This is a genomic window from Sorangium sp. So ce394, from assembly GCF_051474665.1.
In the GTDB taxonomy this organism is placed as follows: domain Bacteria; phylum Myxococcota_A; class Polyangia; order Polyangiales; family Polyangiaceae; genus Sorangium; species Sorangium cellulosum_D.
This window is the reverse complement of the sequence record NZ_CP150339.1, coordinates 8423227-9345972: the sequence shown is the minus strand read 5'-3', so window position 1 is coordinate 9345972 and position 922746 is coordinate 8423227. Positions and strand designations below refer to the sequence as shown.

Annotated in this window: 673 protein-coding genes, 12 tRNA genes and 6 pseudogenes (2 of these 691 cut by a window edge); 352 read left to right on the top strand and 339 right to left on the bottom strand. The window is 72.3% G+C overall.

Going from position 1 to position 922746, the window contains the following annotated elements; translation table 11 throughout:
* The 4 genes from WMF33_RS34385 to WMF33_RS34370 form a co-directional block, all read right to left on the bottom strand.
* Window positions 1-924: the 5' portion of a hypothetical protein gene (locus WMF33_RS34385; RefSeq protein WP_437332586.1), read on the bottom strand. 600 nt of this gene lie to the left of the window's left edge; the window shows 924 of its 1524 coding nt (coding positions 1-924); it begins with the start codon at window positions 922-924; the stop codon falls past the left edge of the window.
* Between the two features lie 8 nt (window positions 925-932).
* Window positions 933-3587 carry a TonB-dependent receptor domain-containing protein gene (locus tag WMF33_RS34380; RefSeq protein WP_437332585.1) on the bottom strand — a complete coding sequence of 885 codons (2655 nt, stop codon included), beginning with the start codon at window positions 3585-3587 and terminating at the stop codon, window positions 933-935.
* Window positions 3588-3846: 259 nt separating this feature from the next.
* A complete protein-coding gene (locus tag WMF33_RS34375) occupies window positions 3847-5700 on the bottom strand; it encodes a serine/threonine protein kinase (protein ID WP_437332584.1) in 1854 nt (617 codons plus the stop codon).
* A gap of 171 nt (window positions 5701-5871) precedes the next feature.
* Window positions 5872-7044, bottom strand: a complete 1173-nt coding sequence (locus WMF33_RS34370; protein ID WP_437332583.1) for a hypothetical protein — start codon at window positions 7042-7044, stop codon at window positions 5872-5874.
* Window positions 7045-7430: 386 nt separating this feature from the next.
* Here WMF33_RS34370 and WMF33_RS34365 point away from each other — a divergent pair, with 386 nt between their 5' ends.
* From WMF33_RS34365 to WMF33_RS34355, 3 genes are read left to right on the top strand one after another with little or no spacing between them, the layout of a single operon-like run.
* Window positions 7431-9116 carry an FHA domain-containing serine/threonine-protein kinase gene (locus tag WMF33_RS34365; RefSeq protein WP_272826330.1) on the top strand — a complete coding sequence of 562 codons (1686 nt, stop codon included), beginning with the start codon at window positions 7431-7433 and terminating at the stop codon, window positions 9114-9116.
* Between the two features lie 15 nt (window positions 9117-9131).
* Window positions 9132-9770, top strand: coding sequence for a hypothetical protein (locus tag WMF33_RS34360; RefSeq protein WP_061628246.1), 639 nt, complete (start codon window positions 9132-9134; stop codon window positions 9768-9770).
* 12 nt (window positions 9771-9782) lie between these two features.
* The gene (locus tag WMF33_RS34355; RefSeq protein WP_437332582.1) at window positions 9783-11609 is read left to right on the top strand and encodes a hypothetical protein; all 1827 of its coding nucleotides are present in this window, start codon (window positions 9783-9785) and stop codon (window positions 11607-11609) included.
* Here the strand turns inward: WMF33_RS34355 and WMF33_RS34350 are convergent.
* Window positions 11566-12615, bottom strand: coding sequence for an FG-GAP repeat domain-containing protein (locus WMF33_RS34350; RefSeq protein ID WP_437332581.1), 1050 nt, complete (start codon window positions 12613-12615; stop codon window positions 11566-11568). The two genes, WMF33_RS34355 and WMF33_RS34350, sit on opposite strands and share 44 nt — an antisense overlap.
* A gap of 22 nt (window positions 12616-12637) precedes the next feature.
* On the opposite strand from WMF33_RS34350, the gene WMF33_RS34345 reads away from it, so the two are divergent.
* The 7 genes from WMF33_RS34345 to rbfA all read left to right on the top strand — a co-directional run bounded on the left by WMF33_RS34345 (window position 12638) and on the right by rbfA (window position 21590).
* On the top strand, window positions 12638-13822 hold the full coding sequence (locus WMF33_RS34345; protein WP_437332580.1) for a phosphoglycerate dehydrogenase: 1185 nt from the start codon (window positions 12638-12640) through the stop codon (window positions 13820-13822).
* A 321-nt stretch (window positions 13823-14143) separates the two neighbouring features.
* Complete coding sequence (rimP, locus tag WMF33_RS34340; RefSeq protein ID WP_437332579.1) at window positions 14144-14776, top strand: ribosome maturation factor RimP; 633 nt, start codon at window positions 14144-14146, stop codon at window positions 14774-14776.
* Between the two features lie 30 nt (window positions 14777-14806).
* Window positions 14807-16450 (top strand): transcription termination factor NusA, encoded by a 1644-nt coding sequence (gene nusA, locus WMF33_RS34335; RefSeq protein ID WP_061622027.1) that lies wholly within the window; start codon window positions 14807-14809, stop codon window positions 16448-16450.
* 39 nt (window positions 16451-16489) lie between these two features.
* A complete protein-coding gene (locus WMF33_RS34330; protein WP_437332578.1) occupies window positions 16490-17659 on the top strand; it encodes a DUF448 domain-containing protein in 1170 nt (389 codons plus the stop codon).
* Between the two features lie 15 nt (window positions 17660-17674).
* Window positions 17675-20815: a translation initiation factor IF-2 gene (gene infB, locus WMF33_RS34325; protein ID WP_437332577.1), complete on the top strand. Its 3141-nt coding sequence runs from the start codon at window positions 17675-17677 to the stop codon at window positions 20813-20815.
* 8 nt (window positions 20816-20823) lie between these two features.
* Window positions 20824-21219 carry a DUF503 domain-containing protein gene (locus WMF33_RS34320; protein ID WP_437332576.1) on the top strand — a complete coding sequence of 132 codons (396 nt, stop codon included), beginning with the start codon at window positions 20824-20826 and terminating at the stop codon, window positions 21217-21219.
* Entirely contained in the window at window positions 21216-21590 is a 375-nt protein-coding gene (gene rbfA, locus WMF33_RS34315; protein ID WP_437332575.1) for a 30S ribosome-binding factor RbfA, read from the top strand. Before WMF33_RS34320 ends, rbfA begins: the two co-directional genes overlap by 4 nt.
* 81 nt (window positions 21591-21671) lie before the next feature.
* Here the strand turns inward: rbfA and aat are convergent, their stop codons facing one another.
* From aat to WMF33_RS34290, 5 genes are all read right to left on the bottom strand, one after another.
* Window positions 21672-22394 carry a leucyl/phenylalanyl-tRNA--protein transferase gene (aat, locus tag WMF33_RS34310; RefSeq protein ID WP_437332574.1) on the bottom strand — a complete coding sequence of 241 codons (723 nt, stop codon included), beginning with the start codon at window positions 22392-22394 and terminating at the stop codon, window positions 21672-21674.
* Window positions 22395-22464: 70 nt separating this feature from the next.
* Window positions 22465-23466, bottom strand: a complete 1002-nt coding sequence (locus WMF33_RS34305; protein ID WP_437332573.1) for a glycosyltransferase — start codon at window positions 23464-23466, stop codon at window positions 22465-22467.
* Between the two features lie 101 nt (window positions 23467-23567).
* A complete protein-coding gene (gene egtB / locus WMF33_RS34300; protein ID WP_437332572.1) occupies window positions 23568-24890 on the bottom strand; it encodes an ergothioneine biosynthesis protein EgtB in 1323 nt (440 codons plus the stop codon).
* A gap of 57 nt (window positions 24891-24947) precedes the next feature.
* Window positions 24948-25700 (bottom strand): hypothetical protein, encoded by a 753-nt coding sequence (locus WMF33_RS34295; RefSeq protein ID WP_437332571.1) that lies wholly within the window; start codon window positions 25698-25700, stop codon window positions 24948-24950.
* Between the two features lie 86 nt (window positions 25701-25786).
* Window positions 25787-28654 carry a carboxypeptidase regulatory-like domain-containing protein gene (locus WMF33_RS34290; RefSeq protein WP_437332570.1) on the bottom strand — a complete coding sequence of 956 codons (2868 nt, stop codon included), beginning with the start codon at window positions 28652-28654 and terminating at the stop codon, window positions 25787-25789.
* A 354-nt stretch (window positions 28655-29008) separates the two neighbouring features.
* Between WMF33_RS34290 and WMF33_RS34285 the strand changes: the two genes are divergently transcribed.
* Both WMF33_RS34285 and WMF33_RS34280 read left to right on the top strand, forming a co-directional pair.
* Entirely contained in the window at window positions 29009-30436 is a 1428-nt protein-coding gene (locus WMF33_RS34285; protein ID WP_437332569.1) for a sigma-54-dependent transcriptional regulator, read from the top strand.
* Window positions 30433-31434, top strand: coding sequence for an ABC transporter ATP-binding protein (locus WMF33_RS34280; protein ID WP_437332568.1), 1002 nt, complete (start codon window positions 30433-30435; stop codon window positions 31432-31434). Before WMF33_RS34285 ends, WMF33_RS34280 begins: the two co-directional genes overlap by 4 nt.
* A 352-nt stretch (window positions 31435-31786) precedes the next feature.
* On the opposite strand, the gene glmM is transcribed toward WMF33_RS34280, so the two are convergent.
* The 6 genes from glmM to WMF33_RS34250 form a co-directional block, all read right to left on the bottom strand.
* A complete protein-coding gene (glmM, locus tag WMF33_RS34275; protein WP_437332567.1) occupies window positions 31787-33229 on the bottom strand; it encodes a phosphoglucosamine mutase in 1443 nt (480 codons plus the stop codon).
* A gap of 135 nt (window positions 33230-33364) precedes the next feature.
* Complete coding sequence (locus WMF33_RS34270; protein WP_437332566.1) at window positions 33365-34390, bottom strand: SDR family NAD(P)-dependent oxidoreductase; 1026 nt, start codon at window positions 34388-34390, stop codon at window positions 33365-33367.
* A gap of 111 nt (window positions 34391-34501) precedes the next feature.
* Window positions 34502-35848, bottom strand: a complete 1347-nt coding sequence (locus WMF33_RS34265) for a bifunctional folylpolyglutamate synthase/dihydrofolate synthase (protein ID WP_437332565.1) — start codon at window positions 35846-35848, stop codon at window positions 34502-34504.
* Window positions 35845-36702, bottom strand: coding sequence for an acetyl-CoA carboxylase, carboxyltransferase subunit beta (accD, locus tag WMF33_RS34260; RefSeq protein ID WP_061622096.1), 858 nt, complete (start codon window positions 36700-36702; stop codon window positions 35845-35847). The genes WMF33_RS34265 and accD overlap by 4 nt, the downstream gene beginning before the upstream one ends.
* Before the next feature lie 10 nt (window positions 36703-36712).
* Window positions 36713-37378, bottom strand: coding sequence for a CoA transferase subunit B (locus WMF33_RS34255; RefSeq protein WP_020738766.1), 666 nt, complete (start codon window positions 37376-37378; stop codon window positions 36713-36715).
* Window positions 37379-37403: 25 nt separating this feature from the next.
* Entirely contained in the window at window positions 37404-38162 is a 759-nt protein-coding gene (locus tag WMF33_RS34250; protein ID WP_437332564.1) for a CoA transferase subunit A, read from the bottom strand.
* 151 nt (window positions 38163-38313) lie between these two features.
* Here WMF33_RS34250 and WMF33_RS34245 point away from each other — a divergent pair, with 151 nt between their 5' ends.
* A complete protein-coding gene (locus WMF33_RS34245; RefSeq protein WP_437332563.1) occupies window positions 38314-39696 on the top strand; it encodes a penicillin-insensitive murein endopeptidase in 1383 nt (460 codons plus the stop codon).
* A gap of 147 nt (window positions 39697-39843) precedes the next feature.
* The gene (locus WMF33_RS34240; protein WP_437332562.1) at window positions 39844-40470 is read left to right on the top strand and encodes a hypothetical protein; all 627 of its coding nucleotides are present in this window, start codon (window positions 39844-39846) and stop codon (window positions 40468-40470) included.
* Between the two features lie 92 nt (window positions 40471-40562).
* On the opposite strand, the gene WMF33_RS34235 is transcribed toward WMF33_RS34240, so the two are convergent.
* Entirely contained in the window at window positions 40563-41747 is a 1185-nt protein-coding gene (locus WMF33_RS34235; protein WP_437332561.1) for a hypothetical protein, read from the bottom strand.
* 98 nt (window positions 41748-41845) lie between these two features.
* Here WMF33_RS34235 and WMF33_RS34230 point away from each other — a divergent pair, with 98 nt between their 5' ends.
* Window positions 41846-44671 (top strand): ATP-binding protein, encoded by a 2826-nt coding sequence (locus tag WMF33_RS34230; RefSeq protein WP_437332560.1) that lies wholly within the window; start codon window positions 41846-41848, stop codon window positions 44669-44671.
* Between the two features lie 37 nt (window positions 44672-44708).
* Window positions 44709-45191, top strand: a complete 483-nt coding sequence (locus WMF33_RS34225) for an acyl-CoA thioesterase (protein WP_437332559.1) — start codon at window positions 44709-44711, stop codon at window positions 45189-45191.
* A gap of 9 nt (window positions 45192-45200) precedes the next feature.
* Here WMF33_RS34225 and WMF33_RS34220 read toward each other — a convergent pair whose 3' ends face one another.
* Window positions 45201-45944, bottom strand: coding sequence for a M15 family metallopeptidase (locus tag WMF33_RS34220; protein WP_437332558.1), 744 nt, complete (start codon window positions 45942-45944; stop codon window positions 45201-45203).
* Window positions 45945-46093: 149 nt separating this feature from the next.
* Complete coding sequence (locus WMF33_RS34215) at window positions 46094-46489, bottom strand: VOC family protein (RefSeq protein ID WP_437332557.1); 396 nt, start codon at window positions 46487-46489, stop codon at window positions 46094-46096.
* Between the two features lie 191 nt (window positions 46490-46680).
* Between WMF33_RS34215 and WMF33_RS34210 the strand changes: the two genes are divergently transcribed.
* Together WMF33_RS34210 and WMF33_RS34205 are read left to right on the top strand one after the other, a co-directional pair.
* Window positions 46681-46812: a hypothetical protein gene (locus WMF33_RS34210; RefSeq protein WP_437332556.1), complete on the top strand. Its 132-nt coding sequence runs from the start codon at window positions 46681-46683 to the stop codon at window positions 46810-46812.
* A gap of 357 nt (window positions 46813-47169) precedes the next feature.
* The gene (locus tag WMF33_RS34205; protein ID WP_437332555.1) at window positions 47170-47841 is read left to right on the top strand and encodes a DUF2378 family protein; all 672 of its coding nucleotides are present in this window, start codon (window positions 47170-47172) and stop codon (window positions 47839-47841) included.
* Between the two features lie 420 nt (window positions 47842-48261).
* Here WMF33_RS34205 and WMF33_RS34200 read toward each other — a convergent pair whose 3' ends face one another.
* The 3 genes from WMF33_RS34200 to WMF33_RS34190 all read right to left on the bottom strand — a co-directional run bounded on the left by WMF33_RS34200 (window position 48262) and on the right by WMF33_RS34190 (window position 51328).
* Window positions 48262-49602, bottom strand: a complete 1341-nt coding sequence (locus tag WMF33_RS34200; RefSeq protein WP_437332554.1) for a PAS domain-containing protein — start codon at window positions 49600-49602, stop codon at window positions 48262-48264.
* Window positions 49603-49802: 200 nt separating this feature from the next.
* The gene (locus WMF33_RS34195; protein WP_437332553.1) at window positions 49803-50576 is read right to left on the bottom strand and encodes a phosphoenolpyruvate--protein phosphotransferase; all 774 of its coding nucleotides are present in this window, start codon (window positions 50574-50576) and stop codon (window positions 49803-49805) included.
* 341 nt (window positions 50577-50917) lie between these two features.
* Window positions 50918-51328: an energy transducer TonB gene (locus WMF33_RS34190; RefSeq protein ID WP_437332552.1), complete on the bottom strand. Its 411-nt coding sequence runs from the start codon at window positions 51326-51328 to the stop codon at window positions 50918-50920.
* Window positions 51329-51694: 366 nt separating this feature from the next.
* Between WMF33_RS34190 and WMF33_RS34185 the strand changes: the two genes are divergently transcribed.
* Window positions 51695-52138 (top strand): gamma-glutamylcyclotransferase family protein, encoded by a 444-nt coding sequence (locus WMF33_RS34185; protein ID WP_020738752.1) that lies wholly within the window; start codon window positions 51695-51697, stop codon window positions 52136-52138.
* A gap of 186 nt (window positions 52139-52324) precedes the next feature.
* Complete coding sequence (locus WMF33_RS34180; RefSeq protein ID WP_437332551.1) at window positions 52325-54106, top strand: ATP-binding protein; 1782 nt, start codon at window positions 52325-52327, stop codon at window positions 54104-54106.
* Window positions 54107-54173: 67 nt separating this feature from the next.
* Here WMF33_RS34180 and WMF33_RS34175 read toward each other — a convergent pair whose 3' ends face one another.
* On the bottom strand, window positions 54174-55205 hold the full coding sequence (locus tag WMF33_RS34175) for an isocitrate/isopropylmalate dehydrogenase family protein (RefSeq protein ID WP_061627431.1): 1032 nt from the start codon (window positions 55203-55205) through the stop codon (window positions 54174-54176).
* A gap of 336 nt (window positions 55206-55541) precedes the next feature.
* Here WMF33_RS34175 and WMF33_RS34170 point away from each other — a divergent pair, with 336 nt between their 5' ends.
* Window positions 55542-56597 (top strand): serine/threonine-protein kinase, encoded by a 1056-nt coding sequence (locus tag WMF33_RS34170; protein ID WP_061627432.1) that lies wholly within the window; start codon window positions 55542-55544, stop codon window positions 56595-56597.
* A 72-nt stretch (window positions 56598-56669) separates the two neighbouring features.
* Here WMF33_RS34170 and WMF33_RS34165 read toward each other — a convergent pair whose 3' ends face one another.
* Window positions 56670-57536 (bottom strand): oxygenase MpaB family protein, encoded by an 867-nt coding sequence (locus tag WMF33_RS34165; protein WP_437332550.1) that lies wholly within the window; start codon window positions 57534-57536, stop codon window positions 56670-56672.
* Between the two features lie 339 nt (window positions 57537-57875).
* On the opposite strand from WMF33_RS34165, the gene WMF33_RS34160 reads away from it, so the two are divergent.
* The 10 genes from WMF33_RS34160 (at window position 57876) to WMF33_RS34115 (ending at window position 70329) form a co-directional block, all read left to right on the top strand.
* Window positions 57876-58220 carry a sigma-70 domain-containing protein gene (locus WMF33_RS34160; protein WP_437332549.1) on the top strand — a complete coding sequence of 115 codons (345 nt, stop codon included), beginning with the start codon at window positions 57876-57878 and terminating at the stop codon, window positions 58218-58220.
* Window positions 58221-58447: 227 nt separating this feature from the next.
* Window positions 58448-58822: a ribosome hibernation-promoting factor, HPF/YfiA family gene (hpf, locus tag WMF33_RS34155; RefSeq protein ID WP_061627433.1), complete on the top strand. Its 375-nt coding sequence runs from the start codon at window positions 58448-58450 to the stop codon at window positions 58820-58822.
* Window positions 58823-59302: 480 nt separating this feature from the next.
* On the top strand, window positions 59303-59764 hold the full coding sequence (locus tag WMF33_RS34150; RefSeq protein WP_437332548.1) for a PTS sugar transporter subunit IIA: 462 nt from the start codon (window positions 59303-59305) through the stop codon (window positions 59762-59764).
* Window positions 59761-61053 carry an HPr(Ser) kinase/phosphatase gene (hprK, locus tag WMF33_RS34145; protein WP_437332547.1) on the top strand — a complete coding sequence of 431 codons (1293 nt, stop codon included), beginning with the start codon at window positions 59761-59763 and terminating at the stop codon, window positions 61051-61053. Before WMF33_RS34150 ends, hprK begins: the two co-directional genes overlap by 4 nt.
* Complete coding sequence (gene rapZ, locus WMF33_RS34140; protein WP_437332546.1) at window positions 61050-62111, top strand: RNase adapter RapZ; 1062 nt, start codon at window positions 61050-61052, stop codon at window positions 62109-62111. Before hprK ends, rapZ begins: the two co-directional genes overlap by 4 nt.
* Entirely contained in the window at window positions 62108-62392 is a 285-nt protein-coding gene (locus WMF33_RS34135) for an HPr family phosphocarrier protein (protein ID WP_020738741.1), read from the top strand. Before rapZ ends, WMF33_RS34135 begins: the two co-directional genes overlap by 4 nt.
* A complete protein-coding gene (gene ptsP / locus WMF33_RS34130; protein ID WP_437332545.1) occupies window positions 62389-64494 on the top strand; it encodes a phosphoenolpyruvate--protein phosphotransferase in 2106 nt (701 codons plus the stop codon). Before WMF33_RS34135 ends, ptsP begins: the two co-directional genes overlap by 4 nt.
* Before the next feature lie 122 nt (window positions 64495-64616).
* Entirely contained in the window at window positions 64617-66908 is a 2292-nt protein-coding gene (locus WMF33_RS34125; RefSeq protein ID WP_437332544.1) for a bifunctional metallophosphatase/5'-nucleotidase, read from the top strand.
* The gene (locus WMF33_RS34120; RefSeq protein ID WP_437332543.1) at window positions 66905-68350 is read left to right on the top strand and encodes a hypothetical protein; all 1446 of its coding nucleotides are present in this window, start codon (window positions 66905-66907) and stop codon (window positions 68348-68350) included. Before WMF33_RS34125 ends, WMF33_RS34120 begins: the two co-directional genes overlap by 4 nt.
* A gap of 71 nt (window positions 68351-68421) precedes the next feature.
* Window positions 68422-70329, top strand: coding sequence for a hypothetical protein (locus WMF33_RS34115; RefSeq protein WP_437332542.1), 1908 nt, complete (start codon window positions 68422-68424; stop codon window positions 70327-70329).
* A 37-nt stretch (window positions 70330-70366) separates the two neighbouring features.
* On the opposite strand, the gene WMF33_RS34110 is transcribed toward WMF33_RS34115, so the two are convergent.
* Window positions 70367-71173, bottom strand: coding sequence for a helix-turn-helix domain-containing protein (locus WMF33_RS34110; protein WP_437332541.1), 807 nt, complete (start codon window positions 71171-71173; stop codon window positions 70367-70369).
* A 492-nt stretch (window positions 71174-71665) separates the two neighbouring features.
* Window positions 71666-73357: an acyl-CoA dehydrogenase family protein gene (locus tag WMF33_RS34105; RefSeq protein WP_437332540.1), complete on the bottom strand. Its 1692-nt coding sequence runs from the start codon at window positions 73355-73357 to the stop codon at window positions 71666-71668.
* A gap of 318 nt (window positions 73358-73675) precedes the next feature.
* Between WMF33_RS34105 and WMF33_RS34100 the strand changes: the two genes are divergently transcribed.
* The 9 genes from WMF33_RS34100 to WMF33_RS34060 all read left to right on the top strand — a co-directional run bounded on the left by WMF33_RS34100 (window position 73676) and on the right by WMF33_RS34060 (window position 81481).
* A complete protein-coding gene (locus tag WMF33_RS34100; protein WP_061626538.1) occupies window positions 73676-74131 on the top strand; it encodes an RrF2 family transcriptional regulator in 456 nt (151 codons plus the stop codon).
* An 11-nt stretch (window positions 74132-74142) separates the two neighbouring features.
* Window positions 74143-75198 carry a cysteine synthase A gene (gene cysK / locus WMF33_RS34095; protein WP_437332539.1) on the top strand — a complete coding sequence of 352 codons (1056 nt, stop codon included), beginning with the start codon at window positions 74143-74145 and terminating at the stop codon, window positions 75196-75198.
* Entirely contained in the window at window positions 75195-76028 is an 834-nt protein-coding gene (locus WMF33_RS34090) for a HesA/MoeB/ThiF family protein (protein ID WP_437332538.1), read from the top strand. Before cysK (WMF33_RS34095) ends, WMF33_RS34090 begins: the two co-directional genes overlap by 4 nt.
* On the top strand, window positions 76021-76299 hold the full coding sequence (locus WMF33_RS34085) for a MoaD/ThiS family protein (RefSeq protein WP_012238383.1): 279 nt from the start codon (window positions 76021-76023) through the stop codon (window positions 76297-76299). The genes WMF33_RS34090 and WMF33_RS34085 overlap by 8 nt, the downstream gene beginning before the upstream one ends.
* Window position 76300: 1 nt before the next feature.
* Window positions 76301-76645, top strand: coding sequence for a hypothetical protein (locus WMF33_RS34080; RefSeq protein WP_437332537.1), 345 nt, complete (start codon window positions 76301-76303; stop codon window positions 76643-76645).
* The gene (locus WMF33_RS34075) at window positions 76642-77592 is read left to right on the top strand and encodes a PLP-dependent cysteine synthase family protein (RefSeq protein ID WP_061621656.1); all 951 of its coding nucleotides are present in this window, start codon (window positions 76642-76644) and stop codon (window positions 77590-77592) included. The genes WMF33_RS34080 and WMF33_RS34075 overlap by 4 nt, the downstream gene beginning before the upstream one ends.
* Entirely contained in the window at window positions 77586-78146 is a 561-nt protein-coding gene (locus WMF33_RS34070) for a Mov34/MPN/PAD-1 family protein (protein WP_437332536.1), read from the top strand. Before WMF33_RS34075 ends, WMF33_RS34070 begins: the two co-directional genes overlap by 7 nt.
* A gap of 124 nt (window positions 78147-78270) precedes the next feature.
* Window positions 78271-80016, top strand: coding sequence for a sulfate adenylyltransferase (gene sat, locus WMF33_RS34065; protein ID WP_437332535.1), 1746 nt, complete (start codon window positions 78271-78273; stop codon window positions 80014-80016).
* Window positions 80017-80029: 13 nt separating this feature from the next.
* Window positions 80030-81481 (top strand): hypothetical protein, encoded by a 1452-nt coding sequence (locus WMF33_RS34060; protein WP_437332534.1) that lies wholly within the window; start codon window positions 80030-80032, stop codon window positions 81479-81481.
* A gap of 8 nt (window positions 81482-81489) precedes the next feature.
* On the opposite strand, the gene WMF33_RS34055 is transcribed toward WMF33_RS34060, so the two are convergent.
* From WMF33_RS34055 to WMF33_RS34035, 5 genes are all read right to left on the bottom strand, one after another.
* Entirely contained in the window at window positions 81490-83460 is a 1971-nt protein-coding gene (locus tag WMF33_RS34055) for a serine/threonine protein kinase (RefSeq protein WP_437332533.1), read from the bottom strand.
* Between the two features lie 391 nt (window positions 83461-83851).
* Complete coding sequence (gene trxA / locus WMF33_RS34050; protein ID WP_437332532.1) at window positions 83852-84175, bottom strand: thioredoxin; 324 nt, start codon at window positions 84173-84175, stop codon at window positions 83852-83854.
* A gap of 164 nt (window positions 84176-84339) precedes the next feature.
* Window positions 84340-84786: an Rrf2 family transcriptional regulator gene (locus WMF33_RS34045; protein WP_020738723.1), complete on the bottom strand. Its 447-nt coding sequence runs from the start codon at window positions 84784-84786 to the stop codon at window positions 84340-84342.
* 82 nt (window positions 84787-84868) lie between these two features.
* Window positions 84869-86656: a hypothetical protein gene (locus WMF33_RS34040; protein ID WP_437332531.1), complete on the bottom strand. Its 1788-nt coding sequence runs from the start codon at window positions 86654-86656 to the stop codon at window positions 84869-84871.
* A gap of 144 nt (window positions 86657-86800) precedes the next feature.
* Entirely contained in the window at window positions 86801-88255 is a 1455-nt protein-coding gene (locus WMF33_RS34035) for a PLP-dependent aminotransferase family protein (RefSeq protein ID WP_061623191.1), read from the bottom strand.
* A gap of 154 nt (window positions 88256-88409) precedes the next feature.
* Here WMF33_RS34035 and yedA point away from each other — a divergent pair, with 154 nt between their 5' ends.
* Both yedA and WMF33_RS34025 read left to right on the top strand, forming a co-directional pair.
* Window positions 88410-89612, top strand: coding sequence for a drug/metabolite exporter YedA (gene yedA, locus WMF33_RS34030; RefSeq protein ID WP_437332530.1), 1203 nt, complete (start codon window positions 88410-88412; stop codon window positions 89610-89612).
* A 277-nt stretch (window positions 89613-89889) separates the two neighbouring features.
* Entirely contained in the window at window positions 89890-90954 is a 1065-nt protein-coding gene (locus WMF33_RS34025; RefSeq protein ID WP_437332529.1) for an SMP-30/gluconolactonase/LRE family protein, read from the top strand.
* Window positions 90955-90991: 37 nt separating this feature from the next.
* Here the strand turns inward: WMF33_RS34025 and WMF33_RS34020 are convergent, their stop codons facing one another.
* Window positions 90992-91279 (bottom strand): hypothetical protein, encoded by a 288-nt coding sequence (locus WMF33_RS34020; RefSeq protein WP_437332528.1) that lies wholly within the window; start codon window positions 91277-91279, stop codon window positions 90992-90994.
* 345 nt (window positions 91280-91624) lie between these two features.
* On the opposite strand from WMF33_RS34020, the gene WMF33_RS34015 reads away from it, so the two are divergent.
* From WMF33_RS34015 to WMF33_RS34005, 3 genes are all read left to right on the top strand, one after another.
* Window positions 91625-93910 carry a hypothetical protein gene (locus WMF33_RS34015; protein WP_437332527.1) on the top strand — a complete coding sequence of 762 codons (2286 nt, stop codon included), beginning with the start codon at window positions 91625-91627 and terminating at the stop codon, window positions 93908-93910.
* Window positions 93911-94035: 125 nt separating this feature from the next.
* The gene (locus tag WMF33_RS34010; protein ID WP_437332526.1) at window positions 94036-94740 is read left to right on the top strand and encodes a helix-turn-helix transcriptional regulator; all 705 of its coding nucleotides are present in this window, start codon (window positions 94036-94038) and stop codon (window positions 94738-94740) included.
* Between the two features lie 82 nt (window positions 94741-94822).
* Window positions 94823-97108: a M20/M25/M40 family metallo-hydrolase gene (locus tag WMF33_RS34005; protein ID WP_437332525.1), complete on the top strand. Its 2286-nt coding sequence runs from the start codon at window positions 94823-94825 to the stop codon at window positions 97106-97108.
* 114 nt (window positions 97109-97222) lie between these two features.
* Here WMF33_RS34005 and WMF33_RS34000 read toward each other — a convergent pair whose 3' ends face one another.
* From WMF33_RS34000 to WMF33_RS33990, 3 genes are all read right to left on the bottom strand, one after another.
* The gene (locus WMF33_RS34000) at window positions 97223-98047 is read right to left on the bottom strand and encodes a fibro-slime domain-containing protein (RefSeq protein WP_437332524.1); all 825 of its coding nucleotides are present in this window, start codon (window positions 98045-98047) and stop codon (window positions 97223-97225) included.
* A 236-nt stretch (window positions 98048-98283) separates the two neighbouring features.
* The gene (locus tag WMF33_RS33995; RefSeq protein ID WP_437332523.1) at window positions 98284-99348 is read right to left on the bottom strand and encodes a 1-aminocyclopropane-1-carboxylate deaminase/D-cysteine desulfhydrase; all 1065 of its coding nucleotides are present in this window, start codon (window positions 99346-99348) and stop codon (window positions 98284-98286) included.
* A 37-nt stretch (window positions 99349-99385) separates the two neighbouring features.
* Window positions 99386-99847, bottom strand: a complete 462-nt coding sequence (locus tag WMF33_RS33990) for a PaaI family thioesterase (RefSeq protein WP_437332522.1) — start codon at window positions 99845-99847, stop codon at window positions 99386-99388.
* A 136-nt stretch (window positions 99848-99983) separates the two neighbouring features.
* On the opposite strand from WMF33_RS33990, the gene WMF33_RS33985 reads away from it, so the two are divergent.
* Window positions 99984-100895 carry a glutathione S-transferase family protein gene (locus tag WMF33_RS33985; protein WP_437332521.1) on the top strand — a complete coding sequence of 304 codons (912 nt, stop codon included), beginning with the start codon at window positions 99984-99986 and terminating at the stop codon, window positions 100893-100895.
* 54 nt (window positions 100896-100949) lie between these two features.
* Here the strand turns inward: WMF33_RS33985 and WMF33_RS33980 are convergent, their stop codons facing one another.
* The gene (locus WMF33_RS33980; RefSeq protein ID WP_437332520.1) at window positions 100950-102371 is read right to left on the bottom strand and encodes a phosphatidylglycerol lysyltransferase domain-containing protein; all 1422 of its coding nucleotides are present in this window, start codon (window positions 102369-102371) and stop codon (window positions 100950-100952) included.
* A gap of 306 nt (window positions 102372-102677) precedes the next feature.
* On the opposite strand from WMF33_RS33980, the gene WMF33_RS33975 reads away from it, so the two are divergent.
* The gene (locus WMF33_RS33975) at window positions 102678-104570 is read left to right on the top strand and encodes a DUF4215 domain-containing protein (protein WP_437332519.1); all 1893 of its coding nucleotides are present in this window, start codon (window positions 102678-102680) and stop codon (window positions 104568-104570) included.
* Between the two features lie 168 nt (window positions 104571-104738).
* Window positions 104739-105479 (top strand): hypothetical protein, encoded by a 741-nt coding sequence (locus WMF33_RS33970; protein WP_437332518.1) that lies wholly within the window; start codon window positions 104739-104741, stop codon window positions 105477-105479.
* A 57-nt stretch (window positions 105480-105536) separates the two neighbouring features.
* On the opposite strand, the gene WMF33_RS33965 is transcribed toward WMF33_RS33970, so the two are convergent.
* A complete protein-coding gene (locus tag WMF33_RS33965) occupies window positions 105537-105749 on the bottom strand; it encodes a hypothetical protein (protein ID WP_437332517.1) in 213 nt (70 codons plus the stop codon).
* 183 nt (window positions 105750-105932) lie between these two features.
* Here WMF33_RS33965 and WMF33_RS33960 point away from each other — a divergent pair, with 183 nt between their 5' ends.
* A complete protein-coding gene (locus tag WMF33_RS33960; protein ID WP_437332516.1) occupies window positions 105933-106109 on the top strand; it encodes an alpha/beta fold hydrolase in 177 nt (58 codons plus the stop codon).
* Window positions 106110-106197: 88 nt separating this feature from the next.
* On the opposite strand, the gene WMF33_RS33955 is transcribed toward WMF33_RS33960, so the two are convergent.
* The 3 genes from WMF33_RS33955 to WMF33_RS33945 form a co-directional block, all read right to left on the bottom strand.
* Window positions 106198-107667: a peptidoglycan-binding domain-containing protein gene (locus tag WMF33_RS33955; RefSeq protein ID WP_437332515.1), complete on the bottom strand. Its 1470-nt coding sequence runs from the start codon at window positions 107665-107667 to the stop codon at window positions 106198-106200.
* Window positions 107668-107834: 167 nt separating this feature from the next.
* Entirely contained in the window at window positions 107835-109349 is a 1515-nt protein-coding gene (locus tag WMF33_RS33950; RefSeq protein WP_437332514.1) for a flavin-containing monooxygenase, read from the bottom strand.
* 326 nt (window positions 109350-109675) lie between these two features.
* Window positions 109676-110365: a hypothetical protein gene (locus WMF33_RS33945; RefSeq protein WP_437332513.1), complete on the bottom strand. Its 690-nt coding sequence runs from the start codon at window positions 110363-110365 to the stop codon at window positions 109676-109678.
* Window positions 110366-110627: 262 nt separating this feature from the next.
* Between WMF33_RS33945 and WMF33_RS33940 the strand changes: the two genes are divergently transcribed.
* From WMF33_RS33940 to WMF33_RS33895, 10 genes are all read left to right on the top strand, one after another.
* Entirely contained in the window at window positions 110628-111398 is a 771-nt protein-coding gene (locus WMF33_RS33940; protein ID WP_437332512.1) for a RibD family protein, read from the top strand.
* Window positions 111382-112464 carry a zinc-dependent alcohol dehydrogenase gene (locus WMF33_RS33935; RefSeq protein ID WP_437332511.1) on the top strand — a complete coding sequence of 361 codons (1083 nt, stop codon included), beginning with the start codon at window positions 111382-111384 and terminating at the stop codon, window positions 112462-112464. The genes WMF33_RS33940 and WMF33_RS33935 overlap by 17 nt, the downstream gene beginning before the upstream one ends.
* A 14-nt stretch (window positions 112465-112478) precedes the next feature.
* On the top strand, window positions 112479-112877 hold the full coding sequence (locus WMF33_RS33930; protein WP_061629843.1) for a 6-pyruvoyl trahydropterin synthase family protein: 399 nt from the start codon (window positions 112479-112481) through the stop codon (window positions 112875-112877).
* Between the two features lie 503 nt (window positions 112878-113380).
* The gene (locus tag WMF33_RS33925; protein WP_437332510.1) at window positions 113381-114103 is read left to right on the top strand and encodes an HPP family protein; all 723 of its coding nucleotides are present in this window, start codon (window positions 113381-113383) and stop codon (window positions 114101-114103) included.
* Window positions 114100-115218, top strand: coding sequence for an MFS transporter (locus WMF33_RS33920; RefSeq protein ID WP_437332509.1), 1119 nt, complete (start codon window positions 114100-114102; stop codon window positions 115216-115218). Before WMF33_RS33925 ends, WMF33_RS33920 begins: the two co-directional genes overlap by 4 nt.
* 24 nt (window positions 115219-115242) lie before the next feature.
* Window positions 115243-117468 (top strand): molybdopterin oxidoreductase family protein, encoded by a 2226-nt coding sequence (locus WMF33_RS33915; protein ID WP_437332508.1) that lies wholly within the window; start codon window positions 115243-115245, stop codon window positions 117466-117468.
* Window positions 117465-118133: a 4Fe-4S dicluster domain-containing protein gene (locus WMF33_RS33910; protein WP_437332507.1), complete on the top strand. Its 669-nt coding sequence runs from the start codon at window positions 117465-117467 to the stop codon at window positions 118131-118133. Before WMF33_RS33915 ends, WMF33_RS33910 begins: the two co-directional genes overlap by 4 nt.
* Window positions 118133-118648: a ubiquinol-cytochrome c reductase iron-sulfur subunit gene (locus WMF33_RS33905; protein WP_437332506.1), complete on the top strand. Its 516-nt coding sequence runs from the start codon at window positions 118133-118135 to the stop codon at window positions 118646-118648. The genes WMF33_RS33910 and WMF33_RS33905 overlap by 1 nt, the downstream gene beginning before the upstream one ends.
* A gap of 8 nt (window positions 118649-118656) precedes the next feature.
* Window positions 118657-118920 carry a DUF6755 family protein gene (locus tag WMF33_RS33900; RefSeq protein WP_437332505.1) on the top strand — a complete coding sequence of 88 codons (264 nt, stop codon included), beginning with the start codon at window positions 118657-118659 and terminating at the stop codon, window positions 118918-118920.
* A 65-nt stretch (window positions 118921-118985) separates the two neighbouring features.
* On the top strand, window positions 118986-120032 hold the full coding sequence (locus WMF33_RS33895) for a glycosyltransferase family 4 protein (protein WP_437332504.1): 1047 nt from the start codon (window positions 118986-118988) through the stop codon (window positions 120030-120032).
* 4 nt (window positions 120033-120036) lie between these two features.
* On the opposite strand, the gene WMF33_RS33890 is transcribed toward WMF33_RS33895, so the two are convergent.
* Window positions 120037-120567: a hypothetical protein gene (locus tag WMF33_RS33890; RefSeq protein WP_437332503.1), complete on the bottom strand. Its 531-nt coding sequence runs from the start codon at window positions 120565-120567 to the stop codon at window positions 120037-120039.
* Window positions 120568-121430: 863 nt separating this feature from the next.
* On the opposite strand from WMF33_RS33890, the gene WMF33_RS33885 reads away from it, so the two are divergent.
* Both WMF33_RS33885 and WMF33_RS33880 read left to right on the top strand, forming a co-directional pair.
* Complete coding sequence (locus WMF33_RS33885) at window positions 121431-123104, top strand: DUF1592 domain-containing protein (protein WP_437332502.1); 1674 nt, start codon at window positions 121431-121433, stop codon at window positions 123102-123104.
* Window positions 123101-124537 (top strand): DUF1552 domain-containing protein, encoded by a 1437-nt coding sequence (locus tag WMF33_RS33880; protein WP_437332501.1) that lies wholly within the window; start codon window positions 123101-123103, stop codon window positions 124535-124537. The genes WMF33_RS33885 and WMF33_RS33880 overlap by 4 nt, the downstream gene beginning before the upstream one ends.
* Window positions 124538-124595: 58 nt before the next feature.
* Here WMF33_RS33880 and WMF33_RS33875 read toward each other — a convergent pair whose 3' ends face one another.
* The 5 genes from WMF33_RS33875 to WMF33_RS33855 form a co-directional block, all read right to left on the bottom strand.
* Entirely contained in the window at window positions 124596-125564 is a 969-nt protein-coding gene (locus WMF33_RS33875) for an ABC transporter permease (RefSeq protein ID WP_437332500.1), read from the bottom strand.
* A 5-nt stretch (window positions 125565-125569) separates the two neighbouring features.
* Complete coding sequence (locus WMF33_RS33870; RefSeq protein ID WP_061629852.1) at window positions 125570-126625, bottom strand: ABC transporter permease; 1056 nt, start codon at window positions 126623-126625, stop codon at window positions 125570-125572.
* On the bottom strand, window positions 126622-128190 hold the full coding sequence (locus tag WMF33_RS33865) for a sugar ABC transporter ATP-binding protein (RefSeq protein WP_437332499.1): 1569 nt from the start codon (window positions 128188-128190) through the stop codon (window positions 126622-126624). Before WMF33_RS33865 ends, WMF33_RS33870 begins: the two co-directional genes overlap by 4 nt.
* Window positions 128191-128212: 22 nt before the next feature.
* Window positions 128213-129436 (bottom strand): sugar ABC transporter substrate-binding protein, encoded by a 1224-nt coding sequence (locus WMF33_RS33860; RefSeq protein ID WP_437332498.1) that lies wholly within the window; start codon window positions 129434-129436, stop codon window positions 128213-128215.
* A 465-nt stretch (window positions 129437-129901) separates the two neighbouring features.
* A complete protein-coding gene (locus WMF33_RS33855) occupies window positions 129902-130801 on the bottom strand; it encodes a 1-acyl-sn-glycerol-3-phosphate acyltransferase (RefSeq protein WP_437332497.1) in 900 nt (299 codons plus the stop codon).
* Between the two features lie 259 nt (window positions 130802-131060).
* On the opposite strand from WMF33_RS33855, the gene WMF33_RS33850 reads away from it, so the two are divergent.
* Window positions 131061-132530, top strand: coding sequence for a cytochrome P450 (locus WMF33_RS33850; RefSeq protein ID WP_437332496.1), 1470 nt, complete (start codon window positions 131061-131063; stop codon window positions 132528-132530).
* Window positions 132531-132571: 41 nt separating this feature from the next.
* Here WMF33_RS33850 and tpx read toward each other — a convergent pair whose 3' ends face one another.
* The 6 genes from tpx to WMF33_RS33820 form a co-directional block, all read right to left on the bottom strand.
* On the bottom strand, window positions 132572-133066 hold the full coding sequence (gene tpx, locus WMF33_RS33845) for a thiol peroxidase (protein WP_061624675.1): 495 nt from the start codon (window positions 133064-133066) through the stop codon (window positions 132572-132574).
* Between the two features lie 172 nt (window positions 133067-133238).
* Window positions 133239-133613 carry a hypothetical protein gene (locus WMF33_RS33840; protein ID WP_437332495.1) on the bottom strand — a complete coding sequence of 125 codons (375 nt, stop codon included), beginning with the start codon at window positions 133611-133613 and terminating at the stop codon, window positions 133239-133241.
* 426 nt (window positions 133614-134039) lie between these two features.
* The gene (locus tag WMF33_RS33835) at window positions 134040-135323 is read right to left on the bottom strand and encodes an SGNH/GDSL hydrolase family protein (RefSeq protein ID WP_437332494.1); all 1284 of its coding nucleotides are present in this window, start codon (window positions 135321-135323) and stop codon (window positions 134040-134042) included.
* Window positions 135324-135593: 270 nt separating this feature from the next.
* Entirely contained in the window at window positions 135594-136967 is a 1374-nt protein-coding gene (locus WMF33_RS33830) for a hypothetical protein (RefSeq protein ID WP_437332493.1), read from the bottom strand.
* A 313-nt stretch (window positions 136968-137280) separates the two neighbouring features.
* Window positions 137281-138609 (bottom strand): endo-1,4-beta-glucanase, encoded by a 1329-nt coding sequence (locus WMF33_RS33825; RefSeq protein WP_437332492.1) that lies wholly within the window; start codon window positions 138607-138609, stop codon window positions 137281-137283.
* A 159-nt stretch (window positions 138610-138768) separates the two neighbouring features.
* Window positions 138769-139317 (bottom strand): tetratricopeptide repeat protein, encoded by a 549-nt coding sequence (locus tag WMF33_RS33820; protein ID WP_437332491.1) that lies wholly within the window; start codon window positions 139315-139317, stop codon window positions 138769-138771.
* Between the two features lie 437 nt (window positions 139318-139754).
* Here WMF33_RS33820 and WMF33_RS33815 point away from each other — a divergent pair, with 437 nt between their 5' ends.
* Window positions 139755-141521, top strand: coding sequence for a hypothetical protein (locus WMF33_RS33815; protein WP_437332490.1), 1767 nt, complete (start codon window positions 139755-139757; stop codon window positions 141519-141521).
* A gap of 66 nt (window positions 141522-141587) precedes the next feature.
* On the opposite strand, the gene WMF33_RS33810 is transcribed toward WMF33_RS33815, so the two are convergent.
* From WMF33_RS33810 to WMF33_RS33800, 3 genes are all read right to left on the bottom strand, one after another.
* The gene (locus tag WMF33_RS33810; protein WP_437332489.1) at window positions 141588-143003 is read right to left on the bottom strand and encodes a proteinase inhibitor; all 1416 of its coding nucleotides are present in this window, start codon (window positions 143001-143003) and stop codon (window positions 141588-141590) included.
* A 487-nt stretch (window positions 143004-143490) separates the two neighbouring features.
* Window positions 143491-145023, bottom strand: coding sequence for an ATP-binding protein (locus WMF33_RS33805; RefSeq protein WP_437339550.1), 1533 nt, complete (start codon window positions 145021-145023; stop codon window positions 143491-143493).
* Window positions 145024-145211: 188 nt separating this feature from the next.
* Window positions 145212-146360, bottom strand: coding sequence for a hypothetical protein (locus tag WMF33_RS33800; protein WP_437332488.1), 1149 nt, complete (start codon window positions 146358-146360; stop codon window positions 145212-145214).
* Window positions 146361-146828: 468 nt separating this feature from the next.
* On the opposite strand from WMF33_RS33800, the gene WMF33_RS33795 reads away from it, so the two are divergent.
* Window positions 146829-148253, top strand: coding sequence for a peptide MFS transporter (locus tag WMF33_RS33795; protein WP_437332487.1), 1425 nt, complete (start codon window positions 146829-146831; stop codon window positions 148251-148253).
* 54 nt (window positions 148254-148307) lie between these two features.
* On the opposite strand, the gene WMF33_RS33790 is transcribed toward WMF33_RS33795, so the two are convergent.
* The 7 genes from WMF33_RS33790 to WMF33_RS33760 all read right to left on the bottom strand — a co-directional run bounded on the left by WMF33_RS33790 (window position 148308) and on the right by WMF33_RS33760 (window position 158821).
* The gene (locus tag WMF33_RS33790) at window positions 148308-148667 is read right to left on the bottom strand and encodes an S-adenosylmethionine decarboxylase family protein (protein WP_437332486.1); all 360 of its coding nucleotides are present in this window, start codon (window positions 148665-148667) and stop codon (window positions 148308-148310) included.
* Between the two features lie 226 nt (window positions 148668-148893).
* Entirely contained in the window at window positions 148894-152514 is a 3621-nt protein-coding gene (locus WMF33_RS33785) for a hybrid sensor histidine kinase/response regulator (protein ID WP_437332485.1), read from the bottom strand.
* Between the two features lie 110 nt (window positions 152515-152624).
* Complete coding sequence (locus WMF33_RS33780) at window positions 152625-153680, bottom strand: response regulator transcription factor (RefSeq protein WP_437332484.1); 1056 nt, start codon at window positions 153678-153680, stop codon at window positions 152625-152627.
* On the bottom strand, window positions 153677-154051 hold the full coding sequence (locus tag WMF33_RS33775; RefSeq protein WP_020738673.1) for a response regulator: 375 nt from the start codon (window positions 154049-154051) through the stop codon (window positions 153677-153679). The genes WMF33_RS33780 and WMF33_RS33775 overlap by 4 nt, the downstream gene beginning before the upstream one ends.
* 433 nt (window positions 154052-154484) lie before the next feature.
* Entirely contained in the window at window positions 154485-155201 is a 717-nt protein-coding gene (locus tag WMF33_RS33770; RefSeq protein WP_437332483.1) for a hypothetical protein, read from the bottom strand.
* A gap of 231 nt (window positions 155202-155432) precedes the next feature.
* A complete protein-coding gene (locus tag WMF33_RS33765) occupies window positions 155433-155897 on the bottom strand; it encodes a PaaI family thioesterase (RefSeq protein ID WP_061621951.1) in 465 nt (154 codons plus the stop codon).
* The gene (locus WMF33_RS33760) at window positions 155894-158821 is read right to left on the bottom strand and encodes a 2-oxoglutarate dehydrogenase E1 component (protein WP_061621952.1); all 2928 of its coding nucleotides are present in this window, start codon (window positions 158819-158821) and stop codon (window positions 155894-155896) included. Before WMF33_RS33760 ends, WMF33_RS33765 begins: the two co-directional genes overlap by 4 nt.
* Window positions 158822-158966: 145 nt before the next feature.
* Here WMF33_RS33760 and WMF33_RS33755 point away from each other — a divergent pair, with 145 nt between their 5' ends.
* Window positions 158967-160604, top strand: a complete 1638-nt coding sequence (locus tag WMF33_RS33755; RefSeq protein WP_437332482.1) for a glucose-6-phosphate isomerase — start codon at window positions 158967-158969, stop codon at window positions 160602-160604.
* A gap of 54 nt (window positions 160605-160658) precedes the next feature.
* Here the strand turns inward: WMF33_RS33755 and WMF33_RS33750 are convergent, their stop codons facing one another.
* The 9 genes from WMF33_RS33750 to WMF33_RS33710 form a co-directional block, all read right to left on the bottom strand.
* A complete protein-coding gene (locus WMF33_RS33750) occupies window positions 160659-161360 on the bottom strand; it encodes a hypothetical protein (RefSeq protein ID WP_437332481.1) in 702 nt (233 codons plus the stop codon).
* Between the two features lie 46 nt (window positions 161361-161406).
* Window positions 161407-162147, bottom strand: a complete 741-nt coding sequence (locus WMF33_RS33745; protein WP_437332480.1) for a hypothetical protein — start codon at window positions 162145-162147, stop codon at window positions 161407-161409.
* Between the two features lie 118 nt (window positions 162148-162265).
* On the bottom strand, window positions 162266-163675 hold the full coding sequence (locus WMF33_RS33740) for a S41 family peptidase (RefSeq protein WP_437332479.1): 1410 nt from the start codon (window positions 163673-163675) through the stop codon (window positions 162266-162268).
* Between the two features lie 116 nt (window positions 163676-163791).
* Window positions 163792-165345 carry a hypothetical protein gene (locus tag WMF33_RS33735; RefSeq protein ID WP_437332478.1) on the bottom strand — a complete coding sequence of 518 codons (1554 nt, stop codon included), beginning with the start codon at window positions 165343-165345 and terminating at the stop codon, window positions 163792-163794.
* Window positions 165346-165647: 302 nt separating this feature from the next.
* The gene (locus WMF33_RS33730; protein ID WP_437332477.1) at window positions 165648-167327 is read right to left on the bottom strand and encodes a hypothetical protein; all 1680 of its coding nucleotides are present in this window, start codon (window positions 167325-167327) and stop codon (window positions 165648-165650) included.
* A gap of 56 nt (window positions 167328-167383) precedes the next feature.
* Window positions 167384-168118 (bottom strand): hypothetical protein, encoded by a 735-nt coding sequence (locus tag WMF33_RS33725; RefSeq protein ID WP_437332476.1) that lies wholly within the window; start codon window positions 168116-168118, stop codon window positions 167384-167386.
* 151 nt (window positions 168119-168269) lie between these two features.
* Complete coding sequence (locus tag WMF33_RS33720; protein ID WP_437332475.1) at window positions 168270-169904, bottom strand: hypothetical protein; 1635 nt, start codon at window positions 169902-169904, stop codon at window positions 168270-168272.
* Between the two features lie 143 nt (window positions 169905-170047).
* The gene (locus WMF33_RS33715) at window positions 170048-171046 is read right to left on the bottom strand and encodes a tetratricopeptide repeat protein (RefSeq protein WP_437332474.1); all 999 of its coding nucleotides are present in this window, start codon (window positions 171044-171046) and stop codon (window positions 170048-170050) included.
* Between the two features lie 10 nt (window positions 171047-171056).
* Complete coding sequence (locus WMF33_RS33710; protein WP_437332473.1) at window positions 171057-172682, bottom strand: serine/threonine-protein kinase; 1626 nt, start codon at window positions 172680-172682, stop codon at window positions 171057-171059.
* Between the two features lie 414 nt (window positions 172683-173096).
* Between WMF33_RS33710 and WMF33_RS33705 the strand changes: the two genes are divergently transcribed.
* Complete coding sequence (locus WMF33_RS33705) at window positions 173097-173801, top strand: FmdE family protein (RefSeq protein ID WP_437332472.1); 705 nt, start codon at window positions 173097-173099, stop codon at window positions 173799-173801.
* Window positions 173802-173890: 89 nt separating this feature from the next.
* Here the strand turns inward: WMF33_RS33705 and WMF33_RS33700 are convergent, their stop codons facing one another.
* Window positions 173891-174874, bottom strand: coding sequence for an ATPase (locus WMF33_RS33700; RefSeq protein WP_437332471.1), 984 nt, complete (start codon window positions 174872-174874; stop codon window positions 173891-173893).
* Window positions 174875-175831: 957 nt separating this feature from the next.
* Between WMF33_RS33700 and WMF33_RS33695 the strand changes: the two genes are divergently transcribed.
* Genes WMF33_RS33695 through WMF33_RS33685 form a run of 3 tightly spaced genes read left to right on the top strand, consistent with a single transcriptional unit; the run spans window position 175832 to window position 177701 of the window.
* A complete protein-coding gene (locus WMF33_RS33695; RefSeq protein ID WP_437332470.1) occupies window positions 175832-176365 on the top strand; it encodes a hypothetical protein in 534 nt (177 codons plus the stop codon).
* Complete coding sequence (locus WMF33_RS33690) at window positions 176362-177138, top strand: hypothetical protein (RefSeq protein WP_437332469.1); 777 nt, start codon at window positions 176362-176364, stop codon at window positions 177136-177138. The genes WMF33_RS33695 and WMF33_RS33690 overlap by 4 nt, the downstream gene beginning before the upstream one ends.
* The gene (locus WMF33_RS33685) at window positions 177135-177701 is read left to right on the top strand and encodes a hypothetical protein (protein ID WP_437332468.1); all 567 of its coding nucleotides are present in this window, start codon (window positions 177135-177137) and stop codon (window positions 177699-177701) included. The genes WMF33_RS33690 and WMF33_RS33685 overlap by 4 nt, the downstream gene beginning before the upstream one ends.
* A gap of 118 nt (window positions 177702-177819) precedes the next feature.
* On the opposite strand, the gene WMF33_RS33680 is transcribed toward WMF33_RS33685, so the two are convergent.
* Complete coding sequence (locus WMF33_RS33680) at window positions 177820-178752, bottom strand: IS630 family transposase (RefSeq protein WP_437339549.1); 933 nt, start codon at window positions 178750-178752, stop codon at window positions 177820-177822.
* A gap of 400 nt (window positions 178753-179152) precedes the next feature.
* On the opposite strand from WMF33_RS33680, the gene WMF33_RS33675 reads away from it, so the two are divergent.
* Window positions 179153-179716 (top strand): hypothetical protein, encoded by a 564-nt coding sequence (locus WMF33_RS33675; protein ID WP_437332467.1) that lies wholly within the window; start codon window positions 179153-179155, stop codon window positions 179714-179716.
* 162 nt (window positions 179717-179878) lie between these two features.
* Here WMF33_RS33675 and WMF33_RS33670 read toward each other — a convergent pair whose 3' ends face one another.
* Both WMF33_RS33670 and WMF33_RS33665 read right to left on the bottom strand, forming a co-directional pair.
* Window positions 179879-180460: a hypothetical protein gene (locus WMF33_RS33670; RefSeq protein WP_437332466.1), complete on the bottom strand. Its 582-nt coding sequence runs from the start codon at window positions 180458-180460 to the stop codon at window positions 179879-179881.
* 447 nt (window positions 180461-180907) lie between these two features.
* Complete coding sequence (locus WMF33_RS33665; protein ID WP_437332465.1) at window positions 180908-181513, bottom strand: hypothetical protein; 606 nt, start codon at window positions 181511-181513, stop codon at window positions 180908-180910.
* Window positions 181514-181779: 266 nt separating this feature from the next.
* Here WMF33_RS33665 and WMF33_RS33660 point away from each other — a divergent pair, with 266 nt between their 5' ends.
* Entirely contained in the window at window positions 181780-182607 is an 828-nt protein-coding gene (locus WMF33_RS33660; protein ID WP_437332464.1) for a class I SAM-dependent methyltransferase, read from the top strand.
* Here WMF33_RS33660 and WMF33_RS33655 read toward each other — a convergent pair.
* The 4 genes from WMF33_RS33655 to WMF33_RS33640 all read right to left on the bottom strand — a co-directional run bounded on the left by WMF33_RS33655 (window position 182604) and on the right by WMF33_RS33640 (window position 187642).
* Complete coding sequence (locus tag WMF33_RS33655) at window positions 182604-182858, bottom strand: hypothetical protein (protein ID WP_437332463.1); 255 nt, start codon at window positions 182856-182858, stop codon at window positions 182604-182606. The genes WMF33_RS33660 and WMF33_RS33655 overlap by 4 nt on opposite strands.
* A gap of 54 nt (window positions 182859-182912) precedes the next feature.
* The gene (locus WMF33_RS33650) at window positions 182913-184085 is read right to left on the bottom strand and encodes a hypothetical protein (protein ID WP_437332462.1); all 1173 of its coding nucleotides are present in this window, start codon (window positions 184083-184085) and stop codon (window positions 182913-182915) included.
* A gap of 442 nt (window positions 184086-184527) precedes the next feature.
* On the bottom strand, window positions 184528-185976 hold the full coding sequence (locus WMF33_RS33645; protein WP_437332461.1) for a glucuronyl esterase domain-containing protein: 1449 nt from the start codon (window positions 185974-185976) through the stop codon (window positions 184528-184530).
* 670 nt (window positions 185977-186646) lie between these two features.
* Window positions 186647-187642, bottom strand: a complete 996-nt coding sequence (locus tag WMF33_RS33640; protein ID WP_437332460.1) for a cupin domain-containing protein — start codon at window positions 187640-187642, stop codon at window positions 186647-186649.
* A 168-nt stretch (window positions 187643-187810) separates the two neighbouring features.
* Between WMF33_RS33640 and WMF33_RS33635 the strand changes: the two genes are divergently transcribed.
* On the top strand, window positions 187811-188260 hold the full coding sequence (locus WMF33_RS33635) for a DUF4267 domain-containing protein (RefSeq protein WP_437332459.1): 450 nt from the start codon (window positions 187811-187813) through the stop codon (window positions 188258-188260).
* A gap of 97 nt (window positions 188261-188357) precedes the next feature.
* On the opposite strand, the gene WMF33_RS33630 is transcribed toward WMF33_RS33635, so the two are convergent.
* On the bottom strand, window positions 188358-189539 hold the full coding sequence (locus WMF33_RS33630; RefSeq protein WP_437332458.1) for a hypothetical protein: 1182 nt from the start codon (window positions 189537-189539) through the stop codon (window positions 188358-188360).
* Window positions 189540-189794: 255 nt separating this feature from the next.
* Window positions 189795-189992, bottom strand: coding sequence for a hypothetical protein (locus WMF33_RS33625; RefSeq protein WP_437332457.1), 198 nt, complete (start codon window positions 189990-189992; stop codon window positions 189795-189797).
* A gap of 156 nt (window positions 189993-190148) precedes the next feature.
* Between WMF33_RS33625 and WMF33_RS33620 the strand changes: the two genes are divergently transcribed.
* Window positions 190149-191549: a mercuric reductase gene (locus tag WMF33_RS33620; protein WP_437332456.1), complete on the top strand. Its 1401-nt coding sequence runs from the start codon at window positions 190149-190151 to the stop codon at window positions 191547-191549.
* Window positions 191550-191629: 80 nt separating this feature from the next.
* Here WMF33_RS33620 and WMF33_RS33615 read toward each other — a convergent pair whose 3' ends face one another.
* Window positions 191630-194095, bottom strand: coding sequence for a membrane dipeptidase (locus WMF33_RS33615; RefSeq protein WP_437332455.1), 2466 nt, complete (start codon window positions 194093-194095; stop codon window positions 191630-191632).
* Window positions 194096-194295: 200 nt separating this feature from the next.
* Between WMF33_RS33615 and WMF33_RS33610 the strand changes: the two genes are divergently transcribed.
* The 3 genes from WMF33_RS33610 to WMF33_RS33600 all read left to right on the top strand — a co-directional run bounded on the left by WMF33_RS33610 (window position 194296) and on the right by WMF33_RS33600 (window position 198045).
* Window positions 194296-195357, top strand: a complete 1062-nt coding sequence (locus WMF33_RS33610; protein ID WP_437332454.1) for an AraC family transcriptional regulator ligand-binding domain-containing protein — start codon at window positions 194296-194298, stop codon at window positions 195355-195357.
* Window positions 195358-195434: 77 nt separating this feature from the next.
* A complete protein-coding gene (locus WMF33_RS33605) occupies window positions 195435-197054 on the top strand; it encodes an ABC-F family ATP-binding cassette domain-containing protein (RefSeq protein ID WP_437332453.1) in 1620 nt (539 codons plus the stop codon).
* A 121-nt stretch (window positions 197055-197175) separates the two neighbouring features.
* On the top strand, window positions 197176-198045 hold the full coding sequence (locus WMF33_RS33600) for a phytanoyl-CoA dioxygenase family protein (protein ID WP_437332452.1): 870 nt from the start codon (window positions 197176-197178) through the stop codon (window positions 198043-198045).
* Window positions 198046-198198: 153 nt separating this feature from the next.
* On the opposite strand, the gene WMF33_RS33595 is transcribed toward WMF33_RS33600, so the two are convergent.
* The 4 genes from WMF33_RS33595 to WMF33_RS33580 all read right to left on the bottom strand — a co-directional run bounded on the left by WMF33_RS33595 (window position 198199) and on the right by WMF33_RS33580 (window position 202133).
* On the bottom strand, window positions 198199-200568 hold the full coding sequence (locus WMF33_RS33595; protein ID WP_437332451.1) for a hypothetical protein: 2370 nt from the start codon (window positions 200566-200568) through the stop codon (window positions 198199-198201).
* Between the two features lie 467 nt (window positions 200569-201035).
* Window positions 201036-201212: a hypothetical protein gene (locus WMF33_RS33590; protein WP_437332450.1), complete on the bottom strand. Its 177-nt coding sequence runs from the start codon at window positions 201210-201212 to the stop codon at window positions 201036-201038.
* Between the two features lie 40 nt (window positions 201213-201252).
* On the bottom strand, window positions 201253-201516 hold the full coding sequence (locus WMF33_RS33585) for a hypothetical protein (protein WP_020738639.1): 264 nt from the start codon (window positions 201514-201516) through the stop codon (window positions 201253-201255).
* On the bottom strand, window positions 201513-202133 hold the full coding sequence (locus WMF33_RS33580; protein WP_437332449.1) for a hypothetical protein: 621 nt from the start codon (window positions 202131-202133) through the stop codon (window positions 201513-201515). Before WMF33_RS33580 ends, WMF33_RS33585 begins: the two co-directional genes overlap by 4 nt.
* Window positions 202134-202184: 51 nt before the next feature.
* Here WMF33_RS33580 and WMF33_RS33575 point away from each other — a divergent pair, with 51 nt between their 5' ends.
* The 19 genes from WMF33_RS33575 (at window position 202185) to WMF33_RS33485 (ending at window position 214997) form a co-directional block, all read left to right on the top strand.
* Window positions 202185-203837, top strand: a complete 1653-nt coding sequence (locus WMF33_RS33575) for a Ppx/GppA phosphatase family protein (RefSeq protein WP_437332448.1) — start codon at window positions 202185-202187, stop codon at window positions 203835-203837.
* Between the two features lie 191 nt (window positions 203838-204028).
* Window positions 204029-205513, top strand: coding sequence for a hypothetical protein (locus WMF33_RS33570; RefSeq protein WP_437332447.1), 1485 nt, complete (start codon window positions 204029-204031; stop codon window positions 205511-205513).
* 185 nt (window positions 205514-205698) lie between these two features.
* Window positions 205699-206073, top strand: coding sequence for a hypothetical protein (locus WMF33_RS33565; protein ID WP_020738635.1), 375 nt, complete (start codon window positions 205699-205701; stop codon window positions 206071-206073).
* 179 nt (window positions 206074-206252) lie between these two features.
* Window positions 206253-207332: a protoporphyrinogen/coproporphyrinogen oxidase gene (locus WMF33_RS33560; RefSeq protein WP_437332446.1), complete on the top strand. Its 1080-nt coding sequence runs from the start codon at window positions 206253-206255 to the stop codon at window positions 207330-207332.
* Window positions 207333-208395: 1063 nt separating this feature from the next.
* A tRNA-Lys gene (locus WMF33_RS33555) sits at window positions 208396-208469 on the top strand.
* Window positions 208470-208621: 152 nt separating this feature from the next.
* Window positions 208622-208693, top strand: a tRNA-Asn gene (locus WMF33_RS33550).
* Window positions 208694-208867: 174 nt separating this feature from the next.
* Window positions 208868-208942 (top strand) — tRNA-His (locus tag WMF33_RS33545).
* A gap of 97 nt (window positions 208943-209039) precedes the next feature.
* A complete protein-coding gene (locus WMF33_RS33540; protein WP_437332445.1) occupies window positions 209040-210719 on the top strand; it encodes a TROVE domain-containing protein in 1680 nt (559 codons plus the stop codon).
* Between the two features lie 184 nt (window positions 210720-210903).
* A tRNA-Arg gene (locus WMF33_RS33535) sits at window positions 210904-210975 on the top strand.
* Window positions 210976-211051: 76 nt separating this feature from the next.
* Window positions 211052-211172, top strand: a tRNA-OTHER gene (locus WMF33_RS33530).
* A gap of 7 nt (window positions 211173-211179) precedes the next feature.
* Window positions 211180-211251, top strand: a tRNA-Asp gene (locus tag WMF33_RS33525).
* A 155-nt stretch (window positions 211252-211406) separates the two neighbouring features.
* Window positions 211407-211478, top strand: a tRNA-Ala gene (locus WMF33_RS33520).
* 168 nt (window positions 211479-211646) lie between these two features.
* A tRNA-Gly gene (locus WMF33_RS33515) sits at window positions 211647-211720 on the top strand.
* A gap of 23 nt (window positions 211721-211743) precedes the next feature.
* Window positions 211744-211817: transfer RNA gene (locus WMF33_RS33510), tRNA-Pro, on the top strand.
* A 42-nt stretch (window positions 211818-211859) separates the two neighbouring features.
* A tRNA-Pro gene (locus tag WMF33_RS33505) sits at window positions 211860-211933 on the top strand.
* Window positions 211934-211948: 15 nt separating this feature from the next.
* Window positions 211949-212030, top strand: a tRNA-Leu gene (locus tag WMF33_RS33500).
* A 4-nt stretch (window positions 212031-212034) separates the two neighbouring features.
* Window positions 212035-212107 (top strand) — tRNA-Leu (locus tag WMF33_RS33495).
* A 60-nt stretch (window positions 212108-212167) separates the two neighbouring features.
* The gene (locus WMF33_RS33490) at window positions 212168-212686 is read left to right on the top strand and encodes an HNH endonuclease (protein WP_437332444.1); all 519 of its coding nucleotides are present in this window, start codon (window positions 212168-212170) and stop codon (window positions 212684-212686) included.
* 115 nt (window positions 212687-212801) lie between these two features.
* On the top strand, window positions 212802-214997 hold the full coding sequence (locus tag WMF33_RS33485; RefSeq protein ID WP_437332443.1) for a protein kinase domain-containing protein: 2196 nt from the start codon (window positions 212802-212804) through the stop codon (window positions 214995-214997).
* A gap of 75 nt (window positions 214998-215072) precedes the next feature.
* On the opposite strand, the gene WMF33_RS33480 is transcribed toward WMF33_RS33485, so the two are convergent.
* The 4 genes from WMF33_RS33480 to WMF33_RS33465 all read right to left on the bottom strand — a co-directional run bounded on the left by WMF33_RS33480 (window position 215073) and on the right by WMF33_RS33465 (window position 219385).
* Window positions 215073-215648 carry an HPF/RaiA family ribosome-associated protein gene (locus tag WMF33_RS33480; RefSeq protein ID WP_044986385.1) on the bottom strand — a complete coding sequence of 192 codons (576 nt, stop codon included), beginning with the start codon at window positions 215646-215648 and terminating at the stop codon, window positions 215073-215075.
* Between the two features lie 76 nt (window positions 215649-215724).
* Complete coding sequence (locus WMF33_RS33475; protein ID WP_437332442.1) at window positions 215725-216090, bottom strand: hypothetical protein; 366 nt, start codon at window positions 216088-216090, stop codon at window positions 215725-215727.
* Window positions 216091-216650: 560 nt separating this feature from the next.
* Window positions 216651-217727 carry a hypothetical protein gene (locus WMF33_RS33470; protein ID WP_437332441.1) on the bottom strand — a complete coding sequence of 359 codons (1077 nt, stop codon included), beginning with the start codon at window positions 217725-217727 and terminating at the stop codon, window positions 216651-216653.
* Window positions 217728-217789: 62 nt separating this feature from the next.
* Window positions 217790-219385 carry a DUF4215 domain-containing protein gene (locus tag WMF33_RS33465; protein ID WP_437332440.1) on the bottom strand — a complete coding sequence of 532 codons (1596 nt, stop codon included), beginning with the start codon at window positions 219383-219385 and terminating at the stop codon, window positions 217790-217792.
* Window positions 219386-219664: 279 nt separating this feature from the next.
* Here WMF33_RS33465 and WMF33_RS33460 point away from each other — a divergent pair, with 279 nt between their 5' ends.
* Window positions 219665-220633, top strand: a complete 969-nt coding sequence (locus tag WMF33_RS33460; protein ID WP_437332439.1) for an ornithine cyclodeaminase family protein — start codon at window positions 219665-219667, stop codon at window positions 220631-220633.
* A gap of 9 nt (window positions 220634-220642) precedes the next feature.
* Here the strand turns inward: WMF33_RS33460 and WMF33_RS33455 are convergent, their stop codons facing one another.
* The 6 genes from WMF33_RS33455 to urtA all read right to left on the bottom strand — a co-directional run bounded on the left by WMF33_RS33455 (window position 220643) and on the right by urtA (window position 227033).
* The gene (locus tag WMF33_RS33455) at window positions 220643-221854 is read right to left on the bottom strand and encodes a formylglycine-generating enzyme family protein (RefSeq protein ID WP_437332438.1); all 1212 of its coding nucleotides are present in this window, start codon (window positions 221852-221854) and stop codon (window positions 220643-220645) included.
* Between the two features lie 116 nt (window positions 221855-221970).
* On the bottom strand, window positions 221971-222672 hold the full coding sequence (gene urtE / locus WMF33_RS33450; protein WP_437332437.1) for an urea ABC transporter ATP-binding subunit UrtE: 702 nt from the start codon (window positions 222670-222672) through the stop codon (window positions 221971-221973).
* 4 nt (window positions 222673-222676) lie between these two features.
* Window positions 222677-223540, bottom strand: coding sequence for an urea ABC transporter ATP-binding protein UrtD (urtD, locus tag WMF33_RS33445; RefSeq protein WP_437332436.1), 864 nt, complete (start codon window positions 223538-223540; stop codon window positions 222677-222679).
* 15 nt (window positions 223541-223555) lie between these two features.
* Window positions 223556-224710, bottom strand: a complete 1155-nt coding sequence (gene urtC / locus WMF33_RS33440) for an urea ABC transporter permease subunit UrtC (RefSeq protein WP_437332435.1) — start codon at window positions 224708-224710, stop codon at window positions 223556-223558.
* Between the two features lie 14 nt (window positions 224711-224724).
* Entirely contained in the window at window positions 224725-225621 is an 897-nt protein-coding gene (gene urtB, locus WMF33_RS33435) for an urea ABC transporter permease subunit UrtB (protein ID WP_020738622.1), read from the bottom strand.
* Window positions 225622-225728: 107 nt separating this feature from the next.
* On the bottom strand, window positions 225729-227033 hold the full coding sequence (gene urtA, locus WMF33_RS33430; protein ID WP_437332434.1) for an urea ABC transporter substrate-binding protein: 1305 nt from the start codon (window positions 227031-227033) through the stop codon (window positions 225729-225731).
* A gap of 663 nt (window positions 227034-227696) precedes the next feature.
* Between urtA and WMF33_RS33425 the strand changes: the two genes are divergently transcribed.
* Together WMF33_RS33425 and WMF33_RS33420 are read left to right on the top strand one after the other, a co-directional pair.
* On the top strand, window positions 227697-228455 hold the full coding sequence (locus WMF33_RS33425; RefSeq protein ID WP_437332433.1) for a hypothetical protein: 759 nt from the start codon (window positions 227697-227699) through the stop codon (window positions 228453-228455).
* A 622-nt stretch (window positions 228456-229077) separates the two neighbouring features.
* Window positions 229078-229593: a hypothetical protein gene (locus WMF33_RS33420; RefSeq protein WP_437332432.1), complete on the top strand. Its 516-nt coding sequence runs from the start codon at window positions 229078-229080 to the stop codon at window positions 229591-229593.
* A gap of 137 nt (window positions 229594-229730) precedes the next feature.
* On the opposite strand, the gene WMF33_RS33415 is transcribed toward WMF33_RS33420, so the two are convergent.
* From WMF33_RS33415 to WMF33_RS33405, 3 genes are read right to left on the bottom strand one after another with little or no spacing between them, the layout of a single operon-like run.
* Complete coding sequence (locus tag WMF33_RS33415) at window positions 229731-231542, bottom strand: hypothetical protein (protein ID WP_437332431.1); 1812 nt, start codon at window positions 231540-231542, stop codon at window positions 229731-229733.
* A 1-nt stretch (window position 231543) separates the two neighbouring features.
* Window positions 231544-232821, bottom strand: a complete 1278-nt coding sequence (locus WMF33_RS33410; protein ID WP_437332430.1) for a tetratricopeptide repeat protein — start codon at window positions 232819-232821, stop codon at window positions 231544-231546.
* A gap of 5 nt (window positions 232822-232826) precedes the next feature.
* A complete protein-coding gene (locus tag WMF33_RS33405) occupies window positions 232827-234566 on the bottom strand; it encodes a protein kinase domain-containing protein (protein ID WP_437332429.1) in 1740 nt (579 codons plus the stop codon).
* A 372-nt stretch (window positions 234567-234938) separates the two neighbouring features.
* On the opposite strand from WMF33_RS33405, the gene WMF33_RS33400 reads away from it, so the two are divergent.
* From WMF33_RS33400 to WMF33_RS33385, 4 genes are all read left to right on the top strand, one after another.
* Complete coding sequence (locus tag WMF33_RS33400; protein WP_437332428.1) at window positions 234939-235874, top strand: ATP-binding cassette domain-containing protein; 936 nt, start codon at window positions 234939-234941, stop codon at window positions 235872-235874.
* Window positions 235874-236926: an ABC transporter permease gene (locus tag WMF33_RS33395; RefSeq protein ID WP_437332427.1), complete on the top strand. Its 1053-nt coding sequence runs from the start codon at window positions 235874-235876 to the stop codon at window positions 236924-236926. The genes WMF33_RS33400 and WMF33_RS33395 overlap by 1 nt, the downstream gene beginning before the upstream one ends.
* A 193-nt stretch (window positions 236927-237119) precedes the next feature.
* On the top strand, window positions 237120-239834 hold the full coding sequence (locus WMF33_RS33390) for a hypothetical protein (RefSeq protein WP_437332426.1): 2715 nt from the start codon (window positions 237120-237122) through the stop codon (window positions 239832-239834).
* Window positions 239835-240138: 304 nt separating this feature from the next.
* Complete coding sequence (locus WMF33_RS33385) at window positions 240139-241497, top strand: LLM class flavin-dependent oxidoreductase (RefSeq protein WP_437332425.1); 1359 nt, start codon at window positions 240139-240141, stop codon at window positions 241495-241497.
* 163 nt (window positions 241498-241660) lie between these two features.
* On the opposite strand, the gene WMF33_RS33380 is transcribed toward WMF33_RS33385, so the two are convergent.
* Window positions 241661-242029 (bottom strand): VOC family protein, encoded by a 369-nt coding sequence (locus WMF33_RS33380; protein WP_437332424.1) that lies wholly within the window; start codon window positions 242027-242029, stop codon window positions 241661-241663.
* Between the two features lie 269 nt (window positions 242030-242298).
* On the opposite strand from WMF33_RS33380, the gene WMF33_RS33375 reads away from it, so the two are divergent.
* Window positions 242299-242886 carry a hypothetical protein gene (locus tag WMF33_RS33375; RefSeq protein WP_437332423.1) on the top strand — a complete coding sequence of 196 codons (588 nt, stop codon included), beginning with the start codon at window positions 242299-242301 and terminating at the stop codon, window positions 242884-242886.
* Window positions 242887-242964: 78 nt separating this feature from the next.
* Here the strand turns inward: WMF33_RS33375 and lysA are convergent, their stop codons facing one another.
* The 3 genes from lysA to WMF33_RS33360 form a co-directional block, all read right to left on the bottom strand.
* Complete coding sequence (gene lysA, locus WMF33_RS33370) at window positions 242965-244272, bottom strand: diaminopimelate decarboxylase (RefSeq protein WP_061628684.1); 1308 nt, start codon at window positions 244270-244272, stop codon at window positions 242965-242967.
* 186 nt (window positions 244273-244458) lie between these two features.
* Complete coding sequence (locus WMF33_RS33365; RefSeq protein ID WP_437332422.1) at window positions 244459-246081, bottom strand: phospholipase D-like domain-containing protein; 1623 nt, start codon at window positions 246079-246081, stop codon at window positions 244459-244461.
* Window positions 246082-246320: 239 nt separating this feature from the next.
* Window positions 246321-246578: a hypothetical protein gene (locus tag WMF33_RS33360; RefSeq protein WP_061628685.1), complete on the bottom strand. Its 258-nt coding sequence runs from the start codon at window positions 246576-246578 to the stop codon at window positions 246321-246323.
* A 327-nt stretch (window positions 246579-246905) separates the two neighbouring features.
* Here WMF33_RS33360 and WMF33_RS33355 point away from each other — a divergent pair, with 327 nt between their 5' ends.
* The 3 genes from WMF33_RS33355 to WMF33_RS33345 all read left to right on the top strand — a co-directional run bounded on the left by WMF33_RS33355 (window position 246906) and on the right by WMF33_RS33345 (window position 251068).
* On the top strand, window positions 246906-247661 hold the full coding sequence (locus WMF33_RS33355) for a hypothetical protein (RefSeq protein ID WP_437332421.1): 756 nt from the start codon (window positions 246906-246908) through the stop codon (window positions 247659-247661).
* A 296-nt stretch (window positions 247662-247957) separates the two neighbouring features.
* Window positions 247958-250054, top strand: coding sequence for a protein kinase domain-containing protein (locus WMF33_RS33350; RefSeq protein ID WP_437332420.1), 2097 nt, complete (start codon window positions 247958-247960; stop codon window positions 250052-250054).
* Between the two features lie 9 nt (window positions 250055-250063).
* Window positions 250064-251068 carry a tetratricopeptide repeat protein gene (locus tag WMF33_RS33345; RefSeq protein ID WP_437332419.1) on the top strand — a complete coding sequence of 335 codons (1005 nt, stop codon included), beginning with the start codon at window positions 250064-250066 and terminating at the stop codon, window positions 251066-251068.
* 95 nt (window positions 251069-251163) lie between these two features.
* Here WMF33_RS33345 and WMF33_RS33340 read toward each other — a convergent pair whose 3' ends face one another.
* Window positions 251164-251709 carry a hypothetical protein gene (locus WMF33_RS33340; RefSeq protein WP_437332418.1) on the bottom strand — a complete coding sequence of 182 codons (546 nt, stop codon included), beginning with the start codon at window positions 251707-251709 and terminating at the stop codon, window positions 251164-251166.
* On the opposite strand from WMF33_RS33340, the gene WMF33_RS33335 reads away from it, so the two are divergent.
* The gene (locus tag WMF33_RS33335; RefSeq protein WP_437332417.1) at window positions 251708-252175 is read left to right on the top strand and encodes a hypothetical protein; all 468 of its coding nucleotides are present in this window, start codon (window positions 251708-251710) and stop codon (window positions 252173-252175) included. The two genes, WMF33_RS33340 and WMF33_RS33335, sit on opposite strands and share 2 nt — an antisense overlap.
* A 187-nt stretch (window positions 252176-252362) precedes the next feature.
* On the opposite strand, the gene WMF33_RS33330 is transcribed toward WMF33_RS33335, so the two are convergent.
* Window positions 252363-254144: an alpha/beta fold hydrolase gene (locus tag WMF33_RS33330; protein ID WP_437332416.1), complete on the bottom strand. Its 1782-nt coding sequence runs from the start codon at window positions 254142-254144 to the stop codon at window positions 252363-252365.
* 331 nt (window positions 254145-254475) lie between these two features.
* Here WMF33_RS33330 and WMF33_RS33325 point away from each other — a divergent pair, with 331 nt between their 5' ends.
* Entirely contained in the window at window positions 254476-255393 is a 918-nt protein-coding gene (locus WMF33_RS33325) for a class I SAM-dependent methyltransferase (RefSeq protein WP_437332415.1), read from the top strand.
* Window positions 255394-255448: 55 nt separating this feature from the next.
* On the opposite strand, the gene WMF33_RS33320 is transcribed toward WMF33_RS33325, so the two are convergent.
* Window positions 255449-256837 carry a sigma-54 interaction domain-containing protein gene (locus WMF33_RS33320; RefSeq protein ID WP_437332414.1) on the bottom strand — a complete coding sequence of 463 codons (1389 nt, stop codon included), beginning with the start codon at window positions 256835-256837 and terminating at the stop codon, window positions 255449-255451.
* Between the two features lie 176 nt (window positions 256838-257013).
* On the opposite strand from WMF33_RS33320, the gene WMF33_RS33315 reads away from it, so the two are divergent.
* The 5 genes from WMF33_RS33315 to WMF33_RS33295 all read left to right on the top strand — a co-directional run bounded on the left by WMF33_RS33315 (window position 257014) and on the right by WMF33_RS33295 (window position 263578).
* Window positions 257014-257322 (top strand): 4Fe-4S dicluster domain-containing protein, encoded by a 309-nt coding sequence (locus WMF33_RS33315; protein WP_437332413.1) that lies wholly within the window; start codon window positions 257014-257016, stop codon window positions 257320-257322.
* Between the two features lie 107 nt (window positions 257323-257429).
* Window positions 257430-259394 carry a S9 family peptidase gene (locus WMF33_RS33310; RefSeq protein WP_437332412.1) on the top strand — a complete coding sequence of 655 codons (1965 nt, stop codon included), beginning with the start codon at window positions 257430-257432 and terminating at the stop codon, window positions 259392-259394.
* Between the two features lie 108 nt (window positions 259395-259502).
* Window positions 259503-260180, top strand: a complete 678-nt coding sequence (locus tag WMF33_RS33305) for a hypothetical protein (protein ID WP_437332411.1) — start codon at window positions 259503-259505, stop codon at window positions 260178-260180.
* A gap of 142 nt (window positions 260181-260322) precedes the next feature.
* On the top strand, window positions 260323-261216 hold the full coding sequence (locus WMF33_RS33300; protein ID WP_437332410.1) for a polysaccharide deacetylase family protein: 894 nt from the start codon (window positions 260323-260325) through the stop codon (window positions 261214-261216).
* Window positions 261217-262063: 847 nt separating this feature from the next.
* The gene (locus WMF33_RS33295; RefSeq protein ID WP_437339548.1) at window positions 262064-263578 is read left to right on the top strand and encodes a hypothetical protein; all 1515 of its coding nucleotides are present in this window, start codon (window positions 262064-262066) and stop codon (window positions 263576-263578) included.
* Here WMF33_RS33295 and WMF33_RS33290 read toward each other — a convergent pair.
* Both WMF33_RS33290 and WMF33_RS33285 read right to left on the bottom strand, forming a co-directional pair.
* Window positions 263575-264948 (bottom strand): restriction endonuclease subunit S, encoded by a 1374-nt coding sequence (locus tag WMF33_RS33290; RefSeq protein ID WP_437332409.1) that lies wholly within the window; start codon window positions 264946-264948, stop codon window positions 263575-263577. The genes WMF33_RS33295 and WMF33_RS33290 overlap by 4 nt on opposite strands.
* Window positions 264945-266408: an N-6 DNA methylase gene (locus WMF33_RS33285; protein WP_437332408.1), complete on the bottom strand. Its 1464-nt coding sequence runs from the start codon at window positions 266406-266408 to the stop codon at window positions 264945-264947. The genes WMF33_RS33290 and WMF33_RS33285 overlap by 4 nt, the downstream gene beginning before the upstream one ends.
* Before the next feature lie 219 nt (window positions 266409-266627).
* On the opposite strand from WMF33_RS33285, the gene WMF33_RS33280 reads away from it, so the two are divergent.
* Genes WMF33_RS33280 through WMF33_RS33270 form a run of 3 tightly spaced genes read left to right on the top strand, consistent with a single transcriptional unit; the run spans window position 266628 to window position 268570 of the window.
* Complete coding sequence (locus WMF33_RS33280) at window positions 266628-267263, top strand: hypothetical protein (RefSeq protein ID WP_020738589.1); 636 nt, start codon at window positions 266628-266630, stop codon at window positions 267261-267263.
* Window positions 267260-268144, top strand: a complete 885-nt coding sequence (locus WMF33_RS33275) for a DUF4159 domain-containing protein (protein WP_437332407.1) — start codon at window positions 267260-267262, stop codon at window positions 268142-268144. Before WMF33_RS33280 ends, WMF33_RS33275 begins: the two co-directional genes overlap by 4 nt.
* A gap of 6 nt (window positions 268145-268150) precedes the next feature.
* Complete coding sequence (locus WMF33_RS33270; protein ID WP_437332406.1) at window positions 268151-268570, top strand: hypothetical protein; 420 nt, start codon at window positions 268151-268153, stop codon at window positions 268568-268570.
* 392 nt (window positions 268571-268962) lie between these two features.
* On the opposite strand, the gene WMF33_RS33265 is transcribed toward WMF33_RS33270, so the two are convergent.
* Window positions 268963-270339, bottom strand: coding sequence for a PAS domain-containing protein (locus WMF33_RS33265; protein WP_437332405.1), 1377 nt, complete (start codon window positions 270337-270339; stop codon window positions 268963-268965).
* 273 nt (window positions 270340-270612) lie between these two features.
* On the opposite strand from WMF33_RS33265, the gene WMF33_RS33260 reads away from it, so the two are divergent.
* Entirely contained in the window at window positions 270613-272961 is a 2349-nt protein-coding gene (locus WMF33_RS33260) for a glutamine amidotransferase (RefSeq protein ID WP_437332404.1), read from the top strand.
* Between the two features lie 55 nt (window positions 272962-273016).
* On the opposite strand, the gene WMF33_RS33255 is transcribed toward WMF33_RS33260, so the two are convergent.
* The 7 genes from WMF33_RS33255 to WMF33_RS33225 form a co-directional block, all read right to left on the bottom strand.
* The gene (locus WMF33_RS33255; protein WP_437332403.1) at window positions 273017-274138 is read right to left on the bottom strand and encodes an SMP-30/gluconolactonase/LRE family protein; all 1122 of its coding nucleotides are present in this window, start codon (window positions 274136-274138) and stop codon (window positions 273017-273019) included.
* Between the two features lie 518 nt (window positions 274139-274656).
* The gene (sigJ, locus tag WMF33_RS33250; protein WP_437332402.1) at window positions 274657-275628 is read right to left on the bottom strand and encodes an RNA polymerase sigma factor SigJ; all 972 of its coding nucleotides are present in this window, start codon (window positions 275626-275628) and stop codon (window positions 274657-274659) included.
* On the bottom strand, window positions 275625-276938 hold the full coding sequence (locus WMF33_RS33245; protein ID WP_437332401.1) for an NAD(P)/FAD-dependent oxidoreductase: 1314 nt from the start codon (window positions 276936-276938) through the stop codon (window positions 275625-275627). Before WMF33_RS33245 ends, sigJ begins: the two co-directional genes overlap by 4 nt.
* Window positions 276939-277035: 97 nt before the next feature.
* Window positions 277036-278595, bottom strand: a complete 1560-nt coding sequence (locus tag WMF33_RS33240) for a hypothetical protein (protein ID WP_437332400.1) — start codon at window positions 278593-278595, stop codon at window positions 277036-277038.
* A gap of 133 nt (window positions 278596-278728) precedes the next feature.
* A complete protein-coding gene (locus tag WMF33_RS33235) occupies window positions 278729-279823 on the bottom strand; it encodes an ABC transporter substrate-binding protein (RefSeq protein WP_437332399.1) in 1095 nt (364 codons plus the stop codon).
* Complete coding sequence (locus WMF33_RS33230; RefSeq protein WP_437332398.1) at window positions 279823-280605, bottom strand: ABC transporter permease; 783 nt, start codon at window positions 280603-280605, stop codon at window positions 279823-279825. The genes WMF33_RS33235 and WMF33_RS33230 overlap by 1 nt, the downstream gene beginning before the upstream one ends.
* A gap of 375 nt (window positions 280606-280980) precedes the next feature.
* Window positions 280981-281112 (bottom strand): hypothetical protein, encoded by a 132-nt coding sequence (locus WMF33_RS33225; RefSeq protein ID WP_257792738.1) that lies wholly within the window; start codon window positions 281110-281112, stop codon window positions 280981-280983.
* 635 nt (window positions 281113-281747) lie between these two features.
* Between WMF33_RS33225 and WMF33_RS33220 the strand changes: the two genes are divergently transcribed.
* From WMF33_RS33220 to WMF33_RS33195, 6 genes are all read left to right on the top strand, one after another.
* The gene (locus WMF33_RS33220; RefSeq protein WP_437332397.1) at window positions 281748-282410 is read left to right on the top strand and encodes a hypothetical protein; all 663 of its coding nucleotides are present in this window, start codon (window positions 281748-281750) and stop codon (window positions 282408-282410) included.
* A gap of 60 nt (window positions 282411-282470) precedes the next feature.
* A complete protein-coding gene (locus tag WMF33_RS33215; RefSeq protein ID WP_061624390.1) occupies window positions 282471-283118 on the top strand; it encodes an HAD family hydrolase in 648 nt (215 codons plus the stop codon).
* 156 nt (window positions 283119-283274) lie between these two features.
* A complete protein-coding gene (locus WMF33_RS33210; protein ID WP_437332396.1) occupies window positions 283275-284252 on the top strand; it encodes a hypothetical protein in 978 nt (325 codons plus the stop codon).
* 190 nt (window positions 284253-284442) lie between these two features.
* Window positions 284443-285045 carry an RNA polymerase sigma factor gene (locus WMF33_RS33205; RefSeq protein ID WP_061624392.1) on the top strand — a complete coding sequence of 201 codons (603 nt, stop codon included), beginning with the start codon at window positions 284443-284445 and terminating at the stop codon, window positions 285043-285045.
* Window positions 285042-285821: a hypothetical protein gene (locus WMF33_RS33200; RefSeq protein ID WP_437332395.1), complete on the top strand. Its 780-nt coding sequence runs from the start codon at window positions 285042-285044 to the stop codon at window positions 285819-285821. The genes WMF33_RS33205 and WMF33_RS33200 overlap by 4 nt, the downstream gene beginning before the upstream one ends.
* 10 nt (window positions 285822-285831) lie before the next feature.
* Entirely contained in the window at window positions 285832-287106 is a 1275-nt protein-coding gene (locus WMF33_RS33195; RefSeq protein WP_437332394.1) for a glycosyl hydrolase family 8, read from the top strand.
* Between the two features lie 91 nt (window positions 287107-287197).
* On the opposite strand, the gene WMF33_RS33190 is transcribed toward WMF33_RS33195, so the two are convergent.
* The gene (locus WMF33_RS33190; protein ID WP_437332393.1) at window positions 287198-287971 is read right to left on the bottom strand and encodes a class I SAM-dependent methyltransferase; all 774 of its coding nucleotides are present in this window, start codon (window positions 287969-287971) and stop codon (window positions 287198-287200) included.
* 64 nt (window positions 287972-288035) lie between these two features.
* Window positions 288036-288476 (bottom strand): hypothetical protein, encoded by a 441-nt coding sequence (locus WMF33_RS33185; protein WP_437332392.1) that lies wholly within the window; start codon window positions 288474-288476, stop codon window positions 288036-288038.
* A 190-nt stretch (window positions 288477-288666) separates the two neighbouring features.
* Here WMF33_RS33185 and WMF33_RS33180 point away from each other — a divergent pair, with 190 nt between their 5' ends.
* Window positions 288667-289785, top strand: coding sequence for a metallophosphoesterase (locus tag WMF33_RS33180; RefSeq protein WP_437332391.1), 1119 nt, complete (start codon window positions 288667-288669; stop codon window positions 289783-289785).
* A 36-nt stretch (window positions 289786-289821) separates the two neighbouring features.
* Here WMF33_RS33180 and plsY read toward each other — a convergent pair whose 3' ends face one another.
* Window positions 289822-290472, bottom strand: coding sequence for a glycerol-3-phosphate 1-O-acyltransferase PlsY (gene plsY / locus WMF33_RS33175; protein WP_437332390.1), 651 nt, complete (start codon window positions 290470-290472; stop codon window positions 289822-289824).
* Window positions 290473-290628: 156 nt separating this feature from the next.
* On the opposite strand from plsY, the gene WMF33_RS33170 reads away from it, so the two are divergent.
* The 7 genes from WMF33_RS33170 to WMF33_RS33140 all read left to right on the top strand — a co-directional run bounded on the left by WMF33_RS33170 (window position 290629) and on the right by WMF33_RS33140 (window position 300002).
* Window positions 290629-291915 carry a patatin-like phospholipase family protein gene (locus WMF33_RS33170; RefSeq protein WP_437332389.1) on the top strand — a complete coding sequence of 429 codons (1287 nt, stop codon included), beginning with the start codon at window positions 290629-290631 and terminating at the stop codon, window positions 291913-291915.
* Between the two features lie 178 nt (window positions 291916-292093).
* Complete coding sequence (locus WMF33_RS33165; RefSeq protein WP_437332388.1) at window positions 292094-294223, top strand: SUMF1/EgtB/PvdO family nonheme iron enzyme; 2130 nt, start codon at window positions 292094-292096, stop codon at window positions 294221-294223.
* A gap of 302 nt (window positions 294224-294525) precedes the next feature.
* Window positions 294526-295212 carry an STAS domain-containing protein gene (locus WMF33_RS33160; RefSeq protein ID WP_437332387.1) on the top strand — a complete coding sequence of 229 codons (687 nt, stop codon included), beginning with the start codon at window positions 294526-294528 and terminating at the stop codon, window positions 295210-295212.
* A gap of 162 nt (window positions 295213-295374) precedes the next feature.
* Complete coding sequence (locus WMF33_RS33155) at window positions 295375-296007, top strand: RNA polymerase sigma factor (protein ID WP_437332386.1); 633 nt, start codon at window positions 295375-295377, stop codon at window positions 296005-296007.
* Complete coding sequence (locus WMF33_RS33150) at window positions 295998-297275, top strand: FecR domain-containing protein (protein WP_437332385.1); 1278 nt, start codon at window positions 295998-296000, stop codon at window positions 297273-297275. Before WMF33_RS33155 ends, WMF33_RS33150 begins: the two co-directional genes overlap by 10 nt.
* 77 nt (window positions 297276-297352) lie before the next feature.
* A complete protein-coding gene (locus WMF33_RS33145) occupies window positions 297353-298381 on the top strand; it encodes a hypothetical protein (RefSeq protein ID WP_437332384.1) in 1029 nt (342 codons plus the stop codon).
* A 73-nt stretch (window positions 298382-298454) separates the two neighbouring features.
* Complete coding sequence (locus WMF33_RS33140; RefSeq protein ID WP_437332383.1) at window positions 298455-300002, top strand: hypothetical protein; 1548 nt, start codon at window positions 298455-298457, stop codon at window positions 300000-300002.
* A 103-nt stretch (window positions 300003-300105) separates the two neighbouring features.
* On the opposite strand, the gene WMF33_RS33135 is transcribed toward WMF33_RS33140, so the two are convergent.
* Window positions 300106-301125: an amidohydrolase family protein gene (locus WMF33_RS33135; protein WP_437332382.1), complete on the bottom strand. Its 1020-nt coding sequence runs from the start codon at window positions 301123-301125 to the stop codon at window positions 300106-300108.
* A gap of 177 nt (window positions 301126-301302) precedes the next feature.
* On the opposite strand from WMF33_RS33135, the gene WMF33_RS33130 reads away from it, so the two are divergent.
* From WMF33_RS33130 to WMF33_RS33120, 3 genes are all read left to right on the top strand, one after another.
* Entirely contained in the window at window positions 301303-302088 is a 786-nt protein-coding gene (locus WMF33_RS33130) for a hypothetical protein (RefSeq protein WP_437332381.1), read from the top strand.
* Between the two features lie 283 nt (window positions 302089-302371).
* Window positions 302372-303553, top strand: a complete 1182-nt coding sequence (locus tag WMF33_RS33125; RefSeq protein WP_437332380.1) for an oxygenase MpaB family protein — start codon at window positions 302372-302374, stop codon at window positions 303551-303553.
* Between the two features lie 145 nt (window positions 303554-303698).
* Window positions 303699-304601 carry a hypothetical protein gene (locus WMF33_RS33120; protein WP_437332379.1) on the top strand — a complete coding sequence of 301 codons (903 nt, stop codon included), beginning with the start codon at window positions 303699-303701 and terminating at the stop codon, window positions 304599-304601.
* A gap of 36 nt (window positions 304602-304637) precedes the next feature.
* Here the strand turns inward: WMF33_RS33120 and WMF33_RS33115 are convergent, their stop codons facing one another.
* A complete protein-coding gene (locus WMF33_RS33115) occupies window positions 304638-305711 on the bottom strand; it encodes an aldo/keto reductase (RefSeq protein WP_437332378.1) in 1074 nt (357 codons plus the stop codon).
* Window positions 305712-305832: 121 nt separating this feature from the next.
* On the opposite strand from WMF33_RS33115, the gene WMF33_RS33110 reads away from it, so the two are divergent.
* Together WMF33_RS33110 and WMF33_RS33105 are read left to right on the top strand one after the other, a co-directional pair.
* Window positions 305833-306783 (top strand): LysR family transcriptional regulator, encoded by a 951-nt coding sequence (locus tag WMF33_RS33110; protein WP_437332377.1) that lies wholly within the window; start codon window positions 305833-305835, stop codon window positions 306781-306783.
* A 195-nt stretch (window positions 306784-306978) separates the two neighbouring features.
* Window positions 306979-308289 carry an endo-1,4-beta-xylanase gene (locus WMF33_RS33105; protein WP_437332376.1) on the top strand — a complete coding sequence of 437 codons (1311 nt, stop codon included), beginning with the start codon at window positions 306979-306981 and terminating at the stop codon, window positions 308287-308289.
* A gap of 218 nt (window positions 308290-308507) precedes the next feature.
* Here the strand turns inward: WMF33_RS33105 and WMF33_RS33100 are convergent, their stop codons facing one another.
* Window positions 308508-309059 (bottom strand): nuclear transport factor 2 family protein, encoded by a 552-nt coding sequence (locus tag WMF33_RS33100; RefSeq protein ID WP_437332375.1) that lies wholly within the window; start codon window positions 309057-309059, stop codon window positions 308508-308510.
* A gap of 551 nt (window positions 309060-309610) precedes the next feature.
* A complete protein-coding gene (locus WMF33_RS33095; protein WP_437332374.1) occupies window positions 309611-311008 on the bottom strand; it encodes a glucose/sorbosone family PQQ-dependent dehydrogenase in 1398 nt (465 codons plus the stop codon).
* A 727-nt stretch (window positions 311009-311735) separates the two neighbouring features.
* Between WMF33_RS33095 and WMF33_RS33090 the strand changes: the two genes are divergently transcribed.
* A complete protein-coding gene (locus WMF33_RS33090) occupies window positions 311736-312386 on the top strand; it encodes an SAM-dependent methyltransferase (RefSeq protein WP_437332373.1) in 651 nt (216 codons plus the stop codon).
* A gap of 108 nt (window positions 312387-312494) precedes the next feature.
* Here WMF33_RS33090 and WMF33_RS33085 read toward each other — a convergent pair whose 3' ends face one another.
* Window positions 312495-313235 (bottom strand): alpha/beta fold hydrolase, encoded by a 741-nt coding sequence (locus WMF33_RS33085; protein ID WP_061627486.1) that lies wholly within the window; start codon window positions 313233-313235, stop codon window positions 312495-312497.
* Between the two features lie 232 nt (window positions 313236-313467).
* Between WMF33_RS33085 and pgm the strand changes: the two genes are divergently transcribed.
* Window positions 313468-315114: a phosphoglucomutase (alpha-D-glucose-1,6-bisphosphate-dependent) gene (gene pgm, locus WMF33_RS33080; RefSeq protein ID WP_437332372.1), complete on the top strand. Its 1647-nt coding sequence runs from the start codon at window positions 313468-313470 to the stop codon at window positions 315112-315114.
* A 30-nt stretch (window positions 315115-315144) separates the two neighbouring features.
* Here pgm and WMF33_RS33075 read toward each other — a convergent pair whose 3' ends face one another.
* From WMF33_RS33075 to WMF33_RS33055, 5 genes are all read right to left on the bottom strand, one after another.
* A complete protein-coding gene (locus WMF33_RS33075) occupies window positions 315145-316737 on the bottom strand; it encodes a caspase family protein (protein WP_437332371.1) in 1593 nt (530 codons plus the stop codon).
* Window positions 316734-317546 (bottom strand): DUF4384 domain-containing protein, encoded by an 813-nt coding sequence (locus WMF33_RS33070; RefSeq protein ID WP_437332370.1) that lies wholly within the window; start codon window positions 317544-317546, stop codon window positions 316734-316736. The genes WMF33_RS33075 and WMF33_RS33070 overlap by 4 nt, the downstream gene beginning before the upstream one ends.
* Window positions 317543-318043 carry an RNA polymerase sigma factor gene (locus WMF33_RS33065; protein WP_437332369.1) on the bottom strand — a complete coding sequence of 167 codons (501 nt, stop codon included), beginning with the start codon at window positions 318041-318043 and terminating at the stop codon, window positions 317543-317545. Before WMF33_RS33065 ends, WMF33_RS33070 begins: the two co-directional genes overlap by 4 nt.
* Before the next feature lie 39 nt (window positions 318044-318082).
* A complete protein-coding gene (locus WMF33_RS33060) occupies window positions 318083-318778 on the bottom strand; it encodes a hypothetical protein (RefSeq protein WP_437332368.1) in 696 nt (231 codons plus the stop codon).
* A gap of 155 nt (window positions 318779-318933) precedes the next feature.
* Window positions 318934-321270, bottom strand: a complete 2337-nt coding sequence (locus tag WMF33_RS33055) for a DNA polymerase II (RefSeq protein WP_437332367.1) — start codon at window positions 321268-321270, stop codon at window positions 318934-318936.
* 458 nt (window positions 321271-321728) lie between these two features.
* On the opposite strand from WMF33_RS33055, the gene WMF33_RS33050 reads away from it, so the two are divergent.
* The gene (locus WMF33_RS33050; RefSeq protein WP_437332366.1) at window positions 321729-322382 is read left to right on the top strand and encodes a DUF4142 domain-containing protein; all 654 of its coding nucleotides are present in this window, start codon (window positions 321729-321731) and stop codon (window positions 322380-322382) included.
* A 155-nt stretch (window positions 322383-322537) separates the two neighbouring features.
* Here the strand turns inward: WMF33_RS33050 and WMF33_RS33045 are convergent, their stop codons facing one another.
* A complete protein-coding gene (locus WMF33_RS33045; RefSeq protein WP_061626229.1) occupies window positions 322538-323707 on the bottom strand; it encodes a zinc-dependent alcohol dehydrogenase in 1170 nt (389 codons plus the stop codon).
* 2 nt (window positions 323708-323709) lie between these two features.
* Entirely contained in the window at window positions 323710-324477 is a 768-nt protein-coding gene (locus WMF33_RS33040; RefSeq protein ID WP_437332365.1) for a hypothetical protein, read from the bottom strand.
* Window positions 324478-324794: 317 nt separating this feature from the next.
* Between WMF33_RS33040 and WMF33_RS33035 the strand changes: the two genes are divergently transcribed.
* The 4 genes from WMF33_RS33035 (at window position 324795) to WMF33_RS33020 (ending at window position 330856) form a co-directional block, all read left to right on the top strand.
* The gene (locus WMF33_RS33035) at window positions 324795-325664 is read left to right on the top strand and encodes a hypothetical protein (protein WP_437332364.1); all 870 of its coding nucleotides are present in this window, start codon (window positions 324795-324797) and stop codon (window positions 325662-325664) included.
* 195 nt (window positions 325665-325859) lie between these two features.
* Window positions 325860-327383, top strand: coding sequence for a sugar ABC transporter ATP-binding protein (locus tag WMF33_RS33030; protein WP_437332363.1), 1524 nt, complete (start codon window positions 325860-325862; stop codon window positions 327381-327383).
* Window positions 327380-328480, top strand: coding sequence for a sugar ABC transporter permease (locus WMF33_RS33025; RefSeq protein ID WP_437332362.1), 1101 nt, complete (start codon window positions 327380-327382; stop codon window positions 328478-328480). Before WMF33_RS33030 ends, WMF33_RS33025 begins: the two co-directional genes overlap by 4 nt.
* Before the next feature lie 201 nt (window positions 328481-328681).
* Window positions 328682-330856 (top strand): catalase, encoded by a 2175-nt coding sequence (locus WMF33_RS33020; protein WP_437332361.1) that lies wholly within the window; start codon window positions 328682-328684, stop codon window positions 330854-330856.
* A 93-nt stretch (window positions 330857-330949) separates the two neighbouring features.
* Here the strand turns inward: WMF33_RS33020 and WMF33_RS33015 are convergent, their stop codons facing one another.
* From WMF33_RS33015 to WMF33_RS33000, 4 genes are all read right to left on the bottom strand, one after another.
* Window positions 330950-332875 carry an ABC-F family ATP-binding cassette domain-containing protein gene (locus tag WMF33_RS33015; RefSeq protein ID WP_437332360.1) on the bottom strand — a complete coding sequence of 642 codons (1926 nt, stop codon included), beginning with the start codon at window positions 332873-332875 and terminating at the stop codon, window positions 330950-330952.
* A gap of 266 nt (window positions 332876-333141) precedes the next feature.
* The gene (locus WMF33_RS33010) at window positions 333142-336330 is read right to left on the bottom strand and encodes a CARDB domain-containing protein (protein ID WP_437332359.1); all 3189 of its coding nucleotides are present in this window, start codon (window positions 336328-336330) and stop codon (window positions 333142-333144) included.
* A gap of 307 nt (window positions 336331-336637) precedes the next feature.
* Window positions 336638-337006: a type II toxin-antitoxin system VapC family toxin gene (locus WMF33_RS33005; protein ID WP_437332358.1), complete on the bottom strand. Its 369-nt coding sequence runs from the start codon at window positions 337004-337006 to the stop codon at window positions 336638-336640.
* Between the two features lie 22 nt (window positions 337007-337028).
* Window positions 337029-337274, bottom strand: coding sequence for a hypothetical protein (locus WMF33_RS33000; RefSeq protein WP_061623394.1), 246 nt, complete (start codon window positions 337272-337274; stop codon window positions 337029-337031).
* 479 nt (window positions 337275-337753) lie between these two features.
* On the opposite strand from WMF33_RS33000, the gene WMF33_RS32995 reads away from it, so the two are divergent.
* On the top strand, window positions 337754-337933 hold the full coding sequence (locus WMF33_RS32995; RefSeq protein ID WP_437332357.1) for a DUF433 domain-containing protein: 180 nt from the start codon (window positions 337754-337756) through the stop codon (window positions 337931-337933).
* A 35-nt stretch (window positions 337934-337968) separates the two neighbouring features.
* Here the strand turns inward: WMF33_RS32995 and WMF33_RS32990 are convergent, their stop codons facing one another.
* From WMF33_RS32990 to WMF33_RS32980, 3 genes are all read right to left on the bottom strand, one after another.
* Window positions 337969-338832 carry a DUF5131 family protein gene (locus WMF33_RS32990; RefSeq protein WP_437332356.1) on the bottom strand — a complete coding sequence of 288 codons (864 nt, stop codon included), beginning with the start codon at window positions 338830-338832 and terminating at the stop codon, window positions 337969-337971.
* 164 nt (window positions 338833-338996) lie between these two features.
* A complete protein-coding gene (locus tag WMF33_RS32985; RefSeq protein ID WP_437332355.1) occupies window positions 338997-339830 on the bottom strand; it encodes an ABC transporter ATP-binding protein in 834 nt (277 codons plus the stop codon).
* Between the two features lie 98 nt (window positions 339831-339928).
* A complete protein-coding gene (locus tag WMF33_RS32980) occupies window positions 339929-341713 on the bottom strand; it encodes an SUMF1/EgtB/PvdO family nonheme iron enzyme (RefSeq protein WP_437332354.1) in 1785 nt (594 codons plus the stop codon).
* Between the two features lie 230 nt (window positions 341714-341943).
* On the opposite strand from WMF33_RS32980, the gene WMF33_RS32975 reads away from it, so the two are divergent.
* The 8 genes and pseudogenes from WMF33_RS32975 (at window position 341944) to WMF33_RS32940 (ending at window position 352556) form a co-directional block, all read left to right on the top strand.
* A complete protein-coding gene (locus WMF33_RS32975) occupies window positions 341944-342903 on the top strand; it encodes a GNAT family N-acetyltransferase (RefSeq protein WP_437332353.1) in 960 nt (319 codons plus the stop codon).
* Between the two features lie 21 nt (window positions 342904-342924).
* Complete coding sequence (locus tag WMF33_RS32970; protein WP_437332352.1) at window positions 342925-343710, top strand: aldo/keto reductase; 786 nt, start codon at window positions 342925-342927, stop codon at window positions 343708-343710.
* A gap of 11 nt (window positions 343711-343721) precedes the next feature.
* Complete coding sequence (locus WMF33_RS32965; RefSeq protein WP_437332351.1) at window positions 343722-344696, top strand: D-2-hydroxyacid dehydrogenase; 975 nt, start codon at window positions 343722-343724, stop codon at window positions 344694-344696.
* 122 nt (window positions 344697-344818) lie between these two features.
* Window positions 344819-346900 carry an ATP-binding protein gene (locus tag WMF33_RS32960; protein WP_437332350.1) on the top strand — a complete coding sequence of 694 codons (2082 nt, stop codon included), beginning with the start codon at window positions 344819-344821 and terminating at the stop codon, window positions 346898-346900.
* Window positions 346897-347868: a Shedu anti-phage system protein SduA domain-containing protein gene (locus WMF33_RS32955; protein WP_437332349.1), complete on the top strand. Its 972-nt coding sequence runs from the start codon at window positions 346897-346899 to the stop codon at window positions 347866-347868. Before WMF33_RS32960 ends, WMF33_RS32955 begins: the two co-directional genes overlap by 4 nt.
* 27 nt (window positions 347869-347895) lie before the next feature.
* A pseudogene (locus tag WMF33_RS32950) lies at window positions 347896-348192 on the top strand (ISAzo13-like element transposase-related protein); the annotation flags it as partial.
* 415 nt (window positions 348193-348607) lie between these two features.
* A complete protein-coding gene (locus tag WMF33_RS32945; protein WP_437332348.1) occupies window positions 348608-350632 on the top strand; it encodes an FG-GAP-like repeat-containing protein in 2025 nt (674 codons plus the stop codon).
* Window positions 350633-350702: 70 nt separating this feature from the next.
* Window positions 350703-352556 carry an FG-GAP-like repeat-containing protein gene (locus tag WMF33_RS32940; RefSeq protein WP_437332347.1) on the top strand — a complete coding sequence of 618 codons (1854 nt, stop codon included), beginning with the start codon at window positions 350703-350705 and terminating at the stop codon, window positions 352554-352556.
* 342 nt (window positions 352557-352898) lie between these two features.
* On the opposite strand, the gene WMF33_RS32935 is transcribed toward WMF33_RS32940, so the two are convergent.
* Together WMF33_RS32935 and WMF33_RS32930 are read right to left on the bottom strand one after the other, a co-directional pair.
* Complete coding sequence (locus WMF33_RS32935) at window positions 352899-353642, bottom strand: hypothetical protein (RefSeq protein ID WP_437332346.1); 744 nt, start codon at window positions 353640-353642, stop codon at window positions 352899-352901.
* A 192-nt stretch (window positions 353643-353834) separates the two neighbouring features.
* A complete protein-coding gene (locus WMF33_RS32930; RefSeq protein WP_437332345.1) occupies window positions 353835-355139 on the bottom strand; it encodes an RNA polymerase sigma factor in 1305 nt (434 codons plus the stop codon).
* Window positions 355140-355439: 300 nt separating this feature from the next.
* Here WMF33_RS32930 and WMF33_RS32925 point away from each other — a divergent pair, with 300 nt between their 5' ends.
* The 4 genes from WMF33_RS32925 to WMF33_RS32910 all read left to right on the top strand — a co-directional run bounded on the left by WMF33_RS32925 (window position 355440) and on the right by WMF33_RS32910 (window position 360800).
* On the top strand, window positions 355440-356426 hold the full coding sequence (locus WMF33_RS32925) for a hypothetical protein (RefSeq protein WP_437332344.1): 987 nt from the start codon (window positions 355440-355442) through the stop codon (window positions 356424-356426).
* Between the two features lie 33 nt (window positions 356427-356459).
* Window positions 356460-357575 carry a hypothetical protein gene (locus WMF33_RS32920; RefSeq protein ID WP_437332343.1) on the top strand — a complete coding sequence of 372 codons (1116 nt, stop codon included), beginning with the start codon at window positions 356460-356462 and terminating at the stop codon, window positions 357573-357575.
* Between the two features lie 306 nt (window positions 357576-357881).
* Window positions 357882-358649: an RNA polymerase sigma factor gene (locus tag WMF33_RS32915; protein WP_437332342.1), complete on the top strand. Its 768-nt coding sequence runs from the start codon at window positions 357882-357884 to the stop codon at window positions 358647-358649.
* Window positions 358650-358679: 30 nt separating this feature from the next.
* Complete coding sequence (locus WMF33_RS32910; RefSeq protein WP_437332341.1) at window positions 358680-360800, top strand: serine/threonine protein kinase; 2121 nt, start codon at window positions 358680-358682, stop codon at window positions 360798-360800.
* Window positions 360801-360819: 19 nt separating this feature from the next.
* Here WMF33_RS32910 and WMF33_RS32905 read toward each other — a convergent pair whose 3' ends face one another.
* Window positions 360820-361092, bottom strand: a complete 273-nt coding sequence (locus WMF33_RS32905; RefSeq protein ID WP_437332340.1) for a hypothetical protein — start codon at window positions 361090-361092, stop codon at window positions 360820-360822.
* 430 nt (window positions 361093-361522) lie between these two features.
* Here WMF33_RS32905 and WMF33_RS32900 point away from each other — a divergent pair, with 430 nt between their 5' ends.
* Complete coding sequence (locus tag WMF33_RS32900) at window positions 361523-362848, top strand: PAS domain-containing protein (RefSeq protein ID WP_437332339.1); 1326 nt, start codon at window positions 361523-361525, stop codon at window positions 362846-362848.
* 135 nt (window positions 362849-362983) lie between these two features.
* Here WMF33_RS32900 and WMF33_RS32895 read toward each other — a convergent pair whose 3' ends face one another.
* From WMF33_RS32895 to WMF33_RS32880, 4 genes are all read right to left on the bottom strand, one after another.
* Window positions 362984-364948 (bottom strand): hypothetical protein, encoded by a 1965-nt coding sequence (locus tag WMF33_RS32895; protein ID WP_437332338.1) that lies wholly within the window; start codon window positions 364946-364948, stop codon window positions 362984-362986.
* A gap of 261 nt (window positions 364949-365209) precedes the next feature.
* On the bottom strand, window positions 365210-368029 hold the full coding sequence (locus WMF33_RS32890; RefSeq protein WP_437332337.1) for a cation-translocating P-type ATPase: 2820 nt from the start codon (window positions 368027-368029) through the stop codon (window positions 365210-365212).
* A gap of 13 nt (window positions 368030-368042) precedes the next feature.
* A complete protein-coding gene (locus WMF33_RS32885; protein WP_061626274.1) occupies window positions 368043-368876 on the bottom strand; it encodes a PspA/IM30 family protein in 834 nt (277 codons plus the stop codon).
* A gap of 48 nt (window positions 368877-368924) precedes the next feature.
* On the bottom strand, window positions 368925-369314 hold the full coding sequence (locus tag WMF33_RS32880; RefSeq protein ID WP_061626275.1) for a hypothetical protein: 390 nt from the start codon (window positions 369312-369314) through the stop codon (window positions 368925-368927).
* A 523-nt stretch (window positions 369315-369837) separates the two neighbouring features.
* Between WMF33_RS32880 and WMF33_RS32875 the strand changes: the two genes are divergently transcribed.
* Window positions 369838-372789 (top strand): sigma 54-interacting transcriptional regulator, encoded by a 2952-nt coding sequence (locus WMF33_RS32875; RefSeq protein WP_437332336.1) that lies wholly within the window; start codon window positions 369838-369840, stop codon window positions 372787-372789.
* 170 nt (window positions 372790-372959) lie between these two features.
* On the opposite strand, the gene WMF33_RS32870 is transcribed toward WMF33_RS32875, so the two are convergent.
* Window positions 372960-374762, bottom strand: a complete 1803-nt coding sequence (locus WMF33_RS32870; RefSeq protein WP_437332335.1) for a monovalent cation:proton antiporter-2 (CPA2) family protein — start codon at window positions 374760-374762, stop codon at window positions 372960-372962.
* 147 nt (window positions 374763-374909) lie between these two features.
* Between WMF33_RS32870 and WMF33_RS32865 the strand changes: the two genes are divergently transcribed.
* The 4 genes from WMF33_RS32865 (at window position 374910) to WMF33_RS32850 (ending at window position 380772) form a co-directional block, all read left to right on the top strand.
* Window positions 374910-375254, top strand: coding sequence for a hypothetical protein (locus WMF33_RS32865; RefSeq protein WP_437332334.1), 345 nt, complete (start codon window positions 374910-374912; stop codon window positions 375252-375254).
* Between the two features lie 15 nt (window positions 375255-375269).
* Window positions 375270-376682, top strand: a complete 1413-nt coding sequence (locus WMF33_RS32860; protein WP_437332333.1) for a B12-binding domain-containing radical SAM protein — start codon at window positions 375270-375272, stop codon at window positions 376680-376682.
* A 449-nt stretch (window positions 376683-377131) separates the two neighbouring features.
* Complete coding sequence (locus tag WMF33_RS32855) at window positions 377132-378670, top strand: hypothetical protein (RefSeq protein WP_437332332.1); 1539 nt, start codon at window positions 377132-377134, stop codon at window positions 378668-378670.
* A gap of 530 nt (window positions 378671-379200) precedes the next feature.
* Window positions 379201-380772 carry a hypothetical protein gene (locus WMF33_RS32850; RefSeq protein ID WP_437332331.1) on the top strand — a complete coding sequence of 524 codons (1572 nt, stop codon included), beginning with the start codon at window positions 379201-379203 and terminating at the stop codon, window positions 380770-380772.
* A gap of 30 nt (window positions 380773-380802) precedes the next feature.
* Here the strand turns inward: WMF33_RS32850 and WMF33_RS32845 are convergent, their stop codons facing one another.
* Window positions 380803-381324, bottom strand: a complete 522-nt coding sequence (locus WMF33_RS32845) for a hypothetical protein (protein WP_437332330.1) — start codon at window positions 381322-381324, stop codon at window positions 380803-380805.
* 564 nt (window positions 381325-381888) lie between these two features.
* Here WMF33_RS32845 and WMF33_RS32840 point away from each other — a divergent pair.
* Window positions 381889-386742 carry a hypothetical protein gene (locus WMF33_RS32840; protein WP_437332329.1) on the top strand — a complete coding sequence of 1618 codons (4854 nt, stop codon included), beginning with the start codon at window positions 381889-381891 and terminating at the stop codon, window positions 386740-386742.
* Window positions 386743-386829: 87 nt separating this feature from the next.
* Here the strand turns inward: WMF33_RS32840 and WMF33_RS32835 are convergent, their stop codons facing one another.
* Window positions 386830-387027 carry a hypothetical protein gene (locus WMF33_RS32835; protein ID WP_437332328.1) on the bottom strand — a complete coding sequence of 66 codons (198 nt, stop codon included), beginning with the start codon at window positions 387025-387027 and terminating at the stop codon, window positions 386830-386832.
* A 234-nt stretch (window positions 387028-387261) separates the two neighbouring features.
* Here WMF33_RS32835 and WMF33_RS32830 point away from each other — a divergent pair, with 234 nt between their 5' ends.
* On the top strand, window positions 387262-388455 hold the full coding sequence (locus WMF33_RS32830; RefSeq protein ID WP_437332327.1) for a serine/threonine-protein kinase: 1194 nt from the start codon (window positions 387262-387264) through the stop codon (window positions 388453-388455).
* Window positions 388456-388593: 138 nt separating this feature from the next.
* Here WMF33_RS32830 and WMF33_RS32825 read toward each other — a convergent pair whose 3' ends face one another.
* From WMF33_RS32825 to WMF33_RS32810, 4 genes are all read right to left on the bottom strand, one after another.
* On the bottom strand, window positions 388594-389808 hold the full coding sequence (locus WMF33_RS32825) for a glycosyltransferase (RefSeq protein WP_437332326.1): 1215 nt from the start codon (window positions 389806-389808) through the stop codon (window positions 388594-388596).
* Between the two features lie 207 nt (window positions 389809-390015).
* Complete coding sequence (locus tag WMF33_RS32820) at window positions 390016-390189, bottom strand: hypothetical protein (protein ID WP_437332325.1); 174 nt, start codon at window positions 390187-390189, stop codon at window positions 390016-390018.
* A gap of 423 nt (window positions 390190-390612) precedes the next feature.
* A complete protein-coding gene (locus WMF33_RS32815) occupies window positions 390613-393045 on the bottom strand; it encodes a collagen-like triple helix repeat-containing protein (RefSeq protein ID WP_437332324.1) in 2433 nt (810 codons plus the stop codon).
* 858 nt (window positions 393046-393903) lie between these two features.
* Window positions 393904-395232: a ferritin-like domain-containing protein gene (locus WMF33_RS32810; protein ID WP_437332323.1), complete on the bottom strand. Its 1329-nt coding sequence runs from the start codon at window positions 395230-395232 to the stop codon at window positions 393904-393906.
* Between the two features lie 282 nt (window positions 395233-395514).
* Here WMF33_RS32810 and WMF33_RS32805 point away from each other — a divergent pair, with 282 nt between their 5' ends.
* Window positions 395515-396057 (top strand): GNAT family N-acetyltransferase, encoded by a 543-nt coding sequence (locus WMF33_RS32805; protein ID WP_437332322.1) that lies wholly within the window; start codon window positions 395515-395517, stop codon window positions 396055-396057.
* Window positions 396058-396096: 39 nt separating this feature from the next.
* On the opposite strand, the gene WMF33_RS32800 is transcribed toward WMF33_RS32805, so the two are convergent.
* Entirely contained in the window at window positions 396097-397821 is a 1725-nt protein-coding gene (locus WMF33_RS32800) for a trypsin-like serine peptidase (RefSeq protein ID WP_437332321.1), read from the bottom strand.
* A 175-nt stretch (window positions 397822-397996) separates the two neighbouring features.
* On the opposite strand from WMF33_RS32800, the gene WMF33_RS32795 reads away from it, so the two are divergent.
* Window positions 397997-398629, top strand: a complete 633-nt coding sequence (locus tag WMF33_RS32795; RefSeq protein ID WP_437332320.1) for a TetR/AcrR family transcriptional regulator — start codon at window positions 397997-397999, stop codon at window positions 398627-398629.
* On the top strand, window positions 398629-399870 hold the full coding sequence (locus WMF33_RS32790; RefSeq protein WP_437332319.1) for an MFS transporter: 1242 nt from the start codon (window positions 398629-398631) through the stop codon (window positions 399868-399870). Before WMF33_RS32795 ends, WMF33_RS32790 begins: the two co-directional genes overlap by 1 nt.
* Before the next feature lie 31 nt (window positions 399871-399901).
* Here the strand turns inward: WMF33_RS32790 and WMF33_RS32785 are convergent, their stop codons facing one another.
* Window positions 399902-401314 carry a PQQ-dependent sugar dehydrogenase gene (locus tag WMF33_RS32785; RefSeq protein ID WP_437332318.1) on the bottom strand — a complete coding sequence of 471 codons (1413 nt, stop codon included), beginning with the start codon at window positions 401312-401314 and terminating at the stop codon, window positions 399902-399904.
* Between the two features lie 265 nt (window positions 401315-401579).
* Here WMF33_RS32785 and WMF33_RS32780 point away from each other — a divergent pair, with 265 nt between their 5' ends.
* Window positions 401580-402239 (top strand): histidine phosphatase family protein, encoded by a 660-nt coding sequence (locus WMF33_RS32780; protein ID WP_437332317.1) that lies wholly within the window; start codon window positions 401580-401582, stop codon window positions 402237-402239.
* A gap of 145 nt (window positions 402240-402384) precedes the next feature.
* Here WMF33_RS32780 and WMF33_RS32775 read toward each other — a convergent pair whose 3' ends face one another.
* The 4 genes from WMF33_RS32775 to WMF33_RS32760 all read right to left on the bottom strand — a co-directional run bounded on the left by WMF33_RS32775 (window position 402385) and on the right by WMF33_RS32760 (window position 412274).
* A complete protein-coding gene (locus WMF33_RS32775) occupies window positions 402385-408378 on the bottom strand; it encodes an AAA family ATPase (RefSeq protein WP_437332316.1) in 5994 nt (1997 codons plus the stop codon).
* Window positions 408379-408930: 552 nt separating this feature from the next.
* Complete coding sequence (locus WMF33_RS32770) at window positions 408931-410037, bottom strand: P1 family peptidase (RefSeq protein WP_437332315.1); 1107 nt, start codon at window positions 410035-410037, stop codon at window positions 408931-408933.
* A 190-nt stretch (window positions 410038-410227) separates the two neighbouring features.
* Window positions 410228-411040 (bottom strand): acetolactate decarboxylase, encoded by an 813-nt coding sequence (locus WMF33_RS32765; RefSeq protein WP_437332314.1) that lies wholly within the window; start codon window positions 411038-411040, stop codon window positions 410228-410230.
* A gap of 118 nt (window positions 411041-411158) precedes the next feature.
* Complete coding sequence (locus WMF33_RS32760) at window positions 411159-412274, bottom strand: GIY-YIG nuclease family protein (RefSeq protein WP_437332313.1); 1116 nt, start codon at window positions 412272-412274, stop codon at window positions 411159-411161.
* A gap of 273 nt (window positions 412275-412547) precedes the next feature.
* Between WMF33_RS32760 and WMF33_RS32755 the strand changes: the two genes are divergently transcribed.
* A complete protein-coding gene (locus WMF33_RS32755; protein ID WP_437332312.1) occupies window positions 412548-413702 on the top strand; it encodes a glycoside hydrolase family 16 protein in 1155 nt (384 codons plus the stop codon).
* A 64-nt stretch (window positions 413703-413766) separates the two neighbouring features.
* Here the strand turns inward: WMF33_RS32755 and WMF33_RS32750 are convergent, their stop codons facing one another.
* From WMF33_RS32750 to WMF33_RS32740, 3 genes are all read right to left on the bottom strand, one after another.
* Window positions 413767-414183 carry a hypothetical protein gene (locus WMF33_RS32750; protein WP_437332311.1) on the bottom strand — a complete coding sequence of 139 codons (417 nt, stop codon included), beginning with the start codon at window positions 414181-414183 and terminating at the stop codon, window positions 413767-413769.
* A 295-nt stretch (window positions 414184-414478) separates the two neighbouring features.
* Window positions 414479-414976 carry a response regulator gene (locus WMF33_RS32745; RefSeq protein ID WP_061629784.1) on the bottom strand — a complete coding sequence of 166 codons (498 nt, stop codon included), beginning with the start codon at window positions 414974-414976 and terminating at the stop codon, window positions 414479-414481.
* Between the two features lie 14 nt (window positions 414977-414990).
* A complete protein-coding gene (locus WMF33_RS32740; protein WP_437332310.1) occupies window positions 414991-420399 on the bottom strand; it encodes a trifunctional serine/threonine-protein kinase/ATP-binding protein/sensor histidine kinase in 5409 nt (1802 codons plus the stop codon).
* A 334-nt stretch (window positions 420400-420733) separates the two neighbouring features.
* On the opposite strand from WMF33_RS32740, the gene WMF33_RS32735 reads away from it, so the two are divergent.
* Window positions 420734-422314: a hypothetical protein gene (locus tag WMF33_RS32735; protein ID WP_437332309.1), complete on the top strand. Its 1581-nt coding sequence runs from the start codon at window positions 420734-420736 to the stop codon at window positions 422312-422314.
* Window positions 422315-422393: 79 nt separating this feature from the next.
* Here the strand turns inward: WMF33_RS32735 and WMF33_RS32730 are convergent, their stop codons facing one another.
* The gene (locus WMF33_RS32730) at window positions 422394-422849 is read right to left on the bottom strand and encodes a DoxX family protein (RefSeq protein ID WP_437332308.1); all 456 of its coding nucleotides are present in this window, start codon (window positions 422847-422849) and stop codon (window positions 422394-422396) included.
* A gap of 168 nt (window positions 422850-423017) precedes the next feature.
* Here WMF33_RS32730 and WMF33_RS32725 point away from each other — a divergent pair, with 168 nt between their 5' ends.
* From WMF33_RS32725 to WMF33_RS32715, 3 genes are all read left to right on the top strand, one after another.
* Complete coding sequence (locus tag WMF33_RS32725; RefSeq protein ID WP_437332307.1) at window positions 423018-423953, top strand: LysR family transcriptional regulator; 936 nt, start codon at window positions 423018-423020, stop codon at window positions 423951-423953.
* Window positions 423954-424200: 247 nt separating this feature from the next.
* Window positions 424201-425208, top strand: a complete 1008-nt coding sequence (locus tag WMF33_RS32720; protein ID WP_129577956.1) for a hypothetical protein — start codon at window positions 424201-424203, stop codon at window positions 425206-425208.
* 280 nt (window positions 425209-425488) lie between these two features.
* Window positions 425489-426904, top strand: a complete 1416-nt coding sequence (locus WMF33_RS32715; RefSeq protein ID WP_437332306.1) for an SIR2 family protein — start codon at window positions 425489-425491, stop codon at window positions 426902-426904.
* A gap of 106 nt (window positions 426905-427010) precedes the next feature.
* Here WMF33_RS32715 and WMF33_RS32710 read toward each other — a convergent pair whose 3' ends face one another.
* The 6 genes from WMF33_RS32710 to WMF33_RS32685 all read right to left on the bottom strand — a co-directional run bounded on the left by WMF33_RS32710 (window position 427011) and on the right by WMF33_RS32685 (window position 434065).
* Window positions 427011-427385, bottom strand: coding sequence for a DUF4406 domain-containing protein (locus WMF33_RS32710; protein WP_437332305.1), 375 nt, complete (start codon window positions 427383-427385; stop codon window positions 427011-427013).
* Between the two features lie 146 nt (window positions 427386-427531).
* A complete protein-coding gene (locus WMF33_RS32705; RefSeq protein WP_061624441.1) occupies window positions 427532-428566 on the bottom strand; it encodes an aspartate-semialdehyde dehydrogenase in 1035 nt (344 codons plus the stop codon).
* 193 nt (window positions 428567-428759) lie between these two features.
* The gene (locus WMF33_RS32700) at window positions 428760-430022 is read right to left on the bottom strand and encodes a glucose-1-phosphate adenylyltransferase (RefSeq protein ID WP_437332304.1); all 1263 of its coding nucleotides are present in this window, start codon (window positions 430020-430022) and stop codon (window positions 428760-428762) included.
* A 428-nt stretch (window positions 430023-430450) separates the two neighbouring features.
* Window positions 430451-431104, bottom strand: a complete 654-nt coding sequence (locus WMF33_RS32695) for a hypothetical protein (protein ID WP_437332303.1) — start codon at window positions 431102-431104, stop codon at window positions 430451-430453.
* 261 nt (window positions 431105-431365) lie between these two features.
* A complete protein-coding gene (locus WMF33_RS32690) occupies window positions 431366-433021 on the bottom strand; it encodes a serine hydrolase domain-containing protein (RefSeq protein ID WP_437332302.1) in 1656 nt (551 codons plus the stop codon).
* Between the two features lie 216 nt (window positions 433022-433237).
* Entirely contained in the window at window positions 433238-434065 is an 828-nt protein-coding gene (locus WMF33_RS32685; RefSeq protein WP_437332301.1) for a TIGR02452 family protein, read from the bottom strand.
* A 187-nt stretch (window positions 434066-434252) separates the two neighbouring features.
* Here WMF33_RS32685 and WMF33_RS32680 point away from each other — a divergent pair, with 187 nt between their 5' ends.
* Both WMF33_RS32680 and yddG read left to right on the top strand, forming a co-directional pair.
* The gene (locus WMF33_RS32680) at window positions 434253-435035 is read left to right on the top strand and encodes a helix-turn-helix domain-containing protein (protein WP_437332300.1); all 783 of its coding nucleotides are present in this window, start codon (window positions 434253-434255) and stop codon (window positions 435033-435035) included.
* Between the two features lie 244 nt (window positions 435036-435279).
* The gene (gene yddG / locus WMF33_RS32675) at window positions 435280-436167 is read left to right on the top strand and encodes an aromatic amino acid exporter YddG (protein ID WP_437332299.1); all 888 of its coding nucleotides are present in this window, start codon (window positions 435280-435282) and stop codon (window positions 436165-436167) included.
* Between the two features lie 593 nt (window positions 436168-436760).
* Here yddG and WMF33_RS32670 read toward each other — a convergent pair.
* Together WMF33_RS32670 and WMF33_RS32665 are read right to left on the bottom strand one after the other, a co-directional pair.
* Entirely contained in the window at window positions 436761-437264 is a 504-nt protein-coding gene (locus WMF33_RS32670; protein WP_437332298.1) for a hypothetical protein, read from the bottom strand.
* Between the two features lie 494 nt (window positions 437265-437758).
* A complete protein-coding gene (locus WMF33_RS32665; protein ID WP_437332297.1) occupies window positions 437759-438079 on the bottom strand; it encodes a hypothetical protein in 321 nt (106 codons plus the stop codon).
* Between the two features lie 442 nt (window positions 438080-438521).
* On the opposite strand from WMF33_RS32665, the gene WMF33_RS32660 reads away from it, so the two are divergent.
* The gene (locus WMF33_RS32660) at window positions 438522-438986 is read left to right on the top strand and encodes a MarR family winged helix-turn-helix transcriptional regulator (protein ID WP_061624481.1); all 465 of its coding nucleotides are present in this window, start codon (window positions 438522-438524) and stop codon (window positions 438984-438986) included.
* A gap of 74 nt (window positions 438987-439060) precedes the next feature.
* Window positions 439061-439621, top strand: coding sequence for a carboxymuconolactone decarboxylase family protein (locus WMF33_RS32655; protein WP_061624480.1), 561 nt, complete (start codon window positions 439061-439063; stop codon window positions 439619-439621).
* Window positions 439622-439652: 31 nt separating this feature from the next.
* On the opposite strand, the gene WMF33_RS32650 is transcribed toward WMF33_RS32655, so the two are convergent.
* Complete coding sequence (locus tag WMF33_RS32650; RefSeq protein WP_437332296.1) at window positions 439653-441056, bottom strand: serine/threonine protein kinase; 1404 nt, start codon at window positions 441054-441056, stop codon at window positions 439653-439655.
* Window positions 441057-441226: 170 nt separating this feature from the next.
* Here WMF33_RS32650 and WMF33_RS32645 point away from each other — a divergent pair, with 170 nt between their 5' ends.
* Together WMF33_RS32645 and WMF33_RS32640 are read left to right on the top strand one after the other, a co-directional pair.
* Window positions 441227-442120 (top strand): hypothetical protein, encoded by an 894-nt coding sequence (locus WMF33_RS32645; protein ID WP_437332295.1) that lies wholly within the window; start codon window positions 441227-441229, stop codon window positions 442118-442120.
* Window positions 442121-442128: 8 nt separating this feature from the next.
* Complete coding sequence (locus tag WMF33_RS32640) at window positions 442129-446142, top strand: serine/threonine-protein kinase (protein WP_437332294.1); 4014 nt, start codon at window positions 442129-442131, stop codon at window positions 446140-446142.
* Window positions 446143-446253: 111 nt separating this feature from the next.
* Here the strand turns inward: WMF33_RS32640 and WMF33_RS32635 are convergent, their stop codons facing one another.
* Both WMF33_RS32635 and WMF33_RS32630 read right to left on the bottom strand, forming a co-directional pair.
* Window positions 446254-448704 (bottom strand): thrombospondin type 3 repeat-containing protein, encoded by a 2451-nt coding sequence (locus tag WMF33_RS32635; RefSeq protein WP_437332293.1) that lies wholly within the window; start codon window positions 448702-448704, stop codon window positions 446254-446256.
* A 254-nt stretch (window positions 448705-448958) separates the two neighbouring features.
* The gene (locus WMF33_RS32630; protein WP_437332292.1) at window positions 448959-450977 is read right to left on the bottom strand and encodes a hypothetical protein; all 2019 of its coding nucleotides are present in this window, start codon (window positions 450975-450977) and stop codon (window positions 448959-448961) included.
* Window positions 450978-451503: 526 nt separating this feature from the next.
* Between WMF33_RS32630 and WMF33_RS32625 the strand changes: the two genes are divergently transcribed.
* Entirely contained in the window at window positions 451504-452202 is a 699-nt protein-coding gene (locus WMF33_RS32625; protein ID WP_437332291.1) for an alpha/beta fold hydrolase, read from the top strand.
* On the opposite strand, the gene WMF33_RS32620 is transcribed toward WMF33_RS32625, so the two are convergent.
* Window positions 452183-454081: a recombinase family protein gene (locus tag WMF33_RS32620; RefSeq protein WP_437339547.1), complete on the bottom strand. Its 1899-nt coding sequence runs from the start codon at window positions 454079-454081 to the stop codon at window positions 452183-452185. The genes WMF33_RS32625 and WMF33_RS32620 overlap by 20 nt on opposite strands.
* 591 nt (window positions 454082-454672) lie before the next feature.
* On the opposite strand from WMF33_RS32620, the gene WMF33_RS32615 reads away from it, so the two are divergent.
* Complete coding sequence (locus WMF33_RS32615) at window positions 454673-455719, top strand: nuclear transport factor 2 family protein (protein WP_437332290.1); 1047 nt, start codon at window positions 454673-454675, stop codon at window positions 455717-455719.
* Window positions 455720-455944: 225 nt separating this feature from the next.
* Here the strand turns inward: WMF33_RS32615 and WMF33_RS32610 are convergent, their stop codons facing one another.
* Together WMF33_RS32610 and WMF33_RS32605 are read right to left on the bottom strand one after the other, a co-directional pair.
* A complete protein-coding gene (locus WMF33_RS32610; protein WP_061624457.1) occupies window positions 455945-456862 on the bottom strand; it encodes a fatty acid desaturase in 918 nt (305 codons plus the stop codon).
* A gap of 738 nt (window positions 456863-457600) precedes the next feature.
* A complete protein-coding gene (locus WMF33_RS32605) occupies window positions 457601-458572 on the bottom strand; it encodes an FAD-dependent oxidoreductase (RefSeq protein WP_437332289.1) in 972 nt (323 codons plus the stop codon).
* A gap of 216 nt (window positions 458573-458788) precedes the next feature.
* Between WMF33_RS32605 and bluB the strand changes: the two genes are divergently transcribed.
* Window positions 458789-459463 (top strand): 5,6-dimethylbenzimidazole synthase, encoded by a 675-nt coding sequence (gene bluB, locus WMF33_RS32600; RefSeq protein WP_437332288.1) that lies wholly within the window; start codon window positions 458789-458791, stop codon window positions 459461-459463.
* Window positions 459464-459539: 76 nt separating this feature from the next.
* On the opposite strand, the gene WMF33_RS32595 is transcribed toward bluB, so the two are convergent.
* The 9 genes from WMF33_RS32595 to WMF33_RS32555 form a co-directional block, all read right to left on the bottom strand.
* The gene (locus WMF33_RS32595; RefSeq protein WP_437332287.1) at window positions 459540-460877 is read right to left on the bottom strand and encodes a formylglycine-generating enzyme family protein; all 1338 of its coding nucleotides are present in this window, start codon (window positions 460875-460877) and stop codon (window positions 459540-459542) included.
* Between the two features lie 213 nt (window positions 460878-461090).
* Entirely contained in the window at window positions 461091-462989 is a 1899-nt protein-coding gene (gene ilvD / locus WMF33_RS32590) for a dihydroxy-acid dehydratase (protein WP_437332286.1), read from the bottom strand.
* Window positions 462990-463044: 55 nt separating this feature from the next.
* A complete protein-coding gene (locus WMF33_RS32585; RefSeq protein ID WP_437332285.1) occupies window positions 463045-464670 on the bottom strand; it encodes an ABC transporter substrate-binding protein in 1626 nt (541 codons plus the stop codon).
* Window positions 464671-464677: 7 nt separating this feature from the next.
* Window positions 464678-465289, bottom strand: a complete 612-nt coding sequence (locus tag WMF33_RS32580; protein WP_437332284.1) for an SCO family protein — start codon at window positions 465287-465289, stop codon at window positions 464678-464680.
* Window positions 465286-467271: a YncE family protein gene (locus WMF33_RS32575; RefSeq protein WP_437332283.1), complete on the bottom strand. Its 1986-nt coding sequence runs from the start codon at window positions 467269-467271 to the stop codon at window positions 465286-465288. Before WMF33_RS32575 ends, WMF33_RS32580 begins: the two co-directional genes overlap by 4 nt.
* Entirely contained in the window at window positions 467268-471899 is a 4632-nt protein-coding gene (locus WMF33_RS32570; RefSeq protein WP_437332282.1) for a multicopper oxidase domain-containing protein, read from the bottom strand. The genes WMF33_RS32575 and WMF33_RS32570 overlap by 4 nt, the downstream gene beginning before the upstream one ends.
* Window positions 471900-472486: 587 nt before the next feature.
* Window positions 472487-477226, bottom strand: coding sequence for a multicopper oxidase domain-containing protein (locus WMF33_RS32565; protein WP_437332281.1), 4740 nt, complete (start codon window positions 477224-477226; stop codon window positions 472487-472489).
* 441 nt (window positions 477227-477667) lie between these two features.
* Window positions 477668-477901: a hypothetical protein gene (locus WMF33_RS32560; protein ID WP_061623714.1), complete on the bottom strand. Its 234-nt coding sequence runs from the start codon at window positions 477899-477901 to the stop codon at window positions 477668-477670.
* Window positions 477902-477947: 46 nt separating this feature from the next.
* Window positions 477948-478733 carry a class I SAM-dependent methyltransferase gene (locus WMF33_RS32555; protein ID WP_437332280.1) on the bottom strand — a complete coding sequence of 262 codons (786 nt, stop codon included), beginning with the start codon at window positions 478731-478733 and terminating at the stop codon, window positions 477948-477950.
* An 895-nt stretch (window positions 478734-479628) separates the two neighbouring features.
* Here WMF33_RS32555 and WMF33_RS32550 point away from each other — a divergent pair.
* From WMF33_RS32550 to WMF33_RS32540, 3 genes are all read left to right on the top strand, one after another.
* Entirely contained in the window at window positions 479629-480159 is a 531-nt protein-coding gene (locus WMF33_RS32550; protein ID WP_437332279.1) for a hypothetical protein, read from the top strand.
* A gap of 248 nt (window positions 480160-480407) precedes the next feature.
* The gene (locus tag WMF33_RS32545) at window positions 480408-482330 is read left to right on the top strand and encodes a PilT/PilU family type 4a pilus ATPase (RefSeq protein ID WP_437332278.1); all 1923 of its coding nucleotides are present in this window, start codon (window positions 480408-480410) and stop codon (window positions 482328-482330) included.
* A 1-nt stretch (window position 482331) separates the two neighbouring features.
* On the top strand, window positions 482332-483402 hold the full coding sequence (locus WMF33_RS32540; RefSeq protein WP_061624770.1) for a type IV pilus twitching motility protein PilT: 1071 nt from the start codon (window positions 482332-482334) through the stop codon (window positions 483400-483402).
* Between the two features lie 164 nt (window positions 483403-483566).
* Here WMF33_RS32540 and WMF33_RS32535 read toward each other — a convergent pair whose 3' ends face one another.
* Window positions 483567-489521: an AAA family ATPase gene (locus tag WMF33_RS32535; RefSeq protein WP_437332277.1), complete on the bottom strand. Its 5955-nt coding sequence runs from the start codon at window positions 489519-489521 to the stop codon at window positions 483567-483569.
* Between the two features lie 424 nt (window positions 489522-489945).
* Between WMF33_RS32535 and WMF33_RS32530 the strand changes: the two genes are divergently transcribed.
* Entirely contained in the window at window positions 489946-490761 is an 816-nt protein-coding gene (locus WMF33_RS32530) for an arylamine N-acetyltransferase family protein (RefSeq protein WP_437332276.1), read from the top strand.
* A 129-nt stretch (window positions 490762-490890) separates the two neighbouring features.
* On the opposite strand, the gene WMF33_RS32525 is transcribed toward WMF33_RS32530, so the two are convergent.
* Window positions 490891-493395: a LamG-like jellyroll fold domain-containing protein gene (locus WMF33_RS32525; protein WP_437332275.1), complete on the bottom strand. Its 2505-nt coding sequence runs from the start codon at window positions 493393-493395 to the stop codon at window positions 490891-490893.
* Window positions 493396-494113: 718 nt separating this feature from the next.
* The gene (gene cysS / locus WMF33_RS32520; protein WP_437332274.1) at window positions 494114-495652 is read right to left on the bottom strand and encodes a cysteine--tRNA ligase; all 1539 of its coding nucleotides are present in this window, start codon (window positions 495650-495652) and stop codon (window positions 494114-494116) included.
* 155 nt (window positions 495653-495807) lie between these two features.
* Here cysS and WMF33_RS32515 point away from each other — a divergent pair, with 155 nt between their 5' ends.
* Window positions 495808-496860, top strand: coding sequence for a class I SAM-dependent methyltransferase (locus WMF33_RS32515; protein WP_437332273.1), 1053 nt, complete (start codon window positions 495808-495810; stop codon window positions 496858-496860).
* A gap of 52 nt (window positions 496861-496912) precedes the next feature.
* Here WMF33_RS32515 and WMF33_RS32510 read toward each other — a convergent pair whose 3' ends face one another.
* Window positions 496913-498478, bottom strand: coding sequence for a serine/threonine-protein kinase (locus WMF33_RS32510; RefSeq protein ID WP_437332272.1), 1566 nt, complete (start codon window positions 498476-498478; stop codon window positions 496913-496915).
* A gap of 85 nt (window positions 498479-498563) precedes the next feature.
* On the opposite strand from WMF33_RS32510, the gene WMF33_RS32505 reads away from it, so the two are divergent.
* On the top strand, window positions 498564-502538 hold the full coding sequence (locus WMF33_RS32505; protein ID WP_437332271.1) for a protein kinase domain-containing protein: 3975 nt from the start codon (window positions 498564-498566) through the stop codon (window positions 502536-502538).
* A 173-nt stretch (window positions 502539-502711) separates the two neighbouring features.
* A complete protein-coding gene (locus WMF33_RS32500) occupies window positions 502712-503623 on the top strand; it encodes a hypothetical protein (protein ID WP_437332270.1) in 912 nt (303 codons plus the stop codon).
* Between the two features lie 81 nt (window positions 503624-503704).
* Here WMF33_RS32500 and WMF33_RS32495 read toward each other — a convergent pair whose 3' ends face one another.
* From WMF33_RS32495 to WMF33_RS32475, 5 genes are all read right to left on the bottom strand, one after another.
* Window positions 503705-505783: a protein kinase domain-containing protein gene (locus WMF33_RS32495; protein ID WP_437332269.1), complete on the bottom strand. Its 2079-nt coding sequence runs from the start codon at window positions 505781-505783 to the stop codon at window positions 503705-503707.
* A gap of 90 nt (window positions 505784-505873) precedes the next feature.
* On the bottom strand, window positions 505874-506509 hold the full coding sequence (locus WMF33_RS32490; protein ID WP_020738422.1) for a hypothetical protein: 636 nt from the start codon (window positions 506507-506509) through the stop codon (window positions 505874-505876).
* Window positions 506510-506535: 26 nt separating this feature from the next.
* Window positions 506536-507057, bottom strand: a complete 522-nt coding sequence (locus tag WMF33_RS32485; protein ID WP_437332268.1) for a hypothetical protein — start codon at window positions 507055-507057, stop codon at window positions 506536-506538.
* 70 nt (window positions 507058-507127) lie between these two features.
* Window positions 507128-508216 (bottom strand): fibrinogen-like YCDxxxxGGGW domain-containing protein, encoded by a 1089-nt coding sequence (locus WMF33_RS32480; RefSeq protein ID WP_437332267.1) that lies wholly within the window; start codon window positions 508214-508216, stop codon window positions 507128-507130.
* Window positions 508217-508397: 181 nt separating this feature from the next.
* The gene (locus WMF33_RS32475) at window positions 508398-509570 is read right to left on the bottom strand and encodes a PAS domain-containing protein (RefSeq protein WP_437332266.1); all 1173 of its coding nucleotides are present in this window, start codon (window positions 509568-509570) and stop codon (window positions 508398-508400) included.
* Between the two features lie 351 nt (window positions 509571-509921).
* Between WMF33_RS32475 and WMF33_RS32470 the strand changes: the two genes are divergently transcribed.
* The 5 genes from WMF33_RS32470 (at window position 509922) to WMF33_RS32450 (ending at window position 516737) form a co-directional block, all read left to right on the top strand.
* On the top strand, window positions 509922-510821 hold the full coding sequence (locus WMF33_RS32470) for a 1,4-dihydroxy-2-naphthoyl-CoA synthase (protein WP_061629811.1): 900 nt from the start codon (window positions 509922-509924) through the stop codon (window positions 510819-510821).
* Between the two features lie 428 nt (window positions 510822-511249).
* Entirely contained in the window at window positions 511250-513160 is a 1911-nt protein-coding gene (locus WMF33_RS32465; protein WP_437332265.1) for a glycoside hydrolase family 9 protein, read from the top strand.
* A gap of 139 nt (window positions 513161-513299) precedes the next feature.
* Window positions 513300-515222, top strand: coding sequence for a DEAD/DEAH box helicase (locus WMF33_RS32460; protein WP_437332264.1), 1923 nt, complete (start codon window positions 513300-513302; stop codon window positions 515220-515222).
* 145 nt (window positions 515223-515367) lie between these two features.
* Window positions 515368-515769: a DUF4398 domain-containing protein gene (locus WMF33_RS32455; RefSeq protein ID WP_437332263.1), complete on the top strand. Its 402-nt coding sequence runs from the start codon at window positions 515368-515370 to the stop codon at window positions 515767-515769.
* A gap of 17 nt (window positions 515770-515786) precedes the next feature.
* A complete protein-coding gene (locus tag WMF33_RS32450; protein WP_437332262.1) occupies window positions 515787-516737 on the top strand; it encodes an OmpA family protein in 951 nt (316 codons plus the stop codon).
* 108 nt (window positions 516738-516845) lie between these two features.
* On the opposite strand, the gene WMF33_RS32445 is transcribed toward WMF33_RS32450, so the two are convergent.
* A complete protein-coding gene (locus WMF33_RS32445; RefSeq protein WP_437332261.1) occupies window positions 516846-517661 on the bottom strand; it encodes a hypothetical protein in 816 nt (271 codons plus the stop codon).
* 169 nt (window positions 517662-517830) lie between these two features.
* Here WMF33_RS32445 and WMF33_RS32440 point away from each other — a divergent pair, with 169 nt between their 5' ends.
* The 3 genes from WMF33_RS32440 (at window position 517831) to WMF33_RS32430 (ending at window position 521098) form a co-directional block, all read left to right on the top strand.
* Complete coding sequence (locus WMF33_RS32440; protein WP_437332260.1) at window positions 517831-519105, top strand: NAD(P)H-dependent flavin oxidoreductase; 1275 nt, start codon at window positions 517831-517833, stop codon at window positions 519103-519105.
* A 95-nt stretch (window positions 519106-519200) separates the two neighbouring features.
* The gene (locus WMF33_RS32435) at window positions 519201-520043 is read left to right on the top strand and encodes a CPBP family glutamic-type intramembrane protease (RefSeq protein WP_437332259.1); all 843 of its coding nucleotides are present in this window, start codon (window positions 519201-519203) and stop codon (window positions 520041-520043) included.
* Between the two features lie 272 nt (window positions 520044-520315).
* The gene (locus WMF33_RS32430; protein WP_437332258.1) at window positions 520316-521098 is read left to right on the top strand and encodes a hypothetical protein; all 783 of its coding nucleotides are present in this window, start codon (window positions 520316-520318) and stop codon (window positions 521096-521098) included.
* A 95-nt stretch (window positions 521099-521193) separates the two neighbouring features.
* On the opposite strand, the gene WMF33_RS32425 is transcribed toward WMF33_RS32430, so the two are convergent.
* Complete coding sequence (locus WMF33_RS32425; RefSeq protein WP_437332257.1) at window positions 521194-521835, bottom strand: glutathione S-transferase family protein; 642 nt, start codon at window positions 521833-521835, stop codon at window positions 521194-521196.
* 208 nt (window positions 521836-522043) lie between these two features.
* Between WMF33_RS32425 and WMF33_RS32420 the strand changes: the two genes are divergently transcribed.
* Window positions 522044-522367 carry an ArsR/SmtB family transcription factor gene (locus WMF33_RS32420; RefSeq protein ID WP_437332256.1) on the top strand — a complete coding sequence of 108 codons (324 nt, stop codon included), beginning with the start codon at window positions 522044-522046 and terminating at the stop codon, window positions 522365-522367.
* Between the two features lie 42 nt (window positions 522368-522409).
* Here the strand turns inward: WMF33_RS32420 and WMF33_RS32415 are convergent, their stop codons facing one another.
* A complete protein-coding gene (locus WMF33_RS32415; RefSeq protein ID WP_437332255.1) occupies window positions 522410-523171 on the bottom strand; it encodes an SDR family oxidoreductase in 762 nt (253 codons plus the stop codon).
* A gap of 326 nt (window positions 523172-523497) precedes the next feature.
* Between WMF33_RS32415 and WMF33_RS32410 the strand changes: the two genes are divergently transcribed.
* Window positions 523498-523659, top strand: a complete 162-nt coding sequence (locus tag WMF33_RS32410) for a hypothetical protein (RefSeq protein WP_437332254.1) — start codon at window positions 523498-523500, stop codon at window positions 523657-523659.
* A gap of 33 nt (window positions 523660-523692) precedes the next feature.
* Here the strand turns inward: WMF33_RS32410 and WMF33_RS32405 are convergent, their stop codons facing one another.
* Window positions 523693-525030, bottom strand: a complete 1338-nt coding sequence (locus WMF33_RS32405; RefSeq protein ID WP_437332253.1) for an SLC13 family permease — start codon at window positions 525028-525030, stop codon at window positions 523693-523695.
* 150 nt (window positions 525031-525180) lie between these two features.
* Here WMF33_RS32405 and WMF33_RS32400 point away from each other — a divergent pair, with 150 nt between their 5' ends.
* The 4 genes from WMF33_RS32400 to WMF33_RS32385 all read left to right on the top strand — a co-directional run bounded on the left by WMF33_RS32400 (window position 525181) and on the right by WMF33_RS32385 (window position 529750).
* A complete protein-coding gene (locus WMF33_RS32400) occupies window positions 525181-525696 on the top strand; it encodes a hypothetical protein (protein ID WP_437332252.1) in 516 nt (171 codons plus the stop codon).
* Window positions 525697-525791: 95 nt separating this feature from the next.
* Window positions 525792-526853 (top strand): DNA polymerase III subunit delta, encoded by a 1062-nt coding sequence (holA, locus tag WMF33_RS32395; protein ID WP_437332251.1) that lies wholly within the window; start codon window positions 525792-525794, stop codon window positions 526851-526853.
* Between the two features lie 517 nt (window positions 526854-527370).
* A complete protein-coding gene (locus WMF33_RS32390) occupies window positions 527371-528312 on the top strand; it encodes a hypothetical protein (protein ID WP_437332250.1) in 942 nt (313 codons plus the stop codon).
* 148 nt (window positions 528313-528460) lie between these two features.
* On the top strand, window positions 528461-529750 hold the full coding sequence (locus tag WMF33_RS32385) for a hypothetical protein (protein ID WP_437332249.1): 1290 nt from the start codon (window positions 528461-528463) through the stop codon (window positions 529748-529750).
* A gap of 102 nt (window positions 529751-529852) precedes the next feature.
* Here the strand turns inward: WMF33_RS32385 and WMF33_RS32380 are convergent, their stop codons facing one another.
* Window positions 529853-530608 (bottom strand): class I SAM-dependent methyltransferase, encoded by a 756-nt coding sequence (locus tag WMF33_RS32380; RefSeq protein WP_437332248.1) that lies wholly within the window; start codon window positions 530606-530608, stop codon window positions 529853-529855.
* A gap of 116 nt (window positions 530609-530724) precedes the next feature.
* Complete coding sequence (locus WMF33_RS32375) at window positions 530725-531408, bottom strand: HAD family hydrolase (RefSeq protein ID WP_437332247.1); 684 nt, start codon at window positions 531406-531408, stop codon at window positions 530725-530727.
* Window positions 531409-532057: 649 nt separating this feature from the next.
* On the opposite strand from WMF33_RS32375, the gene WMF33_RS32370 reads away from it, so the two are divergent.
* The 3 genes from WMF33_RS32370 to WMF33_RS32360 all read left to right on the top strand — a co-directional run bounded on the left by WMF33_RS32370 (window position 532058) and on the right by WMF33_RS32360 (window position 535282).
* Entirely contained in the window at window positions 532058-533110 is a 1053-nt protein-coding gene (locus WMF33_RS32370; RefSeq protein WP_437332246.1) for a hypothetical protein, read from the top strand.
* A gap of 247 nt (window positions 533111-533357) precedes the next feature.
* Window positions 533358-534410, top strand: coding sequence for a hypothetical protein (locus WMF33_RS32365; RefSeq protein ID WP_437332245.1), 1053 nt, complete (start codon window positions 533358-533360; stop codon window positions 534408-534410).
* Window positions 534411-534421: 11 nt separating this feature from the next.
* Complete coding sequence (locus tag WMF33_RS32360) at window positions 534422-535282, top strand: hypothetical protein (protein ID WP_437332244.1); 861 nt, start codon at window positions 534422-534424, stop codon at window positions 535280-535282.
* Window positions 535283-535373: 91 nt separating this feature from the next.
* Here the strand turns inward: WMF33_RS32360 and WMF33_RS32355 are convergent, their stop codons facing one another.
* On the bottom strand, window positions 535374-536405 hold the full coding sequence (locus WMF33_RS32355; protein WP_437332243.1) for a hypothetical protein: 1032 nt from the start codon (window positions 536403-536405) through the stop codon (window positions 535374-535376).
* A gap of 704 nt (window positions 536406-537109) precedes the next feature.
* On the opposite strand from WMF33_RS32355, the gene WMF33_RS32350 reads away from it, so the two are divergent.
* The 4 genes from WMF33_RS32350 to WMF33_RS32335 all read left to right on the top strand — a co-directional run bounded on the left by WMF33_RS32350 (window position 537110) and on the right by WMF33_RS32335 (window position 543608).
* Window positions 537110-537946: a hypothetical protein gene (locus tag WMF33_RS32350; protein ID WP_437332242.1), complete on the top strand. Its 837-nt coding sequence runs from the start codon at window positions 537110-537112 to the stop codon at window positions 537944-537946.
* A gap of 121 nt (window positions 537947-538067) precedes the next feature.
* Window positions 538068-539378, top strand: a complete 1311-nt coding sequence (locus WMF33_RS32345; protein WP_437332241.1) for an efflux RND transporter periplasmic adaptor subunit — start codon at window positions 538068-538070, stop codon at window positions 539376-539378.
* Window positions 539375-542566 carry an efflux RND transporter permease subunit gene (locus WMF33_RS32340; RefSeq protein WP_437332240.1) on the top strand — a complete coding sequence of 1064 codons (3192 nt, stop codon included), beginning with the start codon at window positions 539375-539377 and terminating at the stop codon, window positions 542564-542566. The genes WMF33_RS32345 and WMF33_RS32340 overlap by 4 nt, the downstream gene beginning before the upstream one ends.
* 244 nt (window positions 542567-542810) lie before the next feature.
* Window positions 542811-543608, top strand: a complete 798-nt coding sequence (locus WMF33_RS32335; protein ID WP_437332239.1) for an alpha/beta fold hydrolase — start codon at window positions 542811-542813, stop codon at window positions 543606-543608.
* 344 nt (window positions 543609-543952) lie between these two features.
* Here WMF33_RS32335 and WMF33_RS32330 read toward each other — a convergent pair whose 3' ends face one another.
* Both WMF33_RS32330 and WMF33_RS32325 read right to left on the bottom strand, forming a co-directional pair.
* Entirely contained in the window at window positions 543953-544864 is a 912-nt protein-coding gene (locus WMF33_RS32330) for a hypothetical protein (protein WP_437332238.1), read from the bottom strand.
* A gap of 413 nt (window positions 544865-545277) precedes the next feature.
* Entirely contained in the window at window positions 545278-546783 is a 1506-nt protein-coding gene (locus WMF33_RS32325) for an FAD-dependent monooxygenase (protein ID WP_437332237.1), read from the bottom strand.
* 465 nt (window positions 546784-547248) lie between these two features.
* On the opposite strand from WMF33_RS32325, the gene WMF33_RS32320 reads away from it, so the two are divergent.
* From WMF33_RS32320 to ribA, 3 genes are all read left to right on the top strand, one after another.
* Window positions 547249-549051, top strand: a complete 1803-nt coding sequence (locus WMF33_RS32320) for an acyl-CoA dehydrogenase (protein ID WP_437332236.1) — start codon at window positions 547249-547251, stop codon at window positions 549049-549051.
* Window positions 549052-549091: 40 nt separating this feature from the next.
* A complete protein-coding gene (locus tag WMF33_RS32315) occupies window positions 549092-549595 on the top strand; it encodes a sirohydrochlorin chelatase (protein WP_437332235.1) in 504 nt (167 codons plus the stop codon).
* A 255-nt stretch (window positions 549596-549850) separates the two neighbouring features.
* Window positions 549851-550537, top strand: a complete 687-nt coding sequence (gene ribA / locus WMF33_RS32310; protein ID WP_437332234.1) for a GTP cyclohydrolase II — start codon at window positions 549851-549853, stop codon at window positions 550535-550537.
* 166 nt (window positions 550538-550703) lie between these two features.
* Here the strand turns inward: ribA and WMF33_RS32305 are convergent, their stop codons facing one another.
* From WMF33_RS32305 to glmU, 7 genes are all read right to left on the bottom strand, one after another.
* The gene (locus WMF33_RS32305; protein WP_437332233.1) at window positions 550704-551057 is read right to left on the bottom strand and encodes a Na+/H+ antiporter subunit G; all 354 of its coding nucleotides are present in this window, start codon (window positions 551055-551057) and stop codon (window positions 550704-550706) included.
* Window positions 551054-551332, bottom strand: coding sequence for a K+/H+ antiporter subunit F (locus WMF33_RS32300; RefSeq protein ID WP_061628449.1), 279 nt, complete (start codon window positions 551330-551332; stop codon window positions 551054-551056). Before WMF33_RS32300 ends, WMF33_RS32305 begins: the two co-directional genes overlap by 4 nt.
* Window positions 551329-551826 carry a Na+/H+ antiporter subunit E gene (locus WMF33_RS32295; RefSeq protein WP_437332232.1) on the bottom strand — a complete coding sequence of 166 codons (498 nt, stop codon included), beginning with the start codon at window positions 551824-551826 and terminating at the stop codon, window positions 551329-551331. The genes WMF33_RS32300 and WMF33_RS32295 overlap by 4 nt, the downstream gene beginning before the upstream one ends.
* Window positions 551823-553481 carry a monovalent cation/H+ antiporter subunit D gene (locus WMF33_RS32290; protein WP_437332231.1) on the bottom strand — a complete coding sequence of 553 codons (1659 nt, stop codon included), beginning with the start codon at window positions 553479-553481 and terminating at the stop codon, window positions 551823-551825. Before WMF33_RS32290 ends, WMF33_RS32295 begins: the two co-directional genes overlap by 4 nt.
* A complete protein-coding gene (locus tag WMF33_RS32285; RefSeq protein WP_437332230.1) occupies window positions 553478-553822 on the bottom strand; it encodes a Na+/H+ antiporter subunit C in 345 nt (114 codons plus the stop codon). The genes WMF33_RS32290 and WMF33_RS32285 overlap by 4 nt, the downstream gene beginning before the upstream one ends.
* Window positions 553823-556738: a monovalent cation/H+ antiporter subunit A gene (locus WMF33_RS32280; RefSeq protein WP_437332229.1), complete on the bottom strand. Its 2916-nt coding sequence runs from the start codon at window positions 556736-556738 to the stop codon at window positions 553823-553825.
* A gap of 101 nt (window positions 556739-556839) precedes the next feature.
* On the bottom strand, window positions 556840-558264 hold the full coding sequence (gene glmU, locus WMF33_RS32275; RefSeq protein WP_437332228.1) for a bifunctional UDP-N-acetylglucosamine diphosphorylase/glucosamine-1-phosphate N-acetyltransferase GlmU: 1425 nt from the start codon (window positions 558262-558264) through the stop codon (window positions 556840-556842).
* A gap of 164 nt (window positions 558265-558428) precedes the next feature.
* Here glmU and WMF33_RS32270 point away from each other — a divergent pair, with 164 nt between their 5' ends.
* Window positions 558429-562316 carry a hypothetical protein gene (locus WMF33_RS32270; RefSeq protein WP_437332227.1) on the top strand — a complete coding sequence of 1296 codons (3888 nt, stop codon included), beginning with the start codon at window positions 558429-558431 and terminating at the stop codon, window positions 562314-562316.
* Window positions 562313-563824 (top strand): OmpP1/FadL family transporter, encoded by a 1512-nt coding sequence (locus WMF33_RS32265; protein WP_437332226.1) that lies wholly within the window; start codon window positions 562313-562315, stop codon window positions 563822-563824. Before WMF33_RS32270 ends, WMF33_RS32265 begins: the two co-directional genes overlap by 4 nt.
* Window positions 563825-563867: 43 nt before the next feature.
* Here the strand turns inward: WMF33_RS32265 and WMF33_RS32260 are convergent, their stop codons facing one another.
* Together WMF33_RS32260 and WMF33_RS32255 are read right to left on the bottom strand one after the other, a co-directional pair.
* A complete protein-coding gene (locus WMF33_RS32260) occupies window positions 563868-564368 on the bottom strand; it encodes a host attachment protein (protein ID WP_437332225.1) in 501 nt (166 codons plus the stop codon).
* A gap of 535 nt (window positions 564369-564903) precedes the next feature.
* Window positions 564904-565596: an O-methyltransferase gene (locus WMF33_RS32255; RefSeq protein WP_437332224.1), complete on the bottom strand. Its 693-nt coding sequence runs from the start codon at window positions 565594-565596 to the stop codon at window positions 564904-564906.
* A gap of 168 nt (window positions 565597-565764) precedes the next feature.
* Between WMF33_RS32255 and WMF33_RS32250 the strand changes: the two genes are divergently transcribed.
* Together WMF33_RS32250 and WMF33_RS32245 are read left to right on the top strand one after the other, a co-directional pair.
* Window positions 565765-566721 (top strand): LysR family transcriptional regulator, encoded by a 957-nt coding sequence (locus WMF33_RS32250; RefSeq protein ID WP_437332223.1) that lies wholly within the window; start codon window positions 565765-565767, stop codon window positions 566719-566721.
* A 145-nt stretch (window positions 566722-566866) separates the two neighbouring features.
* Window positions 566867-567937: a serine hydrolase domain-containing protein gene (locus WMF33_RS32245; RefSeq protein ID WP_437332222.1), complete on the top strand. Its 1071-nt coding sequence runs from the start codon at window positions 566867-566869 to the stop codon at window positions 567935-567937.
* A gap of 7 nt (window positions 567938-567944) precedes the next feature.
* Here the strand turns inward: WMF33_RS32245 and WMF33_RS32240 are convergent, their stop codons facing one another.
* From WMF33_RS32240 to WMF33_RS32215, 6 genes are all read right to left on the bottom strand, one after another.
* Window positions 567945-568700 (bottom strand): LytR/AlgR family response regulator transcription factor, encoded by a 756-nt coding sequence (locus WMF33_RS32240; protein WP_437332221.1) that lies wholly within the window; start codon window positions 568698-568700, stop codon window positions 567945-567947.
* Window positions 568697-569761: a sensor histidine kinase gene (locus tag WMF33_RS32235; protein ID WP_437332220.1), complete on the bottom strand. Its 1065-nt coding sequence runs from the start codon at window positions 569759-569761 to the stop codon at window positions 568697-568699. The genes WMF33_RS32240 and WMF33_RS32235 overlap by 4 nt, the downstream gene beginning before the upstream one ends.
* Before the next feature lie 216 nt (window positions 569762-569977).
* Window positions 569978-571627: a glycoside hydrolase family 43 protein gene (locus WMF33_RS32230; RefSeq protein WP_437332219.1), complete on the bottom strand. Its 1650-nt coding sequence runs from the start codon at window positions 571625-571627 to the stop codon at window positions 569978-569980.
* A 578-nt stretch (window positions 571628-572205) separates the two neighbouring features.
* Window positions 572206-572775, bottom strand: coding sequence for a hypothetical protein (locus WMF33_RS32225; protein WP_437332218.1), 570 nt, complete (start codon window positions 572773-572775; stop codon window positions 572206-572208).
* Between the two features lie 88 nt (window positions 572776-572863).
* On the bottom strand, window positions 572864-573826 hold the full coding sequence (gene pip / locus WMF33_RS32220; protein WP_437332217.1) for a prolyl aminopeptidase: 963 nt from the start codon (window positions 573824-573826) through the stop codon (window positions 572864-572866).
* Between the two features lie 157 nt (window positions 573827-573983).
* Window positions 573984-575819, bottom strand: coding sequence for an AMP-dependent synthetase/ligase (locus tag WMF33_RS32215; protein ID WP_437332216.1), 1836 nt, complete (start codon window positions 575817-575819; stop codon window positions 573984-573986).
* A 260-nt stretch (window positions 575820-576079) separates the two neighbouring features.
* On the opposite strand from WMF33_RS32215, the gene miaB reads away from it, so the two are divergent.
* The 4 genes from miaB (at window position 576080) to WMF33_RS32195 (ending at window position 579883) form a co-directional block, all read left to right on the top strand.
* Window positions 576080-577561, top strand: a complete 1482-nt coding sequence (gene miaB / locus WMF33_RS32210; RefSeq protein WP_437332215.1) for a tRNA (N6-isopentenyl adenosine(37)-C2)-methylthiotransferase MiaB — start codon at window positions 576080-576082, stop codon at window positions 577559-577561.
* A 1-nt stretch (window position 577562) separates the two neighbouring features.
* Window positions 577563-578165 carry a gamma carbonic anhydrase family protein gene (locus tag WMF33_RS32205; protein WP_437332214.1) on the top strand — a complete coding sequence of 201 codons (603 nt, stop codon included), beginning with the start codon at window positions 577563-577565 and terminating at the stop codon, window positions 578163-578165.
* The gene (gene thiS / locus WMF33_RS32200; RefSeq protein WP_061627456.1) at window positions 578162-578362 is read left to right on the top strand and encodes a sulfur carrier protein ThiS; all 201 of its coding nucleotides are present in this window, start codon (window positions 578162-578164) and stop codon (window positions 578360-578362) included. Before WMF33_RS32205 ends, thiS begins: the two co-directional genes overlap by 4 nt.
* Before the next feature lie 90 nt (window positions 578363-578452).
* The gene (locus WMF33_RS32195) at window positions 578453-579883 is read left to right on the top strand and encodes a VanW family protein (RefSeq protein WP_437332213.1); all 1431 of its coding nucleotides are present in this window, start codon (window positions 578453-578455) and stop codon (window positions 579881-579883) included.
* A 37-nt stretch (window positions 579884-579920) separates the two neighbouring features.
* Here WMF33_RS32195 and WMF33_RS32190 read toward each other — a convergent pair whose 3' ends face one another.
* The 4 genes from WMF33_RS32190 to WMF33_RS32175 form a co-directional block, all read right to left on the bottom strand.
* Window positions 579921-581138, bottom strand: coding sequence for a cytochrome P450 (locus WMF33_RS32190; RefSeq protein ID WP_437332212.1), 1218 nt, complete (start codon window positions 581136-581138; stop codon window positions 579921-579923).
* Entirely contained in the window at window positions 581135-582364 is a 1230-nt protein-coding gene (locus WMF33_RS32185) for a cytochrome P450 (protein WP_437332211.1), read from the bottom strand. The genes WMF33_RS32190 and WMF33_RS32185 overlap by 4 nt, the downstream gene beginning before the upstream one ends.
* 95 nt (window positions 582365-582459) lie before the next feature.
* Complete coding sequence (locus WMF33_RS32180; protein ID WP_437332210.1) at window positions 582460-584043, bottom strand: DHA2 family efflux MFS transporter permease subunit; 1584 nt, start codon at window positions 584041-584043, stop codon at window positions 582460-582462.
* A gap of 33 nt (window positions 584044-584076) precedes the next feature.
* Window positions 584077-585318 carry an HlyD family secretion protein gene (locus WMF33_RS32175; protein ID WP_437332209.1) on the bottom strand — a complete coding sequence of 414 codons (1242 nt, stop codon included), beginning with the start codon at window positions 585316-585318 and terminating at the stop codon, window positions 584077-584079.
* A gap of 311 nt (window positions 585319-585629) precedes the next feature.
* Between WMF33_RS32175 and WMF33_RS32170 the strand changes: the two genes are divergently transcribed.
* The 4 genes from WMF33_RS32170 to WMF33_RS32155 all read left to right on the top strand — a co-directional run bounded on the left by WMF33_RS32170 (window position 585630) and on the right by WMF33_RS32155 (window position 589663).
* Window positions 585630-586220 carry a TetR/AcrR family transcriptional regulator gene (locus tag WMF33_RS32170; RefSeq protein ID WP_437339546.1) on the top strand — a complete coding sequence of 197 codons (591 nt, stop codon included), beginning with the start codon at window positions 585630-585632 and terminating at the stop codon, window positions 586218-586220.
* 283 nt (window positions 586221-586503) lie between these two features.
* Window positions 586504-587805 carry an ABC transporter substrate-binding protein gene (locus tag WMF33_RS32165; protein ID WP_437332208.1) on the top strand — a complete coding sequence of 434 codons (1302 nt, stop codon included), beginning with the start codon at window positions 586504-586506 and terminating at the stop codon, window positions 587803-587805.
* On the top strand, window positions 587802-588800 hold the full coding sequence (locus WMF33_RS32160; protein ID WP_437332207.1) for a carbohydrate ABC transporter permease: 999 nt from the start codon (window positions 587802-587804) through the stop codon (window positions 588798-588800). The genes WMF33_RS32165 and WMF33_RS32160 overlap by 4 nt, the downstream gene beginning before the upstream one ends.
* Complete coding sequence (locus WMF33_RS32155; RefSeq protein ID WP_437332206.1) at window positions 588797-589663, top strand: carbohydrate ABC transporter permease; 867 nt, start codon at window positions 588797-588799, stop codon at window positions 589661-589663. Before WMF33_RS32160 ends, WMF33_RS32155 begins: the two co-directional genes overlap by 4 nt.
* A 272-nt stretch (window positions 589664-589935) precedes the next feature.
* Here the strand turns inward: WMF33_RS32155 and WMF33_RS32150 are convergent, their stop codons facing one another.
* Window positions 589936-590898, bottom strand: coding sequence for an MBL fold metallo-hydrolase (locus WMF33_RS32150; RefSeq protein ID WP_437332205.1), 963 nt, complete (start codon window positions 590896-590898; stop codon window positions 589936-589938).
* Between the two features lie 180 nt (window positions 590899-591078).
* Entirely contained in the window at window positions 591079-592050 is a 972-nt protein-coding gene (locus WMF33_RS32145) for an aldo/keto reductase (protein ID WP_437332204.1), read from the bottom strand.
* A gap of 162 nt (window positions 592051-592212) precedes the next feature.
* Between WMF33_RS32145 and WMF33_RS32140 the strand changes: the two genes are divergently transcribed.
* Window positions 592213-592782: a hypothetical protein gene (locus tag WMF33_RS32140; protein WP_437332203.1), complete on the top strand. Its 570-nt coding sequence runs from the start codon at window positions 592213-592215 to the stop codon at window positions 592780-592782.
* A 39-nt stretch (window positions 592783-592821) separates the two neighbouring features.
* Here WMF33_RS32140 and WMF33_RS32135 read toward each other — a convergent pair whose 3' ends face one another.
* On the bottom strand, window positions 592822-593790 hold the full coding sequence (locus tag WMF33_RS32135; protein WP_437332202.1) for a LysR family transcriptional regulator: 969 nt from the start codon (window positions 593788-593790) through the stop codon (window positions 592822-592824).
* Window positions 593791-594078: 288 nt separating this feature from the next.
* Between WMF33_RS32135 and WMF33_RS32130 the strand changes: the two genes are divergently transcribed.
* Entirely contained in the window at window positions 594079-594627 is a 549-nt protein-coding gene (locus WMF33_RS32130; protein ID WP_437332201.1) for an ester cyclase, read from the top strand.
* Between the two features lie 169 nt (window positions 594628-594796).
* On the top strand, window positions 594797-595618 hold the full coding sequence (locus WMF33_RS32125) for a peptidylprolyl isomerase (protein ID WP_437332200.1): 822 nt from the start codon (window positions 594797-594799) through the stop codon (window positions 595616-595618).
* A gap of 72 nt (window positions 595619-595690) precedes the next feature.
* On the opposite strand, the gene WMF33_RS32120 is transcribed toward WMF33_RS32125, so the two are convergent.
* Window positions 595691-596731, bottom strand: a complete 1041-nt coding sequence (locus WMF33_RS32120; protein ID WP_437332199.1) for a methyltransferase — start codon at window positions 596729-596731, stop codon at window positions 595691-595693.
* A 342-nt stretch (window positions 596732-597073) separates the two neighbouring features.
* On the opposite strand from WMF33_RS32120, the gene WMF33_RS32115 reads away from it, so the two are divergent.
* A complete protein-coding gene (locus WMF33_RS32115) occupies window positions 597074-597856 on the top strand; it encodes a Uma2 family endonuclease (protein ID WP_437332198.1) in 783 nt (260 codons plus the stop codon).
* A gap of 49 nt (window positions 597857-597905) precedes the next feature.
* On the opposite strand, the gene WMF33_RS32110 is transcribed toward WMF33_RS32115, so the two are convergent.
* From WMF33_RS32110 to WMF33_RS32090, 5 genes are all read right to left on the bottom strand, one after another.
* Window positions 597906-598046, bottom strand: coding sequence for a hypothetical protein (locus WMF33_RS32110; RefSeq protein ID WP_437332197.1), 141 nt, complete (start codon window positions 598044-598046; stop codon window positions 597906-597908).
* Window positions 598047-598088: 42 nt separating this feature from the next.
* The gene (locus WMF33_RS32105) at window positions 598089-598994 is read right to left on the bottom strand and encodes a hypothetical protein (protein WP_437332196.1); all 906 of its coding nucleotides are present in this window, start codon (window positions 598992-598994) and stop codon (window positions 598089-598091) included.
* A gap of 74 nt (window positions 598995-599068) precedes the next feature.
* Window positions 599069-600019, bottom strand: coding sequence for a hypothetical protein (locus tag WMF33_RS32100; protein ID WP_437332195.1), 951 nt, complete (start codon window positions 600017-600019; stop codon window positions 599069-599071).
* 294 nt (window positions 600020-600313) lie between these two features.
* Entirely contained in the window at window positions 600314-600520 is a 207-nt protein-coding gene (locus WMF33_RS32095; protein WP_437332194.1) for a hypothetical protein, read from the bottom strand.
* 63 nt (window positions 600521-600583) lie between these two features.
* Window positions 600584-601327 (bottom strand): formylglycine-generating enzyme family protein, encoded by a 744-nt coding sequence (locus WMF33_RS32090; RefSeq protein ID WP_437332193.1) that lies wholly within the window; start codon window positions 601325-601327, stop codon window positions 600584-600586.
* Window positions 601328-601443: 116 nt separating this feature from the next.
* Here WMF33_RS32090 and WMF33_RS32085 point away from each other — a divergent pair, with 116 nt between their 5' ends.
* Together WMF33_RS32085 and WMF33_RS32080 are read left to right on the top strand one after the other, a co-directional pair.
* Complete coding sequence (locus WMF33_RS32085; RefSeq protein WP_437332192.1) at window positions 601444-602088, top strand: hypothetical protein; 645 nt, start codon at window positions 601444-601446, stop codon at window positions 602086-602088.
* Between the two features lie 25 nt (window positions 602089-602113).
* On the top strand, window positions 602114-603751 hold the full coding sequence (locus tag WMF33_RS32080) for an NFACT RNA binding domain-containing protein (RefSeq protein ID WP_437332191.1): 1638 nt from the start codon (window positions 602114-602116) through the stop codon (window positions 603749-603751).
* A gap of 124 nt (window positions 603752-603875) precedes the next feature.
* On the opposite strand, the gene WMF33_RS32075 is transcribed toward WMF33_RS32080, so the two are convergent.
* The 3 genes from WMF33_RS32075 to WMF33_RS32065 all read right to left on the bottom strand — a co-directional run bounded on the left by WMF33_RS32075 (window position 603876) and on the right by WMF33_RS32065 (window position 606306).
* Entirely contained in the window at window positions 603876-604334 is a 459-nt protein-coding gene (locus WMF33_RS32075) for a tellurite resistance TerB family protein (protein WP_061628323.1), read from the bottom strand.
* Between the two features lie 25 nt (window positions 604335-604359).
* A complete protein-coding gene (locus WMF33_RS32070; protein WP_437332190.1) occupies window positions 604360-605139 on the bottom strand; it encodes a HAMP domain-containing protein in 780 nt (259 codons plus the stop codon).
* A 138-nt stretch (window positions 605140-605277) separates the two neighbouring features.
* Complete coding sequence (locus WMF33_RS32065; RefSeq protein WP_020738350.1) at window positions 605278-606306, bottom strand: PA0069 family radical SAM protein; 1029 nt, start codon at window positions 606304-606306, stop codon at window positions 605278-605280.
* A 347-nt stretch (window positions 606307-606653) separates the two neighbouring features.
* Here WMF33_RS32065 and WMF33_RS32060 point away from each other — a divergent pair, with 347 nt between their 5' ends.
* Entirely contained in the window at window positions 606654-607076 is a 423-nt protein-coding gene (locus WMF33_RS32060) for a cupin domain-containing protein (RefSeq protein WP_437332189.1), read from the top strand.
* Window positions 607077-607343: 267 nt separating this feature from the next.
* Here WMF33_RS32060 and WMF33_RS32055 read toward each other — a convergent pair whose 3' ends face one another.
* Entirely contained in the window at window positions 607344-607790 is a 447-nt protein-coding gene (locus WMF33_RS32055) for a CoA-binding protein (RefSeq protein WP_020738347.1), read from the bottom strand.
* Window positions 607791-607998: 208 nt separating this feature from the next.
* Here WMF33_RS32055 and WMF33_RS32050 point away from each other — a divergent pair, with 208 nt between their 5' ends.
* The 5 genes from WMF33_RS32050 to WMF33_RS32030 all read left to right on the top strand — a co-directional run bounded on the left by WMF33_RS32050 (window position 607999) and on the right by WMF33_RS32030 (window position 613455).
* Window positions 607999-608616 (top strand): hypothetical protein, encoded by a 618-nt coding sequence (locus WMF33_RS32050; RefSeq protein WP_437332188.1) that lies wholly within the window; start codon window positions 607999-608001, stop codon window positions 608614-608616.
* A gap of 48 nt (window positions 608617-608664) precedes the next feature.
* Window positions 608665-609831 carry a mechanosensitive ion channel family protein gene (locus WMF33_RS32045; RefSeq protein WP_437332187.1) on the top strand — a complete coding sequence of 389 codons (1167 nt, stop codon included), beginning with the start codon at window positions 608665-608667 and terminating at the stop codon, window positions 609829-609831.
* 41 nt (window positions 609832-609872) lie between these two features.
* Window positions 609873-610835 carry an L-lactate dehydrogenase gene (locus WMF33_RS32040; RefSeq protein WP_061623883.1) on the top strand — a complete coding sequence of 321 codons (963 nt, stop codon included), beginning with the start codon at window positions 609873-609875 and terminating at the stop codon, window positions 610833-610835.
* Between the two features lie 262 nt (window positions 610836-611097).
* Window positions 611098-611520 (top strand): DUF1810 domain-containing protein, encoded by a 423-nt coding sequence (locus WMF33_RS32035; protein ID WP_437332186.1) that lies wholly within the window; start codon window positions 611098-611100, stop codon window positions 611518-611520.
* A gap of 333 nt (window positions 611521-611853) precedes the next feature.
* Window positions 611854-613455 carry a PAS domain-containing protein gene (locus WMF33_RS32030; protein ID WP_437332185.1) on the top strand — a complete coding sequence of 534 codons (1602 nt, stop codon included), beginning with the start codon at window positions 611854-611856 and terminating at the stop codon, window positions 613453-613455.
* 41 nt (window positions 613456-613496) lie between these two features.
* Here the strand turns inward: WMF33_RS32030 and WMF33_RS32025 are convergent, their stop codons facing one another.
* The 4 genes from WMF33_RS32025 to WMF33_RS32010 all read right to left on the bottom strand — a co-directional run bounded on the left by WMF33_RS32025 (window position 613497) and on the right by WMF33_RS32010 (window position 623187).
* Window positions 613497-614036 (bottom strand): hypothetical protein, encoded by a 540-nt coding sequence (locus WMF33_RS32025; RefSeq protein ID WP_437332184.1) that lies wholly within the window; start codon window positions 614034-614036, stop codon window positions 613497-613499.
* Window positions 614037-614260: 224 nt separating this feature from the next.
* Window positions 614261-615703: a cellulose binding domain-containing protein gene (locus WMF33_RS32020; RefSeq protein WP_437332183.1), complete on the bottom strand. Its 1443-nt coding sequence runs from the start codon at window positions 615701-615703 to the stop codon at window positions 614261-614263.
* A gap of 722 nt (window positions 615704-616425) precedes the next feature.
* Window positions 616426-617634: an FIST signal transduction protein gene (locus tag WMF33_RS32015; RefSeq protein ID WP_437332182.1), complete on the bottom strand. Its 1209-nt coding sequence runs from the start codon at window positions 617632-617634 to the stop codon at window positions 616426-616428.
* Window positions 617635-617835: 201 nt separating this feature from the next.
* Window positions 617836-623187 (bottom strand): DNA repair ATPase, encoded by a 5352-nt coding sequence (locus WMF33_RS32010; protein ID WP_437332181.1) that lies wholly within the window; start codon window positions 623185-623187, stop codon window positions 617836-617838.
* A 486-nt stretch (window positions 623188-623673) separates the two neighbouring features.
* Between WMF33_RS32010 and WMF33_RS32005 the strand changes: the two genes are divergently transcribed.
* Window positions 623674-626607, top strand: coding sequence for a DUF4215 domain-containing protein (locus tag WMF33_RS32005; RefSeq protein ID WP_437332180.1), 2934 nt, complete (start codon window positions 623674-623676; stop codon window positions 626605-626607).
* A gap of 173 nt (window positions 626608-626780) precedes the next feature.
* Here the strand turns inward: WMF33_RS32005 and WMF33_RS32000 are convergent, their stop codons facing one another.
* From WMF33_RS32000 to WMF33_RS31990, 3 genes are all read right to left on the bottom strand, one after another.
* Window positions 626781-627095, bottom strand: coding sequence for a rhodanese-like domain-containing protein (locus WMF33_RS32000; RefSeq protein ID WP_437332179.1), 315 nt, complete (start codon window positions 627093-627095; stop codon window positions 626781-626783).
* Window positions 627096-627286: 191 nt separating this feature from the next.
* Window positions 627287-629236 (bottom strand): family 2A encapsulin nanocompartment cargo protein cysteine desulfurase, encoded by a 1950-nt coding sequence (locus tag WMF33_RS31995; RefSeq protein ID WP_437332178.1) that lies wholly within the window; start codon window positions 629234-629236, stop codon window positions 627287-627289.
* Window positions 629223-630128, bottom strand: a complete 906-nt coding sequence (locus WMF33_RS31990; protein WP_437332177.1) for a family 2A encapsulin nanocompartment shell protein — start codon at window positions 630126-630128, stop codon at window positions 629223-629225. The genes WMF33_RS31995 and WMF33_RS31990 overlap by 14 nt, the downstream gene beginning before the upstream one ends.
* Before the next feature lie 583 nt (window positions 630129-630711).
* Here WMF33_RS31990 and cysK (WMF33_RS31985) point away from each other — a divergent pair.
* Both cysK (WMF33_RS31985) and epsC read left to right on the top strand, forming a co-directional pair.
* Complete coding sequence (gene cysK, locus WMF33_RS31985) at window positions 630712-631701, top strand: cysteine synthase A (RefSeq protein ID WP_437332176.1); 990 nt, start codon at window positions 630712-630714, stop codon at window positions 631699-631701.
* On the top strand, window positions 631698-632660 hold the full coding sequence (gene epsC, locus WMF33_RS31980; RefSeq protein ID WP_437332175.1) for a serine O-acetyltransferase EpsC: 963 nt from the start codon (window positions 631698-631700) through the stop codon (window positions 632658-632660). Before cysK (WMF33_RS31985) ends, epsC begins: the two co-directional genes overlap by 4 nt.
* Before the next feature lie 51 nt (window positions 632661-632711).
* Here the strand turns inward: epsC and WMF33_RS31975 are convergent, their stop codons facing one another.
* Window positions 632712-633089 carry a hypothetical protein gene (locus WMF33_RS31975; RefSeq protein WP_437332174.1) on the bottom strand — a complete coding sequence of 126 codons (378 nt, stop codon included), beginning with the start codon at window positions 633087-633089 and terminating at the stop codon, window positions 632712-632714.
* Between the two features lie 346 nt (window positions 633090-633435).
* On the opposite strand from WMF33_RS31975, the gene WMF33_RS31970 reads away from it, so the two are divergent.
* Entirely contained in the window at window positions 633436-634011 is a 576-nt protein-coding gene (locus WMF33_RS31970) for a hypothetical protein (protein ID WP_437332173.1), read from the top strand.
* Between the two features lie 43 nt (window positions 634012-634054).
* Here the strand turns inward: WMF33_RS31970 and WMF33_RS31965 are convergent, their stop codons facing one another.
* Complete coding sequence (locus WMF33_RS31965) at window positions 634055-634681, bottom strand: helix-turn-helix domain-containing protein (protein ID WP_437332172.1); 627 nt, start codon at window positions 634679-634681, stop codon at window positions 634055-634057.
* Window positions 634682-635041: 360 nt separating this feature from the next.
* Here WMF33_RS31965 and WMF33_RS31960 point away from each other — a divergent pair, with 360 nt between their 5' ends.
* The gene (locus tag WMF33_RS31960; protein ID WP_437332171.1) at window positions 635042-636004 is read left to right on the top strand and encodes an alpha/beta hydrolase family protein; all 963 of its coding nucleotides are present in this window, start codon (window positions 635042-635044) and stop codon (window positions 636002-636004) included.
* A gap of 15 nt (window positions 636005-636019) precedes the next feature.
* Here WMF33_RS31960 and WMF33_RS31955 read toward each other — a convergent pair whose 3' ends face one another.
* The 7 genes from WMF33_RS31955 to WMF33_RS31925 form a co-directional block, all read right to left on the bottom strand.
* Window positions 636020-636841, bottom strand: coding sequence for an alpha/beta fold hydrolase (locus WMF33_RS31955; protein WP_437332170.1), 822 nt, complete (start codon window positions 636839-636841; stop codon window positions 636020-636022).
* Window positions 636842-637037: 196 nt separating this feature from the next.
* Window positions 637038-637928: a carbohydrate kinase family protein gene (locus WMF33_RS31950; RefSeq protein ID WP_437332169.1), complete on the bottom strand. Its 891-nt coding sequence runs from the start codon at window positions 637926-637928 to the stop codon at window positions 637038-637040.
* Window positions 637925-638866, bottom strand: a complete 942-nt coding sequence (locus tag WMF33_RS31945) for a pseudouridine-5'-phosphate glycosidase (RefSeq protein ID WP_437332168.1) — start codon at window positions 638864-638866, stop codon at window positions 637925-637927. Before WMF33_RS31945 ends, WMF33_RS31950 begins: the two co-directional genes overlap by 4 nt.
* Before the next feature lie 34 nt (window positions 638867-638900).
* On the bottom strand, window positions 638901-640769 hold the full coding sequence (locus WMF33_RS31940) for an amidohydrolase (protein ID WP_437332167.1): 1869 nt from the start codon (window positions 640767-640769) through the stop codon (window positions 638901-638903).
* A gap of 162 nt (window positions 640770-640931) precedes the next feature.
* On the bottom strand, window positions 640932-643250 hold the full coding sequence (locus WMF33_RS31935) for a hypothetical protein (protein ID WP_437332166.1): 2319 nt from the start codon (window positions 643248-643250) through the stop codon (window positions 640932-640934).
* Window positions 643251-643274: 24 nt separating this feature from the next.
* Window positions 643275-643934 carry a class I SAM-dependent methyltransferase gene (locus WMF33_RS31930; RefSeq protein WP_437332165.1) on the bottom strand — a complete coding sequence of 220 codons (660 nt, stop codon included), beginning with the start codon at window positions 643932-643934 and terminating at the stop codon, window positions 643275-643277.
* Complete coding sequence (locus tag WMF33_RS31925) at window positions 643927-644745, bottom strand: class I SAM-dependent methyltransferase (protein ID WP_437332164.1); 819 nt, start codon at window positions 644743-644745, stop codon at window positions 643927-643929. The genes WMF33_RS31930 and WMF33_RS31925 overlap by 8 nt, the downstream gene beginning before the upstream one ends.
* A gap of 293 nt (window positions 644746-645038) precedes the next feature.
* On the opposite strand from WMF33_RS31925, the gene WMF33_RS31920 reads away from it, so the two are divergent.
* The 5 genes from WMF33_RS31920 to WMF33_RS31900 are packed head-to-tail and all read left to right on the top strand — an operon-like array spanning window position 645039 to window position 649751.
* Window positions 645039-645257 (top strand): hypothetical protein, encoded by a 219-nt coding sequence (locus WMF33_RS31920; protein WP_437332163.1) that lies wholly within the window; start codon window positions 645039-645041, stop codon window positions 645255-645257.
* Complete coding sequence (locus tag WMF33_RS31915; RefSeq protein ID WP_437332162.1) at window positions 645254-645976, top strand: peptidoglycan-binding protein; 723 nt, start codon at window positions 645254-645256, stop codon at window positions 645974-645976. The genes WMF33_RS31920 and WMF33_RS31915 overlap by 4 nt, the downstream gene beginning before the upstream one ends.
* 9 nt (window positions 645977-645985) lie before the next feature.
* On the top strand, window positions 645986-648304 hold the full coding sequence (locus WMF33_RS31910) for a protein-arginine deiminase family protein (protein ID WP_437332161.1): 2319 nt from the start codon (window positions 645986-645988) through the stop codon (window positions 648302-648304).
* Window positions 648262-649230 carry a HEAT repeat domain-containing protein gene (locus WMF33_RS31905; RefSeq protein WP_437332160.1) on the top strand — a complete coding sequence of 323 codons (969 nt, stop codon included), beginning with the start codon at window positions 648262-648264 and terminating at the stop codon, window positions 649228-649230. The genes WMF33_RS31910 and WMF33_RS31905 overlap by 43 nt, the downstream gene beginning before the upstream one ends.
* On the top strand, window positions 649227-649751 hold the full coding sequence (locus WMF33_RS31900) for a GNAT family N-acetyltransferase (protein ID WP_437332159.1): 525 nt from the start codon (window positions 649227-649229) through the stop codon (window positions 649749-649751). The genes WMF33_RS31905 and WMF33_RS31900 overlap by 4 nt, the downstream gene beginning before the upstream one ends.
* A gap of 273 nt (window positions 649752-650024) precedes the next feature.
* Here WMF33_RS31900 and WMF33_RS31895 read toward each other — a convergent pair whose 3' ends face one another.
* From WMF33_RS31895 to WMF33_RS31875, 5 genes are all read right to left on the bottom strand, one after another.
* Window positions 650025-652199, bottom strand: a complete 2175-nt coding sequence (locus WMF33_RS31895; protein WP_437332158.1) for an OmpA family protein — start codon at window positions 652197-652199, stop codon at window positions 650025-650027.
* Window positions 652200-652397: 198 nt separating this feature from the next.
* Entirely contained in the window at window positions 652398-652676 is a 279-nt protein-coding gene (locus tag WMF33_RS31890; RefSeq protein ID WP_437332157.1) for a hypothetical protein, read from the bottom strand.
* Window positions 652677-653205: 529 nt separating this feature from the next.
* Window positions 653206-653751 carry a hypothetical protein gene (locus tag WMF33_RS31885; protein ID WP_437332156.1) on the bottom strand — a complete coding sequence of 182 codons (546 nt, stop codon included), beginning with the start codon at window positions 653749-653751 and terminating at the stop codon, window positions 653206-653208.
* A gap of 418 nt (window positions 653752-654169) precedes the next feature.
* Window positions 654170-655105 carry a fumarylacetoacetate hydrolase family protein gene (locus tag WMF33_RS31880; protein WP_437332155.1) on the bottom strand — a complete coding sequence of 312 codons (936 nt, stop codon included), beginning with the start codon at window positions 655103-655105 and terminating at the stop codon, window positions 654170-654172.
* Window positions 655106-655368: 263 nt separating this feature from the next.
* Window positions 655369-659055 (bottom strand): hypothetical protein, encoded by a 3687-nt coding sequence (locus tag WMF33_RS31875; RefSeq protein WP_437332154.1) that lies wholly within the window; start codon window positions 659053-659055, stop codon window positions 655369-655371.
* A 599-nt stretch (window positions 659056-659654) separates the two neighbouring features.
* Between WMF33_RS31875 and WMF33_RS31870 the strand changes: the two genes are divergently transcribed.
* The 4 genes from WMF33_RS31870 (at window position 659655) to WMF33_RS31855 (ending at window position 666974) form a co-directional block, all read left to right on the top strand.
* Window positions 659655-661403, top strand: a complete 1749-nt coding sequence (locus tag WMF33_RS31870) for a DUF1592 domain-containing protein (protein ID WP_437332153.1) — start codon at window positions 659655-659657, stop codon at window positions 661401-661403.
* Entirely contained in the window at window positions 661400-663010 is a 1611-nt protein-coding gene (locus tag WMF33_RS31865; protein WP_437332152.1) for a DUF1552 domain-containing protein, read from the top strand. The genes WMF33_RS31870 and WMF33_RS31865 overlap by 4 nt, the downstream gene beginning before the upstream one ends.
* A gap of 562 nt (window positions 663011-663572) precedes the next feature.
* Complete coding sequence (locus tag WMF33_RS31860; RefSeq protein ID WP_437332151.1) at window positions 663573-664817, top strand: hypothetical protein; 1245 nt, start codon at window positions 663573-663575, stop codon at window positions 664815-664817.
* Window positions 664818-665222: 405 nt separating this feature from the next.
* Window positions 665223-666974 carry a recombinase family protein gene (locus WMF33_RS31855; protein ID WP_437332150.1) on the top strand — a complete coding sequence of 584 codons (1752 nt, stop codon included), beginning with the start codon at window positions 665223-665225 and terminating at the stop codon, window positions 666972-666974.
* A 39-nt stretch (window positions 666975-667013) separates the two neighbouring features.
* Here the strand turns inward: WMF33_RS31855 and WMF33_RS31850 are convergent, their stop codons facing one another.
* Both WMF33_RS31850 and WMF33_RS31845 read right to left on the bottom strand, forming a co-directional pair.
* Window positions 667014-669242, bottom strand: a complete 2229-nt coding sequence (locus tag WMF33_RS31850) for a hypothetical protein (RefSeq protein WP_437332149.1) — start codon at window positions 669240-669242, stop codon at window positions 667014-667016.
* 144 nt (window positions 669243-669386) lie between these two features.
* On the bottom strand, window positions 669387-670268 hold the full coding sequence (locus tag WMF33_RS31845; RefSeq protein WP_437332148.1) for a glycine zipper family protein: 882 nt from the start codon (window positions 670266-670268) through the stop codon (window positions 669387-669389).
* A gap of 1591 nt (window positions 670269-671859) precedes the next feature.
* Between WMF33_RS31845 and WMF33_RS31840 the strand changes: the two are divergent.
* From WMF33_RS31840 to WMF33_RS31820, 5 genes and pseudogenes are all read left to right on the top strand, one after another.
* A pseudogene (locus WMF33_RS31840) lies at window positions 671860-677869 on the top strand (RHS repeat-associated core domain-containing protein); the annotation flags it as partial.
* Between the two features lie 743 nt (window positions 677870-678612).
* Window positions 678613-678948: a DUF7668 domain-containing protein gene (locus WMF33_RS31835; RefSeq protein WP_437332147.1), complete on the top strand. Its 336-nt coding sequence runs from the start codon at window positions 678613-678615 to the stop codon at window positions 678946-678948.
* A 378-nt stretch (window positions 678949-679326) separates the two neighbouring features.
* Window positions 679327-680784: a serine/threonine-protein kinase gene (locus WMF33_RS31830; protein WP_437332146.1), complete on the top strand. Its 1458-nt coding sequence runs from the start codon at window positions 679327-679329 to the stop codon at window positions 680782-680784.
* A 58-nt stretch (window positions 680785-680842) separates the two neighbouring features.
* A complete protein-coding gene (locus WMF33_RS31825) occupies window positions 680843-681886 on the top strand; it encodes a hypothetical protein (RefSeq protein ID WP_437332145.1) in 1044 nt (347 codons plus the stop codon).
* Between the two features lies 1 nt (window position 681887).
* Window positions 681888-683225, top strand: coding sequence for a hypothetical protein (locus tag WMF33_RS31820; RefSeq protein WP_437332144.1), 1338 nt, complete (start codon window positions 681888-681890; stop codon window positions 683223-683225).
* Between the two features lie 102 nt (window positions 683226-683327).
* Here the strand turns inward: WMF33_RS31820 and WMF33_RS31815 are convergent, their stop codons facing one another.
* Window positions 683328-683753 carry a BON domain-containing protein gene (locus tag WMF33_RS31815; protein WP_437332143.1) on the bottom strand — a complete coding sequence of 142 codons (426 nt, stop codon included), beginning with the start codon at window positions 683751-683753 and terminating at the stop codon, window positions 683328-683330.
* A 138-nt stretch (window positions 683754-683891) separates the two neighbouring features.
* On the opposite strand from WMF33_RS31815, the gene WMF33_RS31810 reads away from it, so the two are divergent.
* A complete protein-coding gene (locus WMF33_RS31810) occupies window positions 683892-685124 on the top strand; it encodes a hypothetical protein (protein ID WP_437332142.1) in 1233 nt (410 codons plus the stop codon).
* Between the two features lie 515 nt (window positions 685125-685639).
* A complete protein-coding gene (locus WMF33_RS31805) occupies window positions 685640-686428 on the top strand; it encodes a class I SAM-dependent methyltransferase (protein WP_437332141.1) in 789 nt (262 codons plus the stop codon).
* Between the two features lie 49 nt (window positions 686429-686477).
* Here WMF33_RS31805 and WMF33_RS31800 read toward each other — a convergent pair whose 3' ends face one another.
* Window positions 686478-686978, bottom strand: a complete 501-nt coding sequence (locus tag WMF33_RS31800; protein ID WP_437332140.1) for a hypothetical protein — start codon at window positions 686976-686978, stop codon at window positions 686478-686480.
* Between the two features lie 150 nt (window positions 686979-687128).
* Here WMF33_RS31800 and WMF33_RS31795 point away from each other — a divergent pair, with 150 nt between their 5' ends.
* Window positions 687129-688445 (top strand): DUF5690 family protein, encoded by a 1317-nt coding sequence (locus WMF33_RS31795; protein ID WP_437332139.1) that lies wholly within the window; start codon window positions 687129-687131, stop codon window positions 688443-688445.
* A gap of 117 nt (window positions 688446-688562) precedes the next feature.
* Here the strand turns inward: WMF33_RS31795 and WMF33_RS31790 are convergent, their stop codons facing one another.
* The gene (locus WMF33_RS31790; RefSeq protein ID WP_437332138.1) at window positions 688563-689612 is read right to left on the bottom strand and encodes a right-handed parallel beta-helix repeat-containing protein; all 1050 of its coding nucleotides are present in this window, start codon (window positions 689610-689612) and stop codon (window positions 688563-688565) included.
* A gap of 463 nt (window positions 689613-690075) precedes the next feature.
* Between WMF33_RS31790 and WMF33_RS31785 the strand changes: the two genes are divergently transcribed.
* On the top strand, window positions 690076-690411 hold the full coding sequence (locus WMF33_RS31785; RefSeq protein WP_437332137.1) for a hypothetical protein: 336 nt from the start codon (window positions 690076-690078) through the stop codon (window positions 690409-690411).
* A gap of 259 nt (window positions 690412-690670) precedes the next feature.
* On the opposite strand, the gene WMF33_RS31780 is transcribed toward WMF33_RS31785, so the two are convergent.
* The 5 genes and pseudogenes from WMF33_RS31780 to WMF33_RS31760 form a co-directional block, all read right to left on the bottom strand.
* Window positions 690671-691369 carry a hypothetical protein gene (locus tag WMF33_RS31780; protein WP_437332136.1) on the bottom strand — a complete coding sequence of 233 codons (699 nt, stop codon included), beginning with the start codon at window positions 691367-691369 and terminating at the stop codon, window positions 690671-690673.
* Between the two features lie 34 nt (window positions 691370-691403).
* Complete coding sequence (locus WMF33_RS31775; protein WP_437332135.1) at window positions 691404-691658, bottom strand: family 1 glycosylhydrolase; 255 nt, start codon at window positions 691656-691658, stop codon at window positions 691404-691406.
* A gap of 83 nt (window positions 691659-691741) precedes the next feature.
* Window positions 691742-692449: pseudogene (locus WMF33_RS31770) on the bottom strand (family 1 glycosylhydrolase); the annotation flags it as partial.
* Window positions 692450-692728: 279 nt separating this feature from the next.
* Window positions 692729-694195, bottom strand: coding sequence for a VWA domain-containing protein (locus WMF33_RS31765; RefSeq protein ID WP_437332134.1), 1467 nt, complete (start codon window positions 694193-694195; stop codon window positions 692729-692731).
* Between the two features lie 400 nt (window positions 694196-694595).
* Window positions 694596-695108: a hotdog fold domain-containing protein gene (locus WMF33_RS31760; protein ID WP_061627216.1), complete on the bottom strand. Its 513-nt coding sequence runs from the start codon at window positions 695106-695108 to the stop codon at window positions 694596-694598.
* Between the two features lie 669 nt (window positions 695109-695777).
* On the opposite strand from WMF33_RS31760, the gene WMF33_RS31755 reads away from it, so the two are divergent.
* Window positions 695778-697097 carry a sigma-70 family RNA polymerase sigma factor gene (locus tag WMF33_RS31755; protein ID WP_437332133.1) on the top strand — a complete coding sequence of 440 codons (1320 nt, stop codon included), beginning with the start codon at window positions 695778-695780 and terminating at the stop codon, window positions 697095-697097.
* A gap of 16 nt (window positions 697098-697113) precedes the next feature.
* On the opposite strand, the gene WMF33_RS31750 is transcribed toward WMF33_RS31755, so the two are convergent.
* From WMF33_RS31750 to WMF33_RS31740, 3 genes are read right to left on the bottom strand one after another with little or no spacing between them, the layout of a single operon-like run.
* Window positions 697114-699273 carry a hypothetical protein gene (locus WMF33_RS31750; RefSeq protein WP_437332132.1) on the bottom strand — a complete coding sequence of 720 codons (2160 nt, stop codon included), beginning with the start codon at window positions 699271-699273 and terminating at the stop codon, window positions 697114-697116.
* Window positions 699270-700601, bottom strand: a complete 1332-nt coding sequence (locus WMF33_RS31745; protein WP_437332131.1) for a hypothetical protein — start codon at window positions 700599-700601, stop codon at window positions 699270-699272. The genes WMF33_RS31750 and WMF33_RS31745 overlap by 4 nt, the downstream gene beginning before the upstream one ends.
* The gene (locus WMF33_RS31740; RefSeq protein WP_437332130.1) at window positions 700598-700912 is read right to left on the bottom strand and encodes a hypothetical protein; all 315 of its coding nucleotides are present in this window, start codon (window positions 700910-700912) and stop codon (window positions 700598-700600) included. Before WMF33_RS31740 ends, WMF33_RS31745 begins: the two co-directional genes overlap by 4 nt.
* A gap of 426 nt (window positions 700913-701338) precedes the next feature.
* Here WMF33_RS31740 and WMF33_RS31735 point away from each other — a divergent pair, with 426 nt between their 5' ends.
* Window positions 701339-704671: a protein kinase domain-containing protein gene (locus WMF33_RS31735; protein WP_437332129.1), complete on the top strand. Its 3333-nt coding sequence runs from the start codon at window positions 701339-701341 to the stop codon at window positions 704669-704671.
* 39 nt (window positions 704672-704710) lie between these two features.
* On the opposite strand, the gene WMF33_RS31730 is transcribed toward WMF33_RS31735, so the two are convergent.
* Window positions 704711-705688 (bottom strand): helix-turn-helix transcriptional regulator, encoded by a 978-nt coding sequence (locus WMF33_RS31730; protein WP_437332128.1) that lies wholly within the window; start codon window positions 705686-705688, stop codon window positions 704711-704713.
* A gap of 154 nt (window positions 705689-705842) precedes the next feature.
* Here WMF33_RS31730 and WMF33_RS31725 point away from each other — a divergent pair, with 154 nt between their 5' ends.
* Window positions 705843-706298 carry a GFA family protein gene (locus WMF33_RS31725; RefSeq protein ID WP_437332127.1) on the top strand — a complete coding sequence of 152 codons (456 nt, stop codon included), beginning with the start codon at window positions 705843-705845 and terminating at the stop codon, window positions 706296-706298.
* A 214-nt stretch (window positions 706299-706512) separates the two neighbouring features.
* Here the strand turns inward: WMF33_RS31725 and WMF33_RS31720 are convergent, their stop codons facing one another.
* The 4 genes from WMF33_RS31720 to WMF33_RS31705 all read right to left on the bottom strand — a co-directional run bounded on the left by WMF33_RS31720 (window position 706513) and on the right by WMF33_RS31705 (window position 710775).
* Entirely contained in the window at window positions 706513-707874 is a 1362-nt protein-coding gene (locus WMF33_RS31720) for an SGNH/GDSL hydrolase family protein (protein WP_437332126.1), read from the bottom strand.
* Between the two features lie 402 nt (window positions 707875-708276).
* Complete coding sequence (locus WMF33_RS31715) at window positions 708277-709884, bottom strand: serine/threonine protein kinase (RefSeq protein WP_437332125.1); 1608 nt, start codon at window positions 709882-709884, stop codon at window positions 708277-708279.
* A 169-nt stretch (window positions 709885-710053) separates the two neighbouring features.
* The gene (locus WMF33_RS31710; RefSeq protein WP_437332124.1) at window positions 710054-710212 is read right to left on the bottom strand and encodes a hypothetical protein; all 159 of its coding nucleotides are present in this window, start codon (window positions 710210-710212) and stop codon (window positions 710054-710056) included.
* 62 nt (window positions 710213-710274) lie between these two features.
* On the bottom strand, window positions 710275-710775 hold the full coding sequence (locus WMF33_RS31705; RefSeq protein WP_437332123.1) for a winged helix-turn-helix transcriptional regulator: 501 nt from the start codon (window positions 710773-710775) through the stop codon (window positions 710275-710277).
* Window positions 710776-710867: 92 nt separating this feature from the next.
* Between WMF33_RS31705 and WMF33_RS31700 the strand changes: the two genes are divergently transcribed.
* Both WMF33_RS31700 and WMF33_RS31695 read left to right on the top strand, forming a co-directional pair.
* Window positions 710868-711527, top strand: coding sequence for a glutathione S-transferase family protein (locus tag WMF33_RS31700; protein WP_437332122.1), 660 nt, complete (start codon window positions 710868-710870; stop codon window positions 711525-711527).
* A 243-nt stretch (window positions 711528-711770) separates the two neighbouring features.
* Window positions 711771-714095: a hypothetical protein gene (locus WMF33_RS31695; protein ID WP_437332121.1), complete on the top strand. Its 2325-nt coding sequence runs from the start codon at window positions 711771-711773 to the stop codon at window positions 714093-714095.
* A 47-nt stretch (window positions 714096-714142) separates the two neighbouring features.
* On the opposite strand, the gene WMF33_RS31690 is transcribed toward WMF33_RS31695, so the two are convergent.
* Window positions 714143-715081 carry a TetR/AcrR family transcriptional regulator C-terminal domain-containing protein gene (locus WMF33_RS31690; protein WP_437332120.1) on the bottom strand — a complete coding sequence of 313 codons (939 nt, stop codon included), beginning with the start codon at window positions 715079-715081 and terminating at the stop codon, window positions 714143-714145.
* Window positions 715082-715275: 194 nt separating this feature from the next.
* On the opposite strand from WMF33_RS31690, the gene WMF33_RS31685 reads away from it, so the two are divergent.
* The 6 genes from WMF33_RS31685 (at window position 715276) to WMF33_RS31660 (ending at window position 723454) form a co-directional block, all read left to right on the top strand.
* The gene (locus WMF33_RS31685; protein ID WP_437332119.1) at window positions 715276-716490 is read left to right on the top strand and encodes an FAD-dependent monooxygenase; all 1215 of its coding nucleotides are present in this window, start codon (window positions 715276-715278) and stop codon (window positions 716488-716490) included.
* 689 nt (window positions 716491-717179) lie between these two features.
* Window positions 717180-720287 carry a PKD domain-containing protein gene (locus WMF33_RS31680; RefSeq protein ID WP_437332118.1) on the top strand — a complete coding sequence of 1036 codons (3108 nt, stop codon included), beginning with the start codon at window positions 717180-717182 and terminating at the stop codon, window positions 720285-720287.
* A gap of 467 nt (window positions 720288-720754) precedes the next feature.
* Window positions 720755-721054 carry a hypothetical protein gene (locus WMF33_RS31675; protein ID WP_437332117.1) on the top strand — a complete coding sequence of 100 codons (300 nt, stop codon included), beginning with the start codon at window positions 720755-720757 and terminating at the stop codon, window positions 721052-721054.
* Between the two features lie 26 nt (window positions 721055-721080).
* Window positions 721081-721266: a hypothetical protein gene (locus WMF33_RS31670; RefSeq protein WP_437332116.1), complete on the top strand. Its 186-nt coding sequence runs from the start codon at window positions 721081-721083 to the stop codon at window positions 721264-721266.
* 182 nt (window positions 721267-721448) lie between these two features.
* Entirely contained in the window at window positions 721449-722303 is an 855-nt protein-coding gene (locus WMF33_RS31665) for a Uma2 family endonuclease (protein WP_437332115.1), read from the top strand.
* 863 nt (window positions 722304-723166) lie between these two features.
* The gene (locus tag WMF33_RS31660; protein ID WP_437332114.1) at window positions 723167-723454 is read left to right on the top strand and encodes a hypothetical protein; all 288 of its coding nucleotides are present in this window, start codon (window positions 723167-723169) and stop codon (window positions 723452-723454) included.
* 41 nt (window positions 723455-723495) lie between these two features.
* Here the strand turns inward: WMF33_RS31660 and WMF33_RS31655 are convergent, their stop codons facing one another.
* Together WMF33_RS31655 and WMF33_RS31650 are read right to left on the bottom strand one after the other, a co-directional pair.
* Window positions 723496-726324, bottom strand: coding sequence for a protein kinase domain-containing protein (locus WMF33_RS31655; RefSeq protein ID WP_437339545.1), 2829 nt, complete (start codon window positions 726322-726324; stop codon window positions 723496-723498).
* Between the two features lie 856 nt (window positions 726325-727180).
* Entirely contained in the window at window positions 727181-728089 is a 909-nt protein-coding gene (locus tag WMF33_RS31650; protein WP_437332113.1) for a DUF6602 domain-containing protein, read from the bottom strand.
* Window positions 728090-728391: 302 nt separating this feature from the next.
* Between WMF33_RS31650 and WMF33_RS31645 the strand changes: the two genes are divergently transcribed.
* From WMF33_RS31645 to WMF33_RS31630, 4 genes are all read left to right on the top strand, one after another.
* Window positions 728392-730770, top strand: a complete 2379-nt coding sequence (locus WMF33_RS31645; protein ID WP_437332112.1) for a putative dsRNA-binding protein — start codon at window positions 728392-728394, stop codon at window positions 730768-730770.
* A 224-nt stretch (window positions 730771-730994) separates the two neighbouring features.
* Entirely contained in the window at window positions 730995-732311 is a 1317-nt protein-coding gene (locus tag WMF33_RS31640) for an IS4 family transposase (RefSeq protein ID WP_437332111.1), read from the top strand.
* Between the two features lie 86 nt (window positions 732312-732397).
* Complete coding sequence (locus WMF33_RS31635; RefSeq protein WP_437332110.1) at window positions 732398-733099, top strand: ATP-binding protein; 702 nt, start codon at window positions 732398-732400, stop codon at window positions 733097-733099.
* Window positions 733065-733883 (top strand): response regulator, encoded by an 819-nt coding sequence (locus tag WMF33_RS31630; RefSeq protein ID WP_437332109.1) that lies wholly within the window; start codon window positions 733065-733067, stop codon window positions 733881-733883. Before WMF33_RS31635 ends, WMF33_RS31630 begins: the two co-directional genes overlap by 35 nt.
* A gap of 334 nt (window positions 733884-734217) precedes the next feature.
* Here the strand turns inward: WMF33_RS31630 and WMF33_RS31625 are convergent, their stop codons facing one another.
* Window positions 734218-735003: a hypothetical protein gene (locus WMF33_RS31625; RefSeq protein WP_437332108.1), complete on the bottom strand. Its 786-nt coding sequence runs from the start codon at window positions 735001-735003 to the stop codon at window positions 734218-734220.
* A gap of 761 nt (window positions 735004-735764) precedes the next feature.
* Here WMF33_RS31625 and WMF33_RS31620 point away from each other — a divergent pair.
* Both WMF33_RS31620 and WMF33_RS31615 read left to right on the top strand, forming a co-directional pair.
* Window positions 735765-736769: a hypothetical protein gene (locus WMF33_RS31620; protein ID WP_437332107.1), complete on the top strand. Its 1005-nt coding sequence runs from the start codon at window positions 735765-735767 to the stop codon at window positions 736767-736769.
* 184 nt (window positions 736770-736953) lie between these two features.
* Entirely contained in the window at window positions 736954-738780 is a 1827-nt protein-coding gene (locus WMF33_RS31615; RefSeq protein WP_437332106.1) for a sigma 54-interacting transcriptional regulator, read from the top strand.
* Here WMF33_RS31615 and WMF33_RS31610 read toward each other — a convergent pair.
* A complete protein-coding gene (locus WMF33_RS31610) occupies window positions 738777-740306 on the bottom strand; it encodes a sigma 54-interacting transcriptional regulator (RefSeq protein WP_437332105.1) in 1530 nt (509 codons plus the stop codon). The genes WMF33_RS31615 and WMF33_RS31610 overlap by 4 nt on opposite strands.
* A gap of 75 nt (window positions 740307-740381) precedes the next feature.
* Window positions 740382-740969 carry a Uma2 family endonuclease gene (locus WMF33_RS31605; RefSeq protein WP_437332104.1) on the bottom strand — a complete coding sequence of 196 codons (588 nt, stop codon included), beginning with the start codon at window positions 740967-740969 and terminating at the stop codon, window positions 740382-740384.
* A 127-nt stretch (window positions 740970-741096) separates the two neighbouring features.
* Between WMF33_RS31605 and WMF33_RS31600 the strand changes: the two genes are divergently transcribed.
* The 10 genes from WMF33_RS31600 to WMF33_RS31555 all read left to right on the top strand — a co-directional run bounded on the left by WMF33_RS31600 (window position 741097) and on the right by WMF33_RS31555 (window position 757616).
* Window positions 741097-745749, top strand: a complete 4653-nt coding sequence (locus WMF33_RS31600; protein ID WP_437332103.1) for an nSTAND1 domain-containing NTPase — start codon at window positions 741097-741099, stop codon at window positions 745747-745749.
* A gap of 177 nt (window positions 745750-745926) precedes the next feature.
* Entirely contained in the window at window positions 745927-746436 is a 510-nt protein-coding gene (locus WMF33_RS31595; protein WP_437332102.1) for a hypothetical protein, read from the top strand.
* The gene (locus WMF33_RS31590; RefSeq protein ID WP_020738257.1) at window positions 746433-746810 is read left to right on the top strand and encodes a hypothetical protein; all 378 of its coding nucleotides are present in this window, start codon (window positions 746433-746435) and stop codon (window positions 746808-746810) included. Before WMF33_RS31595 ends, WMF33_RS31590 begins: the two co-directional genes overlap by 4 nt.
* Window positions 746811-746826: 16 nt before the next feature.
* A complete protein-coding gene (locus WMF33_RS31585) occupies window positions 746827-749331 on the top strand; it encodes a SpoIIE family protein phosphatase (protein WP_437332101.1) in 2505 nt (834 codons plus the stop codon).
* A 72-nt stretch (window positions 749332-749403) separates the two neighbouring features.
* Window positions 749404-749922, top strand: a complete 519-nt coding sequence (locus tag WMF33_RS31580; RefSeq protein ID WP_437339544.1) for a hypothetical protein — start codon at window positions 749404-749406, stop codon at window positions 749920-749922.
* A complete protein-coding gene (locus WMF33_RS31575; RefSeq protein WP_437332100.1) occupies window positions 749903-750280 on the top strand; it encodes a hypothetical protein in 378 nt (125 codons plus the stop codon). Before WMF33_RS31580 ends, WMF33_RS31575 begins: the two co-directional genes overlap by 20 nt.
* A 16-nt stretch (window positions 750281-750296) precedes the next feature.
* Window positions 750297-752774 carry a SpoIIE family protein phosphatase gene (locus WMF33_RS31570; RefSeq protein ID WP_437332099.1) on the top strand — a complete coding sequence of 826 codons (2478 nt, stop codon included), beginning with the start codon at window positions 750297-750299 and terminating at the stop codon, window positions 752772-752774.
* 223 nt (window positions 752775-752997) lie between these two features.
* Window positions 752998-753375: a hypothetical protein gene (locus WMF33_RS31565; RefSeq protein ID WP_437332098.1), complete on the top strand. Its 378-nt coding sequence runs from the start codon at window positions 752998-753000 to the stop codon at window positions 753373-753375.
* Between the two features lie 17 nt (window positions 753376-753392).
* On the top strand, window positions 753393-755867 hold the full coding sequence (locus WMF33_RS31560) for a SpoIIE family protein phosphatase (RefSeq protein ID WP_437332097.1): 2475 nt from the start codon (window positions 753393-753395) through the stop codon (window positions 755865-755867).
* A gap of 237 nt (window positions 755868-756104) precedes the next feature.
* Window positions 756105-757616 (top strand): pyruvate kinase, encoded by a 1512-nt coding sequence (locus WMF33_RS31555; protein ID WP_437332096.1) that lies wholly within the window; start codon window positions 756105-756107, stop codon window positions 757614-757616.
* 10 nt (window positions 757617-757626) lie between these two features.
* On the opposite strand, the gene WMF33_RS31550 is transcribed toward WMF33_RS31555, so the two are convergent.
* The 6 genes from WMF33_RS31550 to WMF33_RS31525 all read right to left on the bottom strand — a co-directional run bounded on the left by WMF33_RS31550 (window position 757627) and on the right by WMF33_RS31525 (window position 763776).
* Complete coding sequence (locus WMF33_RS31550; RefSeq protein ID WP_437332095.1) at window positions 757627-758868, bottom strand: SGNH/GDSL hydrolase family protein; 1242 nt, start codon at window positions 758866-758868, stop codon at window positions 757627-757629.
* Window positions 758869-758933: 65 nt separating this feature from the next.
* On the bottom strand, window positions 758934-759107 hold the full coding sequence (locus WMF33_RS31545) for a hypothetical protein (protein WP_437332094.1): 174 nt from the start codon (window positions 759105-759107) through the stop codon (window positions 758934-758936).
* A gap of 265 nt (window positions 759108-759372) precedes the next feature.
* Window positions 759373-759612, bottom strand: coding sequence for a hypothetical protein (locus WMF33_RS31540; RefSeq protein WP_437332093.1), 240 nt, complete (start codon window positions 759610-759612; stop codon window positions 759373-759375).
* Between the two features lie 232 nt (window positions 759613-759844).
* The gene (locus tag WMF33_RS31535; protein ID WP_437332092.1) at window positions 759845-760459 is read right to left on the bottom strand and encodes a hypothetical protein; all 615 of its coding nucleotides are present in this window, start codon (window positions 760457-760459) and stop codon (window positions 759845-759847) included.
* A gap of 2137 nt (window positions 760460-762596) precedes the next feature.
* Window positions 762597-762809 (bottom strand): hypothetical protein, encoded by a 213-nt coding sequence (locus tag WMF33_RS31530; protein ID WP_437332091.1) that lies wholly within the window; start codon window positions 762807-762809, stop codon window positions 762597-762599.
* A 292-nt stretch (window positions 762810-763101) separates the two neighbouring features.
* Window positions 763102-763776 carry a hypothetical protein gene (locus tag WMF33_RS31525; RefSeq protein ID WP_437332090.1) on the bottom strand — a complete coding sequence of 225 codons (675 nt, stop codon included), beginning with the start codon at window positions 763774-763776 and terminating at the stop codon, window positions 763102-763104.
* A gap of 69 nt (window positions 763777-763845) precedes the next feature.
* On the opposite strand from WMF33_RS31525, the gene WMF33_RS31520 reads away from it, so the two are divergent.
* Entirely contained in the window at window positions 763846-766104 is a 2259-nt protein-coding gene (locus WMF33_RS31520; protein ID WP_437332089.1) for an ATP-binding cassette domain-containing protein, read from the top strand.
* Window positions 766105-766239: 135 nt separating this feature from the next.
* Here WMF33_RS31520 and WMF33_RS31515 read toward each other — a convergent pair whose 3' ends face one another.
* Complete coding sequence (locus WMF33_RS31515) at window positions 766240-767673, bottom strand: hypothetical protein (RefSeq protein WP_437332088.1); 1434 nt, start codon at window positions 767671-767673, stop codon at window positions 766240-766242.
* A 708-nt stretch (window positions 767674-768381) separates the two neighbouring features.
* Window positions 768382-771207, bottom strand: coding sequence for a glycoside hydrolase family 3 C-terminal domain-containing protein (locus WMF33_RS31510; protein ID WP_437332087.1), 2826 nt, complete (start codon window positions 771205-771207; stop codon window positions 768382-768384).
* A 638-nt stretch (window positions 771208-771845) separates the two neighbouring features.
* On the opposite strand from WMF33_RS31510, the gene WMF33_RS31505 reads away from it, so the two are divergent.
* Window positions 771846-772049, top strand: a complete 204-nt coding sequence (locus tag WMF33_RS31505) for a hypothetical protein (protein WP_061623806.1) — start codon at window positions 771846-771848, stop codon at window positions 772047-772049.
* A 198-nt stretch (window positions 772050-772247) separates the two neighbouring features.
* Here WMF33_RS31505 and WMF33_RS31500 read toward each other — a convergent pair whose 3' ends face one another.
* The 3 genes from WMF33_RS31500 to WMF33_RS31490 all read right to left on the bottom strand — a co-directional run bounded on the left by WMF33_RS31500 (window position 772248) and on the right by WMF33_RS31490 (window position 774583).
* A complete protein-coding gene (locus WMF33_RS31500; protein WP_437332086.1) occupies window positions 772248-773018 on the bottom strand; it encodes a YsnF/AvaK domain-containing protein in 771 nt (256 codons plus the stop codon).
* A gap of 112 nt (window positions 773019-773130) precedes the next feature.
* Window positions 773131-773502: a DUF2382 domain-containing protein gene (locus WMF33_RS31495; protein WP_437332085.1), complete on the bottom strand. Its 372-nt coding sequence runs from the start codon at window positions 773500-773502 to the stop codon at window positions 773131-773133.
* 475 nt (window positions 773503-773977) lie between these two features.
* Window positions 773978-774583 carry a hypothetical protein gene (locus tag WMF33_RS31490; protein WP_437332084.1) on the bottom strand — a complete coding sequence of 202 codons (606 nt, stop codon included), beginning with the start codon at window positions 774581-774583 and terminating at the stop codon, window positions 773978-773980.
* 241 nt (window positions 774584-774824) lie between these two features.
* Between WMF33_RS31490 and WMF33_RS31485 the strand changes: the two genes are divergently transcribed.
* The 3 genes from WMF33_RS31485 to WMF33_RS31475 are packed head-to-tail and all read left to right on the top strand — an operon-like array spanning window position 774825 to window position 778601.
* The gene (locus WMF33_RS31485) at window positions 774825-775871 is read left to right on the top strand and encodes a hypothetical protein (RefSeq protein ID WP_437332083.1); all 1047 of its coding nucleotides are present in this window, start codon (window positions 774825-774827) and stop codon (window positions 775869-775871) included.
* Entirely contained in the window at window positions 775868-776779 is a 912-nt protein-coding gene (locus WMF33_RS31480; RefSeq protein WP_437332082.1) for a S8 family peptidase, read from the top strand. Before WMF33_RS31485 ends, WMF33_RS31480 begins: the two co-directional genes overlap by 4 nt.
* Window positions 776766-778601 carry a hypothetical protein gene (locus WMF33_RS31475; RefSeq protein WP_437332081.1) on the top strand — a complete coding sequence of 612 codons (1836 nt, stop codon included), beginning with the start codon at window positions 776766-776768 and terminating at the stop codon, window positions 778599-778601. The genes WMF33_RS31480 and WMF33_RS31475 overlap by 14 nt, the downstream gene beginning before the upstream one ends.
* Here the strand turns inward: WMF33_RS31475 and WMF33_RS31470 are convergent.
* The 3 genes from WMF33_RS31470 to WMF33_RS31460 all read right to left on the bottom strand — a co-directional run bounded on the left by WMF33_RS31470 (window position 778591) and on the right by WMF33_RS31460 (window position 782056).
* Window positions 778591-779511, bottom strand: coding sequence for a transposase (locus WMF33_RS31470; RefSeq protein ID WP_437332080.1), 921 nt, complete (start codon window positions 779509-779511; stop codon window positions 778591-778593). The genes WMF33_RS31475 and WMF33_RS31470 overlap by 11 nt on opposite strands.
* Window positions 779512-779751: 240 nt before the next feature.
* Entirely contained in the window at window positions 779752-780927 is a 1176-nt protein-coding gene (locus WMF33_RS31465) for a lactonase family protein (RefSeq protein WP_437332079.1), read from the bottom strand.
* A gap of 346 nt (window positions 780928-781273) precedes the next feature.
* Window positions 781274-782056 (bottom strand): MerR family transcriptional regulator, encoded by a 783-nt coding sequence (locus WMF33_RS31460; RefSeq protein ID WP_437332078.1) that lies wholly within the window; start codon window positions 782054-782056, stop codon window positions 781274-781276.
* A 95-nt stretch (window positions 782057-782151) separates the two neighbouring features.
* On the opposite strand from WMF33_RS31460, the gene WMF33_RS31455 reads away from it, so the two are divergent.
* Both WMF33_RS31455 and WMF33_RS31450 read left to right on the top strand, forming a co-directional pair.
* The gene (locus tag WMF33_RS31455) at window positions 782152-782640 is read left to right on the top strand and encodes a GyrI-like domain-containing protein (RefSeq protein ID WP_437332077.1); all 489 of its coding nucleotides are present in this window, start codon (window positions 782152-782154) and stop codon (window positions 782638-782640) included.
* A gap of 294 nt (window positions 782641-782934) precedes the next feature.
* Window positions 782935-783690, top strand: a complete 756-nt coding sequence (locus WMF33_RS31450; RefSeq protein WP_437332076.1) for a sensor histidine kinase — start codon at window positions 782935-782937, stop codon at window positions 783688-783690.
* A 118-nt stretch (window positions 783691-783808) separates the two neighbouring features.
* Here WMF33_RS31450 and WMF33_RS31445 read toward each other — a convergent pair whose 3' ends face one another.
* A complete protein-coding gene (locus WMF33_RS31445; RefSeq protein ID WP_437332075.1) occupies window positions 783809-785632 on the bottom strand; it encodes a sigma 54-interacting transcriptional regulator in 1824 nt (607 codons plus the stop codon).
* A gap of 516 nt (window positions 785633-786148) precedes the next feature.
* Between WMF33_RS31445 and WMF33_RS31440 the strand changes: the two genes are divergently transcribed.
* Window positions 786149-787321 (top strand): amidohydrolase family protein, encoded by a 1173-nt coding sequence (locus WMF33_RS31440; RefSeq protein WP_437332074.1) that lies wholly within the window; start codon window positions 786149-786151, stop codon window positions 787319-787321.
* A 1-nt stretch (window position 787322) separates the two neighbouring features.
* On the opposite strand, the gene WMF33_RS31435 is transcribed toward WMF33_RS31440, so the two are convergent.
* On the bottom strand, window positions 787323-787787 hold the full coding sequence (locus WMF33_RS31435; RefSeq protein ID WP_437332073.1) for a BMA_0021/BMA_0022 family TOMM bacteriocin: 465 nt from the start codon (window positions 787785-787787) through the stop codon (window positions 787323-787325).
* 112 nt (window positions 787788-787899) lie between these two features.
* Entirely contained in the window at window positions 787900-792129 is a 4230-nt protein-coding gene (locus tag WMF33_RS31430) for a TOMM system kinase/cyclase fusion protein (RefSeq protein ID WP_437332072.1), read from the bottom strand.
* A gap of 555 nt (window positions 792130-792684) precedes the next feature.
* Between WMF33_RS31430 and WMF33_RS31425 the strand changes: the two genes are divergently transcribed.
* On the top strand, window positions 792685-793497 hold the full coding sequence (locus WMF33_RS31425) for a hypothetical protein (RefSeq protein ID WP_437332071.1): 813 nt from the start codon (window positions 792685-792687) through the stop codon (window positions 793495-793497).
* A gap of 63 nt (window positions 793498-793560) precedes the next feature.
* Here the strand turns inward: WMF33_RS31425 and WMF33_RS31420 are convergent, their stop codons facing one another.
* On the bottom strand, window positions 793561-794592 hold the full coding sequence (locus tag WMF33_RS31420) for a GDSL-type esterase/lipase family protein (RefSeq protein WP_437332070.1): 1032 nt from the start codon (window positions 794590-794592) through the stop codon (window positions 793561-793563).
* A 583-nt stretch (window positions 794593-795175) separates the two neighbouring features.
* On the opposite strand from WMF33_RS31420, the gene WMF33_RS31415 reads away from it, so the two are divergent.
* The 5 genes from WMF33_RS31415 to WMF33_RS31395 are packed head-to-tail and all read left to right on the top strand — an operon-like array spanning window position 795176 to window position 799745.
* Entirely contained in the window at window positions 795176-795772 is a 597-nt protein-coding gene (locus WMF33_RS31415) for a response regulator (RefSeq protein ID WP_437332069.1), read from the top strand.
* 42 nt (window positions 795773-795814) lie between these two features.
* A complete protein-coding gene (locus WMF33_RS31410) occupies window positions 795815-796546 on the top strand; it encodes a sensor histidine kinase (protein ID WP_437332068.1) in 732 nt (243 codons plus the stop codon).
* Window positions 796543-797451: a hypothetical protein gene (locus tag WMF33_RS31405; protein ID WP_437332067.1), complete on the top strand. Its 909-nt coding sequence runs from the start codon at window positions 796543-796545 to the stop codon at window positions 797449-797451. Before WMF33_RS31410 ends, WMF33_RS31405 begins: the two co-directional genes overlap by 4 nt.
* Complete coding sequence (locus WMF33_RS31400; RefSeq protein ID WP_437332066.1) at window positions 797448-798983, top strand: sensor histidine kinase; 1536 nt, start codon at window positions 797448-797450, stop codon at window positions 798981-798983. Before WMF33_RS31405 ends, WMF33_RS31400 begins: the two co-directional genes overlap by 4 nt.
* 27 nt (window positions 798984-799010) lie before the next feature.
* Window positions 799011-799745 carry a response regulator gene (locus tag WMF33_RS31395; RefSeq protein ID WP_437332065.1) on the top strand — a complete coding sequence of 245 codons (735 nt, stop codon included), beginning with the start codon at window positions 799011-799013 and terminating at the stop codon, window positions 799743-799745.
* A 100-nt stretch (window positions 799746-799845) separates the two neighbouring features.
* Here WMF33_RS31395 and WMF33_RS31390 read toward each other — a convergent pair whose 3' ends face one another.
* Both WMF33_RS31390 and WMF33_RS31385 read right to left on the bottom strand, forming a co-directional pair.
* Complete coding sequence (locus WMF33_RS31390) at window positions 799846-800568, bottom strand: GNAT family N-acetyltransferase (protein ID WP_437332064.1); 723 nt, start codon at window positions 800566-800568, stop codon at window positions 799846-799848.
* The gene (locus WMF33_RS31385) at window positions 800565-803243 is read right to left on the bottom strand and encodes a serine/threonine-protein kinase (protein ID WP_437332063.1); all 2679 of its coding nucleotides are present in this window, start codon (window positions 803241-803243) and stop codon (window positions 800565-800567) included. The genes WMF33_RS31390 and WMF33_RS31385 overlap by 4 nt, the downstream gene beginning before the upstream one ends.
* A 211-nt stretch (window positions 803244-803454) precedes the next feature.
* Here WMF33_RS31385 and WMF33_RS31380 point away from each other — a divergent pair, with 211 nt between their 5' ends.
* Window positions 803455-805488 carry an OPT family oligopeptide transporter gene (locus tag WMF33_RS31380; protein WP_437332062.1) on the top strand — a complete coding sequence of 678 codons (2034 nt, stop codon included), beginning with the start codon at window positions 803455-803457 and terminating at the stop codon, window positions 805486-805488.
* A 196-nt stretch (window positions 805489-805684) separates the two neighbouring features.
* Here the strand turns inward: WMF33_RS31380 and WMF33_RS31375 are convergent, their stop codons facing one another.
* A complete protein-coding gene (locus tag WMF33_RS31375; RefSeq protein WP_437332061.1) occupies window positions 805685-806884 on the bottom strand; it encodes a patatin-like phospholipase family protein in 1200 nt (399 codons plus the stop codon).
* A 502-nt stretch (window positions 806885-807386) separates the two neighbouring features.
* Here WMF33_RS31375 and WMF33_RS31370 point away from each other — a divergent pair.
* Window positions 807387-807830, top strand: coding sequence for a hypothetical protein (locus tag WMF33_RS31370; protein WP_061628371.1), 444 nt, complete (start codon window positions 807387-807389; stop codon window positions 807828-807830).
* Between the two features lie 37 nt (window positions 807831-807867).
* On the top strand, window positions 807868-808476 hold the full coding sequence (locus WMF33_RS31365; protein WP_437332060.1) for an antibiotic biosynthesis monooxygenase family protein: 609 nt from the start codon (window positions 807868-807870) through the stop codon (window positions 808474-808476).
* A 37-nt stretch (window positions 808477-808513) separates the two neighbouring features.
* Here the strand turns inward: WMF33_RS31365 and WMF33_RS31360 are convergent, their stop codons facing one another.
* Entirely contained in the window at window positions 808514-809383 is an 870-nt protein-coding gene (locus WMF33_RS31360; protein ID WP_437332059.1) for a PAS domain-containing protein, read from the bottom strand.
* 527 nt (window positions 809384-809910) lie between these two features.
* Here WMF33_RS31360 and WMF33_RS31355 point away from each other — a divergent pair.
* The 8 genes from WMF33_RS31355 (at window position 809911) to WMF33_RS31320 (ending at window position 819654) form a co-directional block, all read left to right on the top strand.
* Window positions 809911-810840: an NAD-dependent epimerase/dehydratase family protein gene (locus WMF33_RS31355; protein ID WP_437332058.1), complete on the top strand. Its 930-nt coding sequence runs from the start codon at window positions 809911-809913 to the stop codon at window positions 810838-810840.
* 383 nt (window positions 810841-811223) lie between these two features.
* Window positions 811224-812465, top strand: a complete 1242-nt coding sequence (locus WMF33_RS31350) for an enolase C-terminal domain-like protein (protein ID WP_437332057.1) — start codon at window positions 811224-811226, stop codon at window positions 812463-812465.
* Complete coding sequence (locus tag WMF33_RS31345; RefSeq protein ID WP_437332056.1) at window positions 812462-813580, top strand: hypothetical protein; 1119 nt, start codon at window positions 812462-812464, stop codon at window positions 813578-813580. The genes WMF33_RS31350 and WMF33_RS31345 overlap by 4 nt, the downstream gene beginning before the upstream one ends.
* Entirely contained in the window at window positions 813577-814350 is a 774-nt protein-coding gene (locus tag WMF33_RS31340) for an SDR family NAD(P)-dependent oxidoreductase (RefSeq protein ID WP_437332055.1), read from the top strand. Before WMF33_RS31345 ends, WMF33_RS31340 begins: the two co-directional genes overlap by 4 nt.
* Window positions 814347-816011, top strand: coding sequence for an MFS transporter (locus WMF33_RS31335; protein ID WP_437332054.1), 1665 nt, complete (start codon window positions 814347-814349; stop codon window positions 816009-816011). Before WMF33_RS31340 ends, WMF33_RS31335 begins: the two co-directional genes overlap by 4 nt.
* A gap of 101 nt (window positions 816012-816112) precedes the next feature.
* Window positions 816113-817210 carry a PfkB family carbohydrate kinase gene (locus tag WMF33_RS31330; protein WP_437332053.1) on the top strand — a complete coding sequence of 366 codons (1098 nt, stop codon included), beginning with the start codon at window positions 816113-816115 and terminating at the stop codon, window positions 817208-817210.
* Complete coding sequence (locus WMF33_RS31325; RefSeq protein WP_020738196.1) at window positions 817207-817848, top strand: bifunctional 4-hydroxy-2-oxoglutarate aldolase/2-dehydro-3-deoxy-phosphogluconate aldolase; 642 nt, start codon at window positions 817207-817209, stop codon at window positions 817846-817848. The genes WMF33_RS31330 and WMF33_RS31325 overlap by 4 nt, the downstream gene beginning before the upstream one ends.
* 441 nt (window positions 817849-818289) lie before the next feature.
* Entirely contained in the window at window positions 818290-819654 is a 1365-nt protein-coding gene (locus WMF33_RS31320; protein WP_437332052.1) for a hypothetical protein, read from the top strand.
* A 29-nt stretch (window positions 819655-819683) separates the two neighbouring features.
* Here the strand turns inward: WMF33_RS31320 and WMF33_RS31315 are convergent, their stop codons facing one another.
* Complete coding sequence (locus tag WMF33_RS31315) at window positions 819684-820424, bottom strand: translation initiation factor IF-2 (protein ID WP_437332051.1); 741 nt, start codon at window positions 820422-820424, stop codon at window positions 819684-819686.
* Window positions 820425-821491: 1067 nt separating this feature from the next.
* Here WMF33_RS31315 and WMF33_RS31310 point away from each other — a divergent pair.
* The 8 genes from WMF33_RS31310 to WMF33_RS31275 all read left to right on the top strand — a co-directional run bounded on the left by WMF33_RS31310 (window position 821492) and on the right by WMF33_RS31275 (window position 832573).
* Entirely contained in the window at window positions 821492-822922 is a 1431-nt protein-coding gene (locus tag WMF33_RS31310) for an RICIN domain-containing protein (protein WP_437332050.1), read from the top strand.
* Between the two features lie 295 nt (window positions 822923-823217).
* Complete coding sequence (locus WMF33_RS31305; RefSeq protein WP_437332049.1) at window positions 823218-824468, top strand: cytochrome P450; 1251 nt, start codon at window positions 823218-823220, stop codon at window positions 824466-824468.
* The gene (locus WMF33_RS31300) at window positions 824465-824659 is read left to right on the top strand and encodes a ferredoxin (RefSeq protein WP_020738187.1); all 195 of its coding nucleotides are present in this window, start codon (window positions 824465-824467) and stop codon (window positions 824657-824659) included. Before WMF33_RS31305 ends, WMF33_RS31300 begins: the two co-directional genes overlap by 4 nt.
* 63 nt (window positions 824660-824722) lie before the next feature.
* Window positions 824723-824977: an addiction module protein gene (locus tag WMF33_RS31295; protein WP_437332048.1), complete on the top strand. Its 255-nt coding sequence runs from the start codon at window positions 824723-824725 to the stop codon at window positions 824975-824977.
* Entirely contained in the window at window positions 824977-825213 is a 237-nt protein-coding gene (locus WMF33_RS31290) for a hypothetical protein (RefSeq protein WP_437332047.1), read from the top strand. The genes WMF33_RS31295 and WMF33_RS31290 overlap by 1 nt, the downstream gene beginning before the upstream one ends.
* Before the next feature lie 307 nt (window positions 825214-825520).
* Window positions 825521-826783: a glycosyl hydrolase family 8 gene (locus tag WMF33_RS31285; RefSeq protein ID WP_437332046.1), complete on the top strand. Its 1263-nt coding sequence runs from the start codon at window positions 825521-825523 to the stop codon at window positions 826781-826783.
* Window positions 826784-826872: 89 nt separating this feature from the next.
* Entirely contained in the window at window positions 826873-827181 is a 309-nt protein-coding gene (locus tag WMF33_RS31280; RefSeq protein ID WP_437332045.1) for an RDD family protein, read from the top strand.
* A 358-nt stretch (window positions 827182-827539) separates the two neighbouring features.
* A complete protein-coding gene (locus tag WMF33_RS31275; RefSeq protein WP_437332044.1) occupies window positions 827540-832573 on the top strand; it encodes a protein kinase domain-containing protein in 5034 nt (1677 codons plus the stop codon).
* A 72-nt stretch (window positions 832574-832645) separates the two neighbouring features.
* Here the strand turns inward: WMF33_RS31275 and WMF33_RS31270 are convergent, their stop codons facing one another.
* Complete coding sequence (locus WMF33_RS31270) at window positions 832646-833764, bottom strand: hypothetical protein (RefSeq protein ID WP_437332043.1); 1119 nt, start codon at window positions 833762-833764, stop codon at window positions 832646-832648.
* Window positions 833765-834008: 244 nt separating this feature from the next.
* On the opposite strand from WMF33_RS31270, the gene WMF33_RS31265 reads away from it, so the two are divergent.
* Window positions 834009-834851, top strand: coding sequence for a hypothetical protein (locus WMF33_RS31265; RefSeq protein WP_437332042.1), 843 nt, complete (start codon window positions 834009-834011; stop codon window positions 834849-834851).
* 298 nt (window positions 834852-835149) lie between these two features.
* Here WMF33_RS31265 and WMF33_RS31260 read toward each other — a convergent pair whose 3' ends face one another.
* Window positions 835150-835869 carry a YbhB/YbcL family Raf kinase inhibitor-like protein gene (locus WMF33_RS31260; protein WP_437332041.1) on the bottom strand — a complete coding sequence of 240 codons (720 nt, stop codon included), beginning with the start codon at window positions 835867-835869 and terminating at the stop codon, window positions 835150-835152.
* Window positions 835870-836259: 390 nt separating this feature from the next.
* Entirely contained in the window at window positions 836260-837123 is an 864-nt protein-coding gene (locus WMF33_RS31255; protein WP_437332040.1) for a helix-turn-helix domain-containing protein, read from the bottom strand.
* A gap of 80 nt (window positions 837124-837203) precedes the next feature.
* On the opposite strand from WMF33_RS31255, the gene WMF33_RS31250 reads away from it, so the two are divergent.
* On the top strand, window positions 837204-838199 hold the full coding sequence (locus WMF33_RS31250; RefSeq protein WP_437332039.1) for a quinone oxidoreductase family protein: 996 nt from the start codon (window positions 837204-837206) through the stop codon (window positions 838197-838199).
* 131 nt (window positions 838200-838330) lie between these two features.
* Here WMF33_RS31250 and WMF33_RS31245 read toward each other — a convergent pair whose 3' ends face one another.
* From WMF33_RS31245 to WMF33_RS31235, 3 genes are all read right to left on the bottom strand, one after another.
* Window positions 838331-839845 (bottom strand): trypsin-like peptidase domain-containing protein, encoded by a 1515-nt coding sequence (locus WMF33_RS31245; RefSeq protein WP_437332038.1) that lies wholly within the window; start codon window positions 839843-839845, stop codon window positions 838331-838333.
* Window positions 839846-840046: 201 nt separating this feature from the next.
* Window positions 840047-841309 (bottom strand): RNA polymerase sigma factor, encoded by a 1263-nt coding sequence (locus WMF33_RS31240; protein ID WP_437332037.1) that lies wholly within the window; start codon window positions 841307-841309, stop codon window positions 840047-840049.
* Window positions 841306-841704, bottom strand: coding sequence for a YciI family protein (locus WMF33_RS31235; protein ID WP_061625379.1), 399 nt, complete (start codon window positions 841702-841704; stop codon window positions 841306-841308). The genes WMF33_RS31240 and WMF33_RS31235 overlap by 4 nt, the downstream gene beginning before the upstream one ends.
* Before the next feature lie 623 nt (window positions 841705-842327).
* On the opposite strand from WMF33_RS31235, the gene WMF33_RS31230 reads away from it, so the two are divergent.
* Window positions 842328-843260, top strand: coding sequence for a DUF2935 domain-containing protein (locus WMF33_RS31230; protein WP_437332036.1), 933 nt, complete (start codon window positions 842328-842330; stop codon window positions 843258-843260).
* 231 nt (window positions 843261-843491) lie between these two features.
* Window positions 843492-844346 carry a M55 family metallopeptidase gene (locus WMF33_RS31225; protein WP_437332035.1) on the top strand — a complete coding sequence of 285 codons (855 nt, stop codon included), beginning with the start codon at window positions 843492-843494 and terminating at the stop codon, window positions 844344-844346.
* 131 nt (window positions 844347-844477) lie between these two features.
* Here WMF33_RS31225 and WMF33_RS31220 read toward each other — a convergent pair whose 3' ends face one another.
* A complete protein-coding gene (locus tag WMF33_RS31220; protein WP_437332034.1) occupies window positions 844478-845353 on the bottom strand; it encodes a haloalkane dehalogenase in 876 nt (291 codons plus the stop codon).
* On the bottom strand, window positions 845350-845832 hold the full coding sequence (locus tag WMF33_RS31215) for a hypothetical protein (protein ID WP_437332033.1): 483 nt from the start codon (window positions 845830-845832) through the stop codon (window positions 845350-845352). Before WMF33_RS31215 ends, WMF33_RS31220 begins: the two co-directional genes overlap by 4 nt.
* Window positions 845833-846437: 605 nt before the next feature.
* On the opposite strand from WMF33_RS31215, the gene WMF33_RS31210 reads away from it, so the two are divergent.
* Both WMF33_RS31210 and WMF33_RS31205 read left to right on the top strand, forming a co-directional pair.
* Window positions 846438-846809 (top strand): DUF4180 domain-containing protein, encoded by a 372-nt coding sequence (locus WMF33_RS31210; RefSeq protein WP_437332032.1) that lies wholly within the window; start codon window positions 846438-846440, stop codon window positions 846807-846809.
* A 63-nt stretch (window positions 846810-846872) separates the two neighbouring features.
* Window positions 846873-848063, top strand: a complete 1191-nt coding sequence (locus WMF33_RS31205; RefSeq protein ID WP_437332031.1) for a hypothetical protein — start codon at window positions 846873-846875, stop codon at window positions 848061-848063.
* Between the two features lie 28 nt (window positions 848064-848091).
* Here WMF33_RS31205 and WMF33_RS31200 read toward each other — a convergent pair whose 3' ends face one another.
* The 6 genes from WMF33_RS31200 to WMF33_RS31175 form a co-directional block, all read right to left on the bottom strand.
* Complete coding sequence (locus tag WMF33_RS31200) at window positions 848092-848973, bottom strand: hypothetical protein (RefSeq protein ID WP_437332030.1); 882 nt, start codon at window positions 848971-848973, stop codon at window positions 848092-848094.
* A complete protein-coding gene (locus tag WMF33_RS31195; RefSeq protein ID WP_437332029.1) occupies window positions 848960-850369 on the bottom strand; it encodes an AAA family ATPase in 1410 nt (469 codons plus the stop codon). The genes WMF33_RS31200 and WMF33_RS31195 overlap by 14 nt, the downstream gene beginning before the upstream one ends.
* Window positions 850366-850659 (bottom strand): hypothetical protein, encoded by a 294-nt coding sequence (locus tag WMF33_RS31190; protein WP_437332028.1) that lies wholly within the window; start codon window positions 850657-850659, stop codon window positions 850366-850368. Before WMF33_RS31190 ends, WMF33_RS31195 begins: the two co-directional genes overlap by 4 nt.
* 118 nt (window positions 850660-850777) lie before the next feature.
* Entirely contained in the window at window positions 850778-851281 is a 504-nt protein-coding gene (locus WMF33_RS31185; RefSeq protein WP_437332027.1) for an SRPBCC family protein, read from the bottom strand.
* Between the two features lie 327 nt (window positions 851282-851608).
* Window positions 851609-852133, bottom strand: a complete 525-nt coding sequence (locus WMF33_RS31180) for a hypothetical protein (RefSeq protein ID WP_437332026.1) — start codon at window positions 852131-852133, stop codon at window positions 851609-851611.
* A gap of 125 nt (window positions 852134-852258) precedes the next feature.
* Entirely contained in the window at window positions 852259-853950 is a 1692-nt protein-coding gene (locus WMF33_RS31175) for a SulP family inorganic anion transporter (RefSeq protein WP_437332025.1), read from the bottom strand.
* A gap of 303 nt (window positions 853951-854253) precedes the next feature.
* Here WMF33_RS31175 and WMF33_RS31170 point away from each other — a divergent pair, with 303 nt between their 5' ends.
* Complete coding sequence (locus WMF33_RS31170) at window positions 854254-855801, top strand: ATP-binding protein (RefSeq protein WP_437332024.1); 1548 nt, start codon at window positions 854254-854256, stop codon at window positions 855799-855801.
* Window positions 855798-857273 (top strand): sigma-54-dependent transcriptional regulator, encoded by a 1476-nt coding sequence (locus tag WMF33_RS31165; RefSeq protein ID WP_061625387.1) that lies wholly within the window; start codon window positions 855798-855800, stop codon window positions 857271-857273. Before WMF33_RS31170 ends, WMF33_RS31165 begins: the two co-directional genes overlap by 4 nt.
* Before the next feature lie 47 nt (window positions 857274-857320).
* Here the strand turns inward: WMF33_RS31165 and WMF33_RS31160 are convergent, their stop codons facing one another.
* On the bottom strand, window positions 857321-857704 hold the full coding sequence (locus tag WMF33_RS31160) for a YybH family protein (protein WP_437332023.1): 384 nt from the start codon (window positions 857702-857704) through the stop codon (window positions 857321-857323).
* A 46-nt stretch (window positions 857705-857750) separates the two neighbouring features.
* On the opposite strand from WMF33_RS31160, the pseudogene WMF33_RS31155 reads away from it, so the two are divergent.
* Window positions 857751-857936: pseudogene (locus WMF33_RS31155) on the top strand (helix-turn-helix domain-containing protein); the annotation flags it as partial.
* Here WMF33_RS31155 and WMF33_RS31150 read toward each other — a convergent pair.
* On the bottom strand, window positions 857855-858058 hold the full coding sequence (locus WMF33_RS31150; protein WP_437332022.1) for a hypothetical protein: 204 nt from the start codon (window positions 858056-858058) through the stop codon (window positions 857855-857857). The pseudogene WMF33_RS31155 and the gene WMF33_RS31150 overlap by 82 nt on opposite strands.
* Window positions 858059-858153: 95 nt before the next feature.
* Between WMF33_RS31150 and WMF33_RS31145 the strand changes: the two genes are divergently transcribed.
* The 3 genes from WMF33_RS31145 to WMF33_RS31135 all read left to right on the top strand — a co-directional run bounded on the left by WMF33_RS31145 (window position 858154) and on the right by WMF33_RS31135 (window position 863349).
* The gene (locus WMF33_RS31145; RefSeq protein WP_437339543.1) at window positions 858154-858756 is read left to right on the top strand and encodes a substrate binding domain-containing protein; all 603 of its coding nucleotides are present in this window, start codon (window positions 858154-858156) and stop codon (window positions 858754-858756) included.
* A 223-nt stretch (window positions 858757-858979) separates the two neighbouring features.
* Window positions 858980-862879, top strand: coding sequence for an ATP-binding protein (locus tag WMF33_RS31140; protein ID WP_437332021.1), 3900 nt, complete (start codon window positions 858980-858982; stop codon window positions 862877-862879).
* Between the two features lie 125 nt (window positions 862880-863004).
* Window positions 863005-863349 (top strand): ArsR/SmtB family transcription factor, encoded by a 345-nt coding sequence (locus tag WMF33_RS31135; protein WP_437332020.1) that lies wholly within the window; start codon window positions 863005-863007, stop codon window positions 863347-863349.
* Between the two features lie 161 nt (window positions 863350-863510).
* On the opposite strand, the gene WMF33_RS31130 is transcribed toward WMF33_RS31135, so the two are convergent.
* The 6 genes from WMF33_RS31130 to WMF33_RS31105 form a co-directional block, all read right to left on the bottom strand.
* Window positions 863511-864146: a hypothetical protein gene (locus WMF33_RS31130; RefSeq protein WP_437332019.1), complete on the bottom strand. Its 636-nt coding sequence runs from the start codon at window positions 864144-864146 to the stop codon at window positions 863511-863513.
* Between the two features lie 11 nt (window positions 864147-864157).
* Window positions 864158-865549, bottom strand: coding sequence for a C39 family peptidase (locus WMF33_RS31125; RefSeq protein ID WP_437332018.1), 1392 nt, complete (start codon window positions 865547-865549; stop codon window positions 864158-864160).
* Window positions 865550-866410: 861 nt separating this feature from the next.
* A complete protein-coding gene (locus WMF33_RS31120) occupies window positions 866411-867043 on the bottom strand; it encodes a glutathione S-transferase family protein (protein WP_437332017.1) in 633 nt (210 codons plus the stop codon).
* 112 nt (window positions 867044-867155) lie between these two features.
* On the bottom strand, window positions 867156-867572 hold the full coding sequence (locus WMF33_RS31115) for a VOC family protein (protein ID WP_061626176.1): 417 nt from the start codon (window positions 867570-867572) through the stop codon (window positions 867156-867158).
* A gap of 45 nt (window positions 867573-867617) precedes the next feature.
* Window positions 867618-868109 (bottom strand): DoxX family protein, encoded by a 492-nt coding sequence (locus WMF33_RS31110; RefSeq protein ID WP_437332016.1) that lies wholly within the window; start codon window positions 868107-868109, stop codon window positions 867618-867620.
* 174 nt (window positions 868110-868283) lie between these two features.
* Window positions 868284-869234 carry a sigma-70 family RNA polymerase sigma factor gene (locus tag WMF33_RS31105; protein ID WP_437313400.1) on the bottom strand — a complete coding sequence of 317 codons (951 nt, stop codon included), beginning with the start codon at window positions 869232-869234 and terminating at the stop codon, window positions 868284-868286.
* A 261-nt stretch (window positions 869235-869495) separates the two neighbouring features.
* Between WMF33_RS31105 and WMF33_RS31100 the strand changes: the two genes are divergently transcribed.
* Together WMF33_RS31100 and WMF33_RS31095 are read left to right on the top strand one after the other, a co-directional pair.
* Entirely contained in the window at window positions 869496-870815 is a 1320-nt protein-coding gene (locus tag WMF33_RS31100; RefSeq protein ID WP_437332015.1) for a flavohemoglobin expression-modulating QEGLA motif protein, read from the top strand.
* Between the two features lie 113 nt (window positions 870816-870928).
* Complete coding sequence (locus tag WMF33_RS31095) at window positions 870929-871792, top strand: hypothetical protein (protein ID WP_437332014.1); 864 nt, start codon at window positions 870929-870931, stop codon at window positions 871790-871792.
* 13 nt (window positions 871793-871805) lie between these two features.
* Here WMF33_RS31095 and WMF33_RS31090 read toward each other — a convergent pair.
* Window positions 871806-871931 (bottom strand): annotated as a pseudogene (locus tag WMF33_RS31090) (DSD1 family PLP-dependent enzyme); the annotation flags it as partial.
* A gap of 821 nt (window positions 871932-872752) precedes the next feature.
* On the opposite strand from WMF33_RS31090, the gene WMF33_RS31085 reads away from it, so the two are divergent.
* The 3 genes from WMF33_RS31085 (at window position 872753) to valS (ending at window position 876746) form a co-directional block, all read left to right on the top strand.
* Window positions 872753-872956 (top strand): hypothetical protein, encoded by a 204-nt coding sequence (locus tag WMF33_RS31085; protein ID WP_437332013.1) that lies wholly within the window; start codon window positions 872753-872755, stop codon window positions 872954-872956.
* A 210-nt stretch (window positions 872957-873166) separates the two neighbouring features.
* Window positions 873167-873904, top strand: coding sequence for a ferredoxin--NADP reductase (locus tag WMF33_RS31080; protein ID WP_437332012.1), 738 nt, complete (start codon window positions 873167-873169; stop codon window positions 873902-873904).
* 145 nt (window positions 873905-874049) lie between these two features.
* Entirely contained in the window at window positions 874050-876746 is a 2697-nt protein-coding gene (gene valS / locus WMF33_RS31075; RefSeq protein ID WP_437332011.1) for a valine--tRNA ligase, read from the top strand.
* 206 nt (window positions 876747-876952) lie between these two features.
* Here valS and WMF33_RS31070 read toward each other — a convergent pair whose 3' ends face one another.
* Window positions 876953-878143 carry an ATP-binding protein gene (locus WMF33_RS31070; RefSeq protein ID WP_437332010.1) on the bottom strand — a complete coding sequence of 397 codons (1191 nt, stop codon included), beginning with the start codon at window positions 878141-878143 and terminating at the stop codon, window positions 876953-876955.
* Between the two features lie 228 nt (window positions 878144-878371).
* Here WMF33_RS31070 and WMF33_RS31065 point away from each other — a divergent pair, with 228 nt between their 5' ends.
* Window positions 878372-882247 (top strand): protein kinase domain-containing protein, encoded by a 3876-nt coding sequence (locus tag WMF33_RS31065; protein ID WP_437339542.1) that lies wholly within the window; start codon window positions 878372-878374, stop codon window positions 882245-882247.
* 170 nt (window positions 882248-882417) lie between these two features.
* Window positions 882418-886293, top strand: a complete 3876-nt coding sequence (locus WMF33_RS31060; RefSeq protein WP_437332009.1) for a protein kinase domain-containing protein — start codon at window positions 882418-882420, stop codon at window positions 886291-886293.
* Between the two features lie 90 nt (window positions 886294-886383).
* Here WMF33_RS31060 and WMF33_RS31055 read toward each other — a convergent pair whose 3' ends face one another.
* Complete coding sequence (locus WMF33_RS31055) at window positions 886384-887004, bottom strand: methyltransferase family protein (protein WP_437332008.1); 621 nt, start codon at window positions 887002-887004, stop codon at window positions 886384-886386.
* A 173-nt stretch (window positions 887005-887177) separates the two neighbouring features.
* Here WMF33_RS31055 and WMF33_RS31050 point away from each other — a divergent pair, with 173 nt between their 5' ends.
* Window positions 887178-887741: an RNA polymerase sigma factor gene (locus tag WMF33_RS31050; protein WP_437332007.1), complete on the top strand. Its 564-nt coding sequence runs from the start codon at window positions 887178-887180 to the stop codon at window positions 887739-887741.
* A 76-nt stretch (window positions 887742-887817) separates the two neighbouring features.
* Here WMF33_RS31050 and WMF33_RS31045 read toward each other — a convergent pair.
* From WMF33_RS31045 to WMF33_RS31035, 3 genes and pseudogenes are all read right to left on the bottom strand, one after another.
* Window positions 887818-888489 (bottom strand): annotated as a pseudogene (locus WMF33_RS31045) (ATP-binding protein); the annotation flags it as partial.
* A gap of 393 nt (window positions 888490-888882) precedes the next feature.
* A complete protein-coding gene (locus WMF33_RS31040; protein ID WP_061626026.1) occupies window positions 888883-889674 on the bottom strand; it encodes an OmpA family protein in 792 nt (263 codons plus the stop codon).
* A 138-nt stretch (window positions 889675-889812) separates the two neighbouring features.
* Window positions 889813-891933, bottom strand: a complete 2121-nt coding sequence (locus WMF33_RS31035; RefSeq protein ID WP_437332006.1) for an OmpA family protein — start codon at window positions 891931-891933, stop codon at window positions 889813-889815.
* A gap of 506 nt (window positions 891934-892439) precedes the next feature.
* Here WMF33_RS31035 and WMF33_RS31030 point away from each other — a divergent pair.
* The 3 genes from WMF33_RS31030 to alaS all read left to right on the top strand — a co-directional run bounded on the left by WMF33_RS31030 (window position 892440) and on the right by alaS (window position 898768).
* Window positions 892440-894701, top strand: coding sequence for a TIGR04551 family protein (locus tag WMF33_RS31030; RefSeq protein WP_437332005.1), 2262 nt, complete (start codon window positions 892440-892442; stop codon window positions 894699-894701).
* A gap of 310 nt (window positions 894702-895011) precedes the next feature.
* Entirely contained in the window at window positions 895012-895827 is an 816-nt protein-coding gene (locus tag WMF33_RS31025; RefSeq protein WP_437332004.1) for a HEAT repeat domain-containing protein, read from the top strand.
* 187 nt (window positions 895828-896014) lie between these two features.
* Window positions 896015-898768, top strand: coding sequence for an alanine--tRNA ligase (alaS, locus tag WMF33_RS31020; RefSeq protein ID WP_437332003.1), 2754 nt, complete (start codon window positions 896015-896017; stop codon window positions 898766-898768).
* A gap of 76 nt (window positions 898769-898844) precedes the next feature.
* Here alaS and WMF33_RS31015 read toward each other — a convergent pair whose 3' ends face one another.
* The gene (locus WMF33_RS31015) at window positions 898845-899255 is read right to left on the bottom strand and encodes a hypothetical protein (protein ID WP_437332002.1); all 411 of its coding nucleotides are present in this window, start codon (window positions 899253-899255) and stop codon (window positions 898845-898847) included.
* Window positions 899256-899985: 730 nt separating this feature from the next.
* Here WMF33_RS31015 and WMF33_RS31010 point away from each other — a divergent pair.
* From WMF33_RS31010 to WMF33_RS31000, 3 genes are all read left to right on the top strand, one after another.
* Window positions 899986-901875 (top strand): HTH domain-containing protein, encoded by a 1890-nt coding sequence (locus WMF33_RS31010; RefSeq protein WP_437332001.1) that lies wholly within the window; start codon window positions 899986-899988, stop codon window positions 901873-901875.
* 118 nt (window positions 901876-901993) lie between these two features.
* Window positions 901994-902881 (top strand): LolA family protein, encoded by an 888-nt coding sequence (locus WMF33_RS31005; RefSeq protein ID WP_437332000.1) that lies wholly within the window; start codon window positions 901994-901996, stop codon window positions 902879-902881.
* 161 nt (window positions 902882-903042) lie between these two features.
* Window positions 903043-904539: a protein kinase domain-containing protein gene (locus WMF33_RS31000; protein ID WP_437331999.1), complete on the top strand. Its 1497-nt coding sequence runs from the start codon at window positions 903043-903045 to the stop codon at window positions 904537-904539.
* An 84-nt stretch (window positions 904540-904623) separates the two neighbouring features.
* Here WMF33_RS31000 and WMF33_RS30995 read toward each other — a convergent pair whose 3' ends face one another.
* A complete protein-coding gene (locus tag WMF33_RS30995) occupies window positions 904624-905427 on the bottom strand; it encodes a glycerophosphodiester phosphodiesterase (protein ID WP_437331998.1) in 804 nt (267 codons plus the stop codon).
* Window positions 905424-906428: a hypothetical protein gene (locus WMF33_RS30990; protein ID WP_437331997.1), complete on the bottom strand. Its 1005-nt coding sequence runs from the start codon at window positions 906426-906428 to the stop codon at window positions 905424-905426. Before WMF33_RS30990 ends, WMF33_RS30995 begins: the two co-directional genes overlap by 4 nt.
* 79 nt (window positions 906429-906507) lie before the next feature.
* Here WMF33_RS30990 and WMF33_RS30985 point away from each other — a divergent pair, with 79 nt between their 5' ends.
* From WMF33_RS30985 to WMF33_RS30965, 5 genes are all read left to right on the top strand, one after another.
* Entirely contained in the window at window positions 906508-907377 is an 870-nt protein-coding gene (locus tag WMF33_RS30985; protein WP_437331996.1) for a hypothetical protein, read from the top strand.
* A 78-nt stretch (window positions 907378-907455) separates the two neighbouring features.
* Window positions 907456-908427 (top strand): DNA-processing protein DprA, encoded by a 972-nt coding sequence (locus tag WMF33_RS30980; RefSeq protein WP_437331995.1) that lies wholly within the window; start codon window positions 907456-907458, stop codon window positions 908425-908427.
* Window positions 908428-908558: 131 nt separating this feature from the next.
* On the top strand, window positions 908559-911156 hold the full coding sequence (gene topA / locus WMF33_RS30975; protein WP_437331994.1) for a type I DNA topoisomerase: 2598 nt from the start codon (window positions 908559-908561) through the stop codon (window positions 911154-911156).
* A 36-nt stretch (window positions 911157-911192) separates the two neighbouring features.
* Complete coding sequence (gene trmFO, locus WMF33_RS30970) at window positions 911193-912635, top strand: methylenetetrahydrofolate--tRNA-(uracil(54)-C(5))-methyltransferase (FADH(2)-oxidizing) TrmFO (protein WP_061627239.1); 1443 nt, start codon at window positions 911193-911195, stop codon at window positions 912633-912635.
* A gap of 273 nt (window positions 912636-912908) precedes the next feature.
* Complete coding sequence (locus tag WMF33_RS30965) at window positions 912909-914393, top strand: DUF2330 domain-containing protein (RefSeq protein ID WP_437331993.1); 1485 nt, start codon at window positions 912909-912911, stop codon at window positions 914391-914393.
* Window positions 914394-914400: 7 nt separating this feature from the next.
* Here WMF33_RS30965 and WMF33_RS30960 read toward each other — a convergent pair whose 3' ends face one another.
* A complete protein-coding gene (locus WMF33_RS30960; protein WP_437331992.1) occupies window positions 914401-914886 on the bottom strand; it encodes a DUF421 domain-containing protein in 486 nt (161 codons plus the stop codon).
* 5 nt (window positions 914887-914891) lie between these two features.
* Window positions 914892-915452 carry a hypothetical protein gene (locus tag WMF33_RS30955; protein ID WP_437331991.1) on the bottom strand — a complete coding sequence of 187 codons (561 nt, stop codon included), beginning with the start codon at window positions 915450-915452 and terminating at the stop codon, window positions 914892-914894.
* 371 nt (window positions 915453-915823) lie between these two features.
* Here WMF33_RS30955 and WMF33_RS30950 point away from each other — a divergent pair, with 371 nt between their 5' ends.
* Window positions 915824-916957 (top strand): phospholipase D-like domain-containing protein, encoded by a 1134-nt coding sequence (locus WMF33_RS30950; protein ID WP_437331990.1) that lies wholly within the window; start codon window positions 915824-915826, stop codon window positions 916955-916957.
* 462 nt (window positions 916958-917419) lie between these two features.
* Here the strand turns inward: WMF33_RS30950 and WMF33_RS30945 are convergent, their stop codons facing one another.
* The 3 genes from WMF33_RS30945 to WMF33_RS30935 all read right to left on the bottom strand — a co-directional run.
* Window positions 917420-919279, bottom strand: coding sequence for a serine/threonine-protein kinase (locus tag WMF33_RS30945; RefSeq protein WP_437331989.1), 1860 nt, complete (start codon window positions 919277-919279; stop codon window positions 917420-917422).
* Between the two features lie 212 nt (window positions 919280-919491).
* The gene (locus WMF33_RS30940) at window positions 919492-919932 is read right to left on the bottom strand and encodes a hypothetical protein (RefSeq protein ID WP_437331988.1); all 441 of its coding nucleotides are present in this window, start codon (window positions 919930-919932) and stop codon (window positions 919492-919494) included.
* Between the two features lie 323 nt (window positions 919933-920255).
* Window positions 920256-922746, bottom strand: partial view of a HAMP domain-containing protein gene (locus WMF33_RS30935; RefSeq protein WP_437331987.1) — the final stretch only. The gene runs 3362 nt beyond the window's last position; the window shows 2491 of its 5853 coding nt (coding positions 3363-5853); its start codon lies off the right edge, out of view; the stop codon is at window positions 920256-920258.

Here is a 922746-nt window from a genome sequence, read left to right as displayed (position 1 = left end):
GCCGTCGATCGCTCCGTCGCCGTTCACGTCCTGGCGCGCGTACGTGAGGGCCGGCGCGGGCTCGCCGCCCACCGGCAGCGAGATCGGGGGCTTCGCCGCGCTGGCGATCTCCTCGTCGGGCACGCCCGCGGCGAGCCGCAGGCGCAGGAGCGACGCCTCGGTGCCGGCGGGGTTGCCCGCGCTGAACGTCTCCAGCTGGAAGTCCGAGGCCATGACCACCTCGCCCGGGCCCTCCTCGACGCCGTCGGGCGGCGCGAGCACCTCGGCGACGTGGAAGATCGGCCGCTCCAGCGGGAGCGGCAGGCCGAGGGTGACCGCGATGCCGCCGACGCGCGCGCCGGTCGCGGGGATCGGGGCGGCGAGCGCGATCTCGCGGTACCGCGGGGCGGCGCCGCCGAGCGCCTCGGCCGCGTTCTCGATCGCGCCGCCGGCCACGTCGCCCCGGGTCGGCAGGTTGGCGATGCTGAAGATCGGATCGAAGTCGCCGTCGTGATCGTAGAAGCCGCGGACCTGGTAGGTGCCGGCGGGCAGCGGCGACAGCCGCCACGTGGCGCTCACGGTCACGGGCGGATCGTCCGGCGCGGGGCAGCGGAGCGCGCCGTCGTTCGTGAGATCGAGCGCGGCGCCCAGGCCGCCGAACAGTTCGTCGCCGGGGATCACGTCGAGGCTCGCGGCCGAGGTGCCGAGCCCCTCCGGCGGCGGCAGCAGGCGCGTGTCGAAGCCGAGCACGATCGCGGCGCCGACGACGCGGCCGTCCTTCGTGCAGGGCCGGGGGCCTGAGTAGGTCACCGTCCCGTCGAGCACCCCGGCGGGGCCGCTCTGGTCCGGCAGCGGGATGAAGACGTCCGCGTCCTCGCACCCCGGGAGGGCCGCGAGGAGCGCGCCGAGCAGGAGGAGACCGGTGCGGGGCTTGGATCCGAGCATGGAGGTGCCTAGAGCGAGTACCGGAAGAATCCCATGAAGCGCCGGCCGATGCGGTTGCCGAACGGGTGCATCTGCAGCGGCGCCTCGCCGAGGCCGTCGAGCGCGTTGAAGACGGTCGCGGAGATCTCGGCGCGGTTGTCGAGGAAGCGGTAGCCGAGGCGCGCGTTGAGCAGCGTGTACGCGGGCAGCGGGTAGACGGTGGTGGCGATGACCGTCCCCGCCGGGACCTGCTCGGCCCACGCCTGCGCGGACTGGTAGTGGAACGTGACCTCGCCGTCGACGCCGATCGGGGTGCGGACCTGGACGCCGGCGTTCACCTTGTGCCGGCTGGTGCGCTCGTCCTCCGGGGCGTTGCACCCGGCGGGGCGCTGCTGCTCCGACAGGTTGAGCGCGTAGTTGGCGAAGATGTCGAGCCCCTCGACGGGGTAGACGCGGCCGCCGAGCTCGCCGCCGACCACGTGGTAGACGTCGCACTGGTTCTCGAAGCCGCCGAAGCCGGACGTGTAGCGCCCCGTCTCCGGGTTCAGCCCCCCGATCCCCTGGGCGCGCTGCGAGAGCGTCATGCGCTGCGGCTCGGCGAGCACGATGAGATCGCTCACGCGGTTGTAGTACGCGGTGACCTCGAACTCGAAGTAATCGCTCTGCTGGTTCAGGTAGCTCGCCTCGGCGGTGATGATCTGCTCGGGGTCGATGATGACGTCGGACCGGACCGGCGGCCGCGTGGTCGAGAGGAGCTCGAGGCCGGGCAGCGCGAGCTGGATCGGCAGGTCGACGTAGGCCTCGAGCGACGTGGGCGAGCGGAACGCCGTCGAGCCGGAGAGGCGGATCGCCTGGCGGGCGGTCGGCTTGACGATGACCGAGCCGCGCGGCGACGGGATGAGCCGCTCCAGGTAAGGCACGTAGTCGAGCCTGCCGGAGGCGACCACCGTCACGCGCTCGCCGAGCTTCATCGAGTCCTGGAGGAACACGGAGCCGTGGTGCTCGATCGGCATGTCGCCGTCGAGGTAGCTCCAGTCGGTCGCCTTGAGCCGGTAGCCGAGGCCGATGTGGAAGTCGTGCGCGACGGCCGCGGGCGCGCGGAGCGTCTTCGCGAACTCGAGCTCGGCGTTCACGATGTGCTGGCGCGGCCGCCCCGCGTACAGGGTGTGCCCGAGGTACGCGGCGTTGAGCAGCGAGGTGCCGTCGAGGTACGAGTAGTACGTCCGCGCGTTGACGTTCTCGCCGCGGTACGCGACCGAGGCGTCGGTGTTGGCGACCTCCAGGTTGTAGTCGTTGAACGGGCCGATGCCGTAGATGTCGAGCTCGCTCCGGGAGTAGCCGGCGCCCACCGCGAGCTCGCGGCGCGGCCCGAGCCGCTGCGAGGCCCGGAGATCGATGCGCACGTTCTCCGCGCCGAGATCCTGGCTCTGGCCGCTCGTCTCGAGGTCGATGCGGTCGCCCGCGACCTCGCGCGTCCACCGCGGATAGCGCGTGTAGCCCGCGGACAGGCGGTACGCGAAGTCGCCTTCCCGCGCGGAGGCCCACACCGAGCCGTAGCCTTGCTGGTGGTCGCCGTAGCCCGCGCGGAAGCCGCTCTTCCCGGCGCCGGGCTCGATCGTGATGATGTTGACGATGCCGGCGAACGCGTCGGCGCCGTAGAGCGCCGAGCCTGGGCCGCGCACCACCTCGATGCGCTCGATCTGATCCACGTCGATCGAGAGCGCCTCCCAGAAGGTCGAGCCGAGCACGTCGTTCTTGACCGTGCGCCCGTTCACGAGGACGAGGAGCTTGTTCGCGAGGCGGCTGTTGAAGCCGCGCATCGAGACGTTCTCGTCGCCGCCCGTGATCTGCATGACGTCCATGCCGGCGACGCGCCGGAGCAGCTCCGGGATGCGGGTCATGCCGGAGAGCCGGATGTCCTGGCGGGTGACGATGGTCGTCGAGTTCGGGGAGTCGAGCGGGCTCTGGGCGCCGCGCGACGCGGTGATCACGGTCTCCTGGTAGACGTCCTCGGTGCGGGCGGCGCCGACGATCCCCGCGGCGTCGACGTGCGCCGCCTTCGAGGCCGGCGCGGGCGCCGGGGCCGCGGCGGCGCCGGTCGGCGCCGCGGTCCCCGCGGGGGGCTGGCCGGCGGGGGGCTGGGCGGGCGCGTCGCCGGGGGCGGGCTGGGCGGGCGCGGGCGCCTGCGGCTCGGGCGTGGGCGGCTGCCTCGCCTCCGGGGCCGCCGCGGCGCGCTGCGCGGCGAGGCGCTGCTCCAGCTGCTCGACGATCCGCGTCACCTGGTCCCGGTCCGCGGGATCGCTCGCGAGGTACTCGCGGTACGCGGCGATCGCCTGCTCGATGTGGCCGGCCTCGGCGTGCGCGCGCGCGATGTTGAAGACGACGTTCGGGTGGGGGAGGATCTCGTTGGCCTTCTGGAGCTGCCGGATGCCCTCGTCGAACTGCTTCTGGGCGATGAGGTCCATGCCTGCCCGGAAGTGGAGGCGCGCCTCGGTGCGGGCGTCGGCGAGCGCGCCGCGCGCGGCGGTCGTCGCGCCGAGGGCGACGGCGCAGGCGAGGAGCCGCCGCGCGAGCGCCGCGCCGCTGCGCGGCCGCGCGGGGCGCGGCGGGAGGGCGTCGTGGGTCGGTGCGGGCGCCGGGGCGGCGCCGTTCCGGCCGTGCGAGCAGGAATCGGGAGACGACATGAGTTCGCCCTGTCCTCATCGGGGCCGGGGGCGCGACCGCGACCCACCGGCGACAAAGGCCGGGCCGCGACGGCGATCCCGGCGAGAGCTCGGGAGCGCGGACGGCGCGGCTCCCCACATCACACCGAACACTTCATCGACGAGGGGAGCGCCCGGCGCGCCCCTCCCGCGAGCGCGAAGCCGCGCTGGTCATGACAAGCGGCTCTGGCCGCGGAGGCGCGGCGATCCTACCAGAGCGGCCGGCGCGCGTGCGCGCGCGTCAGTAGGGGTTGCTCTTGTACGGATCGGCCTTCTGGACGTTCGCCCTGGGCTTGCTCGGGGCGCCCGGCGCCGCGATCGGGGCCGGGTCCAGCCGCGCGCGCACCCTCTCCTCGGCGCCGGAGACGCGCACGATCGCGGGGCGATAGCCCGCCTTCTCGAACACGAGCTCGTGCTCCGACGCGAGCGCGGCCGCCGTCCCGCGCCAGATGATCTCGCACGGCGTCTCGGCGCAGAGCTCCTTGTTGCCTTCCCGGACCGCCGCCCCGGGCGGCGTGCTCTCGACCTGCAGCGGGCGCGCCGCGGGCGCGCTCGCCGCCGGGGGCGCCTCGGCCGCCGGGGGCGCCGCGGCCGCCGGCGAGCGCCCCGCGCCCTGCTCGCCCGCCGCGGCGCTCGTCCCTGGCGCCGGCGAGCGCGTCATGACGGCGGCGACGCCGACCACGGCGGCGAGGGCCGCGCCGATCGCCCAGGGCGCGAGCCGCCTGCCCGGGCTCGCGCCGGGCTGGGTCGACGAGAGCCCGTCGGCGTGCGGCGCCGGGCGCGCCCCGACCGGGTCGGCGCCCATCGGGTCGGCGCCCATCGGGTCGGTGCCCATCGAATCGGTGATCGACGGGGCGACGAAGAGGGGCGCCGCCGGCGGCCGCAGCCCGCTGTCGGTGGCGATGGGGGCGGTCAAGGTGACGGGCGAGCTCGTGGGAGGCGCCGAGTTCGGCGTGGAGAGGCCGGGGATGTCACCCGTCGTCGAGTACGACGGCGTCGGCGGATACGACGGCGACGATGGATACGACGGGGGCCGCGGATACGCCGGGAGCGACGGGTACGAGGGCGCCGACGGGCGGTGGCTCGCCGCGCCGGGCAGCATGGGCGCGGTCTCGCCGGTGTCCCGCGTGGAGATGCCCCCCGCGGCGAACTTGAGCGCGGCCAGGAGCTCGTTCATCGAGGAGAAGCGCTGCTCCGGGTCCTTCTCCAGGCAGCGGTAGACGATCCCCTCCATCGTCTGAGAGATGGAGAGGCTCGGGTTGTGCGCCTGCATGAGCGGGACCGGGTCGTTGACGTGCGACATCAGCGTCCCGACGCTCGCGCCCTTGTCGAAGGGCACCTGGCCCGACAGCATCTCGTACATCATCACGCCGAGCGCGTAGATATCGGTGCGCGCGGACACCCCGCTGCCGGCGATCTGCTCGGGCGCCATGTACTTGGGCGAGCCCATGAACAGGCCCTGTTGCGTCAGGTCCTCGCCGCTCTGGGTGTCCTTGACCAGCCCGAAATCGAGCACCTTCACGTGGTCGTGCTCGTCCTCGTGGTCGACGAGCAGCACGTTGCCCGGCTTGAGATCGCGGTGCACGACGCCGAGCCCGTGCGCCTCGCGGAGCGACCGGCAGATCTGGCGGGCGATGTGCGCGGCGCGCGCCTCGGGGAACGGCCCGTCCTCGCGGAGCACGCGGTGGAGGGTCTTCCCCTCGATGTACTCCATCGCGATGTAGTAGATATCGTCCTCGCTCTGGCCGTAGTCGAACACGGTGACCGTGTTCGGGTGCGAGAGCTTCGCCGCGGTCGACGCCTCGAGGAAGAAGCGCCGGTGGAACTCGGGATCGTGATCGCCCTCGTACTTGGGGCTCAGCACCTTGAGGGCGCAGATGCGGCCGAGCGGCGCCTGCTCGGCCCTGTACACCTTGCCCATGCCGCCGCGCGCGATGACGCTGACGATCTTGAAGCGGCCGTTGATGACACGCCCTAGCAGCGGATCGGGCGCGGCAGCCCTCGAGCCCCTCGCGCTGCCGGTTACCTCTGGCTGTCGGCCCTCGGGCATGTCGTGCCTCTCCTCGGGCAGCGTGAGGAGGTGAAGATTGGACACACAGCAGCCGCCTCGAAAGCAGTGTGACTGAGGCGACTCTGAGGTGTCAATCTGCAGTGTCACGATACGCGCAGGAAATGCGCGGAGATTGGTGCGCTGCCGTCCGGACGGCCGGTGAGCCGCCGCGCGGCGCGTGGGCGGCGCTTGGAGGGGCCGCCCGAGGCGGGCGGCTCAGCGCCGGACGGCGACCGCGAACAGGAACCTGCCGTCCGGCAGGGGGCCGCCGATCCAGAGGCGGTTCGCGTCGTCGGTGAAGAGGGAGAGCAGCGTGCCCGCCGTGGCGAGCTCGACGAGCGGGGCCGGGGCGCCTTCGGCGCGCATGCGGCCGCCGTCGTCGCTGGTCGCGACGGCGACCGGCGCGAGCGCCTCGTAGGTCGCGGGGTCGCTCGGCTGAAAGACGACGAGGCCCGGCGCGCCCTGCTCGGGCGCGAGGGCAGCGAGGCCCGTGCCGCTGCCCGGCAGCGAGAAGAGGGCGTCGCCCTCCGTGGGCCCGGCGCCTCGCGCGATCGCCTCGGCCGCGAAGCCGCGCGCCTCTTGCGTTCCGTCTGCAGACGGGAGCACGGCGACCACGTTGCCGCGCAGGTCCGCGGCGACGGGGCCGGAGCTGTCGCCCCACGCCGCGACGGCGTCGGGCGCCGCGCAGCTCGCGTCGCCCTCGGGCACGAGCCGCGCGTCGGGCCCCGCCGCGCCGCAGCGGTCGGCCGCATAGAGGCCGTTCGCGCCCGCCGCGGCGTCGCCGAGCGGCGACAGCCCGGTGTAGAGCAGGCGCCCCTCGACGGCGGCGGCCGCGAAGAAGCCGTTCACCTCGTAGCGCTCCGCCACCGCGCGCACCGCGCGGTCCTCGATCAGGATCAGCTCGCCGAGCGTCTCGGGGAACGCGCTGGTCCACGAGATCGCCGTCCAGTCGAAGAAGGGCAGGTCCACGGCCTGCGCGCCGAGGAAGGCGCCGTCGGGGACGCCGGCGTCGATCGTCGTCCGCGCCGCGGCGAGCTCCCCGTCCGCGCTCTCGGGCGGCGTGAGCCGCACGATCTCCGCCGCGCCGCCGGCGCCGCTCCGCGCGAACATCGGCCCGCCGTGCCGCCCCCACGTCACCGAGGCGAAGCCGATCTCCTCGTCGGTCGTGTAGACGCCGACGGCGCACCACGCGGGGTCGACCAGCGAGAAGAGCGCGCCGTGGGATCGCGCGTCCAGGCACCCGGCGCCGTCCGCGCCGCCGCCCGACGCCGCGCCGGCGCTCCCGTCCGCGTCGTCGCCGCAGCCCTGCGTGAACGCCGCCGCCGCCGCGCAGAGCGCCGCCGCGGCGAGGCGCGCTCTCCTCTGCTCCATCCAGCCGTCCCAGCGCATCGGTCCTCCGAGGATCCGCGGCGCTGCGGTCCGGTGATCGCGTCCGTCCCGGGCTCCGGGCCAGCGGGGGCGCTGCGCCGGATCTCGGCTCCGCCGGCTCGCTGGGCCGGCGCGCCTCGCGGCGCCAGCGCCGGCGCGCGCGGCGGTCCCGCCGGGCTGGCCGAGCCGCGTAAACAAATCGGCGGCCATCGTCAAGAGATCCCGGCGCCCGGGGCGTCCGGAGGGGCGATCTCGGCACAAACCAGCGGGCCGGCGGCTGCCGCCGCGCTGCGTCCTGTCTGTTCCCTAGAACGACCGTTGCGCTCGACGTTCAGATGGACGACGCTGTGCGCCGCAGCCGGTGTCGGGCACGCTCCGGTTCGCGCTCCTTTCATCCACCGCGGGCCGTGACCAAGACACCCCCTCCTCCCATCACTGCCGGAACGGTCATCAACGATCGTTACGACATCCGTCAGAGCCTCGGTAAAGGCGGCATGGGCGAGGTCTTCCTAGCCTTCGATCGCTCTACGCAGCAGACCGTGGCGCTCAAGGTGGTCCGCGAAGAGTCGCGCATGCCGGGCGACGACGAGGCGCTCCGCCAGGAGCTGCTCCTCGCGCGCTCGGTCGGCCACCCGAACGTCTGCCGCGTGCACGACCTCGCGCCGAGCCCGTGGGGCCCCATCCTCGTGATGGAGCAGATCCCCGGGCAGACGCTCCACACGCACATCCGCAAGCGCAAGGCCCAGGGCGGCTACACGGCCGACGAGTTCCGCAAGATCGCGAGCGAGGTGTGCAACGGGCTCGCGGCCATCCACGCGCAGGGCCTCGTGCACGGCGATCTGAAGCCGGGCAACGTGATGGTCTCCGAGGGCCGCGCGGTGATCCTCGACTTCGGCTTCGCGCAGGAGCGCGCGCGCGCCTCGGCGCGCCGCCCCGGCGCGCCGCCCGACGGCGGCACGCCGAACTACATGTCTCCCGAGCGGCTGCGCAACGGCGGCGCGAGCCCCGAGGACGACGTGTACGCGATGGCCCTGACGCTCTGGGAGATGTGGACCTGCCGCGTCCCCGAGCCCGGCTACAAGCCGCGGCTCAAGACGATGAAGCAGCAGATCATGTTCGACGTCCCCGCGGGCCTGTCGATCGACGAGGTGCGGCAGATCTTCCGCGGCCTCAACGAGGACCCGTCGATGCGGCCGCAGGCGCGGCACATGCGCTTCTTCAACCCGTCGCAGCTCACGACGAGCCCGATCCAGCTGCCGCGCGAGCGCCTCGATCCGGGCCCGCCGCCGGGCGGCGCGTTGAAGCTGAACTTCACGCCGGGCGCGCAGTCGCTGCTCGTGACGTACGCGACGAACGCGCCGGAGATCGTCGGCACGCTGCTCCCGCTGCACGACACGAAGCTCGCGCTCGGCCGGCGCAGCGATCAGAGCCTGTGCGTGCCCGAGGCGACCGTCTCGGGGGCGCACGCGATCTTGAAGTGGCAGACGGGCTCGTGGCTCATCGAGGATCAGGGCAGCACGAACGGCACCTACGCGGACTTCAACTACGAGCGCAAGTCGCAGGTCTCGCTGCTGCACGGCGGCGAGGTGCAGGTCGGCGAGTGCCGGATGAAGCTCGTGACGTTCGGCCCGGACTCGCCGCAGCACCGGCGCGCGAAGCAGTACCTCGCGAAGCGCGACGGCCTCACCGGCCTGCTCGTGCGCGAGCACCTGATGAAGGCGATCGACGAGGACGGCCTGTTCGCCGACTGGGCCGAGGTGCCGATGCAGGTCGCGCGCTACGAGCTGCGCGGGCCGAACCGCCAGGTCAGCGAGCGCCCGACCATCCTGGAGATGCTCGCCCTCCGGAAGGCGGCGCAGCGGGTGATCGATCTGACCGAGATGCTGCTGCTCAGCCTCACGCCCGCCGTGGCGGGGCGGACGGGGCCGCTCAAGTTCGTTGTCTCGATCGTGGGTCCGAGCATCGACGAGGCGCGCCACGTGGTCGAGCAGGTGGTCGCGCAGGTTCAGGGGATGCTCCCCGAGACGCTCGAGCTCGGCGCGACGCTGGTGAAGGGCGAGCCCGGGCGCCCTGCGCGGACGCTCATCGATTGAACCTGAACGCGTCCGATGAACAGCCGGCCTCCGTTTCCGTCCAGCCCGCCGTCTCAGCCCTCGCCGTACCGTTACCTCGGCCGCGGCGGCGGCGAGCGCCCCGTGCGGCTCCAGATCATCATCGCGCTCGTCGCGGGGCTCATCGTCGTCGCGGTGCCGCTCTACCTCTGGCGCCGCCCGAAGCCTGAGTCGATCCCGTCCGCGGACGCCGCGACGGCCGACGCCGGCGCCTACGCCTGGGACGCGGGCGCGCTCGCCGACGCCGGCGCCGCGGTGGACGAGGGGGTCAAGCTCTCGCCGTTCACCACGATCAAGTGCGAGAACCCCGGCCCGGGCACCACGCCGCCCGAGCGCTGCGACCACGTCACCTTCTTCGAGGACGCGCTCGCGCGCGCGATCCGCGACAACGTGCAGTGCGCCCCGTCCGGCAAGACGAGCATCACGGTGAGCTACGTCCTCGAGATGGACTTCCGCCGCAAGCGCACGAACCTCTACGCGGGCAAGTCGACGACGGTGAACCGCGCGAAGACGAAGGAGCTGCTCCGCTGCGTGAAGCGCGCGATGCCGACGCCCGACTGGGGGACGATCCCGCACCAGTACGTGAAGTACAAGATCAACGTCATGGCGACGTACCCTGCCAACGAGTCCTACTGAGGGGAGCGGCTCGTGCGGCGCGCATCGATCGTGCTGATGCGCTGCGCGCCCTCGCTCCTCGGCGCGCTCCTCGCGACCGCGGCGCACGCGCAGCAGAGCGCGTCGGCCGCTGACGCCGCGCCTCGGCAGCTCGAGGGCTACTCGAGCTACGAGCGCGCCACGATCGAGCGCACCCTGGCGCGTCTCGGCGCGACGCTCGATCCCACGCCCGAGGGCAAGATCGTCGAGGGGATCGACGTGGTCCCGTACGAGGTGATCGAGGACCGCGATCCCGCTCCGTCCTTCCTGAACTGGTTCCACGTGCTCTCGCGGCCGTACGTCATCCGGCGCGAGGTGCTCCTCGCCGTCGGGCGCCCCTACGAGCAGGCGCTCGCCGACGAGTCCGCGCGCAACCTGCGCGGCCTGAGCCAGGTCTCGCTCGTCCTCATCTTCGCCGTGCGGGGCAGCGCGCCGGGGCGGGTGCGGGTCGCGGTCGCCACCAAGGACGTCTGGAGCCTGCGCCTCAACTCGAACTACCGCTTCGCCGGGGGGAAGCTCGAGTACCTCTTCCTGCAGCCCGCCGAGACGAACCTGTTTGGCATCCACCACGCCGTCGCGGCGCAGCTCACGCTCGATCCCGGCGCGCTCTCGCTCGGCGTCGCCTACGCGATGCCGCGCATCGGGGGCAGCCACGTGCGGCTGCGGACCGAGCTCAACGCGATCGTCTCGCGGGAGACCGGCGCGCTCGAGGGCTCGAGCGGCGCGTTCGTGTACGGGCAGCCGCTCTACGCGACCGAGGCCGAGTGGGCCTGGGACGCCGAGATCTCCTGGCGCGACGAGGTGACGCGCCGCTTCATCGGGACGAGGCTCGCCACCTTCGACGCGGCGGCCACGCCGGACGACGATGACATCCCGTACCGCTACCGCAGCGATATCCTGGTGGGCGGCTACGCCGTCACGCGCAGCTTCGGCGGCCGCGGCGCGCCCGGCGGCGCCGGCTCCACCGTGAAGCACGACGTCTCGGTGGGCATCGAGGCGAGCCGCAGGGTCTACCGCCTCGACGCGCCCGCGGGCGTCGCGCCGGCCGCGATCGCCGAGTTCGAGGCGAGCGAGATGCCGGTGAGCGACACCCGCGTCGCGCCCACGTTCAAGTACTCCACGTACTCGACCCGCTTCTCGCGCGTGCTCGACTTCAACACGCTCGCGCTGCAGGAGGACTACCGGCTCGGGCACGAGCTCTCGATCCTGATCTACCCGGTCACGACCGCGCTCAACTCCACCCGGAGCTTCCTCGGGGTCTCCGCCGCGGCCGCGTACACCGTCGCGCTCGGCGACGGCCTCGCGCGCGCGGTGATCAAGACGATCACCGAGTTCGACCGCTCCCAGATCTTCGACGCCTCGATCGAGGCGCGCGCGCGCGTGCACACGCCGAGCTTCGGCCTCGGGCGGCTCGTGTTCGACGTGCGGCTGCTCGACCGCTACCGGAACTACCTCAACCGGAGGTCGCAGCTCGGCGGCGACACGCGCCTCCGCGGGTACCCGACGGCGGCGTTCATCGGCGAGGACGTGCTCTCCGCGAACCTGGAGCTCCGCACGCGCCCGGTCGAGATCTGGTCGTGCCAGATCGCGGGCGCCGCCTTCTTCGACGCCGGCGACGCGTTCGACGGCTACGGCGAGCTGCGCCTCAAGCAGTCGGCGGGCTTCGGGCTCCGGGCCCTCTTCCCGCAGCTCAACCGCGTCGTCATGCGCGCCGACTGGGGCTTCCCGCTCACGCGCGGCTACCGGGAGCCCGACGCGCTCCCGGGCGACATCCTCGTCACCTTCGGTCAGGCGTTTCCGATGCTCCCTGCGGACGAGTAGGCGCGCCGCGCGGCCCCTCCTGCGCCGGCGCGCCCCCCGGGGACGCCGGCGCCGCGCCCGCCACCCGCGCGCGGTGCGCCGCGAACGCCTCCCGGAGCGCGGGCGGCACCGGCTCCCGGTCGAGCGCCGCGAGCGCCTCGGCCGCCGGCCTGCCCGCGAGCAGCGCGTGCCAGGCCCGCTCGAGCGCGCCCCTGAGCCGCGCGGCGTCGTCCTTCTCCGGCTCCTTCGGCTTGCCCTGGCCGCCCGCGCCCGAGCCTCCCGCCCGCGCTGCGTGGAACGCCCGCGCCGCGCCGCCGCGATGCGTGTAGCGACCGCCCTCGAAGCCCGCGACGTCGAGGAGATCCGGCGCGATGGGATCCCCCTCGGCCACGGCGATCCGGCCGGCGAGCTCCAGCGTGCCATCGTGGTCGACGTCGAGCGCGAACCGCGGCGGCGCCGCGAGCTCGACGGCGTACCTGCCCGCGCCGAACGGCTGCACGGCCCAGATCTCCAGCGCGCCCGCCTCGTTCCTGAGCACCACGTCCGGCGCGCCATCGCGGTTGAGATCGGTCCCGGAGCGGAACGCCCCGAGCTGCTCGGTCGCGTCGGGCTCCGAGCCCGGGAGGAGCGACGGTATCAGCTGGGTCGCCTGGCTGCGGTCCGCGCGCCCGCTGTCGAGGGGCCCTGCGGCCATGACCACGCCGCGCGGGGTCGCCACGCGGACCGCCGAGGTGCGGCGCCCGATCGCGTCGTTCCCGCCGTAGCCGCGCAGCACCACCTCGCCCCCCCGGCGCCGGAGCGCGCCGCGGAGCTCGACCTCGAGCGTCAGCCCGAGCTCGGCGGCCTCCACGTCGATGGCGCGCAGGTGGGCCTCGAGGTCGGGGGGCGCGACGTACGCGGCGAGGTGCGGCCTGCGCGCGGCGCCCCAGGGAGAAACCTGATGATCGCTCGCGCAGGCGGCAACGCAGGCGGCGACCAGAACGCACGTCGTCAGCGAGAGCTTTTCTGTTACCGTTCCCTTCCGCATGCGCCTGCTAGTCGCCGACAAGATGGACCTCTCGGCTCTGGAAGAGCTCAAGGTGCTCGGGATCCAGATCGAGTCCCGGCCGGAGCTCACCCGGGACACCCTGCCGGCGGCCCTGGACGGGGTCGGCATTCTGGTCGTTCGCTCGACGGAGGTCACGGCGAAGGCGATCGAGGCCGGGCGGCAGCTCAACCTGATCGTGCGGGCCGGGGTCGGCGTGGGCACGATCGACGTGGCGGCGGCGAGCGCGCGCGGCATCTACGTGGCGAACTGTCCCGGCAAGAACGCGACCGCCGTCGCGGAGCTGACGATGGCGTTCATCCTCGCGCTCGATCGCCGCCTGGTCGACGCGACGTCCGAGCTCCGGGCCGGCCGCTGGGAGAAGACGAAGTACTCGGCGGCCCGCGGCCTGTTCGGCCGGCGGATCGGGATCGCGGGGCTCGGCGCGATCGGCCGCGAGGTGCTGCTGCGCGCCCGCGCCTTCGGCCTCGAGCCGCACGCGTGGTCGCGCTCGCTGACCCCGGGCCGCGCGGCCAAGCTCGACGTCAGCTACGCCCGGACCCTGGAGGAGCTGGCCGCCCGCTCGGACATCTTCACGATCCACCTGACGGCCACCCCGCAGACGCGCGGCATCGTCGGCCGGAGCGTCCTCGAGGCGCTCCCCGACGGCGCCATCGTCGTGAACGCCGCGCGCCCCGAGGTCCTGGACTACGCCGCGCTGGAGGAGCTCATCCCGCGCAAGGGGCTGCGGGTCGGCCTCGACGTCTTCGCCAGCGAGCCCGACAAGGGCTCGGCGCCGTTCGAGTCGCACCTCCTCGGGCGGGGGCTCGTCTACGGGACCCCGCACGTCGGCGCGCAGACCGAGCAGGCCCAGCGCGCGGTCGCCCTCGAGACGGCCCGGATCATCCGCGCCTTCTTGACGGAGGCGGACCTGCCCAACGTGGTCAACATCTGCGCGACCTCGCCCGCGCGCTACGCGGTCGTCGTCCGGATGCTGGACAAGGTCGGCGTGCTCGCGAACACGCTCAGCGTCATGAAACGCCACGGGATCAACATCGAGGAGATCTCGAATACGGTCTTCGAGGGGGCCACTGCCACGTGCACGAAGATGCGGGTCACCGGCCGGCCGAGCGAAGCCTGCCTGAAGGAGATCGCGGCGTTCGAGGAGGTCCTGCACGTGGATATCGTCGCGCTGCCGAATCTGGCGTAAGGCGGCCCGCCTCCCGGCGGTGACGCGGCGCGGCCCCGAAGGCGGGCGACGGGCGACGGACGGCGCGCGACGCGGGGAGACGAACCGGCGGGGAGATCCCCGGCGAATGCAGGAGCGGTTTGCCCGTATCCCCCCTTGCATGAAGGCCCGCATTCGACTAGGTTGTCCGCCGACAACTAGGCGGATCCGCGAGCCGGATTCCCAGTTCGGGAATCGGCTCTTTTTTTTTGGCGCAGGGGCGCCGGGCACCGTCGCTCGGGGCTCATGGCGCCGGAAGGTCCCGGATCCGCCGAGGGTGACGTCTCTCACATGCCGCAACCGATGGAGCCTACGACCAGAGCCGCGTTCGATCTCGGCCGCGTTCGCGACGCGGTCGCGCCGGTGCTCGCCTCGCACGGGGTGACGCTCGTCGACCTGGAGTGGACCACCGAGCGGGCGGGCTGGACGTTGCGGATCACGATCGAGCGCGAGGGGTCGGCCGACGCGGGCGGCGGGGTCACGCTGGAGGACTGCGCGGACGTGTCGCGCGACGTCTCCTCGGTCCTCGACGTCGAGGACCTCATACCCAACCATTACAACCTCGAGGTCAGCTCTCCTGGCCTCGACCGGCGGCTGCGGACCCCGGCCGAGTTCGCCCGTTTCGTCGGCAAGACGGCCAAGGTGAAGCTGTCGCGCCCCGCGCCGGACGGCCAGCGGCTGCTCCGGGGCGAGCTCCTTCAGGCGCCGGAGGGGCAGGTCGCGGTCCTGGTCGACGGCAAGCGGATCGAGGTGCCGTTTTCGGATGTCGTGGAGGCGCGCCTCGTCTTCGAGCTCACGACGCAGCCCAAGCCCAAGAAGGGGCAGCGGCAGGGCAAGGAGACCGCTAAGGAGTCGGGGCAGGCCAGGCGGTCCACGGGGGCGGCTCCGGGATCGGCCTCCGGGCGGAGCGAGCGCGGCTCCGAGAAGCGCAAGTAGAGAGAAGAAAGATCAGGAGACAGGGACGTCATGGCAACGATGGCAGCGATGCCGACCTCGGAGACGAGCCTCGGCAGCATCCTCGATCAGGTCGCGAAGGAGAAGGGGATCGACAAGAAGATCCTTGTCGAGACGATCGAGGCCGCGATCTTGAAGGCCGCGCAGAGCGTCTTCGGCCCGACCCGCGAGCTCGAGGCGCGCTTCAACGAGGACACCGGGCAGATCGATCTCTTCCAGTACATGACCGTGGTCGAGGCCGTGACGGAGCCGGAGCGCGAGATCTCCATCAACGACGTGGACAAGCTCAAGCTGGACGCGACCCTGGGCGAGGAGCTCGGCTTCCAGGTCTTCTGGCGCCCTGAGGACGCGGAGAAGGCGCGCGATCAGGACAAGGAGTACGGCGACATCCTGAAGCTCAAGCACGGCCGCACGACCTTCGGGCGCATCGCCGCGCAGACGGCGAAGCAGGTCCTGCTCCAGCGCGTGCGCGACGCCGAGCGCGATCTCATCTTCAACGAGTACAAGGATCGCAAGGGAGAGCTCATCCGCGGCATCGTGCGGCGGTTCGAGAAGGGCAACAACATCATCGTCGACATCGGCCGCACCGAGGGGGTGCTCACGTTCCGCGAGCAGACGCCGCGCGAGACGTACCGGCCGGGGGACCGCATCGTCGCGTACGTGAAGGACATCGATCGCGAGGCGCGCGGCCCGCAGGTCATCCTCTCCCGCTCCGATCCCCGGCTCGTCGAGAAGCTCTTCGAGGCCGAGGTCCCCGAGATCTACGAGGGCATCGTGCGGATCGTGTCGGTCGCCCGCGAGCCGGGCGCCCGCTCCAAGATCGCGGTGACGAGCCGCGACGCCGACGTCGACCCGGTGGGCGCGTGCGTGGGCATGAAGGGCTCGCGCGTGCAGGCCGTGGTCCAGGAGCTCCGCGGCGAGAAGATCGACATCGTGCCGTTCGACCGGGATCCGGCGCGCTACGTCATCGCCGCGATCCAGCCGGCCGAGGTGCACAAGGTGATCGTCGACGAGGCCGACGGGCGCATGGAGCTCGTGGTCCCGGACGAGAAGCTGTCGCTCGCGATCGGGCGCAAGGGCCAGAACGTGCGGCTCGCCGCGCAGCTGACCAACTGGAAGCTCGACATCATCAGCGAGACCAAGTTCAAGCAGATGGAGGAGGAGGCGATCTCCGCCCTCCAGCAGATCGACGGCGTGACCGAGCAGATCGCCAAGTCCATGTACCGCCTCGGGTTCCGGGCGCTGGAGGAGGTGAGCGAGGCGTCGGTCGAGGAGCTCGCCGCGATCCCGGGCCTCGGCGGCGCCGAGGCCGCCGAGCGCATCAAGTCGCAGGCGGACACCACGATGGAGCGGCTGCGGCAGGAGCGCATCCGCTCCGCGAGCTCGCGCACCGAGCCGCTCACCGACCGCGAGCGGCTGATGTTCATCCGCGGCGTCGGCGAGCGGACGGTGGTGCTGCTGGAGGAGGCCGGGTACCGCAGCGTGGAGGACGTGCTGCGGGAGGACGAGGATCGGCTGGCGATCCGCACGGGCCTCGGCATCAAGAAGGCGCGCGCCATCAAGCAGGGCGCGCGGGACTTCGTCGAGAGCGAGCAGAAGGTGCTCGATGCAGCTCGGGCGGACATCCGCCGTGCGGCGGAGGCGAGGCACGCGTAAGGAGTGGGGCAGCGCAGAGGGCCAAGGATGGAATCAGCGGTGAGCAGACAGAGCGACGCGGGTGAGCGCGAGCCCTTCGAGAAGGGGCGGATGCGCACGTGCGTCGGTTGTGGGGAGCGCGTCGGCGTCGAGGACGCCCGCGGCGCCCGTCCGCTCGTCCGGCTCATCCTCGGCCCCGGCGGCGTGATCGCGGTCGATCCGGGCGACGGCGGGTTCGGGCGGGGCGCGCACGTGCATCCGCAGCGGGACTGCCTGGCGGCCGCGGTCGCCCGGGGCCTCGCCCGCGCCGCGAAGGGGCGGGTCCACGCGATCATGGGGACCGCCGGCCCGGGCGGCCCGGGCGGCACGGGTGGCACGGGTGACGAGCGCGCCGGCGAGCCGGCCGCCCCCGGGCCGGAGCCGCTCACGACCGTCTCGCTGGCGCGGGCGATCCGGGAGGCGACGGAGCGGCGGCTCCAGGGGCTCATCCGCGCGGCCGTCCGCTCCCAGGGCGTGGCGGTCGGCGCCGATGCGGTCGTGGGGTCGTGCCAGCGGGGCGAGGCCGCGCTCGTGCTGGTCGCGTGCGACGCGGCGGCAGGCGCGGATCTGCCGGAGGTGCGGCGGGCGATCGCAGAGGGGCGCGCCGTCGCATGGGGCAGCAAGCAGGTGCTCGGCTCCCTGGTGGGCGGCCCGCGCGAGCGCGGCGTGGCGGTGATGGCGATCTCTTCGCCCTCGATCGCCGCCGCCGTCGCGCACGCGGCGCACGTCGTGGACACCTGCGCCCGCATCGAGCGGGGCGAGGGCCCCGCGGAGGGCGGGCGCGGCGGCTCCGGTCGAAAGGGGCGGGCTTCGCGCAACGCGGCTGCCCGATCCGAGGAGGGCGGGAGCCCCGAGCCGCAGAAGGCCGCGCCCGGCCCTGCCGGCCCGGCGCCTCGCCGCGGCCGGGGGAGGGCGGGGGTGGACGTCGAGCACCCCAGGCCTTCCGCTCGGCCGGCGTCCGAGGGGGGCGGGGGACAACCTGGCAGCCCATCGGGCGAGCTTGCTGGCCGCGAGGCGCGGTTGGCGTCAGAAAGTGGGTCCGGTCGGCTTCTTGCAACCGCGCCGGGGACCGGGGAAGGCGGCGCGGTCGGGGGCAGGGCGGCGATGTCCGGTTCTACCGGACGCGCCTCGACGGTGGACAGAGTGGCCGCAAATCGTCGCCCGCGCGGATGGGTGAGGCGGATTGGTTAACGTGGAGCGAGGTGCATGAGCAAAGTCCGGGTCTACGAGGTCGCCAAGCAGCTGAACATGGACCAGAAGACGCTGGTCGCGCTCTTCCAGTCCATGGGTATAGGCGACGTGCGCAACCACATGAGCGCCGTCGAGTCCGACGTCGTCGAGCGGGTTAAGCGGCACCTCGAGCGACAGAAGTCGCCTGAGGTGGTGGAGGAGCGGATCCGTCCGACCGTCGTGAAGCGCCGCGCCCGGCCCGGGGCTGAGCCCGAGCCGGCCGAGGCGCCCGTGCGCGCCGTTCCGGAGCCGGCGCCCTCTCGGCCTGTGGCTGCGTCCGCTCCGGCTTCCCCGCCGCCCGAGCGCGCTGCCCAGGAGGAAGCGCCGGTCCGTCGCCCCGCTCCGCCGCCGCCCGCCGCTCCCGTCGCAGCGCCCCCGGCGCCGGCTCCCGAGCCGGTGGTCGCCGCGACCCCGCGCGAGCCTGCGCCCGCGCCCGCGCCCAGCGCGCCTGCCCCGGCAGCGCCGCCCGTCGCGGCTGCGCCCCCCGCGCCGGAAGCGCTGCCGCCCCCGGCGGCTCCCGCTCCCGCAGCACCCGCGTCTGTCGCGGCGTCCGCGCCCGCGCCCGCGGAGGAGACGAAGGTGACCTCGCCCGAGCCGAAGCCTGCTCCGCCCACCGCCGCTGCGGCGCCGTCCGCCGCTGCGGCGGCGCCCGCCGCCGCTACGCCCGCGCCCACCGCGGCGCCCGAGCCTGCGCCCGCCGCGGCTGCTCCCGCGGCGCCTGCGCCGGCTCCGGCGCAAGCGGCCGCTCCCGCGGCGCCCGCCGCGCCTGCCCCGGCGCAGGCCGCTGCGCCCGCGCCGGCCCCGGCGAAGCCCGCGGCTGCTGCGACGCCCGCGCCTGCCGCGGCGCCTGCTCAGGCCCGGCCGCAGGCTGCGCCCTCGGCGCCGGCGCCCGCTCCGGCGCAGGGGGCCTCTCGGCCGACGCAGCCGCCCCCCGCGGGGCAGCGGCCGGGTGCTCCGGCGCAGTCCGCGGCCCGCCCCGGCGCGCGGCCGACGCAGCCGCCGGCGTCCGCGCCCGCGGCCACCGCGGCCAAGCCGGAGGAGGCGGCGCCCGCGAACCAGGCGCCGCGCCGCCCGTCCTCGCCGCCGAAGACCGGCATCGAGGTGTGGCAGGGGCGCCCCGGCGTCACGATGCCCGCCGCCCGCACCGGCACGCCGCCGGCGCGGCGCACGACCTACGATCCGCGCGCCAACGCCCAGCAGGCGCGCCCCGGCGGCCCCAGCTTCGGTCCGGGCGGCCGGTCCATGCCCGGCGGCCGGAACGCTCGCCCGGGGACCTTCGGGCGGCAGCGCCCGGGGGGCGGCGCGCTGCCGCGCAAGCCGGTCCAGGTCTCCACGCAGGAGATGGCCTCGCACAAGAAGGTCATCAAGATCGAGGAGCAGGTCACCCTCCAGCAGCTCGCCGCGAAGATGAGCCTGAAGGCCACCGACGTGCTCATGCGGCTCCTGTCGATGGGCATGACGGGCGTGAACATCAACAGCACGCTCGACGCCGACACGGCGAAGATCCTCGCGAGCGAGTTCGGCTGGAGCGTCGAGGACGTGGCCGTCAGCGAGCAGGACACGCTGACCGCGGCGATGCAGGCCGGGGTCGACGCCGACGAGGACGTCGAGATGCGTCCGCCCATCGTCACCGTCATGGGCCACGTCGACCACGGCAAGACGTCGCTGCTCGACCGGATCCGGAAGGCCACCGTCGCCGAGGGCGAGGCGGGCGGGATCACCCAGCACATCGGCGCTTACCGCGTCGAGACGCAGCGGGGCACGATCGCCTTCCTCGACACGCCGGGCCACGAGGCGTTCACGGCGATGCGCGCCCGCGGCGCGTCGCTGACCGACATCGTGATCCTGGTGGTCGCCGCCGACGACGGCGTCATGCCCCAGACCAAGGAGGCGATCTCGCACGCCCAGGCCGCGAAGGTGCCGATCATCGTCGCGGTCAACAAGATCGACAAGCCGGGCGCCGACGCGGACAAGATCAAGCGCGACCTCGCGGCGCTCGGGCTGCAGCCCGAGGAGTGGGGCGGCGAGACGATGTTCTGCAGCGTGTCGGCGAAGATGGGGCAGGGCATCGACCAGCTCCTCGAGTCGGTCCTGCTCCTCGCCGAGGTCCAGGACCTCCGCGCCAACCCGAAGAAGCGCGCCAGCGGCACCGTCATCGAGGCGCTGCTCGATCGCGGCCGCGGCCCGGTCGCGCGCGTCATGGTCCAGGACGGCACGCTCCGCACGGGCGACATCCTCCTGGCCGGCGCCGCGTGGGGCAAGGTCCGGGCGATGACCGACGAGCTCGGGCGCTCCGTCGCCGAGGCCGGCCCCGCGACGCCCGTCGAGGTCCTCGGCCTCAACGAGGTGCCGAGCGCGGGCGATCCCGTCCACGCCGTCAAGGACGGGAAGACCGCGGAGGAGATCGCCGAGACCCGCCGCAAGAAGGCGTCGAAGACGCTGATCCCGCAGGACTCGCGCGTCTCGCTCGAGTCGATCACGAAGAACCTGCAGGAGGCCGATCAGCTCGAGCTCAAGCTGATCATCAAGGGCGACGTGCAGGGCTCGGTCGAGGCGATCACCCACGCGCTGGCGAAGCTCTCGACCGAGAAGGTGAAGGTCACCATCGTGAACGGCGCCGTCGGCGGCATCACGGAGGGCGACGTCAACCTGGCGGTCGCGTCGAAGGCGGTCATCGTCGGCTTCAACGTCCGGCCTGCCGGCAAGGCCGGCGCGCTGGCCGAGAACGAGGGCGTCGAGATCCGGCTCTACAACATCATCTACAACGCCGTCGACGACATCCGGAGCGCGATGGAGGGTCTCCTCCCCGCGACGAAGGTGGAGAAGGTCCTCGGCCGCGCCGAGGTCCGCCAGGTCTTCAAGATCACGAAGGCGGGCACGGTCGCCGGCTCGATGGTGATCAACGGCTCGGTGAAGCGCACCGGCGAGGCGCGCCTGATCCGGGACAACGTCGTCATCTGGACGGGGCGCCTCTCGGGGCTGCGCCGCTTCAAGGACGACGTGAAAGAGGTGGTCGAGGGGTTCGAGTGCGGTATCTCGCTCGACGGCTACTCGGACATCAAGGAGAAGGACATCGTCGAGAGCTTCGAGATCGAAGAGGTCAAGACGAAGCTCTGAGCCCGTAGATGTTCGTCGGCGTCCTCCGTCTCCGCCTCGATATCGTCGGGGCCCGCTCCCTCAAGGACAAGCGCAGCGTGGTGCGCTCCTTGAAGGAGCGGGCGCAGAGCCGGATGCGCGTGTCGATCGCGGAGGTCGGCGTGCTCGACGATCCGCGGCGGGCGACGCTCGGCGTCGCGGTCGTCTCGAACTCGGCGGCCATGTGCGACCGGGTCCTCGCGGACGTGGCCGCGATGGCCGGGTCGCTGCCCCACGCCGTCCTCACCGACCGGGCGACGGAGATCGTGCCGTTCGGCGAGGGGGGAGCGGGGGTGCAGGGCGGCATCGAGCAGGCGCTCGGCCGCGGGGAAGATGATCTGGGAGCGGCCTCGGACAGGTTCGAGGACGCAGAGGACGACGAATGAGCGGCACGGTGAAGCGGGCGACGCGGGTCGCCGAACGGCTCCGCGAGGACCTGTCCAACCTGCTCCGGGAGCTGCGCGATCCGCGGATCGCCGGGGTGCTCGTGTCGCGCGTGGAGATCACCGACGACCTGCAGAGCGCGAAGGTCCACGTGCGCCACGAGTTCGGCGCGGAGGACGCGGCGTCCCGCCGCGCCCTGCTCAAGGGGCTGGAGGCGGCGTCCGGCCGGCTGCGCAGGGACGTCGCCCGCACCATGGGCCTGCGCGTGGTGCCGACGCTGCGGTTCTTCTACGACGAGGGCCCCGACGCCGAGCGGCGGATCGAGGAGCTGCTCCGGGAGATCAAGGACGACGCGGGCGAGGGCCGCTCGTAGCGCCGGGGCCCGGCGGCGCGGCGCGCGGCTCGGACGGCGCGGCGCGTGGCTCGGACGGCGCGGCGCGCGGCTCGGGCGCGATCACCGCGAGACGAGCCGCTCGATCGCCTGCGCGGGCTCGAGGTCGAAGCGCCACGGCCCCATCTTCGTCGGGGCGTCGAGCGCCGTCTTCAGCGCGCGGAGGAACTCGCGCCGCGGCCACTCGACGGCGCCGAAGCGATCGAGGTGGTCGGTGTACACCTGGCAGTCCACCAGCGCGAAGTCCCAGGCGACGAGGTTCCCGAGCAGCGTCGCGAACGCGACCTTCGAGGCGTCGGGCGCGCGCGCGAACATCGACTCGCCGAAGAACATCCGCCCCAGCGACACGCCGTAGAGCCCGCCGACGAGCGCGCCGTTCGACCAGGCCTCGATGCTGTGCGCCACCCCGGCGGCGTGCAGCGCCGTGTACCCGCCGATGAGCTCCTCGGTGATCCACGTGCCGTCCTGCCCTGGCCGCGGCGTCGCGCTGCAGGCCCGCATGACGTCCGCGAACGCCGTGTCGGTCCGCACCTCGATCCCGCCGCGGCGCACCCGCTTGCGCAGCGAGTGCGGGACGTGCGCCTCGCGCGGCGGCAGGACGAAGCGCGGATCCGGGGAGAACCAGAGCAGCGGCAGCCCCTCGTGGGGCCACGGGAAGATGCCCCGGCGGTAGCCGGCCAGGAGCCGCTCCGGCGAGGCCTCGCCGCCCACGGCCACGATCCCCTCCGGGGTCGCGCGCTCGGGCGGGGGAAAGTCGAGCTTGCTCGTGAGCACCGGGACGCGCATCGCTGTGGGATCGAATCCTCCCACCGGAGCACGCGGTTGCAAAGAGGCGCCCCGCGCGCGCGCCGTGTGCTCAGGAGGCGCACACATAGTCGGAGCCCTCGACGAAGCCGCGCGCGGCGAGGTGCTCGCGGATGAGCGCGCGCGCCCCCCGCGCCCCCACGGCGACGACGACGGTCTGCGCGCCCCGCGAGAGCCGCGACGGATCGACGATCGGCGCCCCCTGCGCGATCCGGCCGATCTTGCGCGGATCGATGTCGACGAACCGCTCCGGCCTCACGCCGTTCCGGGCGAGCGCCCTCGCCAGCCGCCTGCCCGTCTTGCCCGCGCCCCACACCGCCACGGGGCGCGCCGCGCCCAGCTTCCTCGCGAGGTAGTGCGCCTTGGCTTCGAGGAACCGCGCGATCGCGTACCGCGGATCCGCGAACGTCGCGCGGCCCTCGCGGTGCCGCCAGCGCAGGCCGAGCTCCGGGAGCTTCGCCATCCGCGCGCCGGCGGCGTCGAGGCGCAGCCACAGGTCGTAGTCCTCCGCCCAGGGGGCCTCCCGGAACCCGCCGACCTGCTCCAGCGCGCTCCGCCGCAGCATCACCGACGGGTGGCACAGCGGGGACTCCACGAACATCTCCCGCGCGTGATCCTCGGGGGTGAGGATCGAGTTCAGCCAGTCGACGTAGCGGAGCATGCCCTCGCCGACCGGCCCGGCCGCGAACGCCTCCACGCGGGTGCCGACGACGGCGAGCCGCGGATCCCGCCGGAGCGCCTCGGCCTGGCGCGCGAGGCGCCCGCCGACCGAGATGTCGTCGCCGTCCATGCGCGCGAAGAGCTCGCCGCGCGCCGCCTCGGCCGCGCGCGCGAGCGCCCGCGCGATGCCCACGCCGCCGGTCGCGACCGGGACCACGCGGCGGTCGCGCCGCGCGAGGCGCGCGACCGTGGCCGGGCCGGCGTCGGTCGAGCCGTCGTCCACGGCGATCACCTCGAGGTCGACGTCGCGCTCGGCGAGCACGCTCTCCAGCGCCTCCTCGATGGTCGCCTCCGCCTGCCGGTACGGGAGCAAGACGGAGACGAGCGGCGCCACGCCGGGACCATGGCGGCGCGCCGGCGCAGCGTCCACAGGAAGGGCGCGCCGCCGGCGCGGCGTCCACGGCAAGGGCGCGCGCCGCCGGCGGCGGCCCCGGGTCAGAGGTCGCGGGCCAGCCGGATGCCGCTCATCTGCCACCGCGCGTCCGGCGGGAAGAAGTTCCGGTACGTCGCGCGGAGGTGCGTCGCCGGGGTCGCGCACGAGCCGCCGCGGAGCACGAGCTGGCTGCTCATGAACTTGCCGTTGTACTCGCCGAGCGCCCCCGGCCACGGGCGGAACCCGGGGTAGGGCGCGTACGCGCTCGACGTCCATTCCCACACGTCGCCGAAGAGCTGCCGCGGGGCCCCCGGCTGCGGCGGCGCGCCCGCGGGCTCCGGGTGATAGCGCCCGCGCTCGGCGAAGTTCCCCTCCAGCGCCGCCTCGCCCGGCGCGGCGCCGCCGGCGACCTCCCCCGCGGCGGCGAGCGCGCCCTGCGCGGCGGTCTCCCACTCGGCCTCGGTGGGGAGCCGCGCGCCTGCCCAGCGGGCGTAGGCGTCGGCCTCGTAGTGGCTCACGTGGCAGACGGGCTCGTCGGCGTCGAGCTCGCGGAGCCCGCGCAGCGTGAACAGCTGGAGCCCTCCGTCGCGCTGCTCCCAGTAGAGCGGCGCCTCCCACCGGTTCGCCACGACCGCGTCCCAGCCGCCCGACAGCCAGAGCTCCGGCCGCGCGTACCCGCCGTCTCGCAGGAACTCGAGGTACTCGCCGCACGTCACCGGCCGGTCCGCGAGCGCGAACGCGCCGACGAACACGCGGTGCCGCGGCGCCTCGTTGTCGAACGCGAACCCGCCCTCGCCGTGGCCGATCCAGCGCACGCCCTCGGCGTGCTCGACGAAGCGGAGCTCCCCGGCCGCGCCGCCGCGCCGCCCCGGCGGCGCGCCGCCGAAGATCGCGGGGCGCAGCGGGTTCTGCGCCATCGCGTGCTTCAGATCGGTCAGGAGGAGCTCCTGGTGCTGCTGCTCGTGGTGCAGCCCCACGTCGATCGTGAAGGCGAGCTCGAGGTGCAAGCCCGCGGCGATCTCGTCGAGCAGCGCGCGCATGTGCTCGTCCACGTGGCGCCGGTAGCGGTAGGTCTCCTCGACGGTCGGGCGCGACAGGACCCCGCGCCGCGGCCGGCTGTGCCGCTCGCCCACGGTCACGTAGTACGAGTTGAAGAGGTACCCGAACTGCGGGTGAAAGGGCGCGTACCCGGCGCGCTGGCCGAGCACGAACGCCTCGAAGAACCACGCCGTGTGCGCGAGGTGCCACTTCACCGGGCTCGCGTCCGGCATCGACTGGACGACGTAGTCCTCGGCGCAGAGCGGCGCGCAGAGCGACTCCGTGAACGCCCGGACCGCGTCGTACCGCGCCCTCAGCCCGCCCGCGACGCGCTCTGCCTGTTCCATCGCGCTCCCCTGAGGTCCTTCGTCTCCGCGAGAGATGCCGCCGCGGCGCGCGGGCGCCTAGCGCTTCTTGAAGTCGCCGAGGTGCGTGATGTACCAGCGGCCCTGCCACGAGATGATCGTGTGGACGTCGAGGCTCGCCGGCTTGCCGTCGAGCTCGTATTTCAGCTTGCCGTGGAACGAGCGGTAATAGCCGATCTTGTTGACCTCGTCGCCGGGCGGCACCCACTTCGGCCTGGAGCCGACCTCGAAGCCGACGAACCGCGCGCCCTCCCAGCTCTTGCGCTTCCGGTGCATCGCCTTCACGTCGTTCGCGTAGGCGGCGTGGAGGTTGTCCCAGTACTTGCCGGGGTCCTTCACGTCCTTGAGCGGGATGAACGGCTCCTTGGGGAACCAGAACGGGTCGGCCAGCGCCGGCTCGTTCTTCACGATGGCGTCGAACAGCGCCCTCGCCCGCGCCGTGAGCTCCTCGCTCTCGAGCGGCGGCAGGATCTTGTTCGTCGCGATCGCGGTCGCATCGGCGCCGGCCGGCGGCGATCCAGGCGGGGGCGCGCCGTCCGTCGCCGCCGCGTCGGCGGCCGCGCTGGCGCCCCCGTCCTGCGTCGGCGACGGCGCGCCCGCGTCCTCCGGCTGCGGCGCCGGCGCCGCGCCGGACGACGCGGGCGCGCCGGCGGCGTCCGTCGCCGACGCCGTCGGGGCGGCGGCGGGCGACGAGGGCCGGGCGCTCTCGGCGGGCCGGGCGTCCGGCGCCGGCGTGGGCGCCGCGCACCCCGCGATCACGGCGAGCGCGCCCGCGACGACCTGCTTCATCATGCGCGTGCCCTATCGCAGCGCCCCGGCGCCGACAAGCGACGCCGAGGCGCGGCCGCGCGCCGGATCCGCCCGGCGGCGGGCCCGGCTCACTTCTCGACGATGATGAACTGCACGCGCCGGTTCTTGGCCTTGTTCGCGGGCGTGACGTTCGGCGCGACCGGGCGGTCCTGCCCGTAGCCCTTCGCCATGAGGCGCGAGCCGTCCACGCCGGCCCGCATCAGCCAGGCGCGCACCGAGTTCGCGCGGGCCTCGCTGAGGGTCTGGTTGTGCTCGCGCCCGCCCGTGTTGTCGGTGTGCCCCTGGATCTCGACCTTGCGGATGTTCGGGTTCCGCTGGAGCACGTCCGCGATCTCCTCCATCAGCGCGTTCGAGTCGCCCAGGATCTTCGCCGAGTCGGTCTCGAAGTGGATCTGCCGCGAGATCTTGATCTCGTTGCCCTGCACCTTCACGAGCGAGACCTTCGGCCGCTTGTTCACCGTGAGCGCGGCGCGCGTGTCCTCGCTCGTGCGGACGTCGGCCTGGTTGACGTGGTTCATGTAGCCCTGCGCCTCGACCTTGAGCGTCACCGCGCCGGCCGGCAGATCCGGGAAGCGGAAGGCGCCGCTCGCGTCGCTCGTCGCCGTCTGCTCGCGGCCCGCCGCGTCGGTCAGCCGGATCGTCGCGCCGGCGACCGCGTCCCCGCTCTCCGCGTCCTTCACCGTCCCGACGACGTTGCCCGTCTTGGGCAGCGCCTCGAGCGAGCAGTCGACGTCCACGAACGTCGGCCCCTGCGGCGGCGCCCCGCTCGGTCCGGCGCCGGGCAACCCCGGCTGCGGGCCGAAAGGATCGGGCTGCCCGGGCTGCGGGCCGAACGGCCCCGGCTGCGGGCCGAACGGGCCCGGCTGCGGGCCGAAGGCGCCCGGCTGACCGGGCTGCGGACCGAAGGCGCCGGGCTGCCCCGGCTGCGGACCGAAGGGCTGCCCGGGTTGCGGACCGAAGGCGCCCGGCTGACCGGGCTGCGGGCCGAAGGCGCCAGGCTGTCCCGGCTGCGGACCGAACGGCCCGGGATGCGGACCGAAGGGCCCCGGCTGCGGGCCGAACGGCCCCGGCTGCCCAGGCGCCGCGCCGCCGGCGAGGATCGTCGCCTGGCACGTGCCCGGCTTGTAGCCGTTCGCCCGGACGCTGAACGTGTACGTCCCCGGCTCGAGGTGCCGCGTGAGGAAGCGGCCGTCCGGCCCGGTCGCGTACGGCGGCTGGGGCACGCCCTCGATCGTCACGATCGCGTCCGCCACCGCCGCGTCGGGCCGGTTCTGCTCGTGCACGAAGCCGCGCGCGAACGTCTGCGGCGCGGGCACGAGCTGCGGCGGCTCCTTGATGATCTGCGGCGCAGGGGCCGGCGGCGGCTCCTTCTGCTTCGTGTCGTAGGCGTAGCCGATCCCGAGGTACAGCGTCCACGGCGCCTGCGGCGCGACCTCCTCGATGAACACAGAGGTCGCCGACAGCCCGAGGTCGAACGCCGCGTGCCCGGAGAGCCCGCGGAACGCCTTCTGGAACGGCGTCACCCGCACGCCGAGCGACAGCCGCGACGGCGCCGCGGCGTAGCCCGGTCCGCCCTGGCTCTGCGGGTCCGGGGACGCGAAGTCGTCGAGCCCGAGACAGACGTCGCCGCGCGACACGCGGCTCGTGTGGCACTCGTAGCCCTGCCGGTTCACCGGGATGTCGAGCGTGTACTCGAGGTACGGCTGCACCTTCGGCAGCGGCACCTCGACGCCGAGGTGGGTCTGGAAGAAGTCGACCCGGTTGATGCCGAGCCCGAACCGCTCGATGCGCGAGATCGGCTGCCGATCGCGCCCGTCGGTGAACGCCTTGGCCCGCTCCTTCTCGACCTCCTCCACGACCTGGCCGGAGTTGTCGAGCTTGTAGCCGAGGTTCAGGTTGACCCGCAGCGGGAACCCCTTGCCCTGCGGCTTGCGCAGATCGAGCGTCGCGAGCCCGCGGAACACCGCGCTCGTGCCGCCGCCGGCGAGGCCGACGTCGCCCGTGCCGTTGAGCAGGAGCAGCTGCGCCTCGCCGCCGAAGGTGAGCGGCTTGCCGATCTTCGGGGGCGTGAACGCCTTCACGCCGAACGTCGTGTCGCCGAGCACCTGCAAGAGCCGCGGGCGGCCCTGATCGTTCGCGTTCGCGAACGTGCGGATCGCCGCGTAGCCCTCGAGGAAGGGCAGGGGGGTCGCGTTCAGCGCGAAGAGCGCCCCCACGTGGCTCGCCGAGTCCTCCCGCGCGTCGGGGCCGCAGGTGATCGGGTGGCCGGCGAGCGTCGACTCGGCCGGATCGCAGAGGAAGCCGCTCGTCGAGAACCAGTCGAGCAGGAACGACACCCGGAAGGTGCCCGGCGCGCCCGAGCCCGCGTACGACGTCCTGAGGAGGCCCGTCGAGCCCCACAGGTTCGGCTGCGCGGTGAGCGAGAGCGCGCGCTCCTCCTCGTCCCACGCGGTGGAGCGCGGCGCCGTCGCGCTCGCCTGGGCGCCCTGCTCGCCGACGGACGCCTGCGCGCCGAACGAGAAGCTCGCGTCCGGCGGCGGCTGCCCCGGCTGCCCGAACTGCGGCGGCGCGTCGCCCGGGAAGCCCGGCTGCGGGCCGAAGCCCGGCTGCGGGCCGAACTGGGTCGGAGGCGCGTCGCCCGGGAAGCCCGGCTGCGGGCCGAAGCCCGGCTGCGCCGGCTGGGGGCCGAACTGGGTCGGCGGCGCGTCGCCCGGAAAGCCCGGCTGCGGGCCGAAGGGGCCGGGCTGCGCGGGAGGAGGCTCGGGCCCGAACGGCCTGGGCGGCGCCGGCTGGCCCGGAAGCGGCTGAGGTCCGAAGGGCGGCTGCGGCTGCTGCGCCTCGGCAGCGCCCGCGAGCGTGAGCGAGCCGACGAGCGGCAGCGCCGTGAGCGCAGCGCGCCGGGGCCTGTCGCCGAACACCTTCCGAAGCGTATGCATCGAGCCTCATCCGCGAGATCGAACAAGGAAACGCCCGCCAATCGGGACGGTGGGGACCTCGCGCGCGGCCCGTTGTACCATCCCGGGCGGCCCACGAAACAGCGGTTTTCGTCGATGGCAGATCCCCGACGAGCCGCGCCGCAGGGCTCGATAAGTGTGGCCTCACCGCGGCGAGGCGCGGATCGTCGGGCCTCCGTCGCGCCTCGTCGCGCCTCGTCCGGATTGCGCGCTCCGGCGCCCGGCGACCCGGTCGCAAACGTGCTCGGCCGCGGCGCCCCGCTGCCCCGGCGCCGCTCGGCCGGGCCGCGCAGCTGCCCAATCCGGCGGGCGCGCATGCTAGGAAAGGCCATCAACATGGCATCCCGGGGGCGCATCCTGATCGTCGACGACGAGGCCAACGCGCGCGCGGCGCTCTCCGAGATCCTCCGCGAGGAGGGGTACACCACCGAGACCGCGGCCGACGGCTTCAAGGCGCTGGGCAAGCTCGAGGAGTTCGCGCCGGACGTGGTCCTGACCGACCTGAAGATGCCGGGGCTCGACGGCATCCGGATGATGGAGAAGGCGCAGCTCGCGCTGCCGGACGCGACGTTCGTCGTCATGACGGCGTTCGGCACCATCTCGAGCGCGGTCGAGGCGGTGAAGAAGGGCGCGTACAACTACCTGACGAAGCCGCTCGATTTCTCGGTGCTCGCGGTGGTGGTCGAGCGCGCGGTGGAGCGGGCGCGGCTGCTCCAGGAGAACTCGCGGCTGCGCGAGCGGCTGCGCGAGCGCAACGCGTTCGGCCACGTGATCGCGAGCCACCCGAGCATGGTGAAGCTCCTCCGGCTGGTCGAGCAGGTGGCGCCGAGCCGCGCGAGCGTGCTGATCGTGGGGGAGACGGGCACGGGCAAGGAGCTCATCGCCGAGATGATCCACCGCGCGAGCCCGCGGGCGAAGGCGCCGCTCGTCCGGCTGAACTGCGCCGCGTTGAGCGAGTCGCTCCTGGAGAGCGAGCTGTTCGGCCACGAGCGCGGCGCCTTCACCGGCGCCGTCGGCCGCCGCGAGGGCCGCTTCGAGCAGGCGAACGGCGGCACGCTGTTCCTCGACGAGGTGAGCGAGATCCCGCTCGCCACGCAGGTGAAGCTCCTGCGCTTTTTGCAGGAGCGCACGTTCGAGCGGGTGGGCGGCAACGAGACCCTGAAGGTCGACGTGCGGATCCTCGCCGCGTCGAACCGCGACCTGCGCCAGCGCATCGCCGAGGGGCTGTTCCGCGAGGATCTCTACTACCGGCTCAACGTCGTCACCCTGGAGATCCCGCCGCTCCGCGAGCGCCGGAGCGACATCCCCGAGCTCGCGACGTTCTTCCTGGGCCGCTACGCCCAGGAGAACGGCAAGCGGATCGAGGGCTTCACGGACGAGGCGCTGTCGGCGCTGACGAGCTACTCGTTCCCTGGCAACGTGCGCGAGCTGGAGAACGCGATCGAGCGGGCGGCGGTGCTCTGCGACGGCGCGCGCATCGAGCCCCGGCACTTGCCGGCGCAGATGTCGTCCGAGCCGGCCGAGGCGTCCGACGCGATGCCGCGCGTGCCGGGGAGCACGATCTACGATCTGGAGCGCTACGCGATCCTGCGCACGCTCGAGGCGTGCAAGGGCTCGACCTCGAAGGCGGCGACGATCCTCGGGATCAGCCCGCGCAAGATCCAGTACAAGCTGCACGAGTACAGCGCGGCGACGGCGCGCGGCCGCGCGCGGCCGGGGGACGGCGCGCCGGGCGAGGGCCCCGACGGCGAGGAGGGCGCGTGAGCGGCGGCGAGGCGATCATCGAGGAGCGCGGCGAGCGCGCCGCGCCGTCCCGCTCCGGCGGGGAGGCGCCGGGCGGCGAGCTGCTGATCGACGTCCGCGGCCTGCTGAAGACGTTCCGGGTGGGCTTCTTGCGCCGGCGTGCGGTCGAGGCGGTCAAGGGGGTGAGCTTCGGCGTGCGCCGCGGCGAGATCTTCGGCTTCCTCGGGCCGAACGGCGCCGGCAAGACGACGACGATCAAGATGCTGACGGGCCTCATCGCCCCGACCGGCGGCGAGGCGTACCTGTTCGGCGCGCGCGTCCCGTCGCCCGAGGCGCGCCGGAAGATCGGCTTTTTGCCGGAGAACCCGTACGTCTACCCCTACCTCACCCCGCGCGAGTTCGTGGAGCTCTGCGGCCGCCTGTCCGGGATGCGCGGCGCCTCGCTGCGCCGGCGGACGATGGAGGTGCTCGATCAGGTGAAGATCGCGTACGCCGCGGATCGGCAGGTGCGCCGGCTGTCGAAGGGGATGCTGCAGCGCACGGGGCTGGCCGCCGCGCTGGTCGCCGATCCCGAGATGCTGATCCTGGACGAGCCCATGAGCGGCCTCGATCCGGTGGGCCGCAAGGAGGTGCGCGATCTCATCTTCGCGGAGCGCGATCAGGGCCGGACGATCTTCTTCTCGACGCACATCCTGAGCGACGTCGAGGCGATGTGCGATCGCGTGGCGATCCTGCGCGAGGGCCAGGTGGTGGTGAGCGGCGCGATCCGCCAGCTCCTCCGGGGCGACGTGCTGCGCACCGACGTCATGCTGGCCGGCGCGCCCGAGTCGCTCCTCGAGGAGCTCGGCGCGCTGGGCTTCGCGACCACGCGCCGCGGCGACGTCGTGGTGGTCGACGTCGAGGGCGAGGCGCGCGTGCGCGAGGTGCTCCAGCGCTCGCTCGCCGCGGGCGCGCAGGTGGTCGAGGTGACGCCGCGCCGCGAGACGCTGGAGGACCTCTTCATGCGCCGCGCGCTGTAGAGCGAAGGCCGCCGGCTTCGGATACGGGCCCATCTCGACGTTTTCGGTGCTCAGCGTGCTGGAGCACGCTTGCGCGCCGAAAACGCCGATCTGGGCCCGTCTCCTGTGCGGGCGGCCTTCGCTCTAGCCAACGCCGGGCATCCCTCGGACAACGGTAGGCCCCCGGAGAGGGTGTCCGCTGGGCGGGGTGGGGGATGGGCCGATGTTTGAGGCGGAGACATGGGTCATCCGGCTTGCCGGATGGCCCATGTCTCCGCCGAGTTCGGCGGGGCCCCCACCCCGCCCAGCGGACACCCTCTCCGGGGGCCGGGCAGGCCCAGCGGACGCCTCTCCGGGGGCCGGGCAGCCCTGGCTACGCCGTGGCCCCCGCCACGTCCTGCTTGGCCGCCTCGATGATCTCGAGCGCGTACGCCCCGATGGTCGACGCGTCCTCGCCCTCGACCATGACGCGCAGCTTCGGCTCCGTCCCGCTCCACCGCACGAGGATGCGCCCCTTGTCCCCGAGCGTCTTCTCGATGCGATCCACCGCGACCCGCGTCCGCTGCATGCTGTCGAGCGGCAGCCGCGTCGGGAACGTCGCGTTCTCCAGCACCTGAGGCACCCGCTGCATCGCCTTCGACGCGAGCTCGCTCAGCGGCTTGTCCTCCTCCATCATGATCGCGAGCACCTGCAGCGCCGCCACGATCCCGTCGCCCGTCGTCGCGTGGTCCAGGAAGATGAGGTGCCCCGACTGCTCCCCGCCGAACGAGTAGCCGCCGTTCCGCATCGCCTCCACCACGTAGCGGTCCCCGACCGCCGTCCGCACCACGTGCCCGTTCTGCGCCTTGAGCGCGCGCTCGAGGCCGAGGTTCGACATCACCGTCGTCACGATCGTGTTCCGCGGCAGCTTCCCGGTGCGCAGCATCCTGAGCGCGCAGAGCGCCATGATCGCGTCGCCGTCCACGACCTCGCCGCGCTCGTCGACCATGATCACCCGGTCCGCGTCGCCGTCGAGCGCGATGCCGATCGCCGCGCCCCGCTTGAGCACCTCGGCCTTCACGTGCTCCGGGTGCAGCGCGCCCGTCTCGCGGTTGATGTTGCGCCCGTTCGGCTTCACGCCGAGCGCGGTCACGTGCGCGCCGAGCTCGGTGAACACCGACGGCGCCACGCGGTAGGCCGCCCCGTGCGCCGCGTCGACCACGATCTTCACGCCGTCGAGCGACAGCGCCGTGGGGAAGGTGCTCTTGCAGAACACGACGTACCGCCCCCGCGCGTCGTCGAGCTTCACCGCGCTGCCGATCGCCGAGCCCACCACCCGGGCCTCGTCGAGCTCGTGGCTCTCCATGAGCCGCTCGATCTCCTCCTCCGCGGAGTCGGGCAGCTTGTAGCCGTCGGGCCCGAAGATCTTGATGCCGTTGTCCTGGTACGGGTTATGGCTCGCGCTGATCACCACCCCGGCGTCGGCCCGCATGCTCTGCGTGAGCTGCGCGACCGCCGGCGTCGGGATCGGCCCGCTCAGCATCACGCGGCCGCCCATCGCGCACACGCCGGACGCGATCGCCGTCTCCAGCATGTAGCCGGACAGCCGCGTGTCCTTCCCGATCACCACCCGCACCTGCCGCGACTTCCCGTGGCTCGCGACGAAGGCGATCGCGCGCCCGAGCCGCAGCGCCATCTCCGGCGTCATCGGCGGCTGGTTCGCCACGCCGCGCACCCCGTCGGTGCCGAAGAGCTTGCGCCCAGCGGAGGCCTGCTGCGGTGCGCCCGTCGCCGACGGAGCGCCCTCCCTATGATCCTTCTTGGTGTGCTTCGGCACGGTCCCTCTCTCGTGGTTTGGGCTGAGGAGACCACCCTTAGCAACCTTTGCCAAGACAGCCTACGGCCAACTGCCGGCGCGGCGACCGCGGCGCGTGTTCGTCGCTCTATCTATCTATCGCTCCGCTCTACCGCGTCACCTCGCCGCCTCCGGCGGCGCTTCGTTGTTGCGCCGCGCCGCCTCGTTGCTCAGGCGCAGCAGGGCCGACCCCTGCGCCGGCGCGCGCAGATCCCGCCCCCGCGTCGTCCCCGCGGCGCCGCGGGGCGCCGGCAGGAGCGCGTTGACCAGGCCCATCAGCCGCACCGTCATCTGCGGCGCGACGCCGTGCGCCCAGCTGAGCAGGTGCGAAGACAGCCCGAGCTTCACCTCGGCGCGCCCCTCGCGCGCCGCCGCCACCACCCGCCGGGCCGCGCGCCGCGCGTCGATCGTCGCGAGCGGGATCGACGAGGCCAGGCCGAACCAGCCGAACTCGCGCCGCGGGTCGCCGCCGAACTCGGCGTTGTAGATCGACCCCGTGCGCATCGGCCCGGGGATCACCGTCGTGACCCGCGGGCCTCGCGCGCTGCCGTAGGAGAGCTCGGCCTGGAGGCTCTCCGAGAAGCCCATCATCGCGAACTTCGACGCGTTGTACCCGAGCAGGTGCGGCACCGCGACGCGCCCGCCGATCGACGTCACGTTCACGATCCGCGCCGCGCGCCCCTGCTTCTCCAGGTGCGGCAGCGCGCGCCGCGTCGCGTAGACCGCGCTCCAGTAGTTCGAGCGCATCGCCTCGTCGAGCTCCTCCACGCGGAGGTCCTGCATCGGCGCCACCTGGATCACGCCGGCGTTGTTGACGAGCACGTCGATCCGGCCGAACGCGCGCGCCACGCCGTCGATGAACGCCTCGGCCGCGGCGCGATCGCCGAGGTCGCACGCGACCGCGTGCACCTCGACGCCGAGCGCCCGCAGCCGCTGCTCGGCCAGCTCGAGCGCCCCCGGGTCGCGGCCGGCGATCGCCACCCGGGCGCCGTGCCGGCCGAACTCCTCGGCGAGGAGCAGCCCGAGGCCGCGAGAGCCGCCCGTGATGACCACGACCCGGCCGCGCAGATCGAGCCGCCGCAGGGCGCGGAACGCCGTCCGCGCGAGCGCGGCCGCCCCGAGGGCCGCCGCTGGGAAGAGCACCGGAGAACGCCGCTTTCTGAACGCCATGCCGCCGGACCGGCATCGCCCGTGCCAGACCGGCGCGCCGCCGCGCAGCGACGCGCCTGCACATCGCGCGGCGGCGCGCCCGCGTCAGAGCGCCACGACCGGGTCCGGCGCGATGCCGAGCAGCGCCGACCGCACCTCGCCGACCAGGTAGATCGAGCCCGTCACGACGACGAGCCCGCCCGGCCCGGCGACCTCGATCGCCCGCGCCACCGCCGCGCGCGGATCGCCGATCGGCTCGCCCGGCGCGATCGCCTGCAGCGCGTCGAGCGGCGCGGCCGCGCGGCCCTGCGGCGTCGCGTAGAGCCGCCGCTGCGTGCGCGGGGCGAGCGTCTGTAGCATTTCGCCCCACCCCTTGTCGGCCATCGCCCCGAACACGAGCGCGGTGCGCGCCGCGCCCGGGCCTTCCTCGTCGAGCCACGCGGCGAGCGCCCGCGCGCCGTGCGGGTTGTGCGCACAGTCGAGCAGGACCTGGGCGGCGCCCGCGTCGATCCGCTCCAGCCGGCCGGGCCAGCGGGCCGCGGCGAGCCCCGCCGGGAGCGCCCGCTCGACCTCGGGCCACCGGCCCGCGAGCTGCCACGCGATCCCGCACGCCACGCCCGCGTTCTCCGCCTGGTGCGCCCCGCGGAGGCCGAGCTCCACCTCGAGCGCGGGGCGCCCCGGCCCGACGACACGCGTCGCGCGCGCGGAAGGCTCAGCGCGCCCCACCGCGATCTCGCCCGCGCGCCCCACCGCGATCTCGCCCGCGCTCCCGCCGCGCTCGGCGCGCGCGACGCGGAGGCGCGGCCCGGCGGAGATCGCCAGCGCCGCGGCCTCGATCGCGGCGTCGGCCTCGGGGTCGAGCGGGCCGAGCACCACGGGCGCGCCCGGCTTGAGGATGCCCGCCTTCTCCCGGGCGATGTCGGCCAGCGTCGGGCCGAGCAGGGCCACGTGATCGAACGCGATCGACGTGATCGCCGTGCAGAGCGGCGCCGCGAGCACGTTGGTCGCGTCGAGCCGGCCGCCGAGGCCGACCTCGACGATCGCGAGGTCGACGCCCGCGTCGCGGAACGCCACGAACGCGGCCACCGTCAGCGCCTCGAAGAACGTGAGCGGCGCGGGGACCCGCTCGAGCGCGGCCGACAGCGCGCGCTCGAGCGCCGCGTCGTCGATCGGCTCGCCGTCGACGCGGATGCGCTCGGCGAAGCGGGACAGGTGCGGCGACGTGTAGAGGCCGGTGCGGAGCCCGGCCGCGCGCGCTATCGACTCGACCATCGCGCACACGCTCCCCTTGCCGTTGGTGCCGGCGACGTGCACCGCGGCGACGTCGGCGTGCGGATCGCCGAGCGCCGCGAGCGCCTCGCGCACCCGGTCGAGCCCGAGCACCATGCCCCGCGGCGCCCGCTGCCCCAGCGCCTCGAGCAGCGCCGGGAGCCGCGGCGCCGCCGGGCTCATCGCCGCGCCCGGCGATCGCCCGCGAGGTGCTGGAGCAGCGTGGCGAGGTACGCCTTCATCTCGGGGCGCGGCACGATCGCGTCGACCATCCCGTGATCGAGCAGGAACTCGGCCCGCTGGAAGCCCTCGGGCAAGGTCTGCCGGATCGTGTTCTCGATGACCCGGGGGCCGGCGAAGCCGATGAGCGCCTTCGGCTCGGCGATGTTCACGTCGCCGAGGAAGGCGAAGCTCGCCGCGACGCCGCCCGTGGTCGGGTGGAGCAGCACCGAGATGAACGGGAGGCGCGCCTTGCGGTAGCGCTCGAGCGCGGCCACGCTCTTCGCCATCTGCATCAGCGAGAGGATGCCCTCCTGCATCCGCGCGCCGCCCGACGACTGGAGGAGCACCACCGGGAGCTCCTCGCGCGTGGCGCGCTCGAACAGCCGCGTGATCTTCTCGCCGACGACCGAGCCCATGCTCCCGCCCATGAAGGCGAACACGAACGCGCCGTACGCGATGTCGCGGCCGCTCAGCCGGGCGCGGCCGATCTCGATCGCCTCCTTGGCGCGGCCCTTCTTGTGGAGCGCCGCGACGCGGTCGCGGTAGCTCTTGCCGTCGCTGAACCCGAGCGGATCGTTGGGGACGAGGTGATCGTCCCACTGGGCGAGCTCGCCGTCGTCGAGCAGGAGCCGACGCCACCCCTCGGCGTCGAGCTTGTGGTGGTGGCCGCACTGCGAGCACACCTCGAAGGTGCGGGCGAGCTCGGAGGCGTCGTGCGTGTGCGAGCAGCCGTCGCAGCGACGGAACACGCCCGCTCCCAGCGAGCGCTTCTCGCTCGCGTCGGTCGTCGGCAGGGTCTTTTCGGGCCAGGTCATCGGCGAACCCCTAGGCGCTCCGCTGCCCCATCTCCTTCACGTCGGAGGGGACCCGGAGCGTTGGTTGTGTCTTCTCCTGCACCTCTCGGGCGCTCACGCCGGGCGCGAGCTCGCGCAGCACGAGCCCCTCGGGCGTCACGTCGAGCACGGCGAGATCGGTGATGATCCGGTGGACCACGCCGCGCCCGGTGAGGGGCAGCGCGCACTCGGTCAGGATCTTGGGCGCGCCGTTCTTCGCGGCGTGATCCATGATCACGACGACGCGCTTCGCGCTCACCACGAGATCCATCGCCCCGCCCATCCCCTTCACCATCTTGCCGGGGATCATCCAGTTGGCAAGATCGCCCTTCTCGGAGACCTCCATGGCCCCGAGGATCGCGAGGTCGATGTGGCCGCCCCGGATCTGCGCGAACGACTCGGCGCTCGAGAAGATCGCCGAGCCGGGGAGCATGGTCACCGTCTCCTTGCCGGCGTTGATGAGGTCCGCGTCCTCCGCGCCCTCGGCGGGGTACGGGCCGATGCCGAGCAGCCCGTTCTCGCTCTGGAGCACCACCTCGATCCCCGCGGGGATGTAGTTGGCGACGAGCGTCGGCATCCCGATGCCGAGGTTGACGTAGTAGCCGTCCTTGAGCTCCAGCGCGGCGCGCTGCGCGATCTGTTCCCGCGTGAGTCCCATCGTGTCCCCTGTCCCGGCCCCGCGCCTAGGCGGCCGGCGCCTTGCGCACCGTGCGCCGCTCGATCCGCTTCTCGAAGCGCTCGCCCTGGAAGATCCGGTGCACGAAGATCCCGGGCGTGTGGATGTGGTCCGGGTCGAGCGAGCCGACCTCGACGAGCTCCTCGACCTCGGCGATCGTCACCTTCGCGGCCATCGCCATCATCGGGTTGAAGTTCATGGCGGTGTGGCGGTAGACGAGGTTGCCGAACCGATCGCCCTTCCAGGCCTTCACGAGCGCGTAGTCGCCGCGGATGGCCGGCTCGAGCACGTAGTCGCGGCCGTCGAACTGCCGGATCTCCTTCTTCTCGGAGTACTTCTTCACCGTGCCGTCGGGGTTGTAGAGCACCGGCAGCCCGCCCTCGCTGATGGCCGTGCCCGCCCCGGTCGGGGTGTAGAACGCGGGGATCCCGGCGCCCCCGGCGCGGATGCGCTCGGCCAGCGTGCCCTGCGGCGTGAGCTCGACCTCGAGCTCCCCGCTCAGGTACTGCCGCTCGAACTCCTTGTTCTCGCCGACGTACGACGAGATCATCTTCCGGATCTGGCGGTTCTGCAGGAGGATCCCGAGGCCGAAGCTGTCGACCCCGCAGTTGTTGGACACGACCACGAGGTCCTTCGTGCCGAGCTCGCGGAGCGCGGCGATGCAGTGCTCCGGGATGCCGCAGAGCCCGAAGCCGCCCGAGAGGATCGTGGCGCCGCCCGGGATGTCCCGCACGGCGTCCAGCGCGCTCTTGTAGACCTTGTCCATGGCCGACCGAGAGGTACCCCAACTGGCCGCGAGGCAAAAGCCTCCGCTGCGGCCGCGGTACGCCGCGACGCCGGGACGCCGCAGCGCGGCACGGGGGCCGGGCGGCGCCGGCTTCTTGGCCCGGCCCGCCGAAACCCCGTAACGCACCGGTGTGCCTCGACCGATCTCCGTGCTGTTCACGATCCTGGCGCTCTCCTTGCCCGGCGCTCCGGCGGCCGCCGCGGCGCCGGACGCCCCGGCGCGCTCTGCCGCGGAGGCGCCGGCGCGCTCGAAGGCGCGCTCTGGCGCAGGAGCGCCGGCGGGCTCGAAGGCGCGCGGGGCCGCGGGCACGCGGGCGCGCGCGCCCGCCCCGCGCGCGCGGCTCGCGAGCGACGTCGGCAAGGGCCACCGCCCCCGCGCCGGCGACGCAAGGCCGCGATCGTCCGAGCCGGCCAAGACCAAGCCGGCGCCCAAGCCGCCCGCCGCGTCGGTCGGCCACCCGAACGAGGGGCACCTCGAGGGCGGCGTGCGGCTCGACACCTCGCGCAAGGACATCCGCGTCGTGCCCGCGTACGCCCACGCCGACGTGCGCTGGGGGCTGCCGGCGCTCGTCGGCATGATCGAGCGCGCGGCGCGCGGCGTGGCCAAGCGCTTCCCGGGCGCCGTGCTCGAGGTCGGCGACCTGTCGCGCCAGCGCGGCGGCGACGTCCACCGCCACAACTCCCACGAGAGCGGCCGCGACGTCGACCTCGGCTTCTACGCGCTCGACGGCCGCGGCAAGCAGGTCCACGCGCCCTACTTCCTGCGCTTCAACGCCCGGCTCGCCTCGACCAACCTGCCCGGGGCGCGCTTCGACCTGCCGCGCAACTGGCTGCTCGTGCAGCACCTGCTCACCGATCCCCGCGCCCACGTGAGCCACATCTTCATCTCCGATCCGCTGCGGCACGCGCTGCTCGCCCACGCCAAGCGCATCGGCGTCTCCCGCGCGCTGCTCGTCCGCGCTCAGCTCGCCATGATGCAGCCGACGGGCTCCGAGCCGCACGACGACCACATGCACGTGCGCATCTCCTGCCCGAGCGCCATGCGCGGCAGCTGCATCGAGCTCGCGAAGAACGCCCCCTCGTTCCGCACGCGCGCGCGCATCGCGAAGGCGGCCAAGGGGCTCCGGACCCCCGCGTCCCCGCGCGCGGGGGCCGCGCGCGCGGGGACGCCGGAGCCCGCGCCCGCGGCCCCCGCGCCGGAGCGGCCGCGCGAGGCCGGCGCGAGCGGGCGCGACGCCGCGAAAGGCGCGCGCCGCGAGGACCCGCGCCGCGAGGACGCGCGCCGCGAGGACCCGCGCCCCGCGAAGGCCGAGCGCCGCGCCGCGCCCCGCGCGGGCGAGGCCGACGCGATCCCCCTCGCCGCCGCGCGCGCGGCGGCGCAGCAGCCCATGGGCGGCCTCGACCTGTCCTTCCTGCGGCCCTCCACGTCCCAGGAGGACGTCGAGGCCGATTCGGACGGCGCCGACGCGAGCGGCGCGCTCGACGACAGCGGCGCGCTCAAGATCACGGACTGAGCCCGCCTCCCCCGGCGCGCCACCGCAGCGACGTGCGACTAACGCATTGCATTGCAGGTGGTCCCGCAATCTGGAATCGGGACGCCGGCGCGTCTTTACCGCGAGAGAAGACCTCGGGCAGACTGGGGCGAAATGATGGGGGTGTTCATGCGGCAAGCGGACTCCCAGACGTCGATTCCCACGCTTCCATCCGCTCCGTCGCTGGTCGCGAAGGAGCATGATCGCCGGGCGCTGTTCGCGGCGCTCACGTTCGTCGACAAGCCTCCCCGGAGCGCGGCGGCGCTCTCGGGCTGGTTCGAGAAGCACCTCGTCGCGCCCGGGCGGATGCGGCGCCCGACCTATGTGACGGAGGGCTTCTCCATGCAGGTGGCGCTCGGCCCGGCCGCCCCGGAGGACCCGGACGAGCGCGAGCTCCAGGCGCTCGTCGAGGCGGCGCGGTTCCGGGTGCTCTCCTCGCTCCGCGCCCTCATGCCGCCCGCCGCGGACGATCGCTTCCTCGCCGCGGCGATCGACGACGGCCGCGTGCGCCGCGCCGGCGACGGCGCGCTCTGGGAGCCGTGCCCGCGCGAAGAGGACCTGCTCAGCGACATCGTCCTCAGCCTGTTCGCCGCGGATATCCTGAGCTACCGCGAGTTCCACGACGCCTACCTGTGCGTCTGCAAGACCTGCCTCCGCATCGACTTCGATCCGAGCCGCTCCGGCAGGACCGGCTGCCCCGAGCACCAGCCGACCGCCACGGTCAACGTGATGCGCCGCAGCCGCCCGCCGCTCTGACGCCCGGCCCGCGGCCGCACGGGCCGGCGCGGCCGCGGCCGCGCGGACCGGCGTTGCGCGCCGGCGCGGCGCAGCGGGTCAGCGGCAGCGGCTCAGAGGCAGCCGAGCCGGCACCGGGACGCCTGCTCCAGGCACGTCGACAGGCAACTCTGGTAGCGCTGGTACTGGCTGCCCTGCGTGGGCTCCTTGCCGCATTGCGTCGCCCTGCACGCCTGGTGCTTCCGCTCGCACGCCCCCACGCACCCGGCGTTGCCGCCGGCGGGCGCGTTGGCGGCGGCGGCCGCGCGCGGCGCCGCCCCGGGGGCGTCCGGCCGGGCGGCCGGGACCTCCGCCGCCGGCGCGTCGCTCCCCTGCGCCGGGGCCGTCCGTTGCGCCGCGTGGGCGGGCGCCGGCCCGCAGCGCTCGAAGGCGCGGCGCATCACGTCGTCCGCGGCGCCGGGCGGGATCTCGCACGCCCGCGCCACGCTCTCGATCCGGCGCTCGATCGCGGCGGCCGCGCGCGCCGCGACCCCGTCCGGCCGGGCGGCCGTCGGCGCCGCGGGCGCGGCGCTCGCTGGCGCGGCGCGCGCGGCCGCCGCCTCGCCGTCCGGCGCGCTCGACGCCCGGCCGATCAGGAAGGCGACGACCAGGCTGGCCACCACGAGCCCCAGCGCGGCGAGCAGCAGCCGCGGATCGACGCGGCGCGCGGCCCGGGCCGGCGCGCGCTCGGCGGCGCCCGGCGAGACGGCCGGGCGCGCCTGCCCGGCGGCGCCGCGCGGCCGCGCCGCGGCGGGCTCCGGCGTGGGGACGGTCGGCGTCCGTGTGGTCGGCGGGATGGGCGGCGGCGCCAGCGTCGCGACCTCGGTGGGAGGCGAGGGGACCGGCAGCGCCGCGAGGTTCGGCAGCGGCGCCGGGCGCGGGATGTCGGTGTGCGCCGGCGCCTGTGCGATCGACGAGGCGGGCGGCACCGTCGGCATGTCGGGCCACTCCACGAGCGGCCGCACCGCGCGGAGCTGCTCGACGAGCGACCAGAGCTCGCGCCGCTGCTCGAAGCGCCGAACGAGCTCGTGCGCCGCGGCCTGCATCCCCCGGTCCCAGGGGATGTCCGGCACGCCGAGCTCTTCTGCCAAGCGGCGCAGCTCGGCCAGGCTGAAGCAGGCGGCGATGCGCCCGCGGATCTCCGCGGCATTGCGCGCCGTGCTACCGGCGCGCGGCGGCGTCCCCGTGACCTCGTCGTCCACGCCCCGCAGCTTACCGCACGCGCCACCGAAGCCGAACCTGGTATAGGCTCGGGACATCGTGTCCCGCGCTGTGGCACCCGAGGACGCGGAGGCAGGGAGATGAGCCGAGGGGAGTGCCCCGCGCTGCGGCACCCGGGGACGTGGAGGCCATGGAGATGAGCCGAGAGGACAGTGCAACTGGCGCAGCGACGCCCGCCCGCGCACCGCTCGTCGGGCGCGAGGCCGAGCTGTCGGCGCTGGCCCGCGCCCTCGACGCGGTCGAGCGGGAGCGCTCGACGCGGACCGTGACGCTCGTCGGCCCGCCGGGCATCGGCAAGAGCCGGCTCGTGAGCGAGTTCCTCGAGGGGCGGCGCGAGGGCTCCGCCGCGCTGCGCGTCTACGCGGGCGCCGCCGGCGACGTGGCGTCCGCGTACGGCATCTTCGCGCGGCTCCTGCGCGCCCGCTTCGGCCTCTCGGACGCCATGGACAAGGACGCGGCCCGCGCCGAGGTCCGCGCGCAGGTCGCGCACGTGATGGGCGACCGCAAGGTCGGCGACGTCATCTACTTCCTCGGCCAGTTCATCGGGCTCGCGTTCGGCGACAGCCCGCTCACCCGCGCGGTGCAGGACGACCCGGCGCAGGGCGACCTCATCCGCCGCGCCGTGCTGAAGGCGTTCCTCGAGGCGGACGCGGCCCAGGGCCCCATGCTCCTCGTCTTCGAGGACCTCCACGCGGCCCACGACGACTCGCTCGCGCTCCTGCGCTACCTCGTCGAGTACCTCGCGGCCCCGATCCTGATCGTCTGCGCGGCCCGCCCGGAGCTGCTCACCCGGCAGGACGACTGGGGCAAGGTCGGCGAGCGGCGCCACGCGCTGGTCGAGCTCACGCCGCTCGGCGAGGCCGAGGCGGCGGAGCTGGCGAGGGCGCTGCTCGCGCCCTGCACGCCGCGCGGCGGCGAGGACGTCGTCGTCGTCGACGCCGCGGGGGCGGAGTCGCAGGCCCGGCCGGGCGCCCCGCCCGAGCTCGTCGAGGCGGCCTGCGCCTTCGCGAACGGCAACCCGGCGCTCATCGAGCAGATGGTCCGCATCTGCCACGACCAGGGCGTGATCGAGGAGCTCGCGCCCGACTCGGGCGGGCCGCGCTGGCGCGTGCACCTCGGGAAGCTGTCGACGGCGGCCCTCCCGGCGACGGTCGAGGACGCGGTGAACGTCCGCCTCGCCGCGCTCGATCACGACTGCCGGCAGCTGCTCGAGCAGGCCGCGACCATCGGCCCGGTGTTCTGGAGCGGCGCGCTGTTCGTGCTCGGCCGGGCCGGCTGTCAGGCGCCCGAGCTGTGGGGCGAGGAGCAGAGCGACAGGGATCTCGACCGGATCAACGCCGCGCTCCGCGCGCTGTGCGACCGCGGCTACCTGCGCAAGCAGGGCGAGTCGAGCTTCGCGGGCTCGGACGAGTACGTGTTCGTGCACGACAAGGAGCGCGAGGCGCTCCAGAAGCGGATGAGCGCCGCGGCCCAGCGGCGGTACCACCACGCGATCGCCGAGTGGCTGGAGCAGCAGGTGGCGGTGCGCGCCAGCGAGGAGCTCCTCGCCGAGCTCGCGACGCACCGCGAGCGCATCGGCGACGCGGTGCGGGCGGGGCTGTCGCTGCTCGACGCCGGGGACGTGGCGCGCGGGCGCTACTCGAACGCGAAGGCCGCGGAGTACTACGCGCGCGGGCTGTCGCTGCTCGGCGACGCGCACGTCGCGCGGCGCATCGACGCGCTGCACGACTACGGCGACGTCCTGCAGCTCGCCGGGCGGATCGACGACGCGCTCGCCGCCTTCCGCGAGATGCTGACGCTCGCCTACCGGCTCGACAACCGGCGCAAGGGCGGCGCCGCGCACAACCGCATCGGGCGGCTCTACCGCGACAGCGGCTCGCTCGACGAGGCCGGCAAGCACCTCACCACCGCGCTCCGCCTGTTCGAGGGCGCGCGGGACGAGCGGGGGATCGCGTCGACCATCGACGACATCGGCAAGCTGCACTGGCTCCGGGGCGAGTACCAGGAGGCGCTCAAGTGGCTGCGCGACGCGCTCGCCCGCCGCGAGCGGATGGGCGACCGCCGCTCGATCGCGCTGTCGCTGAACAACCTCGGGCTCGCCCTGCAGGACTCGGGGGAGTTCAAGCAGGCGCTGAGCACGTTCGAGCGCGCGCTCGCGATACGGCGCGAGATCTCGGACCTGCTCGGGGTCGTGGTGAGCCTGAACAACCTCGGGATGATCGCCCAGGATCAGCGCGACCACCGCCGCGCCCTCAAGCTCTTCGAGGAGGCGCTGGAGGTGGCGCGGCAGGTCGGCGATCGCAACCGGACGGCGCTCATCCTGACGAACATCGGGGGGACGCTCTACCGGAGCGGCGATCCCGACGAGGCGGTGCGGGTGCTGCAGCAGGCCGAGGAGCTCTGCGACGAGCTGGGCGACCGGCTCGGCCTGGCGGAGGCGCGGCGCGCGCTCGGGAAGGCGTACATGCTCCGGGGCGACCTGGAGAAGGCGCGCGACTCGATCAGCCGTGCGGTGGACCTGTTCGCCTCGGTGCGGAGCAAGGTGCACCTCGGCATCGCGCTCCGGACGCTCGGCGAGATCACGGCGGCGGGCGGCTGGGGCAGCGCGAACACGAAGAGCGCGCGCGCGTATTTCGCGCGGTCGGTGAGCATCTTCGAGGAGACGGGGAACGAGCTGGAGCTCGCGCGCACGTTCCAGGCCTACGCGCGGTTCTTGACGACGGACCGGAGCTTCGTGGCGAACATGGCGGCGCGGCGCGAGGCGGTGACGATGAACGATCGGGCGGAGGCGATCTTCGGGCGGCTGAAGATCACGTCGATGCGCTTCGAGGACGAGCCCACGCTGCCGACCGGGCCGCCGGGGCTCGCGAAGCAGCCGGTGTCCTCGCCGAGCCCGGGGCGGGCGGGGACGGCGGAGGAGCCGTCGTTCCCGAGCCCGGGGCGGGCGTCCACGTCGAGCTAGCTCGAGCGATCCCGCGGCGCGGTGATACACCTGCCGGGTGAAGGCCCAACACGAGAAGCGCGCCTCCGATTCGGTCACGACCATGACCGAGTACGTCCTGCCGACGCACGCGAACGCGCTCGGCACGATCTTCGGCGGGCAGGTGCTCGCCTGGATCGACCTGTGCGCCGCCATCTGCGCGCAGAGGCACACCGGCAGCACCGTCATCACCGCCGGCATCGACGACCTCTCGTTCGACCGCGGGAGCAAGGTCGGTCAGGTCGTGCGCCTGGCCGCGCGGGTGACCGCGACCTTCCGCACGTCGCTCGAGATCCTCGTGTCCGTCGAGGGGGAGGACGCGGCCACGGGCGACGTCTGGCCCATGGTCACGGCCTTCGTGACGTTCGTGGCCGTCGACGCGTCGCTGCGGCCGACCGCCGTACCGCCGCTCCGGCTGGAGACGGACGAGGACCGCCGCCTCGCCGAGGCCGCGGCGGAGCGGCGCGCGCGGCGGCTCTCGCGGCGCGGCCGCGGCGCGTGAGCGCCGGCGCTATTTCTTGATGAACCGGTCGGGATTCCCGAGGAACTCGAAATGCATCGTGTCCTCGAGGTCGTCGTGGCCCAGCCAGTCGAAGCCGTAGCGCTCGAACGCCTTGATCCAGCAGCGGGAGAGGGACGTGCGCTCGTAGGCGGTGCGCTTCTTCTCCTGGCACAGGGGGCTCGTGGGCCACGGATCGACGCAGCCGCAGCACGGGTTCCGGTCAGGATCGATGTCGATGGCGATGCCGAACAGGTGGTTCGAGATCTCCGCGCCCCGGTAGCTGTTCGCCGTGCGGAACCCGCCGACCGCGCGCGGCGTGTAGCGGCGGGACTTGCTGGAGCACGTCGCGCGGATCCGCTTCTCCACGCAGTGGAGCGCGGGCGCGATCTTCTCGTGGATGGAGACCGGCAGACCCATGAACTGCACGGTCTTCGCCTGGGAGTGGGCGCTCTCGGAGTTGTAACGCCGCGTCTCCTCGGTCTCGACGTGGCCGTAATGCTCGGCGAGGTAGCGGACCGCCTTGGCGTGCTTCTTCGGGTTGAGCATGCCCTTCTGGACGAAGGTGCGCCGCTTCAGGAACTTCTGCGGGCTCTGCACGCGGCACTCGTACTGCGTCGTCTTCTTGCGCTTGCCCCGCGCGGCCTCCTTCGCCTCGGCGACGGGCCCGCCGCCGAGCCCCGAGGGGCCGGCCGCAAGCAGGGCGAGCGCTGCTGCCACGAGCAGGTGCACCCGTGTCCGGCCGTTCGCGTTCACGCGCGGAGGTTAAGCAGGCCAGGTCAGGGACGGCAAGGACTTGCCGCAGGTGCCCGTCAGGAGATCGCCGTCAGGTGACAGGGCGCACCCCCTCGGCCGACTGCGCGCTGCGTCGCGGCGACGGCGCCGCCGCGGCGCAGCGGTCGATCTCATGGGGCGGACCACGGCGAGCAGATCTCCACGAGCACGCCGTTCAGGTCGCGCACGTAGGAGACGCGCTGGCCCCAGGGCATGTCGTGGGGCTCCGCGACGGGCGCGGCGCCGGCCTGGACCGCGCGCGCGAACGCCGCGTCGACGTCCTTGCTGGTCACGATGATCTCGAACCCAGCGGGACGCGCGCCGGGCCGGTTCTTCACGAACTCGGGCAGGTGCTGCTGGACGAACTCCTCCCGCACGAACCCGAGCGGCACGTCGCCCTGCATCTCGCAGTAGTCGTTGCCGTCGGCGACGAACTTGCGCTCGAAGCCGAACGCGCGCTCGTAGAACGCCGCGGCTTCCACCGCGTCGGGCACATAGACGATCACGCCACCCAATCCTGTCTTCATCAGAGCCTCCTCGCGGGTCTTCCGCCCACGCGCTCCGGCAACCTACGGCGGCCCTCCTGACAGCGTGCTGTCAGGAGACGCGGCGCCTTGCGCAGCGCGCCTCGCCGGGCTGCGCAAGGCGCCGCGGGAGGCCGCTCCGGCTCATCGCAGCCCGCGAGCCGCGCTCCGATGACGCAGCGCCGGACAGCGAGGTGCAGATTCTGCGCAGCGATCACGTTCAGGTCGAGCGGGCGAAGCCGCCGCAGCGCGACGAGCTCTTCATGGCCGAGGAGCTCCCGCTGCGCGCGGCGGAGCTCCGCGAGATCGGCCTGCCGGTGCGCTGATGGCCCCTTTGACGCGGCGTTCCTTCGGCCAGGACGCTCGCGGATGTGTCTCTGCACACGCGCGCCCGCCGCGGGCGTGGAGGTGGGTACCGTCCTGGCCATCGGCCCCGGTTGCAGCGCTGAAGCGGCGTTTCATCCATGCAAGGGAAATCCGCCGTGAATCCCCTTGTTCGTGCGGCGACTCGTTCCTGGATCGAGCGGCATGGCCATTGCAGCGTCGGGAGCGTTCCCTCCGCTGCGGTGGTTGCCGCAAGCGGCCCTGTTGAGATTTTTTTCGCCGCGAGCTCCCATATGAAAGAGGTCCGCAGCGACCACCGCCGGCAAGCCAACGAGACGCCGATTCCCAGGAGCGGTGTCATGCGCACCGTGCCTCGAAGCGTCATGCCGGCGAGCGCGCCGGCCGCCGAGGGGCCGCTCGTGGGGCCGAACGGTGCGTCCTTCGAGGTGCGTCCGTCCGATCCGCTCCTCGGCAACATCGACATCGACGCCGTGGTGGCGGCCGTCCCCGAGTTCTACGCGATGAAGGGGATGTTCTTCAACGCGCTGGCGGCGACGCTCGGGGAACGGTTCGCGCAGGTGGTGACGACGCTGTCGAGCCCGCCGCGGGGCGGGCTTTACCTGCCGTTCTCGGACTATCCGATGCGCGACTTCCTGCGCGTCTACGACGCCGCCGCGCGGCTCTCGCACCCGAACCGGAGCTCGCGCGAGGCCTACCGCCGCCTGGCGCGGCAGCAGGTCGCGGCGTTCCGGGAGAGCGCGCTCGGTCGGATCACGATGCACCTGGCGACCGACCCGGGCGCCGCGCTGATGCGCTACACGGGCAGCCTCGGCGCGCTCGTGAAGGGGCCGTCGGCCAGGGCGCGGCAGCTGGGGCCGTCGGAGGTGCAGATCGACATCGGCAGCTTCCGCGGGATGCTGGAATACCCGCTCGGGAATTTCGAGGCGCTCGTCATGGGATACGGGGCCAAGCCGACCATCGCCGTGGAGGTGCGAGGGCCGGACGCGCTGCAGTTCGTGGTCACCTGGTAACCCACCCGCGCGGGTGGGCCGCGCCGGCGGGAGGGTCAGCGCGGCGGGGGCGGGTGGGCGCTCGGCCATCCGCCAAGACGGGCGGCGTGGGAGCTTGCGCTGAGAACACCGCCCGGCATGTCTCCCTTCGGGCCATGCCAGCTGGGACGTTATGTTGCGCGCCACACAAGGCGCGCCTGGAGCGCCGAGCCCTCGGGGACCTTATGGCACCTCGGTCGGTGCTCGCCGCGCCCACCCGCCCCCGCCGCGCTGACCCTCCCGCCGGCGCTACGGTGGTGTAAGGGGGGCGGTTCATCCGATCGCGGAGCGATCGGGGGCGAGGCGGCTCGCACCGACGCCGTCGACACCGCACGACAGGACGAGCCGAGCCCGACACCGTCGAATCGGCGGTGGTCCGGGATTCCGCGCTTTCGGACGGAGTCAACCTGCTTGTCGCGAACGCGCCGTGTGGCGGAGGGCGTACGCGATGCCGCTCTGCAAGGTGCCGAGCGTGGTGATGCCGGACAGGTCCACGCCGAGCGTGACCAGCGTCTGCGCCACGTCCGGGCCGACGCCGGTGAGCACCACGCGGGTGCCGAGCAGCTGGGCTGCGCGCGCGGTCCGCGTCAAGGCGTCCGCGACGTGCGTGTCGATCGCGCGTACACCCGTGACGTCCAGGATCGCGGTGTGGGCGCCGTGATTGCTGATGCCGGCGAGCAGCGTCTCCATGATCTGCGCCGCGCGCGCGGTGTCGATCGTCCCCACCAGCGTCATCGCCACCACCCGGTCGGCGATCGGGATGAGCGGCGTGGACAGCTCCCGCAGGGCGGCCTGCTGGGCGGCGATGATCTTCTCCTGCAGCGCGGCCCGTTCGGCCTCAGCGTGCCTCAGCGACGTGGTGTTGGTGACGACGCCGCCGAGGCCGATCGGCTCGCCACGCCCGTCGAAGATGGGGAATTTGACCGTGGAGAAATGGATGCTCGTGTCGCCGAGCAGCAGGACCTCCTCGCACTGTATCGCCTTCCCCCCGGCAAGCACGTCGCGCTCCCTCGCCACGACCTCGTCCGTGGCCTCGGGGGCCAGGGGGCTCAAATCATGTTCCTTCTTGCCGATGACGTCGACGACATGCCTCCGATAGACCTCCGCGTGAGCGCGGTTGGTGAAGACATATCGCCCCTCGATGTCCTTGATGAAGATGGAGTCGCGCGAGTGGTCCACCAGCTGAAGCAGCAGCTGAAGCCGCCCGAGCAGCGCGTGCTCCCTCCACGGCGCGGCGCCGGCGTCCTCCACGATCGCCGCGATCTCGCGGGCGGCGCCGTCGTCGTCGCGCAGCACCGCGTAGGTCCACCGGCAGAGGCGCGCCTGCCCGCCTTTCGTCCTGCCCTCGCTCGTGACCGAGGCGAACCGGTTCTCCGCCCAGTCGCGCGTGAGCGCGCGCACCGCGTCCGGGGACACGGGATCTGCGGCCACGAGGTCGGAGAGCGCGCGACCGACGGCCTCGCCCCCGCTCCAGCCGAAGACGCGCTCGGCGCCATCGTTCCACCGCGTCACCGTGCCATCGGGGCGCCAGCGGATCTGCGCTGGCTCCGGCGCGAGCAGCCACGAGAGCGCGGCGAGCGCGGCGTGAGCGTCCGCGGTCGCCGCGCCGCGCGGCGCTGCTCCCTCGGCCGCAGGGCCGCTCGAACGCTCCGCGAGCGCCCTCTCCAGCTCCTGTACGCGCGCGTGCAGCGCCGTGATCTCCGCCCTGAGCCGCCCGGTCTCCCCCAGCTCGTCATCTGCCATTGCCAGTTGCTCGACTGTATGCGGAGCGTGCGCGAGTCCGCAAGGTCATCGCGGAGCACACGCGGATCGGGGCAAACCGAGCGTCCCCTGGCCCACAATGCCGACCGGCATCGACCCGAGCTTCTGCCGTACGAGGTCGTGTCGCCACGCGCGCGAGGACGACCCGCAGTACGGTGGATGTCAGCGGATCGAGAGGGCGCTCACATCGGCTCGGGCTCGTTGGGCTCGGCCTTCTTCCTGGCGCTGGCGGCGCGGGACCGCTGCTCGGCGCGCCGGGCTTCTTCCGCCGCGTCCTCGTACGGCGAGAGCAGCCGGTCGCGGAGGAGCGCGTGAGTCTCGTCCCGGTCGTCGTCGTACTCGGCGTGGACCTGGACCATGAGCGTGCCGTACGCCTCGTGCCACGCCTCCACCGCCTTGAGCGCCGGGTCGGCGCTCTTCGCCTGGGTGACGCCGAGCTTCTGACCGTACAGCTCGGTCCAGCGACGCAGCCGGCCCACCTCGGCCGAGAGCCCGAGTCGCTCCACCGCCGCCTTCACGTCCTTGCGCTCGAGCGCCTTGATCATCGCGCTCATGCGCACCCATTGCTGGGAATGGACGAGCCGGACGAAATCGATGCCCGCCGAGAGCACCTCGGAGCGCACCAGCAGGGCGTCGCCGCGGCGCGCCGCCTCGTCCTCGGTCAGCGGCAGGATGCCGTCATGATCGAACGCGCGCTCGATGGCGTCGAGCTGGCCGTTGAACGCGCCGATGCAGCGATCCGCGCCGCGGTCGATCGCGACCATCGAGGCGTCGGTGCCGCCGAGCGCCGCGATGACCTCGGTCGCCGCGATGACGGACTGGGCCGCCGCATCGACCTTGGCAGATAGCTTGATCTTCTTCGATTTCAACGCCTCCCGGTGAGCGGTGAGCTTGGTTCCTGCAATGATGCACCCGCTCGGCGTGAGCCGGCGGGCGAGAAATGCGGATTTGGTCATCCAGCCGGGGTATCGCCGTCTCCGTGTCTCGACAAGCGCACAGCACGTCTGCGGCGCGGGGGGCGCGCCGGCGGCCAAGGCGCGTCCCCCCACCGCGGGCTGCACGCCGGCGGCGGTCCCCCCACCGTGGGCTGCACGCCGGCGGCGGTCCCTCCACCGCGGGCTGCACGCCGGCGGCGGTCCCCCCACCGTGGGCTGCACGCCGGCGGCGGTCCCTCCACCGCGGGCTGCACGCCGGCGGCGGTCCCCCCACCGTGGGCTGCACGCCGGCGGCGGTCCCTCCACCGCGGGCTTGCACGCCGAGGTGGTGCCCCACGGCAGCTCACGCTGCGGGCGATGGATTATCGAGCGGTCAAGGGCTGCGGCTTCTTGACGTAGCGGACGGTGATTGGCGGCGTCCAGCCAGGGATCGGCGATCCATACCGGTCTTTCATCGGCACGTAACGTTTCGTCATTGCGCACTCGGCTGCGGCCGATCCGAAGCCGTGGCCAGAGTCCTGCAGGACCATGGCCTGTCGGGGAAAGCCGTCGAGCTCGACGTAAACCCTCACGACAGCGGTGCCCTCGTCGATGGCGTTCTTTTCTGCCTCCTCGGGAAAACCACACGCCCACGTTCCACGGCGCGCCGGAAGCTCGCGCGCTGCGTCCTGCTGCGCGGCACCCGGCATCGCGGCCGTCGTGGCCTCGCATGCGGTCGCGGTCCATAGGGGCAGGAGCAGAAGCGTCGCGATCACGCGGCTGGGGCGTTCCATCAGGAGACGATATCACCGAACGACTGCGGTGGTGTCGCCGCGCTGTCTCGCGCGACAATCGCGTGGGCACCGTGTCCCAGGGCGAGATGGGTTGTGGCGAAGATCGACGCACGCGAGGCGCGCTTCTGCCCACGCGCAGACGGGACAGCGATAGGGCTGCCGATCCATCTCCCCTCATCGCTGCACCCACCCTGGTCCGAGAGCCACACCCGAGTCGCAGCTCCCCCGGAACACGGGTGCAACGTTCCCATGGCGCTGCAGCTCCCCCGCGCGCCGCCGCCATCCTCCCGGCCGACCTTGCGCCCGCCCCCTCCCTTTGCGAGGGTCTCTGCCGGGCCGCCGAGCCCGTCGCGAGGACCACGCCCGATGACCACCAGCGAGATCGCGCTCTTCGTCTACGACAACCTCATGAAGGGCGAGGACCAGCACGAGTGGCTCGCGGCAGCCCGCCCGCTCGGGGCGGCGACCACGACCCCCCAGTACGCGCTCGTCGACCTGGGCACGAGCGGCGCCCTCGTCGAGGGCGGGCTCGTCGCCGTGACCGGCGAGCTCTACGCCATCGCGCCCGCCGCGCTCGCCGCGCTCGACGTGCACCGGGGCCACCCGATCCTGCACCGGCGCGCCGCCGTACGCCTCGCCGACGGCCGGGAAGCCCAGGCCTACCTCCTCTCGATGGAACAGGCCGCAGGGTGCCGCCGCGTCCGCGAGGGCGACTGGCGGAAGCGCCGCGGCGCGCCCGGCGCCGCGCGAACCCGGGACAACAGCCCGCTCGTGAGCTGGGCAAAACGCCGCTTCGATCCCTCCCGCTGACCGGCCGCCGGCGGCGCGCGCCGCACACCTCCGCTCGCCCGTCCGCGCAGCCCGACCGCTCCATCCGCCCGCTCGTTCGCTCGCGCCGGCCTCATCGCCCGCGCCGCCCCATCGCTTCGACGTGCCATCCGCTCGAGCGGCACCGCCCCCCCCTCCACAGGTGCTAGGCAACAGACGGAGGGACGCATGACGACCATCTCGGCGCATGACCGGGCCCCGGGCATCTACGGAGAGCCTGCTGCGGCCGCCGCCCAGCTCGCGGACGCCATCGTCGAGGCGTCCGCCGCGCTCTCCGGGAAGCGCGACCCGCAGCAGATCCACGACACCATCGTCGAGCAGGCTGCCCGGCTGCTCGGCGCCGACCTCTCGCTCCTCCACGACGCGCGCGCGCCCACACACGGCGCGCGCGCGATCCGCTTGCTCGCCTCCTCCGGCGTGCCGAGCGCGCTCGACGCGGCGCTCGGCGATCTCACGAGCACCCCGTCCCTCGCCCTGCGCGCCGCGGAGAGCCGCCGCATCGAGCACGCGGCGGCGGACGACGCCGCCCTCGAGCGCTTCGCCGACGTGCGCGCGATCGAGACCTGCCTGAAGGTCGGCTGGGTGCTGGCCGCCCCGCTGCTCGCCGCCGAGCGGCCGCTCGGCGTCCTCACCTGCGCGTTCGGCGGCCGCAGCGCGCCCGCGGCGGAGCTCCTCCCGCGCGTCCAGGCCCTCGTCGCGCTGTTCGCCCTCGCGCTCGCCTCCGCCGAGCGCGAGGGCGAGCCGCGCGACGAGCGAGAGCCCGGCCGCGCGCCCGTCGCCGCAGCCGCGAGCGCAGGGGCGGCGGAGGCGGAGCCGCGCGCCGAGGCGCTCCTCCGCGACGCCCAGGCCGCGCTCCACGAGGCGAACGCCCGCCTCGCGGCGGAGCAGCAGTGGCTGCGCAGCATCATCGCGGACTTCCCCGTCGCGATCGCCGTCTTCGACGAGCGCGGCGGCCGCTCGCTCCTCGCGAGCCGCCGATGCGAGCAGCTCTGCGACGGCCCGCACCCCCTCGCGACGCCCAGGTCCGCCGGGCGCGCGCTCCTCTGCGCGCCCGGCGGTCGGCCCCTCCTGCACCACGAGATGCCCCTCGTCCGCGCCGCGCGCGGCCAGGGAATGACCTGCGAGGAGCTGTGGTTCCGGAGGAGCGACGGGAGCCACATCCCCGTCGTGGTGAGCGCCGGCCCCGTCCGCGACGACCAGGGCACCATCCTCGGCGCCATCGCCAGCTACGAGGACGTCACCCACTTCATCGAGCGCGAGCGGCTCCGCGAGGAGTGGCTCTCCATCGTGGCGCACGACCTCAGGCAGCCGCTCACCGCGATCACCGCGTGCGCGGGCATGCTGTCGCGGCGATCCGAGGCCGCCGACATCCGGGGCTGGAGCCGGAAGATCCTGGCCAGCGTCCAGCGCATCGAGCGGATGGCCGAGGACCTGCTCGACGCCTCCAAGCTCGAGGCGCGCCGCTTCTCCCTCGACCGGCAGCCGATGGACCTCTGCGCCCAGCTCCGCGCCGCCGTCGATCTCGCCCACATGGAGCGGCCGGAGCGCGCCGTCGTGCTCGCCGCCGACGAGGACGTGCCGCTCGTCCACGCGGACGCGGCCCGCGTCGACCAGGTGGTCGGAAACCTCCTCCTCAACGCCGCCAAGTACGGCGACCCGAGCGCGCCGACCCGGGTGACGCTCTCGCGCCGCGACGCCGAGGTGGAGGTCGCGATCGAGAACCGCGGGCCGGGCATCCACCCGGACGAGCTGCCGAAGCTCTTCCAGCGCTTCCAGCGGCTCACGTCAGGCCCGTCCAGGAGGAACCTGCCCGGCACGGGCCTCGGGCTCTACATCTGCAAGGGCATCATCGAGGCGCACGGCGGCCGCATCTGGGCGCGGAGCGAGCCGGACGAGACCACGTCGTTCCACTTCACGCTCCCGCTCTCCGAGGCGCCCCAGCGCGGCTGATCCCGCGCCCGCGGCGCGCCGGCGGCGACCTCCGCCGCGCCTGCCGACGCGAGGTCCCGAGCGCCGCTCAGCCGTTCTTGATGCGCGCCACGATGGCGTCGGTGAGCGCCTTCGTGTCCGCCTTGCCGCCGAGATCGCGGGTGCGCACCCCGTCGACGTTCAGCGCGCCGTCGATCCCGGCGCGCAGGCGCTCGGCGAGATCCCGGCGGCCGACGTGGTCGAGCATCATCGCGGCGGCGAGCATGAGCGCGATCGGGTTCGCCACGCCCTTGCCGGCGATGTCCGGCGCCGAGCCGTGCACCGCCTCGAAGATGGCGGCGTTCTGGCCGATGTTGGCCCCGGGCGCCATGCCGAGGCCGCCGACGAGGCCCGCGATCTCGTCCGAGAGGATGTCGCCGAAGAGGTTCGTCGTGACGATGACGTCGAACTGCCACGGGTTCAGGACGAGCTGCATCGCGCACGCGTCCACGATGCGCTCGTCGGTCGCCACGCGGCCCTCGTAGGCCTTGCTCACGTCGCGCGACGTCTCGAGGAAGATGCCGGTGAGCGCCTTCATGATGTTGGCCTTGTGGACGATCGTGACCTTCTTGCGGCCGTTCTTCTCGGCGTAGTCGTAGGCGAACTCGGCGATGCGGCGCGAGCCGACGCGGGTGTTCACGCCGGAGCCGATCGCCACCGCGTGCTCGTCGCTGCCGATCGGGATGTAGTGCTCGAAGCCCACGTAGAGGCCCTCGAGGTTCTCCCGCACGAGCACGATGTCGATGTTCTCGTAACGGCCGCCCGGGATCAGCGTGCGCGCGGGCCGCACGTTCGCGAAGAGCTTGAACTCCTGCCGCAGGCGCACGTTCGAGGAGCGGTATCCGCCGCCGATCGGCGTCTCGAGCGGCCCCTTCAGCGCGAGCTGCGTGCGGTGGATGCTGTCGAGCGTGGCCCGGGGCAGGGGATCGCCGGACTCCTTGACGCCGGCCATGCCGGCCACGCACGTCTCCCATTCGAAAGGCGCGCCGAGCGCGTCGAGGGCGCGCAGCGTCGCCTCCACGATCTCGGGGCCGATACCATCGCCGGGGATGAGGGTCGCAGGATGCTTCTGTGAGGTCACGGGCTCTGTCTCTCGGGCTCGGGGTGGGTTCGCGTCGTCCAGGAAAGTTGCACGCATAGTCGAGGTCAGCGCCGCGATCTACCTCCCGGGACGGTAGATCGCGGCCTCGACGGAGCGCGCGCCGCGCGTCCCGTCGTCATCGTCGTCACCGCCGTCACCTCCGTCACCGTGACGCTCCACATGTTTCAATTGTTTCATGCGCTCCGCGCTGGTCCGCGTGGGTCCGTGTCGCTCCGCGTGCGTCCGTTTTGTTTCATGTTGGTTTACGCACGATTGCTCGCCGGGGCGCATGTCCCTTGAGGATCCCCGCCCGCGCCGCCATCATGTCGCGCGCCCATGATCTGCCCGCGCTGCCACCGCGGCTACGCCGACCGTTCGTACGCGTTCTGCCCTGACGACGGCGCGCGCCTGGTCCAGTCCCTGTCGGCCGCGCAGCCCGCGCAGCCGACGCGGCAGTTCGGCGCCGTCCTCGAGGATCGGTACGTGATCCAGGGCTTCATCGGCGCCGGCGGGATGTCGCGCGTGTACCTCGCGGTGGACAGCCACACGAAGGAGCAGGTCGCGGTCAAGATCCTGAACCGCAACTTCGCCGCGGACCGGACCCAGCGCGAGCGGTTCCTCCGCGAGCTCGAGGTGGCGGCCGAGCTCGGGCACCCCAACATCATCCGGGTCCTCGACGCGGGCGAGCGCAAGGACGGGTCTCCGTTCATCGTGCTCGAGCTCCTCACCGGCGAGTCGCTCGGCGCCCTGCTCCGCCGCGAGGTGGCCGTGAGCGAGGCCGTCGCGCTGCCGCTGATACGTCAGGCGGCGTCGGCGCTCGCCGCCGCGCACGCGGCCGGGATCGTCCACCGCGACGTGAAGCCGGACAACATGTTCCTCGTCCGCTCCTCGAGCGGCCCGCGCGTGCTCAAGATGATGGATTTCGGCTTCGCCAAGGTGAGATCGGGCCCGGTGACCGCGGCCGGCCTCGTGCTCGGCACCGTCCCCTACATGGCCCCGGAGCAGGCCCTCGCCGATCCGGTCGACGGCCGCACCGACGTCTACGCCCTCGGGGTCACGATGTTCCGCATGCTCGCCGGCCAGCTGCCCTTCTCCTCGCCGGACGACGTGGTGGTCGTCGCCCAGCACGCCTGCGCCCCGGCGCCCCGGCTGAGCGCGATCCGCCCCGGCATCGACCGGCGCCTCGAGGCGCTGGTCGCCACCGCGCTCCGCAAGCTGCCCGGCAACCGCTTCGACTCGATGCAATCGCTCCTGGAGGACGTCGAGCGCATCCTCGGCGCCCGCCCCGGCGCTCCGATCGGCGCGCCGCTCCGGAAATCCCCCGACGTGTACGAGCCGGTGAACCCGGCGGCGCGCGAGGCGCTCAAGTTCCTGCGGCGCCAGCTGCCCTGAAGGGCACGCGGTGTCCCCGAGGGCGCGCGGCGCGGCGGTCGACGCGCGCCGCGGTCGACGCGCGCGGCGAGGTCAGCGCGCGCCGAGGTCCTCGATGCGGTAGCCGTCCGGGTACGTGCGGCTCTTCATCTTGGTGAGCAGGTGCGGCGAGCGCCGGCGCGGCATCGCGCGCAGGAGCGGGCCACGCGCGCGGAGCGCCGCCTCCGCGACGCGGCGCAGCGCCGGCGGCGGCCGCGGCAGCCCGAGCGCGTCGAGCAGGGGGTCGTCGAGGATCGCGTGGATGACCTGCGCCCCGAGCGGCCACAGGGCCTTCGGCAGCATCCAGCCGAGCATGAGGTCGCGCGCCGCGACGGCGAGCCGGCGGTTGTCTTCCGAGAATCGCAGGTGCTCCGCCTCGTACTCGACGTTGAAGCGCTCGTACGCCTCGTAGCTCGGCGGGATGTCGCGGATGTTCATGAGCACCCCGACCTGCTTCCAGTAGTGGTATGCCGCGAGCTTCTCTTTCTCGAGCAGCGGACGCCAGGCGAAGCGCTCGTTCCAGCGGATGGGCTCGAAGATGAACGTCGACAGCGTGTACACGTACTCGTCGTTCGGGATGGTGTAGCGCCTGTGCTGCTGGTTCATGCGCCGCAGCGCCGCCCGGCCGCGCTCGCTGTCGTACCCGTTCTCCAGCATCTCCGAGAGGATGAGGACCGTGTCGTCGTAGCGCTTCTGGGTCCGCTGCAGGAGCTCCCCTGTCTGCACCAGGAGCGGCGTGCTCTTCGCGATGCCGAAGACGCGGAGCAGCGCGAGCTCGAGGGCGCGGTGCGTGTCCCACGGAAAATCATAGCAGGTCGAGAGAAACGCGATCTCCTGATGATCCTGGACCGGATCGAGGTTCGCCTCGATATGGTCGCGGATCGCATAACGCGATCGCGATTTGGGAGGAGCCCAGCGCATAGAGAGATCTCCTGAGTTGTATCCAGTCGATGACGGCCCGGGTTCTATCATACCTCCTCGAATCCTCGCGGAAACGTCGTTGAGCCGGTGCGGACGCCAACACCGATGAGCCGACGCCGACGAGACGAGGTGAGGACGGACGCCAGGCGCGGCGTCCTCGACGGGGGGACGAGGCGGCCCGCGCGCCGGCGAGCCGGTTGTTCAGGGCTCCCGCGCGACCAGGCCGCAGCGGCTGCGCGGGAGACGGGCTCGGGACGTCCGGGCGGCCCCGCGCCGAAGGCCATGCGCCGGGGGCGGGGCGCGCGTGCGCGGCCTGCGCGAAGGTGGCACCCTAGCTCCGTGCGGCCTGTCATCGACGACATGATCCAGGAGCTCCTTACTCGCCATCGGTCGACCGGCCGGGTGGACCTCAACGACATCGCCGACGTCATCGCCCGCCGGCCGGTGTCGTACGAGGAGGTGGAGCACATCATCGACCGGCTCGAGTCCGAGGGGCTCCGGGTGGCCGAGCCGCTCGACGCGGGCGACGTCGAGGTGCTCCGCGCCGTCCTCGCGAGCGCGAGGCGGCTCGCGGCCGAGCTTGGGCGCACACCCACGATCGGCGAGATCGCGCTGGCCTCTGGCCATGCCCCGCACACGGTGCGCCGAGCCCTGGAACAAGCGGGGCGCGCCAAGACTTGTTGAAGAGGACGCATGCAGGCCGCGCCGGACACAGCGCAGCGCGGCAAGACGCGGGAGAGGCGGCAAGACGCGGCACGGAGCCAGACCGAAAGGGAGGCAAACAAAACGAAGGAGCTGCGCCGTTGAGGGCAGACCGGAGCTCTACGTCAGTGTTATTATCGAGATGGAGGGGAGCTCTGTCGCCGTAGTCGATTGTTTCCTCTACGCATCAGGGAAGGAAGGCTGGCCCGATGAACATCACGATCACGTTCCGGCACATGGTGGGTACCGAGGCCGTCAAAAAATACGCTCACGAGAAGGTCGCCAAGCTCCAGAAATTTCTTCGGCAGGCGATGACGGCGCAGGTGACCCTCTCCGTCGAGGGCCTGATGCACGTCGCCGACGTCCGCATCTCCTCCGGCAGCCTGGCGTTCCAGGCCACCGAGCGGGGGGAGGACATGTACGCGTCGATCGACACGGTCCACGACAAGCTGGAACGGCAGATCCGCGATGGAAAGGGGAGCACGATCGCGCGGAAGCGCGGCGGGACGAGCGCCGGCGAGTACGCCGCCGAGGTGGAGCGGGAAGCGGTGGCAGCCGCAGCCGCCGGACGCGGTCGATCCTGAGCCGCCGCGCTCCGCCGCCGGGGCGGCGGAGCGCGCCCGATCCGAGCCGCCGCGCGCGCCATGAGGTGGCGCGGCGGCGCGGCGGCGCGGCGGCGCGGCGAAATGAGGCCTGAGCCGCCGCGCTCGCCGTCGCGGCGGCGGCCTCCCGCGGGGAGCTGCGCGCCCGCCGCGGCGGCGGTCGCCTGCCGCGGGTGAGCCTCCACGCTCGCCGTCGTGGCGGCGGCCTCCCGCGGGGAGCTGCGCGCACGCGGGCGACCCGCCCGAGGCGCCTGCGGCCCGCGCCGCGGCGCGAAGATCGCTCCCTCCAGCGCCGCCGGCCGCGATAGCGTCCTTGAGTCGCGTACCCGAGGTCCCCAGGGTACGATGGCACGTCGGCGCGCCTGGCCCTGGCCGAGCGCCGCGCCGCCCGTACCCCGTGCGCCACAAAAGAGCCCCCTCACCTCGCCGAGCGCCGAAATCAGCATGCAAGTCTGCGACATCTTGACCGCGCACCAGGTATCCGTCGCCAGCGAGCAGGAGGGGGTCGTCCGATCCAAGGCGGACGCGCTCCGCCGGCTCGCCGCCCTGCTCGCGACAGGACAGCAGGGGGTCAAGAGCGAGGACATCGAGCGGGTGCTCGCCGAGCGCGAGCGCCTGCAGTCCACCGGCGTCGGCAGCGGCGTGGCCATCCCCCACGGCGCCATGGAGGGCGTCGATCGGCTGATCGGCGCCGTCCTGCTCTGCCCGAAGCCGATCGACTTCGACGCGATCGACGGGGCGCCGGTGTCCATCCTCGTGGCCGTGATCGGGCCGAAGCGGGCCACCGGGGAGCACCTGAAGACGCTCGCGCGCATCTCCCGCCTCCTGCGGGACGAGACGTTCAGAAGGCGGCTGCTCGGCGCCTCGACCGGGCGGGCGGCGTTCGAGCTCATCGCCGCCGAGGAAGGGAGGTCGGTGTCATGAGCAGCTCGCGCGGCAGCACACAGGAAGGCGAAGGGGGCGGCCGGGTGCCCCCCGCGACCGGCGCGGGGCGGCTCGAGCGCCCCGCCCTCACGGTGCGGAGCCTCATGGGCGACGACGGGCTCGGCATCGAGCTCACGCTGATCGCCGGCGCCGCGGGCCTCGACCGGCCCATCATGAACACCCGCATCCAGAAGTCGGGGCTCGCGCTCGTCGGCCACTTCCACGGCATCGTCCCGACGCGGGTGCAGATCCTCGGGCAGACCGAGCTCTCGTTCCTCCACAAGCTCTCCCGCGAGGACCGGCTCCTGTCGCTGCGCGGCTTCTTCGAGCTCGGCCTGTGCTGCGTCATCCTCACGCAGGGCGACCAGCCGTTCGACTTGAACGGCTCCGGCGTCGGCTTCGTCCCCGTGCCGGAGCTCGCGCAGTGCGCCGAGGAGAGCGGGACGCCGCTCCTCGTCTCGGCGGTGCGGTCGAGCGTCACGATCACCGCCCTGCACGCGCTGCTCGACGACCGGCTGGCGCCGCGCATCCGCCTGCACGGCGTGCTCGTCGACGTCTTCGGCGTGGGCCTCTTGCTCATGGGGTCGAGCGCGATCGGCAAGAGCGAGTGCGCCCTCGACCTCGTGATGCGCGGCCACCGGCTCGTGGCCGACGACGCCGTCGAGTGCGACTACCGCCCGCCCGGCATGGTGTTCGGCGCGCCGGCCGAGCTCCTCCGGTACCACCTCGAGGTGCGCGGCCTCGGCATCCTCAACGTGAAGGACCTCTTCGGCGTCACCTCGATCCGCGAGCGCAAGCGGATCGACGTCGTGGTGAAGCTGGTCGAGTGGTCGAAGGACACCGAGTACGACCGGCTCGGGCTCGACGAGCGGTACCACACCATCCTCGGCGTGAAGATCCGGGAGCTCGTCATCCCGGTGCGCCCCGGCCGCGACATGGCGTCGATCCTCGAGGTCGCCGCCCGCAACGAGCTCCTGAAGAACGCCGGGTTCCACGCGGCGCGCGAGTTCTTCGGCAACGTCGAGGGCGAGCTGCTCCGGGAGCGCTCGGCCGAGGAGTCGTCGGTCCCGCCGCCGGTGCGGCTCGCGGAGGAGGGCGCCCCGCGCGGCGCGCCGCCGCACGGCCCGCCCCGCCCGCCGCGGCCCGGCCACGGCGTGGAGGTGCAGAGCCCGCCGAGCAGCGCCTTCCGGCAGCCCGTGGAGCGGGGGAGGCCGCCGGAGCGGCCCGGCACCGGGTTCGTCGCCACGGAGTCGTCCGTGAGCCTGCCGCGGCCGAGGAGGCGAGGGTGAGCGGCGCGCCCGACCCGCTGCCGCCCGTCCAGCCGCCGTCCGACGGCGCGACGGCGCGCGTCGTCGTCGTCACGGGCCTGTCGGGCGCCGGCAAGTCGACGGCGCTCCACGCCCTGGAGGATCTCGGCTTCTTCTGCGTCGACAACCTGCCCACCTCGCTCGTCCGGCCCGCGGTCGAGGCGTGCGAGGCGGGCGGGATCAACCGGATCGGGCTCGGCATCGACGTCCGCGTCGGCTCGTTCCTCGCGGGGGCCACGGCGGCGCTCGACTCGATCCGGGTCGGCCGCGACGTGGTGATCCTCTTCCTCGACGCCTCGGACGAGACGCTGCTCCGGCGCTTCAGCGAGACGCGGCGGCCGCACCCGCTGACGACCGGCGGCAGCGGCGCCATCGCGATGCTCGACGGCGTGCTCCTCGAGCGCGAGCGGCTCGCGTCGCTGCGGGCCAGGGCGACCATCGAGCTCGACACGACGCGGCTGTCGACGCACGACCTGCGCCGCGCCGTCCTCGAGCGGCTGCGCCCGGCCAAGGTCGATCTGCCCCGGATGTCCACCCGGTTCATCTCGTTCGGCTACAAGTACGGCATTCCGCTCGACGCCGATCTGCTCTTCGACGTCCGCTTCCTCGACAACCCGTATTTCGTCCACGGCCTGCGCGAGCTGACGGGCAACGACGAGCCGGTGCGTGAGTACATCCTGAAGAACGCGGACGCCCTCGAGTTCATCAGCAAGACCGAGCAGCTGCTCTCGTTCTGCATGCCGCGCTACGCCGACGAGGGGAAGAGCTACCTCACGATCGGCATCGGGTGCACCGGGGGCCGGCACCGCTCCGTCGTGCTCACCAACGTGCTCAGCGACAGCCTGCGGCGGAAGACGGGCCTCCCGATCACGGTCGTGCACCGGGACGTCGCCCGGGCGAGCAGTAGTATAGTACCCTCAGCGGCGGGTGAGGGCATGGCGGGGACGCCCAGCGTGGATTTCCGGCGGCTGCAGCCGGGGACGGCCGCGGCGGAGTCGCGCCCGGGGACGGACAAGAGCGTGACGGGGGGCGATCGGTGACGACCGAGGGGGTGACGAGGCGGTTCACCATCATCAATGTGCGCGGGCTGCACGCGCGCGCCGCGACGAAGCTGGTGCAGCTCGCGGGCCGCTACGACTGCGACATCTCGCTGACCGGGCCGGACGGGCAGTCGGCCAACGCGAAGAGCGTGATGGGCGTGCTCCTGCTCTGCGGCTCGATGGGCACCCAGATCGAGGTCCACGCGACCGGCGATCAGGCCGCCGAGGCGGTCTCCGCCATCGGCGAGCTGATCGCCTCACGCTTCGGAGAGAACGAGTGACGCCCGGCCGGGGGGCGCTCTCCGCGGAGGCTCCGGGCGATCACGCCGTCCCGGTGGACGCCGCCCGCGGCGACGCGATGGCGCCCGGCGCGCGGGGCGACCCGGCGGCGCCCGGCGCGCGGAGCGACTCGGGGGTGCCCGGCGCCCGCGGCGACTCGGGGGCGCCCGGCGCCCGCGGCGATTCGATGCCGCCAGGCGCCCGCGGCGACTCGATGCCGCCCGGCGCCCGCGGCGATTCGATGCCGCCAGGTGCCCGGACCGAGACGCTGCGGGGCATCTCCGGATCGCCCGGGGTCGCCATCGGCGCCGCCGTCGTGATCGGCGGGCACAGGACGGATCACCCGCGCCGCCGCGTCAGCTCCAGCGAGATCAAGGCAGAGCTCGAGCGCTTCGAGACCGCGGTCGAGCGCGCGCAGGACGAGCTCCGCGACATGGCGAAGCGCCTCGGCGACCACCGCGCCGAGGCGTCGATCCTCGAAGCGTACCTCCTGATGCTCGGCGACGAGGCGCTCGCCGACGCCGTGAGGCGCCAGGTCACCGAGGAGCGGCGCTGCGCCGAGTGGGCCGTCGCGGCCGCGTGCGAGGCGATCGCCGGCCGCTTCGCCGCCCTCGACGACCCGTACCTGCGCGAGCGCAGCCACGACGTCATGTTCGTCGGCGAGCGCCTGCTGCGCGCCTTTACCCTCCCGCCCCAGGAGCCGCCGTCCTCGCGCGACACCGGGCCGCTCTCCACCCGCAGCCTCATCGAGCTCCAGAACTCGATCGCCATGCCGGCGACGTTCGGCGCGGCGCTGCCGCGCTTCTCCGGGCCGACCATCCTCATCGCGCACGACCTCTCGCCGGCCGACACCGCGGCCATGGTCGACGAGCCGGTCGTCGGCTTCGTCACCGAGGTCGGCACCCGCACGAGCCACACCTCCATCATGGCCCGCGCGCTGGAGATCCCGGCCGTGGTCGGCGTCAGCGACGTGCTCCAGCGCGTGATCACGGGCGACGTCGTCGTGATCGACGGCCTGCGCGGCACGGTCGTCGTCCGGCCCGGGCCCGTCGAGCTCGCGGAGGCGCGCGCCCGCGCCGAGCGCCACGTCGCGCTCGCCAAGGAGCTCTCGGAGTCCAGGCACCGCGCCGCCGAGTCGAAGGACGGGGTGAAGGTGTCGCTCCGGGCCAACGTCGAGCTCCCGGCCGAGGCGATCCTCGCGCGCGACCAGGGCGCCGACGGCATCGGCCTCTACCGGACCGAGTTCCTCTACATCGACCGCACGTCCCCGCCCTCGGAGGACCAGCAGTTCGAGATCTTCCGCGCCGTCGTCGAGGCGCTCCGCCCGAAGCCGGTCACCCTGCGCACCTTCGACATCGGCGGCGACAAGTTCGTCTCCACCTTCCAGGTGCCGCCGGAGATGAACCCGATGCTCGGCCTCCGCGCCGTCCGGCTCGCGCTCTCGCGCCCCGACGTCTTCCTCGAGCACCTCCGCGCGATGGTGCGCGCCTCCGCCTTCGGCGACGTGCGGATCATGATCCCCATGGTCGCCGGCCTCGGCGAGCTCCGGCAGGTGCGCGAGATGCTCCGCCGCGCGCAGGAGCAGGTGCGCGCCCGCGGCCAGCCCTGCGCCGACGAGATCCCGCTCGGCGTGATGATCGAGGTGCCCGCGGCCGCGATCATGGTCGACCATTTCGCGCGCGAGGCCGCGTTCCTCAGCCTGGGGACGAACGACCTCATCCAGTACGCGCTCGCGGTGGACCGGACCAGCCGCTCGCTCGCGTACCTGGCCTCGCCCTTCGACCCGTCGATCCTCCGGCTGATCACCAAGGTGATCCAGGCGGGCCAGGAGTACGGCCGCCCGGTCTCGCTCTGCGGCGCCATGGCGAGCGACCCGCTCGCCGCGCTGCTCCTGCTCGGCCTCGGCCTCCGCGACTTCTCGATGGAGGCGGCGGCGATCCCGGAGATCAAGGAGACGCTCCGGCGCGTGACGGTCGCCGAGGCCGAGGCGGTCGCGGCGGAGGCGCTCGCCTGCGCCACGGCCGAGGAGGTCGAGTGCTGCGTCGCCGCGGCGTTCGCGCCGGGCCTCTACGACCTGCTCACCGGAGAGCGCGAGGCGCGGTGACCGGCCTGCGCTCGGGAGAGCGCGGCGCGCGGTGACCCGCGTCGCAGGTCGACGGCCTCGCCGTCTTCACCTCCTTTTCGCTTGAGCTCGCGGGGAGGGCTTCCTAGCGTGAAGCCCGCTTCATGAAGTCCCGTAAAGCCATGGGCGCGGCGCCGGGGGCGACGACGCGGCCCCCCGAGGCTCCCCTCTCACCGGCGCGCGGCGCGGCGGCGCGCTCGCCCGCGGCGCCGGCCGCGTCGCGCGTGACGCACGTGACGCGCGCGCTCGCTGTCGGCGCGGCGGCGCTCGGCCTGTGCGCGGCGGGCTGCGAGCAGGAGCAGCCGCCCACGCGGCTCGTGGGCCAGGCGCACCTGACCCTGCTCCACACGTCGGACATCCACTCGCGGCTCTTCCCGTACAACCTGCAGCTCGGCCAGGTCGACGCGGGCCTCGGCCTCGGCGAGGCGACCTCCATCGCCAACGTCGGCGGCGCCGCGCGCATGTCCCATATCATCGGCCGCGAGCGCGCGCGCTCGTCGCGCGTGCTGCACCTCGACGGCGGCGACTGCTTCCAGGGGGCGCCGATCTTCAACTTCTACTCGGGCGAGGCGGAGATCCGCACCCTCGGCGCGATGGGCGTCGACGCGATGATCGTCGCCAACCACGAGTTCGATCGCGGCGCGCTGAACCTCGGCGTGCAGCTCCAGCAGAACGCGGGCTTCCCCATCCTCGCGGCGAACTACCTCCTCGAGGACCCCGCGCAGCCCGGCGCCTCGCCGCTCGGCGCGATCCTGCAGCCGTTCACGGTCTTCGACCTCGAGGGCCTGCGCGTCGGCGTCATCGGGATGGGCAACCTCTCCAGCCTGACGTCGATCTTCGAGGCGCCGAACCGGCTCGGCGTCACGCCGCTGAACACCACCGAGGTCGCGCAGTTCTACGTCGATCTGCTCCGCCCCACCGTGGACGTCGTCGTCTTCGTCACCCACCTCGGGCTCGACGTCGACGAGCGGATGATCGAGACCACGACGGGCATCGACGTCGTCCTCGGCGGGCACAACCACATCGTGCTCCAGCCGCCGAAGCGCGTCCGCGACTGCTCGCGGTACTACGACGAGGCGGAGCAGCGCCACTACATCCTCCTGAACGACGAGCGCTCCCCGGAGGCGGGCGAGAAGCGCCGGCGCTACTGCACGCCGCGCGACGTCGTCCTCGCGCACTCCGGCGCGTTCGCGAAGTTCGTCGGCCGCCTCGACCTCGTGCTGTCCAAGGATCCCTCGGAGCTCGGCGCCGACTACGACCCGCTGAACGGCTACGAGGTGCTCTCGAACCGGTACGAGCTCTTCCCGGTGACCGAGAGCGTGCCGGCGGACCCGATCGTCGCCTCGGTGCTCGAGCCGTACGCGCAGGGGCTCGACGCCCTCGCGAACCTCGATCTCCTGGTCGGCTACGCGCTCGACGGCTCGCGCCGCGTCTCCACGAGCGGCGGCGACTCGCCGCTCGGCAACCTGATCGCCGCGGCGATGTGGCTGCGCCTCGGCATCCAGACCGACTTCGCCCTCACCAACACGACGGGCATCCGCGCCGACCTCGTGCCCGGCCCGGTGACGGTCGAGCAGATGTTCAACATCTTCCCCTTCGACAACTCGATCTCGAAGATGCAGCTCTCCGGCCTCGAGGTGCAGGACCTGTTCGACTTCGTGGCGCGCCGCTCGAGCGGCCGCGGGTGCGTGTCGCAGGCGCAGATCGCGGGCGCGCGGGTCGTCATCGACTGCGCCGCGCGCGCCTCCGAGGGCGCCGCGCCCGGCGTGGCGACCCACGTCTACATCGGCGCGCACGACCCGCCGATCGCGTGCCCGAACGGCGACGCCGACTGCCCGGGCGGCCTCACCGGCAGCTGCGACGTCGAGGCGAACCGGTGCTGGCAGCCGATCGACCCGATCGCCACCTACGAGCTCGCGACGTCGAACTACCTCGCCCAGGGCGGCAGCGGGTTCCGCGTGCTCCAGCGCAACACGACCCAGTTCGACACCCAGGTGCAGCAGCGCGACGCGCTCATCGACTACATCCGCGCCGGCCGCCCGTGCGGCGCGGACGACCGCGGCGAGCTCGCGTCGTGCCAGCGGGACGCCGACTGCGCCGGCGTGGGCGAGGGCTACGTCTGCGCGTGCCCCGAGTCGGTCGTCGAGGGCCCGGTGTGCAAGACCGGCGGCGCGCCGTGCGCCGAGGGCGCGTGCGTGCTCGCGCGCTGCCGCGACGACGTCGCCGCCTACCAGCGCGACGTCTGCGCCAGGGCGCCGACCCCGGAGGTGCGGCAGCAGTGCGAGAGCGCGCTCGCCCCGTGCAGCGCCGCCGGCGAGCAGTGCAAGTACCTCGCGTGCGTCGACCGGCGGCTCGGCAACTTCTCCGACGGCCGCCTGCGGATGGTGGGCCAGTGACGCCGCGGGCGCGGCTCCAGGCGGCCCTCCTCGCCGCGGCGCTCGCCGGGTGCGGCAGCGACGCCGGCCCGCCGCGGGGCGTCTCGAGCTTCTGGGTCCAGATCGTGGAGGTGAACGGGGAGGCGCCCCCCTCCGCCGAGGCGCCCCTCCCGGCCAACCGCGGCGACTCGGTGGACGCCTGGTCGTTCCGGATCGAGGCGCGCGACCCCGCCGGTCGCCGCGCGCCGTTCGACGGCATGGTCCGGCTCAGCGTCGAGCCCGGGGCCGTGGTCGACGTCGCGGCCGACGAGGCGGACCTCGCGGTCGGCCGCAACGTCCGCCTCCGCGGCGGCGTCGCGACCGGCGTGGTCCACGTGACGGCCGTCTACGGGCCCGCCCGGCTCTGGGCCGAGGACGTCGGCTACGCGCCCGCGCCCCGGGGCGGCCGGCCCGCGTGCGCCAACGGCGAGAACGACGACGCGCCGGGCGACGTGCTGATCGACTTCCCCGCCGACCCCGGGTGCGCGTTCGCCGACGACGACAGCGAGGAGGGCGGCACCTTCAGCGCCGGCGCGTCGAAGCCCGTCGCCTACGCCCTGCCGCGCGTCGCCGACGTCCAGGGGGGCGGCTCGGCGACGCCCTACGCGTTCGAGGGGATCCAGATCAACACCGCCCCGCCCCAGGAGGTCGTCGTCACGCGCGTCGCGAGCGACGGCTTCTACGTCACCGATCTGACGGGCCAGGACGGCGGGTACAACCACCTCTTCGCGTACAACTTCAACACCCCCGCCAACATGCGGGTCTGCGATCGGCTCCAGTACCTCGCCGGCACCGTGAACGAGTTCTTCGGCTTCACCGAGCTCTCGTTCCCCTCCTACGAGATCGCACCGTTCCACGAGGGGGAGCCGTGCCCGGTCCCGGAGCCCGCGGTCCTCGACGCGCGGACGATCGCCGACCCCTCGGCCATGGAGCGCCTCGAGAGCGGGCTCGTGCGCGTCGAGGGCGTCCACATCAGCAAGAATTTCGGCCCGAAGCCCGCGCGGAACAACGTCTTCGCCCCGGAGCAGTCGAGCTGCGACCTCAACGGCGACGGCCAGGTCGACTTCGAGAGCCGGACCGAGGGGAGCTGCGCGAACGCGTGCTCGCGCGACCCCGAGTGCAGCGAGTGGACGAGCTACTCCGCGCGCGGCAACTACAAGGTCACGGACGGGTCGAGCATGATCCAGATCCAGACGGGCACGGTGAGCGCCTTCGATCCGACGTCCCACCGGGGCCGCGCGCTCGCGGCCGTGACGGGCACGCTCCGGAACTTCTCGGGCGGCTCGCTGAACTGGACGATCGAGGCCCGCTGCCCAGACGATCTCGTCTGCGAGGCGCCCGGCTGCGCGCCGGCCGCGAAGCCCTCGACGGAGGCCTGCGTGCGGCTGCGCAGCCTCAACGACAACGACGCGGAGACCAACTAGCCGCCGCCTCCCCCTCGCGGCCGCGCCGCGCCCTCGGATCCCCCAGGCCCCAAGGAAGCCCACCGCCCGCCATGCACCGAAGCGCGCTCCTCGCCCCCGCCGTTTCCGCGGCCCTGCTGCTCACCCTCGCCCCGCCGGCGCTGGGCCAGCCCCAGCCGGCCCCCGGTCAGGCCCCGCCGGCGCCCGCCGCGCCGGCCCAGACCCCCGACGCGCCCGCGGCGGCGCCCGCGCCGCCGGCCGACATCCCCCCCGCGCCGACCCCCGGGCCCGCCGCGCCGGTCCAGACCCCCGCCGCGCTGGGCCCGGAGCCCGCCGCGGCGCCGCCCGCCGCCGCGGCGCCGCCCGCCGCCGCCCTCCCGGCCCCCGGCGCCCTGCCGCCGGCGGCCGAGGCCGGGGCCGCGACCGCGCTGCCGCGGGTCGAGCCCCGCGCGACGATCCCGGCCGAGGAGCCGCCGGTCCGGGTCGGCGACGCCATGGACACGCGCCTCACCTGGACGTTCGGCGACGACGACGTGCTCCACGACACGGGCCAGGCGCAGCCGATCTCGCCGAACGTGAGCATCGGCGATCGCAAGCAATACCGGCTCTTCTTCGACAACCTCAACTCCCGCTTCAGCGGGCGCGAGAACCTGACGCACCTCGCGCTCTACAAGAAGATGCCGGGGTTCATCGAGGGGCTGGACACCGAGGCTTCGCTCGTCCTCCGCATCGACCTCGCCTCGCTGTCCAGGAACAGCAACAACGTCAATCAGGCGCTCTACGACGCAGGCTCGTTCATCCGCGCCTTCTATCACACGGACGGCAAGCCCGACGGCAAGACGGGGCTCGGCGTCACGCTCTGGCCCCTCGACACCGACCGGTTCCGCCTCGGCTACCTCTACGACATCTCGTGGGGCGGCACGAACGCGTCGATCAACCAATCGATCTTCCCGCGCATCATCGGCACCGCGCCCGGCGCGAAGGTGCAGTTCGACGCCGAGCGGTTCAGCGTCTTCGCCGGGTTCAAGGTCGCGAGCCTCACGCAGCTCCAGCGGGTGCTCACCCCCGGCACCAGCGAGGTCGAGGAGATCCGCATCGCGCAGACGAACTACGGCTTTCTCCTCGGCGGCGGCGTCGATCTCCACCCCTACGTGCACGCCGACCTCGGCGCCGGCTACTTCCAGCAGGGCAGGTTCGACTGGCCCGACGTCGCGGGCGAGCCGGTCTACACGTACGGCGCCTCGGCCCGCGTCGTCGCGCACACGAAGGGCGAGCCCATCCCGCAGTCGGTCGACTTCCTGCTCTACCGCAACGACCCGGACCGCCCGCAGGTCATCTTCAAGCCCGAGGCCTACACGCCGGGCAAGACCACCTGGGCCGTGAGCCTCGAGGCGTCGAACCTCTACCAGAACCTCAAGGACTTCGAGTCCGCGGGCGCGACCACCCGCCAGGCGGCCCGCGCCGGCGCCCTCCAGGCGGTCCTCAAGTCGGGGTACGCGCGCGCGAGCGTCACCGGCATCTACCGCGATCTGCCGTTCGTGCTGCGCAACCAGCCGAGCTTCATCCCGTTCCAGAGCATCCCGGAGACCCGCGGCGCCTCGACCGACGACGAGCTGTTCTTCGCCCTGTCGGCCGACTACTACATCGCGCCGGCGCGGCTCACCCCCGGCATCGGCGCGGGCCTCCAGCTCCCCGCCACCTTCAAGACGACGTCGTTCGACCTCTACAGCGCGCCGATCGCGCGCACCGTGGTCGTGCGCGAGCAGGGCAACCTGTCCATCCTCCCCTACGACCGGTCCGCCGTGCCCATCTTCCAGGCCCGCGTCAGCCTCAAGTGGGACATCAGCCGGATCCTCTCCGCGGTCGCGTGGGTCCAGTACGTGCGCGACAACAACGGCACCTTCATGGAGCGCGACCCCTCCGAGGGCACGCTCGCCCTGCGCACCTTCGTGAACCCCGACTTCGTCGGCGGCGGCGTCAGCGCCCAGGCCCGCTTCTGAGGGACGCGCGGGCGCCGCGCGCCCCCGCGGCCCGCGCTCACCGCGGCTGGAACCCCTTGAACGCCGCCAGGGCGCGCTGCGTGCTGCTCACGGTCTCGACGATGCGGAAGCCCCCGCGGAGGTAGAACCCCTCGAAGTGCAGCACGCTCTCGCCCTCGGCCGGCTCGATCTCCCAGTACCGCGAGAGGTCCCGCGACGTGCCGAGGACGGCGATCCGCCGCCACCCGCTCGGGATCATCCCCGTCCACTCCGGGCCGCGCTTCTCCGTCAGCTCGAAGTCGTCCCGGCTGTGCTTCACCCGGAAGCTCGCGTCCGGGCCCGAGCCGATGCGCGCGTCGAGCGGGCCGCCGGGCGGCCCCTTCGCCTCCTGGTCCTGCCGGCGCGGCCCGCGCTTGCTCACCCGGTAGCTCGCGACCGAGTGCGGATCGAGGTAGTAGGTGCCGCCCTCCTTGTTCGCGCGCAGCCGCCCCGCGTAGATCGCCTGGCGCACCGCGCTCTCGGAGATGCCGAGCTGCTGCGCGGCCTCCGGCACCGTCATCGTGTAGCGCGTCCGCGGCGTGGCCACCGCCGACTCGGGCGGAAGCCGCTTGCGCGCCAGGCAGTCGAGCATCACGTGGAACGCCGGATCGCGGTACACGTCGGCCGTCGCCACGCTCCGCCCCGCGACGGCGGTCTTGTCCAGCAGCGGGTTCTCCGGACCGAGGACGAGATCGGTCAGGTCGGCCTCGGACACCGCGGGATCCCGGGCCGCCGCCAGCACCCGGCACAGGAAGGTGCCGAGCTCGCCGACCGGCGTCGCGAACTCGACCGTCTCGCCGGACAGCAGCGTGTATTGCGTCTTCATCTCGCCTCTTCGCAGCTCGTCGTGTGCGCTCTCCAGCACCGCGCGCCGCGCGCGTGCCCGGGGCTACGCGAGCCCGATCCGTCCGTGAGGCGGACGAAGTCCCTCGCGCGCGCCAGTGCCGGCGCGCGCAGGCGGATCTCACCCCACCGGGGACGCCGCGCGCGCGGCCCCCGCCCCGAGGGCCAGGACCGCCCGCACGCCGCCCCCGTCGGGCACGCGTTCAGCGCCGCAGCTACGGATTACTGTATGCCCGTTCAGGTAGTTCCGTCTAGTGCCTTTGCGCGCCGGTAGGACAAAAGTCGTCCGCCTCCGGCGACGTCGCGCCGTCCGCAACACTCCGAAAATACACATTTATTCTGCGTACTCAGAACGCATGAAACCGGCGGAAAAATCGTCGTAGGCTCGCGAGGCGGGGAGGAACGGCGGCCGCGGTCGGCCTACGGCGCCCGGGGTGGGCGGGCGCTGTTCAGGTCCGTGTGGGGCGCCGTCTGTTCAGGTGGCGGGCTTCTGCCGCGTCGTCTCGGCGAGCGTCTCGACGGTGTCGGGGTCGTGGTCGCGGATGCAGTCGACCCCGTTGCGCTCGAACTGGATGGCGGCGGCGAGCGCGGCCCGGCTTCGCTCGCGGTCCATGGCCCACGCCGCGTGCCGCACGAGCAGCGCGAGCGAGAGCGCCCGGCCGAGGGTGATCGCGACGCGGCGGGCGCCCGCCTCGAGGCCGGGGCGGTCGGTGGCGGCCATCTCCTTGATCCACGCGCGGGCGTGGGACACCGCGCGCGACGCCGCCGTCTCGGCCTCGGCGAGCTTCGGCTCGACCACGCCCGTGAGGAGGCGCGCCACCTCGGCCGCGAGGATGTCGAGCGAGCCGTCCTTCAGGATCACCCGCAGCGCGTCGAGGGCGAGCACGTTCGTCGTGCCCTCCCAGATCGGCAGGACCTGCGCGTCGCGCAGGAGGCGCGGCAGCCCCGTGTCCTCGATGTAGCCCGCCCCCCCGAACGCCTCGAGCACCTCGCTCAGCACCGACACCGCCTGCTTCGCGGTCGTGAGCTTCGCGATCGGGATCATCAGCCGCAGGAGCTTCGCCTCCGACTCGGTGAGCGACCCGGTCTCCTCGCGCCCGAGCAGCTCGATCGCGCGGAAGGTCAGGTGGAAGGCGCCCTCGAACTCGGCCTGGAGCTCGGCGAGCGTGTCCATGTGCAGCGGCTTCTCCGCCAGCGTCGCGCCGAACAGGGCGCGGCGCTGGGCGTAGGAGCGCGCCAGCGCGAGCCCCCGGCGCATCCCCGCGACGGCGGCGATCGCGTTCCAGGTCCGCGTCACGTTCAGCATCGGCGCGATCGCCCGGACGCCGTTGGTGAGGCCCGCGACCGGCGTCGCGAGGACGCCGTCGAGGGTGATCTCGGCGGTGGGGACCTTGCGGGTGCCGAGCTTGTCCTTCAGCCGGTTGATCAGCACCCCCTCGCGGCGCCCGTCCTCGCCCGCGAGCTCGACGTAGAACAGCGCGAGCCCGCGGCTGCCCTCCGGGTTGCCCTCGGGGCGCGCGAGGGCGAGCGCCATCTCGGACGTGGCCGCCGAGGCGAACCACTTCGTCCCGTACAGCCGGTACGCCCCGTCCGGCCCGGGCCGCGCCACGGTCTCGCTCCGCCCGACGTCCGAGCCGCCGGTGCGCTCGGTCATCCACTGCCCCGACGTCCAGGCGCGCGCCGGGTCGCGGCTCGTGAGGCGGGGCACCGCGCGGTCGATGAGGGCGCGGTTGTCGCTCGCGAGCAGCGCCCGCGCGGCGCCGTCGGTCATCGCCAGCGGGCACGTGTAGACGTCGCTCGACGCGTCGAAGAGGTACGCGAGCGCGAACTGGTGGACGCGGGAGAACGCGCCGTGGGCCCGCTCGTACGCCGTCGCGACGACCCCGTGCTCGCAGGCGATGCGCGCCGCCTCCTTCCAGAGCTGCGTCACCTCGACCCGGTCGACGCGCTTGCCCCAGGCGTCCCACGACGTGAGCTTCGGCTCGTTCTCGCGGTCGGCGTGCTGCAGGCGGTAGAGGCGGCCGCCCGCGAGCTCGCCCATCTCCCGCAGCGAGGGCGTGATCGACGCGGCCACCTCGCGCGGCAGCACCCGCGCGAGGTAGGACCGCAGCACGCGGTCGTCGTCGTACTGGTTCCCGAGTGATGGGGGGTCTTGATAGAAAGCCACCGGCCGACTCCTGGGTTGGTGCGCCGCGGCCCGAACCGTGCGACGCGGACGCGTCGATCGGGGCCCGCGCGCCCTCCGGCACGCGCGGCGACTCGCAGCCTCGAACCTCTCGAAGCTACTGAACCCGTCCCATCCGGTTCAACAGGAAGCCGAGAGCCTGCTCGCCATGACGCGGCGAACGGTGAACCTCGGCTGTCAATTTCGCTGCGCCGGCCGGTTTCTGTGCGCTGTTCGGGTGCCGTGTCGCACGGAAAGAAGCGCAAGTCGCTGATTGTGCGGTTCTTGACTTCCCCGATGCACCAATGCATAGGACTGGCGGTGAAGCTCTCGAACAAGGGTCGCTACGGTGTGCGCGCATTGTTCGATATCGCGTTCCACAACGACGGGCGGCCGACGCAGATCCGCGAGATCTCGGAGCGAGAGGTCATCCCGGCGCGGTTCCTGGAGCAGATCTTCCAGGACCTGAAGAAGGCCGGGCTCATCAGCTCGAAGCGGGGGCCGCGCGGGGGCTACCACCTGGCGCGGCCCGCGAGCGAGATCAGCCTGGGCGACGTCGTCCGCGCCCTGGAGGGGCCGGTCGCGGTGATCGCGCCGGACGACGAGGGCAACCCGGAGAGCTCGACGCTCGACCCGCCCACGGCCGTGTTCCACGATCTGGCGCTCGCGATCGAGCGCTGCTTCGACGCGGTGTCGATCGCCGACGTCTGTGAGCGCGGGGTCGAGCTCGGCGTGCGCCGCAAGGGGCGGCCAGAGCGGTCGACCTACGTGATCTGAGCCGAGCTCCCATGAGAAGCCCTGACCGAGACGACCCGTCCCCCGGCGTCCCCCGCGCACCCGCGGGGGCGGCCGAGCTGCCCCCGCTGCCCTCGCACCCGCGCGTCGTCGACAGCGTGCTCGACCTCGTGGGCGACACGCCGCTCTTCGAGATCCGCCGCGTCGACGCGGCGACGCCCCGGGGGCGCGTCTTCGGGAAGGCCGAGCAGCAGAACCCGGGCGGCTCGCTGAAGGACCGGATCTGCCTCGCGATGATCGAGGGCGCCGAGGCGCGCGGGCTGCTCGGCCCGGGCGCCGGCGGCGTGGTCATCGAGCCGACGTCGGGCAACACCGGGATCGGGCTCGCGATCGCGTGCGCGGCCAAGGGGTACCGGTGCATCCTGACGATGCCGGCGAGCATGAGCCTCGAGCGCCGCCAGCTGCTCGAGGCCTACGGCGCGGAGGTCGTGCTGACCGAGCCCGAGCAGCAGATGGAGGGCGCCATCGAGAAGGCGCAGCAGCTCGCGGCCGAGATCCCGGGCGCGATCCTCCTCGGCCAGTTCGACAACCCCGACAACCCGCGCGTCCACGCGGAGACGACCGCGCGGGAGATCCTGCACGCGATGGCGGGGCTCGACGCGCCCGGGCGGCCTGGCCCGCGGCAGTCGCTGACGATCGACGCGTTCGTGGCGGGCGTCGGGACGGGCGGGTCGGTGAGCGGCGTCGGGCGCGTGCTCAAGCGGCTGCGCCCCGCGACGCGCGTCATCGCGGTCGAGCCCGAGTCGTGCGCGACGATCTCGCGCGGCGAGCGCGGGCCGACGAAGATCCAGGGGCTCGCGGCGGGGTTCGTCCCGGCGAACTACGATCCGGGCGTGGTGGACGAGGTGCGCACGGTCAGCGATCGCGCCGCGTACGAGGTCAAGGCGGCGCTCGCCAGGCAGGAGGGGCTGCTCGTCGGCATCAGCGCCGGCGCCGCGGTGCGGGTGGCGCTCGACGTCGCGCGCGAGCTCGGCCCCGACGCCAACGTCGTGACGGTCCTGTGCGACACCGGCGAGCGGTACTTCAGCCTGGACGAGTACTTCCGATGAGCGGCGGCGGCGGCGCGACGGTCCGCGGGTGCGTGCTCCTCGTCGGGGCGGGGGGCATCGCGGCGCCGGCCGCGTTGGCGCTCGCCGCGGGGGGCGTGCGGGAGATCCGCGTGGCCGACGACGACGACGTCGAGATCACGAACCTGCACCGGCAGATCCTGTTCGACGCCGACGACGTCGGCCGCCCGAAGCTCGACGCCTTCGCCGAGGCGCTGCGCCGCCGCCACCCGACGCTCCGGGTCGATCGGCGGTACGGCCGCTTCACGCCGAGCGCGGCGGCCGCCCTGATGCCGGGCGTCTCGGTCGTGGTCGACGCGACCGACAACTTCGCGTCGCGGTTCCTCATCGCCGACGTGTGCCGCCTCACCAGGACGCCGGTGGTGCACGCGGCGGCGATCCGCTGGCGCGCGACGGTGATGGCGGTCGCGGCGGAGGGGCGGCCTTGTTACCGCTGCCTGTTCGAGGACCTGCCGACGGGGAACGCGCCGGACTGCGCGACGGCCGGGGTGGCGGGCCCGGTGTGCGGCGTGGCCGGCGCGATCGCGGCGGATCGGGCGCTCGCGATCCTGGCGGGCGACGCGTCGGTCTACGGCCGGATCGCGACGTACGACGGCCTGTCGGACACCTTGCGGAGCGTCCCCGTCGCCGCCCGCCCCGCCTGCGCCCTGTGCGGCGAGCGCGCCGACATCGCGACCATCGACGCGTCCCGTTACGTGATCTCGTGTGCTGCAGAAGGGGACCGTGACAACGAATCCCCGACCCTCGTTGCAGGGGACCGCGGAAGCGGCTCCCCGGCCCACCTCAACACTGGAGAGCATGACCATGGCTGACACCGCGACCGTCCGCATCCCGACCCCCCTTCGCACCCTCACCGGCGGGCAGGACGAGGTCAAAGCCGCCGGCGGCACCGTCGGCGAGCTGATCGAGAACCTTGAGAAGAGCTACCCGGGCATCCGCGACCGGCTCCTCGACGAGAAGGGCGTGCGGCGCTTCGTGAACATCTTCGTGGGCGACGAGGACATCCGCTTCCTCGACGGGCTGAAGACGCCCGTGAAGGGCGGCGATCAGGTCGCGATCGTCCCCGCGATCGCCGGGGGCTGAGGTGGACGACCCGCGCTATCTCCGCCAGGTGCTGCTCGCGGAGATCGGTCCAGAGGGACAGGCGAGGCTCGGGGCGGCGACGGCGCGCGTGCTCGGCGGCAGCGGCGATGGCGCGCCGCCGCTCGCGCGCGAGGTGGCGGAGCGCTACGCGCGGGGGGCCGGCTTCGGCGCGCTCGCGGAGGGCGCGCTCGACGTCGACGCGCTCGCGCCCGCGGACCTCGTCGCGTCGCCCGCCGCGCGGGCGGTGCTCGCCGGGGCGCGGGCGGCCCTCGCCGAGATGCGGGCCGCGCTCGGCCGGGGCGCCGGGGCGGGGCAGGGCGGCGCGGCGGAGGGCAGGCCGTCATGAGGCTCTCCCTCGCCCGCTCCCGCCGGATCGCGTCGGTCGTCGACGCCGTGGGCGACACGCCGCTCGTGCGCCTGTCGCGCATCGGCCGCGAGACGCCGTCGGTCGAGGTGTACGCCAAGCTCGAGTTCACGAACCCGGGCGGCTCGGTGAAGGACCGCGCCGCGCTGCGGATGATGAGCCGCGCCGCCGCCGACGGGCGCCTCACCAGCCAGAAGACGCTCATCGACTCGACGAGCGGCAACACCGGCGTCGCCTACTCGCTCTTCGGCGCGGCGATGGGCTTCAAGGTGGCGCTCGTCATGCCGTCGAACGTGTCCAAGGCGCGCAAGGACATCGCGCGCGCGTTCGGCACGGAGCTCATCTTCAGCGATCCCATGGAGGGCTCCGACGGCGCGATCCGCCACGTGCGCGCCCTGGTCGAGAAGGATCCGGAGAGGTACTTCTACCCGGACCAGTACTCGAACGAGGACAACCCGCTCGCCCACTACCACGGCACCGCGCGGGAGATCCTCGAGGCGGTCGGCGACCGGATCACGCACTTCGTGGCCGGGGTCGGCACGAGCGGCACCATCGTCGGCACGAGCCGGAGGCTCCGGGAGCACCACCGGCCGATCCGCTGCATCGCGGTGGAGCCCGCGGACGCGCTCCACGGGCTCGAGGGGCTCAAGCACCTCCCGAGCTCGCTCGTGCCCGCCATCCACGACGCGGGCGCGTACCACGAGACGATGCGGATCACGACGGAGGAGGGCTGGGACATGTCCGATCGCCTCGCGCGCGAGGAGGCGCTGCACGTCGGGCATTCGGGCGGCGCGGCCGTCTTCGCGGCCTTCGAGGTGGCGAAGCGCCTGCACCGCGAACAGCAGGGAGGGTGCGTGGTGGCGATTGTCCCGGACCGGGGCGACCGCTATTTTGCGCCCATGAAATGGGAGAAGCGTTACGTATGGTGATTTCTCACCCGTGGACGGCCGGCGGGGTCGTTCTCAAGGCGGACGTCCTCAAGGCCGTCGAGGCCGAGGCGCTCGCCGGGTATGCGCGCGACGAGGAGGCCTGCGGGTACCTGAAGGGGCCCGCGGGCGAGCCGCTGCTCTGCGACGAGCACGTCCGGATGGAGAACATCGCGAACAAGCTCCACGCCGTCGATCCGGAGCGGTACTTCCGGACGGCGCGGACGTTCTTCGACTTCAACGGCAAGCGCTTCTCCGACGCCGTCGAGAAGGGGGCCGCGGCGGGTCGCCCCGTGAAGGTGCTCTATCACTCGCACCTCGACGCCGGCGCCTACTTCAGCCCGACCGACGCCGCCATGATGAGCGGCGGCGAGCCGCCGGCCGAGGAGGGGGGCGCGATCGTGATGGGGCCCGGGCCCGCGTTCCCGCTCGCGTTCCTCGTCACCAGCGTGCGCGGCGGCTCCGGCGACGGGGGCGAGCCCCGCATCGCCGAGCACCGCCTCTTCGTCTGGGACGGCGCCGCGTTCGTCGCGTCGACGTTCTCCGTCGTCGATTGAGCTCATCGCGCCGGGGCGCGTCCGCCGTCCTCGCGCTGCCCGCACCCGCTTGCAGGCATCCGCTCCCGAGGCCCAGAGAGGCCGATTCCGCAGTTGTCACTTGATCATCGAAGGAGTTGCCTAAATGTCAGGTTTTGTTGTCTGGTTCACCGGGTTGAGCGGCGCCGGCAAGAGCACGCTCGCGGCGATGCTTTCGGCCGAGCTCCGCGCCCGCTCCGTCCACGTCGAGGTGCTCGACGGCGACGAGGTGCGCACGAACCTCTCGAAGGGCCTCGGGTTCTCGAAGGAGGACCGCGATACGAACATCCGGCGGATCGGATACGTGGCGAAGCTCATCGCCCGGTCGGGCGCGTGCGCGATGACGGCCGCCATCAGCCCGTACAAGGCGATCCGCGACGAGCAGCGGGCGCAGAACCCGCGCTTCGTCGAGGTGTACTGCTCCTGTCCGATCCCGGTGCTGGCGGAGCGCGACGCGAAGGGGCTCTACAAGAAGGCGCTCGCGGGCGAGATCAAGAACTTCACGGGCATCGACGACCCGTACGAGGCGCCCGAGAACCCCGAGGTGGTCGTCTACACCGACAAGGAGACCAAGGAGGAGGGCCTCGCCAAGATCCTCGCCAAGCTCGAGGAGCTCGGGTACATCCCGCGCCGCGGCGCCGCGGTCGCGGTGTCCGGCGCTGCCGCCGCGGGGGCGGCGGCGGCCGGCGCCCGCGGGCTCATCGCGCCGCACGGCGGCGAGCTCGTGAACCGGTGGGCCGAGGGCGCGGAGAAGGCGTCGCTCGCCGAGCGGGCGAAGGGGCTGCCGGTCATCGAGCTCGACGAGCGGACCGAGAGCGACGTCGAGATGATCGCGATCGGCGCCTTCTCGCCGCTCCGCGGCTTCATGAACTCGAAGGACTACCTGCGCGTGGTGCGCGAGATGCGCCTCGAGAACGGCCTGCCGTGGTCGATGCCGATCACGCTCGCCGTCTCGGAGCAGGCGGCCGAGGGGCTCCGCGTCGGGGCCGAGGCCGCGCTCCGCGCGCGCGACGGCCGCATCGTGGCGGTCATCGAGCTGAGCGACAAGTGGCGGCCGAACAAGGAGCTCGAGGCGCAGGAGGTGTTCCGGACGACCGAGACGAAGCACCCGGGCGTCGCCTACCTGATGGGCACGGGCCCCGTGTACGTCGGCGGCGAGATCCGCGTGCTGGAGCGGCCGGTCGAGTCGCCGTTCCCGGCGTACGACCGGGGCCCGGCGGTGACGCGGGCGTATTTCGCCGAGAAGGGGTGGCGCCGCATCGTCGGCTTCCAGACGCGCAACCCGATCCACCGGGCGCACGAGTTCATCACCAAGACGGCGCTGGAGATCTGCGACGGGCTGATGATCCACCCGCTCGTCGGCGCGACGAAGTCGGACGACATCCCGGCGGACGTGCGGATGCGCTGCTACGAGGAGCTCATCGCGAAGTACTATGTGAAGGACCGCGTGCTGCTCTCGATCTACCCGGCGGCGATGCGCTACGCGGGCCCGCGCGAGGCGATCTTCCACGCGCTCGCGCGCAAGAACTACGGCTGCTCGCACTTCATCGTGGGGCGCGACCACGCCGGCGTCGGAAGCTACTACGGTACCTACGACGCGCAGGAGATCTTCAATGCCTTCAGCCCCGGAGAGCTCGGCATCACGACGCTCAACTTCGAGAACGCGTTCTACTCGACGGTGGTCGGAGCGATGGCCACCGCGAAGACCGCGCCGGGCGACGCGTCGACGCAGGTCAACCTGTCGGGCACGAAGGTGCGCGAGCTGCTCCAGCGCGGCGAGCTGCCGCCGCCGGAGTTCTCCCGTCCGGAGGTCGCGCGCATCCTCATCGAGGCGATGCGCAAGTCGTCGTAGCCGTTCCGGCCTGATGGCGGCGGCGCGCGGCCTCGTCGAGCGGGGCCGCCGCGCTGCCGTCGGCGCCGCGCGCGGCGCGGCCCTCGCGGGGCTGACCGCGCTCGCCGGCATGACCGTGGGGGCGCCGGCGCGCGCGGACCTCAGCGACGACGCCGCGCGCGTCGCGCGGATGTGGTCGCTCTCGGGCGCGCGCGTCGCGCGGCTCCCCTCCATCTTCGTCGAGCACGGCCGCCTCCGGGTGCTGGCGATCGATCCGCCGCCGGCCGGCGCGGCCGCCGTGGCCGGCGCGAGCGGCGTCGCCGGATCGGCCGGCGCGAGCGGCGCGAGCGGCGCGGCCGGCGCGAGCGGCGCGGCCGGACCGAAGGCGGAGGAGTGCCTGACCGTCGCGTTCCTCGCGCCGCGCATCGTGGACTTCACGCTGGAGCCGGAGTCGTCCTCGGGCGAGCTGTCTGCCCTCGAGGGCCTCGTGCACCGGCTGCGCGGCCAGGATCCCGAGGACGAGCGCCGCATCCACAGCGTCGCCGGGGCCGCGGCGCTCGTCCGGTGCGGGGACGCGCGCGAGACGCTGGGCCGCGTGGCGCTCGAGGTGCTGTCGCCGCGCGGCGCCTTCGAGGTCGTGGTCGCGGCGTCGAGCGGGCCGCCGGAGCGGCTCGAGGCGATCCTGCCGGAGCGCGTGTCAGGGCCCGTCGCGCCGCGCGGCGACCCGGGGCGGCCGGCCGAGCCGGGGCCGCTCGACGCCCGCGTCGCGCGCGCCGCGCGCCGGGCCCGCGCCGAGGGGGCGCCGCGCGTCGCGCCGCTCGACATGCGCGCCTCGACGGTCGGGACGGGGCAGTTCTCGGTCAAGCTCCCCGAGGGCTGTCACCGGCTCGACCTGATGGCCGAGGTCCCGAGCGCCACGGTGCGCCGCGCGACCGATCTGGACGCCGAGGCGCGCGAGGCGGGCACGGGGCGGCTGCTCGATCGCGACCGCTCCGACGCGCCCGACGCGCGGCTCGACTTCTGCCTCGGGGAGCCCGGGGTCGTCGAGGTGCCGTTCCTCGGCGCCGCGGGCCCGGTCAAGGTCGTGCTGTCCGACGCGCAGTGGCCGATGCCCCCGCACGTGCCGGGGTACTTCGGCGCGCGCGCCCGGGGCAACCTGGCCGCCGCGCTGAAGCGCCGCCACGCGCCCGCGCCGCGCGCGCAGGCGATCGCCGAGGCCGTCGGCGCGCAGGGCGACACGCTCGTCCCCGTGGAGGTCGAGCCGGGCCGCTGCTACTTCGCGGCGGCGGCGCTGGTCCGGGGCGAGATGCGCGCGCTCCGGATCTCCGTCGAGGTGGGCGACCGCGCCGCGCGCGACGACGCCGGCGAGGGCGGCGAGGGCGCCGGCGTGGCCTTCTGCTCCGACATCGAGGAGAGCGCCGCCCTCCGCGTGTCCGCGCGCGGCGGCTCCCCGGTCTGGGTCCTCTCGGTCTGGCCCATGGACTGACGCGGCGGTCACTCGGCCGCGCGCGGGCGCCTCCGGCGCTGCGTGGTGTGCCCCGATGCGGGGCTGGCCACGGCGCCCGGCTGGGCCCGCTCCGGCAGGAGCTGGCGGAGCTGCCACGCCTGCAGGAACGCGCGCCGCTCCGCGTCCCGGAGCGCGTGCTGGTGCTGGCCCATCATGAACGCCGGCACGACCAGCATGAACAGGGTGGTCAGCGTCAGCGCCGTGATCGTCGGGACCTTCGAGTGCTCGACGGCCTGGGGCAGGATGACCATCGCGCCGTCGGTGAACTCGTACGAGCGCGGCAGGATGCCCGAGTACTCGATCCACGCGGCGGCCAGCACCGCGACGCAGCCGGTCACGACGACGGCCACGCGGTAGGCCGTCCGGTACGTGAACGAGTTGCCGTACGTGAAGATCACGAGGAGCATCGGCATGAAGAGCAGCGGGCCGAAGCCGCGACCGATGCACAGGAAGCTGAGCACGTTGAAGACGAACCCGGCGTAGGCGTACCACTCCGCGGACCGGCGGTGCACGAGGCGCGCCGCGATGAACTTCATCAGCGCCGCCAGGGCCGTGAAGCCCAGGATGAAGCCGAAGACCTGCCACTCGCGGATGCCCAGCCACACCGCGGCCACGAGCGTCGCGATCGCCGTCGCGAGCAGCTCGGCGCGGATGCCCGCGTGCAGCTGCAGCCGGTGCCGCGCCGCCGCGGCCGCGTCGAGCTCGGCGAGCACCTCCTGCGGCATCTCGCGCGGCGGCTCGGTCAGGATGCGCCGGAGCGTCTCCAGGGCGCGCTCGTTCGACGGATCGAGCGCGAGCGCCTGGCCGACCTCGCTGAGCAGCGTCTTGCGGGCGCTCTCGGCCTCCTTGCCGCCGGCGAGCGCCTTCTCCACCCTCTCCTCGGCCAGGCCCGCGTGCCGCGCCGCCAGGCCGCGGCGGAGCTCCACGTCCTTGTCGCCGTCGAGGAAGCGCTCGACCGCCTCGTAGAGCGCGCGCGCGGTCGGGTAGCGCTCGGACGGCTCGCGCCGGGTCGCCCGCACGCAGATGGCGTCGAGCTCCGGCGGCACCTCCCGCTCGGGCGCGCGCACCGACGCCCGCGCGTCCGCGCCGTGCAGGAGCGAGTCGAGCATCTCGTTGCGATCCTTCTTCGGGTGCAGCGGCTTGAGCGTGAGGAGCTCGAAGAGGATGGCCCCGAGCGAGTACACGTCGCTGCGCGCGTCGAGCGTGTCGACGCACCCCTGCGCCTGCTCCGGCGACATGTACCCGAGCGTCCCGAGCACGTCGCCCGGGATGGTCCGCGTGCTCATGGGGTCCTCCCCCATGTCGATGGTCTGGTACGGCGTGTCGATGAGCTTCGCGACGCCCCAGTCGAGCAGGTACACCTCGCCGAAGTCGCCGAGCATGATGTTGGCGGGCTTGAGGTCGCGGTGGAGCACGCCGCGCGAGTGCGCGAAGTCGACGGCGATGCAGATGGACGAGAACGCGGTCAGCAGCTTGCGGCGCGAGAAGCTCTGCAGCGCCGTCGCGTCGCCCTCGCGGAGCTCGTTCAGGATCCTCGCCAGCGTGAGGCCCCGGAGGCGCTTCATCGTGAAGTACGCCGAGCCCTTGGCGTCCACGCCGAGGTCGTAGACCGGCACGATCGAGGGGTGCTCGAGCTGGCCTTGCACCCGGGCCTCGCGCAGGAACCGGTGGCGGAGCGTCGTGTCGCCCTGGTGCTCCGCGCGGATGACCTTCATGGCCACGTCGCGGCCGATGCGGCGGTCCCTGCAGAAGTGGACCTCGCCCATCCCGCCGACGCCGAGCAGCGAGCGCACCTCGTAGCGCGGGCCGTCGCTCGTGATGTCCGCGAGCTCCGCCCGGGCGCGGCCGGGGTTCACCGGCGTGGGGGTCTGGCCGAGCGAATCCCCGCCCTTGCCGCGAGATTTCCGCATCTCGGGGAGCTGCTCGAGCGTCTCGAAGTCGTCGTCGAACAGAGCCATGGCCTTCGGGAAGCCAGGCCAGTCGCGCCGTGCCAGCAACACCCCACACCGGCAGGGCCCCGCGTGGCGACCCCCGGACGGCCTCGACGGACGGCCGCGAGCACCGCCGCGGAATGCTGAGCTTCCTTGGCGAAAGGATCTCGTATCGGGTGGTGATGTCAACGGGGTGCTGCGTCCGTGGAAGACAACGGACGAGCCGCGCTGCGCCGCGCACCACGCGCGCAGATCGGGTGAAAGCGCGCAGCTCGCGCGAGATGAAGGTCGATGTCGGGCGCCCGCGCACGGCGCCGCGGCGGCCTCCGCGCCGTGTGTGGGGAGCATCACGACGCGGGCGATCCGCGGTCAATCTGCGGTGCCGCGCTGGCGCGGCGCGCTCGGCGAGCGGAGGGCGTCAGCGCCCGACGAGCGCGAGCAGCGTCTTCTTGTTCGCGAGGCCGACGTGCCGCCCCAGGGCCTCGCCGTTCTGGAAGGCGACCACGGTCGGGACGCCGCGGATCCCGAAGCGCTTCGTGGCCGCGGGGGACTCGTCGATGTCGAGCTTGACCACCTTCACCTGACCCGCCGTCTCCGCCGCGATCTCATCGACGATCGGCGCGAGCCGCTTGCAGGGGCCGCACCAGGACGCGGAGAAGTCCACGAGCACCGGTGTATCGGTCTCCAGGACCTCTTGAGCGAAATTCAGGTCGTTGACTTCGATGACGTTGCTGCTGCCCATGGCGCTGTCCTTTCAGCTCACTCGGAGGCGAGCGCCCCTGGCCGCGATCGCCGGCTCGACGCCGGCCCGGTCTCGACGGCCACGCTCGCATCAACTGTTATAGGCACGGTTTCAGTTTCCGCCAGGGGAGGGGAGGCCGCCGCGCGGGGCCGGGCCCGGCGCGATCAGCCGGCCTTGACCGGCGCCGGGGCCGGGCGGCCGAGGTGCTGCGCCCGCAGCGCGATGTCGGCGACGGTCTTCTGCGCGAGGCCGCGCAGCAGCCCTTCGTTGGCCGCCTCGGCGACCTCGTCGAACGCGCGCTGGATGCCCGCGCCGATCGGGCACCTCGCGTTCGGCTCGCACGGGCTCGGCGCGATGGCGCCGTCCGGCTCCACGGCGGCGTACACCTCGCTCAGCCGGATCTTCTTCGCCGGCCGCGCCAGGCGGTAGCCGCCGGCGCGGCCTTCCCGCGCCTCGATGAGCCCGGCCTGCGACAGCCGCGCGAGGATGCGCCGCAGGAACGCCGGGTTCGTGTTGATGCTCGCGGAGAGCTCGTCGCTCGCGCAGCTCTCCTCGGTCTGCGCGAGCAACGCGAGCGCGTGCGTGGCGATGGCGAAGCGACCCGAGGACATCGAAGGGCCTCTCGGAGGTATCTGAGGGTTCCGACGTCTCCGCTGTCAAGCCTCCGGGGAGCGGCGCCCCGCGACGCCGTCGTCAGGGCGACGGCGATCGGGCCGAGGTGCGGGTCAGCACGAGCGCCTCCCCCTTGCCGTCGGCGAGCCTGAGCTCGATCGACGCGGGGACGGGCGACGCGCCGGCGCAGCGGCTGTCGGACACGACGTGGCGCGCGCGGGCGAGCGAGCTCTCCCCGGTCGACGTGTCGACGAGGCGCAGATCGACGCCGGCGCCCCCGGCGTCGAGCGCCGCGATCACCTCGGCGCACGTGTTCGCCGGGATCTGCAGCGGGAGGATCTTGAGGCGCGAGGCGTCGAGCGCCACCGCCTGCGCCCCGGCGGCCGCCGAGGCGTCGGCGAGGCCGGCGGCGCTCATGCGCCCGAGCAGCCTCGCGGCGGCGAGCGGGTGCGCGACGAGCGCCGGCGGGGCCTTGGGCTCCTTGCGGACCTCGACGGCGAACGGGCCAGGCTGCGCCATCGACTCGACGTCGATCCGGGCGGGGCCGCCGCTCCCACAGGCGAAGATCGTCGCCCGCGCGCCGCCCCGGGCGCGGCCGAGGAGGGCGTGCGCGTCGCTCCACAGCTCGGCGAGCACGTCGGCGAGCGGCCTGCCGGCCAGCACGTCGATCCGGGCGCAGCCGGCCGGCAGCTCGATCGGGAGCGTCGTCCGGCTGCCGAGCCGCGCGGCCCCGGTCGACACGCGCGGCGCGCCGTAGCCCCGGCCGGCGAGCGCGCGGCCGTGGTCCGCCCGCACCTCGGCGAGATCGCGGCTCTCGGTCACCCGCTCGATCGGCGTGGCCCCGGAGATCTCCGCCTCGGCGCCCGGCTGGGAGCGGCCGACGACCACGGCCACGAGGCCCTGGGTGCCGCGCGAGCGGACCGCGATCGAGAGCTCGATCGAGACCGTCGCGCAGAGGAGCAGCACGCGATCCTGGCCCCGCTCGCGGGCGCGCGCGACGATCCTGCCGGTCTCGTCCTCCGCGACGACCTCGAGCGAGGCGACCTCGTCGCTCGGCGAGACGAGCACGTCGACGCAGCGGCCGCCGTCGAGGGTCGCCCCGATGCGGCTCGCGGTCCGCGAGCCGACGGGCAGCGCGACGCGCCGCACGTCCTCCCAGCGCGCGCCGATGGCGCCGCGGTGCGCGCGGACCTTCGCCTCGAGGCCGGGCCACGACTCGAGCCGCCCGCTCTCGTCGCCGGCCCGGCCGCGCGCGCCGACGGCGCGGGCGACCGCGTCGGCCGCCTGGACCGGGACGCCCTGCACGCCGACGCTGACCGCCCCGGCGCCCGACATGACGCGCGCCATGACGTAGAGCCGCCGCGGGTGCGGGGGGCAGACGAGGATGGAGGCGCGCGCGTCGGCCGCCTCGTCCGTGGAGAAGGCGCTGCCGTCGTCCTCGAAGGCGAACAGGTCGACGTCGCCGATCGTCGGCGAGACGCGCGCCATCGCGAGCATGCACTCGCCGGCGGGCACCTCGACGAAGGCGCCGAGCCGATCGCCGTCGGACGCCATGTCCGCCCCGATCACCCGGAGCGGGCCCGCGCCGGCCTCGGCCGCGCGCCGCGCGTCCCTGCCGAGCAGGGTGCTGCCGTCGATGCGGTCCGGGAGCGGGCGCAGCGTCTCGGGCGCCGGCGCGCCCGGCGAGGCGGCCGCGCCGGCGCGGCAGGCGGGCGAGGCCGAGAGCAGCGCGGCGAGCGTCCAGGCCGCACGGGCGCGCGAGGGGCGGGGCGCGCGCGGGGGGGTCGAGGCGCGGGCCGCGCGCGCGGGCTCGGAGCCACGGAGCGGGGGCGCGGGCGAAGGAACGGGCGCGGGGTGTCGGGGACGCAAGGTCGTGGGCTCGTCGGGGCGCTCGTGGCGAGCGACGAGGTTCTACTTCAGGGCGGGTACGGCAGCCAGAGCGCGCCCGTCAGCGCCGTCGGCCGCGCCGCGCCGCCGCCGCGAGCGGGCCCGCGCGCCGGGCGCCGCCGTGGATCACCCCGCCGCCGCCTCCGCGCAGAGGCGCCCGAGCGTCCGGACCGCGTGCTCGATGAGGTCGGTGAACGGGTAGCCGCAGTTCACCCGGATGTAGTTCGAGAACCGGTGCTTGGCCGAGAAGATCGGCCCCGGCGCGACGCTGATGCCGTGCTCGAGCGCGCGCTCGTGCACGTCGAGCGCGCTCGCGCCGGGCGGCAGCTCGACCCAGAGCACGAAGCCGCCGGCGGGGCGCGAGACGCGGGTGCCGGGGGGGAAATGCTCGGCGATCGCCTCGCTCATGCGCGCGACCTGGGCGGCGAGCCGGCGCCGGAGGGTGCGCAGGTGGTGCTCGTACCCGCCGATCTCGAGGAACTCGGCGATCGCCATCTGCGGCAAGGTCGCGCACGCCACGCTCTGCCCGAACTTGAGCTGCTCGACCTCGTCGAGGAAGCGGCCGGGGGCCGTCCAGCCGACCCGGTAGCCCGGCGCCATCGTCTTCGAGAACGACGAGCAGAGCATCACGAGCCCCTTGCGATCGAACGCCTTGGCCGGGCGGGGGCGCACGTCGCCGAAATGCAGGTCGCCGTAGATGTCGTCCTCGATGAGCGGCACCTCGCGGCGCGCGAGCATCGCGACGAGCCGCTCCTTCGCCTCGTCGGGCATGGCGCTGCCGAGCGGGTTGTTGAAGTTCGGGATCGCGAGGCACGCCTTGATGCGGTGGCGGCCCAGCATCTCCTCGAGGACGTCGAGGTCCATGCCCGTGCGGGGGTGCGACGGGACCTCGAGCGCCTTGATGCCGAGGCTCTCGATGAGCTGGAGGAGCCCGTAGTACGCCGGCGACTCGAGCGCGACCGTGTCGCCGCGGCGGGCGACCGCGCGCAGGCAGAGGTGGAGCGCCTCCATGGCGCCGACCGTGGTCACGATGTCGTCGGCCGAGAGCGCGACGCCCCACTCGACCGAGCGCCGGGCGATCTGCCGCCGCAGCGCCGGCAGGCCGGGCGGCGGGTCGTACGAGACGCCGGCGCCGCCCGCGCTCCGCGCGATCGCGCCGAGGATCCGGTTCAGCTTGTCGGTCGGCAGGAGATCGGGGCTCGGGCACGCCGCGCCGAACGGGACGATGTGCGGGTCCCGGGAGGCCCGGTAGACCTTGGAGACGAGGCTCTTCACGCTGACGCGCGTGGCGGTGGTGCAGGCGCGCGCGGCCCGCGGCTCGGGGAGCGCCGAGACCCGGCGGGCGCGGACGTAGTGCCCCGACTGCGGGCGCGCCTCGATGAGCCCCCGGTTCTCGAGCTGCAGGTACGCCTGGAGCACGGTCGCGACGCTGACGCCCTGCTGCCGGCTGAGCCGCCGCACCGACGGGATCCGGTCGCCGGGCCGCAGCGTGCCGCGCGCGATCAGATCGGCGATGTGGGCGGCGACGCGATCGTAGAGGTGGGCCTCGTCCTCGGCTTCGATGGGCGCCTGCGCCTGCACGGAGACGATTGTACAACCGGGCGGGCGCTGCGGTACCGGTACAGCCGGCGGGCGTGAGGACCAGTACAGTTGTCCGTTTAGCGAACTGTACCGGCCTCAATGCCGGGCGGACTGCCTCTGTGCCGGTCGCTCGCTTGAGACCAAGCTCTGCGGCATGAAATTGACCTCACTTGTTCCGGAGGCGCGGTCGCGCCTCCGAGAGTCGTCGCGGATCGAGCTTGGGAAGGGGGGGCTGTGGACGCACCGCCTGCGGGGCTGTCCGCTGCTCCTGAGCTGCACCGCCGGCTCTGTCTGGATCACCCGAGAGGGTGAGCCGAACGACGTGGTGCTGGAGGCGGGGGCCAGCTATGGCGGCGAGGGGCGTGGGCTCCTCGTGGTGGAGGCGCTCGAGCCGGCGCAGATCGCGGTGGCCGCGGGCGAGGCGAGGCGGACGGCGCGGGCGGCGCTCGAGCGCGCGCGGGCGGCGCTCGGGGATGCGCGGGGGAGCTGGCTCGTGCTCCTCTCGCTCGCCGCGCTGTACCTGATCTGGGGCTCGACGTACCTGGCGGTCTCGATCGCGCTGGAGACGCTGCCGCCGTTCCTGCTGGCCGGGGTGCGCTTCGTGACGGCGGGCGCGCTGCTCTACGGCGTGCTCCGGCTGCGCGGGGTCCCGCGCCCGACCCTGCGGCAGTGGGGCGCGGCGGCGCGGGTCGGGGTGCTGCTGCTCGTGTTCGGCAACGGGCTGGTGGTCGTCTCGCAGCAGTGGGTGAGCTCCGGCGTCGCCGCGGTCGTGGTGTCCACGATGCCGCTCTGGCTGGCGCTGTTCACCACGATGCGGGCGGGGCGCGGCGAGGGCGCTTCCGCAGGGGCCCCGGCGGTCTCCCGGGGCGAGTGGCTCGGGCTCCTCGTCGGGTTCGCGGGCGCGGCGCTGCTCCACCTCGGCGGCGACCTCCACGCCGCGCACGCCGGGGCGCTGCTCGTCGTGCTGGCCCCCGTGGCGTGGGCGCTCGGCTCGCTGTACAGCCGCACGCTGCCGCTGCCGGCCGGGTCGATGGCGGTCGCGGCGGAGATGCTGGCGGGCGGCGCGGTGATGCTCGGGATCAGCGCGCTCGCGGGCGAGCGCCTCGCGGCGCCGCCGTCGGCGCGGTCGCTCCTCGCCCTCGGCTACCTGACGGTGTTCGGGTCGATCGTGGCCCTCAGCGCGTACGCGTTCCTGCTCCGGAGCACGCGTCCGGCGATCGCGACGAGCTACGCCTACGTGAACCCGATCGTCGCCATCGCGCTCGGCATCCTGCTCGGCGGCGAGCGCGCCTCCGCGGCGACATGGGCGGCGGCCGCCATCATCGGCGCCGGCGTCATCCTCCTTTCCCGCCGCTAGAGCGGGGGGCCACCCGCTGCGGATACGGGCCCACCTCGACGTTTTCGGTGCTCGGCGTACGTGAGTACGCCTGCGCGCCGAAAACGTCGATCTGGGCCCGTCTCCTGTGCGGGTGGCCCCCCGCTCTGTCTTCCTTTGGGGCAGCGCGGGGGTGGAGGTGCCTCCTCGACCGGCGGCGATCGGGAGGCTGCCTTCGGGCGCCGCGCGGCGCGAGCGCCGTCGACCGTAGGCAATGCGGGAGGCGACGTGTAGTGTGCGGCGCGAGGAGGAGAGGTAGATGAAGCGAGGTTACCGGCTGCTCGGATGGGCGCTGCTCCTTTCCGGTGCGCCCCCGGCGTGCGGCGGCGACATCGGCGGGGCGACCAGCGCGACCTCGGGCAGCGGGGCGGGCACCACGTCGAGCAGCGCGAGCTCGGGCAGCGGGGGCGGCGGGGGCGGCGAAGGCGGGGGCGGCGGCGAAGGCGCCGGCGATGGGGGCGCGGGCGTCGGCGCGGGGCCGACGGGGGAGTGCGCGGCGGTCGCGCCGGGGCCGTTCGAGCCGACGCGGGTCACGGACGTGTTCAGCGGCAGCGAGGACTTCGCGTTCGATGGCCAGGGCTACCTCGTCGCCAAGCAGGGGCCGAACCTCGTTCGCTACGAGGCCTCGGGCCATACCTCGAACTTCGCGTCCCTGCCGGGCAACGTGCTCGGGCTGCGGTACCGGCCCGACGGGACCCTCGTGGCCGCGCGGCCCGGCATGGGCGACGTCGTCCAGATCACGGCGACCGGCATCGTCATCGATTACGTGAAGGGCCTCCAGGAGCCGAACGGCCTCGCGCCGGACGCCGACGGCAACGTCTGGGCGACCGACGCCGCCGCCGGCCGCGTGCTCCGCCTCAACCCGGACGCCACGGTCGACGAGATCGCGAGCGGCGCCCCCGAGGTGAGCCAGCCGAACGGAATCGCCTTCGATCCGGCGCGAAGGGCCGTGTTCTACACGAACGCCGCCGCCGGCGAGATCCGCAGGATCGACCTCGCCGACCCCGGCGCGCGGCCCTCGCTCGTGACGACGATCGCGTCGGCCACGCTCGACGGGCTCGCCCTCGACACGTGCGGTCACCTCTACACGATCGATAACAAGGACAGAGAGCTCTATCGCGTGCGGCTCGACGCGGGCGGGGCGGCCGTGGGAGAGCCGGAGCTCCTGGCGAGCTTTCCGACCGGGGTCGCCAATGCGCAGTTCGGATCGGGCCCCGGCTTCAACGCGAGGACCCTTTACGTCGGGGGCGCGGCCGGCTCGATCTACGCCGTCGCGGTCGGCATCGGCGGCGCGCCGGTCCCCGCGCCGCCGGAAGCGCCCTGATGAACGCTCCTCGGCGGCGCGCTGGCTCGGCGGCGGTTCAGCGGGCGCCCTCGGCCGCGGGCACGTCACCCTTCTTGAGCTTCTCTTGAAGCTCGCCGAGCCTCCCCGCCGTCCGGTCCAGGACGCGCGCGGCCTGCTCGAGCGCGATCCGCCCATACCCGATCGCCACCCCTGCCCAGGACGTGCCCCGCTCGCGCAGCGTCTCGATGAAAGGCGCCTTGGTCGCCGGCGCCGCGGCGTTCGCGTCGGCCTGATACGCGGGCGCGGCGCTCCCGTTCACGCTGTTCTCGACCTTCGGCTCCGTGATGCTCTGGGTCTCACTCATGATCTGCCTCCCACCTCGGTTGGTCCCCCCGCGAAGGACGCGGGCGTACGGAAACGATCCATCGAGCACAGGCCGACCGTCCTCGCGCATCGCTCGCTCTCGCGAGAGCGCAAGATGCGATGTGCACTGGAACGAGGGGCCTCGCCTCGCGGCCATGCCAGCCAACAGATCCACGCTGTGGCCTCGTCGGAGGCACAAACGCGACGCAACGACACTGCGACGCGACGCGTTAACTGTCAAGGCCTCATGTCGATTTTGTTGCAGTCGTTTTTCGCTAAGCTGTTTGATGAGGACGCTGCGGCGGCCATCGCGTTCGCTCGGCAGGTCAACGAAGGGAGTCTCCCTATGTCGCTCGCGCGCTGGAACAAGGCCGCGCCTCCAAGGCTCTTCTGGTTCCTCGTGGTGCTGTTGCTGCTCGCCGTCCCCCCGCGCTCGCTCGCGCAGGCGCCCGCCGAGCCGACGGCGGCGCCTGCTGCGGGCGCGGCGCCCGCGGCGCCCGCGGCGAAGGCCGCCGCAACGCCGGCGCACGCGTCTGCGCCGCCGCCGGACTCATGGGCAGGTCAGCTGGAGATGCTCTCGCGCTGGGTCGATCAGCGCCGCGGCCCGGGGCAATGCGAGGGCCGCTGTTACGCGCTCGACCGGCTGCGCATCACCGGCGCGGTGGGCGAGGGGCCGCTCCAGTTCGAGCTCTCGGGCGGCGTGCTCGCGGACGGCCCGGTGGCGGTGCCGCTCTTCGGGCCGCCGGCGCACGTCCGCATCGAGGCCATCCTCGACGACGGACGGCCCGCGTCGCGCCGCGAGGCCGCGCCGATCAGCTTCGAGAACGACCATTACTACCTCTGGACCGCCGCGCGCCGCTTCGTGCTCCGGGGCACGCTGTCGCTCGACGGCGATCTCACGCTGCTCGTGGCCGGCCCGCTCAACACGTTCGAGGCCGACGTCACCGGCGGCTCGGTCGCGGAGGGCGCGCAGCTCTCGGGCCTCTCGGGGGCGACGCTCCACTTCAGCCGCGACGGGGGCGCGGCGGCGCAGAGCGCGGGCCCCACGGTCTTCCAGCTCTCGCGCGCGGTGCGCGTCGGCCGGGAGATCGGCTTCGAGTACCGGCTCGTGCTGCGGTCGGGCACCGATCTCGGCGTGGTGCGCCTGCCGCTCGCGTTCGGGGAGAAGGTGCTCGACGTCTCCGGCGCGAGCGGCTTCCGGGTCGAGGGCGAGGAGCTCGTGCTGCCCACCTCGGGCCGCACCGCCGAGGTGACGATCTCGGGCACGCTCCCGAAGGTCGGCGTCTTCTCGCCCGACCCGCGCTCGGCCTACGAGTGGTGGCTGTTCGAGTCGGACGCGGAGCACCGGCTCACCGTGAAGGGCGACGCTCGCCAGGTCGACGCCGCCGAGTCGCCGATCCCGCGGACCCAGGCGACGTCGCGCCTGCTGCTGGTCCAGCGCGGGCAGCGCGTCGAGGTCGCGGTCGAGCCGCTCGCGGGCGTCGAGGTGCTCGCCGCGGTGGTGCGCGAGCACCGCCGCACCCTGATCCTGACCGAGCGCGGCGACCTCGTGGCCGACGACGCGCTGACCTACGAGAACAACGGGATCGACTACCTGCCCTACGCGCCCGGCGGGCGGCCGATCTTCCTCGCCACGGACGGCAAGGCGCAGCGGATCATGCACCAGGGCGCGGCCGCGGAGGAGGTCCTCGTGCCCCTGCAGACGGGGAGCCACAGGATCCAGGTGCAGTCGCTGGGTCAGGCCGCGGTGCGCCCGCTCGGCGGATCCCTGGAGCTGCCGATGCCGCGCTACTCGCTCACCGCGAGCGAGGTGGCGCTCACGGTCGGGCTGCCCGAGCGCGTGGTGCCGCTCGCGCTGCTCGGCGGCGACCGGCCGGTGTGGTTCGCGGACGCGGGCGACGCCGTCGCCGTGGCGATCGGCTTCGTGGCGGCGTGGATCGCCGTCCGCCCCGGCGGGGCGCCGGGCCGCGCGCGCCTGCGCGCGCTGCGCGCGCTGGGCGGGCTGATCATGGCGGGCCTGTGGTTCGTGGCGCCCGCCACGTTCGTGGCGATCCTGGTCGGGATCGCGACGGCCGGGGCGGCGTGGCTCGTGGGGCGGCTCTTCCGGGGCACGAGCCGCGCGGTCGCGATGGTGGTGCTGCTCGGCGCGGGCGGCCTCGCGCTCCTGGTCGGGCTCTTCGCGGTCTCGGCGGGGCGCTACCGGTCCGAGCGGTGGAACTCGTACGAATCGGCCATGGCGCCGGCCGCGGCCCCGCGCGCCATCAAGGGCGAGGAGCCGTCCAAGGGCGGCGGCGCGCTCGCGCCCGGCGGCGCCGTGCTGGAGGGGGTGACGCCGGTGGCGCTGTCGCTCCCGGACTACGAGCGGTCGGTCCAGGCGAGCCGCGAGCTCGTCACGCGCGATCGCGCCTTCCGCCCCGTGCTCGTCTACACGACGTCCTCGGCGCTCGTGCCGCTCGCGCTGCTGTGGCTGGCCGGGGCGACGGTCCTCCTCGCCGCGCACCGCGCGCCGCTCACGGAGCTCTACCAGCGCGCGGCCGCGCGCCTGTCGCGCCGGCCCGAGGACGAGGACATCGACGGGCCCGGGGGCGGCAGGCCGCAGGGCGGCCCGAGGCCCGCGGCGCCGTTCGGCTGAGGCGGAGCCCGGGCGCCGGCGGGCCGGCGCGCATCGACGCTCCTGATGGCAGCGCGCCGTCAGGAGCCCCGGGCTAGGCTCCCCCCACGCTCCTCGCGGCCGCGCCGGCGAGAGGGCGCGCCATCATGCGGAGAGCCGACCGACTGTTCCAGATCGTCCAGCAGCTGCGCCGCCGCCGCGTCACCACGGCCGCGCGCCTCTCCGAGGAGCTCGAGGTCTCGGAGCGGACCATCTACCGCGACATCCGCGATCTCATCGCGTCGGGCGTGCCGATCGAGGGCGAGGCCGGCGTCGGTTACGCCCTGCCCCGCGGCTTCGATCTGCCGCCGCTCATGTTCCAGGACGACGAGATCGAGGCGCTCGTGCTCGGCGCGCGGATGGTGGAGAGCTGGTCCGATCCGGCGCTCGTGCGCGCCGCGAGGCGCGCCCTCGAGAAGATCGAGGCGGCGCTGCCCGAGCGCCTCCGGCCCCGGGTCGCGGCGAGCGCGCTGTTCGCGCCGAGCTACCACATCCCGGAGGGCGCCACGGCGCACCTCGCCGAGCTGCGCGCCGCGGTCGGCGAGCGCCGCAAGATCCGCTTCGGCTACGCGCGCGAAGACGGCGCCCGCTCGACGAGGACGGCGCTCCCGCTGGGGCTCTTCTTCATGGGCACCTGCTGGTCGCTCGCCGCCTGGTGCGAGCTGCGCGCCGAGTTCCGCAGCTTCCGCCTCGATCGCATGCACGGCCTCGAGGTGCTCGACGAGCGCTTCGAGGAGGCGGAGGGCCGGACGCTGGACGACTTCTTCCGGTTCCGGCAGGCCGAGGCGAGGAACGATCGAGGCCATCGGTGACCGGCGAGGCGCGCCTGTCGCGCCGTGGGAGCGGCGCGGCCGCGCGCTCCGCGCCACGGCGGATCGGTGGTACGACCGCGGCATGGCGTGGTCGCCCCGTCTCGTCGTGGCCCTCGCGCTCCTCGCGCTGGTCGCGCTCCGCATCGCGCAGCTGAGCCCTCCGAGCGTCGTCCCGCGAAGCGCCCCGCCCGACGTGTTCTCGGCCGAGCGGGCCAGGGCGCACCTCCTCGAGCTCGCCGCGGAGCCGCGCCCCACGGGCTCGGCGGGGCACCGGCGGGCGCGCGACTACCTGCTCGCGCAGCTCGCGGCGCTCGGCGCGCCGGCGGAGGTGCAGCGCACCTCGGTGCTCAGCCGGCAGTGGGGCCTGCCGTACGACGCCGCGCGCGTCGAGAACGTCGTGGCGCGGCTGCCGGGCGCGGACAGCACCCGGGCGGTCGCGCTCGTCGCGCACTACGACTCGGTGCCTGGCAGCCCGGGGGCCGCCGACGACGGCAGCGGCGTGGCGGCGCTGCTCGAGACGCTGCGCGCGCTGAAGAGCGGCCCCCCGCTGCGCAACGACGTGCTGCTCCTGCTCACGGACGCGGAGGAGGGGGGCGTCCTCGGCGGCAAGGCGTTCATGGACGAGCACCCGCTGCGCGGCGAGATCGGGTTCGCGCTCAACTTCGACGCCCGCGGGGCCGGCGGCGTGGTCGCGATGTTCGAGACCGGGCCCGGGGACGCGTTCCCGGTGCGCGAGCTCGCCCGCGCCGCGCCGATGCCGATCGCGTCGTCGCTCTTCCCCGCGGTCGCGCGGCGCCTCGGCCACAGCACCGATTTCAGCGTCTTCAAGCGGGCCGGCATCCCCGGGCTGAACTTCGCCTTCAGCGACGACGCCGCGCACTACCACACGCCGTCCGACACCGTGGACAACCTCGATCTCCGGAGCGTTCAGCACGCCGGAGACTACGCGCTCTCGCTCGCGCGCCGCTTCGGTGGGCTCGACCTGCGGCGCCCCGACCGCGAGGACGCGGTGTACTTCAACACCTGGGGCGCCCACGTCGTCTCCCACCCGATCGGCTGGGCGATCCCGATCGCCGCGCTCGTCTTCGGCCTGTTCGCGGGCGCCGCGGCGCTCGCGCGGCGCCGGCGGCGCGCTTCGCTCGGCGGCATCTTCGCGGGCTCGCTCGCCTTTCTGGCGCTGCTCCTCGGCGCCGCCGGGGCGGTGGGCGGGCTCGGGTGGCTCCTCCGGCGCGTCCACCCGGCGCTGCGGGCGATGCCGTTCGAGCCGTACAACGCGCCCGCGTTCCGGATCGCGCTCGCCCTCGCCGCGCTCGCGGTCTCGGCGGCGGGCTACCGGCTCTTCCGGCGGCGGCTCGGGGCCTGCGATCTCGCCCTCGGCGCGCTGCTCGTGTGGCTCTCGCTCCTCGCCGGGGCGAGCCTCTCCATGCCCGGCGCGAGCTTCTACTTCGCCTGGCCGCTCGCGTCCGCGCTGGTCGGCGTCGTGGCCGTGACGATCCGGCGCGGCGACGCCCCGCCGACGCTCGGCGACGCGGCGCTCCTCGTCGCGACCGCGGCGCCGGCGGTCGCGCTGGCGGTGCCCGGCCCGTACCTGCTCTTCGTCGCGCTGGGGCTGCCGATGGCGGCGGCGCCGGCCCTTTCCGTCGCGCTCGTGTTCGGGCTCTTCCTGCCGCACGCCGAGCTGCTCGGCGGCGGGGCCTCGCGGCGGCTCGCGCTCGCCTTCGCCCTGCCGGGCCTCGCGGCGCTCGCCGCGGCCTGCGCGACCCTCGGCTTCACCGAGGCCGAGCCCCGGCCGGCGAGCCTCGCGTACGCGCTCGACGCCGCCGGCGGGAAGGCCCACTGGCTCTCGGCCGACCCGGACCTCGACCCGTGGACCGCCGGGTACTTCCCGGCCGGGCGCGCGCAGGCGCCCTCGTTCGCGGTGCCGTACGTGCGCGTGGCCCACCAGAGCGAGGCGCCGGCCCTCGCCCTGCCGCCGCCCTCGCTCACGGTGCTCGGCGACGCGACGGGCGGCGGCGTGCGGTCGCTCCGGCTGCGCGTCGCGTCGCCCCGGCGAGCCCCCTGGCTGCTCGCCGAGGTGGCGTCCCCCACGGCGGTGATCCGCGCGGTGGTGGACGGGCGGCGCGTGGAGGAGTCGGCCCGCGGGGCGGGGCGGAACCAGCGCTGGGGCTTCACCTACATGGGGTTGCCGCCGGAAGGCATCGAGTGGTCGCTGGAGGTCGAGGACGCGGGGCCGATCGAGATCCGGTTGATGGATCAGACGTACGAGCTCCCGCGCGAGCTCGCGCCCGGGTCGCGGCCGAAGGAGCTCATGGGGGTGCCGTACCGGCTCGCGGATTCGACGTTCGTGAGCGGGTCGTTCTGGCTTTAGCCCCGCGCCGCCGCGCCGTCACGAGAGAGAGAAGGAACCAAAGAGGCACAGAGAGCACAGAGGGAGAGGAATGATCTCTGTGCCTCCGCGGTTCAAACCCTTCCGCGGACGCGCTCAGTCGACGAAGATGGGCTCGCAGTTGGTGAACGCGAGCGTCGACTGGATCTTGAAGTTCGACTCGTTGGTGTGCCGCTCGGCGTGGAAGAAGTCGAGCGGATACTCCTGGCCGGGCGTGATCCCGAGCTCGCTCGCCATCGCGTCGAGGTCGAGCTCGTCGGACTGCGGGCTGTGGAGGCCGCCGAGATCGATGGCGAGCCGGTTGTTGATGAACACCCAGAGATCGTCGTCGCCGGAGAACGAGAACTCCTCGCCACCTCTGTAGACGAACTTCATGTGGAGCTCGAACGTGAAGTGGAAGTTGTGCTCCCTCCGCTCGTTCCCGAAGCCCTCCCCGTCGATGGGGAAGAAGGCCCGGTTGTCGTAGGTGGCAAGGCCGTTCCCGTCGACCGTGGGCGTGATCGTGAACTGGATCGGCATGTTCACGCCGTCGACGTCGCGGTACCACTGATCGAACTCGGCCGGCCCGGTCGTGTGCTCGGTGCCGCCCCGGTGCGCATAGACGGGCTTCTGATCCGGGCCCAGCTCGCGCTCGACGATGCCCTTCAGGCCCTGGCCCGTGAACGTCTCGAAGTCGGGGTGCCCCTCGCCGCCGTCGTAGGCGCGGAAGTCGCGCACGATGCCGGTGAGGTTCGCGTCGCACCCGCTGCCGCTGCCGCTGCCGGCGCCCGAGCCCGCGCCCGGCCCCGCCGTCACGCCGCTGCCGATGTCGTCGCCGCCCGTCGGCGCGCCCGCGCCAGCCCCGGCGCCGGAGCTGTTCCCGGAGCCGCTCGACCCGCCTTCGCTGCCGCCGCAGGCGACCCCGGCCAGGACCAGCATCATTGCGAGCGGAGCACACCAATTCGATTGCAGCGGCTGAAGCATGCGAAGACTCCTTCTGAGCGTGAGTTCTGAGCGTGAGTTGCGCGCGCGAGGCGCCCGGGCAGCCAAACCAAACACCGGCCGAGGGCGCAAGGGAGAAGCGATCTTATCCCGCCGCCATCGCGGGTCGAATCATAAAATTGCGACGATGCGACAGAGCGGTAGGTCCGCCGGAGATGCGCTGAGCTGTGGGGCATTCACCGAGCGCCGTCGCCACAGTGGGCGCCGAGCCGCTGCGACAGCGCGGCCGGGAGGCGGTCGCAAAAGCCGGGCGCGCGGGGCAGGGGCTCGCGCCGCGCGGTGAGCCAGAAGAGCGCCGGGCCGAGCCGGCGACGCCGCGCGTCGGCCATGAGCGCGGCCATGGCCTTGCCGGTGTAGACCGGCTCCAGCGAGATGCCCTCGGCCGCGAGCGCCTCGCAGGCCGCGAGCGATTCGGGCGTCGGGGAGCCGTACCCGCGGCCGAGGTAGCCGTGAACGAGGTCGATCGGCGCCGCGGCGGGCACGGGCCAGGCGCCCTTCTGCGCGAGCAGGGCGCGGAGCTCGGCCGTGAGGGCGCCGAGGCGGAGGCGCGAGGCGAGGAGGCGCTCGACCACGGCGACGGCGACGACCCGCGACCGCAGGCCGCCGAGCGCGAGCCCGACGGCGAGCCCCGCGGCGGTGCCGCCGGAGCCGAGCGGGACGTAGACGCGCTCGGGCTCGGGGAGCTCGCCCGCGCGCACCTGCGCGCTGAGCTCGAGCGCGGCGCGCGCGACGCCCACCATGCCGAGCGCCGAGGTGGCGCCGAGCGGCACGACGGCCGCGCCGTCGCCGTCCCGCGCGCGGAGCGGTAGGAACAGCGATGGCCGCGCGAGCGCGAGCTCGAGGCGCGAGGGATAGAAGCGGATCGAGGTCGGCCCCGAGGCGATGAACGCGAGGTTGTCGATCACGCTCCTCGACAGGTCGGTCCAGAACAGGTGCGCGTGCACCCGCCGGCCGAGCCGCTCCGCCGCGGCGGCGAGCGCCGCGAGGTTGCCCGAGCCGATGCCGCCCGCCGCGGACCACGCCGCCGCGGTCGAGAGCGGGGGGGCGGCGAGCACGTAGTCGAGCTTCCGCATCTTCATCCCGCCGTGGACGGGCTCGCAGAGGTCGTCGCGCTTGACGCCGAGGTAATCGAGGCCCAGCGCGGCGGCGAGCCGCGGCAGCGCCTCGACGGGCGAGGGGGCGTCGATCCAGCCGAGCCGGGGAATGCGATCGATCGTCCGGAGGGCGACTGCGTCGCGCATCGAGGGCACCTCGCGAAGGGGCGTCGAGGATACGGCGTCAGCCGGGCGCGCCGGCGCGCTGCCCGGCGAGCACCGCGTCCGGCTCCAGCACGAGCAGGCGCACGCGCCCCGTGGCGCAGAGCCGGCCCTGCTCGTCGTGGACCGAGCCCTCCCAGACCTGGGTGCGCCGCCCGCGGTCGAGCGGCCGCGCGTCGGCGCGGAGCCGCCCCGACCGGACGGCGCGCAAAAAGCTCGTGTGGTTCTCGAGCCCGACGACCGAGCGGCCCTCCGGCAGGGCGTGGAGCGCGGCGCCGACCGACGCGAGCGTCTCGATGATCCCCGCGTGGACGCCGCCGTGCACGATGCCGTAGGCCTGCCGGTGCTGCGGCCCGATGTCGAGCTCGGCCTCGACCCCGTCGCCCGTCGCGCGGACGAGCCGGAGCCCCATGGCGCTGACCCAGCCGTCGATGTTCGCGGCGTTGAACGCCGCGGCGAAATCCTCAGGGTTCCCTTCGGCCATGGAGACAGCCTAGTACACGCGCCGCCGAGGGCCTCCGGCAATCTCCTGGTGATCGCAAGATCTTCCAAGAACGGCGCGCGGCGCGCTCCCTAAGGTGAACGCCATCACGGGAGGTCGCCCGGGAGAGAGGTGTTTCATGGCCGAGATCATCCTTCATCACTATCCCCTTTCGCTCTTCGCCGAGAAGATCCGCCGGATCCTGGCGTACAAGAAGATCGCGTGGCGCTCGGTCGAGCAGCCGATGATGGCGCCGAAGCAGGAGCTGACGCCGCTCACCGGGGGTTACCGGCGGATCCCGGTCCTGCAGATCGGCGCGGACGTCTACTGCGACACGGCGTGCATCGCGCGGCGCCTGGAGCAGCTCAGGCCGGAGCCTGCCTGTTTCCCGCCGGGCCAGTCCGGGCTCGCCGGGCTGATCGAGGACTGGGCGGACCACCGGCTGACGTCGCAGATCGTGCCGCCGGTGGTCGTCGACCTGTTTCCTGCCCTGCCGCCCGGCATCCTGGCGGATCGCGCGGCGATGTCACCGGCGCTCAGCAAGGAGGCGATCTTCGCGGCGGCGCCGCACGCCCTGAGCCAGGCGCTCCTGTCGCTCGACCGCCTCGACGGCCAGCTCCGCGACCGGCCCTTTCTGCTGGGCGACGCGTTCTCGATCGCGGACGCGGCGTGCTTCCACCCGGTCTGGTTCATGAAGCAGAGCGCGAGGCTGTTCGCCGCCGTCGAGGCGCGGCCGGCGCTCGCGGCGTGGCTCGCGCGCATCGAGGCCTTCGGGCCGGGCGACGCGCGGCCGATGAGCGCCGCCGAGGCGCTCGCGATCGCCCGCGCGTCCGAGCCGGCCGACGTCGCCGGCGGGGAGACGGCGGCAGGAGAGGGGCTCCGGCCGGGAGCTTCGGTGGCGATCGCGGCCGACGATCACGGTCCAGAGGAGAGCCGGGGCGTCGTGGTGCGGAGCTCGGCCGCCGAGATCACGATTCTGCGTCACGACCCGGAGGTGGGGGAGATCGCGTTGCACTTCCCGCGCGCCGGATATCGCATCAAGGAGCGGTGAGCCGCGCCGACCCGCCACCGCGGGCCGCGTTGGACGCCCCGCGCCCCGACTCCATCACGAAATCGAAGTCGACCCACGCGGACGCATGAGATCGATTCTTCTCCTCGGGCCGCGGAGATGCTTCGGCCTGTGCATCCGCGCGCTCCACAGCAGCACCGCCGCGACCGCCGGCGCCGCGACCGCCACACCCACGACCGCGAGCTCGAACGCCCCCCGCGCCCGCGGCAGGTTGAACAGCAACGCTTGCACGAGCGTCAGCGCCGCGTCGCAGGTCACCAGCCCGGCCAGCACCAGAGAGAGCGTCTGCCCGTGCCGCTGGCTCAGCCGCAGCATGGCCGGCGCGAGGCACACGTCGAACGCCACCCACGCCCATTTCACGGAGGGTGACGGGAACCATCGCTCCGCCGGAGCGAGCGCGAGCAGCGCGGTCCACGGGATGAGCAGCCAGCCGAGCACCTCGAAGACCACGGCCGGCCCGCGCAGCAGCGTCGCGAGCCCGAAGCGCAAGAGACCTCCGCGCGCGAACGCCGCGAGCGCGTCATAGATGGCCACGAGCCCGCGGCCGCCGGGCGGGTACACCAGGTAGATCGGGACCCAGCTGTCGGGCCGCAGCTTCGCCTTGAACGCGTAAAGGCCCTGGAAGTCGTAGAGACGAGCCCCGAGCCGCTGCGCCGCGCGCAACCCGCGCCGCACAGGCCCGGCGAGCGGCGCGAGGCCGAGCGTGACAACCAGGCACTCCTCCGCCGCGGCGGTGCGCATCGCGTGATCCACGAGCAGCTCCGTGGTGCCGTTCGGCGCGGAGGGGTCGCGCAGCAGGTCCTCCAGAAAGAGGCCGCGCCGCGCGTACACCGGCACCGCCGCGAGGAAGCCGACCACCGCGCCTCCGGCCTCCGCCACGACGTAGCGCCGCTCGCCGGCGAACGAGAACGGCTCCAGCTGCACGAGGAATCCCATGGGCGCCATCGGCCGCGAGGAGGCCCAGCGCGCCATGAGGCGCTCCACGTCGCGCCGCAGCGGGCTCTCGGCGTCCTCGATCTCGCCGGGGCTCACCGCGCGCGCAACCACGCCCTTCGCGCGCGCGCGCCGGAGCTGCTCGCGCAGCCTCCGGCTCGACCGGAGGACGTCGCCCCACCGCGCCGGGTCCCACACCGGCTGCTCCCCGATGAGCATCGCGCTCCACGGGACCCGCTCGGAGAACCGCGCCTCCGCGCCGAAGAGGCACGCGCGCCGCCCCGCCGTCGCGGCTGCCTCCACGAACGCCCGCGCGACCTCGACCAGCCGCTCGGCCGCCGCGATCGGGGCGCCCGCGGCGACCCACGCGCCGCCGGTGTCGACATAGGCCACGCAGGCGTCGTCGCCATGGAACCAATACCGAAAGTCGGACTCCAGGGTCTGGAACGAGGTCGCGTTCCACCCGTGGCGTTTGAGCAGCGCGAGGACGCGCTCTCGGTCGGGGCCATGGTTCAGCGGCGGCACGGTCCGGCCGAGCATAGCGCAGGGGCGCTCCGGTGCTCGCAGCGCTGTTCGAGGCAGCCGCGTCGGTACGCCACGCAGGAGTCCAGCGGCAAAGGGCCTGATCGACAGCGCGCTCCGCAATCCGCCCTTGTAGAAAAGCGACGCTGCGTCGGTATTTGTCCGCGCATCGGAGAAGGGCCTTCACCGCGCGCTCCGCGCGGGCGGCGGCTCGGCGCACGAGGGGCTCGAGTTCAGGGCAACCACGTGAAAGACTGCCGCGCGCTTCGCGCATCTCGAGCGATCGCGGGCGACCGAAAGGAGCAGGTCATGCGTCCTCGTGCTTCGTGCTTTGGTTCGACGATCTTCATCGCGGGCTGCCTCGCCGTCGCGGCGAGCTGCTCTGCGGCCGGCGAGGGCAAGACGGGCGCGCCCGGCGGCGGCGGCGGCCCCGGGGACGGCCCCGGCGCCGGCGGCGACATCGGCGACGGCGACATCGGCGACGGCGACATCGGCGCGACGTTCCGTTGCGGTGACGGCGTCCTGACCTCGGACGAAGCGTGCGACGACAGCAATTCCCAGAGCGGGGACGGCTGTACCGGCGATTGCCTCTCGGTCGAGCTGGGCTGGTCGTGCCCGATCGCCGGCGCTGCCTGCACCCGCATCGCCCGCTGCGGGGACGGCGCCGTGGTGTTTCCGGAGCTCTGCGACGACGCCAATACGGCTGCGGGCGACGGCTGCTCGCCGACCTGCAAGGTGGAGGTGGGCTACAAATGCGCCGGCAGCCCGAGCGCCTGCGCGGCGACGACCTGCGGCGATGGCGCCCAGGAGGGGGCCGAGAGCTGCGAGGACGGCAACACGACGCCGTTCGACGGCTGCTCGTCGACGTGCCAGGCCGAGCCCGACTGCGCCGCGGGCAGCTGCGTTTCCCGCTGCGGAGACGGCCTCGTGCTCGCGGAGGACTGCGACGACGGCAACAACATCGACGGCGACGGGTGCTCCGCGGCGTGCACGATGGAGACCGGTTATGAGTGCGCCGTGCCCCAGCCCTCGGGATCCATGGCCGTGCCGGTGGTGTTCCGCGACTTCCGGGCGGCCCACCCCGACTTCGAGCCGAACGGTCCAGGCCGGAGCGCGCCGGTCTTCGGCATGGTCGCGAACCGGCTCGACGCGGAGAAGAAGCCGGCGTACGTGGCCGCGGCGAACAGCCAGGTGAATAGCGCGCAGAGCTTCGCCCAGTGGTACCACGACGTGCCTGGCACCAACAGCACCACGGTCACCACCCTGACGCTGTGGGACATCGGAGATGGCCGCTTCGTGAACCGCTGGGGCGAGGACGGCGCGCCGTGGACGCTGCTGTCGCCGGAGAGCGCGCACTATTGCGGCAACGTGGGCAACGAGGTGGACGGGGAGCGCTGCACCTCGTCGGCCGAGAACACGGCGGCCTGCGGCGACATCCACGGCCCCGATTTCCACAGCTGCGAGGTGCGCGGCGGCGTCTACTGGGCGAGGTACGTGGACGCCACGTACGACGGCAACCCGCTGTTCTTCCCCGTCGACGGAGATCGGTTCACCCCGGCGGCCGAGCGCGTCCCCGCCGATATCTTCCCGAGCTACGGGGACGGGAGCTGGTTGAAAGAGGAAGGCACCCCGGACCATAACTTCCATTTCACGAGCGAGATTCGCTACTGGTTCCAGTACACGGCGGGCGAGCAATACGTGCTCGACTTCACCGGCGACGACGACGTGTGGGTGTTCATCAACGATCGTCTCGCGGTCGACGTCGGCGGCATCCACAGCGCCGTCACCGGGCACCTCGTCATCGGCGCCAACGGGACAGGGCAGGTGACCTACGCCGGGGGCGAGGACGACGTCATCCGGCCGCAGAACGTCGACCTCGGCCTCGCGGACGGCGGCGTCTACCAGATCGCCGTGTTCCACGCCGAGCGCCAGACGGCGGCGTCGACGTTCAAGCTCACGCTGCAGGGCTTCGCGACGGCGCGCAGCGAGTGCAGGCCGATCTGCGGCGACGGCGTCGTCGGCCTCGGCGAGCAGTGCGACGACGGCGTGAACGACGGCGGCTACGGCGAGTGCGGGCCGGACTGCCAGCTCGGCGAGTACTGCGGCGACGGCATCGTCCAGGGCCCCGAGGAGTGCGACGACGGCAACAACCGCGACGGCGACGACTGCGGCAGCGGCTGCCGCAACCTCATCCCCCGCTGAGCCGGCGCGCGAGCGCGCGCGGGCGCCCCGGGGAGCGCCTCCCCCGCGAGCGCGCGCGGGCGCCCGCGCCTGCGGGCGGGCTCGGCCGCGCCGAGGACGGCCGAGCGCCGACAGCGTGCGCACATCTCCCACGCAGCGCGGAGGGCGCCTTTGCGCTACGACTGCGGGATGTTCGGTCCCGGGCATCCTCAATATCGTCCCCAGCAGCCGCCTTATTACCCTCCCCAGCAGCAGCAGCCTTATTACCCGCCTCCGCCGCCCCCGCCGCAGCGCCCGAAGCCGGGCGTATCGCCGATCGTGATCGTGCTCGCGGTCCTTGGCGGGTTGTTCGCGCTCGGCGTCGGCGCCCTCGTCGTGATCGGCGGCGTGCTGTACGTGGTGGCGAGCGCGGAGCCCGAGAGCGCGGAGCCCGAGAGCGCCGTCGTCGAGCCCGCGCTCACCGGCGCGCCGACCGCGGGCGGCGCCTCGCCCGTGCTGCCCGTGCCGCCCGCGTCGACGAGCACCCGGCTGCGCCCCGACCAGGAGGCCGACGAGGCGGCGGGCGCTGACCCGGCAAGCGGCGGCGACGGCGTCCCCGAGGTGCCGTCGCCCGCGGGCGACGACGGGGCGGGCGACGCGCCGGCGCCCGCGGTGGCCGGAGCGCGGACGCCCGCCGCCCCGAGCGCGGGCGCCGCGAAGGAAGGGTCGAACAGCGGGAGCGCGGCGGGCGGGACGTCCTGGTGGTGCACGGCGAGCGCGTCCGTGCGCGTCTGCGGCTTCGCGGGCGCCTGCAACTACCAGATGGTCTTCGGCAACGGCATGGGGAACGACCGCTTCATGGCGTCGCAGCAAGCCAAGCGCTCGTGCGAGGCGAGCGCGCGCGCGAAGGGCGCCTCGGCCATCTGCGTCGTGCAGTGCAGCCCTCGCTGACGCGGGCCGAGCTCGTCCCTGGCCTCGCGCAGGTGGCGCCGCGCCGGCTGCCGAGCGTCAGCCGCTGCGGCGCTGGCGCGACCTGCGCGCGGGTCGCGCCGGGCGACCGCTCGGACGCTCTTCGTGCTGCTCGGGCGGTGTCGTATCGAGCGCAAGGGGCGACTCGAGCACGCGCACGACGAGGCGATAGAGGAGCTCCACGTCCGCCGGCGTGAGCGACGCAAACGACGCTCGAAGGACCCGATCGACCACGGCAGCTCCTTTCTTCATGAGGTCTGCCCCCGTCGGGGTGAGATGGTGACGTATCGCGCGCCCCGGGCCGACCTGTCGCTCGATCAAACCGCGCTCGAGCAGCCGGGTCGACAGCGTGCCGAAAGCTTGATCCGTCTGGAAAGTCAGCTCCGCGAGCTGATGAGATGACGCCCCGGGGTTGTTTGCGAGAGCGACCGCATCGTGGCTCTCGAGTACGGCCGGCGTTACGCCGCGAGCATGCCGGGCTCCGTGCTCAAGCCGGTGAGCGGGGCGGGGCACTTTCCGCAGATCGAGCGCGCGGACGAGGTCATCCGGTTGTTGACCTCGTTCGCTCGAGCGGCGCCCGTCGCGTCGAGCCCGGCGGAGTCCAGCGAATGACGGCCCGCTGCCCCGAGCAACCGCTCATCCCTGCGTCGAAGCGGCCGCCTTCACGCCACGACCTGCGGGGCTACCCTCCCGGCGAGGCTCAGCCCCTGAGGGTCGCGCCGTTGATGTGCGCGGCGAGATCGGCGTACTTCATGCGAAACCGGCCGCCGAGCTCGGGGACCGGCGCGCGGGGCGGGGGGCCCTGGCAGCTGTCCGACCCCACGGGGTTGCGCAGGATGACCGAGGCGGGCGCGCCGTCGGCCCCGCGCTCGATCTTCTCGGCGACGACCCAGTGATAGCCGCCGTCCCATTTCAGGAGAATGGGCACCTTCTCGCCGCGCTCCATCGCCGCGGCGACGTCGGCGGCGACGGACGCGCCGCTGCGCAGGAGAGACGAGACGCTCGTGTAGCTGCCGCCCATGAGGTCCTGGAACAGGCTCGTGAAATTGCCGAGCGGGACGCGCGAGTCGCCCCCCAGGGCGGCCCAGAACGAGTCGTTGTCCTCGGGGTTGTCGTAATCGAAGATCCAGCTCATCGCGGTCGCGTGGTTCATGAGCGCGGATTGGAACAGCCGGTCGATGTCGACCCGGCCCGAGGCGTCGCGCAGGATCGCGCTGCGCGGCATCCTGAGCGCGCGGCCCGAGCGGAGCGTCACCTCGCGCGCCTCCCGCGTGATCCCGTCGAGGATCCGCACGAACTCGGCCGGATCGACGCGCAGCAGGACGTACTCCATCGTCCCCGCGCCGCAGGTGCCGTGACACGCGCCCTGCTCGACGCGCAGCGGGTTGTCCACGTGCCGGATCGCCTGCGCGAGCACGAGGTGCGGATCGATGCCGCCCTCGAGCACGAGCTTCGGATCGCGCTGGACGCCCGCCATCGTCGCCAGGTTCGGCAGGAGCGCCCCCGTGTGCAGCCGGCCCGCCGCGAGGAGCCTGTCGAGCGCGGCGAGCGCGGGCGCGTCGCCCCGGAGCGCGCGCCGGACCTCGTCGAGGCGCGCGCCCCGATCGGCGGCGAGCGCGCCGGCGGCGGTGGCCGCGGGCCTGTCGCCGACGGAGTCCACGGCGGGCGGCGGCGAGTCCGGATCCGGCTCGGCCCCGGGCACCACCTGCGGGAGCTTGTCCGCATCCGTGAAATAGCCCTGATCGTGGGGCGAGGGCCCGGCGGACGCCTGGACCGCGGGCGACGTGCGGCCGAGCGCCGCCACCTGATCGGGGCTGAGCCCCGCGGCCTTGGCCATGGCCTCTTCGAGCGCCAGCGCACGCTGGGGCGCGAGGCGTGCGAGACGTGCGAAGCGTCGATCGAGGGCGGCGATCGTCGCGGCGTCGACGATGCCCGTCTGGGGCAGGCCCTCCGCGGCTTGCAGCGCGACGATGGCGTCGCGCGTCTTCGGCCCGAACGAGCCGTCGGCCATCATCGGGTGGCCGATCGCGCCGAGCGCCTCTTGCAAGGCGCGCACGCCGTCGCCGCGCGCCCCCTCCGCGAGCGTCGCCGCGCCCGCCGCGATCGATCTCAACACCTCGTTTGCCGCGAGCTCGGGGGCGCCGAGCCCCGTGTTCCCGTTGTCGCCCATGGTCCCCTCCGGCGATCGCCAGACGCGCTGGTTCCGTCCCAGGATACTACGCCGCGCCCGTCGATGGCACGCGCCAGCGGAGCCGACATCGACGCTCATCGTGTCATGATCGACCCGGGGAGCGGGCGTCGCGGGGCCAGCGAGGCTCGAGCGGCGCGCGCCTCGGCTCAAGCCTCCGCGTGCCGAGGGCGCTCCGCGCTCGCGACATCGCGGCGCGGCGGCCGACCCTCCCTGGAAAAGACCATGGCGGCGTCCTCCACCGGGCCGAACGTCATCGCGAGCCGATCGAGGACGTAGTTCTGGCGGAAGTTCCACGGCGCCTTCGATCCCTGCTTGGGCAGGTGGTCCGCCGAGCGCTGCACGTAGCCCGACCTCAGGCCGAGCAGCGGCCGAGGATCGAGGTCCGACTCGTCAGGGCGGGGCAAGCACTGCCGGTAGCCGTGGCGATCCATGTGGCTTAGCAGCCGACAGACGTACATCGAGGCCAGCTCCGCGCGGAGCGTCCAGGAGGCGTTGGTGTAGCCGAGGCAGAACGCGAAGTTCGGGACGCCGCCCAGCATCAACCCCTTGTAGATGAACGCCCGCCCGGGCTCGAGGACGTCGCCGTCGACGTCGACGCGGATGCCGCCGCAGAACAGGAGCTCCAGGCCCGTCGCGGTCACGATGATGTCCGCCTTCAGCTCCTCGCCCGACTCGAGCAGGACGCCGTTCTTCGTGAAGGTCCGGATCCGGTCGGTGACCACCGCGGCGCGCCCCTCCTTCACCGCGCGGAAGAGGTCGCCGTCGGGCACGAGGCAGAGGCGCTGATCCCACGGATCGTAGCGAGGGTTGAAGTGCGTATCGACGTCGAAGTCGGGCGGCAGATGCCGGGCGACGCCGCTGCGGAGCATCCGCCTGGCGAGCCGCGGCGCGCGCTGGCAGACCTGGTAGACGAGCAGGCTGAGCGCGACGTTCTTCCAGCGGGCGACGCGGTGGGCGATCCGCTCCGGCAGGTGCTCGCGGATCGCGTTCGCGATCGCGTCCTCCGCGGGCAACGAGGCGATGTAGCTCGGTGAGCGCTGGAGCATCGTCACGTGCGCTGCGTCGGCGGCCATCGCGGGCACCAGCGTCACGGCCGTGGCGCCGCTGCCGATCACCACGACGCGCTTGCCCCGGTAGTCGAGATCTTGCGGCCAGTGTTGAGGGTGCACCAGCCGTCCCTGAAAGTCGTCGGATCCGGGGAAGCTGGGCGTATAGCCGCTCTCGTAGCGATAGTAGCCGCTGCAGACGTACAGGAAGTCGCAGGAGTAGCGGGCGCGCTCCTCGCCTGGGCCGACGTCCACCTCGACGGTCCAGCGCGTATGCTCCGATGACCACGACGCGGATCGAACCCGGTGATTGAACCGGATGTGCCGGTCGATGCCGAACTCCCGGGCCGTATCTCGCACGTACTCGCGGATCGACGGCCCGTCCGCGATCGCCTTGGCCTCCTTCCAGGGATGGAAGGAATAGCCGAGCGTGAACATGTCGGAGTCCGAGCGGACCCCGGGGTAGCGGAACAGGTCCCAGGTGCCGCCGATGGCGCTGCGCCCCTCGAGGATCGCGTACCGCTTGCCGGGGCAGCGCGTCTGGAGGTGGTAGCCGGCCCCGATGCCGGAGAGGCCGGCGCCTACGATCAGGACGTCGAAGTGCTCGATGGACATGCTGCGCTCTCTAGAGGCGAGCGCCGTTGCGCTCCAGGGCCCGAGCATAGCGTGGCGAAGCACGGCTGTGCTCGGCGCCTCGCGCGGATTTCGGTGCGCCGCGCGGCGCGACGGCGACGAGGCGCGCCGCTGGCCGCCGGCGGGCGGCGATCCGGACGGGCTGCCGCGGCGCGGTCGGCGTGAGCTCAGCTCGCTCGACGCGGGCGAGGCGGCCCGGCATGTGCGCCCGGCGACATCTCTAGCGCACCGGGAGCCCGATGCGGTCCCAGGATAACCTGCTTGGGATCCTGTCCTGTCAGAGAAGCTCGTCTGGGAGCGTTTGGGCGCTAGCGTCCCGCGGGCGGGGCAGCGCGGAGGAACGCGCGCATGTGGAAGCGGCGTTGATCGTCGGGGTAGATGCGCTCCTGCCCGACCGGGCACGCGCGCCGCGACAGGCACCCTGCGGTCATGCACGCTCCGGCGGGCTGGGCGTCGAGGTGGCCGACGCAGGCGGCGGCGTCGTAGCTGCCGGGCGAGAAGGCGGCGACGGGGCAGGCGCGCAGACACGGCTTGTCGGCGCAGGACGCGCAGGGGCTCGGCAGGTCCTCGCGCGGCGGGAGCGACAGCCGCTCGGCGAAGACGAGCGCGGCGCGATACCCGTGCCAGAGCCCGAAGCGCGGGTGGATGAGGATGCCGAGGGGCGACGGGTACACCGGCTCGGCCCGCTGCGCCCAGCGCTGGAAAGGCCAGTACGGAGGGCCGGTGAAGGGGAACAGCGGGGCCGCGCCGAGCTCCGCGGCGAGCGCGGAGACCACCGTCGAGGTCCAGTCGTCGAGCGCGAGATCGGGCGCTTGCTCGCGGGCGCGCGAGAACGCGCGCCACATGGAGGGGCCTGCATTGCCGAGCAGGACGAGCGTCCCGGCGGGGAGATCCCCGGCCGCGGGGACGCCGTCGCCCTCGCAGGGGTGGAAGCCGCCGCGCAGCGGGATGCCCGCGCGGTCGCAGCGCGCCGAGAGAGCAGGCCAGCCGATGGGCATCGGGGCTCGCTTAGGACGCCAGGGCCGGCGCGGCAAGCGAGCGACGGCGAAGGCGGCCCCGCGAGGGCCTCGATCGGCTCTCCTGGATCGGAGCGAGCGCCGCGCGCCCCGCGGGCGGCCTCCTCGCCTGATCAGGGGTTCTGTTCTACAGTGGCGCCGTGGTCCGGAGGCTCGATGGCCGGCTCGGGACGAGGACGTCGTCCCCCAACGCCCGCGCGGCGCGCGCGTTCGGCCGCGCCGGGTGTCCGCCCGCGAGCGCGCCATGAGCCTCCCGCGCCCGCTGGTCACGCTCCACTTCGCCCAGACGCTCGACGGCCGCATCGCCGCCCCCAACGAGCGCGTCGAGCTCAGCACGCCCGCCGGGATCGAGCACGCCCACCGGGCGCGCGCGGATCACGACGCGGTGCTCGTCGGGATCCGCACCGTCGTCATCGACGATCCCCTGCTGACGGTGCGCGCGTGCGAGGGCCCGCAGCCGATGCGCGTCGTGCTGGCGAGCACCCTCGGCGTGCCGGAGGGGGCGCGCCTCTTGCGATGGACGTCGACAGCGTCGACAGCGTCGACCACGTCGACCACGTCGACAGCGTCGACCACGGCCACCACCGCCAACGGCACCGGCACCGCGAGAGCGCAGCCGGCCGGCGGGCGCGTGGTCGTCATCGGCGCGGCGGGCCGCGCGCTGGACGGCGCGCGCGCGCGCCTCGAGGAGCGCGGCGCAGCGGTGATCGTCGTGCCCGCGGACGACCGCGGCCGCGTCTCGCTGCCGCACGCGCTCGCCGAGCTCCACGCGCGCGGCGTGCGGCGGCTGCTCGTCGAGGGGGGCGCCGCCGTGCTCACCTCGTTCCTTCGCGCGCGGCTCGCCGATCGCGCCGAGGTCGAGATCGCGCCGCGCCTGCTCGGCGACACGGCGATCCCCGCGGTCGGCGCCCTCGGAGAGGCGCCGCTCGCATCGGCGATCGACCTGCGCGAGCCGGCGGTCGAGCTCCTGGGGGGCAACCTGCTCTTGCGAGGCGACGTTGCCTATCCCGACTGATCCTCCGGCGCCGCCGGGGACCTCCGCGCCGCCAGCGGCCTCCGCGCCCGCGCCGCTCGCGGGGCCTGCCAGGGAGCTCTGGTTCGTCCGCCCCGGCGTCGTCGAGGTGCGCGCCGGCGACCCGCCGCGCGAGCCGCGGGCCGGCGAGGTCGTGGCGCGCGCGGTCGCCTCGGGCGTGAGCCAGGGGACGGAGCTCCTCCTCTTCCGCGGCGAGGGGCCGACGCCGTTCGATCCGTCGCTCGACGCGCCGGGCGCGCCGACCTACCCGCGCCGCTACGGCTACGCGTGGGTGGGCGAGGTCGTCGCCCGCGGCGAGGGCGCGGCGCTCGGGCCGGGCGACCGCGTCTTCGCGCTCGCGCCGCACGGCGATATGCACCTGTTCGGGCCGGGCGCGGCGCGCGCGCTGCCCCGCTCGATCCCGGGCGAGCGCGCGGTGCTGGCCGCGAACCTCGAGACGGCGGTCACGTGCGTGTGGGACGCGGAGGTCGGCCTCGGGGACGCCGTGGTGGTGCTCGGCGGCGGCGTCGTCGGGCTGCTCGTCGTGGCGCTCGCGCGGCGCGCCGGGGCCGAGGTCCGCCTGGTCGAGCCCAGCGAGCGGCGCCGCCGCGCCGGCCTCGCGCTCGGCGCCGCCGCGGCGATCCGGCCGGAGGACGACCGGCCGCGCGGCGACGCGGACGTCGTGATCGCCGCGACGGGCGACCCGGGCGAGCTCGACCGCGCGATCGCGCACGCGGCGCGCGAGGCGACGGTGACGGTCGCGTCGTTCTACGGCGCGCGGACGAGCCCGGTCGCGCTCGGCTCGGAGTTCCACCGCCGCCGGCTGCGCCTGCGCGCGAGCCAGGTCTCGACCATCCCGCCCGAGCGCGCGCCCCGCTGGGACTACGCGCGGCGCTTCGCGCTGGTGCGCGCCCTGCTGGAGGACGCCGCGCTCGACGCGCTGCTCGACCCGCCCGTCCCGTTCGACGCCGCGCCGTCGGTCTACGCCGAGCTCGCCGCCGCGCCCGGGGCGAGGCTGCAGACGGTCTTCCAGTACGGATCGCGATCGGCTACGCGAGGGGCAACCTAACGAAGGGGCCTCCCATGTTCCTCCTCGGCGTCAGCGATCACGTGATGATCGCGCACAGCTTCTCCGATCCGTTCTTCGGCCCGGCGACCCGGTTGCACGGCGCGACGTACGCCGTCGAGGTCGAGATCCGCGCCAAGGCGCTCGGTCCGCACCACGTGGTGATGGACATCGGCGCGCTGCACGCGTCGCTGCGCCGGGCGCTGGACACGATCGACTACCAGAACCTCGACGAGCACCCGGCCTTCCCCGGGCGCACCTCCACGACCGAGCGCGTGGCCGAGCACGTGGCCGGGCTGCTCGCCGAGGACATCGCGAAGCTCGCCGCGGACGAGGCGCCTTGCCCGGGCGCGACGCTGCGGGTGCTCGTCCGCGAGTCGCCGACCGCGTACGCGGGCTTCGAGCGCGACCTGTAGCGCCCGCCAGCGCAGCGACGTCGCCCTGTCGCGCCGAGCCGCAGATCGCTCGGCGCGCATCCCGAGGCGATCGCCCGCTCGGCGCGCGTATCGAGGCGGCCGCCCGTGAGGAGGGCAGTCGGCGCGCGCTATCGAAACAATCCCGAAACAATCCCGAGCCGTGCTTATTCCTCCGACACGATCTCTTCATTGACGTGCCATTCAGGCTGGCGCCCGTCGCGTCCGGAGACGCGCGGTTTCTCACGAATCGCTCGGGGCTCTCCTGAATCGCCGCGACATTGGAACCCAGCGCACGGCTTGTTCCGTCTTCGGGACCACATGGATGCACGTCGAGGCGGCCGGGCAACGGCGCCTATTTTACTGCAATCGTGCTGCATCAGTGACTGCGTGACCCGAAGGCGGTCGAGCCCGCTGCGTCGCGTCTGCCCGGTAGCGCTGGACGCGGCTGTCGGCGAATGCGAGGTCTCCAGCCCATGAGGGAAGACAGGGACACTCGATCCAGGATGCCGGAAGATGCGTGGGGCGCCGGGCGCGGCTACGGCCCGATCTCGCCGCGCCACCCGCTCGGCGGCGAGATGTCGGACGTCGCGCGCGGGATCTTCTCGCGATTGCGGCTGCCGCGGCTCCTCCAGCGCTACGCGCAGGTGCCGGTGCTCGCCGTGTTCAGCTTCGTGAACGGGTTCGTGAGCATCGGCCTGATGGCGGCCCTCGCCGCCGTGACGAAGGAGCCCTTCGTGTTTCCGTCGCTCGGTCCGACCGCCTTCCTCTTCTTCTACACGCCGCGGGCTGCCTCGGCCGCGCCGCGCAACACCCTCATCGGGCACAGCATCGGTATCGCGGCCGCTTACTTCAGCCTGTTCGTCACGGGGCTGACGCACGCGGGCCCTGCGACCGCCGCCAGCGTGACCCTCCCGCGCGCCCTCGCCGCCGCGCTCTCGCTGGGGCTCACGGCGGGCCTCATGGTGCTCGCCCGAGCTCCCCACCCGCCCGCGGGCGCCACGACGCTCATCGTCTCGCTGGGCATCCTGGACCGGCCGCCGATGTTCCTGGTGCTCCTCGGAGGCGTCGCCCTGCTCACGGCGCAAGCCATCCTCATCAATCGCCTCGCGGGCGTCGATTACCCCCTCTGGGCGCCGCGGCAGGCGCCGGGACCCGACGACGCGCGGGCGCACCTCTCCGCGCCGCCGGGGCGGGGCGCGGCGGCCGGCACGGGGGCTCAGCCATGAGCGCGGAGCTCACCGACTACCGCGCGCCGCCCGCGCGCCCCGGCGCCGCCGCGAGCGCGCCGCGGCGCGCCCCGCTCGCGCACTGGGGCGCGGTCCGCAACGGGACCGCCGCCGCCGCCGCGCTCGCGGCGCTCATCGTCCTCGGCAGCCGCGACCTCGCCGACTTCGACTCCGCGCTCGTGGGCTACACCTTCGCGTGCCTCTTCATGACCTTCGGGGTCGTGTACCGGTACTCCGTCTGGCTCAGCAAGCCGCCGACCCGCAAGTACTGGGTCCGCGGCGTGGAGGTGCTCTTCTCGCGGCGCCGCTGGCCGCGCCTCCGCCGCCCGACGCTCATCGTCAAGGCGCTGTGGTCGAAGATCATCGCGCAGGATTTCATCCTGCGTCGCGGCCTGACCCGGTGGATCGCGCACATGCTCATCGCGTGGGGCTGCGCGCTCGCCGCGGCCGTGACGTTCCCGCTCGTGTTCGGCTGGCTCCACTTCGAGTCCGGCGCCGCCGGCGCGGTCTATCGCGTGGTGCTCTTCGGAGCGCGCGTGTCCGAGATCCCGGTCCACGGCGTCGTGGGGTGGGCGATCTTTCACGCGCTCGTCGTCAGCGGGTTCATGGTCGTCCCGGGGGTGATGCTCGCCCTGCTCCGCCGCATGCGGGAGGGAGGCGCGGTGGCGGTCCAGCGCTTCGAGCGCGACCTCCTGCCGCTCCTCCTGCTCTTCGCCGTGAGCGCGAGCGGGCTCTTGCTCTGGGTGAGCTACGAGTGGCTGCACGGGTATTTCTACGGCGCGCTCGCCCAGATCCACGCGCTGACGGTGATCGTGACGCTCGTTTACCTGCCGTTCGGCAAGCTGTTTCACGTGTTCCAGCGCCCCGCCTCGGTGGGCGTCACGTTCTACAAGGAGGCGGGCGACCGGGGCGAGAAGGCGGTCTGTCCGGTCACGGGCGAGGCGTTCGCGGCCAAGCTCCAGACCGACGATCTCAAGGAGGTGCTCGCGGAGGTGGGGTTCGACTACGCCGCGCGGGCGGGGGCCGGGCCTGCGTGGAGCGAGCTCTCCCCGCGGGGGCGGCGGATGCTCATCGGCCGCGCGCACCACCGCGCGCGCGGCGGCCGCTTCTCGTGAGCGACGGAGCGGAGGAGACGACACATGGCTCACCTGAGATTGCCAATTTCCGACTACATCCGCGAGTACGGGCCGCACGTCTCGGACTCGCCCGTGACCGGGTGGGGACCGAAGCCCGAGCCCGACAGGCTGGTCGAGACGCACTGCTGCTTCTGCGGGATGCAGTGCGGCGTGAAGCTGCAGGTCAAGGACAGCCGGGTCATCGGGATCGAGCCGTGGGAGGAGTTCCCGTTCAACGAGGGGCGGCTCTGTCCGAAGGGGGTCAAGCGGTACATGCAGACGCACCACCCCGACCGCCTGACCGACCCGCTGATCCGCGATGGGGCCGGGTTCAGGAAGGCGGGCTGGGACGAGGCGCTCGATCTCGTGGCGTCGAAGGCGCGCGCCATCCAGGCGAAGCGGGGCAAGGACGCCTTCGCGATGCTGAGCGGGGTCTCGCTGAGCAACGAGAAGAGCTACCTCGTGGGGAAGTTCGCGCGCCTCGCGCTCGGCACCGCCAACCTCGACTATAACGGCCGGTTCTGCATGGTCTCCGCGGGCGCGGGGAACAAGAAGGCGTTCGGGATCGACCGCGCCGCGAACCCCTGGGAAGACATCCCCGAGGCCGGCGTCGTGCTGCTCGCGGGCACCAACGTGAGCGAGTGCTTCCCGACGCTGACGCACTACATCTGGAAGGCGCGCGACCGGGGCGCGAAGCTCATCGTGGTCGATCCGCGCGAGACGCCCATCGCCCGCACCGCCGACCACCACGTCGCGCTCCGCCCGGGGACCGACAGCGCGCTCAACCAGGCGCTGCTCCATGAGCTCGTCGCGAACGGCTGGTTCGACCGGGAGTTCGTCGAGCAGCGCTGCACCGGCTGGGCCGAGCTCCGCGCCTCGGTGGAGCGCTGCACGCCCGAGTGGGCCGCGGAGATCTGCGGCGTCCCGGCGGCGCTCATCCGCGAGGTCGCCGCGGCGTGGGGGCAGGCGAAGACGAGCTTCCTGCTGCACGCGCGCGGCGTGGAGCAGCACACGAAGGGCGTCGAGAACGTCCTCAGCCTGATCAACCTCGTGCTCGCCACCGGCAGGATCGGCCGCAAGGGCTGCGGCTACGGGACCATCACGGGGCAGGGCAACGGCCAGGGCGGGCGCGAGCACGGGCACAAGTGCGATCAGCTCCCCGGCAACCGCGACATCGAGAACCCGGAGCATCGCAGGCACATCTGCGATGTCTGGCGGATCTCCGACGCCGAGCTGCCGCGCAAGGGCAAGACGACCGTGGAGATCGTCGAGGCGATCCACGCGGGCGAGATCCGCGGGCTCCTCAACATCTGCTTCAACCCCATGGTCAGCCACCCCGACACGGGCTTCGCCCGCGAGGCGCTCGAGAAGCTCGAGTTCTTCTGCGTCATCGACTTCTTCATGAGCGAGACGGCCCGCTACGCCGACGTCGTGCTGCCCGGCTCGCTGCACGAGGAAGAAGAGGGCACCTCGACGACGGCGGAGGCCCGCGTGGTGCGCCTCCGCGCCGCCGTCGATCCCCCCGGCAACGCGCGGCGGGACACGTGGATCCTCCTCGAGCTCGCGAGGCGGCTCGGAAGCGAGGAGCGCTTCCGCTTCTCGAGCAGCGAGGACATCTTCAACGAGCTGCGCCGCGCGAGCGCGGGAGGGACCGCCGATTACGCGGGCATCACGTACGAGCGCGTGGAGCGGGAGATGGGGGTGTTCTGGCCCTGCCCGTCGGAAGGGCACCCGGGCACCCCGAGGCTCTTCGAGGACGGGAGGAGCTACCACCCCGACGGCAAGTTCAAGCTGATCCCCACGCCGTATCGCCCGAGCGCGGAGGTGCCCGACGCGGAGTTTCCGCTGTACATGACCTCGGGCCGGAGCGTCTTCCATTACCTCAGCGGGGCGCAGACGCGGCGGATCAAGTTCCTCGTCGAGAAGAGCCCCGGGCCGGTCTGCGAGATGCACCCCGCGCTCGCGGCGCGGCTCGGCCTCGTCGACCGGCAGCTGGTCACGGTCGAGACCCGGCGCGGCGGGATCACGGTCCCGCTCCGGATCGTCGAGGCGATCCGCCCGGACACGGTGTTCCTGCCGTACCACTGGCCCGAGGAGCTCGCCGCCAACCAGCTCACGGTCCGCGCGCTGGATCCCGTGAGCAAGATGCCGGAGTTCAAGGTCGCGGCGTGCAGGGTGCGCGCCGCCACGCGCGCCGAAGCCGCTCGGGCGCGGTCGCTGTTCGCCGAGCTCAAGCTGGAGGCCTCATGAGCGCCGTGGTGCGGGATTTCTTCATCGATTTTCAGCGGTGCATCGGCTGCCAGGCGTGCGCCGCGGCGTGCTCGGAGTGCCACACGCACCGCGGGCTGCCGATGGTGCACGTGGACCTCGTGGCGCCGGGCGTGTCGCTCCAGACCGCGCCGATGGTCTGCATGCATTGCGCCGATCCGACGTGCGCGTCGGTCTGCCCCGCGGACGCCATCAAGGTCGACGAGAACGGGATCGTGCACTCGAGCCTCAAGCCCCGGTGCATCTCGTGCGGCAACTGCGAGCTCGCGTGTCCGTTCGGGGTCCCGATCATCAAGATGGAGATCCAGCAAATGCAGAAGTGCGACATGTGCTTCGACAGGACGAGCGCCGGGAAGAAGCCGATGTGCGCGACGGTCTGCCCCACGGGCGCGCTGTTCTACGGGACGCGCGAGGAGATCGCGCAGCAGCGGCCGGCGAGCAAGCCGATCAACCGCTGGCGGTTCGGCAAGCAGCGGATCGCGACGCGCGTGCACGTGATGGTGCCGCACGACGTGGACGAGATGGCGGTCGAGCTGCCCGCCTTCGACGAGGGCGGCGGCCCCGCGGCGCTCGCGACCGCCCTGGCGACGGGCGCGGGCGACGGGCGAGCGCCGGACGAGGCGCGGTCGGAGGCGGAGTTTCTGTGATGGGCGCGGAGGATCTGCCCAAGTGGCGAGAGGACTTCCCCTACGAGTCCGAGGGCGACGACCACGTGACCCGCCGCGATTTCGCCCGCTTCCTCGTGCTGCTGAGCGGCGGGCTCGCGACCGGCAACGCCGTGGTGTACCTCCGCTCGCGCCGCCCGCCCGCGGAGCCGCCCGGCCGCATGGAGATCGCGCGGGTCGACGATCTCGCGCCGGGGAGCGCCGTGGCCTTTCGCTACCCGGACGAGACGACGCCGGCGCTGCTGATCCGCCGGGAGAACGGCGAGCTCCTGGCGTTCGAGCAGAAGTGCTCCCACCTCGGATGTCCGGTCTCGTACGCGCGGGAGGGCGGGGAAGAGCACCTCCGGTGCTACTGCCACAACGGCCGCTTCGACGTGGCCTCCGGCGAGGGCACGTCCGGTCCGCCGCGCGACCTGCGGCCGCTCGGGCGGATCGCGCTGGCGGTCGAGGACGGCAAGGTGTTCGCGGTCGGGTTCGCGCGGCGCCGCGCGACGTGAGGTGAGCGATGCCGATCCCTGGACCGAAGCACGACCTGCGCCCGGGGGCGAAGGGCGCGATGAGCGCGAGGCTGCTCGCCGTGGCGATGCTCTGCGCGTTCCAGTACTGGCTCCTCACGTCCACGGTCGAGGCGTACAACGGCGGCGATCGCGACATCCCGCTGCCCGCGCTGGCGACCTCGCTGGTGTGCTTCGCGCTGGGCGCCGGTCTGGTCGCGGCGGGGGAGCTGTCGGGGTGGAGGGCGCGCCGGAGGCCCCCGCCCGACGCGTGACACCTGGGCGCGGCGCCTGGCCGCCCGCGCGGGGCGGGCCGGGTTCCGTGGTACTGGGTCGACGCATGCGCATCGCCTGGATCGTCTACGGCGCCCTCGAGCAGATCACGGGCGGGTACATCTACGATCGGCTCGTCGTCGAGCGGCTGCGGCGGAAGGGCGATGTCGTCGAGGTGGTGTCGCTCGATCCCGCGCCGCGTTCGCGCGCGCTGGCCGGGCTCGCCCTCGCGGGGCGCCTCGCCCGGCTCGACCCTGCCGTCGTGGTCGGCGACGAGCTCTGCTTCCCGGAGCTCGGCCCGGCGTTCGCGGCGCTGCCGCGGCAAATCGCGCGCGTGCTCCTCGTGCACCACCTCAGCGCGTGGGAGCTCCCGCCCGGCCCGCGGCGCGCGGCGCTCGCGCTCGCCGAGGCGGCGGTGATCCGGCTCTGCGACGCGCACGTCGCGACGAGCGCGACGACCGCGGCGCGGCTCCGGCGCGAGCACGGGGTCGGCCGGGTGGACGTGGCGCCGCCGGGCGCGGACCGGCTCCCCTTGCGCCCTCGCGCCGCGCGGGACGGCGGCCCGCTGCGGCTCACGTTCGTGGGGAGCTTCATCCCGCGCAAGGGGCTCCTGGAGCTGCTCGCGGCGTTCGAGCGGGTCGGGAGCGCGCGCGCCACGCTCGTCCTCGTCGGCGACGCGGCGCGCGACCCGGCCTATGCCGAGCGCGTGCGCCGGGCGATCGACGGCTCCGCGCACCTGCGGGCGCGCGTCGAGGCGCGCGGCGTGCTCGACGACGAGGCGCTCGCGGCGGCGCTCGCCGAGACGGACGCGCTGGTCCTGCCCTCGCGGCTGGAAGGGTACGGCATGGTGCTCACCGAGGCGGTCCGCGCGGGCGTGCCGGTGCTCGCCGCCCGCGCCGGCGCGATCGCCGAGGTCGTGCAGGACGGCGCCGAGGCGCTGCTCTGGGACGACGGCGAGGGGCTCGTGCGGGCGCTCTCCCGCTTCATCGAGGACGGTGCGCTCAGGGCGAGCATGCGCCGCGCGGCGATGCTCCGCGCGCCGGCGCTGCCCACGTGGGACGGCGCCGCGGCCGCGGTCGGCGCGGTGCTCGCCCGGGCGGCGCCGGGGCGCTGAGCCGTCATCCGCCGCTGCCGCCGGGGTCGCGCAGGACGCACCTCTTGGCGCGGACGAAGGCGTCGAAGCGGCCCTCTTGCAGGCCGTCCGGGTCCGGGGTCGGGTCCTTCACGATGCACGCCGCCACGGAGAGCTCCCCTTCGTAAAGGTCCTTGTCGCGTGTGGTCTTGTGGTTCAGCTGGCAAACACCGCTGAGCACGTCGTCGCCGAGGTTGGCGGACACGTTCCAGGCGTCCTCGTCCAGCGCGTGAGACGCCCGGAGGGTGATCCCCCAGAACCCCTTCTTTTCCCGGATGGGATCGTTGAGGATCATCACCTCGAGCTCATCGCCTTTCACCCCACAATCCGTGTACCAGCTGCGCTGGTTGTCCTCGTCGAACGCGACCGCGGTCTCTCCGTTGTTGCCCGTATCGAGGAAGAGCTGCTTCGCGCCGAGGGTGAGCACGGCCCTCCCCGCGACAAGCGGCGGCTCGAAGTCGCTGCCGCAGCCGAGCGGCGCGAGCGACAATGCGGTGGCGAGCAGTGTCCTGAGCATGGGTATCCTCACTGGTGAGGATCATGCGTGGCCGATCCACAAGTCAATCGGCAAATCGACCATGTTGCGCGCTCAAACATGGCAATTTTGGTGCGTGCGCGGGAATGAGATGGGCTGAGAGCGCGGAAATCGTTCTGCGTGTCACCTCATCGTCCGACTTCGCGGATCTTTGGAGCGGGAATCTCATCGGATCGTGGCAATTCTGCGGGTTTCGAGGGAATGGTCGCGTTGTGCGCTTCGTTGCCTCGATGTCGCGTTGTCTCCATCGATTGCGGTACACGCCCATTGCGCGGCTTACCCGCCGACCGGTCCCTTCCGGTCACGCGTTCGACTGCCGCTGCTGTACAATCTCAACTACAGTGTCCAGGTGAGCGGAGTCACGTCCGCCTCTCTTGACGCGTCGCACCGGAGGCGCGCCGCCAGCCTGGGTCTGTCCCGGACTCGGGGATGCCCGCGGTCCTGTCGATTGGAATTGACATCGCACATGTTACCGTTAACATTTGGCTCGAAGGGTATCCTTTTGCTTGGCCCTGGTTGGGCAGTCTCGCGGCGCGCAGCGAGGCCTCCGTTGACTGAACGACTTCCGCGATAACAGCGTTCGCTCCGTCGTCGCGGAAGCGATCGCTGACCGATGCTGTACCGAGGGCAGGTCCGCAGCTGGGGGCTGGCGTCTCCAGGCTTGTTGGATTTTGTTCTCCCATAGCCGCGCCTGGGGCCTGATGCCGGTCGTCCGTGAGGGCCAGCTCCTCCGAGCGCGCCATCGACCGGGACGATGCGCCCCGCTTCAGCGAGCACGATGGTCGTTGCATCGCTGGTCATGCGAAGGGAACTGCTAGCCACGAGAGGTCCGTCAGGAGGCAATGATGACCCCACCGTCTTTTTCGATGACCGGCTCGCCGCGCCGCGGGCGGGGGCTCGGCGCGGGGCTCTGCGTCACGGCGCTCCTGCTCGCGGGGTGCACGGGCACCTTGGGGGATCCAGAGGAGAGCATCGGCCCTGGGCCGGACGGCAGCAGCCCGGCCACCGGCGGCGAGGCGCGCGGCATCGATATGCCGGGTGCGCCGCGGTACCACCGGTTCGTGCGCCTCACGAACGCGCAGTGGGCGAGCAGCGTGCAGGTGGTCCTGAACCTGGACGCTCCTTCCTCGCTGTCCGAATCGTTCGAGAAGCCCGTCGCCGGCACGACGGACTTCACGAACAACGAGCTCCTGCTGAGCGTGAACCAGCGCTCGTGGAGCGACTACCAAGCGGCGGCGGAGGCGCTCGCCGAGGAGGTGACGGCCTCGGACGCAGCGCTCGCCAAGGTGTACCCGGATACGGACGCGGCCGGCTTCATCAAGACCGTGGGGCGCCGTGCGTACCGCCGTCCGCTGACGGACGGCGAGGTCGCCAAGTACGAGGTGCTCTTCGAGGCCGGCGCGGCGATGTCCGGCACGAAGAGCACGTTCGCCAAGGGCGCGCAGCTCGTGATTCGGACGATGCTGCAGTCGCCGCACTTCCTCTACCGCACGGAGCTCGGCCAGGATCGCAAGCCGCTCAGCGGTTACGAGATCGCCGCGAAGCTCTCGCTCTGGCTGCGCAACACCGCGCCGGACGACGCGCTGCTCGACAAGGCGCCCACGCTCACGACGCCGGAAACGATCGCCGCGGTCGCCGAGTCCATGCTGGAGGAGCCCGCCGCGGCCAAGGGCATGCGGTACTTCCATCGCGAGCTGCTCCATTTCGATCGCTACGCCACGATCAGCAAGCTCGGCGTGCCGAGCTACAACGAATCGTTGAACGCGGAGTACGAGGAGAGCGCGTACCTGTTCTTCGAGAAGATTTTCACCGAGGGCCTCGGCGTCAAGGACATCCTCACGTCCACGAAGGGCTTCGTGGGGCCGGGGATGGCGGAGCTCTACGGCCTTTCACCGAGCGGCCGAGAGCTCGTGGAGCGAGACCTCGGTCCCGAGCGCGTCGGCTTCTTCTCGCAGCTCCCTTACCTGACGCTCAACGCCCTGAACGACGAGTCGGACTCGATCCACCGCGGCGTGAGCATCAACCTCGACGTGCTGTGCACGCCGCTCGGCGCGCCTGCCCCCAACATCCCGCCGGTCCCGCCCCTCGAGCCCGGGCAGACGAACCGCCAACGCATCACGCAGCTCACGGCCGCCTGCGGCGGCACGTGCCACAACGCGCTCATCAACCCCGTCGGCTTCGCCTTCGAGCACTTCGACGGCATGGGGCTGTACCGGGACGAGGAGAACGGAGGCCTGCCGATCGACAGCAGCGGCGTCTACTCCTTCACCGAAGGGGCCAAGTCGTTCGCGGACGCCGGCGAGCTGATGCACCACATGGCGGCGGGCGAGCAGGCTCACCTCTGCTACGCCAAGAAGCTCGCGAGCTTCGCGCTTCAGCGCGACGTCATCCCGGCGGACTTGCCGCTCGTCGAGACGCTCGCCGACGTGAGCCGCGGCGCCAGCGGCTCGGTGAAAGAGATGATGCTCGAGCTCGTGAAGGATGAAGCATTCCGGACTCGCGTGGGAGGCCCGCTGTGAACTCCAAGATCGTTACGAACCTCACTCAACCGCACGTGGCGCGCCGGCGCGGGATGAATCGGCGCGCGTTCCTGCGCGCCGGCGGCGTCGCCATCGCCCTTCCGTTCCTGGAGGGCTTGCCGTCGCGCTCCGCCTGGGCCGCGGACAACGCGCCCGTGTTCAGCCTCTACATCGTGGCGGCGTGCGGCGTGGTGGGTAAAAAGTTCTTCCCGGACCAGACTGGCCCGCTCACGACCGCGGGGCTCGGCGCCATGACGGACAAGGCGACGCACGTGCTCGCGCCTCACGCCGCGAACCTGCTGTTCATCCGCGGGATCAACTTCCCCATGAACGGGCCCACCAACTGCGGCCACGCGCAGGGGTTGTGTCAGGCGCTCACCGCGCGCCCGGCGCAGGGCGGCGGCAAGACCGCATCCGCGACCGGCGTGTCCGCGGACGTGGTCATCGCCGAGCTGGTGAACGAGGGGGGCGCCGAGCCGCTCACGCTCTACGCCGGCAACCGCAGGAACGGGTACATCGCCGAGCGCATCTCCTTCAAGGCCGGTGGTGCCGGGCAGGTGCGCTCGGCGGACGACAACCCGTACGCGCTCTACGCCAAGCTCGTCGGCCTGGCGGACAGCGGCGGTGGAAGCGGCAACGGCGCGCAGCTCGCGGAGGAGCTCATCCGCAGCCGCAAGAGCGCGAACGACTTCGTGAAGGAGGAGCTGAACAGCCTGATGCGCATGTCGGCCCTGAGCTCCGCCGACAAGCAGCGCTTGCAGCAGCATTTCGACTCCATCCGCGACACCGAGGTCACGATGGGCGAGATGGGCACGGCCTGCAGCCAGGCGGGCCTCGCGACGTCGGAGCTCGAGGCGCTCAAGAGCGGTTTCGCGTTCAAGATGGACGGCATGATCGAGGACGTCGCGAAGCTCCACCTCGAGCTCGTGGCGATGGCGTTCGCCTGCAACTTCAACCGCGTGGCGACGCTGCAGCACGGCGACGGCACGGATGGGACGAAGTATGCGGTGCCGTCGAACGCGGGCCTCGGCTGGCCCTTCCACCACATCAGCCACCGGGTGCAATCGGACGCAGCTACGGGCAACAACCCGACGGCCGAGCAAGCGCACGCCGAGATCGACGTGGTCCGCATGCAGACGCTGCTCCACGGCCTCGACCACTTCAAGGCGCGCGACCTGTTCGACAAGTCCATCCTCATGTGGACGAACCACGTCTCCGACGGCCCGTCGCACAGCTTCCGCAACGTGCCGACGATCATCGCCGGAAACGGCGGCGGCTACCTGAAGCAGGGGCAGTACATCGACGCCGGCAACGTCACGAACAACCGCCTCTTCAACGGCCTCATCGCCGCCGCCGTCCGGGACAAGACCGAGTGGACGGAGAACTTCGGTGAGGGTCAGGGCTCCGGGCCGATCGACGGCATGCTCGCCTGAGCGCCATCGCCGGGCGGTGAGCCTCGCTGCCGACGCTCGTGGCTGAGCTCGGTGCGGGTCATCGCCCCTCCTGATGCTGTCGGCCGTAGACCAGCAGCATGGCGATGATCACGGCGCCGTAGATGATCTGGCGGCCGGCCTCGGGCATCTGCAGCACGCTGAGCATGCTCTGGAGCAGCACGATCAGGATCGTGCCGAGGACGGTGCCGAGGTACGTCCCGCGTCCGCCCATGATGTTGGTTCCGCCGATCACCACCGCGGCGATGGCCGGCATGAGGTAATCGTTGCCCATGGCCTGGTAGGCCTTGTGCGAAAAGCCCGCCAGCAGCATGCCGGTGATCGCGGAGCACACGCCGCACATCACGAAGGCGCCGATCAGCACCCAGTGCGTCCTGATGCCCGAGAGATAGACGGCCTGCTCCTGGTTGCCCACGGCGTAGATGTAGCGGCCGAGCGCGGTCTTCTTCAGCACGAAGGCGCCGACGCCGCCGACCAGGATCCAGACGAACAGCGAGTTCGGAATCGAGAGCGTCTTGCCGACGGCCAGGACTTCCATCCACTCCGGCGCCTCGCTGCGCGGAGCGAAGCCGCCGGTGTAGAGCACCATCAGCCCCTGAAGCACGGTGTTCGTGCCCAGCGTGAAGATCATCGAGGGCACGCGCAGGTAGGCGACGCCGAGCCCGTTCAAGAGCCCCGCGGCGGCGCCGATGGCGAGGCCGTAGGGCAACGCGGCCCAGCCGCCGAGCCCCGCGGCCAGCATGGCGCTCGAGGTGAGCACCCACGGCAGCGAGAGATCGATGTGACCGAGCAGGATGACGATCATCATGCCCGTGGCGGCCACGCCCAGGAAGGCGGCGATCTGCAGCTGTTGCAGGAGGTAGTGCGGGCTCAGGAAGCTGAGCGTGCCCTGGGTGATCAGCGTGCCGACCGAGCCGATCACGAGGATGACGCCGATCGACAGCAGCGCGTACCAGGTCGGCTTGTCGATCTCGCCGAAGCGGCTCTTGAGGAAAGGGAGCTGTTGCATGGAGCTCACCTGAAAATGTGTAGCCGGTTCTTGAGGCGGAAGACCCAGAGCGCGCCGAGGCAGACGGCCGCGAGCAGGATGAGGCCCTCGAACAGCGGCTGGTAGAGCGGGTTGGCGAGGAAGCCGAGCGCCGAGCCCTCGTCGAAGACGCGGAAGTTGAAGGCGACGGAGCGGAGCACCAGCGCGCCGAAGAGCGATCCGATGGCGCCGCCCATCCCTCCGTACAACGAGGTGCCCCCGATCACGACGCTGGCGATGGAGTTCAGCGTGTAGGAGCCGGCTTGTGGGATGTCGGCGTTGCCCGACGCCGTCTGCAGCGCGAGGTAGAGGCCGCCGACGCTGGCGAAGAACCCCGACAGCGTGTACGCGGCCAGCTTGACGCGCTCGATGCGGACGCCCGACATGTACGCCGCCTCCTGCGACGCGCCGACGGCGTAAGCGCCGAGGCCGTAGCGGGTGCGGCGGTAGTAGGTCCAGAGCAGCGCGAGCAGCGCCATCCAGATCGCGGGTGACGGGATGCTGCCGATCGAGCCCAGCGCGCCGTCGAGGGGAGCGGCGCCCGCGGCCTGCAGCAGCTCGTTGAGATCGAAGGTCGCCGCGAACGCCAGATCGCCGTCGACCTGGCCGCCGGGCGTCGGTCGCAGGAACAGCGCGATGCCGAGGAAGATCGTGCCCGAGGCCAGGGTGGCGATGATCGGTTGCAGGCGGCCGTACACGACGAGGCAGCCGTTGATCAGGCCCGCCGCGACGCCGAGGGCCAGGCATAGCAGGATGCCCAGGAAATTCTCGAACGCGCTGCCGGCGAGGACGTGCGAGGCCAGGCAGTTGACGAGCGTGATCACCGCGCCCACGGACAGATCCAGGCCGCCGGTCAGCACGGGGATCGTCTGGGCCATGGCCGCCGCCACCAGCACGAACGACTCGTTGGCGTTCTGCCCGACCAGCGACGCGCTGAAGCCCTTGGGATGGGACAGCGAGTAGCGCCCATAGAAGAAGATGCACAGACCGATGGCCACGAGCAGGCCCTGGTTCTGGCGCAGGCGGAGCTTCCAGTCCTTCATCGTGCCTCTGCTCGCGCGCGCTCGGCTCCGGGCTTCGCGCGCTCAGGCCCGCCGCGCAGACCGAGGGCCAGATCCAGGATGTTCTTTTCGGTGATGTCGGGCCCCACGAGCTCGCCCTGCACGCGGTTCTGGTAGAGGACGAGCACGCGGTCACAGCAGCCGATCAGCTCGTCGTAGTCCGTGGTGTAGAAGAGGATGGATGTGCCGGCGTCCGCCAGCCCGCGGAGGAGCTGGTAGATCTCCTGCTTCGTGCCGACGTCGATGCCGCGGGTGGGGTCGTTGAGCATCAGCAGCCGCGGCTCCGTCATCAGCCATTTGGCCAGCACGACCTTCTGCTGGTTGCCCCCGGACAGCGACGACACCGGGTCGTCGGGCGAGCCGATCTTGATCTGGATGCGGCGCACCATCTCGTCGACGCGCGCGGCCTCGCGCCTTCGGTCGAGCACCACGCCGCGCGTGAGCTTGTCGAGCGAGGCCAGCGACATGTTCGCGGCGATGGCCATCGGCAGCATCAGGCCCTCGGTCTTCCTGTCCTCGGGCACGAGGGCGATGCCGTGCGCGCGGTCCTTGGCCTTCCGCGGGCTCGTCAGCTTGACCGGCTTGCCGTCGATCTTGATCTCGCCGCGCACGTCCTTGAGCACGCCGAACAGGCCGAGCAAGAGCTCGCGCTGGCCCTGGCCATCGAGCCCGCCGATGCCGAGGATCTCGCCCTTGCCGAGCTTGAACGACACGTCATCGAGCTGCCGCTCCCAGCTCAGGCCGCTCACCTCGAGCAGCGTCGTCGGGAAGCTGCGCGCCGCCGGCTTCGGCGGGAAGGCGTGACCCACGTCGCGGCCGATCATGAGCTCCACGATCCCGTCGTCGCTGCGCTGGCCCCTGGCGAACGTCTCGATGTGCCGGCCGTTGCGGAAGACCGACATCACGTCGGCGAGCTCCTTGATCTCGTGCATGCGGTGCGAGATGTAGAGCATACCGACCCCCTGAGCCTTGAGCTCGGCCAGGAGGTCATAGACCTTCTTGACGTCGCTGCTCGACAGCGCGGAGGTGGCCTCGTCCAGGATCAAGAGCCGCGGGTCCTTGCCGAGCGCCTTCGCGATCTCGACCATCTGGCGACGCGAGAGCGGCAGGTCGCTCACCCAGGCGTTCGGGTTCACGCCCTCGCAGCCGACGCGCGCCAAGAGCTCCTCGGCCCTGCGGACCTGCGCCTTGCGATCGAAGAGCCCCAGGCGGTTCGTCGGCATGGTGATGCCGATGTTCTCGGCCACGGTCAGCGTCGGCATCAGGGACAGCTCCTGAAAGACGCAGACGATGCCGGCGGCGTTCGCCTCGAGCGGGTGGTCGAACCGAACCGGCCTGCCGTGGAGCAAGAGCTCCCCGGCGCTCGGCTTGACCACGCCGCCGATGACCTTGATCAGGGTGCTCTTGCCCGCGCCGTTCTCGCCGAGGATCGCGTGCACCTTCCCCGCCTCGCAGGCGAAGTCGACGCCGCTCAGGGCGCTCACCCCGCCGTAGCGCTTGGAGACGGCCCGGAGCTCGAGCAGCGGAGGGCTCACCGGTTCGGTCATGATGCTGGGGCGCCCGCGGGCGCTACTTCACGTCCGATTCGGACTCGTTCATGATCTTCACGCCCGAGATGTTGACCCCGCAGGGCGGGAACTCGTTGGGCGTGAAGAAGTTGTCGGAGAGCTGGGAGAAGAAGCTCTCGCCGTCCTTCAGCGTGGTGTGGTCGGCGGCGGGGATCGGCACGGAGATCATCTGCGGCATCACCTTGCCTTGCAAGCCCTCGAGCGCCGCCTTCATCGCGATGGCCGCGAGCCCCGGCGACTGGCCGAGCGACAGGCCCTTCATGCCCTGTTCGTGGTGCTTCGCGATCAGCTTGCGCGCGCCGTTCTCGGCCTCCGTGGCGACCGGGATCGGCTTGTGGCCGGCGTCGAGCAGCGCGCGGATCGCGCCCGTCGAGCCGCCCTGCGCGAAGAGCGCGTCGAACTGGCGGTGCACGGCGAGCGCGTCGGCCACCGCCTTCTGCGCCTTGCCGTCGTCCCAGCCGCCGACCACCTCCACGATGGTGTAGCTCTTCCCCGGCGCTTCCATGACCTGGCGGAAGCCGACGTGGCGGTCGCGATCGACGGAGTTGCCCTGCAGGCCGCGGACCTCGAGCACCTTGCCCTTCCCACCGAGCTGCTTGTCGAGGAACTCGCCCCACTGGCGGCCCATCGCCAGCTGGTCCTCGTTGACCTGCATCACCTTGTCCGTGTCGAGCACGTTGTCGAACGGGACCAGGATGACGTCCTTCTTGTCGGCGAGGCGGATCACGCGATCGAAGCCGTCGGGGCTGACGGCGAGCGTGACGACGGCGTCGAAGCCCTGGTTGATGAAGTCCTCGATCGCGCCGAGCTGGGCCGCGACGTCGGTGCCGGTCGACACCACCTTGAACTCCTTGAGCAGCGGCGCGATGGCCGGGTCCTTGGCGAAGGCTTTGGCCGTCTTGACCATCTGGATGCGCCAGGCGTTACCGACGTAGCCGTTGACGAGCGCGAGGCGGAACGGCGGCTTTCGCGCCGGCCACTGCAAATACTTGGTGTCCTTGCTCCACGGCGCGAAGCACTCGGGGCTATAGCCGGGCCCTGACACGACCTTGGGCCCGTGCCCGCTCGGCGCCTGCTCGGCCGCGGCGCTGGCGGAGCCCTCTACGGCCGGAGCGCTGTCGGGCTTGCCTTTGCAGGCGGAGAGGCCCCAGAGCCCGAGCGCGCAAACCAACACCGCCGCTGCGCGCCGCGCCGGTCCACGAGACTTCAACTGGCCAATCGACATCGTGCCGCTACCTTTCGAGCAAAGAGACGTGGTCAGAGAGAGACCTCTACGGCCCATCACACGTCGTCACGTTCTCGCCCTCACGAGCTCCGAGGCCAATGTCCGCGTGCCGCCGCGTCGCTCACGGCGAAAGCACTGGGGCACGAGCTGTAGCATTGGACGAGCGACGGTGTCGCGCGTCATCACCGGGGCACCGCGCAGATTTCGCGAGCGGCCTCGGAATTCAAGGGCGTGTCGGCGAGGCTCGTGGCGTCCGCCACTAGAGAGCTTCTGGTTTCAGGGGGCTAGGAAATCCAAACGCGATCCGAAAGTCAAGATCCTCGTCTTGTTCGTCCCATCGTACAGCCACGCTGCACGCGCTGGTTCACCCATGGAACGGTGTCGTGGCGAGGAACGGCGCGTACGGCAAAAGAACCTGCCAATGCCGTGCTCCCCGGGGGCCTGCGCTGTTCGTCGCCCTCACCCTCACCGAGGAGACCCGCGCGCCCCGCCGGCGAGCAGCCTCGCCGCCTCCTCCTGGAGCCGCCGCGTGAGCCCCGCGTCATCGTCCCCTCCGCCGACCGCCGCCGCCGCCTCCCGCGCCTCGCCGAGCCGCACCCGCACGTCGACGTCGTCGAAGCCTGGCAGCGCCACCTGGAGGAGCGGCGCCAGCGTGCTGATCCCGCGCCGCTCGGCCCAGCGCGTGACGGCCAGCCGCTTCGCCCGCCGCGAGTGCACCCCCGAGACGACCGCCACCGCGACGCGCCCCCCCGCCGCCGCCGCCGCGCGCAGCAGCGCCCCGGCGCTCGGATGCCACGCCCCGAGCAGCGCGTCGCCGTCGCCCGCGAACGCCGGATCCGCCTCGATGCGGCCCGCGGGGAAGTGCAGCAGCGCCCCGCCGCCGCGCAGGTGACGCAGCGCGCGGCGCACCCCGGCCGTGCGCGCCGCGAGCTCCCGCCCGCCGCCGCCCCCGTCGATCGGCACGAAGAGCAGCCGCTCGCTCACGTGCGGCAGCGCCCGCAAAAACCGCCGCTCGGCCGCCACGATCATGAGATCCCCCCGGCCGATCGCCGCCATCAGCGCGAGCGCGTCGTAGGCGCCGGGGTGATTCGATACGACGAGCAGCGCCCCGCGCGGCGGCGGCCCCGCGTCGGCCGTCCACCGCGCCCCGAAGCCCGAGAGCGCCTCCCGCGCCGCCACGTGGATCCCCGCCTCGCCGACGCGCCGATCGAACCGCGCGAGCGCGCGCCCGAGCGGCCACGACGGCACCGCGAACGCCGCGCGCCCGGCGCGGCGCACCCAAGCGGGCGCCCTGCCCAGCCCGAGCGCCGCCGCCATCTCCTCGCCGGACAGCATCGCGAGCTCTCTCTCCAGCGGCTCCGCCATGTCCGCGTCTCTACCCGCGCCGGCGCCGCCACGCCAGCGCCGCGCTCGGGCCCGGCCGATCGAGAGGCGCCGCGATCCGCGCTCCCACCGACGCTGCGGCCCACCCCCCGGCGCCGGTGACGGGCGACGACGCAGCGCGCGCCGGCCTCGCGCTCCCGAGCGCGACCTGCGCGCGCCCATCGCCCGTCGCCCATCGCCCATCAAGGCCCTGTCGTGTTTGCGCCGGGACGCGCCGGCGCTGGTTCTGTATGAGGACACCATGAAGGTCACGTCCCTGACCGTGGATGACTCCATCCGACGCGACGCCGCGCCTGCGCGCCCGCAGCGGACGCTCGCGGACCTCCCGGGGCCGCGGGGGCTGCCCGTGGTCGGTCACCTGCTCGCGCTCCACCCCGACCGCTGGCACCTCGACTTCGAGCGATGGTGGCGCGCCCACGGAGACCTGTTCGCCGTCCGGCTGGGCCGCAAGCCGATCCTCGTCGTGGCGGACGGCGAGCTCGTGCGCGACGTGCTCCAGCGCCGCCCCGCGGTGTTCCGGCGGATGCGCACCATCGAGGACGTGTCGCGCGAGGCGGACATGGTCGGGCTGTTCTCGGCGGACGGGGACGCGTGGCGGAAGCAGCGGCAGCTCATCAGCCCGACGTTCCACGCGCGGCACGTCGAGGGCTTCTTCCCGAGCATCTCCGCGATCACGGGCCGGCTGCGCGCGCTCTGGGCGCAGGCGGCCGACGAGCGCGCCGCGCGCGACGTGCTCGGCGATCTCATGCGCTACTCGGTCGACGTCACCTCGTCCGTGGCGTTCGGCCGCGACCTCGACACGCTCGCGCGCGGCCCGGACGCGCTCCAGGAGCACCTCCAGCGCGTCTTCCTCGGCCTGAACCGGCGGATGCTCGCGCCGCTGCCCTACTGGCGCTACCTGGGCCTCCCCGCCGACCGCGCCTACGATCGCGCCATCGCCTCGGTGAAGCGGTTCATCCTCGATCTCGTGACCGCCGCGCGGCGCGAGATCGAGGGCGGCGCGGACCGGCCCGCGCGCCCGAGGACCCTCCTGGAGCTCATGATCGCCGCGCGCGACGGCGAGGACCCGAAGGCGCGCCTCTCGGACGCCGAGGTCTACGCGAACGTCCTCACGATGCTGCTCGCGGGCGAGGACACGACGGCGAACACCCTCGCGTGGATCCTCTATTACCTCGGCTCGCGCCCCGACGTGCAGGCGCGCGCCCGCGAGGAGGCGGATCGCGTCGTCGGCGGCGCCCTGATCCCGACGCTCGAGCAGAGCAAGCGCCTGGAGTACACGGGCGCGGTCGCGCACGAGGCGCTGCGCCTGCGGTCCGCGGCGCCGCTGCTCTACCTGGAGGCGAACCACGACACCGTCGTGGGCGACGTGGCGGTGCCGGCCGGCGTCGGCGTCGTGGCGCTCACGCGCGCCGCGGGGCGGAAGCCCGAGTATTTCGGCGATCCGGAGTCGTTTCGCCCCGAGCGCTGGCTCGGGGGCGCGCCCGCGACGCTGCCGCACGAGCCGCGGATGGCGCTCGCGTTCGGCGGCGGGCCGCGCATCTGCCCGGGCCGCTCGATGGCGCTGCTGGAGTGCGCCGTGACGGTCGGCATGGTGCTCCGGAGCTTCACGGTGGAGCTCGCGGATCCGGCGGCGCCGGTGCGGGAGCGGATGGCGTTCGCGATGCAGCCGGAGGGGCTGCGCATCCGGTTCACGAGGCGCGCGAGCGCGTGAGCTCACGCGGCGCGCGGGCGCGAGCGCGCCCGCGCTCCGGCTCACCGCACCTTGGCGAGGGCCGCGTCGTAGTCGGGCTCCTGCGCGATCTCCGGGACGAGCTCCGCGTGGACGACCTTGTTCTGCTCGTCGAGCACGAGGACCGCGCGCGCGAGCAGGCCGGCGAGCGGCCCGTCCACCAGCTTGACGCCGTACTTGTCGCCGAAATCGCCCCGGAAGGTCGAGAGGCTCTCCGCGTTCTTGATGCCCTCGGCCCCGCAGAAGCGGCCGTGCGCGAACGGCAGATCGGCCGAGATGTTGAGCACCGTCACGCCCGGGAGCTGCGCGGCGCGCTCGTGGAACGTCCGAACGGACTTCGCGCAGACGCCGGTGTCGACGCTCGGAAAGATGTTGAGGACCTTCTTGCCCGAATACGACGAGAGCTTGCCTTCGGACAGATCGCTCTTCACGAGCGTGAAATCGGGTGCGGTCGCGCCGACGGACGGCAGCTCGCCGGCGGTGTGGACGGGGCTTCCCTTGAACTTGGTCTGAGCCATGGTCGCATCCTCCTCTGTACAGCGGTGCGTCGGCGCCCGTCGTAGGCGCGCGGAGGGCGGATGCCAAGCAGATCCAGCCAGGCAGCCGGCGTCCGAGGCGCCGGCCGGCCTGCCGCGTGGGCGATGCGCTGCCTCGCGGGCTCCCCGGCGCGAGCCGTCGCTCGCGCCCGGATCATCCGCCGAGGGGCGAGCGGTTGACCAGGGGGAACGGCTCGACCTCGGCGTCGTCGGGGTTCATCGAATCCCTGCTGTACCCGATCTCCTGCTCGGCCGTGGTGATGATGAAGGGCCCCCCGATCTCCTCGGGATCCACCGCGTCCTCGTAATCCTCGGTCATGTCGCCCTTGCCCGACGTCGCGGAGGCGAGGTACTGCTCGGCGATCTGCTCGGCGAACTCGTCCACCACCCTGGGCGGGCCGTCCCCCGGATCGGGGATGAACGCGTCGCGGTCGTCCGTGCGAGTCGCGCTCTTGCGCGCTGCCTCCACGAAATCCTTTCCGTGGCTTCTGCTGGTGGCCCGCTGGGAGCCGTCTTGCTTGGTCTGCATGATGGATGATCTCCTCGATCGGCGGCACGCTCCCACGCGCTTTCAGCGGCGCCGCCCGTCCGGTGTTCTGACATCGAGAGATGCACCGCGTGTACCAAGGCTGGAACTCCGCGCTGAGCGCGGTTTGGCGCGCCGATCGGATGGGCGCTCGTGCGCCGCGGCGAGGGCGCCAACGAGAACGTGCGGCGGGTGTAGCGGCGTGCCACAGCCGACGAGGGGCGCCGGTGACACGATGCCCCGGCGCTGCGCCGCCGGTGCACGGCGCTGCGCCGGCGTGTCCGGCTCGCGTGGGCTGCTGGAGAAGAGGCCAATCTCATGGCCGGCGCCTCTCGAGCGCAGCGCGCGTCGAGGCGCGGCGCGCGCTGCGCTCGCTGCGCTCGACGCGCGCAGCGGAGGAGCGATGTCGTTGCGCCCCGCGCCGTACCTTTACCAGCCGAGCTCTTCGCTGATCGCGTCGGCGAGCTGCTCGGCCATGTCCCGGTTCTTCTTCGCGCTCGGGTGCCAGTCGCAGCCGAGCCCGTCCGTCGCCTTGTCGTGCGGCGGGAACTCGAGGAAGCGCACCCGATCGTCGCCGCCGGCGGTCCGGTCCTCCACCACCTGGCCGATGTAGTCGCGCGCCCTGCTGAGCGCCTCGGCGCCCTCGGGGAACGAGTCGCTGAGCATGGGCCCGATGGTGCAGAAGATGTACGCCTCGGGGTAGTTCTCCCTGACCGTGTCGACGAGGCCCTCATAGGCGTTCGTGAACGGCTCACGGAACTCGGCGTCGCCCGGGACGTTGATGCTGAAGTCGTTCGTGCCGAGGTTGATCACGACGACCTGCGGGACCCAGGACGAGAAGTCCCATGCGGGCTGCGCCTCGTCGGCGATCGTCCGGCCGTAGATCTCCGGCATGGTGGGCTGCGCCTCATCGTCGTAGTTGCGGAACACGCCCCTGCCGGACCAGGCGACGATCGTGGTGTCGGCCTCGAGCAGCCGGCCGATCATGGAGCTGTAGGCGAGGTAGTTGTTCTCCGTGTCGCTCGTGAACTTGCACGTCTCATCCGCTCCGTCGATCCCGTAACCGGCGGAGATCGAGTCGCCGATCACCTCGATACGGCGCTCGGGCGCGGGCGCGACCGGCAGGAGCTCCCCGCCTTGCTCCGGGACGAACTCGAGGAACTGCGTCACGCCGACCAGCGGCTCGGTCCGGCGGTGGAGCAGGAGATCGTGCTCGCCTGCGGGCAGCCCTTCGGCGACCGTGTAGAGCTCCTCGTCGGCGTTGACCTTGAGAACCCCCTTCGACTCGCCGTCGATCACCACCTGGAAGAAGTTGGACTGCGCCGCGGTCGACGCGTCGTTGAAGCGGACGCTGATCGACGTCCCCGAGAACCGCGTGGCGATCGCGCTGCCGGCCCAGGAGAAGCGGGGGCCTTCGGGCTTCGTGGTGTCGAAGCGCCCGATGAAGCGGATGGTGTCTCCGGAGGGGTTGCTCCCGCCGGTGCCGCTCGTGCTCGACGCCGTCGTCGCGCCTGCGCCGCCCTCGCCGGCGCCGCCCTCGCCCGTGCCGCCGTCGCCGCCCGCGCCCGAGGCGCTGGTCGTCGAGGTAGATGAGCCGGCGCCGCTGCCCGTCGCCCCGTTCGGATCGTCGTCCCCGCACCCCGCGAGCGCCGACCAGGCGATGCAGACGGCGGAGACGAGCTTCGGGAACGTTGAATAAGCTGCTGTCTTCATGGCGGCGGAGGATGCTGCAGGTCCGTGGCGCACACAACACCAATCTGTCCCTGAAAACCGGTGCAGACTCCGCGATGCGGCCGTGGAGAGGCGGAGATCGGTTGGCGCGCGGGCGCTCCGACGATGTCGGGTGAGCCAGGGGCGGCGCTGCCGCCGGAAGAGGGGACTCGAACAGGAGGGCGGGGAGGCGGGGCGGGAGCGCTGCGTGGTTTGCGCGCCGGGGGGCGGGGAGGGGAGCGCGTCCAGCGCGACGGATCGCCGCGGAGGCGCTCAGTTCCAGGACCGGTTCTGGTTCTGGTGCTCGGAGCGACCGCCCTCCTCGGCGGAGGAGCGATCGCGGCCCTGCGAGGCGCGCACGTCGTCGCGCTCGTGGACCCGGGTCGAGTACCCCTGCGGGATCTCGTCGCCCATGAAGCGGCCGAACCCGGGCCGGCGCTCCGGGCGGTTGTAGATGTCGCCCTGGCCGCCGCGCTCCTGGCCGCGACCGTGGCCCTCGAGCTCGTCGCTGCGGCCCTGGTAGCCGCGGTCCTCGTCGCGGTCGCGGCGATCGCCGCGCTCTGCCTCCCAGCCCCGGCCGCCGGCGCGCTGGTGCTCGTCGCGACCGCGCTGGCCGCTGAACCCGCCGCGCTCGTCGCCCCAGCCGTAATGACCGGGGTTCTGGCGCTCGTCGCCGCCTCGATACCCGCGGTGCTGGCCCTCGCCGCGCCCGTAGCCGCCGCCCTGGTACTCGTCCTGTCGCCCGTAGCCGCGGCCGTAGCTCTCGCGGCCCTGGTGGTCGTCGCGGCCCTGATAACCGCGGCCCTGGTAATCATCGCGACCCTGATAACCGCGGCCCTGATAACCGCGGCCCTGGTAATCGTCGCGCCCCTGATGGCCGCGGCCCTGGTAGTCGTCGCGGCCCTGACTCTGGCCCTGGTAGCCGCGGCCCTGGTAGTCGTCGCGGCCCTGATGGCCGCGACCCTGGCTGTGGCCCTGGTAGCTGTGGCGCTCGTACTCCTCCTCGCGCCCGTAGCCGCGGTGCTGGTTCTCCTCGCGCCCGTAATCGTCGCGACCGTAGTCGTCGCGCCCGTACGAGCCGCGGCCCTGGCCCTCGTCCTGTCCGGTGGTCCCGCGGTTCACGTCGCGGCCGTAATAGCCGCGGTTCTCGTCGCGCCCTCGCTGCGCCGAGCCGAACCCTCTGCGCTCGTCCTCCGCGCCCCGACCGCCGAAGTGGTCGCCGCGCCCGCCGCTCCGCTCCCAGGAGGGGCTGTCCTGTCCGTACGCGCGGCTCTCCTCGTGCTCCCGGTAACCGCGCCCGCCGAAGCCGCCTTGCTCTTGCCCGCGCCCGCCGTATCCGCCGTACCCGCCGCGGTACTCCTGCCCGTGCTGGCCGCCCGCCTGCCACGGGCCCCTGCCTTCGCCGCGCCCCTGCTGGCCGTACTGCGGCGCCTGGCCCAGCTCGCCCTGCCGGCTGCCGCCGCTCTGGTTCGCATAGTTGCCGCGGCTGTACGAGCCTCGTTCGAACGCGTCCCGCTCCTCCTCGTGGCCGCGGAAGCCGCGCTGGTCGTAGCTCCCTGGAAAGCGCCCCTGCTCTTCCCGGTGGCGCCAGTCGTCGCGCGCCCCCTGGTCACGGAAGCCTCGGTTGTCGTAGCGATCTCGTGCCATGTCGCTCTCCTTGGTGGGTGCTGGTTAACAACGCTCGTGGCTCACACAGGCGAACACCTCCGTGAGCAGCGGGCCTACTTGCCCAGCAACCGACGTGCCCGGAGGAGGCGGCGGACGAGCGCCAGCGCGCCGCGCGACGGCCTCGGCGGCCCGATCGCGGGCCGCGGCTCTTGCGCCGTGCGCGCGGCGATGCGCCAACGCGCCACACGCTGGGGCAAGCTGTCACGCGAGCGCGGCTGAGCTCGTCCAGGACGAGCTCGCCGCGCCGACGTGACAACCAGGTTCGCCGCGGACGGCGGCGCTCGCCCGGCGCTCAGTACCGCGTCTCGCAGGGGTGCTGATCGGCGAACGCCTTCACGCGCGTCTTGTTGGACGACCAGGGGAAGTTCGCGTCGGTGACCGACCAGGACATCGCGCCCGCATACCCCATGTTGAAGAGGTCGCCCACGAACTTGTCGTAGCCCACGTCCATCTCGGCCATGTTGATGGGGAACTCGCCCATGACGACCGGCTTGTCCGTGAGGTTGTACTCGGACAGGGGCTTGTCGTACGGGAAGTAGTCGTTGACCCAGCCGTACATGTGGACCTGGTAGAAGTCGACGTCCGCGCGGGTCCACGCCTGACCCCACTTGATCGCGGCGCTGCCGACGCTCACGGGCGCGCCGGTCTCCTCCCGCAGCACCGCGGCCGACTCCTTGGCGAGCGCCTCCATCTGCTGGTGCGTGACGAGATCGAACTTGCTCGAGTCCCCCTCGAACGCCGGGTCGCCGCCGTAGAGGCTCGGCCCGGTCATCGCCCACTCGGGCTCGTTGATGACGTCCCAGGCCAGCATGCGGCCGCGGTGCGGGCTCGACGCGACCGTCTTCGCGATCGGCCGGACGACGTTCTCGATGAGCTTGGCCCGCCGGCCCGCTTCCGCGACGATCGGCCCCATGCTCCAGACCGTCAGGCCGTTCGGCGGGTCGTGCGACGTCTTGTAGAAGCCGTCGAAGGAGAACAGGGTGAACATCACGTTGACCTGCGCCTGGTCCGCGAGCTCGAGCGCCGCCAGGATGTCCTGCGCCGAGGTGCCGCCGAGCCCGGTCGGGTTGCCCTGCCCATCGAAGTTGATCTGGTCCCCGTAGAAGCGGGGGTAGATCCACCAGCGGACCACGTCGACGCCGTTGGCGCGCATGTCCTGGAGGTCGGAGAGCACCTGGCCCTTCTTGCCCGAGACGCCCGCCTGGCTCCACCGGGACTGACCGCCGAAGTCGGCGCCGAAGTCGCGCCACGCGTAGTTCACGCCGTACATGAAGCGGAGGCGGCAGGCGATCTCCACCCCGGCCTCGAACGGACATTCGTCCGCCGCCGTGCAGGTGCTGGGCTCTCCGCCGCTGCTGGTGCTGCTGCCCACGGGCTCGCCGGTGCCCGTGCTCGCGGTCCCGCCCGTGGGCGCGCCGGCGCCCGTGCCGCCCATGCCCGCGGACCCCCCGCCGCCCGTGCCCGTGGGCCCGGCGGTGCCCCAGGAGCCGCTGCCGGTCGGGCCGTTGTCCGCCGACTCCCCGCCGGCGCCGCCCTCGCCGCCGTCGCCCGTCCCGTCGCCGCACCCGAGGCCCGCCGCGGCGAGCTGGAGAACCCCAACAAGAAGAAGCCAATTGCGCATGAGGCCGATTATCGCCAGAAACGCACGTTCGAGCCAGCCCGAAATCTTAATCGGTTCAGTGACTCGCCGCGCCACGTTCTGCCATGGCTACAAGATGCTTGTCACAGCGGCCCAGGCGGGATCATCGCCTCTCCCGTGAGGCAGCTGCGGTATGTCGCCTTACCGCGAGGGGCCGCGCGGCCGGGGGTGAACCCCCATATAGGCGGCGGCGCTCCTGGCGGAGGGGTCGTCCGGAGAGCGCTCGATGAGGTCTTCCGCGAGGCTGCGGGCCTCGCCGGCCCGGCCGAGGCGCACGAGCGCCCGCACGCGGAGCAGGCCGCGCTCGGCGGCGCGCGGGCTGTCGCCGAGATCGCGCGACGCCGCGTCGTCGAGCCGGAGCACCTCCTCCGGGTCGCTCGTCAGCGCGGCGCGCATGCGCTCGAGGACGCGGGCCTCGGGGTCCGCGTCCAGCGCCGCCGGCGCTGCGTCGGGCTGCCGTGCCGCGGCGCTCGCGGGGGCAGCGGCCGGCGGCGGCGCCGGGGGGACGGCGGATGACTCGTCGCGTCGCTGCGGCCTCGCGCCTTCGCTGGGCTCCGCGCTCGACGGCCGCGCCTTCGGGGCGGGGCGCTCGTCGCGGCCGAGCGCGAGGAAGCCCGCCACGGCGAGCGCGGCGACGGGGAGGCCGATGAGCAGCGCGCGGCGGGTGCCGGACGGTCGATGTGCGTCCACGGCGGCGAACGTAGCGCGCAGGCGCGGCCGGCGGTAGCCGCCGCTCGAGCGGCGGGGCGGCGGCGCGGGCGCGCTCGATCAGGCCAGGAGGGCTCGCGGGTCGTGGGACGTGCCGTCCTCGGAACAGGCCACGAGGTGGGCTGTGCGCCGCGCGAGGGCCGCGCGCTGGAAGCGCGTTGAGGGACTCGCGCTGTCGGATCGCGAGCTGGCACAGATGGCCGCAACTCCGGGGGAGTGTGCCAGGATCTGATCCCCGTGTCATGAGGGGGCGAAGGCCGCGCGCCGCGCGGTACGCGGGGCGCGCGGGGTGAGCTCCTCGAAGACCTCACCGGATCTGCGGGGCCGGCATGGCCCCGGAGCATCGCCACCGTCGCTGTCACAATTTGCCACGGACGGTATGATTTTTGCAGTGGGCGTGTAGCGGAAAGGTTGCACTCATGCCCTCTCAGCTACCGTCTCTTTCGGCTCGGTCTCGGTCGTTCCGCGCTCGAGCGATTTCGCTGTTCGCCTTCTCGGTCATCCCGTCTGCCATCCTCCTCGCGGGCTGCGCCGATCCGCCGGACACCATCAACAACTACTATTACACGAACGGGGAGGGCGGGGCCGGCGGCGGCGGCGGCGGCGGCGGCGACGGCGGCGGCGACGGCGGCGACGGCGGCGCGCCCGCAGAGGAGTTCCCGGGGGCGCCCGTCGCGGACACCGAGGTGGCCGATCTCGCGCTCGACGTCTTCGGCACCATCGGCAATCGCTACTGGCTCGCCGTCTCGGAAGAGCAGCTCGAGATCATGAACGATGGGCTCGAGGGCGGCCCGGGCCCCATCCTGAGGCCGGGGTTCGGGGATATCTACTCACCGACCGGGGAAGACGCGACCTTCGTGGATCACCTGTGGGTGACGACGGCCGGCGCCGAGGGCAAGACGGCCGATTACGGCAAGGTCCAGGTGGGGATCGCCGGGCAGTCGACGATGCGGCCCTGGACGAAGCGGACCATTCCCAACCTCAACATCGACGCGGACGAGTTCGTCGAGAAGCAGCGGCTCGGCGGGTTCGAGCACGTGCGCTTCAACAACGGCCAGGTCGGCACCATCTTCCGCGAGCGCTTCACGCTCGAGCTCTATGCGCGCCTCGATTACCCGGCCCCCCTGACCAACTACGCCTGGGTCTCGAGCAACGTCTGGGGGCCGGCGGTGTCGATCCCTTACATCGTGGTCGAGCGCTACAAGAAGGCGTTCTGCGAGCGCGTCGGGGACAAGCTCGGCGGCGGCTGCGCCAACATGTGGGAGTTCGTCGGGGACTTCGCCGGCAACATCCCGGGGGGCGGCTGGATCCCGAAGCCGATCGACGTGGTGATCCCCGGCGGCAGCATCTTCGACGACCCGGCGAACTGCCAGCTGAAGACGTGCGACAACACCCGCGCGAAGGAGCTCGAGCAGGCGATCGCCGACACGCCGCCGGGCGAGGGCTACAAGGCCGCGCTCGAGGGCTGGATCGACTGGCCGGCGTTCCACCGGTTCCAGTGCCTCTCGTGGGTGCTCGCCACCGGGGACGACGCGATCCACAACAGCAACAACGTCGTGCTCGTCGAGCGGGCCGATGGCCTGTTCCAGTACCTGCCGTACTCGGTCGACATCAGCCTGGGGCAGAGCTGGTATCCGCAGGTCCCCCTGGCCGGCGGGAACGCGCTGGCGCGCGGGTGCCAGAGCGATACGGCCTGCTGGGCCGACACGATCGCGATGTGCGAGGACGTGATCGAGGATTTCGCGGCGCTCGATCCCAACGCGGTGCTGAAGGGCATCTACGAGCAGCTGTCGGACGAGGGGATGCTCCGTCCGGGCGACGAGGAGCGCTACGAGGCGCTGGACGCCTGGATCACCGAGCACCTCAAGTTCCTGCCGGAGGACCTGGAGAGGAACCGTGAGCAGCCGCAGCTCTGCATTCCTCCCCAGATCGATTGCGGCGGCTACTGCGGCTATCCCCAGGACTGCGGCTGGGGCGTCGGCGCGGGCGGTGGAGGCGTCGGCGGTGGAGGCGAGGGCGGTAAAGGTGAGGGCGGACTCGGCGAGGGCGGTGGAGGCGTCGGCGGATTCGGCGAGGGCGGTGGAGATGCGGGGAGCGGCGGCGCCGGCGGTGGCGCTGCGGGGAGCGGCGGCGCCGGCGGTGGCGCTGCGGGGAGCGGCGGCGCCGGCGGTGAATCCGCGGGCTGACGCCGGGTAAGCGTCAACGGCCTCGACGCGCGGAGAGGGAGGGGCGCCGCGCTCCGGCGCTCCCTCTCAGGGCGAGATCTCGAACAGGCACCGCGTGATCGGGATGCCGACGTCTGCCAGCACGTACAGATAGTATTTCGTGCCCGGGACGAGCTCCTCGGGGGTCCCGTCGGCGGGATAGCCCTGCTTCGTGCTCGCTGGGACCTCGCCGTAGGCGATACCGCTCTTCATGGGCTCGGCGCTCGAGGGCACGTCGAGCCGCCAGATCGTCCCCTCGGGCAGGTCGAGGTTGGGGGGAGCGCCCGGGTTCGCGGCGTCCGCCGACATGACGTAGACGTAGCGGGCGCCGCCGCCGGCCCAGGTGACCTTGCCCGCAGCGTCGACGCCTTCGCCCGCCGCGCAGTCGCTCGGCTCGTAAAGGCTCTGTTCATAGATGGGCCCGCCGAACGGGGTCATGTCCGCGAAATCCTCCCTCGTGAACCCGCGGCGCGCGAGCTCGCCCTCGAAGAACGCGATCATGCGCGCCGGGTCGGTGGTGGGCAGTCCGGCGGTGTCGCGGGAGAAGCCGTTGTTCTGGTCCGGCGGATAGGCGCCGAGCGCCGCCGAGGAGACCCAGCCGGCGGCCAGCGCGAGGCCCGACGGATTGAAGCTGTCGGTCCAGATCGGCCCGGCCTCGATGTACCAGTTCGACGGCCCCGCGGGCGCGACGTTCTCCGAGTGACAGCACACGCACCCGCACGCCTCGGTCTGCTCCGTGACCCAGGCGAGCTCGGCGAGCCATTCCGGGTCGGACAGGCGCGGATCGTCGCTCGGGGTCTTGTACTCCGACGGCGGCGCGGGCCAGTACGGGCGCTGCGTGAAGACCGGCTCGCACGACGCGTAATCGGTGAACCGGCGGCCCGGCTCGGTGCAGCCCGAGATCGCGCCGAACGTGCAGACCTTGCCGTCGCTCTGCCCGGCCGGCTCGCCGGCCTCCGGCTCGACGCAGACCAGCTCGGGCCACTGGAAGACGGCGCCGCCCGTGCCGATGCCGGGGTTCTCGGTCGCGGCCTCGCAGGCGTCGGGCTCGAACTGGCCGCCGCCGAACATCTCGCAGCCGCGCTGGGTGGCGGCGCACTGGCTCGCGTCGCCGCCGGGGAAGACGATGGCGTACGCGTCGTCGGTCCCGCCGCCGAGCACGCATCGGCCGAGCGTCTCCGGGTAGCCGCAGCTCTCGCCGCCGGTGAAGGTGGAGCCCTGGAGCGCCTTGCAGTCGGCCTCGGCGGTCTCCGCGGTCCAGCCCTGGCCGGTGTACTCGCGGCACTCCTCGGCCTGGCTGAAGGCGCTCGTGTAGACGCAACGCCCGGGCGACCCGGAGGGCTCTGGAGCCCCCGAGGCGTCGTCGTCTTCGCTGTTCTGGCAGGCGCCCAGCCCTCCGAAGGCCGAGACGAGGAGCGCTGCGACCAGCATCGCGTGCGGTGAACGGAGGAGCTCTCGCTTCACGGTGAATCTCCTGAACGTGGACCTTCGAGCGAAGGTGAACGTGGTCTAGCTCACCGGACCGCCCGGGGAGCATGTCGATGTGTATCGTTTGTTCATGATTGTGCAACCTTGGTACATGGTTTTGTGAAGAAAAAGTAATCCATGACACATTTGTGTCGGAAGACGATGCACGTGAGGGGTGGGCGAGGCGTGTCCGGGGACCGGGACGGCTGCCCGCGGTGCACGAGACATGCACGAGCTATCCGAGGCGCTTCGGCTACGGGGGGGCCGGGGTCGCTGGATCTCGCGCGCCAAGCGCTCGCAGGCAGCGGCCGCCGTCGCGCTGGCCCGCGGACTTAGCCGACCTGAAACTCAGGACCCGCTTGAAGACTCATGTCCTGTCGCCCTGGGTTTCGGCGTTGACGAACACCCGCGCCGAGGAACGGCATCACACGACCATCGAGGACCCGGCGAACGAGCCTTCGCTGCGGCTAGCCGTGGGATGCCGCTACGCCCGCAGCACCGTCACCCGCCTCCCGGACGCCGTCTTCGCCTCCTCGAACCGCGTCCGTTCCTCGATCGCCCCCGCCGCGCTCCTGCAGTCGAAGATCGCCAGCACCCCCTCGTCGAGCCCGAGCCGGCGCAGGTACTCGTCGAGCTGGACGAGCCCCTCCCGCAGCGGATCTCCCTTCTTGTCGCGGTCGCGCCACACCTTGATCTCGAGCGCCACGCGCTGCTCGGCGCGCAAGCCCGCGGCGTCGACGTAGGGCCACCGGATGAGCACGTCGATCCGCTTGCGTCCCACGCCGACCTCGCGGTCGATGACGCCGCCCCCGTTCACCACGCGGTGCAGGAATGCCATCAAGACGAGGTGCGGCGCCGCTTCCTGGTAATCCACGCGCTCCACCACGAGCTCGCCGTGCTGCCGCCAGAACTCGGCGAAGTCGCGGAGCAGCCGGTCCACGTCGAGGCGCCCGTCCGGCGCCTTGTAGCGATGCGGCTCGGCGTCGATCGCCGCCTCGGCCGGGCTCGCGAGCACGCGCAGGATGATCTCGCGGTAGATGGGGTTGGCGATGCGCACCGGCAGATCCGGGGCGACCAGGCCGAGATCGACGGCGTGCTCGAAGTCCGCGTCGAACGTCTTTCCCCCGGTCAGCTCCCCGGCGAGCACGGGCTCGATGACGCGGCGCACGCGCTCCTCCTCGAGGCGCGCGAGCAGCGAGTCGAGGTGCGTGGCCCGCGCCAGGATGACGCGCTCCTTCGCGGCCTCGATGTGCGTGGCCGTGATGGGCTGGTCCCCCGGGACCTGGATCTTCTCGACCACCTCCCGCGCCAGTGCGTTCGTCAGCCACGGCTGTCCCTGCGCGAGCGTGAACGCCTGCGCGAGCGCCTCCTCGGCGAAGGGCTGCCCTGTCTCGGCGGTGTGCTGTCCGTACAGCTCGCGGACCTCCGCCTCCGTGAAGTCGCCGAGCCGGAGCGACTCTTCCTTGATGTTGAACGGGCTCGACGAGCCCATCCGGACCGGGCCTCCGCCGCTCGCTGCCTTGTAGTCGCGGACATCGCGCGCCCCGCAGAGCACCAGCGACCACGGAAAGGCGACCGGGCGGTCCGGGAAGCCGGCGCGGAGCTGGCTCAGGACGGAGATCAAGCTGCTGCCGGTCAGCGCGTCGATCTCGTCGAACACGAGCGCCAGCGGTCGGGGACACGCCTCCGCCCAGCGCGTGAGCTGGGTCTGGAGGTAGCCGGCCGCGGGCACCTCGCTCGGCGCCGGCGGCCGGAGCTCCGGCGGGAGCGAAAGGCGAGCGGCGCCCTCGATCGCGAGCCATATCCCCTTCACCGCCTGCTCGACGTCCTCGGGGAAGGCGCGCGCCGTCTCGCAGGAGAAGTGCAGCGCCGCATAGCGCCCCTCCTCGGTGAGACGCCGGGCGAGCGCCTTCATCGTGGTGGTCTTGCCCGTCTGTCGCGGGGCATGGACGACGAAGTACGCCTGCTTGTCCACCAGCGCGCCGAAGCCCGGCAACCGTCGCCCCGCGGGGATCATGTAGTGTCGGTCCGGGCGGCAGGGGCCGGCGATGTTGAAGGTGCGCACGGTCCGGATGTACTACCGCGAACCGAGTTCCATGGCGAGCGACCGGAGCCCGGTATCCCGCCGCCGGACCGGGCCGAGGCGCGCGCCGGCGGAGAGCCGCCCCCAGCGGCGAGGAGCAGCGGCCGGGCGGCGCCGGCCCCTCACCGGAGCGCGCCGATGCCGAACGAGAGGCACGGCTCTCCGTCGCGCAGCGACACCGCCGCGAGCTGCTTCTCCGGCGGGTACATGTACCCGAACAGCGTGCACATCTCGTTGTCGCCGAAGCCGAAGGTGAGATCGTGGTCCGACGTGTTCCGGAACCTGCACGCGTACCGGAGCGAGTCGCCCTCCTCGAGCGCGATCGCCGGCCGGTACACCTCGATGTCGCCCTCCAGGTCGAACGCCCCGCCCTCGTAGACGCGCGCCTCGCCGCCGCCCTCGCGGACGACATCCACGTCGAAGGCCTCGGCGTAACGGTGCGTGTGGGGCATGAGAGACACGATGTTCCCCCCGAACGTCGAGCACGTGGCGCCCACGGTCCGGGTGGCGCGCGGCGGGACGAGGAAGTCGTTCACGTTCATGACGAACGGCACGAGCTCTTCCGTGCGCTCCGACATGGGCATGGTGAAGAAGTCGTAGGCGAGCTCGACGACCTCGGGCTCGGCCGACGTGTTGAGAAGGTGGACGCTCGTCGCGATCTCGCGGGTCGTGTCCAGGGTGAAGCCCATCCCCTCGGGGAAGACGAGCGTCTCGTCGCCGACGACCTGGGTGGAGCTCGCGAAGAGGACGTCCGGGATGACCGCCGGCAGCGCGCCAAAGGCGTCGTCGGCGCCAGGATGGCAGTCCGGGTAGGGGTTCGGCCCGTACGACGGATTCACCGGCTTGGCGATGACGTTGCTGTGGTGCAGCCCGGCCGTCGTGTAGAGGCGCGCCGCGTGGACGGTCTCGTTCACGAGGGCAGGGAAGGGCCATGAGAGGCAGAACAGCGCCTCCTCGCCGGGCGCGAGGGTCCGCGGCGGCGCGATGATCCTGAAGCCGCTGCGCGGCGGCTCCGGCAACCGGAGCCGGGTGAGCGGCGCGCCGAACGCGACGACGTTGTCCCGGTCGATGCGCTCTTCAGGCTCGTAGCGGGCGGCGGGGTGGACGCACCGGCCCCGGAAGAGCTCCTCGCCGGGCGCGCACGCCGCGGGCGGCGAGGGCTCGAGTCCGGCGCAGGCAGGGAGGAGAGGAGTCCAGAGGAGGTGAATCCAGAGGAGGCGCGACGTACGGGTCCTATCTCTCGGGACGGAGCGGAGCTTTGAAGTTCGCATCACGCGTCACCTGCGACCGGCGGCGCCTCACCGGAAGCCTCGACTGCCGATCTCCACCGCTCGATCGGATCTCCCGTCGTCGACGAGCGCGGCCTCGCGCGGCCAGGGCGGAGCGCGCGGCCGCGCGGCGCTCGCGGCGCGACTGACCACGGCGCCGGCCGGCGCCGCTCAGCCGCTTCGACCGCCGCCGCGCCGGGCGGCGCCGGCGCCATGGCCGCTGCTCGGGCGCAGGGCGGCGCGGGCCATCCGGCGCGCCCCGACGGCCTGGAACGCCGGGGAGGCGCCGCCGCGCCGCGGGGCCGCCCACGTGGATACCCGGTTCACCCGGGTCGACGCTGTGCGCAACAAGGGCGTGACGTGGGCGTCGCGGATCGTCTAGCATCCGCATGCCGAGGGGCATCAGGCCCCACCATCCCCTGCATCGCCCGACGACCACGCAGCGTGGTCCCAGCTCGTGGAGAGACAGCATTGAGCGAGCAAGCAACCGAGCCCGCCCTCCCCGTCACCGCCTTCGAGAGGCGCTTCAAGCACCCGCCTGGGCTCGTGATCCTCTTCTTCGCGGAGATGTGGGAGCGCTTTTCGTATTACGGCATGCGCGGCCTGCTCAAGATGTATATGGCGAACTACCTGTTCGTCACCATGCGGGAGGCGTACCAGGGGTGCCGCCAGCACACGCCGCCGTGCGAGCTCGTCCCTGGCGATCCGGCCACGGTGTTCGCGTGGGAGTTCATCCGGGGCCTGCTCCCGAGCGCGCCCGCCGAGCAGGCGTCCGTGCTCTACGGGCTGTACACGGGGCTCGTCTACCTCACGCCGTTCTTCGGCGGCATCCTCGCCGACCGGGTCTGGGGCCAGCGCAAGACGGTGGTGATCGGCGGCGTCCTGATGGCCATCGGACACTTCGTCATGGCCTCCGAGGACTCGTTCTTCCTCGCGCTGCTCCTGCTCATCCTCGGCAACGGCGCGTTCAAGCCCAACATCTCGACCCAGGTCGGCAGCCTGTACCCGAAGGGTGATCCGCGCCGCGACGGCGCCTTCACCATCTTCTACATGGGCATCAACGTCGGCGCCTTCATCTGCAACCTCGTGTGCGGCACGCTCGCCGCCGTCTACGGCTGGCATTACGGCTTCGCCGCCGCGGGCGTCGGGATGTGCCTTGGGCTCGTCGTCTACCTGATGGGGCAGAAGTACCTCGCCAAGGACAACCTCACCAAGGCGGCCGAAGGGACCGGCGAGGAGAAGCAGCCGCTCTCCAGCGACGAGTGGAAGCGCGTCGGCGCGCTCGTGGCGCTCTGCGCCCTCAATATCGTCTTCTGGGCGGTCTACGAGCAGCAGGGCAACACGATGCAGACCTGGGCCGACGAGAAGACCGTCTGGCCCGTCGTCCTCGGCTTCCAGATCCCGTCGACGTGGTTCCAGTCGTGGAACCCGCTCTGCATCATCCTGTTCGCCCCGCTCCTCGACATCTTCTGGCGCTGGCAGGCGAAGCGCGGCACCGAGCCGACGAGCGTGTCGAAGATGGCGATCGGCTGCATCCTCCTCGGGGTGTCGTTCATCGTGATGATCCTCGGCGCGCAGGCGGTCGGCGACGGCAAGGGCAGCCTGTTCTGGCCGCTCTTCTGCACGCTGCTCCTCACGATCGGCGAGCTCTACCTGTCGCCCATCGGCCTGTCGCTCGTGACCAAGGTCTCGCCGGTGCGGATCGTGTCGATGATGATGGGCATGTGGTTCGTCTCGAGCTTCTTCGGCAACACGCTGAGCGGCTACATCGGCATCTTCTACACGCGCTGGCCGAAGGAGATGTTCTTCCTGCTCCTCACCGTCCTCGGCGTCGGCGCCGGCGCCGCGATGTTCGCGTTCAACAAGCCGCTCCGCCGGGTCATCGGCAGCCACTGACACGGACCGCCGAGCGGCGCGGCGGCGCCCCCGGGGAGGGGGCGCGCCGCCGCGTCAGGGCGCCCGCGCGCCGCCGGGGTCGACGATCCGCTCGTCGAGCACGGCGAGCCGCCCCGCGGGCAGCGCGCCCCCGATGGCCGCGACGGCGCGGCGGACGCTCTCCAGCGTGCTGCACGAGGCGACGTCGACGAAGAGCCGCCCCGACTCGGGCCAGGAGTGCAGCGCCACGTGCGACTCGCTGACGACCGCGCACGCGGTGATGCCCTGCGGCGAGAACGGGACGACCACCATCTCGAGCAGGGTGAACGGCCCGGCGGCCACCGCGGCCTCCAGCGCCCCGCGGAGCGCGGCGGGGCTGTTCAGGAAATCGAAGGGACAGCCTTCGAAGTGGGCGAGGGCGACGTACAACCGCATCGTGGGCGAGGCGCGCGGCGGCGGCGCCGCGCTGGCCGCCGAGGATAGCCGAGGCCGGGCGGCGCGGGACCGGAATCGGCGCGGCCCGAGCCGAGAGGGCGCGCCGGCGAGCTCACGCCAGGGGCGCGCCGGCGGGCGGCGCTCAATTTGCCCGGAGAGAGCTCGCATGAAGGCGGGAAGGCAGGAAGATCATTGATCTTTTCTTCCCGCCCTCCCGCCTTCATGTTCAATTGTGAGCACTGCCCTGCGCCGCGGCCTCGACGCAGACGCGGACCTCCTCCAGGAGCTCCTGCAGGCCGAGCTCGCCCTTCTGGAACACCCGCTCGGTGCCTAGCCGGAGCCGCGCGCGATCGTCGTCCGTGAGCTCCTTGGCCGTGAGCACGATGAGCGGCATCCGGCGCCAGTGCTCGTGGAGGCGCAGCCGCTCGATCAGCTCGAACCCGTCCATCTCGGGCATCATCAGATCGACGATGGCCGCGTCGGGCGCCTCCGCGTCGGTCGCCAGCAGATCGAGCGCGAGCCGGCCGTTCGCCGCCGACACCGCGTCGCAGCCCGACCTGCGCAGCATCCCCTCGAGCACCTCCCGGCTCGGCGCGTCGTCCTCGACCACGAGGACGCGCGGGCTGCGCCCGCTCCGGAGCGCGCACCGCGCGAGCGCGCGCTCCAGCGCCTCGCGCTCCACCGGCTTCGTGATGTAATCCGCGGCGCCGAGCGAATAGCCGATGCCCCGCTCCTCGACGATCGAGATGACGATCACCGGGATCGACGCGAGCGCCGGGGTCGACTTGAGCGCCGAGAGCACCCGCCAACCGTCCATCTCGGGCATCAGGAGATCGAGCGTGATCACGTCGGGAAACAGCGTGCCGGCGAGGCGCAGCCCCTCCCGCCCGCCCGGCGCGAGCGCCACGTGGTGGCCGAGCGCCTCGATGTGCCGCTTGAGCAGGTCGCGCACCGTGGCGTCGTCGTCCACCACGAGGACGAGCCGCTGGGCGTCCGCGCGGCCCGGCGCCCACGCCTCGGCGCCCGCGCGACCGTGGCCGTCCGCCGCGCCGTCCCGCGCCGCGGCGTCGTCGGGCGGCGCCGCGAGCGGCAGCCGCACGCGGAACGTGGAGCCCTTGCCGACCTCGCTCCTCACCTCGATCGCGCCGCCCATGAGCTCGACGAGCCGCTTCGTGATCATGAGGCCCAGCCCGGTGCCGCCGTACCTGCGCGAGGTCGACGCGTCGGCCTGGACGAACGGCTGGAACAGCCGCTTCAGCTGCTCCTCCGTCATCCCGATGCCCTCGTCCTCGACCTCGAGGTGCAGCGCCGGCCGGCCGGCCTCGCGCTCGACCGAGACCCGCACCCGCACGGCGCCGTCGGCGGTGAACTTCGCCGCGTTGCTGAGCAGGTTGTAGAGGATCTGCCGCGTCCTACGCGGGTCGGCGTGCAGGGTGATCGCGCCGTCGGGGCGGTGGATCGAGAGCGTGTTCCGGCGCTGCGCGACCAGCGGGCGCACCGTCGAGGTCACCTCGTCGAGCAGCACCTGGACGTCGAACGACTCGGGGTGGAGCTCCATCCTGCTCGCCTCGATCTTCGACAGGTCGAGGACGTCGTTGATGAGGCCGAGGAGGTGGGCGCCGGCCTGGTGGATCTTCTTCAGGTCCGCCACGAACGCCTGGTTGCCGATCTCGAGCGCGTCCTCCTGGAGCATCTCGCTGTAGCCCAGGATCGCGTTGAGCGGCGTGCGCAGCTCGTGGCTCATGTTGGCGACGAACTGGCTCTTCGCCAGGTTCGCGCGCTCGGCCGCCCGCGCCATGGCCTCGGCGTGCGTCTTGGCCTCCGAGAGCTGCCGGTTCACGACCTCGGACCGCTCCATCGCCTGGGACAGCGCCTGCTCGGTCTCCTTGTGCAGGGCGATCTCCTGCTGCAGCTGCTCGTTCTGCCGATCGAGCTCCTCCTCGACGAGCTCCCGGCTCTCCCACGAGAGGACGAGCCACCACGCGCCGACGCCGATGAGGACCACGACCGCGGCGTAGAGCTTGATGAACGCGGCGAGGACCTCGGGCCGCGCCTCGGCGGTCAGGGCGGCGGTCCAGTAGAAGAGCCCGAAGAGCGCCCCGACGACGCCCGCCATGGCGGCGAACACGAGCGCGAAGCGCAGGAGCCTCGACGAGAGCCGCGCCGACAGCCGCTCCGCCACGAAGGCGCGGAGCGCCGTCGCCCGGCGCGCGGACACCCCGGCCCGGGGCGTCTTGCAGACGTCGTGGCAGCGCGCGTCCAGCGTGCAGCAGAGCGAGCAGATCGCCCCCTCGTACACGGGGCAGTACGCCATGTCCTGCGGCTCGTAGCCGTGCTCGCAGACGCAGCACTGCGCGATCCCAGGGGCCTTGTCGCTCGGGAAGTGGGTGTTCTCGCGGGCGATGTAGTACTTGCCCCGGGTGAGCCAGGCGATCGCGGGGGACAGCGCGAACGCGAGGCCGAGCGCGATGAACGAGGAGTACGCCGCGGCGGCGGGGCCGAACAGCCCGGCGAAGCAGAGGATGGACGCCGCGGCGCCCGCGCCCATCGCGCCGACCCCCACCGGGTTCACGTCGTAGAGGTGCGCCCGCTTGAACTCGATATACCGCGGGCTCAGCCCGAGGGGCTTGTTGACGACGAGGTCGGCCACGATCGCGCCGATCCACGCGATCGCGACGCTGGAGTAGATCGCGAGCACCTTCTCGAGGGTCTGGAAGACCCCGAACATCATGAGGAGGAGCGCGATCGCGACGTTGAACACGAGCCACACGACGCGGCCGGGGTGGCGGTGCGTGAGCCGCGAGAAGAAGTTGGACCACGCGAGCGACCCGGCGTAGGCGTTGGTCACGTTGATCTTGAGCTGCGAGACGACGACGAACGCCATCGCCGCGAGGAGGACGACGCCGCGGTTCGAGAAGACGTGCTCGTAGCCGGCGAGGTACATCACCACCGGCCGGAGCGCCGCGTCCACGCTCGAGCCCTGCCGCACCGCGAGCGACGCCAGGAAGCCGCCGGCCAGCTGCTTGGCGCCGCCGAGCAGGATCCACCCGGGGCCCGCCAGGATCAGCGCGGTCCACCAGAGGCGGCGGTTCGATCGCGTCCTGTCCGGCATGAACCGCAGGTAATCCACCTGCTCGCCGATCTGCACGATGAGGGAGAAGCTCACGCTGGCCGCGAGGCCGAAGAGGACCGGGTCGAACCGGTCGCCGCCCTCCGACCTGCCGGCGAAGCTGGTCCAGCCGGACAGCGCCTCCGGGTCCTTGTGGAGCACGAAGACGAACGGCAGCGCCATGAGCACGAGCCACAGCGGCTGGGTCCAGAGCTGGAACTTGTTGATCAGGGTCACGCCGAAGAGCACGAGCGGGATGATCACCGCCGAGCACAGGAGGTACCCGGGCACGAGCGGCAGCCCGAAGTAGAGCTCGAGGGCCTGCGCCATGATGGCGGCCTCGAGGGCGAAGAAGATGAACGTGAACGACGCGTAGATGACCGACGTGATCGTCGAGCCGATGTAGCCGAACCCCGCGCCCCGCGTGAGGAGGTCCATGTCGAGGTTGTACGTCGCCGAGTAGTACGAGATCGGCAGTCCCGTGAGGAAGATGATGGCGCTGGAGACGAGGATCGCCCAGAGCGAGTTCGTGAAGCCGTAACTGACGATCAGCGAGGCGCCGATGGCCTCGAGCGCGAGGAACGAGATCCCGCCGAGCGCCGTGTTGGCGAGGAGCGCCGGGGACCATTTCCGGAACGACCTCGGCGCGTAGCGGAGGGAGTAGTCCTCCATGGTCTCGTTGGCGACCCAGCTGTTGTACGCGCGCCTCTCCCTGACGATGGTGTGGATGACCTGCATGGCTCGCCGCTCCGCGCCTGTCCGCACACGCCCCGGACAGGCGCCCTCGTGTTCACGGTACTTCGCCTGTGAAGCGCCCCGCGCGCGCCCCGGCCGGCGCGGCCCCTCGCTCAGCCCCCGCCCTGCTCGCCCGCGCCGCCCCGCGCGCGCCCGGCCGGTGCGCGCTGCGCCTCCTCGGCGCGCGCCTGGTGCTCCCGGAGCAGGGTGACATAGGCCTCCTCGCATTGCCTGAGCCGCTTGAGCTCGAGGCAGGCGCGGATGCGCGCCTGGAGCAGGACCATGTTGAACGGCTTTGTCACGTAGTCCTCGGCGCCGCACTCGATGCCGCGCGCCACGTCGCCGAGCTTGTCGGACGCGGAGAGCAGGACCACCGGGGCGAGGCCGAGGCGCCCCTCGTCCCGCAGCTTCTCCAGGACGTCGAGGCCGCTCAGGTCCGGCATGACGAGATCGAGCAGGATCAGGTCGTAGTCGTTCTCGCGGATGAGCTGCAGCGCCGTGCGCCCGCCGGGCGCCTGGTCCACCTCGTACCCCCGCCGCTCGAGGCACGCGCTCAGCATGTCGCGGTTCACGGAGTTGTCGTCGACGACGAGCAGGCGCCCGCCGAGGCTCCCCGCCCTGGCCGGGGAGGTGGGCGCGAGGAGGGGAGCCTCGTCCTGGACCGGCGGCAGCCCGAGCCACGGGGCCTTCGGGAGGCCGCTCTGCGAGTAGCCCGCGATGAGGTTGCGCAGCATCACCCCCGCCGCCTGGATCCTGCAGAGGATGGGAATCAGCGCGAACCGCTCCTCGCGCTCGAACCGCGAGAGCAGCTCGGCGCAGAGCGGCTCGATCTTGCTCGTGTGCGGCTCGGTGGCGTCGTTGAGCTCGCGCAGGCTGCGGAGCAGCGCCTGCGAGTCGCGGCCGCCGAGCGCCTCCTCGGAGATGCGCTCGTTCACCTGGGCGAGCACGGAGGCCCCGATGCCGCGGAGCCCGTTGAGCGCGTCGAAGGTGCTCGTCGGCGCGTCGAGCGGCAGGCACTCGAGGAGGTGGTCGCCGTAGCCGACGATCGCGGTGAGCGAGGTGCGGAGCTCGTGGCGGAGGTGCGCGATGAGCGATCTCCAGAGCTCCTGCCTGCCGGGCCTGTCGCTCGCGGCGCCGCGGCCGGCGAGGGGATCGGCCGGGCGCTTCACGGCGACTCCCGGGCGAGCAGCGTCTGGATCTTGGCGTCGAGGCGCTCGATCTCGACGGGCTTGATGTCGTAGTCGTCGCCGCCCGCCTCGATGGCCTGCTCTCGATCGCTGCTCATCGCATGGGCGGTGAGGACGATGATGGGGATGTCCCTGGTGCGCGTGTCCCCCTTGAGGCGGCGCGTCGCCTCGAGGCCGTCGATGTTGGGCAGGCCGACGTCCATGAGGATCAGCTGCGGCCGCGCGGCCCGCGCCAGCTCCACCCCCGACTCGCCGTCCACGGCGGTCACCACGGCGTATCCACGGCGGAGCAGGCGTCGCGATAACATGTCACGGTTCATCTCGTTGTCTTCGACGAGGAGAATGGTGGTCATGAGGTCCCCCCCTTGAAAGCAAGATCCCCGCAGCGCCCCGCCCGACGAAGCGCGGCCGCCGCTCGCGCAGGCGCGCGGCCGAGGCGGCGCCCCGCGCCGCCCCCGAGCGCCGCGCCGGCAGGAAGCCAGTCCGCCTAGAAGAGCCCCTGCGCGGTCGTGTCCCCCGTCCGCGCCGCCTTCGTCGATTCGATGTTTCGTACGTTACGGTATCGGTTATTGGGGATCCATAGAAATCGGTGTTCGCCCTCGCCAGAGGCGTGCTGCTCGGAGAGCGAATGTCCGCGCCCCGAGCCTCTCCTGGAAGGGGAGCAGCGTTGTGTCCAGCACGTGTCGAGCGATGATGGAGAGCGCGGCGAGGCCACGAGATGGCCTGTCGCAGAGGGAGGAGTGGATTCGGGACGTACGCTGCCGGAGCGCGCCGCGCCTCGGTCGCTCAGCGCCGCGCGATCTCGACGATCTGCCGCACGCGCTGGCCGCCGAGGTCGAAGCGCCCCTCGAGCCCCGCGAACACGAAGCTGTTCACGCGGCTGCCCCGGACCTCGTGCGCGGCGCTCGCGCCGCCGGCGCGCTCCAGGAAGAAGACGTTGAGCCCGCCGCCGATCGACGGGCCGAGCGCCACGCTGTCCGACATGCGGACATCGATCGTCGCGGTGAGGCGCGCGAGCTCGACGCCGTGGGTGAGCGTGTCGCGCTCCTGGCCGGGCGCCGCCGTCCAGAGGGCGCGGTAGCCGCTGCCGAGCGCGATCACCGGGTCGATGCGCTGGAACGGCGCGAGGTGGAACCTCGCCTCGGCGCCCGCGGTCAGGCCGCGGACGTCGGTGTCGCGCCGGTCCGGGCCCATGGCCATGTACTGCTCGTAGCTCGACGTCAGGCCGAGGCCGAGCTTCGGCGTCGCGCGGTAGCCGAGCTTCACGGCGACGCCGGCGCCGGGGCCCGACACGTCGCGGATGCGCCGCTCGCTCCCGATGTCGCCGAACCCCTGCGTGTACCCGGCGCCGACCCCGAGCTCGAGCGCGTTGCCCGGCGCCCTGAGGGGCGAGCTCAGGTAGCTCGGCGGGACCTCGCCCTCGTAGTCCTGCGCCGAGGCGACGCGCGCGCACAGCGCGACGAGCGCGGCCGCGGCGACCGCGAACCCCGTGTTTGCCTTCATTGCGGATCCTCCTCGTTCGCGGCGCCGCGAGGCGGCGGAGCCGATCCGCGCGCCACGATCCGCGCTGCGCGGCCCGCGCCGCGCGATCTGCCCGGGGACGCCGCTCGCGGGGGCGCGGAGCATCGCGTGTGCCACGGAGGCGGCGAGCACCGCCTTCTCGGTCGCGGACGGGCGGGGGGCGGCGCGCGAGGCCGCCGGCCGCTCACGGCGCGGCGCCGCGAGGCCGCCGGCCTACCAGCGGTGGAAGGCCGGGTGCCCTTCCTTGACGGCCACGAACGTCCCGCGGCACGTCGCCGTGACCCGGCCCCCCGCCTCCAGGGTCGCCTCGACCACCACGCGGTCGCCCTCGGCCTCCGCGACCTGCGCCCGCAGGCGCACCGGGCCGAGCGGCGTCGGCTTCTTCAGCTTCACGTGGAAGTCCGCCGTCACCGTGCACGGCGGCGCGTCGGCCCCCCGCGCCTGCATGAGGTGGTGGGCCGCCGTCCAGTTCGAGTGGCAGTCGAGCAGCGCCCCGAGGATGCCACCGTTGACCATCCCGGGGAACGCCTCGTGGTGCGGCTCCGGCGTGAAGTCGCAGACCACCGCGTCGCCCTCGACGCGGCTCTTCAGCCGGAGCCCCTTGTCGTTCGCGGGCCCGCACCCGAAGCACCGGCTCTGCGGCGCGTACCGGTCCTGCAGGCTCGCGGCTCCGCTCAACGGCTGCCCCCCACGAACGCCTCGTCCATCAGCATCTTCTGCTCGAGGAGGTGGCTCGCCCGCGACCCGGTCGCCGGGCTCGCGCTCGGCGCGCGGCTCACGCACGAGAGCGGCAGCCGGTCGCCGAGCTTGTTCCGGAGCACCGCGAGGACGTAGTACCAGGACCCGTAGTTGCGCGGCTCCTCCTGCACCCACACGAGCGGCGTGCCGTCCTTGTAGGGCGCGAGCGCGTTCACGATCTCGTCGTTCAGCGGGAAGAGCTGCTCCAGCCGCAGGATCGCCACGTCCTTGAGCCCGCGCGTCTCCCGCGCCAGCGCGAGGTCGTAGTACACCTTGCCCGAGCAGAGCAGGATCCGCTTCACGTCGGCCGGATCGACCCCGCTCGTGTCGGGCAGCACGCGCTGGAACTGGCCCTCGGCGAGGTCCTGGATCGTCGACACGGGCCGGTGCGGGCCCTTCGACGTCGCCGGGACGCGCAGCAAGCTCTTCGGCGTGGCGATGATGAGCGGCTTGCGCCACGGGCGGTGCACCTGCCGCCGCAGCACGTGGAACAGCTGCGCCGGCGTCGTCAGGTTGCACACCTGGATGTTGTCCTCGGCGCTGTTCTGCAGGCAGCGCTCGATGCGCGCGCTCGAGTGCTCCGGCCCCTGGCCCTCGTAGCCGTGCGGCAGGAAGAGCACGATGCCGCTCAGGCGGTGCCACTTGTCCTCGCTCGACGTGATGAACTGGTCGACGATGACCTGCGCGCCGTTGAGGAAGTCGCCGAACTGCGCCTCCCAGATGACGAGCCCGTCCGGGTAGTCGAGGCTGTAGCCGAAGTCGAAGCCGAGCACGCCCGCCTCGCTGAGCGGGCTGTTGTACGCCTCGAACCGCGCCGGCGCCTTGGCCACGCTCGACAGCGGCGCGAAGCGCGTGCTCGTCTCCACGTCGCGCAGCACCGCGTGCCGGTGGCTGAAGGTGCCGCGCTGCACGTCCTGCCCGGAGAGCCGCACCGGCGTCCCCTCGGCGAGCAGCGACGCGTAGGCGAGCATCTCGCCCGTGCCCCAGTCGAACGGCTCGCCGGCGACGAGCTTCTCGTGCCGCTGCTTGAGCGTCGGCAGCACCTTCGGGTGCGCCTTGAAGCCCTCGGGCAGCTCGAGGAGCTTCTCGGACAGGGCGATGAGCCGCTCGGCCGGCACGCTCGTCGGCACGTCCGGCGTCGCGTGATCGGCGCCGCCGCGGTAGTGCGTCCACACGCCGCCCATCGAGTAGAGCACCGGCGCGAAGCCCTTCTGCTTCACCTCGTCGAGCGCGGCGGCGAGCGCCTCGCGGCGCCGCAGCACGATCTCCTCGGCCTTCTCCGCGGTGACCTGGCCGAGCTCCATGAGGCGCCGGACGTAGACCTGCCGCACGGTCGGCTTCTTGTCGATCGCGGCGTACATCCGCGGCTGCGTGTAGCGCGGCTCGTCGCCCTCGTTGTGGCCGTACTTGCGGTAGCAGTACATGTCGATGACCACGTCCGAGCCGAAGCGCGAGCGGTAGTCGATCGCGAGCTGCGCGACGTGGGCGACCGCCTCCGGGTCCTCGCCGTTCACGTGGAACACCGGGACCTTGAGCATCCGGGTGATGTCGGACGCGTAGCGGGTCGAGCGGCCCTCCATCGGGTCGGTCGTGAAGCCGACCTGGTTGTTCACGATGACGTGGACGGTGCCGCCGGTCGTGTAGCCCTTCAGGTTCATCATGTTGAGCGTCTCGGCGACGACGCCCTGCCCGATGAACGCCGCGTCGCCGTGGATGAGCAGCGGCATCACGCGGCGGCGCGCGTCCTCCGCGCCGTCGGCGAGCCGCCGGTCCTGCTTCGCGCGGACGCGGCCCTGCACGACGGGGTTCACGAACTCGAGGTGGCTCGGGTTGAACGTGAGCGTGAGGTGGACGTTGCGCCCGTTCTCGAGCGTGCGGTCGGTCGAGTAGCCGAGGTGGTACTTGACGTCGCCGCTGCCGAGGTGGCGCTCCGCGTCCTTGTCCTCGAAGGCCGCGAAGATCTCGCGCAGGCTCTTGTCCATGATGTTCGCGAGGACGTTGAGCCGGCCGCGGTGCGCCATGCCGACCACGATCTCGTCGACCTCGTGCGACCCGGCGCGCTCGATGATGAGGTCGAGCAGCGGGATGAGGCTCTCGGCGCCCTCCAGCGAGAAGCGCTTCGTCCCCGCCTCGTAGGACTTGTGGATGAACTGCTCGAAGATCTCGGCGTCGGAGAGCTTCGTCAGGATCCGCAGCTGCTTGTTTCGGTCGAGCGTCAGGCGGTTGCGCGTCGACTCCATCTGCTGCTGGAGCCACTGGCGCGCCTCGGGCTCCTCGATGAACGTGAACTCGACGCCGATCGAGCGGCAGTACGTCTCCTCGAGCCGGCGGATGATCTCGCGCAGGGTGAGGACGGGCGGCACGCCGGCGAGGTCGGTCGTCGGGAAGGCGAGGTCGAGGTCCTCGACGCGCAGCCCGAAGTTCGTGAGGTCGAGCTCGGGCGGCGTCGCGGGCGGCAGGCCGAGCGGGTCGACGTGCGCGAAGAGGTGGCCGCGCACGCGGTAGGCGTTCACGAGGGCGTAGACGCGCGCCTTGAGCGCCGCCTCCGCGAGCACCTTCAGATCGCGCGACGTCTCGAGCGAGGTCGGGTGCTCGCTCAGCGTCTGCGCGAACGCGGCCTCCAGCGTCTTCGCGGCCTCTCCGTTCGTCTTGCCGTGCCCGTTCCCCGGCGCCGCCGAGGGCCGCTGCGCCTGCGGCTGGACGGACGGCAGCGCGGCCGGAGCGGGCAGCCTGATCGGCGCGGCGCCGCCGTTCTTGCCCTCGAAGAACGAGCGCCAGCCGGGGTCTACCGACTCCGGGTTCTCGAGGTACTGCGCATAGAGCTCCTCGACGAGCCCTGCATTGATTCCGAAATCAAGCTGCATCGTGGTTCGGCGTGCAAATAACGCGTGTCGGGGCGGCACGCTAGAGTCGTTTTCCGATGGCTCCGGTGCATAGGGCGGAACATCGTCCGGGCAAGGGGTCCGAGCGCCTGGAGAAACGGTAGGGAGAAGCGGTAGAAGGGGGGCCATGGATCAAGACCGCGCAACCCCGGGTCGAGGACCGGCGCCCGCCGTCCTCCCCATCGACCGTTTCCGGGACCACCTCTTCCACGACGGGAGCCTCGGCCTCTGGCTGGACGTGAGCCGGATCCGCTTCGAGAAAGACTTTTTCGCCACGATGGATCCGCGCATCCAGGCGGCGCTCGCCGAGATGGCGGCGCTCGAGGGCGGGAGCATCGCCAACCCCGACGAGGACCGCCGGGTCGGCCATTACTGGCTGCGCGCGCCGGAGCTCGCGCCCGAGGCCGCGCTGCGCGCCGCGATCGAGGCGACGAACGCGCGGATCCTGAGCTTCGCCGCGGACGTGCACGCGGCGCGGGTGCGGCCGGAGCGGGCGGCCCGCTTCCGCAAGGTGCTGGTCGTCGGGATCGGCGGCTCGGCGCTCGGGCCGCAGTTCGTCGCGTCGGCGCTGGGGACGCCGGCCGACCGGATGCAGCCGTATTTCTTCGACAATACGGATCCGGACGGGATCGATCGCACGCTGGACGCCATCGGGGACGACCTCGGCGCGACGCTCGCGGTGATCATCTCGAAATCGGGCGGGACGAAGGAGACCCGCAACGGGATGCTCGAGCTCGAGGCGGCGTACCGGCGGCTCGGCCTGTCGCTCGGGGCGCACGCGGTCGCGGTGACGGGGGAGGGGAGCGAGCTCGACAAGTACGCGACGAAGCACGGCTTCCTGGCCCGGTTCCCGATGTGGGACTGGGTCGGCGGGCGGACGAGCGAGCTCTCGGCGGTCGGCCTCTTGCCGGCGGCGCTGCAGGGGCTGTCGATCCTGGAGATGCTTCAGGGGGCGCGCGAGATGGACGAGGTCACGCGCTCGAAGGAGGCGCTCCGGAACCCGGCGGCGCTGCTCGCGCTCGCCTGGTATTCGGCGACGGGCGGCGTGGGCCGGAAGGACATGGTGCTGCTCCCGTACAAGGACCGGCTCGAGCTCTTCTCCCGCTATCTCCAGCAGCTCGTGATGGAGTCGCTCGGCAAGCGGCTCGATCGCCAGGGCAAGGAGGTGTGCCAGGGGATCGCCGTCTACGGCAACAAGGGCTCGACCGATCAGCACGCGTACGTGCAGCAGCTCCGCGACGGGCTCGACAACTTCTTCGTCACGTTCATCGAGGTGCTGCGCGATCGCGCGCCGTCGCGCGGCGCGATCGAGGTCGACCCCGGCGTCACGACGGGCGACTACCTCTCCGGCTTCCTGCAGGGGACGCGCAAGGCGCTCAGCGAGAGCGGGCGCGAGTCGATCACGATCACGATCGAGACGGTCGACGCGCGCGCCGTCGGCATGCTGATCGCGCTCTACGAGCGCGCGGTCGGGCTGTACGCGTCGCTCGTCGGCATCAACGCGTACCACCAGCCCGGCGTCGAGGCCGGCAAGAAGGCCGCGCAGGAGGTGCTGGATCTGCAGGCCAAGGTGCTCGCGGCGCTGGCCGCGGGCGCGGGGCGCGCGCTGAAGCTCGAAGAGATCGCGGGCGCGGCGGGCACCGGCGACGTCGAGACGGTCTTCTGGATCCTGCGCCACCTCGCGGCGAACCCGGAGCGCGGCGTGGTCCGGGAGCTGCCGCAGGGCGGCTCGCCGTTCGACGCGACGTACCGGCTGGCGCGGTGAGCGGAGGGCGCAGGGGGGCGCCGGGAGCCGGGATGGGCTCCCGGCGCGCGCCGCTCAGAAGCGGACGCGCAGGGTCCCGCCGGTCGGGCCGACGAGGAGCTCGGGGGCGTGGAGCGACGTCTTGCGCGGGATGTCGTGGCGCACCCAGACCTTCTGGTTGGAGGCGAGGCCCGCGACGAGCAGCGCGAAGCCCGTCACCTGCGTGAGACCGTTGAGGAGCACGAGGGAGCCGGCGACCCGGCCGCCGTCGTCGGAGAAGTCGACGTCCTCGCCCGTGGCGAGCGTGATGAACGGGCCGCCCACGGGCACGAACAGCGGCGCGTAGCTGCCGGCCTCGCTCTCTCCCTCGCTGAGGATGCTCCCGGCCGTGAGCGCGGCGAGCGCCCACGCGGTGCCGAGGACGATGGACCCCGCGACAAGCAGCCGGCGGCTCTTTTGCGTCTCGAGGCGGTAGCCCTGCGGCGCGGGCTCGCCTTCCTTGAAGGGCAGCGTCCGCGGCATGCCGAGGATGAAGCTCGACGTATACGACGCGTAGTCCGCCGGATGCGGGTAGCCGGGCGGCGGGTAGCCCGGCGGCGGCGCGTAGCCGGGCGGCGGCGCGTAGCCGGGCGGCGGCGCGTAGCCGGGCGGCGGCGCGTAGCCGGGCGGCGGCGCGCCCTGCGCTGACGGCGCGTCGCTCTCCGCTGCGGCCGGGGTCGCGAGCGCGAGCGCGTTCAGCAGCGCGGCCATCGAGAGGACAGTGCGGATCGCGCTCACGTGCGTCTCCCTTCGGGGCGAGAGCCGCTGGCGCAGGCTCGCCGGATCAGAATCGCCATCGGAGCTCCGCGGACGACGCGCCGATCGAGATCGCAGGCCACGGGGACGCAGCGTGCTCGGGATCGCGCGGGCTCACCTTGAACTGCCGCTCCAGGTAGACCTCCTCGTTCGCCAAGCCGGCGACATACAGGAGCAGCCCGCTCACCTGGGCGACGGCGTCCACCGTGAGCCAGAAGACGCCCGCGCCCTCGGCGTCCATGGTCACCGTGCTGATCATCGGGCCGACGAACGGGATGAACAGCGGCCCGAACTCGTCGAAATCCTCCTCCGCGAGGATCGCGACGCCCGCGACCGTGACCGAGAGCGCGTACGGGATGCCGAACGTCAGGAGCCCCGCGCCGGCGAGCGCGCGATCCGATCGGGTCTTGAGCGCGTAGCCGCGCGGGATCGGGTCGCCCTCCTCGTACTGGATGGTCCGCGGGTTTGCCCACGGCGGGAGCGGCGGCGGCGGCAGCAGGTAATAGCCCGGCGGGACGGGCATCAGCGCGCCGTCCGGAGGCGCGGGAGGAGCGCTCGCGGGCGCGGGAGGAGCGCTCGCGGGCGCGGGAGGAGCGCTCGCGGGCGCGGCGGGAGCGCCCGGCGCGGCCGTCGTGCCGCCGAGCGCGGGCCTCTGCGGCGCGCCAGGCACCTGCGCGGCCGCGGGCGCGGCGAGCCCGAGCAGCGCGGCGAGCACCGCGGCGGCCTGCGCGCCGCGGGCGCGGGGCGCAGCGAGGCGGCGACGCGGCACGATACTCCCTTCCGTTGGCCCGATCGGCATGCTGGCTCCCGTCGCGCTCGCGGCGACTCCGAGGAACTGCGGGTGGCTTCGGTGCAGCGAGGCCAGCATACGCGGACCGTTCGCGAACTCAACGAGGCGCGCACGATGTCCGCGCGCCGCGGCGAGGAGCGCCGGACGGCGCCCCGCGCAGCGCGAGCGCGGCCGCGCGTTCGACGAGATCGACGCCGTCGAGCCGGACGTCGGGCTCGAACCCGCGCAGCTCGACGAAGTCGCCGAGCGGGTCGCGGTACGCGCGGGTGCCGAACGAGAGCGTGACGCCCGAGCGCGGGAGCCGGAAGAGCGCGAGCTCGCCGACGCTCATGCCGCCGCGGGTGTTCTGCCCGACCACGAGGACGCCCGGGATCTGCCGCACCAGCGCGAGCAGCATCTCGCACGCCGACGCGCAGCCGCGGTCGACGAGGAAGACGGCGCGCCCCCCGAGCGGCCCCGCCGCCCGCCCGCGGACCAGCGCGCCGCGGGTCGTGAGGTCGACGCGCGGCGCCGCGCCGCTGCGGTCGGCGGCGCGACCCCGCAGCGCCCCAGCGAGGCGCTCGAGCGCGGCGAGGTGCTCGACGAAGCGCGGCCGCGCCTCGAGCGGGACGTCGCCGCGGGCGAGCCGGCGGCGGGCGCTGTTGGCGCGCCCCTCGGCCGCGGCGACGGAGAGGACCTCGCGCTCGTCGAGCGCGCAGAGCGGCGCGTCGGTGAGCGCGAGCGCGAAGCGCTCGGCGAAGAGGTAGTTGCCGCCGGCGTTGCCGCGCAGGTCCACGACGAAGGCGGGCGCTCGCCGCAGCTCGGCGGCGAGCGCGGGGAGCGCCGCGAGCGCCGGGGCGGCGGCGGTGCTGAAGGTGCGGATGGCGAGCACCGGGACGCCGTCGCGGCTCCGCGTGCGCTCGACGGGCGGGCCGGGGCGGCGCGGCGCATCGAGCCGCCCCGGCGGGGTCTCGGTCCGCGCGTCGGCGCCGCGGCCGGCGCACGTCGCCGGGGCGGCGGGCGCGGGCGCATGGGCGGCGGGCGCGGGGGCGACGGTGAGCCGGAGCGGCGCGCGGCCGCCGTGGCCGAACGCGAGGTGGCCGTCCGGCGCCGCGAACACGTCGCGCAGGAGCCGCGCGAGCTCGCCGGGGCGCCACGCGGCGCGGCCGCGGAGCGCGGCCGCGGCCCGAGCGAGCGCGAGCGGCGAGGGCGCGGGCGAGCGCCCGTCGAGGCCCGCGTAGGCGTGCTCGAAGGCGTAGCGCGCGTCGTCGAGATCGAGGATCGCCTCGGCCGAGCACACGATCCGCGGCTCGCCGTCGAGGTCGCCGTCCGCGATGCGCAGGCTCCGGAGCGGCGCCGGCGCCTGCGAGGGGGCGACCGCCGGCGCCGGGGCGCACGCGAGCGCGGCGCAGGAGAGCGCGGCGCACGCGAGCGCCGCGAAGGAGCGCGCGGCGCACGCGAGCGCCGCGAAGGAGCGCGCCGCGGTCGCGGCGCGGCGAGGCCGGCGGAGCGAGCTCTCGGGGGGCACGGCGCGCGAGGGTGCGACGGCGCGCGCCGCCGGCGCAACCGCGGCCGCTCGGGCTCGTGAAGGAGATCACGGCATCGCAGCGAGATCCAGGGCCCGGCGCGACGGCGCGGCGCCCGTCACCGCGCGCCGGCGAGCCGCGCGACGAACCCGCGCGGCTCCGCGTCGGCCTGGCTGCCGAGCGGCTCGTCGAGCCCGAGGCCGAGGAGCCCGGCCACGTTCCCCCCGACGTAGAGGGGACCGCCGGGCGCCCCGCCCGCCGCGACGGCGCGCACGTCGGCGGAGCCGGCCCCGTCGAGCGTCGACGCCGAGATCACGCCGCCCGCGCCGTCGAGCTGGATCAGAAACCCTGCCCGAGTCCCCGGCGAGGCCGCGAGCACCCCGGCGTCCCCGAGGTCGATCTCGCCGGCGAACAGCCCCGCGACGTAGATCGCGCCGGCGGCGTCGACCGTCACGGCGGCCGCCGCCTGGATGGCCGCCGCGTCGCCGAACCCGCGGCTCCACATCACCCCGCCCTCCGAGACGCGCGCGACGAAGACGTTGTCCGTGCCGCCCGCCTCGGGCATCCCCGGGCAGGTGTCCTCGAAATCGATCGCGCCGGTGTAGCTGCCGGCGATCACCACGTCGCCGTCCGGCAGCTGCGCGGCGCCGTGCGGCGCGATGCGCTGATCGCCCGCGAGGCGCAGCGTCGTGACCCGCTGCGGCGCGCCGTCGCTCGACGCGTAGCGCGCCACGAAGATCCCGCGGCCGTCGAGGGCGCGGGGCGTCGCCTCGCCGAACGCGACGGCGCCGCGCGCCGTGTCGTACTCGCCCACGACCGCCACCGACCCCGGCCCGGCCGTGGCGCCGGCGACGAGCGCCCTCACGGTCACGCCCGACCGTGCCCCGAGGGTGCGGCTCCACTTGCACGCGCCCCGCGCCGGATCGAAGGCGGCGATCAGCACGGACTCCTCGGCGATCGTGCGCTTGAGGTCGCACGGGCCGGAGCTCTTGGCCTTGTCCACCGAGTCGACGGCGAAGACGACCGCGTCCGACGTCGCCGCGAGGCCGCGCGCGGCGGTGCCGCCATCGGAGTCGAGGCTCCACGCCCAGGCGCACCGGCCCGCCGCGTCGAGCGCTGCCACGAAGCTGGACCGGGCGGCCGCCGCTCCCCCGCGCGGGCCGACGCGGCACCGCGCATCGGCGAGGTCGACGCTCTGCGTCGACTCCCCGGCGACGAACGTGGCGCCCGTCCCGACGGCCAGGTGCGTGCCCCAGACGCCGGGCGCCGACAGGCTCACCTCGCCCTGGCGCACCCCGGCGGAGCTCCACCGCGCCACGGTGAACGCGTCTGCCTCGTTGACGACCGCCGTCACCGCGTCGTCCTGTGCCGCGATGTCCGCCACGTCCACGCCGATCGTGTCGCCCCAGAGCCCCGACGGCGCCGCGACGGCTCCCTCCCTCGCGCCGTTGCAGGCGAGCTCCCCCCCTCCGCTGCCGGCGCCGCCGCTCCCGCCCGCGCCCGCGCCGACCGCCGAGGAGCCGCCCGCCGACGAGGAGGACGCGGCGTCATCGATCTCTGCTGGATCGGCCTCGCCGACCTCGAGGCCGATGAGGGCGTTGCAGCCGCTGGCGCCGGAGGCGAACAGCGCAGCACCGAGCCCAGCTCGGAGCTTCGTGAGAGAGCGCTTCATTGCGTCGACCTCTATTGCACGGCGCAGTCGCGGCCGCCATGACAGGAGGCGAGCGGAGCCTCCATCGCCGATCCCCTCGAAACCCAGCGTGCCTGAGCCGGGAACCGCAGAGAGCGCGCGGCCCCGGACCGCGCTTCTCCGCGGCTAACGACGTCTCCTGGAAACACGCTGGTTGCGTGGCGACAAACAGATCCGCCCTTGAAGTCGACGGCAGGGATCCCCTTACGCCTCGTCGCCGCTCACGCCGTACGCGGCGCGAGCGCGGCGCCGCCGTCTCCTGCTGTGTTCGGCGTGATCGCAGCTCAGCGCATGCCGGAGAGCCTCGCGATGAACCCGTGAGACTCCGGATCGCTGTCGCTGCCGAGCGGCTCGTCGAGCCCGGGGAGCTCGAGGGTGCCGGTCACGGCGCCCGCGACGTAGACGGGATCGCCGGAGCCGCCGTTCGCGGCGACGACGCGCAGGGCGACGGTGCCGTCTCCCTCGAGCTGGGCCGCCGAGACGAGGTTGCCTCGGGCGTCCAGCCTCAGCAGGAATCCCGCCCGCTTCCGGGAGGTGGTGAGCGCCCCGGCGCCCCCCAGCGGGAGCGCGCCCGAGAACTCGCCCGTGACGTAGATCGAGCCCGCCTCGTCCACCGCCACGCCGGCCGCGATCTGGCTCTCCGTCGCGTCGCCGAACCCGCGGCTCCACACGACGCCGTCGTCGGAGACGCGCGCGACGAAGAGGTTCTCGGTCTCCCCCGCGTCGGGCAGCGGCGGGCAGCGCTCTTCGAAGCGGACGCGCCCGCGGTACGTCCCGGCGATCACGACGTCGCCGCCCGGGAGCAGCGCGGCCCCGTGCTGCGCCACCTGCTGATCTCCCTCGACGTTCAGCGTCTTCACGTCCTGCAGGGCGCCGTCGGTGGTCACGTAGCGCGCGATGAAGACATCGCGGCGCTCCGAGGCGAAGGGGAGCTCCCCGCCGAACGAGACCTCTCCGCTGAGCGAGTCGTAGTCGCCCACGACGGTCACGAACCTCGACCCTGACCTCGAGTTGGCGGCGATCGCCTTGACCGTCACGGCCGCGCGCGGCCCGAGGCGGTGCTGCCACCGGCACGCGCCGTCCTGCGGGTGGAGCGCGGCGAGCAGCGCCGACTCCTGCGGGATCTCCCGGAGCGCGCACGGCCCGAAGCTCCTGCCGGCGTCCGTCACGTCGACGGCGGCGACGATCGCCTCGGAGGTCGCCGCGAGGCCGCGCGCGGTGGTGCCGTGCTCGGCGTCGACGCTCCACACCCACCCGCATTTGCCCTCTGGGCCGAGCGCTGCCACGAAGCTCGTCGTGAAGGTGGTGTCGAGCAGGCCGGGGCCGATGCGGCAGGCGCTGAGCGACCCCGTGGGCAGGTTGGCGGCCCCCTCGGACTCGCCGGCGACATAGGTGAAGTCTTTGCCGGCGGCCAGGTGCAAGCCCCAGATGTCATTCACCGAGAGCCCGTACCGGCCGTCGCGCGCCCCGGCGGCGCTCCACTTCGCGACGGTGAATTGATAGCGCGAATCCTCGAGGACATCCGTGACGACGGCCGTCAGCGCGTTGCCAGAGGCGGTGAGGTCGCCCACGTCGAAGCCGAGCGTCGCGCCCCACGCGGCCGACGGCTGGAGGATGGAGCCCGGGGCCTCGCTGCACATCGGGACCCCGCCGCCGCTGCCCCCGCCGCCGTCTCCTCCCGCGCCCGAGCCCCCGCCGCCCTCGCCCACGCCGCCCGCTCCGGAGCCGCCCGCGCCCAGGCCGCCCGCGCCCATGCCGCCCTCGCCCGAGCCGCCCGTGCCCGAGCCGCCCGTGCTCGAGCTGGCCGCGGAGGAGGTCGCGCCCGGGGCCGCGCCGGCGCCGGACTGCGACCGGTCGAGCTCGCCGACCTCGAGCCCGATGATCGCGTTGCAGCCGCCCGCCACGACGGCGAACAGGCCGGCGCAGGACACGGCGGATCGGATCGTGCGAGGTTCGCGTTTCATCGGATCGGCTCTCCGCGGGGCGGCATCCTCGAGGCTGCCATCGCCCCATCGCGGGCTCAATGGCAGGCTCTGACGTAATTGGGAAAGAGGATGTCGGACTGGCACGTGAGGCCGCACGACCCGAACGGGCCGCGCTGCCCGCACGGGATGTCCGTCAGAAACACGTTGGATGCCACCGCGCACGTCAGGAGGCCGCTGCAGTTGACCGCGCGGAACTCCCTCTCCTCGGCGCCGCTGCAGTCGTAATCGAAGCCGCCTCCCGGGCTGATCGGCGTGTCGTAGAACGTGCTGGGCTGGCCGGGGTGGACCAGGGGGTTGTCGTCGTTGCAATCGTTGCCGCCCTCGCACGCCTTCGAGCGATAGCCGTCGTCGTCCGCGTCGCAGTCGACGGTGCCGCCGCCGGAGCCGGAGGTGGCCGAGGTGGAGCTCGCGCTGGAGGTCGCCGCGCCCCCACCGACGCCGGAGGTGGCCGAGGTGGAGCTCGCGCCGGAGGTCGCCGCGCCCCCGCCGGCGCCGTCGCCGCCCGCGCCTCCGCCTCCACCGGAGGCCGCCGCGCCGCCGCCGTCCCCACCGGCGCCGGAGCTCGCCGCGCCGCCGCCCGAGCCGGCCACGTCCGCGGACGAGGCGGCGGTGCTCGCGGACGATGCGGTGGTGCCCGCGTAGTCCCCGCCAGCGCCTGCGTCGCCGGGGCCCCCGGTGAAGGTGACGTCGGGGTAGCACCCCGCGACCGCGCCCAGCGCGGCGGCCGCGGCGGGCAGAGCCAGGCGGAAACATCGGCGAAGCGAGCGCATCCTCGAATGGAAGCCCCCGTTCCCACCGGCGTCAACCTGCGGCGGCCGGATCACGCGCCGCGCCGCGCCGCTTCCGTGGCAGGCTCAGCGGCGCCGTGTGGAAATGTCGTGGGCTGTTCTGCTGGCGCGCGCTCGATGCCGAGCGCGGCGGTCACGGCATGCCCTGCAGCCGAACGATGAACCCCTCTCCCGGCGCCCGGATGGAACGGCCGAAGTCCATGAGAGGGAACGTGTCCGTCAGCTCGCCGCCGATGTGGAGCGGATCGCCGGGCCTCTCGCCCGGCGCGACCGACCAGATAGCCACGGTGCCCTCCCCCGCGATCGCGGTGCCCCAGAGGACGTTGCCGCTCGGGTTGAGCGCGATCAGATAGCTGGACAGCTCCTCCGTCCCGGCCGCGATCGTCTCGCCGCTCTCCAGCGGGATCTCGCCCTCGAGCGTCCCCGCCACGTAGATCGTGCCGCTCTCGTCCGCTTCCAGGTGGACGACCATCTGATCTTTCACCGCGTCGCCGAATCCACGGCTCCAGATCACTCTGTCTCTCGAGACGCGCGCGACGAAGGTGTTCTCCGAGCTCCCCGCGTCCGGCAGGAGCGGGCAGTCATCCTGGAACTTGAAGGACGGCCCGGAGTACGTTCCGGAGATCACGAGATCGCCGCCCGGGAGCAGCGCGGCCCCGTGTCGCGCCGCCGACTGGCTCCCAGGGGCCCTGAGCGGGAGGAGGTCCGTCAGCTCGCCGTCCTCCATCCGGACGCGCGCCACGAACAGATCGCGATCCGGCGTGCGGGGGAGCTCCATCGTCTGGATCTTGATCGCCGCGTCCGGCGCGTCGTATTCGCCGAAGACGAGCACCTCCCCGGTCTCCGGGACCGCGACGAGCTCTTCGATGCGCACGGTCGCGGCGGTCTCGAACGTGCGATGCCAGACGCACGCGCCGTCGGGGTCGAGCCCCACGAGCGCCGTGGAGCCGCGCTCGTCGCCGGCCCCGAGGGCGCACTCGCGGGAGCTCGCCGTCGCCTGTCCCGAGAGCGAGACCGCGAACACGACCCGCTTGGGCGTCGCCGCGAGGGCGAGCGGGGAGGTGTTGAACTCGGCGTCGACGCTCCAGATCCACTTGCATTTGCCCAGCGGGTCGAGCGCGGCCAGGAAGCTCGGCCTGTGCCCGTTCTCGTCGGGCACACCGATCAAGCACTCGCCGTCCGGCGTGAGCGAGGTGAACGGCGCCTCCGACCAGCCGGTCACGTAGGCGGCGTCCGGCATGACGGCCAGGTGCTCGGGCCAGATGTTGCCGAGCAGCTCGCCGGTCTTCATCCCGTACGCGGTGTCGCGGGTCCCGGACGGGCTCCACCGCGCGACCGAGAACCCGACCTTGCCGGGCGTGCTGACGAGCCCCCGCGCCTCCCGGATGACCGCCGTCACCGCGCCGTCCCGCGCCGCGACGCCGGCGACCGACAGGCCCGACAGCTCTCCCCACGCGCCCGACACGCCGCGGACCGCCCCCTCGCGGGTCGGGCTGCATTCCGCCGCCTCCCCGCCTGCGCCGCCGGCGCCGTCCCCGCCGGCGCCGTCCCCGCCGGCGCCGTCCCCGCCGGCGCCGTCCCCGCCGGCGCCGTCCCCGCCGGCGCCGCCGCTGCCGCCCGTGCCGACCGCGGACGCGTCCGCCGACGTCGCGCCCGCGCTGCCGGACGACGGATCCAGCTCGCCGACCTCGAGCCCGATGATCGCGTTGCAGCCCGCTCCGGCCGCGGCCGCGAGCAGCGCGGCGCGGAGCATGGGTCGAGTGTTCATGAGATCGCGCGTCATCTCTCCGTCTCCCGTGGCGCGGCGCCTCCGGCGGCCGGCGAAAGATCACCCTCGCCACCGCCGGCTGCATGCCGGGCGTGGCTCCAGGGATCGAGAGATTACCAGCGCACCGCCGGCCGCGGCTGCCGTCAGAAGATCACCGTCGCCACGGCGCCTCCCGGCACCACGCCGACCGTCGCCCTCGGGGCCGACGGCGCCTGCGCCGACGACGGCGCCGTGAAGATGAGCACCGCCCCGGCGCCCAGCGCGGCCGCCCCGACCAGGAACGCGACCGTCGAGATCGTCCCTGCGGTCGCGCCCTGCTGCTGCAGCTGGATCCCTCGCTCCGAGCAGACGTTGGCCTCGTTGCAATAGGGCTCGGCGTCGCCCTTCTTCCCGAGGGCGCGCAGGCCGAACGCGGCGCCGACGCCGAGCCCGACCACGCCGGCGCCGGCGCTGATCCAGCCGGCCGTCCGCTGCATCGAGCTCCCCGCCGCCCGCGGGCCGTCCTTCGGCGGGAGCGCGGGCCCGGCGCTCCCGCCGCCGGCCGCGGGCTCCTCCGGCGCCACGAGCAGCTCGGCCTGCGCGCCCTCGGCGAGCTGCACCGTGAACGTCTTCTGCTTCCGGCCCGGCGCCGTCGCCGTCACCTGGACCTCGCCCGGATCCACCGGCAGCGGCGCGCCCAGCGAGCCGGCGCCGACCGGGATCCCCGAGCGCTGCACGGCCGTCTCCGGCGGCGCGCCGGGCGCGAGCCGGATGGTGAGCCTCGGCACGCGGCCCTCGAGCGCCGCGGCGCGCGCCTGCGCGATGGGGCGCCGGTCGTCGTTCGCCGGCAGATCGCGCGCGAGCTGCCGGAAGATCGACCAGGCGGTCGCGATCTTGCCGCGCTTCTCCTCGCAGTCGGCGAGGTTGAGCAGCGCGCCGGGCGCCGGATCGAGCTCGTAGCTCTCCCGGAACTTCGGGCACGCCGCGTCGTAGTCCTTCGCCTGGAGCGCGGCCCTGCCGGCGTCGAACAGCGCCTCCGCCGCAGCGGGATCGCGCACCTGCGCCGAGGCGCCGGGGCAGGCGAGGAGCGCGGCCCCTCCCAGGGCGAGCGCCTCGGCCGGGAATCGTTTCCGCGAGCGTTTACGCGAGCTCAATCTACCCATCCGTGCGACCTCAGCGTCTCCGGTTGAACGGGTCCTCCGCCGGCGTGGGCGCTGGGGCCGGCGCGGGCGGCGTCTTCGCCGGCGCGGTCGCGGGCGGTCGCGCCTTCCCCGCGGCGGGCCGCGCGGCGGCCGGCGTGGGCGCGGGCGGCGTCCCGGTCGCGGACGCGCTCGGCGCGGACGCCGGCGGCGTGGGCTCCGGCGACTCCGGCGGCGGCGCGGGCACGGGCGCGGACGGCGCGATCGCCGGGACCGCGTCGCCGGACGCCGCGGGCTCCGGGCCGGCCCCGGGCGCGCCCGCGCCGCCGTGCGGCTCCTGCGCCGCCCCGGCGCTCGCCCCGGGGCGCGGCTCTGCTTCCACCGCGGAGCCGTTCGACGCGTGCTCCGCGTCCGCGGCGCCCCCGCGCTGCCACCACACGAGCCCGACCAGGGCGCCCACGGCCAGCGCGCCGGCGCCGGCCAGGAGCGCGCCCAGGGCCGCCGCGCGCGGCGCCGGGCGCTCCGTGCCGGCCGAGCGCTCCACGACCGGCGAGACCGTGCCCGCGCCCCCGCCGGCCGAGCCGGCGCTGACCGCGCCGCCGCTGCCCGTGCTGGGCGAGCTCGCCGCGGCGAACTCCGTGCCGCGCGGCCCGCTCCCCGGGGCGCGCGCGTGCGCCGCCTGGCGCCCTGGATCCGAGGACATGTAGGCGCGCCCCGGATCCGGGTGCGCGGACATGCGCGACGGATCCGGGTGCGAGCCGGGCGCGGGGTCGAGCGCCGCGCCGCCCCGCGCCTGGCGCAGGGCGCGCTGCATCGCGCGGGCGTTCGGCCAGCGCCGGTCGGGATCGAACGCGAGGGCCGCGTCCATGACGGCGGCGATCGGCGGGGGGAGGGTCGGCAGGACGCTGCCCACGGGCGGCGCCGGCTGGGTCATGGCCGCGAGCAGGAGCAGCGGGAGCGTCTCGGCCTCGTGCACGTACCGCCCCGAGAGGAGCTGGAACATCGTGCTCGCGACGGCCCAGAGGTCGGTGCGCGGGTCGACCCTGTCCCATTGCCCGCGCGCCTGCTCGGGCGGCATGAACTGCGGCGTCCCCATCAGGCTGCCGGCGCGCGTGGTCGCGTTGGCCGGGGACGAGAGCTCGCGCAGCCGAGCGATGCCGAAGTCGAGCACCTTGAGCTGCCCCTGGCGCGTGAGGAACAGGTTGTCGGGCTTGAGGTCGCGGTGGACGATCCCGCGCTCGTGCGCGACGGCGAGCACGTCGAGCAGGTCGTCGGCGATGCCGAGCACCTCGTTCACGCCGAGCACGCCGCTCGGCTCGCGGGCGCGGCGGGCCTCGACGGTCTCGCCCTCGAGCAGCTCCATGACCAGGAACACCGAGCCGTCCTCGGTGACGTCGTCGTCGAGCACGCGGACGATGCCCGGGTGGTCCACGCGGTTCGCGACGTAGCCCTCGCGCAGGAAGCGCGAGCGCGCTTCCTGGTCCTCGGACAGCTCGCGGCGGAGGATCTTCACCGCGCCGCGCATCCCGTTGCGGTGCGTGCCGGCGTAGACCATGGCCATGCCGCCGAAGCCGAGGAGGCGCTCCAGGCGCCATTTGCCGCGCAGGACCTGGCCTACGAGCGCCTCCGGCCGGAAGCCCTCAGGGTCGACTCGGGTCATCGGCGGAGACCACCTCTTGTCCTGGCCACGGGGGGCGTCGCCCCGCCGGCGAGGTCGGCGGCGCCGGCGCGGCCAGCGGAGCCGGCGCGGCCAGCGGAGCCGGCGCGGCCAGCGGAGCCGGCGAGGCCAGCGGAGCCGGCGCGGCCAGCGGAGCCGGCGAGGCCAGCGGCGCCGGCGAGGCCAGCGCGGCTCGAGCGGCAGGGGTGGCTGACGGGCGCGCGACGCATGACGGCCGCATGTTACCCCGGTCTCGGGCGGCGGGGCGCGAAACCGTCCGGGGTAGGCGCGCGCTCGCCGGGAGTGGGCGGATCGCGCGGCGCGGGGGAGCGGCGCGCGTGCGGCGCGGGGGCCGACACCCTTGACGTCGCGCGCGAACGGGGACACTTCGCCTGCTTCCCGGAGGATCGAGCGAGCATGCGCAAGACGGTGAGCCACGCGGCGTTGATCCTCCTCGCCGCCGTTTCCTCGATTCGGTGCGGCGGCGCGGGCGCCCATTCCCCGACGGCCACTGCGCACGAGCCAGCTGTCCATGCGCAGGCGCCTGCCGGCCCTGAGGGCGGTCCCGGGCACGCGGCCCATCACCGCGATCGCGGTCCCGGGCACGCGGCCCATCACGGCGGCCACCTGCCCGCGCAGCACGACCACGGCCACCGGCCGGCGGCGGGCTCGGCCCCGGGGGCGCCGGAGGACGAGCTCCGCGCGGTCGCCGCGATCCACGGCGGCGCGGGGCCGTGGGCGGTCGCCGGCTACCGCATGGGGCGGCATGCCCTCGCGAAGCTCGGGTTGCCGGCGCGGAGCTTCGACCTCGAGGTGATCCACCACAGCCCGAGGAACGTGCAGTTCTCCTGCATCGCGGACGGCGCCGCCGCGGCGACGGGGGCCAGCCTCGGCAAGCTCAACCTCAGCCTGATCGAGGCGACCGAGGCCGGCGTGGAGACCACGTACCGGCGCAGGTCGACCGGGCAGGCCGTGACGCTCCGTCCCTCGGCGGCCTTCCGCGCGCGCTTCCGCGATGTGCCGAGAGAGGGGCTGGAGGCGGCCGGCAAAGAGGTCCTGTCGTTGCCGGACGCCGAGGTGTTCGAGGAGGTGCCGGCGCCTCCCGCCGGCGCGCCCCGCTGACGAGGCGGCCCTGGGGGGTGGGGGCGCTCGGGGGAGCCAAGGACGAGCCGACCACCCCCTCTGGGCGCGCTCACCGCGGCCTGAGGCGATTACCGCTCGTCCTCGCCCTCGCCCGACTCGACGTCTTCCGTTGCGCGTCCCTCCGCCGCGCCGCCGTCCGCTGCGCCCTCGTCCGACGCGTCGCCTTCCGGCGCGCCGTCCTCCGCGAAGGCCTCGTCTTCCTCTTTATCTCCGGTGGACGCGGCGCCGCGGGAGACGGGGAAGGGCGCATAATCCTTCATCTTGTCGGTGCCGGCGTACCAGTACTCCGCGGCGGCGCGCAGCCTCCGCTCGGCGTGCACGACGAGCGTGTAGGCGGCGTCGCGGAGCTTGCGCGAGCGCTGCGCCTCGGGAGAGAGCGTCTTGTCGGCGAGCATGCGCGCGAGCAGCGGCGAGAGCTCGCGGAGGCGGGCCTCCGCGTCGGCCTCGCCGCGAGGCGCCTTGTGGAGGGCCTCCGCGTGCTCGGAGCAGAGCAAGAGGAGGTCGGAGACGTCCTGGACCAGGTCCGCGTCGCCGCTGCCCGCGCGGATCGCCATGAGCCGCTTTTGACCCTCGGGGCTCTTCTTGAAGCGGAGATCGAAGAAGCGGAGGAGCGTTTGCCGGTGCAGGGCGGCCTCGGGGGCCGGCTTCGCGAACGTCGCTGCGGCCTGCTCCTGGCGCTGCTGCGCGGCTTGCCAGCGCGATTGCGTGGCGCGCAGGAGCTCGATCTTGTCGCGCAGCGCGCGGATCTCTTCGCGCGTGAGCGGGGGCTCGTCCTCGGGGAAGGGGGTGCGGACGAGATCCGCCGCGTCGCGCTCGGCGGCGAGCTGGATGCGGCTCGCCCAGACGACGCGTCGGGCGAGCTTGCCTGGAAACACCACGGTGTTGTCGCCGAGCGACTCGGCCTCTCGGAGGAGCTCGGCCTCGCGGGCGGCGCTCAGCGTGTACGCTGCTGCTCTCGTCGAGGAGCGAGGCGCGCGCTGTGTCTCGCGCGGAGCGGGCTTCTTCGAGGCCTTGTCGGTCGTGGGCGACGTGGTGGTGGATGCCTTTGCCATGGGAAAAATACGCCTCCTTGTCGGGGCAGCGCCCCTCGGAATGAGGGGCTAGAAGATCGGCGAGGGTATCGGCGTACAACGCATCGGCCAGAGGAGAGCACGAGTCGGTCGCGTCGCGAGAGAGGGGGCGTGTCGCGGCATCGGAAGGATACGGCGTGGCTGGCGCCGCGGGCAGCGGACACGGAGCTGGCAAAGGGGGCGCGGGCGCAGGAGGGAGAAAGGGGTGCGCAGCAACCACAAAGGCGCGCGAGACGACGCCGGGGCTGCGCAGGAGACCACCGGGGGCTGCGCAGGAGCCGGGCGATGGTAACGAAGGACACCAATGGGGGTGCGCAGGAGGGGCGCGAGGGACGCGCAGGACGAGGGCGAATGTAGCGTAGGACACAGACGTGGGTGCGCAGGAGGACGCCGGGGCCGCGCAGGAGGGCGGGCGGGACTGCACAGGAGGGTCGACGGGGCCGCGCAGGAGAGCGCCGGGGATTGCACAGGAGGGCCGACGGGCTGCGCAGGAGAGCCGACGGCGCTGCGCAGGAAGATGCCGAGGCCGCGCAAGAAGGCCGGCGGGGCTGCACAGGAGGGTCGACGGAGCCGCGCAGGAGGGCGCCGGGGCCTGTACAGGAGGGCCGACGGGCTGCGCACGAGGGCCGGCGGCGCTGCGCAGGAGGGCGCCGGGGATGGTCAGGAGGACCGGCGGGCTGCACAGATAGCCGCCCGGCTGCCGCTCCGCCTGGTCCACCGCTCCGCGATCACCTCACCGCCGTGCGTACCCAGCACGCCGCCGATGTCGCGGCCGGCGCCGGCTGGGAACCCTTGCGCCGGACAGCACGCTCTGGACGGTACGACCCACGGCCATCCTGCCGTTCTCCCATAGATTCCGGTTGACGTCTAATTCCATCATCAGAAGGATGGGCCGCATCGCTACGTTGTCCGGGTGTTGCGAAGGGGGGCAATGAGACGGTGAAAACACTGGCCCGGCGGATCCCGTCGGCGGCGCTAGCCGCATTCGTGCTTGTTCCGACGCAGGTAGAAGCGTCCGAGCTGAGCGCCGGTGTGAGCCTCGGGTGGTTCCAGGCCGGTACCGTTCCGCGCCTCGCGGTGGGCCCGCACGCGGGCATTTCGTGGTCCATCCAGCGAGACATCCTGTTCACGGTGCACGATATGTGCACGTTCCTACCCCCGACCCAGGGGGACGGGGCCGGGGTCTACAACCAGACCTCGGTTGACATCGGGTACGCGTGGGAGGACGGCAACGTCAGCGCGGGGCCATCGGTCGCGTTCTACGTCTTGCCGGCCTGCGGCATCACCTTGTGTGGCGTCGTCGGTGGCTTGGCCGTAGGCGGCCACGCGCAGACGAACGCGTACGTGGCTGGACCGTTGGGGGTGTCGGCGAGCGTCAACGTGGATTGGGTCGGTCGAGGCAGTCTGGTGCTGCCGGGCTACGTGTCCGTCGTCGCTGTTGCTGGTCCTGTGCTTCGATGGAGTGCTAAATGAGCGCAAGAAGATTTCTGTTGTTGTTCGTGGCCATCTTGGTTTGGGCACTGGCGGCATGCAACTGGACGATAGGAGACTGCTATCCTGTCGAGGAACGAAGTTCGGGGGTAGGTGCAGGTCCAGGCTCGGAGCCCCGCCCCATCTACACCTCCGCCGGATCCGGTGACTTCGGGGCGGAGCCGCCGGACGGCCCGTACGACGGCAACGGGCGCAAGATCGCGTGCAACGAGTCGGACCTCGAGGAGGAAGAGGAGAGACCGAGCGACAGCTCGGAGACCCCGACATATAGCCCGGAGAGCCCGCAAGACCCGTGCCCCGGATTCGGTGACATAGCCGGAGACGGAGCGACCTTCTTGAGCTGTAGCGGTGCATGCAGCTCGAAGTGTCCGAAGCCTGGAATGGTCCATTTTGTATACGTAAATTTCGATCCGTCGGACTTCCCATTTGTCACGATTGTCAAAGATGACGGCCGGGGGAGTGCAGGCGGGTGGCAACAGGCTAAGGCGAACCTGAATTTCACGCACAGATTTCCGGGTGGAACCAAAGAGTGGCAGTGCGCTCTCACCATAAAAATGCCGCTGCGGACTGAGTTCATGGGAAAAATCGATCCGCTCCGTGCAGCCAACCTCAGTGAAGAGATCACGGAGGAGGTCGCAAACCGCATGGACTACAACCTCCCGCAGGGGGTCTTCTGTATCAGGTTTCGCAGCGAAGTGGAAGCTGCGTTCAAGCTCAAGTACCCGTTTCTCGGCGCTTCGGTGACGCATCCATGAAAATAACTCGCTCCGAGCTGCTCGACGTCGTTTACCGCTTCTACCCGCGCGGCGTGCGTAACTTCGAGCGCATCCATGTGCCTCCCAACGAGCCCGTCTACGAGGATACGGAGGAGCACCGCCGCCTGGTGGAAGCCGCAAACCGCGGGAGAGCGGAGTACCCAACGTGGGAAGCGATGATCCACCGCATGTACGAACGATACAGACTGCAAAACGAGTCGCTCAACCTGTTCGCGGGAGGGGTTGACCCGGCCTACTCGGCCCGCGTCTATCGGCCCAGGGACCTCGAGCCCGCTCCATCGCTCAGCAGCAGGGCTTCGCTCAGCTTCCACGTCAGCCTTCTCGGGCCCTATTATGGAATCCACAGTAGGGGCGAGCCAGACGAGATACCGGCGGCGGTCGCAGAAGAGATCGAGGCCACGTACCCCGGCTACCAGACGATCCCGCCGGAGCTCGGGAACGAGGTGGTGCCGGATGTGGAGATGGATTGGGCGTTGATGGGCGAGGCGACGATCTACGTGTGCCTCTTCTCGCGCGTCTGGACTTGGGTGGATCCGGTGTAGCCCTTCCCTGACGGCCGCCGTGCACGTGGCCGAGCTCGGGCGCATGGACGGCCAGGCGGTCGCTGTCGCGAGAGGGCTCGGCGCCAGTCAGCGGCTAGTGGACTGTCCTATAAATTTTTCAACATAGTCGCGGAGCATATCGAGCCGCCCATCGGCGCAGCTTCGGCCGCGTCCACGACCAGGTAATCGGATGTGCGAAGCGTTCATTGTACTCCCGCCAGCTCGCATCGAGGTGCTCGATGAGCTGCTGGCGGCTCTTCCACGCGCCGCGCTTGAGGTAGCGCTCGGTGAACCCCCGTAGCAACAGCTCCGCTTGATTGAGCCATGAGGCGTGCGGCGGCGTGACGAGCGTACGCACGCGCGGGGCGTGGAGGCGCAGCCATGCCCGTGTCTCACACGCGATGTGCGACGATCCGCCGTCCCAGATCAGGTGCACGCGCCGTGCGTGCCGATGCTCGTGAAGTACTTCGGGTAGGACGGCGCGAAGATGCTCGCCGTCGTTCTTCTCGAGGCACCAGCCCTGCATCTTGCCCGTGTGAACGACGAGCACGACCATGAAGTTCACCGTTCCGTGCCGGATGTACTCGAACTCACGGCGCTCAATTTCGCCTGTACGCATGGGCAAGGTCGGACATCGGCGCTCAAGCACCTGGATGTTCGGCTTCTCGTCGAGGCAGAGCACGACCTCATGCTTTTTGGCGAGATCCGCGGCGTTCTCGTAGCACCAGAGGATCTGGGCGGTGCGCTTGATGAACGCGGCGTCGAGGTTCGGCGTCTTCCAGTACCGCGACCGGTGAGGCTGAAGGTCGGCTTCGCGCAGGATCAACGCGACGGTCGAGTGCGAGATCTTCGGCACGATGCCGCGCTCCGCTGCGACCTGAGCGAGGGTGCGGGTCGACCAGTGAGTCATGTGCAGGCCGAGCCCCGCAGGATCACAGCAGGCAAGCATTCTCAATGCCAACGCGCTGCAGGGGGACGAAACGTCCGCGGCCGGCCCTCCCGGGGAGCGTCGTGGACGACGTGCACCCCCGACGCCTCGTACCGCCGACAGAGGTGCCAGATCGTGGTTCGCTCCACCTCGAGACGGTCTGCCAGATCCTGCACGACCGTCGCTGGGTCCGCCATGGCCAGTAGTATTCGGGCTCGCCGAGCCACCCGCTGCTCGGTACGCCCATCACGGACGAGCTGCTCAAGGTAGACGGCATCGTCCGGGGACAGATCGATCGCGCGGGGCGGGCGCCTTCGCATCCGCGAGGTCTAGCAGACCCGCCGGGACTATGTTGAAAGACCTATAGAACGCTCCACTAGCCTCAGTGAAGAGATCGCGGAGGAGGTCGCAAACGTGATGGACTACGAACTCCCGCAGGGGATCTTTGCAAAAGGTTTGCTATTCAGGCGGACGCTGCGTTCAAGTCCAAGTATCCGGGGCTCGGTGCCAGGGTGACGAATCCATGAAGATAACTCGCTCCGAGCTGCTCGATGTTGTCTACCGCTTCTATCCGCGGGGCGTGCAGAAAATCATGCGCATCTATGTGCCCCCCAACGAGCCCGTCTACGACGACACAGAGGAGCACCGCCGCCTGGTGGAAGCCGCAAACCGCGGGCGAGCGGAGTACCCAACGTGGGAGGCCATGATCGACAGACTGGGGGATCGATACAGCCTTCAGAACGAATCGCTCAACCTGTTTACGGGGGGGATCGACCCGGCCTACTCGGCCCGCATCTATCGCCCCAAGGACTTGGAGCCCGTACCCTCGCTCAGCAGCAGGGCTTCGCTCAGCTTCCACGTGAGCGTTCTCGGGCCCTACTATGGAGTCCACAGCAGGGGCGAGCCCGACGAGATACCGGCGGTGGTCGCAGAAGAGATCGAGGCGACGTACCCCGGCTACCAGCCGATCCCGCCGGAGCTCGGGAACGAGGTGGTGCCAGATGTGGACATGGATGGGGTGATGATGGGCGAGGCGACGATCTACGTGTGCCTCTTCTCGGTCGTGTGGACTTGGGTGGATCCGTAACTACTCCCCCGGGCGACCGCGGTCCACGTGGCCGAGTTGGGCCCGTAGACGGTCTCCGGCGTCTTCCTCACGCCGGCGGGCGTCCCGCTCCGGCGGCATCGGAGCGCGTCCCGCCCCGGCGGCGTCCGCGCGCGTCCCGCCCCGGTGATTCGACCGTCGCGCTCACCTGCAGATGTCGATCGCCGTCTTGCACTTGCCGCTCTGGCAAAAGCCCGCCCTCCCGAGCGCCGGGTCCGGGCACTCGACGTCTGGACAATCGGCGTTCGTCTTGCACGCCTGGCCGGTCGCGGGGGTCGTCACCATATCGATGGCCCTCGTATAATAGAAGGCGCACAGGTCTCCCGCATCGGGCTCGTGGCCCTGCTCCACCGCCTGCAACGCCTCCTTGTAGCTCTCGTTCTCCGCGAAGCACGGATGATCCCCCGGGAGCTCGGCAGCCCCCGTAACGACGTCGATCTCGCACCCCTCCTGCTGCGCCGCGCAGGCCATGAGGCTCTGGAGCTCCGCGAAGACCGGCGTGCATATGCCCACCTCCTTGACGGCCTGCTCGTGGGCTCGGCGGGTATCGGTGGCGCACTGCTCGGCTGTCACGCCGCCGCTCAGCCGCCCGCACTCGGCCAGCTTGTCACAGAGGATCTCCTCTGGCTCTACCGAGTCTGAGGACTCGCTCGTACAACCCTGCAATGCCACCGCGAAGAGGCCGAAGAAGGGAGCGCAACGGAGGATGATGTGGAGTGTCTTCATGGCTTGTCCCCTACCTTTCACGATCATCGCCGGCGAGCCCGGCAGGAAGAGCGACTTCGCAAGCGGCGTGCCGGCCCTCCGCGCGAAGGGTCTTCCGATGAAAGGCGGGCTGCGCGGCGCACCGACCCAGCAGCGCCGAGCGGTCGCCCCGCGGCCGCACGCGCGGATCGGCCGGCGCGCGCGTGGCGAGAGTTGCCCTCCTGGCAATGCTTGCCGGCGTGCGCATGGCAAGTCTTGCCGTCCTGGCAACGCTTGCCATCGTTGTCCGGAGCGGCTCGGGCAGCGTTGCTGCAGGGACGGCCCGCGGCGGGAGAGGGGGCGGCAAGGCTCGCGGGGTCGATCACGCGAGGATCGGGTCAGGCCCGGGTCGCCGCAAGGCCGAGCAGGCCCCTGGCGCGCGGGGGCCATCATTCGCCCATCCGTGAGTATGGTGGCCGATGACCGCCGCTACCGCCACCGAAACGGGGGCCACCAGCTTCGCTTGGGCTTTGCGGCGGCGCGTGGAGCGCCGCCATCGCCACCGCTCCCGGCGCCCTCCCCGTGGAGCGAATGGCCCCGCTCCACGATGGCGCCGCTCACCATCGTCGTGAAGAGCGTCCGCAGGGACTCCTCCTGTTCGAGCGGCGCGACGAAGCCGAAGCCGAACAGAAGCAGGTCGCCGTGGGCCTCGCAGAGGAACAGCTCGTACACCGCCCCGGGGGCGAGCTTCGTGCACTCCTCCAATCGATGCTGCTCGAACGCCATGCCCTGCCAGCTCGTGCGCTCGCGGAGGTGACGCAGCGGCGCCTTCCCCTTCACGAACCCGTCGACGTGCCGCCGTCGTTCCTCCTCGTCCCGCCCCCGCCCGACGATGACGTAGAAGTCGAAGCTCACCCCCACGATGGCGACGGCGTTGTACCCAAAGAAGCCGGGCTTCTCGCGGACGTCACCCTCCTCGTACCAGAGCTCGGGCAGCCGAAGGGGGTAGGGTCCAACGTGAACGATCTTCGGCTCCATCACGGTCATGCGCTCCAAGCGGAGCTCGACCCATACCACGGTGGCCGAGCAGGTCACGACGAAGAGCGTGTCGAAGCTCCAGACCCCTGCCCGCGATCACCGCCTCGCGCCGCTCGTCCACGAGCGCGACGCAGCCCGCGCCACCGTGGCTGATACACGCTGGCTCACGAGGGCTGCGCTCCAGGTGGGATTCCTGGGCGGCTTGCCGCCGTATCCTCGGGTGGACTTCAAGGTCGTTGCGAGCCAAAATACCGACGTCACCCTTGTGGCGACGCCGGGCGCAGCCGGCGCCAGCCCGGTCCCCTGGGACGGAGAAGATCCACATGCCAGAGCCCCTGATCCGCGACGTCTCCGACACCGCCCGCTGGGCCGCCTGGTGTCGCGGGACGGAGGGCGATCGCGCCGACGCGCTCTTCCGCGACCCGCTGGCGCGGGTCCTGGCCGGCGAGCGCGGCGCTGCCATCGAAGCCACGATGGGCGGCTCCACCGTGGCCTCGCTGGTGACCCGCACGGTCTCCTTCGACCGGCTGCTGCTGGAGCGCCTCGCGGAAGGCGGCATCGACACGGTCCTGAACCTCGCCGCGGGCCTCGACACCCGCCCCTACCGCCTGGACCTGCCCGCGGCCCTGCGCTGGATCGAGGCCGACCTGCCGGGGCTGGTCGCCTACAAGGAGGAGGTCCTCGCGAGCGAACGGCCGAGGTGCCACGTCGTGCGCCACCCCGTCGATCTCTCCCAGCCCGACGCGCGCCGGGCCTTGCTGGCCCACGTCGGGAAGGCGTCGAAGGGCGTCCTGGTGCTGACGGAGGCCCTGCTGCTGTACCTGGAGGCCGACCTCGTCGCGGCGCTGGCCCGCGACCTGGCCGCCGTCCCGGCGATCCGCACCTGGCTCACGGACTTGCTGCACCCAGCCCTGCTGCCGATCGTGCTGCAGCGCTGGCAGGGGCTGGGGGCGGACGCCGGGAGCCGACCCCGCTTCGCACCGGAAGGGGGACCGGCCTGGTTCGAGCCGATGGGCTGGGCCCTGCGCCACCAGCTCTCCGCGCGGGAGGAAGGCGAGCGCCTCAACCGGCCGATCGGGCCGCCCCTGCCGGAAGCCCAGCGCGAGGCGGCCCGCTGGATGAACACCTACGTCCGGTTGGACCGGACCTAGTGGAGCCGCTCTTTCTCCGCGGAGCCCGCCAGGGCGCCCGTGGAGCGCTCACCGTGGGTGATCGCCGTTCGCACCTGGTCGCGTGGTCGCGTCGAGCATGCCCCGGGGGCCGCGCCGTTGATGCGTAACGCGTAGACCGGAAACCAGTACGCCTTGCAGAGGGTGGAGAGGGCCGCGCGGCCTTCGGGCGTGTCCTGACCGGCCTTCATGACGAGCGCCCACGAGGCCCTGTCGAACCGATCGTCGAGCATGGGGGCTCCTGGCAAGCGCACACGGGACGCAGGAGCCCTGAACGGAGCCTGTTCTCAGAGATTGCCGCAGGTATAGGGATCGGGCGAGGTCGTATCGAGGCACGCGCTCCACCAGAGGGGGGCCGTGTCGGCGGTGTCCGTCCAGAGGCTCCTGACTTTGAAGCTCCAGCGCGAGCTCGCGTCCACGGTCGTGAATGCCTTCGTGAAAATGGAGGCGATGAACCAGCTCGAGCCATCGCCCGGCTGCAATGCGCTCCATCCGGAGAGGGGCGTCGGGCCGAAGACAGCCCCGCCCGCGCCAGCGCCCGAGGTGTCCGGGAAATACCGCGGCCCGCCCCCCCTCGCGACGGGGACCCAGGTACATCCGAAGCCGCTGCATTGCTTCTCTTGGATGAAATAGCCGACCCACTGGCAGGTGCCCGTCTGGGGGGCATTGCAGGTGGACCGCTTGACCGAGACGTTGACCTGGTAGGTCGATTGGTCCTGGAACACCGGAGCGGGCATCACGCCGGTCTTCTTCTGGCACCAGGTCTTGTTGGAGACCGCGCTCGGGGCCCAGGGCCTCAGGAAATGCTCGATCCCCACGGCGTTCGGGAGGTCGCCCTGGTAGTCCTGCAAGGCGCCGCCGTCGTAGTAGAACGGTCGACCATCGGACGGCTCCTGGTGGAAGCAAGGCACGTTGCCCAGCATGATGCCGCTGCCCATCGCATAGGGCACCTTGGCATTGTTGTACGTGGGCGCGACGGTGAAGGCGGGATATCCATGGTACATGGCGCCCCCGACCGCGTACGGGAGGAACGCCCGCGGGGAGACGGCGATGTGGGCCTTGGGGTTCTTCGAGAAGAAGTCCATCGTATCGAGCTCGAAGCTCATCGAGTGGTAAACCCGCTGTCCCTGAGGGTCGAGGTAGGCGTTGTCCCCCCGGACCGCGGCGCCGTTCATGATCTGGTCGAGCTGATTGCCGATCACGGTCCCGTTGCCGATAGCGGTGGCGTCCCCGTAGTCGCAGTACGGACCGGCGCAGACCGTGAGGTAGTGGAGGATCGGCGCCGTTTGCGCGCCCCATACCGGGCCCGAGGCCGAGGAGCCCTCGAACGTGTAGCTGTTCCATCCCGGGAACGTGTCGACCCCGGCGAGCGCGGTCGCGGGCGAGAGCGCGACAAGGCCGCACGCGACAGTGAGCGCGACCCGGGTGAAATAGGAACGGGGTGACGTACTGTGAGACATGGTACCTCCCGCGCTCACATCTACAGCGGGAGCCACGCAACGTCTACAGCGAAAGCCACGCAAGGTTACGACGCCGCCGCAGCGCCCGGCGGACGTGCGGCTCGGCCGCGCGTCGACCACGTCCCGCCCGACGTGCCCGTACGGCAATGGGTGCTCACCGCGACGGCCTCGCGGGCGAAGGGCCGCGCCTCGGACGCGCGGGCGGCCCTCCGGGTCGAGCGGTCCGCCCTGGAGGGCCAGGCTCCGCGCCGAGTCCGCCGGCAGGCTGGCCCGGTAGCCCGCGTCGGCGGCGCAGCGCCAGCGCCCTCGTCGCGATCTCGTAGCGCCTGGTCGTCTGCTCGTCGTCGGCGAGCGGGGCCTGCACGGCGAACGACCGACGCCCGGGAATCACGCCGAATGGGGGGCGAGGCCAGAATGGCCTTCATGCCCCCCGGGGGCATCGCTACTGCAGCACTGTCTCCATATCCCAGTCAACCCACATGTCTTTCCATTCGTTGACCGGCTGCTGAACGCCATTGTCCAGGATGTTCATCACGTCCGTGTTCGCGCTTGTATTGCCTTCGAACGCTCGCTTGAACATCTCGCCTGCAAGGGCGGTCTGAGAGCCGGAGGCGCCGCAGTGGTTCGCGCTGTACATCTGGAAGCCCATGCGCTCTGGGACGCCGAGCGCCTTCCATACCGGTTTTGCCGCCCACGCGGAGAGCGCTTCGCAGGTCCCGCCCAGGTGACACCATGAGTTCCTGCCATTGGCGTTCGTGAAGTGCACCAGATGCCGCGGAGCGATGGTCGCCAGGATCATATGCGTATCGAAGGGGAGGTTGTATACCTTCGAGGGGTCGCTCCGGAGCCAACGGGCCGCGCTGGTCACCCAGGGGCCGCAGATGCCGCTGTCTTCGAGGTTGTCGATGCTCTGAGGTTTGGCATCCGAGCACTGCCAAACAGAACCGCCTTCACCGTGCCTGAACCACTCTGCCTGACGCAGGTTGGCCACGCCACCGCCGCCCGATTCCACGATGACCACCACCGGCGCGCGACTGAAGACACCCGCCAGGTAAGCGCCCTTTCCACATCCGGAGCAACCCGACACCATCACCTTCGTGGGATCGTGTCCGCTGCCCGGGTTCTGTTCCAGCACGTCCATCACCCGGTCGATCATCCATCCGTTGGCGATGTTGGTGTTCAGCTCGGACAGGCCGAAGAGGTTTCTTATCTTGCCTTCGAAGCCGCTGCCGAACGACAGCTTTTTTCTGCTTGACGGGAAGATCCCGCCCGACAGCTCGAGGGCGATCACATCGCCGGATCCGCTGATGCTCGCCGAGAAGCTCTCGGTCTTTTCGCCTACCTTGGCGGTGATCGAAACGGTACCTCCGGAGACGGTCCCGGTCACCTCGTCCGGTTCGCCGGGGACTGGACCGTAGAGGTACTTGGCCGCCATCGCCAGGATCTCCTTGCGGCGGCACTCCCACTGTTCCTTGGTGGTGACCTTCGTTCCGTTGAAGAACGTAAACGGATCCGGGAGCTTCTCGTTTACCTCGGTCAGAGCGCTCGGTTCAGGCAGAGTGGGCAGGGTACACGTGAAGCTGCCGCCGCCGCCGTTCCCGCCGGTCCCGGTAGCCCCGCCAGTCGGGGAGCCGCCCGTGCCGGATCCACCCGTCGGAGCACCGCCGCCCGTACCGGCGACCCCGCTGGTCGCGGAAGCGCCGCTGGTCGCGGAGCCTCCACCCGTGGTGACTCCCCCGCTCCCGCCCGATGTCCCGCCGCCTGTGCCCGAAGCATCTTCACCGGTACCGCCGGATCCTACTTCTGAAGAGCAGCCAGCGAAGGTGAAGAGGGCGAGGACGGGGACCGCGAGAGCGGTTAATTTGCGCGAGGCACGAGAACGGACAGACATGAAGGCCTCCATGTATCGAGTGCAGTGGCGGAATGCGACACGCGGCGCACGGCACGTAGTGCGTGACACGCAATCGCCGTACTTATAGCAGACGGTGAATAAGTCTATGTGTTTTCGCGTTAGTGATGCTGTTTTGCCACGCGTGCGAATTTGCGCTGTGACGATGCCGATGGCACGTGAACGAGAAGTTTCAGGGCGCAGTGCGACGCGTTGGTCGGGCTGCCGGTGCTGGTGGTGTCATCCTCATCAACTGTGATGCCGCCATCGCTGGAGCCGCACGCGACGGACAGGGGAGGAGGGCCCTTAGGGGGAGAGGTTTGGAGAAGGCTGGCCGGAACGACACCATCAGACGCTCATTCCCAGTGGAGGGCGGTTCGATCACGCTTATCGCTGAGAATCGTACGACCGGAGCGAGCAGCGCTTGGTCGGGGTGCAAATGTTCAACGAGCTTGTAGTTGATGGGATCCACCCGGATCGTCTCCGGGAACACTTCGCGACAGCGCGCGCCTGCGGGACATCCGAGGAAGCGACACTTTGGGCGAGCGCCGAGGCGGAGAGCCGTTCTTCGGTGAGCGCTACGACCCGGTGACCTGCGAAGCTGCCTTGGGGCTTGCCCGGCACTCCGATGTCGATGCGTCGGCGGCGCTCGACGCGCTCGTGCTCCCGCCCCTCACTCGGTGAGGGAGGGCGCAGCCGGCGCGTCCTCGCCGGCCTCTCGCCGGTCCTGCGCGGCGCCGTGCTTGCGGAACGCGCCGGGCGGCATCCCGTGCTCGCGGTGGAAGGCGCGGTTGAAGGCGGACACCGAGGTGTAGCCCACCGCCTCGGCGATCTCGGTGAGCGATCGATCGGTCTCGCGCGCCAACCGCGCGGCCTCGTGCATGCGTGCCTGGGTCAGGTACGCGAGCGGGGAGAGACCCACCTCGGCCACGAAGCGGCGCGCCAGCGTGGGCCGCGAGGTCCCGAGCCTCGCCGCCAGCGTCGCGACGTCCCAGGGCGCGGCGAGGTCCTCGTGGAGGAGCGAGAGCGCAGCGGCGACGAGCGAATCGCGCAGCGCGCCCAGCCAGCCGGCGCCGCCGACGGGCTGCTCGTCGACCCAGGCGCGGAGGAGCTGCACGAAGAGCACGTCGAGGAGCCGCGACACCACCAGGGATCGGCCGAGATCCACGCGATCGTGCTCGCGCGTCAGGCCGGCGATGGTCTCGGCGAGCTCGGGCCTTCCGCGCGTCTTCTTCGCTGGGATGTGGACCAGCTCGGGCAGCACGCGCAGCGCCGGGTGGCGGGCGCCGGGGACGTCGAACGCGTAGACGCCGCAGAGCACCTGCGTCTCCACGCCTTGGCCGTCGCCGAGGCGCATGCGACGGTCGACGGTCCCGCGCGCCGCGAGCCACGCCGCGAGCGGTATCCGCCGGCTCCGCGCGTGATCGGCGAGCGCGTGCGCGCTGCCGCGCGGCAGGAGCACCACGTCGCCCGGCCCGAGCGCGACCCGCTGCTCGCCGAGGAAGAGCCAGCACGTGCCGGCCGTGACCAGGTGGAAGACCGCGCCCGCGGACGCGTCGAAGCAGAGCCCCCACGGCGCCCGCGCCGACGAGTGGCAGTAGACCCGGCCGCGCAGGTGCGTCAGCTCCAGCACCCTTCCCAGCACATCGTGCACCGCGCCCTCGTTCATGGACCGCCACGGTAGCAGCCTTCTCCCGAACGATCGCGCCGTGAGCGCTTCGGACAAAACATCGAGAGCCGGAGCGATGGCCCGTGGCGGCGGCAATCCCCAAGTTCTCTCGCATCGAACGGCTCGCGCACCTCAGGGGTGGCGATGCCGTATCGGAGGAGGCGGATCGTGAAGCGTGAACCTTTGGAGCAATCGTCGTCCTGGAAGCCCACCTCGCCGTCGTTCATCCTCGGCGCGCTGGGCGGCGCGTTCATGCTGTTCCTCGCGGTGAACGGCTTCGCCCAGCCGGTGGCGGCGGCTCAGGGCTTCGGCCTCCCGCTCCTCGACGTCGGAGACGCCGTCTTTCTCCACATCAAGGCGGGCCGCGATCTGGGGATCGGCCTCATGTTCGTGGGTCTGCTCGCGCTGCGGATGCGCACGGCGCTCGGCGTCGTCACCCTCGCCTCCAGCGTGATGCCGCTCGTCGACTGCCTGGTGACGAGCACGAGCGGTCGTTGCAGCGTCCCCTACGCGCTGATGGTCCACGGCTCCGCGGCTGTCTACTGCGTGGTCGCCGCCGTGGTCATGCTGTGGACGCCGCGCCCCGCGCTGGAGCCGCACGCGGCGCTGGAGCGCTGAGCGGCGCGGCGGGCAGCTGCCGCGGCGCCGCTCGCTACGCGCCGCGAGCCCTCGTCCTGATGACTCTTGATGGTGTTTACCTGCCAGCGCTTATCAATCATTGCATCGGCGCAGGCGCAGGCGCAGGCGTAGGCGCCGCGTCCGGTGCGGGCGCAGGCGCAGGCGCAGGCGCAGGCGCAGGCGTAGGCGCCGCGTCCGGTGCGGGCGCAGGCGCAGGCCCGGGGGCCGGCGTGGGCGCAGGCGTCGGCGCGGGCTCCGGGGCAGGCGAGGGCGCAGGCGTCGGCGCGGGCTCCGCCTTGGCTGGCACCGGCTTGCAGGGCACGCAGGGCGGCAGCCCTGGCACCTTCGAGCCCACGGCATAGGAGAGCGTGAGCAGGATGTTGTTCTGCACCTGCCAGGCGTCGACGAGCTGCGGCTGGCGCACGACATGGAGCTGGTAGTCGAGAGACGCCCACTCCACGAGCTTGAAGGTGAGCCCCCCGACGATGTCGACGTTCATGAGGTCCAGCGCGCCGCGCTCATCGCCTGCGTCCAGATCCGAGTACACGATCGGCAAGAGGGCGGCGATGCCCGCCTTGTACGTGATCTGCTTGTCACGGAGCGCGCCCGAGGCCTCGATGACAGCCTCGGCGCCGAGCTGGCTATAGCCCGAGAGCTCGCTCACCTCGACCTCGGGCGTCCCGTCGTCGTCCCCCAGGGCGAGCACGCCCGACGCAATCACCTCCTGCGCGCCAGCGCCGGCGCGCGCCTCGACAAGGATGGGCTCCCGATTGACGGGCTGGACGAAGACGCCGAGCGACTGCTTGAGCGTCACTGGCTGGAACGGATCGCTCAGGTGAAGGCGCGTCCCGGTGATCGCCTCGCTCGTCCCGTCCGCGCGCGCGATCGCATAGGTCGTCGGCGCCGAGCGCGGGTCGCTGCCAGGGAACATCTGCGTATCGAGAGCGAAGCGACCGAACGGCCCGAACCAGGGCACGACGTGGTAGAGGTAAATCGCCTCGAAGGCGAGCGCGTCGCGCGTCTTGACCCAGGCATCCACGGCCGGCGTGCGCGTCACGCCAGCGCCGGCCCCGAGCGTCATGCGGAGCTCATGGGCGGCCTGATTGAAGTCGAGGGAGCCCTCGAGGACGAAGCCTGCGGATATGCCTGTCCCGTCCGACTGCCCGACGACGCTTTGATTGTTGGCCAGGTTGAACGTGCCGCCGAGGAGCAGCCCCGGTGACCAGCCGTCCACGCGCCCCGGATCGGTCGCGGGCGCATCGACGTACGTGGTCTCCACGGAGGGGGCCGACTGCGCAGCGGCCCCGCGAGCGAGGAGACCGGCCACGGCGCACGCTGATACCACAGGCCCGAAGCGTTCTGGAGAGAATTTCATGGGATACCCTCGGCGATTGTGCTGAATCAGGTACAAACGCGGGGTCTATAGCACACGACGCGTTCGACGAGGGTCCAACGTAGAGATCACTCACAAGAGGTCGGCGCCGTCGAGCAAACGGCTGGGTTTCACGCGAGCTCGCCTCGCCCGAGCCTCCTATCACGAACGACGCTGCTTGGAGGAGTCGACGCAGGCGCGCGACCGGTCGATCGCTTCAGGATCCCGGTGCGCAGAACGAACACGATGTCCGTCGACGCGGCGCGGTCGGGCGTCCTCGAGCGGCGTCGTCGCGATCGGCGCCGCGGCTGGAAGCAGGGGTTCGATCTCTGCGCGCAACCCGTCGTCGATCAGCGACATCCAGAGCCGGATCCTCCGCTCCGAGCAGGCGAGGTCAGCAGTCGCCGCGACCTTCGAATGGCACGGCGGATGCGAACGACGGGGCATGTCGATCCCCGTGCTGATCGTAGGCGCCGGGACCACCGGAATGACGGCCGCGAAAGCCAGGAGGGCCTCATGTCTCCCGAACCGTTCGACATCCTCATTCTCGGCAGCGGCGCCGGCGGAAAACACGTGGCCTGGGACATGGCCCCGGCGGGGAGCCGTACGGCCGTCGTGGAGCGGGAGCGCCGCATGATCGGCGGCGCGTGCCCCACCACCAATTGCCTCCCGAGCAAGAATGAGATCTGGAGCGCCAAGGTCGCCGATCTGGTCCGCCACGCGGCCGCGTACGGCACGATCACCGGCCCCTTCGCGGTCGACATGGCGCGCGTGCGGCAGCGCAAGCGCACCATGGTCGAGGCGCAGATCGCCCGCCATCTGGCGCTCTTCCGCGCGAGCGGCGTCGACCTGATCATCGGCGCGGGGCGGTTCGTCGCGCCGAAGACCCTCGAGGTGCGGTGCGACGGCGAGACACGCGTGCTGAGGGGCGACCGCGTGTTCCTCGACCTGGGGACACACGCCACGATCCCGGACGTCCCTGGCCTCTCGGCCGCGGGACCGCTCACGCACGTCGAGGCGCTGGAGCTCGACAGGCTCCCCGAGCACCTCATCGTGCTCGGCGGGGGCTACGTCGGACTCGAGTTCGCGCAGGCTTACCGTCGCTTCGGGAGCCGCGTCACCATCATCAGCCGCGGGCCGCAGCTCGTCCCCCGTGAGGACCCCGACGTCGCCGGGGCGCTCCGCCAGATCTTCGAGGGCGAGGGGATCGAGGTGCTGCTGTCGGCCCAGCTGCTGCGGGTGCAGGGCCGGTCCGGCGACCATGTCAGCCTGCGCGCGCGCACGCCGGGCGGCGAGCAGACCATCGAAGGCAGCGATCTCCTGGTCGCGGCGGGGCGCACGCCCAACACGGCCGGGATTGGCCTCGAGAGCGCCGGAGTCGAGCTCGACGCTCGAGGTTACATCAAGGTCAACGAGAGGCTGGAGACCACCGCGCCCTCTGTCTGGGCGATGGGCGAGTGCGCCGGTAGTCCCCAGTTCACCCACGCCGCCATCGACGACTTTCACGTCGTCCGCGACAACCAGGCCGGGGGCCACCGGACCACGCGCGACAGGCTCATCCCCTTCTGCATGTTCACCGACCCGCAGCTCGCCCGTGTCGGCCTGAACGAGCGCGAGGCAAAGGGCCGTGGGGTCGAGGCGCGCGTCGCCACGCTGCCGATGAGCGAGGTGCTGCGGGCAGCGACGACCGGCGAGACGCAGGGCTTCATGAAGGCCCTCGTCGACGCGCGGAGCGACCGCATCCTCGGCTTCGCCATGCTCGGCGTGGAGGCCGGGGAGGTGGTCGCCGTGGTGCAGACCGCGATGTTGGCCGGTATGCCCTACACAGGGCTGCGAGACGCCATCCTGGCGCACCCGACGATGTCCGAGGGCCTCGGCTCGCTGTTCGCAAAGGTGCCGACCAGGTCCACGCGCTAGGCTCTGCCCCGGAGACGTCAGCTCGTCCGGTCGCCGGGCCGCGTCTGTTCTACGGTGAGCTCAAGGGGGCGCTCCCAGGGTCAGCGGCAGAAGAGGAACCTGCAGTTCCCGGACTGGCACTGGTTGTCCTTCGTGCACGCCGCGCCTCGGCCGCGCTTGTTCACGCACTCGCCCTCGTTGGTGCCCCAGCCGCAGAACTGGTTCGCGCCGCAGTGCGCGTCGTTCCGGCAGAGGCAGGTCTGGGTGAGGTCGCCGCAGCGGTTGCTCGGGCACTCCTCGTTCACCCGGCACCCCTGGCCGATGGCCTTCGACCCGGGCGTGTAGCACCAGCCGGTGCCGGCGATGAGCCCGCCGCAGCGGCCGGACGCGCACTGGCCGTCGCGCGTGCAGACCGCGTGATCGCCCTTGTCCGGCACGCACTCGTTGTCGCCCCCGATCCCCGGCGTCTTGAGCGCGCAGTAAGCGACGCTGTCGTCGCAGTCGGCGTCGTCGTTGCAGACGCAGCGGCCCGGGATCGCGTTGCAGGCGACGGCGGTGCACTGGCCGCTCTCGCACTCCTCGTTGAACCGGCAGCTGCCCCCGAGCTCCTGGAAGCCAGGGCAATAGGCGGCGCCGCACTTCGTGGGGTAGGCGAGCTCGCGCTCCTCGGCCGTCGCGAGGGGCGCGACGCCGCTCTCGTCCATGTCAGTGGCGGGGTCGGCCATGCCGGCGCGCGGGCCCGCCGCGCGCTCCCACATGCGGAGGAAGGACTCGGTCGAGGAACGCAGGCCCGTCGTGTCGACGCCGAGGCGTTCCAGGTCGGCCACGAGATCGGGCAGCATCCCCTCGTGGGCGAGGCCCTTCTCGTCGAACTCCGTCCCCAGGGGGCCCGGCCCCTGCTCGCGCTGCTCCCAGGCCTGGCAATCGGCCTCCGCCTGGAACGCCGCCGAACAGGCGCCGTCCTCGCCGAAGCGCGGCCGTGTCTGCTGGATGAAGCCGTTGAGATCGGCCCCGAACGCCATCGGCACCTTGAGGCCGAGCCGCCCGTAGTCGTAGGCCTGGGCGAAGGAGCGCGACGACCCCTGGCAGCTGTTCTCGACCGAGCTCCGCGTGAACTGCTTGGTCTCGTCGTGCGCGGTGCGCAGGCCGAAGATGCCGCCGGTCTGCCGGAGCATCCGGATCACCCGCGCCGGCGTGGACTTCTCGGTCTCGGCCACCTTGGGGCCCATGATCTCCCGGAAGTGACCGTGGGAGATGTACATCGGGTAATAGTCGCGCGCCCGCGCCAGGTCGAAGACGCGGTCGACGCCTCGCTCGGACATGTGGGCGACGTCGATCAGCATGCCTCGGTCCATCATCTCGCCGACGAGCTGCTCGCCGAGCGGCGTGAGCCCGCGCATGTTGTTGCAGCTCGCGTCGACGTCCATGCCCAGGGTGACCCCCGCGAGGGTGGCGCCGCAGTCGGTGTCGATGAAGCAAGTCTCGGTGTACTGCGCGAACTGGAAGATCGGGTTGTGCAGCGCCGCCCCGGCGAAGGCATTGTCGACCTGGTGCACCGGCTGGAGCGTCCGGACCCCCAGGGCGTGGTATTTGTCGAGCTGCGCGCGCATCCTCGCCGCGTCGACGTCGCGGCCGAACAGGTGGCTGGCCTCGATGGACAGGACCACCGCCAGCTTGCCCGCCCCGATGATCTGCCGGGCGTGCGCCGGCGAGAGCGCGACCTCCATCCAGCCGGCGTTCCGCGCGACCAGCGCGTGGGTCATCTGCAGCTGGAGGTCGACGTCGGCCATCTCGTCACAGGCCCGCTCGCGGTTCTGCTCCGGCAGGATCGAGCACAGCCAGTCGTAGCTCACCGCCGACATGACGATGAGGCTCAGCCCGCGATCGTGGGCTGAGCGCAGCCAGCTCACGTGGCCTTGCTGGTGAGCGATGGTGTCCCAGCGCGGCCAGCCCTCGGAGGAGCGCTTCCGCTGGAGGTGCAGCCCGGTGTCGCCCTGCGTCCCCTCGGTCTTGCCTATCGCCTCCGAGCCGACGACGCCGCCCCCGATGCCGAGCAGCGCCGACAGCGCGCCGTTGCTGGCGAAGTCCAGCATCGTCGACTGAGGGCAGCTGTCCAGCAGGCCGCTGAGGTCCTGTCGAACGCGGGCGTGGTCGCTCTCGGGCATGCCGCCGTCGCAGTCGTCCAGGGCGCCGGGGCCGTCGTGCTTGCCGTGCAGCCATCCGCCGCCGAACGCCGCCTCGGACATCATGTGGAAATGCAGATCCGCGAACCCGCTCACCGGGGATGCGCCGGACGCAGCCGGCGCGGCGAGCGGGGCCCACGCGGCGGGGTCGGCCGCCGCCGCCGTCTCGGCGGAGAGGTCGCTCCGCGCGGCGAGGGTGAGCTCGCTCATCGCGTCTTGCCCGCTGTCCGACGGCAGGATCGCGGCGTCACACGCGCACGCCAGCAGCGCGGCGGCGGCCAGCGCCGCGGTCGCGAACGGGCTCGCGCGGCGGCGAGGCGCCGCGCCGGGGAGGCGTGGGAGGATGGATGGGCCAAGGGGTGAGAGGTGGTCGAGGCTGGTCATCGCTGTTGCGGCCGGAGGGGTTCGAGTGAGCTTGTCCCCGGCTCGCGCGGGCAAGCAGAATAGCCACGCTGTCATCGATCGGACGCCGCGACCGATTTACATTTCGCGACACGCTCTCATAATGCGACATCGTGCCAGCCCAAGGTTCGGCGTCCGGTTCGGCGTCCGGTTCGGCGTCCACAGAGTTCCTGCGCGTCCTGATGACGGCCGCAGCAAAGGACGGGATCGAGGTCGACGACGTGCGGCGCGCGATGGCGGTCTCCGGCGATCTTCTGGAGAAGCGGGGCGCCCGGGTTCCCATCGCCCTGGTCCGCCGTGCCTGGAGCGGGCTGACGGATCGGGCGGGAGACCCTCTCCTGAGCTTGCGCGCCGCCCGCATGCTCCCGCCGGGCAGCCTGGACATCCTGGACTACCTCGCGCAGACGAGCACGACCGGGGCCGAGGCGTTCGAGCAGCTCACGCGGTACCTCCCGCTGCTCGCGGACGCCGGGCGCGTCTGGACCGAGGTCGATCGGCGCACCTTCCGGTTCCGCCACGCCGCGCCCGGCGGCCTGCCCTCGCTGGCGGAGCTGCTGCTCGGGCTGATCGTCGAGCGCGCCCGGACGATGTTCGGGCCGGCGTTCGCGCCGCGCCTCATCCGCTTCGCGCACGCGCCCTCGTCCACGGCGAGCGCGTACGAGGAGGTCCTGGGCGCCCCGGTCCAGTTCGGCGGCGGCTTCGACGAGCTCGTCTTCGATCGCGACATCGTCCGGGCGCCGGTCGCGAGCCGCGACCCGGCGCTCCGGGGCATCCTCGTGGCGCAGGCGGAGGAGGCGCTCTCCCGCGTCCACCTCGACTTCCGGGCCGCATCCGCGCTCGATCGCGAGTTCGTGCCGGCGTTCCGGCACGCCCTCGCGCTCGCGCTCGATGCGGGCGACCCCAGCCTGGTGCGCATCGGCGAGAGCTTCGGGATGAGCGCGCGGACGTTGCAGCGGCGGCTGGCCGCCGTGGGCGTCAGCCACCGCGAGCTCTTGCAGGAGCTGCGGCTCTCGCGGGCGCGGCAGGCGCTGGGCGGCGCCCAGCTCAAGGCGGTGTCCCACGAGCTCGGCTACTCCAGCCCCAGCGCCTTCCACCGCGCGTTCAAGCGGTGGACGGGGGTGACCCCCGGCGCCGCGACCACGGCGGACGCCGGCGCGCCGCCCCGGGCGAGGCGGCGGGGCCACGCGCCGCCGGGGGCGGGGGAGCCGCCGGCGCGGCTCTCGGCCGCGCGGCGCTCGGCGTGACCGGCCGGCGCGGGCGCGCCGCCGCCTGAATTCACCGGAAGCGCCGGCGCCCACGTGCTATCCCCCGCGCCGCTGAGATGATCACGCTCGAAAAGCTCACCAAGCGGTACGGTCCAAAAATTCTCTTCGAGAACGTGTCGATGCGCTTCGACCCCGGCAAGCGCTACGTGCTCGTCGGCGCGAACGGCGCGGGGAAATCGACGCTCCTCAAGGTCATCTCCGGCGAGGAGGAGTCGGATCAGGGCACCGTCGAGATCCCGAAGCAGCTCCGGGTCGGCGTGCTCAAGCAGGACCATTTCGCCTACGAGTCCAGCCGCATCATCGACACGGTCCTGATGGGGAACCGGGCCCTGTGGGACGCGATGCAAGAGCGCGATCGGCTGTACGAGGTCGAGATGACCGACGAGGTCGGCATGCGGCTGGCCGAGCTCGAGGGCACGATCGGCGAGGAGGACGGCTACACCGCCGAGGCGCGGGCCGCCGAGATCCTCGAGGGGCTCGGGATCGCGACCGCGCGGCACACGAGCACGGTGAGCACGCTCGCGGGCGGGTACAAGCTCCGCGTCCTCATCGCCCAGACGCTCTTCGCGGGCGCCGACGTCCTGCTCCTCGACGAGCCGACGAACCACCTCGATCTCGACTCGATCCGCTGGCTCGAGGCGTACCTCACCGACACCTTCCGCGGCACGCTGCTCGTCGTCAGCCACGACCGGCATTTCATGAACGCGATCGCGACGCACGTCGCCGACGTCGACTACCAGACGGTCACGCTGTACACGGGCGACTACGACGACTTCATCGAGCAGAAGACGACGGGCAAGCGCCAGTCGGACGCCGACGCCGCGCAGAAGAAGAAGAAGATCGCCGAGCTCAAGGACTTCGTGGCCCGCTTCGGCGCGAGCGCGAGCCGGTCGAGCCAGGCGCAGTCGCGCGTGAAGGAGATCGAGAAGCTCGAGGCGGGCATCCAGGTGCGCCGCTCGAGCGTCGTGCGGCCGTACATCAAGTTCGAGATCGAGAAGCCGTCCGGCCGCGACGTGCTGCGCGTCGAGGCCCTCGCCAAGAGCTTCGGCGACCTGCGCGTGATCCAGAAGCTCGATTTCAACCTGAACCGGGGCGACAAGCTCGCCGTGATCGGCCCGAGCGGCATCGGCAAGTCGACGCTGCTCAAGCTCCTGGTCGGCGAGCTCACGCCCGACGCCGGGAAGGTCACGTGGGGCCACGACACGAACGTGGGTTACTTCGCGCAGGACCACCACGAGGCGATCGAGCCGGGGTTCACGGCCTACGACTGGCTGTACCGGTTCGATCCGAGCGCGCCCAAGGAGCACGTCCGCTCGGTGCTCGGCAAGCTGCTGTTCAGCGGCGAGGCCGGGCTCAAGAAGACGGAGAACCTCTCCGGCGGCGAGGCGGCGCGCCTGTTCCTCGCGAAGCTCATCCTGGTGAAGAACAACGTCGTGGTGCTCGACGAGCCGACGAACCACCTCGACGTCGAGAGCATCGACGCGCTCCTCCAGGCGCTCATCGAGTACAAGGGGACGGTCATCGTGACGAGCCACGACCGGCACTTCGTGGGCAAGCTCGGCACCCGCGTGCTCGAGCTGTCGTCCCGGGGCCCGCAGCTCTTCAACGGCACGTACGACGAGTACCTCGAGGGGCCGGGGAACCCGAGCGCGTACCAGGGCGCCAAGGCGTCGTAGCCAGGGCGCCGCAGCGCCGCGCCCGGCGGGGGCGCGGCGCCTCCGCGCGGGCCCGATCCCGCGACCCCGGCCGTCCGGCCGCCGGCCTGCGTCCCGCCGGCGCTCTGGTACGGTTCTGGGCATGTTCTCCGCCAGGCCTCCCGGGCTCACCGCCGACGAGCGCGCCCGCTTCGACCGCGACGGCTTCCTGGTCGTCGAGGGCTTCGTGCTCCCGGCGCAGTGCGACGCCCTCAGGGCGCGCGCGGTCGAGCTCGTCGAGGGCTTCGATCCCGCGGAGATCTCCGTCTTCTCGACCCGGGATCAGGCGCGCTCGACCGACGCGTATTTCCTCGGCTCCGGCGACCGGATCCGGTTCTTCTTCGAGGAGGAGGCGTTCCTGCCCGACGGCTCGCTGCGGCAGGCGAAGGCCTGCTCGATCAACAAGATCGGCCACGCGCTCCACGATCTCGATCCGGTCTTCGCGCCCTTCTCGCGGGCGCCGGCCCTCGCGTCGGTGGTCTCGGAGCTCGCGCTCGCGCGCCCGCTGCTCCTGCAATCGATGTACATCTTCAAGAACCCGTTCATCGGCGGCGACGTGGCGTGCCACCAGGACGCGACGTTCCTCTACACGGACCCGCTCAGCGTGATCGGGCTCTGGTTCGCGCTGGAGGACGCGACGGTGCACAACGGCTGCATGTGGGCCCTGCCCGGCGGTCACCGGGGCCCGTTGCGCAGGCGGTTCGTGCGCGACGGCGACGGAACGAGGATGCTCGCGCTGGACGACACCCCGTTCCCGGCGGTCGCCGCGCGCGCTCCCTACGTGCCGATCGAGGCGCCCAAGGGCACGATGGTCCTGCTCCACGGGCTCTTGCCGCACTGGAGCGGCGCCAACCGATCCGAGCGCTCGCGCCACGCCTACGCGCTCCACGTGGTGGACGGCGCGTGCCGCTACCCCGAGGACAGCTGGCTGCGCCGCGCGCCCGACCTGCCGGCGCGGGGGTTCGAGGCGTAGCGCCGCGGGCGCGGCGAGCGGGGAGGCGGCCGCGCCGATCCGCGACGGGAGGACGGTGGTCCGGCTCGCGCTGGATGAGGGATATCTCGACGCGCCGGCGGCGACGCAGCCGCTCCGCGCCGTGCACCTGGAGGCAGCCGCTGGGAGAATAGGCTACTGCTTGGCGGTGTCGCCGGAGCAGATGACGAACTGCGTGGCGCCGTCCTGGGCGTCGCCGTTGCCGGTGAACCGGACCTGCCGGCGCTCCGTGGACGGGCACTTCGCGACGACCTCGTCTCGGCCCAGGCCGAGCCGCGGGTCGACGTAGCACCACCCGTGCACCTTCTCGCCGCCGACCTCCACGGGCGCCGGCGGCACCGTGTCCTGGCAGGCCTTGAGCTCGGCCGGATCGCTGAGCTGCTCGACCTCGCAGACGCAGTTCCAGCCGTTCGCCGTCGCGACCGGATCGTCGAGCACCATCTGCTCCGCCCCGCGGTGCTCCGTGGGCACCTTCCGCCGCGCCGCGAGCCCGTCGCAGCTGCACTGCCCGTCGGCGACGGTCCGCGCCTCCAGGACCAGGCAGCTGACCTGGCCATTGTCGTTCGGCTGGAGGGCGCGGGGCAGGCACTGCCCGGCCAGCTTCGTCTTCAGGCGATCGACGATCGCGCCGATCGCCGGCCGATAGCCGTAGTCGAGCGCGCCCTCGGCCGAGTCCTTGAGCTGCGCCGGGCACACCGAGCCGACGATGCCCTGGTCCCCGAGGCTCCGGATGAGCTCCAGCTGCCTGAGGCCCGGATACGCCTTCGCGTTCACCTGGATGTTGCTGTCGGTGCCGTCGGGGTTGTCCTGGCACAGGGGGCTGTTGTAGTCCGTCTTGTCGGTCCGCTTGTCGCAGTCTCCGTTCATCACGGGGTTCTCCAGCGGAAACACGCAGGCGAACTGGAGGTCGCCGAAGGTCGTCTTGGGCTCCCACTCATGGCCGTTGATGACGTTGGCGTCGTCCGGCGAGCTCACGCCGGCGATGGGCGTCCCGGTGATCGGGTTCACGCCCTCGCGGGGGCTCGGCGACTCGATCATGTGGGGATCCGCGGGGGGGCGGCGCGCCTTGGGATCTCCGAGGATGATGTCCCAGGTGCTCTGGAAGCCGGCGTTCGGGGCGCTCAGCTCCTCGGCGCTCTTGAAGCCGCCGACGGGGTTGCCGTCCTTGTCCTTGCCCTTCTTGAGGTCGGGCTGGCCCGCGTCGTTCTGGCGCGCGATGTCCTGCCAGGGGACGCCGACGAGGCCCGCGAAGAACACGAGCTCCGGCGATCGCACCGTGCTGAGCTCGTCGGTCGGGTCGAGATCCAAGAAAAGCGGGTTGTCGACGATATCGCCGTCGTGATCCTCGATCTGCGTCTTCGTGAGCGCATCGGTGTAGCGGTCGATCGGGTAGAGCAGGTCGATCCCGAACCGCTCCTTCTGGTTGAAACAGCGCAGGTTGGGCGGGTCATGTTCCAGGTCGAGCACCTTGACCTTGCCTCCTTCGCTGCAGGTCTCATCGACCGGGCACCCGCGAGGCGTGTCCACTCCGCACGACGCGCAGCACGGATCGTCCGGGCCTTTCTCCGTGCACTCCTTGCGCGGCTGGAACATCCGGAACGGGCTCGGCCGCGCGACCCAGAAGTCCGTCCCGCCCTCCCGGATGGAACAGTCGTTCTCATCCGACAGCATGATGATCGCGAGGAGCGAGTCCGGCCGGAGGAACGCCTTGCGCTGATCCAAGAGCGCCTTGTCCAGCCCTGTCCGGATCGCCTTGCCGTTCACCACCTCGAGGGTCTCGTAGGGCGCTGGGTCCACGAGGAAGCGGTACCAGCTCTCCAGCTGCGACTCGTAGCCGCACCCGACGTCGCCCACCCCTCGGACCATGTTCGTCAGCGTCGGCACGAGGCCGTGCCCCGCGCCGTCGTCGAGGATCGACTCGCCGGAAGGGTTGAGCCTCTGCTCTGGATCCCAGGCGAGGAACCCCTTGTTTTCATACGTCGGCGGGGCGTCGTCGCCCTCGCTCCGGGCGATGAGGTGCCCCATGTCGTTGTTGGAGAAGTGCACGGTCGTCCCGGCGCACGCGCTCTTCCCGTCGGGGGTCATGGCCGCAGCGCCGTGGTCGCCGAGGCTCGTGCTGATGATCCCGATGTGGATGTCGAGGACGGGCTCGAACTCGCGCTCCATGCCGCTCTCGCAGACGCCGTTCTTCGGCGGCGAGGATCTCGTGAGGTCCAGCGGATCGACGCACTGGGGGTTGACCAGGCGCCTCACGAGGTCCGGCACGGCCAGCGCGAGGATTTCCTGCTTGTCCTTCATCGACGCCGAGTTGTCGATGGTCAGGAGGAGATCGATCTTGTCGACGTGCTGCGGGAGCCGCTCGACGACGGTGCCCGTCGTGCGCGTATCCTGCTTGGCGATGGGTCGGGTCAAGCACCCCGAGATGAGCGATGTACCGCCCACGACGAGGGAGCACCAGAGCAACGCGGCTGCGCGGGCAGCGCGGGACGGAGGACGATCGGCCATGAATCCTTCCTTGCGCGAGAGATGGAGTGGTCCCTTCGCGCGTCGCACGCGGCGCGCGCGCTCTGCCGGCGCGCCTGTCTCGCGCGGAGTGGATGACAGGCCGCCTGGCGATCGCGAGTTCAGACGCGGAGAGGGGGTGTTCTCTTGGCTGCGTGGCAAGAGCTGCGCGACGCCATCACGAAAAATGCAGGAAGCACAGGAAGGGCGGGCCGGCCGCCGCATCGCGCAGGGGTGGTGCGGTCGTCGCGTCGCGCAGCCTCGGCGCGGCCGTGGCCCGGCGTGGGGACGGCGCGGCCGTGGCCCGGCGTGGGGACGGCGCGACCGTCGCCGGGCGCGGGGACGGCGCGACCGCCGTCGCCCGGAGCGGACGAGGCTCGCGCCAGGTGGTGGTTCTGTAAAATTAAATTAAAGATGGAAAGTGGGCGTCGGGCGTCGGGGCGCCGTCGGCACGCGACCGCGGTCGGAGCTCAGCTCTCGGCGGGGGCGGCCGTCTCGGCGCCGGCGACGAGCGGCGCGTACTGCGCGAGGAACTTGTTCCAGCGCTTGGCCTTGCGGCCGGGCTTGCGGGAGCTCTGGGAGCTCCTCTCCTGCTTCTGGGTGACCTTGAGGGTGAGGTGCTGGTGCTGGCGCGTAGGGCGATGCATGGCGGCGGATGCTGCTCGAAGGCGCCGCGCTGCGCAAGCCTCAACGCGACGGAAGCCGCGCCCGCTCGTCCCGCTCCGGCCCCAGGCGGCCGAAGCTGTGGATCCCGTAGATGAGGACGACGAGCGCGATCAGCGTGAGCCCCATGCCGGCGTCCGAAGGCCCGACGCCGACGAGCGCGAGCCCGGCGACGAGGAGCATCCCCCCGCCGCCGAGCGCGCGGCGCGCGCGCGCCTCCTCCTCCGTCCGCTGCCCCCGGCGGCGCGCCGGGCGGCGCGCGCCCTCGCCCTGATCGACCGCGCTCACGGGAACTTCTGCGTCCGCGCGTAGGTGATGAAGTCCTGCACGTCGCGCGTCAGCTCGCGCTCCGCGGTGATCGTCGTGCGCTCGTGCGACTCGCCGACGAGGTCGTCGTAGAGGTAGTTCTGCTGGTAGAGGAGCACGACGCGGACGGCCCCGTCCGGCCCGCCGCGGACGATGCGCAGCTTCTCGTCCCGGCCGTTGGGCGGCGGGAGCGCGGCGCCGAGCGCCTGGGCGTCCTCCTCGGTCACGTAGACGACGCCGTACGAGCGGTTCTGCACGCCGACGTCGACGCGGACCTTGCCCCCGCTGACGAGATCGACCTCGCGCCCGAGCACCGGCTTCGCGCCTTCCTGCACCATCGCGCGGCGGATGACCTCGATCGCCCGGCGCTCGTCGAGGGCGCGCAGCGGGTTGGGCGCGCGCGCCTCACCGCCGCCGCAGCCGGCGAGCGCGAGCGCCGCGGCCGCGATCCCCAGCGCGGCGCGCGCCGCCTCGCGCGCGCCGCCGAGGAGACGGCGCGCGCCCCGGGCATCGCCGGGCAGGGCCGCGCGCGCTGAAGGCCGATGCTGAAGGGGACCGAGATGGCGGGCCCCCGACCCGCGTTGAAGCTTCCTCCACATGAGCGGGCATGAGAGTAGCCAACCGCCCGGAGCTTCGCTACTTCTCCCGGCATGGCGCGGCTCGCTGCCATCGACATCGGATCCAACGCCATCCGCCTCCGCATCGTCGACGTCGATCCTCCGGCGCTCGGGGCGTTCGGCGGCGGCAGGGAGCCGGCGCTCGCCGGGGGCCCGGCCGGGGCGCACGACGCGCCGCGCTTCCACCCGTTCCGCGACGTCCACGCGGACCGCGCCTCCGTGCGCCTCGGGCACGACGTGTTCACGAAGGGCCGGCTCGAGTCGGGGGTGATCGGCGCCGCCTGCGAGGCGCTCCGGCGCTTCCGCACGGCGATGGATGCGGCCAAGGTCGACCGTTACCGGGCCGTGGCGACGAGCGCCGCGCGCGAGGCCCAGAACGGCGACCTCTTCGTCGAGCGCGCGGCGCGCGAGGCCGGCGTCCACGTCGAGGTCATCGAGGGCATCGAGGAGGCGCGCCTGGTCCAGCTCGCCGTCCTGGAGCGCGTCGCGCTCGGCGACCGGACCGCGCTCCTCGTCGACATCGGCGGCGGCTCCACCGAGCTCACGCTGCTCCGCGGCCGCAGGGCGGTCTTCTCGCGCTCGCTCCCCCTGGGGACGGTGCGGATGGTCGAGACCTTCCTCGAGGATCGCCGCCCCGTCGACGCGGGGCACCGGCGGCTCGTCGAGGAGTACGTCGACCGCGTCATGGTCGACGCCACGCGCGAGATCGTGGAGCTGCTCGGCGAGGGCTCGGGCTCGGGGGTCGATCTGCTCGTGGGCACGGGCGGCAACATCGAGACGCTCGCGGACCTCTGCCCCCTGCCGGGCGCGCCGGTGGAGGGGCGGGCGATCGACGTGGCCGCGATGTCCCGCCTGCTCGACGAGCTGGTGTCGAAGACGCCCGAGGAGCGCGCGCAGATCTACGGCCTGCGCCCGGACCGCGCCGACACGATCGTCCCCGCCGCGACGATCCTGGGCCGCGTCGCCCAGGCGTTCGTGCAGCCGTTCATCGTCGCGCCGGGGGTCGGGCTGAAGGAGGGCGTGCTCGTCGACCTCGCCCACGCGCACTTCCTCGGGCCCGATTTCCGCGGCGAGGCCGCCGCCGTCAGCGACGCCTGCACCCGGCTCGGCCGCCGCTACCACTTCGACGAGCAGCACGGCGCGCTCGTGGCGCGCCTCGCCGAGCGGCTCTTCGACGACCTCGCGCCGCGCCATCGGCTCGGCCAGCGCGACCGGATCCTCCTGCGCGCGGCGGCCCTGCTCCACGACATCGGCGACTTCGTCCGCTACGAGGGGCACCACAAGCACAGCTATTACATCATCGCCCATAGCGACCTCATGGGGCTGACCCCGGAGGAGCGCGCGATCGTCGCGAACATCGCGCGCTACCACAGGAAGTCGCCGCCCAGCATGGACCACGACAACTTCCGCGCGCTCTCGCGCGACGCGCGCGCCAAGGTGAAGGCGATGGCGTCGATCCTCCGCATCGCCGACGCGCTCGATCGCGAGCACCGGGCGAAGGTCGCGGACGTGAGCGGCCGCATCGAGGAGGACACGTTGGTGCTCGAGGTGCAGGGCGCGGAGGACCGGGCGCTCGAGGAGTGGACCGTCGTCGCGAAGGCGGGGATGCTGCGCGACGCCCTCGGCCTGGACGTGCGGATGGTCGACGCCACGCCGAGATCGCACCCGCCGACCTCCGGCGGCTGACCCGCGGGAGGCGCCGCGGCCTCCGAAAAAATCGCCGCGGCGTTTGCGCGGAGCCCTGTGCGTCACCATGTAGGTCAGCACGGGGGAAACTGTGCCTCCGGGAGGGCGCGCGGCGACGCCGTGCCACCGAGCGCGGCCGTGCCGCGAGCGAGGGCGGCTGCGCCGCCGCGCAGAACGAGGGCGAGCGACCGTTGACGCTGAAATCTCCAAAGCTGATGGAGGCCCGCCGCGCCGCCGGCATCCTGGAGTCCGCCCTGCGCGGGCACACCGGCGATCTGACGCTCGCCGACGCCTCCGCGCGGAGCGGCTTGCCGTTGCGCGACGCCGAGAGCGGCCTGCACCTGCTCGTCAGCGAGTACCGCGGGCACCTCAAGGCGACGTCCGAGGGCGAGCTGCTCTTCCGTTTCCCGCACGGCTTCACCAAGCCGTGGGAGACCCGCACGCGGCTCGAGCGCGCGCTCGGGTTCGTCCTCCGCGGCGCCGCCGGCGTGGCCCGCTTCGTCGTGCGCGCGTGGATCGCGATCGTGCTGATCGCGTACGTCGTGATCTTCGTCGGGATCCTGATCGCCCAGCTGCTGGCCCGGTCGAACAGCGACTCGCGCGATCACGGCAGCTTCTCCGGCTCGTTCGCGGGCTACGTCCTCTTCCGGATGGTCTTCGACGCGATCTTCTGGACGTTCCACCCCTTCTCGCCGTTCGTGTGGACGGCCGAGCCGCCCTGGTCCTCGTCCTCGTCGTACGATCGCCGCGGGGCGTTCGGGCAGCCCAGGGACGAGACGCCGTTCTACGAGAAGGTCAACCGGTTCTTCTTCGGCCCGACGCCGGCGCCGCGCGATCCGCTGGAGAGCGAGAAGCTCATCCTGGCCGAGATCCGCGCGCAGCGGGGCCGGATCGGGCTCGCCGACGTGATGCGCGTGACCGGGCTGTCGCGCGACGAGGCGGACCCGATGATGGCGCGGCTGATGCTCGACTACGACGGCACGGTCGACGTCTCGGAGGAGGGGGGGATCGTGTACCGGTTCGAGGCGATCCGGCGGACGGCGGCCGAGGCGCCGTCGCGGGCGCCGGCGCCGGTCTGGGCGAAGCGCGAGGAGCTGCCGCCGCTCACCGGGAACGGCCCGGGGGTGAACGCGCTCATCGTGGCGCTCAACGGGTTCAATTTGATGATGAGCGTCTACGCCCTCGGGGCGCACCTCACGCTGGACAACCTCGGTCTCCTGGCCCGCGGGGTGCCGATGGCGGAGCTGCCCGCCACGGGGACGGCGGTGGCGCTCGGGGTGGTGCCGCTCGTCTTCTCGCTCGCCCTCTTCGCGTTGCCGCTCGGCCGCGCGCTCCTGCGCCCGCTGAAGCGGCGGCGGCTCGCCCGGCGGAACGCCCGGCGGGCGGTGCTGCGGGCCATCCTCACCCGCATCGGCGCGCGGCAGGCCCGGGAGCCGATCACGGAGGCGGTGCTCCAGCGGGCCTGGCAGGACGCGGCCGGGGAGGCGCCGCGCTCGGAGGAGATCACCCGCGAGGTGGTCGCGCTCGGGGGGGACGTGGACCTCGAGGCAGGCGACGGGATCCGGTACCGCTTTCCGGATCTGGAGACCGAGGCGAAGGCCCTCGAGGCCGAGCGGGAGGCCGCCTCCGAGGACGAGGCGCGCCCGGGGAAGGTGATCTTCTCGTCCGGCGCGTGAGCACCGTCTCGGGCGGTTTTGTTCTGTCGAGGCGGCCGCCGACAAAGCGTCATTGTCGTGGGCGCGCGTACGGGGCCGTACCGCACGGATTCGCCGTTGATTGACGCGCTCTGGCTCGGACGTCTACGGTAGGTTTAATTTCGCTCATGTACTCCGTTGACAATAGAGCCGGTCGTCTCATCGAAGTGAGGCTGGCCTCACCGCTCCCGGCTGGCGAGGTCGACGCGTGCATCGCCAGGATCCAGGGCATCGTGACCCAGAACCGGCACGGGGCCGTGGTGTGCATCGAGCTGCTCCAGGTCGACGTGCTCGCGCCCGAGAGCGCGGAGAAGTTCCTGGAGATGATGCGCGTGCAGAACGCCACGGTGCATCGGACCGCCTACCTGCTGCCGGTGGCGAACGCGATCCTCGGGCTCCAGGTCGAGCGGCTCATCCGCGACGCGCACAACTCGAGCCGAAAGGCGTTTCGCGACACCACGTCGCTCGAGGCCTGGCTCGTCCCGGTGATGACGATGGTGGAGGCGCAGCAGCTCCGGAAGTTCCTGTCGCAGCTCGGCTGACGCGCCGGCGGGCACCGAGGAAGACGGGCCGTCGAGGGGTTCGGCCAGGCCGGCCGCGCGCCGCGCAGAAAAGACATCCTGTGGCGCGGCCCTGACGAGCGCGATCCGGTCGAGTCGACCCCCGGGGGCCCGTGGCCGAGCGCGCCTCTCGGGGCGCCGCCGCGTGGTATACGGGGTCGATGCGACGCGTCGCCATCGTCGGAGGCGGTCTGGCCGGGTGCATCGTCGCGTTCAGGCGGGCGGCGGCGGGCGATCGGGTGACGCTCGTCGAGGCGGCGCCGCGGCTGGGCGGGCAGCTCTGGACCGAGCGGACGGCGGGGTTCGTGGTGGAGCACGGCGCCGAGGGGTTCATCGCGCGGAGCGAGGCCGTGCCCGCGCTGGCGGGCGCGCTCGGCATCGCCGGCGATCTCGTCGGCCAGGAGACGCACAGGTCGTTCGGCTTCGACGGCGCCGCGCTGCGGGAGCTCGCGCCCGGCGAGGCGGCGGCGTTCCTCGGCTTCCAGGTGCCGCGCGACGAGCTCGGCAAGGGGATCCGCACCTTCCGCCTCGGGATGGCGCAGCTGACCGAGACGCTCGCGCGCGCGCTCGCGAGCGACGAGCGCGCCGATGTGCGCACCTCCGCCGCCGTCGCCTCGCTCGCGCGGGCGGCCGGCGGCGGCTTCCGGCTCGCGCTCGCCGGCGGGGCCGAGGTCGACGCCGACGCGGTGGTGATCGCCACCCACGCCGCCGGCGCGGCCGCGCTGCTCGGCGAGCCGGCGCGGGCGCTCCGCGACGCCGAGACGCTCTCCAGCGTGACCGTCTCGCTGGCCTACCCGCGCGCCGCGATCGAGCACCCGCTCGACGGCACCGGCTTCGTGGTCGCCGCGGGGCACCAGGCGGACGGCTTCCGCGCGTGCACGTTCACGACCTCCAAGTTCGCCGAGCGCGCTCCCGCCGGCCATGTCGCGCTGCGCCTCTTCTTCCGCCCCGAGCCGGCGGACCTCGAGCAGATGGGCGACGACGCGTGGGCGGCGCGCGCCGAGGCCTCGCTCGCGCGCGTGCTGCGCGTGCGCGGGCCCGCCGAGCGCGCCTGGGTCTCGCGCTGGGCGAGCGCGCTCCCGGTCTCCACGCCCGCGCATGCGGCGCGGGTCCGGGAGACCGAGCGGGCGCTCGCCGGCAGCGGGGTGCTCCTCGCCGGCTCGGCGTTCCACGGCTCGGGGATCGACGCGGCCGTGCGCTCCGCCGAGGCGGCCGCGGAGCGCGTCGGCGCCCTGCCGTGACGTCCCCGACCCGGACGCGAGGAGGCTGCGCGCCATGACCACGCACCTCGCCAGTAGCTGCTGTATGCCGATGGAGTCGGCCACGACGGGAGGTGCCCGGCGAGGCGACACCGAGGCGAGGCCACGTGGTGGTCTCCGGGGCCGGGTGCAATGAGCGATTCCGGATCGAGGCCGGTGCCCGATAGGGCACGAGGTGTGCACTGCGCAGCTGCCTTCCGCCGCCCTCGTCATATCCAGGGCAAATCGCCGTAGATTCGCGGTAATTCCCGATTGCGGCGACCGGCGCCGAGGCCCGGCGAGCCCTGGTCTCGAAGGCGAAGAAAAAAGAATCGACTCGAAGAACTTTTCTGTTGCGCAGCCCCTTCAAGGGGAGTACTCATTCGGCGAACAGGGATTCGTTATGTTCAGCCGCCGCGACAACATGCAGCTCATCGCCAACCAGCCCAAGGCGGGAACGCCTGAAGCGATCGTGGGATGGGACCATCTGCTGGGTGGCGATCCCTTGGCGCATAGCCCCGGATACTCCTGCGGCCTCCGCCCGTCGCGGAAGCTCGGTAACCCGGAGAATAGCGCCTAGAGGCAGCTAAGCACGCGTCGATCGACGACGTTCGCGAAGGCCGCCTCGGGAGACCCAGGCGGCCTTCGGCGTTTTGGGGCTCGTGAGCTGTAGGTCCGATGTTGGCTGCAGGCCTGTCGTGGGCCGTGGCCGCCTCGTGGGCCTCAGGCCTGCTGTGGGGCGCGGGCGATAGGCTCGTCGAGGAGAGAGATTGTCTTGCTTGCAGCGCGCGTGCGAGATCGCCGCGCGCTGCGGCGGGGGATTGCGCCCATGGAAAGGAGGCGCGGCAGAGAATGCGCTGGAGGCATTCGATTCGATAACGAATAACGTTCGGGGGGCATGATGCGCGCTCGCGGGGGCGCGATAGGGATTCGTGTGCGTCGGCTCTGGGCGCGGCACCGCCCGCGCGGCCATGGGTCGCCGTCTCTTCCGGCCCAGAGGCTCGAGCTCTTCAGATCATGACGGCCTGCCGGCGCGGCAGGCGATGCGGAGGTGCGTCCTCCGCGCGGACCCGTAGCTCAACTGGATAGAGCAGCCGCTTCTTAAGCGGACGGCTGGAGGTTCGATTCCTCCCGGATCCACCCGGCGCGCGCTCGGCATTCCATGCCGGCGCGCGCGCCGTGAGAGCGCTGAGATCGTCGAAGCGCGCTGATGGATCCCTCTGTGGAGGGGTCGCTCGTTCTGTGACAACCAGGATGTGCAATGTAGATGGAGGCGCGGTGCGCCTCCATGTTCCGGTGTAGCTCAATGGTAGAGCGCCCGCTTGTTATGCGGTGGGTTGGAGGTTCGATCCCTCCCGCCGGAGCCGCGCCCCCGGCGCTCGGAGGCAGGGCCCGCCTCGCTCACGCGAGGCCGGGCTCGCCTCCGGCCGGGGGCGCATCGGCGCCTGCCGCGAGCAGGCGCTCCGGGATGGAAATGCGCCTCCACTGAGGTGAGGAGATCCGCGGTTCGGGGCCGACCATCCCGGCGATAGCTTGCGTGGGTGTTGCTCTTCTGGTGAAGAGGGCAGGTTGTGACCCTGCGGAGACGGGTTCGATCCCCGTACGCCCACCCAGGACGGGTCGATCGCGCTCGGTTATCTTTGGTAGATCCTCCGAGCGCGCCGCTTATCCGTCCTCTTTTGCCCGGGCTCTCGGGCCGGAGGTGGTGTCATGGCCAATTATCTGAAGCACTTCGCCGCGCTGGTCACCCCGCAGCGGCGGAAGGCCCGCGCCGATCAGGTGCAGAACAGCGCCGGTGGCTTCGCCTTCGCCCTGGACGAGTGGGCGAGGCTCGACCGCTGGCTGATCCTCGGCGCGGAGGGGGGGACCTACTACGCGACCGAGCGGAAGCTCACCGTGGAGAACGCCCGCGCCGTCGAGGCCTGCCTCGCCGCGGATGGGCCCCGCGCCGTGCGGCGCGTCGTCGATGTCAGCGGCTCGGGGCGAGCGCCGAAGAACGCGCCTGCGATCTTCGCGCTCGCCATGGCCTCCGCCGACCCGAAGCTCGAGACCCGGAAGGCCGCCCTCGCGGCCTTGCCCGAGGTGTGCCGCACGGGGACGGACCTCTTCCACTTCGCTCGCGACGTGCAGGGGTTCCGCAAGTGGGGCCGCGGGCTCCGGTCCGCCGTCGCTGCGTGGTACAACGGCAAGCCCGTCGAGAAGGTCGCGTATCAGGCGATCAAGTACCAGCAGCGCGACGGCTTCAGCCACCGCGATCTCCTGCGGCTCGCGCATCCTGTCGCGCCGACCCCGCAGCACGACGCCCTTTACCGCTGGATCGTCGGCGGCATCGAGGCGCTCGGCAAGGAGTCGGCGCGCGGCAAGGCGCTGCCCCTCGGGGAGCTGCCGGACGCGGTGCGCGCGTTCGAGTCGCTCCGCGCGGCGACGAACCGGAAGCAGGTCACGGCGCTGATCCGACAGCATCGCTTCACGCACGAGATGCTCCAGACCGAGTGGAAGAACGACCCCGCGGTCTGGGAGGCGCTGCTCGAGCACATGCCCCAGACGGCGCTCATCCGGAACCTGGGGAAGATGACCGCGATCGGCCTGCTCGCGCCCATGAGCGACGCGTCCCGCAGGGTGGCGCAACAGCTCACCGACGCCGACCGCCTGAAAGCGGCGCGGGTCCACCCCGTCGCCGTGCTCTCGGCCCTCAAGATCTATGAGCAGGGCCACGGCGAGCGCGCTCGCCGGCGCGAAAACGCGCTCTCGTGGACCCCGGTCCGCGAGATCGTCGACGCGCTGAACGAGGCGTTCTACCTCGCGTTCCGGTCGGCCGAGCCGACCAGGAAGAAGCACCTCCTGGCGCTCGACATCTCCGGATCCATGACCAGCGGCTCTATCGCTGGCGTCCCCGGCCTGACGCCGCGCGTGGCGAGCGCGGCCATGGCCATGGCGACGGCGCGGATCGAGCGCGAGTACAGCGTGGTCGGCTTCTCGGCGGCGTCGGGCGGGTACGGCGGCAAGTGGGGCGGGGGAGTCTCCGGCCTCTTGCCGCTCTCGATCTCGCCGGAGCAGCGGCTCGACGACGTGCTGCGCGCGGTGGAGGGCCTCCCCTTCGGCGGCACCGACTGCGCTCTGCCGATGATCTGGGCGAAGCGGAACCGGGTGGAGGTCGATTCGTTCGTCATCTACACGGACAACGAGACCTGGGCGGGCGGCGTTCACCCGTTTCAGGCGCTCAGGGACTACCGGCAGGCGATGGGCCGACCGGCGAAGCTGATCGTCGTCGGGTTGACGTCGACCGGCTTTTCGATCGCCGACCCGACGGACCCCGGCATGCTCGATGTCGTGGGGTTCGACGGGGCGGCCCCCCAGGTGATGGCGGATTTCACCCGGGGTGTCTCGTGACAGACAGCGTGACGGACGGGCTCCGCCGGCCCGTCCGTCCGACGCCGGGGCGCCGCGCGGGCGCCCCTCCTGCGGGACGCCGCCATGATGGATGGCACCTGTTCTTCATCTTTTGCCCGGGCTCGCCCGGGCCGCCGAAGGACAGTTCTCGTGGTTCGACTCCAGCGTCCCGCTCCCAGGAGCTGCCCCCGAGCCCGATCGGATAGGGGCCGGCCTACGAAGCCGGTCGATGCGGGTTCGAGTCCCGCCGGGGGCGCCGGGATCCCGCCCTCCGTCGTTCGCTCCATTGCCCGACCCGGGCCGAAGGACGACGGTTCTCGGATCCCGACCTTGCCGCTGTAGCTCAGCCTGGTAGAGCACCTATTCCGTTCTCCGCCCGCTTGCCCGACCCGGGCCGAAGGAGGACGGTTACCGTAACCTAGGATGTCGCGGGTTCGAGTCCCGCCGGCGGCGCCGCTTTGCCCTCGTATGCATCTGGTGAAGCAGCCTGATTGTCGATCAGGTGAGGGGAGTTCGATGCTCCTCGGGGGCGCCTCGGGAGCTCTCCGGAGCTCCTGCGAAATGGCTTGATTGCTTCATTGTCCGGCTCCCTCCAAAAAGAGCGAGCTTGGTCCATAGAAACCGACGGATAGCTGTCGAATGCACGAGGAGATGACGATGAAGATCTGACGCGGTGATCGCTGGTCCGGGGTGATAGTTCAACCGGGAGAACACTGCCCTCGCACGGCAGGGATCGAGGTTCGACCCCTCGTTGCTCCACCGGACGGGCCGAAGCTCGTGGGTTACCATACCTGTTACGTGTGCCCCCCACGGCGTCCCTTGCCCGTCCGTTCGTCTCGTCGCCGAGGCGGGCCGCCGGCCGGCGTGCCGCACTTCGTGCGGGGCGCGCGGCGCCCGGCGGCCCGCCTCCTTTTTTTGTCGTAACCTGCGGTGGTAGCTCAAAGGTAGAGTGCGAGCGTGCCAAGCTCGCGACGGGAGTTCGATTCTCCTCCACCGCTCCATCCCTGAGCGCAACGACAGATTTCTGGGTGTGGCTCAACCTGGTAGAGCACCGGCTTCGGGAGCCGGGGACTGGGGGTTCGAATCCCCCCACCCAGACCGCGGGAGGCGAAGCCTCGCCGCGACGCGCGACGGGGATCCCTGGGTGTGGCTCAACCTGGTAGAGCACCGGCTCGGGGAGCCGGGGGCTGGAGGTTCGAATCCTCTCACCCAGACCGCGGCGCGCGGACGTCACCGTGACGGAACGGCATACGTGGCAGGCTGAGATCCTGCGCCCTTCGGGGTATGTGGGTTCGAGTCCCACCGGTGACACCCTGCCCGGGTGGCGAAACGGCAAACGCTGCTGGCTTAGACCCAGCCTACTGGGGGTTCGACTCCCTCCCCGGGCACCGAACGCACGTGACCTGGAGCGACATCATGAAGAGAAAGAGACGATAACGAGGTGGGCCATGACCGCGCAGACGCTGCTTTTGACGCCATGGATGGTGCCCCATAAGGTCATCCCGTGGCAGACCGCTGTCACGATGAGCTTCCTGGGCAAGGTGGAGGTCATCGAGGAGTACGACGACGTCATCCGGTCGCCGTCGCTTTCCATCAAGGCGCCCGCGGTGGTGCGGCTGAAGCGACCGACGCTGGGGATGAAGCGCGGCGTGAAGTTCTCGAGGATCAACGTCCTGCTGCGCGATGGCTTCCGCTGCCAGTACTGCGGCGTGAAGAAGGAGGCACGCGAGCTCAACTATGATCACGTCATCCCGCGCGTGCAGGGCGGCAGGACCGTCTGGGACAACATCGTGGCCTCGTGTTACGCGTGCAACACGATGAAGCGGGGCCGGACGCCGGAGCAGGCCGGCATGAAGCTGCTCCGCGCCCCGGTGAAGCCGAAGTGGCTGCCCCCGGCGCCCGTCCTGGGCCTCAGCGAGCGGCGTATCCCGGAGCTGTGGGCAGGCTACTGCGCGAGCGCGGGATGACCCGCGCCCCGCGCGCCGGCGCGACCATGACGCCGCCTCACAGGCGAGTCGTCGGGCGCGCCGGCGCGCGTCGGGGCTTCCGCCGCCGGGCGGGCAGGTGCAGGATGGTCGGGCCATGGTGACGTGTCCGACGTCCGACCGCATCGAGGACGAGCTCGCGCCGTCCCCCGCCGTCCTGCGCGGCTGGCTCATCGAGGGCGAGCTCGGCCGCGGCGGGATGGGGCGGGTGTTCCGGGCGCGGCACCCGAAGACGCGGGCGCGGGCGGCGATCAAGGTGCTGCTCGGCGACTATGCCCGACGGCCGGACGTCGTGGCCCGCTTCCGGCAGGAGGCGATCGCCGTCAACATCATCAACCACCCGGGAATCGTCCGCGTCTTCGACTCCGGCGAGCTCGAGGACGGCTCGCCCTACATCGTGATGGAGTACCTCGACGGCCGGGGGCTGCGCGACTGGGTGCAGGCCGTGCCGCCCGCGGATCGGCCGCGGCAGGTGGTGCGGCTCGGCTACCAGATCGCGTCGGCCATGGCCGCGGCCCACGCGTCCAAGGTCGTCCACCGCGATCTGAAGCCGGAGAACATCATGGTGGTCGACGACGAGCTCGCGCCCGGGGGCAGCCGCGTCAAGATCCTCGATTTCGGTATAGCGAAGGTCCTCTGGGGGGGTCTCCCCGAGGTGCTGGAGCTCGAGGCGAGAGGCTCCCTGGCGCCCGCGTCCGTGCCCACGATCCGCACCGAGCTCTCGACGCGGCCGGCGCTGACGGTGGGCGCCGCGGCCGGCCCAGCGAGCGCCCTGGGCGGCGCGAGCGCCACGCCAGAGAGCGCGCTGGGCCGCGCGGGCGCCACGCCGGAGGGCGAGGCCCACGAGGACGACGCGCTCCGGAGCCTCCCCGTCGTGAGCATCGGCAGGCCCGCGATCAACCCCGCGCCGGTCGAGGTCCCGGCCGAGGCGGTCTCCTCCGCGTCGGCGCGCGGGTCGCGCGCGTCGATCGAGCCCGGCGCGCTCGCGCCGCAGAGCGAGGGCGCAGGACAGCCCACGATGCCGTTCACGCAAGAGGGCGTGTGGGGCCTCGGGACGAGGAGCTACATGGCGCCAGAGCAGGAGCGCCACTCCGGGAGCGTCGACGTCAAGGCGGATGTCTACTCCCTCGGCGTCATCCTCTATGAGCTGCTCGAGGGGCGGACGCCCGACGCGGCGAGCGCGGCGTGGCCGCCCCCGATGAGCGCCGCCACGCCGCCCGATCTCGTCGCCCTCGTCCACCGGGTGCTGGCGTTCGATCCCGAGGCGCGGCCGCGCATGGCGGAGGTGGCGAGCGCGCTTCACCGGCTCGGCCGGGCGAAGAAGGAGCTCGACGAGGCGCTCTCGAGGTGGGTCGCCGGCGGCAGGGCGCCGGGGCTCTTGCCGCGCGGAAAGGCGCTGCACGAGCTGTCCGCGTGGGCCCGGGACATCGACGATCTCTCCGGCCTGGAGCGCAGCTTCCTCGACGCGGCCGCCGCCGCGGAGGCGCGCCGCGAGCGCCTCACGCGGGTGCTGCTCGCCCTCGGCGTGGTCGTCCTGATGGGGATGGTCGCGACGACCACCGTGTTCTGGATGCACGCGACGCGAGCGCGCAAGACGGCGGAGGCCGCCGAGCGCGCCGCGCGCGAGCACGGCCGCCTCGAGGCGGCCGCGAACGCCTCGGCGCAGGAGGCGCTCGCGAAGATGAGCGAGGCGCAGCGCGCGACCGAGGAGGCGCTCGCCCTGGCGATGAAGGCGAGCGACGACGCGAGGAGCGCCAACTCTGCCAAGGAGTCGATGACCGAGGCAAAGCGCCTGGCCGAGAACGCCGAGCTCCGGGCGAGGCGCGCGGCCCAGGCCGCGGCCGCCGCGAAGGCCGAGGCCGACGCGCGCTACGAGCAGTCGAAGAGCGCGCTGGAGCGCGAGATCGCCGGCCTCGAGAGCGACCGCGAGCGCCTGGCGGCGCGGCTCGATCAGGCCGAGAGCGAGCGCGAGCGGGCGAGGGCCGCCCTCCGCTCGAGGGATCACGATCTCAGGACGGCGCTCTCGGAGCTGCGGCGTGAGTCCGCGCGCGTGGGCTGGCTCGAGCGCAAGCTCGACGAGGCCTCCGAGCGGATCGACGCGCTCGAGCGGCAGCGCGAGGAGTGCGTCATGCGGCAGCCCAGGGGGCAGCCGCAGCCCGATCCGCCCCGGGACGGGGACGCGGTCCCTGGACAGGAAGAGAAGGAGGAGATCGCGACGCCGCCGGCCGAGCCCCCGCTGGACCCGACGCCGCCGGCGCCTCTCCCGCCGTTGCCGCGCGGTACGACGATATAGCCGCTCGCTGGGGGAGCGAGCGAGCGCGGGGCTCGCGCGCCGCGCGCACGAGCCCCGCGACCTCTTCGCTCGGGGCTAGCTGAGCGTAGGGATCTCCTCGCGACCGCGGTTGCCGCCGCGCGCGTCCACGATCCGCACCGTGCTCGCCTGGGGCCCCTCGTCGCCGTCCTCTTCCGTGTAGGCGACGCCCATGCCGATCTTCAGCTCGGAGAACGGCGCCGACACGATGCTTCGCTCGTGAAAATAGATCTCCCGACCATCGATCGTCGTGATGAACCCGTAGTCGTTGAACAGCTTGGTAATGACGCCTGCCGTGTCTTGCGCCGGGTGGGACTTCACCTCGCTCCGCTGCTCGCTCGCGAGCTTCTTCAGCTGGCGGCCGGCGCGCTGGAAGACGTCGCGCACCGCCGTGGGCAGCAGGTTCCTGGCGGCCCGCTCCTCGCTCACGATCTCGTGCTTGCCGGCGACGTGGAGATCGACGCGCACGCGGTACTCGCCGCCCGTGCCCTGGCTCGCGTGGTCGCGCTCGACGACCACGGCGCAGCTGTTGATGTGGTCGTTGAACCGCTGGATCTTGTTCGCTTGCTCCCGGATCAGCTCCTCGAGCGAGGGGCTTTTGTCGATGTGTCGGAAGGTGAGCTCCACTTGCATGCTCGCTCCTTTCATCCTGCGTCGCTGGGACGCGTCACTGCAGTCGATGTGAATCGCTGATTCGTACCAGCCGATTTCAGTACATGTGCGGGGTGTCTGACGTGGGCACCAGGTACTGTCCCGGCCTCGCGAGCATCGGCGCGGTCGCCCGGAACGCGCGCCGCTCCGGATCTGCCAGGTCGACGTAGACGGCGTCCTGCAGCAGCCGGGCCCCCTCGGGCAGGACCGGGATTTCCCGGAGCTCGTCCGAGGTGAAGTCCTGAAGCTGGCGCGTCAGCTCCATGATGTCCGACGCGAGCTTCACGCTCGGATCCAGGGTGGAAGGCCCGCCCCCGATGTTCTGCCCGGCCATGTGGTTCGGGTTCAAATCGCGCTGCAGCTCATCGGCATGCTTCTGCTTCGCCTGCGGCGCAGCTTCCGAGTGGTTGTTCTTCGCGACCATGAACACCTCGTGTGTGCTTGAAGTGAGCAGGTAGCAAGTTCGCTGCCATGGTCGCTCCTGCGTGCGGCAGCCGCGGGCGGCGAGCTCCGCGGTCGAGCAGCGCCGGGCCGGGTCAGGGCGGCGCAGGCTCTGCGCGACAGGCGCAGGTTCTTGCGTCCGTCGTGGATCTCCAGGCTGGCGCGGGCAGCGTGACGAGGAGCGACGGAGCGTCCTCCTCTGGGGCAGTTTGCGACACGCGGGGCGTCTCGGGTCGTTCCGTCACATCTCCTCGGAATGCCGCGCGCCTGTCCGGTCCGGGAAACCGAGGCAGCACGAGCCGAGCGAGCTCGACCGCTCCCGGCGGCGGGGCCTGGCCACCGCGGCAGGCCTCGGCCACGCCGAGCGACTCGATGGTTCGCCCGCCGCGCCGCAGCCGTGCCGATCGGGAGCAGGTGCGCACGGCGCGTCGCCCCGGCGCAGGGCGGCATCAGGGGAGCGGGCGCGAGGGCGAGCTCGGCGCGCGCGGGGCCGCGCATCGGGCCGGCCGTCAGCAGGCGCGCCGGCCGCGTCCCGAGCGCCGCTCAGCGGATCTCGAAGACGTAATCCGTGTCGTAGGTGCGGACGAAGAGCTTGCGGTCCTTCTCGACGAGGAACGCAGGCCCGCTCTTCAGCGAGAGCTTCGAGACCACCTTGCCGGTGGCGCGCTCGAGGACATAGAGGAAATCTGGCTCGGCCGTGAAGCCGTAACCGCAGAGGAGATGATCTCCGCGCAGGACGAAGTTCTCCGCGTTGCAGACGAGCGGCGCGCTCTGCCAGAGGAGCTGCCCGGAGGCGAGATCGATGGCTGACAGGTAAGCGTTCTTGCCCTTCGAGGAGGCCGCGTACGTCCTGTGTCCCGACGAGACGTAGAGCACGCCGTCCTTGACCACGGCCCAGCCGACGTGGCCCCGCACGAACTCGTCCTCGTTGGGGGCGATCTCGGGCGGCACGAGGAAGCTCTCGAAATCGAAGAAGGCGACGACCCTGTGCGCCGCGTCGAGGATCGCGACGAAGCGCTCCGCGGCGAAGCTCGGGCCGTAGAACAGGGCGAGGTGGTCGCCATGATCGATCGCCTTGACGAGCGGTTGATCGCGGTAGCTCTCGGGGACGAAGGAGGGGAGGGGACGGGAGCCGCTCGCCTCGCCCGCGGCCGCGCTCGGCACCTGCAGCGTCGGCAGCGACAGGCCGTTCGCGGTGAACCACGCCGCCTCGTCCGTGATCTTGTTCTTCTGCTCGGCGATCTTCACGAGGCGCGGGGCGGCGGAGCTTCCGGCCGGCGCGGGCCGGACGAGCGTCTGGCCGAACGGCGGCGGCGCGAGCTCCACGGGGGACCTGCCGTCGAGCGACGATGCGCGCGCCGCGCCGGCCCCCGGCGCGCGATCGCCCGCGGCCTTCTGCGCGGGCTGCGCGGCGCTGTCGCCCGCGGCCGCTGGCGCGGGCCGCGGCGCTGGGGCGGCGGCGTGAGACGACGGCGTCGCGGCGCCGGGGTGCAGCGGGGCGTCCTGGGAGGTGTGGGCCGGCGGCGCGGCGGCCGGCTGGCAGGCACACACGGCGAGCAGCGCGGCGGCGAGCAGGCGCGCGCGGCGCCATGGCTGAGCTGAAGGAGGGGTGGCAGGCACGCGCGCAGCGTACCTCATCCCCCGCCCGGCGGGCGCTACGCCGCGCCGCGCGGCGTCAGAGCTCAGGGAGAGGGGGTGAAGGAGAGGCGGAGCGAGTAGGGCCCCACGTCTGTCAGGCGGTACGCCTCGACGAAGATGATCAGGGGCACGCCGCCCTCGACGTCGATCGAGCGCCTCTCGTCCCTGCCACTGATCTCGCTCTCGACGCACGCGAGCTGGCGGCCCGAGCAGCCCGTCCGCACGTAGAAGCCTTGATCGGTCTCGGAGGACAGCACAAGCCTGAGCGTGCCGTCGCTCGGCGGCGTGAACGCGTGGAGCCTCTCCGGCGTACCACGGCCGGTGCAGGTGCCCTCGAACACTGCGGTGCCGCCCGTCGTGTCGCCCGCGTTGCCCCCAAGGACGGCCACGGGCGCGTCCGCGCAGACGTCGTCGATCTCCACGGTGCACGCGGCGGAGCAGCCGTCGCCGGCGACGGTGTTGCCGTCGTCGCACTCCTCCGGCTTGCTGACGATCCCATCGCCGCAGGTGGCCGGCGAGAACACGAGATCCAGCGTGTATGGCCCCGCGTCGGCGGGCGTGCGGGCGTCGACGACGATCGGCACCGCCTGGTCCTTGTGCACGACGACCTCGAGCTCCTCCTCGTCGGGCTCGGCGCCCGAGGCGGCGTGCTCATCCTCGCACGCGCTCTCGGTGGACGCGTCCGCGCATGCCGTGCGGGTATAGAGGCCGTGGTTGCTCTCCGACTGGAGCACGACGAGGAGCGTGCCCGACTGGCCGGCGGGCGGCGTGAACACGTGGATCTTCTCCGGCCCGGCGCCGGTGCAGCTGCCATGGAGCACGCGCGTGCCGCTCGACGTGTCGCCCTCGATCGTCGTCGTCACCGGCGCAGCGCCCGCGCAGGCGGCGTCGACGAGCGGACGGCAGGTCGCGGCGCAGTCGCTGTCCGCGCAGTCGACCTGGCCGTCGCCCTCGTCGTCCTCGCCGTCGGAGCAATCGAGCTCGCCGAGCTTGCAGAGACCGTCGAACCTGTCGCACAGGCCGAGCTCCGCGCACTGCGCGTTCTCGGTGCACGCCGGGATGCACGCCGTGATCTCGCCGCCGATGTCGCTGCACGTGTAGCCGTCGCGGCACTCGTCGGTCGTGGTGCAGCGACGGATGCACAGGCCCAGATCGCCGAAATCGACGCAGACGCCGCCGTCGTCGCAGGCGCCCACGATGGGATCGCAGAGGCCCGCACAGGCACCGGACGGCCAGCCCCAGTCGATCTCCCTGATGCAGTACTCTCCGTCGCACGCCGCGTCGTAGGTGCACGCCGCGCCGTAGTTGACGGGCGTCCCTCCACCGCCGCCGGTGCCGGTGGGCTCGGCGCCGCCGGTGCCGCCGGTGCCGCCGGTGCCGCCGGTGCCGGTAGGCTCGGCGCCGCCCGAGCCGCCGGTGCCGGTGGGCTCGGCGCCGCCGGCGCCGCCGGTGCCGGTGGGCTCGGCGCCGCCGCTGCTGCTCGTGCTGGTCGCGCCCGATGCGCCGGCGCCGCTGCCCGTGACGCCGGCGCCGCCAGCGCCGCCGGCTCCGCCCTTGCCCCCTTCGCCTCCATCATCACCGCATCCGGCGGTCGCCGAGAGCGCGAGCACAAAGAGACCTGCAACGAGTCGTACGTTCATCCACCCGCTCCACCACAAGAGAGATCATCGAGACGCGGGGTGCACCCCACCCCACGGCGCAGCTACGCCATCTTCAGCGCAACGGCGTGGCCTGCCAACCCCCCGGTTCATGTCGCCGGCGCTCCGTGACTGCCGCTCTCGGCCGCCGGATCCGAGCGGGACAGCCGTCCCTTTCGCGAAAAGAGCGCCCACCGAGGCGGCGGGCGGAGCATGCGCGCACACCGGTCCGCACGTGGGAACGCGTGCGTTCGCGTTCGGCGTCGCGTACGGTCGCATCGGATGAAGCCCGAGAAAACATTGCTCCTCTCCCAGTCCGATGTGGTCTCCCTCCTCGCGATGGACGCGGCGATCGCCGCCGTGGAGGCGGCGTTCGCGGCGTACGGCCGCGGCGAGGCCGCGATGCCGCCGAAGGTGTACCTGGGGCTGCCTGCCCACGACGGCGACCTCCGTGCGATGCCGGCCTACGCCGAAGGGGCGGCCGGGGTGAAGTGGGTCAATTCGCACCCGAAGAACCCGGCGCGCTTCGGCCTGCCGTCCGTCATGGGGCTGTACATCCTCAGCGATCCCGCCACGGCGGTGCCCCTCGCCGTGATGGATGCGACCCGTCTCACGGCGGTACGGACCGGCGCGGCCGCGGCGATCGCGTCGAAGCACCTCGCGCGGCAGAGCGCGAGGACGCTCGGCTTCATCGGCTGCGGCGTGCAGGCGCGCTTCCTGCTCGACGCCCACCGCGTCGTCTACGGCGATCGGCTGGAGGTGCTCGCCGCCGACGCGTCGCGCGAGGCGAGCGAGCGGTTCGCGGCCGAGGCGGGCGGGCGCGCCGTCTCGGTGGAGGAGGCCTCCGGCTGCGACATCCTCTGCACCTCCACGCCCGCGCGCGCGCCGGTCGTGCGGCGCGCGTGGGTCCGCCCGGGGGCGCACATCAACGCGATGGGCGCCGACGCGCCCGGCAAGCAGGAGCTCGATCCGGAGATCCTCCGGGAGGCGCGCGTGATCATCGACGACTGGGCGCAGGCGACCGAGAGCGGCGAGGTCAACGTGCCGCTGCACGAGGGCGCCATGCACCGCGAGCACATCCAGGGGACGCTCGGCGAGGTGGTCGCGGGCAAGCTGGTGGGGCGCGGCGACGCGGCCATCACGGTGTTCGACTCGACCGGCCTCGCGATCCAGGACGTGGCGCTCGCGCGCGTCATCTACGCCGCCGCGCGCGAGAGGGGAGCCGGGACGGCGTTCGACTTCTTCGGCTGAGCGCGGCGCCTACGGCCTCCTCGCGCACCGCATGCCGAGGCTGTAGTACGGGGCCGACGGCGCGACGCTGACCCGCGCGGACGTCAGCAGGTAGCTCGGCGCGCCGAAGCTGCTCCCGCCGCGGACCACCCGGTTCGAGGTGTCCGTCAGGTTCGCGCAATCGACGCACTCCGCCGGATAGGTCCCATATCCATCCAGCGTCCACTCCCGCATGCTCCCGCCGAGATCCGCCTGCGTCCACCGCCCGTCGCCCTTCGGCGAGCGGGATCCGACGGGCACGATGTCGCTGAAGTCGCTCTGGAACGTGCAGCCTGGCGCCGCGCTCTCCCTGCAATCGTAGGACGCGTAGCTGGCGTCGATGGTCGTCGACTCCGGTGGATTCGACCACGGATACTGCCGCTGCTCGCCCCCTCCGGCCGCAGCGTAGTTCCATTCGGCCTCGGTCGGGAGGCGGCCCCCGTCCCACGCGCAGAACGCGAAGGCGACGTACCAGCTCACGCAGTTCATCGGCAGGTGCTCCTGGGCGCCTGCCTCCTCCGTCCACGTCCGCATGTCCGGGTTGTCCGGATTGCACATCACCGAGGCGCGCAGCGCCGCCGCGTCCGCGGGCAGCTCGCCGTTCCAGGCCGGGTTCCACCCGCTCCCCGGGATGCCCGGGTGCGCCCCCGCGTCGGCCGCGGGCTGGCTCCCGGGGTATGCCGCCACGAACCTCCGGAACCGCCCCACCGTCACCTCGAAGCGATCGAGCCGGAGGTCGCTTACCGTCGCCGGGGATGCGGGATCGTTGCCGCGGTTGAAGGTCCCCCCGGGCACCACCGCGCTCGCGCAGCAGCCCTCGGTCGCGCCGGGGCCGCACGTCGATGGCAGACCGTCGCAGCTCGGGGGGGTCGTGCACGCCGTCCCGCGGCACACGGGCGCCTCCGCGGGACACGGCTCCGGGGCGCCCCACTGGCCGGCGTCGTTGCACCGCGCGAGCAGGTTGTCCGAGCACCGCGCGTCGTCGGGGGTGCACTCTCCGGGACCGCCGCCGCCATGACCGGCGCCACCGCGGCCCGAGCTCGCGCCGTCGCCGCCGGAGCCGGCGTCGCCGCCGCTCGAGCCGGTGTCGCCGCCCGCGCCGTCGAGCGGGTGATAGTCCTTGTCGAGCCCCAGGAGCGCCGTACAACCGCTGGCCAGGACGGCCGGCGCCGCCCATACCCATCCCGCGCGCCTGCTGAGCATGGTTACTCCTACAGCCGCCGCGCGGGCGCTGTCCACCGCCGCGCGCCCGCGCCTGGCTCAGCGAGCGGCTGCGCCGCAGGACCGAGGAGCGGTCCCGAACCGCGCCTGCGCGCCCCTCACACCGCCAGAAACTCCCTCGCGATCTCGTCGTTGAACTCCGCCACGCTCCCCCGCCGCACGATCCCCCCGTTATCCATGATGAAGTACTCGCTCGCCGTCGAGAGCGCGAAATCCAAGAACTGCTCCACGAGCAGGATCGCCATGTCGCCCTTCTTCCCGAGCTCTTTGATCACCTCCCCGATCTCCTGCATGATCGACGGCTGGATCCCCTCCGTCGGCTCATCCAAGAGGAGGAGCTTCGGCTGCCGCAGCAGCACGCGCGCGAGCGAGAGCTGCTGTTGCTGCCCGCCGCTCAGCGTCCCCGCCGCACGCGCCTGGAACTTCTTGAGGATGGGGAACATGGACATCATCTCTTCGAGCGCCGCCGGGCTCGGCGTGGCGTCGCTCTTGGCCTCGAAGCCCATGAGCAGGTTCTCTCGCACCGTCAGGTACGGGAAAATCCCGCGCCCCTGCGGCACATAGCCGATCCCCGCGCGCGCCCTGTCGCTCGGCGACCTCGAGGTGAGATCCGCCCCGTCGAGCGCCACCTTCCCGCGCCGCGGCTTGAGCACGCCCATGATCGCCTTGAGCAGCGTCGTCTTGCCGACCCCGTTGCGCCCCAGGAGGCACGAGACCCGGCCGGGCGCGACATCCAGGCTGACCTGCGACAGGATGCAGCTCTCCTCGTAATAGACCGCGAGATCCTCGACCACCAGCATCTCTCTACCGCTCCTCCGCCGCGACCGCGGCCCGAGCGCCGCCGCGCGCGCCCCCCGCGTCGTGCGCCCGACCGAGGTAGACCTCGATCACCTTCGCGTCGCGCTGGACCTCCTCGACCGGCCCCTCGCACAGCCTCCTGCCGGCGTGCAGCACCGTCACCGTGCTCGCGTACCGCCGGACGAACTCCATGTCGTGCTCCACGACCAGCACCGACCGCTCCTTCGCGATCTCCTGGACGAGCTCCCCGGTGCGATCACGCTCGCGCCGGGTCATCCCCGCCACCGGCTCATCCAGCAGGAGCAGCTTCGGCTGCTGCACGAGCAGCATGCCGATCTCCAGCCACTGCCGCTCCCCGTGCGCGAGCACCGCGGCCCGCACGTCGGCGCGCCGCCGGAGCCCGATCCGATCGAGCGCCTCGGCGATCTCCTTCTCCTGCTCCGCGGACAGCCCGCGGAGGAGCCCCGGCGCGCTCTCCCGGAAGCCCATCGCCGCCTCGAGGTTCTCGAGCACCGTGAGGCTGCCGAACACCGCCGGCGTCTGGAACTTCCGCCCGATCCCGAGCCGGACCAGGGCGTGCTCCGGGAGCCGGTGCGCCTCGACCGCCTCTCGCCCCGACTCCCCACCTCCGTGGAACACCACGCGCCCGCTCGACGGCTTCGTCTTCCCGGTGAGGATGTCGAGCAACGTCGTCTTCCCGGCGCCGTTCGGCCCGATGAGGAACCTGAGCTCCCCGCGCTGGATGGAGAAGTCGAGCCCGTCCAGCACCTTGAAGCCGTCGAAGCTCACCGTCACCTGCTGGACCTCGACGATGTTGCCGCGGCTCATCCCATCGCTCCTCTGCTCGCTCTCGCACTCATCTCCGCTCATGTCCGCTTCCTCCCCTCAGCGCCCGGACGTCGCGGGCGCCTCGGAGCGCGCCTCCACGTCGCCGACGCCCACCGGCCCGTCGACGGCGGCCTCACGCGTGCCCGCCGGCGCGCCGCCCGCGTCGCGGCGCGCGAGCCGCGACGCGTGGCGGCGCAGGAAGCCGGCGATGCCCGTCGGGAGCAGCATGACCGACGCCGCGAAGAGCGCGCCGAAGCCGAGCTGCCACACCTCGGGGTACGACTCGCTCAGCGCGCTCTTGCCCAGGCTCACCAGGATCGCCCCGACCACCGCGCCGATCAGCGTGCCGCGCCCGCCGACCGCCACCCACGTCACCATCTCGACCGACGGCATCACGCCCATCGAGGACGGCGAGATGAGGCCGACCTGGCAGACGAAGAGCGCGCCGGCGATGCCGGCCATGCCCGCCGACAGCGCGAACACCAGCGTCTTCAGCGTGACCGGGTTGTAGCCGAGGAAGCGCACCCGGTTCTCGTCGTCGCGCGTCGCCACGAGCAGGCGCCCGAAGCGCGACTGGGTGAGCCGCCGGCACAGGAGATACAGCGCCCCCAGGCAGAAGAGCGTCACGAAGTAGAGCACCGTCTGCGTCGAGGCGGCCCCCCGCGCGAAGCCGAAGATCGTCTTCAGGTTCGTGATCCCGTTCGTGCCGCCCGTGATCGCCTGCTGGCCGACGAAGAGGATCGACGCGATCAGCGTGAGCCCCTGGGTGATCAGCGAGAAATACACCCCCTGGACGCGGCTCCGGAAGACGAGGTAGCCCACCGCGGCCGCGATCGCCATCGGCGCGAGGACCACGGCGCAGAGGGCCACGACCGGCGAGCGGAACGGCTCCCAGAAGAGCGGGAGCGCCTCGAGGCCGCTCCAGCTCATGAAGTCGGGGAGGCGCGAGCTTGACGTCTCCAGCTTCAGGTACATCGCCATCGCGTAGCCGCCCAGGCCGAAGAAGAGCCCCTGTCCGAGGCTCAGCATCCCGCCGTAGCCCCAGATGAGGTCGAGGCCGAGGGCGACGATGGCGAACGTGAGGAACTTGCCGAGCAGGTTCAGCCGGAAGTCGGAGAGCACGAGCGGCGCGACGAGGAGCGGCAACGCCACGGCGAGGGGCGCTCCCCAGGTCCATAGGAAGGTGCGAAGGGCGGAGTCTCGAGGGGCCATGTCCGTGTCCTCTCCTATCGGGTGCGCAGGGCGAGCAGGCCTGTCGGCCGCCACTGCAGGAAGGCGATCACCAGCGCGAACACGAGCGCCTTGCCGAGCGAGGCCGTCGTCGACAGCTCGAGCAGCGTGTTCGCGACGCCGATGACCAGCGCCGCGATGGCCGTCCCGGGCAGCCGCCCGAGGCCGCCGAGGATGACCACCATGAAGGCGTCGACGATGTAGTTCGTCCCGAGCGACGGGCCGATCGAGCCGAGCTGCGTCAGCGCGCACCCGGCGATCCCGGCGAGCCCCGCGCCGAGCGCGAACGTCGCGGCGTCGACCCGGCGCGTGCGGACGCCGAGGCACGAGGCCATCTCCCGGTTCTGCATCACCGCCCTGAGGCGCCTGCCGCCCGCGGAGCGGTGCAGGTACGTGTAGACGGCGGCGATGCACGCGATCACGAGGGCGATCAGGAAGACGCGCTTGTAAGGCAGCTGCACCCCGCCCGAGAGCGCGACGCCGCCGCTCAGCCACGACGGGCTCGAGACCTGCACGTTGGACGCGCCGAACAGGCTGCGCGCGGCCTGCTGCAGCACGAGGCCGACCCCCCACGTGGCGAGCAGCGTGTCGAGCGGCCTGCCGTAGAGGAAGCGCACGATCGAGAGCTCGAGCACGAGCCCGAGCACGCCAGCCACGAGGAACGAGGCCGGCAGCGCGAGCAGGAACCAGAGCCCGGCGTCCGTCCCCCCGACGAGCGGCGCGAGGTGCTGCCCGACGACGTACGTCGTGTAGGCCCCCGCCATGATGAACTCGCCGTGGGCCATGTTGATCACGTTCATCAGCCCGAACGAGAACGCGAGGCCCATCGAGATGAGCAGGAGGATCGAGCCCAGGCTCAGGCCGTTGAAGGCGTGGAGGAGAACTTCGTTCATGCTAGAGCACCGAAGCGGTCGAGACGCCGCGCAAGAGAGGTTCGAGCCGCAGAGGCACAGCGGGGACCACGGCGAGCCCCCCTGTGCGCTCCGCGCGGCCGGCCGCGCTACTTCGCGGCGAGCTCCTTCGCCCAGGGGTATGCGGTGAGGTACGGATCCGGCTGGATCGGCTTGCCCGTGCTCCAGACCTCGTCGATGAGGCCGTCCTGCCGGACCTTGCCGATGCGCACCGTCTTCCACGTGTGCTGGTTCTTCCCGTCGAGCCGGACGAGCCCCTCGGGCGCGGCGTACTCGATGCCTCCGGCGTTCACCGCCTCCTTCACCTTGGCGACCTCGGTCGACTTCGCCTTCTCGACGGCCATCTTCCAGAGGTAGACCCCGAAGTAGCCCGCCTCGATGGGGTCGTCCGTGACGCGCGCGGCGCCGTACTTGGCCTTGTACGCCTCGACGAACTTCTTGTTCTCCGGGGTGTCCGTGGTCTGGTAGTAGTTCCACGAGACGAGGTGTCCGGCGATGTTGTCGGCGCCGATGCCGCGCACCTCTTCCTCGGCGACGCTCACCGAGAGGACCGGCACCTTGTCGGCGGTGTAGCCGGCGTCCTTGAACTGCTTGAAGAACGCCACGTTGCTGTCGCCGTTCAGCGTGTTGAAGATCGCGTCCGGCTTGGCCGCGCCGATCTTGCTGATGATCGTGCTGACCTCGGTCCCGCCGAGCGGCAGGTACTCCTCGCCGGCGAGCTCGCCGCCCTTCGCCGCGAGCTGGGCCTTGATGATCTTGTTCGCCGTGCGCGGAAAGACGTAGTCCGAGCCGAGCAGGTAGATGCGCTTCTTGCCCTTCTCGAGCAGGTAGTCGACCGCGGGGACGATCTGCTGGCTCGGCTCGGCGCCGGTGTAGAAGATGTTGGGCGACTGCTCCAGGCCCTCGTACTGGACCGGGTAGAAGAGCAGGCCGTTCAGCTCCTCGAACGAGGGCAGCATCGCCTTGCGGCTGGCGCTGGTCCAGCCGCCGAACACGACCGCGACGCCGTCCTGCTGGACGAGCTTCCTGGCCTTCTCGTTGAACGTGGGCCAGTCGCTGGCGCCGTCCTCGATCACCGGCGTGAGCTGCTTGCCGAGCACGCCGCCCGCCTTGTTGATCTCCTCGATCGCGAGGATCGTCGCGTCCTTGACGGCCACCTCGCTGATCGACATGGTGCCGCTCAGCGAGTGGAGCACGCCGACCTTGATGGTGGCGCTGTCCGAGGCGGGCGCCGCCCCGGGCGAAGCCCCCGGCGCCGGCCCCTCCTTGCCCTCGTTGCCGCAGGCGGAGAGCAAGGCCGCGCCGGCGAGGGCCGCCGCCGCGACGCAGAGCGACCGCCGCCGAAAGGAGCCCGCCGCCGGCCGCTCCTCGACGCTTAGCCCAGACGTGAACATATTCAACGCATCCTCCTTGGGTGCCGGTGCGCGTTCGATGCCCTGCATCGACGCGGCGCGGCGAACCGACTGCACAAGAGCCGTTGGGAAGCTCGGGAGTCGGCAACTGGAGACTCCCGGCCGGACACCGAAGGACCGCCCCGCACAGCGAGGCTCGGCCCTCGGACAGGGGCCAGCGACACGACGTCGTGGTGAGATGTCTTATGCCGAGCGCTATGTTTCCTCGAGGTTTCGTCGAGATGAAATGTCGACCGGCCGGGGGACGAGGTGCGCTTTCCGCAGCGTCAATCGGGGTCCCCGATCACAAAGCGAGTCTCGACAGCGCCGCGGCGATGCGCGGGCGGAACGCCGCGGGCGGCGGGGCGGCGCGCGCAGGCGGAGCCGCGCCAGGCGCCCGCGCGGCCGAGCAGACGGAGCGCCGGCCCGACGTCCGACCCGCCGCGCCGGTGTCGCTGGCGCCGAACCGGTGTGGGGCGCTCTGTCCTCGGCGCGCACGAGCGCTGAGCGCTCCGGCGCTGTTGCGAGGAGGTGCGCTCTCCAGTGCAGCGAAAAACTTGTATCAAGAGCGGAGGAGTCCACGTAAATTGGTGGATGCTGTCTGCGCCCTGTGCTCGGACGACACGGAGGGCAGGCGGGGTGGAGCGTATGGGAAGCACGAAATCCATGTCCGGTGATGCGGATAAGCGATCCTCGAGCGGCGATGCTGCGCCGGACGGCGCGGCGGCCGGGCCGCGGGACGAGAACTCGGTGGTGATCTCTTTGAGCGCGCTGCTCGCGGTGGAGGCCGCCGCCGCGAAGCCAGCGGGCGCGCGGGGCGATCAGGGGCCAAAGGGCTCCGGGATGGTGGATATCCAGGGGCTGGCCGCCGGCGATGATCAGCAGCGCAGCAGCTATCTGGATCTCTTCCCGTTCGGCGGGCCGGAGCAGCCGGCGTTCAGGCCACCCGATCTCACGCCGGTGCCCTCCGAGGTCCCCGTCGATCTGCGTCCGCCGCGCGCGCGGCGGGCGGCGGGCGCGCGGTATGGGGTCATGGGCCTCGCGGGCGCCGCGGTCGTGGCGAGCGCGGTGTGGCTCGGCGCCCCGCGCGAGGCGCTGCGCGCGGCCGCGCAGCCCGGGGTGCGCTCCGCGGCGAGCGCGGCGCTCTCGCGCCTGCCGAAGGTGGAGGCGAAGGCCCAGGCCGAGCGCGAGGCGGCGACCTCGCCGAAGCGCGGCGACAAGGCGAACGAGCGCACCGCGCGCGGCGCGAAGGCCCGGCCCGCTGCCCCGGGAGGCGCGGGCAAGGCGGCGGCGAGGCGCGCCGAGAGCAGCGGACCGGCCGGCGGCGGCGCCGCCCCGCCGAGCCAGGGCGGCGCGCGCGCGGCGAGCGATCCCTGCAAGGGCGATCTCGACTGCGCCATGCGGCGCGCGACGGGCGGCTCGTAGCGCCGCGCGCCCCCGAGGCGCCCGCGAACTCCCTGCTTCGTGGGAGCTCAAAGCGCTTCGTCGGAGCGCAAAGCAAGCTGCCGAGGCGTCGCGCCGACGCTCTGGAGCGCGCGGCTCAGCCCGGCTGAGCCGCGCGGTCGTCCAGAAGCCGCACCGCTTGCATCAACAGGGCTGACTCCCCCGTCCGCTCGCCTGTAGGGCGATGTCGCACGGGCGAGCTCTACCGCCTCATGTCGTCGCCTGAGCCGCTGAGCCCGCCTCCGCTCGTGGTGCGTCTCGCCGCGGTCCCGGAGAGCAGGTTATCCGCGCAGCGCGCTCGATCCCGCGCATCGCGTCCGTGGTAAGGTCTGCTCCTGCTTCACAAATTCACTGATGTTTGATCGCGCACACGCCATGGCGGGCGCGTCTCGCGGAGGCGCGTGCCCTCCGAAAGGCCGCCAGGTGGCGCCCCCAGGGCGCAGGTGTGAGCACGCAGCGGATACCATCGCGTAAATTTCTGGTGTAGGAACAGAACCCGGCGCCAACGGCGGCGCTGAAGTGCACAGGAAGGGCTGCCGGGCGGCGTCGCCCGACGCGTCCTTCCCCATGAGCAGCGCAACTCTTCTTGTCGGAGGATTCAGGGATGAAAGCTCTCAACTTTGCGGCGATCCTGGTCAGCGTGTGTGCGATGGCGGCCTGTACGGTCACCGACGGCAGCGGCGACGGCGGCGAGGGCGGCACCGGCGGCGAGGGCGGCGCGGGGACCACCACGACGACCACCACGTCGGGGACCGGCGGTGAAGGCGGTACGGGCGGCGAGGGCGGCGCCGGTGTGTGCGCCGAGGAGGCCGCGGACGACTGTCAGACCTGCTGCGATACGGAGCTCCCGGACGAGAGCGCGCTCATCACGGGTTACATCTTCTCTCAGTGTGGCTGTGCGGCGGATTCGCCGTGCGCCGACGTGTGCGACACGACCGATGCCACGACCGACTCCTGCTCCGACGAAGGTGGCATGACGGACGTGACGAACCCCGACTGCGTGATGTGTCTGAACGAGCTCGAGGCGGACGCTCCCTGCTACGAGGCCGCCGCCACGGACTGCGAGGGGGATGAGGACTGCAGCCCGTATTTCGAGTGCCTGAGCTCCTGCAGCGAGTGAGATCTCGCGAACGCTGAGCGAGCGCCGCGCGCCAGAGATCCTGGGGCGACCGGCGCTGGCCGGGCAGGACAGGCGACCACCCGTGGGTCGCCTGTCCTGTTTTTGTCGGCGCGCGGTCGAGCCAGCCGCCGGGGACCTTACCGCGAGAGCCGGACCAGCAGGACGTCGGCCGCGCGCGCCTGCGCCGCGGCGCCGTCGAGGTCCACGCTCCCCTCGACGGTCCCCGCGAGCAGGACGTGGCCGCGGTCCACGAGCGCCGCGACGCCCGCCGCGGACCGGCTCCCGCCGCGCTCCCCGGCGCCGGGGCCGAGCCGCTTGCTCCACACGTGACGCCCCTCGGCGTCGAGCCGCGCCACGACGATGTCGCCGCCGCGGCCGGCGCCGTCGAGCGGCCCGCCACCGAGATCGGTCGGCCCCTCGACGGTGCCGGCGAGGACGAGCCCGCCGTCCGCCTCGAGCGCGAGGTGCGGCGGCTGCTCCGCCGCGTAGGCCCGGCTGAAGCGGTGCTCCCGCGCGGCCCCGAGCTCGACCACGAACGCCGAGAACCCGTCCGAGAACAGCGCGCTGCCGCCGCCGAGGCTGAGCAGCCCCTCGAACGTCCCGCTCAGCGCGATCTCGCCGCCCGGCCCGATCGCGATGTCGCCCCCGCGCTGGCGGCGGCCGTCGCCGAAGGACCGCGACGCGACGTGCTCGCCGCCCTCGTCGAGCTTGGCCAGGAAGAGGTCGCTCATCCCCGCGGACGAGAGGTGGGGCGCCCCCTCGCCGAAGTGGAGGTCGCCCTCGAAGGTCCCCGTCAGGAGCACGTCCCCGTACGCGTCCACGGCGACGCCCGTCGGCTCCTGCGTCCCCGGCCCGTCGAAGACCCGCTCCCAGAGCTGCTCACCCTCGGGGCTGTACCGGGTCACCTCGACGTCGCTCCCGCCGTGCCCGAGGAGCGCCGACGCGACCACGACGTCGCCCGCCGCCGACATCGCGACGTCCTGCGGCTTGCCCGAGAGCAACTCGCTCCAGCGCACCAGCCCGCCGTCGGCGTCCAGCTTGATCACGAACCCTTGCAGCGGGTCCGCGGTGAGCTCGGCGTCCATCATGCCCTCGAGCTCGCCCACGATCGCGACATTGCCCTCGGCGTCCACCGCGAGCGCCCGCAGCGTGCCTCGCCCCTCGCCGACGAGCCGCCGCACCCACGCGACCGCGCCGTCCGCCTCGATCCGCGCCACGAAGATGTCCCGATCGGCGCCGGTCGGCATCGGGCCGGCGCCGAGATCGAGGGAGCCCTCGAACTCGCCGCCCAGGATCGCGAAGTCCCGGCCCGCCGCGAGCGCGCGCGCCCACTGGTGGCCGGAGCCGCCGAGGAGCGCGCCGAGGACCCCGCCGGGGATCACCGCGCCGCAGTCGCCTCCGCCGCTGCAGTCCTCGTCGGCCGGGGTGGCGCAGTCCTCGGCGCGCGGCGTGATCTCGCCGGTGCACGCGCCCCACCGGCCGTCGCTCCCGCACGTCCGCTGGCCGGCGCTGCACGCGCCGACGCCGAGGGTCCCCGGCGGGCCGCCGTACGGGCACGCCTCGACCGCACCCGGGGCGCAGGCGCAGACGCCGCCGGCCGCGGGGCCGCCTGCGCCGCCGTCTGCCTCGTCGACCGCGCCGTCGCAGTCGTCGTCGGCCGCGTTGCCGCAGCGCTCCGGCGCGGGGGTCACCTCGCCCTCGCAGGGGCCGTAGCCGTCGCCGGCGGCGTTGCACCGCCGGAGGCCGGTCCGGCAGGCGCCGACCCCCTCGGTCGCCGGCGGACCGGTGTAGCAGGCGACGGCCGAGAGCGGCTCGCAGCGCTCCTCCACGAGGATGCCGTCCTCGAGCTCGAGCAGCGCGTTACAGCCGGCGCAGCCGTGCGCCAGGAGGGCCGCGAGCGCCCCGCGCGAGAGCCGTCCGACGATCGGGATCGAGCCGCGCGCGCGCATGTCAGTAGCTCCCGCCCACGACGAGCGAGAACGCCCCGGGGCCGGCCGTGGCCGCCGCCGCGGCGCGGCGCGCGGACGGGGCGGCGGCCTTCGGCGGGGCGGTCCAGAAGAGCAGGCCGGCCGCGAGCAGCGCGGCGGTGCCGGCCGAGAAGGCGATCGTCGAGGCGGTGCCGGCCGCCTGCGCGTCCTCGCGCAGCGCGACCCCGGCGGCGTCGCAGCGGCTCCGCGCGTCGCAGTGGCCCCGGTTCGAGGCGTCCCGGCGGGCGATGGCCTCGAGGCCGAACGCGGCGCCGAGGCCGAGCCCCACGAGGCCGGCGCCGCCGCTCGCGAGCGCGATCACCCGCTGCGCGCGCCCGCCGCCGTCGCCGTCGCTGCGGCCGGCGCTCGCCAGGAGGCGAGGCGCCTGCCCGCCGGGGCCGGGCAGCGCCGCGGAGGGCGCGCGCGGGGGCGGCTCGTGCTCCAGGGGGGGCACGTGGACGAGCTCGCGCGCGCCGTCGGGCGGGACGGCGCGCACGGTGGACCAGCGCCTCCTGCCGGGCGCGCGCGCCTCGACCGTGTGCGTTCCCGGATCGACCGGGAGCGCCCGTCCCCACTGCGCGGGCGGGATCAGCACGCCGTCGCGCCGGATCTCCAGGCCGGGCGCGGCGGTGTCCGCGGGCACGTCGATGGTGATGCGCGAGAGCCGCGGCTCGAGCGCGGCCGCGATCGCGGCCGCGCGCGCGGCGCGGGGGTCGCCCGCGCTCCTCGCGACGGCCGCGGCCTCGCTGAAGACGTTCCAGGCGCCCGCGGTCCTGCCCGCGCGGGCGAGGCACTCGCCGAGCCGCAGGAGGAGGTTGATCGCCGTCGGATCGAGGGTCCTGCCCTGCTCGAGCACGGCGCAGGCCTCCGCGACGCGCCCGGCATCGAGCAGCTGCCTCGCTGCCTGATACAGCGCGAGCACCTGCTCCTTGTGCGCCCCGAGCTGACCCGGGTTGGGCTGACCCGGGTTGAGGTGCGCCGAGCCGGACGAACCCGGGTTGGGCTGACCCGGGTTGAGCTGACCCGGGTTGGGGTGGCTCAAGCCGGACGAACCCGGGTTGAGCTGACCCGGGTTGAGCTGACCCGGGTTGAGGTGCGAGCCGGACGAACCCAGGTTGAGCTGACCCGGGTTGGGGTGCCCCATGCCGGGCGCGGCGGCCGTGCCGCTCGCCGGCGAGAGGAGCAACGACAGCGCCGCGAGGGCACAGGCGAGCTCGCGCGGACGCGAGCAGCTGAGCTTCGGGAGAGCTCCTCGGCACATGGCGATCACCAGGGGCTGTCCTGCGTGCCTGCCGACGGCGGGGCTTCCGCGCCGCGGCCGGGCGCCGCCACGGGGATCGGCGCGCCGGCCGCGGTACCCGGACCGGACGCCGGCACCGGAGCCGCCTGCTCCGCGGCCGCCGTCCCCGCCGCCCCCGCGGCGGCGACGGCGCTCGCCGCCGGCGAGCGCGCCTCGGTCGGCCCAGTCCGCCGCGATGTCCCATCGCGCCCTGCCGAGGGCGCATCCCCGGAAGCCCCCGGCGGCTCCTGTCGCTCGGACCGCCCCTGCGGCGCCGGGCCCACCCACGCCCCGGCCACGAGCGCCGTGCGCGCGGCCGCCCGCGGCGGTCTCCCTGCGCCCGCCCGCGCGTGCGGCGCGCCTCTCGCCGGCGCGACGGCGCCGGCCCCGCCGCACACGTCCGGGAGCATCGCTCCGACGTCGGCCTCGGGCGCGCCGCACGCCGCGCCGTCGCCGCCGTGCAGCGCGCCGTCGCCGGCGGTGCGGGGCGCGAGGAGCGACCCGTCCGCCGCGGTGGTCCCCAGGGGCCCTGCGGCGAGCCCCTGCGGCACCCCGGCGAGCCCCTGCGGCACCCCGGCGAGGTGCTGCGCGCTGGCGCCGTCGGACCACGCGACCCCCGTCGAGCGCGGCCACCCGGGCGGCGCGACGGTCGCGGCCAGCGCGGCGCTCGCGGAGAAGGCGCCGGCCGCGAGCCAAGCCCGCCTCGGGCGGCGGACCCCGGATCCCGGCGCCTCCGACGGCCGGATGGCGGTCGTGGGCGGCCGGACGGCGGACGTGGGCGGCCCCTCGTCCAGCCACGTGTACGTCGGCTGGCTCCGGTGGACCGCCGTGGGCAGCGTCGCGTCGGGCGGCCCGCGCAGCGCGAACGGCGAGAGCGCGGCGGCGAGCTCGCGGGCCGAGGCTGGACGGCGGGCCCGGTTCTTCTCGAGGCAGCCCATCACGATCTCCTCGAACCCCTCGGGCAGCTCGGCGCACGCGCTCCGCAGCGGCCGGGGCGCCTGCTCCGACACGACGAGCACGAGCTGCTCCAGCGTCTCCGCGCCGAACGGCAGCGCGCCGCTCACGAGCTGGTAGAGCACCACCCCGAGCGCCCACAGGTCGGCGCGCAGGTCCACGTCCTTGGGCGTGAGCATCTGCTCGGGCGCCATGTAACGGCGCGAGCCCATGACCGACCGCGCCGTCGTCATCTCGAGCCCGTCCTCCTCGGGCCTCGCGCACGTGAACTTCGCGACCCCGAAGTCGAGCACCTTGACGAGCGGCGTGCCGTCGGTCCGGTACGTCAGGAACAGGTTCGCGGGCTTCAGGTCCCGGTGCACCATCCCGAGCGCGTGCGCCTCCATGAGCGCGACGCAGGCCTGACGGACGTACTCGGCCGCCTCGTCCACCGGCAGCCGCCCGCGGCGCTCCACGATCGAGCGGAGATCGTTGCCCGAGAGGTGCTCCATCACGATGTACGGCACCGGCAGCGCGACCCCCGCCCTCGGCGCGAGCGCGCCCAGGTCGTAGACCCGCGGCACGTGCTCGGTCTTCAGCCGGAACATCCCGCGCGCCTCGCGCTGGAACCGCCTCAGCAGCGCCGCGTTCCCGCAGTGCTCCGCCCGCATGAACTTGATGGCCACGAGCTCGCCCAACGACAGGTGCCGCGCCGCGACGACGGCCCCCATCCCACCGATCCCGAGCAGCCGCTCGACCCGGTAGCGGTCCGCGATGACCTCGCCGCAGTGCACGGGCACCACTCCCTCTTCATCGCTCACCACGCGCCCCCCCACTCCGTCGCTCTGAGATTGCAGACCGGCCAGCCACGATCTCGGACCGGATGGTTCCTTGCAGGGCCACGCTCGTCGCGCTTGCCGCAGGCTCTGGTGAGATTCGATTCTCCGGAGAGGCAATGCGTCGCGTCGGCTGTCGAATTTTCCGGCGCTCCTGTGGGCGCGTGCGGGCGCGCTCCGTGCGCCGCGGGCGATCTGGAGCGCGGCTCCGCCCGGCACGCGCCGCCCGCGCGGTCCGCGCCGTCCGCGCGGTCCGCGCGGTCCGCGTCGTCTGCGTATGATTGCAGCGCGGCGGTTCCTTTTCGGCGCTCGTCGCGATACATGCGTTCCGTGTCCGCTCCTCCCGCCCTGGTCTGCCGCGGTCTGGTCAAGCGTTACGGCGACGTCGTGGCCGTGAACGGGCTCGACCTCGAGGTGCGGCGCGGCGAGTGCTTCGGCCTGCTCGGCCCGAACGGCGCGGGCAAGACGACCACGGTGGAGATCCTCGAGGGGCTGACCCGGGCCGACGCCGGCGACGTCGAGGTGCTCGGGGAGCGCTGGACGGGCGACGGCATCGCGCTGCGCCAGCGCCTCGGCATCCAGCTCCAGGAGACGCGCTTCCCGGACAAGCTCCGGGTCCGCGAGGTGATCGCGCTGTTCCGCAGCTTCTACCCGCGCGGGCTCGACCCGGAGGAGGCGCTGCGCCGCGTGTCCTTGCAGGAGAAGGCGGGCGCGTTCGTCCGCGGGCTGTCGGGCGGGCAGAAGCAGCGGCTGTCGCTCGCCTGCGCGCTCGCGGGCGACCCGGAGGTGCTCTTCCTCGACGAGCCGAGCACCGGCCTCGATCCGGCGTCGCGCCGTGAGATCTGGGACATCGTCGAGGACCTGAAGGCGCGCGGCCGCACGATCCTCCTGACCACGCACTACATGGAGGAAGCCGCGCGCCTCTGCGATCGGGTCGCGATCGTCGACCGCGGGCGGCTGCTCTCGCTCGGCACGCCGGCGGCGCTCGTCGCCTCGCTGGGCGCCGAGCACGTCGTGGAGATCGAGGTGGACGGCGCGCTCGACGAGGAGGAGCTCCGGGGCCTGCCCGGCGTGGAGGCCGTGCGCTCGGCGCAGGGGGCGCTCCGGCTCACGGTGGGCGACGTGGCGCGCGTGCTCCCGCCGCTGCTCGCGCTCTGCGCCGCGCGCGGCGCCGCGCCGAGGCGGCTCGCGACGCACCACGCGAGCCTGGAGGACGTGTTCATGGCGCTCGCCGGGCGGAAGCTCGCGAGCGAGGAGGCGGCGTGATGGCAAGGGGACTCCGCTCCCTGCGCGGCTCGCCGCTCGCGCTCCTCATCCGGGCGCGGGTGGTGGAGTTCCTGCGCGAGCCCGAGGCGATCTTCTGGATGCTCGTGTTCCCGATCCTGCTCTCGTCGGCGCTGGCCGTCGCGTTCGGCGGCCGGGCCGAAGGGCCGCTGCCGGTGAGCGTCGAGGCGGGCGCCGGGGCCGAGGCGCGGCGCGCCGCGCTGGAGGCCTCGGGGCAGGTCGCCCCCCGGGTGGTCCCGCGGGAGCAGGCGCAGCGGGAGCTCCGGACCGGCAAGGTCGCGCTGGTCGTGCTGGACACCGACCCGCCCACGTACTGGTTCGATCCGACGCGGCCGGAGAGCCGCGCCGCCCGGCTCGAGGTCGACGAGGCGCTCCAGCGCGCGGCGGGGCGCGCGGACGCGTTCCGCCCGGCCGCGCTCGAGATGACCGAGCGGGGCTCGCGCTACATCGACTTCCTCGTGCCCGGCCTGCTCGGCATGAACGTGATGTCGACCGGGATGTGGGCGATCGGCTTCTCGATCGTGCAGCAGCGCATCGGCAAGCTCCTCAAGCTGTTCGTCGCGGCGCCGATGAAGCGCTGGCAGCTCCTGGTCGCGCACCTCGGGGCGCGGCTCGTGTTCCTGGCGATCGAGGTCGTCGCCCTGCTCCTGTTCGCGGTCCTCGCCCTCGGCGTGCCGATCGCCGGCTCGCTCGCCGCGCTCGCGTTGGTCATCGTGGTCGGCGCGCTGTCGTTCGTCGGGCTCGGCCTGCTCGTCGCGGCGCGCCCGCGGACGCTCGAGGGCGTCTCGGGCCTGACCAACCTGGCGATGTTCCCGATGTGGATCTTCTCCGGCGTCTTCTTCTCGACCGAGCGCTTCCCGGCGGCGATGCAGCCGTTCATCCAGGCGCTGCCCCTCACGGCGCTGAACGACGCGCTCCGCGGCGTGATGCTCGAGGCCGCGCCCCTCGCCGCGCTCGCGCCCGAGCTCGCCCTGCTGGCCGGCTGGGGCGTCGTCTGCTTCGCGCTCGCCCTCAAGCTCTTCCGCTGGCAGTAGCCCCCGCGCGGCGGCCAGCGGAGCAGCGGGGCGGTTCGCCGGCACCTCCATCGCATCATGCTCCTCGGACCCGGCCAGCCCACCGGGCCACGGCGCGCGATGTTGTAAAATATTTTAATTTCTATAATTTGAGACAATGCTGCCATCACGCTCTTTGCGCCTCCTTCTGGCTGTGAGCTCCAGTGTTACAGCCATGCTCCTGGTTGCCCCTCTCCCCGCGGCGGCGGCCACCTCGTTCACGACGTTCGAATCGGGCCAGGTCCGCCCCCTGGCTCTCTCTGCGAACGGCAAGCTGCTCTTCGCGGCGAACACCCCCGACAACCGGCTGGAGATCTTCCGCGTCCAGGCCGATCGTCTGCGGCTCGAGGCGTCCGTGCCCGTGGGCCTCGAGCCTGTCGCCGTGGCTGCCCGGGGCGACGACGAAGTCTGGGTCGTGAACCACCTGTCCGACAGCGTGAGCGTCGTCGATGTTCGAGACGCCAAAAGGGCGCGCGTCGTCCGCACGCTGCTCGTGGGTGACGAGCCGCGCGACATCGTGTTTGCCGGACCGAAGCGCGCGCGGGCCTTCATCACCACGGCCCACCGCGGGCAGAACATCCCCTTCGATCCGCAGATCACGACGCCCGGCGTGGGGCGCGCGGACGTGTGGGTGTTCGACGCCAGACAGCTCGGGACCTCGCTCGGCGGCACGCCGCTCTCCATCGTGACGCTCTTCAGCGACACGCCGCGCGCGCTCGCGGTGACGCCGGACGGCAGCCGGGTCTACGCCGCCGCCTTCCACTCGGGGAACCGCACGACCTCCATCGACGAGAGCCTCGTGCCGAACGGCGGGGAGGCCGCGGGCGGATTGCCCTGGCCCAACACGAATTTCGAAGGCGTTCCGCAGCCCGAGGTCGGGCTGATCGTCAAGTTCGACGGGGCCCGCTGGGTCGACGAGCTGGGTCGCCCCTGGGACGACATGGTGCGCTTCTCGTTGCCCGATAAGGACGTCTTCGTCATCGACGCGACCGCCAACCCGCCGCGTCAGGTGGACGGGCCAGGCGGCTTCTTCACGGGGGTGGGGACCGTCCTCTTCAACATGGTCGTGAACCCGGTGAGCGGGAAGGTCTATGTGTCCAACACCGACGCCCGAAACGAGCAGCGCTTCGAGGGGCCGGGCCTCTTCGCTGGCCACAGCGTGCGAGGCCACCTGCACGAGAGCCGGATCACCGTCCTCGGCCCAGACGGCGTCGTCCCGAGGCACCTCAACAAGCACATCGATTACAGCAGCTGCTGCGCGCCGGTACCGAACGAAGAGAGCGAGAAGAGCCTGGCGCAGCCGGCGGAGATGGCCGTGACGAGGGACGGCGCGACCCTGTATGTCGCGGCGCTCGGCTCGGACAAGATCGGCATCTTCGACACCGCGAGGCTCGAGGACGGTACGTTCGTGCCCAGCGCGGCGAACCAGATCCGCGTCCCTGGAGGCGGCCCGACCGGCCTCGTCCTCGACGAAGGCAGGCGGCGACTCTATGTGCTCACGCGCTTCGACAACGCGATCTCGGTCATCGATACGCGGACCCGCCGTGAGGTCGCGCACGTGCCGATGCACAACCCGGAGCCTCCGAGCGTCGTCCGGGGACGCCGCTTCCTCTATGACGCGTCGCTGAGCTCGAGCCACGGCGACTCGTCGTGCGCGAGCTGCCACATCTTCGGCGACTTCGACAGCCTCGCGTGGGACCTCGGAAACCCGGACGGCTCCGTGCTGGACAACCCGGGGCCGTTCTGTACCGAGCTCTTCGGCCTGGATCCCAGCCTCCATCCGATGAAGGGGCCGATGACGACCCAGAGCCTGCGCGGCATGGCGAACCACGGGCCGATGCACTGGCGCGGCGACCGCACGGGCGGCCATGATGAGCCCACCTCCCAGCCGGACAGCGGGGTGTTCGACGAGCGGGCGGCGTTCAAGAAATTCCGTGGAGCGTTCGTCGATCTGCTGGGGCGAGACCAGACGATCTCGGAAGAGGACATGGAGGACTTCACGGACTTCATCCTCCAGATCACCTATCCGCCCAACCCCATCCGCGCGCTCGACGACGCGCTCACGCCCGATCAGCTCGCGGGGCGCGCCTTCTTCGGGGGGCCCGTCTCGAGCATCCTCGGCGCCTCGTGCATCGGGTGCCACGTCGTCGACCCCGACGCCAACCCGGACGACCCCGCGCCGGGCTTCTTCGGCAGCGACGGCGGCTCGGCCAACGCCAACGAGTCCCAGGTCTTCAAGGTCCCGCACCTGCGCAATCAGTACCAGAAGGTCGGGATGTTCGGCATGGCGGCGTCGTTCGTGTTCCCGTTCGGCGGCTCGAACGCGCACATGGGCGACCAGGTCCGCGGCTTCGGCTTCCTCCACGACGGCGCCGTCGATACGCTCTTCCGCTTCAATTCGTTCTCCGATTTCGTCCAGACCCCGGAGAACCCCGGCGGCTTCGCCGTCGGCCCCGAGGGGGACCTCCTGAAGCACCAGGTGGCGGCGTACATGCTGGCGCTGGAGTCGAACCTGAAGCCCATCGTGGGCCAGCAGATCACGCTCATGTCGTCGAACGCCGCGGCGGCCGGCCCGCGCATCGATCTGCTCGTGGCGCGCGCCGACGCCGGCGATTGCGATCTCGTCGTCAAGGGCCGGTCGCACGGCGCCGAGCTGGGCTTTCTGTACCTCGGGAATGGTTGGTTCGACCCCGACCGCGTGCGCGAGCCGTGGCGATCGGACGCCGAGCTCCGCCTGCTCCCCACGGGGCGCGGCGGCGAGCTGACGTATACCTGTGTGCCGCCCGGGTCGGGCGAGCGTATCGGCATCGATCGCGACGGCGATGGCTTCCGCGACGGCGACGAGCGGGACGCGGGCAGCGACCCCGCCGACCCGAATCGGGTCCCGTGATGGGGGTGGCCGCGGCGTGACAGGCCGCGCGGGGGCGTCTGCGAGCACCCCGCCGGGAGGACGACCGCCGAGCGGCGGGCTGGCCGCGGCCGGGTGTTGCCCTGACAGCAATGGTTCCGCAGCGTGGGCCGTCCAGTGCTGCTCTCGCAGCACAGCTTCGTTGCAGGGGAGGGGAAGTGCCTTGCTCCCGGCCGGTGTGCCCGTGGCTCCGCCTCCGGGCACGACGCTTGCGGTGCGCGGCGCGGCTGCGGCGCGGCCGCGCCGCGGTCCGCGCGCGCGCCCACGCGCGGACGCGAGGACATCCATGAGCGACCATCAACGAAAGATCCGTCTGGGCGCCTTCTTGCCCGGCGCAGGGCACCACGTGGCCGCCTGGCGGCACCCGGGCGCGCAGGCGGACGGGGGCATCAACTTCGCGCATTACAAGCGCGTCACGCAGACCGCGGAGCGGGCCAAGTTCGACGCCGTGTTCCTCGCGGACGGGCTCGCGCTGCAGAACCGGCCGGGGGCGCAGGGCCGCACCGCCTACGGGGCCAGCTTCGAGCCGGTCACGCTGTTCTCGGCGCTCGCGGCGGTCACCGAGCGCATCGGCTTCATCGCCACGGCGTCCACCACGTACGAGGAGCCCTACCTCCTGGCCCGCAAGTTCGCCTCGCTGGACCACCTCAGCCAGGGGCGGGCCGGGTGGAACGTCGTCACCACCGGCGGGGGCGAGGCGGCCGGGAACTTCGGGCTCGACGCCCACCCCGACCACGCGCAGCGGTACGTCCGGGCGCGGGAGTTCGTCGACGTGGTCACCGGCCTCTGGGACAGCTGGGAAGACGACGCCTTCCTCCGCGACAAGGCGTCGGGGGTCTACTACGACCCGGAGAAGCTGCACGCGCTCGATCACAAGGGGAAGTTCTTCTCCGTCCGCGGGCCGCTCAACATCCCGCGCCCGCCCCAGGGGCACCCGGTGATCGTGCAGGCGGGATCCTCGGAGGCGGGCAGGGAGCTCGCGGCGGAGACGGCCGAGGTGATCTTCACCGCGCAGCAGACGCTGGAGGACGCGCAGGCGTTCTACGCCGACGTCAAGGGGCGGATGGCCAAGTACGGGCGCCACCCCGACCAGCTGAAGATCATGCCGGGGGTGTTCCCCGTGGTCGCCCGGACCGAGTCGGAGGCCCGGGCGAAGTACCAGGAGCTGCAGGACCTCATCTTGCCGGAGGTCGGCCTGTCGCTGCTCTCGGGGCTGTCGGGCGGGATCGATCTGTCCGGGTATCCGGTGGACGGCCCGCTGCCCGACCTGCCGGAGACCAACAACAACAAGAGCCGGCAGGCGCTGATGTTCGACATCGCCCGCAAGCGCAACTTCACCATCCGGGAGCTTTACCTCTGGGTGGCTGGCGCGCGCGGGCACTGGACGATCGTGGGCTCGGTGGAGCAGATCGCCGACCAGCTGGAGGCGTGGTTCACGCAGGGCGGCGCCGACGGGTTCAACGTGATGCCGCCGTGGCTCCCGGGCGGGCTGGACGACTTCGTCGATCTGGTGATCCCGGAGCTGCGGCGGCGGGGGTTGTTCCGCACGGAGTACGAGGGCCGCACGCTGCGCGAGAACCTCGGGCTGGCCCGGCCGGCGAACCGCCACGCGAGCAAGGCCGGGTCGCGGGCGTCGGCGGCCTGAAGGCGCGCCCTCGCGGAGCAGGGCGCCTGGCTTCGGCGGAGCTGCGGGCGGCGGGGGGCGGCGCCGATTCACGCGCTGGCGGCCGCGTTCGACGGGAAGGCGGTGCGGGCGGCGCGCGTCCCCGGGGCGGTCGCGCCGTGAAGCTCGGGCTGCGCGGCGCGCCTCAGCCGCCGTCGATGATCTCGATGCGGTTCCCGAACGGATCGTCCGTGTGGAACCGCCGCACCTCGGGCAGCTCGTCGCTCCAGCGCACGGCGTGGCCCGCGGCCTCGAGCGCGGCTGCGACGTCGTCGATGCCCTTCACGACGAGGCCCGGGTGCGCCTTGCGCGCCGGCGTGAAGTCGTGCTCCGCGCCGAGGTGGACCGCCACGGCGCCTGCGCGGAACCAGGCGCCGCCGCGCGACGCGAGGGGCTCGGGCTTGGGGACGTGCTCCATCCCGAGCACGTCCCGGTAGAACGCCACGGCGCGCGATTCCTGTCCGGGCGGCATCGCGAGCTGCACGTGATCGATGCAGACGAACGTGAACGGCATAGGCCAAGTATACAAGAAAGCAGGGCAGATCGCGAGCGGCGTCGGGCGCCACATGCGCTGATCGACGCGCCGTCCGGCGGATGGTTATCGCAGGATTCGCGCGAATCCATGCGTCGTTTGCCGCCTCTCTCGACCGCTCCGCCGCGATTGACGAGCTGACTGTGTCATCCAACGTAGTCGGGGCTGGTCAGCTGTGTCGCGGCGACTCTGTCGTCTTTCGACGCGGCGGTCGAGCGATCTTGTCTCGCCCTTCAATCAGGAGATTCCACATGGCTGAATCGCAGAAGATCATGCTGCTCGCAGCCTCGTTGTCGGCGGCGATCGCCGGCTGTATGGCGGCGACGGACGAGGGGGAGGGGCGGGAGGACCCCGCTGCCGCCCTGGCGCCGGCGGACGTCGAGGAGAGCGTGGGCGAGGCGTCGGCCGCTCAGCATTGCCACGGCTGTCCGCCAGGGACCACGTATGTCGCCGTGGTGAACGCCTGTGTCTCGGAGCCAGCCAGGTTCGATGCCACGCCGGGGGCCTACGGGTGCCGTTACGGCGCCATCCTGACGGGTCGCGGCAACGTCATCTGTTTGCCGGCCTCGGAGTGGGGGCCCGTGCCCCCTCCTGTCGTCGCGATAGGCGGCGGTCTCCCTGGCCCGCAGCCTGGCGAGTGGCCCCCGCCCGGCGGCGGTCTCCCTGGCCTGCAACCTGGCGAGTGGCCCCCGCCCGGCGGCGGTCTCCCTGGCCTGCAACCTGGCGAGTGGCCCCCGCCCGGCGGCGGCCCCCCTGGCCCTCAGTTCGGTGACTGGCCCCCTCCGTCCGCCGGCCTCGGAGCGCCTGTCCCCCAGGATCCGCTCGCCCCGTTCCCGTGAGGCTCCAGCCATCGCTCTCGTGAAGACGGTAGGCCCCCTCCGGGGGCCGGGCAGCCGCGGCCTCCCGGGCTCCGCCGCTCAGCCGCGCCCCGCCGCGCCTGCCGGCTCCACCCCCATCGTGCGCAGCCGCTCCTTGATATCGTCGGACAGGCACATCCGCGACACCATGTCCTCGAACGTGTCCCTCCGCCGGATGAGCCGGCTCTTCCCGCCGTCGACGAGCACCTCCGCCGGCCGCAGCCGGCCGTTGTAGTCGTAGCTCATCACGTGCCCGTACGCGCCCGCATCCATCAACACGACCACGTCCCCCTCGGCCACGTCCGCGGGGAGCTCGCGCTCGCTGATCCACATGTCCGTGTTCTCGCAGACCTGCCCCGTCATCGCCATCGGGGCCGTCTTGCCGCGGCGGCCGTTGATCCGCACCTCGTGATACGCGCCGTACATCACCGGCCGCGCCATCGTGTTCATCGAGATATCCGTGCCGATGATCGTCTTGTATCCCTGCTTGATCGAGATCACCCGCCCGAGCACGTAGCCCGCGTCCCCGACGAAGTAGCGCCCCGGCTCCATGACGAGGCGCGGCGCCTTCATGCCGTGCTCGGCGCACTTCTTCTGCACCACCGCGGCGATCTCGCGGGCGACGGCGTCCACGTCGAGCGCCGGCTGCTCCCTCCGGTAGGGGATGCCGAGCCCGCCGCCGATGTCCAGGAACGCCAGGTCGAAGCCGAGCTTCCGCGCGACCGGCCCGATCAGGTCGAGCAGCTTGGCGGTCACGTGCGCGAAGCTCTCCGGCTTGTTCGCCTGCGAGTGCGGCATCATGTGCACCCCGAGCCGCTCGACCCCGTTCTCCAGCGCCGTGCGGTAGGCGTCCTCCACGTAGCGCGGGTGGATCCCGAACTTCGCCGACGGCCCCGCGAACGGCTTCAAATCCGGCGTCGCGATGTCCTCGCCGCTCGGGTTGATCCGGAAGGACATGCAGCGCGGCCGCCCGAGCGCGAACAGGCGCCGCAGGATGCCGTGGTCGTCCACGTTGAAGATCACCCCGGCGCGCAGCCCCGCGGCGAGGTCCTCGTCCGAGAGGCTGTTGCCCGTGTAGATGATCTGCTCGCCCGAGAGCCCGAGCGCCTGCGCCAGGCGGATCTCGTTCGGGCTCGCGGCGTCCACGCCGGAGCCCTGCTCGACCAGGAGCTTCGCTATCTCCAGGTTGTTGCACGCCTTGATGGCGTAGAAGACCGACACCTCCGGGTAACAGCTGCGCAGCGCGCGCGTGAGTCGACGGAAGTTCTCCCGGATGCGCTCGGCATCGTAGGCATAGAGCGGCGTGCCGTACTGCTCCGCGAGGTCGCGGACCGAAATGCCCCCGATCTTGATCTCTGCCTCTTGCATACTCCTCGTCGCGTCAACGCTTCAGAAACGCTTCAAATTCAAGAGAACACCCGAAGGAACCTTTTGCAGGTTACCAGTGCACTAGCATACCATGTGTCACCGGCGGCCCGCAACGGCGCGCGCGGCGCGGGCCTTCCGTGCGGCCCGCCCGTCGGTCGTCGGTGCGCGCGGAGCGCCGCCTGCCGGCTACGTGGCGTCGGTGCGGCTGGCGTCGGTGAGGCTCGCGTCGGTGAGGCTCGCGTCGCTGCGGCTCGCGTCGGCGCGGCTCGCGTCGCTGCGGATGCTGAAGAGGTGGCGCCAGAGCGCGCCGAGCCCGCCCACGAACAGCGAGCCGTTCCGCTTGTCGATGTCCTCGGCCGCGGCGGGGTCGAACGGCAGCTGATGCGGGTCGATCAGCTCGAGCAGGGCGCGCTCGTCCGCCGTCGGCGACGGGTGGAGCCTCAGCCGGCACGAGCTCCCGGGCGTGCGCGGCCCGGTCGGGGGGCTCGCCAGCCCGTCGAGGTACGTGACGAGGTCGTCCGCCCGGTCGAACTCGGTGTCGCCCAGGTGCTCGCCGATGAGCGACGCGCGCACCCTGCGGATCGAGCGGCCCAGCGCGTCGCCCGGGTCCTCGGTCTCGACCGAGGCGTTGATCTCCGTGTCGATCGACAGGCTGCGGTTCGTCAGGTTGGCGGAGCCCATCGTGAGGAACCGGTCGTCGACGATCATCAGCTTGGAATGGATGTACGTGGCGCGCTCGGCCGTCTCGTCCTCGCCGCACGCCGGCAGGGTGTAGTAGATGCCGAGGCGGTGGCCGGTCTCGGCCGCCGTCGCGCGCAGCGCGCCGAGCACCTTGGCCTGCGAGAGGCCGACGGCGATCTGCTCCTTCATCGTCTCGGCCTCCATGTTCAACATGAGCACCACGTCGAGCAGCGGCCGGCCCTCGGCGCGCATCCGCCGCGCGATCGCCTCGGCGATGACGTGAGAGCTGAAGTACTGCGTCTCGATGTAGATGAAGCGCTCGGCGGCGTCGATGGCGTCGAGGTAGAGGTCGCGTATCTCCGTGCAGTTCGGGGCGCCGGTCGGCGCGCCGTGCGGATCGGTGCGGCTCAGCGTCACGCGCCGCGCCGCGATCGGGATGCCGCCCTCGGGCCGGTAGTCGGGGAACGTCGGCTCTGCCCCCTCGAGGTCCGGCAGCGCGATGGGCACGCCGCCGGCGCGCCGCCAGCGATCCGTGAAGATCTCGGTCAGCGCCCGGGCGACCTCGCGGCCGCGCAGGTAGGCCTGCACGTCGTGAAACGGCTTGTGCGGCTCCCCGCGGCTGACGCGGAACGGGTTCTTGTTCGCGTGGCTGCGGTCGTCCCAGCGGTGGTCGCACAGGTCGAGGCCGCCGAGGAAGGAGAGCTCGCCGTCCACCACCACGAACTTCTGGTGGTGCGAGGCGCGCTCGACGTGGGTGGAGTCGAAGAGGAAGTGCAGCCGGTGGTTCGTCCACTCGAAGACGAGCTGCTGCAGCCACTCGCGCTCGAGCGCGAACACGAGGTGGAAATCCCAGGCGAGGATGAAGATCTGGAGATCGGGGTTGATCTCGCAGAGGTGGTTCAGGAACTTGAGCAGCGTGATCGGGCTCGACACCTCCGCCTCCCGCCCGCCGCGGAGCAGGGCGACGTCGCTGTCGAACTGCCAGCCGGCGAGGAGCAGGTAGCGCCGCGCCTTGGCGGCGACCCGGTAGAACTCGGGGTAATACTCGTCGGCATCGACCAGAAGGCCGAAGTCGTCCACCGGGGTGCTACACCACGTGTGACGTCGAGGGTCGATGATCGTCGCCATCGCCCCTTCCTTAGCGACGCGCGAGGCGCCCCGCCAGGGCGCCGCGCGCGCCGAGGGCCGGAGCCGCCGGCGCCGCGCGGAGGAAACGGCGCGGCCTCGCTGCCGAGACGAGCACGTCAGACGCATGACACCAAGTCATCACGTTCGCTCCGCGGCATCCTTCTCGGGTCTTTGCCTTCATCTGTCGTTCGCGTCGTTCACGTCGTTCGCGTCGTTCACGTCGTCGCGCCGCCGCGCCTTCACGTCGTTGCGTCCGGGCGCTCCGCGCCGTGCGGCGCTGGCCTCGCGTGCGCCTCGATGAGCCGCTTCAGGCCCGCCATGTCCGGTCGGTCTCCGCTCGCCTCGCCGACGGCGGCGAGGCGCTCCGCCTCGTCGCGCGAGAGGTCGGGGCATATCCACTCCAGCAATGCCGCCCAGTCCGGCGAACCGTCGCAGCTATAGCAGTCATCGGGGATCGGCGTATCGTCGGGGAAATTCCGGAAAGCAAAGTACGGCATCGCATCTACCTTTGTGCCGAGATCACCGGCATGTCGTCATCCCGGCTCACCGCGCCGGCGCGCCGGCGCGCCGGCCGGTCGGCTATGGAGCCGGCCGCGCGGGGGAGCAAGCGCATCCACGCACGCAGCCCCCCGTTCGCCTCCGTTCGCCGCCGTTCGCGCCCGGAGGACGGCGGCGAAGCGGGCCCGCCGCCCCGCGGAGGGCGGCCAGGAAAGAAAAATCCACCCTGTATGAATTTGTCTGCCTGAGCGCTCGGGCGCTGACGGTTGAGCTTGTCCGGAGCGCCCCGCTGGGCTGATCTCTCCGCCAGGATGTACGACCTTGACTTGAGGGCGCTCGCTGTCCGCGGCGCGCTGGCGCTGCTCGTGGGCCTTCCGGCGGCGGGATGCCAGCTCGTCTCGGGCATCGACGCGATGGACGTCGACGAGTCGGCGGGCGGCGTCGTCGGCGATTGCGGGCCGGTGGGCGAGAGGTGCGGCGGGACGTGCAAGGAAGGCATCGTCACGCCTCCGGGCACCTGCAGGGATGACGGGACGTGCTCCGCCGAGCCGACCAGCTGCGGGTCGTACGACTGCGACCCGAGCGGGACCGCGTGCGCCACGAGCTGTTCGATCTTCAAGGGCTGCGTCGAACGCGCGGTCTGCGACACGATGAGCGCGACGTGCATGGCGTGCGGGGCGAGCCCGCCCGACCCGGCCCCGTGCGACGGCTGCGAGCGCTGCGAAGGCGGCAAGTGCATCACCCGGTGCGACACCGAAGGCGAGTGCGTCCGGGACCGGATGCTCGACGCCAAGGAGCGCCCGGCGCGGCTCGAGTGCAACGACCAGTGCAACAACATCCGCGTGGTCTGCATAGGACCGTACCCGTGCGAGGTCGTCTGCGGCGACGGCGGGTGTCAAGGCCTGCACATGCATTGCAGCCATGACGGTCCGTGTTACCTCGAGTGCAGCCGTTCGGGTTGCGCGAGCAACGTAAAATTGGACTGTGGGGCGAACACTTGCCTCGCTGCTTGCATCCTCGAGACCACCATCGTCGATCAAACGTGCGGGAGCTCGTGCTCGTGCATGTCGATGTGCCAGTGATCCGCGCGGTCGCCGCGCCGCGCGGCGCGCATGACGGGAACGCGCGGGAGAGCGAGGGAAAGCGAGAGAAAGCGAGGGAAAGCGAGGGAAAGCGTGGGAAAGCGCGGGAAAGCGCGGCGGCGACGCGACACCCGCGGGACGCCTGGGCGCGGCGCCGCCCGGGATGGGGGTAGCCAAGACCGCACGAGCCCGATATTCTAGGGCTTTGCAACGACTTGCCCCGCGTGGGGCAGCCAGGACCACGCGACCTCTCGCTTGCATGGCTTCGTATGGCGACGTGCCCCCAGTGCGGTGCGGTGTACGATGAAGACGTCGAGGCGTGTTCGGCCGACGGCAATCCGCTCCTGCCCGCGGGCCTGAGCCTCCCCGCCGAGCCGCTCCTCGCGCCGCACACCATGGTCGGCGAGTACCGCATCGAGCGGAAGCTCGGCGCGGGCACCTTTGGAGAGGTCTATGCCGGCGAGCACCCGCTCATCGGCAAGAAGGTCGCCATCAAGGTCCTGAACCGGCGGTTCGCCGCGCAGCCGCAGGCCGTCGCCCGGTTCGTCGCCGAGGCGCGCGCGGTGAACCGGATCCGCCAGCGCAACATCATCGATATCTTCTCCTTCGGCGTGCTCCCGGAGCAGCAGCGGCACTTCTTCGTCATGGAGCTGCTCGACGGCCTCACGCTGGGCGAGCTGTGCCGGCGCCGGAGGCGGCTGCCGTTCCCGACGGTCGTCCCCATCCTGCGGGGCATCGCCGACGCGCTCGACGCCGCGCACGAGGCGGGGATCACGCACCGGGATCTCAAGCCGGACAACGTCTTCCTCGCGGCGGAGCGCGACGGGACCTGGTTCCCGAAGCTGCTCGACTTCGGGATCGCGAAGCTCGCCGACGGCTCGGAGGAGACGAGCACCGGGGTCGTGTTGGGCACGCCGCAGTACATGGCGCCCGAGCAAGCGCGCGGGGAGCGGATCGGGCCGGCCGCAGACATCTATGCGCTCGGCGTGATGATCCACAAGATGCTGACGGGAAAGTACCTGTTCGCCGGGGGGTCCGCCGTGGCGGTGATGTACAACCACGTCTTGCATCCTCCGCCGCGGATGTCGAGCGTGTGCCCCGATCTGCCGCGCGAGCTCGATCTGCCGGTGCTCGCGATGCTCGAGAAGCGCGCGGGCGACCGGCCCGAGACCGCGAGCAAGGCGGTCGCCGCGCTGCTGGACGCCGCGCGGCGGATCGGGCTCACGCGCGCCAGCGCGCCGGACGGGCCGGCCTCGGCGCCCCGGAGCGCGACGTGGGCGCCGGGAGCGGGGAGCTCGGCCACCGAGGACGTCGCGCGGGAGAGCGCGACGTGGGCGCCGGGAGAGGGGAGCTCGACCGCGGCGGGGGTGGGGACGGTGAGCGCGACGTGGACCCCGGAAGCGGCGCCCTCGACCGCGGAGGGCGTGGGGACGGTGAGCGCGACGTGGACCCCGGAAGCGGCGCCCTCGACCGCGGCGGGGGTGGGGACGGTGAGCGCGACGTGGACCCCGGAAGCGGAGCCCTCGGCCGCGGAGGGGATGGGGACGGTGAGCGCGACGTGGACCCCGGAAGCGGAGCCCGCGGCGACCGAGGACACGGCCACCCTGGAGCTCGGCGCTTTCTTCGAGACGGAGCCCCCGTCGACCGACGGGAGCCGGACGCCGGAGCCCTCGGTCGCGATCGAGGGCTCGACCCTCGCGGTCACCGAGAGCGCGCCCGGGCGGATGGCCGGCCCTGGAGGCGCGAGCTCCCGCCCGGCCGGGGCGCGCATCGGCGCCGCGGATCCGGCGCGCGGCGCGGAGGCGGGCGGCCGGTCGTCGCTGCGCGCGCTGGCCGCCGTCGAGGCGCCGCCGAGCGCTCCGGCCGCGCGGGCGGCGCGGCGCTGGAAGCTCGTGGTCGCGACCGCCGCGGGGCTCCTCGCCGCGACGTGGATGTGGACCGCAGGGCGTCCCTCCGGGCTCCCCCCGCTCGACGGCCCGGGCCCCGTGGCGCTCGCCTCGGCGGCCGCGCCGCCGTCGAGCGCCGCACCGGCGCCGGAGGGCGCGCCCGCGGAGGCCGGGACGCCCGCGCCGCGGCCCGCCGCGCCGGCGGAGGCGCCCGCGGCGCCCGCGGAGACGGTCGTCGTGCGGCTGTCGGCCCGGCCCGCGGACGCCGACGTCTGGCTCGGCGAGCGGCGGGTCGGGAGCGCCCGCGACCCCGTCGCGCTGCCGCGCGGGAGCGAGCCCGTCGCGCTGGTCCTGAGGAAGCCCGGCTTCAAGGACAGGAGCATCGAGCTCCGCCCGGACCGAGATCACGACGTCGACGTGAGCCTGTCGCCGCTGCCGGCGCGGCCGCGGCGCGCCGCGGCGGCGAGCCAGGGCAACGTGGAGAGGCTCCTCGATCAGCGTGAGTGAGCCGGGAAGATGAAGCGAGGGCTCTCGTTCCTCGGCTCCGGCGTGCTGCTCGGGGCCGTCGCGCTGTCGGGCGCGGCCTCCGCGCAGCGCGCCGATCGCGCGGTCAAGCCCGTGGCCGAGGCGCTCTTTCGACAGGGGCGCGAGCTCTTCAAGCGAGGACAGTTCCCCGAGGCCTGCGACAAGTTCCAGGAGAGCCAGCGCCTCGAGCCGAAGCCCGGGACGCTCCTCAACCTCGCCGTGTGCCACGAGAAGGTGGGGAAGCTCGCGACCGCCTGGGCCGAGCTCCGCTCGGTCGAGGAGATCGCGCGGCGCGAGGGCCGGAAGGACCGCGAGGGCTTCGCGCGCGCGCAGCGCGAGGCGCTGGAGGAGCGGCTCGCGCGGCTCGAGGTCAGGATGGCCGAGCCGCCCGCGGGCCTGCGCCTCACCCTCGACGGCGAGCCGCTGAACGGCGCCGCCCTGAACGCGCCGTTCCCCGTCGATCCGGGCCGGCATCGGGTCGCCGCCGCGGCGCCGGGCAAGAGGGCGTGGTCGACCGAGGTCGAGGTGCCGCCCGAGCGCGCCGCGATCGTGGTCGCCGTCCCGGCGCTGGAGGACGCGCCGCCGGCTGCGCCGGGGTCCGCGGGGGCGCCGTCGCCGCGCGCGGCCGGGCCGGCGTCCGGGCGGGAGCCGCAGGCGGGGAGCGCCGGGATGGTGCTGGCCGCCACGGGGTTCGGCGTCGGCGCGATCGGGCTGGGCGTCGGGGCCGTCGCGGGCGCGCTCACGCTCGCGAGGTCCGGGGCGCTCGCCGAGGCGTGCCCGAACGACCGCTGCCCTCCGAGCCGGCGCGGCGAGCTCGGCGCGGCCAACACGCTGGCCAACGTCTCCAACGCCGGCTTCGCGGTCCTCGCGATCGGCGCCGGCGTCGGCGTCGCCGGCCTGCTGATGATGCCGGCCCAGGGCTCGACGTCGGGCGCGCGCGCGGCGCTGACACCGGTGCTCGGGCCGGGCTTCATCGGTTTACGAGCGACGTTCTGAGAGGGGGAGCGGCCGCGTCTGCCCAGAGAGGGAGAGGCCAGGATCGACAGGAGAGCATCGCGCCGGCGCCACGTGCGCGCCGGCGCTCGGGCGCGTCAGGGGGAGGCGCAGCCGATCCGCTCGGGCGCGACCGCCACGTCGTCGTACCACATCGAGCGCGCGGGGCCGTGGAAGCCGAGGTAGCCGAAGCTGAACGTCTTGAAGTCGAGCTTCTTCCAGCCGGTCTTGTCGATGATCTTGGTGCCGTTGGCGTAGATCTGGACATCGCCCTTGGTGCCGTCGAAGTAGGCCTCCATGCAGTGCCACTGGTCCTTGGGCAGGCTCGCGCCGCCGCTCCCGCACCGGAAGTCGCCGCCCGTCGGCAGGACGACATCGTCGCGCATGTTCAGGACGATCTGGCAGTACTGCTCGGCGACCTCCACGTTGTCTCCCTCGTTCGGCTCGCCGGTGCCGGTCATGGCCTGGAAGTAGGCGTTGTGGTCGGACTGGCCGAGATCCACGCTGCTGCGCACGTAGAGCCGGACCCAGAACGTCGGGCCGGGCGCCGGGACGGAGAGCATCCTCCAGTCGTAGCCGCTCATTCCGGGCTTCACGTGCAGCGAGCGCGCGCCGGCGTGGACGATCGAGGACTCGATCTCCATGTTCTTCAGCGCGTCGGCCGCCTGGTACGACGGGCGGTACGTCGCGCCTTCCGGGAGCCCGTCGCCCTCGAAGTCGGCGCAGAACGTCGCGTTCGCCGGGCACGCGCCGGTCGGCGTGCCGGTGCCGGTGCTCGACGTGGTGCTCGTCGCGCTCGGCGTCCCGGTGCTGCTGCTGGTCGTGGTGCTGCTGCTGGTCGTGGTGCTGCTGCTGGTCGTGGTGCTGCTGCTGGCGCCGCCGCCGGCGCTGCTGCTGGTGGCGATGGGGTTGCCCGTGCCCGAGCTCACGCTCGAGGCGCCGCCGGTCCCCGCGCCGGAGCCGCCGGCGCCCCCCGCGTCCGAGCCGCCGTTCCCGTCGTCCGAGCACCCCGCCGCCGCGGCGGACAGGGCAAGACAGGAGACGCCAACCCAAGTGAAGCGTGCGATGTCGCGATGCAAAGAAGAAGTCATGTCGATGCCCGAAAGGTGATAGGCCCGCTCGCCGGAGCAGCGCGCTCCCGCAGCGCGGCACGTTCGCCGAAGTCCTAAGAATCCGCCGCTCGCGTCGGGGCGCGATCAGCGCTCGACGCGGCTCACAGCTCTAGCAGAATTCGCCGCGCCCCGGGAGACGTTCTTCCTGATCTAGTCTTGTTGTAACTCTATGCAGCCCGTCGTCGTCACCGAGCCGCGATCGCCTCGCGCAGGCGCGCGATCGCGCGCTCGTGCTCGGGCGACGCGGTGGACGCGCGCCGCTCCGCGCCCGGCTCGCCGTCCCATGCGTCGTCCGTGCCGAGGTAGGTGGCGCTCAGGGTCGGATCGACGCTGAAATCCAGGGGCAGGATCCGCTCGGTGCACGACGTGTCGAGGGGCGCCTCGGGATCGGCGATGAACTGGAGCAGGATCTCCAGGTCGCACGAGGTGCCGCCGCTGGTCGGGCTCTCGAGCCCGTGGGGGGCCCGCGGCAGCATCACGAAGGTCTGGTTCGGGCCGGTGAAGTGGCGCTCGACGGCTTCCGGCACCGCGCTCGGGATAAAGTCGAGCCCCCCGTGGAGGAGCAGCAGGGGCACGCTCGTCGTGGCCCACTGCCCTGCGTAGGCGTCGGGGGTGTACCGCGGCCAGCTCTCGTGGACCGCGGCGGCGTCGTCCGTCAGCCCGAGGGCCACGTTGGCCTCCGCGAGGTACTCCTGCATCTCGGACGCGGGCGGCGGTGGGTCGGCCCAGAGCTCCGACAGCATGATGTTGTTGCGGAGCACTGGGGAGTAGAACCGCAGGGAGGGCGAGAGCGGCTCGGGGAGGGGAGCGAGCACGATCCCCGCGAGGTGGGTGAACGCGGCGACGTCGGCAGGAGAGCACCGGTCCAGCCGGTAGATCAGCGCCGGGATGAGCGGCCGCGGCGCCCACTGGTAGAGGAACTGCGCGAACAGCGCCTGGAAGACCGGCCGGTCATAGCCGAGCGCGGCCACCTCCGGGCACGCGCCTTCCTCGAACGCATCCAGGGTCTCCGTCATCGTCGCCCACGGGTCGGCGCCGAGCTTCTCCGAGCAGGACGGGTCGGCGCCGCAGAGGCCCATGAACCGCTGGCCGAGGTCGTTGAGCCAGACATCGATGTCCGAGAGGCGCGAGTTGACGGCCAGCGCGGTGAGCGACACGGCCGTTGGCTGGTCGGGATAGAGCTGGAGGTAGCGGTGACCCCAGATCGAGCCGTAGGAGCCGCCGAAGACGATGACGTCGCCGCCTGGGGCGCGCGTCCGCGCGATGGTCTCGCCGACGTCGCGCGCGGCGTTCGTCACGGTGTAGCCCTGGATGTCGTCGCCCAGACCGGCCTTGATCGACGGCAGACAGGCGGCCAGCTCGGCGTCGGTGAGATAGCTGCCGGCCTCGCTCTCCGGCGTCTCCCCGTCCGCGCAGCCGAGGCGGCTCGAGCGGCCGGTGCCGCGGTGGTCCGGCATGTACATGTCGAGCGTCGGGTCGACGCCGGCGAGGAACTGCACGGACGGCTCGAAATCGGCGCCCGAGTACCCCGGCCCGCCGTTCAGGAGCCAGAGCTGTCCGCGGCTCGGCTGGGTCGCGGCGAGCTTGCGCTTGACGAAGAAGGTGATGGTCTCGCCTTCCGGCTGGTCCCAGCGGAGCGGGACGGGGATCTCGGCGCACTCGGCGTCCTCGCCGGTGCCGTCGGTGAAGAGCGGGCAAGGGGTCCAGGCGATTGCGTCGCCTCCGCCGTTGCCGCCTTCTCCGCCGCTGCCGCCATTGCCGCCGTCGCCGTCCCCGCCATTGCCACCGTCGCCGCTGCCGCCGGTGCCACCGCCGCCGCTGCCGCCGGTGCCACCGCCGCTGCCGCCGCTACCGCTGGTCGAGGAGCTCGACGACCCGGTTCCACCGGGCTCCGTGTCGTCCCCGCATCCCAGCATGCCCTGGGCAAGCAAGATGACCATCGCGCCGCAAGCAAGGCTCGCTCTCATGCTCAACACTCCTGAAGAAGGGGTGCAGCCCCGCACCTCACGTGAAGGGCAACCGTTAATTTCTCGACACGCCATGGCGGCTCTACCGGCCCGCGGCCACGTGGCAAGCAAGAACCGGTGCATTCGGTGTGGCGCCGCGCCCGCGGCTCTCCGCGCCTTGGATCTCCGCAGCGACAGCGCGCTGACGCAGGGCGTGCGAGCCGCAGCGACCGCGACCTGGAACCAAGCGGGAACCGAACGACGAGAGACGAGCGCGCCGGCGACGTGGCATGTACGCTGAGGCGCCGCCGCGGACGATCCCGGGCGGCCGACCGCGAGCCCCGGCACCCTCGTGCGATCTCAACGCCCAAGCCTCACCGCCTCCCTCGTCGCTGCCCTGCGGGCGCTCTACACCGAGATGCCCGAGCCCTACCGCGTGGCGCCCGACCCGCTCGCGGCCCGCCTCGTCCCGTGGCCGCTCGCGCTGCCGGCGCGCGCGCTCCCGCTGGCGGCGGGCTCTCCTGCCGCCGCCCGCGCCCTCCACCGCGCGATCGGCGTCGCCACGTTCGGCGTCGGCTACCACGTCGCGCTCCGCACCCGCGCGATCGACGACGCGCTCCGCGAGGCCGTCGCGCGCGGCGCATCCCAGCTCGTCGTGCTCGGCGCCGGCCTGGACAGCCGCGCGATGCGCCTGCCCGAGCTCGCGGGCGTCCAGGTCTTCGAGGTCGATCACCCGAGCACGCAGCGCGACAAGGTCGAGCGCCTCGCGTCGCTCGCGCGCGGGGACGGCAGCGCCGCGGGCGCGCCGGGCGCCGCGCCGGAGCTCAAGGCACGCGGCCTCGCGCGCGTGCCGGTGGACTTCGAGCGCGACCGCCTCGACGAGGCGCTCCTCGCGGCCGGCTTCCGCCCGGCCGAGCCCACGTTCTGGATCTGGGAGGGCGTGGCCGTCTACCTGACGCGCGAGGCGATCGAGGCGACGTTGCGCCTCACGGCGGCGCTCTCCGCGCCCGGGAGCCGCATCGCGCTCACCTACGGGATGCTCCCCGACGCCGAGCTCCCCGCCTGGGCGGAGCGCGTGATCCGGGGCATGTTCCGCTCCCTGGGCGAGCCCGTCCGCACGCCGCTCGCCCGCGAGGAGATGCGCGAGCTCCTCGCGCGCGTCGGTCTCCGCGTGCTCTCCGACGAGTCGACCGTGGACTGGGCCGCGCGCTACTGGCCCCCGCATCGCGGCGTCCGCGCCATCGAGCGGCTCGCCGTCGCGGAGCGCTGACGCGGCCTCGTCGACGGCGGCCGAACACCCGATGCCGGGCCGCGCTGGCCTCGAGTCATCGTTTCCCGTCGTTCCCGCCGTTCCCGCCATCCTCCCGCCGGATCCCGAGCTTCCGCATCTTGCTTTGCAGCGTCGTCGGCTTCAGCCCGAGCGCCGCGGCCGCCCCGTCCTCCCCGTAGATCTTCCCGCCCGACGCCCGCAGCGCGTCCTCGATGCAGCGCTGCGCCGCCTCCCGGTACGTCATCGCGCGCCCGGCCGCGCGCGGCGCCGCGGCGAGCGGCGCGGACAGGACGAGCTCGTCCCCGGTCGACATCACCATCGACCGCTCGATCACGTTCTCCAGCTCCCGCACGTTGCCCGGCCAGCCGTGCGCCCGCAGCCGCGCCATCGCCTCCGCGCTCACCCGCGGCGGCCGCCGGCCGAAGCTCGCCGCGACCTTCTCCACGATGACCCGCGTGAGCGGCTCCAGGTCCTCGGGCCGCTCCCGCAGCGGGGGGACGACGATCGGGAACACCTGCAGCCGATAGTACAGGTCCTCGCGGAACGCCCCGCTCGCCACCATCGCCTCGAGCGGCCGGTGCGTCGCGGCGATCACCCGCACCGACACGCGCACCGCGCCCTCGCCGCCGACGCGCTCGATCTCGCCCTCCTGGAGCACGCGCAGGAGCTTCGCCTGCGCCGCCCGCGGCAGCTCGCCGATCTCGTCGAGCAGCAGCGTCCCGCCGCTCGCGCGCTCGAACGTCCCGAGGTGCCGCGCCGCGGCGCCCGTGAACGCGCCGCGCTCGTGGCCGAAGAGCGCGCTCTCGACCAGCCCCTCGGGCAGCGCGCCGCAGTTCACCGCGAGGAACGGCCGCTCCGCGCGGCGCGAGAGCGCGTGGATGCGGCGCGCGATCACCTCCTTGCCCGTGCCCGTCTCGCCGCGCACCAGCACGGTCGTGTCCTGCCGCGCGACGAGCGGCACCATCTCCAGGAAGATTGCCCGCATCGCCGGGCCCCTCGCGACCACCTCCCGGGGCAGCGCGACGCGGTCGAGCTCCTCCTGGAGCGCCCGCTTCTCGCCCTGCGCGCGGCGCGCGATCGCCGCGACGCGCCCGAGGACCTGCACCTGCCGGAGCGCCACGGCGAGCAGGCGCCCCAGCGCTTCGAGCAGCGCGGGCGAGAGGTCGAGCGCCGCGCCCTCGCCGAGCTCCATCGCGGCGCAGCCCACGTCGCCCTCCGCGTCGCGGAGCGCGAAGACGGCGATCGCCTCGCCGCCCGCCCCGCGCCGGATCTCCGGCGCGCCCGGCGCGGCCGCGCCGCGGCGGAGATCGAGCCGCCGGAGCGGGAGGTGGCGCGCGAGCACGGCGCTCACCGCGGGGACGAGCGTCGCCTCCGTGTGCGCGCGCGCCGCGGCCTCGCCGAGGTCGGCGAGCAGGAGGAGGGCGCGATCGGCGGGGGCGGTCATCGGGCGGGGAGCGACGCCACCGAAATGGCGTTGCGCGGCACCGTACGGGCGTTGCCAGGGCCGCACAAGGCCGGCGCGAGCCCGGGAAAGGGCCGCTCGGGGCGCGGTATGCGCCGTGCACATGCACAAAGGCGTGAGGAGAGCGCGGGCGATCGTTCCGCGGAAAGGACCCCTTCATGGCTTACGTCATCGCCGAGCCCTGCATCGCCACCTGCGACACCGCGTGCGTCTCCGTCTGCCCCGTGGAGTGCATCCACGGCCCGCTCCCGGCGGACGAGATCGCGCGCATCGCGGAGCTCCCCGAAGGAGAGCGGAAGACGCGCCTCGCGCGCCTCCAGCTCTACATCGATCCCGAGTCGTGCATCTCTTGCGGCGCCTGCGAGTCCGAGTGCCCGGTGGACGCCATCTTCGATGAAGACGAGCTGCCGGCCGAGTGGCAGCACTACCGGGAGATCAACGCCCGCTTCTTCGCCCAGCGCGCCTGACCCGCCGCCGGGCGGCGTCATCGGGGCAGCCCGGCGCGCGGCCTCGCGAGGTCATGGCCTCGCCGAGGAGGCTTGACGTCCGCCTCCCGGTTCACCTTGTTTTGCCCATGCGAACGCCCGACGATCGCCGCTTCGAGCCGGATGACCTCCTGTCCTTCAAGCTCGTCTCCGAGGTGGTCCTCTCGCCCGACGGCCGGTGGATCGTCTATGTCCTCGAGGAGGTCGACGCCGAGGCGGACACCTATGTCTCCAACCTGTGGCTGATCCCCGCCGCCGGCGGCGCCCCCCGGCAGATCACGTTCGGCTCGGACACGAACGAGAGCCCGCGCTTCTCGCCCGACGCGTCTCGGATCGCCTTCCTCTCGGATCGCGGCGGCGGCCCGGCGCAGCTCTACGTGATGCGGATCGACGGCGGCGAGGCGAGGCGGCTGACCGACCTCGCGTCGGGCGCCGGTCTCGCCGCCTGGTCGCCCGACGGCGCGGCCCTGGTCTTCTCGGCGAACGTCGCCTCCGGCGCGCCGCCGGGCGCTCCGCGCGTGGTGACGAGGGCCCTGTACAAAAGCGACGGGGAGGGGTTCGTGCTGGACCGCCGGACGCACCTTTTCGTCGTCCCCGCCGCGGGGGGCGAGGCGCGGCAGATCACGCGCGGCGACGCGAACGAGAGCGACCCGGCGTGGTCGCCCGACGGGCGCCACATCGCGTTCAGCCGGACGCGGACGGGCCCCCGTGACGCCCACCGGAGCGACCTCTGGGTGATGACGCCGTCGGGCGAAGGGCTCCGGCAGGTGACGCGCGGCTGCCCGCTCGCCGCGATGCCCTCGTGGTCGCCGGACGGCGGCGCCCTCGCGTTCTACAGCCCGCGCGAGGAGGGCGGCTCGCGACAGCACGTCTGGGTCGTCGGCGCGCGGGGCGAGGCGGAGCCGCGCATGGTCACCTCCGAGGACACGGAGGTCGCGAGCTTCCCGCTCGGCAAGGTGATGCCCCCGGCGTGGTCCGCGGACGGGCGCGAGCTCGCCGTGGTCCTCGCGACCGAGAGCACCTCGGAGGTGGCGCTCGTCTCGGTCGAGCAGCGCGCGCTCCGCAAGGCCATCTCGGACGACCGGCAGATCACGCAGATCAGCGCGGCGCCCGGCGCGGGCAGGCTCGCGTTCCTGTGGAGCACCATGCGCCTCTGCGGCCTGCTCGGGAGCGCGCGCTGGGACGGCTCGGACGCGCGGCTCCTCGTGAACGTCAACGAGGCCTGGGGCGAGGGCCGCGCTTGGCCCGACGTCGCGCTGCGGGAGTTCCGCGGCGCGTCGGGCATGGAGAACGCCGGCCTCCTGATGTTGCCGCCGGATCGCGATGGGCAGCCAGCGCCGCTGCTCGTCCACGTGCACGGGGGCCCGCACGCCTACGTCGAGTTCGGCTTCACGTACCGGCCGTACTGGTATGTCCTCGTGTCCCGCGGGTGGGCCGTCCTGTCGCTCAACCCGATCGGCTCGGGCGGGTACGGAAAGGAGTTCGCCGATCGCCTGCGGGGGCGCTGGGGCGAGCGCGACCTGCCGGAGCACCTCGCCGCGATCGACGCGCTGGTCGCCGAGGGCACGGTCGACGGCGATCGCGTCGCCATCGCCGGCAAGTCGTACGGCGGCTTCATGGCGGCCTGGGCGATCGGCAAGACGAAGCGCTTCCGCGCCGCCGTCTCGAGCGCGCCGGTGGCGAACCTCGAGTCCCATTACGGGACGTCCGACACCGGCTACTACGTCGATCCGCACGACATGCGCGGCGAGCCGTTCGACCGGCGAGAGCTCTACCGCGAGCTCTCGCCGGTGTCCTGGGCCGGAGAGGCCGCGACGCCCACCCTGATCCTGTGCGGCGAGGAGGACCACCGCTGCCCCATCGGCCAGTCGGAAGAGCTCTTTGCGGCGCTCGTGCGATCGGGCAAGGCGCCCGTCGAGCTCATTCGCTTTCCCGGCGGCGACCACCACCTCGCCGAGCGCGGCAAGCCGAGCCACCGGGTGTTCTACAGCCGCCGCATCGCCGAGTGGGTCGAGCGCTACTGCGCGAAGGGGCGCGCTCCGGACGGGGCGTGACCGCGACCGGCGCTGCCGCCGTCATGGCCCGATCTCCGCGCGCACATCCGCGGGAACGCCGGGGGGCCGAGCGGTGGTAGGATGCGGCCGGAACGGAGGACGCCATCCATGAAGGCCGCGACCGCGCTGGTGAAGGACATCCGCGAAGAGCTCCGCAACATCGACGATCAGCTGAGGGATCACCCCTATCCGGGCGCGCTCTCGCGCGGCGAGATCACGCTCGACGGGCTGAAGGCGTTTCCGGGCCACCAGCACCATGTGGTGCTCAGCGACATGCGGTCGATGGCGATGATGCTCCAGCGCTTCGCGGACACGCCCTTTCGCGATTTCTGGAGCGGCGTCCTTCAAGGCGAGCTCGCGGCACCCGCCGCGATCGCCGCCATGGGCGAGAAGCTCGGCATGACGAGGGGCGACCTGGATCGGTACGAGGTCACCGCGGAGGGGTTCGCCTACGCCACCCAGATGGCCTGGGCGGCGGCCAACGCCTCGGCGGCCGAGATCGCGTGTGCCCTGCTCATCAACTTCCCGGCGTGGGGGTTCAGCTGCGGCAGGATGGGGGAGGCGCTCCGCGACCGGTACGGCTTCGGCCCGGAGCACACGGCCTTCCTGGACGCGTTCGCGAACCTGCCGTCGTTCGAGGACACCGCGGTCGCGATCGTGCAGGACGGGCTCGACCGCGGCGTGGAGCCCCGGGCGATCCGCCGCACGACCCGGCTATTTCAGGCGTACGAGAAGATGTTCTGGGACGCGATGCTCGCTCTGGGAGCGCAGAGGGTGGGCAGATAGGCCTCTGACACGATCCTGTCGAATCCGTCGGTGCTCGTCGTTCCCGGTCTCGGGAGAGGCGCCAGACGTTCCCGGAAGGCGCATGGCGCGCTGATCTCCGTGGGAGGACGCCGGAGGCGCAGGCACGGCCGATGATACGGCGGTGTCTGCTGTGGAGAGCCTGCGCACAAACAAGGGCGGCGCGCGGCGCCTCGCGACGCGCCAGGACCAGGCGGTGCTTCTGTGCATCGGAGCGTGCCTCGCCGCCGTCCTCCTCGCCTCGATCCTCCTGGCAGGGTGTCCCCCGGGCGTCGCCGTCGTGTCCCTCGAGTTCGACGATACGCTGGCGAATCAGCTCTCCGCGCGCTCCATCCTCGCCGAGCACCGGATGCATGCCACGTTCTTCGTGAACAGCGGTCGACTCGGCCGTCCCGGCTACATGACGGTCGCAGACCTCCGCGCGCTCGCGTCCGACGGCCACGAGATCGGCGGCCACACCGTCGACCACGCGCCGCTGCCCGGGCTCCCTGCCGGAGAGCTGCGCCGGCAGGTCTGCGACGATCGCCGCGCGCTCCTCGCGCTCGGCCTCGACGTGAGCGACTTCGCGTACCCCCGCGGCGAGTACGACAGCGTCAGCGCCGAGCAGGTGCGCTCCTGCGGTTACGACAGCGCCAGGAGGGCGGGCGGGCTCGGCATACCCCCGTGCATCCTCTGCGCACGCGCGGAGACCATCCCGCCGCGCGACCCCATGGCCACCCGCACGCCCGGCTCCCTCCACCTCGTTCACCGCCTCTCAACGATTCAGGCGCTCGTCCGGCGCGGGCAGCAGGATGGCGGATGGATACAGCTCACCTTCCACCATATCTGTGACGCCTGCGACGACTACAGCATCTCCATCGAGGACCTCTCCGCGCTCGTGGGCTGGCTCGCGGAGGAGCGCGAGGCGGGCCGCGTGGTCGTCCTGACGGTGCGGCAGGTGATCCGCGGGGAGGCGCCTGCGCCCGCAGGCTGGCTGTGGCGTGAAGGCGGCCCCGTCGATGCGTCGACGCATCCTTGATGGAGCGTCGGTACACCTCTCCACCAGCCCCGACGGCGAGGACGTCGCTCGACCGAACGGCAGAGCTCGACGAACCCGGGCGAGGCGCCCGCGTCTGCGAGCGCATCCACTGAACTTCATCGGGCACAGTGGAACACGCACTCCGGAGCGCAAGCCCGCCGCGCCCGTGATCTCGTCTCGTGAAAATGTTCTGCTGAACGCGGTATTGATACGATCGGCGAGTCCGGGTGATCAAAGTTCCGAGCCGCGGGAATGTCAGGGGTGGGGTGGTCCACGGCGATGGCGCCGTGTGCTGCCCGCGTAGAGCTTAAGGAAAGCAGGTTTGATGTCCCTGAAGCGCGAGCGTTCTTGAATCCTCCGCGGATGAGCCTGTCGCGCAGAGGATCCCGGGCCGATCATCGGCATCGGGGCTGGCTCCACCTGAAGACGGCCGGGGAGGCAGAGCTCGCCACGCGCGCTCGACACCAAAGCTCCGTTCCTGATGGGCGTGACGCGCATCTTCGATGCATTGGTAAGCTCTCGATACGGCATCACTTTTCCAAGAGGGAGGCGGAACGCGTAAGGAACCTTCTGTCACCTGAGGCGAGCGTGGCGATTCGCCCTTGACATCCTCGGAGTCGCTTCGCTCTTCCTTTTCCCTCGGCTCATCCAACGACGGCGACGATCTTTTCAACAATCTTTTTACTCGCCTTTCTGCTTGGAGGCCTCGTGCCAGGCGATGCGACCAGCCGCTGCCCGACGCCCCCCATCCGGCGTCTCGCCCAGCGTCTGCGCGGGAGCACGCACCCGGCATCCAGCGGTACCTAGGAGCACCATGCGAATCAACGATCAGGCAGGCTTGTCCACCGTGTCATTCGGCAAGATCTCGCAGCGCACGTTCTGTCTCGTCTCGTGCGTCACGGCCCTTCTGCTGGGAGCCTGCAGCAGCGGAGATCCCGACGCGGAGGGCGCCGCTGGAGCAGGGGAGGGCGGGGGTGGAGCGGGCGGCGCGACCTCCGTCGCCAGCGGCAGCGGCCCGTCCTCCTCCTCCTCCTCCTCCGGGACCACGACCTCCTCGTCCGCCGGACCGGCCGTCGGCAGCGGCGGCGGCGGCTCCAGCGGGACCGGCGTCACGCACCCGAAGGATCATTGCGTGGACGGCTTCGATCCCCACCCCAGCGACGCGACGATCAAGGACGGCCCGGCGGAGTTCGCCAAGAACGGTCAGGTCGATCTCACGGTCCAGCCCGAAGTGATCGCCTGGATGCAGGAGAACGAATGGCAGGCCGCCCACTTCGAGTGGCACAGCATCCGGCGCTGCGGTCCCGGCGGGCTCGGCGGGATGAGCAGGGTCGATATCTGCAACTCGTCGGTCCCGGTCCCGTCGGACCAGGAGTGCAAGACCACGGGCGACGGCTTCCAGTTCCTCGCCATGCATCGGCACATGATCCAGTCGCTGAAGCAGCTCTGGCCGAACCACTCGGAGCAGTTCGAGGGCTTCGACAAGTTCCCCACGAGCGCGGAGGAGCTGCCCCAGCAGTGGAGGGCGGACTTCAGGCCCTGGAGCGCCACGACGATCGCCAACGCGAAGATCGCCGACGAGATCGACAAGCCGGAGAACCTGAGCCGCTTCCCGGACGAAGGCGCGTTCGGCATGTGGCTCCAGTGCTTCACCGGTCAAGCCATCCCGGGTGCGAGCGTGACGGCCAGCGGGCTGCACGGCGAGCTCCATTTCAAATGGGTCCGCAGCAACAACACCGACCACGGCCTCGGCAACCAGTTCACGAACATCGACAACTACATGTTCTGGAAGCTGCACGGCTGGATCGACAAGGTCTGGGAGAAGTACCGCGTCGCCAAGGGCCTGTCGCCCGACGACCAGAAGCTGAAGGACGCGGTCGCGGCCCAGTGCTACGAGATGGACGCGATCGCTCGGGTCATCAACCCTGAGTTGAACCCGGACCCGGTCGACCCCCTGCCCACGGAGTCGGGCGTGTTCCACACCAGCGTCCGTCCGATCTTCGAGAGCATGGTCAACAAGTGCAGCGGCTGCCACGCCGCGCCGTCGACCGGCCCGCAGGCCGGTCTGTCGCTCGGCGGCGAGATCAGCTCGACGGACATCGTCGCTGGCCTCGTCAACAAGCCGGCCAGGGGCGGCGGGCAGTTCAAGCTCGTGGTGCCGGGAGATCCGGAGCAGAGCTGGCTCTACCGCAAGGTCGCGGGGACGGCGGCGAGCGCCGGATGCAGGCCCAGCGCCACCGCCAGCTGCAACACGGGCGTGATGCCGCAGAGCGCGGACAACAAGCCGACCCTGACGAGCGCCGAGCTCGCGACCCTCCGCCAGTGGATCCAGGACGGCGCGCCCGCGCCGACCAAGAACTAGGCCAGCCCCGGTCCGCCGCCCCCGCGGCCGCTCGCCCCGGGTCCCGCCTGCTCGGCGTGGACGCGGCGCAGGAGCGCGTCCGCGGGCTCGTAGCCCCGGCCCTCTGCGCGGGCCAGCTCCGCCTCGGTGGGGACGAGCTCGCCCGAGAACGCCCGGGCGAGGATCGCCTGCGGGAGCCGGTCGGCCCGGGCCGCGGCGGCGGTCACGCGCTCCTCGATCGCGCCGGCGAGCGCGAACAGCGCCCGCGCGCGGCGGACGATCTCGGCCTGCTCCTCGGTCGGGGGGAGCGGGGCGGGGATGGCGTTGAGCGCCGCCTGCGTGAGCTTCGGCTGCGCGGAGCCGGTCACGTGGTGCTGGAGATCGAGCGAGTTCAGGAGCAGCTCGAGGTACCCGAGGACCACGCCGGGCTTCGGCTGGAGGACGTGCGCGTGGTTGTTCACCCAGAACCGCCCGCTCGCGGCGAAGGCCACCGCGGTGCTCCTGGACAGGAGGTTCGCGCCGTCCTCGGCGACGAGCAGGTAGTCTCCGTCGAACCGATAGCCATCGATCGAGTCGATGATCCCCGAGGCGCCGTAATAGGGGTACGGGCCCCGGCGCCGCTCTCGAACCGTGGAGCTCAGGGGGACGCGCTTGCCGTCGTGGTTGTCCACCAGGGCGCCGAACGGGCAGAGGGCCCACGACGTCGGCGGGGGCCGCGCGCCGCCGCCGTCGCTCGCCGCCAGCGGCCACGCGCGCGCGAGGGGCTCCGCGAGCTCGGCGGGAGGCGGCGCGGCGGCGAGCGACGGCGGCGGCGCGCGGAGATCCTCGGTGAGCCTGCCCGAGCACGCCGCCGAGAGCACGGCCTGCCGGAGCCGCCGGAGGACGAGCGACGCCCTGGCGAGCCGCGCCTTGGCGGCGTCCACCTCGGCGAGCAGCGCCTCGACCTTGGCGACGATGCGGCGCTGCTCGGGGAGGGGAGGCAGCGCGAAGGGGCGCTCGAAGGTCTCGCGCACCTTCACGAACGGCTGCGCGGAGCCGCCCTTCACCCAGAAGCCCTCGTCGTTGAGGTGGAGGAACAGGTAGTCGAGATCGATGACCCGCCCGTCCGGCCAGACCACGTGGGTGTTCGCGATCGCCGACCATCGCCCGCGCGCCTTGAACGCCTTCCCGCACCGCGTCCCCACGGCGGAGACGACGATCGCCTCGCCCTCGTGCTCCCAGCGGTCGCACCACACGTCGGGGCCGGAGGCGCTGAATGCCTGGTAGCGCCCGGGCCGCCGCTCGGCGTGGAGCTTGCCCTTGATGAGCTTCGAGCTCCCGGTCCGGTGCGCGCAGATCGACGCGAGCGTCGTCTCGGCCCACGCTTCGGGCAGGCGCAGGCGCCCGCTCACGCCTCGGCCGCCTTCGCCCCGCCCTCGAGCAGCGCGAGCACGCGGCCGAGCGCGGCGACCGCCTCTTCGAGCTCCAGGATCGCGTCGGTGGCCAGCTCCTCCGGCTCCGGCAGCTCGCCGGCGTCGTCGGGCGACTCCTCCCTGAGCCATTTGAACCCGTCGAGCTTGAACTCGCGCTCCTCGATCTCGCGGAGCTCGAAGCTGCGGAATCGGCCCTCGCGGGAGCTCGCCGCCTGGCGCCCCGCCCGCCCGTCGGGGTCGTCGCCGTAGCACCGCTCGAACTCGGCGAAATGCGCCGGCGAGAGCGGCCGATCCTTCTTGGTGATCGACGGGACGCCCGTCCGCGCGTCGTAGATCCAGACCTTCTCCGTCGCGCGGCCCTTCGTGAAGAAGACGACGTTGGCCTTCACGCCGGGGCTGTACGGCGTGAACGTCCCGCGCGGCAGGCGGAGCACCGTGTGCAGGTCGCAGCCCTCGGCGAGGATCTCGAACACGGCGCCTGCCTGGTCGGCGAACAGGCAGTTGTCGGGCAGGACCATCGCCGCCCGCCCGCCGGGCTTCAGGATCGTCAGCACGTGCTGGATGAAGTTGAGCTGCTTGTTCGCGGTCGCGATCGCGAAGTCCTCGCGGCCCGGCGTCTGGCGCGCCCCCTTCGTGCCGAAGGGCGGGTTCGTCAGGATCACGTCGAACCGCTCGGCGGGCGGCGGGGCGTCGATCGAGTCGCCGAGGGCGATCCTCGGCTCGATCCCGTGGAGGACCAGGTTCATGAGGGCGAGGCGGCGGGGGCGCGCGACGAGCTCGTGGCCGAAGAACGCCGTGGACTTGATCCGGTCCGCCGTCTCCCGGTCGAGCGCCCCTCGCGCCTCGGCCTCGAGCCACTCCCAGGCGGCGACGAGGAACCCCCCGGTGCCGCACGCCGGGTCGCAGAGGGCGAAGCCCGGCTGTTCCCGCGGATCGGGCCGCATGCACCGCACGATCGACTGGATGAGGACGCGCGGCGTGAAGTACTGCCCGGCGCCCTTCTTGCCCTCGGCGGCGGCCTTCTCCAGCAGGCCCTCGTACGCCGCTGCCTGGATGTCCACGCCGAGGCCGGTCCACTCGATCTCGTCGATGAGATCGACGAGCCGCCCGAGGTTCGCGGGGCTCTTGAAGCGCGGCTGCGAGCCCGCGTAGATCTCCCCCAGCACGCCGGGGGCCTGCTCGAGGGACCGGAGCACCTCGGCGTAGCGGTCGAGCAGCGCCTGCCCGCTCGCGGCGCGCAGGGCGGGCCACGAGCAGTCCACCGGATCGAGCTCGCCGCGGGGCGCCCTCGGCGCGACGCGCGAGAGATCGAGGCCTCGCTCCGCGGCCATCTTCAGGAAGAGCAGGTACGTGATCTGCTCGATGTAGTCCCCGTGGTCGATGCCGTCGTGGCGGAGCGTGTGACAGAACCCCCAGAGCTTTCCAACAACATCGGTCATGCGGCGTTGGCTTCGTTCGGGTCGAGGAGGCGCGGGCCGAGCCGCCTTACCACGGCCGCGCCCCCACGGCGGCGCCGGCGCGCCCCGCGGGCGATGGCCGCGCGCCCCGCGGGCGATGGCGGCGCGCCCCCACGGCGGCGGCGGCGCGCCTCGGCGGGCGTCCCGGCGCGCCTCCACGGCGCTGGGACGCGCCGCCGCCGATGTACTAGGCTCGCCCCCGTGCCGCGCGCCCTCCTCACGCTGCTCGCGCTCGTCGTGCCGCTCGCCGGCCTCGCCTGCGCGTCGCCCTCGCTCCCCGACCCGAACGAGGCGGTGCGGGCCTACGCGGACGCGGCCGCGCGGGGGGACGCCGACGCCATCTACGGCATGCTGAGCGAGCGGAGCCGCACCGCGATGTCGCGCGAGGAGGTGCGGCGGCGCGTGGCCGAGGCGCGCGCCGAGCTCGCCGAGCAGGCCAGGAGCGTCACGGCGCCCGGGGTGGTGATCAAGACCCGCGCCCGGGTCCGCTACCCGGACGGCGAGATCGCGACGCTGGAGCTCGACGACCGCGAGCGCGCCTTCCGGATCTCGGCCGCCGACGCGCTGCCCGCGGGCGGCCGCACGCCCGAGCAGGCGCTCGAGCAGCTGCGGCGCGTCCTCGCGCGCCGCAGCTACGCCGGCCTGCTGCGCGTCCTCACGCCGGCCACGCGCAGCGCCATCGAGAGCGACCTCCGCTCGCTGGTCGAGGGGCTCGCCCAGCCCGAGGGCCTCGAGGTCCGGATTGCGGGCGACTCCGCGACGGTTCAGATCCCTGGTGGGCACGAGGTGAAGCTCCGGCGCGAGGCGGGTGTATGGCGGGTGGAGGACTTCGATTGACACGGCAGCTCGGCGCCGCCGGCGGCTCCGCACGCCGCCTGGCTGCGGCGGCGCCGCTCCGCCGCCTGGCTGCGGCGGCGCCGCCCCGCCGCCTGGCCGCGGCGGCGCTGGTGCTGGTCTCGGCGCTGCTCCTCGCGGCGGTGCCGCGCCCCGCGCGCGCCTTCGGCGAGGAGGGGGCGTGGAACCCGCGGCCGCTGCTCACGGGCAACGCGCGCTGGGAGGGCGTCCGCGCCACGGCGCCGGCGCGCTGGTCGTTCGAGCTGGAGCGCCGGACGAGCGCGCCGGCGCGCCGCAACCCGACCACGGTCCGCGCGGACGACCCGGCGCTCCTGGCCGAGCCGTTCGCGCTCTGGGGCGGCGAGGGCGACATCCCGCCGCTCACCGAGCGCGAGGTCTTCGGCCTGCGGCGCTTCCTCGCGCTCGGCGGCGTGCTCTTCGTCGACGATTTCGCCCCGGGGAGCGGCGCGTTCGGCCGCGCTGCGCGGCGCGAGCTCGCCCGCGTCCTGCCGGAGGGCTCGCCCATCCCGATCGGCACGGAGAACGTCGTCTTCCGTTCCTTCTATCTCCTCCCGCGCGCCGTCGGCCGCGTCGAGGGGCCGCAGAAGCTCTCGGCCATCGTGCGCGGCGGCATGCCGCAGGTGATCTTCTCCGACCACGACCTCGCCGGCGCGCTGGCGCGCTCGGACGGCGGCGGTCCGAGCGTCGAGGTCACGCCCGGGGGCGAGGCGCAGCGCGAGCGCGCGTTCCGGCTCGCCGTGAACATCGCGATGTACGTGCTCTGCTCGAACTACAAGGACGACCAGGTGCACGCGCCGTTCCTGATGCGCCGCCGCGCCGTCGACGACACGCGACCACGCGCCGCGCCCCGCGGGGCGCCCTGAGCCGGTATGTCGGACCGCCTCGTCCCCGCGCCGAAGCTGGTCTGGCAGAACGACTACTACGCGATCCTGGTCGACGCGCAGCTGGGCATCATCTGGAACGTGCGCAGCAGCAAGCCGTTCGCCTCGCTCGAGGAGCTCGATACCAGGATGGGCGCGGTCGTCGATTACATGGATGGGCTGGACCGTCCGCGGTACTCCCTCCTCCTCGACATCCGCGCCGGTCCTGGCCGGAACGATCCCGAGTTCGAGGCCGCCATCACCCGCCTCCGGCCGCGGTGGTTCCGGGGCTTCCGCAGGATCGGCGTGCTCGTGCAGACGGTCGTCGGCGCGATGCAGGCCCAGCGCTATGCGAGGCAGGACGGCGTCAGGCGGCTGGTCACGAGCGACGAGGCCGCGCTCCTGCGGTACCTCACGCAGCAGGGCTGAGCCTGGACGATGCGGTCGGGGTGATTCACGAGCGGACTCCGTGAGAGGTTCGGACCGTCGCGCCCCGTCGCGCCGATGCCGCCCGCGAGGTCCCGACCGACCACGACGCCTCCAGGGGAGCCCACGGCGGGGTCGCGATCGCTCAAATTGTATAATAAAATACAATTCTTTGGGTTGGGACCTGCTTCCAGGTATAATTTTATCCTCCGCGATAGGTCACGACCTCACCGGAGCCTCGCGGACGAGCGCCGGCGTTGGTCGCGACCTCCCTGGCTCCTCGTTTTCAACCGGTCGGGTTGATCCCGCCGCGTCGCGGACCGGCGCGCTGGCTGACGGGCGCGACCGCTCCACCGTCGCCCGGCTCACCGGCCTGTCGGTCGAGGCGGTCGCCGTCACCGCCGGGCGTGGCGCATGGCGTGCGCGATGCCGCTCTGCAAGGTGCTCAGCGTGGTGATCCCGGAGAGGTCCACGCCGAGGGTGACCAGCGTCTGCGCCACCTCGGGGCGGACGCCCGTGAGCACCACGCGGGTGCCGAGCAGCTGGGCCGCGCGCGCGGTCCGCGTCAGCGCGTCCGCGACGTGCGTGTCGACCGCGCGCACGCCGGTGATGTCGAGGATCGCGGTGTGGGCGCCCTGGCTGCTGATGCCGGAGAGCAACGTCTCCATGATCTGCTCCGCGCGCCCGGTGTCGATCGTCCCGACCAGCGGCATCGCCACCACCCCGTCGGCGAGCGGGATGAGCGGCGTCGACAGCTCCCGCAGGGCGGCCTGCTGCGCGGCGATGATCTCCTCCTGCAGCGCGGCCCTGTCGGCCTCCGCGCGCCGCAGGGACGTGATCTCGGTGACGATGCCGCCGAGGCCGATCGGCTCGCCGCGCTCGTCGTGGAGCGGGAATTTGACCGTGAAATAGTGGAGCAGACCGTTCACGGTCTGCAGGGCCTCTTCGAACTGCATGACCCGCCCGCCGGCCATCACCTCTCGTTCCTTCGCCTCGAGCGCCTCCGCGATACCGGGGAACAGCGCCTCCCTGTCGTGCCTGCCGATGAGCTCGATGACGTGCTTCTCCACGGGCTGGGCCTGCGCGTAGGCGCGGTTGGCGAAGACGTAGCGTCCCGCGATGTCCTTGACGAAGATGAAGCTGCGCGCGTTGTCCACGAGCTGGAGGAGCATCTGGTAGCGCCCGTGCACCGTCCGCTCCCTCCGTCGCTGGTCGCCCGTGTCGTCGACGATCGCGGCGATCTCGCGCGCGTCGCCCCGGTCGTCGCGCAGCACGGCGTAGGTCCACCTGCAGAGGAGCGCGTGCCCCTCTCTCGTCCTGGCCTCGCTCGAGGCCGCGGCGAACCGGCTCTCCGCCCGCGGGGAATCGAACGCCCGCACCGCGGCGGGGGACACGGGATCCGCGGCGACGAGGTCGGCCAGCCTGCGGCCGAGGGCCTCGTGCGCGCTCCACCCGAAGAGGCGCTCGGCGCCATCGTTCCAGTGCGTCACCGTGCCATCCGGGCGCCAGTAGATCACCGCCGGCACCGCCGTGGGCGAGCCGTCGAGCGCGGCGTCGTCGCCCGCGCTCGCCGCGCCGTCCAGCGCCGCGCCGTTCGACGCCGCGCCGTCCAGCGCCGCGCCGTTCGACGCCGCGCCGTCCAGCGCTGTTCCGTCCGGCGCGCGCCCGTCGGATCGCTCTGCCAGCGCCTTCTCCAGCGCCGCGACGCGCGCGCGGAGCTCTGCGTTCTCTTCTCTAAGCCGCCCAGCCTCGCTCAGATCTTCGCGCATCATCGGCCAGCTTCGAGCCTACGCGGGGCATCTCCGGCGTTGCAAGGTTGCTTTGGGTCGTTTCAGGTTGCCTCTCAGGTCGCAGAGATGGCGCTGCGCTGGGGCGCCCGGCGTCGATGTGAGCGCCGGGCTGGGACACCCCGGCCCGATGTACTAGGCTCCGCCCGTGTCGCGCGCCCTCGACTCGCTGCTCGCGCTGTCGCGCTCCCACGCCGCCGGCGCACCCAGCGGGCCTCCCTCCTCACCCGCTCTCGCTCCCTCGCTCCCGGAGCGGCCGTGACCCAGAGCCTCGCGCCCTCGGGCGATCTCTCCTCGTCGGTCGTCGCCGTCGCCTGCGTCGTCGCCGCGCTGAGCTTCGGGCTGCTCGTGCTCGAGCTCGTCCGCGCGCGGGGCCGGACCGCGGCGGGGTCGGGCGGCCTCCGCGGCGCGGCGCTCGCCACGGCGCTCACGGGCGCGATCGCCGTGCTCTGCCTGCTCGCCGCCATCCTCCGCCCGGTCGCGGTCACGTCGCGCGGGAGCCTCGTCGGCCCGAAGGTCGTGGTGCTGGTCGACGGCTCCCGGTCCATGGACCTGCCCGGCATCGCGGGGACCCGCCGCGACAGCGCCGAGCGAGCGCTCGCGGAGCTCGGGAAGCGCGCCGACGTCCGGCTCTCCCGCTACCTGTTCGGCGAGGGGGCGCCGCTGCCGGCCGACGGGCAGGCCGGCGATGGCGGCGGCCCCGCGCCGGCGCCGGCGCCGCGCGCGGACGCAGGCGCGGCGGCGCCCGCCGCTCCGGCCGCTCCGGCCGCGCCGCCCGCGCGAGGCCGGCCGCAGCGCCGCTCGGACCTCAGCGCCGCGCTCGAGGCGCTCGCCCGCGCCGCCGACGAGCGGCCGTCGGCGTTCGTCGTCGTCTCGGATGGCCGCCTCGACCGCCCCGGCCCCGAGGACACCGCCGCGGCGACGCGCGCCGCGCTGGAGGGGCTCGGCGTCCCGGTGCACACGGTCGCGGCGGCGACCGAGTCCCCGCGCGACGCCAGCGTGCGCGCGGTCCGGACCTCCGGCGCCGCCGTCGCCCACCAGCCGCTCTCGCTGCGCATCGACATCGGCTGCAGCGGCGGCCTCGCGTGCGACGCGGTCCCCGTCGTCGCGCGCGAGCTCCGCGAGCAGGGCGCGCCCACGACGCTCGCGACGGGCACGGCGCACGTCGACGAGGGGGGCGTCGGCACGGTCGAGCTCGGCGTGACGCTCGATCGCGCCGGCACGCGCATCCTGGAGGTCGCGATCGACGCGCCGGACGGCGACGCGCTCCCCGAGAACGACGTCCGCTACGTCACGCTCGACGTCGCGCGCGATCGCATCCGGGTGCTCCACGTGGCAGGCCGGCCGACGTACGACGTGCGCGCGCTCCGGATGTGGCTCAAGGCCGACGCCTCGGTCGACGTCGTGGCGTTCTTCATCCTGCGCACCCCGGGCGACGAGGTGAACGCGTCCTCGGACGAGCTCGCGCTCATCCCTTTCCCGGTGGACGAGCTCTTCAGCGTGCACCTGTCGAGCTTCGACGCGGTCGTCCTGCAGGACTTCGACGCCAAGCCGTACGGCCTGACCAAGCACCTGCCGGCGCTGGCCCAGTACGTCGACAAGGGCGGGGGGCTCATCATGGTGGGCGGCCCGAACGCCTTCGTGCCGGGCAACTACGCGCGCACGCGGCTCGCCCGCGTGCTGCCGGTCGATCTCGACATCGGCAGCGCGCCCGGCGTGGATCTCGGCGCCTTCGTGCCGCGCATCACCGCCGCGGGCCGCGCGGCGCCGGTGCTCGCGCCGCTGCTCGCGCTGATCGGCGACGAGATGCCCGAGATGCCGGGGACCAACGTGGTCGGCGACCCGCTCCCCGGGGCGACGGTGCTGATGACCCACCCGACCCGCACGACGGCCTCGGGCGCGCCGATGCCGGTGCTCTCGCTGGGCGAGCACGAGAGCGGCCGGACGATCGCGCTGACGCTCGACGGCAGCCACCGCCTGCTCTTCAGCGCGTTCGCCTCGAGCTCCGCCGGCCGCGCGCACGGCGCGTTCTGGGACGCGTTGCTCGGCTGGCTCATGCGCGACCCCCGCTTCGAGCCCGCCGCGATCGAGCCGCGCGGCGGCTGCCTCGCGGGCGAGGAGACGACTCTCGTCCTGCGCCCGCTCGCCGGGCAGCGGGGCGAGGCCAAGGTGACGATCGCCCGCCTCGGCAGCGGCGCGGTCGTGCGGACGCTGAGCGCGCGGATCGGCGAGGGCGGCGAGCCGGTCGAGCTCGCGGCCGGCCGCCTCGATCCCGGCGGCTACGCGGCCACCGTGGAGATCGTCCCGGCGGAGGGCGCGGGCGACGCGAAGGGCGCGACCACGCGGCGCGATTTCGCGTGCGAGCGCGGCGGCGACGAGTGGGCGGATCCGCGCCCCGACGTCGCCCGCCTGGAGGAGATCGCGAAGGCCACGGGCGGCGCGTCGGTGCTCCCGCCGGACGCCGGCTCGCTGCCGCTGCCGGCCGCGACGCAGGTGGCGGCCGAGCGCCACGTCGCGCCGCTCCTGCCCCCGTGGGCCTGGACGCTCGCGGCGGCCGCGGCCCTCGGCGCGCACTGGATCGTGCGCCGTCGCGGCGGGCTCGCCTGAGGCGCGGCGAGCCCCGCTCCGCGGGGCGGCCCGCGCGCGGGCTACCCGCCTCGCCTCACGGCAGCCACGGCTTCTCCAGCGGATCTCCCTTGTCGCCGACCCAGACCCTCAGCACCCCGAAGTTGTCGGGGTTCCCGGTGAGGAGCGCGTGGTTCACGATGAGCAGCGTCTTCGCCGGGTCGTTGAAGGCGACGTTGGCGGGCGCGTCGAGCGGCACCTCGTCCCAGGGCGAGCTCTCGATGCGCGACACCTCGTCCCCGTCCTCGTCGAGCACCGAGATCGCGTTGGCCGCGGCGAGCGTGACATAGAGCTTCCCCGACTTGCCGAACGCGATCCCGTCGGGCGCCTCGCCAGCGGCGTAGTCGTGGACCAGCTCCAGATCGGCCTCCTCGGGCGCGTCGACGAGGGGGAGCCGGTAGATGGACCCGAGGCTCGGATCCGAAAGGGAGAAGGTGACCGCGAAATAGATGTGCTCCCGCAGCGGATCGAGCCTGATCCCGTTGACGCCGAACGGCTGGGGGCCCCCTCCGACGAGCGCCGCGCTCTGGAACCAGATCTCCGGCGCACCGCCCCCGGGCGCGTAGCGGAAGATCGTCGCCTGGAGCGAGTCGGTCACGTAGGCGTAGCCGTCCTCGTCGAAGACGATGTCGTTCGGGATCGGCGGCGTCTCGAAGGGCACCGGCGAGCACGCCTCTCCCGGCGAGGCCGTCGCGCACGACGGGAGATCCGGCAGCGGATCGCCGTAGCTCTCCTGGACATATTGATGTCCAGTCTTCCTGAAGCGCAGCAGCCCGAGCTGCGTGCTGAGCGCGTAAACGCGGCCCGGGCCGTCGACCGCGATGCAGCTGAGCGCATGCTCCGCGTCGAGCGCCTCGCCGGCCACCGTGATCGTGCTCTTCAGGATCTTGCTGTCCCTGTCGTAAACGACGATCTTCGACGGACCCGATCCCGCGGTGCCGAACGTCGCCGGACCAGACACGAAGACCCGATTGCCATCGACCGCGATCCCCTCAGGGAACCCGGGAGGCGTCGGGAACGTCGCGAACGGCTTGATCTCTCCGTGCCACGCCGCCATCGCCCAGGCCGGATCCGAGACCAGCGCCGATGTGACGGAGAGGAGCGACAGCGCGCCGCAAACAAGCCCCGTTTTGCTGGAGCGGGATAGTTTTGACTGCATACAATGCGACATGATCCCTCCTGGGTCCGTGGCTCACGGACCGGGGTTGTCGAAGTGAACGCTCGAACGAGACGCTGATGAACGCGATCGAGAAGCCAAGGTGCGATCGGCCCGGCCTCGTCAGGACGAAGACGCGTCCATGATGGCTGGAGTATATGCCGATAAGCCAATCGGCTGTCGAGATAATTTTCTTTGGTCTCTGAAGTCTCGGCACTCTCGGCACTCTCGGCACTCTCGGCGAGGCCGGCGGCGCGACGCGGTTAGTTTATAGTCTTTATTATGAATGCGTCTGCGCACTTCCGCATTCATGTTTTTTGCGCCCCCGCTGAACCACGTGTCCCCACGTGCTGACACGTGTGTGTAACAGGCGGATGTCGTCCTGTTACCGATGCCGCTGGATTGCCGTTAGATTGCCGTTGGTTGCCGTTAGTTGCCGTCGGATTGGCATTGAACCCGCGCCGAGCACTGTTTCGTCGGCGCGGGCTCGGCGCGAGGCGCCGGCGTCTGTCATGCGCGCGTCACGCGCGCGCGTCGGGCAGGCCGCGCGACGGGAGCAGCGGGAGCGCGGCCTCGAGCCGGGCCAGCTTGTCGGGATTGCGCATGAGCCAGATCGCGTCGATGCCGGCCGGCGAGGCGTCGAGGCCGACGGCGGTCGCGAGCCGCGCGCCCTCGTAAACGAGGAGGGCGGGCGCGCCGTTGACCGACGCGACGCGGGTGACGATCGCGCCGGCGCCCTTCCGCCACAGGCCGATGACGTAGCGCGTGATGCGATCGCGGCCGCTCAGCACCCGGCGCGCGGCGCTGGCCTTGCCGCCGGAGTCCGGGGTCACGCTCGCGCCCTCGGCGAGCATCGCGGCGAGGGCGCCCGCGTCGCCGCGCGCCGCCGCGTCGAGGAACGCCTCGAACAGGCGCCGCCGCTCCGCCTCCGTGGCGCGGAACCGCGGCTGGCGCGCGGCCACGTGCTCGCGCGCCCGGTGCACGAGCTGCCGGCACGCCGCAGGCGAGCGGCCGAGCGCCCCGGCGAGGGCGTCGAACTCCCAGTCGAACACGTCGCGCAGGATCAGCGCGGCGCGCTCGAGCGGCGACAGGCTCTCGAGGACCACGAGGAACGCCATCGAGATCGACTCGACCCGATCCATGCGCGCCGCCGGGCTCTCCGCGCCGGCGCCCTCGCCCGGGTAGCCCGCCGCGGCCCCGCCGACGTCGAGCAGATCGCCGGTCGGCACGGGCTCGGGCAGCCACGGCCCGACATACGCCTCGCGCCGCGCGCGCGCCGACTTCAGAACGTCCAGGCAGAGGCGCGTCACGATCGTGGCGAGGTACGGCCCCGGCGCCTCGGGCACCTCCCCGGCGGCCCGCGCGCGCAGGTACGCCTCCTGGACCACGTCCTCGGCCTCGGCCGCGCTGCCGAGCATCCGGTAGGCGAGGCCGAAGAGGGAGCGCCGGTGCGCCGTGAAGCACTCGGCGCTCACGCCCGCGGCGGCGCTCATGTGGCGGCACCGGACGGGAGCCGCTCGCCGGCCGCGGCGCTGCCGAGCGACGGCGCGCCCCGCGGCCGCGGCGCCTGACCGGGCGAGCCGTGACCGCCGGCGCGGAGCCCCTCGAGGCGGATCGCCACGATCGTGGAGCGGCAGACGAGCTCCTTCACCCACGCGCCCAGGCGGCCGGTGATCACCCGATCGAGCGGCCTGTCCCGGGGATCGACCCGCTGGATGAGCCCGCGCCGCCGGCCGAGGCTGATGCACTGGATGAAGAACGCGAAGCGGAACGGCGGCGGCGGCGCGTCGCCGGCGAGCGCGGCGACGACGCTGTCCGCCGCGTACGCCGCCTGCGGCATGGCGGTGGCGCAGCCCATGCGCAGCGGCGCGCCGTCGCCGTCGAGCACGGCCGCGGCGTCGCCCGCGCCCCAGATCTCCGGGTGCGCGGGCGCGCGGAGCCACCGGTCGACGGCGAGCCGCCCGCCGGCCACGGTGGCGAGCCCGGAGCTCTCGGCGAGCGCCGCCGGCCGGAAGCCCGCGGCGAGGACGACGATGTCGGCGGCCAGGCGCTCGGCCGCGCCGGCGCCGCCCGCCTCCGCGGCGACGGCGAGGCCGCTCGCGTCGACGGCGACCGCGCGCACGCCCTCGCGGAGCGCGACGCCGAGCTCGCGGAGCGCGCGGCCGACGTACGCGCGCCCGCCGACCGACAGGCCCTCGCCGACGCGCCCGCGCGTCGCGAGCGCGACGCGGAGCGCGGGGAACGCCTCGGCGATCTCCGCCGCGGTCTCGATCGCCGTGAGCCCGCCGCCCACCACGACCACCCTGCCGCCGGGCGGCGCCGCGCGCAGGCGCTCGTGGAGCGCGCGCGCGCTCGCGGCGTCCGCCACGGAGAGCGCGTGCTCGCCGCCGCCGGGCACGATCTCCTGCGCCGCCCCGCTGCCGGGCGCGTACACGAGCGCGTCGTAGCCGAGCCGCCGCGTCTCCGCCCCGGCGTCGCCGCCGCCTCCGAGCTCCACCTCGACCGCGCGCGCCGCCGCGTCGATCGTGCGGGCGCGGCCGAGCACGAGCTCGATCCCCCGCGCCCCGAGGAGCCGCGCGAGCTCGATCCGGCGCGGCGCCTTGCCGGCGGCGAGCTCGTGCAGCCGGATCCGCTCGACGAAGAGCGGCGACGGGTTCACCAGCGCGACCGAGACCGGCACGCGGCGGCGCGCCGCCTTGCCGGCGATCCGCAGCGCCGCCGCCACGCCCGCGTACCCGCCCCCGATCACCACGACCCGGGCGCGGCCGGAGACCTTCGTCCCGCCTTGCTTCCTCTCGTCCATGAGTGCCTCCCGCCCCGATGCCCGGGGCTCGGCGGCAAGACGAGAGGGGGGGCCCGGTTGTGACATGGCGTTCGCCGGATTCGTCCGGAGCCCGCCCCTACGGCCGCGACGGCCACTTGACGACCGTCGGCACGAGCCGCGGCTCGTTGGTCCCGTCGCCCAGCTCGCCGTTCCGGTTGTCTCCCCAGCAGCGCATCTCGCCCGTGCGCCTGAGCGCGCAGCTGTGGTCCGCCCCGAGGGCCAGCTCGATCACGTCGGTCAGCTCGAGCGGCTGCGGGGTGAAGGCCGGGTCCTGCGTCCCGTTGCCGAGCTGCCCCTTCGTGTTGTCGCCCCACAGCAGCGCCCTTCCGTCGGCCAGCACCGCGCCGGAGTGCCTCGCGCCGAGCGAGAGGCGGATCACGCCCGCGAGGTCCGGGATCTCGCGCGGCGCCGCCTCGACGTTCACGGTGCCTGTCCCGAGGCGGAACTGCGCGCCCTCGCCCCAGCAGGAGGCCACGCCGGTCGCCGGCGCGGCGCACGTGTGCAAGGCGCCCGCGGCCGTGATCGCGACGCTGGTGAGGCCGGGGATGGTCACGGGGACGCTCGACGGCTGGAAGTTGCCGGAGCCGAGCTGACCGCTCTCGTTGTGGCCCCAGCAGCTCATCCGACGCTCGCCCATCCGCTCGATCATGCCCGCGCAGGTGTGCGAGAGGCCGGCGCTCACCGAGGCCACGTCGTCGAGGACCACGGTGGGCTCGAACTGATCGGCCTCGTCCCCGTACCCGAGCTGACCGGAGCTGCCCTCGCCCCAGCACCAGAGATCGTGCGACGTCGTGACCGCGCAGGTGTGGCTCCCGCCGACGGCGACCTGGGTCGCGCCCGCGAGCTCCTTCGCGCGCACGGGGGAGAGGGCGTTCATCGCCTCGCCGTCGCCGAGCTGCCCGCTGTTGCCTGCGCCCCAGCACGCCACGGCGCCGTCGGTCAGCACCGCGCAGGTGTGCGAGCGCGCCGACGAGATGCTCGTCGCGACCGTGGCGGCCTCGCCGCCGAGGCCGACGACCTGCCTCGGGATCGGCCGATCCTGCTGCTGCGTGCCGTCCCCGAGGTTGCCCCAGGTGTTCCTGCCCCAGCACCAGACCGAGCCGTCGCTGAGCGCCGCGCAGGTGTAATCGGTGCCGGCCGAGATGTGCTTCGGCACGACGCAGGCGCCCCGCACGCACTGGCCGCTGCACGGCTTGTCGCAGCTGCCGCAGTGCGCGAGGCTCGTGAGGAGGTCCTCCTCGCAGCCGTTCTCGGGGTCCTTGTCGCAGTCGCCGCGGTCCTCCTCGCACGCCGGCGACTGGCAGACGCCGTCGTTGCAGCTCGGCGAGCCGCCGAAGGGCGAGCACACGACATCGCACGCGCCGCAGTGCTCCGCGTCCGTCCTCGTGTCGACGCACGTGTCGCCGCACACCTCGCCCCCGCCCGGGCACCCGCCGCCGCTGCCGCCGCTGCCGCCGCTGCCGCCGCCGGTGCTCGAGCTCGTCGACGCGTCGGGCGGGCGCGCCGTGAACTCCTTGCCGCACGCGCCGGAGGCGACGGCGGCGGCGACGGCGACAGCGGCGGGCACGTACGCCGCCGCGAGGGGCAGCGAGGCGAACGGGAGCCGGCTGGCCCGAGGTCGATGCGTGGAAGCCATGGAGGGCGGTGTTTCCCTTGCGTTGTGGCGCGGCGGCGCCGTGGGGGCGCGACGCGCGCGCGCCGCATTCTAGACGAAGTCGCGCGCCGAGATCTCGCCTCGCGCCGCGCGGGAGGCGCGCCTGCCGCGTCGATCAGAGCGCGGCGACGAGCAGGTCGTCGATCGGCGGCGCCTTCTCCAGCACGCCGAGGTCGGCGAGCTGCTTCGCGAGCGTCTCCCAGCGCTCGCGGGTCATCACGCCGAGGCCCTTCTCCTTGGTCTCGGGGGTCTCGATGAGCGGCCGCTGCGCCTCCGCGGCGGCGACGAAGGTCTCCGCGTCCATCGACGTGTTCAGCTTGGCCATGACCTCGTTGGCGCGCGTCGGATCGTGCAGGTAGCTGCGCCAACCCTCCCGCGTGGCGCGGATGAACGCGCGGACGCGCTCCGGGTTCTCCTTCCAGAGCGCCGCGCGCGTGATCACGACCACCACGTACGGGTTGAACCCCTCGCTGGCGACGAGGAACGCGGCGGGATCGCTCCCCTTGCGCTTGGCCGCGATCGGCTCGGCGGTGATGAAGCACTGCTGCGAGAAGTCCTTGTCGGCGACGAAGCGGGCGACGCCGCCGTCGTACGGCACGACCTTCACCTTGTTGAAGCCGTACTTCTTCTTGAGGTACGCGGCGTAAGGCAGCCCCGGCTCGATGGCGAGCGTGCCGCCCGACGAGAGGATGTCGGCGATGCCCTTCGCGCCGCGGCTCTCGTGGGTCATGATGGCCTGCGGCGAGGTCTGGAACACGGCGAAGAGGGGGAGCACGTCCGCCCCGCGTGCGCGGGCGGTGAGCACCTCGTCGGCGCCGGAGAGGCCGAAGTCCACCTGCCCGCCGGCCACCATCTGGACGACCGGCACGCCGGCGCCGCCGCCGAGGATCTCGACCTCGAGCCCCTCCTTCGCGAACGCGCCCGACTCGCGCGCCGCGTAGAAGCCGCCGAACTCGGGCTCCGGGACCCAGTTGAGCGCGAGCTTGACCTTCGCGGCCGGCGCGGCCTGAGCAGGCGCGGCCGACGCGCCCTGGGCGGGCGCGGCGGGCGCGGCGGGCGCGGCGGGCGCGCTCCCCTGAGCGGAGGGGGCCGGCGAGCGGCCGTCGCCTTCGGGCGACGACGAGCGCGAGCAGGCGGGGGCGAAGAGGGGGACGGCGACGAGGGAGGCGAGGCGCTGGAGGGCCAGCCGGCGGCTGTCACGGGAGTGCATCAGCGATTGATCTCCGAAGGATGCCAGCGCCGCAAGAGCCGCTTGCCGGCGAGGTCGACGGCGCCGAAGAGCGCGAGGCCGAGCGCGGAGGCGAGCAGCACGGCGGCGAAGAGCAGATCCGTGCGCAGCTGGCGGTAGGCGGAGAGGACCAGGATGCCGAGGCCGGCGGCGTCCTCCGAGAAGCCGGCGACGAACTCCCCGACGATGGCGCCGATGACGGCGAGGCCCGCCGCGATCCGGAGCCCGGTCACGATGTGGGGCAGCGCCGAGGGGAGCTCGAGCTTGCGGAGCATGGCGAAGCGGCGGGCGCCGTAGAGCCGGAAGAGATCGCGCAGCGCGGGCTCGACGGAGCGCAGGCCGGTGAGCGTGTTCGCGATCACCGGGAACACGGAGACGATGAACGCCGAGACCGCGACCGCGCGCAGGCCGGGGCCGCACCAGAGCACGAGCAGCGGGGCGATGGCGACGATCGGGACGGTCTGCAGGAAGACGGTATAGGGATAGAGCGCCCTCTCGAGCGCGCGCGACGAGGCGAGCGCGATGGCGGAGAGCACGCCGACCGCGGCGCTGAGGCAGAAGCCGGCGAGCGCGGCCTTCGCGGTGGTGGCGGCGCCGGCGAGCAGGGTGGCGGCGTCCGCTGCGCCCGCGCGGGCCACGTCCGAGGGCGGCGGCAGGAGGTAGGCGGGGATGCCGAGCGCGCGGGCGACCACCTCCCAGAGCGCGAGCAAGAGCACGAGCGCGGCGAGCGGCGGCGCGACGGCCTGGAGCAGAGTGGGTCGCACGGCTCGAGCCTCATAGCGCGAGGTCGCCTCGCCAGGAAGAGGCCCGGCGGAGGAAATCCGGCCGGCGCGCGGGCGTGGCCCAGGCGCGACGGCCCGAGCGCGCAGCGGAGAGAGCGACTCGACGCGACTCGACGCGAAGGCGGAGAGGCCGAGAGCACAGGGCGGCTGGTCGCGCGGAGGAGCTGCGTCGAGGGCCCTCTGCGATCGAGGAGAGATGGGGTGGAGAGCGACATCGTAGGGCCGGTGCTTGCCCGCGATGGCGCGCTATGCGTCCGGAACACCCGCGGCCGCGGGAGGAAGGAGGGGCTCTGGTTGAGTGGGGGCTTTGTCGAGACGGGGCGTGAAGGGCGCTGAGCGCGGCGCCTCTCGGCCCGACTACTTGCTCTTCTTGGCAGGCGCGGCCGGAGCAGGCGACGCCTTGGCGGTCGCGGCTACCTTCTTCTGGTTCTTCTCCGCCGCGTCCTGCTTCTTCTGTCGCTCTTTGGCCTTCGGAGATTTGTCACCCATGGGAGCACCGCCTCGGTGGATGCGTTGTTAAAAGTCCACCTTGAGCGAGGCTAGCACCAACTCCGGTGGCGGAGTCACGAACTTTGTACTTCGCGATCGTTCACGTCTCGCCGTCTCGCCGCCTCGCCGCCTCGCCGCCTCGTCGTCTCGCCGCCTCGTCGTCTCGCCGGCTTGCCGCCTCGTCGCCTCCGCCGCCCGCGGATAGGCAGGACGGTCGGAATACGGCGATCCCTTCAGCATGGTCGCCTGCTTTCTCCGGACGAAGCGCCGCGGCGGCGGTGTCCACGCCGTGGACACCGGCCGCCTACCGGCTGGGCGACGGCGGGGCCTCCGGTCCTGAAAGTCGCCAAAAACCAGGGCTTTCAAACCGGCACCGGGCTTGCTGAACCGCCCGAGCGAAGGGCACCGGGAAACCGCCGTGGTCTGCCGGCGTTCACCGGGCCCGAGGGGAGCCTGTCATGAGAGCCACGTACCGGAACGATGAGGACGTCGCGCGGTTACATATCGAATCGCTCCTCGCGCGCCACCGCGATCAGGTCGACGCCATCCCGGAGCACCTCCGTCGCCTCTACGCCCGCCGCGCCGCCCGGTCGCTGGCCGGCCAGGTCGCCCTCGGCGGCGCGGTCCTGGTGGCCATGGCCGCGGGCGCGCCCCCCCTCCTCGGCGTCCTCGACGACGGCGCCGCCACGATCACGCTCCTCGCCGCGTGGGCGACGTCCGCGCTCGCCTACGTCGTGGGCCGGGAGCTCGCCGACGGGAGGCTCCGGCGGGCGCTCTCCCGCGAGATCCAGCAGAGCGGCGACGTGCACGCGGATCGCGCGAGGCTCGAGGCCGCGGCGCCCGAGGCGTGCGTGCGCGGCATGATCGACGCCGAGGAGCGCCGCAGCGTCGCGCTCCCCCTCGCCGGCGCCGTGGTGCTCGCGCCGCTCACGCTGCACTTCGCGATCTACTGCTGCCTCGGCGGCTGGTTTGCGACGTGGAGCGAGCTGGTCGAGGACTTCGACGGATGGGTGCGCCTCTCCCTGGTCCTCGTGGGCCACGTGCACGCCGTCGTCGCGTACCTCGCGTTCCGCCACGCGCGGGAGATCCACGCGGCGTCGACGCCCGATCTCGCCGCCGGCGCGCCCCGGGGCGCGGTCCGCGCGCTCGGCTACGCGGCGCTCGCGAGCCTCTTGCCGGGCGGAATTCTCTACCTCATCCCGCCGCTCATCGTCCTCGCCACGGGCGCCGTGATCCTGCCCGCCTTCGCCCTCGCCCGCCGCCGCGCCCTCGCCGAGCGGCAGCTCATCGAGGGGTGACGCGCGCGCTCCGCGGCCCTCTCTTGCCGGCATGGAGGGGCGGCGCTAGGAACGCCCCGCGTGTTCAAGGCGATCCTCTGGGACAACGACGGCGTCCTCGTCGACACGGAAGGGCTCTACTTCCAGGCGACGCGCGAGACGATCGCGTCGGTCGGCGTCGAGCTCACCGCCGAGGACTACCGTCAGCTGTTCCTCGTCGAGGCGCGCGGCGCCTGGCACCTCTGCAGCGCGCGCGGCGTCGACGAGGCGGGGGTGCGGCGGCTGGCCGACGAGCGGGATCGCCGGTACCTCGAGCTCATCGCGCGCGGAGATCCCCTGTTGCCGGGGGTGCGCGAGGTCGTCTCCGCGCTCGCCGCGCGCTTTCGCATGGCCATCGTCACGAGCAGCAAGCCCGAGCCGTTCCACCGCGCGCACGCGGCGACGGGGCTCCTCCGGTGGTTCGAGTTCGCGCTCACGCGGGAGCAGTACGCGCGCGCAAAGCCGGATCCCGAGCCGTACCGGGTCGCCTGCGAGCGGCTGGGGCTCGCCGCGCGCGACGTGCTCGTCATCGAGGACTCCGAGCGCGGGCTCCGGTCGGCCAAGGCGGCGGGCCTGACGTGCTGGGTCGTCCCGTCGCCGCTCACCGCGGCGTCGGACTTCACCGGCGCGGACGCGGAGCTCGGCTCGCTGCGCGAGGTGCTCGAGCGACTCGGGGGAGCGCGCGCGTGATCGCACGCTCGCACGATGAGGTAGCTCACGGCGCCAGCCCGGTCACCCCCACCGCCGCGCGGCGCGACGCGCGGACGAGTGGATTTTTGCACGACCCCGGCGAGGAGCGCATGAGCTTCTGGCGGTTCGTGAGCGGTTCGTGGCACCTTCGGGCCCGTGGCTTCCGGTGACGGCATCTCGTTCATCGAGCTCGTCGTCCTCGGCTGGTCCTCGGCCACCGCGGCGCCGACGCCGATCCCCATCCGCGTCGACTTCGACGCGCCGGCCGACTGCGCGACGGTCGACGATCTCTACGAAGCCATCCACGCCCGCTCGGATCGCGTGCGGAAGGCGGAGGACGGGGAGGGCGGCTGGGGCCTCCGCGTCCGGCTGACGCGCGGCGGGTCCGGGGTCCACGGCGAGCTCCGTGTGATCCACGAGCGCGGCGAGACGGACACGCGCACCGTCGACGCGACCTCGTGCGAGGTCGTGGTCCAGGCGCTCTCGCTCACCGCGGCGCTGGCGCTCGACGAGGCGGCCGAGGAGACCGCGCCCCTGCCGCCGCCCCCGCCGCCTGCGCCGCTCCCGCCGCGGCCGGTCCAGCCGCCGCCCGCGGCCCCGCGCCCGTGGCCGCCGATCACGTTCGGGGTCGGCGCGCAGCTCCTGGTGACGCAGGTCGTCTCTCCCTACGCGAGCCTGGGCGGCGCGCTCGTCGCCCGCGCGACCGCGCACACGGACGGCGCGCTGAGCCCTTCGCTCGGGCTCTCGCTGAACTACGCCCGAAACGATATCCTGCAGGGCACCGACAACGCGTTGATACACTGGGCGGCCGCTGCCCTCACCGCCTGCCCCCTCCGCTGGCAGATCGCCGATGTCCTCAGCGCAGAGCCGTGTGTCGTGGTCACCGGCGGCTGGTTCACGGCGACGGCGGAAGACGTGTCGCACCCGCGCTCCGCCGTGCGATCGTGGTGGAGCGCCGGGGCCCTCGCGCGCGCCGCCGTGCCGCTCGGCGGGGGCACCGCCATCGAGATCGAAGTGGGGGCCGGCGTGCCGCTCGTTCGTCGGAGCTTCACCATTTCCCTGCCGGCGGAAATCGTGGGCGAAACTCCTGTGATTTCGCCGCTGGCGGGCGTCGGGATCGTGCACAGTTTCTGAGGCTGGACTTCCGTGATCACTTCGATGCAGCCTGGGAATTATGGGACATGGACGTCATCTGGAAGCAGCGCGTCGCGGAGGCTGCCCCTCGCAAGCTGGGGCACCTGGTCCGCGCTCGCTGCTGCCGGACGTCGCTCCTTCGGAACTCGAGTCCACGGGTCTCAGGCCTCGCCTCCCGCTGAGCGGAAACATGGTCGTCGAGGTCATGACATCGCCTGCTTTATCTGACCTGGAGCCGGCGAACGTGAAGCCTTCGGCAGAGAGCTTGAGACAGCGAGACGCGCGACTGCGCCGGATGGTGGACGCCCATCTCGACTTCATCGGGCGGGTGCTCCGCAACGCGGGGACCCCGGCCGCCGAGATCGACGATGCGGTGCAGCGCACCTTCATCGCCGCAGCCCAGCGGCTGGACGACGTCCGGCCGGGGGCGGAGAAGAGCTTCCTTCTCCAGACCGCGCTTCATGTGGCAGCCCACGCGCGACGCAGCGCTGCGCGTCGGCGGGAGTTCCCGGCGGCCGAGCCGCCGGAGGTCGTGGACGCTGCGACACCGGAGCAGCTTACCAGCCAGAAGCACGCGCGGCAGATGCTAGACCAGGTCCTCGACGAGATGGAGTCGGACCTGCGGACCGTGTTCGTGCTGTACGAATTCGAGGAGATGAGCATGGTGGAGATCGCCGGCGTGCTGGGGATCCCGCAGGGTACCGTGGCCTCTCGGCTACGAAGGGCCAGGGCCGATTTTCGAGAGCGCGTCCGAGCGCTCGAGCTCGTTTCGACGAGCGAGGTGAGACGATGAGCGAACCACGCCGCCTGCTGGAAGAGAGCGACAGCCCGCTCGAGCGCGCGCTGCTGAGCGCCGGCGCGTCGTACCAGACTTCACCGGAGACGCGCGCGAAGACGCTGGCCGCGCTGGGGATCGCCGGCGCCGCCGCGCTCTCGGCCAGCGTCGCAGCGCCCGCCGCGGTCTCCGCGGCGGGGACGGCCGTCGCGTCCTCGTCGGTCGCCGTGAAGCTCGGCTGGACGAAGATCCTCGTCGCGCTCTCGACGGTGGGCGTGCTGGCCGGCATCCCCGCCGGCTACCTCGCCTGGCGCGGGTATCAGGCGCCGGAGCTCGTCGCGGTCCACCGCTTCGGCGGCGCGCTCGCGGGTCCGGTCGAGCGGGCCGCGGCGCGCCCGGCGCCCGTGGCGGCGCCGGCGCCCGCGCCGCCGGCGGAGGCCGAGCCGGAGGAGATCCCCGCCCCGGTGCGCGCCGGCAGCAGCGGCGGCGCGGCCTCCAGGGTCGACCCGAAGCCCGCCTCCTCGAGCGCGGCCCTCAAGGCGGAGCTCAGCGCGCTGGACGCGGCGCGCTCGACGCTGGCGAGCGGGAACGCGCAGGGCGCGCTCACGCTCCTGGACGCCTACTCCAAGGAGCACCCGCGCGGCCGCCTCGGGCTCGAGGCCGAGGTCCTTCGGATCGACGCGCTCGCGAAGAGCGGCCGGCTCGACGCCGCGTCGCAGCGCGCGAAGGCGTTTCTACAACGACATCCGAACAGCGTGCTCGCTTCCAGGGTACGACGCTATGTGAACGATTAAACTCCGGGTCATGCGCTGTCCCGTCCTCCTCCGCTTGTTCCGCGCAGCATCGGGCATTGCCTGTGGCTCGTTGGCGCTCTGCGCGCTGCCCGCGTGCGGGAACACGGTGGACTGGCTCGGCCACGACCGGATGAGGAGCGACGAGCTCCGCCCGCTGACCGGCCCACAGGAGTACCCCAACGCGCTCAGCGACGTGCTGGGCAAGTCGGACGAAGAGATCGCGGCGAAGATCAACGCGACCTTCCAGCAGCTCTTCTACGGCGATAGGTACAACGAAGCCATCTTCTACCCGGACGCCTACGACGCCGATCGGGCTTACATCTTTGACACCCTGCACTTGCAGGTGCGCACCGAGGGCATGGGCTTCGGGATGATGATCACCGTCCAGCTCAACAAGCGGGACGAGTTCGATCGGCTCTGGAGATACGCCAAGGAATGGCACGAGCACACGTCCGGCCCCAAGCAGGGCTATTTCGTGTCGTTCTGCGACGTGCCGTGGAGCGAGAAGCCGGTGTTCTGCTCCGATCCCTTCGGTCTCCAGCAGCTCGCGATGGCGCTGCTGTTCGCCCACGGTCGCTGGGGGAGCGACACCGGGACCATCGACTACGGAGCGGAGGCGATCGCCTTGCTCGAGGTGATGCAGCACAAGGAGACGCTGAACGGGGGCGTCGATGACGGCGTGACGAACACCTTCGACCCGGAGACGAAGCTCGTCTTCGACGTCCCGAACGTCGAAGCCGCGGACACGACCCGCCCCTCCCTCGAGATGCCGGCCTACTACGAGCTCTGGGCGCAGGCCACGGGCGACCCGTTCTGGTCCGAGGCCGCCGAGAGCGCGCGCGAGCACTGGAGGCGGACCGCGCACCCGATCACCGGGCTCATCCCGGTGCGCGCCCACTTCGACGGCACGCCGGTGACCGGCTCGGCGAACTTCGATTCGGAGTCCTACCGCACGCTGCTGAACCTCGCGCTCGACCAGATCTGGTTCGGGGTCGACCCGTGGCAGGTGGAGGAGGCCAACCGGCTGCTGGCGTTCTTCTCGAGGCAGGGCATCGACTGGTACGGCGGGGCCTACACGCTCGACGGCGTGCTGGTCGAGGCCAGGGACCCGGCGCTCGTCGTCACGAACGGCGTCGTCGGCCTCGTCGCGACGACCAGGGATCGCGCCGAGTACATCGAGGCGGCGTGGGCGGCCGAGCCGGCGACCGGATTGCCGCGCTACTACCCGGGGCTGCTCCACCTGCTCTCGCTGATCACGCTGAGCGGGCAGTTCCGCGTGTACTGACCGGAGGCGCGTCCTGCCGCGGGATCGCTCGTGATCCAGGCCCCGGCGGGCACATCGCGGCTCGGGCGCAGCGCCGTCGCGCTCGGCGGGCTCACGCGAAGCGGAGGTGGAGGACGGGCGGCGCGCCTCCGTGCTGGTACAGGCGAGGCATCCGGCTCGCGTCGCGCAACGCTCGCCCGAGCGCGGTCGAGGCGTCGCCCTCGCAGAACGGGCGCAGCCGCGGATAGCGCGACACGGAGCCGTCCAGCGAGGGGAGCTCCAAGCAGGCGCACGACCGCGGCGGGATCCGGAGCGGTGGCGACGCCTCGTGATCGAGGATGAGCTCCGTCCCCGGCGCGAGGCGCACGGAGGCCCGCGTGAGGAAGGCGTCGACGACCTCGGGCGGCTGGCGGACCAGGGCGCCCTCGGCGATGAGGAGCGTCGGCACGTCGCCCGCGCCGCGGAGGCAGTCCATCCAGCCCGTGCACGCGATCGAGCAGCACCGCGCGACGGCGTGGCGGTCCGACGCGTGGCCGAGGCGATGCGCGCACTTGAACTCGGCGAGGTGGGGCGGATCGAGCTCCACCCAGCGGAGCGTCCCGTTGTCGACGCGCGAGAACCGCGTGCAGAGCCCGGCGTCGAGCGCGATGACGAGGCCGAGCGGGTTCCGCGCGACGTAGTCGCGGACGAGCCGATCGACGGCCATGGTGCGCACGGTCGAGGTGCGGAGCGCGCGGGCGTCGAAGCCCGCCGGGTCCACGTCGAGCGAGGCCAGCATCGCCTCGGCCCACGGGTCGGCGAAGCCGAGGTCCGGAAAGCGCACCCGCGCCTCGGCGCGCCCGACCAGCGAGAGCACCGCGTGCCTGGAGACCGCCGCGGAGATCATGCGCCCTCCCCGCGGCGCGGGGCGCGAGGCCGCGCGAGCGCGCGCGCCCCCGGGGGCCGGCGCGTCACGACGGCACCCCGCCGCCGCGGACGACCTCGTCGACGAGCGCGCGCTCGAGGCGCAGCACCGCGGCCTTGTCCGGGAGCTTCGCCGCGAACAGGCCGCCGAGGAGCGTCACGAGCTTGTCGTAGTCGGGCGCCTGCGCCTTCCAGTTCGCGATCGGGTACGCCTCGTAGAGCCCGCGCGTGAGCCGCGAGGGCGTCAGCACCGAGACGCGCGCCTCCGGGTGCCAGAGCTGGAGGTGCCAGAAGCCGCGCGCGACGAAGTACTCGAACTTCCGCCCGACGAAGAGGCGCACCTCCCAGCCCGCGACGACCAGGGCGAGCTCGCGCTCGCGAGGATCGTGCGGCGGCGGCGGCCACCCCTCGTCGCGCGCGGGCTCCGCGAGGCGCGCGGGATCGGTCCGGCGCGGGGGATCCACGGCGAGCGGCGTGCGCGCGCTCACGAGAGCCCCGCCTGGGGCGCGTCGGACCCGGGGAAAGCGGCGAGCGCTGCGCATGGGGACGGGCTCGGGGCAGGGGGCATCTCTCGGCTCACGGGGGCTCCGTTGTTGATATTGAAAGTGATGTTCAACTTCGATAGATGGACGTCTTGCAGGTGTCAAGCGAAAACGGCGCCGGCTAGAATGCGCGCCGATGGCACACTTCTGTCGTTTCTCCGGCGCTTTCCGGTCTTTTGCGGTCCTCGCCCTCTGCGCGTTGCCGGCCGTCGCCTCGGGCGCAGGCTGCGGTGTCGCGGACAGCGTGACGCCCCCCGTCGGCGTCGCGCCGGAGGGAGCGGGCGGCCGCTCGAGCAGCGAGGGCAGCGGTGGCGCGCCGAGCGGCGCCACGGACGAGGGGGGCTCCCAGGTCGACGGGGGCGCCGAGGTCGACGGCGCCGTGGGCGAGCCGTCCAGGGTCGTGAGGATCATCGCGATCGGCGACACCGGCGAGGGCAACCTCGCGCAGAACCAGGTCGCCGATCGGATGAGCGAGAAGTGCCTCGCGGTGGGGGGCTGTCACGCCGTGATGATGAACGGCGACAACTTCTACGATCACGGCGTGCTCGATACCGGCGACGCGCAATGGGGGCCGAAGTTCGAGCAGCCCTACGATCGACCGGGCCTGAACGGCCTCCCGTTCTACGCGGTCCTCGGCAACCACGATCACGGCCCCAGCAGCAGCGGCGTGCGGCAGGCGCAGATCGATTACTCGCTGCTGCCGTTGGGCGACGGGCCGGGAACGCGCATGACCGACAAATGGCGCATGCCCGCTGCGTATTACGATGTCCGCGTCGGGCACGTCCATCTCTTCGGGATCGATACCGTCGACTTCACCTCCGATGAACAAGCGGTCGACATGAGCGCGCGGGTCGCCGCCTCGGACGCCCGGTGGAAGATCGTCTTCGGCCATCACCCCCGCTACACGTCGGGCGCTCACGCCGCCGACAATCAGCAGCTCGGGCTGGACGGGATGTTCGCCATGCAGCGCGCGATCTACTGCGGGGCCGACATGTACATGTGCGGCCACGACCACAATCTCGAGCTCATCGACAAGGGGCGCGACGAGCTCTGCCCGGACACCTATTTCGCCGTCAGCGGCGCCGGCTCGAAGACCCGCCCGTGGCTGGCCTCGGCCCCGAACGAGCCCGGGCAGCTCTTCTATAACGACGAGACCGAGGCCTTCGCTTACCTGGAGTTCGAGGAGAACGTGCTGCGCTTCGAGTTCATCGACAAGCAAGGCGCGGTGATCTACGCGAAGACGATCACCAAGTGAGCTGGCGACGCGCGCGGCCGCGGCCGGCCGGCGGCGTCAGCGCCGCTCGCCCTCGCGGGGCGCGCCGGCGCTCGCGCCGCCGTCGGGCCGCTTCCCGAAGGAGAGGGTGCTCTCGGTGCCCGCGAGGATCCGCCGCAGGTTCGGGATGTGCTTCAGCCAGATGAAGGCGCAGAGGAGGAGCGAGAGGCACAGCACCGGGGCGCCGCGCTCGCCGAGGAGCCAGAGGAGCGCCGGCAAGGCGAGCGCGCCGGCCAGGGAGCCGGCCGAGACCATCCGGGTCGCCCGCACGACGATCGCGAAGACGGCGAGCGTGACGAGCGTGGCCCGCGGCGCCAGCACGAGCAGGACACCGCAGGACGTCGCGACGCCCTTGCCGCCCCGCATCCCGAGGAACACGGTGTAGTCGTGGCCCAGCACCGCGGCGAGGCCGCCGGCCGCCGCGACCCACCCGCCCGGCGCGGCGGAGAGCCATGACGCGAGGGGACCGGCGACGAGCGCGCCCTTCGCCATGTCCGCGGCCAGGACGGCCAGCCCGGGCCTCCAGCCGAACGCGCGAAGGACGTTCGTGGCGCCGATGTTCCCCGAGCCCATGGCGCGGAGCTCCACCCCTTTGACGAACCGCGCAAAGAGGTAGCCTGTCGGGATCGCTCCGAGGAGGTAGGCAAGGACGAGGTAGATTGCCGTCATCGGGCGCCTCCGTGTCCGCGCGCGTGCGCGCCATGGCCACGTCCGCGCGCGTGCGCGCCATGGCCACGGCCACGACCGTGGGTGTGTAGCATGGCGCCGCGCGAGGCGCGCTTTTCAGGGTCGGTGTCGCGCGGGCGATCGTGGTACTCTGCGACCATGGCCAACGTCGCGCCCGCTTCGACCCGGTATGGCCGCGCCCCCAAGATCGCGCTCGTCCTGGCCGGCGGCGCAGCTCGCGGCGCTTACGAGGTCGGCGTCGTGCAGCACATCCTCGAGGAGGTCTCGCGCGACCTCGGCCGCGAGGCGCCGCTCGACATCCTGTGCGGCACCTCCGTCGGCGCCATCAACGTGTGCGGGCTCGCCGCGTTCGCGGACGAGGCGCGGAGCCGAGCGCGGCGGCTCGCCGCGGTGTGGACGCGCCTGCGCATCGACGACCTCGTGCGCCTCGACGTGCGCGGCGTGCTCGCCGTCGGGCACGACCTGCTCCGCGGCGGCGCCGCGGGCGCGCCCGCGAGCGGCGGCCACGCCTCGCTCCTCGACACGTCGGGCCTCGAGCGGCAGATCGCGGAGGCCGTCCCCTTCGAGCGGATCGACGGCCACCTCGAGCGAGGGCTGCTGTCGGCCGTCACCGTGTCGACGACGCTGGTCAAGAGCGGCCGCACCGTCGTCTTCGTCCACCGCCGCGAGCCCGGCCTGCCGCCCTGGAGCCACGACCCGACGATCTCCCCGCGCGCCACCGCGATCCGCGCCGAGCACGCCCTCGCCTCGTCGGCGCTGCCCATCCTGTTCCGCCCGGTGAGCATCGACGGCGAGCTCTACTGCGACGGCGGGCTGCGCCAGAACGTCCCGCTCTCGCCGGCGCGGCGCCTCGGGGCCGACGCCGTGATCGTCGTGAATCCGCGGTACATCGAGCCCGCCTCGGCCGCGACCGAGCGCGACGCGCCGGGCTTCCCCGGGCCGCTCTTCCTGCTCGGGAAGACGCTGAACGCGCTGATGCTCGACCGGATCGACAACGACCTGGCGCGCCTGGAGAGCATCAACGGCATCCTGGAGGCGGGGCGGCGCCGCTACGGGGAGGGCTTCGTCGACGCGCTGAACGAGCAGCTCGGGCTCCCGCCGGGGCGCACGCTCCGGCCGCTGCGGTCGCTGCTCATCCGCGCCTCCAAGGACATCGGCAGCCTGGCGGCGGAGTTCGTGCGCTCGCCGGCGTTCCGCGCGCGGACCACGAGCGTGCTCGGCCGCGTGATGCGGCGCCTCGCCGAGGGGGACGAGCAGCGCGAGGCCGACTTCCTGTCGTATCTGCTGTTCGACGGGGAGTTCGCGGGGCGGCTCATCGAGATCGGCCGCGCGGACGCGCGGGCGCGGCACGAGGAGCTGTGCGCGTTCTTCGAGCGGGCGCTGAGCTCTGGCGGGTTCGAGGCGCGGGCGCGCGAAGGGGGCTGAGGGACACATGCCTCCTCCGGAGCGTCCGCACCTCTCGGGCGCCGAAACGCGATGAGCGCGACTGAGGCCTCCGTGCGCGATCACCGCGCGATTACCGCACGATTACCCCACGATTCACGCGCGATGACGGCATGATCTCCGCGCGGCCGCAGCGCCCGGTGTAGACTCGCGCCGCGAGATGGCACCTTCGGATCCGTTCGGCTGGGTGGGCGCGACGATCGGCGGCAAATACCGGCTCGACGCCGTGGTCGGCGAGGGCGGGTTCGGGGTCGTCTACCGCGGCCATCACCTCGGGTTCGACGAGCCGGTCGCGGTCAAGTGCCTGAAGCTGCTCGGATCGCTGGCCCCGGCCGAGCGCGAGGCGTTCCAGCGGATGCTCCTCAACGAGGGCCGGCTCCTCCACCGCCTCTCCCGCGCGAGCGCCGGCATCGTGCAGGCCCTCGACACGGGCGCCGCGGTCTCGCCGTCGGGCGAGTGGACGCCCTACCTCGTGCTCGAGTGGCTCGAGGGCGCCGCGCTCGACCACGACATCGCCGCGCGGCGCGCCCGCGGCGGGGCGGCGCGCCCCCTCGCCGAGGCGATCGCCCTGCTCGCGCCCGCGGCGCACGCGCTCGAGGTCGCGCACGCGCAGGGCGTCGCCCACCGCGACATCAAGCCCGCGAACCTGTTCCTCACGGACATCGGCGGCCGGCGCACGCTGAAGGTCCTCGACTTCGGCATCGCCAAGGTGCTCGGCGAGCTCTCGAGCATGACGCAGGCGATGGCCGAGACGGGCGGCGCCCTCCGGGCCTTCACCGTCCACTACGGCGCGCCGGAGCAGTTCCACCAGCGCTTCGGCGCGACCGGGCCGTGGACCGATGTCTTCGCGCTCGCCCTGGTGCTCATCGAGGTGGCGTCGGGCGACCGCGCCCTCCTCGGGAGCGACGTCACGCAGCTCTACATCGCCGCGACCGATCCGGCGTTCCGCCCGAGCCTGCGCGGCGCGGGCGTGAGCGCGCCCGAGGCCGTCGAGGCGGTGGTGCGCCGCGCGCTCGCGGTCGAGCCGCGCGAGCGCTACCGCACGGCGGGCGAGCTCTGGGGAGCGCTCGAGGCCGCCATGGCCGGGGCGGTCGCGTCCGTCGGCGCGGTCGTGCCTGCGGCGGGCACGGCGCCGGGCCTGGCGGATACGGCGTACGCGAGCGCGGCCGTCGCCGCGCTGGGCCCGGCGGGCGCGGCATCCGCGCCGGAGGCGCCCCGCGGCCTTGCCGGCGCGCCGCCCGCCCTCGCCTCGACGCTCGCCCCCGGACCCGCGCCACCGCCCGCGCCCCTCACCACGATGCGCGGCATCACCGCGAGCGCGCCGCCGCCGGGGTCGCTGCCTCCGGGCTCGCCACCGGCCGCGCCCGCGACCGCCGCGTCCGCGCGGCGGCGCCGTCTGCTGCCCGCGGTCGTCTCGGCGGTCGCGCTGGCCGCCGCCCTCGGCGCGGGCGCCGTCGCGTTCTTCCAGCACCGCGCCCCCGACGACGCGCTGCCGGCGCGCGCGCGCGGCGGCCTGACCGCGCCGCCGGCCAAGGCGCCGCCCCCGCCGGACATGGTCCGGGTGCCCGCGGGCCGGTTCACGATGGGCAGCGCCAAGGGCGGCAAATCCGAGCGGCCGCCCCACGAGGTCACCCTGACCCGCGCGTTCGACCTCGATCGCACCGAGGTCACGGTCGCCGCCTACCAGCGCTGCGTCGACGCGGGCCGGTGCACGCCGAGCGGCCTGCACGGCCCCCGCGCCAGCGACGCGGACGTGGAGCAGCGCGGCGCGCTCTGCACCGCGGCGGATCCCGCGAAGGCGCAGCACCCGATCTCCTGCGTCGATCAGGCGCAGGCGGCCGCGTACTGCGCCTTCGTCGGCAAGCGGCTCCCGACCGAGGCCGAGTGGGAATACGCCGCGCGCGGCGCCGACGGCCGCGAGTACCCCTGGGGCAACGATCCGCCGGGGTGCGCGCACGCGGTCGTGTCGCGGCCCGCCGGGCAGGGCTGCGGCGCGCTCGGCAAAGGCACCCAGGAGGTCGGCTCGGCCACGGCCGGGGCGAGCGCGTCGGGCGCGCTCGACATGGCGGGCAACGTCTGGGAATGGGTGGCCGACGGCTGGGACCCAGGCGCCTACGCGAAGGGCGCCCAGACGGATCCCCAGGTGCCGGCGACCGGCAGCAAGGGCGTGCTCCGCGGCGGATCCTGGGATTTCTCGGCGAGCACGGCGAAGTCGACCTTCCGCCTGGCGTTCGACCGCGAGGCGGGCGACGTCTCGACCGGGTTCCGCTGCGCCCGCTCGCTCGATTGAGCGCGGGCTGCCGGGATGCGCGAGCGGCCTCGACGCTGCCGGCCGGGCGAGCAGGTTCCTTCCAGCCGCGATGAAGATGGGCTATCTGTTTGACCTTGGTCGAAGGTAGATTCACACGTCGAGCGGCGAGATAGGATATCTGGACAGGTGTGGTCGTGTGGTCCAGCGCGCGGTGACGTCGTTGCGAGCGCGTCCGCGCGCAGGCCGCCGGCGACGCCAGCGCCGCGCCGCAGCGACATCGCACCGAGGCCCCCGGTCAACCTTTGTCGAGCGCACAGGAGCCCATGCAAGAATCCGAGAACATGATCTCTTTCGAGGAGCGCCGGATGCAGCGCGTCATCGATGCGGTCGCGCTCGCGTCGACGGGAGAGGTCGAGCTCGCCCTGAAGCAGCTCGGGGCCGTCGAACAGGATGCCTTCGGGGTGGTCGAGGAGGCGCTGCGGGTCTTTCTCTCCGAGCTCTCCGCGACCGCGGAGCAGAACGCGCAGGCGCTCGCCGCGCTCGCTGCCTCCAAGCGCGAGCTCGAGAGCCAGCTGGAGACCATCCAGCGCCAGGAGTACGCCATCCGGGAGCTCTCGGTGCCGATCATCGATATCTGGCATGGCATCCTCACGCTCCCGCTCGTCGGGCTCATCGACTCGGTGCGGGCCGTCGAGGTGACCGATCGGCTGCTCGCCCGCGTCGCGGACGACAGCGACGTCGAGTGGGTGATCCTCGACCTCACCGGCGTCACGGTCATCGACTCGATGACCGCCCAGCACCTCGTCAAGCTCGCCCAAGCGGTGCAGCTCCTCGGCGCTCGCTGCGTCCTCACCGGGCTGGGCGGCCACGTCGCCGAGACGCTCGTGACGATCGGCGTCTCGTTCGACGAGCTGAACCCGATGCGCAGCCTGCGGGAGGGCCTCAGGTTCTGCCTGGCGCAGCGCAGGGCGGGCGGCGCTGCCCTGGCAGCGCACGGGGAGCGCGCGGCACCCCGCACGCGGACCTAGCGTCGGCGCGCGGTCGCCTCGCCAGCGGGCGCGCGCGGGCTGGCCTGCGCCACCTCGGCGCGCATGCCGGTGAGCACGGCCTCCGTGCCGAGCAGGCTCAGCGCGCTCCGACGCCGGCGCTGAGCCGTCGCGACGGGGACCGGCCATCTAGAGGCTACCGCGATGTCCGCGCACCTCCGCGTCGTCCGAAAGCCCCGCTCGCCGGATCCCCCTGTCGACGCGCAGCCCACCTTGCCCGAGGTCCTGCGCGGCCTGCACGCCCGGAATCCCGCGGCGGAGCGCCGCCTGCTCGACGCTTACGCCGGCCTCGTCGAGCGGATGCTGTTTCGCATCCTGGGCGATCTCCGGACCCTGGAGGATCTCGTGCAGGACGTGTTCGCCCGGGTGTTCTCCCGCATCGACGACGTGCGCGAGCCCGAGGCGCTGAAGCCGTTCATCACCAGCGTCACCGTCTTCGTCGCGCGCGAGGCGATCCGCAAGAAGCGGCGGCACCGCTGGCTCGCGTTCTTCGCGAGCGACGAGCTGCCGGAGATCGCGGCCAGCGTCGATCCAGAGGCCCGGCAGGGGGTGCGCGCCTTCTATCGAGCCCTGGAGACGCTCGATCCCGACGAGCGGCTGGCCTTCACGCTGCGGATCGTCGAGGGCCAGGAGCTCGCCGACGTGGCCGCCGCTTGCAACGTGTCGGTGGCGACCGTCAAACGCCGGCTCCAGCGCGCGGAGGCCGCGTTCGTCGAGCGCTGCAAGAAGGATGAAGTGCTTGCCTCCTGGCTCGCGGAGGGCGACCGATGGACGTGAGGACCAAGGACATCGCGGCCCTGGGGCGCCGGGTCGCCGCGCACCAGGACGCCGCGCTCGAGCGGCTGGCGCGGCCCGGAGCGGCGGATCGGCTCCAGGCGATCTACCGCAAAGAGGCCGCGCTCTCGCTGCGCGAAGGGGCGGCTCGCTCCCCGCGGCGGCGGCTCGGCTTCGCGCTCGCTGCGGCGTGCGTCGCCGCTTCCGCCCTCTTCTTCGCGCTGTCCCGGCCGCGCGACCCGTTGACCTACCGGGTCGACGGATCGCCCGGCGTCGTGGGCCGGTGGGTGGCCGCGGACGCGTCGCGCGTCGGGCTCGACTTCTCGGACGGGTCGCGCGTGGACCTCGCGCCGGGGACGCGCGCCCGTGTGACCGAGGTCGGCCCGCTCGGCGCCGGGGTCCTCCTGGAGCGCGGATCGCTGCACGTGCGCGTCGTGCATCGCGACGACACCCGGTGGGTGGTGGCGGGAGGGCCGTTCGAGGTGCACGTGATCGGCACCGAGTTCGACGTCACGTGGGACACCGAGGCCGAGGAGCTCGCGGTCTCGATGAGCGCCGGGCGCGTGCGCGTCCTGGGCTCCTGCGTCGAGCCGCCGGGGCGCGCCGTCGCCGCGCCCGAGTCGATCCGGCTGACGTGCGCGGCCCCCCGCGCCGCCGCGCCGCCTCCGGCGCCCGAGCCCGAGGCGAGCCCGCCCGCTGACCCGCCGGCCCTCCCCCCGAGCGCGAGCGCCGCCGCGCCCGCGCCGGCGGCGCCTCCTGCGCCGCCTGCCCGCGCGGAGGCGCCCTCGGCCGCGGCCCCCGCCGCGGCCTGGCGCGCGCACCTCGCCGCGGGCAAGCTCGCCGAGGCGCTCGCGGACGTGGAGCTCCTCGGCATCGACGCGGTGCTCGAGCGCGCCGCCGGCGCGGAGCTCGTCGAGCTCGGGTCCGCGGCGCGGCTCGCGCGCAAGCCGGACGTCGCGGCCCGGTTCTACCAGACGGCGCGAGCGCGGTTCGCCGGGAGCGACGCCGCCGCCGTGGCGGCGTACCACCTCGGCCGCATGGCGTTCGACGGGCGCGGCGCCTGGGCGGAGGCCGAGCGCTGGTTCGCCGTGTACCTCGCGGAGAGGCCGCGCGGCGCGCTCGCGCCGGAGGCGCTCGGCCGCTCCATCGAGTGCGCGACGAACCTGAAGCTCCACGCGCGCGCCCGCGAGCTCGCCGCGCGCTACCTCGCGGCCTACCCGAACGGCGCCCACGCCGGGCTCGCGGCGACGCTCGCCGGTGGGGCCGATTGACGCTGCGCCCGCGCGCGTCACGGGCGTCGGGACGGCGCCGGCGGAGCCTGTCCGGAGCGCGCGCCGCGGCGCGCCCGATGGGCGGCGCGCTCGTCGCGCTCTTGGCGTCCCTGGCGCTCGCGGCGCCGTGTTTCGCCGACGAGCGCTCGCCGATCACCGTCGTCGCCGGTGTGCGCGGCGCGCTGGCGCACCGGCTCTCGCAGGAGCTCGAAGCGGCGGGCTTGCCGGTGCAGGTCGAGGTGAGCCCGGTGGCGGTCGCGCCCGGCGGGCTGCTCATCGTCGTGCCCGAGGGGGACGAGGGGGCGATCGAGATCTGGTCGGCGTCGGGCGGCCGGGCGGATCTCGTCGCGAGCGTGGCGCCCGACGGCCCGCTCGACACCCGGGTGCTCCGCGCGGCGGAGCTGGTGCGGGCGCTGCGGTCGCCGGCCGGCGCCCCCACCGACGCCACGCCGGCGGCGGTCGCGCCGGCGCCGCTCCCGCCCGCGCCCGTCGCGCCTTCGGCCGTGGCCGTGGGGCCCGGCGACGCGTGGCGGAGCCCGCCGCTCGGCGCGTGGGGGCCTCCGGCGCCCGCGTTCCCGGTGCCCGCGGCGCCGAGGGCCGCGCTCGTCGATGTGGGCGTCGCGGTGGCCGTGGGGTGGCAGACGCCGGGCGTGTCGCTGGCGCTCGATGCCTCGCTCCGGATCTGGCCTTCGGCCCGGGTCGGCGTCGGGCTCCTCGCGGACCTGCCGCTCGTCGGCCCGACGATCGACGCGCCGGAAGGCGAGGTCCGCTTTCGCGCCACGCTCCTCGGCGCCGAGCTCGTCCTCGCGCCCGTCGCGAGGACGGGCCGTTTCGGGCTCGTCCTGTCCCCTGGCGTGGGCCTCGCCCACGTGAGCGCGTCGGGCGAGGCGAGGCCGCCCTACCTCGACAGCGACGAGTCCGCGATCACCGCCCTCGTCTACGGGCGAGGCGAGGCGCGCCTCCGGCTCATCGACTCCCTGGTGCTCACGGCGGGCGCGCTCGGCGGCGCGGCGATTCCCCCTGTCGATATCCGGTTCGCGGGACGGGTGACCTCGACCTTCAGCCCGCTCGCGTCGTTCTCGCTCGGCGTCGTCGTCGAGCGGTGAGCCGCCGGCGTGGCAGGCGGCCATTCCTAGGAGCAGGACACGCGCTTCCTCAACCGAGATCGGAGAGTGCTCCTTGAAGCAGCTCATCGTACCTGGAACCATCGCGCTCAGCGTGCTTACGGCGGCATGCGACAGGATTCCGCTCGATCCCATTCGCGGCGATGACGCCGGCGGCGATGCCGCGGGAGAAGGCGGAGCCGGCAGCGGCAGCGCCGGCAGCGGCAGCGGCGCCGGCAGCGGCAGCGGCGCCGGCAGCGGCGGCGCGCCGGGCACCGGCGGCGCGCCGGGCACCGGCGATTCCCTCTGGAGCCTGCACTTCGGATCGGCGGTGCGCCAGGCCAGCGTCTCCGGGGGCCGCATCGCCGTGGACGGGGCGGGCCACGTCATCCTCGCGATCGAGGTCGCCGAGGGCGTCGACCTCGGCGACGGCCCGCTCTCGACAGAGGGCCGCTCGGACGTCAGCCTCGCGAAATTCGACGGGGAAGGGCAGCTCATCTGGCACAAGAGGCTCTTCGACGCGGGCTACGTGCAGGATGTCGCCGTCAATCCGGCGGGGCTCATCGCCCTGGCGGGACGCGCTCGCCAGACCAGCATCGATCTCGGAGGCGGCCCGCTCGTGGGCGGATCGCTCGACGCCTTCGTGGCCGTCTTCACGGCAGACGGAGAACACGTCTGGTCGGCTCGGAGCGGCGCAGGATCCTATGTATTGTGGGACAGCATCGACGTTGACGCGGCCGGGAACGTGGTCGTGGCCGTGAGCTTCACGGGCCAGATCAGCCTCTGCGGACGCTCGCTGACCAGCGCCGCCGTGGACGACTCGTACGTCGCGAAATTCGACCCCGCGGGGCATTGCCTCTGGGTCAAGCAGCTCGGCGCCACGGAGACGCACGACGTCGCGCTCGATGCGACGGGAAACGTCGCCCTCGCCGGGAGCTTCGGGTACGGCGACATGAAGACGATCGACCTCGGCGGCGGGCCGCTGACCTCCGCTGGCCGCGAGGACGTCTTCGTGGCGAAGCTCGACGCCGCCGGAGCGCACCTCTGGAGCAAGCGGTTCGGCGACGAGGCGCTCCAGAGGGCGTACGGCGTCGCGGTCGACGGCTCCGGAGCCGTGGTGATCGGCGGGACGTTCCTCGGGAGCGTGGATTTCGGCGGAGGCGCTCTGGTGAGCGCGGGCGGGTTCGATTTTCTCGAGCCCGGCTCGGTCACGTGGGGCGGCAACATGTTCGTGACCAAATTCGGCCCCGCGGGCGAGCTCCTATGGGCCAAGCGCTTCGGGGAGTACGGGCCCCAGACGGCGCTGGACGTCGCGGCGAACGTGGGAGGCGACATCGCCGTCACGGGCCTGCTGTACGGCGACGTCGATCTGGGCACGGGCCTCATGGACTGCACCTACGGCGATGCCTTCGCCGCGAAGCTCGACGCGACGGGCACGGTGCGCTGGGCCAAGCACACCGGCGACAGGGGGCGCCAGTACGGCCAATCCACGACCATCGACGCGACGGGCAGCGTGTTCGCCGCCGGGCCGTTCCTGGGTACGATCGACTTTGGCACGGGGCCGCTCGTGAACGCGCCGTCGGAGCCGTCCTCGGACTCCTTCCTCGTGAAGTTCGGGCCCTGAGGTCGCGGGCGGTGATCCGAGGGTCGACGTTCGTCGCGGGCAGGCGCCGAGCCATCGGCCGCGCGAGCCGCGCCCCGCATGGACGGGGCCGGCAAAGTGGCCCTCACCGCGCGCAGGCGCCGAGCCATCGCGCGGCGTTCTGTCCGAGGGCGGGGCCGAGGAGCTCGGGGGGCAGGTGGAGGCCCTGATAGGTGCCGAGGGTGCGGGCCGGCTGGTCGGCGGTTTGACGAAAGAAACGGAAATTGTCCTCTTTCAAGAGACCCATGTTCGACTCCACCTGCAGATCCCACAGCTCCATGGACAGCGGGTCCAGCCCGCTGGTCACGAGGTCGGTCCCGAACAGGAAGCGCTCGGGCCATCGAGAGAACAGCTTGAGGAGCTGGGCGCGCTCCCGCTCGAGGTTCGCGAACCCCTCCGCCGCCGGGCCGGCGGAGCCATGGCTCGTATCGACGAGGAGGCGTGGAAACGCCTCCATCAGGGACTCCACGCGCGCGAGGTCGGTGCGGCTGCCGCAGAGATGTGCGCACACCAGCCGCAGGTCGGGGAAGGAGCGCAGGACCGCCTCGAGCTCGTCGCGGTATCGGACGGTGTTGGCGTGAAGGAGGATCGGGAGCGCCTGATCGGACAGCGCCTGCCACATCGCCTGGTGCGAGGGGTCGTCCAGGGGACGCTCGTGGAAGAGGTTGTGCCCCTGATAGAGCTTCACGCCGCAGGCGCCTCGGCGGCGGAGCTCGGCGAGGTACGCGAGATCGCCGTGACCCAGATCCACGGTGACGAACGGAATGAGCTTTCCGGGGTGAGCCGCCGCGGCGTCGAGGACGATATCGTTGCCCGTGCGGTAGCCGGCGAGCCCGGATCCGCCGCGGCCGCTGGTCAGGTCCGGGCTCGCGAGGATGACGGCGCGATCGATGCGGTGCTTGGCCATGTGGGCGAGCAATGGTGTCACCGCGTCGGCGTGCGTCAGGTGCACATGGATGTCGATGACCTCCTGGCGGGGCGGAGGCGGCGACGAGCGGCACCCCAGGACGGCGGCGAGCGCAGCTCCCAGCGAGATGCTGCGGAGTCGGGCCCCGCGATCGGTGTGGGCGGCCTTCGGAGAGCGGATTGAACGACGCGGAGCCATCGCCGGCAAGGATACTCCGCGGCTTCGCTGGCGCCATGGAAAAGAATGGAGTCGTGAGAAATGATATGATCTGACATCGCGCTTCTAATCATGGTTCATGCAATGCTCGATGTGCGTGCTTCAGGGGGCGACGCCTCGCCCTTGGGAGCATTGTTATCTGTTCTCAGGAGGTCTTGTATGTCGCTCATCCGTAGCTCGATTCGATTCATGGGGTTCACGGCGCTCTACGCCTCGTTGTTCGGAGCGACGTCTTGTTCGCCGTGGTCGGACAATGGCGTGGGCCCCGGCGCCGGGGGCAGCAGCAGCACCAACGCCACCGGCAGCGGCAGCAGCGGCGTCGGTGACAGCGGCAGCGGCAGCGGCGTCGGTGATGGCGGCGGCAGCAGCGGCGTCGGTGATGGCGGCGGCGGCAGCAGCGGCGGCGGCGGTGGCAGCGGTCCTGGCGGGGTCGGCGGAGGCGGCTCCGCGAGCGGGGGCGGCGGAACGCCGGCTTGCGCGGACGACGCCCACGAGGAGAACGACGCGGCCGCCTCCGCGGCGCCGCTCGCCTACACGGCAGGCGGCAGCGGATCTCCCGACGCGTGGTTCTCGCACGTCGGCTTCGTCCTCTGTTCAGGCGATGAGGACTGGTACCTGATCGATACCTCTCTCGGGTACGAAGAGCTCTATTGGAAGCTCCGCGTCCTGGCCGCCGGGGCAGAGCTGTGCGGCGCGGGGTGCGAGCAGTACACCCCGCCACCCGGCCCAGAGAACACGGTGATCGTGGAGGTCTACAGCGCGGCCACGATGGAGCTCATCGGATCTGAACAGAGCGAGCATGGACGGGTGTGGCTCGATGGCGAAGGGCTGGATTCGGCGAACGATCTGCTCCTGCGCATCTATGGGCCGCCGGAGGCGGCCTACCCGTACGACATCACGTTCATCGCCAAGTCCTATGAAGGGGAGGACGAGTGCGAGTGCTGAGCGTCGCCTCGACGAGAGCGCCGAGGCGGCCGCGCCGCTAGCGCCGGCGGCGCTCGCGCTCGTCGGCGTGGGCGCATGGAGCCTGCGACGCGATCGCGGAGGACGACGGCCCAGGGGCGCGCGCAGCAAGCGCGCGGCGCGACGCGCATCGGGCGGAAGGCAGCGCTCGTCGGGCTGGTCCACGGGCGTGGTGGCGCCTGCACGCGGGACGCGAGCCCACCGGGCGGGCGGCCTCCGCGTTGCGCGATGTCGGCCATGTGCCAAGGAACCCGACTCCACCCTCATGAAGAACGCGACGATCCCTGCCCGGTTCCACGAAACCGCGGACGCCCGCCGTCGCTTCGGCGATCAGCTCGATCGTCTCGCCCCCTTCCTGCTCCGCGTCGATCCCGCGGCCGACGCCGTCGTGGAGGCGTTCGCGTCGATGCCCTCGGGCCAGGGCTTCCGCCTCCTCGAGGCCGCCCTCGCGCGCGGCATCGACCACGTCGCGAACGACGCACCGGCCGAGCTGCGGGCGCTCTTCGCGGCGGTCGATCACGTCCCCGTCTGGGTGGACTGGGACGCCCTGAACCGCGGCGGGGCCGCGTTCCTGCGCACGGGCGTGCTCGGCGCCGTCCTGCTCGCGATGCAGTCGCTCATCCGCGGCTACGCCTCGCCCGGCGGGAACAAGCCGCTCGTCTTCTCGGGGAGGCTCCGCGAGCAGGCCGGGCGCCGCCTCGGCGAGACGAGCCGCTTCGTCTACGCCGTCAGCCAGGCGAACGGCATGCGCCGTCACGGCGAGGGCTTCGCCATCACCGTGAAGGTGCGCATCATGCACGCCCAGGTGCGGCGCCTCATCCGCGCGAGCGGCCGGTGGCAGGCCTCGCTCTGGGGCGAGCCGATCAACCAGCACGACATGGCCGCGACGGCGCTGCTCTTCTCGGTCGAGGTGCTCGACGGCCTCGACAAGCTCGGCTACCACGTCCCGCCCGGCCAGCGGGAGGATCTCGTCCACCTCTGGCGCTACGCGGCCTACGTCAGCGGCGTCGAGCCGGAGCTCATCCCCGGGTCCTACGCCGAGGCGAGGCGCCTGATCGAGATGATCTTCGCCACGCAGGGCGCGCCGGACGACGACTCGCGCATGCTCGTCGACGCGCTGGTCACCCACGGCATCCGCAGCGCGCGGAGCGACGGCGAGCGCCGGCGCGCCGAGCGCGTCATGGCCGTCTTCTGCGGCGTCTCCCGCGCCGTGCTCGGGGAGGCGCTCGCCGAGCAGCTCGGCCTCGCTCGGCAGAGCCCGCTCCTCGCCGTGCCGCTGCTCCGCGCCGTCGCCGCCGCCTCGAGCCGCGCGCACGCGCTGCCGTCGCTGCAGGACCTCGCGCTCGACCTCGGCGGCCGCTACTGGCAGCGCGCCATCGCGGTCGGCCTCGGCGGCCGTCCGGCCGACTTCGCCCCTCCGGAGCGCTTCGCCGACGGCCAGACGTGAGCGCGTGAGAGCCCGTCGCCGCGAGGCCGCCCAGGGCCCCCGCCGCCCTGCGCGGCCGGCGCCGGCGTCCGGCGGGCCCCGCTCCGCGAGCGCGCCCGGCGGTCGGGGTTGAACCGCGCTCCCGTTCTGCGGTACGAGCGCGATCATGGAGATCATCCCCTACGGCGGCTGGAAGCGCGCGGCGCGCATCGTCTGCGGCGACACGGAGGTCGTCGTCACGCTCGACATCGGCCCGCGGATCATCCGCTATGGCGTCATCGGCGGCCCGAACGAGCTGTCGGAGATCCCCGAGGATCAGGGCGCGACCGGCGGGACGCAGTACAGGTTCTACGGCGGCCACCGGCTCTGGATCGGCCCGGAGGACGAGCAGCGGACGCTGCAGCCGGACAACGATCCGGTCGAGCACCGGGAGGAGAACGGCGCGCACGTGTTCCGGTCCGCTCCGGACAAGCACGGGATGCAGAAGGAGATCCGCATCACGGCGGACGCCGCGGCGGGCAGGTTCGTCCTCGATCACGCGATCGAGAACCACGGCGCCTATGCGGTCGAGTTCACGCCCTGGGCGCTCACCGTGATGGCGGGCGGCGGTGAGTGCCTGTTCCCGCAGGCGCCGTTCTTCCCGCACCCCGAGCGCGTCTTGCCGGCGCGGCCGCTCGTGCTGTGGCCGTATAGCGACATGACCGATCCCCGGTGGACCTGGGGCAAGCGCGTGCTCCGCCTGCGCCAGGTCGCCGGCCAGGGCCCGCAGAAGGTGGGGATGCTCGTGAGCCAGGGCTACGCGGCGTACGCGAACCACGGGAACGTGTTCCTGAAGCGGTTCCCGTTCGTCGAGGGCGCCACGTACCCGGACATGGGGGTCAACTTCGAGACGTTCACGAACCAGGACATGCTCGAGGTGGAGTCGCTCGGCCCGCTCCAGCGCGTGGAGCCCGGCGCCCGCGCGCTGCACCGGGAGGCGTGGTATCTCCTGAAGGGCGTGGTGCCGCCCGCCGAGGACGGCGCGTGCGCGGACTGGCTCGAGGGGGTCGTGAAGGGTCGGCCGCTGTGATCCGCGGCGCCTGAGCCCGCGGCGCGGCGCGCCCCGTCAGCGCCGCGCGGCGATCTTCACGTCGCCGGACACGACGCTCCGGGTCAGCGGCCGCGCCAGGAAGTCGTGCGGGAAGCCGAGCTCGACGGCGCTGGCCCGGTCGAGCCGGGCGCGCTGGTCGTCCGTCAGCCGCACGTCGAGGGCGCCCAGGTTGTCCTCGAGCTGCTTCAGGGTCCGCGCGCCCAGGATCGGCGCGGTCACCGCCGGATTCAGCAGCGTCCAGGCGATCGCGATCTGCGACGGCGTCTTGCCGGTCTCGGCCGCGACCGATTTCACCACCTCGGCGATGGCGAGGCCCCGCTCGGTCAGCGCGCCGTTGGCGACAGCGACGTTCTTTCGCGTGCCGACCGGATCCGCGTTGGCCTCGCCCGCGGGCAGATCGGCCTTCGAGTACTTCCCGCTCAACACGCCGCTGCCCAGCGGCGCCCACGGGACGACCCCGAGGCCCATCTCCTGCGCCATCGGGATGAGCTCCCGCTCGACGGTGCGCTGGATCAGGCTGTACTCGATCTGGAGCGCGATGAGCGGCGCCCACCCGCGCAGATCCGCGATGGCCTGCATGCGGGAGACCTGCCAGGCCGGCGCGTCGGAGATGGCGACATAGACCACCTTCCCCGACCGGACGAGATCGTCCATCGCGCGCAGGACCTCGTCCACGGGCGTCGTCCCGTCCCACGCGTGCAGGTACAGGATGTCGATGTAGTCGGTCGCGAGCCGCCCCAGGCTCGCCTCGACCGAGCGCACCATGTTCTTGCGGTGATTGCCGCTCGAGTTGGGATCTCCCGGCCGCATGCTGAGCGTGTACTTGGTGGCCAGCACCAGGCGCTCTCGCCGGTCGCCGGCGAACTCGCCGACCAGCCGTTCGGACGTGCCGTTCGTGTACTTGTTGGCCGTGTCGATGAAATTCCCGCCGCGATCGACGTAGGCGTTGAAGATGCGCCGCGACTCGTCGCGGTCGCTGCCCCACCCCCAGTCGTCGCCGAACGTCATCGCGCCGAGCGCCAGCGGGGAGACGCGCAGGCCCGAGCGCCCAAGCAGCCGGTAGGTGTCGAGAGAGAGAGCGTTGGTCATGGTTGGCTCCACAGGTGCGGCGGGCGCGTCAGGCGCCCTGCCTGGATCCGGACCTTAAGGCCCTGGCGCCCCGCGAAGAATCCGACATGATCGAAGGAGCCTGTTTAGCCAGGGGTACATAATGCGCGGGAGAGAGTTCGCCGATCTGACAGCGTTCGCGGCCATCGTGGAGCACGGGAGCTTCGCGCGCGCGGCGGCGCACCTGCGGGTCTCGCCGTCGGCCCTGAGCCAGACCATCCGGGGGCTGGAGGAGCGGCTCGGGGTGCGCCTCCTGAACCGCACCACGCGGAGCGTCGCGCCGAGCGAGGCGGGGGCGCGGCTGCTCTCGCGGCTCTCCCCGGCGCTGACCGAGCTGGAGGCGGCGGTCGCCGACGTAAGGGCGCTCCGGGACAGGCCGTCGGGCGTGCTCCGGATCAACACGGCGCGGGTCGCCGCGGTCTGGTGCCTCGCCCCGCTGCTCGGCCCGTTCCACGAGGAGCACCCGGAGATCGTGCTCGACGTGGTGGTCGAGGACGCGATCGCCGACATCGTCGCGCGCCGCTTCGACGCCGGGGTCCGCCTGGGCGAGCGCCTCGAGCGCGACATGGTGGCCGTGAGGCTGAGCGGCGATTTCTCGATGATGGCGGTGGCGTCGCCGGCCTACCTGGCGCGCCACGGCGTCCCCGCGACCCCGCGCGATCTGCACCGGCACCGCTGCATCAACACGCGCTGGCCGACCGACGGCAGCCTGTACCGGTGGGAGTTCGAGAAGGGGAAGCAGGCCCTGGAGGTCGCCGTCGAGGGCCCGCTCATCGTCAACGACGTCGACCTCGCGCTGCGCGCCGCGGTGGACGGCGTCGGCATCGCGTACGTGTTCGACGAGCAAGCGAGGCCGCTGGTCGAGGCCGGGAGGCTGACGCGCGTCCTGGAGCCCTGGTCGCCGTCGTTCCCGGGCTTTTATCTCTACTACCCGAGCCGCCGGCAGACGCCCCCTGCGCTGCGGGCGTTCGTCGACTTCCTGCGCCGCGCGGTCCCGCCGGAGAAGAAGGCGCGACGCGCTCGCCCGGCCGTCGGCGCGAAGAACCGTGCATGAGCCCGGAATTTTCTTCCTGAGTCCGATGTCCCTCGTGCCTGCATCGTTGAGGCTGTGGACTTGGGGGGGAGCGTCCGCTCTACTGTCGCTTCGGCACCCCCATCGGGGGCCGCCCGTGCGCGGTGTGACCCGGCGATGATCACGGCGCCGCTTCGCGGGAACCAGGACGAGATTTTTCCTTCGGAGGATGCGAGCATGAGGTCAGCACCCCTTACTCTTCTACTCTCGGCGTTCCTTTGTGCTCTCGGCTGTTCGGACGGCGACGGGGGAGGGGAGGCCGGCGGCGCGGGCCCGACGAGCGGCCCCGGCGGCAGCACGACGAGCGGCTCCGGCGGCACGAGCGCCACGACCGGCGGCACGACGAGCGGCCCCGGCGGCACGACGTCCACGTCCGCCGGCCCGACGAGCGGCTCCGGCGGCGCCGGCGGCGACATGGCCGGCTCGGGCGGCATGGGTGGCGCCGGCGGCTCGGGCGGCAGCGGCGGCGCTGACGCCCGGATCCCCGCCGCGAGCGCCAGCTCGCTCAGGGAGGCCGGCTCGAAGGCGAACCCCCCCATCCTCATCGGCGCGGCCATCTCCGGCTCCGGCCTCAACGACGCGAACTACAAGCGCGTCGCCGCCGCCGAGCACGACTACGTGACGGCAGAGAACGAGATGAAGTGGGACGCGCTGGAGCCCCAGCCGGGGAGCTTCAACTACGGTGCCGCGGACAACATCGTCAACTGGGCGACGAGCAATGGAATGAAGGTCAAGGGCCACACCCTGGTGTGGCACAACCAGTTGCCGGGGTGGGCGAACTCCCTGTCTGGCTCGACCGCGGTGGAGCAAGCCATCCGCAGGCACATCGAGAACGTCATGGGGCACTTCAAGAGCAAGATCAAGCACTGGGACGTCGTCAACGAGGCGGTCATTACCGACAGCGACACGGGCGTCGGCAATCCCCGCATGAGGCCCTCGGTGTTCTTCAACGCGATGGGGGCGGAGTTCATCGATTTCGCGTTCAAGACGGCGAGGGCGCAGGACCCGGAAGCCAAGCTCTATTACAACGACTACAGCATCGACGCGCTCAACGATAAGGCCGATTACGTCTACGAGATGATCAAGGGGATGGTCGATCGGGGCGTCCCGATCGACGGCGTCGGGTTCCAGATGCACATCGGGCCGCCGAACAACGAGGCCGGCGGCGCGGACGTGGCGGCGAACCTGAAGCGCTTCTCCGATCTGGGCCTGGAGGTGTTGATCTCCGAGATGGACATCAACCGTTGCGGCGGCGTGGTCACCGCCGAGGAGCAGCTCGCTTACTACCACGACATCGTCGCGGCCTGCTTCTCGCTGCCCAAGTGCGTCGCGATCACGTTCTGGGGGATCAACGACGGCAGGTCGTGGCTCAACAGCTGGAGCGGGGCCCTGTGCAACGGGCAGAGCTCGCAGTCGCTGCTCTTCAATGATCAGTATCAGAAGAAGGAGACCTACAACAGGGTGCTGGACGCCCTGCTGGGCCGTTAGCGCCTCCCTCGCGCCGCAAGCGGCGGCGCGCTCGGCCTCGCGGCGCCTCGCCGGTACGCGCGGCGGTGGTCGCGATGATGGGCGCCCCCACGCGCATGCGTGGGGGCGCGCTTTGTACGTGCGCTGAGCGTGTCGCGCGCTGAGCGCGAGCGCGAAGTGCGCGCCTCGCCAGCGGGACAGCGGGCGACGTCAGCGACGCGCGAGCCGCCCCTCCAGGATCACGGCGCCTCCAGGGGGAGCTCCTCGTTGGGCAAGCCGACCGACCAGTGCCCCTGGATGATATTCCACTGCCCGCCCTGCTTGTGGAAGACAAGGCTCAATCGGGTCGGGACGTCGCCGCCCAGGAAAGCGAACGTCGGGTCGTCCGCCACCCAGGCGACGGTGCCTTGCTGCTGCAGCTGGAGGAGCCCTCCGGTGGCCTCGATCGGGAGCCCGCCGTCGTTCGGGTATCCCAGGCCGTCGAGGAAGAGGAACATGTCCTGCCACCATTGAACGATGGCGTCGTGGCCGGCGTAGACCTCGCCGGGCGCCGTGCCGAGGAACACCGCGCCCGGGCTGTCCGAGATGATATCTTCGATGAAGTCGATATCACCGTTGGTGGACGCCTGGTAGAACTGATTGACCAGGCTGGCGATCTGGGTTTGCTCCGGGACGGTGAGGCAGATGGGCACGACCTCGGCCTCGGCGCTCTTCATCGTGCCTCCGAGCGCCAGCATCGCCGTCGACGCTGCGATCACATGAACGACCTTTGCCATCAAACCGTTCTTCATGTCCATTCTCCTCCGCTGGGATTCACCACGAGGGCGCGGCGTGTGTCATCGTTGCCGCCTTGATCGCGGCGAGCAGACGTTGCGTCCTCACGCAGCGCGAAGCTCGAGTCAGCGGCGTTCGTCCTCTCCCCGCTGCCAGCGGCAGAAGGGCGCAACCAGGTGCGTTCCGGAAGTTCGACGCTGCTGCTCGGCCTCGCTCCGGGGAATAAAGCACCCGACGTGCCAAGCGCAAAAATGGCTCGATTGCTCGATCCGTCGCTTTCTATGCGCCGGACGGTGAGCCGCTCGCCGTGAAATGCGGCCCATTTCACCGTGACATGTCACGGGTTGCGCCGTGACATGTCACGGATCGCAGGATTGCGGCGTGACATTCGCCGGCCGGGCTTCTCCAGCCGCTCGGTCCAGCGCCTGGGCGGTCGCCCCGAGACCACGCGCCGGCGCCGGAGGGGGCGGCGCCGGGGCGAAAGGAGAGGCGCGCTCGTCTCGGGGCACGTCCACGCGGTCGCGGAGCTGCGCCGGCGGGGCGCGGGCCCCGCTCCACCGGCATCGGCTCAGTTCGTGCCCGTGTACTTGAACTCCAGGATCGCCCCCGGGTTGCTCAGCGCGGACGTGGCCCCGCCGGTCGGCCCGCTGGTGCTCCCCTGGCTGTCCGTGATCACGTAGACCGTCAGGCCATCCCGGCTCAGCGCGAGATCGCGGTAGCGGTTGGTGGTCTGGAAGTGGACGACCGCCTCGCCCGCGCCGGAGTCTCCGGCGGAGCTCGGCTTCACCCGGTACACCGCGCCCTTCTTGAGGGTGGTCATCAGGAGCGAGCCCTCCCACCCGGGGATGCCGGGCTCAACGGCATAGGTATGGAGCGAGGAGGGCGCGATCGTCGGCCAGCAGATGTAATCGTTGCCTCCGCACGCCGGATCCTTGAAGTTGTAGCCGTTCGGAACGGTGTAGAAGGTGGCGAGCGGCGGCGTGAAATCGGGGTGGCTCCAGGCGCTCTCCTGCTGCCGGGGGACCGAGGAAGGGGGCGTGTAGTCGTTCCACGCGAGCGACGAGCACGGCGTCGGGCTCGACGCGGACCAGTTGTCGTACGTATAGGCCTGGCTGTCCTGGTAGCCGGCGACGTGTGGCCACCCGTAGTTTTTGCCGGGCTGGATGAGGTTGAGCTCGTCGTCGCTCTTGGGCCCATGCTCGGCCGCGTAGAGCTTGCCGTCGAGGAACGTGAGGCCCTGCGGGTTGCGGTGGCCGTACGAGTAGACGTGGCTGCGGACGCCGGCGATCTGCGGGTTGTCGCCCGGGATCGAGCCGTCGAGGTCGAGGCGGAGGATCTTGCCGGCATATTTCGACCAGTCCTGCGCCGCGACCTCGGCCGCCGTCGGCAGATCCTGCGCGCCGACCGGGAGGCACTTCCTGTTGAACTGGTTGTTCCCCTGGTCCCCGACGGTGTAATAAAGCTTCTGATCAGGGCCGAACAGAAGCCGCGCCGAGTTGTGATCGTCGCTCCCGGGAAGGCCCGCGATGATGTCGACGGGGCTCCCCAGGGTCTTTGTCGTGGCGTTATATGTGTAGCGACGGATCTTCGTCCTGCGGCTCACCGCTGAGTCTGGATCGACGTCATAGGTGTAGGAGACGTACACATAGTCGTTGCCCGTGCCCTTGAGCAGATCCGGGTGCAGGGCGAGGCCCAGCACCCCGTCCTGTCCTCCCGACTGGTACGCTTCGCTGATGGTGACCGCGGTCGTCTTCTGGCCGTCCGATGGCCTGACACGCACGACCCGCTTCCCCACGCGCTCGGTCAACCACAGATAGCCGTCCGGCCCCCAGACGATCCGCATCGGAAACGACAGCCCGCGCACGATCTCGCGCGACGTGAAGCCGGCGTCCAGGCCCGCGCGCCCCTCGGCGACGGGCTCGCTCTCGGCAGCCCCAGGGTCGTGCGCTCCGAACGGACCGTCCATGGGACCTTCGGAGCCACATCCGATGAAACTCCACGAAGCCGCGGAGAGCAAACCAACCTGAGCCAGGAAGACCGTTGAGCGACGTGAGAGAGATGCGGACATTGGATTACCTCGCTGTTTGTTTCGAAGGACGGCGCTGACCAAGTCCCGCCGTTCCAAGGCCCAGCGGACGTGATGAGCGAGCTTCCGACGTGAAACCGCGGATCGCAGGGCGACCGTTGCGTCGTGCCCTGGCAGGCAGAGGTCTTTACTATGGGCAGCGATTGTCAAGTTGAATCTGCAATGCAACGTGAATGACCCGGCGCCGCGCGGCGTGGGGGATGCGACGCTCACGCAAGGAGCGGTCAGGCGATTGTTCAATGGCAGGTCAGGTGAACCATGTAGCAATGGCAGGTCAGGTGAACATGCAATGGCAGGCTCAGGTGAGCCCGGTAGGCGCAGCGCTGCGCCTGTCCCACGATCCGAAGCTCCCGGCGGAGGCCGCCGCTGGCGGCTCCACCGGACTGGACAGGCGCCGGGTCCCCGCCCTCCGCGAGGCCCGCGACAGAAAGCCCCGACCATCGGATCGAAAACCCCGCCCTGCCGGTGCCGCGCGAAGAGCGGTACTCCTTCGCTGCGGGCGGTCCGAGCGACCGTCAGCCGAGGAGAAGGCGAGATGGGGACGGACGAACACGGAAAGCACGCGGCGGCTTTCGGGCGCGAGCGCGCATTGAGCTACGACGACCAAGTGAACCGCTTTTGGCCAGGTTACGGCGTCCTGCAGCAGGTCGCCGCCGAGGTGATGGCCGCAGCGCTCCCGGACAGCGAGGCCGCGTCGCTGCTGATGGTCGGCATCGGGACCGGGAGCGAGGTGAAGCCGTTCGCGCGCTACGTGGGGGCCGGCGTCCGTTTCACGGGCGTCGATCCCTCGCCGGAGATGCTCGCCGTCGCGAGAGAGAAGCTCGCGGCGGAAGGCCTCCTCGAGCGGACGAGCCTGCATGCCTGCGAGCTGCGCGATCTCGCGCGCGGGCCCTTGTTCGACGGCGCCCAGATGATCGGCGTCCTGCACCACCTCCCGGGGGATGACGCTCGCCTGGAGCTGCTCCGGGAGATCGCCGGGCGGCTGAAGCCGGGGGCGCCCTTCGTGATCGGCTGCCGGACCGGGGTCGATCCCCGGCTGATGGCCGTCGAGGACCGGCGGGCCATCGCGGGCGGGCAGCCGCCCGAGGCGGCGGAGCGACGGCGCAAGGCCATGGCGTCGCTGAGGGTCCCGGCCTCGGATGAGGAGGTCTTCGCGCTCCTTTCCCGGGCAGGCTTCGTGGCGCCTTGTTTGATCTTCGGGGAGCTGCACATCAAGGTCTGGGTCACTCGCCACGAGCCATCCGCGATCGGCGCGTGACGTGGCGGGACGCGGGGCCGCGGCGCCGCCCGATGTCGCCGACATGGCCGTCCCGAGGGCCGGGGGACGCCGGGGGGCGGACCGGGACGCAGCCCCGAGGCAACCAGGCTAGGGCCGCGCCTGCGCGGCCGCGCGCCTCAGGAAGCCCGCGATCGCCCGCGCCGACGCCTCCGGCGCGAGCTGCAGCACGAGGTGCGGGGCGTCGACCGTGACGCACTCCAGGTCGGGCCGCAGCCGGCGGAGCTCGCGCAGCACGCGCGGCGGCACCAGCGCGTCGCCCGCGGCGCCCAGGTAGAGCAGCGGCGCGGCGCAGCGCTGGAGCGGCGCGCGCGCGTCCACCGAGAGCACCTCGCGCACGCGCGCCGCCATCACCGCCGGATCGACGGTCTCCACGTTCGCGGCCACGCGCTCGAGCCACGCGGCCTCGGCGCGCGCGCCGACGAGGTAGCGCCGCGCGACGAGCTCCGGGGCGCGGCGGCGGAAGAGCCACGGGCCGACGAGGTGCCGCGCGAGCGACGGGACGAGCCACACCGGGTTCGTGACGAAGGTGGCGACGAGCGCCACGCCGACGAGCTGGCCGGCGCGCCGGCAGGCCAGCCGGAGCGCGAGCGGCCCCGAGAACGACTCGCCGAGCAGCGCGTACGGCCCGTCCGCGGGCAGGCGCGCCGCGACGAGCGCCTCGAGCGCGTCGTAGTCGAGCGCCCGGTCCGCGGGGTACGAGACCACCTCCGGCGCGATGTCGGCGGACTCGGCGGACAGCGCCTCGACGAACGGCGCGAAGAGCGCGCCGGTGCCGTCGAGACCCGGGAGGAGCAAGAGGCGCAGCGGCGCGGTCACCGGCGCGAGCATCGCCGAGCGTCGCCCGGGCGGCAATCCAGCCGCGGCCGCCCGCGGCGCCGGCGGCGTCCCGTCGGCGCCCCTGCGGTGTCTCGTCGGCGCCCCCGCGGTGTTTCGTCGGCGCCCCCGCGCGCCCCCGCGGTGTTTCGTCGGGGCCCCCGCGCGCCCCCGCGCGCCCCGCGGCGTCCCCCGGCGCCTCGTGGAAGGGTTGGCTCGTCCCCCGCGCTCGGCTATGCGGAGGCCCATGGCGCTCCACCCCCTCGCGGGCCGCAAAGCCCCGCCCGATGTGCTGATCGATCCGGACAAGCTGCGCGCGCAGTACTACAGCGAGCGCCCCGACCCGAGCGATCCGCAGCAGCGCGTCGCCTTCGGCACCTCCGGCCACCGCGGCTCGGCCGCGCGGCGCAGCTTCAACGAGGCGCACGTCCTCGCGGTCGCGCAGGCCATCTGCGATTACCGCGCGAAGCAGGGCACCACGGGCTCGCTCTACCTCGGCATGGACACCCACGCGCTCTCCGAGCCGGCGCAGCGCTCCGTCATCGAGGTCCTCGCCGCCAACGGCGTCGACGTCCTCATCGCCGAGCGCAACGGCGTCACGCCGACGCCGGTCATCTCGCACGCGATCCTCACCCAGAACCGCGGGCGCACCTCGAAGCTCGCGGACGGCGTGGTGATCACGCCCTCGCACAACCCGCCGGACGACGGCGGCATCAAGTACAACCCGCCGAACGGCGGGCCCGCCGACACCGCCGTCACCGGCTGGATCGAGGACCGCGCCAACGAGCTGCTCCGCGCCGGCAACGCGGGCGTGAAGCGCATGCCCTACGAGGCCGCGCTGCACGCGCCGACGACGCACCCCTACGACTACATCGGCTCTTACGTCGCCGACCTCGGCAACGTCGTGGATCTCGAGGCCGTGCGCGGCGCGAAGCTGCGCCTCGGCATCGATCCGCTCGGCGGCTCGAACATCGCGTACTGGGCGCCGATCGCCGAGAAATTCGGGCTGGACCTCACCGTGGTGAACCAGGCCGTCGACCCCACCTTCAGCTTCATGCCGCTCGATCACGACGGCAAGATCCGCATGGACTGCTCGTCGCCGTACGCGATGGCGAACCTCATCGCGCTCAAGGACGACTACGATCTCGCGTTCGGCAACGACGCCGACTCGGATCGCCACGGCATCGTCACGCGCAGCGCCGGGCTGATGAACCCGAACCACTACCTCGCCGTGGCGGTGTCCTACCTCTACCAGAACCGCCCCGCGTGGCGGGCCGACGCGGCCGTGGGCAAGACGCTCGTCTCGAGCAGCATGATCGACCGGGTGGCGAAGGACCTCGGCCGGCCGCTGCGCGAGGTGCCGGTCGGCTTCAAGTGGTTCGTCGACGGGCTGCTCGACGGCTCGCTCGGCTTCGGCGGCGAGGAGAGCGCGGGGGCCTCGTTCCTGCGGCGGAACGGGCAGGTGTGGTCGACGGACAAGGACGGCATCATCCTCGACCTGCTCGCCGCCGAGATCCTCGCGCGCACCGGCCGCGACCCGGCCGAGCACTACCGCGACCTGACCCAGCGCTTCGGCGCGCCGCTCTACACCCGCATCGACGCGCCGGCGACGCCCGCCGAGAAGAGCGTGCTGAAGAAGCTCTCCCCCGACGCGGTGCGCGCCCAGAGCCTCGCGGGCGAGCCGATCACGGCGAAGCTCACGCGCGCGCCGGGCAACGGCGGCGAGATCGGCGGGCTCAAGGTCGTCGCCGAGAACGGCTGGTTCGCCGCGCGGCCCTCGGGCACCGAGGACGTCTACAAGATCTACGCGGAGAGCTTCAAGGACCAGGCGCACCTCGATCGCATCCTCGACGAGGCGCGCGCGATGGTCGCCGACGCGCTGTCGGCGAAGTGAGGCCGGGCGCGCGGGCGGCGCTCGCCGCGCTCAGAAGCGCTTGCCGAGCCCGGCGAGCGGCCGCACCGCGAACTCGGCGCTGACGGGGCCGCTCTCCCCCGACCCGCGCCTCGCCCGCTGGAAGAAGTAGGTCTGGGCGTCGACCTGGCCGAGCAGGTAGAGCCCCGACGGCAGGTCGACCGTCAGGCCGAGCCCGCTGCCGAGGAAGCCGACGAGGCTCGTCCGCGGCGCGGCCACGCCCCGCGTCTCGAACTCCTGGCGAAGGAGCCCCGCGCCCAGGCTCACGCCCACGTCGAGCGTCACCCAGGGAAAGTCCCATGCGTGGGCGACCCGGACCTCGAGGTCGAGCTGGTCGCGGCTCGCCCGCAGCGCGTCGTTCTCGAAGCCGCCGCGGCAGGCGCCCAGGCGCGGCATGACGCTGAGCTGGCGGAGCTCGAGCGTGTAGCCCGCGAAGACGCCGTGGCACGGCGACTCGCCCTCGTCGAACGCGGTGCGCAGCCGGTAGCCCGCCTGCACGCCGTGCGTGGCGTCCGCGCCCTCCTGGCCCTTGCGCACGAGGCGCGCGTACTCCGCCCTGGAGAGCATCGCGTCCTCCACGCGGATCGCCTTGCCCGCCTCCACCGCGATCTCGCCCTCGAGCAGGTGATCCTGGCCGCGCCCCCGCACGAAGTAGCGCCCCGGCTTCACGCTGAGCCGGCGCGACACGTCGGTCGCCGCGACCTCGGCGACGACCGGGCCGTGGCTGCCGCCTTCCAGGAGCAGGTACGTCCTGCCCGCGGGCAGCTCGACGGTGCCCCGGTGCGCGGCGCTCGCGGGCAGCGCGGTGAGGGTGAGCTTGCCCTGGCCGCGCAGCTCGTACCGGAACGTCGGGTGCTGCGTCCCGGCCAGCGTCCGGCTCGTGGCGCGGATGGTGGCCTCGGAGACGTGCCGGTAGGCCTCGTCGAGCGTGACCACGCCGTTCCCGTCGTCGTCGGCCGCGCCCAGGAGCCCCGAGGCGAGGTAGTGCGTGAAGAACGAGCCCCCCAGCGCATCGGACTCCTGCGCGTCCTCGTTGGCCGAGCTCGCCGTCAAGAACACGACCCCCTCGCCCGCGAGGCGCGCGTCGGTCCTGATCGTCAGCGGCGGCGCGGCGGTCCCGCCCTTCACGCGCGTGAGGGCGCCGGAGCGGCAGGCGTCGACGATGACGAGCCGGAAATGCGCCGCGGAGCCGCGCGCGAGCTGCTCCAGCTCCGGGAGATCCATGAGCGTGTTGCCCAGGTGGAGCGCGCGGGCGTCGCCGTGGCCCGAGTAGTAGACGACCAGCACCGCCTCGACGCCCCCGCCGGTGATGTCCTGGCGGATGCGGCTGTTCATGGAGATCAGGGCGCGGCGCATCGCCTCGGCATTGCCGCCGCGCAGGAGCGTCACGTTGGCCGGCGAGAAGCCGCCGAGCCCCACCAGCACGTCGTGCATCTTGAGGGCGTCGGCCTCGGCATACCGCAGCTCGACCTCGCCCCGGAGGCCCGCGTTGTTGCCGGCGATGACCGCGTACCGCTCGACCCGCGCGAGCGCGGCCTGCGCCGCGAGCAGCGCCGCGCAGGCGAGGGCGAAGGCGACGAGCCTCGGCGCCGGGGCGCGGATCACCGGGCCGCCCGCTTGTCGAGCGACACGCGATCGACGCGGCAGCCCGCGGGCGCGGGAGGGCGCTCGGGCGCGGCCTCGAGCGCGGCGCGGAGGGGCTCGAGGGCGACGGGGGATTCGCAGAACAGGCCGTAGACGGTCTCCGCGCCGAGCGTCTCGTCGAGCACGACGCTGCTCGGCAGCGGCACCTGCTCGCCGGGCTCGATGGGCGCCGCGACGTCCCCCGCCGGGAAGTAGACGCTCGCCTTGCGGGCGCCGTCGACGCTGAGCAGGGCGAAGAAGCCGGCGTCCACGGTGGAGTAGGTGAACTGGAGCCTGTCGTTCGGGTGGACCACCTCGCCCGGCCCGCCCCGCGAGAGGGCGTCTCCCCGCGCGACGTAGAACCCGATCCGGCCGCTGCCCCCCTTGATGCGCGCGCCCTGCGCCGCCGGCGGAGGCCGCGCGCCGCGGTCGTCGCCGCGCGGATCGTCGGGCGGCTGGACGTTCAGGGCCACCGCGAGGACGGCCGCGGCGCCGAGCGCCGCCGTGACGGCGGGGACGAGGGCCCGCGCGCGGAGCCCGGCGGGGACGAGGGCCCTCGGCCGGAGCCGCCGGACCGCGGGCGTCCGAGGGGCGCGCAGCGGGGGAGGAGCGGCGAGGAACGCGGCGCGCCCCGCCTCGATCTCGGCGAGGCGCCCCGCGCACCGCCCGCAGCCGTCGAGGTGCGCGCGGGTGGCCTGCTCCTCGGCCGCAGCGAGCTCGCCGGCGAGCAGGCGGTCGAAGCGCAGATCCGATGGACAGCCCTCGGGGCGAGATCTCTCGAACGGGATCATGCAGGCCTCCTCTCCAGGGCTTCCGCCCACTGCTTCACGCGGGCGAGGAGGTCGCCCACGTGCCGCCGTGAACAGCCCATGATCGTCGCGATCTCCTCATGAGTGCTCTCGTCGATGTAGTAGTAGACGGCCGCCTGAGCCAGCTCGTCGGGGAGCTCGGCGAGGAGCCGCGCGGCCTGCACCGTCTGCTCCGCGCGCGGGGCGCCGACGTCGCTCGACGGCATGCCCGACCCGAGCAGGCGCGCGCGGTTCTTGCGGTCGCGGATGCGGTTGAGGCAGCGGTGCGTCGTGGCGCTGTAAAGCCACGTCGCGGGCGAGCTCCGCTGCTCGAACTGCCCGGGGGACTGGACGAGCGACAGGAACACCTCCTGCAGCACGTCGCGCGACTCCTCCTCCGAGCCGAGCAGCGCGCGGGCCCGGCGGAGCACGTGGTGCCCGTGGGCCCGGTAAAGCCGCTCGACGTCCAGCTCGCCCTGCACCGGGCCCGACGCTACCATCGAAACCACATTCGCGACATGACCTGACCCGCTGGGCGCTCACCAGAGGTTCGCGGCGGCGAACTGTCGGGGTGGCGCGATCCTGATGGTCACCTCGGAATCGAACTCCTCCGGGTTGGGCACGAGGCGGTCGTCTGCGTCTCCGCCGTCTGCGACTCCGCAGCTCCTCGGGTCTGGCGTCGCCTTGCAGGCGTCGTAGGCCTGCAGCTCGGCCTCGGTCATGGGGGCCCACTTCATCAGGTGGTATCCGGCCGAGAGCGCGCCGCCCAGGAACCGCTCCGACTGGGTCCCAGGCTGGACGTCGGTCTCGACATAGACCAGCATGTACTCCTCGGCGAGGCCGGCAATGGAGGCGGGGTCGACGTTCGGGTCCAGGCCCTCCTTGAGGACGGCGATGTACCCGGTGCTGAACCGGCTCTCCGACGGCCGCGCGCCGCCCAGCGTGAAGTCGTTCAGAGCCTCGGCGGGGGGCGGTACGTTCAGATCGATCCTGAACGCGGCGGGAAAGCTCCCGACCACCGGTGCGAGGTCGATGTGCCCGAAGTCGTCGACCAGGAAGTTGTAATTGAGGATGGCCGTGCGCAGGTGACCCCCGGTCGAGCCGCCCTCGTCGACGATGGCGCCCTGGATCGTGGCGAGCGGCTCGCCGCGGTACTCGGGATCGACCTGCGCGTCGCAGGCGAGGAGAAGGAAGGACGAGGCGGCGACGGCGGAGACGAACGGCAACCTGTTCATGAAGGGACTCCCTTGTTGAAGGACCGCCGTTAGGAACGCGAGCCCCCGGTTTCGGGCACGCTGCGCGCGTCGAAATCCTGCTCCCCGCCGCGCGGAGCGCCGGCCGCGCCGCTGAGCTCTTCCGGCGCGGCGCGCCGCGCGGGCGCCGCCGCGCCTCAGAACAGCGACAGCTGCCGCTTCGCGCCGGTCATCGCGTCGAAGTCCGCGCCGCCCAGCCACCGGAGCACCGAGTCCGCGATCGGCTTGAGCTGCTGCGACACGTAGTGATCGTAGTCCGGCGGCGCCGTCGTCTGGCCGACCGGCTCGGGGCCGGCGCGCGTGATCACGTACGCCACGATCCGCCCCGCGTCCCCGACGAGCTTGCGCGCCGCCTTCACGTGCGGCGGCGTCGTCTTCGTGTACGCGCCGAGCGGCTTGCGCAGCGCCTTCTTGTAGACGAGCTCCGCGTCGAACCGCCCCGCGCGGAGCTCCGCCACGAACGTCCGCACGAAGCCCTCGACCGGGCGATCGTGGAACACGAGATCGAGCAGCTCCCGCTGGAAGCGCCGCGCGACCGCGCTCGCGTCGCGCCGGACCGCCTCGAGCCCGACGATCTCGAGCTTGCCGCCGCCCTCGCCGGCGACGAGGCCCGCGTAGCGCTTCTTGCTGCCCTGCGCGGCGCCGCGCAGCTCGGGCAGGAGGAAGCGCGCATAGACCTTCTCGAACTCGAGCTCCAGCCGGCTCTCGCACCCGAAGGTCCTCGCGATCTCGGCGGCGACCGAGGCCGAGACGGCCTCGCGGAGCTCCTCGGCGCGGGCGGCGGCGCGCGCGGCGTCCGGCTCGCCGATGTCGACGAAGAGCGAGTCGGTGTCGCCGTAGAGGACCCGGTGCCCGGCCCTCCGCACCGCCTCTGCCGTCAGCCGGATGACGTGCTGACCGGCGCTCGTGATCGCGTTCGCGACGGCCGGGGAGAACAGGCGCGACGCCGGCGAGCCGAGCACGCCGAACAGCGAGTTCATGAGGATCTTGATGGCCATGGCGCCGCGCTCGTCGCCCGCCCGCCGCGCCTCGGCCCGCTCGTCCCAGAGGCGCGCGACCAGCTCGGGGAGGATGCCCGGCTCCCCGCGCCGGAACGCCGCGCCGCCCGGCGTCACGATCAGCGCCTCCGGCGGCGCCCCGTCCCCCGCCACGAACGTGAGAGGATCGATGTTGAACGTGCGGATGAGGCTCGGATAGAGGCTCTTGTAATCGTAGACGACGATATTGCGGTACAGCCCCGGGAGCGGCTCGAGCACGAGGCCGCCGGCGATCTCGACCTCCTCGTCCGGCGCCCCCTGCGACACCGACGGCGCGACCTTGCCGCGGGCGCGGAGCGCGGGCAGGTACAGCGAGTCGATCGCGGCAATCTGCGCGCCCACGCGGTCGAGCTGCATGCCCGTGAGCAGGCTCCGCCGGACCGAGAGCTCGATGAGGCCGGTCTTCTCCAGGAGGTCCCGGACGAGGCGGGCGTCCTCGAGGTTGTACGCCGCGAGCAGCGCCGGATCGTCGCGGTACGACGCCTCGATGTGCGCGCCCCGGTCGTCGGACGCGAACAGCTTGCCGCGCCCGAGGATCGCCTGCGCGGCGGTCTCGAGGCGGTAATCCTCGAGGCGCATGAAGGCGCTGCGGAGCAGCGCGAGGCCGTCGAGCACCACGCGCCCCGGGAGCACGGCCCGCGCCTCGCGCGAGAAGCCCGGGTCGCGCAGGATCGAGACCTCCTCGGGGCCCCGCCCGAGCGCGCACGAGAGCCCGGCGCGGCGGCAATAGCGCAGGAGCGCCGGCAGGTCGAAATCCGGGATGTTCCAGCCGGTGAGGACGTCGGGATCCGCGTCCGCGACGTGCGCGAGGAACCGCTCGAGCAGCGTCCGCTCGTCGGGGAAGCGCTCGACGTAGGCGGGCAGGCCGGACGGGACGGGCTCGTCCCGGACCAGCAGGCAGCGCTCGCCGCCCGCGCCGGCGACGGCGATCGCATAGAGATGCTCGCCGTCGAGGCTCGTCTCGATGTCGAGCGACAGCACGCGCAGCGCCGGGACGAACGTCGCGGGGAAGAGCTCGGGGTTCTTGTACACGCGCCCGACGCCCGGGCGGAGCTCGAACGGCCCGGAGACCGCGAACGCCCCGCGGACGCCGCGATCGATGAGGAAGCGGTAGGCGAAGCGCACGTCGGCCTCGAGGGCGTCGGCGCCGGCCTCGGCGAGCTTGTCGCGCAGCGCCGCGACGTCCCGCGGGAGCGCGGCGACGACGCGCAGCACCGGCTCGCCGTCGAGCGTCTCGAGCGCCTCCGGGGAGACGCGATTGCCCGCGAGCCGCCGCGCGATGTCCGCGTCGCGCTCGCGCACGAAGAAGTACGGCCTGAACCTGTCCTCGATGACGAGCGCCGGCGTGCCGTCCTCCATCACCGCGTACAGATGGATTTCCGGGCATCCGGCGACGACCCGGTACGTGGGCGTGAGGATGAAGCCGCGGTCGGGCATGTGCGCGTGCGCTGAGGCCTCCGGGCGAGCTCGTCGCCGGCGCGCGGGGCGGCCCGGGACCGCTCCGCGCCACGCCGCACTTGACCACCGGGACCGGCCCCCCGCAAGCCCCGTCTCACCCCCGGCGCCACGGATTTCCCGGAGGAGCGCGGCGGCCCCGGGAGCCAGGGCTCGCCGGAGAGGGCGCCTTTCGGGGAGGCGACGTCCCGTGGATGGATGACGGCAGCCTATCCATCGCTTCCCGCGAAGGCCTGAGACATGGCGCCGAGGGCCAGCCCGGGTGCGCGGCGCCTGCCCTCGCTGCGCGCCCTCGCGCGCCGCGGTGAGCAGCGCCGTCCCGGCGATTCCGTCGAGAGCGGGTCCGCTGCTTGCTTGATGTTGGAGACGTAGTGACCCGCGGGTGTTCCATGGATCGGTCCGTGAGGCGCGCCGCGGAAAACAGGGAAGGGGAATCCACCATGATGCGCCATCATTTCAGGCATCGGGTCGCGGTGATCGCCGCGCTCGCCGCGAGCGTCGTCGGCAGCTCTGCGCACGCGACCGGGCGGGGAGGTTACGCTCAGCAGCAAGGCGCGCAGATCTCCCAGCAGCAGCGGCCGCAGCAGCAGCGGCCGCAGCAGGCGACCCCGAAGCGCGCGCAGATGCAGGTGTCGGACGGCGCCATCGCCGGGGTCGTCTCGGCGGCCAACCAGCTCGAGATCTCCATGGCGACGATCGCCCGCAAGCAGGCCCGGTCGCGCGAGGTCAAGGATTTCGCCTGTGAAATGATCGAATCCCACACCCAGGCGGAGCGTCATCTGAGCGCGCTCCTCCGGCGCCTCAGGATCCAGGTGCAGCCGACGCGGGTGAGCGCGATGCTCGTCGGGCACGCGCCGCTCTTCGCGGCCCACCTCCGCCGGCAGCCGGCCCAGAAATTCGACCAGGCGTTCATGAACGCCCAGGTGATGATGCACCGCTATCAGCTGCGCATGCTGGACGAGCAGCTCATCCCGAAGGTGAAGGAGCCGGCCCTGAGGCAGGAGCTCCAGAGCATCCGGGAGAAGGTGGTTCACCACCTGGAGCACGCGCAGGCGATCCAGGCGAATCTGGCGAAGCAACAACAGGGTCGCTAGAACGCCGATCGCGTCGAAATCCCGCGGAGGTCCGTTCATGGGTAGATGACCGCAAGGGCGCAAGGCACGCAGGGGGAAGAGAGGAATATGATTCCAGCTCTGTCCCCCCGCGCCTCTTGCGCCCCTGCGGTCTCTCTTTTTGCTGCATGCGGGCGTCAGGGCGCGAACACCGCGCGCATGCACCCCTCCGCGCGCTCCTCGAACAGCCGGTATCCGCGCGGCCCGTCCTCCAGGCACATCCGGTGCGTCACGAGGTACGACGGATCGAGGTCTCCGCGCTGGATGAGATCCAGCATCCTCGGGATGTACCGCTGTCCGTGCTGCTGTCCCGTCCTGACGATCAGGGCCTTGTTCATGAGCGCCCCGAGCGGGATCTTGTCGGCGAACCCGGAATAGACGCCCATGATCGACACCGTACCGCCCTTGCGGCAGGCCAGCATCGCCTCGCGCAGCACGAGCGGGCGGTCGTTCTGCAGCCGGAACGTCTGCTTCACCCGGTCATACGCGTACTGCAGGCCCACGCCGTCGGCCTCCATGCCCACCGCGTCGATGCAGGCGTCGGGGCCGCGCCCGCCCGTCATCTCGCGGAGCGCCTCCTGCACGTCGACCTCGGCGTAGCTCAGCACCTCGGCGCCCCCGTGCGCCTTCGCCATCGCCAGGCGCTCCGGGACCCGGTCGATCGCGATGACGCGCTCGGCGCCGAGGAGATACGCGCTCTTGATCGCCATCTGACCGACCCCGCCGCACCCCCACACGGCCACGACGTGGCCCGGCCGGATGTCGCAGAGCTCGGCCCCCATGTAGCCGGTCGTGAGCGCGTCGGACGCGAACAGGGCGCTCTCGTCCCGCACCCCGTCGGGCACCTTGAACGCGCCGTGATCCGCGAACGGCACGCGCACGTACTCGGCGTGGCTCCCCGCGAACCCCCCGAAGGCGTGCGAGTAGCCGAAGATCGCCGCCGTCGTGTCCCCGAGGATCCTGTCCGCCACCACGTGGTGAGGGTTCGAGTTCTCGCAGAGCGACCACAGCTCGCTCTGGCAATACGCGCACTGCCCGCACCCGATGATGGACGACACAACGACCCGATCGCCCCGCCGCACCCGCTTCACCTCCGCGCCGGTCTCCACGACCTCGCCGAGGAACTCGTGCCCGAGGATGTCGCCCTCCTTCATCGTCGGGACGTACCCGTGGAGCAGGTGCAGGTCCGAGCCGCAGACCGACGACAGCGAGACGCGGACGATGGCGTCGTGCGGGCTCAGGATCCTCGGCTCCGGCACCGACGCGACCGCGACGTCATTCACCCCGTTCCAGCAGATCGCTCGCATGATCACGTCCTTTCACGGCCCGTCCGGCCGGACGGCTGCCCCACCGTCGTCGGGATCTCGCCGACCTCGATCCACTGCCTCAGCCGCCGCAGATCGCCCCTCAGACGCCGCCTCGGCTCCTCCGCGAGCAGCCTGCCGGCCGCCCGCGCGAGCCACCCCCTCGGCCGCGCGCCGGGCAGGACCGCCCGGATCTCCGTGCCCCGCTCTCCCGGCGCGTCGGCGAGCGACACGATCCCCGTCCTCACGCGCTCCCGGCCTCCCATGCCGGCCGCCCAGATCGTCGAGGTCGCCTCGGCCACGCCCATCTCCACGCGCGCGATCCGCTGCAGGTACCGCCGCACGCCCTCCGCGTCGCGCAGCGCGCCCAGCACCGCCGCGCGCGCCCTGCTCACCGTGACGCTGCTCGCGATCCGCGGCGCGGCGACCCCGAGCGCCCGCAGCACCGGCGCCGCCGCCACGACCCCGAGGGCCGGCCGATCCTCGGACAGGCCGGAGATCCGCTCGTAGGCGCGGTAGGCCGCCGTCTCCACGCGGCTCCAGAGCCGCCTCGCGATTCCGCTCCTCCCCGGCAGCGGCGCGCACGGCTCGCGCTGCCCTGCGGCGAACCCCTGCTCTCCGGGCGCGGGCCTCTCCTGCGCTTCCCGCGCTGCCGGCGGCGCGATCTCGCCCGCGCTCGGCTCCCGGCCCGCGCTCTGTTCCGCCCGCTGCGCGCTCTGTTCCGCCCGCTGCGTGGCGGCGCGCGCTCGCAAGACAGCCTTCTTTTTTGCCATCTTTCCCCCCTCGAGCCTCGTCCAGAGAGCCCGCGGAGGCGCGTTGCAAGCAGGCGGCCACTTGCGATGATCCAGCCGCTCACGTCTCAACGGTGCTCCGAACGCGCCACCGCCGTTGCGAGCGGCCCGAGTCAAGAGCTCCGGGCGAGCGGCCCCATCCCGGCGTGCGCGAGGAAGATGGATTGCAGCGTGGAAAGAAGAAGGTTGCGGAGCCTGAAATTCCGGGTGATACTCGGCGCGCCCGGACGGCGCTTATTCACATGTTGTCCGGACTTAAGGTACGTCCTGATTAGCCTAAGGTAGACTACGGAGACGCTATGAAGAATCGAATTTTCCTGCGTAGCTTGAACTTGGCGTTGTGTGGTCTTGCGGTCGCGGCGTTCGCGGCGTGCGGCGACGACGGGGGCGATGGCTCTGGCGGCGCCGGCGGCGGCGGCACCAGCTCCACCACCTCTTCGGGCAGCGTGAGCCCGTCGACCACGAGCACGGGGAGCACGGAGCCCTCCACCTCCTCGACCACCACGGCGGCCTCGACCACCTCCGCGACGACCGGCGCTGGTGGCGGTCCTCAGACCCTCGAGATGATCGATGACATGGAGGACGACGACAACGCCATCGAGGCCGCGGGGGGCCGGCTCGGTTACTGGTACACCTTCAATGACAAGACCGAGGGGGCCACGCAGAACCCTCCGCCCGATCCGTCGGGGACCGGCGAGACGCCTTTCACGATGACGGCGCTCGATCCGGCGCGCGGGCAGAGCAAGTATGCGGCGCGGTCGTGGGGCGAGGGCTTCACGGGCTGGGGCATCGGGTTCGGCTTCGATCTGAAGAGCGAGGACGGGGACAAGACGCCCTATGACGCCTCGGCGTACACCGGAATCACGTTCTGGGCCAAGGTCGGCCCGGGCGCCAGCACGACCGCGAGCGTCCTGATCACGGACCCGGGCACGGATACAGTCGGCGGCGTCTGCACGGACGAGTGCGACGCCTGGCAAAAGTCGCTCGCCGGCATCTCCGAGGAGTGGCAGCAGTTCACCATTCCCTTCGCGGACCTGAAGCAGGGCGGCTGGGGCACGCCGGCGGGCACCACCCAGATCGACGCGACCAAGCTCTACTCGATCCAGTTCCAGGTCGGCATGGCGGAGTCGTTCGACATCTACATCGACGACCTCGCCTTCTATAACTGAGCGCCCTCGCGCCGGCCTCCCCCGGGCGCCCTCGCGCCCGGGGTCCTTTCATTCAGTCTGCGCCTTCCGCGCTTCCAGGGCGCCCGAGCGACCGCCCGGGCCGCGCTGCTCCTGCGCGCGCGGGCAAAATAAGTGCTTGCATCGCCGGCGCGTCCCGGGCAAACGTGGCCGCGCTTCTGCACCTGCGCCAGGACAATGCCCCTCCTCGAGCTCGCATCGATAACGAAGCAGTTCCCCGGCGTGAAAGCCCTCGACGGCGTGTCGTTCGACCTCGAGGAAGGCGAGATTCACGCCCTCTGCGGCGAGAACGGCGCGGGCAAGAGCACCCTCATCAAGATCCTGTGCGGCTACTATCCGGCCGGCACCTACGGCGGAGAGATCCGCTTGAACGGCCGCGTCGTCGAGTTCAGCGGCATGCGCAGCGCCGAGGAGCACCGGATCGCGCTCATCGCGCAGGAGCTCGCGCTCGTCCCCGAGCTCACCGTGGCCGAGAACCTGGTGCTCGGGCGCGAGCCGGTCCGCGGGGGGCTCATCGACTGGGACGCGGTGCGGGCCGACGCGCGGCAGGCGCTCGCGCGCGTGGGGCTCGAGGTCGACCCCGAGCGCCCGATCAAGGACCTTGGCATCGGCCAGCAGCAGATGGTCGAGATCGCGAAGTCGCTGCTCAAGGACGCGAAGATCCTCGTCCTCGACGAGCCCACGGCGGCGCTCACCGACTCCGGCGTGAGGACGCTGCTCGGCCTGCTCCGCGACCTGCGCGCCCGCGGCGTCTCCTGCATCTACATCAGCCACCGTCTCGAGGAGGTCTTCGAGATCGCCGACCGCATCACCGTCCTCCGGGACGGCAAGTCGATCACGACGCAGCCGCGGGCCGCGCTCACGCCCGACAAGGTCATCTCGTACATGGTCGGGCGCGAGGTGACGAACCTCTACCCCTGCCCGCCGCCGCCGGAGGGCCCGGTCGCGCTCTCGGTCGATCGCTGGTCGGTCGAGGACGCGGGGCACCCCGGGCGGTTCGTGCTGCGCGACGTGAGCTTCGAGGTGCGCGCCGGCGAGGTGCTCGGCATCGGCGGCCTCATGGGCGCCGGGCGCACCGCGCTCGTCTCGACGATCTTCGGCGCGGCCCAGAGCCGCGTCACCGGCACGATCTCGGTCCGCGGGGGGCCCGTGTCGCCGCCGTTCAAGTCGCCCGCCGAGGCCATCGAGGCGGGCATCGCGCTCGTCAGCGAGGATCGCAAGCGCTACGGCCTCGTGCTCGAGTCGACCCTCCTCGACAACATCACGCTCGCGACCCTGCGGCGGTTCGTGAAGGGGCTCTTCCTCGATCACGCCGCGCGGGAGGCCACGGCGGTCGAGCAGATGAGGGCGCTCCGGACCAAGGCGCCGGGGCCGCTCGCGCTCGCGAACCAGCTCTCGGGCGGCAACCAGCAGAAGATCGTGATCGGCAAATGGCTCATGGCGGGGCCGCGCGTGCTCCTGCTCGACGAGCCGACCCGGGGCATCGACGTCGGGGCGAAGGCCGAGATCTATCAGCTCATCCACAAGCTCGCTTCGGACGGCCTCGCCGTGGTGCTCATCTCCTCCGATCTGCCGGAGCTGCTCGGCATGAGCCACCGCGTGCTGGTCCTCTCCCAGGGCAGGGCCACCGCCTGCCTCGACCGGAACGACGCCACCGCCGAGCGCGTGATGCTTGCAGCAACGAGGAAGGTGACGGAATGAGCGAGGCGAAGCTTCGCGTACGCATCCCCTGGCGTGCCCTCTCGATGGTGGGCTCGCTCATCGCGATCTGGATCGCCTTTTCGATCACCACCGACGGGACGTTCGTGACGCCCCGCAACCTGACGCTGCTCGCGCGGCAGATGTCGGTGACCTCGATCCTGGCCATCGGCATGGTGATGGTCATCGTCGCGGGGCAGATCGATCTCTCGGTGGGCGCGATGGCCGGCCTGCTCGGCGCGGCGTCGGCGATGATCTACGTGAACCTCGGCTGGCCCCTGCCGGCCGCCTTCTTCCTGCCGCTCGCCCTCGGGGCGCTGCTCGGCTTCGTGCAAGGCACGCTCGTGGCGCGGCTGCGCATTCCCCCCTTCATCGTCACGCTGGGCGGGATGCTCATCTTCCAGGGCTCGATCCTCGGCACCACCGGCGGCGTCTCGGTGTCGCCGGCGCGCCCCTACCTGTTCGTCGGCCAGGCGTACGTGCCGCACACGCTCGGCTGGGCGGGCGCGGGCCTCCTCTGCCTCGTGCTGCTGTACAAGGCCGCGCGCGCGACCGGCACGGCGCGCTTTCCGTGGATCGGGCTCGCCGCGTTCGCCATCGCGTTCACCGCGCTGATGAACTCCTACGAGGGCATCCCGTTCCCCGTGCTGCTCGTCCTCCTGCTCGCGACCGTGTTCACGGTGCTGGCGAAGCACACCACGTTCGGGCGGCACCTCTACGCGATCGGCGGCAACCGCGAGGCGGCCTTCTACTCCGGCATCAACATCGATCGTCACCTCATCGCCGTGTTCACGCTGATGGGCGTGATGTGCGGCATCGCGGGCATCGTGCTCACCGCCCGCGTCGGCTCGGCGACCTCGGACGCCGGCCGCATGATGGAGCTCGACGCCATCGCGGCCGCCGTCATCGGGGGCACGTCGCTCCTCGGCGGGCAGGGCACCATCTGGGGCGCGCTGCTCGGCGCGCTGGTCATGGCCTCGCTCGACAACGGCATGAGCCTGATGAACACCGAGAGCTTCTGGCAGCCGATCATCAAGGGCGTCATCCTCATCCTCGCCGTCGGCATCGACATGGCGAGCCGCAAGGGCCGCGGCCACTGAGCATCGCCGCCCCTCTGGCGCGCAGGGGCGGAGCCCACCGACGCTTCCGCCGGCGTCACCCCTCTTCCGCCCGCGACTCCACCTCTCTGCCGCTCCCCGCGCCGGCCCGGGCGCGCTCCCCCCGGTGCGACGCGCGCCCGGCTCTCGCATCCAATCGCCACCTGCGCAGGCGGGAGCCGGCGGGAAGGATGGGGAGGACGCATGGCCGAGCAAGGCGAGAAGGGCGCGGGCCCGGAGAGCAGCGCGTACAGCAAGATCGATAGCCTGGAGCCTCACCGGGAGGACCTGACGGGCACGGTGCTCTCGACCGACCAGGGCATCCGGATCGACAGCACCGACGATTCGCTCAGGGCCGGGGCCAGGGGGCCGACGCTCCTTGAGGACTTCCATCTACGCGAGAAGATTACGCATTTCGATCACGAGCGCATCCCCGAGCGCGTCGTGCACGCGCGCGGCTCCGGGGCGCACGGCTACTTCCAGGTCTACGCCTCGATGGCCGAGGTCACGAGGGCGGCGTTCCTGCAGGACCCGAGCGTCAGGACGCCGGTCTTCGTGCGGTTCTCCACGGTGGTCGGCTCGCGCGGGTCGGCGGACACGGTCCGCGACGTGCGCGGCTTCGCGACGAAGTTTTATACCAGGGAGGGGAACTTCGACCTCGTCGGCAACAATATCCCGGTCTTCTTCATTCAGGACGGCATCAAGTTTCCGGATGTGATCCACGCGATCAAGCCGGAGCCGGACCGGGAGATCCCGCAGGCCTCGTCCGCGCACGACACGTTCTGGGACTTCATCTCGCTCATGCCGGAGTCGACCCACATGGCCATGTGGGTGCTCTCGGATCGCGCCATCCCGCGGAGCTTCCGCATGATGGAGGGCTTCGGCGTCCACACCTTCCGCCTCGTCAACGCGCAGGGCAAATCGCGCTTCGTCAAGTTCCACTGGAAGCCGCTCCTCGGCGTGCACGCCCATGTCTGGGACGAGGCGCAGGAGCTCGCCGGCAGGGATCCGGACTACCACCGCCGCGACCTCTGGGACGCCATCGAGCGGGGGGATTACCCCGAGTACGAGCTCGGCGTGCAGATCATCGAGGAAGAGGACGAGTTCGCCTTCGACTTCGATCTGCTCGACGCGACGAAGATCGTCCCCGAGGAGCTCGTGCCGGTGCGGCGCATCGGCAAGCTGACCTTGAACCGCAACCCGGACAACTTCTTCGCCGAGACCGAGCAGGTCGCGTTCCATACGGCCAACGTCGTGCCCGGGATCGACTTCACCGACGATCCTCTGCTCCACGTCCGGAACTTCTCGTACCTCGACACGCAGCTCCTGCGGCTCGGCGGCCCGAACTTCCCGCAGATCCCCATCAACCGCCCGCTGGCCCCGGTGCACAACCAGAACCGGGACGGCTTCATGCAGCAGCGGATCAAGCAGGGTCGGGCGCACTACGTCCCGAACTCGCTCGCCGGCGGCTGTCCGATGACGGCGTCGTGGGAGACGGGCGCGTTCGTGCACTACGCCGAGCGGGTGCTCGGGCTCAAGCAGCGCGTGCGGAGCGAGAGCTTCAAGGATCACATCACCCAGGCGAGGCTCTTCTGGAACAGCCTCTCGGTGCCCGAGAAGAAGCACCTCGTCCGCGCGGCGCGCTTCGAGCTCGGCAACGTGGCGAGCCGGGACATCCGCGAGCGCATGGTCGCGCGGCTCGGCGAGGTCGACACCGATCTGGGCCGGCTGGTGGCCGAGGGGATCGGCGTCGCCCCGCCCGCGGGCCAGCCCCACGTGCCTTCGAAGGGCGGCAAGGCCGCGGGCAAGCGCTCGGTGGACGCCTCGCCGGCGCTCAGCATGGAGAACACGGTGAAGGACACGGTGAAGAGCCGCCTCGTCGCCCTGCTCGTGGCCGACGGGTTCGTTGTCGCCGAGCTCGCGGCGGTCAAAGCGGCGCTCGAGGCGGCCGGCGCGCACGCGCAGGTCGTGTCGACGCGGCTCGGTCCGATCGTCGGCGACGACGGCAGCGCCGTGGAGGCGGACAGGTCGCTGCTCACGGCGAAGTCCGTCATGTTCGATGCGGTCTATGTCCCCGGCGGGCGCGCCAGCGTCGCGGCCCTCGCGGCCTCGGGGGAGGCGGTGCATTTCATCAACGAGGCGTTCAAGCATTGCAAGGCGATCGGGGCGACGGGCGATGCGGTCGATCTCCTCGTGGCGACGGACATCCAGGGCGTCGCGCTGGCCGACGTGCAGGCCGGGGCGCCGCTCCTGTCCGACAAGGGCGTGGTCACCTTGCGCGACCCCGCGGGCCTCGCCCCGTTCGCCCACGAGCTCCTCCGCGCCATCGCGCAGCACCGCCACTGGGACCGCGAGGACGTCGCGCAGATCCCCGCGTGACGAGCGGCCCGACCAGCGGCTAAACGCACATCGGTAGGCCCCGGTGGAGGGAGGGCGCGGCGCCGCGCCCTCCCTCCACCGGGGCCGGGTGCATCACTGGATGGCCCCCATCTCGGCGATCTCCTGCTCCAGCTGCTCCCATTCGGCCATGAGCGCGTCGATGCGCGGCCCGAGCGCCTCTTCCTCGGCCTGGAGCGCCGCGATCTCCGCCTTCCCCGTGCGCTCGAAGAACCCGTCGCTGCAATAGAGGTCGTGGATCGCCTTCTTCCGCGCCTCCGCCGCCTCGATGGCCGCGAGCACCTTGTCGCGCCGCGCGGGCAGCTCCTTCTGCCGGTTGCGCCGCCGCTTCTGCTCCTCCCACGAGCCGCCCGCCTCCGGCGCGGCGCCTGCCCTCTGTTGCTCGCGCTTCGCCTTGAGCACCACCGTGTCGGCGTCGAGGTGATCGTCGCCGCAGCCGGCCAGGTACTCCTCGTAGGTGCCGGGGAAATCGCGCGGCCCGTTCGGCGTGACCTCGAGGATGCGCGTCGCCAGCTCGGACACGAAGAACCGATCGTGCGACACGAAGAGCACCGTCCCCTCGAACGCCTTGAGCCCCTCGACGAGCCCCTGGATCGCCTCGAGATCGAGGTGGTTGGTCGGCTCGTCCAGGACGAGCACGTTCGGCCGCTCGACGATGATCCGGCAGAAGATGAGCCGCGCCGCCTCGCCGCCCGAGAGCGAGCCGACGCTCTTCTCCACGTCGTCGCCCGAGAACAGCGCCTTGCCGAGCTGGCCGCGGACGTAGCTCGGCGACTCGTCGGGGCACGCCGCCCACAGGAAGGAGAGGGGCGTCATCGACCCGTCGACGAGCAGCTCGCGGTGGTCCTGCGCGAAGTACCCGACGCGCGCCTCGTGCCCCCACGACGCGCCCCCGGCGTCGGCCGCGAGGCGCCCCACGAGGATCTTGAGCAGCGTCGACTTGCCGAGCCCGTTCGGCCCGATCACCGCGAGCCGCTCGCCCCGCCGCACCGACAGCGACACGTCGCGCAGCACCTGCTTGTCGCCGTACGACTTCGAGATCCCGCGCGCCTCGAGCACGTCGCGCCCGCTCGGCCTCTGGATCGCGAACCGGAACACCGGCGTGCGCCGCGACGTGTCGGCGAGCTCCTCGACCTCGATCTTCTCGATCTGCTTGAGCCGGCTCTGCGCCTGGCGCGCCTTGGTCGCCTTGGCGCCGAACCGCTCCACGAACGCGCGCTTGTCGGCGATGATCTTCTCCGCGCGAGCGATCTCGGCCTGCTTGCGCTCGCGGATCGCCTGCTTCTCGACGACGAACGCGGCGTAGTTGCCCGTGTAGAGCGTGATGGTCTCGTAGTCGACGTCGAGGATGTGCGTCGCGACGTTGTCGAGGAAGCGCTGGTCGTGCGAGATGACGACGGCGCACCCCTTGTAGCCGGCGAGGAACTTCTCGAGCCACCGGATCGACAGGATGTCGAGGTGGTTCGTGGGCTCGTCGAGCAGGAGCACGTCCGAGCCGCCGAGGAGCACCTGCGCGAGCAGCACGCGCAGCTTGAAGCCGCCCGACAGCGTCGAGAGCGGCCTCCTGTGGGCCTCCACGGGGATGCCGAGCCCCTCGAGGACGGCGCTCGCGCGCGCCTCCAGCGTGTAGCCGTCGTGGGCGCGGATGCGGTCCTCGAGGTCGGCGACCCGGCCGGCGTCGCCGCCCTCCTCCGCGAGGCGGCGCGACTCGACGAGCGCGTCCCAGACGACGCGATCGCCCATCATCGCGAGATCCAGGATGATCTGGTCGTCGCTGAGGAACCGGTCCTGCCGGAGCACGCCCACGCGGGCGTCCTTCGGGAAGCTGACGCTCCCCTCGGTCGCGGGCTCGTCGCCGGCCACGATCTTGAGGAAGGTGGTCTTCCCCGAGCCGTTGGCGCCCACGAGGCCGTAGCGGGACCCCGCGTTGAGCTTGAGCGAGACGCCCTCGAAGAGGGTCCGATCACCGAAGGATTTCGCGAGGTTGGACGTTCCGAGCATGGCGGTTGGGGGCTTGGGTCGATCGATCGGCGTCGCGCCTGGCGCGCGGCGCCTGGCGCGCGGCGAAAGGAGCGGCGCGCCGCGCCGCGCGCGCGGCCGGGAGCGGCGCGGCGGGGGCCCCAGGCATAGCACCGCGCCCCGGGGAGCGGGCGGTTCGTGCGCCGCCGCGGCGCCTCAGGGGCGCGGCGCGCGCCCGGCCGCCGCGGGGGCGGCGCGGCGCGCGCCCTGCCGCAGGCGGGAGGCCCCGGCGGCAGGGCGCTGGCGGGTCAACGGATGCGCTCGCACACGACCTTGTCCGAGGCGGCGTCCTTGTTGTTCCCGTCGTTGCACTCGTCGATCGCGCCGTCCGGGTCGACGACGCCGTAGATCAGGATCGAGAGGTTCCACGGGAACTCGTCGATGGTGGCGACGAGGTTCACGCTTTGCCCCGGCGCGATGGGCCCCGGGACGACCTCCTCGTGGAGCGCCGTCCCGCCCTGACCGGGATCGCCGGCGTAGTACCGGACCCGCACGTCGCTGGCCGGCGCCGAGCCGGCGTTCCTGACGACCGTCGGGACGTCGACCTGCTGCAGCTCGCACTTCGCGTCGGTCACCCGCCCGATCTCGATCTGGAGGTCCGGCAGCGCGCCGCCCTCGTCCACGACCACGGTCTCCTCGTTGTTGTCCTCTTTGCACTCGCGCTCGGTGGCGCCCTCGTCGACGACCGCGCGCAGCCGGGTGGGCAGCGTCCCCTGCGGGTTGTTCGCGGCGCTGTAGCTCACCGTGAGGAGCAGCGAGCTGTGCGGCTCGATGCTGCTCTGGAGGACCGCCTGCAGCGGCGCGCCGGCCTCGTCGAGGAGCGCCTCGTCGACGGCCGGGGTGTCCCACTCGCCGTAGAAGTTGATGACGACGCCGGGGCCGACGCGCAGGTCGCCGAGGTTGTCGACGCGCACCGTGATCTCGACGTTGTCGGTGAGCTCGCCGCAGGCCGCGTCGGGGGACGAGATCTGGATCCCGCTGAGCGCCAGGTCCGGCGCGATCCCGTACGACCGCGGGTTCGAGCGGTAGGTGTTGTAGACGCGGCCGCTGTACGCCTTCCAGCTCTCGGGCTCCCGCGTGGGGATGCCGCCGCTCTCGAGCACGTTCGTCACGTGGTAGCTGTGCTGGTTCCAGATGCGGCGGGCCGAGACCCAGAGGTCGTTGGGATCGCCCCAGACCTCGAGGCCGTTGTTGGAATCGACGAACGCGTCGCAGGTGCCGGACTCGTTCGAGGTGGCGAACACGATCTCGGCGTTGCCGTCGTTGTCGACGTCGGCCACGACCGGGTACTCGGTCCGGGTGCGGCTCGGGGAGTGCTCCTTGAACAGGACGCTCGCGGTCACGCCGTCGTAGATGCGGAAAAAGCACTCGTCGTTGTAGATGACCTCGGCGGCGCCGTCGCCGTTGAAGTCGAACACGCTCGACCCGGTGGAGCGGCTGGAGTCGTCCTCGATGATGCGCAGCCAGCTGTTGTGGTAGCAGACGCAGGTGCCCGCCTGCGTGTTGCAGGTCGCCGCGCCGGTGGCGCTGCACTCCTCGTCGGTGGTGCACGCCTTCCCGTTCGGGGTGCGCGGGGGGTTGGCTGTGCCCGAGCCGTTGTCGTTGAGCGGGTTGGGCCACGCCGGGCACTCCGCGGTCGGCTCCTGGAGGTCGATCATCACGTAGCGCCCGCCGAACGCCGTGCCGACCTCGGGGAAGCCGTCGCCGTCGAAGTCGTCCACGTTCGGCGCCCCGCCGTCGAACTGGGCGCCCTCGCCCATCACGGTCCGGCGCTTGATGGTGCCGTCCTGCCCGTTGAGCACGAAGAAGTACCCGTTGTTGAACAGGATCACCTCCGGCTTCTGGTCGAGCGGGTTGTTCGGTCCGGGGGCGGCGGTCTGGTCGGCCCCGAGGATGTCGGCCACGGCGCAGAACCCGTCGCGGCGGGTGTCCGGGATCTGCGTAGCGCCGTCGCCCCTGCCGTTGACGGTCTGCCCATCCCAGACCACGAGGAGCTGCCCGTTGCAGAACGCCGTCGCCTCGGCGTCGGCATAGGGGGGCGCGCACTCGGCCCTGCTCGTCACGCCGTCCGGCGGGCGGGGCAGCGCGTAGGCGGTGCTGCCCGCGACGATCTCCAGCCGGTGGTCGTCGTTGAGGTTCGCGACGCACGTGATGGGGCCGAGCCGGTTGGGGTTGGTCAGCTTCGTCGCGTCCCCTTGAACCCCTTTCATCAGCGTAGCGTCGCCCCTGAAGCGGTCGAGGATCGAGAGCTCGCGGGTCGTCGAGTCGTACCGCAGCGTGAACACGTGCTGGCCGACCACGATCTCCGGGAGCCCCGCGCCGTCGATGTTGGCGATCGCCGGGGCCGGCTCGTTGTAAAGGTCCGCTTCGGCCCAGAGGTTGTTCGCGAGGACCCGGGTCTCGCCCGTGTTGCTGAAGATCTGGAGCCCGTACGACTCGGTGACCGCGACGATCTCCGGGATGCCGTCGGCGTCGAGATCGCCGACGGCGAGCTGGGCGGTCGGCAGCAGCGTCGCGTTGCTGCAGGTGTAGGGGGTGTCGATGGGGTCGCCCTCGTGCCATACCAGCGCGCCGAGCACCGCGAAGTAGTTGCGCCCCTTGTTGGGGCCGCCGCCGTGGATCGCGCGGAGGACCCCGCTATTCTGGAACACCGAATTGCAGAACGTGGTGAAGATGATCTCGGGGAAGTCGAGCTCGTTGATGAGCCCGTCGCCGTTGTCGTCGTCGAGGTTGGCGACGAGCGGCGTCATGACGTTCTGCGCCGAGGTCGGGAACGGGCTGTCGGCCGCGTTCGCGTTGGCGCGGTTCTGCCCTCCCCACTGGATCTCGATCTGCGGCAGGACGCGCTCGAACGGCACGGGGTCGAGGAGGCACGTGGGCGCGTCGCCGGTGCCGGTGCAGGAGCCGACCTCGCAGGCGGCGAAGGTGGGGCAGTCCCAGTCGTCCTCGCACGGGCAGCTCGCGCTCCCTGCGCCGCTGTCGGTGCACGTGCTCTCGAAGTAGGCCTCTCCGCCGCACGTGAAGAGCTCGCGCGTCGTGCTGCCGTTCGAGACGCAGACGAGGAGGCTCTCGCCGTCGCACGTCCGTTCGCCGGCGGTGCAGGTGTCGTCGACGCAGATCGTGCCGTTGCAGTACTGGTTGAAGGGGCACTCCAGGTCGCTCTCGCAGCCGATATCGACGCAGGTGGCGCCCCCTTCCGGGGTCATCTGGCATCGCTCGGTCGGGTCGCAGCTGAGGTCTTCGCAGGTGTTGTTGACGCAGGTGCCTTGTCCGTCCTCGACCTCGCAGTGCTGATCGGGCCGACAGCTCACGCCTTCACAGCCGCTCTCGACGCCGCCCGCGCCGCCGCTGCCGGTGGTGGTCCCGACGAACCCGGTGCCTTCGCTCGTGCTGCCGCCGCCGCCGTCGCCCCCGCCGCCCTGGCCGGGGTTGTTCACGATCTCGGGGTTGCTGCAGGCCGCTGCAGCGAACAGGAGCCAAGGAAGCGCGAGGGGAATTATCCGCCGGGGGCACGTGGGCATGAGGCGATTGTACGGGCGCGCTGTCGCCATGGAAGCGCGTTCGCGCGCGGCTTCGTGCGCCGAGTGGGAGCTCCGCCCACGGTGGGCGTCGCCCGCGGCGGGGTCCGCGGCGCAGGGGAGGGCGCCGCGCGGGGCCGTGCGGGCCGTGCGGGACGGGCGCGGCGGGGGCGCAGCCCCGGCGGGTCGATCGCGGGCAGCAACCGGGAACCGGGGTGCTGCTCCATCACGACCCGGCCCACAGCAACGTGGCGCTGTACCGGGTGAGCAGCTCGTCCACCGTGACGAGCGCTGCGGCCTCGCAGAGCGCCTGGGCCACGAGGAGGCGATCGAACGGGTCTCGGTGATGGTACGGCAAGGCCGCGGACGAGACCGCGTGACGAGCGGTTACGGGGAGCTCGATCGCGTCGAGCGCGGCGATCGCCCGTGGGACGAGGACCTCCGGCTGCTCGGGGAGCGGGAGCTTGCCGCTCGCGTGCTTGACCGAGATCTCCCAGGCGCTGGCTGCGGAGATCAGGAGGGTGTTGTGCGGATCCTCGATGGCTGGCGCGCCGTCGTCGCGATGCGCTCCGGGGCGAGCACCGCCCAGAGCCACACGTGGGTGTCGAGGAGCAGCTTCAACGCTCGCCATCTCCCTCGAAGGCGCGCAGCATGTCCTCCGGCAAGGGCGCGTCAAAGTCTTCCGGGACGTCGAACAGGCCTCGGAGCGCTCCTAGCTTGCGCGCTGGCGGCGTGGGCCTGCGCGGGGCCGGCTCCTCCTCGAGGATGATCACCTCGACGTTCTTGCCCACGAGGGCCGAGAGCTCCGGGATGTGGAGCGTCTCCGAGGTGACCTGGGTATGAATGCGGATCGCGTTGGCCATGGTCGACCGACGAGAGTCTAGCGCGGACCAGGCGTCCCGCACCGCGCGGCCCGTGCGGGGCGGCCGCGGCGGGGGGGAGAGGACGGGCTCTGCCGGGAACTGTGCTGCCGGGCCGCGCGTGCCGGTCGGGCGCCGCGATTTCGTTGGTGGCAACCGTCGCTCGGGGAGCGGGGCGACGCCGGTGGAGCTCGCCGCTCGCGGCCGGGCCCCGACGGCCGCGAGGCGCGGCTTCGCGGCGAGCGACGCGGCCAGGCTTCCTTCGCGAAGGGGTTCCTCCTACGCTCCGCGCATAACGGTGACCCTCGAGGAGCCTACGCTCCGCGCATAACGGTGACCCTCGAGGAGATCGAGCATGAGCTCGCGCAGCTCAGCGACGCCGAGAAGGCGCAGCTCGCACGCGCGCTGTTCCCCGCCCTCACGCGCGCGTTCGCGGGCGTCGAGAAGAGGGGCCGGGCGTCTGCGGTGGAGACGCCTGCATCGTGCGCACCCGTATTCCAGTGTGGGCGCTCGAGCGACACCGCCGCCTCGGTTGGAGCGAGGCCCGGATCCTGGACAACTTTCCGACCCTCCGCGCCGCCGATCTGGTGAACGCTTGGTCTTATGTCGACGCCCATCCCGAGGAGATCGAGAGATCGATCCAGGAGAACGAGAATGACTGATTCAAGGCTCTCTCAAAGGTGAACGGGTAGTCATGTCACTCCGCAGCGACATCGGGTGCGCGAGATGCGCGACGAGATAGCTTCACGAGAGGAGCATTCGACCATTTCTTTGCTTCGCGCTCCACGTCGCCGATGAGCGTCGAACGTGCCGCTCGGTCGGGGATCGTCGCGACCTGGCGCGGGGGCAGCGCATCGTACGTCCGGTCGTTGAGCGTTCTTCCGTTCTTGCTCTTCTGGACGCCTCCCCATTGTTTGAAGAAGAACGGCACGCGAGCTTCGTCGCACTGTTGCCTGATCGACTCCACCCACGATCTCAGCAGCGGTCGTGCGCCAGGTCCGCTCTCTCCACCCACGATGACCCAGTTGATGCCGGAGAGGTCAATTTCTCCGATGTCCTCGAGCAAGGGCTCGATCGAGAGAAACCGGACAGCCCCCGGCGCCGCGCGAAGATGATCGACGCGTGGAAGGCCGTAGTGCGTGTCCTCGACGCTGACTCCCCACCATATGTGGGGTAGCCGGGAGGCGAATCGCAGGGGACCCAGGAGCAGATCTCGCAGCCTCTCCGAGCGCTTCGTCAGCACTTGAAATACGTGCCAAGGCGCTCGCTGCATCACGCGAGCGACTTCGACGATGTATTCGGTTGGTATTCCATCTTGGAATAGATCGCTCATCGAATTGACGAAGACGCTCTTCGGCGCTGACCAACGAAGAGGCTCGGCGAGCTTGTCTGGGATCAGCCGCAAATCGAAGCCGTGCTCGTAAGGATGCCCCGGCACGTTGCGGAATCGTTCGGCGAACGTCTCGGCATAGCAGTGCTTGCAGCCGGGGCTCACCTTGATGCAGCCGCGAACGGGGTTCCACGTGGCGTCCGTCCACTCGATCTTCGAGTGCTCGCTCATGAGTCGGGTCGCTATGATGGTCGATGTTGGCGCATCAATGTACGCCATTTCAGGTATGGGGACCAGGCCCCGAGGCTATCCCTCGCCCATCTCGGCGTCACTGTAGGCGCCGGCGGCGTGGACCTGCGCGCGTCAGAACGGCCCTCTCGCCCCCGCTCCGCCCCTCACGCCCCGCCGCTCTCGAGCGCCTCCTGCAGCGCGCGCACCTCGCGCGCGAACGCCGGCTCGGTGCGCAGCGCGGCGGTCCGCTCCGCCGGCAGCGCCAGCGTGCGGTCGGCGACGATGCGCGCCGGGCGCGGGGACAGCACGACCGCGCGCTCGGCGAGGTAAGCGGCCTCGGTGATCGAGTGGGTCACGAAGAGCACCGTCATGCCGAGCTCGGCCCACAGGGCGCGGAGCTGGTCGTCGAGCCGGCTCCGGGTGAGCTCGTCGAGCGCGGCGAACGGCTCGTCGAGCAGCAGCAGCCGGGGCCGCGTGATCATCGCGCGGGCCAGCGACACGCGCATGCGCATGCCGCCGGAGAGCTCGGCCGGGTACCGCGCGCCCGCGTCGGCGAGGCCGACCTGGAGCAGCGCGGCCCGGGCGGCGGCGCGGCGCTCCTCGGGCGGCGCGCCGGCGAGCTCGAGCGGCAGGGCGGCGTTCTCGAGGACGCTCCGCCACGGCAAGAGGTGCGCGTCCTGAAACACGTACGCGATCGGCGCGCGCGCGCGCGCGCCGCCCGCGCCGGCCGGCCCCTCCTCGGCCTCCACGACGGCCGTGCCGGCGTCGGCGCGGTCCAGCCCGGCGACGAGGCGCAGCAAGGTGGATTTGCCGCACCCCGAGGGCCCGAGCAGCGCGACGAAGGCGCCCGGCGCGACGTCGAGGTCGAGGCCGTCGAGCGCGACGACGCCGGAGCCGCTGCCCCGGAGCGCGCGGCCGGCGTCGTCGAGCACCGGGAAGACGCGCCGGATGCCGGTCAGCCGCACGCGGACACCGCCGCTCGCCATCGCGTTCTTCATCTGCGCCCGGCGTTCTATCCGCGCCGCCGCCGGTTGGCCAGGCGCTCGTGAGCCGCCGCGCCCGCCGCGCCGGCGCTCGTGAGCGCCGCGCCCGCCGGTCAGCTCGACGAGGCCGTGCGCACGCAGCGGAAGCCGCCGCCGGCGAAGCGGTAATGCGCCTCGAAGCTCGTGCGCGCCCAGGTGCGGAGCGACTGCGCGCCGTACATCCACGATCCGCCGCGCATCACGAGCAGCGGCTTGTCCGGAGGCCGCGTGTTGCGCGGGTTGTGCGAGGGGCCGTCCGCGTAGAAGTGCGCATCGTCGTAGTCCTCGCACCACTCCCACACGTTGCCGGCGAGGTCGAGGATGCCGTAGGGCGAGGCGCCCGCCGGCAGCGAGCCGACGGGCACCGTCCCGCCCTCGCGGTTGTCGTAGTTCGCGCGCGAAGGCCCCGGCTCGGCGCGCCCCCAGGGGTACTTGCGGCCGTCGGTGCCGCGCGCGGCCTTCTCCCACTCCGCCTCGGTCGGCAGGCGCTTGCCGGCCCAGTTGGCGTAGGCACGCGCGTCGTCCCACGACACGTACACCACGGGGTGCTCCTCGAGCCCGGGCGGGATCTCGCCGCGCCGGAAATGGGAGAGGAACCGGCTCGCGTCGGCGTCGTCGGGGCGATACCCCGTCACGTCGACGAACGCCTTGAACTGCCGGTTCGTGACCGGCGTGCGATCCATGTAGAACGCGTCGACGTGGACCTTCCTGCGCTGCTGCCCGCTCAGGAACGGCCCGCCGGGGACGAGGATCATCTGCTCGCCGGTCTTCTCGCGGACCGTCGGCGCGAGCTCGCGCCCGTCGGACGAGGGCCGCGACGTGGCGGGCGCGAACTCCGAGAGCGCCTCGTCGAGCCGCGCCCGGAACTCCGCGCACGACGCCGGCCGCCCGGCCGGATCCTTCGCGAGGGCGTCGAGGATGAGCCGGTCGAGCGCCGGCGGGATGTCGGGCCGCAGCGACGACGGGGGCGCCGGCGGATCGGCGACGTGGGCCATCATCACGGCGAAGTGGTTGGGGCTGTCGAACGGCACCTGCCCGGTCGACAGCTTGTAGAGCGTCACCCCGAGAGAGTAGATGTCCGAGCGCGGGTCCGCGGCGTGGGGGCTCTTCACCTGCTCGGGCGACATGTAACAGCAGGTCCCGAGGAACGCGCCGCTCAGCGTGTAGGTCGTCCCCTCGAGGATCTTGGCGATGCCGAAGTCGACGATCTTGGGCATCAGGCCGTCTTTGCCGGCCGTGACCAGGATGTTGTCGGGCTTGAGGTCGCGGTGGATGATGCCCATCCGGTGCCCCTCGTCCATCGCGTCGAGGACCCCGCCGAACAGCGCGCGGATCTCCTGGAAGGGGATGCGCCCGCGCCACCGCTCGAGGTGCCGCACCAGGGTCGACCCCTCGACATACTCCATCACGATCGCGAGCAGGTGCTCGCGCTCCACGAAGTCGTAGACGGCGACGACGTTGTCGTGGTTCCAGGCGCGGAGCACCCGCGCTTCCCGGGCGAAGCGGCGCCGGATCTCGGGGTTGCCGGAGAGGTTCGAGTGCAGGCATTTGACCGCCACGACGCGCTCGCGCGCCCGGTCGTGCGCCCGGTAGACGACGCCCATGCCGCCCTCGCCGAGCGTCGCCTCGATGCGGTAGACGCTGATCTCCGTCCCGGGCAGGAGGCGCACCGGCGGCAGCGGCAGCGAGGGGGGCGGCGGCGACTGCCCTCCGGCGCCGAGCTGCGTGGCCGGGAACGCCGTCGCGGCGAAGCCGGGGTCGAGGGCGGCGACGAGGTGGCCGCACGAGGGGCAGAAGCGGGCGTTCTCCGGGAGCGGAGAGCCGCAGCCGGCGCACCGGAGAGAGGTGTCCTGGCCCATCGGTCGCGGGGAGTTTCGCACAGGTCGGGGCCGTCGTGGGCGGCGAATGTGTGGCGCGCCGGGCGCGCCAGCCGGCGTCGGCCGCGGCTCAGGCCGCGCGGCGGCGAGGGATTCCTGCGCGTAGCGGACGCCGCGCCGCCGCGCCGCCGCGCCGCCGCGGCGGCGGTGTGCCGCGCTGTCGGCCTCGGAGCGCCGCTCAGGGGGGCCGCGCGGCGTGGTAGCGTCGCGCGGTGGGCGCTCCTGGGGACGACGCCGTCGACCGGCGCATGCGCGCGATCCACGCGGCGCTCGTCGCGGGCGGCGCGATCGCGCCGCTCGCCATGGACGACGCCGAGACGCGCGCGTGGATGGATTGCGAGCTCGCGTCGCTCGTCGAGAACCGCTTCTTCGAGCGCGTCGACCCGGCGGCGCGCGGCGCCGAGCTGCGCGCCGTGTGGGAGCCGCGGGCGGCGCGCGACGGCGCGCAGCTCGGCACGCCGCACGCGGGCGCGCGCTACGCGGTCCCGTACTGGCTCGCGCGGGGCGGCCGCCGGGTCGGGGCCGTCGCGCTGTCGACGGGCGCCCGCGGCGAGCCGCTGCTCGAGGTCTCGAGCCTCTACGTGCTGCCCGCCCACCGCGGGCACGGCGTCGCGAGCGCCCTGCTGCGCCGCGCGGACGGCGTCGCGCGGGCCCACGGCGTGCCCGGCCTGCAGCTCAAGACCCCGTGGTCGTGGCAGCCCGCCGTGCGCTTCTATCTCGGCCTGCGCATGTGGGTCGCCGGCTGGTCGGACGCGCTCGCGTTCGTCGTTCGCGCCGGGCTGCCCGCGCACGACATCGCGATCGGCGCGCGGGAGGCCGCGTTCGGGGTCGTGGTCGACGGCCGGACGGAGCACCTCATCCGCGCCTCGCGCGAGGGCGATCGGCTCGGATGGGTGGAGTCGCCGCGGATGGAGGCCTATCGCGGCGACGGCTCCGACGTGGGGTGTCTCGCCCCGGGGACGTTCGCCGTCGCCCTGGCGACGCGCGGCTACCCGCTCGTCCGGTCCGAGGCCCGCTGGCGCGAGCGGCACCGCGCCTTTGCCGGCGGGGAGCCCGAGGGGCTCGCGCACAAGATCGAGCTCTTCGAGGCGGTCGATCGCAGCTTTGGCTTCGACGTCCGCACGCCGCGCATTCCGGGCCTCCGATACCGGGAGTACGACGACATCGACTGAGGTGGTGTAAGCTGCCGGCGCATGGATGACTGGCTCCACCGCGCCCCCACCGCGTTCCGCGGCAAGCGCCTCTTCCGGCTCGGCCTTGCGGCGAACTACGGCATCGACGAGGACGGCGTGCGCGCGGCGATGGATCGCGGCGTCAACCTCTTCCTCTGGACGATGCGCGCGCGCGGGCTCGGCAACCCGCTGCGCGAGGCGCTGAAGCGGCGGCGCGACCAGGTGGCGGTGGTCGGCTATGCGCAGATCGGCTGGTTCGGCTGGGGCGTGCGCCGCGGGGCCGAGAAGCTCCTGCGCGAGCTCGGGACCGATCACCTCGACGTCTACCTGCTCAGCTGGCTCGGCGTCGGCTCCGCGTTGACGGGCGCGACCGAGCGGGAGCTCGTGCACCTGCGCGAGAGCGGCAAGGTGGGCGCGCTCGGGGTGAGCATCCACGATCGCGCGCGGGCAGGCAGCCTGGCGGCGTCCTCTCCGCTCGATCTCTTGATGATCCGCTACAACGCCGCGCATCCGGGGGCGGAGCGGGACATCTTCCCGCACGTGCGCGACGCGCGGCCGAGCGTGCTCGCCTACACGGCGACGGCGTGGCGGCGCCTCTTGAAGAAGCCGAGCGGCTGGTCGGGCCCGGCGATGACGGCGGGCGACTGCTATCGATTCCAGCTCTCCAGCCCGCACGTGGACGTCGCGCTGACCGGCCCGAGGAGCCGCGCCGAGGTGGAGGAGAACCTCGACGCGCTCGCGAAGGGCCCGCTCACCGCGGACGAGGACGCGTGGATGCGCGAGTTCGGCCGGGCGGTGCACGGGTGAGCGGGGCGGCCATGGATCGGAGGGTCATCGCCTGCACCATGGTGTTCCCCGAGGAGGCGGCGCGGGTGCTCGCCGAGGGCGTCGCGCCGCACGAGCTCGTGCTGTCCGGCGCGCGATCGGCGGAGAACCTCGCCGAGGTCGGGCGCGATCCGGCGGTGCAGGGCGCCGACGTGGTCTTCGGCCAGCCGCACCCGGAGGACGTGTGCGCGGCCCCGCGCCTCCGCTGGGTGCACCTCAGCACCGCCGGCTATGCCCGTTACGACGTGGCGGCGGTGCGCGCCGCGCTCGCGGCCCGCGGCGCGGTCCTCACGACGAGCAGCGGCGTCTACGCCGACCCGTGCGCGGAGCACGCGCTCGCCTTCATGCTGGCCGCGTCGCGGCGGCTGCCCGAGTGCCTCGAGAACCAGCGCGGCCCGCGCGGCTGGCCCGACGCGGCCGTGCGGTCGAGGAGCGCGCTGCTCCGGGGCCGGCGGGTGCTGCTCCTCGGCTTCGGCGCCATCGGCCGCCGCCTCGCCGCGCTGCTCGCCCCGTTCGAGGTGGAGCTCCGCGTCCTGCGCGCCCGTCCCCGCGGCGACGAGCCTGGCCGCGCCGTCGCGCGGGAGGAGCTCGGCGACGCCTTCGCGTGGGCGGACCACGTGGTCTCGAGCCTGCCCGAGGCCGAGGGCACGCGACGGCTGGTCTCGGCCGCGCTGCTCGCGCGGATGCGGCCGGGCGCGTGGTTCTTCAACGTCGGCCGGGGGGCCACGGTCGACCAGGCGGCGCTGCTCGAAGCGCTCGAGGCGCGCCGCCTCGCGGGCGCGTACCTCGACGTGACGGATCCCGAGCCGCTGCCGCCGGATCACCCGCTCTGGCGCGCGCCGGGCTGCTTCATCACCCCGCACACCGCTGGCGGGCGGCGCGAGGAGCCGGTGGCGCAGGTCGAGCATTTCCTGGTGAATTTGAGGAGGTTCGAGCGGGGGGAGGCGCTTCTGGACCGAGTGATCTGAGGCGGCGGGGGGCGCGCTCGCGGAGGGGCGACGAGCTCTCCGGTGCTTCGCTTGATCGGGCTCGGCACGCAGGGGGGCGTTGCGCGCCCAAGCGCGTGCGTGCCATGGAGGATGCGCAGCCCATGAGCGACGAAGAGCACGCGCCGACGGTGGCGGGAGAGAACGCGGTCGCCCGTCTGTTCGAGGCGGCGGATTACGAGGTGTCGCAGGCGGTCGGCCTCGAGCCGGGGAGCGTGGATTGGTTCGCGACGCCTCGGCAGGGGCTGGTGCGGCCGAGGACGTACTTCCGCGTGTGGACGCGCTGCCCCGAAGGCATTGACGTCGCGCTGGCGGAGCTCGATGCGAAGCGTCGAACTACGGCGGCCGAGCGTGCGTTCGGGGTCGTGATAGAGGGGAGCCTGCCGCCCGGGTACGCAGCCGACTTGAAGGCCGACGTTTGCGCCGTGCTCTCGTACCGTAGACTGGTCTTGGAGGTATCGGGGATTGCAGACAGCGTGCGCGAGCACGTTCGTGCTTATGAGGGGAATGGCGAACCAGGGAGGTATCTGCCGCGGCGCATCGATGACCGTGACATGCGCGACGCCGTGGCTTGGATCAAAGAGTGGTCAAGCCGCCGTCCGACGTTGCCCCTCGTCTTGCAGTCGCGCGATTTGGTCGACGTGTCGACGGTCGTGGAGCAGGCCATCTATGAAATCGGCGTGCAATTCCTGCACAAGCCGGACGATACGGTGCTGCTGGCAAGGTATGAGCCGACGCGAGCCGCAAGCCGTGCATATTCCGATGGGTTCGCTGTTTTTGTTGATAAGAATGCTAACTATACATTGTTGTTTCGGTCGTTGTTGATTTACTTCGAGCGCCAGGGAGATGCAGCCCGCTGGAATCTGGTAGGGGAACGTGTAACGATACGTACGCCGGTGTCGAGCGACGTTGAGCACTGGTTTGGTCATAGACTACCTTCGCCAACTTTGGTCGCTCGTTTTCTCTCTGCTCGCGAGCATGAGCCGGAGTTCAAGAGCCTGACCGATGCGTCTGCAAACGTACCGCGAATGCTGGACGCCGTGCTCGCGTGCCGGGATGTCCCTTCGAGCGGCTCTGCGCAGTGGATCGCGTACGTCGTCCACGACTACATCATCAAGATCTTGTGCGACACCTTTCCGGACGAGACGGCTTCCCAGGCGCCGCTCGTGCCGCTGGAAGACGCGGCGCTGACTCAGTTCTCCGTCGGGTGGATCTCCGTTGAACCCGGGCGCCAGCTCGCATCACGGCGAACCTGGGGCGACCTGCAAGATCAAGTCCGCACGTGGCACAAGAGGGACAGCGATGGCCGCGTACAGATGAATGGGCTAATCCGCGACTACCTCATTGCACGCAGGGTCGCGCGCGAGGTTGTCGCCGGCCGTTTCGGCTCTCTTAGCCGTCACCAGTTCCCCAGGGAGTATGTATTCCTGTTCCTGTCGATCCTCTCCCCGGAGGCATCGGCGCGGTTTGCGGAGGGGCGAGGGGCCGAGGTTCGTGCCGAGATCGAGGCCGAAGTGGAGCGCCGCCTCCAGCTGACGCTCGCTCATCAGCTCAAGCGCTCCGTGGGCGCGATCTTGATGTACATGCGTAACATCCGGGAGAACCTTGGCGCGGCCGATGTGGCCCGGTTCGAGCGTGAGTTCTCCCGCATCGACGAAGAGCTCGCGTTTCAGTCGGCGCTCGCCGCGCAGACCGGGCGATGGGCGCAAGTCCCGAATGACCCCCCAGAGGGTCTCGCGCTTCACGAGTTCGTGTTCGGCGCCGCCGCGCCGCTCCGGCAGAAGCACCCTGGCGTCGTCTGCGAGATCAATGTCGCCGTCTCGCTACATGTGCGGGCCAACCGCGAGGGGCTGCGCGAGATTCTTCACTGTCTGGTGGAGAACGCGTTTCACGCGGTCGTTTCCACCCCCGCACCACGCGTGTCGATTCGCGCGATCCGCGAGGGCGATACCGTCCGCCTCGACATCGTCGACAACGGACCCGGGATCCGTGCGGAGGATCGGGAGCGCATCTTCCAGCCTTATGTGACGACCAAAAAGGGCGGCGACCAGCCGCTCGGTACGGGGCTGGGGCTCGCCATCGCGCGGCGCTATGCAGCGTGGCTCGGCGCCCAGGTGGGGCTCGACCTGGAGCGCGAGGGAACCTGCTTCTTCGCACGGTTTGTCACGTGGAGGGACGCATCATGAACGAGAAGAACGCCCCGAAGGTGCTCGTCGTCGAGGACAACAAGGTCACTGCCGGCGATTTCCTTCGCGTGCTCCAGCCCAACGGATTCGCGGTCGAGCACGCCCTCGATGCCGCAGAGGCGCTGCACAAGGCCGCCACCTTCGGCCCCGACGTAGTCCTGCTCGACCTGCAGATTCCCTCTGCTCCGGGCCTCCCCGACGAGGACGTCGAGCACGGCTTCCGCGTGCTCGATGCGCTCCTCGCCGCTGACCCGTTTCGCCCGGTGTGCATCGTTACTGCCCACAGCGAGCGCGAGCTCATCCGCCGCGCGATGCGGCGGACGCACGGCGCTCCGTTCGTCTTCAAGGACGACGATCTCCGCCACGCCTTGCCGAAGGCCGTGAACGTCGCCCTTGCCAGCCCGGCCTTCAAGATGAGCCGCACCGTCCGCGAGTTCCGCGCCCTCGTCGACCGGAACGAATCCGAGGACGTCTATCGCAAGTTCATCCACCAGCACTGGGGTGCGATCCTCGGGCCTGAATACAAGGACGTGCGCTCGCCGTACCCGATCACGCGCGGCGGGGAGATCGATCTCCTCGCGATCCGCTGGGACGGCTTCCCCGACCTCTGGGAGCTCAAGCGCCCGAGCGACCCCGTGTTCAAGGACTACAACGGCTGGCTGCATCACAGCCTGGAGTGCGCCCGCGCGATAGGCCAGCTCATGTCCTACTACGATGCGGCGGAGAAGGAGCCCCGCGGGCCGCTCGGGTACGACGGGCGTCGAGGCGTCACCGTGCACCTTCAGCGCCCCCGCGGTTTCGTCGTGATCGGGCGCTATCAGAGCGACGCCGAGCGCGAGCGCCTGCGCCTCGAGAACGGCTTCCTCGCCGGCCTGGCCATCCTGACGTACGACGATCTCATCGAGCGGGCCGAGCAGTTCCTCACGTTCCTCCAGCAGCACCGGAACGGAGACGATTCCCCCGCGTGACGCTCGGATCCGAGCTCGAATCACGGCACGCCACCTTTCGCCGTCGCCACGATCCGGAAGGGGTGGACGCTGATGGGGCGGCCGATCTACCCGACAGCGACGGCGCTGCTCATTCCTGCGGACAGCGGCGGCAGCGACAGCATCCTGGCGCGGGTGTGGAAGGTCGAGCTGCTGTTCCTCGCCGAAGCCATCTACGCGGAGCTCGATCGGGTCACGATGCGCCCGCGCTCCGCTCCGCGCGCGCCAGAAGTGAGCGCGCTGGAGCGACGCCGCCAGCAATCCGGACCCGGCGCCGACCGGACGAGACGTGGCTCGCCTGATTGAAGCGCCCTGCGTGCGCTGAAAACCCACCATCGACGGCGGAGTGTGCGCGGTCGTTCCGCACGATGAGGCGCGCACTCCGCAGCTGAGGCGTTCAGGCAGCAGCAGCCGTAGCAGCGGTGCGCGACGGCCCGGGGGCTGCTCGTGCCCGGTACCGTGCTGTGCGCGGTGCTGGGCAAACGGCCCGAGGAGGCGGTGTGCCCGGATTTCGGCGCGAGCTCGGCGCGGGAGCCGGCGGCTCGCGCGGCGGCGCGCCGAGCGGCGCGCAGGGGCCTGCCTCCACATCACCTCCGCAAAGGACGTCGTCGCGCTGGCCTCGAACTTGAATTGGCAGATGTGGACGACCTGACATTTCTTCAGCCAGCGCAGGCCCGGCATCGCGCGGCACCCCCCGCTTCAAGAAAACAGAGGACAAGCGATGCGCTATCGCAAGGGCTCTCTTCTCGGCTATCTGGCGATTCCGGCTTTCTCCACCCTGCTGGTCGCGAGCTGCACCGGCGCCGACCCCTCCGCGGCCGACGGCGAGGACGACGAGGCCGTGGGCGAGGCCCATGGCGCGCTCACCCCCGAGCATTGCAACGACTTCGACGTCAACGGCACGATCCTGATGTGCCACAGGAACGGCTCCACGACGTACCCCTACACGATCCTCAAGATCAACCTGTTGTGCCTCCCCGCGCACTTGCTGCATCTCGGCGACTACATCGCCCTGGGCGACCCCACCTGCCACGGCGACGGCTGCCTCCCCGAGGGCGCGCCCTGCAACGCCACGGTGCCGTGCTGCGACGGCCTCACCTGTCATCACGGCACGTGCACCGAGAACAACGAGTGCGCCCTGGGCACCGACGACTGCGACGCGAACGCTACCTGCACCGATACGCCGACCTCCTTCACCTGCGCTTGCAACGCGGGGTACGAGGGCGACGGCGTGACATGCACCGATATCGACGAGTGCGCCGAAAACCCGTGCCAGAACGGCGGGACCTGCACCGACGGCGTCAACGGCTACACCTGCGCGTGCCCGCCCGGCTTCACCGGCGCCGACTGCGAGACCGACATCGACGAGTGCGCCGAGAGCCCGTGCCAGAACGACGGGACCTGCGCCGACGGCATCGACAGCTACTCCTGCGCGTGCTTGCCCACCTACGAGGGGACCCGCTGCGAGGCGTGCGAAGGCAGCCTCGCGGACTGCAACGGGCTCACGTCCGACGGCTGCGAGGTCAACCTCCAGAGCGACGCCTCCCACTGCAACGCCTGCAACAGCGCGTGCGCGCCGGGTGAAATCTGCTCGAACGGCGGCTGCCAGGCCGCGCCCCCCGGCCAGGTCCCCGGCACGCCGATCAGCGTGCCCGAGACCCACAGCCCGCTGGCTCCGGCGGTCGCCGATGTGAATGGCGATGGCGAGCTCGACATCCTGGTGGCCAACGCCGAATCCGGATCGTCGCAGAGCCCCGCCGGGTCGCTCTCCGTGTTCCACGGCAATGGCGACACGACCGTCCAGCCGGAGCTCTATTATACGGGCGCCCCGCTCTCCAGCAACGCGGTCGTGGCGGTGGACGTGGACGGCGACGGGTGGCTCGATGCCGTCACCGTCGATGGCCAGACCAACCTGCCCACCAGCAACGGGAGCATCAGCGTTTACCGAAACCAGGGCCCGAGCGCGCCCGGGACCTTCGGCATGTCGACGACCTTCACCACCGGAACCCCGGGCTCCGTCCACCTCTGCGCCGGGGACTTCGACAACGACGGGGTGGCCGACATCGCCACCACCAGCGTGACCTTGAGTCAGGTGAGCGTGATCCTGGGCACCGGCGGGGGCAGCTTCGCCGCGCCAGCGCTCATCTCCATCTCGGGCACAGGCGGCGTGCAGTCGAGCATCGCCTGCCGCGATCTGAACGGCGACGGCTTCTCCGATCTCGTGGTGACGAGCCCCGGCACCGCGCGCCTGTCGATCCTCATCAGCCAGGGCAACGGCTCGTTCGCCGCGCCGGTCGCCTACACCAACGCCGCCAGCGGCCAGACCGCGGGCATCGCCTTCGGCGACGCCGACGGCGACGGCAAGGTCGACATCCTCTCGAACGGCGCGGCCGGCCGATACCTCTTCTTCTTCAAAGGGAACGGCAACGGCACGTTCGCGAGCGGCGTTTCATCCACCGCTTCGCCCACCGCGATCGCCAACTCTGCGCTGGGGGTCGTGGCCAGCGATTTCAACGGCGACGGCAAGCTCGACGCCTACATCCTGGTCACCACCTCCTCGGGCGGCGTCCGCCCGATGACCGGCAACGGCGGCGGAGGCTTCGCCGCGGGCCCCGTCGTCCCGACCGGCGCCTCGCCCGGCCCCAACGCCATCGCCGCCGCGGATCTGGATGGCGATGGGTACGACGATCTCGTCCTGACCAACCGGGGATCCGGCACCCTCACCGTGATCCCGAACGGACTCTGACCCGCCAGCGCAGGCTAACATCCCGCGGCACCCCCCCGGGCCGCTTCAACAAGAAAACAGAGGACAACCCATGAGCCATCGCAAGAGCTCTCTTTTCAGCTGTCTGGCGATCCCCGCGTTCTCCATCCTGCTGTTCGCGAGCTGCACCAGCGCCGGCCCCTCCGTGGCCGACGGCGATGGCAACGAGCCGAGCTGCGAGCCGACCTGCGGCGGCCAGGGCTGTCTGGCCGCGAACGCGCCGTGCGACCCCACGGTGCCGTGCTGCGACGGCCTCACCTGCCAGAGCGGCACATGCACCGATGTGAACGAGTGCGCCCTGGGCACCGACAACTGCGACGCGAACGCTACATGCACCAACACGACGGGCTCCTTCACCTGCGCTTGCAACGCGGGGTATGAGGGCGACGGCGTGACCTGCACCGACATCGACGAGTGCGCCGAAAACCCGTGCCAGAACGGCGGGACCTGCACCGACGGCATCGACAGCTTCACCTGCGAATGCTTGCCCGGCTTCACCGGCGCGAGCTGCGAGCTCGACATCGACGAGTGCGCCGAAAGCCCGTGCCAGAACGACGGGACCTGCACCGAGGGCATCGACAGCTACTCCTGCGCGTGCTTACCCACCTACGAGGGGGCCCGCTGCGAGGCGTGCGAAGGCAGCCTCGCGGACTGCAACGGGCTCACGTCCGACGGCTGCGAGGTGAACCTCCAGAGCGACGCCTCCCACTGCAATGCCTGCAACCTCGCGTGCGCGGCGGGTGAAATCTGCTCGAACGGCGGCTGCCAGACCCCGCCCTCCGGCCAGGTCCCCGACACGCCGATCAGCACCTCCGCGCTCCACAACCCGCTGGCTCCGGCGGTCGCCGATGTGAATGGCGACGGTGCGCTCGACGTCCTGGTGGCCAACGCCGAATCCGGATCGTCGATGACCCCCTCCGGGTCGCTCTCCGTGTTTCGCGGCAACGGCGACGCGACCTTCCCGCCGGAGCTCTATTATACGGGTGCTCCGCTCTCCAGCAACGCGGTCGTGGCGGTGGACGTGGACGGCGACGGGTGGCTCGACGCCCTCACCGTCGACGGCCAGACCAACCTGTCCGCCGTCAACGGGAGCATCAGCGTCTACCGCAACCTGGGCCCGAGCGCGCCCGGAACCTTCGACACGCCGACGAGCTTCACCACCGGCACCCCGGGCTCCGTCCACCTCTGCGCCGGGGACTTCAATCATGACGGGGCGGCCGACATCGCCACAACCAGCGTGACGTCGAGTCAGGTGAGCGTGCTCCTGGGCACCGGCGGGGGCAGCTTCGGCGCGCCCACGATCATCGCCATCGCGGCCACCGGGGGCGTGCAGTCGAGCATCGCCTGCCGTGATCTGAACGGCGACGGCTTCTCCGATCTCGTGGTGACGAGCCCCAGCGCCGCGCGTCTCTCGATCCTCATCAACCAGGGCAACGGCTCGTTCGCCGCGCCGGTCGCCTACACCAACTCCGCCAACGGCCAGACGGCGGGCATCGCCTTCGGCGACGCCGACGGCGACGGCAAGCTCGACATCCTCTCGAACGGCGCGGCCGGCCTGTACCTCTACTTCTTCAAAGGGAACGGCGACGGCACGTTCGCGAGCGGCGTTCCGTCCTCCACCGGGGCCAGCGCGATCGCCAACTCGGCGCTGGGGGTCGTGGCCAGCGATTTCAACGGCGACGGCAAGCTCGACGCCTACATCCTGGTCACCACCTCATCGGGCGGCGTCCGCCCGATGACCGGCAACGGCGGCGGAGGCTTCACCTCGGGCCCGGTCGTCCCGACCGGCACGTCGCCCGGCCCCAACGCCATCGCCGTCGCGGACCTGAACGGCGATGGATACGACGATCTCGTCCTGACCAACCGGGGATCCGGCACCCTCACCGTGATCCCCAACGGGCTCTGACGCGCGCCCTTGCGCCGCGGTTCGTCCGCGAAGTCGACGGGCGAGACCGGCCGGACCGGCACGCAGCGCTCCCCGAAGCGCGACGGAGCGACCTAGATTGCCTTGAGAGCGCCTTCCCCGGCGCGCCGTCACCCGCTTCAAGGCTTGAAACGCCCGACTCGGCCGCCCAGCCGGCGATTTCAAGCCTTGAAACGGCTCCCCTGGCCGTTCAGCCGGCCGTCTCAAGCCTTGAACCGCCCCGCTGGCCCGACGAGTCGGCCGTCTCAAGCCTTGAAACGGCCGACTCGGCGACCGAGTCGCCCGCTGCAAGGCTTGCATCAAGCCTTGCAGCGGGCCGCGGGCTCACGCGTCCGGCGCGGGTTCCGTCCCGGCAGGCGGTGCGGCCGGCTGGCCGGGCGGCGCGGCCGGCTGGCCGGGCGGGAGCGCGTCGCTCACGCCGCTCGTGCGGTGCACCTCGGCCAGGTCGTCGAAGATGAGCGGCAGGAGCTCCGGCTTGCCGAGGTGGGCGAGCAGCCCGCGCACGAGGTTCTTGTTGGCGTTGTAGACGCCCAGCCAGGCGTCGCGCGCGGTCGACACCTCGGGGCCGAGCTCGACCCGCTCGACCCGCGTGGCGCGCTGCTGCCGCTCCACGATCCCGAGCCTCTCGTGCACCTCCCGGAGCTCGGCCAGCCACATGTCCGCGCCGCGGACCTTCTCGCGCTGCCGCTCGAGCTCGTCGGCGATGTGCCCGACGGCGGCGGTGAGCTTCGTGATCCGCCGGCGCGCGAGGACGCTCGGCATCTCGCCGCGGAAGAACACCTTGGGATCGACCGGCCTCCCTTTGAGCGAGTCGAGGTACGAGCCGAAACGCACGACGACGTCCCGCGCCTCGTCGAGCACCGCGCCGCTGTCGAGCTCCGGCGCGGGCTTGGGCTGGCGATCGAGGATGTCGGACATCGCCTGATCGGCGACGAGCTGCTTGCCGATCGCGAACTCCACCATGCCGTCGAGCGGGGGGAGCTTGCCCATCAGGACCGCGGCCATCTGCTCGCGCGCGAACTTGCCGTAAATCTTCGTCTCGAAAGGATCGATGTAGGGGTCTGCCACAGGCGCCTCCTTGGGTTGAGCAAAACGGGCCCATGTTGGCGGGCCTGGGCGGATATGGCAATGCCTGGTGGGCTCGCCAGGGCGGGATGGCACGAATCGGGCGCCTTGCAGCCGAGCAGCCCATTCGTTTCTCCATCGCTGCTGATCTCTTTCACCCTCCTTGTTGCGCCATCGCGCCCCGTGCTGCGCCGCTCACCGCGATCGGGGCGGAATGCTGCTCACCGGCCGGTGGCCGTGTCCATTGCCGTCGACGTCCGCTCGCAGCCGTCGCAGGAGCTCCTCGCGGTCGCCTGCGTAGGCACCTCGCGGGAAGTCGCGCCGGTGCCGCTCGAGCAGGCGCCTCGCATCGACGGTTCGACCGGTGGCGAGCGTCGCGATGGCCAGCCGGATCAGCCGCTGTTCGGGCGTCGATCGGGCGCCCTCGCCCCGAGCACGCGCGGACGAAGGCCGCGCGGTCGCCCGGTGGTGGCTCGCGGTCTGGAGGGCGCGAGTCACGGCGTCGGCGCTCAGCGGCTTCGAGGGCTCCTCCGGGCTCGGCGGGACGGCGCTGCCGTGCTGGGCTGGCCCGGCGGGAGCTGGCCTTGCGGCGCGTGGAGAGCGCAGCGCGACGGCGTGGGCGTTCGGCAACGGGAACTCGCCGCCCCCGGTAGGGGCGAGCAGGACGAGCGCGCCCGCCACGGCGCCGGCGGCGGCGCGGCCCGCCCATCGTCCGACGGCAAGCGTCGCCACCGGCGCCACCGGCGACGTGCGCCGCGACCTCGCCGCTCGGCGGGTCTCTCCGTGAGACGGCGCGCGCCGGAGAGCGCGGCGAGCCCGGTCGAGCAACCGCCGCACCCGATCTCGATGCCGCAGCGGACCTCGACACAGAGGCCCCGAGGCAGCGCGCGCCTCGCCCAGGCCGAACGCGACGGCGAGCGGCGCGAGCAGCGCCCCGCGGCCGCGGTTCCGCGCCAGCCAGCGTTGCGCGGCGGCGCCGAGGCTCAGCCGCGCGAGCCGGAGGTGGTTCCACACGGTGCTGCGCGGGAGCGCGCGCTCCTCGGCGATGTCCTGGACCGCCGCCTCCTCCAGATCGTGCGCGACAAGGATTTCGCGGCGCGCCGGAGGGACCGAGAGGAGCAGCTCCGCGAGGATCTCGCTCCGCTGCGCCTCGATGAGCCGTGTCTCGGAGTCCGGCGCATCGCTGGAGAGCTCGTCGAGCGCCTCCTCGGACCACAGCGCCTCGTGCCGGCGATGGGCGCGCTTGCGCTCGTGAGAGACGAGGTTGAACGCGATCCGCAGGAGCCACGCGCGCACGGTGCCGAGGCGGGGATCGAACCGGGACAGCGACCGCGCGGCGCCGTGGAAGATCTCCTGGACCAGGTCGTCCCGATCCGCGCCATGGAAACCTTGCCGCTCCACGTAGCGGCGAATGGCCTCCTGGTGCTCGGCCATGATCACCTCCAGCGTGAGCGGTGATCCCTCGGCAGCGTCGTCGGTCTCGCGAGATGGTTTCCCCATACCAACCCAGTTACGTGGCGCGCGTGTTCGACATTTGAAAAACGTCATGCCGGACCGAGCCGAACCAGGCCCGTCGTGCTCGCGTGCGCGCGCTCACTGCATCTGGCCGTGGACGAGGTGGCGGAGCATTCCGGAAGGTCACCAAAATTGCCTGACGATTGCGGCCATTTCGTCGCTCGCTCCGGGCCAACGCGGCTTGACCGCATGGAGCCTGCCACGTAGGGTGCCGGGGAAATGGGCTTTACGGGCAGGTTGCTCCTCGCGGTGGCTGCCGCATCTGCCGTGTGGAGTTTCGCGGCAGTGTCCGCCGGCGAAGAGCGCCATGATGAACCGTCCGGAGCGGCCGCGGCGCGCTCCACCGACGCGGAAGAGGCCTTCGCGCGGGGCGAGAGGGCGCGGCGCGCCGGGCGGTGGGCGGAAGCCGAGGCGGCGTATCGCGCGGCGTGGCAGGCGGATCCGCGGCCGGAGCTCGCGGGGGAGCTGGGCCTCGCCGAGCTCGCGCTCGGGCGGTTCCGGGACGCGGCGGAGCACCTGGGGACGTCGCTGCTGTATCCGGAGACGCTCGCGCCGGCGGCGCGGCGGCGCTTCTCCGAGGGCCTACAGCGGGCGGAGCGCGAGGTCTCGTCGGCGACCGTCGCGGTGAGCCGGCCCGAGGCCGAGGTGTTCATCGACGGCCGCCGGATCGGCCGCGGACAGGCCACGTACTTCGTCTACCTGGATCCGGGGCGGCACGAGGCGCGCGGCAGGCTCGAAGGGTATCTCGACGAGGTCTATCCGTTCGAGGCGCAGCGGGGCCGGGAGTCGATGATCGGCCTTCACCTGCAGCCCAAGCCCCCGCCGCCGGCTGCGGCGCCGGTCGCGCCGGTGCGGGCCGCTGCCGCTGCTGCGCCCGCACCGGCGAGCGGGCCGGCGGCGGGCACGGTGTTCCGCATCGGCGGGCTCGCGCTGGCGGCGGCCGGGGTCGCGCTGGGCGCTGGCCTCATGGTCGAGGCGTCGGCGCGCGGCGACGAGGCGGCGGTGCTGGAGGAGGCGATCCGGCGGCGGGGCGGGCCGGCGGCGTGCCTGTACGACGAGCACAGGGCGGCGTGCGGGGAGCTGGGCGACGAGCGCCGCGAGCGCGACACGCTCGAGGCCGCGGCCTGGGCGAGCTTCGTGGGCGCCGGCGTCGTCGGCGCGGTCGCGCTCTCGTCGTTCTGGTGGGCCCCGGCGCCGGGCACGAGCGCCGTGCGCGCCGTGCCGCTCGCGACCGCGCAGGGCGGGGGCGTCCTCGTCGTCGGCGCCTGGTAGGCTGCGAGGGAGACCTGTGAGGAGGGGAGGATCATGAGAGGCGTGCAGGGCTTGCTGTCGGGGCTCTTGCTCCTCGGCGCGGGCGGCCTGGCGGCGGCGGGCGGGTGCGGCGGCGGCGCGGAGTACGGCTGCGCGGAGGAGGTCGCCTGCGAGATCGTCAACGACGACGGCACGAGCAACGGCCACTGCTGGGGCCGGTGCGTGCCCGAGGCGCCCGAAGACATGCCCGCGCCGGAGCTCGTCTGGACGGGGGCCGAGCCGCTGGCGCCGTCCTGCGACGATCTCGTCTGGGTCATCCCCGGGACGGCGGGCGAGGTGGTGCAGCTCGCCTTCGAGCCCGCGAAGTTCAGGGGGCGGACGCTGCCCAGCGAGAGCCACGAATGCCCCACGTGCGCGTGCTCCTCGCCGTCCTGCGCGCTGCCGTCCGACGTGAGCGCGAGCTCGCAGTTCATGTGCGGGGAGGGGCCGGAGGAGACATGGACGCCGTTCGCGCCCCCGGCAGGCTGGGACGGCGCGTGCGTGTCGCCGGGCTGGGTGGGGCCGGATCAGCTCGGCTCGCTCGCGATCGGTCCGACCCGCGAGGTGCCGTGCGCGCCGGTGGTCGAGGAGGCGCCGGTGCCCCGCGATGCGCCTGCGGTCGAGGTCGCGGTCGCATGCCGAAGCCGGCTGGTCCATGACCTGTGCGCGCTGCCTGGCCAGCTGTGCATGATCTACCAGCAGCAGGACCACCTGCCCGAGGGCTGGCGGCACTGCCGCCGCTTGCCCGGGAAAGATGTCTCGTGCGAGGCGCCTGCGGAGCCGGGGAATCCCTGGCCGACGTACTCGGAGAAGCTGGGGGTGTTCTATACCGAGGTGAACGACACGCGCGACTGCACGCCGTGCACCTGCACGGCGGTCGAGGAGGGCCGGTGTGAGGCAACGGTGTCCGCGTACCAGGACCGCGCGTGCGGCGCTCCGCTCGTCAGCGCCATCCTTATGACGGAGGCAGGGATCTGCCACGACCCTGTGCCGGATTCCACGCTCGGGAGCCTGAGCGCGGCGTGGCTCGTCAATGAGCCCGGGCGCTGCATCCCGGAGGGCGGCGTGGGCGTGGGCGAGCTGAAGGGCGAGGGGGCGCAGACGATCTGCTGCCTGCCCAGCGAACGATGAGCCCGGACGCTCTCTTTCTGTTTCCAGAAGCGGACGAGTCGATCCCGTATCTTCGAAGCTCGTTCTGATCCGGTGACGGGAAGAATCTGAACCACAGAGGCGCAGACGGCACAGAGGAGAGAGACGTCCGCTCTCTCTCAGTCGAGCTCTCTTCCTTTCCGAGTGTCCTCTTCTCTTCCCTCTGTGCCTCTGCGGTTCCTTCTCTCATGAACCAGGGCGAACCCGCTCGCCGGCGCTCGGGCGGTGAGAGCCGCGCCGTGAAAGTAAATTCCCGCGCTCGGACCAGGACGGTTATTCTGTGCTCCCATGCCCCCGTCCTCCGACCCGCCGCGCCGCTTCCCCGAGACCTCCTGGGGTCTGGTCGGAAAGGCCGGCGAGCCGCTCACCCCCGAGGGGCGGCAGGCGCTGGCCACGCTCTGCGAGCTGTACTGGTACCCCGTCTACGCCTTCGTGCGCCGCCGCGGCGCGCCGGCCGAGGAGGCGCAGGACCTCACCCAGGGCTTCTTCGCGCGCCTCCTCGAGCGGAACGATATCGCCACGGCCGACCAGGGCCGCGGCCGGTTCCGGTCGTGGCTCATCGCCTGCGTCAAGCACTACGTCGCCAACGAGCGCGAGCGCGCCCGCGCCCAGAAGCGCGGCGGCGACGGCGCGCTCCGCGGCTTCGACGCCGAGCGCGCCGAACGGCGCTATCAGGCAGAGCCGGTGCGCGCGCACGCGGCGGGCCACCTGCTCACGCCGGAGGCGCTCTACGAGCGGCGCTTCGCCCTGGTCCTGATCGAGCGCACGCTCACCATGCTGCAAGATCATTACGCACAGACCGGACAGGCGCGGCTCTTCGAGGCGCTCAAGGGACGGCTCTCCGGCGCAGAGGAGGAGCGGCCGCACAAGGAGGTCGCGGCGGCGCTCGGCATGAGCGTGGAGGCGGTGAAGACCGCGACCTCCCGCCTGTACGACCGCTACCAGCGAACCCTCCGCGAGGAGGTGGCGCGCACGGTCACGCGCGTGGAGGACGTTGACGAGGAGCTGCGCTCGCTGCTCCTCTCGCTGAGGGGTGACCCATCGAATGACGGGTAACCTTCACGGCCGGATCCGGAAGGACGGGTAATGGATCGTGGAGCCCACACCGCTGCCGCTCAGGCCTTGACGGTCCGCGTCTGTCCGACATGCCGGGAGGCCATCGAGCCCGACGCGCCGCTCGGTCTCTGCCCCTCCTGCCTGATCGCCCGCGCGATCGACCGCGGCGCGTCGCTGGCCGAGCCCGCCCCGCCCGGCCAGGACGACGGCCCGCTCCCGTCGTTGCGCCTCGGCGGGTACGAGATCCTCGACCGCATCGACGCCGGCGGCATGGGCGTCGTCTACCGGGCCCGACAGGTGCTCGCCGATGGCCGCATCGTCGCTCTCAAGATGCTTCAGGGCGGCGCCTTCGCGAGCGACGCCGCGGCGCGGCTGTTCCAGCGCGAGATCGCGCTCGTCTCCCGGCTGGATCACCCCAACGTCGTGCCGATCTACGACGTCGGCGAGCACGAGGGGCGCGCCTATTTCACGATGAAGCTGATGGCCGGCGGCACGCTCACCGCCCGCCTCGAGCACTACCGCGACCCGCGCCGCGCCGCCGGGCTCGTCGCGAAGCTCGCCCGCGCCGTGCACGAGGGCCACCTCCGCCACATCCTGCACCGCGACCTGAAGCCCGCGAACATCCTCTTCGACACGGAAGGGGAGCCCTACGTGGCCGACTTCGGGGTGGCCAAGCTGCTCGGCGACGACGGCGGCACCATGACGGGCGATCGCCTCGGAACGCCCGGCTACATGGCGCCGGAGCAGGCGAGGGGCCAAGCGAAGCGGGTCACGGCGGCGGCCGACATCTTCAGCCTCGGCGTCATCCTCTACGAGCTGCTCACCGGGCGACGACCGTTCGACGCCCCGACGCCCATGCAGTCGTTGCGCCGCACCATCGAGGAGGAGCCGGCCGCGCCGCGCTCGATTCGGCGCGACCTGCCGCGCGACCTCGAGACCATCTGCCTGACGTGCCTGCGCAAGGAGCCCGAGCGGCGGTACGGCTCGGCCGAGGCGCTCGCCGAGGATCTGGAGCGCTGGCTGCGCGGCGAGCCCGTCGCGGCGCGCACGCCGGGGCGGGGCGAGCGCGCGCTGCGCTGGTGCGCCCGGCACCCGGCCGCGGTGGCGCTGATCCTCGCGGCGACGCTGGCGTTCGGGGGCGCGGTGGCGACGGCGCGCGCCCAGGAGGAGGCGCGCCGGCAGGAGGTGCTCGAGGGCAACGTGTACGCGGCGCGGGCGGTCGCCGGCGCGGTGCTCGCGCAGCTGTGGCACTACGGCGTGCTCGTCTCCCGCGCCGCCGCCGATCCGCGCGCCGCGGCGCTCGTCGAGCGGCCGCACCTGCCGGCGCTCGAGGCGCTCCGCGAGGCGTACGTCGGCCAGCACGGAGGCCCGTCGCTGGTCACCTGGTTCGTGGTCGACCGGAACGGCGCGCTGCTCCTGCACTGGCCGCGGGCGTCGGCGCCCCTGGGGACGTACGAGTTCCGCGACTACTTCCAGGGCGCCCGGCGCCTCGCCGAGGGGCCGGATCCCGGCGTGGCGTACGTCTCCCGCGCCTTCCAGTCGGAGACCGACCACTACCACAAGTTCGCCCTCACGTCCCCCATCCGCAGCGCTTCCGGTGAGTTCGCCGGGGTGCTCATCGCCACGATCGCGACGGACTCCCGGCTCGGCGCGCTCCAGCTCAGCGATGGCCGCCGCTTCGCCGCGCTCGCGGCCCGCCGCGACCGCGAGCGCGGCGGGACGGCGCCGGCGAGCGATGAGTTCACGGTGCTGGTCCACGACGGCCTCGAGCACGGCGAGGGCGCCGCGCTCCGCAGCGCGACGCTGAGCGGGCTCCTGCCGGCGCCGGTCACCGGCGCGCCCGCGCTGGGGCAGCTCCGGCTGCCGCCGCCCGAGCTCGTGGCCTCGATGGACGACTTTCGCGATCCGCTCGCCGAGCGCGATCCCGTGAAGTACGGCGGCGCCTTTCTCGCCGGGATCGCGCCGGTCGGCCACACCGATCTCGTGGTCATCGTCCAGAGCCGCGCCGACGAGGCGGTCGCGCTCGACGCCGACCCGCGCCTGCGGCTCGTGTCGTGGAGCGGCGTCGCCCTGGCCCTGCTCGGCCTCGCGTTCGCGGCCGCGTCGGCGGCGCGGCGCCGTCGACGCCGGCGCATGGCGGCCGAGCGGTAGGCGCCGGGCGCGCCCGCCGTCACGACTCGGAGAACTCGCCCTCGACCCACCTGCCCGGGAGCACCGAGCACGTATCGAGCTTGTACCAGACTCCATACCGAGCCGCGCTCCAGGAGTCCTTGAATCCGCTCCCGACGCCGGGGTGGGCGACGCCGAACCAGCATTCAGGCGTGGAACGGTCAGGCGCCTCGTCGGCCGGCGCATGGGCGGCGATCCAGACGAACGCGACGTTCAGCTCGCCTTCGTACGAGCACGAGCGCCGCGCGGCCCTCGAGCACCACGTCCGGCTCACAGCCGACGTCCCGGAGCTCACAATCTCCGAGCGCCACGATCGACGCGACGTTCGACGGCCAGGCGGTCAACCGGGGAGAGTGCGCGGGATCGAGCCTCAAATCGAGGTGATGAACCGGGCGAGGCGGACCGTCGGTGATGCGCGGGGCGGCGAGGGGCCCCGCCCGCCAGGCGCGGGCGAGGCTTCGCCGTGCCCACATTGGCTGAACGCGGATTACCTCGCGTGCGTCAGAGCACAGGTCCACGCAGGCGTGAGCGCCGCCACACACTAGCCGCGACAGCCGAGCTCTGGATCGAATGGGCTTGGCAATGCTGGGCAGACCATGTAAGGGTCCGGCATATCATCAAATATAATTGTCGTGAGCGCGACGGCCATTCGCGAGCTGACGGTGCAGGCACGATGACCCGGGGGGCGCGTGGATATCGACGGAATGCAGGCTGAGCTGGAGCGGCTCCGCCGTGAGATCAAGGCGCTGGAGCTGCGCGCCCAGGCCGCGGAGGCGCAGGCGGCCCTGTACCAGGGCGTCTTCGAGCATCTGCCCGTCCCGTCGGCTCTCTACCGCGCCGACGGCGTCCTGGCGGACATCAACCGCCGGAACCGCGAGATGCTGGCCGTGCCGTCGAAGGAAGCGATGGTCGGCAAGCACAATATGTACGAGGATCCGGTGGCCGTGGCGGGCGGATACACTGCCCATTTCGATCGGGTGATCCGGAGCGGCGAATGCGTGATCATGGCGCCGACCCCGTACGACACGGCCGACGCCGGCCTGGAGCGCGCCGAGGACCGCACCGTCTGGACCGAGACCAGGATGTCACGGGCCGACGTGGGCGACGCGCGCTACGTGATCGGGATCAACCTCGACGTGACGGACAGGATGCGCGCCGAGAAGGCGTACCAGGACGGCGCGGCATTTGTCACCGCAATCGTCGAGCACGCGCCCAGCGCCGTCTACGTCAAGGATCTGGACGGCCGCTACGCGCTCGTCAACAGGCACTTCGAGCGGCTCATGGGCCTCTCCCGCGAGGCGGTGCTCGGGCGCGCCGCTCGCGACGTCGTGCCCTCGGAGCTCGCCGAGCGCCTCGAGCAGTCGGAGCGGCAGGTCATCGCGACGGAGGCGCCGCTCGTCATGGAGGAGCAGCTCCTGCTCGAGGGCCGCACCCATTACTTCGTGACCACGAGGTTCCCGCTGCTCGATTCACGAGGGAGGCTGTATGCGGTGTGCGGCATCTCCGTGGAGGTCACCGAGAGCCGAGCGGCCGAGGCCGAGGCTCAGCGGCTCCAGGACGAGATCATCCGCCTGCAGGAGGCCAGGCTGCGCGCCCTCTCCACGCCGCTGCTGCCGATCGCGCGCGGCGTGGTGGTGATGCCGCTCGTCGGCAACATCGACGCGCCCCGGGCGCAGCAGGTGCTCGAGACCCTGCTGGAAGGCATCGTCGCCCACCAGGCCTCCATGGTGATCCTCGACGTTACAGGCGTGCCGACCATCGACACCCAGGTCGCCAGCGCGCTGGTGCGGACGGCGCGGGCGGTGAACCTGCTCGGCGCGCAGGTGCTCGTGACGGGGATCCAGCCCGCGATCTCGCGGGCGCTCGTGGAGCTCGGGGCGGATCTGGGCGGGATCCTGGTGCGGTCCACGCTCGATTCGGGCATCGCGTACGCCCTCGCGCGCGGCTCCGGGCGCGTGAGCGGGCAAGCCCGCGAGCCGTCGAGCGGAGGCGACCCCTTCGATCGGCGACTCGAGCGCCGATCCCGCTGATCGATCGAGAGATGAACCGCCGAGGCGGATGCGCACGTCGCATCCACCGCGGCAGTTATCCTCCGCAGCCGGTGCGGCGCGCGCACACCCCGAAAGGCGATGGGGGCATGCGACCCCGCGAGGCCCTCTGCCCGCCTACTTGGCGAAGGCCGACCCATTCCAGACGTACCGCGCCGGCTGCGCTCCCCCCCACGGCAGGAGCAGCGGCTCGAAGCCGCCGACGGGGCCCTTGTCCTGGTTGAACGGATACGTCTGCTCCGTCCACTCGACGGCCCGCCCGGGGGCGAGCTCGATCCCCACCTTGTCGTCCGCGCGCACGAACTTGAGCTCGCCGACGATCTTCTTGTCGCCGATGCTGCGCCCGACCTCGGCCGCGAAGACCCGCTGGATGCCCTCGCCCTCCAGCCGGAAGATGAGCACCACGTCGCGGTCCACGGTCGCGGCGCCCGCCTCCTTGGGCGCCGCCGCGCGGACGGTGCCGTGGACGATGATCTCCGCCTTGCCGTCGCCGGTGAGATCGAGCGCGCGCACCGAGCGGATGTCGCCCGGCGCGGCGAACTGCGCCAGCGTCATGAACGCGTACCCCGCGCCGCCCCGGAAGCCCTTGCCGAACACCACGAGGTCGCGGTCGTGCAGGAGCACCCGCTCGGGCTCGCGACCCCCGGCCACGTCGGCGCCGAGGTCGAACCGCGGCTTGCTCGACGACGCCGCGCGGTCGCGCCGGTAGAGCGCGTACACCTTGTCGAGCATCTCGGCCGGCGACAGCCCGGCCGGCTTCGCCGCGACCCGCGGCTCCTCGGCCCGCGCCGCCGCAGGGCGCGCGGCCGCGGCCGGCGCCTGCCGCTGCTCGCTCGCCTTCGTGAACACCCCGCCGTTCAGCTTGTAGAGCTGCGACTTGATCGATCCCCACGGCAAGAGCAGCGGGTCGTACGTCTGCTCCACCCCCTCCGCGTAGTTGCTCGCGTCGTACCGGGTCGCCTTGCCCGGCTCGATGCGGATCGCCATCTTCGCGCCGTCGGGCACGAACTCGACGTCGTTGACGACCGAGCCCTTGTCCGTCGAGATCGCGATCTCGTGCTGGAAGATCGGCTTCGGCGTGTCGCCGGCGCCGAACTGCAGCACGTGCATCACCTCGCGGTACTTGGCGCCGGTGCCCGTGCGCTTCCTCAGGATGAGCTCGGCCTGGCCGTCGCCCGTCAGGTCGCGCGCCGTGAGCGACGGGACCATCCCCTCGCTGGCGTCGACCCCGAGGTCCTCGAAGTAGTACTGCGCGCCCTTCCGGAACCCGGGGCCGAGGACGACCAGGTACCGCTCGTACACGGTCACCCGCTCCCGCATCGCGTCGCCGGCGACGTCGGCGACGAGGTCGTACTTCGGGGCGCTGCGGATGCCCTTGCTCCTCAGCAGGCCGTCGATGACCGCGAGCTCGGGCTCGGTCGCGAGCGGCGACAGCGACGCGTACGCCTCCGAGGCGGCGCTGCCGACGATCGCGTCGACCCCGCCGGCGCCGTCGGCGTCGTGGACGAAGAGCCCCGCCCGCAGCCCGACCCGGGTCGTCGCCGCCTCGGGGAACGCCGACCAGGGGACGCTCGCCTCGAGCGTGTACCCGCCGGCCCGGGGCGCCTCGATCACCTTCGCCCCCGCCGCCTCCTTGCCGCCCGGCAGCTTCACGATGCCCCGGCTCTTGCCCGGCTGTCCCGGGTAGAGCGCGACCTCCTGGACCTTCCCGCCCGGGAAGCCGAGGACGAGCTTCACGTGGTCCGCGCCGCCGCGCAGCGCGTCATCGGTCACGTCGGCCGCCACGTAGACCCGCGCGTCGTCGTAGGCGATGGCCACCTGCGCGGCGAGGTCGGCCTTGCTCGGCTTGCCCTTCACCTTGACGCCGAGGGAGGTGAGCGCCACCGGCCACTCCTTCGGGACTCCATCGAGCTTGAGCCACTTCGACTCGACGAGCGGCGCCGCGATCGGCGCGCCGGCGGCGAGGGCGGGGGAGGGCGCCGCGGCTGCCAGGGCGACCAGCGCGGCCGGCGCGAGCGCGGCGAGTCGAGAACCGAGGGCAGGCGCCCCCGGCGCACGGAGGGAAGGTGTTCTACGTCTCATAAGCTCGGGTTTGGACGCCTCTCCGCGCCCGCTTGTTCTTACCACGAGCACTTTGTTTCCGGATCGCTCAGCGCGCGGGGGGCCCGCGGCCGCCGCGGCGCCCGAGGCCGCTCCGCCGTCGCGCGAAAACAGCGCCCCGGCGGCGACCTCGGCGCGGCGGGGTGGCGACCGCTGCGCGGCGGGGTGGCGACCGCTGCGCGGCGGGGTGGCGACCTCGCCGCGGCGGGCGAGGGGCCGGCGGCGCCGGCCCATGTCAGGGGATCAGCGCGGGTCGGCGGAGGCGGGGAGGCGGGCGGGGCCGGCGTCGACCGGCCGGATCCGGCGGTACACGAGCTTCGCGATCTCGACGGCCGGCACGATGAGCGCCGAGAGGACGAGCAGGACCATCCACTCGTGCGACGACATCGCGTACGTGCGGAAGACCGGGCGCAGCGCGGGCACGAGCAGCGCGATCAGGTGGATCGCCGCGCTGGCCGCCACCGCCACGAGGAGCGGGAGGCTGACGAGCGGCTTCGACGCGAAGATCGAGATCACCGGGCTGCGGCAGCTCCAGGCGTGGAAGAGCGGCGACAGCGCGAGCAGCGAGAAGGCGACGGCGCGCGTGCGGAGCAGCGCCTCCTCGGTCTGCTCCGACGTGGCGTAGAGCGCCACGGCCGCGAGCCCCATGAACGCGCCGACGTAGAGGATGCCGAGGTAGTCGCGCTTGACGAGCAGGCCCTCGTCGCGCGGCCGCGGCGCCTCGGACATGAGCTGCGGATCCGGCGGATCGATGCCGAGCGCGAGCGCCGGCAGGCCGTTCGTCACGAGGTTGATCCAGAGGATCATGAGCGGCGTCAGCGGAGGCCACTTGCCGAAGAACGAGACCACGAACACGGCCACGAGCAGGCCCATGTTCGACGAGAGGAGGAAGAAGATGAACTTCTGGATGTTGCGGTAGATGGCGCGCCCCTCGCGCACCGCCTCGACGATGGTCGCGAAGTTGTCGTCCGCGAGCACGAGGTCCGCCGCCTGCCGCGCCACGTCCGTGCCGCCGCGCCCCATCGCCACGCCGATGTGCGCCTCGCGGAGCGCGGGCGCGTCGTTCACGCCGTCGCCGGTCATCGCCACGATGTGGCCGTGCGCCTTGAACGCCCGCACGAGCCGGAGCTTCTGCTCCGCCGTCGTCCGCGCGAAGACGCGCAGGTGCATGATCCGCCGTGCGAGCTCCTCGTCGCCCATCGCCGCGAGCTCCGCGCCGCTGAGCGCCTCGTCGCCCTCGTCCCAGAGCCCGATCTCCTTGGCGATCGCGGTCGCGGTGAGCCGGTGGTCGCCCGTGATCATGACGGCGCGGATGCCGGCGCGGCGGCACTCGGCCACCGCCTCCTTCACCCCCTGCCGCGGCGGGTCCATCATCCCGACCAGGCCGAGGAACGTGAGCTCGCGCTCGATGTCGTCCGCGTCGTGGCTGACCCGCACGCGGCGGCAGATCGCGAGCACGCGCAGCGCGGCCTCGCTCATGCGATCGGCCTCGGCGGTGATCGCGCGCCGGTCGTCCTCGGTCAGCGCCCGCACCCCCTTGTCGTCCGCGAACTTCACGCAGAGCGGCAGGAGCACGTCGACGCTCCCCTTCACGTGCGCGATCTCGCGGCCGCGCTCGTCCCGCGTGATCACCGTCATCCGCTTGCGATCGCTGTCGAAGGGCAGCTCGTGCACGAACGCGTGCGACGGCGCCACCGACTCGCGCGACTGGCCGCCCTTCGCGGCCAGCGTGAGCAGCGCCCCCTCGGTCGGGTCGCCGACGATGTTCCAGCGGCCCGTCGCCTGGTCCTCGTTCAGCGACGCGTTGTTGCAGAGCGCGACGGTCGCGAGCAGGTAGCTGAGGGGCGCCGACAGGTCGACGACCTCCGCGCCGGCCTCGTCGCGCACCGCGCCGACCGGGTTGTACCCCTCGCCGGACACGGTGTAGCGGTGGCCGCCCGCGTACACGTTGCGCACGGTCATCTCGTTCTGGGTGAGCGTGCCCGTCTTGTCCGACGCGATGATCGTCGCGGCGCCGAGCGTCTCGACCGCGGGCAGCTTGCGCACGATCGCCCCGCGCTTCGCCATGCGCTGCATCCCGAGCGCGAGCGTGATCGTCGTGATCGCGGGCAGCCCCTCGGGGATGGCGGCCACGGCGAGGCTCACGCCCTCGAGCAGGAGCTCGTGCCACGGCCGCCCGCCCCGGATGAACCCCCAGCCGAGCAGCACCGCGGAGAGCGCCAGGCACACCCGCAGGATGATCGCGCCGAAGCGATCGAGGCGCTCCTCGAGGGGCGTCTTCTGCTCGCCGACCGAGCGGATCATCTCGCCGATGCGGCCGAGCTCGGTGTTCACGCCGGTCGCGGTCACGACCGCGCGCCCCTTGCCGCGCACGACGCTCGTGCCGGTGAAGATCATCGTCACGCGGTCGCCGAGCGGCGCGTCGCGCGCGACCGGGGCGAGGGCGTCCTTGACCGCGGCCGCGCTCTCGCCCGTCAGCGCCGCCTCCTCGGTCGCGAGGCTGATCGTCTGCACGAGCCGCGCGTCGGCCGGGACCGCGTCGCCCGCCTCGAGCTCGAGGATGTCGCCGGGCGCGACGTCCTCGGCCGCGATGACCACGGTCTTGCCGCCGCGGCGCACGCGCGCGTTCGGCGCGCTGAGCTTCTGGAGCGCCTCGAGGGCCGCCTCCGCGCGCCGCTCCTGGTAGTAGCCGAGGAACGCGTTCAGGATGACGATGAGCAGGATGGCGATCGCGTCGCCGAACCTGTGGAGGAAGCTCTCGTGCTTCTCGGCCGTGAAGCCGACGACCACGGCGATCGTCGCCGCGGCGAGCAGCGTGAGGACGAGCGGGTTCGCGAACTGCTCGAGGATGCGGACGAGCGCGCTCTTCTTCTTCGTCTCGGGCAGGAGGTTCTTCCCGTGCTCCGCGAGGCGCTTCTGCGCTTCGGCCTCGGAGAGGCCGCCGGACGAGCTGACGCCGACGCGCTCGAGGAAGGCGCCGACCTCTTCGGCGTGTACGGGGACGGGAGCGGCGGGGGCGGCGTTCGATTCGGGACGGCGGAGCGCCGTAGCGGCTTGGCTCATGGGCGGGCGTGCTCTAGCGCTTCATCCTGGCTTGTTCACGTTGTTCTTCGGCCTCGAGCTCCGCGATGGCCGCCGCGAGCTCGTCCTGCTCGGCCTGGGGCATGCCGGTCGGCGCGCCGCCCGCGCCGGCCACGCGCACCTGCGGCGGCGTGGCCGCGGGCGGCGGCTCGGGCGGGAGCACGCCCATCTTCCGCTTGAGCGCGAGCAGCTCCTCGTCCGCGCCCGCCGTCGCCTCGAGCTGCCCGAACCGGTGCGCCAGCGTGTCGCCCGTGTACTGCTCGGCGATCTCCCCGGCGGCCTCCGCCTCGGCCTCGATCTGGTCGATTTTGTTCGACATCCGGTCGAACGTCTCGAAGGCGGAGGCGTTGTTGAGACCGCTCATGGTCTCCTGGATCGCCTTCTGCGCCTCGGCCCGCTTCTTCCGGGCGATGAGCACGTTCTTCTTGCGCTTCGCCTCCTCGATCTTGTTGTTGAGGAGGCGCAGGGCCGTCTTCAGCTGGTCGACCGCCTGCTTCTGCTTCTGCCACTGGTCCTTGTAGGTCGCGGCGAGCTGGTCGTGCTCCTTCTTGCGGTTCAGCGCCTCCTTGGCCAGCGCGTCGTCGCCCGCCTTGATGGCGAGCATCGCCCGGCGCTCCCACTCCGCGGCGTTGGCCGCCTCTTGCTCGGCCTGCTTCGCCAGCCGCTTCTCGTCGGCGATCGAGACGGCGACCTGCTTCTTCGCCTCGATCAGCTGGTTTGCCATGTCGATGACGACCTGGTTCAGCATCTTCTCGGGGTCCTCCGAGCGGCTGATGAGGTCGTTCAGGTTCGACTTGATGAGGGTCGCAAGGCGCGCGAAAATTCCCATAGATCAGCTCCAACTCTCGGGTAGCGCAGGGTCGAAAGGCGCGGCAGGTCAGCTCAGCGCGAGATCGTGCAGCACGGGGACGTGGCGGGCGAGCGCGAGATCGATGTCGCTCAGGATCGCCTCGAGCTCGTTCATGTCGAGGTTCTCGAGCTCCAGCGCCGCCGACAGGACGATGGTGCCGGCCTCGATCCCGTACGAAGCATGCATCAGGTCGGTCGCGTTGTACTCGAGCAGGCGGCGGAAGAGCTTGGTCTGGTGGGCGTCGTCGGCGGGCACGGGGCCGATCGAGACGCGCACCGCCACGATGGGTGGATCGATGCGGATCGCGATCGGCGGCGCGCCTGCGCCCCCCGAGACGAGGTAGGTACCGGCATCGTTCTCGAACCGGCGATCGAGCTGCAGGAGATAGGTTTCGACGTCCTCGGCTGTGCGCGGCATGGCGCGGCGAGCCTACAGAATCATGGCGCATCGGGCTAGTGCCGCCGCCGCTCGGGTTCTCCCGGGATTCCGCGCTGCGGCGCGGGCTCGGGCCGCGCCCGCCGAGCGCGCCCCGCGCGGCCGTGGTCCTCCGAACCGACGTGCGCCGGGCGCCGGCTTCCTTGGGCGCGCCCGCCGGCGCGGCGCCTCGTCCGTTTCGTGCTCGCTCCGCGCGCAGCCGCGCCGTGCCGTGCCGTGCCGTGCCGTGCCGCGTGCGGGCACCCGCGCCGCGCGGTCGCCGCTGCCGCTTCGCTCCGCGAGCCGCCGCGAGCCGCTGCGCCGCCGCGATCCGCGCCGCCGCGAGCCGCTGCGCCGCCGCGATCCGCGCCGCCGCGAGCCGCTGCGCCGCCGCGATCCGCGCCGCCGCTTCGCGCGCCTGACGTGATCGGTTCCGCTCGCTCCGGGAATCACGGGGTTTACCTGGACGCTCGCTTTTTTCTCACCTGTTTCGGGTTCGCGGTGGTACGGTCCCGATCCAGGTTACGTGGCGATCCACCCGGGCGACGTTGTTGCTGGCTACCGAGTCACCCGCTTGCTCGGGCGGGGGGGCATGGGCGAAGTCTGGGCGGCGACACGGGAATCGGACATGCAGCAGGTCGCCATCAAGGTCCTGCTCGCGCGCGCCGCGATGAAGCCCGACCTCGTGCGGCGCTTCGACCGCGAGGCCAAGATCGCCTCGGCGATCAAGAGCCCGTACGTCTGCCAGCTGCTCGAGGTCGGCGAGACCGAGGACGGCGCGCACCTGCTCGTGTTCGAGCAGCTCGACGGCGAGTCGCTCGCGGACCGGCTGAAGCGCGAGCAGTACCTGCCCTTCAGCGAGGTCGGCCCGATCATCGACGACGTCCTCCAGGGGCTCGTGGCGGCGCACGCCGCCGGCGTCATCCACCGCGACCTCAAGCCCGGCAACATCTACCTCGAGCACCTCGGCCTGCCCGATCGGCGCGAGCGCGCGAAGATCCTCGACTTCGGCATCTCCAAGCTCACCCGGCGCGAGAAGGAGGAGCCGACGCTCACCGCCTTCGACGCGACGCTGGGCTCGTTCGCGTACATGGCGCCGGAGCAGGTGCGCGGCGCGGCGCGGGCCGACGAGCGGGCGGACATCTACGCGGTCGGCGCGGTGGCCTTCCGCGCCCTGTCCGGGCGGCTGCCCTTCGAGGGCGCGACGGCCGCGGTGCTCGTCGCGATGAAGCTCGACCGCCCGGCGCCGTCGCTCGCCGAGGCGACCGGCGAGAAGTGGCCGGTGGGCATCGAGCGCTTCCTCGAGCGGGCGCTCGATCGCCGGCGCGAGGGTCGCTTCAGCACCGCGGCCGAGGCGCTCGCGAGCTGGCGCGCCATCCAGCCCGCGAACATCACGCGCGCGGTGCGCCGCTCGCAGCGGAGCCGGTACCCCTCGGAGCTGCCCGAGGCGTTCCTGGAGGACAACCCCACGGTCGTCGACGGCCCCCCGACGATGACCGAGAACGGCGGCTTCGCCGATGTCGGCCCGAGCTCGATGCCGCCGCCGCCGAGCAGGACCGGGGGCTCGATGCCGCCGCCGCCGAGCAGGACCGGGGGCTCGATGCCGCCGCCGCCGAGCAGGACCGGGGGCTCGGTGCCCCCGCCGCCGCCGAGCAGATCCGGCGCGGTGCCCCCGCCGCCGCCGAGCAGATCCGGCGCGGTGCCCCCGGCGGCGCCGAGCAGGTCCGGCGCGGTGCCGCCGGCGCCGCCGAGCAGGTCCGGCGCGGTGCCGCCGGCGCCGCCGAGCAGGTCCGGCGCGGTGCCGCCTGCGCCGCCGAGCAGGTCGGCGCGGTGCCGCCTGCGCCGCCGAGCAGGTCCGGCGCGGTGCCGCCGGCGCCGCCGAGCAGGTCTGGCGCGGTGCCGCCTGCGCCGCCGAGCAGGTCTGGCGCGGTGCCGCCTGCGCCGCCGAGCAGGTCTGGCGCGGTGCCGCCGCCGAGCAGGTCCGGCGCGGTGCCGCCTGCGCCGCCGAGCAGGACGGGGGCCGCAGAGATTCCCCGGCCGGAGGGCCCACCTTCGCGCCGCAAGACAGAGAGGCATTGAGTTGCTCGACGCCACGGTAGGCACGAAGAACAGGGTCGAGGTGCGCGGCGGGCGCATCCGCCCGACGAAGTCGTCGGCCGCTCGCGGCGGCGGATGGCTGGAGATCGGCACCGATCCCGTCATCGTGGGCCGCAACGCGGCCTGCCAGCTGGTCCTCGACGACGCCAAGGTGAGCGCGGTGCACGCCGAGTTCGTCGCCACCGAGCAGGGCGTCCGCGTGCGCGACCTCGACAGCAGGAACGGGACGTTCGTCGGCGGCGTGCGGGTCGGCGACATCTACCTGCTCACGAGCACGAAGCTGCGGCTCGGCGAGACCGAGATCCAGTTCGAGCCGCTGCGCCCCGAGCGCATCACGGTGTCGGCCATCCCGCAGTTCGGCCCGCTCGTGGCGAGCAGCCCCGGGATGCGCGCCATCTTCGAGCGCCTCTCCAAGATGGCGCCGACCGATCTCACGGTGCTCATCACGGGCGAGACCGGGACGGGCAAGGAGCTCGTCGCCCAGGCGCTGCACCAGGCGAGCGCCCGCTCGAAGAAGCCGTTCGTGGTCGTCGACTGCGGCTCGATCCCGCCGACGCTCGCCGAGGCGACGCTCTTCGGCCACGAGCGCGGCGCGTTCACCGGGGCGGTCGACAAGCGCCTCTCGCCGTTCATCGAGGCGGACGGCGGCACGATCTTCCTCGACGAGCTCGGCGAGCTGCCGCTCGAGGTGCAGCCGAAGCTCCTCCGCGCGCTCGCCGAGCGCCGCATCAAGAGCGTCGGCGGGTCGAGCTACCGCGAGGTCGACGTGCGGGTGCTCGCGGCGACGCGCCGCGACCTCGTGCGCGCGGTCAACGGCGGCAACTTCCGGAGCGACCTCTATTTCCGCGTCGCGCAGATCAAGATCGAGCTGCCGGCGCTCCGGCAGCGCGTGGAGGACATCCCGGTGCTCGTCCGCCGGATGCTGAAGGATCTCGGCGACGAGACCGCCTATGAGCGCGTCTCGAACAGCACGCTCGAGCGGCTGATGCGGCACGACTGGCCGGGCAACGTCCGCGAGCTCAGGAACGCGGTCGCCGTCGCGTTCGCGCTCGCGGGCGAGGGCGAGGAGATCGACATCGCGGCGCACCTCGGCGCGCTCACCGAGACGCCGGTGCACGGCAACTCGTCGCCCTCGATCCACCCGGCCGCCGGCGGCGGCGGCGGCGCGTTCAACGGCTCGTTCGCCTCGCTGAAGGGCCGCCAGTTCCAGGAGGCGAAGCGCGACGTGCTCGCGCGGTTCGAGCGCGACTATTTCGCCGCCCTGTCCGAGGAGGCGAAGGGCAACGTCAGCGAGATGGCGCGGCGCGCGGGCATGGAGCGGGCGCACGTGCGGGCTTACCTTCGCCGCCACGGCATCGGCGCGAAGCAGGAACAGGAGTGAGCGCCGCGGCGCGGCGCGCGGTCGGCCGGCGCTCGGGGTGAGCCGCCCTGCCGGCTGCCGCGTGCGTCGCACGAGGCGCAGGATCCTACTTAGTTAGACTGACGAACTTGTTCGCGGGCCATGAGGCTCAGGCCGCGGGGAGGCCCTGCCGACTGCTGCGTGCACCGCAGTCACACGGCAGCGGCTTTTTCGTCCCTGCCGGACGGCGCGCTCTCGTCGGTCTCGAACAGCCCCTCCAGCTCCTGCGCGGCCTGCCTCGCGGCCTCGATGAGCTTGGCCTCGTCGTTGTGGACCGCGTGCCCGCGGAGGAGCACCCGTTCGTCGTGGGCCCTGAACCGCTCGACGATCGCCTGGGCGTCCGGCGCGCGCATCCCGAGGCCCTCCAGCACGCGCGCCGCCACCTCGAGCGACGACCGGAACGTCTCCCGCTCGAGCAGCTCCACCCCGATATCCATGAGCTGGTACGCGTGCTGGCGGTTGCGGGCGCGCGCGTAGATCTTGAGCTCCGGGAAGTGCCGCTTCACGATCTCTGCCGTCTTCACCGAGGACGCGACGTCGTCGATCGCCAGCACGAAGATCTTCGCCTTGTCGGCGCGCGCGGCGCGGAGCAGGTCGAGCCGGGAGGCGTCGCCGTAATAGATCTTGTTGCCGTACTTGCGGACGAAGTCGACCTGCGTGGCGCTCGCGTCGAGCGCGGTGAAGGGGATCTTCCTCGTGCGGAGGACGCGGGAGACGATCTGGCCGAAGCGGCCGTATCCGGCGATGATGACCTGGGGGTCGCCGTCCTCGATCGCGTCGAACTCCCGCGCTGGGCCGGCACGCCGCCATCGCTGGAGGAGCAGGTCGCCGAGCGCGATGACGAGCGGCGTGAGCGCCATGGACAGGGTGACCACGACGACGAGGAGGTCGGCGAGGAGCCTGTCCATGATGCCCTGCCCCGCGGCCAGCCCGAAGAGGACGAAGGCGAACTCGCCCCCCTGCGGGAGCGCGAGCGCGAGGTCGCGCGCGGAGCCCACGGCGTGCCCGCTCGCCCTGCCGAGGACGAACAGGACGGCGGCCTTGAGCGCCATCATGCCGAAGACGAGCCCGAGGACGAGCAGCGGCCGCTCGATGAGCAGGCCGATGTTCGCCGACATGCCGACGGCGATGAAGAACAGCCCCATCAGCAGCCCCTTGAACGGCTCGATGTCGGCCTCGAGCTCGTGGCGGTACTCCGAGTCGGCGAGCAGCACGCCCGCCATGAAGGCGCCGAGCGACATCGACAGGCCGACCTGCACCATGAGGAGCGCCGTGCCGAGCACGACGAGCAGGGCCGCGGCGGTGAAGATCTCGTGGGCGTGGGCGGCGGCGATCGCCCGGAAGACGGGGCGCACGAGGTAGCGGCCGCCGGCGACCACGGCGAGCAGCACGGCCACCGCCTTGAACGACGATGCGAGGGCGCTCCCCTCGGCCGGGGACCCGCCCCCCGGGCCGAGCAGGGGGAGCAGCGCGAGCAGCGGGATGACGGCGAGGTCCTGGAACAGCAGGATCGCGAACGCGGAGCGGCCGTGCTGCGCCTGCATCTGGCCCTTCTCGGCCAGGATCTGCAGCACGAACGCCGTGGACGAGAGCGAGAGCCCGAGGCCGGCGATGGCCGCCGTGTCGGCGCGGTGGCCGAGCGCGACGCCGATGAGCGCGATGAGCGCGCCCGTGACGGCGACCTGCGCGCCGCCGAGCCCGAACACCGCGCGCCGCAGCACCCAGAGCCGCGACGGCTGGAGCTCGAGGCCGATGAGGAAGAGGAGCAGCACCACGCCGAGCTCCGAGAAGTGGAGGATGTTCTCGACGTCGGTGACGATCCGCAGGCCCCAGGGGCCGATGAGCGCGCCTGCGACGAGGTAGCCGAGCACGGCGCCGAGGCCGAGCCGCTTGAACAGCGGCACGGCGACCACGGCGGCGCCGAGAAAGACGGCGGCGTGAGAGAGCAGGCTCATGCGTAGTTGGGTCTCCTTGGGCTCCGCGTCCGGAGCGCGGCTCCGCGTCCGGAGCGCGCGGGAGGTTGCGCCGGACGAGGCGGCGCGCCTAGCGCAAAGCAGGGAGCCCCCGATGCGGGCGGGGCGCCGCGGCCCTACCCTCCGTGGATGACGACGCGCGACGAGATCCGCAGCGCCGGCGGGCCCGGCGGTGCGGCCGCGACGACCGCGATCACCCCCGAGGTCCCGTTCCAGCCGGTGCCCGGGCCGCCTGCGGAGCCAGGGAGACCCGGGCCGGAGATCCTCCCCCCGACCGAGCCGGGGCGAGAGGTGCCGCATCACCCCGAGCCGCCGCGGCCGGAGCGTGAGGTGCCGCACGAGGTCCCGCCCGCCCCGCACGCCCCCGACAAGGGACCGCCGGCGAGCCCCGAGGTGCCGACGCCGCCGGGCCAGCCGCGGCCGGAGATCCTCGTGCGGCGCGCCTCGGCGGTACGGGCCGGCGCGGCCCCGTGATAAGCACGATCCGCCATGCAGATCGAGCTCATCGCCACGGCAAGCGAAGATTCCGCGTACCTGCCCCGGGTGGGGCTCGGCACCCTCGCGGCGCTCACGCCCCCCGAGGACGAGGTCATCTACACCGACGACGTCGTGCAGCCCTTCGATCTCCAGCGCGACGTCAAGGACGTCGATCTCGTCGGCATCAGCGTCGACAGCAAGACCGCGCGCCGGAGCTACGATATCGCCGCCGCTTATCGCAGGCGCGGCGTCAAGGTGGTGCTCGGGGGCATCCACCCCACGGCCTGCCCCGACGAGGCGATGCAGCACGCGGACGCCGTCGTGGTCGGCGAGGCGGAGGACGCGTGGCCCGTCCTGCTCGCGGACGCGAAGCGCGGTGAGCTCAAACCGATCTACCGTCCGGAGCTGCCGAACCTGGCCGGCAGGCCCCCGCCGCGGCGCGATCTGTTCACCTCCAAGAAGTACATCCCGTTCCAGGTCGTGCAGACGATGCGCGGCTGCCCTTACCCGTGCGAGTTCTGCAGCGTGTCGACGGCGAACGGCACCACGATGCGGTTCCGCCCGACCGACGAGGTGCTGAGCGAGCTCAGGTCGCTCGGCAAGCTCATCATGTTTGCGGACGACAACGTGATGATCCACCGGGCCTACTCGAAGGAGCTGTTCACCCGGATGGTGCCGCTGAAGAAGCACTGGATCGGCCAGTGCTCGCTCGCCGCGGTCAAGCGCCTCGAGAACGTGAAGCTCATGGCCGAGAGCGGGTGCAAGGCGCTCTTCATCGGCTTCGAGAGCATCGACGAGGAGACGGTCAAGTTCACCGGCAAGCGGCAGAACCGGCCCTCGCAGTACAAGGAGACGATGGCGATGCTCCACGATCACGGCATCTCGGTCTGGGGGAGCTTCGTCTTCGGTTTCGACACGGACGATCCCGAGGTGTTCGATCGCACCGTGGAGTTCGGCATCGACATGAAGCTGACGATGGCGCTGTATGCCATCCTCACCCCGTACCCGGCGACGCAGCTGTACCGCCGCCTGAAGGCGGAGGGGCGCCTCACGGACGAGCGCTGGTGGCTGCGCCGCGACCACGACGCCGGCTCACCGTATTTCGTGCCCAAGCAGATGTCCCGGGAGCGGCTCCGGGAGGGCTGGGTGTCGGCGTGGACGAAATTCTACGCGCCTTCCTCGATATGGCGCAGGTTTACCCTGACGCGACAGTCGAGCTGGATTCAGCTGGCCGGCTTCTTTCCGCTGAATTTCATGCAGCACACGCTGGCGCACCGGAAGATCGCGGGCGGCGAGCAGCGCTTCCGGTCCGGCGTGCACATCGAGGAGACGGCCGCTCCGCCCGCGGCGCAGCCGCAGCAGGGGCCGCAGCCGCCGCAGCCGGCGAGGGCCAAGGGCGGCCGGCAGCTGCCGATCGTCGGATAGCGTCCTCCGGCGGCCGGGGCGCGTCCGTCCCGCATTGGCTGCCTGCAAGCGGCACTGCAACGCCACAGCGCTCTCCAGGGTTGCCGTGACGCGGTGTTCCGGCGCGGCGCTCCTCGGCGCGACAGGACGCCGCGCGTCGACGGCGGGAGCGCCCGCGGCCTTCGCCGAGCGCCCGCGGCCTTCGTCGAGCGCCCGCGGCCTTCGCCGAGCGCCCGCGGCCTTCGTCGAGCGCCCGCGGCCTCGCGATCGCCGCAGCTCGCCTGACATGTGAGCCTGTCGACGGCGTCTGGATCAGCGGCGGCGCACCATTCGCGGGCCGCATTTCCCTGCTGCGCTACAGTGCAGTTGTCGGTTGCTGATTTTGCTACACTCGCGTGAGCTCTGAATGCCGGGGTGGCGGGCGGGGGTGGATCCGCTTGATCACCGCATTGCCCTCGAATGGAGGTCTCATGGGTCGACTTCGTTTCTCGTCCTCGCTCCTCATCCTCGTGGGCGCTGCGGTGTCGAGCGCCGGCATCGCGGCTGGCTGCAGCGCGACGGGCAAGCCCGGCGCGTTCAACCCGAGCGGAGGTGGCGACACCGGGGTGGCGGCGGCGGGCGGCCTGGGCGGCGCTGGCGGCGAGGCGGGAGAGGGCAGCGGGGTCGGCGGCCTCGACGGGCTGGGCGGGCTGCTCAACACCGATGGAGGGCAGGAGAACACCCCCGACGTGACGGTGAACCCGTGCGGGAGCGCGTGCGGCGACAAGGAGCTGTGCGCCGGCGCCAACCTCGGCCTGGACGACGATTGCGACGGCGAGATCGACGAGGAGTGCCCCTGCGTCCCCGGCCAGGCGCACTCCTGCTTCCGCGGGGATCCGTCGTTCCGGGACGCCGAGGGCTGCTACCCCGGCTCCCAGCTCTGCGACGAGACCGGCACGTGGGGCCCGTGCGTCGGCGGCGTGCACGCCGACGAGGGCTGCTATTCGAACAGCGCCATCGCGTGCCACCCGATCCAGGCGCCGCCGTTCGCCGACGTCGATCTCAAGCCGGGCACGGGCATCTTCAGCGCGGATGCGGTCGCGGGCTCCGAGGTGTGGACGGTGGAGTGCCCCGAGGGCGTCGACCCGTGCCCCGGCGTGGGCGGATCGGACCCGGCGGACGATTTCAAGCCGCTGCAATCGGGCGAGTATACGGTCACGTACACGAAGCGCGTCGCGAGCGGCGAGACCCAGAGCTGCCATTACCCGCTCTTCGTCGGCGCGGGCGGCCTGCGCGTCGAGCTCCAGTGGGAGCACGACTTCGGCAACGTCGATCTCGACCTGCACCTGCACAAGCCGAACAACACGCAGCCCTGGTCGACGTCGGGCTCGCCCGCGGACTGCGGCTGGAACAACTGCACCATCGAGCAATTCGTGGACTCCACGGAGATCCGCTGGTTCAGCAACACCGCGACGCCGCCGGATCCGGTGAACTGGTACCTCGACCCGGTGGAGAGCAACAACACGTGCTTCTTCGCGCCTCGGGGCGTCGGGGAGGATTGGCGCGACTACGAGCGCGGCTGCCACAACCCGCGGCTCGATCTCGACAACCGGGAGTGCGATCCCACGGTGAGCGACCCCGACGACCCGGATTTCTGCGCGCCCGAGAACATCAACATCGACTACCCGCCGAAGGGCCAGTGGATGCGGATCGGCGTGCATTACTACGGTGGCCGGGTGACCAAGGACATCCACCCGCGGATCAAGATCTTCTGCAACAGCACCCTCGGCGCCGACCTCGGGCCCACGGGCTTCTTCAGCCCGGAGCGGCCCGTCACCTTCACGCCCGACGACTCGGGCAGCAGGTTCTGGCTCGTGGCCGACGTGCTCTTCCCCGAGCCCGACGAGTGCGGTCAGGCGAACTGCATCGTCCAGCCGATCTACCGGAATGAGGACACGAAGACGCCGCTCCTCACCACCGAGGCGTACGTCGAGTCGAGCTTCGGTCCCGCCTACCCGTCGCTCCCGTGACCGGCGGGCGCGCCGCGCGCCCCACGGATGGCCCGATCGGCCTGACCCCGGAGGGCGAGGAGCCCTGTGCACACCCCCGAGCGAGCTCGACCGGTCGCTCGACCGGTCGACCGGATGGCACCGCGGCTCGTCGAACGGAGCCTGCCCCCCGCGGCCCGCACGCCGGCGCCCCGAGGCGCACTGCCGCGCTCGCCGGGCCGGTGAATCTGTAGTGGTTCGCCTGATAGTGATTCGCCTGACTCGAAGGCTCCGGAAAACGCTCCTCGCTGGCTCTCGTCGGTTCGTTGTCGCCGACGCCGGACGGAGGCCGTGCTAGGGAGCGCTGCGCGTCGCCTGTCGAGCCCGCAAGCTGTGTTTATCTCTCACCGATGAAGGCCGAGGCATCGTGGGCTGCCATCCCTGCGCGCGCAATCGCGCGCGCCCTCGGGCTGCAGCGTCTCGGCTTTGCTAAGGTACGGTGCTCTTCGCTGTGGCGCTGAGCGGCCGCAGTCTCCCTGCGGCCGCGTGTCGAGGTCCCGAGTGGAGGTCTCATGTTTCGTCATCGTGTCCTGACCGTGTTCCCGGTCGTCATCGCAGCCGCGGCGTCGGGCGTCGGCGTCGCGGCGGGCTGCAGCGCCGAAGGCATACGGTTCGATTTCGACGGGACGCCGGGGGGCAGCGCGAGCGCCGGCGGGTCGGGCGGCGCCGGCGGGGCGGGCCGCCCCGCCGGCGAGCCGGGCGCTCAGACGGGCGGCTCCGACGGCTTCGGCGGCATGCTCAACATCGATGGAGGGACGACCGAGGAGGCGCCCGACGTGGCGGTCAACCCGTGCGGCAGCGCCTGCGGTCCCGTGGAGCTGTGCGGCGTGGATGAGCTCGGCGTGGACCACGACGGGCTCGACGACGACTGCAACGGGATGATCGACGAGACGTGCGCGTGCATCGCGGGCCAGGCGCACTCTTGCTTTCGCGGCGACCCGTCCTTTCGGCACAGCCCGGGGTGCTACCCCGGCACCCAGCTCTGCGACGAGACGGGCACGTGGGGCCCGTGCGTCGGCGGGGTGCACGCGGACGAGGATTGCCACATGAGGGATGCGACGGGGTGCCACCCGATCCAGGCGGCCCCGTTCGCGAACGTCGACCTGAAGGGGGGCACCGGCTCGTTCAGCGGGGATGCGCTCCCGGGCTCCGAGGTCTGGACCGTGGCCTGCCCGCCGGGCGTGGACCCGTGCCCCTCGGTCGGCGGCTCGGGCCCGGCGGACGATTTCAAGCCCCTGCAGTCGGGCGAGTACACGGTCACGTACACGAAGCGCGCGGCGGGCGGCGAGACCGCGACCTGCGCCTACCCGCTGTTCGTCGGCGCCCGCGGCCTGCGCGTCGAGCTCGAGTGGGAGCACGATCCGTACAGCGTCGATCTGGACCTCTACCTCCACAAGCCGAACAACACGCAGCCCTGGACGATCGGCGGCTCGAGCGTCGCGTGCGGCTACGGGAACTGCACGCTCGAGGGCCTGGTGGAGGGCTCGTCCATCCGCTGGTTCGGCGACGACGCGGCGCCGCCCGAGCCGGTGAACTGGTATCTCGATCCGGAGGAGACCAACAACACGTGCTTCTACGCGCCCCGCGGCGTGGGGGACGCGTGGCGCTCCTACGGCCAGGGGTGCCACAACCCGCGGCTCGACCTCGACAACATCGCCTGCCTGCACCGCATCACCGACCCTGACAACCCGAACTTCTGCGCGCCGGAGAACATCAACGTCGACTTCCCGCCGAAGGACGGCTGGATGCGGGTCGCCGTGCACTACTTCGGCGGCACGGCGTCGTTCGACGTGCACCCGCGGATCAAGATCTTCTGCAACGGCGAGCTCGGGGCCGATCTCGGGCCCACCGGCTTCTACGATCCCGAGGCGCCCGTGGCGTTCATCCCGGAGGACTCGGGCGACAGGTTCTGGCTCGTGGCCGACGTCATGTTCCCCGAGCCCGATCCGGGGCAATGCAGCAACCCCACCTGCGTCGTCCGGCCGATCTACCAGGACGAGACGATGAAGACGCCGTTCCTCTCGGACGCGCGGACCGTGGTCAGGCAGTTCGGCCCGCCTTACCCCAGCCTGCCCAGGCCCTGACGTCGCGGCCGGGGCCGGCGGCGGGCGCGCTCACGCGTCGACGCCGGCCCGCTTGAGGAACGCGAGCGCGGGGCCGAGCGCGTACGCGGGCGCCCTGCCCAGGCGCAGCTGCTCCCCGGTCGACAGGTGGAGGAGCAGCCAGCGCGGCGCGAGGCCCGGCTCGTCGACGTCGGCGTCCGAGGCCGGCGGGGTCGACACGCGGGCGATCGCCTGGATGGGAAAGGTCCGCCGGAAGCCGCGGCCTTCCTGGACGATCTCGCCCCGCTCGAAGTCGAGGAGGAACAGGCCGTGGAGCCGGCGGCGCCGGCGGACGACGAGCAGCGCCGCGGTAGCGCCCGCGGTCCACGTCCCCGCGATGAAGAGGATGGGAAAGGGCGCCGCGCGCGCGGCCACGATGCCCACGATGATCAGCGAGGCGGTCAGCGCGAACGCGGCGATTCGGCGCACGGCGAGGTCGAGGTCGTCGCCCGGGCACTCGCAGACGAGCACGGTGGGGCCGAGCGCCCGGATGGCGCCGTCGGCGTTCGAGAGCAGGACGTCTCCCTCAGGCACTGCGTTCCTCCCGATCGGGTGAGGTCGTCATTACCGCAGCGGGGCGGGGGAGGCCATCCCCCGCGCCGCGCCGCGCGACGAGCGCCCTCGCGGGGGGCCTGCCGTGAACGCCCGGAACGACCGGGCTTCGAGGATCGATTCGTGTGCTGAGCGCCGTTTCCGCCCGAAGCAGCCCGAGCGAGCCGGGGATTCGCGCGCGGGCGGGCGGAGGCGTCAGTCCACTAACGCTGGCGGCGCCGCACGGTCGCGGCGGAGGTCGACAGGACACCACCGCACGACCGGAGATTCGCCGCCAAGAAGGGCGATTGGAGGCGTGTGGCACGCGATGTGCCACTGGGTCGATGGGGCGACTCGATGGGGCGACTCGATGGGGCGACTCGATGGGGCGACTCGATGAGGCGACTCGATGAGGCGACTCGATGAGGCGACTCGATGGGGGAGCAGAGAGGCCGATCGCGCAATCGGGGCGGCCGTCACGCAGATCGCGTGGGGACGCCGGGGCTCTCATGGGGGCAGGCGCGCTCGGGCCGAGCTGCAGAGGAGGACGCTGCGATGAGTTGGATCGTGAGACTGGCACTGCTCGCGGCGGCCGCGGGCTCGATCGCGGGCTGCGCCGAGGAGCGGAGACCGCTCAGCCAGGTGCAGGCGAACGCGCTGGCGAAATCGTTCTTCGTGGGCGCCGATCTGCAGAGCAAGGAGGACGATCCGGAGTTCTGGACGCGCACCACGGTGGTCGACGTGGGCTACGGCGCCTCGCAGGACGGGCTCTTCTCGTCCTCGTACGCGCAGGCGGAGGTCGCGCGCATCAAGTGGGTCATCCAGGAAGACCTCCTGATCGGGCGCCTCACCTACGAGCGCGTGAACGACACCGACGGCAAGGGCGCCGGCGCCGCCACGGACGACGGCGTCGTGGCCGTCGCGTACAAGATCCTCTCGCATTTCGACGTCCAGCGCGATTACAACCGGTCGACGGGGGAGGAGACCAACGTCGTCGTCGAAAACACGACCGACCGCCCCTGGTACGCGCGGGAGTACATGCGCGTCGACTGGTCGAAGAACCTGAACGTCGACTCCTACGACTTCGACACGCTGTCGCTCATCGGCGTCTACGGCGGCGTGCAGTACGAGCCGCTCTCCTATTACGTGAGCGACCCGAGCCACCCCGACGCGCCCCACTTCGACCCCGAGGAGGGATATTTCGACGTCACCAACAAGGCCTTCGCGATGCCCCAGCTCATCGATCTGAGCCACCTCGGGTGGGGCGTCGGCAGCTACCCGGCCTGCATGCTCGACGCCGATTTCCCCGGCGGCACCGCGCCGGTCGGCTCGTGCAACCCGGTCGAGGTCACGCTGCGGCAGTCGTTCCGCCGCGTCGTCGATCGGGACTACGAGCCCGCGGAGTGGGACGGATACCGGTTCCAGGCGTTCGGCCCCTTCGTGCGAGAGCGCTTCGGGTACGCGCGCAACTACGGCATGAGCGACGCCAAATGGCACCGGATGATCACCCGGTACAACCTCTGGGAGCGCAGCCACTACTACGCCGATCCGGAGGGCATGACCGGCGAGATCCGGTGCTTCACGCCCGAGACGACGCCGGTGGGCGCGGACCCGCACCGCGACGACGACGACAACGGGACCGAGGACGAGTGCGAGGCCGTCACCGGGGCGACGATGGACGTCGATGGAGCGCGGGTGACGGTGGGCCCCGGCTCGCGGTGCGACACGTTCAAGCAGCGATGCACCCTGCCGTACCAGCGTCGAGAGGCCGTGCCGCAAGCCTGGTACGTGACGTCGAACAGCAACCCCGACTATTTCGACGCCACGGCCTCGGCGGCGCACGAGTGGGACGTCGCCCTGCGCAGCGCCGTCGTCACCGCCAAGCACGTCGAGTGCGTCAGGACGACGGGCGACGCGGCGCGCTGCAGCGCGGCGTTCCCGGTCTACGACGGCCAGATCGACGACAGCGCCGACGCCGTCGCGCTCGCGCGCGAGGTCGACGCGTGCCGGCGCGACGCGGCGCGCGCGGGGCAGGGGTGCGACGCCCTCGCCGACGAGCTCGGCGCGCGGCGCGGCTACGCGCCGGGCGTCGTCGCGCTCGCCAAGATGCCCGAGATGATCGTGCTCTGCCACAGCCCGGTCGAGGCCACCGACCCGGAGGCGTGCGGCGGCCCCCGGCTGCCGGAGGGGGTGACGGCGAGGATGTGCAGCGACGAGCGCCGGAAGGAGGCGGGGCGCGATCCCGCGCTGATGAAGGCGTGCGGGGCGGCGCTGAGCGCGCGGATCGGCGACCTGCGCTATCACCAGATCAACAACTTCGAGGCGCCGCAATCGCCCTCGGCCTGGGGCATCTACAGCGACTCGGAGGACCCGCTCACCGGCGAGAAGATCGCGTCGAGCATCAACGTCTGGACGCACGTCAACGACATCTGGAGCCAGGGCATCGTCGACGCGGCCCGTTACATCCAGGGAGAGCTGAAGACCGAGGAGGTCACCGACGGCGACTACGTCCGGGACTGGGCGCAGGCGAGCGACGGCGCGTCGAAGGGCGGCGCGCTGCCGCGGCTCACGCGGGAGGAGATCGCCCGGCGGGTCGCCGGGGCCGCCGGGGTTGCCGCGGAGGACGCCGCCGGGGTCTCCGGCCAGCTGGCGCGCGATCCAGCGCTGCGCGAGGACCTCCGGCGGCTCTCGAAGGAGGTGCGCGCCATCGCGGCCGACGCGACGGCGCCGGACAGCATGCGCGCCGTGTACGAGGCGCGCCGCAAGTCCGCGGTGGGCACCGAGCTCGAGGCGGAGCTCACGACGAAGACGATCCAGCAGCTCACCGGCGTGGAGGCGCTGCCGCTCACGGACGAGGTGATGCGCTTCGCCTCGCCGCTCCGCGGGGCGAACCCGAGCGTGCAGCGCGAGCTCAGGAACCTGAAGGAGCTGGCGCTGGCCGAGCGCGGCGCGTGCGTGATGCACGAGGCGCCGGCGCCGCTCGCGACCGCCGACCTGGCGGACATCCTGGAGGAGAAATTCGCGAGCAAGCACGGCCGCTTCGGCGAGGGGGACGCCGCGCAGAAGCTGCGGCGCGCCGAGGCCATGCGGCGCTACCTCGCGCAGCGGGCGCACTACGCGGTGATCCTCCACGAGATGGGCCACTCCGTCGGCCTGCGCCACAACTTCGTGAGCTCGTCCGACGCCTGGGGCTACCGGCCGCAATACTGGCAGCTGCGCACGAACAACGGGCGCGTGAAGACGCCGTGCGAGACGCTCTCGGAGGACGGCGAGGCGTGCGTCGGGCCGCGCTACTACGACCCCGTCACCGAGGACGAGCACAAGAACCTGATCTGGATGTTCATGCACTCGTCGACCATGGATTACGCCGGCGAGCCCACGCAGGACCTCATCGGGCTCGGCGCCTACGACTTCGCCGCGGCCCGCATGTTCTACGGCGACGTCGTCTCCGTGCACGCCGACCCGAGCTACAGGGCGGGCACCCCGCGCGGCAAGGGCATGCTCGCCAAGATCGACGACTTCGGCGGCATCCTCGGCATCCAGCCCGAGTACGACGACGAGGACATCCACTACTCCGACCTGCAGAACAAATACGATCTGATCCGGCCGGGCAGCTGCGTCGAGGTCGATCCGAGCGCCTTCAGGCCCTCGGACTGGGACGAGGAGCAGGGCGGCGCCTGGCACCCCGTGCTCGACGGGCAGATCGTGCCGGTCGACGGCAAGTACACGCGGTGCCGGCAGCAGAAGGTCGATTACGTGCCGTGGCGCGCGCTCGAGACGCCGAAGGGCGTGAAGGGGCCCTCGGTGGACCCCGCGGGGCGCACCCGCGTCCCCTACGGCTTCGCGACCGACCGGTGGGCCGATCTCGGCAACCTGAGCGTGTACCGGCACGACAGCGGCGCGGACGCTTATGAGCTCTTCAACTTCTTCATCACGCAGCAGGAGGTGAATCACATCTTCGACAACTACCGCCGCGACCGGCAGGCCTTCAGCGTGCGCGCGGCGTCGGAGCGGACCTTGAACCGCTACAACGCCAAGATGCGCGACGGCGCGAAGGGCCTCGGGCTGGTCGCGAACATCTACCGCGAGTTCGCGCTGGACCGCGGCTACGACTTCGACACGTTCTGGGTGCACGCCGCGGGCAACCTCTTCCAGCAGAACATCCTCGCGGCCGGGATCGCGTTCGATCACTTCGCGCTCCAGATGGCGCGCCCGCAGCCGGGCGAGCACTTCCTGCCCGAGGGCGATACCGTCCTCCGGTCGTCGAGCGACGTCTTCGGCGACCCCGGGGATACGGTGGTGGTCGTCCCGAACGGCGCCACGGGCTATTTCGGCGACGTGGCCTTCGGCGGCAAGCCGCTCGAGAACGCGCTCGCGGAGGACAAGGGCGAGTACGACTCGTCGTACACGATGAACGCCGGCTCTTATTACGACAAGGCGTGGGTGGCGATGCTGATGACCGAGTCGGTCGACAACTTCGTCAGCGACTCGCGGCACGACTTCCTCGACGCGCGCTACCGCGCGGTCTCGCTCGCCGACGTGTTCCCGGAAGGGTACCGCCGCTGGCTGGCCAACAACCTCACGGGCGACGACGCCATCAAGGGGGTGCGCGTCGAGGCCGACGATCGCGGCCGTCCCGTGAGGGACGCGAGCGGGTATCCGGCCAGCGCGCTCGGCTGGACGTCGTGGTGGAGCGAGGCCGGGCCGGAGAGCTGCTTCCCCGGCGCCGGGAGCATCGTCTGCAGCGCGTACGGCGCGGTCGACAGCGCGCCGTGGAACCCGCGGGCCCCGGCCAAGGTCGCGATCCTCGACCCCCAGATCGGCTGGGAGCAGCAGAAGTTCCTGATCGCCTGGACGCTCCTCTACCTGCCCGAGAACCAGAAGCAGAGATGGCTGGACATGATGCACATCTGGGAGACCGGCGCGGACACCGATCCTGGCTTCCCGAACCGGATCGAGCTCCACCATCCGTCAGGGAAGGTGTTCGTGGCGAAGGCGTACGGGACCGAGACCATCTTCGGCAAGGTCGTGCAGAAGGGCATCGGCGCGCGCGTGCTGGAGTATGCCAACGAGCTCCTGGCCAGGGCGTATGTCACGGAGCCCGGCCCCGACCTCGACGGCGACGGCAAGGCGGACTGGCACAAGGTGAAGCTGAGCCCGGAGAGCGGGCAGCCGATCGTGCGGTGGGATCCGACGGTCGCCGCCATCGCGCCTGACGGCGAGGTCTTGCGGGACGGCGTGCCCGGATGCGAGGAGGACGCCGACGCAGACGACGACGACTTCAGCGATTTCTATCGCTGCACGTGCTCCTCGAACCGCGCCTGCGTCGCGCTCGAGGGCTACGTCTCCGTGCCGGTCTTCATCCGCCAGGCGCTGTCGGCGTTCAAGCTGGGCGACCCGACGATGAGGGGCCTCCACTGACCTCGCGCGCGAGCGGGCCCTCCGCGGACGACGCGCGCCGCGCTCCTCCCCACACCCTGCGATGCCGAGCGCCGCTCGCCCCGGAGATCACGATTGCAGCGGGCTCATCGAAGGCGGCGTCGACACCGTGTCGACGCCCGCTCCCACGAGGACCCGAGCGACCCGTGGCGGCGCAATGGTCGTGGCATCTTGCCGCAGGGAGGCGATTCGCCCCATGCGCGCTGCCCGTTCGCCGCGGTCCTCGACGCGGGTCTCCGTGGCGCAGCTCTTGCTGAACTTTTCCATGAAATGACGTGCTGTTGGACACCGCCCACCCCAGGCGTCTCCTGGTTCGGTGACGCAGGACGGCCGGACCGGTCGCGGTTCCGACGAGTTGCACCCCTAGCCCGCCATCGTGGAGCTCCGATTCCGCCGTAGCGCCGGTGCATGACACCGGGAACGTAAAGAAGACAGCCGTTCTTGCGTCGCGAGCGTTGAAGCGTCGGTTGCCCGAGGGCACGCACACAGAGAGAAGCAGCCATGGACTTCGAGAATGTCACGCACGTCCAGATGGCGCAGGCACGCGTAGGGGCGGTGCTCAACGGCGCGTGGCGGCTGGATGCGCTGATCGGCCTCGGGGGGATGGCGGCTGTCTATGCCGCGACGCATCGGAGCGGCCAGCGGGTCGCGATCAAGCTGCTGCACCCCGCGCGGGCGCGGGACAAGGTGGATCGGGCCCGGTTCCTCCGCGAGAAGGCCATCGTGAACACCGTGAATCACCCCGGGGTCGCGGCGGTGCTCGCGGACGACGTGACCGAGGACGGGTCGCCCTTCCTGGTGATGGAGCTCCTCGAGGGCGAGACGCTCCTCCAGCGCTGGAAGGCGCAGAAGGGCCCGCTCCCTCCGGCCGAGGTCCTCGCCCTGAGCGAGCAGATCCTCGAGGTGCTCGCGGCCGCGCACGAGAACGGGGTCGTTCACCGGGATCTGAAGCCCGACAACATCTTCCTCACCCACGAGCACGGGGTGAAGATCCTCGACTTCGGCATCGCGCGCCTGCGGGTCCCCTCGTCGCAGACGTCGCTCGCGGGGCTGCGGGCGATGGGGACGCCGGCGTACATGCCGCCCGAGCAGGCGCGCGCGCGCTGGGATCTCGTCGATGCGCGGACGGACATCTGGGCGCTCGGGGCGACGATGTTCTCGCTGCTCACGAACCGGTACGTGCAGGACGCGCCGACCGTCAACGAGCTCTTCTTCCTGCGGATGACGTGTCCGATCCCGTCGCTCGCGCGGATCCAGCCGTCGATGCACCCCGCCGTGGTGCGGGTGGTGGACCGCGCGCTCGAGTTCTCGCAGGCGGACCGCTGGCCGGACGCGCGGTCGATGCTGGCAGCGGTGCGCGAGGCGCAGGCTGCGGTCGGGGCCGCGCCGCCGTCGCGGGCCACCATCGCGCCGCCGTCGCGGGCCACCATCGTGCCGCCGTCGCGGGCCACGATCGCGCCGCCGTCGCGGAGCGCGATCGCGCCGCTGCCCCGGAGCACGGTCGCGCCGCCGCCGCCGCGGGCACCGCTCGCGCCTTCGTCGAGGGATGTGCGCGACGTCGGCGCGCTGGAGGCGCGGCCGCCGTCCGGTCGCGCTCAGACGCAGACGCGGTCCTCCCGGACGTCGGGGATCTCGTCGCCGGCGTCGCTCGCCACGGTCCCGCGCGCGATCTCGACGATCCCCCGCGCGCCTTGACGCGAGCGCTGACCGAAAAGGCACGGAGGGCGCAGAGAATGGGTCCACTCTCTGCGTCTTCCGTGCCTTTTCGGTCGCTCTCGGCGCGGCCTCGACGCCCCGCGCAGGGGTGGGTCGCGCCTCTCGCGGGGCGTGCGGCTACGCGTTCAAGCCGGCGAGCAGCTCGCTCGGCCGCAGCACGGCGCGGCGCTCCGACTCCCGCCGGGCCAGGAGCGTCTCGTAGATATCCATGTAGCTCGCCATCATGCGCTCGGCCGAGTAGCGCCCCAGCGCGAGCTTCCGCCCCCGCTTGCCCATCGCCGCGGACCGCGCGGGATCTGCCTTGAGCTCGGCGAGCTTCGCGGCGAGCGCGCCGACGTCGTCCGAGGGCACGAGGAAGCCCGTGTCGCCGTCGGTGATCAGGGCAGGGATGCCGCCCACGGCGGTCGAGACCACGGGCAGGCCGGTGGCCATGGCCTCGACCATGGAGAGCGGCAGCCCCTCCGACGTCGACGAGAGGACGAAGACGTCGCTCGCGGAGAGGAGCTCCGGGACGTCGTGCCGCTCGCCGGCGAACACGACGCGGTCGCTGATGCCGAGCTCCTCGGCGAGGGCGCGCAGCGAGGCGGCCTCCGGCCCGTCCCCGACGAGGAGCAGGCGCCCGTTGTCCGACAGGACGCCCGCGTTCGCGGCCGCGCGGAGCAGGAGGGCGTGGTTCTTGACCTGGGACAGGCGCCCGACCGCCCCGGCGACCCACGCGTCCTGGGGGATGCCGAGCTCGGTCCGGATGCGGCGCCGGGCCGCGGAGTCCGGCCTGAACCGGGAGAGATCGATGCCGTTGAGGACGACGTGCAGCTTCGAGCTCGGGACCTCGTTGTGCTTCAGCATGAAGTCGGCCGTCGGCTGCGACACGGCCACGTGCGCGTCGGCGAGCTTGGCCGCCATGTGCCGCAGCCACGCCCGGCGGCCCTGATCGAACATGGCGCCGTGCAGCGTGTGGCACACGGGCACGCGGTGGAGCCGGCCCGCGGCCGTCGCGTAGATGAGCGGCAGCTGGTTGTGCGAGTGCACGATGGAGACACCGTGCTTGGCGAAGAACGCCGCGAGCTTCCCGGGCAGCTTGAGGTCGAAGCCGGGGCGCTTCGGGAGCATGTGGACCGAGACGCCGCGCTCCCGGAGCTGCGCGGCGCGCGGCCCGTCGGGGTTCGTCTCGATGCCCACGACCATCACCTCATGCCCCGCCTCGCGCTGCAGCCCGGCCAGATCCACCACGACCTGCTCCGCGCCTCCCACCTGGAAGGAGTTCAGCACGTGCGCGATCACAAGACGGTTGTGGCGCGCGCGGGTCATCGGTGCATGCTGGGTCGTCTTCATAGGGTAATCTACGCTCATGGTTCCCCTCTGGGATGCGGTCGGAGGCATGTGGTCTGACCTGAGAGAAACCCCTCCTTCGTGTCCTCGTTCACTGGGGGAAGTTACCACAGAGTCTGTGAGGCTCGGAGGATTCTCTGTGAATCTCCTCAGCATGCCTCGTACCTCTGGGTTGAAGTGAGGGGATGCCTTCACCAGCCGGTGAGTTGACTACGTGAAAGCACTGCTGTGGCACATGACGACAGCTGTGACAAAGGGCACCACCGCGGCGTCGCGCGCCGCGGCCTCTCCCCCGAGCACAGCAGCCATGGCGCGCCGGAATTCCGGCACAAATCGCCGCGGCCGCGCATTTTTTTCGGTGCCGAGGAAGAGCCCAGTGTTCACGTTGTCACCGCCCGGGCTCCTTGCGAAAAGCGTGCAAGCTGCGCCACGGTCCGGCCCGGCATCTGGACCGTGGTAGGTCGATAGCGGGATTTGTCCCACACTGTAGGAGATCTAGGCGGCGTGCGGGGGCACCTCGCCGTGGTGGCGCGGCGCAGCGCGTCGGTGTCCGCGCCGGGGGGGAAGAGGCTGCGAGTTCGTGACCGGTGACCGGTGGGCTCGCGACGGTGGGGGCTCGCCGGTCCCGCCATGCTGGGCGGCGGGACGGGGCGCGGCCTCTCGCCGTGCGTGCGGTGCGCGAGGAGCAAGCTGAGGGGGTGAGCCAGCTGTCCCCTGTCCTCAGGGCCGTTGTGAAGGGGACAGGGGGCAGCTGGTCGAGAGGTGGGGCTCACGAGCCCGTGAGCATGGCCCTGCGGTCGATCGCCTTCAGCGCTCGGGCACCTCGGCGCAGACCGCGAACGTGGTCAGCGCCACCGTCTGCCCCTTCTTGCCGTAGCCGCCCTCGAACACGGCGGTCGAGGTCCAGCCCGCGCGACCCTCGTCGGCGGTTTCGAGCGGCGAGTTCTCCACCACCCTGCTGGTCGCCTGGGCTCCGCCGGAGATCGAGAATCCGCCGCTGAGCACGACCTCACCCGCGTTGCAGAGCGCCTTGACGTTGACGAACGCGCTCGTCGGCCCTGCCTCGCGCGTCACCGAGACCACGCGGATCTTGGCGATGCCGGGCGACCCCATGGGCCCTTGCGGGCCGCGCTCGCCCCTCGGACCCTGCGGACCCTGCAGACCCTGGGTGCCCTTGGCGCCGTCGGCGCCCTTGAGGCCCTGGGGACCGACGGTGCCCGCGGGACCCGCGGGGCCCTGGGGACCGCGCTCGCCGCGCTCGCCCTTGGGGCCCTGGGGACCCTGCGGGCCCTGCGGACCGCGCTCGCCCTTGGTGCCTTGCGGACCCTGGAGGCCCTTGGTGCCGTCGACGCCCTTGAGGCCCTGGGGACCGATGGCGCCCGGAACGCCCGCGGGGCCCTGGGGACCGCGCTCGCCGCGCTCGCCCTTGGGCCCTTGCGGACCCTGGGGACCCTGGGGACCGCGCTCGCCCTTGGTGCCTTGCGGACCCTGGAGGCCCTTGGCGCCGTCGACGCCCTTGTGGCCCTGGGGACCGATGGCGCCCGGAACGCCCGCGGGGCCCTGGGGACCGCGCTCGCCGCGCTCGCCCTTGGGCCCTTGCGGACCCTGGGGACCCTGGGGACCGCGCTCGCCCTTGGTGCCTTGCGGACCCTGGAGGCCCTTGGCGCCGTCGACGCCCTTGTGGCCTTGGGGACCGATGGCGCCCGGAACGCCCGCGGGGCCCTGGGGACCGCGCTCGCCCTTCGGGCCTTGCGGACCCTGGGGACCGACCTCGCCCTTGGGGCCCTGGGGACCCTGAGGACCGCGCGCGCCGTCGGCGCCCTTGAGGCCCTGGGGACCGATCTCGCCCCTGAGCCCCTGGGGACCCTGGAGGCCCTTGGCGCCGTCGACGCCCTTGTGGCCCTGGGGACCGATGGCGCCCGGAGCGCCCGCCGGGCCCTGGGGACCGCGCTCGCCGCGCTCGCCCTTGGGGCCTTGCGGACCCTGAAGACCCATCTCGCCCTTGGGGCCCTGAGGACCCTGAGGACCGCGCGCGCCGTCGGCGCCCTTGAGGCCCTGGGGACCGATCTCGCCCCTGAGCCCCTGGGGACCCTGGAGGCCCTTGGCGCCGTCGACGCCCTTGTGGCCCTGGGGACCGATGGCGCCCGGAGCGCCCGCCGGGCCCTGGGGACCGACCTCGCCCTTGGGGCCCTGAGGACCCTGGAGCCCTTGCGGACCGCGCTCGCCCTTGGGGCCCTGAGGACCCATCTCGCCCTTGGGGCCCTGGGGACCCTGAGGACCCATTTCGCCCTTGGGGCCCTGGGGACCCTGAGGACCGCGCGCGCCGTCGGCGCCCTTGAGGCCCTGAGGACCGATCTCGCCCCTGAGACCCTGGGCACCCTGGAGGCCCTTGGCGCCGTCGGCGCCCTTGAGGCCCTGGGGACCGATGGCGCCCGGAGCACCCGCGGGCCCTTGGGGACCGCGCTCGCCCTTGGGGCCCTGAGGACCCATCTCGCCCTTGGGGCCCTGGGGACCCTGAGGCCCACGCGCGCCGTCGGCGCCCTTGAAGCCCTGAGGACCCATCTCGCCCTTGGGCCCTTGAGGGCCGCGCGCGCCGTCGATGCCCTTGATGCCCTGCGGGCCGACGAGCCCCTGCGGGCCGACGAGCCCCGCCTGCCCCGGCGCGCCCGGCTCGCCGCGCTCGCCCTTGGGCCCCTGCGGGCCCTGGGGCCCCTGCGGACCGCGCTCGCCCTTGGGGCCCATGGGCCCCTGAGGCCCACGCGCGCCGTCAGCGCCCTTGAAGCCCTGAGGACCCATCTCGCCCTTGGGCCCTTGAGGGCCGCGCACGCCGTCGATGCCCTTGATGCCCTGCGGGCCGACGAGCCCCTGCGGGCCGACGAGCCCCGCCTGCCCCGGCGCGCCCGGCTCGCCGCGCTCGCCCTTGGGCCCCTGCGGCCCCTGGGGCCCTTGAGGGCCGCGCTCGCCCTTGGGCCCCTGCAGCCCCATGGGCCCCTGCGGGCCTGGCTCGCCCTTGGGCCCCTGCGGACCCTGGGGACCGCGCTCGCCCTTGTAGAACTGCTGACCCACGAAGCCTTTACCCCCGCGGGGCTGGGACACCAGCTCCTCCGAGGCCTGGCACTGGTCCGGGCTGTCCACGCTGCGGAGCTGTCCAGTGTGCTGGTGCTTGCACGCGTAGCTCAGATGGGCGTCAGCCGTGCCCTGATCCGAATCGGCGGCCCAGACCACGCCTGCGCTGGCCATCACGCCCGCAAACCCGGCGACGATTCCAGCAGAAACCGCACTCGCTCGATACTTTCGCATGTGAGTCCGCCTTTCTATCGATTTCGAGCTTTGATGCGCTCGATTTCCGCAGATAGTCGTGTTCAGATCAGGTGGAGCCCACAGGCGAGCGAGTCGGGCGAAGGGCGACTCCAGGGCGGATCTCCGCCCTGGCCCTGCCCCGACCTCTCGATGAAAGTCCCACCAATTGCCGGCACGAAAAGCCAGGGCGATGCGTCGATACGACACCCTGCGGGCCACGCCACGACGCGTGGCGCAATCAGGTGCCGCCAGCGCTCGAAGGCTCCAGTCGCCAACCCGCTGTGTCTGGAGCGATCCTAAGTTGATGGGGGCGGCTCACCAAGCCCCCTGCCGAGGGCTTGACGATCAGGGCTCCTGTCGATCCGCGGCCGCGTATGCGTGGAGCGCTGGGCGGCGGCCGCGCCCGCGGAGCCCGGGCGCGTCGCGGAATCAGAACGAAGCCAGCGCGCGGCGAATGCCTGGAGAAGCAGCGGCCCGCGCGTCGCGGTGCTCAGACGAGAGGAGCTTGGACCCGCGGGCGCCAAGACGAGAGGACGTCGACCCTCTAGGCGTCCTTGGCGTCTATCTTATCTGGATACATCTTCGGCGTGCGGGCCAGGTGTTCGAAGAGAAAAAATGAACCACAGAGGCGCAGAGGGCACAGAGGAGAGAGAAAGAAAGAGCTCCTTCTCCTCTTCTTCTCTGTGCCCTCTGTGCCTCTGTGGCTCCTCTTCTCTTGTTCTCTGGATTTCTAGGTTGGCGACGGATGCCTCTGGCGAACGCTAGAGGCACCGCGGATTCGCTCGGTGCTAGCCTCCGCTAGGCGCCCACGCCCGCAGCGCCCGCGGCGATCGCCTCCGCGAAATTCCGCGAGAGCCTCCTCGCCGCCTCCCGGCCCGGCATCCCGGCGTGGGCCACGAGCGCCGGATCCACCTCGCGCCGCGCCTCCTCCTCGAGCGCCGAAAGCGCCTCGCGCCGCGCCTCGTCGACGCGCCGCAGCTCGGCGGCCGAGAGCCGCGGCCGCGCCCAGACGTCGATCGCCCACGAGAGCTTCGCGTGCCGCGCCTCGTCGCGCGCGACGCGCGTCATCACGCGCCGGACCAGCGGATCCCGCGCGAAGCGCCCCTGCCACATGCCGACCAGCGCCCCGTACGTCTCCCGCACGCACCCCTCGGTCGCGTTGTCGATCGCGAGCTCCTCCAGCGATCGGACCGGCCTCGGCTCCACCCGCGGCGGCTGCCAGCGGCCGCCGTAACGCGCCGAGAGGCGCCGCATCACGCGCGCGTGCCGCACCTCGTCGCGCCCGGCGGCGCGCGCCCGCTCCACGAGCGGCCGCGGCGCCCCGTGGTGGGCGAGCTCGCGCCCGAGCACATCGAAGGCCCAGACGCTCGCCGCCTCGAGCCGCGCCACGTTCGCGAAATACGCCCCCACCGGCGTCGCGCCCCGGCCGGTGGCCCGCAGCAGCCCCGCCGGCCTCCGGCCGACGCAGGCGCCGGACTCGGACTCGATCACCTCGGTCTCCAGCTCCTGCACGCCGCCGCCCGCGTCGACCCCGAGCACATAGAGCGTGCGCTCGATCGGAGCGCAGGTCGCCGTGTACCGCGTCGCGAGGACCTCGTACGCGTCGCCGTCAGGCCGGACGCCGCCCTCGTCGGGCTTGCTGCAGCGGACGGTGTAGCCTGTCAGCGACGCGGCGAGCACCGCGTCCGCGGGCGCGTCCACGGGGCCGAGCCACGCCCTCACCGCGTCCGGCGTATCGAGGACCGTCACCTCGTCGCCCGTGTTGACGATCAGGATGTGCTCCGGGCAAAAATCCACGCAGTCCCCGAGGCGGAACCCCTTCGTCGACGTGGCCGCCGCGATCTCCTCCTCGCATGCGGGCCTGTCCGCCGCCCCGGAGCACTTCTCGCCCACCGACTCGAGCGCGCTCAGCGTCGCAGCGCCCGACGGGCTCGCTATCACTCTCAGCTCTACGTAATCGGCAGGAGCCCCGGGCTCGGCGCCCGCCAGGTACGGGGTGCGCCCCCCGCTCGCGCAAGGGATGGGCTCGAAGACGCTGGTGTCGATCCCGCATCCGCCGACGAGGGGCGCGAGCGAGAGCGACAGGACACGAAGCAGGATTTTGTCGATGGGGTTCGAAGAGGCCATATGCGTCCTCACTCAACAAGTTCTGTGCCGGCGAGGACAGCGCGGAGGGCTCGCAGGCTCGCGCGGACGGCGAGCGCTCGCTGGCCTGACATCGTCGTCGCACCGGACGCCCGCGGCACAGCCCGACGAGGGCGGCCGCCGTCGGGCGCGCCACGCGCCGGCCGCGCAGGCTCGAGGCGCGACCGCGGCCGCGCTGTGCCACGCGCGGGCCGGAGCCGACGCGATGCTGCGCCTGGCCGACCCCGCGGTGCATCGCCGTGGCGGACCCGGTAAGATGGCGGGATGGTCGCCCTCGACAGGAACGAGCCTGACGAAACCCCCGCTGTCCTCACGACGCAACGCCTGAGCCTCCGCCCCCACCGGCCCTCCGACGTCCCGTTCATGATGCAGCTGAACGCCGATCCCGAGGTGATCCGCTACACGGGCGACCCTGCGTTCGCCAGCGAGGACGAGGCGCGCGCGGTGATCGCGCGGCTCGCGTACCAGTTCGAGGCCTTCCGCATGGGCCGGTTCGTCGCCTCGGACCGGGAGACGGGGGAGAAGCTCGGCTGGTGCGGGCTGAGGTGGCACGAGGAGCTTGGGCTCGCGGATCTCGGATATCGTTTCTTCCGGAAGCACTGGGGCAAAGGCTACGCGACCGAGGCGGGCGCGGCGTGCATCCGGTATGCGTTCGAGGAGCTCGGGCTCCCGAGCCTCGTCGCCCACGCGATGCTCGAGAACACCGCGTCGGTCAGGGTGCTGGAGAAGCTGGGGTTCCGCCGGACGGGGCCGACCGTGTTCAAGGGGCTCGCGGCGGAAGAGTTCGTGCTGCCGAGGCCGGCGTGACGTCGAGGATGTCCGGCCTCTGAGGGCGGGCGACGCGGCTCACTCGGGCAGCAGGTAATCGAACGGCTCGCCCACGTTGCCCACCCAGTCCGTCGGGCGCACGCAGAACCGGGCCGGCAGGTCGCGGGGGTCGAGGAAGATGGGGATCCGCCGGTACCTGCGCCACTCGGCCGCCGGATCGTCGCAATCGGTCGTGTCCGGGGGGCCGAAGCGGTACTCGAAATCCGCGTGCTCCGGCAGGGAGAAGATCGGCTCGACGCGCATGCCCTCGGCGGCGTCGCCCCCGCGCGAGAGCGCGGGCCGGCGCGATGGCGGGGTCGTGTCGATCGTGGTGAGGACGACCGTGGGGAACGAGAGCGGCTGCCACGCGGCGTCGGGCGTCGCCGTCGGGCCGGCGATCGCGCAGAGCAGGTGGACCCCCTCGGCCTCGGGCAGCGCGATGGCCGACAGGTCCTGGGAATCGAGCTTGATCGGCGCCGAGTAGCCCTCTTGCCGGCGGCAGTCGACCTCGCCGGCGCGCCCCAGCTTGTAGCGGAAGAACCCGAGCGCGTCCCGCGCGCCCAGCGTCACCTCCCAGGTGTTCGTCGCGCCCGTCGCCGGATCGCTCGGCCGCTCGCGGGGAGCGGGGTAGGTCAGCACGTCGAGCGCCCGGCCGGCGTCGAGGGCGCAGCCCTCGCGATCCAGCGCGAAGCGGCCGTCGTCCCCGAAGCAGGCGCTCACGCCGGTGACGTCGACGGCGTAGCTCGCGCCCTCGACCGACACGCCGGGGGGCGCGCCGACCTCGCACGGCCTGCCGAGGAAGCAGTCGCCGTCGGGCGGGCTCCCCAGGGTCGTGGTGTTGACGACCGCATAGACCCGCTGCGCGTCGTCCAGCAAAGGCGAGCCCGAGCTGCCGTTGGCGATGTCGGCACAGCGGTTCCGGTGCGCGCCGAACCAGTGCCAGCGATACTCGACGATATCGAAGGTGCCCTCCTCGCTGCAGCGGGCGCGCCGCAGGAACTCCACGTCGAGCTGCGGCGCGCCCACCACCGACACGCGCCCCCCCGGCGGCGGCGCCGAGGGCGCGAGCCCGAGCGCGACGACGCCGCGCTCCGCGAGGGCGCCGATCGTGGTGTCGAGCTCGACCACCGCGAGGTCGGTGCCCTTCATCGTCGCATAGCGGATCACCTTCGCCGGCACCTCCACCTGAGCGCCCTCGGTGTCGCGGAAGTAATTGAAGATCATCCGCAGCTCCGGGGTCGCTTCGGTGTCCACGAACACCGCGTTTGCCGCGGTCTCCGCGGCCCACTCGTGGGTGCAGTGAGCGTTCGTGAGCACGTGGGCCGGCGCGTCGGGGCGCCCCGCGGGGTCGACGAGGAACGCCGTGCAGGCCCCGGAGCCGAGCCCGCCGCTCAGCCGGCCCACCGCCCTGAAAGGCGCGCTGGCCTCGTCCCGCCCCGAGAGGAGCTCGGACTCCCCGTCCCCCGGCCCGCTCCCGCCGGCGCCGCCAGCGCCGGCCTGGCCCCCGGCGCCGGCCTGGCCCCCGGCGCCGGCCTCGCCGCCAGCGCCGGCCTCGCCGCCAGCGCCGGCCTCGCCACCTGCGCCGGCCTCGCCGCCAGCGCCGGCCTGGCCCCCGGCGCCGGCCTCGCCGCCAGCGCCGCCCGCCCCGCCGCCGCCCTGGCCGCCCGCGTCGCCGGGGGGCGACGACGGCGCGCAGGACGCGGACACGAGGCCGGCGCAGGAGAGCAGCCCTGCGATCATCAGCGAGAGAGGACGCGACGTCATCGATCGAGCTCCTTGATGGCGAGACGCCGTAGCTTACCCGCCGCCCCTGCAGCTCGCCCGGCGCGATCCTGCTCGAGCGGCCCGCGCCCCTCCTTGACGCGCGGCTGAGGCCGCTCCATAAGTTGGTTGTACGACCAACCAATAAACCGGCGCCAGCGAGCGCAGGAGCGGCAGGATGCCTCGCCCCTCGAACACCGCGGAACGTCGAGCCCAGATCGCGCGCGCTCTCCTGGAGGTCATGGCGGAGCGCGGCTACGAGGGGGCGTCCATCGGGGCCGTCGCCGCGGCGGCCCACATCGCGCCGGGGCTGGTCCACTACCACTTCGAGAGCAAGCGAGAGATCCTGCTCGCCGCCGTCGAGCTGCTCGCGCGGGACCATGAGGGTCGGATCGAGCGGCGGCTCGCCGCCGCGGCGGGCGATCCGGAGGCCGAGCTCCGCGCGTTCATCGACGCGCACCTGCGGGTGGGCGAGGGGGCCGACCCGCGGGCGCTCGCCTGCTGGATCTGGGTGAGCGGCGAGGCGCTCCGGGACGCCGATGTCCGGAAGGCGTTCGCGGGCGCGCTCGAGGGCGCGGTGAAGAAGCTCGCCGCGATCGTGCGGCGCGGCGCGCGGGCGCGGGTGTTCTCCTGCGCGCGGGGCGACGTGGACGCCGCGGCTGCGGCGATCGTGGCCGCCATTCAGGGGTACTTCGTGCTCGCGGCCACGGCGCGCGATCTCATCCCCCCGGGCTCGGCCGCCGGCGCGACCTGGGCGATGGCGTCGGGGCTCCTCGGCCTCTCCTCCGCCGCCAGGAAGGCGAGCCGCTGATGCGCTCTCCCCACCTGTCCTGGCGACGTCTCGGGCTCTTGGCGTCGCTGTATATGTGCCAGGGGCTCCCGTTCGGCTTCTTCACCCAGGCGCTCCCGGTCCTCCTGCGCAAGCAGGGGATCTCGCTCGAGGGCATCGGGCTCGCCTCCCTGCTCGCGCTCCCGTGGGCGCTCAAGTTCCTCTGGGCGCCGCTCGTCGATCGCTTCTTCTTCCCCCGGCTCGGGCGCCGCCGCTCGTGGATCCTCCCCTTGCAAGGGCTCACGATCGCGGCGCTCGGGCTGCTCGCGCTGCGGGACCCGGGGGAGGGGCTCTCCTCGGTGCTCGCGGCGGTGCTGATCGTCAATCTGCTCTCCGCCACCCAGGACATCGCCACGGACGGCCTGGCGGTGGACCTGCTGGCGCCGGGCGAGCGGGGCCTGGCCAACGGCATCCAGGTGGCCGGGTATCGGGCCGGGATGATCGTGGGCGGCGGGGCGCTGCTCGTCCTCTTCGACCGGCTGGGCTGGGGGCTCACCTTCGCGCTCATGGCGCTGTCGATTGCCCTGCTGAGCATTCCCACGCTGCTCGCCCGCGAGGCGGCGAGTGGGCGCGAGGGCGCTCGCTCCTCCTCGGTCGTCGCCATCGCCACCTCGTTCTGGAAGCGCCCTCATGCTCGGCAGGTGCTCGCGCTCATCGTCGTGTACAAGCTCGGCGACGCCTTCGCGGTGGGCATGCTGCGGCCGTTCCTCACCGATCTCGGCCTCTCCCTCGCGGACATCGGGTGGCTCCTTGGGGCGGTGGGGTTCGTCGCGGGGCTGCTCGGCGCGCTGGCCGGCGGGGCGCTGGTGCTGCGGCTCGGGCGGCGCTCGTCGCTGGTCGGCTTCGCCGTCCTCCAGGCGGCGAGCGTGCTCGGGTACGCGTACGCCGCCCGGGCCGAGGCAGGGGTGCCGCTGCTGGCGGCGCTCTGCGCGTTCGAGCACTTCGCCGGCGGGATGGCCACGGCGGCGCTCTTCACGTGCATGATGGACTGGACCGATCGGGAGAGCGCCGCCACGGATTACACCCTCCAGGCGAGCGCGATGGTGATCGCCACCGGGGTCGCCTCGGCGGCGAGCGGGTTCTCCGCGGGGCGCCTCGGCTATCCGCTGCACTTCAGCCTGGCGGCCGTCCTGGCGGCGCTCTCGCCGGTCCTCGCATTCCTGCTGTTTCCGAGCGCGCGCTTCACGTCGAAGCTCGCGCTCGAGGGGGCATCCCAGGGCTAGAGCGACGGGCTCCCTGCTCGGGCGCCCTACCTCACTGACCGGTGTACGAGACGCGGTAAATGATGCCGCTCGTGTCGTCGCTCACGAGGAGAGACCCGTCCGGCATCTGGAGGAGCCCGGCGGGGCGGCCGAAGGTCGCGCGGCCGTCCTCGATCAGCCATCCGGTGATGAAATCCTCGAAGCCCGTCGGCGTGTGGGTCGCGTCGTCGAAGAGGACGCGCACCACCTTGTAGCCCACCGGCGGGTAACGGTTCCACGAGCCGCGCATCGCGACGAACGCGTCGTTCTTGTACTCGGCCGGGAACTGGTCGCCCGTGTAGAAGCGGAAATCGATGGGCGCGCTGTGCGCGTCGTAGATGAGCACCGCGGGCTCGGTGGCGGCGGCGTATTCCTGTTTCGTCGTGTCGGGCGGGTCGTCCATGATCGGATCGAGCCCCCGCTCGCCGGGGCCGCTCGAGTACACATAAGGCCAGCCGTAGTTGTTGCCCTCGACGAGCCGGTTGAGCTCCTCGGGAGGCACGACGTTGCCGCGCTGGTCGCTGCCGTGATCCATGCCCCAGAGCTCGTCGGTGCCCGGGTACCAGTCGAAGCCGATGGTGTTGCGCAGGCCCTTGGCGAAGACGGTGCGGTCCTGCTGCGTCTGGGGGCCGAGCGATGGGTCGATGAGCAGCAGGGCGGCGTGCTCGGGGTTCGTCTCGGCGCACGCGTTGCAGCTGCTGCCCACCGAGAACAGGAGGGATGTCCCGTCCGGGGTGAAGCGCATCGTGCGCTTGCCGTGCTGGCCGCCGTCGGGCAGATCGGTGATCAAGGTCGACGCGTCGCCGAGGCGGCCGTCGCCGTCGATGGGGGCGGCGTAAAGGCTCGTCGCTGTCGCCAGGTACATGGTGTCGCGCTCGGCGTCGAGCGCGATGCCGTGCAGGGTCTCGAAGCCCGGACCCCCCGTGAACACCTTCGTCGACTCGTCCGCCGCCCCGTTGCCGTCGGTGTCGCGCAGGAGCAGCACGTCCCCGGTCGTCGGCCGCGTGACGTACACCCCGCCGCCGGGGGCGAGCTCCATCATGCGCGCATTGTCGGCCCCTCTCGCGAACACGCTGATCGTGAACCCCGGCTTCGTCTTGAGCTTTTCGAGCAGCTCGTCGGAGAACGGCCGCTCCTCGGGCCGGAAGGTGTTGTCGTTCTCCGGGCTGTACCCCCCAGCGCCGCCGCTGCCGCCCTCGCCGCCGCCGCCGCCTTCGCCGTCGCTGCCGCCTTCGCCGCCGCCACCCTCGCCGCCGCTGCCGCCGCCTGCGCCCTGGCCGCCCCCTCCTGCCTGCGCGCCCTGATCCGATGGCGCGCCGCCGCTCCCTCCGGAGCCGGCCTGGACGTCGGCGGGCTGAACGCCGCCTTCCTCGCCGCACGCCGCGACGAGGAACAGGATGAGCAAAGGCGCAAATTGCCGTTTCATGCGAGCGACCCTTTCCGCAAGAGAGGCCCCGGGTGCGTCGGGGAGCGCCCGCCGCCCGGAACCCTCGCTGGATGACCTTGTTCGGGCGAGGACCGAAGCACGCCGCGTACCTGTTGGGCGGCCAGCGGGTAAGCGAGGACCTCTTACAAACTGGCTACCCGCGCGATGTGGCACGATGGCTCGGCGCCGGCCTGCGCGTGGCAGAAAGGCACGCCGGCGCGCCGCGCCGCCGAGCGTCGCGCGCCCTGCTACAGTGCGGCCCATCGTGCACGCCACAACGAAGCTGATGCTCATCCGGCACGGGGAGACCGACGACAACCGCGCGCAGGTGTTCCAGGGACAGGCGGGGCGCGGGCTCAACGCGCGGGGGCGCGAGCAGGCCGCGCGGCTCGCGGCGCGGTTCGCCGGCGCGCGGCTCCGGCTCGCGGCCGTCTACTGCTCCGACCTCGAGCGCGCCGAGGAGACGGCGGCGCGCCTCGCCTCGGCGCTGGGCCTCCGGGCGGCCGCGGACCCTGCGCTGCGGGAGGTGAGCCTCGGCGCCTGGCAGGGGCTCAGCCGCGGCGAGGTGCAGGCGCGCTTCCCGGAGGAGTGGGCCGCATGGCGGAGCGGCGTCGATGTCCGGCGCGGGGGCGGCGAGACATACGCGGAGCTCGGCGATCGGATGCTGCGCGCGCTCGACCGGATCGCGGCGCGGCACGCCGGCGAGGCGGTCGGGGTGGTCTCCCACGGCGCGGCCATCAAGACCGCGGTCGGGCGGATGCTCCAGATGGACGGGAGCGGGCTGAAGGCGCTCCAGGTGCCGGCGAACACGGGCGTCTCGCTGATCGAGCACGACCCGAAGAGCGGCTATCGCGTCGTCGTCTGGAACGACGCCGCTCACCTCGGCGACGCGCTGGTCGAGGCGCTCTCCGCGCCTCCGGCGTGAGGCGCGGCGGCGGCGCCGGAGCGCCAGACGACGGACTCGGGCGCTCAGACGTCCGACCACGGAGAGCCGGCGAGAGCTCAGGGCGTGCGCCGCCGCGACGGCCGCGAAGCTGGCCTGTCGGCGAGATCGATCTCTGCCGAACGCATCACGCCGGCGGGCGCGCGGCGCCCAGGCCGTCCGTGTCGGTCTCCGCCTCGGCCGCGTTCAAGGGGAGCTCCACGATGAACGTGGCGCCGGCGCCCGGCTCGCTCTCCACGCGGATGGTGCCGCCATGCGCGGTCACGATCCATCGGACGATGTAGAGCCCGAGGCCGAGGCCGCCGAAGTTCCGGACCGACACCGCGCGCTCGAAGCGCTCGAAGATCCTCGCCTGATCCGCCTCCGCGATGCCCATACCGTGATCGCGGACCACGAGCAGGGCCCGATCGGCCTGGCCGCGCACCATGACGTGAATCGGGCCGCCGGCGCCATATTTCATCGCGTTCGACAGGAGGTTGATGAGGACCTGCTCCATGCGCGACGGATCCCAGCGCCCGACCACGGCCTCGTCCAGATCGAGCTGGACGCCGCAGCGGGCGTCGGCGAGCTGCTGGCTCATCCGCTCGACGATCTCGCGCACCAGGGCCGCCAGATCGACCGGCGCGCGCGCGAGCGTCAGCTGCCCGGCGCTCAGCCGCGTCACGTCGAGCAGCTCGTTGACGAGGTGCGCGAGCCGCGCGATCTGCCGATTCAAGACCTGCAGCGCCGCGTCGAGGCGCTCGGGGGCGAGCTCGGAGCGCTGGTAGCGCCGCAGCAGCCGCTCGATGAGGTGCGCCTGCATCTTGAGCGAGGTCAGCGGGGTCTTGAGCTCGTGCGAAGCGACGAGGAGGAACTCGTCCCGCCGCTCGATCGCCTGCTGGGCCTCGGCGAACAGACGGGCGTTGTCGAGCGCCAGCGCCGCGCGGGCGCCCAGCTCCTCGGCCAGCCACAGGTCGGCTGGGCCGTAACGGCGCTGAGGCCCCATCAGCAGCAGGAGCATGACCCCGAAGCAGCGGTCGCGCGCGAGGAGCGGAACCCGGATGAAGGCGTGAACGCCGAGCTGCCCGAGGAGCGGCGCGGCGCCGAGGTCGCCGACCTCGGGCGGCGCCGGCGCCGCCGTCGTCAGGGGCCGCACCGCGTCCCTCACGGCGTCGACGAGCTCCGCGGGCACGCCTGCAATGGCCGTGTGCCCCGGGGCGTCGGGATCGAGGCGCATGTCGACGACGCACCGGTCGGCCAGCTCGGGGACCGCGAGCTGGGCCACGCTCTCGAGGGTCGCGCTGTAGCCGAGGGCCATCAGCCTGCGGCTCGCCTCGGCCAGGAAGCGCTCGGCCCGCTCGGCCCGCTTGCGCTCGGTGATGTCGGTGGAGATGCCGCACAGCACGCCCGACATGACCCCCTCGCCGAGCGGGAACTTGACCGACAGGAAGGTGCGCGGTCCGTCCGCCAGCAGCACCTCCTCCTCGCACTCCAGCGGCTCGCCCGCGTCGAGCACGCGCCGGTCGTTGTCCTGGAGGGCCCCGACGGTCGGCCCAGGAAAGAGCTCGGCGTCGGTCTTTCCGAGGACCTCTTGGCGCGGCAGGCGCACGAGGTGGCCCGCCTGACGGTTGACGAGCACGTACCGGCCCTCGCGGTCCTTCAGGTAGATGGCCGCGGCCGAGTTGTCGACGATCGCCTGGAGGGTGGCCTGGTTCGCCTGGAGCGCCTGCTCCGCCCGCCGGCGCTCGGCGTTCTCCTGCTCGACCTGGGAATAGAGCATGGCGTTCTCCAGCGAGATGGCCGACTGCGAGGCGAGCAGCTCGAGCACGCTGAGCCGCGCTGGGGTGAACGCGCCGGCGACGAGCTTGTTCTCCAGGTACAGCAGGCCGAGCAAGCGGGCCTGCCGCACGATGGGGAGGCACAGCACCGACCTCGGCTGCTTCCGGGCGAAGTACGCGTCCTCCGAGAACGGGTGCCGGGCGGCGGCGTCGTCGAGGAGCACGCGCTCATGGCTGCGACGAACGTAGTTGAGGATGGACCGCGGCAGCGCCGCCGCCTCCGCCTCGCCCGCGTCGAGCAGCCGCGCCGCGCCGCCGGACGCCGCGATCGCCGCCGCGGTCGACAGGCGATCTTCCCGGACGAGGAGCACATAGCCCTCCTCGGCGCCCGCGTGCTCGACCACGATGCGCAGCAGCATCTCGAGCAGGCGCGGGAGCTTGAGCTCGCCGGAGATGCTCTGCGCGGCCTTGACCACCGAAAGGACGTCGAACTGCTCGGCCCGCACGGCGAAGGTGACCGTGGGCGCGATCGGCTTGCGCTCGACGAGGAAGGGATAGCGCTGGTCGAGCTGCTCCACCTTGGCGTGGGCGCCCCAGCGGAAGTAGGCGGCGCGGGCCTTTTGCAGGTAAGCGTCGGCGGGCGTGGACAGGCCGCGCGCGCGGTAGAACCCCGCGGCGAGCTCGCAGGCGATCGCCTCGTGCTGGACGAAGCCGTGCTCGCGCGCCGACGCGATGGCCTGCTCGTAGCGCCGGACGGCCTCCCCCTCCCGCCCGCGGAGCCGGGCGATCTCGGCGCAGACGAGGGCGTGCTTGTGGAGGAAGTTCGGAGGACAGCTCTCCGCCCACTCGCCGAGCTGCCGCTCGCAGTCGAGCAGCGCTCGGGGGAGCTCCTCGGGCGGCGACGCCTCGTCCGAGACCGCGGCGAGCGCGAGCGCGTGGACATAGAAGCTCTCGACGACGAGCGCGTGCGCGTCGTTCCTCCAGTCGTAATCGACGACCAGGCGGGACGAGGCCGCGAGCGCCTCGCCCGGAGCGCCGAGGACGAACAGCGCCTGCGCCTTCAGGCTGAAGTACATGCTGTGCGCGCTGCCCGCGGCCCCTGAGAGGAGCCAGCCCTCGAAGGCCTCCTGGTCGAGCTTGGACCCGTCCAGCATCGGAAAATCGACCGGCCGCCCGCGCAGCGCCTGGATGAGGTACCGGACGCCGAGCAGGGCGCCATGAACGAACGTGTAGCCGGCCCTGCGCACGAACCCCATCCGGTCCTCGGTCTGGTGGAGGACGTCCTCCAGCGGCTCGCCGCAGAGCAGCGGGAACGCCGCTGCCCAGATGCAGTTGTAACAGGCGTTGTTCCAGTCGCCGCACTCGACCGCGGCGTTGAAGCCGAGTCGGGCATAGGAGAAGGTCTCCCGGTAGTGGCGTGTCCAGAAGATCACCTGCTGCGCGAGCAGCGTGAACACCGAGGCCTTCGTGGCGAGGACGGGGCTCCTGTCCGCCAGGTCGTAGGCGAGCTTGCCGAACAGATACGCCTCTTCGTATCTCCCGAACCTCGGGGCGAGCACCCTCGCGAAGGCGGCATACGCTTGGGCGGAGGTCTCCGCGTTGCCGTGGCGCAGGCTGAGCTTGACCATGCGCACGACGAGCAGATAGTGCAGGTTCTGGTCGACGAAGAAGGCAGGGATGATGACGCCCCGGAGGACGCCCATCGCGACCTTGATCTCCGGGTGTGTCATGGAGGGCAGATCGAGCAGGCCCTCGATGCGCCGGTCGCCCAGGAGCTGCCAGACGGCCTCGGTCTCCTCTTCGGCCTGTGCGTCGGTGACGGGGAGCGACACCTCGATGTCCCAGGCGCGGAGGCACGAGAGCCCGATCTCCACGGCGCGCGCGGGTCGCCCGCGGGTGGCGTTCAGCGTGACGGCGAGCTCGACGACCGCGGCCCGTTCGGCCCTGCTCCTGGCGCGCTCGGTGAGCTCTGCGAGCAGCCGCTCGGCCTCGTCGAAGCTGCCGGTGACGTACGCGGCGCGCGCGCGCTCCAGGCCGAGGTCGTAGGCGAGCTCGTAATGCGTCTCCCAGCGCTCCTCGGGGAGGAGCGCCGTGCCCGCGGCGAAGAGGGACGCGGCGGTCTCGTGGGCCGCCGCCGCCTCGGCCCTCCTGCCGGCGCGCAGGTTCAGCGCGGCGAGCTCGGCCCGCTCTGCCGGAGAGCGGATGAGCGCGGCGCCGCGGTTGAGGTGGCCCACGATGTCGAAGAGCGTCTCCTCGCGCTCCGCCGCGCTCCGCCCCTCCAGCAGCAGCCGGCCGATACAGAGGTGCACCTCGGCGAGCTGCGCCGCCGGGATGAGCGCCTGGGCGGCCTGCTGCACCCGGTCGTGGACGAACCGGTACGCGCCGTCCCGGCGGAGCAGCAGCCCTTCTCGCGCGGCCTCCGAGAGCGCCTCGGAGAGCTCCGCCGCGGGGCGCTTCGCGACCACCGCGAGGGTGTCGAGCGTCAGGCTGCTGCCGAGGCACGCGGCGAGCTTGAGCGCGTCCTGCGCCGGGGCCGAGAGCCGCTTCAGCTTGCCCACCATCAGATCGACGACGTTGTCGCTGAAGCCCTTGTCGCGGATCGCGGCGATGTCCCAGCGAAAGGCGCCCGCCTCGGCGTCGAAGGCGATGAGCCTCCCCTGGTGCAGCTCGATCAGGAACTGGATCGCGAAGAAGGGGTTGCCGCCGGTCTTCTCGTGGACGAGCTGGGCGAGCGGCTCGACCTGCTCGGCCGGGGCGTGGAGCGCGCCGGCGACGAGCGCTCCGACGTCGGACGCGGAGAGCGGCGCGAGGACGATGTCGCTGACCAGGGCGCCGCGCCGCCGCGCGTCGGCCACCATGAGCGCGAGCGGGTGCGCCGGGCCGACCTCGCTGTCCCGGAAGGCGCCGATCAGCAAGAGGTGCTCGGCCTCGGCGTAGGTGACGAGCTGCTCGAGCAGCTGGAGGCTCCCGGCGTCGGCCCACTGGAGATCGTCGAGGAAGAGCACCATCGGGTGCTCCTCGTGGACGCACGCCGCGACGAAGCGCTGGAGCGTCGCGTGGACCCGGTGCCGGGCCTCGACCGCGGGGAGCTCCGGCGCGGGCGGCTGCGGGCCGAGGAGCAGCTCGAGCTCGGGGAGCACGCCGGCGAGCAGCCCGCCGCTCGCGCCGAGCGCCTCCCGCAGGCGCTGCCTCCAGCGCTCGAGCTCCTCCTCGCTCACGCACAGGATCTCCTGCACGAGGCCGCGGAACGCCTGGAGGAAGGCGTGGTACGGGACGTCCCGCTTGAGCTGCTCGAACTTGCCGGAGAGGAAGAAGCCCCGCTCGCGCACGACGGGCCGGTGCAGCTCGGCGACGAGCGACGACTTGCCGACGCCCGAGTACCCCGACACGAGCACGAGCTCCGGCCGGCCGTGGGCCACCACGCGCTCGAAGACGGCGAGCAGCGCCTCGACCTCGCGCTCGCGGCCGTAGAGCCGCTCCGGGATCTGGAACCGAGCCGAGGCGTCGCGCTGCCCGAGCGGGAAGGCCTCGACGGCGCCGCGCGACCGGAGGTCGGCGAAGCACCGGTCGAGGTCGTGCTGCAGGCCGAGCGCGCTCTGGTAACGCTCCTCCGCGGCCTTGGCCAGGAGCTTGAGCACGATCGCCGACAGCTGCGGGGGGATCGAGGGGACGAGCGCGTGCGGCGGGGGCGGCGTCAGGGCGATGTGGCAATGCACCCACTCCACGGGATCGCTCGCCTGGAAGGGCAGGGCGCCGGTCAGCAGCTCGTAGAAGGTGACGCCGAGGGAGTAGAGGTCGGACCGCTCGTCGATGGAGCGGTTCATCCGGCCGGTCTGCTCCGGCGCCATGTACGCGAGCGTCCCCGCGATCAGCGCGTCGTGGGCGAGGTCCTCCGGCCCGCGGGGCGAGGTGCAGGCGATCCCGAGATCGGTGATCTTCACCTCCCCGGTGTCGGGGTTGTAAAGCAGGTTCTGGGGCTTGATGTCCCTGTGGACGATGTGGTGCCGGTGCAGCTCGGCGAGCGCGGCGGAGAGGCGCAGGGCGAGGGGGAAGAAGCGCTCGAGCGGCATCGGCCCGCGCTGGAGCAGGTCGAGCGAGCGGCCGCCGAAGTCCTCCAGGACCAGCGCCACCTGGTCGCCGAACGCCTCGATCGCGTGCGCCTTGACGATGACGGGCGCGGCGAGCCCGCTCGCCACCTCGTGCTCGTGGTGGAGCCGCCCGAGGGCGTGGGGGCTCGCGTGGTCGCGCCGCAGGACCTTGAGCACGACCGGCCGGCCGTCCTCCGCGCGCCTGGCTCGGTAGAGGATCGTATCTGCCCCGGTGTGCAGGACCTCCAGCACGAGGTAGCGTGAGCTCTGGGGCATAGGGAGATCTTCGAAAGCCGGGCGGCTCCCGAGGCGCCGACGTGGGGCCTGATGTTGCCAAAAGTGCAGCGCTTCGCCACGGACAAATGGCGGTGCGGCGCCGCGTCGGCTCGCTTGCTGCGCGCCCCCGTCAGCCCCCGACGTCCGTCCCGTTCGTAACGATACTGCGGGGGCGGACCCGCTTGTGGCCGAACGCGATCGCGAGGACATGGCCGGAATCGGCCCGGCGGCGCCGTGCGCCATGGGACGCCATCGCGAGGTGCACCACGGACATCCACGCTCGGACCGACCGCTGCATTGTTGGGCTCAGACCACTCGCCATCGTGAGATGTGGTATCTGGGCCGCCTGCGCCAGGTCATGTGATCTCTCAGGCATACGGACAAATGGCGCCGAGCCGGCTCGCGGTGCTGCTCGAATTTGCCCGGAGAGAGTTCACATGAAGGCGGGAAGGCAGGAAGATGATTGATTTCTTTTTTTTTTTTTTCTTCCCGTCTTCCCGCCTTCATGTTCAATTTCGAGCACTGCCCGGCTCGCCTGCGGCGCCCTCCCGATCAGGCCCGCGGAGCGCGGCCGTCGCGCCGCGGGACGCCGTACCTGGACAGCACCTCACGGACGCGATCCAGCGGAATGGCCTCCACCGTACGGCCGTTTCCCGAGGTGGTCTCGGCCGTGAAGAGCGAGTTGTAGATGGCCTCTTCGGTCGCCTCGATCACGGCCTGGAACAGCGCCGAGGTCTCCTCGTTGGCGAGCTCCGTCGTCACGAGCCGTCTCGCGCCGGAGGGGCGCCGGACCGAGGCGCTCGTCGAGAAGGCCACCGCGTAGTCCCCGGAGCCGCTGGCGGCGGAGGAGCCCGTGCGCGCCAGCCCGAAGAGCGCGCGGGCCGCGAGGCGACCGAGGTTGCGATCCGACAGCGGCGCGTCGGTCGCGACCACGATGAGGATGGACCCGCCGCCCGGGTCCGGATCGCGCTCCGCGCGGAAGGCGTGCTGACCGAGCTCCTCGCCGACGGGCGCTCCCATCACCTGCAGCACGCCGCCGAAGTTCGACTGGACGAGCACGCCGACGGACGCGCCGCCGAGCGACGGCGGCAGCGCCCGCGAGGCGGTGCCGATCCCGCCCTTCCATCCGAACGCGACCGTCCCCGTGCCCGCGCCCACGCACCCCTCCGGCACGGGCCCCTCGCGCGCCGAGGCGAGCGCCGCGCGCACGTGCGCGGCGGTGATCGGCCGGCGCCGGATCGCGTTGAGCACGCCGTCGTTGGTCTCGCCGACGACCGGGTTGAGCGAGCGCACCTCCTCCATGCCCGGCTGCTCCAGCATCCACTCGACGAGGGCGTCTGCCGCCCGGAACACGGAGAGCGTGCTCGTGAGGAGGAGGGGAGTCTCGAGCTCGCCCAGCTCGCGGACCTGCGTCGCGCCGACGAGCTTGCCGAACCCGTTGCCCACGTGGATCGCCGCGGGGACGCGATGGAGATAGAGATTCTCCCCGTGCGGCAGGACGGCGGTGACGCCGGTGCGTATCGCGTCGCCTTCGACGACGGTGGCGTGGCCGACGCGCACGCCGCGCACGTCGGTGATCGCGTTCAGCGGGCCCGGGTCGAAGATCCCGGGCGCTACGCCGAGGTCACGGGCGCGCACGGCGCCCCCTGCAGGAGCCATGGAGCGGGGCGCGACGGGCGCGCGGACTGCCTCGTCCGGACAGCAGGCGTCCGCGCCCTGGCGGCGAGGTGCGGTCGGCCGCGACGTGCGCCCGGGTGACGGGAGGCGGCGAGCAGCGGTGTCTGGCGCTCATGGGGAGAGGTGGTTCAACCGCCGTGCCAGACAGGGCAGCGGCGCGGGAGGTCGAGCGTCAAGGCGCCGGCAGGAGGACGCGCGCGCCGCGGGCGAGCGTCACGCGGTCCACGTGGGCCATCAGCGATCGCTCCGGCAAGACGACATGGAAGTGCGTGTTCGACCCCATGTGCGTGAAGACGCCGTGGTGGCGCTTCGAGAAGAAGCCGACCAGCGTCCCCTCGGCGTCGGGAAGCGTTCCGCTGACCGACGCCCGGACGTGGTCGGCGTGGCCGCCGCCGGGCGCGAGCTTTCTCCCGTCGATGACATGCCAGCTGAGATCGCGGAGACCCCCGCGCACCTGGACGGGGACGGCGACGTCCGTGTCGAGGCCGCGCTCCCGCAGCAGGGCCTCGACGCGCGCGTCGATCTGCCCGTCGGGCACGTCGGCGTCGAGCGTGGCCTCCTGCCACCGCGCGACGTTCGCCACCACGAAGAGCGTCGCCTGCTCTTCCGCCCCGGTGGCGCGCACGTCGAGCGCCCCGTCATCGCGCGCGTACGACGTCCAGATCGCGTCGTCGACCACCGTCACCTCCCCGCGCAGCTCGCTGAGCGCCCCGATGCCGAACGCGTGCGGGCCCGGCACGACATCGCCGATGCGCACGGCGGGCCCCGTCTGCCCCTCGTGCATGATCGCGCGGAGCGCGCCGAACGAGCGGACCTGCACCGCCGCGGACGCGCCCGGCGCGGGCACCGCCGCCGGCGCGCCCGGCGCGGGCTCGGCCGCGGGCGCGCCCGGCGCGGGCTCGCTCGAGCGCGTGCAGGCGGCGGCCACGGACGCCAGGAGGGCGCCGAGGAGAACGCTAGAGACCTTCGCTCGCATCGCTCGCATGGGGCTGCTCCTCGGTCACGCGCAAGAGCGCGCAGTTCAGGACACATCGTTGCGCGTCGCAACCCTCTCCGGCGCCGAAAGGTTGCTCCGCGCAACCACCGCCGGCGCGCGGCCGAGGCTACCCCGTGAGCCCCGGGACCGGCTGCGTCCGCGCGAGCTCGTCCGGGTAGCGCTGGAACCACGACGACAGCAGCAGCACCTCGTCGATCTCGCTGAGCGGCACCGGCGCGGCGGCGGGCTCCGGGGGGCCGTAGACGTCGGCCGTGAGCCGCGCGAGCGCGCGGCGGTCGTCGTCCGAGCGCGGCGCCGCGGCCTCGGCGCGCACGCTGCCGCGCCGGACGAGGTAGACCCGATCGTCGCCCTCGTGGCCGGGGACGGTGTAGAGGAACGAGAGCGACTCGATGGCGAAGCGGAGCCGCCCCAGCTCGCCGCGCAGGGCCGTGAGGCGCTGGATCCGGTCGCGCAGCGCCGCGGCGCGCTCGAACTCGGCGCGCTCGCGGCAGGCCTCCATCTCGTCGCGGAAGCGGCCGATCGGGCCGTCGCTCCGGCCCTCGAGGAAGGCGCGGGCGAGCGCCACGCGATCGCCGTACTCCCGCGACGAGCAGCCCGCGACGCAGGGGCCGAGGCAGCGCTTGATCTCGTAGCGGATGCAGCCCGGCGTGCGGCGCTCGAGGGAGAAGAGCGTCTGCTGGTCGTTGAAGAGCACCGGCACGTCCTCGGCGCAGTCGCGCAGCCCGAGCGCGTTGGAGAGCGCGCGCACGGCCTCGCGGACGCGGCCCGCGCCCGTGAACGGCCCGTAGTAGAGCGCGCCCGGATCGCGCGCCGGGCCGCGCACGACGTGGAGCTTCGGCGCCGGCCCGCGCGTGACCTTGATGAAGGCGTAGCGCTTGAGGTCGCGCTTCATGGCCACGTTGAAGCGCGGCCACAGCCGCCGGATGAGCCGGAGCTCGGCGAGGAGCGCGGCGAACTCGCTCGGGCAGTACTCCCACGCGACGTGGCTCGTCTCGCGGAGGATGCGCGCGCCCTTCTCCTCGGGCTCGCAGCGAAAATAACCGAGCAGCCTCGTGCGCACCCGCTTCGATTTGCCGACGTAGAGGACGGTGCCGTCCTCGGCGGCCATCTGGTAGACGCCGGGCCGGTTCTCGGCGCCCGCCCGCACGAGGCCGCGGAGCCGCGCGAGCCGCTCTTCATCGCCGGAGCCCTTCCGGGCGGGGAGCAGCGCCGCGCGCGACATCGTCCGATGTTCTTGCGAACCAGCGGCGGACGCGCAAGCCGCGCCGCGCGGAGCCCGCGCGGCCGTAGAGCCCGCCGGTCCGCGTGGGCTCGACCAGCGGTCGGCATGGCGCTCGGCGCCAGCGCGTCGCTCGAGGCCGAGCGCTTCGTCACCGGCGAAGGGTATCCTCCTCGTGGCGGCCGCCGCGGTCCACTCCGCAAGCACCTGCGGAAGCGCTGAGGCGCGGCGCTCGGTCCCGGCGATGGGACGCTCGACACGAAAGGAACAGCCTCGATGCAAATGGATCGCGAAGGCCAGAGGGTCGCTGCTTCGAAGGAGCGGGCGCCCCGCGGCGCGCGCTTCGTCCCCGCCGCGGGGGCGGCGCTCCTTGCGGTGCACGCGCTGCTCGGTTGCTCGAGCGAGACCGCCGCCCCTGGCGGGGCGAGCGGCAGCGGCGCTGGCGACGAGGGCGGCAGCGGCGCCTTCGGGGGGAGCGGCGGCGAGGGCGGCAGCGGCGCTTTCGGGGGGAGCGGCGGCGAGGGCGGCAGCGGCGCTGGCGGCGAGGGCGGCAGCGGCGCTGGCGGCGAGGGCGGCAGCGGCGCTGGCGGCGAGGGCGGCAGCGGCGGCGGCGGCGTCACGGTGTCGGCCGAGCTCTTCGACGACTTCAGCTACACCGGCATCGCCGACGACAACCTCACGAGCCGGTGGTGGGTACGGACGACCGACGGCGCCCCCGGGGTCGACGGCGCACAATGGCTCTCGTCCAACGTGTCGTTCATCGAGGATCCCGATCTCGCCTCGAACCGGCTGCTGCGGCTCAAGGCGACCACGAGCGGCTCCGGCGCGAGCACCTCGCACGCGGAGATCCAGTCCAACGACGACAGCTTCCGCCTCGGGACGTACTCCGCCAGGGTGAGATTCAGCAACACGCCGCTGACCGGGACCCGGCACCTCGCCGACAAGCTGGTCGAGACGTTCTTCACGATCAGCCCATGGGTCAACGACCCCGAGACCGATCCCAACTACTCGGAGCAGGATTTCGAGTACATGCCCAACGGCGGGTGGGGTCAGGGCAACACCAGCACGTTGTGGTTGACCTCGTGGGAGACGGCCACGCTCGAGGATACGCAGTCGAACCAGGTCGCGGGCGACCAGTCGGGCTGGAAGCGGCTCCTCATCCAGATCGACGAGTCCGGCATCCACTACTACATCGAAGGCGCGCTGCTCTGCACGCACGACGCCAGCTACGTCCCCGAGACGAACCAGCACCTCGACTTCAACCTGTGGTTCGACGAGCTCGCCGCCGGAGAGACCGGCCCGCGGACGTACGCCGAGGACGTCGACTGGGTTTACTTCGCGAAGGACGTCCTCCTGTCGCAGGCCGAGGTGGACGCGCGGGTGGCCGGCTTCCGGGCGTCCTCGGCTGCCCTCGTGGACACCCTTCCTTAGCCCCACCCGGACGCCGCGGCGCGAGGCCGCGGCCATACCGGGGCGAGCTCAGGGCGACCGACGCCTACTCGCACGCGGCGAGGTCGACGGTGTCGGGAGCGAAGCACGACACGCGCTCGCCGGATCCTTCTACGTTGCAGGACACGTAATATTCACGGATGAACCCGAATTGCGGATCGAACGAGAGCTGCGAGAGCTCGCAGTCGTCCGGGGTGCCCTCGGCACGATCGAACATCCACGCGATGGGCTCGTTCACGCTCGTCAGATCGTCGACATCGGTCCAAGGCGAGTCGTCGTTGGGGAATTTCTCGCGCGCGGCGACGACCTGGCCATCCTCGACGGCCACGCGCCGGCAACCGGCGGAGAAGCCCGTCTCGCACGTCTCGACGACGTAGCTCGCGACGTGCTTGTCGTTCCACGTCTCACGTTGCTGTTCGATGCGCTCCGCGTCGCTGTCACCACACCCCGAGAGAAGGGCCATGAGAGAAACGGGAATCATGATTTTGTAGATTGCCATCATGCCGAGCCGTGAGTGCAACGCTCGTACCTGCGCGACTGTGCCACCGGCGCCCCGAGGATCCCGCCGGAAACCCGCGCGATGGCACACCCGCCGGCTCCTCCGCGACGGTCCTGTCGCCCTCACGGCGCGGCGCGCTCGTCGGCGTCGAGATCGTGCGCGCCGCGCCGGCTCGCCGCCGATCGCGCCGGCGACCTCTCCCGCAGACGCGGCCGCGCCGTCGTCGATCGCCCAGCCCTGCCGGGACGCGTCGCCCCGGTCAGTGGTCGTCCGGGGGCATGATCCCGCGCACCAGCCTCTGCGCGCTCGCCATGCTGGAGACCACGCTGTGGTGCTGCACGGCCTTCTCGACCGCCGCCTTGAGCCCCGACACGTCGCCGTTCTTGTCGAAATAGCCGAACGCCTTGTGGGTCGAGAGCAGGTCTTGCTTCTCGAGGATGTCCTGGAACGCGGTGTAGAAGATGATGGGCACCTTCGGGTACAGCGCCTTGATCTTCAGGTAGGCGGTGAGCCCGTCGATCCCCGGCATGCGGATGTCCAGGATGACCAGGCTGGTCATCTCCGTCACGCCGGCGATGCCCTCCTGAGCGTTCGCGTACAGGCGCACGTCGTAGTCGTGCCGCAGCGTGAACGCGAGCGCGGACCGCATCCTCGGGTCGTCGTCGATCACGACCACGATCGGCCGCTCCTTCTGCGGCTCCTCCGGCGTGACGTCCGAGGCTCCGCGAAAGCGCCTGGTGAATTTCGCCGTTGTCATCTTGGCGCCCCCTTTCAGTTCCCGGCGAGGTTGAGCTCGATCCGACCAGCGGCGGCGCTGGCCGGCTGCGGCTGCCCGCGCGGCACCGCGCGCGGGAGCCGGACGACGAACGTCGTGCCGCGCCCCGCGTCGCTGTCGACGTCGATGGTCCCGCCATACATCGCGACGATGCGAGAGACGAAGCTGAGCCCCAGGCCCACGCCGGTCGTCGGCTTCGTCGAGAAGAACGGCTGAAAGATCTTCGCGAGGTTGTCGGGGGAGATGCCGTCCGCGTTGTCGCTGACGGTGAGGACCTGGAAATCCCCCTCCTCGGCCGTCTCGATCCGCACCCGCCGCCCGCGGCCGTCGTCGACAAGGAGCAGCGCGTCGCGCGCATTCAAGACGATGTTGTTCACGATGGAGTCGAAGTGCGACTCGTGCCCCACGACCGCCGAGCCGCCCCGCAGCTCGAGCTCGACCGACACGCCCTGGCGCGCGAACTCGTCGCGGTGCCGCGCCGCGACCGACTCGACGATGCGGCGGAGGCTCACGACCTCGTTGCCGGCGAGCGCGACGCCGAGCTTCGAGTACTCCAGGATGCTGTTCGTGACGCTCAGCGCGCGCGCCGTGCAGTCGCCCACCATGCAGAGCACGCTGTCCAGCGTCTCCTCGGCCTCCTCGATGTCGCCCAGCCGGGCCATGACCGATTTGAGCTTCCCGTCGGGGATGTCGTCCTTGAGCAGGTCGAAGAGCTCGCCGAGCCGGGCCGCGTTCTTCGCGCACACCGTCTCGCCGCCCTGGGTCACGGTCCCGAGCACCATCGCGGCCCCCGAGAGGGCGTTGCGCATCTCGTGCGCGAAGCCGCCCGCCATCTGGTTCTCGACCGCCTCCCGCTCCAGCCGGACGATGGTCGCGTGGGCCTCCTCGAGCTCCGCCGTGCGCTCGCGGACCTTCTGCTCCACGCCCGTGTAGAGCTTCGCGTTCTCGATGGATATCGCCATCTGCGAGGACAGCATCGTGAGGAGCTCCAGCCTGTCCTGGGTGAACGTGCCGGTCGCCGTATTGTTCTCCAGGTAGATCGCCCCGTACAGGTCGTTATGGTGGATGATCGGCGTGCAGAGCACCGATCTCGGGCGGCGCTGCGCGACGTAATCGTCGCGCTGGAACTGCCGGTCCGCGGAGGCGTCGGCGAGGACGACGCTCTGGCCGGTCCGCGCGACGTACTGCACGATCCCGGCCGAGACGAGCGGGCGATCGTCGGACACGGCCTGGGTGAGGGGCAGCCCCGGGAAGCGCGCGTCCTCGCGGCCGTCGGTCCAGTCGACCTCGGCCTCGACCCGCAGGCCGTCGCTCTCCCGGAGCACGAGGCAGCCGCGCTGGGCGCCGGCGTTCTCCATGGCGACCGCCATGAGCTTGATGAGGAGCCGGTCGAGCACGATCTCCCCGGAGATCGCCTGCGCGGCCTTCAGCACCGTCCGCAGATCGAGGCGGGAGGCGCCGAGCGAGGTCGTCGTGACGAACGTCCGCGAGGGCGCGACCTCCGTCGACCGCTGCGAGAGCGGCTCGCGCGGGGCGAGCTGCGGATACCGCTCCTGGAGATCCTGCGTCTTGCGGACGGCGCCCCAGAGGTTGTAGTGATAACAAGCGTCCGCGAGGTACACGCGCGCGAGCTTCTCCTTGCCCTGCGCGAGCCAGAACCGGCCCGCGAGCTCGCAGGCCACCGCGGCCTCGTTCACGTAATCGTGCTCCGACGCGGACGCGATGGCGCGGTCGTACAGGTCGAGCGCCTCGGCCACGCGGCCGTCGATCCGCGCGAGCTCGGCCTCCACGAGCAGGACCCTGTGCAGGAAGTTGCTGACGCACGTCTCGGACAGGGCCTTGAGCTTCGCCTGGTTCTCCGACACCTTGGCGCGGTAGCGCTCCTTGTCCTCCGGCGAGGCCGCCGGATAGAGCGCGATCATGGCGAGGGAGTAATAGAAGTTGTGCAGCGGCGTGAACACCTTGCCCGTGCTCGCGCCGAGGGTCGGCTCGGTCTCGGCGGCGTGCTTGTACGCGAGCTCGTAGTCGCCGAAGACGAAATAGAGCATCGCCTGCGCCGTGTGGATGTAATTGACGGTGTTGAAGTTCTTCGTCGCGTACAGGCCCGGGAGCACCTGCTCGGCGTCGAAGAACTCCCCCTTGATCTTGGCCGCGTGCTCGGACCTGCCGGTGAGGTTCCGGATCGCCTGGCGCCACACGCTGAGCTGGTTGATGACCTGCTCTTGCTTGAACTTGAAGACCTCCTCGATGTACCGCTCGAACGTCGACTCGAGCTCGAGGAGGTTCTGCCCGGAGACGGCGCCGCAGACGAAGGCGTTGATGAGGCAGTACGCGGCGCTCTCCGCGTCGCCGTTCTCGGCGTAGCTCAGGTATCCCTCGATGAGCGGCGCCTGGCTCTCGCGCGCGGGACGGTAGAAGTGCCGCGAGAGCCCGTAATAGAAGTTGTAGACGCTCGCCTTGTAGAGCGGCTCGTCCCGGCGCCGGTGCGCCTCGAGCGCCAGCTCGCCGAACCGGGAGCCCGTCGCGATGTCGCCCACGCCGGCGTTGACGAGGACGCTGAACGCCGCGAACGCATAGGGCGCGAGCGGCGACTCGCCGTGATCCATCGTCAGGTCGAGCGCGCGGCAGATGAAGAGCCCGAGCATCTCCGGCGCGGCGAAGTACGACGCGTGGATCGCGCGCCGGAGGATCACGAGCGCCGCCTGCTTCGGGGCCGCCGTCATCGGCGGGAGCCGGCCGAGGCGCTCGAAGCCGAGCTCGGCGACCTGCTTCGTCGTCTTCGTGTAGGCGTCGAGGAAGTCCTGCATGCCGGGGCTCGCGGGGAACGTCTCGCCGAGCTGCGCGAGCGCCTCCACGGCGGTGTCCACGGCCTTCCGGAACTCGGCCTGGGTGTGGTGATAGAGGATGAGCAGCTCGTAGAGCTTGCTCCTGTCGATGACGTCGTGGATCTCGCTGAGCGCCGCGTCGATGAGCTCCTTCATGGCGCCGAAGTCGGCGTTCATGCACGCGGCCTCGGCGGCGCCGACGTGGAGCGCGCTCGTCAGCGCGTGGTCGCTCCGCCAGGCGCCCGCGGGCAGCAGCGCGAGGCCCTCGGCGAAGTAGCCGCGCGCGGCGTCGAAGGCGGCGGACAGCAGCGCGCGCCGGCCCGCGAGGAGGTTCAGCTCCGCGAGGCGGCGGCGCTCGGCGGCGTCGCTCAGGCGGTCGGCGCCGCGGTTCAGGTGGTGGACGATGTCGAAGACCTCCTCCTCCGGGGCGCGCCCGCCGAGGCTCCGCAGGAGGAGCCGGCCGATGTCGGCGTGCAGGCCGCCGCGCTCGCCCTCGTCGACCATGGCGTAGGCCGCCTGCTGGACGCGATCGTGGAGGAACCTGTAGTCCGGGAAGACGAGCGGCGCGGCGAGGTCGTCGGGGAGCGCGGGCTCCATCGGGGACAGCGGGACGATGAGGCCCTCGTGCAGCGCGGGCAGGAGGCGCTGGTGGGCGTCGCCGCGCGTCGCCTCGAGGATGACCGCGAGCCTGCCCAGGTCGAAGCGGTTGCCGAGGCACGACGCGGACATGAGCGCGCGCTGCGTGTCCGCGGGGAGCCCGCGGAGCTTGTCGATCATCAGCTCGACGACGTTGTCGGTGATGTTCCTCGACTCGATGTGCTCGACGTCCCACGTCCACGCCGCGCCGCCGGCGTCGTACCGCAGGCACCCGGTCTGGTGCAGCGTGCGGAGGAACTCGTTGACGAAGAACGGGTTGCCGCCCGTCTTCCGGGCGACCAGCGCGGCGAGCGGCATGACCGCCGCGGCGTCGGCGCGCAGCGCGTCCGCGAGCATCCGGCAGACCATCTCGGTGCTGAGCGGCCCCGGGGCGATCTCGTTCACGATCGCCCCTTCGCGCCGCAGGGACGCGAGCGCGGTCGAGAGCGGGTGAGCGGCGCCGACCTCGTTGTCCCGGTAGGCGCCGATCACGAGCAGGCCGCGCAGCCCGGCGTCCGTCAACAGGAGCTCGATGACCCGGAGCGACGCCGCGTCGGCCCACTGGAGGTCGTCGAGGAAGACGGCGAGCGGGCGCTCGGCGTCGCAGAACACGCGGACGAAGTTCTGGAGGACGCGGACGAAGCGGTTCTGGGACTCGGCGGGCCCGAGCGCCTGGACGGGCGGCTGCTCGCCCACGACGAGCTCGATCTCCGGGATCACGTCGACGAGGACCTGCCCGTTCCCCCCGAGCGCCGCCTTGATCTTCGAGCGCCACTCCGCGAACTGCGCCTCGGGCTCGGCGACGATCTGCCGCACGAGGTCCCGGAACGCGCTGGTGATCGCGGTGTACGGGGTGCTCCGCTTGAGCTGGTCGTACTTGCCGGCGACGAAGTACCCGCGCACCTCGGTGATCGGCTTGTACAGCTCGTGCGCCAGCGCGGACTTGCCGACCCCCGAGTACCCGGCGATGAGCATCAGCTCGGTGCCGCCCCGCGCGACGCGGCCGAACGCCTCGAGCAGCGCCTTCACCTCGCTGGTGCGCCCGTAGAGCTGCTGCGGGATGCGGAGGTCGCCGGAGGCGTCGGCGCGGCCCAGCGGGAACGGGGCGATCCCACCCGCGGCGTCGAGGCGGCTCTGGCACGCTTCCAGGTCGTGGAGGAGGCCCGCGGTGCTCTGGTAACGGTCCTCGGCCGTCTTCGCCATGAGCTTCATCACGATGTCCGACAGGGCCTCTGGCACGCTCGGGCACCGCGCGCGCGGCGGGGCGGGGTCGCGCGCGATGTGGCAGTGCACGAGCTCCATGGCGTCCTTCGCGTCGAAGGGAGGCGCGCCCGTGAGGAGCTCGTAGAAGGTGGCGCCGAGCGCGTAGAGATCGGTGCGATGGTCGAGCGACCGGTTCATGCGACCGGTCTGCTCTGGGGAGATGTAGGCGAGCGTCCCTTCGATCACCGCGGGGCTCTTGATCGACAGCTCTTCCCGCGAGAGCCGCGTCGAGATGCCGAAGTCGATGATCTTGACGGTTCCGGTCTCGCGGTTGAAAACGATATTGGACGGATTGATATCCTTGTGTATAATTCTGCTCCCGTGGACATCGCGGAGGGCGCGCGTGATCGCGATGGCGAGCAGGAGGAATGCCGCGGTGTCGAACCTGCCGCTTTGCAGGTGGTGCGCCAGCGCGTGGCCGCCGAAATCCTCGAGGACGAGGAGGAGCCCCTTCTCGTGCCGGCAGAGGTCGAGCGCCCGGACGACGCCCGGCGCTTCCAGGTTGCGGAGCACGGCGTATTCATGCTTGTAGCGCGTGAGCTCCGTCGGGCTGGGATAGTCTGAGCGCAGCAGCTTGAGGGCGACCGGGCGCCCGTCGCCGGCGCGCCGGCCCCGGTAAACGACCGAGTTTTCGCTCTCGTAGATCTTGGCGATCGCCTGATAACCCGAGATCGTCAGCATCGCTCCCCTCGACGGACGTGGACGTGTTCTGGCGCCGTTCGAAGCACGGACGGCCCACGGCGCGGCGTGACCGGCAGTGGTTGTGTCCGGGATGATACCACGACGACACTTTGTGGCGGACGAATCTCGCTGTGGGGTGTGCGTGGATGTCTGTCGTGGATGCCTGTTCTGGTCCCAGGTGTTGCGGCGGTATCCAGGTCGGCGACGTCTCCGGACAGGCGCCCGGAGGCCCGAGGGCGATGCGCCGCGCGCAGCGGAGGGCCCGCCCACATCGGCCGACATGCTCCCTATGGAATGCTTGCGGCGCAAAGCATCCGAGAAGTAGCTTGATGCCATGTCGACGAGATGCGTGGGAGTCGCCTGGTCGCTGATGTTCGCCACCTTGACCGCGGGCTGCACGGGAGAGTCGGGGTCGGCGGCGAGCGGCGGGACCGGGGCGTCGAGCGCGAGCGGCGGTGGGGCGGGAGCGTCGAGCGCGAGCGGCGGTGGGGCGGGAGCGTCGAGCGCGAGCGGCGGTGGAGCGTCGAGCGCGAGCGGCGGCGGCGGCGGAGCGTCGAGCGCGAGCGGCGGCGGCGGCGGAGCGTCGAGCGCGAGCGGCGGCGGCGGCGGTGGAGCGTCGAGCGCGAGCGGCGGCGGCGCGGGCGGCGATCCGGGCCCGGGCGCGTGCGCCGTCACGCGGGACCGAATCCGCATCACCGAGGTCGACGTCGGAGTCCGCGTGATCAACAACGAGGACGAGGCCGCGCTGATGCCGCTCGTCATCTCGCCGATACCGTCCGAATCCGGCGGCTCGCGCCTCGCGTGGATGAGCGACGACGATCGGGTCCACGTCGTGGAGCTCGACGCGGACGACCAGGCCGTGGGCCCCTCGTTCGGCTTGCCGGCGAACGATTTCTCCGACCTGTACGCCGACGCCGAGGGCGGCGTGCTGCTGCTCACCCGCGACGCCGAGGGCGGTGGGACGTTGAACTGCGGCGCGCCGGAGAACCTGTGCGGCACGCCGCCGTCCCCGCCGATCCCCTGTCACGACATGTACATGGTCCGCTTCGACGGCGCGCGCGAGACCTGGGCGACCAAGCTCACCAGCTCGAGCGCCGCGCTGCCGCCGTACTCGACCGGCCCCACCGGCCCGAACGTGTACATGATCTGGTGGTATGCGCACCACGGCCGCATCGCCTTCGACGGCTCGCGCTACGCCGGCTATTTCGGCGCCGCGATCAGCGTCTCGCAAGGGGGGTGCATCAACATCCATCAGGGCGATCGCATGCAGGTGGTCGACGCGCGCGGGGCGCTCCAGAGAGGCGGCTTCGACTGGGGCTGCAGCCACAGCGGCTACGAGCGCATCCTCTGGGACGAGAGCGCCCGGAAGTTCGTGACGGTGTGCAAGACCGACAACGGCAACCGCATCGCGTTCGCGCCCGATTATAAGACCATCTATCCGGTCGATCTCGCCTACTCGAACCTGGGGAACCTCGTCGCGGCGTCCGGCGGCGGCTACTGGCTCACGGCGAGCAACATCCGCCCGGGCCAGCCGGCGGGCTCGAACGGGCTCGCGGACGTGCGGCTGCTCCACTTCACGGGCGGCGCCGCGGACAAGGACCTCGTCATCGCCAGCGAGCCGGGCCTGAACCACCGGGCGCCGCACCTGGCCGCCTACGGCGCCTCCCGCATGCTCGCGGCCTGGGAGAGCACCTCGCGCGCCGGCGACATCGCGCGCAACGACCCGGAGCGCACGCTGTACGTGCAGACGCGCGATCGCGCCACCGGCGAGGCCGAGGGCGAGCCGATCGAGGTCGACCTGCTCGGCAATCGATACCAGGATTTCGTCGCCTTTCCCGACGGGAGCGTGGCTGTCGCGGCGCCCGGCAGCGCGAGCACCACGATCCGGGTGCTGCGCATCTTGCCCTGCGAGTAGCGCGCCCTCGTCGGACGTCGCCGCGCCCTCGTCGGACGTCGCCGCGCGGGCGTCGGACGTCGCCGCGCGGGCCTGCGGCTCAGGCGGCGCTCTCGACGGGCCGGAGCTTGCCGCGCTCGACGCCGGCGGTCGCCGGGGCGCCGGCGTCGACGCGCGCGGCGAGCATCGGGCGGAACGCCGCGCGGTACGCGAAGGCGAGGTAGACCTCGAGGGCGAGGACGAGCCAGGCGACGGGGTTCGGCGGCGTCAGGAAGGTGTGGAAGGCGACGATGTTCACCACGATGGGCGCGAGCAGCGCCAGCGCCAGCGGGACGTAACGGTTCGAGAGCAAGAGGGCGCCCGCGACGACCTCGGTCCCCTTGATCAACGGGAACATGTAGCCGGTCGCGGCCAGCGCGGCCGCGAAGCGGCCGGCGGCCTCCGGCGCCGGGGGCTGCGGCAAGAACTGCAAGAAGCCGTTGAGCCCGAAGACGAAGAACACGAGCCCAAGGAGGATGCGGGCGGCGGAGGGGGCGAAACGCTTGACGGTGTTCATGACAAAGCCTCGCTGAGGTGAGGCGGGCCCTCCCGCTCGGAGCGCCCGCCCCCTTTCTATGAGCGCTCGCCGAGACCGGTGCTATCGTGCAACGGCTCAACGCAGCGTTGCGCCTGCGCAACCTGGCCCGAGCGAGCGACGACGCCGAAACCCCCGTGAGGTCCCTCGATGTCCAGCCCCCGCGCGGCCGCCCGCGCGCAATCGCACAGGGCGCCCCAGCTCGACGAGATCGCCGCGTTCGCCAAGGTGGCGGAGCTCGGCTCGTTCACGGCCGCCGCCGCGCAGCTCGGGGTCCCGAAGTCGACGGTGAGCCGCGCGGTGACGCGGCTGGAGGAGGGCCTCAAGGTGCGGCTCCTCCACAGGTCGCCGCGCGCGGTCGCGCTGACCGACGCGGGCCGCCGCTTCTTCGGCGACGTGGCGCCGCACATCGCCGGCCTCCGCGACGCGGCGCTGGCGCTCGACGCCTACCAGGGCCAGCCGCAGGGGCTGATCCGGCTCAGCGCGCCCCCCGACGGCGGCGAGTCCTTCGTGGGCGACCTGCTCGTCGATTTCTGCGCGCGCTATCCGCTGCTCTCCGTGGAGGTCGACCTCTCCTCTCGCCAGGTCGACCTGCTCCGCGAGGGCTTCGATCTCGCGATCCGCGCGACGCGCGAGCTCCCGGACTCCTCGCTGGTCGCGCGCAAGCTGTTCGACTCCGACGTGCAGCTCTTCGCGGCGCCCTCGTACCTCGCGCGCCGCGGCCTGCCGCGCGCGATCGACGACCTGGTGGATCACGAGCGGGTGGTGTTCCTCCCGAGCTCCCGGCGCGGCCAGTGGCCGGTCGGCGACGCGCGCTCGGTGCGCGACGCGCTGTCGACCGGGCGCATCGCCACCGACAACTTCCAGCTCATCCGCTCGGTGCTCCGCGCGGGCGGCGGCATCGGGCCGCTCCCGCGCGTCCTCGCCGCGCCCGACCTGGCGAGCGGGCGCCTCGTCCACGTGCTGCCCGAGTGGTCGCAGCGCGCGGGGACCGCGTACCTCGTCTATCCGAGCGCGCGGCACGTGGCGCGGAACGTGGCCGTGTTCCGCGACTTCGCCCTCGCCTGGGTGAAGCGGCTCGCGTGAGCGGGGCGGCCGCGCGCGGTGGGCGAGCGCGCGCGCTCGTCGACCGAGCGCGCCGCTGCCCCGCGCGCCGGGCACGCCGGAGATGGATAATGACGATACCTCTGGCGGATCGCGCGCCGATCGGCCGCGCCGGCGCACGGCCGTGTTTCGCGGACGTCCCGGCTTGGATACGCTGTCTCGCGCGCTCGCCCGTCTCGCGCGTGGATCCGGTGCCGAGCACGCCGCTCTTCGAGGCCCCGCACCCGCCATGTACCGAACCGCCGCCACCCTGCCGCCCGAGCCGCCTCGCGAGTGGCAGCTCATCGTCGAGGCTCACCTGTACGAGCACCTCTCGGTGCCGGAGGCCTGGCTCGCCCGCGCGGGGGGCACGGTCGCGCTGCTCGTGGGCGCGCGGATGCTCGCGCCCGAGCACCACGGCGAGAACCGCGCCTGGCTGTTCGGCGATCTGCGCCGGGTGGAGGGCCAGCGGCCGCCGCTCGTCGCGCCCACCTCGTTCGGCCTGGAGCGCGTGTGCGCGCCGGGCGAGGCGGAGGCCGCGCCGCGGCACGTCGCGGTCTGCCCCTGGCCCGACGCGGCGGGCATGACGCTGGCGGGCATCGCGCGCTACCTCCCGGGGGCGCGCTTCGAGATCGGCGCGGCGGCCGAGGTCGCCGCGCAGCTCGCGCGCGTGCGGCTCGCGGTGCCGCACGCCGGCTTCACGTACGCCCGCGTCGTCGTGTTCGAGAGCGGCGAGGTGCGCGTCGCGCCGCCCCTGCCGGACACGGAGCGCTCGGCGATGCCGAGCTACACGGGGCTCGAGTACCTCGACGACCTGGGGATCGGGGGCTTCCTGCTCCAGGGCCGCGAGGGCCTCGAGCCCGGCTTCGGCGTCGCGTCGGCGCTCTTCGAGCTCGCCGTGGGCTTCGGCGAGGCGGGCGCCGTGGCGAAGCGCCAGTTCCTCGCCGCCGCGCTCACGGCGCACCCCGCGCACCCGCTGCCGTCGGACTTCGGGGTGCGGAGCCGCGAGCTCGACGCGCTCGTCGCGCGGGGCACGTCGGGCGAGGCGTCGCTCCCCGAGCTCGCGCAGGCGCTGGCCGCGCTCAGCCAGGCGCTCGACGGGGCGGCCGCGCTCGGGCGCGCCGTGCGGGCGAGCGCCGCCGCGGCCGCGCCGTCGCCGCCGCACGGGCAGACGAGGGACGGGAAGCGCGTGTACATGCTGTTCCCCGACGTGCAGGCGCTGCCCGTCGGCGCCGGCTGGCCGGCCGTGGCGCCATGAAGCGGCCGCGCCGGCGCGGGGAGGGGCGCAGTCCCGCCCCGCGCACGCGGCGTGAGGGCCCCTATCGGCGAGCCGCCCACGGAAGAAGCCCACCCGAGAGGATCCCTCCCTCGACGAGCGGCGATTGCGCATGAGGGCCCATTGCCACGGGATGCAGAGAGGACCCTTCACGATGGGTCTCGGGCCTGTCGACCACGCGACGTCTGCGCCCCCCTGTCCAACCCGACGGGCGACGCTTGACCGCTCCTGTCCCAGCGTGCTGCGATGGCGGTCGACGGGCATGAGCGCAGAAGCCGATTTCCTCAAGACCTACGTGGAAGCGCTGGAGCAGGGGACGGCTGCGGCCTTCATCGGCGCGGGCCTGTCCATTGCCGCCGATCTTCCCGACTGGCGGAAGCTCCTCCGCGGGCTCGCCGGCGAGCTCGGCCTCGATGTCGACCGGGAGCACGATTTGCCAGCGGTCGCGCAGTTCTACTTGAATCGCTTTGCCAACAACCGGGGCCGGCTGGCGCAGCTCGTGCGCAGCACGTTCCGGCGGCCCGCGACGCCCACCGAGAACCACCGGCTGCTGGCGCGCCTCCCCCTCGAGCACGTCTGGACCACGAACTACGACGATCTGCTCGAGCGCGCATGGGAGCTCCAGGGCAGGCGCCTCGACGTGAAGTCGCGCAACGCCGACCTCACGACGAGCGACCCGGAGGCCCACGCGGTGCTCTACAAGATGCACGGGACGGCGTCGCAGCCGGACGAGATCGTCTTGACCACGGACGATTATGAGCGCTACCGCATGAATCGTCCCGGGTTCCTGCAGGTCCTGGGGAGCGACCTGATCACCCGCACGTTCCTCTTCCTCGGATTGAGCTTCACGGATCCCAACCTCGCGTACCTCATGGGCACCTTGCGCGCCTCGTTCGAGAGCGTGCAGCGACAGCATTTCACCATCCTGAAGCGCCCGGCCGACGACTACGACGCCAGGCGCTTCGACCATTTCACCACCGATCTCGAGCGGTATGGCGTCCGCACGGTGGTCGTCCACGACTACACCGACATCACCAGGCTCCTCGAGCGGCTCGGCCGCGCGTCCGCGCAGCGCAACGTGCTCGTGTCCGGCACCTATCCGGACGACGGCGACGCGGCGGAGCGTGGCTTCATCGAGGCTGTGGCCCGCGGCGTCGGGAGGGTGATCGCTCGCCGCGGCATGAACCTCGTCTCGGGCTTCGGCAGGAGCGTCGGGAGCGGTGCGATCGTGGGTATGCTGGACGAGATCAAGGGCCGGAGCGACGTCCCCATGTCCACGCTGGGCCGTCGTCTGCTCCTGCGGCCGGTGCCGAAGGCGGCCCCGGACGGCGTCGAGCTCGGGGAGTTCAGGCGACGTTATCGGGAGGAGCTGATCGCGCAGTCGGGCGTGGTCATCGTGATTGGCGGCCTGAAGGATGGCGCCATGTCATCGGGGGTGCTCCAGGAGTTCGAGATGGCGGTAGCCCAGCGGAAGCTCGTGCTCCCGATCGCGGCCACGGGCCACGCCGCGCGGCAGATCTACGAACGAATCCTCGCGCGGCCCAAGGACCATCTCGCGGCGGAGGTGGATCTGGGGCTGTTCCGGCGCCTCGGACCAGAGACGGATACGCTGGACGGGATCGTCGCCGCGGTCGACGCTTGCCTGGCCCCGATCGTCAACGCCGCCCGCGTGTGGTAACTGCCAGGGCGACGAGGTCTGATGCTTCGGGCATCGCCTGGGCGCAGGGCGAGGGCACGCTCTACAACGGGCGGTTCATGCTCGACCAGATCTCTGGTGGCCGGAGCTAGCCGCAGCTCGGCACCTCGTCGAGGCTGAAGAAGATCTGCTTGCCCATGGATCGGGACAGCTCGACCATCTCGTCGGCGCCCTTCGAGGGGCCGCCGATCCGCAGGCACGCGTCGCAGCGGGCGACGAGCCGGCGGGCGACGGGGTGGAAGATCTCGTTGAAGATCTCGTCGCCGATCTGGCGCGAGCCGGCGTGCTCGATGAGCGGCAGCGCGAACCACTCGCCCAGGACGGGGAGGTGGCCGGCGCGGAACAGGCGCACGGCCATGTCGTTCATCGCGCGAACGTTGGCGGCGATCAGGGCGGGGTCGTCGTTGGTGCCGGAGCGATAGGGCCCGGCGACGAGGATCATGAGCGGCTGCCCGGTCGTCATCGTCTTGAGTCCTCCAGGGGGTTTTGGCCGACAGAAATGCAGGGAGTGAGGAGCGGTGTCGGGTGGCGGGCCGTCGGCCCGCGAGACCGGGTGAGGCCGCGCCATCGCGGCCGTCGCGGCGGTTCACGCCCGTCCGGGCGCGCCGGTCAGGGGGCCTGGAGGTCCTGGTCGGCGCTCTTGAACCAGCGCGTCGCGATGCGGACCGCGTTCGTGGCCGCGCCGAGCCGGAGGTTGTCGCCGACCACCGTGAGGCACACGGTCTTCCGGTCGCGGTCCCGGGCGTCCGGGCGGATCCGCCCGACCAGGGCGCGGTCGCGGTCCTGCACGCAGTGGAGCGCGCTCAGGCCCTCGCCCGCGGCGCCGGGGAGGTACTTCACGTAGGGCGACTGCGCCGGATCGCTCAGGATGCTCGCCGCGCGCTCGAGGTCCACCGGGCGCTCGAACGTCACCCACGCGTTCTCGTAATGGCCCACGGCGACCGCGACCCGGCAGCACTGCGCGGACACGCCGAGCTCCGGCATCGCCAGGATCTTGCGGCTCTCGAAGATGAGCTTCCGCTCCTCCGAGGAGAAGCCGCTCTCGTCGGTGCCGCCGTTGTGCGGGACGACGTTGCCGGCGTACCCCGATTGCTTGAACGGGAGGCCCAGCCGGTCGGCGGCCTGGTAGCCGTCGCGCGCGTCCGCGAGGAACGTGTCGAGGGCGGCGATCCCGGCGCCGCTGACCGCCTGGTAGGTGCTCACCGTGACCGCGCTGAGCCCGAACTCCCGGCGCAGGGGCGAGAGCGCGAGCGTCAGCGGGATGGTCGTGCAGTTCGGATTGGCCACGAGCCGGACCGAGTCGTCGATGATGCTCGAGTTCACCCCGGCGGCGACGAGCGGCACCTTCGGGTCGGTGCGGTACGTGTTGCTCTTGTCGATGACGCGGTAGCCGAGCTCCAGGAGCCGCGGGACGTACCGCTTGCTGTGCTCGTCATCCAGGGCGACGAACGCGAGGTCCCCGCGGGGGGCGTCCTGCGCCTCGAGCCGCGACGCGCCGAGCACCTCGTACGACTTGCCGTCGAGGGTGAGCTCCTGGTCCCGGCTCGCGAACAGGGCGAGCGTTGCGCCGGGCCAGGCCCGCGCGATGAGGGTGATGGTTTCGCGACCGACGAGGCCCGTAGCGCCGAGGATGCAGATTCGCATAGGGGCGTTCTTTACCAGACCGGGGCCCGTCCGACGAGGGGCCAGTGGTCGGGCGCGGCGGGCGCGGCCCCGATGGCGCAGGGCGCCATGCCCGGCGGCCTCGGGTCGGCATGTCCGGGGCGCCCGGGCGCCGCGGCGCCGACCTGCGCGGGCGAGCTCGCCGCCGGCCTCGCGCGGCGCGCGGGCGGCCTGCTCAGATGACCGTGCCCGGGGGGACGACGGCGTTCTTCGGGACGACGACGACGCCCTCGCGGGCCGCGTAGTACTCGGCGTCGGCGTCCTCGCGATCGGGGATGTTGCGGATCACCACGCCCTCGCCGATGCGCGCGTTCTTGTCGATGATCGCGCCGTCGATCCTGCACCCCCGGCCGATGCCGATGGGCGGGAGGCCTCTCGCGCTGTCGGCGGAGTGGCCCTGGAACAGGACCTCGTAGTCCGCGCCCATCATGACCGTGTTCGACATCGTGACGTGGGGCCCGATCGACGAGAGCTGCCCCACGACGGACCGGGAGATCTTCGACTCGATGATCCGGCTCCCCTCGGCGAGGAGCACCTGGTCGAGGACCGAGCCGGCGCTGACGTGGGCCGGAGGGAAGAACTGCGGGCGGGTGTAGATCGGCCGCTGAGGATCGTAGAACGAGAACGGAGGATTGGAGTCGGTGAGCGCGAGGCTGGCCTCGTAATAGCTCCGGATCGTGCCGATGTCCTCCCAGTACCCGTCGAACGTGTAGGTCACCATCCGGTGGGTGTCGAGCGCGCGCGGCAGGATGTGGTGGCCGAAGTCGGAGGCGTTGTCGCGCTCGAGCATCTCGTAGAGCGCCTTCGCGCTGAAGATGTAGACGCCCATCGAGGCGAGCCACGGGTTCTTGGGATCGGGGAGCCGCCGCACGCCGTCGAGCAGCTTCATGTCCTTCGGCTTCTCGACGAACTTGACCACCCGCCCGTCGTCGTCGGTGTCCACGATGCCGAGGCGCGACACCTCGGCGGTCGGGACGGGCCGCACCGCGAGCGTGACGTCGGCCCGGGTCTCGCGGTGGCGCGCGAGGAAAGGCTCGTAGTCCATGCGGTAGAGGTGGTCGCCCGAGAGGATCATGACGTCGCGCGGGTTCGGCGACTTGACCTCGACCAGCTGCTTGCGGACCGCGTCGGCGGTGCCCTGGTACCAGTCGCTGTGGGTCGGCGTCTGCTCGGCGGCGAGGATCTGCACCGCGCCCGCGGAGAAGACGTCGAATCGATACGTCTGCGTGATGTGGTTGTGGAGAGAGACCGAGTTGTACTGCGTGAGGATGTGGATGCGGTTGAAGCCCGAGTTGAGGCAGTTGCTGATCGGGATGTCGACCAGGCGGTACTTGCCGCCGGTCGGGACCGCTGGCTTCGAGCGCAGCTTGGTGAGCGGGTAGAGGCGGCTTCCGACGCCTCCGCCGAGGATCAAAACCACCACGTCGTTGTGCTTCAAGCGGACCTCCGCAGGTGAGGGGGACGGTTCGACGCCCGGAGCGATGGGCGCGACTAGACTAGCCGATCCTCGGGACCGGTCGAGCCGAATACCATGTTGCGCGAGGTGGTTGCAACCGCCGCGATCACCGGGTGAATCCGGCCAGCCCGGCGCGGGAGGCGCGCCGGCCCCGGGGCCGCCGCCGCCACGCCGGGGCGGTGAGCCGCCGCCGCGCCGGGGCGGTGATCGGACGAAAGGGAGAGACAGACAAACCGCCAAGGCGCCAAGGACGCCGAGAGAGCGAATTCTCCGCGTCTCGTGGCGCCTTGGCGGTTCCTTCGTTCAGCGCCTGTCTCGCCCGGCGCGCCGACGTCGCGGGCGACCGCGGCGCCGGGTCGCTCGTGGGCGGGCCCGGGCCGCCGGGCGAGGACGGCGGCCGCCGCGCCGGATCAGCGCATGCCGCCGGAGCCCGGCGTGGTGCCCGTGGCGCCGGGGCTCGTGCCCGGGCTCTGCGTGCCGGTGCCGGTGCCGGTCGTTCCACCCTTCTTGTTCTGCTGATTCCCCTGCTGCGGGCTCGTGGTGGGCGACTGCGTGCCGCTGCTCGTGTCGCCTCGGAAGCCGCCGGGGACCCCCGCGCCCGTGCCCGCGCCCGGCGTCCCGGTGCCCGTCGCGCTGCTGCCCGTGGTGCCGGTGGTGCCCGTGGTGCCGGTCGTGCCGGTCGTGCCGGGCGTGCCGGTCGTTCCGGTGGCGCCCGTGGTGCCGGTGCCCGTCATCCCGCTGGTCCCGGTGCCGGTGGCGCCGGTGCCCATCCCCGTTCCGGAAGCCCCCTGTCCAGCGCCCATGTCGCTCGTGCCCGAGCCCATGCCGCCCGTCGAGGGCTGGCCCGTGCTGCTGCCGGTCCCCGGAGCGCCCATGGCGCCGCTCGTCCCCATGTTCGTCCCGGCGCCGCTCGCGTCCGAGCCCCAGGGCGACTGAGTCCCTTCCGTGGTGCCCGGGGAGCTGGCGCCAGCAGGGCTCTGCGGAGGCTGCGAGTTGCTGGAACAGCCGAATCCGGCGAGAGCGAGCACGGTCGAGAGCGCAAGAGAGTGAACGAGAGTTCGCATGTGATCGGTCTCCTCGCTGCCGCCCGAGACGGGCGCGGCAGCGCTGAAGCGAGCTCCGGTGTCCCGGAGTCTCGGAACAACGGCAAATCCGTTGGTGTGAGCGGTGGCGGCCCAATGCACGGCGCGAGCCAGCCGCACGGCAGCCCCGGAAAACAGGTCGCTTCCGGACGTCGCCGTCACGCCGTCATCGCGAGCTCTGCCGCGCGTCCGTGTGGGGGCGCTCTGCCACAGGTGTGGCGCGATGGCCGGCCGCCGGCGGGCTCAGCGGCAGCGCGCCGGGCGGGCGCGCGCGCGGAGGCCCTCCCACGCGATCGCCCCCGTCTGCTCCTCGACGCTGAGCGAGGTGATCAGCGGGTCCGGCGAGGTGTCCACGCGCACGGCCACCGAGAGCGCTCCGCGCTCGCAGCGCAGGCCGAAGCGCGCCGACGTGGCGCTCTCGACCATCGCGGAGCCGTCGAGCGCGCACGCGCCCACCCTCGCGCCGACGTCCCGCAGCTCCTGCCGCAGCGACGCGAGGTGATCCTCGGGGAACCAGCCGGGCCGGAGCCTGCGATCGAGCGGTTCCATCCGCGCGCGGCCGATGACCGAGGCGACCGCCTGCGCCGCGCGGCGCACCGGCGGGGAGGGCGGGACGACGCGCGCGACCATCGCGCCGGTCGCCTCGAGCTTGCCGAGCACCTTCGCGCTCAGCGGCTCGAGCGCGGCGCCGGCCACGTTGGCGAGCGCGACGACGCCGACGCCGCGCTGCGGGAGGATCATCACCGAGGCGGAGAAGCCGTCGATGAGGCCGTTGTGGAAGACCACGTGGCCGAGGTCGCAGTCCTCGCGCACGTGCCAGCCGAGCCCGGGGCCGTCGGCGCCGCCGGCCGCCGGGAACGCCGAGCCGTTGCGCGCCATCATGTGCGACTCGCGCAGCGTGCTCCGCCGCAGGGGGCCGGTCTCGGGCGCGTCGCGGGCGGGCCAGGCCGCGAGCTGGAGCCCGATGAACCGGCCCATGTCGGACAGGCTCGCGTAGAGCCCAGCGGTCGACTCGGAGGCCCCGAGCCGCCACGGCTGGATGGGCGTCACCTCGTCGCCCGCGCGCACGTGCGGCGACGCGAGCGCGTCGGGCGGCACCGCTGCGGCGTCCCACGCGGCGTCGCGCATGCCGAGCGGCGCGAGCAGCGCGTCGTTCATGTAACGCCGGTACGGGACGCCGGCGGCGCGCCCGACGAGCAGCCCGAGGAGCGAGTAGCCGAGGTTCGAGTAGGACGTCTCGGTGCCCGGCGCGCTCTCGAGCCCGAAGCCGTCGAGGGTGGCGAGGATCTCGCGCTCGGTGACGTCGCGCGCCGTCGACGCGGGGGAGAACACGCCGAGCCGGGGCAGGCCGGAGCTGTGCGTGAGCAGGTCGCGCACCGTCATCGGCCGCGAGTCGCGCGTCGGGTAGACGACGCCGGCGAGCGCGGGCAGGTAGCGGGCCGCCGGGGCGTCGATCGACAGCCGCCCCTCGTCGCGGAGCCGCAGGACCGCAGCGGCGGTCAGCGCCTTCGTGATCGAGCCGATGCGAAAGCGCGTGTGCTCGTCGACCGCACCGCCCCGCGCGACGTCGCGCACGCCGACCACCTTCTGGATCGCGAGCTCGCCGTCGATGACGACGCCGAGCGCCAGGGCGGGCAGGCGCTCCCGCTCCGCGGTGCGCTGCGCCAGCGCCTGCACCTCGGGCGCGGCCGCGCGGAGCCTCCGCCCGCGCTCCGGATCGAGGAAGCGCGGCGCCGGCGCGGGCTCGCTGGCGAAGCGCTGGAGGAGCGGCGCCGGGGCCGCTGGCCGGGCGGCCCGCGGCGCGGGCGCGGTCTTCGCGCACCCGCCGAGGAGCGGGAGCGACAGGGAGAAGACGGCCGTCGCGAGGCGTACGGCGAAGATGCTGCCAATCGTCTTCAAGGCGGAACCGTGATTTTCGCTCCTCCATCACGGTCCGACAATCGAAAGCAGCAATCGCGCGAGCTCGGTCCTCGATGGCTCTCGACGTTTCCATTGAAGCTAGACGGAAAAGCGACCTCGGCGCAGCCCGGGCGTATGTCTCCCACGATGTGGCCCGCGCGCGGGCGCGTGCGGTGCGCGCGGGCGCGGTCGTGCCCGCGACGGCGCGGCGCGCGCCTACGCCCCCGCGAACCGATCCCGGAAGGCCCGGTAGTTCGGCTGGTCGGCGCCCCGGTCGTACACGGCGAACACCACGCGCGAGAACGCGCCGCGGAAGCGCGGGTGCTCGAGGCACCGGGCGAAGACGTCGGCGACCTCGCCCGGATCGTTGCGGAAGACGCCGCACCCCCAGGCGCCGAGGACCAAGCACCGGTGCTCGTGCGCGCCCGCCGCCGCGAGCACCATGGCCGCGCGGCGCTCCAGGGCCGCGCGGATGTCCGGCTCCACCCCCTCGTCGCGCTCGAGCGCCTCGCCGGCGTTGGGCGCCGGCGCGGTGATGATCGACAGCGCGAAGGGCCGCTCCAGCAGGTTGTGCTGCTCGTCGCGGAAGAACGGCACGTCCGGCGAGTAGATGAGGTGATCGGTATACAGGAGGCTCCCCGAGGCGCGGTTCTGGTCGTAGTACTCGCGCTGCTCGACCAGGCACGCGTACAGCGCGGAGCACCTGGCGAGGTCCTCTTCCTGGGCCTTGGCCCCGCGCAGGAACCCGCCCCCGGGGTTCTTGGCGGAGGCGAAGTTGAGGGCCGCGACGCGGGCCTCGCCCTCCTGCTCGGCGAGCCGACGGCCCGCCGCCCCCGTGGTCTCGCCCGTCACCTCGATGCTCGCCGGCCGCTCGAGGCGCTCCTTCGGCTCCCAGGTGTCGAGGGATCCGGGCCGGTAAAGCGCGGTGCCCTTCACCGCGGCGAGCACGCGGTCGCGGACGCGGACCGTCGCGCCCGAAGGCGCGGTGTACTCGCCCCGGCTCACGATCTGCACGGTTTCTGCGGCGATGCCCGTGAGCTTCATGCGTCCAAAGATTGGCGAACCGCGGCCGAGCGTCCAGCGAAACGCGCTCCGCCGCGGGCGCGCGGGGCCCTGCTCCTCCGGGGCTCCGGCGGGCCGGCGGCGCCGTCTGCCTGCGATCTCCGGCGATCTCCCGCGGGTCGGCGCCGCGCATGGCGCGCGGGCGGCGCGCGTGAGATCATGGTGCGCGATGGGCGAGGTCGAGCTCAGCGTCCAGCGTTACTCGGCCGAGGTGGTCGCGCACCGGCACGCGCACCACCAGCTGGTGTTGCCGGTCGAGGGTGCGCTCTCGATCGCGATGGCCGGGCGCGAGCTCCGGGCGGCGGGGCGCTCGGGGGTGCTCGTCCCGTGCGACGCGCGCCACGCCTTCGCGGCGTCGGACCGGAACCGCTTCCTCGTCATCGACGTGCCGCCCGCCTCCGCGGAGGCGCTCGGCGCGGCGCCGTGGTTCGAGCGGAGCGCCGGCGGGCCGGTCGCCCTCGACCCCGCCGCCGCGCTCCTGGTCCACGCCGCGGCGGCCGAGCTCGATGGGGCGGGCTCGGTCGCGCTGCGCCGGCAGTGGGCGGGGCTGCTCGTGCTCACGCTGGCCGAGCGCGGCGATCGCGGCGCCGCGCGCGCTCCGGAGAAGCTGCGCCGCGCGCTCCGCTTCATCGAGGAGCACGCGCACGAGCCGCTCACCGTCGCCGACATCGCTGCCCGCGCGGAGCTCAGCCCCGGGCACCTCCACCACCTGTTCCGCGCCGTCCTCGGGACGACGGTGCAGGCGCGCATCGCGGACGTGCGCCTCGCGCGCGCGACCGAGCTCTTGTCGCGCACCGATCTCGGGATCGCCGAGATCGCCCTCCGCTGCGGCTACGCCGATCAGAGCTGCCTGACGCGCAGCCTGCGGCGCCGCCGCGGCGTGACCCCGGCCGCCCTGCGCCGCGGGGCCCGGTCCGGGCGGCCGGCCGAGCCGTGGCGCGGGGGCGCGTAGCCGGCGGCGCGCGTGCGGGCGAGCGCGCGCCGCAGCCCCGGCACAGGACCGCGGAGCCTGGGCCAAGACGGCGGCCGGCCCGCGCGGCATTCTCCGCGCCATGTCGGATCCGATCTCTCCCGCGCTGCCGGAGGCGGCCCCCCGCGCGCTGCCGAATGCGACACCCGGCGCGCTGCCGGAGGCGGCCTCCCGCGCGTTGCCGAATGCGACACCCGGCGCGCTGCCGGAGGCGGCCCCCCGCGCCTTGCCTGAGGCGACATCGGCGGCGCGCCCCTCGCCGCGCGCCGCCACCCTCGCGGGCGTCGCGGCCATCTGCCTCTGGGGCAGCTTCACGCTGCTCTCGACCTCGGTGCGCGGCCTGCCGTCGCTCCAGGTGCTCGCGTCGACCTTCGCGATCGCGGCGCTCCTCGGCGCGGCGCGGCTCGCCCGGCGCGGCCGCGCCGGCCTCGGCGCGCTCCGCCAGCCGCTCGGGTGGTGGCTCGTCGGCGTGGGCGGCCTGTTCGGCTATCACGCCCTCTATTTCTACGCGCTCTCCGTCGCGCCGCCCGTGCAGGTCAGCGTGATCTCGTACCTGTGGCCGCTGCTCATCGTCCTGCTCTCGGCGGCGCTCCCCGGCGGCCGCCTGCGCGTCCGGCACGTGGCCGGGGCGCTGCTCGGGCTCGCGGGCGTCTGGACGGTCCTCGCCGCCGGGGACGCCGTGATCCCGAGCGCCGCGCACCTGCCCGGTTACGCGGCCGCGCTCGGATGCGCGCTCCTCTGGTCGACGTACTCCGTGCTCCAGCGCCGCTTCGCCGACGTTCCCGCCGACGCCCTCGTCGGCCCCTGCGCCGCGACGGCGGCCCTCGGCCTCGCCGGGCACCTCGCGTTCGAGCGCACGGTCGCGCCCACGGCCGGCCAGGCGCTCGGCCTGCTCGCGCTCGGGCTCGGCCCCGTGGGCGTCGCCTTCTTCGCCTGGGATCACGCGACGAAGCACGGCGACGTATCGCAGCTCGGCGTGCTGGCCTACGGCGCGCCCGTCCTCTCGACGCTGCTCCTCTGCCTCGCCGGCCACGCCGAGGCGAGCCCCGCGCTGCTCGCCGCCTGCGCCCTTGTCGCGGCCGGCGGCCTCGTGGCGACCGCGCGCGCCGCCTGAGAGGCGCGGCCGCGTCCCTCGTCTCGGGCGCTATCGGACACGCCCTATTCCAGCCTGTCGCCTGACGATGCGGCGTCGAATCGGCTCAGGTAAGGCGTGCCTCGCGCATCGAGTCGGCATACCCATGGGTGGTCGGGATCATACGCGGTAGCGCCTCCAACGGACACAGGCGGGGCCGCTTGTAGGCTCGGCAGCGCCTCGAGGATCGCCTCGCCCCCCGCACGCCATCGAAAGCACCATCTCGTCATCTCGGAAGGTCTCGGATGATGCGCGTCTCGACGTTCGATGATACGGCCTCGCGTATGGCGATACCAATCATTGAGCCGTTCGGAGACGTACAGATCTCCCGTGTGTGAAAACCATGCGTCGAGCTCGGATTTTGCGTTGATCGCGTTGGCAAAAACTTTGACCGGCGAGAGCCACTCTTGCGATAGCTGTCGCAGGAGGAGCTCGTCGAAGCGCGACAGGTAGAGCCCATCGCCTGCCCGTCGGGGAAAGAGTCCGGCATGATAGCGCCCAAGGTTGGCCAGCTGCGGGTGGAACGTGCTCCCAGATGCACAGAACCTGGAAAAGGCGACGGGCGAGCGGCGGCATCACAGTTTCCAGAGCGTCGCCGCGAGGGCTGTCTCGAGCTTCGACCATTGGACCACGGGCGGCTTGCGTAGCAGAGCATCCGCGACATTGAGGTATATGGCCCTGCCCGGGCCGGGCCCTTGCGGAGATGCTCCGGCGGCGTCCGGGCTGAGATCGACGATGAACAGCGCGCGCCCGCGCTCGACGCCGGAAGCACAGATTCGACAGAGGCTCATCAGGCCGCTTGGTGTCGGCGGAAGCGCCACGCAGACCGGCGGCCCATCAGGACGCGCGAGCTCTTCATTGAGATCGGTGGACGGCTCTCCACCCAAGTATCTGACGCGCGCAGCGCGATGACGTTCAGGATCGAGCCTCGATGGCCCCAGCAGGAGCTCGTCATCCTCGACCACGACGGGGGATGCAACCTTGGCCAGAGCCGCTCCGGCAACCCTGCCCATGGCGACGTAGACTGCGCCCTGTATCGGCTCATTCATCATCTGAATCCGCACGATCTGCATTTGCACGTTGCCGGCTCCGCCTCCCCGGGCCCAGGGGTCCGGTGCGGTGCCGTGGTTTCAGCCCTGAGCCTGCTCGGCGCGTTGTGACGCCCGGGACGGGAGTTCTCGAGCACGAGCTCGGCGCAGCCCCCACGGCGGGGCGCGGAGGTCGAGGCGGACGGACGTGGGCGAGCGAGCTGGAAGGGCACGGCATGCAGCAAGCATGCAGTAAGAAGAGGGACCGCAAGGGCGCAAGGGGCGCAAGGGGAAGAGAGATGATATTCCTCTCTTCCCCTTGCGTTCCCTGCGCCCTTGCGGTCCTCTTCCCATGAGCCGATTTTCGCGGGATGGCGGGTGCTTGGCCCCACCCAGCGCTCTGACTGGATCGTCGCGTCACGCACCTCGCGACGCCGCCGCTTCGACGGCGGCCGGCGACCTATCCGAAGTGCAAGCTGCCGCTGCGGGGCCTTCCAGACGCCGGGCGTCGAGCTTCTTCCGGGCGATTCATCGCCACCTCAATGTCAGCGCTTGATCTGGGCATCGGGCCAGAGCCCAAGGATCTCTTGCAGCTGGTGCTCGGGACCGAACTCTTCCCAGAGAATGCCATTGCAATCCCGAGCCTCGGAAAAGGCGCTGGCGTCGTCGTCCTCCCACCCAAGATGACGCAACCCCGGAGCCCCGCCATCGGGGAGCTGGCGAATCGAAAAGTTCACCACGTCGGTGCGCCAGAGCGCGTACTGGCCCGGCACGATCACCTGCGGCTGGGCCGCCAGGCGCTGCGTGTAATCCGTGATGGACTCCGAGATTGAGCTCACACCCAAAGCAATATGAATCTTTCGCATCTAGGACCCTCCGCACAGCGCCGCGAGACTCGTCATGAGCGAGCTCCGAACAGAGGCCGATACCATGGGCGAGGCAACGGCACCAGCCTCGGCGTGCGCGCCGGCGCTGATTCGCGACCTCCGAGATCGCCGACCGGATCGAGCGGTTGCCGCGTCCGAGCTCGGCACGGGCGCCGGGGTCGAGTCGGACGGCCGTTCGCCCCCGACACCCCGTCGTCGTAGAGGCGAACGACCCTGGTTCGGTCGTCGCCAGCGTCGAGCATCGTCTCGACGCCGCTCCTCTCCCTCGCCGGCCACGCCGAGGCGAGCCCCCGCGCTGCTCGCCGCCTGCGTCGCCACGACCGCAGGCGGGCTCGCACCGGCCGCGCCAGCGAGCCGCGCGCCGCCCGTCGCACGATTGGTTGTATTGACAATTAATTTGTCTGCGCTACGCTCGGCCATCATGCGCGACCAGTTCACGGCCGAAGGGGGGATCATCCTCGACAACGCCCTCGGCTACTGGATGGCGCGGGTGTACCTCGCCTCCCGCGCCGCGATGTACCGGCGCTTCCGCGCGCACGGCGTCGAGATCACGCCGGAGCAATGGATGGTGCTCGTCCGCCTGTGGGAGCAGGAGGGCGTCACGCAGACGCACCTGGCCGAGCGCACCTTCCGGGACGTGCCCACGATGAGCCGGATCCTCGCGCTCATGGAGCGCGACGGGCTGGTCGAGCGGAGGCGCGACCCGACGGACCGGCGCGCCCGGCTCGTCTACCTCACCGCGCGCGGGCGGACGCTGCGCAAGGCGCTGTCGGGCGAGGCGAAGGCCCTCGTGGACGAGCTGCGCGCCGGCATCCCGGAGGAGGATCTCCTCACGACCCGGCGCACGCTCCAGCGCATCCTCGCGAACCTCGAGCCCGAGGGCTGAGCGCGGCCCAGCCCCCGCGCCGGCCTCTTCATCCCCAACTGATTGCATTGACAACCAACTCAGGAGACGCCCGCATGACCGAGACCGTTGCTCCCCCTGGCCAGGCCGCTGCTTCCCCTCACTTCCCCGCGCACACGCTCGACACGGCGCCCGCGGCGGCCCGCGCCGCGCTCGAGCGGACCTCGCGGAAGTTCGGCTTCCTGCCGCTGCCCTCGGCGCGCTTCGCGACCTCGCCGCTCCTCGTGCGCGCCTTCGACGAGCTCCTCTCGGTCTTCGAGGGGGCCACGCTCTCGCCGGTGGAGCGCGAGGTCGTGGTGATGGTCGTCGCCGGCGAGAACGGCTGCGACCTATGCCGCGCGATGCACCGCGGGCTGCTCCTCCGCGCGGGCGCGTCCGCCGAGGTCGCCGCGGCGCTGTTCGAGCGGAGGCCGGCGCCCGACGCGCGCCTCCAGGCGCTCGCGGCGTTCACCGAGGCGACGCTGCGCGAGCGCGGCCAGGTCTCGGACGCCGATCTCGACGCCTTCCTCGGCGCGGGCTTCACCGCCGAGCAGGCCCTCGAGGTGATCGTCGGCATCGGCACCTATACGCTGTCGACGTTCGCGAACCGGATGACCCGCACCCACGCGCTCCGCTGACGCGCCCGGCAGCGCGGGCGTTCGCGATGGGTCACGCGCCGCGGATCGGGCGCAGCTCCTCGCCGAGGAGGCCCGCGGTCGCGCTCGGCGTCGCGAAGACCCCCGGCTCCTCGCCGGCCGGCGCCCACTCGCCCGCGCACATCAGCGCGCCCCCCAGGATCTCGGGCTGCGCCGCCGGGCGCACCTGCACGTCGTCCGCGTGGACGCTCACGTTGACGTGCACGCGCGCGTCCGCCCCCGCGCGGCGGACCACCGCCTCGTGCAGCGCCGCCGCGACCCGGAGCGCCGCGCGCCGCTCGTCGCGCTCCGCGTCCGCCCCGGCGGGCAAGAGGCGCACGCCGAGCACCTCGTTGCCGGTCGTCGAGGCCAGGATGAACCCCGCGCGCTCGAGCTGCGACTCGGCCATGTCGAGCACCTGCCCGATGTCCGCCGCGAGCGCGTCGTCGAGATCGTCGGAGCCGCCGCGCGTCCTCACCTCCAGGTACACGCCCACCGCCGGCTGCGTCGGATCGGGCCCGCCCCTCGTCCCCGACGCGGGCTCGCCGATCGCCTCCCGGAGCGCCCGCACCAGCTCCTCGACCGAGCCGAACCGCCGCTCCCGCCGCTTCTCCATGCAACGCAGCACCACCGCGTCGAGCTCGAGAGGAAGCGGCACCCGCAAGCTCGGGGGCATCGGCGGCTCCTCGAGGTGCTTCCGCACCATCTCGTCCATGTCATGTGTGTGGAATGGTAATCTTCCGACCAGCATGCGATGGAGAAGCACTCCGAGCGCATAAACATCCACCCGCGCATCGATGGGGCCGCCCAGGATCTGCTCGGGCGCCATGATCGATGGCGTCCCGGGCATTCTTCCGGCGGTGGTCAGCCAGGTCGAGCCCTCCTCGGGCCCCATCAATTTCGCGATGCCGAAGTCGAGCAGCTTCACGGTGCGTGGTTTGCCGGAGCAGATGAAGATGTTGCTCGCCTTCACGTCGCGGTGAATGATGCCGGCGGCGTGCGCGGCCCCGAGCGCCGCGCAGATGGGCTCGAACAGATCGAGCGCCTCCCGCGGCGCGAGCCGGGTCTCGGCCCTGATCAGCGCGTCGAGCGTCTGCCCCTCCAGGCGCTCCATCACGTAGAACGGCTGATAGTTGTTCAGCTCACCTACTTCGTAAATTTCTACGATGTTGGGGTGGGAGATCAGGCGTAAAGCCTCGATCTCGCGCGCGAATCTCTCGACCACGCGGCGCGAGTGAGCTACCGCCTCGCTCAGCACCTTGACCGCGGCGGGCCTCCCTGAACGGGCGTGCCTCGCTGCATAGACGACCCCGCAGCCGCCGCGCGCGATGAATCCTTCGAGGATGTATTCGCCGGCCAGGGTCCCCGCCGGGAGCTCGCCGCGCGCGCTGGCCCGCTCGACCTCCGAAAACGGCCTCGTCTCGTCCTCTTTCGTCATCTTGCCCCACCGTGCGGCGCGTCACGGGCCGCCGCGCGCGCCGCTGTCCCCTTCGAGGATGATCTTGATGAACCGGTATACTCAGGAGCGTTTCTAAATGGTAACTTAAACTTGGCCGCACCTCGACACTGAACCGCCGGCCGGGACCCGTCGCTGAAAGGGGGAACAAGATGTTCCTTTGCTGGACACGGACTGTTGCGCTGCTCGCAATACCTCTGGTTACTACCGCCTGCATCGGGGCCGAGATCGACGACGAAGCCGACGAAGAGCTCGAAGAGCCGATCGGCGAGGCGGAGGGCGCCGTCGTGGCTGGGAACGGCGCCCTGTCCAATATCATCAACCGGAACGCGCTCCTCTCCGGCGCGCTCACCCCGAGCCTGCTCGGCGCAAACGCGCTCAAGCCCAGCGCGCTCAGCGCCGCCGCGCTCGCAGCCATCCAGGATCCAGGACCTCAGGGCACCTTGTCAAGGCAGCTCCTCCAGTACGTCGTGAGCTGTGCGCTCCGGCCGGACCAGTCGTTCTCGTTCACGTGGACCGACAGCGGCGGTACGAGCCGACAGGAGACATACAGCGGCTACCTCGGGATCGTGGACTGGTGGGTGTACGGCCCGCTCACGGATCCCTTCTACCAGCGCTACATCTCCGCGTGCCTCGCCGCGCGCACGAACTATTACGGCGTCCCGGTGATGATCTCCCTGCGCGCGAGCCAAGTATCCATGGGCTCGTCGTGGAACGAGCGCTCGACCTACTCGGTCAGGGAGGGCGCGTTCTGGGGCAACCTGTTCACCTCGACGCCCTACCTACGTGCCTGCCACTCGCCGGCAGGCGTCGCGCGCGCGCGGGCGCTGAAGCGTGACTGTGCGGCAGGTCACATCAAGCCCGACCCGGGGACCGGGGCGCCGATCACGGAGCCGTGCGGCCCCATCGCGCTCGCGGGGTCGTGCGATACTGTGTGCGAAGCGGTGGTCGCCGACGGCGGCTTCTACTCCCAATGCCTCGACAACCCGGCGATCTCGTCCTCGGCGCGCACGGATGTGGTGATCACGTCCTTCCTGCCGCCGTAAAATGCGGCATGGGCTCCGAGGTCCAGCGGAACCAGGATCCCGAGCGCGCACCTCCGGAACATCGGCGCTGCCCGTCGTGCGGGCGGCGGAACCCGGGCTCGTGCCCCGAGTGCCCGCCGCAGCCGCATCGCGATGAGGCGAGCCCGTCGGACATCACCGAGGTCGTCCCCGTGTCGCTGCCGCGCTTCCCGGGCTACCGGACGCGCAGGGTCCTCGGGCAGGGCGGCTTCGGCACCGTGTTCGAGGCCGAGCCCGAGGGCGGCGGGGCGCCGGCGGCGATCAAGCTCGCGCGCGCCGATCGCCGCGGGGCGGCCCCGCGGCTCCGGCGCGAGATCGAGGCGCTCCTCGCCGTGGGGCCCCCCCACGTGCCGGCCGTGCACGCGCGCGGCGCGCTGGACGACGGCTCCCCGTACGCCGTGCTCGATCTCGTCGCCGCGCCCACGCTCGCCGCCCGCCTCGCCGCGCGGCCGGCGCCGCGGCTCGACGAGGCTGCCCAGCTCGGCCTCGCGACGCTCGCGGCCCTGGAGGCCGTGCACGCGCGCGGCTACGTGCACTGCGATCTCAAGCCCGAGAACATCTTCGTCGATCGCTCGGGGAAGGCGACCCTCATCGACCTCGGCATCGCCCGCGTCGTGGGGCGGCGCGACGGCGCGCAGGACGAGGACCTCGCCCTGGGGACCGCGGAGTACATGGCGCCGGAGCAGTCCGCCGGGCGCGCGGATCTCGACGCGCGCGCCGACATCTACGCGATGGGCGTCATCCTGTACGAGCTCTTCGCGGGCCGGCCTCCGTTCTGGGGGCCGCGCGCGGTGGTGCTGGAGGATCACCGGAGCCGCAGGCCGCCGCGCCTGTCGGCGCGCGCGGCCGTGCCGCGGGCGATCGAGGAGGTGGTGCACCGGTGCCTGGCCAAGGAGCGGGGCGAGCGGTTCGCGAGCGCGACCGAGCTCCGCGCCGCGCTGGAGCGCGCGCTCGGCGACGAGCTCACGGCGAGCGAGCACGGCGGGCCTCGCTCCGTGGCCGGCGCCGAGCGCCGCGCGGTGGGGCTCCTGTTCTTCGAGGGCGCGGCGGATCGGATGGCCGTGCAGCGCAGGGTCCGGGCGCTCGGCGGCGAGCTCGCGCACGCGTCCGGCGCTCGCTACGCGGCGGTCTTCGGCCACGAGGGCGCGGCGAGCCCGGCGCGCCACGCCAGGCGCGCGGCCGACGAGCTCCTGCGCGCGGGGCTGTGCGAGCGGGTGCTCATCGATCTCGCGCCCGTGTCGGTCCAGGCTCGCCCCGGCGGGGCCCGGCGCTTCCTGAGCCCGCTCTTCTCGCGCGCCGAGCGGTGGCCGGCCGCCTCCGGGCCGCCGGGGCCGTTCCTCACGCCCGCGGCGGCGGCCGCGCTCCCGGAGGCGTCGCTCGCCGCGGCGGAGGACGATCGTGCGGGGGATGGCGAGCCCCGGCCCGGCGACGACGCGCGGGAGACGACGGGCCCCGGCGCGCTCATCGGCCGCCGCGAGGTCCTCGAGCACCTCGTCCACAGCGCCGAGGAGGCGCTCCGGCTGCGGCAGCCGACGGTCGTGTCGGTGATCGGCGAGCCCGGCTACGGCAAGAGCCGCCTCTTCGTCGAGCTCGTCAGGCAGCTCCGGGAGCGCCTGCCCCAGGCCAGGCTGATCGATCTGCGCGGGCGGGAGCCGACGAGCGGCGTCGCGGACGCGACGCTCCAGGAGCTCGTGCGCGAGGCGCTCGACATCCCCGAGGCGCCCCCCGAGAGCGGCGTCCGCGCGGCGCTCGCGGAGCGGCTCGGCTCCGCGCTCGGCGAGGAGCTCGGCTCGGGGCTGGCGATGGCGCTCGGATGGGTGGACGAGCGGACGGGCGGCGAGTTCTTCCGGGACGTCGAGGCGCTCAAGGCCGTGCCCGGCGCGCTGCGCTCGGCGTGCGTGCGCGCGGCGGGCGAGTGCCTGCGCCGGTGCGCCGCGGCCGCGCCGGCCGTCGTCGTCCTCGACGACGCGCAGTTCGCGCACGAGGCGACGCTGGCGGCGCTCGAGTACGCGGCGCTCGGGGACGGGGCCGCGCCGCTGTGGGTGTGCGCGATGGGGCGCCCCGCCTTCGCCGAGGCGCAGCCCTCCTGGGGCGAGCGGGCGGCGCGGCGTGAGGTCGTGCGGCTCGATCCCCTCGATGCCGACAGCGCGCGGGCGCTCTGCCGGCGCCTGCTCCTGCCCGCGCGGGACGTGCCGGAGTCGGCGATCGATCGCCTGATCGAGCGGGCGCAGCGGGTGCCGCTGCTCCTCGTGGAGCTCGTGCACGGGCTCAAGCGCGAGGGGATCTTGCGCCGGCACCCGCGGGGCGACGCGTGGTACCTGGCGACCGACGAGCTCGAGCGTCTGCCGGCGCTGCCGCTCCTCGATCCGCTGGCGCAGGGGGAGATCGAGGCGCTCGGGCCGGCGCTCGGGGCGCACGCGCGGCTCGTCTCGCTGCTCGGCGCCGAGGTGTCGCCCGACGAGATCGCGGGCGTCTTGAGCCACCTCGATCGGCGCGGCGAGGGCGCGGCCTTCCCGCTGGACGCGCGGGTCGGGACCGAGCGGCTGCTCAAGGCGGGCGTGCTGGTCGCCGATCGGAAGGGCCGGCTCGGGTTCCGTCACGCGCTGATGCGGGAGGCGATCGCGCAGGGGGTCGCCGAGGGCGAGCGGCGGCGGATCCACCTCGCCGCGTACGAGCACCACCGCGAGGCGGCGCACGAGAGCCGGGAGCAGCGGCGGTTCAAGATCGCCCACCACGCGGCCGAGGCGGGGCTCTCGGCGGTGGCGGAGGCGGCCTACCTGGAGCTGGCCGAGCGGGCGCGGGAGCGGCACGCCTACATGGAGGCGGAGCTGCACTACAGCCGCGCGCTGGCGCAGCCGGCCCCGGATCGCGGCGCGCGGCGGAGGGCGGCCTACCGGGGCCGGGGGCTGATGCGCTACCGGCTCGGCCGCTACCACGACGCGCTCGGGGATCTCGCGCGCGCGCGCGCGATGGCGATCGAGGAGGGGGAGGCGATCGAGCAGATCGAGATCTTGCTCGACGAGGCCATCACGCTCGACTGGATGGACGACTACGGGCGATCGAAGGAGCGGGTGGAGCAGGCGAAGGCGCTCGCGAGCGGCGAGCTGCCCCCGGCGCTCTCGGCGCGCCTGTCGATGGGGGCGGCGCTGTCGCTCCACCGGGAGAGCCGGGAGGAAGAGGCGGCGCGCGAGTTCGAGCGCGCGGCGGCGCAGGCGGAGGCGCTTGGCGACGCGGGCTACGAGACGCTGGTGGTGTCGCTGCTCGTCCTCGGCTTCATCTACCAGGGGCTGAGCAAGCTGGACGAGGCCGGGGCGGCGCTGGATCGGGCGATCCGGATGTGCGAGGCGCGCGGCGATCTCCTGCACCTCGGGCCGGCCATCAACAACCGGGCGCTCCTGCGCGCGTGCCTCGGCGACAACGAGGGCATGATCCTGGACATGTGCCGTCTCCTCGCCCTCTCGCGCGAGCTGGGCCTCGGGGCGATGGAGCTCATGGGGGAGTTCAACCTCGGCGAGTACCTGTACATGGTGGGCAATCTCGAGATGGCGATGCCGCACGTGGAGCGGGCCGCGCACCTGGAGCGCCAGCAGCGGGGGGAGGAGGCGCGCCCTTGGGCGCAGCTCCTCCAGGCGAGGCTGCTCCTCTATCGAGGCGACGAGGACAAGGCGCGGGAGATCATCGAGACCATCCGGGCCCAGCAGGCGAAGGCGATCGCCGCGGGGCGCGGGGGCCTGGAGATGGCCCCCGCGGAAGAGGTGCTGTGGTCGATGATCGACCTGGCGACGCGCGACGCCACCGACGAGGAATGGGATGAGCTCGAGGGGCGGTCGGCCCGCTGCTCCGTGGGCCAGGAGCAGATCGAGGTGATCGAGGCGCGGGCGCGGGCGCGCTCGCGCCGCGGCCGCCACGCCGAGGGGAAGGCGGCGCTCGCGCGGGCGATCGAGGCGGCCGAGCGGATCCCCAACTGGATGAGAGAGCGGCTCGAGCGGCAGCGAGGGAGCTAGGAGCCCATGGATGGCGCGGCGAGCCCGCCCTCGCCGTGGAGCGAGTCCCGGACAACGCCCGCACGCTCGAGCTCGCGCGGCGGTGGCTCGACGGCTGACGCAGCGCCGCGTTCACGCGCGTCGCCGGCCGCACGCGAGCCGCAGGATGCCGCCGAGGAGCGCGAGCCACGGCGAAAGCGGGCCGCCCGACGGCGCGCCGCCCGCGGCGTGGCAGTCACAGCCGGGTCCGCCGCCGCCGAGCCCGCCGCTGCTGCCCCACGACGACGACGACGACGCCTCGCTCGACGAGCTCGCCGCGCCCGAGGCCGCCCCGCCGCCGCCCTCCCCCCCCGGGCAACCCTGGTTCGATGCATGCCCGGGCTCGGTCGGGCACTCGTCGTGGACGTCCCTCACGAAGTCGTTGTCGTCGTCGGCGTCGCACGCGTCCCCTGCGCCGTCGCCGTCGGTGTCGGCCTGATCGGCGTTCTCTCGAGCCTCGCAGTTGTCGCACGCGTCGCCCACGCCGTCGCCGTCGGTGTCGGCCTGGTCCGGGTTCTTCACGTCAGGGCAGTTGTCCATGCCGTCGAGCGCGCCGTCGCCGTCCGAGTCGGCGAGATCCTCGTCGCAGGCGTCGCCGGTCCCGTCGCCGTCCGAGTCCTCCTGGCCGGGGTTCTCCGCCTTGGGGCAGTTGTCCGCGTCGTTGTTCACGCCGTCTCCGTCGTCGTCGGCGTCGCACGCGTCACCCACGCCGTTGCCGTCCGAGTCCCGCTGATCGGCGTTGTGCGTCCGAGGGCAGTTGTCGTCGGCGTCGAGGACCGTGTCGTCGTCGTCGTCCGGGTCGCAGGCGTCGCCGGCGCCGTCGCCGTCGGTGTCGCGCTGGGTCGAGTTGGCGATGGAGGGGCAGTTGTCCGAGCCATCCAGCGCGCCGTCGTCGTCGTCGTCCGGGTCGCAGGCGTCGCCGGCGCCGTCGCCGTCGAGATCCTCCTGACGCGGGTTCTCCGCATGGGGGCAGTTGTCGCCCGCGAGCACGCCGTCGCCGTCGAAGTCGATGGCGCCGGGCGTCGGGACGGCGCACGCGGCCCAGGTCGACGACGTCGGCTCGCCGGTCTCGATCGCGCCGGTCACCCCGTTCCCCCCGCTCGCGCTCTGGGCGCCTTCGGTGAAGTCCTGCCGGCAGCTCCCGTTCGCGGCCGACAGCGGCGCGTGCAGCGCGGCGTCGTCCGCCGCGTCGTCCAGGTAGGCGCTCGGCGCGGCCCCGGGGTCCGGCCCGTCGATCGATACACCCGTCTTGTTGACAGGCGTGTTCGCCCCCGTCACGCCATAAAAGACGTAATCGACGTCCTTCACGAGATCGCTCACGCCGTCCCAGTAAAAGAGGATCAGGCACTCATGATCGTTCGTCAGCCCGCGCGTCTCTCCCACCGATCCAGGGATCGGCAGCCGCATGTCGGGCACCCCGGCGGCCGACTTGCCCTCCGGGCCGCCGGCGCTCTGGATCTCGTAGGTGGGGGGCGCGCCCCAGCCGTTGAACGCCCTGCTCTCGTTGCACCCCATGCGGTAGCACTCGGCGCCTCCGAGCGACACGGTCTGGACCTCACCGGGGGCGATCTCGGCGCCATCCGGGAAGCGCACCAGAAAATCATTCGTATTCGGGAGCGTCGGGTCCGGCGTGACGAGCTGATAATAAAAACGGTAGTCCGCGAGGTAGTAATCCGACAGATCGACCGGCGCGCTGCCCGGGTTATAGATCTCGACGAACTCCGCGGCCGTCGGGTGGACGAGGAGCTCCGTCAGGAGGAGCTTCGCGGGGCTCGACGCCTGCGCGCGCATCCGGCCGTGGAGCGCGTCGAGCTCCAGCGTGACGACCTGCCCCGCCGCCGCGCTGAACGCGCCGTTCGAGGAGTCTCGCGGGGCGTAGCTCCAGCCGTTCGCCCCGAGCCTCGTGCTCCAGGGGCCCTGCGCCGCGAACTTGAAGGACGCGCCGGAGAGCGCCGTCCGGGCGACGAAGCGGTATGTATAGACCCCATCGCCCGCGACGCGATCGCCGAGGGTGCCGTCGTCGCGCGCGATCGTGAGGGACGAGTACGGGTTCCAGTCGGTGTCGCCCACGGAGCTCTGCCAGTCTCCGACGGCGACCCACACCTGCGGTGCGCCGCCCTCGTCGAGCGAGGCGCTGCGCGAGTCCGAGGCCGACTCGGTCGCCGGCAAGAACCCTTGTGCGGTCAGGTCGCGCCTGTCGTAGTAGAAGGTGACATCGTAGGGCGGTGTCCCGCCGGCCAGCGTGAAACGCAGGCTCTCGCCGCTGGCCGCCCCGGCGCCGCCGTCCGCCAGATCGACGCCGTTTCGCGAGATCTTGTACTCGACGTCTCCCGGCGCCGCGAACGAGACGGCCGCCGTGAAGACGCCGTCCCCGGCCGCCCTGTCCGGGGCGATCCCGTCGTCGCGGAGCGGCGCGCCGCGGCGCGCATCCCACGTCCCGAGCTCCGGCGTGGAGCCGGTCACCGTCGGCGAGGCGAGGGCCGCCCTGGGCAGGAGCGAGAGCAAAGCGAAGCTGATACCGACGAAGGAGCGGCGTCGTCGCACGGGGCCACCTCGGTGCCGGGGCGAATTATCCGGACAAGCGGAACCCTAGCGCAGGACGGACGAACAACGAAGTCACAAAGCAGGAACGATCCAGCGCGCGTGACGCGGCGTCACGCGCCATCCATCGGTGAGCGGCGAATCCCGACCTCGCCCGGGTCGAGCGGCGTAACGAGCGGCGTAAAGGTGCCTCGATGTCGCGGCCCAGGCGCGCGGGTCGCTCCAGCGACCCGCGCGACCCGCGCGGCGCCGCGCCCTCAACGCGGGACAGCCGCTGTGGCCGGGCGAGGCGAGTCCTCGCGATGCGAGATGCTCGTGAGAACGCTCTTTACGCTCGTCTGACCGGCGGGGTCGCCCGTCGCGTCGAAGAGGGCGAGCGCCCTCGTGTAGTCGAGCGCCGCGCCGGCGGTGTCGCCCCGCTCGCAGCGCAGGTCGGCGCGCGCCTTGAGCACGGCCGCCTGGCCGGCGCCGTCCCCGAGCGCCTCGAAGAGCCGGAGCGCATCCTCGTAGTCGCGCTCCGCGCCCGGGAGCGCGCCCCGCTCGCGGCGCAGGTCGCCGCGGGCCTTGAGCGCGGCGGCCTCGCCGCGCCGATCGCCGCTGTCCCGGTAGAGCAGGATCGCATTGCCGTAGTCGCGCGCCGCGAGCGCCGTCTGGCGCTCCCGCAGCCGGAGGTCGCCGCGGGCCTGCCACGTGCGCGCGTGGGTCTGCTCGCAGCCGAGCGCCCGGAGGAGCTCGGCCTGCGGGAGGATCTCGCGCGGGGCGCGGGCGCTCGCCCCGCGGCGCTCCTCGGCGCCGCTCGGCGGCGAGCGGAGCTGGCTGAGGACGCGCTCCTCCACGCCCTCGAGGATGTAGAGCGCCCGGTCGTAGTCGCGCGCCGCGCCCGCGAGATCCCCCTCGCGGAAGCACAGATCGCCGCGCGCCTTCAGCACGTTGGCCTCGCCCGGGCGATCGCGGCAGGCCCTGAGGAGCGTGAGCGCGCAGCCGTAGTCGCTCGCCGCGCCCTGCGCGTCGTCCTGGTCGAGCCGGAGGTTGCCGCGGGCGAGCAGCCCCATCGCCTCTCCGGTCCGGTCGGACGCCGCCCTGAACGCCGAGAGCGCCCGCTCCACGTCGCGCGAGGCGGCCGCGAGGTCCCCCTGCCGCCGGCGCAGGTCGCCGCGGAGCAGGAGCGCCGTCGCCTGGCCGCGCCCGTCTCCTGCCGCCGGCGCCGCCTCGAACGCGGCGAGCGCCTCGCCGTAGTCGGACGCGGCGGCCTCGAGCGCGCCCTCGCGGACGTGCAGGGCGCCGCGCGCGAGGAGCTCCTTCGCGCCGCGGAGGGCGTCGTCCTCGACCGGCGCGCTCCGCGCCGCGGCGCGCTGCGCGTTCGCGCGCACCGCCTTGCGGAGGACGTCGCGGTGACCCGGGCGGCCGCGCTCGCGGGCGGCCGGCGTGGCCCGGAGCGTCCCGAAGGTGCCCCGCCGCTTGCTCGCGAGCTCGGCGCGCCGCGCGCCCTCGAGCGCCGCCAGCGCGCGCGCGCCGAGCTCGGGGAGCGCGTCGCCGGCGAGGCGCGCCGCCTCCTCGAGCAGCCGCTGCTGGACCTCGGTCGGGAGCCCGAGATCGAGCACCGTGCAGGCGTCGACGAGCGCCCGCGCCAGCACGCCTCCGCCGCGCGCGCCGTCGCGGAACGGGGCGATGTCGAGGGCCGCGAACACCTCGCAGGCGACGCGCCGGCGCATCGCCGCCTCGGGCCGCCCCTCGACCGCGGCCGTCCAGAAGAGGAGCGCCTGCATCGCGTCCGCCGCCCCGCGGTGCAGCGCGTCCCAGCGCCCCGCGTCGCCGGCCACGTCCTTGCGGGCCACGGCGCGCACGAGCGGCGTCACCCGGTAGGTCTGCGTGGCCTGATCGAGCGACGCCAGCCGGCCATGCACGAGCAGATGAAGCGGCCGAGCGGCCGAGGGCGCGGGCTTCCCCGCCGCCGCCGCGACCGCCTCCAGCGGGACCCCCGCCGCGGGGAGCACGGCGAGCGCTTGCACCACGCCGCGCGCCTCCTCGCCGAGCGACTCCAGCGCGTCACCGAAGACCACGCCCAGGATCTCGTCCCCAGGCCCTCCTGGATCCAGGTGTGTTGCATTTTTCCGCAGATATGCCTCGGCCGACATCCCCGTCCGCCGCAGCGTGGCCGCGGCGATCTCGATCGCGGCCGGCAGGTACCCGAGGGCGGCGACGAGCGCATACGCCCACTGGACCTCTGCTGCGGGCGGGGCGTCCGTCCCCCATGCACCCTGAGAGAGGGCGGACATCGCAGCGGATACCGAGAGCACCGAGACCCTGAGCTCAGCTGTCTTCCGATCTCCGGACGTGGAGCGGAACCTCAACATTTCGCCTCTGTCATTCCCGAAGAGCTGGTTATCCGAGCAGGCGCCGCGGGCCCTCGGCCCGCGCCGACACGCCTGCTGGCTCCCGTGAGCCTGGAGATTGCTGCTGTTTCGAAGAGCTTAGCGCGGCGCGGGACGGGCTCAACGACCTTCCAGGTTTTCGCATGCGGCGGCCGGCGCTGCACGCGCTCCGCGCCGCGACTTCGCACCGGCGCCGCGCGCGCCGTGGCACGCGCCCGGCATCGGCTCGCGGCTCATGGGGAAGCGCGCCGGACGACATGGAACGTTGGAACCCTGCGCTGGACGCTCGCGCGGCGCCGCCGAGGTGTCTGTCCTGTGGCCGGATCGAAGAGCGGAGAGCCCGCGCCGCTCCGCGGATTTCGCGGCGAGGCGAGCGGCGCGGGAGGAGAGCCGCGGAAGGGAGATCCGGGTCGGCGATGAGGTCGTTTATGTGACCGAGACGGGCACCGGGGCGCCGGTGGTGCTTCTGCCCAGCATGCTGGTCGGCGGCGCGACCTACCGGCCGGCGGTGGACGCGATCGCGCGGCGCGCTCGGGTGTTCGTCGTGGAGCTGCCGGGCTCGAGCCGCGGCTCGCGGCTGCGCGCGCCGTGGTCGCTGGAGCGGTACGCGCGTTGCGTCGACGACACGCTGCGCGCGTTGCGGCTCGATCGCGTGACGCTGATCGGTCACTCGCTCTCGGGCGCTGCGGCGCTGGTCACCGGCGCCCTGTACCCCGAGCGGTTATCCGGGCTCGTGCTCGCCGATTCCGTCGGAGTCAACCCGCCGCGCTCGATCCTCTCGCTGGTGTGCGCGCGCGCGGGCGACATGCTGCTCGAGCCTCGCTTCTCCGTGCGGACGGCGCCCGCTTTCCTCTACAACCTGCTCGTCCACACGCGGAGCGCGCTGAGCCTCGTGCGGATCGCCGCGACGGTGGACCTGAGCGGCTACGCCGCGCGCGTGCGCGTGCGGACGCTGCTCGCGTGGGGCGCGCGCGATCGCACGGTGCCGCTCGGCTCGGCGCTCGCCATCCAGCGCCTGATCCCGGGCTCGACCCTCGTCGTCTCCGCGAAGGGGAGCCACGACTGGATCGTCGGGCGACCCGCCGAGTTCGCGGACGCGGTGGCGAGGTTCATTGCGCGCGGCGGCTGAGCGCCGCGGGGTCGTGGCCCGCCGGCGTGCGCGACCGCGGTCGAGGTGATCCGCGTGAGCTGCCCGCGCGGCGGAGGCGCGCCCTCGACGAGGCGACCCTGCGGCCTGCCGAGCTCGACCGGAGCACCGTGGCACACTGTCCTCCGTCCTCCGTCCTCCGTCCTCCGTCCTCCGTCCCCCGTCCTCCGTCCCCCGTCCCCCCGTCCCTCGTCCCCCGTCCTCCGTCCCCCTCTTCGTGCGCGTGACCACGCGGACACGGTCGACAAAGCTTACCCTTCGGCCTGTCCGTACGGTGGCGCGCGTCGCCGTGCCCGCCCGCCCCACTACCGTGGAGGTCTAGCGGCACGATGTAGTGCACGCGCAGCATCGTGGTCGTCACCTCGACCTTCTCTACGAGCAGTTCCACGATCGCTCGGCGATCTTCCCAGGTGCAGCGCTCCAGCCCTCGGCGCAGCCGCTCCTTCAGCTGCCGGAGCTCGTCGACGACCTCTCGCTGCTGCAGCGCACGCCGCTGGTCGTGCTGCCCTTGCGCGAGCCGTGCCTCGCACTGCTGCTTGCTTTCGTCGAGTCGGTCTCGGCGTGCTCGAAGCTCGTCGAGCGTGATCGCTCCGGCTTGGTAAGCGTCCACCAGCCGGCTGATCGCTCCCTCCATGGCTCGCGCTTCGCGCACGAGACGTCGGCGCTCCCGCTCGTACGCCTCCAGCATCGTGTGGGCCTTATCGCGCTGCGCGTCGAGCTGGGCCGCTAGCTGCTCGGGCTCCTGGAGCCAGCGCTCCAGGTCTTGCCAGAGCACTTGCTCGACGTCCTCGGCGCGCAGCGAGGGGCGCGGGCACGGGGCGGCGTCACGCCCGTTGAACCGATCCCGCCCGCCGCAAGTGTAGTACCGGTACTCGCCGCGCCCGCCGGAATCCGTGGCGCGTCCCCACAGCGTTCGGCCACATTCAGTACAGATCAGCAGCCCCCGCAGCAGATAGGGGCGCTTAACCTGCCCCGCCGTACGCTGCCGGTTGTCGCGCAAGCGCTGCTGCACCGTGGCAAACAGCTCCGGGTCGACGAGCGCCGGCACGCTCGCACCGATCCACTGCTCTTCCGGCCGGCGCCGGAAGGACGACTTGCGCCGGCGGCGGTAGTGGCGCCGATCGCGCGGGCGCCGCGGTTCAGCGGCCTCGTACTTCTGGTGATGGGCACAGCCCACGTACACACGGTTGCGCAGCAGCCCCCCGATCGTGCTCGTCTGCCATGGCCGACCCTTGCGGCTCGCGGTCCCTTGCTCCTCGAGCCGCTGCGCAACGTGCCGCAAGGGCAGGCCCTCGTAGCCTACCCACGCGAAAATCTGGCGTACCACCGACGCTTCGCACTCCTCGACCACCACCGTGCCTGGCTGATGCCGAGCTCCCGGCAGGTATCGGTAGCCGTACGGAGGATTGGCCCACCCCGGCGGCGCGCCCGAGCGTGCCCGATGCAGCATGCCACGGCGGGTCCGGTCGAGGATCTTGGCGCGCTCGTACTCGGCGAAGACCCCGCGCATCGACAGCGCCATCCGCTCCTCGTCGGTGCGCGCAGCCCCGCCGTGGATGAAGATGAGCTCAACGCCCTTGCGCGTGAGCTCGTCAAGCACAATTTGCTGATCAACGAAGCGCCGCGCCAACCGATCCGCGTCATACATCACGACGGCGTCGAGCTGCTCCTGCGCTACGGCGTCGCGCAACGCGTCGAGCCCTGGGCGCCGAAGCGTCTCGCCCGACCAGCCATCGTCGAGGTAGCGGTGCTCCGGGTCGATCGTCGCTCCCATCGCCGCAACATGGTGGTCAATGGCCGCGACCTGCGACTCGATCGTGCGCTCTTGCTCCTGCCGGCCTGTCGAGACCCGTGCATACATCCCTATCGTGCTCATGTCCCCCTCCGCTGACGCCCGCCTCGCTGGCGCGACGGAGCAACCGCTCGACCACGAGCGCCATCCGCTCGCCCGCCGCTCGTTGCCCCACGCTCCGGCGCTCGATCTTCCACTCCTTCCCCTGATGTCTTCGCTGTCCCACCCGCAAGCCTGGAGCCCGCGAAGCGCGAGCGACGGCCCAGGAACGGAACGGCGAGCTGCCTCATCCAGTGCAGCCCGAGTTTGTCGACCGTGTCCGCGTGCGCGTGCGCGTGCGCGCTAAAGCCGGAAAATCGCGCACGCGCACGCGCACGAAGGACGAGCACGAGAGACGAGCACGAGAGACGAGAGACGAGAGACGAGAGACGAGAGACGAGAGACGAGAGACGAGAGACGAGAGACGTGCACGAGAGACGAGCGGGGAGAGGATGAGGAGGTGTATCGCTCTATCTATCTCTTGGTATTCTTGATGTCTTGGCGCTCCTGCTGTCTTTGCCCCGAGGCTCCGTATCAGGGCGTTCCCTCCGGTTGACAGCGGGGTCATGGGTGATGTCTGCTCTGCGCTTGCCCTCAGCGGAGGTGCCTGTGGACGAGATCGTGAAAATCATCCATGCTTCTCAAGACGCGCTCGTCGCCCGCGATGTCGATGCGTATCTGGCGATGCTGTCCGACGATGTGGTCGTGTCCGACCCTTCCACCCCGCGCCTCGTGGGACGGGACGAGGTCCGGCGCTACGTCGAGGGGCTGCTCGCCTCCTTCAGCGAGATCGAGTTCCTGGACCGGAAGGTCTTTCCCCTCGGCCTCGGGGCCGCCATGCGGTTCACGCTGCGCACGAGGACGGCCGATGGCCGGGACGGTACGCTCGACGGCGTCGATGTGTTCGAGCTGAACGAGCAGCGCAAGATCGCGAAGATCACCAGCTACCTCGACGCGCCCGGCGCCAGCGCTGCGGCGTCGGCGCCGCAGGCGGGCGCGCTCGAGGTGTACTGGGCCAGCGGCAGCCCGCCCGCCTGGCGGGTCCTGCTGCTGCTCGCGGTGAAGGGGGTGCCTTACACGTCCAAGCTCCTCCAGCTCTCGAGAGAGGAGCACACGGCGCCGGCGTACCTGGAGGTGAGCCCGCGCGGGAAGGTGCCGGCGATCCGCGACGGGGCGTTCTGCCTCCACGAGTCGCTGGCGATCATGGCCTACCTCGACAGAAAGCACCCGTCCCCGCCGCTCTTCGGCGAGTCGGCCGAGGAGGCGGGCGCGATCGCGCGCGTCCTCGCCGAGCACGAAAACTACCTGTACCCGGCGCTCGGCCAGATCGCGCGCGCGGTCTTCTCCGGCGATCCGACCGCGCTCGCCGGCGAGGAGCCGGCCGTGCGCGCGGCGGTCGCCACGCTGCACGAGGAGCTCGCGCGGTTCGAGACGTCGCTCGCGCTGCGCGACTACCTCGCAGGCCCGCGCCTCTCGGCGGCCGACCTCACCGTCTACCCGTCGATCCAGCTCGCCGTGCGCGCCGCGACCCGCCCCGCCGCAGCGCCGCTCGATCTCGCCGTCGCGCCGCTGGCCGCGCGCTACCCGAAGCTCGCGGCGTGGGGCGCGCGCATCGAGGCGCTGCCCGGCTACGACGCGACGTACCCGCCGCACTGGCGCGCGGCATGATCCTCCGAAGCGCACGCGCCGCATCGTCCCGCCGGCGGCGACGTGCGCCCGTGCGCGCGGGACGGCGTCGCGCTCACGCGCGACGCGCTCACATGCAACGCGCGGGACGGCGGCGCGCTCACATGCGGCGCCCGGGACGGCGGCGCGCTCACACGCGGCGCGCTCACACGCGGCGCGCTCACGAGCGGCGCGCGCGGCAGCGGCTCAGCGCGCGCGCCGCGCGGATCAGAGGGCGTCGAGCTCGGCCGCCGCCTGCACCGGGTGGGCGGCGTGGATCGTGGGCGCGCGCGGCGCGGCGAGGCTGCCTGCCGCGAGCAGCGGCAAGGGCGCGCGCGGCGGGGCGAGGCTCTCCGACTGGAGCTTCATGAGCTCCTCGCGCTGGTACTTCCACACGGTCCGATAGCGGAAGAACGGCACCGCCGGGTAGAGGTGGTGGATCAGGTGATACGTCTGCCCGAAGAGCAGCACGTTGAACAGCGCGCTGTCGATCGCGCGCGTCGCGCGATACCGGTTCTGCGCCGCCGTGGTCTCGTGCGGGTAGTGAGGCAGGTAGTCGAAGGCGAACGCGAGGAAGAAGATCGCGAGCCGCGCCGGCACGATCCAGTAGAGCAGCGCGAGCTCGCCGTGGCCGAGCCCGAAGGCCAGCGCCACGATCGCGAACATCGCCGCGAGCGTCGCGATCGTCTCGATCCGCTCGCTGCGCTTCTGCGCGTGGTACGAGCGCAGAAACAGGTAGTAGTAGTGGAGATCCTGCGTCGCCCAGCGCAGCGGGAGCAGGTACCACGGGCCGCGCCCGCTCCAGTGGTCGGGATCCCGGTCCGCGTCGTTCGTGTGCTTGTGATGCTCGAGGTGGAAGTGACGCACCGCCGGGAACGGCGCCATGAGCAGCAGCCCGGACAGCCGTCCGACCACGCCGTTCAGCAGCGCGGAGCGCGCCAGCGACCGGTGCGCGGCCTCGTGCATCGGCGTGAACGCGGCGTACGCCGCGACCGCCGCCGCGAGCACCGCCGGCACCGTCGACACGAGGCCCGCGACCCCCGCGTAGACCGACGCCGCGAACAGCGCGTACGACCCCGCGAAGAGCGCCAGCGTCGGCCACTCGATCGGCCGGGTCTGCAGCAGGCCGCTCGCCAGCGGGAGCACGCTCCAGACCGCCGGCCGCCCGGACGGTCTCCCCGACGGCCTCCCTGAGGGCCGCCCGGACGGTCGCGCCGACGGCCGCCCAGAGGGCCGGCTGGAGCGAGGCTCGTCGTTGTTCATCGTGAAATTCCAGACCGCTGGCCGCCCCGATGGACGACTGAGTCGATTCTCGTCGTTGTTCATGGCGTTCAACACTCCCGGGGGAAGCTTCGGTTCTTCACTTTGGTACAGCGGACGACGGACGCCGGATCAAGCGCAAGCGAACGTTCGACCACCCGAGACCGCGCTCCAGGGATCGCGCCGCGAGATCGTCAGCGGCCGGCGATCTCCAGAGCGAGGTCCTCCACGGCCACTCTCTCGAATGAACAGGGGAGCGCCATGGGCGTTTCCGCTGCGAGAGAAGGCGAGAGTTGCTCGCAGACGAGCACGAATCCAATCTAGCAGCCTCGCAACAAGAGCACAACGAGACTTTCGGAGCGATGCGTTGGGCTTCTGGTTAGCTGGATTTCAGGGACAGGCTCTTCTGCTCGGCCTTCACGGGCTTCACGGGCTTCACGGCGTTCACGGCCTTCACAGCGTTCGCAGCGGGCGCGGCTGTTGCAGTCGTTGCGGCGACCGGCGGCCGCGCGAGCGCGGCTTGACGGCGTGTCCGGGGCCAGCCCGGAGGCGAGGCGCTGAGCTCGCCGACGCCGTCGGAACAGTGCGGGCGCGCTTTTTCTTTCTCTCTCCTTCGAGTTCCTTCTAGGCGCCGCCGGGCGCCGGAGCGCCGCCCTGCCGCAGCATCGCGCTCACCTCGCTGGCACAACCCCACGCGAGCGTGTACCCCGCGCCACCATGGCCGTAATTGTGGATCACGCGGCCTTCGCGCTCGAGGCGCACGACGCTCCGGTACGGGCGCAGGCCGGCGCGCGCGCGGAGCAAGGGGCCTGGCCGAAGGCCGGCCGCCCGCACCCGCTGGAGCATTGCGTCAGTACGCTCGGGGTCGGGCGTCAGCGAGCGGTCGTCAGGGGACGGAACGACGCAGCCGCCAATCACGATCTCGCGACGCCGCGGGATCACATAGACGAGCGCGGATTCGTCCCTTTCATCACCCAATGCGACATCTAGGTGAATCTCGCCCGGCTCCACGATCGCTACCTGGCCGTAAAGGGCGAGGAGCTCGCCGTCGCCGGTGAGGGCGCGCGCCCCGAGCCCGGTGCAATTCACGACCACGTCGCCCTCGACCTCGGCGAGCGATCGCACGCGCTCGATGCGCACCGGGCGGTGGAGCTGGGACTCCAGCCAGGGCAGGTGCAGCGACGGCTCGATGCGCGGCGCCGTGAACCGGAAGCTGTGGGGCGCGCCCAGCGGGTGCGGTCCTGGCTCGATCGCGAGGTCCGGGACGCTCGGGGCCCACCAGGGCAGCTGCACGTCGTCCGACGCCTCGCGCGTGGTCAGGAGATCCACCCCCGCCTCCGGGTGCTCCCGGGCGATGCGCGTGAGCTCATCGAGCGTCGCCCGCGACCACGCGTTCACGCGCTCGGGCGGGTTCGCCGCGAACGGGTGCCACAGCGCGGCCGCGACCGCGGACGTCGTGTGCTCGCCGCGCTCCGCCGCGATCACCTGCACGCGGTGGCCGTCGCGCTGGAGGACGACCGCCGTGGTCAATCCGATCACCCCTGCGCCCACGACGGTGACGTCCAGCCCCGGAGCTTGCTTCGCCGATGACTCCACGATCGCGCGCTCTAGCACGCTGAGCCCGTGCGTCGAGACCGCGCGCCGCGCCCGTGGATCGAGGCCGAGCGGCGGGCGAGGCCGGTCGGCGGGCGAGGCCGATCGGCCGGCCGCCCCGGGCGCGCTGACGCCGCCGCGCAGGCGGTGCTACGGAGTCGCGGATCCGCAGCGCCGGATCGCGGCCGTCCTGCGGCTCGGCGCGCGACGCGAGGGACCATGTCGAGCCACCGCTTCAACGATCCGGAGATCGCCGCCGTGTACCGCGCCATCCACGAGCGGCGCGACATGCGCCACTTCCTGCCCGGGCCGGTGGACCCCGACGCGCTCGCCAGGCTGCTCGCGGCCGCGCACGCGGCGCCGAGCGTGGGCATGATGCAGCCCTGGCGCTTCGTGCGGATCACGGCGCCGGCGCTCCGGCGCGGCATCCACGCGCTCGTCGAGGCGGAGCGCCTCGCCACGGCGCGCGCGCTCGGCGAGCGCGAGGACGAGTTCATGCGCCTCAAGGTCGAGGGCGTCCTGGAGTGCGGCGAGCTGCTCGTCGCCGGCCTCATGGCGGGGCGCGAGGCGCACGTGTTCGGCCGCCGCACGATGCCCGAGATGGATGTCGCGTCGGTGGCCGCGGCCATCCAGAACCTGTGGCTCGCCGCGCGCGCGGAGGGGCTCGGCGTCGGGTGGGTGTCGCTCTTCGAGCCGGACCGGCTGGCCGCGCTGCTCGGCATGCCGCCGGGCAGCAGGCCGCTCGCCATCCTCTGCGTCGGTCACGTGGAGGAGTTCTACGGTCGCCCCATGCTCGAGGCGTGCGGCTGGGCAGCGCGCCGCCCGCTCTCGGAGCTCGTCGCCGAGAACGTCTGGCCCGAGGAAGCCACCGCGCCCGCGGGCCGCCGCCCGTGAGCGCGTCGCGCTCGCGCCGGCGAGCGCGCGAGCGCGCGAGCGAGACGAGCGCGACGGGCGAGCCGCGCTGCGCGGCCTACGGGTCCCGCGCGCAGCGGGCGCCGATGTTGTTGACGCGGTCGAAGGGGTAGCTGAAGTCGCGGTTACCCGCGCGCAGGTCCGCCGCCGGCGCGCGGTAGCTCCCGCCGCGCGTGACCCGCGTCGCGTCGCGCTCGCCGTCCACGCGATGCACGCAGTCGATGCACGGCGTGGGGAGCGCGTCGCGCCACCAGTCCATCGTCCACTCCCACAGGTTGCCGGCCAGATCCGAGTGCCCCCATCGCCCGTCTCCGCTCGGCTTCGACCCCACCGGCAGGATGTCGCTCAGCGCGCAGTCTCCCGCGGCGCTCCCATCGCCGGTGCAACCATAGGCGGCGCGCTCGCTGTCGAGGGCGGCGCCCCACGGGTACGGCCGGTGCTCGTCGCCGCCGGCCGCCGCGTAGTTCCACTCCGCCTCGGTGGGCAGGCGGCCGCCGTCCCACGCGCAGAACGCGAACGCCTCGAACCACGTGATGCAGTTGATCGGGAGCTCCTCGTTCGGCCCCGGCGCGTCGGTCCATGTCCAGAGGCGATCACCATTGCATTGCAGCGACGATTTCAGCGCCGCGGTGTTCGGCTCGAGCCGCTGGTTCCACCCCGCGATCCATCCGCTGCCGTCGACGTGAGGGTTCCGGCCAGCCCCGATCGCGGGCGGGTTCGCCTGCACGCCCCGGCCGGCCTCCACGAAGGCTCGAAATCGACCCACCGTGATCTCGAATTTGTCCAGCCGGAAATCGCTGACGGCCGCAGGGAACGAGTCGTCCGTGCTCGAAGCGCCATCGTAGCTCCTCAGGTACGTGCCGCAGGGGACCAACCTGTTGCCGCAGCAGCTCGCGCCGCCAGGTCCGCAGCTGTCCCCGGCGCCGGGCGCGCCGCTCGCGCAGCTCGGCGGCATGGCCATCACGTCCGGCGCGCCGCACGCGTTCGGGCAACCCGGGTCCCCGCACTCGCCGCATTCATCGCCGCCCTCGCACGGCACGCAGACCCCGGCGGCATCGCACTCCGCGCCGCCGTCCGGCCCGCAGGGCGTCCCCGCCGGCCGCGGCCGCTGCGCGCACGCGCCCTCGCTGCACACCGCTTCGATGCACGGGCCCTGCGCCGGCGGGCAATCCTCCGCCGGATCGACGCAGGCCCCCGGCCCGTCGCCGCCGCCGGCGCCGCCGCTGCTGCCGCTGCTGCTGCTGGCGCCGTCGCCGCTGCCGCCGCTGCCGCCGCGACCGCCGTCTCCAGGCTCGGCGCCGGAGCCCCCGTCGCCGCGATCGTCGGGGAAATCGCGGACCCGCGCATTGCAACCCGACACGAGAGAGATGGACACGAGGAGCGCCAATTGTCTCATGTACGGCATGATACGCCATGGCGTGCGCCACGGCGTCGCGTCGAGCGCAGGGAGGCTCGACCCGGGCGACGCGGGCCGTGCCTCCGGCGAGCGCGAGCCCGGGCGTGCTCTGTCGGCCGGGGCGGCCGCCGTGATGGCGGGGCCGCGCTCGCCGCCGCGCCGCCCGCGCCGTGACCTCGTCAGGCGCGCGGCGACTCGACGGCTCCGGATTGGCTACTTGCGCTGCGCGGCGCCGCCTTCGCGTCGCCCGGGCTCGATCTGGCCGACGTCGCGGACAGCGCCATTGGCGGCGCTCGTGGCCATGAGCGCATAGGCCCGCAGGGCAGGGGAGACCTTGCGATCGCGGTTCGGCTTGAACGCATCGGCGCCCCGCGCCTCGGCGGCGCGGCGGCGGCGCTCGAGCTCCGCGTCGCTGACGAGGACGTCGATGGTCCGGGCGGGGATGTCGATCCGGATGCGGTCGCCCTCCTCGATGAGCCCGATGTTCCCGCCCTCGGCCGCCTCGGGCGAGACGTGCCCGATGCTCAGGCCCGACGTGCCGCCGCTGAACCGGCCGTCGGTGATGAGGGCGCACGCCTTGCCGAGGCCCTTCCCCTTCAGGAACGACGTCGGATAGAGCATCTCCTGCATGCCCGGGCCGCCCTTCGGCCCCTCGTAGACGATGACGACCACGTCGCCCGAGCGGATCTGGTTGTTCCAGATCGCGTCGCACGCCGCCTCCTGCGACTGGAACACCCGCGCGGGCCCCTCGAACTTCCAGATCTCGGGGTCGACGCCCGCGGTCTTCACGATGCAGCCGTCCGCCGCGATGTTGCCGTAGAGCACGGCGAGGCCGCCCTCGCGGCTGTACGCGTGAGCGACGTCGCGGATGCAGCCCTTCTCGGCGTCGTCGTCGGTGTCGGCGAAGTACTTGTCCTGCGAGAACGCGACCGTGGTCGGGACGCCGCCCGGCGCGGCGAGCGCGCGCTTCTTCGCGGCCGCCGTCGCGGTGGGGCGGCGGATGTCGTTCTCGTCGATCGCGTCGCCGAGCGTGGGCGCGTGGACCGTGCCCACCTGCCGGTGGATGAGCCCCGCGCGATCGAGCTCCCCGACGATCGTCAGCACGCCGCCCGCGCGGTGCACGTCCTCGACGTGGTGGTGCGACGACGGCGCCACCTTGCAGATGTTCGGCACCTTGCGCGACATCCGGTCGATGTCCGACATCTTGAAGTCCACCTGCGCCTCGCGGGCCACCGCCAGGAGGTGGAGGACCGTGTTCGTCGAGCCGCCCATCGCGATGTCGAGCGCCATCGCGTTCTCGAAGGCCTCGAACGTCGCGATGCTCCGCGGCAGCACCGAGGCGTCCCCGTCGACGTAGTAGCGCTTCGCGAGCTCGACGACGCGCTTCGAGGCCGCCTCGAAGAGCTCCCAGCGCGCCGCGTGCGTCGCGAGCAGCGTGCCGTTGCCGGGCAGCGCCAGGCCGAGCGCCTCGTTGAGGCAGTTCATGCTGTTCGCCGTGAACATGCCGGAGCACGAGCCGCAGGTCGGGCACGCGGACCGCTCCATCGCGGCGAGATCCGCGTCGGACACCTTGTCGTCGCTCGCCGCGATCATCGGATCGATGAGGTCGAGCTTGCGGATGAGCGGCTTGCCGTCGCGGTCGTGCGTCCCGACGATCTTGCCCGCCTCCATCGGACCGCCGGAGACGAAGACGGTCGGCACGTTGAGCCGCATCGCCGCGAGCAGCATGCCGGGCGTGATCTTGTCGCAGTTCGAGATGCAGAGCAGCGCGTCGGCGCAGTGCGCGTTGACCATGTACTCGACGCTGTCGGCGATGAGCTCCCGGCTCGGCAGCGAGTACAGCATGCCGGCGTGGCCCATCGCGATGCCGTCGTCGATGGCGATGGTGTTGAACTCGACGCCCCACCCGCCCGCGGCGTCGATGACCTTCTTCGCCCGCTGCCCCACGTCGTGGAGGTGGACGTGCCCCGGGACGAACTGCGTGAAGCTGTTGGCAATGGCGATGATCGGCTTCTCGAAGTCCGCGTCCTTCATGCCGGTGGCGCGCCACAGCGCGCGCGCCCCTGCCATGTTGCGTCCCTGGGTGGATGTACGACTGCGGTATCCGGCCATGCCCGGAACCTACTCCGTTCCAGCCGTGGCGCCTAGCCGACAGGCGGGGCCGGCGTCAGGGTACCACCTCGACCCACGCGGACACCGGCGCGACGTCGCGCGACGCCGGATCGACGGCGGCGAGGCTCGCCCCGTACGCGCCGACGCGCCGGTTCCTGCCGAAGGTGATCGCCGGACCCGGGCCGGGATCGAAGTCCCGGAGCTCCTCGAGCGCCGCGATGAGGGCGGGCCGGGTCACGTGGGCGCCGGCGCGCTTGAGCGCCTCGACGAGGACGCGGGCGGCGGCGTACGCGCTCGCCTGGAAGGCGGTGTGCCGCGGCGGGACGCGGCTGCGCTCCAGGAACGCGGAGAGCGCGCGCAGGCCGAGCCGCTCGGCGTCGTCGAGGGGGCCCGGGTGGAGGAGCAGGAGCCGCGCGGCGGCGGCGCGCCGGAGCGACGCGGGATCGCGCGGCAGCAGCGACGCGGGCGCGTAGAGGGCGGGGGACGGGCCCGACGAGGGCCGCGCCGCATCGAGCCACCGCGAGAGCTCGTCGCCCTCGCCGGCGAGCAGGATGGCCCGGGGCCGGAGGCGCGCGGCGGCGTCCGCCGCGGCGGCGGCGTCGAAGCGGCCGGGCTCGAAGGAGAGAGAGGCCGGGGCCGGCAGTCCGCGCGCCTGCGCCTCGGCGCGCGCCCCCCGGAGGAAGGCGTCGCCGCGGGGGTCCGCCGGGTGGACGACGAGCAGCGTCTCGGCGCCGGGGGGCGCAGGGGCGCCGGCGAGGTGCGCGACGGCGACGCGCGCGAGCGTGTCGAGGCCGGGCCGGAGGTGGAACACGACGCCGTCGCCCGGATCCGAGGCCGGGAGCCCGGACCCGAGCGGGCCCACGAGCGGCACCTCGTCGGCGGAGAGGCGCGCCATCGCGCCGGCGTCGCCGCCCCACACGCTGCCGACCAGCGCGAAGACCCGCTGGTCGAGGAGGCGCGCGGTCGCGGCCGCGCCGTCGAGGGCGTCCCCGCTGTCGGCCACCACGAGCTCGAGCCGCCGCCGGAAGACGCCGCCTTGCGCGTTCACCTCCGCGAACGCCGCGGCGAGCACGTCGCGGGCCGCGGCGCCCGCCGCCGCGAAGCGCCCGGTGAGCGGGAGCGCGGCGCCGAGCCGGAGCGCCTCCGGCGAGACGCCGGGGTCGGCGTCGCGGCCGACGCAGCGCAGGTACGCGACGAGATCGTCGATGTGCGCGCGGTCGAGCCGGTAGCGCGGCATGGCGAGGTGGAGCTCGCGGGACGCCGGCGTCCTCCCGTCGCGGACGGCGGCCGCGAGCGCCTCCGCGGTGTAGGGGCCCCCCGCGCGATCGGCGGCGAAGAGCCGCTCGGGGGTGAGCGGCGGCGCCGCGACGCCGCCCTCCGACGTGCCGTCGCCGCTCCGGCCGTGGCAGCCGGCGCACGCCGCCGCCTTGCCCTGCAGCGCGGCGCCGCTCGCGCCGAGGCGGCCCTCGACCGGCTCGCCCGAGGCGAGGGCCCCGTGGTGGAAGATGCGCCTGCCGCGCAGGGCCGCCGGGCTGAGCGCGGCGCACGAGGCCGCGCCGTCGGGCGCGGGCGCGGGCGCGTCGCCGGGGGCCGCGGCGCCCTTCAGCGCGGCGGCGAGGCCGAGCGCCGAGAGCGCGGCGGCGAGCGCGCGGCGCCCCCGCATCGTCACGAGATGGCCCACGTGCACCTCACGGCTTGTCGTTGATGTGATCGACCAGGTGCACGATCGTCTCGGGGCGCTCGGTGGCGATCGTCTTCACCCACATGCCGGTCGTCGTGTCGCCGATGAGCAGCGTCGAGGTGTGCTCCTCCGGCTTCTTCGTGAGCCCGCCGAGGCGCCCGAGGACCTTCTCCACGTTCTCCGGCGTCCCGGTCAGGAAGCGCCAGCCGTCGCCCGCGTTGAACTTGGCGGCGAACTGCTTGAGCACCTTCGGCGTGTCGTTCACGGGATCGACCGTGATCGTGAGGATCGCGACCTCCTTGCCGACGCGCTTGCCGAGCAGCGCCTGAACGCGCGCGAGGTTCGCCGTCATCGTCGGGCACGCGCCCTTGCACGAGGTGAAGGCGAAGTGGATGAGGACCTTCCGGCCGCGCAGGAGGTCGGTGTAGAAGCGCCGCGCGCGACCGTCCTGATCGACGAGCTCGGTGTCGGTGAAGTACGCCGCGGCCGCGGCGTCGTCGCCGGCGGGCGAGGCGGCGGCCCGCGCGCGGGGCCGCTCCGGCGCCGGCTCCGCGGCCGGGCTCGCGGGCGCGAGCGCGAGCGCGACCGCCGCCGCGAGCACAGGCGCGGCGCGCCTCATCGCGCGCCTCCCGCCGCCGGCGCGGCGCCGGGCGAGCCGGCGTGGAGATCGACGTACGGCAGCGCGCCGAGCGGAGCTTTGCGCGACTCGGCCTCGAGCATGAACCGGTACTGGCCGGGCTCGGGGGGCGTGAACGTCACCGAGAAGGCGCCGTCCGGCTCGGCGCGGGGCAGCGCGACGTCGCGGAATCCGACCGGGAATCGAAAGATCATGACCTTCATCTCCTTGGCTTCGAGGGGAGGCGCAGGCGCCTTCGGCGTCGCGCGGAAGCGCAGCGTCACGGGCTTCGCGACCTCGAGCTCGACGCTGCCGTCGAAGAGCGGCTCGACGGTGAGCCCGGGCGAGCGGTCCTCGACCGGGACGCCCGACGGCGCGACCGTCGCCTCGAGGCACGCGGCGACGCGGCGGTCGCCGAGCAGGAGCTCGACGTCGTACGCGCCCGCCTCGCCGAGCCGGACCGTCGTGGCGTACACGCCGGGCTGCACCTCCTTCAGCGTGCGATCCTCGATGATCGCCGCCCGGGGCTCTCGGCCGTAGTTCGAGAGCGTGCCCATCGGCGCCATCATGCCTTCGACGTAGTAGTAGAGCGCCTTGTCGGCCGGGCTCGCGATGACGGCGCCGTTGCCCTCCGGCAGGAGGGCGAACGGCGCGGCGCTCCTCGCGCTCTTCGACGCGCGGGGCGCCTGCTGGCCGACCTGGACCTCGACGACCGCCAGCTTGCCGGGCCGCTGTAGCGAGGGCAGCTCGATGAGCGAGACCCGGCTCTCGCCGAGGTTCCTCACGTAGGCGTACGCGTTCGTGAAGGCGATCGCGTCGGGGCTCGCGAACCCGGCGAGCGTGTGCGCGAGCGCGCCCGTCGAGGCGTCGAGGATCGACACCTCGCCCTTCGCCGGGTTGAGCGCGAAGGCGAAGCGGCCGCTCGGCTCGAACTGGACCGCGCTGACGCCGGGCTTGACGGCGACGCGGCTGGAGAGGGCGCGGCGCCCGGCGTCGAGGATCGCGATCTCGCCCCGCTGCTCGTTCGCGACGTAGACGGCGCCGGCGGCGTCGCTCGCCGCGACGGCGGCGGCGCCCTCGCCGATCTCGATCTCGGCGACGGGCTCGAGCGCGCCGGTGTCCACGGCGGTGACGGAGCCGGCGTCGCGGCTCGTGATCCAGGCGGTGCGCCCGCCGTCCGAGAAGGCGATCTCGTGGTGCCCGGCGCCGACGTGCAGCGTCTTCAGCACCTCCGCCACGCGCGCGTCGACGACGCTGACCGTCCCGTCGCCGTCGTTGCCGACCCACACGGTGCGCCCGTCCGGGGCCACCGCGACGCGCATCGGGTCCGCGCCGACAGGCACGTTGGCCTCCACCAGGCTCCGCCTCGTGTCGACGACCGCGAGGCCTCGCCCGTTCTGGAGCGTCACGTAGAGGCGGCTCCCGTCCGGGTGGAGCGCGAGCGACGTGGAGCGGGCCGCGAGCGTGACGAGGCTGCGCAGCTTGCTCCGGCTGAACGCGATCTGCGAGTTGATCACCGACAGCGTGTTGTCGTCGTTCTGCGTCCACAGGAGGGAAGCGTTCATGTCGACGTCCGGGCGCACGGAGATGAGGCCGGCCATGAAGCTCTTGATCTTCTCCTGGCACCCGGCGTCGTCGGGCGGCGCCCCCGCGCGCCTCGTCATCCACGCGAGCGGCGACAGGTCGCGCGCGGGCGCGCCCGTGGCGGCGTCGGTGATCGTGAAGACGGCGGTCGCGTCGGAGCGCGCCTCGAGGCGCCCTCCGGCGCCGGGGATCGGCCGGAGCTCGAAGGCGATCGAGAGCCCATCTCGCTCGACCCGGCTCACGGCCGCGCTGGGCTCACCCCCGACGGCGGCCTCGGCGGGCGCCGGGGCCGCGGCGGCGGGCGCGGGAGGCGGCTCCCGCCGGCTGCAGGCCACCGAAGCGGCGGCGCCGAGGAGGCCTGCTGCCAGCGAGAGCCGGCGCGACGCGACGGAGGCCCTCACGGCAGCACCCGGAAGAGGCCCCAGAGCCCGTTCGCGAGCATGGGGAGCGCCTGTTCGTTGTACATCCGGTCGCCGGGGACGAGGAAATCCCCGCCTGCCGGGGCGAAGGGAACGATATTGCGGTGTGTCATGGGTCCTATTGCGTTCTCCACTGCGATGCTCAGCACCTCGTGGTTGTCGCCGATGCGGCGGGAGCGCGCTCCCTGGGCAAAGGGGTTGTGCGGCCACGACGTGCTCCAGAAGCTGAAGGCGTGCTGGCGATGGTGGCCGGACGGCTGCACGACGCGCACCCGCACCGGCTGGGCGGCTCTGGCCAGGAAGAGCGGCGTCGCCGGGTCGCCGTGGACCTTGGAGCTGAAGATATCGCGCAGGTCCCGATCATTGAGCTCGTCGCTCGCGATCTCGGGCGGCACCCCGATCCGCGCCCAGAGCGGCTCGGTGCGGTAGTTGAAGGCGTCTTGGCCGGTGTCCTCGGCGTCGTCCTCGCCGTCCATGTTCCGCAGGGCCGTGCCGCAGTTGAGCCCCCGATCGAGGCACTGGAACCTCTGTTGGGTCGAGTGGATGCCGACTTCGTCCTGGTAAACGGCCACGAGCTCCCGGAACGAGCGCGCGGCGCCATGCTCGTCGGTGAAGACGACGTCCGCCTGGGCGTGGGTGCCCGGATCGCTGCGCCAGACCGCGCCCTCGGGCTCGATGATGAGGGCGCCGATGGCGCCGTGCATGCCGTGGTTCACGACGTCGGCCATGTCCCTCAGGTTGATGGCGCCGTACTCGACGGCGCGCGGCTCGATGGGGCCCGACATGCCGTCCAGCTGGGCGAACTCGCCGGCATACCAGGTGTATTCGCGGAGCTCGCCGGGCGCGATCGTCTGCGGCTCGTTGAACCCGACGTTGGCGCCGTCGTCGGTCTTGACGTCGTAGGTGACGAGCTGCGGGTGGAGCGAGACGTGGTTCGAGGGCCGCACCTGGTTGGTGTTGAAGCCGTCGATGATCGGGGGGCTATAGTTGAAGTGCGGCGTCTTGGGCAGCACGAAGGGCAGCTCGTTGACGAGCGTGACCTGGATGCAGTCGCCCGCGGCGGCGCGCAGGATGAGCGGCTCCGGGGCGCGGAGCCCGGCGCGGAGATCGGGCAGATCCTCGGCGCGCACGAACAGGATGGCGTCGGGATCGAAGAGCTCGAACTTGTCGTTGTAGATGAGGCGGTGACCCGGCAGGTTGCCCTTCGCGGTGATCGCGTGGACGACATACCTCGTGACGGGCGCGCTCGCCGGGCAGGTCTCGAAGCCTCGCTGCGTGGGCGCTGGCGCGCCCGGGGGCGGGGGCAGCGGCAAGAGGCCCGGACCGCCCGGACCGCCCGGACCGCCTGGACCGCCTGGACCACCCGGATCGCACGGGCCGCCCGGATCGCACGGCGGCATGATCCTGAGGATGCCCCAGACGCCGTCCCAGAGATCGTCGGTGGGCGCGCCCTGGTAGAGGTAGTCGCCGCTTGGCCCGGCGCCCGCCGGCGTGAGCGCGAAATCGAAGTGCTCGGAGAGCCCGATGGGCTGAGCGTTCGAGTAGCCGCTGTCCGGATCCTCGTCCGAGTTGTTCCACTTCTGGCCGTGGACCGAGAAGACGTGCTGCTCCTCCTGCGCGCCCTGGATGAGGCGCAACCGGACGGCGTCTCCCTCGCGAGCGAGGAGCAGGGGCGTGACGGGATCGCCGTGGACTCGCGAGCTGAACACGTTGTGCATCTCGCCCTCCTCTCCGGGCTTCTGCTTCACCCGTCCTGTCCTGCAGTCGCGCTCGGCGATGCGGAGCGGGATGGGCTCGTTGCGGTAGTTCATGATCTGGCCGCCGGGGTCGCGCGACGAGATCACCTCCGGGGCGAAGACGTCGCGGTGATCGACCGCGAGCGGGAGCGGCGCCTCCTGCGCCGTCGGCGGGTTCACCGGATTGCCGCACTCGTCGAAGAGGAGGGCGAAGTCGGCGATCGCGAGGTTGAACTCGCGGAACGGCGGGTGGTCGGTGCCGCTCGGAGGGAGGATGTCGGCGCGGAAGCTCGTGGGCCCGCCGTCGGTGCGCGTGCCGAAGACGGCCCCGGTCTCGGGGTCGCGCCAGACCGAGCCTCTCGGCTCGATGACCAGGCCCATGTAGAGCCCGTGGTGCTGGTGCGACGAAGGGCCGAAATGGTCGTGGGAGAAGGCGGTCTCCAGGGTGCGGTCCACGTTCTGCTGGTTCACGACCTGGTCGGCCCACCAGCGCTGCACCGTGGTCTGCAGGCCGACCATGCCGTTGTGGATGCGCGGGTGCGGCTGCGCGGTCAGCGGGACGCGGACGCCGCCCTCTTCGAGGGTGCCGTCCGGCAAAAAAGCGCCGCCGAGGTTGTTGGCCGCGTCGATGCGCTGGACGACCTCCTGTGACGAGAACGTCCCGTCCTCGTAGTTGAAGCCGTTGGCGGCGCCGTCGGAGGAGGTGACGTCGAACTTCACCAGGTGGATGTGCTGGCCGACGATGTCGGTGGGCGTGAAGATCTGGAACGGGTCCTCTTCCAGCGCCTCGGGCATGAGGTTGGTCGCCTCGGAGACGACGCACTCCCCCGAGTTGGCGCGGATGAACAGCGGCTCCGGAGGCTTGACGCCCGACAGGGTCGCATCGATGTCGTCCTCGAGGACGAGGATGCGCATCTGCGGGTCGTGCCAGCCGCGCCGGTTGACCACGCCGTCGATCTGGACGAACGCGCTGCGGTACCTGCGCTCCGGTGTCCCCACGGGGCACGGGTTCGTGTACGGCGCGCCCGGGGCCGCCGGCTGGCCGTTGACGGCGAACTCCGACAGCGCGCCCTCCGGCGTGAACGCAGGATAGACGCTCGAGGGGAATCCACCGGTCGCGAGCGGTCGCGCGCCCGGGAACTGGCCGGAGTGGAAAGCCCGGGCCGCAAGCTCTGGGGGCGTCCCTTCCGGGGGGAGCAGCTTGATGTTGGCCGCCAGGAGGTCCACGTCGAACCTGCCTTGCACGCCGAACACCGCGCCGCCCGGCGGCACGCTGGTGACGAGGTGGCGCTGGAGCCCGCCGTCGACGTCGAGGTCGAGCGGCGGCTGAGAGGGCCTGCGGCCCGCCACGGCGGCGATGTAGAACGGATACCCCGGCATGGGCGGCCGCGTCGCGATCGTGCCGTCGGGGAGCGCTACGGCGGTGGGCGCGTAGGTCGGCATGGGCGGCATCCCGAGCTTCGGGATCGGCACGACGGCGGGCGTGGGCGTCCCCTGCTTGATCTCGCCGTCGGGCAGGAAGCGATCGCGCGTGCCGGCCTCGAAGACGTCGTGGGTGCGGAAGAGCTCCCACATGCCCTGCGCGAAATGGGGATACAGGTGGCAGTGGAAGATCGCGTCCCCCGGCGTCAGGGCACGGCTGCCCGCTCTGATGACGTTGTAGGTGAAGGCCGCGCCCGGGCCGATGCTCTGCGCGTCCACGGTCGTGCCGTTGTCGTTGTTCGGCGCCCGCTGCCACTGGTGCGCGTGGAGGTGGAAGACGTGCGTCTCCTTCGGCCCGGCGTGGAGGTTCCTGATCCAGACGGGGTCGCCGAGGTACGCGTGATGGACGTTCGAGGGATCGTCGGGGAACAGCGCCCGGATCGCGTCGCCGTCCCTGTCCCGCTCGACGTTCATCGCCGGGTCGCCGTTGGGCCACGAGGTCAGGAAGAACTCCTCGAATTTGCACTCGATACATTCCTTGCTCGGGCCGATCCTCGCCCGGTTGGCAAGGAGGATGGCGCCCATCCCGGAGGCGCCGTAATTGATGCCGAATCCGTCGCGCACGCCTTGAAAGGCCTCGTCCTGCTCGAGCTCCCGGAACGCCTGGACGACCTTCAGCTCGTCGTGGAACATCGCCGTGAACTCGCGGAAGCGGCCCCGGATCTCCGGGTTCGGCGGATCGAGCTGGCTCTCGTCGTAGCCGGCGATGATCGCGTTGAGATCGCCGTGCACGATCTCGTCGCGATCGTTGATCATCCTGAGGATCGGCTCGCCCAAAGCGTCGAGGGCGTCGTAGTCGATCCTGGGTGTCCCGTCGGGGTTCGGCGTGGGCAGCGAGGCGGCGGCGAGCTCCTCGGCGGTGACCTGCGACCGGTACGCGACCGCCCCCGCGGGCTCGACGTTGACCGAGCCGAACAGCCCCTGGACGATCTGCCCGCCGCTCCCTTCGCCGCCGACCATGGCGCCAGCGCTGTGCATGAAGAACGGCCCCTCCCGGTCGGCGAACAGCTCGTAGAGGCGCGTCTCGCCGGGCTCGGCGAGGGAGTCGGGGCTCAACCCGACGTTGCCGCCGAGCGACTCGATGTTCTCGATCTGCAGCCCCGTGACGTGGATGCCCGCGCTCCGTGTCTTCGGGGAGTCGTCCGGGCGCTCGTCCGGCGGGCTGAGCAGGTTGGTGAACCTGATCTGCAGGGTGTCGCCGACGTTCACGCGCAGCACGAGCGGCCTCGGCCGCTTGCCTGGCCGCAGCATGGCGTTGCCCGGGCCGAGCGGCTCGTCCTCCCGGATGGGCACGACGTCCCGCGCGAGCGCGTAGATCATGCCGGCCGGGTTGAAGGACCCGAATCGGTTGTACACGTAGACCTGATCGAGCGCGACGACGTCCGCGAACACGACCCTGGTGTTCGCCCGCGCGCCGTTATCTCCGGACTTGCCGGACAGATCCTCGTCCCCATCCTCGTCCCGCGGAGCGTCTTCGCCGGCGCAGCCTGCGAGCGCTAGCGCTACAGAAGCCCAGGCGAGAGCTCCAATCAGCCTCTTGTTGAACAAGGTGTCGTCTCCTCCGAATGCCACACCTGCACGCCCAGCCCTGGATAGCGGCTACGCCCACGTGTCCACAGGAGATCGGCGCGCAGCCGTCCACCGAGCATCGGCCGATCCATCGGCGCGTGATTTGGTTCACAAATCTGTGGGTATGGCCTATCGAGGTCAACCGATTTCCGCGGCGCTCTTTGGCTGGTCTCTCCTGCGGACAGAGCGATATCGAGTCGATCGCGGGCGGAGACGGGGGATCCGGCGCGCACGAAGCCATGTGTCGTGGCGAGAGCTCGCTTGATCCCGCGCGGGCTTCCCTCGTCCCGCGCCGCGGATGCGCCGGCCGTGTGCCGGGGTGGAGGACGTCACCCCCGCCGCTCGCCGGCCGGCGCCATGGCGGCGCCGAGCGGGCCTGCGAGCGGCGGGAGCCGGCGTGACGAAGGCGGTTACCGCGTCACCCGGAAGATGCCCCAGAGGCCGTCCGAGACCTTGAAGCTCGGCTGATCGAGGTAGAGCCGGTCGCCGGGGACGAAGAACCTCCCGCCGGCTGCGGAGAACGGGACCACGTTGTGGTTCGTCATCGGGCCGATGGCGTTCTCGATGCCGATGTTCAGCACGTCCCTGTTCTCGCCGATGCGGCGGGAGCGCTCCCCCTCGGCGAACGGGTTGTTCGGCCACGCCGCGCCCCAGAGGCCGAAGGAGTGCATGCGCCGGTGGCCGGACGGCTGCACGAGGCGCACGCGCACCTTCTGCGTCGCGCCGGCCGTGAAGATCGGCGTCGCCGGGTCGCCGTGGACGCGGGAGCTGAAGATGTCGCTCAGGTCCTTCTCGTTGAGCAGCACCCTCGCGAGCTCGGGCGCGATCCCGAGCCGCGCCCAGAACGGCTCGGTGCGGTAGTTGAAGGCCTCGTGGCCCGTGTCCTCCGCGTCGTCCTCGGCCTCATAGTTGCGGATGGCGGTGCCGCAGTTGAGATCCTGATCGACGCACTGGAACCTCGGGTCGCCCGAGTGCAGGCCGACCTCGTCCTGATACACGACCACGAACTCCCGGAACGAGCGCGTGTATCCGTAGTAATCCTTGAAGGTGACCTCCGCCTGCGCGTGCGTGCCCTGATCGGCGCGCCAGGTGGCGCCCTTGGGCTCGATGATGAGGGCGCCGACGGCGCCGTGCATGCCGTGGTTCACGACGTCGGCCATGTCCCTCAGGTTGATGGCGCCGTACTCGACGGCCCTCGGCTCGACGGGGCCCCACCTGCCGTCCTTCTGGGCGAACTCGCCGGCGTACCACGTGTACTCGCGGGACTCGCCGGGCGCGACGGTCTGCTCCTCGTTGAGCCCGACGTTGGCCCCGTCGTCGGTCCTGACGTCGTAGGCGACGAGCTGCGGGTGCAGCGAGACGTGGTTGGACGGCCTGACCTGGTTCGTGTTGAACCCGTCGACGATGGGCGGGCTGTAGTTCCAGTGCGGCGTCTTGGGCAGCTCGAAGGGCAGGTCGTTGACGAGCGTGACCTGGATGCAGTCGCCGGCGGCGGCGCGCAGGACGAGCGGCTCCGGGGCGCGGCGCCCGGCGCGGAGGTCAGGCAGATCCTCGGCGCGGACGAACAGGAGGGCGTCGGGATCGTAGAGGTCGAACTCCTTGTTGTAGACGAGCCGATCGCCCGGCAGATTGCCCTTCGCGGTGATCGCGTGGACGACATACTTCGTCACCGGCGCGCCCGCCGGGCAGGTCGGGAAGCGGCGCACCTCGCGGGGCTCGCCGTCCCGCGATCCGGGCAGCGGCAGCAAGGCCGTGTCGGTCCGCGGCCGCACCCTCATGATCCCCCACATGCCGTCCCAGAGGTCGTCGGTGGGCGCGCTCTGGTAGAGGTAGTCGCCGGGCTCGCGATCGCCCCGCGCAGAAGCCGAGGGCGTCAGCCCGAACTCGAAGTGCTCGGAGATGCCGATGGGCTGGCCGTTCGAGTAGCCGCTGTCCGGGTCGTTGATCTCGTTGAACCACCGCTGCCCGTGCATCGAGAAGACGTGCTGTTCCTCCTGCGCGCCCTGGAGGAGGCGCACCACGACGTTGTCGCCCTCGTGGGCCGAGAGCAGCGGCGTGAACGGATCGGGGTGGACCCGGGAGCTGAACACGTTGTGCATCTCCCCCTCCTCGCCAGGCTTCTGCTCGACGCGGCCGGTTCTACAGTCGCGCCGGGCGATGCGCAGCGGGATCGGCTCGTTGCGATAGTTGATGAGCCCACCGCCCGGATCGGCGGCCGAGATCGCCTCCGGCGCGAGCACGTCGCGGTGCTCGACCGCGAGCGGGAGCGGGGCCTCCTGCGTGGTCGGCGGGTTCACCGGCTCGCCGCACTCGTCGAAGAGGAGGGCGAAGTCGGCGAAGGCGAGGCCGAACTCGCGGAAGGGCGGCTGCGCGGAGCCGCGCGGCGGGATGATGTCGGCGCGGAAGCTCGTGGGCCCGCCGTCGGGGCGATCGCCGAACACGACCCCGGTCACCGGGTCGCGCCAGACCGAGCCGCTCGGCTCGATGATCAGGCCCATGTAGAGGCCGTGCTGCTGGTGGGAGGAGGGGCTGAAATGGTCGTGCGAGAACGAGGTGTTGAGGGTGATGTCATCGCCGCGCCGGCTCTGGACGGGGTTGGCCCACCAGCGCTGCACCGTGGTCTGCAGGCCCTTCCGGTCGTCGTGGATGCGCGGGTGTCGCTGCGCCGTCAGCATGACGCGGCGGCCGCGCTCTTCGACCGTGCCGTCCGCCTTCAGGGCGCCGCCGAGGTTGTTGGCCGCGTTGATGAGCTGGACGACCTCCTGTGGGGCGAACGTCCCATCCTCGTAGTTGAATCCGTTCGTCGATCCATCCGAGGCGGTGACGTCGAACTTCACGAGGTGGATGTGCTGGCCGACGGTGTCGGTGGGCGTGTAGATCTGGAACGGATCCGCTTCCAGCGCGTTGGGGAGCAGGTTCGTCGCCTCCGAGACGACGCAATCGTTCGAGTTGGCGCGGATGAACAGCGGCTCCGGCGGCCGCGCGCCCGACAGGGTGGCGTCGATGTCGTCCTCGAGGACGAGGATGCGCATCTGCGGGTCGTGCCAGCCGCGCTGGTTGACCACGCCGTCGAGCTGGACGAACGCGCTGCGGTACCTGCGCTCCGGCGCCCCTGGTGGGCAGGGGTTCGCGTACGGCGCGCCGGGGGCAGGCGGCTGGCCGTTGACGGCGAACAGCGCGGGCTCACCCTCGGGCGTGAACGCCGGATATGCCTGCGCGGGGAAGCCGTCCGTCGTCGTGATGGGCGTCGCTCCCGGGAACCGGCCGGCGTGGAACGCCTGCGCGGCCAGCTCCGAGGGTGTCCCCTCGTTCGGCAGGAGCTTGATGTTGGCTTCCTCGATCTCCACGTCGAACGTGCCGCGCCTGCCGAACTCGGCGCCGCCCGGCGGGACGCTGGTGACGACGTGGCGCGGGAGCCCGCCGTCGACGACCAGGTCGAGCGGCGGCTGAGGAGCCCTGTGGCCTTTCAGGGCAGCGATGTAGAACGGATATCCCGGCATCGGCGGCCGCACCTCCCTGCCGCCGCCGGGGAGCTCCACGACGGTGGGCTTGTAGGTCGGCATGGGCGGCATCGCGATCTCGGGGACGGGCACGAGGGCGGGCGTGGGCGTCCCCTTCTTGATCTCGCCGTCGGGCAGGGAGCGATCGCGCGTGCCCGCCTCGAAGACGTCGTGGTTGCGGAAGAGCTCCCACATGCCCTGCGCGAAGTGGGGATACAGGTGGCAGTGGAAGATCGCGTCTCCCGGCGTCAGGACGCGGTTGCCGCCCCTGCCGACGTTGTAGGTGAAGGCCGCGCCCGGGCCGATGGATTGCGCGTCCAGGGTGTTCCCGTTCGCGTCGTTCGGCGTCTTCAGCCATTGGTGCGCGTGGAGGTGGAAGACGTGCGTCTCCTTCGGCCCGGCGTGCACGTTCCTGAACCAGACGGGGTCGCCGAGGTATGCGTGGTGGACGTTCGACGGGTCGTCGGGGAACAGCGCCTCCGTCGCGTTGCCGCGCCTGTCCCGCTCGACGATCATCGCCGGGTCGCCGTTGGCCCAGGAGCTCAGGAAGAACTCCTCGTACGCGCACTCGATGCATTTCTTGCTGGGACCGAGCCTCGCCCGGTTGGCGAGGAGGATGGAGCCGAACCCGGAGGCGCCGTAGTTGACCCCGAACCCATCGCGCACGCCGTGGAAGGTCTCGTCGACCTCGAGCTGCTCGAACGCCTGGACGGCCTTGAGCTCGTCGTGGAACAGCACCGTGAACTCGCGGAACCGCCCAGGGGCCACGGGGGTCGGGCTGTCGAGCTGGCTTTCCTCGTAGCCGGCGATGATCGCGTTGAGATCGCCGTGCACGATCTCGTCGCGATCGTTGAGCATCCTGAGGATCGGCTCGCCGTGCTCGTCCAGCGCGTCGTAGTCGATCCTGGGCGTCCCGTCGGGGTTCCGCGTGGGCAGCGAGGCGGCGGCGAGCTCCTCGGCGGTGACCTGCGACCGGTACGCGACCGCCCCCGCGGGCTCGACGTTGACCGCGCCGAACAGCCCCAGCACCGTCTGTCCGCCGTCCCCCTCGCCGCCGCCGGCCTGAGCGCCGCCGCTGTGGAACAGGAACGTCCCCTCCTTGTCGGCGAAGAGCTCGTAGACGCGCGTCTCGCCGGGCTCTGCGAGCGAGTCGGGCCCCCGGCCGATGTTGCCGCCGAGCGCCTCGATGTTCCTGATCTCGAGCCCGGTGACGTGCACCGAGGCGCTCCTCGTCGCCGTCGAGTCGTCAGGGCGTTCGTCCGCGGGCCGGAGGAGGTTCGTGAACCGGATGCGGAGCGCGTCCCCGACGTTCACGCGCAGCACGAGCGGCCTTGGGCGCTTGCCCGGCCGCAGCATGGCGTTGCCCGGGCCGAGCGGCTTGCGCCCGTCGATCGGCACGACGTCCCGCTTGAGCGCGTACATCATGCCGGCCGGGTTGAACGACCCGAACCGGTTGTACACGTAGACCTGATCGAGCGCGACGACATCGGCGAATACGGTCCTGCCGCTCGTCGGATGATCGTTCAGCTCCGATGCTGCAACTTCATCGCTTTCCTCCTCGGGCGCATCGACGTCCGGGGCTCCACAGCCCGCGACGCCGAGCGCCACCGCGGCCCAGCCGATAGCTTCGAGCAGCCTGTTCCTGATCAAGGTTGTCCTCTCCTCGGTACGCGCGCAGGCGCGCGCCTCGCACGGCGCGCCGACCGCGCCCCGTGCGTCTCCACTGCGCCGCATCGCGGCCGTCCGCCGTGGACTGGCCTGGATCCGGTAGCAATCCGGGTGAGCGACTTTGTGACTTTGTGAGATCGCCGTCAATTAGAATTGCTCGCGTCCGGCCGGCGCAGTCGACCCGCGTGGATTACGAGCTATCCAGGGATCGTGTCGTCGGCGCGGCCCGGGGAGAGCCGACAGCGCTGGAGGACGCGAGTGCGCGGTGCGCGGTGGAACGGCGTCGCGCCCTCTCGGCGCCTCGGTCGAGGCGCCCGCGTCGGGGCTGGGTGAAGGGGGTGTCAGGGACGTCGAGCCGCGTGGACGCGCCCGTCGGTAACGTACCGGCCCGCCCCGGCGCGACGCGCGCCGCTGGCGGCGTGTTCAGCCTTGCGGCTTGGACCACCGATCCACGGCGACCATCGCGGCGCCGAGCCCGTCGATGTACGTGCCGTGCCGGAACGTCGCGCGCTTGAGCGCCGTCACCAGCGTGCTCAGGAGCTGGCGCGCTTCGTCCCGCTCGCGCCGCAGGTCCTGGACCTCATCCCGCGACGGCCGGCTCACGGCCGCCGCTTGCCCGGCGTCCTTCGTGCCTGTCTGCTGTGCTCTCTCGGACATGGGTCTCATCCTCCCCTATCAAGGTAGCGCCGCCGCGACGTGGCCATCAACCTACTGCGCAGGGTTTTGACCCGGTGTTCGTATCCCGGCCCACGCCGCCTCCGGAGCGCGCGGCGAGGGTGACGAGGCCGCGCGCGATCTCGCGGTGGAGGACGTGGAATCCGGCCGCTTCGAGCCTGTCGCAGACCCACTCGGGGGAGAGCCGCAGCTTGCGATAAAAGCTCGCTGACAGCCTCCACCGTCCGTCCTCGCGGCCGCGCGTGTGGACGAGATCGTGCACCTTGACGGTCTCCGGTTCGTATTCGAGGAAACAGGTCATGATCACGTCCGCCGAGTCGTGCACGGGGATGAACCGGTCGGCGCCCTCCAGCTCTCGGGTGAGGTCGCGGAACGTGAGCACGAGCTGGCCGCCGGGCGCGAGGCGCCGCGCGCAGCCGGCGAACATCCGCTCTACGTCCCCCTTGCTGCCCAGGTGAGGGAGGGTGTCGCCCATGCACACGGCGAGCGCGCAGGGGGGGCCCGGGCGCTCCAGCGCGTCGAGGAGATCGCCTCGGACGACATCGACGGGGAGCTGCCCGCGGCGCGAGGCGAGCTCGGCGAGGAGCTTGTCCGAGGTGTCCACCGCCGTCACCCGGAACCCGAGCTGCGCCAGCGCGAGGGACTGAAAGCCCGAGCCGCACCCGAGGTCGATGGCCTCCGAAGCGCCCTCGGGGTGAACGCCGAGGCGCTCGAAGAGGGCTCGCTGCTCGGCGACCTTGGCGTCGTGGTCCCCGAACATCCTGGAGTAGTGCTCGGCGAGGAGCTTGTCGTAGTGATCCGTGACGGTGGGCATAGTCTCTCTTCCTCCGCGGCCATCCTACAGCCGCGCGGCCGTCCGCCGTACACCGCCGCACGCGCGGAACCTACGCGACCACGCGGCCACGTGACCACGCGGCCACGTGACCGCGCGACCAAGCGACCACGCGGCCACGTGACAGCGTACATGGACGCACGAGGGCGCACCAGAATCGCTTGCTCTCGAAAATTTCTGTTCTGCTTTGACGAAGGCGTGATATCTTGATTGAAACGCGACTTTTACTCCGACATCGATGTTCGCGTCGGCGATGTTGGAAGGCAACGGGGATGTCCCGGGGCGATGTTGACGAGGGAGAGGTCGCGGTGTTGTGCGCAGCTGGTGTCGTCGGACGGGTCAGAATGAGATGCGGCGAGCTTGGACCGAGCACGCCGGACGCTCGCGCGGGCCTCTCGCTCTTCGAGAGCGCGCCTCGCGCGAAGCGCGCTGACCTACCCGTAGGCGGAGCCAGCCAGGCGAGCCGGAGAGCCCAGGCGAGCGGTCGAGCCGGGTAACCAGGCAGCCAGAACGACAGCGCCGAACGGCGGGCGAGCCAGAACGACGGGCGAGCCGCAGGTGCAGGTGACAGGTGAGCTCGGGCGAGCCGCGACGCGCTCTTGTGCGCGCGCCGCTCCTCCAGGGCCGGTCAGCCTCGCTGAGCAGCCCCCGCCGGGATCGGAATCTGGAGAATCCGGCGATGCGGTGGCGGCGGCGATGCGGGATGACCGCGACCGCGACCGCGACCGCGACCGCGCCGCGAAGCCGAAGCCGAAGAAAAAGAGTTGCGGAGAGTGTCAGTCTCGGGCAGGATGAGAAGTTTTGATACTGGGGTGTTTGCGGCCTCGCCGGGTGGACGCGGGCCGCGGGGTCTCATTGAAGCGAAGGAGCGGAGTGCATGAAGACGTTGGGTGTTGGGCTCTCCAGGTACTCGCGATCCCTCGTCGCGGCGGCTGCGGTCGCGCTCCTCTCTGCCTCGCCGATCACGGCCTCGGCGGAGCACCCGGGGGCGACGCGGCCGGCCGCGCCCGGGGGTGCGCCGGCGGCGGCTCCGGGGGCGGAGAGCGCGCCTGCGGCAGAGCCCGCTGCCACGCCCGGTGCGGGCGAGTGGGACAGCTACTCCGTCGAGGTCTACGGCATGCTGGTCTCCCGCGCCGGGAAGGTCGCGACGCTGCGGCCGCTCGTCGCCACCAGCGCCACGCCGGTCGCCGCGGGGACCAAGGCGGTGCTCTTCCGCAGGATCGAGGATCCCAAGGGCGCGAGTCCCACGAAATATGTCGAGATCGCCAGGGTGACCATGAAGAAGATCGAGGCCACCGGCAACATGCAGCTCACCATCGACTCGGAGCAGCAGGCGCCGGCCGCGGAGAAGGGCAAGGCGCCGGGCCACTTCGTGAAGGGCGCGCGGCTCAAGCTCGCGATCCAGTAGGCCCGACATCGCCTCTGCTGAGCACGCCGCCCGCGTGAGCTGCGCTGCGCCGCGCCGCGCAGGGGCCGCCGCTGCAGCCGCCGCGCGCCGTCGCGGCGGAGGGGAGCGGCGCGCCGCCAGCGCGGCCCGCGCCAGGCCGCGCGCGGCCCGGGCGAGGCCGCCCTCCGGATCTCGCCGTCGCCGCACGACATTTTGAAACGCCGCGCCTCATCGTTGATAGAGTCGCCTTGCGGAGACGAGCGACGACGATGAACGCCCTTCGATCCTGGCTCTCGCAACTGAATCGCCCCGAGGTGACGGAGTTCGCCGTGGCCACGGGGCGCATGCCCAGCGTCAAGATCTCGGGCGCCTTCCAGGCCGTCGATCCCAGCGCCCTCACCACCGAGGACATCCTCATGCTCCTCAGCGCCCTCGGCGGCGGCCGCCACATCGAGGCGCTCGGCGCGAAGCCGTCGCAGTGGCACATCCGCATCGAGGGCATCGGCGCCATCTCGGTCGTCGCCGCGCGCCAGGGCGACCTCGTGCACGCCCGCATGACGCGGATGCAGCCGTCGTCCGCCGCGCCCGGGGCCGCCGCCGCCGCGCCCGGAGCTGCCGCCGCGCCGCCGGCCCGCCCCTCGCAGCAGTTCTCCATGCGGGAGCACCTCGCGCCCGAGGAGGCGCAGCGCCCGCCGCCGCGCGACCCGGACGCGAAGCGCCCGAGCTCCTCCGAGCTCGCGTTCGACCTCCGCGGCGCGTCGCCGCCGCCCGCCGAGCCCCGCGCCGGCCGCCCCTCGACGCCGCGCTTCGATCCGCGCGGCGAGGACGCGCCCGCCGAGCCCCGCGCCGGCCGCCCCTCGACGCCGCGCTTCGATCCGCGCGGCGAGGACGCGCCCGCCGAGCCCCGCGCTGGCCGCGCGTCCGCGCCGCCCGCCGAGCCCCGCGCCGGCGCCCGGCCGGCCGCGGCGGGCCCGCGCGCGCGGCCCTCGTCCGCCGACGTCCCGGCGGGCGCCCTCGACGGGCTGCTCGCCATGGCGCGCGATCAGGGCGCGAGCGATCTCCACCTCGTCGCCGGCCGCCCGCCGCTCCTGCGCGTCGGGGGCGAGCTCGTGCCGCACGGCGATCCGCTCGACCCGGCGGCGGTCGCGTCGCTCCTGCTCCCGCGCGTCCCCGCGCGGCTCTCGCCGGTCCTCGATGCCGAGGGCTCCTGCGACTTCGCCCTGGACCTCGCCGCGCTCGGCCGCTTCCGGGTGAACATCGCGCGCCACCGCCGGGGCTACAAGGGCTGCTTCCGCCTGATCGCGCGCACCATCCCCACCCTCGCGTCGCTCGGCCTGCCCGACGCGATCGGGCTCGCCACCCGCCACCATCAGGGCCTCATCGTGATCACCGGGCCGACAGGGCACGGCAAGACGACGACGCTGACCGCCATCGTCGACATCCTGAACCGCGAGACCAGCCACCACATCATCACGGTCGAGGATCCGGTCGAGTTCGTCCACGCGCGCGGCAAGGCGATGATCAGCCAGCGCGAGGTCGGCACCCACACCCGCTCGTTCGAGAACGCCCTCAAGGCCTCGCTGCGCGAGGACCCCGACGTCATCGTCGTCGGCGAGCTCCGGGACACCGCGACGGTGCGCATGGCGCTGGCGGCGAGCGAGACGGGCCACCTCGTGCTCGGCACGATGAACACCCCGAGCGCGGCGAAGACCATCGATCGGCTGATCGACCTCTTCCCGCCCGGCGATCAGCAGCAGGTCCGCGTCACCCTCGCGGGCGGCCTCCGGCTCATCGTCAGCCAGCGGCTCCTGCCGAGCGCGGACGGCAAGCGCATGGTGGCCGCCGCCGAGGTCCTGCCCGGCTCGGTCGCGCTGTGGAACCTCATCCGCGACTCGAAGACGTTCCAGATCCCGAGCCTGCAGCAGCGGGGGAAGGGCCTCGGGATCATCCGCCTCGACGACTCGCTGGCCGAGCTCGTCCGCGCCGGCAAGACGACGCTCGAGGCCGCGCTCACGGTGGCCGAGGCGCCGGACGAGCTCGAGGCGGTCCTCACCGGCAAGCGGCAGCCCGCGCTCGCGCCGGACAGGAAGCCGCCCGCCCCGCCGCCCGAGGCGTCGCGGCCCGGCGCCCCCGAGGCGGGCAAGGGCCTGTTCGAGCGCGCGGGCGCGCTCTTCGGGAAGAAGGGAGGCTAGCGTGGCCCGGATCGATCGCCTCTTCGACGAGCTCCTGATCAGGAAGGGCAGCGACCTGCACCTCGGCATCGGCTATCCGCCGCTCGTCCGCGCCCGCGGCGAGCTCGTCCCGCTGCGCGACACGCCCCTCGACGCGGCCGAGATGGAGGCGCTCCTCTTCGAGATCACGACCCCCGAGGAGCGGCGGCGCATCGTCGACGAGCTCGACCTCGATTTCGCCTATTCCTACGCGGACAAGGCCCGGTTTCGCGCCAACTACTTCTACAAGACCACCGGGCTCGCGGCCGTCTTCCGCACCATCCCGAGCAAGATCCTCTCCCTGGACGATCTCGGCTGCCCCGAGATCATCCGCCGGCTGTCGGAGCGGCCGAGCGGGCTCATCTTGATCACGGGCCCGACCGGCTCGGGCAAGTCGACGACGCTGGCGGCGATGATCGACCACATCAACCGCTCGCGCGCGTGCCATGTCCTCACGATCGAGGATCCGGTCGAGTTCGTGCACAGCCCGATCAAGGCCCAGATCACGCACCGCGAGGTCGGCCCCGACGCGGGCAGCTTCGCGAGCGCGATCCGCAGCGCCGGGCGGGAGGACGCCGACGTGATCTTGATCGGCGAGCTCAGGACGAACGAGACGATGAAGCTCGCCTTGCAGCTCGCGAGCTTCGGCGTCCTCGTCTTCGGCACGGTCCACACGAACAGCGCCGCCGCGACGATCGACCGCATCATCAACGCGTTCCCTGCCGACGAGCAGCTCCAGGTCCGCGGCATGCTGGCCGAGAGCCTCGCCGCGATCATCGCCCAGCAGCTCCTCCGCACGAAGGACGGCACGGGCCGCGTCGCCGCGCACGAGATCCTCGTCGGGTCCAGCGCGCTGTCCGCGATGATCCGCGAGGGCAAGACGTTCCAGATCACGAACCTGATGCAGGCCGGCCGCTCCGCCGGCATGCAGACGATGGACATGGCGCTGGAGCGGCTCGTCAAGAAGGACACCATCTCCGTCCAGGCGGCGCTCGAGAAGGCGATCGACAAGGACACCTTCCAGCGGCTCTTTCCCGACGCGCAGGGAGCGTGAGGGGAGCTGTCAAGGCGGTAGAAGATTGGATGATGAAGAAGAGAGAGAATTTAACGCAAAGGCACAAAGACGCAAAAATAAAGAGGATTAATTAATATATCTCTCTTCTTTGCGCCTTTGCGTTAAATTCTCCCTCTCTCGTCCGACATCCCTGTTCCAGCAGATCACGACGCGAGGCGGCGCGGCAGATCCACGGTGAAGCAGGCGCCCTCGCCCCACTGGCTCGCCACCTGGATCGTGCCCCCGTGCGCCCGGACGATCTCGTTCGCGAGGTAGAGCCCGAGCCCGAGCCCGCCGTAGAACCTCGACGAGACCGCCCGCTCGAAGCGCGTGAAGATGCGCTCCAGATCCTCGGGCGCGATGCCGATCCCGTGATCGCACACGACCACGCGCGCCGCGTCGCCGCGCGCTTCGACGGTCACCTCGATGGGGCGGCCGGCGCCGAACTTGGTCGCGTTGTTGAGCAGGCTCCTCACGACCTGCGCGACGCGGAGCCGGTCGAAGCGGCCGAGCACCGGGCCGCGCGCGTCGAGCTCGACGCGACAGCCCGCCCGCGAGATCGCCTCGCCGAGCTCGACCACGACCTCGCGCGCCAGCGCGGCGAGGTCGACCTCCGCGAGCTCCAGGTCGAGCCCGCGGCGGGCGACCCGGTCGACGTCGAGGAGGCTGTCGAGGAGCACCTCGATCCGCTCGACCTGCCCCAGGCTCGCCGCGACCATGCGCTCGAGCGACGGCTCCGCGGCCTCGGTCGCGAGCTTCTTCTGCAGCAGCCCGAGCTTCAGCTTGAGCGGCGTGAGCGGCGTGCGGAGCTCGTGGGAAGCGACCGAGAGGAACTCCTCGCGGAGCTGGATCGCCCGCTGCGCCTCGCGGTAAAGCCGCGCGTTGTCGAGCACGATCGCCGCCCGCCGCGCGAGCTCCTCCACGAGCTCGGCGTCGGCCCGGCCATAGGGCGGCGCCGCCCCCGTCCGCACCAGCGAGAGCACGCCGAGGCAGCGATCCCGCGTCAACAGCGGCGCGTTCAGGTACGCCGCCGGCGCGAGCGCGAAGAGCGCCTCGGGGCGCGCCGCCGCCGCGGCCCAGCGCCGCATCAGGCGATCGTCCACGCGGCCGAGCTCGGCGCGCTCCGCGCCCAGCGCGCGGCGGGGCGCCCACGGCGCGCCCTCGGGCGAGGCGAGCGCGCGCAGCCGCCCGGCGCTCTCCGGCGAGCCCGCCGCCACGGCCGAGAGCTCGAGCGCGCCCGCCTCGTCGAGCACGTAGAGCGCGGCGCCCTGGGCGAGCTCCGGCACCGCGACCTCGGCGATCGCCTGAAGCGTCGCCTCGTAGCCGAGATCGGCCACGAGCCGCCGGGTCGCCTCCGCCAGGAAGCGCTCGGCCATCGCCGCCCGCTTGCGCTCGGTGATGTCCGTGGAGATGCCGCAGACCGCATACGCGGCCCCCGCCGCGTCGCGCAGCGTGAACTTGAGGGTCAGGTAGGTGTGCGGCCCGTCCTCCTGCGGGAACACCTCCTCGAGATCGAGCAGCGTCTCCCTCTCGATCGCCCGGCGATCGTTCGCGGCGAACCGATCCGCGGTCTCCCGCGGGAAGATATCGTGATCCTTCCGGCCGACGATCCGATCCCGCGGCCGCTGGACCGCCCGCTCGAAGCACCGGTTGACGAGGAGCAGGCGGCCCTCGAGGTCCTTCACGTAGATGATCGCCGGCGAGTTGTCGACGATGGCCTGGAGCAGCTCCTCGCTCTTCTTCAGCGCCGCGTAGAGCGACGCGTTCTCGAGCGAGATGGCGGCCTGCGCCGAGAGCAGCTCGAGCACCGCGAGCGTGCCCTCGGAGAACGCGCCGCGCATCGCCGCGTTCTCCAGGTAGAGGATCGCGGAGGCCCCGGGGCGCCGCGCGATCGGCATGCACAGGACCGATCGCGGCCTGGCCTGCGCGACGTACTCGTCCGCCGAGAACCGCGACTCCGCCGCGTCGTCGAGGACGACCGGCTCGCCGGTCCGGCGGACGTAGTCGACGATCGACAGCGGCAGCGCGGCGGAGGACGCCGGCGCGCGCGCCTCGCCCGCGAGCGCCTCCGCGAACGGCCTGCCCTCCTCGATCCGCGCCCTCGCCCGGATCGACGCGGCGCCGCGGCCGGCCTCCAGCAGGTAGCCCTTCTGCGCGCCCGCGTGCGCGAGCACGACCCGGAGCAGCGCCTCCTCGAGCCGGGGCACGAGGATCTCGCCGGAGATGCTCTGCGACGCCTTCACGACGGCCAGCCGATCGAGCTCCTCGGCCGGCATGGTGACCGTGCTGGACGCCGCGAGCGGCCGCGCCGCGAGGTGCGGATAGAGCTGGTCGAGCTGCTTCACCTTGGCGTCGGCGCCCCAGCGGGCGTACGACGAGCGGGCCGCGCCGAGGTAGGCGTCGGCGATCAGGTCGAAGCCGCGATCGCGGTAGAACGCGGCGGCGAGCTCCTGGGCGAGCGCCTCGCCCTGGACGAAGCCGTTCGCGCGCGCGGCCCGGATGGCCTGCTCGTAGCGGCGCATCGCGGCGAGCTCGTCGCCCGCGATGCGCGCGATCTCGGCCGACACCAGCGCGAGGCGGTCCTCCTGGTTCGCGGGCTCGACGTCCGCCCAGCGGCGGAGATCCGCCTCGTGCGCGCGCAGGGCGGGGAGGAGCGCGCGCCGCTCGGCCTCGGGCAGCGCGCGGGCATGGCAGGACAGCGCGAGCGCCGCGATGTACCCGTGGTCGGCGGCCTGGATCTGGCCGGTCACGATGCCGAGCAGCTCGCCCGCCGCGGCCGCCGCGTCGACGGCCTCGCCGTAGCGCCCGAACACGAGCGCCGCCTGGGCCGCGTAGAGGCGCTCGTAGAAGCGCGTGAGCGGCGACACCGCCTCGCGCGGCCGGGCGCCTTCGTGCTCCGCGCCCTCGCCCGCCCGGCCCGGCTCGCGGCCGCGCAGGCGCTGCACGAACCGGTGCAGGACGGCCACGACGTCGTGAATGGCGTCGTACCGGGCCTGGCGCGTGAACTCCAGGCGCCGTTCGGCCTCGGCGGCGACGTCCGCCAGGGGATCGCCCGACGCGAGGCGCAGCGCCACGATATGAAGACAGCAATACGAGGCGTGGATGAGCGCGCCGGTCTTGATGGCCTCGTCGAAGGCCTCGTGGAAGAGGCCGACCACGTCGCGGAAGGGGCGGATCCAGGGGTCGATGAAGGTGCTGATCATGTGGAGGATCTGCGCCCGGCTCCCGGCCTGACCGCCGGCGTCGAGCAGCGCGCGGGCGAGCTCGCCGAACCGGTAGCTCTCCCGGTAGAGCCCGAGGACGCGGCCGAGCGTCCCGCCGAACGCGACGTAGCCGGGCGGAGAGGCGTCCGAGTTGCCCGCGCGCAGGCTGAGCCGGACCATGTGGCACGCGATGAGGCCGTAGAGGTCCGGATCCGTGTAGTAGGCCGACGGCAGCGCGGTCGACAGGGTGAGCATGAGGGCCGCGGTGTCCGCATCGGCCATGCGCGGCAGCCGGGCGAGCGCCTCGGCGCGGCGATCGCGGATCTCGCCCCACACCTCGCGCGCCGCGCGCTCCACGGCGTCGCGCGCCGGGTGGAGCGGGAGGTCGACGCCGAAGCGGCGCGCGCAGGCGAGGGCGCTCCGCGCCGCCCGCTCGAAATCGGCCCGCGTCGTGTGCAGATCGATCTCGATGCGGTGGACCTCCGCGAGATCGAGCCGGCTCCGGGCGCGCCCGAGGAGCGCGCCGACGAGCCGCTCGGCGGCGGCGAAATCGCCGCTCAGGAAGGCGCAGCGCGCGCCCTCGCCGTGGAGCGCGAGCGCGAGCGCGTAGTCCTCCTCCCACGCGTCGTCCGCGAGCAGCGCCATGCCCGCCGCGAGGTAGCGGGCCGCCGCCGCGAAGGCGGAAGAGGCCTTGGCCCGCCGGCCCGCCATCAGGTTGAGCGTGGCGATCCGGTCCCTCTCGCGGCGGTCCGTGACGAGCGCCGAGCCCAGGTTGAGGTGGTCGGCGATCTCGAAGATGCGCGGGTCGGCGGCGTCCGCCGCGGCGCGGGCGGAGAGCAGCCGGCCGATGCGGAGGTGCGCCGCCGCGCGATCCTCCTCCGGGATGAGCGCATAGGCCGCCTGCTGGACGCGGTCGTGGAGGAAGCGGTAGGTGTCGCCGGACCGGAGGAGCAGCCCCGCGCGCACGAGCTCCCGGTGGTCCTCGTGAATCGCGCCCGCGGGCCGATCCCGGATGACGGCGAGGGTGCCGGCGTCGACGGTGCTCCCCACGCAGGCGGCGAGCGTGAGCGCCTCCTGGGCGGGCTCGGAGAGGCGCTTGATCTTCGTGATCATGAGATCGATCACGTTGTCGGCGAGGCCCTTCTCGCGGATCGCGCCGATGTCCCACCGGAAGGCGCCGGCGCGCAGATCGGCCTCGAGCAGGCCCTCTTTGTGGAGCATGGCCAGGAACTGCGTGGCGAAGAACGGGTTGCCGGCGGTCCTCTCGTGGACGAGCCGCGCGAGCGAGTCGCTGTCCTCGCAGCTCGCCTGGACCGTGTCGGCGACGAGCCGCTGGACGTCCCGGGTGGAGAGCGGCGGGATCTCGATCTCGCGGAGCGGCGCGCCGGCGCCCCGCGCGCGCTCGATCATGCGCGCGAGCGGGTGGAGCGGCCCCACCTCGACGTCGCGGTAGGCGCCGATGGCGAGCAGGTGCCGCGCCTCGGGGTGGGTGACGAGCTGCTCTAGGAGCGAGAGGCTCTCCGGGTCTGCCCACTGGAGGTCGTCGAGGAAGAGGACGAGAGGGCGCTCCGCGCGGCAGAAGACGCCGACGAGCTGCCGGAGCACCGCCTCGAACCGGCGCTGCCCCTCGGTCAGCGGCAGCTCGGGGGCGGGCGGTTGCTCGCCGAGGATGAGCGCCACCTCGGGGAGGACGTCGATGACGAGCTGCGCGTTCTTGCCGAGCGCCGCGGAGAGCCGCCGCCGCCACGCGCCGACGACGGGCTCGCTCGCGCCGAGGACGCCGAGCAGGAGCTCGCGGAGCGCCTGGACGAGCGTGGCGTAGGGGAGGTGCCGGTGCCGCTGGTCGAATTTGCCCGCCGCGAAGAGGCCGCGCCCGCGGACCGACGTGCGGTGGAGCTCCTGCACCAGCGACGTCTTGCCGGCCCCGGCGCCGCCGGCGAGCAGGACGAGCTCGGGCGCGCCGCGCAGGGCGACGCGCGCGAAGGCGGCGAGGAGGGCGGAGGCCTCGCGCTCGCGGCCATAGAGCTTCTTCGAGATCCGGAAGAGGCCGGAGAAGTCGTGCTCTCCGAGCGGAAATGGGTCGATGTGAGCGACCGTCGTGAGCCGCTCGAGGCAGCGCTCGAGGTCGCGCGTGACGCCGCGCGCGCTCTGGTAACGGTCCTCGGCGGCCTTGGCCAGGAGCTTCATGACGAGCTCGGACACGGTCCGCGGGATGCCGGGGACGAGCTCCGAGGGCGGCCGGGGGAGCACGGCGGCGTGGCAGTGGACCCACTCCAGGGCATCGCCGGCCGAGAAGGGCAGGACGCCCGTGAGCATCTCGTAGAGCGTGACGCCGAGCGAGTAGAGGTCGGCGCGGTGATCGACCGCCCGGTCCAGGCGCCCTGCCTGCTCCGGCGAGATGTAGCCGAGGGTCCCCTCGATGACGCCCGGGCTCCGCCCATCGTCCTCCTCCTCCGGGAGGAAGGACGCGAGATCGAAGCTCACAATCTTCACCTCTCCCGACTCGGGATCGAGGAGGATGTTCTGCGGTTTGATGTCCTTGTGGACAACCCCCTTCGCATGGATGTCCGCGAGCGCGGCGGAGGTTCGGGCGGCGATCGTCAAGAAGCGCCCGAGCTCCATGGGCTCGCCCAGCATCCGGTCGAGCGAGCGCCCGCGGAAGTCCTCCAGGACGAGCGCCGGCCGGTCCCGGTACGTCGTCAGCTCACACGGCCTGATGGCGGTCTCTTCGCTGAGCCTCCGCCCGATCTCGAGCTCGTGGCGCAGGCGCGCCACGTCCCGGCGATCGAGGCGCTCTGCCCGAGGAATCTTGAGCAATACCGGACAGCCGTCCTCGTTCCGCACGCCGCGGTGGACGACATACCTGGTCTCCTCGCGCAGGACCTCCGTTAGCGTGTAGCGATCGGGCCTGGGCATGGCCCTCAACCGGCGGCCAGGCTGCGCCGCGCGAGCCGTCGAGTCCGCCCGCGCTCGGCGCGGCGCGCGCCCCGGCGCGCTGCTGGGCGGCTTAGCGGCCGGCTCGGCGGGCGGCTTCGCGCAGAGCGCCACCGAGCGCTCTCCACAGCAGAGGGCGACCGAGCACGCCGCGGGCTGGCCCGGTAGATCGGCTCCACTGTAGGGAGTGTGCTGGCCGGCACAGTGGCGGTCAAGCCGCGGGGGCGTATCGACGTCTGCCGTCCACCGCGTCCACCGCAGCTCGGGCCGCGAAGGCGCGCGGCGCGCGGCGCAGCGATGCGGGCTCGAGCGCGCGCGACGACGGCTCCGCTCCGGCGGCCCCGCGGCCTTCGCGGAGCTTCCGTCTGGCGCGGCCGGGGGCGACGCGCGTATCCTTGTGGGCCCAATGCATCCGCCCGCACCCGATACCGCTTCGCTCGACCTTGACGCCTATCTCGCCCGCATCGGCTACCGCGGGGCGCTCGCTGCCACGCGGGAGGTGCTCGATGCGCTGCACACCGCGCACTCCTACTCCATCCCTTTCGAGAACCTCGATGTCCTCCTCGGCCGGCCGATCCGCATCGACCTGGCCGGCGTGCAGGAAAAGCTCGTCAAGGCGCGCCGCGGCGGCTACTGCTTCGAGCAGAACACCCTGTTCGTCGCGGCGCTGCGCCGGATCGGATTCAAGGTCACGACGCTCATCGCGCGGGTGAGGTACCATCGGAGCGATATCGGCCCGCGGACTCATATGCTGTCCCTGATCGAGCTGCCCGAAGGGCCGTTCATCGCGGACGTCGGCTTCGGCGGTCCGGGCCTCACGCAGCCGATCCGGCTCGTGGAGGGGGAGAGCCAGGCGCAGGCGCACGATGTGGTCGGCCTGCGCCGGGAGGGCGACGCGTGGGTGCTCGAGTCGAGGGGGCGCGAGCCGTGGCAGGACCTCTATGCGTTCACGCTCGAGGAGCAATTCCCGGTCGATTACGAGGTGGCGAACCATTACACGTCCACCCACCCCGACTCGCTGTTCGTGAGCAATGTGCTCGCGGCGATCTCCTCGCCGGAGGCGCGCGTGACGCTGCGCAACCGCCAGCTGGGGGTGCTCCGGGGCGGCCAGGTCCAGTGGTTCGAGCTCGGGGACGACGAGCTCCTCGACGTCCTGAAGACCCGCTTCGGGCTGGAGCTCCCGGCCGGAGCGCGGCTCTCCTGCGCTGGCCTGAACGGCTGAAGCGGCGGCCCCGCGAGCGGGGATGTCCGGCGCGCGCCGCCTCGGGCGCGGGCCGTCGCGGGGGCGAGGCGGCGACGGGCCGGCGGGCGCGGCTCGCCGGCCGCGCCCGCCGCCCGTCGCGCTGCCGCGTCAGTGGACGCGCCCGATGCCGCGGCGGATGAACGCCGAGCGGCTCGCGGCCGCGCCGGCCGCGCCGCCGCGCCCCGCGGCGCCTGCGAAGATCGGGGCGGGCTCGCAGACCAGCGCCTTCAGGTCCTGGTTCCGGCGCCCGAGGTCGTTCAAGAAGCGCAGCTCGCCGGTCACCGGGTCAGGCATGTTGATGCCGGTCATGAAGCCGGACAGCGTCGCCTCGCCCCCGAGCGACCTCGGGTTCACGTGCAGGAACGGCGTCCCGGTCTCCGCGGCCCCGTGGCACCCGTTGCAGGTGTTGAGCGAGAACTTGTGCCGCGCCTCGTTGTTGAGGATGCCCGGGGCCGTCCACGCCGTCAGGTTGTTGAACGACGAGCCGCCGAGGAACGGGCTCCCCTGGAACGAGTCAGGCACCGTGTGTTGCTCCGCGACGATCGCCGCCTCGTTCTGGTTCACGTAGGCCGCGAGCGTGGCCGAGCCGTCGAAGCCGATGTCCGGCGTCAGCTTGACGGTCTCCGGGCGCAAGAAGCCCGTGTCGGCCGAGAGGACGAACTCGCGCAGCTCCCACGGGCCTGCCAGCGCGATCTCGTTCGTGCGGAGCTGCCCGAGCGAGCTCCCGTTCGGCCTGCCGGGCGCGGCGTTCCGGCCCGCGAACCGGGAGGTGATGTCCTGGAGGGCGGCGTTGTACTCCTCGGACGGGAAGGGCAGGCTGCCGAGGGCGTGCCAGTCGTTCGCCCAGTCGAGCACGTCGGCCTCGGTCGACGCGGGGAGCTTGTACTCCAGGATGATGGTGAACTGCTGCGGGAAGCCCTGGCTCACGACGCCGAACACGAAGCGCCCCTCGCCGGCGTGACCTTCGGCGAGGTTCCGCACGTCGATCCTGTTGACGATGCCGAGCAGCAGGAGCGGCGCCTGCGTCAGGTCGAGCGACCCGTCGGGGCTCCTCGGCCACTCGTCGAGCACGACCTGCTGAATGGCCGGGCGCGCCGGCACCGTGAAGCCGTTCACGACCTGGTCGGTCAGCCAGGTATTGAGCATTTGCTCGACCATGGCCGGCGCCTCGGCGGGCGTGGGGGCCATGTCCTCCATGAGGCGCGCGAACGTCCACGCGCCGGTCCGGGGGTCTTCCGGCGGCCCATTGAAGGTCGTGCGGATGGGATCCTCGACGACGCTGAGGTGCTTCACGAAGATCTCGCGGCTCGTCCGGACGAAGCAGCCGGTGGGCTCGGCGAGCTCGAAGTTGAGGGCGCCTGAGCCGACGAGGAGCTCGGTCGAGCTGAAATTGAGCACGTCGAAGGGGATCTCGTGGACGCCGGGATCCGCGTCCTCGGTGCCGTTCACGGTGACCGCGAAGGTCGCCGTGCTCCCTGGCGGGACGCCGGGGATGAACGTGGTATCTCCGGAGACGTTGATGCCCGGCGACGGGTTGAAGATCTGGAGGGCATAGTCCCCCGGGGCGCACGCGCCGACATCGTTGTTGGCGACGGCGACCTGGTACGCCACCGGCGTGTTCGGGGGGACCGGCCCGCTGCTCGCGGGCGTGACGGTGATCGTCCCGGGCCGCCTGAGGCAGGAGAGCTGAGCGATCTCGCTCGCGGTCGTCGGGCTGGCGGAGAGCCACACCTCGTCGATCAGGCCCGTGAAGCGCTGCTGCTTCTGCTCGTTGCCGCCGATGTGGATGGGCGCGTTGACGTCGCGGATCGTGCCTGCGGCGCTGAGCTGCCCGACCTGCTCGCCGTTCAGGAACAGCCGCACGAACCTGCCGTCGTAGATGCCCGCGACGTGCGTCCACACGTTGGCCTCGATGGGAGCGCGGGAGGTGACGGTCCGGCCGTCGGTCAGGGTCACGGCGAACCGCGCCTCGCCGTTGCGGATGCCGAGCGAGAAGCCCCTGTCTCCGCTGTCTCGCTCTTGCACGATCGTCTGCAGGGTCGACTCGGACACCGAGGTCGGGTTGACCCACGCCGCGACCGCGAGGTTCTTTCCGAAGGTGAAGAGGGGATTGTCGTCGGCGCTGACGGTGTCTTTTTTCTGGTCGAACGAGATGGCGAGGCCGCTGATGCCCTGAGCGCAGGCGGCGCTGGCCGAGCGGGTGGCGGTCGTGCCGTTGCCTGACGAATCGAGCAGCTCCGTCGTCGAGCCGTTGCAGTCGTCGAACTGCCAGAAGGCGACCGCGGGCGGCCCGACCGGGGTTGGCTCGACCGGCCCGCCGCCGGTGCCCCCGCCGACGCCGGTGCTGCTGCTGCTGCTGCTGCTGATGCCGGTGCTGATTCCGCCGGTGCCGCTGCCGCCGGTGCCGCTGCCGCCGCTGCCCCCGACGCCGACGCTGACGGCGATCGAGGCGCCTTCCGCCTCGTCGAGCGCCAGCTCTGCGTTGCCGAGCGAGCCTTCATCGACGCCATAGCTTCCGCATGCGGCGGCGCCCAGGGCGAACAGGGCGAGGACCGCAGCCGAGCTGGTTTTGGTTGCGAGAGGATGGGCGAAGCCGAAGGAGAGGTTCCGCATCTACGTTCTCGTTGGGTAAGAGTTGACTGCACGAGCGTGGTCCGGCCGCAGCGCGATCTGCGGCTGGTGACGCGAGCAGGCGTTGGTTCAGACCCGACCGGGCTGTTCGGGCTTGGGCGCTGGTGCGGAGCGCCCCATTGTTTCTCAAGCAATGGATATGCCCGCTGCTGGACGGCGATTTCCCCCTTGCCGCATCGACCCCAGCCTGCCTGGCCATGTCGCAGGAGGCCGACACTGGCACATCTGGCACACCATTTTTACGATGGCAGGCGGGGGGCTCGAGCCCCCACAAGCACGCTTCCGACGCGTCCTCATCGTGCGCCGCTGCGCCGCGTCTACGCCAAAGCTCCTCTCTGGAGCCGCGCGCCCGTCGCTCTTCGTCCCGAACGCCGCGCCTCTGACGTCCGTCGCCCTGCGCGACGTCGTTATGCGCAGCAACGCCCGTCGCGCCGCGCTCCTGGCGGCCGCGGTGCCCCGGTCGATCCCGGCAAGTTTCCGCCGCTCCCCCCGCTACAACCTCACCCCTGATCTCTGATACACGTCAGCGGAGCCCTCTCGCGCAGCAGACGGCCCTCCCCCCGAATCTCTGACCCACGTCAGCGGAGCCCTCCCGCACAGGAGACGGGCCCAGATCGGCGTTTTCGGCGCGGAGGCGTACTCTTGTACGCCGAGCACCGAAAACGTCGAGATGGGCCCGTATCCGAAGCGGGAGGGCTCCTCAGGACGAGGTCCAGCGGGGGCCGGTGGGGGTGTCTTCGAGGACGACGCCGGCCTCGGCCAGCAGGTTGCGGATGGCGTCCGCCTTCGCGAAATCCTTCGCCTTCCGCGCGGCCTGGCGCATCGCGATCAGCCGGTCGATGGCGGCGTCGCCCCCGCGCCCCGCCGCGCTCTCGGAAGGGGCGACCGCATAGTCGGCCACGAGCGCCGGATAGAGCGCCGGCTCGGCCATCTCCACGCCGAAGACCCAGAGATGGCGCGCCACCGCCCGGTACACCGCGAGCAGCGACGCGCGGTCGTCGCACTGCTCGATCCCCGCCGAATAGAGCGCGCTCACGTAATCGAAGAAGGCCGCCACCGCGTTCGGCGTGTTCAGGTCGTCGTCCATCGCCTCGACGAAGCGCGCGATGAACCGCTCGGTGTGCTCCTTGAACTGGCCGTGGACGTACTGGTGGCGCATCCTCGGGAACCGCTCCTCCTCGGGCCGCTGCGACGCATACGCGCCCGGCGCGAGCGGCTCCTCCCCCGCGCCGCGCAGCTTCTCGGCGAGGACCGCCGCGAGCTTCTTGATGCGCGCGTAGCCCTGGGCGCTCTGCTGGAGCAGATCCCAGCCGAACGGGAGCTTGCACCGGTAATGGTGCGTCACGAAGAACCACCGCGCCTCGTCGTGGCCGTGCCGGGACAGCAGCTCCTCGACGGAGATGACGTTCCCGAGGCTCTTCGACATCTTCACCTCCTTGAGATCGAGGTGCTCGGGGTGCAGCCAGTAGCGCACCCACGGCCTCCCGCAGAGCGGCTCGCTCTGCGCGATCTCGTTCTCGTGGTGCGGGAACATGTTGTCGATTCCGCCCCCGTGGACGTCGAAATGGTCGCCCAGCAGCGCCGTGCTCATCGCCGAGCACTCGATGTGCCAGCCGGGCCGCCCCGTCGGCCACGCGCCCTCTCCGGTCGGCCAGCTCGGCTGGTCCGGGGAGGTCGGCTTCCAGAGGCTGAAATCCGCCGGGTGCCGCTTCCGCGCGAAGTCCTCCTCGACGCGGCCGCTCGCCCCGACCTCCTGCTCGTCGACCTTGCGCCCCGAGAGCTCACCATAGGAGGGGCACGTGGCGACCTCGTAGAAGACCTCGCCGTTCACCGAGTACGCGTGGCCCTTCTCGATGAGGCGCTTCACCATGTCGACCTGCTCGTCGACGAAGTCGGTGGCGCGCGTGTAGACGGCGTAGTCCTTGATGTGGAGCTTGCGGCAGTCGCGCCGGAAGGCCGCGATGTTCCGCTCGGCGACGTCAACCGCGCCCTCGCGCTCGTTCGCGCGCTGCATGATGCGGTCGTCGATGTCCGTGTAGTTGATGATGCTCAGCACGTGATTGCCGCGGTACTCGAGGTAGCGGCGGAAGACGTCCCAGAAGCAGTAGGTGCGCGCGTGACCGATGTGCATCGGCGCGTAGACCGTGAGGCCGCATGTGTAGATGCGCACGATCTTCGGCTGGGCGGAGACGAATGGCTCCTTCTTCCTCGTGAGCGTGTTATGGACCTTGAGCGGCATCGGCCACCTGCGTGAATGTGCGAGCTGCCCCCCGGACCGCGTACGCTACCCTGGCGCCGCTCCCCGGTCAACGCGGAACATCGCCGCCGTTCCCGTGGTTCCCGTGGTTTTCCGCACGCTTGCGCCCGTCGTATCTTCGATCTACGCAGGCGTGCATGCACATCACTTCAAGGACCTTGCTGTTCGTCCTCACGGGCGCGCTCGCCGCCTGCGCGTCCAACCCGCCGCCCGTCGAGACCGCTCCGCCGCCGGCTCCGGCTCCGGCCGCCGAGCCGGCCGCGCAGCCCGAGGCGGCGGCCCCGCCCCCGGTGGATCCGGCAGAGGAGAAGAAGAAGGCGGAGCTGGCCAAGCTCGCCGAGGACACGAAGGCCATGGAGGCCAAGGCCGACCAGGAGGCCGCGCGGTTCGACGACGCGCTCAAGGCCGAGGTGAAGGCGCTCCTCGCGGCCAATCACCCGAGCGCCGGCGCGGCGCTGCGCGCGGCGCTCAAGAGCAAGCACCGCGTCCCGGGCAACGCCGAGCGGGACGCGGCCCGCCACCCCGTCGAGACCCTGGAGTTCTTCGGCCTCAAGCCGACGAGCACCGTCGTCGAGCTCGGGGCAGGGGAGGGCTGGTACACCGAGCTGCTCGCGCCCGTGCTCGCCAAGAAGGGCAAGCTCATCGTCACGTCCTTCGACCCGAACGGCCCCGCGGACTCGCGCAACACCCTCTATGGCAAGCGGCTGAAGCGCACGCTCGATAAGTCGCCCGACCTGTTCGGCAAGGTCGATGTCGTCGTCATCGACCGCGACAACCCGAAGCTCGGAATCGACGGCAAGGCCGACCTCGTGCTCGCCATCCGCGAGGCGCACGGCTGGCATCGGAACGGCAAATTCGACACCTACGTCGCCGAGGCGTTCAAGGCGCTCAAGCCGGGCGGCGTCTTCGGCATCGTGCAGCACCGCGCCAAGCCCGACGCGAACCCCGACGAGAGCGCCAAGCAGGGATACCTCCCGGAAGCGTGGGTGATCCAGAAGGTCGAGTCGGCCGGCTTCAAGCTCGCGACCAAGTCCGAGGTGAACGCCAATCCGAAGGACACGAAGGACTATCCGGAAGGGGTCTGGACGCTGCCGCCGAACTTCCGCCTCGGCGACAAGGACCGCGCGCGCTACGCCGCCATCGGCGAGAGCGACCGGATGACCCTCAAGTTCGTGAAGCCCGCCCGCTGACCCCCGCCCGCGCACATCCCACCCGCGCCTCGCGCGCCGCGCCGACCCGCCGCTACGCGGGCGCCGCGGCGCCGTCCGAGGGCGGCCGCGCGGCCACGCGGCGCATCGGGATCGCGGCGCCCGGGGCCCCCGTGGCCCGGTGCGACGTGAAGCCGAGGCCGTCCAGCATGGCCGGCGACGCGTAGACGCCCGTCGCCGCCGTCTCCGGCAGGCACGAGGAGAGCTCGAGCACGTTCCCGCCCACCACCGAGCCGTCCTCGGTGACCACCACGTCGCCGGCGTGGAGGCAGAAGCGCACGCCGACCCGCAGGTCGCGCCGGTCCGGCCCGGCGATCCGCTCGTACAGCGCGAGCGCGGCCGCGATCGCGCGGCGGCGCGCCTCCTCGGCGCCGCGCTCGTCGCGCGGCCAGTCCGCCGAGAGCAGCACGCTGGTGCTCGTGACCGCGAGCGGCGAGAACCCCGCGGTCGCGAGCTCGGTCATCGCCTCCGGGAGCACCGCCTCGAAATCGGTCAGGAAGGAGTCGGTCGGCGCCTCGAGCGCCCGGGTCTCGGCGAGGACCTCGACGAGCATCCCGATGGCGAGGCGGCGGACGCGCCCCGCCTCCTTCGCGTCGGTGCGGAGGACCCGCGCCGTCGCGGCCCGCACGTCCTCCAGGAACGCGGCGACGTCCGGGTGGCGGCCCGCGGGGTCCTTGCTCATGGCCCGCACGACGATGTCGTCGAACGCCGGGTCGACCGGCGCGTGCAGGCTCGGGCGGGGCGGCGCCTGGTGGAGGTGCAGGTGGCGCAGCACCGGGTACGCGCTCGCCGAGAAGGGCATGGCGCCCGCGATCATCGTGTAGAGCAGCGCGCCGAGCGCGTAGACGTCGGTCCGCATGTCGACCGGCCGGTTCAGGAGCTGCTCGGGCGACATGAACGCCGGCGTCCCCACGACGTGCCGCGACGACGTGAGCGAGAGATCCGTCGTGCCGAGCAGCTTCGCGATGCCGAAGTCGAGCAGCACCACCCGGAGCCCGCCGCCCTGCTCGCACAGGATCACGTTCGAGGGCTTCACGTCCCGGTGGATGATCCCGAGCGCGTGGACCGCGGCGAGCGCGCTGCAGAGCGGATCGAGGATCGCGAGCGCCTCGTCGGCCGGGAGCCGGCCGCGCGAGAACAGGTGCTGCTCGAGGCTCCTGCCCTGCAGCAGCTCCATCGCGTAGTAGGGCCGCCCGTCCTCGAGCTGCCCGACGTCGAGGATCTCGACGACGTTCGGGTGCCGGATCCGCCCGATCGCGTCGACCTCGCGCTGGAACCGGAGCACCACGTCGGTGCGCGAGATGAGCTCGGCGTGCATGATCTTGACCGCCGCCGGCGCCCCGCTCGTCGCGTGCACCGCGCGGTAGACGACGCCGAACCCGCCCTCGGCGATCACCCCGTCGAGGAGGTATTCGCCCGCCCGCGGCGCCGCGGCGATCGGGATGCCGGGGCCGTCGCCCTCGCGATCGCGCGTATCGAGCGTGCGCTGGTCCCAGGTCGGCGCCGTGCCGGCCGCCGTCGCGCCCGCCGCGGGCGCGACGGGCGCGTCCACCGCCGGCTCGGCGAGGGACGGCTCATCGTCTCGAGAGGAGGTCTTCATACATGACAGCCGTCGACTTCCTGCGTTACTGTAGGAGTAAGCCGGTGTCCAACGCGACCGTCGGCTGCCCGAAATCGAGCCGATCATGCACCGCTGCGCCGTATGTCACGGGCGGCTCGCCGACGGCGCGCCGTGCGCCAGGGATGGCTTCACGCCGCCGCCCGGCGAGCCCGACGTCGTGGCAGGCGCGGCGCCCGCGATCGACGGCTTCTCGCTGCAGGGGCCGCTCGGGCGCGGCGGCTTCTCGGACGTCTGGGCCGCGGAGCGGGACGACGACGGCGCGCCGGCGGCCATCAAGGTGGCGCGGCAGGCGGCGGCGAGCGTCCGCGAGCGGTTCCGGCGCGAGGCCGCGCTCCTCGAGCGCGTGGGGGTGCCCCACGTCGCGCAGCTGTACGCCCAGGGCGAGCTCGCCGACGGCCGGCCTTACCTCGCGATGGAGCGGCTCTTCGGCCGGACCCTGGCCGACGAGCTCGCCGCGCTCCGCGCCCCGCTCGACCCGGACCGCGCCGCCGGGCGCGCGGACGCGATCCTCGCGGTGCTCGAGGCGGCGCACGCGCGCGGGGTCGTCCACCGCGATCTCAAGCCGGAGAACCTCTTCCTGCTCCGCGCGAGCGGCCGCGCCGTGCTGCTCGATTTCGGCCTCGCGAAGCTCGCCCCGGGCGACGACCAGCCGGCCTCGTCGGTCCGCGCCACGCGCGCCGGCGACGTCGTGGGGACGCCGGAGTACATGGCCCCGGAGCAGCTCCGGGGCGACGCCGCGCGGATCGACGCGCGCGCCGACATCTACGCGTTCGGCGTCGTCCTGTTCGAGCTGCTCACCCTGCGCCCGCCGTTCGTCGGGAACGAGGACGCCATCGAGCACGGCCACCTGGCGCTGCGCCCGCCGCGCCCGAGCGACCTCGCGGACGTCCCCGAGGGGCTCGAGGAGCTCACGCTCGCCTGCCTCGCCAAGGACCCGAGCCGCCGGCCCGCCAGCGCCGCCGCGCTCCGGCGCACCCTGCACGCCCTGCGCGCGCGCCCCGCCGCCGACACCCTCCCGCCGCCGTCGTCGCCGCGCTCCGGGCCGCGGTCGTCGCGGCCGGGCGACGGCGTCGCCACGGCCGCCGCCGAGGGGCGCCAGCCGGTCGCGCTGCTCCTCGCCGAGGCCGGCGCCGGGCCGGTGATCGCGGCGGTCGGCAGCCGCCGGGGGTTCGTCGCGCGGCAGCGGGGGCAGCGCTGCCTCGCCGTGTTCTCCGCGCGGGACGTCCACGACCCGGCCCGCGCCGCCCTCGCCGCGGCGCGCGAGATCGCGGAGCGCGGCGGCGCGCGCGTCGCGCTGCACCTCGCCAGCGTGCGCCTGCGCCGGGTCCCCGGCGGCATGCACGCGGCCTACGGCTCCCCGGTCGAGCGCCCCGAGACGTGGCTCCCCCCCGAGCCGTGGCGGGGCCTCGCGATGACCGAGGAGTTCCAGCGCGCGCTGCCCGAGGAGGAGCTCGCCCCCACGCCGCCGGACGACCCGGAGAGCCTGGGCGAGCCGCCGCTGCTCGGCCGCGACGACGTGCTCTCGGCGCTCGCGGGCAGCGCGACCGAGGCCTTCGACGGGGCGTGCCCCGGCCTGTTCACGCTGATCGGCGACGCCGGCCTCGGCAAGTCGCGCCTCACGGCCGAGGCCGCCTGCATCGCCGGCGTGCCGGTCCCGGACGTGCGCGTGGTGGTCGTGCGCGCGCTCCACCCCATCCACGGCGGCGCCGCGCAGGCGGTGCGCGCGCTCCTCCGCGTCGCGCTCGACGCGCCCGACGACGCGCCCGACGACCCGCGGGGCTTCTGCGTGGCGCGGCTCGGCGAGCCGCTCGGCAGCGCGACGTGGGAGGCGGTCGCGGCGGCGCTCGGCTGGGCGGATCCGGGGGGCGGACGGCTGTCCGGCGCGGCCCGCCACGGCCTGATGCTGGCGCTCGCCGAGGCGCTCCGCCAGCGGGCGCGCCGCGGCCCGCTCGCCGTCATCCTCGACGACGCCGACCAGGCGGACGACGTGCTGCTCGACGCCCTGGAGTACGCCACGCTCGACGGCGAGGGCGTCCTGCTCTGGGCGGTCGTGACCGCGCGCCCGCGCTTCGAGCACGCCCGCCCCAGCTGGGGCCAGCGCAACCAGCGCCACACCCGCGTGACGCTCGCGCCGCTCGCGGAGGAGGCGGCGATGGACCTCGCGTCGCGGCTGCTCCTGCCCGCCGAGTTCCCGCCGGCCGAGACCCTCCGCCGCCTGGCCGACTGGGCGGGGGGCAACCCGGACTGCCTGCGCCAGATCGTCCGCTCCCTCAAGCACGCCGGGGTCGTGCGCCGGCGCGCCGGCGGCGGCTTCTACCTCGCGACCGCGGAGGTCGAGGCGCTGCCGCCCGCGCCGGCGTGGCAGTGGCTCGCGGCGCGGCAGCTCGACGAGCTCCCGGCGGAGCTCGCCGCGTGCGCCCGGGTCTGCTCGGCGCTCGGCATGTCGTTCGATCGCGCCGAGCTCGAGGCGGTGCTGGACGGCCTGGAGCGCGCGGGCGCCGCCGGCTCGATGGTCGACGCGGGCTTCGGGCTCTCGGCGCTCGTCGAGCGGCGGATCCTGCTGCGCGACAGCGAGGTCGGCGGCGGCGCGGACGACCGCCACGCGTTCCAGAACGCGATCTTCCAGGAGGCGGTCTACGAGATGCTCGACCCGGCGCACCGCGCCGCGATCCACCTGAGCGCCCTCGCGTACTGGCGGGCGCAGGTGGCGGCCGGCTCGACCGACGGGCTCCGCGCGCTCGCGCGCCACGCGGCCGCGAGCGGCGAGTGCGCCGAGGCCGCCGACGCTTACCTCGCGCTCGGCGATCTCGCGTCGGCGCGGCACCATGTCGTCGAGGCGGACCAGCGCTACGGCGCCGCGCTCCAGGTCGCGGCGCCGGGCGACGCGCGCCGGCGCGTGCGCGCGCTCGCGGGGCGCGGCAGGAGCCGGTACCGCATGTGCCGCCTGAAGGAGGCGCGCCGCGATTTCGGCGAGGCGCTCGCGCTGGCCGAGGCGCTCGGCGACGCCCACCAGAGGGCGAGCCTGCTGCTCGAGGACGCGACCGCGCTCGACTGGGACTTCGACTTCGAGGCGTCGGCGCGCCGGGTGGACGAGGCGCGGCCGCTCGTCGACGCGGCGCGCTCGCCGGAGCTCGCGCTGCTCCTCCGGGTCGCCGAGGGCCGGACCTCGTGGCGGCGGGGGAAGCTCGAGGCGTCGATCGCGGAGCTCACCGACTGCGCCGAGCGCGCCGGGGCGTCGGGCGACTACGACGCGCGCGTCCTCGCCCTCATCATGCTGTCGTTTCAGCTCGCGTCGGCGGGCCGCCGCGAGGAGGCCGAGCGGGCCTTCGGCGATCTCATCGCCCTGCTGACGGCGGCCGGCGACCGGTTCCACCTCTGCGCCGCGTACATCAACCGCATCGCGCTGTGGGCCTGGAGGTGGTCGCTGCCTGGCGCGGTCGACGACCTCCGTCGCGCGGTCGATCTCGCGCGCGAGATCGGCAATCCGTGGCTCGAGAAGATGGCTTCGTACAACGTCGCCGTGCTCCTTCACTGGAGCGACAGGCAGCGTGAGGCGCTCGCGCTCGCGCGGCGCGCCCGGTGGCTGGAAGAGCAGGCCTCGGAGCGCCCCGTGCCGCACACGGCGATCCTGCTCGCGCAGATTCACCTCGTCCTCGACGAGTACGAGCAAGCCAGCCAGCTGGCCCTGTGGATCGCGCGATCCTGCGTCCTCGAGCCGGGCGACGTCCGGGACTACGCCTTGCTCGAGCTCGTGCTCTCCGAGGTCGGTCTCCGGCCGGCCGGGTCCGCCTCTCTGTCGTGGGACGAGGCCATCGCGCTCGCGAGAGACCAGCCCATCGTCGAGAACACGCTTCAGCTCTTCTACTGGCGTGCTCGAATGGCGCTTCGTCGAGGACACACCGGAGAGGCGGAGGAGTCGCTCGCGAGCGCGCGGGCGCTCCGCGCGGCGAGCCCCATGTGGCTGTCTCGCTTCGACGAGCTGGAGCGCAGGCTGGAGGAGGCGTCGCGAACGGACGTTCGTCCAACCCTGACGGCTTGATTCGACAAGCCATGTCCCCGCGCCGCGTTTGGGCGAGCACGGCTATCCGTGCACGCAGTGTATACCAGTTTTCAGTATTGCGCGTCTTCCTGGAAAATGAAACAGTGTGGGATTAAGAAAACAGCGCTTGTAGTCTTATGTCTGACGCTGTAATGACCCAGGAGGAAAGCGGAATGTCCTCGATTCGCTTCGTCGCAGTTGGTGTCCTTGGCGCCTGTGTGCTCACGGCGGGGTGCATCGGACCATCCGATGTCGAGCCGGTCGAAACGGCCGAGACGGCGGAGGCGCCGCTGGGGCGCCGCACGGTGGCGCCCATCGGCGCGAACGGCCTGGCTCCCGCTCACTTCTGGGCGCAGGAGAACCGCGCGGCGTTCCGTGCGCTCGGCGGCGCTGCGCTCGCCGGCGGCGGCGTCCTGGCCGCGACGTCGCTGCTCGGCACCGAGGGCGGGAGGAGCGTGCTCGACTATACGATACGTTGCGCGCTGTCCGAGGGTCAGGTCGTCCACGCACCGAACGGCGATCCGTATTACGGCTCCTTTGGTTTTGCGCCGGCCTGGACAGGTCGTGCGCTCAACCTCTCGGAGCAGCGCTGGGTTTCGGCGTGCATCTTTCAGCACCTGAACGGCTCCGGCGCGCATGTGGATATCCTGCTGAGGGGCGGCCATCCGGCCCTCGCGTGCTCCCCGGAAGAGGCGCCCTTTCTCGATTTCTTCGTGCGGGACGCCACGATGTTCGGAAACGCCTTCCTCCCCGGGCCCATTGCCGGGTTCGCCTGCATCGATCCCGATCTGACGGGGGAGCTCTCGAGGATATCGCTGAGCTGCCCGCTCGATCTCAACCTCCTCGAGCTCGACAGGCTCTGCGGTCATGTGCCGACGTGCGGGATCGCCTTCGTCGGGCTCTGCAACCTGGCCTGCACGGAGGACACCGCCGGCAACAAGACGTGCAACACGCTCCCGCTGCTCGGGCCGCTGCTCGGGCCGATCCTCGGGCCCATCCTCGGACCAAGCTACGCGGAGACCATCCGGACCCAGCTACGCGACGCGGATCTCCTCCCGCTCTACCCAGGTTGCGGCCTGCTCTGACCGGCGCCGGCGGGCGGCAGGGGAGCTCGCCGCGCGCCGGCGGGCGCAGCGCGCTGCCTGCCCGCGCGGCCACGCACCTCGTCACGTCCCGAGGCGCGCCTTCAGCTGCTGGATGGCGTCGGCGATCGCCTTGTCCTCGCGGAAGCAGCACGGGTCGTTCCGCCTGCACCGGGCGCCGTGCAGCACCTGGAGCTCGAAGAGCGTGCGCTCGTCCCCCTCGGCCGCGGCGCGGCCGAACAGCGCCCGCTTGCCGTTGCACGTGGCCTTGCGGAACGCGAACGTGACGCGGAGCGCGGGGGTCGCGCGCGCCATCACCTCGGGCCTCGCCAGGATCTCGCTGGCGCGCCGGGCCGCCTTCGTGCCCCCCCGGGCGCGCACGACGTCGAGCAGCACGTCCAGCCCGCCGGTGCCGAGCCGGTTCGTGAGCAGGTCGAAGATCTGGTCCGCCGCCGGGTTGTCCTCCTCGAACGCGATGCCCGCCACCGTGGAGAGGACCTCTTCGCGCAGGCCCCGGCTCAGGACGAGCTCCGGGTCGGCCTCGGCCAGGGCCAGCATCGACTGCGCGCCGAGCACCCAGTTCCTGATCGCCACCGCCTTGCCGAGCTGCGCGCGCAGCCCGGCGGCGCCCCGGTCGTCCTCCTCGGGCGGCGCGCTCGCCGGCGCTGCCGGCGGCGGCGCTATCGGCGCGGGCGGGGTGACCACGGCGGCGACCGCGGGCGGCTCCGCGGCTGGCCTGGGCTGCCGGAGGACGAGCCAGAGCGCGACGCCGATCGGGAGCGCCGCCGCGGTCGCCAGCGCCACCGCGAGGGGCACCCAGCGCGCCGAGGGCGCGGGCCGGCGGTGCGCGTGGGCGAGCAGGGTCTTCCGGGGGCCTGACCAGGCCGGCGGCGCCGCCTTGGGGGCGCCTTGCGCAGGCTGCGTCGCCGGCGCCCCCGGCGCCGCCTGCGCAGCTGGCGCTCGCGGCGCGGGTTGCGCTCCCGGCCCGGCGTGCGCCCCCTGCGCGGCGTGCGCTCCCTGCGCGGCCTGCGTCGCCTGCGCGGCGTGCGACCCCTGCGCGCCGCTCCCGACCGCCGCCCGCGCGATCGCCGCCAGCGCCTCGTCGAGCGCCGCGACCGCATCGGCCGCCGTCTGGTAGCGGAACGACGCGTCGTGCTCCATGAGCCGCGCCACGGCCTGCTCGACCTCGTAGGGCACGACCAGATCCGGCGCGCGCAGGCGGAGGGCCGGCGGCCCCGCCGCGCCCTGCTGCTTGAGCCGCGCGACGATGTTCTTCGTGTCGAAGGGGTGATGTCCGGTGAGCATCTCGTAGAGCACGAGCCCGAGCGCATACAGGTCCGCGCGCGCGTCCACCGCATCCATCCCGCGCAGCGCCTCCGGCGCCAGGTACGCGAGCGTGCCGAACACCTCGCCCGCGTTCGTGAGGGCCGGGGTCGGGCCCGCCGTCTTCCGGCTCTGGCTGGACAGGAGATCGACATTCACCTTCGCCAGCCCGAAATCGATGAGCCGGACCTGATCGTGCGCGTCGAGCAGGACGTTCAGCGGCTTCACGTCGCGGTGGACGATGCCCTTCTCGTGCGTCGCCGAGAGCGCCGACGCGAGCTGGCGCGCGATGCGGAGCGCCCGCGCGGGCGGCAGCCGCCCCTCGGCGATCACGTCCTTGAGCGGCGTGCCCTCGACGTACTCGAGGACGAGGAAGAACGACGCGTCGTCCAGCTGACCGAAGTCGATGGCCGCGACCACGTTCGGGTGCCGGATGTGGGCGCCCGCGACGGCCTCGCGCTCGAACCGGGCCACGAGCTCCGGCATCCGCCGGGCGAGCGGCCTGAGCACCTTGATGGCGACCCGCTTGCGCAGGTGCACCTGTTCGCCGCGGTAGACGGCGCCCATCCCGCCCTCCCCGATGAGCGCGTCGACGCGGTACCGCCCCGAGATCAGGCTCCCGACCAGCGCGTCGCCGCCCGCGGCGCCGGCGGCGGCCGCCGCCTCGATGTCCTCGGCGAGCGCCGAGCTCGAGAGCTCCTCCAGCGGCGCGGCGGCCGGCGCGCCGACCTTCGGCACCGCGAGCTCCTCGATGTAGGCCGAGCCGAGCGGCTCTTCGGCCGAGCCGAGCGGCTCTTCGGCCGAGCCGAGCGGCTCTTCGGATCGCGGCGTCTCCGGCATGCGGCGCAGGATATCAGGTCGGCCGGCGCCGCGGGGAAGGTGCGCAGCGCCGGGAGGGGCGCGGGCGCGCGCGCCTCCCGGCGACGCACCTCACAGGAGGAACGACACGCCGAGCGAGAACGCGGGATACCCGAGGCGCATCGTGAGCGTCACGTTCTCGGTGAAGTGAAAGCGCCCTCCGATGAACACCACCGGTGAGACCCCGGGGTACGGGTCGCGCCCGAGGTCGCCCAGATAGAACGACAGCCCCGGCTCGCCGAAGACCGACCACCGCCGGTGAAGCCAGAAGTTCCACTGCATCACGACCGAGCCGAACACGTAGTTCGACGCGTCCCCGTACGCGTCGACCTCGGTGCAGATGCGCGTGCCCGCGGGCCCGTTCTCGAAGCGCCTGCAGTCGCCGCGATAATTCCCGTTGCCCGCGTAGTGGAGGCCGTCGATGCCGAAGCCGAGCCCCACCGAGTCGTTGATGCGCTTGATGAAGCCGTCGGGCACGATATCGATGGTGGCGCGGAAGCCCGCGCCGACGCCCGTCCCGACGCCCGGGCCCAGCGGCTCGAACGGCGCGAAGAGCAGGTGCGGCTCGAGCTCGACCTTGTAATCCGGGCGATCCCCGGGGCGCTTGATCGTCATCTGCGCTTCCCCGACCTCGGCCCACCCGACGGTCAGCGCCGCGAACGAGAGCGCGGCGGCCAGGAGGCGCGGCGCGCGAAGCTGCGATGTCATCGCTCTCTGCATGGATCTCCGTCTCCTCAGCATCCGCCGCACGCGCGCGAGCCGTCCGGGCAGCTGACCGCGGCCTCGCCGTCGGGGCAGCTGACGCGGCACTCGCCGCTCACGGCCTCGCAGAACACATGGCACGAGCCCCGGCACTCGATCTCGCAGGTCCCCACGTTCCGGCAGGTCACGACGCTGCTCGACCCGACGCTGACGCCGCACCGGCTCGTGTCGTGGCACTCGTACCGGCAGCCGCGGTCGCAGATGGCGCCGCACGACGCGGTGTTATGGCAGTTGAGATCGCAGTCGTCGCCGCACGAGGCCGAGCAGTCGTTGACGTCGAAGCACTCGAACGAGCACCCGTGCTCGCAGACGGCGCCGCAGTGGACCATCTGGAAGCAGCGCTGGTCGCAGAAATCACCGTCGCAGCCGAGGTAGCAATCGTCGCCGTTGAAGCACTCGCACGCCTCTCCCTCGACGCAGGCGCCGCTGTTCCAGCAGCTCGCCAGGCAGAGGCCCGCGAAGAGCATGAGCAAACACAGTGCATAGAAGCGCATGGCCGGGGCAGCATACTCGAGCCGCCCGGAAATTGTCACCAAATCCGCGGAGGTGCGCCCCGAGGTCGGCTCACCACCGCGTCCAGCGAGAGATTCGCCGAACGCGTGTAAATCGTGTGTCGTCGCTGGCGAGCCCGAGCCGCTCCGCGAGGTGGGTCCCGAGGTGGGGGCCCCAGCCGCCGTCGGCCCGCGGCTCGTCCCCGTCCGCGCCGAGGTTGTATTCCCAGCACTGCGCGTAGTGCTGGGTGACGTTCTGGTTCTGGAGCGCGCAGTTCCCCGGGTCGGGGTCGACGTCGCGGTCCTGGGACGACCACCCGGAGAGGAACTGCGAGACGTAGATGTCGGCGTTCCCGGAGACGTGCGCGGGGCGGAGGAGCTTCATGGTCGCCGAGTCGATGCCTTCGGCGGTCGCGCGCATGACCGTCTTGACGGTCCCCTCGATATCCTCGATCTCGTCGCGGTACTCTCGACCGACGAAGTAGAGCGAGCCTCGGTAATAGTTCTGCGAGATCGCCGGCTCTCCCCGGGTCCCGAGCCGCTCGGCGTAAGGGATGTTCCAGAAAGGGAGCGTCGCTCCCGCGTCGGAGCCGACGCTGTTGTAGACGAGCGCCCAGCCGCCGCCGTCCGTCGTCAGATCGCAGTAGACGGGGAGCTCCGGCTCTGGGCCGGCCCCGTCCAGATCGAGGAGGACCACGCCGCTCGGTTGGCCGCGGGGAACATCGGCGCACCGGGCGTAGGTGCACCCCTGGTTGATCACACCGTCGCAGTCCTCGTCCTCGGCGGTGTCGCAGCGCTCGGACGCCGGCAGCACCTCTCCGGCGCAGGGGCCGTATCCCTTCCCGTCCTCGTCGCAGGTCCTCACGCCGCCGCGGCAGACGCCGCGGTTCATCGTGTCGGGCCGTCCGCTGTAACAGCCGTTCTGGCTCCCGGGCTCGCACGGCCCGCCGCCGCTGCTCGCCGAGGCGCCGCCGCCGCTCGCCGAGGCGCCGCCGCCGCTCGCCGTCGAGCCGCCCTCGCCGGCGCTCGCCGTGGCGCCGCCCGCGCCCCCTCCGGCGCCGTCCTCCCCGAACCTCCGCACCTTCGTCGTGCAGGCCGGCGCGGCGGCCAGCCACACGACGGCCGCGCAGCAGGCGCCTGCGACCGGACGTTGGCCGAGCACCGTGCGGTGTTGGGGGGACTCTTGAGAGGACCGAGCGCGCGCCACGCTGCCTTATACACCAGCCGCCTCGCCCCGCCCAACGACCGAGCACGACCGGGGCGGCGCCGGCGTGGCGCGCGGCGCCGGCGCGGCGTGGCGTGGCGCGCGGCGCCGGCGCGGCCGCGGCGCCGGCGCGCGACGGTCAGGGGGAGAGGGCCCGGGCCGGGGTCTGCCCGCTCTGCAGCGCGAACGAGATGGCGCTCTGGAGGGTGCTCTTCGTGATGAGGCCCGCCAGGTCGAGCCCGAGCCCGACGAGCGTCTGCGCCACCGCCGGCCGGATGCCGGTCAGGATGGTCCTTGCGCCGAGCAGCTGCAGCGCCCTCGCGGTGTCGACGAGGGCGGAGGCGACCCGCGTGTCGATCTCCTTGAGCCCCGTCACGTCGAGGATGACCATCTGGGCCTGGCTGGACTGGACTCCATCGAGCGCGACGGTCATCACCTGGCTGACGCGCTCCGTGTCCATCTGCCCCACGAGCGGCATGACCACGATGCGATCGGTGATCGGGATGAGCGGCGTCGACATCGCCTGCATCGAGTCGCGGAGCCGCGCGAGCGTCCGCTCGAACTCGCCGAGCAGCTCCCGGTACGACGTGACGTCGTGGGCGGTGCCATAGACGAGGCGGTTCGCCGGCTCCTCGGCCGCGTCGAGGTGCGCGGTCCACGCGAGCCACTTGTACGAGCCGTCCTTGCACGCGTAGCGGTTGTCGAACCGGATGGTCGTGCGGCCCTGGAAGAGGGCGGCGGCCTCGGCGAGCGTGGCCTCGCGGTCCTCGGGGTGGACGAACTCGATGAACGGCCGCGACGTCATGTCCTCGGGCGTCCACCCCAGGGTGCGCTCCCAGGCCGGGTTGGCGTGCCGGAAGTACCCCTCGGCGTCCAGGGTCACGAGCAGGCCCACCGAGACCTGGAACAGCCGCTCGTACACCTTTGCGAGCTGCGCAACCTGCTCGAACCGAGCCGCCTGCTCCCGGTCGCTCGTCACGTCGAGCGCCGTGGCATAGATGAGGCGCCCCTCGGCGGGCTCGGCCATGTCCACGCGGGCGGCCCAGCCGAGCCAGCGGTACGACCCGTCCTTGCACAGATAGCGGTTGTCGAACCGCGATGTCGTGCGACCGTTGAAGAGGGCGTTGGTCTCCGCGAGCGTGGCCTCCCGGTCGCCCGGGTGGACGAACTCGATGTACGGCTTCGCCTTGAGCTCGTCGAGCGACCAGCCGAGGGTCCGCTCCCAGGCGGGGTTCAGATCGTGGAAATGGCCGCGTGCGTCCGCCGTGGCCAGGAGCCCTGACGCGACCTCGAACAACTTTTCGTGGCTCAAGCCGATGTCCTCCCCTGCGCGGGCACGGCGCGCTCCTCGTCGCGTCCGGCCGCTCCGCTCGACTCCCCGGTCCCGATGCAGGCGAGCGCCGCCGCCGTCCGGCCGGAGCGCGCGAGCGCCCGCGTCCGCACGGCGGGAGGTCGAGCCCACCCATGCTTCGAGCTTGCTTGTCCACGAGATCGACTTTTATGTCAAGAGTGTTTCGTGGGCTCCGCCGCGTCGCGCGGAGGCCGCGGGGAGCGGCCGGAGCCGGGTGTGCGTGCTCGCCCCTGGCCGGCATCCGTTGTCAGTGTGAGCGAGGTTGCAAGGCCATGATGAGGCGGGTAGGGTCCGCGCCACAAGGAGTGGACCATGACCGTCTCTGCGATTTTCAACCCGGCGCGCTGGCGTGAGGTCGAGGGCTTCTCGTTCGAGGATCTCACCTATCACCGCGCTGTCGATCAGGGCACCGTGCGTATCGCGTTCAACCGGCCGGAGGTGCGCAATGCCTTTCGTCCCCGCACGGTCGATGAGCTGTACACCGCGCTCGAGCACGCGCGCACGACCTCCGACGTGGGTTGTGTGCTGATCACCGGCAACGGGCCTTCTCCGAAGGACGGCGGCTGGGCGTTCTGCTCCGGCGGCGATCAGCGCATCCGCGGGAAGGACGGTTACAAGTACGAGGGCGAGAGCGCGGGGCAGGCCGATCCGGCGCGGCTCGGCCGGCTCCACATCCTCGAGGTGCAGCGGCTCATCCGGTTCATGCCGAAGGTCGTCATCGCCGTGGTGCCCGGCTGGGCGGCGGGCGGCGGCCACAGCCTCCACGTCGTCTGCGACATGACCCTGGCGAGCCGCGAGCACGCGATGTTCAAGCAGACGGACCCGGACGTGGCGAGCTTCGACAGCGGTTATGGCTCGGCGCTGCTCGCGCGGCAGGTCGGGCAGAAGAAGGCGCGGGAGATCTTCTTTCTGGGGCTCGATTACACGGCGGAGCAGGCGGCGGCGATGGGGATGGTCAACGCCGTGGTGCCCCACGCCGAGCTCGAGGAGGAGGCGCTCCGCTGGGGGGCGATCATCAACTCGAAGAGCCCGACCGCGATGCGGATGCTGAAGTACGGCTTCAACCTGCCTGACGAGGGGCTCGTCGGACAGCAGCTCTTCGCCGGCGAGGCGACGCGGCTCGCCTACGGCACGGAGGAGGCGCAGGAGGGTCGGGATGCTTTTCTAGACAAGCGCCGTCCGGATTTCAAGCGCTTTCCCTGGCACTACTGACGGCGCTGCGCCGCCGGATGTCTTCAGGGCCCCGACGTCCTCCCGCAAGCCATCGGAAACATGAAGAAAAATTGATGTAGAGCCGGGCGGCCGGGCGCCGCTCCCGCGGTCTATACTGGGGCGCGGACCTGCAAAAATCCATCGCGGACGCACGGATGCGGCATGTTCGCGACGCCGCGATGCGTGATCTCGAGTCAACGAGGTCGGGTGATCGTACGGCGCGAGGGGCGCCTATCTGCGCTTGACAATCACACCGTATCCATCAATGGTGTCGCTGCCGCGCCGTGACGTGACGTTCGCATCGTTCACTGCTGCGCGGCCCTCAACTTCTTCTTCTTCCGGAGATGCTCATCATGCTTTGTGCTGGTAGGTCGGCTGGTTGGAAGCGTTCATGGCTGTCCCTGGGAGGGTCGCTTCTCCTGGCGCTCGTGGGCGGCCTCACCGCGGTTGGCTGCGGCGACGACGGCTCCTCGAACGGCGCGAACAACGGCTCGGGCGGCGCGGGGGCCTCGGGCGGCGCGGGCGGCGCGGGCGGCGACGGCGGCGTGGGGGCCTCGGGCGGGGGCGGCGCGGGCGGCGAGGAGCCGGTCGAGACGGTGCCGCCTTCCGGCTCGGAGCTGATTCGCGTCAATCAGGTCGGGTACCTGCCGGCCGCCGCCAAGGTCGCGACGGTCGTGGCCGCGGCCGACAAGCCGCACGCGTGGGAGCTCGTCGACGCGGCCGGCACCGTGGTCGACAGCGGGGCGACCCGCGTCGTGGGCGACGACGCCGCCTCCGGCGAGCACGTGCACACCATCGACTTCAGCGACTTCACCACCGTCGGCGAGGGCTACAAGCTCCGCGTCGGGACGGTGTCGAGCCACCCGTTCGACGTGAGCCCGACCATCTATTCCCAGATGAAGTACGACGCGCTCGCGTACTTCTACCACAACCGCTCCGGCATCGAGATCCTCGAGCAGTACGTCGGCCCGGACCACGCGCGCCCGGCGGGGCACAAGCCGGACGAGGCGCCCTGCGCCGACGGCATCGGCTGCTCGTACACGCTCGACGTCACGGGCGGGTGGTACGACGCCGGCGATCACGGCAAGTACGTGGTCAACGGCGGTATCTCCGCCTGGACGCTGCTGAACCAGTACGAGCGGTTCGTCGCGCTCGGGACCACGGCGGGGGATTTCGCCGACGGCAAGCTGAAGATCCCCGAGAACGGGAACCAGATCCCCGACCTCCTCGACGAGGCCCGGTGGGAGATCGATTTCATGCTCAAGATGCAGGTGCCCCAGGGCGAGACCAACGCGGGCATGGTGCACCACAAGATCCACGACCTCGCGTGGACCGGCCTGCCGCTGGCGCCGCACGAGGATACGCAGCCGCGCTTCCTGCGCCCGGTCACCACGGCGGCGACGCTCAACCTGGCCGCGACCGCGGCCCAGGCCGCGCGCATCTGGAAGGAGCTCGACGCCACGTTCTCGGCGAAGTGCCTCGAGGCCGCGACGCGGGCGTGGACCGCGGCGAAGGCGAACCCGAAGGTCACCCTCCCGAACGAGGGGATGGTTGCGGGCGGCGGCGCCTACGGCGACGAGAACCTGGACGACGAGTTCTACTGGGCGGCCGCCGAGCTGTTCCTCACCACGGGCGACGCCGCGTACAAGGCCGAGCTCGCGGCGTCGGACTACAGCAAGGAGCTCATCGGCGTGGACGGCACGTTCAGCGCCATGACCTGGGGCCAGGTCGACGGGCTGGGCGCCATCTCGCTCGCCGTGGTCGAGGCCCAGCACGCCGCGGCGGAGCGCGAGGCGGCCCGCACCCAGCTGATCGCCATCGCCGACAAGTACCTCGAGGCCGTCGCGACGGAGGGGTACCGGGTGCCCTTCACGGTGGGCGCGGGCGGCTACCCCTGGGGCTCCAACTCGTTCGTGCTCAACAACATGCTGGTCCTGGCCCTGGCCCACGACTTCACCGGCGAGCAGAAGTACTTCGACGGCGTGGCGTCGGGCGCGGACTACCTCCTCGGGCGCAACCCGATGGACAAGTCCTATGTCTCCGGCTACGGCGAGAACCCGCTCGAGAACCCGCACCATCGCTTCTGGGCGGCCCAGGTCGACCCCGAGTACCCGTCGGCTCCGCCCGGCGCGGTCTCCGGCGGGCCGAACTCCGGGCTGGAGGATGAGGTGGCGCAAGCGGCGCTCGACGAGACGCCCGAGCGCGCGAAGTGCGCCCCGCAGAGGTGCTACCTCGACGACATCGGGGCGTGGTCGGTCAACGAGATCACCATCAACTGGAACAGCCCGTTCGCGTGGACGGTCGCCTGGCTCGACGAGAAGGCCAAGACCGCCCAGTGACGCGAGCGACGCGGGAGCGCCGCGCGGTCCCGTGATCGCGCGGCGCGCTCCCCCCGCGGGGGAGCCGGCAGCCCCCCGGCGCCCCGCCGGGCGATTGGCCGCGACAACCGTCCAGGTTCTGCTAGGTTGCGCGGCTTTCATGAATCCAGACTCATTGCACGACGCCTTGCCCGCGCCGCTCGCGGGCGCGCTCGCCCGCCGCGGCTTCACCTCCCTCACCCCTGTTCAACACGCCGTCCTCGCGCCCGAGCTCGCCGGGCGCGATCTCCGCATCTCGTCGCAGACCGGCTCCGGGAAGACCGTGGCCATCGGCCTCGCGCTCGCCCCCCGCCTCGAGCGCGCCCTCGCCGGGCGCGCGGCCGCGCCCGACGCCGCGGCCGCGCCCGACGCCGCTCCCCGGATCGCGGCGGCCCCGGCCGCGGTGATCATCGCCCCGACGCGCGAGCTCGCCGCGCAGATCGCCGGCGAGCTCGGCTGGCTCCTGTCGCCCCTCGGCGCGCGCGTCGCGTGCGTCACCGGCGGCACCAGCTTCGGCGACGAGGCGCGCGCGCTGCGCCGCGGCCCGCTCGTCATCGCCGGCACGCCCGGGCGCCTGCTCGACCACCTCGAGCGCGGAACCCTCGATCCGCGCGGCGTCCTCGACCTCGTGCTCGACGAGGCGGACCAGATGCTCGATCTCGGCTTCCGCGAGGATCTCGAGGCGATCGTCGGCAAGATGCCCGAGGACCGCCGGACCCACCTCGTCTCGGCCACCTTCTCGCGCGAGGTCCGCGCGCTCGCCGACCGCTTCCAGCGCGACCCGGCGAGCGTCGAGGGCACGCGCCCCGGCGCGGCCAACGTCGACATCGCGCACGTCGCCCACCTCGTGCTGCCGGCGGAGCGCGACGCCGCGCTCGTCAACCTGCTGCTCCTCGCGCCCGGCGAGCGCACCCTCGTCTTCGTGCGCACGCGCGAGGGCGCCGCCGAGCTCGCCGACAAGCTCACCGCGCTCGGCCTGCCCGCGCGGGCCCTGAGCGGCGACCTCGAGCAGCGCGAGCGCACGCGCACGCTCGACGCGTTCCGCTCGGGCGCCGTCACCACCCTCGTCGCGACCGACGTGGCCGCGCGCGGCATCGACGTGCCCGAGGTCGGGCGCGTCATCCACGCCGACCCCCCGGGCGACCCCGAGGTCTTCACGCACCGGAGCGGCCGCACCGGGCGGGCGGGCCGCAAGGGGACGAGTGTGCTGCTCGTCACGCCGTCGGCGCGCGAGCACGCGCTGAGGCTGCTCCGGCGCGCACGCGTCGAGGCCACGTTCCGGCCCGCCCCGTCGCCCGAGGACGTGCTGCGCGCCGCCGACGAGCGGCTCGCGGCCGAGCTCGCCGGCGCGCGCCGCGGCGGCGCGGCCGACGCGGCCGTCGAGGCGGCCGCGGAGGGGGCGGGCGAGGCGCCGGTCCCCGCGCCCGGCGCACGGGAGCCCGGTGAGGCGTTTTGCCCCGCGCCCGACGCGCGGCTCCAGCAGCTCGCGGCGCGGCTGCTCGCGGACATGGACGCGACCGAGCTCGTCGCGGCCCTGCTCGCGCGGGCGAAGCACACCGGCCCCTGCGCTCCGCAGCCGGTCACCCCCGTCGCGCCGCCGCGGTCCGAGCCCCCGCCGCGCGGCCGCCCCGCGGCGCCGCCGTGGTCCGGCGCGCCGTCGCGCGGCCGTTCCGCCGAGGCGCCGTGGTCCGGTGCGCCGGGGCGCGGCCGTTCCGCCGAGGCGCCCTGGTCCGGTGCGCCGCCGCGCGGCCGCCCCGCGCCCCGTCGCGGCGACGGCGAGCAGCCCCCGCGGCTCCCGTTCGTGCCCTTCCAGGTCAACTGGGGGGAGCGCCACGGCGCCGATCCCCGGCGCCTGCTCGCCCTCGTGTGCCGCCGCGGCGGCGTCTCGAGCCGTCAGATCGGCGCGATCCGGATCGGCTCCACCGCGTCGGTCGTCGAGGTGGCCTCCCCCGCCGCGCCCGATTTCGCGCGCGCGGTCAACCAGCCCGACGCGCGCGACGCGCGGATCCGGATCGTCCGCGCGAGCTCGATGCGCGTCGACTAGCCGCGTCGCCGAGCGTTTCGCCGAGCGTCGGCGGCGCGCGCCGCCGCGCCGCGATCGATCGCGCTCGCGCCCTGCGGCGACGATCGCCAGCAAGTGCAGGGGTTTCCTGATTTCTCGACGACCTCAGGTGTTGTACAAAGGCCGGGTGAACCGACGCCCGAACAACAAGCCAGCCCTACGCCGTCTCGCGAGCCCGGTTGCGGCGCTCGCTGCATTGCTCGGCCTCGCCGTCGCCGGTTGCGGCGGCTCCCTGCCGCCGCCGAACGACCAGCTCGCCGAATCTCAGGCCGCCATCCGCGCGGCCGACGAGGTGGGCGCCGAGGCCGATCCCCAGGCCACCCTCCACCTGAAGCTCGCCCGCGAGCAGCTCGAGAAGGCCAAGAAGCTGATCGAGGCCGAGGAGAACGAGTCCGCCCTGCGCCTCCTCGAGCGCGCCGAGGCCGACGCCGAGCTCGCGCTGGCCATCGCCAAGGCGCGCGCCACGCAGGCCCAGGCGCAGGAGGCGCTGAAGCAGGTCGAGAAGCTGCAGGAGGCGGGGGTCCAGTGAAGCGAGAGGTGAAGGAGATGGCTTCTTTCGTGAACAACGTGTCGTCGCGGGGCTGGTCCCTCGCGCTGTGCGCCGCGCTCGTCGCGGCCACGGGGTGCAGCGCGGCGATGCCGCCGAAGGAGCTCGTCGACGCCCGCACCAGCTACAAGCGCGCGGCCCAGGGCTCCGCGGCGAGCCTCGCGCCCGCCCAGCTCGACACCGCGAAGCAGGCGCTCTCCCGCGCCGAGGGCGCGTTCAACGAGGACCCCGAGGCCCAGCAGACGCGGGACCTCGCGTACATCGCCGATCGCAAGGCGCGCGAGGCCGAGGCGGCGGCGGCGCTGCAGCAGGCGCAGCGCGACAAGGCCGCGGCCGAGGAGGACTTCAAGGAGCTCTCGCAGCAGCAGCTCGCCACCGCGAAGGACGCGCTGCAGAGCGGCCAGCAGCAGATCGAGCGCGAGCGCCAGGCGCGCGCGCAGGCCGAGAGCGCGCGGCTCCAGGCCGAGAGCGCGCGGACCGAGGCCGAGAAGGCCCGGCAGGAGGCCGAGGCGGCGCGGCGGGAGGCCGAGCGCGTCGCGAACGCGGCGCTCGCGAGCCTCAAGGAGATCGCCGCGGTGAAGGAGGAGAAGCGCGGCGTGGTCATCACGCTCTCCGGCGCGGTGCTCTTCGCCTCGGGCAAGTCCGAGCTCCTGCCGATCGCCAAGGAGAAGCTCAACCAGGTCGCGACCACCCTGAAGGATCAGGGGTCGCCGCCGCTGCGGATCGAGGGGCACACCGACTCGACCGGCTCCGCCCAGGCGAACCGCAAGCTCTCGCTCGCGCGCGCCGACTCCGTGAAGGCCCACCTCGTCAGCGTGGGTCTGCCGGCCGACAAGATCACGACCGTCGGCCACGGGCCGGATCGCCCGGTGGCGGACAACGCGAGCGCCGAGGGCCGCGCCAACAACCGGCGCGTCGAGATCATCGTCAATCCCACCTCGGCGCAGTGACGCCGCCGGGGGGGCGCGCGGGGAGGCGGGGAGAGCATCCATCGGCACCTCCCGCCTCCCTGCCTCTCTCCGATCATCACCTCACGGCGAGCGACGGCGCGGCGCCGGTCATCCGGGGCTGCCCCCGTCGCCCCGGGGAGCGCGCCGCGCGAACGGCCTCATCACGGGCGTCCTCACGACGCGGGGCGCCGCCCCTCGCGCCGTCTCTCGCGCCGCCTCTCGCGCCGACCGAGGCTTCGACGGGGCGAGCGCGGGGCGCGCCGCGCCGGCCGCGATCTGCGCCTCGATCGCGTCGAACATCCCCGTGAGCTCCCGGTAGCACCGGTCGATCAGCTGCAGCGCCTCGGTCCGCGTCTCCTCGTCGAGGGCGATGGCCTCGATGCGAGCGTCGGTGTCTTCCTCGAACACGTCGTGGGCCTTCTCCACGTCGAGGTGCGTCTGGGAGAAGTAGCGCAGGCGGCGCCGCTCGCCGATGCGCTCCAGGTAGCGCGCGACGCGCTCGAAGAAGACGTGTCCCGCCGACTCCAGCGTCAGGAGCAGGGTGAGCCGGCACGCGTCGTGGCGCGCGCGGAGCGCCTCCGAGAGCAGCGCCAGGCTCGCGTTGCGCGCGGCGCGATGACGCTCGCCGAACAGCTCGGCCGCGGTGGGGGGCTCGAGGCCGAGCGCCGCCAGATCGCCGAGGAACCAGCGATCGTGCCCCGCGTCCTCGAGGCGATGGCGGTGCACCATGTGCTTGTACCCCGGATCCGTCGCGCGCTCATCGCAGATGCGCAGGATGTCCTGAAATGTCATCACCCAGAACGTCAGACAGACCGGGAAAGGCGCGAGCCGCTCGAAGGGCGGATCCGTCGAGAGGCGTGCGAAGAAGGGGTGGTCGCTGAACTGCTCCTGATGACGCACAATGTGCTGCTGAACGATTTTCATGGGCTGGCTTTCTCCGAGAGCCCGTAAGAATGCAAAACACATACCGAAAACGGAACGTCCGGTGCGTCGCCAACTGCTTTGAGGAGCGCTGAGCGGCCCTGCGGCCGTCGGCCGAGGTGGTTCTGGGTGGGCGTGGGCGACGCGCAGGACGAAAGACACGGAGGAATCGGTGCACAAGCTCGATCGACGTACGTTTCTGGATCTCCTGGGGCTGAGCGGGCTCGGTCTGGCCCTGGGCCCGGGCTGCGTGCTGGGCGATGCGGGGCGCGGGCCTGAGGAGGACGTCGAGGCGCTGTCGGACGGATTGCGCGCGGGGCCGGCGCTCTCGCTCCGGACCCGGCTCACCGTGGATTACGGTGTTCCGTTTCCGCTCGTCAGCGCCGGCATGGCGTTCGTCAGCCTTCCTCCGCTGGTCGCGGCGGTCTCGAACGCGGGTGGGATCGGCGTGCTGGGGTCGGCGACCGAGCCGCCTTCCGTCGTCGAGGCGCGGATCCGGGCGACCAAGGCGCTCACGGCGGGCGTGTTCGGCGTGGATTTCATCGTCGCGACCGGGCCCGCGGGCGCGTTCGTCACGCGGGATCACATCGATGTCTGCGTCGCCGAGGCGGTGCGGCTCGTGGTCTTCCACTGGAACGCGCCGGAGGTCGCCTGGGTCGACGCGCTCCACGCGGCGGGCGCGAAGGTCTGGGTCCAGGTGGGCTCGGTCGCGGCCGCGCGCGACGCCGTCGCGGTCGGCGCCGACGGGATCATCGCGCAGGGGTCGCAGGCCGGCGGGCACGCGCGGGCCACGGTGAAGACGAAGCCCCTCGTCGATGCCATCCGCAGGGACGTGAAGCCGGCGCTGCTCCTCGCGGCGGGCGGGATCGCGGACGGGGCCGGCGTCGTGCGGGCGCTGCGGGACGGCGCCGACGGCGTTGTCGTCGGCACGCGGCTGGTGGCCTCCACGGAGGCCTACGCCCATCCCGACTACAAGGCTCGCCTCGTCGCGGCGGGCGCCGGGGCCACGGCGGTACAGACCTTCTTCGGCCCGGAGTGGCCGGGCCAGCGCCAGCGCGTCCTGCGGAACCGCGTCGTGCGGCAGTGGGCCGGGAGAGAGCCGCGGATCCCGGATCCGCCGCCCCCGCCGGCCACGATCGGCACCACCGTGCTGTTTCCCGGGGTCCTGGACGTCCCGTACGAGATGCCGAAATTCAGCGCGTTCGTGCCCACGCCGGACACGGTGGGCGACCTCGAGGAGATGGATATGCCCGCCGGCTCGGAGAGCGTCCTGTCCATCGCCAGCGTCAAGCCAGCAGCCGAGATCGTGGCGGAGATGATGACCGAGGCGCAGGCCATCCTCGACGTGCGCCCGGCCGGCGTGCTCGGCGCCGGCGTGCTCGGCGCCGCGCCGTCGGGAGGCGACGCGGACGATGACGACTCCGACGATCGTGCGTTGGACGACTGACGGGCAGCAGAGCGGCCCGGCCGGAGCGCCGTGCGGGCTCGGGCGCAGGCCTTCTCGATTGTGCCGGGGGCGCCCGCGGTGATAAGGCACGGCGCGTGATCGGACGTTTTTTCCGCGGGATCTGGCAGGAGTACGTCATCGACCTGCGCGATCGGCTCGACGCCGAGGCCGCGCTCCACCGGGCCGAGACTCCCGCGGGCGAGGTCACCCGCCGCATGGTGAGCGTGTTTCTCACCGTGATCGGCGTGCTCATCTTCGTCCGGTTCGCCGGCAACGAGAACGACACGCGCTGGATGGTGGATGGCCTGCGCGCCGTCGGCCTCGATGACGCCGCGGCGCGGCTCCACGACGCGCTGAACACCTCCCCGGACCGCCGCTTTCACCAGCGGATCGTCTGGGCGGTCGGCCGCCTCACCGGTTACCTGCTCCCGACCCTCCTCGTCGCGCGCTTCGTGCTGGGCGTGCCGATCCGGACCCTCGGCCTGCGCGTCCGCGGGACGGCGCGGCACATGTCCATCTATGCCTTCTTCTTCGCGGTCATGGCGCCGGTCCTCTACGTCGCGTCGCTCTCGCCCGCGTTCCAGGCGAAGTACCCCTATTACAAGCTCGCGCGCGGCGAGGACCTCTGGCCGTGGTTCTGGGCGTGGGAGGCCCTTTATGCCGCGCAGTTCGTCGCGCTCGAGTTCTTCTACCGCGGCTTCTTCATCCACGGCGTCCGCCGCGCGCTCGGCTATTCCTCGATCTTCGCCATGATGGTGCCTTATGCGATGATCCATTTCGGCAAGCCGTTGCCCGAGGCGCTCGGCTCGGTGCTCGCCGGGTTCATCCTCGGCACCGTGAGCCTGAAGAGCGACTCCATCTGGGGTGGCTGCGCGATCCACGTCGCCGTCGCGACGTCGATGGACCTGCTCTCCCTGTGGCATCAAGGTCGTCTATGACCCCGCGCGCCTCGATTCGCCTCCATGGCGGCGCTGCGCCGAGCGCGGCTCGATCGGGATGGGGGCACGGCGCCCACGCCGGCGAGGCCTGCACCCCGCTCACCCGCGCCGCGTGACGAGGCTGCCCGGCGTCCGGCCACGGGCGCCGCTCACTTCGGCCGCTCACCGCCGCTGGCGGCCTGCGCGACGGAGCCAGCGCCGTCCAGCAGCACCGTTTATTTATTGAAAGAAAAATTTGAACATGCGCCGGGGAGAGGCAATTGTTAAAGACCATGACAAAGTCGCCCCTCCTCGCCCTCGTCGTCGCCGCCGCGGCTTCTCTCGTGCAACTTGGCTGTGCCGTCCTCCCGGAGGATACGGCCGAGGAGCCGGTCGATGCGGACGAGCAGGCCGCGATCATGGGGAATGGCCTGACGTTCAACGGGCTGACGTACAACGGGTTGACGTTCAACGGGCTGACCTCCAACGCCCTGACGTTCAACGGTCTGACCTTCAACGGGTCTGTCATGGCGGCGCTCTCGGATCCGCTGGGCCGCCAGCAGCTGTCCGCCATCGTCGGCTGCGCGCTCCCCAAGGGGCAGGCCATCCGCCTGAACATCCAGGGCGCCGACTACGCCTTCGAGGGCTCGACGGGCCTCGCGCCCGAGTGGGGCAAGCCCGGCGGCGCGTGCGGCGAGAGCTGCAAGTCCTGGGTGTCCGCGTGCGTCATCTCCCGGGTCAACTACCTCGGCGAGACCGTCCGGATCTCGATCCGGGGGAAGGACAAGGCGCTCGCCAGCACGAGGGAGGAGCGCGAGGGATACACCAAGCGCGAGGGCGCCTATTTCGGAGACATCTTCGCGACCCCCCAGAAGCTCTACGCCTGCGTCGCGCCCGGCGCGTCGCAGATCCCGCGGGTGTGCGGGCCGTCCATCCGGGCCTGCTCCCCCATCGAGGTGCTCGGGGAGTGCGATGACGTCTGCGGCAGCGAGCTCAGCGACGGCGCTTACGACAAGTGCAGGGATCCCTCCGGCAAGATGCAGCAGGCCGCCGTGACGGTGTTCCTGGCCCCTTAGACCCGCTCACGTTTCGCGCGGCCGGCGGGCCTCGCCTCCCTCGGGGGCCGCCGCCGGGCAGAGCGCGAGATGAGCCCGGGCGGCGCGGAGCTCGCTCAGCGATGCCGCGAGAGCTGCGGCTCGGTCTCTTTGACGCTCTCGCGAGAACGGAGGCGCTCGCACCACGCGCGCAGGCGCGGGTGGGGCTCGAAGAGCGACGCCTCCGGGGTCAGCTGGAGATAGCGCACGATCGGCAGGACCATGATGTCCGCCAGCGTCAGCCGGTCGCCCGCCAGGAACTGCCGGTCTCCGAGGAAGCGATCGAACTCGGAGAGGCTCGTCCGCACGGCCGGGACCGCCGCCTGCACGACGGCCTCGTCCGGCGCGAGGCCGCGCGCCGCCGCGAACAGCCGCTGGCCCACGATGCCGGGGCCCGCGGCCCTCCAGAAATACCAGTCGACGATGCCGATCGCCTGGTTCATCCGCGCCGCGTCGCGCGGGTCGCTCGGCTGCAGCGGCGGGGAGGGGACCACCTGGTCGAGATACCGGAGGATCGCCTGCGTCTCGTACACCCTGAAGCCGTCGTGCTCGAGCACGGGCACCTTCGCGAACGGATGCCGCTCCCGGTGCGGCGGCAATAGGTGCGCGCCGAAGGCGACCTCGACGAGCTCATAGGGGATCTTCTTCTCGACCAGCGCGATCTCCGCGCTCCAGGTGTAGGTCGAGCCAGGGGTGCCATAGACGATCATGCGCGACATGACGGCTCCTTTGACGAGAGGCTGGGGCGCAGACGCGCGGCGCGAGCAGGCATGGAGCGCCCCCTCGCCGCGCCTCCGGCGGCTCGCGCCAGCGCGCGGCCGATCCCCGCGCGCCGTATCGCGTAAGCCAATACTTACCGGTTCGAGGGGTCCGGTCAAGCGGAAGATCGTTCTTGCGGCTGCCTCTGCGCCTGCGCATGCTGGATCCATGGATCCGGTCGGTGCGGTGCTGGCGGCACTCGCAGATCCGACGCGCCGGCAGATTCTCGAGCGGGTGCGCGCACAGCCGCTCTCCGTGGGAGACATCGCCAAGACGGTGAGCGTGAGCCGCCCCGCGGTGTCGCAGCACCTCCGCGTGCTGGAGGACGCCGGGCTGCTCCGGTGCCACAAGCGCGGTCGCCACAACTTCTACGAGGTCGACCGCGAGGGGCTCAGCGCGCTGCGGGCGTATGTCGAGGGCTTCTGGGACGATGTCCTGGGCGCCTTCCACGCCGCGGCCGTCGAGGAAGCGGAGCGCAAGAAGCGGCATTGAGGGCGGCGCTCCGGGCCCTCGGCCGCCGGCCGCCCGGGCCGGTCAGGCCAGGGTCCTGCCGCCGTTCACGGAGAGCTTCTGGCCCGTGATGAACCTGGCGGCGTCGGACGCGAGGAAGACCACGGCGTCGCCGATCTCGTCCGGCGTGCCCAGGCGCCGGAGCGGGTTGCCGGCCGCGTAGCCCTCCATGGCCGCCTGGCTCGCGCCCTCGCTGAGGTGGCGCTCGACCGGGACCCACCCGGGCGCCACCAGGTTGACGGTGATCCCGTGCGGGCCGAGCTCCACCGCCCACGAGCGCGTGAGGCCGAGCTGCGCGCCCTTGGCCGAGACGTAGTTGGAGAACGCGGGGACGCCCTGCTCGAAGACCTCGGACCCGATCTGGATGATCCGCCCCGCGCGGCGCTCCTTCATCCCGGGGACCACCGCCCGCGCGAGGAGGACCGGGCTCTTCACGAAGAACTCGAGCTGATCGAGGCAGTGCTGCCAGGTCAGCTCGTCGATGGTCACGTGCGGCTGCGGGCCCGTCGCGTTCAGCACGAGCACCTCGATCGGGCCGAAGCGCGCCTGCACCTCGTCCACGAGGCGGGCGACCTCCCGCTCGTCGCGCACGTCGGCCTGGAACGCCTCGGCCTCGCCGCCGCCCCGGCGGATGTCCTCGACCACGCGCTCCGCCCCCTCGCGGCCGGCGAAGTAGTTCACCGCCACCCGCGCCCCGGCGGCCGCGAGCCGGCGGGCGATGGCCGCCCCGAGGCCGCGGGAAGCGCCGGTGACCAGGGCTACTCGTTTCGATAGATCGTGCACCATTCAGGCCTCTCCAGGGGATGCGTGACCGCGGATCGCCCGGCGCCGCGAAGGAGATCGGCCGCGCAAGCGCGCCTCCGGGAGCCTCCCTCCCGCGCGGAGCCGCTCGCCGCGCGCAGTGGGCCAGGATCGGTCGCCGCAGGTGGTATCGACTGGGGTCCAGCAATACAAGATTTTTCCGTCACCCTGTCGTGCTGCTGCGTCGTAATGTGAATCTTCTCACCGTAGAAGTGAAGTTTTTCAACGCAATGCGCTACTGATCGACCTCTGAGCATCGTACGCTGGGACACATGAAACCACGAACGATGCGACAAGCCCTGCGCCCTCTCGTGATGCTCGCCATGGGGCCGGTGTTCTGTGCGGCCGTGGGGATCACGCTGATCCATGCCTGGCTCGACGTGCGGCGCCGGCCGCGCGAGCGGCGTCGACTCGGCCGCGCTGCGGTGCGGCATCGCCTCGAGCGGCCGCGGGAGCATGCGGGCTGCGATTGACACGGCGCTTCGTCGGCACGACCGCGGTCCGGCTCAGCGCACGAGGAGGAGCCAGAGGAGCGCCGCGGCGGTCGAGGCCAGGGTCACCGGGACACCGACCCTGGCGTAGGAGCGAAAGCCGATCTCGCGCTCGGCGCCCACGGTCTCCACGACGATGATGTTCGCCACCGAGCCGAGCAGGGTGAGGTTGCCGGCGAGGGTGGACACGACGGCGGTCGCGATCCAGGCGAGGTGCGGATCGGGCTGGCTGCGGATGTACGACTCCGCGAGCAGGATGAAGGGGACGTTGGAGACGATCTGGCACCCGACGAGCATCGCGATGCCCAGCCCGAGCACGCCCATCGTCGGCCCCGCGGGGAGGTAGGGGCTCGCGGCGCGCAGCGCCTGCTCGGGCATGCCGGTCTTCTGGAGGCCCGCCACGACGATGAAGAGGGCGCCGAAGAACACGAGCACGGTCCACGAGACCCGGTCGAACAGGCCGGTCGCGTCCCGCCGGTGCAGGAGGATCGCCGCGGTCGCCCCGCCGATCGCCGCCCACGCCAGGTTCGCGCCCAGCACGAACAGCACCGACACGACCGCGATGCACGCGAGCGGCACGAGGGCGCTCGGCCGGGCGTCCCCCGCCGGCGCGGGCGCCGCGGATGCGGGGGTGGGGGCGGGCGCCGCGGCTTCGGGCGCGGGGGCGGGCGTCGTGGATGCGGGGGCGGGCGTCGCGGACGCGGGGGCGGGCGTCGCGGACGCGGGGGCCTGCACCGCGATGCGGCGCCGGAGCAGGAGGTGCAGCGTCACGGCCGTGACGGCGAGCCCGATCAGCGCGGCGGGGCCGGCCTCCAGCAGGTACGCGCGGTACGAGATGCCGGACAGGTGACCCACGAGCATGTTCTGCGGGTTGCCGGCGAGCGTGAGCGCGCTGCCGGCGTTGGCGCCCATCGCGAGCGCGAGCAGGTACGGCACCCGATCGAGCCCCGCGCGCCGTGCGGTCCGGTCGACGAGCGGCGCCAGCATCACGCAGACCGAGTCGTTCAGCAGCACCGCGGAGGCGAGCCCGGCGCCCAGCGTGACCAGGTAGAGCAGGCGGACCGGCGAGAGGTTTCGCCGCGCGACCCACGCGGCGGCGCGCTCGAACACCCCCGCCAGGTCGAGCGACGCCGAGAGCAGCATCATGCCGAGCAGCAGGCCGATGGTGTTCGGCTCGACCGCCGCGAACGCCTCGTGCGGCGTCAGGCCGGCGCCGGGCTCGATGGCGCTCAGGAAGACCATGGCGCACGCGCCCGCGAGCGCGCCGGCCGGGCGCCCGATGGGCAAGATCGACAGGCGCCGTGCGGCGATGAGGATGTACGTCGCGGCGAATACGAGCAGGACGGACCACACGGCGCGGCATCAGAGCGGCCGGGCGCGCGCGTGTCAAACGGAGCGGCGCGGGCCGCGCTCGCCGCCGGCCTGCATTCCGGCTAAGCAGCGGTGGCCGCGGAGCGGCGCGCGGGCGGGGCGCTCTCCCGGGCTCCGTGGCAACGCCAAGGCATGAGCAGGCAGCTCTCGACCCCCACCGCGATCCTCCTCGGCAGCGCCATGATCGCCGCCGCGGTCTACCTCGGCCTGCGCCACGGCCCGGCCGCCGTCGCCCCGGATCCGCGCGCCGCCGCGGGCGACGCCTCGCACCGGGGCGAGCCGGCGCCGCCCGCCGGGGCGGCGGAGCGCGCGCCGGGAGAGCGCGCGCCGGCGGCGCAGCGCGCGCCGGCCGTGCCGCGCGAGGAGGTCGCGAGGCAGGCCGCGCGGGCGCTCGAGGCGCGCCGCCCGGCGCTCGTCGAGCGCTGCTACAAGCCGGCGATCGCGGCGCGGCCGGCGCCGCGCGAGGTGAAGTACGTCTTCAACCTGACGTTCGACGCCCAGGGCCGGCAGATCGCGCGCGGCATCATCGAGGACCGCGAGGCGTCGCGCCCCGACGTGACGGCCTGCCTGGCCACCGCGCTCCCGCCGGTGGCGGTCGAGCCGCCCGGCGCGAGCGTGCGCGTGGACGTCCCGTTCTCGCTGCCGTGACGGGGCCGGGCCCGCCGGGGCAGGGGGCCGCGCGCGTCGCCCTTGACGCACCCGCCTGAACGCCCGATGCCGGAGCGGTGACGCCCGACCAAGCCTTGAAGGAAGCGGCCAGCGGCGCGCTTCGCCCGGTCTACCTCGTGATGGGGGAGGAGCGCTGGCTGGTCGATCGCGTGGTGAGCGCGATCCGGGAAGCGGCGGCCAAGGGGGGCATCGCCGGGTTCAACGAGGACAAGTTCACCGCGGGGGACGCGCCCGTCGAGTCGATCCTCGGCGCCGCGCGGATGCTCCCGATGATGGCCCCGCGCCGGTTCGTGCTCGTCCGCGGCGTCGAGCGCTGGGAGAAGAAGGACGACGCCGACGGCGACGACGGGGACGACGAGCGCGGCGGCGCGGGCGGTGCGGGAGGTAAACGGAGCGCGTCGAAGCAGGCGAGCCCGCTCGACGCGCTCGCCGAGTACGCCAAGGCGCCGTCGCCGAGCGCGGTCCTCGTGCTCGTGGCGGCGAAGCTCCACGGCCAGCGCCGCCTCGTCACGTCGGCGAAGAAGGGCGACTTCCTCGTCTCGTGCGAGCCCTTGAACCGCCGCGCCCTGCCCGGCTTCATCACGTCGATGGCCCGCGAGAAGGGCAACCCGATCTCGAGCGACGTGGCCGACCAGCTCGCCGAGCTCGCCGGGCCGGAGCTCGGCTACGTCGTGGACGCGATCGAGCGGCTCTCGCTGTACGTCGGGCCGAAGCAGCCCATCACCGAGGACGCGATCGCGCAGGTGGTCATCCGCGTTCGGCAGAGCACGGTCTGGGAGCTCATCGACGCGCTCGGGCGGCGCCGGCTCGATCGCGCGCTCGCGGCGCTGGCGGACGCGTACGACCCGCGCGACGGGGGGCTGCGCCTGCTCGGGGCGGTGTCGTGGTCGGTGCGCCAGATGGTGAAGTTCGAGTCGGCGCTCGCCGGGGGCGCGAGCCAGGCCGAGGCGGCCCAGCGCGCGGGCGTCGCCCCCTACAAGGTGAACGACGTGGCGCAGACCATCCGCCAGCTCCCGAAGGGCGCGCTCGGCGGCTGGATGCGCCTGCTCGCCGAGGCCGACCTGGCGCTGAAGAGCAGCCGCCGCCCGGCGCAGGCCGTGCTGGAGACGATGCTGATCGAGATGTGCTCGCGCTGAGCGGGAGGCCGCGGCGGCGAGCGGCGCGCGTGGGTTGGCGCGCGCCATGAGCTCGACCGACCCGTCCGGGACCGCCCCGGGCCGAGCTCGTCGCCATCCCGCCGCTCGCCGCTCGGCGCCGCGGGCCGCATGGACTCGACGGCGGACGGCGTGACACGCCCGAGCCCGCATGGAGGTCCTGGTGAACCCGAAGAGGCTGGCTCTCCCTTCTCTCGCGATCTTGGCTCTCTGCTGGAGCTCCCTCGCGCTTCCCCGCGAGACGGCGGCAGAGCGCGCGAGCGCCGTTCCCACCCTGTCCTGGAGCGAGCTCCTACCCTCCCGCCCGCTCGTCGCGGCGATCGGCGGAGAGGATGTGCTCGTGGCCAGCACGTCCGCCGACCCCCTCGCGAGCGGTGGCCATCATTCCACCGCTCGGGCCACCGCTCGGGGCGCGTCGGAGTTCCGGGTCTCCAGGGTGGATGCGCGCGGGCACCACCTCTGGACGAAGCAGCTCAGCGCCGGAGGCCGGCTCTCTTCGATGGCGGTCGGCGGCCGCCATTTCGCCTTGGCGGGCGCGTCGGACAGCGGCGTCGACGTCGGCGGCGGCGCGCTGGCCGCGGGCGTCTTCCTCGCCATGTTCGACGGCTCCGGTAACCACGTCTGGAGCAAGGGCATCGCGGGCGCACACGACGTGCACCGCGTGCGCGTCGACGGCGAGGGGAACATCATCGCGCTGTTGGCGGCCCATGGCCCGATCGATGTGGGGGCCGGCCCGGTAGCGTCCGCTTCCGGCAAGGTCGTGACGAAGCTCGACGCGCACGGCCGCTCCGTGTGGAGCAAGACGTACGGTCGTGGGGTGACCGTGCTGGACATCGCCGTGACCCGCGACGGCGACGTGATCGTCGGCGGGAAGCTACGGGGCGCTTTTGACTTCGGAGGCGGCCCGATCGAGGAGGCGGGCGGAGGCGACGCATTCCTCGTCCGCTACGATCCCGATGGACGCCATCGCTGGAGCCGACGCTTTGGCGACCCCGACGACAAGCAGGATGCGCGCGACCTGGCCGTGGACGACGCCGGGAACCTCTTCGTCGCGCAGGCGGAGGAGAGCAATCCCACGCTCGGCCTGTACAAGTACGATCCCCGCGGCGAGCTGCTCTGGAGGAAACCGCTCGGCGCCAACACGGTGATCGCCATGGCGACCGATCACGCCGGCAACGTCGCCTACGCCACCACGAACATCACCAGCGGAGACTACGATTCCATCGAGCTGCTCGACGGTGAGGGTCGGAGGATCTGGAGCCGGACATTGGACCATGACCGCGGCTCGATCCACGCCCTGGCCTTCACCGCGTCCGGCGTGCTGATGGTGGCGGGCAGGCTCAGCGGCACGATCGATCTCTGGGGCAGGATCGTGAGCCCTACCCGTGACCCGACGGGGTTCCTGGCTGCGCTCGAGCTCGGTCCTGTCCCGAATCGGTGATCGACCGCCTCTCCAGATCGCCTGTGCCCGCGCTGCTGTCGCCGTCTCGTGTGGCCCGCCGGTCGCGCCCGTCGGCTCCGCTCCCGGACCGGCGTCGGGGCCGCATGATCCGCCTGCGGAGCACGCCCGAGCCCGCGCGGAGGTCCTGATGAACCCGAAGAGGTTAGCTCTCCTGTCTCTCGCGACCTTGGCTTTCTGCTGGAGCTTCCCCGCTCTTCCCCGCGAGGCGGCGGCACGGCGCGCCAGCGTCGTCCCCACCCTGTCCTGGAGCGAGCTCCTGTCCTCCAGGGGAGGGGGCACGCTCGCGATCACGACGATCGGCGGGGACGATGTGCTCGTGGCCGGCACGTTCGCCGGCTCCCTCGTGATCGGCGGCGAGCGGTTCACCGCCCGGGGCGCGTCGGACATCTGGCTCTCCAGGATGGATGCGCGCGGGCACCACCTCTGGACAAAGCAGTTCAGCGCCAAAGGAGAGCTCTCCTCGATCGAGGCGGGCGGCGACCATGTCGTCCTGGCCGGCAAGTCGGACAGCGGTGTCGATTTCGGCGGCGGCGCGCTGGCCGCAGGCGCCTTCCTGGCCAAGCTCGACGGCGCCGGCAACCACGTCTGGAGCAAGGTCATCCCGGGTGCGTACAGCGTGCCCCGCGTGCGTGTCGGCGGTGCGGGTGATGTCGTGGTGCTGATCGTGACCGAGGGGCCCGTCGATCTCGGGGCCGGTCCGATCGACTATGCCTCCAGCGAGCTCGTGGCGAAGCTCGACCCGCGCGGCCGCCACGTCTGGAGCAAGACCTACGATCGCTCGCTGACCGTGAGGGACATCGCGGTCACCCGCGACGGCGACGTGATCGCCGGCGGGCGCCTACCACGCTCTTTCGACTTCGGCGGTGGCCCGGTCGTGGGATCGGGCAACAGCGACGGGTTCCTCGTCCGCTACGATCCCGAGGGGCGACACCGCTGGAGCTTGCGCTTTGGCTCCGCCCACGACATCCAGTATGCGCGCACGCTGGCCGTGGACGACGCCGGGAACCTCTTCGTCGCGCAGATGGAGGCGGCCGCTGAGGACGGGCTCGGGCTGAGCAAATACGATCCCCACGGCAAGTTGCTCTGGACGAGGCTGCTCGGGATCAACACCGTGAAGGCGATGGTCGCCGATCACGCCGGTAATCTCGCCTATTCCACCGTCAATCAGCTGACCTCCGACGATGTCCTCGAGTTGCTCGATGGGGATGGACGCCCGATCTCGAGCCGGACGTTGCGCGATGAGATCGGCTCGATCTCCGGCTTGGCCGTCACCGCGTCCGGCGCGCTGCTGGTCGCGGGCGCGATCTACGACCCGATCGACAGGATCGACCTCTGGGGCCCCATCGTGAACCCTACCGGTGAAGGGACGTGGTTCATCGCTGCGCTCGCGCTCGTTCCTGCCTCGACCGGCAGGTGAAAGCCGCCCTGCGCGCCGTGGGCGAGCTCGACCTCCTGGCCGTCGGCCCGCGGCTCGAGCTGCCGCTCGCCCCGCGGGCTGTGGCGTGAACACGGCCCGTAGCTAGGCGGGCTTTCGAGCCCAGGCGCCGAAGACCATGTCGCTCACGTACGTGGTGTTCGCCTTCGTCCGCTCGTCCGCGAGGCGCTCTTCGAGCGTGTCGACGTCGATCTCGGCCTCGGTGGCGACGCCCTGCTGCACGATGCGCGGCAGCATCGCTCGGATGATCGCGGCGGTGCGGTGGTGCGCCCGCGGCGTTTGCACGATCGCCTCCGCGCGCACGCGCACGACGTCGAGGCCCGCCTGCTCGAGCACGGCGGCGAGGTGGAAGCCGATGTGGATGTCGGCGCCCTCGCGCTCCACCGTTCGCCACATCCATTGATGCGCGCGCTCATGGAGCGGCAGCGGCGTCAGGCTCGCAGGCACCATGGTGGCGTCGTGCTCCTGAAAGACGACCAAGCCGCCGGGGCGCAGGGCGCGGGAGAGGCTCTTCACGGCCGCGGCCGCGTCGGGCTGATACATCAGGACGCGCCTGCCCACGACGGCATCGAAGAGGCCGTGCTCGGGCGCGGGCGCGCCGAGGTCCCCCTCCGCGAAGGTCACGTTCTGCAGCCCGAGCTCGCGCGCCCGGTCGCGCGCCGCCGCGAGCGGGCGCGCGTCGCGGTCGATGCCCACGACCTGCCCCTGCCCGCCGACGAGCTGCGCGATCCGGAACGAGACATCCCCGGCGCCGCAGCCCACGTCGAGCACGCGCATGCCGGCGCCGAGGCCCGCATCGGCCAGCAGCCGGTCGGTCATCTCTCCAACCATGTCGATCATCGGTCCCACGCTCCTCCGCTTCGTTGGCCCTGCTCGATGCGTAGCGCGAGCGGCGCCGCCGCTGAAGGGCGTCGTTTGTTGACGGATCGGCGGATCTTTCGATCGGGGGAGCGGCGCTATCCGAGCAGCGCCTCGAGCACGCCCCTCTCCCGGAGATCGCGGAAGCTGTGGGTCGGGGCGCAGGCTTCGAGCTCCGCGAGGGCGTAGGTGCCGGTGGCCACGGCGATCGACTCCGCGCCGATCGCCCGGGCCGCCGCGATGTCCTTGGGCGTGTCGCCGATGACCACGACGCGGCACGCCTCGAGCGGCGCCTCGAGCCGCGCGGCCCCGCGCGCCGCGCCGATGCGCAGGAGCTCGTCGCGGAGCTCGTGATCGCAGCCGAAGCCGCCGAACGCGAACCGCTCGTAGATGCCGACGCGCGTGAGCTTCGCCTGCGCCCCCGCGCGGACGTTCCCCGTGCCGAGGCCGACGGCGCACCGCGCCCGCCGGGCGGCGGCGTCGAGCGCGTCGAGGACGCCGTGGTGGACCCGGGTCTCGCCGGCGAGCGACATCTCCTCGGCGAGGATCTCGACGTAGATCGCGAGGAGCGCGTCGATGGCGCCCTCGGTGACCTCGCGCCCGAGCGCCTCGAGCCCCGCCCGGATGATGGCCCTGTCGGTCATGCCGGCGAACGAGAACGCCTCGCACGCGTCGGGCCGGCCGGCAAACCGGTCGAACGAGCGCTCCATGGCGCGCCGGCCTGCGCCGCCGGTGGAGAGCAGGGTGCCGTCGATGTCCCAGAGGAGGACCGTGGGGCGCATGTCCCCATGGTAGATGCGGCGCGGGCCGAGGGCGAGCGCGGAGGCGCGGCGGGGGGCCGTCAGAACGCCCGTCCGACAGGGCGCGACGGCGCGGATGAGCACGCCTCGCCTCCGGTGCCGGCGCTTGCAGGGTCCGGAGATCTCAAGAGGGGTACCGCACCCGGACAGGTCGCGCGGCGCCCGGACAGGGGAGGCGGTCACCCGGACAGGTCGCGCGGCGCCCGGACAGGGGAGGCGGTCACCCGGACAGGTCGCGCGGCGCCCGGACAGGGGAGGCGGTCACCCGGACAGGTCGCGCGGCGCCCGGACAGGGGGGAGGCGGTCACCCGGACAGGTCGCGCGCCGCCCGGACAGGGGGAGGCGGTCACCCGGACACACAGAGGCTGTTTCTGCGCGTCGATGCACGAAGATAGAGAATCAAAGAGCGTTCGACGTAATGCGTGGCTCGCGCGGCGCCTGCGTGCCTGTCGATCGCTTCGAGCGCAATCGTGCGGCGATCTCTGCTAAGAGGGGCCGCCGAGGGCGGGAGATCGCGTTGTTCGGGCTCTCGTGCAGGTCGCCGACGCCGGTCGAGGGACAGGGCGCCTGCGAGCACCTCGCGAACTGCACGGGGCGCCGGTTGCGCGGAGGGTGCCCGGGAGACAAGACCATGCGACGCTCGCCACGAAGCCCGATCCCCGCGGTCCTCCTGCTGCTCTCGTGCGCCGCGCCGGCGGCGGCGGAGCCGCTCCCGCGGCGCCGCCCGTCGACCGGACCGGAGCAGGAGATGCTCGACGAGGCGAAGCGGCTCGTGGATCAAGGGCGCATCGCGGACGCGCGCGACATCCACCTGACGCTGTGGCGGCTCACGAGGAGCGCCTCCGACGCGTTCCGCGTGGGGATGCTGTCGTTCCGGCTGCGCGACTTCCAGATGGCGGCGGAGTTCCTCGCGATCTACTTCGAGATGGTCGGCACCCCCGAGGCGCCGAAGATCTGGGTGCCGCCGGGCTTCAAGGAGAGCTACGAGCTGGCGCGGGCGAACTTCGCGGAGGCGCGGCGGCACGTCGGGGCGATCGAGGTGCGCGTCAGCGAGCCGGGCGCGGCCGTGCTCGTGGACGGGCGGCAGGTCGGCGTCTCCCCGCTCCCGCACCCGGTGTACGTGGCGCCCGGCCAGCACCGCGTGGGCGCTCAGCTCGCCGGGCGGCAGGTCGAGGTGCCGGCCGCCGTCGACGCGGGCGGCGAGCGGACCGTGTGGCTGGTGCTCCGGCGCGCGGACGCGGAGGCGCCTGCGCTTCCATCGACGAGCAAGGCGGCCGCCCCGCCGGGCGCGGCGCTGGGCGCGGCGCCGCCTCGGGCCGCGCGCGATCCAGCGCTGCGGTGGTGGACCGTGGGCGGGCTCGCGGCCACGTCGGTCGCGCTCGCCGTCGTCGGGGGCGTCTCGGTGGCGGAGGCCAACGATGCGGCCGGCGATCGGGATGCCGCCTTCGTCCGGGCGCGCTGGGAGGCGTTCCGCTGCCGGCCGGGGCTGCCCGCGTGCGACGCCTACGCGGAGGCCGACGGGCGCGCGAGGACGTTCACGGGGCTGTCGGTGGGCGCGTTCATCGGGGCCGGTCTTGCGGCCGGCGGCGCCGTGGCCGCGGGGTTCCTGCTCGCGCCGGAGGCGAAGGTCCGCGTGGGGGCCGTCGGGGGCGCCCCCGGCGCGGCGCTCTCGTTCGGGTGGTAGGAGCGCGGCCTCGCGCTGGATTGCTCCTGGTGGGGGCCCCTTTCTCTAGTTCTCCGAGGGACAGCTCGCTTTGGTGGAGAACTCTGGGGCGCTCGTCGTAATGCGATGGTGCATGGTTGATGCGTGGCAGTTCACTTTGGTGGAGAATTGGGAGACGTCCATCGTAATGGGTCGTGCGTGTGTGATTTGACGCGTGCCACCGATCTCTGTGATCCCGAGGGCGAGCAGGCCTGGTATCGTCGCGCGCATGTGGAAGCGGCGGCTGTGCGCCTTCTGCGCGGTGTTCCTCGCGGGATTCCTCTGGGCGGCCTGCAGCGGTGACGCCTACGTCGATGTGGAACACGAACCTTCGTGCGAGTCGACGGAGGAATGCCAGCCCGAGAAGACCGGAACGGAGTGCATCGACGGGCGCTGCCAGTGCGCCATCGCCGAGGAGGAGAGCTGTTGCGAACCTGGGGCCGTGGAGGAGGAGGGCGACCCATGCGAGCGGGCGTGCCGCCCCGCCAGCGAATGCATCGCGCCGGCCTGCGAGACGTCTCGGGATTGCCCGGGGCCCGTGGACCCGAGGTGCGGTCAAGCGCTGTGCGTCGCCGGCGTGTGCAGGCTCGCGCTGCGTGAGCAACTCGAATACCAGCTCCCTGGCGACTGTCAATCGGTCACATGCGACGAAGTCGGGGCGATCCGGGTCGAGCATTCGGGGAGCGACGTCTTCGACGACGGCAACGAGTGCACGATCGATCGCTGCATCGACGGGGCCAGCTCGCACGTGCCTCAGCCGACCGGCCCATCGCCGGAGACGTCGGGGTATTGCAAGGACGGCACGTGGGTCGGTTGTCTACGAGACGAGGACTGCGGAAACCCGTCCTATGCGTGCTCCGGGGCCGGCAGGTGCGTCCACGAGTGGTGCGAGAACGGCATCCTGGATGTGTCCTCGGGAGAGACCGCGCTCGACTGCGGCGGTCCGTGCGATCCGTGCGCATCCGGGCAGCCGTGCGACAGCGACGACGACTGCGTCGAGCAAATCTGCGAGGACGACGGGACGTGCGCTCACGCGCGCTGCGGCGACGGTGTGCTCAACGGATCGGAGACGGACGTGGATTGTGGAGCTCCATCTTGCCCGGCGTGTGATCCGGGAAAGAGGTGTAGCTCGCACGGGTCGTGCCAGAGCGGCGTGTGCTCGGACGGCCTGTGCCGCGAGGCGAGCTGTAGCGACGGAGTGATGAACGGCGACGAGACCGGCCTCGATTGCGGCGGCCCCTGCGTCTCGTGCCCGCTGTACATCGACGGGCCAGACACCTGACACGAGGGATCATGAAGCTATTGAGAAGTCTCGCCGCGGCGCTCGCGGCGCTCATCGTCGCGTCGTCCTGGCTCGCTTGCTCGGACCCTCCGCCACCCCCGTACACGCCGCCGCCGGAGTGCAGAACCACGGCGGACTGCGAGTTGCCTTATAACGTGGACCCGAGGTGCGGGGAGATCGCCTGCATCGAGGGGACCTGCGAGCTCGAGCTGTTCCAGACATCGAGGAGCCAGTACCGAGGCGACTGTGAGATCACGCGCTGCCATGAGGGGCAACGTGTCGCCGAGCGTGACCCGGAGGACGTGTGGGACGACGGCAACCCGTGCACCGAGGACGTCTGCGAGCCGACAGGTCCCGCCAACAAGTTTGTAGAACCTTCCCCGGCACCCTCTGGCTCCGGCTTCTGCAATGGCAGCGGACAGGAGGTTACATGTCTGTACGACGCCGACTGTGAGGACCCGGAGCTGTTCTGCTCGCTCCTCGGGAACTGTATTCCTGTCGAGTGCAAGAACGGCATGCTCGACCCTGATTTCGGGGAGACGTACATGGACTGCGGGGGGCACTGCGATCCGTGCAGGATAACGCAGCCGTGCAAGAGCAAGTACGACTGCCTCACGGGCGTGTGCGGGCCGGACGGCACGTGCTCGGTCGACAGATGTCGTGATCGCGTGCAAAACGGCAACGAGACCGATGTGGATTGTGGCTTCGATTGCTACCCGTGTGCAGACGGGTACAAGTGCCGGGCCAACGAGAACTGCGAGAGCGGGATCTGCTTCGCCGGGGAGTGCCAGCCGCGCACGTGCAGCGACGGCCGACGGAACGGCGAAGAGGAAGACGCGGACTGCGGCGGGGACTGCCCTCCGTGCCGTTAATGAGGGCTCGCCGGCGGTGAAGCGGGGAGCGGAGGGCCTCGTGCGAGATCACGCGTCTCACGGAATGGCCGCCGAGCACATCAGGTAACCTTCATGGGCGAGCGAGCCGTCCGCCTTCGAGGAGCACCCAGGGGGATGATGCTGCGTACGCCTCGGTTCCGGCCATGGGCAGGCTTGGCGCATCCGTGAGTTGGTCGAGCCCCTTGTCTCGGATCTGCATCCCACGTTCGGTGAGGCGGTAGACCTCCGAGAGCATCGGGTAGCCAGCACGAGGCGGCTTCGGACCAGGAGCGCGCTCCACGGCCGCGCTCGAATCGTGCCCTGCCCAGTCCTCCAGCCGGCGCGGGAGGAACAGATCTCCCGTACAGGAAAGGAGATGCCACAGGTTCATTTGCGTTTCCGATTCGTGGGCGACCAAGGCCAACGGGGTTTTCCAATCCGTCGAGAGGAGGGCAAAAACTAGCGCGTCGAATCGGCTGAGACGCAGGGAGCCATCCGAGGGCTTCCTTGGAAAGAAGCAAGAGAGAAGTGCCCATAAGGAGGCGAGCTCCGGAAACCCGTCAACCCCATGGATGCAGCTTTCAACGAGCGGCAACGGGTTCTCGTCGACATAGCTGTCCCAGAGGCCAACGGCACGATCGTGCCGCTCGCGTGGCCAGGGGCACGCGCTGCCGATGCGTTCGAGGAGAACCTCATCTGAATGATCGGACACTGACTCCGAACAGGTAAACGAACGCGTCAACACCTCGCGGCTCGCTGCGTTCGACAGTGGGACTGGCTCAAAGTCGAGAAAAAAGACGTCGTTGTGCGGGAATCCAAGGTGGCGCAGCCAGCTACAGGTCCTCCAGAGGTTCACACGCTCGTGAAGGCTCGCAGATACCCATATGATGATCGGGGGTTCCCAACAGACATCCGGCGAATAGAGCCTATCCCAATCCTCGCTGACGTTCCACCACGCCTTGCGCGTCCGGCCATGCTCCGCGGCGTCTCGGCGGCTGGGTCCAACGATCAGGCAATCGGACGCGCGCACCAAATTGGCGACGCCAAATTGCGATAAGCGTTCCATCGTTGGCGTGTCGAAGACGATGTGTGTTCCTGCGTGAAGCATCGGATGGCTGTTCATGCTCACTCAAACCCGCAATCGTAGCACTCGCGATATGTGTAGCTCTTCTTGAGCTGGCAATCGCGCCGGCAGATGGCGCAGAGAGTCTTACCTCCGTCGATGATGCGCGTGCAAGGCCAGCCCCTGTCCTGGCAGTCGACGGACATGTCGGTACATGTCTTGCTCGGCGTGCATGAGCCCGCCATTGCGAGCTCTGCGGCACCTATCTCCTCGTCTCCGTCTTCTTCGTCTTCGTCGTTGTTCGGGTAATCTCCCGCCCCCACGGAGATCCTGTCGGGTATCCAGCCCCCGCGCCTCCCGGCTCCACTGTATCGCACGTGTAGGATAAATCACATGCGGATGCGAGCATCAATTCGAGCAAGCCGCACAGCACGAGCGCGCTCGCCTTCGCCCTCAGACCGTATCCCATCTCTCCCCCTCCCGGATGGTCGCACCGTTCCCTCAGCAGATGAGCGGCGTCAACAGGTAGCCTCGGGGCTGTAGTTATGTCCTCACGGCATCGAATCGGCGTTTGGAGCGTGGCCGGTCGGCCGCGTCGCGGGGTCTAGGTCCGCAGCGGCAGATCGATGCCGTCTCCGTGTCTGTCTGCGCGTGTGACCTGAATAGTTTCGGCGCCGCTGAACTGCTCTTGCGGGCTCGAAAGCACGTTCGCGACCCCTTGGACACCTTCCCAGACCGCCTCCCTCCGCGTAAGCCTCATGCTTATGCCCAAGAAGCAGAACAACACTCATTACGACCGCTGGCGCGACCAGGCCAAGGCCGCCGCCCAGACGGAGAACCCCCTCAAGGTGCCTTACGACGTCGCCCTCAAGGAGGCAGGTCAGGTCGCCGGATTCTTCAACAAGCACTGGAATCCCACGGACACGCTGCCGGGCCTCAGGCGCGTCAAGGCGCGGTTGCCCGAGAGCACCGGTGAGGAGATCGTCTCTCTGGTGCACGCGGTCCAGGAGGCGCAAACGAAGCTGCTCCTGCTCGTCGACCCCGTCGTCGTCGACCACGGCGAGCGCGCGCGCCTCGTCCTCGACGAGATCGAGTCCGCCCTCGAGTTCCTCCTCGACGACGGCGTCGAGGAGCCCGCGGACGCGCAGCTCACGGCCATCCAGGAGTTCCACGCCGACATCGGCCAGCGCTCCAGCGCGCTGCACCAGGCGCTGAGCGACTACGCCGGCCTCGCAGGCTCGCTGAAGGACCGGCTCGCGGAGGTGGACGAGGATTTCGACGTCGCCCTCATCACCGAGGCGAAGGAGCTCGCGCGCGCGCTCGCCGCCGCGCCGGCCGCGCCGCCGGCGGCCGATTCCGAGGTCAAGGAGGCGACCCGGATCCGCAACGGGCTGCTCAGGTTGCTCCAGGAGAAGATGGCGCTGGTGCGGAAGGCCGCAGCGCGGGTGTTCCAGCGGAATCCAGAGGTGCTGCGCGAGGTGACGAGCAGCTACGAGCGCCGCCGTCGCGCCGCCGCGCGCCGCGCCAAGGCCGCCCGCGACGCGGCGAAGGCCGAGAGCGCGCCGGCGAAGGGGCCGGGAGAGAGCCCTCTCCTCGGCTGAAGCGCCGCACCCCGCAGCGCCGCACCCCCGCAGCGCTGCGCCCGCGGCCTTCGTGACGCGGCCCGCCGCCCGCGCCGAAGCACGCGCACACCGCCGCGAGTTGCGCTACTCCTCCAACTCGATGGCGCTCCAACCTTTCCGCGTCGCCGCGCTCGCCCTCGTGGCGGGCCTCGCCCTCCTCGGATCTCCGGCCTGCAAGAAGGGCGAGGAGGCCTCGCCCGAGCAGGGGCGCAAACCAGGGAAGCAGGCGATGAGCTTCCCGGTCGAGGTCGCGCCCGTCGCGGCGGAGCGCGTCGAGTACGCCGTGCCCGCCGTCGGCACCGTCGAGGCGTTCGAGCAGGTGCAGCTCACCGCGCGCGTCGCCGGCGTCGTCGAGGCGGTGCGGTTCATGGAAGGCGACGAGGTCAAGGCGGGGCAGGTGCTCGTCGAGATCGACCCGGCCCGGTACAACCTCGCCGTCCGCGCCGCGCGCGCGACGCTCGACCGCATGACCGCCACGCAGGCCGAGGCCGCCGCCGGCCTCGAGCGGCGCGAGGCCGAGGGCGCCGAAGGCGTCTTCAGCAAGGAAGAGGTCGCGTCGTGGCGCTCCAGGGCGGCGACGACCGCCGCGCAGGTCGCCGAGGCGAAGATCGCCGTCGACCAGGCGCTCCTCAACCTGCGCGACGCCTACGTGCGCGCGCCCATCCCGGGGAAGATCCAGACGCGCACCGTGCAGACCGGCCAGCACGTCGCCGTCGGCACGGTGCTCGCGACGCTCCTCCGCCGCGACCCGCTCCTGCTCCGCTTCCAGATCCCCGCCGCCGAGGCCACGCGCGTCCGCCCCGGCATGGAGGCGCGGTTCGCCGTGAAGGGCGACGCGCGGACCTACACCGCGAAGCTCACGCACGTCGCCGACGCGGCCGATCCCGCGACGCGCATGGTCGCCGCGACCGGCGAGGTGCAGGGCGAGGGCAAGGACCTGCTCCGCCCCGGCACCTTCGCCGAGGTGACCGTGCCCGTGGGCGCGAGCGGCGACGCGCCCGTGATCCCGCAGACCGCCGTGCGGCCGAGCGAGCGCGGGTTCCTCGCCTACGTGGTCGACGGCACCACCGCGCGCGAGCGCGTGCTCTCGCTGGGGCTGCGCACGGCGGACGGGCGCGTCGAGGTGAAGTCGGGGCTCTCCGTGGGCGAGCGCCTCGTGGTGCGCGGCGCCGAGGCGCTGCGCGACGGATCCCAGGTCCGCATCGCGACACCCGGCAGCCTGCCCGGCGGCCAGGCCGCGGGCCACGCCGGGGAGGGCGCCGGCGCCGGCGCTGCGCCAGGGGCATCGGCCGGCGCGCCTTCGCCCACGTTGCCCGCCGGCTCATCGCCGGCGCCCGTCGGCTCACCGCCGGCGCCCGCCGGCTCACCGCCGGCGACCTCCCCCGCCAGCTCGACGCGGAGCGCGCCGTGAGCCTCACCGAAGCGTGCCTCAGGAAGCCGGTCTTCGCCTGGATGCTGATGGCGGCGACCATCGTCTTCGGCCTCGTCGCCGTGTCGCGCATCGGCATCAGCCAGTTCCCCGACGTCGACTTCCCCACCATCACCATCTCCGCCACCCTGGAGGGCGCCGCCCCCGAGATCATGGAGCACGACGTGGTCGAGCCGCTCGAGGAGGCGGCCGTCCAGGTCGAGGGGATCCGGTCGATCACGTCGACGTCGCGCCAGGGCAGCGCCTCGGTGACCATCGAGCTCGACCTGTCGCGCGACGTCGACGTCGCGCTCCAGGACGTGCAGACGAAGATCTCCCAGGCCCAGCGGCGGCTGCCGCTCGACCTCGACCCGCCCGTCGTCTCCAAGACGAACCCGGAGGACCAGCCGATCATGTGGGTCGGGCTCTCCGGCCCGTTCTCCCCGCAGATCATCGCCGACATCGCGCGCTACCGGCTGAAGGAGAAGCTCCAGACGGTGCCCGGCGTCGGCGAGCTGACCCTCGGCGGCTACCTCGAGCGCAACGTCCGCATCTGGATCGACGCAGACCGCCTCGCCGCCAAGGGGCTCACCGTCGCCGAGGTCACCGAGGCCCTGCGCCGCCAGCACATCGAGCTCCCCGCCGGCCGCATCGAGACCCAGGGGCGAGAGCTCAACGTGCGCGTGATGGGCGAGGCGCTCGACCTCGCCACCTTCAAGAAGATCGTCATCCGCGAGGGCGACCCCAACGGAGCCGCCCAGCCCGGCGCGGCCGCGCAGCCGGCGGGCCCGCCGTCGTCGGCGCGCGCCACGGTGTACCTGGAGGACGTCGCGCTCATCGAGGACGGCTTCGAGGACGTCCGCCGGCTCGCCCGCGTGAACGGCGAGCCGGCGCAGGGCCTCGGCGTGCGCAAGCAGCGGGGCTCGAACGCGGTCGAGGTCGCGCAGGGCGTCCGCGCCGCGCTCGCGGAGGTCCAGAAGACCCTGCCCGAGGGGATGGAGGTCGGGGTGAACTTCGACTCGACGAAGTTCATCGAGGAGTCGGTCCACGAGATCGAGCTCGAGCTCGGCATGGCCATCGCGCTCACGGCCCTCGTCTGCTGGATGTTCCTCGGCTCGCTCTCCAGCACGATCAACGTCGTCCTGGCGATCCCGATGTCGCTGCTCGGCACGGTCGCCGCGATCTACTTCCTCGGCTTCACGCTGAACACCTTCACGCTGCTCGGGCTCTCGCTCGCCGTCGGCATCGTCGTCGACGACGCGATCATGGTGCTCGAGAACATCCACCGGCACGCCGAGGGGGGGAAGGACCGCGTCCGCGCCGCCCGCGAGGGCACCGCCGAGATCACCTTCGCGGCGCTCGCCGCGACGCTGGCGGTCGTCGCGATCTTCATCCCGATCATCTTCATGGAGGGGGTGGTCGGCCGCTTCTTCCTCCAGTTCGGCGTGACCCTCTGCATCGCCGTGCTCCTCTCGTACCTGGAGGCGATCACCCTCGCGCCCGCCCGCTGCGCGCAGATCCTCGACGTCTCGCGCGAGGGCCGGGGCCGCCTCGGGCAGCTCGTCGACCGCGGCTTCGAGGCGCTCTCCCGGGGCTACGGCTGGCTGCTCGCCCGGGCGCTGCGGTTCCCGGTCGCGGTCGTCCTGCTCGGCGCGCTCCTCTTCGCCGGCGCGATCGTCACGATGCAGCGGCTCCCGACGGAGTTCGTCCCGTCGCAGGACCAGGGGCGGCTCCTCGTGCGCCTGCAGACGGCGGTCGGCTCGGACATCGAGGAGACCGACCGGCTCTTCCGGCGCGCCGAGACGTTCGTGGGCGAGCACCCGGCGGTGTCGCGCGTCTTCGCCGTGGTCGGCGGCTTCGGCGGCGGCGCCGTGAACACGGGCGTCCTGTTCATCACGATGAAGCCGCCCGAGGAGCGGTCGCTCTCGCAGGCCGACCTCCAGGGCGTGCTCCGCAAGGAGCTGAACGGCTACCCCGGCCTGCGCGCCGTGGTCCAGGACCTCTCGCAGTCGGGCTTCACGGCGCAGCGCGGCTTCCCGGTCGAGTTCTCGATCCGCGGCCCGGACTGGGGCGAGCTCACGCGGCACAGCGAGCGGATCCGGAGCGAGCTCGCGCAGAGCGGCCTCGTCGTCGACCTCGACACCGACTACCAGCTCGGCATGCCCGAGCTCCGCATCGTGCCCGACCGGGCGCGCGCCGCGGATCTCGGCGTGAGCGTCGAGTCGATCGCGACGACGCTGAACACGCTGGTCGGCGGCGGGCGCATCGCCAAGTACAACGACAACGGGCGCCGCATCGACGTCCGCGCGCGCCTGCTCGCGGAGCAGCGGAGCCGGCCCGAGGACCTCGCGCGCATCCAGGTGAGGAGCGCGTCGGGCGCGCTGGTGCCGCTCACGTCGGTCGTGAGCTACGAGGAGCTCCCCGCGCTGCAGGCGATCACGCGGCGCGACCGCGAGCGCGCCATCTCGATCTTCGGCAACATCGCGCCCGGGCGCTCGCAAGGCGAGGCGGTCGCGCGGGTCGAGGAGCTCGGCCGGGACCTGCCGGCCGGCTACCGCGTGGTGCTGGGCGGCGCGAGCGTGACGTTCCGCGAGTCGATGGGCGGCCTCATCTTCGCGCTCGTGCTCGGGATCCTGGTCGCCTACATGGTGCTGGCGTCCCAGTTCAACTCGTTCCTGCACCCGGTCACGGTGCTGACGATCCTGCCGCTGTCGATCGCGGGGGCCGCGTTCGCGCTGCTCCTGTCGGGGCACACGCTCAACATCTTCAGCATGATCGGCATCCTGCTGCTCATGGGGATCGTGAAGAAGAACTCGATCATCCTCGTGGATCACGCGATCGAGGTGCGGCGCGGGCACGGCGAGGGGGCAGGGGAGGCCATGGACGCCCGCGCGGCGATGCTCCGCGCCGGCCCGGTGCGGCTGCGGCCGATCCTGATGACGTCGATCGCGACGCTGATGGCCGCGGTCCCGTCGGCGCTGGCGCTCGGCCCGGGCGCCGAGATCCGGGCCCCGATGGCCGCGGCGGTCATCGGCGGGCTCCTCGTCTCGACGGCGCTGAGCCTCCTCGTCGTGCCGGCGTTCTACGTGCTCGCCGACGACGTGCAGGGCCGCGTCGCGCGGCTCCGGGCGCGGCGCGCGGGGCGCCACGCGCCCGCCGGGCCGGCGCACCCGGCCGCGCCGGAGGGCTAGGGCCGGTCGTCGGATGCGCGGCGCTGCCCGGGGAGCAGGGCTCGCATCGATGCCGATATTCCCGCGTACTTAAACCTGAAGACAGTGCTCAAAATTGAACATGAAGGCGGGAAGGCGGGAAGAAAAAATCAATGATCTTCCTGCCTTCCCGCCTTCATGTGAACTCTCTCCGGGCAAATTCGAGCACTACCGATCTGAACCACTTCATCACGCTTGCGAAGCTGCGGCAGGCGGGGACAGTTTCATGACGACCTGGATCAGCGGAGTCTGCGAAACGAACGGCGTCGACATCCACTACCTCCGAACTGGAGGCGCCAAGCCTCCCGTCGTTCTGCTGCATGGATTGATGGGGAGCGGCGCCTGCTGGACGCCCTTGGCGCGGGCGCTCGAGGGTGAATTCGACGTCGTCATGCCCGACGCCAGGGGGCACGGCGGTTCGAGCGCGCCGCACCACGGCTACCGGTACGACGATCACGCGAGCGACGTCGTGGGCCTCATCCGCGGCCTGGGGCTCTCTCGTCCGGTCCTGCTTGGCCACTCGATGGGCGGCATGACCGCCGCGGTGGTGGCGAGTCGAGGGGCGGGGGTCATCCGCGGCCTCATCCTGGTCGACCCGACGTTCTTGAGCCCCGAGCGCCAGCGCGAGGTGCGCGACAGCGACGTCGCCGATCAACACCGCCAGGCCCTCGGCTTACAGAGGTCTGACCTCGTTGCGCAGGCCCGCGCCCGAAACCCGCGCCGCTCGCCCGAGCTCATCGAGCTTCAAGCCGAGGCGAGGCTGAAGACCCGCATGGCCGCGTTCGACGTCCTCACGCCGCCCAACCCCGAGGTTCGCGGCGTGGTGAGCGCGATTGACGTCCCGAGCCTGCTCGTCATCGGCGACAGCGACCCCGTCGTCACGCTCGAGATGGCGACGGAGCTGCGGAGCCTCAACCCACGCATACGCGTCGAACAGGTACAGGACGCCGGCCACGGCCTTCCCTTTCAACAACCCGAGCGCCTGGGAGAGGTGGTCCTGTCGTTCTTGCGCGAGCTCGCTTAGCTGCTCGTGCGCCTCGGCCTGACGAATCGTTGCAGCTGACGAAGGCGCGCGACGCTCCAGCCGCAGGTACAGCTCCACCCCCGCGCCTTCGCAGCCGAACTCGAGCGCCGCTGGTGCTCGGCCCGGCCGTCGTCCCAGCGATCACCGATCCAGCCGATGCGGAGGCGGAGACGGAGCTCGCCGTGCTCTCGGCGGTGGCGCACGGCAACGGGCCGAACGGACTCGCCGTGGTCCAGGCGGCGCTCGTTGCCCTCGGCCGGCTCGACCAGCGTTGCCGCCGGGAGAGGCGTCTAGCGGGAGGGCGAGCGACGATTCGGGGCGCGCAGCAGGTTTGCCGACACGCTCTACTTGCTCACCGACAGCACGTCCAGGTGCAGCATCTGGCCGGTGGTCGGCGCCGTGTCGTACGGTGGCAGCCCCTCGAAATAATCCTTGGTCCAATTGGCGATCTGGCGTTCGTTGCCGTCGTTCATCACCACCTTGACCATGGCGCCGCCGTTGACCTGGATCGTCGCCTCGTAGTCCTCCTTGTGAATGTCGTGAGCGCGGTACTGATAATTGTTCAGCCAGTACGTCTGGCGCGGCTCGCTCACCTCAATCGAATATTGCTGGTAATTGATGGAATCGTTGGGGCCAATGCTACCGCCGATCATGAACGGCTTCACGGGCATCTCCCCCCCCTCGATGTCCGTCGGCTCCCAGATCCCGCGCACCCGCAGCTTGACCGTGTACGTCGTGTTCGGATCGCCGCCGAAGGTCACCTGCTTCTCGATGTGCTGGGTGTTGGGCGGATGATTGCACGTCGCCATGGACGCCAGCGGCAAGGGCGTCGACGGGTCGCACTGGGCATCGATAAACAGCTTGTCCAACCCGCTCGCATAGCTTGCCAGATCTGGAGCGGCGCCGCCGCCGCCTGCCTCGACGGCACCACCGCCGCCACCCGAGCCACCGCCGCCGCCCGAGCCACCGCCGCCACCCGAGCCACCGCCGCCGCCCGAGCCACCGCCGCCACCCGAGCCCGACGCGGCGTCATGCGTACCGGCATCGCCCGGCGCTGCTCCCCCGGTTCCATCCATGCCGCCCGTCTCGGTGCTGCTGCATCCGGCGACCGTAACCAGCAGCGCAAGCAGGGCCATCGCCGGCGTTGCGCAGATGCGCCGCATCCCCGCGGTATCGGGACTCGGACCGGGGTCATCGATGGCGGTGCGGTTCGCGCAGACGAGCCGCGCTGTAGCGAACGGAAAAATCCAGCTCATTGAACCAGTATCCTATGTTTACGATGCGTCTGCAAGAGAGTGTAGGCCAATCGTGGACCGGCGTCATCACCAGATGCGTCGCGCCGTTGCGCCTCGGCTTGCGGAGGAGGTGTCCCACGCGGCCATCGGCCAGGATCGAGAGGCGCTCCGAGCTGAACGGCGGGCGCGCGCCGTGCCAGCACAATCGCTCGAGCCCTTCGCGAGCCCCCGCGCGCCCGGTGATCGAACAGCCATGCTGCAATCCTGCACGGGTCGTTCGAGTGTCCTCGCCGCTGAGCTCGGTCGCGCTGACGCGACGGTCTGCGGCCTCTGCCAGCGTGGTGTAGGCAATATTGAACAGCCGAGTGAGCTCGTTGGCTCTGTTGGTTTTGTCGGCGAAACGGTGGATCGTACTTTATTGTATGTACGTTATGTCAACTGCCGGTCGGCGCCGTGGGCGGTCCGAACCAGGTGGTAAGGGCGTCGCCGAGGCCCTGGTCCGTGCCTTCTCCGACCCACGCGACGTAGCCGTCAGGGCGAATCAAGACCGCGGTGGGAGCGGCGACCGCGCCCAGCACCGGGAGCTCCCACGCGCCGGCGTATCGCGCGTCGACTCGCCGGACCCGATCCGCCCACGGCCTGATGTCGAAGGCGCCGGGCTCGCCGAGGTTTAGGAACACCGGTCGGGCATCGTGCAGCAGGGCGAACACGCGCTGCGGGCTGTCCGTGGTGACCACGTCGAGATCGGGCATGCGACGCCCGAGCAACGGGTGTCCCTCGCCGAGATCGTAGTTGATGTCCACACCAGACATCATCGCGACGTATTGCTGGCGAGGCGCGTCCCTCTGCATCAGCTCGGACATCATCCCGCGCAAGGCCTCGATGCGATCGTCGCCGCGATCGAGCGCGGTGAGCGCCATGGTGTTACGCAGCACGCGGGCACCGACTGGGTGCCGCTCGGCATGGTACGTGTCCAGGAGGCTCTCCGGCGATGTCCCGTGGACCACCTGGGCGAGCTTCCATCCCAGATTCACCGCGTCCTGCACACCGATGTTGAGCCCCTGCCCGCCCATCGGGGAATGCACGTGCGCCGCGTCGCCCGCCAAGAGCACGCGGTTGTTTCGGTAGGACGCCGCCTGCCGAGCCATATCGGTAAACCTGGAGATATAGGTGGCGCTGCGAAGACCATAATCCGTCCCATAGACAGCGATGAGCGCCTCGCGGACATTGCGTAGGGTCGGCTTGTCGCCCTGGGCGAGGGGCGGTTCACTCAACACCATGCGCACGCCCTTGCCGTCCTCGAGCTTGCCTATCGCATTGATGCCTTTTTCACCACGGCGGACGCCCCACTCGGGCTCTTCGGCCATCTCGACCTCGGCGATCAAGTAGCTGGTCGACGGATCCCACCCTGGGAAGTCGATGCCTGCTTTCTTGCGGATCAGGCTGCGACCGCCGTCGCACCCGACGAGATACTTCGCTCGCAACGATCGGCCGTCGGACAGCTCGACATCGACGCCGGTGTCGTCCTGCGCGAAACCCGTGACCTCACTTCGGCGATAGATCGGCACCCCCAGCTCGGAGACCCAGTCGGCCAGGATGCGCTCGGTGCGGTGCTGCCAGAGCCCGAGATAGTAGTTGTGGCGAGCCGGGATGTCGCTGATGTCGAGAGTGCCCCGCGCGAAGGGCGCGCTCCGAAACACCTGCCCTTGCGAAATGAAGCGATCGGCGATTCCTCGCTGATCGAGCACCTCGATCGTGCGTATGTACAGCCCGCCTGCGCGCAAGCCCTCGAGGTCTTGGCTCTCACGCCGCTCGACGATGGCGACGTCGACCCTCGCCAACGCCAGCTCGCCCGCCAACATCAGCCCTGTCGGACCTCCTCCGGCGATCACAACCGCGTGCTTTGTCATGGCGACACCGCGTCCGGATTCGTCGTGCATTTCGATCCTCCTGTGCATGCCATCTCTGGCTTGCGGCCGGCGACCGTACGGCACGACCCGGGGCTTGCCGCAAGCCCCCGTCTCTGGCATACGTTGGTAGTGGAGAGAGGCGGGGGTTGCTCTTCCCGGAGCGTCTTGTGTGTGCCCTCACACAGAACGACGGCGCGCAAATTTCAGCGAGACCCGCCGAAGTAGAGACAGGCCGTCCCGATGCGGCGGGCTACCGTGCTTCACCTTGGATGACGAGGAGCGCCACGTCGGCTGACGACGGGTTCAACCCGGGATGACGACGGGCTCCTCCCCGGCCGACGACACCCGCCGCCGCGATGCCGACGGCGTTGCGCGCCGCGCCGTCGTGATCCGCGCGCGCGTTCGCCCACGCTCGCCGGCCCTATCGCCGCGAGAAGCCCCTCGACATCCCGCTGCGTGCGCGCCTAGCGTGCGCCAAGCCCGGCAAACGACACAATGACCGCTCCTCAGAACCCGCTCCTCAACGACCGCGACGTCGAGTTCCTCCTCTACGAGGTGCTCGACGCGCCCCGCCTCTGCGAGCTCCCCTATTTCGCCGATCACACGCGGGAGACGTTCGACCTCTACCTCCAGAGCTGTCGCCGGTTCGCGCGGGAGGTGCTGTTTCCGACCTACCGGCCGGTAGACGCGTCGCCCCCGCGCTTCGAGGGGGGCGCCGTCGCGGTGCACCCCGCCCTCAAGCAGGTCTTCCGGCCGATGATCGAGCTCGGCGTGCTCACCGCGGCGCGGCCGGCCGACGTCGGGGGCCAGCAGCTGCCGCTCGTGGTCGCGATGCTCGCCGGCGCGTACCTGATGGCGGCCAACCTGAGCGCGTGCGGCTACCTCGGGCTGACGACCGCGGCGGCGCACCTGATCCAGACGTTCGGCGACGAGACCCTGAAGTCCACCTTCATGACCCGGCTGTACGCCGGCGAGTGGACCGGGACCATGGCGCTCACCGAGCCCCAGGCGGGCTCGAGCCTGGCCGACGTGCAGGCGCGCGCGGAGCGGACCGAGGCGGGGCACTACCTCGTCCGCGGATCCAAGATCTTCATCTCGGCCGGCGATCACGACCTCGCCGAGAACATCGTCCACCTCGTGCTGGCGCGCATCGACGGCGCGCCGCCGGGCATCAAGGGGGTGAGCCTGTTCGCCGTGCCCAAGCGGCGGCCCGAGGGCGGGCGGCTCGTCCCGAACGACGTCGAGGTCGCCGGCGTGATCCACAAGATCGGCTGGCGCGGGCTCCCGAGCCTCGCGATGAGCTTCGGCGAGCGCGGGGACTGCCACGGCTACCTCGTGGGCAACCCGCACCAGGGCATCTCCTACATGTTCCAGATGATGAACGAGGCCCGCATCATGGTGGGCGTCAACGCCGCGGCGACCGCCTCGGCCGCCTACCACGAGGCGCTCGGCTACGCGCTCGCCCGGCCGCAGGGCCGGCCGCTCGGCTCGAAGGATCCGAGGACGCCGCAGGTGCCGATCGTCGAGCACGCCGACGTGCGCCGCATGCTGCTCCGGCAGAAGGCCATCGTGGAGGGCAGCCTCGCGCTGGTCTCCACGACGGCGCGGTACGCCGATCTCGCCGCGCACGCCGCGGACCCGGCGGAGCGCGAGCGCGCGCAGCGGCTCCTCGACCTGCTCACCCCCATTACCAAGACCTTCCCCGCCGAGAAGGGCTTCGAGTCGAACGCCCTCGCGCTCCAGGTCCACGGCGGCTACGGCTACTCGAGCGAGTACCTCCCGGAGGCGTGGCTCCGGGACCAGAAGCTCAACGCGATCCACGAGGGGACGACGGGCATCCAGGGCCTCGATCTCCTCGGCCGCAAGGTCGTGGCCGGGGGCGGCGCGGCGCTCATGGCGCTCGGCGCCGAGGTCGAGCAGACGATCGGCCGGGCGCGGCGGGCCGGCGTCGAGCCCGCGTGGTGCGAGCGGCTCGGCGCGTCGATGTCGCTGCTCGGGGAGCTGACGATGCACCTCGCCGAGGCGGGGTTGCGCGGCGACGTCGAGCGGATGCTGCGGCACAGCGCGGACTACCTCGAGCTCGCCTCGATCCTGGTGGTCGCGTGGCAGTGGCTCGCGATGGCCGCGGCGGCCCGCGAGGGGCTGGCCCGGGGCGCGTCGCCCGCCGGCTTCTACGAGGGCAAGCTGTGCGCGGCGCAGTACTGGTTCTCGACGGAGCTGCCGCGGGCCCCGGCGCTCGCGGCGCTCTGCCGGTCGGGCGAGGACTCGTACGCGAGGATGCGGCCGGAGTGGTTCTGAGGAGCGCGGGGCGCCGGCGCGCCTCGAGGGGAGCGATCGAATGAAGAGGGTGGTCATCCTGGTCGGGCACGGGGCGCCGGCGGCGGATTGCCCGCGCGAGCTCGTGACGCGCCTCAAGGCGCTGGAGGGCCGGCGCGCGGCGTCGGGCGGCGCGCCGAGCCCGGAGGAGCGCGAGCTCGAGGCGAAGGTCCGCGCCTGGCCGCGCACGCCGGAGAACGATCCCTACCGCGCCGGCCTCGAGCGCCTCGCCGCCGAGCTCGCCCCGATGCTCGGCGGCGCCGAGCTCCTCGTCGCCTACAACGAGTTCTGCGCCCCGACCCTGGCCGAGGCCGTCGCGACCGCCGTCCAGCGGGGCGCGATCGAGGTCGAGGTGGTCCCGTCGATGCTGACCCCGGGCGGCGTGCACGCCGAGGTGGAGATCCCCGAGGCCCTCGCGCGGCTCCGCGCCGAGCACCCATCGGTCACCCTCCGCTACGCATGGCCCTTCGACCTCACGGCGGTGGCGCGCCTCTTCGCCGCGCAGCTCGCGCGGGACGTCGGCTAGGTCGGCACCCGCACCCGCACCCGCACCCGCACCTGCGCACCGCCGCGCCCGCGCGCCGCTGAGCCCGCGGAGCTGCCCCCGGCATGTCCGCGGAGCCACATCTTGGAGAGCTTACCTTGTCCCTGTCCGGTGCTTACGCTACTTGATGGACGCCACCTTCAGGGGTGGCCGGACATCGGCAGGGTAAGCGGGCAAACTCGACGCGGCGCTCCTTGCTTGACACGAGACCCAGGACTCCTTCACCAGGAGAGCGAGATGTACGTCCCGACGACGGCGATCCGGCCTCAGCTCGATATTCGCGCGCAGGCGCCCGTGCCGACGAAGCACGGTGTCTTCCAGATGCTCGTGTTCCACTGGGGGGGAGCGACGAACCCCGAGCAGGGGCTATCGCCCGACCACGTCGCGCTGATCATGGGCGACGTGCGCGGCAAGTCGGACGTCACGCTGCGCGTGCACTCCGAGTGCCTCACGAGCGAGGTGTTCGGCTCGCTGAAGTGCGACTGCCGCGAGCAGCTCGAGACGGCCCAGGCGGAGATCGGCCGCCGCGGGCTCGGCGTCGTGCTCTACCTGCGGCAGGAGGGGCGCGGCATCGGGCTCGCCAACAAGATCCGCGCCTACCAGCTGCAGGCGTTCGGCCACGACACGGTCGACGCGAACCGCATCCTCGGGCTGCCCGACGACGCCCGCGGCTACGAGCCCGCGGCCGCGATGATCGACCACCTCGGCATCGAGTCGATCCGGCTCCTCACGAACAACCCCGACAAGGTGGAGGGGCTCCGCGCCCTCGGCGTGCGCATCTCGTCGCGCTCCCCGGCCATCGTCCCGGCCAACCCGTTCTCTGCGCCCTACCTCGAGGCGAAGCGCCTCCGGATGGGCCACGCCATCCCGTCGCTGCGCGACGGCGCGGCCGCCGAGAGCGCCGCGGTCGGCGACGCCGAGTAGCCGGGGGTGGGAGCGATGCGTCGCGTCCTGCGCTGAGCCCCCGCCGGCGAGGCAGCGCTCCTGCGTGCCGGGCGCGTAGCCCGCCAGCGCCAGGCCTCGCCGCCTCCGATCGCGGACCTTGCCGATCGTCGCCTGCGCACCGCCGCCTTCCAGCCTCGAGCCGCCCTCAGGGGTCGCGGCGCAGCGTGAGCGGAGGCGGCGTGTCGGCTGCTCCCGCAGCGCGGCGGCGGAACAGCGCCACGCGCGCCAGGAGCAGCGTGGTCACAGGGACCGTGATGGAGAGCATGATGACGATGAGCCACGGGTGCAGCACGGGCCGGGACTCGATCATCGAGAAGTAGAGGATGCTCGCCAGCGCCACGCACCAGCTGCCGAAGGTGTACGCGAGCGCAGGGGGATGCATGCGCAGGAAGAAGTCTGGCAGGCGCAGGAACCCGAACGCGGAGATGACCACGAACAGGCCGCTCAGCACGAGCAACGCAGCGACCGCCGCCTCGACCCAGAGGGGGAGCTGGTTCATTCGATCACCTCCCCGCGCAGGATGAACTTCGCCATCGCGGATGAGCTCACGAAGCTGAAGAGCGCGATCAACAGCGCGGCTTCGAAGTACGTGTCGCTCCGGTGACGAATGCCCAGCACCAGCATGACCAGCATCGCGTGGAAGTAGAGCAAGTCGAGCGCGAACACGCGGTCCTGCGCCCGCGGCCCCCGGATCAACCTGACGACCACGAGGACCGACGCGACGGCGTAGCAGCCGAGCGCGAAGGCGATCGCGCCAGACAGAAGTGCGCTCATTCGAAGATCTCCCTGAGAGGCTCCTCGTAGCGAGCCTTGAAATGGGCGACGAAGGCGCCTTCGTCACCGACATTCCACACGTGCAGCAAGAGCGCGCTGCGATCGAGCGCGAGCTCCGACCACACGGTGCCCGGAACCACGGTCGTCACCATGGATAACGCGGCCAGCCCGACCGGGTCACGCAGATCGAGGGGCACGATCACGAACTTCGACTGGGGTCGCCGCCATCGCCACGCGACCACGTCCCGGGCGACTTCGAAATTCGAAACCAAGACGTCGTAGCCGACCCTCAGGATGAAGCGCACGACGACCAGCGGTCGCCGCGCCCGGACGTTCGTCAGTCGCAGGGCCGAGGTGAGGAGCGGCACCGCCAGCGCGAGCCCTAGCCCCAGGGCGACCTGGCCCACGCTCGTCGAGCGCGCGAGCGCCAGCCACAACGCGAAGAGGGCGGCGGACAAGAGCGGCGCGAACACGGGCTTCTCGATGAAGGTCACGGTGCCCCCTCCTCTTCGATCACGGAGCGCGTCGGGCCCGGTCGAGGCCTCATCGACAAGACGGCCTCGATGTACGCCTTCGGCGCGTGCAGCCCCGCGGCTGTCGCGCGCGTGGTGCGCATGACCGGCTCAGCGCACAGCGTGAGCAAGATGCAAGAGAGGATGAGGCCGAGGACGGAGGCAGCCTCGACGACCTTCAAGCTGGGCGGGAGCCGCCCGCCCGACGACCAGAAGTGTCGAATGCCCGCCCTCGCGAGGGAGATGGTGGCCGCGAGCCCCGAGAGGAGCAGCAGCCCGAAGAGGATCCACGCGGCGGGCGGGACGGGGGCGCTGGCGCTCGCGTGGCCGCCCCCTCGGGGCGACAGGAGGGCGGTCAGCAACGAGACCTTCGCGACGAAACCCGAGAGCGGCGGCAGCCCTGCGACGAGCAGCGCGCAGACCATGAACGCCAGGCCGAGCAACGCGATGGACACCGGAAACGCTCGGGCGACGAGCGGCGCCTCCTCGTCATCGAGGTTGGTGTCCTCGCCCGGCTCCACGTCGAGGTCCGGCACCCGCCGCTGTCCATCGGAGCCGATGCGCTCCACCAGCTCGACGAGGAGGAAGAGAGCGCTCACCGCCAACGTGGCGCTCAGCATGTAGAACAGCGCCGCCGACGTCACCGCGGGCGTCCCCGTCCCGAGCGACGCGAGGAGCGTGCCCGACGACACGATCACCGAGAAGCCCGCGATGCGCCCGAGGGACATGGAGGCCATGAGGCCGATGGCGCCGAAGGCGATGGTCGCGAGCCCCGCGTAGAGCAGGACTGTCCCCCCGAACTGCGCTGAAGCGCCCGCGGAGAAGAGCAGCGTCCACAAGCGAACGAGCGCGTAGATGCCCACCTTCGTCATCAGCGCGAAGAGCGCCGCGACAGGCGCGCTCGTGGCCGAGTAGGCCGGCACCAGCCAGGCGTTGAGGGGCCAGATCGCCGCCTTGATGAGGAACGCCACGGCGAGGACCGCCGCGCCTGCGTGCAAGAGCCCGCGATCGCGCGCCGGGACGAGCGCGAGCTTCTCGGCGATGTCGGCCATGGAGAGCGTGCCCATGACGCCGTAGAGCACCGCGAGGCCGACGAGGAAGAGCGACGACGCGAGCAGGTTCACGGCGATGTAGTGGAGCCCCGAGCGCACCCGCGGCCACCCGGATCCATGGAGGTGCAGGCCATACGATGCCGCGAGCATCACCTCGAAGAACACGAAGAGGTTGAAGAGGTCTCCCGTGAGAAAGGCGCCGTTGAGCCCCATCAATTGAATCTGGAAGAGCGCATGGAAGTACGCGCCCGCGCGACCCCACGCGGCCTCCGCGTAGAGGGCAGCGCAGAGGCTCACCACACCGACCAGCACCAGCATGAGCGCAGAGAGCCGGTCCGCGACGAGCACGATCCCGAAAGGCGCCTCCCAGTTCGACATGAGATACACACCGACGGCGCCGGACGAACCGCCAGCGTCGGCGCCGCGCATGAGCTCCAGCGCCACGAGGAGGCCCGCCAAGGCCGCGCCGATGTTGACGATCGACTTGGCGCGCTTGCGCTTCGCACCGAGCAGAAGCAACAGGGCCGCCGTCATCAGCGGCAGCACGACGGGCGCGACGATCATGTGCGGGAAGCGCTCGGTCATGGCTCCTCCCTCGTCCCGTCCACGTGATCGGTGCCGCTGAAGCCGCGCGAAGCGAGCAGCACGACGAGGAAGAGCGCCGTGGTCGCGAAGCCGATCACGATGGCCGTGAGCACGAGGGACTGCGGCATCGGATCCGTGTAGTGCTCAAGATCGGCAGGCACGCCGGGCCGCGCGAGCGGCGGCTTGTCGATGAAGATGCTCCCCATGCTGAAGATGAAGAGGTTCACCGCGTAAGAGAGCAGCGTGAGCCCCATGATCACCTGGAAGGTCCGCGGGCGCAGCACGAGCCAGATCCCGGACCCGCCGAGCACACCGATGACGAGCGCGAGCAGGGCTTCCATCTAGCTCGTGCCCTCGCTCGTCGACGACGCCGGGCTCTGCGCTGGCCGCCGGTGCGCGCGTAGCGACTGGTGCGCGAGCGCCGTGAGGGTGAGGAGCGTCGCTCCCACGACGACCGCGAACACGCCGAGGTCGAAGAAGGTGGCGCTCGGCAGGTGCGCTTCGCCGATCAGCGGCAGCCTGACATGCGCGGTGTGCGTCGTGAGAAAGGGATAGCCGACGGCGAGCGCGCCGAGGCCCGTGGCCGCCCCGAGCAGCAGCCCCACGGCGATCCAGCGCACCGGACGGAGGCGCGCGCGCGCCTCCAGCCAGAGCGCCCCCGAGACCATGTACTGCATGAGCATCGCGATCGCGATGACGAGCCCGGCCACGAAGCCGCCGCCTGGCTCGTTGTGCCCACGAAGGAGGAAGTGCGCCGCGACGAGGACGGAGACCGGCAGGAGCAGGCGTGCGATGACCGCCGGCACCATCATGTATCCGCGCGCGGCGTCCTCGGCCGTGCGCGGCTTCACGAGGTCGGTGACGACGTCGGCCGGCAAGGCTCTCTGTTGCTCGGGCTGCTCGATGCTCTCCGGGGGCGGTCGAAAGCGGCGCAGGAGGGCGTAGACCGTGAGCGCGACCGCGCCGAGCACCGTGATCTCCCCGAGCGTGTCGAAGGCGCGAAAGTCGACGAGCATGACGTTGACGACGTTGGCGCCCCCTCCCTCCGGCAGCGCGCGGCTGAGGAAGAACGGCGAGATGCTGTGCGGCGCCGGCCGGGTCAGCATGGCATAGGAGAGCGCGGCGAGGCCGCTGCCGGCGCCGATCGCGAGCAGCAGATCGCGCGCGCGCCGCAGCCTGTCGCGGGCCGTGACCGGACGGGAGATCCCTTCGATGCGCATCGGCAGCCAGCGCAGCCCGAGCAGAAACAGGATGGTGGTGATGACCTCCACGACGATCTGCGTGAGGGCGAGGTCGGGCGCCGAGAACCACATGAACGTCAGGCAGGTGACGAGGCCCGCGCCGCCCATCAACGTGATCGCGATCAGCCTGTGGAACTTCGCCATCACGGCAGCGCCGACCGCGCAGACCGCCCCGATGACCCACAGGAGCACGAACGCAGGCGACGCGGGCAGCCTGTCCCGGTCGCCCCACTCGAGCGGGACGCCGTGCGCCGCGAGGAGCGCGAGGAGGAGCGCGACCGCGACGATCGCGAACATCTGCGTCTGGAGTCGTCGAGTCCCGACGAGCCGAAGCGCCCTCCGCGAGAGGCGCGTGAGCCCGAACAGCGCGCTCTCGAACAGCCGCCTCCCGTTGAGCCGTCCGACGAAGGGCGTATCCTGGAGTCGCCCCTGCTCCTGATGCTTGCGCAGCCAGAGGTACCCGACGACGCCGCCCGAGATGGCGATGAGGCTCATGACGAAAGGCGGGTTGAAGCCGTGCCAGATGGCGAGGCTGTAGTCGGGGAGCGTCCCACCGACGACGGGGCGGGCCGCCGTCGCGAGCGATGGCCCGATGGAGATCGTCGGCGCGACGCCGACGATGAGGCAGCTGAGCACCAGGAGCTCGATCGGCGTCCGCATCCACCGCGGGGCTTCCTCCGGCTGCCGAGGGAGATCGGTCGACGGCGGGCCGAAGAAGATGTCGTAGCCGAAGCGCAGCGAGTACACGACCGCGAAGATCGCCGCGATCGTCGCCAGCGCCGGGAGCCCCACCTCCACCGAGGGGTGCGCGGACAAGAACATCGTCTCGGCGAAGAACATCTCCTTCGACAGGAAGCCGTTGAGCAGCGGCACGCCGGCCATCGCGGCGCTCGCCACGAGCGCCAGCGCGCCGGTGCGAGGCATGGAACGGATCAGGCCGTTCAAGCGACGGATATCGCGCGTCCCGGTCTCGTGGTCGACGACGCCCGCGGCCATGAACAGCGAGGCCTTGAACGTCGCGTGGTTCATGATGTGAAACACCCCGGCGACGGCGGCGAGCGAGCTGTTGAGCCCGAAGAGGAGCGTGATGAGGCCGAGGTGGCTGACGGTCGAGTAGGCGAGCACGCGCTTCAGATCGTTCTGGAACATCGCGATGTACGCGCCGAGCAGGAGCGTCGTCATGCCCGCGCCGCTGACGATCCAGAACCACAGCTCGGTCCCCGATAGCACCGGCCAGAGCCGCGCGAGCAGGAATACGCCCGCCTTCACCATGGTCGCCGAGTGCAGGTAGGCGGACACCGGCGTGGGCGCGGCCATCGCCCGCGGCAGCCAGAAGTGAAACGGGAATTGAGCGCTCTTGGTGAGCGCACCCAGCAAGATGAGGACGAGCGCGGCTGGGTAGAGCGGGTGTGCCCGCACGCGGTCGCCCGAGGCGAGGGCCACATCGAGCTCGTAGCTGCCGACGATGTGGCCGAGGATGATCACGCCTCCGAGGAGCGCGAGCCCGCCCGCGCCGGTCACGGTGAGCGCCATGCGCGCGCCCCGCTGCGCGTCCACCCGGTGATGCCAGTAGCCGATGAGCAGGAACGAAACGAGGCTCGTGAGCTCCCAGAAGACCACGAGCTGAACGAGGTTGCCCGAGACCACGACGCCCAGCATCGCGCCCATGAACGCGAGGAAGAGCGCGTAGAGGCGCGCCACCGGATCCTCGGGGGACATGTAGTAGCGCGCGTACAGACAGACGAGGGCGCCGATGACGGTGATGAGCACGGCGAACATCCACGCGAACCCGTCGATCCGAAGGACCAGATCGAGGCCGAGCGAAGGCACCCACGAGATCGTCTCGCGGATCACGCCCCCGTCACGCACCCGCGGGAACAGGCTGATGACCCAGGCCGCCGCGCCGGCCGACACGAGCCCTGCGCAAGCCGCGAGCTCGGACCGCGCCCGCGTCGGCAGGATCGCGGTGAGCACGCTTCCAAGAAATGGCAAGAGGAGCAGGGCGACCGCGGGCATGGCGCGCGAGTGTACTGGCTGACCGCGCCGGTTTCAGCCATATCCCGCGGTTCTCAAGCTGCGGTGCGACCTCGTCGGCCCGGGGCCGGAGGCCGCGCCGGCTACTTCTTCGCCGCGTCCTTCAGCCGCGCCTTCAGCTTGCCGGCGTAGCCCTCCTTGTTCTCCTGCTTCACCCGGCCGATCGCCAGCGCGTCCGCCGGCACGTCGCGGGTCACGGTGGTGCCCGTCGCCACGTAGGCGCCCGCGCCGATCTTCACCGGCGCGACGATCTGCGAGTCGCTGCCGATGAACGCGCCGGGGCCGATCTCGGTCCGGTGCTTCCGGAAGCCGTCGTAGTTGCAGAAGATCGTCCCGGCGCCGACGTTCGCGCCCTCGCCGATGTCGCCGTCGCCGAGGTAGGCGAGGTGGTTCGCCTTCGCGCCCTTGCGGACCACCGTCTTCTTGGTCTCGACGAAGTTGCCGATGTGCGCGTCGGCCTCGATCTGGCTGTCCGGGCGGAGGTGCGAGAACGGCCCGATCTGCGCGCCGGCGCCGATCGACGACTGCGACGCGACGGTGTACGGCTTCACCGAGGCGCCCGCCTCGACGACCACGTCCGTGAGCACCGAGCCCACGTCGACGCGCGCGCCCGCGCCGATCCGCGTCTGGCCCCGCAGCACCGCCCCGTGCTCGATCACCGCGTCCGGCTCGACGACCACGCCGGCGTCGACGCGGGCGCTCGTCCGGATCGTGACGCCGCTCCGGCGCAGCCGGTCGGCGATGCGGCCGTAGAGCACCTCCTCGGCGGCGGCGAGCTGCGCGCGGTCGTTGATGCCCACGAGCGAGCCGGCGTCCCGCGCCACGACCACCGCGGCGCCGCCGGCCTTCGCCGCCTGCGCGACGATGTCGGTCAGGTAGAGCTCGCCCTGCGCGTTGTCCGTCGTCAGCCCGGCGAGCGCGCGCTCGAGGAAGGCGCCGCGGGCGAGGTACACGCCGGGGTTGACCTCGGTGATCGCGCGCTCCTCCGGGCTCGCGTCCTTGTGCTCGCGGATGCCGATCACGCGCCCCGCGCCGTCGCGCAGGATCCGGCCGTAGCCCGTCGGATCGGCGACCTGCGCGGTGAGCATCGCCATCGGCGCGTCGCCCGCGCCGTCGAGCGCTCCGCGGAGCTGCGCGAGCTGCTCCGGATCGAGCAGCGGCGTGTCGCCGCACAGGATCAGCACCGCCTCGGCGGTCGCCTGGAGGTGCGGCATGGCGCAGCGCACCGCGTCGCCGGTGCCGCGCTGCTGGGGCTGGAGCGCGGTGCGGACGTTCTTTCCCTGGGCGCCGAACGCCCTGTCCAGGTAGGCGGAGACCTCGTCGCGGCCGTGGCCGACGACGACCACGACGTCCGAGGCGCCCGCGGCGAGGGCCGCGTCGACGACGTAGTGGATCATCGGCCGGCCGCAGAGCTCGTGGAGCACCTTCGGTCGGGCGCTCTTCATCCGAGTCCCTTGTCCGGCAGCGAGAACGACAGCGGTGAGCGGGGTGGGTTGGGCGGTCGCCATCGCCCCGGAGCCTATCACCCTCCGCCCCGCCGCCGTCCCCATCGCGCACGGCGAGCCTGGAAAACGCGCACTATGTCCTCACCGCCCTCACCCGCGCGGGCGGGAAGCGCTACGCGGCTTCGGCGGAATCGTCTACCCTGGCGCCGTCTCGGGGAGGTTTCCTCATGCGCACGCGTACGCTGCGTTCCTCGGCCGCTGGTGTGCTTCGGCTGGCTGCGCTCGCCGCGTCCGGCGCGGTCGCCGTCTCCTGTCACGAGCCGCTCGACACGGCGCGGAGGGCGCCCCCGAAGGCGACGCTGGGCGACGACGTCTTCGGCGTGCTCTGCGACCGCGTGGGGGCGTCGAGCCTCTACGAGGACCACACGGGCGCGTCGTACCAGCGCGTCTGCCACTACGACGACGCGGGCGTTTACCTGGACGAGGTCGACGTCTCGCTGCTGCCGCCCGTCTCCGGCGAGCGGGCGGAGCGGGCGCGCAGGCTCGGCGTGGCCAAGATCGAGGCCATGGCCCGGTGGCGCAAGGACCTCGTGCGCGCCGTCAACGCCGCGGTCCCGGACGTCGAGATCGCCAACGTCGCGGCCGGCGAGGGGGGCGGCAAGATCCGGCTGCGCGACGCCTTCCTGAGCCTGTCGCAGACGATCGCCCCGCTCTACGAGGCGAACCCGTTCGATCCGAGCCCGGAGGCCAGGGCGGTCCTGCCGGCGTCGACGCAGGGGATGGGGCGGCTCCTCGACGCGCTCATCCACGGCAGCGAGGAGAGCGCGGCCCGGGTCGAGGGGGAGGAGAAGGCGCGGCGAGAGCGGGCGCCGATCGACTGCGAGCGAGCAACGGAGGGGGAGGGGAGCGCGATCGCCTGCGCGCTCTCCGGGATCTGGGGGCGAACGGGGTATCGCTCGGCGGACGCGGGGCTCGGCGCGGCGCGCGCGGCGCTCGCGTACCCGGGCCTGCGCCCGATGACCGTGGCGGCGCTCGACGCGATCGGCCCCGGCGGCCCGGGGGCGCCCGCGCTCCAGGCGCTCTTCGCGGCCGGCAAGCGCGAGCTGGCCGCGCTCTCGCCGGAGGAGCGGGCGCCGCTCTCGGTCGACGCGCCCACCGCCCAGCCGAACCGCCCGCGCACGCTCCTGGAGCTCGCGCAGGCGGCGCTGCTCGCCGAGGACGACGCGTTCGCGTCGCCGCCGTCGAGCTTCGTCGCCCGCCGCGACCGGCGCGGGTGGGTCCTCCCGCAGGGCGGCGGGGTCCCCGCGCCGTTCGCCGACGCCGACGGGGACGGGCTCGCCGACGTCGACGCCTCCGGCAGGTTCGTCGACGAGCGCGGCGAGCCGCTCGCGATCGACCCGCCGTTCGCCATCCCCGGCGTCACCCCGCCGCCGCGGGACGACTTCGGGCGCCTCTCGCCGGAGCTCTACGCCTACGTCGATGCTTCGAGGACGCTCCTCGGCGCGACGCTGCGCGCGATCGTGCCGCTCGTCGACGGGACCCGGTACGCGCGCAAGGACGACCCCGAGCCGTGGAAGACCGAGCACGAAGGGCTCATGTACGCCCTCGCCGGCTCGTACGTGCTCTTCGGCGACCGCGAGGAGGCCTGCTACGACTTCCGGACCGACACGGTCTTGCCGCCGGACCCGACGTGCGAGGAGCGCGATGGCCGCCTGTCGTACCGCCGCTTCCGCGGCGAGGACTCGCCGCTCGCCGACCTCGCGCACGCGGTCGGCCAGGTGCTCGCCGACAAGGACTCGGACGTCCTCCTCCTCACGCTGATCGATCTGCTCGAGAACCACGAGGCGGAGCTCGCCCGCATGATGGGCGCGGCGCTGCGCATCCGCGATCTCGCCCGGGAGCACGACCGGCTGGCCGCCGAGGGCAAGGAGCCGGCGGCGCAGCTCGACGGCGAGGCGCCGCTCTGGGACGAGGTGGCGGCGGTGCTCGACCGGGCCGTCGAGCAGCCGGGGCTCGTGCCGCGCCTCGTCGAGGCGCTCGGGAGCGACGCGCTCCTCGCCCCGCACGGCAGGGCGAAGCACGCGGGCGACGCGATCGCGGCGATGCTCAGGTACCGCGATCAGTACGCGTACGACCCGGAGGACCTGAACGGTCCGGCGATCAACCTCTCGGTCGGGGCGCCGTCGACGTCCGATCCGAAGACGCCGGTGGACCCGACGAAGCCGAAGATCGGCGACAACCGCTCGGCCATGGAGCGGCTGATGCACCTGATGCACGACACCTCCGGCGTGAGGCAGTGCAACAAGCGGGACACGGAGCTGAGCGTGTTCGGCGTCTCGGTGTCCTGCCCCGGGTGCGATGCGCCGTGCGAGCTGTTCCAGATCGACGACCTGGCGGCCTTCTACCTCGACTCCCTCCTGCCCGAGGGGCATCCCAAGAAGGCGGAGCTCAAGATCAAGCCCTCGGTCCTCTCGGCCCTCGTCCCGGATTCGGTGCTCGAGTTCTCCAGCGGCATCGACGGCTTGACGAGCCACCCCACGCCGGCCGCGCTGAGCCGGCTCATCTACTTCGGGGCCGACTCGGACGAGTTCCCGAACCTCGTCGATCTCGACCCGCTGCGCGAGCTGACCAACGAGACGACGAACGATTTCATCTCGGGGACGCTCGAGCCGGCCGGCACGATCCACTGCCCGAAGAACGAGCTCGGCGTGAACGAGTGCAGCTCCCCGGAGAACCTGATCCGGATCCGCCACCCGGGGACGACCTTCCTCATCGAGCGGCTCGGGCTCGGCGCGTACCTGAGCCCGATCGTGGCGGCGTTCGCCGAGGTCGCCCCGGACACCACCGGGGAGGCGATCTTGATCGATCTCTTCAGCACGGCGTACCGGCACTGGCCGGGCAAGGAGCACGGGCCGGAGTGCATCAAGGCCGGCTCGCCGGCGACCAACACGGCGTACTGCTCGGAGGCGGGGGCGAACACGTACGAGCCGCTCATGGCCGACGCGCTCCAGGCCGAGGACGTCCTGGCGTCGTCGGTGGCGTTCGCCCGGACGCTGGCCGACCGGTCGGCCCCGGTGACGGTGCAGCGCGGCCCCGGGGCCGAGGCCGAGCCGCGGCAGACCTGGACGAAAGCGCAGGCGATCGAGAAGCTCGCGCGGATCTTCTTCAGCGCCCGCTACGCGGGCAACGTGGGGATGGTCGATCGCCACGGAAAGAAGCGGGCGACGTGGGCCGACGGTCGGACCCAGGACCAGCTCACCGGGTTCACCCTGCTCGCCGACGCGCTGAACGGCATCGACGCGCGCTTCGCGGAGAGCGCCGCGCCCGACGCCGCGGCGCGGAAGGGCCAGTGGGAGCGGGCCACGAGCGAGCTCGTCGACGCGCTCCTCGCGGTCGAGGGGTCGGGGCCGGAGACCCGGTTCAAGAACCGCGCGCTCCCGAGGATGGGCGCCGTCGCCCTGCGCGTCCTCCGCGAGCAGCTGAACGCGCGCTGCCCCGATCGCGAGAGGACCGGGCGGTGCGCCTGGGCGAAGGAGGAGCTCGGCGCGAAGGTGAGCGACCTCGTGAGCCACCCGCTGTTCGCCGCGGCGGTCGACGTGTCGGAGGCGATCCGCGCCCACGAGCCGGCGCGGCGGGAGCTCGAGCGGTTCCTCACCTACCTGCTCGACGCCGGCGCCGACGACGCCCCGCTCCGCGCGCTGCTCCCGGCGCTGGCCGACGTCCTGCAGCTGCTCGGCGACGAGGACACGCTGATCCCGGTCCTGAAGGCCGCGTCGACCGCGCTGACCCCGGAGGGCGACCGCGGCGGCCCGGGCGCGGCCGACGCGGGGCTCGCGGCGCTCAAGGCGCTCAACGACGACCGGTACGACCGGTACCACGCGATGGATCACGTCCTCCCCGCGCTCGTGACGCCGATGAAGGACGACGGCCGCGCGCCGCTCGAGGTGTTCGTCGACGCGTTCGCGGACGTGCACCGCGTGGAGGCCGCGAGCGGCGAGCCCCTGGCGGCGGCGGACTACCGGCAGGTCCTTGTCTCGCTCCGGGACTTCCTCACCGACGAGACCCGCGGGCTCGAGCAGATCTACGCCATCCTCCGGAAGCGGCCCGTCGAGTGAGCCGCGCGCACGACACCGCGCTCCGCGCCGCGCTCGCCGCGGCGTCCGCCGCCGGGGCGCTCGCGCTGCTCCCGGGCGACGCGGGCGCGGCCGGGCTGTACTTCACCGATCGCGGCGTCCGCCCGCTGTCGCGCGGCGGGGCGTACATCGCCGGCGGCGACGATCTCGGGGCGATCGCCTACAACCCCGCGGGCGTCTTCGAGGCCGGCACGCAGATCCTTGTCGACGCCGGGCTCTTCGAGTGGCGCAGCGAGCACACGCGCCAGGCGATCGTGCGGCAGGTCGACCCGAACACCGGCGAGCCGACGGGCGCGAGCTTCGTGCAGACGATGGAGCCCGTCACCGGCAGCGCGCCGGTGCTGCCGATCCCCACGCTCGGCGCGTCGTTCCGGGTCGATCCGCGGTGGGTCGTCTGGGGCGGCGTGTGGACGCCGTACGCGGCCCTCTCCAGCTACCCGGAGCAGGTGAAGGGCGCGCCGGCGCCGCAGCGGTATGCGCTGCTCACCCTCGAGGGCTCGGCGCTCGCGTTCGTCGGGGTCGGCGCGGCGTACGCGCCGTCGCCCAGGTGGCGCCTCGGCGCGGGGATCGGCGCGGTGGTCGGCACGTTCAACAGCCGCGTGATCGTCTCCGGGTGCGTCCCGGAGCGGATGTTCTGCGCGCCCGAGGATCCGGAGTGGGACATCGAGTCCGAGCTCACGGTCGCCCCGATCGTGGCGCCGACGGGCCAGCTCGGGGCGCTCTTCATCCCGACGCCGGCGTGGCGTATCGGCCTGGCCTTCCAGCTGCCGGCCTGGGTGCGCGCGCCCGCCACGTTCCGGGCGCGGCTCCCCGCGGCGCCCGTCTTCGAGCGCGCCGTCCAGGAGGGCGAGGACGCCGACGTCTCGTTCGATCTGCCCTGGATCCTCCGCGCCGGCGTCGAGGCGCGGCCCGTTACGGACCTGCGCGTGGAGCTCGGGCTCGGCGTCGAGGGGTGGGGCATGCACGACGAGGTCGTGGTCGAGCCCGACGGGGTGGTGCTCCGGAACGTCGCCGGCTTTCCCGAGGAGTTCCGCGTGCCTCCGGTCACGCTCCCGCGGCGGTTCGAGGCGTCGTTCTCGGCGAGGCTCGGGGGCGAGTACGCGTTCGAGGCCGTCGGCCAGCGGTGGGCGCTGCGCGCCGGCGTGAGCCTCGAGCAGAGCGCGGTCCCGCCCGAGTACGTGTCGGTCCTCACGATCGACGCGCCGAAGCTGACGACGGCGCTCGGCCTGGGGGTGCACCTCGGTCGATGGCGCCTCGACGCGACCTACGCGCACGCGTTCGCCGCGGACGTGCGGGTCGATCCGAGGGACGCGCGGCTGCCGCAGATGAGCCCGGTGCAGGGCAATCCGCCGGAGAACCCGAACATGATCAACGGCGGCGCGTACAGCGTCCGCGCGAACGTGGTCGGGCTGGGCGTGGCGTACACGTTCGAGGACGCGGCGGGCGAGCCGAAGGCGCAGACGACGAGCGCGCCGAAGGCGCCGCGCTGACGTGCCGTGACGGCCGCGCGGCGCCGCCGGGGGACGAGCCTCGCTAGACGGCCCGCAGCTCGCGCAGGCGCTCCGTGAGCCGGGGCTCGTCCAGCCAGCTCAGGTCCTTGTCCACGCTCGTCTCGATGTGGTTGCTGACCTGCTTGCTCACCGTGCCGCGGAGCAGGCCGAGGAAGTGCGGCGGCGCGATGAGCACCAGCGAGTCGTAGGCGTGCTCGTTGAGACCCTTCTCCAGCACCTCCGCGAGCTCCTGGGCGAACTTCTGCTTCTCGACCTCCTTGGGATCGGTGTCGGGCGCCGCGCCGGGCCGGCCGAGGTACGTGCCGCCCCCGCCGCCGCTGATGTTGCCGTTCCCGCCTGGGGTGCCGTTCGGCTTCCGCCCGTGAGCGTCGGCCATGAGATCCCGCACGCGCGCCCGGCTCTCGTCGTGACTGTAGGACTCCAGCAGGGTAAAGCCCTTGCCCGCAGGCTCTTCACGATAGAGCTGGGCACGGCTTGCGTCGGAGACCAGGATCCACGTCTTCCGTGCTGCCTTGCTTGCCATAAGCCTCCACAGGGAATCAACGCTTCCCTTGGGTTACGTTAGAGACCGACCCCCTCCATCGCAAGCGGCCAGAGAGCCCAAACCGACGAGATTCGACCGGATTGCACGCGAGGGCGCGGGATCGAGCGGGCTCATCCACTTTGACGTGCGTGAATTCGAGGAGAACGGGAGAGGGGGAGAGCGGCTCAGGAAGTTGTTGAGTGAGAAATACGGTCTTCGGTGTACGAGCCGAGGCCGCGGCGGGTGGCTGGGGTTTTCGCGACAGCGGTGCTCGGCCTCACGCTGCGCGCCGGCCGCGGCCCGGACCAGCTCTGCCCACCCGAAGTCCGGCCGGGAGGTGCCGGGCTTCCGCCGCTTCGCGGCGGCTTCGCGCGGGCGGCCTCAGCCTGGTTTCCTCGGGCGTGCGCCCTGCTCCGCACCCTGGCGTCCGCTTCGCCGCCGCCGTAGCTCCGCGCGCCAGCCATCTCCGGCGGGGCTGCTCGGTCTGGTGCCAGCACCGGAGGGGCGAGCACGGGTTGACCAGGGCGCCCGGGGCTCAGCTCGTCTTGATCGTGAGCTCGTTGCCGCGCCCCGCGTCGAACGGGAGCGCCTGGGAGAGATAGCCGTTCCGCGGGTCGCGCACGTAGTCGATATAGCCCGAGGCCTGCTCGAACGCGTTCTCGCCGATGATGATCGCGCCAGGCTTCAGGTGCGGCTCGAGCAGCTTGAGGACGTCGAGATAAAGGGTGAAGGCGCCGTCGAGCAACACCAGGTCGACATCGCCGGCGACGCCAGACTTGAGGGTCTCCCGAGCGTCGCCGGCCCGGAGCTCGACGAACTCGGACAGCCCGGCGGCGGCGACGTTCGCCCGCGCCCGCTCGACCTTGCTGGGCACGAGGTCGGTCCCGATCAAGCGGCCGCCGCCCATATCGCGGAGCGCGGCAGCCAGATAGATCGTGGAGACCCCCATCGAGGAGCCGAACTCCACGATGTGCTTGGCCTTGCACGCGCGGGCGCACATGTAGAGGAAACGTCCGAACTCCGGGGAGACATTGAGGAAATTCTCCGCGAACCCGTGATACGTGCCTTTCAGATCGCTGGCTTCGTCCTCGAGGACCTGGGTGATCATCTCTTCTCGGGTGGCCGCCTCGCTCTGGGCGCTGGCGGCCAGCGGCGCGTCGGCCGCCTCCGCTTCCTGATGAAGACGCTCGAGGACCTCTGCGACCTGGCCGTTGCTGATTGAATTCATGTCTGCGTTCCCTTTCTTTCCGAATGAACGACCATGACCATGTGAGGTTGGTACCGTTTGACAACCGAGTCGTCCAGGACAATATTGGGCTCGGTTTGAGACCTGTGGAGCATCGATCAAGGGCCGCGGCCAGCCCTGGGCCAGCCCTTGGGATCGAGGAGCATGCCGATGGAACTCCGCCACCTGCGCTACTTCATCGCCATCGCCGAGGAGGAGAGCTTCAGGCGCGCGGCAGAGAAGCTGCGCGTGTCACAGTCGCCGTTGAGCCGTCAGATGCAGCAGCTCGAAGAGGAGATCGGCGCGGAGCTCTTCGAGCCATCGGGGCGCGGCGTGAAGCTCACGACCGCCGGGCGGCTGCTCCTGGACAGAGCGAAGACGATCCTCTCCGACGTGGACGCTGCGGCCAAAGAGGTGAGGGAGACGGCCGAAGGCCAGATCGGAACCGTCACGATCGGGTTCGAGAGCGGCTCTGCGTATATAGGCCCGCTGTCGACGATCCTCTCGAGGTTTCGGGAGCTGGCGCCTCGAGTCAACGTGGAGCTCGTGCCCATGAGCAGCGCCCAGCAGTGGGACGCCCTGCGCGCGGGGCAGATCTCGCTCGGCTATGGGAACTACGTCCCTGATGACTCCTCGCTCGAGAGCGTCGTGCTCGCCCGGCATCGCCTGGGGATCGTCGTGCCGAAGCAGCACCCGCTGGCGACCGCATCCACGATCAACGTCAAGGACCTGGCGACCGAGCCCGTGCTCATGGATCCGCGGAAGAGCAACCCTCGTCTGTACGACGACATCATCGCCGCCGTCCGCGCGCGCGGCGTGACCCTGAACGTGGCTTCGGAGATCCTCGACGGAGAAGCCCTGTTGACGCTCGTGGCGAGCGGCTTCGGATTGACCTTCGGCGCGGAGCCCGCGGCTCGTTTCCTCGCGGTCGGCACCGCGGTCTGGAGGCCGGTCAGCGATCTCGGTCTGGAGATGCTCAACATCGCGATGTGGCGGCCCGACGCGCCGTCTCTCCTGCTAAAGCCGCTCATTGGCTTGGTGCGCGAGCTCGGCGTCGCTCCTCGCGATCGGGAGACGGAGCTGCGAAGACGTGAGCGCGAGCGCCAGCGGCGACCGCGACGCGGGTAGGTGCGGTGAGCGGCGCCAGCAAGGGCGCGCTCCGCCGGCACCGCCCCGCGCCTCGTACCGGAGAACCCGCCGCTCGTCCGGCAAAACCCCCGCCTGGTCATCCTTCGCTCGATCTCGCCACCTCGTCTGGCAACGTGGCTGCCCTATGACATCCCGTACACGACGAGATCCTCTGCCGAGGGTCGTCGCCCTCACCGCGCTGGCTGTCCTCAACCCCGCATGCGGATCGAGCTCCGGTACGCCGGACGCGCCTGACGACCTCCGCGGCGAGCTGGAGCGCCGCCTCGACGCCGCGGCGATGGCCGGGTTCTCCGGAGCGGCGCTGGTCACGGTGGACGGGGGCACGGTGCTGGCGCGCGGCTACGGCCTCGCGGACCGAGACGACGGCGTGCCCAACGTCACCGACACCGCGTACGATTTCGGCTCCGTCATGAAGGACCTCACGGCGGCGGCCATCTTCAAGCTCGAAGGCGAGGGCAAGCTCAGGGTGACGGACTCGCTCGCTACCCTCTTCGACGACGTGCCCGCCGACAAGGCCGAGATCACCGTCCTGCAAGTCGTCCAGCACAGCGCCGGGTTCGACGAGTACCACGACACCGAGGGAGACTTCGAGCCCATGGCGCGCCTCGAAGCCCGCCAGCGGATCTTCGCGCAGGAGCTGCGGTTCGAGCCGGGGAGCGAGAGCGAGTACTCGAATTCGGGCTACACGTTGCTGGCCGACATCGTCGAGACCGTCTCGGGGCGAGGGTTCACCGAGTACGTGCGCGACGAGCTCCTCACGCCCGCCGGGATGCAACACAGCGGCTTCTTCGGCGACCCGGTGTGGGAACGGGTCGACACCGCCATCGGGTACGGAGAATCGACGTTCGGGAGCAACGACCCGGCCGCGTGGCCGTACACGTGGTCGCTGGTCGGCAACGGCGGGCTGGTCACGACGGTCTCCGATCTGGAGCGCTGGCTGGTCGCCGTCTGGGGCGGGGACGTGCTGGACCCGGCCGCGCTCGACGCCTACCGGACGCTGTACCTCTCGGGCGCGAGCTTCGAGGGCAAGACGGTTTACGGCTACGCCGGGGGCAGCGACTTCGGCTTCGGGGGGTACGCGGCGGACTGCCCGGAGGCGAACACCCGCGTGATCCTCGGGACGAACGCGTCCGACGCGTTCGATATCGAGCAGCTCGGGGGCGAGCTGGCCCAATTCGTTCTCTCGGCGCAATAGGACGAGCTCAGCCTGGTTGACGGATGCCCACGGTGTTCTCCAGCAACTGCTGCCGGACCTCCCGCGCCCGATCGCGCGACACGGGGACGCGGAGCGTGGGGCCGACCTCGACGAACAGCTCTCCCGCGAGCCGGCTCAGCCCCTGCACGTGCGCCGGGGCGATGAGCCAGTTGCGGTGCACGCGCAAAACGCGGCTGCCGAGGGCGGCCCCGAGCGCGTTGAGGGAGAGGTCCATCGAGAATACACCATCGACGTGGTGGACGTAGGTGAGGCGATCCTCGGTCTGAAATGCAAACATGCCATCGAGGTCCAAGAAGACGAGGCTGTTGCTCTTCCGGGCGACCAGGCGCCGCCGCGCGGCGCCGTGGGTCGGCGGCCGGCGCCGCTCGAGCAGCCGTGCCGCGCACGTCGTGATGCGATCGAGCGTGAAGGGCTTCAGGAGATAGTCGACGACGCCCAGCTCGAACCCGTCGAGCGCATACTGCGCCGAGGCGGTGGCGAGCACCACCGCCGGGGGGCTCGCCAGGCCGGCGAGCGACCGGGCGAAGTCGAGCCCCGAGCGATCCCCGGGCCGATCGACGAGGCGGACGTCGACGAACGCGACCTCGATGCCGAGCTCAGGGCGCTCGAGCACCTCTCGGGCATCCTCGACGCTCGTCACCGCGGCGATGTCCCCGAAGCTTCCCGTGTCGCGCAGCAGCTCTACCAGGAAGTTGCGCGCCGGCCATTCGTCTTCGATGATCAGGGCGGACAGGGGCTTCATGCGCTCCTCTTTGGCAACACGATCTCGACGCGTGTCCGGCCTGGCTTCGCGTCGACCCGCAGCGATGCGCGGGCGGATTCGAGGGCCATGCGGCGCCGCACCAGGTTCAGCCCCCGGCCCCCGGGGCGGGCGGAGCCCGGGTCGAAGCCGGGCCCGTCATCCTCGACGGTGCAGCGCAAGCGGTCCGCGTCGTCGGCGATCCGCAGGGCGACACGGCCGCGGCCCGGCCGACGGAGCGCGCCGTGATGAACCGCGTTCTCCAGCAGCGGCTGCAGCAGCAATGCCGGAAGGACGCAGTCCTCCGCCGACCGGTCCACGGCCCACTCGAACGCGAGCCGCCCGACGTGCCGAGACTCCAGGATCCGAGCGAAGCCCCGGAGCCAGCTCACCTCCTCGCGCACCGTGTGATGGTGGCGTCGCGGCTCCTGCATGGCGTCTCGCAGCAGGTCGCCGAGCGTCGCGATGAGGTCGCGGGCTTCGCGCGGCTCTTCGGTCACGAGGCCTGCGATCGTGTTGAGGGTGTTCAGCACGAAATGCGGCTCGAGCGCGGCGCGGATGCGCGCGAGCTCGGCCTCCTGGCGGAGCGCGTGTCGCTCCTGCTCCAGCCTTCGCTCGGCGCCGATCCGGCGCGGCAGCTCGACGAGCAGGGCCCAGAAGCCGAACAGCGCGTCACCGTCGAAGAAGCCGACGACGGCGGTGGCCCCGAACGTCTGCCGCGGGCCCTCGGCGAAGGCGTCGGGCAGCGCCATGACGAGCAGGAGGGCGGCGAGGTGGATCAGCGAGCTGGCGATCCCGGCCGTGAGCGCGAGGGTCAGCAGCTGCCGCCAGACCGGCGTACGCTGCGTGTCGAGCCTATGCGCCACCGCCGTGAGCGCGCCGAGGACCGCCGACACCCACGCCGCGATCCCCAGCGCCTCCCGGGCGTCGAGCCTGCTGGTGCTGACCCAGTTGAGCAGCCAGAGCACGGCCGTCGTGATCAGCACGGCCTTGCCGAGGTGGGCCTTCCCGTGGCTGGCGGGTTCGTGCGCCGCCGCCGTGACGCCACCAGTCCAGGCTAGCATCGTCCGGGCCGGGCCATGGGTTCTTGGGAAAAGACATCACGGGAACGCGGCGTCCGCAACGTCGTCGCGCGCGACGATCGGCGAAGGAAAGAGGCGCCGCCGACGTTCGCCGCGGCGCGCCCGACCCGAAGAGATAGCCCAGCGTCAGGGCCGTGGCCTCGGTTTCGAGCTGCGCCGTTCGGTGAGGATCTCGTGCAGCGCCGGGATCGCGAGCGCCTACCGGCGCCGACGCCGAAGAACGAGCGCAGAAGCGACCAGCGAGAGAGCGGCGGCGAGCCCGCCGTTCCGAGTGCCCGCGCCCGTCCGGCAAGCGCACGAGCCGCCTGAATCGTCGCCGGCCGCGTCGTTCCCACCCGAGCCACTGGCAGCTTGCGTGCTGTCGTTGCCACCGCTGCCAGGCCCACCGGAGGGATCGGCGCTGCCGCCGCTGCCCGAGCCAGCGGTGCCGGTCGCTCCGCCGGTGCCTCCGGTGGCCGAGCCGCCGCTGCCCGACATCGCGCCCCCGGCGCCGCCGCTGCCGCCATCGCCGCCTCCGCCGCCGCCGTCGCCCCCGTCACCCGGCATGGTGGGTCCGGTAAACCGCCACCAGTTGAACTTGAAGAGGTCGCCGTTGCCGCCGACGAACTTCAGGAACAAATCGTGTTTCCCGCTGCCCCCGCTGACCGCGCAGGTCTTGGTGGTCCAGGACGACGCGCCCGAGACGTCACACGTCCCGAGCAGCGTGCCGTCCTGACTGTCGAGGTGGAGCTCGATCTTCGCGTTGCCGGCCGAGGACGATACCCGAGCCTCGAAAGAGGTCACGCCGTCCAGGAAATCGACGTTCTTTACCTTGATGTAGTCGCCATTGCTGATGGACGTGACGTTCATGCCGGCGCCGGTGTCGGTGCACACCTCGGTCTTGAGCCCGGACGAGAAGGCGATGGTCTCGGCCTCGACCTGACTGAACGGATTCAGCGTGTCGACGGCGGACGGTCCGCTCGTGGACATCGTGATCTTCGGAATGCTGCCGTCGGCGCCGTACGTGAACTCCTCCACGCAGACCGAGCGCTTGTAGTTACTGCCGCCTGGCAATGCGCTGTTGTGATAGAAAAAGTACGAGTGCCCCTTGTAGTCGACGACGCCGGCGTGATTGGTGAAGGTGCGCCCGGCGTCCATGATGTCGCCGCGGATGTTCCAGGGCCCGGTCGGACTGTTGCTGGTCGCGTAGCTGATCTTCTCGCTCCCGGCGATGGCGGCGTAGACGAGGTAGTACAGCGACCCTCGCTTGTAGAACCACGGACCCTCGGTGAAGCCGTTCAACGGCACCTCGGTGATGTTTCCCGAGGTGCTGATCATGTCCGAGTTCAGCTTCACGTGCCGGAGCTTGGCATTCCCCCAGTACATGTGGGCCTGTCCATCGTCGTCGACGAACACCGTCGGGTCGATGTTGCCGCCTCCGGGCGCCACGGCCAGCTCCCTTCCCAGCGGGTCCATGAACGGGCCTGCCACATTGTCCGATACGCCAACGCCGATCTTCGCGCCGGTGTTGTTGTTCAGCGGTACGTACAGATAGTACTTGCCGTTCCTGGCGATCCCCTGCGGCGCCCACGCATTGTCGGTCCCCCAGCGGAAGCTCTTGTAGCCCGCGGGCGAGCCGTGGTCCGTCCAGTTGACCATGTCGACGGTGGAGTACAACCTCCAGTCGTTCATGGTGTAGAAGTCCTTCACCGTCACGTCCTCGTCGTGGGACGTGTAGAGGTACAACCTGCCTTCGTGCACCATGGGAGCGGGGTCGGCCGTGTAGAAGGTCTGCACGATCGGGTTGTCCGCCCGAGCGAGGGACGGAATCGCGGCGACGATGGCCAGCGCCATCCCCGACAGGGTCATGCTTCTTGCTCGGTTCCACGTTGTGTTCAGGCGCACGTTGAATCCTCTCGCGAGCGGAATTGCCGGCGCCCCGCACCCCTGGTGCTGACTCGACGGAGGCGCCATCAAATGAGCGGATGGCCCGCGCAAAGGCACGCAGGGCGACCCACCCAGGACAAAGAACAAGTATTCCCCTTCGAAATGTGAACGATCACATTTCGTGTGTCAAACCCAATCGAACGGCCCGAGCCGGATCCTCGAGCCTGTGGGGAGGACAACGCTGGCGGGCTCCTCCGGAGCGCCCCGCCACCAGGGAGCGAGCGCGGATCGCCGGCCCGATGCGCTCGACGCCGACCTGCGCAGCGACGGCCGGCGCTCGACGCCGCAGGCGGCCGGCGCCCTGGGATCGCCTCTCGCGCGCGGCGACTCGAGCGCGCGCTCCGGCCACGAGCTCGCCCCACCCTCGGCCGATTCGGAGCGACGTCGCTTATGTGAGCGCTCACATATTCGCGGCTGCGGTGGGGTGGTTGCGCTTGCCCTTCACCGGATCAGGACACGCCGGATGTCGATGGGGCGCGCCGAGCGCTCGGCTTCATTCCCTACCGCAGCGCGGCGAGCAGCTCGGCGAAGCCGCGCTCGGGATCGTCCGGGAAGAAGCGGAGCTCCAGCGTCCCCTTCGGCGTCGCGCCGAACGCGCGCCACCGGCCGCGGAGCTCCTCGAGCGCGGCGTGCGTCGAGGCCACCCGCTCCTCGGTGATCGCGACCGGCGGCGCGATGCCGGCCCCGGCAGCGCCCTCGAGCATGGAGGCGCGCCGCGCCTCGTTCGACACGAGGGGGTCGTACCAGCCGGCGTTGGCGAGCGCCTCGGCGAGGAGCAGCTCCCGGCGGTCCTCGCCGAAGCCGCGGTACTTGTCGGCCCCGCCGGCGCGGTTCGCCTCGGCGTTGATGCGCGCCGGATCCATGCCCGCGTCGACCCGACCCCAGAAGCCGTGGCGCAGCCCGAACGCGGACTCCACCACGAGGTGGATGAGGTCGTGGGGCAGGTGGTCCCCGTAGGTCGGAAACACCCAGGAGGTCTCGGTGCCGTCGCGGCGATGCACGTAGATGCGATCGCGCTGGCCGGGGACGCGGACGAAGGCGGCTCGCAGGAAGGGCGCTCCGGTGCTCATGCCGCCATCGTACCGCACGCGCGCCTGCGCGCGCCCGTCCGAGCGCCCGTCCGAGCGCCCGTCCGAGCAGCGGGCCGGCCGCCGCGCGTCAGCGGAACCGGTCGGTCGCCTCGATGAGCTCGTGCAGGATGCCAGGCTCCATCGCCGAGTGCCCCGCGTCCGCCACGATGCGCAGCTCGGCCTCCGGGAACGCGCGGTGCAGCGCCCACGCGCTCTCCGGCGGACAGACGACATCGTAGCGGCCTTGCACGATGACCGTGGGGATATGGCGGATCCGGTGCACGTCGTCGAGCAGCTGCGTCTCCGACGCGAGGAACCCCTTGTTCATGAAATAGTGGCACTCGATCCGGGCGAACGCGAGGGCGAACTCCTCTCCCGACGTCTTCGTGACGAGCTCCTGGTTCGTGAACAGGCAGCTCGTCCGCCCCTCCCACACGCTCCACGCCCGCGCCGCCTGCTGCCGCAGCTGGGGATCGGGGCTCGTGAGCCGCCGGTGGTAGGCCGTGAGCAGATCGCCCCGCTCGGCCTCGGGGATGAACGCGAGGTACTCCTCCCACGCGTCCGGGAAGATGGCGCTCGCGCCGCGCTGATAGAACCACTCGAGCTCCTGCTTCCGCAGGAGGAAGATGCCGCGCAGCACGAGCTCCGTCACCCGCTCCGGGTGCCTCTCGGCGTAGGCCAGCGACAGCGTGCTCCCCCACGAGCCGCCGAACACCAGCCAGCGCTCGATCCCGAGGTGCTCGCGGAGCGCCTCCATGTCCGCGACGAGGTGCCAGGTGGTGTTCTCCTCCAGGCTCGCGTACGGCGTGCTCTTGCCGCAGCCCCGCTGGTCGAAGAGCACGATCCGGTAGGCGGCCGGGTCGAAGAAGCGCCGCTGCTTCGGCTCCGTGCCGCCCCCGGGGCCGCCGTGCACGAAGATCACCGGCTTGCCGCGCGGATTGCCGGACTCCTCGAAATAGATCTCGTGAAGATCGGAGACGCGGAGCCTGCCGGCGCGGTACGGCTCGATCTCGGGATACAGCGTTCGCCTCTGGGTGCCTGTCATCGTCATGCCGCTCCCGTCCGTTGACCCGGCGTCCTGCCCGCGCCAGCGCGCGTCAGCCTACGCCAAGGCGCGCCGGGAGGGGAGAGGGCGTGGAGGGGAAACGGCGGGAATGGCGGGGAACAGCGGGGAGCGGCGGGCGCGCCGGCCCGGGGGCGGCGGCCGCTCAGCCGGCCGGCGCGGCCTCGCGCGGCTCGGCCTTGGACGCGCCGCCGAAGAGCGCCTCGAGCGCGGGCCCGTACTTCTGGAGCGCCACGCGCCGCTTCAGCTTCAGGGTCGGCGTGAGCATCCCGTTGTCGGCGGTGAAGTCCTCGGCCGCGAGGGCGATCTTCTTGATCTTCTCGAAGGACTTGAAATCCGCCGCGTACCGGTCGACCTCCTCCTGGACGTGCGCGACCACGCGCGGGTGCTTCAGCATCGCGTCGGGCGACTCGAACGTGAGCCCCTGGCCCCGCGCCCACTCGGCGAGCGCCGCCATCTCGGGCACGATCAGCGCCACGTTGAAGGGACGGTTGTCGCCGTAGATCATCGCGCTGTTGATCAGCGGAGACAGCTTGATCTTCTCCTCGAGCGGGGCCGGCGCGACGTACTTGCCGTTCTCCAGCTTGTACTGCTCCTTGATGCGGCCCGTGACGTAGAGATAGCCGTCGTCGTCGAGGTAGCCCAGATCGCCTGTGCGGAAGCCGCCGTCCTCGGTGAAGACGGCCTTGTTCTCCTCGTCGCGCTTGTAATAGCCCATCATGACGTTCGGGCCGTAAATGACGATCTCGCCCTGCTTCGGATCGTGCGTCTCCGACTTGTCGATGACGACCCGCACCCCCGGGATCGCCTTGCCCACGCTGCCGAGGCGGCGGGCCCCCGGGTAGTTCACGGAGGCGACGGGCGACGTCTCGGTGAGGCCGTAGCCCTCGTAGATGGTGATGCCGAGCGCGTCGACGAACTCGGCCACCTGGTACGAGAGCGCCGCCCCGCCGCTGATCGCGTACTTCAGCTTGCCGCCGAACTTGGCGCGGATCTTCGAGAAGATGACCCGGTCCGCCACGGCGAGGGTGAGCCGCTCGACGAGGTGGAGCGGCTCGCCCTTGTTCTGCTTCGTCGCGGCGCGCAGCCCGGCGCGGAACAGGCTCTGGATGACCGCGGGCTTCTCGGTCATCTGCTTCTGCACCCCCTCGTAGATGCGGTTGAAGATCCGCGGGACGCTCATCAGCACGGTGGGGTGCACCTCGGCGAGGTTCGCGACGATCTTGTCGACCGACTCGCTCAGCGCCATCGACGCGCCGACCGTGATCATCACGTGGAGCTCGCCGGTGTGGCCGAACGAGTGGGCCCACGGGAGGAACGACAGGCTCCGGTCGCCGCTGCCGAACGGGATGAGATCCACCACGGCGCAGACGTTGGAGGCGATGTTGCCGTGCGAGAGGATCACCCCCTTGGGATTGCCGGTCGTGCCCGAGGTGTAGATGAGGCACGCGGTGTCCTTCGACGTCGGCTGGATGGCGGGCGCCGGGCTCTTCTCGCCCGCGGCGAGCAGCTCCTTGTACGAGGTGGTCCGCGCGCCGGGGACGCCGTCCGCCGGCCCCGCGGGCTCGAACAGACAGACGACGTGCTTCAGCGAGGGCGCCTTCTCGGGGAGATCCTTGCATTTGCCGTAGATCTGCGGCGTGGCGACGATCGCGGCGACGGCCTCGCAGTCGTTGATGATGAACGCCCACTCGCTCGGCAGCTGCGCCTCGTACATCGGCACGACCGCGACGCCCATGCTGAAGCAGGCATAGGCCGAGACCGCCCACTCCACACGGTTGTTGGAGATGAGGGCCACCCGATCGCCCCGCTGGACGCCGAGCGACGCCAGGCCGCCGCGAAACCTGGCGACGAGCTGCCCGAACTCCGCATAGGTGATCCAGTCCCAGCGGCCCTCGGTCTTCGTGCCGAAGATCGGCTGGGGCCCATGCTGCTTCAGCGAGCGATCGAGCAGTTCTACCAGGTTTTCCAGTTTCGCCATCGGGTCTCCTCCCGGGGCGATTTTTACCATGATGCCCCGGCCGGCTCTGCGTCCTTTTGGCGGCGCGCGGCGCCGGCGTGGCTCGGGCCAGCGCTGGATCTGTCCCGCCCGTCCGCATCCGTCCGCGGATCCCGGCCGCGTCGCGCGCGGGGAGGGCGCGCGCCGCGCCGCGCCGCGGGAGGCGGGGGCACGCGGGAGCGGGCGCCGGGCGCGCGAGGTGGCGGCCTCGGGCCCCTTCTGTTAGAGGGTGCATCGCTTCAATGCCCCGGTATTCGATCACGACGTTCGGCTGCCAGATGAACGTGCACGACTCCGAGCGGATGCACGACGTGCTCCGCCGCGCCGGCTACACCGAGGCCGGCGGTCCGGACGAGGCCGACGTGCTCGTGCTGAACACCTGCAGCGTGCGCGAGAAGGCCGAGCAGAAGCTGCGGAGCGAGGTGGGGCGGCTCGCGCGCTGGAAGCGCGAGGGCGAGGGTCGGGTGGTCGTCGTCGCGGGGTGCGTGGCGCAGCAGGAAGGGGAGCGCCTCCTCAAGCAGCTGCGGACGATCGACGTCGTGGTCGGGCCCGACAACATCCCGGAGCTGCCGGGCCTGCTCGGCGACCTCGCGCTCGGCGGCCTGCCGGTCGCGCGCACGGTGTTCGACCTCGACGCGCCCCGGTTCCTCGTGGCGTCGCCGCCGCCCGCGTCGCGCGCCGCGCCGACGGCGTTCGTGACCATCATGAAGGGCTGCGACGAGCGGTGCTCGTTCTGCATCGTCCCGCACACCCGCGGGCCGGAGCGCTACCGGCCGAGCGACGAGATCGTCGCCGAGATCGCCGCGCTCGTGGCCGCGGGGACGCGCGAGGTCACCCTCCTCGGCCAGACCGTGAACAGCTACCGCGATCCGCTCGGCGCGCTGCCTCGGGCCCCCGGCGCGAGCGCGGACGACCCGGACGAGAGCGAGTTCGCGGCGCTGCTCCGGCGCGTCGCCGCCGACATCCCGGGCCTCGCGCGGCTGCGCTACACGAGCCCGCACCCGCGGCACCTCACGCCCTCGCTCCTGCTCGCCCACGCCGAGCTCGCCGTGCTGCCGCGCCACGTGCACCTGCCGGTGCAGTCGGGCAGCGACCGGGTCCTCCGGCGGATGATCCGTCGCTACACGCGCGCCGAGTACGTCGCGAGGACGCGCGCGCTCGTGGAGGCGGTCCCGGGGCTGACGCTCTCGACCGACATCATCGTCGGCTTCCCGGGCGAGACCGAGGACGACTTCGCGGCGACGCTGTCGCTCGTGCGCGAGGTGGGGTTCAAGGGGCTGTTCGGGTTCAAGTACTCGCGCCGCCCGCACACGCCCGCGCTGAAGCTGCCGGACGACGTGCCCGAGGGCGTGAAGGGCGAGCGGCTCGCGCGTCTGTTCGAGGAGAGCGAGGCGCTGCTCGCCGCCCACCTGTCCGGCCTCGTGGGGACCACGCAGGAGGTGCTCGTCGAGGGGCGCGACAAGGAGCGCGGTCACGGCGGCCAGGGCGGCGCGCTCTGGTCGGGCCGGACGGGGCGCCACGAGATCGCGCACATCGAGGGCGCGGCGGAGCTCGATCTGCTCGGCGAGGTCGTCGAGGTCTCGATCGCGCGGGCGAACAAGCACTCGCTGCAGGCCGAGCTCACGGAGGCGGCGCGCGCCGCGGCCCGGCCGCGGCAGCGGGGCGCCGCGGAGCCGCGGCCGGCCCGGCGCTCGCTGCCGGTGGTCGCCGCCGAGGGGGGCTGACGTGGCGCTCGTCCTCGACTTCGGCGGGGCGTCGCCGCGGCTCGGGCGCGGCGTGTTCCTCGCGCCGAACGCGACGGTGATCGGCGACGTGGAGCTCGGCGACGAGGCGAGCGTGTGGTTCGGCGCGGTGCTGCGCGGGGACATCGGCGCGATCCGCGTCGGCCCGCGGACCAACGTGCAGGACCTCGCGTGCCTGCACCTGACGAGCGGCGTCTCGGAGACGATCGTCGGCGCCGACGTGACCATCGGCCACGGCGCGATCCTGCATGGCTGCCGCGTCGGGGACGGGTGCCTGATCGGGATGGGGAGCATCCTGCTCGACAACGTGGTGGTCGGCGAGGGGTCGGTGATCGCCGCGGGCGCGGTGGTGCCGCCCGGGAAGGTGATCCCGCCGCGGTCGCTGGTGCGCGGCAACCCGGCGCAGGTGATGGGGGAGGTGCGGCCGGACCAGGCCGAGCTCGGCAGGCTGGGCGCCGCGAGCTATGTGGAGAACGCGCGGCGCTTCCGGGCGGCGCTCGCCGCGGCGTCGTCCGCGGCCGGCGAGCCGGGGGCCGCCGCGGCGAGGGGCGATGGTGGCGCGATGCACGAGGTGAAGAGGCCATGAACATCACGGTGAACGGGGAAGCGCGCGAGGTGCCGTCGGCGGTCACGGTGCGGAGGCTCGTCGAGCTGCTCGGGCTGACCGAGGGGCCCGTGGCGGTGGAGCGCAACGGCGAGGTGGTGCCGCGGGCCGAGCACACGGCCGCCGAGCTCGCCGAGGGCGACGTGATCGAGATCGTGCACTTCGTCGGCGGCGGCTGAGCCCGCCTCGTGATCTAGCGTTCTTCCAGTTCGTCCGCGATCCGGGTAGCATCGCCAGCTGCCGTGGATACGAGGGCCCTCGCTCTGGTCTTGGCGCTCGGCAGTTCGGCGGGCGTGGGCGCCGCCCTGGCGGTGCGCGACGCGCTGCCGGCGTCCCCGGTGGTCCGCGGCCTCTCGATCGGCGAGCGCTTCGTGCCGGACGGCGCCGCGCCGGAGGCCTGGCTCGAGGCGAGGCGCGACGCGCTCCGCGGCCGCCTCGTCCGGCTCCGGCACGACGACGTCGACCTGACGGCGACGCTCGGCGAGGCGGGCGTCGAGGTCGACGTCGGCGAGACGCTCGCGGGGGCGCGGCGCGTCGGCCACGAGGGGCCGTGGGCGCGGCGGCTCCGGGAGGCGCGGCGGGCGCGGCGCGGCGAGATCGACGTGCCGCTCGTCTGGGCGGTCGACGAGGCGAGGGCGCGCGCCTTCCTCGAGCGGCTCGCCCCGCAGGTCTTCCGGATCCCGGTGGACGCGCGGCTGGATCTCGCCAACCGGCGCAAGATCCCGGAGCAGGCCGGCCGGGAGCTCGACGTCGACGCCTCCCTCGCCGCGCTGCGCGCCGGGGACCACGAGGACGAGGAGCTCATCGAGCTCGCCGTCCGGTACACCGCCCCCAAGATCACCGTCGATGACCTGGTGAGCGTCGACGTCAGCCGGGTCGTCGCGGCGTACGAGACGAAGTTCAAGCGGCACGGGAAGGAGGCCGGGCGCGCGGTCAACATCAAGACCGCGGCGTCCAAGATCGACGGCACCATCCTGGCGCCCGGCGAGACCTTCTCGTTCAACGCCCACGTCGGCCCGCGGACCCGCAAGAACGGGTTCACCATCGCCCCGGAGATCCTCGGCGACGAGACCGTCCCCGGCTACGGCGGGGGGACGTGCCAGGTCTCCAGCACGCTCTTCGCCGCGTCGCTCTTCGGCGCACTCGACACGCCCGACCGCCAGAGCCACTCCCGCCCGAGCGCCTACATCCCGATGGGGCTCGACGCCATGGTGACGTACCCGGAGTCGGATCTGAAGATCAAGAACACGCTCCCGTTCCCGATCATGATCCACGCCTACCTGCCGACGCCCACGGTGCTCCGCGTCGAGATCCTCGGCGGCGACCCGGTGGCGGAGGTCGATCACCGCATCTCGGCCGAGCACACCGACGACTTCATCCGCCGCATCTACGTGAAGTCCGAGCTCTCCGAGGGCGAGGTGAAGCGCCACCAGAAGGGCTCGTGCGGGTACGACGTGAGATCGTATGTCACCGTCCGTTACAAGGACGGCCGGGCCTCCGAGCGCAGCTATACGAGCGAGTACAAGCCTGCGCCCGAGGTGTTCTGGGTCGCGCCCGGATACGACCCCTCCGCGCTGCCGGAGGTCCCCGAGCACGCGAAGGCGGTCGAGGAGCTCCAGGAGGGGGAGACCCCCGCGGGCGAGGCCCCCGCGGGCGAGACGCCCCCTGCGGAGGCGCAGGGCGACGGCTTCTCGATGTGAGCGGGAGCGCCCGGCGCCCTGCGCGGCGGGCGCCGCCTCACGCGGCCCGGGCGCTCCGGTCGAAGCGCAGCGGCAGGCACTGCAGCCCCCGCAGGCTGAACATCGTGCGCCACACGACGGGCCCAGGATCGCGCGAGAAGGGCGGCAGTCGACGGAAGATCTCCTCGAACGCGATCTTGCCCTCGAGCCGCGAGAGCGGCGCCCCGACGCAGAAGTGGATGCCGAAGCCGAAGCCCACGTTGCCGCGCTGCTCCCGGGTGATGTCGAACCGGTCCGGATCGCTGAACTGCGCCGGATCCCGGTTCGCGGAGGCGATGATCGGCATGACGATCGCGCCCTTCGGGAGGGTGACGCCGGCGAGGGTCACGTCCTGGGTCGCCCGCCGCATCAGGATCTGCGCCGGCCCCTCGTAGCGGAGGACCTCCTCGATGAAGCCCGGGATCAGCGCCGGCTCCTCGCGGAGGCGGCGCAGCGCGTCCGGGTGCTCGAGGAGCATCAGCGTGCCGTTGCCGATGAGGTTGGTCGTGGTCTCGTTGCCCGCGACGAGCAGGAGGACCACCATGCCGAGCACGTCGTCCGGCGAGAGCTGGCCGTACTCCACCTCGCCGCGGATGAGGTCGCTGATCAGGTCCTCGCGCGGCTGCCGCTTCCGCTCCGCGATCATCTCATGGAAGTAGGCGCGCATCTCGCGGCGGCTCCGGAGGATGCGCTCGACCTCCTCGTCGGGGAGCCGCCCCATCCCGGTGCTCACCGAGTCGTCCGACCAGCGCTTGAAGTCCGCGCGGAGCGACGGATCGACGCCGAGCATCTCGGAGATGACCGTGACCGGCAGCGGTACGGCCAGATCGTCCATCATGTCGAAGGTGTCCTTCGCCAGGATCCGATCGATGTACTCGGTCGTGATCGCGCGCACCCGCTGCTCGAGCCGCGCGATCGCCCGCGGCGTGAACGCGCCGCTGACGAGCTGGCGTATCCGGGTGTGGACCGGCGGATCGCTCATGAGGATGTTCACGTCGCTGACGACGAGCGGCTCGCGCTGGAGCCGCTCGTCCTGCGTGCTCTGCCTCGCCGCGAAGGTGTCGGACGAGAAGAGCTCGGGGTGTTTCATGACATAGACCACATCGTCATAGCGGCTCACCGCCCAGAAGCCCCCCGGCTCGACCTGACACACCGGCGCCTTCTCGCGGAGCTCGGCGTACACCGGATAGGGGTTCTGCGTGACCTCGGGCCCGATGAGACTGAACGCGTAACTCATGATGTCTTCTCCGTGTTGGTGCGGTCGAAGCGCAGGGGCAAGCGCCGGAGCCCGCGCAGGCCGAACGATCGGTTCCACGAGGGCGGCCCCGGCTCGCGCGAGAAGGGGGGCAGCCGCCGGAGGATCTCCTCGAAGGCGATCCTGCCCTCGACGCGGGAGAGCGGCGCGCCGACGCAGAAATGGATGCCGAAGCCGAAGGCCACGTGGCCGCGCTGCTCCCGGGTGATGTCGAACCGGTCGGGGTCGGGGAACTGCGCCGGATCCCGGTTCGCGGCGGCGACGAGCGGCAGGACGGTCGCGCCCTCGGGGATCGTGACCCCGGAGAGGGTCACGTCCTGCGTCGCGCGCCGGGTGAGCAGCCGGACCGGCCCCTCGTAGCGGAGGACCTCCTCGATGAAGCCCGGGATCAGCGCCGGCTCCTCGCGAAGGCGGCGCAGCGCGTCCGGGTGCTCGAGGAGCGTGAGGGTGCCGTTGCCGATGAGGTTGGTCGTGGTCTCGTTGCCCGCGACGAGCAGGAGGACCACCATGCCGAGCACGTCGTCCTCCGTCAGCACGCCGTGCTCCACCTCGCCCCGGACGATGTCGCTGATGAGGTCCTCGCGCGGCCGCCGCTTCCGGTCCGCGATCATCTCGTGGAAGTAGGCGCGCATCTCGCGGCGGCTCCGGAGGATGCGCTCGACCTCCTCGTCGCTGAGCGGCTGGGAGCCCGCGGGCACGTTGATGGTGTCGTCGGACCAGCGCTTGAAATCGGCGCGGAGCGACGGGTCGACCCCGAGCATCTCGGCGATGACCGTGACCGGGAGCGGAACGGCCAGGTCCTCCATCATGTCGAAGGTGTCCTGCGCGAGGATCCGATCGATGTGCTCGGTCGCGATGTCGCGGACCCGCGCCTCGATCCGCGCGATCGCCCGCGGCGTGAACGCGCCGCTGATGAGCTTGCGCATCTGGGTGTGATCCGGCGGATCGCTCCTGAGGAGGCTCGTATCGCCGACGAGCAGGGGCTCGCGCAGGAGCCGCTCGTCGAGGAGGCTACGCCTCACCTCGGAGGTGCGGGACGAGAAGAGCTCGGGGTGCTTCAGGACGTAGACCACATCGTCGTAGCGGCTCACGGCCCAGAAGCCGTTCGGCTCGACCTGGCAGACGGGCGCCCCCTCGCGCAGCTCGGCGTAGCGGGGGTGCGGGTTCTCGATGACCTCGGGCGCGAGGAGATTCAACGTGTGACGCATGGTTCCCTCCGTTGCTTGATGGTTGGGCGCGGCGCGCCTCCTGATGAATCCGCGGTACGGCGGGCGACGGGCGGTGAGCTTCCCGCGCGCTCGGCTCAGTGCCCCGCGGACACGGGGCCGCCCCTGCCCCTCCCGAGCAGGAACACGAGCGGGAGCGTGGCGATGACGAGCACCGCTGTCACCCAGAACGTGTCGTTGAACGACATCACGGCGGCCTGCAGGTTCACGATTCCGTCGAGCACGTGGAGCGCCTTGTTGCGCGCGTCGGCCAGATCGAACCCCTTCGCGGCGAACGCCGACGTGTACGCGGCGACGCGCTCCAGGGTCGTCGGGTCGCTCGCCCCCATGTGGCTCACCAGGACCGCGCGGTGGAACGCCTGCCGGTCGGCGAGCACGGTGGTGAGCACCGCGACCCCGACGCTGCCCCCGAGCTGCCGCGTCAGGCTGTAGATGCCGGTGGCGGCGGCGATGTCGCGCTTGGGGAGCGGCCCGAGGGTGGCCATGCTGAGCGGCAGGAACATCAGCGTCGTGCCGAACGACCGGATGATCAGGGGCCAGAACAGGTCGCCGGCGCCCGTCACGGGCGTCAGCTGGTGGAGCTGGAAGAGCGCGACGAGCAGGATGAGCCCCCCCGCCACGAGGAGCGCGCGCGGGTCGAACCGGTTCACGAGCCGCGCGACGAGCGGCATCGAGAGGGCGGAGGCCAGCGCGCCCGGCAAGAGCAGCATGCCCGTCTGCTGCGACGTGTAGCCGAGGATCGACTGGGCGAAGATGGGCACGGCGAAGAGCGCGCCGTAGAGGCCCATGCCGATGACGGCGGAGAGGAGGCTCCCCGCCCAGAGCGAGCGGTGCCGGAGCACGCGCAGATCCACGATCGGGCGCTCCGACGAGAGCTCGCGGTGGACGAACAGGGCGAGGCTCACGGCCGCGATCGCGGAGCACGCGACGATGAACGGCGAGTCGAACCATTCCTCGGCGTGGCCCTCCTCGAGCGCGGTCTGCAGCGAGCCGACGCCGGCCGCGAGCAGGGCGATCGCGATCCAGTCGACGCCGCCGCGCTCGCGCTCGCCCGCGGCGTCCGGCGGCAGGAAGGCGAGGCACATCAGCACGGCCGCGATGCCGAGCGGGACGTTGATGAAGAAGATCCACCGCCAGTTGATGTTCGTGACGATGTAGCCGCCGAGCGTCGGCCCGATCGTCGGGCCGGCGATGACGATGGACGAGAAGAAGCCCTGCGCCATCGCCTGCTCTTCCTTCGGGAACGTCTCGAACAGGATCGACTGCGCCTTCGCGAGCAGGCCGCCGCCGCCGAGCCCCTGGAGCACGCGGGCGACGATGAGCATCGGCAGGCTGTTCGCGACCCCGCAGAGCACCGACGCTGCGGTGAAGGCGATGAGCGAGAAGACAAAGTAACGCTTCTTTCCGAAGCGGTGCCCGAGCCACGCGGTGAGCGGCAGGATGATGACGTTCGCGATGGCGTAGCTCGAGACGACCCAGCTCACCTGCGTGAGCGTGGCGCCGAGCGAGCTCTGCATCTCGGTGAGCGCCACGTTGACGATGCTCGTGTCGACGATCTCGAGCAGCGCGCCGAGGGCCACGGCCGCGGCCACGAGCCACCGGTTCGCGTTGACGGGCGCGACGGCGTGCGCCGGCGCGGCCGCGATTGCCGCCTCTGCCATGGTTCCTCCTCTCCCGCGCGAGATGCGCGATGCTTACTTGCTCGCGTCGACCGTCAGCTCGACGCTCATCCCGGGGCGCAGCGCGAGGTCGGACGGCGCGTCGTGGAGGCGGATCCGCACCGGCACGCGCTGGACGACCTTGGTGAAGTTGCCGGTCGCGTTGTCCGGCGGCAGCAGGCTGAAGCGGGCGCCGGTGGCCGCGGAGAAGCTCTCGACCTCGCCGTGCACGGTCACGCCGGGGTAGGCGTCGACGGACACGCGCGCGGGCTGCCCGACGCGCATGTGCGCGAGCTGCGTCTCCTTGAAGTTGCCGGTCACCCAGACCTGCCGCGCCGGGACGAGCATCCCCACGGGCTGACCGGGGGAGACCAGCTGCCCGACGGAGAGGGTCTTCTTCGACACGACCCCGTCCTGCGGCGCGACGATGCGCGTGTACGACAGCTCGAGGGCGGCCAGGTCCCGCGCGGCCTGGGCGGTCTCGACCTGCGCGTGCGCCACGCGGGCGCGGGCGCGCGCCAGCGCGATGAGGGCGTCGACGTTGCTCGCCTGCTGGACCCTCGCGCTCGCCTCCTCGACCCGGCTGAACGCCTGCGTGGTCGTGGCCTTGAGCGCCGCGAGGTGCGCCTTCGCCTGCTCCAGCGACGCGCCGGCGACGTCGACGGCCGCCTCCAGCTGGTCGAACTGGGCCTGGGCGAGCGCCCCGGTCTCCACGAGCCGCTTCGCGCGGTCCCGCTCGAGCGTCGCCTGCTCCAGGGTCGCCGTCGCCGAGGCGACGTGCGCCTCGCCCTCGGCGATCTGCTGCTTCGACGCGCTCGCGCTGCTGGCCGCGCCGTGCAGCGACGCCTCGGCCACCGACTTGTTGCTGCGCGCGTTGGTCTCGGCGATGCGCTCGTCGGCGTCGGCCGCGTCGGCGCTCGCCCTGGCCGCCGACAGGCTCGCCTCGGCCTGCGCGAGCCGCGCGCGCGCGGGCTCGGCGTCGAGCTCGGCGAGCACGTCGCCCGCCTTCACCGCCTGGTTCTCCGCGAACAGGACCTTCACCACCACGCCCGACGCGCGCGCCGGGACGGACACCACCTCGGCGTCGATCTGCGCGTCGTCCGTGGTCTCGAGCCCGCGGTGCGCGACGTACCAGCCCGCGCCCGCCGCGACGACGAGCGCGATCGCCGCCGCCGTGATGCCGACCGCCTTGCTCGGCTTGCCGGTCTTGACCGCCCCGGAGACCGTCTCGGGGGGAGCCGCCGCCTCTCCAGGGAGAGCGCTCGTCGTCGTGGACATGTCGCCGCCTGCTCCTCGTCGCCTCGACGGCGGGCGCAACCGGCGCCGCGTAGCTAAGGCAACCTATGGTTGCGATAGAGATACCACGAGGGCTGACAAAGACAACGACTTGTTGCCATAGCCCCGAAGAGCCATGCTCCACGGGTCGCGCCATCGTGGTTGAATGGAGCCCCCTCGGGATGCGGAGCGTCACGTCGTCCCCTCTGAAAGAGCCTTCTCCGGCTGAGTCCGGTGCCGCGGCGGGGCGCCGCCGGACCGGCACGCACGGCGCGCGGCACGGGGGCCGCAGCGAGCGCGTGGTGCGGGCGGTGATGCAGGCGGCCGCGGCGGAGATCGCGCGCGCGGGCTACGCGGCGTTGCGGGTGGAGGACGTGGCGGCGCGGGCGGGCGTGAACAAGACAACGGTCTACCGCCGCTGGCCGACGAAGGCCGAGCTCGTGAAGGCGACGCTGCGCTCGTTCTCCGACGACCGCGAGGCGCCGCCGGACACCGGCGCGCTGCGGCTCGACCTGCTCGAGCTCGTGCGGCGCGTCGTCGCCGCCGCGTCGACGCCCGAGGGGCAGGGCATCTCCCGCATGCTCATGGCCGAGATGCACGTGCCGGAGGTCGAGGCGCTCGTCCGCGCGCTCCGCGAGGAGCGCCTCGCCCCGTGGCGGGACGCGCTCGAGCGCGGCGTCGCGCGCGGCGAGCTGCCGCCGGGCACCGATCTCGACCTGATGGTGGAGATGATCCGCGGCACCGTGACGAACCGCCTCTTCCGCCTGCGCGCGCCGGTCGACGACGGCGTCCTGGCGTCGATCGTCGACATCGTGGTGCTCGGCGCGAAGGCCGGGGGCGCGCTCCGCCGCGCCCCCGGCGCGACGTCAGCCAACATTCATGTCATCGGCGATGATCCTGGATGAAATCTCCCATCGAAAAGGGGAGATCCACGCAATCCGGGATCGACGCGTGAGCGCCGCTGCTCTCCGGGAATAATCTGCTGGACGGTGCATGACACCGGTGTAGATCGCCGTTGCAGCCGGGGGACCGGAGGTGAGCCGTGGCTCAGCTCGGTCGCGGGCAACAAGCCGAAAGCGAGCCCTCCGCGGTGCGATCGTGCGCGGAGGGCAGATGCAGAGGGGGCGAGCACCGAGGGAGCGGGGAGATGCCGGTCGGCCGCCGCGCCGCCGCGAGCTCCTCGCCGGCATGGGGGCGACTGCGGGCCTCTTGCTGCTCGGCTGTCGCGGCGAGCCGGTCGACCTGCGCGCCCAGGCCGCCATCGCCGCCGGCGGCAGCCGCGGTTACGCGGGCCCGGCCGTCGATCTCGCGTTCTGGACGGGCTTCACCGGGGGCGACCGGCCGCCGATGGAGCGGCTCATCGCGCGGTTCAACCGCGAGCACGCCAACATCACGGTGCGGATGAGCGTGACCCGGTGGGGCGATTTTTATCAGAAGATCCCGGCCGCGGTCGACAGCGGCCATGGCCCCGACGTGGCCGTCATGCACGCCGATCAGCTGGCCACGGCGGCGGTCCACCGCACCATCCTTCCGCTCGACGAGGTGACCGAGGCGCTCGGCCTCGGCGCCGGCGATTTCTCCGAGACGCTCTGGAGCGCGGGCGTCTTCCGGGGCCGCCGTTACGGCGTCCCCCTCGACGTCCACCCGCTCGGCCTCTACGTCAACCGCGCCGTGCTGGCCGGCGCCGGCCTCGACGACGCCGCGCTGCCTCGCTCGCGGCGCGATTACCTGGCCGCGCTCGAGCACCTCAAGCGGCGAGGGATCCAGGGATCGTGGGTGTCGCCGGTCCTGTTCACCGGCGGGCTGATGTTCCAGTCGCTCCTGTGGCAGGCGGGCGGCCAGCTGTTCTCGAAGGACGGGGCCCGGGCGATGTTCCACGCCGAGGCCGGCGTCGAGGCGCTGAGCTTCATGGTCGAGCTGATCCGGCGCGGCTACAGCCCGCGCGACGTCGGCCAGGACGCCGACAGCATCGCCTTCATGAACGACCGGAACGCCTTCCTCTGGAACGGCGTCTGGATGATCAACACCTTCAAGGCGGTCCCCGGGCTCCGCTGGGGTGTGCTCCCGGTGCCCGTGATCGGCGCGCAGCGGGCGGTCTGGGGCAACGCGCACCACCTCGTGCTCCCTCGCCAGCCCGGGGCCGGCGCTGGCCATCGCCGCCTGCAGGCGGCGGTGGTGTTCCTCGCCTGGCTGAGCGAGCACTCCCTCGACTGGGCCGCGGCCGGCATGGTGCCGGCCCGGCGGGAGGCCCGGGAGAGCGCCGCGTTCCGGCGGATGACGGAGCAGGCGATCGTCGCCGAGCAGCTCCCGGCGGTCCGCTTCCCGCCGGCCATCGCCGGGGCCGACGCGGTGCGCGCGTCCACCCTCGATCTCGCCGTCAACGATGCCGTGCTGCTGAGGGCAACGCCGCGGGAAGCCCTGAGCCGCGCCGCCCGCGAGGCCGACGCGCTGCTCGCGGGCAACCTCAAGAAGTTCGGGAGGGTTCTGTGACGGCGGTCGACGTACCCCTCGTGGAGCCCGGCCAGGCCGAGGCGGACGGCGGCGCGCGGAGCGCCCCCGGCGTCGGCCGGCTCCGGAAGCGCGGCCTCGCGCGGTCGCGGCGGTGGGCGCCCTACCTGTTCCTCGCGCCGTACCTCGCGCTGTTCGGCCTCTTCGTCGCGACGCCGATCGCCCTCGGCGTGTGGCTCAGCCTCCACGACTGGGACCCGTTCCTGCCGTCGCGGCCGTGGGTCGGCCTCGACAACTACGCGGATCTGTTCCGGTCCGGCTCGCCCACCCGCGGCAATTTCTGGCGCGCGCTGCGGGCGACCGCGCTGTTCACGGCGCTGAGCGTGCCTGTCCTGGTGACGCTCCCGCTGCTGCTCGCCCTCGCGCTCAACCAGCGCTTTCTCGGCCGATCGTTCTTCCGGGCCATGTTCTTCGCGCCGTATGTGCTCGGCGTGGCGGTCGTCGCGATGATCTGGCGGCTGCTCCTCGATCCCCAGGTCGGCGCGATCAACCACCTTCTGGGAAAGGTGGGTTTGCCTTCGGACACCGGCTGGACCACGGCGGTGCCGTGGGTGTGGGTCTCGCTGGTCGGGATGACGGTGTGGTGGACCCTCGGCTATAACGCCGTGATTTACCTGGCGGGGCTGCAGAACATCCACCGGGAGCTCTACGACGCCGCGCGCATCGACGGCGCGACCCGATGGCAGCAGTTCTGGCACGTCACGATACCTGGGCTCAGGCCGGTGTTCGTGTTCGTCGTGACGATGACCGTCCTCGCGTCGGCCAACATGTTCGGACAGGCCTATCTGGTCACCGGGGGCGGGCCGGGCAGCGAGACGCGCACCACCATCATGTACATCGCCGATGAGGGTTTCCGGAGCTTCCGCCTCGGCGCCGCGGCGGCCATGAGCTACGTCCAGGCGTTCTTCCTCGCGGTCGTGAACCTCGTCATGTTCCTCCTGTTCTTCGGCCGGGGCAGCGACGAGGACGCTCAATGAAGCTCCGGCTGCTCGAGGACGGCTGCCCTGTCCGGCGCCGGCAGATCGGGAGGGCCTTGTCGTATGCGGCGCTGCTCCTGCTCGCCGTGGCGTACCTCGCCCCGTTGATCTGGATGGCGCTCACGTCGCTCAAATCGCCGTCCGAGGCGACGGCGGTGCCGCCCACGCTCGTGCCCGCGCGGGCGACGCTCGAGAGCTACGAGGCGCTCGCGGGCTCGAGCGCCGGGGCGCCGGTGTTCCGCTGGCTCCTGAACAGCCTCCTCGCCGCCGCCGCGCATGCGCTGCTCGTGCTGGCCACGGCGGCCCCTGCGGCGTACGCGCTCGCGCGCATGGAGTTCCGCGGCAAGCGGATCGTGCTCGCCGCGGTCCTCTCCACGCTGTTCATCCCGCCGATCATGTTCTTGCCCGCGAATTACCTGATCGTCCGGGCCCTCGGCTGGCTCGACAGCCTCACGGCGCTGGTCGTGCCGCCGGCCGCCTCGGCGTTCGGCGTCTTCTTCCTGCGCCAGTTCTTCCTCGGCCTCCCGCGGGAGCTCGAGGAGGCGGCGGCGCTCGACGGCGCCACCCGGCTCCAGGTCTTCTGGAAGATCGTGCTGCCGCTGTCCAAGCCGGCCCTGGCCACGCTGGCCGTGCTCAGCCTGCTGAGCAACTGGAACGATTTCCTCTGGCCGATCTACGTGCTGTTCAACCCCGAGAAGCTCACGCTGTCGCCCGGCCTCGCGCTGCTGCAGGGGGCGCACACCACCGATTACGCGCTTGTCACGGCGGGCGCGGTGGTGGCGAGCGTCCCGATCCTCGCGGTGTTCATCGCCGCGCAGCGATACGTGATCGAGGGGGTCGCCCGCACCGGCTTGAAGGGGTGATCGGCGGCCCGACGCGCGGCGTCACGGCGGCGCGACGGCAAGGACATTGGCTGTCCGTGCGCGCCTCGCCGCCGCTTGATCCGGAGTCGCTTTCGGGGGAAGCTCTCTGTCCACGGCGGCTGCGGTGCCCCTCTCGCGCGCGGCCGAGGCGCCGAGATGTGCCTGCTGCCACGGATGACGGCTGGTGTGCGCTTGGCTTATCTTTGCTTGGATCTCATGAGCGGGATCCGGCGTCCTGTGTTATCGGCGGAGCCCGTCGTGGTGTGCGGACCTCAGCGCGCCCTCCGCGCCAGCTCGGCCATGAGCCCGAAGAGCTCGACCACGCCTGGCGGATTGAGCTTCCCTCCGCTGAACTCCCGGTAGAGCGTATGCACGTTCACCGCGATGCGCTCCGCGTCGCTCCAGCTCGCGTAATCGGCGAGCGCGATGTCGCGGGCGGCGTCGGCCGGCGGCATGCCGGCGTCGTAGCGGCGCCGCGCCTCGTCGCGGATGTACACGAGGTAATCGCGCACCGCGCGCACGCCGGCGCGATCCGTGATCGGGCCGTGCCCCGGCACGATGACGTCGGCGTCCAGCGCGAGGATGGTGTCGCACGCCTTGATCCAGTTGCCGACGGGCCCCGCCCACATGATCGGCGTCACGTCGATGAAGAGGATATCTCCCGTGTAGATCGCGCGGTCCGCGGGCACGTGCACGAGCAGATCGCCCTTCGTGTGCGAGGGGCCCACCTCGAGGAGGCGGACCTCCTTCGCCCCGACCGCGACGGTCAGCTCCCCCTCGAAGACCCGGGTCGGCGCCGTGGGCGCGATCCCGTCGAAATCGAAGGCGCCGAAGCAATGGACGAGGTAATCACCCAGCGCGCCGGCGGCGCCGCTGCGCGCCTGCCGCATCAGCATGGCCAGCATCGGCGCGGTGACCTCATCCATCTCGGCGGCGCTGGCGCGCGTGGCGATGATCGTCGCGCCCTCGACGAGCGCGTTGCCGTAGCAATGGTCGCCGTTCGCGTGGGTGTTCACGACCGTACCGATCCGCGCCGCCGCCGGGGTGGCCGCGCGCATGGCGTCGAGCATCTCGCGCGTGCGCTTCAGGTCGAAGAGCGTGTCGACGAGCAGCGCCTCGCCGTCCGAGGTGACGAGCCCCGCGTTGCTGAGCCCCCAGGTGCCGGCCGGCTGGAGATACGCAAAGCAGCCATCGCCGACCTCCTGCAACCCTTGCTCATACCGCGATCGGCCCATGTCCACCCCCTGCCGCGCGCGCCGCTGGACGCGCCTCCGGGCTCAGGAGCGTAGGCCACCCGCTCGACGCCAGGGAATCGAAATCGACCCGGCCCGCGGCGCGACTCCCGCGCACGGCGCCGGCGCGGAGGTGGAGCCGAGTGGGCCGGGCGGCGCCGGCGAGCGCCGCCCGGCGCCGCGCTACCAGGCGAAGGCCTCGGGCGCCTCGCCGCCGGGGCCGGGGAACACCTCGTCGAGGCGCTTCAGGTGCTCCGGGGACAGCTGGAGCTCGAGGGCGCGCAGGCTGCCGTCGAGCTGCTCGGCGGTCCGCGGGCCGATGATGGGCGAGGTCACGACCGGGTTCTTGAGCAGCCAGGCCAGGGCCACGTCGGCGGGCTTCTCGCCGAGCTCCGCGCAGAGCGCCTCGTAGGCCTCCAGCTTGGGGCGGTTCTTCTCGATGCGCGCCTGCGCGTCGGCCGACGCGCGCCGGCCCTCGCGCGCCTTCTGGAGGGCGCCGCCGAGCAGCCCGCCGGCGAGCGGGCTCCAGGGCAGGACGCCGAGGCCGAACGCGCGGCACGCGGGCAGGACCTCCAGCTCGACCGTGCGCGCGTTCAGGTTGTACACGCATTGCTCCGAGACGAGGCCGAGGAAGTGCCGCTGCGCGGCGAGCCCGTTGGCCTGCGCGATGTGCCAGCCGGCGAAGTTGCTGCTGCCGACGTAGAGGACCTTGCCCTCGCGGACGAGCTGCTCCATCGCCTGCCAGATCTCGTCCCAGGGCGTCTCGCGGTCGATGTGGTGCATCTGGTAGAGGTCGATATGGTCCGTCTGCAGGCGGCGCAGGCTCTCCTCGCAGGCGCGGCGGATGTGATAGGCCGAGAGCCTCCTGTCGTTCGGCCCTTCGCCCATGGGGCCGTAGACCTTCGTGGCGAGGACGATGCGGTCCCGCCGCCCGCCGCCCTGCGCGAGCCAGCGCCCGACGATCTGCTCGGTGATCCCCTCTCCGCGCTTCCGGCCGTACACGTTGGCCGTGTCGAAGAAGTTGATCCCGTGCTGAAGGGCCCGGTCCATGATGGCGAAGCTGTCGGGCTCGCTGGTCTCCGGGCCGAAGTTCATCGTGCCGAGGCAGAGAGGGCTGACCTTCAGGCCGGTGCGTCCGAGATTGCGGTGGTTCATGGTGCCGGGAGGGTAGCAACGCGCCCCGCGCGCGGTCCATGCCGGCACGCTGAACGCGCCGTAGGGTTTCGCCGGAGTCGCGCGTCCGTGAGCTGGCCCGCCGCTTCCTTGATGCGCTGCCGTGCTTCCCATAGGCTCGTTTCGTCGGGCGAGGAGACGATCATGTGGCAGCAGGAGGACACGGAGCTCGAGCACGCAGAGGACGTCCGCGACGAGGCGCAGGGGCTCTCTGGCGTCCGGTTCACCATCGAGCTCGGGCACATCGACCCGTTCGACGCCGCCGCCGTCTTCTGGGATCAGCACGGCCAGGCGCGGGAGCTCTTCCCTGGTACGGAGTGCGCGATGCAGTCGGGATCGTACCGCGAGCCGAGCTTCGTGCTCCGGACGAGCCTGAGCCTCCCGGGGATCGGGCCGTTCACGCAGACGTCGCGGTACTCGGCCCAGCGCGTCGCGCCGGAGGCGTTCGCCATCCGCGTCGATACGATCGAGGAGAACATGCTGTGGAAACGGGGGCTCGCGATTCACCGCTTCTCGCCGGGCTCCGGCGCGACGACGCTGCTCGAGGTGACGAGCCTGTACGCGCCCAGGGTGCCGATCAAGATCCTGAATCAGGCGGCGATCGGCGCGGCCCGCGCGCACCAGCGGCGCTATCTCTCGGGCCGGCGCCCGACGGCCGCGGAGCGGGAGCATTTCCTGGCGGCGCTCGGCGCGGGCGGGCAGGGCGGCGCCTGAGGCGCGCGTGTCCTCTCGCCGCCGTCGCGGCGGCGCTCCTCAGGCGGGGCGCGGGCGCGCGCGGCGAGGGGCGGCCGGCGGCGCGGCGCACGGCGTCGCCGCGGCCAGCACCGCGGCCTCGTGGGCGGCGAAGCGCTCCGCCAGGAAGTCGACGAACAGCCGCGCCCTGGCGGGCTGGAAGCGGCGGCTCGGATAGAGCACGTGCACGGCGGAGCCCGGCGAGGGCAGGTCGGTGAGCAGCGGGACGAGGCGCCCGGCGTCGATGTCCGCGGCGACGTCCCAGATCGACTTGAAGGCGAGGCCGTGGCCGGCGACGGCCCAGTCGCGCACCAGATCGCCGCTGTCGGCCACGAGGCGGCCGGCGGGGCGGACGGTGTGGAGCCCCTCTCCGGTGCGGAAGGTCCACGAGAGCGCGCGCATGCCGGGGCGCTGCAGCACGATGCACGCGTGGGCGTCGAGGTCCACCAGCGTGCGTGGCCACCCGCGTCGCGCGAGGTAGGCCGGCGCGCCGCAGACCACGCGGCGGCTCCGGGCCAGCCGGCGCGAGACGAGGCGCGAGTCGCCGAGCGCGCCGAGGCGCACGGCCACGTCCACGCCGGCGTCGAGCAGGTCCACCACGCGGTCCGACAGGCTGACGCGCACGCGGAGGCCTGGGTGCGCCGCCGCGAAGTCGGCCGCGGCGGGCCCGACCCACTGGCGGCCGAGATCCACCGGCGCCGACACGTGCAGGAGGCCGCGCGCCTCGGCCTGGCCTGCGGTCACCGCGAGCTCGGCCTCGCGCACGTCGGCGAGGATGGCGACGCAGCGCTCGTGGTAGGTCGCGCCCTCGGCGGTGAGCGTGAGGCGCCGCGAGCTGCGCTGGAGGAGGCGCACGCCGAGCGCCGCCTCCAGCCGCGCCATGCGCTTGCTGGCCACCGCCGGCGAGAACCCGAGCTCGCGCCCCGCCGCCGAGAGGCTGCCCCGCGCGACGGCGCACACGAACAGCTGCATGTCCTCCAGCTCGACCATGCGCACCCCCGGCGAGTCACGGGCAGCGAAGCGGGGGCAGGGTAGCCGCGCCGGGGGCGATCTTCAACAAATCCGAAAAGATGTTTCGGCGATCGCGGCCATTTTCCTACGCGCTGGAAAGGATCAAGGTGGTTCGTGTCGCCGCGCCGGGCCCGCCGTGCCCGGGCGCGGCGTCGTTCAGCGTCCTTCAGCGCGGCCGGCGCTGTCGGTCGGCGCTGTCGGTCGGCGCTGTCGGTCGGCGCTGTCGGTCGGCTGTCCGAGATCGCTTGTTCCGAGGAGACACGTCCCATGAAAAAGACCCTGTTGATCAGCGCCCTCTCCCTCTCGCTCTTCGCCGCCGCGAGCGCCTGCTACGTGCAGGGCGCCGGCGCGGAGGACCTGCCATCGCCGCGGTCGATCGTCGTCGACGGGAGCCTGCCGAGGGAGCAGGCCGACGCGGAGGTGCTCGCGGCGCGCCGGTTCTACGCGTTCTGGAACACCGGCGATGAGCGCTACCTCGACGCGGCGATCGCGCCGACCTTCACGGACCGCACCTTGCCCAAGGGGCGCCCGCAGGGCCCGGCGGGCCCGGCGTTCGCGTCGAAGAGCTTCCGCGCCGCCGTGCCGGACCTGAGCTGCGAGGTGGAGCAGCTGATCGTCGTCAGCGATCATGTGGTGGCGCACCTGCGCTTCCGAGGGCACTTCACCGGCACGTTCGGCGACAGGAAGGGCGCAGGGCAGGCCGTGGACTTCATCGCCACCGACATCCTGCGCGTGCAGGACGGCCGTATCACGGACAACTGGCATATCGAGGACAACCTGACGCTGTTTCAGCAGCTCGGCGTGGTGGCGCAGTGACGACGGGGCGGGCCCGGTGGAGCCTCCGCGCCCCGGGCCCGCCGGCGAGGGGCGTTTTGTCGCCTCGTGGCGCGCGAGATCCCCGGGCGAGTCGGGCGTGCTTTTTCGCACGGCTCGTGCGAGCGTCGATCGGATGCAGATCCGAATCCCTTCTCCTCCTCGTGGGTATGTGAGCGTCCTTTGTGCCGCGATGCTCCTGGCCTTCCCGTTCGCCGCCGGCTGTGACGATGGCGACGGCGGCGGCGGCGACGGGGGAGGCGCCGCGGGATCGAGCGCCTCGACCAGCAGCGCGAGCGCCGGCGACGGGGGAGACGACGCGGGCTCGAGCGCCTCGACCAGCAGCGCGAGCGCCGGGGGCGGTGGAGCCGCCGCGTGCGGCCCCGACGTCGACGCGCCCGAGGAGGTGCTCCCCGGCTCGGCCGATCCCGAAGCGGGGGTGTTCACCCTGGCCGAGGCGCTCGCCGAGCTCCCGGAGGGGCCTGGGCCGCTGCGCGCGATCCTCGACACCGACAAGGGCGAGATCACGTGCGAGCTCTTCCCGGAGCAGGCCCCGAACGCGGTCGCCAACTTCGTCGGCCTCGCCCGCGGGCGCCGGCCCTTTCGGGACTCGGCGACCGGCAGCTGGGTGAAGCGGCGGTTCTACGATGGGCTGACCTTCCACCGGGTGATTCCGGAGTTCATGGCGCAAGGCGGCGACCCGCTCGGCACCGGCGAGGGCTGGCCAGGGTACGAGTTCGACGACGAGATCTCCGCGCTGAAGCATCGAGCGGGGACGCTCGCTTACGCCAACGCCGGGGCCGACACCAACGGAAGCCAGTTCTACATCACGGAGGTGGCGACGGACTGGCTCGACGGCGACTACACGATCTTCGGCCAGTGCGCGCCGGTCGAGGTGGTCACCGCGATGACGCACGTGGAGACCGACGAGGACGACAAACCGCTCGTGGAGCTGCGCCTGCGCGAGGTGACGATCACGCGCTGCGCGCCGTGAAGAGGGCGCGGGTGCGCCGGCCGTGCCGCTCGCTCGGGGCGCCGCGGCGCTGGGCGCCCGCGGTGGAGGAGGTCACCGAGCGAGCGGCTTTCTGGCGCTGATGAGCGAGTATCCCGCGTAGACCGGGATGACGGACACGTCGGTGAACCCGCACCCGCGGACGAGCTCGTCGAGCTCGCCGGCCGTGAGCTGCTTGCCGGGGGTCATGTACACCATGTTCATGGAGAACAGCGCCGCCGTGAGCGGGCCGTCCTGCCCGTCCGAGAGCAGGAGCTCGTAGATGAGGACGCGGCCGCCCGGCGGCAACGCATCGAAGCTGCGCTGGACCAAGCGCCGCTGGCGCGCGCTGTCCCAGTCATGGAGGATGTTGGCAAAGAAGATCGCGTCGTGACCCGAAGGCCACGCGTCGCGGAACATATCGAGCTCCAGCACGTCGATGCGATGCTCGAGGCCGTGCTCCGCGACGTACCTCCGCGTCGCCTTGCACACGGGCGGCAGCTCGGCGACCGTGAAACGCACCCCGGGGTTCTGCTGCGCCAGGGCGATGCTGAAGCAGCCGGAGCCGCCGGCGACGTCGAGGAGGCGCCCCACGCCCGAGAGCTCGGCCCGCTGCGCGAGCCCGACCGCGGTCGCGAACGAGTGGCTGTGCATCGCCTGGGTGAAGACGAATGCCCGCTCGTCCGACAGGTCCGCCTCTGCCCACTCCTCCGAGATGACCTTGCCCTGGCCCTCGCCCCACGCGACGGCCCCGTCCCGCCGCAGCGTCTCCAGCAAGGTGCCGTGCGTGATGGGAACCTGGCAGATGAGCCGCACATAGTGGCCCCAGTAGAACGGCTTGGTCGGGATCAAGAAGTTGCGAGACGTCTCGGTGAGATGGAACTTGCCATGAGACCGCACCAGGAGCCCCATGCCTGCCAGGGAGGCCAGGAGGGCCTCGGTCGCGCGGACGCTGAGGTGAAGCTTCCCGGCCATCTCCGCGATGCCCGCGGCCTCCTGCTCGAGGAGCGAGAACACCCCGAGCTCGTCGGCGACGCTGATGATGGGCAGCTGGTAGACCGAATACCCGAGCTGCCGCATCAACGAGTCGTCACAGGTAGGTTTTTCGAGATTCATGGACGTCAATGCATTCCTCTGCTCTGCTCAAGAAGGGGGGATGCCGGCGCGGCCGGCGAGCGATCCGTCTCCAACATAGCTGAGCTCGATCGGCGCTGACCAGGTGTTGCTCGCTGCCTCGTGGGTCCTCCTGCGCCCTCGCCGGCCGTGGCGAGCCCAGCGTCCCGGCGGGCGCGATGGACGACGCTGCTCGGCGTGCGGCTCAGGCGACTGCGCGAAATGAGGCGCCTGCGCGAGACGTAAGCGGCTCTGGTTTCGGCGCGGCGGGTGGGCTGGGCCGGGCTGGGAGAGGGGGCGACCGCCGCCGCACGGCGGCGGTCGTGCTACGCTCGGCGAAAGGCCATGTCCGCTGTCGAGCCCGAGATGACCGCCCGTCCGCCCGCTGCGCCTCACCGGCGGCTGGGAGCCCACGTCTATCGCCGCCCGCCCGAGCCGGTGATCTTCCCGGAGGCCGAAGAGGTGCCCGAAACGAACCGCCACCTGGAGCTCCGCACCGCGCTGTACCTGATCCTCAAGCGCGAGCTCGCGCACGGAGCGACGCTCGGCTCCGACCAGTTCGTTTACTGGGATCCGACGACGCCGAGGAAGCGCCTCGCCCCCGACGCCTTCGTGCGTCTGGGCGCGCCTCATCGGACCTTTCGCACCTGGAAGACGTGGCTGCACGGGGCCCCCGACCTCGGCGTCGAGATCGTGAGCGAGTCGGACGAGGGCGAGCCCGCGTGGGAGGAGAAGCTCGAGCGCTACCGCGCCGCGGGCATCCGCGAGGTCGTGCGCTTCGATCCCGACGACGGCGCGCGGCCGATCCGCGTCTGGGATGCGCTCGACGGCGATCTCGTGGAGCGGTCGCCGGACGACCCGGATCTCTGCGCGTGCGAGACGCTGGGCCTCTGGTGGACCGTGGTGGAGGACCCGTCGGTCGGCCCGATGCTCCGGCTGGCGCGCGACAGGGAGGGCCGTGAGCTGCTGCCGACGCCGGACGAGGCCGCGGCGAAGGAGCGTGAGGCCGCGGCCAAGGCGAGGGAGGCCGAAGCCGAGGCGCGGGAGGCGAACAGGAAGCTCCAGGCCGAGCTGGACGCGCTGCGGGCCGAGCTCGCGCAGGCCACGGGCAAGCAGACGCCGCGCTGACGACCGCGCGCCCCGCGAGGGCCGGCTCGGTGCGCCGGCCCCCGGCGGTTCACTTGGCCAGCTTGAACACCGAGGCCGGCAATTCCTCGGTATGCCATGTCGTCCAGTAGATGGCGCGGCAGTCCTGCGCGAGGCCGTTGATGTACGTGCTGTCGGCGAGCGTCTCGGGGGCGCCGCCCGAGGTGCGCACCCGCGCGGCGCGGGCGGGGCGCTCGATCGATGCACGAGCGAGCTATCGCGTCACCCCCGGGACGCGAGCGCCTCGTGTCCTCTCCTGCACGTGGTTTGCGGTCGCCGCGCCCGCGACGCCGGCGAAGATCCGGAGCGCGCCGGTGAGATCGGGATAGACGACCACGTCGCGCGCGGGCTCGTCCGGACCATAACGCAACCACAGCAGCGGCCATGCATAAGCGCGCACCGCCTGGGCCACGAGGCGGCCCCCGGCGGCGAGCGCGGTGAGGCCGGACACGGCGCGCTCGATCGTGCCGGCGAAGCGGTGGCCGTGGAAATCCGGCTCGACCGTCCGATCGCTGCCGCCGCGGTAAGCGCTGCTCCTCGCGCGGGGGCGGAGGTCGTGGCAGCGCAGGGGCTCGGGAGGGGTGTCGGCGCCCAGACGGCGCTCCAGGGCGCCCTCGAACGAGAACAGCGACGGCACGAAGGTCATCTCGGGCGGCGCGTAGAGCTCGCGCATCTCGAGCGGGCGGTCCTGCAGATGGCGGATGCGCACCCGCCGGACGCGGCCGGCGCCCATGCAGGACGGGCAGCGGACGTATCCCGCGCGGCACGAGCAGGCGTACGGCCGGGCCCGGCCGCTGCAGCGGGGGCAGCGCGCGCCCCCCGAGGCGCCGGCGCACCCGGTGCAGGGCGCGAGGCCGAGATCCTCGACCAGGCGCCGGTAGGCGCGCGGCTCGAAGGACAGCGGACGGGGCGGGTCGCCCGGCTCGAGCTGCGCCGCGGCCGCCGGGCTGAGGTCGACGACCTCCGTCCAGCCCTCGCGACGCACGATCGACGCGAGGACGACCAGCGCGGCCACGCGGCGCTCCTCGGCGGGCGCGCCGGGCGGAAGCGCGAGGCCTTCGGTGCGGGCGCGCGCGACCGTGGGGAGAAACGGGGCCACGGGATCGGACGGCGGCTCCATCGCGGCAGCATGTCCACGAACCGGAGGGCGCGCCATCGCGCCGCCGGCGGTGGGCACGAAGGCGCCCCGGGAGCTCAGGCGTTGCGCATCGGCTCCGCGAGCCATCGAACCAGCGCCTCGCCCTCGAGCTCGAGCAAGGCGGCTTCGACCTCGTCTGGACCGTTCACGCGAGCGCGCTCGACGATCGATCGCTCTTCTTCGGCCGTCAGACGTCGCCCGATGCGCCGCGCGAAGAGGCGGCCGAGGAGCTCTGCGATCGCCTTCTGCCCGCGCTCCTCTCCTCGTTGCTCTCCCCGTTGCTCTCCCCGTTGCTCGGCCTCGATGATCATCTCGCCGATGATCGGCGTGCGCCGGAGCAGCCCCTCTTCCTTGTCCTCTACCATGATGATGAGCTCCTTCAGCAGATTATGCCCCCAGGGATCGATGGTCGCCATCACCAGGAGCGCCGTGTACAGCTCAGCCCGCTCCTCCGCGCCCTTCGCCCCCGCGTGGATCTCCGCGACCACCTCCCGCAGCGCCGCCGCGGTCGCATTACGTGCAAGCGGCGCAAATACCAGCCAGAGCACGCTGCCGCGCGCTCGCAGCTCGGAGACTGTGCGCTGGTAGACGGCGTCGATACGGAAGCGCGCGCCGCTGAACGGCCGCCCGGGCCAGGCGATGCGGCGCTTCCCGGCTTTCGGCAAGCGCCGCCTGCGCCCCGAGAGGACCACGGCGACGCTCTCGATGGGCGGCACCGGCGCGCCAGAGGATTCGAGGCGGAGCGCGGCGAAGAGGAAGCCGAGGTATTCGAAGATGCGATCCGGCACGTCTTCGCGGAGCGAGAAGCAGAACTCGACGTGGAGCACCCGCGGCTCGCCGCCAACCCGTAGACGCAGCGCCTTGTCGAGGCGGCGCTCGATGTTCGTGACCTGGCTGTCGACCCAGCCGAGGACCTCGATGGGGCGGCTCTCAGGGACGAGGGCGCGCACCAGGTCCTCGGGGCGCCTTCGGGCGAGGTGGCGCAAGGTGATGTCGGCGTCTCCCATGGCGTGGCGCCCATGGCAGATCGCGTGCCAGGCGTTCGAGAGGCCGAAATCAAGGGATTCCGGGGCCTGGCGTGCGCATCGGGCGGGTGGCGGCGCCATGGCGGAGCGACCCGCGCCGGAGCACCGACGATGGAGCGACCCGACCGGGGTTGAGGGACCCGACCGGGGTTGAGGAACCCGACCGGGGTTGAGGGACCCAACGTCGGCGGCGGCCCGACCTGGGTTGGGAGGCCCTCTCAGGCCCTGACGAGCTGTGCCTCGTACTGGCCACGATCGAACACGAACGGCGGCCAGTCATACCTCCAGGGGCTTCTCTGCCGTTTCGCCCGCGGCGACACGGTCGTCGTGCTCGCGCTCGGCATAGGGTAACTCCACCTCGCGGACCCGATCGATGAGCCCGCGCCCGTTGATCCGCAGCTCGACCGGCGGGAAGCCCCCACCGCCAGGCCAGCGGACGTAGCGCGCGGGATCGACGCAGACCTCGAACCGATCGAGCACCATGGCGTGTCCCTCCAGCAGCTTTGCACTCGCCCCCCGCGAAGGGAACCCCTTTCGCCCCCGGCGCTACGTCCCCGCCCCCGGATCCTTGCAGCAACGAAACCCGATCTCGTAAAACCGGAACATCGGTCCATGCGAGTCGTTGGTCCCGCGGCACCCCGCCCACGGCTTGGACCAGTAGCCGCCCTTCAGCGACGAGCGGTGCGGCCACTCGGGACGCGACGTCGATACCCACTCTTCCACGTTGCCGACCAGATCGACGACGCCGTACGGGCTCACGCACGCCGGATACGAGCCCGACGGCTCGCCCTGCCAGAGCCGCTGCGTCTCGGCGGCCCGCACCGCCGGGTCGTCCGACGCGAGCCGCCGCTCGCTGATGCCCCGGTATGGCTTGCTCACGTTGCAGGCGGCCGGGTCCTGCGCGTAACCGTAAGGGAAGGGGAGCGCCGACGGCCCCTCGCACGCGAGCTCCCACTCGAACTCGGTGCAGAGGCGCTTGCCGGCGGCGGCGCACTCCCGCTCGGCCTCGACGAAGCGGAGCATCACGACCGGCAGCGCGCCCGCTCGGTTCGGCCACTCGTGGCGATCCATGCACGTGCGCACCGGCGTGAAGCGCGGCTCGGCGGCGAACAGCCCGGGGAAGAAGCTGAAGCAGTGGCCGCCGCGGTAGCTCGTGCAGATCCGCTGCACGTTCTCGTGGTGCGTGCCCTCCACGAGCACCATGTCGGGCGGGCAGGACGCCGGAGCCCCGGGCCGGGGCAGCGCGTCGGCCTGGGCGAGCAGCGGGGCGAGCAGGAGGTCGAGGAGCACGCGGCGGCTCTCTATCGCAAAGCCGCGCGCGGCGCACGAGAGGCCGCGCGGCGGCTCGCCTCACCGGACCTCGCGCGGCGCTCGCGCCCGCGCCCGCGCCGGGCTAGTCTCGCGCCATGGGAATGACGCTGCTTAGGATGCGGTTCGCCGCGCTCGCGATCCTGGCCTGGGGGAGCGCCTGCGGTGGCAACGTCGTGGTCGACGGGATGCCCGGCGAAGGGTCGGGAGGCGCCGGCGTGACCAGCAGCAGCGCGAGCGGGACGAGCAACGTGGGGGTGACCTCCACCGGGGGGGGCGGCGGCGACGTGCGGTCGAAGTGTCTCGCTTACTGCGAGATGTTCCTGCCGGTGTGCGGCGCGGCGCCGGGCAGCTGCGGCGACGTCTGTGACGATCAGCTGTCCACCGCGCCCCCGTGCAACGATCGGCTCGCGCCGTTCTTCGATTGCGCGATCGAGGCGTTCGATTGCTCCGTCACCCCGTCCAGGTGCCAGCCTTTGCTGGCTCAGTACGAGACGTGCGCGTTCGACGCCGACTCCGGCTGTGGAGGGCTGGAGTGCTTCGGCGGCGGGGACAGGGCGTGCAGCTGCAAGGGCTCGTGCCCGGGCTGGGATTTCGCCGTCGAGTGCAGGCCGAGCGGGCGCTCCGACATCTCCTGCTCCTGCCTCGTCAACGGCTCGGAGGTGGCCACCTGCACGCAGGCCGGCTCGGGGTGCGCGCTCGCCGTCGACTGTTGCGAGCCGAGCTTCGAGCAGTTCCGCTGAGAGGCACGAGCGAGCGGCGTTCGCCATGGAGGAGGATCGACGGAGCGCAGCGCGAGGCGGGGCGCTCGCCGAGGAGATGGCGAGCTGGGTGGGGGCGCGGATCGACGCCGCGCACGCGAACCCCGCGACGGGGCTCGTCGCGCTGGCCGTGTACGCCGGAGCGCGGCGCGTGCTCGGCGCCGGCATCGGGCCGCGCGTCGCGGGGGTGGGGATCTTGCCGCGGCTGCCGCGGCTCCGCGCCGGCGGGGCGCATCCGCTCCTGGCCGCCATGCGGGCCCACCTGGTCGGCCGCCGCGTGCTGGCGATCGAGGTGCGGGGGGACGGCGTCGCCGTGATCGCCGGCGATCTGTCGACGGTGAAAAATGACCAAGACGATGAACTGCCTGGTGAGGCGGGGTCGGCGGCGGCGGCGGCGGCGCCCGCACCCGGGTTGAGCCTGGCGGCGCCCGCACCCGGGTTGGGCCCGGGGTCGCCCGCACCCGGGTTGAGCCTGGCGGCGCCCGCACCTGGGTTGAGCCCGGGGTCGCCCGCACCCGGGTTGGGCCCGGCGCCCGCCGCGGCGGCGCGGCTGGAGCTCGCCCCGGGGCGCCGCGGCGAGGTGCGGCTGCTCGACGGCGCCGGCAACCTGATCCTCCGCTGGCCGCCTCAGGGGAGCGCCCCGCCGGCCGAGATCGCCTACCCGGAGGATCCGCTGGCCGCCGGCGCGGCGCTGGTCGAGGCGAGCGACGACGCCGCCGCCGGCCAGGAGAAGGCGGCCCTCGCGCGCGCCGTCAAGGCGCGGCGCGCGGCGCTCGAGCGCAGGGCCGAGGCGGTGCGCGGCGATCTCGGGCGGCTGGGGAGCGTCGCGCGCCTCCAGAAGACGGGGCAGCTCCTGCTTGCGCAGGGCGCGCGGGTGCCGCGCGGGGCCGCGAAGGCGCTCCTCGACGACTGGGAGACGGGCGGCAAGATCGAGGTCGCGCTCGACCCGGCGCGCCCCGCCAAGGCGCAGGCCGAGGCGTTCTTCGCCAAGGCGCGGCGCTACCAGCGCGGCGAGGCGGTGATGCGCGCGCGCCTCGCCGAGACCGAGCGCGCCCTCGAGGCGATCGCCGCCCTCGAGGCCGACGTCGCGGCGGCGGAGGCGCGGCCGGAGGCGCTCGAGCCGCTCGCGCAGCGCGCGCGCTCCCTCGGCGTGGCGCGCGCCGAGATCGCCGGGGCGGGCGCCGCCGTCGCCGGCGAGCCGGGGGCGGCCGGAGGCGCGCGCGCCCCGCGGGCCGGACGGACCGCCCCGCGTCGGCCGTTCCATGCCTACCGGAGCGCGTCCGGCGTGGCGATCCTCGTCGGCCGGGGCGCCGAGGACAACGACGCCCTGACGACGAAGCATGCGCGGCCGCACGACCTCTGGCTCCACGCGAAGGGCGTCGCGGGCTCGCACGTCGTCGTGCCGCTCCCGAAGGGGGCGAGCTGCCCCGCCGACGTGCTCGTGGACGCCGCGACCCTGGCGGCGCACTTCAGCGACGCGCGCGGCGAGGCGGTCTGCGAGGTGAGCTACGTCCAGCGCCGCTACGTGCGCAAGCCGCGCGGCGCGGCTCCGGGCGCGGTGGTCTTCGATCGGGAGAAGGTCATCGCCGTGCGCATCGAGGGGGCGCGCCTGTCGCGGCTGCTCGCGACCAAGGAAGAGGGCTGACGAAGGGCGCTCGCGCCGGTGGCGAGGCGCCTCGCGCGCAGGCCGCGAAGCCCCCCACGGCCGGGCTGCGGCGCGCTCGGGCCCAGGCTGCGACGCCGTCGCTCCGCCTGCGGCGGGGCCGCCCTCAGGCCGTGAACGCCGCCCGGACCTGCTCGTTCAGCTGATCCAGCCGGCGCGCCGGCAGCTCCGCCGCGCGGGCGAGCGACGCGATCACCGCGCGCTCCGCGTCCGAGATCCCCTCGCTCGCGTGGGCCACCGCCAGCGCGACGATGACGCCCTCCTCCACCGCGTCGCAGTCCATGAGGATCTCCGCGAGCAGCCGCACCCGCGGCTCGACGCCCGCCGCCGCGATCACCTTCAGGCTCGCCTCGATGAGGTAGCGGACGAGCTCCGCGTTCAGCTCGGCGCCGAGCATCGGCTCGATCAGCTGCCGGAGCGCGTCGATCTCCTCGGCGTCCACGTTGCCGTCGGCGTTCGCCACGAGCGCGCCGAGGTCGACGATCGGGGTCGGGTTGTACTCGTTCAGGTCGAAGCGGGCGCGGAGCAAGCCGGCCGCCTGGTGGACCAACGCGGGAGGCTTCATGTCGCCTCCGCTCCGGCGATTCGCCTCATGACTCACCACCTTTCGGCGCGCGGCGCCGCACGGTCTCGGACTCGCTGAGCCCGAGGCAGAGCTGCGCCCGGAGCGCGCGCAGCCCCGCGAGCACCTCGGCCGACGCCTTCTCGGCCTCGGCCCGCTCGATGGCCGCGTCGAGCGTCGCGAGCCGCCCTGTCTGGAGCGCCTTGAGCGAGTAGGTCATCTGCACGAACGTGTCGAAGAGGTCTCCGAGCTCATCGCCCTTGCGCAGCCCCTCTCCGATGGTGAGCCGCGTCGTGCCGACCTGGCGGCACAGGCGCTTCATCTGGTGGACCGGCCCCACGATGCGCTGGGTGATGAAGATCCCGAGCACCCCGAGGACGACGAGGAGGAACGCGCCCCCGCCGACGAGGATGTTGAGGAGGCGCTGGCGCAGCGCCTCGACCTCGGAGCGCCGCCTGCCGACCTCCGCCAGGTTGCGCTCGTACTCGCGGTTCGTCTTCTCGAGCTCCTCGTCGAGGGTATTGCCGAGCTCGGCGCCGTCGCCGCCCAGGGCGGCGGTGCTCATCCTCAGGATCTTGGCGCTGTTGGCCGCCTCTTTGAGCGCGAGCTCGGCCTGGGACGCCGCGTACTGCGCCTGCTCGTTGGCGACGCTCGCGGTCTGCCAGATGACGAGTCCGAGCGCCGCCATGACGGCGAGCACCACCGACACCAGGAGCCCCGTGTACTTGAGCTGGAATCGCGGGTTGAGGAGCAGCTTGCGGCGGGGGGCCGGGCGGGCTGTGGCGCGATCCTGGGCGGGAGAGGTCATGAGGTCTCGTCAGCGGGCGGACGGCATGACCGCCAGCACAGGACATGGCATGAGCGGGGCCGCCGCGGTGCGACCCCCCCGGAAAACGCACTGCGGTTTCACTGGTACCCCATTCCCGGCGCCGGTCGCAAGGGTCATTCAGAGGTCGAACAGCGTCCCCTGCCGGCTCGGCCGCCGGAAGGTCGAGCGCTCGTCTGCCGCTTCGCGCTCGCGCGCCGCGTTCAGCCCGAGGCGCTGGCAGTGCACCTCGAACAGCCGCTGGATCGCCGCCCAGCGCGCGCCTGCGCCCTGGAAGCGCGCCCCGAAGGCGGCCTCGTTCATCTTGCCGCCGCGCATCTCCTGGATGCCGCGGCGCACCTTGCCGGCGCGGTCCGGGAAGGCCTCCTCCAGGCGCTCGTCGAAGACCGGCAGCACCTCGCGCGGCAGGCGCAGCGGCATCATGAAGGCGCTCTGCGCCCCGGCGTCGCGGGCGCGCTCGAGGAGCTCGGGGACGTCGCTGTCGTTCAGCCCGGGGATCAGGGGCGACAGGGAGATCCCGGTCGGCACGCCCGCGTCCGAGAGGGCGCGCATGGCCTCGAAGCGCAGCGACGAGCGGCTCGCGTACGGCTCCATCTTGCGGGCCACGGCGTCGTCGGCGAAGGGGATGCTGAGGTGGACGCGGGCGCGGGCGCGCCGCGCGAGCTCGCCGAGCAGGGCGGCGTCGCGCCGCACGAGCGCGCCCTTGGTGATGAGCCCGACGGGGTTCCGGAACGCGAGGCAGATCTCGAGGCAGCGGCGGGTGAGCTCGTAGCTCGCCTCGAGCGGCTGGTAGCAATCGACGTTGCCGGAGAACACGATCGTGTCGCCCTGCCAGCCCGGCTTGTTGAGCTCCTTCTCGAGCAGCTCGGGCGCGTTCGCCTTGACCACGATCTTGCGGTCGAAGTCGGTGCCGGCGCCCCACCCGAGGTACTGGTGCGAGGGCCGGGCGTAGCAGTAGGCGCAGGCGTGGATGCAGCCCCGGTACGGGTTGACGCTGTACTGGAACGGCAGATCGGGGCTGTCGTTCGCGGTGATGATGGAGCGGGCCTGCTCCTCGAAGACCTGCAGCGTCGCCGGGGGCGCCTCTTCGAGGTACTCGACCTGCGTCGACGACCACGGGTTCGGAGGGTTGTTCACGGGGCGCGGCATGGTGCGGGTCAGCGCCGGGCGAGGGGGCGGGCGCTGCGCGCGCAGTGTAGCGCGTCCTCGCCTGGGTGGGAGCGTTTGTTCAGTAGAGCCCGGTGGGCGCCGTCGTCGCGGGCTGGGCAGTGCCCTAAATTGAACATGAAGGCGGGAAGGCGGGAAGAAAAGATCAATGATCTTCCTGCCTTCCCGCCTTCATGTGAACTCTCTCCGGGCAAATTTGAGCACTACCGCGGGCCGGGCGGCGGGCGCGGCCTGGGGCCGTAGCGAGGGGAGGGGGTGGGGAGAGCGGATTGACAGCCGAGGGGGCACCTGCTGGCATGCGGGCGCTCAGGAGCGACGTGAGGGACAAGATGGCCAATCCGAGACAGCCCGGGTTCGATCTCCGCAGCACGTACCTGCACCTCGCGGACGGGGGCGATGCGCTGCCGATCGAGGTGAGGCCGACGTTCTGGCAAGAGCTGATGTCCGGCGACTCGGAGGCCGCGGACATCCGGCGGATCACGGACGAGGGAGGCTGGCTGGTGATACGGTATCCGCTGACCGAGGACACGCCGCAGTGGGAGATGCACCCGGCGGGCGACGAGATCCTGGTCCTCCTGTCCGGCGCGAGCGACGTCGTGCTGGAGGAGCAGGGCGGCGAGCGGGTCGTCGCCCTGGTCGCGGGCGCGGCGTGCAAGGTCCCGCAAGGCGCGTGGCACCGGATCCTCGTCCGCGAGCCGGGGGACCTCCTGTCGATCACCTACGGCAAGGGGACGCAGCACCGGCCGCTGTAGCTGCGCCGCGGAGAGCCATCTCCGGCGCTCGTGCCACCTCACGGGTAAGCCACATCAGCTCGGGATCCAGCTCCTCTCTTCTTCCTCTGTGTCTCTCTGTGGTTCATCACCATTCCATCGACGGCGCCGGAAGCGCAGTTGTGTCGATCGGACAAAGCCCGTTCCGACCGCGGGCACACGGCTCGCACGAGGTGGTGAGCCCGCGCTGCCGGCGTCCTGGCGCCCTGAGGTAGGAGCCAGCGCTCAGCGCCGCATTCGCGTCCGGCCTCAGCCTCGCCCGGCGAAGCGGCGGTGGTCGACCATGAGGCAGCGGTCCTGCACGACGAGGATCCCGGCCTCGACGAGGCGCTCGGCCACCTGGTCGTTCCGGATGCCGCTCTGCAGCCAGACGGCGCGCGGCCGGGCGGCGAGGAGGTCGTCGAGGTGCGCGGCGACGTCCTGGCCGCGCCGGAAGACGTCGACGATGTCGATCGGGCCCGGGACGTCCGCCACGCGGCGGTAGACCTGCTGGCCGAGGATGGTCTTCACGTCGGGGTAGTAGACGGGGACCGGGATCACCTCCACGCCCGCGCTGTGCAGGTAGCTCGGGACGTAGAAGGCGGGCTGATCCGCCTGCGCCTCGGTCTTGATGCCGAGCACGGCGACGCGCCGCGCCCCGCGGACCAGCTCGGCCACCCGGGCATCGTCATCGCTGATGTCGCGAATGTCGTTCATGGGGAGAGTGTACGTCCGCCGAGCCGGCGCCGCACCCGGGACGGCGCGATGCGGAGCCGCCGGGCCGGGGGGCGCGCGCCTGCAGCGGCGCGACGGTATCGAGCTCAGCACGAGCTCCCCGTCCGCTGCTCATGGCAGACTCCGCCGCGTGAACCTCGACCGGCGGCTCCCTGCGGATCCTTTGCGCATGACGAACCACGGGCGCCCCATGCTCAGAGCCCACGCTGCAACCGGCCGGCTCGCCGTAGCCATCGGGCTCCTGTCCGGCGTCGCGGTCTCGCTCTGGCCGAAGGCCGCCCTCGCGAACGCCGGCATCCCGATGCTCGTCTTCGCGTGGCCCGCCTCGTGGATAACCTTCGTACCCGTCGTGCTCGTCGAGGCCGCGGTGGCTCGCCGGGTCCTGCGCTTGCCGACGCGAGAGGCGATCAAGCTCTCTCTGGCGGCGAACGCGTGGTCCACGCTCGCGGGGATCCCGATCACATGGGCTCTCCTGACGGTCCTCGAGATGAGCATAGGGTCCATCCTGGCGATGGCTCGCGCTGATCTCGGAACGGCCGCCACCCTGCTCATGCTGCCGATCTCTGCTCCCTGGCTGGGCCCCGTGGAGGAGGGCTGGCTCGTGCTCGCCGCCGGGGCCTTCCTCTGTGTGCCCTTCTTCTTCGCCTCGGTGTGGATCGAGGCGCGGAGCGCTGGACGCCGCGTGCCGGCGGCCGACGCGCTCCGCTGGGCGAAGAGGGCGAACTCGGCCACCTATGGCTTTTTCCTCGTCGCGCTCGCGCTGGCCGCGCTGATCTCGTGGATGAGCCGCGCGGGCCACGCCGGCTAGCCACGGTCGCCGGCGTGGCGGCGGCCCTCCTGTGGCAGACTCCCCCGCGTGAACCTCGACCGGCTCCCCGCGCTCTGGGCCGACCTCCTCCGCCACCCCACCTCGCTGCCCGTCGCGCTCGGCGCGGCCATCGCCGTCCTCGCGCTCGGGTTCTTCGCCTACCGCCTGCTCTTCGCCCTGCTCTCGCGCGCCGCCCGCGCGACCCGGACGTCGCTCGACGACCTCCTCCTCCGGCGCATGCGGCTGCCGGCGCGCCTGCTCGTCGCGCTGCTCGCGCTGCACACGTTCATCGCCCTGCGCGGCGCCGAGCTGCCCACGCTCCACAAAGGCGTGCTCCTCCTGGAGCTCGCGCTCGCGTCGTACCTGGCCATCGAGATCGCCGAGACCATGGTCATCGACTACTGGCTCGCCGAGCGCCGGAAGGTGCAGCTCCCGGCCCTCGTACGGCACCTCCTGCTCACGATCCTCTACCTCGTCGCCGGCCTCTCGATCGTCGGCGCGGTCACCGGCGTCGACCTCGTGCCGCTGCTCGCGACCTCGACCGTCATCACGGTCGTCCTCGGCCTCGCGCTCCAGGACACCCTCGGCAACCTCTTCGCCGGGCTCGCCCTGCACTCCGAGCGCTCGTTCGGCGTCGGCGACTGGATCCTCGTCGACGGGATCGAGGGGCAGGTCGTCTACGTCGGATGGCGCTCGACCCGCCTCCGGACGTTCTCCGGAGACATCGTGATCCTGCCGAACTCGATCATCGCCAAGGCGCGCGTGCAGAACTTCTGCGCGCCGGACCGGACGTGCGCGCGCAACATCGAGATGCTCGTCGCCCTCGACGCCGCCCCCGAGGCCGTGGAGCGCGCGGCGCAGCGCGCCTATGCGCAGGTGCCGGACATCCTCCGCGAGCCGCCGCCCAGGCTCTGGCTCGCGGCCGTCACTCCCCTCTTCCAGCGCTATGTCATCAAGTTCTGGATCGCCGACTTCGAGCGCCACGATCTCCTGGAGTCCGAGCTGATGAGGGCGTTCTTCCGCGCCTGCCGCGACGAAGGCGTCGCCCTCAGCCCCGCCGCAGCGCAGCCGGGCCTCGCCGTCGATCCGCGCATCCTCGACCCGCGCGCGGCCGTCGATCCGACCGCAGCTCCGGTGGTCCTGCCGGCGATCGTCGCGGTCCCGGCCGCCCCGGCGCCCGCCGCCGCGAGCGGCAAGGCCGAGGCGGGAGCCTGATTTGGCTTGGTCCGGTCGCGCCGCTGCGGTAGCCGAGCGGTATGCCTGACAACCAGCCCGTCTCCCCCAACAAGGTCGCGGTCGTGGGCGCTGGCAGCGTCGGCGCGACGATCGCTTACGCGTGCCTGCTCCGCGGCGTGGCGAAGGAGGTCGCCCTGTTCGACGTGAACCGGGCCAAGGTCGACGCCGAGGTGCTCGACCTGAACCACGGCCTCCAGTTCGTCCCGGCGGCGACGCTCGAGGGCAGCGATGACGTCGAGGTCTGCCGTGGGGCGCACGTGGTCGTCATCACCGCCGGCGCGAAGCAGAAGCCCGGGCAGAGCCGGATGGACCTCGCCACCGCGAACGTCGCTATCTGCCGCGAGCTCCTGCCGCGGCTCCAGGCCGTCGCGCCCGACGCGCTCTACCTGCTCGTCACCAACCCGGTCGACGTGATCACCTATGTCACGCTCAAGCTGACCGGCCTGCCGCCCGCCCGCGTCCTCGGCAGCGGCACGGTGCTCGACAGCAGCCGCTTTCGCTTCCTGATCGCCCGGCGGCTGAACGTGGCCGTGCAGAACGTCCACGCGTACATCGCCGGCGAGCACGGCGACAGCGAGGTGCCCCTGTGGAGCAGCGCGAGCGTCGCGAACATCCCGCTCGACGCGTGGTCCGTGCCCGGCCACGGCAAGCTCGCCGCGGGCGACCGCGCGGAGATCTTCTCGAACGTGAAGAACGCCGCCGCCCAGGTCATCTCCGGCAAGGGCGCGACCAACTACGCGATCGGCCTGGCGACCGCCAAGATCCTGGAAGCCCTGCTCCGCGACGAGAACCGCGTGCTGCCCGTCAGCAGCCTGCTCAGCGGCTACCGCGGGATCGACGATGTGTGCCTGAGCGTGCCCTGCGTCGTGAACCGCTCCGGCATCGAGTCGCAGCTGCCCATCCCGATGAGCCCCGAGGAGGAGGCCGGCGTCCGCGCCAGCGCGGACACGATCCGCAAGGCGATCCGCTCGCTCGGCTTCTGACGCGACCTCGTGCCGCATCGCCTGAGCGCGTTTCTGGCTCGGCGATGGGAAGAGTTTGAACCACAGAGGGCACAGAGGGCACAGAGGAGAGAAGAAGAAGCTGATTGTCTTTCTTCTCTTCCCTCTGTGCCCTCTGTGCCTCTGTGGCTCATCTCTCATCAATAATAGGATCCGGTGAGCACGAGACCGTGCGCGGGCGATCGTCGCTGCCTCCATCGCTCCGCCGATGATGAAGTGCTAAGCTGGCAGCGGAGGAGCGCCCATGCCGGATCCGTACGATTTGCAACGATTCGTGGACGCGCAGGCTCCGGTCTATGACCGCGTCCTGGCCGAGCTGCGCCGAGGACAGAAGACCGGCCACTGGATGTGGTTCATTTTCCCGCAGATGCGGGGCCTGGGCCACAGCGCCATGGCTCACAGGTATGGCATCGCTTCGAAGGCCGAAGCAGAGGCCTATCTACAGCACCCGACGCTCGGCCCGAGATTGATCGAGTGCACTCGCCTCGTCAACCAGATCGAGGGGTGTTCGCTTTATGACATCTTCGACAGCCCCGATGACATGAAGTTCTGCTCGTCGATGACCCTGTTCGCGCGCGCGGCTCCCGACAATGAGACGTTCCTCGCGGCGCTCGCGAAGTACTGCGGTGGCGAGCTGGATCCGCGGACGCTCGCGCTGCTCGAGTAGCGAGTAGCGCGGGCCGTCGTCGGTGGGCGCACGGGGGCGGGCGCCTGCACGGCGCGGCGACCCCGGCTACGACCGCTGTGGGGTCGAGGGTGGGGGACCCAGCGCTCGATCTCTCCGTGTGTGGGTGCATGGGCGGGCAACGCCACGTTGGTCTGCCGGTATGCCACGGCGCGTGGTGGTCCAGGTGACGCGGCGTCGGCGGCCCCATGGTCCGGCGATCAAGGGCTCGAGCCCACCCCGAGCTCGGCAGGCAGCTTGGCGGCCTGTGGAGGTGCCGTGTGGTCACCGAGGCCGACACCCTGAGGAGATCTTGCTCTACGCTAGCTCCTCCCGATGCCTAGCGACGCTCCTGTCGATCTCTACTCGCTCGCCTTCACCTGCAGCGTCGACCCGCTGCTCTTGCTCGACGAAACCGGCCGGATCCTGGCGCTGAACGCCGCCGCCGAGCGCCTCATCTCCACGCCTGGGGCGACGGCGCGCGGAGGGCCCGTCGATGAGGCCCTGCGCCCCGAGCCGCCCCTCGGCGCGCTGCTCGATCAGGTGATCCGCGATCGCGCGCCGCGCGCCCTGCCGCCCGACTTCACCCTTCACCTCGCGAGCGAGCGCGCCGTCCTCGCCGAGGGGAGCCTCAGCCCGCTCGTCGACCCCGCGGGCGCGTGCGCCGGCGTGCTCCTCGCGCTGCGCGACGTGACCGAGCGACGCCGGGCCGAGCAGGCGGCGCGCGATCAAGCAGCGCGCCTGCACGCGGCCGTCGAGGCGCTCGACGTGGGCTTGGTCATCTACGACGCCGAGGAGCGGCTCTGCTTCTTCAACACGGCGTACAAATCGCACTACCCCGAGTGCGCCGCCGCCATTCAGGTAGGCAATACGTTCGAAGACGTCGTCCGCGAGGGCTGCCGGAACGGGATTCACCTCCACAGCGGCCTCAGCGAAGAGGAGTGGGTCGCCGGTCGCCTCGCGGACCATCGCCGCTCCGGGGACGTCTACATGCGGCGGTTCGGGGACCGCTGGCTCACCCTCAAGAGCACCCGCCTCGCCGATGGCGGCATCGTCGGCCTGCGGATCGACACCACCGAGATCAAGCAAGCAGAGCTCGCCCTCGAGCGCGAGCGGCAGTTCATCCGCCTCGTGCTCGACACGATCCCGATCGTCGTCACGGTCAAGGACCGGGACGGCAAGATGAAGCTCGTCAGCAAGAGCTACGCCGCGCTCTACGACACCACGCCGGAGGCGGCGGTGGGCAAGACCGTGAGCGATCTGCCGTCCTCCCACGCCGAGCTCTCCACCATCGGCGAGATGGACCGGGAGGTGCTCGCGCGCATGCAGCCGGTATCGAGGGTTCTACCCATGACGCGCCGGAACGGCCAGGTGCGGTGGGCGTCCATCATCAAGGTGCCCCTCGTGGAGCAGGACGGCACGACGCACATCCTCGCCATCGGCACGGACATCACGGCGCAGCGGGAGCACGAGGAGCACATGGCCGCCACCATCGCCGAGCTCGAGCGGCAGAGGCAGGCCTTCGCCGATCAGCTCGCGGTCATCCAGCGCCAGCAGGCGCTCATCCGGGCCCTGTCCACGCCCGTCCTCCAGGTCGCCGAGGGCGTGCTCGCCGTACCCCTGATCGGCGCGCTCGACGACGCGCGCGCGGCCGACGTCACCAGCAAGCTCCTCGACGAGGTCGTGCGCACGGGCGCTCGCTTCGCCATCATCGACGTCACCGGCATCGAGAGCGTCGACGCCGCGACGGCCGACCACCTGGTCCGCATCGTCCGCGCGATCCGCCTGCTCGGCGCGAGCGGCATCCTCACCGGCATCGGACCGGCCGTCGCCCAGTCGATGTGCGGCCTCGAGGTCGACCTCTCCGGCGTCACCACCCATGGCAACCTCCGCGCCGGGATCGAGGTCTGCCTGCGCGCGCTGCCCCGGCGCCGCTGAGCGCCGCCTTTGCCCTTGCTTCGAGCTGCTCACCGCGGGCCTCAGCTCCAGTGCGCGGTCAACTCGAGATGATCGTCGTCGTCTCCGCCGCCGGCGATGATGCGCTGGCGGACGTGGCTGGCGCCGCCGATCTCGAGGACCTGCTCGCAGGAGCCGATGACCTCGGTCCACATGTTCTCGTCGAATCCGTAGCAGCCGCTCCAGCGAGCGTGGGTGAAGCCGCGGCGGGATTCGAGGACCTGGACGCGGCCGACGGAATAGTAGTTGGCGAAGACGCGCTGGCCCAGGGAGAAGAGGGTGGACGGGGAGATGAGGGCAGCGATGACCCTGTAGATGCCGCTCATGTCGTCGCGGGTGCACTGGCGGCCGATCTGGTGGACGAGGTCTTTGCCTTCGCCGCTGGCGCGCCGGATGGCCTGGAAGAGATCTTTGTACCAGTCGATCGGGTACCAGCCGGTGGAGACGATGCTGCCGTAGCGCATGCCGGCGCGCAGCGGCTCGCTCATCTCGTCCAGGCTGAGCTTCTGGAGGGGCTCTCCGCGCAGCTTGCCGAGGCTCACGTACACGGAACGAAACGCCACTCCCTTGACCTTGGGTTCGTCGGTCATCCAGCCGTGCCAGCGCCCTCAGCAGCGAGGGTACCGCGCGCCTCGTGCGCAGGCCAGAGAGCTGCCGCTGGCCCACGCAGGGCCAGGGCCCTGGGCAAGCAATGACGAGCTCGGCCGGTCGCAATCACCGCTGGGGCCGCCCGGTATGGCGGCCCACGGTGCGCTCGAACTGGACGTTCCGTCGTGGAGCGGGGCGCTCACGGGATCTTGCAGTAGGCCGGGAAGCTCGACGGGACGCCCGCCGCGTAGGGCTCGGGGCGCACCTTGTACGGGTGGTCCTTCAAGAACTGCCAGCTCGAGGCGGCGATGCCCGACGGGATGCGGTGCCCGCCGCCGCTGTCGCAGTCGATGGCGAATCCCCCCTTCGCCTTGATGTCGTTCTCGAACGCCGCGCTCGCCCGCGCGAAGTCGATGACGACCACATCGGAGCCCTGCGCGCCGTGGACCGCCATGACGGCCGGCGGGTTGCTGGGATCCTGGAGGGGCGGCGCGCCGAGGCCCGTCGTACCGCCCGAGTACGTCACGACGCTCGCGACGTAGCTGGAGCGCGCATAGGCCATGTACGCGGTCTGCAGGCCGCCGGCGCTGAAGCCGAGCGCGTGGACGCGGCGCGTGTCGATGTTGCGCTGCTGGATGGCGCACGCGAGCGCCTCGTCGGCGGTGTTGAGGTCGCCCACGTACCACACGTTGTTGCCCGTGGTCCGCGTGCCGTCCTCGCCGCCGTGGCCATCGTACGCGTTGGGCGCGAACACGACGCCTCCGCGGCTCGTGATCTCGTCGATGGCGGCCTGTCCGAGGCCGGTCACCGCCTCTTGCGGGCGGGAGCCCGTGGCGTGCCAGTAGATGACCACCGGCGCCGGGGTGGCGGACCTCGCGCCGGCCCACACGCGAACCTCGCGGCCGAGGAACGTCATCGTCCCGGTGGCGATCGTCGGACACGCCTCCCGGGCCGCCGGCAGGGCGCTCGGCGCGGTGCCGCCGCCGGAGCCGCCGGAGCCACCGCTGCCGCCGGAGCCACCGCTGCCGCCGGAGCCACCGCTGCCGCCGGAGCCACCGCTGCCGCCGGAGCCACCGCTGCCGCCGGAGCCACCGCTGCCGCCGCTGCCGCCGGAGCCGCCGCTGCCGCCGCTGCCACCGGAGCCACCGCTGCCGCCGCTGCCGGTCGTGCCGGATGCCTCGCCTCCGGTGACGGACGAGATCGTCGGACGCGTGGTGCCCGTCGCGCAGAAGTTGAACGTGACCGACGCGCCGGGCTCGATGCGCGCGTTGCCCGCGGCCGGCGTCGCCGTCAGCAGCGTGCCGCTGCTCGAGAACACCGCGCCCCAGGACCTGGTCACCGTCGCGTTCTTCACGTCGGTGACGACGCTCCAGGACGTGGCCGCGCTCGCGCCGCCGTTCGACACCTTGACAGCGGCGCAATAGCGGCCCCCCCAGAGCGGCTGGTAGCTCAGCTCGGCCGAGAGGCCGCTCTCGGCCGCCATCAGCGATTCGCCGCCCAGCTCGGCGTCGCCGGCCTCTCCAGCGACGCACGCGCCCACCGCCCCGAGCAGCCCCGCCAGCAGCGCGAGCCGCGTCAGGCGGTGAGCGCCGGCGACGCCTGCCTCCATCGGGCGCGATGAGCCGGCGAGCCGCTCATCCATCGCTCTACGCCGCTCATCGCTCCCGCTCCGGGACCGCGAGCGCCGCTGCAACGAGCGCTTCCGCCAGGGGGCAACGTTCATGAGACCTCCTCCGTGTTCGTGATGCCAAGAGCGCGCGGCTGCGCCAGGCGCCGAATGCCCGTGTCGCTCCTCGCGCGCGGGCATTCGGCGCCTGGCGCAGCCGCGAGCTTCCTAAGAAAGCTGGCTCGACGGCCGCAATGAACGGATCATAGCAAACGTCGAGTCGTCTGTGAAACGAAGATGTGTTTGGATGAATTGGAATTGTCCGCAGCTTCGCTCGAAGTTTTCACGGCTCGCGCAAATGGCTCGCACGGTGTGAGACGCGGACTCCGGTGGCCGCCGTCGCGCGTTTGGAGTCCCGCTCACGCCGCAGGTGTACGCTCGTCTTCGAGCCCACGGTGAGCTGCGCTCACCGGATGGGCCCTGTCTGTCGATGAGCGGCGACGATGCGCTTCACGACCACGAAGAGCCGCTCTCATTCATCATGAGGGGAGAGCGGTAGACCCCCGGAGAGGGAGTCCGCCGCGCGGCGCGGCGCGGGCCCTGTGTCTGAGCCCCATTGACGTAGCTCCTCCGGCGCAGCCGGCGGAGCTACGTCTCAGGCGAGCTCGGCGGGGCCCCCACCCCGCGCGGCGAGCTCCCTCTCCGGGGGCCGGGCAGCTCGGCAAGGCCGCGCTCCCCGCGAGCCCCGCGGAAAGCCGTCACCCGCTGACCGGCCCCGTCCCCTGGTCCGACTCCCCCCACGCCACCATGACCGCGCTCGTGTTGTGGAACCCCTCGACGCTCCCCCCGAACTTCGCGATCTGCCCGTAGCACGCCACCCCGAACATCGGATGCGGGGCCGCGTTCGGCGACAGGAACGCCCGCACCTCGTCGCGGTACCGCTCCCCCAGCAGCCGGAACCGCGACGCGCAGTCGAACACCAGCGCCCCCGACACCGCCGGCAGCGGCCCGAGCACCTTCGTCGACAGCCCCTTCGCCGCCTGCAGCAGCGCGTCGGCCGTCGCGCTCACCACCCGCACCACCTGCCCCCGCGAGAGCCCCCCGGTCAGCACCACCGCCCCGTCCCCCCGGATCGCGATCGGCGACCGGATCTTCAGCGCCTCCCCGAACGGCGTCTTCGCCCCGAGCGCGTGCTTCGCCATCGTCTGGAGCAGCCCCTCGCCCGTCGACCGCAGCCCGAGCCGCGACAGCTCCTCCTCGTACACCCGCGCCGCCGGCTGCCCGTCCAGCGTCCGCAGCACGTTCCGCTCGATGTCCGTGATCGTGAAATCCCGCCCACCCTCGGCCGCCCGGAAGCCGTGCACCACGTCGAGGTTCACCCGGTGCCGGTGCGTCAGCCGCACCAGCACCGCCGCGTCCGTCAGCGCCTTCCGGCCCAGGAACACCCGCGCCCCCTCGAACGTCCACCCGTCGCCCGCCGTCCCGCCGAACACCCGCATGTGCGGCGGCACACCCTGCCGCAGCGCGGCCACCAGCTCGTCCCCGTCGCACGCGAACGCGTCCGCCAGCACCAGGATCGAGCTCGGCGCGCCGCTGCGCGGGCCGTTGCTCGACACCGCCTCGTCCATGTCGCTCAGCGCCGCCCGCACGCTCTTGCCGTGATCCGCCCGCAGCTCGCGCGCCGCAGCGCACGCCACCTCGACGCCCGCGCCCCCGAGGAACGCGCACGACACCCCGCTCCTGCTGAAGCCCCGCTCCGTGAACGACACCCCGCCGGTGGTGGCCCCGATCACCGGGACGCCCGTCGCGTCCTCGACCGCGGCGAGGTACTCCTCGTGCTTCGTCCCGCTCGGCAACGCCACGATCGCGAGCCGCGCAGGCTCCTTCCACTCGGCGACCGTTCGCTCGATCTTCCGTCCGAGCAGCCAGGCGTTCCCATCAAAGGGTCCGAGGGTCATCATCTTCATGCGCCGAAGCTCCTGCCTGCCCAGCGCCGGAGCGCGGGGCTTCGAGTCCAGGCCATCGCTGACGATACGCGTCGCGGGTCGGTGATAACACGCACGAGGGACGCCCCTCTACTCCTCTTGCAGACTTCTGCCCCGTGCGGCCGCCCGCCTGGCGCGGAGCTCGCGGCCGCGCGTCGGCAGAGCTCGGGCGCTGTGATCCGCTCACGCACCTCCGCGCCCGCGCGCGTGGTCTGCTTCACCAGGCAGCTCGCCCGGCGTCGGCTGGGCCTCGGGCCGCGCCGCCCCGCGGACCTTCTCGTCGAGCGACCGGAGCGCCTGGCCGAGCTCCGCGATCTGCGCCTCGATCGCCCGGATGCCGAACGCGCTCTGCGTGGTCGCCTTCGCGAGCGGCGCGACGAGCCGCTCGACGAGCGAGAGGTGGTGGCCCACGAACTCCGACACCGATCGATCGGTCTCGACCTTCACCTCGACCTTCGGCTGCGCGAGCCCCTTGAGCGCCCCGGAGAGCCGCTCGAGCTCCGGCGCGAGCCATTGCTTCATCTCCCGCGCCCGCCCGTCGCCCGCCTGGGCCGCCGCGGCCGCCTTGCCGATCGCCCCGCGGATGCCCTCCAGCTGCTCGCCGAGCATCGAGAGCGTCCCGGTCACGCGCACGACGGGGTCGTCCTCCTTGCCGCCCATGCGCTTGATGCGCTGGTACCCCTTCTTGATCTCGTCCCACCGCGCCTGCCGCTCGGGCGAGAGCCGCCCGCGCAGCTCGCCGAGCTTGAGCAGGTTCTGCTCGGCGCCCGTCGTCAGCGTCTGCGACTCGCTCACGTAGTGATCGTCGATGAGCCGCTCGATCTCCTCGGGCGTGTGCGCCGACACGACCTTCTCGGCCAGCTTGTTCATGTTGCGGTAGCTGCCCTGCAGCTTGAACGGCGGCTCGGTCCGGAAGGCGTCGTCCTGCGACGCGCTCCGGATGTACTCGAGGTTCACGGACAGGAGCACCCGCTGCACCCGGAAGAGCCGCTCGAGCACGGCGACGATCTCCGCGACCTCCGCCGCGGCGTAGGCGTGCTCGAGCTCCGTCGCGGCGATCGCCTCGCCCCGCGCCATCCGGATGAGCTTGTGCGTGTCCCCCGGCGCCCGCCCCGAGAGCGGCGCGAGCGTCGGGTTCGAGGTGAGCGCGTTCTCCAGGTAGCTCAGCGCGAAGAGCTCCTCCTTGCCGTCGAGGATGTCGCCGAGGTTGTACGTGTCGGCCCGGTTCGACAGCATGTCGGGGATCTGGAAGCGCGCGCCCGACTCCGTGTACGGGTTGCCCGCCATCACCACGCAGAACTTCTTGCCGCGCAGGTCGTACGTCTTCGTCCGGCCCCGCCACACGCCCTCGACCCGGCGCTGCCCGTCGCAGAGCGAGATGAACTTCTGCAAGAGCTCCGCGTTCGTGTGCTGGATGTCGTCGAGGTAGAGCATCACGTTGTTGCCCATCTCGAACGCCAGGTTGATCTTCTCGACCTCCTGCCGCGCGGTCGCGTTCGGGGCCTCGGCCGGGTCGAGCGACGTGACCTCGTGGCCGAGCGACGGCCCGTTCACCTTCATGAACACGAGGCCGAGCTTGCTCGCGACGTACTCCATCAACGTCGTCTTGCCGTAGCCCGGCGGCGAGATGAGCAGCAGCATGCCCATGAGGTCGGTGCGCTTCACGTCGCCCGCGGCCCCGAGCTGCTTCGCCAGGTTCGCGCCGACGAGCGGCAAATACACCTCGTCGATGAGCCGGTTGCGCACGAACGACGTGAGCACCCGCGGCGCGAACTCCCCGAGGCGCAGCCGCCTTCGCTCCCGCTCCGCGATCTCGCTCCGCACCTTGCGGTAGGCGCGGTAGCGCGGCGCCCGCTCGCGCAAGAAAGCCTCGATCCTGCTCAGGAACTCGTCGAGCCGGAGCGCGAGCGCGCGCTCCTTGACGCGCGGGTGCTGGCCGAGCAGCCCCTCCACGCGCGCCTCGGTCACGGCCCCGCTCGGCTCCCGCTCGAGGTGCCGCTCCGTCACCAGCACGACCGCCGCCTCGAGCGCGAGGTGCCCCATCCCGGCCCACGCGGCGTCCCGCGCCGTGAGCCCCCGCAGCCACGCCAGCGCGAGCTCCAGCCGCTCGGCCGGGTGCTTCTCGAGCTGCCGGAGGTCGTCGTCGAACGCCGCGCGGCTCCCCTCGAGGTCGAGGCGCGCGAGCAGCGCGTCGCGCAGCGCGAGCGCGGCGTCGCTGGTCACGAACCGCGGGCGCTCCGCGGCGAGCTCCTCCACGAGGTACCGCGCCGCGACGCGCACGTCCGCCGCGCCGCTCGCGTCCGCGCCGAGCCGGTGCGCCGCCGCCGTCGCGGCCACGCCCTCCGCGAGCTCGGCCGCGAGCGCCGCCCGCGCCTCGCCCTCGCCGAGCTGCGCCGCGAGCCGGCCGAGGCTCCGCGCCCGCCGGTGCGCGAGATCCCGGGCGCGCGGGTCGAGCCCCGCCCAGTGGAGGCAGGCGAGGGCCCGCGGCGCGCTGCCGAAGCGGAGCAGCCCCGCCGTGGCGCGCAGCGCGAGCAGCTTCTCCAAAATGAGCGCGCCGTCCGCGTCGTGGACGCCGCGCTCGTAGCCCTCGTCGTGCCGATCGGCCGCGTACGCGCGCACCGCCGCGAGCAGCCCGCCCGGGCCGAGCGACGCCTCGCGCAGCCGCTCGATCGAGAGCCCGCCGCGCCCGGCCTCGGCGTCGAGGAGCATCGAGCCCGCGAGGAACTCGCCCCGGTACACCTCCGCGGTCTCGCTCACGAGCTCCTGGCCCCAGAGGTCGCGCGCGCTCTCGAGCGCCGGATCCTCGATCGGCTCGAAGAAATCGGTGCCGGTGAGGTGCAGCGCGAGCCCGTCGCCGTGCGGGACCAGCGTGAGCTCCAGGGCCTGCGTGCTCACGTTGAAGCGGTGGCGGCCGAGCTTGATGACGTCGCCGCCGCCCTCGAACAGGTCCTCGCGGTCGCGCAGCGCCCGGAGCGCGTCCTGCCGCGCCGACTTGAGCCGCGCCTCGACCTCGTCCCCCTTCACGCTGTCGCCGAGCGCGTGCAGGCTCGCCGCGAGCTCGCGGATCTTCGCGACCATCGCGTCGGACGCGAAGTACGTGTTGAGATCGTCCACCGTCGCGAACGTGCGCGCCCGCCGCGAGACCCCCTGGACGATCCGGTCCGCCGCGGCGACGAGGTTCGCGACGCGCCGCTGCCGCTCGTCGAGCAGCGCCTGCCGCCGCGCGGCGACCGCGTCGTTTACCTCCTCGCGCTTCGCCGCGAGCTCGCCCAGGAACTCGTCGAACTCGCCGAACTTGCCCTCGAGCTCCTCGAGCTGGACGAGGAGCTTCGAGAGCTCGGCGTCGCAGCGCTCGGGCGAGTCGCAGACCGCGAGCGCGCTCGCGACGCTCTGGCCGAACACCTTGAACTGGGCGCCGAACTCGGCGCGCCCCTCGGCGCCCCGGAGGTCCTTGCCGCGGGCGCCGAGCGTGGCGCGCGCGCGGTTGAGCTGCGCGTAGACCTCGCTGATCCCCTCCAGGATGCGGGTCCGCGCCGTGGGGTCGTCGACCTTGAGGCCCGCCACGATGTCGGCGAGCACCGAGAGCCCCTCGCTCACCGCGTCGAGGTCCGCGGCGAACGGCGCGAGCTCGGACGATTTCGCGACCGCCTCGATCTTCGCGATGAGGCCCGCGAGCCGGTCGGCCAGCGGCCGGAACGCGTGGTCGCCGAGGAGGAACGCCACGCACGCGCGGCTCACCTCGTCGGACCGCCCGACGATCTCGGCCTCGAGGGCGTCGACGCGGCCGAGGTCCATGTACTTGAGCTCGCGGAGCGTGATGAGGTGCCCCCGCTGCCGCCGCAGCGCGGTCAGGGCCGCGAGGAACGCGTCGACGGTCGCCGCGTCCTCCGGCCGGACCCCGCCGAGCAGCTGCCGCTGCGCCGCCTCGGTCTCGGCGAGCGCGCTCGCCGCGCGCGCCTTGATGGCCTCGACCTTCTCGAACTCGTCGACGATGCTCTCGGAGACGGCCCGGAGCTCGTTCACGGTCGACAGGAGGTCGCCCGCCTCGGCGTGGCCGAGCCAGTAGAAGGCGTCGGTCATCCGCTCGGCGGTCCGGATGAGGTCCTCGTATGTCTGGCGCGTCGGCGACGCCTCGAGCGCGGCGCGCCGCATGCTGAGCGCGTCCGAGATGCCGCGCACGAGGTCGGCGTTGCCCACCTTGGCGAGGTACGAGCCGTCGGTCGGCGCCGACGCCGCGAACTCCGCGGTCATGAACGGCGTCTGCCAGATCTGCATCGGGTGGACGCGGGTCGGCTCCTCGCTCGCGGCGCGGAAGATCACCATCTTGCCGTCGTCGAAGAGGCTGTACCCGTGGCACTGGATCGGGGTCGCGATCTCCTTGCGGATCAGGTTGTACGGGAAGAGCACGTAGCGCCCCTCCACGACCTGGTGGAAGACGTAGAGCACGTCCTCCCCGTTCGGCGAGCGGATGACCCGCTCGAAGACGAGGCTGTCGGTGCTGCCCTCGAAGCGCTTCGTCTCGCCGGTGATGAGGTAGTAGCCGTTCGGGAAGACGATGCCCTGCTCCTCGGGGAGGCTCAGGCAGGCGAGGCCGATCGCGTCGATGCGCGCGACCTTCCGGGTGCGGCCGTTGTAGACGAGGTAGCGGTACGACGGCTCCCGGAACGGCTTGATCTTGAGCAGGATGAGCGGCCCGAGCCGCGCGTACTGGATGTCGGCGTCGTCGAGCGCCTGGCCCGCGTCGTCGACCGGCTCGCGGTAGATGCCGAGCCCCGTGGCCGTGTTGTTCTCGACCTTGACCGTGAGGTCGCCGCCGACGGTCTCGACGAAGATCTCGCCGAGGATGGCGACGTGCGGGTGCTTGCCCTGCACGTGGTCGTCGCGCGTGGTCTGCGTCCAGGCGAAGTCGTGCGCCCGCGGCCGGACGTTGTCCTCGTCGCCGCGGGAGTCGAGGTAGCGGATGCGCCCGGTCGCGTCGATGCTCCAGCGGAACACCTTCGCGTCGCGCTCGGTCGCGCCGACCTGGAAGATGGCGAGCAGCCTGGTGTCGCTGCGCCGGAGCTGGAGCAGCCGCGGCTCCTTGACGTAGCGGTGGAGGTCCTTGAACTCCTTGACGAAGGCGGGGTCGCCGAGGAACGCGTCGCCCTCGTCGAGCGGCACGTGCGTCAGGTCGAGGGCGCCGCCGTCCTTCGCGAAGCGGTGGAGGCTGAAGACGTCGCCGACGTTCACCTCCTTGAGCCCCATGAACACGAGGTAGCCGACGAGCAGCTTGCCCCGGATGCTCACGATGTCGCGCGGCAGGCAGTTGTTCTCGGTCCGGACGCGCGCGTTCTCGAGGAGCGCGAGGTCGGCGCCGCCGAACACCTGTTTTCGCCGCGCGTTGAGCGCCTCGGCGCGGCGGCCGAGCTCCTCGGCGCGCTCGACGAGCCGCCGGCGGATGACCTCGTAATTGCCCCCATCGAGCGACTCTGCCGCCTGCGGGGGGGGAGCCCCCGCGGTCTGGGCCGCGCCGTCCAAGGCCCCTGTCGACACCATGCATGCTCCGTGTGGTCAGGCTCGAGGCCCGCCCCCGCATCGAATCCGCGCGGGCCTCGGCTCGCCAGCGGCCAGGTTACCGCCGTTCGCCGCGCCCGGGGGGCGAGATGGCGATCGCGCGCCCGGGCGGGGCGGCGCGGTCGCGTCCCCGGCGCGCGCCCTGCCCGGGCGCGCTGTGGAGCACCGCACCGCCGGTGCGCGCCGGGATGTCAAGCGCGCTCTGCCCCCCGCCGGCCCGCGCGCCGCCCGCGGATTTCATCGCCTCCCGGCGACCGGCGCGTCGCAAAGCCGCTGCGGCGTCAAATCCGCTTGCCGCACGGGGGGTGTTGCGTTGCGATGTGCCGGTAACGAGGGCGACCTACGCGCGCATACGCGCGCGAGCGCTGTGCGGCGCGCGCCCACGCCGCCTCCGGCGGCGCACCCGAAGGCCGGGGCGCGCCTGTGGCGGCGCGGGCTGAACAACACGACGCTCTTCAGCGAGTTGGGATGGTGGCATCAATGCGCTTGGGAAAGAGACTTACTTCTTCCGTGCTCCTCGTCCTGCTTGCCGGTCCGCTCGCCGCCTGCGGGGACGACGGCGGCGGCGGCAACGGCGGCGCGGGCAGCGGCGTGGGCGGTGCGGGCGGCAGCGGCACGTCGGGCACCGGCGGGACCGACGACAGCTCCGGGGCGTTCGGCGGGTTCATCACCGTCGGCTCCGGGACCGGCGGCAGCGGGGGCGATCCGTGCGAGTCGCCGGATCCTCCGCCCGAGTGCGACGCGGTCGACGCGGCGTGCGGCGACGGCGAGATCAACCAGGACACCGAGGCGTGCGACGACGGCAACAGCCTGCCCGGGGACTGTTGCTCCGGCGCCTGCAAGGTGGAGCCGTACTGCGAGTGCCCGCCGGGGGAGCCCTGCCACACGACGATCGCCTGCGGCAACGGCGCGATCGAGCCCGGGGAGAGCTGTGAGGACGGGAACACGGCCTCGGGGGACGGCTGTGACGATCGCTGCCAGCGGGAGCAGGGCGACTGGATCTGCCCGAGGCCCGGGGAGCCGTGCTTCCGGCTCCACTCGTGCGGCGACGGGCGCGTCTCGGGCGGGGAGACCTGCGACGACGGCAACGCGGTGGGCGGGGACGGGTGCTCCGAGGTCTGCGCGCTCGAGGACCCCGGCAACATCACCTGCCCCCGGCCGGGGCAGCCGTGCAGGCCGGTCGAGCGCTGCGGCGACGGCCTGCTGCGGCCGAGCGAGCAGTGCGACGACGGCGGCGTGGCGCCGGGCGACGGTTGCTCGCCGAGCTGCCAGGTCGAGGCCGGCTGGGCGTGCGAGGACGGCGTGCACTGCGTCTTCACGGTCGTCTGCGGCGACGGCCAGATCGGCGTGGGCGAGGGGTGCGACGATCGCAACACGGTCTCGGGCGACGGGTGCTCCGCCACGTGCCAGACCGAGCCCGGGTTCGACTGCGCGCGCGCCGGGCGCCGCTGCACCGCCGTCTGCGGCGACGGGATGGTCGTCGGGCGGGAGGAGTGCGACGACGGCCGCACGGACGACGGCGACGGGTGCAACGCCGCGTGCAAGTGGGAGGACGGTGTCGTGTGCGAGCCCGCGCCCGGCGGCTACATCTGCCGCGACACGGTCTGCAACGACGGGGAGCGCGAGGGCTCCGAGCCGTGCGACGACGGCAACAACACGATGGGCGACGGCTGCACGCCGTTCTGCCAGGTCGAGCCGGACTGCGGCGACACCGGCTGCACCTCGGCGTGCGGCGACGGGCTGCGCCTGGGCGGCGAGGCGTGCGACGACGGCAACACGGCGGACGGGGACGGCTGCTCGTCCACGTGCACCGTCGAGCCGGGGTACAGCTGCACGAACGGCGTGGCGCTCGGCGACGAGCTCCGCGTGCCGATCGTGTACCGCGACTTCAAGGAGAACGCGCCGAACTTCGAGCCCGACACGAATCCGCCGAACGCCGTCGTGACGGGCATCGTGCAGAACCTCCTCGGCGCGGACAACAAGCCGCAGTTCGCGGCGGCGCGGCCGAACGCCTTCCTCACGAACGCCACGGATTTCAACCGGTGGTACAACGACTCGGACCTCTCGAAGACGGTCGTGGACTGGCTCACGCTCGACCGGATCGGGACGTCGGACGTGTTCCTCTTCGAGGATCACGTCTTCTTCCCGCTCGACGACCGAGGCTGGCAGGACCCGTCGCTGCCGGCGGCGCAGCGCGAGGCGAGCCGCGCGGCGGGCGATCCGTTCAACAACTGGGCGAATGCCGGCAACCACAACTTCTACTTCACGAGCGAGGTCCGCTACTGGTTCGAGTACCACGGCGGGGAGCGGCTCGATTTCTACGGGGACGACGACGTCTGGGTGTTCCTCAACAACCGGCTCCGCATCGACCTCGGCGGCATCCACGCCCCGATGGGCACCGGCGAGATCGCCGGGGTGGCGGACAACCGCGGGACGCTGCTCATGGATGAGCTCGGCCTCACGGTGGGTGGGGTCTACGAGGTCGTCGTGTTCCAGGCGGAGCGCCACGTCACGGGGTCGAGCTACAAGCTGACGCTCGGCGGCTTCAACGCGGCGCCGTCCCGCTGCGAGCCGGTGTGCGGCGACGGGATCGTCACGCCGGACGAGGAGTGCGACGACGGGAGCGAGAACGGCGCGGGCTACGGGAAGTGCTCCACGAGGTGCGAGCTCGGGCTCTACTGCGGCGACGGTGTCCGGACGACGCCGTACGAGATCTGCGACGACGGCGCCAACCTGGGCGGCTATGGCTCGAACGCCTGCGCGCCGGGGTGCGTTGCGGCGCCTCGCTGCGGCGACGCGGAGATCGACAGCAAGTTCGGCGAGACGTGCGACGACGGCGTGAACGACGGCCGGTATGGCGGCTGCACGACGGACTGCCTCGTCGGGCCGCGGTGCGGCGACGCGCTGGTCCAGATGCCGGACGAGACGTGCGACGACGGCGTGAACGACGGTCGCTACGGCGGCTGCACGCCGGAGTGCCGCGACGCGGGGCAGTGCGGCGACGGGGTGACCCAGGACGAGTGGGGCGAGGAGTGCGACGACGGCGTGAACGACGGCAGCATGGGGTGCCTCGGCTGCCGGATCGGCGCGGTCTGCGGCGACGGGGTGCCCCAGCAGGACCTCGGCGAGCAGTGTGATGACGGCAGGAACGACGGCGGTTACGGCGAGTGCGCGCCGGGTTGCGTGTACGGCCCGCGCTGCGGCGACGGCGTGACGCAGATGCCGGAGGAGGAGTGCGACGACGCGGAGAACGACGGCGGCTACGGCGAGTGCGCTCCGGGCTGCGTGTTCGGTCCGCACTGCGGCGACGGCGTGCGGCAGCAGCCGTACGAGGAGTGCGACGACGGCAACACCGCGAGCGGCGACGACTGCAGCGCGACGTGCCGCACCGAGGTCAAATGACCCGGGTCGAACCGTGATCGAGAGGAGCGCGCGGCGGCTCGGGTGAGCCGCCGCGCGGCGCGCCGGCGGGGATCACACCGTCAAGGATGTAGCTGGTTCGGGGGAGGTCTCGCGAGCCGCCCGACGCGCGAGCGACGGCCAGGAACGACCGACCGGGGGGAAGGGGCGAGCGCTCAGCTCTGTTCGAGCGGAAGCCCGGCCTTCACCCAGCCGCTCGTGCCCCCATCCAGGTTGTAGAGCTGGCTGAACCCGAGCCGCTCTGCGAGCTTCGCCGCCGTCAGGCTGCGGACGCCCTTCGCGCAGACGAACACCACCCGGTCGCGCGGCAGCGCACGCTGCGGATCGGCCCTCAGCTGGTCGAGCGGCACCAGCCGCGCCTTCGGCACGTGCCCGAACGACCACTCGCGCGGCTCGCGCACATCCACAACGTCCACCTCGCCGCTCTTGATGAGAGCGTCCGCCTCCACGGGAGATATCGTCTGGATCATTTGTCCACTATAGCGGACGCGATCCCCGCCGGCAACCTGGGGGACACAGGTCCGACGTCGCCGCGAAATCCTGTAAGTTCCCGGATTCCGGCCTGTTTCCCGCGGCGCAGCGCGCGGGTCAGGCGGGAGCAGCAGGGCGGCGGGAGCCGCGACATCCGCCGGAACGGACAACATCGGCCGTTACGGCCAAATCAACGCGGGCGCCCGGTCTGGATTCGATGCAGCGCGTCGACCAGCGCGTCGATGTCCTCGCAGGTGTTGTAGGGGGCGAGCGACGCGCGCACCGTGCTCTCGACGCCGAACCGACGAAGGATCGGCTGCGCGCAGTGATGGCCCGAGCGCACCGCGATGCCCTCCCGATCGAGCGCCCCGCCCATCTCCTCGGTGCGCTGCCCTTGCAGCACGAAGGAGAGCACGCCCGCCTTGTCGGGCGCGGTGCCGATGAGCCGCAGCCCGGGGACGGTCATGAGGGCGTGGGTGGCGTAGTGGAGCAGCTCGTGCTCGTAGCGGCTGATGTTCTCGATCCCGATCCGCGTCACGTACTCGAGCGCTGCGCCGAGGCCGACCGCGTCCGCGATGTTGCCGGTGCCCGCCTCGAAGCGGGCCGGCGGCGGCTGGTAGGCCGTCCGTTCGAACGTGACGTCCGCGATCATGTTGCCGCCGCCCTGCCAGGGCCCCATCGCGTCGAGCACGTCGCCCTTGCCGTAGACGACGCCGATGCCCGTCGGGCCGAACACCTTGTGGCCGGAGAACACGTAGAAGTCGCAGTCGAGGAGCTGCACGTCCGCGCGCATGTGGGACACCGCCTGCGCGCCGTCCACGAGCACGCGCGCGCCGTGGCGGTGCGCCATCGCCACCATCTCGCGGGCGGGCGTGATGGTGCCGAGCGCGTTCGAGACCTGCGTGAGCGAGACGATGCGCGTCCGCGGGCCGAGCAGCTTCTCGTACTCCTCGAGGATCACCTGCCCCCGGTCGTCCACGGGAGCGACGCGGAGCCGGGCGCCCTTCTCGGCGCAGAGCTGCTGCCACGGCACGATGTTGGCGTGGTGCTCGAGCCAGGTGATGACGATCTCGTCGCCCGGGCCCACGTGCCGCCTGCCCCAGGTCTGGGCGATCAGGTTGATCCCCTCCGTGGTGCCGCGCACGAACACGATGTCGCGCGTCGACGGCGCGTTGAGGAAGCGGCGCGTCGTCTCGCGCGCGGCCTCGTAGGCGTCCGTCGAGCGGGCCGCGAGGGCGTGCGCCGCGCGGTGAATGTTGGAGTTCTCGTGCTGATAGAAGTGCGAGAGGCGATCGATGACGGCCTGGGGTTTCTGGGTCGTCGCCGCGTTGTCGAGCCAGACGAGCCGCCGGTTGTGGACCCGCTCCTCGAGGATGGGGAAGTCGCGGCGGATCGCGTGGGCGTCGAAGATGCCCGCGGAAGGGCGGAGGCCGCGGGCCAGCGCCGGATCCGCCGCGCGGATCTCGTGGGCTTCGATCCGGGGAGCGCCGACGGGCGACGCGACGCCCAGCGCGGGCGCGCTGGGCATGAAGTACGGCCGAGCGTCGTGCGCCGGGAGATCGCCCAGCACCGGGACGCGGAGCACCTCCTCGACGGCGCCGCGACGCAGCGGCTCGGAGCCGAGGAGCGGGACGCGAATGTACTCCCTGTACATCTCTGTGCCCGGAAGCGTCGCCGCGCCGTGATGGGCGGGGACCACGCCGTGATGGGCGGGGACCGCGCCGGCGTAGGCAGGGGCTGAGCCTGGATACGCGGGAACCCCGCCGGCGTAGGCAGGGGCTGAGCCTGGATACGCCGGCGCGGTCGCCATTGAAGGCGCCGCAGCAGGCAGGGGCACGGATCCCGGCGCCTGCGCAGGAGTGGCAGGTGATAGCGACGGCGCCGCGCCGGGAAGCGGCGCCGCCGGCAATGCCGCTCCTCCCTGCCTCATCGGCGCGCCGAGCACCTCATTCGCGAGCTGCGCGATCACCGCGGCCATCGCGGCGGCGTCGAAGCCCAGGACGTCGGGCGCCGACGCGTGAGCGGCGCCCGGCCTGGAGGGAGGCGTGACAAGGGGCGAGATCCCAGAGCTCCCCACGGCCCCGGGCGCCTGCGGCAGAGCACCCTGGAGATCCGCCTTGTGGAGCTCACTTGTAGTCATAGTAGCTGTCCACCTCGACGCCCTCGAGCACGCCGAGAGCGTCCTCGGTAAGCGCGGCTGCCGAGCAATAGAGGGACGCGAGGTACGCGGCGGCCCCGGCCTGGTTGATGCCCATGAAGCGAACGGACAAGCTGGGGCTCACCTCGCCGGGGATCCCCGGCTCGAACAGGCCCACGACGCCGCGCTTCTTCTCGCCAGTGCGGAGCAGCAGGATATCGGTCTTGTTGCCCGCGAGGTGCAGCTTGTCGGTGGGGATGATCGGGATGCCGCGCCACGTGATGAACGGCGAGCCGAACAGGGTCACGGTGGGCGGCGGAACCCCGCGCCGCGTGCACTCGCGACCGAAGGCCGCGACGGCCCGCGGATGGGCCAGGAAGAAGGCCGGCTCCTTCCACACCCGCGTGATCAGCTCGTCGAGATCGTCCGGCGTGGGGCCAGCGCCGCGCGGCTTGACCCGCATGCTGGCGTGCACGTTGTTGAGCAGGCCGTAGTTGCCGTTGTTGATGAGCTCATCCTCCTGCTTCTCCTTGAGCTTCTCGACGAGGACCGAGATCTGCTCCTTCACCTGATCCATGGGGCTGCGGAACAGGTCGGAGATCCGGGTGTGCACGTGGATCGTCGTGCTCACCGTGTTGAGCACGTACTCGCGCGGATTCTCGTCGTAATTGATGCGCGCGACAGGCCGCTGCGCGTCGTCGTCCGGGCTGCACTCGACGGCGAAGTCGTCCTCGACGACCCGGTTGAGCCGGAACACGCCCGCCTCGAGCGGCACCCAGGGCAAGAGCTGGACGAGCCAGCGTGGGGTGACTCCAACCCACTGCGGCGCGGACTTTGTCGTATTCGCTAGCTGGCGCGCGGCGCGCTCGCTCAGCGAGTGGGCTCCATCGTTCATGACAAACTCTTCCTAGCGCTCTGACGCGTGGGGGGTGAGGCACGTCTCGGTCAGGGCCATCGTGATGTACTATTTCCCCTGACAGCTTCAACAGGGCACGCCCTATCGCGTCCACTTTCCTCCTGTAAACTAGAGGCTTCTACGTTATGGTGGAACACGGCCGCTCAAGCGGAATCGATGTCGGCTCTGGCGGATGTCAGGGCCCGACGGCGCCGCGTGCCGCTGGCTCTGGACGTGAAGGAGAGGGGCCATGCGGCGGAGCGCCGGACTCGCGCCGCGAACACCGCTGAAACCGAGCGCCGGACTCGGCTGCGAAACACCGCGGACTCGGCGGTGAAGCGTCGCTGACGCCGTCCGCCGGTCCCGGGTCGCTCAGCGCCGTTGGCACCGGTCGCATGCCCGGCGCGGCGGCACACGGCAGCCGGGCGGCGCGAAACGAAAGTGCTTGCGCTGGCTGTCCGTTATGTTAGATACATATCCGTTGATGTTTCAAGAGCGGCGTCCGCTGCCCGCTCGAAGTCCTCACGACCGTCGAGGACGCGTGTAGGCGCACCGTCGCACGTCGTCGCATCGTAGAGGCACCATGTCGAACGTCACACGCCGCTGGTTCGAAGACAACGCAGAGTCGATCGGCCGCACGCCGCTCGTGCGCCTCCGTCGCGTCCTCGACGGCGCGAGCGCGCTCGTGCTCGCCAAGATCGAAGGGCGCAATCCTGCCTATTCGGTGAAGTGTCGCCTCGGCGCGGCGATGGTGTGGGACGCCGAGAAGCGCGGGCTCCTCGGTCCGGGGAAGGAGATCGTCGAGCCGACGAGCGGCAACACGGGGATCGCGCTGGCCTTCGTCGCGGCCGCGCGCGGCTACCGGCTCACGCTCACCATGCCCGAGACGATGAGCATCGAGCGGCGCAAGCTCCTCGCGGCCTACGGCGCGAACCTGGTGCTCACCGAAGGGCCGAGGGGGATGAGCGGCGCCGTCGCGAGGGCGGAGGAGATCGCCGCGTCGAACCCCGACCGGTACGTGCTCCTGCATCAGTTCAAGAACCCGGCGAACGCCGCGATCCACGAGCGCACGACGGGCCCCGAGATCTGGGAGGACACGGACGGGAAGATCGACGTCCTCGTGTCCGGCGTCGGGACCGGCGGCACGATCACGGGCGTCTCGCGCTACATCAAGAACACGAAGGGCAAGGCGATCACCTCCGTCGCGGTCGAGCCCACGCACAGCCCGGTGCTCACGCAGACGCGCGCGGGCCAGCCGCTCAAGCCCGGGCCGCACAAGATCCAGGGGATCGGCGCGGGCTTCGTGCCCGACGTGCTCGATCTCTCGATCGTCGATCGGGTCGAGCAGGTGACCAACGACGAGGCGGCAGCGTATGCGCGGCGGCTGACGCGGGAGGAGGGCATCCTCTCGGGGATCTCGTCCGGCGCGGCGGCGGCGGTCGCGGCGCGGATCGCGAAGCGCAGGGAGAACGAGGGCAAGACGATCGTCGTCGTCCTCCCCGATTCGGGCGAGCGCTACCTGAGCACATCGCTCTTCGACGGGCCCTCCGACGAGAGGGGGCTCGCGACGTGAGCGCGACCGATCGCGAGGCCGATCGGGGCTCTCCCGCGCCGGCCGGGGCTTCCTGGGCGCTCGGCTCGGTGGTCGCGGAGCTGCGCGCGGCCGCCCCGGACACCGGCGGCGCGCGCCGTCCGCTCGGGCGACGGCCGGCGCTGCCGTCGCGCGAGGTGCTGGTCGGCATCGCCCGCGACCTGCGCGCGGCGTTCTTCCCGGCGCACTTCGGGCCTCCGGATCTCACCGACGAGGGGACCGACTACTTCGTCGGGCGGACGCTCGACGCGGCGCTGCTCGCGCTCCACGAGCAGATCCGGAGGGGCCTCGGCTTCTCTCGGGATCTCGACGCGCGCGAGCTCGCCCGGCGCGAGGGCCGCGCGGCCGAGATCGTGCGCGACTTCGTCGCTGGCCTCCCGGCCGCGCGGGCGCTGCTCGAGACCGACGTACGCGCGGCGTTCGAGGGGGATCCGGCGGCGACGAGCATCGACGAGGCGGTGTTCTGCTATCCGGGCATCACGGCGATCTTCCACCACCGGATCGCGCACCTGCTCTACACCCTCGGCGTACCGCTCATCCCGCGTATCCTCTCCGAGATCGCCCACGCCGAGACCGGCATCGACATCCACCCCGGCGCCCACATCGGCGCGAGCTTCTTCATCGATCACGGGACGGGCGTCGTCATCGGGGAGACGTGCCGGATCGGCGATCGCGTGCGCCTCTACCAGGGCGTCACGCTGGGCGCCAAGAGCTTCCCGCTCGACGGGGGCGGGAACCCCATCAAGGGCATCGATCGCCACCCCATCGTCGAGGACAACGTGGTCGTCTATGCCGGTGCGACGATCCTCGGGCGCATCACCATCGGTCACGGCTCGAGCATCGGCGGCAACGTGTGGCTCACGCGCAGCGTCCCGCCGAACAGCCAGATCAGCCAGGCCAAGGTGCGGAGCGACGTCTTCGAGGACGGCGGCGGCATCTAGCCGCGTCCCCTGCGCGCCAGCCCGACCCGACCGACGGCGGAGGCGATCTCCTCAGCAGCCGGGGTCGGATTCGGTCCAGACACCGCCGGTACAGGTCAGATCGCCGACGCACGCGCCGCCCTCGTCGTAGCGGCACCCGGCGCCCTCGTCCGAGCACGAGCCTCCGGCCGTCAAGCCTCCCCGCGGGCACGTCTTCGTGGCCGAGCAGGTGCGGACGGTGGCCCACGAGCCGTCCTTGCAATAGCTATCGTAGTCGCAGCCGGCGTCGTGGAAGCTGCATTCCTCACCTGCGCTGCACGCCCCCCTGGGCGGCCCTTGCAGGACTCCGCACTCGGCCGCGCCCGCTTCATCACCGCCGGCGGCCGCTTCATCACCACCGGCGGCCGCTTCACCACCATCGTTGGCTTCGCCGCCGCATCCAACGAGCACATGAGCCATCAAGATCGCTGTCGCCAGTCGAATCATCATCGCCTCCGAACACGCCTCCAGTCAACAAGCGTGCCACTCTTGAACGAATGATAAGACGGCGTTTTCGGGCCGACTCTACCGCGAGTGTGCCGCTGTGTGCCCACGGCGATGTGTGCCATGGCAACGGCGGCATGACCCGATTAGGCCGTCCAGGAGGCCGCGCGGATCGCGAGCAGCCGCTGACCCCGGGACGCTGGATCGTGCGATCGACGCCGCGGGTTGCGCTGGGCCGCCGTGTGATCTAAGGACAGGAGCTCGCCCGTTCCGGGCACTCCGTGCTTTATTTTTGTTTTGTTAAGGAGGTCTTATGAATTCTTTCACCACGCGGCATCGGTTTGCCTTCTCTGTGCTCTTCTTGTGCGTCCCGCTGCTGGCCGGGGCGAATGACGACGGCTGCGGCCAGGCCATCCCCGAGGTCGACGGCGTGGACAGCGCGCCCGCCGAGCTCGTCTCCGCGGCGGCCGGGGGGATCAAGCCCGGCCGCTGTAGGCCGACCGGCTGTAGCGGGCAGGTCTGCGCGGACCAGGTCGTGTACACCACGTGCGAGTGGCGCGAGGAATACGCGTGCTACGGCGACTACGGCATCTGCGAGCGCGACGCGTCCGGCCAGTGCGGCTGGCGACAGACGCCGGAGCTCACGGCGTGCCTCGGCGGCGGGGGCGTGCTGGAGGCGGCGCGTGGCGGCGGCCCCGCGCGCTGCGTGGTCACCGGCTGCAGCGGGCAGGTCTGCGCGGACCAGGACGTGCTCACGACGTGCGAGTGGCGCGAGGAGTACGCGTGCTACGGCGAGCACGGCGTCTGCGAGCGCGACGCGTCCGGCCAGTGCGGCTGGCGGGACACCCCCGAGCTCGACGCCTGCCTCGCGTCGGCCTCGGGCATCTGAGCAGCGCGCGGGCGGGGGGGCCGGGGCGCTCCGTGGCCGGGCGTCAGCGCGAGGGGGCGCACCCGGCCATGGCCTCGCCGCCCCGACCGCCCGCGCGCTTCAGGAAGGCGCCCGGCGTGAGCCCGACGAGCTCCCGGAAGTCGGCGATCAGGTGCGCCTGGTCATAATAGCCCGCGTCCGCGGCGATGCGTGCCCAGTCCTTCGAGCTCGCCGCCCTCCGCACGGCGCGCTGCAAGCGAACGGTCCGCGCGAAATCCTTCGGCCCGATACCGATGCTCTCCGTGAAGGCGCGGCGAAGATGCCGGGCCGTGACGCCGAGCCGCTCCGCCACGCGCTCCACCCGAACCTCGTCTCCTTCGAGCAGGCGAACCGCACGGCGAGCGAGCCGTGCCGATGCCGGCTCGAAGGTCTCGTGGGTACGAAGGGCGATCGCGTGGGAGAGTCGGTCGAGCACCTCCGGCACGCTTCGCGCCGCGAGGAGATCGAGGCAGAGGTCGCCGCCAGAGCGGCCCCAGATGTCTTCCAGCGGGACGATCCGGTCCGTCAGCGCGTTCGCCGCCACGCCCAGCAGCGGCCCCGACCAGCCTGGCTTGAACTGAAGCATCACCGCCCGCGCGACGCCGGTCGCGTTCTTGAACAGCGCCCGCGTCCGCGGGCCCGCGACGGCCACATCCCCTCTCCGGCTCTCCTCGATCACTCGAAAGACAAGCGTCGTTCTTCCGTTGGGCAGCCATTCGACGTCAAGCGCGCGTCCAGCGACGGGTGCGACAGCGCGAACTTCCTCGACGAAGCGGGAGAGCGAGAACGTCGCGGCTGCAGAGTCCATCGTGCGCGGCACCCTCGTAGTCTCGCGCGCGCACCGCCGCCGGTCAAGCCGGCGCGGGAGGGCCGACGAAAATGTCCGGTCCTTCCAACCGGAGGGCGGCGACGGGAGGTACGAAGGCGGTGAAGGTACGGAGTGAGGCCGGGGCGTCCCGATGGCGCCAGGGCCCTCTTCACGGGGCCGAGCCCACGAAAGGAAATCAACATCATGAGCAAACCGACCCCCACAGCAGACGTCCCCCGCGCGCCCACGCCGGTCCTCTCGGTCAGCCCAGTCGTGCTGCCGGCCCCCGGCCGCGCCGTCGATCTCCAGGTGCGCGTCTCCGCGCCCGTGACCGGAAGCGAGCTGCCCATCCTCTTGCTCTCGCACGGCCACGGCCCCTCCAACCACCTCTCCTCCTTGAACGGCTACGCCCCGCTCGCCAACTACTTCGCGGCACACGGCTTCGTCGTCATCCAGCCGACCCATCTCGACTCGAAGACGCTCCCGTTCAGGGGCTCCGATCACCCCGAGGCGCCGCTGTACTGGCGATCGCGGGCCGAGGACATGAAGCGCATCCTCGACCAGCTCGACGCGATCGAGGGCGCCGTCGCTGCCCTCGCCGGGCGTCTGGACCGAAGCAAGGTGGCCGTCGTCGGGCACTCGATGGGCGGGCACACCGCGAGCCTGCTGCTGGGCGCGCGGCTCAAAGATCCCCACGACGGGACGGAAGTGAACCTCGCCGAGCCTCGGATCAAGGCGGGCGTGCTGCTCGCCGCGCCCGGCAGAGGCGGCGACGCCCTCAGCGAGCTCGCGGCCAAGAAGTATCCTATCTTCTCGACCATCGACTTCTCCACGATGACGGCGCCCGCGCTCGTGATCGCCGGCGATAAAGACGCCTCTCCCCACCTGACGGTCGCAGGCGCCGACTGGCATGCCGATCCCTACTTCCTCTCCCCGAGCCCCAAGTCCCTGGTCATCCTGTTCGATGCAGGGCACGGGCTGGGCGGCGTCTCGGGATATGACGTCGCCGAGACCACGGACGAGAACCCCGAGCGAGTGGCTGCCGTCCAGCGCCTCACCTGGGCCTACCTCCGCGCCGAGCTCTACCCCGGAGACCCCGCCTGGCAGGAAGCGCAAAACGCGCTGACTGGCGCGGCCAACCCGCTCGGACGGGTCGAATCCAAGTAAGCGGGGCCGCCGAGGTCAGCGCTTCGAATCCATCCAGGCGGTGACCGCCGCGGTGAACCGCTCCGGCTCCTCGAAGAACGGCTGGTGCCCGCTGCGCTCGAAGAGGCGCAGCGTGACCGTGGGCAGCGTCGGCGCGACGCCCTCCCAGAGGACGTGAGGCATCGCGTAGTCGTAGCGCCCGAGCGCGAGGAATATCGGGACGCGCAGCGAGCCCGGGTCGACCCGGATGTCCCAGGACGGCGCGAGCCTCCCGAGGAGGTGGGCGAAGAACTGGGGCTTGACGTCCGCCTCCGCGAACAGCGGGGCGGCGTCGATGCGCGGGTCGAAGAAGCGCATGGGCGTCTGCGCGAGCATGGCGTGGCCCGGCGGCGCGTCCTTGGGCAGCCTGGACAGGTTGTCTCGCAGGATCCTCTTTCGCTCCTCCGACGCGTCCTCCTCGAAGAACGACGCAGATCGCGCCGAGAGCAGGGCCATGTCGCCGCTGGGCGGCGTGCCCACCGCGATCACGTGCGAGACGCTCCCGGGGCAACGCCGGCCATACTCGACCGCCAGCGCGCCGAGGATCGAGTGGCCCAGGACCGCGATCCGCTCGAGCCCGAGCGCGGATCGGATGGACTCCAGATCTTCGGCGAGCGCGTCGAAGGTGAGGTCGGCCGGATCGCCCGTCGATCGCCCGCTCCCCCGCAGGTCGACGTAGACGAGCTTGAGGCGGTCGCTCAGCTGCGCCGGCATCTGCCGCTCGTAGGGCCGCGTGCCGATGCTGGACAGGACGAGGCACGCGGGCCCATCGCCCTGCACCGAGTAGAACAGCTCAGCCCCTTTGACGGAAACGAACACGGTCTTCCCTCCCGGCGGTCCTTGGCGAGGCCGCGCACCCCGCGCCCGACCGACGCCGCAGGCTACCAGAGTCCCCGCGCGGACCGCGAGCACGACAGCCGCTGGAGGGCGGACGAGCCGGCGGCCACGTGAAGCGCCACGACGGCGCCCGATGGGCAGGCGAGGGGGGCCGAGGGCCAGCGGCCCACGACGCTGGCTACCCCGGCTGTCCGCCCAGCCGCGTCACCGCCGTCGAGCCCGCCTCGACCCCGCGCCGCAGGCACGCCGCCTCGCCCGCGCCCTCGAGCTCCGCGGCGATGAACCCGGCCGCGAACGCGTCGCCGGCCCCGGTCGTGTCCACCACCTCCACCAGCGGCGCCGGCGCGTCGAGGCGCACGCCGCGCCGTCCGCCCAGCGCCGCGCCCCGCGCCCCGCGCTTGATGATCACCCGCTCGAAACAGGCCCCCAGCGCGATCATCTGCGCGGCGAGGTCGCCGGTGCCCGAGAGCGCCTCCGCCTCGTCGGCATTGGCGAGCAGCGTCGACATCCCCCTCGTCCACTCGAGGAAGGCCCCGGCCCCCACCTCCCGCAGGAAGCCCACCGACGCGGCGTCGATGGCGATCGGGATGCCGCGGCTCCGCGCCTCTCCGGCGAGCCACAGCACCGCCCGCCGAGGCCCCTCGGCGAAGAGCGAATACCCCGAGACGAGCACCAGCCGCGTGTCGTCGAGGAGCCGCACCGGGATATCCGAAGGCTCGAGCGCGAGGTTCGCCCCTCGATCGGTGAGGAAGCTCCGCTCCCCGTCGGCGTCGACGAGGACGACCAGCACGCCCGACGGCTCCCGCGGATCGGCCGCCAGGATCGCATCCACCTGGCAGCCCTTGAAATAGGCTTCGAGCTGCGGCTTGTCGCTGGCCCCCACCCGGGCGACGAACGACACCCGCGCTCCCATCGCGCCGAGCCACACCGCCTGGTTGGCCCCCGAGCCTCCCGGCCGGCGCTGGATCTTGGCGCGCCGGTCCGAGCCGCGCACCAGCGGCCCTTCGGGGCGGACGATGACGTCCGTCATCACGTCGCCCACCACGAGCACGCGGCCGGCATCGCTCATGCCTTGGCCTTCGTCTTCGCCTTCAGCTTGCTCAACGCCACCGCGATCTCCGCCGCCACCGCCGCGTTGTTCTCGACCAGGGCGATGTTGGCGACGAGGCTCTTGCCGCCGGTGAGCTCGACGATGCGCTTCAAGAGGAACGGCGTCAGGTCCTTGCGGCTCACGCCCTCGGCCTCGGCGCCCTGGATCGCCTCCTCGATCCGCGCCTCGATCTCCCGCGCGTCCAGGGCGTGGCTCTCGGGGATCGGGTTGGCCACCAGGACGCCGCCCAGGCCAAGCTCGAACTGCAGCGCGATGACCCTGGCCGCTTGCTTGGCGCTCTCGATCCTGTGGTCCACCTTCTGCCCGCTCTGCCGCGCCCAGAACGCCGGAAAATCCCCGGTCTTGTAGCCGAGGACCGGCACGCCCTTGGTCTCGAGCGTCTCCAGCGTCTTGGGGATATCGAGGATCGACTTGGCCCCCGCGCAGACCACCGCCACCTGCGTCCGACTCAGCTCCTCGAGGTCGGCGGAGATGTCGAACGTCGTCTCCGCGCCGCGATGCACGCCGCCGATGCCGCCGGTGGCGAACACGCGGATACCGGCCCAGGCCGCCGCCATCATCGTGGTGGCCACCGTCGTCCCGGCGACCTCGCCCGACACCAGGAGCGCCGCCACGTCGCGCCGCGAGGCCTTGGCCGCCTTGCCGCCCGCCTTGGCCAGCCGCTCGAGATCGTTCGCCTTCACGCCCACCCGGAGCTTGCCGTCCATGATGGCGATCGTCGCCGGCACGGCCCCGCTCCGGCGGACCACCGCCTCCACGCGCTGCGCCATCCCGAGGTTCTGCGGATAAGGCATGCCGTGGGTGATGATGGTCGACTCCAGCGCCACCACCGGCCGACCGGTCGAGAGCGCCTTCCTGACCTCGGAGGAGATGGAGAGGTGGTCCTTGATCGACACGCTGAAATCCTCCGGCCTCGGGCGACGCGGCCGTCTACCCCTTCGGCCGCCATGCATCGGCGGTATAGACGATCTTCCCCCCGACCATGGTCATGAGCACCTGAATCTTGCCGAGATCATCCTCGGGGATCTGAAGAAAGTTCTGGTCCAGCACGATCATGTCGGCGAATTTGCCCGGCTCGATCGAGCCCACGACCTTCTCCAGCCGCAGCTGGTAGGCCGAGTTCATCGTGATCGCGCGCAGCGCGACGTTGCGCGGCAGGAGCGGATCGTCGTTGAGCCGGCCAGCATAGGACGGACCAAAGCTGGCCGGATGCGTGGGGTCCCCCTTGCGGGTGACGCCGATCTTGAGGGCCAGGAACTCGGCGAACGGATCGATCGGCCAGTCGCTGCCATAAGCGATCCTCGCGCCGGCGTTGTGCAGGCTGCCCTCGGGCTCCAGGCGGGCATAGCGCTCCGGCCCGAGCTGATGCTTCATCGCATCGACGGAATACGGGGCCTCCTGCGCCCACTGGAACGACATCACCGGGATCACGCCGAGCGCCTTGAAGCGACCGAAATCCGCCGGGTCGACCGTCTCGCAATGCGCGATCGCCGGGCGAACGTCGTTGCCCGGCAGCCGGGCGCGCACGGCCTCGTAAGCGTCGAGCGTCTGCCGCACCGCACGATCGCCGATCGCGTGGACGTGGGGATCGAGCCCGGCCTCGACCGCCGCGAGGACCAGCGATTTCAGCGTGTCCGGCGGGTAGTACACGTCGCCGCTGTGCTTGCCCGGGACCCATTGCGGCGCGCCGTCCGTGCCCACGTTGACGTTGTACGGCGCGAGCATCGCCGCGGTCTGGGCCGGCGCCTGCAGGACACCATCCAGCATGACCTTGATGTGGCGAGCGCCGACGGAAGGGGCCGGCGCCGCGGCGGGTTGATCGTAGGAGGACGCCAGCGCCTTGACCGCGGCGATCGCCTTTTCCGGACCCTTCGCCACCTCGTCGGGATCGAGCATGATGGCGAAGAGCGCCCTCGCCGTCAGCTCGCCGCCGCGCTGCACGGCCGTGAACGCCCTCAGCGCGCGCTCGTCCGACCACGCATCCATGAAGGTGGTCACGCCCTGGCGGCGGATCGCGTCGAGCGCCGCCTTGGCGCTGCGCACGTCGTCCTCCGGCGTCGGCGGCGGCATGGCCGCCGATACGAGCGCGATGCCGGCATCCTCGAAGATGCCCGTCGGCTGGCCGCCTGCGTCGCGGCCGATCTTGCCGCCGGCCGGATCGGGCGTCTTGGCGGTGATGCCCGCCAGCGCCATGCCGCGCGAGTTGGTCAGCGCGCTGTGGTGATCGGTGGAGTGCACGAGGATCGGCCGCTGGGTCCTGAGCGCGTCGAGCGCGGCCCGCGTCGGATCGGCGTCCACCGAGACCGTGCCCTGCCGATCCCAGCTCGTCACCTCGAGCCACTGGTCGGGACCCTTGGCCGGCTCGCTGTCGAGGCAAGCCTGGATCTTCTGCTGGAGCTGCGCGATGGTGTGCGTCTTGTACTCGAGGCTGCACATCAGGCGCTGCGCCCCGCCGGACATCACGTGCAGATGGCCGTCGACCAGCCCCGGCATCAGCATGCGGCCCTTCAGATCGACGACCTCGGTCCGCGGACCCACATAACCCTGCGCGCCGCTGTCAGCGCCGACATAAACGATCTTGCCGTCGCGCACCGCGACCGCCTGGTGCACCGAGTCCGCGCCGTCGACGGTGTACACGACGCCGTTCCGCAGCACCGTGTCGGCGGCCTGCGGCATGGACGCGCCGCAGGCGACCTGCATCGCGAAGAGGGCGTGCGACGCCGCCCACGCGGCGCCGAACGCGCGACGACGGCGGGGGGGAACGCGGCTGTCCCCGGCAGCTCGAGACCTGTTCCTCATGAGCGCTCCTGGGCCCATTCAGCGTCACCTGCGACACGGCGTCGCCGTGGTCCGATGGGCTCGCTTGTCATCAGAGACGGAGTTGTTCGTCGTCGCGGCTCATGAGAGCTCCGCCCTGGCCATGCCTGCGTCGCTCGAGAGGTCATGAGTCGGGCCGCCATCCTAGCACCCTCGCCGCGGCGGGAGGGGAGCCGGCGCGGCGGAAAGCGGCCGCCGCAGGCGCGGGGCCCCGAGCGCGAGGGCGGCGGCGCACGCGAGCGCGAGCGCGGGCAGGTAAAGCCGCGGCAGCGCCGCCACCGCCTCCAGGTGGTGCCGGCCAGGGCCGACGCGCACCGCGAAGAAGCCCGGGGCGACGCGCCGCGGGACCAGCTCGGCGCCGCCGTCGCGCACGCGCCAGCCGCCGTACGCCGTGGCGCGGAAGACCACGTCGACCGGCGCCTCGGCGTCGACGATCGCCTCGTACGCGCCCGGCTCGCGCGGCGCCTCGCGCACGCGGGCGCGGGACGCGTCGCAGCCGCCGTCGGCCGCGGTGAGGCGCTCGAGCGGGCCGCGGGCCGCCTCCAGCGCCACGAACTCGCCGGGCGCGTCGAGCACGGTGCGCGACTGCGCCAGGTGATCGAAGAGCGCCGCGAGCAGATCGGCCTCGCGGCCGCGCCACACCTCGCGCACGCACCCGAGCCCGACGTAGTCCGTGCCGCCCACCCGCCGCGACAGCTCGACCTGCCCGCGCCTGTCCACGAGCGCCCACGCCTCGGGCGGCCCCGGCCGCTGCGAGGTCAGGTGGATGAGCGTGCGGACGCCGAGCGCCTCCGCGCGCGCGGCGCTCCCGGGGCGCTCGGGCGCCAGCGTGAGGAAGGCGGCCATGTGGACGCCGACGTGCGCGCCCGCGCCGGTCGAGAACGCCATCGGGACCGCGCTGCGGAGATCGGCGGCGTGCACCTTGGAGCAGGCCGCGAGCGTGTCCTCGGCGCCGTAGCTCGCGCGGCCATGGGGCGCCTCGGCGAGCCAGCGGGCGATGAGATCGGGATCGAAGCCCTCGACGTGCGGCCGGCAGCCGCGCGACGCGACGAGCGAGGCCTGGTTCTCCGCGAGGACGTGGAGCTCGGCCGCGCGGGCGGGGATCTCGAGCGCCGCGACGAGCGCGAGCGCGGCGGGCGGGAGCGCGGCGAGCGCGGCCGGGAGGTGCGCGGCGAGCGCGGCCGGGAGGAGCGCGGCGAACGCGGGGCGCGGGAGGAGCGCGGCGAGCGCGGGGCGTGGGCGGCGCGCGGCGAGCGCGGCGCCGATGCGCGCGAGCGCCGCGGCCGCGAGATCGAGCCCGGCGACGATGGCCGCGGCCGCGACGAGCGGCAGGAGGGCGAGGGCGCGCATCGGCTGGAACACGGAGAGCAGCGCGCGGCCGAGCGGGCCCGCGGAGGCGATCCAGCCGCCGCTCATCGAGAGGAGCAGCGCGGCCGCCGACGCCGCGAGGAGGGCCCGCGACGCCGGGGCGCGGAGGCGCGTCGCGTGCAGGAGGCAGGCGGCGATCCACGCCGAGCCGATCACCGGGGCGTGCTCGTAGTCGAGCAGGTCGCCCTCGAGCGTCCACGGCAGCACGCGCTCGGGCCCGAAGCCGATGTGCCGCCACCCGAGGCCGGCTGGCCAGCCGAAGGGCGCGGCCATCGACGCGATGCCGGGGCCGTAGAGCGCGGCCGCGACAAGGCCGCCGCCCGCGAGCGAGCGGAGCGCCCGCGCGCACAGCCGCCGATCCCACGCGGCGATCGCGGCCGCGGCGAGGACGGCGGCGCTCACCGCGAAGACCTGCGGATGCGTCGCCGCGCAGGCCGCGGCGAGCGCCGGCCCGAGCTCGAAGCGGGCGGGGCGGATCACCGCGGCGGCCCAGGCGACGACGAGGGGGATGACCAGGATCTGCGAGAGCAGCCCGAGGAGGAAGAACGACGGCCACCCGCCGGCGAACTGCACGTACGGCGCGACCCACGCGAGCGCCACCGCGCCGGCGGCGGCCGACGCGGGGCGCGCGCCGACCGCGCGGGCCGCGGCGAGGGCGACCAGCGGGGCGCCGACGAAGGCGGCGAGGCCGAGCCCCTTCGCCGCGACCACCGGCGCGACGCCGAGGCGGATCAGCGCCGCCGTGAGCAGCCAGCCGATCGGCGGGTAGTGCAGCGCGACCGGGAAGCCGCCGTTGTTCGTGTCGATCCACCCGTGCGGCAGGCCGCTCGTCGCGATGTCGTAGGCGATGGCGAGGTGCGAGCTCGCGTCCTTCCACAGCGCGGCGCCGGGCCCGGCGAGCGCGCGCGCGTCGCGCAGCGCCGGCAGGAGCGCGGCCGCCACCGCCGCGGCGGCGGCGAGCCAGGCGAGGCGCGGCGCGGGCGCGGCGGGCGCGGGCGCGGCGGGCGCGGGCGCGGCGGATCCCGAGGCTGCGTCGGCGCGGAGCTCGGCCAGCCGGAGGACCAGGACGCCGAGCGCGAGCAGGAGGAGGAGCATGGACAGAGCTCGCCGGCGCCGGCGTCAACCCGGGGCGCGCCGCCAGGTCCCGAGGAGCGACCAGCCGGTGAGCGTCCGCCGCACCGACACCAGCTGCATCTGCTCCCCGACGTCGAGGGCCGCGAGGCGGCGCTCGTCGAACTTGCTCGGGTGGATGTGCTTGCGCGAGAAGCCGTCGCGGCGCGCGATCCACTCGAGCACCGTGGCCTCGAGGAGCGGCAGCGTGGACAGCCGGCCATAGTTCGGGGTCGTGAGCAGCAGGGTGCCGCCCGGCGCGAGGCGCGCCGATAGCCCGCGCGCCCAGCGCGACGGATCGAGGGTGTGCTCGACGACCTCCTTCGCGAGGACGACGTCGAACGGGCCGTCGAAGCCGCCGCCCGTCGGGAGCGCGTAGGGCCCCGGGCAGACGGCGAAGCGCGCCGCGCGCGCCGGGTAGAGGCGCCGGCACGCCTCGATGGCGCGCGCGTCGAGATCGCAGCCGTAGAGCTCGGTCGCGGGCGGCGCGCCGGGGATCTCGCCCTCGAGGCCGCAGCCGACGAGGAGCACGCGCGGCCGCGGGCCGCGGGCGGCGATGGCGCGCGCGAGGGGGCGGGTGAGCGCGCCGTGGTAAAGCGACCACGGGAACCGCTCGCGGCGGCGGTGGTTCGAGAAGTAGTCGCCGGGCGGCGCCGCCGGGTCAGCCATCGGGCCGCGCCCGCGCCACGAGCAGGTACTCGGCGGCCGCGTCGCCGCCCGGGGCGAGGCGCCCGACCGCGTTGACCACGGCGCGCGCCAGGTCGGCGGTGAGCGGGCGGAGCGCCGGCATCGCGATCCACCGGCCGGTGAGCTTGCGCATCACATAGCCGAGCAGGCTCGGGTACAGCATGAAGTCGAACGCCCACGAGGTCGGCCTGCCCGCGATGGGGCGCGTCTCCGTGAGGTCGAAGCCCGCCCGCGCGAGGTGGTCGCGCCAGCCCGCCTCGTCGTAGAGGTGGACGTGCGAAAAGACCCGGTCGAGCGCGTCGCCGTACGCCCGCGAGAGGCCGACCAGGCCCACGGCGCGCATCGCCTCGGGCAGCGCGAGGTGGAACGTCCAGTCGGGCGTGGGCACGATGAGCACGAGCCGCGCGCCGGGCTTGAGCGCGCGCCGGATGTTCGCGAGGGCCCCGTGGAGATCGGGCACGTGCTCGAGGCTGCAGTTGGCGATGGCGCTGCCGAAGAACCGCTCGGGCAGGTGGACGCTGACGATGTTGCCGCAGATGAGCGTCCGGTACGACGCGGTCCGCTGCGCGCGCTGCACCTCGGTCGGGTTGATGTCGATGCCCCACGCCTGCTTGTGCGGGTAGGCGAGGCGGGCGAACAGGCCGTCGCCGCAGCCGACGTCGAGCAGCGGCTCCGGCAGGTCGAGCTCGCGCACGGCGCGCAGCCGCACGCACTCGCGGATGGCGAGCGCCGCGGGCGCGAAGGCGTAGTAGGCGAAGAAGTCCTCCGCGTCGAGCGGCCACTCTCGGTCCATGGGAGCGCTCTTCACCCGTGGCGGCGCGCGGGGCGCCGGCGCGCGCGCGCTGCTTCCGTGGGGTGCGGCTCGTCGGTCGCTGCGGCGAGCGCGGTGAGCGCTCCGGGCGCGGGGGGCGGCAGGGGCATGCGCGCCATCCTACCATCGGCGCGGCGCTTCCCGAGCGCGGCGGGCGCCTGACGCTGACGGCGGAGCCCGACGCGCGGCGTCCCGCGGCTCCGGTGTGGGACCGCACCTGGCGCGGGGAGGGCAGGCGCCGCGCTCCTGCCGAGCACGCTCGACCTCGCCGCGCGGTGCGGACGCTTCTTACGATCGACGTCGTCCTTGATCTTCTTGGCCGCGACCTGCCGTTCTGTTCGACCGGCGGCGACGTCGTCGTGGCCGCTGCAGCAGGCCGAGACGGTGGCGCCGGCGCGATCTGCGGCGCGGAGCCGGGCGGCGACTCCATCGGCGGCGGTGGTATGGTTGGCATGACGGCGAACGAGCTCAACGTAGGAGGGACGGCGCGGTGAGCGGAGATGCGCACGGACGGGCAGGGAGCGGAGGGCCGGGGCGCGCGGCGGCGCCGGCGGCGAAACCCGTGGGCGCGGGGGATCGCGTCGTGCGGGCGGGCGACACCACGGTGCTCATCGCCGAGGAGAGCGGGCACTTCTGGCAGACCCTCTGGAATCACCCCGCCAACCGGGAGCTCAAGGCGGCGAGGAAACACCCGAACGTGCTGTTCCCGGGAGACCGCGTCACCGTGCCGCCCATCTCGCCGAAGGAGATCGCGTGCGAGACCGGCAAGAGGCACGTGTTCCGCCGGAAGGGGATTCCGGCGGAGATCGCCTTTCAGCTCAAGACGCAGGAAGGGAAGGTCCTCGTGGGGCGCAAGTACCTCCTGCGCATCGGGAAGCGCGAGTATGCGGGAGTGACCGGCGCGGACGGGACGCTCCGGCACTTCGTCGAGGCCACCGCCCGCACGGGCGAGCTCATCGTGTGGGTGCGGTTGCGGGGCCTGCCAGAGACGGTGTCCTGGACATTGGCCGTGGGCGATCTCGGCCCCGTCAACAGCCTGTCTGGCGCCCGCGGCCGGCTCCTCGCGCTCGGCTACGCGGAGAGGCAGGGATCCGCGATGGACGAGCACCTCCGCGCGGCGCTGATCCGGTTCCAGACGGATCAGGAATTGACGCCTACCGGCGAGATCGATCAGGCCACGATCGAAGCGCTGGAGAGAGCATACGGCTTCTGAGGGCGCGCCATGAACGAGGAACAAGCCGCGCTTCCGATCTCCGCAACGCCGCAGGCGTTGAACCCCGTGACGGTCGTCGAGGCGCGGTGCCCGGCGGTGTTCCGCGTCACCCCGGCGAGCGGCGGCGGCGCCACGGTCGCCCCGGAGATCAAGCTCGCTCGCCCGGGGGTGGTGCTCATGCCCACCATGAAGACGCGCGAGGACGGTGAGCTCGCCCGGAGCCAGCCGCTCGCGCTCGTGCAGCCCGATGCGGCCCCCGCGGCGCGTACGGTCGAGCTCGAGATCCGCTCGATCCCCAACTGCGTGCTCCACGCCGACCACACGATCGCGGACTCGGCCCGCTTCATCCGGCTGCCGATCTCCGGCGACGTGGAGGAGGAGCCCTCGGTCGACGATACGTCAGTGGACGAAGACGCACCCGCCGAGCCGGAACAGTCGGACATCGACGACCATTACAGCAGTGTCAATTACCTGGACAGTTTCGAACAGTCGAACGACCTCTCGTTCGGCCCCACCGCGGACGAGGCGCTCCTGTTCAACGTGGCGTACTCGGCGCTGCCGGGATACCACAAGGAGGAACTCCGCCGTAGCCCCATCGCGGCGCCGACGGGACCCTACCTCGGGGCGCTCCTGGGAAGTCAGCGACAGACGCTCTACCGCTACCGGTCCCGCCGGGAGATATGGCTCCGCCTCTTGAACAGAGATCCGGACCAGCAGACCATCGCGGAGGACGTCGCGCTGTTCACGCTGCCGCCCGTCCTCTTCGCGAGCTCGGTCCAGGCTCCTCTGCGCCTGTTCGTGGTGCGAAAGAGGGACACGGGGTCGAGCCCGGGCAACTTCGATGTGGTCGGTACGCTCGCCGACATCGCGCGGCAGGTCCAGATCCCTCTGACCCTCCTCGAGGGGGACGAGACAGGCGAAGACGTGTGGGCGCAGGATGCGGTGCACCTCGGCCACCTGGTCACGCCGGACGAGGTGCTCCACGTGGTCGTGCAGACCCCGCGGAGAGGGCACGGCAGCCTCGGGAACCCGGGGGTCGAGGCGGTGGTGGCGTCCTATCTGCCCGACGGTGAGACAGGGATCTTCGCGGAGCTCTTCAAAGATATCCCGACCAACAAATTGATGGACGGCGGCGGCAACCTCGTGGCGACTCCGCCGGTGCCGAACGCCACGCAGGCGCACCTCGACGACGATGCAGGGCCCGACGTATGCGCGCACCCCGAGGCGCCCTACGGCAAGATCCTCCTCGGCGATGGAGGTCCTCAGGGATCAGGTCGCCCGACCAAGGAGGTGTGGCGGTTCCTCGAATCGCAGCAGGTGCAGCCCGTGGTGCGAATCGACACGTCCTGGCTGCACGTGGGGCACACCGACGAGATCGTGAACTTCGTGCCTGCGTACGGGACGTGCGGCGTCACGAGCTGCGGCGGAGCCGGCTTCGCGGTGCTCTTCGCGTCACCGGACCTCGCGGTCCGCGTCCTCCAGCGCGTGCGCGCAGAACACGGGGAGGAGGACGCCCGCGTGGTCCGGGGGCTGCGCTCGAAGAACAGCTCGATCAACTTCTCGGCGCCCGGGGACGCCGCTCCTCTGCCGGCGTACAGGCTGGTCGACGACGACGCGGAGCGGCCCGTCGACCGCGCGGCGCACACCTGGGCGAGGAAGCTCGATCACATCCGGCAGCGGCTCGTCGCGACGCTCGCGCTGAACGGCGACGGCCGTGACATCCTGGCGGTTCCCGTCCTGTTCACGCCGGCGAACGCGAAGGTGGGAGCCCAGTTCCCGGACATGGTGAACATGGTGGCGCTCGGATCTACCATCCTCCTGCCGAAGCCGTGGGGACCGCGCCTGACCGTCGCGGCGGCGCGGAAGGTCCTCGTCGGGCTCGAACGGATCACGGAGGGGATGGTCGACGCGGCCCAGCTCGGCGATCACGCCGCGGAGCTCTTCTGGGCGGCGCCCGGCATGGAGGCGCAAGAGGTGCGGGAGGCGTTCACCAGGGGCGGCGCCACATCGGTGGAGACCATCGCGAACGCGGGAGACGACCACGTGGTCGGCTGGCACGCGCTGCCCGACGGGCTCGACGCGGTGCCGAAGGGCTGGACGCTTTACAAGATCACGCAGACGTCCGTCGATATCTTCGAGGCCTACATCCGTGTCCGGTTCCGCCCCCTCGGGCTCACTCCGGTGTTCGTGGACGACTGGGTCTGGTACCACATCGGCGGAGGAGAGCTGCACTGCGGGACGAAGGTCCGGCGGCAGCCGCACCAGGTGGCTGCGAAGGACGTGTGGTGGCAGAGGACCGATTATCACGACGTGGTGGACACATGGTGATCTCGGCCGCTCTCCAGCGGCAGCTAGAGGCGCTCTCCGATGCGCGGGGCGACGACCACCGCGCGGCACGCGCCCGGCTCCTCGAGGGCGCCGCGGCGAGCCGCGCCGAGATCGCGCGTCTGTCCGATGACGGGTCGGTCCGCTGGCCCGTGCGCTCCACGGCCGCGGCGCTGCTCCTGGCCCTCGACGCTCCGGCCCTCTTCGACAACGTGGAGCGATGGGCCCGCGGTGACTTCCGCCTGGGTCCCGGCGCGCCGCTCGGCGGCGCGCCGCTGCCCTCTCTCAGGGCCGAGCGCATCGCGGGCGCGGGGCCGCGGGTTCTCCCGCGCGCAGTCGAGCTGCTCTGGAACGAGCGCGATCGCATCGACGACGGCGGCGTGCTCGCGCTGGTGCTCGCGATCGGCGAGCTCGCCGCGCAGGGCGTTGATCGGTCGCTCGCCGCGCTCGCCGCGCTCGTCGAGGAGGGCGATGCCTTCGCCGCGGCCGCGGCCGCGGAGGCCCTGAGCCGCACGGGGAGCCGCACCGCCGTCGCTCCGCTCCTCGGCGCGCTCGGGGACGCGAGCCGCGATCTCGGGGTCCGCTGCGCGGCGGCGACCGGGCTCGGCCTGCTCCGCGCGAGCGAGGCGGCGGAGCGGCTCCTCGCGCTCTTCGTCGACCCCGGGACGCCCGCCCCGCTGCGCGTGGAGGTCGCGGTGCCTCTCGCGCGGATCGCGGGCGAGATCGCCGTCGCGCCGATCGTGGAGCGCCTGTCCGTCGAGACCGATACGAGGACCGTCCAGCGGATGGTCGATGCGCTGGCCGACACGCGCGCGCTGGCGGCGCTCGAGCCCGTCCGGAGGCTCGCGCGCGAGCACCCCGACGGGTTCGTTCGCGAGGCGGCGCGCGGCGCCGCGGACCTCCTCGCGCGGCGGGTCTCGGCGCGATGATCGGCGAGCGCGTTGTCCTCCGCGCCCTCGAGCCTGCCGACGAGGAGGCCTTTCTCACGATGAATCGGGAGAGCGAGGCCTTCCACGCGCCGTGGACCGCGTCCGTCCGTTCTCCGGCCGATCTCACGGCGTACCGGGCCAGGTGCCTGTCGCCGAGCTTCGAGGGGTGGATTGTCGTGCGGCGGGAGGACGGCGCGCTGGTCGGCGCCGTGACCCTGTCCGAAATGACCCGCACGCGCGCCTGCGTGGGGTTCCAGGTGGGCGTCGCCTTCGCGCGGAGAGGGTACATGACGGAGGCGCTGGGCCTCGTTTGCCTGCGGGCGCGAGCCCTCGGCCTCGCGCGGCTCGACGCCTCCATCCAGCCGTCGAACGAGGCCGCCATCGCCCTCGTGGAAAAGCTCGGATTCCGCCGCTCCCCGGCCGGCCGCCGCCTCCTGCGCGTGGCGGGCGCCTGGGTCGATCACGGTCTGTGGACAGTGACGCTGATTTCGCGCCACCATGGGGTCGAGGGCCCGGCCTGATCGGGCTCGACGAGCATGCGGAGCTTCAAGCGTCGGGACACACGCAGGGTCGTCCCGCATACGGATCTCCGCGTGCCCGGACGCTCGTGGCGTCGTCCCGCACGTGGATCCCTGAGCGCCGGGACGCATGCAGGGTCATTTTACCGGCAGATCTGTAAGCTTTACAACGCATGCAGGGTCGTTGCGCATGCGAATTTGTAAAAATTCATACGAAACTGGGGTCGCTGCCCAGAGGCTGCGGCCGCTCGGTCTGCCGGGATCGTCCTCCGGCGCTCACCGACCTTCGATGACCAGATCGCGGAGCGTCTCGTCGAGCTCGGCGCGCGCCATGGCCGCGTCCTCGACGCGCTGGGTGATCTTCGCGCCGATCTCCTCGGACTGCCGGGCCACCTCGGCGAGCCGGTCGAGCAAGGTCTGGCGGAGCTTGCCGGCCTGGGGCGTGCGCTCGATGGTCCTCAGGCTCTCGCGCAGCTCGGCGGCGCGGTCGATCAGCTCGGCGCGCTTCCGCCGCAGGGGGTCGAGCTCGTCGTTCGCCGCGTCGAGCGCGCGCCGGAGCGCGAGCGCGCGGTCCAGCCGCGCGCGGAGCTCGGCCGGGAGGCTCGATCCCTTCAGGTAGAGCGAGAGCCGATCGCTGTCGGCCTGGACGAGCGGGATCTCGCGCTGGGACAGCCGCGTCTCCTCGACCACGACCTTCTGGGGCGCGCCGGGCGCGAGCTTCTTCTCGACGAGGCAGGCGTGCGGCGTCGCGTCCGTGCACCCCGGGAGGCCCAGCGGCTCGAACCCGGACGCCCTCGCGTGGCGGATGAGCAACGTCTCCGGCACGTCCCGGCCGGGCCTCACCTCGTAGACCGTCACGCGCCGGTACCGATCCTCCACGCGCAGCGCGCCGCGGGACAGCGACACGACCCGCACCGGCACCTCCGTGGTCATGCTCGTCGCGCGCACCTCGGTCGAGCTGTCGATGGCGTACGGGATCGTCGCGCTCTGCCCGGGCAGAAGGCGCGTGAGCACGCCCTCGCCCACGAACGTCCCGCCGGAGAAGATCGACACGGATCCGGGCTGGAGGCCGAGCGCGCTCCGGTTCTCGATCTGCGCTGCGCGGAAGGGGTGGGTCGCGCTCGCGGGCGCCGCGGGATCGGGGCGGAACAGGAGGACGTCCTCGCCCGCGACCGAGCGGTTGATGAGCGTTATCAGCGCCGACGACTTCTTCGGGAGCGTCACCGGGTTCGCGATCGCGTACCGGAAGGCCCCGGCCACGGCGTCCACGCTCGCCGCGCCCTCCGGCACCTTCGCCATCGCCTCGGGCGTGACGGCCGGCGCCTCGCGCTCCGGGCTGGGGTCCTGCGGCTGTGGCCTGATGTCCCGGGCGTGCAGCGAGACGCGGCGGTTGCGCTGCCGGTTTTCCTCGGTGTCGTTGGCGGCGAGGGGCATCTCGGCGCCGTGCGAGCGCGTCACGAGCTCGGCCGTGACCCCGAGCTGGAGGAGCGCCGCGCGCACGGCCGCGGCGCGCCGGGCCGCGAGATCCGCCGCGCCGGCCTCGTCGGCCGAGGCGTGCCCCTCGACCTCGAACACGCGGATGTGCGGGACGCTCTTGATCGTGCGCGCGATCTCCTCGATGAGCGGCCTCGCGCGCGGCGGGATGACGTCCGAGCCCTTGTCGAAGGGCACGGGGCTCAGGATCTGGAGCTCGCTGCTGATGGCGCGGACCGCCAGCGGGCAGCCGTGCCGCGCGGGCAGCGGGCTCGCCGAGCCGGGCTCGCGCGGGCAGGCGTCCTCGTGGTCGAACACGCCGTCGCGGTCGGCGTCGGGCCCGGGCGAGCTCTCCGCGAGCACGGGGGCGAGCGCGCCGCCGTCGCCGTCGTAGACGCCCTTCAGCTCCGGCCTGTCGAGCATCGCCGGCGTGCGCAGGTTCGAGGCGTAGGAGAGCGGCGCGCCCGTCGCGAGGGTCACGTTGACCTCGCTCCAGTCCTCGTCGCCGATGTTGCTGATGAGCGCCCAGGCCTGGAGGAGCGCCCGCTTCTCCTTCTGCCCCTTGGCCGGCAGGATCACGCGGTAGGTCGCCTTCCAGGCGGCGGTCGGCACCGCGTACGCGATCGACACGGGCCGCTTCGCGGCCGGCGAGAAGACGAGCTCGACCTCGGCGGGATCCTCGGGTCCGGTCGCCTGCCCGGAGCGCGGCAAGAGCGCGCTCACGGTGGAGGGGGTGTCGTTCGGCCCGAGGTCCTGCTCGACGACCACCATGCTCTTCAGCACGTCGTCGACCTCGCGTTCCCGGAACCGGAGCGAGAGCCGCTCGCCCGGCATGACGCCGGTGCGCTCGAAGTAGCCGAGGCCGTTCTGGTACAGGACGACGTGCCGCAGGCGGAGGTCGGGCGACGGCCCTTTCGCCAGCGGTCCGGCGCACGCGGTGAGGGCAAGCGAGAGCGCCGCGAGGGAGGCGTGCTTCATGGGGGCGAGCTTTCCGTGAAGAAGGAGGTGGAGGCGCGGGGGCGCCGGCAGTGTACCCGACGGAGATCGGCGGCAAGCGGTCGAGCACGGCCGCGGCGCGGAGGCTCCTGGTCTCGAATGGCCTGGGTGCTCCTGCGAGGTCTCCGTGGGCGAGGCGTGGGTTGGAAGAACGCCGCGTTCGGGGGGGGCTGGTCGCCTTCAGGGCGAGATCGGTGGCTCGAGCGTGCCACCCTCATCTTCCGCTCGGCCGCGGATGTACTTGGATGCAAACTGACAAGCCAGCTCCACAGCGTGGAGCGGATCCGCACCGGCCAGCGGGCGATCGAACGCGATCTCCGCGCCCCACGCGATCGTTACGTTGATGCCCCAAGGCGCGGGATCGTCGGCGTCGCGCACCTGTCTGACATCAAACAGTCGCACCGTGATATCCTTAGGTGTGTCGCCCTTGAATTGGTACCTTAGCTCGATCATGCTCATCTGCACTTTCTGTCGCATTCGCGGTTGCAAGCGGCGAGTTTGTTGGTGCACTCCGACAAGCAGTTTTTGTCTCCCTTGGGGCAGTCCTGGCGACATCTCTCCCATATCTGGTAGCAGAGGTCCTTGCAGTGCTCCAAACAGTCGTTGGCTGCGCGCGTACCCCACTCGCAGGAGCTGCAAGACAGCGCCCCGGAGTCGGTCCCGACGCCGTAAACCTTCTCGCACCGCTCCTCGGCTTCGTCCAGTGATGCATGTTGGCCCTGGTATAGCGTCGTGCAGCTCGTCGTGCTTCCGCAAGTGGCCGAACCGGCCTTCCAGGTGACCGTGCACGTCACCGTTTGTGAGCTACATAAATCGAAGGAAGCATCGGCAAGTCGAGGAGTTCGCGGCGCATGCCCGAACCCGCCGGCTCCTGTCGGGGTGACGGTGCCAGCGCCGACTCCGCTCGTTTCTTCCATGGGGAGCCAGCACTCGCCCACGTCGTAGTTGCAAGCGATAAGACCGAGAAGCAGGACGGTAATAGCTCTGCTCATTTCGACTCTCCCCCGAATCTCCAAACGGGTCCAGCGGTGACCATCGCCATCAGGTTGCCGTGAAGAACACGGCTGCTCCCGCCGACCCAGTCCAAGTTGGCGCTCACAGACGCGCCCAAAGGATCGGAGAAATACCAGTCGGCCTGGACGTGGCCGCCCGGAGCAATTCCCACCACTCGGTTGCAGAGCGCGACACCGCAGACCGGCATCCAGTAGATCGAGAAGGACGGCCCGAGGCTGACCTTGCCTGCCTCCCAAGCGTACACAAGGGTGACCGCCGTTCGATCGTGGAGCCCCAACCGTTCTCCGGGAAGGACGCTGAACATGTTATGGATCTCGAGCAGAAAATCCCTCTCCTGGCGCCAGAGCAACCCAGCGAAGGGACTCACCGCAAGCTTGGGATTGGTCCCGACCTGGATCCCGCCCACGCTCACGCCACCGCTGAACTCGACAGCGTTGGCCGGCGCCGGAAGAAGGACGAGCGCACAGACACAGACGCACCGCAGGAGCGCGCGCGACTTCGCCTTCGGCCCGTGTGCCATGCCTTCCCCCGATGCCGGATGCTTCTCCGACCGGAAGGCGGCGTCAACGGCGATCTAGGCTATGATACGTCCCTGCTGTTCCTGTACCGGCGGGTCGGGCAGTGCTCAAAATTGAACATGAAGGCGGGAAGGCGGGAAGAAAAGGTCAATGATCTTCCTGCCTTCCCGCCTTCATGTGAACTCTCTCCGGGCAAATTGAGCACCACCGCGGGTCGAGCGCATCGGGGGGCGTCGGTGGATCGGAGCGCCCGCCAGCGGCCACGGTGCCGCCTCCGGACACCGGCTGACCAGCACGACATCACCTCGGCGCGGTAAAGGCGCCGCGGCCGAGGAATCTGCCGCCATGCCGCTGGCGGCCGGCATCTTCATGGCCGAGGTCGACATCCTCGGCCTGCTCGAGCCCTTCCTCGCCGGCTGATTATTTCTGCCGCACCACGCGGTTGCGCAGGACGCCGATCTTCTCGACCTCCAGCTCGACCACGTCGCCATCCTTGAGATAGCGCCCATGCTCCAGGCCGCAGCCGTCGCCGACGGTGCCGGAGCCGAAGAACTCGCCAGGATGGACGGTCTCGTCGGCCGAGACGCGCGCCAGCAGATCCTCGAATTTGTGGTGGATCGTGCTGGAATTGCTGTCGCACCAGGTCTCGCCGTTCACCCGCGCCTGCATCCGTAAGCGATACGGATCGCCGATCTCATCCGTCGTGACGAGGAATGGCCCCATGCTGTTGCCGGTGTCGAAATCCTTGCCTTTGCAGGGGCCGAGCATGCTCTGCATCTCGATGCTCTGCGCGTCGCGAGCGGAGAAATCGTTGAAGATGGTGAAGCCGAAGATGTGGTCGCGCGCCTCCGACGCCTTGATGTCCTTGCCCTTCTTGCCGAGGAAGAAGCCGAGCTCCAGCTCGAAATCCATCACCTGGCTGTAGCGCGGCCAGATGACGTCGCCATCCGGACCGATCACCGAAAAGCGATTGGATTTGTAATAGATCGGCATCCGATACCAGGCCGGCGCGACCTTGACCATGCCCAGCTTGACCAACCATGGGCCGAGCACGGGATGGCGCATCTTGGCGATCTGTTCCATCGCCTGCTGAACATGCTTCTCGAACAGCATGCTGTCGCGGATCTGCTCTGGCACCGGCACGGGCGCGTGCAGCTCGGCCTCCGACAGAGGCACACGGATCTCGGCCTTGGCATGCAGGTCGCGTACCCGCGCCATCGCCTCCTCGCCACCCTTGATGATCGACAGCATCTCCGGGAAGGCATCGCCGAGATCGACGATCATCGCGCCATCGCTGGTGAGGACGCCTGGCCGCATGGTCCCGCGCGGCGGATGACTGAAGGTGCAGAATCTCATCTGATCGCTCGCTTGTCCTGTGCTTCGATGACGGCGATGGCGCGGGTCCGGCCCGCGGGAGCGCCGCGGGGTGGTGGCCCAGTTGCCCCAGAGTGATTCACATGAAGGCGGGAAGGCAGGAAGATCATGGATCTGTTCTTCCCGCCTTCCCGCCTTCATGTTCAAATCCGGCCACCACCCGCCGCGGAGCTCGTGCGGAGAGCAGGAGACGGTGAAGACGAGAGGCGGCAGGGCGGCCGCCTTGGCCTCCTCAGCTGGTCTCCTCAGTTGACGTTGCCCGAGAGCCCCGCGGTGCCCGGGAACCCCATCGAGGTGCCGCCGGCGCCCCCCGAGCCGGCCGTGAGGACGTTGCCCCCGAACGTCACCGAGCTGCTGCCGACGCGGTAAAGACCGTACGATACGCCGCCCGCGCCGCCGCCGCCGTATCCACCCTGGCCGCCGTTGCCGCCGCGGCCGCCGTTGCCGCCGGCGCCGACCTCGCTGGTGCACACCGTCCCGCCGTTGCCGCCGTTGCCGCCGTTGCCGCCGGCGCCGCCGACGCCTCCCGCGCCGCCGTTGCCGCCGTTGCCGCTGGAGATCTGGTTGGCGATGAGCTGGAATCCGTTCGAGTTCACGAGGAACAGCCCGAACGAGCCGCCGCCCCCGTTGCCCCCGACGCCTCCGAGGCCGCCGCAGCCCCCGGCCCCGCCGCCGCCGCCGCCGTTGCCGGCGCCGTCGTTCGCGATGATGCCGCCCTGCCCGCCGCCGCCGCCGCCGCCGCCGGCCCCGTTGCCGTGCACACCCGTTCCGCCGGTGTTGCCCACCCTCGCCCGCCAGAGGTTGCCGGTGATCGTCCCGCCGTTGCCGCCGGTGCCGTTGAGCCCGGGCCCGCCGTTGGCGCCGTTCTGACCGTTCGCGCCCGGCTGCCCGGCCGAGTCGCTTCCCGGCGCGCCCCCGTTCCCGCCGAGCGACCCGCCCACGCCGTTCTGGCCGCCGCTGCCTGCGTGCTCCCCCTCAGGGCCCCCGTTGCCCCCGTTGCCGCCGGCGCGCCCGCAGGTCGACGTCCCCCCCGCGCCGCCGGTGCGCGTGCCCACGTCGTTGCAGCTACCCGCCCCGCCCGTCGACCCGTTGCCGCCCGCGTTGCCGGCCGCCCCGCTGCCGCCCGCCGCGCCCGGCGCCCCGTTGCCGGCCTCCAGCCTGCTGTTCTTCAGCGTCACCGCCGTGCAGTTGACGCACCGCATGGCGTAGTTCGAGGTCCCCGCCGACGACAAGCCCAGGTCCAAGGTCATGATCGTCAGCCGATCGAGCGTCGTGGGCGCGTTGATGTTCGTCCCCTCGACCGCCGCGGCGTAGCCGCCATCCGTGCTCCCCGAGCGTACGGTGACGATCGACGAGGCCGATCGCGCCCAGCCGAGCGCCCGGTTGTAGCCGCCGTAGAGCGACACGCCGCTCGTGAGGGTGACCCGGCCGTTGTAGAGCCCCTGCGAGATGTAGACCTGCGTCTTCCCCCGCACCACCGCCTCGTTGATGCCCCCCATGACCGTGAGCTTCGGCTGCGCCATCGTGCCCGGGGTGGTGATGGCGTCGCTCCCGTCCGTGGCGACGAAGATCGCCTGGCTCGCGTCGCCGTCGATGCCGTCGCAGTTCGCGTCGACGAACGCGTCGTCCGGCAGGTCCACGTCGCTCAGGAACGTGCACGCGTACTCGCAGCCGTTCGCGAGCGACCCGTCGACGTTGTAGAAGCCCGGCAGGCAGCCCTCGAAGGTGCACGCCCCCGCGCCGCACCCGACCGCCGCGTTCGGGATCGCCGCGGCGCAGTTCATGCCGCAGGCGCCGCAGTTCGCCGGATCCGTCGCGGTGCTGATCTCGCACCCGTCGGCGTCGATGCCGTTGCAGCTCGCGTACCCCGCGTTGCAGGCGATGAGGCCGCAGGCCCCCGCGACGCACGCCTCGGCGGCGTTCGCGAGCTCGCACGCCGCGCCGCAGGCGCCGCAGTGCGCGGCGCTCGTGCGCGTGTCGGCCTCGCAGCCGTTCGCCGCCTGGCCGTCGCAGTTGGCGAAGCCGGCCTCGCAGGCGCCGAGCACGCAGCTGCCGGCGAGGCACGACTCGGCGGCGTGCGGGAGCGAGCAGGCGATGTTGCAGCCGCCGCAGTTCGCGAGATCGCTCGCCGTGTGGACCTCGCAGCCGTCGAGGGCGCTCGCGTTGCAGTTGGCGAACCCCGGGTCGCACGCGCCGAGGACGCACGTCCCGCCGAGGCACGACTCCGCGCCGTTCGCGAGGTCGCACGCCACGCCGCAGGCGCCGCAGTTCGCGGCGCTGCTGTTGAGATTGACCTCGCAGCCGTTCGCCGGGTCGCCGTCGCAGTCGGCGTACCCCGCGGCGCACGCGCCGAGCACGCAGCCGCCGTCGACGCACGACTCGGTGGCGTTCGGGAGGTTGCACGTCGCGCCGCAGGCGCCGCAGTGCGCGGTGCTCGTGCTCGTGTCGACCTCGCAGCCGTTCGCCGGGTTGTCGTCGCAGTTGGCATAACCGGCCTCGCAGTCGCCGAGCACGCAGGTGCCGGCGAGGCACGACTCGGCGGCGTGCGGGAGCGAGCAGGCGATGTTGCAGCCGCCGCAGTTCGCGAGGCTCGTGCCGGTGTTGACCTCGCAGCCGTTCGCCGGGTCGTTGTCACAGTTGGCGAAGCCTCTGTCGCAGGCGCCCATCACGCAGACGCCCGAGAGGCAGACCTCGGCCGCGCCCGGGTAGCCGCACGAAACGCCGCAGGCGCCGCAGTTCGCGAGGCTCGTGCCGGTGTTGACCTCGCAGCCGTTCGTCAGGTCGCCGTCGCAGTCGGCGTAGCCGGCGTCGCACGCCCCGAACTCGCAGGCGCCGGCCACGCACGCCTCGCTCGCGTGGGCGAAGTCGCAGGCGACGTTGCAGCCGCCGCAGTGGGCCGCGCTGGTCAGGAGGTCGGTCTCGCAGCCGGTCAGCGCGTCGAGATCGCAGTCGGCGTGGTTCTCCGCGCACCCCATGATGTTGCAGTTGCCGCCGTTGCAGAACGCCGTGGTGTGCTCCTTGAGGCAGCTCGTCCCGCACGCGCCGCACGACCCGACGTCGGTCAGCAGGTTGGTCTCGCAGCCGTTCGTGGGGTTGCCGTCGCAGTCGGCGAAGTGGTCGGTGCACGACGACACCGTGCAGACCCCCTCGATGCAGCCGGTGGTCCCGTTCGGGGAGACGCACAGCTGCTCGCACGCGCCGCAGTGGGCCGCGCTGGTCAGGAGGTCGGTCTCGCAGCCGTTGTCCGGCTCGTCGTCGCACGCCGCGGTCCCCACCGGACAGCTGCCCGACCGCCCGATGACGGGCACCACCACGTCGGGCGCGCGCGCGCTGCCGATCTCGGCCTCCACGGTCACCCGATCGGCGGGCAGCGGCCCGGCGACGCCCCTCGAGGTGAACGTCACCTCGAAATAGAGCGCGCCGCCCGGCTCGCTCTCGGCCGGCAGCGTCTCGGCGGCGCGGATCCACGCGCCCGGGCTCGCCGGATCGGGCTCGTAGCGCGCCGGCTGGACGGCGAAGTCGGCGCTGGCGATGCCGGCCTCGGTGAAGACGACGTCCTTCCCGGTCTGGTTCTCGACGCGGAACAAGCGTGTCCGCTGCCGGCCGGCCGACACCGACGCGAAGTCGAGGACCTCGGGGCTCGCGCACGCGCCGGTCGGCCCTCCGTCATTGAGGACGCAGAGCTCGAGCTTCCCGCTCGCGGCGCCGCCAGCGCCGCCGCCGCCGCCGTCGCCGCCGCCGCCGCCCGCGCCGCCGAGACCTCCGCTGCCGCCCGCGCCGCCGGTCCCGGCCGGCCCTGTCGGGACCTCCGAGCCCCCCGCGCAGCCGGTTGCGGCGAGCGAGGCGACCAAAGCGAGCACGGGGACGAGCGGCGCCACCCGGACGAACAGCGTGGCGAGGTTCGGACGCAGAAAATTCCTATCGCGCGCCATAAACCCAGTGGAGCTCAGAGGCCTTACGCTGTCTACAGATCTCGCGGCCGCCGGAACGAGACCTGGCGCGATGGCCAAATTGGCCTTCCCTGCGTCCCCGATGGATGGAGGCCAATATCGCACCTCGCCGCATTGCGCAGCGTCACTTCGCTGGCCGCCTGGACGCGCCGCGTTCCTCGGGCGGCGGGCCGCCGGCCGTGGTTTGACGCGCGTGGGGCGCACGGCGCGTCGCGGGCGCCTGCCCAGCTCGACCGGCGCTCCGGGGTCGCGCCGGATCGTCCACGACGCCAGGGGTGGCCGGGTCCTGTCCTCTCTTCAGCGATGAGGCGCGCGGCGCGTCGAGCCCGACTCCACGGGTCGCTCGCGTCGTGACGTTCTCCTCGGGTCGTTTCAGCAGCACGAGCGAGCCGCCGGTTCCCTGGACCCGAGCGCGTCCGGGCGCCGCCGGTGACAACATTTTATCCAGGGGTATTCGGCGCAGAAAACAAACTTGCGCCATGACGAAAATGCGAGAAAAGGAGTGATCATGCAGCCCATGACAAGGCATTCTATGTCTGGGCGATGGCCGACGAAAGCGCCCCCCGGACGAGGTGAGTGCCATGTACACGTGGGCGAGGCGGTTCATCGTTCCTGCGCTGTTCACGACGAGCTGCGCGTCGATGCTCGGGTGCATCGCGAACATCGGCGGCCTGGATGACGAAGAGGAGAGCAGCGGGCCTGGCGCCGGGCCCGGCAGCGGGCCTGGCGCCGCCGCCGGCACCGGCGGGGGCGGTTCGACGGGCGCCGGCCCCGGCGTCGAGCCGACGGTGTGCGTGCCGGGCGTCCCGCGGACGTCGGCGCTGCCGCGCCTGACCAAGGCGCAGTACGACAACACGATTCGCGATCTGGTCGGCATCGACAGCCAGCCTTCGTCGATGCTCGCGCCGGACGGGGTCGGGAGCGTCGATCAGCGCGCGTGGGACGGGTACAAAACCGCGGCAGAGACGGTGGCGGCGGCGGTGATGGCGGACCCCGGCGCGCGCGCCAAGGCCATCCCCTGCACGCCGGAGGGCGACGGCACCGCGTGCGCGCACAGGCTCATCGATGCGCTGGGGCGGCGCGCCTTCCGGCGCCCGCTCACCGACGAGGAGCGGGGGCGCTTTCAGGCCCTCTACGCCCGCCGCCAGGAGCTCACGGAGACCGGCTCGTTCGACGACGGCGCCCAGCTGATCATCGAAGGGTTCCTGGTCTCCCCCTCCTTCCTGATGCGCGCGGAGATCAACGAGACGCCCGAGGGCGAGCACTTCGCGCTGAACAGCCACGAAGTGGCGTCGCGCCTCTCGTACCTGCTGTGGGGGAGCATGCCGGACGACGCGCTGTTCGCCGCCGCGGACGCCGACGCGCTGCTCACGCCGGAGCAGATCCTCGCGCAGGCGCGGCGAATGCTGGCGGATCCCAAGAGCCGCGGCATGGTCAAGGCCTTCCACGAGCACTACCTGCACATGGGCCCGGGCACCCGCTGGTCGAACATCCAGCGCGATCCGGCGGCCTTCCCGGACTTCGACGCTTCGATGGTCCCTCTCTTGTCCGAGGAGACCGATCGCTTCATCGAGCACGTGGTCTTCGACCAGGCCGGGACGTTCCAGGAGCTCGTCACCACGCCGGTGGGCTTCGTCAACGCCTCCCTGGCGCCGCTCTACGGCCTGGATCCTGCGCAGTTCAACGGCGCGGAGCTCGTGCCGGTCGATCTCGACCCGACGCAGCGCTCGGGCCTCTTCACGCGCCTCGGCTTTTTGGTGTCGCACTCGGGGTACGACCGGACGTCGCCCATCCTGCGCGGCGCGTTCCTGCAGAAGGAGGTCCTGTGCGCGGACATCCCGCCGCCGCCGCCGATGGTGGAGGGCACGCCGTTGCCCACGGACGAAGACCTCACGACCAACCGCGCTCGCGTCGACGCGCAGACGGCCCCGGACGCGTGCAAGTTCTGCCACCACACGTACATCAACCCGACGGGCTTCGCGCTCGAGGCGTACGACGCCGTGGGGGCCTACCAGCAGACCGAGTCGTTCTCGGGCGCGCCCATCGACACGCGGGTGAGCGTCGACATGGGCCAGAGCGTCGTGGAGCTCGACGGCCCGGTGGCGCTCTCCGAGGCCATCGCGAGCTCGCCGGAAGCGCAGAAGTGCTACGTGAGAAAGTGGGTCTCGTTCGCTTACGAGCGCGAGCTCAACAGCGAGGACTCCTGCACCGTGGACGAGCTGAGCGCCAAGCTCACCCAGGGCGGCTACACCGTCCTCGACCTGATCGCGGACCTCACACAGAGTCAATCGTTCCGAGTTCGTGCCCTGCAGACGGAGGTGGCGCCGTGAACCGAAGGCTATTCCTACGCGGAATTGGTGGCGCAGCGCTCGCGGTCCCCTTCTTGAATTCGCTCGTCCGCTCCGCGCGAGCGCAGGAGGTCCCGTCGCCGCGGCGCCTGGTGATCTTTTATACGAACAACGGTTGCCTGACGAACCGCTGGTTCCCGACGATCGAGAGCGGGTCCGGGAGCGTCACCGCGGCGTCCCTGGAGGCGGTGCAGGCGGACGGGAAGCCTCGGACCCTCGCAGCGCTCGCCCCCTTCGCGGCGAAGCTGCTCTTCCCGCGCGGGCTCGCGATGCCGCTGAACGGCTTCAACAACAAGGTGGACGGGGTGGTGCATTTCGATCCCCACGATCAGGGCATGGGCAGCAAGCTGACCTGCGCGCCCCTCGATCCCGCCGGGGAGCACTGGGCGCTGTCGCACTCGCTCGACCACGAGATCGCGCAGCGCTTCAACCAGGGCACCAACAAGTCCCCGCTCGTGCTCTCCGTCGGCAACGCGTTCACGAACGTCAAGGGCATCGTGTCGTACTCGGCGTCGAAGACGCCGTACGCGCCGGTGACCAACGCTCGCACGGTGTACAGCAGCCTGACCGGGCTCTTCGCGAGCGGCGCCGAGACCGAGGCGGATCATCGCGTGGCGCGCGGCGAGAGCATCATCGATCTGGTGAGCGCCGACCTGAGCGCCTTCAAGGCCCGCAAGATGAGCGCCCCCGATCGGAGGAAGGTCGACGACTGGCTCTCGCTGCTCCGCGAGACCGAGCAGCAGGTCGTCCCCTCGGCCTGCACCGAGGAGGCCGCGGTCGCGCTCGGCGTCACGGACGCCGCGCTCACCGAGGCGGGCTACCCCGCCCGCGGCGGCGGCTTCCCCAACAGCGAGAAGGTGTACACGCTCGGCAGCGAGATGATGATCCGCCTCATCGCCCTCACGATGATGTGCGACAGCAACCGCTCCATCGTGCTCCAGTGGCCGGGCTACGTGACGTTCAATTGGGATGGCATCGCCCACACCCACGATCATCACGGGCTCTCGCACCGGAACGGGAGCGCCGCCACCGGCGGCCAGTGCGTGAGCGGCGTCATCGAGCAGATCCACGAGATCGACCGCTGGTACGCGGGGCGCTACGCCAAGCTGGTGAAGACCATCGACAGCATCGCGGAGGGGGACGGCACCATGCTCGACAACTCCGCGGTCATGTGGCTGCCGGAGCTCGCCGATGGCAACGCGCACAACAACAACAACCTCCCCATCGTGATCGCCGGCAGCGCCGGCGGTTACCTCAAGCAGGGCGTGTCGGTGAACGTCGCCGGCGGGAACCTCGCGGTGGGCAACAGCGAGGCCAGCTGCGCGACCGGCGCGGAGGGCGAGGACAACAGCGGCAACACCGGCTCGTCGGGCGGGACGGTCCCGCTGAACAAGCTCTACACGACGTTGATCAACGCGCTCGGCGCCGGGATGCCCGACTGGGAACCGGTCGATCGCTTCGGCGTGTCGGATGCGGTCTCGGCTAGCTTCGGCGGCAGCGCTCCGTCGTTCACCACCGACGGCGCGGGCAAGGTCATCGACGGGCCCGGCATCAGCAATCCGGGGGAGATCGACGCCATCAAGGCGTGATGCGGGGGGAGGCCCTCGCGGCGCCGCTCGGGCGCGCGGGCCTCGCCTGGCGAGCTCGGCAGGACCGAGCTCCCGCGCCTCCTGGGCCAGCTCCGCGGGCACCCGCACGAGGCCCTGCTTCTCCTCGCCGACGGCGGCGGCGTTCCTCGTCCCGGGCGCCACGCGCGCCTCGGCAGACAGACCCCTGCTTCCAGATCTCCGCGGTGCGCACGTTTTCGTCGGGGCCTCCAGTCTCCTCGGGAATTATTCTGCGCCCCCGTGATCGCTTTCCGTCTCCGGACATGCCGCACCGATCGTAGGCTGCCCTACGATTTGTCGTCGGCTGCTCCGGTCGAGCCGGCGCGCCGCTGCGCGATGAAGCCATCACGACCCCGACGGCGCGTCTGCGCGGCGGACGCTGTCGAGAAGGAGTTTCATGCGAAAGTCGATGTCGTTCGTGCTCACGCCGCTGGCGTTCCTGCCGGCGCTGCTCCTGGGTTGCTCCGGCGAGGAGGCGCCGGGCTCGGCGGGGACGTCGCCAACATTTCATCGCGACGTCGAGCCGCTCTTGCAGAAGCACTGCATGAGCTGCCATTCCCCGGGGAACATCGCCCCGTTCGGTCTGACGACGTACGAGGAGGCGCGCTCGGTGGCGGGCCTGATGGCGCACGCCACGCGGGAGCGCACGATGCCGCCGTGGGGGGCGGAGGAGACCGACGAGTGCCAGCCCCCGTACGGCTGGAAGGATGATCTCCGGCTGAGCGAGGCCGAGATCGCCCTCCTCGAGGCGTGGTCTGCGGCGGGCAGCCCCGAGGGGGATCCTGCCGACGCGCCGCCGCCGTTCGTCCCCGGCGCCGGCGGGCTCAGCGGTGTCGAGCTGGAGGTCGCGCCGGAGGAGCCGTTCGTCGCGAGCGGCGATGCCGACCAGTTCCGGTGTTTCGTGATGGATCCTGGGCTCGCGGAGACGCGTTACATCAACGGCGTGCACATCGTTCCTGGCAACAGCAAGGTGGTGCACCACGCGCTCGTGTTCCTCGACCGGGAGGGCGCGGCGGACGAGCTCGCGGACGAGCACGGGGGATACGACTGCTTCGGCGGCCCCGGCTTCTCGGGCGAGCTCGTGGCCGCGTGGGCGCCGGGGGGCGTCCCGCTGGAGTTCGAGCCGAACATCGGCGCGGAGCTCCCGGCCGGCGCGCGGCTGGTGATGCAGGTGCATTATCACCCGGCGGGGACGACCGCGGACCCGGACACGACGCGCCTCCAGATGCGCTTCACCAAGGGGGTGCCGGAGTACTCGATGGGGGTCGCGCTGATCGGCAACTTCGAGTCGTCGGTGGACGGGGGCGGCGGGCTCCTGCCCGGCCCGAACGATGGGGATGACGCCGAGTTCTTGATCCCGGCCGGCGCGGAGGATCACGTCGAGACCATGCAGTTCCGGATGCCCGAGTCGGTGTCTGACACGGAGATGTACCTCTACGGCGCCGGAACGCACATGCACTATGTGGGCACGGACATGAAGGTCACCCTGGAGCACACGCGGGGCGATCCCGACAACGCTGCGAAGGAGTGCCTCGTGCAGACGCCGAGGTGGGACTTCTCGTGGCAGCGCGGGTTTTACTACGACGCTCCCATCGCGGAGCTCCCGCGCATCCACGGGGGCGATCTGCTCACGATGCGGTGCACGTACAACAACTCGAACAGCAATCCGTTCCTCGTGAAGGCGCTCCAGGAGCAGAACATGCCTGGCCCGGTGGACGTTCGCCTCGGCGAGAGCACGCTCGACGAGATGTGCCTCGCCGCGCTGATCTACCTCACCAAGAGACAATAACGAGCGCGAGCTCCGCCTCTCGCGAGCACGGAGCTCCCGTCTCCCGTCTTCCCTCCCCCGTCTCCCGTCATCCCTCATCCCTCTTCGTGCGCGTGCGCGTGCGCGTTCCCGTGGTCGCTCCGGTCCGTGCACGAGCGAGCACGGACACGCGCACGCGCACGCGCACGCGGACACGGTCGACAAACTCGGGCTGCACTGGATGAGGCAGCTCGCCGTTCCGTTCCTGGGCCGTCGCTCGCGCTTCGCGGGCTCCAGGCTTGCGGGTGGGACAGCGAAGACATCAGGGGAAGGAGTGGAAGATCGAGCGCCGGAGCGTGGGGCAACGAGCGGCGGGCGAGCGGATGGCGCTCGTGGTCGAGCGGTTGCTCCGTCGCGCCAGCGAGGCGGGCGTCAGCGGAGGGGGACATGAGCACGATAGGGATGTATGCACGGGTCTCGACAGGCCGGCAGGAGCAAGAGCGCACGATCGAGTCGCAGGTCGCGGCCATTGACCACCATGTTGCGGCGATGGGAGCGACGATCGACCCGGAGCACCGCTACCTCGACGATGGCTGGTCGGGCGAGACGCTTCGGCGCCCAGGGCTCGACGCGTTGCGCGACGCCGTAGCGCAGGAGCAGCTCGACGCCGTCGTGATGTATGACGCGGATCGGTTGGCGCGGCGCTTCGTTGATCAGCAAATTGTGCTTGACGAGCTCACGCGCAAGGGCGTTGAGCTCATCTTCATCCACGGCGGGGCTGCGCGCACCGACGAGGAGCGGATGGCGCTGTCGATGCGCGGGGTCTTCGCCGAGTACGAGCGCGCCAAGATCCTCGACCGGACCCGCCGTGGCATGCTGCATCGGGCACGCTCGGGCGCGCCGCCGGGGTGGGCCAATCCTCCGTACGGCTACCGATACCTGCCGGGAGCTCGGCATCAGCCAGGCACGGTGGTGGTCGAGGAGTGCGAAGCGTCGGTGGTACGCCAGATTTTCGCGTGGGTAGGCTACGAGGGCCTGCCCTTGCGGCACGTTGCGCAGCGGCTCGAGGAGCAAGGGACCGCGAGCCGCAAGGGTCGGCCATGGCAGACGAGCACGATCGGGGGGCTGCTGCGCAACCGTGTGTACGTGGGCTGTGCCCATCACCAGAAGTACGAGGCCGCTGAACCGCGGCGCCCGCGCGATCGGCGCCACTACCGCCGCCGGCGCAAGTCGTCCTTCCGGCGCCGGCCGGAAGAGCAGTGGATCGGTGCGAGCGTGCCGGCGCTCGTCGACCCGGAGCTGTTTGCCACGGTGCAGCAGCGCTTGCGCGACAACCGGCAGCGTACGGCGGGGCAGGTTAAGCGCCCCTATCTGCTGCGGGGGCTGCTGATCTGTACTGAATGTGGCCGAACGCTGTGGGGACGCGCCACGGATTCCGGCGGGCGCGGCGAGTACCGGTACTACACTTGCGGCGGGCGGGATCGGTTCAACGGGCGTGACGCCGCCCCGTGCCCGCGCCCCTCGCTGCGCGCCGAGGACGTCGAGCAAGTGCTCTGGCAAGACCTGGAGCGCTGGCTCCAGGAGCCCGAGCAGCTAGCGGCCCAGCTCGACGCGCAGCGCGATAAGGCCCACACGATGCTGGAGGCGTACGAGCGGGAGCGCCGACGTCTCGTGCGCGAAGCGCGAGCCATGGAGGGAGCGATCAGCCGGCTGGTGGACGCTTACCAAGCCGGAGCGATCACGCTCGACGAGCTTCGAGCACGCCGAGACCGACTCGACGAAAGCAAGCAGCAGTGCGAGGCACGGCTCGCGCAAGGGCAGCACGACCAGCGGCGTGCGCTGCAGCAGCGAGAGGTCGTCGACGAGCTCCGGCAGCTGAAGGAGCGGCTGCGCCGAGGGCTGGAGCGCTGCACCTGGGAAGATCGCCGAGCGATCGTGGAACTGCTCGTAGAGAAGGTCGAGGTGACGACCACGATGCTGCGCGTGCACTACATCGTGCCGCTAGACCTCCACGGTAGTGGGGCGGGCGGGCACGGCGACGCGCGCCACCGTACGGACAGGCCGAAGGGTAAGCTTTGTCGACCGTGTCCGCGTGGTCACGCGCACGCGCACGAGAGACGAGCACGGGAGACGGGAGACGGGGGAGGGAAGACGGGAGACGGGAGAATGGGCACGGGGGACGGAGGACGCGAGACATGACCGACGCGACGCCGAGCGCCGCGTCGGCCTCGTCTCCCCTCAGGTCCGCGGCGTCCGCTGCTGCGCCAGCTGATCGAGCCCCAGCTCCCGCGCCTTCTGGGCGAGCGCCTCGATCTTCTTCTTCCCGTCCGCGTCCGCGCTCGGCAAGAGCGACGTCAGCATCCCCGACAGCGTCCCGTCCGCGGACCTCGCGAGCGGCGAGGGGTGCGCGACGAGCTGCTTCAGGTCCTCGGGGAGGCTCGCGTTGCCGTTCAGGTAGTCGCCGACCAGCGCCCGCACCGTGGCGCTCTGGTCGACCATCCCATCGACCGACTGGCCGAGCGTGACCGCCTTGACGAACCGATCGAAGAACGCCCCGTCGCCGCCCACGATGTTGATCTTCGCCTGCTCGAACGCGCCCCGCAGGATCTCCGCCTGCGCCCGCGCGATGTCGGCGCGGATGCGCAGCGCCTCGAGCTCCACCGCCCGCTCCTTCTCGAGCCGCAGGCGGAACTCCTCGTGCTCCCGCCCGACCCCGTCGAGCGCCTTCATGGCCGCGGCCTTCTCCGCCGTGCCGGCCGCCTCGGCCAGGAGCCGCTGCTTGATCGCGGTCGCCTCCGCCAGGCCCGTCTTCTCGAGCGCCAGCGCCTCCGCCTCGCGCGTCCTCGCAGCCGCGAGCCCCTTCTGCTCGATGCCCGCGGCCTCGGCGAGCAGCCGCTCCCGCGCGACGAGCGCCTCGGCCCGACCCTGCTTCTCGATCGCCTGCGCCTCCGCCTCCTTCACGAGCACCCGCGCGAGGCCCTGCTTCTCCTCGCCGACCGCGGCGGCGTTCATCTTCTCGAGCGCCACGCGCGCCTCGGCGAACCCCTGCTTCTCGATCGCCTGCGCGTCGGCCTCCTTCACCCGGATGCGCGCCAGCCCCTCGGCCGCCGACTCGGCCTGCACGCCCTCGGCCAGGCGGATCTTCGCGCGCGCCGCCTTGTCGCTCGCCTCGAGCTCCGCGTCCGCGATGACGAGCTTCTCGCGCGCCCGGAACTTCGCCGCCTCCTCGCTCGCCTCGGCCCCCTTGATCTGCTTGACGAGCTGCTCCTGCGCCTCCGCCTCGGCGTTGATGCGCGTCACGTCCTTGAGGCGCGTCGCCTCGGCCACGGCGCGCACGTCCTTGATCCGCTCCTCCTCCTCGGCCACCGTCTTCTCGACCGCGATCCGCGCCCGGACCACGTCGGCGATGTCCTTCTTCTGGAGCTCGAGCTCCTTCTCGCGCGCGATCTTCTGGAGCGACACGTCGCGCTCGCGGCTCACGATCTCGAGCTCCCGCGCCTTCGAGACGCGCTCGGTCTCGACCGCGACCTCGCGCTCCTTGTTCTTCTGGGCGACCTGGACGCCGCGCTCCTTCGCCTCGCGGGCGACGAACGCCTCCTCGTCGTTCTTCTCCTGGAGGAGCACCGTCTTCTTGCGCTCGTCGCTCGTGATGCGGGCGGCCTCGTTCTGCTCGCGCGCCTGCGCCACCGCGATCTCCTTCGCCTTCTTCGCCTCGGCCTCGGCCCGGCGCTGCTCGAAGCGGAAGATCGCCTCGTCGGAGTTCAGGTTCTGGCTGCCGATCTCCATCCGCTCCTTCTGGCGGAGCTCGTTCGTCAGCACGTTCTGCGCGACCGTGAGCTCGGTGATCTTCCGGATGCCCTCGGCATCCATGATGTTGTCCTTGTCGAGCAGCTCGATGGGCGTCTGCTCCAGGTAGTCGATCGCCGCGTCCGCGAGCACGAACCCGCTCAGATCCTTGCCGATGACGTCGATGATGTCGTCCTTGAACTTCTGCCGCTCCTTGTAGAGGTCCTCGAAGTTCAGGCGCTTGCCCACGGTCTTGAGCGCCTCGGAGAACTTCGCGGCGAACAGCTGCTCGAGCGTCTCCGGGTTCGAGGCGCGGACGCAGCCGATGGTCCGCGCGACGGTGCGCACGTCGTCCTGCGTCTTGTTCACCTGCACGAAGAAGGTGACCTTGATGTCCGCGCGGATGTTGTCCTTGCAGATGAGCCCCTCCTTGCCGCGCCGGTCGATCTCGATCGTCTTGACCGAGATATCCATGTACTCGGCGCGGTGGATGATCGGCAGGACGAGGGTCCCGGTGAAGGTGACGATGGGGTCCTGGCCTCGCGTGTTGATGATCAGCGCCTTGCCCTGATCCACCTGGCGGTAGAACTTGGCGTACATGACCAGCATCCCGAGGGCGACGAAGGCGAGGACACCGACGAGGACGAGGATGAGGGGGACGGTCACAGTGGGCACGCGCATCTCCTTCGCGATTCGGCGGAGGGGAGGGCGCTGATCCTCGCGCCAGCGAGGTCGACGCCCGGGCCCGCTCCGAGCCGGGTCGGGGGCCGCACGATGCCCCCTCGGGGGAGAGCGTACACGAAACCAGCAGCGCGAAAGCGGCGTTCAGCCGCCGCGCCGGTGCTCGTCCCTGGCGCGCGCCGCGGGGATGGCCTCGTCCTCGGCGCCGTCCGGGGGAGCTTCCACGCGGGACGCAAGCCGCTCGGCGAGGGGAGGGGGTGGGCCCAGCAGGCCGTCGAGCGGCTCGACGCTGAAGACCTCTCCGTGTGGGTCCCAGCTCACGAGCAGCGCGCGGTCGCCGCGGCGGAGGGCGCCGGGCGTGTCGCACCGGACGTCGAGGATGTGGCTCGCGCCGCCCTCGTCGATCACGGCCTGGCCGAAGCGCTCGTCGACGCGCCCGGTGGAGACGACGCACACGCGGCCCACGAGGTCCTTCTTCGACGTCGCGTGCCGGGTCACGAAGAGCGGCGCGAGCGGCCGCACCGCGAGCGAGGTCAGCAGCACGGCGACGACGAGCGACCCGGCGAGCGCCGCGAGGCCGAGGGCCCAGCGGGGCAGCCCGGCGCCGGCCCAGAGCGGCGCGGCGAGCATCGTCGACAGGGCGCTCGTGAACCAGCCGAACGCCGCGATCAGCGTGAGCGTCACGGTCGCCGGCACGCGGTGGAGCTCCAGGGCGACGAGCAGCGCGCCGACGCCGTGCGGGGCGTCGGCGCCGTCGGCGCCGCCTTCGAGCGCGCCCTTGGCGGCGCCTTCGAGCGAGCCCTTGGCGGCGCCCTCGATCGCGCCCTTGGCGGCGCCTTCGAGCGCGCCCTTGGCGGCCCCTTCGAGGCCGCCGAGGTCGGGCGTCGCGTCGCCGTGAGCGCCGCCGAGCAGGTCGAGGTCGAGCGCGCCCAGGACGACGAAGAGCCAGTAGATGAGCGCGAGCGCGAGCAGGACCGTGAAGATCACGGCGGGGAACGCGAGCGAAGCGGCGAGCACCTCGGCCATAGGAAGACGCGGGCAGGGCGCAGGCGCAGGTGGAGGGGAGACGACGCGCGACGCGGCGCCCGCGACCGGCGCCTCGATTGGATCACAGGGAGGGGAGGGATGGGGCCAAATTCGGCCGCCCGGGATGCCACCGAAAAGGCTTGACACGGCCGGACCGGCGCGCGTGGCGAGTCGCCCGGAGCCGGGGGCGATCGGCTTGCGGACGAGATCCGCCGCTTCGCGCTCGGCGGCGAGCTGGACCCGGCTCGCCCAGATGACGCGCCGAGCGAGCTTGCCGGGGGAGAGCAGGTGCGATCGCAGAGCGACTCGGCCTCTCGGAGGAGCTCGGCTCGCGGGCGGCGCTGCGCGTGTACGCGGCTTCTTTGGCGTACGAGCGGGGTGCCCGCTGCGCGCTGCGCGAACCGCGCTTCTATGAAGCCTTGTCGATCCTGGATGGCGTGGCGGTGGGGGCCTTCGTTGCCGTGGTGGAGATAGGACTCCTTATCGGGACCAGCGCCCCTCGGGACGAGGCGCCGGCTGGGCGGCGTGCCCGGCGCCGCGCGAGCAGCGGGCCACGGAGCTGGTGGGGGGATGCGCAGGAGGGGGGAGTGCTGCATAGGATACAACTGGGGCGCGCAGGAGGGGTGGCGGGGCTGCGCAGGAGCCGAGCGACTGCAGTGTAGTTCGCGGAATGGGGCGCGGAGGAGGTCGGCGAGGCTGCGCAGGAGGGGCGGCGAGGCTGCGCAGGAGGGGTGGCGAGGCCGCGCAGGAGGGGTGGCGAGGCCGCGCAGGAGGGGCGGCGAGGCTGCGCAGGCAGGGCGCGAGGCCGCGCAGGAGGGGCGGCGAGGCTGCGCAGGCAGGGCGCGAGGCCGCGCAGGAGGGGCGGCGAGGCTGCGCAGGAGGGGCGGCGAGGCTGCGCAGGAGGGGCGGCGAGGCTGCGCAGGAGGGGCGGCGAGGCTGCGCAGGAGGGGCGGCGAGGCTGCAGGCGGGCGGCAAAGCTGCGCAGGCGGTCAGGCGCTCGTCGACAGCTTGGTCCATCTACTCCCCGCGGCATCTCTTCCAGGCGCGAGCTCGAAGCCGCAGCGCGCGAGCTCGAAACGCTGGTCGCGTCGTGGGACGGTGAAGGCGACCCGCCGGCCGCGATGGTCGCGTGGGCATCCCGCTTCCTGGATGACTGGCTCGTAGAAGCAGATTCCGGAGCTCCCTCGTAGCCCTCGTGGAGATCCATCCCGTCGTCCTCCCGGGAGGTGATTGCGACGATTCAGAGAACCGAAGCATCCTGTGGGCCTCGCCGGTCTCTCCCACCGTCGTGGTGCCATCGTGGTTCCAGCTGGTGCCGCCCTTGGCCGGCCGTCCGGTCTCGATGGTTACGCCCTCGGGCGTGAGCGGGTCCTCGTCGAGGCAGGCGATGCCTCTCGGGCCGCAGCTCCACTGCGGACGGCCACAAGCGTCGCGACGCACGGCAACCCTGCCGTCCGCTGCATGTACGTCGGCCAGGCAGTGAGGGCTTGCTAAATGCCTCGACACCGGCATGGAGACAGGACGCCGGTTTGCGTGCAGCGCTTGACTCGCGGTGCAGCGCCATGGCCTCCTCGGCGCGAGGGAGACTGCAATGGCGCTCGTTCCGCGATGTGTGCCCCGGGCGATCATCCCGCTCTTGATGTTCCTTGCTTGCGTGCTCGCGCAGGCAGGGTGCCAGTGCACCTCCGGCGAGCCGCCCATGGATCCGCGTCAGGGCGTCGTCGCCTGCCGGACCCAGAGCGCACGCAGCCCAGCGACCTCCCGTCCCGCGCCAGAGGTCGAGACCGTCGCCGCCGGCACCATCCGGGGGGCGTTCTCCATCACGAGCACCGGGGAGGCCATGTACACCATGGAGCTGACCTCCCCGCCCTCGCGCGCGGGCATGGGTCCTCCGATCGAGCTCGTCTATCGCAGCGACGGCGGCGACGGCGTGCTCGGCGCCGGCTTCTCGATCGCCGGGCTGTCCGCGATCACGCGATGTCCGAAGAGCCTCGCGCAAGACGGGGAGATCCGCGGCGTGCGGTACGACGGCGACGACGCGCTCTGCCTCGACGGCCAGCGCCTCGTCCCCGTGGGAGAGGAGCCTGGAACCATCGAGTACCGGACGCTCCCGGATACCTTCGTCAAGGTGGTCGGGCATTACGGTCCGGAAGGCGGCGCGCCCGCCGAGGCGCTCTTCTTCGAGGCAACCCTGCCGACCGGCCGCGTCGTCGAGTACGGGCGCACCGAGGGCAGCAAGCCGCTCGCGCGCGCCGGTGTACCGCGCGCGTGGCTCGCGAACAAGGCCCGCGACGGCCGCGGTAACGCCATGACGTACGCGTATTGCCTCGCCGAGGCGGAGGACGGCCATGCCGCCGAGTACGCGGTGGACGAGATCCGTTACACGAGCTTCGAGGGGGCGCCGTCGCTCGAGCCTTCCAGGGCGGTGCGCTTCGTGTATGGGACCAAGGATCCGGCCGCCATCCGCACCGGCTACTCGGGCGGCATGGCGCTCCAGCGCTCGCTTCGCCTCGAAGAAATCCAGATGCTCGGTCCTGGCGACGCGCAGGTCCGGAGCTACGGATTCCGCTATGAGCTCAGCCCGACGACGCGCCGTACGCTCCTGACCCAGGTCGAGGAGTGCGCGAGCGACCGGGTCTGCAAGCCTCCCACGCGCTTTCAGTACAGCCACGCGAGGCCCGGATTCGAGCGGGTGGCGTCAGAGATCGACGAGCCGGTGTCCGAGAGGGCGAGCCCGATGGTGTTCGACATCGACGCCGACGGGCTCGACGACCTCGTGGTCCCGGACATGGTCGCGGGGCTCAGCACACCGAGGAATCCGATCACCGCGTGGCGGGTGGCGCGAAACGTCGGGCCGCGCGCCTCGCCGTCCTTTCTCGCACCGGCGGAGCTCGCCTTCCTCGAAGAGTGGCCCACGGTCGCCGATCCCGTGGGACCCTCCGATCCGGCCCTTCTTCAGCCCGAGCTCGGGACGGTCCTGGACTACGACGACGATGGGCGGATGGACGTCCTGCTCCACGACGTCTACGGCACCGAGGTCACGTGGCATGTGCTCCTGTCCCGACCGGATTGGACCTTCGCGCTCCATGATACGGGCATCCGCCGGCCCTTCCCGCTCGGGATCACGCCCGCGCCGCCCAGCTTGAGCAGCCGCGGGGGGTCGATGCACCTTGCCGATCTGGACGGCGATGGCGTGCCGGATCTGATCCAGTGCGAGGACCACGCTCGCGAGGGACAGGCACCGCTCCCGCTCGCTGCCGTGTGGGCCGTCCACCTCTGGCGCCCAGCGAGCGGCGCGACGCCCGCGGGCTTCGAGCCCGCGGGCGAATCGATCGAGCTGCTCACCGGCTATCCCTGCGATACGGAGCTCCATACGCTCGACATCGACGCCGATGGCAAGATCGATCTCGTCGTGCCCTCTCTGCAACGGTTCGGTGACGGGACGGTCCTCCTCGGATCGAGCTACGACGCGATCATGCGCCGGGGCGAGGGGCGCTGGGAGGTGATCGACAGCGAGCTCCCCATCGTATGGCCCGGGGGCCGCGTCGTCTTTCTCGACGTGAACGGAGACGGCCTGCCCGATGCCGTCGAATCCGGCCCGGGCGACCACCAGCTCTATACCTACTTCAACACGGGGCCGACCTTCGTGGCCTCGCCGTTCCGGACCGTGGACGCGTTCAGCTTTGGCGATCTGTTCGGTCTTCCCGATCAGGACGCGTTCTTCCGGTTCGCCGTGCCGCTCGACTTCAACGGCGACGGGCGGCAGGATCTCCTCATGCCGGTTCCACCAGGCATGCTGCTGGGCGGCTCCGACGCGCTCCCGTCCTGGGCCGTGCTGCTGGCGATCGGCGACCGCGCGGGGCCGCCCTTCAAGCTGGTCGACCCGGGGCTGCCGTTCGAGGCCAGTCTCGGCGATGCGGTCACCCTCGCCGATCCGCGCGGGCCGCGCATCGGCGACGTCGACGGGGACGGCGCGCAGGACGTGATCCTGTCGCTCGGCGGCCGTTTCAACGTCTTCCAGAACCTCTCGGCCGATCAGGATCTCCTGGTCGCGGTCTCCAACGGGATGAACGCGCACGACCCGACCGAACCCGGCTTCGTGCCCGACGTGAGCATCTCGTACGGGCATTTGACCGATGCGCCGGTGGCGACGGGCGACAGGGCGGAGGATCCGGCGCGGGAGAGCCCGCTGTACGTCGCGCGTGCCGGCGCGGCGGACGACTGCGGCTATCCGCGCCGCTGCGTGGTCGGGCCTCGGCGGGTGGTCAGCGCGTACGCCCTCAACAACGGGGCGGACCGACCGCGGCGCTTCGAGGTCAGCTACCGCGACGGGCGCTACCACCGGCTGGGCCGAGGATTTCTCGGCTTTGGCGGGCGGCTCGTCACCGACGTGGATACGGGCGCCGCGACGCTCGATGTGTACGATCACGTCACCTTCGACGACGAGCTCCATGTCTTTCCCTTCGCGGGCAGCGTCCAGCGGACATGGCGCTGGGCGCCTGGGCTGCCGAGTCAGCCCAGGCCGGAGCAGATTGAGCTCTCGTTCCTCGACGTGACGCGGACGCTCGTGCCGACGAACGACGGCGCGACGTACTTCACGCTGCCGACCGAGCGCCGGGTGAGACGAGCGCAAGGGATCTATCCACCCCCGGGCGGCGCGACGCCCTCCATCGAGGCGTACGTGCGGGAGGTCGAGGCCGGCGGCGACGGCGCCACGCTGCTGCGCGACTCGGTGTCGACGGTGACGGACTTCGACACGTTCGGCAACGTGCGCGCCGAGGAGGTCTCGACGAGCGGCGTCGACCTGACGTTCAAGGTCACGCGGACGTTCAAGAACGACACCGAGCGCTGGGTCCTCGGCCAGCTCCAGACGTAGAAGGAGTGCAGCGCGGCGGCGGGGATGTCGCAGTGCCGGAACGTCACGCGGACCACGACGATCCACGGCGAGGTGGAGACCGAATCCACCGAGAGCGACGACGGTCTGCCGGACACGAAGCTGACGATCGCCTATACGCGCGACGACTTCGGGAACATCGCCGGCGTCACGGCGGAGGACGCCTTCGGACACCATCGGACATCCAGCACGGATTTTGACGAGGAGGGCATCTTCCCCGAGAAATACGTGAACACGGCCGGGCACACCACGCTCGTGGAGTTCGACGACGCGCTCGGCGTGCTCCTCGAGCGGGTCGATCCGAATCAGCTCGTAACGACGTGGGCCCACGACGGATTCGGGCGCCTCGGCGCGGAGGCGCGCCCGGACGGCACGACGACGACGGTCACGCTCTCCCGCACCAAGGACGGCGGCCCAGCGCAGGACGCGTGGCGGGTGAGGCAGCGGCGCACGACGACCGGCGGGGCCGACGATACGATCGAGCTCGATGCCCTCGGCCGCCCGATCCGGTGGTGGTGGTACGGGCCCGAGCCGGAGCCGGCGCAGGGGGCGGGCGATGCGAAGCGCATCCTGCAAGAGATTGGCTACGACGCGCTGGGCGAGCACATCGCGCGGCGCTCGGTGCCGGTCCGCGAAGGTACCCCCGAGCGCGAGAGGCTGTACGATCGCTTCGAGTACGACGCGGTAGGCCGCGAGGTGCGGCATACGACGCCGTGGAATGCGGTCACGACGACCGAGTACGATGGCCTGCGCGTGCGCGCCACCGACCCGCTCGAGCATGTGACGGTGGCCGAGCAGGATCCGCTGGGGCGAACCGCGTCGATCACCGACGCTGCCGGCGGGATCACCCGCTACAGTTACGGCCCGTTCGGCATGCTGCATACGGTCACCGATCCAGGCGGCGCGGTGACGCGCACGACGCGCGACGCGTTCGGCCGCGTCCGGCAGCTCGACGACCCCGATCGGGGCACGACGTTATCGATCCATGACGGCTTCGGCGGGCTGGTTTCGTCGACCGATGCGCTCGGGCGAGAAACCACGTGGGCGTATGACGCGCTCGGGCGACCCCGCGCGCGCGTGGACCGAGAGGGCGCCGAGCGCCTGACGACCACGTGGACCTGGGACACCGCGGCGCACGGGATCGGAAAGCTCCACGCGCTCGCGAGCCGCGACGGGGAGAAGACGTACGGGTACACCGACATCGGCCAGCTCGACACGATCTCGCTCCGCATCGACGGCGAACGCGCTCCCCTGGAGGCCAGGCTGGGCTACGACGAGCTCGGTCGCGTCGAGACGGTCACGTACCCGGCGCCGGCCGGCGGGGCGCCGTTCGTCGTGGACCACGACCACGACGCGCATGGCCACGTGATCGCCGTGCGCGACCGCGGAACGGGCTCCGCCTATTGGCGCTTGACGGACGTGGACGGCGCGGGACGATTCCGCGAGGAGGTGTTCGGCAACGGCGTCGTCACGGAGCGGAGCTACTTCGCCGACAAGCAGCGCCTCAGGCACGTGGCGACGCAGAGCGGCGCGGCCAACGTGCAAGACCTGGACTACGGCTATGACGATCTCCTCAATCTCACGCGCCGCACCGATGTGCTCCAGCCCGAGAACACGACGGAGCGCTTCGGTTACGACCCGCTCCAGCGGCTGACCTGCGCGTACTTCGGCGACGTCGAGAGCGCATCGGCGCCCTGCGCGCTCCGGTACGGCCACGACCCGAACGGCAATCTCACCTTCAAGTCGGACATTGGAACGCTCTCGTACGATGACCCGCTGCACCCGCACGCGGTCACCGGCGCCGGCGCCGGCAGCTTCGCCTATGACGCCGTCGGCAATCAGATCGCGCGGCCGGGCGGCACGACGGTGCACTATACGCCGTTCGACCTGCCGGAGCGCATCACGCAGGGCGCGAGCACCATCACGTTCGGCTACGACGGCGACCAGCAGCGGATCCGCAAGACCACCCCGGAGAAGGAGACGCTCTACTTCGGCGATTTGTACGAGCGGGTCACCGACAGGGCGTCGGGCACCGTGGAGCATCGGTACCACGTCCACTCGCCGGAGCGCGTGGTGGCGGTCGTGACGCGGGGAGGCTCGGACGGCGGCACCCGTTACTTGCATGTCGATCATCTCGGCTCGGTCGACGCGCTCACCGACGAGGACGGCGACGTGATCGAGCGGCGGAGCTACGATCCGTTCGGCCAGCGCAGGAACCCCGTGTGGGGCGAGCGCGCGCCGGCGTCGTTCTCCAGCGAGACGACGCAGGGGTTCACCGGGCACGAGAGCGACGACGAGCTCGGGCTCGTGAACATGAAGGGCAGGCTCTACGATCCCAAGATCGGGCGGTTCTTGACCACGGACCCGATCGTTTCGATGCCGTCCTTCGGGCAGAGCTGGAATCCGTACAGCTACGTGCTGAACAATCCCCTCGCGTACGTCGACCCGGGCGGCTTTCAAGAAGCGCTCCCGGAGGCCGGGGCTCGCTCACCGCCGCCGGCCGGCGCGGAGTTCCGCTGGGAAGTGCTCGACCTGCCGCCGATCGGACTCAAGCTGATCGTCGTCCCGTCTTCGGAGCACGAGGCGCGCTCCGACGCCGATATGAACATCGTGGCTGCCGAGACGGGCGGCGCTATGCCGCCCATCGACGTCAGCGCGACCGGAAGCGCGTCCGGGTATGTGCCGCAGCCGGTGAGCACGGCGCCGGAGCACACGGGCGCCAGCGCCGTGGTTGGCCAGAGCTTGCTCGGCGCCACGGCGGGGACGGTCGAGCTGGCGGCGGGGGTCGCGCGGTCTCTGGCGCTGAACGCGCTGACGCTGGGGATCTACAGCGGCTACGAGCTCGGCAGCGCGGCGTGGGCGGGGTACGAAGAGGGCGGACTCTTCGGCGCGCTGAACGCCGTGAACCCGCTCTACCACATCGGGCGGGGCGCAGCGGACACGGCGCTCGCGATCGATGGAGGCGACTACCGGGCAGCGGGCGCGGTGGGGACGAAGACGGTGCTCCTCGCAGCCGCCACCGTCTTCGGCGCGGGAAGAGGGCTGGGGACGCTAGCAGAGCAGTCTGCAGCGGCGGGAACTGCGAGGGTGGGCACCTATGGAGGTTTGAGGGCTGCCGGCGTCAAGGACGCACATCACGTGATTCAGGACGCCGCCGTCCGAGAACTGCCTGGATACAGCCGCAGCGCAGCGCCCGCCGTTGAGCTTCCCGGACCATCTACACGCGTCGGAACGTCACATTACGCTGCGACACAGGTTCAGCGCCAGCCTGGCGGCGGGACCTACGGGGCGGAACGTCGCATCGGATATAAGGCGCTCAGACGCGCAGGGCAGTCCCCGGGCGACGCGCGCGCACTCATCGAGCAAGCAGACGACTACTTCCAGTCGATTGGCGTCACACCAACGACGCCGACGAGGATCCCTGGTAGCCGCTAGGAACCCGGTAACGCCATGAATAACGAATTGAGGAATGAGATCGGTCGACTGATTGCAGACCTCAGCGCCGGACGTTACGCTGAAATAGCAGCGGACGGGCGTGCGGGGAGGTTGTCCGCCGAGGAGCTGCGCACCGCTATAGAGCAATATGGTAGAACGATGATCCTTCTGCCTGATGGAGCGTGGGATTTGGTGGATGAGTGCCCTCAAGTCGACGCTCCGAACACAGTGGCCGTCGATGTGCCGCTGTGGACGAAGGAAGAAGGCCGCAGCGATCTTACGCTGTCGCTCACCGCAACTAAGCAAGCGGATAGGTGGATTCTGCATGTCGATGATCTTCATGTCCTGTGACGTTCGGCGACGCACTTCAGTACGTTTGGCAACGTGCGCGCCGAAGGAGCACCGACCCGCTCGACGGCTCCACGCGCTTCCGCTACTGGCCTGATCGACATGTGCCACCCAGGCCTACTCAAGACGGTCAAGCTCGCAAGCGACAAGAAGAACGTCTGTGAGAGCTGCGCCCCTCGGTCCGCCCAGGAGAGGGCCATCGCCGAGGAGAGCGAGATCGTTGTGTACACCATGTCCCACATCGGGGACGCTCCTGCTGCCCGCGGCATCCTCTCCCCCGGGCATGCGGGGGTTGCCAGCGAGTTTCAGGGCGGCGGCGGGCGCGCGAGGCCATCAAGCGGCGCTTGACCCCGCGGAGCCGCTGAGACCACATGGGGAGCCATGCGCACCGTCCCGGTCCAGCCCGGCGACATCCTGGCGGGCAAGTACCGCGTGGAGCGTCTGCTCGGCACGGGGAGCATGGGGGTCGTCGTCGCGGCGGTCCACGTCGAGCTCGGCCAGCGCGTCGCCGTCAAGTTCATGCGCTCGGCCCACGACGTCGACGCCGGCGCGCGCGCGCGCTTCCTGCGCGAGGCGCGCGCGGCGGTGCGGCTGCGCAGCCAGCACGTCGCCCGCGTGTTCGACGTCGGCACCCTCGAGGGCGGGGCGCCGTACATCGTCATGGAGTTCCTCGAAGGGCGGGATCTCGCCGCGTTGCTCAGGGAGCGCGGGGCGCTCTCGCTCGACGACGCCGTGGAGTACGTCCTCCAGACGTGCGAGGCCGTCGGCGAGGCCCACGCCGCCGGGATCGTGCACCGCGACCTGAAGCCGGCGAACCTCTTCGTCACGCACGACGTCAGCGGCTCGCCGTGCATCAAGGTCCTCGACTTCGGCATCTCGAAGATCAGCGGCGCGGACCTCGCCCTCACCGATGACGACCAGACGCTCGGCTCCCCCTATTACATGTCGCCCGAGCAGATGCTCTCGTCGAAGGACGTCGACCCGCGCAGCGACCTCTGGGCGCTCGGCATCCTCTTGTACGAGCTCATCGCCGGGCAGACGCCGTTTCACGCGGACAGCTTGCCGGAGTTCTACGGGCGCATCCTCGCGGCCCGGCCGACGCCGCTCCGCGAGCGCCGGAGCGACGTGCCCCCGGAGCTCGACGCCGCGATCCAGCGGTGCTTGACGCACGATCGCGAGCAGCGCTGGCGCGACGTGGCGGCGTTCGCCGGCGCCCTCGCGCCCCACGCGCCCGCGCGGGCGCGGGGATATCCGGAGCGGGTCTCGCGCGTGCTCGACATGCAGCGGCTGTCATTGTCGGGATCCAAGGACGAGCCGGGGGCGCGCCCCATCGAACCGTCTCCGCCGCCGGCCAGCGCCGGAGCCGTCGAGGAGACCGCGCCGCTCCCGCTGAATTCCGTGGAGGAGACGGCGCACACCCTGTCCCCGCCGCGCAGCACCTCGTCGTCCCACGAGCTGCTGGGGGCGAAGCCGCGCCGCCGGGCGCTCCTCCTCTTCGCCGGCGCGCTCTTCGCGGGCGCTGCGCTCGCGGCGCTCGTCGGCGGCAGGCAGGAGGGGGCGCCACCCCCGGCCCCGACAGGCTCGCCGGCGGCCGCCCTGGGGGCGCCGGACGCGGCCCCGCCGGCGCCCGATGCGCCTCAGGCTCCCCCCTCCACGATCGCCTCGCACGGCGCGAGCGCGACGGCGCAGGCGGAGCCCACCTCGCCTTCGGCGACGGCGACGGCGACGGCGAAGGCCACGCGGAAGGCGACGAAGCCCCTCCCGCGGGCGAAGCCCCCGGCCGAGGGCCCTCGCACCCCGAAGCCCGAGCCGACGATTTCGTACGATGAGCGGCGCTGACACCGGGACAAGGGCGAGGGGTGCCGATATCCTCCGGGAGGTGCGTGGCCCAGGCCCGATGCGTGTGAAGCGCAGCGTCATCGCCGCCAGTGCGCTGGTCCTCTCGTTATCGCTCGCGCCGCGCGCCCTCGCGGACCCGACCGCCGAGGACCGGGCGGCCGCCGACGTGCTCTTCCGCGAGGGGCGCGCGCTCATCAAGCAGGGCAAGTATGCCCCCGGCTGCTCGAAGCTCGCCGCCAGCCAGAAGCTGGATCCGATGGCCGGGACGCTGCTCGCCCTGGCGGACTGCTACGAGCTCAATGGCGAGACCGCGAGCGCCTGGGCGACCTTCAACGACGCCGAGGCGATGGCGCGCAAAGCGGGCGATCCGCGGCGCTCGAAGGAAGCGGCGCGGCGGGCGGGGCTCCTCGAGCCGCAGCTCTCGAGGCTGGTCATCGAGGTGGCGCCGGAGGCCCGGATCGAGGGGCTCGAGGTGCGGCGCAACACGAAGCTGCTCGATGCCGCGCTGTTCGGCTCGGCGATCCCGGTCGATCCGGGCGAGCATACGATCGAGGCGGCGGCGCCTGGCAAGGAGGCATGGAGCGCGAAGGTGCTCATCGCGCCGAAGGCAGCGCTGAGCACGGTGCGCGTCCCTCGGCTCGAGGACGCGCCCGCGCCACAAGCGGCCACTGCGCCCGCGCCGGACCGGCCCTCGCGCCCGCGTGCGGCCGCGAGCGCCCCGCCCGCGGCGAGCCCGTGGAGCGCGCAGAAGACCGTGGGGCTCGTGCTGGGCGGGGTGAGCCTGGCCGGGATCGCGGTAGGCGCCGTGTTCGGCGTCGATACGCTCTTGAAAGTTGGCGAGGCGCGCAGCCAGCACGGGTGCACCGACGACGACCCTCCCCGTTGTGACGCCGAGGGGATCAGGCTCCATCAGGCCGCCAACACGACCGCCAACATCTCCAACGTGGCGTTCGCGGCGGGTGGCGCGGCGCTCATCGCGGGCCTGGTCGTGTTCCTGACCGCGCCCTCGAGCGAGGCCGCGCCGAAGGCGGCGCTGGAGGTGCGCCTTCAGCCCGCGGTCGGGGTGGGAACGGCGGGGATGTCGTTCCAAGGTAGTTTTTGAGATGCGAGAGACGCGACCATGGAAGCTCGTCATCGCCGGGGGCGCTCTGCTCGTCGCCGGCTGCCAGCTCGTCGCGGGCGTGCGCACCGACGCGGAGCTGGCCCAAGAGGGGAGCGGCGGCGAACGGTGCAGCGTGCCTTCCGACTGTCCGGGCGGCGTCTGTCAGGGCGGCGTCTGCAAGCCGGCCGGGGCGACGTGCGTGCGGGACCTCGATCCGTTCGACATCCTCACGTCCGAGGACCTCGGAGGCCATGAGATCGACGCCTCCTCGCTCGTGCTGGCGAGCGGCCCCGGTCGCACCTTCGTCTCCGTCATCGACAAGACGGCGAGCCGGCTCGTGATCGGGACGGTGCGCGAGCTCCGGGACCCTGCCGGACCCAAGGCGGAGTTCCCCCTCCCCGACGGAGCGGCCTTCGTCACCGGCCGCGAGTCGGGAGGGCAGCTGACCCTGCTGGGCAGGGTGGGGTCCGACATCGGTGAGCTCGTCTTCCTCACGACCACCGAGGGCGTCTCGTCGGAGGGGACGTTCCAGCGGTTCCCCGCGCTCGCCCCGGAGTGCTCGAGCCCCAACGTCGCCGCGTCAATGGCGTTCGCGCGAGCGGGCGATGAGGTCTTTTACGCCGCGACCTGCGAGGCGCCGGGCGGCTCGACGCGAGCGCTCGTCGTCGGCGGGGCGGCCGCGACCGCGTCGACCCTGGTAGCCCAGGGCCCGCGCACCGATGCCTCGCTCAACGTGCGCTTTTACACGGTCACGAGCGGCCGGCATCTCCTCCTGCTGGACGACGGCGCGACCGGAGAAGCGTTCTTCAGGACGGGCGGCGCCGCCGCCGATCTCGGCGTGGCGCACCGGATCCAGTTCAGCCCATCTCCCGAAGAGGTGGAGTCGTTCTTCGGCGCGTTCCCGCTGCCCGAGGGCGATGGGGTCACGCTCTTGATCGCGCACATCGTACCTCCGCCGAGGCTCGCCGTCTCGGCGGAGGTCGGCGTCGTGAGAGACTTCTCGTCGCTCGTCGAGGTCCCCCCGCCCGGCTTTACCCCCGTCTTCGAGCTCCAGAACGTGAGCCAGTTCAACCCCCCGGGCCCGCCCATGAGCGACGGCGAGAACGTGTATGTGACGCTGGTGCCGCACCCTGGAAAGACCGTGAATCTGGGCTGGTTCACGCGGACGGGTGAGTCCTTGCTCCCTCAGGAGCATATCTTCTCCCTCCCGGACGGCAGCAGCGCGCAGATCCTCGGCTCGACCGTCGCGCAGCTCGGCACCAAGCTGCTCGTCGCCTGGATCGAGCAACACGACGGCGCAACCTCGGTGCGCGGCCAGCGGCTTGTCTGCGCGCTGTGATTGAGCGCGAGCGCCGCGCGCGGCGCTCGCCCTAGAAGCGGTCGCGAGACCTGAGGTGCGCAGGAGTCCGGCCATCCGTGGCCGGACCCCTGGCGGGCGGAGCTACGAGGCGTTCCGGCGCGACTCGTTGTTCTTCGTCTCCGACGTCGAGGTGGCGCCGATCGAGGTCGCGCCGCCGGACGTGCCCGCGGCGGCGCCGGTCGCGCCCGCCGTGGAGCGCTCGCTCGACGACAGCCCGCCGGTCTTCGCCTCGCCCTGCTGCTGCTCGCGGTACAGCCGGATCTCGTTCCGCACGTCGGTCACGCCCGAGATCCGCTCCGCGAGCGTCTCGAGCTGGTGCTTGAAGCGGCGCTCGCGGACGGTGCCGGTGAGGACGACCTCGCCGTTCTGCACCTTCACCTCGACGTCGCTCGCGTCGAGATCCGGGTGATCGGAGATCTGGTCGCAGATGTCCTCCCGGATCCGCTCGTCGGAGCGCTTGTATCCCTTGGGTGGACGACCGCGCGAACCCCCGACGTCTCCGCCCACGGTGCTGAGGAAGCTCCGGCCGCCGGAGCCCTGTCCGCCGGACTGGTAGCCCTGCCCGCCGGACTGGTAGCCCTGCCCGCCGGACTGGTAGCCCTGCCCGCCGGACCGGTAGCCCTGCCCGCCGGACTGGTAAGGGGAATGGCCCTGATCGCGGTAGCGGGGCTCCTGGCCCTCGTAGCCGCGCCGCTCGCTCCAGCCGCGCTCGTCGTCGGCCCACTGCCGGAGGCCGCCGCGGGCTCCGTAGCCTTCGTGCTGGCCGCCGCCGAAGCCTCCCTGACCACCGAAGCCGCCCTGGCCGCCACCAAATCCACCCTGGCCACCGAATCCACCCTGGCCGCCGCCGTGGTAGCCCTGGCCGCCATAGCCGCCCTGGCCGCCGCCGAATCCGGCTTGACCGCCAAAGCTGCCCTGGCCGCCGCCGTAGCCGCCTTGGCCGCCACCATAGCCGCCCTGGCCGCCGCCAAATCCGGCCTGACCGCCGGCGTGACCCTGACCGCCGTAGCCGCCCCGGCCGCCGAGGTCGCGCTCGCCGCCGAATCCGCTCTGGCCGCCGCCGTGGCCGCCGAGTCCACCCTGGCCACCGAAGCTGCCCTGGCCGCCACCGAAGCTGCCCTGGCCGCCGCCGAATCCGCCCTGGCCGCCGCCGTAACCGCCTTGGCCGCCGCCGAAGCCGCCTTGGCCGCCGTAGCCGCTCTGGCCGCCGCCGAAGTGACCTTGGCCGCCGTAACCGCCCTGGCCGCCGCCGAAGCCGCCCTGGCCGCCACCGAAGCCGCCCTGGCCGCCGCCGTAGCCACCCCGGGAGCCAAGATCGTCGCGACCTCCTCGCTGGAAGTCATCGCGGTAGCCGCCCGACGCCTGGCGCTGGCCTCCGAAATCTTCGCGCTGGGACCAGCCGCGATCCTGCCGGCCCTCCCAGCCGCGCTCGCCGCGCTCGCCGCTGAAGCCGCGCTCGCCGCGCTCACCCTCGTGACCGCGGCCGCCGAACTCCCGCTGATCCCATCCGCCGCGGAAGTCCTCCTGGCCGCCTCGGGCATGGCGCTGATCGTCTCGCTGGACGACTTGCTCGTAATTGCCACGATGCCCGTAGCTAGCATCGCCGGCGGCTCCGCGCTCGCCTCGATATCCCTCATCGCCTCGCTGTCCCTGGTGTCGCCCAAACCTCTCCTCGTCGCGCCCCCGGCCGTCGTTATGTTCCTCGTCGATCCATCCCTGACGATTCGGCATGACTCCTCCGCCTTTCTTGCGACACGAGCGACACGGCAGCGAAACCGCCTCGCCCCTTGCGTGGTCCAGTCGACGCTCGAGGGCACGAGGGGCAACCGTGATCGGGCCGCCCGCTCTGGCGCGCCCGTCCGTTGCCGCGTGACCTGAAGAACCGAGGCCTCGATGCCCCAGCGCGGCCCCGCATCGCAAGGGGTATTCCAGAACAGGCAGGGCGGTGTTTCGGTAAGTTTTCAGGAAGATCACGCCCGCCGCGCACGCGCCGAGGTGCAAAGTGCCTCACGTCGGAGCTGCAAAGCGTCCCATCGAGACGTTGTGCCACAGCGACATCGCGAGTTAGGGCCCCTCCCGAGAATGCCTAGGGAGCCCACGGATGCTCTCTCTCGCAGCGGCGCGGGCTCTGTCGATCGGGCCATGGAAAGCCGCGGGCGACGACCCCGAGCAGCTGCCCCGGACGCCGATTCGCGCCGTCGACGTGCTGCCGAGCTCGGTGCCCGACGCCAAGGCTCGGGCTGCCCGGCCTCTTCTGAAGCTCATTCCGTGCCGAGCCGCTCCTGCGGTAGAGCCCGGCTGCCGTGCCCGGCGCGCGCCGCGACCTTCCGGACCGGGCGCGATGTTGCCGGCGCGTTGACATCCAGGCATCCGGACTCGACCATGCCGCGCGCATGAGCCAGCAGCATCAATCGTCGAAGGACGTCCTCGATCGCCGCACCCTCGCGGGCGATCACCGCCGCCTGGCCGAGCTGCTCCGGCCGGGCCAGTCGGTGCTCGACGTCGGCTGCGGGACGGGCTCCATCACCGCGGGCATCGCCGAGGCCGTGCAGCCGGGCGGCGAGGTCCTCGGCCTGGACCGGGACGCGGACCTCCTCGCGCGGGCGGCGGCGCGCTTCGCCGGCCGGCCCGGCCTGTCCTTCGCGTGCGGCGACGTGCTCGCGTTCGACGCCGAGGCGCGGTTCGACGTGGTGACCGCGGCGCGCGCGCTCCAGTGGGTGCCTCGCCTCGACGAGGCGCTCGCGCGCATGGTGCGGGCGGCGAAGCCGGGCGGCCTGGTCGTCGTGCTCGACTACAGCCACGAGCGCCTGCGCTGGGATCCCGAGCCCCCTGCGTCGATGCGGCGGTTCTACGCGGCGTTCCTCGCGTGGCGCGCGGGCCTCGGCATGGACAACGCGCTCGCCGACAACCTCGCCGGGCGCTTCGCGGCGCACGGGCTCGAGGCCGTCCGCGTCACGGACCAGGACGAGCGCTCCCGGCGGGGCGACCCGGGCTTCGGGGCGGCGCTCGACATCTGGCTCCACGTCATCGACGGCTGCGGCCCCGCGATGATCTCGGCCGGCGCGCTCACCGAGCCCGAGCAGGGCGAGGCGCGGCGCGATTACGCGGACTTCTGCCGCGACGTCGCGGAGGGCCTGGTCATGGTCCTCCGCGCGGTCGAGGGGACGAAGCCGGGCGGGTGAGCGCCCGGACGCCCGCCGGCGGTCGCCCGGAGCCCGCCGGCGCCCGAGCTCACCTCGGCGCGCGCAGCGCCTCGAGGATCGCGTCGAGCCGCTCGACGATCGCCCGGCCCTGGTCGTGCGCGCCCTGCGGCGCGCCGAGCGCGGAGGCCGCGAGCGCGGGGCCCATCGTCATCGCGAAGGCGGCGATCGCCTTGCCCGCGGCGGTCTGCGCGAGCCGGTCGGCGTAGCCGCCGGACACGCACGTCGAGATGAACAGGAGCGCGTCCAGGAAGCTCGCGCACCGCGGGTTCTCGCCGTGCTCGGCCTGGTAGAACAGGGTCGAGCACCCGACGAGCATCACCGCCAGCGCGTCGAGGGGGTCGCGCGTCATCGCGCTCCGGAAGCGCTGCTTCAGCCCGTCGTACGAGAGCTCGCCCGCGCCCCCGGCGGCGAGGCCCAGCGCGAGCAGGGCGACCGCGCCGCGCAGCCGTTCGTCCCGGCCGAGCAGAGGGGCCGCGGCCGCGGCGTCGTCCACGATCTCCCTCGCGGCGAGCGCTGATCGATCTCCCAAGGCGTGCCCTCCCGGCCGCGCCGCGGGTCACGGCGCAGGATCCATGTCTCGCACGGACGCGGGCCGGAGGGAACGGGCCGCGCGCCTCACCGAAAATTCATGCGCGCGACGCGCACCCGCGATTACCCTCGCGCCTTCCTCGGAGCTCCCATGACGGCCCAGAGAAGCGTGACGAGATGGCTCGAACGGGCGCCCGCCCCGGTGTTCACGGCCTTCGCCGTGTTCGCCGCGTTCGCGACCTACTTCTGCATGTACGCCTTCCGCAAGCCGTTCGCGGTCGGGACCTTCAAGGGCGCGGTCGCGCTGCCGCTGCTCCCGGACCTCGATCTGAAGAGCCTCTACATCATCGCGCAGGTGCTCGGGTACTGCGCCTCGAAGTTCCTCGGCATCAAGGTCGTCTCCGAGATGCGGCCCGAGCGGCGCGCCCTCGCGATCCTCGCGTGCATCGGCGTGAGCGAGGCCGCGCTCGTCCTGTTCGGGCTCGCCCCCGCCCCGTACGCGGCGCTCTTCCTCGTGCTGAACGGGCTGCCGCTCGGCATGGTCTGGGGGCTCGTCTTCGGCTTCCTCGAGGGCCGCCTCGTGAGCGACCTGCTCGGCGCCGGCCTGTGCGCCAGCTTCATCGTCGCCAGCGGCTTCGTGAAGACCGTCGGCAAGCTCACGCTCGGCTGGGGCGTGCCGGAGGTCTGGATGCCCGCGGTGACGGGCGCGCTCTTCTTCCCGCCGCTGCTCGCCTCGGTGTGGATGCTCGCGCAGATCCCGCCGCCCACGGCGACCGACGAGGCGCACCGGACCCGGCGCGCGCCGATGGATCGCGCCGCGCGGCGGGCGTTCGTGCTGGCGAACGCGGGCGGGCTCGCGACGCTGGTCCTCGGCTACATCGTGCTCACCGCGTACCGCGATTTCCGGGACAACTTCGCCCGCGAGATCTGGGACGCCCTGGGCTTCGCCGACCAGCCGGCGATCCTGACGACGGCCGAGATCCCCGTGGCCATGGGCGCGCTCCTCTCGGTGGCGGTGATGATGGGGATCCGGAGCAACCGCAAGGCGCTGCTCGCGGTGCACGGCATCATGCTCGGCGGCGCGCTGCTCGCCGGGGTGAGCACGGCGCTCTACCAGGCGGGCGTCATCGGGCCCGTGGGCTGGATGATCAGCGTCGGGCTCGGGCTCTACGTGGGGTACGTCCCCTACAACTGCGTGCTCTTCGACCGGCTCATCGCGGCGGTGGGCTCGGTGGCGACGGCGGGGTTCCTGATCACCGCGGCCGACGCGTTCGGCTACCTCGGCAGCGTGGTGCTGCTGCTCTACAAGAGCTTTGGCCAGGCGAAGCTCTCGTGGCTCGAGTTCTTCCTCGGCTTCAGCTACGCGACCGCGTTCCTCTGCGCGGCGCTCTTCGCCGCGTCGGCGGGGTACTTCTGGCTGCGCACGCGCGCCCCGGTCCCGGCCGCGCGGCCGGCGCTCGACGCCTGAGCCGCCGCCGCCGGTCGCCGGAGGATCAGTAAGCCGAGCCCTGCCCCCCGATCGAGAGGAGGAGGTCCGTGAGACGGTGGCGGCGGCGCCGGCCGCGGGGCTCGCCGCCGTTCAACGTCAACGTGGACCGTGCTCGGACGAGGTGTCGGCCTCGTACGCACCGATGTCGTACGTCGCGCCGATGGGCGGAGGGGTCCCTTCCAGAGCGTCCGGCAGGGCGTCCCAGAGGAAGAGCCCATGGTCGATCGCCGGCGAGCCGGCTCTCAGGCGATAGTCGTCGTTCGCAGGATCGACGAACAGCGCCCACGGCGGGGCGAGGATCGAGTGCCTGTCTTGCCCTGTCGTTCGTCGCCAGGTCGCGAGGTTGATGATCGTCTCCCCGTTGTCCCTGCTGAAGCGATCCACGACCACGTTGTAATCGCTGTGGAAGCAAGGGTCCTCCGCGCCGCCCTCATAAATCAGGATCGACCCCCTGTCGAGGCGCGGCGTATAGAGGATGTTGTTCACGATCGTGTTGCACCTCGGGTTGGAGATGCCCTCCGGCGATTCGGGGATGTTGACCACCCAGCGGCTCCCCTCCGCCATCACGATGGTGTTGTTGTAGACCTTGTTGCGGCTGGAGCCTTCGCTGCCGTCGATCGCGAAGAGGGATATCCCGCTCGCGTGGTTCTCGTAGAGGACATTGTACCGGATGACGCTGTCGCTCACCCCGTCGCAGTTGATCGCCGAGGCGCCGCCGAGCCCGTTCTCCCAGATGATATTGCCCTCGACCTCGGCGAAGCTGATGAGCCCATCGCCGGGCGTGAAGTTCCTGTCGCCGTTCATGTGAACGCCGGCAGAGCGGTTGTGGTGGAGGAGGTTGCCGCGGACCACGGGGAAGTCGCCGCTGTTGCTGGTATAGACGCCGTGCTCGCCGTTGAACTCGGACTCGTTGTGCTGGATGACCACGTGGTCGCTGAACGCCGTGAAGATGCCGGTCCTCCCGCTGTCGTGGACGTGACAGTTCTGGACCGTGATGTCGCGCGTGACGCGCACGTCGACGCCGGATCTGGGGGCGCTCGCGAGCTCGAAGCCGTCGATCACCCAGTCATGAACGACGACGTCGTCGGAGTCCTCGACCTCGATGTTGCTGCCGTGCCGGTTGATCGGCCCGGGAGCGTTCACCACGGCGCCCCAGGGAGGCTCTGCCCGCAGGGTCTTGGGCCGGCCGGGCGCGCCTGACTTTCGAATACGACACCCCGCGTAGACCCCCGGTAATACCTTGATGGTGTCGCCAGGGCGGATGGTGTCGACCGCCTTTTGGAGCGTCGCCCATGCCGTCCTCGGGGTCAAGCCGTTGTTGGTGTCGTCGCCGGTGTCATCGACGTAAAATGTCGCAGCTGCCGCCGCCCCGTGGGTCAGGGCGACCGCCACGAAGGTCAACAGGGATAGAGCGCCGTTCGTATTCATCTTCTGGCTCCTTGCGAAGGAGGTTGAACGTCACGGGCGAACGTACGCGGACGAGCGAGCTCTCATGAGCGTCCCTGGACGCCGGCGTCCAGCGGCGCGCCGAGCGCTACCGGCGTCGCGCTCGACGTGCGCTCAGCACGGTCCGAGACCCCATCGCCGCAGACGGTTCAGCGAAGAGGTCGTGTCGCGCTACATCGCAGACCTGGCCGTCGAAGCCGTCTCGGGCACTGAGGCGGATACGTCCGCGTCTGTTTTGAACGAAGATCGCGTCGTGGAATCCGTCGAATCTCTGGAGATGTCGAAGAACGGAGAAAGGATAAGCCTGGACAGGCATGCTCGCAATGCAGAAACGCAACTCGCCCGCGCGGAGACAATGACGTCGTGGCCGCACGTCGGTTCGTGCGCGACGGGTGAACCGAGCCACGCACCCCTGGCCCGCGCCGTCGCGCTCGGGGATGAGGTGGCGGCCCGCATCGTTCACGAGGTACTCGGTCTGCCCGAACCATCCGCGTCCTGACGGTCGACGGACAGCCGATTACGTCAGCGGATCTGCCTGAGCAGCGCTTCGCGCGAGCTGGGATTGGTCGGGCGCCATGGTCACGGGGGAGGACGGGATCGCCGTCGAGACACTTCGTTTGCCTAACTAAACGTCGCGCTCCTCGCGCGCCCGCCCAGCGCCCTGGGCCTCGGCCCCAAGGTGCGCTGGCGAGCGGCGCGAGCCTGCGTGCTCCGTCACGCTGCAGGCCCTTGTTGGGCGGCGTACCTGGCCATCTCCGTCATTCGAGGGGCGTGTCCGACAGAGTGCCGCTGTGGGGAGCGGTCAGCTCCTCGATCGTGCAGTTGCTGCGAAGCCACAGCGCAAACTGGTGGTTCAGTCTGCGCAGCTCCCGGAGGTTCCCCAGGCCGACCTCGCGCAGCTCCGCGATCGCGGTCCGGTCCGAGATGTCTCGCCTCGTGAGGGCGACGATCGGCGGCGTTGACGCCGGCGGATCGGGCTGATTGACGACGTTCATGAACCTATGTGCTCCCGGCTCTACCCAACCCATGAGGCTGACGGTCGAGAGCGTCAGCGAGGGCTCCTCGCGGCTCACGACGCAGCTGGCGTATTGCGTGTATACCGAGTGAAACCAGTGCCAAGCGTCCTTCCTGCTCCGATCGGGTTCGAGAGGACCGACAGCCTCTTCATAGGCTTTCCGTCCTGCGAGGACGACACGACGTGCGCACGCGTCGAGCATGCTGAAGTCCTCGTTCGTGAATCTGGCCCACTTCTGGTAAGGGCTTCCGAGGCTAGAATTCTGAAGGAACGGCTCGGTCAACGTGAGCGGGAAATAGTGGCACAGGGCGTGCTCGGCACCGTTCACCATGTCCCCGAGCAGGTGGTAGACGACGAGCGCCAGCGAGCCGCAAGGACGCTTCTGAGCTACCGTGCTGATGCAAATAACGTACTCCGACAGGATGGGAAGCCCTTCAAACATCATTTCTTCTCACGCCCCGCCCCTGGCCGACCCGTCACCAGGTCCCGCTGCACCCCTCGAACCCCTCTGCCGCCTCCGGCTCCGGCGTCATCGCCCCCTCGCCGCCGTACGCCGCCCGCAGCGCCCCCGTGAGCGCGCGCCCCCGCGCGATCTCGCCCAGGACCTCCGCGCCCTCGGTCGCCGTGCGCTCGTGAGACCCGTAATCCACGGTGTAGAGCGCGAACCTCGGCGCGAACCCCTCGGCCCACTCGAAGTTGTCGTAGAGGCTCCAGTGGTAGTAGCCCCGCACGTCGACGCCCTCGCCGCGCGCGCGCTCGATCTGCTCGAGGGCCCGCACATGACCTCGGCCCGCCGCTCGCCCACGCGCGTCGCGATCCCCGACTCGGTGACCACGAGCGGCAGGCCGGGGTAGCGCGCGCCGAGGTCCCGGAGCGCGCCGTACAGCCCAGGCGCGTGGTGCTCGTACCGCATCGCCGGCACGCAGAACGTCTTGTCGACCGGCGGCACGCACGCGCCGAAGTCGAGCCCGTTCACGCACGGCGTGAGGTTCAGCACCGGCACGAGGCCGCCGTCGCCCGTCACGCCGGCGTGGAAGTAGTACTGGACCCCGAGCCAGTCGAGCGCGCCCTGCAGGCCGGGCAGCTCCACGTCGGGCGCGCCGTCGAGATCGACGTCCAGCCGCCCGCTCAGGACGGTGTCGACCACGAGGTGGTTGTAGACGTAGGCCATGCGGTCGCGCGCCGCGACGTCCTCGGGGTCGTCGCTCACCCGGTGGCTCCGCGCCGGGACCCACTCGCCGACCGAGAGCGACAGCCCGACGTCCGCCGCGCTGCCGTCCCGGTCCGCGTCGACGGCGTCCGCCTCCTCGATCGCCCGGTACGCCGCCGCGTGCGCGAGCAGGTAGTCGCGCAGCACCGGGACGAACTCGCCGAGCAGGTCGCCGAGCAGGGCCGCCTTCCCCGGGGGAAACACGCCCACGCCGTAGGCGGCGAGCAGGTAGTTGAACGGCTCGTTCAGCGTGCCCCAGTCGTCCACCCGGTCGCCGAAGCGCGCGGCGAGCAGGGCCGCGTGCTCGGCCATCTCCTCGATCACGAGCGGCCCGCCCTCGGGGTGCCCGAGGCCGCAGAGGTTGTCGTCGCCCGGCCCGCCCGCGCAGTCGGTGCGCCGCTGGGTCGCGGCGCTGGCGGCGCCCAGGCGGAAGCCGCCCGCGCCGGACGCGCCGGCGAGCGGCCCGGGGCCGGCGTACGCGATGTCGGGTAGCCGCGGCGGCGAGCGCCAGCGCGGCGAGGGCAGGGAGCCCGCGGGCGCGGCGGGCGTCGTGGGCTCGCGTGCCGCGGGCGTGCATGGCGAGGACGGGGCTCAGTTGACCGGCGGGATCTCGGTCTTGCAGCCGACGTTGAGCTGGACCTGCCCGCCCGCCTGGAACCGGGTGCAGGTCGCGGGGCACATCACGATCTTCGTCGGCGTGCCGCCGGTCGCGGGGTCGACGTCGTAGTACCAGCCGCCGGCGGCCGCGTCGCAGCGCGCCTCGTCGGCCACGTAGAAGATGGTCGTCGCGGCGCCGCCGTCCGTCGGCGTGTGCTGGACGTTGAGCGTGTCGTAGTCGAGCGTCTGCCCGGAGGACGGCGCCGGGACCTGGTACTCGCACGCGAGGCTCTTGCCGCGGATCTCGGTGAGCGCGTCGAGGAAGGCCTGCGTCACGTCCGAGCTCGTGTCGATGAAGAAGGCCGACTCGGTCCCGCCGCCGACGGCGATGCGGTCCAGCGTGGCCTGGGCGCCGTCGTCGTTGCCGTCGAAGACGCCGATCACGAAGGTGGAGATGCTCGGCGAGCCGTTCACCGCGCCGGCCGCGAGCTCCGCGAGGCCGTCGGCGTCCTTCGGGCTGCACTCGGTGGGCATGCCGTCGGTGGCGAGCACGGCGACGACCCGGTGGGTCGGGTTCTGCTCGGCGTGGGCGCGGGCCTGCGCGAGCGCGCCGGACAGGGCGCCCGCGGTGGGCGTGCCCCCGTCGGGCGTCTTCCGGTCGATCGACCGGATGAGCACCTCGGCCGACGCGGCGTCGAGCGGCGTGATCGGCACGGCGGGCGTCGCGTAGTCCTCGACGACGCACGAGTCCGGGTTCGCGCAGTTGCTCCGGGTCACCTTCATGCACGTGCCCGCGTTGCCCTCACAGCTCTCGCCCACGTCGGCGCAGAGCCGGTTTCTCCGGGAGCAGACCCCGAGGTCCACGCACGTGTCGCCCGCGCCGCAGTCCGCGTCGGTGACGCAGACCGTGACCGTCGTGGAGAACGAGTCGTGACAGACCCGGAGCGCGCACGGCCCGTTGTCGCCGCACTCCTCGTTGCTGGTGCAGCTCAGGGGCACGTCGTCGTCCGGCTGCGGGAAGTACTGGAGCCCGACGCCGAGCCCCACCGACTGCTCGTCGGTGAAGAAGGCCTCGAGCGCGTCGGTCACGGCGTCCCACTTGGTGATGCCCCGGCTGAGCTGTTCGTCCATCGACCCCGACGCGTCGAGCATGATGTAGAGGTCGAGCGGCACGAGCTCCGCGGTGCTCGTCTCGCCCGCGCACGAGGCGTCGCCGCCGGCGCCCTCGCCCGCGCCGCTGCTGCTCGCGGCGTTGATCCCTCCCGGCTCGTCGCCGTAACCGGTCGACGAGCTCGCGCCCGAGCCGTTCTCCGAGCTCGTCCCCGAGCCTGCGCCGGCCCCCGTCGACGCGCCGCCGGTCCCGCCGCCGGAGACCGAGCCGCCATCGGCCCCACCGCACGCCGCGAAGATCACGCAGATCCCTGTCGCGGCGAGCGCCACCATCGTTGAGCGGTTCTCCATGAGCAGAATCCAAACACCCTGACCGGTCCTTGTCGAGCGCATCGATCCGACGCTCGTCTGGAATCTGGCCCAATGTGGTGCGGGGTGAGAGGTCTTCCGGCGAGGTGCGTGGAACCCCGCACTTCAGGGGTGGTTCAGCGCGCAGGAGGGATCTGGAGCACAGGAGGGCTCGAGGCCAGCGTGCTTTGGAACACCGGGGGTGCTCTGGCGCAGAGGCGAGCGCCCGAATCGGGGCTGCTCCGGAGCACAGGAGTGCTCTGGAGCGCTTCGATGCCGCCGGCTCAGGGATTCTGCTGGCTCAGGGCTGCTTCCGGCTCAGGGCTGCTTCCGGCTCAGGGCTGCTTCCGGCTCAGGGCTGCTTCCGGCTCAGGGCTGCTTCCGGCTCAGGGCTGCTTCCGGCTCAGGGCTGCTTCTTCGGGCCCACGAGGCTGCGGAGGACGGCGCGGGCGACCTCGGCCCCCGTCGCGTCGAGCAGGCTCACGGGGATCGGGTACTCCCTGCGTTCGCTCGTGTCCGGGACAGGGCACTCGCAGACGGCGCGGATCGTGCCGCGCGCTTTCTTCAGGTACTCGATCGAGAGGCCCGCGACGATGAACCGGGCGTCGTCGGGCAGCGCGTAGGCCAGCGCCGTGTTCGCGGTGAGCTCGGCGAGGTTGACGAGCGCGACGGCGTGCACCGAGCGGAGGTGGTTGCGCAGCCCGGGCACGTCGCGCATCCACACCTCGGCGCGGCCGCGCTCGAGGACCTCGACGTGGGCCCGGATCGTCCCGGTGTACGGCGCCATCGCGCCGATGAGCCGGCTGAACACGCGCTTGCCCCCGGGCAGGAGGTGCAGCTTGTCCCAGAGGTCGCGGATGGTGTTGCGGCGCGAGGTCGCCGCGATGGATGCGAGAGAGAAGTCGGAGAGGTTCATGCGCTGGACCCGCGTGGCAGCGGCAGCGTGCCTCAAGTCGCCCGCGCACGCACCCGGAATGTTGCTCCCCCGCGCTCCCGCCGCACAGCGAGGCGACAGCCCGTCCGACACGCCGCGAGCCGCGTCGAGGGGCCACGAGAGCGGCGCATTCGGCGCCACGAACGGCGCAGACGCCCCGTAATCACGCCGAGCAGCCCCGCGCCGCGGCGAGGCCGTCGCGAGCATGGTGAGAAGTGCCGCGCTCGAGCGAGCGGACGCGCGGCCGCGGCCGTCCGCCGCGCCCCGCTCCGGACGGCGGTCACAAGGCGATCCGGTGGCTCTCGCGGGTGGACGCTCACGTCCCAAAGGCCTCCTTCAGACCGCCGAATCGGGCAGGAGGGTGCAATTCTCCAGGAGAATTCTCCGGTAAAAATATATTCAAAATTCGGATGGGCCACGGGCGCCTCGGCGCGCCGCCGACGCGAGGATTTCGCGCGGTCTTGAGCTCCCCATGCGCCGGGGAGCGGCCGACAGGCCCGTGCGCCCGCCGCTCGCGGGCTGCGGCGCACGGCAAGCGCTCATCTGCGCCCGGAATTTTTGTTGTGTATGACGCGACCTCGCCGCCCGGGCCAAGGTGGTCCACCCGAAAAAGAGCGGGCCTTCGAGCTGCTCTTTCGCGAAAAGACATTCATGCTCATCTGGCGCTGGCTGACGCGCCTGGGCGTTCCTCTGCGCGACCGCGGAGATCTCGCGCAGGACGTCCTGCTCTCCGCGTACCTGAGCTTCGACAACTACAAGCCCGAGATCTCCCGTCCGGAGCGCTGGCTGAACCGCATCGCGGTGCACACCGCCGCGCACTACCGGGAGCGGGCCCAGCACCGCTACGAGGAGCTGGTGCCCGAGGAGGAGTTCCCGACCCTCGTCGACCAGTCCAAGACCCCGGACGAGCTGATGATCTCGGACCAGGAGCGCCTCATGGTGCTCGAGCTCCTGCACCACCTCGACGTGGACGCGCACTCGATCCTGGTCGCGCACGACCTCGACGGCATCCCGATGGCGGATCTCGCGCAGCAGCGCGGCATCCCGCTGTCCACGGCGTACAAGTGGCGCGCGCGCGCCCTGGCCATGTTCCACGACGTCGTGGCGAAGCGCCGGCGCGAGGATCGGAAGAAAGAGGGCCCGCGCTTCGTGCTGCCCCTGGATCTGGCGGCGCTCTTCGCCACCGCCAGGCTCGCGCCGCGCATGCCCGACGACGTGCGGCTGTCGATCCTCCGCGGCGTCCACGAGTCGGCGCGGGCGCTCAAGGAGGGCAACGTCGAGAAGGCCGCCGCCGGCGTCGGCAAGGCGCTGAACGACGCCGCGGCCTGGCTCAAGGGGGTGGTGAGCCTCGTCCAGCAGCTGGTGCCGACCGTGGGCGCGGGGACCGCGGTCGCCGCGCCCATCGCGGCCATCGCGGCCGCGGGGGCGCTCTGGCTGGCGCTCCGGACCGAGGACCCGCCGCCACCGCCGACGGTGAGGCACGCCGCGCCGGCGATCATCACCGCCGTGGCCCCGCCGCCGCCCGCGGAGCCGGCGCCGCCGCCCCCGGAGCCGGCGCCGCCCTCGGCGCTTTCGCCGCCAGGCTCGGAGCCCGTGGCGCCGCCGCCGAGGCGCGCCCCGGAGCGGCGAGCGCCCGACCGGGAGGAGCGCGCGCCGGCGCCGGTCGCGCCCGAAGCGCCGGCGCTCGAGATCGGGGTGCCCGGCAGCAGCCGGGACATCGACCTCTTCGAGGCGTGCAGCGCGGCGGTGCGGCGGCGCGAGCCAGACCGGGCGATCGCGACGCTCGAGCGCTACGAGCGCGAGGTGCCGCAGAGCGCCTTCGCGGTGGAGCGGAAGGTGCTCTGGCTCCGGGCGCTCGTGCTCGCGAGGCGCTTCCCGGAGGCGCGCGCCCTGCTCGACGAGGCCCGGCTCGATCCCGCGATCGATCGGCGCCTGCTCGACGAGCTGGACGACTCCATGCCCGATCCGTGAGCGGCGCCCCGGCGGCTCACTCGCCCGCGTACGTGCCGAAGCTCGCGCGGCCGCTCGTGGAGACCTGCGGGGCGGCCTGGCCCACCTGCACGACCGCGGAGAGGAACGCGGCCGGCTTGAGCCCTTCGTCGGGCCCGGCCTCGTTCGTGATGTACTCCAGCCCGAGCCCCGCCAGGAAGCCGAACGACGTGGTGTTGCCCCCCGAGCCGAGGATCGGGACCGTCGGCGCGACGCCCACGTAGCCGAGCAGCCCGACCCGCCCCTCGCCGAGCGTCTGCACGAAGCCGCCGACCTGCGCCGCGACCGGGAAGGCCCGGCGCTCCACCGGATCGTACCGGTCGATCGCGAGCGCCACGCCGACCGCGCTGAGCACGCTCCGCGTGACGAGGGGCTTCTCGACCCACGGCGCGCGGGTGACCTGGAGGGTCGCGAGCATCGCCGGGACGGTCAGGTAGGCGCGGAAGCAGCTCCCCGCCGCCTCGAGCGTCTCGAAGTTGTCCTCGCCGCACAGCGGGACCGAGTGGATCGCCACCGAGCCCACGAGCCGCCGGGCGCGCTCCGGATCGCCGGGCTCGTTCGAGCGGAGCGAGCTCGCGACGCGGCCGGCGTCGGAGAGGAGCACGACCTTGCCCTGCGGGCTCAGCGGATCGCTGTAGACGGTCAGCCGGAGCCGCGCGTCCCCGTCGAAATCGTCGGCGAGCGGCGGGAGCGGGAACTCCGCGCTGCTCGGCGTAACGATCCACGTGCCGTCCTGGAGGAGCTCGATCGGCGCGCCGCCCCGCATCTGGTCGGTGCGGGTCAGCGAGACGTGCAGCGCGAGCGGCGCGACGAGCCGGTGCTTGGTCTGGCCGGTCAGCCGGATCCGGCAGTTGCCCAGCCGGAGCGGCGCCGGCGAGATGACGACCGCGCCGTGCGCGAGCGGCTGCGGCCCGGGGCGCGACGGATCCACGGCGGGCGCCCGCCGCGGCAGGGCGGCGCGCGGCGGCGCCGGGGAGGGGGCCTGCGCCGCGGCTTGCGGCGCCGGCGGGCCCGTTTGCGGCGCCGGCGGGGCGGCGGCGGGCGGGCGGGGCCCGGGCGGGCGGGGGCTCCCCGGCGGCGGGGCGCTCCCGGGTTCGGCGCGGGGGGGCGCGATCGGCGTGGGGCCGCAGTCGACCTTCAGGTCGTCGGCGAGCGGATCGGGGAAGAGCAGCCGCGCGGGGTTCGACTCGACGAGGTTCTCGAGGGGCGGGATCGTGACCCGGTACGTCGCGTTGACCACGTTGCCCGCCGCGGGCGCGTGCAGGTTGAAGGCGGTGACGCGGAGCCAGCCGCCGCCCGGGAACACGCGGAGCACCTTGCCGTCGGGGCGCCCGCAGGCGCCGGAGGCGACCTCGAGGACCGGCACCGTGAACGTGCGCTGGAACGGCTGCACCCGGGCGTTGCCGCAGCTGTCGACGATGGCGAGGTAGTGGAAGTCGGCCATCTCCGACTGCTTCGGCCACTGCATGCCCAGCGTGAGCTCGCCCGCGTCGGCCGGCGGCGGCTCGGGCCGGCCGTCGCGGCACGCGTCGACGCGCTCGGGCGGCGGCGCGGCCGGCGCGCCAGAGGGGGACCTCGCGGGCTCGGCGACCGGCCGGTAGGCGCAGACGTGCCGGTACGAGCGGCGGCCGAGGAGCACCGGATCGAAGTCGAGCAGGCGCTGGCCGTCCTCGCTGAGCCGCCCCCAGACCGTGAGCGGGAGGGGCAGCGTCGGGGTCTGGAGCTTGATCGAGCGCAGGATCTGGTCGCCGACGGGGCTCTGCCCGGGGTCGCCGGTCTGCGCCGCGCAGCCGCCGCCGCTGCACAGCCAGCGGCCGCCGCGGCGCGCGGCCTCGATCGGGACCGGATCGGTGTCGCGGACGGTCATCCAGACGCGGCGCGCGTCCGGGAAGATCTCCGGCCCGCCCGCCGACGAGGTCGCGGCGCCGACCGCGCCCGCCGGGGCGCGGACCACCTGGAGGCTGCCGCCGAAGTCGGCGGGGACGGCCATGGGCGGCGCAGCGCTCCGCGCCGAGGCCGGCCCCCCCGCGGGCGCGCCGTCGTCGGCCTCGCCGGCGTCCGTCTCGGGCTCGTCCTGCGCGGGCGCGGCGGCGGGCGCCGAAAGCGCGAGCGCGAGCGCGACGGCCGACAGGAGCATCGCGGGCCTGCGCGCGCTCACGGCGAGCCCTCCTCGTCTCCCGGCTCGGGCTTCGGCTCGGGCGCGACCACGGTGATCGGCTCGGACGAGCACTCCGGGCTCGCGAGCAGGCGGGGCGTCACCCGGAGCGCCGTCGTCCCCGGCCCCACGGCGACGCCCTGGATGATCGTCGCCTCGCTGTCCTCGCCGCGCAGGGTCACGGACGCCTCGCCGAGCGCGATCACCTGGTCGTCGCCGACGGTGAGGTCGACGGGGACGGCGATGCGCACGCGCTCGGCGTTGTAGGCGCTCACCTCGAAGAGATCGCCCGGGGTCCCCGCGGTCACGGCGCTCCGGAGGGCGCGCACGCGGAGCAGGCGCGGCTCGGGGTCGACGGTGAGGGAGGGGCTCGGCTCGAGCGCCTTCTGCCCGGAGCTCACGGCGAGCGTCACCTCGCCGCCGAGGTCGCTGAAGCACAGGGTGAACGGCGGGCTCTCCCCGGTCGCGCCCAGCAGCACGCGCAGGCGCGTGGTCCGCTCGCGGCACTGGGGGTCGAGCGAGAGGGCGGCCTCGCTGTGCAGCGACTCGATGATCACGGGGGCGTGCTCCACCACGCCCGGCGCGTTCTGGGGGGGCGACGCGCGGACGCGCGCCTCGCGCGACCGGATCGCGCCTGGCCGCCAGGTGGCGCCGAGGTCGTCCGGCAGGGGCCCGATCGTGCACGTGAGGGGCACGTACGTCGCGAGCACCCGGTCGCTGTCCCCGAGGCCCCCGGCGATGAGCGCGAAGTTGGTGGCGTCCTCGGGCAAGCCTGCGGGGAGCACCGTGATCGGGAGCTCCTCGGTGCGGTCGGCCCAGGCGACGACGAGGCGCGCCTCGCCGGACCAGTCGCCCTCGGAGGCGGCGGTGAAGCGGGCGTAGCCCTGCGTGCCGGCGGTGCAGCGGAACGCGCCGTCCTTCACGCCGCACGAGGCCCCGTCGTCCTCGGCGCCGCCCGCCGGGCGCAGCGCGAGCGCCTCGCTCGGGGCCACGCGGACCTCGACGTAGGCGCCGTACGCCGGCTCGTTGGCCTCGGTGAGCTTGAGCGAGACCTCGGTGCGCCACGGGCTCTGGCGGGGCAGCACCGGCCGGCCGGCCGCGTCGAGCGTGTCGGCCGCGAACAGCGGCCCGGCGACGTCGGCGCGGAGCTCGACCTGCCCGCTCCCGGCGAGCGGGTAGCCGCGCTCGATGCAGGCGGCGGAGAGGGCGAGCGCGAAGGCGCCGGCCGCGAGGAGCGGCGCTCGCGGCCGGCGCGGGCGGCGGGCGCGGCGCGGGGAGGAGCGAGGCGCGCGCGGGAAGGAGCGGGGCGCGGCCGGTCGGGGGGCGATCACTTCTGGTAGATCTCGGTGTACTCGGTCCCGAGCGGGTGGCGGTGCCAGGCGTAGGCGCTCTGCGGGAATCCGCTCTCGTCCGTGTAGTCGCAGGGGCCGAGCTCCCATTCGGTGTGCCAGACGCTCGCGCCCGTCGCGGGATCGACGGACATCCCGTGGGCGGTCACGTCGTCCTCCGGCTCGGTGGGGTCGTGCGCGACGCGCGTCCCCGCATCGACGTAGCGCTCCAGGACCGCGACGGGGACGCGCGCCACGCGCTTGCCGGGCAGCGGGATGAGGAACACGTCGCTCTCGTCAACGGTGCTGGTCATGGCGCTCTCTCCTGCGAGCGGCGGGGGCGGCGCTCCGGGGCGCGGGGCGCCGGCTCCCGGCGTGCGCGCCGCGCTGGATGGGGCGCGGGCGCTCCCGGGGGCTCGGCGCCGTCCCCTCGCGCTGTCTCGAGCATACCCGCTCCGCGCGGCGCGCGGGAACCTTCCGCAGCGCGGACGCGCGCGGGCCGAGCGCGCTCGCCGCGATCGTGGGCGCGCCTGCGTTCACGCAGAGGCCCTGCTTCGCGCAGCGGAGGGCGACCGAGCTCGAGGTCCCTCGAGCGCGCGACCTCGCGCTCACGATCGCCGCGTCCGCCGACACCTCACCGTCGAACGGCGGGGGAGGTGGCCGACGGCGGCGCGCGGGCGCCGTATGGTAAAGTGCCGGCGCCGCGGCCCTCGCGAAATCGTCCCCACCGCGGCCGCCCCATGCGCTCCCCAGATCGCCTGACCGTCCTCGGTGGCCGCTACCGTCTCCTGAGCGAGATCGGCCGGGGCGGCGCGGGCGCGGTCTACATGGCCGATGACCTCGACGGAGGCGGCCGGGTCGCGGTGAAGGTCCTGCTCCGGACGCCGTCGGCCGGCGACGCGGCGGCCTCCCGCTTCCAGCGCGAGATCCGGGCGATGCGGCTCCTCGACGCGCCCGGGTTCGTGCGCATGCTCGACGCCGGCGTCGCCCCCGAGCTCGACGGCGCGCCCTTCCTCGTGATGGAGCTGCTCCGGGGCCACGACCTCGAGCACCTCGTCACCACCCACGGCAGGCGCTCGCCCGCCGAGGTGCAGCGCTGGCTCGGCGAGGTCGCCGACGCCCTCGAGGTCGCCCACGCGCAGGGCCTCTTCCACCGCGACCTCAAGCCCGCGAACCTCTTCCTCGCGATCGGCGACGACGGGCGGGAGCGCGTGAAGATCCTCGACCTCGGGCTGGTCAAGGAGGTCGACCCCGGCGCGCTCGGCGCGTCGGGCGGCCTCACGGCGACGGGCACGGCCATCGGCACGCCCATCTACATGGCGCCCGAGCAGGCGCGAGGGCGCTCGGACCAGCTCGGCCCCGCGGCCGACGTGTGGGCGATCGGGCTCATCGCCGTGCGCCTCCTGACCGGCGACATCTACTGGACCGCGAACAGCATGGCCGAGCTGATGGTGGCGCTGCTCGTCATGCGGCTCTACCCGCCGTCGTCGCGCTGGCGGTGGCTCCCGCCCGCGTTCGACGCGTGGTTCCTGCGGTCGTGCGACCGCGACCCGGCCGCGCGCTTCCCTTCGGTCCGCGAGCAGAGCCTCGCCCTGGGCGCCGCGCTCGCGGCGGCCGGCGTCCCCACCGAGCCGCCCGGCGCGGGGGAGCCGTGGTCGCCGGGAGGCCCCGCGGCCACGGACATGCTCCGCACCGACACGATGGAGCTCGCGGGGACGGTCGAGGCGCCCCCGGATCCGCTCGCCGGCGGCACGCTCCGCGAGGCCGCCTGCAACCCTCGGGATCCCGGCCTGCCCTCGCCGCCGCTGGGCGCCTCGCCGCCGCTGGGCGGCTCTCCGGCGACCGAGCGGCCGCGCCACAACCTGCCGGTCCAGCGCACGCCGTTCGTGGGCCGCGCCCGCGAGCGCGCCGAGATCGCCTCGCTCCTGCTCGAGCCGAAGGCCGGCCTGCTCACCCTCACCGGCGTCGGCGGCACCGGCAAGACCCGGCTCGCGCTCCAGGTCGCCGAGGACCTCGTCCCCGCGTTCTCCGGCGGCGTCTGCTTCGTCCCCCTCGCGTCGCTGCGCGAGCCGGCGCTCGTCCCCTCGGCGATCGCGCAGGCGCTCAGCCTCGGCGAGGGCGGCGCGCGGCCGGATCTGGAGCGCGTGGCGCACTTCCTCCGCGACCGGCGGCACCTGCTCGTGCTCGACAACCTCGAGCACCTGACCGCCGCGGCGCCGGTGGTCGCGCACCTCGCCGCGAGCTGCCCGCGCCTGTCGCTCCTCGTGACGAGCCGCGCCGCGCTGAACCTCTCGGGCGAGCGGCGCTACGTCGTACCGCCGCTGGAGGTGCCCGAGCCGCGCGAGATCACCGCCTCTGCGGCGCTGGCCAGCTCCGCGGTGAGCCTGTTCTGCCGCCGGGCCTCCGCGATCAACCCCGGCTTCCAGCTCGGCCCCGACAACGTCGCCGACGTCGTGGAGATCTGCGCGCGCCTCGACGGCCTGCCGCTCGCGATCGAGCTCGCCGCGTCGCGCCTCAAGGTCCTCACCCCCGCGGCGCTGCTCGCGCGCCTCCGCGACCGCGGCGCGGCCGGCCGCGCCTCGCCCGCCGCGGGCTCGTTCCGCCTGCTCACGGGCGGCGCGCGCGATCTGCCCGAGCGCCAGCAGACCATGCGCGCCGCCATCGACTGGAGCTACGGCCTCCTCTTGCCGGAGGAGCAGCTCGCTTTCCGCACGCTCGCCGTGTTCGCAGGCGGCTTCTCGCTGGCCATGGCGGACCAGATGTGCGCCTTCCGCGACCCGGCGCTCGACACGCTCGCGATCCTCGAGTCGCTCGTCGACAAGAGCCTCCTGCTCCCGGTCGCGGGCGAGGAGCCCCGGTTCCAGATGCTCGCGATCCTCCGCGAGTACGGCCTCGACCGGCTCGCGGAGGAGGGCGCCGCCGCGGCGTGCAACCGGCGCTTCGTGGAGCTCTCGCTGGAGCTCGCCGAGCGCGCGGCCGAGGCGCTCCGCGGGCCCGAGCAGGCCGCGTGGCTCGCGGCCCTCGAGCTCGAGCATGACAACCTCCGCCTCGCCCTGGAGCTCGCGCTCGAGCCGGGCGACGCGCGCGACGCGGGCGCGCCGGTCCGCCTCGCGGCCGCGCTCTCGCGGTTCTGGTACATCCACGGGCACTACCAGGAGGGCCGCGCGTGGCTCGCGCGGGCGCTCGCGGGCGCGGCGGGCGTCGCGCCCGAGCACGTGGCCTCGGCGCTCCGGGGCGCGGGGACGCTCGCGCTCCTCCAGTGCGACTACCGCGAGGCGCGCGCGCTGCTCGAGCGGGGCGCGGCGCTCTACCGCGAGCTCGGGGACGAGCGCGGGCTCGCCTCGGTGGTCCAGATCCTCGGGAGCGTCGCCCGCGAGCAGGGCGACTACGAGCGCGCGCTCTCCCTGCACGGCGAGAGCCTCGCGCTGGCCACGCGCCGCGGCGACACGCTCGAGGCGGCGCGCGCGCTCGGCTACTCGGGGTTCGCGGCGTGGCTCTCGGGCGACACCGCGCGCGCGGAGGGCGCGTGCCGCCTGGCGCTGCCCGAGCTGCGGCGCGGGGGCGATCGCGAGGGGACCGCGACGGCGCTGCTCTACCTCGGCTGCGCGGCGTTCTACCGCGGGGATCTCGACGAGGCGTCCCGCCTCTGCGAGGAGAGCGAGGGCCTGTCGCGGGCGGTGAAGTTCAAGGAGGGGATCGCCTGGACGAGCAACATCCTGGGCCTCGTCGCGATCGAGCGCGGCGATCTCGCCCTCGCGGGGCGGCGGCTGCGGGCGAGCCTCAGGCTGCACCGGGAGCTCGGCGATCTCTGGCGGTCGGCGAGCGTCCTGGAGGCGCTCGCGCGCGCGGCGGTGCGGGCGGGGAGGCCGGAGCGCGGCGCCCGCCTGCTCGGCGGCGCGGCGGCGCTCCGCGAGGCCATCGGCACGCCGGTGCCGCCCATCGAGCGGCCGGCGCTCGCCGCGTGCGCCGACGCCGCGCGGGCGGCGCTCGGGGCCGCCGTCCACGACGCGCGCCTCGCCGAGGGCCGGGAGGCCGGGCTCGACGCGACGGTGGCGGCGGCGCTCTCGGACTGAGCGGGGTCGCGCCGCGCGGGTGGAGCGGGCCTCGCTCCCTCAGCGCGCGCCCGGGTCGCGCGGCGCCGCCGCGGCCCGGCCGAGGCGCTCGGAGAGGCGGCGGAGGAGGTCGACGAGCTCCTCCGGCTCGTGCACCTCGAACTCGAACCCCAGGAACGCGAAGTGGAACGCGAGCGCGTCGAGGGTCGCGCCGCCGGTGTGGACCACGCAGCGGTCCGGCCCGAGCGGCTCGACGCGCCACGCCGTGCCGGAGAGCTGCGCCGAGGCCACGTCCGCGGGGGCGTGCACCGTCGCGCGCGCGCGGAAGCGGTACGCGTCGACCGAGACCGACTGCGACACGTAGGCGGCCACGTCCTCGGCGGGCAGCGGGCGCGGCTTGAACCGCCCCCCGGCCCTCGGCCTGCCCTCGATGCGATCGACGCGGAACGTCCGCCACTCCGCGCGATCGAGGTCGTACGCGAGGAGGTACCAGCGGTGGCTCGTGTGCACGAGCCGGTAGGGCTCGACGGCGCGCGCGCTCGCCGCGCCGCCGTAGCTCGTGTAGTCGAAGCGCAGGACCTCGGCGTCGCGGCACGCGTTCGCGAGCGCGGCGAGCGCGTCCGCGTCGAACGTGGGCCCGCCGTCGCCGAGCCGCACGCTCACGGCCGAGAGCGCGCTCACCTTGCGCCGGAGCCGCTTCGGGAGCACCTGCTCGAGCTTCGCGAGCGCGCGGACCGCCGCCTCCTCCAGCCCCCGCGCGGGGCCGGTCGCCGCCGCGCGCAGCCCCACGGCCACGGCGACGGCCTCGTCGTCCTCGAGCGGCAGCGGCGGCAGCTCCTTGCCGGCGCCGAGCTGGTATCCGCCGCCGACGCCCGGGGCCGCGTGCACCGGGTACCCGAGGCTCCGGAGCCGGTCCACGTCGCGCCGGAGGCTGCGCTCGGTGATCTCGAGCGCGCCGGCGAGCTCCCCGCCCGTCCAGAAGCGCCGGGACTGCAGGAGCGACAGCAGCTTCAGCAGCCGCGCGGAGGTCTGGATCATGCGCCGCACCTCATCGTTCGACGTCGCGCGACGTCGCGCAACATCGCGCGACATCGCGGACCGAATCTGTCCGCAATTGAGTGTAGCTTCCTCTCATCCCGCGGGCGAGGCGCTCGGAGGCGTCCCGCCCCCCAAACCCCCTGGAGCTATCGCCATGAGCAACGCCGCTTCCGCGCACACCACGACGACCCCCGGCATGGGCACCTACCGGGGGAGCTGCGCCTGCCGCGCCGTTCGCTTCGAGGCCGACTTCGACCCGAGCGCCGGGACGACGCAGTGCAATTGCACCATCTGCACGAAGACGAGGTGGTGGGGCGTCATCATGAAGCCGAGCGCCTTCCGCCTCGTCGCCGGCGGGGAGGTCCTCGGCGACTGCTCGCGGTCCGAGGCCGGTCACTCCCGGTTCTGCAAGACCTGCGGAGTCCGCGTCTTCGGGCACGGAAACCTGCCGGAGCTCGGCGGAGAGTACTGCTCGGTCAACCTGAACTGCCTCGACGGCGCGGACCTCACCGGGGTCCCGGTCGTGTACCTCGACGGGCTCCACGACACCTGGGAGCAGCTCGCCGCCGCGCCGTACGTGGATCCGGTCACGGCCGCGAAGAGAGCTTGAGGCGAAGCGCGCCCAGGGGCTCGTCGGGCGCTCGCTTCAGGTGCCGTCGTCGCATCGTTCCGACGCAGGGAGGCCGCGGATCGTGAAGGTACGGCCCGCGCCGCAGGGTTTGCGACGACCGAGGGCGAGGCGCCGGAAGACGGCGGCGGGGGGGCGAGGTCGACGCGACCGGCGGAGCCGTTGCTGGTCGTGATGGGGGGAGGGCGGCGCGGTGTTACGGCGAGGTCGCCTTGACGACGTCGCCGATGATCGCGTCCAGGTTCACGGCGTTGGCCATCGCCTGGTAGCCGGCGTCGTTCGGGTGCAGCTTGTCCGCGTCGTAGGCCGGGAGCAGGCGGCTCGGGTCGGCCGGGTCGCGCACCGCCTTGTCGAAGTCGATCACGCCGTCGAAGGCGCCGCTCGTGCGGATCCAGGTGTTCAGCTTCTGCCGCTCCTGCTCGCCCTTGGCGGTTCCATAATCGCCCTTGTAGGTCCCGGTCGAGCCGGCGAACGGCACCAGGGTGCCGCCGTAGATCTTCAGCCCGGCGGCGCGGGCCGCCTGGATGATCTGCTGGTAGACCGGGATCAGATCCGCGGCCTTGGCGGAGCGGTCGCCGATGTCGTTGATGCCCGCCAGCAGGATGACGGCGCGCGCGCCCGGCTGGGTCAGCACGTCGCGCGCGAGGCGGGCCGGGACGGGGTAGCCGAACTGGAGCTGGGGGCGGACGGTGAGCAGCTCGTTCCCGATGATCCCGGCGTTGACCACGGAGAGGGTCTGCCCCTTCCGGCTGGCCAGGCGCTGCGCGAGGAAGTCGGGGTAGCGCTGGTTGGTGTTCTTGGTCGAGAGGTATCCGTCGGTGATCGAGTCGCCGAGCGCGATCAGGGTGCCGACGACGTTCGGCGCGGCCTTGACGTCGACGCCCGACAGGAACATCCAGCACGAGATCTTCCGCGTGAACTGCTTGTCGGCGCCGGCGCCCGTCTGATTGCCCGCGGCGAGGAAGCTGTCCTGCGCCGCGAAGTAGTGTTGCGTGGCCGGCCCGGTCTTGGCCGGCAGGTGGATGTTCACCGCCAGCGTCTGGAGGGCCTGCACGTTCATGGCCACGGGGTCGCTCACCGCCTCGCCGCCGGCGGCGATGACGATCGAGGCCTGGCCCGCGAAGCGCAGCGGCTTCGACGACCCGGCGACGGTGGCAGCGCCGCCCGCGGAGGCGGCGACCGACGCCGCGCCCACCCTGAGCGGCTCGCTGCCGCCGGCGTTGGAGATCCGCACGCGCACCGAGCTCCCGCCGGTGCTCAGGCGGACGATGTTCCGGACCGTCTGGCCGGAGAGGCCGACGTCCGAGGGGCAATCCTGCGAGTTGAAGGTGCCGCCCGGCGTCGCGCTGGCGTGCCATGCGGAGACCCATCGCCCGTCGGTCGCCGGATCGGCGGCGAGGGCGGGGCGGCTCCATGCGCCGGCGATCAGCGCGACCACCGCGGCGAGGAAGGAAGCGCGCGGCGGGCGGCCGAGCTTCGGCCTCGGCAGCTTGAGCGAGGAGCGCGAGGTCGTGCGGCGCTCCGGGGTGACTCCGTGGGGTGTCTGTCGATCTGCCATGGGTTCTCTCTTGGTGGTTCGCGTGGAACGCGGGAAACGCCCCCGGGTTTCGGGGGATGCAGGTTCATTGGCCCGGATCTGCACACGCTGGGTCGGAGCTGTCGCCATGGGCGCGCCCGGCGGGCAGGATGCCGGCGCGGGAAGCAGGAGAGGCAAACGCCTCGGGGGCGTCAAGCCCGAGCTGGGCGAGCGGCGCCGGGTGGACAGCGCGTTCGTACCGCGGCTTGACCCCTCCATGCTGGAAAAGTGACGCTGTATCGAACCTTGCCCGTATCAAGGGAGCCGCCGCCGGCGCACGGCCTGCGGGGAGCCCGTCCGACGCGGCCCAGCAGGCCGATGCGGAGCCCACCGCCCGGAGCCGTGTGGGGGGGCACGCCGTTACATGGCTCCAGCATCGACGGCTCACCGGCGGCCGACGGTCTCGCGCAGCCTGTCGAGCGACGCTCTGAAAGCGTCGTCGCTCACGTCGACGCCCGTCGCCGCGGGCAAGCTCTCGGCGAACATCAGCGCGGCTTTCCTCAGATCGCACACCCTGTGCGGGTATCGCTGGCGGGCTACGAGGGTGAGTCCTGTTACGATGCTGCGCATCGCTGCCCCCTGGAAGCCTGCTCCTTCGACGACGACTGCCGAGCATCTGACGAACGCGCTCGCCTCCGCGAGGAACGCCGAAATCGCCTCGCGCACACGTGCCGGAGGGAACGACGCCCCGCGCTCGATGACGGTGAGCAGCCCTATGCCGCGCGGATGTTGCTTTGAGAACTTCTTACACGCGTCGGAGAAGCGGCGAACTCCTTCTTCGGTCGTCTCCTGGCGCCAGATGACGCAGAAGATCTGGCGCCAGCTCGCCAGGATGTAGTCCGTGTGTTGCGCGACCAGGCGCCAGGGCTCGACGTGCACCGTCGTGCTGGAGCCGAGGCTGGGAGACTCCGCGACGATGGTCGTGTCGTCGTCGCCGAGCTCCCCGCGCACGACGGGGCTCACGAGCGGCCGGTCCGCGTCGTCCGCGGTGCGCACCGCCGGAAGCGGGGCCGTCACCGCTGCGCGCGTCGCCACGCTGACGGGGACCAGGAGCTCGTCCCGCAGATCGAAGCCGTCGGGCAGCAGCGATCGTAGTGCGTCGAGCATCGCCGCCGCGGTGGGGAATCGCTCGCCCGTGTCGAGCCGGAGCGCGCCGTGCACCACGGACGCCGCCTCCGTTCGGACCCAGGGCGCGAGCGCCTGGATCGAGGGCGGCGGCTGCGAGCAGATCGCGATGATCAGGTCGCCGAAGCCGCCGATATGCTCGTATGGGAGCTTCCCCGCGAGGGCACGGTAGAGCACCATCCCGAGCGACCAGATGTCCGTGCGGTAGTCGATGTCGCTGATCCCCCGGGCCTGCTCGGGCGACATGTAGAGCGGCGAGCCGAGGATCCCTCCGGTGCGGGTGAGGCCCGTGGTCGGGCCGACCTGATGGGGCTCACGCTTGATCTTGGCGATCCCGAAGTCGAGGATCCTGACGATGATCTCGCCCTCACGGTGCCGGGCGAGGAAGAGGTTGGCAGGCTTGATATCCCGGTGCACGACGCCCGCTTCGTGAGCCTTCTGGAGGCCGAGGCAGACCTGCGCCGCGATACGGAGGGCGGTGTCGGGCTCGAGGCACCCGATCCTATCGAGCAGCTGCTGGAGGTCCTCCCCTTCCAGGAGATCCATCACCAGATAAGGCGCTTTGGTCTCCGGATCCGTGCCTGAATCGAGCACCCGGACTATGTGCTCGGTGTCCATGGCGCCCATGGCTTTCGCCTCGCGGTGGAAGCGTTCCACGCTGCTCTTGCCCGGGACCAGGAGGGATCCATCCATGCACTTGAGCGCGACGTGCTCACCGGTCTCTGCGTGCTCGGCCTCGTAGACCGCGCCCATCCCGCCTTGCCCGAGCAAGCGGATAATCCGGTATTTCCCGTCGTGGAGCTGGCCGATCAAGACATGGATAGCGTAAAGGATGCGGGCGCCCGGACGCAACAGCGTTCCGCCCACACCTGCGGCGTTGGCTCCTGACCGCGCCACCAGCGACCTCGACGGGTTCAGGTGTCTCCGTGGCCGAGGTTCCCCTGTTTACTCGATGCGCTCAGGCAGGGCCTGAATCCAGGAGCCGAGCACCCTCGAACTTTCAAGCACGGCTTTCTGGCCCGTGCGCGATCCCAATCTAGCGGTGAATCTGCTCTTTCGTGAACGGCGAGAGCTTCGTCAGGCGGTGGCCCTGGATGAGCGCCGCCCGCTGGGCCAGCGCCATCGGGACCTGCCGGTCCGACAGGAAGTGCTGAGAGCGGCTCGTCACCACCACCTTCGCGTTGTACTGGGCCACGGCGACGCGCCTGCCGAAGCTCGGGGTCTGCCAGCCGGCGGGCGGCCCCCCCTCGACGTCCCTCAGCGGGCGCGGCGCGCCAGCGCCTTCTCGTAGGCGGCCTGCAGCTCGCCGAACACCGAGCGCGCCGGACGCGGCGCGCCGAGATGCAGGTGGCGCAGCTCGTCCATGAAGGCGTCCCAGAGCGGCGCGCCGCCCTTTTCCAGCAGCTCCGCGCGCACGGACAGCTCCTTGCTCGGGCGCGTGTGGCGGCGGCCCCAGGCCCCCATGTGCGCGAGCAGCGGCACGAGCTGGATGGCCGCTTCCGTGAGGCTGTAGATCCCCTTCTGCCGGTGTTGCGGATCGGAGCGTCGCGTCAGCAGGCCGGACGCGGTCAGGCGCTTCAGCCGGTCCGCGAGGATGTTCGAGGCGATGCCTTCCTCGCTCTGCGCGAGCAGCTCGCCGTAGCTGCGCCTGTTCCCGAACATGACGTCGCGGATGACGATCAGGCTCCAGCGGTCGCCGAGCTGTTCGAGCGTCAGGTTGATCGGGCAGCCGGATCGTCCTGTCTGCGGCACGGCCATGCTCCTGAGACTAGTACTTGCAAACCGCAAGCGGTAGGCGTAGGGTGCGGACCAGTTGCAATTTGCAAGTGGCCTGAACCAGGAGTCCCACGATGTCGCTCGCGCTGTACGGTCACCCCTTCTCCTCGTACACGCAGAAGGTGCTCATTGCGCTGTACGAGAACGGCACACCCTTCGAGTTCCGCTGCCTCGGGCCGGACACGCCGCAGCACGCGGCCGAGTGGCTGCAGCGCTGGCCGCTGCGCAAGTTCCCGCTGCTTGTGGACGGCGAGCGCAACGTCGTCGAGACCAGCATCATCATCGAGTATCTGCAGCTCGCGCATCCCGGGCCAGCGCGCCTGCTGCCCGCGGACCCGATGGCCGCGCTCGACGTGCGCTTTCTCGACCGCTTCTTCGACCTGCACGTCATGACGCCGATGCAGCGCGCGGTCGACGGCGCGCTGACGGGTGATCCGGTGAAGCGCCAGGAAGGGCTGGCCCATGCCGCGACGAAGCTGGAGCTCGCCTACGCCTGGCTCGAAGGGCAGCTCGCCGGCAGGACCTGGGCCGCTGGCGCCGACTTCACGATGGCGGACTGCGCGGCCGCGCCCTCGCTGTTCTACGCGGACTGGACGCACCGGATCTCCGAGGCGTTTCCCGTGCTGCGCGCCTACCGCGCGCGGTTGCTCGCGCACCCGTCCATCGCCCGCGCGGTGGAGGAGGCGCGGCAGTTCCGGCCGCTCTTCCCCCTGGGAGCGCCGGACCGGGATTGAGGCTCCGCGCCGCGAGCGCCGGCGCAAATCGCGGTCGACGCACCTCCAGCGCGTCAATCGCAGTCGAGGCAGCCGGCCGCCGCGGACGATGCGGGCGAGCGGGCGGAGGGGCGGGCGGCACTCGAGGAATGTGCCGCGGCACATTTGCGTTGAATTTGCCGTGGCGCGGTGCGGTAATCGCTCGAAGGGCCCGCCGGGCGCTCGGACGGCGCGGCCCCTGGGCATCCTCATGGACAGGCACGCGTGACGGGCGCACGAGACAGCGGCCGGGGTCTCCCGGCGGGCGCGACCAACCCGCCCGCGGACAGCCTCCCGCCCGCGGACAGCCTCCCGCCCGCCGACAGCGCCTCGCCCCCCGCGGCGAGCGCCCCCGACGGCGCGCCCGGGGCCGAGCTGCGCTCGGTCGCCGCGGGCGGCGCCACGCTCTGGCTCACGCAGTCGCCCGGGTTCTCGCTGTGGCGCGGCGAGGTGGCCGCGCCGGATCGGCTGCGGATCGAGGGGCGCGACGGCTACCTCCACGAGCTCCGGCTCGAGCCGGTCGGCGTGCTGCGGCTCGGCCGCGCGGAGCGCGTCGGCGACGAGCGCAACGAGCTCGTCTACCCCGACGTCGCGTCGCGGCTCGCGGCCACGCTGCGCCACGACGGCGTGCGCTGGTGGCTGCGCCGCCGCGAGGAGTGCAGCGTGCCCGTGCAGGTCGGCGCGCGGCACCTCGCGCGCGGGGAGGAGTCGCCGCTCGTGCACGGCACCTTCGTCTGCGTCGGCGGCATGCGCGCGACGTTCTTCGACCGCCGCTACGCCGCGCTGTCGGTCCCCGCCGGCGCGGTCGATCCGGCGACGGGCCTGCTCGCGCGCGCCGGCCTGGAGCAGGAGTGCGCGTCGCTGCTCGCGCGCAAAGGCCAGGGCGCGCTCGTCCTGCTCCGGCCGATCGGGGCGGGCGCGCCGCCGCGCGCCGCGGCCGCGCTCGTCGCGGTGCACCGGCTCTGGCCGGACCTGCCGGTCGGCGACGCGGACGGCACCGCGGTGGTGCTCGCGCGGGGCGGCGCCGCGGAGGCGGCGGCCTCGGCCCGGCGCGCGCTGGAGGCCGTGGAGGCCTCCGGGCTCGGGCCGTTCGCGTGCGGCACCTTCGCGATCGCCGGGGAGGCGGACGTCGCCGGCCGCGAGGTCGAGCTCGGCCTCCACGCCATCGCCTCGCTCGCGGCCGAGCGCGAGCGGAGCGGCCCCGGGGCGTCCACCCCCGTGACGGAGCTCCGCGACGGCGCGGCGAGCGCGCGGTTCGCCGCGCCGGTCGAGGTGATCGAGGCGTCGCGGAGCGGGCGCCGGGCGACGGTCCTGTTCGGCATCGAGGAGCAGAGCGCGCTGTCCGGCGTCGGCCCGCACGTCATCGGCGCGCTCGCGCAGGAGCTCGCGGCGGTCGTCGCGAGCCACGCGGGCGCCGGCGCGCTCATCGCGCCGCTCGCGCCCGGCGTGGTCGCCGCGTGCGTGCCCCGGAAGGCGGATCCGGCGGCGATGGCGAGCGCGGTGCAGTGCGACTGGCACGCTCGGCCGCCGATCCTGGACGGCCGGGTCGAGCACGCGCGGACGCTGTCGTGGGAGCTCCTGCACGGCGCCGACGCGGGCGCGCGGGCGGCGGAGATCGCGCGCGAGTGCGGCGATCCGCACGGGGTGCTCTCGGCGCTGAGCGGCGGGCTGCCGTACCCGATCGCGGGGAGGGTGCGGGCGGCGATCGGGGCGTCGAGCGCGATCGAGCGGGTGAAGATGCTGTTCGACGTGCTCGAGGGCACGTGGCGCTTCATCGCGACGGTGCTCGTGTCGGCCTTCTTCAGCGGCGGCAGCGCGCCGCCCGGGTCGGGGCGCGGCGGCGGCGCGGGCGGGCCGCCGCCCGGGTGGGGCGCGGTGCTCGACTTCTACGGCCGCACGCGCACGCGCGACGGCCTCGCGCTCGGCGCGTGGCGCGAGCTCGCGCGCACGGCCGCGCGGGCGTTCGGGGATCGCGACGATCCGATCGGCTCGATGGCGAGGGAGGTGCTCGACGTCAAGCTGTCGCACAACCAGACGTTCGAGACGCTCTCGAACCTGATGCAGGCCGAGCGCAACCAGTTCGCGCATGGCCACTACACCGAGGCGCGCGCGGCCGCGGATCTGCCCGATTTCGAGCAGATGACCCGCGCGCTCCTGCGGGCGCAGCGGCCGCTCTGCGCGTGGACCCTGGTGACGGTCGAGAAGACCGAGCCGGATCTCTATGGCGATCTCCAGACGGTGGAGTTCATCGATCACACCGGGCCGTTCGCGTCGGGGACGCGGCGGCGCATCGGGCTGAACTCGCCGGTGCGGCTGTCGAACGTGGTGTATCTGGCGCGCTTCCGGGAAGGGCTGATGTTGCCGCTCGAGCCGATGGTGCGGCGGGTGCTGCACGAGGACAGGTTCGACCTCTACTGGATGGATCACCTGCCGCGACAGGGGATGTGCCAGATGAGCGCGGTAGTGGCGGGAAGGGCGGTGAAGGCGCCGTGCGACGCGCGGAGGATGCCGCCGCTCCTGCGGGCGATGGTGGACGCGGCGGGCGGGTGAGGGCTTGAGGGCCCCGGGGCGACGGGGGGCGGCGCGCTCCGCCTGCGTCAGCGAGCGCGGGCTCCCTTCGGCGCGCGCTCGATCACGCGGGCGAACCCGTCGAGCAGGGCGCGCAAGCCGAGGGCGAACAGCTCATCGAAGTCCAGGCTGAAGCCCCCGGTCCCGGCGAACGCGTCGAGGACGCGCGCGAACGCGGGGTAGCGCCCCGACGCCGCGAGGGCATGGAACTGCGCGACCCGCCCCGCCATCCACTCGTCGTCCGTCATCCCCGTCGCGCTCGTCGCGTCGACCTCGGCCTCCAGGTTCGTCGCGATCCCCTGGAGAAAACCGTAGAGGATGATGTGGAGCTTCATCCGCTCCGCGGCGTCGAGGCCGTGGCCGTCGAGCGCCCGGAGGATCCACTCCGCGTGCGCGATCGCGTTCGGGAGCGGCTCGGGCCGGGTCATGTTGATGACGCGCGCGAGCCAGGGGTGCCGGCGGAAGGCGGCCCACTGGACGCGCGCCGAGGCCTCGAGCTGGGCCCGCCAGCCGAGCGGCACCGTCGCCGGCAGCGCCGCCTCGCCGAACGCGGCGTCGGTCATGAGCGAGACGAGCTCCTCCTTGCTGGCGACGTGGCGGTAGAGCGACATCACCGGCGCGCCGAGCTTCGCCGCGACCCCGCGGAGCGACAGCGCGCCGAACCCCTCGGCGTCGGCGATCGCGATCGCGGCCTCGACGATGCGCGCGCGCGTCAGCTCGTGCTCGCGCGGGGCCCGCTGGCGGACCTGCGCGACGACGGTGCCGACGCGCGCGACGCCGCGGACGAGGCCGGCGTCGGCGAGCTCCTTGAGCGCGTGGGCCGCGGTCGCGGTCGCGACGCGGTGCGCCCGCGCGAGCTCGCGGGTCGACGGCACCCGATCGCCCGGGCGGAGCTCGCCGGATTCGATCCGACGCCGGAGCTCGGCGGCGATGCGGCGGTACGGAGGTTCGGCGCCTGTTCGTTCCATGGAGCCACTGTCCTAGTACAGATGGACCGAGGACGCATGAGCTTCTGCGCGCGAGCGAGCTGCGTATCGAGCGCTGACCTAGTACATTTACGGCAAATCGACGCGTGAGCCGCACATGGGGGTGGCGGAGTCGAGGGCGATGCGCACAGTGTACGGACATTCTGGTACAGCGTACGCGTCCTGGAGGAACCACGATGAACAGACCCCATGTCCTCATCTCCGGCGCAGGGATCGCCGGCCCCGCCCTCGCGCTCTGTCTCGACCGCTTCGGCTTCGCGGTCACCGTCGTCGAGCGCGCGCCCGCCCTCCGTGAAGGTGGGCAGGCGGTCGACTTTCGCGGCCCGGTCCACCGCGCCGTCCTCGAGCGGCTCGACCTCTGGGCGCCGATCCACGCCCACCGCACCCGAGCGAGCGCGATCGTCCTCCTCGATCCCGCCGCGAGGCCGCGCGTGACCCTGCCGGCGGTGATGGCGTCGGGCGACGTCGAGATCCTGCGCGGCGATCTCGTGCGCATCCTTTACGAGCGCACGCGGCAGGCGGTCGACTACCGCTTCGGGGATCAGATCACGGGCATCGAGGCGCGCGGCGACGCGGTCGCGGTGGAGTTCGAGCGGGGCGCGCCGGCGACGTTCGATCTCGTGATCGGCGCCGACGGCCTCCACTCGAACGTCCGCGCGCTGGTCTTCGGCGACGAGTCGCGCTTCCTCCGCCATCACGGCTATCGGATTGCGACGTTCGCGCTGCCGAACGTCCTCGATGGGGCGCGCGAGGCGCAGATCCTCAGCGTCCCCGGGCGCGCGGTCGGCGTATTTCCGACATCGCCGGAGGGGGCGCGCGCGCTCCTCATCCACGCGGGTGGGCCGCTGACGCGCGCCGAGCGCCGCGACGGCGGCGAGCTGAAGCGGTCGCTCCGTCAGACCTTTGCCGGCATGTCCTGGGTGGTGCCTCGCGTCCTCGACGCGCTCGACCGCGCGCCCGATCTCTACGTCGACGGCATCGCCACCGTCCACGTGGAGAGCTATTCCAGGGGGCGAGTCGCGCTGCTCGGCGACGCCGCCTACGGCGGCACCCTCGGCGGACAGGGGACCTCGCTCGCCATCGTCGGCGCGTACGTCCTCGCGGGCGAGCTCGCCCGCGCCGGCGATCCCGGCGCCGCCTTCGCGCGCTACGAATCGATGCTCCGCCCCTACGCGACGGGATGCCAGGCCGGCGCGCGGCGCGCCGGCTCGTTCTTCGCCCCGCGGACCGGCGCCGGCCTGTGGCTCCGCAACACCCTCTATGGCGTGCTCACGGGGCCGCGGTTGGTCGGGTTCTTCGAGCGCCTGGTGAAGGACGCGGCGACCGACTTCGTGCTCCCCGAGTATGCAGTTCGGTGGGCGCCCGGGAGGCAGGCGCTCGTGAGCTCTTGACCGGGCGGTGGGCGCAGCCTGCGGCAGCAGCGACGACGTGGGCATCCGGGCCGCGACCACCGACGCCGACGGGGCCGTCGCCGCCCCGAGGCGGCGCGCCCCCGGCGACTACCGCATTGCGTCGCGGCGCGCCGGCGAACCGTCGCCATTCCGGTGAGAGCGTCATCCTCCGCGCCCCGCGGCGCGCGCGCACCGCACGACCCCGCCCATGGATCGACTCCGGCGTCGGCCCAGCGCCGCGCCATCCCCCACGCCGCCCCCCGCGCAGCGTTTTGCGGGATCCGGCAAAACCCTGACGCAAGAACGCGCGCCCTCTTCCCCCAACCCGCCCCCAACCCGCGCACCAGGCCGGACATTCCCAGAACGTTTCATGGCACATACGGTGCTTGCAGCTGCGCCGGGCGTCCCGGCAACGACGAAGCCGCCTCGAGCCGCCCGCAGCCCCGGGGGACTGCGGCGCTCGTCTTAAGTCGATCATCCTTGGACAAGGAGAAGCCATGGCACAGCGGTTTGATGCACGCGCAGGCGCGTGCGGATCGATGGTCATTGCGCTGGCATTAGGAGCTTCCGCGTGCGACGCGGACAAGGGGGGTTCCACAGCGAGAGAATCGGCCGAGAGCGGATCCATCCAGGCGGCGCTCACCGTCGGCGGCGCGCGACACGACGTCACCGCCGTCCACTACAAGGTCGTGAGCGCGAGCAGCTCGTGCAGCGATTCGGCCATCGCCGAGACCACGAGCCCCCTCGAAGAGGAAGCGCTCCCCGGCGGCGCGCTCCCCCCGGGCTCGGGGACCCACGCCGGCGCCGACGGCCTGTTCGTGGTGCCGCCCGGCGATTACCGCGTCTGCGCGACCCCGATGGGCGACGCCGGACCGTCGGTGGAGTGCGGGCCCGCCGAGGGGATCGCGACCGTCATCTCCGAGGCGACGACCGAGCTCTTCCTCGTCTCCCAGTGCCTCGGGGCGAGCAACGGCGGGCTCGACCCGGTCGTCGCGCTGAACGATCCGCCGGCGTTCCAGGACATCGACGTCGCGCCGAGCAAGTTCATCACCCAGTGCGAGACGGCCACGATCACCGCGGTCGCGGAGGATCCCGACGGCGACGCGGTCTCGTACACGTGGGAGCTGGCCGCCGGCGCCGGCTCGATCACCGGCGACGGCAACACCGCGACCTTCTCCCCGGACGGCCCCGGCGACGTCACCGTGCGGGTGAGGGCCACGGACGCCCTGGGCGGCAGCGCCTCGCTGACCTTCCCCATCCACGTCTCGGCCTCGGACTGCGGCTCGACGGACTGCCAGGTCTTCGGCTCCGATGCCTTCGGATACGTCGGCTGCTCGCGCGTCGAGGAGGTCCCGTCGTGCGATGACATCTCGTTCACCGGAAACCTCGCCTGCAACGAGGACGACTGCCTCAGCAGCGTCCCGCTCCCCTTCGAGTTCAATTACTACGGGACCCCGCAGTCGACCGTGAGCATCGTGTCGAACGGCAAGCTCGGCTTCCCGGGCACGACGTCTTACGGCAACAGCTGTACCCTCGAGCCGCAGACCATCGCGCCGTTCTGGGACGACCTCTACCCGCCGGTCGGCTTCGTCTGGTACGAGACGCTGGGCACGGCCCCGTCGCGCCGGTTCGTCGTGCAGTGGCAGACTCCGCACATCGAGGGCGGCGACCAGCTGGACATCCGCGCGGTGCTGTTCGAGGGCTCGAATGACATCCGCTTCTGCTACGCGAACACCGCGGTCAACAACGCCTCCGTCGATCACGGCGCGAGCGCGACGTCCGGGATCTCGGGCGATACGAGCAGCCTCGTGTACTCGTGCCAGAGCCCGGCGCTCACGAACGGCCTGGCCCTCGAGTTCGATTACCCGGGCGGCTCCGAGACGTGCAGCGACGGCATCCAGAACCAGGGTGAGACCGGCGTCGACTGCGGCGGCCCGTGCGCGCCCTGCGGCGGCACCACGGTCGAGTTCTCGGAGGACTTCAGGCAAGGCGAGCCGCCGACCGACCAGTGCGGCGCCTGGGACGCGTTCCGCGCGTCGCTCACGGGCACGTACGCGGCCGTCACGCTCCGCGGCAGCCTGGACCCCGACGGCGTGACCTGCACGGGCGCGGCGGCGAACACGATCTGCCAGGCGCTCCACAGCGGGACGCCCACCGGACCGGTCGAGTGCGGCGGCCGGATCTGGACGGTCGGGACCAACTGCGGCCCCGACGGGGTGGTCGAGCTCACCGCGGACGGCGCGGAGTGCAGCTGCGGCAGCAGGTACGTCGCGCGGCCGTGCATCGGCAACGAGAACTGGGGTGGGGTGAACAGCGACTCGTGCTTCCCGCCGAGCCAGACGATCTCGGTCGTGTGCGAGGGCGAGGGCGGCCCCGCGCCCACGTGCGATGACGGCATCCAGAACCAGGGCGAGACGGGCGTCGACTGCGGCGGCCCGTGCGCGCCCTGCGGCGGCGCCACGGTCGAGTTCTCGGGGGAGTTCCAGTTCGGCGGGCCGTCGTTCGTGCAGTGCGACGCGTGGAACGCGTTCCGCGCGTCGCTCACGGGCGCGTACTCGTTCGTGACCATCCGCGGCAGCCAGGACCCGGAGGGCGTGACCTGCACGGGCGCGGCGGCGAACACGCTCTGCCAGGCGCTCCACGCCGGGACGCAGACCGGCCCGATCGACTGCGACGGCCGGACCTGGGTCGTCGGCACGGACTGCGGCCCGCCCGGCGTCGTCGAGATCTCCGCGAACGGCGACTCGTGCACATGCAGCAACGGGTACATCGCGCGGCCCTGCATCGAAAATGCGAACTGGGGCGGCGTTGCCGGCGAGACCTGCTTGGCGCCGACCCAGACGATCTCGGTCGTCTGCGGGGGCGAGGGCGGTCCTGTCCCCACGTGCGATGACGGCCTCCAGAACCAGGGCGAGACGGGCGTCGACTGCGGCGGCCCGTGCGCGCCCTGCGGTGGCACCACGGTCGAGTTCTCGCAGCAGTTCACGCAGGGCGAGGCGCCGGTCGAGCAGTGCGGCGCCTGGGACGCGTTCCGCGCGTCGCTCACGGGCTCGTACTCGTCCGTCACGCTCCGCGGCAGCCTGGATCCCGACGGGGTGACCTGCACGGGCGCGGCGGCGAACACGCTCTGCCAGGCGCTCCACGACGGGACGCCCACCGGGCCGATCGAGTGCGACGGCCGGACCTGGACCGTCGGGACCGACTGCGGCCCCTGGGGGGTGGTCGAGCTCACGGCGGACGGCTTCGAGTGCAGCTGCAGCAGCACGTACGTCGCGCGGCCGTGCATCGGCATGGAGGCCTGGGGCGGGGTGAACAGCGACTCCTGCTTCCCGCCGAGCCAGACGATCTCGGTCGTGTGCGCGGGCGAGGGCGGCTCCGCCCCCACGTGCGACGACGGCATCCAGAACCAGGGCGAGGCGGGCGTCGACTGCGGCGGCCCGTGCGCGCCCTGCGACAGCGGCCTGTGCGACTCGGCGACCGAGGTCGAGTTCGATGGGCGCTGCTATTACCTGGATGGCTCGGGCGCCGCGTGCCAGGCCGGCTACACGCTGGCGCCGCAGAGCGTGCTGAACAGCATCGCGAACCGGTTCGCGGGCAAGACGTACAAGACCCAGCCGTCGGGCAACTGCTGCATCGCGCACAGCGAGCAATCGACCGAGCTCCAGGACTGGGGCATGGATTGGGATGCTTGCAACATGCCAGGCCCGTTCTCGACGGGCCCCATGCTGGGGGGCGCCGGCTGCACCGACGTGCAGATGGGGAGCTCGACCCAGCTCACGCTGTGCATGAGCCTGTGAGCGGCGCGTGATCGGCTGACGCGCGGCAGAGGGCGGCGCGGGGCCTCCGGGCGCCGCGCCGCTCTCGCCTTTGGCGCGGTCGATCGCGGCCGGGAGCGCTCGAGCCCCGCGCATTCGGGTCGGTTTCAACCCCTTTGTCGCTCTAGGGAGCAGGCGCTCCGCCACGGCCGCGTTCCCGGCGGTGGACCCCGCGCGGCTCCCGCACTGGATCGTTCGATCGATCGGATCGATCCATGCGATCCATCCGCTCGGCGCCGCCCGCCGCGAGCCCCCTCTTTCGCGAGCTCCGCCGTCGCCGCGGGGACTCCGCCTTCCTGGCACGCGCGGTGCTCGGTTCGCCGACGCGAGAGGAACGACGCGAGACGAACGCCGCGCGAGGCCCGACGGTGGTGGGCCTCCGGTGCTCGCGCGAGGGCGAAGCTGTCGGCTCCGAACGCGGTGTGCGTGGAAAGGCGAGGGTATCATCGATGATCGTCAAGAGCATTCTCGGCGTGATCTCCCTGGCGGCGGCGCTCGCGCTCGGCGCGGGGTGCAGCTCCCCCTGCAGCGACGCCTGCGAGACGTTCGTCGGCAGGACCCAGAGCTGCGGTCTGGGAGGTCCCTCGGGGGACGCCGAGATCGACGCTTGCGCGGAGACGCTTCAGGAGACGTATACGGACGACGCCTGCGACATGATGTCGAGCTCCATCGAGTCCCAGAGCTGTGAGAGCTTGAAGCAGAGCCTCTGCGGCGATCCGAGCACGGCCCCGCATTACAGGTGCGATTGATGCGCGCGGGCCACGAGGAGGGATCGATGGAACGAGGGATGATGCTCGGTTCGTGCGCCGCCGTGCTCTGCGCGCTCTCGCGCAGGGGCGTGGCGTGGAGCTGGCCGGCCGGGTGGTTCGTCTCGATGTCGCTCCACGGCGGGGCGGGCGGCGACGCGCCGCGGCTCGGCGTCGTCTACGGCACCGCCGCGCAGGCCGACGGGAAGCGGTAGACGCCGCGGGTACAGCGCTCCTCGGCACCCGGCCGCCCGGTGCCCGGATCTCACCGCATTACCTGGAGGCGCTCCGGCCGATGACGCCGCGGAGGGCGCCATGCGGCCCGACGCCGATGCTCGCCCCGCGCGGCGCGCGCAGGGTGCCGCGCGGGGCCGTCGTGGTATCCTCGGCCAAGGCCATGTCAGCCATCGAGCCCACGGTCCGCCCGCCCGCTGCGCCTCGCGAGCGCACGCGGGCGCACGTCTACAGCCGCCCGCCCGAGCCGGTGGTCTTCCCGGAGGCCGAAGAAGTGCCCGAGACGAATCGCCACCTGGAGCTCCGCACCGCGCTGTACCTGATCCTCAAGCGCGAGCTCGCGCAGGTGGCGACCCTCGGGTCGGACCAGTTCGTCTACTGGGATCCGACGACGTCGAGGAAGCGGCTCGCCCCCGACGCCTTCGTTCGGCTGGGCGTGCCCCACCGGACGTTCCGCACCTGGAAGACGTGGCTGCACGGGGCGCCCGACCTCGGGGTCGAGATCGTGAGCGAGTCCGACGAGGGCGAGCCGGACTGGGACGAGAAGCTCGCGCGCTACCGCGCCTCGGGCATCCGCGAGGTCGTGCGCTTCGATCCAGACGACCGGGCGCGGCCGATCCGCATCTGGGACGCGCTCGATGGCGACCTCGTGGAGCGGTCGGCGGACGACCCGGATCTCCGCGCGTGCGAGGCGCTGGGGCTCTGGTGGACCGTGCTGGAGGACCCGTCGATCGGCCCGATGCTCCGGCTCTCGCGCGACCGGGAGGGCCGTGACCTGCTGCCGACCCCGGACGAGGCCGAGGCCCAGGCGCGCGAGGCCGAGGCCAGGACGCGCGAGGCCGAGGCCCAGGCGCGCGAGGCCGAGGCCCAGGCGCGCGAGGCCGAGGCCCAGGCGCGCGAGGCCGAGGCCCAGGCGCGCGAGGCGAACAAGACGCTGGAAGCCGAGGTGGCGGCGCTGCGGGCACAGCTCGCGGAAGCCAAGGGGAAGCGGCGGCCGCGGCGACGCTCCCCGGGTTGACCGGAGGGGGTCGAGCACCGTCCCGGCAGGGCACCGTCCCGGCAGCGCGCGGCGCTCCGCCGGAGGCGGCGAGCCACGCGCCCGCGACGTCGCGGGCCGCGCCGCAGGGGGTCGACCCCCCGCGCCGGCGCCGTCGGGCTCGCCGTCCTCCCGATCGCCCCCGATGAGCGCGCGCACGGCGAGCTCGCTGGTGGTTGCCGAATTTGAACATGAAGGCGGGAAGAAAAGATCAATGATCTTCCTGCCTTCCCGCCTTCATGTGAATCACTCCGGGGCAAATGGGACCACCACCAGCTCGCTCGCGTCGCGCGGCTCGGCTCGCCCCATCAACCCCCTTCCTCGCTCGGCGATCACACCCAGTCCGGACTCGCGGTGACGGGGACTCCACCCGCTCTCCCCTGACGAGGCGCGCGCTCTCGGCCGCGCGCGCAGCGCTGCTTCTCACTTTGTGCAAATCGCTAGCTCAGTTTGCGCACCGGTCGAGTGACAGCGCCTCTCCGCAGCCGGGGAGTCGCCGGCGCGCGCGCCTCACCCCGGGCGATGGCTCGACGATAAATGCCCGTTTTTGCTGATGATTTTGCCGCCTCTCACGTGACACGCGCCTCCGCGCGCCGCGCCCAGGGCCCGCGGCGGCCCCCTGGTACGGCACATGCGATATCCGCCTGCGAACGGTCGACGCCGCTCTCACGAGGGTTCCGGCAAGCGCTCACGAGGAGCTCGTCCTCAAGGGTGATTGCCGCCGGCCAGCGTGGGCCCGGACTGCCACTCATGATCTCGTGATCGGCAGTCCGGCCGACGAGCGGATCGCCCGCGGAAATCCCTGCAACAGCAGCCCTCCGGCTGCTCGATGGAGAGGTGCGATCATGACTCATCACGCCCTGAAGTCTCTCGGTCTGTCTTCGCTCTTCCTCGCCGGCCTCCTCTCGATGCTCTCCGCGACCGCGTGCGTCGCGTCCGGCGAGGAGAGCCCCTGTGAGCTCGGCGATCGGGCCGAGAGCGAGCGCGGCGAGGGCGCCTGTGATGACGCGGACGACGAGGAGAGCGCGGGCGAGGAGGCGCCCTCCGACGAGGAGGACGCCCCGCGCCCGAAGGCGCCCGCGAGCGCGCCGCAGGCGCTGCCGGTGTGCTCGCCGTTCTGCGATCGCATCTGAGGCCCGGTGAGACCGGCGCGCCCGCGCCGGTCTCACCGCGCTCAGGGGGACAGCCGCGACTGTAGCCACGTCGCGCAGGCTCGCTCCCACCGCTCGAACGGCGCGCGCGCCGCCAGCGCCGCGCGCGCCGCGGCGTGCTTGCCGGCCATCCGGTAGGCGAGCGCGCGGTGGTACGCCTCCCCGAACGAGCTCGGCGCGCCCACCCGGCCGAGCCAGTCGGCGGCGGCGTCGGGATCCGTCCACAGGTACGCGCCGGCCACCGCGGTGGCCACGTGCGGGTTCTTCGCCGCGCCGTCCTGGAACTGCCGCTCCAGCACGGCGAGGCGCTCCTCCAGCCGGGCGTTCGCCGGCTCCCCCTTCTGCCGCGCGACGCGCAGGAGCCCCCGGATCGAGGCGGCCTCGAACGGCCTGTCGGCCTTGGCCCCGGCGTCGGCGGCGAGCTCCTCCGAGAGCTCCCGCCGCGCCTCGTCCAGCCGATCCTGGCGCAGCAGCACCGCCGCGCGGAGCAGGTGGGCCCCCGGCTCCGGCAAGACGCCCATCCGGCGGCTGACGCCGCGCGCGCCGAGCGTCTGCTGCTCGTCCTCGAAGGCGAGGAGGCGGAGCGACGTCCGGTCCGCGACCTCCCACCGGTCCTCGCGCACGGCGAGCATGATGCGATGTCGCAGGACCCGCCCCGACAGGCTGCGATCCAGCTCGATCGCCTGCTCGGCGACCTGGTCGATGAGCTCGTTCTGGCACGTCTCGTCGTAGAGGCGCGCGAACACGAGGAGCACGTCCGCCGAGCCGGGGTCGGCGTGGCGCGCGGCCTCGCAGGCGTCGAGGGCGGCCTGGTTGTCGGCGTCCGTCGCGTGGCCCTGGGCCTGGCGCTTCACCTGGAGGACGCGGCAGCGCATGACGAGCGCCTGCGCGTCGTCGGGCGCGCGCGCGAGGGCGCGATCGAGGTCGCCGAGGGCCGAGGCGTACAGCGAAGGCTCGCCCTCGGCGTAGGCGTGCAACGACTGGAGATAGGCCCGCTCCGCGAGCGCCGGCACGTACCCGGGATCGGCGGAGAGCGCCTCGTCGAGCAGGCGCTTGCCCTCGGCGTGGTGATGAGGCCGCGGCGCGGGGCCGATCAGCGTGTAGTACTGGAGCAGCCTCGCCCGGGCCGTGGCGTCGCTCGTGCCGCGGGCGGCGCGCTCCAGGCGGCGATGGTCCCGCCACACGAGCCGGACCTCGTCCTTGGCGCGGTCGCGCAGGGCCTCGAGCAGCCGCGGCAGGTCGCCCGGGTCGCCGTCGATCTCGATCGGCTCGCCCGCGACGGGGCCGTCGGTCGCGCGGAGCTGCGCCGAGAGGCGGAGGCTCGCCCCGACGCGCTGCAGGGAGCCCGTGACGACCCAGGCCGCGCCCCGCCGCAGCGCCTCGGCCGCCGGATCGCCGGGCCGGGCCGGGTCGAGCGCGCGCACCTGCGGCAGGGTGCGGAGGCCGCCGAGGATCGTCTCCGCCGCGCCCTGGCCGAGCCCGTCCCAGGAGGGGTCGTCGGTCAGGTTGTCGAACGGCATCACGACGATGGCGGGGCGGGTGTCCTCGGCAGGGGCCGAGCGCGCGCCCTGCGCCCGCTCCTCGGGCGGGGCGACGCGGAGCGAGGCGGCCTGCCCGCCCGCGGCGGCGCGAAAGGCCAAGGCGGCGAGCCCGATCGCCGACGCCGCCGCGACGGCCGCGCCGACCCGCCGCCAGCGGGGCTTGAGCGACGCGCGGCCGCTCGCGGAAGCCGCGTCCGCCGCCGGCACCGACGGCCGGACGCCCACCGTCGTGGAGTCCAGCGTGGTCGACAGCGCCGCCCGATCGCCCGGGAGCGTCGTGCTCGTCGCGCCGGCCAGCGGGGCCTCGCGGCCGAGCGGCAGGGTCGTGCCCGCCGCGTCCAGGGCCTCGCCCACCGTGGCCAGGCGGGGCTCCGCGTCCAGATCGGCGATCACCGCCGCGAGCGCGGCCGCGAAGCTGCCGGCGGTCGGGAAGCGCTCTTCGGGGCGCCTGGCCATGGCGCGCGCGAGCAGCGCGTCGAGCGCGCGGACGGCGCTGGCCGGCAGCGCCAGCCCCTCGAGGCGCTGCGGCGCGTCGCGCAGGATGGCGCTCAAGACCGTGGCGGGGGCGCCGCTGCCGAAGGGGGAGCGGCCGGCGAGCAGCTCGAAGCCGAGGATGCCGAGCGAGAAGATGTCGCTGGCCGGGCCGAGCGGCTCGCCGCGCAGCTGCTCGGGAGACATGTACGCGAGCGTGCCGACGATGCCGTCGGTGGACGCCTGGGCGAGCGCGCCCCGCGCGAGGCCGAAGTCCGCGACGAGCGCCTGCCCGTCGCGCCGCACCAGCACGTTCTCGGGCTTGAGATCGCGGTGGATGATCCCCTGGTCGTGCACCGCGGCGAGCCCGCTCGCCACCTGCTGGAGGAGCGAGAGCGCCCGCCTCGGCTCCAGGGCGCGCTCCAGGAGGACGGCCCGCAGCGTCTTGCCCTCGACGAGCTCCATCGTCAAAAAGCGCAGCCCGTCGGCCTCGCCCAGGTCGAAGACGCGGCAGACGTTGGGGTGGGAGATCTTCCGCGCCAGCTTGAGCTCGCGGCGGAAGCGCTCCACCACGACCGGTTCGCACGACGCGCCGGCGAGGAGGACCTTGACGGCGACCTCCTCGTCCACCGCGCGGTCCAGGGCGCGCCACACGGCGCCCATGCCGCCCGCGCCGAGCTGGGCGCGGAGCTCGAACCGGCCGGCGATGACGTGCCCTGGGACGAGGGCGGCGACGGCGGCCGCGCCGGGGGTGGGGGGCGCGTGGGGGGCCGTCGATGCGCCGAGGACCGGTGGGGCGCCGGGCGCGGTCGGGATGTCGGACGACTTGTGTCGCACCATGATCAACGACACAGCCTATACGAAAACTCCGTGAGTCGGTGGGGATCGTGCTTCGGGGGCGGGAAGGGGCGGAGGGGGCGCGAGGTGTGCGGCGCTCGGGTCTCCACCTACCCGCCAGCGCTGCGCTGGTACCGAGTCGTCCAAGGACGAATTTGCGGTGGCGTACCCGCGCGCTCCGTGGGATCCGCCGGGATTTCGGGGGGGCGTGACGACGGATCGCAGCCCCTCGGAAGGCGTGGGCCCAGCGCGGACCCAACCGACGCGACTCAGGCTTCGGGAACTGGCTTCGGCCGATCCGTCGCCCCACGCCGCCTTGGTTGTCGAGCTTGCCAGCGCCCTGAGCCGCGCCGTCGCCCTCGGGGATGAGGTGGCGGCGCGCGTCGTTCACGAGGCGATCGGTCGGCTGCTCGGATTGCCTGTGGCATCGCAAGGGCGAGCCAGCTCGCGCCGGTAGTCGGGCCCGCCGCTCGCGTCGACTCGCCGCCGGGACCATGCCACTCGCCCGCCATCCTCTGGAGAGACCTCGACCTCTCGATCTAAGCGTTCCCCCTGGACATCCACGTCCCATGAGCCATCCAGGGGACCAGGGGAGACGAGCGCAGCGTGACCTGCGCTGCGCAGGAGACAAGATATTGCCTAATGGTGGTATGACCAACCACTCGAAGTGAGCGCAAGCATCACCTTCGTCTGCGTGAAGCGTCCCTTGGCCACGGCTGTCGAGCGGCGGCCATTTATACTTCCATCGCGATGGCAACACGGGCCCTTCTCAGAGCCCCTGGCTCCCCGGCCGGCACGGCGTTGCCGCCGAGCCTCACGAGGGCGGCTACAACAGCGAACGGTAGCGTGTCACCTCTCGTCATCGCTTGAAGGCTCGCCCCGGAAAGCGGGCGGCTCGCGCCTCGAGCTCCTCTTGAGTGGGACAGTACCACTCCGGGTGCTCGTAGTCAGTGCTGTCGTAGAACGACACGCCATGGCACTGATTGTATCTGGCGGGACGCGCGACAAACGCAGCCGAATTCGCTCGATGTTTGTCGATGGCCGCGTCGATGTATCCAGCAAAGGCCATCAGCGCCTCTTCCCTGGTATGCGTGGTCGAGAAGCTCTCCCAGGACTCGCGAGCGTCTCCTGCTGGAGGCCGGCGATAGATGCAACCGGTGTCCAGGCATGTGACCAGGCTCACGCGGCTGACGTCCCTCATCCACTCCGCCATCGTCTCGATATTGACCGGGCCGTTGAACCCGAAAACGGCGAAGGTCGTTCGTGTCCGGATCTCGCGCTCGAGCAGCTTCACGCCGTGCGGAGCCTTCTCGCGGTTGAAGATGGCGGCCTCGCGAGCGTGCGGAGACACGCCGCCTGCAGCGCCAGGCGCGACGAGCGGGTCCCACTCCACGGAGAGACGAAGATTGGCGGTCTGGCCGGCGACTCTGTCCGTGTCCAGCAACGCACTTCTGTTGAGGGTCAGCTTCACCTCGACCACGGCCGCCACTGATTCGATCGGGATGATGCGGAGGCCGCTCGGGAGCACCAGGCGGTTCGCCTGGCGGTCGTTCGCATGGATGACGATGTCCTGCTGACGGCTGTCCAGATCGGCATCGGTGTCGAAGGCGTCGATGATCTCACCAGAGGAAACCGTGTACTCCGGCCCGACGCGGCGCCGCAGCCACTCCCTGATGGCGTGCTCCGCGTCGAACCCTCGATTGCCTCTGTGATCAAGCACACGTGCGCGCTCCGCAGCAACAAGGAGAGCTTTCGTCTCGAGCTCCATGTACGTCCGAATCCGTCGGTGATGGCTCGTCATCGTCTTTGTGAATAGTGCAACATCAGCGCGAAGACAACATGCCGTCGGTCACGTCATCCGGAGCCCAGCAGCAACGACACGGACGCTGCAGCTACCCCGGAGTTGCTTCGACAGTAGATGTCCGACAATTCCCCACCAGGGACGCCTCGAAAGTTGGGCTTCTCATAGCGGCTGAGTTCGCCTATACTTGCCGTGTGGGTGGAATGAGCGCAGGTGTAGCCCCGAGTATGCCATCGCTGGAGGGTTCTCGCTGGGTCCACGAGGCGCAGGTGGCCGCCAGGCTCGGCCCCTTCGAGGATGTCGCAGCGAAGCTAGAAGCTTACGCGCTCCCGGCGCTCCCGCCCGTCGCCTGCGCGCTGTTCGCATGCACGCGTGCCTACCTGAACGAATCGCGTCGCGACCCGCGCTTTCTGCTCCGGCAAGATCTACTCTCACACTGCGGCCGCTGCGCGCTTCAGACCGTGCGCGCCTATGATGCGATTAGAACGGGTCGGGCGAAAGCGCAGGCCCATGTGACGCAGTTGACCATCCACACGGAGCCGCTGCTCGATGCGCTCGCCGCGGAACTCTCCATCGAAACCGTCCTTCGTATCGGACGCGGCGAGAGTCCGGCCACGCAAAGCGTCATTCGCGAAGCGGCCGCACGGCTCATCGGGGTCGTCTCCATTCTTCGAGGGATGGACTCGGTCAAGGTGCTCCTCGAGGCCTGCGACGGCAGCGCCCAGAAGCACGTGCTCGACTTCAAGACGCCGCTCCAGGAGCTCTCGCAGGAACGGTTCAGCACCCGACCTGCTTATGCGGTGGTTGATGAGCGAGGGCCGCAACATGACCGCGAGTTCGTCGTCGAGGTCCAAGTCAGAGGTCGAACTGCCCGCGGGAGCGGCAGCAGCCGCAAGCGCGCCGAACAGGCAGCGGCGAAGGCGCTGCTGCAGGTGTTCGGAAAGGTGGTGAGGGCTCCTGAGACAGCACTGACGAGAGGCCCGCCACCCTGGGACAGGCACACCGTGCCGCCTCACCAGGAGCCCGCGCTGAACAGGGTCGAGGCCTTGCTCGGTCGGAGCATCGCGAATCGCAATCTCCTCAGCATGGCGCTGATCCATCCCTCTTACACGAATGAGTGCCGTGGGGGCGAGGTAAACAACTATGACCTACTGGCGTCACTCGGGGCGCGAGCGATCGACTGGCTCTCCTGGCGCTGGCTGGCCGACCAGGTATGGACTGAACCAGGGTTTGACCCGAAGGTGGCTGTGCTGGCCCTGCACGCCATCCGCGCGACCGACAGGATCGCGGCGATCTCGCGATCATTAGGTCTTCCCGGCCATCTATATTTGGGTAGAGGCGCGCAGAACGCAGAGGAACGGAAGTCCGATACGGTCGCAGCTGCCGTGCTGCTAGCCTTGATCGGCGCCTATATCATCGATATGAACATGGATGTCGATTTGCTGTTTAAACAGCCACCGCACCCTCTTGCGGAGTTCATTCAGAAGCTGCACGTGACGATCCGCGAGCGCGAACGGCTATCCCTGCTCCGCGATTTTGCGCCGACGTCCTTGCTTCAGCAGATGTGCCAGGCCGTTGATCTGCCCTGGGCCGAGCGCACCACCACGTCCAGTGTTACTGGACGACAGGCTTTCCACGCGACCGTGAGCGTGGATTGCGATGGGGCCGTCTTCCACGCACGCGGCGAGGGTTCAACCAAGGCCGACGCCCTGGGGAACGCCGCCGGGGCCGCAGTTGAGCGCCTCTGGATGATCCACAAGCCCGGTGGCGCCGCGGCTGTGGGTCCTCAGAGCGCGCCGTTTTTCATGAGCTTCTTGCGGCGCATCCGGGCTCTAACCGAGCGCGATCGCATCAATGTCTGGAACCGGATCGCTGCGGCGGGGTTGTTCGGGCTCGACGGCATTCAGCGCTCGCCGTTCCGTGCCGCCTCTGCAGTCACGTGTTGCTATCGCAACCTCCTTGAGCTCGGGATCGCGCCATCGGACGCCGGCGTGCTCTCGATGGCCGTACCGGCGCTGCCCGTTCGATTCGCGAGCTCGCTCGTCAACGCGACCTCTGCCTTTACGGATAACCTCGCGGCTCGCCTGTCCACGAAGTCGATTGAACAAGAAGACATCCTCCCGGAGGACTCGATTCACTTCCGCCAGCTCGTCTTGATCACCACGCTCCTGGGCCGCATCCGCAGTGACGCGATCGGCCCGGAAAAGGTGGAAGATCTATTGAAGAACGTGGAGCGTGTCCGCGAGCACCTCGATGCCCCACCCATCCAGATGGTGCTATCCGCGAGCGCTCAAGGCGCACGATACGTCGCTCATCCGGGCATGGTCCTGGAAGTGCTGGGCTCGCTCATGCGCGAAGGGATGCGCGTTGATGCGCGGATCGAGCGGCTGATCATCGACCCCGGTCCGGATTGCCTCAGCCTGCGATTGCAGGGCCAGAGGCTCGGGGCCGCGTACGATACCTTCGCAGATCCGCTGGTCGAGGCGATCCTGGAGTGCGGCCTGGCTGGGAGACTCCGCCTCACGTCACACGACGAGCTCCTCATCGATCTGCTCGCAGTGTTGCCGGCGGATGAGACGGGCGACGAGGCGGACCGATGGGCAGCAGAGCTCTTGGCGAAGCTCCTAGCCCCAATGCCGGTCAGTTAGGGGAAAACCGCATAAATTCATAAGGTTGCGGGTGCTGTGGGCCCGCGACGAGCGGTGCGGCTTCCCGTCACCCCCATCCGGGGACACGAGCGTGTTCATGGCACCGCGGCCGACCGCCAGCAGGAGCCGATCGAGGTCGACGCTATCTCGCGCACTTGACGAGCTTCTTGGGCGGGCGAGAGGCGCAGCGGCAAAAGCGGTGCGCTCACCGGAATAAGCTAAGTATGGCTTTCCGCGATGCGCTGCTCGCTGCCGCCGACTACGTCGGCCCGGCTGACGTCAACAACATCTGCAAGCACTTGCCGGCCGAGTGGATCGAGCAGGCGCTCGCCGCGACCGGTACTGCTACGCTGCGGCGTCGACGCCTGCCTGCCGAGCAGGTCATCTGGCTTGTGCTGGGCATGGCGCTGATGCGCGATCGGCCGATCGAGGAGGTCGTCACCAAGCTGGATCTTGCTCTGCCCGGTGCGAACGGGGCGATCGCCCGCAGCGCCATTCCCCAGGCGCGCGCTCGGCTGGGCGACGAGCCGATGCAGTGGCTGTTCGAGCGCAGTGCCCTGGCCTGGTCGACCCAGAGTGCCGACGCGAATCGCTACCGCGGCCTGGCCGTATACGGCATCGATGGCACGACGCTGCGCGTGGCCGACACGCCGGACAACCGTGCCGAGTTTGGCGGCGCTTCGAGCTCACGCGGTGACAGCGGCTACCCGCAGGTGCGCTTGGTGTGTCTGATGGTGCTGAGCTCTCACGAGCTGGCAGCTGCCAACTTTGGTCCTTACGCAACTCATGAACTGAAGTACGCACGGCCTTTGGTTGACCACATCCACGATCGCTCGCTGACGATCGTGGATCGCGGATTTTTCGGTGCCTCCTTTCTCATCGGGCTGACGAGATCGGGCAGCGAACGACATTGGATGACCCGCGCCCGCTCCACCACCAAGTGGCGCGTGATCAAGCAGTACGGCCCTGACGATGCGCTGGTAGAGATGGCCGTCAGCTCCGAGGCCCGCCGCAAGGACCCATCTCTGCCAAACACATGGCACGTGCGCGCCGTCCGCTATCGGCGACCCGGACATGAGCCCAAGACGCTGCTGACCTCGTTGCTCGATCCAGTGGCCTACGCGGCGAAGGAACTGGCGGCGCTCTACCACGAGCGCTGGGAGCTGGAACTCGCCTATGACGAGCTGAAGACGGAAATGCTCGATCGACGTGAGAGCATCCGCAGCAAGACGCCGATGATGGTGCGTCAGGAGATTTGGGGCCTGCTGTTGGCCTACAATCTCGTCAGGCTGGAGATGGAGCGCGTGGCTGCCGAGGCGCGCGTCCCTCCGACGCGCATCAGCTTCATCATGGCGCTACGTCTCATCCGTGATGAGTGGCTCTGGTCGAGCGACTCCCGTCCCGGAGCCATCCCCGGTCATCTGCACAACCTCCGCCGGGATCTGAAGCGCTTCATCCTACCCCCACGCCGCGCTGAACGAACGTACCCTCGCGCGGTGAAGGTCAAGATGAGCAACTACCCGCGGAAGCGGCCGATCTGAAGGGGATGGAGCTTAACTGACCGGCATTGCTCCTAGCCCCGCCTGCGGCGCTCGGGATCCATTCGGTCGGAAAGACGCTCCACGACGTGAAGAACGACGTGATAGCCGTCCGGCGCCATCAACGCCTGGCGAGAGCCGAACCTGACAGCAGGTATCGTCACCTGGGTGAGGCCGAGACACTGCTGCGCCAGGCGAACAGCCGCATCAAGAGCGCGATGCTGCGTATCTCGCCTTATCGCGAGCCCGAGCTCCAGTCCATCGACGTTCAGCGGTTGGTCACGACTTTCCTGAGCGCGCTCGCGGTCAGACTGCCGGCGTCCATCGCTCTTAGGACGGACCTGGATTCCGCGTCGGCCATGATCGAAGCCGACGCGGATCTGCTCCGACTGGCTCTCGACAATGTCGCGAAAAACGCGGCCGAGGCGATGGGCGAGAGAGGTTCACTCGCTTTCGAATGGATCTATGACCTGGCGTCCAGTCTAGTCGTCATCGAGATCCGGGACACCGGCCCCGGGATCCCACAGAACGTGCTCGCGGATCTGCGCGACAATCGTCCGACCGCGTCTGCGCGCGCCACGGGGTCCGGACTCGGTCTGCACACCGTTCAGCACATCGTGCAGATGCACGGAGGAAAGATGGACATCAGGACAGGTAGCTCGGGGACGGCGGTGACGATCACGCTCATCGCCCAGCGCAACGAGCCCGCCGACTGCGTGAGCCCCGCGGCACGAAAGGACAGGAGGACAGCCGGTGATGATGTCCGGGATCCGCTTGCTATGGGCCGATGATCAGGCTGATTTCGTGAATGCTTTCCGGGATCTGGCGAGCGAGCTCGTCGGCTCCGTTCAATACTGTGGCGACGGTGAAAGCGCGCTTGCTGCCGTCGAGACGTTCTCGCCCGACGTGATGCTCATCGACCTGCAGATGCCACCGGATGAGTGGGGCGGACTCTGGCTATTGCGCGAGTTAGGGGCCGTGCTTAAGTATGTGCCGACGATCGTCGTGTCCGGACAGGGGAGCTTGAAGGAATGCATCGAGGCGCAGGATCTCGGCGCCTTCAGCTACGTCGAGAAGGAGCGGATCGAGCGTGAGCTTCCCCGAAAGCTGCACGGAGCCATCGTACGGCTGGATGCGATCCGGGCCAGCGCTGACTACGTTCGGATCCGCCATCTGGAGCGCACGCTCTACAAGATGGTTGTCACTCTGCTCGCGGAGGAGGCAGAGCGGCGCGGCGACAAAGATATCTTCCGGTCGCTAGTACCCAGGGACATCGCGATGGCGACGTACGGACGCATGTACGACCAGGGGTTTGGCAAGCAGGAGGAGTTCCTGGACCTGCAAGATCTGGCGAAGCTCGTGGAGCAGTACTGGGGTAGCATCCCAGCCTTCGGCGCCCTCGAGCGTGTCGTATGCCCATCCAACCGCGCGCAGCGGGTTGACTGGCTCGAACAGCTCAACGAGGCACGCAAGCTAATTGCTCACCCGCTCTGGGGGAACCTCGACCCTAATGCTCGCAAGTCCATCGCACGCGCTGAAGACATCGTTGCCCGATGGGCCGCGATGCTCGGCTGAACCGGGGAGGTGGGTGCGGTGAGGCGCACCCGGATCGTCGGCGGCGGCGGCGCGGCGGCGATGGCCAGGGTGACGGACCGGCCATCGGCGAGCGACCACGACGCGCTGCCGGTCACCTTGCCGTCGGCCACGCAGCCGAGGAACAGCTCCGCGGCCTTGCACGCGTCGGGGACCGCGAAGCTGCGCTGCTGCGGCTTGCTAACCCGAGCCAGATCGCGACCAGCGCCGCCGGCCGCGCTTGAGTGCACCGTTTCATATCCATACCTCTCGACGCAGGAAAGGGGAGATCGCCTGCTGGGCGGGCATCTGGCGCCGCCGCAGGGGAATCGGGGGATCAGGGGAACAGGACGAGCCGCGCCCCGAGGCTCAGCCAGCCGTGAAACGCTGTCTCGGCGATCCGCCCACTCGCGCCGGGCACCTCGACGCCGTTCAGCTCCGTCGTTATCGACGAGTATTGAGCCAGCGACAGATCGAGCACCGGCCCGGCGCCGAGCGTTCTGCTGAGCCGGAAATCGACGCCCGCCATGAGGTGCCCGAGCTCGACCCCCATCAAGGACATGCTCGCGTTCCCGGCCGGGCCGCGCATCGAGACCGTCGAGATCTCCAGGCCGAGGCCGTAGCCGAGCCAGGGATTGACCTTGCCTGCCGGATGGAGGTGCACCTGCACCTCGGGTCCGAACCGGAAGGTTTGGGCGTCGCAGGAGAGGCCGCTCGAGCTGCACGGCACGTCCGCCGCGCTGCCCGGCCCGCCGAACCCCAGGCCCGCATAGATCCCGAAGAAGAAGCTGTCGCCGGATTTGAAGCCCACGTCGATCAGGACGGGCACCTGCCCTCCGAACGAGCTCGAGAGCTCGTCCGCGCCGGCGCCCGTCGCGTCGCCCATCGGGATCGTGTAGCCCGAGCGGACCGCCATCTGAATCCCCCTCGCCGCCGGCAGGGCGCCGTCCGCAGGCTCCTTCACGGGGGGCGCGTCGAACGGCGAGCGCGGGCCCTCGTGCGGCGCGACGCCCGGCGGCGGCCGAGGCGCGGGCGCCTGCGCGAGGACCGGGCTCGCGAGGAGCAGCGTGAGCGGGAAAGAGAGCGCGGCGAGCGCTATGGGACCCTGCATCAGAGTTGCCATCGGAATACCTCCAGGCCAGCGCGGCGAATGACAGAGAGCTCGTCAGGTGGATCGATGGGCGGGTCGCATCGGCCGGACGAGCGGCAGGCAGCGCGCTCATCTCCTCGACCCAGGACATTCCCGTCGTCGTCTGCCTCAGCCGTCACCGTTCGCAGTTCGTCGTTCGCAGTTCGTCAGCAATCCGCGCACCAGCGCGCCGCGACATGCCACCTCGAGAGGCCCGCGCGCGTCGCCGACGCCGGTATCCGCGCGCGCCTCCCGCGGCGCTGCAGGCCCGACCCGGCGGAGGTGATCGTTCGATCGATCGGATCGATCGTTCGATCCACCGGCCGGCACGCCGGGCGCCACCCCGCGCGGCGCCAGTCCCGGCGCGGCAGCGGGCTCCGGCGCGCGCGATCTCCGGCGAAGGCCGGCGAGCGCACGGCGCACGCCGGCGGCGCCCCCGGGCGGCGCCCGCGGTTCGACGCAGGATCTCCCGCGCGTCCGCGCCGGCATGGTCGTTGCGATGATGGGGCGAGGATGGCCGGACGCCGATGCGCGACGCTCTCGAGCGCGTCGGCAGCTGCGGCGCTCCGCGCCATCGCAGTCAGCGACCGCCACACGCAGCCCTGACGGCGACGGGGATCTCGCGACCTCGTTCGGCGCGATCGACGCCGGCGCCAGGCTGCGCTCCCCGCGCCGAGCAGGCAGAAGGATGGGATGATCAGATGAAGTTCACGTGGTTTCCTCTCGGATTGGCGCTCCTCTTCTCCGCGGGAGCGATGACGACGATCGGATGCGCGTCGCCCGTGAGCTCGCACGACGAGCAGGCGGTCGGGATGGTCAGCCTGCCGCTCGTGACGTCGGCGGGAGGCGAGTTCCGCCTCCATGGCGCCGTGTTCACCATCCACTCGACGAACGGCGCCCACGCCGCCACCCTCGACTCCGAGAGCGAGCCGGGCGCGGAGACGCTGACGGCGACGCTGTTCCAGGGGCCCTACACGGTCCGCCTGGCCGACGGCTGGGAGCTCGCGCGGATCGAGCCGGACGGCACGGAGTCCCCCGCCTCCGCGGCCCTGCTCTCGCCGAACCCGCAGACGTTCGAGATCAGCGCATCGGCGATGACCGACATCTCGTTCACGTTCACGACGGGGCAGGGCACCATCACCCTCGGCGACGGCTCGGTCGGCATCAGCTTCGATGTCGCCCCGAACGACGATCGGGCGGAGTGCAACCTGGTCTCCTCCTATGATTACAACTACTGTCCGTCGGGGCAGACCTGCCTCCTCGCCGACTCGAGCGGCCGCACGTTCTGCGCGTCGCCAGGCTCGCTGCCGGTGGGCTCTCCGTGCACCTCGGACCAGTGCGTCGCGGGCGCCCAGTGCCTCAAGGTGGATCAGGCGAACCCGGATCAAGGCTCCTGCGTGAGGTTCTGCCGCGTGAGCAGCACGACGTTCGGCGTCAACTGCCTGAGCCTCGGCCTCCCGGACAGCGACATCGGCTTCGAGGGGCCGGCGCCCGAGGGGACCTGCGATCTCTTGACCCAGACGGGCTGCGCCGAGGGCGAAGCGTGCCAGTACACCGCCGGCAGCTTCCCGAGCTGCGGTGTCCCGGGCTCGACCCCTCCGGGCGGGACCTGCTCCGGGGAGACCTGCGGGGCCGGGTACGACTGCTATTACGGTACGTGCAGGAAGATCTGCGATGCGAGCACGTGGTATGTCGGCCAGCAGGGCTGCTACTACTGCGAGAACGTGGGCACCGGCAACGCCGGGCGCTGTTACTACTAGCCTCCTCGGCGCTGCCCCGCTCCGCGTCCGCGCCGCGTGGTCGAGGCCGCCCGGCGGCGGGCGCCGAGCGGCGGGGAGGCCCTCGGCTCTGCCAGCCGATGGTGCGCGCGATCGCGCATCGACGCCTATCGTTGCGCCGCTCCGCGATCGTGGGCGACAATGGCGCGGCTCCCACCCCGCGCCCATGCCCTACCTCGTCGTCCGCGAACCCGGCCAGGTGTCGTACACGGTCCCGCTGCGGGACGGCCTGCGCCTCGGCCGGAGCGAGCAGAACGACGTCGTGCTCGACGACCACCAGGTCTCGCGCTTCCACGCCCGGTTCACCCGGTCGGAGCAGGGCTGGCTCGTCGAGGATCTCGGGTCGACCCACGGCACGCTGGTCAACACCGTCAGGATCACGACCCACGCCCTCAAGGCCGGCGACCGCATCCAGGTCGGCAACATCCTGCTCGCGTTCCGCGACGACGAGGAGCCGGAGCTCGTCCACCAGCAGGCCACGGCGGCCTTCGCGCCCGTGCGCGACGACACGGGCCGCCGCCTCCAGCTCGTCTACGAGCTGAGCCGCGCCGCCTTCGACCTCGCGGATCGCGATGAGCTGCTCGGCAGGACGCTGCAGTCCCTCCTCGACGTGCTCGGCTGCGAGCGCGCCCTGGTCGGCCTCCCGGAGCCGGGCGCGCGGGGCTTCCGCCGCCTCGCGCGGACGCGCGGGGGCGGCCCGGGGGCCGACGACATCGCCGTGAGCCGCACCCTGCTCGAGGCGGTCACGGTCCGGCGCGAGGGCGTCATCTCCCACAACAGCGGGGATCGCGGCGCCCCGAAGACCCTCGTGCGGGAGGGGATCCTGACGGCGATGGCGGTCCCGCTCCAGGCGGGCTCGCTCCTCCTCGGCTTCCTTTATGTCGACGCGCGGCCGCCGACTTCGCCCTTCACGCCGCAGGATCTCGATTTCCTGACGGCGATCGGGCACCTCTCGGCGGCGGCGCTCGAGAGCGCGCAGCGTTACCGGCGGATGGAGGCGCTCGCCGAGGCGCTCGGGCCGGGCGGCCCGGCCGCCGAGCTGATCGGCGCGAGCGAGCCGATGCGGCGGCTCAAGGCGCAGATCCAGAAATACGGCGCGTCCTCGGCCAACGTGCTCATCCAGGGCGAGAGCGGGACCGGGAAGGAGCTCGTCGCGCGCACGCTCCACAGCGTGTCCCCGCGCGCGGCGGGCCCGTTCGTGACGCTGAACTGCGCCGCCATCCCGGAGTCGATGGTCGAGAGCGAGCTCTTCGGCTACGAGAAGGGCGCGTTCACGGGCGCCGCCGGGAAGAAGCGCGGCAAGTTCGTGCTGGCCGACGGCGGGACGCTGTTCCTCGACGAGATCGGCGACCTCGACCTCGCGGCGCAGGCCAAGGTCCTCCGCGCGCTCCAGGAGGGGGAGATCCAGCCGCTCGGCGCCGAGAAGGCGGTGCACGTCAGCGTGCGGGTCGTGTCGGCCACGCACAAGGATCTCGCCGAGGAGATCGCGAACAAGCGGTTTCGCGAGGACCTTTATTACCGGCTCAACGTGGTTGAGCTCTCGGTGCCCCCGCTGCGCGAGCGCGGCGAGGACATCGAGCTCCTGGCGCGGGCGCTGCTCAAGGCGGCGGCGTCGAGCATGGGCAAGCGAGAGCTGGAGTTCACGCCGGCCGCCCTCGCGGCCCTGAAGGGCTACGGCTGGCCCGGCAACGTGCGGGAGCTCCGCAACGAGATGGAGCGCGCGGCCATCGACGCCGAGCTCCCGATCGTAGACCTCTACAACCTGAGCTCGCGGCTCCGGAAGGGGCCCAGGGCGGCGCCGGCGCCGCGCGAGGGCGCGTCCCTCGCCGAGCGGTTCGCGGCGCTCGACGTGACGGAGCGGCAGCTCATCGAGGAGGCGCTCAAGGCGGCGCGCGGCAACCTGTCCGAGGCGGCGCGGCAGCTCGGGATCACCCGGGTGATGATCAAGCGGCGCATCGACCGGTTCGGGCTCGGCTTCCGCGACGAGCTCTAAGGCTTCTCTCTCGGCTTCCGCGGCCTCGGGAGGCCGTATTCCTTGATCCGCGAGACCAGCGTGCGCCGCGAGATGCCGAGCAGCTCCGCGGCGTAGGTCTGGTTCCCAACGCACTTCTCCAGCGCCTCGATGATGCGCTGCTTCTCGCTCGGCTCCGCCTGGCGCGGCGGCGGCGCGCTCGCCTCGGCGCCGCGCGGGGCCGCCGGCTCCGGCGGGCCGCTCGACGGCGCGGAGGCCCCGCGCGCCGGCGTGGGGGGTGTTGGGGGCGCGCCGCCACTCCTCATCTTGGCCGGCAGGTGCTCCGGCAGCAGCGTGTCGCCGGCGCAGAGCATGACGGCGCGCTCGATCACGTTGCGCAGCTCCCGGATGTTGCCGGGCCATGCATAGCGCTCCAGGAGCGACAGGGCCTCGGCCGAGACGGCGGGGACGCGCGGCCGCTCGAACGACCGGCTCGCCTTGATCGCGAAGAGCTGGACCAGAGGCGCGATGTCCAGCGCGCGCTCGCGCAGCGGCGGGATCGTGAGCGTGACCCCGTTGAGCCGGAAGTACAGGTCCTCCCGGAACGCCCCCCGCGCGACCTCGGTCTCCAGATCGCGGTGGGTGGCCGACAGGAAGCGGACGTCGATGCTGCGCGGGGCCCGGCCGCCGACGCGGAGCACCTGGCGCTCCTCGAGCACGCGCAGCAGCTTGACCTGCGTGGCCTTGGGCAGCTCGCCCACCTCGTCGAGGAACACCGTGCCCCCGTCGGCGGCCTCGAACAGGCCAGGCTTCGCCTGCAGCGCCCCGGTGAAGGCGCCCTTCTCGTGCCCGAAGAGCTCGCTCTCCAGCAGCGTCTCCGACAGGGCCGCGCAGTTGAGCCCGAGGAAGGGCCCCCGCGCGCGGGCAGGCGAAGAGCGGCGGTGGATGGCCCGGGCCAGCACCTCCTTGCCGGTGCCGGTCTCGCCCAGCAAGAGGACGCTGATGAGGCCCGGGGCGGCGAGGGAAGCCTGCTCGTAGAGCGCGCGCATCGCCGGGTCCCGGAGGACGAGGTCGCCGCCGTCCGGCGGCGCGGCGGGGCGGCCAGGGCCGGCCGGAGGCGCGCTCACGGCCGCCTCGGCCAGGCGGACGACGATCAGGGCGGAGCCCAGGGTGATGCAGTCGCCCGGCGCGATCTCGATGGTCTGCCCGGAGACCTGCCGCATGTCCTCCGTCTTCCCTGTCTCGATGGGCAGGCGCGCCTGGTCGGCGCGCGCGGCGCGCACGGAGATCGGGTTGGTGCCGCCGAGATCCTCGATCCGGAGCGGGGGATCGAGGTGCAGGACGGCGTGCCGGCGCGAGACGGACGCGTGGTTGATGCAGACGCCGTTCTCGGAGGAGCGGCCGATCGAGACCGAGCCGCCCGGCGGCAGCGGGTGGACCACGACGGCGTCGCCGGCGAAGACCACGAGCTCCCGCGCCGCAGGAGAGCGCGGGCCCCCGGCCGCGGGGCGATCGCCCGCGGGCGCCGCCCCGGCCGGTGAATGACGGCCTGAACGATCCGATGTCACCGGGTCGTTCTACCACCAGCGCAGGCGCGCTGGGACCAGCGCGCGCTCGCGAGGCCCGTCGAGCGCGGGGCGGCCTCAGCGCGCCACGCCGGCCGCCTCGAACACGCCCCGGTACGCCTCGTCCACCCCGATGTCGCACCCCACCGACGAGAGCGCAGCGCGATCGCCGGGGCCATAGACCCGGAGCACCCAGCTCCCGTCGGCCTGGCGCGCGAAGACCTCGATGCGCGGCGCCTTCTGCGACGCCAGGACGACCTCCCGGATCGACGCCACGGTCTGGTAATGCGCGAACTTGTCGCCGCGGTCGTACGCCTCGCTCGAATCGGAGAGCACCTCGACCACGAGGACCGGATTCAGGAGCGTGTCGCGCCGCTCGTCCTCGAACTCGGGGCGGCCGCAGACGACGGACCCGTCCGGGTAGACGTAGCGATCCGCGGAGGGGATCTTGATGCGCATGTCGGAATTCAGCGCGATGCACCCGCCCTCGCCCAGCGCGTTGCCGAGCAGCCGGCCGATGTTCGCGGCGACGGCGCTGTGCTCGAAGGTGCCGCCGGACATCGCGAAGATCTCGCCGCCGGCGTACTCGTGCCTCACCTCCGATGCGCGCTCGAGCTCGAGGTACTCCTCCGGCGAGAGCTTCCGTCGCGGTGCCGCCACGCCCATGTGCGACAGTGTCGCGTGGCGGGCCGGAGATGTCCACGCGCAGCCGGGCGAGCCGCCGCGGGGGCGCCGGGGCGCAGGGCGCGGGACCGTCCACCTCTCCCGCCGCTTTTGATACGGTCGTCCGGCGATGGACCGCACGCTCGTCGACGAGGGCAGCTCCTCCCGCGACCCGGGCGTCGTGCCGCTGCCCCCGGGCGGGCTCGCGCACGTCCCCGGCGACGTGCTCGACCGCCGCTACCGGCTCCGCGTCCGGCTCGGCCGCGGCGGCTTCGGCGACGTGTGGCGCGCCGAGGAGCTCCTGCCCGACGGCGCCCCGTTCCGCGAGGTCGCCCTCAAGCTCCTCGTCTCGGACTTCGCCGACGCCGCGGACTGGGCCGACGAGGCCAAGCTCCTCGCCTCCTTCCGGCACCCGTCGCTCGTCACGATCTACGCCGCCGGCATCCTCCACGGCGCCCCGAGGACCCCGTTCGTCTCGATGGAGCTCCTCGAGGGCAGGAACCTCGCCGACCTCATCCGCTTCCGCCGCCGCATCCCCTGGCGCCGCGTCGTCGCCTGGGCCCGCGACGTCGCCGGCGCGCTCGACGTCATCCACGCGCGCGGCGTCGTCCACCTCGACCTCAAGCCCGCCAACCTGTTCCTCACCCAGGACGGCGCCCTCAAGGTCCTCGACTTCGGCATCTCGCGGCGCGCGGGCCCCTCGCCCGGCGGCCCCCTCTCGCGCGCGCCCGGCGCGCCCCCGGCCGTCAGCGTCGGCGGCGGCAGCGGCCGCGCCGCCGGCAGCGCCGACGGCGGCAGCGCCGGCGACGGCGCCGGCGGCGGCGACCTCGGCACCGCCGCCTTCCTCGCCGAGCGCGACGTCTACGCCTCCACCCGCCGCGCCTTCGCCGGCGCGGACAGCCCCGCCGCCGCGCGCAGCGTCATCGGCACGCCCGGCTTCATGGCCCCCGAGGTGCTCGAGATGGCCGAGCCCTCCGCCGCCACCGACGCCTACGCCCTCGCCGTCTGCATCGCGCAGCTCACGACCGGGCGCCTCCCGCACGCCGTGCCCGACGAGCCGGCCGACGGCTCCGACGCGGCGAGCGTCTCCGCCTGGTGGACCGAGCTCCGCGCCGCGACCCTGCGCGGCGCCATGCGCGACCTCGCGGCCGACCCTGCGCGCCTGCCGCGCGGCCTGCTCGCGCTCCTCCGGCGCCTGCTCTCGGTGGACCCCGCGCACCGGCGCGTCGCGCCGGGGCGGCTGAAGCAGCTGCTCGACGAGGTCTGGGAGCGCCCCCACGGCGTCCCGGACCGGCCGTACAAGGGGCTCGCCCCCCTCTCGGCCACCGACGAGGGGCTCCTGTTCGGGCGCGACGACGACATCGCGCGCCTCGGGCGCGAGCTCGAGTTCGAGCCGTGCCTCGTCCTCCAGGGGCCCCGCGGCTCCGGCAAGTCGTCGCTCGCCTCCGCCGGCCTCGTGCCCCACCTCGCCCGCCGCCACGCCGACCACAAGGACGACTGGATCGAGGCGCGCGTCAGCCCCGAAGGCGACCCGGACGGCGCCCTCGCCCGCGCGCTCGCCGCCGTCTCGCCCGAGCTCGAGACCGCCGACCTCGCCGCGCTCACCCGGTTCTGCATGGCGTCCGCCGTCGGGGTCGCGCTCGTCGTCGACCCGATCGCGCACCTCGGCGACGGGCGGCTCGCCGCCCTCGTGGGCGCGCTCGCGACCGGCGAGGCGCGGCGCGGGCTCCGGCTCATCGGCGTGCTCGACGAGGCCGACGAGCGCGCCGCCGCCCTCCTCGCCTCGCCGGCCGGCGAGGGCCTCCGGGCGGCGCTGCGCTACGTGGGGCCGCCCGCCGCCGCCGCCGTGAAGGACCTCGTCGCCGGCCCCGCCAGGCTCGCCGGCGCCGAGGTGCGCGGCCTCGCCCAGGTCGAGGCCGAGGTGCGGCGCGAGCTCCGGAGCGGCGGCGCCGCCCTCTCGTTCGTGGCGCTCGCCCTCGCCGACTGGTGGGCGGCCGCGCGCGACGAGCGCGGCGCCCTCACCGGCGAGGCGTGGCAGGCCCTCGGCGGCGTGCGCGGCGCCCTCGCGCGGCACGCCGACGCCGCCGCCCTGGCCCTCACCCCGGAGGACCGCGCGATCGCCGACGAGGCGCTGCTCCGCCTCGGCGCCGTCGACGGCTCGCGCGTCCGCTGGGTCGAGGCGGAGCTCGTGGAGGCCGTCGGCGCCCCGCCCGCCGACACGGCCCGGGTCCTCGGCGCCCTCGAGCGCGCGCGCCTGCTCGTCCGCCGCGACCTCCGGGTGGAGCTCGCCCACGAGGCGCTCGTCGCGGGCTGGCCGCACCTCGCGTCCACCCGCGCGCTGCACATGGACCGGCTCATCCTGCTCGAGCGGCTCCGCGAGGCCGCCGACGTGTGGGATCGCTCCGGCGAGAACCCCGATTTCCTGCTGCGGCGCGACCTGCTCGACCAGGTGAGCGCGGGCGCCGCCCTCGCCTCGCGGCTGCCGCGGCGCGAGCAGGCCCTCGTGCGCGAGAGCCTCCGGCGCGCCCGCCGCCAGCGCGCCAAGAAGCTCGGCGCGGCCGCGGCGCTCGGGCTCGCCGCCGCGTCGGCGTTCGCGGCGGAGCGGTGGGCCTCGGCGCGCCAGGCGAGCGCCGAGGCGGCGCGCCGCGCGGCCGAGGAGCGCGCCGACCTCGCCGAGCTCATCGGCAAGGCGCGCCGCACCGAGGACCCGTACCACCGCGCCGCGTGGGTCGCCGCGGCGCTCTCCCGGCGCGCGGACGACGCGGCGCTGCCGCTCGACCTCGCGACCGCGGCCATGGGCCTGCCGCGCGCGCACTTCCTGACGGTCGACAGCGTGGTGGGCCCGGCGCTGCCGTGGGACGACCGCTGGGTCGTCGCCGGCGGCCCCGGCGGCGCCCTGCTCGTCGCCGACCTGCGCCCGCCCGACCCGGAGGTCATCGACGACGTCGCGCTCGACGTCGATCCGGAGAGCGTCGACCGCGCCAAGACGCCGCGCGTGATCGCGTTCCGGCCGCACGACGCGCCGCACGTCGAGCGCGTGCCGTTCGCGTTCGACACGGCGGTGGCGACGCGCTCGGTCACGGGCGAGGTCCGCGTCTTCCGGCTGCGGGAGGACGGCACGGTCGCGCTCGCCGCCACCGCGCCGGTGCGGTGCAGCAGCGCCGTGCACGCGGCCGAGGCGGCGCCCGTCCTCGCCTGCTCGACCGACGGCGGGATCGCGCGCTGGGACCTGCGGCGCGGCGGCGGCGCCGACGCGGTCGACCGCCACCCGTTCCGCGGCAACGTGCTCGGCGTCTCGCCCGACGGCGCCCGCGTGGCGGCGGTGCTCGGGCGCCGGGCGCTGCTCTGGGGGCCGGAGGGCGGCGCGGGCGCCGAGATCACCCTGAGCGCGCCCGCCGTGCTCGGGCGCTTCAGCCCGCGCGACCCCGCGATCGCGCTCGTGCAGCAGAGCAGGACGTCGATCTACGCCTTCGACCGGCCCGAGGCGCCGCTCCTCGAGCTCGACACCGACCCGGCGCCCGCGTCGGCGCGCTGGGACGCGGGCGGGCTCGATCTGGGCGTCTGCGGCAGCGGCGGCAGCGTCTGGCACTACCTCCGGAAGGGCGGCCGCGCCCCGGGCGATCCGCCGCCCGAGGGCTCGCCGTGCGAGGCGCCCCCGGGCCAGCGCGCGCCGCGGCCGCTGCGCGCGCGCGGCGACGCGGCCGACATCGCCGAGCGCGACGTCGGCCCGCACGGGCTCGTCGGCGGGTGGCGCCTGCCGGACCGCCGCGTGCTCACGCGCGACCTCATCCTGTTCAGCCCGGGCCCGCCCGCCGCGGAGCGCTTCCTCCGCTTCGAGGGGCAGGGCCCGGCGGGCGGCGCGGAGGGCCGCGAGCCGGGCGCCTCGGCCGCCGCGGTGCTGCGGCGCGGGGGCGCGGTGGCCTTCCAGATCGGCGGCGAGGTGCGCCTCTACGACGAGGGGTCGCGGCGCCGCACGGCCGCGCGGCGGGGCCACCTGCTGCGCGCCTGCGACGACGGCCGCCTGCTCGCGTACCGCAAGGACGAGGGGGTGTGGACGCTGTTCGACGCGGCGACCGGGGCGACGGTCGAGGCGGTGCCGAGGGCGCCCGCGCTCGTGCTCGGCGTCGACGCCGCCTGCCGGACGCTGTTCACGCAGGAGCTCGACGGCAACCTCGTGGCGACGTCGCTCCGCGACCTGTCGTCGCGCACGATCGCGGTGACCGACGGCTACGTCTACGAGGCGCGCCCGAGCCCCGCGCGCGGCGACGTGGGCCCGGGGCTGTGGCTCGCGTTCAGCTCGGGCGCGGTGGCGCGCATCGACGAGGCGCGGGGGGAGGTGCGGGTGCTCGGGTACGCGACGCCGCGGGCGACCGCGATCGCCGACGGCCCGCTGCCGGGCGACGTGGCGTTCGCGGACGCGACCGGCGTCGTCCTGGTCCGCCGCGCCGGCCTCGCGGAGCGGGTGCTCGAGGGCGTGAGCGGGGCGGAGTGGGAGGACCTCTCCGTGGCGCCGGACGGCAGGACGATGCTGCTCGCGTCGGCGGACCGGATCGCGGTGCTCGACCTGGAGCGGCGCGAGATCGTCGGCGCCATGCCGTCGGAGGGCCGCGAGCGGCTCGCGGCGTGGGACGCCGAGGGCTCGGCGCTCTCCTGGTCGTTCGGCCGCGTGGGCGGGCCGGTCGGCGTCGTGGTGCCCCGGGGCCTGCCGCTGGCCCAGCGCGTGGGCGAGGCGGTGTCGAACCTCAGGGCCGAGGGCAAGCGGCTCGTGGCGCGCCACGAATGACCGTGACCCGCGTCACGGATGTCACGGATGGCGCGGATGTCACGGATGTCACGGATGAAGATGCGGTCTTTTGATCCGCCAAGGCAAAAACCTTGTAGGGCGCGCGCTCACCTCCGGGGCCGCGAGGGAGCAGAAGGGATTGGCTCCCGTCCGCGGACGCCGTACGCTGCGCCCATCGTGCCCGCGTCCGAACCGAGCCAGGGTGCCTCGCTTTTCCTCTGCATCACCTTCTTCCCGAGCGAGCGGATGGCCACCGCGGTGCTGCGTCTGGTGTCCAGTTTCTGCGCCATGGTGCTGGACGACGCGAACGTGAGCTCGCGGTTTTACATGGCCGCGCACGAGCTCGCCGAGAATATCACCAAGTATTCGACCGGCCCCCGGGTCAGCCTGGAGCTCGTGATGGAGGAGGCCGAGAGCTCTTGTATCCTGAAGATCCGCGCGCGAAACGAGGCCTCTCCGGAGCAGCTGCGCGAGGTGGAGAGGCGGCTCTTCGCGCTGAAGACCGCGAGCGACCCGGTGAAGCACTATGACGATCTCATCAGCGAGACGGCGATGCTCGAGGGGGTGTCGGGGCTCGGCCTCGCGCGGGTGCGCGCCGAGGGCGGGCTCGACGTGGACTACAAGATCGAAGGCAACGAGCTGACGATCACCGCGCACGCGCCGGTCGAGAGATGGAGGGCAGATTGAGCAGCTTGAAGGTCGAGTCGGTCGTTACGGACAGCTTCGGGATCGAGCCGAGCCTGCGGGAGGACACCCTCAGCGTCAAGCTCACCGGCACGGGCGACATGGCGGCCGCCGCGCCGCTCGGCTCCTATTTCAAGACCCTCCAGGCGGAGGTGATACGCCTGTCCGTGAGCGCCGTCGAGTTCGACGTGCGGGCCCTCTACTTCCTGAACTCGAGCTGTCTCAAGGCGTTCATCAGCTTCATCTGCGGGCTCGCGGGCCAGGGGCTCAAGTGCAAGATACAGTTCCTCACGGACGCGAAGCTCGGTTGGCAGCGGCGGAGCCTGACGGCGCTCGAGCGCATGTCCCCGGAGCTCGTCTCCATCGCCGATACCTGAGCCGAGAGCCAGAGGCATGAGCAAGAAGCGCCGGACGATCGCCCTCTTGATGGATTACGTACGAGGCGAGTACCAGTCCGAGGTGCGCTTCGGGGTCGAGCGCGCCGCCGAGGCGCACGACGTCAACCTCGTGATCGCCTTCGGCGAGACGCTCGCCCTGCCCGGGTCGTTCGGCGCGGCCCAGAACAGCATCTATCACCTCATCGGCCCGGAGACGGTCGACGGCGTCATCGTCGCCTCGACCACGCTGTGCCATCACGTCGGCGTCGACGGGATGCAGCGGTTCTGCCGGTCCTACGCGCCGCTGCCCGTCTGCAGCATCGGGGTGGCGATCGACGGCGTCCCGAGCCTCGTCGTCGACAACGCCCTCGGGATCGAGATGGCGGTCGGCCACATGGTCGAGCGCCACGGGCTCCGGCGCGTCGCGTGCATCGCCGGGCCGGCGAGCAACGAGGAGGCGGACGTGCGCTCCGGCGCCTACTGGCGGGCGCTCGCCGCCCGATCGCTGCCCGCCGACGAGCGCCTGTTCGCGTGCGGCGCGTTCACGATCGACTCCGGGCGCGCCGCCATGCGCGAGATCCTGGATCGCGGGGTGGAGCTCGACGCCGTGATCGCCGCCAACGACGCCATGGCCCTCGGCGCGATCGACGCCCTCCGGGCGCGCGGCCTCGACGTCCCGGAGGACGTCCTCGTGTGCGGCTTCGACGACGCGGTCATCGCGCGCTTCACGAAGCCGTCGATGTCCACGATCCGCCAGCCGATCAAGCGGCTCGGGGCGCGCGCCGTCGACACGCTGATGCGCATGATCGACGGCGCGCCGGTCCCGGACTGCGACCTCTTCCCGGTCGAGCTCACGCTGCGCGAGTCCTGCGGCTGCGGCGGCCCGGTGGACGCGGCGGGCGCGCCCCTGAGCAGGGGGCCCCGCGCGGCGCCCCCGCCCGCCGGCGAGCGCGACGCGCTCTCGCGCGCCCTCGAGAAGAGCGTCGCGATCCCGGCGGGCTCGCTCCACGGCTGGGCCGGCGAGCTCCTGTCGGCGCTGGACGACGAGATCGCCGGCCAGGAGGGCCGGTTCCTGCGCGCCCTCGAGGCGATCCTCGACGCGGCGGGGCGCGAGGGCGCGAACCTGGAGCACTTCCAGGGCGTCGTCACGCTGCTCCGCGAGCGGCTCGGCCGCCGGCCCGACGGCCGGCGCGACGGGGCGCTGGAGGAGACGCTCGAGCAGCTCTGGCACGCCGCGCGCGTGCTCGTCGCGGGCGCGTCCGTGCGCGCCGAGGGGCAGCAGCGGCTCAGCGTGGAGCTCGCGTCGCTCTACCTCAGCTGGAGCTCGCGGAGCTTCTCGACCTGCCTGAGCCTGCCCGTCCTGCGGCGCATGATGGCGTCGGAGCTGCCGCGGATGCAGTTCTCGCGGGTCGCGGTGTCGCTCTACGACGACCCGCACCGCGCCACCATGGTGCCGCTCTTCTTGATGAAGGACGGCCTCGAGGTCGAGCCGCCGCCCGCGAGCTTCCCGGCCCGCCGCCTCGCGCCCGAGGGGTTTCTGGGGGACGGGGAGCGAAGGAGCGTGATCGCGCTGTCGGTCGCGTTCGGCGACGCGGAGAAGTTCGGCGTCGCGGTGCTCAACAGCGGCGCGAACGAGCTTGTCTATGACGCGCTGCGCCTCCAGATCGGCTCTGCGGTCAAGGCCGCGGCGCTGCACTGGGAGGTCGTCCGGCAGGTGGAGCTGCGCGAGCGGCTGGAGCAGGAGAAGGTCCGCCAGGAGAGCGCCGTCGCGGCGCGGATCCAGACCACGCTGGTGCCGGCGCAGCTCGCGGTCGAGGGGCTCGAGCTCGCCGCGGTCATGAAGCCGGCGGCCACGGTCGGGGGCGACTACTACGATGTCATCGCGACGCCCGAGGGCGGGTGGCTCGGGATCGGCGACGTCGCGGGGCACGGGCTCGCGGCGGGGCTCGTGATGCTGATGATCCAGAGCATGATCTCGGCCCTGACGCGCACCGACCCGAACGCCAGCCCGAGCGACATCCTCTCCGCGGTCAACGCGGCGGTGTACGAGAACGTCCGCAGCCGGCTGAAGCGGGACGAGCACGCGACGCTCTTGCTCCTCAGGTACGAGCGGAGCGGCCGGGTGACGTTCGCGGGGGCGCACGACGACATCATCGTGTGGCGCGCGCGCACCCGCCGCTGCGTGTGCATCCAGAGCTCGGGCGTCTGGATCGGCGCGCTGCCCGCCATCGACGCGATGACGCGAGACGCCGAGTTCTCCCTGGAGGACGGCGACATCCTCGTGCTGTACAGCGACGGCGTGACGGAGGCGCGCAACTGCCACCGGGAGCAGTTCGGCCTCGAGCGGCTGTGCTCTACCATCGAGTCTTCCCAGCACGCCCCGTCCGACGCGATCCGCGACCGGATCCTGAGGGAGGTCGAGGGCTGGTGCCCGAGCCCCGATGACGACATCACGGTCGTCGTGGCGAGGTACAGCGCGCCCCGGGCGCTCTCGCTCCAGTCCGCCGGCTTTCCTACATGAGCGCTACCCCACGCGAGGGCGGAAGGGACTGGATTCGGGCCGAGAACCACGTAGGATGCGTCAATCGTGCCAGTGTCCGAACCGAGCAGCAGCGGGTCACTGTTCCTGTGCATCACGTTCTATCCGACCGAGCGCATGGCGGGCAGCGTGCTCCGCCTGGTGTCCAGCTTCTGCAGCATGGTGCTCGACGACCCGAACGTGAGCTCGCGGTTCTACATGGCCGCGCACGAGCTCGCGGAGAACGTCATCAAGTACTCCTCCGGCCCGCGGGTCAGCCTCGAGCTCGCGCTGGAGGAGAGCGAGAGCTCGTGCGTCATGAAGATCTGCGCGCGCAACGAGGCCTCTCCGGAGCGGCTGCGCGAGGTGGAGAGGCGGCTGTTTGAGCTGAAGACGGCGACGGATCCGGTGAAGCATTATGACGACCTCATCTGTGAGACGGCGATGGTAGAAGGGGTGTCGGGGCTCGGCCTCGCGCGGGTGCGCGCCGAGGGCGGGCTCGACGTGGATTACAAGATCGAGGGCAACGAGCTGACGATCATCGCGCACGCGCCGGTCGGGAGGTGGAGGGGGGATGAGCGCCTTAAGGGTTGAGCCCGTCGTCACGGACAGCTTCGGGGCCGAGCCGGCCCTGAGGGAGGACACCCTCACCGTCAAGCTCACCGGCACGGGCGACATGGCGGCGGTCGCGCCGCTCGGCTTCTTCCTCAAGGAGCTCCAGGCCGAGGCGCTGCGCCTGCGCGTCGGCGCCGTCGCGTTCGACGTGAGGGCCCTTTATTTCCTGAACTCGAGCTGTCTCAAGGCGCTCATCAGCTTCATCTCCGGTGTCGCGGGCCAGGGGCTCAGGTGCAAGATCGAGTTCCTCACCGACGCGCGGCTCGGGTGGCAGCGGCGGAGCCTGACGGCGCTCGAGCGCATGTCTCCGGAGCTCGTCTCCATCGCCGATGCCTGACCGAGAGCCGCGGGCCATGAGCAAGAAGCGCCGCACGATCGCCCTCCTGATGGACTACGTGGGCGGGGACTACCAGTCCGAGGTGCGCTTCGGGGTCGAGCGCGCCGCCGAGGCGCACGATGTCGATCTCCTGGTCGCCTTCGGCGAGACGCTCGCGCTGCCCGGGGAGACGGCCGCGGCCCAGAACAGCATCTATCACCTCATCGGCTCGCAGACGGTCGACGGCATCATCATCGCGTCGGCCACCCTGTGCCATCACATCGGCATCGAGGGGATGCGGGAGTTCTGCCGCGCTTACGCGCCGCTGCCCGTCTTCAGCATCGGGATGGCGATAGAGGGCATCCCGAGCCTCATCGTCGACAACGCCTTCGGGATCGAGCTCGCGGTCGCGCACATGGTCGACGCCCACGGGCGCCGGCGCGTCGCGTACATCGGCGGGCCCGCCAACAACGAGGAGGCGAAGGCGCGGGCCGACGCGTACTGGAGCGCGCTCGCGGCGCGCGGCGCGCCGCTCGACGAGCGCCTCTTCGCGCTCGGCGCGTTCACGATCGACAGCGGCAGGACCGCCATGCGCGAGCTGCTCTCGCGCGGGGGCGACCCGGACGCCGTGGTCGCCGCCAACGACAAGATGGCCCTCGGGGCCATGGAGCTGCTCAAGGAGCTCGGGATCCGCGTCCCGCAGGACATCCTCATGTCCGGCTTCGACGACGCGGTCATCGCGCGCTTCTCCAAGCCGTCGCTGACCACCGTCCGCCAGCCCATGAAGCGGCTCGGGGCCCTCGCGGTGGACAGCCTGGTGCGCATGCTCGACGGCGAGGAGGTCGAGGACGTGGGGCTCCTGGAGGTCGAGCTGACGTGCCGCGAGTCCTGCGGCTGCGGCGTCCAGGCGAGCGCCTCGCTCCCGCCGCCGGGCAGCTCGACGCGGGGCGGGGCGTCGCTGATCGCCGGACAGCGGGAGTCGCTGGAGCGCGCGCTCCGGCGGAGCGTGTCGATCCCGACCGGCTCGCTCGACGGCTGGCCCGGCGATCTCCTGTCGGCGCTGGAGGACGAGCTCGCGGGGAAGGAGGGCCGCTTCCTGTACGCGCTCGAGGCGCTCCTCGACGCGGCGGGGCGGGCGGGGGCGATCCTCGATCACTTCCAGGGCGCGATCGCGGTGCTCCGCGAGCGGCTCCTCCGGCCGGCCGAGGACGGCGGCGCCCTCCACGACGCCCTCGAGCGGCTCTGGCACGCCTCGCGCATCGTCATCGGGAGCGCGTCGGTGCGCGTCGAAGGCGAGCGGCGCCTCAACGTGGAGCTCGCGTCGACGTACCTCAGCTGGAGCGCGCGGAGCTTCTCGACCTGCCTGAGCCTGCCGATCCTGAAGCGCGTCATGGCGTCGGAGCTGCCCGCCCTCGGGTTCTCGCGCGTCGCCGTGTCGCTGTACGACAGCGCGCCGGACGCGCAGGAGACCACCATGAAGGCGCTCTTCCTCATGGAGGGCGGCCGCGAGGTGGAGCCGCCGCCCGCGAGCTTCCCGGCCTGGCTCCTCGCGCCCGAGGGGTTCCTGAGCGGGGGAGAGCGCAACACCATGATCGCGATCCCGGTCGCCTTCGGCGATCTCGAGAAGTTCGGCGTCGCGGTGCTCAACAGCGGCGCGCACGAGCTTGTCTATGACGCGCTGCGCCTCCAGATCGGCTCCGCGGTCAAGGCCGCGGCGCTGCACCGGGAGATGATCCGGCAGGTGGAGCTGCGCGAGCGGCTGGAGCAGGAGAAGATCCGCCAGGAGAGCGTCGTCGCGGCGCGGATCCAGACCACGCTGGTCCCGGATCGGCTCTCGGTCGAGGGGCTCGAGCTCTGCGCCGTGATGAAGCCGGCGGCCGCCGTCGGCGGCGACTATTACGACGTGCTCGCGACCGCCGAGGGCGGGTGGCTCGGGATCGGCGACGTCGCTGGGCACGGGCTCGCGGCGGGGCTCGTGATGCTGATGATCCAGAGCATGGTCTCGGCCCTGACGCGCCGGGATCCGGGGGCGAGCCCGGCCCGGCTGATCTCGGCGGTCAACGCCGCGGTGTACGAGAACGTCCGCGGCCGTCTGCTGCGGGACGAGCACGCGACGCTCTTGCTCCTCCGGTACGAGCGGAGCGGCCGGGTGACGTTCGCGGGGGCGCACGACGACATCATCGTGTGCCGCGCGCGCACCCGCCGCTGCGTGTGCATCCAGAGCACGGGCGTCTGGATCGGCGCGCTGCCCGCCATCGACGCGCTGACCAGAGACGACGAGCTCTTCCTGGAGGACGGCGACGTCCTCGTGCTGTACAGCGACGGGGTGACGGAGGCGCGCGACGCCCACCATGAGCAGTTCGGCCTCGAGCGGCTCTGCACCGCCGTCGAGTCGGCCCAGTCCGCGCCCGTCTCGGCCATCCGCGATCGGATCTTGAACGAGGTCGAGGGCTGGTGCCCGAGCCCGGACGACGACATCACCATCGTCGTGGCGAGGTACCGCGCGCCCCAGTAGCCCCGGCGCTCGCGGTCGCGGGTTTGGTCACAGGATCGCACGGCGGACCCATGGGGATTGGCTCCACTGCGAGAACCACGTACGCTGGTCGGGCCGTGTCAGCCTCCGGACCGAGCCAGGGCCGCTCACCGTTCTCGCGCGTCACGCTCTTTCGGAGTGAACGGATGGCCAGCGCGGCGATGCGGCCGCTCGCCGCGCGCGCCGGTCGGGAGATGGAGGGTCGATGAGCAGCTTGCGGGTTGAGCCTGTCGTCACGGACAGCTTCGGGATCGAGCCGAGCCTGAGGGGCGACGCCCTCAGCGTCAGGCTCAGCGGGACAGGCGACATGGCGGCGGCGCCGCCGCTCGGCATCTGCCTCAAGGACCTCCAGGCGGAGGTCGTGCGCCTCTCCATCCCGGCCGTCGAGTTCGACGTGAGGCCCCTTTATTTCCTGAACTCGAGCTGTCTGAAGGCGTTCATCAGCTTCATCTGCGGCCTCGCGGGCCAGGGCGCGAAGAGCAAGGTGGTGTTCGTCACCGACGCGCGGCTCGGCTGGCAGCGGCGGTGCCTGGCGGCGATCGAGCGCATGTCCCCGGAGCTGGTCTCGATCGTGGACGCCTGAGCCGGGGGCCCGAGGACATGACGAAGCGCCGGACGATCGCCCTCGTGATGGATTATCTGCGCGGAGAGTACCAGTCCGCGATGCGGGTCGCGATCGAGCGCGCGGCCGAGGCGCACGACGTCAATCTCGTGATCGCCGTCGGCGAGGTGCTGACCGGCCACAGCCCCTCCGAGGTCGCCCAGAGGACCATCTACCACCTCGTCGGCCCGGAGGCGGTCGACGGCGTCGTGATCGCCTCGCCGACGCTCGGCAATTACGTCGGCGTCGAGGGGGTGCAGCGCTTCTGTGACTATTACGCGCCGCTGCCCGTGTGCAGCATCGGGATCCCGATCCCCGGCGTGCCCAGCATCCTCGTCGACAACGCCCTCGGGATCGAGATGGCGGCCGGCCACCTGCTCGACGACCACGGCTGCCGGCGCCTCGCCTACATCGGCGGTCCGGACGGCAACGGAGAGGCGCGGCTCCGCGGCGAGGCGTTCCGGAGGGCGCTCGCCGCGCGCGAGCTGCCCTGCGACGAGCGCCTCGTCGCGACCGGCGAGTTCACGATCGAGACCGGCCGGGCCGCGATGGCCGAGATCCTGGCCCGCGGGGTCGAGCTCGACGCGGTGGTCGCCGCCAACGACAACATGGCCCTCGGCGCGATCGAGGTCCTGATGGCGGCGGGCCGCGACGTCCCGCGGGACGTCCTCGTGTGCGGCTTCGACGACGTCGGCGTGGCGCGGTACGCGAAGCCGTCGCTCACCACGGTGCGCCAGCCGATCAAGCGGCTCGGGGAGCTCGCGCTCGAGACGGTCCTGCGCATGCTCGACGGCGAGCGCGTCCCCGAGCGAGCCACGCAGGAGATCGAGCTCACGCGGCGCGAGTCGTGCGGCTGCTCGTACCAGGCCGTCGTCTTCATGCGACCGCTCACCGACCCACCGCCGCGCCTCGGGGCGCGTTCGCTCGGCGGCCGCCGCGACGAGCTGGAGCGCGCGCTGGAGCGCGCCGTGGGCGTCTCGGCGGCGTCGCTCGCCGGCTGGTCCGGCGAGCTCCTGTCGGCGCTGGAGGAGGAGCTCGAGGGGACCGAGGGGCGCTTCTTGCACGTGCTGGAGCGGCTCCTCGACGCGGCGGCGCGCGAGGGGGTGTTCCTCGACCTGTTCCAGGGCGTGATCAGCCTGCTGCGCGCGCGGCTCCGCCGGCCCGCCGTGGACCCGGTCGGGGCCGCCGCGAACGAGACCCTGGAGCAGCTCTGGCACGCGGCCCGCATCCTCATCGGGAGCGCGTCCGTGCGCGCCGAGGGGCGCCATCGCCTCGACGTCGAGGTCGCCTCGATCGGCCTGAACTGGAGCGCGCGGTGGTTCTCGACGTCCCTGAGCCTCCCCCTCTTCCGGCGGATGCTGGCCTCGGAGATGCCGAGGCTGCTCTTCACGCGCGTCGCCGTCTCGCTCTACGACGACGCCCAGCGCGACACCCTGAAGACGCTCTTTCTGATGCAGGACGGCCGCGAGGTGGAGCCGCCCGAGGAGAGCTTCCCGGTGCACGCCCTCGCGCCGCCCGGGTTCCTGAGCTCGCGCGAGCGCAGGAGCACCGTCGTGATGCCGATCATCTTCGGCGACGCCGACTATTTCGGGATCATCGCGCTCAACAGCGGCGTGAACGAGATGGTGTACGACGCCATGCGGCTCCAGGTCGGCTCCGCGGTGAAGACGGTGTCGCTGCACCGGGAGATGGTCCGCCAGGTGGAGCTGCGCGAGCGGCTGGAGCAGGAGAGCGAGCGGCAGGAGACGGCGCTCGCGGCGCGGCTCCAGACCACGCTGGTGCCGGAGCGGCTCGAGGTCGAGGGGCTGGAGCTCAGCGCGATCATGACGCCGGCCGCCGAGGTGGGGGGCGATTATTACGACGTCATCCCGACGCCCGGGGGCGGGTGGCTCGGGATCGGCGACGTCGCGGGGCACGGGCTCGCGGCGGGGCTCGTGATGCTGATGATCCAGAGCATGGTCTCGGCGCTGACGAGCCGGGAGCCTGGCGCGAGCCCGAGCGAGCTGCTCGCGGCGCTCAACAAGGCGGTGTTCAAGAACGTTCGCGACCGGCTGAAGCGGGACGAGCACGCGACGCTCTTGCTCCTCCGGTACGAGCGGAGCGGCCGGGTGACGTTCGCGGGGGCGCACGACGACATCATCGTGTGTTCGGCGCGGACGCGGCGGTGCGTGTGCATTCCGAGCTCGGGCGTCTGGGTCGGGGTGCTGCCCGCCATCGACGCGGCGACGCGGGACGCCGAGTTCTTCCTGGAGGACGGGGACGTCCTCGTGCTCTACAGCGACGGCGTGACGGAGGCCCGCAACGCGCACCGCGAGCAGTTCGGGGTGGAGCGGCTCTGCGCCGCCATCGAGGCCGCCCAGGCCGCGCCCGTCGAGGCGATCCGCGACCGGATCCTGAGGGAGGTCGAGGGCTGGTGTCCGAGCCCCGACGACGACATCACGGTGGTCGTGGCGCGGTACCGCGCGCCCGCGTAGCGGCCCGGGGGGTGCCGCCGCCGCGGCGCTGTGTGCCGCCGCCGCGGCGCTGTCGCCGGGTGACGGCTCTGTGACGGCGCCGCGGAGGGGCGGTGACGTCCTCTTCTCACCGGAGCTCCGGGGCGCGGCGGCGCTGGACTGCCTCGGGGCGCGGTGCTGGACTCGCCGGGGCGCCGCGCGGTGCGGCGCGCTGCAGCGGACGCGAGGATCCGCGCACTCCAGCCGAGAGATCGCGACATGGCTTATCCCGACCCGCAGGTAGTTGAGCAGGCCCTCGCCGCCGTGGAGGCGCTGCGCGCGAGCGCCGTCGAGCACGAGCAGCGCTACCGGCCGCTGCTCGAGGCGGTGCACCCGCGGCACCGGGCGGGGGCGACGAACCTGCTCCACTACCTCGCCGTCCGGCAGCAGGACATCCGCGGCCTCCAGCGGCGGCTCGCCGCGCTGGGCTTGAGCTCCCTGGGCCGGCTCGAGAGCTGCACGCTGGCGTCCCTGGACGCGGTGCTCGGCGCGCTCGACGCGCTCGCGCGGCGCCCCGAGCCGCGGGCGCCCGGCGAGTACCTTGCCTCGTTCGAGTCGGGGGCCGCGCTGCTCGAGGAGCACGCGCGGGCGCTGCTCGGCGAGGGGAGGGAGGGGCGCCAGACGCGGGTGATGGTCACGCTGCACGAGGACGCGCGGAAGGGCGAGCTGAAGAGGCTGCTCGAGGGCGGCATGGACATCGCGCGGATCAACTGCTCGAAGGGGGACGCGGACGGCTGGGCGGAGCTCATCGCGCGGTTGCGGAAGGCGGGGCAGGAGACCGGGATCGCCTGCAAGGTGCTCTGCGACATCTCCGGGCCCAACCCGCGCGTGAGCAAGATCGGCGGGGGGTCTGCGCGCGTGACGCTTCCGGAGTCGGGCGAGCGGCCGAAGCTCTGGCTGTGCAAGGACGTGAAGGACGCGAAGAGGGCGCGCGCCGCGGCGGGCGACGCCGACGTCGAGGAGGCGCTCGCCGTGAGCTGCACGATCCCGGAGGTCATCGACGACCTCCGGCCCGGGCACCGGGTGTTTTACGACGACGGGCGGCTGGGCGGCACGGTCGAGCGGGTGACCGAGGGGGCCGCGCTCGTGGAGGTGGATCTCGCGCGGCAGGGTGGGGTGAAGCTGAAGCCGGGAAAGGGGCTGAACTTTCCGGACACCGAGCTCGGGATTGCGTCGCTCACGCCGAAGGATCTAGAGGATCTCGACTTCATCGCGCGCAACGCCGACATGGTGGGGCTCTCGTTCGTCAGGTCTCCTTCCGATGTGGAGCGGCTCCAGGAGGAGCTCGCCGCGCGGGGGGCGGCGCACCTCGGGATCGTGCTGAAGATCGAGACGACCCCTGCGTTCCGGCAGTTCCCGCGGCTGCTGCTCGCGGCGATGCGCAGCGAGCACGTGGGGGTGATGCTCGCGCGCGGCGACATGGCCGTCGAGATGGGTTTCGTGCGGCTGGCGGAGGTCCAGGAGGAGCTTTTGTGGCTCTGCGAGGCCGCGCTGGTCCCGGCGATCTGGGCGACGCAGGTGCTCGAGAGCCTGAACAAGACGGGGGTGCCGACGCGCGGGGAGGTGACGGACGCGGCGATGAGCTCGCGGGCGGAGTGCGTGATGCTGAATCAGGGCGAGAACATCGTGGCGACGGTGGCGTTCGTGGTCGACGTGCTGAAGCGGATGCACGAGCACCAGGACAAGAAGCGGGCGCTGATGCGGCCGCTCAGCGTGTCGCGGATGGATTGAGGCAGACCGGCTACTTGAAGATCGAGAGGGGCACGGCGTTCGCCATCGCCTCGTGGCCGGCGTCGTTGGGGTGCAGGTGATCGCCGCTGTCGAACGAGGCGAGGATCTTCGCGGGCTGCTCCGGGTCACGCACGGCGGCCTCGAAGTCGATGACCCCGTCGTAGGAGGTGTTGCCACGGATCCACGCGTTGACCTCCTGGCGTACGGCCTCCCCCTCGGGCGTATAGTAGGGTGGGAACGCTTCCTCGAACGGCAGGAGCGTGCCGACGAACGCCTTGACCCCCCTCGCTCTCGCCTTGTCGGCGAGCGACTGGAGCCCGTCGATCAACTGGGCGGCGGTCACCTTCTCGGCTTCCCCCAACAAGCCCGGCATGCCGATGTCGTTGATCCCGATCAAGACGATGGCGTGCGTCACGCCCGGCGTCCCCAGCACGTCGCGCTCGAAGCGCGACACGGCGCTCGGACCGATGTTGTCCCGGAGCAGCCTGTTCCCGCCGAGGCCCTGGTTGACGACCGCGACCGTCCGCGTCTCCGGATCCGCCTGGAGCCGCGCGAAGAGCCGATCCGAGTAGCGCTTGTCGGCGTCCATCGTCGATGACGAGCCGTCCGTGATCGAGTCGCCGAACGCAACGACGACCTTCTGGGGCTCCGTGGACTCGACGTCGACGCCCGCGAGCCAATACGTGGACGTGACGTTGGCCGGTGACGTCAAGGCCTCGCTCGCCGCCTGGTTCCCCGTGGCGACCGCGTGCGTCGTGAAGGAGAACGGGTGCCACGTCGCGGGCTCCGACGTCGCCGCGCTGTAGATGCTCACGATGAGACGGTCGCCCGTGCTCACCGCGAGCTCCACGCCGTCGCTCACCGCCTCGCTGGCCGGCGGTATCGACGCGCTCGGCTGGCCGGCGAACTGGACCCGCCGGTCGGTGCCCGGCGCCGAGACGAAGGGCGAGGCCTCTTTCGCCACGCGGACCTCGGCGAGCTCCAGCGGCTGGGTCCCGAAGAGGTTCGAGAGCCGCAGCCGGACCCGATCGCCGGAGGCGGTGACGACGAGCCGCTGGCGCAAGGTCTCGTCGCTGAAGCTACGCGGCGTCGTGTCGGGGAACGGCGAATCCGGCCCCTGCATCGTCGTCCCCCACGCGGCTGTCCAGCTCGCGACGGGCACCTCGTCGTCGTCGCCGCCGCAGGCGGCGGCGACGAGGGTCAACACAAACGCGTTCAGGGTCGCCCGACGGGGCAATTTCAAACCGATCATCACGCATCTCCTCCACGCACGAGCAGGTCATTAGCATCGGTTGCGGCGCTTGCCCGCGCCATGCGCTATGCGGCCCGGCGGTCGCGGCGGGGCCACGCGACGAGCCCGAACACGACAGCGCGCATGGCCGGGATCGACGCGAAGTACCAGGGAGGAAGCACGAAGAGGTTCGCGGGGCGCCAGCGCTTGCGGGTGGGGGCGGGCAGGGCCACGCTCGCGGTCGCAGTCATGGATGGCATCGTCGTGTCTCCTTCGCGAAGCCAGGCTCCCGGGGTGGATCGACCGGATTGACGACCCTGGCTTCACTGGGGCGACGAACGACCGCCGGCGGGATCGACAGAGCAAGACATCTTTTTTCGCGCCCCCGCGCGGCGCACGGCCGGGGCCTCGCCCGGTCGCCACGCTCCCGGCTGGCGGCTCTTGGAACCGTTTCGCTGTAGGTGTACGTAGGTCTCTTGGATCCTGCCTGCCGCGAGGCGCTCTACCTGCCTGCCGCGAGGCGCTCTACGCGAGCGACGTCATGCTGCGGTCGTCGACCTTGGCGAGCGCCTCGGCGAGCTCCGCGTCGCTCGTGCTCGCGCGCGCGGCGGCCTCCAGGGTTTCGCGGACCCCCGGCGCGACAGCACCTCTCGCCGCCGAGAGCATGCGACGATGGCCGGCCTCATCCAGGTGCGCCCTGAGCGCCACGGCGGCGCCGCAGCGCGCGGTGGGGGCGGTGTTCGGCGCCTCGACGATGCGCCACATCTGCTCGATGGCGAGCAGTCCTGTCGCGCCGGCAGAAAGGCGTCGCCCCGTCGCACGTGGCCGATTCGAACCTCGCACGCTTCAGCTCGGACCGCAGCACGCGCCCCGCGAGATCCAGCGCGGGCCCGGCGCGCCCCGCGAGCGCCACCGCCTCGCCCGCGAGCTCCATCGCCCGCTCCGGGGCGGCGACGCCGGCGAGCGCCATGCGCGCCACCACCGCCCGAGAGGGCGATCAGCTCTCGAGGCCCGGCAATCGCCACACCATCCCGGGATCACGCGCGCAGGTCTGCCGGGCGATCTCGGCCATGCGAGGAGCGCTCTCTTCGGGGAACATCATGCCGAGCTCGTAGTGGACGCCGGCCACATCGGCCGCGAGCCCGATCGTGCGGAAGTCGTCGCGCATGAGGGCCATGATGCTCGGATTGCTGATCGCGATGAGGGCTGCATGACCCCGCTGATGCGCGACCAGCATGCTCCCTGCCCAGAGCGCCTTGGCCAGTCGCTTCCCGCGATGCTCCGGCTCCACGTACGTCCAGTCGTGTTCGATCAGGTCGTCACGACCCATCCCGGCTAGGCCGGTCAAAGCCGGCAGATCGACACGCTCCCATATGTCGGGGAAGACGTGCTCGAGGGCCAAGGGACCGGCCGAGGCCCGCATCAAGCTCACCATGCCGATCAAGCGGGAGCCGCGCTCATCCCGCCTCTCGAGCACCAGGAACTCGCTCCGCGAGTAGCTCCCCTCCAGGACGCCGATGGGATCGTGTGCCTCGATGATGAACTGGTCCTGCATGCGGCGGATTTCCGCCATGTCGTCCGCCGTCGCCAAGCGAAAGATGTACTGGGTCATGCGCGTGACCTTTGCAAGGATTGCTCCAGTCGGAGCCCCGCGGCGATCGCTCGGCATGCGACCGCGGCGCCATCTGATGTCCCGCCCTTGTCACGTGACATCGAGGCGCTGGGCCGTGACATCGAGGCGCTGGATCGTGACATCGAGGCGCTGGACCGTGACATTGCCCCGCGAGACGGACGCAATGCGAGCACGGCCCACGCGACGTAGCCCCGAGGGACCCCGGGCACGGTCGCCGCGCGCGCCGGGATCTCCCCGCCGCGGCGCGCGCGCAGGCGCTGCTCGGCACCCGCGTCGGGAGTCAGAGCGCTTCTGCGGCGAAGCCGTCCCACGCGTCGCAGAGCGCCTTCTTCGGCCCGGCCTGCTTGGAGATGGTGAGATCGAGGACGATGTGTGGGTGGGGGGTCCAAACGCCTTTGCGAAGGCAAGTGCCCACTCGCCCCAGCGTTCGGTTGACATGATCGCACAATCACGACGTGGTCGTGCCATCCAGGAAATCGCCGGTGCTCGCTCCGCTTCATGCCCAGCCGGTGGCTCCAGGAGTACAGCGTGCCGGCTCTGACTTCCTCCGGCTCCGCGAACACGCGGACGTAGTGCCCGCTCTTGTGCCAGCGCGCCACCCGGTCGCGCCAGATGCGTCTGCTCTCGTCCATCCACACCTCCGGCGCCGATTTCTACGCAGCGCAGAGGCTCCTAAACAGCATGTGGGTCACCGAACGCGTACGTCGCTTCGTCGCTCATCGTGACCCCTTTGCCATGTACAGTTACCTGGGGCTTCAGCCGCACAACCTCGCGCAGGCGCCCGGAGGCATCTCTCTTGACCTTGCTGCCGGTCCAGCGACCCCCTGTTGACGCTCGAGGTAGATGATGGGTGAGGTCCGCTTTTCGCTCACGCAGGATGATGGCTCGCTCACGCGCGCGATGGTCATCGCCGGCCCATCCGGTGCGCGGAGCCCCCGCCGGAGGCTCCGTCCGCCCATCGCCCGCGCGACGCGGCCGCCGGGGCGCGCAGGGCGCGTCAAGGGCGGCGCAGCCGCCGAGCCCTGCGAGGGAACCCTTGACGCGTCCGAGCACCCCGGCACGCTCAGGACGCGATGGGCCGACCATCACGCCCGTGACCGAGGCCCGCTCACCGTCGCGATGGCCATCAGCCAGCCCGAGCGAGAGAGCATCAACCAGTTTGACTCTCAACACAGGGCAGGGACCACACCGCCGCCATCCCCTACTGCCGTGCCCGTCCGCTCAGCTTCGCCGGCGAGGCCTGGGCGATCGCTGGCTCGGACCCGGGGTCGGCCTCGCCGGCCTGGTGCCCGCCGTGGAGCCCCGTACCCTGGCGTCACCTGCCGCGCCCGCTCCTTGTGGTCCCTCTCACGCCGGTCCCGCCCCAAATCCAGCGTCGCCGGAATTTTCAGGTCACACGCAGGTCATACAAAAGCAAGAGGACACGGCTTTCTCCGTGTCTTCTTGGTGGAGGCGGCGGGAATCGAACCCGGCTCCCGATGCGCGACGCGCTCCGGCGCTGCCGACGTCTGCTGTGACGAACCTGGTCACGCGCCGAGACCGGCGCCGAGCCGGCCGTCGATGCGCTCGTGGCTCCAGCAGGGCTCGACGGCCCCGAGCATCAAGGTCCCGACGGCAGAACGGCACGGGCACGGGCGGCGCTCAACGTAGACTTAGCTCTCGTTCCCACCGCTCCTGTTCCGCGATCGCGTCGTCGGCGGCTCGTACTCCCTCGACGAACAGGGCGGCGAACTCCGGGTCGTTCAGGTCGAAGCCCAGCCGGCGCATGATAAGGCGGTCTTCTGGGGGGACGGAGCGGAGTATCGCGGCGGCGGAGCGGGGGCGGCGGGCAGGACGCATGCTGCGAACGTACCAGACTGCGCGGGCAGACCGTAAGGGCGCGCGGTTGGTTCTGGCGTAGCCTGAGACAAACGGACGAGAGCACGTCTGCGTAAGCGTCCTGTGCCGCGGCCCGGGCGGGCGGCTACCGGCGGCAAGGGGCGCTGCTCGCTCGGTCAGCTTGGGGTCCTTCGGCCGGCGTAGAGCCGTGCTTCTCGGCAAGCACGAGGAGCTTCCCGACCCGCGCTCCACCGAGCTCAGCCCGCGCGGCCCCGCCTCTCGCCGCCGGGGCACCTCGTCACGCGCCAGCAGCGGAGCGCTTCGCGAAACCGCCTTCTGCCGCGGTGGATCCGTCCCAGCGTCGTGTGTGGGTCTTGCGGAATCCAACCGCGATCTCCGTGGCGGTGTAGCCCAAGGCGGCTTCGGCGAGCACTGCACGCAGATCCAGCTTGAGCCGCTTCAAGACACGGAGCGTCAGCCGGGCGTCCACCTTCTCGAACGGCTGCGGCATGCCACCATCCATCGCTGGATGCGTGTACGACGCACGGCCTTTGTCCCACCGATGCTGGTGTTCCCAGTAATGCGTCGTAGGGTGCTCACGTGACCGCGAACACGACTCATCGGCATCGCCTACCTGGACGAGGACCAGCTCACGCTCGAGGGCGTCATTTACGAGCTGGGGCCGCCCGGCAAGGGCGGCATCCGCTGGAACCACGATGGCACCATGGTGACAGCGGAGGACGGCATCGCCGTCGAGACGCTTCGTTTCCCTGAATAGGAACTACACGCATGGCGCCGACGCGTCAGTCGACCGACGGCACGGTCGCGTCGACTCGGGTCGGCAGCCCGCGCGCGCCCGCCGGCGCGCGGAACGTGGCGCCGGACAGCTCCCGACGCATGCACGTGGCCGCCTCGTCGTAGCGGGGGTCGGAGGCGCTCCCGATGATCGTCGGCACCACGATGTAGCCCTCGGCGTCGACGTTGAACTCCACCCGGACGGCGTCGGGCGGCAGGATCTTGCCGTCCGGGCCGCGACAGCGCTGCACGAGATCCCAGTAGAGCTGCGCCCGCGCCGCCTTCTCGATCGCAGGGCTCGACATGTCGGCCTGCACCATGGGCGCGCCGATCTCGACGCGCGACCGCGGGGCGGGGGCAGGGGAGGGCTCCGCGGCCGACGGGGGCGCAGAGGGCGCCGGCAGGCCGGTCGTCGTGCCGATCTTCGCGAGGCTCGCGCCGTCGCCCGGCCTGGGCGCGGCCTGCCGCGCGGCGGCGAGGATCTCCTCGAGCGCGCCCGGCTCGGCGGAGCTCGCCGCCGGCGGCCCGCCCGACCGGGGTTGGGCGCCGCGCTCGCTCAGGGACGCCGCGGCGCTGCGCGTCCAGGGGGTGTGCGCCCCGGCGTCGGCCTCCGCCGGCGGCGCGGGCTCGGGGCGGCCGCAGGACGCGAGCAGCGGGAGCAGGACCACGAGCGCGGTGCGCACGCCGAGAGGGTCGATCGGATGGGCGTCGCGCGCAACGGCGTCGGCGGTGTAGCGTGACCTCGCACGTCGATGCGCGCGCTCCTCGCGATCCTGCGGATCGGTCTTCGCTCGCTGCGCGAGGGGCGCCGGGCGCACATGTCGGAGGGGCCGGCCGGGGCGCAGGCGCAAGAGGCCGGGGCGCAGGCGCAAGAGGCCGGGGCGCAGGCGCACGAGCCGGCAGAGCGCCGCGGCGCCCTCGCCGGAGCCCTGCGCCGCGCGCCCGGGGCGCGCCTTGCCCTGGTCGTGGCGCTCTCCTCGCTCTCGGGCGCCCTGTCCGGCCTCCTGCCGGCGATGGCCGGCGCGGCCCTCGGCGCCGTGGCCGGCCGCGCGGCGTCGCCCGGCGGCGCGGCGTCCACGAGCGGCCTCGGCGGCGCGCTCGCCCGCCTGCTCGACGGCGCGCCGCCGGCGGCCGTGGTGCTCGCCGCGCTGGGCGCCACGCTCGCCTCCGCCTCCGCGGCGGTGCTGTCGGGCCGGAAGAGCTCCGAGCTCGCCGGCGACCTCACCGCCGCCCTGCGGGTCGCGCTCTTCCGCGCGGCGCTGTCCGCCTCGCCCCGGGACGTCGACGCCGCTGGGCGCGCGCTCCTCGACGCGCACGCCGCGGGCCCCGCGGGCCCCGCGGCGCCCCTGCCGCCGGCCGGCCCTGGCCCTGGCCCGCGGCCCGTGCCGCCCCGGCCGCCGGCCGCCCCCGGCCCGCGGCCCGCGCCGCCCGCGCGGGGCGCCGACGTCGTGCGCCTCGCGATTGCGCGCGACGCCGGCCTCGTCGCCGACTTCGGCGTCGCCTTCGTCGCCGGCCTGCCCCAGGCCCTCGCGACCCTCGCGGTGCTCGCCGCGTCGCTCGTCTCCAGCGGCATGGCGCTCGTCCTCGCGGGCGGCGCCGCGCTCTTCGCGCTCTCGCGCCTCGCCGCGGACCGGGCCTCGGGCCGCGTGGCGCGCGCCATGCGGGAGATGCAGCACGCCGACACGGCCGTCTTCAGCGCCCTCGGCGAGGCGCTCGCGGGCGCCGAGGACCTGCGCCTGCTCGGCGCCCGCACCCAGGTCGAGGGCGAGCTCGCCGGGGCGGCCTACCGGGTCGCGGACGCCCGCCGCCGCTTCGGCCAGGCGCTCGCGGTCTCCGGCCAGATCAAGGGGGTGTTCGCGGCGCTCTCGCCGCTGGTCATCGTCGCCGCCATCGCCGCCTCCCGCGGGGACGCCGGCGCGGGCGAGGTCGGCGAGCTCCTGCTCGTGGTGCCGCTCCTGATGGCGCGCCTCGAGGCGCTCGACGCGCTCCGCGCCGGCTTCCTCGAGCGCGCCCCGCTGCTGCAGGCGACCCTCGCCCTGCTGCGCCTGCCGGCGTACCCGCCGCCCGCGGAGGGCGGCCCCGCCGCCGCCGGGCCCGCTCTCGCCGCGGTGGCCCAGGGGCCGGGCGGCGGCCTCGCGGCCGCTCTCGGCGGCGAGGCGAGGCGCCCGCTGGCGATCGCGTTCGAGCGCGTCACGTTCACGCCGAGCGGCGCGACCCGCCCGGTCCTCGACGACGTGTCGCTCTCGATCCCGGCCGGCGCGGTGGTCGGCATCTGCGGCCGATCCGGCAGCGGCAAGTCGATGCTCCTGCGCCTCTTGCTGCGGCTCGACGATCCGTCGTCCGGCGCGATCGCCGTGGGCGGCGTGGACCTCCGGCGGATCCCGCCCGGCGAGCTCCCGCGGCTCTTCGGCGTGGTGGGCCAGTCGGCGCGCCTGTTCGAGCGGAGCATCCGGGACAACCTCGCGCTCGGCCTCGAGCCGCCGCCGTCCGACGACCGCATGCGGGAGGCGCTCCGCCAGGTGGAGCTCGACGAGCTCGCGGGCCCGCCGGTCGCGCCCGGCGCGCCGCCGACGACGGCCGCCGCCGCGGGCGCGGCGGGGCCCGCGGGCGCCGCTCCGGCCGCGGCGCGCGGGCTCGCGACCGAGGTGCGCGCCTCACCGCCGAGCCTGTCGGGCGGCGAGGCGCGGCGGCTGCTGCTCGCCCGGGTGCTGCTGCGCGATCCGCGCGTCTTCGTCCTGGACGAGCCCGAGGCGGGCCTGCCGGGCGCGACCGCCGAGGCGCTCCTGCGCACCGCGTGCGAGGTCGCCGGCGGGCGCACCGCGATCGTGGTGACCCACGCGCCGCACCTCCTCCGGTCGACGTTCAACGTGCTGCTCGACGGGGGCAGGGTCGCGGCGGTGGGCACGCACGAGTCGCTCCGCGAGAGCTCGCCGCTGTACCGATCGCTCCTGGCCGAGGCGCTGCAGCGGTCCGCGGCGAGCCCGACGCGCTCGCCGGACGCCGCGCCATGAGGCCCGGCGTGGATTCGGCCTGCGCGCGCCGCGGGCGCGGGGGCGCGCTCCGTTCCTGGAGCGCCCCCGCGCGGCCCGTCCGGCGCGCGTCGCCAGCGCCGATCGGCGTCGTTTCCCTTTCGTCTTCGCTCCGGATCAGGTCGGGCCCTGGGCGCCGTCCAGGATCCATTGCCGCAAGACCTCGAGCTGCTGCGGGCTGACGGTCGGCCCGGTCGTGCTGGGCGGCATCACGCCACTGATGCACTGTGCCATGTCGGTCTGCACGCAGCCCGCGGTTTCCGCCTTGCCAGAGGCCTTGAGGTAGAGCCAGCTGCGGTCGGGATCGCCCGGGACGACGAGCCTGTATTGGCCGCCGCCGATGGAGGGCTGGTTGACAAGGCCGTCGACGATCTTCTTGGAGCTGATGTGGCCGCCGAGCGTCAGCTTCGCGTTGGGACCCGTCTCGGCATGGCAGCCGCTGCACAGGTTGGTCCGGCTCTCGAAGATGGGCCGCACCTTCTCGTGGAAGAACCCCGACTCCACCGGCAAAGGCTCGTTGGGATTCACGACGTCGTCGGGATCCAGGTTCTGCTGGATGATCTTGATCTCGGTGTCCATCTCGCGGCACTGCGCCTCGAGATCATCCTTGAGCTTCCGGTCGTCCGGCGTGAGGCCCTTGGCGCGGCGATACTTCTCCCACACGTTGTCGATCCAGCCGTGGAGCTTCCAGAACATGTAGTTGTCGATGTTGGCGTTGGTGTTGTTCACGCCGTGCGTCGTGTTGCCCGGCCGCGCCCACTTGGCGTGCAGCACGAAGTGGAGGCCCACCCACGGCATGTTGGTCGCCCCCGCCAGCCGCTGGCCCACGTTGCACTGGAGCCAGAAGCCGAGCGTGCCTTCGTCCGGGAACCTCGCGAGGTTCTCGGGCTTGTCGATCTCGTCGCCGATCCTCCCGGCCTCGAGGGCGGCCGAATCCCAGTCCTTCCACTGGTTGCGCCACTGGGGCGGCACGTCCTCCGCCTTGGTCGGGAACTTGGAGAAGCCCTCGAACTGCTCGCTGTGGTTGGGCCAGAGCTGCTTCAGCGCCTGGATCATGTGGCGGTGGAACACCAGGAACTGATAGCCGTCGCCGGCGGTCTGGCAGTTCTGATCCTTCGGGACCAGGTTGGTGAACGAGCAGATGTTCACCTTGCTCAACCCGCCGCCGCCCGGGAGGTTACAGGCGCGGATCGCGTGCCACTCGACGTGGGCCGCCTGCCAGGAGTGGTCATACATCCACTTCAGGACCTCGGGCTGCACCGTGGTGTCGACGATCTCCGGATCGTTGTTGCCGGGCGGGAAGAAGTCCGCGGGCCCGTCCTTCATGGTGGGGCTCGAGTCGCTCGGGTCGGGCATGTAGCCGTTCTTGCAGTGGTCGTACGGATGGTCGTCCGTGCCGCCTGCGCCCGTGCCGCCGGAACCCACGCTCGCGTGGTCGCCCGCGCCCGCGCCCGAGCCCGAGCCCGAGCCCGCGTGCGAGCTCGAGCTGGCGCCGCCTGCTCCGACCGTCGCACCGGGCCCCCCCGCGCCGCCCTCGGGCTCGCCGGTCAACGAGTTCCCATCGTCGCTGCCGCACGCGCTCAGCGACAACGCGGCCAGCGCCGCGAGCGCGGCCAGGCACTGTCGAGATCTACGGCGGTCGGTTGCAGAAACGTGTAGCAGGTCGTTGAATCGCATGTCGCTCTCGCACTCCGGTAAGCTTAATCCGTCAGGTGCGACCCACTCCCACATCGGAGCGGGCAACCACACACTATCAGCGGCATGCCTGCTCCTTCCGCGGAGCGAGCATGCAGCAGGGAACTTGGATGTTACTGGATTTGTATGTTCTCTCGGCCTCTGAATGAGCTCATGCTGGCTGGCGATGGAGCGAAGACGGCCCTTCCGACGTGTAAAGTTGCTGATAGGGTGTCGCTCTTCCAGGAAGGGCGGATCGGGCAAGGCGTCTTCGGAACCTGCGCCTGACCAGTCCCGGTATATGCCCTTCGTCCCTGTATTTGATCTCGAGGACGAGCTCGGACTCCGCGTCTCCGGTGCCGAGCCCGTCAAACTCAGTGCATTCAGCGACGGCGGCCGGGAGCACCCCGAGCAGAATTCGCTCCGCTACGAGCGCGGCGCGCCGACGAGCCCGAGGCGCTCGCTCGCGCGCGGTGACCTGGGTTGGCGGAGCTCGCTCGCCGTCATTCTGAGCCGCGCCGCGAGCCGATGTGTTCGTTGTCGATGTGCCGGTGCGGCGGGGGAGCTCCGCGGCACCGGATCCGATCACGTCGATCGCACGTAGATGACGAAATCGACCGTGGCGGTGGCGCCGCGGTACTCCACGGACGCGGTCACCGTGGCCACGCCGGGCGCCTCGGTGCGGATCGTCCCGCGGCGATCGACGGAGACCACGCGGGGGCGGTTGCTGCGGAAGCTCACCCGCATGCCCGCGGGGAGCGGGCGGCTTTCGCCCTTGGTGATGTAGCCGTAGAGCGTCTCGTCGGTCAGCGAGACGGTGAGCTGCGGATCGATCTCCGCGCCGACGGGGAAGAAGACCCGCTGCTGGATGCCGAGGTCGTGATCGCCCACGATCTGTGGTTTGGCGGTCGCCACGGCGGCCGTCGGGCGGAGCGCGCCGGTCACCGTCACGAAGGTCTGCTCCTCGATGTCCTCGTCCGCGGCGGAGCGCGCGATCTGGAGCGCGTAGGTGCCCGCGTCGACGGTATAGCGACCCTGCGCCTGGTCGAAGAAGGCCAGATCGGCGACGGGCAGCTCGAAGCTCACGCGCCGGGTCTCCCCGGGGCGCAACGAGATCTTCTGGAACGCGCGCAGCCGCTTCCTGGGACGCTCGAGCGAGGCGGGGGCGTCGGGCGTGCTCACGTAGAGCTGGACCACCTCGGCGCCGGCGACGCGCCCGGCGTTGCTGACATTCACGCTCACCCGCAGCGCGCCATTCGCGTCCACGCGCTGCCGATCCGCGCGCAGTCGGGTGTAGCGGAAGCTGGTGTAGCTCAGGCCATGACCGAACGGATAGGTGACCGGGCCCTGGAAGTACATATAGGTTCGTCCAAGGCTGCTCGCCGTCGGTCGAACGGCGTAATCGTCGATCGGGGGCAGGTCGGAGAGGTTCGTGGTCCAGGTGAAGGGCAGGCGGCCGCTCGGGCCAGCGGCGCCGAGCAGGACGTCGGCGAGCGCCTCGCCCTTGCGCTGGCCGTTGTAGGAGCTCCAGAGCAGCGCCGCCACGCCGGGCTCGAAGCTGCCGACGTCCATCTGGCCGACGGTCTCCATATAGACGATGGTGCTCGGGTTCTGCGCGGTCACCTGTCGAATGAGCTCGGCCTGGGCGCCGGGCAGATCGAGGGTGGTGCGGTCCACGTCCTCGCGCGAGTGGCGACCGTCGGTGCCCACGTAGACGACCACGACGTCGTAATCGGCGGCGGCGGCGACGGAGGCCGCGTCCACCTCGGCGAGGGTCTCCGGCGTCACGCCGGGGTAGAAGTCGACGGCGGCGTCGGGGTTGATGGCCTGAACCGCGGCCTTGATGCCGCTGTAGCCGTTGACCGTCTTGGCGTTGCCCGCGGGGCCCTGGTCGCTGGAGTAGCCGCCCAGGAAGACCTCGGCGGGGTTCGCGTAGGTGCCGATCACGGCGAGGCGGAACGCGCCGCGGCGCGGGACGCGGAGCGGCAGGAGCTTGCCAGTGCTGCCGTCCTTGCGCCGGGTCTCGCTGTTCTTGAGGAGCACGATCGCCTCGGCCCCGACCTCGCGCGCCATGGCGAGCCGCTCGGGCGTCTCGGTGATCGCGCCGTTGTCGTCGCTGTTGAGCCACGTCCCTGGCGCGACGCGGGCCCGCGCCTGCGTGACCCAGGGGACGCGGGCGTCGTCGTCGAACTCGCCGAGGCGCATGCGCGCGGCGAAGAGCCGAGTGACCAGCGGGTCGACGTCGTTCTCGTTGAAGATGCCCGTCGGCGTGGGGATGGCGCGCGCGACCGCGTCGGGGAGGGTGTTCGCGTAGCTGAAGCGGTCGTGATAGCCCCAGTTGCAGTTGAGATCCTCGCCGGCGACGGCGGCGAAGGCGTGGCGCTCGACGGCGTCGAGCGGGTGGGGATAGCCGGGCGGCTGCCAGCGGTGCCCGGCCTGGATCTCGCGGATGGCGTCGCAATCGGAGGTGAAGAAGCCCCGGAAGCCGAACGTGGAGCGCGCGAGCACCTCCTTGAGCTGGATGCTGGCGGCCACGGGGACGCCGTTGACGCGGTTGTAGGCGCTCATGATCGACGCCGGATCGGCGGCGCGGATGACGTCGCGGAACTGCGCCGTGTAGTACTCGCGCAGGGTGCGCTCATCCATGTCCGAGCTGCCTCTGCGGCGGTTGAACTCGCTGTTGTTGGCGGCGTAATGCTTGAGCGTGGTGTTCACCTTGAGGTAGCCGCGGCCCTCGGGCAGGGGGCGGCCGCGCTGGTCTTTGCCCTCCATGCCGTTCACGAACTGCGCGGCGATGGCGGCGGTCAGCACCGGGTCCTCGCTGAAGGCCTCGTCGTTGCGGCCCCAGCGTGGATCCCGCGCCAGGTTGATGGTGGGGGCGTAGACGTTGAGGTCGAGCTTGTTGTCGCGGAAGATCTCGCGCGCCTCGTCCGAGATCATGCGCGCCTCGCGGTACATGAGCTCCGGGTTCCAGGTCGAGCCGAGGGACAGGTCGACGGGATAGGACGTGGTGTTGACGGTGTTGGGCGGGTTGCCGCCGTGGTTGACCTGCTCGCGGGCGACGCCGTGCGCGGCCTCGTTCCACCAGCCATAGGCGGGGATGCCGAGCGACGGGATGGCCGCTGCCTGGCTGCTGACCATCTGGCTGGCCTTCTCGGCGAGCGTCATGCGGGAGACGAGATCCGCGGCGCGCTCCTCGGGCGAGTAGCGGCGGTTCAGGTAAATGGGGGTGTCGGCGGCCCGCTCGGTCGAGCGCTCGGCCGGGTCGAGCGCCGCCGGGGCGAGGGGCGCCGCGGGCTCGGCCGCGTCGGGAGGGGCATGGTCCGACGAGCAGGCCGCGATTGTGGTCAGCGCGAGGGCGCCGCGGAGCGCGGAGAGCGCGCTTGTGAAAGCCAGGTGCTTGAAGGTCATTCGTTGGCCTCTTTCCGTGGTGACAAGACGGTGGAAAGGCTCCTACCTGATGCCCTGTGCTGTGTGACGCGCGTTACATATAGGAAATGCGGGCGAGCGGCAACGGAATGGGGGCGACCTCAACCTGGGTCGGCGTTGGCGACCTCAACCTGGGTGGGGCCGGCGGCGCGACCTCAACCTGGGCCGGCGGCGGCGGTGCGGCGATCTCAACCTGGGTCGGGGCGACCTCAACCTGGGTCGGGGCGACCTCAACCTGGGTCGGGGCGACCTCAACCTGAGTCGGGGCGACCTCAACCTGGGTCGGGGCGACCTCAACCTGGGTCGGGGCGACCTCAACCTGGGTCGGCTCGGCGACCTCAACCTGGGTCGGGTCGGCGACCTCAACCTGGGTCGGGTCGACCTCAACCCGGGTCGGGGCGGCAGGTCGGGGTCGGGTCGCGCAACTTGACGGGAGCACGATTTCAACCTGGGTCGGGTCGCCGGTGCGACCTGGGTCGGGTCACCTGGGCCGCGCCTCGGCTCCGGCGACTCAACCCTGGGTCGGGGCGGGGTCAGCGGCGTCACCTGGGTCGGATCGCGGGACGCGGCGCAATGTCGGAACGAAACGCCTCGGGATAGGCTACGCTCCGAGCCCGTCTATGATTCATCATCCAGGACACCGAATCTGCCTCACGTCGTGGGAGCTGCTTCAGGTCTTCCACGGAGCGGTCATCCCTCGCCAGGGAGAGCTGCTGCTCATCGAGAAAGATGGATGCGAGTCGAAGTACCGCGTGGAACGGGTCATGTACAAGATGACCAGCAACCATGAGCTCATCGCCACCGTCTTCGTGGAGCCAGCGTGATCCCCTCCGGAATACATCGGAGATCGACCGTGGACCGTCCCTGATGCCTCGTCGTACGACGATCCAGGCGATGCACGGGAACCACGGCTGCTCCCGCGGTTCCCCCGAAGGATCACAGGGACGAGCTCGAGCGACGCGCTACGCGCCTCCGGGAAATCCCAGGATGCGAGCTCGATGGGCGGGAGGTGAAGGAGAGGTCTACGCCTTGCCCGTGACCTTGTCCCATGCGTGCCGGACGGCGGACTTCATGTGCTCCCAGGTGCCGGGGTTGCGCTCCTCCCAGGCCTTGCCCGCCTCCGCCTCGATGGTCGTCCAGTCGTGTCCCTTGAAGTTCTGGGACGTCCCGAGCTGATAGCCGAACAGATACGCGGGCGCGACCTGGTCGTAGGCATAGCCGTGCTTGGAGTAAGGGCCCGCCTGGTAGTGTTGCCGGAAGTCGGTGTCGTAGCGCTCGTACGCCGTCGTCCCGTTGCTGCGCTCCGCCGCGCTGACCGGCTCGACGTGGACCTCCGTGTGGCGCAAGGTCTCCCGGATCTGCTCGGTCCTCTGGGTCACCGCCTTGCTGACGACGACCTCCTCGATGACGCGCGCCTTCTTCGCGACGACCGCCTCCTCGTCGGTCTCGACGAGCTCCACGGTGCCGGACTGGAAGGTGTCGAGCGCCGCCGGCTGAACCGGCCGATCCACCGGGTGCCGCTCGACGTGGACGTGCTCCTCGCGCAGCCTCACCGACTCCTGGACCGGCTGCTCGACCAGCCGGCTCGATACGCGCACACCGCCGCGGTTCACGTCGCGCTTGCCGACCTGCAGCTCCTCCTCGATCACGGGGACCGCGATCTGCTCCTGCAGCACGTCGGCCCGGAGCTCATCTGTCTTCGCCGTCGAGGGGGCGGCCTTGGCGGTCTGCTGGGACCTGCTCAGCTGCTGAGAACGCTGGGACGGGGACATGGAACGTTCGCTGTGATTCATGACGTGACCTCCATGATGTCGTGGTCCATGTGGACCGTTATCCCCTCGCGCCACGCGCGAAGGTGGGGTTCGTGACTCGATCGCCCGGGCGCCGGAGCCCGTCCGACGATCCTTATTTCTCGTCGCGATCGCGCGGGGACACGCGCTCCACCCGCACGTCCTCGCGCCGGAGCGTGACGCGCTCCGGCGGGCTCATCTCGACCGAGCGGACCCGCGTGATGCGGAGCTCCTCCTTCAGCACCAGGCGCTTCTCGACGAAGAGCACCTCCTCGACGACCGGTACGATCAGAGTGTCACCCTCTTGACGGGTCGCCGGCGGCTCCGTCACCACCCGATCGATGGCGACGCGCTCCACGACCACGCGCTCGCTCACGAGCGGCTCCTCGACGGCCTCGACCCGCTCGTGAACCTGCTTCGTGATGCGGACGCGGCCAGACTCGACTGTACGCTTCTTCACCTCGAGCTCCTGCGCGACGACTGGCATGATGAGCTCGTCGGTGATCTCTACGCTCCTATCCGCCGGTTCCTGGCTGCTGCTCGAGTCCTGCACGGTGCCCCGGTGCGCGCCCCTCCACGGAGCGCGGTCGATCGTCGGTTGAGTCGCTCCCCATGAGCGCTCCCCGGCTGGAGCACGGTCCGGGCCAAGCGCGATCGCAGGCGCCGAGGCGCGGTGGGCAGCGCGATCTCCTCCGCCCGCGCGCCGCGCCTCGCGAGGCATCGCGCCACAGGCCTGCTGCGAAGGAATCTTTACAAAGTGCCTGTTGCCGGGGATCGCGACGCCAGTGGTGATGACCAGAAGGCCACACGTGAGGCCGCAACGCGGTTCAGCTCTGGGCGCACCGTGAGGCGCGTCGATCGCGGATCACTGGGTCGCTCGCCTGTCGCCCTTATCGTCGTGCCGATTGGCCGCTTGCCCGGGTTTCCCGGCGCGCAGGGGCCGCCCGCTCGCCTGTGCGCCCTCACGGATCGCAGGGGCCGCCCACGCGCACGGGCGGGCGGGCGAGCTGCTCCGCATCGCGTCCGGCGCGGATCGCCTCCTCGGGCATGTCCGCCGAGATGTCGGGCGGGCGGCCCGCGAGACCCCGCGCGAGGTAGATGAGGATGGACGCGGTCCCCCAGGCCAGCGCGAACGCGACGCCCGCATCGACGATCGCGCGGTACGGCGGGGACATCCGCCGGACAAGCAGGATCAGCGCCACGATGCCCGCGATGAGCACCCACGTCGCGATCAGCCGGCGGCGCGTCGTGTGGAAGAGCGCCATGCAGTAGAGCGGCGCCAGCACCACGTGCAGCGGCCGACGATGCTCTGCGAGGTAGAGCGCGCGCGCGACCACCCGCGGCGAAAAGCGCTGTTGAAAGCCGCGATATCCCTCGAAATAGGCGATCACGACCGTCCAGGCCGCAAGCAGGACGAGCTGGCCTGTCGTGAGCTCGTGGGCCGTCAGGATGCGAGCCGCCGTGGCGCCGAGCCGGTAAATGGCCTCGACCAGGACGGCGACGACGCCGAGGACACCCCAGAGGACGATGGCGAGACGACGCCGATGCTCGCGGTCGGGCGAGCTCATCGCACCCACGCCGGATCGAGGGGCTCCAAGGCCGTGGACCGCGAGCCGTCTGCCGCGTGCGCGGACGATCGCGTCGGACGGTGCGCCGGGCAGCCGAATCGCCGCATGCCCTCGCCATGCTAGGAGAGGAGCGGGGCACGTCAACCGGAACTTCGCAGGACGGGAGGCCAGCCCGCGGCGCGCTGCCGGTTGCGTGGTTGCGGTTCGTTCGGCGGCCGTCCGGCGGTAGCATCGCCGCCCCATGCCGATCGTCGACCGCTCCGCGCCGGGCGCGCCGCCCGCCCCGGCGCGGGCCCTCCCGCCCTATCCGCACGCGCTGCGCTCGCCGCTCGCCCCCTTCACCGCGCGCCTGCGCGACCTGCTCTCGACCGTCGAGTCCGCGGCGCTCCTCGGCGCGGTCGAGGCGCGCGTGCGCGGGCTCGGGGAGCACCTGCGCTTCGCCTGCCTCGCGATGCCGTGCTCGGAGGCGCTCGTGGCGCTCGAGATGGAGGCGCTCGGGCGGCTCACGGTGCCCGTCGTCGCCAACGCCGCTGGCTACCGCACGGCGGGCGCGGAGCTGCCGCCGAGCGGCACCCCGTTCGCGTACCTGCTCGGCGGCGGCGGCGGGCACGCGGTGGCGTTGGCCGACGGCGATGCGATGATTGCGCCGTTCCGGCCGATTCTGGGCGGGGTGCCGTCTTATGCAATATTTGTGCCGATTTGCGTCGGCGCGGCGATCGTGGGCGGCGCGGCGCTCTTCTCGCACGACGCGCCCCTCGGAGGTCGGGAGCTCGACATGGCCGAGCGGCTCGCCGAGGTCCTCGCGCTCACCGTGGAGTCGTTCCGCACCGAACGGGTCGTCTTCGAGCTCTTCGCCCGCGCTATGCCAGACCTGCTCGGGCACGCGCCATGCCAGGTTGGGGCGGCAAGCCCGAACCAGGTTGGGGCGGCGGGCCCGAATCAGGTTGGGGCGGCAAGCCCGAACCAGGTTGGGGCGGCAAGCCCGAACCAGGTTGGGGCGGCGAGCCCGAACCAGGTTGGGGCGGCGGGCCCTGGTCGGCCGCTTCAGGAAGAAGCGGACCCACCGCCGACCTCGCTCCGCGCCGCCCTGGAGCGGCACATCCATGCGCTCCGCCTCACGCCCGAGTACCGCCGCCGTCTGGAGCTCGCGGCGGTGGTGGGAAGGCTCGCCGAGCACGGCGAGGTCGAGGCTCGCCTCGCCCTCGACCTCCTCGCGCGGATCGACGCCTACGCGCGCGGCGGCGGCGTACAGGGGCCGCTCGGCGAGGGGGAGGGGAGCGCGGCGTGACGAGGCCCTCTCCGGTGGGGCCGGGCGGTGATCTCCGCGACGCCGCGCGCCGCGGCGCCGGCGTACGCGTCGCGCTGGTCGACTCCGGCGTCGACGCCTCGCACCCTGCGCTGCGCTCGGCGGCGCTGCGCCATGTCACGCTGAGCCGGCGCGGAGCAGCGCACGAGGTCGCGCCGTGCGCGCCAGGAGACGTCAGCGGGCACGGGACGGCTTGCGCGGGCATCGTCCACCGCATGGCGCCCGGGGCCGAAATCACGAGCGTCCGCGCGCTCGGCGAGGACGGACGATGCTCCCGCGACGGGCTCATCGCGGCGCTGCGCTTCTGCGTCCGCGAGCGCTTCTCCGTGATCAACCTGAGCCTCGGCATCGATATCCCGAAGAGCGCGCCGCTCCGCCCCGGCGACTACCGGTCCCTCATCGAACTCTACGAGGTCGCCGACGCGGCCTACACGGCAGAGGTCGTGCTCGTGGCCGCCGGCCCGAACGCGGCGGCGTTCCGCACCTATCCGGGGCGCTTCAAGTCGCTGATCGGCGTCGGTCGAGGGCCCTTCCAGGACCCAGAGGCGCTCCGGAGCGAGCTCACGGACGACCACGAGATCCTCGCGCCCGGCGACGAGGTGCTCGCGCCCGCGCCCGGCGGCGGCGACCGGCGCTGGACCGGAACCTCGTTCGCGGCGCCCCATGTGACCGCGCACGTCGCGCGGATCCGCGCCGCCCGGCCGGAGCTCTCGATCGAGGCGGTGAAGGCGGCGCTGCACGAGCTCGCGCGCGGGTCGGGGAGCGGGGCGGGGAGGAGCGCTGAGGAGGGCGCGACGGAGGTCGGCGCTGGCGCCGCGGCGGCGGGCCGCGGCGACGCGCCCGGGCGCGCGGCCGCGGAGGCGCCGGAGGATGGCCGTGCGCCCGCTTGACCCGCTCGACGGCGTGTCGCCCCTTGCGCGGCTGCTCCGGAGCGCGCCGGGCGCCGAGGTCCGCGCCGAGCTCGACCGCATCGAGGCGCTCCTCGGGGAAGGCGGCGCGCCTGCGGCGGCACCGGCCGCTCCGCCGCTTCCAAGAGGCCCGCTCCTCGCCGCGGCGCTCGCCTTCGGGCGGGGCGCGCTCGCGCTGCGCGAAGGCGCGCTGGACGCCGCGGTCCGCCTCCTCGACGGCGCCGCTGCGGCGTTCGGCGAGGAAGGGGCGGCCGAGGCCCGGGACCTCGCCCGGTGCGAGGCGGTGCTCGCGCGCCTGCGCCGCGACGCGCGGTCGGCTTGCGCCTCCGCCGTCGCGGAGCTCGATGCCATCGCGGGCGCAGGCGACGGCCGTCGCCGCGCGGCGGTCGTGGCCACCCATTACCGCGCCACGGCCGAGCGGATCGCCGGCGACGCGGCGGCCGCGCAGCGCACGCTGCTGTCTGCGCTGCGCGGATCGGAGCCGTTCCTCGACGAGCGGGCGCAGATCCTGAACTCGCTGGGGACGCTTTATGTGACCCTCGGCGCCCACGGGGCGGCCGAGGCGCTGCTGGAGCACGCGGCCGAGCTCCACCGCCGCCGGGGAGACGCCGTGGGCGAGGCTATCGCCTACGGTCAGCTCGGCGCGGCGGCGCTCGGCCTCGGCGCCGTCGAGCGCGCCCGCGCGGCGCTCCAGCGGCAAGAGTGGCTGTGCGCGCGCCTCGGCGATGCGTTCGGCCGCGCCCGCGCGCTCACGTTTCTCTCGGAGCTGGCGCTCGAGCTCGGACGCGCCGACGACGCCCTCGCGCTCGCGACCTCCGCCCGCGACATCGCGGCGGGCGCCACGCCGCCGCTGCGGACCTGGATTGCCTATGCGGCGCGGGCGATGGGGCGCGCGCGGCGAGACCTTGGCGATCTCGGCGCCGCCGCGGCGCTCGAGGAGGCGGGGGCGCTGTTCCGGGAGCTCGGCCATCCGCTCGGGGAGGCGCTCGCCGCGTGGGATCGCGCCTCGGCCGAGGCGCTCGCGCCGATGAGGTCCACAACCCCGGTCGCGCCGGTGCAGCCCGCAACCACGGTGCAGCCCGCAACCACAGTCGACTGGTTCTCCGCCGCCTGGGCGCTCGGCTCGCTGGGGCTGCCGTCCCGCGTGGCGCTGCTCCTTCGCGAGCGGATGGAGATTGAGGAGGCCGCGCCGCGGCCGGAGAACGGCGAGCCGGTGTCGTGCGGCGGGATTCGTGAGCGGGCGCTCGCCGCGGCGGCGCAGACCTCGCCGCATGTGGCCGTGCAGCGCGAAGTCGAGCTCGTCTACGACCGGCCGGATGACCTCACCGTGGTTGCCGCCCATAGGGCCGCGGCGCACCGCAATCTAGGCCGCCTCGCAGCGCTGACCCTCGCCCCGCCCGGCCTCGTCGTCGCCGCGATCGCTGCCTCGAGCGTCAACGTCCGCGGCCTCGTGCTCCCGTCCGAGCGCGCGGCAGCCGCCTGCATCGCCCGTCTGCCCGGGCTCGCTGTTTGGCTCTGGCCGTCCGCCACCGCGCCCTCCGCCATCGGCAGCGATCTCGCCGACCTGCGCACGGCGCTCGGCGAGCCGCTGCGCGCCGCGCTCGCGCTCGCGCCGGCCGGACGCGTGCTCTGCCCGCCCTTCGCGGGCGACGTCGGCGCCGAGCTCGAAGCGGTCGAGGTCGGCGCCCTGCTGGCATTGGCAGAATCGCTCGCACCGGGCGAGCTGCGCCTGGATGCACAGCTGGGCTGGAACGGAGAGGTCGGCGCGAGCGTCGAAGCCCTGGGGTTCGTCGTCACGCGCTGAGAGCGTCCGCAGCCACGCTCGCGCCGTGGAACGTGCGCATCCACCATGTTCCTATCGGGAAGACGACACTGCGTATACCGGAACGCCAGCGTTCGAGCGCCGCTCGGTAGGATGCGCGAAATGTCCGTACGGCGTCACCGGCGATTCTCCACGCGTCACCCTGATTACGGCCCACCGCGAACGTCGGATTGCGCTCGCGGAGTGCTTCCGTGCTCGTGGCCCGCTCGTAAGGGGAGACATTGCTGGCGCGCTCGGCGCCCAGAAAGCGGAGTCCCTGCTGCTGCGTCTTGGCATGTGCCTGCGCTTCCTGTCGCTCGAGCTCGGCGGCGACGTCGCGGCGAAACCCTTCCGCGCTGTCCTGCTCTACGGTTGGGGGCAGCGCGAGCGGGAGCGTCGCTTCCTCGGGCCACTGTGGGTTCTCCGGATCGAGGTATACCGAGGGCCGCATCGCGTGCAGGACGCCGCGGCCGAGCTCGCGTACGTCGACCTTGGCGCCCGGCCATTCATACGCATGCCGGACGAGGCCGGCGGCAACAGGGTTTGCGAGGACGTATGCGATCTTCTCTACCAATGCTGCGCGCGTCAGCAGCCGTACCGCGCTCGTGGGCTCGTGGTCCCACACCGGTCCTTCCCACGCGCGTAGCACCTTCGTCCCGAGCGCCGCGATACGATGGAAGAACTGTAGGAAGCGCGGCAGAACGCCGTCGACGTCCGTTACGATGAGGTGAAGATGCGTCGACATCGCGCAGAATGCGTGGACCTCGATGCCGTAGCGGCGGCTCGAGACGGCGAGGGCGTAGACCAAGAGCTGGGTGATGCCTGCGTCTGGGCGGAGGAGGTGATGCCGGCGCAGGATGCGGCGGGTGATCAGGTATGTGGCGCCGGGGATGATCGCGCGAGGCTGGCTCATGGCCGGCGCACATAACAAATGCCGTGCCAGGGTTCTGGTGGCGGATTTCAAGGGATCGACGTGCGTCGGGGGGGTGGCGGCCGCCAGGCTATCCGCCACTTAAGCCACCGTAACGTGGGTAGGCACCGCCAGCCCCGGTCAGCCGGACCTAGGTCGATTGATCCCCAACCTGGGTCGATTCATCCCCCAACCTGGGTCGATTGATCCCCAACCTGGGTCGGTTCATTCTGGTCATCCTCCTCACCGAACTGCGATGCCCTGCGCGCCGCCACCAGGCACCAACCCACCTGCCTCGCCTCGCGGGAGCAGGCTACCGTCGCGGCTCACCTGGAATGCCGCGATCGTCCCGGCCCCGGCGTTGAGGGTATATAGAAACCGCCCGTCGCGCGTCATCGTGAGGTCGATCGGCGCCGTGCCTGCGGGGAACGACGCCGACACGCCGCCGTCGAGCAACGTCAGCGCGCCGCGCGCGTCGACCTGAAGCCCGGAGACCGTGTCGCTGCCCGTGTTGGCCGTGAAGACATACCGGCTCCCAGGCGCGCCGGCGATCCAGCAGGTCGCCCGTTGGAAGGTGTCGACCGTGTCGCTGATGACGGCGAGGCTGCCATCCGCACGGATGCCGTACGAGGACACCGCGCTCGTGTCGCCGGTCGCCGGCACGCCGTCGCCGCCGACCTCCGCCACGAGGAGGTGTCCGCGCCGGTCGAAGGCGAAATCGAACGGGACGAGACCCCTGGAGATCGTCGTGACCGGAGCGTCGCTGGGGAAGCCGCGGCCGCTCACAGGGAACACGTGGATCTGGTTCGCCCCCTTGCCTGCCACGACCAGCACCTCCCCGTCGGGAGAGAACCCGATCTGACCCGGCGTCGCGCCGAGCGACGGCGGAATCGTGCCGCCGAGACCGAGATCGCGGACCGACCCGTTCATCGGCACAAGCTCGCCGCACGGGTCCACCTCGAAGCCGGCGATGTTGCCGTCGCCACCCACGTTGAGGACATAGACCAGGCCGCCGTGAGACGCGACGCTGACGGGAAAGTCGCCGCCCGAGTCAACCACGTCGAGCAGCGTCAGGCCGTGCGGCCCCACCCCGAACATCGACACCTCATTGCTCCCCGCGTTCACGGCGAACAGCAGCTTTCCGTCCTCGCTGAGGACGAGCGACCCTTGCGAGCCGAGCGGGTTGATCGGCCGGCTCGGCGCGCCGAGCCCCCCGGTCGCATACGTCCCTGCGTACGCGAGCGAGCCGTCCGCGGCCCGGTCATACGCCACCACGGCATTGCCATCTCCGGCGTTGGTCATCACGAAGACCTGACCGTGCCGGTGGACGCCGGCGCCGTGCGCCATGGCGTCGCCGGGCGCGCTCGCGGCGAAGATCCCCAAGCTCAGGGCCGTGATGTTCATCGTGCTGCGAAACATGAGAAAGCTCCTTGGAACGGCGCCGTGAACCCAGCGGCGCGGGCTTGTCGGTGGGTCGATCGTCGAGGCGCATCTCGGTCGTGACGACAGCGCACGACGCGCCCCGAGCCCTTGGGAGCGCGCGTCGCTGCGCGCCCCGTCAGGCGGGGTCATCCGCTGCTACGCGGAAGCCCCTCCGCCGTTTCGCGGCTGCCTCGACCGGCCCGCTCCGGCGCGCCTCTGCCGCTCACCCGGGCGACGCTCCGCCTGCGCACGCGCCGCCCGCGGCGGCTTGGCCGACACGCGCTCGTCGCCCCGCCTCTTCCGGCGACGGACGGACGACCGCTCTGCCCCGCCGGGGGTGAGGTCAGCGCGGCCGCTCGCCGCCGCAGCCGGAAGGCTGGATGCGCCGGACGGCCATCATGAGCAGGTAACGGTCCGGAGCGCCGGGCAGGTACCGCTCCAGGTGGAGCTCCCCGGGCCGGAAGCCGAGCCCGTGCAGGAAGCGGAACACGCGGTGCGCGGCCTTCTCGTCGCGCGCGGTGCACTCCAGGGTCGCGAACACGGTCGGCGGTACGTCCTGGCGCCGCGCCCCCGGCGGCAGCCGCCGGCCAGGTCGGATCCGGAACCCGACCTCGCCATGAAGCTCACCGTCCCTCAGGTCCAGCGTGCGGACGTACCCGCTGGTCAGGACCGGAACGCGCCGGCGCGCCAGCTCCCGCTTGCGCGCCGCCACGTCAGCGCGAAAGGCCAGCGGGCCCTCCGGCGCCGTCGCCGGGTACCAGACCAGCACCGAGCGCTCCTTCCAGTGCTCGAGGTGCATCGGCAGCTGCGACGACGACACCCCCCGCAGGTACTGATCCGCGATCTCGAGCGACAGCAGGCGGGCCGTCATCTCCTGCTGCCACGTCGCGAGCATCGCCTCCCGCGCCCGGCCGCTCAGGCGGAGGAACTCGCGGATCGCCGCGATGGGGATCCCCGCCGCCCGCAGGCTGCTGATGCTGCGGGCCTCCTCGACCTGCCCGGGCGCATAGGCGCGGTAGCCGTTCGCGCGCCGGCCGGTCGGCAGCAGGAGGCCCTTGCGCTCATAGAAGCGAAGCGCGCTCGGCGAGAGGCCGCAGCGGTCCGCGAACTGGGAAATCGTGAGCATGCGGCGGATTTCTCCTTGAGCTTCAACCTGGTTCAAGGTGCAGGGTTCGAGCGTCGCTTCCAAGGACCTCCCAGGACCTCCCAGGAGAAGAGCGCATGAACGTCTCCGTCGTGACCCGGGGCGAGCTCCGGCTGGCCGGCATCAAGGTGGTGGGCCGCCGCAGTGAGCTCAGCCACCGGGTGCCCCTCGCGTGGCTAGAGCTCGTCGACCGCCTCGACGCCGTCCCCCACCTGGTGGACCGGAGCGTGCTTTACGGGGCCTTCCCGGAGAGCGATCACCGGAAGGCGAGCCACGACGGCGTCTACACCTACTGGGTGTGCGCCGAGGTGAGCGCGAGCGGGGCGCTCCCGGAGGGCGTGCGGCCGCTGGTGCTCCCAGCGCGGACCTACGCGGTCGCCCGGGTCGAGGGGACCGCGGAGGCCATCGAGGCGACCTACCTCGGGCTGTCGCGCTGGATCGAGGCCCAGGGCAAGCGCGTCGACGCGCAGGCCTGGTGCCTCGAGCGGTACGACGAGCGGCGGCAGCAGGTGACGCCGCCCTACGAGCGGTTCGACTACGACGTATGGAAGCCGCTGGACGGATGACGCGCCGAAATCCAAGCGCCACGCCGGCTGCGCGCCACGCCGGTTGCGCGTCACGCGTTGCTCGATCGCGCAAGCGCCGGCGCATCACGAGGCGCGCGTTCCTGTAGACCTTGGAGAAGCGCGGCGCAGACGACCCGCGAGCGCGACGCGGCGATCGCCTGCGCTCGACGGCGCCCTCGCTCCGATCACGGGCGAATGACGCTCCGGCGGGGCGTGGGCGCCTGGCATCGAGGATGCTTGGGCGTCCAGGAGACGATCGCGAACGACCATCCATCCTCGAACGGGGCTCTCGCCATGTCCGCTCTGAACCCGCAGCGCACTGGAACCCTCGACGCACGCCGGCCCGCTCGCGCCTCCGAGCACGACGGAGAGGACTGCCTCCGGGACGAGTTCCTCAAGCTCGCATCGCATGAGCTCAAGACGCCGCTAACCTCGCTCGCGCTGCAGGTGCAGCGGATGAAGCGCATGAGCGAGCGGCACGCAGAGGACGCGTCGACGTGGGTCGCCTCGCTCGAGGTCGTCGGCCGCCAGGTCAACCGGCTCGCCCGGCTCTGCGACGACATGCTCCAGGCGATCTCGCTCCGAGCGGGCCAGCTCGCGCCCGATCGCCAGAGCGTCGATCTCGGGGCGCTCGTCCGGGAGGTGGTCGCCGGGCTCCCGGTCGAGCTCCGCGCCCCGTCCGCCGCCATCTCGGTCGACGCGCCCGAGGGCGTGGTCGGCCTCTGGGACCGCGAGCAGATCGGGCGACTCGTGTTCCACCTGGTCAAGAACGCCATCGCGTTCGGCGAAGACCGGCCGGTCTCCATCGAGGTCAAGGCCCCTCCCGGCGGAGCGCAGCTCCTCGTCCACGACCGCGGCACGGGCATCGCCGAGGAGGACCAGGAGCGCATCTTCGCGTGCTTCGAGCGCGCGGGCGACGTGGAGCACTTCGGCGGTCTCGGGCTCGGGCTCTACATCGCGCGCGAGATCGTGCACGCCCACGGCGGTCGCATCGGCGTGGAGAGCGCCCTGGGCCGCGGCTCGACGTTCGTCGTCGACCTCCCCCTCTAGCCCCACCCGAAACCCAGCCGACCGCCGCGCGCGAGATCCGCGAGCGCCCGCCGCGCGGGGCGCGCTGCGACGAGGCCCTGGGCGGCCGGCCCGACCGGCAGGCCGCCCAGGGCCCACGCTACGGATCGCCGGGCGGCGCGTACCCGAGCCGCTTGATCCCGAGCGCCTTCAGCTTGTAGACGAGCGTGCGCAGCGGCATGCCGAGCGCGCGCGCCGCCTCCGTCTGGTTCCCGCCCGCCTTGCGGAGCGCCTGGACGATCAGCTCGGCCTCGCAGCGCTGGAGCCGCGCCTTCAGGAAGTCGGCGCCCGGCGGCGCGGCGCTGAGCTCGGCGTCATCGCACGGAAGGTCGCGGTCCACGGCCGGCGCGGCCGGGGGCGCCGCCCGCGCGCGCTCGGGCAGATCCTCCTCCGCGATCCACTCGCCCTCGGCGATGACCACCGCCCGCTCGATCGCGTTCCGCAGCTCCCGCGCGTTCCCCGGCCACGCGTACGCCCGGAGGCGCGCGAGCGACCCGGCGTCGAAGCCGCGAATGGAGCGGCCGTTCGCCTGGTTCGCCTGCTCGAGGAAGCGGCGCGCGAGCGGCTCGATGTCCTCCGGTCGCGCCCGGAGCGGGGGGATCGTCACCGTCATCGCGTTCAGGCGGTACAGGAGATCGCAGCGGAACGCGCCGGACGCGCACATCGCCTCGATGTCGCGGTGGGTCGCCGCGATCACGCGCGCGTCGACGTCGATCGGCTTGTTCGAGCCGACCCGGGTCACCTGCCGGGTCTCCAGGACGCGCAGGAGCGCGGCCTGCGCCGCGGCCGGCAGCTCGCCGATCTCGTCGAGGAAGACCGTCCCCCCGTCCGCCGCCTCGAACACCCCCCGCTGCTGCTGCCACGCGCCCGTGAACGCGCCGCGCTCGTGGCCGAAGAGCGCGCTCTCGACGAGCTGCTGCGGGATCGCCCCGCAGTTGACGCACACCATCGGCTTCCCGCTCCGCGGGCCGCGGTCGTGGACCGCGCGCGCCACGACCTCCTTTCCCGTCCCCGTCTCGCCCAGCAAAAGCACCGGGATCGACGATCGCGCGACCCGCGTGACGATCTCGAAGACGCGCCGCATCGCGGGGCTCACGACGACGAGATCGGCGTGCGGGGCGCCCGCGTGGCTCTTCCACGCCCCGCCCGGCGCCGACCGCACGGGCTGATCCTCCGTCGCGCTGCGCACCGCGTTCCAGCACCGATAGAGCAGGTCCTCCGCCACGGTCCCCGCGTCGGGGAACATCGCGAAACCCGCGAGCACGGCCGGCGCCCCGTCCGCGTCCGACGCGGCGAGCGCGCGCGCCAGATCGAGCGCCGCGTCGGCCCCGGCCTCGGGAACCAGCGCCGCCACGACGTCCGAGCTGTACAGGGCGATCCGGTCCACGGGGCGCAGCAGCGCCCGCATGCGTGGGAACAGGTGGCTCACGTGACCGCCCTGCTGGCGCGCGGGCCGGGCCATGACGATGGCGAAGCTCCGCCCGAAGAACCGCGCGCGCCTCACCTCCTCCTCGAGGGCGACGCGGAGCTGCTCGTGGCTCATCAGGCCCGGCAGCTCGCCCTCGGCCGCCGTGATCGAGCGGACGGCGACGACCACCTTGCCGAGGATCACCTCGTCGCCCGGCTTCGCCTCGCCGCGCGCGACCCGCGCCCCGCCGAGCCAGGTGCCGTTGGTCGAGCGCAGATCCTCGACGAGGACGCTGTCGCCGGACACGGTGAAGCGGGCGTGCTCGCGCGAGAGGCTGACGTCGCGGATCTGGACCTGCGACGGCGGCGCGCGGCCGATGACGACCGGCGCGCTCGGCCGCAGCACGACGCGCTCGGCGCCGTCGCGGTGATACACGAGCAGGGCCACGCGCCGGTCGTCCTGCCTGACACGCTGGATCGCATCGATGAAGCTGCTCGACAGCGGCGTCGTTTCCATTCCGCTGTCCTCGCGAATCACTGACACTCTGTTAACCCCCCTCTCACAAGGTCCCGTCCCGGGGTCCGGGCGCCGCGCCGCCCGCGTGCGCGACGCGCGCCGGGCGGAGCCCGCCCGCCCCGCGGGCAGGCGCTCGCTGACGCTGATTTGCGCACCGCCACGGGCGTCTCCCGCGCGCCGCGACGCACCAGATGGTTCACCGGGGTCGGGTGTTCATGTCGCTCCAGTCGCTCGAGTCGCATCAGTCGCACCAGCCACACCAGCCACACCAGCCACACCAGCCACACATCTTGCAATTCAAGCACCACCCGCGGGTCGAGCCCGCCGGTGACAAGGACACCGTGTTCCCGATCGGCGGGCGCGCGCGCTTCATGCTCCGCGGGCGCCACGCTTCGGGCCGGCGCGGCTCCACGATGTGCCGGTCCGCCTCGCGGGGCTCGATCGGGCGAACCGGGAAGGGGGCCTGAGCCCGGTGCCCCTCTGCATCCAGGCCGCGCTCGGCCGAGGAGACCTCCCATGCGCGACGGCTATCGCATCCTCGACGCGGATCGCCACGTGATTGAGCCGCTCGATCTCTGGCAGGTCCACCTGGAGCCGGAGTTCCGCGCTCACGCGCCGTACCTCGCGTACGTCGGCGAGGGCGAGCCGCTGGCCGACCGCGTGGCGTATCCCGGACCGGAGGGCCTGGTCTCGCTCCCTCCGCAGCCGATGATGGACGGGCGGCCGCTCCTTCACCGGACGAGCGCGCGGACGTGGCGCGCGGTAGCCTCGGCCAGCCGCCGGCGCGCCGGGCAGCTCGCGCGGCTCGGCCCCCTCGAGCTGCCCCAGGCGCACATCGAGGACATGGACCGCGAGGGCATCGACGTGGCCTTCCTGTATCCGACCCTCGCGCTGATGCTCCTCGGCATGGCCCCGCTCGATCCGGCGCTCGCGAGCGCCTTCGCGAGGGCGTACAACACCTGGCTCCGCGGCTTCTGCGACCACGAGCCACAGCGGCTCCGGGGCGTCGCGCTGATGAGCCCCCACGATCCCGCGCAGCTAATGCCCGAGCTCGCGCGGGCGGCGGCGCTCGGCTTCCGCGCCGTCGTGATACGGCCGAACCCCGTCGCGGGCCGGACCCTGGGCGACCCCGCCTACGAGGCGTTCTGGGCCGAGTGCGAGCGGCGCTCCATCGCGGTCGCCGTCCACGAGGGCGCGCACGCCTCCCTTCCGGCGGCCGGCGCCGATCGCTTCCGCAGCCGCTTCGCCCTGCATGCGTGCTCGCACCCGATGGAGCAGATGATGGCGCTGCTCGCGCTGATCGAGGGCGGCGTGCTCGAGCGCCACCCCCGCCTGCGGGTGGCCTTCCTCGAGGCTGGCTGCGGGTGGCTTCCCTACTGGCTCCATCGCCTCGACGAGATCGAGTACCGCGGCCTTGCCGAGGAGGTCGCGCCGCACGTCCGCCGCGAGCCGTCCGCGTATTTCCGACGCCAGTGCGTCGTCGAGATCGAGCCGGACGAGCCGCTCCTGGAGCAGGCGATCCCGTGGCTCGGGGAGGGCAGCGCGATCTTCGGGACGGACTTCCCCCACATCGACCACGACGCGGGCATGGTGGAGCGGGCGCTCGCGCTCCGCGGCAGGCTCCCCGGCGACGCGCTCCGCAAGCTCCTCTGGGACAACGGCGCCCGGTTTTACGGGCTAGAGGAGTGACTCAGCAGATGGCGACCGAGAGCTGCGCGCCGCTCGCGAGCTCGGCCAGCGCGACGGGGCGATCGGTCTGCTCCGGCGCCGGCGGGACATGGAGCGTGATGACGCCGGTCGACAGATCCCAGGCCTTGCGCTGCTCGCAAAAGCGCCACCCCTCGCCGCTCGGCGCGCCAGGCTCCCGCGCCTCTCGGACGGTGAGCTCGATCCCCTGCGGCAGCGCATAGCCGCAACAGGCCCTCAAGAACTCCCGCGGATCCCTCTTCAGCCGAGCGAGCTGCGCCGGGTCTTCCCAGCTGAGCGCGACCGCGCGCAGCCACGCCGACTCCAGCGCTTGGAGCTCGTCCTCCACCGCGCCTCGCTCGTCTCCGGCACGCGCCTCGACGGGGCCGCCGTCGAGTTGCGCGGGGATGCTCTTGCTCTCGGTCTCGGAAGTCCCAGGCAGGTGATTGGAGGGTTGACGGGAAAACATGGCTATCTCCATTACCGCCGCTTCTGGCGCCCATGCCTCATGGAGCCGCCGCCTCGCGCCGTCGAGCCCCCGGCGCGAGATTCGAGGGCGCTCGAGAGGGGGCCGCGGCAGCTCAACCGCCGAGCTCCTGGTGCAGCGCTCGCGCCTCGGCGAACTCAGGCAGATCGGCGCACTCGGCGGGCCAGCCGCTGCTCTCCCGGAGCAGGGCACGCGCCTCGTCGCGCCGGTCCTGTCGCGCGAGCATACGGCAGATCGAGAGCGTCGAGCGCAGCTCGATCGCCCGCGCGCCCTGCTCGCGCGCGATCGCGATCGACTGCTGAAAGCAGCGCTCGCTCTCCTGCTCCGCGCCTCCGCCCAGGGCACGGAGCGACAGCGCCTTCAGGCGGTAAAGCTCCGGGACGTAGTAGACCTCGCCCAGCTCCGCGGCGAGCCGCAAACAGCCCGCGAGCCGCTCGACCGCGGCCTCGTGCTGCCCGCGCTCGGCCTCGATCTCCGCCACGAGGGAGAGCCAGTAGGGCAATCCCATCGTCTGGCCGGTGTGCCGGATCGCCTCGACGTCCTGCCTCAGCTTCTCGAGGTCGCGCTGCGCCCAGGAGTGCAGGGCCCAGCAGAGCTCCTTGAACCAGAGGTGATGGCTCGTCGTCAGCTCCATGAGGGCGTCGGTCAGCGCGGCGACCTTCTCCCGCTGGCGGCCGTAGTGATAGACGCCTGCCAGGTGGAGCAGCGCCATCCCGAGGGTGTTCGGGTGGTCGAGCTCGCGCGCCCACGCCACCGCGGCCTCCCCTTGCGCGAACGCCTGCGCCGGGCAGCCCATCAGGTAAAGCAGCAGCGCGAGCGTGTACTGGCCGCAGGCCTTGGGATCGAAGCCATACAGGGAGACGTGCTCCCGATCCGCGGGATCGTAGAGCTCGACGCCGCGCGCGAGGTGCGGGCGAGCCTCCGCGAGCTTTCCTTCGAAGAACAGACAGTTCCCCAGCACCACCATGGACGCGGCCCGCTGGCGGGTGTCCTGCGATCGCGTCGCCATCCCGAGGATCCGCTCCGTCAGCGCGCGCGCCTCGCTGCGATGGCTCCGGAAGTTGTGGTACCAGAACATCGCCCACAGCGTCGGCGCGGTCATGGGGCTGTCACCGAACGCGTCGATCAGCTCCTCGCAGCGCTTCACCGCGGCCTCGAGCTCGCGGGGCATGTACCCGAGGCGGTCGAGGAGCGCCACGACGAGCAGGCTGTTCAGCCGCAGCTCCGCGAGCGCGCGCTCCCGGTCGTCCGCGATGGCCGAGAGCCAGCCGAGCGCCTGCGTCACGTGCCCGATGGCCTCGGTGTCGTCGGCGTTCGCCGGCCGCTTCAGCGCGCGCTCCGCCGCGATCTCCGCGTAGGCGATCGCCTGCTGCTTCTGCTCGGCGGCGGCGTGGTGGTGCGCGAGCAGATCGGGCCGCGCCGCGACGAGCTCGGGGAAGCGCTCCTCCATCGCCCGGGCCACGCAGGCGTGCAGCCTCCGCCGGCTCCGCTTCGAGAGCGACTCGTAGGCCGCGTCCCGGATGAGCACGTGCTTGAACATGTATGTCGGGTTGTTCAGCCGGCGCTTCCTGTGGATGAGGTCCGCGGCCATCAGCCGATCGAGATCCTCCTGGACGAGCTCGCCGTCGAGGGTGGTCACGGCGCTCAGCACCTCCAGGCTGAACTCCCGCCCGAGCACCGCGGCGATGCGGGCGGTCTCCTTCGCCCTGCCGAGCCGGTCGAGCCGCGCCATCAAGAGGCCCCGCAGCGTCGAGGGGATCGCGAGCTCCGAGAACGGCTCGGAGAGCGTGTAGTGGTCCCCCTCGTCGACGAGGGCCCCGGACTCGAGCACCATCCGCGTCAGCTCCTCGACGAAGAGCGGGACGCCGTCGGTCCGGTCGACCACCTGCTCGAGCAGCGGCTCGGGCAGCGAGCGGCCGCCGGCGAGCCGCGCGACCATGTGCTCGACGTGCTCGCGATCCAGGCGGCCGAGCTGGATCTGGAGCATGCCCGACGTCGACCAGGGCGGCGAGAACTCCGGCCGCGCGGTGAGCAGCATCATGAGCCGCGCCGAGGGCACATCGACGATCAGCATGCCGAGCCACTCCAGGCTCGTCGGATCGGCCCAGTGCAGGTCCTCGACCATGAACAGGACGGGCCGCTCCTCGGCCATGTCGAAGAGCATGGACACGAGCGCGTTGAGCGTCCTCTCCTTCTGCCGCGGCGGCGGGTCCTGGGGCGCGGCGTAGCGCGCGTCGAGGGGGATCGACAGGAGCGCCGCGAACAGCGGCACCGTCTCCGCCAGATCGAAGCCGCGGCGGGACAGGAGCGCCTCGAGCCGGGCGAGCCGGCGCCCCGGCGCGTCGTCCCGGCCGGGGTCGATCAGCCGCTCGAGCAGCTCGATGAGGGGGTGGAGCGCGCTGTTGCGCCGGTCGGGGGTGCAGCGGCACTCCAGGCAGCTGTGGCTGTCGCCGCGGAGCCGCCGCACGAGCTCCCACGTCAGGCGGGATTTGCCGATCCCGGGCCCGCCGGTGACGAGGATGCTCTGCCCGATGCCCTGCCGGACCTGGCTCCAGCGCTGGAGCAGGAGCTCGAGCTCCTGGCTCCGGCCGATCAGCGGCTCCGTGTCGCGGCCCGCGGTGTCCTGGTCCTGCGTCGAGCGAGGGATCTCGCGCCCCATGCGGTAGATGGCGCTCTGCCGCTCCGCGCCCGAGAGGTCGCGCGACGCGATCGGCTCGAACGTGAACCGGCTCCGGAGCAGCCTGAAGGCGTCGCCGCTCACCGCGATCGTGCCCGGGGCCGCGAGCGCGCTCAGCCGGGTCGCGATCCGCGGCGTCGTCCCGAGGTGCTGCGTGTAGCGTTGCGGCTGGCCGGCGACCACGAGGCCGGTGTGCAGCCCGATCCGGACCTCGAGCGCGATGCCCCGCGCCGCCGCGAGGCGCGCGCTGCGCGCGCGGACGTCCTCCGCGATCTCCAGCGCCGCGCGCGCGGCGCGCCGGGCGTCGTCCTCCTGCGCCGACGGATAGCCGAAATGCAGCAGGATCTGATCGCCCAGCGCGCCGGCGAAGCGCCCGCGGTGGCGGCGGGCGATCTCGTCGCAGACGTCCTGTTGCTCGCCGAGCAGATCGTCGATCTCCTCGACGTCGGTGTCCTTCAGGCCCGGGCCCGAGGTCGAGAAGGCGCAGCAGACCACGGTGAGGGGCCGCCGCTCGGCGTCGAGGCACCCGGCGCCGCTGGCGAGCTCCCCGTCCGCGGGAGAGGGCGTGTCCTCCGGCCGGGGCGTCGCCGGAGAGGGCAGCGTGTCGGCCGCCGCGCGGTCGCTGGGCTCGGGCCGGCCCTCCCGCGGGGGCCGGTCGAGCGGCGTCGTCGCGCTCGCGCCGTAGCCCCACCGGCCCTCGTCCGGCGCGCCGGGGTCCGGCTCCGGCGCCGACGCCAGCCCTCGCGCGCGCGCCACGAAATCCTCGCGGCTCAGCCCCTCCACGCCGCAGGCTTCGAGCTCGCGCAGCAGGCCGGAGGCGGTGGCGACGCGCTCGGCCACGTTCTTCAGGGTCGCGCGCCGGAGGAGGGTGCCGAGCGGGTGGCCGAGGAGCGCCGCGGGGATCGGGATCGGCTCGGAGCTGGCCTGTCGGAACAGCACCTCTTGCAGCGACCTGCCGGTGATCGTCGGCCGCCCGGTGAGGCACTCCAGGAAGACGAGCCCCCAGGCGTACAGGTCCGATCGCACGCTCACCGGCTGTCCGAGGAGCTGCTCCGGCGCCGCGTAGGCGGGCGTGCAGAGGATCTCGTTGCTCGGGGTGAGCTTCGCGTCGACGCCCTCCATGGCCCCGGCGATGAGCGCGCCGATGCCGAAGTCGAGCACCAGCGCGTTGCGCCGCGCGCCGGTGGAGACGATCATGATGTTGCTGGGCTTGAGGTCGCGGTGGACGACGCTCTGCCCGTGGGCGCAGCCGAGGGCGTCGAGGACCTGGAGCATCAGGTGCCGCGCCTCGGTTGGATCGAGGGCGGTCTCCTCGGCCAGCACCTCTGCCAGGTTCTTGCCGGGCACGAACTCGAAGATGGTGTAGAGCGTGCCCTCGTCCGTCTGGCCGGCGTCGATGAGCCGGACGATGTTGGGGTGGTGGAGCTGCGCGCAGAACCGCGTCTCCTGGTGGAAGCGGGCGCAGCGTCGGGCGACGTCGGCGGGCTTGCCGCCCCGGGCCGGCCGCATGACCTTGATGGCCACCATCTGTCCGGTGGCGAGCTGGCGCCCCTTGTAGACGTCGGCGAACCCGCTCTCCCGCAGCGCGGAGACGATCTCGTAGCGCTCCTGGAACACGGCGCCCGGGGCGATGGCGGTCGGGGTCATCGCCGCTCCCTCCGCTGGGCGGCGCCGCGGGACCGGCCGAGCGGGCGCGCCCCGGGAGGCGCGGAGCGCGGCGCCGAGCGGCCCGCCTGGCCGATGGAGCGCTCGCGCACGGCGGCCGCCGACCTCGTCGTTGCGGCTGTCCCACGGCCGACCTCGCTGCTCACGGTAGCTCATATAAGGTGTGGACCCTTGGACGTCCGTCGATGGCCGTCCGGTTCCGGCGCGCCCGTTGAACAAACTCTGGATCTCGCCCGCGCCCGTCCGGCGTCTCGGGGCGGAGATCGCGGAGCGGCGGCAGGCGGAGAGGCGGACCGGAGCGCGCCCGCAGCGCCGCTCGCCCGGCGGCGGCGGAGCTCGTCCGGCGCTGTGCGAGGTCGCTAGAATGTTCTGCTGGAGCTATCGACTCCATCGCTTCGATCTGCAGCGAATTGACCTCTGACGCCGCCGGTGAGAGGGCGATGGCGCCGGCTCCGCCGGCGACCTGTCGCGAGGTGCGCCGCGAGCGCCCCACGGCCGGTGAGCGACGGCGCGAGGTTCCTTGAAGGAGTGCGAGACATGCTGAGGCAACTGGCGACGAACATCGTTTTGCTCGCGTTCGCGGCGGCTCTTCCGATCGCGTGCTCGGGATCGGGGGACGGCCCTGGGGCCGCCGGCGGCAGCGCCGTCGCCAGCGGGAGCGGCGGCGCGGCGGCGTCCGTCGGGCAGACCTCGGCCAGCAGCGGCGCGGGCGGGGACGGCGGCGCGGGCGCCGGCGCGGACGGGGGCGGCGGGGCGGGCGAGGGCGGGGCGGCCGAGGGCGGCGCGGGCCCGGGCACGGGCGGCGCCGGCGCCGGCGGCGCGGGCGGGGGCGAGGGCGGCGCTGGGGCCGGCTGCGTGGGGATGGGCGGGATCACCTACACGCTCGCGATGGCCCCCGCGCCGACCGCAGAGCAGCAGTCCGCGTACGCCATGATCACGAGCGCCATGGATGAAGCGCTGTCGCACTACAACTGTTACACGAGCATCGAGAAGAGCCTGTCGGTGTCCTATGTTCCGTCGGTCGCGACGGCCGACGGCAACGTCAACGGATCCATCCGGTTCGGCGCGTTCAGCTCCATGAATTACATCACGGCCATGCACGAGATCTCCCACACCCTGGGGGTCGGCAGCCTCGAGTTCGCGGCGATGGTGAGGGACGGCGTCTTCACGGGCGAGGCGTCGACGAGCCAGCTCAGGGCGATCACGGGGAACGCGAGCGACGTCGTGCACGCGGACAACCAGCATTTCTGGCCGTACGGTCTCAATTACACGAGCGAGGTCGAGACGACGGACGACCTCGTGAACCACTGCAAGATGGTGATCGCCATCCGCGAGGACATCGGCTACTGAGGGCGCGCTGCGGCGCGGCCCGCGCGGCGCGGCGCGGGGGCGCCCCGGCGCGCCGGCGCCGCGTCACCGGAGGTACGCGGCCAGGCCGAGCCCCTGATCGCGGATGGCGTCGGCGACCACCCGGGCGATCCGCGCCGCGCCGGAGCGCGAGAAGTGCGTGTGATCATCGCAGAAGAACTCGCCGACCGGCCCTCCGGTCGTCGCGCTCACGTCTCCGCCGGGGACCGGGCAGAAGCCGAGCTCGTTGTAGAGCGCGACGCTGCGCTCGTGGAGATCGATCACCGGCACGCCGTGCTCTTCGCCCGCCTCGTGGGTCGCGGTCACGTACTCCCCGCGCGTCCCCCGGGCCGTGCTGCCACTACAGGCGATCGCGCTCACGGGCGTCACGAACACGGGATGCGCGCCCCGCTCCTGCGCGGCGCGGGCCATCATCCCGTAGCTGGTCTTGAAGGCGTCGAGCCCCACGTGCCGATCGCACGTGCGCGATCCGTCGTTGATGCCGAACTGGATGAACAGGGTGTCGCCCGCCTTCATGCCGTCGAGCATCTGAACCCACCTGTCCTGAAGTACGGGCTCGCCGCTCGCGTCGCGCTCGAGCGCGCACTCCCCGGTGGCATCCATGGTGCTCTGCACGTGGTAGAGCCACGTGCGCACGCTGCGGCCGCCGACCGCGCTGTTCACCACGGTGACCCGCTCGTCGAAGAGCGCCGCGATCTGGCCGCCCCAGCCCGCCGGGCAGGGGGTTTGCCCGTTGGCGACCGTGGAGTCGCCCGCGATCCAGATCGTGATGTCCGGCGGCGGATCCATCCCGCCTGACCCGGCGCCGCCGCCTCCGGGCGCGCCGCCCGAGCCCGCCGCGCCGCCGCCGCCAGCAGCGCCCGACGAAGCCGCCGTGCTCCCGGCGCCCGACGAAGCCGCCGTGCTCCCGGCCCCCGCGCTCGCGCTGCTCGCTCCCGGCGGCGGGCCTCCGCCCGTCCCTGCGCCGGGGTCGCCGGCCGCGCCCTCCGCATCCGTGCAACAGGCCAGGGCGAGCAGCGCGACCCCCGACGCGCCGGCCGCCCGCCGACGAGCGGCAGATCGTAAGTCCAGGTGCATGAGCATGCCTTCCTCCTGCATCCCTGTGTCCGGGACGCCTTCCAATCAATCACCGATGGGCGTTTTTTTTTCTCGGAGCTGCCCACCGAGGCGCGCTCCGGGGCCTCGTCGCCGCATTTTTGAAACAGCGTCGGAATCGAGCCCGCGCGAGCTCCGGCGCTCCGCGGCCGCCCCTCGACAGGGGAGACGAGGTGAAGAGACATGAACCGACGTCACGAGCGCAGCGGTTCGTTCCCGACGCACGGCGGTATACGGACGGAAACAGGCCAAGTCGCTGGCACTCCGAACGGAAATCCACTCTTCCGCCGTGAGCCGTAGACAGCCGTATTATGCCGTTGACTGACGCGGAAATTGTCACGTAGCTTTACGAAGAGCCGACGCTGGCCAAGGGGGGGGCGTCGCACGGGACAGCAGAAATCACCCAAGCGCGCTCTCGTACGCCCGCGACGCAGCGGTACGAGGCTTCGCCGCGCGATAGCCAGAGGAGACGGTAGTTGTGCCCATGTCTCTAAGAGCTCATCGCACACTCTCGCAGGGGGAGGACGAGAGCGACGTCCATCTCGTCTCACGACGAAGGTATCGAGTGCTCGTCGTCGACGACGAGGAGAGGGCGCTTCGCAGCATCGCCGCCGTCCTGTCGACGGACGTCGATGTCGTGACCTGCTCGTCGGCAGAGCACGCGCTGAAGCTGCTCGAGGCGAGGCGGTTCCACCTCGTCTGCTCCGACTTCTTGATGCCTGGAATGAAGGGAGACGAGCTGCTCCGGCGGGTGTCGGGCATGTCCGTGTACACGAGCTGTCTCCTCGTCACCGGGGCCGACGAGTACATCCGCTCCATGAGCGGCAGCCACAACTATGTCATCCTGAAGCCGTTCGACCCTGACCGCCTCATCGGGATCGTGCTGCAGCTCTCGCGCCTCGCCGAGATGAAGCGGTCGGTCCACTCGATGGCCGACTCCCTCGGATCGTCGGGCCCGACGGGGGCGGCCGCCGGGGGCGAGATGGTCTCCTGCGAGCCTGCCGACGCCGGCTCGCCGCCGGACTCCGCGCCGGCGCCGCCCACCTCGAGGTTCGGCGCGCGCGCGGCGGCCGGGTCCACGGCGCGGGGGCCGCAGCAGGGGCCGGAGCTCACGAGGGCCGACCCGGCGAGGACCGGCGTCCCGGGGCGCTCTTGCCGATGAGGCCGCGCGCGGCGTCGACGCGGGCGGAGGACGAGGAGCCGTATGATCAGCTGGGATCCCCTGGGCGCAGCAGAGCAGGCCGCGGTCGCGGACGAGATCCTGTCCGTGCTGCGCCACGACCTGCGCAACCGCTTCGCCATCGTCCGCAATGCGTCGTTCTACATCAAACGCAAGGTCGCGGGAGACGCGGCCTACTCGGCGGATCCGAGGATCGCGGAGTTCTTCGGGATCATCGACGAAGAGGTGATCGCGGCGAGCGCGCGGCTCGACGAGTCGGTCGACGCCGCGCGGGTCTTCACCCGCCGGAGCGCGCGCGTGAGCGCGGCCGATTGCGTGCGGCGCGCGGCGGCGTGCGCGCGCGTCGGCGCCTCCGGGGCCCGCATCGAGCTCTCGGCCGACGACGGCGACGTCGAGGCGGACCCGATCGAGCTCGCCGTCGCGGTGAGGTGCCTCATCGAGAACGCCGTGGCGTCGACCCCAGGGGACGGCGTGGTCACGGTGCAGGGCGCCGCGAGCGGCGCGCGGTACCTGATCGAGGTCACGGACGCCGGGGGCTCCACCGGCGAGATGGACGGCGAGGCGAGCCTGCGCCCGTTCACCACGACGAAGCCGGGTCACTTCGGCCTCGGGCTGAACATCGCGAGGCGGGTCGCCCGGCGCTATGGCGGCACGCTCGCCCTCGAGCCGCGGTCGCGCGGCACGTCGGCGGTCATCGAGCTGCCGCTCGCCGCCCCGCCGGAGCCCGGCGGCGCCGGGCCGGAGCCGGCGCCGTGAGCGCGGGCCGACCGCCCCGAGCGCGCGCGAGGCGCCCGCCGGCCGCCCGGAAGCCGGCGGCGGCGATCGCGCCGCGGCGCGCGCGCCCCGGCATCGCGCTGGGCCTGCTCCTGGCCGCGTCGACGGCGGCCGCGCCGCCGGAGCGGGAGCGGTCCGAGGCCGCGGGGGAGCCGGCGCAGCCCCCGGTCGAGGAGCTGTTCCTCGGCGAGACGCCGTTCCCGCAGGAGGCGCTCGAGCTGCAGGTCACGAGCGCGCCGGCGTGGGAGCGCGACGGGCGCCGGGTCCGCATCGGCGTCCCGCTGCTGCTGGAGCTCGGCATCACCGATCGCCTCCAGGTCGGGGCCGAGCTCCCCCTCGAGCTCGTGCGCCACGACCGGGGGGCGACGGCCGGGCTCGGCGCCGTCCAGGCGGGGGCGATGGTCAACCTGGTCGACAGCGGGGCGCTCGGGCTCGCGCTGTCGGCGGGGCTGGAGGCCGCGCTCCCCGCCGGCGCGCGCGAGCTCGGCCCGCCAGGCTACGCGCTGGAGCCGTTCGTGAGCGTCGACAAGGCGATGGCCGGCGTCCACGTGGGCCTCTCCGCCTCGGCGGAGGTCCGGCTGCCGGCCACGCGGCGCGGCGCCGCGGAGCTCAGCCCTGGCGTCGCGCTGGCCGTGGTCCTGCCGGTCGGCCCCGTGGCGCCGACCGTGGAGCTCGCCGCCGAGCTCGACGAGGCCGCGTCGCTCGCCGTCGCGTCCGGCGTGCTCTGGCGCCCGGCGCCCGGCCTGGAGCTCGGCGCCGCGCTCGAGCTCGGGCTCGCCGGGGAGACGCCCGACGTCGGGCTCCTGCTCCTCGTCACGACCGAGATCGAGCTCGCCCGCGGCGGCGATGAACCCCTGGAGCACGGAAGCAGGAGCCGCTCCCCATGAGCATTCGAGCCAGACTGGCCTCCATCTTCGGCGTCGCGCTGGCAGCGGTCCTCGTCGCCGGGGGAGCGTTCTACTTCACCATCGCGGAGATGCTGATCTTCCAGCGGCGGGCCGAGGCGTCGTACGAGGATCTGACGCTGCACGTCACCCTCGCGAGCGACGCGAGCCGGTACATGAACGAGGCGGCGAAGGTCGCGCTCCTCGGCGGCGTCACCGCGGAGCTCGCGGACGCGGCCGAGGACGCGGCGCGCGACCTCGGCGCCATCGAGGCGCTCAAGCGGCGGATGATCGCCGACGAGGAGGTCAGGGAGAGCGACGAGGAATCGACGGAGGAGCTCGGCCACATCCGCTTCATGCGAGAGAGCCTCGAGCACATCGTCGCGAGCACGGCGGGGATCGCCCGCGTCGCGGACGGCAGCGCGGGCGAGCGGCACGCGATGTTCGTGCGGCTCTCCGATCACGAGTACAAGGAGCGGTTCCTCCCGCACATCAACGCGGCGGTCCACGACGCGGAGCGGGACATCGCCAGGGTCCTCGCCGACGAGCACCGCCTCCGCGCGCGGGTGGCGGCGCTCGGGGCGGCGGCGATCGGCGGAGCGCTGGTCATCCTCGTCGCGCTGCTCGGGAGGCTCCTCCGCGCGATGGACCGCGGCTTCAGCGCGCTGGTCGAAGGCTCCCGGCGGATCGCTCACGGCGACCTCGATCTGCGCCTCCCCGAGCTCGATGAGCACGAGTTCGGGCGCCTGAGCGCCGCGTTCAACCACATGGCGCAGAGCCTCCAGGCCGCCCAGGAGGCCAGGCTGCGCATGGAAAAGCTCGCGGCGGTCGGGCAGCTCGCGGCGAGCGTCGGGCACGACCTCCGGAACCCGCTCGGCGCCGTCCGGAACGCGAGCCATTACCTCGGCAAGCGCCTCTCGGCGACGGAGCTCGGCAGAGAGCCCCGCATCGCGCAGTTCCTCTCGATCATCGACAAGGAGCTCGCGGCGTGCGGCCGGATCATCAGCAATCTGCTCGACTTCGCGCGCGAGCGGCGGCCGCTGCTCTCGGCGTGCGCGCTCGGCCCGCTCGTCGACGACGCCATCTCGGTCGTGGAGGTCCCGCCGCACGTGCGCGTCGAGAACGACGTGCCCGCGGCGTTCCCCGTGGTGGAGCTCGACCGGGACCAGTTCCGGCAGGTGCTCGTGAACCTGATCCAGAACGCGGCCGAGGCGATCCCGGCCGGGCGCGAGGGGCGCGTGCGGGTCGCCGCGGCGTGGGGGAGCGACGGGCTGACGCTCTCGGTCGCGGACAACGGGACGGGCATCCCCGCGGACACGCTCGCGCACATCTTCGAGCCGCTCTTCAGCACCAAGCTGAAGGGGACCGGCCTCGGCCTGGCGATCAGCGCCGGGATCGCCCGCCGGCACGGCGGCACGCTCGAGGCGAAGAGCGAGCCCGGCGGCGGCGCGACCTTCGTCGTCCGGGTGCCGGCGCGCGAGGCCGCGACGGCCGCGGAGCCCACCGCCGCGCCCTCCGGGGCGCAGGGCACATGACAGGGGGGTCGAGCCATGCAGGGGTCCATGCAGCAGGTCAAACGCGTGCTCGTGGTCGACGACGAGGAGGGCATGCGCATGACGCTCGCCGCCAACCTCGAGCTCGAGGGGTACGAGGTGGTGGAGGCGAGGGACGGCGCCCACGCGCTCGAGCTCGCGGAGCGGCAGGCGTTCACGCTCGTCCTCAGCGACGTCCGCATGCCCGGGCTCAACGGCGTCGAGACGTTCCGGGAGCTCAAGCGGATCCAGCCCGAGCTCACCGTCGTGCTGATGACCGCGTTCGCGCTCGAGCAGCTCATCGAGGAGGCGATCACGGAGGGCGTCTACACCGTGATCTACAAGCCGTTCTCGATGGATCACCTGGCGCGCGTCGTCGCTCGCGCGGTCGACGCGCCGGCCGTCCTCGTGGTGGACGACATCCCGAAGGTCGCCGACTCGATCGTCGCGGTGCTCCGGGCGGCCGGGCTGTCGGCCCACGCCGTCCACGACGGGCGGACCGCGGTCCAGCACGTCCTCGAGCGGCGCGTCGACGTCTGCGTGCTCGATATCGTGATGCCCGATCAGGACGGCGTCGCGACGTGCGCGCAGATGCGGGGGCTGAAGAAGCGCGTCACGGTGATCGCCATGACCGGCCACTCGGTCCCGGAGATGGTCGGCGCGATCATGAGCCAGGGCGGGTACACGTGCCTGCGCAAGCCGTTCGACGCGCGCGAGCTCATCCACACCATCGCCCGCGCCCGGGGCGACGCGCCGCCCGAGTGAGCCGCCGCGGCGCCGCCCTGCCAGGCCGGCGGGCGCCCCGCGCGGGGGGGGGGAGGCCGGCGCGCCCGGCGCTCGCGCCGGCCCGGGGCGCGGCCCCGCGTCACCCCGCCGGCCGGCCGGACGGCGGGGGCGCCTCGGGGGCTTGCGCCTCGGCGGCCGGCCTGCGCTGGAGCTGCTCCTGGAGGAGCGGCATCGCGCCGTACCCGGCGCCGACGAGGCGCTCGTCGAGCCGGGCCAGGCCGCAGCGGAACTCGTACGCCCTGAGGTGCGCCTCGTTGTGGAAGTACCTGAGGTTCAGCCCGGGGCCGATGGCGGCGTCGATCTCCATGGCGACGATGCGGAACCCCGCCTTCAGCTTGGCGATGAGCACCGCGTTGTTGCTCGGCGCGTGCTCGCTGACCACGTAGTCGAAGCCGAGCTCGCGCGTGTAGGCGAGGATCCGCTGGACGATCTCCCCATAGAGGCCGCGCCGGCGGTAATCGGGGTGAACGAGCGAGTGCCACATGCGGTACGTCTCGGCGTCCTTCTGGTGGCCCGCGAACATCGCCGCGACCCGCTCGCCGTCGCGCGCCACCCAGAAGTCCGCGAGGCGGCGGCCCCCCTCCGACGAGGCCAGGCGGGCGCGGGCGCGCTCCCCCTCCTCCCCGGACAGCGCCGCGAGGTTGAAGTAGAACTCGGGCGGGAAATGGCGGCGCATCTCGGCCTCGTGCAGCGCCCAGTACGCCTCGCTGCCGTCGATCCGCTCGATCGGGTAGCGGCCGGCGAGCGGCTCGCCGAAGTGCTTCCGTCGGATCGGCTCGGCCCAGTCCCACCCTTCGCTCATGCGACGCCCCTACCACGGCCGTCGCTCCACCCCAACGACCGATCCGGGCTCCTCGGCCCGGTCTCGCGGCTCCGCGCGAGGTGCTCGGCGAGGACCTCCGGATCCTGCTCGCCGGCCTCGACCAGCCACGCGCCGGCGAGCTTGTGGCCGAGCTCCCGGTCGCGATCGGTGAGCATCGCGTACGCCGCCTCCCGCAGGAGCGCATTGCGGAAGGCGAGCTCCTCCTCGCCCGGGAGCCGCGAGCCCGGCCGGCGCTCGAGGATCTCGCGCTCGAGCAGCTCGGCCCACGCCGCGCGCTCGCTCGGCCCCTGCGCCGGCGCGCCGAGCAGCGCGCGCACGCCCCCGGCCCAGCAGACCTCCCCGAAGACGCTCGCCGCCCGCAGGAGCCGCCGCGCCTCGGGCCCGAGCGCGGCGATGCGCGCCTCCACGAGCCCCAGCGCGGCCTCCGGCGGCGCGCGGCGCCCCTCCGCCGCGGCCCGGACGAGCTCCTCGAGGCAGAACGCGTTGCCCGCGGCCCGCTGCACGAGCGCGGCGGCCTCCTCGGGCGCGAGCGACGCGCCCAGCGCGCTCCGCACCAGCTGCTCGGCCGCCCGGACGGGCAGCTCGCGCAGCCGGAGCTCCGAGAGGCCGCGCTCGGCCCAGAGCTGCGGGAAGAGCGCGTGGACCTCGGGCCGGGCGAAGGCGAGCACCGCGTAGGGCCGATCGCCGAGCTCCCGCAGCGCCCGGTCGAAGATCCCCACCGAAGGCGCGTCTCCCCCGTGGAGATCCTCGAGCACCACGAGCATGGGGCGCGCGCCCGTCACCGCCCGCGCGTAGTCGACGTACGCGCGCTGGATCTCCTCGGCCATCCGCGCCGGGTCGCGCCGCGCGTCCTCCAGCGCCGCCGGCGCTTCGTCCGGCGGGGCGAGGCCGAGCAGCTCGCCCAGGAACGCGGCGGCCCGTCGCCCCTCCTCGCCCGCGAGCAGCGACCCGAGCGCCTGCGCGAGCCTGGCCCGCTGCTCGCCCGGCGCCTCGCCGGGGGCGAGCCCGAGCGCGCTCCGCAGCGCGCCGGCGAGCAGCGCGAGCGCGGCGCCCCCGCCGAGGGCGTCGCCGCGGGCGACGCTCAGCGCCACGCCGGGGTGACGCTGGCGCAGCGCCTCGACGGCCTCGCGGCGCAGGCGCGATTTCCCCATGCCCGCCCCCGCGGTCACCAGCGCCGCCGCGGAGCGCCGCTCGGTGAAGCTGTCGTCGACGAGCTCGAGCAGCTGCTGCAGCTCCCGCTCGCGCCCGACGTAGGGGCTCGGCCCGCCGAGGAGCCAGCGCGCACCCTCGCCGATCTCGCGCTCCGCCTCGAGCCGCGCGAGCCCGCCCTCGGCCACGACCTCGAAGCGCGCGTCGAGCAGGGCCCGCGTCGCCGCGTCGACGACGACGCCCTCGCGCCGGCCGTCCGCGCGGGCGGGCGCGGCGGCCGCGTCCAGCAGCGCGGCCGCCCGACCCAGCGCCTCGCCGAACGGCGACCCCCCCATGGGCTCGCCCCGCGCCGTCACCAGCGCGACCGCCGCGCCGGGGAGCATCGCGCGGATCTGCAGCGCGCAGCGCGCGGCGAGCGCCGCCTGATCGGTCGCGCAGCCCGCGCTCGCCGCGACGGCCGCCACGATCCCGTCGCCGAGCTCGATCACCTGAGCGCCGAGCGTCATGGCCGCGCGGCGCACCGCGGCGAGCGTGCCCGGCGGCGGCGCGTGCGCGTCCAGGGACTCGGTCGTCGCGGAGAACGAGGGCTGCGCGGACCGGACCGCGACCACCGAGGCGAGCCGCCGCTCCCGCATGGAGATCGCCGCGGGCGGGGGCAGGGCCGAGGCGGCGCCGCTCCCCTCCAGGGCGCCGAGCGCGTCGAGGCAGCGCACCACGGCCGCGCCGTCCTCGGGTCGCTCCGACGGATCCTTGCCCAGCATCCGCGCGACGAGCGCGTCGAGGGCCTCGGGCACCTCGGGCCGCAGCTCCCGCGCCCGCGGCGGGTCCTCGAGGAGCAGCTTCCACACGACCGACAGGTGCTGCCCGCGGAACGCCCGCTGCCCGGTGAGGCACTCGAACAGCACGCAGCCGAGCGAGAAGACGTCGGCGCACCCGTCGAGCGCCTCCCGGTCGCCGCGCGCCTGCTCCGGGGCCATGTAGCCCAGGGTGCCCACCACCGCCGACGTCCCGGTCAGGCGCGACGTGGCGTCCGCGAGCAGCGCGATCCCGAAATCGAGCAGCTTGACCCCATCGAGCGCGCCGTCGACCAGGAAGAGGTTGCTCGGCTTGATGTCGCGGTGCACGATCCCGCGGGCGTGCGCCGCGCCGAGCGCGTCCGCCACCTTCCGGGCGAGGGCGACGCTCTCGTCGACGCGCAGCTCCTGCCGCGACAGCCGATCCGCGAGGCTCTCGCCGGAGAGCCACTCCATCGCGAGGTACGGCTCCCCCGTCGGCGCCACGCCGTGCGTGACATACCGCACAATGTGCGGGTGCGAGAGCCGGGACAGCGCCGCGGCCTCGCGGAGGAAGCGCGCCTCGGCGCGCGCGTCGAGCCGGCGCAGCAGCTTGATCGCGACGACCTCGCCGCTCGCGCGATCGAGGGCCCGGTAGACCGTGCCCATCCCTCCGGAGCCGGCGACCTCCGCCAGCTCGAAGCGGTCGTCGAGCAGCCTGCCGGGGAGCATCTGTGGGCAGGATGCACCGTCCCCCGAGGGCCTGGCAAGGCGGAGGGGCGGCGCGATCGTGTCATGGAGCCGGCGCGGCGCGCACCGGTGACTTCGTCGCGTTCAGGTATCTTCATGAACGGGTATCGCAGGTCGAGGGGGCGGCGCGGCGGGCAGCAGGAGCCCACCCGAGCGCGCTCGCGGGGCCCGCGCCGGCCCGAGGAGACATCGCATGCCGCTCTTTCAAAAGGCCCCCGCGACACCCGAGGAGATGGAGCGCCACAGGCCGCTCGACCTGTCCCCCGAGGAGGTGAGCGAGCTCGACGAGGGGGCCTGGTACGCGCGCGCCTACCGCGGCGACGAGACGCCGCAGCTCACCGTGCGCGCGATCGTCATGGGCGCGGCGCTCGGCTTCGTCCTCGCGTTCACGAACCTCTACCTCGGGCTCAAGATCGGCTGGCACATCGGCGTCGCGATCACCGCGTGCCTCCTGTCGTTCGCGATCTGGGGCTCCTTCGTGCGGCTCGGCGTGGCGCGCACGCCGATGACCATCCTCGAGAACAACTGCATGCAGTCGACGGCCTCCGCGGCCGGCTTCTCGACGGGCAGCACGATGGTCTCGGCGATCCCCGCGCTCCTCATGCTCTCGGCCTCGGCCGAGCGCCCGGGGGGCGAGCACCTGCCCTGGCCGGTGCTCGCCGCGTGGACGTTCTTCCTCGCCGTGCTCGGCGCCGTCCTCGCGATCCCGATGAAGCGCAGCCTGATCAACCAGGAGAGGCTGCGCTTCCCGTCGGGCACGGCCGCGGCCGTCACGCTCCAGAGCCTGTACAGCAAGGGGGAAGCCGCGGCGGGCAAGGCGAAGGGGCTGCTCTTCGCCGCGCTCGCGGGCGGCGTCGTCCCGCTGTTCACCAGCCTGAACGTGGCCCGCGACGCCGACGCCGCGGGGAAGGCCGCGCGCGCCGCGCTCCTGCCCGGCGCCGTCAAGGCGTTCGACGGGCTGCCCGGGATCGCGGGCGCCGGCAGGACGTATCCGCTCTCCGACTGGAACATCAAGCTCGACCTCGGGCCTGCGCTCATCGCCGCCGGGGCGCTCGTCGGGCTGCGGGTCACGGCCTCGATGATCGTGGGCGGGCTCGCCCTCGCGCTGTTCCTCGGGCCCTGGGGCATGGAGTCGATGTGGACCAACCCCGCGGGCGCGACCGTCCCGGCCGTGACGCGCCCGCAGGCGGCCTGGCGCGAGATCGGGCTGTGGGCGGGCGCGCCGATGCTCGTCTCGGTCGGCCTGCTCTCGCTGGCGCTGGAGTGGCGCACGATCGCGCGCGCGTTCACGGGCCTGCGGCGCAGGGGGCCGGCGAGCGCGCCTCCGCGCGGCGAGGGCGGGCGGCCGCAGGAGGGCCTCGCCGAGCGGGTCGCGCGGACCGAGGTGCCGGGCGCGTGGTTCTGGTGCGGCGGGCTCTTCGCCGGCGCCGGGGTGGTCGCGATCGCGTGGCGTTTCTTCGAGATTCCGCCCTACTTCGGCGTGCTCGCGGTGCTGCTCACGTTCGTGCTGTCGCTCGTCGCGTGCCGGGCGACCGGCGAGAGCGACGTCACGCCGACGGGGGCGATGGGCAAGATCATGCAGCTCGTCTACGGCGTGCTCATCCCGCAGAACGCGACGGCGAACCTGATGACGGCCGGCATCACGTCGGGCGCGGCGGCGGCGAGCGCCGACCTGATGACGGATCTCAAGTCGGGCTACCTGCTCGGCGCCGACCCGAGGCGCCAGTTCATCGCGCAGATCCTCGGGATCGTCCCCGGGACCGTCGCCACGGTGGTGGGGTTTCACCTCCTCGTCCCGGACGCGTCGGCGCTCACGGGCGGGAGCGGCGGTGAGGCCCCGTTCCCCGCGCCGGCGGCGCAGCAGTGGAGGGCGGTGGCGCAGCTCTTCAAGCTCGGGGTCGGCAACCTGCACCCGATGGCGCGGGCGTGCATCGCGGGGGGCATCGTCGCGGCGATCGTCCTCGTGCTCGCGGACAAGGCGCTCTCGGGCGAGAGGCACAAGGCGTACAGGAGATACGTCCCGTCGGCCACCGGCGTCGGGCTCGGGCTCATCTTGCCCTTTTATCAGCCGCTCTCGATGTTCCTCGGGGCCGCGATCGCGGCGATCGTCGGCGCGCGCAAGGGCAAGGCCGAGGCGTACGTGGTGCCGGTCGCCTCGGGGCTCATCGCGGGGGAGAGCCTCGTGGGGGTGGTCGTGGCCGCGCTGAACAACTTCGTGCTCACGTAGGCCGGGCGCCGGCTCCGGGGCGGGCCGCTTCGCGGAGCCGCTCGCGCCGGTCGTGCGCTTCGCGCGCGATCGGGAACGAAGGGGCGGACGCTGGCTACCTCGTTGGGCCGCGCGCCCGGGCGAGGCCGCCCGCCGCGGCGAGGCCGCGAGCTCCGTGCACGCCCCGGCCCCGCAGCGCGCCGCGCCGCTGCGCCTCCTAGGGCCTCCGGAGGTGCTGCAGCAGATCGACCGGCTGCTCTGCGCGCCCTCCGCCGCCCATGGCCGCGCGGTACGTCTCGCGGAGGATCTCGTCGACGTCGAGCATCCGCTCGAGGTACTCCGCGGTCACCGTTCGATATGTCGCCTGGTATCCCTCGTTGAAGAGGATCTCCTTCTCGAGCTGCGAGATGTCCCACTTGAAGACCGGGACCGCCTCGGTGTTGACCTCGATGGCCCTCGCCCACTTGAGCTCGTCCACGGCGTTGCGCGAGACGCGGTAATCGTGCGCCTCGACGGCCGTGGAGGCGAGCGCGTAGATCGCCCGCAGCGCTTTCCCGGGGAACCGGATGCTGTGGTACCGGTCGCGAAGGATGCGGATGCCGACGGTCGCGGGCCGATCCAGCGGGAGCGGCTCGCTCCGCGCGATGCTGGGGTCGAAGACCTCCAGGGGGAAATTGCTGAGGAGACCGCCGTCGACGAGGTAGCTGACGACCCCGTTCTCCCCCGTCGTCGTCACGGGCCGGAACACGAACGGCACGCCCATGCTCATGCGCACGGCGAGCGCCACATCCATGTCGTCCGGGCTGACTCCATATTGCCGCCAGTTCAGGTCGGAGGGCAGGAAGAGCATGCGCCCGCGCGTGATGTCCGACGCCGTGACGTAGAGCTTGTACCGCCGGAGCGACCCCTCGGGCTCCTTGTGATCCGCGAGCAGGTCGCCGAACGTCCTCACCCCCTTGTCGCGCAGCTTGGATCGCAGAAAATCGAGGAAGTAGTCTCCCTGGAACATCCCGAGCTTCCACAGCACCCCGTGGGCGACGCTGAGCGGCCTGCCGACGACCGGGATCCGGGCGAGCACGCCGTGGTCGGCGAAGCGCGAGAACTCCGTGCTGGCGACGATGGTCTCGAGCTCCGCGGGCGTGTAGCCGGCCGCGAGCAACGCCGCGACGACGGCGCCGGCCGAGGTCCCCGCGTACCGGGACTCGTCGAGCGACAGCGCGAGCCCGCGCGCGTTTTCCCGGTTGAACTCCGCGATCCGCGCCTCCAGCGCCTTCAGGGCGCCGACCAGCGCGATCCCCTTCACGCCGCCGCCCTCGAGCACGAGGTTCAGCTTCTTGTTCAGCGCTCGCGCCATCCCGGCCCCCGGAGCGGGCGCCTGCCCGGCGCCGCGCTCCTCGTCCACCACCGCGCTCTTCATGTGGTTTCCCCCTCCCGCGGCGCTCGGCTCCCCGGCGGGCGCTCGCTGCGATCACGGCCCCTGTCCAGCCGGGGTCGACGACGCACGTCGACGCGCGTCGATGCACGTCGGCGCACGTCGACGCACGTCGACGCACGTCGACGCGCTTTGCAATCCGCGTGCGAACGGCGGGCTGCGCTGGAGGGGACCACCGCGCATTCCCGCGCCGTCGCCCGGCCTGGACATGTCGTAAATCCGCGGCCGCGGGGATGGCCCCTGATGTCATCGCTGGATCCTGCGCGATCGTGGCGGACATCCCGGGGGATCTCGGCCCCAGCCGTCGAATTTGACGCGTCGCGTTGTCGTCGCCCTCGGCGCCTCCTTGGCGCCTGGGGAGACCGCCATGAGCGAAATCGCGGCGTCGATTGAACGTTCCGCGGGCGTCCGGGAACGGAGGTTCGTTCGGCCAACGCAACGGCGGCCCCGCGGAGGGGCGCCGGGGCGCGCCCACAAGGAGTCACCGATGACGCCCGTCTCCTCTGCCCCTCTGGCGCGGAGCTCTGCGCCGCGATCCGCCTTTCGCCGGCTCGTGAAGCCGCTGCTCGGTCTCATGATCTTCGCGGCGCTCTTCCTCGCGCTGGCGTGGGCGCTGGACGACAGGCCTTCCACGGCGGCGGGGCCCCTCGCGGCGGTGGCCGCGAGCCCGCTCGGCCAGCTCTCCCGGTCAGCCGCCGATCGCTCGCTCCTGGTCGGCCGCGTCGAGGAGCGCCTCCCGGCCGGCTCGTACACCTACTTCGCCGTGCGCGCCGGTGAGGCCCTCACGTGGGCTGTCACGGTCGGCGACGCCCCGCCGCCCGGCACCCCGGTGCAGGTGCGGAGCATGGGACGCAGGACGAACTTCCACTCGAGCCGCCTCGCGCGGACGTTCCCCGAGCTCGTCTTCGGGGTCGTCTCGCGCGCCGACTGAGCCCCGAGCAGCGCCCGAATCAGAAAGGACCCTGACCATGACCACGACGACACGTATGCTGAACGAGACCCTCGAGCGCCCCTCGCGCGCGCTCGCCGCCGCGGTCCTCGCGGCGCTCCTCGCGGGGTGCGGATCCGACACCGGCGCGACGCCCTCCGACGCGCCCTCTGACACGCTCCCCGCCGGGTGCACGGGCGGCGTGATCGAGGCGGATCTGGAGGCCGACCCGCTGAGCGGGCCTGGCGTCGATCCCGCGACAGGAGAGCTCCAGCCTCCTCCGGAGGGCTCGTCGTACACGGTCAGCGCGACCTACGGGATGCCGAGGCCGGGAGACGCGGTGATGGAGAAATACGTGCAGTACTTCGGGGCGATCCAGGCGCAGCTCGCGTCTCAGCCGGGCCTCGTGGCGATCCAGCTGGCGCAGTCGTCGTCCTGCGGCTCCGGGCGCACGCTGGCCGTCTGGTCGTCGACCGAGGCGATGTACGAGTTCGTCATGAGCCCCGCTCACCTGGCGGCGATGGACGCCGTGAACGAGCTGGTCCAGCCGAACTATGCCGTCACCCACTGGGAGACCGCCAGGGCCGACGAGGTGACGATGGAGGAGGGGGCCCGCCACATGCACGCGAGCGACGCCCGCGCGCGGTAGCTGACGCCGCGCCGGTCGCGCCCGCTCCGGTCCAGGGTCAGCGGGCGGGCGCGCCCGCCGCGCGCTGCGCGCCGAGGCGGCTCATCGCGAAGGCGAGCCCGCTCTGGAGCGTGCCCTGCGTGGCGATCCGGCTGAAGTCGATGTCGAGGCTCACCAGCGTCCTGGCGATGTCCGGGCCGACGCCCACCATCACGCTCCGACAGCCGAGCAGCTCCGCCGCCTGCACGGCGCGGATCAGGTGGCGCGCCACGGCGGTGTCGATCACCGGCACGCCGGTGATGTCGAGGATCACGAACTCCGCGCCTCGCTGCCCGATGGCGACGAGCATGCTCTCCAGCGCCTGGGCCGCGCGCCGGTCGTTGATCTCCCCGACCAGCGGCATCAGCAGGATCCCCTGCCAGATCTGGATGACCGGCATCGCCATGCGATCGAGCAGCGCCGCCTGCGCGTCGATGATCGCGCGCTGCTCCCGGTTCTCCGCCGCCATCCGCTCGGCCTCCATGTGCCGCCGCTTCAGATCGGTGATGTCCGTGATGAGCCCGCAGAGGCCGACCACCTCGCCCTGCGCGTTCTTCATGGGGAACTTGCGGGTCCAGATCGTGCGCGTCACCCCGTCCCCGCCCGTGGCGTGCTCCTCGTTCTCGCTCGGCTCACCGGAGTTGAAGACGATATCGTCGTAGCTCCAGAAGAGCGCGGCCTGCTCCTTCGGCCAGTAATCCGGATCGCTCCGGCCGATCAGGTCCTCGTAGCGCCGCCCGATAAGCCGGCAGAAGCCCGGGTTGCACGCGATCCAGCGGTGTCGACGGTCCTTGACGAAGATAGGATCCGGGATGGTGTCGATGACGAGCTGGAGGAGCTCGAAGGTCGTCCAGTCCGAGACGTCGATGCAGGGGAGCGTGAACGCCATGGAGAAAAGCCGATCTCCCCCCGGCCAGCCTCTCGTTATCAGCCATCGGGGATGGCTCCGCAAGGACAGAAGCGGTCAGGATCATGCGCCGAATGGCAAAGACGTATTGGAGCACGCCATGACGGCGTGGACGTACTTCGGCTTTCTGGCCCGCGCTACATATTTACGAGAAGGCTTCACGCGGCGCGCGCGCGGGAGCACGCACGGCTGGAGCTCCCGCGCTCGGGTCGAGCGCGCGGGGGGGAGGTGCCACGCGACGCTTCGCTCGCGCCGGAGAGGCCGAGCCGCGCGCGCTCGCCGCCGCGTCGAAGGTCGTCGGGGAGAGGGCGGCCTCGACGAGCGCCGCGAGGTGCGGCCGTCCACCTGCCCCGCCTCACCGGCGAGAGCCGCGAGGAGAGGGGGGGGACCTCGCGGCGCTCGCGGCGTTCTCCGGCGATCGCTACGGCGCGGAGCAGGTGCGGCGCCTGGACAGAGAGCGGTATTGAGCGCTGGCCGGCGAGAGATTACGAGGGAAGCGGGAGGTGTTCATGCGAATCCTGGTCACCGGGGCGACGGGGTACATCGGATCGCGGGTCGCGCGGCGGCTTCATGCGAAGGGGCATGCGATCGTCGCGGCGGTGCGCGATGAGGCGAGCGCGCGGCGCCTGCGGGACATGGAGGTCCCGGCCGAGCCGCTCCGGGCGTCGCTCGACGACGTGGAGGTCCTGGCCGAGGCGGCCCGCTCCGCGGACGCGGCCGTGCACATCGCCTTCGAGATGCGGGGGGGCGATCTCCGGGCCGCGGTGGCGCAGGAGCGGCGCGTGGCGCAGGCCTTCATCGAGGCGCTCGCCGGGACGGGCAAGCCCCTGATCGGGACGACCGCCACCGGCGTCGTGGGCAACACGGGGCCCGTGCCCGCGGGGGAGGATCACCCGTCGGAGCCCGGCCACCCCGGGGCGCTGCGGCGGGAGTCCGAGGGCGACTACCTGGCCGCGGCGCAGCGGGGGATCCGGAGCGCGGTCGTCCGCCCGTCGATCCTCACGCACAGCGACGCGCCTCACGGCGTCGCGTCGAGGCTCGTTTCGGCCGCGCGCCAGCACGGCGTCGCCCATCACATCGGCGCGGGCGAGAACCAGGTCACCTGCGTGCATGTCGACGATCTTGCCGAGCTCTACGTCCTCGCGCTGGAGAAGGCGCCAGCGGGCCGGATCTACAACGGGAACGGGGCGAACGTGGCGACGGGCGATGTGGCGCGGTGGGTCGGCCGCGCCTTGAAGGTGCCTGTCGCGAGCGCGACGCGCGAGCAGGCCGGCGCGCTGTGGGGGCCGTTCTTCGCCATGCTGCTCGCGCTCGACCACCGGATGTCGAACGAGCGGGCGCGAAGCGAGCTCGGCTGGCAGCCGTACAGGACGACGAACAGCCTCGAAGACGACATCGCGCGCCTCGCGCACCAGCCACGCGACGAACACCCTCGCTGAGGGCCTACCCCACCTCCGCGAAGCCGTGGAGTCGACGTCGAGAAGATAGAAATTTCTTCTCTTGGCGTCCTGGTGGCTTCTCTTCGTACCGCCGCAGAGCGCCTCCCGGACGTCTCCTCGCGTGACGTCGTCGGCGAGGTAGCGCAGCTCGCACGTTTAGGATAGAAGCGTGATCAAACCTCCGAGGTCAGGGAATTCACCGGCGCCCCGCAGCACGCCTTCGTGAATCACGTGCTCGCTGCAATTTTTGCCGTCATCGCTGCCGATCGGGTCGCTGTGCGCTTCTGCCGATCGGGCGATGGTGCGCCATGCAGGTGTCGCTGACCCTCGAGAGCTTCTAGTCCAACCCATCGAACGCTGGGGCCCCGGGAGCCCCGTCCTGCATGAGAATCGTCGACATTCGCGCCACCACCGTCACCGTCCCCCTCGAGGCGCCCCTGCGCCACGCCAACGGCTGCCACTGGGGCCGCTTCGTGCGCACGCTCGTCGAGGTCGAGGCGGATAACGGGCTGGTCGGCCTCGGTGAGATGGGCGGCGGCGGCGAGTCGGCCGAGGCCGTGTTCCGCGCCATGAAGGGGTACCTCGCGGGCCACGATCCGGCCCGCCTCGAGGAGATGCGGTTCAAGATCGCGAACCCGACGGCCTCTCTCTACAACAACCGCACCCAGATCCTCGCCGCGCTGGAGTTCGCCTGTCTGGACCTGCTCGGACAGGCCTACGGCGTGCCGGTCTACGACCTGCTCGGCGGCAAGCTGCAGGACGAGGTGCCCTTTGCGTCCTACCTCTTCTTCCGCTACCCGAACGCGGACGGCTCTGGCGAGGTCCGCACCCCGAAGCAGCTGGTCGAGGAGGCGAGGGCGCTGAAGAAGAAGCACGGGTTCACCTCGCACAAGCTCAAGGGCGGCGTGTTCCACCCGGACTACGAGCTCGAGTGCTACCGCGCCGTGGCCGACGCCTTCCCGGACGACCGCGTCCGCTTCGACCCGAACGCCGTCTGGTCGACGGAGCAGGGCATCCGCTTCGGTCAGGCGATCGAGGGCCTGAACAACGACTACCTGGAAGATCCCGTCTTCGGCCTGCACGCGATGCGGCGCACCCGACAGAAGGTGCGGATGCCGCTCGCGACGAACACCGTCGTCGTGAACTTCGAGCAGCTCGCCGCGAACGTGCTCGACACGGCGGTGGACGTCATCCTGCTCGACACGACGTTCTGGGGCGGCATCCGACCGTGCGTGAAGGCGGCGGGCATCTGCGAGACCTTCGGCCTCGGCGTCGCCGTCCACTCCTCGGGCGAGCTCGGCGTGCAGCTCGCGACGATGCTGCACCTCGGCGCCGTCATCCCGAACCTCTCGTTCGCCGCCGACGCGCACTACCACCACCTCAAAGACGACGTGATCCGCGGGGGCCCGCTCCCCTACCAGAACGGCCGTATCCGCGTGCCCGACGGCCCCGGCCTGGGCGTCCGCCTCGATCGCGAGAAGGTCGCCCGCTACGCCGAGGAATACCGCCGCCTGGGCCCCTATCCCTACGACAAAGATCCCCTGCGCCCGGCCTGGTGCGCGACCGTGCCGAACGAGCGCTGGGCCGATCCCAAGGACGACCGGATCCCCGAGGTGCCGAGATGACCCTCGCCGAGCGCGTTGCCAAGGCGGTCGACGCCGCGCCCATCATCGATCTCCACACTCACCTCTTCGCCCCCCAGTTCCAGGCGTTGAACCTCTGGGGCGTCGACGAGCTCCTGACGTACCACTACCTCGTCGCCGAGACCCTGCGCGCCGAGCCGAAGGTCACGCCCGAGGCGTTCTATGCCCTCGACAAGAAGGCGCAGGCCGACCTCGTGTGGGAGGCGCTCTTCGTCCGCCGATCGCCGCTGTCCGAGGCGACCGCGGGGGTCGCCACCGTGCTCGACGCGTTCGGGCTCGACCCCGCCGCGCCGAACCTGCGCGACGCGCGCGCCTACTTCGCCGGCCGCAAGGCCGAGGATCACCTGGAGGACGTGCTGCGCCTCGCCGGGGTGAGCGCGCTCGCGATGACGAACGACCCGACCGACCCCGCGGAGCGCGCGATCTGGGAGGCCGGCGTCACGCCCGATCCGCGGTTCTACGCGGCGCTGCGCATCGACCGCCTCGTCTCCGCGAACGACCTCGCCGCCGAGCTCGACCGCTGGATCGCCCGCATGCGGCCGCGCTACCTCGCGATCTCCGTCAACGAGGTCGCGGCCCCGCCCCGGGCCGTGCTGGACGCGTGCCGCGCGCACGGCCTGCCGTTCGCGATGATGATCGGCGTGCGGCGCGCGGTGAACCCCCGCCTCGGCGTGGCCGGCGACGGCGTGAGCACCGTCGACCTCACCCCGCTCGAGCGGCTCGCCGGCGACAACCCCGACGTCCGCTTCCTCGTCACGACGCTCTCGCGCGAGAACACGCACAGCCTCTGCGTCGTGGCGCGCAAGTTCGCCAACGTCCTCCCGTTCGGGTGCTGGTGGTTCATGAACAACCCGAGCCTCATCGAGGAGACGACCTCGATGCGCCTGGAGATGCTGGGGCCGACCTTCGTGCCGCAGCACTCCGACGCGCGCGTCCTGGATCAGCTGATCTACAAGTGGCGCCACTCGCGGCGCTCGATCGCGAGCGCGCTCTCGCGACGCTATGGGGCGATGCCCGTCCCGCCGACCGACGCGCAGATCGAGCGCGACGCGCGCGCGCTCCTGGGCGGCATCGCCGGGGAATGGCTGGGAGCATGACCAAGCTCTTCGACATCGCGGGCCGCAGGGCCGTCGTGGTCGGCGGCACCTCCGGCATCGGCCGCGCGATCGCCCTCGGCCTCGCCGAGGCGGGGGTCCACACCGTCGCCTCGGGCACCCGGGCCGACCGGGCCCGCGCGGTTCATGGCGAGATCTGCGAGCGGGGCGTCCGCTCGCTCGAGGCGACGTGCGACGTGAGCGACCGGGCGTCCCTCGACGCCCTGCGCGACCGCGTGGTGGAGGCGCTCGGCGGCGTCGACATCCTCGTCAACTGCGCCGGCAGGACGTTCCGCACGCCCACGGCCGAGGTCGGAGACGCCGAGTGGAACGGCCTGCTCGACACGAACGTCACAGGCATGCTCCGCGCCTGCCAGTCGTTCTATGGCCCGCTGCGCGAGAGCGGCCGGGGCCGCATCGTCAACATCGCCTCGCTGTCCAGCTTCGTCGCCTTCCACGAGGTGGCGGCCTACGGCGCGTCGAAGGCGGCCGTGATGGCGCTCACCCGGAGCCTCGGCGCCGAGTGGGCCAAGCACGGTATCCGCACGAACGCCCTCGTGCCCGGCGTCTTCGTGACCGACCTCAACCGCGCGCTCCTCGACGGCACCCCGCGCGGGCGGGAGCTGCTCGCCCGCACGCCGCTCGGCCGCTTCGGCGAGACCCAGGAGCTGATCGGCGCGGCCCTCTTCCTCTGCTCTGACGCGGTGAGCTTCATCACCGGCACGAGCATCGCAGTCGACGGTGGCTTCTTGGCTTCGGGGGTGAACCAGTGACCGCTGCTTCTCCTGTGGTCCCGGCGAGCGGCGGCGTGATGACGCGCACCCGCTGGACCATCTGCGCGCTCCTCTTCTTCGCGACGACGATCAACTACCTCGATCGGCAGCTCTTCTCGCTGCTGGTCCCGTTCTTCGAGAACGAGCTGCGCCTCGGGCCGACGGACCTCGCGCTCATCAACGTGAGCTTCCTGCTCGCGTACGGCTTCGGCATGGTGTTCGTCGGGCGCTGGATCGACCGCGTCGGCACCGGCAAGGGGCTCAGCGCGACGTTCCTGGTCTGGAACATCGCCTCTGCGGCCCACGCCTTCGTCGGCAGCTTCGGCGGCTTCGCGGCGATCCGCTTCCTGCTCGGGGTCGGCGAGGCGGGCAACTTCCCGTCCGCCGTCCGCACCGTCGCGGAGTGGTTCCCCAAGAAGGAGAGGGCGCTCGCGACCGGCCTGTTCAACTGCGGCTCGAACGTGGGCGCCATCCTCGCCCCGCTCCTCGCGGTGCGCATCGCGGAGGCGTACGGCTGGCGCGCTTGCTTCCTCGTCCTCGGCGGGATCGGCGTCGTGTGGATCTTCTTCTGGACGCGCCTCTACCGGCGGCCGGAGGAGCACCCGAAGGTGTCGCCCGAGGAGCTCGCGCACATCCGCTCCGACGCGAAGGAGTCGACCGAGTCCCTCGGCGTCAGCGAGGTGTTCGGGATGCGGCCCGTCTACGCGGTCGCGATGGCGAAGTTCTTCACCGATGCGCCGTGGTGGTTCTATCTCACCTGGCTGCCGAAGTTCCTCGTCGGCGAGTTCAAGCTGACGCCGACGTTCATGGCCTACGCGATCCCGGTCGTGTTCATCGTGGCCGACGTCGGCGCGGTCGGCGGCGGCTGGCTCTCCTCGAAGCTCATCGCGCGCGGCCGGTCGGTCGGCGCGGCGCGGAAGCTCGCGATGCTCGCCTGCGCGCTCGCCGCGGTGCCGGTCATGGCGGTCGGGCAGCTCGTCGATGTCCCGAGCGTCGCCGGCATCCCGTCGGTGTACGTCGCGGTCGCGCTCCTCTCGCTCGCCGCGGCGGCGCACCAGGGCTGGAGCAGCAATCTCTACACGCTCGTCTCGGACACCCTGCCTCGCCCGGCGATGGCGACGGTGGTCGGCATCAAGACCGCCTTCGGCGTCGTCGGCGGGGCGATCTTCCAGATCTTCGTGGGCCGGTCGCTCACGCTCACAGGCTCGTACGCCGTGCCGTTCCTGCTCGCGGGGAGCCTGTACCTCGTCGGGCTGCTCGTGCTGCACCTCCTCTTGCCGCGCGTCGAGCCGGTCACGCCCAAGCGGCGCGTGCCGCAGGCGGCGATCGTCGCCGGCGGCCTGGCGATGCTCGCCAGCATCGCGGGCCTGCAGCTCGCCCTCAACCGTCCTCCGTACGCCTCCGTCGACGACTACCGCGCGACGCGGCCCGGCCAGCTCGGCGCGACGGGCGCGCCGGTCGAGGGCCCCGCGGCGCACGTGGGCTGGATGGACGCGCGCTGGTACCTCTGGCCGACGGCCCAGGGGACCAAGGCCGAGCTCGTCAAGCTCGACCGCGACGGGAGGCCCGTCGTCGAGTCGAAGGGCGCGAGCGCCAAGGGCTACATCGGCCCGTCCGCCACCGAGGTGCAGTCGACGCGCGCGCCGGGAGGCAGCCCGTGATCACCGCCCTCGGCGCGCCTCGTCGCCTCTGCTCGGCCCCTCGGGGCCACCTCCTCGATTCGGCCCTTCCGTCGCGGGGCCAGCCCACCTACGGGTAAGCCATGTCCATCACGCTCCGCGATCCTGCCGATTGCCGCTGGGACCTCGTCTCCCTCGGCGAGGTCATGCTGCGCCTCGATCCCGGCGACGGTCGAATCTCGACCGCTCGCAGCTTCAACGCCTGGGAGGGCGGCGGCGAGTACAACGTCGCGCGCGGCCTCCGCCGTTGCTTCCGGCTGAGGTCGGCGATCGTGACCGCCCTCGCGGACAACCCCGTCGGGCGGCTCATCGAGGACCTCATGCTGCAGGGCGGCGTGGACCTCTCGCACCTGCGCTGGGTGCCCCACGACGGCGTGGGGCGGACCGTGCGCAACGGCCTGAACTTCACCGAGCGGGGCTTCGGCATCCGCGGGGCGGTCGGCGTCTCGGACCGCGGCCACACCGCCGCGTCGCAGCTGAAGGCCGGCGACATCGACTGGGACGCGATCTTCGGCCGGGAGGGCGCGCGGTGGTTCCACACCGGCGGCATCTTCGCCGCGCTCTCCGAGACCACGCCGGGCGTGGCCAAGGAGGCGATGGAGTCGGCCCGGCGGCACGGGGTCGTCGTCTCCTACGATCTGAACTACCGCCCTTCGCTCTGGAAGTCGATCGGCGGCCAGGCCCGCGCGCGGGAGGTCAACCGCGCGCTCGCGCCGTACGTCGACGTGATGCTCGGCAACGAGGAGGACTTCACGGCGGCCCTCGGCTTCGAGGTCGAGGACCTCGACGAGGGGCACAAGCACCTCCATGTCGGCGCGTTCGAGGCGATGATCCGGCGCGTCATCGAGGCGTTCCCGAACATCCAGGCGGTCGCGACGACCCTGCGCGTGGCGACGTCGGCGACGCGCAACGACTGGAGCGCGGTGCTCTACCAGGGCGGCCGGCTCTACCAGGCGCCGGAGCGCAAGGATCTGGAGATCTACGACCGCGTGGGCGGCGGCGACTCGTTCGCCTCGGGCCTGATCTACGGCTTCCTCGCCGGCAAGGGGCCGCAGTGGGCCGTCGACTGCGGCGCGGCGCACGGGGCGCTCGCGATGACGACGCCCGGCGACACCACGATGGCGACCCTCGACGAGGTACTCAAGGCGATGAAGATGGGCACGGCCCGGGTGGATCGATGAACAAGCAAGACGTGTTGGGGTGGATCGGTCGCACGCGCGTCGTGCCCGTCGTGCGCGCGGGCTCGGCCGACGAGGCGCTCCAGGCGGTCGACGCCCTCCTCGAGGGGGGGATCGACGTCCTCGAGATCACGATGACCGTGCCCGGCGCGGTCGAGGTCGTGCGCGAGGTCGCGGCGCGCCACGGCGATCGGGCCCTGGTCGGCGCGGGCACCGTGCTCGACGCCCGCACCGCCGAGGCGTGCGTCGAGGCGGGGGCGCGCTTCGTCGTCAGCCCCGCGCTCGACGAGGGGACGGTGAAGGCGTGCCTCGCGATGAACGTGGTGAGCGCGCCCGGCGCGCTCACGCCGACCGAGGTCGTGGCGGCGCACCGTGCGGGCGGGGACGTCGTGAAGGTGTTCCCCTGCGACGCCCTCGGCGGCGCCTCGTATCTGAAGTCGCTCAAGGCGCCTCTGCCGCACATCCCGCTCATGCCCACCGGCGGCGCGACGCTGCAGAACCTGGGCGCGTTCCTCGCCGCGGGCGCGGTGGCCGTCGGCGTCGGCAGCAACCTCGTCGATCTCAAGCTCCTGCGCGAGGGGCGGCGCGAGGAGCTCGTCGCCCGCGCCCGCGCGTTCCGCGAAGCGGCCCGCCAGGCCTAAGGGGCACAGGAAACGTAAGCGCCGTTCGCCGCGTCGAGCTCTCCCGCGCTGCCGGGCAGAGATCGACGCGACGCCGGGCCGTGATCCGTCCGGTGTAGTGCAATAAAAATGTCAATAAAATCAATCACTTGCGGCGCCAGTGGGGATTCCCGGCGCCATCGAACACCAGGGGCTTCGGACATGAACCAATCGAAGGTTGCGAACCTAGTGGGTGCGTCGATTCTCTTCGTGGCGGGGGCCGCGCACGGCCAGGCTCCCCCGCCGGCGCCGCCGCGGGGTCCGGCTGCGCCTGCTCCGGCGGCTGCGCCTGCTCCTCCGGCTGCGCCTGCTCCGGCGGCTGCGCCCGCGGCGCCCGCCGCGGTTGCGCCCGCCCCGGCGGCCGCGGCTGCGCCGGCGGCGGCCGCGCCGGCGGCGGGGCAGGCTCCCCAGCCGGACGCTGGCATGACGCAGCTGCCGACCGGCACGCAGGCGCCGGCCACGCCTCCGCCGATGCTGGGCACCGGGCCTGCGGCCGCGGCCCCGCTGCCGGCTCCCCCCGCGGACCTGGCCAAGCCGCCCGCCGCGACGCCCGTTCCCGTGACCTCCAAGTGGAAGGCCACGATCTACGGGATGGCGGAGTTCGACATCATGCACGACTCCACCCAGAGCTTCGGCGAGTCGGTGGGGGCCACGGTGATCCAGCGCGAGGACACCTATGCCGGGAGGCACGCCCGCACGCATTTCACGACGCGCAACTCCCGGCTCGGCGTCAAGGTGAGCGCGCCCGAGTACGAGGGGTTCAAGACCACCGCCGCCCTGGAGCTCGACTTCTTCGGCAGCCAGCCGCCCAACGTCTCGGAGGCCGCGCTTGTGAGCAGCGGGACCTTCCGCCTGCGCCAGGCGTACATCAAGGTGGAGTCGGATTACGTCGACGTGGTGATTGGCCAGACCTATCACCTGTTCGGGTGGCAGCCGTTCTTCTTCCCGGCCACCACGTCGTTCTTCCCGGTGATGAACCAGGTCTTCGGCAGGATGCCGCAGCTGCGCGTCGGCCACACCTTCAAGTCGGAGCCCTTGAACTTCGAGCTCGCTGCGGCGGCCGTCAAACCGCCGCAGCGCGACTCCGAGATTCCGGACATCCAGGCGGGGATGCGCTTCGGCGTCAACGGCTGGAAGGGGATTCACACGCTGGGCGCGGGCGGGATGTTGATCGACCCGCTTTCCATCGGCGTCTCCGGCACGTTTCGCCACCTGAAGGTGGTCGAGCACACCGCCGCCCCGCTCTACTCGAGGTCGGCCAACGGCTACGCGATCTCGGTCGACGCGATGGTCCCGATCATCCCGGCGAGCGCGCTCGACGATCCGGGCAATGCGCTGACGTTGACCGGCTCGTTCTTCTCCGGCACGGGCATCGCGGACATCGTGGGCGTCGCGAGCAACGTTCCGAGCCCGCCGCTCCCGGACGGCGCGGTCTACACGCCGGACATCGACAACGGCCTCGCGGTGTACGATGCGAACAACAACCTCAAGACCATCGGCTGGCGCGGGATGATGGTCGGTCTCCAGTACTATCTGCCGCCTTCGGGCCGCGTCTCCGTCTCCGCCAACTATACCCAGGGCTGGTCGGATCGGATCACGGCGGAGCACGGCTACAGGGACCTTCGCACCGCCTTCCGCGAGTCTCGCTACATCGATGGCAACCTGTTCGTCGACATCATGCCGGCGCTCCGCGCGGGCCTCTCGTTCCAGCGCTCGGAGCAGACCTTCGCCGACGACGTGACGGCGACCAACGAGCGCTTCAAGCTGTCGCTCTACAGCTTCTTCTGAGCGAAGCTCGGGCGCGCCTGACGGCGGCGCTAACGCTCGCTGAGCGCTGACCTCATCAGCCCGTCGACGCACGCTGGCCATGCGGAGGGGTCGAGGAGCTGCGATGGATCGTACGATCCCGCGCCCTGCGCTGCTCCTGCGGGCGTGCCCAGGGCCCCCATGAGCCCGCGCAGCCCCGCTTCGGTGCCGCGCACGAGGCAGGACACCATGGTGGCGGATTGCACGTAGAACAGGACCGCTTGCTCCGGGAGGAGCGTGTACGGGATCGATTGCTCCATCACCTCGAGGGGCATGGGGGCATCCCTCATCTGTTCGAGGCGGGCCGGATCGAGCCACCAGGCTTCGCGCGCGACGAGCATGGCGATGCCTTCTTGCGCCCAGGCCGGCCCCAGGATTCCTTGGCTCATCAGGGCGTGGTGCGTGTATTCGTGCACGACGCTGGCGTGCACGTCGTCGTGATCGAGGACCACGTGCAGGGCGCCGTCGTAGTAGGCGACCACGTTGCGGTTGGTGCACGCGGCGGCCACGAGCAGCTCCTTGTCGAAGTACGCGAAGACGTCCGGAGGCTCGGGATCGAGGCCCAGCTGCGCTAGCACCTCGCGTTCCGCCTGCTGGAGGTGATGCAGGAGAGGGAGATGCGCGCCTTCCGGCAGCCTGGGATCGACATAGAGCCGGCCGGCGGCGGCCCAGTCCTCGTTGCGGAAGCGCGCGATCAACGTCTGTCGGATCTGGGCGGCCTCGCTCGGGTCCGGGCACAGGCCAGGCTGCAACCGCCGTCGGAAGGCGGACTGATCCAGCCGGCGCGTGCGGTGCGGGGCGGCGCTTGCGTGGGCGGGGGCTTCCGTGAGGGGGCGCTCGGAGGAGCCCTCATCGATGGGGGCAGGCGGGGGTCCGGGCGGGATGGGGGGCTCCGGCCCCGGCGCCGTCCGCGCGGGCGGCGCGGCGGGAGGAGCGCCGGGGGCTGGCCCGATCGGTGTCGGCGTGGAGTTGGGGTCGCGCCGGTGCGCGCGGAGGGGGGGCGGCACGGGCGCCGGAGCGCCGGAGCTCCCCGCCGCCGACGTCGACCGAGGTTGGGCGGAGGCGCTGGCAGCACCCGAGCGTCGCGCCGTCCACGCGACGCACACGGCCAACGAGAGGACGGCGATCAGCCCCAGGGCGAGAATCAGGCGACGGCGAGCGAGAGTCACGGATGGCGGAGCGCAAGGGGTGTGCCGAGCGCTCGGTGCGCGCCTCGTGGCGCGTGCGAGCGGCCGTCCTGCGTCACCTCTGTCGAATGTGTCACACGCGGGAGGCATCGCCAGACGATCTGGCACCACCAGGTTGAGGCGACCGACCCAGGTTGCGGTACGGGCGGCGGGCCGAGCCGAGTCAGGTCAGGGGCCCAAGCTGGAGGCGGAGGTGCCCGACCCAGGTTGAGGCGCCCGACCCAGGTTGAGGCGCCCGACCCAGGTTGAGGCGACCGACCCAGGTTGAGGCGACCCGACCCAGGTTGAGGCGACCCGACCCGGGTTGAGGCGACCCGCCGCACCACGCCGGCGAGGTCGCGCGCGTCGATCTCGAAACGGGCGACGGCCTCGACGCCAGCCTCGGCGCAAAACCCGCCACGACGGGCCGAGGCGCTCTTCATCCATGGATTGTCGATACAGCGTCGCATTGCCATGAAGGCGGATCGCACAAGGCGCGATCTTTCAACCAGCGTGTCTGCGCCGCGCCCCTTCGGTGGAATGGCCGCCACGATGAGCTTGACTTTCGGAGCGCATCTGACTTCCTGGATCCTGCGGCTTTGTCCAGAATAGCGCTGCATTTTTTTAAGGACGAGCAGGGAAGGAGACTCGCAGTGTCAAGCAAGCTTACTTATGTCGACTCGGTCCGCTTCGCGCTCGCGCTCGGCCTGGCTGCGCTGGCGCATCCAGGGCTCGCCGGCACGGCCCACGCCGCGCCCCAGACGATCACCAATGGCACGCAGCTCCGGGACACCTCGGGCAACGTGGTCCACGCGCACGGCGGCGGCGTGATCAAGGTCGGCGACTCCTACTACTGGTTCGGCGAGAACCGCGCCACCAAGTACGTCGACGTCTACCGCTCGACCGATCTGAAGAGCTGGCAGCTCCGCAACCACGTGCTCACGCCGAGCGCGCACGCCGAGCTGCGCTCGGCCAACATCGAGCGTCCCAAGGTGATCTACAACAGCTCGACCGGCCAGTATGTCATGTGGATGCACAAGGAGAACGCCACGGACTACGGCGAGGCCCGCGCGGCCGTGGCGACCTCCAGCACGGTGGACGGCAGCTACACCTACCGCGGCAGCTTCCGCCCGCTCGGGCACATGTCGCGCGACATCACGCTGTTCAAGGACGACGACGGCACCGCGTACATGATCTCGGCCGCGCGCGAGAACGCGGATCTGCACATCTATCGCCTCACGTCCGACTACCTGAACGTGAGCAGCCTCGTCCAGATCCTCTGGCCCGGCTCGTGGCGCGAGGCGCCGGCCATGTTCAAGCGCAACGGCGTGTACTTCCTGCTGACCTCGGGCGCGACCGGCTGGGACCCCAACCAGCAGAAATACGCCACCGCCACCAGCATCGGCGGCACCTGGAGCGCGCTTCAGAACATCGGCGACGCCACCGCCTACGGCTCGCAGACGGCGTTCGTGCTGCCGATCCAGGGCTCGTCGACCACCTCGTACCTGTACATGGGCGACCGCTGGGCCGGTGCGTGGGGCGGGCCGGTCAACGACTCGCAGTACGTCTGGCTCCCGCTCCAGTTCCCCAGCAACACCAGCATGACCATGAGCTACTCGGACCAGGTGACGATCGACGCCGCCACCGGGGTCGTCCAGGGCTCGGGCGCCACGTACGACCGGTTCGCCGCGCGGCACAGCGGCAAGTGCCTCGACGTGAACGGCGCCTCGACCGCCGACGGGGCGGTCGTGCACCAGTGGACCTGCAACGGCGGGAGCAACCAGGAGTGGCTGCTCCAGAGCGCCGGCGGCGGCTACTACCGCGTCGTCGCGCGGCACAGCGGCAAGTGCCTCGACGTGGTCAGCGGCTCGACCGCCGACGGCGCGGCCGTGAAGCAGTACACCTGCAACGGCGGCAGCAACCAGCAGTTCCAGTTCCAGGACGCCGGCGGCGGCTACTACCGCATGGTCGCGCGGCACAGCGGCAAGTGCCTCGACGTGGTCAGCGGCTCGACCGCGGACGGCGCGGCCGTGAAGCAATACGCCTGCAACGGCGGCAGCAACCAGCAATGGGAGAGCTGGTGACGCAGCGCTGAGCGCCACCCAGGCGAGGCGGGTCGCCCTGCGCCCGCGAGGCGCACGGCCCTTCCCCGGCAGCGCGCCATCCGCTCGCTCCGCCCATGGAGAAATCTCCTGTGGGAGGACAGGTCCCGCGCCGCGTCGAAGCGCTGCTCAGGGGGCTTCGAGCTGCGTTCCCCGCTCGATTCCTGAGTATGCTGGCCGACGGGATGGCGGGCTCGCTCGCCGGTCACGCTGGGTGCGAGGGGCGCCGGCGGAGGCCGGAGGGGCGCCCGTCTCTGCAGGCGAAGGAGCGACGATGATGACGCCGAATCAAGCCGCCAAGGGATGTCCGGTGCTCCACTTCAAGCCGGACGCGCCGGGGTTCGACGCGAACCCTTACCCCGCGTACACGGCGCTGCGCGAGTCCGCGCCGGTGTATTTCTGGCCGGACGCGCAGTCCTACGTGGTCAGCCGCTTCGACGACGTGGCGGCCGTGCTGCGCGATCCGCGCCTCGCGACCGACCCCGTGGCGGCCGGGCTGCGCGCGCCGGACGCGGGCCTGCCGGACGCGATCCGCGGGCCGTTCGAGCGGTCGCTGTTCCGCCTCGCCCCCAAGGACCACGCGCGCGTCCGCCGGGCCGTGAGCCCCGCCTTCACCCCGCGCGCGTGCGACCGCCTGCGGCCGATGATCCAGCGCATCGTCGACGAGGCGCTCGCGCCCTTCGAGGGCAAGGGCGAGATCGAGGTCGCGGAGTTCGCCGACTTCATCCCCCTGCGCGTCATCTCCGCGATGCTCGACATCCCGGGCGCGCACGAGAAGACCTTCCGCGACTTCGGCGAGGCGCTCATCAAGACCATCGATCCGCGCCTCACCCCCGAGGCGTACGCGGCGGTCGTCGCCCCGGTGCCCGCGGGCATGGCGCTCCTCCGTGAGCTCATCGCCGAGCGCCGCAGCCACCTGGGCGACGATCTGCTGAGCACGCTCCTCCGCGCCGAGGCCGAGGGGGACCGGCTGAGCGAGGACGAGATGCTCGGGCTCGTCGCCGCCATCATCGCTGCCGGCTCGGAGACCACGGTGCATTTCATCTGCTTCGGCGTCATGTCGCTGCTCTGCGTGCCCGAGCGCGCGGCCGCGGTGCGGGCCGAGCCCGCCCTCCTGCGCAGCGCGATGGAGGAGCTCCTGCGCTTCGACAATTTCGGCAAGGGAGGGATCGTGCGCTACTGCACGGAGGACGTCGAGATCGGCGGGGTGACCATGGCCAGGGGGTCGGTCATCGTCGCGATCCTCCCGGCGGCGCTGCGCGATCCCCGCGCCATCCCCGACGCGGATCGCTACGACCCGCGGCGGCAGCACGAAGAGATCCTGAGCTTCGGCCTCGGGCCGCACTACTGCCTGGGCGCGTCGCTCGCGCGGCTCGAGGGGGAGATCGCCGTCGGGACGTTGCTCCGCCGCACCGCGGACATGCGGGTCATCGGCGAGCCCACGTACGCGGGGCATCCGACCCTCCGCAAGCTCTCGTCGCTGCGCGTGGCGGTGACGCCCGCGGCGCGGTCCGAGGTGGCCCGATGAGCCGGATCGTCGTGGACCGGGATCTCTGCGAGGCCAACCAGGCCTGCATGCGGGCCGCGCCGGAGGCCTTCCGCGTGGACGAGGAGGATCGGCTCCACGTCCTCCTGACCGAGGTGGACCCGGCGCTGCGCCCGAAGATCGAGCGCGCGGTGCGGGCGTGTCCGCGAAAAGCGCTCGCGATCGTGGATTGAGGGGGGCCGGGGGGCGCCCACGTCGCGGTTCGTGGTAGGATCGCGTTCCGCAAAGGAGATTTCATGCCTGCCGATGTGGACGCCGAAGTGGACAAGTTGACAGAGCTGGCGCTCGCCCTCCCGCCAGCGCTGCGTGAGCTCGTGGCGTACCGGATCTGGGAGAGCCTCCACGCCGAGGAGAGCTGGCCGCTCGCGCCAGGGCAGCGCGACGAGATCCGAAGGCGAGCGGCGGAGGTCGAGGACGGCACGGTACAGCTCGTTGACGGCGACGACGCTCTCCGCGAGGCGCGCGCCCGGATCGATGCGCGCCGGCAGTGATGCGGTTCCGGCTCCACCCGCGTGCGCTTCAGGAGTTCGAGGAGGCGGTCGACTACTATCTCGATCTCTCGCCGGAGGTAGCGTCGCGGTTCGTCGATGCGTTCGAGGCGGCGGTCAGCTTCGTTCGAGCCCTCGTTCTCAGGCATGATGTGGACGAACGCGGCGCTCGTGGACCGGATCCTGTGCGACGGAACCGCGACGTCCATCCGAGGCTGGTGTCACCCGTGATCGGGTGACTACGGAAAAATCTAGCCATCGAGCGAGCTCCTGCGGTGGCGCCGCCTCCCTCCGATTGGCCACCACCACGGAAGCGTCGCTCCCCGTCGAGCGAATGCTGGTGTGCGCTTCGGGCGACACCGGAGCCGGGCAGATTCTCTGAAGGGAGGTCGCCTCCGGCGGCATTCAGCCTGGCAGCGTGACTCCTGGGCTCTCCCCGGAGCATGGCTGACGGAGCGGAATGGCCCTGCGCGGGCCGTTCCATCGCGTTCGCCGCTGCTCACGCTGTCGTTTCGGACAACCCTTCTCCGATCGGAGGCTGCTTCCATGTTCATGTCACCCTCGACGGTCTCATCGTCACGACGGACCGGAGCGTCGAAGCGGGCCCTGCAAGGGCTGACGCTGAGCTTGCTCTGCATCGCCGGCAGCGCGCACGCCCAGAACCACCCGTTCGGTAGCCACCACCAGGCCTACCACGCGTCGACGTTGCGCGTGTCGGCCGGCCAGGCCGCTGCCGACAGCGCAACATCAAGTTTCTACTGGCAGTGGAAGAGTCGCTACGTCGAGCCCGGTTGTCGGCCGGACGAATACCGCATCCGGGCCAGCACGGGCGACGGCGCTCACGTCGTGTCCGAGGGCCAGGGATACGGCATGCTGATTGCCGCGATGATGGCCGGGCAAGACGCCCAGGCGCGGACGATCTTCGACGGCCTGCACAGCTACAACCGCCGTCACCCCAGCCAGAACAACCCCGACCTGATGGCGTGGGCGCAGGACTCCAGCTGCAGCGACATCCTCGACCACGACTCGGCCACCGACGGCGATCTCGACATCGCCTACGCGCTGCTGCTCGCGGACGCGCAATGGGGCTCCAGCGGCGCGATCGACTACGCGGCCGAGGCCACCCGCGTGCTGAACGCGATCGCGGCGAGCAACGTCAACCCGACCACGCGGCTGGTCAACCTCGGCGACTGGGCCAAGTGGCCGGATGATCCGACGTATTACTATGCCACGCGCAGCTCCGACTGGATGCTCGGCCACTTCCGCAGCTTCATCGGCCGCGCCGGCACCGACTGGTCGCAGGTGCTGAGCGCGCACCAGACGCTGATCGAGACGATGCAGAACCGGTACGCCAGCTCGACCGGCCTGTTGCCCGACTTCATCATCAACACCCACACGACGCCTCGCCCCGCCGACGCCAACTTCCTCGAGGCGCCGCACGACGGCAGCTACTCCTGGAATGCGGCCCGCGTGCCGTGGCGCCTCGGCATCGACGCCGCCATCAGCGGCGACACGCGCTCACGCAACGCGGCCAGCAGGATCAGCCGCTGGATCCGCGGCAAGACCGGGGGGAACCCGAGCAACATCCGCGCCGGATACACCCTCGCCGGCCGCGCGATCGAGCCCTACAACGACATGGTGTTCATGGCCCCGTTCGCGGTCGCGGCCACCACCGACGCCGGCGGTCAAGCGTGGCTGGACAGCCTGTGGAACGAGATCGTCTCCGCCGCGCCCACCGAGGACTACTACGGCGACACGCTCAAGCTGCTGTCGATGCTGTGCGTCTCACGCAACTGGCTGACGCCGTGATCGAACGGAGCGCCGCGCCGGCGGTCGCGGCGCAGAGGGCCTCGACCCGCATCGGCGGCTGCGCCTCTTCTTTCTTCTAGCGCGGACCGATGAGCTTCGCCCGGTGGCCGGGTCTCTACATCCGGACGGCTTTGCCGCCCGCCCTTTTCCGGAGGCCACCATGTCCGCTGTCTCGTCCGTCGGGCCTGCGGGTCGTCGGCCCGGACGGCGGTCGGCCGTCGCTGAAGCAGGCGCTGGTCCGCGAGGCGTTCACGCTCGTCGGCTCGATCCCGATCGTCGGGCCGCTGCTCGCGCTCGCCGCCTGGGTGTGGATCGGTATGACGATCCGCTCGAGCCCGCTCCGCCAGGGCAAGCACGACCTGCTCGCGGGCGGTACGCGGGTGGTGCGCGTCCGGTAGGCGCACCGCGAAGCCCATCGAGACCGGTGAGGGCTCCGCACACCACAGCACATCATCCCAGCGCTTCCGCGTCGGCCATCGAATCGGTATTTGGCCATACGTATGTGGCTCACGTCACGTGGCCGGCGCGCCCTGCGCTTCTCGTCGCCGGTTGGTCCCGCGCGTCGCATGCGATAGAAGTGACGAGACAGTGAACCGAAAGGCGCGGGGGACGCCGGAGGCGATGTGCCTTGTCCCGTCATCTCCTGCGCCTTCGGCGCTCTCTCTCTCCGCTCGACACCTCACGAGATAGCTTGTCCGACGCGAGCGGCGCCTCGCGAGCACCCCCCGCCCCGGCAGAGCTCCTCACGCAGAGACAATGGCCCTACTCTCCCGATACACGCTCGATGAGCCGATTCACGAAGGCAGATCCGCCATCCTGTACAGGGGGCGCCGCAGCGCCGACGGCGTCCCGATCGTGGCCAAGGTCCTGAGGAGCGAGTACCCGGAGCCGCGGGAGATCGCCAAGCTGAGGCACGAGTTCGCCATCCTGAAGCAGCTCGTCCTGCCGGGCGTGGTGCGGGCCCACGCGCTCGAGAAGCACCACCACGGCGTGGCCCTCGTGCTCGAGGACACGGGGGGCCGGTCGCTGGCCCAGGTCATCGCCCGGGAGCGCCTCGGCCTGGAGGCGGTCCTCCGGATCGCCGTGTCGCTCGCGGACACGCTCGGCGAGGTGCACCAGCGCAACGTCATCCACAAGGACATCAAGCCTCACAACATCCTTGTTCGGACGGAGGAGCCGCTCTCGGTCAAGCTCGCCGATTTCGGCATCGCCACGCGCCTGTCGCAGGAGATCCAGCGCGCGCAGGCGCCCGACGCCCTCGAGGGCACGCTGCTCTACATGGCGCCGGAGCAGACCGGGCGGATGAACCGCGTCGTCGACCGCCGGACAGACCTGTACTCGCTCGGCGCCACGCTCTACGAGCTCCTGACCGGAAAACCGCCCTTCCCGGTCACGGACCCGCTGGAGCTCGTGCACAGCCACATCGCGAGGACGCCGCCGCCGCCGCGCGCGCTCGCGCCGGAGGTGCCCGAGGTGGTCTCGGACATCGTGATGAAGCTCCTGTCGAAGGCCGCGGAGGACCGCTACCAGAGCGCTCAGGGGCTCAAGCACGACCTCGCGGCGTGCCTCGAGAGGCTCGAGTCGACCGCGCGCGTCGCGCCGTTCTCGCTCGGCCAGCGGGACGCGTCGGGCGAGCTGCGCCTGTCGCAGAAGCTCTATGGCCGCGACGCGGAGCTCGCGACGCTCGCGTCCGCCGCCCTGCGGGCCGCCGCGGGCGCGGCCGAGCTCGTCCTGATCTCGGGGCACGCCGGCGTCGGCAAATCGGCGCTCGTGGGCGAGCTGCCCAGGGTCCTCACCGGCGAGCGGCGCTCGTTCCTCCTCGCCGCCGGCAAGTTCGAGGAGCTCTCGCGCGGCACGCCGTATGTCGGCGTCGCGCGCGTGCTCCAGGACGTCGTGCGGCAGATCCTGGCGGAGCCGGCGGAGGCGCTCGCGCGGCAGCGGGCGGCGCTGCTGCGCGCCGTCGGCCAGGGCGGTCAGGTGCTCGTCGACCTCGTCCCGGAGCTCGGGCTCCTGCTCGGTCCCCAGCCGCCGGTCCCGGAGCTCGGCCCGACCGAGGCGCAGAACCGCTTCGCGCTCGTCGTGCAGCGCTTCTTCCACGCGCTCACCGCCGAGCGGCCGCTCTGCCTGTTCCTCGACGACCTGCAGTGGGCCGACCCGGCCTCGCTCAAGCTGCTCCCGCTCCTCCTCGCGGGTACGGCCAGCGGCCCCTCGGAGGGGGACGGCGGGCACCTGCTCGTCATCGGCGCGACCCGCGCCGGCGAGGTCGACGCGGCGCACCCGCTCGCGACGGCGCTCGACGCGCTGAGGGAGGCGGGCGGCGCCGTGCGCGCGATCGAGCTCGGCCCGCTGCCGCTCTCCGATGTCACCCGGCTCATCGCCGACACCCTCGCCTGCGGCGAGGAGCGGGCCGCGCCGCTCGCCGAGCTCGTCTTCGAGCGGACCGGGGGCAACCCGTTCTTCCTGAGCCAGGTGCTGCTCGCGCTGCACGAGGCGGGAGAGCTCGCCTTCGACGAGCGCGAGGGCGCCTTCTCCTGGGACCTCGATCGCATCCGGGAGCGCGGCCTCGCGCGCGACGTCGTGGCGCTCATGGCGAGCAAGATCGAGCGGCTCGCGCCCGAGACGCAGCGCGCGCTGAAGCTCGCCGCCTGCGTGGGCCACGAGTTCACGCTGAAGCTGCTCGCGACGCTGCACGGGAAGTCCCCGGTCGAGACGGGCCGCGATCTCTGGGGAGCGCTGCGCGAGGGGCTCGTCCTGCCGCGGGATCCCGAGTACCGCCTCCTCTACGACGACAGCACCGCGGCGTCGTTCGACGTCTCGTACCGGTTCCTGCACGACCGGATCCACCAGGCCGCGTACGCGCTCATCGAGGGCGATCTCCGGGAGGAGGCGCACCTCACGATCGGGCGCCTCTTGCTGGCGAGCGGCGACCGCGAGGTCGACGAGGACCACCTGTTCGCCGCCCTGCGCCACCTGAACCTCGTCGCGGCGCGGCTCGACGCGCCGCACGAGCGGCGGCGCCTCGCGGCCTGGAACCTGACGGCGGGGCGGAAGGCCAAGGCGGCGACCGCGTACCAGGCGGCGGCCGCGTACCTGCGCGCCGGGATCGCGGCGCTGGGGGAGGCGGGCTGGGAGGCTCAGCCCGACCTCGCGTTCGCGCTCCGGCTGGAGCGGGCCGAGTGCGAGTACCTCGCCGGCGATCACGGCGCGTCGGAGCGCCTGTTCGAGGAGCTCCTGCCGCGCGCGGGGTCCCGCGTCGAGCGGGCGCGCGTGCTCAGGCTCCGCGCGGTCCTCTACCTCACCTCGAGCCGGTTCGCGGACGCCGTGAGCGCCGGGGTCGAGGCCCTCGCGCTCTTCGGCATCGACGTGCCGAACGGCGAGGCCGCGCTCGGGGCCGCGTTCGCCGCGGGCCTCGAGGAGGTGAGCCGGAACCTGGCCGGCCGCAGCCCCAGCGACCTGGCCGCCGCGCCGGAGATGACCGATCCGGACGCGCGCGCCGCCTGCGAGATCCTCTCGACCCTGATCCAGCCGGGGCCCCTCATCGGCCCCGTCCTCTACGGGTTCCTCAACGTCACGCAGATCAACCTGTTCCTGAAGCACGGCCACACCGAGCTGTCGGCGTACGGCGCCGTCTCCTTCGGGTTCATGCTGGCGATGGTCCTGGACCGGCATGACGAGGCCCGCGCGTTCAGCGAGCTCGGCCTGGCGCTCCAGGAGCGCTTCAGGAACGACGGCCTCGCGTGCAAGCTGAACGAGCTCATCGGCGTCTTCAGCCACTTCTTCCGGCCCGTCCGCGCGTCGCTCGCCTACCTCGATCGGGCGCAGCAGGCCGGCCTCGAGTCCGGAGACTTCCTCTACCTCTCGTACGCGCTCTTCCATGCGGTCGCGATCCGGCTCTGCGCGGGCGACGAGCTCGGGGCGGTGCGCGCGGACGCGGGCAGGGGCGTCGAGCTCACGCGGCGCACGCAGGTCGCCATCTGCGAGGCCGGGCTGCTCCTCGTGAAGCAGGCGGCCGCGAGCCTCGCCGGGGGCACCGAGGGGCCGCTGAGCCTGAACGGCGACGGCTTCGACGAGGCCGCCTTCGTCGAGGCGCACCGGGGGCCGGACGCCGAGTTCATCGCCTGCGCCTATTACCTGCTCAAGGCCGAGCTCGCGTACTTGCACGAGGAGCACGCGGCCGCGCTCGCGATGGCCGCGGAGGCCGAGGCGCGGAGCGCGAGCGGCAACAACCTCTACCTCCTCACCGAGCTCTCGTTCTACACGTGCCTCGCGACGCTCGCGGCGGGCGCACCCCCCGAGGCGGCCGCGCCGGCCGAGGCGCTCGCGCGCCACCGCGCGAAGCTCGCGGCGTGGGCCGAGCGCTGCCCCGAGAACTTCCAGCACAAGCACGCGCTCGTCCGCGCCGAGGCGGCGCGCGCGTCGGGCGAGGGCCTCGACGCCGCGCTGCCGCTCTACGACGAGGCGATCGAGGCGGCCCGGCAGAACGGCTTCGCGCACCACGCGGCGCTCGCGAGCGAGCTGTGCGCGAGGCTCCTGCTCGAGCGAGGCAGGCCGAAGCTCGCGCGCGTCTACATGACCGACGCCTACTACGGCTACCTCCAGTGGGGCGCGACGGCCAAGGCGGCGCGGCTCGCGCAGCGCCACGCGCACCTCCTCCTGTCGGGCGAGCCGGCGGCGCGCTTCGTCCCGTCGGCCACCGTCTCCAGCTCGTCCAGCAGCACCGGGGGGCTCGGCTTCGACGCCCTCTCCGTCCTCCGCGCGGCCCAGGCCATCTCGGGCGAGATCGTCCTCGACCGGCTGCTCGCGCGGCTCGTCGAGATCCTCGTCGAGAACACCGGCGCGCAGCGCGGGATCCTGCTCCTCCAGCAGGGGGGCGCGCTGCGCGTCGAGGCGGTGATCGCGGTGGCTCCGGAGGAGCGGGCGTTCGGCCCCGACGCGGCGGCGCGCGTGGGCGACGCGCTGGCCATGAGCGTCGCGCGCCACGTCCAGCGGACCCGGGAGCCGGTCATCACGGGGTACGCCGCCGCCGGGCGGCGCTTCGCCGACGACCCCCACATCGCCGCGAGGCGGCCGAGGTCGATCCTCTGCCTGCCACTCGCGCACCAGGGCCGCCTCACGGGGGTGCTCTACCTGGAGCACGGCGCGCTCGGCGACGCGTTCTCGCCGGCGCGGCTGGAGATCCTCCGGGCGCTCTCGTCGCAGGCGGCGAGCGCCATCGAGAACGCGCAGCTCTATGCCCGCGTGGAGGCGATGCGCGAGGAGCTCCAGCGCTCGAACGCGTCGCTCGCGCGGGAGGTCGCGTCCCAGACCGAGCAGCTCCGCGCGGCCAACGAGCAGCTCACGCGCGAGCTCGCGGAGCGCGAGCGGGCCGAGCGCGAGCGGGCCGCGCTCCAGGACGAGGTGCTGCGCGCGCACAGGGCCAGGCTGCTCGAGCTGTCGAGCCCGATCATCCCGATCACCGACAGGATCCTGGTCATGCCGCTCATCGGCCAGATGGATGCAGAGCGCGCGGAGCAGATGCTCTCGACGGCGCTCGAGGGCGCGGCGGCGCATCGGGCCGAGGTGGTGATCATCGACATCACGGGGATCCGAGCGGTCGACACGGGCGTCGCGAGCACGTTGCTCAGGGCGGCGGGGGCCCTCCGGCTGCTCGGCACCCGGGTCGTGCTCACCGGGGTGCGCGCCGAGGTGGCCCAGGCGCTCGTCGCGCTGGACATCGACCTCGGCGACCTCGTCACGATGGGGACGCTGCGGAGCGGCATCGCGTACGCGCTCCGCCGCCCGGGCGGCTAGCCTCGAGGGAGCGGTGGCCGCAGCGGCCTCGCGAACGCCGCGCGTCCCCTCGGCGCCGCCGAGGGCGCGGCCTCATGGCTGGGGGACGACCTCGTTCGTGGGGTTGCCGTCGATGTCCCCGACCACGTTGTTGGACCACTCAGCGTACGTGCACGTCGCGCACGACGTCGCGTACCCCCAGTGGCTCGGGCCGAAGACGTTGTTGCGCAGGATCATGTCCTCGCCGTTCTCGGGGTAGAAGTCGTAGGCGCCGAGCGAGACGAAGTTGTCGTGGACATCGTAGTTCTTCAGCGTCGAGCCATCGACGCTCTGGGTGAAGAGCACGGCGGTGATGGCTTGCCAGTAGTTCGGCACCTCGTTGCCCGTCGCGGCGTCGACGCCCGGCTCGAGTCGGTTGTGGCTGATCTCGAGCGGCCCGCTGCCCCCGTACGGGAAGACGCCGCCCGTATGCGCTAAAGAGGGGTCCTCCAGGTGCGCGATGTAGTTGTCGTGCAACCAGCTCTGCTCGATGATGGTGTTTTGGCCGCAAAGGCACATGCCACCGGTATTGGCCACGTCCACCCGGGTCAAGCGGATGGTGCACGTCGCGCAGGCGTTCACGGCATGCTCGGTGAGGGCGGCGTTCGTGCCTCCGAGGCCGACCGGCTCGGGGCGAATGGTGGTATCGCTGATGTTCAGCGTGAGCGGCGCGGACTCGTCGGCGTTGACCAGGATGCTGCGGTTCGTGGAGCCGGGCGGCGGCGCGATGATCGAGTTGGTGATGTTGACCGTGCCGTGGCAGCCGGTGCCGATGTAAATGAACGCGTGGAAATACATGTGGTCCAGGTTGACGGTGCCGTCGCAATCATACAGATCCCACTCTTTGCTCTCGTCGTCGCTGGGCCACACCTCCGTGTACCCGGGCGGCACCGGGAGCTCGGGATCGGATTGGGCGTAGGGGCCCACGCCGGGGGCGCCGACGGTGAAGCGATCGGGGTAGCCCCTGGTGCTCGGCGCGCCGCCGCCTCCCGCTCCACCACCGCCTCCGCCGCTCGTGGCTCCGCCGCCGCTGCCTCCGGTGCCTGAAGACATGGACGAGGAGCTGGACGCCATCTCGCCGTCACCGCACCCTGCGAGGAGGGCGCTCAGCAAGACCACCCCCGGCAAGCTCGGTCCGAGGCCTGCTGCAGGACGATTGGCCGCTCTCTTCATGAGATCTCCTTCGCTCTCGGGGGCGTCGCGTCGCTCGTGACCGGAGATGAGGCCCGAGCGGTCCGCGGCCTGTTGCACGCCGGTTCTCACCCTCATGGGCCACGCAAACGACCGTCGGTGAACGTGCCGCGTATCGAGGGCGGCGTCGAGCGAATTCATGAACGCCCGGCGCCTCGCGGCGGATTCGGCTGGCGCCGGGGCATCGGGCGGGCGGAGCTAGCGCGTCCTGGCGTATGCTGCCGTCATGAGCTGGAAAGAGAGCTGTCGCTCCCGCCTCCGTGAGCACCTCGACGCGCGCGGCGATCTCGCCCCGCCGTGGGAGCGCTTCCCCGATTACGAGCGCCACACCCTCGGCTGGCGCATGGGCGCCGGGGAAGACTGGATGGGGATGTGGGGCGTCTTCCTCGAGCAGCTCGCCCCGGATCCCGAGACCCGCCTCGCTTACCTGCGGCGTCACCCGCCCGCTCCCATCAGCTGGGCAGACGCCGTTCACGAGGTCCTGTACCCCGCGGAGCCAGGCGACGGCGACGAAGACGACGGCGACGAAGATGACCCGAGCGCGGCGGCCGAGCGCCGCTCTGCGCTCCTGGAACAGGGCCTCATCGCGTCCGACGTCGCCTTCACCACCTGGCTCGGCCAGCAGCGAGGGCTGCGCTGGCCGTGGGAACGGCACCCCGTCCCCGAGGAGGCGGCCCGCTACGACACCCGCGAGCTCTGGTTCTGGTCGCGCCAGGTCGCCGAGCTCCGGAAAGGCCGCGGATGGGCGCCCCCCGCCGTGCCGGCGTCCTGGAGGGCGTGCGCGCGGGCGCTCGAGACCGGGGACGCAGGCGCGATCGACCCGCAGCGCGGGCTCCTGTCGCTCGCCCAGCTGCTCTGCGCCGGGCACGTCGAGGCGCCCTGGCAGCTCGGCCTGTCGCTCGCCGACTTCGCCGACTCCTTCGAGGACGACATGGGCTATGTCGACGCGTTCCGCCTGTGGGGAATGTCGGCTTTCGACGACGCCGAGCAGCTCCGCCGCTACCTCGAGGCCACGCGCGTGCCGGCCGCCTGGAGGGACTGGGTCGCGGAGCAGCTCCCTGTGGATTGAGCTGCGCTTGGCAATCGAACGGCACCGAGTCGCGCGATCCGCGCTGGCAGAGTCGTTCTATGCAGAGCGGATAGCGCGCTGCGCTCAACAGATCGTGCCGATCCAGGGCACGGCGTCGTGCACGGCGCCCACCTCGGCGCCGCGCGCGACGCGTTGACCCGCGCGTCGACCCGCGAGCCGAGCGCGGCGGCGCGCCGTGGAAGCGCGCCGCCGTCCGTCGATTCGAGGAGTTCGAAACAGCGGTCCGGTGATCCCGAGGATCCGGGCCTCGACGCGCGTCGAGGCCCGCTGTCGCTCGTCAGGGCGGGGAGGCGTTGGACGTGCCGGTGAGCTTCGCCTTCGCCAGGTTGTTCGCCTCGAGCTTGGTCTCCGCGTCCTTGACCGCGGCGGTGCTCGTGCCCGCGATCGTTATCGACTCCTCCCCGAGCGCGTAGATGGTGAACTCGTAGGTGTCGGTGTTGGCGCTCCCGCCGCCGAAATTCGGGCAAGGCCCGAGGTAGTTGCTGTTCTGCTTGGCGCCGATCGACGCCGCGTCCTTGAACTCCTCGGGCAGCGAGGTGACGTTGGCGGGAATGTTGTAGATGACCCAGTGATAGCCGTTCATGTTCGGCGGCGTCTTATGCGCCAGGGTGACGTCGATGAAGGTGATGGCGTAGCTCTTCGTGCCCGGAGGCCCCGCGGTCCAGTTGAGCTCCGGCAGGAGGCTGCCGTTGAAGCCGGCCGCCGCGCAGGTGTACTTGTCGGCGAACTCGGCGCCTTCCTCGTGATTGGGGCTCGTGAGCTTGAATTCGGCGGAGGACTCGCCGCCGCCGCCGCCTGCGTTCGCGCCGCCCGCGTCGCCGCCGCCGCCGCCGTCGCCAGCGCCGCCCGCGCCGCCGGTCCCCGTCGTCGCCGCCGTGGTCGTGGAGCTCGCCGAGGCCGTGCTGCTGGTGCTCCCGGGGCCGCTCGTGGTCCCGGTGCTCGTCGCGGAGCCCCCGCCGTCGCCCGACGGCCCGGAGTCATCGTCGGAGCAGTTCAACGTTGCGAGCGGCACGCTTGTGAGGATGAGAATTCCTATGCTGCGAGTGAGCCTATCCGTGATGGTTCGCATGCGGGGGATGATGTCACGTCCAGGTTTCCCTCGCGATGGCAGTCGCTTCGCTCCACGAAAAAAAGAATCTCAATTCAGTGGCACATTTCCCGGGACTACGTCCGGTGTCGACACGCTTTATCTCTACAGCTCCGGCGCACCGTTTAGCGTTAACACGCTTCATCTCTACAGCTCCGGCGCACACGTCCTTGTGTCGGCACGCTTCATCTCTACAGCCCCGGCGCACACGTCTGGCGCCGGAGGAGATTTGCAGAGAGAGCCGTCGTCGCCGTGCGCCGCCCCGCCGTCGTCGCCGTGCGCCGCCCCTTCGTCGCGGCGTCAGAGGGCGACGAACCGGTCGCGGCAGATCAGCGGCCGGTACAGCGGCGCGATCAGGCTGGCCCCGGCCGCGCCCTGCAGCGCCGCGGGCGTCATGCCGGCGTACCGCCGCACGGCGCGGCACAGGTGGCTCTGATCGGCGAACCCGGCGTTGGCGCTCAGCGCGGCCCAGGACAGGCCCTCGTCGAAATGCTCCAGCGCGTGCTGGAAGCGCCGGATGCCCTTCATCTCGCGCAGCGTCACCCCGTGGTGGCGCTGCAGCAGCCGCTCCGACTGGCGCAGCGAGACGCCGAGCGCGCGGGCGAGGCCAGCCGCGTCCCGGTCGGCGAGCCGCGCGTCGCGCAGCGCGGGGGCCGGCGCCGCCGCGCGCGGCGGCAGCGCGGCCGCCCAGCGCCGCACCGAGAGCAGGCGGCCGTGCGGCGTGCCTTCGCGCCGCACGGCCGAGAGGAGCCCCGCCACGGGCGCCGCGCCGATGGCGTCGCGCAGATCGATGCGGCGGTCGACGAGGCTCCCGGCGTCGAGGCCGAACCACGCCGGGAGCACCCACGGCTCGAGCAGGACGATCACGGCGTGCAGCTCGGCGGGCAACCGGTAGCCGAACGGCCGCGTCGCGACCCCGGACAGCCAGACCGCGCCGCCCGCCCGGTCGTCGCGCTCGCTCTGGATCTCGCCGACCAGGCCGACGCTCAGGACCGCGTGCAGCGACGGCAGCGCGCGCGGCGCCGGCGGCCCCCACGACGCGACGCTCCCGGCCACGTCGACGAGCCCGGTGATCCCGGGCTGGCCGGCGCCGGCCGCGGCGTGCGCGAGCAGCGGCGACGCGCGGCGTTCGCGGGCGGCGGTGGCGAGCCTCGATGTCGACATCGTTCAATACGCGCCGGCCGCCGGTGGTCACCTTGCTCCGGCGCCGCGGACGTCGGCGCCGATCGTGAGGAGCGAAGCGCATGAAGGCAATCGGAATCCATCGCCACGGCGACGCCTCGCAGCTCGTGCCGCTGGAGCTGCCCGACCCGGCGCCGGGGCCGCACCAGGTGCGGGTGCGGGTGATCGCGTCGTCGATCAACCCGGCGGACGTGCGGGCGCGCTCGCCGTCGCCCGGGCCGCGCCGCATCGAGCGGCAGCTCCCGCTGGTGCTCGGCTACGACGTCTCCGGCGTGGTCGACGCGGTCGGCCCCGGCGTCGAGGGGTTCGCGGTCGGCGACGAGGTGTTCGGCTCGCCCAGCCTGTTCGGGCAGGGCGCGAACGCCGAGCTGGTCGTGGTCGACAGCCGCACCATCGCCCGCAAGCCGCCGGCCCTGTCGCACGAGGAGGCGGCGTGCCTGTCGCTGGCCGGCGTCACGGCCTGGGAGTGCCTCGCCCGCGCGCAGCCCGCGGCCGGCGCCGCGGTGCTGATCACCGCGGGCGCCGGCGGGGTGGGGCACCTGATGCTCCAGCTCGCGCGGCACCTCGGGCTGCGCGCCGTGGCGACGGCCAGCCGGCCCGCGTCGACGGCGCTGTGCCGCGAGCTCGGCGCCGCGGTCGTGCTCGATCACGCCACGCAGGACGTCGGGCAGGCCTGCCGGGATCTGACCGGCGGGGCGGGCGTCGCGGCGGCGTTCGACAACGCCGGCGGCAGCGCGCTGGATCAGGCGCTCGACGCGGTGGCCCCGATGGGCACGGTGGTGAGCATCGTGCCGACGCCGGCGCCGGTCGCGGATCGGCTCTTCCTGAAGGCGGCGTCGCTCGTCTATCACGTGATGGGGGCCGCCTCGATGTGGCGGCTCGACCCGCACGCGCAGGGCCGCGCGCTGGCCGCGGTCGCGGCGCTGGCGGCGCAAGGCCACGTCCGGCCGGTCGTCAGCGCGACCTACCCGGTGCGCGACCTCGCGCAGGCCCACCGCGCCATCGAGTCGGCGCGCACCGTGGGAAAGATCGCGATCCGCGTGGAAGACGGCTTCTGAGCCGCGGGACGCTTGCGAGCCCGAGCGCGGGGCCAGCGCTCCCGGCTCCCCGATCGGCTGATTAGTTAGCCAAACTTACTGATCTTGGCGGCGGGGGCAACGGCACGCGGAGAGGTGTCAGCGACGCCGGCTCAGTTCGGAGGCGGGATGAAGACGCCCGGACAGGGCTCGTCGCCGAAGACCCTCATGCCGAGCCGATACATCGTGATCTTCGGGTTGGGCGCCCAGTTCCAGCTGGCTCCGGCGTACGAGTAGTCGTTCGACTCATTGAAGTCCTGCCAGCTGGACGCGTGGAACGCGACGCGGAACTGCTCGGTGGTGCCCGAGGGCGCCAGCGTGACCTCCGGGATCGCCACATCGACATAGTGCGTCGCGTTCGCGCACCCGCCGCCGGGCACCTCATGGAAGGTCATCGCCGGCGTGGTCGAGCAGCCCCAGCACTCGGCCGCGAGCGTGCCAGGCGGCTCCTTGGTGAAGTAATACCGCACCGTCGTGTTCCAGAGGAGGAGGCTGTCGGCCCCGGTGTTGCGCACCTGGATCCCCGGCGTCACCCAGTTCGCCTGCGGCGTGTGCTCGTCGTACAGCACCTCCAGCCGGCAGTCCGCCGGGCAGGACGAGGTGCTCTCGCCGGTGCTGCAGACGCCGTCGCCGCAGGAGCAATCGGCCGCGCACGAGGCCGGGCTCTCGAGCGGGCCGCAGGCGCCGTCGCCGCACGAGCACACGTCGGACACCGTCATCTCGCACATGGCCTGGACCGCGAGGTGGGCGTAGGTCACGTCCTCGCCGCGGCACCCGTCGTCCGCGCACTGCTTCGGGCGCACGCAGGCGGCGCCGTTCGGGTCGGGCTCGAAATCCGCCGCGCCGCGCACCAGGATGCCCACGAGCTCGTGCGTGGCGAGGTCGAACACGCCCGAGCCCGAGTTGCCCACGAACGTGTCCAGGTTCGCGACGAAGAACTCGGGGTCGCTCGCATCGCGGATGTTGGCGCCGTCGGCCAGCTTGAGCGGCAACCCGCGGGGGAAGCCGTGCACGATGAGGTCGGTGTCCTCGTCCAGCGGCGCGCTCGACGCGCGCACGTCCGCGGGCTGCCGCCCCACGACCGGCCGGTCCAGGCGCACGACCGTGTAGTCCGCTCCGCTCGGGTCCCGGTACCACGTGAGGAAGTCCACGCAGCGGTAGAGGTCGTCGCTGGTGATCTGGTTGAGCTGGCCGGTGGAGGGGTTGATCGCGTAATCGAAGACGAAGCGGCTGTCGTTGCAGTTGTTGATGCAATGCCCGGCCGTCAGCACCAGGTCGTCGTCGATCAGCGTGCCGCTGCAGTCGGCGAGCGCCGGCTGGGTGGCGAAGCGCTCGTCGGGGCACACGTTGTCGCGCCCGATCCAGTTGGGCCCGGCGATCTGGATGTCGTTCGGGTCCGAGTCGTCGACCGCCGAGGTGGGGACCAGGGCCACGGTGAAATCCAGCACGCGCTGCGCCCACACGGGATCCGAGTACGTGAACGGCTCCTCCCGGTCGTCGTCACCGTAGATGACCTCGGAGCGGATCTCCCCTGTGGCCTCGTCATCGACATCGGCCGGCGTCCCGCAAGCCACGCCGGCCCCGGCGAACACGAGACCCGTGCAAGCGATCCATCGAAATATCTTCATGGCAAACTCCCGAGCTGCAATGTAAGGACATCGAATGCGCTCAAGCTTCGTAAGACACGAGAGCTGGTCAGCGTCGGACTCTAGTTTCCCGGTCGGCGCGGTCCCAATGGATAGTCGGCATGAGCCTCATGCACACCGTGCATCGGGTTTGCCCTCACGCCGGCGTAACCAACATCGTCCCCGCGGAGAGCCCGCGACTCGCTACTTCCGGGCGTCGCAGAGCCGCGCCGCCTGCGACAGGAGGTAGCTCTGCTCGGGGAGGTTCGTCGTGCGGCCGGCCGCCCTCCGGTAGTGCGCTATCGCGGCCTCGCGATCCCCGGCCCGCTCCAGGAGGTGCGCGCGGGCGGCGTCGAGGCGGTGATGGCCCTGGAGGCGCGGGTCGGCGTCGAGCGATCTCAGCAGCTCGAGCCCCGCCTCGGGGCCGCGCACCATGGCCGTCGCGATCGCGTGGCTGAGCGCCACCATGGGGTTGTCGGACATCCCGAGGAGCAGGTCGTACAGCGCCAGGATCTGCGGCCAGTCCGTGTCCTCGGCGCGCGCCGCCTCGTCGTGCACCGCCGCGATCGCGGCCTGCACCTGGTAAACGCCGATCGAGCCCCTGGACAGCGCCGCGGTCACGAGCGCGACGCCCTCGGCGATGGCCCCCTGATCCCACAGGCTCCGATCCTGGTCGGCGAGCGGGATCAGCTGGCCCTCGGGCCCGGTCCGCGCCGCGCGCCGCGCGTCGGTCAGGAGCATCAGCGCGAGCAGGCCCGCGACCTCGCCGTCGTCCGGCAGGAGCGCGCGCACGGCGCGCGTCAGGCGGATCGCCTCGCTCGACAGATCGTCGCGGTGCAGCGCGGGGCCGGAGCTCGTCGTGTAGCCCTCGTTGAAGATCAGATAGAGCACGTGCAGCACGGCGCCGAGCCGCGCCGAGCGCTCCTCCGACGTGGGCATCTGGAACGGCACGCCGGACGCCTTGATGGTCTGCTTGGCGCGGCTGATCCGCTGCGCCATGGTCGCCTCGGGGACCAGGAACGCCCTGGCGATCTCGGCCGTCGTCAGGCCGCCGACGGCGCGCAGGGTCAGCGCGATCGCGGAGGACGTCGACAGCGCGGGGTGGCAGCACATGAAGAGCAGGGCGAGCGTGTCGTCCTGCTCCACCGCCTCGTCGCTGTCGGCGGCGAGGGCGATCTGCTGCTCCGGCGGCACGAGGCTGACCACGAACGCCTCGCGGCGCCGGCGGGCGGCCTCGCTGCGGACGTGATCGGTGATGCGCCGCGACGCCACCTGGATCAGCCAGGCGCGCGGCTCGTCGGGCACGCCGTCGCGCGGCCACTGGGTGGCCGCCGCGACGAGCGCCTCCTGGACCGCGTCCTCGGCGGCGCCGAAGTCGCGGAATCGACGGAGGACGACGCCGAGCACCTGCGGCGCGAGGTCGCGCAGCAGGCGCTCGGCCCCGGTGTCCCGCGGCCGTGAGGTCAAGGCAGCTCTTGGGGGGGCGGCGCGCTCATCACCTCTCGCACCTCGATCGCCAGGTTGAGCGGCGCGCCGCCGGGGCCGGGCGCGGCGGACGCCTGGGCGGCGAGCTCGTAGGCGCGCTCGGGGCTGTCGACGTCCACGATCCAGTACCCGGCGAGGAACTCCTTGGTCTCCGGGAACACACCGTCGGTGATGGGCTTGCCGTCCTTGCCGGCGCGCACGAGCTTGGCCTGCTCGGGCCCCGCCAGGCCCTCGGCCGCCACGAGCTCCCCCGACGCGCTGAGCTGCTGGTGGAAGCGCTTCATGAAGGCGATGTGCGCCTGGAAGTCCTTCTGAGGCCAGCTGGCGACCTGGTAGGGACCGCCGTGCGGGGTGTGCATCATCATGATGTATTTCATGGCCGACTCCTTCTCATCGCGGGCGCCCCGGGGATCGGGGCGCGTTCATGGGGAGGTCGGAGCCGAAGGCGGGGTCTCGACATCCCGGGCGACGATAGCGAAGAAATTTTGGGACCGACACAGGGTCCAAGGTGGGTGAGTGTAGGTCTCGCGCCCGGCGGTGGGCGTTCGTCGGCGGCGCTCGCCGGGCCGCGATGCGGCCCTCGCGCTTGCGTGGACGACGTTATCGGCTCCGCCCGCGTCGTGCGACGGCGAGGGGCGAGCGACGGTACGTCCTCGAAGCGCGTCCGGGCTCTCCCGCGGACGGCGGGATGGGTGGTGTCGTGTGCTCGGCCGTCGCAGGTGCCCGGCGGATGAGGGGGTGTGTGCTCGGGCTTCGCAGGTTGTCGCCCGCCGGCCTCCCATCGCGGGCGGATTCCGCGGCCCTGCGCCCCCTCGCGGTCGCGGGCGGCGCCTCTCGAGGTGAGGCGCCTCTGCGTGGCGAATCCCGTCGCCGCGGGTCGACGCGCCCGGCGAGGCGCGCGCGTGGCGCCTCGCTCGCCGGGCCCGCTCCTCGGACCGGGCGCGGGACATGCACCCTCGCGCTCGGATTCTCACCGCTGATCGAACCTGGAGGAGCGTCGATGGAGAAGCGTGCTTTGCAAGGGAAACTTGGACGCAGGCAATTCGCGGGCAGGGCTGCGGCCACCGCCGGCATATCGCTGCTCGCCACACCGGGCCTCGCGCTCGGGGCGGGCAAGGGCGCAGACAGCGAGTCGGTCGGGCCGATCTCGCTCCCGGAAGGGGCCGCCTTCACGCCCGGCGTCGCCGTCGATCATCGCGCGAGGAAGCCGATCTACCTGCCGGGCGCGAACGCCGGCTACGCGGCGCACGCCGTCTCGGAGGTCCTCTTCTGGACGGACCAGCTGATGGAACACGGGATGTTCATCGCGCTGCTGATGCCCGGCGACCGCCTCCGCGGGCCGCGGAGCGAGGCGCGGCAGTTCCAGATGACCTTCGCCGGGCATTTCCTCTCGGCCCGCGACCGCGGCTATCGCGATGACGGGCTCTCCTCGCTCCTCCTCTCGACGCGGGCGGACGTGCTCCAGTTCATCGAGTACAAGCGCCGTATGCAGCGCGCGCAGGAGGCCGGCACCCTCAAGAGCCTCGTCTGGCCGCTCTTCTTCGACCACATCGCGCGCGAGGCCGAGCGCTTCGCCGACCGGCTCGCTCTGCTCGCGCAAGGCAGCGCCGCGCTCCAGAGCGACGAGGTGGCGGCGTTCTGGACGACGATCATGGCGGATCACCTCGAGTTCGTCGCGCACCTGCTCGACCCGCAGGAGCGCGCGCTCGTCGCCGACGCGAAGGCGCGCGCGGAGCAGCTGTACCAGACGCACGCGCACCGCGTCGGCAGCGGGCAGCTCGCGACGATGGCCGACGAGGTCATCGACTTCAAGACGGCCGCGGAGCACGGCATCGAGACGGGGCAGATCAAGAGCATCATCGATCCCTCGCTCGCCGATCACGTCCTGCGCGAGGCGGTGCGGTTCTCCGACGAGGTGCGGCGCGCCGGGTGAGGAGGCGCCCGCGGGCGGAGCCGCTCGGGGGGCCCGGAGAGCCGTCCTTTCAGGTCACCGCCGCTCTGCGGGAGATGACGTCGCTGCGCGGCCAGGTCCGGTCGCGCTCGGCCTACCGCGGGGCGGTCGAGCGCGGCCGCGGGTCTCTCGATGGGCCCGGCGTGGCCCATGCGCTCGGGCGGCGCTAGGCCCTCAGCGCGACCGCCGCGGCGGCGCGAGGAGGGGACGCGGATGTTCGTGCTGATCTCGATCGACCTGGAGGGATGCGCGGGGGTGGTGCATGTCGACCAGACGCGCCGGGGCGGCGGCGACTACGAGCGGGCCCGCGCGTGGATGAGCCGCGAGGCGAACGCCGCGGCGCTCGGCGCGTTCGAGGCGGGGGCCACGCGGGTCGTGGTCAACGACAGCCACGCGGACATGCGCAACCTCCTCTTCGAAGAGCTGGATCCCCGCGTCGAGGTGATCTCGGGCGCGCTGAAGCCGCTGTCGATGGTGCAGGGGATGGACGCGGGGCAGCCGGCCGCCGCGTTCTTCGTCGGCTATCACGGGGGCGCGGGGCTGCGCGCGAGCGTGCTCGACCACACCTATTACGGCGCGGTGGTGGGCGAGATCCGGCTGCACCCCGCGAGCGGAGCGGCGGACGATCCCGGGCTGTGGGTCGACGAGGCCGCCATCAACGCGCTCGTCCTGGGGGAGGCGGGGGTGCCCGTGGCGCTCGTCACGGGGGACGAGGCGGTGACCGCGCACGCGAGCGAGCGGTTCCCGGGGGTGACGACCGTGGCCGTGAAGTCGTCGATCACCCGCTACAGCGCTCGGTCGATCCACCCCGAGGAGGCGTGCCGGCGCATCCGGGCCGCGGCGAGCGAGGCGCTGCGGGGGCTCGCGCGCGTCAGGCCGTACACGCTCCCGCCGCCGATCGGCGTGACGTTCTCGCTGCTCACGACCGCGTACGCCGACGCGGCGGAGCTCGTGCCCGGGGTCGTGCGCCTGGACGCGCGCCGCGTGAGCTACGTCGCCCCGAGCGCGCGCGAGGTGCTCCGCGCCGTCCTCGCGATCACGAAGATCGCCGGGACGGTGGTGGTCTGAAGGAGCGGTGTCCACAGAAGGGCGGCGCTCGGCCGCGTCTGGCACGGCGATCCGGAGGAAAACCGCCGAGGCGCCGAGGACGCCAGGATGAGCATCTCTCGGTTCTCCTGGCATCCTGGCGGTCCATCTCCTCACGGTGGCAATGTCCTCGCCCAGTCGCCGATCGCCTCGGCGATCTCCGCGGGCGAGTCCTCCTGGACGTAGTGCGCGCCGCGCACCGTGACCTCGCGCTGGTTCGGCCACCGCCGGCACGCATCGCGCCGCGCGCCGATCAGGATGCGCCCCGGATCGGCGTTGATGAACAGCTTGGGAATCGTCGATGTCGCGAGCCAATCGGCGTATTTCTGTACCTCGACGCAGACCGGCGCGGGGTGGCCCTCGATGGGCAGCTGCCGCGGCCACGACAGGGTTGGACGGCGCGATTCTCCGGGCGTCCTGAACGGCCGGCGATACTCGTCGAGCTCGGCCTCGGTGAGCCCGCGCAGGACGCCCGACGGGAGGATCCGCTCGATGAACGCGTTCTCCTCGAGGATCAGGCGGTCACCCTCCGCGGAACGGAGCCGCTCGAACAGCGCTCTCGACATCGGCGGCCAGGCGTCCCACGTCATGACGCCGACGATCGCCTCCATGTACGCGATGCCGCGCACGCGCTCGGGGTGCCGGCGCGCCCAGTCGAAGCCGAGCGCGGAGCCCCAGTCGTGCACCACGAGGATCGCGCGGCGGTCTGGCGCGAGCTCGTCGAGGAGCCCGTCGAGGAGCGCTCGGTGCTGGAAGAACGTGTACGAATCGGGGGTGCTCGGCACGAGCTTGTCCGAGTCGCCCATGCCGATGAGGTCGGGCGCGAAGCAGCGGAAGCCCGCCGAGAGCGGCGCGATGATGTTGCGCCACAGGAACGACGAGGTCGGATTGCCGTGAAGAAACACCATCAGCTCGCCCGCGCCGCGGTCGACGTACGCGAGCATGTGCCCGCTCACGCGGGCGCGCTTCTTTTCGCTCTGGGTGATCATGCGTCCTCCGGCGCTCGAACCGAGCGCTCGGAGCCGTTAGGGACCGCGTCGCTCCCGCGTGTGACCGAAAATCGACCGCTCGCCGGCGCGTCCGACAGCGAGCTCGCCGAGGCGATCATCGAGCGCACGCGCGCTGCGAAATCTTCTGTAAGTGCAAACTTCGGCTGCGCACGGAACAGCTCCAGCGAGCGCCGCATCTCGCGGATCTCGCCCTCGGCGCGGAGCACCTCGAGGCTCGTCCTTGTGGACGCCACGGCGTAGTTGAGCTGCGCCGGATTCACGCAGCGCCGCGCCACGTTCAGGTTGACCTGGTAGGCGCAGCGGCAGGGGTTCGCGGGATCCGCCACGCCGCAGTGCCTGGCCAGGAACGCATCGAGCGTCGCCCGCGCGCGCGAGAGGCGCTTGCGGAACGCGGCCTCGGAGATGCCGAGCACGTACGAGGCCTCGGCGGCCTCGAGCTCGCAGATGGCTCCGAGCACGAGGGCGATCCGACCGAGCTCTCGCCGCGGAACGTCGACAGCTGCGTCGCGATCAGCAGGAGGATCTCCTGCGTCGCGTCCCGGGCCGGCTCCGGGCGGCCGAGGAACCGCAGCGCGAGGCGGTACATCGGGTCCTGGAGCGCGCGCACGAGCTGATCGAGGGCGTCGGGGTCGCCGTCGCGCGCGCTGCGCGAGGGCATCCAGGGAGTCGGTGCGCGTGTCGAGGGGTCGCATCGCGGCGGTGAGGCTACTTCACGAGCGATCGCTCCGGCACGCGAACGCCCATCACCCGGGCGCGGCTTCGGATGGAACGCCGCGCGTGTCAGCGCGGGCTTGCCCGCTGCATCGATGTCTTTTGCCACATGCGAAGGACCTCGTCATCCCGTGGGGGTCGACGATGAAGGCCGGCGGCGCCGGCGAGGCCCACGCCCACGGCATGGCGGGGCTCTGGGCCGCATCGACGTTGAACGGCCCGTCCTCCGGCCCAGCGCGCGGCGTCTGTACAGCGAGCGCCTCCCGGGGTTACCCTGCGCGGGCCCAGCGGTCGTCGAAGCCGCTGGGCGCGCGGCGTCGAGGCCGCATGCGAGGCAGCGATGGAACTGACGTTGTCGAACGAGGGCGGTGTGACGTTCGTGGAAGGCGCGCCGGACCAGGCCTTCCTGTCGAGCGACCGCGACGTCAATCGCCTGCTCGAGGCCTGTTTCTCGGACGGCGTGCGGTGCGCCCTCCTCTACGCGGCGAACCTGCCGGCCGCCTTCTTCGACCTGAGCTCGCGGGAGGCCGGGGAGATCCTGCAGAAGCTAAGGAATTACTGGGTCCGGCTCGCCGTGGTGTGTCCGCCGGGGGGGCCGGGCTTCAGCAGCCGTTTCGGTGAGATGCTGGCCGAAGAGCGCCGCGGCCCGCATTTCGGGGTGTTCGAGACGCGCGACGCCGCCGTCGAATGGATTCGCCGGACGTCGGATGAAGAGCAGGTCTGACCCGCGGCGATGAATCCGGGCGGGCGTCGCGCGCGCCCGGATCATCGCGATGACCCTGACTCCATGCCGGTGTGGCCCATCGCCCCTTCACCGCCTCCGCAGCAGGCGGACGTGGACCGCGCGCTCGACGGCGCGACGGCGGCGTGGCTCGTCCAGGACGATGGCCGTCGCGCTCGCGTCCCTCGTTCGGGGATCGAGGCCCTCCGCCCGCTGCTTCGCCTGCGAGGGGAGGGGGCCCCGCGCAGCGAGGGCGCGGGGTCCGAAGAGCCCGCGCTGGCGCCGTTGACGCTGGAACTCGAGCGGCATGGGCGGCCGTCGGCCACGGTCCGCGTGGGCTCCGACCTGTCGATCCAGCTTGCGTGGGATCGACCCGCGCCCGTCGAGGCGCCCGCCGCGCTCCGCGCCTGGCTCGCCGGCCGCAGCGTGGCCCTGCGGCCGCCCTCGCCCGAGCGCGGCCATGCGCCCGCGGCCTCGGCCGCCGCAGGGGAAATCGCTCCTCCGGGGACGACCCTCGTCGCCGCAGCGTCATCGACCTACCGCCGCCTTTGCACGGATGGCGCGCGTGTCTTCGCCATCCAGGGCTGGACGCTCGTGCGCCTGCAGAAGGGCCAGCGCGCGCACGAGATCTGCCCGGTCTTCAGGCCGGACACGCCCATCGCGATCCGGGCCGGCGGGGTGCTCCTGCTCGAGCCGAGCGGCAGGCGCCGGCTCGTGACGGAGGACGGCGAGGCTCGGCCTGACCGGCGCCCGCTCTTTGGCCTGCCGGCGCTGCGCCTGCGCCGCGCGCTGCCGCGCTTCGTGGCGGCGCGAGATGCCGCGCTCGCCCGCCTCGTCCCGGACGACGCCGATCTCTTGCCGCTCGACCCGGGCCACGACGCCTGCGACGCGTACGAGACGTTCGGCGGCGCGTTGCCGGCCGCGCTGCGGCTGCGCTCGTTCTGGGGTTGCGACGTCGCGCGCGGGCTCCTGCACGAGGTGCCGGCGCGCGGCGCCCCCCGGCAGATCGCGCTCGGCGGCCGCCCTGCATGGCTGGGCGCGACCGGCACGGGCGTGCTCGTCGTGGTGGCGCGCGACGGGGGCGAGGTGGCCGTGCTCGCGGTCGATGCAGGCGCCCCGGCGCGCTCGCTGGGCGCGTTCCGCGGCCGCGCGGACGGCGTGCTCGCCGCGCTGTGCGTGGGCGGCGAGGCGTGGCTTCGGCTCGCGGCGCCGCCCGGCGGCGTCGTGGTGGCGCTGGAGGGCGCCGGGGGCGCGTGAGCCCGAGCCGAGGACGCGGCCGTCGGCGCTAGGGGACGGAGGTGAACTGGAGCCGCGCATACCGCAGCCCGAGGTGGCGCAGCTCGTCCTCGATCTTCCTCCGAAAGCCCGCGCACCGCGCCGGGGTCGCGATCAGCGCGCCGGTCCGGTCGGCGATCAGCGCGGCGTGGTCCTCGTCGTGCCCGTCGTCCGGGTGCGCGTAGTGCACGTCAATGCCGCTCCCGAGCTTCGCTGCCGGAAGCGCGCCCTGGATCCGCTCCGGAAGGGCGGCATGGACGAGGATCTTCTCGATGAAATTGAGCTCGTCGGCATCGCGCGGGAGCTTCTCGTGAACGTAGCGGTCGGTCGACCGGAGCTCCGTGCGCACATAGCGATAAAGCTCTGCTTTCTGGCCGTACTGAAGCGGCAAGATCGTGAATCCGCTGGCCGCCTCCCTCTGGATCTTCGCGCGCGGGATATCCGCGTTGAAGGGCGTGAGCAGGATCCCCTGGAACTTGATCATGCCCCTGCATGCGCCAGGGAGATGCGCCTCGATTTCCTCGCGGAGCCGGTCGCGGAGCGCCTTGATCTGGTCGATTCCGTGCTCCAGCTTGTGCCGGTCCGTGCCTTTCATCTCGATGATCGTGACGAGACAGCGCTCGCGTGAGGCGTACAGGACCAGGTAGTCCGGCCTCGCGACGCCGCGTCCGCGCATCAGCGGATCGCGCTCGCGATCGATGCCAAAGAGGACGCATACGCCTTCGTCCTTGATCTTGGAGCTGATGCCGAATTTCACCCTGCTCTCGGGAGGGACGCTGCGTCGCTCCTTCGCGCAGAAAATGAGCAGGTTCTCCAGGAACCCGAACCGCTTCCAGTCGAGCCTATCCTGCTTCTGAGCGAGGAGCGCGCGGGGCGTCTTACCTCTCGCCACGGCCGGCGCGCCCCGTCTCGCTGATCTCGAAGTACTTCTGCTGGAGCGCCGAGGAGACGTCGCTCAGCGTGTCCCATCGGATGCCGTAGTCCTCGTCCTTGAGCGAGCGCAGCTCGTTGTCCCGCATCTCGTAGGCGCTCACCTTGTCCATCGGGACGAAGGCGCGCGGGTCGCCCAGGTAGAGCGACGCCGCCTGCCGCTCCAGGAGCTCCGGATTGGAGGTGTCGCCGGCGGCGAGGTTGTTCAGGTGCGACATGAAATACGGGCTGTGGGTCGTGAGCAGCACGTGCACCCCGAGGTTCACGAGGATGCCGAGGATCTCGAGCAGCTTGGCCTGCGACTCCGGGTGCAGGTTCATCTCGGGCTCGTCGATGATGAGGAAGTCGTTCGGCTTGGCCCGGTAGCGCAGGTAGAGCAGGAGCGGCGTGAGCTGCTTGATGGACGAGGATGCGTTGTAGAGGTCGATGCTGAGGCCCTTCCTCACGTCGATCTGGATCTCTCGCCCTCCGAGCGCCGTCCTCCGGAACCTGGTCTTGTTCTTGTTCTGGATGCTCTCCTCAATGTTTGCGGCGAGCGCCCGGAAGGGTGCTCTGGCTGCCGCATCGTCGCCGCGCTCACCCTCGGAGAGCTCCATGTCCGCCAAGAATTCCAGGAAATCCTCGATGGGCTTCGGGTAGCGGATGTCCCCCTGCTCGCGCAGCAGGTCGAGCTGACGCTTCGAGACGCGGCGCTTGCCGAAGAGCGAGCGCTGCGCGTCCCGGAGGACGTTGTAGCGCCGGTTCGCGAGCATCTTGTAGGTCATGATGAAGGCGTTGCGCTCCGCCGGAAGCAGGAGCGGCTGCTGAAACAGGATCCCTACTGCGTAGTCTATGATAAGCGCGGCAAAGTATGTCGTTGGAACCGCGCCGTCGCTGTGGTCGGACTTCCCCTTTCGTCCCTTCCAGGGCGGTGCGCCGATGAGGATCTCCTCTCCACGCTTCGACACAGGTCCATCGCGATGATGCAGCGCGATCGCTTTTTCGATGGCGGCATCGAGCTCGCTCTGCGTGATCTCGACCTCGATCCGGCTCCTGGAGAACAGCTTGCCGCTCGAGTCCTGAAAGAAGCCGCTCAGGTCATCGCGGAAGGACGCAGCCACCGCCTGCAGATGCTCGTTCATCTGCTGGAGCAAGCCAGCGTCGACCTTGAAGGACAGACCGGCCGCCGACTTCTTCAACGGTACGATCTGGCTAAAGTTAATAGCTTCAAATGTCTCTATCTGAGCCTGCCAGAGCCCGTAGAGCGAGTAAGCCACATACGTCTTGTTCGAGTTGTTGGGCCCGATGATGACGGTGAGCGGGCGGAGATCCAGCTCGGTCTTCTTGATCGTCCCCAGGTTCGAGAACGTGATCCTCATCGCGCGCTCGCCGCCGTCGCCGGCTGCTCCTCGGTCAGGCACCGGGGCTTCCGGCACGCGACGGGCCGAGGACGCCGGAAGGGCCGCCCCATGCTCTCCAGGTGCTCGGGCTTGGACCACTTGCGGGCGGCGAAGCGCGGCATGAAGTCTCTCCGCTCGCCGAGCTCGATAGCGGACACATCGCGCTGTCCGCTATCCTCGGAGCTCGACAGGCCGGCCATGCGTCCGTACGCGGCGGAGAGCTCGCGGGCGGCGGTCAGGTGGGGGGGAGCGGGCAGGAAGTCGAGCATGGGTCGGCGCCGAAGCGGCTCGCCGAAGATAGCGCCGACGCCCCGGTGTCCGCCACCCTGCGCGCCACGCGGGCCGCCGCGAGGGCCAGCCGAGGCCCGCGCCGGCCCGCCGGCAGGCTCATCGCTGCTGCAGCTGCGCGACCAGGTCCTCGAGGCGGTCGTAGCTGAGGGCCGCGCCGTGCTCCATGCCGGACGCGATGACGGCGTCGCGCACTTCCTTGGATGGATAGCGCGTCGTGGTCGTGACGCGCGTCTTGCCGCCCTCGTCGGTGAGGACCGATGTCACAAGCGAGACGGTGTCCGGGTACATCTCGAAGATCTCGGTGTACACGAGCCGGCTCGGCGGCGTGATCTCCTTGTACTCGCCGTGGAAGGCGGCCTCGCCGTGGGGGTGGCGGTTCACGAAGCGCCACGCGCCGCCCGGACGAAGGTCGATCTCGCAGACGGACACCCCGTAGCCCTCGCCCAGGCAGCCCCACCACCGCTTCACGTGCTCGGGCCTCGTCATCGCCTCGAACACGAGGTGCCTCGGCGCGTTGAACAGGCGTGTCATGTGGATCTCCTGTTCCGATGGCGTCGTGACCTGGAAGCTGTCCTTGTTTGCTGCGCTGGTTGCGACCATGGCTCTTCTCCTCCTGCGATGTCCGTCCCTGAACGTGGTGCTCCGCGGATGGGCCGGCACCTGTATAAAACCGAAAGGTTAATTAACCTGTGGGTTAAGTACATCGCCGCTCCCTGCTTGTCAAGGCGGAGGAACGCCGAGCGCGGCGCGCCCGTGGATTGGGCGCGACAAGGCGGAACGCCGAGCGCGGCGCGCCCGTGGATTGGGCTCGAACGAGTGGGTTTCTTCAGCGCGAGAAGGGGAGGATGGAGCTCGCCATCCCGGAGCGCGGGCGCGCTGGCCCGAGGTCGGGACGGCGCCCAATCACCTGGTCGAGGAAGCCGCCGCCTACCGCGATGCGCGCGGGGAGGGCCCGTCGCGCTCCTCGTCCGCGGTCGCGCTCTCCCCCGCCCCGAGGAGCGCTCGGGCCGCGCGCTCCGTCTCCGGCGCCGTCAGGCCGTGCGCCGCGCCGGCCCGCGCCACCGCCCGCCGGAACCTCGCCCGGGCGTTCGTGTGCTCCACGCTGATGAGCACCAGGCTCAGGATCGCGAGCCCGGCGCTCGCGCCCGGGCTCGGCACCGACCACGCCAGGCACCCGATCGCCACCGTCAGCAGCACGCTGCACAGCACCATCGACTCGCCCAGCGCGCGCGACCCGTCCGCCATGGCCTGCGCCAGCGCCCGCGCCGCCCCCGGCTGGACCTCCTCGCCGCCCTCGCGGCCGTCCTCCAGGGCCGCGCCCGCGTCCGGCTCGCTCGACGTCGACCCGCTCCCCGCCGGCGGCAACGCGGCCGCCCCGGCGACCAGACCCCCCGCGCCGGGCCGGCCCTCCGCTCCCGCGTCCATCCTCGTGCTCGGGCTCCACGTCGACATGCTCTGCTCCCTTGCTCCGACGCCTCCGCCGCGCGGAGCGCCTCTGACCTTCGTCCGTGGCTCGGTCCACCGGTCCAGGCCGGGCGCGCGGCGCCGAGCCGCCCGCGCGCCCCGCCGCCCCGCGCTCACGACGCGCCCGCCGGCGCCTCCGGCCGGAGCAGCGGCGACGGCGGCTGCTGCCTCCGCGCCTCGAACACGCTCGCCCTCGCCGCGGGCTCGTCCAGCGACTCCAGCGCCTCGGCCACGGTCGAGAACACCCGGCCGCCGATGAACGCCTGGAGGAGCCCCGCCTCCTGCAGCCGATCCGCCACCCGATCCGACGCCCGCGACAGGAGCGCCCGCGTCCCCTGCTCGCGCAGCTTCCCGAGCAACGCCCGGAACGCCTCGATGCCCGTGCAGTCGATGAGCGGCACCCCGGCGAGATCGAACACGAGGTGCCGCGGCAGCGGCCCCCCCTCGGCCAGCGACCGGATCTCCGTGTGCGACGCGAAGAAGATCGGCCCCTCCACCCGCACCACCGCGACGGGCGGCGTCGGCCCGAGCGACCGGCGCGCCGGCAGCTCGAGCAGCCGCGGCATCTCCTCCGGCTCGTCGGTCGCCGTCACCAGCGACACGTCCACCCGCCGCTGCATGTGGGCGAAATGCACGAGCGACAGCACGAGGCCCATCAGCACCCCGCCGACGAAGTCGGTCACGACGATCGACGCGGCCGTCGCCACGAACACGAACGCCTCGAAGCGCGAGACCCGCCACATGAGCCGCACCTGCTTCCAGTTGATCAGCCGGTAGCCGACCACGAGCAGGATGCCGGCGAGCCCCGCGAGCGGCAGCCGCTCCACGAACGGCCGCGCCAGGTACAGGAGCCCGAGCAGCGTCACCGACTGCGTGAGCGCCGCGAGCCGCGTCGTCGCCCCGCACTGGAGCGCCGCCGACGACCGCACGATCGCGCCCGCGACCGGCATCCCGCCGATCATCGAGCTCACCATGTTGGCCACCCCCTGCGCCATCAGCTCCTGCTCGCTCGAGTGGCGCTTCGCGTTGCTCTGCGCGTCGATCGCCACCGCCGACAGCAGCGAGTCGATCGACGCGAGCAGCGCCAGCGCGATCGCCTCGGGCAAGATCGCGATGAGCTCGAGGCGGTCGAACGCCGGCAGCGAGGGCGCGGGGAACGACGCCGAGATGGGCCCCACCGACGCCGTGCCGGCGCCGATCGCGCTCACGGCGAGGACCGCCGCCCCGAGGCCGATGAGCCCGCCAGGGAGCCGCCGGTGCAGCCTCGGCAAGAGCACCGTCGCCGCGACGACCAGCGCGCCGATGCCGACGGCGAACGGATCGATGTGCGCGAGCCAGCCCGTCCCCGGCAGCGAGGACACGAGCCGCATCTCCGCCGGCAGGCCCAGGAGCCGCGGGAGCTGCGAGTCGAAGACCAGGAGACCGACCGCGGCCATGAAGCCGCCGATCACCGAGACGGGGATCATGTGGATGAGCCGCCCCACCCGCGCGACCCCCATGAGCACCTGGAGGACGCCGCACAGGAACGTCGCGCATAACAGCCCGTGCGGCCCGTGCCGCTGCAAGATCTCGAAGGTCAGCGGCACCAGCGCCACCTCGGGCCCCGTGACCTGCAGCCGTGATCCGCCGAAGAGCGCCGCGATCACGCCGGTCACCGCGCCCGTGATGAGCCCGGCGCTCGCGGGTAATCCGCACGCCAGCGCGAGCGCGAGGTTCAGCGGCAGCGCCACGAAGGCCACGGTCAGCCCGCTCAGCAGGTTGTCCGCGAGGCTCCTGGGAGCGACCATCTCCTTCCAGGAGATCACCGTGTCTGCCCACATCGAACGCCAGAAGTTCGGTTGGGCCGTCGTTGTCAGAGTAGGCGAGGGGGTCATGGGGCGCGCCGCAATTCACGCGATGTGCCAGGCCCGCGCCTCGCCGGAATCCCGCGTCCCCGCGCGCCGCCGCCGCCCGGCGTCTGGATCCGCCGACACTCGCTTGAGGGGCCCGGCCGACGCTGTCGGCGGTCTCCCACAGGGGCGCTCCTGACGTCCCGTGTCCTCGAAAAAGTGTGGAATGTCGGCGGCTCGTGCGTTCGATGACGCGCGAGATCATAGTCGGGGTCTCGCATGCGCCTCTTGACCCGACTCGTGCTGTCTCACACCGCTCCGGTGCTCGTGATGCTGGTCGCCCTCGGCGTGGTCCTCGGGTCGCTCGCCCAGATCACCTCGTCGCTGCAGAACCTCTTGAGCGACGAGACCGAGGAGCTCCGGCGCGAGGCGGCGCTCCACCACGCCGCCTGGGCGATGGGGCTCGCGATGCGGCGCGGCCAGGAGGCGTGCTCGCGCGGCGCTTCGTGGGACGAGGTCGCCCCGATCCTCCGCACGCGGATCGCCGCGTTGAAGGCGGAGGTCGGCGACCCCGCCTTGCTCCCGTCGGACCCGATGCTCCCGTCGATCGACGGCCACCTCCAGCTCGCGCAGGGCGCGCTCGACGGGGGCACGTGCGGCCACCTCACCGACCCCGACGTCCAGCACGAGCGCGTGCGCCTCGACGAGCAGCTCACGGACGCGTGGGTCATGCGCATCGGCGAGCTCCAGGACCGCGTCCGCTCCAAGGAGGAGGACGCCCGCGGCGCCAGCGCCTCGGCGCTCTCGAACGGCCTCGCCATCTCCATCGCCGCCTGCGTCGTCGCCGCGCTCCTCGCGCACCGGATCGCGCGCACCGTCACCGAGCCGCTCGCGGCCATCGCCACGCAGGCGCAGCGCCTCGGCAAGGGCCAGTTCGACGCGGCCGCCGAGGTGCGCGGCCCCGCCGAGGTGCGCGACCTCGCCCTGGAGATCGAGACCATGCGCAGGCGCCTCGCCGAGATCGAGACGCTCAAGCAGGGCTTCCTCGCCTCCGTCTCCCACGAGCTGCGCACCCCGCTCACGAAGATCCGCGAGGCCATCTCCCTGCTCGAGGACGGCGTCGGCGGGGGCGCGCTGAGCGAGCGCCAGACCCGCATCCTCCACATCGCCCGCGTCGCCTGCGAGCGCGAGATCCGCATGGTGACCACCCTGCTCGACCTCTCCCGCCTCAGCGCCGGCTCCCCCATCCGCCTCCAGGACGGCTCCTCCATCGACGATCTGATCCGCAGCGCCGTGCGCGACGAGGAGGCGGAGGCGCGCGAGCGCGGCGTCACCATCGAGGTCGAGACGCCGGGCGACGTCCCCCCGTGCAGCCTGGATGTGGCCCTGGTCGAGCGCGCCGTCGCGAACCTGGTGCGCAACGCGACCTCCGTCTCCAAGCCCGGCCAGCGGGTGCTCGTGCGGCGCGAGCTGGTCGAGGACACGAAGGGCGGCCGGCCCGGCCGCCGGGTGATGATCAGCGTCACCGATCAGGGCCCGGGCGTCCCCGGGGAGATCCGGCAGTCGCTCTTCGAGGAGTTCAAGACGCAGCCGGTCGCGAACTCCCCGAAGCGCGTCGGCATCGGCCTCGGCCTGGCCCTCTCCCGCAAGATCGCCCGCGCCCACGGCGGCGATCTGGAGCTCGACGACCACGTCGCGAGCGCCGCCGGCGCGGGCCAGGACGCCCGCGCCGCGGGGGCCACCTTCCGCCTCTGGCTGCCGCTCTCGACCGAGCGCTCTTCCGAGCAAGCCCCCGCTGCGCTACACCCCCTCCCCGCGGTTCCATGAGCCCTGCCCGTAAGCCCCACGTGGTCATCGTCGACGACGAGCCGCACCTCTGCGAGCTGCTCGCCTTCCGCCTCGAGCACCACGGCTACCGGGTCACCACGGAGCTGACCGGCGCCGGGGGCATCGCCGCCCTCTCCCGCGAGCCCGTCGACGCGATGATCGTCGACCTCCGCCTCGACGACTGCGACGGGCTCGACGTGCTCAGCGAGGTGCAGAAGCGCTCCCCCGACGTGCCCGTGGTCATCCTCACGGCCCACGGCACCATCGAGATCGCCGTCGAGGCGATGAGGCGCGGCGCGTACGGCTTCCTCACGAAGCCGTTCCACGACCTCGATCTGCTCCAGAAGCTCGCGCACGCGGTCGAGAGCAGCTCGCTCCGCCGCGAGGTCGCCGGCCTGCGCCGCATCATCGGCGCCCAGAGCGACGAGCTGCGCCTGCTCGGGACGAGCGACCGCATCGCCGCCGTCCGCGAGATCATCTCCCGCGTCGCCCCCACCGACGCCACCGTCCTCCTGCTCGGCGAGTCCGGCACCGGCAAGGAGCTCGCGGCGCGCTCGCTCCACGCCCTCTCGCAGCGCCGCGGCAAGCCGTTCGTCGCGGTCAACTGCAGCGCCCTGCCGGCCGAGCTCCTGGAGAGCGAGCTGTTCGGCTACGTGCGCGGCGCGTTCACCGGCGCCACGCGCGACAAGGAGGGCCTCTTCGCCTCCGCCAACGGGGGCACCCTCCTGCTCGACGAGATCGGCGACGCCCCTCCCGCGGTCCAGGTGAAGCTCCTCCGGGTGTTGCAGGAGCGCCGCATCACCCGCGTCGGCTCGCTCAACGAGGAGGAGGTCGACGTCCGCGTCGTCGCCGCGACCAACCGCGATCTCCTCACCGAGGTCCGCGACGGCCGCTTCCGCGAGGATCTCTTCTATCGCCTGCACGTCGTCCCCATCGTCATGCCCCCGCTCCGCGAGCGGGTGGAGGACATCCCCCTGCTCTGCGAGGTGTTCCTCTCCCGCGCCGCGGCCCGCCACGGCCTCTCCGAGCCCAAGCTCTCCCCCGAGGCCCTGCGCGTGCTCCTCGCGCACCCCTGGCCCGGCAACGTCCGCGAGCTCGCCAACGTCATGGAAGGCGCCGTCCTGCTCTGCCGCGGCGAGCGCCTGCAGCCGCAGGACCTCAGCACCCTCCTCGTCCCCCCCGCCCGCAAGCTCGACGGCTGGTCGAGCGGCGCGGAGCCCGAGGACGCCGAGACCCCGGCCATCTCGGACGCCGCGGGCGAGATCCTGTCGGTGGCCTTCGGCGACCCCGGCTCGGCGCTCCCGTCGCTCAAGGAGGCGCGCGACACGTTCGAGCGCGCCTACCTGGTCGAGGTGCTCCGCCGCGCCAATGGCAACGTCAGCGCCGCCGCGAAGCTCTCCGGCAGGAACCGGACGGACTTCTACGACCTCCTCCGCAAGCACGGCCTCTCCTCCGCCAGCTTCAAGGAGTGACGCCCTCGGCGGACGTCGCGCGTGGCGCGCGGCGCCGGGCGGCGCTGCTATCGGGGCGTGTCGTCGCCGGCCGGGTGATCGAGGAGGTAACGCCAGGTCCCGTCAGGCTGCCTTCGCACCACCTCCGCCGAGCGCGCCGTCTCGGTGACCTCCTCTCCGCCGGGGCCGACGAACGACAGGATCCATTCGCCCTGCAGCAGGGCGATGTCCCCGGCCTGCATGCAGTAGTTGTTCTTCGACGCCATGCGGCCTCGCAGCGCGAGGAGGGCGCCGATCGCCTCCCGGATGGCGGGCGCGCCGGCGGCGCGCTGGCCCGGCGCCGGCGCCAGCACGGCCCCGGGCTCGTAGAGCGCCATGATCCGGTCGAGATCGCCGGCGTTGAAGGCCTCGGCGAAGATCGCGTTCATCTGCTGGGGTTCTTTGACGTCCATGCGTGACCTCCAGCGCTGACCGTGGCCCCCACGGGCCGTGGCGTCCATGCACGAATCTTCAATTCACTCGTGCGCCGGTGGAACGATCGAGGGGTACAATCGACCGGTGATCGATCTCAACGAGATGGTCTGTTTCGCGCACGTCGTGGATCAGGGCAGCTTCGCCGCGGCCGCGCGCCGGCTCCGGATCCCGCCGTCCACGATGAGCCGGACGATCGCCGCGCTGGAGCGGCGCCTCGGCGCTCGCCTGCTCGAGCGCACCACGCGCAAGCTCCGGCTGACCGACGCTGGCGCGCAGTACCACGAGCGCTGCCGGCGCATCGTCGCCGAGGCGGAGGAGGCCGATCGCCTCATGGCGGCGCGCGCCTCGCGGGCGCAGGGCACGGTGCGCGTCTCCGTCCCGGAGGCGTTCGTCGAGCGGCTGCTCGCGCCGGCGGTGACTCGAGCGGCTGCTCGCGCCGGCGGTGACTCGGCTCCTCGCGACCTACCCCGATGTCCGCGTCGAGTGCCTCACCGACGATCGCTATGTCGATCTCGTCGGCGAGCGCATCGACGTCGCCCTCCGGGTCCTCTCGCCGAGGGACCGCTCCGCGCAGGGGGCGCGCCGCCTCGGCGAGACGAGCCCCGTCCTGTGCGCGTCCCCTGCCTACCTCGAGGCGCGCGGCGCGCCGCGGGCGCCCGAGGGCCTGTCGTCGCACGCCCTGTGCGCGTTCGGCCGGGATCGGAGCGCGTTCTCCCTTCGCCTCGTCGATCGCGCCGGACGCGCCGTCCGGGTCCGCGCCGTGCCGCGCCTCTTGACCACGAGCGACGCCCACCTGCGCTCGGCCTGCCTCGGCGCGGCGGGCATCGCGCTCCTCCCGCCGTTCGTCGTCGACGCCGATCTCCGCGCCGGGCGCCTCGTGCGCGTCCTGCCTCGCTGGACCGGCCCGGCGCTCCGCCTGTTCGCCGTCACGCCGAGCGCGCGCGCCGTCCCGGCGCACGTCCGCGTCTTCCTGGACCTGCTCTACGAGCACGTGAGCCTGCACCCGCGGCTGCTCGACGCCGCCGCGTGACGCGCCGAGCCCATCATCACCGCTCCGCGGCGGCGATGGACATGCAGGGATCGTGTCGAGCGGTGGACAGAGCCTCTGACGAACTCATCAGGTAAAGCGCGCGGGAACCCCGCGACGCGGCGGCGCCGGAGGCCGGGCCCTGGGGGGTGTGGTACAAGCGAACGGTCGCCATGACGGGACTGCGCGCGAGCCACCTCGATCGGAGCGGGGAGCGGAGGCCGGCATGAGCCGGGTCGAGGCGGCGAGCGCCGGAGACGGGCTGGACCCGGCCGGCGCCGCGCTCTCGGGCGGCGGGGAGATGGGGGCGCTGATCCGCTCCATCGACTGGTCGCGGACGGCGCTCGGCCCCGTCGAGGCGTGGCCCCAGTCGCTGCGCACCGCGCTCTCCATCCTGCTCTCGTCCGAGCACCCCATGTTCCTCTGGTGGGGCCGAGAGCTCATCCAGTTCTACAACGACGGCTACCGCCCCATCCTCGGCTCCAAGAAGCACCCGGCCGCCATGGGCCAGGCGGGGCGCGCGTGCTGGAAGGAGATCTGGGACGTCATCGAGCCGATGATCGAGAAGGTCTTCGCCGGAGGGGCCACGTACCTCCGGGACGGCCTGCTCATCCTCGATCGGAACGGCTTCCTGGAAGAGTGCTATTTCAACTACGGCTACAGCCCGATCCGGGATGAGCGAGGCGCTGTCGCGGGCGTCTTCGTGGCGTGCTCCGAGAGCACCGGGCACATCCTCGGGCAGCGCCGGCTGAAGCTCCTCGCGGCGCTCGGCGCGAGGGTGGCCGACGCCAAGAACGTCGAGGACGCCTGTCGGGTCATGATGGACACCGTGGCGGAGGCCGGGCGCGACCTGCCGTTCGGGCTGCTCTACCTCGCCGACGAGGGCGGCGCGCAGGCCCGGCTCGCGGCGACCGCCGGGCTCGACCCGGGCCACGCCGCCGCGCCGGCGACGGTGAGCCTGGACGCCGCCGGCGGCGCGGTGTGGCCGCTGCATCGCGCGCTGCGCGAGGAGGCGGAGGTGGCTCTCGCCGAGCTGCCCGCGGGCGTCGGCCCCCTCCCGGGCGGGCCGTGGCCGGACGCCGCGCGCCGCGCGGTGGTGCTGCCGCTCCCCCGCGCCGGCGCCGGCGGGCGGCCGGCCGGGTTCCTCGTCGCCGGCGTCAGCCCCCGGCTCGTGCTGGACGACGACTACCGCGCCTTCCTGCGGCTCGTGGCCGGCCACTGCGCGACGGCGATCCAGAGCGCCCGGGCCAGCGAGGAGGAGCAGCGCCGGCTGCAGGCGCTCGCCGAGCTCGACCGCGCGAAGACGGCGTTCTTCAGCAACGTCAGCCACGAGCTCCGGACGCCGCTGACGCTGATCCTCGGGCCCGTGGAGGACGGCCTCTCGGACGCCGAGCAGCCTTTGCCTCCGCGGCAGCGCGAGCGCCTCGCGATCGTCCACCGCAACAGCCTCCGGCTCCTCCGGCTCGTCAACACGCTGCTCGACTTCTCGCGCATCGAGGCGGGCCGCATCCAGGCGAGCTACCAGCCGACCGAGCTCGGCGCCTTCACCGCGGACCTGGCGAGCTCGTTCCGCTCGCTCCTGGAGCGGGCCGGCCTCTCCCTCACGGTGGACTGCCCGCCGCTCGCCGAGCCGGCCTACGTCGACCGGGAGCTCTGGGAGAAGATCGTCCTCAACCTCGTCTCGAACGCCTTCAAGTTCACCTTCGCGGGGGGCGTCCGGGTCTCGCTGGAGGCGGCGGGCGGGCGGGCCGTCCTGTCGGTCGCGGACACCGGCACCGGCATCCCGGAGGCCGAGCTGCCGCACGTGTTCGAGCGGTTCCACCGCGTCGAGGGGGCCAGCGGCCGCAGCTACGAGGGCAGCGGCATCGGCCTCGCCCTGGTGCAGGAGCTGGCCAAGCTCCACGGCGGCGCCGCGGCCGTGGAGAGCCGCCTGGGCGAGGGCAGCCGCTTCACGGTGTCCATCCCGCTCGGCAAGGCGCACCTGCCCGAGGACCGCGTCGCTCGGGCCTCGCCGCCGGCCGCGGGGGGGCGGGACGCCGCGCCCTTCCTCGACGAGGCCGCGCAGTGGCTCCGCGGCGAGCAGGGGCCGGCGTCCCGGCCGGAGGGCGAGGGGCCGGGTAGGAAGCTGCCGGGGCGCGTCCTCGTCGCCGACGACAACGCGGACATGCGCGAGTACGCGCTGCGGCTGCTCGCGGCGGAGGGGTGGACGGTGGAGGCCGCGGCCGACGGTCAAACCGCCCTGGAGCGCGCCCGCGCCCACCCCCCGGATCTCGTGCTCACCGACGTGATGATGCCGCGGCTCGACGGCTTCGGCCTGCTCAGGGCGCTGCGCGCCGACGAGCGCACCCGCGGCGTGGCCGTGGTGATGCTCTCCGCGCGCGCGGGCGAGGAGGCGCGCGTCGACAGCCTCGAGGCCGGCGCCGACGACTTCCTCGTGAAGCCGTTCTCCGCGAAGGAGCTCCTCGCGCGGGTCCGCGTCCACGTGGAGCTCGCGCGCCGCCGGCGCGAGGCCGAGGGGCAGCGCCAGTACCTGAACGACCTCTTCATGCAGGCCCCGGGGCCCATCGCCATCCTCCGCGGGCCGGAGCACGTCTTCGAGGTGGTCAACCCGCTCTACCAGCGGCTCGTCGGCGGTCGAGCGCTCGTGGGCGAGCCCATCCGGGCCGCCCTGCCCGAGCTCGATGGACAGGGCATCTGGGAGCTCCTCGACGCCGTGGTCCGCACCGGCGAGCCCATCGTCGGCAAGGAGCTCCCGGTGCGGCTCGACCGCCGGGGCGACGGCACGACGGAGGAGGTCTTCTTCAACTTCGTCTACCAGCCGATGCGCGATCGCGACGGCGCGGTCGAGGGCGTCTTCGTCTTCGCGTTCGACGTGACCGACCAGGTGCGCGCCCGGCGGGGCGTGGAGGCGCTCGTCGAGGCGCTCAAGCTCGCCGATCAGCGCAAGGACGAGTTCCTCGCGATGCTCGCGCACGAGCTCCGGAACCCGATGGCCTCGATCAGCCTGTCGCTGACGCTGCTCGACGACGTGGACGGCGACGGGCCCACGTCGGCGCGCTTCCGGGAGATCGCGCGGCGGCAGATGGGCCACCTGGTGCGGCTGGTGGACGATCTGCTCGACGTGTCGCGCATCACGCGGGGCACGGTGGAGCTGCGCCTCGGGGACGTCGATCTCGCGGCCGTGGTGCAGGACGCCGCCGCCGCGGCGAGGCCGGCCCTCGAGGCCCGGCGCCATGCGCTCTCGGTGTCGGTGGGGCCCGGGGGCTTCGGCATGCGGGCCGACGCGACGCGGCTGGAGCAGGTGGTGACGAACCTCCTGACCAACGCCGCGAAGTACACCCCGCCGGGGGGCGCGATCTCGGTGCGCCTCACGCGCGAGGCGGCGGGCGGCGCGCCCGAGGCCGCGGTGCTGCGGGTGCGCGACACGGGCCGCGGCATCCCGGCGGCGATGCTCGAGAAGGTGTTCGATCTGTTCACGCAGGTCGACCAGACCATCGACCGGCGCACGGGCGGGCTGGGGCTCGGGCTCACGCTGGTGCGGCGGCTCCTGGAGCTGCACGGCGGAAGCGTGGTCGCGGCGAGCGCCGGGCCGGACCAGGGCAGCGAGTTCACCGTGCGCCTGCCGCTCGGCCCGGGCGCGGCGCCGCAGCCTGCGCCGAGCGCCGGGCCGCTCGCGCCGCCCGACGAGCCGCCGCCAGCGCCGCCCGACCGGCCGCCGCCGGCTCCGGCGCAGCGCGCCGAGGCGCCGGAGGCGGCGGCCGACCGGCGCCGGGTGCTCGTCGTGGAGGACGCGGAGGACGTGCGCCGGGTGATGCGGGCGTACATCGAGGCGCTGGGGCACGAGGTGGCGGTGGCGGCGGATGGGCTGGAGGGCGTGACGAAGCTGCTGGAGCTCCGTCCCGAGGTGGCCTTCGTGGACCTCGGCCTGCCCGGCATCGACGGTTACGAGGTCGCCCGGCGGGCGCGGGCCGCGCCGGGCGGCGAAGCGCTCTACCTGGTGGCGCTCTCGGGGTACGGTGGGACCGACGATCAGGCCAGGTCCAGGCGGGCCGGCTTCGACCTGCACCTGATCAAGCCCGTGGGCGGCGCCACGCTGCAGGACGTGCTCACCGCGCCGCGCGCGTAGCCGCGCGGCGTACGTGACGTGAGACGCGACAGGAGCCTCTCGGCCGAGCCGCCGTCGCCGGGAGGCTTGACCCCACAGACACCCCATTGTATAACTAAATGGTTTCTATACCAAGGAGTTATGTAATGACCCCGTCCGAGCGCCTCGACGCAACGTTCGCTGCGCTCGCCGATCCGACACGGCGAGCGATCCTCGCGCGCCTCGCGTCCGGCGAGGCGTCGGTGACCGAGCTGGCGAAGCCGTTCGCGATGAGCCAGCCCGCGATCTCCAAGCACCTCAAGGTGCTGGAGCGCGCGGGCCTGATCTCGCGCGGCCGCGACGCGCAGCGGCGGCCTTGCCGGATCGAGGCCAAGCCGCTCGCGGACGCCAGCGGCTGGCTCGACAACTACCGCCGCTTCTGGGAGGGCAGCTACGACCGCCTCGACGACCTGCTGGAGGAGCTGAAGGAAAAAGAGAGCAAGGGCGAGTGATGCGGTCGGGCAGCACGAGAGCGCAGGGGCGGCCGGGGTCGTTCTCGTCCGGCGCCGCGAGCGCGCTGGGGAGCGGAGACGGCCCTCCACGGTGGGACCCGGGTCGGTAGGACGCCGTTTCCGGTGACGGGCTGCTCGAACGCTCGTTGCGCCGCAACCTGCTATGGGGAGGAGGAGGAGATCGCCTGCGCCGCGGGGACGAGCGAGGCAAGGACCTCTTCAGCGCGTCCGACGCTCCCCAGCGCGACGCCGTACGCGGGAGCATCCTTCACCGGAGATAATCTCAGCTCGCCGCCTTGAACGCTGGCCAAGAACTCGACGCCGAGCGCCGGAACCTGCACGAAGAACGTGCCGCCCGATCGTTCGCTGGCGTTCCCGGCGAGGGCGCTCGCTGCCCGGTCGATCCCCGCGGCGCGCGCGCGGTCTCCCATTCGGAACGTGCTCCAGCCAGCGCTCGTCTTGAGCACTCCAATGGTGGACGTCGGCGCACCGGCTAGGCGGACGACGAGCAGGCGCTGCCCCACGTCACGCAGCAGGCTGGAGGCATCAACGCCTGTGGAATACCTCTGCAGCGACGTCAGGTCTACGTGGTAGACGCGCAGCGGCGCGTCGAGCGTGATCGAGCCGAGGTCGTTCGGGGAACTCAGGCCGAGCGCCCGCGCGATGCGCGCGTTCCGCGCGGAGCGAGCTTCGGCGACCGAGGCCTCGGCGGCGGTGGTCGATGGGTCCGCCGACTGCGCCGAGGCGGTTACGGTGAGCAGCGACGCGAGCAGAGTCATGCGGCAGAACGTTCTCATCGTTTTGTTCCTCATTGAATGTTGTAGTGATCGGTCCACGCATTGTAGGAACCAGCGACCGACGTGTAGGCCGCGTACGTGACGACGTCTTCGGTCCCGCCCCCCGGATTGTTCAGGACGACCCAATCGTCGTTGTTGAAGCGGAAGGTGTCGACGCCCACCATCATGTGCCCGCCACCTCCGACCCAGGCGATGGTGTGCGTCCACGGGCGGTTCGCCGCGACCTCCGCCTGGATGTCGGCGAGCGTCAGGGTCGTCTTCTGCTGCGTCGTGTAACCGAGCGTCGCCCAAGGCGTCCACCCCGTCACGTTGCACGCCGCGGGTGGTGAAGCGTTGCAGCAGTCGTTTCGAGATGTCGCCCAGTTCGCCATCGTGCATTGAGCGACAGCGTTGCCGTAGTAGGTCGTGATCATCTCTCCGCTCGCGGCCCAACACCAGTTGGTCTGCGTCTGCGCGACGAGCGGCACGAACATGGAGGCGCTGTTGATCTTGTGCTGGACTTGACCATTCACCGTCGCCACGACGTCGATGCGTGTGTCTCCCCACGACGTAGCGTCGGGTGAGCTCTGCAGATTTCCGCCGAGGTCCTGCTCCCAAGACCAGTCGTTGTTGTACGGGTACCACCGATGCTTCAGGTGATCATCGGTGCCTCGCCAGAAGACGCTGATCGCTCCGTTACCCCACGAAGTCGCCCCGGGCGAAGAGCCGGCGGCGATGTTGCCGCCGAGGTCTTGCTCCCAGGACCAGCCACCGTTGTAAGGATACCACTTGTGCTTCACGTGGCCGTCGGAGCCTCTCCAGAACACGCTCATGCGGCCCTGTCCCCAGTGCACGGCGGCGGGATCGGTGGTCGCGCTGCCGCCCAGGTTCTGGGCTGTGGACCACGTTCCCCCGCTGTACGACTTCTGCCGGATCGTCCCGTCGCTCGCTCGCCAGAAGACGTCCAGCTGACCGTTCCCGCGCGAGAGCGCGGCGGGCGCGGACGCGATGAGGTCCGAGTGCGTCGACGGCGACGACCAGGTCCCCGAGTTCCACGAGATCTGCTGCAAGCGCCCATCCGTGCCACGCCAGAACACGGCCATGTGCGTGCTGCTCCACGACGCCGCCGCTGGATCCGAAGCGACGACGCCCGTGGCGAGCTGCTGTTCCCACGACCACGTGTTGTTGTAGGGGAACCACTTGTGCTTGAGATTGTTGCTCCCATCACGCCAGAAGGCGCTCATCGACTGCGTCCCCCAGGTCACGATGGCAGGACCGCCTACCGGGCTGCCCCCGATCGTCTCCCACCCAGTCCATACCGCTTGCTCGGCAGCCCCGACCTCCTCGATCGTGCCGGGCTCGACGGAGCCTTCATTTCCCGTCCCGCATGCGCTGGCGCAGCTCAGCGCGATGAGGATCCCCATCCGGATACGCATAGGTGTCCTTTCTCTGTCGTGGTTCAACGCCGATCGGCGCGCGCGGCGGTGCGCGCGCCGATGATGTTCATGTGCAAAGCTGGCACATCCGTGACGGCTCTGCGGTGATCGTCGGCTCCGCTGTCACGAGATGCGCGACGTGGCGTGTTTTATGGGCCTCGACTCCCAAATCATGCATTGCGCCTGGTCGAGCGCGCGTGCGTGGATGGCAGCCTCAGGGCGGATTCGGGGCACGATGCTCGTGATCTGCTTCGGTGGCCGCAGTCCCGAGCTGGCGAGTTCGGTGCTTGTCTACTTCGCCGGGGCCGATGTCTCGGCGTCCTCCGGGTCAGATTGTGGCCCGCTCCATCCAGCGTGAGCAGGTGCCGAGTGTGTAGCTCGAACGCCGCGTCACGGACTGCAGCACCCCTTGGTCCCCGTGATTGGTACCCAATGCCTGTGAATGATGAGCCCCTCGAGACGTTCGGTTCGCTCTATACGTTGACCGTTTCGTGTACAGTGCTCACAGGCCGCCGTCAAGTCATGTCGCATGTTCGAACACGCCGGCTCGGTCATGAATTCGGGCGGCTCGCTGGCGGAGGAGCCAAGGGCGAAGGGGGCAGGTTCTACACTGACACGAAATCATTGACGTTCTTGGAACAGGCAGATCCACGCGGTGACGCAATTCGGCGGCATGAAAAATGTTCCGGCTGTTCGGAATTGAGTTGGGATGGCCTGACGTCGGCGGTGATGGCGGCACCTGAGGGCACCTGCGCCAACGAAGGGAGGGGCGGAGCGCCTCGACGAGCTGCTCGCAGAGAGAAGCGCCCAAGTCGAGGCCAGGACAGGCGCGCCGAGCCTGCGTCGCGCTCAGGCGCGCGCCGGGCTCTCCTGGCCGCGGCACCTCGCGCGCGCGCGCTCGAGCGCCGGCCGGGCGGCCAGCCGCTCCTGGTAGGCGGCGAGCTCGTCGGGCAGCGCCTTGCCGAGCGCGCCGCGGTAGATCCCGATCGCGGTGCTCACCGAGATGTCGGCGAGCGTGAGGCGCTCCCCGGCGAGGAACGGCCTGTCGCCGAGCAGGCTGGCCGTGAAGCGCAGGGCCCGCTCGACGTTCGCCTCGTGCGTGACGACCGACCAGTTGCGCTTGTCCGCCTCCGGCGCGCCGAAATGCGCCGTCAGCAGGGCGTTGACCCCCGCCCCGAGCGCGGCTTCGCCGAACACGGTCATCTGCAGCACGCGCGCGAGCGCCGGATCGTCCTTGTCGGGCAAGAGCGGCGTGGGCCCGTATTTCTGCGCCAGGTAAAGCATCATCGCGACGGACTCGTGGATCGCCTCGCCGCCCTCGTCCTCGAGGAGCGGCACGTTGGCGAGCGGATGCAGCGCGCGATAGGCCTCGCTCGGCGGATACGAGACCATCTCGACCTCGTAGGGCAAACCCATCTCCTCGCACTGCCACATCACCCGCAGGCCGCGGGCCCCGCGCGCGAAGTTGTAGACCTTGATCATCGGTGACGTCCTCGATCGCGAGAGGCGGGGAGGCGGGGAGGACGGACGACGACCTCCCCACCTCCCCGCTTTCATGGGGGCTCTTCCAGGCGGCGCGCCCGCGCCCCGCCGGCTACGGCTGGATCGCCTTGGGATCCATCCACATGACCTCCCAGTGGTGGCCATCCACGTCGTAGAAGCTCCAGCCGTACATGAAGCCGTGATCCTGCGGATCCAGCGCGTGCGACCCGCCCGCCGCGATCGCCTTCTTCACCATGTCGTCGACCTCGGCCCGGCTGCTGCACGAGAGCGCGAAGAGCCCTTCGGTGTGCGTGCTCGTGCTGCAGATCTCCTTCTTCGTGAACGTCTTGAAGAACGACTCCGCGAGGAGCATGACATAGGCCTCCTCGCTGACGACCATGCAAGCGGCCTTCTCGTCCGTGAACTGCGGGTTGAACTCGAACCCGAGCTTGCTGAAGAACTCCATCGATCGCTTCAGGTCGCGGACGGACAGGTTGACGAAGAGCTTGCGGGGGGTGTTCGTGGTCATGGCTGCTTCTCCTTTACCGTGATGGACTGTCGTGAAACGTGAAGCTCATCGGCCCTGCGACGACGGGCTCGCGGTCAGCGCGCGCACGCGGCGGTCGCGCAGCCAGAGCCCCGCCCAGAGGAACGCGGCCACGTAGATGGGGAAGAGGGTGTGGCTGAAGAGCGGGTTCTCGACCCGCACGTGGATCGCGATCGCGCCGCCCAGGTAGCCGGTCCACAGGATCGCCCCGAGCACCGCGGTCCGCGGGATCAGGTAGAGCACGAGGCAGGCGATCTGGAGGTAGCCGAGGGTGGGGACGAGGTGCGCCGGGAACCCGAGCTCGGCGGTCGACGCCTCCGCGGGGAACAGCTTCAGCACCTTCACCGCGGCGTCGAACGTCAGGAACAGCGTGGCCAGCCCGCTCAGGACGCGGCCCGCCCACACGGCTCGCCTGGACGGCGCCGCGTTGGGCGCCGTGGCGGGGGCCGGCGCCTCGGCCTGGGGCCGGGTCACGAGATTCTGGTCACGATGATTGATGCTGGCGACGCTCGCGGTCATGGGTGCCTCCGTGCTGGATTCACCCCCGTAGACCCCTGGCCTCGTCAGGAATCATCGGTCGCTCGGAAAAAAAATCGTCGCGCCGTCGCTGACCGGGCGCCCGCGGCGATCCGGCCGGGCGCCCGCGGTCAGGCCGGCAGGGCGCCCGCGGCTAGGCCGGCAGGGCGCCCGCGGCTAGGCCGGTAGATCGAGCGGCAGGCCGAACCGCGGGAAGAGCGTCTCGGTGTCGAGGAAGGACGTCATGCTGACGATGCGGTCCCCCGCGACGTCGAGGACGATGAGCGCCCAGGCCCGGTGGCCGCCCTCCGGCGCCGGGCGATACTGCGCGAACGCGGGCGAGCCGCTGGCCGCCGTCGGGATGAGCCGCGACCCGCGGCAGCCCGCCCCCGGGCCCACGAGCCAGGCGCGGATCGACTCGTGGCCGCGGAGCCACAGGGTGAACGGCGGCATCGACAGGGTCGCGTCCTGGTGCAGCAGCGCCGTGAGCGCGTCGACGTCGTACCGCTCGAAGGCGTTGACGTAGCGGTCGAGCAGCGCGGACTGCGGCTCCGGCAGCGAGGGGCGCGCGTCGCCGAGATCGCGGCTCGCGAGCGTCGCCCGCGCGCGCTGGAGCGCGCTGTTGATCGCGGCGACCGAGGTGTTGAGGCTGTCGGCGACCTCCGCGGCGGACCAGCCGAGCACCTCCGTGAGCAGCAGCGCGGCGCGCTGCTTCGGCGGCAGGTGCTGGAGCGCCGCGACGAACGCGAGGCGGATGCTCTGGCGGAGCATCGCCCGCTCCGCGGCGTCGATGTCCGCCGGCAGGGCGTGCGCGTCGGGGACGGGCTCCAGCCAGTGGGTGCGCGGGCGCGTCTCGAGCGCGTCGTCCACCGTGCCCACCGGGCCTTCCTCGATGGGGCGCGCCCGGCGCGCGCGGTCGGCCCGCAGGTCGATGCAGACGTTCGTCGCGATGCGGTACAGCCAGGTGCGCAGCGACGAGCGCCCGTCGAACTTATCGAGGCTCCGCCAGGCGCGCACCATCGTCTCCTGGACGGCGTCGTCGGCGTCGACCACCGAACCCAGCATCCGGTAGCAGTGTCCAGTGAGCGCCGCGCGGTGTTCTTCGAGTTGGGCTACACTCTCCGACATCGGCCGGACCGTACCATCGGCTCTCCGGCGGGTCCACGGCCAACCGCGCTCGGCGCGGAGCCTTCGTGTCTCGGGTGTGGGCCAAAGGACGCTCCCGAGCCAGCCCCGGAACACCCTCGCTGCATGCAACGGCGCCAGAGCGCCGGAGCCCGCCGACGAGCGCGACGACGGCGCTCCAAAAAGCGACGGAAGATGGCAATCGCTGCCTCGTCGAGGGAATGACGGTTCCCGCGACTCGCGACTTCGGCGATCCTGCGTTCGATGAGCATCGACCGCGCCGTGCTGGAGCAGCTCGATCGGGTCGGCGGCCGCCTGGCGGAGGGCAAGGCCCTCAAGCTGCTCGACGACATCGCCTGGCCGCGCGAGGTGGAGGAGCGCTTCTTCGCCGCCGGCGAGGACCGCCTCCCCGAGGTCGAGCACCGCGTCGATCGCGACGGCCTCGCGCGGCGCGTCGCCGAGCTGCGCGAGCTCCTCGGGTCGATCGAAGGGGACGCGCCGGCGCTCGACTGGCTGCGGGACAACGTCCGCGCGCAGATCCAGGCCGCGGAGCTGCTCGAGGCCGCGGGCACCCGCGCGTTCTCCGCGCGGTCGCAGGAGCTCTACGGCGGCGCGCGCTCGCGGTTCTTCGGCGGCCCGCTCAGGAACATCGATCTCGCCGAGCACCTCGCCGAGCGCCTGCGCGTCCACGGCTGGGACGAGGCCAGCGAGCCCGAGGAGGAGCCGCTCGACGCCGGCGCGCTCCGGGACATGCTCGCCGCCCGCGTGGCCGCCCGGGCGCCGCGGCTCGACATCGAGGTCACCCTCGACCCGCGCGTCACGGCCAAGGTGGTCGCCGGCATGAGCCGGGTCCGCATCCGGCCGGAGGCGACCTTCGCTTCCTGGGAGGCCGAGGGGCTGTGGCACCACGAGGTCGAGACGCACGCGCTCACCGCGCACAACGGCGCGGCGCAGCCGCGGTGCGCGTTCCTGCGCTCGGGCGGCCCCCGCACCACGCGCACGCAGGAGGGGCTCGCCATCTTCGCCGAGCTCTACAGCCGCTCGCTCTCCATCGGCCGCCTCACCCGGCTCGCCGAGCGGGTGAGGCTCGTGGACATGGCCGAGCAGGGCGCGAGCTTCCTCGATCTCTACCGCCACCTGCGCGAGCGCGGGGCCGAGCGCCGCGACGCCTACTTCGACGCCCAGCGCGTGTGCCGCGGCGGGCTCGTCGAGGGCGGCGCGCCGTTCACCAAGGACGCCTGCTACCTGGCCGGGCTGCTCGAGGTCTACGCCTTCCTGGCCGCGGTCCTTCGCGGCGGGCTGCGCGACGAGGTGGAGCTGCTCGTGTGCGGCCGGATCGCGCTCGACGACATCGCGGTGCTGGCGGAGCTGCGCGCCGCCGGCGTGCTGGAGCGGCCGCGCTACCTCCCGGGCTGGCTGCGCGCCTGGCAGACGCTGCTGCCGTACTTCGCGTTCACGTCGTTCATGGACGGCATCGATCTCGGCCCGGTGGAGCGGCACTTCCGGGAGCTGCTCCGCGTGGCCGCCGACGCGCGGCCGGCCGGGGAGGGGAAGCGGCGCCGCGGCCGGCCGCGCGAGGGGTGAGCGGCGAGCCGCCGCGTGGACCGCCGGCGCGCCTGTTTCCTGCGGAGCGGAGGTCTCGTGCTCTCGGGCTCCCGCGCCTTGACCCGGCCCTGGCGAGGGGTGACGCTGCGCGCATGAAGCAGGCCCACCTCCGCTTCGCGCGCCCGCGCGCGGCCGTGGCGCGTCGTCGTGTCGTCGCGTGGGCGCTGGGCCTGGCTGCCGCGGCGGCCGCGCCTTCCGTGGCCGCGGAGCCGCCCGCGGCGGCCGCGCCTTCGGTGGCCGCGGAGCCGCCCGCGCCTCCCGCGGCGGCCGCGCCTTCCGTGGTCGCGGAGCCGCCCGCGCCTCCCGCGGCGGCCGCGCCCTCGGTGGCCGCGGAGCCGCCCGCGGCGGCCGCGCCTTCGGTGGCCGCGGAGCCGCCCCCGCCTCCCGCCTCGACCCCGGCGCCGGCGCCCCCTGTCGCGCCGGCCGTGGCGGGGGTCCCGCCCGGGGCCACGTGGGAAGCGACCGCCGCCGCGCACCAGGCTCGCATCGCGGCGCTGGAGAGCCAGGCCCGCCGCGTCCACGAGCTCGGCTCCGCGGACGAGCGGCGCGCCGAGCAGCGCCGGATCGAGCTGGAGCTCGCGGCGGCGAGGGCGGCGTTCCGCGACTTCGAGGAGCGGACGACGGAGTGGAACAGCCCGGTCATGGTGATCTCGGGGCTCGTCCTCACGACCCTGGGCGGCGCCGCCATCCTCAGCGGTGCGGCGCTGGTCCTCGCGAGCCACGACAACAGCACCGCCGCGCGCACCGAGGCGTCCAGGGTGGCGATCGCCACCGCGCTCGGCGGCGTGGCCGGGATCGCCGTCGGCCTGCCGCTCTACGTGTTCGGCAAGAGGCGGGTGCGGCGAGACGACGCGCCGAGCGCGCCCGCCGTCGCGCGGCTCCTCGTCGGCCCGGGCGCCGTGGCCGCGTCGCCCGGCGCAGGCCCCCTGAGCGCGGGGCTGCGCGTCGCGTTCTGAGCGCCGGGCGCGATCACCACCCGCCGAAGCGCTCCCACACCGCCTCGATCGCCGTCCCACCGGCCACGGCATGGCACCGCGCGTGCTGCGCGGCGGTCGCGCAGGCGTGGTCGGGCAGGATCCGCAGCGGCGTGCCGATCCTTCACGAGCGCCGGTGTCTCCAGCTCAGCGATTATCCATGTTCGATGTGCGCGGCCCGGGGCACGGCCGCGCGCCAGCGGCCAAGCGGCCAGCGTGAAGCGAGCGGGAGGACACCCCTCCTCCACAAAAAGTGCTGGGCAAGATCGAGGTCGAGTGCTAGTGTCCCTCTCGACGCGTAGCCCGCGTCCACCATGCGCATCTCTCACTGACACCACGCTCCGTCGCGCGGACCCTCAGGGGCCTACTCCCGGCAACACTCACGCAGTGCTCGCCGTGGTAGAAGATGAGCGCCTGTTGCCCAGGTAGGCACGGCCCCCCCCTGTATCGTCGCGCATGAGCAGCCACGACGGCGACCCGCGGATCCCCGCGCGAGCTCGCGTCGTGTGCGCGCTGGGACGGAGCGGGGGCGACGCGCGGACGAGCCAGAGGCGCTGGAGGCCGACGACCGGGAGATTCGTGATCTCCTGGCGATCGTCCCTCGCTCGCTGGCCGCGCGCTCGAAGCACCTAGCCGGAGCGTTCGTGGCGCGACGGGTCGAATCGTCCTCTCTCCTGACGTCGAGACGCTGAGTCGTCTCGACGGGGAGCGTGCGGCGAGGCGGACCGTCCCGCGCCGACGAGCGGCGGAGTTGCGTCGAGAGAGCGCCGGTCGAGCGAGCAGGGAGAGGCCCAGAGAGACAGCGTCCCTCACGGGATCGATCCGCCATGAGTCCGGGGACGTACGATGAATGGAGGGTGTATGAGAGTCGGTTCTTCGAAGGTCTCGTTCAGCGTGGGTGCTCTTCCCGATGTGTTGATGACCGATTCCATGGAGGATTCTATGCAGCGACGCGCGCATCTCCCCGTCTCCGATCTCGCGTCGGGCTCGGCCAAATCGCCCGACCGGACGCCTGCGCAGCGCGGGCAGCTCCCCGCGCCGAAGCCCGCGCACCGGGATCCCCGCCCGCCGCGCGGGCTCCCCAACCTGGATCGCTCCCGGCCGACGGTGAACATCCCGCAGCGCCGCCGCATGGGCGTGCGGTAGAGCCCGCGACGGCTCCCCCGCCGGAGCGCGGGCCCGGGCGGCGGCCCGGCCCCGCGCTCCGGCGGCGCGGCGCGGAAGCCCGCGATTCCCGCGATTGCGTGCCCCCGGCGGCGCCCTTTCGGAGGCGATCGCGATTGGGCCGGGGCGCAGGCTGCGGTAAGACCTCGCCACCCGCGCGGCCTCGCAGCCGAGCCCCGCCGGGGCCCGACCATGATCCACGCCGAACCGTTCGAAGCCCGCCTCGTCGCCGCCCGGCCTCTCAGCCCTTTCGTGCGCGAGCTCTCGTTCGAGCGCGCCGACGGGAGGTCGTTTCTGTTCGAGGCGGGCCAGTGGGTCAACCTCGTCCTCCCGCTCCCGGGCGGCGAGGTGAAGCGCGCCTACTCCATCGCCTCCGCCCCCGACGGCTCGCCGCGCTTCGATCTCGCGGTCACGCTCGTGCAGGGCGGGGCGGGCTCGGAGCACCTGCACCGGCTCGAGCCCGGCGCCACGCTCCGCGCCATCGGCCCGCACGGGCTGTTCACCCGCGATCCCGGGGATTCCGCGCCCTCCTTGTTCGTCGCGACCGGCACCGGCATCACGCCGCTTCGGAGCATGCTGCTCGCCTCCCTGCGCGCGGGGCTGGCCGCGCCCCACCTGTGGATCCTCTTCGGCGCGCGCTTCGAGGAGGACGTCATCTACCGCGACGAGCTCGAGGCGCTCGCGCGCGGATCCGACCGGATCCGCTACGAGATCACGCTCTCGCGCGGCGGCCCGTCCTGGGCCGGCCGCCGCGGCTACGTGCAGGCGCACGTGCCCGAGCTCTACCGGGAGCTCGCGGAGAAGAGCGGCGATCCGGCGCCGCACGTCTTCATCTGCGGCCTCGATCGGATGGTCTCGTCCGTTCGCGAGCTCGCCCGCGGCGAGCTCGGCGTCCCCCGCAAGCACGTCCACGTCGAGCGCTACGACTGAGCCCCGGCCCCGCCGCGAGCGAGGCGCCAGCCTCTCCGCGATCTCCGCGGCGCCGCCGGCGTCCTCCTTGAGCGGCACCCTGGGTACGACGTAGGATGCCGCCCCCGCGGGCGGTTCCTGCGGGGTCTGTTCTGCAGGTGACCACGTGACGATCAAGAAGACGTTCCGCTCCATCGATCCCGCGACGCTCCCGAAGCACTTCGACTCGCCCGTCGCCGAGCTGCGCCTGGCCGACGTGTGGGAGGCCGACGGGACGTACCGATACGACCCGTCGCGCCCCCGCGAGGAGACCTTCGTCGTCGACACCCCGCCGCCGACCGCCTCGGGCTCGCTGCACATCGGCCACGTCTTCAGCTACACGCACACGGACGTCGTCGTCCGCCAGCGCCGGATGCGCGGCTTCAACATCTTCTACCCGCTGGGCTGGGACGACAACGGCCTGCCCACCGAGCGGCGCGTGCAGAACTACTTCCACGTCCGCACGGACGTGCGCACGCCGTACGAGCGCGGCCTGACCTTGCCGCAGGCCGCGCCGGAGACGATCAAGAAGGACCCGCCGCGCATCGTGTCGCGGCCCAACTTCATCGAGCTCTGCCACAAGGTCACGCGCGAGGACGAGCAGGTCTTCAAGGCGCTCTTCCGCCGGGTGGGCCTCTCGGTCGACTGGCGGCACGAGTACGCCACCATCGATGATCACTGCCGCAGGACGGCGCAGCTGTCGTTCCTGGATCTCCACGAGAAGGGCCACCTCTACTCGGTCTTCGCGCCGACGATGTGGGACGTCGATTTCCAGACCGCGGTCGCCCAGGCGGAGGTCGAGGATCGCCCGCAGTCGGGCGCGTTCCACGACATCGCGTTCGCGGTGGAGGGGACGGGCGAGGAGCTCGTCATCGCCACGACGCGCCCGGAGCTGCTCGCGGCCTGCGTCGGCGTCACGGCGCACCCGGAGGACCCGCGGTATCAGCACCTCTTCGGCAAGACGGCGCTCACCCCGATCTTCCGCGCGCCGGTGCCCATCTTCCCGAGCCCGCTCGTGGATCGCGAGAAGGGCACGGGCATCCTGATGGTCTGTACCTTCGGCGACGCGACCGACGTGATCTGGTGGCGGGAGCAGAAGCTCCCTCTCCGGCAGATGCTCGGCAAGAACGGCCGTGTCCTGCCGGTGACGTTCGGCGAGGGCCCGTGGGAGAGCCGCGACCCTGCCGCGGCCAACACCGCCTATGCCCCGCTCCAGGGCAAGGGGGCGAAGCAGGCGCGCGCGGCGGTGGTCGAGCTGCTCCGCCGCGACGAGCACGCGGCGGCGCCTGGCAAGGGGCCGGCGCTGCGGGGCGAGCCGAGGCCGATCGAGCGCGCGGTGAAGTTCTACGAGCGGGGCGACCAGCCGCTCGAGTTCGTGCCCACGCGGCAGTGGTTCGTCCGGCTCGCCGACAAGAAGGCCGAGCTCCTCGAGTTCGGCGAGAAGATCAAGTGGCACCCGGATTTCATGCGCCTCCGGTTCCGCAACTGGACCGAGGGGCTCCAGGGCGACTGGTGCATCAGCCGCCAGCGGTATTTCGGCGTGCAGTTCCCGGTCTGGTATCCGCTCGACGCCGAGGGCAAGCCGGACCACAGCCGGCCGCTGCTCGCGACGCGCGAGGCGCTCCCGGTCGACCCGACGGTCGACGTGCCCCCCGGGTACGAGGCGTCGCAGCGCGATCAGCCGGGCGGCTTCACCGCCGAGACCGACGTCTTCGACACGTGGTTCACGAGCTCGCTCACGCCGCAGATCAGCTCTCACTGGGGGGACGATCCGGCGCGCCACGCGCGGCTCTTCCCGGCCGATCTGCGGCCGCAGGCCCACGACATCATCAGGACGTGGGCGTTCTACACGATCGCGAAGGCGATGCTGCACGAGTCGTCGGTCCCGTGGCACCACATCGCGATCTCCGGGTGGATCCTCGATCCGGATCGCAAGAAGATGTCGAAGAGCAAGGGCAACGTCGTCACGCCGATGCACCTGCTCGACACGTATTCTTCGGACGCGGTCCGCTACTGGTCGGCGAGCGCGCGGCTCGGCACGGACACGGCGTTCGACGAGAAGGTGCTGAAGATCGGCAAGCGGCTCGTCACGAAGATCTGGAATGCGAGCAAGTACGTGCTCAGCCAGTCGGCGGAGGTCCACCCGGTCTCCGAGGAGCTCGACCGGGCGCTCTTGCACAAGCTGTCGGCGGTGGTGGAGGACGCGACGCGCTCGTTCGACGAGCACGAGTTCGCGGCGGCGCTCGAGCGGACGGAGGATTTCTTCTGGCGCTGGTTCACCGACGCCTACCTGGAGCTCGCGAAGGCGCGGGCGCGCGGCGAGGGCGGCGCCGGGGAGGCGGCGCGCGGCTCGGCGGTGGCGGCGCTGCGGCTCGGGCTGTCGGTGCTGCTGCGGCTGTTCGCGCCGGTCCTGCCGTACATCACCGACGAGGTCTGGCGCTGGGTGTACGCGGAGGAGACGGGCGAGGCCTCGATCCACCGGGCGAAGTGGCCGTCGGCGGCGGATTTCGCGGCGGTCGCGGCGCCTTCGGATCCGGGGCTCCTGGATCTGGCGGCGGCGGCGATGGCGGCGGTCAACAAGCGCAAGAGCGAGCTCGGCGCGAGCGTGGGGCGCGTCGTTTCGGACCTCGCGCTCGGGGCGAACGCGGCGACGCTGGCGCGGCTGAAGCCGGCGCTGGGGGACGTGCTCACGGCGGTGCGCGCGGGCGCGCACGAGCTCGTGGAGCGGCCGGAGCTCGCGGATGGCGAGGTCGTGGTGGTGCGCTGCGAGGTGGAGGCGGCGGCGGCGGCCGGGGCGGGGGACGCGGCGGCCTCGGAGGCGTAGAGACCCTGTCCGAGGTGGCCCGGCCCTCGTGGAGGGCGCTCGCCGCGCGGGGCGGGCCATCTGGACATGGGGGGCGGCTATCTGGACACGGGAGCGGCCGTCTGGACATCCCCGGCGGCCATCTGGACACGGGGGGCGGCCATCTGGACATGCCAGGCGCCCATCAGGACACCTCGCGCGTTCCTCTGCGCGTAATTTAGTGCAACTCAGCGCGTGCCGCGCGCGTCCTCTGGCCCTGCGCGGCCGGCGTCGGGGCCGGAAGGCACGTCGTCGAGGCGGCCGTCCTGCGTGAGCCACGCGGCCTTGATCTGGCGGAGCGAGGCGCGGATCGGGAACGCGAGCTCGCGGACGATGATCTCGCGGTAGATGGAGTTGGCGACGTCGAGGCCGCCCTCCGCGGTCATGCGCACGAGGCCGAGGTCGATCGCGAAACGAAGGTCGTCGGGGGGCACGCTGGGCAACGCTGTACCGGCGAGCATCGGCTCGATCACCGCGCGGATGCGCGGCTCGCGCAGCCGATTCACCAGGCTGTCGAGGTGGGTGTCCTGCCGCTCGACGAGGATCTCCTTGGCGCGATCGACGTTCGCAGACGTGATGGCTTGCGCGCGGTCCTTGACGAGGACCTCGACGAGCTGGCGGGCGAGCGCGTTGGCGAGCCACGGCTGGCCCTGGGTGACCTCGAAGGCGCGGTCCACGGCGTCCGGCCGGAAGGCCTGACCGGTCTCGGCCGTGTGCTGGGCGTAGAGCGTTTCGACCTCGTCGCGGGTGAAGTTGCGCAGCGTGAGCGACTCGACCTTGATGTTGAAGGGGCTCGACGTCCCGAGCCTGCCGCTGTCGACCGACGCGACCTTGTAGTCGCGCACGTCGCGCAGGCCGACGAGGGCGAGCGCGTGCGGGAAGTCACGCGGGCGGTCGGGATAGCCGCTGCGGATCTGGCGCAATAGGGAGACGAGCGTCGCGTCGCGCAGGGCGTCGGCCTCGTCGAGGAAGAGGACGAGCGGGCGCGGCGCGGCCCGAGCCCAGGCGCGCAGGGCGGCCCCGATGCGCTGACCGGCGGGCGCATCGGGGAACGGTGGCGGCTGCAGATCCGCGGGGAGCTGCGAGCCGGCGGTGCCGCGCCATTCCGCGAGCATCGCGAGCTCGGCCGCGCCGGGATCGTCAGGGAAGGGGGCGCCGACCTCCGCCGAGACGAGGACGGCCACGTAGCGCCCTTCGGCCGTGAGATCCTGGGCGAGCGTACGCAGCGAGGTCGTCTTGCCGATCTGCCGCGGGGCATGCAGGACGAAGTAGGCCTTGCGATCGACCAGGTCGCGCACCGCGGGCAAGCGCTCCTCGGCCGGGAGCATGTAGTGATCGGCCGGGTTGCAGGGGCCTGCCGTGTTGAACCAGCGGAGCATCGCGGAGGTGAGCCTAAGGGCGGCAGCGCCGGGTGGCCAGCGCGGCGATGCCGGCTGCGTGCGCCCGGTGGCGGGTGGTTCACGCAGGCGCTCGTCGAGGCGTGGACCGATCCGGCGGCCGTGAATCCCGAGCGCGAGGCGGTCACGCTCGGGCTGGCGTTCAACCGGGCGCAGGGCCGCACCTACGCGCAGTGGCCCGAGGCTCGCGCGGAGTACATTGGCACCGCCATGCGCGCAGCGGATGTGATCGAGGATCGTTTCGAGATCGAGCAGCTCGCCGCCTCCGGCGGGATGGGGGACGTCTATCGCGCGCGCGACCGGGTGTCCGAGCAGGCGGTCGCGCTCAAGGTCTTGCAGGGCGCGAGCGTTAACGACCTGCGCCGGTTCGCGCGGGAGGCGGAGGCGCTCGTGACGCTGCGGCTGCCGGGCGTGGTGCAGTACGTGGCGCACGGGGTGACCGGCGCAGGGCAGCCGTACCTGGCCATGGAGTGGCTCGACGGCGTGACCCTGGAGGAGCGGCTCGCCGGGGCGCCGCTCACGCTCGCCGAGAGCGTGGCGCTGGCCGCGCGCGTGGCCACGACACTCGGCGCGATCCACCGGCTCGGCGTCGTTCACCGCGACCTCAAGCCGAGCAACCTGATGCTCGTGGGCGGCGCGGTCGAGCGCGTCACGCTGCTCGACTTCGGCATCGCGCGCCACCTCCGGCTCGCGCCGATCCTCACGTCGCCCGGGGCCGTGCTCGGCACGCCCGGGTACATGGCGCCCGAGCAGGTGCGCGGCGACGCGCCGGTCGACGCCCGGGCCGACGTGTTCGCGCTCGGGTGCGTGCTGTTCCAGTGCCTCGCGGGGCGCCCGCCGTTCCTCGGCAACAGCGCGCTCGCGCTCCTGATACGGGTCGTCCTGGAAGAGCCGCCGCGGCTCGGGGAGCTCCGCGACGGTATCCCGGAGCCGCTCGAGCGCCTGGTGGCGCGGATGCTGGCGAAGAGCGCGGGGGAGCGGCCGCGCGACGGCGCCGCCGCCGCGGCGGAGCTCGCCGCCGTGGCCGGCGACGGGCTCTCGATCGGGGCGAGCGCGGTCGCGGCGCCGGCCGCGCCGGGCGAGGCGATCACGACGGCCGAGCGCAAGGTGATGTGCGTCATCCTGGCCGAGGACGGCGGCGCCGAGGCCGGCGCCACGCTCTCGGACGACGGCGCCGCGCGGGCCGAGGCGCTGCGGGACATCGCGGCGCGCCACGGCGGGCGCCTCGATCGGCTGCAAGCGCGCTGGGGGCTCGTCGCGCTGTCCGGCGCCGAGTCGCCCACGGATCTCGCCGCGCGGGCGGTCCACTGCGCGCTCGCGCTCCGGAAGGTGCTCGGCGCCGTGCCCATGTCCGTCGCGACCGGGTTGACCGAGGTCGAGGGCAAGCTGCCGGTCGGCGAGCTGATCGATCGGGTCGCGCAGCTCATCGCCGGGCGCGATGGCCCTCCGCCCGGAGAGATCCGGCTCGACGACGCGACCGCCAGCCTGCTCGCGAGCCGCTTCGAGACGGTGCGGGGGCCCGGCGGGTGCTGGCTTCGCGGCCCGAAGGAGGAGCCGGACACCATCCCGCGGCTCCTCGGCAAGCCGACGCCCTGCGTGGGGCGCGAGCGCGAGCTCTCGCAGCTCGCGACCGAGTGGCGCCATTGCGTGGACGAGCCCTCCGCGAACGCGGTGGTGGTGGTGGGCGCGCCTGGCCTCGGCAAGTCGCGCCTCGCCTGGGAGTTCCTCCGCACGCTCAAGGAGCAGCGCGAGGGCGCCGCGATTTGGATCGGCAGGGCCGACCCGATGGCGGCCGGCTCGGCCTTCGGCCTCGTCGCCCAGGCGCTCCGCCGCGCCATGGGCATCCTCGACGGCGAGGCGCTGGAGGTGCGGCGGAGCAAGGTGCTCGACCGGGTGGGGCAGCTCGACACGCTCGGGGCGAGGGGCCTGCGCGTCGCGGCGTTCCTCGGCGAGCTGGTGGGGGCGCCGTTCCCCGACGAGGGGGACGTGCAGCTGCAGGCGGCGCGCCAGAACCCGGTGCTGATGGGCGACCGCATCCGCGAGGCGTTCGAGGATTTCGTGAAGGCCGAGTGCCAGCGGCAGCCGGTGCTGCTGGTGCTGGAGGACCTGCACTGGGGCGACCTGCCGACGGTGCGGCTGATCGACGCGGCGCTGCAGCACGCGAGGGACCTGCCGCTCTTGGTGCTGGCGCTGGCGCGCCCCGAGGTGGACGAGCTGTTCCCCGAGCTCTGGCGGCATCGGATCGGGCTGCAGCTGCGCCTCTCGCCGCTGCCGCGTCGCGCGAGCGAGCGGCTCGTGCGCGAGGTGCTCGGCGACGGCGTGAGCGAGGCGCAGGTGGACGAGCTGCTGGCGCGGGCCGAGGGCAACGCGTTCGTGCTGGAGGAGCAGATCCGGGCGGTGGCCGAGGGCCGTGGCGAGGGCATGCCGGAGACGGTGCTCGCGATGGTGCAGGCGCGGCTGGAGGCGCTGGATGTCGAGGAGCGGCGGGTGCTGCGCGCGGCGAGCGTGTTCGGCGAGACGTCGTGGAAAGGGGCGATGGCGGCGCTTTTGGGCGGGGCGCAGGTCGAGCAGCCGCTCGCGGAGCTCTCGCGGCGCGAGCTGCTGGTGCGGCGGCCCGAGGCGCGGATCGCGGGCGAGGTGGAGTACCAGTTCCGGCACGCGCTGGTGCGCGAGGCGGCGTACGGCATGCTCACGGAGCGCGACCGCCGCGTCGGCCACGGCCTCGCGGGCGACTGGCTGGCCCGGGCCGGCGGCGCGGACGCGATGGTGCTGGCCGAGCACTTCGAGATCGGCGGGGCGCCGGCGCGGGCGGCGGAGGCGTACCTGCGCGCGGCCGAGGAGGCGCTGCGCGGCGGCGATCTCGACGCGGCGATCGCGCGGGTCGACCGCGGCATCGGCTGCGGCGCGGCCGGGGAGATCGCCGGCAGATTCCGCCAGATCCAGGCGGAGGCCCATGTGTGGCGAGGCGATCTCGCGCTCGCCGCGGAGCGGGGGAGCGAGGCGGCGGGCCTGGTGGAGCGCGGCTCGGCCGCGTGGTTCTCGGCCATCACCCAGGTCGTGCTGGCCTCGTCCAAGCTGGGCCGGCCTGATGAGGTCGAGCGCTGGACGGCCATCGCGGCGGACACCGCCGCTCGGGGCGACGACACGGCCGTGAAGCTCATCTGCCTTGCCGAGTGTGCGATCGCGCTGCTGCTCAACGGACGTTACGCGGCGGGCGGTGCGCTGGTCGAGGCTGTCGAGCGCGCGCTGGCGAGCGTCGAGGCAGGAGGCCTCGAGGTGGTCGCCACGCGGCTTCACTTGGCGCGGTCCTACCATGCGATCTGCACCGGCGATCTGGGCGCCGGCGTGGACCGCATGAGAGCCGCGATACTCGCGTTCGAGATGGCCGGGGATCGGCGCAATGCCTGTGGTGAACGCGGAAACCTCGGATCCGTCTATGCAGAGCTCGGCGACTTCGAAACGGCTGAATCGACATTGCGCGAAGTACTGGAGGAGTCCGACCGGCTGCAGCTGCAGGAGCTGAAGCTCTCGGCGGAGTCGAATCTCGCCCGTGTGCTGGCGTGCCGTGGTCGACTCGCCGACGGGCGGGCGCTCGCCGAGGCGGCGGTCATGTCGAGCCAGGGAGCGGGCATGGTGCGCACCGAGCTCTTCGCTCGTTGCTACCTCGCGAACATCGTTCTCGGCCTGGGGGACCTCGAGGCGGCCGAGCGCGAGGCGCGCTCCGCCATCGCGCTCTTGGAGAGCGCCCCGACGCTCGGCGTGCAGGCCATCGCTGTGCTGGCGCGCGCGCTCCTGGGGCTCGGGCGTACGGACGAGGCGATGCGGGCTGCCGCCGAGGCGAGCGCGCTGCTCTCGGAGTTCGGCACCCTGGAAGAGGGCGAGCCGCTCGTCCGCCTGACGTACGCCGAGGCGCTCGCCGCGAGCGGCCGGCAGGCCGAGGCGAGCGCCGCCATCGCGTCGGCCAGGGACGCGCTGCTCGCGCGCGCCGAGAAGCTCAGCGACCCGACCTGGCGGGAGCGCTTCCTCCGCGACGTTCCGGACAACGCCCGCACGCTCGAGCTCGCGCGGCAGTGGCTCGGCGGCTGAGCGGCGCGTAGCGGCCAGCAGGTCGGTCCCTGCGTACGCGCGGGCGCTGGTGGTGTCGAATTCCTGATATTGTGTTCACTGAGTTGCGGGGGTGGTTGCGCGGAATATCGCGGCGCCGTCCCTCGGAGAACACAGACACGGGGGCTCACTCGCAGTACATAAGAACAGCGATGCGCCCTGCGGACGTGGTCGAAGATCGTTTCGAGATCGAGCGGCTCGCCGGCTCCGGTGGCATGGGCGACGTGTACCGCGCGCGTGATCGGGTTTCCGGGCAGGCGGTGGCGCTCAAGGTGCTGCAGAGCGCGAGCGTACGCGATCTGGGCCGGCTCTCGCGGGAGGCGGAGGCGCTCGTCACGCTGCGGCTGCCAGGGGTCGTGCAGTACGTGGCGCACGGGATGACCGGCGCAGGGCGGCCGTACCTGGCCATGGAGTGGCTCGACGGCGTGACGCTGGAGGAGCGGCTCGCCGGAGGACCGCTCTCGATCGCCGAGAGCGTCACCCTGGCGGCGCACGTGGCGACGACGCTCGGCGCGATCCACCGGCTCGGTGTTGTCCACCGCGACCTGAAGCCGAGCAACCTGATGCTCGTCGGCGGGGCCATCGAGCGCGCCACCTTGCTCGACTTCGGCATCGCGCGCGACCTCCGGCTCGCGCGGAGCTTGACGGCGCCCGGCGCGATCCTCGGCACGCCCGGATACATGGCCCCCGAGCAGGCGCGCGGCGAGCCGACGATCGACGCCCGCGCCGACGTGTTCGCGCTCGGCTGCATGCTGTTCGAGTGCCTCGCGGGGCGCCCGCCTTTCGTGGGCGACAACGCTCTCTCGCTGATCATGAAGGTCGTCCTGGAAGATCCGCCGCGGCTCGGCGAGCTCCGCGACGGGGTCCCCAAGCCGCTCGAGCGGCTCGTGGCCCGGATGCTGTCGAAGCCGATGGAACGTCGGCCGCGCGACGGCGCCGCCGTCGCCGAGGAGCTCGCCGCCCTGGCGCAAGCAGGGCCCCCCGCCGGCGCGCGCGATACCGCGGAGCCGCCCGCGCCGAGCGTGGAGATCACGACGGCAGAACGCCGGGTCATGTGCGTCATCCTTGCAGCCGACGGCAGCGCGGAGGTGGACGCCACGCTCTCCGAGGCCGAATGCGCCGCTCGCACCGAGGCGCTGCGCCAGGTCGCGGCGCGCCACGGCGGGCGCCTCGAGCTCCTGCAATCGCAGTGGCTGCTCGTCGCGCTGTCCGGCGCCGAGGCCCCGACGGATCTCGCCGCGCGCGCGGCCCGCTGCGCGCTCGCCCTGCGCGCAGCGCTCGGGGGCGTTCCAGTGTCCGTCGCCACGGGGATGGCCGAGGTCGCCGGTCGCCTGCCGGTCGGCGCGTTGATCGACCGCGTCGTGCAGCTCTTTCCGCAGCGCTCTCGACTGCCGGAGTCCGGCATCCGGCTCGACGGAGCGACCGCAGGATTGCTCGCCAGGTCCTTCGATATGGCGCACGTGGACGAAGGCGCGTGGCTCCGGGGCCCGAAGGAGGAGCCGGACACGGTCCCGCGGCTCCTCGGCAAGCCGACGCCCTGCCTCGGGCGTGAGCGCGAGCTCGCGCAGCTCGAGGCCGAGTGGCGCCATTGCGTGGACGAGCCCTCCGCGAGCGCCGCGGTCGTCGTGGGCGCCCCGGGTCTCGGCAAGTCGCGCCTCGCCTGTGAGTTCCTCCGCTGCCTCGAAGAGCAGAGCGAGGCCGCCGAGGTCTGGATCGGCAGGGCCGACCCGATGGCCGCCGGGTCCGCGTACGGCCTGCTGGCCCAGGCGCTCCGCCGCGCCATGGGCATCCTCGACGGCGAGCCGCTGGAGGTCCGGCGGCGCAAGGTGCTCGCCCGGGTGGAGCGGCTCGGCGCGCTCGGGGCCAAGGCCCCGCTCGTCGCGGCGTTCCTCGGCGAGCTCGTAGGGGCGAAGTTCCCCGACGCGGGCGATGTGCAGCTGCACACAGCGCGCCGGAGCTCGATGCTGATGGGCGACCGCGTCCGCGAGGCGTTCGAGGACTTCGTCTGGGCCGAATGCCAGCGGAAGCCGGTCATCCTCGTGCTGGAGGATCTGCACTGGGGCGACCTGCCCACGGTGACCCTCGTCGACGCCGCGCTCCAGCACGCCGGGAGCTTGCCGTTCTTCGTGCTGGCGCTCGCCCGTCCGGAGGTCGACGATCTTTTTCCCGCGCTCTGGAGCGAGCGTCACGGGCTCCGGATCCGCCTTGCGCCGCTGCCCCGGCGCGCGAGCGAGCGGCTCGTCCGGGAGGTGCTCGGCGACGCCATCGATGCCAGCCAGGTCGACAAGCTCCTCGCGCGCGCCGAAGGCAACGCGTTCGTGCTGGAGGAGCAGATCCGCGCCGTCGCCGAGGGGCGGAGCGCGGGAATGCCAGAGACGGCGCTCGCGCTGGTGCAGGCGCGGCTGGAGGCGCTGGGCGTTGAGGAGCGGCGCGTGCTGCGGGCGGCGAGCGTCTTCGGCGAGACGTTCTGGGAGGGCGGGGCCCGGGCCCTGGTGGGTGGTGTGCCGGTGGCGCGGCAGCTCGCCGAGCTCGCCCGCCGGGAGCTCATCCGGCGGCGGCCCGAGGCGCGCATCGCGGGCGAGGTGGAGTACGAGTTCCGGCACACGATGGTGCGAGAGGCCGCGTACGAGATGCTTACCGAGCGCGACCGCCGCGTCGGCCACGGCCTCGCGGGCGACTGGCTGGACCGGGCCGGAGGCGCCGACGCGATGGCGCTTGCGGAGCACTTCGAGATCGGCGGGGCGCCGGCGCGGGCGGCGGATGCGTACCTGCGCGCGGCCGAAGAGGCGCTGCGGGGCGGCGACCTGGCTGCGGTGATCGAGCGGGCCGACCGCGGCATCGGCTGCGGAGCGGCGCCGGAACTCGCTGGCAGGCTTCGCCGGGCCCAGGCTGAGGCACATATGTGGTGCGGTGACGTCCCCAATGCCTTGGAGCGGGGCCTCGAAGCGGCCGAGCGGCTCGAGCGCGGCTCGGCCGCTTGGTTCTCGGCCATCACGCAGGTGATCTTTGCGTCTCACAAGCTGGGCCGGTTCGACGAAACCGAGCGCTGGACGACCGTGGCGGCGGGCACTATCGCCATGGCCGACGCACAGAGCGTCAAGCTCATCTGCCTTGCGGACGGCGCAATGGTGCTGTCGGTGGTGGGCCGCTACGCAGAAGGGCGCGCCCTGCTCGATGTCGTCGAGCGCGCCTATGCAGATATCGATGCGCTCGACGTCGAGGCGGCCGCGCACCTTCACGGGGCGCGCTCTGCCCATGCCATCTGCACTGGCGATCTCGCCGCCAGCGTAGGCGGCATGGAAGCCGCGAGCCGTGCCTACGAGCAGGCCGGTGATCGCCGCAACGCCTGCAGCTCACGCGTCGGACTCGGCAGCATCTACGCGGAGCTCGGTGATTTCACGAGGGCGGAGTCGATGCTGCGCGCAGCGCTGGTAGAGGCTGACCGGATGCACCTGCAGGAAGTGAAGCTCGGAGCGGAGGCGAACCTCGCGCAGGTACTGCTGTATCGCGAGCAACTGTCGGAGGCGCGGGGGCTCGTCGAGTCCGCTGCGACGTCGAGCCGGCAAGCCGGTGTGGTACGCACCGAGCTGCTCGCCCATTGCTACCTGGCGAAGATCGCCCTCGTCTGCGGCGATTTTACTGCCGCCGAGCGCGAGGCGCGGGCCGCGGTGGCGCTGGCGCCGGGCGCACCGACGTTCGCAGTACATGCCTCTGCTGTGCTGGCGCGCGCGCTCCTTGGGCTCGGGCGTACGGACGAGGCGATGCGGGCTGCCGCCGAGGCGAGCGCGCTGCTCGCGGAGTTCGGCACCCTCGAAGAGGGCGAGTCCCTCGTCCGCCTGACCTATGCCGAGGCGCTCGCCGCGAGCGGCCGGCGCGCCGAGGCGAGCGCCGCCATCGCGTCGGCCAGGGACGCGCTGCTCGCGCGCGCCGAGAAGCTCAGCGACCCGACCTGGCGGGAGCGCTTCCTCCGCGACGTTCCGGACAACGCCCGCACGCTCGAGCTCGCGCGGCAGTGGCTCGGCGGCTGAGCGGCACATAAGGGCTCACGGGTCGACCTCTCCGTAAGCTCGCCAGTGCAGGTGATGTCGAGCTCCTGCATTGTCGTCACGAAACCGCTGTCATTGGCGGGCGAGGCCGAGGCCCGGCAGAAAGCGCCCCACCTTCGCGCAGTACGCGGCGTAGGCCTCGCCGTGGGCGCGGAGCAGGTAGGGCTCCTCGACCACGCGGACCTGGAGCTCGATCGCGGTGACCAGCGCCGCGAACGAGGCGAGCGCAGCGGTGTTCGGGAGGATGAGCGCCATCCCGAGCGCAGCCAGCATCATGAAGCTGAAGATGGGGTTCCGCACCACGGCGAACGGCCCTCGGGTCACGAGGCTCGTGCGCTCCGCCTCGCTCACGCCGATGCGCCACGACGCCCCCATCGCCCCCTGGGACCACAGCGTGCCGAGGATCCCTGCGAGGATCGCGACGGCCCCGAGCCCGACGACGAGGCTGCCAGGCTCGGCGAGCGGCCCGATCCAGCCGGCGAGCTCCGCGACCGGGGCGGCCAGGCCGAGGAGCATCGCGACCGCGAAGAGCACGCCGCCGAGCCAGGGCAGCGAGCCTGGCGGCCCCGAGATGCCGCGGAACCCCGTCGATCCAGTCGCGCGGCGCTGCCGAATCGACCGCCATCCGAACGCGAGCGCCATGTAGACGCCGTACAGAGCAAGGGCGAACCAGGGACGACTGATCATCTCCATCGCGGGCCTCCACCTCGCAAGGATCGACGGGCCGACCTCTCCAACCTTACGCCGATGCTGCGAGCCGACGCCGAGTCGGCTCGCGGAAGCCCTCCTCGCCCGTCTCGCTGCGCCGCAAAATTTTCTCGGAGGGTTGAGAGACGAGCCCGCCGGGAACAGAATCGGAGGTGTCCATGGACCCCGACAAGCTGACCGGAGCGGCCCAGGCCGTGCGCGAAGCCCTGGCCGCTCAGCGCGGCGCGCTGCTGGAGAGCGTGCGACGCAGGGCCAGGGCAGGCGTCGATGCCGAGGAGGTGCTCCAGCGCGCCCTCGAGCGGGCGCTCGTCCGGAGCGACCAGGTGCGCGACCCGGCACGAGCCGCGGCGTGGGTGGGGCGGGTCGTGCGCAATGTCCTCCTCGACGAGCTGCGCAAGAAGCACGACGTGGCGCTCCCGGTCGATGAGCTCGAGCTTTCCTCCGTCGAGGAGGACGCCATCGACTGCTGGTGCGTGCTCGTCCAGGCCGAACGATTGAAGCCCGAGTACGCGCTCATCTTGAAGCGCGTCATCGTCGACGGCGTCGCGGTCACGGAGGTCGCGGCCGAGCTCGGTATCACGCCGGGCAACGCGATGGTGCGGCTGCACCGCGCCCGCAAGGCGTTGAGGGAGCGCTTGAAGGAACACTGCGGGACGACGTCGGCGCGATCCTGCTCGGAGTGCGGCTGCGACGAGCGAGGCTGCTGCCCGCAGGCTCCGTAGCTGGCAGAGCGGACAGAGGAGGATCGGCCGCGCGAGCGGGTGTCGCTGCTGGATGGCCGAGATCAGGCCCTGATCACGACTCGCGCACGCCGCTCGCGAGCTGGCGTACGATGATCTCGCGGTAGATGGGATTGGCGATGACGAGGCCGCCCTCCGCTGCGCGGCGCACGAGGCCCAGATCGACGGCGAATCGCCGGTCGTCTTCGGGCACGTCGCCGAGGGGGCCGCCGGCGAGCATGGGCTCGATCACGGCGCGGATCCGCGGCTCGCGCAGCCGCTCGACCAGGCTGTCGAGGTGCGTGTCCTGCCGCTCGATGAGGATCTCCTTGGCGCGATCGACGTCCGCGGCGGTGATGGGCTGCGCGCGATCCTTGACCAGGACATCGACGAGCTGGCGGGCGAGCGCGTTGACGAGCCACGGCTGGCCCTGGGTGAGCTCGAAGGCGCGATCCACGGCGCTCGACTGGAAGCCCTGGCCTGTCTCGGCCGTGTGCTGGGCGTAAAGGGCGGCGACCTCGTCGCGGGTGAAGTTGCGCAGCGTGAGCGACTCGACCTTGATGTTGAACGGGCTCGAGGTGCCGAGTCGGTCGCCGTCGCCGGAGGCGACCTTGTAGTCGCGCACGTCGCGAAGGCCGACGAGCGCGAGCGGGTGCGGAAAGCCGTGGGGGCGACCGGGATAGCCGCTCCGGAGCTGGCGCAGGACGGAGAGGAGCGTGATGTCCCGCAGGGCGTCGATCTCGTTGAGGAAGTGGTCACCGGCGTCCCCGGACACCCGGGCACCAGAACGCGTTGTGGTCACCGGCGTCCCCGGACGCCCGGGCACCAGAACGCGTTGTGGTCACCGGCGTCCCCGGACGCCCGGGCACCAGAACGCGTTGTGGTCACCGGCGTCGTCGGACACCCGGGCACCAGAACGCGTTGTGGTCACCGGCAACCCCGGACGCCCGGCACCAGAACGCGTTGTGGTCGCCGGCGTCCCCGGACGCCCGGCACCAGAACGCGTTGTGGTCGACCCAGGAGCCAGGTCCCCGAAATCGCCCAACTTTTTACGCTGACGTGAGCTGAATCGCGAATCTGCCGGCCGCGCCACCCCCGCGCCGCGCGCGGGGCCCGCCCTGCGAGCCCCGCTCACCGCTCGCCCTCACTTCGTGGCGAGCTTCGTCAGGTCGAGCATTTCGTCCACGTCCGGCACCACCACCAGGTCGCACCGGCGGTTCTTCTGCTTGCCGGCCGGCGTGGTGTTGTCCGCCACGGGGTCCGTGTCCGCGAACCCGGCCGCGCTCCAGTGCCGCGTCGGCAGACGGCCGTCCTTGCCGATGAGGAACAGCAGCACGGACCGCGCCCGCATCAGCGAAAGCCCCCAGTTGTCGAAGAACGGGCCGTTCTTGTACGGCTGGCTGTCCGTGTGCCCCGCGACCTGGTAGTCGCGATCGACAAGCGACTTGTCGCCCCGGATGACGTCCGCGATCTTCTTCAGGATCTCCTGGCCGTCCTTGCTCAGGCTGTCCTTCCCGGAGTCGAACAGCACGTCCCCGGGCAGCGAGATGACCATCCGGTTCCTGCGGACCCGCACCTCCAGGCCGAGCTTGGTCAGCTCCTCGAGCTTCTTCCGGAGCAGGTCGAACCGCGCCTGGATCGCCTCCAGCTGCTTCGCGCGCGCCTTGTACTCCGCCAGCGCCTTCTCGCGGTCCTCCAGCGTCGAGCTCATCTTCGAGATGTCGGCGCCCTGGTCCGCGAGCTTCTTCTCGAGCTCCTCGACGCGCTGCTTCGCGTCGGCGAGCTCCTTCTCGAGCTCCGCCTCCCTCTTCTGGCTCCGCTTCTGGAGGTCGTTGTACTTGCCGAGCTGCGCCTTCCACTCCTGCTCGGAGTGGCCGCAGCCCGCGGCGAACAGCGACGACAGCACGAGGGGTAGTGCAATGAGTGTCCGGTTCATGAGCGCTTTCTCCATGGCTCCGTCCCGCGGAGCGGGATGCTGCGGGCGGGAGCCTCGCTCAGCTCGGCCGAGAGATCCAGAGGAGAGGACGGCGAGATCCGCCCGTCCACGCGGCCCTCCGCCGCGGGACAGGGCGGATCAGGGCTTCGGCGGCGGAGGCGCGAGCGGCAGCGGAGCCGCCGGCGGCGCTGCCCGAGGCGGCGCTGCCGGCGCGGCGGTGGGCGCCGCTGCCGGCGCCGCGGCGGGCGGCGCTGCCGGCGCCGCCGGCGACGGCGCCGCCGCCCCCGGCTCCGCGGACGCCTGCTGCGGCTTCTTCACCGAGTGCACGATGACGAACTCGACGCGCCGGTTCTTCTGGCGGCCCTTGGCGGTCTTGTTGTCGTCGATCGGCTTGTCCGGGCCGTAGCCCCGCGCCACGAGCCGCGCCCGGTCGACGCCCTTGCTCGTGAGGTAAGCGACCACCGCCTCGGCGCGCCGCTGCGACAGCGCGCGGTTCATGTCCGCCGGCCCGGCGTCGTCCGTGTGGCCAGCGACCTCCACCTTGAAAATTTCCGGGTGGATGCTCAGCGCCGACGCCACGGCGTCGAGCACCGCGAAGCTCTGCGCGCCCTGGATCTTGTCGTTGTTGAGCGCGAACTCGACCCGCTGGAGGATCTTGATGTCCTCGTCGCCGACCTGCACCAGGCTCGCGCCGCGGTCCGGGCAGCCGTCCAGGTCCTCGACGCCGTTCAGGTTCTCCGGCTGCTTCGGGCACCGGTCCTTGTCGTCCGGGATCCCGTCCCCGTCGCTGTCGGGGAGCTCGTCGGGGCAGCCGTCCTCGTCCTTGAAGCCGTTCTTCACCTCGGGCTGGTCGATGCACTCGTCCTGCTGGTCGGGCACGCCGTCGCGGTCGTTGTCCGGGTCGGGGCAGCCGTCCTCGTCCTCGAACCCGTCGGTGTCCTCGGGCGCATCGACGCACTTGTCGATCCGGTCGGGCACGCCGTCCTCGTCCTTGTCGGGGCAGCCGTAATGCTCGGGCAGGAGCACCCGGCCCGCCTGATCCGGGCACTTGTCCTGCGCGTCGGGGACCCGATCCTTGTCGCGATCCGCCACCTCGTCGGGGCAGCCGTCCTTGTCGTCGAGCCCGTTGATCACCTCCGCCTTCGCCGGGCAGCGGTCGCTCTCGTCCGGGATGCCGTCCCCGTCGCCGTCGTCCTCGGGGCAGCCGTCCTCGTCGGCGATCCCGTCGCGGTCCTCGGGCAGCGCGGGGCACTGGTCCGCCGCGTCGCCGACCCCGTCGGCGTCCCCGTCGCCGGGCTCGTGCACGAAGAGGATCCCCGCGATGCCGCGCGCCACGGGCACGCCGATGCCCTCGACCACGCCTGCGCCGCCGCCGACCGTGAACACGAGGCCGAGGTCGCGCGGGGCGATCTGGAGCGCGCCGTCGACCTCGAGCGAGTTCGTGCCGCCCTGCGCGCTGAACTGCGTCGCGCCGTACCCCTCGGCGAGCACGCGGAGCGCCGGGGTGATCTGGTAGCCGAGCGCCCCGCCGTAGCGGAACTCGACCGGGCCGACCTCGGTCGAGGCGATCCGCGCCGCCTCGGGGAGCAGCTTGCCGCGCAGGTTGAGCCCGAACGACAGCGGCCCCGCGCTGCCGTCCACGATGAGGCGCAGCCCCGCGGTCACCGGCGACGAGCTGCCGAGGTAGCTCCCCTCGCTCGTCGCGTGCCCGAGCGGGAAGCTCACGTCGGCGGCGGCGCCGAGCACCAGCGGATCGCGCGGCCCGCCGAAGAACCGCACCTTGGCCTCGAGCGTCGGGTCGCCCGCGCCGAACGCCTTCAGCCCCTCCGCGGCCGCCGCGCCGGTGGCGGCGTCGACCCCCTGGCCGCTCACGTACGCGACCGGGAAGCGCAGGCCGGCCTGGAGCCACGACGTCGGCGTGATCGAGGCCAGCAGGTTCCAGGTCAGCATGTCCGAGATGACCGGCAGCTCCCGGTGGTCCCGGGCGTCCGGGGAGGAGCAGTCGGTCGTCGAGACGCAGCTCTCGAGGACGAACGGCTCCCGGGCATAGTCGAACATCAGGCCGGCCGTGATCCCGAGCGACGCCTCCATCCGGGCGCCCTCGATGCTCAGGTAGTTCTTCGAGCCCGGCGCCGGCTCGAACCGCTGCACCGAGAACTCCCCCTCACGGACCGCCTCCTGCGCGCGCGCCACGCCCGAGGCGAGCCCCACCCCAGCGCCCACGATCGACAGCAGACACAGCGCTCGCAGCGTTCTCATCTATCCCCTTTCAGGCATCTTCCCGGTCGGTGAGCCTCCGGCAGCGCACGGCCGTTCCAGGACGGACGTTCGCTGGGACGGAGGCGCTTCGCGCGGACGGTGAGGCGAGTACGGCAGCCGGCGCGCGCGGCGGCATCCAACGCAACGCGGTGGATGTTCCCGGATCATGCGCAGAATTCCAAGAGGGCTCAAAGAAGCCGCTGCATGCGGTCGGGGGCGGCGGGACGGGCGCGGTCGGGGCGCGCGGTCGGGGGCGGCGGGACGGGCGCGGTCGGGGCGCGCGGTCGGGGGCGGCGGGGCGGCGCCGGGCGCGCGCGCGGCAGGGCGCCGGCTCGGGGGCGCCCGGGGGCGTTCCGGGGGGCGGGTTCCAGGGGTCGGGGCCGAGCGGCGCCTTGACCACACAAGCCGGGCATGAGACATCGGCGCCCGGCCTCCGGGCCGCCGAGAGCTCGGAACATCAACCTCATCCTGCGCGCGGGGCCAAACGCGCGAACGAAACCAAGCAGATGCCCATCTCGTCGCGGTCTACGGGAACGTCGTGCAGCCCTGGCACCTCTCGCCGTCGCCTCCGGTCGGGCCTCGCGCTCGCGCTCGTGCTGGGCGCGTCCTCCGCGTCCGCCCAGCCGGCGCGCCGGCCGGCCCAGCCGCCGGCGGCGCAGCCGCCCGCCGGGCAGCCCGGCGCTCCTGCTCCGCAGCCCGGCGCCGCACCCGCCCAGCCCGGCGCGGCCACCGCGGCCCCCGCGCAGCCCGGCGCGGCGCAGCCCGGCGCGGCGCAGCCCGGGGCGACCCCGGCGCAGCCCGGCGCGGCGCAGCCCGGGGCGACCCCGGCGCAGCCCGGCGCGGCGCCCGTCGGCGGCAGCGACGTGGAGGCGCTCGAGCCCCCGGCGCCGACGCGCGAGCCGCTCATGCCGCCGGCCGAAGCGGCCGCGCCGGCCGCGCCCCAGCCGGCCAGGCCGGCCGCGTCGGAGGGGCCCGCGGCGGCCGCCGAGGGGACGGAGCGGAAGGCGACCCAGGGGGAGGTCGGCGCCCGCCCCAGCGAGGTGTACGCCGAGGACTGGTGGTCCCACGCGCGGCCGACGTTCGAGTTCCACGGCTACTACCGGCTCCGGTGGGAGCTCTTCAACAGCTTCGCCCTCGGCCGCGTCGACAAGCGCAACGCGGCGCTCTGGCCGCAGCCGGCCGACAACTCCTACGACTCGAGCCACTTCGTCAACCTCTGCGACCCGAGCGAGACCACGAGCGGCGGCTCGCGCGAGTTCCACTGGTGCAAGAGCGACACCCAGGCCGGCGCGAACATGCGCTTCCGGCTCAACCCCGAGCTGCACATCAGCGACAACCTGCGGATCCTCTCGCAGGTCGATCTCCTCGACAACGTCGTGCTCGGCTCGACGCCGGAGGGCTACACGAACCGGCCGAGGGCCGGCGGCGGCTACGAGGTCGCCCGCCGGGGCGGGTACTCGCCGCTCGGGGTCTTCTCCAGCACCCAGTGGGCGCCGAGCGCCGGCATCAACTCGACCAGGGACTCGATCTCCGTCAAGCGGATCTGGGGCGAGTACATGACCCCCGTGGGCCTCCTGCGCTTCGGCCGGATGCCGAACCACTGGGGCCTCGGCATGGTGGCGAACAGCGGCGATGGGCACGACTCCGACTACCAGTCGACCGTCGATCGGCTGATGTTCGTCACGGGGATCAAGAAATACGACATCTACTTCGCCGGCGCGTGGGACTGGGCCAACGAGGGCGCGACGAGCGCCTCGCTCCAGGAGCTCGAGGGCCAGCCCTACGACCTCGCCCAGTCCGATGACGTCGATCAGTACGTGTTCGTCGCCGTCCGCCGCAAGAACCCGGAGCTCCAGAAGCTCGAGCTCGCCCGCGGCAACGCGGTCATGAACGGCGGCGTCTACTTCGCCTACCGGAAGCAGACCCTGGCGAACGACAACACCGGCAGCTCCGGCGCCGAAGACAAGGGCGCCTCGCTCGGCCAGACCATCGACAACGTCGCGAGCGGGTACGTGCACCGGGGTGCGGAGATGGTCATCCCCGACCTGTGGTTCCAGCTCCTCTACAAGAAGTTCCGCTTCGAGCTCGAGGCGGCGATGATCTACGGGTCCCTCGACCTGCGCGGGCAGGACGAGAACGATTACGCGAACGCCCTCTCGCCGAAGGACACGGGCTGGGGCGTCCGGCAGTTCGGGATCGCGACCCAGGCCGAGCTCACCGAGATGGAAGGCCGCCTGCGGATCCATTTCGGCTTCGGCTACGCGACCGGCGACGACGACGTGCCCTCCCTGAAGCCCGTCGGCGAGGGGGGCATGGACCCCCAGAACTCGACCGATCGCACCTACTCGACCTTCCGTTTCCACCCGGATTACCGCGTCGACCAGATCCTGTTCAGGAACATCCTGTCTCGGGTCCAGGGGGCCTATTACTTCCGCCCCGGCGTGGACTGGGACTTCGCTCGTGACAAGAACGGCCAGCGCGCCGGCCTCGGCGCCGCGGCCATCTGGAGCCGCGCCTCGGAGTTCGTGCAGGCGCCCGGGAACGCCAGGGATCTCGGCATCGAGCTGAACGGGCAGCTGTACTTCCAGTCGAAGGACGGGACGCTCAACGACGATCCCGACAAGATGGGCGGCTTCTACACGGCGGTGCAGTACGGCGTGCTGTTCCCGCTCGGTGGGCTCGGCCAGCTCCAGGGGGAGAAGAACCTCCAGCCGATCGATCTCGAGACCGCACAGACGGTGCGCTGGTATCTCGGTATCCTCTTCTGAGCTGGTCAGCCGATTTCTGAGCTGGTCAGCCGATCCAGGCTCAACCGTGGCAGTGTGTCTGGAAATAAGCGCTCCGGGCGGTAGACCGGAGCGCTCCGGCGTGTGACGACGACGTCTGCCGGGCTCGTCACGCGTCCTGCATGAGCCATCGCGGGCCAAAGGGGCCTTGATCTCGCGACCGTCCTGGCCAAGGATAAGACCGTCTGGACGCCAGGCGCGTCGCGAGACTTCCGTGGTTCACCGAGGAGAGCGGGTGGCGAGGGCCGCCGATCTCCGGAGGGACGTGATGGTTCGTCGTCTCTTCATTGCGATGTTCTTGGCGACTTCGATGGTCTTCGGCGCGACGTCCCTGTCGAGCGCGCAGGACGCCGACACCTCCGCTTTCCGCGACATCGCCGTCGGCAAGGACTACCGGCTGAGGGTCGCGGCGGCGCTGGCGCTCGGCCGATCGAAGAGCCCGGGCGCGCGGCCCGCCCTCGAGAAGGCGCTCAAGGATCCGCACCCGGCGGTGCGCGCCTCGGCCGCGGCCGCGCTCGGCGCGCTCGGCAACCCCGCGGCGGTCCCGGCGCTCAAGGCGGCGCTCACCGTCGAGTCCACCCCGAGCCAGAAGCGCCCGATCCAGGCGGCCATCGAGCGGCTCTCCAAGTTGTCCGCGAAGGCGCGCTTCCTGGTCAGCCTGGGCAAGTTCGAGAACCGCTCGGGGGTGAAGGACGCGATGCTCGGGTCGCTCCTCAAGCAGCAGACGCGCAACCGGGTGATGCAGTTCGCCGACATCGAGATCGTGGCCGACGGCGCGGACGTGGCGGCGGAGGGCAAGAGCCGCAAGCTGCCGGCGTTCACGCTGGACGGCTCGGTCACGCACCTGAGCAAGCGCCACGGGGCCGACGGCGTCGGGTATGCGGCCAAGGTCGAGTTCGTGATCCGCGAGATGCCGAGCCAGACGCTGAAGGGCTCGATGACCGGCTCGGCCCAGGCGGTCGCCGAGGCGCGGCGCGCCAGCGGCCGGCGGGAGCTCGCCCAGCTGCAGACCGACGCCGTCGCGGGGGCGATCGAGAGCGCGCTGCAGCGGGCGCCGCTCGCCCTCGAGGCCGCCTCGGGCAGCAGCGTCGTCCCCGCCGGCCGCTGACCCGGCGCGCCGCGGGCGCTCGACCAGCGCGCGGCGGTCCTCGACCAGCGCTCCGCGGCGCTCGACCGGCCGGCGCCCGCGCCGGCGGGGGTCGACCCGGGCCTCCAGCCGCCGCGGCGGCGGCCGGGCTCGCCCCCTCGAGCGGGCGGATGCCGCTCTCCGGTCGTGCTAGACCGCGCCTCCTCCTATGCCCATCGCAACGCCTGCCAGCTCCGATCTGATCCGACGCACGTTCCTCGAGTTCTTCGCCCAGCGCGGGCACGAGGTCGTCCCGAGCGCGCCGCTCCTGCCGCAGAACGATCCGACGCTGATGTTCGTGAACGCGGGTATGGTGCCGTTCAAGGACGTCTTCACGGGCAAGGACAAGCGCCCCTACCAGCGCGCCGCCTCGAGCCAGAAGTGCATCCGGATCAGCGGCAAGCACAACGACCTTGAGAACGTCGGCGTGACCGCGCGCCATCAGACGTTCTTCGAGATGCTCGGCAACTTCAGCTTTGGGGACTACTTCAAGGAAGACGCGATCGCCTTCGCGTGGGAGCTCCTGACCAAGGTTTACGACGTCCCCCCGTCGCGGCTCGTGGTCACCATCTACAACGGCGAGGGGGGCTTTCCGGCCGACGACGAGGCCGCGGCGATCTGGCGCAAGGTCACCGGCTTCGGCGACGATCGGATCCTGCGGCTGGGCCTCGCCGACAACTTCTGGACGATGGGCGACGTCGGCCCGTGCGGCCCCTGCTCGGAGATCCACTTCTTCCACGGGAACGAGCCCGACGTCTCGCGCTTCGGCGAGGAGCCGCGCATCGACGGCACGGGCTGGACCGAGATCTGGAACAACGTGTTCATGCAGTACGAGCGCGCCGAGAAGGACGGCCCGCTCGTGCCGCTGCCGGCGCCGAGCATCGACACCGGCATGGGCCTGGAGCGGATCGCGAGCGTGCTCCAGGGCGTGACGGCGAACTACGACACCGACCTGCTCCGGGGGCTCGTCGACAAGGCCGCGGAGCTCAGCGGCAAGCCGTACACCGGCGGGAGCGCCGACGACGACGTGTCGATGCGGGTCATCGCCGATCACGCGCGGACGACCGCGTTCCTGATCGCCGAGGGCGTGATGCCCGAGCGGCAGCGGCGCGAGTACGTGCTCCGCCGGGTGATGCGCCGCGCGATCCGCCACGGGCACCGGCTCGGGATCGATCGGCCGTTCTTGCACGAGGTCGCGCTCGAGGTGGTCCGCCGGATGGGCGAGACGTACCCGGAGCTGCGCGATCGGCGCGAGCTCATCGCCCGCGTCACCGAGGACGAGGAGATCCGCTTCCGCTCCACGCTGAAGCGCGGGATGAAGATCCTGGACGAGCGCTTCGACGAGATGCGCTCGTCGGGCGAGAGGACGCTCCCGGCCGCCGCGGCGGCCGATCTCTACACCACCTACGGATTCCCGCTGGATCTGACGCAGGTCATCTGCGCCGAGTCGAACTTCGACGTCGACGTCCAGGGGGCCGAGGCGGTCATCCGCGGCGCCGCCGAGGCGGACGGCCCGATCGATCCGAACGCCGCCGTGGACGCCGCGCACCGCGAGGCGCGCGCGAAGCTCGCGCAGCCGGTCGTCTTCACGGGCTACGAGCGCGAGGAGGGCGACAGCGAGATCGCCGCGATCCTCCGGGTGGAGGTGCAGGGCGAGGGCGACCGGGCGCGCAAGGTGCGGACGCTGGTGGAGCGCGCGGAGGCGGGGGAAGCGGTCGAGATCGTCGTCCGCGAGACGCCGTTCTACGCCGAGTCGGGCGGCCAGGTCGGCGACAGCGGCGAGCTGACGGCGGACGGGGCGCGCGTGGAGGTGAAGGACGCGCAGAAGCCGGTCGCGGGGCTCGTCGTGCACGAGGGCGTGGTCCGCGAGGGGGCGATCGCGGTGGGCCAGCGCGTCCACCTCGAGGTGGACCACGCGGCGCGGTCGGCGACGCGCCGCAACCACTCGGCCACGCACGTGCTGCACTGGGCGCTGCGCAAGGTGCTCGGGGAGCACGCGCAGCAGAAGGGCTCGCGGGTCGGCCCGGACATCCTCCGCTTCGACTTCACGCACAACCGGCCCCTCACCCGCGAGGAGATCGCGCGGATCGAGGACCTCGTGAACGAGAAGGTCCTCACGAACGCGAAGGTGACGACCGAGATCCTGCCGATGGACGAGGCGCGGCGGCGGGGCGCGATGGCGATCTTCGAGGAGAAATACGGCGACACCGTGCGGATGCTCACGATGACGCCCGAGGTGGTGGAGCTCTGCGGCGGCACGCACGCGCGCGCGCTCGGCGACATCGGGCTGTTCAAGATCACGAGCGAGGGCGGCGTGGCCGCGGGGGTGCGCCGGATCCTCGCGTCGACGGGGCTGAACGCGCTCGCGTACGCCCGGGGCGTCGAGGCCGAGCTCGCGCGGGCGCGGCAGGTCGCGAAGGCGCAGGGCGGCGATCTGGCCGAGAAGATCGGGAAGATCGTGGCGCACGAGCGGGAGCTCGAGAAGAAGGTCGCGGACCTCGAGCGGCGGATCCTGGAGGGCGCCGGCCCCGCGCAGGGCGGCGGCGGCGGCGGCATCGACGCGATGCTGGAGGGCGCGCGGGAGATCGGCGGGATCAAGGTGCTCGCGCGCCGGGTGCCGGACGGCACCAACCCGGGCGCGCTGCGCGACCTGGCGGAGAAGCTGCGCGACAAGCTCGGCGATCGCGCGGCGGTGCTGCTCGGCGCGGCGGTGGGCGACAAGGCGCAGCTCGCCGTGATGGTCTCCAAGCCGGCGACCGAGCGGCTCAAGGCCGGGGAGCTGATCAAGCCGATCGCCCGCATCGTGGGCGGCTCCGGCGGCGGGCGCCCCGACATGGCGCAGGCCGGCGGGACCGACGTCGCGCAGCTCGACGCGGCGATCGCCGCGACGTACGTCGAGGTCGAGCGGGCGCTCACCTCGTAGCGCGCGGCGGCGCGCGAGGAGCCCCGGCCAGGGGAGGGGAGGGCGGCGCGCCCGGGGGAGGGGGGCGCCGCCGCGATCAGGAGTCACGCCATTTGGTGCGGGCGAGCGGGAGCAGCGTTGAGGCTTTCCCGCGCTTGCCGTGGCGCGTCGGCAGGCGCACGGGCTCGCCCGGCGCGGGCGCGGGCGCGGGCGCGGGCGCCGGCGGCCGCGCGCCGCGGGCGTGGGCGCCGATGGTCGCGCGCACGATCGGCGGCAGGAACACGGACTCCAGGTCCACGCGCGCGAGCGCGGCCGCGACCGTGGCGATGCGATCGGGCAGCGACGCATTGGCGTCGACCAGGATGACCCGGCGGCCGAGCACGGTGCAGAGCCCGCCCCGCGGATTGCGCGCGTCCGACAGGTGCGGATCGAACGCTTCCATCCGGACGGCGATGCCGACCCGGTTGGCCGCCAGGGTGAGCTCATCGAGAAGCCGCGAAAGCTCCACCCACGCAGCGTAACCCCCTTATCCGGCAGATGGCAAAGCGCAAAAGCGATGTTGCCGCCGCTCTGTTGTCGCCGCGCCGCGCCGGCGGCGCGGTGTCGTGGTGGCGCCGGCGGCGCGGTGTCGCCGGGGCGCGCCACGCCGCGGCGCGGCGGCGGCGCCCTGGCCGGGAGGGCTCTCCCGCTCTCGGCGCGCCTCATTCCCGTCCTCGACGCGCTCCTGCTCTCGCGCTGGCCGGCGTGGCGCGCCACGTCCAATCGCGTTCTCCATCATCGCAGCTCGCGCCGCGGCCGCGCGGGAGCCGCCGCGCCCCGCGACGAGCGCTAAGCCCATCTCCCGCTCGCATATCCCGTGCTCCGGACTGGCCGACAGCCGCTCACGGGCGACATCGATGCTCGCGCGCGGCCCGCGCCCCGCGCCGGCCGCGCTCTCGCCCCCGCCGCACGCCCGCTTTCGCGCGGTAGGCGCGGGCTTCGCGCCGGCCGCGCCCTGGTTCCAGCCCCAGAGGTCGTCCAGCGGCTTATCTTGAGCCAGATCGCGCGGCCCGTTGACCGCGGTGCTCGAGCATGCTACGAGCAGGCCGTTCCGCGCGTCGTGGCCGAGTGGGAGCGAATGTGCGTTTCCCGGCTGCGGTGGGGTATCCCGCGCGCTTCGTCAGCCACTGTGGACGGGGCGGCCGCGATGGGGACGACGAGGGCGCCCGCCGGGCGGCGCGCCCCGAAGGGCGAACAAAATGACGTTCACGGATGCAGCCGCCGAGGTGCTTCGCCTCATCGGTAGACCGCTTCACTATAAAGAGATCACCGATATCGCGATCGAGAAGAACCTCCTTAGCCACGTTGGCAAGAGCCCAGAGGTCACGATGGGCGCCCGCCTGGCGGCGACGCTGAAGAAGGACACGGCGGACAACCCCCTGGTGCGGGTGAAGCCGGGCGTCTTCGCGCTGCGCGAGTGGGACGAGAAGACGATCAAGTCCGGGCTCGACGGGAAGAAGGGGAAGCGCGGCGGGAAGCCCGAGGCGGCCAAGGCGCGCAAGGACGAGGAGCAGCCCACCCTGTTCGAGACGGCCGCGGACGACGAGGCGGTGGAAGAGAGCGACTCGGGGGCTCTCGCGACCGAGCCCGAGGTGGAGGCCGAGGCGGCCGACGTCGAGACCGAGGCCGCGGGCGAGGCGGCGCAGGCCGCGCCCGCGCTCGACGACGAGGAGGACGAGGACGAGGCGCTCGTCGCCGCGTCCGCCGCCGCCGCGATGAACGGGGTGGAGATCCCGGCAGCGCGCGAGCCCGTGCCGCCGCCGGCGCCCTCGTCCCCGCGGGCTGCCGGCGCGTACCTCGACGAGGAGGACGGCGAGCTCGAGGACGCCGAGCCGCCGGGCCCGGACGAGGCGATGCGGGCGGAGGCCGTCGCCGGCGCCGCGGAGCTCTTCGACGAGGAGGACGACGACGATCAGCCGATCCTCGGCGGTGAGGACCGCGCCACCCCCGGCTCGTCGGGCGAGCAGGGCGAGGGCCGCCGCCGCCGCCGCCGCCGCCGGCGCGGCCGCGGGACCGCGGAGGCCAGCGCGAGCCCCGGTGGGCTGCCTTCTTATGTCGCGACGCCGGTGTTCGAGGCGCGCCGCGAGAACGGCCGCGAGCCGCCGCGCTCCGACCGGATCGAGCGCTCCGACCGGACCGAGCGCTCCGACCGGACCGAGCGCTCCGACCGGACTGAGCGCTTCGACCGCGTCGAGCGCGTCGAGCGCGCCGAGCGCGCCGAGGGCTTCGGCGCCGAGCCGGTCTACCGCGGCCCGCAGGTGATCGAGCTCACGGGCGGTGAGGGGCACGCGCTCGACGACCTGGCCGGCCGCGATCTGGCCGACGCCGTCGCGGGCATCCTCTCGACCTTCGATCGGAACGCGGGCGCGGTGTCGCTCCGGCAGATCGCGGAGACGGCGCAGCGCCGCGGCCGGCTCGCCGGGGACGTGCAGCTCGTGCAGTCCCAGGTCGCGGCCGCCGTGCGCGCCGACAACGCGCGCCGCACCGCCGCGGGGCAGCGGCCCCGCTTCCGCTTCGCCGGCGGCCGGATCGCGCTGACCGACTGGCTGCTCCCGGGCGACCTGGCGCGGCTGGAGCAGGAGGCGCTCGCCGCCGTGGAGCGCTACCGCGACGCCGCGCGGCGCGCCTTCGCGCGCAAGCTCTCGGAGCTCCCGGGCCACGCCTTCGTCGAGATCTGTGTCCTCGCCCTCGAGCGCATCGGCCTCGGCCAGCTGCGCGCGGTGCGCCGCGCCGGGGCGCCGGGCGGCGAGAGCCACTTCTCCGGGGCGCTCCGCACGGCGGGCGACGAGATCAAGCTGGCGCTGGTCATCCGGCGGGACGGCCGCGAGGTCGGCCGCGAGCGGGTCACCGAGCTGCGCGGCTCGCTCCACCACTACGGTCCGGCGACCGCCGGCTGGATCCTGACCGCCGGTCAGATGCTCTCCGGCGCGCGCGAGGAGGCCGCGATCCCGGGGACCGCGCCCATCTCCCTCTTCGACGGGCTGGCGGTGGCTCGCGTCTGCGAGGACAACGACGTCGCCGTCCTCCGCGCCCGCCTGCCGGTCGCGATCCCCGACGTCGATCTGCTCGAGGCGCTCCGGGCGTCCTGATCTCGGCCGCGCGTCTCCGGCCGGGGCTCGCTCCGGCCGGGCGCGCGGCGCCCCTCTTCCGCTCCCTCGCCGCTTCCGCGGTTGACGGGCTCCGCGATCCTTGTCAGCGTCCGCGCCCATGCGCCATCGCGCGATCGCTTGGGCCGCGACCCTCGCCGTGCTCGTGACCGGCTGTGCCGCCGTGGATCCGCCGCCATCCCGGTTCCCGACCGCCGACGCGGCGCTCGCCCGGATGAAGGACACGTATGCCTGCGTGAACGGCGTCCAGGGCACCGCCAAGATCGACCACTTCTCGCGTCAGGGGAGGATCCGCGGTGACGTGTACATCCTGGCGGTCAATCCCGATCGGGTCCGCTTCGATGTGGTGAGCCCCTTCGGCGCGACGCTCTACACGCTCACGTCGAATGGCACCCTGTTCCAGATGCTCGATGTCGGGGAGAAGCAGCTTTTGCATGGGCCCGCGAGCGCGTGCAACCTGGCGCGGCTCACCCAGGTGCCCATCCCCGGGCACGCGCTCGTCTCGCTCCTCCGCGGCGAGGCGCCCGTGCTCGCCCACGAGCCGCACGGCGCCTCGATCGCCTGGGACGGCGACGGCTTCTACCGAGTGCTGATCCAGAGCACCCGCGACGCGGTGGAGGAGATCCACCTCGAGCCGCGCCCGGACGACTGGCGCCTGCCGTGGAGCCAGCAGCGCTTGCGCGTCCGGCAGGTCCGGGTCGCGCAGCGGGGGATGGACCTCTATCACGCCGAGCTCAGCAATCACGGGGTCATCCGCACCGCGCCGCCGCGCGTCGACCCGGAGGGGATCGACGATCCGATCCCGCCGAGCGGCGGCGCCTGCGAGGCCGAGGTCCCCCGCTCGATCCGCATGCGGGTGCCCAACACGGAGGACGACGTCATCTTTCAATACAAGGAGGCGAAGTGGAATCCGCCTCTCCTCTCCGGGGCGTTCACCCAGCCGATCCCCGGCGGCGTCGTCCGCCGTTATGTCGACTGCCAGGACTGAGTCCGCGCGCTCAGGCGGTCCCTGAGGGAGCCACAAACCAACTGCGCACCTCGCGGGGGTGCCGGCCGCCGGCCTGCTGTGCTCGCCAGACGGCATGGACGCCGCTCGCTCGAACGTCTAGATCTGCCCAATTCACCTCGCCTCGGCGGGAGGAGTCGGCGATGGACGTCGAGCCGGGAACGATCGTCGGCGAAAAGTACCGCCTGGAGAAGCCGCTCTCGCGCGGGGGGATGGGCTCCGTGTGGGCGGCGCGGCACGTCCAGCTGGGCGCGCCGGTGGCGATCAAGTTCATGGACCCGGAGCACGCGGCCTCGCCCGAGTTCCGCGCGCGCTTCTACCGCGAGGCGCGCACCGCGGCGAACCTCGAGAGCCCGCACGTGGTGAGCGTGCAGGACTACGGGATCCAGGGGAGCGTCCCGTACCTCGTCATGGAGCTGCTCCGGGGCGAGGACCTCAGCCGCCGCCTGCGGCGGGTCCGCCGCATCCCCCTCGCGGACGCGGCGCGCATCGCCGTCCAGACCGGCAAGGCGCTGCGCCGCGCGCACGAGTCCGGGCTCGTCCACCGCGACCTCAAGCCTGGCAATCTGTTCCTCGCGCGCGTCGACGACGACGAGGAGATCGTCAAGGTCCTCGACTTCGGCATCGCCAAGCAGCTCGCGGGCAAGCTCCTCAGCGGCGAGACCACGAAGACCGGCGAGCTCCTGGGCTCGCCGTTCTACATGAGCCCGGAGCAGGCGCGCGGCGACAAGGACCTCGACGCGCGCAGCGATCTCTGGTCGCTCGGGGTCATCCTCTTCCGCGCGGTCACGGGCAAGCTCCCGTTCGAGGGCGACGTGCTCGGCGCGGTCCTGTCGCGGATCCTCGTGGAGCCGATCCCGCTCGCGACGCAGCTCGCGAGCGATCTGCCCGCCGAGCTCGATGGGTTCTTCCTGCGCGCGCTCTCGCGCGAGAGGTCCCAGCGGTTCCAGTCGGCGCAGGAGATGGTGCACGCCTTCGTGGCCGCCGCGGGCGACCTCGGCATCCCGCTGCCCGCGCCCTCCGTGCCGCGGCCCCCGCCCGCCGCGTCGCGCACGGGGACGCTGCTCGGGCTGTCGCCGGCCGGCGCCGCCGAGCTCTCGGGGCCGGGCGACGTCGGCGCGCTCTCGTGGTCCGAGGGGTCCGAGGATCAGGGCGCGGCCCCGCGGGAGGATGCGCTCACGCCGCTGCCCGATCCGTCCCAGCCCGGCACGCTCACGGCCGCTGCGGCCGGCGAGGTCCGCGACGCCCGCAGGCCGCGCGCGAGCGCGACGCGGCGCTGGCTGCTGGCGTGCGGCGCGCTCTTCGTGCTCAGCGGGACGGCCGCGCTCACGGCGCTGCGCCCCGTCGGCCAGGAGGGCGCCGGCGCCGTGGTCACGCCGGTCGAGCCCGCGCTTGTCGAGCCCGCGCCGGCGATCACGGCCCCGCCGGTGGAGGTCGCCCGCGCGTCGACGCCCGTGGCGGATCGCCTGCTCGTCCCCGAGAGCGCGCCGGCCGTGGACACGGCGCCGCCCTCGCCGGCGCCCTCGGGCACGGCGGCGCCAGCGGCGTCCGCGGCGCGGAAGGACCCGCCGGCGCGCTCGGCGCCGCGCCGGGCGCCGCACCGCGCGCGCGAGATCGTCGACCCCTGGCAGCGACGGTAGCCGCCGCCATCGCCCGAGGCGCCGCGCGCCCGCGGCCGGCCGCGCCCGAGGGCGCCGGTCGCGGACGCTCGGTGGCGTCGCCGGTCACGCGAGCGCTTCGCGGATGCGGCGCGGCACGTCGGTGATCAGCCCGTCGACGCCGAGCGCGGCGAGGTCCCGCGCTTCCCGCGGGTCGTTCACGGTCCACACGTTGATCACGCGCCCCTGCCGCTTCAGCAGCGCGATGCGCTCGGGCGACGCGATCGTCCGCTCGATGTGCGCGGCGAGCGCCCCGAGCGCCGGCGCGAGGCGCACGGCCGTGTCGTGGTAGCGGCTCCGGTGCACGAGGAGCGCGCGCGGGACGGCCGGCGCCATGACCCCGAAGGAGGCCAGCATGACCGGATCGAACGACGAGACGAGCACCGCGTGGCGAGGATCCCAGGCGCGCAAGAGGCGCGCGGTCGCGAGCACGACGGCGGCGCGGTCGGGCACGTCCCGCTTCATCTCGATGTTGACCGCGAGCCGCCGCCCGCGCGCGAACGCGAGCACCTCGGAGACGAGCGGCACCCGCTCGCCGCCGAGGTCGACCTGCCGCAGCTCGTCCCAGCGGAGCGCCGCGGCGGCGCGCGGGTCCGCGCCCTGCGTCACCCGCTCGAGGTCCGGGTCGTGCAGCGCCACGAGCTCGCCCGACCCGCACACCCGCACGTCGAGCTCGATCCCGTCGGCGCCCTGCGCGGCCGCCGCCTCGAAGGCGGCGAGGGTGTTCTCGGTGGGGGCGCCCTCGCCGCGCACGCCCCGGTGCCCGAAGAGGAGCGGCGCGCAAGGCCCGAGCGCGCCGGCCTCGCCCCGCGGCGCCGCCCGCCCCGCCGCGCGCGCGCTCCGGCGGAAGCGCTGCTCGGCCCAGGTCACCGCGCGGGCTCCTCGTTGAGCTCCTCCGCGATGGTGCGGGCCGCCTCGCGCGCGCGCTCGAGCGCGGAGAGCGGGAAGGACGCCGCGCCGACGGCCGGGTGCCCGCCCCCGTCGTAGCGGCGGCAGATCGGGGCGATGTCGCGGTCGCGCGCGACGCCGCACCAGGGGTTGTAGCCGACCGAGAGCTTGTAGTGCTGCTTGTGCCGGGAGAGCGTGACCGAGTACACGCAGTCCGGGTACATCGCGTACGTCATGAACTTGCCGACCGCCTCGAGCGGCGCGTCGGAGAGATCGACCAGCACGACGCGGCCGAGCTTCCGCGCGCCGCGCTCGATGCGCGCGACGAAGGTCTGCCGCGAGAGGGAGAGCGGCCGCCAGAGCTCCTGGATGTCGGGCGCGCGCGCCACCTCGCTCACGGGCCGCTCGACGAGCCGGGGCACGACGGAGGCGAGGAAGGGCCCGTCGCCGTGGTGCTCGACGACCGACGCGAGCTGCATGATCGGCTCCTCGCGGCTCACGGCGGCCTCGGCCGAGGGGAAGCGCGCGGTGTCGATGAGGTCGGCCCAGCGGATGAGCTCATCGACGCCGGACATCTCGACGCCGAAGCGATCGCGGCTGACGTCCGCGATGAGCTTCGTGCACGAGCCGTAGGCGGCGTCGTAGAAGACGTGCGGCGCGTCGCCCACGGCCGTCCCGCGCGACGCGCCGGCGAGCGCCGCGTCGCGCTCGTCGTCCGAGCCGAACCCGGTGATGTGGTGGTCGAAGTACCACGTCAGCTTCTTCGTCGGCGTGTACCGGAAGTCGAGGATCGCGTTCTCGTCGCCGTCGAGCCACGAGGGCGGGATCATCGTCATGCCCGGGCCGTACCCGCAGGAGCGGTAGCGGAGCGCGAGCGGCTCGCCGGGGCGGAGCGCCTGCATCAAGCGGGTGAACAGCGCCGCGCTCGCCATGCCGTCGAAGCAGTGGCCGTGCGTCGCGACGACGATGTCCCTGGGCTTCATCGGGCGAGGGGGTAGCACGCCTCACGGCCGGCCGCTCGCGGGCCGAGCGTCGCGCGGCGGTTCTGATAGGCTCCGCGCCGTGCGGCGTGCCCTCGTTCCCCTCGCACTGCATCCGTTCAGGCCGGCGCGCCGCTTCGCCGCCGCGCCGCTCGTCGCGCTGCTCGCCGCGTCGGGCTGCGGCGGCGCCTCCGCGCCCCGCGCCGAGGTCCTGCAGCCGAGCCCTCCGCCCGCGCCGGCCCCCGCGCCCACGCGCGAGGTGCGGAACCCGCCGCCGCCGAGCGATGCGCCCGAGCCGGACCCGGAGGCGGCGCGGCTGTTCCTGAGCCGCGTGGCGCAGCAGCGGCCCGCGGCGAGCGCGCCGGCGCCGCGCGTGACCGCGCTCGCGCTCGCCAACACCGCGCGCGGCGAGGCGAGGGGGATGACGCCGCTCGGCGACGTCGTGTCGCTCGCGATCGGGGAGGGGGAGAGCAGCGCGATCCCGGTGCGCGTGGCGCCGGGGGAGTGCGCGGTGTTCATCGCGCAGGGCGGGCTCGGCGTGATCGAGGTCGATCTCTTCGTCACGAAGGGCGCGCCGCCGTCGCACGAGATCGTCGGACAGGACGCGGACAGCGGGCCGATCGCGGTGATCGGCGGCCGGGGCGCGTGCTTCACCTCGCCCGGAGGCGCGCCGTTCGCCGGGAGCCTGCACGCGCAGGTGCGGCGCGGCGCGGGCGTCGTGCTCGTGCAGGGCTACCGCGGCCCGCGCCCGCCCGCTCCCCCCGGCGCCGGGCCGCCCGGCGCGACCCCGCCCGACACGGCGCCGCCGAGCGCCGCGCCGCCGAGCGCGCCGCCCTCCAGCGCCGCGCCGCCGAACGCCGCGCCGCCGAACGCCGCGCCGCCCTCCAGCGCCGCGCCGTCCTCCAGCGCCGCGCCGCCAGGCGCCGCGTCGCTCCGCGCCCCGCCCCGGTAGCGCCGCGGCGGCCCGGGCGCGCCGGGCGCGCTCCGCATTTTGCGCAACTCGGCCCGGGCGCCGGTCGACACGCCGCGTATGGCGTCGATCGAGATCCAGCCCGCAGATCCCTCCTACCCCGCGCCGCTCTGGGCCCTCGTGACCGAGACCGAGGCCGCGCCGCCGACGCTCTACCTGCGCGGCGCGCTCCCGTCGCGCCCCGGCATCGCGATCGTCGGCACGCGCGCCGCGAGCGACGACGCGCTCCGGTTCACCCGCGCGCTCGCCGCGTCGCTCGGCGAGGCGGGCTACTCGATCTGGTCGGGCGGCGCGCGCGGCGTCGACGCGGCCGCGCACGAGGGCGCGCTCGCGGCGCGCGCGCCGACCGTGGTCGTCAGCGGCGGCGGCCACGCGCGCCCCTACCCGCGGGAGCACGCGCCGCTCTTCGATCGCATCCTCGCCGCGGGCGGCGCGCTGCTCGCGCGCGTCCCCGACGACACGCCGCCGCTGCCGGGGCTGTTCCTCCAGCGCAACGCCGTGCTCGCCGCGCTCACCCTCGCGACCGTCGTGGTCGAGGCGGGCATCGAGAGCGGCGCCCGCTCCGCCGCCGCCGCGGCTCGCCGCCTCGGGCGCCACCTCTGCGTCGTCCCCCACGCCCCGTGGAGCCCGCGCGGCGTCGGCTGCGCGCTGGAGCTCGTCTCCGGCGCGCGCCCCGTGACGCGCGCGGCCGACGTGATCGACGTCCTCGGGGGGCCGGCGCCGCCGCCCCGCCGGCGGGCGCGGCGGTCGCCGCGCAACAGCCCGCCCGCCCCCGGCACCCTGCCGCTGCCGGACCCGGCCGTCGCCGCGCCGGCGAGCGCTCCGCCCGAGGAAACCGCGCAAATCCCGGCGATGAGCGCGGTCGAGCGCGCCGTTTTCGACGCCCTGGACGCCTGCCCGGCGCACGTGGACGAGGTCTGCGAGAGGACGGGGCTTCCGCCCAGGCGCGCCGTGGAGGCACTCTTGACGTTGACGCTCCAGGCCGTAGTAGTAGAGGGGCCCGCCGGGTTGTTTCGGCGGGCTCTTCGTTGAAGGGGCGCGCCGGCTCACCCTGCCCAGTGCGGTTCCGGGTGGCCGCCTCCTCGCGAGGGGGGCCTCCCTCGCACCGAAGGTCGCCCTTCAATCCTCTCACAAGCCCCGATCGCGTTGCTCAGAAGGTGGTGATGGCCAAGACGCTCGTCATCGTGGAGTCGCCGGCGAAGGCGAAGACCATCAAGAAGTATCTCGGCAACGGGTACGAGGTGTTCGCCTCGAAGGGCCACGTCAAGGATCTGCCCAAGAAGCAGAACGCCGTCGACGTGCAGAACGACTTCGCCGAGACCTACGAGGTCATCGAGGGCAAGGAGAAGGTCCTGGAGGAGCTCAAGTCCGCCGCGAAGAAGGCGGACGAGGTGCTCCTTGCGACCGACCCCGATCGCGAGGGAGAGGCGATCGCGTTCCACATCTCGGAGGAAATCAAGAACCCGAAGCTCAAGGTGGCGCGGGTGGAGTTCCACGAGATCACGAAGAAGGGGGTCGACCACGGCGTCCACAACCCCCGCAAGCTCGACGAGAACCTCTACGACGCCCAGCGGGCGCGGCGCGTGCTCGATCGCATCGTCGGCTACGACGTCTCGGCGCTCGTCTGGTCGAAGCTCGCGTTCGGCCTGTCGGCCGGGCGGGTGCAGTCGGTCGCGCTGCGGCTCATCGTCGACCGCGAGCGCGAGGTCGAGGCGTTCGTCCCGGAGGAGTACTGGAACATCGCGGTCGGCCTCACCGCGGCGAGCCCGCCGCAGCGCGCGCCGTTCGTCGCGAAGCTCGCCTCGGCCGACGGCAAGAAGCTCGAGGTGACGAACGGCGAGGTCGCCGCGAAGGTGCGCGCCGACCTCGAGACCGCCCGCTACCGGGTGGCGAAGGTCGTGCGGCGCGAGCAGAAGCGCAACCCGCCCGCGCCGTACACGACGTCGAAGCTCCAGCAGGACGCGACGAACTACCTGCACTTCGGCGCCAAGCGGACGATGCAGATCGCCCAGGCGCTCTACGAGGGCATCGACCTCAAGCGCGACGGCGGCCCGGTCGGCCTCATCACGTACATGCGTACCGACTCGACGCGCGTGAGCGACGACGCGGTCGCCGAGGTGCGCGGCGTGGTCGCGAAGCGGTACGGCAAGGAGTTCGTCCCCGAGCGCCCGAACGTCTTCAAGTCGAAGAAGAACGCGCAGGACGCGCACGAGGCGATCCGTCCGACGAGCGTCGAGATCCACCCGGACTCGATCAAGAAGCACCTCAAGGACGAGCAGTACAAGCTGTACAAGCTCATCTGGAACCGCTTCGTCGCCTCGCAGATGAACCCGGCGGTGTACGACCGCACGACGGTCGAGATCGACGTCGCGCCGACCGTGGCCGAGCCCGCGCACCGGAGCTACCTCGCGCGGGCGAGCGGGCGGATCCTGAAGTTCGCCGGCTGGCTGCAGGTCACGGAGGGCCAGCAGGAGTTCGCCGGCGAGGAGGAGAGCGCCGGCGCCGCGGCGGACGGCGGCGGCGGCGCGGCGGCGCCCGCCGAGGCGAGCGCCGGCGAGGCGGAGCGGGCGGCGCCGGGGCCGTCGGCCGAGGAGGACTCGGAGGCGCTCCTGCCCGACATGAAGGAGGGCGAGGCGCTCGCGGTGTCGCCGCCGGGCGTCGTCACCGACCAGAAGTTCACGCAGCCGCCGCCCCGCTACAACGAGGGCTCGCTGGTGCGCGAGCTGGAGAAGCGCGGCATCGGCCGCCCGTCGACGTACGCCGAGATCATCAGCAAGGTGCAGCAGCGCGCGTACGTGGAGAAGCGCGAGGGCGGCGCGTTCCAGCCGACGCTGCTCGGCAAGTTCGTGGTCGACGGCCTCGTCCGGTCGAACCTCGACATCATGGATCCGAACTTCACCGCGCAGATGGAGGAGGAGCTCGACGCGGTCGGCGCCGGCAACCTGAAGCGCGAGCAGCTGCTCAAGCGCTTCTACAAGAAGTTCCGGGAGCAGCTCGACAAGTCGAAGAAGCTCGCGCCGTGGAAGCCCGAGGCGGAGAAGACCGACATCGTCTGCGACGAGTGTGGGTCGATGATGCTCAAGAAGTGGGGCAAGAACGGCTGGTTCTTGAGCTGCGAGCGCTACCCGAAGTGCAAGGCCACCCGCGACCTGTCCGACGCGCGCGGGACCGCCGCCGTCCGCGAGACCGACATCTCGTGCGACAAGTGCGGGAAGCCGATGATCATCAAGACGGGGCGCTTCGGCGACTTCCTGTCGTGCACCGGGTACCCGGCCTGCAAGAACACGCGCCCGGTGCCGCTCGGCGTCGCGTGCCCGAACTGCGGCGGCGATCTCATCGAGATCCGGCCCCGCAAGAAGGGCGGGCGCACCTTCTACGGCTGCTCGAACTGGAACGCCGAGCAGAAGTGCGACTTCAAGCTCTGGCAGAAGCCGGTGCCGGTCCCGTGCCCGCAGTGCGGCGCGAAGTTCGTCACCCGCACCGCCGGCAAGAAGGCGATGCTCGTCTGCGCGACCAAGGACTGCGGGTTCAAGCAGGAGATCGTCGAGGGCGAGGGCGAGGAGGGCGCCGCGGACGGGTCCGCCTCCCTCGACGCCGCGGCGATCGTCGCGAGCGCCGCGGCGGCGCCGGCCGACCGGCCCGAGCCGCCGAAGCCCGCGCCGGCCGACCGGCCCGAGGCCGCGCCCAAGGGGGCCGGCGCGCCGAAGGGGGAAGCCGAAAAGCCCGCGCGGGCCGTGCGCGCGCGGCGCACGGCGAGCTAAGAAGGCCGCGAGACCTCCCACCCTGGTGAGCTGCACATGAACGGAGCGGAGAGCCCGCGCGACGAGGTCGTCGTCGTCGGAGGCGGCCTGGCCGGTTGCGAGGCGGCGTACCAGCTCGCCCAGCGCGGGCTGCGCGTGCGCCTCGTCGAGATGAAGCCGCACAAGCGCACGCCCGCGCAGACGAGCGATCGGCTGGCCGAGCTCGTGTGCTCGAACTCGCTGCGCGGCGCGGCGCTGAGCAACGCGGTCGGGCTGCTCAAGGAAGAGCTCCGTCGCGTGGGCTCGCTCGCCCTGCGGTGCGCCGACGAGACCTCGGTGCCCGCCGGCGGCGCGCTGGCGGTCGATCGCGAGCGCTTCGCCGAGGCGATGACGCGGGCGATCGAGGCCCATCCTCGCATCGCCGTGGAGCGGCGGGAGGTGACGGAGATCCCGGCCGAGCGCCCGGTGATCCTCGCGACCGGTCCGCTCACGTCCGACGCCCTCGCGGCGAGCCTCGCCGCGGCCGTGGGCGCCGAGCACCTCGCCTACTACGACGCGATCGCGCCGATCGTCAGCGCCGACTCGATCGACTGGTCGCGCGTGTGGAAGCAGTCGCGCTACGGCAAGGGCGGCGCGGTCCGGGGCGAGCGCGCCGCGCCGGCGGAGGGCGCCGCGCGGCCCGAGCCGACGGCGCCGCCGCCGGAGGACGCGGCCGAGCGCCGCGACGACGCCGAGGCCGGCGACGAGGCGTACGTGAACTGCCCCTTCGACGAGGCGCAGTACAAGGCGTTCGTCCGGGCCCTCGTCGCGTCGGAGAAGGTGGAGGCCCGCGACTTCGAGGAGGTGCGCTACTTCGAGGGGTGCCTGCCGTGCGAAGTGATGGCCGCGCGCGGGGAGCAGACGCTCGCGTTCGGGCCGATGAAGCCGGTCGGGCTCACCGATCCGCGCACCGGCAGGCGGCCGTACGCGGTGCTCCAGCTGCGCCCGGAGGACGAGGCGGCGACGGCGTACAACCTGGTCGGCTTCCAGACGCGCATGAAGTACGCCGAGCAGCTCCGGGTTTTCCGGATGGTGCCCGGCCTCGAGGAGGCCGAGTTCCTCCGCATGGGCTCCGTGCACCGGAACACCTTCGTGGACGCGCCGGCGCTCCTCGGCCCGGCGATGGAGCTGCGCGCGCTGCCGGGCGTGCACCTCGCCGGCCAGATCTCGGGCGTGGAGGGCTACGTGGAGAGCGCCGCGGCCGGGTTCGTGTGCGCGATCCTCCTCGCGCAGCGGCTGCGGAACGAGCCGCTCCGGCCGCCGCCGCCCACGACGGCGCTCGGCGGCATCCTCACGCACCTCGGGCGGAAGCAGCCGTCGTCGTATCAGCCGTCGAACATCACCTGGGCGCACATCGCGCCGCTCGATCCCGCGCACGGCAAGCTGCGCAAGCGCGCCCGCTACGAGGCGATGGCCGAGCGCGCCCTCCGCGACCTCGACGCGTGGTGGGCCGCGGGCTGACGGGCGGCCTCGGCGGGCCGTGCCCACGCGCGTCCTGGCGAGCGCTCTGGAAGGCTGTAAGTCGGGAAGAACATTGAGGTTTCTTCCTGGCGGTCCGGCTCCCTGCGAGCGCTGACGCGCGGCGCGGGGGCCGCGCGGCGCACGGGCCGCGCGCCAATCGTGCGCGGGCTGCCTGCCGCGCGCGGGCTTGGGTAGCCTGGAGGTGGTGCGCCGCGCGCCGACCGCGCGCTCCGGGAGCCCGCCCGCGCGGACCCGCGCCCATGGAGGTACCCGATGAAACTTCGCTTGCTCGCGCTCCTCGCGCTCGCCGTTCCTTCCGCGACGCTCCTCTCGCCGCGCGAGGCGCGCGCCTGCGGCGGGTGCTTCGCCCCGCCGACCGAGACCACGGTCGTCAACGCGCACCGGATGGTCCTCTCGGTATCGCCCGTCCAGTCGGTGCTCTGGGATCAGATCCAGTACTCCGGCGATCCGCGCGAGTTCGCCTGGGTGCTCCCGGTGAAGCCCGGCGCGACGATCGAGGTCGGCTCGGACGCCTGGTTCGAGACGCTCGACGCGGCCACGTCGGTCCGCATCACGGCGCCGAACTCCTTTTGCGCCGCGAGCGGGGGCGGCTGCGGCGCGCTGGGCTCGGCCGACTCGGAGAGCGGCGTGGCAGGGGGGTTCGGCAACGACCAGGTCACCGTCCTCCACCGCGGCACCGTCGGCCCCTACGAGACCGTGACGCTCACGACCGACACGCCCGGCGCGCTGAACACGTGGCTGGAGAGGAACGGCTTCGGCGTCGACGAATCGACGCAGCCGGTCATCGACGCCTACGTCGAGGAGCAATTCGACTTCATCGCCCTCAAGCTCCAGCCCGGCAAGGACGTGAAGGAGATGAAGCCGGTGCGGGTCGTCATGCCGGGGGCGAACGCCGCGCTGCCGCTCCGGATGGTGGCCGCCGGCACGGGCGCGAACGTCGCGATCACCCTCTTCACCATCAGCGAGGCGCGGCTCGCTCCGGAGGGGTTCGCGGCCGCGGCGGTCCCCGTCGACCTCCTCGCGTGGGACTTCGCCTCGCAGGACTCGAACTACGGCGAGCTCCGCGAGAAGGCGCTCGCGGCGCACGACGGCGGCCGCGCGTTCCTCACGCCCTACGCGCAGCAGGGCTCGCTGTTCTCGCCCGTGTCGAGCTCCGCGGCGCCGTTCGGCGTGCAGTACACGACGAGCGGCTCGACCACCCCGGTCGACACGATCGCCGCGGCGTTCGCCCAGCAGGGGCTCGCGAACGGCGAGACCCTGGACACCGACTGCGCCGTGCGCTTCGCCGAGATCGCGACGGAGAGCCGCGCCGTGGCGAGCCCGTGTCCCGCCGGCGTCCCGCTCTCCGACCCGAGCTGCGGCGAGGTCGCCGCGGGCCAGATCGACGCGCGCGAGCTCGCGTGCGGGCCGCTCGACGACCTCGCGGTCGCGATGATCGGCCTGCACCCGAGGGACGTGTGGCTCACGCGCCTCGAGGCGAACCTGCCGCGCGCGGCGCTCGACACGGACCTCGTCCTGAGCCCGGCGAAGCAGGAGCGGGTCGACAACTGGATGCGCGCCCGCCTGAGCGTCCACGCCGAGGTGCTCTGCGGCGCGGCGCTCCCGCTCGTCGACGGCGACCGCGCCTCGCGGACGCGGGGGCAGGGCACGCTCGTGGGCATGACGCTCGGCGCCCTCGCCCTCGCGGCGGCGATCGCCCGCCGCGGCGCGCGCCGCTTCGCCTCCCGCCCGGCCTGACGGACGCTCAGGCGTCCACGTCCCGCGTCCTCGGCCGCGCGACGGGCAGGGGCTGGCCCTGCTCCGGGATGATGGTGAGATCGCCGTCCGCCTCCAGGATGGCCCAGCGCACCTGCGCGAGGTGCGCGAGCCCGCTCTTGTGCATCTCGGACACGATCTCCTCCGGCTGGATGCGCTGGCGATTGCACGCGTCCTCCAGGATGCGGCCGTTCGCGACCAGGACCGTCGGCGTGCCGTCGATGACCTTGGACGCCCGCGGGGAGAGGTGCGTCAGGATCGACGTCAGGAACACGAGCACGAGGAGGGTGGACACGCCCGCGAGCGCGTTCGCGAGCGACGCCTCGCGGACGAGGGCCTGAGAGACGATCTCCGGGATCAGCATGAGCGTGACGAGCTCGAAGGGGGACAGCGAGCTGAGCTCGCGCTTGCCGAGCACGCGGAACGCGACGGCGAGGAAGACATAGACGAAGGCGACGCGGGCGACGGTCTCCATGGCGGTCAGGGGAAGATGAACGTGCGGAGCGGCGCCACGGCGCCGCGCTCCCCATCGCACGAGAGGGTTGCGTTGCCCGAGGCGAGCCAGGAGCGCTCGCCCCGGAGATCGAGGACGATCCGGCGCTGCTCGCCGGGCGCGAGGCCGCCCAGCTCGAAGCGCCCGATGGCGGTCTCCTCGGGCGTGGCGCGGCGCTCCTCGAAGCTGTCCAGGTAGGCCTGGTCAATCGTGAGCGCGGCGGCCCGGCAGGGGGCGTCCGCCGTGCGCGTCACGTCGAAGGTGAGCTGCTCCGTGTCGCGGAAGCGCATCCGCTCGGGGTACGCCACGCGCAGCGCGAGCCCGGGCGCGGTCGCCTCGCCGGTCTCGCGGGCGTGCATGAACAGGGCGCTCGCGGCGACGCAGGCGAGCGCGAGCGCGCCGAGCGCGTGCTTCGGGCTGAGCTTGAGCCGGCGCCGCATGTCCGGCGCCGGCGGCGGCTCGGACGCGGTCTCGAGCGGCGCCGCGGGCGCGCGCCCGTTCGCCTGGCCGGGCCGACGAGCGGAGATCTCATGACGGGACGGGACCATCGCGCACGACGCCCTTCAAATCCGATGCCGCGGTCCGCGCGCGCCGGAGGGCCTGGTCTGCGCCGGAGAGACCGCTTGCCCCGGCGGCGCTGTGGCGCGGTGGCCTTGCGTGGCAAGCTGCCACGTCGCGCCTCTTCCTCCGCGGGCATCCCTGCGCGATCGCGACTTCGCGAGGTGGCACACGGGCTGCTTGAGGCGTTGTGGTGAGGGCGTGCGGGCCACTGCGGCAATCGAGCTGCAGCCGCCCCGCGCCGGGACTCGACATGACTTGCTCGGTGCTGACCTTTCCAGGCTCCAGGGCGAACTCCAGGACCAGCCACGCGGTGCGGGACAGGGGGTGCGCGCTCCACGCGACGCGCCTCTTGCCCGGGATGACGGTGGTGCTCGAGTCGCTCCTCGACGACATCGCGCGCGCCCGGGAGCGGATCTGGATCTCGACGTACATCTACCGCAACGATCTGATGGGTCATCGCTTCGCCGATGCGTTCGCGGCCGCCGTGCGGCGCGGCGTCGACGTGCGGCTGCTCTACGACGCGCTCGGCAGCCACGCGACGCCGGCGCAGTTCTTCGAGGACATGCGGGCTCGCGGCATCCGCGCGCGCGCGTACCGGCCGCTCGGCACGGTGCTGCGCCGGGGCGTCGTGTTCCCGCGGGAGCACTCGCGCATCGTGGTGATCGACGGCGCCGGATACGTCGGCGGCGCGGCGTGGGCCGACGAGTGGCTGCCGCGCGATCAGGGCGGCGACGGCTGGCACGAGGTCTGTAGTCGGGTGGTGGGGCCCTGCGTGGGCGACATGGCGCGGGCGTTCGAGTGCCGCTGGATGCTCGCCAACGAGGCCGACGGGCGCTCGTTCGACTACTGGACCGGCGGCGTCTACGACGACGTGGAGTTCATCACCGACGCGCCCAGGCCGCCGGCGATCATCTACGAGCGCCACGTGGAGCGGGTGCGCTCGGCGCGGCGGCGCGTGTGGATCGAGAACGCGTATTTCTGCCCGCCCCGCGGGCTGGAGCGCGAGCTCATCGACGCCGCGCGCCGCGGGATCGACGTGAAGATCATCGTTCCGCGCAACTCCGATCTGCCGGCCATCCGCAACGCGAGCCTCGCGCGGTACAGGTGGTGGCTGGAGAACGGGCTTCAGATCTATGAGTTCCTGCCGTCGATGCTGCACTCGAAGTTCGCGGTGATCGACGACGACTGGGCGACCGTGGGGACCTTCAACGTGAACCCGACGAGCCTGCGGTGGGTGAGCGAGGCGAACCTCATCGTCAAGCAGCCCGGCTTCGTGAGGGACGCGGCGAACCTGTTCGAGCGGGACGTCGATCGGAGCGAGGAGGTGTGCCTCAACAACCTTCCCAAGCTGGGGGCGCTCGCGCGGATGCGAAACGCGCTGTGGAGCCTGGGGCTCGATCTGCTGGAGCCGCGGTACGCGTCCGGGAGAGGGCGCGGGGCGCTCCCCGAGCCGGAGCGGGAGGGTGGGTTCCTGCCGGCTATCGGAGTCTAGAGCGGCGGTCACCCGCTTCGGATACGGGCCCATCTCGACGTTTTCGGTGCTCAGCGCACTGGAGTGCGCTTCCGCGCCGAAAACGCCGAGCTGGACCCGTCTCCTGTGCGGGTGACCGCCGCTCTGGAACGCGTGTACAGAGAGGGGCGAAAACCGATCTAGAGCGGTTTTCGGCTGCGACTGATACCGTGCGTCGTTTCTCGTCCCCGTCTCCCGTCTCCCGTCTCCCGTCTTCCCTCTTCCGTGTTCGTCCTTCGTGCGCGTGCGCGTGCGCGATTCCCCGGAGTCAGCGCGCACGCGCACGCGCACGCAGACGTGCACGGGGACGAGAGACGGAAGACGAGAGACGGAAGACGAGAGACGGGACGAGAAACGACGCACGGAAGACGCACGCATCGAACCCGAGCGAAAACCGCTCCCGGCTCGATCTCGGTCCCCCGGCCGGCCCGTGCGGCCGATCCGCTACGGCGCCGCTGGAGCGCTCGGGGGGTCCTCAGCCGCGCCCGCGTCGGCAGCCGGCGGGGGCGGCTCGGCCGCTGGCGGGGAAGGAGCGGGCTCCTGACTGGCCGCCCCCGCATCCTCGTGGACCTCGACCGCAGGCGCCGAGGCGTCGGCCACCGGCGGCGGGCAAGCCGACCCCGCGCCTTCCTGCCCACCCGCGCAGGCAGCGGCCCCGGGCTCCGGCGACGCGCCGGACGTGGGCGCCTGCGCAAGGAGCTGCGGCGCCTCCACGCCCGCGTCGGACGAGGGTAGATCCGGGAGCGGCGCGCTCGCGGTGGGCGCCGGCGACTTGGCGGCCGCAGCGGTGGGCTCAGGCGCAGGGGGAGCCGGCTTCGGCGCCCGCGTCGGGCGCGGGGCCACAGGCTCGGCCGGGGGCGCCGGGGGCGCCACGACGCCGCGCGCGATGCTGGCCGTCAGGGAGCTCGCCTCGGCCGCAGGGCGCACCGGCGACGACGGCTCTGCGACCGGCGCCGGTGGCGCGGCCAGAGACGCCGGCGCCGTCGGCGTCAGCTCGACCGCTGGGCCCGTCGAGACCGGCGCCACGCTCCACGCCGCCGCACCCGCCATGAGGACGAAGCCCGCCGCCGCGACGCGGCGGAACGGGAAGCGATCCCGCAACGAGGGGCGCTGAGACGGGGACACCGCCACCGGCAGATTCACCATCGCCGTCGCCTCGGACCACGCCCGCTCGCCGCTCTCCTCCAGCGACCCGCGCCGCACCACCACCGCGGCGCGGCGGCTCGTCTCGTCAGGCGCCCGCCGCGCGGACGCCATGGGGAGCTGCAGCTCCAGCGCGTCGTCGGAGCGCCGCGAGTGCAGCGTCGGCGCAGCGCTCACCACCATCGGCCGCGGCGACGGCGCGGGGATCTGGCTCGTCCGCTCGTCCAGCCACTGCGCGCGGAGCGACGCGCCGCACACGTCCTCCGAGACGCCCCGCGAGAGGAGCCACGTCGCGAGCGCGACGCCGAGCTCGCGCATGCTCCCCCAGCGATCCGCCGGGTCCTTGCGCAACCCGCGCTCGATGATCGACCACAGCGCCGGATCCGTGCCGCACCGCTCCACGAGCGACTGCACCGGATCCTGGATGACCGCCCGCAGCGTCCCGAACCCCTGCTCGCCGGCATAGGGCGTCTCGCCCGCGATCGACTCGTACAGCATCGTGCAGAACGCCCAGATGTCCGCGCGATGATCGAGCTGGCCCTGCCCGAGCGCCTGCTCGGGCGGCATGTACTGCGGCGTCCCGATCACCGCCGCGCCCGTCGAACCGGACTGCGGTTCGGTCCACGTCACCTTCGCGATCCCGAAATCGACGACCTTCGGCTGGATCCTCCCGTCGCCCTGCTCCGCCAGCATCACGTTGTCCGGCTTGAGATCCCGGTGGACGACGCCGCGCTCGTGGGCGGCGTGCATCGCGCTCGCGACCGGAAGCAAGATCGCGATCGCCGCCTCGGGCAAGAGCCGCTGCTCGCGGCAGAGCATGTCCCGGAGGGCCTCGCCCTCCAGGAGCTCCATCACGATGTACGGCGTGCCGCCCGCGGTCTTGCCGAGATCGAAGACGCGCACGATGCCCGGATGACTGAGCTTCGCCGCCGCCCGCGCCTCGCGCAGCAGGCGCTCCGCGATCGCGGGAGAGCGCATCTCCGGGCGCAGCACCTTGATGGCCACGTTGGCCTCGAGCGCCGTGTTCGCAGCGACCCAGACAGAGCCCATCGCCCCCTCTCCCGCCTTGCGGAGGAGCTGGTACTTGTCGCCCACCACCGTGCCAGCCTCGAAGCGCTCCCCTAAGGTGTGCTCGAACCCCTGGGTCAAGTTGCTCGACATGCGCTCTCCTGCCGCCTGCTCCGGCCATCCGCCGCCCACGACGCCACGCTTCGCCACGATTCCAAATCTGGAGCATCGCTCGTGCCAGGCGCTCCTCTCGGGGAGCGCCTGAAATCCCGGACGAGCGCGTCGGCGGCAGCGCGCCTCAGCGAGGCAAGTTGCCACGCGCCGGGCGCCCCAGCATCGCCAGCGCGCTCACCCCCGCGCGCTGCCTAGATGAAGCTGTCGTAAGGACGTCGCTGCGCGCTCTCGCTCCGGACGTTCTCGGCGCCCGAAACCTCGAGGATCATCGCCAGGATCTCCGCGTCTCGCTCCGAGGTCGCGTGAACGCCCACGAGGACCGCGCCCTGCCGCAAGCCGCTCTCGTACACCCGCGCGCGGTGCTCGGGCACACCAGCGCCGGCGAGCGCGCCGACGAGCCCGCCGGCCGCGCTGCCCGCGCCCGCGAGCGCGGACTCCAGGGGGCCCGCCACCGCGAGCTCGAGGCCAGGGAACGCCACGCTCGCGCCGGCCGTCGCGAACGCCGCGAAGCCCGCCCCGCCGACGCCGACGTCCGCCGCCGCCCTCGAGCCGGTTCCGCTCTCGACATGCTCTCCGCGCGCGGCGTCGCTCATGACAAGGCTGATGGCGTCACGCTTGTATCCACAGCTCATGACGCGCTCAACGGCTCTCTCGGCGTCGAGCCGTGTCCTCACAAGACCGGTCACCAGCTTCGCCCTCACCGACAGCTCCTTTCCCGAAGGACGTCCTCGCCCGGACGCGTACCCTCGCTGTATTCTGGAATCCCACACCGCACAGCAGGCGCCGTGCCAACGAAGGATGCCGCAAATGCACGCTCTCCTGCGCCGTCGGCTGTGGACGGTAGACGCCTGAGCTTGCGGAGAGACGCCACACTGAGGCGCCGTTGCAGCGAAGACGAACCGCCGCGTGCGCCCGGGCACATCCGCGCGGCGCGGCGGCGAGGGGGAGAGCGAGCTCAGCGATGCAGCCAGATGCGGAGCAGCGCGAGCAGCTGCTCCGTATCGACCGGCTTGGAGATGTAGTCGGTCGCGCCGGCCTCGAGGCATTTCTCGCGATCGCCCTTCATCGCCCTGGCCGTGACGGCGATGATCGGGAGCGTCTGGAAGGCGGGCCGCTGCCGGATCGCGCGCATCGTGTCGTATCCGTCCATCTCCGGCATCATGATGTCCATGAGCACGACGTCGATGCCGCTCGTCCTCTCCAGACGGTCGATGGCCGCCTTGCCCGTATCGGCGGCGAGCGTGGTCATCCCCTGGCTCTCGAGGACGGTCTTCAGCGCGTAGATGTTGCGGAAATCGTCGTCGACGATCAGCGCGCACTTGCCGGAGAGCGCGGCGGTCGACTCGTGGAGCTGCTCGATCACGGTCCGCTTCGGCTCCGGCAGATCCGAGAGCCGGCGGTGCAGCGCGAGCGTGACCTCGTCGAGCAGGCGCTCCCTCGACTGGACGTGCTTCACGGGGAGCCGCTGCGCGAGCCGGCCGAGCTGCACCTCGTCGTCCCCGGCGACGTCGGCCGGCGTGTACACGATGGCCGCCAGATCGGTGAAGCGCCCGGCCCGGTCGAGGTGCTCGAGGAGCTCGAGGCCGGGCATGTCGGGCAGGCGCAGGCCGAGCACGATCGCCTCGTACGGCTCGCGCTCGAGGGCGGCGAGCGCGGCCTCGCCGGTGGCCACGCTGGCGATCGTGACCCCCTCGTCCCGGAGCAGCTCGACCACGGGATCGCCCGACGCCGCGTCCGGCTCGACGACGAGCAGCCGGCGCCGCGGCGAGCTGACCAGCCCGTCGAGCCGCGCGAAGGCCTCGTCGAGCGCCGTCCTGCTGCTGAGCGGCTTGTTGAGGAGCCCCACCGCGCCCAGCCGCCGCGCGCGGCTCCGCTCCTCCTCCGTCTCCGTCGTGATCACCTGGACCGGGACGTGCCGCGACGACAGATCGCGCTTGAGGCAGTCGAGCACGCGCCAGCCGTCCATGTCGGGCAGGTTGATGTCCAGCGTGATCGCCGCGGGCTTGAGCTCGCGCACCAGCGAGAGCCCCGTCGCGCCGCGGACGGCGACGACCGCCTTGAAACCGTGCTCGCGCGCGACGTCCACGAGGAAGCGGGCGAACACGGTGTCGTTCTCCACGATCACGATCGCGCGGTCGCCGGGGCGGACGCTCTCGCTGTCGTCGATGACCTGCGTGTCCGGGCCCGCGGCCATGCGATCCGACGGCCGGCTGCTGTGGACGGTGTCCTCGATGGCGGCCGGCGTGTCGAGGACGTGCGTCGGCTGCCGCCGCGCCGCCCGCACGGGCCGGTAGGTGCGCGGCAGGTAGAGCGTGAACGTGCTGCCGCGGCCCGGCGCGCTCACCAGCGCGAGGTCGCCGCCGAGCATCCGCGCGATCTCCCGGCTGATCGCGAGCCCGAGCCCGGTGCCCCCGTACTTGCGGCTCGTGCTCCCGTCGGCCTGCTGGAACGCCTCGAAGATGATCTGCTGTTTGTCCGGCGCGATCCCGATGCCCGTGTCGTGGACGGAGAGGGCGATCACCGAGTCGGCCCGGCTGAGCACATCGTTCTCACGGTTCCAGCCGTCGCGGGCCACTGTCACCTCCAGGACCACCTTGCCGCGCTCGGTGAACTTGAAGGCGTTCGAGAGCAGGTTCTTGAGCACCTGCTGGAGCCGCTTCGCGTCGGTGAGCATCGAGGACGGCAGCGCCGGCGAGAACGAGAGCTCGAAGTCGAGCTTCTTGGACTCGGCGACGTGCCGGAACGTACGGTGTACGTAGTCCGAGAGGTCCTTGAAGCTGATCTCGCCCACGTCGACGACGACGGTGCCGGACTCGATCTTCGAGAGGTCCAGGATGTCGTTGATGAGCGCGAGGAGATCGGTCCCCGACGCGTGGATCGTCTTCGCGAACTCGACCTGCCGCGGGGTGAGGTTCTGGTCGTTGTTCCTGGAGAGCTGGTCCGAGAGGATGAGCAGGCTGTTCAGCGGGGTCCTGAGCTCATGGGACATGTTGGCCATGAACTCCGACTTGTATTTCGACGTGAGGGCGAGCTGCCGCGCCTTCTCTTCGAGGGCCTGGCGGGCCTGCTCGACCTCGTGGTTCTTCCGCTCGACCTCGACGTTCTGCTCGGCCAGGAGGCGCGCCTTCTCGCCGAGCGCCGCGTTCGTCTCCTGGAGCTCCTCCTGCTGGCTCTGGAGCTCGCGCGCCAGCGACTGGGACTGCTTGAGCAGGTCCTCGGTGCGCATGTTCGCCTCGATCGTGTTGAGCACGATGCCGATCGACTCGGTGAGCTGATCGAGGAACGCCTGGTGGGTCGGGCTGAAGCGCTCGAGCGACGCGAGCTCGATGACGGCCTTCACCTGCCCCTCGAAGATCACGGGCATCACGATGATGTTGACCGGGGGCGCCTCGCCGAGGCCGCTCGTGATCGTGATGTAGTCGGGCGGCGCGTTGACGAGGAGGATC

What these genes read in the sequence shown, in the direction of transcription:
- WMF33_RS31180 (WP_437332026.1), bottom strand. Translation starts at nt 852,133, where the DNA reads ATGTCGACGTGGAGCCCGAGCACGAGGATGGACGCGGGAGCGGAGGGC.
- WMF33_RS33870 (WP_061629852.1), bottom strand. Translation starts at nt 126,625, where the DNA reads ATGAAGGACTGGAAGCTCCGCCTGCGCCAGAACCAGGGCCTGCTCGTG.
- WMF33_RS33710 (WP_437332473.1), bottom strand. Translation starts at nt 172,682, where the DNA reads ATGACCCGAGTCGACCCTGAGGGCTTCCGGCCGGAGGCGCTCGTAGGC.
- WMF33_RS31560 (WP_437332097.1), top strand. Translation starts at nt 753,393, where the DNA reads ATGACGAAGCGCCGGACGATCGCCCTCGTGATGGATTATCTGCGCGGA.
- WMF33_RS32335 (WP_437332239.1), top strand. Translation starts at nt 542,811, where the DNA reads ATGACGACCTGGATCAGCGGAGTCTGCGAAACGAACGGCGTCGACATC.
- WMF33_RS34110 (WP_437332541.1), bottom strand. Translation starts at nt 71,173, where the DNA reads ATGAAGACGCAATACACGCTGCTGTCCGGCGAGACGGTCGAGTTCGCG.
- WMF33_RS31935 (WP_437332166.1), bottom strand. Translation starts at nt 643,250, where the DNA reads ATGCTCCTCCTCCTGCTCGCGCTCGGCGTCCTGGTCCTCCGGCTGGCC.
- plsY (WP_437332390.1), bottom strand. Translation starts at nt 290,472, where the DNA reads ATGACGGCAATCTACCTCGTCCTTGCCTACCTCCTCGGAGCGATCCCG.
- WMF33_RS33190 (WP_437332393.1), bottom strand. Translation starts at nt 287,971, where the DNA reads ATGATCTCCGCGGCGGTCTCCAGGCACGCGGTGCTCTCGCTGGTCGGG.
- WMF33_RS33020 (WP_437332361.1), top strand. Translation starts at nt 328,682, where the DNA reads ATGGCCGAGCAAGGCGAGAAGGGCGCGGGCCCGGAGAGCAGCGCGTAC.
- WMF33_RS31990 (WP_437332177.1), bottom strand. Translation starts at nt 630,128, where the DNA reads ATGAACGATGGAGCCCACTCGCTGAGCGAGCGCGCCGCGCGCCAGCTA.
- WMF33_RS32730 (WP_437332308.1), bottom strand. Translation starts at nt 422,849, where the DNA reads ATGAACACCGTCAAGCGTTTCGCCCCCTCCGCCGCCCGCATCCTCCTT.
- WMF33_RS32765 (WP_437332314.1), bottom strand. Translation starts at nt 411,040, where the DNA reads ATGCGAGCGATGCGAGCGAAGGTCTCTAGCGTTCTCCTCGGCGCCCTC.
- WMF33_RS33095 (WP_437332374.1), bottom strand. Translation starts at nt 311,008, where the DNA reads ATGGACGGTCCGTTCGGAGCGCACGACCCTGGGGCTGCCGAGAGCGAG.
- WMF33_RS32305 (WP_437332233.1), bottom strand. Translation starts at nt 551,057, where the DNA reads ATGAACCAGCTCCCCCTCTGGGTCGAGGCGGCGGTCGCTGCGTTGCTC.
- WMF33_RS32870 (WP_437332335.1), bottom strand. Translation starts at nt 374,762, where the DNA reads ATGAGCCTGCTCTCTCACGCCGCCGTCTTTCTCGGCGCCGCCGTGGTC.
- WMF33_RS33915 (WP_437332508.1), top strand. Translation starts at nt 115,243, where the DNA reads ATGGCTCACCTGAGATTGCCAATTTCCGACTACATCCGCGAGTACGGG.
- WMF33_RS34240 (WP_437332562.1), top strand. Translation starts at nt 39,844, where the DNA reads ATGCGGCAAGCGGACTCCCAGACGTCGATTCCCACGCTTCCATCCGCT.
- WMF33_RS32775 (WP_437332316.1), bottom strand. Translation starts at nt 408,378, where the DNA reads ATGCCCCAGAGCTCACGCTACCTCGTGCTGGAGGTCCTGCACACCGGG.
- WMF33_RS32920 (WP_437332343.1), top strand. Translation starts at nt 356,460, where the DNA reads ATGAGAGGCGTGCAGGGCTTGCTGTCGGGGCTCTTGCTCCTCGGCGCG.
- WMF33_RS33305 (WP_437332411.1), top strand. Translation starts at nt 259,503, where the DNA reads ATGAAGGCCGCGACCGCGCTGGTGAAGGACATCCGCGAAGAGCTCCGC.
- WMF33_RS33025 (WP_437332362.1), top strand. Translation starts at nt 327,380, where the DNA reads ATGAGCGAGGCGAAGCTTCGCGTACGCATCCCCTGGCGTGCCCTCTCG.
- WMF33_RS33655 (WP_437332463.1), bottom strand. Translation starts at nt 182,858, where the DNA reads ATGCTCGACGATCGGTTCGACAGGGCCTCGTGGGCGCTCGTCATGAAG.
- WMF33_RS32245 (WP_437332222.1), top strand. Translation starts at nt 566,867, where the DNA reads ATGACATCCCGTACACGACGAGATCCTCTGCCGAGGGTCGTCGCCCTC.
- WMF33_RS32985 (WP_437332355.1), bottom strand. Translation starts at nt 339,830, where the DNA reads ATGAAGAACGCGATGGCGAGCGGCGGTGTCCGCGTGCGGCTGACCGGC.
- WMF33_RS32735 (WP_437332309.1), top strand. Translation starts at nt 420,734, where the DNA reads ATGTCGACGAGATGCGTGGGAGTCGCCTGGTCGCTGATGTTCGCCACC.
- WMF33_RS33335 (WP_437332417.1), top strand. Translation starts at nt 251,708, where the DNA reads ATGTTCTTCAGCGCGTCGGCCGCCTGGTACGACGGGCGGTACGTCGCG.
- WMF33_RS33235 (WP_437332399.1), bottom strand. Translation starts at nt 279,823, where the DNA reads ATGCACTCCCGTGACAGCCGCCGGCTGGCCCTCCAGCGCCTCGCCTCC.
- WMF33_RS31885 (WP_437332156.1), bottom strand. Translation starts at nt 653,751, where the DNA reads ATGGCACACGGGCCGAAGGCGAAGTCGCGCGCGCTCCTGCGGTGCGTC.
- WMF33_RS33965 (WP_437332517.1), bottom strand. Translation starts at nt 105,749, where the DNA reads ATGAAGAAAGGAGCTGCCGTGGTCGATCGGGTCCTTCGAGCGTCGTTT.
- WMF33_RS32140 (WP_437332203.1), top strand. Translation starts at nt 592,213, where the DNA reads ATGTGGCAGCAGGAGGACACGGAGCTCGAGCACGCAGAGGACGTCCGC.
- WMF33_RS32715 (WP_437332306.1), top strand. Translation starts at nt 425,489, where the DNA reads ATGAGCGCAGAAGCCGATTTCCTCAAGACCTACGTGGAAGCGCTGGAG.
- WMF33_RS31535 (WP_437332092.1), bottom strand. Translation starts at nt 760,459, where the DNA reads ATGACCCAGTACATCTTTCGCTTGGCGACGGCGGACGACATGGCGGAA.
- WMF33_RS31205 (WP_437332031.1), top strand. Translation starts at nt 846,873, where the DNA reads ATGCCGGTGTGGCCCATCGCCCCTTCACCGCCTCCGCAGCAGGCGGAC.
- aat (WP_437332574.1), bottom strand. Translation starts at nt 22,394, where the DNA reads ATGCGCGTCCCGGTGCTCACGAGCAAGCTCGACTTTCCCCCGCCCGAG.
- WMF33_RS32630 (WP_437332292.1), bottom strand. Translation starts at nt 450,977, where the DNA reads ATGTCCGCCCTCTCTCAGGGTGCATGGGGGACGGACGCCCCGCCCGCA.
- WMF33_RS33990 (WP_437332522.1), bottom strand. Translation starts at nt 99,847, where the DNA reads ATGGCCGAAGGGAACCCTGAGGATTTCGCCGCGGCGTTCAACGCCGCG.
- WMF33_RS31365 (WP_437332060.1), top strand. Translation starts at nt 807,868, where the DNA reads ATGACCACGACGACACGTATGCTGAACGAGACCCTCGAGCGCCCCTCG.
- WMF33_RS33575 (WP_437332448.1), top strand. Translation starts at nt 202,185, where the DNA reads ATGGCGCGGCTCGCTGCCATCGACATCGGATCCAACGCCATCCGCCTC.
- WMF33_RS32740 (WP_437332310.1), bottom strand. Translation starts at nt 420,399, where the DNA reads ATGCTGACGATCTCGGGTTATCAGGCGATCGCCAAGATCTACGAGAGC.
- WMF33_RS31455 (WP_437332077.1), top strand. Translation starts at nt 782,152, where the DNA reads ATGAACGTCTCCGTCGTGACCCGGGGCGAGCTCCGGCTGGCCGGCATC.
- WMF33_RS32235 (WP_437332220.1), bottom strand. Translation starts at nt 569,761, where the DNA reads ATGCTAGCCTGGACTGGTGGCGTCACGGCGGCGGCGCACGAACCCGCC.
- WMF33_RS33245 (WP_437332401.1), bottom strand. Translation starts at nt 276,938, where the DNA reads ATGGACGAGAGGAAGCAAGGCGGGACGAAGGTCTCCGGCCGCGCCCGG.
- WMF33_RS33905 (WP_437332506.1), top strand. Translation starts at nt 118,133, where the DNA reads ATGGGCGCGGAGGATCTGCCCAAGTGGCGAGAGGACTTCCCCTACGAG.
- rimP (WP_437332579.1), top strand. Translation starts at nt 14,144, where the DNA reads ATGGAGCCTACGACCAGAGCCGCGTTCGATCTCGGCCGCGTTCGCGAC.
- WMF33_RS34205 (WP_437332555.1), top strand. Translation starts at nt 47,170, where the DNA reads ATGCGCACCGTGCCTCGAAGCGTCATGCCGGCGAGCGCGCCGGCCGCC.
- WMF33_RS33950 (WP_437332514.1), bottom strand. Translation starts at nt 109,349, where the DNA reads ATGTCCATCGAGCACTTCGACGTCCTGATCGTAGGCGCCGGCCTCTCC.
- WMF33_RS33205 (WP_061624392.1), top strand. Translation starts at nt 284,443, where the DNA reads ATGGTCGTCGAGGTCATGACATCGCCTGCTTTATCTGACCTGGAGCCG.
- WMF33_RS31230 (WP_437332036.1), top strand. Translation starts at nt 842,328, where the DNA reads ATGGAGAAGCGTGCTTTGCAAGGGAAACTTGGACGCAGGCAATTCGCG.
- WMF33_RS32815 (WP_437332324.1), bottom strand. Translation starts at nt 393,045, where the DNA reads ATGGCCAGCGCAGGCGTGGTCTGGGCCGCCGATTCGGATCAGGGCACG.
- WMF33_RS33955 (WP_437332515.1), bottom strand. Translation starts at nt 107,667, where the DNA reads ATGGGCGACAACGGGAACACGGGGCTCGGCGCCCCCGAGCTCGCGGCA.
- WMF33_RS34290 (WP_437332570.1), bottom strand. Translation starts at nt 28,654, where the DNA reads ATGCATACGCTTCGGAAGGTGTTCGGCGACAGGCCCCGGCGCGCTGCG.
- urtA (WP_437332434.1), bottom strand. Translation starts at nt 227,033, where the DNA reads ATGTTCACGTCTGGGCTAAGCGTCGAGGAGCGGCCGGCGGCGGGCTCC.
- WMF33_RS32945 (WP_437332348.1), top strand. Translation starts at nt 348,608, where the DNA reads ATGCGCTATCGCAAGGGCTCTCTTCTCGGCTATCTGGCGATTCCGGCT.
- WMF33_RS34170 (WP_061627432.1), top strand. Translation starts at nt 55,542, where the DNA reads ATGATCTGCCCGCGCTGCCACCGCGGCTACGCCGACCGTTCGTACGCG.
- WMF33_RS31570 (WP_437332099.1), top strand. Translation starts at nt 750,297, where the DNA reads ATGAGCAAGAAGCGCCGCACGATCGCCCTCCTGATGGACTACGTGGGC.
- WMF33_RS33860 (WP_437332498.1), bottom strand. Translation starts at nt 129,436, where the DNA reads ATGTCGATTGGCCAGTTGAAGTCTCGTGGACCGGCGCGGCGCGCAGCG.
- WMF33_RS33085 (WP_061627486.1), bottom strand. Translation starts at nt 313,235, where the DNA reads ATGCTCGCGCCGGTGACCGCGCCGCTGCGCCTCTTGCTCCTCCCGGGT.
- hpf (WP_061627433.1), top strand. Translation starts at nt 58,448, where the DNA reads ATGAACATCACGATCACGTTCCGGCACATGGTGGGTACCGAGGCCGTC.
- WMF33_RS32010 (WP_437332181.1), bottom strand. Translation starts at nt 623,187, where the DNA reads ATGGTGTCGACAGGGGCCTTGGACGGCGCGGCCCAGACCGCGGGGGCT.
- WMF33_RS32545 (WP_437332278.1), top strand. Translation starts at nt 480,408, where the DNA reads ATGAACGCCCTTCGATCCTGGCTCTCGCAACTGAATCGCCCCGAGGTG.
- topA (WP_437331994.1), top strand. Translation starts at nt 908,559, where the DNA reads ATGGCCAAGACGCTCGTCATCGTGGAGTCGCCGGCGAAGGCGAAGACC.
- WMF33_RS32725 (WP_437332307.1), top strand. Translation starts at nt 423,018, where the DNA reads ATGTCCAGCCCCCGCGCGGCCGCCCGCGCGCAATCGCACAGGGCGCCC.
- WMF33_RS31320 (WP_437332052.1), top strand. Translation starts at nt 818,290, where the DNA reads ATGACGCAGCTGCCGACCGGCACGCAGGCGCCGGCCACGCCTCCGCCG.
- WMF33_RS31755 (WP_437332133.1), top strand. Translation starts at nt 695,778, where the DNA reads ATGCTCATCTGGCGCTGGCTGACGCGCCTGGGCGTTCCTCTGCGCGAC.
- WMF33_RS31235 (WP_061625379.1), bottom strand. Translation starts at nt 841,704, where the DNA reads ATGAAATACATCATGATGATGCACACCCCGCACGGCGGTCCCTACCAG.
- WMF33_RS34190 (WP_437332552.1), bottom strand. Translation starts at nt 51,328, where the DNA reads ATGGAACGCCCCAGCCGCGTGATCGCGACGCTTCTGCTCCTGCCCCTA.
- WMF33_RS32865 (WP_437332334.1), top strand. Translation starts at nt 374,910, where the DNA reads ATGACGACGCGCGACGAGATCCGCAGCGCCGGCGGGCCCGGCGGTGCG.
- WMF33_RS31100 (WP_437332015.1), top strand. Translation starts at nt 869,496, where the DNA reads ATGAGCATCGACCGCGCCGTGCTGGAGCAGCTCGATCGGGTCGGCGGC.
- WMF33_RS31280 (WP_437332045.1), top strand. Translation starts at nt 826,873, where the DNA reads ATGAGCTTCGCCCGGTGGCCGGGTCTCTACATCCGGACGGCTTTGCCG.
- WMF33_RS33985 (WP_437332521.1), top strand. Translation starts at nt 99,984, where the DNA reads ATGGCCGAGATCATCCTTCATCACTATCCCCTTTCGCTCTTCGCCGAG.
- WMF33_RS32100 (WP_437332195.1), bottom strand. Translation starts at nt 600,019, where the DNA reads ATGGGAGACGCCGACATCACCTTGCGCCACCTCGCCCGAAGGCGCCCC.
- WMF33_RS32830 (WP_437332327.1), top strand. Translation starts at nt 387,262, where the DNA reads ATGGACTTCGAGAATGTCACGCACGTCCAGATGGCGCAGGCACGCGTA.
- WMF33_RS33145 (WP_437332384.1), top strand. Translation starts at nt 297,353, where the DNA reads ATGGGCGGCGCGCTCGTCGCGCTCTTGGCGTCCCTGGCGCTCGCGGCG.
- WMF33_RS33670 (WP_437332466.1), bottom strand. Translation starts at nt 180,460, where the DNA reads ATGAAGACACTCCACATCATCCTCCGTTGCGCTCCCTTCTTCGGCCTC.
- WMF33_RS32470 (WP_061629811.1), top strand. Translation starts at nt 509,922, where the DNA reads ATGACCGTCTCTGCGATTTTCAACCCGGCGCGCTGGCGTGAGGTCGAG.
- WMF33_RS33225 (WP_257792738.1), bottom strand. Translation starts at nt 281,112, where the DNA reads ATGGGTGACAAATCTCCGAAGGCCAAAGAGCGACAGAAGAAGCAGGAC.
- WMF33_RS33975 (WP_437332519.1), top strand. Translation starts at nt 102,678, where the DNA reads ATGCGTCCTCGTGCTTCGTGCTTTGGTTCGACGATCTTCATCGCGGGC.
- bluB (WP_437332288.1), top strand. Translation starts at nt 458,789, where the DNA reads ATGTCGAGCCACCGCTTCAACGATCCGGAGATCGCCGCCGTGTACCGC.
- WMF33_RS32290 (WP_437332231.1), bottom strand. Translation starts at nt 553,481, where the DNA reads ATGACCGAGCGCTTCCCGCACATGATCGTCGCGCCCGTCGTGCTGCCG.
- WMF33_RS31330 (WP_437332053.1), top strand. Translation starts at nt 816,113, where the DNA reads ATGTCCATCACGCTCCGCGATCCTGCCGATTGCCGCTGGGACCTCGTC.
- WMF33_RS32050 (WP_437332188.1), top strand. Translation starts at nt 607,999, where the DNA reads ATGCTCAGAGCCCACGCTGCAACCGGCCGGCTCGCCGTAGCCATCGGG.
- WMF33_RS32060 (WP_437332189.1), top strand. Translation starts at nt 606,654, where the DNA reads ATGGCCAATCCGAGACAGCCCGGGTTCGATCTCCGCAGCACGTACCTG.
- WMF33_RS31255 (WP_437332040.1), bottom strand. Translation starts at nt 837,123, where the DNA reads ATGTCGACATCGAGGCTCGCCACCGCCGCCCGCGAACGCCGCGCGTCG.
- WMF33_RS31850 (WP_437332149.1), bottom strand. Translation starts at nt 669,242, where the DNA reads ATGCGCGTGCCCACTGTGACCGTCCCCCTCATCCTCGTCCTCGTCGGT.
- WMF33_RS33070 (WP_437332370.1), bottom strand. Translation starts at nt 317,546, where the DNA reads ATGATCCCGTTCGAGAGATCTCGCCCCGAGGGCTGTCCATCGGATCTG.
- WMF33_RS32400 (WP_437332252.1), top strand. Translation starts at nt 525,181, where the DNA reads ATGAGCAGGCAGCTCTCGACCCCCACCGCGATCCTCCTCGGCAGCGCC.
- thiS (WP_061627456.1), top strand. Translation starts at nt 578,162, where the DNA reads ATGAACATCACGGTGAACGGGGAAGCGCGCGAGGTGCCGTCGGCGGTC.
- WMF33_RS33155 (WP_437332386.1), top strand. Translation starts at nt 295,375, where the DNA reads ATGTCCGCGCACCTCCGCGTCGTCCGAAAGCCCCGCTCGCCGGATCCC.
- WMF33_RS33030 (WP_437332363.1), top strand. Translation starts at nt 325,860, where the DNA reads ATGCCCCTCCTCGAGCTCGCATCGATAACGAAGCAGTTCCCCGGCGTG.
- WMF33_RS32515 (WP_437332273.1), top strand. Translation starts at nt 495,808, where the DNA reads ATGCACATCACTTCAAGGACCTTGCTGTTCGTCCTCACGGGCGCGCTC.
- WMF33_RS34010 (WP_437332526.1), top strand. Translation starts at nt 94,036, where the DNA reads ATGCGGAGAGCCGACCGACTGTTCCAGATCGTCCAGCAGCTGCGCCGC.
- nusA (WP_061622027.1), top strand. Translation starts at nt 14,807, where the DNA reads ATGGCAACGATGGCAGCGATGCCGACCTCGGAGACGAGCCTCGGCAGC.
- WMF33_RS31825 (WP_437332145.1), top strand. Translation starts at nt 680,843, where the DNA reads ATGCGTGTGAAGCGCAGCGTCATCGCCGCCAGTGCGCTGGTCCTCTCG.
- WMF33_RS32380 (WP_437332248.1), bottom strand. Translation starts at nt 530,608, where the DNA reads ATGATCGACATGGTTGGAGAGATGACCGACCGGCTGCTGGCCGATGCG.
- WMF33_RS33180 (WP_437332391.1), top strand. Translation starts at nt 288,667, where the DNA reads ATGGCACACTTCTGTCGTTTCTCCGGCGCTTTCCGGTCTTTTGCGGTC.
- WMF33_RS33910 (WP_437332507.1), top strand. Translation starts at nt 117,465, where the DNA reads ATGAGCGCCGTGGTGCGGGATTTCTTCATCGATTTTCAGCGGTGCATC.
- WMF33_RS33885 (WP_437332502.1), top strand. Translation starts at nt 121,431, where the DNA reads ATGACCCCACCGTCTTTTTCGATGACCGGCTCGCCGCGCCGCGGGCGG.
- WMF33_RS31545 (WP_437332094.1), bottom strand. Translation starts at nt 759,107, where the DNA reads ATGCCATCCATGACTGCGACCGCGAGCGTGGCCCTGCCCGCCCCCACC.
- yedA (WP_437332530.1), top strand. Translation starts at nt 88,410, where the DNA reads ATGAAATTGACCTCACTTGTTCCGGAGGCGCGGTCGCGCCTCCGAGAG.
- WMF33_RS32885 (WP_061626274.1), bottom strand. Translation starts at nt 368,876, where the DNA reads ATGGGAATTTTCGCGCGCCTTGCGACCCTCATCAAGTCGAACCTGAAC.
- WMF33_RS31845 (WP_437332148.1), bottom strand. Translation starts at nt 670,268, where the DNA reads ATGGCCGAGGTGCTCGCCGCTTCGCTCGCGTTCCCCGCCGTGATCTTC.
- WMF33_RS33220 (WP_437332397.1), top strand. Translation starts at nt 281,748, where the DNA reads ATGGCCGCGGGCGCGCCCCCCCTCCTCGGCGTCCTCGACGACGGCGCC.
- WMF33_RS31000 (WP_437331999.1), top strand. Translation starts at nt 903,043, where the DNA reads ATGGACGTCGAGCCGGGAACGATCGTCGGCGAAAAGTACCGCCTGGAG.
- WMF33_RS32065 (WP_020738350.1), bottom strand. Translation starts at nt 606,306, where the DNA reads ATGCCGCGCCCCGTGAACAACCCTCCGAACCCGTGGTCGTCGACGCAG.
- WMF33_RS32165 (WP_437332208.1), top strand. Translation starts at nt 586,504, where the DNA reads ATGGGGGCGACTGCGGGCCTCTTGCTGCTCGGCTGTCGCGGCGAGCCG.
- WMF33_RS31305 (WP_437332049.1), top strand. Translation starts at nt 823,218, where the DNA reads ATGACGCCGAATCAAGCCGCCAAGGGATGTCCGGTGCTCCACTTCAAG.
- WMF33_RS31705 (WP_437332123.1), bottom strand. Translation starts at nt 710,775, where the DNA reads ATGGCCGTGCCGCAGACAGGACGATCCGGCTGCCCGATCAACCTGACG.
- WMF33_RS31115 (WP_061626176.1), bottom strand. Translation starts at nt 867,572, where the DNA reads ATGACCACGAACACCCCCCGCAAGCTCTTCGTCAACCTGTCCGTCCGC.
- WMF33_RS34090 (WP_437332538.1), top strand. Translation starts at nt 75,195, where the DNA reads ATGAGCGGCGGCGGCGGCGCGACGGTCCGCGGGTGCGTGCTCCTCGTC.
- WMF33_RS33760 (WP_061621952.1), bottom strand. Translation starts at nt 158,821, where the DNA reads ATGCAGCTTGATTTCGGAATCAATGCAGGGCTCGTCGAGGAGCTCTAT.
- egtB (WP_437332572.1), bottom strand. Translation starts at nt 24,890, where the DNA reads ATGGAACAGGCAGAGCGCGTCGCGGGCGGGCTGAGGGCGCGGTACGAC.
- WMF33_RS31895 (WP_437332158.1), bottom strand. Translation starts at nt 652,199, where the DNA reads ATGAAGCACGCCTCCCTCGCGGCGCTCTCGCTTGCCCTCACCGCGTGC.
- WMF33_RS33065 (WP_437332369.1), bottom strand. Translation starts at nt 318,043, where the DNA reads ATGGTAGCGTCGGGCCCGGTGCAGGGCGAGCTGGACGTCGAGCGGCTT.
- WMF33_RS31660 (WP_437332114.1), top strand. Translation starts at nt 723,167, where the DNA reads ATGACTCATCACGCCCTGAAGTCTCTCGGTCTGTCTTCGCTCTTCCTC.
- WMF33_RS31065 (WP_437339542.1), top strand. Translation starts at nt 878,372, where the DNA reads ATGCGCGCAGCGGATGTGATCGAGGATCGTTTCGAGATCGAGCAGCTC.
- WMF33_RS32800 (WP_437332321.1), bottom strand. Translation starts at nt 397,821, where the DNA reads ATGACGTCGCGTCCTCTCTCGCTGATGATCGCAGGGCTGCTCTCCTGC.
- WMF33_RS33895 (WP_437332504.1), top strand. Translation starts at nt 118,986, where the DNA reads ATGCGCATCGCCTGGATCGTCTACGGCGCCCTCGAGCAGATCACGGGC.
- WMF33_RS31300 (WP_020738187.1), top strand. Translation starts at nt 824,465, where the DNA reads ATGAGCCGGATCGTCGTGGACCGGGATCTCTGCGAGGCCAACCAGGCC.
- WMF33_RS32685 (WP_437332301.1), bottom strand. Translation starts at nt 434,065, where the DNA reads ATGAAGCTCACGGGCATCGCCGCAGAAACCGTGCAGATCGTGAGCCGG.
- WMF33_RS32595 (WP_437332287.1), bottom strand. Translation starts at nt 460,877, where the DNA reads ATGAGACAATTGGCGCTCCTCGTGTCCATCTCTCTCGTGTCGGGTTGC.
- WMF33_RS34055 (WP_437332533.1), bottom strand. Translation starts at nt 83,460, where the DNA reads ATGGCTCTGTTCGACGACGACTTCGAGACGCTCGAGCAGCTCCCCGAG.
- WMF33_RS32785 (WP_437332318.1), bottom strand. Translation starts at nt 401,314, where the DNA reads ATGAAACGGCAATTTGCGCCTTTGCTCATCCTGTTCCTCGTCGCGGCG.
- WMF33_RS31940 (WP_437332167.1), bottom strand. Translation starts at nt 640,769, where the DNA reads ATGAGGAACAGGTCTCGAGCTGCCGGGGACAGCCGCGTTCCCCCCCGC.
- WMF33_RS34070 (WP_437332536.1), top strand. Translation starts at nt 77,586, where the DNA reads ATGGTGATTTCTCACCCGTGGACGGCCGGCGGGGTCGTTCTCAAGGCG.
- WMF33_RS32980 (WP_437332354.1), bottom strand. Translation starts at nt 341,713, where the DNA reads ATGGGCCAGGACACCTCTCTCCGGTGCGCCGGCTGCGGCTCTCCGCTC.
- WMF33_RS31605 (WP_437332104.1), bottom strand. Translation starts at nt 740,969, where the DNA reads ATGGGCGTGGCGGCACCGCGACGGAAGCTCTCGCCGGAGGAGTACCTC.
- WMF33_RS30940 (WP_437331988.1), bottom strand. Translation starts at nt 919,932, where the DNA reads ATGAGCTGTGGATACAAGCGTGACGCCATCAGCCTTGTCATGAGCGAC.
- WMF33_RS30965 (WP_437331993.1), top strand. Translation starts at nt 912,909, where the DNA reads ATGAAACTTCGCTTGCTCGCGCTCCTCGCGCTCGCCGTTCCTTCCGCG.
- WMF33_RS32020 (WP_437332183.1), bottom strand. Translation starts at nt 615,703, where the DNA reads ATGGATGAGCGGCTCGCCGGCTCATCGCGCCCGATGGAGGCAGGCGTC.
- WMF33_RS31630 (WP_437332109.1), top strand. Translation starts at nt 733,065, where the DNA reads ATGATGTCCGGGATCCGCTTGCTATGGGCCGATGATCAGGCTGATTTC.
- WMF33_RS31420 (WP_437332070.1), bottom strand. Translation starts at nt 794,592, where the DNA reads ATGCACCTGGACTTACGATCTGCCGCTCGTCGGCGGGCGGCCGGCGCG.
- WMF33_RS32250 (WP_437332223.1), top strand. Translation starts at nt 565,765, where the DNA reads ATGGAACTCCGCCACCTGCGCTACTTCATCGCCATCGCCGAGGAGGAG.
- WMF33_RS31555 (WP_437332096.1), top strand. Translation starts at nt 756,105, where the DNA reads ATGGCTTATCCCGACCCGCAGGTAGTTGAGCAGGCCCTCGCCGCCGTG.
- WMF33_RS31795 (WP_437332139.1), top strand. Translation starts at nt 687,129, where the DNA reads ATGACGGCCCAGAGAAGCGTGACGAGATGGCTCGAACGGGCGCCCGCC.
- WMF33_RS31950 (WP_437332169.1), bottom strand. Translation starts at nt 637,928, where the DNA reads ATGAGCGATGCCGGCCGCGTGCTCGTGGTGGGCGACGTGATGACGGAC.
- WMF33_RS31370 (WP_061628371.1), top strand. Translation starts at nt 807,387, where the DNA reads ATGACGCCCGTCTCCTCTGCCCCTCTGGCGCGGAGCTCTGCGCCGCGA.
- WMF33_RS33620 (WP_437332456.1), top strand. Translation starts at nt 190,149, where the DNA reads ATGTCTCCCGAACCGTTCGACATCCTCATTCTCGGCAGCGGCGCCGGC.
- WMF33_RS33040 (WP_437332365.1), bottom strand. Translation starts at nt 324,477, where the DNA reads ATGGCAAAAAAGAAGGCTGTCTTGCGAGCGCGCGCCGCCACGCAGCGG.
- WMF33_RS31810 (WP_437332142.1), top strand. Translation starts at nt 683,892, where the DNA reads ATGGCCCTGATCGCGGTAGCGGGGCTCCTGGCCCTCGTAGCCGCGCCG.
- WMF33_RS33390 (WP_437332426.1), top strand. Translation starts at nt 237,120, where the DNA reads ATGCTCCTGGTTGCCCCTCTCCCCGCGGCGGCGGCCACCTCGTTCACG.
- WMF33_RS33660 (WP_437332464.1), top strand. Translation starts at nt 181,780, where the DNA reads ATGCCAGAGCCCCTGATCCGCGACGTCTCCGACACCGCCCGCTGGGCC.
- WMF33_RS31625 (WP_437332108.1), bottom strand. Translation starts at nt 735,003, where the DNA reads ATGGCAACTCTGATGCAGGGTCCCATAGCGCTCGCCGCGCTCTCTTTC.
- WMF33_RS32040 (WP_061623883.1), top strand. Translation starts at nt 609,873, where the DNA reads ATGCCTGACAACCAGCCCGTCTCCCCCAACAAGGTCGCGGTCGTGGGC.
- WMF33_RS32415 (WP_437332255.1), bottom strand. Translation starts at nt 523,171, where the DNA reads ATGGTGCACGATCTATCGAAACGAGTAGCCCTGGTCACCGGCGCTTCC.
- WMF33_RS33640 (WP_437332460.1), bottom strand. Translation starts at nt 187,642, where the DNA reads ATGAACGAGGGCGCGGTGCACGATGTGCTGGGAAGGGTGCTGGAGCTG.
- WMF33_RS31470 (WP_437332080.1), bottom strand. Translation starts at nt 779,511, where the DNA reads ATGAGCCAGCCTCGCGCGATCATCCCCGGCGCCACATACCTGATCACC.
- WMF33_RS32960 (WP_437332350.1), top strand. Translation starts at nt 344,819, where the DNA reads ATGAGCGACGAAGAGCACGCGCCGACGGTGGCGGGAGAGAACGCGGTC.
- WMF33_RS33315 (WP_437332413.1), top strand. Translation starts at nt 257,014, where the DNA reads ATGGCTTACGTCATCGCCGAGCCCTGCATCGCCACCTGCGACACCGCG.
- WMF33_RS32135 (WP_437332202.1), bottom strand. Translation starts at nt 593,790, where the DNA reads ATGGTCGAGCTGGAGGACATGCAGCTGTTCGTGTGCGCCGTCGCGCGG.
- WMF33_RS32640 (WP_437332294.1), top strand. Translation starts at nt 442,129, where the DNA reads ATGGGCTCCGAGGTCCAGCGGAACCAGGATCCCGAGCGCGCACCTCCG.
- pip (WP_437332217.1), bottom strand. Translation starts at nt 573,826, where the DNA reads ATGACGATGACAGGCACCCAGAGGCGAACGCTGTATCCCGAGATCGAG.
- WMF33_RS32755 (WP_437332312.1), top strand. Translation starts at nt 412,548, where the DNA reads ATGCAAATGGATCGCGAAGGCCAGAGGGTCGCTGCTTCGAAGGAGCGG.
- WMF33_RS31460 (WP_437332078.1), bottom strand. Translation starts at nt 782,056, where the DNA reads ATGCTCACGATTTCCCAGTTCGCGGACCGCTGCGGCCTCTCGCCGAGC.
- WMF33_RS31350 (WP_437332057.1), top strand. Translation starts at nt 811,224, where the DNA reads ATGAGAATCGTCGACATTCGCGCCACCACCGTCACCGTCCCCCTCGAG.
- WMF33_RS33600 (WP_437332452.1), top strand. Translation starts at nt 197,176, where the DNA reads ATGTTCTCCGCCAGGCCTCCCGGGCTCACCGCCGACGAGCGCGCCCGC.
- WMF33_RS31960 (WP_437332171.1), top strand. Translation starts at nt 635,042, where the DNA reads ATGAGCAAACCGACCCCCACAGCAGACGTCCCCCGCGCGCCCACGCCG.
- WMF33_RS32680 (WP_437332300.1), top strand. Translation starts at nt 434,253, where the DNA reads ATGGGCGAGGTCGAGCTCAGCGTCCAGCGTTACTCGGCCGAGGTGGTC.
- WMF33_RS34060 (WP_437332534.1), top strand. Translation starts at nt 80,030, where the DNA reads ATGGCGGCGGCGCGCGGCCTCGTCGAGCGGGGCCGCCGCGCTGCCGTC.
- WMF33_RS32285 (WP_437332230.1), bottom strand. Translation starts at nt 553,822, where the DNA reads ATGGAAGCCCTGCTCGCGCTCGTCATCGGTGTGCTCGGCGGGTCCGGG.
- WMF33_RS31930 (WP_437332165.1), bottom strand. Translation starts at nt 643,934, where the DNA reads ATGGCTGACCCGGCGGCGCCGCCCGGCGACTACTTCTCGAACCACCGC.
- WMF33_RS31805 (WP_437332141.1), top strand. Translation starts at nt 685,640, where the DNA reads ATGAGCCAGCAGCATCAATCGTCGAAGGACGTCCTCGATCGCCGCACC.
- WMF33_RS32665 (WP_437332297.1), bottom strand. Translation starts at nt 438,079, where the DNA reads ATGCGAAAGATTCATATTGCTTTGGGTGTGAGCTCAATCTCGGAGTCC.
- WMF33_RS31910 (WP_437332161.1), top strand. Translation starts at nt 645,986, where the DNA reads ATGAACGAGGAACAAGCCGCGCTTCCGATCTCCGCAACGCCGCAGGCG.
- WMF33_RS33480 (WP_044986385.1), bottom strand. Translation starts at nt 215,648, where the DNA reads ATGCAAGTGGAGCTCACCTTCCGACACATCGACAAAAGCCCCTCGCTC.
- WMF33_RS32490 (WP_020738422.1), bottom strand. Translation starts at nt 506,509, where the DNA reads ATGACATCGCAGCTTCGCGCGCCGCGCCTCCTGGCCGCCGCGCTCTCG.
- WMF33_RS31170 (WP_437332024.1), top strand. Translation starts at nt 854,254, where the DNA reads ATGCGCCTCTTGACCCGACTCGTGCTGTCTCACACCGCTCCGGTGCTC.
- WMF33_RS33675 (WP_437332467.1), top strand. Translation starts at nt 179,153, where the DNA reads ATGAAGATAACTCGCTCCGAGCTGCTCGATGTTGTCTACCGCTTCTAT.
- WMF33_RS32385 (WP_437332249.1), top strand. Translation starts at nt 528,461, where the DNA reads ATGAACCCGAAGAGGTTAGCTCTCCTGTCTCTCGCGACCTTGGCTTTC.
- WMF33_RS31620 (WP_437332107.1), top strand. Translation starts at nt 735,765, where the DNA reads ATGACGACGATCGGATGCGCGTCGCCCGTGAGCTCGCACGACGAGCAG.
- WMF33_RS32555 (WP_437332280.1), bottom strand. Translation starts at nt 478,733, where the DNA reads ATGCCCACCGTCACGGATCACTACGACAAGCTCCTCGCCGAGCACTAC.
- WMF33_RS31690 (WP_437332120.1), bottom strand. Translation starts at nt 715,081, where the DNA reads ATGGAACGAACAGGCGCCGAACCTCCGTACCGCCGCATCGCCGCCGAG.
- WMF33_RS32955 (WP_437332349.1), top strand. Translation starts at nt 346,897, where the DNA reads ATGAACGAGAAGAACGCCCCGAAGGTGCTCGTCGTCGAGGACAACAAG.
- WMF33_RS31855 (WP_437332150.1), top strand. Translation starts at nt 665,223, where the DNA reads ATGAGCACGATAGGGATGTATGCACGGGTCTCGACAGGCCGGCAGGAG.
- WMF33_RS31685 (WP_437332119.1), top strand. Translation starts at nt 715,276, where the DNA reads ATGAACAGACCCCATGTCCTCATCTCCGGCGCAGGGATCGCCGGCCCC.
- WMF33_RS32620 (WP_437339547.1), bottom strand. Translation starts at nt 454,081, where the DNA reads ATGTATGCACGGGTCTCGACAGGCCGGCAGGAGCAAGAGCGCACGATC.
- WMF33_RS32855 (WP_437332332.1), top strand. Translation starts at nt 377,132, where the DNA reads ATGGGTCGACTTCGTTTCTCGTCCTCGCTCCTCATCCTCGTGGGCGCT.
- WMF33_RS34200 (WP_437332554.1), bottom strand. Translation starts at nt 49,602, where the DNA reads ATGGCAGATGACGAGCTGGGGGAGACCGGGCGGCTCAGGGCGGAGATC.
- WMF33_RS31105 (WP_437313400.1), bottom strand. Translation starts at nt 869,234, where the DNA reads ATGTCGGAGAGTGTAGCCCAACTCGAAGAACACCGCGCGGCGCTCACT.
- WMF33_RS32525 (WP_437332275.1), bottom strand. Translation starts at nt 493,395, where the DNA reads ATGCGGAACCTCTCCTTCGGCTTCGCCCATCCTCTCGCAACCAAAACC.
- WMF33_RS30990 (WP_437331997.1), bottom strand. Translation starts at nt 906,428, where the DNA reads ATGAAGCCCAGGGACATCGTCGTCGCGACGCACGGCCACTGCTTCGAC.
- WMF33_RS31720 (WP_437332126.1), bottom strand. Translation starts at nt 707,874, where the DNA reads ATGGCAGATCGACAGACACCCCACGGAGTCACCCCGGAGCGCCGCACG.
- WMF33_RS34320 (WP_437332576.1), top strand. Translation starts at nt 20,824, where the DNA reads ATGTTCGTCGGCGTCCTCCGTCTCCGCCTCGATATCGTCGGGGCCCGC.
- WMF33_RS34165 (WP_437332550.1), bottom strand. Translation starts at nt 57,536, where the DNA reads ATGCGCTGGGCTCCTCCCAAATCGCGATCGCGTTATGCGATCCGCGAC.
- WMF33_RS34020 (WP_437332528.1), bottom strand. Translation starts at nt 91,279, where the DNA reads ATGAGTGAGACCCAGAGCATCACGGAGCCGAAGGTCGAGAACAGCGTG.
- WMF33_RS33835 (WP_437332494.1), bottom strand. Translation starts at nt 135,323, where the DNA reads ATGAAGACAGCAGCTTATTCAACGTTCCCGAAGCTCGTCTCCGCCGTC.
- pgm (WP_437332372.1), top strand. Translation starts at nt 313,468, where the DNA reads ATGGCGCTCCACCCCCTCGCGGGCCGCAAAGCCCCGCCCGATGTGCTG.
- WMF33_RS31490 (WP_437332084.1), bottom strand. Translation starts at nt 774,583, where the DNA reads ATGAGCTCGCCCGACCGCGAGCATCGGCGTCGTCTCGCCATCGTCCTC.
- WMF33_RS31440 (WP_437332074.1), top strand. Translation starts at nt 786,149, where the DNA reads ATGCGCGACGGCTATCGCATCCTCGACGCGGATCGCCACGTGATTGAG.
- WMF33_RS32425 (WP_437332257.1), bottom strand. Translation starts at nt 521,835, where the DNA reads ATGTCGCGCATGATCGTCTATGGCACCCCTGGCTCGACCTACACCTGG.
- WMF33_RS34345 (WP_437332580.1), top strand. Translation starts at nt 12,638, where the DNA reads ATGGACCTCTCGGCTCTGGAAGAGCTCAAGGTGCTCGGGATCCAGATC.
- WMF33_RS31195 (WP_437332029.1), bottom strand. Translation starts at nt 850,369, where the DNA reads ATGAGGATCACGTTCTCGAACCTGGGGACGATCAAGAAGACCGAGCTG.
- WMF33_RS32460 (WP_437332264.1), top strand. Translation starts at nt 513,300, where the DNA reads ATGAATCCAGACTCATTGCACGACGCCTTGCCCGCGCCGCTCGCGGGC.
- WMF33_RS31150 (WP_437332022.1), bottom strand. Translation starts at nt 858,058, where the DNA reads ATGAGGCGATCGGCCTCCTCCGCCTCGGCGACGATGCGCCGGCAGCGC.
- WMF33_RS31510 (WP_437332087.1), bottom strand. Translation starts at nt 771,207, where the DNA reads ATGACCTTCAAGCACCTGGCTTTCACAAGCGCGCTCTCCGCGCTCCGC.
- WMF33_RS32365 (WP_437332245.1), top strand. Translation starts at nt 533,358, where the DNA reads ATGTGGAAGCGGCGGCTGTGCGCCTTCTGCGCGGTGTTCCTCGCGGGA.
- WMF33_RS33615 (WP_437332455.1), bottom strand. Translation starts at nt 194,095, where the DNA reads ATGACCAGCCTCGACCACCTCTCACCCCTTGGCCCATCCATCCTCCCA.
- WMF33_RS32505 (WP_437332271.1), top strand. Translation starts at nt 498,564, where the DNA reads ATGCACCGCTGCGCCGTATGTCACGGGCGGCTCGCCGACGGCGCGCCG.
- WMF33_RS34005 (WP_437332525.1), top strand. Translation starts at nt 94,823, where the DNA reads ATGGCGTGGTCGCCCCGTCTCGTCGTGGCCCTCGCGCTCCTCGCGCTG.
- WMF33_RS31325 (WP_020738196.1), top strand. Translation starts at nt 817,207, where the DNA reads ATGAACAAGCAAGACGTGTTGGGGTGGATCGGTCGCACGCGCGTCGTG.
- WMF33_RS31925 (WP_437332164.1), bottom strand. Translation starts at nt 644,745, where the DNA reads ATGGACCGAGAGTGGCCGCTCGACGCGGAGGACTTCTTCGCCTACTAC.
- WMF33_RS31220 (WP_437332034.1), bottom strand. Translation starts at nt 845,353, where the DNA reads ATGATCACCCAGAGCGAAAAGAAGCGCGCCCGCGTGAGCGGGCACATG.
- cysK (WP_437332539.1), top strand. Translation starts at nt 74,143, where the DNA reads ATGAGAAGCCCTGACCGAGACGACCCGTCCCCCGGCGTCCCCCGCGCA.
- WMF33_RS33605 (WP_437332453.1), top strand. Translation starts at nt 195,435, where the DNA reads ATGATCACGCTCGAAAAGCTCACCAAGCGGTACGGTCCAAAAATTCTC.
- WMF33_RS31445 (WP_437332075.1), bottom strand. Translation starts at nt 785,632, where the DNA reads ATGGAAACGACGCCGCTGTCGAGCAGCTTCATCGATGCGATCCAGCGT.
- WMF33_RS31080 (WP_437332012.1), top strand. Translation starts at nt 873,167, where the DNA reads ATGATCCACGCCGAACCGTTCGAAGCCCGCCTCGTCGCCGCCCGGCCT.
- WMF33_RS33715 (WP_437332474.1), bottom strand. Translation starts at nt 171,046, where the DNA reads ATGGGTAGATTGAGCTCGCGTAAACGCTCGCGGAAACGATTCCCGGCC.
- WMF33_RS33150 (WP_437332385.1), top strand. Translation starts at nt 295,998, where the DNA reads ATGGACGTGAGGACCAAGGACATCGCGGCCCTGGGGCGCCGGGTCGCC.
- WMF33_RS33460 (WP_437332439.1), top strand. Translation starts at nt 219,665, where the DNA reads ATGAAGCCCGAGAAAACATTGCTCCTCTCCCAGTCCGATGTGGTCTCC.
- WMF33_RS31165 (WP_061625387.1), top strand. Translation starts at nt 855,798, where the DNA reads ATGAGCCCTGCCCGTAAGCCCCACGTGGTCATCGTCGACGACGAGCCG.
- WMF33_RS34025 (WP_437332529.1), top strand. Translation starts at nt 89,890, where the DNA reads ATGAAGCGAGGTTACCGGCTGCTCGGATGGGCGCTGCTCCTTTCCGGT.
- WMF33_RS33050 (WP_437332366.1), top strand. Translation starts at nt 321,729, where the DNA reads ATGATGCGCCATCATTTCAGGCATCGGGTCGCGGTGATCGCCGCGCTC.
- WMF33_RS32485 (WP_437332268.1), bottom strand. Translation starts at nt 507,057, where the DNA reads ATGCGCTTCTATGCACTGTGTTTGCTCATGCTCTTCGCGGGCCTCTGC.
- WMF33_RS32015 (WP_437332182.1), bottom strand. Translation starts at nt 617,634, where the DNA reads ATGAAGATGATGACCCTCGGACCCTTTGATGGGAACGCCTGGCTGCTC.
- WMF33_RS32965 (WP_437332351.1), top strand. Translation starts at nt 343,722, where the DNA reads ATGGATCGGAGGGTCATCGCCTGCACCATGGTGTTCCCCGAGGAGGCG.
- WMF33_RS32185 (WP_437332211.1), bottom strand. Translation starts at nt 582,364, where the DNA reads ATGCGTCACACGTTGAATCTCCTCGCGCCCGAGGTCATCGAGAACCCG.
- WMF33_RS30945 (WP_437331989.1), bottom strand. Translation starts at nt 919,279, where the DNA reads ATGTCGAGCAACTTGACCCAGGGGTTCGAGCACACCTTAGGGGAGCGC.
- WMF33_RS31360 (WP_437332059.1), bottom strand. Translation starts at nt 809,383, where the DNA reads ATGGCGTTCACGCTCCCCTGCATCGACGTCTCGGACTGGACGACCTTC.
- WMF33_RS32260 (WP_437332225.1), bottom strand. Translation starts at nt 564,368, where the DNA reads ATGGCAAGCAAGGCAGCACGGAAGACGTGGATCCTGGTCTCCGACGCA.
- WMF33_RS34180 (WP_437332551.1), top strand. Translation starts at nt 52,325, where the DNA reads ATGACGACCATCTCGGCGCATGACCGGGCCCCGGGCATCTACGGAGAG.
- WMF33_RS34215 (WP_437332557.1), bottom strand. Translation starts at nt 46,489, where the DNA reads ATGAAGACAGGATTGGGTGGCGTGATCGTCTATGTGCCCGACGCGGTG.
- WMF33_RS33940 (WP_437332512.1), top strand. Translation starts at nt 110,628, where the DNA reads ATGAGCCTCCCGCGCCCGCTGGTCACGCTCCACTTCGCCCAGACGCTC.
- WMF33_RS33330 (WP_437332416.1), bottom strand. Translation starts at nt 254,144, where the DNA reads ATGAGAGCGAGCCTTGCTTGCGGCGCGATGGTCATCTTGCTTGCCCAG.
- WMF33_RS34045 (WP_020738723.1), bottom strand. Translation starts at nt 84,786, where the DNA reads ATGTCCTCGGGTCGCTTCGCCATCGCCACGCACGCGCTCGCGTTGCTC.
- WMF33_RS33055 (WP_437332367.1), bottom strand. Translation starts at nt 321,270, where the DNA reads ATGCCCGACCGCGGCTTCATCCTCACGCCCACGTACCGGGTCGTCGCC.
- WMF33_RS32270 (WP_437332227.1), top strand. Translation starts at nt 558,429, where the DNA reads ATGCGCACGCGTACGCTGCGTTCCTCGGCCGCTGGTGTGCTTCGGCTG.
- WMF33_RS32355 (WP_437332243.1), bottom strand. Translation starts at nt 536,405, where the DNA reads ATGAACAGCCATCCGATGCTTCACGCAGGAACACACATCGTCTTCGAC.
- sigJ (WP_437332402.1), bottom strand. Translation starts at nt 275,628, where the DNA reads ATGAGCGCCGCCGCGGGCGTGAGCGCCGAGTGCTTCACGGCGCACCGG.
- trmFO (WP_061627239.1), top strand. Translation starts at nt 911,193, where the DNA reads ATGAACGGAGCGGAGAGCCCGCGCGACGAGGTCGTCGTCGTCGGAGGC.
- WMF33_RS31650 (WP_437332113.1), bottom strand. Translation starts at nt 728,089, where the DNA reads ATGGAGCTCGAGACGAAAGCTCTCCTTGTTGCTGCGGAGCGCGCACGT.
- WMF33_RS31070 (WP_437332010.1), bottom strand. Translation starts at nt 878,143, where the DNA reads ATGCTCCGCTGGTTCAACACGGCAGGCCCCTGCAACCCGGCCGATCAC.
- WMF33_RS31095 (WP_437332014.1), top strand. Translation starts at nt 870,929, where the DNA reads ATGAAGCAGGCCCACCTCCGCTTCGCGCGCCCGCGCGCGGCCGTGGCG.
- WMF33_RS31225 (WP_437332035.1), top strand. Translation starts at nt 843,492, where the DNA reads ATGTTCGTGCTGATCTCGATCGACCTGGAGGGATGCGCGGGGGTGGTG.
- cysK (WP_437332176.1), top strand. Translation starts at nt 630,712, where the DNA reads ATGTCGAACGTCACACGCCGCTGGTTCGAAGACAACGCAGAGTCGATC.
- WMF33_RS34015 (WP_437332527.1), top strand. Translation starts at nt 91,625, where the DNA reads ATGTCGCTCGCGCGCTGGAACAAGGCCGCGCCTCCAAGGCTCTTCTGG.
- WMF33_RS33540 (WP_437332445.1), top strand. Translation starts at nt 209,040, where the DNA reads ATGGCCAATTATCTGAAGCACTTCGCCGCGCTGGTCACCCCGCAGCGG.
- WMF33_RS32255 (WP_437332224.1), bottom strand. Translation starts at nt 565,596, where the DNA reads ATGAATTCAATCAGCAACGGCCAGGTCGCAGAGGTCCTCGAGCGTCTT.
- WMF33_RS31025 (WP_437332004.1), top strand. Translation starts at nt 895,012, where the DNA reads ATGTTCTTGGCGACTTCGATGGTCTTCGGCGCGACGTCCCTGTCGAGC.
- WMF33_RS32560 (WP_061623714.1), bottom strand. Translation starts at nt 477,901, where the DNA reads ATGTCCGAGAGAGCACAGCAGACAGGCACGAAGGACGCCGGGCAAGCG.
- WMF33_RS32530 (WP_437332276.1), top strand. Translation starts at nt 489,946, where the DNA reads ATGCATCCGCCCGCACCCGATACCGCTTCGCTCGACCTTGACGCCTAT.
- WMF33_RS32300 (WP_061628449.1), bottom strand. Translation starts at nt 551,332, where the DNA reads ATGAGCGCACTTCTGTCTGGCGCGATCGCCTTCGCGCTCGGCTGCTAC.
- WMF33_RS31735 (WP_437332129.1), top strand. Translation starts at nt 701,339, where the DNA reads ATGCGCTCCCCAGATCGCCTGACCGTCCTCGGTGGCCGCTACCGTCTC.
- WMF33_RS31130 (WP_437332019.1), bottom strand. Translation starts at nt 864,146, where the DNA reads ATGAGAACGTTCTGCCGCATGACTCTGCTCGCGTCGCTGCTCACCGTA.
- WMF33_RS32370 (WP_437332246.1), top strand. Translation starts at nt 532,058, where the DNA reads ATGCGACGCTCGCCACGAAGCCCGATCCCCGCGGTCCTCCTGCTGCTC.
- WMF33_RS31265 (WP_437332042.1), top strand. Translation starts at nt 834,009, where the DNA reads ATGAGCTGGAAAGAGAGCTGTCGCTCCCGCCTCCGTGAGCACCTCGAC.
- WMF33_RS31830 (WP_437332146.1), top strand. Translation starts at nt 679,327, where the DNA reads ATGCGCACCGTCCCGGTCCAGCCCGGCGACATCCTGGCGGGCAAGTAC.
- WMF33_RS34115 (WP_437332542.1), top strand. Translation starts at nt 68,422, where the DNA reads ATGCACCGAAGCGCGCTCCTCGCCCCCGCCGTTTCCGCGGCCCTGCTG.
- WMF33_RS32070 (WP_437332190.1), bottom strand. Translation starts at nt 605,139, where the DNA reads ATGACCTCTCCCGCCCAGGATCGCGCCACAGCCCGCCCGGCCCCCCGC.
- WMF33_RS32495 (WP_437332269.1), bottom strand. Translation starts at nt 505,783, where the DNA reads ATGCCGGAGACGCCGCGATCCGAAGAGCCGCTCGGCTCGGCCGAAGAG.
- WMF33_RS32805 (WP_437332322.1), top strand. Translation starts at nt 395,515, where the DNA reads ATGGTCGCCCTCGACAGGAACGAGCCTGACGAAACCCCCGCTGTCCTC.
- WMF33_RS33115 (WP_437332378.1), bottom strand. Translation starts at nt 305,711, where the DNA reads ATGACCAACGCTCTCTCTCTCGACACCTACCGGCTGCTTGGGCGCTCG.
- sat (WP_437332535.1), top strand. Translation starts at nt 78,271, where the DNA reads ATGTCAGGTTTTGTTGTCTGGTTCACCGGGTTGAGCGGCGCCGGCAAG.
- WMF33_RS32445 (WP_437332261.1), bottom strand. Translation starts at nt 517,661, where the DNA reads ATGAAAATCGTTCAGCAGCACATTGTGCGTCATCAGGAGCAGTTCAGC.
- WMF33_RS33385 (WP_437332425.1), top strand. Translation starts at nt 240,139, where the DNA reads ATGAGCGACCATCAACGAAAGATCCGTCTGGGCGCCTTCTTGCCCGGC.
- WMF33_RS32900 (WP_437332339.1), top strand. Translation starts at nt 361,523, where the DNA reads ATGCAGGCTGAGCTGGAGCGGCTCCGCCGTGAGATCAAGGCGCTGGAG.
- WMF33_RS32095 (WP_437332194.1), bottom strand. Translation starts at nt 600,520, where the DNA reads ATGGTGCTCGATCGGTTCGAGGTCTGCGTCGATCCCGCGCGCTACGTC.
- WMF33_RS33730 (WP_437332477.1), bottom strand. Translation starts at nt 167,327, where the DNA reads ATGAAACGCGAACCTCGCACGATCCGATCCGCCGTGTCCTGCGCCGGC.
- WMF33_RS31430 (WP_437332072.1), bottom strand. Translation starts at nt 792,129, where the DNA reads ATGACCCCGACCGCCATCGCCCCGGGCGCCGTGTTCCAGGAGCGCTAC.
- WMF33_RS32535 (WP_437332277.1), bottom strand. Translation starts at nt 489,521, where the DNA reads ATGCCCAGGCCCGATCGCTACACGCTAACGGAGGTCCTGCGCGAGGAG.
- WMF33_RS33060 (WP_437332368.1), bottom strand. Translation starts at nt 318,778, where the DNA reads ATGAACAGGTTGCCGTTCGTCTCCGCCGTCGCCGCCTCGTCCTTCCTT.
- WMF33_RS32695 (WP_437332303.1), bottom strand. Translation starts at nt 431,104, where the DNA reads ATGCGAACTCTCGTTCACTCTCTTGCGCTCTCGACCGTGCTCGCTCTC.
- WMF33_RS33790 (WP_437332486.1), bottom strand. Translation starts at nt 148,667, where the DNA reads ATGCGGTTGTACGTCGCCCTCGCCCACTTCGAAGGCTGTCCCTTCGAT.
- WMF33_RS32170 (WP_437339546.1), top strand. Translation starts at nt 585,630, where the DNA reads ATGCAGGCGGCCGCGGCGGAGATCGCGCGCGCGGGCTACGCGGCGTTG.
- WMF33_RS33645 (WP_437332461.1), bottom strand. Translation starts at nt 185,976, where the DNA reads ATGTCTGTCCGTTCTCGTGCCTCGCGCAAATTAACCGCTCTCGCGGTC.
- WMF33_RS33135 (WP_437332382.1), bottom strand. Translation starts at nt 301,125, where the DNA reads ATGGCTCCGCGTCGTTCAATCCGCTCTCCGAAGGCCGCCCACACCGAT.
- WMF33_RS31345 (WP_437332056.1), top strand. Translation starts at nt 812,462, where the DNA reads ATGACCCTCGCCGAGCGCGTTGCCAAGGCGGTCGACGCCGCGCCCATC.
- WMF33_RS32130 (WP_437332201.1), top strand. Translation starts at nt 594,079, where the DNA reads ATGAAAAAGACCCTGTTGATCAGCGCCCTCTCCCTCTCGCTCTTCGCC.
- WMF33_RS34000 (WP_437332524.1), bottom strand. Translation starts at nt 98,047, where the DNA reads ATGATGCTGGTCCTGGCCGGGGTCGCCTGCGGCGGCAGCGAAGGCGGG.
- WMF33_RS33340 (WP_437332418.1), bottom strand. Translation starts at nt 251,709, where the DNA reads ATGGAGATCGAGTCCTCGATCGTCCACGCCGGCGCGCGCTCGCTGCAC.
- WMF33_RS31375 (WP_437332061.1), bottom strand. Translation starts at nt 806,884, where the DNA reads ATGAAGAGCGCGGTGGTGGACGAGGAGCGCGGCGCCGGGCAGGCGCCC.
- hprK (WP_437332547.1), top strand. Translation starts at nt 59,761, where the DNA reads ATGAGCAGCTCGCGCGGCAGCACACAGGAAGGCGAAGGGGGCGGCCGG.
- WMF33_RS33170 (WP_437332389.1), top strand. Translation starts at nt 290,629, where the DNA reads ATGGCCAACGTCGCGCCCGCTTCGACCCGGTATGGCCGCGCCCCCAAG.
- WMF33_RS31060 (WP_437332009.1), top strand. Translation starts at nt 882,418, where the DNA reads ATGCGCCCTGCGGACGTGGTCGAAGATCGTTTCGAGATCGAGCGGCTC.
- WMF33_RS33625 (WP_437332457.1), bottom strand. Translation starts at nt 189,992, where the DNA reads ATGTCGCTGATCGACGACGGGTTGCGCGCAGAGATCGAACCCCTGCTT.
- WMF33_RS33825 (WP_437332492.1), bottom strand. Translation starts at nt 138,609, where the DNA reads ATGCGCAATTGGCTTCTTCTTGTTGGGGTTCTCCAGCTCGCCGCGGCG.
- WMF33_RS32120 (WP_437332199.1), bottom strand. Translation starts at nt 596,731, where the DNA reads ATGAATCTCGAAAAACCTACCTGTGACGACTCGTTGATGCGGCAGCTC.
- WMF33_RS31450 (WP_437332076.1), top strand. Translation starts at nt 782,935, where the DNA reads ATGTCCGCTCTGAACCCGCAGCGCACTGGAACCCTCGACGCACGCCGG.
- WMF33_RS34255 (WP_020738766.1), bottom strand. Translation starts at nt 37,378, where the DNA reads ATGGGACTCACGCGGGAACAGATCGCGCAGCGCGCCGCGCTGGAGCTC.
- WMF33_RS31670 (WP_437332116.1), top strand. Translation starts at nt 721,081, where the DNA reads ATGGAACGAGGGATGATGCTCGGTTCGTGCGCCGCCGTGCTCTGCGCG.
- WMF33_RS31050 (WP_437332007.1), top strand. Translation starts at nt 887,178, where the DNA reads ATGGACCCCGACAAGCTGACCGGAGCGGCCCAGGCCGTGCGCGAAGCC.
- WMF33_RS33475 (WP_437332442.1), bottom strand. Translation starts at nt 216,090, where the DNA reads ATGGTCGCGAAGAACAACCACTCGGAAGCTGCGCCGCAGGCGAAGCAG.
- WMF33_RS33265 (WP_437332405.1), bottom strand. Translation starts at nt 270,339, where the DNA reads ATGATGCGCGAAGATCTGAGCGAGGCTGGGCGGCTTAGAGAAGAGAAC.
- WMF33_RS34230 (WP_437332560.1), top strand. Translation starts at nt 41,846, where the DNA reads ATGAGCCGAGAGGACAGTGCAACTGGCGCAGCGACGCCCGCCCGCGCA.
- WMF33_RS31820 (WP_437332144.1), top strand. Translation starts at nt 681,888, where the DNA reads ATGCGAGAGACGCGACCATGGAAGCTCGTCATCGCCGGGGGCGCTCTG.
- urtE (WP_437332437.1), bottom strand. Translation starts at nt 222,672, where the DNA reads ATGCTGGTGGTCGAGGATCTCGCGGTCTATTACGAGGAGAGCTGCATC.
- WMF33_RS32940 (WP_437332347.1), top strand. Translation starts at nt 350,703, where the DNA reads ATGAGCCATCGCAAGAGCTCTCTTTTCAGCTGTCTGGCGATCCCCGCG.
- WMF33_RS33930 (WP_061629843.1), top strand. Translation starts at nt 112,479, where the DNA reads ATGTTCCTCCTCGGCGTCAGCGATCACGTGATGATCGCGCACAGCTTC.
- WMF33_RS32510 (WP_437332272.1), bottom strand. Translation starts at nt 498,478, where the DNA reads ATGAAGACCTCCTCTCGAGACGATGAGCCGTCCCTCGCCGAGCCGGCG.
- ribA (WP_437332234.1), top strand. Translation starts at nt 549,851, where the DNA reads ATGTACGTCCCGACGACGGCGATCCGGCCTCAGCTCGATATTCGCGCG.
- WMF33_RS31465 (WP_437332079.1), bottom strand. Translation starts at nt 780,927, where the DNA reads ATGTTTCGCAGCACGATGAACATCACGGCCCTGAGCTTGGGGATCTTC.
- WMF33_RS31340 (WP_437332055.1), top strand. Translation starts at nt 813,577, where the DNA reads ATGACCAAGCTCTTCGACATCGCGGGCCGCAGGGCCGTCGTGGTCGGC.
- WMF33_RS33580 (WP_437332449.1), bottom strand. Translation starts at nt 202,133, where the DNA reads ATGTGGAGGAAGCTTCAACGCGGGTCGGGGGCCCGCCATCTCGGTCCC.
- WMF33_RS33465 (WP_437332440.1), bottom strand. Translation starts at nt 219,385, where the DNA reads ATGAACGTACGACTCGTTGCAGGTCTCTTTGTGCTCGCGCTCTCGGCG.
- WMF33_RS32375 (WP_437332247.1), bottom strand. Translation starts at nt 531,408, where the DNA reads ATGCGCCCCACGGTCCTCCTCTGGGACATCGACGGCACCCTGCTCTCC.
- WMF33_RS31275 (WP_437332044.1), top strand. Translation starts at nt 827,540, where the DNA reads ATGGCCCTACTCTCCCGATACACGCTCGATGAGCCGATTCACGAAGGC.
- WMF33_RS34370 (WP_437332583.1), bottom strand. Translation starts at nt 7,044, where the DNA reads ATGCGCTGGGACGGCTGGATGGAGCAGAGGAGAGCGCGCCTCGCCGCG.
- WMF33_RS30980 (WP_437331995.1), top strand. Translation starts at nt 907,456, where the DNA reads ATGGCGTCGATCGAGATCCAGCCCGCAGATCCCTCCTACCCCGCGCCG.
- WMF33_RS31270 (WP_437332043.1), bottom strand. Translation starts at nt 833,764, where the DNA reads ATGAAGAGAGCGGCCAATCGTCCTGCAGCAGGCCTCGGACCGAGCTTG.
- WMF33_RS31600 (WP_437332103.1), top strand. Translation starts at nt 741,097, where the DNA reads ATGGACCGCACGCTCGTCGACGAGGGCAGCTCCTCCCGCGACCCGGGC.
- WMF33_RS34195 (WP_437332553.1), bottom strand. Translation starts at nt 50,576, where the DNA reads ATGACCAAATCCGCATTTCTCGCCCGCCGGCTCACGCCGAGCGGGTGC.
- WMF33_RS32330 (WP_437332238.1), bottom strand. Translation starts at nt 544,864, where the DNA reads ATGAGCTGGATTTTTCCGTTCGCTACAGCGCGGCTCGTCTGCGCGAAC.
- WMF33_RS32895 (WP_437332338.1), bottom strand. Translation starts at nt 364,948, where the DNA reads ATGAGACGTAGAACACCTTCCCTCCGTGCGCCGGGGGCGCCTGCCCTC.
- WMF33_RS33130 (WP_437332381.1), top strand. Translation starts at nt 301,303, where the DNA reads ATGTCGCTCATCCGTAGCTCGATTCGATTCATGGGGTTCACGGCGCTC.
- WMF33_RS33425 (WP_437332433.1), top strand. Translation starts at nt 227,697, where the DNA reads ATGTCCGGTGATGCGGATAAGCGATCCTCGAGCGGCGATGCTGCGCCG.
- WMF33_RS33415 (WP_437332431.1), bottom strand. Translation starts at nt 231,542, where the DNA reads ATGCGCGCGCGCGGCTCGATCCCGATCGTCGGACGGCTCTCGCGCGGG.
- rbfA (WP_437332575.1), top strand. Translation starts at nt 21,216, where the DNA reads ATGAGCGGCACGGTGAAGCGGGCGACGCGGGTCGCCGAACGGCTCCGC.
- WMF33_RS32030 (WP_437332185.1), top strand. Translation starts at nt 611,854, where the DNA reads ATGCCTAGCGACGCTCCTGTCGATCTCTACTCGCTCGCCTTCACCTGC.
- WMF33_RS34295 (WP_437332571.1), bottom strand. Translation starts at nt 25,700, where the DNA reads ATGATGAAGCAGGTCGTCGCGGGCGCGCTCGCCGTGATCGCGGGGTGC.
- WMF33_RS32580 (WP_437332284.1), bottom strand. Translation starts at nt 465,289, where the DNA reads ATGAGGCGCGCCGCGCCTGTGCTCGCGGCGGCGGTCGCGCTCGCGCTC.
- WMF33_RS33720 (WP_437332475.1), bottom strand. Translation starts at nt 169,904, where the DNA reads ATGAACACTCGACCCATGCTCCGCGCCGCGCTGCTCGCGGCCGCGGCC.
- WMF33_RS33105 (WP_437332376.1), top strand. Translation starts at nt 306,979, where the DNA reads ATGAGGTCAGCACCCCTTACTCTTCTACTCTCGGCGTTCCTTTGTGCT.
- WMF33_RS33735 (WP_437332478.1), bottom strand. Translation starts at nt 165,345, where the DNA reads ATGAAGCGCTCTCTCACGAAGCTCCGAGCTGGGCTCGGTGCTGCGCTG.
- WMF33_RS31640 (WP_437332111.1), top strand. Translation starts at nt 730,995, where the DNA reads ATGGCTTTCCGCGATGCGCTGCTCGCTGCCGCCGACTACGTCGGCCCG.
- WMF33_RS34085 (WP_012238383.1), top strand. Translation starts at nt 76,021, where the DNA reads ATGGCTGACACCGCGACCGTCCGCATCCCGACCCCCCTTCGCACCCTC.
- WMF33_RS32720 (WP_129577956.1), top strand. Translation starts at nt 424,201, where the DNA reads ATGTACCGAACCGCCGCCACCCTGCCGCCCGAGCCGCCTCGCGAGTGG.
- WMF33_RS32890 (WP_437332337.1), bottom strand. Translation starts at nt 368,029, where the DNA reads ATGAGCCAAGCCGCTACGGCGCTCCGCCGTCCCGAATCGAACGCCGCC.
- WMF33_RS32085 (WP_437332192.1), top strand. Translation starts at nt 601,444, where the DNA reads ATGGGAATGACGCTGCTTAGGATGCGGTTCGCCGCGCTCGCGATCCTG.
- WMF33_RS34265 (WP_437332565.1), bottom strand. Translation starts at nt 35,848, where the DNA reads ATGAGCCCGGCGGCGCCGCGGCTCCCGGCGCTGCTCGAGGCGCTGGGG.
- WMF33_RS31030 (WP_437332005.1), top strand. Translation starts at nt 892,440, where the DNA reads ATGCCCATCTCGTCGCGGTCTACGGGAACGTCGTGCAGCCCTGGCACC.
- WMF33_RS32970 (WP_437332352.1), top strand. Translation starts at nt 342,925, where the DNA reads ATGGATGACTGGCTCCACCGCGCCCCCACCGCGTTCCGCGGCAAGCGC.
- WMF33_RS31700 (WP_437332122.1), top strand. Translation starts at nt 710,868, where the DNA reads ATGTCGCTCGCGCTGTACGGTCACCCCTTCTCCTCGTACACGCAGAAG.
- WMF33_RS33100 (WP_437332375.1), bottom strand. Translation starts at nt 309,059, where the DNA reads ATGAAGAACGGTTTGATGGCAAAGGTCGTTCATGTGATCGCAGCGTCG.
- WMF33_RS32850 (WP_437332331.1), top strand. Translation starts at nt 379,201, where the DNA reads ATGTTTCGTCATCGTGTCCTGACCGTGTTCCCGGTCGTCATCGCAGCC.
- WMF33_RS31615 (WP_437332106.1), top strand. Translation starts at nt 736,954, where the DNA reads ATGCCCTACCTCGTCGTCCGCGAACCCGGCCAGGTGTCGTACACGGTC.
- WMF33_RS33420 (WP_437332432.1), top strand. Translation starts at nt 229,078, where the DNA reads ATGAAAGCTCTCAACTTTGCGGCGATCCTGGTCAGCGTGTGTGCGATG.
- WMF33_RS32240 (WP_437332221.1), bottom strand. Translation starts at nt 568,700, where the DNA reads ATGAAGCCCCTGTCCGCCCTGATCATCGAAGACGAATGGCCGGCGCGC.
- WMF33_RS32155 (WP_437332206.1), top strand. Translation starts at nt 588,797, where the DNA reads ATGAAGCTCCGGCTGCTCGAGGACGGCTGCCCTGTCCGGCGCCGGCAG.
- WMF33_RS31550 (WP_437332095.1), bottom strand. Translation starts at nt 758,868, where the DNA reads ATGATCGGTTTGAAATTGCCCCGTCGGGCGACCCTGAACGCGTTTGTG.
- WMF33_RS31135 (WP_437332020.1), top strand. Translation starts at nt 863,005, where the DNA reads ATGACCCCGTCCGAGCGCCTCGACGCAACGTTCGCTGCGCTCGCCGAT.
- WMF33_RS33490 (WP_437332444.1), top strand. Translation starts at nt 212,168, where the DNA reads ATGACCGCGCAGACGCTGCTTTTGACGCCATGGATGGTGCCCCATAAG.
- urtD (WP_437332436.1), bottom strand. Translation starts at nt 223,540, where the DNA reads ATGAGCGGAGATGAGTGCGAGAGCGAGCAGAGGAGCGATGGGATGAGC.
- WMF33_RS31875 (WP_437332154.1), bottom strand. Translation starts at nt 659,055, where the DNA reads ATGGCGCGCGATAGGAATTTTCTGCGTCCGAACCTCGCCACGCTGTTC.
- WMF33_RS32990 (WP_437332356.1), bottom strand. Translation starts at nt 338,832, where the DNA reads ATGAGCGAGCACTCGAAGATCGAGTGGACGGACGCCACGTGGAACCCC.
- WMF33_RS32760 (WP_437332313.1), bottom strand. Translation starts at nt 412,274, where the DNA reads ATGTCGCGCGCGGCGCTGCTCCCCGCCCGGAAGGGCTCCGGCGATGAA.
- WMF33_RS34185 (WP_020738752.1), top strand. Translation starts at nt 51,695, where the DNA reads ATGACCACCAGCGAGATCGCGCTCTTCGTCTACGACAACCTCATGAAG.
- accD (WP_061622096.1), bottom strand. Translation starts at nt 36,702, where the DNA reads ATGACCTGGCCCGAAAAGACCCTGCCGACGACCGACGCGAGCGAGAAG.
- WMF33_RS32190 (WP_437332212.1), bottom strand. Translation starts at nt 581,138, where the DNA reads ATGAGTTACGCGTTCAGTCTCATCGGGCCCGAGGTCACGCAGAACCCC.
- WMF33_RS33395 (WP_437332427.1), top strand. Translation starts at nt 235,874, where the DNA reads ATGGCAAGGGGACTCCGCTCCCTGCGCGGCTCGCCGCTCGCGCTCCTC.
- WMF33_RS31890 (WP_437332157.1), bottom strand. Translation starts at nt 652,676, where the DNA reads ATGAGCATGATCGAGCTAAGGTACCAATTCAAGGGCGACACACCTAAG.
- WMF33_RS34075 (WP_061621656.1), top strand. Translation starts at nt 76,642, where the DNA reads ATGAGGCTCTCCCTCGCCCGCTCCCGCCGGATCGCGTCGGTCGTCGAC.
- WMF33_RS31780 (WP_437332136.1), bottom strand. Translation starts at nt 691,369, where the DNA reads ATGTTTGAAGGGCTTCCCATCCTGTCGGAGTACGTTATTTGCATCAGC.
- WMF33_RS31585 (WP_437332101.1), top strand. Translation starts at nt 746,827, where the DNA reads ATGAGCAAGAAGCGCCGGACGATCGCCCTCTTGATGGATTACGTACGA.
- WMF33_RS33000 (WP_061623394.1), bottom strand. Translation starts at nt 337,274, where the DNA reads ATGGCCAACGCGATCCGCATTCATACCCAGGTCACCTCGGAGACGCTC.
- WMF33_RS31530 (WP_437332091.1), bottom strand. Translation starts at nt 762,809, where the DNA reads ATGCCGCAGCCGTTCGAGAAGGTGGACGCCCGGCTGACGCTCCGTGTC.
- WMF33_RS32150 (WP_437332205.1), bottom strand. Translation starts at nt 590,898, where the DNA reads ATGGGCCGATCGCGGTATGAGCAAGGGTTGCAGGAGGTCGGCGATGGC.
- WMF33_RS32825 (WP_437332326.1), bottom strand. Translation starts at nt 389,808, where the DNA reads ATGAAGACGACCCAGCATGCACCGATGACCCGCGCGCGCCACAACCGT.
- WMF33_RS32810 (WP_437332323.1), bottom strand. Translation starts at nt 395,232, where the DNA reads ATGGCCTCTTCGAACCCCATCGACAAAATCCTGCTTCGTGTCCTGTCG.
- WMF33_RS34380 (WP_437332585.1), bottom strand. Translation starts at nt 3,587, where the DNA reads ATGTCGTCTCCCGATTCCTGCTCGCACGGCCGGAACGGCGCCGCCCCG.
- WMF33_RS32145 (WP_437332204.1), bottom strand. Translation starts at nt 592,050, where the DNA reads ATGAACCACCGCAATCTCGGACGCACCGGCCTGAAGGTCAGCCCTCTC.
- WMF33_RS31765 (WP_437332134.1), bottom strand. Translation starts at nt 694,195, where the DNA reads ATGGAGAACCGCTCAACGATGGTGGCGCTCGCCGCGACAGGGATCTGC.
- WMF33_RS33365 (WP_437332422.1), bottom strand. Translation starts at nt 246,081, where the DNA reads ATGGCGACGATCATCGACCCTCGACGTCACACGTGGTGTAGCACCCCG.
- WMF33_RS31005 (WP_437332000.1), top strand. Translation starts at nt 901,994, where the DNA reads ATGCGCCATCGCGCGATCGCTTGGGCCGCGACCCTCGCCGTGCTCGTG.
- WMF33_RS33375 (WP_437332423.1), top strand. Translation starts at nt 242,299, where the DNA reads ATGGCTGAATCGCAGAAGATCATGCTGCTCGCAGCCTCGTTGTCGGCG.
- WMF33_RS31125 (WP_437332018.1), bottom strand. Translation starts at nt 865,549, where the DNA reads ATGGGGATCCTCATCGCGCTGAGCTGCGCCAGCGCATGCGGGACGGGA.
- WMF33_RS31190 (WP_437332028.1), bottom strand. Translation starts at nt 850,659, where the DNA reads ATGCTCGACTTCCTGCCCGCTCCCCCCCACCTGACCGCCGCCCGCGAG.
- WMF33_RS33755 (WP_437332482.1), top strand. Translation starts at nt 158,967, where the DNA reads ATGGATCAAGACCGCGCAACCCCGGGTCGAGGACCGGCGCCCGCCGTC.
- WMF33_RS31040 (WP_061626026.1), bottom strand. Translation starts at nt 889,674, where the DNA reads ATGAACCGGACACTCATTGCACTACCCCTCGTGCTGTCGTCGCTGTTC.
- WMF33_RS34125 (WP_437332544.1), top strand. Translation starts at nt 64,617, where the DNA reads ATGAAGTCCCGTAAAGCCATGGGCGCGGCGCCGGGGGCGACGACGCGG.
- WMF33_RS30950 (WP_437331990.1), top strand. Translation starts at nt 915,824, where the DNA reads ATGACGGTGGTGCTCGAGTCGCTCCTCGACGACATCGCGCGCGCCCGG.
- WMF33_RS32650 (WP_437332296.1), bottom strand. Translation starts at nt 441,056, where the DNA reads ATGACGAAAGAGGACGAGACGAGGCCGTTTTCGGAGGTCGAGCGGGCC.
- WMF33_RS33380 (WP_437332424.1), bottom strand. Translation starts at nt 242,029, where the DNA reads ATGCCGTTCACGTTCGTCTGCATCGATCACGTGCAGCTCGCGATGCCG.
- WMF33_RS33320 (WP_437332414.1), bottom strand. Translation starts at nt 256,837, where the DNA reads ATGACCGCCCCCGCCGATCGCGCCCTCCTCCTGCTCGCCGACCTCGGC.
- WMF33_RS32225 (WP_437332218.1), bottom strand. Translation starts at nt 572,775, where the DNA reads ATGAGCACCGGAGCGCCCTTCCTGCGAGCCGCCTTCGTCCGCGTCCCC.
- WMF33_RS31730 (WP_437332128.1), bottom strand. Translation starts at nt 705,688, where the DNA reads ATGATCCAGACCTCCGCGCGGCTGCTGAAGCTGCTGTCGCTCCTGCAG.
- WMF33_RS32790 (WP_437332319.1), top strand. Translation starts at nt 398,629, where the DNA reads ATGCGCTCTCCCCACCTGTCCTGGCGACGTCTCGGGCTCTTGGCGTCG.
- WMF33_RS33685 (WP_437332468.1), top strand. Translation starts at nt 177,135, where the DNA reads ATGAAAATAACTCGCTCCGAGCTGCTCGACGTCGTTTACCGCTTCTAC.
- WMF33_RS32750 (WP_437332311.1), bottom strand. Translation starts at nt 414,183, where the DNA reads ATGGCCCTTCTCTCGGGGTGTGGTGACAGCGACGCGGAGCGCATCGAA.
- WMF33_RS32880 (WP_061626275.1), bottom strand. Translation starts at nt 369,314, where the DNA reads ATGCCGCGCACAGCCGAGGACGTCGAAACCTATCTCCTGCAGCTCGAT.
- WMF33_RS33830 (WP_437332493.1), bottom strand. Translation starts at nt 136,967, where the DNA reads ATGGCACGAGATCGCTACGACAACCGAGGCTTCCGTGACCAGGGGGCG.
- WMF33_RS33925 (WP_437332510.1), top strand. Translation starts at nt 113,381, where the DNA reads ATGCCGGAAGATGCGTGGGGCGCCGGGCGCGGCTACGGCCCGATCTCG.
- WMF33_RS31380 (WP_437332062.1), top strand. Translation starts at nt 803,455, where the DNA reads ATGCCGCTCTTTCAAAAGGCCCCCGCGACACCCGAGGAGATGGAGCGC.
- WMF33_RS31140 (WP_437332021.1), top strand. Translation starts at nt 858,980, where the DNA reads ATGAGCCGGGTCGAGGCGGCGAGCGCCGGAGACGGGCTGGACCCGGCC.
- WMF33_RS32105 (WP_437332196.1), bottom strand. Translation starts at nt 598,994, where the DNA reads ATGGAGCCGCCGTCCGATCCCGTGGCCCCGTTTCTCCCCACGGTCGCG.
- WMF33_RS33195 (WP_437332394.1), top strand. Translation starts at nt 285,832, where the DNA reads ATGCGCTGTCCCGTCCTCCTCCGCTTGTTCCGCGCAGCATCGGGCATT.
- WMF33_RS32005 (WP_437332180.1), top strand. Translation starts at nt 623,674, where the DNA reads ATGGTGGCATCAATGCGCTTGGGAAAGAGACTTACTTCTTCCGTGCTC.
- WMF33_RS31400 (WP_437332066.1), top strand. Translation starts at nt 797,448, where the DNA reads ATGAGCATTCGAGCCAGACTGGCCTCCATCTTCGGCGTCGCGCTGGCA.
- WMF33_RS33595 (WP_437332451.1), bottom strand. Translation starts at nt 200,568, where the DNA reads ATGGCCGATCGTCCTCCGTCCCGCGCTGCCCGCGCAGCCGCGTTGCTC.
- WMF33_RS33770 (WP_437332483.1), bottom strand. Translation starts at nt 155,201, where the DNA reads ATGAAGGCAAACACGGGGTTCGCGGTCGCCGCGGCCGCGCTCGTCGCG.
- WMF33_RS33410 (WP_437332430.1), bottom strand. Translation starts at nt 232,821, where the DNA reads ATGTGCCGAGGAGCTCTCCCGAAGCTCAGCTGCTCGCGTCCGCGCGAG.
- WMF33_RS32745 (WP_061629784.1), bottom strand. Translation starts at nt 414,976, where the DNA reads ATGACAACGGCGAAATTCACCAGGCGCTTTCGCGGAGCCTCGGACGTC.
- WMF33_RS31435 (WP_437332073.1), bottom strand. Translation starts at nt 787,787, where the DNA reads ATGTTTTCCCGTCAACCCTCCAATCACCTGCCTGGGACTTCCGAGACC.
- WMF33_RS33455 (WP_437332438.1), bottom strand. Translation starts at nt 221,854, where the DNA reads ATGCTCAGCAGGCGCGCGGGATGGGTATGGGCGGCGCCGGCCGTCCTG.
- WMF33_RS31835 (WP_437332147.1), top strand. Translation starts at nt 678,613, where the DNA reads ATGAATAACGAATTGAGGAATGAGATCGGTCGACTGATTGCAGACCTC.
- WMF33_RS31740 (WP_437332130.1), bottom strand. Translation starts at nt 700,912, where the DNA reads ATGACCAGCACCGTTGACGAGAGCGACGTGTTCCTCATCCCGCTGCCC.
- lysA (WP_061628684.1), bottom strand. Translation starts at nt 244,272, where the DNA reads ATGCAAGAGGCAGAGATCAAGATCGGGGGCATTTCGGTCCGCGACCTC.
- WMF33_RS33610 (WP_437332454.1), top strand. Translation starts at nt 194,296, where the DNA reads ATGACGGCCGCAGCAAAGGACGGGATCGAGGTCGACGACGTGCGGCGC.
- WMF33_RS31295 (WP_437332048.1), top strand. Translation starts at nt 824,723, where the DNA reads ATGCCTGCCGATGTGGACGCCGAAGTGGACAAGTTGACAGAGCTGGCG.
- WMF33_RS32860 (WP_437332333.1), top strand. Translation starts at nt 375,270, where the DNA reads ATGCAGATCGAGCTCATCGCCACGGCAAGCGAAGATTCCGCGTACCTG.
- urtB (WP_020738622.1), bottom strand. Translation starts at nt 225,621, where the DNA reads ATGAACGAAGTTCTCCTCCACGCCTTCAACGGCCTGAGCCTGGGCTCG.
- miaB (WP_437332215.1), top strand. Translation starts at nt 576,080, where the DNA reads ATGCCCCGGTATTCGATCACGACGTTCGGCTGCCAGATGAACGTGCAC.
- WMF33_RS32390 (WP_437332250.1), top strand. Translation starts at nt 527,371, where the DNA reads ATGGCGGTCGGCGGCCGCCATTTCGCCTTGGCGGGCGCGTCGGACAGC.
- WMF33_RS33345 (WP_437332419.1), top strand. Translation starts at nt 250,064, where the DNA reads ATGAAGCGAGGGCTCTCGTTCCTCGGCTCCGGCGTGCTGCTCGGGGCC.
- WMF33_RS33970 (WP_437332518.1), top strand. Translation starts at nt 104,739, where the DNA reads ATGTTCGGTCCCGGGCATCCTCAATATCGTCCCCAGCAGCCGCCTTAT.
- WMF33_RS33125 (WP_437332380.1), top strand. Translation starts at nt 302,372, where the DNA reads ATGAAGAACGCGACGATCCCTGCCCGGTTCCACGAAACCGCGGACGCC.
- WMF33_RS32075 (WP_061628323.1), bottom strand. Translation starts at nt 604,334, where the DNA reads ATGAAGCCTCCCGCGTTGGTCCACCAGGCGGCCGGCTTGCTCCGCGCC.
- WMF33_RS33865 (WP_437332499.1), bottom strand. Translation starts at nt 128,190, where the DNA reads ATGACCGAACCGGTGAGCCCTCCGCTGCTCGAGCTCCGGGCCGTCTCC.
- WMF33_RS31390 (WP_437332064.1), bottom strand. Translation starts at nt 800,568, where the DNA reads ATGAGCGAAGGGTGGGACTGGGCCGAGCCGATCCGACGGAAGCACTTC.
- WMF33_RS33785 (WP_437332485.1), bottom strand. Translation starts at nt 152,514, where the DNA reads ATGCAGGTCATCCACACCATCGTCAGGGAGAGGCGCGCGTACAACAGC.
- WMF33_RS31425 (WP_437332071.1), top strand. Translation starts at nt 792,685, where the DNA reads ATGCTGAGGCAACTGGCGACGAACATCGTTTTGCTCGCGTTCGCGGCG.
- WMF33_RS32315 (WP_437332235.1), top strand. Translation starts at nt 549,092, where the DNA reads ATGAAGAGGGTGGTCATCCTGGTCGGGCACGGGGCGCCGGCGGCGGAT.
- WMF33_RS32835 (WP_437332328.1), bottom strand. Translation starts at nt 387,027, where the DNA reads ATGGAAAAGTTCAGCAAGAGCTGCGCCACGGAGACCCGCGTCGAGGAC.
- WMF33_RS33945 (WP_437332513.1), bottom strand. Translation starts at nt 110,365, where the DNA reads ATGCCCATCGGCTGGCCTGCTCTCTCGGCGCGCTGCGACCGCGCGGGC.
- WMF33_RS33900 (WP_437332505.1), top strand. Translation starts at nt 118,657, where the DNA reads ATGCCGATCCCTGGACCGAAGCACGACCTGCGCCCGGGGGCGAAGGGC.
- WMF33_RS33690 (WP_437332469.1), top strand. Translation starts at nt 176,362, where the DNA reads ATGAGCGCAAGAAGATTTCTGTTGTTGTTCGTGGCCATCTTGGTTTGG.
- WMF33_RS31035 (WP_437332006.1), bottom strand. Translation starts at nt 891,933, where the DNA reads ATGAGAACGCTGCGAGCGCTGTGTCTGCTGTCGATCGTGGGCGCTGGG.
- WMF33_RS31665 (WP_437332115.1), top strand. Translation starts at nt 721,449, where the DNA reads ATGTCAGCCATCGAGCCCACGGTCCGCCCGCCCGCTGCGCCTCGCGAG.
- WMF33_RS31540 (WP_437332093.1), bottom strand. Translation starts at nt 759,612, where the DNA reads ATGTGGCGCATCGTCGAGGCGCCGAACACCGCCCCCACCGCGCGCTGC.
- WMF33_RS34285 (WP_437332569.1), top strand. Translation starts at nt 29,009, where the DNA reads ATGGCATCCCGGGGGCGCATCCTGATCGTCGACGACGAGGCCAACGCG.
- WMF33_RS32360 (WP_437332244.1), top strand. Translation starts at nt 534,422, where the DNA reads ATGAAGCTATTGAGAAGTCTCGCCGCGGCGCTCGCGGCGCTCATCGTC.
- WMF33_RS32000 (WP_437332179.1), bottom strand. Translation starts at nt 627,095, where the DNA reads ATGATCCAGACGATATCTCCCGTGGAGGCGGACGCTCTCATCAAGAGC.
- alaS (WP_437332003.1), top strand. Translation starts at nt 896,015, where the DNA reads ATGCCCATCGCAACGCCTGCCAGCTCCGATCTGATCCGACGCACGTTC.
- WMF33_RS33015 (WP_437332360.1), bottom strand. Translation starts at nt 332,875, where the DNA reads ATGCTCGGAACGTCCAACCTCGCGAAATCCTTCGGTGATCGGACCCTC.
- WMF33_RS31655 (WP_437339545.1), bottom strand. Translation starts at nt 726,324, where the DNA reads ATGGTGCGACACAAGTCGTCCGACATCCCGACCGCGCCCGGCGCCCCA.
- WMF33_RS33725 (WP_437332476.1), bottom strand. Translation starts at nt 168,118, where the DNA reads ATGCGCTCGCTTCGCCGATGTTTCCGCCTGGCTCTGCCCGCCGCGGCC.
- WMF33_RS32080 (WP_437332191.1), top strand. Translation starts at nt 602,114, where the DNA reads ATGGAGGAGGATCGACGGAGCGCAGCGCGAGGCGGGGCGCTCGCCGAG.
- WMF33_RS31675 (WP_437332117.1), top strand. Translation starts at nt 720,755, where the DNA reads ATGATCGTCAAGAGCATTCTCGGCGTGATCTCCCTGGCGGCGGCGCTC.
- WMF33_RS31970 (WP_437332173.1), top strand. Translation starts at nt 633,436, where the DNA reads ATGAATTCTTTCACCACGCGGCATCGGTTTGCCTTCTCTGTGCTCTTC.
- WMF33_RS33800 (WP_437332488.1), bottom strand. Translation starts at nt 146,360, where the DNA reads ATGCGAACTTCAAAGCTCCGCTCCGTCCCGAGAGATAGGACCCGTACG.
- WMF33_RS32910 (WP_437332341.1), top strand. Translation starts at nt 358,680, where the DNA reads ATGGATCGTGGAGCCCACACCGCTGCCGCTCAGGCCTTGACGGTCCGC.
- WMF33_RS32055 (WP_020738347.1), bottom strand. Translation starts at nt 607,790, where the DNA reads ATGAACGACATTCGCGACATCAGCGATGACGATGCCCGGGTGGCCGAG.
- WMF33_RS32655 (WP_061624480.1), top strand. Translation starts at nt 439,061, where the DNA reads ATGACCGAGACCGTTGCTCCCCCTGGCCAGGCCGCTGCTTCCCCTCAC.
- WMF33_RS30955 (WP_437331991.1), bottom strand. Translation starts at nt 915,452, where the DNA reads ATGGTCCCGTCCCGTCATGAGATCTCCGCTCGTCGGCCCGGCCAGGCG.
- WMF33_RS33890 (WP_437332503.1), bottom strand. Translation starts at nt 120,567, where the DNA reads ATGCTCAGGACACTGCTCGCCACCGCATTGTCGCTCGCGCCGCTCGGC.
- WMF33_RS31860 (WP_437332151.1), top strand. Translation starts at nt 663,573, where the DNA reads ATGAGCTGCCATTCCCCGGGGAACATCGCCCCGTTCGGTCTGACGACG.
- WMF33_RS32915 (WP_437332342.1), top strand. Translation starts at nt 357,882, where the DNA reads ATGCCCCCGTCCTCCGACCCGCCGCGCCGCTTCCCCGAGACCTCCTGG.
- WMF33_RS33270 (WP_437332406.1), top strand. Translation starts at nt 268,151, where the DNA reads ATGTCGGACCGCCTCGTCCCCGCGCCGAAGCTGGTCTGGCAGAACGAC.
- WMF33_RS33650 (WP_437332462.1), bottom strand. Translation starts at nt 184,085, where the DNA reads ATGTCTCACAGTACGTCACCCCGTTCCTATTTCACCCGGGTCGCGCTC.
- WMF33_RS31880 (WP_437332155.1), bottom strand. Translation starts at nt 655,105, where the DNA reads ATGAGATTCTGCACCTTCAGTCATCCGCCGCGCGGGACCATGCGGCCA.
- WMF33_RS32710 (WP_437332305.1), bottom strand. Translation starts at nt 427,385, where the DNA reads ATGACGACCGGGCAGCCGCTCATGATCCTCGTCGCCGGGCCCTATCGC.
- WMF33_RS32175 (WP_437332209.1), bottom strand. Translation starts at nt 585,318, where the DNA reads ATGTCCACGACGACGAGCGCTCTCCCTGGAGAGGCGGCGGCTCCCCCC.
- WMF33_RS33920 (WP_437332509.1), top strand. Translation starts at nt 114,100, where the DNA reads ATGAGCGCGGAGCTCACCGACTACCGCGCGCCGCCCGCGCGCCCCGGC.
- trxA (WP_437332532.1), bottom strand. Translation starts at nt 84,175, where the DNA reads ATGGGCAGCAGCAACGTCATCGAAGTCAACGACCTGAATTTCGCTCAA.
- WMF33_RS31185 (WP_437332027.1), bottom strand. Translation starts at nt 851,281, where the DNA reads ATGGTCGCAACCAGCGCAGCAAACAAGGACAGCTTCCAGGTCACGACG.
- WMF33_RS31385 (WP_437332063.1), bottom strand. Translation starts at nt 803,243, where the DNA reads ATGCTCCCCGGCAGGCTGCTCGACGACCGCTTCGAGCTGGCGGAGGTC.
- WMF33_RS33110 (WP_437332377.1), top strand. Translation starts at nt 305,833, where the DNA reads ATGCGCGGGAGAGAGTTCGCCGATCTGACAGCGTTCGCGGCCATCGTG.
- WMF33_RS31160 (WP_437332023.1), bottom strand. Translation starts at nt 857,704, where the DNA reads ATGGACGTCAAAGAACCCCAGCAGATGAACGCGATCTTCGCCGAGGCC.
- cysS (WP_437332274.1), bottom strand. Translation starts at nt 495,652, where the DNA reads ATGCCGCTCAAGGTCCATAACACGCTCACGAGGAAGAAGGAGCCATTC.
- WMF33_RS33705 (WP_437332472.1), top strand. Translation starts at nt 173,097, where the DNA reads ATGCGCAAGACGGTGAGCCACGCGGCGTTGATCCTCCTCGCCGCCGTT.
- WMF33_RS33120 (WP_437332379.1), top strand. Translation starts at nt 303,699, where the DNA reads ATGGAGATCATCCCCTACGGCGGCTGGAAGCGCGCGGCGCGCATCGTC.
- WMF33_RS32320 (WP_437332236.1), top strand. Translation starts at nt 547,249, where the DNA reads ATGACCGCTCCTCAGAACCCGCTCCTCAACGACCGCGACGTCGAGTTC.
- WMF33_RS31725 (WP_437332127.1), top strand. Translation starts at nt 705,843, where the DNA reads ATGAGCAACGCCGCTTCCGCGCACACCACGACGACCCCCGGCATGGGC.
- WMF33_RS33700 (WP_437332471.1), bottom strand. Translation starts at nt 174,874, where the DNA reads ATGGCAAAGGCATCCACCACCACGTCGCCCACGACCGACAAGGCCTCG.
- infB (WP_437332577.1), top strand. Translation starts at nt 17,675, where the DNA reads ATGAGCAAAGTCCGGGTCTACGAGGTCGCCAAGCAGCTGAACATGGAC.
- WMF33_RS32500 (WP_437332270.1), top strand. Translation starts at nt 502,712, where the DNA reads ATGTCCTCGATTCGCTTCGTCGCAGTTGGTGTCCTTGGCGCCTGTGTG.
- WMF33_RS31485 (WP_437332083.1), top strand. Translation starts at nt 774,825, where the DNA reads ATGCCGATCGTCGACCGCTCCGCGCCGGGCGCGCCGCCCGCCCCGGCG.
- WMF33_RS33875 (WP_437332500.1), bottom strand. Translation starts at nt 125,564, where the DNA reads ATGCAACAGCTCCCTTTCCTCAAGAGCCGCTTCGGCGAGATCGACAAG.
- WMF33_RS34250 (WP_437332564.1), bottom strand. Translation starts at nt 38,162, where the DNA reads ATGGACAAGGTCTACAAGAGCGCGCTGGACGCCGTGCGGGACATCCCG.
- WMF33_RS31285 (WP_437332046.1), top strand. Translation starts at nt 825,521, where the DNA reads ATGTTCATGTCACCCTCGACGGTCTCATCGTCACGACGGACCGGAGCG.
- WMF33_RS32115 (WP_437332198.1), top strand. Translation starts at nt 597,074, where the DNA reads ATGTCCGCTGTCGAGCCCGAGATGACCGCCCGTCCGCCCGCTGCGCCT.
- WMF33_RS31505 (WP_061623806.1), top strand. Translation starts at nt 771,846, where the DNA reads ATGATTCATCATCCAGGACACCGAATCTGCCTCACGTCGTGGGAGCTG.
- WMF33_RS31575 (WP_437332100.1), top strand. Translation starts at nt 749,903, where the DNA reads ATGAGCGCCTTAAGGGTTGAGCCCGTCGTCACGGACAGCTTCGGGGCC.
- WMF33_RS33045 (WP_061626229.1), bottom strand. Translation starts at nt 323,707, where the DNA reads ATGCGAGCGATCTGCTGGAACGGGGTGAATGACGTCGCGGTCGCGTCG.
- WMF33_RS32350 (WP_437332242.1), top strand. Translation starts at nt 537,110, where the DNA reads ATGCCCAAGAAGCAGAACAACACTCATTACGACCGCTGGCGCGACCAG.
- WMF33_RS33815 (WP_437332490.1), top strand. Translation starts at nt 139,755, where the DNA reads ATGCCCTCTCAGCTACCGTCTCTTTCGGCTCGGTCTCGGTCGTTCCGC.
- WMF33_RS33855 (WP_437332497.1), bottom strand. Translation starts at nt 130,801, where the DNA reads ATGGCGGAGCCGCTGGAGAGAGAGCTCGCGATGCTGTCCGGCGAGGAG.
- WMF33_RS33240 (WP_437332400.1), bottom strand. Translation starts at nt 278,595, where the DNA reads ATGGCTTCCACGCATCGACCTCGGGCCAGCCGGCTCCCGTTCGCCTCG.
- WMF33_RS32450 (WP_437332262.1), top strand. Translation starts at nt 515,787, where the DNA reads ATGGCTTCTTTCGTGAACAACGTGTCGTCGCGGGGCTGGTCCCTCGCG.
- WMF33_RS31055 (WP_437332008.1), bottom strand. Translation starts at nt 887,004, where the DNA reads ATGGAGATGATCAGTCGTCCCTGGTTCGCCCTTGCTCTGTACGGCGTC.
- WMF33_RS33360 (WP_061628685.1), bottom strand. Translation starts at nt 246,578, where the DNA reads ATGCCGTACTTTGCTTTCCGGAATTTCCCCGACGATACGCCGATCCCC.
- WMF33_RS31395 (WP_437332065.1), top strand. Translation starts at nt 799,011, where the DNA reads ATGCAGCAGGTCAAACGCGTGCTCGTGGTCGACGACGAGGAGGGCATG.
- WMF33_RS31500 (WP_437332086.1), bottom strand. Translation starts at nt 773,018, where the DNA reads ATGAATCACAGCGAACGTTCCATGTCCCCGTCCCAGCGTTCTCAGCAG.
- WMF33_RS33995 (WP_437332523.1), bottom strand. Translation starts at nt 99,348, where the DNA reads ATGCGCGACGCAGTCGCCCTCCGGACGATCGATCGCATTCCCCGGCTC.
- WMF33_RS33165 (WP_437332388.1), top strand. Translation starts at nt 292,094, where the DNA reads ATGGCACCTTCGGATCCGTTCGGCTGGGTGGGCGCGACGATCGGCGGC.
- WMF33_RS33840 (WP_437332495.1), bottom strand. Translation starts at nt 133,613, where the DNA reads ATGCAGACCAAGCAAGACGGCTCCCAGCGGGCCACCAGCAGAAGCCAC.
- glmU (WP_437332228.1), bottom strand. Translation starts at nt 558,264, where the DNA reads ATGGCGACCGCCCAACCCACCCCGCTCACCGCTGTCGTTCTCGCTGCC.
- WMF33_RS32035 (WP_437332186.1), top strand. Translation starts at nt 611,098, where the DNA reads ATGCCGGATCCGTACGATTTGCAACGATTCGTGGACGCGCAGGCTCCG.
- WMF33_RS32180 (WP_437332210.1), bottom strand. Translation starts at nt 584,043, where the DNA reads ATGGCAGAGGCGGCAATCGCGGCCGCGCCGGCGCACGCCGTCGCGCCC.
- WMF33_RS32280 (WP_437332229.1), bottom strand. Translation starts at nt 556,738, where the DNA reads ATGCCCGCGGTCGCCCTGCTCCTCTTGCCATTTCTTGGAAGCGTGCTC.
- WMF33_RS32660 (WP_061624481.1), top strand. Translation starts at nt 438,522, where the DNA reads ATGCGCGACCAGTTCACGGCCGAAGGGGGGATCATCCTCGACAACGCC.
- WMF33_RS31870 (WP_437332153.1), top strand. Translation starts at nt 659,655, where the DNA reads ATGTACACGTGGGCGAGGCGGTTCATCGTTCCTGCGCTGTTCACGACG.
- WMF33_RS32930 (WP_437332345.1), bottom strand. Translation starts at nt 355,139, where the DNA reads ATGGGGAAACCATCTCGCGAGACCGACGACGCTGCCGAGGGATCACCG.
- WMF33_RS33775 (WP_020738673.1), bottom strand. Translation starts at nt 154,051, where the DNA reads ATGACCACCATTCTCCTCGTCGAAGACAACGAGATGAACCGTGACATG.
- WMF33_RS31410 (WP_437332068.1), top strand. Translation starts at nt 795,815, where the DNA reads ATGATCAGCTGGGATCCCCTGGGCGCAGCAGAGCAGGCCGCGGTCGCG.
- WMF33_RS33255 (WP_437332403.1), bottom strand. Translation starts at nt 274,138, where the DNA reads ATGCAGTCAAAACTATCCCGCTCCAGCAAAACGGGGCTTGTTTGCGGC.
- WMF33_RS32230 (WP_437332219.1), bottom strand. Translation starts at nt 571,627, where the DNA reads ATGACCCTGTCGGGGATGGCGCTGGCCATCGTCGCCGCGATTCCGTCC.
- WMF33_RS34360 (WP_061628246.1), top strand. Translation starts at nt 9,132, where the DNA reads ATGAACAGCCGGCCTCCGTTTCCGTCCAGCCCGCCGTCTCAGCCCTCG.
- WMF33_RS34350 (WP_437332581.1), bottom strand. Translation starts at nt 12,615, where the DNA reads ATGCGGAAGGGAACGGTAACAGAAAAGCTCTCGCTGACGACGTGCGTT.
- WMF33_RS31355 (WP_437332058.1), top strand. Translation starts at nt 809,911, where the DNA reads ATGCGAATCCTGGTCACCGGGGCGACGGGGTACATCGGATCGCGGGTC.
- WMF33_RS33485 (WP_437332443.1), top strand. Translation starts at nt 212,802, where the DNA reads ATGGTGACGTGTCCGACGTCCGACCGCATCGAGGACGAGCTCGCGCCG.
- WMF33_RS32795 (WP_437332320.1), top strand. Translation starts at nt 397,997, where the DNA reads ATGCCTCGCCCCTCGAACACCGCGGAACGTCGAGCCCAGATCGCGCGC.
- ilvD (WP_437332286.1), bottom strand. Translation starts at nt 462,989, where the DNA reads ATGGCCGGATACCGCAGTCGTACATCCACCCAGGGACGCAACATGGCA.
- WMF33_RS32550 (WP_437332279.1), top strand. Translation starts at nt 479,629, where the DNA reads ATGAAGACGTTGGGTGTTGGGCTCTCCAGGTACTCGCGATCCCTCGTC.
- WMF33_RS31565 (WP_437332098.1), top strand. Translation starts at nt 752,998, where the DNA reads ATGAGCAGCTTGCGGGTTGAGCCTGTCGTCACGGACAGCTTCGGGATC.
- WMF33_RS31760 (WP_061627216.1), bottom strand. Translation starts at nt 695,108, where the DNA reads ATGAACCTCTCCGACTTCTCTCTCGCATCCATCGCGGCGACCTCGCGC.
- WMF33_RS32430 (WP_437332258.1), top strand. Translation starts at nt 520,316, where the DNA reads ATGACAAAGTCGCCCCTCCTCGCCCTCGTCGTCGCCGCCGCGGCTTCT.
- WMF33_RS32325 (WP_437332237.1), bottom strand. Translation starts at nt 546,783, where the DNA reads ATGCACGACGAATCCGGACGCGGTGTCGCCATGACAAAGCACGCGGTT.
- WMF33_RS34235 (WP_437332561.1), bottom strand. Translation starts at nt 41,747, where the DNA reads ATGTCCCGAGCCTATACCAGGTTCGGCTTCGGTGGCGCGTGCGGTAAG.
- WMF33_RS31520 (WP_437332089.1), top strand. Translation starts at nt 763,846, where the DNA reads ATGCGCGCGCTCCTCGCGATCCTGCGGATCGGTCTTCGCTCGCTGCGC.
- WMF33_RS33560 (WP_437332446.1), top strand. Translation starts at nt 206,253, where the DNA reads ATGCGACGCGTCGCCATCGTCGGAGGCGGTCTGGCCGGGTGCATCGTC.
- WMF33_RS33160 (WP_437332387.1), top strand. Translation starts at nt 294,526, where the DNA reads ATGATCTCTTTCGAGGAGCGCCGGATGCAGCGCGTCATCGATGCGGTC.
- WMF33_RS32705 (WP_061624441.1), bottom strand. Translation starts at nt 428,566, where the DNA reads ATGCGAATCTGCATCCTCGGCGCTACGGGCCTCGTCGGTCGCGAAACC.
- WMF33_RS32215 (WP_437332216.1), bottom strand. Translation starts at nt 575,819, where the DNA reads ATGGCGAAACTGGAAAACCTGGTAGAACTGCTCGATCGCTCGCTGAAG.
- WMF33_RS33310 (WP_437332412.1), top strand. Translation starts at nt 257,430, where the DNA reads ATGCGAACGCCCGACGATCGCCGCTTCGAGCCGGATGACCTCCTGTCC.
- WMF33_RS31010 (WP_437332001.1), top strand. Translation starts at nt 899,986, where the DNA reads ATGACGTTCACGGATGCAGCCGCCGAGGTGCTTCGCCTCATCGGTAGA.
- WMF33_RS32345 (WP_437332241.1), top strand. Translation starts at nt 538,068, where the DNA reads ATGGCGCTCCAACCTTTCCGCGTCGCCGCGCTCGCCCTCGTGGCGGGC.
- WMF33_RS31245 (WP_437332038.1), bottom strand. Translation starts at nt 839,845, where the DNA reads ATGAAGATATTTCGATGGATCGCTTGCACGGGTCTCGTGTTCGCCGGG.
- WMF33_RS32770 (WP_437332315.1), bottom strand. Translation starts at nt 410,037, where the DNA reads ATGGCTCCTGCAGGGGGCGCCGTGCGCGCCCGTGACCTCGGCGTAGCG.
- WMF33_RS33200 (WP_437332395.1), top strand. Translation starts at nt 285,042, where the DNA reads ATGAGCGAACCACGCCGCCTGCTGGAAGAGAGCGACAGCCCGCTCGAG.
- WMF33_RS31110 (WP_437332016.1), bottom strand. Translation starts at nt 868,109, where the DNA reads ATGACCGCGAGCGTCGCCAGCATCAATCATCGTGACCAGAATCTCGTG.
- WMF33_RS32420 (WP_437332256.1), top strand. Translation starts at nt 522,044, where the DNA reads ATGGATCCGGTCGGTGCGGTGCTGGCGGCACTCGCAGATCCGACGCGC.
- WMF33_RS33285 (WP_437332408.1), bottom strand. Translation starts at nt 266,408, where the DNA reads ATGACCGATGTTGTTGGAAAGCTCTGGGGGTTCTGTCACACGCTCCGC.
- WMF33_RS31495 (WP_437332085.1), bottom strand. Translation starts at nt 773,502, where the DNA reads ATGCCAGTCGTCGCGCAGGAGCTCGAGGTGAAGAAGCGTACAGTCGAG.
- WMF33_RS31995 (WP_437332178.1), bottom strand. Translation starts at nt 629,236, where the DNA reads ATGACTACAAGTGAGCTCCACAAGGCGGATCTCCAGGGTGCTCTGCCG.
- urtC (WP_437332435.1), bottom strand. Translation starts at nt 224,710, where the DNA reads ATGGCCCCTCGAGACTCCGCCCTTCGCACCTTCCTATGGACCTGGGGA.
- WMF33_RS33850 (WP_437332496.1), top strand. Translation starts at nt 131,061, where the DNA reads ATGAAGGTCACGTCCCTGACCGTGGATGACTCCATCCGACGCGACGCC.
- WMF33_RS31290 (WP_437332047.1), top strand. Translation starts at nt 824,977, where the DNA reads ATGCGGTTCCGGCTCCACCCGCGTGCGCTTCAGGAGTTCGAGGAGGCG.
- WMF33_RS31120 (WP_437332017.1), bottom strand. Translation starts at nt 867,043, where the DNA reads ATGATCAAGGTCTACAACTTCGCGCGCGGGGCCCGCGGCCTGCGGGTG.
- WMF33_RS31900 (WP_437332159.1), top strand. Translation starts at nt 649,227, where the DNA reads ATGATCGGCGAGCGCGTTGTCCTCCGCGCCCTCGAGCCTGCCGACGAG.
- WMF33_RS31085 (WP_437332013.1), top strand. Translation starts at nt 872,753, where the DNA reads ATGCAGCGACGCGCGCATCTCCCCGTCTCCGATCTCGCGTCGGGCTCG.
- WMF33_RS33590 (WP_437332450.1), bottom strand. Translation starts at nt 201,212, where the DNA reads ATGCATCGCCCTACGCGCCAGCACCAGCACCTCACCCTCAAGGTCACC.
- tpx (WP_061624675.1), bottom strand. Translation starts at nt 133,066, where the DNA reads ATGGCTCAGACCAAGTTCAAGGGAAGCCCCGTCCACACCGCCGGCGAG.
- WMF33_RS33805 (WP_437339550.1), bottom strand. Translation starts at nt 145,023, where the DNA reads ATGATCCCCGCGGGGCGACGGTTGCCGGGCTTCGGCGCGCTGGTGGAC.
- WMF33_RS33035 (WP_437332364.1), top strand. Translation starts at nt 324,795, where the DNA reads ATGAAGAATCGAATTTTCCTGCGTAGCTTGAACTTGGCGTTGTGTGGT.
- WMF33_RS30960 (WP_437331992.1), bottom strand. Translation starts at nt 914,886, where the DNA reads ATGGAGACCGTCGCCCGCGTCGCCTTCGTCTATGTCTTCCTCGCCGTC.
- WMF33_RS31250 (WP_437332039.1), top strand. Translation starts at nt 837,204, where the DNA reads ATGAAGGCAATCGGAATCCATCGCCACGGCGACGCCTCGCAGCTCGTG.
- WMF33_RS32645 (WP_437332295.1), top strand. Translation starts at nt 441,227, where the DNA reads ATGTTCCTTTGCTGGACACGGACTGTTGCGCTGCTCGCAATACCTCTG.